Source organism: Singulisphaera chitinilytica (genome assembly GCF_049331405.1).
In the GTDB taxonomy this organism is placed as follows: Bacteria; Planctomycetota; Planctomycetia; order Isosphaerales; family Isosphaeraceae; genus PoT.
On record NZ_CP186274.1, the window covers coordinates 7,993,717 to 8,916,462 of the forward strand.

The following is a 922,746-nucleotide window of genomic DNA, read 5'->3' on the forward strand; positions in this document are numbered from 1 at the left end:
GTTCATCTTCAAGGGGAACGACGTCGTCCTGCCGGCCGGAATCACCACCGCGACCGTGACGGGAACCTTCTTCGACGGCACGACTACGTTCAGCACCTCGCAGAAGGTCTTCAACAGGGATTACTCGTACTACTCGCCGAGCGAAGTCTCGTCGGCCCTGGCGCGGCAAGCGAACTATCCGTACAAGATGGCGACGCCGCTCGAGGTCGTCGCCGCCAAGGTGCGGGCGACGGGCGACACCATCGTCTACTCGAACCCCAGTGCCAACCAGGGGACGGCGGCCGCCAATGCTTCGAGCGGCATCGCCGCTGCGTCCTCCACACTCGGCACCGGACCGGTCGTCTCGATCAAGCGTCGCCAACCTGTCATCTCTGGCAAGATTGGCCAGTCCAAGCTCTCCGCCAGGATGCAGGCGAGCATCAACAACTACGCCAATGACTCCGCAAGCACCTCGTCATCCACCTCGATGAGTTCCTCCTGAACAAGGATGAGCGAGCGAGAACCCGGAATCGGCTGACGAACCATCCTCTTCCCCGCTACAATAGAATGGCGGGGAAGAGGATTTTTCTTGTCGCAGGAAGACGAAAGGCATCCGCGTGAGCTCGGTCTTGACGATCAACGAACGGATCGCGATCCCGCTCGCTGAGGTCCAGTGGGACGTCAGCCGATCGGGAGGGCCGGGTGGGCAGAACGTCAACAAGGTGAACTCGAAGGTTCAACTGCGCTGGAACCCGGCGACCAACACCAGCCTGCCCCCCGCGGTGCGAGCTCGGCTGATGAATCTGGTCGCCAACCGCCTGACGCGCGAGGGAGATATCCTCATCACCTCGCAGTTGACCCGGGACCAGCCTCGCAACGTCGCAGACTGCCTCGCCAAGCTCCGCGCCCTGATCCTTTCCGTCGCCGAGCCGCCCACGCCTCGGAGGCCGAGCCGACCTACCTATTCCTCGCAACTTCGCAGGCTCGAGTCGAAGGCCAAGCGATCGGCCTCGAAGCGGTCGCGTCGCGGCCCCGAGAGCGATTAACTCCCCAGCAACCCCGAGACTGTCCGGAGCCAACAGGATGGCCGACTACTCCCCCTACCAGCAAAAAATCATCAAGCGTTACTATCGAAACTATGACGCGATCCAGGGACAACGACTCGCGGAGTTGACGACCGAGCTGTACCTCGCCGAGACCGATAAGAAGCGCGATCGGCTCTGGAAGCAGGTGGGCGACTCCCTCACCAAGCTCGAGTTCCCCGCCAGCCGGATCGAACACCTGCTCCAGAAACGCGACCCCTCCCTCCTCCCCGGGATCCTCAAGGAACTCGAAGGGAGTGCTTGACGAGGCCCCCTGCCCGGTGTTGATTGGATAGCGAAATCGCCGAGCCGATGGACGCCATCGCTCGGCGCTCCTGATCCCAAAAAGCTCGCCCAGGTCTCGATGGATGCCCCCCCGCCGGCAACCTCGACCCAATCCTCCTGATTTCGACGCCCGGCTGTCGCCCGCAAGAATCTCAAAAGTCCGAGATCAAGTTGCCTGCAAAGCCCCAACTGCATCGTAATATTAAGGCAGTCGATCGTTGCAAATTCGATATCCATGAGCAAACGACCGACGAATTCCTCCGTCCGCTAGCCGCGACGACTCGCGAACTCGACAACGCCCTGCGATGATTCGACTTCGATCAATGTCGACATCCTCATCCCTCGACGTCCGAGGGCAGCTGGACCGATAGCCCTGGCAGCAGTGAATGCATGGTTGCATTAATCTGCTTCCAGCCCTGGTTTCGTTACCGATACCTCGGGGTAATGACGTCTCGGCAGTGCTGAAAACAAAAGCAGAGTTGGGAGTTGAAATAGACTCTTCGGAGTCTCGGGGTTGCGACAAGAACTCATGCAGGAACACGTTTTTCAAGGTTTGGCGCGTGTTGACGTGGAATCGAACGTTTTGTAAATTTTCGACAAATCGATACCCGTCCAATGCATGAATTCTTAGACATTCGATTCGACTTCACGCCGAGTTCGTCCTAGGCCGGGGCGGACCACATCGACCTCAAGTGATTGCCAACCTAGCTCTACACCGAAATGAGGGTGCGTACGATGTCCTTAGCTCAGCGAGTCCGAGACTACCGCTACTCCAAGGGTTGGGGGCCGGACGAGTTGGCGAGCCGGGCCGCGATCTCGCGGACCGCACTCTATCAGATCGAGAGCGGCAAGACGGAACTGCCCAGGGCGGGGACGCTGCGTAGGATTGCACTGGCGCTGGATGTTTCGATGGAGACGTTGCTCGGCCATGGCGACGGGAGCTTGCCCGTCGACGGCACGGCCGCCAATGCTGGCCGGAAATCGAAGACCAACGGTGAGTGGCTCCCCTCGGAAGGGGGCCCCCTGGCTATACCCGTCGCCGCTCGCACCTCGTCCGCGACGATCGAGTCGATCGAAGGGGCCCGGTTCGCCGTCGAAGCCCCGACCTTGAACACGATGTCCGCCGACGGACTCGTGCCGCAACGTGAGCGCGATCTCGCGTGGAAGCTCCACGAACTTCTCGCGTCCCCACTGGGAGAAGGGGTGGCCAGGATCATCGAAGAGACGTATCGGCTCCTCCCTCAAGCTCGGCGCCTGAGCTAAATTCGTCCCATTCAGGGCACCCTCGAAAAAAGCGGCTAGAATTACTCAAGGTTTGCCGGAGGGTGGCCGAGACCTCGGCCCACCGGTTCGCCAACGCTTGAGCCAGCACCCACGAGGCCCTGAGATGAACCGGCACTTGACGTACCGCAGGGGAGTTTGCATCGCCCTATTCGGCCTGCTCGCTTGGACTTCTTCCCAGGCAGAAGCGGGTGGCCTCTTTCGGCGTCGCTCACGCACGCCGGTCCCGACCACGCGCGTGCAGCCGACGTCGGCGGCTCCTCTGGGCACGTTCACGCCCACGCCCTACATGACCGTCCGCGGGAATTTCCCCACAGGTGGCGGCTACTCGCCCAACGATTCGTTCGGCGATACGTCGATGGATCTGTATGGTCCTCTCTCGGCCCTCCGCTCGACCTCGGCGCCAGTCACGACCTACTCGCGAGGTTACGACGGTCGACTCACCGCGTCTGAAGGCACGTCCTTCTCCACGCCCAACCTGCCCGAGAATAGCCCGGTCGTCTACCCGACTCAGGGAAGTTACTATTATGGGTTCAGGCAGGCCACTCCCCCCCCCGGGTGGCCCAAGGCGATCAACTGGATCGATCAAGACTGATCCTCTCCACCCCACCGAATTCAGACCTTTTCGACCGGTCTAAGGTCTTGCCGGCTCACGTACATTCGTCCTCGAAGGCTCAGCGATCGGACGAACCGAGCCGCTGACGGAGGATTACGTATTTGTCTCGAAGGTCGCCTCCACCCAACTCCGGGTGGAGGATCGATGTTGCATCGATCAGCTTTCGGGCCTCCTGCTCCTTTCCCCAACGATAGTAGGCCAACGCCAGTCCATAGCGGGCCTCGAACCAGCGCAAGGATCCCACCTTCGCCTGGCGGGCCCGTAGGCGTTGCACATCGACGGCAAGGTTGTAGGCGTTCAGCCGGGCGTAGGTGTCGGCGAGGTCTCGCAGGAGCCAATCGTCGAGGCCTTGCGGCATCGTCCCCCAATTGAGGAGCGAACTCCTGGCGCGGCCGTCGTCGCCGATCATGGACAGGGCTCTGGTCTCGCGAATCTTGGCCTCGGCCCGCTCGATATCCGTAAGCTCTGCGGCGTTCTCCAGTACCGGCGAAAGCAGTATTCGCAGGATAAGCCCCACGCGACGAAGTCGCAGGTCGTTCGGCTCGCCCGAGGCCACGAAATCGATCAGGCGAGCCGTCGCAAGCAAGTCGGACGGCTTCGAACGTGTTGTCTCAGCTTTCGCCTCGAACTCCGCCTCGAGGAAGTGGTTCTGCTGGACCACGACGACGATGTGAAGCCGCCTCGCCTGTTCGCGTTGCTCGGCCCTTCCGGCGACACGCAGGACCCCTTCGCATAGGGTACGGGCCTCGTCCGGATGACCGGCGATCGGGGTGACTTCGAGACGAGCCAGGGCGAGGTCCACCGAGGCGCGTTCGCCAGCGTCACGGCACTCGTTGAGCGTCGCGGCGAGGAATGCCCTGCCCTCGCCATACCTCGCGATGATCGCCGCCCGATCCTGATTCAGACGCTGGAGATCGACGTCCTCTTGATTGAGCTCGGCGACCTGAATTCGTGCTTCGAGCCAGTGCGGATCGCTGCGAGTGATGGCCATCCAGAGCTTGCGAGCGGCATCGCGGTCGGCATTGGCCAACTGGAACTTGGCCAGCAGCCAACGCGCCTCATTCGCGGACGGATCCGAACCGAACTCCTTGATCTGATATTCGAGGGACTGAACATATTTCGCGGCCGTCATACCCTGTTGCTTTGTCGCGAGGGCACGTCCGCAAGCCAGTGACCTCAAGAGGCCGGCCTTGGGCCGAGACGCCCCGGCGAGCGGGTCTTCGACGACGCGAGCCAGGAGTGCCTCGGCCTTCACAAACTCCCCCGCCTGGAAGAGATAGGCACCGGCCCGGAGCCGCAGTTCGCTCGCTTCTCGCATCGAGTTGGCGGCCTGGAGCCGATCGGCGGCTTCCGACTCGAGGTTTCCGGCCCGCTTCAGGTTTCCAAGCAAGGCTGCTCCATCCGCGAGCATCGTCAATGCGTCGGCCCCCTGGTTCGAAGCGGGCCGCTCGATCTGCCTGCTCATGAGCATGAGGACCCGCTTAGCCTCAGGATCGGTCGACTGGCGCAACGGCTTGTAGCGTTCGAAAATCTCCCGCTCGATCTGCTCCCGATCGGCCGGCACGGTCACCGACTCACGCTTGGCGAGGAGGATACGGATCATGCTCAAGGCCTTCTCGGCCGGCTCGAGCGACGATTTTTCAACCAGGGCCTGTGCATGGGCGAAGCGTCTACTGTCGATCGCGGCCGTGACCCTGGCGTTGAGAATCTCCGCGGCGGGAGGCGGAGATGGAGCCTTTTCCGCGGCGACGAATGCCAGATCGGCTTCCTTGTCTTCGCCGCGACGCGCCAGAAGTGTGGCCTTGAGGAGCAAGGCGAACCCATTGAGTTCGGCGTCGGCCATGGGGCGGCCGAGCACATCGATAGCCTCGCGCTCCTGAACCCTTCGTGCGTCGGAGTTAATCGCCTCGAACTCCGATCGATCCGCGAGGCACTGGGCCAGGCGGAAGCGGCTGTTCTGCGTGAAGATGTTGTCCTGGCTGCCGGATTCCTTGACCAGGTTTCGAAACCGTTCCAAAGCGGCGTCGAGGTTTTCGATCGCATGGTCCCGGGCGGCATTGTCCCAGGCCTGGACCGAGAAATGCTCGGCCCACGCATGCCCCCTGGCCCAGATGTAGAGCGCGATCTGGAAACGGACCTCGCGTGCCTTCGTGCTGTCCGGATGTTTGGAGTCGAAGGCTTCGAGGACCTTGATGGCCTCGGTCCAGCGATCGCGTCGGACCTGGCCATTGGCGGCGGATTGGGCGGCCCTGTCCAGGGCGGTTGCAAGCTCGATCGTCGCCTGGGCCCGGCTATCCACGGGCATGTCGCGTTCTTCCAGGCGGGACCGAAGCAAGGAGAGATGATTTTCGACGTCCTGATTCGCCTGGGCATTCGCGAGCAGTGGCAGCAGTAAGCAGCTTCCCAACGCGAGCCCTGCCGCGAGCTTGGATCGTCTCATCATCTCTCCTCAAAGACGGGGACGGACTTCCTTCAACTTCGGGGAACGACCACCCCGAACGATCGGGCAGGCTATAAAGCGGCCAACCCTGATTCGAGTCATTAGAGAGAAGATCGGCCCTTTTTGCGCAAGAGACCAGCGATCGCGTCACGATACAGGGGTTCGGTGTCGCTCCGTGAGAAGGCCACGCTCGGCTCGTACCCCCCCTCGGCGAACGATCGCTGGAGCGGCAGATACCAGGGGCCACCGTCGCCATAGGCGGCCGTCGCCAGCATGGAGCCCGGCTTGATCTTCTGGGCCTCGAGTTGATACTCGATGAAGGTCTCGGCTGGGAGATGGAGGACCGAGACATCCCCCAGATCGAGCCTTGTGAGCAGGATCGGACGTTTCGAGGCCGCTCGGATCAGCCAGCCGCATGTCATGGCACTGCGATTCCGCTCCACGGTCGTCCGCTTCGGATCTGCGGCGATGGCCTTGAGCTGATCGAGATCCAGCCCTTCGCGAGGTTCGAGTGTGAGCGGCGCCGTGAACCAGTCGATCGATTCGAGCCGGGTCTCGTGGGGTCGAGCCGCCTCGTCGGCGGCGGCCATCGCCGCTCGGACGCGCTCGGCGAGGATCGCGCGGTTCGCGTGGTTCCCGTCGTTGTACTTGCCGGGGGTGATGTTTCCCGAGGATCCGGTGAAGTAAAGGTGCAGGGTTTCCGGTTCCTCGGCATCCCTCTTGTTTCGGGCGAGTCCGACGAAGTCGCTGGTGACCCGGCCGTCACCGTAGTAGCTCATCGGGTGGGTGGCATAGTAATAGAGTCGGGCCAGGACCTTATCACCCTTGCAGAACCCGATCGACTTCAGCATGGGGTCGATCGTCCCAATGGGTTCGGCCCTGACCTTGGGGTCTGTGGTGCTGCTATAACGAACGTAGAGACTCTTGCCATCGGGGCCGATGATCCGACGATTGGAGGCCACTTCCTTGACCTCGGCCTCCCCCGACCGGCAATGCGTGATCGGCTGGGCCTGGGGCAACGACTCGCGCAAAGCCACGGCAGAGCGCTTGATCAGGTCATCGACGAACCTTTCATCGTAGAGCAAGGTCGGGTTCTCCGACTTGCTGAGGAGGGCGTTGCCGTCGCGATCGATGAAAGGCGCGTTGTGCTGGTGGACGCAGTGCAAGGCCACGCGATCGGGCGTCGTGTGGGCCGCCTCGGCGAGCGCCTCGGTCCAGAGCCGATGCGACTCATTCATGACCCCCGTCCAGTCGAGGGTGGCGAGGACGATCGGCAGGCCCGCCCCCTGGAGGACGATCCCCCGCAGAGAGAGCGGGTCGTCGACCCCTACCACGGGTTTGATCCAGCCGCCGCAGAGCGGGTGGTTCATTGGCGGGGTCGCGTCGACCGAGAATCGTGCCAGGTGGAAGCCGAGCATCGCGAGCACTCCGAGGGACGGTCGTTGTCGAGGCGTGTCTTTCACAAGATCCATGCAGGCCGCGGCATCTAGGGAACGATCCGAGGACCGCTGGAAGGCGAGTTCCGAACTCGGTGGCGTGGACTTTGCACACTCGAGGATTCTCGCAGGGAAAACCCGCCATGGATCAGACGCTCTGGTCTGATGACGGTCTCTTGGACTCTATCGAACAGGCCGGGTCCATGATACTGTCGAACCGAGTCGGGATGCCGCAACCTTTTGTACGGGAAGATCATGCCGGCCGATTCACCCCCCGCGTCCGTCACCTGGCGTGACGTCTCGAAACGCTATCCCGACGGGCATCATGCGCTCGAAGGGGTCAGCCTGGAAGTTGGCGGCGGTGAGTGCCTCGCCATCCTCGGTTCCAGCGGCTCGGGGAAGACCACGCTCCTCAAGATGGTTAATCGGCTGATCGAGCCGAGCACCGGCACAGTCCTCGTTCGAGGAACTCCGACCTCGGACTGGGATCCGATCACCTTGCGGAGGTCGATCGGCTACGTGATCCAGGAGGTCGGGCTTCTCCCCCACCTTGATATTGCGTCGAATGTGGCCCTGACGCTCCGCATCCATGGCAAATCTCGCAAGGAAAGCGAGCCGAAGGTCCGCACGGGGCTCCAGATGGTTGGCCTCGACCCGGATCGGTTCGGATCACTTCGTCCGCACCAGCTCAGCGGTGGCCAACGACAACGCGTCGGAGTCGCCCGGGCCCTGGCGACCGACCCCGACCTCATCCTGATGGACGAGCCCTTCGGGGCGCTTGACCCGATCACGAGGCGTGAAATCCAGGACGAGTTTGTCGCCCTGAGGCGCCGCCTCAATAAGACGGTCATCATCGTGACCCACGACATTCGCGAAGCATGTCGGATCGCCGACAGGCTTGCGCTCGTGGATCGAGGCCGACTGGTGCAGCAAGGATCGGCGGCGGAACTGATCCACGAACCTCGAAATGAATTCGTGAAATCCTTTTTTCAAGAAGCCGGGGCGGTTGCCGCGGCGGACCCGGAAGGATCGTGATGGGCGGAATGCTCGACCTGTTCCGCAAGGAATACTGGCAACTGGCACTCGCCACCGCGGCACATCTCGACCTCGTGTTCGAGGCCCTGGCGTTCGCGGTCCTGATCGGGGTCCCCTGCGGAATCCTGGCAGCCCGATCGAAATCAGCCGAGCGGATCGTCCTCGGAGTGGCCAATATCCTGCAGACGGTACCAAGCCTGGCCCTGCTCGGATTCTTGCTCATCGCATTCCACGGGCAGATCGGCAAGCCCCCGGCTCGGACGGCCCTTGTCATTTACGCCCTTCTGCCGATTATCAAGAACACGATCCTCGGCCTCAGGAGTATCCCCGCGGGCATCGCCGAGGCTTCCGTTGGACTGGGTATGACCTGGTGGCAGCGCCTCACGATCGTCGAACTGCCGCTCGCCATCCCAATCGTGCTCGGCGGCATCAGGGTCGCCAGTGTTGCGTCGGTCGGAATGGCGACGATCGCCGCGGCCATCGGGGCCAAGGGCCTGGGAACGTATATCTTTCGGGGTGTCTCGCTCTCCGACACTCGGCTGATCTTGCTTGGCTCGATCCCGGCGGCCCTGCTGGCACTCATCTGCGACGCCGCGCTAGGCGAGGTCGAGTCGGCTCTCGACCCGACGCGCGAACGATCGTCGAGGGTCCGCAAGATCATCGCGTCAGCTGTCGTTGCATTTCTGTTGGCCACAGCAGGCTGGGGATTCTTCAATGACCTCCCGGGCCGGAATCAGTCCTCGACGATCGTGATCGGCTCGAAGGATGGCAGCGAGATGATCACCCTCGGCCACATGCTGGGGGACCTGATCGAGGCGGAGACCACATTGAAGGTTGATCGTCGCTTCAACCTCGGCGGGACGCTCGTCTGCTTCAACGCCCTGAAGAAGGGGGGGCTCGACGCCTACGTCGAATACACGGGCACCGCCCTGACGACGATCCTCAAGGAACCGCCCAGGAATGATCCCAATGCCGTGCTGCAAATCGTCCGCGAGACTTTGAAAAAGCGAGAAGACATCGATTGCCTCGCCCCTTTCGGGTTCGAGAACACCTTCGCCCTCATCATGCGACGCGAGCAGGCTGAAAGGCTCGGGATTCGGTCGATCTCCGACCTCAAGAACCATGTTGGCGAAATCCGCCCGGGATTCGGTCCCGAGTTCATGAACCGCGAGGATGGGTATCCTGGCCTCACGAAGGCTTATGGGCTCGAGTTCGTGGTTTCGCCGAGGGAAATGGATCGGAATCTGCTCTATCAGGCGGTGGCGAAAGGCTCGCTCGACCTGGCGGCGGGCGACTCGACGGACGGGCGGATCGCGTCGCTCGAACTCGTCGTCCTGACCGACGATCGCCACTACTTCCCCCCCTACCAGGCCGTGCCGCTCGTGCGGGCAGAGGTACTGGAACGTCATCCGGGGTTGAGAAAAGTTCTAGAAGTACTGGGAGGAAAGATCAACGCCGACACGATGCGTCGGCTGAATCGGGAGGTGGATGAGAAGCACCGAGACCCGGCAGAGGTCGCCCGAGAATTCCTGAAAACTCTCGGGCTGCCTCGAACCGGGTCTCGAAAGGGCTCGTAAGCTCATCAAGCGATTTCGGAAGCTGGTTCCAGTTCCTTCTTGCTCGCGCCGATCTCCTCTTCCTTGAAGAAGAGGGCGAAGGCCGCCATGCAAATCAGGGTTAGGATGAAGGGGCCCATCCAGTTGCCCGTCCAGTTCTCGACGGACTTACCGTTGACCACCGTCGTGTTGTAGGCGCGGACCCAGCCGGTCAGGGCACTGCCGAGGACCGTACCGAGGCCATAGACCACGAAGATCAAGAGGTTCTGGGCCGTCGCCTTGATGTCGCTGCTCGCGGCTCGGTCAACGTACATCTGGGCGACCACGAAGAAGAAGCCAAAGGCGAAGCCGTGGAGCCCGATCGTCGAGATCATGAGCCACTGGGGCTTGCCATAAGCCGAGAGTCCGAAACGGAGCGCCCAGGCCCCTGCCCCCAGGAGCATCGTCTTCTTCACGCCGATCTTCGCCACCGAGAGGGGGACCAGGCCGATGACGACCGCCTCGGCGAACTGGCCGAGCGTCATGAACGCGCCGGTGTCGGTCGGGCGTACTCCGATCGACTCGAGGAAGTAGTTCTCGCAAGCGAAGTAGAAGGCGAGCATGATCCCGATCAGGCCCGTGATGACCACGAGGACCGCGAAGGATCGGTGCTTCATCAACTCGAGGCTTTCGAGTACGGCCGACTTCTTGTCGATCGGATCGGTTTCCTTGGCCGGGCTGGGCGGAGTGTGCGGCAGCGTCAGGCAGTAGATTCCATAGATCAACGAAACCACGCCTGGGATTCGCAAGCAGTCGCGGAAGCCGGGCTCACTGATCCAGGAGATCGCGAACAGCGGTTTGAGATGCGGCACCACGCTCGACTGCCAGGCGGCCAGGAACGAAGCGAAGGCCTTATCCTGATGGAAAAGACCGAAGAAGTCTTTATAAAAGCCAAGATTGTTGTAATCGATATAGAACGGGAACGAGAGACCGGCAGCGATCCAGCCGACCGTTCCCCAAAGCCGGATCGACGGGAACGTGTTCTGATTACCCTCGCCAAGGCTCCGGAACGTGATCGAGTTCGATAGCCCCATCGTCGGCATGTAGAGGCTGCAGTAAAGCAGCAGCAAGACGAAGATCGGGACGAACGACGTGGCGTAAGCCGTCGCGATCAAAAGCAACCCGCCGATGAAATGCGACATCGCCATCACCTTCTCGGTGGCGAAGTAGCGGTCCGCCAACTGGCCGATGATGAACGGGCCCAGGATCGACCCGAAGCCGTAGACGGTGAAGATCCAGCCGATGGACTGAACGCTGAGATTCAGGTCGTTCGGTCCCAGGCGCTGGGCGAGCATCGGGAGCCAGATGCCCCAAACGTAGTACTGGAAGAACATCATCAGGCAGAGACGGAACCTCAGACCAAAGCTCATCGTGATGGCTCCCGAACGGAGAAGGACCAGGCGGGGAGGGTAGTCAAGACCCTCTCGGGTTGAAGATAGAGAATGTACCCAGCGACAATCGGCCTTGCCAACGTCCTGCCCGCCATTCGGACAGAAAAGGCGCGGTGGGAGCGCACTCGCGCGGCAGCGTTGCCTGGCATGTCATCAGATCGCCAGTTTCCGGCTGGGATTCATGCTCAATCGATCGGGAGCCAGTCGAGCAACTGGTCAACCACTCGGCGGCAGGTATGCTCGCGTGCCCACTCGTAACGGGCCGAGGCGAGGCCGTCGTCCGACCCTGTCGCGACGATGGCGCGGACACTTTCAATGAAGGCCTCGTGATCGGAGGCGACGCGGAAAAGGTCTTCGTAGAGCCGACATTCGGGCACTGTGGTAGAGACGATGGGCCGCCCGGTGACCATGTAATCCATGATCTTCGTGGGGCAGCAGGCGACGTTGAAGGGGTGATCCGGCAGATACGGAATCAAACAGACATCAAAGCAACGGTTATAATCGTTGATCGATGCTTGCGGTCGCCAGCCCAGGGCGTGGACGTTGGAGAGCTCGACGCAACGACGAAAATTCTCGGCCCCGGGTGCGTTCTCGGAAGGTTCGCGCCCGATCAGAACGACGGAGGCCTCGGGCATGGCGCCGGCGAGGCGATGGATCAGGTCGTAATCGAGCCGGTCTTCCAAGCTCCCGATATATCCGAGGATCGGCCGCGGCAGGTGCGCGATGTCCTCGGGTAAGGCCGCTGGCCGGTCGTAGGCACGATCGCCGAGCGAGGCGGACCGAGCCCCATGCGGCAGATGCTTGATCCGGTCGGACGCCTCGGGGACGGCGGAACGCAGCTCGTCGGCACGCGAGCGGGCCACGCAGACGGTCAGGTCGGACTCGCGGACCATCTGCCGCTCGGCTTCGCGGACCCTGTCGGCCTGTCCCGGCCAGTACAGTGTGTAATCGTCGACGTTGTAATAGATATGATAATCTGGCCGGACCATGTCCCGGAGCGGCCGATAGAACGGGTAGGTCATCACCAGGGCGAGTTGGCTCTTCCGCCCCATCCGTCGATGCCAGCGCTGGATCGAGGAGGCGATCGGCCTCATGCCGATCTGCGGGAAGCTCTTCATCCATCCGCTGGGCAGGACGAGTTCATGTCGCCAGTGCGACTCGCCGAGTTGCTTGGGTGAGCGTCGCCAGTTCCAGGGGCGTAGGCCGGCGTTCCAGGCGTTGCGATAGTCCTGGCAGTGCAGGAGTAGCGTCGCGACGTCCTCGCGATCGACCTCTCGAAACAGGTGCTCGGTGGTGAACCAGTTGGCGTCGGCGACGGCCAGGCTCAGGCGAGGGGTGCGCGGAGGGTCGGTGGGGGTTCGTGTCAACGGTGCGATCGCCATCGTGGCTCTTCCCTGGTGAGGCGTGCATCGGAGATCCATCATCCGACGTGGGCCTGAATCCGTCCCTAGTCCGAACGACCCTTGCAGAAGAGGCGGGTCGGTCGTCGCGAGGCGAGCTTAGGGCACCCCGCGACGACTTGTCAACCTGGAGAATTCGTTGTGGTTTTCGCGAACGGCTCCGAACTCAGGGGACGATCGTCGCGAAGGTGGTTAGTTTGGCGGGAGGTTCATCCTTGAGGTCGGTCCCGATCTCGAAAACGGCATTGAACGGACCGGACTGCGCGGGGGCCTTGAAGACGATCTCCATTCGATGCAGGGCCAGTGAATCCTGAGTCGCTGGGTCGGGGGTCGCCGAGAGTCCGTCCTTGCTCGCCTTGGTCGAGGTCACCTTGAACGGCTGCTTCGAGTTCGAGAGGATAAGCACCTGCTTCTTGACCACCTCGCCGGGTTTGAGCCGTCCTAGGACCATGATCGACGGCGACACGACGACAGCCGATTGGATATTGGCCGTGACCGAGATCGGGAACTTGGGATTCGCCGGGTCGTTGGTGTAGAGGGTCAGTTCGTCCTTGAAGTAACCGTTAGGGGCATTCGGCTTCAGGTTCGCGGTCAGCGTGTAACGGACCTGCCCATCGGCCGAACGGCTGGTTTCCTGCGCCTTGGCGGTGACGAAATTGCTTCCGAATTGGAGCTTTTCGATGCCCCAGTTAGGGACGCTCCCCGTATAACCGAGGTTGAGCGTCACCACGGGATCGCTCGTGCGCTGAACGGTGCCGAAGTCGATGAGTCCGGGGTTGAGGGTGATCTCCCCGCGGATGTAGCAGACAACGTTGAGGTCGACCTCGGTGTAGGTTGGGCGATCGATCACCAGGGTGAGCCCGGATCGCTTCTCGCCGAGGAACTTGGTCGTATCGATCACGGCTTCGACGGTGGTCTGCGTGCCGGGGGGGATCTGCTTCGCCCCGACGCGGACTTCCGTGCAGCCGCACTTGGTCTTCCAGTTGACGATGTGGATTTCCTGGTCGGAGTGGTTGGCCACCTTGAAGGAGTGGCGAATCTTCGACCCTCGGGCGACGGTTCCGAAGTTAAACGAACGCTCCTGGAAGACCGAATCCACCCAACTCTCGGCCGCGCCGGCGGTGGTCGCCAGACAGGCCCAGATCGCCAGAATGACGGGAATGCGACGCATGGGTCAAATCCCTTCGTAAGGCACTGACTCAGGGCGACGTTGGGCGTCGTACCTCTCGCGAGCCATTCCTTGAGATCCGTGGCGTCCGCCGTGTGCCGAGTTCGCGAGTTCAGGTCCGCGATTCGTCGGCGTCCTCTCTACTCCTACGAAAGATACCATATCGACGTGTCAAGGAGAGGCTCGATTTGGGCCACGTTTCGGGAAACCGAGCCCTAAGGCGTTGGGGTAGATAAGGCTGTCAAGATCCTGGTTCCCCCTTGTCCTCTATGCTAGGATAGGATTGACCTCCGAGCGACAAACGTCCGTGAGTCGTGTTTTCCCCTTCCGGACTTGTCTCGTCCGATCACATTCGACCGAGTCGCAGCACTGAGTGTTCCTCCTTGCGCAACTCCCCTATACATACTGGACGTAATTCTAGGTAGGTTCGTATTTAACGCGGAACCTCTCCCATGCTCAAACCGGCCGTTCAGGTCCACAACATTAACGGGCTTATGGTCGCGGAATTCTGGGACTGCTACCGACTCGATCCGACCCCGGTCCAGGATCTTCGCAGACTGTACGAGGCCCACATCAACGTCGCGGGGAATAAGGTCGACCTGGTGATCGACCTCCTCGGCATCGGCTTCGCGGGCTCCGCGGCGCTCGGCAATTTCGTGGCCTTGCATCGATTGGCCCGTCAGCGAGGCGGCCACCTCATCTTCTGCAACGTCGACCCGACCGTCCAGGAAGTTTTCCGGGTCAGCAAGCTCGAGTCGCTCTTTGCCTTCGTCCCCGACCGGGAGGCCGGGCTCGCTCTGGTCGAACGAGGTCTCGGCCCTGCCCCGGCCGATCCCGCGGCCCCGATCGCCCCGATCTCCGCACCCGTCAAGAAAAATACGGGCGGAGGAGGCTTGCTTCGCTCCAGTCGACGGAGGAAGCTCTCTTAACGTCTCGAGAGCCAAGTGCCAGCGAGGGTTGCCGCCGAATCCTGCTAGACGGTGGCCCACGATTCCACGGAGCGCAGTTTCATGTCCGCCACATCTCGGATCGACGTCCAAGTTCACGACGGCGTGAGCGTCGTCCGTTTCAACGAACGCCAGCTCTTCGACGAACGGACTGTTCGAGACGTCGCGGACCAGATCGCGGCGGTGATCCCCAGCGACGGAACTCCGATCAAACTCGTGCTCGACTTCTCCGACGTCACGCTCATATCCAGCTCACTCCTGAGCAAGCTCATCCTGTTCCAGCGCAGAGTGGACACCTCGGGCGGCAAGCTGCGGCTTTGCGAGCTCTCACCGATCCTCCAGCAGGTGTTCCGCACCTCGAACCTCGACCGACTCTTCGGGATTGATCGCGACGTGCGAGCTTCCCTCGCCGCGTTCTGATTCAAATATATCGTTCACAACTGAGGCGCGGGGCTCAGACGCGAGCCTCGCGCCAGCCGCCCTGGAAGAATCGCCCGGCGACGAGCAGTGCTCGGACGCTCAGGTCCGCGAACATGGCGAGCCAAGCCCCATAAAGCCCCAGGCCCATCCCTCCCAGTTCCGAGGGTCTGGTCAGATAGTAGGTGAGCGGTATCCGTACGCCAAGATAGCCGAGCATCACGAAAAACCAGGGCCAACGGGTATCACCCGCCCCTCTCAGGGCGGCCGGTAACACGTTAATGGTGGCCAGAGCCGGCATGGCGAAGGCGATGACTCGCAGGACGGGAACCCCGAGACTCGTCACGTCCGGTTGCCTTCCGCCGGTGAAGAGCCAGAACATCCCGCCCGCCTGAGTGTAGATCACGACCCCGAGTAAGCTCAGGACGGCCATACCGAGCGCCCACGACATTCGAGCAGCCCTGGCCGCGAGGTCCGGCCGCCCTGCGCCGAGATACTGACCCGTCAGCGTGCTCGCCGGGACCGAGAACGCCGCGATCGTGAGGAACGAGAGCGACTCGCACCGAATGGCAACCCCGTGCGCCGCCGTGGCCGTCGGGCCAAGCTTGTTGATCAGACTCAGGAACCAGAGCTGGCTCGAGATATTCGTGAGGCTCTCCCCCGCCGCGGGGAGGCTAATCCGGAGGATCCGGCGAATCTCCGGCCAAGCCGGACGCAACTGCTGAAGGCTCAAATGAAGACCCGAGCGCCCTCGGATCAGGATCAGCAGGATCACCAGACCCCCGATGCCTTCACCGATGGCCGTACCGAGCGCCACGCCTGAAAGCCCCAGCGAGGGCAAAGGACCAAATCCTCGTACGAACGACCAGCTCAATGCCACGTTGATCGCGTTGACCAGGATCATGACCCACATGCCCGTGCGAGTATCGCCCGCACCTCGCAGGCAGGCGACTCCAACGGCCGTGCAGGCCAGCATCGGGGTCGCCGCCAGCACGATCCGCAAGAAATTGGCCGCCTCGCGAGCTGCCGTCCCTTGCAAGTTGAGCAGGGTCACGACATTCGAGGCCGAGATCCAGCCGACGACGAAGGTGATCGTCCCGAGGATCAGGCCCATCATCACCGCCTGTTGACAGATCCGCGAAGCTGCCTCGGGTTCCTTCTTCCCGATCATCCGAGCCACGATGGCCGTCGCCCCGACGGAGACGATCGTCATGATGTTGCTGAGGAACCAGAGCAAATACGTCGAGACCGTGACCGCGGCGAGGTGATCCTGCGTCAGGTAACGACCGGTCAGGAGGGTGTCGGAGAGACCGACGAGGTAATGCAGGGCCTGCTCGACGAGCACGGGATATGCGAGGAATCCGACACGCCGAGCGATCGCGAGAGTCGAGACTTCCAGCCCGCCGAGATTCTCAACCTCGACTGAATCCGTTCCTTGTAACACGCGCCTCGTCTCCCCTCGCACTTCGTCCCGATTCCTCAAGGCCAGGTCACGAGTTATGATAGCGGCTCGGACAAATTCGCCTCACCCGGAGTTCGCCCGTGGCTGCTCGGATCCTCGACGGTAAAGCGCTCGCCCAGAAAGTTCGCACTCAGATCAAGGCCGAAGTCGCCAAGCTCCGGGCGGAAGCCCAGATCGTCCCCGGCCTCGCCGTGGTGCTGGTCGGGGACGATCCGGCAAGCCAGGTGTATGTCCGCAATAAGGAGAATGCCTGCAAAGTGGCCGGGATGAACGGCACCCTGCACCGGTTGCCCGCCGACGTGAGCCAGGCCAAGCTCCTCGACACCATTGACAGGCTCAACGCCGACCCCACCGTGCATGGCATCCTCGTGCAACTCCCGCTGCCGCGACAGATCGACGAGCGCGTGGTGCTCGAGCGTGTCGACCCCCGCAAGGATGTCGACGGATTCCACCCCGAGAACGTGGGCCTCCTGACGATCGGCTCGCCTCGATTTGTCCCCTGCACCCCGCTCGGAATCGGCGAACTCCTGGTCGAGGCCGGGATCGAGACCAAGGGCGCGAATGCGGTCGTGCTCGGGCGATCGAATATCGTCGGCAAGCCGATGGCCCTGCTCCTGGTCCGCAAAGGCAAAGGCGGGGACGCCACCGTCACTATCTGCCACACGGGCACCCGCGACACGGCCTCGATCGCCCGGCAGGCCGACATTCTGATCGCCGCGGTGGGTCGGCCCGAGCAGGTTCAGGCCGACTGGGTGAAGCCCGGCGCGGTGGTCATCGACGTGGGGATCCACAAGCGCGAGGATGGCTCACTCTGCGGTGACGTGCATTATCCGACCGTTTCGCAGGTTGCGTCAGCGATCACGCCAGTGCCGGGCGGCGTCGGGCCGATGACGGTCGCCATGCTCCTCAAAAATACCCTGCTCGCCGCCGAGTTGACCCGCCCCAAATCCGACTGATTGAATATGCAACCCGCCGGCCCCGATGCTTACCATGCTCGGGGCCATTTCATCCCTATATCAGCATTCTTCACACGCCAACTACGACCGACTCTGGAGTCCTGCCGATGATTCGACTGGGGATCTGCAACGAGCTTTTCGAGGGCTGGGACTTCCCCGAGGTCTGCCGGATCGTCAAGGAACTCGGATACGACGGCCTCGAGATTGCCCCGTTCACGATCGCGCCTCGGATCACGGACGTCTCGGCGGCCAGGCGTCGCGAGATCAGGTCGATTGTCGAGGACGCGGGCCTCGAGACGATCGGGCTTCACTGGCTCCTGGCAAGGACGGAGGGGTTCTATCTCACCTCACCCGATCGATCGGTGCGGCAGAAGACGGGGGAATACCTCGTCGAACTCGCCGAGGCCACGCGTGACATGGGGGGAGGCGTGATGGTGTTCGGCTCCCCCAAGCAGCGCGACCTGCTACCGGGAGTCGATTATGTTAAGGCCTTCGCCTATTCGCTCGAGGTCTTCTCGGAGATCATGCCAAGGATCGGGGCGACGGGGGTGGACTTCTGCCTCGAGCCGCTGGCCCCGAATGACACGAACTTCCTCAATACCTGCGCCCAGGCCGAGGAACTCATCAGGCAGGTCGGCCACCCGAGCTTCAAACTGCACATGGACGTGAAGGCCCAGTGCGGCGAGACCGACGGCACGGTGCCCGAGCTGATCCATCGCTACGCCAAGGACGCCGGCCACTTCCACGCCCAGGACGTGAACCTGCAAGGTCCCGGTATGGGAGACATCGATTTTGAGCCCATTTTGAAGGCGCTCGTCGAATCCGGCTACGACCGCTGGGTTTCCGTCGAGGTCTTCGACTACTCCCCGGGCGCGGAGCCGACCGCCCGTCTCAGCCTGGCCTGCCTCAAGGAGAATCTTGAGAAGGCCTATCGCGCGAAGGGCCCAGTCAAGTGAGTTCGGGGTCGATCGATTCGACCTTCACTGTGACCGTCTTCGAGTGCCTCGAGTCGGATGGTGGAGGGGCGGCCGGATCCAGCAAGGGTCGTCCGTCCTTCATCTCAGGCTGGATCGGCTTGAGCATCGGGAGCGGGCCCGCCACGAAGCCGGGGCCGACCCTCCGGTATGGTACCCTCGAGAACGAAGGGGCGGTAATCCCGGTCGTACGAGCCCCGACGTCGACGCTCGCACCATTCGGGATGAAGTCGGCTCCGTCCGTGGGAGGCGCCTCGATTTCCGAGCTCGAAACTTCTTCTTCAGAAGATGCGGGCTCCTGAGTCTCCGAATTCTCGGCTTCGGCGAGACTAGCTCCGGCGACAACGAGGTCGGTCGCGAGGGCCTGCAAGGGGTCGACTTCCGCATACGTTTCCTGATCCGAGGTGTCCATCAGGGTCATGCGGATCGGGTTCGTCGCGCCCGCGTCGATTCCCTGCGATTCGTTGACGGAGAAGACGATTTCCAACTTCTCAAGCTGCGGCTCGTCGGGCTTCGTGGGCTCGGGTTCTGAAGCCGGCTCGGGCTCACGCGGTTCCTCGTAGAACTCCTGGACCCGCTGGATGTGCGGACGTTCTGTGTCGAGGGCTTCGATCGACCCGAAGATCGGGGCGTTCGGCATGTCTTCCTCGAACGGGATGTCGCGGACCATCGCGCGGACGGGGGCACTCTTGAGCCGGAGCCGACGCCTAGAGGCCGCGGTTGCAATCTCGGGGCCGATAGTGTCGCGGACGAATTCGTGGTGGCTCGCCCATTCCTCATCGCTCAGGGCCTCAAATTGCACCACGAGCGAGAGAAGTTGCGTGAGGGCGTGCTCTCCCGAGGAAAGGGTCGAGGCCTGGCTCGGCAGGTTGGCCCAGGGTGCCAGGGCGATCCCCCCGCGCAAGAGGCGGGCATGCTCCTGGCATTCCATCAAGGGTGTAAAGTCGACATCGCCGACATGCCCTAGGGCGAGGATCTGGTCGAGGACCGTGAGGGCCCGACGGCGGATTTCCTCGCGGGCAACCTGGCGAGACTTGGCCTCCTGAACCTCATCCAGGAACGCAGCCAGTTCATGAAGATTCTCGGCATTGAGCGAAAGCGACGGCTGCGGACCCGCGAGCCGCTTCGCCTTCTCGCGCAATGAGGCGAGTAGTCGGCGGCACGCGGACATCTCGTCGAGGGTCGTGGTCTGGACCGGGCAGCCGGAACGCAAATCCATGACGGCAACGGGGCCGGAGTGATTGCCAAGCTGCTTGATTTGCTCGGCCAGCCCGACGACCTCGTGGGCCAACTCGGTGACGAGGATGGAGCTCTTCGCTCCGGGCACTGGCCGGCTCGTCTGCGTGGTCTGATGGATTAGCTCGCAGGCGACCCCCCAATCCCCCTTGCGGCGGAGCAACCTCGCCAATTCATTCCGGCCGCGGACTGTCTCGGGATGCTGCTCGCCGAAGACTTCGAGCCGGATGGCGTGGGCCTGCCTAAGGTTGGCCTCGGCCTCGTCGTATCGACCCTTGTGGGCGAGGAGCCCGGCCAGGCAGCCAAGGCTCGTGGCGAAGTCGGGATGATGTTCGCCGATCGTCGCCCGGCGGATCTCCAAGGCCTCGCGGAAGAGTTGCTCGGCGCCGTCGGGGTCGCCGACGAGGAACCTCAGCTCGGCCCGCATGCTCAGGCCTAGGGCGAAATCCGGATGCCTCCGCCCGACGGCCCGCTCGAGGACCCCGAGGAGTTGGACGACCTTGATCTCGGACTCGGCGTACTGACGCTGCGAGTAGAGGAAGTCAGCTTCGTCATGGAGCCTGCCGATAACGTCTTCGAGCGCGTTACCCGGGACGGCCCGCTCGATGGGGCCTCGACCGCTAGCCGCACCAGCTTCGAATTGGCCGGGGCGGGCGGTATTCTGGAATACCTGCCCAGCGGGCCTCGTTCCGGCGTTGGGGCGGCCTTGTTCGCGCGAGCCCATGATCCCTCGCGACCTCAGGAGAACATCTCGTCAATTCAACGCAGCTCGAAGGCGTACGGCCCTCAACGCATGCTTCCGTAGTCTGGCGGCGGCAAAGTCACCGTCCTCGTCAGTTATTATCGTATCGCCTAAGACCCCCGCCGCGATGCCTCTCCGGAAAATCGAAGCGATTCCGATCAAAATCGGGGTCGTATGAGTCTTGAGGGCCACAGCCCGATTCACCCGGCATGCGGTTCTCATACGGCGGGCGTCTCACGCCTGGCAACGTCCGCCAGGCCACGCTACGATGCGCTTTTCTGTCAAAGAGAGTTAAGGAAATTGGCCCCCATGCTCAGCCCGGCGGAACGCAGCCTCGACGTAGCCGAGATCGAGCGGGCCGTCCATAACGCCGAGCCCTCCGTCCGCTTCGTTTCCCCCAGCCGCATGCGCCGCGTCATCAAGCGAGACCGGCGGCTGGGCGGCTACGGGTTCCATCTCCCTCATCGCCATGTCTACACAGTCTTCGCGTCGACCGACAACGGCGCCGCGGCCCTGGAACAGGCCGAGATCGCTTACGATCGAACCGACCCCGATCCGCTGATCCTCCTGCCCCGCCCCGACCCTCGCGACTTCGCCGACTTCACCCCCGGGACCTTGCTGCGAGACCTCTGGCGACTCGTCTTCCACGCCAAGATCCACGCCGTTCTCGAAGGTCGAGCCCTCCGAGGACATTTCTCGTACGCCGAGATCCAGGCTCGGGTCGACCGCATCGGCCGCGACGAGTTCGAGGAAATACGAGGTGTCCTGAGGACCGAAGGGATCCTGCTCCCTCCCGAAGACGACCTCACAACCTTCGTCGAGTTCGCGGCGTATTACCTCGAACTCCGACGTTTCAGCCCTCAACTCCTGACCCATACGTTCCCAGGGCTCGACGAATTCGAGCGTGGCGACATCGAGGCGCTCCTCGCCGGCGACATCGACGACAAGACGCTCTTTGAGAGCTGTCGCCCCGAGGGAGCCTGGCTCCCCGACACGATACTTGCAGAGGGGATCCCGAGCGTCGTGATTCGGTATCGGACCGTCGCCGAATCGGCCGAGCTCGAAATCCCGGAGACCAGGCAGGCCAGGCTCTCCATACGCAAGTCGACGACGGCGGCCAATCGCGGTAACGACGTCCGTGCAGCGATCCTCAAGACCAGCGCGGCGAGGCAGGCCCAGCCAAGGTTCAAGCCCTCATTCGACCAGGGGGCGAAAAAAGACCTCGAGCGCCTTGTCCATCGGATCCAGGAAACCGGGCTTTTCGAGGCGAACGAGGCCGACGAGTGGCTCAAAGGCCTGCTGCCGCTCCTTGAACGGGCGTCTCGAGGCTTCTGGACGGCCGAGGCCCGCCTGCTCTACGACTTGCAAAAGGTCTGCCTCGATTACGAGCGGCCGGCCTTCAGGATGGACTTCTGGGGCTGGGTCAACAATTTCGGCAAGACGCCGATTCGACGCGATCAGCCGCTCCTCGGCGCGGTCATGGCGGAGAACCATCTCCGACGCGCCGCACACCGACTCGCATCGGTCCACGTCGGGGTCGAGGATCGAGCCAGGCTCGGGCATCTGCTCCACGACGCGCTCGACCAGGCCGACGAACTCCTGCGGAGACGGCTGCGAAAGCCGATCGAGACGACGATCGAGGAACAGGGCTTTCGCCCGTGCAACCTGCCTGAGCGGGTAGCTTTCAAGAAGCTCGTGGATGAGCTGCTCGACAAGATCTCGAGCCGGGGCCATCTCTCGATCGGCGAACTCCGAGACGCGTGCTCGCGGAGCAACCTCAAGCTCCCCGACATCAAGAGCTTCGGCGATGCGATCCGCAGGGATCGACTCCTCCAGGCCGACCGAGCCCTGGCGCGGGAACTTGATGGGATCTACCGCCGAGGTGAGATTTATCTCAGGTGGCTCCATCGCCTGAGTGCAATGGCATTCGCCACGTCATTCGGGCGGTTCCTGACCCTCTATGTGGCGATCCCTTATGGCGGGGCCTTCGTCGCGCTCGAGGGGTTGCAGCACCTCATCGAGCCGGTCGTCCATCACCTCTGGGATAAATCAATCCACCTCCATATCCAGAACCCGGTTTCGCTCGTCTCGCTGGGGACGATCGCGCTCGGTGTGGTGAATTTCCTCAGCTTTCGGTCGAGGTTCCTGGTGACCGTGGCCTCGCTGGCCCGACTCATTCGCAAATCGGTCGGGCAGGTCGTGACGTTGGTGTTCCGCTTACCCTTGATACGGCTCCTGATCGAAGGGCGAGTCACGCTTTACGCCTGGAATTACGTGATCAAGCCGATACTGGTGCTCCTGCCGATCGCCACGGTAGTCCATCTGCTGGGGGTCGACGACCGGTTGACGGTGGTCTCGGGTGGGCTGGCGTTCCTTGCGATCAACCTGCTGATCAACTCGAAGTCCGGTAGGCACCTCGAAGAGTTCCTGACCGATGAGGTCGCCCGCGGCTGGCGATACACGATCCGGGACCTGATTCCCGGGCTCTTCCGCCTCGTCATGGCCTCGTTTGATCGCGTTCTCGAGACGGTCGACCGCCTTCTCTACGCCGTCGATGAATGGCTCCGGTTTCGCGCGGGCCAATCGAAGGTTTCACTGGTCGCCAAGGTCGTGCTCAGCTCGATCTGGTTCGTCGTTGCGTACCTCATCCGAATTTATGTGAATCTGCTGATCGAGCCTCAAATCAACCCGATCAAGCACTTCCCCGTGGTGACGGTGTCCCACAAGGTCATCCTTCCGTTCTCCCTCAAATTGGCTTATATCATAGCGACCCCACTCTCTCCGTTCCTCGGGTTGGTGGCGGCCAATTTCATCGCCGGGATCACGGTCCTGCTCTTCCCCGGCGTTTTCGGGTTCCTAGTCTGGGAATTCAAGGAGAACTGGCGGCTGTACGAGGCCAATCGCAGCACAAATCTCGCGAAAGTGATCGTGGGACATCACGGCGAGACGATGGCCCGGCTCCTTCGTCCCGGATTCCACTCGGGGACCATTCCCAAACTGTTCTCCAAGCTCCGCAAATCCGAGCGTCGCGGACCGTCGAAAGTCCAGGAGGAACGCGCGATCACCCTCGGCGAGCGTCTACACCACGTCGAGGTCGAACTCCATCGGTTCCTGACCCGAGACTTCATCGCCCTCGTCAATGAGAGTCGGACGCTGAAGCCGCTCGAGATGACGATCGGCTCGATCAGGATCGCCACAAATCGCATCAAGGTCTCCCTCCACATCGACGACGAGCCGGAAGAGCTCACCATCATGTTCGAGGAGCGATTCGGCCACCTGATCGCGGGGGTTGTCGACCCGGGTTGGATCGCCGAGATCACCGACGCCGAGCGCCGAGCATTGATCACGGCCGTCGTCGGGCTCTACAAGATGGCGGGAGTCGAGTTGGTCCGGCAACCGGCCCGGCTGGGCGAGGATAATCCCAGCCATCGGGATTCGGACGTGGAGTTGCATCCCATCAAGGACGTCGCGATTTCCTGGAAGCGATGGGTCGACGCCTGGGAACGCGACCAGGAGGGTGAAGGTCACCCACCTCGCTTCGTGGTCGGCATCCCTTTCCTGCCAGCCCCGGTCCCTCCCAAAGGACGAGGGAAGAACCGTCGCACCTCTCGCCGATGAGCCTGTCTTCCCGAATTGGGAATCACCCCGCCCTCCCCTGCGCCCCAAGCGGCCGCGGATTGGATTTCCTTGAGTTGAATTTTTGCTTAAGATGAGAGTTCCTACCGCGGGAACCGAACCGGCTAAAACGGTAAGAGGTTTCGAACAGCATGAAACGCGCAGTCCTCCCTCCTCGCTTGCGCTGGTGCCTGTCTGGTCTACTCGGCGGCATCCAGTTCTTCACGCTCGCAACGGGCGTCGTCAAGGCTGAGTCGAACCCGACCGCCGCGACCATCGACTTCGGCAAGCAGATCCGCCCTATCCTCTCCAACGCCTGCTTCCAATGCCACGGGCCGGATGCGAACGAACGTCAGGCGGAGCTTCGGCTCGACCTTCGCGATGGTGCGATCAACCCCTCCGAATCCGGCAAGCCCGCGATCGTCCCCGGAAAGCCCGATGAGAGCCCCCTCCTCAAGCGGATTCACGCCAAAAATAAAAACCTCCTGATGCCTCCGGCCGAGAGCAACAAGTCTCTCACCGAGGAGCAGAAGGGGCTGCTCAAGGCCTGGATCGAACAAGGGGCCAAATACGAAACACACTGGTCGTTCACACCGCCGACCCGTCCCAGCACGCCGAAGTCTGCCGAAAAGGGCTGGGTCCGCAACACGATCGACCGCTTCATCCTGGCGAAGCTCGACAGTGAGGGGTTGAAGCCCGCACCCGAGGCCGACCGCACGACTCTGATCCGACGCCTCTCGCTCGACCTCACCGGCCTGCCGCCTACGCCCGCTGAGGTCGACGCCTTCGTCGCCGACCCCCGCTCGGACGCCTACGACCGGCTCGTCGATCGCATGCTCAACAAGCCGCAATACGGCGAGCGCCTGGCCGTCGACTGGCTCGATGCCGCCCGCTACGCCGACACCCACGGGTATCACATCGACAGCGGCCGCGACATGACCCGCTGGCGGGACTGGGTGATCGAGTCGTTCAACCGTAATCGCCCCTTCGACCAGTTCAGCGTCGAGCAGTTGGCGGGCGACCTATTGCCCAACGCCACGATGGACCAGCGGATCGCCAGCGGATTCAACCGCAATCACATGATCAACTTCGAGGGGGGTGCCATCCCCGAGGAGTATCAGACGGCCTACGTCATCGATCGCGTGAACACGACGGGGACCGTCTGGCTCGGGCTGACGATCGGTTGTGCCCAGTGCCACGACCACAAGTTCGACCCGATCTCGCAGAAGGAATATTATCAATTCTACGCCTTCTTCAATAATATCCAGGAGAATGGCCTCGACGGGGCCAAGGGGAACGCCGAGCCCCAGATGCCCTCTCCGACGATCGCGCAGCAGGAAGAGATCGCCCGCCTGGATCGCTCGATCGCCGACACCAAAGCCCAAATCGAGGGCCACCTGCCCACGGCCGACACATCCCAGGTCGCCTGGGAGAAGACGGCGGCCGAATCCCAGGCAAACGCCTGGCAAGTCTTCGACCCCGCCGAACTGCGTTCGACGGGCGGCTCCAAACTCGTCAAGCAGGCAGACGGCTCGATCCTGGCGGAGGGCGAGAACCCGACGAGCGACGTCTATACGATCGTCATGAAAGGTGACCTGGCAGGTATCACTGCCGTACGGCTCGAGACGCTCCCCGACGATAGGTTCAACGGCAAGGGGCCAGGCCGCTCGGTCAACGGTAACATCGTGCTGACCGAGTTCCGGGCCGACACCTCGTCCGCTCGCAAGTTCAAGGGCGTCACCGCCGACCACAGCCAGGCCGACTTCCCCGTCGCCCTGGCGATCGACGGCCAGCCCACGACCGGCTGGGCCTTGCTCCCCGAGGTCGGCAAGCCCCACGCGGCCGTCTTCGAATTCGATAAGCCGTTGACCGCGAGCGATGGCCAGCAGTTGACGATCCACATCGAATTCCAGTCGCCGTTCGGTCAGCACCAACTCGGTCGGTTCCGGCTCGCCACGACTCGTTCGGCCAAGCCGACCGGCACCGAGTCGCTCCCTGCCCCGATCGTCGCCATACTGGGCACGCCGAACGACAAGCGAACCCCCGCCCAGCTCGCCGAGATCCGCACCTACTTCCGCTTCAACGTCTCGCCAGAGACGAAGCCCCAGCGTGACAAGCTGGCGAACCTCCAGAAGTTCCGGAGCGACGTGGACAAGTCGATCCCGACGACGATGGTCATGAGCGAGATGGCCAAGCCTCGCGATACTTTCATGCTCATTCGAGGAGCTTACGACAAGCATGGCGAGAAGGTCACGCCCGCGGTGCCTGCAAGCTTGCCCGCGCTGGGAGCGGGCGTCCCCGCCAATCGCCTGGGCCTGGCCCGCTGGATCGTGGATCCGTCGAATCCCCTGCCGGCCCGCGTGACGATCAACCGCTACTGGCAGATGATCTTCGGCACGGGTCTCGTCAAGACCTCCGAGGACTTCGGCTCGCAAGGTGAGTTGCCCAGCCACCCCGAGTTGCTCGACTGGTTGGCCCTCGAGTTCCAGGACGGCTGGAACGTCCGCGAGATGATCCGGATGATGGTGACCTCAGCCACGTATCGGCAGTCGTCGGTCGTCACGCCGGAGTCGCTGGCCAAGGACCCCGAGAATCGGCTCCTCTCCAGAGGACCTAGGCTCCGGCTCCAGGCCGAGTTCATCCGCGACCTCGCCCTCTCGGCGAGCGGCCTGCTCGACCCACGGATCGGTGGCATGAGCGTCTCGCCCTACCAGCCTCCGGGCCTCTGGGAAGAGCTCTCATTCCGCATGGATAACAAGAACTGGACGGCGCAGTCATACGAGCAGAGCCACGGGCGCGACCTCTATCGTCGCACCATGTATACGTTCTGGAAGCGGACCTCGCCTCCTCCGACGCTCGCAACGTTCGACGCCCCCGATCGCGAGACCTGCACCGTGCGACGGGCGCGGACCAACACGCCGCTGCAGGCCCTCGTCCTCCTGAACGACCCGACCTACGTCGAGGCCGCGCGGAAGCTGGCCGAGCGGATGATGGTCGAGGGGGGCAAGTCGCCCGAGGAGCGGATCAACCTGGCGTATCGGCTTGCCCTTTCTCGGGCCCCTCGCGCCGAGGAGGTCGAAGTTCTCAAGACGCTCTTCGAGGCCCAGGCCGGCGTCTACCGCAAGGATAACGCCGCCGCAGTGAAACTCCTGACCGTCGGCGAATCCGGGCGCAACGCGGCCCTGGCCACCGACGAGCTCGCCGCCTGGACGATGGTTGCCGCGGCGATCCTGAACCTCGACGAGACCGTCACGAAGGGCTAATGAGATGGACCAGTACACCGAGCACGAACGCCTCCTGACGCGGCGACACTTCTTCGGCCGCACCGCAACCGGCATCGGCACGGCCGCCCTGGCTTCGCTCCTGAACCCGAAGCTGATGGCCTCGCCCACGCACTTCGCACCCAAGGCGAAGCACGTGATCTACCTGTTCATGTCGGGCGGGCCATCGCACATCGACCTGTTCGACCACAAGCCGAAGCTCCAGAACCACCACGGCGAGGAGTTGCCCGGCTCCGTGCGGATGGGTCAGCGCATCACGGGGATGACCTCGGGTCAGAAGTCGTTCCCCTGCGTCGCCCCGATGTTCAAGTTCGCCCAGCACGGCCAGAGCGGCACCTGGATGAGCGAACTCCTGCCGCACACGGCCACAATCGCCGACGATATCGCCGTGGTGAAATCTCTCAATACCGAGGCGATCAACCACGACCCGGCGATCACGTTTATCCAGACTGGCAGCCAGCAGCCGGGCCGTCCCAGCCTGGGCGCCTGGTTGAGCTACGGCCTCGGCAGCGAGAACGACAACCTGCCGGCGTTCATCGTTCTCATCTCCCAGGGCAGCGGGAACAAGACGGACCAGCCGATTTTCTCGCGACTCTGGGGGAGCGGCTTCCTGCCGTCGAAGCATCAGGGGGTCCGCTTCCGCTCGGGCGACGATCCGGTGCTCTACCTCTCGAATCCGCCGGGCATCGACGCCGAGACCCGGCGCCGGATGCTCGATGGCGTCGGCCGGCTCAACCAGATGGCGTCGAACTCGTTCGGCGACCCGGAGATCAACACCCGGATCGCCCAGTATGAGATGGCGTATCGGATGCAGACCTCCGTCCCGGAACTCACCGACCTCACGAACGAGTCACCGGCCACACTCAAGAGCTATGGGATCGACGAGAAGGGGGAAGACGGTGGCTTCGCCCGAAACTGCCTCCTCGCCCGGAGGATGGTCGAGCGTGGCGTGCGCTTCGTCCAGCTCATGCACCGCGGCTGGGACCAGCACGGGAATCTGCCGATGCAGATTCGCGGCCAGTGCAAGGACGTGGACCAGCCGGCCGCCGCGCTCGTCAAGGACCTCAAGGCCCGAGGGCTGCTCGACGAGACGCTGGTCGTCTGGGGCGGCGAGTTCGGCCGCACGGTCTACAGCCAGGGGTCATTGACGAAGGACAACTACGGCCGAGATCACCACGGCCGTTGCTTCACGATGTGGATGGCAGGCGGCGGGATCAAGCCGGGTATCACCCACGGCGAGACCGACGACTTCTGCTACAACATCGTCAAGGACCCCGTCCATATCCACGACCACAACGCCACGATCCTGCACTGCCTGGGCATCGACCACACGAAGCTCACGTTCCGCTTCCAGGGACGCGACTTCCGCCTGACCGACGTCGAGGGCAACGTGGTGAAGGAACTCCTGGCCTGAGACCAGGCGAGGAGTTCCTCGGCGAAAGGCATTGCTCAGGGGTTGAGCCAGCGCACGAACCAATCGAGCGTCTCCTTCCGCTGCTCGTCGGTCACGGCATGGCCAACTCCCTTGGCGACGTCGATCTTGAGACGGTCCGAGACCCCCGCCTTCTTGTACGCCTCCTCGGCGGCCGCAAATGCTCGCTCGGCACCGCCGAGTGGGCAGTTAGGGTCGAGCTCGCCGTTGAGGATCAGCAGCGGCCTATCGGCGAAGAGTCGGAGCATGTTCGGGCAGTCGAACTGGCCGAGCATGCCCGGGATCACCTTGTTCCAGAGTGCCCGGCAGACCTTGGCATTCACCTCCGGCTCGCCGAGGTCCTTCGCGGCCGCCTGATGGGCCCCGGCGATCGTCCGGGCTCGCCCTTGCCACTGGCCATTCTCCAGGCTCCACTGAAAGCTCTGCACCGCGATCGCGGGCACGGCCACGGCGACCCGCTCATCAACCGAGGCGGCGAGCCAGGTCTGGATCCCGCCCATGCTGATGCCGAACATGCCGATTTTCTTGGAGTCGACGTCGCCCCGCGACTCGAGGTAGTCGACCGTGCGCCAGAGATCCCAGCAGGTGTCGTAGTAGAAGGGATGCTCCTGGGCCTCCCCCGAGCCCGCCCGCCAGGCCTTTGTGATCGCGGCCACGTAGGCGTCGGCCCCCTTGGCTCTGTTCACTCTTGCGCCGTGATACCTCGCGTCGATCGCGACGCCGATGATCCCGCGGCTTGCCAGGTCCGTCAGCCAGCCCTGGAGGCTCTCCTTGTTCCCGCCCGTTCCATGGAGCACGATGACCGCGGGGTGCTTAACCTTCTGGTCCTCGGGCCGGATCAGGAGGACCGGGACGCGTTCGAACTTTCCGTTCGCCTTCTCCTCGGAAGCGAAGTCGAGCTTTTCGAGCACGAGGCCCCCCTTGAGGGGCTCGGTCTCGGCGACGTTGATGTCCAGCGGCACCTTCGGCCGATCGAGCATCGTCGTGAAGGCCTTGCGCACCTCGGACGGAGACTGGACGCCCAGAGCGGTCTCGGGGGGAGCGACCTGCAGCAGGATCACGAAGGCCAGATATTGAGAGAACACCATATGGAGATTTCCCCGTTTTTGTAAGTTCGATGGCGGCTCGTAATGATGGAATAAGGCATTGAGCACTCGCGACGAAACTCATCAAGGCAAGGTCAACACTTCGAGCCGCGACGGGTGGGCGGGCGACACATACACTCTCTGGGTCGCCTTCTGGAAGTCGGACTCCTTGGCCGAGTAGATATCCACGAACTTTTGTGGGTTGCGATCGACAAGCGGGAACCAACTGCTCTGGACCTGCACCATGATCCTGTGACCAGCCCGGAAGCAGTGGTAGATGTCCGGGAGCTTGAAACTCAGAGCCGTGGGCTCGCCGGGGACGAACGGCTCCGGCTTTTCGAAGCTCTTGCGAAATTTGCCACGGAAGACATCACCTCGGACGAGTTGTTGGAAGCCCCCCATCTTGATCCCGGCCGGGTTCGGATCCAGGTCGGGGAAGTCGTCCGGGTAGACGTCGACAAGCTTCACGACCCAGTCGGAATCGGTCCCGCTCGTGGAGACGTCGATGTTGGCCTGGATCGGGCCGGCGAGCGTCACGTCAGTTTCAAGCGGTTCGGTGACGAAGGTGATGACGTCGGGACGTCTCGAGGCGAACCGCTGGTCGGCCACCATGTATTCGCGCTTCATGTCGATGGCGATCTCGCCAAGGAACGGAACAGGCTTGGCGGGATCGCTGACATACTCCTCGAACTCGGCCTGCTGCGGAGTCGACTGGGCGGGCGGGGGCTCGAAGCCAAGTCGACCCTTGGGTTGGAGGTAGAGCGACGTCGGCTTGGCGATCTTCGGTGGCCAGGCATCCCATTTTCGCCACTCGTTCTTGCCGGTCATGAAGACCCAGGCCTCGGGCGAATCGGGTCCCCCCTTCCCTTTCAGGTTCCGCTCGAAGAAGGGCAGTTCGATCTCCTGCTGGTAGAAGGTCGAGGTCCTCGAGTTGAAGCGGACATGACCCAGACCCTCGCCAGGGTCGCGCGACCAGCCGCCGTGAAACCAGGGGCCCATCACCAGGCTGTTTCGCGTGGTGGGGCTCGCCTTCTCGATCGAGCGATAGGCCTCGAGGGCGCCGAAGAGGTTCTCGGCATCGAACCAGCCGCCGACCGTCATCACGGCCGGTCGGACATTTTTGAGGTGTGGGCGGAGATTGCGTGACTTCCAGAAGTCATCATACGTCCCGTGCTTCATGATCTCCTTCCAGAAGTCGACCTCCCCCTTGAAGTAGACGGCGTCGGCATTCGCGAGAGGCCCCAGCTTTAGGAAGAACTGATAGCCATCGGGCGTGCCGTGATCGAAGGGATGGTCGAACTTCTTGGTCGGACCGGGTCGAGGCCTCCCGAAACGGGCCATGAAGTTGAAGGCGTGGGGCAGGAAGAAGGCGCCGTTGTGATGCCAGTCGTCGCCGATAAACCAATCCGTGACAGGGGCTTGCGGCGAGGCCGCTTTGAGCATGGGGTGGGCGTCGACGAGGGCACAGGCCGTGTAGAATCCAGGGTAAGAAATCCCCCACATTCCCACTCGGTTATTGTGGTTCTCGACGTGCTTGAGGAGCCAGTCGATCGTGTCATGAGCGTCGGTGCTCTCGTCGATCTGATCGGGCTTGCCGTGCTCGGCGAGGATCGGCCGCATGTCGACGAACTGCCCCTCGGACATCCAGCGTCCGCGGACATCCTGGTAGGCGAAGATGTACCCTTCCCTGGCGAACCCTTCCCAGGGGCCGAGGTCCCTCGGGTACTTGTCGACCCCGTATGGCTGCACGCTGTAAGGGGTCCGCGTCAGGAGGATCGGGTAGCTCTTGGACTGATCCTTCGGCGCGTAGACGGCCGTGAATAGCTTCGTTCCATCCCGCATCGGGATCTGGAACTCGTACTTCGTGTAGTGAGCCTTGACGTACTCGACCCCCTGAGCTCGCAGCTCGGACGTCCCGGCCAGGGCCAGGCAGAGGATCGCCAGGGTCGTCCGCCACTGAAATCGACCACGCATCGGCATTCGGTCACCTCGAGCGAAGTGGGTCGAGCCGGGATCGTTTCTCCGCGAGAGTCCTCGTTTCGATAGGTACCCCCTCGATCCCGGAAGTCGCCCGATCATAGCGGATCCGAGTTGCCCGCGAAGCCATCGGCCTCCAAACTTTCCGATTGGAAAGGCTCGAGCGTTGCGAGCCGACCAGGCCAGCCTTTATCGTGGGCTGATCCTGGACGAAGTACCGACTCCAGGCCTTCTCGAAGCCTCGATGAGCCTCGATGATGGATCCCGCTTTGAACGACCTGCTCGCCGACTTCCCCATGATCGTCACCGTGCCCGTACAGTGGGGGGACCAGGATGCGTTCGGACATGTGAACAACACGGTCTATCTGCGCTGGTTCGAGTCGGGGCGGGTCGACTACTTCGAGAGGATCGGGCTCTCGGAATCCATGCGGCGCATGCGGGTCGGCCCGATCCTCGCGTCGATCACCTGCCACTACCGCAAGCAGGTCAATTTCCCGGACCAGATCCGGATCGGGACCCGCGTCCACAAGATCGGGCGCTCGAGCATGGTGCTCGACCACCGGATCGTCTCGGAGTCGAGTCGGGCGGTCGTCGCCGAGGGCGTCTCGACCGTCGTCGTGTTCGACTACGCGAAGAATCAGTCCGTCCCCGTCCCCGATGATATCCGCCAGGCCATCAGTCAGCTCGAAGGGAAGGAATTCTAGGTGTCCCCGTTGAGATTTCGCCGCCCACGTTCTTCTCGAGTTCGAGGCTTAAAGAGCTGTTTTCAAAGGCTCTCAACGAAATTCGAGATCCTTGGGACATCGACTGCTTGACTTTCGATCCCGTCCGAGTAATATGTTCTTCACGCCAAGCAAATCACTCAGCCGGAGTGGCGGAATTGGCAGACGCGCTAGCTTGAGGGGCTAGTGACCTAACCATGGTCGTGCAGGTTCAAGTCCTGTCTCCGGCATCTGAAAGGCCCGTGTCGCAAGACACGGGCCTTTCGCATTGATGAGCTCAGCTCCAGGTTCCCCCCAGCACGCCGATCAACATTCGCCGCGTCGCATGAATATTATTTGAATCCGTGCTATGACCTGCCGAGAGACCAGCACGATCATCGCGACGGACGCGCGGAACCTGGCCAGAGATTTAGCATTGCCCGAGAAAGCCCCCTGGCCCACAATCGGGGCCTCAAGACGACGGCCGGCAATACGGATGCCGCCCGAATGCTTCGATGAGACGCGCAGCCTTGGATCGACCTGGGGACCTCGATGATTTCGACGGACGTGGCAATCATTGGTGGTGGCATCGTTGGCCTCGCAACCGCCTACCAACTCACTCGGGCCTACCCGAATCTTCGCGTGGTCGTGCTCGAGAAAGAGTCCGATCTGGCTCATCATCAAACCGGCCACAACTCCGGCGTCCTGCATTCCGGCATCTACTACAAGCCCGGGTCCTTGAAGGCGATCAACTGCCGCGAAGGCAAGCGGCTCATGGAGGAGTTCTGCGCCGCCGAGGGGATCGCATACGAGATCTGCGGCAAGGTCATCGTCGCTCTCAATGACGCCGACTTGCCCGCCCTGGAACGGATCTACGAGCGTGGCAAGGCGAATGGCGTCGTCTGCGAGGTCATCACGCCCGAGGTCCTCAAGGAGCTCGAACCGCATTCGGCCGGGATCAAGGCAATCCACGTGCCCGAGGCGGGCATCGTCAACTACAAGCAAGTCTGTGAGCGGATGGCCGAGCGAGTTCGCGAACGTGAAGGCCAGGTGCTCACCTCGGCGCCGGTCACGAAGATCGAGCGGAGCCCCGACCGGGTCGTCTTGACGACGGGCGCCGGCCAGGTCGAGGCCAAGCAGATCGTGAACTGCGCGGGCCTGCACTGCGACCGCGTCACGGAGCTTGGAGGGCAGAAGCCCGACGCCAAGATTATCCCCTTCCGCGGCGAGTACTACGAGCTCAAGTCCGAGGCCACGCACCTCTGCAAGAACCTCATCTACCCGGTACCCGACCCGAGCTTCCCGTTCCTGGGCGTCCACTTCACGCGGATGGTTAAGGGGGGCGTGGAATGCGGCCCCAACGCGGTGCTGGCCTTCGCCCGCGAGGGGTATCTCAAGACCGACTTCAGCTTCAGTGACATGGCCGAGACGCTCGCGTATCCTGGTTTCCGCAAGCTCGCCGCCAAGCACTGGAAGACCGGTCTCGGCGAGATGTGGCGGTCGGTCAGCAAGACTGCGTTCGTCAGGGCGCTTCAACGCCTCGTGCCCGAGATCAAGGCGGAGCACCTGGAGGCGGTCCCCGCGGGGATCCGCGCTCAAGCTGTGCTCCCCGACGGCTCGATGGTGGACGACTTCCTGATCCAGGAGGCCGACCGGGTCGTGAATGTGAACAACGCCCCGTCGCCGGCCGCCACGGCATCCCTCAACATCGGCAAGACGATCGTCGAACGGCTGGCCCCGCGGCTCGCTTGATCGACCGGATCGAGCCTACGGAGTCCAAGGCGATGAACCGTCGCAGCTTCCTCTCCGCCTCGGCAGCCGGCGCGGCCCTGGCCCCCGCCGCCGTCGCCCAGGCTCGTGCCGAGAGAGGCCTCAAGGTCCTCATCCCGCCGACGAGCCCCGAGGAGCTCACCGACCTCCAGTCGGCCACTCCCGGGATTGAACTCGTCGTCTGCCGGGGCGAGCAGGAGGCCATCGACCATGCCCCGACGGCGCATGCCAGCTACGGCTTCATCACCAGGGACATCATCCGGGCCTCGAAGACGCTGCGATGGGTCCAGCAGCCGAGTGCCGGGGTCGAACATCTCATCGAGATCCGCGAACTCGTCGAGAGCGACATCGTCCTGACGAACATGCAGCGCGTCTATGCGCCACAGATCGCCGACCAGGCGATGTCCTATCTCCTCGCCTTCACCCGCGACCTCCGGCATTTCGCCGGTGATCAGGAGAAGAAGCATTGGGGAGCGAAACGCCCTGGGTTCGTCCTGGACGAACTGGACGGGAAGACGCTGCTCGTCATCGGCCTGGGAGGCATCGGATCCGAGATCGCCCGCCGGGCTTTTGGCTTCGGGATGCGCGTAGTCGCCACGGATCCCAAAGTCCAGGAGCGACCTCTCTTCGTCGAGAGCCTGCATCGCCCCGACAGATTCCACGAACTCCTGTCCAAGGCTGACGTCGTCGCGAGTGCGGCCCCCCTCACCAGGCAGACGACCGGGATGATCGGCGCGAAGGAGTTCGGCCTAATGAAGCCGGGCGTCATCCTGATCAATGTCTCCCGCGGTCGCATTGTCGACACTGATGCGTTGGTCGCGGCCCTCGACAGCGGGCGAGTCTCAGCCGCCGGGCTCGACGTCACGGCTCCCGAGCCTTTACCCGACGGGCATCCCCTCTGGTCTCGGAACGTCATCATCACGCCTCACACCGCCGGACAGTCGCCCGGGGGCGACAGGCGTCGGCACGCCATCTTCCGCGAGAACCTCCGACGCTTCGCCGCCTGCGAGATGCTCCTGAACATCGTCGACAAGGTCGCCGGCTACTGATCGAGTTGGGGTCCGGTCCCGACTTAGCGCGATAGGACTCTGAAAGTCAGCAGTCCTAGGCCTCGTGAAATCATAAGGCTATCTCACAAGCAGGGCCGTCGACACCGAAACGACGGTCCCGAGGATGAGAGCGGGGAACAATCGCCGGATGATCTCCAACGGGGAGACTCCGGCGAGTCCCGCACCGCAAACAACGACGGCGGAGACCGGCGACATGGTACGTCCGCACGCGGCTGCGAGGCAGGACAGCACTCCCGCGGTCGTCTGAAATCCGGGCCCGTCGCCAAGCGGGACGAGGCAGACCTGGGCAAAGGCCAGCACAGGTCCGGAGCCAGAGCCGGAGAGTGCCGCCAGGCCCCACGGGAACCCGAGCGAGAGGGCCGCCAGTCCGACGCGAGAACCGCCAACCTGATGTAAGAGGGCATCTCCCAGTCCCGAAGCGGCAATGCCTGCGCCGAAACACTGAGCGGCAATGGTCAAGGAGATGACGTTGGCGTAAGCCGTTCCCATCCCATCGAACAGGCTCCGAGTCAACCGCGGCAGTCCTCGCCAGCCAATCAGCCCGGCGACGAGAACCCCGATCAGCATCGCACGTACCACGGGCAAGGCTCCCGCCAAGGGACGCCATGCTTCGGCCTCGGGCACTCGCAAGAGCCAGGCAAGCGGCCTCCAACCCATGTGAGCAAGCAGCAATAATGCGACCGGAACCAGCGGCACGATGGCCTTGAGCACGTCGGGACCGCGCGAGTCTTCCTCACCGGTTACGCCAGCTACCATGACATCCTGTCCCGTTCGGGGCTCGTCACGTCTCCCGGCACGATTCCAAAAAGCGAACACGAAAGCCGCGACCAGCATCCCCAGCAGGCTCGAAGGAATAACGATCCGACTGAGGCTGGCCGCTTTCAATCCGGTGACTCCGGCAAGGGCCTGGACGTCCTGACAACCCGGATTGAGCAAGTCGCCTCCGAACGAGGCACCCAGCACCAACGCCGCCCCGCCAACCTCCCGGCTCGAGCCCAGGGCTACGACGATCGGAATCAGGATCGGCCCCAGCATCGCCGCCGTGCTGGACTGGCTCGGCACGGCCAGATTGACGAGGTAGGCAGCTCCGATCCCGCCGGACAGGACGGCCCAGCGTGCGCGTCGCAGCGGCACCATCAAAAGTTGGACCAGTTCTCGATCGCAACCTGTCGCTTTCAATACGGCGGCGAACCCCATCGAGGCGCAGATCGGGGCGACCATCGGCGAGACCATCGCCTGCGTGAACTTGTCGGTGAACGCGAGCGGATTCCCGTTCAGCGACGCGAGGATCAGGCCCGCCCCGAGGAGAACCAGTCGGACATCAACCCGCTTCACCATCAGGACGATCGACGCGATGATGACGACGATTGCGACAGCTATCATGCGTTCACATTCCCAATCGGCGTCATCGTGCTCTCGTCATGCTCATGACGACAGGGAAAGCCGACGAAACGAAACGCACTGGCGGGTCTGCATCCGCCAGTGCGTCAATCCTGTCATTCCCCGGCCAAGCAAGGCGCCACGATGGTTCACTCGGTGCCCGTCGACGCGGGGGTCCGCGAGTGGTGATTCGCCGTGGTCCATTCGAAAGCGTTTCTCAGCAATTTCTGGAAGTCGGGAGACGCGAAATCGCCGGGGTGGCCGAGCGAGGTGTAGAAGACCCGATTGCCAGAGGGCGGGGCATTGGTCCAGGCGATGGGCTCCTCGGGATGGTCGGGTATCGCCCCGATGAGGAGCGGCTTGGCGGTCGCCACCAGGGGGTTGACCTTGTAGAGAGTGCCGTGTCCCTCGAGCTTGCCCGCGTCGACCCCTTCCAGGATAGGGTGCTCCGCGCCATCCTTCGCGACGGTCACTTTCACGTTAGACCCCTCGTCGTGGTGCCCCCGATAGTTGCCGCCGAGGACCTCGGCGTCGAAACCATCCCAGGAGGAATGCCCCTCCGGGACCGGCTCATTGGCACGAGGCGAGAAGGCGTGGCTGGCCGTTCGGATGCCCACGATCCCCTTGCCCGAGGCGACGAACCGCTTGAGGGCCTCGACCTGCTCGGTCGGCAAGACCCGGCGACGTACGCTGATGAGAGCGGTGTCGGCCTTCTCCAGGAGGTTGATCGACGGCAGGCTATTGCGGTCGCGGTCGCTCGCGAGGATGTAATCGAGATAGTAATCCTTGATGAGTTGGGCCGAGGCGAAGACGGGGACCGTCTCGTCGGTCTTGTACTCATCCTCCGCCACGACCAGCGCGGCCCGAGGCCTGGGATCCGCCTTGAATCGAAACGGATGCCCCCCCAGGATCTGGTCGGATGTAATCGTGGGGCAGACGAACTTCTCGATATGTTCAATGATCAAGTCGGTTCCGGCGTAGTGGCTCACGAAGGGGGCTCGGGCCGGGTTGTACATCGTGTCGGTCATGTCGCGCATAAGGACGACGTTCTTGCCATTCTTCGCCAATTGCCGCAGGCCGAATGGACGTCCAAGAATACACATATTCGTATGGACACCAAGGAGGATGACGTTGCGGATGCCCCGGACTTCGAGCACACTCCAGATCTCGTCCCCCTTGTCGCTGATATAGTCGGCGTCGCCGATCGTCAGCATGTTGGTCTCGGACTTCCAGGGGGACTTGGGGTTCCTCCCCATCGCCGAGAGTTGCTCGGCCCACTGCTGATGCTCTTGCGTGTCGTCATCCTCGCCGCCGTCGCTCTGGTCGATCGGGTAGGTCCCCTTCTCTTCCGACGGAATCTTGTAGCACCACTTGCCGATGTCGGCCGGCAGGTTGGACGACTTGGGGGTCTCGATGGCCCGCTTGCGTCCTGGATGATTCTTGTAATTGTCCATGCAGTCGCTCGGGGCATGAATGATGAGGGCCCCTTGCTTCCGTGCGGTCTTCAACACTCGCTCAATCGTGGGGGCCATCTCCTTGACCCGAAGGACGGCGTTGAGGCAGTGGTGCAGGTCCCAGACGTCGCAGACGATGATGGCGGTCTCGTTCGGCTTCCAGGACTCAGATTTCTCGACCACGCGATACTGGTTCGCATCGGCCTGGAGAGGCTGTCGCGAGCGAAGGCGGACCTCGAACGGCCTGTCGGCATCCTCAGCATGAGCATCCGGCGCAAGAAATCCCGAGCTCATCCAGGCGAGCAAGAGGGCGAACCAGCGAAGACGTCGGAGTCGGGGTCGAGCTGATGTCGAGCGGGAAAGCATCGGATACTCCTTGTCGATTTCGTCGCGTCGTTCGGCCTTCGTCCCTTGGCTGGCAGGGGATGGCGGACACTTCGAAAGAGAGCCGAAGAGGCCGGGCGCGCCCTTCGGACACCCGGCCTCCTCTGATCGTCAACGATTCGAATCGGGGTCAACGTCATTTCATGTTGATCGTCACGCCCGGCCAATCGTCGGTGCGGAAGGGGGTGAGGGGTAATCCTTCCTTGCTGAGGACGTTGCAGACGGGGTTGTCGGCCCAGGCGTACCGGACGGCGGTCGGCTCGGAAACGCTGTCCGCCCAGACCTCGACCTTGTCGTTACCCACGAACTTGGCCTTGGCCCAGACGAACTTCTTGTCAACCCCCGCCACGGCGAATCCGTTCAACTCAGAGACGTCAATGGTCCTGAGCCCGGAACCGACGTGGTCGAAGGTGAGGACGATCTTGTTGCCCTGCTTTTCGAAGGACTTGTACGTCGGGCTCTGGTGGGCCACGCGAATGCCGTAGTCCTTGGCGAGGGCCCACCGAGCCAGCCGCATTGCCACGCGCTGCTTGTTACGCGGGTGAATGTCATTGGCCTCGCCGAGGTCGATGATCACGGCCTCCCCGGTGTTCGGGAGCTTGGACATGGTCATCGTTTGGGCTTCTCGTAACTCGGCCCATGCACTGTCGCTGGGGGTCGGCTTCTCCGCCATGAAGTCGGCGAGCTGGACCCAATAGAACGGGAAGTCGCCGATACCCCACTCTTCACGCCAGAGCTTGATCATGAAAGGAAAGAGGTCGCGGTACTGGTAGCCTCGGCTTGCGTTCGACTCGCCTTGATACCAGATCGCGCCCTTGATGCCATAGCCGATGGTGGGCCTGAGCACGCCATTGTAGATATTGCCCGGGCGATGGTTCCCGTGCATTTCGGCCTCGGGGTCATGGGGCGCCGGAGAAGGCTTCTTACCTTCGGCCTTGGCCTTTTCCGCCTCGGCCTTCCACTCGGCGAGGGCCTTCTGGTAGGCGGCCTTGGCCTCCGGCAGTTTCTTCTCGCGCAGCTCCCAGTGGGCGAGCAATTCCTTGAAACGGCCGTCGGCGGTCAGCTTCTCGCGATTGATCCAGGCCTCGCAGGCCGAGCCGCCCCAGGCGTCATTGATCAAGCCGACGGGCACCCTGAGGGTTTCGTGCAACTGACGTCCGAAGAAGAAGCCCACGGCCGAGAAGTTGCCCACGGTCTCGGGTGTGCAAGCCTTCCACGCCCCCTCGAAGTTCTCCTTCGGCTCCTGGGTCCCGACCTGAGGGACCGAGATGAGCCGGATCTTCGGGTACTTGGCCGCCATGATCTCGAGCTCACCGTCGTTCGCCGCGAGCACCGGCCACTGCATGTTCGACTGGCCGGAGCAGACCCAGACCTCTCCGACCAGGACATCACTGAATGTGATGGTGTTTTCACCCTTGATCGTCAGGGTGAAGGGGCCGCCCGCCTTGAGGGGATCGAGCGTCACGGCCCACTTGCCCTTGTCGTCGGCCTTCGACGACTTGGCCTGACCCTCGATCGTGACCGTCACTTCCTCGCCCGGCTTCGCCCATCCCCAGACCTTGTCGTTCTGGCCCCGCTGGAGGACCATGTGCTCGGTGAAGATGTTCGGGAGCTTCACCTCGGCACTCGCCGGCTGGACGACCCCCGCGCCCAGCACAAGTAGTCCTCCTGCCAATCGGAACAGCCCCCGCGCGAAAACAGATTTCATCAGATCTGACCCCTCTGGACCTATAGCTTGCATGGCCTCGCCACAATCGCCGTCAGTGTAGCCGAGCGGTAGGGCCGATTCCACAACCCTGATCGAGGCCCCGGCCACGAAATTCCTGGGGAGATTTCGAGACGAAACTCATCCACATCTCGATCTTGCGCGGGTGTCTCAGCCCCGCGATTTCGCCAGCCATCGCGTCGCATTGGCGATGATCTCGAGCGGGAGTTCCTGGCGATAGACCGGGTATGTCTCATGCCCCGGGCGGAAGTAGAAGACCCTCCCCTTCCCCAGGTTCCAGACCATGCCGCTGCGGAACCATTCTCCAGGCTCCCAACGCTCTTCGAAGACCACTTCATCGGGCTCGGGGACGTGGAACGGCTCGTCATACATCTCGGTTTGAGGTATCTCGAATCGCGCGGGGATTCCCGCGGCAATCGGATGAGTCGGCTTCAGGACGCGCACCGCACTCGGCTTCCCATCCGCCCGATAGGCCGGGAAGCAGCAAAGAGGCAGATAGACCCTGGCCTTCGTCTTTCCGCCGGGGAATTTCCTAAGACGGAGGCTCGGCGTGAGGGCTGCATCGGCCTTCGGGACTGTGTAGCGCTTCGGGGGCGGCACTTCCTCAATCTCGGCCTGCTCGTCGCCCGATCGACTCAAGATCGCGGCGACATCCATGCGGGTTCGTTCATACATAGCTTCGACGAAAGGTGTCGACCAGTGCGCGGAATGGAGCGCGATCAGCGAGAGGATCCCCGCCTTGATCCGCCCGACGATCTTCTGACCGACCTGGGGGCTGATTTCCGCCTGGCGGACGTGGCCCCACCAGATCAGAACGTCGCAGGCGTCGAGGTTCCCGTCGCCAATGCCTTGTTCCGGATCGTCAAGGCAGACGGAATTCACGCTGATTCCGGGCCGTGCCCGAAGGTGGTCTGCGATGGCGTTGCCCAGGAAATTCTCGTAGGCCTGCTTCTGCGCAGGCTGACGTTCGTCCCAGACGACCACGCGAATCGGGTTCTCCTGCTCGGCGGCTTTCGCCTGCCGGCTCAGGGAGCCGGCGAAGGTCGCCGTGGCGGCGGCTCCTAGGAATTCGCGTCGATTTTTCGGTCCGGTCATTTCAGGGTCATCTCCCTGGGATTGAGACATCGAGGCCCCGGATACGTCATGGCCAAGTGCCGCATGAAGTGATCGGCGGATCGTCCTGAGCAAAAATCGGTCGGGGCCGATGATTCTGCTTCCGAAGGATCGTATCACAGGTAAACTGCTCATACCGCCCCTTCATGAAACGAGCTCGGTCGACTCCTCGAGGCCCACACTATCGGTGTCTCGTGGCTGGGAGAAGTGCGATGAATCTCGTCCGCCTCTTGATCGACGCAACGCGTGCGCGCCCCGACCATTCGGCCCTCGAGTTTGAGGGGACGGTCTTCAACCATGCCGAACTGGACGTGCTCACGAACCGTTGTGCCAACTTGCTGGCGAGCCTCGGCGTTAGTCGCGGCGATGTGATCGCCCTCTACCTGGAGAGTTGCCCTGAACTGGTCGTCGCATACCTCGGGGCACTCAAGGCCGGGGTCGTGCCGAACGTCGTCAACGCCTCACTCAAGCCCGAGGAAGTGCGACTCGTCGTCGCCGATTCCAGGGCGAAGATACTCATCACTGACGAGACGCGCTGGGAGTCGCTTAAGCCCCTGGCAGAGGCCCTCGGGACGGAGGAGACGCTCATCGCCGGGACGGACTTCCCTGCGAGTGGACTCCGCAGCTTCAATCGGGCTTACGAGTCGGCTGGCGCGCAGTTCGAGGCCGTAGAGACCGCGCCCGAAGAGCTGGCGAGCCTGCTCTACACCTCGGGGACGACCGGCTCTCCCAAGGGAGTGATGCTCACCCACCGCAATATCCTGGACAACGCCGTCCAGTTCTCCTCGGTTCATTACAACTCCGACGATCGCCTGCTCATCGCGGCACCTCTCTTCCACTGCTGGGGGCTCATCAACGGAATCCTCGGTGCGATGGCCGCGAAGGCCACCGCGATCATCATCCGCCGCTATCGGACCGAGGCCCTCCTCGACCTCATCGACGAGTCCCACCCGACCGTCCTGATGGCGGTGCCGACGATGATTAATTACATGGCCAAATCTCCGAGCATCGGACAGCGGAACCTCGCCAGCCTTCGAACCGTCCTCTGCGCCGCGGCCCCGATGCCGCTCGAGTTGATCGAGGTGCTCCGTCGTGACTGGAAGGTCGGCTATGCCGAGTCTTACGGTCTGACGGAAACGAGCCCCGTCATAACCACGACGCCTTGCTCGCAGCTGAAGCCGGGCTCTTGCGGGCGGGCGATGGGAGATACGGTGCTGAAGATCTCGACTCCCGATGGCGTGGACGTCGAGCCCGGGGGCGTGGGCGAACTCTGGGCTCGCGGGACCGCGATTTCTGCAGGGTACTTCCAGCGTCCCGAGGCGACGTCCAGCGTCTTCACCCCGGATGGCTGGTTCAAGACGGGGGATATCGTCCGCATCGACGATGAAGGATATGTCTTCATCGTCGACCGAGCGAAGGACATGATCAACGTCGGCGGGGAGAAGGTCTACCCGCGCGACGTCGAGGAGGTCTTGCACCGGCATCCGAGCGTGGCCGATGCCGTGGTCGTGGGGGTTCCCGACCCGGATCGGGGCGAGGTCGTCAAGGCGTTCGTCGTCCTGAAATCGGGCTCGTCGTGGACCTGCACCGAGGTCGTGGAATATCTCCAGCCCCTCGTCGCTTCGTTCAAGCTACCACGAGCCGTCGAGTTCCTCGAGAGCATCCCTCGCAGTCCTTCGGGGAAGGCGCTGCGAAGGTTGCTCCGCTGAGTTTGATCGTCAGGCGAGCATAAGGTCGAGCCGGGTCACCGACGCCGGCTCGAGGATAATCCGCACCTCGCCGCCTTTGATCGATGCCTCGCCACGATGCGGGGTCACATTGGAGGGGTTATCGAAGGTGTTGTGTGCATTCAGGGTCTTGTGAGAAAGCACCGTTGCCGAGACCTCAGAGGCATTTCCTCCGTGCAGCTTCAAAGCAATTTCGGCGGGCTCGTCGACGTGCGAGTGGACCAGGGTCACGGTCGCCTTTTTACCAGTGACCGAGGCCGATCCCGCGACGCGGAAGATTTTCTGGCCCATCCCTCCTGCGTGGAACTCTACCGCGGACGACTGGACGTCGAGCCGAACGGCCTTGGCTCCGTGGTGGGGCCGATACATCTCGAAGACGTGGAAGCTGGGCGTTGCCACGAACTTCTCGCCGTCGGCGAGGAAGAGTGTGTGGAGGTTGTTGACCAACTGGGCCACGTTGGCCATGTCCACCTTCTCCGCGTGACGATTGAAGGTATCGAGCGTCAGCGCGGCGACGAGGGCATCGCGCAGGCAGCCCATCTGCTCGAAGAGATGGCGCTTGTTGATCTCGGTGCCTTCGGGATGCCAGGCGCCCCATTCGTCGATGACCAGCTTGACTTGATGGTTCTTGTCGTGTTCGCCCATCAACTTCCAGTTGTCCTGGATCAGCGTCTCCATGCGGTTGGCCTTGTGGAGCATCTCATACCACTGGTCATGCGTAAATTTCAGCGCATGTCCGGTCGTGCCGCAATAGTAGTGCAAGGCCCAGCCGTGGAGCGGGGCGCGGGCGTAGTCGGCCCACTTCTTGAAGAACCGTCTTGTCCAGTCCAGGTCGGGGCCGTTGGGACCGGCGGCGATGAGGTAGAGCGGGACGCCAAACTCGGGGAGCCACTCCGTGTACTTCCGATACTCGACGCAGTAATCTTCGGGGGTGAATTTGCCACCACATCCCCAACTTTCGTTACCGACGCCCCAGTAGCGGATCCCGAGCGGCGCGTTGTCGCCGTTGGCTGCGCGCTCATCGGCCAGGGTGGTGCGGCCGGCCGGGGCATTGCAATACTCCATCCACTGTTGAAACTCTTCCGCCGAGCCGGTGCCGACGTTGGCGGCGAAGTAAGGCTCGACGTCGCAGAGTCGGCAGAATCGCATGAACTCGTGCGTGCCGAACTGGTTCGACTCGGTCTCCTCGCGCCAGCGGCCGAACCGGCGAGGTCGCTTGTCGCGAGGTCCGATGCCGTCGCGCCAGTGGTACTTGTCCGCGAAGCATCCGCCGGGCCATCGGACAACGACCTTGCCAAGACGCTTGACGTGATCGATGACGTCTTTGCGAATACCATCGACGTTCGGGATCTTGGAGTCGGGCCCAACCCAGATTCCATCGTAGATGACTCCGCCGATGTGCTCGGCGAAATGGCCGTAGAGAGCCGGCTTGATGGTGCCGATCGGCTCGTCGAGCAGGAGGTCGAGCCCGACCTTCGCCTCGGCCGCGGAGGCCGTAGGATAGATGACCGGGTCGATGGCGGCGACGGCCGCCCCCACCGAGGCGGCCTGCACCAGACGCTTCACGAATTGCCGACGATCGAGCTCATCCAGGGACATCGCGCGCACCCTCGCCAGGCTTGGGAATTGGGCTCGCCCCATCGCAGACCCGCGAGGGGGGCTGGGCGCGCAAGATAGCCCGTTCAAAGATGCTCCGCAACTCGGCACCACTCCGCTCAGGGGGGTTTCGACCAGCCTGGGTTGATTCGCTACAATACCTTGGTTGGTCGGACTGGCGATGATTGTTTTCGAGGAAGTTATGGCCAAGGATCTGAAAGCCTCCTACGAAGAGTTGATTCGGCGTTCGCGAGAGGCCAGCCTGCTCGCCTCCTGTGCCTCCTTGCTCGGCTGGGACGAGCAGACGTATATGCCGAAGGGGGGTTCGGAGCACCGCGGCAATCAGATGGCGTTGCTGGCCGGGCTGCACCACGAGAAGCTGACGGATCCGAAAATCGGGGAACTCATTGCCGAACTTCGCGAATCGTCGCTGGTCGAGGATCACGAAGCCCCCGCCGCCGTGAACATCCGCGAGATCGGTCGAATGTACCGACGCGCCACGCAACTCCCGCGCGAACTGGTCGAGGAGATGGCTCGAACGACATCGGTCGCCCAGTCGGAGTGGGTCGCGGCCAGGAGCAAGTCGAGTTTCGCCCAATTCCAGCCATGGCTGGAGAAGATCGTCGACCTCAAGAGGCGCGAGGCCGCGTGCGTCGGCTTCACGGACTCGGCCTACGACGCCCTACTTGACGAGTACGAGCCGGGGGCAAAGTCCAGCGAGTTGGCGGTCCTCTTCGAATCCTTGCGGCAAGAGCTCGTCCCGCTTGTCGCCGCGATCGCCGCGTCGACGCAGCGACCCGACATGTCGATCTTGAATCGACCCTATCCCGTCGACCGTCAGCAGGTCTTCGGCGAGGCCGTTGCGGGCGTACTCGGCTTCGATTTCCACCGCGGCCGGCTCGACGTCGCGGCGCACCCGTTCTGCAGCGGTATCGGGCCCGGAGATTGCCGGATCACGACCCGGTTCAACCCCAACAACCTCTCCGAGGCCCTCTTCGGCATCATGCACGAGGTCGGCCACGGCCTCTACGACCAAGGGCTCCTGCCCGAACATCACGGGACACCCATGGGCGAGGCCATCTCGCTCGGCGTGCATGAATCGCAGTCGAGGCTCTGGGAGAATGCCGTGGGCCGCAGCCCGGCCTTCTGGCGGCACTTCTACCCCATCGCGAAACAGGTCTTCCACGACGCGCTCCATGAGACCTCACCCGAGGCCTTCCTCTTCGCCGTGAATCAGGTCGAGGCGTCGCTAATCCGGGTCCAGGCGGACGAGGTGACGTACAACCTCCACATCCTCATCCGGTTCGAGCTCGAGCAGGCTCTCATCTCGGGTGATCTGGCCGTCGCCGATGTCCCGGGAGCCTGGAACGACAAGTATCGACAATATTTGGGAGTACGGCCTGACAACGATGCCGAAGGATGCCTCCAGGACATCCATTGGAGCGCGGGCCTCTTCGGCTACTTCCCGACTTATAGCCTGGGCAATGTCTTCGCCGCTCAGCTCTTTGATAAGGCCAACTCCGACCTCGGCGATCAGACGAAGGCGTTCGAGCGAGGCGAGTTTCATCTCTTGCTGGAGTGGCTCCGCCAGAACGTGCACCAGCACGGGCAGCGATACACCTCATCGCAGCTCATCAAGAAGGTGACCGGCTCGGAGATCGACCATCGCCCCCTGATCCGCTCGCTGAAGGAAAAATACGGGCCCCTCTATCACCTTTGATTCCGCGGAGCGAACACAAGGGTCGTCGCGAGAGACTGATCTCGGGCACTCGCGACGACGCCATGGTCTTGGATATGTTAAAAGCCAGACCCATCGGAGCAGCACTCATCTGGACGAAGGTTCGGGCTCCAGGAACATTGAAACGGCCTGCTCTCGACGATGCATGAACGTGAGAACGCTTTCTTTGATGAACGACCTCACCGAAATCCTGCGTGAGCTCTTCTATAATGGAACGCTGATCGTTCCCATCGATCACGTCGGCGGACTATCCACCGCTGGCGCCGAGGAGTTCCTGGCGGAGGCATTCGCCGAGCATAGCCTGAACGTCGCCGGCCCGCCCATTGCCTTCGAGCCCAGGGTCGCGATGGAGGCTAGCCGACTGTTCATGCAGGCTGCCATCGCGCTGGTCGATCATTCGGAAACGCCCGAAGTGCTAAGCAGCCGGCTCAGGATGTCGCGGGTTCCTCATACGGCCGCAGACCACCTGTCGGCAGACATCGTCTTCCGCTACCTCCCGCATCTCCTCCGGCGAGCCCGAGCGAGCCGGCCCGATGATCCGCTTGTCGTTATGCTCACGCAGGTTCTGAGACAATGGCCCCTTTCGGGAGTGCTCGCCGACATCGACGAAGCCCCGAGCACAAAGCCCGAATTCTCGGATCACCATGGATTGCTCATGATTTATTCCGAGCGATGGATACTCCGCCAGGACGAGGCCTGGAAGGGTGGAGGGGCGACCGGCGAATATATCGAGTGGGCACTCGAAGACGTGAAGCGAGCGGTTTCTACCGGAAGAAACTAAGGAGCGAGTCCGTTGCCTGAGCCGGTCATCGAAAAGTTACACCAGGAAGTCGTTGATGTCTTGAAGCAGCGTTTCATCGGCCGCGATGAGGTCGTGGACCTGATCGTGCTAGCGGCGGTCGCCGGGGAACACCTCTTCCTCCACGGCCCGCCCGGTACGGCGAAGTCGGCGATCATCCGGCTCTTCGCCGGCGCGGTGCATGGCCATTACTTTGAATATTTGCTGACGCGTTTCTCCGAGCCCAACGAAATCTTCGGCCCGATCGACCTCGTCAAGCTGCGTGAGGGGACCGTCGCCACCGTCACGACGGGGATGCTTCCCGAGGCCGAATTCGTCTTCCTCGACGAGCTCTTCAATGCTAACAGCGCCATCTTGAATAATCTCCTCTCCGTGCTCAACGAACGGGTCTATCGCCGGGGTGCCGAGCGTCATTCGCTCCCCCTGCTCTCCCTGTTCGCGGCATCGAACCACGTCCCCGAGGACGACACCCTCCGCGCCCTCTTCGACCGCTTCCTGCTTCGCTGCCACGTCGGTCAGGTCCCGAGAGACGCCATGCCGCGCCTACTCGTGGCCGGCTGGGAGCTCGAGACGGCCAAACCGCCGCAGACGACGGTCTCGGCGGCCGACCTCCGAGGGCTCTCCCAACTCGTCCAGAAGGTTGAACTTACGGATATCCTGACGCCTTATTCGGACCTGATCTTCAAGGTCCGCGACCTCGGCGTCGCTCTCTCCGACCGACGTTCGGTGAAAATCCTGAAGCTCGTGGCCGCCTCGGCCGTGCTATGCGGCCGGAGCGTCGCGGCGGTCTCAGACTTCTGGGTCCTCCGCTACGTCTGGGACCGCGAGGAGCAGATTGGGCCGCTGGGATCGCTGGTCTCCGGGGTCGTCGACTCGGCGAGTTCGGATCTGCCCAGGCACCCCATGTCGAGCAAGACACGCGGGCTCTCGGCCGAGGAGATCGCCAAGGAGTTGGATGCGATCGAGGCGGAGACGAGGAAAGGCGAACTCCGACTCGCCAGCGTCGCCCGGATGCGTGAGCGGCTTGGCGAGCTCTCCGATCACGCGGGATGGATTTCCGATGAGTCGATCCGTCGCCACCTGACCGATCGCGTGGCTCAATTGTTTCGAAGGATCGGTTGAACCATGCCGAGTCCGCTCGATGATGTCTCTTGCGCCTGCTTGCCCTCGAAGGATCTCGTGGCGATGGCCGACCTGCGTCATCTGTCCGGCATCCTCGTCGCCCAGATCGGCGACCTTGCCTGGGTTCGGTGGAACCCGAAGGAGCATCCCGTCCTGAACCGGGTGTTACCGATCTCGGGGGTCGAGCTATTTATCCAACGAGGGGGACAATGGTATCGCCCCGGGCATCGCGTCCCGGCCTTCGACGTCTCGATCGATCCATCGGCCGAGCAACGACCACTGGCGAGTGTGCTCTTCCCCGCACCGATCACCGGAAGCCCCCCGCCCGGAAGACTCCCTTCGCCCGCGCCGCTCTCACTCGTGGCCGACGACGAGATGAAGACGACCACGGCGATCGTCTGCGATATCGAGACTCTCTCAGGCTGGGCCGAGAGCGTGTTTTCTCATCGGATCGAGAACCTGGTCGGGGCTCGATGTAGCCAACGGGTGATCGTCCGCGGGGCCGAACTTCCTGCCATCGAGGAGGCTCTGAGATTCTGGGGCAATCGCGTCCTGGTCCCGCTCGGTTGGTCCGTTGAACCAGACCTGACCGAGTTGGTGCTCTGTCATGCGTTGAATCTCGCCCTCGGTGAGATTGCGATCTTCCAGGACGAGGGCATAGAGATCGTCCCGGGTTCGGCCTTTCGTAACCTGAGCCGAGCGAGCATCAGGCTCGCGCTTCGCGAGTCGTCGCCATGATCCAGGTCCAGCGATATCTCGCGATCCCCGACGAATACGCCCGCTGGCTCGGAGGGTTGCGCTGGAGCGACAACCTCGAGGCGGTCGAATATCGCGCCCAAGGACGAGAGGTCGGCTGCACCTTCGCCATGAGTGAGGAGATCGGCCTGCTCCTCGAAGGGTTTCGCACGCGCGAGGAGCTCATCCCATTCAGTTATGTCCTGCACTTCCTGCATGAGCTCGGTCTGGGGATAAGGTATTCGTACACGACTCAGATCGTTCAATCCACAAGCCTGAGTGGCGAGTTCCACTCCCTCGGACGCCCCTTGCGAAATGCGGGGGCCTTGCTCGCCTTCCTGACCCGGGACCTGGAGCGATCGAACGACCCGCCTGCTTCGAAACTGCTCTTCGAAGAGTTGAAGCGAAGGCGTCGGAGTGCCTTCGACGCCGATCGCCAGGGGGACGAAGCCGAGCGGGGCGAGATCGCCTCGCTGGAGCCGCAAGCCTTCGAGAAATTCCTCACGGACGCCCTGAGGGGCATGCCCCGCGACCAACTCGTCCACTGGCTGAAACACGGCTGCGACTTGCGCGAGGACCTGCCGGCCGACCTCGTCCCGAAGCTGCCCCGCTCGATCCACGAGGCCTTCGACTACGCCGCCGGCCAACCTCGCCTCGCTTCGGCGCTAGCCCTCGTTTCCGCGATCGAGGGCATGCTCACCCTACCCCCGAGGGACCGGCAGTCCACGATTGTCCCCACGGGAGGATATTCGGATCTGTCCACCCGTGGCTTGCCCGAGCAGATCGTCCCATCACAACTCGTCCTCGACTCCGACGAGTTCGTCCGACGCTTCTCGCAGAATGAGCTCCTCTATTTCCAGCGCGAGACGCCGCAGTCCCCCTTCAATCTCGAGTTGATCCTCCTTTTGGATCAGGGCGTCCGGACCTGGGGAGAGGTCCGCCCGATCCTCGTCGCGTCGCTGATGGCCCTCGCTCGCCGGGCGGAACGCGCCGGGTTCTCCGTTCGGATTGCGACAACTGGCGAGCCTCTGCCCGCATGGGATCCACTCCAACTCGATGCCGAATCGCTGGGGAGGAAGCTCGGCGCGAGCGACCTGACCTTGAGCCCAGCATCCGCACTCAGGACGCTGCTGGATTCGCTCGGCGAACGCCAATACGACGTCGTGCTGCTGACTCATCCCCGGAGCCTCGAGAGCCAAGACGTGCTCGCTTCTGCCTGGGTCGAAGGCAAGACGACCCGGCTCTTCGCCGCGACGGCGGACGATGACGGACGCCTGGTCCTCAGCGACCTCCGACACGGGGTCGCGATCCCTCGGAGCCAGTCAAGGGTCTCGCCGCCGAAGCTCGAAGCCCCCGCCGCTGATCCTCCGCAGCCGCAGTCGGGTTTCCCCGAACCTCCGGCGCGTTGGAAGGGGGCCGTGGAGTTCCCCGACTTCCCCTTTTTCTTCCAACCTTGTTTCGACAAGGTGGAGGATCACCTCTTCGACCTGGACGTGTCCGGGGATCGGCTCATGATCGCGACGGCCAGTGGGCTGATCGCGAGCTGGAGTTGCGTCGGAGAGACTGCAACCGCCGAGGCTCTACCTCGCGCCATCGTGGGTGATCGCCCTCTGGCCTCGATCTGCAGGGTGCTCGGCGTCATCGGCGGCTTCGTGCTCGCAGGCCGCCAGGGCTCGGTGTCGGTCCTGGTCCACTACGACTTCCGGTCCCGGATGTGCAAGATCCATAACCTGGGCTCGATTGACGTCGAGACGGCGGAATATTCGTACATTAATGAACTTCATTGTGCGATCGTGCGGACCGGCTCCGAAGGGGTCGTGGCCATCGACCTGGCCGCCAAAGCCTTGCGTAGCACGACATCCCCGGTTCAACCTCCGACGCATAACTCCACGCGAGCCACTCAGGCCTGGAACCTGGCCATCGCTCGCCTCCAGCTCGACCAGTACAACGCCAAGCGGTCGAGCGCCGGAGTCGGCGATATCGGCTCAAAAGAGTCCGATTCGGATTTCACCCTGGAGCTCGACTCATCCACGGGCTCGATCCTGCTGGGAGGTTCAAGTGGCATCACCAGGAGCCACGTGCCAAAAGCTGAAGGCCGGCCCATCCTGATCGGAGCTTCGGTCATCGCCAGGAAGGCTTCTGGCGGGGTCTACGGAGCCATTTTAGGGACCTCTCATCGGAGGATCCTCGTGCTCTTCTCCATGCGATCTCGCAACCCGCTGGCCACGATCAACGTCGAGCGAAACTGCGAGGGTTTCGCCTTGCGACGGAACGCGCGCCGGGTCGGCCTCAGGGTGGGGAAGAATCGCGTCGAGGTCTATAACACCTGGTCCCGGAATTCGACCTTCCTCAAAACCGAGGGCTCCCCGAATCCGTCGGACCTGACCCTCAACCTGGGATCGAAGTTCCTCGCGATCCGGCGCAAGAACGAGGCTCGTTTGTTGCACTGGGATGACGGTATCCTCGGAGTCGAGGTCATACAGCCAAACCATAGCATTTTCGAGTTGAGGAGTTACTCGGGACCTCCTATCTACGCCAAGTTGGGATCGCGGAATGACGGCCTGCGTTACGACGAGGCCCGGTTCCAACGTGGGGCGACGATCGCCACGATGACGGCGCTCGTCGACGCCTTCGACCACATTTATCTGTTCGATTCCCAGTCGAGATTCCTCTGCGTGTTTCTGCTGGTCGACTCCCATGTCGCCGCCTGGATGAGCAACGGAACTAGGCTCGGTCCTTCGCAAGTCCTCGGGGGGGTCGCGACACCCGATGCTGCCGAACGCATCGGCAAGGTCCTGCTCCAGGCCTCTCCCAAAGAGCCGAAGGGGGTCCGATGAAGACGGAATTCCGACTTCGCCGCAGGCCGGAGAGCTCGGCAACGGACGCGCTCTTCCTCCCGGGATGGACCGTGAAGGCGATGCTCGAGCTTTGCGCCTCGCTGGGCCTCGATCCGGAAGGGCACGTGTTCGCGACGAGCGAAGGGTTCCTCCTCAACAGGGCACCCGGCAAAGGTGTGTCGATCCCCAACGCGATCCGACTCCTGTTACTCGCCCAGAATCTCTTCATCCCCAGCGATGCCGACCTGATCCCGAGCCTTCTCGCCGACGAGGCCCAAGGCCTGGCCCGCGACAGGGGTTATATCTTCCTCCCCTGGTCGCGCGTCGTCACCTTCGACCCGCATGCTCCATTGCCGCTGGGCTCGTTGATCCATGTCCAGACCGTGAAGCGTGGCGAATGGAAGCCATTCCCCGCCCCCACGCGACACTTCGACCGAATCGTCGAGATCGATATCCAGATCCCGCTCGAGCCCGTCCCGGGCATCACCGAGGAACTCTCCGACGATCAAACCGAGGCCGCGGACCAGCCGGGCATGGGAAAGCCTCAGGCTCCCTTGCGGGGGGCGGCTTCCTTCGGGATTGGTCGGGCTTTGATGTGGCTGGGGAACAAGCTGAACGCCAAGGGGCTCGCCGAGAAAGGAGCTCGCCTGGCAAACTCGGGCATGGAAGCCAGTCGGGAAATTAACCAGGCGGTCCTGGGCAAGCAATCCGCGGCGCTTCGAGACCTCCTCCGCGAATTCCGTGAGGGCAACAGGGAAAACGCCCTGAGGCATGCCATCCGCCTGGGTGGTTCCAGCAGCCCGCGTGGTGGATCAAGAAGTGATGGGACACGGCTCCCGGAGAGAAACCTGGCCTACACTCTCGCCTCGATCCTGGGCCCAGGCTCCCGAGGTGGCGGTTCGATCTACTGGCAGAGCGAAGACCAGATCCTGGCCGAACTTCGGCGCGAGTATCAGAAGGCCGCCGCCGAGGCGACCGCCGCGGGGGACTTTCGCCGTGCGGCGTACATCCAGGGAGCCCTGCTGGGCGACTATCGCGCCGCCGCCGTCGCGCTCACGCTCGGAGGCCTTCATCGCGATGCCGCCGCAGTCCTGCTCCAACGGCTCAACGACCATAGAGGAGCCGCCAAGGCTTTCGAATCGGCCGGCGACCTGGAACGAGCCGTGGCCTTGTATCGCAAGGCCGGGGAACACGAGTCGGCCGGCGACTTGCTCCGACGCCTGGGTGACGAACAAGGTGCCAGAGACGAATACCGGATCGCCGCCGAACATTTGGTGAGGAAATCGCAGGATTACCTCGGCGCCGGCAAGCTGATGCAGGGGAAAGGCTTCGACGCGAAGGCGGCACTCGAGTATTACGCGACCGGTTGGAGCCAACGTCCCGCCGGCAATGCCGTTGCCTGCGCCCAGGCGACGATCCTCCTCCAACTCGACGAGGGAGCGACCGCACTGCCGAGGAACCTACTCGACGAGGTGGACCTCCATCTCGAACCGGCCGGGCAGATCCAGCAGGCCGAGTCCTATTACACCTTCCTCCGCAAGCTCGCGGACCGATCGGAGCTATCTGCGGCCCGCGCGGATTTGAACGACCGCGCCTTGATCGGCCTCGCGAAGAAGCTTCGTCAGGAACTCGAACCTGGTCGATCCGGCCAATCGGCCGTCTCGACGCTCTTCGCCACGTCCTCAGCCTGGTCGGCTCCTCTACTGGTGGACGCCAATTATGCGGCGAAGAGCGCCCAGGATCGGCCGATACCATTGCAGCCGAAGCGAGGCGAGGAGGGGCGTACGTTCATCCATGACGGGAGTGTCACTGCGGTCGCCTCATCGTGGGATACCGACGAAGTCTTCATAGGCTTCGACGACGGCTTCATCTACGGCTTCCGCCCCTCCGACTCTCGCCTGATACGGGTGTCCGGCGCGGGATCCACGGTCCGCGGGATCGTGGCCACGAGCGATGGCGAGGTCGTCGTCACCCTCGGTTCCCCTCAAGGCGACATCGGTCTCCTCCACACTCACGCGAGGCAGGCGGACGGCAGCTACAAACCCGGCTTCAGCATGACGGTCGCCGACGTTTCGAACGCCTGGCTCACGTCCGTACTCCAGCGCGATGCCTTGGCGATCTTCGGCCTCTGGAACGGCACCGCCTTACAGATCCACGAGATGGGTTCGCTCAATTCCCTGGAGATCCAGAATCTACCTCACACGGAAGACTCGCCGGTGGCCGTGATCCTGCTCGAAACCGAGGAGCCCGGGCGATATTGCTCGGTCTTCTATCACAACGGCCGCGAGTGGGTCTTGCAGAGAGAAGGGCCGAAACCGGAGATAACCGGCCTGGCCTGGCGCCCTTCGAATGCATCGATCGGTAGTCTTGACCGCGTCTCCATTTCTCACTTGAGAAGCAGTTCCGACTCACTCGAGTTCGCCGGGCTCGGCCCCCACGGCGCGATCCATTGGGCGAGCTTCCAGGTCGAGCCCGAGCGGCTCGAGCTTCTCGCGTTCAACTCGACCGACGCCCGGATGATGTACAAGGCGGTGACACTCGCACGCCCTGGTCTCGTCGCGGGCATCGACGATTCGTCTCTGACCTGGCTCCGATGTGGTGCTAACGAGTTCACCCGCTCGAGCGTCCGCCCATTCGACCTCTCCACGGCGATTGCCTGCATATCGAGTCGAGGAACCAGCGAGGTGCTTGTCATTAGCCGAGAAGGTTGGCTGGCCCGATTCCCCTTCCCGGTCCACGAATCCCGATCGTGATCGAACCGATCAAAACGTCACGGCCAACGTATACCTTTGTGGATCATTTTTGCCAATCGTTTCAGGACGATTTACGCTTCAAAAGCGAACGTATTCACCTCGCTTCTCACATCCCTGACGTCAAGATACCCCCAGACCCCGCCTTACCCTAAAGCCTATCCTGATCATGAGTTAGCAATCGGTCGAGCACGAGATCCGATGGCCAAAGAAAAAACAGGATGCGGCCTGTCGGCAGTTGCTCACGAATTGCGATTGCTAGATGGATGTCCGAGCTGTTGATGAGGTATGAATTCTGCCGGGACCGGCGGGATCACCCTGAGAATTCGATCCTCTCGTTTTCTTGCGAAGATCGTCACGCAACTGTGTTTCGCTCGAAATGACCCGTTCCCAATAAGACATATTCAGTTTAATCCACACGGTTTCACCCAGGCGCGTTCCGGCGTTGGTTGGCGTAAGCAACGATTGATGGCCAACTTCGAAGGCTTGCCTGCTTGCTGGATGCCTCGGTTCGGATTTGGCCCATGATCCTTCGAGCCGAGTTGGACCAACCATCGACCTCGACGTCATGAGCGGACTCCCGCTTGCTTCGCACAACAACCGGGAGTTGCCAAGGTCGCTCGACGCGGAAACCCTCACGCTCCTGGGGCAGTCGATCACCTGGAAGGGGTCTCGGAATTGGCAACTTCAACGTGGAACAAGGCCCGACAATTCGAGCCCAAGACGAACGAACAAGCATCGCCGGGTCAACTCGCCAGCATGAGCGCCTCGATCCTCCTCATTGATGACGACCTGGAACTCGGTGATCTGATGCAGGAGTTCTTCGAGCAACGAGGGCTCCAGCTCGAGTGCGTCCGCGACTCGCGCCGAGGGCTGGCCAGGGCACTCAATGGCGATCATGACCTGCTGCTCGTCGACGTGATGTTGCCCGGCCTCGACGGTTTCGAGGTCCTTCGGCAAATCCGTCGCCGGAGCGCGATACCCGTCATCATGCTCACCGCGAGGAATTCGCAGGTCGACCGCGTCCTCGGCCTCGACGCAGGCGCCGACGACTACCTACCCAAGCCGTTCGCCCCCGAGGAACTCCTCGCCCGCATTCGCGCCGTGCTGAGGCGCGTGGCGACGTCCAAAGCGACTCCTGCCGAGGCCCTCGAGGTCAACCTCGTCAAGCTCGTCCCGGGCACGCGCGAGGTCTGGAGCGACGGGACGCAGGTGGCCGTCACCTCGACCGAGTTCGAGATCCTCGAGTTGCTCGTCCGATCGGCCGGTCGCATCGTCAGCCGGAACGAACTGACGGCCGTCCTCTATCAGCGGGCCGCGACCCCCTTCGACCGTTCGCTCGACGTGCATATCAGCCACCTGCGCAAGAAGCTCGGGGAACAGGGAAGCCTGATCCGCACCGTTCGGGGTATCGGCTATCTCTTCTGCGCCGAGTCCGCCGACGGTTCGCCGTCATGAAATCGCTCTTCGCCAAGATCCTTCTCTGGTTCCTGGGGACGCTCGTGGTCTGCCTCGTCGCTTTCGTGGCGACGTCGCTATCCCTCTCGGTCAACTCGCCAGGCCCGCCCGACCTGATCGCCCACACGATCACGATGCAGGTCGACCAGGCTCGTGAGGCCTATGAGACGGGGGGGCGCGAGCGGCTCGCGTACTACCTGAAACGACTCGGACGCCACTTCCCCGCCAATCATTACCTCGTCGATCAGAAGGGGCGTGACCTCTCCGATGGGACCGACCGCTCGGCGCTCATGGCGAGCGCCGCGATGGTCCACTCTCCCGGCTCGAGACGTCGATGGCCGCCGCATAAGCCGACGTTCACGGGCAGCCCGATCTTCAGGACACTCGGGCTCATGCCCCGCCGAGCGCCGCCGACTCTCTACGGCGAGTCGGCCGACGGGCGTTATCGACTCATCGCGGTCGTGAAGCCCAGGCCGGATCCCTGGGGATTTCTCCCCTATTACCTGTGGATTTTGGTCCTCATGGCGCTCCTGAGCTACACCCTGGCCGTCCACCTGGCCTCGCCCCTTCGCAGCTTGCGCGAGACGGTCGAGCGCTTCGGTAAAGGAGACCTCTCGGCCCGATCGAACTCGAAGCGGCAGGACGAAATTGGTGCCCTGGCTCGCGACTTCGATCACATGGCCGAGCGGATCGAGACCCTCCTGAACGCGGAGCGGAGACTACTCCAGGACGTCTCGCACGAGTTGCGTTCGCCGCTGGCCCGCCTCGGATTCGCGGTAGAGTTGGCAAGAACCAGCCAGGACCGCGAGGCCTCGCTCGCCCGCATCGAGAAGGACATTCAGCGCCTTGCCGTGCTTGTGGACGAGTTGCTCTACCTCACCCGAGCAGAGGGGGATCCCTCCTCATGCAAGCGAGAGATGATCGACGTACGCGCGATCGTCGCCGCGATCGTCGAAGACTGCTCGCTCGAGGCGGAGCCTCGAGACTGCCATATCATCTTCCGCGCCAAGCGTCCGACTTCTCTCATCGCAGACGAAGAGCTGCTCCACCGCGCCGTCGAGAACGTGGTGCGAAATGCCATACGACACGCCCCCGAAGGAACGAAGATCGAGGTCGATCTGGAAGCCGACGACGCCTCGGCCTGGATCACCGTCCGCGACTACGGTCCCGGGGTCCCCTCCGAGGCTCTCGAGGCGATCTTCTATCCGTTTTTCCGCGTCGACAGCCACCGCGATCGTGCCAGTGGAGGCGCGGGCCTGGGCCTCTCGATCGCCCAGCGAGCAGTCGAACTCCACTCGGGTCATCTCTGGGCCCAGAACGCCGATCCCGGGCTCAAGGTGACGATCGACCTGCCACTAACAACCGAGGCCGCTGGCGTGACGGGCTGAGCGGCTAGAGCCCAGCCCTGTCAGTTGAGGCGTAGTAGGCGAGCCCACATCCATTCGTTAGACTTGAGCCTTCATGTGTCGCCCAATATGGAGACCAGGTCCATGCGACTCGCCCTCGCGCTCAGCCTCATCTTCGCCACGCCCTGCTTCGGCTGGAACTACACGGGCCACAAGGTGATCGCCTCGATTGCATATCGGCAGCTCGACGCGCAGACAAGGCAGAAGATCGCCGACCTCCTCAAGAAGCACCCGGCCTATGCCGAGCTCTGGGCGGCACATCAAGGGGATGGGGCCGACGCCAACCTGAACCTGTTCTGGGACGCCTCGGTGTTTCCGGACGACGCCAACCGTGGCCCCTTCGAGCAGTTCGGCAGGCCTCGGGCTCACTACGTCAACTACCGGATCCTGGCCGACAAGGCGAACGCGGTCGAGCCCCCCTTGCAAGGCGAGAACATCCTCAACTCGTACGTTGCCCACGTCCGGCTGGCCTCGAAGCTGATGACTCCCGATGAGGATAAAGCCCTCCACGTCTCCTGGATCATCCACCAGGCGGGCGACATCCACCAGCCGCTCCATGCCGTCGCCCGATTCTCGAAGCCTCTGCCCAACGGCGACCGCGGCGGCAATGACGTGACGTTCCCCAATCCTCGTGGTATGCGCACGAACCTCCACGCCTACTGGGATGACCTACTGGGCCGCGTCGACGATCCCGTGGCCGTCGAAGAGCTCACGGACGGGATCATCGCCGAGTATCCGACCGCGGGTTTCGCCAAGGAATTATCCCAGAAGAATATCAAGAACTGGGCCGAAGAGAGCGTTTCGCTCTCCCTGTCGACCGTCTATCGCAACTTGGATCCTGCCCTCAAGAGCTTCGCCGACCTCCCCGTCGGTTATGACGCGGACGCCACCCGGCTAGCCCGGAAGCGCGTGGCGCTCGCCGGTTATCGGCTCGGCCAGGAACTCAAGGCGATCTTCGGGCCGACCGAATGATCGGCACATCCTCAGTTACCTTAAGTCAAAGTAAAATGATCTGATCCTGCGAGCACCCATCCGATGCGAGACTTGCCGCTTTTCTCCAACCTTGGGGATGACGAGGTCGATGATCTGCCGGCTCAGGCGGCGAGGCTGGCACCCAGGCTTCGGGCCCTCAGTGATGAGGGAATCTACTTCGGCACCTCCTCCTGGAAGTACGAAGGCTGGCTGGGCAGCGTCTACTCGCCGAACCGTTACGAGACACGCGGGAAGTTCTCGAAGAAGAAGTTCGACACCGAATGCCTGGAAGAATATGCCCAGGTCTTCCCGGCCGTCTGCGGTGACTTCGCCTTCTACCAGTTCCCCAGCGCAGAGCTCTGGAAGCAGCTGTTCTCGGACACTCCCGATTCCTTCCTCTTCGCCTTCAAGGTGCCGGAAGACATCACCGTCGCCAGATGGCCCGGCCACGCCCGCTACGGCACGAAGGCCGGCACCGAGAACCCTCACTTCCTCAACGCGGCGATCCTCAAGAAGCTCTTCCTCCAGCCGCTCAAGCCCTATACCAAGAGGATCGCCTCGCTGATCCTCGAGTTCGGCACGTTCGCCAAGTCGACCTTCCCGACCCCCGATCACTTCCTCGACCGGCTCGACGATTTCCTGGCCGACCTCCCCGGCGGCTTCCGTTTCAGCATCGAGATCAGGAACCCCGAATACCTCGGGGCCAATTACTTCACGTTGCTATCAAGTCACAATGTGGCGCATGTTTTCAACGCCTGGACGAGGATGCCGGAGCTTGAGAAGCAGGTCGGGATGACCGGCGTCGTCACGGCCGACCACCTCATCGCACGAGCCCTCTTGAGCAAGGGGCGATTGTATGAAGATGCGGTCAAGCGATTCGAGCCGTATCAGGCGCTCAAGGAACCGAACCGGCCGGCCCGCGACGCCCTCTGCTCCATCGCCAACCTGGCACGCCAGCGCAAGAAACCGGCTTTCCTTTTCATCAACAACCGCCTGGAAGGCCATGCCCCCTCGACGATCGAAGGGACCATCGACCTGCTCTCGGGCGAACCGCTTTGATCCGCGAAATGCAAAGGGCCCGGGTATTCACCCGGGCCCTTTGCCCATCACTCATGGCTCGTCTTGTCCTCAAGGCTTCTTTGGCGGCTGAATCTTGAGGTCGCCAAGGTCTTTTGCCTCCCCGGCGACGACGATCAGATCCTTGAACAACTCGCCAAACGCCTCGAACCCGGAACGGCTATTGGCACTGTAGCGAAGTCCGGGCACGAGGCCTTCTACCTTGAAACGGCCGTCGTCACCGGCCCGGATGCCCGAGTTCCAGTCGCTCCAGGGCAGGATGTCGTCGGTTTCGACATGCTTGTTGATCGACCCGCCGGGGCTCCCTATGAACATCCCCTTGCGCGGGTTCCCTTCGTCATCCACGATCCGACCGGCCACGCTCCCCCAGGGCTCAAGCTTGATCCGGACCGGGCTCTTCTCCTTCCCACCGAGCACGACCGAACCGATGAGCTTTCGCCCTTCATGCATGACCTATGGTGGACCCCGAAAACTGGACCATCTGTTAAGCTACTCAGACGGGTCTGAGGAGGAGGACGGATGGCGAGGAAGCGGCAAGTCCACACGGCGGCGTTCAAGGCTCAAGTCGCCCTGGCGGCCCTCAAGGGAGACCGCACGATCAACGAGTTGGCCGGCCACTATGGCGTCCATCCCACATCGATCCATGGCTGGAAGAAGCAGCTCATCAGCAGTGCCGAGGAGGTCTTCGGGAGTCCGGCCAAGGCGGCCTCGGCTGACGCCGAGGCACGCCAGGCCGAACTCTTCGAACAGATCGGGCGCCTCAAGATGGAACTCGAGTGGCTGAAAAAAAAAGTCGCCCCATTCAGTTGAGGACCGAAGGCCCTTGATCGAGCCGGATCATCCCCGGTTGAGCGTGCGCCGCCAGTGCGAGTTGCTGGGGCTGAGCCGATCGAGCCTCTACTACCGACCTGCGGGTGAGTCGCCCGAGGACCTGCGCCTGATGCGGTTGATCGACGAGCAATATACGGCATGCCCGTTCTACGGCAGCCGCAAGATGACCGCCTGGCTGGAACAACGAGGTGAGGAGGTCAATCGGAAGCGAGTACAGCGCCTGATGCGGAAGATGGGCCTGGAAGCGATCTATGCCAAGCCCAGGCTGAGTCAGGCCGGGAGAGGCCATAAGATCTACCCTTATCTCTTGCGAGGTGTCAAAGCCCGGCGAGCGGACCACGTGTGGAGCACGGACATCACTTATGTGCCGATGAGTGGAGGGTTCATGTACCTGGCGGCGGTGATCGACTGGTACAGCCGGTACGTGATCGGCTGGCGGCTGTCGAACACGCTGGACGGCTCCTTCTGCCTGGAGATGTTGGAAGATGCCTTGAGGTCGGGGAAGCCCGAGGTGTTCAACACGGACCAAGGGGTCCAGTTCACGGCCGAGGCGTTCACCGGGAGGCTTGAGGCGGCCGGGATAGCCGTGAGCATGGATGGACGCGGCAGGGCATTGGATAACGTGTTCGTCGAACGGCTCTGGAGGACCGTGAAATACGAAGATATTTACATCCAAGGCTACGAGACGGTGCCGGAGCTGCAGCGAGGGTTGAGGCGATACTTCGGCTTCTATAACGAGGATCGGCTCCACGAATCCCTGGGGTACCGGACTCCAGGGACGGTCTACCGAGCGGACAGAGCCACGACGGCCTGATTGGACAGTAGCGAAGGATCGCCGTTTTTTGGTCTAGACAATGGGGTCCACCTCAACCCCACGCGTCTCCGTTTCGTAGGATCGAGGGCGCGGATCTCAAAATGAGCTGACGCCTGCGGGATGGGAGCGGTTCCGAACCCTTCGCTCATCCCCTTGACTCTCGTCTCACCGACGGGTTCACCATCAGGCCCGAAGACCTCGATTTCGAGGGCCAGTCCCGGATCCGGCTGGAAGTCGCGAGTGATCTCTTTAACCCCAGGAGCGAGGTCAATCTCGGCGATCACCGCGTGTCCGCGAGCCGAGGTCGTGTGGGGAACCGTCTTGAACATCTCATACTTCGGGTCATAACCCTTGATACCCTCGTAGCCCACGGCCGGCAGAAACGCGTTGTTCTCGTCCCGGACGGCGATGAGTCCACGCCCAGGCAAGGCGATCAGCTCATATCGGCCGTGAGGATCGAAGCTAGCGGACTGCTCGTAGCCCAGCGCAAATCCTGGATATGCAGAGAGGTGCGGATTGTCCGAGAAGGCGAAGTAACTCACCATCCCCACCGCCGGCCCGCCCGTCACCTTATTCGTGACCTTGCCCCGCACGACGATGCCCTTCTTCAGCTTCGGATCGAAGACGACGGGTTCGAAGATCTTCGAGTTGGCCCCGACCCGGAGCGTCGACCTGGTGTACGGCCTCCCCTTCTTGGGGTGGAGGAAGATCCGATACGCCTCGGCCCTTGGTAAGCCGTCGAGTCTGTAGTGGCCGTTCGCATCGGTCGTCGACTCGACCCCTCGTGCGGGGATCAAGCTGGAACTATCGAAGACGGCCGCCTTGACCTCGATCCCCTCGATCGGCTCGCCCGAATCCTGATCTCGGATCGTTCCCTCGACGCGTCGGCTCGCCTGGAGAGCGAGCTGGAACTTCGGCGAATGCACAATATCGGGAGTTGGCTTGATCATGGCGCGATCGACTAGGCGGATCTCCGGTTCCTCCCGGCTCATGGCATGGACCAGAGTCGTCGTGACATTCGGACCTACGACCATGAGGTTGGCGATCCGCTCGCTCCCGACGCCTCCCAGGCGAAAGCGACCATCCTGCCTGGTGACCGCCTTGATGTCGTAAAGTTTTGAAAGATCGAGATGGTTCAAGGCCTGCCAGAGATTCCCTTCAGCCCCATTCCGAGCCCGGGCGATCCATTCGGCCAGACGCCCCGTCTCGGCGAAACCCAGGGCCGAGAGCTTCACCTCGGCCCCCTCCACGGGACGCCCCTCGAGGTCGACGATCCTCCCCTCGATCGACGGCCCTTCCGGAACAAGCTTCAGCGTAACCTCAGCCGGCGGAGTATCGCGGAGAACTCCCTCGGCCCAGCCGATGCCGAATCCCGTCTTGTACCCGATGAGCCAGGGATACTTCGCCCCGTAACCCTCGACCCTCAATTGTGGCCTGGGCATGCGAATGATGAATCGGCCATCGGCCCCGCTCGTCGACTCTGACGAGGCGCCTTCGCCCAGCAGGTAGGCTCCTCGCAATGAGGCCCCCGCCACCGGTTGACCCTCCGGCGAAACGACGATGCCGCGGACCTCGATGGTCTCCGCAGGCTTCTCGGGCTCCGTCGCTTCCTTGACCTGAACCTGCTTCGGTTCGACTTCCGCCGCGGCGATTTCATCGCCCTGACGCCCGCCAGCCGTGGCGATCGCACCGACCGCCGCACAGGCGAGGAGGACGAGCGTTGCCGTCGCACCCCATTGGACCTTGCTCATGATCATCCCCCTCAAAATGGTGTGAGCCAGGATCGTGGCACCGCTCGAGGCCGCTCCGCCCTGCACCGCCGAGATCGTCGCCCGCATCAGGGCCGCGGAGACGACGTCTCGGGCCATCGCCGCCGAGGCATCGAGAGGCATCGTGATCGCAGCCACGCCCAAGGCCGTGACGCCCCGGCGCGTGAGTCGACCCTTCAACTGCTCCCTGGCCCGGGAGAGACGAGTGCGGAGCTTCGGCACTGTCCAACCCAGTTGCTCCGCCGCCTGCTCGTAGGTCAGCCCTTCGAGGCCGCAGAGCACGACCGGGAGCCGATGACTTTCGGGCAGACGGCCGATCTCCTCGTGCAGGATCGGTTGCCAGTCGTGGTCGGCCTCGAGAACGGGCCGAGACGCGCCGGGGGAATCCTGGGCCTTGGCCTCGGACTCTTTCCTACGCCTTCTCGCCGCGCGGATGCTGGACTCGACGCAGGTCCGATGTGCGACGCGATGCAACCAGCCGGCGAGGCTCGAACCGGCCCGGATCGAACTCGCCTTCCTGGCAAGCACGAGGAAGGTGGCCTGGAAGGCGTCCTCGGCGTCGTGCTCGTTCCTGAGCATCGCCCGGCACGTGGCCAGGACCATCGGACCGTGCCGTCCCATGAGGGCCTCGAAGGCGATTTCATCCTTCGTCGCGGAGAAGCGAGCCAGGAGTGCCTCGTCCTCCATCCCAGCGACCGACCCTGCCCCGAGGATGTATCGGAGTTGCCGGAGTGTCGTCCCCATCACCACGCTCGCCATCCCAGTGCCCTCCCCCGGACGACTTTCGTCCCGTTCGTTACCTATGAGGGGGGATCGATCACGACCATCTCAACATTTTCTTGGAATTGCAGTCCAAGTACACGGGACATCTCCATTCAAAGTAGCGCTCATACCCACGTTGCTCAGTCCCTCTCGCCACCAGGTTCTCTGCCGCAGCGTCTCCGAATTCGCCGTGACCTGTGTGCAAGCTTGTGATCCTTATTAAGCCAGATCGTCTCCCTCGAGCGGTAGCCTTATTTGAACAACGACTCTGAAAAGGCGCCGCCGAACCGGCGTTCCCGATGAGGCTGCGCGTCCTGAAGCGAATAATCAGATCGCGTTAAAATCGAGAAACTGTAGCGACACTGGAATTGGAAGCCTCATTCCATACTCTGAGAGTGTCCCAAATTCTTAGATGTTCTTGGTTTGCAGTCTCAATGCTGCCCTGCGCTTCCCTTACATCACGCTTGAGCCTCACCCTTACAAGCCCATTGAAAATTCCCGAATCAAACACACCATGGCGAACGCCCGTACATTTTCAATAATTGTCTTTTTTTAACATAAATTGTCCACAAGAATCTAATAAACTGCACCTCGTCTCCATCCAAGCCTGTCACGGAATCCAATTGTAGAATGCTGTCGTGTCGAATTTCGTCACGAATTGATCGCGGCGAGTAGATTCCTCCACTTCTCCCCCTGCGACGTTTGCTCGAGAGAGATTTGATATTCTTTCGCAGAATATCTTGGAATTCCGGGCGAAAGTCTGTATAGAATCGGACTCGCCAAATGAAACGCATTCTCGCGCAACTGAGTCGCCTCGTCATGGATGCCACCTCTCCCAAATCCAGGCGATCGTCTCACCAGACATGATTTTTCTATCACAACAGAGATTGTCATCGTCTTTGTGAACAAGGAGCGTACGGGACGGTCGGGAAGCCGGGGCCTTTTCGTCACGCGTGCCCTGCGGGTACGCGGCAAGTGCCCTGATCTCGATTGAATCACGCTGTTCCCCCCCCGAGCGGTCTCATTCCATCGAGGACCGTCTCGAGTTCGGGTGATGCTGCGCCACGTAAGGCTGGCGCGACATCACCCCTGACCGCAGGTCCTCCGTATCGGAAGGTCGTCATCCTCCATCCGGCCCGATCGGGCCACGAGGCCGACCGATGCGGCAAGGTCGTTCTATGCACCTACATTTTCATTCTCCCGGTACGTCATCGTGCAGCCGGCTCACGGCATCATGTCGTGTAGCGTTTCGTGCATTGGCATCCTCATTTTTCGATCCGTCCGTCAACATGGAGCAGTCGATGCGAAATCGTTCGTCGCGGGGTTTCACGCTGATTGAGCTTCTCGTCGTCATCGCGATCATCGCCGTGCTGATCGCCCTCTTACTTCCCGCCGTGCAAGCGGCTCGCGAGGCGGCGAGGCGTGCCCAGTGCACCAACAACCTGAAGCAGATCGGCATCGCCCTGCACAATTACCATGACCAGAACGGCTCTTTCCCGCTCGGCGGCGTGAATCTCGGCAAGTCGTCCGCCGGCTGGAACGGCACTTCGAACTCGCTCTCCTGGCGAGCCTTGATCCTGCCCCAGCTCGAGCAGAACAACATCTACAACGCCCTCAACCTGAGCGTCACCCTGAGCTCGAACGCGGTGAACAGCTCGGCGGGATACACCGTCTGGATGACGGTCTCGAACGTCTGGCTCTGCCCGTCGGACGGAACGAACGACAACGGCCAGCGTCCCAGCCTCAGTAGCGACCCCAACAACGGCAATGGCCCGATCAACAGCCCGCCAACTAACCCGGTCACCGGCCAGCCTGCCACCACCTGCCCCGTCTCGAACTACGCGGGGAGCTTCGGCGACAACCAGGCCATCGGCGGACTCTCCAGCGGCGGCACCAACCCCTGGGAAACCCAGGCCTGCGGTTCCCCCGCCGCGGGACAGCCGCGAATCGGCTGGTCCGGCTTCTGGGGAACCACGTACAACTGCGACCTCAGCGCGGACACCGGCGGCTCGCTCCGCGGCTTCTTCGACTATCGGACGGGTCAGGTAGTCAACATGGCCGGCGTCACGGATGGCACGAGCAACTCCATCCTCGTGGGCGAGATGATCCCGCAGCAGGCGGCCGACAGCAACCTCTATTGCCTCAACGGTGGTACGGCCGGGACGACCCTGCCCATCAACTTCACGACGAACGGGATCCCGAACCAGTACCCCGGATGCAACTCGCAGGACTGGGGCTCGGTCGTCTGGCCCTGCCGGTTCAGCTACGCGACCAAGGGCTTCAAGAGTTTCCACCCCGGCGGAGCCACTTTCCTCTTCGCCGACGGCTCGGTCCACTTCCTCAAGTCGAGCATCAACCGGTTCATCTACGCGGGGCTCGGCAGCCGAAACGGCGGCGAGGTCATCAGCTCCGACGCGTATTGATCCATTGTTCTTGCACCAAGGTCCCAGGATGCACGAGGCCGGGCGTTCTCCCAGCCCGGCCTCGTGCGGCGAAACTTTCGACATTCGAGTGAGGTCGCTGTCTCCTGCCATCGAAGGGATACAGGACCACGACTCATGCAAAGCCCCTTGAAGAGGATCGACAGCCGGCCTTCCCTCGAAATAGCCGGTCCCAAACTATTGAGTCACAGGCAGACGGAGATGACGGCGACCATGCGGAAGTTCGTTCGTATTTCAACAACGGCGATCGCAACCATCCTCACCCTGACCGGCTCGATCGCCCTCACGGGCTGCGGATCCGATGATGGCATCGGCAAGCGATTTCCCGTTTCGGGCACGGTCAAATATAAGGGCCAGCCGCTCAAGACGGGATCGATCAATTTCATCCCGGATGATCCACAGACGGCTCGACCCGCGTCGGGCACGCTCGACGACGAGGGCAACTACTCGCTGACAACCCAGAATCCCGGCGACGGGGCCATGGGGGGCAGCTACAAAGTCTCTGTGACCGCTTATGAGATGGACAAGACCAAAACCGCCTCGCCCCCTCGCGGCGGGAGCGCCGACCAGGTGGTCGTGGCCAAGGCCCGCGGCAAGAGCCTGATCCCCATCAAGTACTCGGGCACCCAAACCTCGAACCTTTCGGCCACCGTCTCCCCGCAAAAGACGAGCTTCGACTTCGAGCTCACCGACTGACCCTCGACTCGCTCTTGTATGCGTGTCGATTCAAGGGGACGCCCGCGCTGGCGTCCCCTTTCGCGTTGAGGGGGTCGACTACGGCTGTTTGAGCTTGGCGAGGAGGATGCCGCATCCCTCAACGGATGATGGTTTCGTCACGAAGTCATGGGTCCCGCGGAGTCGCTCGTGGAGCAATGCGAGTGTCCCGGGTCGGATGTTGTCGTGATATTCGATGGCAATGCGGTCGCATCGTCGAAGCGTTTCCGGATCGACGCTCTCGAACGCATCCTTCTCCGAACCTTCGATGTCCACCTTGAGAAGGTTGATGCGATCCGCCTTCGCCAGATCGAAGAGCCCCGCCAGCGGGACGATGGGCACGGACAGGCCACCCGGATCATCCACGCCGTCCGAGCTCAGGGTATGATCGAGCGAGCGGTCGCCGACCGAAGTCATCTGTCCCTGCCCGAAGTCCTTGCCGAGCGCGACCTGGCTCGGCATGACGCGATCGGGCCCGACCCCGGCAGCTCGGAGGTTGGACTCAAAATACACGTAATTCTCGGCGAATGGTTCCAACGAGATGATCCGGGCTTTGGAGCACTGTCGTGAAAGCCAGATCGAGAAGACGCCGACGTTCGCTCCCGCATCCACAATCACATCGCCATCCTTCGGCCAATAAAATCCATCCTTCGTATAAGGTTGTTCAAGCCAGAGTTCGACGATGATCTCGACCAGCCCGCGTCGACGTGGCGGATGAGAGATGCGCGTGCCATCCCACAGGATGGCGACATCGATGGGGGGTCCTCCCCTGATCGTCTGTATCAAGCGCCAACCGTTTCGAAACGTTGCAAGTAGGCGGGAATACAGCAACATAGACTGTGGCGTCATGAATTCTCCCACCGAGGACATACGGGTCGACGCGTGCCGGCGACATCGTCAGGCGGAACCATCCACGCATATGCGGTACCACTCCGGCATTTCAACACATGACTGCAATCACAAAACCAGGCCCGTGACTAATCGCCCGAAAGTCTCCAAGACGACTCTGAGCAGTTCGATTGAGACTCAACGTTGTGTGACTTCAAGCCTCGCGAATCAGGGGAAGGCTCGAATCTAGGACCGCGGATCTTGTGACTTATCACGAATCATTGTGGTAAGAAGGATCCTGTATCAAGGTCGACGATTCAGATTCGCCTCGTCTGTTACAAAAGTCTTCGGATGTCTAACGTAAAGGGATTGAAAATCCGAACATCCTAGTCCCGTCTCGTGTCGGATGGATCGAGCTTGAGCCTGCATTCAGAACGTATCCGCCTTGGCTTCGAGTCAACACTTCGCAGCGATGACTTTGACGACCAATCGCTTAACGGAAAGGCTCCGCATGATCGAGGGCGATCCGTTTCTACGCGACACGTTCCCCCGCGCATCGGCCTATCATCCGGACTGGATCATCTCGGCCGTCAGCGGCGCCGCGAATCCGTTATGGCTGACAGAGTGGCTTTGCGAGGAACTCGACCTGAAACCTGGCATGCGGGTTCTTGACCTCGGCTGCGGCCGGGCGATGTCATCCGTCTTCCTGAATCGCGAGTTTGGCGTCCAGGTCTGGGCAACCGACCTATGGTTCGACGCCTCGTAGAACCTTCAAAGTATGGTGGACCCCGAAAACTGGACCATCTGTTAAGCTACTCAGACGGGTCTGAGGAGGAGGACGGATGGCGAGGAAGCGGCAAGTCCACACGGCGGCGTTCAAGGCTCAAGTCGCCCTGGCGGCCCTCAAGGGAGACCGCACGATCAACGAGTTGGCCGGCCACTATGGCGTCCATCCCACATCGATCCATGGCTGGAAGAAGCAGCTCATCAGCAGTGCCGAGGAGGTCTTCGGGAGTCCGGCCAAGGCGGCCTCGGCTGACGCCGAGGCACGCCAGGCCGAACTCTTCGAACAGATCGGGCGCCTCAAGATGGAACTCGAGTGGCTGAAAAAAAAAGTCGCCCCATTCAGTTGAGGACCGAAGGCCCTTGATCGAGCCGGATCATCCCCGGTTGAGCGTGCGCCGCCAGTGCGAGTTGCTGGGGCTGAGCCGATCGAGCCTCTACTACCGACCTGCGGGTGAGTCGCCCGAGGACCTGCGCCTGATGCGGTTGATCGACGAGCAATATACGGCATGCCCGTTCTACGGCAGCCGCAAGATGACCGCCTGGCTGGAACAACGAGGTGAGGAGGTCAATCGGAAGCGAGTACAGCGCCTGATGCGGAAGATGGGCCTGGAAGCGATCTATGCCAAGCCCAGGCTGAGTCAGGCCGGGAGAGGCCATAAGATCTACCCTTATCTCTTGCGAGGTGTCAAAGCCCGGCGAGCGGACCACGTGTGGAGCACGGACATCACTTATGTGCCGATGAGTGGAGGGTTCATGTACCTGGCGGCGGTGATCGACTGGTACAGCCGGTACGTGATCGGCTGGCGGCTGTCGAACACGCTGGACGGCTCCTTCTGCCTGGAGATGTTGGAAGATGCCTTGAGGTCGGGGAAGCCCGAGGTGTTCAACACGGACCAAGGGGTCCAGTTCACGGCCGAGGCGTTCACCGGGAGGCTTGAGGCGGCCGGGATAGCCGTGAGCATGGATGGACGCGGCAGGGCATTGGATAACGTGTTCGTCGAACGGCTCTGGAGGACCGTGAAATACGAAGATATTTACATCCAAGGCTACGAGACGGTGCCGGAGCTGCAGCGAGGGTTGAGGCGATACTTCGGCTTCTATAACGAGGATCGGCTCCACGAATCCCTGGGGTACCGGACTCCAGGGACGGTCTACCGAGCGGACAGAGCCACGACGGCCTGATTGGACAGTAGCGAAGGATCGCCGTTTTTTGGTCTAGACAATGGGGTCCACCTCAAAGGATCCGAGATGCGGGAGTCGATGACGGGGTCTTCCCCATCCACGCCGACGCGAGATCCTTACCTTTCGCGGCGGAATTCTTCGACGCGATCGTCTCGATCGACTCGTTCTTCTATTACGGAACGGACGATCTTTATCTCAACTACGTCGCCCGCTACCTGAAACCGGGTGGCCTCCTGGCCATAGCCGGGGCCGGTCTCGTGCGTGAATTCGAGGGCGAGATCCCGCCGCACCTCCAAGGATGGTGGACGTCAGACCTCTGTTGTCTCCACTCGGCCGAATGGTGGAAGCAGCACTGGAACCGAACCGGCCTCGTCAATATCGAACTCGCCGATGCTCTACCCGACGGTTGGAAGTACTGGGCCGATTGGATCAGAGCGATCGCGCCGGAAAACTCGCAGGAGATTCGGGCACTCGACTCTGATGCAGGTTCTAATCTCGGTTACCTGAGAGCCATCGCTCGCTTACGCCCAAACGTACAGTTGACCGATCCGATCGTGTCCGTCACCACGAGATACGCTAAGTCGCCCTTACTCCGGTCGCCATACTCAGACAGGGCTCACGGGTGACTCGATCAACGCGACATTTTTCACATTTTATTTTTAAAAATTAATAATCCGACAAGTCAGAAGGGTTCATCCAGGGCGATCCTCGAACGGACTTTTGACATCAAACCTGTATCACGACATCGCGATCTGGATTTCCCTCGTCGAACTGGAATCGATATTTCTGGGCGTGAGGACCTGAGCGGAACACCAGTTGCGACTGAAATCGACAACCCATCGCCATCGACCTGAAGCCCGGGAGTTCAACCTTGCGATTTCTACTCGGTTTCATCCTGCTGGTATTTCTTGCCTCGATCGGGATTTTCGCGGTCCAGAACACGCAGACGATCACGGTCAAGTTCCTGAATTGGGGCCTCACGGCGCCCGTCGCACTATTCGCGATCGGGGTCTACTTCCTGGGTATGGTTAGTGGCTGGAATGTCATCGCCTTCGTGCGAGGCTCCATAAGCAGGGTGCGATCGCACTCGACCCAGAACTGATTCGGCCATATCGGTGTTGCTCGGTAAAGCCAGTAAATCCCGCGGTCTCGAGTCGATTATTCGATACGAGCCTTGCGGGATTTTGTGCGTCTACCCGCCCAGTTCCGAGAAGCAAGTGTCACAAAAAGAGGAAACCACAACGACATTGTTTGCTCTGCCCCCAAAAGGATTACGGGAGATCGATATGAACCCCGAAGGTTGAGGGCCGGTGGAAGTGGCAGCAATCCTGACAACTCGAGGATGAGGTGTTACCGAATGTGGATCATCGCACCTCCGCAGCACTCTTCCTCGAATCGGCCAATCCTAGGGCGCGAGGAAGGGACGAACACGATTCGCGAGGAGCTTGTACCCCTCGGCCGAGAAGTGAAGCCTGTCCTTAACAAATAGCTCGGGACGACCATGCCCCTCCGCGTCGAGGCTGATATCCGAAGCATCCACGAATCCGACTCGGGGCATCTCGAGGGCCATGTGACGAACGAGACGGTTCAGTTCTCGATTCTTGTCCCCTTCTCCCCAACGGGCCGGTGCGGGGCTCAACGCGATGAAGAGGATCTCCGTCTCGGGCAAGCGTTGATGGACGACCCGAACGAAGTTCGCGAAGTCGCGGGCAACCGCCCGAGGCGACCGCCCGTTGTGGATGTCGTTGCTGCCAGCCCTCAGGAAAATTTGCTTCGGCCGGTGTGGGAAGATAAGACGATCGGCGAAATGGGTTGAATCCAGGAGTTCGGTCCCGCCGAAGCCCCGGTTGATAGCTTTGTGGTTCGGGAAGTCGGCAGCCAACGTCTTCCAGAGGCGAATCGTCGAGGATCCGATGAATAGCGCCCCACCCTTGGGAGGCGGGTTTTTGCGGTCGGCGGCCTCCATGGCGGCGACCTCCTTCTCCCACTGCCCATAATTCCTCGAGGCGGCGTACCAACTTCCCTGGGAAAACCGACCCAGCCAATACCCTCCGATCATGCTCCCGAGCAAAGCGAGTCCGATAAACGCACTTCTAACGGACTTCCTCATGCTTAGGAACCCTCGACATCGGCTCTCGCTTCGCGACGTTGAACGGACAACCATCGGCGTCGACGTGTCATCGTCCCCGATGAACGCTTGCGGATCAACCCGCGTGACGCAATGCACGACCAGGCCGAGCCCCTGTGTGTCGGCCCTGCTCGATGACGATCCGTCCATTCACGATGAGGAAATTCACACCTTCGCTATATTGGAAGGGTTTCTCATAGGTGGAACGGTCGATGATCGTCTCCGGGTCGAAAACGACGAGGTCGGCGAATTGCCCGGCCCTGATGAGCCCCCTGTCAAAGATGCCAAGCTTGGCCGCATTCAGCGACGTCATCTTGCGGACCGCGTCCTCGAGCCTGAGATGACCCCTCTCGCGAACATAGACGCCGAGGACTCGAGGGAATGTACCGAAGCTCCTGGGATGAGGATATCCTCGCCGCAACGGACCTTCCACGGCGAAGGACGAGCCATCGGACCCGACCGAGCACCAGGGCTGGGTGAGGGCGAGGTTCATATCCTTTTCGGTATGGTGCTCGTAGATCGTGGGCACCGAGCCATCCTGCTCGATTAGCATTTCAATCAAGAGGTCGAGAGGATCGGGTGCGGGAGATCGGCCCTGAGCCTTCGACTTCAGGACCAGATCCATCGTGATGCCATCATACTTGCTTCCTCCGTTGACGAGCATCCTACGCCAGTCGCCGCCGAGGGCGGTGTAGTGGTTGTACCATCCGGGGATCCCGTCGCGGATGTCCTTCTTGAGCCTGTCGCGTAGCTCAGGGTCACGTAATCGTTCGAGCATGCGTTCCTTCCCACCCTCGTGAGCCCAGGGGGGGATGATGCTCGCCAGGTTGTTATTGCCGCGAGTGTACGGATAAACGTTGGCCTGGACGTTGACGCCCCGTCTGCGGGCGGCCTCGATGATTTGAACGACCTGGTCCATGCGTCCCCAGTACTTCTGGTCGGCGATCTTGAGGTGGATCACGTCCACGGGGATGCCCGCGCCTTCGCCGATGGCGATAGCCTCCGCCACCGCTTCGAACACTCCCGTCCCCTCGTTCCTGATGTGCGAGGAGAAGATCCCGTGGTGCTTCGCCACAACCTTGCAGAGGGCCACGATGTCGGCCGTCGTGGCGAGCGAGCCGGGAGGCATAGCAAGTTGGCTCGAGAGTCCGTAAGCACCATCGTTCATGGCCTCATCGACCAACGACTTCATGACCTCGATCTGGTCGGCGTTGGGACGATCGAAGGTGTCTCCCATCGCCCCCTGCCAGACGGTATCCAGGCCGACGTACGACGCCACGTTGACCGCCGTTCCCGCCTGTTCCAGGGTCTCGAAGTACCCCTTCAAGGAAGTCCATTGCCGTTCCTTACCGCCGATGGTGACCTTGCGCGGCGTCTTCGAAGGGGCGACCGAACCTCCCTCGCCGATTACCTCCGTACTCACCCCCTGCCGTACCTTGCTCTGAGCATCGCCATCCTCGAGTAAGAGCAAGTCAGAGTGTGAATGCATGTCGATGAAGCCGGGGGCGACGACCTTGCCCCCGGCTTCAATCATCTGCCTGGCCACTCCGGGCAAGGAGCGACCGACGGCCTCGATCCGATCTCCCCGAATCGCCACATCCCCCAAAAACCCCGGATTTCCGCTCCCATCGACGACCATTCCATTTCGAATGAGGAGGTCGTACTGGGGCTCGACCGATCTAGCGGGCATTGCCACGAGCGACAAGGTGCAGGCCAGGACAATTCCCAGTACATACTGCAGGGCAGGTCGTGGCATTCCAGTCACCTTCGCGGATGGAGGTTGATGTGAACGCCTCTCTCGGCTTCCAAGGAGCGGTTCTCGCGGCAAGTCTATCGTCAGAAGAGGGCGTCACGGCGAAGAATCTACCAGACGCGAACGCTGAAGCCACCGACTTTCGTCGGGCGTGCCAGATGCATTTGAAGCCGACTCTCCATGCGCTCGAGGCAGCCGGCCTGGTCGAGCTTTGGACGCTCGCCAGGGAGCTGACCTGGACCCTGAGGCCGACCACGGCGGAGGCCCTCGGGGTCGAGGTGCCCGAGGTCGGCGATCAGGAAGATCCCCGGTGGGTGGCCTCGGGCCTGGTTCCCCGGATCTCTCGCACGCTCCGGCAGCGGGGGCATCATGTGCTGAAGCACCCGGAGATGATCCTCGCCAAGCCCGAGGTCCTCATCGAACCGAAGACCGAGGATCCGCTCCTGCTCTTCGGCCGGACCATCGCCATCGACCCCCGCATGCGGCGTAGGGGCGATCGGCTCCTCAACCAGAACCCCCAGAAGGCGAAGCCCAGGCGGAGGAAGCCGGCGTCCGGGAACTCTCGGAACTGCCGCACGTCTCGGGTGCCGAGGCGGAGGATGGTTGCATGTTGAGAAACGGCTCGGCTCCTGACGATGCCAAACGTCAGGGTCGCCATTGACGCGCGGATCGCTTTCGCGCGGGGCCCGGCCCAGCACGAGCGGCGGTTGGACCGGGGATCGATCCCCGCGATCGGGTTTGAGTACATCTCGGACGCCCCAACCACTCGCAAACGCTGCTGACTTGATGATGACCTCGAGGTTATCGACAAAGTCTCGACCTCGTGTGCCGATCCTTCTCACACCAACTCTTCCTCATGCCTCCAAACCTATCGTTCCCCAATTCCAAAATCGCTTGGCCCGAGACGCCGTGTCCTGGTCGGGTGGACATGGCGAATGCGATGATGTCCAAGAGGCCGGTCCCGACGGTGATGCCTGACGCCTGGCAACAGGCGCTCTCCCGCTTTGAATCAGGCCATGGAATCTCAACATCGCTCAGGGGCTTGAATGCAGAGAATCACGTCCAGTACGGGCATCGTCAATACCTCGGATAGCATGTCCATGATTGCCAAGGACGGACCTGGCCACGGGCCATCGAACTTCTGGTCTGTGCCCGAGGAGGATTTATTCACTCAACTTCGATCATCGCCCCAAGGTGTGTCGGCCGAGGAGGCAAGTCGAATATTCGAGGACGACCCCACTCGCCTGGTCAGGTCCGGGCGTTCGACGCAGGCTCTCTCGCTCCTCGGGACCCAATTCAAGAGCTCGATTATCCTCATACTCCTCGCCGCCGCGGCCCTCTCCCTCTTCCTGGGAGAGGTGACCGACGCCTGCGTCATCCTCGCCATCGTTCTGGCCAGCGGGCTGCTCGGATTCTGGCAGGAGTGGGGCGCGGCCGACTCCCTCAGGAAACTGCTCGCTATCGTTCAAACCAGGGCGAGTGTCCTCCGCGATGGGAATACGGTGGATGTTCCGCTCGATCATGTGGTCTCGGGAGACGTCGCACTCCTCCGGGCCGGCGACATCGTCCCCGGCGACGGCCGTATCCTCGACGGGAAAGGCCTGTTCGTCGCCGAGGCGACCCTGACCGGCGAGACGTTCCCCGTGGAGAAAACTGCCGGGGCGGTGCCGACGGACACTCCGCTCGGAAAGCGGACCAATTGCCTCCATCTGGGCACCAATGTCGTCAGCGGCACGGCAAGACTCCTGATCGTCCATACGGGCGCGGATACCGAGTTCGGCAGGATCTCCGGATCGCTCCGGCTCCGCCCGCCGGAGACCGGTTTCGAGCGCGGCATCCGCCACTTCGGGTACCTTCTGCTCGAGGTGACGCTGCTACTCGTGTTGGTGATCTTCGCCATCAACGTCGCGCTAAACAGGCCCGTGCTCGAGTCGTTCCTCTTCTCCGTGGCGATCGCTGTCGGGCTGACGCCGCAATTGCTCCCGGCAATCATCAGCGTCAACCTGGCTCACGGGGCGCGGCGCATGGCCGGGGAGAAGGTCATCGTCCGCAGGCTTGCGTCCATCGAAAATCTCGGCGGCATGAATGTGCTCTGCTCTGATAAGACCGGCACGCTGACCGAGGGCAAGGTGCGACTGCACGCAGCCGTCGATGCCCAGGGCAATCCGAGCCAGAGGGTCGGCCTCTACGCCTATCTCAACGCCTCCTTGCAGGCGGGATACACCAACCCCATCGACGCGGCGATCGCCGCAGGGAACTGCCCGGATGCGGCCGGCTATAGCAAACTCGACGAGGAGCCCTATGATTTCGTCCGCAAGCGACTCAGCGTCCTGGTCGCCGGCGATGGACGTAACATCCTCGTGACCAAGGGCGCGCTGACGAGCGTGCTGGAGGTCTGCACGCTCGCCGAGACCGGGCCGGGCGAGACGGAGGATCTGAACGTGATCCGACCGTCGATCGAGCGCCTCTTCGCCGAGTTCAGCGGCAAGGGTTTGCGCACGCTGGGCGTCGCCTACCGGGACATGGGCACCGAGACCGGAATTCACAGGGGGGACGAGGCGAGGATGACCTTCCTGGGCCTCCTGATCCTCGAAGACCCGCTCCGGGCCGGGATCGTGGGGACGCTCGACCGGCTCCTCGGCCTCGGGATTGTCACCAAGCTGGTGACCGGAGACAACCGGCTGGTCGCGGCCCATGTCGCCGGCCAGGCCGGGCTGCCCGTCGCGCGCGTGCTCACCGGGGAGGACCTGGGTCGGATGAGCGACGACGCCTTGCTCCGGAGCGTCGGCGAGGTCGCGGTCTTCGCCGAGATCGAGCCGAACCAGAAGGAGCGGCTCATCCTCGCCCTGAAGAAGGCCGGCCACATCGTGGGCTACATGGGGGATGGGATCAATGACGCCTCGGCGCTCCACGCCGCCGATGTCGGCATCTCCGTCGCCGATGCGGTGGATGTGGCCAAGGAAGCGGCCGATTTCGTCCTGCTGGAGAAGGACCTGGGCGTCCTGGAACGCGGCGTACGGGAGGGACGCGCCACCTTCGCCAATACGATGAAATATGTCTTCATGGCGACCAGCGCCAACTTCGGCAACATGTTCAGCATGGCCGGCGCGTCGCTATTCCTGGCCTTCCTGCCTCTACTGCCCAAGCAGATCCTCCTGATGAACCTGCTGACCGACCTGCCGGAGATGACGATCGCCACCGATCGGGTCGACCCCGAGATGATCGAACGGCCCCGACGTTGGGACATCGGCTTCATCCGCCGATTCATGATCATCTTCGGGATCATCAGCTCGGCGTTCGATGCCCTGACATTCGCGGTACTCATGCTGGTCCTTCGTGCCGAGGAAGCGGAGTTCCGCACGGGATGGTTCGTCGAGTCGGTCGTCTCGTCATCGCTGATCGTGCTCGTGGTGAGGACCCGCAGGACGTTCTACCGGAGCCGACCGTGCCGGACCCTGCTCGTCGCCACCCTGGCAGTGGTCGGCCTCACGCTCCTCCTCCCCTACTCGCCGTTAGCCAGGCTCCTAGGCTTCGTGCCGCTGCCCGGCGTCTTCCTCGCGGCATTGTTCCCGATCGTCGTGCTGTATGTCGTGGCCGCGGAGATCGCGAAATCGCTCTTCTATCGCGGGGAGGAGCGGCGGAGAGTTGCGGATCACGCGCCGAGCTCGGCCGGTCCGATCGAGGTATCCGGCTGATATGGAGGGGCCTCAAGGGTGGCGAAGGAGGGGCCGCCCGGTGAGACTGTGGATAGCGGGAATGGCGATGGAAGTTGCCCAGGATCGAATATTTTGCGGCTAGGAGGCAGAAGATGTTGATTCGGGAACTCAGCCGGGACGAGTGCCTTGATGTGCTGTCTCGGACGAGGATGGCGAGACTGGCCTGCGTCCGGGATGGCCAGCCATACATCGTCCCGGTGCACCTGGCCTATGACTCGGGAATGCCTGACTTCGCGTCGCTCTATGGGGTCACGACATTAGGAACGAAAGTCGAGTGGATGCGGGCCAACCCCCGGGTCTGCGTCGAGATGGACGAGATCACGGAGTTCGACGAATGGGTGAGCGTCGTCGCGCTTGGACGATATGAGGAATTGGAAGACCAATCTCGGGGTGAGGAGAGCCTGCAACAGGTTCTGCGCCGCCCGATGGTGTCAGGCTCCGAGCGCATTATTCCAGATTCGCAGGGCAGGTCGAGGCTCAAGGCGTACGAGATCCTCCAGGGCAATGCGACACCGATGTGGTGGGAGCCGGCCTCGTCGGCCTGGGCCTCGCGATCGGAGCACAAGAGCGGAGACTCTTACGTGCCTCTGTACTATCGAGTCTGTGTCGAGCAGATTTCGGGCCGTCGTGCGAGCTCCGGGGAGCGTGGCGTCGACGAGTTCTGTCCGAAAGATGTGGATGGCGGTTCAAGGTAGGCAACATGACCGTGGAGCGTTGTTAGCCACCGATCGGCTGGACACATACTCCACGGCGGCCCCGAGAAACACTGAGGGAATTCAGGGAGCCCGGGGGGAAGTGCGAGGACCGTCGTTCGCCTCTAGGGTTCAACTTTCGAAACGAACCGGCCATTGCCTGTTGCTACAGGCAATGGCCGGATTCAATTGCAGTAGATAGAGGATGAAGGATTAAACCTTCGACCTCATACTACTCTATCAATCAATAGATTTGATTATTTGTGGTGAGGTCCTTTGGGATGATTCCCGGTTACCACGGACGCATGGCTGGCGCGGGCCAGGTTTGTGGTAAACCGAAACTGCCCGCGAGCAGTCCATGATGCGAAAGCAGGCCTGTGATTGACCCGCTGGAACAATCCAGATGAGTTGACAGGGCTGGACGGGCTGGTCGGGGTCGAGAAGAGCGGTCGGCCACCTTTAGGGATGACCGGGACGTGGATTCCGCTGTATACGCCCCCGACCGGCAGTCCGCCGATCCCACCATTGGCCGGACTGGCCGTGCCAACGAGGGTCTGGGGCGCGAAGACCTTGTCATGGTACGCGTCCAGCTCGGCCACGAAATCGCTACCGTTGCGGCTGTTGCCGGAGGAGAATGACCCGTAGAAGACGCCGTCGAGATGGTTCTGAGCGCGGTCCTGGACCGACGAGTTGCCGTTGCTCGAATCCCGGATGGTGAAGAGGTAGAACCCGCCGCGGAGCGCCCTCCCGCCATTGATGGTCACGGCAACGTCGTAGGCGAACGGGATCGTCGGATCAGGAGTTGCGGTGACGTTGGTCACCTTGTAGTTGCCAGGGAAGGTCTTGTTGGCATGCACCTTCGTCAGGAGATAGTTGGACGAGTCCAGCATCGTGTTGAGCCAAACCCCGGACGGGGCGCTCCCGTCGGGGTTGACTGGGTCCTTGATGATGTAATCCACCTGGCCATTGAGGTGGTTGAAGAACATGCCGTCAATCACCGGCCCGACGGTGTCGATGAGCAGGTCGGGAACGATCACCTTCGGGGCGGTTGACGTGGTTTCGCCGAACTGGTCGATGGCCGTCGCGGTGATAGCGAAGTGGCCGTCTGCCAGGGCGATCTGGGACTTGATGTCCCAGGAGCCGTCGCCACCGGCGTGGGCCTGCCCGATCTGCACGAGCGGACCACCGGGCAGGAGTCTTGCGTCGAGGGTGACGGTGGAGAACGGCTCGGACTTACCGAAGAACTCCGGCTGATTGACGTTGGTGACGTTGACGGCGCCCGTCGCGAGGCCGCTCACGGTCAGGGGATTGATCGTGCCGGTGAGGACGATGGGACGGTCGGCGACCGTGGCCGTGTTGGTGATGGTGAGTCGTTTCCCGTCGTCATCCTCCACGAAGACCTGGATGGTGTAGGTCCCATTGCCCCCGTTGACGCCCGCGTCGGCGTAGGTGTGCGATCCACTGACGGTGAAGACCGGAGTGCCCTGCGATACCGTCAAGGTGCCGGCCGTCAACGGCGTGCCATCACCCCAGTCGATCATGGCCTTGAAGTCGGCGATCGTGCCGAGCGGATTGGCGTCCGTGAACGTGCCGACCGCACCCACGAAGACAGGTGGTGTGAAGACCGGGATCGGGAAGATGGCGGCCTCGGCGGTGAAGACCGGCGGCTGGGTCGGTGTCGCCTTGAGATCGGCATCGGCGATGAAGGCCGTGCCGCTGAAGACGGTGTTCGAGCCCCCGTCATCGGCAACCGTCACCGTGTAGGCGTACGTGCCGGCCTCGGCATAGGTGTGCGCCGCGTTGACCGAGAAGATCACCCCGTCGGGCGCGCCCATGGCGACGAGGTCGGCGGCGGGCAAAGTCTGAGGGGCCGAGCCGTCACCCCAGTTGATCACGACCGAGCCGGGCGAAGTCGTGAAATCAGCGACGGTCGCTCCCTGATTGGCATCGATGAAGGTGCCGAGCAGGACGCTACCGGTCGAGTTCCCCTCGATCCCATTGATGCTGGTGCCGTTGGAACTCGTGAGCTTGGCGTCGAGCACGGTGACCCCACCACCGATCGGGCTGGTCAGGGTCGTCGTCGCACCGCCGAGAGTCGTGATGACGACGCTGAGTCTGTCGGGCACGCCCGTGGGCGTCTCCTCTGCGTAGGTGTGGGTTCCCAGGACCTGGAAGATCGGCTGGCCATTTGCCGTATCGACCCCGATCTGTTGGATCGGGAGCAGGCCCCCCGGAGCGACCGGAGTACCATCGCCCCAGCCATTCACGGCCAGCTCGGCCTTGACGTCAGCGACCGTGGCCAGCGTGTTCGGGTCTTCGAAGGTCGCCAGCGCGAAGGTGCCGGTGGGTTGTCCTTCGATCGTCTTGAAGCTGAGGGTGCTCCCGGTCACCGGCAGGTCAGTGATGGCCGCCGTCCCGGTCACCAGAACAGTCTCGCCACCGTCGTCGTGCACCGAGATCTTGGTCGCGTAGTTACCTGGTTTGGCGTAGGAGTGGCCACCCTCGATCTCGAACGCGCCGGGGCCCGTCTGGACAACGATGCCGGTGGTAAGCGGCGACCCGTCGCCCCAGTCGATCGTGGTCAAGAAGTCGCCATCGGGATCGGGGGCGCTCAAATTCGCATCGGTGAACCTTCCGACGACCGTGGCGGCGGGCAACGCGACGCCCGTATTAGCCACGAGGGCCACGGGCACACCCGCGGTGAGATCCGCGTCGGCGGTGACGATCGAGAAGAGCTTCGAATCAAACTGGCCGTTTGAGGTATCCGTGACGGTGATCGTCCCCGCGTAGAATCCTTCTTCCACATAAGTGTGGGCCTTCGGGGGGATCGTCCCCGGCGCGGTGACGTTGAAAATGGTATCGGGAGAGCCATCACCCCAGTTGACGTCGACGGTCCACGGGCCGCCGTCCGGATCGGCGAACGAGCCCAGGTTGAAGGTCTTGGATGCACCCTCCACCACCGCCTGGGCGCCTGGGGGAGTCAACAGCGGCGCGGCATCGGGTGTGAAGTTCGCGATGACCGTCGGCCCGCCGCCTCCGAACTCGTTGACGTGCCAGAAGGTATTGTTCGACGGGTCGACGTTCATGCCGCTGAAGTCGCCGATTCGGCTGGTAATGGGGGCAGAGCCAGTACCCGCACTGACGAGGACCGGGGCTTGCATCGTCCCCGCCGGGTCGGTCGGCTGGCGGACCGTAACGAACGTCGATATGAAGCCGCCAGTCGCGGGAGTAATCGCGCCCCCGATCGTGTCGGATTCCATGAAGCCGAAGCCGATTTGGCCCTGGGAATTGATGTCGATGGCGGGTTCGAAAGCGTAGGTATTGGCGCCGAAGGCCACGTGGCCGACGTTATCAACGCCCCCGACCTTCTGAAAGGTGGGCGTGCCGCTGCTCACGTCGATCGCATACCACTGGGCGGCGAGCTCGCCCGTGAAGAAGAGGCTGAAGACGGCACCAGAGCCGGTGCCCCCTGAGGTGGACCCCATTGTCTAGACCAAAAAACGGCGATCCTTCGCTACTGTCCAATCAGGCCGTCGTGGCTCTGTCCGCTCGGTAGACCGTCCCTGGAGTCCGGTACCCCAGGGATTCGTGGAGCCGATCCTCGTTATAGAAGCCGAAGTATCGCCTCAACCCTCGCTGCAGCTCCGGCACCGTCTCGTAGCCTTGGATGTAAATATCTTCGTATTTCACGGTCCTCCAGAGCCGTTCGACGAACACGTTATCCAATGCCCTGCCGCGTCCATCCATGCTCACGGCTATCCCGGCCGCCTCAAGCCTCCCGGTGAACGCCTCGGCCGTGAACTGGACCCCTTGGTCCGTGTTGAACACCTCGGGCTTCCCCGACCTCAAGGCATCTTCCAACATCTCCAGGCAGAAGGAGCCGTCCAGCGTGTTCGACAGCCGCCAGCCGATCACGTACCGGCTGTACCAGTCGATCACCGCCGCCAGGTACATGAACCCTCCACTCATCGGCACATAAGTGATGTCCGTGCTCCACACGTGGTCCGCTCGCCGGGCTTTGACACCTCGCAAGAGATAAGGGTAGATCTTATGGCCTCTCCCGGCCTGACTCAGCCTGGGCTTGGCATAGATCGCTTCCAGGCCCATCTTCCGCATCAGGCGCTGTACTCGCTTCCGATTGACCTCCTCACCTCGTTGTTCCAGCCAGGCGGTCATCTTGCGGCTGCCGTAGAACGGGCATGCCGTATATTGCTCGTCGATCAACCGCATCAGGCGCAGGTCCTCGGGCGACTCACCCGCAGGTCGGTAGTAGAGGCTCGATCGGCTCAGCCCCAGCAACTCGCACTGGCGGCGCACGCTCAACCGGGGATGATCCGGCTCGATCAAGGGCCTTCGGTCCTCAACTGAATGGGGCGACTTTTTTTTTCAGCCACTCGAGTTCCATCTTGAGGCGCCCGATCTGTTCGAAGAGTTCGGCCTGGCGTGCCTCGGCGTCAGCCGAGGCCGCCTTGGCCGGACTCCCGAAGACCTCCTCGGCACTGCTGATGAGCTGCTTCTTCCAGCCATGGATCGATGTGGGATGGACGCCATAGTGGCCGGCCAACTCGTTGATCGTGCGGTCTCCCTTGAGGGCCGCCAGGGCGACTTGAGCCTTGAACGCCGCCGTGTGGACTTGCCGCTTCCTCGCCATCCGTCCTCCTCCTCAGACCCGTCTGAGTAGCTTAACAGATGGTCCAGTTTTCGGGGTCCACCATACCCGGTCACCCCGCCGTTGATCCCCGAGAGACTCGAATAGCCGCCGGGAGTAGCCACCGTGACCGAGGTGATCTTCCCGGTCCCGTCGACCGTCTGCACCTTCAACTGGGCCTTCGTCGTGAATGTGCCGCCGTTCACCGTCAGGATATCTCCGACGGTGTAGCCCGTGCCGCCGAGGGGATTGCCGTTCTTGTCGTTGGGCTGGGCCGACGCGAGGGAGGAAGGCTGGCCGGACGCGATCGCCACCGTATGTGCCGCGACGATGGTGTTGTTCCATTCCCCGGCTTTCAGGATCCGACTGCCGGGATCGAACGCGCCTCCACCGCCGGGGTTCTCGGCGAAGTCGCCGCTGTCGTCGTCGCCGTCGATGGCCGCGGTGTTGTCCGGATTGAGAGGGTTCGCAATGCTGCCGGAGCTGATGAAGCTGTTCGCCCCAAGGGCGAGCGATGTGGTGGTATACGTGGGGGCCGACGAGAGTACGCCGCCCATCTTGACCACATCGAGGTTTGTGCCGTTATCAGGGTTGTGGATGAGCCACATCGGATCGCCGGCCACCGAATCGTGCATGGTGGTGGGACGATAATTCTGGGCACCGCCGGGGACGTCATTGCGGAAGACGTTCTGCCCAGCACCGGAAAGGACGAGCGGATTGCCCGCAGCCAGGTCGCTCGCTGAGACGGAGACGACCTGTGTGCCGGTCGGCCCGTTGCCGAACATGTTGAACGTCTCCACGAAGGCATCCGCGTTGTAGCCTGGGTTCCCGGGGTAGTCGCTCCAGGACTGCTTGGAGGCGCCCCCCGAGCCCTCTGTAGTGGTGATTTGGTAAAACCGCCAGTCCCCCGTGTTCGTAACCGGGTCATACTTCGTCAAGGTCGTCGGGTTACTCGTCGTCGAGACGGCGAAGACGTACTGGCTCTGATTGTTCGTCAGGTCGGCGTCGAGGTCGCCGAGGATGAACCGGCCAGTCCCTCCCATCAAGTCATCGAACACCATGGTGACGTCGGCGATGCGTTGAGACGTCGGGGTGATCTGAGTCAGTCCACCATCCCCCGCCCCGGTGCCGAAGAAGAACTGGCCGGCGCTCTTGGCCGCCACCTGCGTCCCTGGAGCCTTGTTGAAAATGGTGAACGTCGTGTTGTTGGACTCAATATAACTGCTCGGGCCGGCCGCCCCAGTAACGTCGGGCGGTCCTCCGCCGCCATTCCCGACATAGCCCAGGCCGTTGCCGTTGAGAATGGAGACGGCCAGCAGTTCGCGTCTTTCCAGGTGTTCCAGGCCGCGGACGACGTCGCGCCCGGCTGGTCGCGATGGACCCATGCTTTTCAGTCGATGATCTCTGCGAGACCGCTGTAGTTGCGAGGGCGAGGGGAAGAGCATCGCTCTGATCTCCGAGAGTTCCGATCGATGTCATCGATCGAATTCATTAGATGAGGTGCGAACGAAGGTGGCCTCGGATTTGGGGAGGAAGGATGCGCGCAAGGGCACACAGCCCGCGACGAGCGCGAACGCCAAGCCACTAACGGATTAACGAATGGAATTCACGCCTGAAAGCCAAGTGAACGTGCGACTCACGATTGAAACGCGTGGTGGTGTTGATCCGTGGAGCTTTCGGCCGCTCCAATGTCGACACTCAGCGTTCTATTGTCGTCCATCCCGGTCGTAGGGGGGGGAAGTCACGACCAAGTGGATCCTGAGGTGCATCTGCTGAAAGCCACTCTGCAAGTTCCCGCAGTCTTTGTGTGGAACTTTCATGCGCATTTATTGTGCAACACAATCGCACTGTGTCAAACGAATTTAACTAAATGATGTATTTTGAGGACAAAATAAGATGGTGAATCGGTGGGTGTTTTTCTAATAAGTTCGTTTATCGATGCGCATCCTTGCCCGACTTGTCATCCCAAGGTATCCCGCTTCCGGACCCATTGGAGAAATTAACCTTGATGTAGATGTATTGAGCTGACCCGTCCACGTGAAACTTGAAGGTTCCCCCCCCGTTGAAGCGGGTCGGGCGTCTGTCCTCTGTCCTCCGTCGCCAGGAGCTTGCCGTCTCGATCCACAGAAGTGACAGTTATCGTCACACCCTTGAGAACCTAAGTACTCACGTTCTTCGCCCTCCCCTTAACCTCCACATAACGCCCAGTCTGGTCCGGAGCAGCGACGCTGTCCGTCAGGACGAGCTTGCTGGCTGCGGCCTTTCTCGTCGGGAGACCTGACCTTTTGGGTGTGCCGACGAGGTCTCACCTCGCCAGCCATCCAGCCGAGCTTAGTTTCGATGATCGCCAAACTCTCCCCGGGTATGCTTGCAGCGAGGATTGCTTGGTTGATCTACTCACGCACCTTGAATCCGTCATGCTTGGCGGCAGCCATGACCTCGCGATAGAGCATCTCGGCCCTCGAGCGGCCGCTCGTTCATAAAAAACATTTACGTATCAGGATTCATAAATCAAAAAAAGCCATTCAATCTAGATTCCGAGGCGGCCTTGAAGGAGGCGAATTTTGCATCGGAGTAACCAGGGAACGCACCTGTGAAATCGGTGTTCAAGACCCGGCCTCGAAAGAGGGCGAATTCAGATCCCCGACCTACGCAGCCTCGGAGAGACAACTCAAATGGGATCGCGCAAACATATCAATAGAATTTACACCCAATCAGACGATCGCTCACCCGGCAACTCAATGCGGTCAATCTACCGGGCCGCCGATTTATCAAAGGCTCGGCAGCTTGTCGGCCGTGCCTCGCAGGTCATGCAAGGCCTCGTCAATGTAGCCGCCCGTCGTCAGCCCGACGGTCGAGTGCCAGAAGAACTTCTTGGCAGTGATGATCGGCAAACCCGCTGCGTTCAGGCGGGTGGCCATTTACTTCCGCGACGCGTGGAAGTCAAACACCCTCCCACGCTAATCCCGATAGGGGATGCCTGCCGTCTTCAGGTCGCGCCTCAGCTCCTTGGCGATGTCTCAAGGGATCGTGAACAGGGGCGATGACGCCTCGACGACCCAGGCAGCCAGCTCCGGGCAGAAGTCCGACCGCAACGCGTCTCGCTTGCCCTTGCACCGCTCCCCAGTGAGGAACACCCGCGGGTGCGGCCCGTCGAGCATCATATCCCCCGCCATCAGGGCCTTGATCTCGATCTTGCGGAACCCGGTGTTAAAGGCCCTCTTGTAGATGAGCACCCGCTCACGCCCTAGGCACTCCAGCTTGGCGACGACCTTGGGGCGGAGGCTCCACCCTGGATCCTCCGCTGCTCGCTTTACCGCATCAAACTCGAGTCCTTGAGGAACCGCGGCCTCGCGACCTCGAGGAGCCTGGCGAGGTCGTCGAGCGTGAGCACGCCACGCTTGAGCACCGCATGCCCCTCGGGCTTGGTCGACCTGAATAGAAGGTTGGACTCGAGCTTGCCTTTGCGCAAGAGATAGTTCGCGAATCTCATGATTGCCTGGCGATAGGTCATCCTGGTGCGCAGCGAGGCGGGCTGTCCGTCCGGCTTGGTCAGGCACGATAGGAAACTATCGAGTGTGCTCGTAAGGAGCATAACCAGGGTCTCGAGCCCTCACTCCCGGGTGACGATGCCCAAGAGCCGCTCCGTGTCCTGACCGTGCCGCCCCCCCCCCTTCCCCTCAGCGCCATGTCCGCGAGATAGTCGGAGGTCAGTTCCTCGATGGGCAGCTTGCGCCCCTCGGTGAAGTCGTCGGTGAGGCCGCTCTTGGCGTGCTCAGCCTTGCACACAAGATCGCGAAACTGGACAGGGGGGCCTGCTTGTCAGTCGACAGGGCGACCCGCTTGAGCACCCCGTCTTTGCCCCGATACTGGCCGAACCACTTTCGGGATGTCCTGGTCTGGCCGTTCTTCCGCCGGAATGACGACTTGAAGACACCCCCCTCTCATGCGCCGATGCATACACACGGGCATTCAAATGAGGGCATACACGGTCAACATCAGTCAGTCCAATGTGAGAGCAGGCAATGAAAAACCCTCGCACCGACGCAGAGTCTGCGTCCGTCGAGGGCTTCGTAAACCTTTAATCTGAGCTACTTTGCGTCGAAAAGTGAATTTCAGAAATACTGACTATCATCAGTACCGAAGGTGGGACTTGAACCCACACGGGTGTTACCCCACCGGATTTTGAGTCCGGCGCGTCTGCCATTCCGCCACTTCGGCATACCTTCATCGATAGAAAGAGCGAGGGTGCGGATTGAAGGGAAGTTGACCACCCAGAGGTGATACGACCCGTCCGCTGAGTTGGACCATCTTCCATTCCGAAGGTCCGGTCGTCAAGTCGAGGCCGACGTCGACGTCTCACTTTCCGTTCAAGTTGTCGTGGAATGGACAAAGGCTCAGAGGACTACCTTCAATCCTCAATGCCATCGTCGATGGAGATGACACGGGATTGCGAAGGAAGTTCACCGGATTATCGCAAAGACTCGTTAACCAAAGTGACTCCGAGTGGAAGACATGGTGTCTGTTGGCGGCCAATCGGAGGGACTGCAATTCTCCCCGCTGTCTTGCCTGGATGATGCTCAACTTTTACTTTAGACGTTTTGTCTTTAGGAAGTTCGGTCCACGGATTGGCATCTCGGGGGCAAACAGAATGCGGCGAATTGTCTCGGTCGGTTACGCGGCGATGGTGGGCATGAGCCTTCTCGCCCCTGCCCCTGCGAGAGCAGATGACGATAACGCCAAGCTCGCCGATTATTTCGGATTCCTCCCACTCGAGGTCTATAAGCTCGACCAGCGGATCTCCAACCTGCTCGTGAAGGACCTCGATGGCGATAGGATCGACGACATCATCGTCGTCAATAACGGGCGCTCTCGGCTCGACCTACTCCTGAGCGGGAAGAAGCCTGGCGACGCCGTCGAAGCCCCTGCCCCTTCGCAGGAAACCAACCAGATCCCGGGCGATCGCCGGATGCGCCTGGTGAACGTCCCCGTCAATAAAGAGGTTGTGAGCCTCCAAATCGGCGACTTCAACGGCGATCACAAGCCCGACCTAGCCTTCTACGGGACACCGGATGAGCTCGTAATCCTCTTCAATGAAGGCTCGGGCCGGTTCGGCAATGCCAAGCGGGTTAACGTGGGCGAGGCCATCGAGAATCCGAGCTCGCTCACCGTCGGCGACCTCAACCGCGACGGCCGCGACGACCTGGCCCTGCTCGCTTCGAATGAGCTCACCATCATCCTTCAAGGAGAAGGCGGGAAACTCGGCGAACCCGAGCACTTGCCCCATACCGCAGGAAATCCTCGGATCCTCAAGGCGGTCGACCTCGACGGCGATGGTGGCGATGACCTCGTCATCCTCGACGGTGGACAGGACGACCCGCTCAGGATTCGGTTCTCGGCCGCTGGCAAAGTCCTTGGCCCCGAACAGAGCTTCTCCGTCGAATCCCCTAAAGCCATCGCCTTCGCCCAGATCGACGGCAAGCCGGGCAACGAGGTCCTGACGATCGAGTCCCAGTCGGGACGTGCCAGGGTGTTGACCCTGGACGAGAGCGAGCATGATGACCAGGGGAAACGCGGCCGACTGATCTTCTACCCATTCCCCCCGGGTAGCGAACGAGGTCGGACCCTGGCCCTCGGCGACCTCGACGGCGACAAGAAAACTGACGTCGTCGTCACCGACCCGGCTCACGCCCAGTTCCTCGTTTACAAGCAGGCGGAGCGTCTCGGCCTCGGAGCCAGCCAGAGTTTCCCGGGGCTGGTCGGCGGTCGAACCGTGCGGCTCGCGGACCTGGATGGCGACGGCAAGGCCGAGGTGATCGTGCTCTCAGAGCAGGAAAAGCAGATCGGCCGCAGCGTCTATGCCGATGGCCGGCTGAGCTTCCCGACGCCCTTGCCGATCAGCGGGGAACCCGTCGCCATGGATGTCGGCGACCTCGACGGAGACAAGCAGCCCGAGATCCTCTACGTCACCCGAAGCAAGACGAACAACACCGACGGCTTCGCTCTCCGAGGCCTCAAGCGCGACAAGTCCGGGGCCTTCCTTCCGTTCCGCTGGGGTCAGCAGGATGAGGTCGCCTTGAAGGGGATCTCGAGCGTCCCCCCTGCCATACAGATCCTTGACGTGAACCGCGACAGCCAAGCCGATGTGCTCATCTTCAATGCCTTCGAAACGCCGCAGCTTTTGCTCGGCCGGCCTGGCGAACCTCCCGCTCCTTCTGGCGGGAGCCTGGGACCGCTCGCGGGAGTGACCCCCGCGGGGCTGACGCTCGCCGACCTCAACGGGCCAGCTTTGCTCGTGGCCCAGAACTCCTTCGCCAGGAACATCCTGCTCGACAAGGAAGGCCGATGGGAGGTCAAAGATCAGTACAACGCAGGACGCGCCACCGCAAGCGTCCTCGGTGCGGCGGCCCTCGACACGGACGGCGACGGCAAGAAGGAGATCGCCCTGCTCGATAAAGTCTCCAAGTCCCTCCTCTTCCTCGATCTGAAGGAGGGCGTATATCGTCCGGGCGGGAGTCTCACCGTCGGGCCGATCGACTTCCAGGGGATGCACGTGGCCGACCTCGACGGTGACGGCCGCGAGGATTTGCTCCTGGCGGGAACCGACCGCTTCGGCGTCGTGCTCACTGGCCGGACCGGCCAGCGGTTGAAGCCGATCGCGAGCTACGAGTCGAATCGATCGGACGCCAGGCTCAGTGACCTCATGGCCGGGGACCTGAACAACGACGGAAAGATCGACATCGCCATCACCGACACCGCCGAGCATTTCGTCGAGATCGTCACCGCCACGTCGGCGACGACGCTCGAGCGATCCCTCGCATTCAAGGTCTTCGAACGGAAGTCCTTCCGCGAAGGTCGGGACATGATCGAGCCTCGAGACCTCGGCATCGGTGACGTCGACGGCGACCAACTCGCCGACCTCGTCCTCATCGTCCATGACCGGATCCTCGTCTACCGACAGGATGCCGGGAAGGACGAGAAGGGCAAGAAGTGATCCGGGGAATGACCTTCCCCATTTGATCAAAGCACGAAGGCCGCGTCACCCCAACGACGCGGCCTTCTTCATTTCCTAGGCTTCGTGGAACGCGATGCATCACTCGACGACGAGGTCGATGGCGGCGAAGTGCTCGTGGTCGCTCTGGGTCTGGCTCGTCTCGAGACGGATCAGGTAGATGCCCGGGGTGGCAATCTTCGTCTTCAGTCTCTGACCGGCCTTGCTCCCCGGCTTGAAGTCCATGTCGAACGCCGATTCGAGCTCCACATCGCCACTGAGGTCGGGCAGGTCCTTCTGTCCCAACTTCTCCTGCTTGGCGATGAAGAAGTGGACGACCACGTTTTCCAGCGTCTTGTGCGGATAGATGTTAGTCAGCATCCATTGAATGTTGATCGTCTCGTTGGCTCGTGCCTTGATTACGGGCCTTGGGTTCTTGCCGTGTGCCGGCGGGGTTTGATCCATGTAGGCCGTCTTCTGATCCCGAGGCGTCTTCACCTCGAGGTTGATCTTGGCATGCTCGGCGCGAGCGGCCGAACAGGTGATGTACGCGATCAGGATGATCGATGGAATGAACCTCATCGGGATGACCTCTCTTTTCAGGGGAAGCGGCGGACTCAGCTTCAATGGGGTGGGTTACAGGTTTGGTTGCAAGGCTCGATGGTAGGCAACTTTCGCCAACCCAAACGGCAAGTACAACCCTGCATGTCAGGAGTTCGGAATCGACGTCGCGGTCCTCGGAGTGTGCTAGGTTTCGACCGGGAATCGTTCCCAACGCCGGTCGGGATGCGCCCGCGGATTCGGGGCATCTCTCCCTCTCTCTTTTCGTGAGGGCCTTCGCGTGACGCGCTCATTCAGCCGCAAGGGACGTCTTTTCACCTTCTCTTTGTTGCTCGGGGCGGCCCAACTCGGGAGCACGCCGACCGCCCAGGCCGGCCATCATGACGCCGAGCCGTCGTACCAGTCGGTCGTTCCCACCCAGAGGCGTTTCGCATATCGGCCCGCATTCAATGGCGCGGGTTCCAAGTCGTTCTACCTGAACGGCTACGCGGGAGCGAGCTACCCGTCGGCACTTCGTCCCGAGACCGTTGCCCCCGCGAGTGAGCAGACGAACTACGTCCGTCCCAATCGGTCGTTCTTCGGCTGGTTCCGAGGATCTCGATAACGCGGAGCCTTGGCCGCGGATTCGAAAAAAACGATGGCCTCTTGGACGTTTACTTTGGTACAGGACTACAATTCGCACGGCGGTAAGCGATGCTCGTGAGTCGAGCCGGGGGATCGAAGGTTCGTTCGTCCCGCCGGCCGCCTCCGAGCCATCGAAAGGACAGTCGTTGCGATGAGTGCGGGCATGATTCGAGTCGGGATCATCGGTGCCGGTCAGATCGCTCGAGCCCGGCACCTCCCGCGCTTCATGAGCCTGCCGGGGGTGAAGGTCGTCGCCGTTTGCAACCAGCATCGCGAGTCCTCGGCAAGGGTGGCGCGGGAATTCAATATCCCGAAGGTCCACGGCACCTGGGAAAACCTCATCGAAGATGAATCCATCGATGCGGTGGTGATCGCCGCCTGGCCCTATCTCCACTGCCCCGTGACGCTCGCCGCGCTCGACGCAGGTAAGCACGTCCTGACGCAAGCACGCATGGCGATGAACGCCCGCGAGGCCCAGCGGATGTTCGACCATGCAAAGGAGTTCCCCAACCTCACGACGATGGTCGTGCCGAGCCCCTTCGGCCTCACCGGGGATGCGTTCATCCAGTCCCTCATCCGGTCCGATTACCTCGGGAATCTCAGGGAGATCCACGTCGATGGTTTCTCCAACGACCTCGCCGACTCCTCTGTCCCCCTCGGTTGGCGGCAGATGACGAAGTATTCCGGCTTCAACATGCTGACGCTCGGAATTCTGTACGAAACGGCGCTTCGCTGGGTCTCTCCCGTCAATCGCGTGATGGCTTATGCGTCGAAGGCGATCCCGAAGCGCATCGATCCCGAGTCGGGTGCCCTGGCGAAGGTCGGGACCCCTGACAGCGTCCAGGTGTTGACGACCCAGGAGGACGGCTCTTGCGGAGTCTATCGTCTGAGCGGGGTCCTCTGGCATCGCACGGGCATGTCCATAACACTCCATGGCAGCGAAGGGGCGATCCGCTACGACCTCACCCGCGATGAAATCTTCGGCGCCAGGGCAAGCGAAGCTTCCCTCGCACTCCTGGAGATCCCGCGAGATCTCCGCGGCGGCTGGCAGGTCGAAGAGGACTTCATCGCCGCCATCCGAGGCGAGCGCGAAGTCACCCGGACCGACTTCGCCACCGGCGTAAAATATATGCAATTCACCGAGGCCGTCGCCCGTTCTTCCCGCCACCAGCAACCCGTCACCCTTCCCCTTCGAGAGTTCTCCAACCCCAGCCTCTGATCCCTTCCCTTCGCCATTCCCAGTCTTCTCGGTCCTTTCAAATCAAAGGCATTGCAATGGGCCTACCCCTTGACGTACTTGTCGCATCAGTTGTACTATTCATCTAGAACAACAGCACAGGGATCATTATGTTCGAGCTCGACCCGAAGGATCCGACGCCGCTTTACGCTCAACTCGAGCGTGCGATCCGAGTCGCGATCGCAACGGGACGGCTGAAGGGCTGGGATAAGTTGCCGACGGTACGTCAACTCGCGGTCGACCTGCGTATCAACGCGAATACGGTAGCCAAGGTGTATGGCGAACTGGAACGTGCCGGCGTGGTGGAGACTCGTCGAGGAGTCGGCACCTTCGTGCGAGAGGTCGCGACCCGTCAGGAGCCGGATCCCGATCGCGAGCGCAGGCTCGCCGATCTGGCGGACAAATTCGTGATGGAGACGGCCACGTTGGGCGTCTCGCTCGACCAAGCGATTGCTTACTTGCAGGCTCGTCAGGAACAAGGGGGCTCTTCCGATGGCTAACCTCGCGCGTGCAACGGGTGGCAAGGTGGGGCAGACCACCTTGGAGCCGCCCCATGTCAACATCATCTCCTTATTCTTTGCCACCACGGGTATCGCCCTGGGACTGGCCGAGACGATCTATTACGAGTCGCCCTGGGGCATAATCGTCGGGACGATCGTCGGGCTCATTGCCGCGTTCTCGCCGAAGGTGGCCAAGCAATGGGAAAGGGCCGTAATCCTTCGGTTAGGGCGTTATGCCGGGATGAAAGGCCCTGGCCTCTTCTGGGTCATCCCGGGAATTGACCAGGTCTCGTCCTGGATCGATCAGCGCACGATCACGACCAGCTTCGCCGCCGAGGAGACCCTGACCTCCGACACCGTGCCGGTGAACGTCGACGCCGTCCTTTTCTGGATGGTCTACGATCCCGAGAAGGCCGCCCTCGAGGTCCAGGACTATCGCCTCGCCGTGAGCTGGGCCGCGCAGACGGCGCTCCGCGACATCATCGGCCGCACGCCCCTCACGGTCCTGCTCCGCGGCCGCGAGCAGATCGAGGCCGAACTACAGAAGCTGATCGACGAACGCTCGACTCCCTGGGGCGTGACCGTCCAGTCGGTCGAGATGCGCGACGTCGTCATCCCAGAGTCGCTCCAGGACGCCATGTCGCGCGAGGCCCAGGCCGCGCGAGAGAAGGAGGCCCGGATCATCCTGGGCCAGGCCGAGGTCGAGATCGCCCACCTCTTCGCCAAGGCGGCCGAGTCGTACGAGCACAACCCAACGGCCATGCACCTCCGTGCAATGAACATCCTTTACGAGGGATTGAAGGAGAAAGGTGCCTTGATGTTGGTCCCGAGCACGGCCGTCGAGTCAATGGGCCTGGGGGGCATGCTCGGCACGGCGGCCCTCCGACAGCAGGTCCTCAGCCAGTCGGACAACGCGAACGGCTCAGTCGTCTGAACAAGCTTGCCCAGGAAATGCGAAACGGTCGGCCGGGCCTCAATCCTGTGGGGCCCGGCCGACCGCGTTGACTTAGGGATGAGCGGGTGTTCCTCGGATCGACCCGGGATCACTTCTTGAGGTTGATGACCACCTTGAGCTTGCTCGAGGACTGGCTCGAGGTCGTCGTCAGGTGGGGCGTAGAGATCTGGGTGGCCGAAGACGCCGGGGTGATGGTCGGCTGCGAGGACAGAAGGCTCGCCGCGACATCCGCGATGGTCTTCGAGGAAGTCTGGATCTTCGAGAGCAGACCACTGATGACCGACCCGCCCTTGGTCGAAGTCGTCTTGTCGCTGGCCGTCGAGATCTCGCCGCTGTCGGCCGTCGTGCTCGGCGTGATGACCGTGATCGTCGGCTGTGTCGACTTCGCGGCCGTGGTTTTGGAGCTGGCGGAGCTGGTTGCCGTCGTGGTATTCGAGTTATTGACCTTGCTGGTCATCGCTTTGATGAGCACATCCGGAGGCTTGGGCGTAGAGACCGAGACGGTGGCCGTGACCGGCGTGGCCGCCGCAGTCACTTCGGTCGATTGGGCGACTAGCTTGGTGGGGCCGCCGGCGGGCGTCACAACATTGGCCGCGGTGACGGCAGGGACCGGGTCGGCGACGGTATCCGTGCTGTTATCGGTCTGGGAGTTGATCGTGGCCAGCGACTCGACCGAGAAGGCAGTGGCTGTAGCGTCGTTGGTCGCGTCGGCCGCCGCGTGGGTCGTGTCGAACTGGATCGGGTTGCCGCTGACGCTCGAGCTGTCGGCGTAATCCACCCGCACGTTGGCGAAGGAGTCGGTTGACTGACCGGAGCCGCCATTCAGCGAGGGCAGTCCGCTGTTCCGTTCCCCCCAACCCTCCTGGACGAACATCCATTGAGTCGGCTCGGAGGTGCCGTCCGCCCAGATCTTGCCGTAGAGTGTGCCGTTGTACTGCATCAACTGGAACCAGTACCACTGCCCCACGGTCCAGTTGAAGCTGTACGAGTTGCCCCAGGCGACTTGGTCGTCCAGAAACTGGACCGTGTTCGGGCCGTGGAAGAGGAGGTTGTAACCGAGACCGTTCACGTCCGTAGACAAACCAACGCCGGCGCGGGCGGGGTCGGCCGAGTTGGCCGGCCAGCTATCCACGCGAACCTGGGCCGTGATGATCAGGTTCTGCGAGGAGGTCGGGACGGACAAGACGGCCTTCGTGGGGTCGGCCGTCGAGACGGCGGTCTGGGAGAGGACCCCTCCCGACTGTGTCCAGGCACCGGAGAGCAAAGTCCAGTTCGGATTGACCGTGCTGCCGCTGAAGCTCGCGGTCGCGACCGGCGTCGGCAGGTCGGAACCGTAGGGATTCGAGGCCGGCGGGTTGGGGTCGGTCACGACCGTATCGGTCTGGGTGCCGGTCCCGGTCGAGTCGGTGGTCTGCGAGGAGTCGGTCGTCGTGGAGTCGGAACCCGTCGGGCCGCCGGCGAGGACGACCGTCGTCGGGCCGGTCGGATCGACGGGGGTCGGGTTCGTCACAGGCGTGTCGACCGTCTGGGCCGGCGGATTCGAGCTTCCGGTCGTGCCCGAGGTCGGATTCGTCGGGACGCCGGTGTCGACCGGGGTGGTCGTGGGGTTGCTCGTGTCGACCGGGGTGGTCGTCGGATCGCCGGTGCCGACGGTGGTTCCCGGGTCGGTGGTCGTCCCGAGGCTCGAGGCGTCGACGCGGACGTTAGTGAAGGAGTCGGTCGACATGCCCGAGCCGCCGTTCAGCGAAGGCAGCCCACCGGTGCGGTCATTCCAGCCTTCCTGGATGTACATCCACTGGGTCGGCTCGGCGGTTCCATCCTGCCAGACCTTGGCGTAGATGGTGCCCTCGTATTGCATCATCTGGAACCAGTACCACTGCCCCACGGTCCAGTTGAACGTATACGAGTTGCCCCAGGCGACCTGGTCGTCGAGGAAGGCGACCGTGTTCGGCCCGTGAAAGAGGAGGTTATAGCCGTAGCCGGTGTTCGGATCAGTCTGAAGCCCCACGCCTGCGCGGGCGGGGTCGGCCGAGTTGGCCGGCCAACTATCCACGCGGACCCTGGCCGTGACCATGAGGTTGTCAGTGGCGTTCGGGACGCTCAGCAGGGCCTTCGTCGGGTCGGCGGTGGTCGTCGCCGTCTGGGAGAGGATCCCATTCGCCGTCGTCCACGATCCCGACATGAAACTGTAGTTCGGGGTCGTATTGGCCGAATTCGCGGTGAAGTTGTAGTTCGCCAGGGCCTGCTTGACCGCGGTGCTCTGGGTGGTCGCGTCGACCACCGCGCTATAAGGGAGGGCCGAGGTGCTGTTGGCCCCCTGCACCCGGTAGTAATAGGTCGTCCCGGACGAGAGGCCAACATCCGTCAGGCTGATCGCCGCGACGGCCCCCTGCGGCGGCGCCGTGGCCGTCGTGACCTGCGTCCAGTTCGTCCCGTCGGTGCTCCGCTCGACGTTGTAGTAAGTCGCCCCGAGAATCGGGGTCCATGAGAGCGTGACCTGGCCCGGCCCCTGGGGCGTCGCGGCGAGGTCGGTCGGCGACGTCGGGGCCGAAAAGGGAGGGGTCATCGCCAGTGACAGGGCCGTGGCGAGGTGGTCGTTGATCCGGTACCAGCCGATGTGCAAACCGAGGTCATCCTCGGTGAAGACGTCGAGCATCCCGTCATTCGGGTTCCGGTTCACGGCCACCGAAGCCTGGTTGTCGTACCAGCTATTGGTGTAGTTGAGGGCCGCGCCCGGCTTGGTGAGGCCGATGAGCAGGCCTTCATCCGTATATTGATAAAGGAAGGCGGACACGCCTCCGCCAAGGATGACCCCGCCGCCGCCCGGGATCACGTCGATGCCGGTGCAGTCCTCGGGGAGGATCACCGACCATAGCATGTTCCCGTTCGCGTCGTAACGGGCCAGGGTCGAGCCGCCCATCCAGAACGAGGAGGCGGTCTCGGGCGATTGACTGCTCCATCCGATCACGTAAATCGAGCCGTCATCGGCCTTCTGCACCGTCTGCGGCAGGAAGCCTCGAGTCGTGTCCTTGCTGATGACCTGCCTCGCGTCGGCCCAGCTATAGGTGGGGTTGCCGTTAGCGTCGAGCGGGCCGACGGGGATCTCCCAGACGGTTCGTGTCGAGTTGTCGGCGTACCAGATGTTCCCCTGGCCATCGACGTTCATGCCGAGGGTGCTGTATGTCCCGGCGCTGGAGGTCGACCAGTTGATCTCGGACGTCTTGGGGACGCCCGTGCCATCCGCGTCGCTCCAGGTCCACTGCTGCTGGGGCAGGTTCCGGATGCTGGCGTCGGGCGCCGGGTCGCGGCCGCCGACGATCGAGGCGAGGTGGAACGCGTCGCCGTCGATCCGATAGATCTCAACTCCGTCGCCCGTGGGCATGAAGTAGAAGTCGTGCCCGCCGAAGCTCAGGACGCGGGGCACGCCGTGCGGATTCGACGAGTAGAGAGTGCCGCTCGGGGCAGTGTTCCCTTCATACGACCACGTGCCCGAATTCGGGTCGTTCAACTCGTAATGATGGAATGTCATCGAGTAGAACTGGTCCGGATTGTCCTGGCCGTAATTGCCGAGCGACACGAACTCGTTGCTGAACTGCCGCCAGAGGACGGTACCGTCGGGGGCAAACCTCGCCATCTCCGCGCCACCGACCGGATGATTCTGAATCGTGACGATGTTGCCTTGCGAGTCGACGGCGGCTCCCTGAAGGTCAAAGAAGTGCGAAGGGTCCGAGTCGCCCGGCTGTGCCGGCTGGCCCAGGGTCTGAACGAGCTTGGTGTTGATCCCGTTGAGTGAGTAGATCTGGACCTGCCCCGCGGTCGAGTTCGCCAGGTAGAGGTTACCGTTCGGGCCGAAGGCGATCGAGGCAATGTCACCGATGCCCTTCATCGAGTCGCCGAGCGGAGTTCCGTTCGTGCTGAAGACGCTCAAGGTGCCATGGTCGTGGGCGATCCACAGGTTGCCCTTGGAGTCAATGCCCATCGCCTGCGGGAACGAGACCGAGAACTGACCGATCAACTCGCCGGTCGTCTTGTTGTACTGAAGGACCCTGTTGCCTGCCGCGTCCGCCACGTAAAGCGTGTTGCCCGAGACGGCGAGCGACTGGAGAGGAGCCTTGTAGATCGATGCGTCGGCCGTCGAGGCGTTCGCGGGGGTCAGTCCATCGGTCGTGGCGTAGACCTGGATGTGGCCATCGATCGCGTTGGCACCCGTGAACGGAGCGGCCGAGCCGTCGGAAATATTGAACCGCCAGATCTGCTGCTGCCCGCCCCAGGCACCTACTGAGAAATACATATACGTGTCGTCGAGAGTTATCCGGTAGGGAGCTCCGTTCGGAGTTCCATTGCGGATGGCGTAGTTCGCGTCATAGATCGAGTTGCCGGCCGCGTCCCACTTCTTGAAGTCGGCACCGGGCTCATCCCAGCCGTTCGCGGTGTAGATGCCCCCCGAGGAGTCGACGGCGACCGACTCGAGGTAGCTCGGCATGTGGCTGGCGAAGCTGGGGTCGCTCACGCTCTGGCCAATTGCACCAACGTTCTCATATGTGTTTCGATTGAGGGCGATCTCAACCTTGTAGTTGCCGGGGGCCACCGCGACGCCTGAGTCATCCTTGCCGTCCCACATCACGCTGTGGGCCCCGGAGGAGAGGGGCGACATGCTGAGGATAGTGCGGACGAGCTGTCCTTGGTCGTTGAATATCCCGACCGTGGTCGTGGCCTGATCCGCCAAGGTGAAGTTGATGATGCCGGTGTTCGAGTTGAGCGAGGCGAAGTCGCCAGTGGCGGCGGAGGCCGTCGAGGAGAGCGTGCTCGCGACCGAAGCGACCGGGCCGGCGGCGAGTGCCGAGGCGTTGGTTATCGCTGTGGTCAAGGAGTCAGTCACCGCTTTCGGGCCAACAACATCAGAGGAGGTATCACCACCAGCAACTGACATGTTGGTGACGGTCGGCGCCACCACGACGGTGCTGAGGACCAGTCGCGGCTCGACAACGTCTAGCGAAGGCACAAGACGACAGATCCGTCTCGAAGTCGTTCGTACTTTGCGAATGGATGTCGATAACACGATTGCGGTCCCTGATGAAAAACCCGAGTTCGTCGGCTGCGACGGCAACCCACCTCCGACGTGGATCTAAGGAACCCTAGGCCACTTTTTTCGGTTGACATCTCGGTTCGGGAAAAAACCGAACGTGATGACTTTAGGCAACTTTCGACCTAGAAAACGGCATTAAAATAGTCGACTCATCTCCCCTAAATAACCACATCCAATGAGTCGCAAACGCCGATGCCATGCACTCTCAAGACCCACCGATCAAACGAAACTTCATATTTACAGACAATCAATTTGCAAATCCGAATAACCCCGCGTCCCCCGCTCCGACGACCCCGGGAGGAGGCGTGGTCCGATATTGCAGAAAATCTGAAACTTACCGCCTCAAATCGAAAAAGTTGACCTATAATCGATTAGAGGTTGGACAAGAGGCACCCCGAAGGCGGCGCCACATCCCTCAAGCCCGGCGAGCCTTCGTCTCCGCCCCTTGCGGCTCACGGACCAAGGGCTTCCACCTCAGGTTTCGAACCCCGCGATAGCGAATAACCCCATAACGCTCATGCAAAATCTTCGACGAGATCTCGACCACCTCACCTCAAGGGAGCGGCGAGGCGCGCCGCGGTATCCGGCCGTGGATAACACGGCGGAGCTGGGGTGGTATTCGAACGGAGAACTGTGCACGACCGCTGCCCAACTCATGGATGTCAGTCAGAGTGGGCTCCTGGTTCTCGCTGATGATGCTCCCCAGGGTGACAATTCGGTCCTTGTGAGGCTCCTCCAACCCGTCAGCTCCGTCTGGGTTGAAGCCCAACTCATCGAGGCCGTCCGCACCCGCTTCGGTCCCTTTCAGGTTCGCCTGACGTTCGTTGACACCCCGGCCACCGGATTTCTCGAAATCGCGCTCAGCCGCGACAGCGAAGATTGCTGATACCCCTCCGTACGGGGATTTCACAGAGGTCCGTCTGGGCCTTGATTCCGTCAGATCGGCTTATCCTGGGGACAAGCCATCGTGGGTCATTGCGCCGGGCATTATAGCCCGGCCATGCCCGCCCAGCGGCGTTAGTACGCGCATCGATATCTCATATCCTCGAGATTGTTGCGCATTGCTAACAAGATCCGCACGACACGACATACTGAAGAACGTACGCCCTTCCCTGGGCGTTCGATTCGTCGTCGAGATCGATGTTGGATGAGTTCGTATTGCTGGGACGGGGGCATCAGCTGGATGGAATTGGATCGAGATAGGGGAGGAGGTCGCGACTTATGAAACCGGAACCGAGCTTGTCCCCGGGAAGTATCCGTCGCGCCATTATGATGCAAGGATCTGAAAATATCGCGGTGAGGGTACGCGATCGATGAGTCAAAATGCAGTCGGGAGATTCTTCCGTCTAATGGGATGAATGGGGACGGAAGAAGTAAGTGAGCGTAAGATTGTCAATGAGTTCAAAGACGTGCTGAGTGGGATCAGGATTCTTTCTGGTAGCCGAGCCCCTTGAGGACTTCGAGGACTTCGCTCCAGGTGGGGAACATTCGACCGCTTGCTTGCTTATAGGCCTGGATGGCCTGCATGAATTCCATTTCAGCGGGGCTGTATTCGCGATCGCAGGTGGCGGGGTCGACGAGGTGGCGTCGATTGCTGGTCTTGCGCGCCTTGGAAGCCCGAGCCGCGCGATCCTTGGTCTTTCGATCGGTGAGGTCCAGGACATCGGTCAGGGGCATGTCCTCTACCACCGGCACGGAATCCGGGGACAGTTCCACCTTATTCCTCCTTCATGGGGGTTACCCGAATCATCGCTTCATCGTGATGTTCGGAAATCTCGGAAGTCAAGTTGTCGCGATCGACTTCTAATTCTCTAAGTCTAAATGCGGCCAGCAAATGCACGCGGCGGCCGATGCCCTTGTCGCATGGGGTCATTAGAATACGATAGTTTACCATCCCTTACTAACGCAAGAAGAAAATCCGCGTGTCCTGGAGAATCACCACTGTTCCGATAGCTCGTTTTTCCACCATTTTCGACACAACTTGCTCGATTTTTGGTGTAGAATTATTGTGAGGATGATCTGATTTTTCCTGATTTGGCGTTTCTAATTATAATTACGCCGAAATGTCCATTCAGTGGTGTGGGAGCGGCACTTCAAGCCCTCACCGGGCCAGGGCTGTCGACGTTCAGGGCCCATTGATGGCCGGATTTGGAATGGCGTTCCATTCGCCCTAAGGTCCGTCGGCCTGCGACCTCGATCGCGTCCGCCGTCGACCGTCGCCACCTTGTCGGATCGCCGTAGATCGAAGGAACAACAATGAGCGACGATAGCTCCCGCCCCAAATTCATGTCCAACCGTGACAAGACCGTCCGCCTCGACTCCGTCGCCACCGCGACCGAAGTGGCCGATCCGACCACCAAGGTGGGTCTGCTCGATCTCTTCCGAGCCTGGCTCCGACGGTCACCCGAAGACCGACGAGTCATGCCCCGGCATCCAACGTATGAGATGCAGATCTGGATTGGGTGGTGCCGGGATGAGCAGAGCTTCTTCGCAAGCCTCGCCCGCCTGGTCAACGTCAGCCGGGGAGGGGCGCTCGTCAACGTCCCGGACGCCCCCGTGCTCGGGAAGATGGCCTGGGTCTGCCTCGGCGAACCCGAGCCCAAGGACTGCATCGAGGCCAACATCCTCGAAGTCCGATCGGTTCGGCCGGGAGAGTTCATGGTAAGGCTCGAGTTCCTCGAGCCGTGTCCCCATGAGTTCTTCGAGGCGGCCGTCTGTATGCTCCCTCCGAAGACTTCCAAGGCCGACTCTCGGGCTCATCAACACGAAACCGAATCCTGAAACTGTGGTCGAGGTCATGGCCTCAACCTTTTTGCTACCTGTTTCCCATTCAAGACTCGCACCAGCCAGGGCGAGTTTGACGGATCGTTGGTCGGGTTGTGCCGATTCCATGCACGAATCCCGTTCCATGAGTTCGACGAGGTTGTCCTCCGCCTCAACCGGCTTGACCAGAAGAACCCTCGCAGTTGCCACTCCGCTAATCCTGGGTGACTTGAGCACGATCCACCTGCGCGGAGCCAGCGTACACGGCAAGGCTCGTAGAACCTGAAATCGGTCCATCCATCGTCGTCCGAACGGACGATTCGCGGGTCTCAACTCAGTCGAAGAAGAGACTGCGGATTGCCCCTCGGCGCGAAGGATCGAGCCATGTCGTATGCGAAGAAGCTTCTCTGTCTTACGATCCCCTGGATCATGGTCTCACCCGCGTCGCGGCAGGCCTACGCGTCACCTGGCAATAATCAACCAATTCAGGCGACGAATGCCAGCTCTTCCCTCGAAGCCATGGCGTCCCTCGACGAAATACTGGAGCGAAGGCCGCGAGATTCGCAGTCTCGGATCCGTCGAGGCAATCTCCATCTCCGGCTGAATCACCCCGACCAAGCGCTCGCCGACTTTGACACGGCGCTCCGCCAGGCCCCATGGTCACCGAGCCTTTTCGTTGACCGCGGAATCGCCCGTGTGATGCTGGGTCAGTACGAGAAGGCGCAGGATGACTTCCAGCGAGCACTGAGACTTCTATCCCTCCCGCTCAATCGGAACGCTGCATGTGCCGCGTCGGCCCATTGCGGGCTCGGCCAGGTGATGCATCGAATTGGCCAGGACGAAGACGCGTTCAAGGAATATAACCAGGCGATCAAGCTTAATCCCCAGGATCCGTCCGGCCACTTCGGGCGAGCCGAGGTCTTCACGACGCTCGGCCAGCTCGACCAAGCCCTCGTCGACTACTCCGCAGCAATCCGCATCGCCCCGAACTTATCGCGTGCCTATTCGCTCCGAGGCGACGTCCTGAGCCAGCTCGGTCGCGACGACGAAGCCCTTGTCGACTTCAACGCGGCGCTCCACCTCGATCCCGATGATGAGCGAGCCCACAGCCTGCGCGGCTCGCTCCTGGCGAAGCGCGGAGACAATATCCACGCGCTCGGGGATTTCGACGCGGTCATCCGGCTCGACCCGATGCGTGCCGCCGCGTTCAAGGATCGCGGCGGGATTCTCGTCAGGCTCGGCAAGTACCGGGAGGCGATCAAGGATCTCGACGAGGCCATTCGCCTCGATCCTGGCCGGGCCACGGCCTACCTGAACCGCGGAGCCGCATTCAACTCGCTCGGCCAGTACGAACGCGCCCTCCAGGATTTCGAGGAGGCCGTGAAGCTCGCCCCTCGCCACCCCGGCGGGTACACCAACGCCGGACTGGCCCTATTCATGATCGGGAAGTACGAACGCTCGCTCGCGAATATGAGCGAGGCCATCCGGCTCGATCCCAAGAACGTCCTCGTCATCATGAATCGAGCCGGCGTTTACGCCCGCCTCGGCCTGAACGATCGCGCGGCCGAGGACTATGACACGGCGATCCGCCTCGATCCTCAGGCTGCCCTCGCTCACGTGGGCCTCGGGAAGATCCACGTTGCACAGGGTCATCACGATCAGGCCATCCAGCACTACGACATGGCCTTACGCATCAATCCCAAGGATACCTCAGCCTACTTCGAGCGGGGCAACCTCAAGCGAGCGCGAGGAGATAACGCGGGTGCGGTCGATGACTATTCGAAGGCCCTCGAGTTGAACCCGCGACACGAAGAAGCCTACGTCAATCGAGGCTGGTCACGGCTTGCCGCCGACTTGCCGGGCGCGGAGATCGACGCACGAAATTATCTCGTGCTCCGAAAAGGGCCAGACCCATCGATCGCCTACATGTCAATGCTTGGGGCTCTCGCTGCTCGCAAGGAAGGTCGCGAGTCCGATGCGATCGCGTTTCTTGATGAAGGCTTAAAGAGCGTGGATCAGTACGACTGGCCGACTCCCTTACTGCGCTATCTTCGCCGAGATTCCACCTCGCAGATTCTCTTCGACTCGGCGTATGATCTCCCCAAGAAGACGGAAGCCCGCACCTTCTTCGCCCTCGACCGCCTTGTAGCCGGCGACGCCTCGACAGCCATCGCCAACCTTCGGTGGGTCCGCGATCAGCGAAATTCCCGATCCGCGACAACGGACCTGGCCCGTTACGTCCTCGATCGCATCGACGGCAGCCAGGCGGAACTCGCCAGACCCTGATTTTCGATCTTTTGACAAGTGCCCATAGCGAGTCGACAGGTCTGAGTAGTCTGGCAAGGTACGATCCTCACGACCCGAGTTGAGCCGATCCCGATGAAGTACAAGGCCCTTGCTACAGACTACGATGGAACCCTGGCCGAAAGAGGAGCCGTTTCAGAGGCCACGCTATCGGCACTTAGTCTCTTCCAGAAATCGGGCCGTAAACTCATCCTCATCACTGGTCGAGAACTGGATGAACTCCTGAAGGTTTTCCCTTCGATCGCCATTTTCGATCTGGTCGTCGCAGAGAATGGTGCCCTGCTCTACGATCCCAGGACTAAAGACATTCAACTCCTCGGAGAAGCCCCTCCCCAAGTCTTGCTCGATCGACTCAGAGCCGCCGGGGTCCAGTCGCTTTCGCCGGGCCGTGTCATCGTAGCGACCTGGCGCCCATACGATTCAGTGGTGGCTCAGATCATCGCAGACCTTGGCCTCGACCTCTGCGTGATTTTGAATAAGCGAGCTGTGATGATCCTGCCGCATGGTATCAATAAGGCCAGCGGGTTGAATGCAGGTTTGGTTCGTTTGGAACTCAAGGCCGGAGAAGTCGCTGGCATCGGCGATGCCGAGAATGATCTCGATTTTCTCCAAGTTTGCGGCTACTCCGCCGCTGTGGCGAATGCCCTGCCCCCGGTCAAAGAACAATGCGATGTAGTGATGTTGCACAATCATGGTACCGGAGTTGAAGAATTGATCCAAAAGCTCCTGTCACATGACGCTTGAACTGTAAGATTCTCGGTTGATTTGAGATCCCGAGCAAAACACGTAAAAGCTCACTAATATATCCGGCAGGTTATCAATCCACGCTTAACACGGCCATGACCCGCTCCCCGTGGATTGGTCCATGTGGTATGAGAGTCATTCTCGCCCCGAGCCGCTCCCCGAACTTGGACCGGCTAAATGCGAGTCTTTCGGTCGGACGAGGCCCTCTGCTTCCCGGCCGGGGATGACGCGAACTCCTTGGGGGCCAGGTAGCCCAAGGCGCTGTGCGGGCGATGCTCATTGTACTCGACCCGCCATGATTCTAGCTTCTCCCGCGCGTCCTCCAGGCTAAGAAAGTAGCTCTGGTTGAGGCACTCATCCCGTACCCTGCCGTTGAACGACTCGATGAAGCCGTTGTCGATGGGCTTGCCCGGGCGGCTGAAATCCAGCGTCACCCCGTTGAGGTGAGCCCACAGGTCGAGCATCCGCCCGGTGAACTCCGGGCCGTTGTCTACCCTCAGCTCCCGCGGTGCGCCGCGGCCGAGGGCGACCTCGGCCAGGACTTCGGCGACCTGTCCCGAGGTGAACCGGATACCTACGCGGATCGCCAGGCTCTCGCGGGTGAATAGATCGATCAAGGTCAGGACGCGGAGCTTGCGCCCGTCTGCGAGTGCATCGCTCATGAAGTCCATCGCCCAGGCCTGGTCGGCGGCCTCGACACAGGGGCGGTCGTCGCGATGGCGAGAGCTCACCCGCCTCCGGGGATTCTTCCGCCGCAAGGTCAGTCGCTCCAAGCTATAGAGGCGATAGACTCGTTTCAGGTTGATCGCCCAGCCTTCGCGGCGGAGCAGGACATGGAGCCGGCGGTAGCCGTATCGGACCCGACTGGTCGCCAACTCGCGGAGCCGCATGCGAAGCGGCTCCTGCGATTCGCGCCGGGGGCGGTAGTGGTGGGTCGACCGCGCGAATCCGGTCGCCTCGCAGGCCCGCCGCACGCCGACGCCGTAGCGGACCGTCAGGTCCGCTACGATCGCCCGGCGCTGCGGCGGGGTCAGGCCTTTTTTGCCAGGACGTCCTGGAGCATCTTCTTGTCGAGGCTGAGGTCGGCGACCAGTTGCTTGAGCTTCTGGTTCTCCTCCTCGAGCTGGCGTAGCCGCCGGACCTCGGGAGTGCCCAACTCGCCGTACTTGGCCTTCCAGCGGAAGAAGGTCGCCTGGCTGATGCCGAGCTTGCGACAGGTCTCGTCGACGCCCAGGCCGGCCTCGGCCTGCTTCAGGGCGAAGACGATCTGCTCGGTCGTGAACTTCGATTTCTTCATCTCTCAAGGCTCCCTTTGATAAGAGCCTCATCGTATACGAAGTCTCACATGCGATGGTCCAGTTTTCGGGGAGCAGGTCACCAAGCCACAGACCAGCAATACACTTGCATCAATACATACAAGATGGCTTCGAAACAAAAAAAGCCGCCCCGGGTCACCTTTGGGGTGACCGGGGCGGCTTGTGGGATTCCGGCGATGACCGACTTTCGCGCCAAGGGCACTATCATGGGCCTGACGGGCTTAACGGCCGTGTTCGGGATGGGAACGGGTGGGACCCCGTCAGTATGGTCGCCGGAAATTCGTCCGCCGGGCGTTGAGGCCCGGCGGACGCGACTTCGGTGGATCGGGTCACGCGTCGAATGGACCGCGGCTGGCGGGCACACCCGAGGACCTCGACGACGGCGGATCCCGTGGGATCGGATCGTCACATGGCCCGGGTGATGTGTGAACCACACCTCGGATCTCATCCTTCGCCGCGGCATGTTACCATGCCGGGGGAGGCGGACGGATCGGGGTGGTCAAGCGGTCGGCTGTTAGGACCGGTCGGCTGCGGCGATCGCTCGCCGTGCACTCCCGGCCTATCGACCTGGTCGTCTTCCAGGAGCCTTCGCACTTTCGTGCCGGAAACCTCGTCTTGGAGGGGGCTTCGCGCTTAGATGCCTTCAGCGCTTATCCGGTCCCGACCTGGCTACCCGGCGATGCCCCGAGCGGGACAGCCGGCACACCAGAGGTCGGTCCTCCCCAATCCTCTCGTACTAGGGGAGACGCTCCGCAAGTTTCCTACGCCCACGGCAGATAGGGACCGACCTGTCTCACGACGGTCTGAACCCAGCTCGCGTACCGCTTTCATTGGCGAACAGCCAAACCCTTGGGACCTTCTCCAGCCCCAGGATGCGATGAGCCGACATCGAGGTGCCAAACCTCCCCGCCGCTAGGGACGCTCGGGGGAGATCAGCCTGTTATCCCCGGAGTACCTTTTATCTGTTGAGCGACGGCCTTTCCATCCAGCACCGCCGGATCACTAACGCCGACTTTCGTCCCTGCTCGACTGATGGGTCTCGCAGTCAGGCACCCTTCTACGTTTGCGCTCGCGTTGCCCGATTGCCGACCGGGCCGAGGGTACCATTGCACTCCTCCGTTACTCTTTGGGAGGAGACCGCCCCAGTCAAACTGCCCGATGAGCATGGTCCCGGCCCGGGCTACGGACCGGTGAGGATCAGGGTCATTTCAGGGTGGTATTTCACCGATGGCTCACCGACGGCTGGCGCCGCCGTGTCGCAGCCTCCCACCTATGCTACACAGAAAGGACACTGACCCAATGCCAACCTGCAGTAAAGGTTCACGGGGTCTTTCCGTCTGACCGCGGGTACGTGGCATCTTCACCACGGCTACAGTTTCACCGGGTCCCTCGTGGAGACAGTGCTCCAGTCGTTACGCCATTCATGCAGGTCGGAACTTACCCGACAAGGAACTTCGCTACCTTAGGACCGTCATAGTTACGGCCGCCGTTTATCGGGGCTTCGGTCGGCAGCTTCGCTCGCGCTGACCGCCTTCCTCAACCTACCGACACCGAGCAGGCGTCAGACTCTATACGTCCTCTTGCGAGTTGGCAGAGTCCTGTGTTTTTGATAAACAGTCGCTAGAGCCGATTCTCTGCGGCTCACCTTGCGGTGAGCACCCCTTATACCGAAGGTACGGGGTCATTTTGCCGAGTTCCTTCACGAGGGTTCTCCCGAACGCCTTCGGATGCTCGCCTAGCACACCTGTGTCGGATTGCGGTACGGGCCGGCCGTGTCGTCCCCGCGGGGCTTTTCGCGGCCGGGATATCAACAGGCTTCCAGATCGAATGCTGTCGGCCTTGCGGCACGGGGGTATCTAGCGCCCCGACCTGTCTCGTCCCGGCGTCCTCCGCGGCTCAACCTTCACGGCGGGTGGCGGAATATTAACCGCCTGTCCATCGGCTACGCCCTTGGGCCTCGCCTTAGGTCCCGACTGACCCTGGGCGGATTGACCTTCCCCAGGAAACCTTGTGCTTTCGGCGGATGGGCTTCCCACCCATCTTATCGTTACTCGTTCCGGCATTCGCACTTGCCCGCGCTCCACCGGTCGTTTCCATCCGGCTTCGCGGCGGCGGGCAACGCTCTCCTACCATCGTTTCCGATCCGCGACTGCGGCGCGACGCTTAGTCCCCGTCATTTTCGGCGCGGGATGGCTCGACCGGTAAGCTGTTACGCACTTTTGAAATGGTGGCTGCTTCTAAGCCAACATCCCGGCTGTCACCGCGATCCCACTTCCTTTGCCACTGAGCGTCGACTTGGGGGCCTTGGTCGGCGGTCTGGGTTGTTTCCCTCTCGAACGTGAAGCTTATCCCCCACGTTCTGACTCCCGGGGTCCGCCCTGCGGTATTCGGAGTTGGGTTTCGGCGGGTAGGCGGGAAGCCCCCCGACCGAATTCCGTCGCTCTACCCCCGCAGGGTATGTCCCGAGGCTGGCCCTAAAGCCATTTCGGAGAGAACGAGCTATCTCCAGGTTTGATAAGACTTTGACTCCTCCCCACGGGTCCTCCCCCAGTTTTTCAACACTGGTGGGTTCGGTCCTCCACGGCCGGTTAGGGCCGCTTCAACCTGCCCATGGGTAGTTCACCTGGTTTCGCGTCTACTGCACTCGACTATGGCGCCCGATGAAGACTCGCTTTCGCTGCGGCTCCTCCCCTGAAGGGATTAACCTGGGGCCGAATACAGTAACTCGCCGGATCATTATGCAAAAGGCACGCGGTCAGGCTGGCCTAAGCCAATGCCCTCCCACCGCTCGTAGGCACGGGGTTTCAGGTTCAGTCTCCTCCCCTCATCGGGGTTCTTCCCACCGTTCGGTCGCCCTACTGGGTTCGCTATCGGTCGTCATCGAGTGCTTAGCCTTGCGGGATGGTCCCCGCCGATTCAGGCCGGGTTTCACGTGCCCGACCCTACTCGGGTACCGGATAGGGGAACTCGCATCGTCGCCTACGGGACTCTCACCCGCTACGGTGTCCAGTTCCAAGGAACTTCGGCTGACGCTCATTCATCCCACGACTCCGGCCCCACGACCCCGGGTGGTGTCCCACCCGGTTTAGGCTGGTCCCCGTTCGCTCGCCGCTACTGAGGGAGTCTCGGTTGATTTCCTTTCCTCCGGGTACTGAGATGTTTCAGTTCCCCGGGTATTCTCGGGCATTCCGGGATCGACGCTCGTTCGGCAGCTCCCCGGACATTTCGCAGCCTTCCACGCCCGAATCTCTGATGACGCCTAGGCATCCCCCCCGTGCCCTTAGGAGCTTGACCACGCCGATCCGGCCGCCGCACGGGTGCGACAGTCGATCCGGCATGGGTCACGTTCCCGCTTGGTGAGTCGGCGTCTCGCGACGCGGCTTCACCACCGTGTAACGATACTTGCGGGCCCTGTCCGCCTCTCGGCGTCTCAGGCCCGCGATCCGTAAGGGTTCCACTGTTGTGGAGATACTTGGTATGCCACTACCATTGCTACGGTATTCTTGCGTGACCAAATCACCGAATTGTCAAGGAGCGATCGGCGCCCGGCAACCCGGGGCCTACCTGGCCGCTGGCCAGGGGCGAAGCTGTCGGATGACAGCACCGCCCCACACCCAGCGGAGCATCAAACATCGAGATAGAGTAGAGGTGGGATGATCGCTCATCCCACCGTCACCCCATCAGATTTTCATCTGAGACAGTCGATCGGTCGTGGTGTCTTCGTTATCGGACCCGCGTGGGAAGCCGGCGTCAAGCGTCGAGAACTAGGGACGGTGCCGATGCGGCCTTTCCGACCGGACGACGCGAGAGAGCTCGCACCGCTTTGGCCCGGTCTCGGGCCGAGATTTTCCAAGGAAATCCTTAGAAAGGAGGTGATCCAACCGCAGGTTCCCCTACGGTTACCTTGTTACGACTTAGTCCCCATCACGGGTTTCATCTTCGGCGCTCGCCTTGCGGCTCCGGCGACTTCGGATGCCCCCCGCTTTGGTGGCTTGACGGGCGGTGTGTACAAGGCTCAGGAACACATTCACCGCGGCATGCTGATCCGCGATTACTAGCGATTCCAGCTTCATGCGGGCGGGTTGCAGCCCGCAATCCGAACTGAGGGGCGGTTTTTGCGATTAGCTTGTCCTTGCGAACTTGCGACGCTCTGTCCGCCCCATTGTAGTACGTGTGCAGCCCCAAGCATAAGGGCCATGAGGACTTGACGTCATCCCCGCCTTCCTCCGGCTTAACGCCGGCGGTCTGTCTAGAGTTCCCGCCATGACGCGCTGGCAACTAGACACAGGGGTTTCGCTCGTTAGGGGACTTAACCCAACACCTCACGGCACGAGCTGACGACAGCCATGCAGCACCTGTGCACGTTGTACCTTGCGGCCTTACCGGCGTTTCCGCCGGCTAATCCGTGCATGTCAAGCCTGGGATAAGGTTTTGCGCGTAGCCTCGAATTAAGCCACATACTCCACCGCTTGTGTGAGCCCCCGTCAATTCCTTTGAGTTTCAGCCTTGCGACCATACTCCCCAGGCGGGGCACTTCACGGTTTCCCTACGGCAGGGAGCCCATCGGCGAGCCCCCTACCCAGTGCCCATCGTTTACGGCCAGGACTACCGGGGTATCTAATCCCGTTCGCTCCCCTGGCTTTCGCGTCTCAGCGTCAGTAAACGTCCAGGACCTCGCTTTCGCCACGGGCGTTCCTTCCGATCTCAACGCATTTCACCGCTCCACCGGAAGTTCCAGGTCCCCCTACGTTCCTCCAGAAGAGTCGTATCCGCGCCCGTTCCACGGTTGAGCCGTGGGATTTCAGCGACGGACGTGCCCTCCCGCCTACACGCGCTTTAAGCCCAGTGATTCCGAATAACGTTCGCACGGTTCGTCTTACCGCGGCTGCTGGCACGAACTTAGCCCGTGCTTCCTCCAGGGTTCAGTCAACCTCGCGGCTTCTTCCCCCTCGACAGGAGTTTACAACCCGAAGGCCTTCGTCCTCCACGCGGCGTCGCTCGGTCAGGCTTGCGCCCATTGCCGAAGATTCTCGACTGCAGCCTCCCGTAGGAGTCTGGGCAGTGTCTCAGTCCCAGTGTGCCGGGCCACGCTCGCACGCCCGGTAGGCATCGCAGGCTTGGTGGGCCGTTACCCCGCCAACTACCTAATACCACGACGGCCCGTCCCGGAACGCCGGGGCTTTGGCGAGGCCTCGATGCCGAGTCCTCGCGTCGCTGGGGATTACCCGCAGTTTCCCGCGGCTATACCCATTTCCGGGGTTGGTTACCGTCGCCTTACTCACCCTTGCGCCACTGGCCTTGCGGCCCGTACGACTTGCATGCCTAATCCACGCCGCCAACGTTCATTCTGAGCCAGGATCAAACCCTTCAAAATTGGTCCGATTCACCATCCGAAGATGGCGTCTCGATCCTCTCCCTTCGGGTCGAGGAAATAACTGACTGGTCGCAGACGATCCTCATTGGGATTTGCATCCCGGAATCGTATGCCGGTTGGTGCTGCCGTCCCTGCCGTACTCCTCCCCAACCGGGAGGGGACGACCCCGACGGCTTCACGCCGGCTTCCCTCGAGGGTCCACAACGATCCACCACGATCGACCGAATTGTCAAAGAGTGCCCCGACGATGTCAGCGGCCGGAGCGACCTGCCTCTTGGGGCGAGTCATTCCGGCCGAACACCAACGCAGGGATACGCGACCCACAGTTCAGTATCGGTTGTCCGTTACCGTCCTGTCGGCCGGTCGTCGTCACCCGTGTTGTCACAGGCGACAGGGGTAATAGTATCGGGAATTCGCCGCGGATCAAGACCCTACCGAAAATTTCGTAGAGAATTTGCGGATCATCGACGAGTTCCCCCCTGCCCTGCTTCTAGAATGCTTTTCAGTAGCTGATTCCCTCGGCTTGTACCCATTGAATCTCTTCTGTCTTCTCTCAGTGAGTGGGGTCTGATTAGTTAGCTCTCCCCAGAGCTTTACGCCCTAGAGTTTAGTCGATGGAGTTCGTGATCACAGTTGGGCAGGAGTTCAGAAGATTGACTGCGTGCGTTGCGAAGACAGTTTTCATCTTCGAAATCAACGATCGACTGCATGAATGAACATCATGACGAGTCGAGCCTGGTTTCGATCCATTCTGGCGTGGGATGGAGCATTGCCAGTCATCGCGGCCATCACACCGATCTTCCTGCCTCAACTCTTACCTAGCCGAGACCTTGCCGAATTCATCGCGGTGTTCGGCGTCCCAATGCTGACCGCGCTGATCCGGGCTCACCATGGCCGGCGGCAACTTGAGAACATTTCTGGAGAGACCGGCCTGGGTCGTCAGTTTCTCTTTGGAATGGCGATCCTGACCCTTCTGCCATTCGAGGGCCTGATTGCAGTCCTTCACTTCGATTTGAAGATGCCTTCGAGCGCGTGGCTCGTCGCCGCCGGCCTCTACCTTTCGTATCTCGCACTTATTGCTCTAGCCACGCGGCCTCGCTCGAGCCAACCCCTCGAACTCAGTCCAGGCGTTGATTTCAATGACGATCTTTGACAGCCTCACATCCAGACTCACACACGATAACTAAAATTCAAACATAATATTATATTTAATATTTTATTGTTTTCATCCACCCTCGATAACTCGTTTGGCTTCCCGTGATTCTTTTGCAGCTCGTAGAAATCAAGCCTTCATTCTGATGCGAAAAGAGTGGCCTTCGCAGAATTAATTGCGTGCAATATTAATTCTATGAACTTTCAAAATTCTAACACATAATACAAAACAGAATGTTTATAGAATCTCGACTGGGCATCACACCATCCAATTTAACCAAGAAATCCCGCCGAAATGCACTTCCCTTGTGTTGGCTCCATGCGAGGATAAGAGCCGTATGACCGGCAGGATCGGCAGGATCGGCTGCGACACGAATTCGTAGACGAGTTTGGTCAAGGTAGAAAATGGAGGGATCTCACGTGCAAGGACGAAAACTCAAGGTTTTGGGTCTGGTCGCAATCCTTTGGGCTGTCCCATGGTGCGTCGGTCATGGACAGGACGCGAAGAAGGCGACGATCACCGCCTTCCCCGACTCGCCTGAGGGGGCGGTTAAGAACTTCATGATCGCCATGGCGACGGGGAATGAGCGAGAGTTGCAGGCACTCACGCTGCCTTTGCCTGAGGGGGATTTCGCCTGGCTCCTGAAGGGTGAACGCCTCCCTGCTGACAAGGTGGCGGAATTCCGCAAGGCGGTCGCCGAGGAGATGCCGTTCCGAATCGCGAAGCCGGGAGAGATGTTCCCGCTGAGCAAAGGTCGTGTCATCGAGATCAAGCCTGCCGAGTTCAGCCCCGACCGATCGGTCGTCGTCCACGAAGGCGCCCCCATTCCGACACGTGTCCGTAAGATTGAGGGGCGATGGAAGGTCGACGCCGCTCCAATGGTGGCGGGTCGCAAGGCGGCCTTCGCGGCGCGTCAAAGAGCCGAGGAGGCAGCGGCCAAGGCAAAAGCCAGCCCGAAAGTAAAGCCTTGAAGAGATGAGGGGGAAATCGAAAGGATGGGGAAAGAGAAAGACCGATTGCCGGACGGGCCAAATGGCTCCGAACGGCAATCGGTCATTGATTTCTGAGGGGGCTCGAACTCAACGGAAGAAGGCCGCCGCTTCGTTGTAGTAGGCGAGGTCAAGGGTCTTCGTCGCGGCAACGCCCGAGGCCAGCGAGGTCTCGATGATCTTGGTGCCGGAGAGGGCGACCATCGTGCCGAACCGCTTCTGGATCACCAGGTCGCCAGCGGCGAGGCCGAGGCGCGTGGCGAGGACGCGGTCGTAAGCGCTGGGAGGTCCGCCGCGCTGGATGTGACCCAGGACGACGCAGCGGGTCTCGTAACCGGTGGCCTTCTCGATCTGCTCCGCGACGACATTACCTACGCCACCGAGGCGGACGTGGCCGAAGGCGTCCACGTCGGCTTCAAGCGTGACCATGCCCTTGTCGGGGAATTTCGCCCCTTCGGAGACGACCACGATCGCGTAGTTCTTGCCCGATTCGCGACGGCGCTTGAGCACGTCGATGACGTGCGGCATGTCGATTGGGACTTCGGGGACGAGGACGTAGTCGGCCGCGACGGCGATGCCCGAGAAGCAGGCGATCCAGCCGGCATGCCGGCCCATCGTCTCGACCACCATAATGCGACGATGGCTCTCGGTCGTGGTGCGAAGCCGGTCGACGGCCTCGGTCACGATATTGATGGCCGTGTCGAAGCCGAAAGTGAAGTCGGTGACCATAAGATCATTGTCGATGGTCTTGGGGACGCCGACCATCGGCATGCCGAACTCTTTATGGAGGCGATGGGCCACGCCGAGGGTGTCGTCGCCACCGATGGCCACCAGGGCGTCGAGTCCGAGTGCCTTGAAGTTGGCCTGGACCGCCGGCAGGTCGCGTTCGGGATTCTTGAAGGGGTTGGTTCGGGAGGATCCAAGAATCGTCCCCCCCTTGGCAATGATCCCATCGGTTTCGTTGATTTCGAGCGGGCGACTGATGTTCTGGACCAGGCCACGCCATCCCTCGAGGATGCCGACGCAGCTCCCACCTTCATTCGAGACTCGCTGAGCCACGGCGCGGATGACCGCGTTCAGGCCGGGGCAGTCGCCGCCCCCCGTCAACAAACCCACTTTCATGAAAGGTTCCTACCTCGGTCGAGCCTTCGGGCGTCGAAAATGGGCGAGATCCCGTCCGTTTTCGTCCGCTCCGAGCAATATCGTCACGTAAAGGGACGCTGGAGCGAAGTTACCACATTGGATCGACGACGCACCAGGGGAGTCCTCCCCTCGCTAACTTGGGAGATCTCCTCATCGGAGACAATCGGGAGACGCAAAAACGGGATCGGCCCCCCAATATCAAGGTCGCCGATCCCTATAGAGCAACCGATCTTGATGGGATCGTGCTCTTACTTCGCGTTCGCCGCGGTCTTGGCCGGCATCAGCACGCGTTCAACCCAGGTGGTGTCGACGCGTCCCTCGATGAAGTCGCGGTTGCGGAAGATCCGCCGGTGGAGCGGGATCGTGGTGTGGATCCCCTCGATCACCAACTCGTCGAGAGCTCGCCTCATCGTGCCCATCGCCTCGTCACGGGTTGCGGCATGGACGATGAGCTTGCCGACGAGCGAGTCGTAGTTCGGCGGGACCGAGTAGCCGACCTCGGCGTGGGAATCCCAGCGAACGCCGGGTCCGCCCGGGATCCTCATCGCCGTAATCTTTCCGGCGGAGGGCCGGAAGTCGTGGTCGGGATCCTCGGAGTTGATCCGGCACTCGAAGGAATGCCCCCGTGTCTTGATCTCGTTCTGGGTGAACGGCAAGGGTTCGCCCGCCGCCACGCGGATCTGTTGCTTGACGAGGTCGATGCCGGTGACCATCTCGGTGACCGGGTGCTCGACCTGGATGCGAGCGTTGACCTCGATGAAGTAGAAGTTGTTCTCGGAGTCGACGAGGAACTCGCAGGTCCCCGCGTTGACGTAGCCGGCCGCCTTCGCAAGCCGCACGGCCGCGTCGCCAAGTTGCTCGCGGACCTTCAGCGGAAGAGTCGGGGCCGGAGCCTCTTCGACGAGCTTCTGATGGCGGCGCTGGAGCGAGCAGTCGCGATCCCAGAGGTGGACGACGTTGCCGTGTGAGTCGGCCAAAATCTGGACTTCGACGTGTCGAGGCCGGTCGATGAATTTCTCAAGGTAGACGCTCGAGTTCTTGAACGCGGCGTCAGCCTCGTTGCGGGCGGACTGGAGAGAAGCGAGGAGGGAGCCTTCCTCCCGGCAGACACGCATGCCCTTGCCGCCGCCACCGGCCGCGGCCTTGATCAGGACGGGGTAGCCGATACGTCGAGCCAGGACGAGCGCGTCCTCATCGCTCACGACAGGGCCGTCGGATCCGGGGACGCACTGCACCTTGGCGGCGGCGGCGACCGCCTTGGCCTCGGTCTTGAGTCCCATCCGGCGGATGGCCTCGTGCGGCGGTCCGATGAACTCGAAGCTGCAACTCCGGCAGATCTCGGCGAAGCTCGGGTTTTCGCTGAGGAAGCCATAGCCGGGGTGGATCGCCTGGACGTCGGCGACCTCGGCGGCGGCGATGATGCGGGGGATGTTGAGGTAGCTATCCACACTCGGGGCTTTGCCGATGCAGATGGCTCGATCGGCAAACTTGAGGTAGGGAGCGTTGCGGTCTGCTTGCGAATAGACGGCGACGACCTCGACCCCTAGCTCCTTGCAGGCACGAATGACCCGAAGCGCGATCTCGCCGCGGTTCGCCACCAGGATACGCTGAAACATCGAGGACCTCGGAGCATGCGGATGGCGGATTCAAAGGGCCCCTCGGGCCGCGGCAATCATGGCGCCGCCCGGTCCCCTTCCGCGGGATCCCTGGAGATTCGGGACGCATCCCCTACGGCTTGCCGCGAACGTGACCGGGAGTCTTAGAGCTACGACGGTCTCGGCAGGGCGAAGGCGTCCCGGGCATTCTCAGGACGGGTTGACTCGGAACATCGGCTGGCCGTATTCGACGGACTGCCCGTTCTTGACGAGCACTTCGGTGATTGTGCCCGTGACGCCGGCCGGGATGTCGGTGAAGACCTTCATGGCCTCGATAATGCAGACCGTCGTGTCGGGACGAATCGCCGACCCGACCGAGACGAACGCCGGGGCGTCGGGAGAGCTGGAGGCGTAATACGTCCCGACCATCGGGCTCTCGATGACGATGTCCTTGCTCGGAGCCGCCGCGGCGGGAGCGGCTTCGGTACGAGCCGGGCCGGCGGCGGGCGCAGCGACCGGAGGCGCGGCGTAGACGGGGGTGGGCGCTGCCACGGTATAACCGGAGATAGCAGCTTCCGAACCCTGGCGACGCAGGCGGATCTTGGTCGGGCCTTCGATCAGGTCTATCGCCGTCAGGTCGTACCGCTTCATCAGGCGGACCAGGTGGCGGATGCTCTGGACATCGAGAGGGGTGTTTGTGGGTTCCGTCGGCTTCTCTTCCGGCATTCTGACGCTCCGCGCGGCTGACTGTCGTATTTTCAATCACGCGACTCGAACCGAGTCGAGTGATTTGGGGACGTGGCTCAGAACCTCGCAGCCATGGGGGGTTACCAAGACGTCGTCTTCGATCCGGATGCCACCCCACCCTGGCAAATAAATGCCGGGCTCGACGGTGACCACCATGCCGGGTTGGAGGGTGACGTTGGATTCCTTGCGGAGGCGAGGGGCTTCATGAATCTCAAGGCCCAGACCGTGACCCAGGCCGTGATCAAAAAAACGGCCGAAACCGGCCTCCTCGATAACGGAGCGGGCTTCGGCGTCGATATCTCCGGCCGGGACACCGGGGCGGATGGCGGCAATGGCCCGCTCTTGCGCCTCGAGGACCGTCCGATAGACTTTCTCAAACTTGGGTGTGACCTTACCGGTGACCAACACCCTCGTCAAGTCACTTTTGTAAGGGTTACCAGTCGCCCCCCAGTCTACCAGGACGAAGTCCGCCTGGTCGATCCGGATCGAGTCGGTGGGCCGAGCATGCGGCAAGGCTGCACGTGCGCCGACGGCAATAATCGGGGGGAAGCTCGCCGCGCTTGCACCGCAATGTCTCAGATAACCTTCGAGGGCGTCTGCCGTCCCCTTTTCCGTGTCCTGACCGCGAAGTCCTGAGCGGAGCATCCCGAACGCACGCTCCGCGAAGAGGATCGCCTCCTTGATGGCGTTGATCTCCTCGCGATCCTTGATCGCCCGGGAGGACTCCACCTTGCCCGAGAGCGGCACGAGATCGACGGTCTTGAGCCTCGACTTCAATTCCTCGAAATCGGCGACATTCATCACACTCGCTTCGATGCCGAGACTCCGAACGCCAAGCTGTCCTGCCACCTCGACGATGGCATCCACCATGAGTTGGGAAACGGTCCGGATATGGACCTCGAGCCCCGGGCATTCTTCCTCGAGTTGGATGCGATATCGCCCATCGGACAGGAAGATCGCCCGGTCGCGCGTTATCAGGAGGGTCGAGTCCTCGCCCGTGAATCCAGTCAGGTAGCGTACGTTGGGGACTGAGCTGATGAGCATGGCGTCGACTCGATCGCCTTTCAGCGACTTGATCACGGTTTCCCGGCGCTTCGTGATGCGGTCCATCGGTCGAGTCATCCACCTGAAGAACGTGCGGGAGTCGAAGGGGTTAGCTACCAGGGCGAGCTAATTCCGACAAATGCGGGAGTACGCCTCGGGTTGTACCCAGACCCTGGCTGATGCTCCAGGCGCGTGGCACAATCGGCGCGTCTTGGCCGGGATCGACCCGGCCGGTTCGTTTCCTTGAGCCAAACTGAGGATGACCGATGGGTACCCTGAAATCGACAGGCCTCTTGCTCCTCGCCCTCGCGGCGGGTGCCTTTGCGGCGGAGTCGGACTTCACGCTGATCTTCGATGGCACGAGTGGCAAGGGTTGGATCACGAACAAGGATTCGAAGCCACTCTCCAAGGCGAACGTCCAGGCGGATGGGCTCAACCCGCATAAGTCGGGGGGCTACATCGTCGCTCACGAACGTCCCCACGGCGACTTCGTGTTCGACTTCGACTACAAGCTCACCAAGGGCTGCAACTCCGGAGTCTTCATTCGCGTGGGCGAACTCAAGGAGCCCGTCATGACGGGCCTCGAAATCGCGATCGACGATACCACGGGGACCGGCCTGCATGACTCCGGGGCCTTCTACGACCTCGTTTCCCCGAAGGTCAATGCACAGAAGCCGGCCGGCGAGTGGAACCACATGACTATCACCGCCAAGGGTCCCAAGATTGAAGTCGTCCTGAATGGCGAGGCGGTCTCCAAGATCGACCTCTCCGAGTGGACGGAGCCCGGGAAGCGTCCCGATGGTTCCAAGCACAAGTTCGCCAAGGTCACGGTCAAGGACTTCGCCCGTCCTGGCTACCTGGGCTTCCAGGACCACGGCTCCGACTGCTGGTACAAGAACGTGAAGATCAAGGATCTCGACTGAGCCACGACCCTGAAAGCGAAAGCGGCCGCGAGCTGATCAGCCCGCGGTCGCTCGATTTATTGAGAGCGGCAAAGTCTCAATTACCAATCGCCGCCACCGCCGCCGCTGTCACCACCTCCCCAGTCGCCGCCGCCACCTCCGCCCCAATCACCACCTCCGCCACCTCCGCTGTCGCCCCAGTCGCCCGAGACGCCACCGCCGCCAGACCAGTCACTGGCACCGGAGTCACCCGAATAGCCTTGTCCGGCGTCTCCATAGGTGGAGGAGTTGTCGGTATATCCTCCGTGGTGACGGCCGGAGAACTGGTCGTAGAGCCAGTTGCCAGCGATAGCACCGCCGATGCCGCCGAACATGCTCGACAGGAAACCACCGCCGCCACCGCCAGCGCCGCCGTATCCAGGAGCACCATAACCGGGGCCGCCCATCCGGCCGGGTCCGGCGTAGCCATGACCGCCGCCGAACGCGCTGCCGATGAGGCGGAGGATGAACAGGATCGCGATGATCCCCAGGCCAATCCCGAGGAGTGACCCCAGTCCGAACGACTGCTGGCCGCCACCTGGCCTGTTCACCGGGGCTCGGCGAGCATTGTTGGGGGCGTTCTGCAGGAGCAAGCCGCCATTGGCAGCCTGGGCCCCGGTGACTTCACGCTCGAGCTCGGCCACGCCCTGCTTGAGGCCGGCGCTATAGTCGCCTTTCTTGAACTCATTGAGGAAGGCGGTTCGGATGGGCGCCAACCTGGAGTCGGGCAAGGCTCGGCGGTAACCACGCGCGGCCCGAACCTCGATCTTGTGTTCTTTCTTCGCGATCAGGATGAAGACACCACTTGCGCGATCCCTCTCGGCGTGCCGGACCGTGACCTCATCGATCGGTGCACCTTCGAGCGAGGTGATCGTCTCGATCGTGGTCGGTAGCTTGGTTCGGCTCTCGACTCGATCCAGGATGTCCTGTGCCTGTCGGACGGTTTCCGGGTCGAAGAGGCCCGCCTCGTCTCGGATCGACGAGGCCTGCGCCGTGCCGACCCAAGCGGCGAGTGCCAGTGGCAGGGCAAGGAACCATCTCGTTTTCAACATGGCGTCGGTAACCTCGATTTCGACGAAAGCGTCTATCGTTTCCAGGACGACGGTCTCAAAGGGAGTCGTCGAAGGCTGGAGGGGCTTTACGTCAATTCTCAGTGTATTCGAGCGTAGACCCGAAATATAGTGACGGCAGCACACAGGATGCCGTAAGTGGCGAAAATGCAAGGACGATCAGGACTCGGAGACGTCGCGGAACCGGGTGATTGCGACGACCTCGTCCAACCGCACGAGTACCTTGGCGCGATTCCGTCGGACGCCGAATCGGACCGAGTCGTGGATGTAGACCTCACGCGTCGCGGTGCTGTCGCGGAAGTCGTGGAGGTCGGCATCCTTGATCTCGATGTAGACCTCGTCCGCCCTTTCGAGCTTGCCAAGGCAGACATAGGTGGAGCGAAGATCCACCACGACGACCTGGCCGACCAGTTCTTCCAGCAATCTCGAGGCAAAGGTCCGTTCCATATTCCGAGGGTCTCTGGAGTGGCGGCCAATGCTTTGTACGAAGGGACGTCGCAACTCGGTTCGGTTCGACTTGACGAATTTTAGGGGTCGGGCTACCGTCCCGCCACCATGTCACCCAAAAACTCCCTTCTCGCCACCGGCCTGACCGCGCTGGGTTTGCTCGGGACCGCGCGCTACAGCGACGCTGACCCGCCCAAGTCTCAGCCGGGCTCGGCTACGCCCGTCGCACCGGCTGCCCCGTCGCAAGCGGTGCTCCTATTAACCGACGGTGGAGTGAAGCAAGGCCTGGTCTCCGTCGACCCGGCCGGCTATATCCTCCACGTGAGGGGGAGTAAGCTCCCCTATGCTAAGAACAAAGTCGTGGGCATGTTCCGCTCGATCGACGAGGCCTACGAGTTTCGACGCTCGCAGCTCCCCGAGCGCGACCCCGACGAGAACATGAAGCTGGCTCGATGGTGTCTCACCACCGGGCTCCAGGACAAGGCCAAGGAACAGCTCGATGCTGTCCTCGCGCTGAGCCCGACTAATGTCGAAGCCAAGAACATGCTCGACAAGATCAACGACCTCGAGTCTCGCAGGGCTGTCAAGGACACGGAAGTGGTCCAGGCGAGCGTCGAGATGGTTGATAGTCGGATGGATCCCCTGGAGCGTCGAAGGCTCGATCAGGCTTCGCGCGAGATGGGAGTCTCGGGGCTCCTCCAAATCGAGGGCATTTCGAAGGCTGCGACCGTCCGTCGCGTCGAGGAATTCCGACGCAACGTCCACGGGGTCCTCCAGACCCGTTGCGCCCGCTGTCACAACGAGAAATACGATGGGGAATTCCGCCTCGTCTTGATCAAGACCAGGGGCGACGCGACCACGGACGCGATCCGGCACAATCTCGACGCGGCCCTCAGGCTCGTGGACTGGGAGAACCCGACCAAGAGCGAGTTGCTCTCAAGCACGCTCCGGCCCCACGGCCTGGGTTCCAGCAAGCGTCCGATCTTCAGCGGTTCCAACGATCGGTCGTATCAGATCCTGGCGCAGTGGATCAACAATCTCCACGCATCCCAGCGCAAGTCGGAGTCGATGGCGAAGCCCCAGCCGTTCCTCACCGTGGAACCCGACCAGGGTGACGGCGAACGCTTCGCCTCGCGTCGGAAAGACGGCATGCAATTGCCGCTGACGCCGACCCCGACGACCAGTTCCCGACCGCAACCGCCTGAGGTCTTCCACGAGCCGACCCCCATGGCTCCGGGACAGATGCTGCCGGGTAGCGGATCCTCGATGCAGCCGTATGCTCCCGAGGGAACCGAATTCCCTGTGTCCTACCTCCAGGGAGGCCCGGCGCCGAAGGTCGCCAGGACCCCGGAAGAACTCGAAGCCGAGCAGATGCGCAAGTTGCTAGCCGCCCCGGGCGCGCAACCACCTCCGGAGGGTGCAGCCACCGCTGCTGTGCCTCAGAAGCCCGGGAATCCGGCTCAGGCCAAGGCGAAGAAGCCGGCGAACCCGGTGAAACTCGATCCGGCCTTGCTCCAAAAAGCACTAATGAACCGAAATCAGTAGAGGCCCGAGTGAGCCAAACTCGGCGATCGGACTTACCGGAGCTCCCGCCGTCGCCTCAGCGATACGGCGGGAGTTCGCCCTTTGAGCCTCTCCCCTGTCCGATTCATTAGGCCGTTTAGATGACCAGAGAGGGTGGTCGCAAGAAATCCCAGAAAATCCGGCACTACGGTTCATATAACGCTTTTAGCTCAAGGGCAGCCGCCGTGTAAGGCCTCGACCGATCAGTGCGACCCTCATTTTGGTCGAGACGGTAGGCTTGGGATCGACTCGACCTAGCAACCCCTACCCTTGATTCCGCCTATCCCTCTCGTCAACTAGACGAACCCGATTCGTGGACTCCTGCCGTGACCGCCCGTTTCCTCCGGCGGCTCCTGACGGCAAATGTCATCGCGATCGTCATCAGTTCCTGCGTTCTCATTGCCTTCGCCAATCGCCCTGCCCCGAAGACGAGCGGCATTCAGGATTCCAACCTCTCGAGGCCGATCCTCGATCATTCGCATGAGATTGTCGGCGCCATGCCAAGATGAAACTCGTCAGATCGCAGGATGCGTGAGACCACGACGCAATCCTTAACGAAGTCGCGGCCGATCGTAAGCACTGGCATCGACGGGCGGAGTTGTCGTAAACTCGGTGGGGAAACTTCCGTCAGCGTAGTCGGTTGCACGATGACGCTGGCCGATCCTCGGGAAAACGACCGCGATGACGGCCGAAACGAAACCGGAACCGAATCACGTTCGCCAATTCCGCTCAGAGCGCCTCCTCGCCACCCTCGCCTCCTTCTCGCGGGTCGTGATCGTATCCCACGTCAACCCGGACCCCGACGCACTCGCCAGCATGCTCGGGCTCCAGGCCATGATCGAGCAGATGCAGCCGGGGAAGCCGGTCGTCCTCACCTTCGACGGCATGATCGCCCGCGCCGAAAACCGCGCGATGGTCGAACTACTGTCGATCCCTATCGTCGCCGTGAACGAGGTCCCGATCGACCCGACGACCGCCGTCATTATGGTCGACTCACAACCCTACACGGGCCGGCGAGCGAGCGAAGACGCGATGCCCCAGGTGGTCATCGACCATCACGAGACTGGCGGCGTTCTGACCGGGGTCCTCTTTCGCGACCTCCGGCCGCACGTCGGTGCCACCAGCACGATGGTCACGGGCTACCTGCTCGAGCAGAACATCGGCGTCACCCCTCGGGTTGCGACCGCCCTGCTTTACGGGATCGAGTCGGAGACCGAGGGATATCCGCGCGAGTCCAGCTCTCTCGACGATGGGGCGCTCGTCTGGCTCTTCCCCCGGGCGGACAAGGACCTCCTCGCCCAGATCCGAAATCCCAAGCTGCCTCAGAGCCATTTCGCGACATTTCAGCATGCTCTCGCCAATGCATTTATTTATCGCGATGTGGTCGTGAGCTGGTGCGGTGAGGTCACCCAACCCGACATCATCGCCGAGCTCGCGGATTTCTTCGTCCGATTCGATCAGGTGAACTGGTCGGTCACGATTGGCCGTTTCGAGAACCTGCTGAAGCTCTCATTGCGGGTCAGCCTTCTCGGAGGGCATTCGGGCGAGGTCCTGCGCGAGGTCATCGAGGGCTTGGGCAATGCCGGCGGCCACGACAAGCGGGCAGGCGGTGCCATCGTCCTCCACGACACGAGCCCCGAAGCCATAGACGGCCTCCTCACTACGATTCGCCACCGCCTCCTCCTTCGCCTGGGCATCGACGAGCATCAAGGGCGTCGTCTCCTCGAAGCCAGCCCCGTCATCCCCGCCCCCTGAGCCCTCCCGTCATCGCGCCGAACCCTTTAAAACAGCCTTCCGAAAGCTCAAGCCAATCGGCACCTGGCTGATTTCTGCCGACTCACGTATGCATTTTCTCCACGTCCATCGTGATGAATTCGAGAAGTTTCGAGGCCATTGTGAACATATGGAGTATAGACCATAAATAAACGGTAAACAGCTTGACGCAGGTATTCGCACTTGAATATGCTTTTCGCTCCGTGGAGTCCCTTGCTGATTGATTGATCCCTTAATTCGTGCAGAGGTTGAGTTTCAAATGCGAACGGAACGACGTCGTGCGTTCACTTTGATCGAGCTGCTGGTCGTCATCGCCATCATCGCGGTGCTGATCGCGCTGCTGCTCCCCGCCGTGCAGTCGGCCCGCGAGGCGGCCCGCCGGATTCAGTGCACGAACAACCTGAAGCAGTTCGGGTTGGCGATGATGAACTATGAGAGCGCCAACAACGCGTTCCCTCCCACTACCATCCTGGTCCCCCCCTACGCCAGCAAGAAGTGGCGGTTCGAATCGTCCTGGAGCGTCCCGGCTCGCGTCGCGCCGTTCATGGAGCTCGGGCCGATGTACAACTCGATCAATTTCACGGAGACGTACAGCGACCCCGGCAACACCACGGTGTCGTATACCCCGGTGAAGTTCCTCCTCTGCCCGAGTGACCCCGGCCCCTCGAACGACAACCCCTCTCTCGGCAACACGCCCTACGCCACGTCGAGCTACGGCGTCGTCGTCGGCGTTTGGTATGTCTGGTCGATCAACGGCTCGGCCGTCGGCCCCCGCAACGCCTCGGCGTTCGGCCCGAACATCTCCCGGACCATCTCCATGGTGACGGACGGCCTCAGTAACACGGCCTTCGCTTCCGAAGGTTACATCGGCCACACCCAGGCCCGAGACTGCACCAGCAACGGGACCTATCCCACGGATGCCACCACCGGCACCTGGAGCCCGACGAACTACCCGACCGCGGCCAACTCGCTCGCCGCCCTGAACTCCGTGATCCAGGCCTGCTCGGGTTCGAGCAAATTCGGCAAGCCCTACGGCCACACTCGCTGGGCCAACGGCGGCGTCTACTACTCGGGCGTCACATTCTCCCTGCCGCCGAACCCCAAGATCAACGTCAACGGCGTCAAGGGCCCCATCGACTGGGTAAGCTGGGACGAGAATAACGGCGGCCCGACTTTCGCCTCTCTGTCGGTCAGCACCTACCACCCCGGTGGCGGTAACGTCTTGTTTGGCGACGGCAGCGTGAAGTTCGTGAAGGACTCCACCAGCGTCTCGACCTTCCAGGCCCTCGGCACCATCGCCGGCGGCGAAGTCATCAGCGCCGATAGTTTCTAAGCTTGGGTCGACGTTATCTCCGAACCGAAACACGACCGCCCGCGTACGACCTCAATCGTCGACGCGGGCGGTCGCTTTCGTTCCAGCGAATACCGATCCATTGGCGTATCAAGCACGTACAGTAAGGTGCCTCGACCAGTTCATGAAGTGCGTCACCTCGCGAGGGCTGTCCCACTGCGGTTCGTTCGATCTTGCTGCATTTCGGACATAGGGAGTAGATTAGTGACAGGTGGAGGAGCGCGGTGTGCGGCCTTCGTTGACCCGTCCGTTTCAGCTCGAGAGCGGGGGTAGGATTCGCGATGACGGTTTCCCCCTCGACTCCTTCGCTCGAGATCTATCTCCTTGGTCTCGTAGAATTTGAGGATGTTCAGCTTCTCCAGCGCCGGCTCGTCTACGAGCATGGCGAGCGCGGGGGAGCGTCGGTCATCCTTTGCGAACATCCCCCCACAATCAGCGTGGGACGCTCCGGCAGCCGGGCCCACATCGCCCTGGATGATGAGGAGCTTCGATCCCTCGAAATCGGAGTCCACTGGGTCAATCGAGGCGGCGGATGCGTCCTTCACCTGCCGGGCCAATTATCCGCTTATGTCGTCTTGAATCTCGATATGCTAGGCCAGGACGTCAAACGATACATCGATGGCTTAAATAACGCCATTATCGGCGTCCTCAACGAATTCGAGCTTCGCGGAGAAACGAAGCCGGACCACCCGGGCGTTTTCCTCGGCAATTCCAGGATCGCCTCGGTGGGGATCGCCGTGAGTCGTTGGGTCGCCTATCACGGGTTCACGCTCAACGTCGGGGCGTTCCTCGGGCCGTTCGACTTGATCGATGAGCCGGGATTCGGCCCTCATTCGCTCCGCCAGACCTCGATGGAATCGCGTCGGCAACGCCCAGCGCCGATGGCCAAGGTGCGGGAGTCGCTGATTCGCCATCTCGAGCTGTCATTCGGCCTCGAGCGACACCACATCTATTCGCATCACCCCTTGATCCGCCGGAAGGTTCGATCGCATGTCTACGCTCAAAGCACCGGCTGATCGTTCGGCCCTGCCGGCCCTGACCGTCCTGGGAGCAGACCCCGGCGTCGCCGAGCCGCCCAAGCGTCGGCTCCCCGAATGGCTGAAGCGGCCGATCCCCAGCTCTGGCGGCACGTACTTCACCAAGAACCTGATCGGCGAGCTTGGCCTCGAGACGATTTGCGAGAGCGGCCGTTGTCCGAACCGCTCGGAGTGCTGGACCCGCCGCACGGCCACGTTCATGGTCCTGGGCGAGGTTTGCACGCGGCCTTGCGGCTTCTGCGCCGTGAAGCGAGGCCATCCCGAGGCGGTCGCCGAGGACGAACCGGAGCGTCTGGCCGAAGCCTGCGCTCGGCTCGGGCTCAAGCACGTCGTCATCACCTCCGTGACCCGCGACGACCTCATTGACGGCGGTGCCGACCACTTCCGTCGCTGCATCCTGGCAGTTCGTGAACGGACGGGGGCGACCATCGAGGTCCTCACCCCCGACTTCGACGGCCGCCTCGAGTCGATCGACGTTGTCCTCTCGGCCGAGCCCGAGGTCTTCAACCACAACCTCGAGACCGTCGCCCGGCTCCAGCAATACGTTCGCCGCAAGAGCCAGTACGCGGTCAGCATGGCCGTACTCCAGCATGCCAAGCGCTCGAATCCTCGCGTGCGAACCAAGAGCGGCCTGATGCTGGGACTGGGCGAGACGACCGAGGAAATCCTCGAAACCCTGGCGGATCTGCGGGCGGTCGGCTGCGACTTCCTGACATTGGGGCAATACCTCCAGCCCTCGCCGAAGCATCTTGCCGTGGTGCGATATCTGCTGCCCGAGGAGTTCGACGAACTCGGCCGTCTGGCCAGGACGATGGGCTTCCTCGAGGTCGCCAGCGGGCCGTTCGTGCGTTCGAGTTACCACGCCGACGATATGGCGAAGACCGAACTGCCGAGTTAAGCTTCCGGATCGGGCCGCGAGAAGATCCACTGCGTCGTGCGCCTCGCGGCTACGAACTTTCAGGAAGCGGCCTCGTCGCCATGTCGACACCCTCTCTGCGGTCGATCCTCATCGGGGAATTCTTCGGCACTTTCCTGCTCCTCGTTATCGGGAACGGCGTGGTCGCGTCGGTCAACCTGCTGAACAAGCAGGCGGACTGGATCGTGATCACGACGGCCTGGGGCCTGGCGGTCGCCCTCGCCGTCTTCGTCAGCGCCCGCCTCAGCGGCGGCCACCTGAACCCCGCGGTGACGCTCGCCATGGCCACTCGGGGCGAAATCGGATGGTCGGCCGTTCTCCCTTACTGGTTCGCCCAACTGGCGGGAGCCTTCTGTGGCGCGGTCGTGATCTATGCCGACTACAGCTCGGCCTTCGCTGCCTTCGAGCAGGCCAATCACATCGTGCGAGGGACCCTCGTCGATGGCAAACTCGCCGGGCCTGCAGATGGCGGGGCCGGAATCTTCGCGACCTATCCCAAGTATGACAATCTGATGGGGAACCTCTTCAGCGAGTTCCTCGGGACGGCGCTCCTCCTCTTCGGCGTCCGGGCGGTCACCGACAAGCACAACGCGGCACCTCGAATGAACCTCGAGCCGGTACTCATCGGGGTGGTCGTCTGGGCGATCGGGCTCTCGATCGGAGGGCTGACGGGATATGCCATCAACCCCGCGCGTGACCTCGGTCCTCGGCTCGCCTCATGCGTTTTGGGTTGGGGAACCGCGGTCTTCCGATCCCATGACTATTACTTCTGGGTCCCACTCGTCGCGCCGATGATCGGCGGCATTTTCGGGATCCACGTCTACGACCTGGCCATCCACCGTCAGCTGCCGCCGGCCGAAGAGCCTTCGCAGGCCTGAACCGCAACCGTCGACCACTCCCCTTGCGGGCTGGAATTGGCTATCCTGGAATGCTGGGGATCTTCCGGGGCGGCATCCCGACGAGCCATACCTGTCACGTGTCGTCCCGGTATCTTGCCGATCAGGCTCCGAGATCGAACCCGAAGGCCTCGGGGGATGTCGATAGTCCTTGATTTGTACGTCACCCCCAAACTTTTTCTTCGTGCCGCTCAGTTGCATTTGATCGAAGGAAGCCGGTAATGCCAGAGACCCTTTTCGAGAAGGTTTGGAAACGGCACCAGGTAGCGACAACCGAGGAAGCGACCCTGCTTTACATCGACCGACACCTCGTGCACGAGGTGACGAGTCCGCAGGCCTTCGAAGGGCTCCGGCTTACCGGGCGGAAAGTGCGACGACCCGAGCTAACCTTCGCGACGCTCGACCACAACGTCCCGACTGATAACCAGTACGACATCAAGGAGCCGATGTCGCGACGACAGGTCGAGGCGATGCGGAAGAACTGCGCCGAGTTCGGCGTCACCCTCTATGACATCGGCAGCGGCCGACAGGGCATCGTCCACGTCATCGGCCCCGAGCTCGGCATCACCCTGCCCGGCACGACGATGGTCTGCGGCGATAGTCACACCAGCACTCACGGGGCCTTTGGTGCCCTGGCCTTCGGGATCGGCACGAGCGAGGTCGAGCACGTCCTGGCCACGCAGACGCTTTGGCAGGGCCGCCGTCCCAAGTCGCTGGGAATCGAAGTCGTCGGCAAGCTCGCCCCAGGCCTCGAGCCCAAGGACATCGTCCTGGCGGTGATCCGGGCAATCGGCACCGGCGGCGGAACCGGTCACGTCATCGAGTTCTACGGCCCCTCAATCACGGCCCTCTCGATGGAAGGCCGGATGACCATCTGCAACATGTCGATCGAAGCCGGCGCCCGCGCGGGCATGATCGGACCCGACGACACCACGATCGAATACATCACCCGGGGCAATCGCCCGTTCGCTCCGAAGGGTGCTGACCTCGACGCGGCGATCTCCGACTGGAAGACGCTCAAGACGGAAGACCCATCCGCCTTCGACCGCCATATCGTCATCGACGCCTCCGAGCTCGTGCCGCAGGTCACCTGGGGGACGAACCCGGCCATGACAATCGACGTGACCGGCCGGATCCCCGACCCCGACCACGTCCCGTTCTCCAGCCGCGACGACGCCAAGCGTGCCCTCGAATACATGGGGCTGATCCCCAACACGCCGGTCTCCGACATCGCCGTCGACGTCGTCTTCATCGGCTCTTGCACGAACGGACGGATCGAAGACCTCCGCTCTGCCGCGAAGGTGTTCCAGGGCCGCCGCGTCGCCGAGGGGGTCCGTGCCCTGGTCGTCCCCGGCTCCGAGCAGGTCCGGCACCAGGCCGAGGCCGAAGGGCTCGACCGCATCTTCAGCGAGGCCGGCGCCGAGTGGCGACAGGCCGGCTGCAGCATGTGCCTGGCGATGAACCCGGACAAACTCACTCCCGGCCAGCGCTCCGCCAGCACGAGCAACCGGAATTTCGAGGGACGCCAGGGCCCCGGTGGTCGCACCCACCTCGTCAGCCCGGCCATGGCCGCCGCGGCCGCCGTTACCGGGCACTTCACCGATGTCCGCAAGCTCCTCAGCGGCGCCGGGACGAATTGATCCTCCGGCCGATCGGCCGCCCTCGATCAACCATCGCACATACCAACAGAAGACAGTCCGCACGCTCTTGAGGTCTTGTTTCATGGAGCCTTTCGTCAGCTATAAGGGTCGCATCGCCCTGCTCGACTGGAGCGACGTCAACACCGACCTGATCATCCCCGCGCGCTACCTCAAGCGGATCGAGCGCACGGGCTATGGCCCCCTCCTCTTCGCCGACAAGCGTTATGTGACAGGCCAGGCCCCCCCCGTCGACGATCCTGAGGCCCCCGCCGCGCCGAACCCCGAGTTCCCGCTCAACGACCCGTCGAACAAGGACGCTACGATCCTCGTCGTCGGCCGCAACTTTGGCTGCGGATCGAGCCGAGAGCACGCCGTCTGGGCCGTCGCCCAGGCCGGCTATCGCGCGGTCATCGCCCCGGGTAAGGGCGAGGGGTTCGCCGACATCTTCGAAGGCAACTCCCTCAACAACGGCCTGCTCCCCATCGAACTGAACGACGCCGACTGGGAGAAGATCGCCGAAGCCGCACGTGCCCAGGACGGCGCTGAGGTCACGATCGACCTTCGCAATCTCTCCGTGATTCTGCACCCGGCCAATGGAGCCGAGTCGCGGTTCACGTTCGACATCCCCGAGTCGGACCGCGAGCGCCTCTTGAAGGGCCTCGACGCCATCGCCGAGACCCTCCTCAACGAAGAGGCCATCAGCGATCACGAACGCAAGGCGCCAGCCTGGTTGACGCCGCAGCCCGCCTGACACGGAGTTGGAGGTTGATCCGGTTTCCGGGTTGAAAGCCGATGGGTGGCCAGGGGAGATCCAGCAAAGGAGTCTCCCCTAGCCACCCGTTTTTGCTTTCGAAACCCATCGACTCACGAGCGTCACGTCAAATCAGCGGCTTCTCCGGATGTTCGGGGTGCCCGACCGGCACCGTGGCAAGGATATGCCGGGCCGCGCTCAGTGCTTCGCTCGCGGATTGCTTGGTCGAGGGCTCTGTGCCGACGGCGACGTTCCAGTGTCGCTTCAGGTCATTCAGCACGGCCAACGTCGACTCTTGCAGGAGCCCCTTGCGGATCGCGAGGTCGAAGAGGGCATGGGGCCGGTTCGTGTGCGGGATGATCCGCTTCATCAAGAGGGCCTGGCCGAGCCGGGCCTCGATGGCCCGCCAGGCCTCGATCACGCTCAGGTCATAATGCTCGTGCTGGAAAAGTTCGCGAGCCTGGGTGAGCGACTCCTGCTCCTTGTCCGCCAATGCTTCGATCTTGGCTCGGCGGTCATGCTCGCCCAGCCGTCGGCGAAGCCTCCATGCTACGAACTGCGAGAGGATGAACCAGCCGCCCCCGACCCCGATGGCGACCACAGGCGCCGCCCAGGCAAGATGGGAGTAGCGGAGCTGCGCAGCCAGCAGGCTCGCGACGTAGAGCCCGCCGAAGATCGGCACAATCATCACCGCCAGGGCATAGGTCGAGTTACCGATGCGTTCGAGCCGGGAATGGGCTCGCTCCGTCGTCATGGACATGGCGTAGCAATAGACGCACAGGCTCAGCAATCCCGCGATCAAGAAGTAGGCGTGGAAAATCTTGAGGTCGTAGCCCAGGTACGGGAAGCCTCGGTCGTCGAACCGGTCGAGGAACGGGTGGAGCGCGAACAGAGTTCCCAGGAGTGCCATCGCAAAGCTGATCTTCATCTTCGCGAACTCGGTCATCGTTGCCTTCCTGTCCCGTGGTGGGACCCTCGCACGAAGCATGTCAGGCTCGCCGTGGGCCGACATGTTCCCTGATCATTCGTCGCGAGTTCCGAAATCTTGGGAAGGCACCGAGACCGCAGTTGGGCCACGTTGCTTTTTTGCACGCCTTCGAAACGCGAAGAAGGTCGCCATGTGAGCCACACGGCGACCTCCACGAGTGTCAGACCAAGCTACCCGGCCAGGATTCGAACCTGGAAAAACAGGACCAAAACCTGTTGTGATACCGTTTCACCACCGGGTAAGCAGTACGAGCCCTATTCTAACGAACGCCCCTGAGAACGCAAACCCTCTCCCACGAACGAAATCGTGCCCTGCGTGTTCTGCACTTTATACGCGAGATGCTCGAGTTGGACGCTCAGGTCGACCCCCACAACGCTCACGGTCGGCGGCACGTTCACCGGGATCGGGGCGAAGTTGAGAATCCCCGAGATCCCGCACGAGACCATGTGATCGGCCACACGCTGGGCCACGTCCGCGGGTACGCAGAGCACCGCCAGGCTCACGTTCCTCGACGCCACGGCCTGCGAGAGGGCTTCAATGGGCTCGACAACGAGGCCGTCGTGCGTCCTGCCCACCTTCTGTGGATCGTTGTCGAAGAGCGCAACGATGTGAAAGCCCCGGCTGCGGAACCCCCGATAACGCAGCAGGGCTCGACCAAGGTTCCCCAACCCGACAAGGGCCAATGGCCAGTCGTGATCGATCCCGAGAATCCTACGAAGGGCCGAGCTGAGTTCCTCGATCCGGTAGCCGATCCCGGCATGGCCAAACTGACCGAAGAAAGCGAGGTCCTTGCGCACCTGGGCATTGTTGATAGCCAGCGCGGCACCGAGCTGACTGCTCGAGATCGTCGTAAGACCCTGGCGTTGGAAGGTTTCGAGCTGTCTCAAATAGAGACTCACCCGCCCCACCACGGCCTTGGGGGCCAGCTTGTCGCCAGCCGGCTCGCGTCGCGGCTCCCTCACGAGGTTCGCGGCTCCGGGGAAGGTTTTTGGGCAAAAATCATGCCATCGTTTGTGTATTCGACTGTACGGAGAACCCTCGTTTGGGTCAAGGTCACTCGCCCTTCCTCCATGCAGGTGTAAATATGCCCTGGATTCGGATATCAGCTCCAATCAGGCTCGTGGTGTGGCGTTCGAGCCTGCGGGTCTGGGACATCAAGGCGTGACCGGCCCCCGACGCCGGCGTGAACGCGGGAGCCCCCCCCTCGACGATCGGCGCGATGTAGATGTCGACCGCGTCGACCTCGTTCCGATCGAGGAACGCACCCAGCACGCGACCTCCACCCTCGATCATCACGTTCGTCATCCTCCGTCTCCCGAGCTCATCCAGAAGCTCCTCGACGGGCACCGAGCCGTTCCCGGCAAACGCCAGGATTTCGCAACCGAGGTCGGCCAGGATCCGCTTTCGTTCCTCGGGGGCTCGTTCGGTGACAGCGACGATGACCTGGATCTCACTTGCGGTTCGAGCGAGTTGGCTGTCGGGAGAAAGTCGAGCCTCGGAGTCGAGGATTACACGCGTGGCGACTCGCGGACCCTGCGGCCTCGCTGTAAGTCGGGGATCATCGGCGATCGCCGTGCCGATCCCGACGACGATCGCATCCATCCGACCTCGAAGCTCGTGGACCATGGACCTCGAACGTGCGTTGGAGATCCAGCGGCTGTCGCCCGAGGCTGTCGCAGTCTTGCCGTCAAGTGTCATCGCCCACTTCGCGGTAATGTAAGGCCGGCCGGTCGAGAGGAGCTTCAGATAAGGGGCATTCAGGCGTTGAGCCGCCTCGGACTCGAGCCCGACCTCAACCTCGATGCCGGACTCCCGAAGCCGCGAGAGCCCTCCTCCTGCGACCTTCGGGAACGGGTCCCGCATCGCGACCACGACCCGCGTGATTCCCGACGCGATGACGGCGTCCGCGCAAGGGGGCGTCTTGCCGGTGTGGCAGCAAGGTTCCAGTGTGACGTAGAGCGTGGCGCCTCGGGCCTGGCCCCCTGCCCTCCGCAGGGCCTCGACCTCGGCGTGCGGGCCGCCGAAGCGGCCGTGATAGCCGGCGGAGATGAGTTGGCCGTCGCGCGTCACCACGGCTCCGACCATGGGATTGGGCTCGACGTATCCTCGCCCAAATTCCGCCTCGGCCAGGGCACGACGCATCCAGATGAGATCTTCGCCCGACACGCCCGGTCTTCCCTCTCGAATCTCATCCACGATCAGAAACTCGGGGCGGAGGGTTTAGGGAGAGGCGTCGCCTTCTTGGCTGTGGCCTTCTTCGTCTTCTCAGCGGCCCCGTCGTTCGTCGCCTGGCTCGGCGGCGGCATCTCCCCTTCGCCGTAGATCAGCCGATAGAGGACCGTGAGCCGCCGCGTCGCCTCGTTGGGCGTGAAGTGATCGAACGAGTCGCGGAACCAAGTCGGGAGCACGGCTTCGAAGGCCACGAGCCTCGACGATTCGACCCGCTTGGGCGGCTCGACGAGGAAGTGGTAATTCTCGGCCATGAAGCGGAGTTGGTTGGGTAGGAACCGTGTATTCTCGATCTTCTTTCCGTTCGCCTGCTTCTTGGCGGCGGCAGCCTTGGCCTCGTCCTCGACACGACCGATGAGCGCCGTGAACTGAGGCTCGGCCTTCATCTTCTTGAGGGCCTCCGCGATCTGGGCGTCACTCAAGGGGGTGATCGGTCGATTCCTCTTGGGCCGGACCATCTCGCGGATACGCTGATCGCGGTCGGCCGGCTCCATACGTTCCAGTTCCTTGCGTTCTTCCGCGCTGAGGACCATCCAGGCCTGCAACCGATTGGCCAGGGTAATGGGCGATGGACCCACGATCTGGAACGGGCTGTGGGCTTCGTCCCCGCCCGTCTTCGCCTTGTTCGAGGCGCGGACCTTTACGACGGCCGTCATCCTCTGGTTAAGCGGAGCCGACTCGATCTGCTTGCGCTGATCCTCTGGGAGCGAGGCGAGCCAGAGGTGGTAACGGCGCAAGATTGCCTGATAGTTTGCCCGGTTCAAGGCCGGCAACGCACCGAGTTCCTTGTCGAGCGACCGAATCGCCTCGCGTTCGGAGGACGGAAGCCGGTCGAAGTCCTGAAGTTTCTTGGAGAGGTGTTCGCGATGCTCTCGAGGGATCGCGCGGAGCCTCGACCAATTCTCTTCCTCGTCGGACCTCGCCGTCTGGCACACGGTGAGCCCAATCAGGAGGGCGAACGCAGGGAGTCGGAGACCGACGGGCATCGGATTCCTCGGCCGGGTGAGTGCTCGTGGGTCTAATCGCGGTCGGCGTTGAATTCCTGGGAGCTTTCCAGTTCCTGGAGGAACTGGAAAGACCCGGCGTCGCGATACTCATCCAGGTATTCGGCGATCGAAAGGTCGCGAGCCAACCGAGCCGTGGGGTTGGGCAAGACCCACTGCATGATCGCATAGCCGCCGCCCAGCGCGACCATCGAGGCCACCATCCAGAGCGCGGCGACCACGGTCCGACGGCCCGCGTGCATCAGGGCCGACTCGAACTTATTGCCCTTGAGGTCGAGTTGCTCGACCTCATGCAAGGTCCTCGCGGTGAAGTCCTCGGAGGCTTTCGGACGCTCGAGGAGTTCGAGCATTTCCCAGGTCTTCTCGAGGACCTCGACCTCGCGGCGGGCGGTCGGGCTCTTCGTCAGCTTGGTCGAGATCGCTCGCGACTCGGCCTCATTCAGTTCGCCGTCGAGGTAAGCAACGAGGTTGGCTCGTTCGGCGGGAGTGAGTCGTTGCTGTTCGGGACCTACCGACATGGCGAAGGATTTCTCCTGATGCCTCGACGGCGCGGGAGACGGACGATGCCCTCAATCCATCCGACACAAGGAATCAACCCCGGGCATCGTCCCAGGTCTCGCCAACGAGTCGATCAGCGAGGGCCGGGGGTCGCGCTCGGCATCGAGGGCATGCCGGCCGAGCGGCCCGATCGCGTCACAGGCAGGTTGCGATTGGGGCCATAACCCGGACGGGTCGTAGCATAGTAACGATCCGTGCGCGAGTAGTACATATTCACCTTTCCCCGAAGCCCACGGGCGGTCGTGGTGTTGCTGGGGTAGAGGTGGGGGGCCGCCCCGCGTTCCTTTCCCTTACGGCTCGAATAGGGCCGGAGGGGGTCGTAGTCTTCCTCACCGAGGGCGGGGAGCGGGTCGTAAAGGCCGGGACGATCGGCACCTGTCGCGGGGACTCGTGCCGCCGTGGCCGCGTTGATCGTGTCGAGCGGGGTCGACTGGGCGGCAACGGCTGCCTGGTGAGGCAGGTAATAGCCGTAGTAAAGTGAGAAGGGGTCCACACCACCCGTCTGCCCGAACGCCGGAGCGGCAGGGCTGATCAGGAACGATCCCAACACGATCCCGAACGCGACGATAGTCAGGCGCATGTCTGTGACCCTCCCTAGACTTGCCTCTCGCGAGATCCACCGAGTGTTAGAATATACAAGAGTTCGGGTCCATGACAAGCACCTCCTCAGGCCTGTTGATGCCCTAACAACAATGGTGCACGACTTTTGGGCAAAAACGTTAGAATTGAAATCGGGTCTTTTTGAAAGCTGCGATTTCGCTCAACCCGGCGCCCGGCCAAGGATTCTCCCCCAATTCGGAAGGTAGAACGTCGTGATTCCGCTATCCTTTGCCACCCCCACGCTTCTCCCCTCCATCATCCTCCTGGGAGCCTTGATCACCGCCGGCATCGTCTCCTATCGACTCTGGGCCGAGATGACGGAGGATCTCGAACCCGCGAGCCAGTCGGAGATCCTCGAGGAACTGGAACAGGCGTACGCCGACGGGGAAATCGACGAGACCGAATTCCTGCGTGTCCGCAAACTCCTGGGGTTCCGGCAAGGCCTGATGAACCGCGAACTGTCCGAGGAAGACATCAGTGGCCTTATCAAGAAGAACGAGCCGAACCAATCCGAGGCCTGAAGACAACCGCCGACGAGGCTCAAAAGCAGAGCCCTGCAAAACGACGAGACCGCCGGCCTGGCTCATCGAGCTCGACCGGCGGTCACGCGATTTCGGCGTTGAGCGAAACGGGCCACTCAGAAGGTGCGATTCTTCCGGTCTGCCCCACGCAACGGATTAATGCCGAGGGTCGACTCCCGAATGAAGTTGACAAACTCGAGCACCTCCGGGATGGCACTGAAATCGGCCTCGATCCGCTCGAGTGCCGAACTCTTGGTCCGACCTTCCTTGTAAAAGATCCGGAACGACTCGCGGAGGGCGGCGATCGTTTCCTGGGAGAAGCCGGCGCGTCGCAACCCGATGATGTTCAAGCTCGTGACGCTATTGTAGCCCTGGTGCAGCACGAAGGGGGGGATGTCCTTCGTGGAGGAGCCGAGCCCACCCACCATCGCCAGGCGGCCGACCCGCACACGCTGCTGGATCGCAGAGTGGCCGGAGAGGATGCAGTTGTCGTGCAGCGTGACGTGACCGGCGACCAGCGCACCATTGATGAGGGTGCAACCGTCTCCGACGCAGGCATCGTGTCCGACGTGGGACCCGATCATGAACATGTTGTTGTTGCCGATCCGGGTCTCTCCACCGCCCTGCAAGGTCCCGCGATGGACCGTGACGTGCTCGCGGAAGACGTTGCTATCGCCAATCCGCAAGAACGTGGTCTCCCCGCGATACCCTCGGTGTTGGGGGCTCTTGCCCAGCACGGCGCCGTGACCGACGAAATTGTCATGTCCCATGCAGAGGGGGCCGGTGAGGCAGGCGTGGGATTCGACCACGCAGCCCGGTCCGAGCCGGACGGCCCCTTCCAGGATGGCATAAGGACCAATCTGAACGTCGGGAGCAATCTCGGCCTCGGGATCGACGACGGCCGTTGGGTGCACTAGATCCGACATGGTCAATGGCATCACCCAGCTCCTCCTGATCCGGCGATTTCGAAGAGGACTTCCTGTCCCTTCGCCAACGGAATCGGAATCAAATGCCCTGGCTCTTGAGAAGAAACGATGATCTCGTCCGCGACTCGCTCGGCCAACGAAATCGTTAGTCTCCCCGAAGTTTGGTCAATTTCACGATCACCTGCTACGCAGCCCCTGGTTCTGCGTCAGGAGATGGGGACGACCTTGCCCGTTTTCACGCTCTCGACCTCCGCCTGGCAGATCAGCAATGCCTGCCGAGCCAGGTCCCCCGAGAGCTCCGGCGCGGGGGTGTTCGTCGCCACCGCCTCGACGGCGGTCGCAATCTCCTGGGTGAAGGCATCGACCGGATCGCCTGAGCCAAGCTGGGGCCGCTCAACGGTCCCGTCCGGTAGGATCACCGAGAGCGGAGTCGCCAGGTGGTCCGTCCCGCCGAGGTTCGCGTACTCGAAGACGATCGTCGCCTTATCGAGATAGAGCTCGAATGCGTGGGCGAACGGGCGTCCCGCCTGCGTGATCGCCCCGGAGACCGACGAGACCGCGAGGTTCGGCGTGTCGTAGAGATACTGCGTCGACAAGTAGACGACGGCTTCACCGTCGACCACGCCCCGCGAATGCACGGCCTGTGGCACCCCGCAGACGAGGCCGACGTAATGCGTGTCGTGGATGTGGAGGTCGATCGCGGGCCCGCCGCTCCGATCCGCACTCGCGATCCCCGACGACCAATCGGGCTTAGAGATGACCCGGGTGAGGTGCGCCGCACGAAGGGTTCCGTAACGCCCCGAGCGGACCGCCTCCGCGGCATACGCGAACTCGGGGAAGAACGGCAGGACGTGGGCGACCATCAGCAGCTTGCCGCTCGCCCTGGCCGCGGCCACCATCGCGTCGGCGTCGGCGGCCGTCAGCGCGATCGGCTTCTCGACGAGGACGTGCTTGCCGGCTTCCAGCGCCTTGATGGCGAGCTTGGCGTGCTCGTCGTTCGGAACGCAGATATCGACGAGGTCGACGGCCGGATCGGCCAGGAGCTGCGCGACGTCGGTATATCGGGCGTGGGACGTGAGGTCCATCTGAGTGCCGCGAGGACCGAAATTGCCCTGGATACTGGTCCAGTCACCAGCGAGCTTGCGCTCGTCCCGGCTGCAAAGGGCCACGACCTTCCCGCCCGTCAGCTTGCGCGCGGCGAGATAGTGGATCATGCCCATGAAGCCAATACCGACGATCCCGATGCCGACCATAACTAAACCCTTTATCCTCAGGCGTTTAAGCCACAAGAACGTGCTTGAGAGGTAGATTCAACGAGAGATTTGAACGGGATTTCAACGCCCATCACGCCCAGGATCCCGGGCAGAAACCAGCGTACAACGACCCTGCTTACCTGCGTCCTCGTGAGCGCGACGGGGATTCTGCCGTGAAAGGCAAAGTCGGGCAAGGTCAGACTGCTTGTTCACAAGGGTTTGGCGTTCCAACCATCGGAGGTGGCCACTCCGCTTCGCGGGTTCAAACTCGACGCAGGTTGACGTCAAGGCGGGTCGTTGTACGAGGCTGAATCTGCCGACATCGAGGCGGGGGATGAGAGGCTGAAAACCTGTTCTGCTAAGAGTATAGCCCATCCAGAAGTCCGCGAAAGGACCTGGCCAATCATCGACCGACTTCCTTCGCCGATCACCCCGTATGATGAGAGCAGAAACTGGGAATCGCGTTCCAAGAATCGACAACAAGCAAATTCTCAATTTTATGTTAAAATTCATAATTATTAAATATCATTACATTTATATTTTTTTATCGCCTATGATTTTTTGGAATCGTAGACCCCCCAGATACTGAGTTTTGTGACACGTTAACAATCACTCTCTCTTGTCAGGTTGATACTCTTTTCCTACGGTTAATCCGGGATATGCGCCGTCGAGCCAGCTCATCTTGGGAGCCAGACAGGGAGGTTTTCGCATGTATTCGCCCTCGAATCGACCTCGCCTCTCGAGACGGATCTTGAAGTGGACGTTGATTGTACTACCTACCGCCTTCGTCGTCCTCTATCTCGCCATCTCGATCGTGACCGCGGACATATTGACGAGGCCAAATAATCGACCGGCGAACCTCAGCCCCCTCGCCGTGAGCACCGATGCAACTGCCTGGTCCGTTCGCACGTCCGACGGGCTCATGCTGAGGGGTTGGTACCTGCCGACCGCCGAGAAGCGACAGCTCATCGCTCTGGTGCATGGAATGGGGGATTCCTGGCCGCAGATGGCGGCCCTCGGCGGCGATCTCCACTTCCTCGGCTACGATGTCCTCCTGTTCGACCTGAGAGGCCACGGGCAAAGCGATCCATCTCGACTCTACATGGGCCGACGCGAGAGGGTGGACATCCGCGCCGTGCTCGCCTGGGCGGCGGGGGCGGGCTTCACGCATGACCGCATCGGCTGGGTTGGGTATTCCATGGGTGCGTCGACCCTCTTGATGGAGGCCGCCCAGAACCCGAAAATCCAGGTCGCCGTCCTCGACAGCCCCTATGGCAGCCTACCCGAACTTTTCGAAACGCAACTGCCGAAACACAGCCACCTGCCGGGTTGGTTCAATCCCGGGATCCTTGCCGCGGCCCGCTACGCCTACGGGGTCCGGACCGATGATCTGATCCCGATCAAGTCGGCCAAGAGCTGGGGACAGAGACCCCTGCTCCTGATCCACGGGGAGGCGGACTCGGTCGTCCCCGTCAGCCAGGCCCGGAGGATCGCACAGGTCGTCGGGACTACCTGCCAGACCGTGACCCTGCCCGGTGTCGAGCACGTCCAGGCTTATAACAACGACCCGGCGCGATACATCGCCGCGGTCGATCAGTTCTTTGCCAAGAACCTGCAGCCGTAAAGTCCATGGCTCATCAACCAAAATCCCAGGCTCGAACCCGCATCCAGGCCTTCGAAACGAAAACAACCGGCCCGAGGCCTTGGCCTCGACCGGTTGCAATCTTCTTGATTTGTCAGGACCGGCCCTCAGGCTCGATGCCTCAAGCGATCGAGTGGGCGGGCGAGACGGCGACCTCCTGAGACGTCGCCGTCAGATGCGGACGCAATCTGGCGAGTCGATCAGGGACCGAGGCCGCCATGGGTCCGGAACGGGGTCATATGAGACGGCTGGTCGAGGAACCAGAACCGCTCCCATTCGTCGCCGATCATTCGGAGGTTTTCCGAGTCGACGAGCAGCTCTTCGGCACGTCGTGGTTTGTAGGCCGCGTAGTGCGGCAGAGGGATAGGCGCACAGCCTTCGCTCCAGACCACGAGGGCCGCGACCACGAGCGTCATGGCCGCCAAAGGTCTTCGCATTTGGGGGATCCTCCCGCCTTTGGTACCGCTCGGAGCAGTTCCGACGCGCGTTCCTTCGCGCGTGCCGGACCCGGTGGATGCCTTCCTGACCGGGCCTCTCCCGTACCGAGCCTGACTCCATTCACGCCGATCGGACCTGTCGTCGAGTTGCCCCCGCGCTTCCTCGACGGTGCGAACGTCGCGAAAGTGGCGGGATCAATCCGAAATATCGGCACCGGCAGGGGATTCAACCCGAGCCTCGATAACCTCATTCACAGGTCCGTTGACTTCTTCATCGGCATCTGAATCGTCTTCCAATAGGGGAAGATTTTCCGGATTCATGTTTCGGACCAATTCTTCCATCTCTTTCCCTGGTTTGAACGTCACCACGTTCTTGGAGGGGACGAAGACTTTATCCCCCGTCCTCGGGTTCCTCGCCTTACGAGGCGCCCGACGCTTGACCTCGAAGACGCCGAAATTACGCAGCTCGATACGACCCTCGTTGACCAATGTATGGATGATTGCGTCCAGAGTCCGCTGAACAATGTCCTTGGTCTTGAGTTGAGTCAGACCGATATCCTCGGAGATCTTCTTGACAATTTCTTTCTTGGTCACGATGTCAATCTCCATCCAGGGGCCGGACCGGTCCGCGCTTCGGTCGGCTCAACGGTATTGGTGGCTTAGACTAATGTCAAGTCAAAATCATCGGGACCGAGTCCTTACGGACTCCGATCGAAGGACAATCCAGCCGCAAGCCGAGCCAGCAATCCGTGTCGGAAAACGCGGACGCATCAGCCCCATGTACGTAGGAATTCAGTCCCCCCTCGAAGGAAATCGACCATCTCTAGCAGCTTGATCGAGATGCGCATGTAACGGGGAGTAGTTCCAGTCGAATTCGAGTTCGGTTGTAATACGTCTCAGGTCGCTTAGAAACCGCTCGGAAAGCTCCGGCGCCTTATACTCATAGGCCGGGTCACAAAAATAGACGCGGCATCCAAGTGGCCTGGCCTGCCGGGCCGTGCAATGGCCGCGGTGATCCTGCCAGGGGCAGGTGGCACCCTGGTCGAGGGGCCGCACGGGAGGCGGAGCGTCCTCGATCAGGAGCGTAGCCTCGACCTCGGACATGAAGAGGGTGTGATCGTACTCGACGAATCGGCAGCAACGGCCGCTCAGCTTGCAGACGGGGGCGAGCCGGGCTATCTCGGCATCAACCTCGGCATAGAGAGCCTGGAGCGAATTCCTGAGTCGGTCCATCGTGGCGTCATTGTTCGCCAAGGTCTCGGTCATGATTCGAGCCTGGCGGCCGCCGCCTGGATTTCTTCGAGGCTGAACCAGCGGCCGCTCCCCCTACCGGAGCCCGGGCAAATGGAGACAATGTGGTCCCACGACTCCTTGGTCTCGATGTTCTCGGACCAGAAAGGCCAAGTCTGGCACTGGACCGGACGAGCCGGGTAGACCGTGCAACCGACTCCCTTCTCCCAGAAGATGCAGTCGCCTCCTGGCTTTTCTATCAGGCTGTAGCTGTCGCCGACCTGACGCACGAACTGCATCGCAAACTGCTCGAGGGTCTCTCCGCGGAACTCGGCGAGGCGGGCCATCTCCTCGGCGTCGACCCAGACGTAACCGGGGGCGCCCGTGCAGCAGGCCCCGCACTTCGTGCATCCGAAGGTCAGGCCCTCGTGATACCAGGGGGTTTCCAGCTCCTCTGAACTCATTGCGGAATCCATGACGTGAATGGTGGGTATCCCTTCGTTGCACACACTACCGTATCAAGATAATACGGCGCCCACAATCCCTAGGCCAACACAAGTTGCTTGTGAGTTAGGACTTGCGAGGCGACGCCGTGTAGGACGACTGGTAAGGCTTCGGTAGACCAGCACATCCAGGCGAGCCAGGGGCGTTCACACATGGATTCAGATTCTCTCGATGAACAGCGATCGTGATGATTCGTGATCCGGCCGTCGCCAATGGGTTGCTTGTGGGACTGGGGCGTCGAAAGATGAAAGAAGCGCCAGACGGATCTTGCTAGTTAGAGGAGGCGAAAACCATGACGGCTCCGGTAGAACGGGTCTGCCTGACTCATCTCCAGATTCCGCTCAAGGAACCTTTTCGAATCTCCGGGACGGAGGTTGGGCTCAAAGACGCGATCTTGCTCGTGGTCGAGACACGTGACGCGATCGGCCTGGGCGAATGCTCGCCGGGGCCCGCCAGCGGATGCGAATCGCTCGACGGTTGCTGGATCGAACTGACGGAGCGGATCGCGCCCAGTTTATTGGGTCGTACGTTCAACTCGGTCGACGACATCGCCACGCTCGCAGCGACCTGGTCCGGAGGCCGTTGCGCCAGGGCCGGGGCGGAGACCGCTTGCTGGGACCTGCTCGGCCAGGCACGTCACGCCACGATCGCCGAACTGCTCGGCGCCTCGAGTGAACAGCTCGAGCGGAGTATCGAGTCCGGGCTCTCCCTCGGGCTCTATCCAACAGTCGTCGAGCTGTTGAAGACGATTGAGACGCATCTTGCGGAAGGATACCGCCGGGTCAAGATCGAGATAGAGCCGGGTCGCGACGTCGAGCTCGTTCGCGCCGTCCGTCAGCACTTCGGCGATATCCCGTTAATGGTCGAGGCCTCAGGGGCCTACACGAACAGGGACCTGGATATTTTCAGGGAGCTCGACGACCTCGACCTCCTGATGTTCGAACAGCCGATGGCCGCCGACGACATCGACGGGCTCGTGCAACTCCAGAGGGCCGTCGCAACTCCCGTCTGCCTTGACGAGACTGCGAATAGCGTCGAACGCGCTACCGAGGCCATCGGTCGGGGGGCCTGCAAGGTCGTGAGCCTCAAGTTGCAGTACCTGGGAGGGTTCGGGCCTGCAGTCGCCCTGCACGACCACTGTTACAAGCACGGCGTCTCCTGCTGGGTCGGCACCATTCCCGAGCTCGGCGTGGGAAGGGCCCAGGGGCTTCACCTCGCGACGCTCGGCAACTGCCGCTACCCGACGGATATCGAGCCTAGTCCGCGCTGGTTCGTCGACGACTACGTCGTCCCACTGATCGAGCATTCGGCGCCCGGGATGCTGAGCGTCCCAACTCGGCCGGGGCTCGGATTCCAGGTCGATCGCACCAAGGTCCGGCGCTATCAGGTCAGGTATCAGGAAGTCGGGACCGGTTCCTAGGCCTATCTTTTCAAGGGCGGGAACCCGACGCCTGTCGGGCCTCCCGCTCGATTTACGATGGCTCGGTGCGTCGATCCTGATACCTTTCACGCACGAGACGGACCTCAATGATCCGACTTCCACAAGCCATCGTCGCCGTGATGTCCTGCACGATGGCCTCCGGCGTCGCTGGAGGGGTGGTTGGTGCGACGGTGGGGCGGCTCGCCCCCTCCTTCGTCGGCTGGCTCCATTCGCCGACGATGGGCAATGGCCCGTTGAACTTCGACCCGACCGAATTCGGCCTCGGTCTCGGCGTCGTCTCGGGGCTCTTCATGGGGGCCGCGACGGGAGTCTTCCTTGTCGTGGTCCTCACGCTCCGCGACGCCTGGCTTGCTCGCGTTGGCGTTTATCCTTTCCATAAGGAGTCGACGCACGACGACGTCTGATCGCGAGACCTGGCGAGATATGGATCGCCGGGAGCCCTCAACCGCCGATCGAGTGCATCAGCCGTTCCGGCTTGATGAATCGAGACGTGTTGATTTCGTGCCCTTCCCATTTGCTCGACACGCTCTCCCTCAGAGCGGTCGTGAGCATGGAGTCCGATGCCCCTCCTCGGAGCAGAGTCCGAAGATCCGTCTCCTCGAGCGCGAAGAGGCAATTTCTGAGCTTGCCATCGGCGGTCAGTCGGATCCGATTGCAGCTCATGCAGAAGGGACGGCTCACCGAGGCGATGACCCCCACCCTGCCCTTGCCGTCGACGTAGTCGTAGTCGGCAGCCGGTGCGCGAGGATCCTGGTCGGGAGTTGGTCGGAGCGAGGCGACATCGCGTTCGAGCCGCTCGAGGATCTCGCTGGCGAGCAGGACCTTGTCCCGTTCCCAGCTCGCAACCACGTCGAGCGGCATGTATTCGATGAAGCGAAGTTCGAGCCCGTGCTCCCGGGCGAACCGGGCGAGGGGCACGATCTCGTCCTCGGTCGTCCCCTTGATGGCGATCGCGTTGACCTTAACCGGGTCGAACCCCGCCTCCTTGGCGGCGATGATACCTTCGATGACTGACTCCAGGCCGGGCCGTCGGGTAAGTTCGAGGAACTTCTCGGGGCTGAGAGTATCGAGGCTGACGTTGATCCTGCGCAGGCCCGCGTCCCAGAGCGACCTGGCCATCGGCGCCAGCAAGATCCCGTTCGTCGTCAGGCCGATATCCTTGATCCCGGGGATGCCGGCGATCCGCCCGATGAGATCGGGAAGGTTGCGACGAACCAGAGGCTCTCCACCCGTGAGGCGGATCTTGTCGATCCCCAGCACCGCGGCAACGCGTACGATGCGCTCGATCTCGTCAAAGCTCAGGAGATCCTGTCTCGGCAGGAACTGGGCCGACTCGGGCATGCAGTAGACGCACCGGATGTTGCAACGGTCGGTGACGCTGATCCGAAGGTTGCTATGCACGCGACCGAAGCTGTCGACCAGCGGTCCCAGGCTTGGAGGCGAACAGGTCGTGACGTTGTCGAGCACGTGCAGCCGGTCCATGTCGTCATTATTCCTGAAGAGCCGAGACGAATACCGACGCAGGCGGACAACCGTCTCTGATTTCCGGCTCTGTGTGACATGCGAATTCAGTTCGAGACGGTTTCTTCAGGGCGTATACGCCTCACGAGGGTTTCGGTTCGAGTCCGGGGTGGACCCATTCTTCGGTCCCATCCGCCCAGACTTCCTTCTTCCAGATCGGGACGACCTCTTTGAGGGTGTCGATCAGCCATCGGCAGGACTCGAACGCCTGATTGCGATGAGGGCAACTGACCGCGATCACGACGCTGAGTTCGCCCAGTTCCAAATCTCCTAGGCGATGGACCAGGGCAACCTCAATGATCGGCCATCGCTTGCGGGCCTCGGCCTCAAGGTCCTCCATCGACTTCCGGGCCATCTCGACGTAGGCCTCGTAGCGCAGCGCCTGCGTCCGACGCTCACCGGTCATCTCCCGGACCGTGCCGAGGAAGGTACAGACGGCTCCCGCGGCGTGGGATCGGACCCGCTCGGTCAGGGCCGCGTGATCGATGGCTTGCTCGGTGATCTCGATCATCCCGGACGAATCTCTCAGCAAGGTGGACGGGACAGAATCTTATCCGCCGCTCACGGGCGGGATCGCGGCGATCTCGGCACGCTCGTCAAGTGGTTGGTCGTCGGTCGCATAACGAGCGTCGACGGCCATCATCATATTCGGGACGAGACCGGCGAGCGCGGGGTAGTCGGCCGCAAGGCTCGATCGCAAATCAGCGATCGTGGCCCCTTCCTGGAGCTCGACCCGGATCTCATCACGACCTGCCAGTTGCTTGGCCAGGGCAAAGAGCTTGACGTTCACGACCAAGGCCGGATCCCTCTCGAAACCGATGAGCCATGAGATTGAGGACGCTTCGACCTTCCTACCCGGGCCCACGCGAGGATGAGGTTCCCGTCCTCGCCAGAGCACCTCGGAGTTCCGCCTGCGCGGTTTGATAGCTGGGGTTCAACCGAAGGCTGGACCGGAAACTCTGGGCCGCCTCGTCGAAACGCCCCTGCTTCTTCAGGACCAGGCCCATGACGAAATGGGCCTTCCAGTATTTGGGATCCGCGCTCAAGACCTGGGCGAGATCGCGAGACGCCTCGGACAGACGACCCTGCTCCTCGAGGGTGGCCCCCCTATTGTAGCGTGCGTCAAGGCACTTGGGATTAAGCCGCAAGGCCTCGTCGAAGTGAGGTATGGCCTCGTCGAGCTTCCGGCTTTGCATGCAGAGCAGTCCCAAATTATTCTGAGCCATCCAACAGTCCGGGTTTTTCGCCAGCGTATCCGCCCAGAGCGTCCACTTATTCGCAAATGCCGTTTCTCGCGAGATGGTCAGGATCGCCAGGATGAAGAGGACGCACGCCTGTGCCCATCGGGCCGTCTTGTTGCCGCGAGGCATCATTCGACTGAAGAACCAATCCACACCGACCGCAAGCGGGACGAGCACGCCGAGGCTCGCCAGATACTGAAAGTGGTCCGCCACGAACGAGTAGAGCATCGGGAAGACGTTGAAAAAGCCGAGGGCCGGAAACAGCGTGCCCACGAAGAACAGGAAAGTCACGAGCGGACCGCGTCCCCACGTCTTTCGCCACGACCAGAGAATCGCCGGGATCACAAGCACTCCAAGCACCGGGAGATACTGACGCCAATCGCCCGCCTCGATTCGCCAACGCGGATAGATGAACATCAAGTTCACCGGCGCGATCAGCTTCCCTGCATAGAACCAGAGGGCTCGACCGGCGATGATCGCTCGCTCGGCGAAACAGAAATCCCAATCGGGCCCGAGTGCCCCGACATGATATTTCTCCAGCCAAGAGGTCCTCGAACTCGCGAGGACCCCGACGACGAAATACGGCAAGAGGGCCAGGATGTCGCGCCTCGACACCGTCCCACGCTTCCACCAGGCAATAAGCAAAATCGTCGCCGGCAGCGAGCAGGTCACGGTCTTGCTACCGAGAGCCAGCACAAAGGCCGCGGAAGAAACGACATACCAGAGCCACGATGCCGTCGTTTTCGACTCGACCGGCTCAACCTCTCGCCGTGCGTCCGGGGCCGAAAACCTCCAGTATGCGGACAGCGATATGAGATAGAAGAACGTCGAAAGTACATTCTTGCGTTCGGTGATCCAGGCGACCGATTCGACGTGAACGGGATGGAGCGCGAAGAGGGCCGCGGCGAACCAGGCACCGGGCAGTTTCAATGTCTTGAGGCAACGCCAGACCAGCATGGCATTCGCGGCATGCAGCAGGACGTTGACCCAGTGAAAGCCCGCTAACGAGAGTCCCCAGGCCTGTTTCTCGAGCCAGAAGCTGCTGAACACGACCGGATAGTACTGGGGAGACGAACGTGACTGGAGCCAGATTCGCCCAAGCCCGGCGAGGTCGTTCAGGTTCGCGTTATCCAGGAGATAGCTGTCATCGTCCCAGATCGAGCCGCTCCAGGTCGCTGGCAGATAGGCGAATACGGCCAGCGCAAATAATCCCGATCCTCGCGCCAGCCACTTCATCGCCATGGACCGCCCTCAGAGTCGACCGAGACAAATAATCCGTTTATCACCTGATGTTTAAATACGACCAACGACTTCGACCAACTCACCTGGCCTCGACCCACCGCTCGTAGTCGTCGGGGGTATCGAGGTCGTCGAGGACTCCCGGCCGGTCGAACTCCACCTCGGTCACCCGTTCGGCCTGGAGGGCGATCAAGGAGTTGATCCCGGCCCCTTCCGGCAACTTTTGAACGCCAAGGGCCAGTGCCCACGGCATGACGATTGGATGGCCTCGGCGCCCCTGGAAGGTCGGGATGAGGATCGAGTCGGGCCTCTCGCTGGCTCTTTCGATCAGGCCGGCTACGACCGAAGCCTCGATCCCCAGACTGTCGCCTGGGATGAGCAGGATCGACGCGGGACTCGAGCCATTAAGAAGGTGCTCTAGTGCCCGCTCGAAGGAGCCTCGCATATCCGCGGGTCGTTCAGACGGTACGAGCACGAGGGCACCGGACGCCTCGGCCTCGTTGGCGAGGATCGACGCACCGGGGGCATCAATGGGCGGGACGACGACGATGACCTGCCGGATCCCGCCGGCGATCAACGTGGAAACCACGCGACTGATGACAGTCTGGCCGTCGATCGGGAGGATGAGCTTGGGTCTCCCCATCCGCTCACTTCGCCCTGCGGCGGGTACGATCGCAATAATCATGCAGGAGAAGCTTCCGAGGCGGGGATGAGGGAATCGGATGTTCGCCCGGCCAGGCGGGGTAGAGCGCCTTTGAGCCCGAGATTACGCCGGGCGATCAATTCGGCCACGATGCTGACCGCGATCTCGGTGACCGACTGTGAGCCGATGTCGACACCGACCGGTGCCGCGACCCTCGAGAGGGCCTCCTCGGAGATCCCCGACTGCCGCAAGCTGTCGAAGATGAGCCGAATCTTGCGGCGACTCCCAATCATGCCGACGTACGAGGCGACAGACTCGGCCAGATGGAAGAGGGCTTCCTCGTCATGGCCGTGTCCCCTCGTTACGATCAGGGCGAAGGTCTGAGGTGTGACGTCCAGAGTCGGGAGCAGTTCGCCCAGGGGCCCGACCAGCATTCGCTGGACGTTGGGGAAACGCTCCGCATTCACATACTGCTGCCGGTCGTCGACGACCCAGACGTCGAAATCCGCCTGAGTTGCAAGGGCCGCCACGGCCTGCCCGACATGCCCCCCGCCGATAATCATCAGGCGGATTCGCGGGAGCGTCGGCAGGTACGCGATACCGCCACGAACTCCCGGCTTGGGTCGATCGTTCAAAGGCTCGGGCCGTTCCTTGATCGACTCCGCCATCAGGGTTGAGGGCCATGTAGCGACCATCATCCCATCGTGATCGAAAAGGAACCGACTTCCCACTTTGATGCCGGCTCGATCCGGATCGACGACCACGCCTTCGGTCAGACCGAGGCCGGTTTCCAGCAATTCCAGGCGACTCCGGAGATAACCCAGCGGCTCATCGCCTCGGATCGCCTCGACGGTGATGACCATCTTCCCGCCGCAGATGAGCCCATCGGCCCAGGCGTAGTCGTGGTCGAGGACGAACGACTGGACGTCGGTCCCCGCTTGACCGATCCGTCGGATGGCCTTCTGCTTGACCTCGGCCTCGACGCAACCTCCCCCGAGGGTGCCTAATTGCCCCCCCTCCGGGTCGACCACCATGATGGCGCCGGCCTTCTGGGGCGTGGACCCGCGGGTCTCGACAACCTGACAGACAATCTGTTCTCGACCTCGTTCGAGAGCGTCGATCAGACTGCGCTGAAGATCCCGCATCAGCACACCATACCCGGTTCAAGGCCAAGCTGTTCGTACCACGGGCGTGACAGAACAAGGCTAAAGGGTCATCGCATTTTCGGCAATGGATGACTCACGGATCCTAGGGTCGTCGAGGCGAGAATCAAGCAGAGTCGTTCGCCTCCTCGACTCAATCGACTCAACTCCTAGCACACATCGCCTACGAGCGTCGTCGCGGACAAGTTCTCGACGTCCAGCTTCTCGGTCGGGTCGTGAGAGACGGGCGGGCCGGGAAAACGCGACCGCTCCAGGCCGAACCAGACGGTCACGAGCGCGGCGAGCGTCCCGCCGACCACCCAGGCCGAGCGTTGATTCGGCGGGTGCATCCCGATGACGATGAGCAACAAGCAGCCGAGCACGCTGAGGATCGCGAGCGGTCGATACCAGCGGCCGAGGTCCCAGGGCCCCATCCGGGTCCATCCCCGGCCGTACGACCAGGCCCCGAGCGCCGTGGGCAGTACGTACGAGATATAGAGGAAGATCGTACAGACGGCGGTCATCGTCGCATAGAAGCGGGTCCAGAGCGTGAATAACCACGAGCAACCCGCCAGCGCCCAGATGGCGTTGGCCGGGGTCAAGTTGCGGGGGTTGATGCGTCGCAGCCAGTTCGAGAAGGGCAACCCGCCATCCCTCGCGAAGGCAAAAATCATACGCGATGCCGACGTGACTGCCCCGAGCCCGCAGCCGTACATGGCCAGTGCGATTCCCAATGCCATCGCCGCAACCATTCCCGGCGGTAGGACGAGCCGCAAGGCCCAGGGGAAGGCGTGCTCGCCTCGAGGGGCCAATGCGGCGAGGTCGGGGACCGCGAGAATGACGGCGACCAACATGATCCAACCGGCGAGCCCGGCCACGGCCACCGATCGGAAAATCCCGAGCGGCACGGCTCTCGCCGCCCCGACCGTCTCCTCGGCGGCGTGGGCCGAGGCATCGAAGCCGGTGAGCGTGTAGGCCGGGAGCAACAGCCCGAGGGCAAACAGCCGGGCAAGTTCGCCCGTCCCCGGCCAGACGTCACCGCCGGCCTTACCACTGAAATTCGAGAAGGTGATGAGCCTCGAGAAATCGAGGTTTGGCGCGTACGCGAACATCGCCAGCGTCAAGAGAGCGCTAACCACGAGGATCAGATAACCACTCAGATCCGTGAGACGAGCCGTCAGTCGGATCCCGCGAGAGTTCAAGAGGGCCTGGGAGCCTGTGATCAAGGCTATGGCCAAGGCCTGGCCCAACGGAGCGGTGCCCCAGCCAAGAAATGCAGGCGGCGGATCTTCCGGCAGCATGGCCCCGATCGAGCCGAGCACGAATTGCCAGAGCCCCACGTTCACGGCGGCGACCACCGTGACCAGTCCCGCGAGATTGAGCCAGGCCGTCGCCCAACCCCAGCCTCGACCGCCTAGGATCGACGCCCAATGATAAAGCCCGCCCGCGGTGGGGAAGGCGGACGCAACCTGGGCCATCGTCGCCGCGACCGCCAGGGCGAAGAGGCTGACGAGCGGCCATCCCAGGCCGATCGCGGCGCCTCCAACCCCACAGAAGCCTAGGTGAAAGGAAGTCACCCCACCAGCCAGGATGCAGATGATCGAGAATGACAAGGCGAAGTTCGAGAATCCTCCGAGCTGCCGGTTCAACTCCTGGGAATATCCCAGGGCCCGGAGGAGTCGTTCATCGTCGGCTTCGTTCCTTGCGGTTTGCGGAGAGGATTGAGGGGCGGCACCGTCATCGTGCGTCATCGCGCCGGGGTTCCTTGATCGTCGAGGTGGTTTGTTGAGGCGGGTTCGGGGAGTTGCTCCTTGATCTCGACTCCGCTCAGGCCAAGCCGAATCATCTGGAGGGCCAAGCGCAGGACACGCCCGGCGGCATCGCGTGGGGAGGTGCCTCGAGCATGGATGTTCGAGATCAGGTTGCGGTTGGCGTCAGTATGACCCGGTCGCGGCTTGTAGGCGAGATAAGCCGAAAGGCTTTCGGCCGTGGCGAGTCCAGGGCGCTCGCCAACGAGAAGGATGACGACGGTCGGATCGAGCAGTCGACCGATATCGTTGAGCACGCCGACCCGGCAGTTGCGAATGAAAAAGGGACGGCCCAGGCTGAGGCCATGATACTGGGCCTCCTCGACGAGCATCGGCAGGAGCGCCGGCACCTGCGCGACGACGGCCGTTGCCGAGAGCCCGTCGCCGATCACAATCTGAAGGTCGGCCCCTTTCGGGCAGCCTTCAAACAACTTGACGTCTTCCTCATCGAGTTGGCGCCCGAGGTCCGGCCTCAGGAGGAACTCGGATTTGCTTCGGGCGCGAGTCCTGACCTCGAAGAGATCCCAACGCGAGAGGAACTCGGCGCCCAGGTCGCGTTCGAGATCAATGTCAGCGTGGACGGCATCGACGGCCGCGGCGTAATCCTCTCGCAGGCCGAGTTGGGTCTCGGTTCGATAGGACGTGCCAATCCGGCCGGCGAGGACGCGGGCGGGTGTCAGGGCTCGAACCTTCGCGACAAGCCGGGCGATCTCTTCCGACGTGGGCTCGGACCGCGGGGGGGATGGATCGCTAGGGTTCATGCCACCGCCTCAAGCAACGGCGTCAGGCCCGAGATCATCTTTCGTTCCGCAGGGGTTTCGCCCGACCTGAGCCTTCCGTTGCGGAAAATCCCGCGAGACTCGAGCCATTGGGCGAACTCGGGCGCAGGATTCAGGTTCAGGAGTTTACGAACTCCGGCGATGTCGTGATAGCTCACCGACTGATGGTTGAGCATCACGTCCCCCGAGCACGGCACCCCGATGACGTAGTTGCAACCCGCCGCGGCAAGGAGGATCAACAGGTTGTCGGCGGAATTCTGGTCGGCCGCGGCGTGGTTCGTATAGCAGACGTCGCAGCCCATGGGCAAGCCGAGCAGCTTGCCCATGAAGTGATCCTCGAGCCCCGCCCGCGTGATCTGCCGCTCGTCCGCGAGATACTCGGGCCCGATGAACCCCACGACGCTATTGATGAGGAACGGATCGAACGCGCGGGCCACGCCGTAAGCACGCGCCTCCAGAGTCAATTGATCAACGCCGTGATGGGCACCCGCCGAGAGGGCACTCCCCTGCCCCGTCTCGAAATACATGGCCTGCGTCCCCGCCCAGGCGACGTCGCGATTCCGATGATGCTCTCGGACGCGTTCCAGCCCCTCGCGGAGTAAATTCAGGCTCACGCCGAAGCTTTCATTTCCTGCCTGCGTTCCCGACACCGACTGGAAGAGCAAGTCGACCGGAGCCCCTCGATCCATCGCCTCGAGCTGCGTGCTGATATGAGCCAGACAGCAGGCTTGTGTCGGTATTTCATAGGTCGAGATGAGCTGATCGAGGGCTCGCAGGAGGCCGACCGTGGCATCGACCGACTCGGAGACCGGGTTGACCCCGATCATGGCATCGCCGCATCCGAGGAGCAGGCCGTCGAGCGCGGAGAGCAGGACACCGCCGATGTCGTCGCGCGGGTGGTTCGGCTGGACGCGCACACCGAGCACTCCCGGCATTCCCATCGTGTTCCGACACCGCGTGATGATCCGAAAGCGGCTGGCCGAGAGGACGAGATCCTTGTTGCTCATCAGTTTCGCGACGGCCGCGGCGATCTCGGGCGTCACGGCCCAGTGCAGCGTGGCGAGGTCGTCTTCCACGCTGTCGTCGAGCAGGAGTTCGCGGAATTCTCCCACGGTCAGACTCGAGACTGCCGAGAAAGCCCGGCGATCCTGTCCGTCGAGGATGAGTCGGCTCACGTCGTCGTGATCCGGGTCGACGAGCGGATTGGCGATGATCTCGGCGAGTGAGAGGTCGGCGAGGACTCGCTTGGCCGCCACGCGCTCGCTCTCACTCCGAGCGGCGATCTCGGCGAGTTGGTCCCCCGACTTCTCCTCGTTCGCCTTGGCGAAGACCTCTCGCAAGTCGGCAAACGAGAAACTCTCGTGACGAACCGTGGTCGATAGCTTCAACGCGCATCCTCCGGCAGGGTCGTTCCCCTCGTTATCATGCTCGACTTCGAGCAGGGACGCCATGAGAAAATCGAGCCAATGGGTTTCGCGGCTCTTCGAAGGCTGGTCGAAGCTCGTTGGCTATTATGATCCGATGGCAACTCCTGAGGTACGGTCGAACCAGACGGCTTGGCGAAGGTCGAGTCTCAGGAGCAAGCTCTCTCCGACACGATTTCGAGCATGGGCCGGCAATCGCACACTCAGCGAATGGGGACCGCATTTGACCTCACCGAGCGTTTCATGTCCGAGCCGATCCAGCCTCCGCAACTCAACATTCAACTTCGGCGACGCTTCGGGGGTTGTCTCATCTTCTTGTATCTCCGCAAGAGACAGGGCTTCGGCTCGAATCCCAAGCTCAACCGATTGCACAACGGCTTCGTCCTTTGAAGGAGTTGGGCATGCTCCTCGAGGTACGTCCCAGGCGATTGCAGGATCAACACCAAGCAACTTGATCCGCAACCCCTTTGGGTTGAGCGTGGCGTCACAAGGGAGCAGATTCATCGGAGGCTGGCCGACGAACGTAGCGACGAACCGACTCGCGGGGTGGTCGTAGACCTCGAGGGGGCTGCCAAGTTGGACGATGCGGCCCCCGTCAATTACGGCAATGCGATCGCCGAGCGACATGGCCTCCGCCTGGTCGTGCGTCACGAGGACCGTTGTGATCTCGAGGCGTCGATGCAACTCGGCAAGCTCGGCTCGCAACGAGACCCGCAATGGTGCGTCCAGACTGGAAAACGGCTCGTCGAGGAGAATTACGCGAGTCTTGCGGGCGATCGCCCTTCCCAGTGCGACCCGTTGACGCTGCCCTCCCGACAGGGAACGCGGCATGCGCCTAAGGACTTCGGAAAGGCCCAGGCGATCGGCCACCGAGGCAACCGCAACGCGGGTTTCATCCTTCGGGGTTGACCGGGCTCGCAGGCCGAAGGCGAGGTTGTCGAACACGTTCAGGTGGGGATATAGCGCAGGGGTCTGGAAGACCATCGCCACGTCGCGGTCGCGAGGCGTCCGTCGATCCACCCGCTCGCCGCCGATCCAGATCTCTCCCGAGCTCGGCGACTCCAGGCCCGCGATCGATCTCAGGAGCGTACTCTTCCCCGAGCCCGACGGGCCGACCGCCACGAAGAACTCGCCATCCTGGATATCAAGGTCGATCCCTTCGAGGGCCTTCACGCCATTGGGATAGATCTTCGAGACACCTCGCAACGAGATACTGGCCAAGGTTGCCTCACCTTCACCTAAGGCAGTTCGACCGAAATTCCAAAATCCGCAGACGAATTCACCTGTCTAACACCGATAAATCTTCACATTTGTTGTTGACTCAACTTAAACAACGCAGAATGATGGAGCAAACGCGTTGGAGCGACACGGTCTGAATCAGAATTCTAATCGAAACCGCACTCCTCATCGATCAGTACCGAACGGATCGATTCCAAACGACACAGGCTCGCCAAGGATTGTTGCCCCGTAGAAAGCCATAGTGTTAAACTTTCTGCAAAGGCTCGGGCACCCTCTGGGCTCGACGCGGGAAGACTTCGAGGATAGCAGGAGTTGATCCGATGTTCGCACTCCCCGATTCGTCCCAGGCTCGAAATGGAATGACCCGTCGAGAGGCCCTCCGCCTCGCGTCCTTCGCTTCTCTGGGAGCAAGTCTGAGCGGTCTCGGACGCCCTTCCTCAAAGGCGAGCACCATCAGCCCCGACATTTCTTGCATCGTGATCTGGCTCCAGGGCGGGATGAGTCACATCGATAGCTTCGACCCCAAGCCTGAGGCCCCGAGCGAATTCCGCGGCGAGTTCAAGGCGATCGATACGAATGTCCCGGGGATTCGGATCAGTGAAGCCCTGCCGAAGCTCGCACGACTTCAGGACAAGTACACGATCGTCCGATCGCTCGATCCTCGGAACGGTACGCACGGAGTGGCCGATGCGTACATGCTTTCGGGGCGGATGTTTCGCCCCTCGGAACCCTTGCCGTCCTTTGGTTCCGTCGTCTCGAAGCTCAAAGGGGGTCGCAGCGGGATGCCGCCCTATGTCCAGTTTGGAGAGGCTCTCGACCATAGCTTCGGCGCAGGACTCGCCGGCGGCCTCGGCCGCGAGCACGACCCCATCGTTCTGAATGGCCACGGAGCCGAATCCCGACGATGCCCGGCGCTCGGAGATTCGACCCAGCTTCGTCGCGTCATCGAGACTCATCGCGAAGACCCTCAGCTTCGCGAGGGTTACGGACGAAACGGCCTGGGTGAACGCTGCCTCCTCGCCCGCCGGCTGATCGAGTCGGGCGTCCGGTTCGTCACCGTGACCGACAGCGGTTGGGATACCCACTCGAACCAGTTCGTCTCGCTTCGCCATCGGTTGTTGCCCCGGCTCGACTCGGCCCTCTCCACTCTCCTGCAAGACTTGACGGATCGTGGGTTGTTGGAGACCACGTTGGTCCTGACACTCAGCGACTTCGGCCGATCGCCTCGCATCAACGACACAGCCGGACGCGACCACTGGGCGCACGCCGGTTCGGCCCTGATCGCGGGCGGAGGTCTCGTCGGGGGTGAGGTTTGGGGCGAAACCGACGCCAAGGGAGAGGCCCCGTTCGACTCGCCATGTTATCCCGAAGATCTCGCCACCACCTTGTACCATCGTCTGAGGATTGACCCCGTCCTGGCCAGCACCACCCCAGTCGAACCTTTCGCTACGAATCAAGATCATGGACGCGTGATTGGATCATGGATCTGACGCAACGGTCGTCCTGGGTTGCACTCCCGACGCGACGTGAGGCGACCCATAAGCTCAAGACGCATTGAATTTCGAATCGGATCTACAGAATGCCGTCGTTTTCGATTCCTTTCTCGGCCACAGCGTCGTAGGATGAAAATCAAAAGTATGGCGTCTTGCCGGCCCGCTGGACCTCATTCTCAGGGACTCTCTCCCGCCTGAGAACAGCTCACGCCTTTCGTGACGAGTTCGTGGACGCAAGCCGACCACCCTCCGCCGTCGGGGAGTGATTGATACATGGCATATTCCTCGTGGAAACGGGCGCTTTCGATCGCCGTCGCCGGATGGCTGATCTCGCCCATCACTCAGGCCGCGGAGCCTGCCAAGGAAACGGCGGCGAGCCCAGCACCGGCCACGCCTGAGAAACCGGCCCCTCCCGAAACGTTCGACGCCGAGAAGCGCGAACACTGGGCCTATCAGATCCCCAAGCGGCCCGAGCTGCCGTCGATTAAAGAGGAAGGTTGGGTCAAGAACCCTATCGATCGCTTCATACTCGCCGGGCTCGAGGAGATGGACTACCCTCACTCGGCCGAGGCCGATAAGGCGGCATTGATCCGTCGCGTGACGTATGACCTCACGGGGCTCCCTCCGACGCCGAAGGAAGTCGAAGCCTTCCAGGCCGACACGCGAGGAGATGCCTACGAACGTCTCGTCGATCGCCTGCTCGATAGCCCCCATTACGGCGAGCGCTGGGCGCAGCACTGGCTCGACCTCGCCCACTTCGCCGAGACGAATGGGTTCGAGCTCGACGCAGAACGCCCCGACGCCTGGCGATATCGCGACTGGGTGGTCAATGCCCTCAACGCCGACATGCCTTACGACCAGTTCGTGAACCTGCAACTCGCCGGCGACGAATTCGCTCCGGGGGATGTCAATGCCCTGATCGCCACCGGATTCGGCCGCTGCGGTCCCCGAGAGATCGTTGGGGGCAACATCGACCCCGTGGTCAAGCGTCAATCCGAACTCACGGAGATCACCGGCACGGTCGGATCCGTCTTCCTCGGTCTGACGATCGCCTGCGCCCGCTGCCACGACCACAAGTTCGACGCCCTACCCACGACCGACTATTACCGGCTTCAGTCGTTCTTCGCCGGCGCCAAGATGGTCGAGAAGCCTATCGCGACCGACGCCGAAAAGGCTTCTTACGACGCGGCAGTGAAGGCCATCGCCGAGAAGACAGGCCCACTCAAGCAGAAGATGGCCGAACTCGAGGCCCCCTACCGCGCCGCCCTACTAGCCAGGAAGAAGAGCATGCTCACCGACAACGAGCGTGCGATCCTGGCGATCCCCGAGAAAGAGCGAACACCGGTCCAGCAACGGCTGGCGGAAGGGATCAACACCACGCTCAACGTGACCTGGGAAGAAGTCGTCGCGGCCGTCGCCAAGAATCCCGCTGACGAGGTCCGACGCGAAAAGCTCAAGCTCGAGATCTACGCGTTCGAGGTCAAGCTCCCCCGTCCCCCCGCCCAGGCCATGGCGCTAGTCGATGACGGTAAGGAAGCCCCCGAGACACACGTCGCCAAGCGTGGCGATCCCAAGGCCCACGGGCCGATGGTGATCCCCCGTCCCCCGGGCGTCGTCCTCGCGTCGCTGCCGAGCGAGGCCTTCTCTGAAGCCTCGGTGAAGCCGACCGACTCGACCACAGGGCGCCGGCAGGCCCTCGCCAGTTGGCTCACACGTCCCGACAATCCCTTGACCTCTCGCGTGATGGTCAATCGGCTCTGGCAGCACCACTTCGGCCGAGGCATCGTCGCGACGCCGAACGACTTTGGCGTGCGAGGCGAGGCTCCGACGCATCCCGAGTTGCTCGACTGGCTCGCCACCGAGCTCATTGGCCAGGGTTGGAAGCTCAAGCCGATCCACCGGCTCATGGTGACCTCGGCGACTTATCGCCAGACGAGTGCCCAGCCGGCCAACAAGGGCGAGGCGAAGCAGGCCACCGACGACCCGGAAAACACGACCCTCTGGCGGATGAATCGCCGACGCCTCGACGCCGAGAGCCTCCGCGATGCCATGCTCGTCGCCTCCGGCGAGCTCAACCCGAAGATGGGAGGGCCCAGCGTCCTCGCACCTCTCGAGAAGGAAGTCGAGGACCTGATCTTCACCGAGGCCGAGGTCGTCGACCTCTGGCCGGTCACGCCCGACCCTTCGGAGCACGTGCGTCGCTCACTCTACCTCTTCCGCAAGCGTAACGTCCGATACCCGCTCTTCGACGCCTTCGACGCCCCTGATACGCAAACAGCCTGTGCCGAACGCGGGGTCAGCACGCACGCCTTGCAGGCCCTCGTGCTGATGAATAGCGATTACTCCGTCGCCCGGGCTCGAGCTCTCTCGAGCCGGATCTTCCGAGAGGAACCGGGGAACCGTGAGGCTCGAATCCGACATGCCTATCGGATCGTGCTGGCCCGCGATCCCAAGCCCAAAGAGCTTGAGCAGGCTTCGGCGTTTCTCGATGGGCAGACGCAACGGTTGCTCGCCCAGTCTAAGGGGGGACAGGTCTCGGAAAAGGCAGGCTTCGATCCCGAGGCCTTCAAGGCAGCCTCCGAGGCGGCCTGGGTCGACTTCTCGCTGGCCATGCTCAACCGCAATGAGTTCGTCTACGTCCCTTGAGAGACGCGGACAATCGAAGTCGAACATAGGCTCATGCTCAGGTCTGGATTCGCGTCAAAGGTCGTGAACCAAGGCTCTTCGGATCTCACGAACATGCGACATAAACGCTGCCCGGGTCCCCAAGGTTACTCGCCGTTGAGCCGTCGAGACTTCCTGAGTACGGCCGGCAACGGGTTCGGGATGCTCGGGCTCTCGTATCTGCTGCAAAACCAGGCGATGGCCTCAGTCTCCTCGAATCCGCTCGCGGCCAAGGTGGGGCACTTCCCGGCCAAGGCGAAGCGCTGCATCTTCCTGTTCATGACCGGCGGCCCGAGCCACATGGACATCTTCGATCCCAAGCCTGCGCTGAACAAGCTGGACGGCCAGCGGCTCCCGCCGAGCTTCGGGAAGGTCCATAGCGAGTTCCTCGAGGATGACCCCCTCTGCCTCGGCTCGCATCGCAAATTCGGAAAGTATGGCGAGTCCGGCATGGACATGTCGGACCTCGTGCCGCACATGCACAAGCACGCCGACGACATCGCCCTGATCCGCTCCTGCGTGGCCGACAGCGTCGTTCACGCGCCGGCGATGTATCAGATGAACACGGGGCGCATCTTCATGGGCTATCCGAGCCTGGGAAGCTGGGCCACCTATGGGCTCGGCTCCGAGAGCGAGGAACTGCCCTCCTTCGTCGTGATGACCCAGCCCGAGGGCACGCCCGAGGGGGGCGCCCCGTGCTGGGGAGCAGGCCTGCTCCCCGCACAGTACCAGGGGACCCTCTTCCGTAGCGGCCCGGCGCCGATCGTCAACCTGAAACCCCCCGCCGAATTCTCCTCGGCCCAGCAGCGGGCGACGCTCGACCTCCTCGGCGAGATGAATGCCGAGGGGACCGATCCTTCCGACACCGAACTCTCAGCTCGCATCGCCAGCTACGAGCTCGCCTTCCGAATGCAGAGTGCGGCCCCCGAGGCGGTCGACCTCAGCCGTGAGACGGCCGAGACCAAGACCCTCTACGGCCTCGATAACCCGAGGACGGCCGAGTTTGGCACACGCTGCCTGCTCGCCCGTAGGCTCGTGGAGCGGGGCGTCCGCTTCGTCCAGCTCTACTCGGGTGGCGGCCCCGTCGCGATGCAGTGGGACGCCCACGACGACATCAATGCCAACCACGAGAAGATGTGCGGGCTGACAGACCAACCGGTCTCGGCGCTCCTCACCGACCTTAAGCGTCGCGGATTACTGGAAGACACTCTCGTCATCTGGGGTGCCGAGTTCGGCCGCACTCCCGTCTGCCAGAAGGGCGGGCGAGGCCGCGACCACAACGCAACCGGCTTCACGATGTGGATGGCAGGCGGCGGCGTCAAAGGGGGGTCAATCGTCGGCGCGACCGACGAGATCGGCCTCAACGCGATCGAGGAAAGGGCCCACGTCAACGACATCCACGCCACGATCCTGCACCTGATGGGGCTCGATCACAAGAAGCTGACCGTGCTCCACAACGGCCGCGACGAACGCCTTACCGACGTGGGGGGGCGCGTGCTCAAGAAGGTCCTCGCTTGAGGACCTGGCCGGATTCTGCCATCAGAGCACGAGACGAACGCGACGGCCCGGGATTTCACTCCTGGGCCGTTTCGATTTCATGACGATTTCAGGTCATTCGTGAGCGTTGGACAACGTCGTCAAATGTTCGGGCGATTCTCGCGAGCATGATATTCGCTCAGGTATCCAAACTCGAGATTTCAACCTGACCAGGTTAGATCGCGTACCTCGGGCACCCTGATTCCCAGAAAACGGAAGATCGCTGCAAACTCTAACCATCCACTCCGTTTCACGGATTCAGGATTCGAAATGAAAAAGGGGCGAGTGGCCGCAAATGGGCCCCTCGCCCCTGAGGCTTAGATCCAGAGGATCAATAGCCCTGGCCCGAGGGCAGGACCTGAGCCGAAGGAGCAACGGTCTCGCAGACCGGGGCAGCGTAAACCGGGGCCGCACAAACAACGGCCTGCTTCTTGTGGCAGCCGAGCTTGAACTTCGGCATCTTGAAGCCACCGAAGCCGCACTTCTTCGGGGCGGGGGCGCAGGCCACGGGGGCGGGGGCGCAAACCGGGGCCGGGGCGGGGACGTAGCAAGGGGCCGGGGCGGCAACCACGCAGGCGGGGGCCGGGGCGGCGCACTTCTTCTTGTGGCAGGCGCTCGCGTCGCTGCTCAGGACCAGGGAGCCGATGACGCCGGTGAGGGCAAGAATCGTCAGTTGCCGTCGCATTCAGGTGTCTCCAAAATTATAAGTGGACGAGGCGGGAATCACACTTTGCGGGAGTTTTCGCGTTGGTGGGTTTGAGCAAATTGGATACCCGCCCGAAACGTAGGGTAAAGAGTCGAGCATCTCATAGCAACCCGTTTTTGAGGCTAGGGAAAATAAATAGAGTGTAAGGTGTGGACTGTTAGGGATTTGCCGATTATTCAGTCTTTCGGAACCTACGAATTCCTTCGAAATTCTCCTAGAGATCGCGATGCACTCCGACCCCGATTTACAAGACGTCGGACAACTTGAACATTTGACGGGCCGAAACTGGTGGCTGGCCTGCGCATTCCTCTTCGCTGTCCTGGTGGCCATGTTCGTCCCCCTCGCCGGGGACCTCGGCCTGACCTGGGACGAGCCGGCCTATCGCTACAGCCAGGTCAAGTCGGCGCAATGGTGGGAGCGACTGTCTCGCGTCCGGTCGTGGGAGGATTTACAACCCCTCGTCGACTCCAATTCACTGCTCTTCTACTGGCAGTATGGCCGGCACGGGATCAACTTCCATCCGCCGCTTGCAGGCCAGTTGAACCTGGCGACTCACGCCCTATTCGGCCACTGGATGAAGGACATCCCCTCGCGGCGAATGGCCTCGATCCTCGAGTTCGCCCTCACGCTCGCGATCGGCTTCGGGTTCCTCTCCAGGCGATATAGCCCCTGGGTCGGCGGCGTGGCCGCGGGGTCGCTCCTGCTCATGCCCAGGGTCTTCGGCGAAGCCTTGCTGGCCGAGACCGACACGCCGGGGCTCCTGCTCTGGGTCGCCACGACGATCGCCTTCTGGAAGGGCCTCCAGGAGCCCAACGCGAGACGCTGGCGTGTGCTGGTCGGAATCCTCCTGGGCCTGGCCTTCCTCGAGAAGATGGCGGCCGTGACCGTGATCCTGCCCCTGATGGCATGGCTCGTCCTCGGTCGCCTGCCCGCGACCATCCTGAAGAAGGCTGGGCGAGTCGATTGGGCCGACGGAATCCTCACCTCCACGGCGATGCTCGTACCGCTAGCCCTGACGTTCCGCGAGATGATGCGACTGAAGCTCCAACTTCCCGCGCCGAAGCAGACCGACCTCTCCGTTGTCCACCCCCAGACAATCCTCCCTGGGCTCATCCTGGCCGTCCCTTTGCTGGTCTGGGTGCTCCGTCGAGGATTGGCGAAGATCTTCCGCTCAAGCCCTCTCTGGGGAGCCGAACGCCCTGCCCTGGAAACGTGGACGGCGATCCTGGCCTTCGCCCCAGTGGTCTCGTGGCTCGGAAACCCGGCCTGGTGGCGTGAGACCCTACCAAGATTAACACATTATTACATGCTCAACACCGATAGAAAAGGATCCCTTCCGGACATCCAGATCATGTATGCGGGGAAGATCTACCTCTTCAGCCTCCCCTGGCACAATGCGTGGGTCTTGCTGACGGTGACGGTCCCCGTCGGCATCCTCGTCGCGAGCTTCGTGGGGATGATTTTCTCCCTCGTGAAGCTCCGCCGGGATCATCTCCCGCTCTACTTCCTGATCCATTTCCTCACGCTGCCGGTCCTCCGGATGCTGCCGACTCCCGCACACGACGGCGTGCGCCTGCTCTTGCCGACCTGCTTCTTCCTCGCGGCCTTTGCCGGATGGGGAGTCGCATGGGTCGGTCGCGGGATCGACGAGTTGAACCCGATGCGACCTCGCCTGTGGCGTCTGGTGCTGACGATACTGGTCCTGGGATCGGCCGGCTGGCAATTAGTCCGCGTCCATCCGTACGAACTCTCGTACTACAACGAGGCCATAGGTGGCGCAAGGAAAGCCTGGCAGGCGGGCTTCGAGCTCTCGTACTGGTATGACGCCATCAACCCGAGCCTCATCGCCGACATCAACAAGAAACTCCCGCAGAATGCGGCGGTCGAGCTCTACAACGAGAACGACCGGACCCCGACGTTCCTTGAGCTACAAGCCCTGGGTGAGCTCCGCAGCGACATCGTCCTGGGCTCTCCGGATCCGAATGCCCTCCCCTACCTCTGTCTCCTGACGCACGACTCCAAGGCCTGGAGCCTCCTCAGGCTCGCCTTCGCCCTTAAGCCCTGGTATGCGAGCGAGCCGCGACAACTCGATGGGGCCCGCGTGGCGTCGATCCTCGATCCCGTCGGCGTCTCCCGCGCCATGGCCCTCTGGATGCTCCTGGACTCGCGAGAGCAGGAGCGACAGCCTCGCGTCGAAGTCCCCGCCGCGGTGAGCGAGTACGCCCCCTGGCTGGCTCGCTTTTGGGGTCAAGGGTTGGAACGGCTCGCGACGAAGCGTCCTAACGACTCGATCTTCGCCTGGGCGCAAAACGACCCCTCCGGCCTGCGAAAAGCGGCCGAGTCCATCGCCCAAAGTCATGGCAAGGACGAGGGTCAGGACGCACAGCGGCTCCTGGCCATGCTCCAGCGCTTCGACAATCCCAGGGAGCCCGGCGGCAAATTCAGCGAGCGGCTCCTCTCAGCCCGCCCTCAAGCGATCGTCGAGGCCGTGGACATGCTGATCCAGCATCCCAACGAATTGCGGACCGTCCTAATGAATCAGGCCTACACGGACACCGCGACGATAGGAGGCTACATCGATCGCGACCTGAAGACCACGTCCACGGGATCGAAGTAAACTGGCGTTAGGCTCGAAGCTCCCTCGTCATGAGGCGAGGGAGCTCGAGTCGGCGAATTCCTCAACCGGGGTCGAGCTGTCTACGCCCTTGGACGGAATCACCGTGGTCTTGGCGACGACGATGGCGAGCACCAAGCCCAGAAATGCAATCACCGAGCCTTCCCAGAACGGGGCCGAGGGCCCGTATTGAGCGAGCAATTCATTGGCCACGATGTAGTTGATCATCCTCGCCAGGGTCTGGGCCATCGAGAGCACGCCGAAGACCGCGCCTTGCTCGCTCGCCGGAGTGAGACGCGAAAGGAGCCCGGAGACGGTCGGGCTGGCGAGCCCTTGTCCGATCCCAACGATCATCGTGGCGAGCAGCAGCGTCGTAACGTTAAAAGACAGGGCCAGGGCGCCGAGACCGACAGTCAGCGTGGCCACGCCGATCACAATCAGGCGAGGCTCCCCGTACTTCGGCACGAGGCGTCGGATCATTCCTCCCTGAATGATCGCGCTCACGAGCCCGAGGAAGGCGAAGCCGAAGGCCGCCTTCTGCGGTCCCCAGTTCAGGCGATTGCTGAGGAAAAGGCTGTACGTCCCTTCGAGCGCGGCAAAGCCTAGGACGACGAGTGCCCCGAGAACAACCAGCCGGCCCAAGGACGGCAGAGAAACCGTGTCGATCAGGCCCCGCCAGCTCGCCACCCGAGCTCGTTCGACAGGCTCGGCCCCGCGTACCAGGGACTCGGGCAGGCGGAAATAGACGAGGATCCAGGCGATCGTCGAGAAGACCGCGGCGACCAGGAACGGCACCTTGAGCCGCCACGCCGGGTCGATCGGGAGCTCAACCAGCAACCCGCCGAGGAATGGCCCGAGCACGAACCCGAGGCCAAACGCCATGCCGATCAGCCCCATCCCCTTGGAGCGGTTCTCCTTGGTCGTGACGTCCGCCACATACGCCTGGGCGACCAGGATATTGCCCCCCGAGAATCCGTCAAGCATTCGCCCCAGCAGCATCACGGTGAAGTTCGACGAGAGTGCGAGGATCACGAACGACAGGGCCGTCCCCGCCTGGCTCACGATCAGGAGCGGCCTGCGTCCGTAGCGATCACTGAGTCGACCGAGGATCGGCCCGGCGATGAGCTGACACATCGGGTAAGCCGCGAACAGGAGACCGATCTGGCCTCCAGAGAGCCCGTACTGCTTGGCGAACGGTGCCAGCAGGGGCATCACGATGCTGAACCCGAGCAGGTCCACGAGCACGATCAGCATGATGACGACGAGCGGCGACATCAAAATCCCTCCTTCGTCGAGTCGGAGGGATGGACGACCCCTGCGAGACTTTCGACAACGCGTGATTGACCGGCGCGAGCCCTGACCTCGAGCAAGATCCGTCCCTGTGCCGCCACGGTCGCATACTCCGCGACGGACGCGGCAATGTTGAATGCCAGGGCGACCGCCGACCCGAACAGGAACCAGCTCGATTCCCAGACGCGAGGACCCGAGGCCCAGACGATCCCCGCGACTCCCGCCATGAGGATCATGCCTCCAGCCGCGAATGGAAAGGCTTTCTTTTTATTTTTGCTTGTCTGTTCATTGATCCATTCCGGCAGGTCGTGGAGCCTGGCGAGCATCCCGGCCCTGCGGCCGGACGTCAGGAGGTAGGCGTAAGCTGTCGAGTGAACGGCGCAAGTAGTCATCGTCATCAGGAGGGCAATCGGGACCTGGGCCCCGGTCCGGACCGTGCCGGGGCCTGGAATGTCGCTCGTGGCCAGGAGCTCGAGGACGAAACTCGCGAGCAAGAGCGAACCATTCACCACGGCGAGTATCAGGAAGGAACGGAGCATCGCAGGGCTCGGTGGGATCGCACGGCGGGTCTCGTCGCTCGAGGCTCGAAGCCTCTAGCGTACGCGAACGCGGCGGGTCTTGGCAACGTAACGCCCCTCCGCGCCCCGAACCGGATCGTGTTAGAATCGCGCCTTCCAACATTCCTCAGCCAAGAACCTCGGACGACGCGGGAGACCGGCCTTGAACGACGCCTGGATTGCCGACCGGATGCGGAACATCGAAGCCTCGGGGATCCGCAAGGCGTTCGATATGTCGAAGTCGATGAAAGACCCGATCAACCTCTCGATCGGCCTCCCCGACTTCGACGTCGCCGACCCCGTCAAGGCTGTCGCCATCGACGCGATCCAGCGAGGGAGGAATGCCTATACGGTGACGCAAGGGATCCCCGAACTCCGAGGCAAGATCCAGGCGGCCGTCGACGAGCAGTTGCACCACTCCGATCGTCAGGTCCTGATCACGTCAGGAACCTCGGGAGGCCTGCTGCTGGCCCTCTGTTGCGCGGTGAACCCCGGGGACGAAGTCATCATCTTCGACCCCTACTTCGTGATGTACGGCAACCTCGTGGCCCTCGCCGGGGGGACGCCCGTCTTCGTCGACACCTACCCCGACTTCCGAATCGACCCCGCCCGCGTTGCCGCCGCGATCACGCCGAGGACGAAGTGCATCCTCGTCAATTCGCCGGCAAACCCGACGGGCGTGGTCGCCTCCGAGGAGGAGATGAAGGCCCTCGCCTTGCTCTGCCGCGAGAAGGGGGTTCTGCTCATCAGCGACGAGGTCTATCGCTCGTTCTGCTACGACGGCCCGTTTGCCACGCCGGCCTCGTGGAATGAGGATGTGCTCGTCGTCGACGGCTTCAGCAAGGCCTACGGAATGACCGGCTGGCGGCTTGGCTTCGCCCACGGCCCGAGCCGCTTGATCCAGGAGATGGCCAAGCTTCAACAGTTCAGCTTCGTTTGCGCCCCCAGCCACGTGCAGTATGCGGGCGTGGTCGCCCTCGATCAGGACCTGACGGCCCAGATCGACAACTACCGCCACAAGCGAGATACCGTCGTCGAGGCCCTCAGCGGCTTCTATGAACTCGCCACGCCCGCCGGGGCGTTTTACGCCTTTCCCCTCGCACCCTGGGGAACCGCGACTGAATTCGTCGCCGAGGCCATCCGTCGCAACCTCCTCATCATTCCCGGCAACGTTTTTAGCAAGCGAGACACCCACTTCCGCATCTCGTACGCGGCCGATGATCGCACGCTCAGGCGAGGGCTCGACGTCCTCCGTGAATTGGCTCACTCTCCCGTCGAGACTGCGAGCAAGTAAAACGAAACGGCCTGGCCTTCGGAAGAGATTCCGAAGGCCAGGCCGTTAACTTGCATGAGATGCGATCTCGACGAGGAAGCTCAGGCGCTTTCCTTCTTACGCTCGGCGGCCGACTTCGCAGGAGCGATCGGCACGGGAGCCGATTCGAAGAGCTTCTTCTCCTTGCGGACGATCTCAGGGGTCACGACGAATCGGCCCTTCTCCTTCGCCGAGCGGTCGGGCAGTTCGTACATGATGTCGAGCATGATCTCCTCGACGATCGAGCGGAGGCCGCGGGCGCCGGTGTCCTTCTCCTTGGCGAGCTTCGCGATCTCGACCAGAGAGTCGGGCGTGAACTCGAGGTCGGCCCCCTCCATCTCGAAGAGGCGGCGATACTGCTTGACGAGGGCGTTGCGCGGCTCTGTCATGATCTGGACGAGCGCATCGACGTCGAGCGGCATCAAGGGGCAGACGACCGGGAGACGGCCAACGAATTCGGGGATCATGCCGTATTCGAGGACGTCATCGGAGGTCACGCGATCGAGCAAGGCGCCAAGCTCGCCATCGTGCTCGGTGTCGGACTGACTGCCGAATCCGATCGTCTTGCGGCCGACCCGGCGGGCGATGAGATTATCGAGGCCGACGAACGTGCCACCGCAGATAAACAGGATGTTCGTCGTGTCCATCTGGATGTATTGCTGCTCGGGGTGCTTGCGACCGCCCTGCGGGGGGACGTTCGCCACTGTCCCTTCGAGCATCTTCAGCAGGGCCTGCTGCACGCCTTCGCCCGACACGTCACGAGTGATCGAGACGTTGTGATTGGTCTTACCAATCTTGTCGATTTCGTCGATGTAGATGATACCGCGCTGGGCGCTTTCGAGGTCGAAGTCGGCCGCGTGCAGCAACTTCAGCAGGATGTTCTCGACGTCCTCGCCGACGTATCCCGCCTCGGTCAACGTCGTCGCGTCGCCGATGGCGAACGGGACGTTGAGGATCCGGGCGAGGGTCCGGGCCAGCAGTGTCTTGCCGCAGCCGGTCGGCCCGATCAGCAGGATGTTCGACTTGTCGAGCTCGACCTGGCTATCGGAGTCTTCCCCGTGGACCAACCGCTTGTAGTGGTTGTGGACCGCGACGGAGAGCACCTTCTTGGCTCGATCCTGGTCGATGACGTAGGCGTCGAGTTGTTCCTTGATCTCCCGCGGCGTGGGGATGTCGGTGAACAGAGTCTTGGGGACCCCGCGACGGCGACGCTCCTGATCGAGGATCGACTGGCAAAGCTCGATGCATTCGCCGCAGATATAAACATCGCCCGGGCCCTCGACGAGCGGCCCGACGTCACGGTAGCTCTTGCGGCAGAACGAGCAATACGCGTTCTTCTTGCTCCCCCCGGTCGTCCCCGTAGGAGCACTGCCGCCGCCTCGCTTTCCCCCCCCACCCGAGGAGCCACCGCCCGAGATGTCCTTACCCGATGGCATGCATTGTCCTTTCGTCTCTCAGGGCAGAGAGAGCCTCACCCGCGCAAATGGCGGCCGGGCCGTTAAGGTCGTCATTCCTATCGATAGCGGTGGAGCGGCCGGAATAGGTCCGGCGAAGACGGTGACTGGGGAATAGGCCACCACCAGAAGCTTCGACCTGGGGAAGTCCCCCAACGAAATCAATGCCTCGATGATTCCGATACACCGCCCAGAAAAGCTCGAAGGGCATCCTGCAACGTCCGCCAACTGACTCATTCTAAAATACGATTCCGTCCCGAGCAAGGCCGCGAATGGAATCTCGATTCCGCTGCGCACGGATAGGTGCGGATTGGTGACCCTGCGCGATCAGACTATGAATTCGGACAGGCTCGGAGCAAAGCTTCCCAATTCTTTGCGATCCAGACTCTGAGTTTCCTCCCAGCCGAGCCCAGGGGATACTCCACCAGTTCCTCGGGTCGGACCCAGCGAGCATCCATGAGCTTCGGCCCCGGTTTCAGCGATTCCGAAAGCCCTCGAGCTGAATACGCGTCGAGCTGGACCTTATGTTTGGTTACGCCGTAACTCAGGGACTGGACCTTGGTCCCAACGGTAACCTTGGCGCCCGTGAGGATCTCAACCCCACGAGCCAGATTGACTTCCGATTCGAGGATGCGGCCGCCAGGGTCGGCGCCCGAGATGTGGATCGTAGGGAATTCCCAGAAGTTGGCCCAAAGGCCTCCCGGTTGGCGCTGGACGATGAGGATCTTCTCGTCCCGCACCACAATGGCGGATTCTTCGAGCACGGCGAGGGGAGCGGCCTTCGGCGGCATGACGGGGAGTCGATCCTGGATCCCTTGCGCACGGGCCATGCACTCGGTCGAGACCGGGCAGACCAAGCACATTGGATTTCTCGGCGTGCAAACCAGGGCCCCGAGTTCCATGAATGCCTGATTGAAAGTCCCGGCTCCGGATGCAGGAACGAGGCGCTCGGCAGCTCGCCAGAGACGGACCTGCGAACGCGTGGTCTTCAAATCTTCCGACCAGGCAAGCCATCGCGAGAGCACGCGTTGAGTATTCGCCTCGACGATCGGAGCGGGCTTGTCGAACGCGAACGAGAGGATCGCCCCGGCAATGTATCGGCCCACGCCCGGCAAGGCGCGAACCGCCTCGGGATCGTCCGGGAATCGTCCCTCGTGGAGGTCGATCACCGCGCGAGCCGCACCCTGGAGTTGTCGCGCCCGGCGGTAGTAGCCGAGCCCTTCCCAGGCTTTCAGGACGTCCGCTTCATCGGCGGTCGCCAGCGACTCGATCGTGGGAAAGCGAGCGAGGAACCGCTCGAAGAAGGGGACGACGGCGGTCACCGTCGTCTGGACCAGCATCATCTCTGAAACGAGCACGCGATAGGGATCGCGGGTCTCCCGCCAGGGGAGTTTTCGGTGGGCCGACACGTACCAGTCGACGAGCTTTTTCTGGATCCGCTCGATCCAGGCCGGATCGAGATCAGGCCCATCGGCCGCGTCCGGCTGAATCGGCAGGGACTGGGTTTGGTCGCTCGCTTTTTTCCGTCCCACCGGCTCTGTTACTCAAGGTCTGGGAGGTATCCGCTGATTCCAGCCGCAAACGACGAGGGGATTCGCTATCGTCGAGGATCGCGACACGACCCTCGGCGTGACGAACGCCCCTCCGCACCCTCGCCTCATTGTAACGAGGCGAGGGCGATATCGAAAAAATCGGCCTCGATCAAGCCGCTCGTTCGTTTCCGACGGCAGCAGCCTTGATGAACCGCGCGATGGAGCCGACGACGTGGGCCTGGGCGGCCTCGGTCAGTTCGGGATACATCGGCAAGGCGAGCGTTTCGAGCGCGGCGGCCTCAGCGAGCGGGAAGTCGCCAGCCTTGTGGCCGAGCGAGCCGAAGCAGACCTGCAGGTGCAGCGGGATCGGGTAGTAGATCTCGGTCCCGATGTGCTTCGAGGCGAGATCGGCCCGCAGGGCGTCGCGATGCTGGGCGTCGACCCGGATCACGAACTGGTTGAAGACGTGATAGTGGTCCGCCTGCTCGGTCGGCAGGACGACCTTGTCGGCGATCCCTTCGGCGAAGAAGAGGTTCTTGTAGCGTTCGGCGACCAGTCGACGGGCCTCGGTCCAGGCGTCGAGGTGGCGGAGCTTCACGCGGAGCACCGCGGCCTGGATGGCGTCGAGCCGCGAGTTGAAGCCGACCTCGTGGTGGTGATACTTCGGCTCCATGCCGTGGACGCGAAGCCGGGCGACTCGCTTGGCGAGTTCGACATCGTTGGTCGTCACCATGCCGGCGTCGCCGAAACCGCCGAGGTTCTTCGACGGATAGAAGCTGAACGCGGCCGCGTGCCCCAGCGTCCCCGCACTACGGCCGTGGTACTTGGCACCGATCGCCTGGGCGGCGTCTTCGAGGACAAACAGACCGTGGCGCTCGGCGATGGCGTTGATCGCCGTCATGTCCGCCGTCTGGCCGTAGAGGTGGACCGGGATGATGACCTTGGTCCGCGGGGTGATCGCCGCCTCGATCTTCGCGGGGTCGATGTTGTACGAACCCGGGATGATGTCCACGAAGACTGGCTTGGCCCCGGTCCGCCAGATGGCGCCCGCTGTAGCGAAGAAGGAGTATGGCGAGGTAATGACCTCGTCGCCGGGTCCGACTTCGAGGGCGAGCAGCGGCAGAAGGAGTGCGTCCGATCCCGAGGCGCAACCGATCCCGTGTTCCGCCCCGCTGTAGGCAGCCACTTCCGCCTCGAGGCCGGAGACCTCGGGGCCGAGGATGAAGTATTGGCTCTCGACCACGCTGCGAAGGGCCGCATCGATCTCGTCGCGGATCGACTCGTATTGTGCCTTCAGGTCGAGTGCGGGGACACGTTGGGATTCGATCGAGAGGCTCATTGGGCCGTCACTCCTTTGAATGCCCGGACTCGCCGGTGCTGGTCTCCATCCTTGGAGAGAATCGGACGTCGCACGCTAGTCCTTCGGTCGATTTGTGTCAAGTCGGGGTATGTTGCGGACTATTGGGAGTCGTGACCTTGATCCATCGGCGCGTAAACCCTGGCAGCGTCTGAGGATGAGCCAAAATTTGAGTCCCACTCGCCATATTCGAGCTGCCGAATTCTCTCGGAGACGAGCGCATCGAGCAGCGAATGGGGCCCGAGTGGCGCCCCGAGAAGGAAGTTGGCCTGGGGATGACGACGACCCAGGTCGTCCCGAGCCGCCGTCAGATCTCGCAAAAGATGAACACCGGCCGAGAGGAAATAGGGAACCATCAAGACGCGATTCGCGCCTTGATGCACGCAGCGATCCCCCCCCTGCTCGATCGTCGGCTCCGCGAGTTCGAGAAAGCTCGGCTCGACGATCGAATACCCCGCCTGACCCCTCAACCGCGCCACGAGTTCATGCAGATCGTCGTTCGCGGGTTGATGCCGGCTGCCGTGTGCGATCAACAGGACGGCCGTGGAGTTTACGGAGTTTGTCATTGCCGGGGTCTTGCCTCGGGTCGAATGCCAGGTTGTGACGTGCCTCGCCGGAGTCCAAGGATAACCTTCAAGGCTCGTCCCAGCCAAGTCGACCCGAGCCCTCGCCCAGAAAACACTCACCGAATCACTTCGAGCTGTTGGCGCGACGAAGGTGGCGATCGGCGATGTCGAGGAAGACGACCCAATCCTCGCGGAACATCGAATGCTTGCCAGGCCGGATGTGATAGCCGAGTGTCCCGTCGAGAAGTTGCCCGACCGGAGGCATCGTGTCGGATTCGAGCCCGCCGCCGCCGAGGAGTCGATAGACGGGATCGGCCGCCTTAAGCACTTCGAACTGACCCTTGGGGTTGGCCCACCAGTCCTCGACCGCGTTGGTGAAGAAGACAGGCCTCGGAGCCACCAGGGCCACGAGGCAATGCTGGTCGAACGGCAGGTACTCGGGCTTGCCGCTGAACTGCTTGAAATGGGCGTCGAACCAGTGAGGGAAGTGCTTGTTGATATCCTTGACCGACTCGCCGACCTTACCCCGGCTCGGCGCCGTGCCCCCGCATCCTGCCTGATGCGGTAAAGCCAGGGCGATGCGATCGTCGTACGCCGCCGCGACCAGCGCCGCCTTCCCCAGCCTTGAGTGGCCGACCACCGCGATCCGCTCGCGATCCACGCTCGAGTCGGTCACCAGATAATCGACGGCCCGCTGAAGTCCCCAGGCCCAGGCTCGCACGACGCCCCAGCTATCGTCGTCCGCCTTCGTCGTGGCTCCCGAGGGTCGGTAATGCGGAAACACCCCATCCTCGAACCCGGGATGGTCGGGAGCGACGTCGCCCGCATAGAACGTGGCAAGCCCATATCCGCGGGCAATGATCTGGTCGAACGGCCAGACATCGCCGTGGGCGCCTCGATCCGCCTCGCGGGCCTTGCCGTCCTTGGGAGAGGGAACCCAGGCCGTCGGTAGCGGTATGCCCGGATCCTTGAGCGTCGAATGGTTCCCGAGGGTATTCAGTCCAAGGAAAATGGGCACCGGCCCTTCCTTATTCGGCACCATGAGAAGCAAGTGGATCTTGGGTGCGTCGGGAGGGCCGAAGGTGATCGAGATCTCTTTCTGTGTGGCGGTCCCGCCCATGGCCTTGGGGTTGGTCCGTTCCACCACGGCCTTGATGGACGGAGGGGCCTCCGGCGCCTGACCGTACATGTAATGCGAGAACAACACCCGCAACTCAGGCCGTCGCTTCTGAAACCACTCCTCCCTGGACTTCACCCGAGTGCCATCGAGCATGACCAAGGGGTCGGGCAGCTCCGGACGCGAAGGTAGTTGCGACATCTCGGGAAACTCCTCCGCCGATAATGCGGGAGCCATCCCAATCGTCAACAACCCAAAGATTCCGCATCGAAGCAGACGGAGCGAAAGAGACTGCAACATTGGACCACCTGCAAACGCGAGCGAGGCTCGTTACAAGGTCGTACCCATCAACTGGCCATGCTACACGTCGCCAGACTCGCTTGCAGTCCCTTGACGCTCTGTTTTCTTCGAGGCCTCAATATCGAGGCGTAATCTTGGCGTAGACCAAACGTGCCGCCCGATTTACGCCAAGCCTCTTCCAAGACTCGAGCGGTGATTCAAACCTCACCGCACGAGTTGGCCGGGAGTGACTTGTCCATTCCCCTTACCGTCAAGAGACCGCAAACCAGGATCAGTACGTCATTTGGCCTGGCGTTCATTCTTGAGTCGCATGAGCTCTTGATTCATCTCCTTCAACTGCCGCTCCATAACATTTACCAAGGTTTCAATACGTTGGAATTGAGGATTGCTCGGTTCGGGAATTGAGGTAGAGGAATCAGGTGGTGTTTGAACTACGGCATCGGGGGCTTTGGGGCTCTGTTCCTTCCTCTGCTCGATCCGGTCGATCCCTGGACATTGGGTTCCCATAGGATGAGACTTCACCAACCCCGTTTGGTGAGCTTGAACGTGGCGAAGATTCTTCAGAAACTTAGCCAACTTCTCATGGGTCTTGGCTGTGTGACGAATGATCAGACTGGTACTTAAGAAGAATGGTGTGATGGAGCCTTGCCGATCGGTTTGGGCCTGGGATGGTGATGTTTGACCCGAAATCGGATCGACATAGACCCAGGTGTCAGGCTCGATCGTTGAGGTGATTATTTCGACCAAAGGATCGAAGTTTACCCGTCTTCTTGTTCCGACGGCATCGCGAGCATCAGCCAAGACTCCAAGAAGGTCCCCCACGTAATAGGGCTTCGCAAAGGTGCTCTCTTCATCGGGTTTACTAACCACGATGACTCCATCCGCCTCAACCTTGAAATCAAGGTTGAGTGGTTGGAGCAAGAGTTTCAATGCAACTCCTATTTTCGCATCCGTGACAGCGAAGCTCACCTCGGTCAACTTGTTGATATCCAAATTTTTTATTGATTTAATATCAATGGTGACATTAAGATCGTTCGCTTTGGCTAGCTGCGAGAGTATTTCCTCGAGAGGCCTCTTAACGAAGTTGACACTAATTGTTTTATTTAATTTCGTCTCAACCTGGCTCTCAGCCCTTTGACGGTACTCGTCCACCAGTGATTGCCTGTCCTCCGCTTTAGCGGTGGGGGGATCTTGCCAGGCCTGGGAACCATCCCCTCCCTGCACCGCAACACTTCCTGCGAAGGCTCCGACCGTCATCACGACGGCCACGGCGAATTTGAGCTTGTTCAGCATCATGGTGAAGAGGACTCGTTCCGTAAGAGAACTGACTGAGGCCGAGACGATCCCGGCCGACACTCCGTGTTTCAAGGCGGTTCGGATTGCGGCCTCGACGGTGAGTAAAGACAACTTGCGGGGCAAGGCGGCTGTCGCTTCCTGGTCCTTCAATAAGGCGGCGACGACAGCGACAGAGAGGGTGAACCCTTTGCGGATCAAACGCTCTCGCAGAAGGCCCCGGGCACGGGCGAGCCGACTGCGCACGGTACCCACCGGCCATCGCAATTGAGCGGCGGTCTGGTCGTGCGTCAGGCCTTCCAGGTAGAAGAGGACGATCGGGGCCCGGAAATGATCCGGGAGGCGAGCCAGTTCGGATTGAACGATCGAGGGGAGTTCGAGGAGATCGGCGTCGCGGGCCTTCGCGGCGAGATCGACCACGACTCCCGGGCGTTCGCGCTCCCGCTGTTGTTGGCCCTTGGCTCTCGCTCGATGTGCGACCTTCGACGACACCGCATAGAGCCAGGGCCCGAGCGTGTCAACAAGGCGGATGGAGCGGGCCTTCCGCACGAGGACGAGGAAGCTTGCCTGGAATGCATCCTCGACGCTGGCCTCGTCGCGGAGAAGGCTGCGGCAGACGCGGAGCACCATCGGACCGTGCCGCGCGACGATGACTTCGAAGGCGATCTCATCGCCTCGGACCGCGAATCGCTCGAGGAGTTCGCGGTCCGAGACTCCGGAGACGCTGCCCGCGTCAAAAGCCCGACGAATCTGCGGCAGGATTGCGTTTCTGTGCCCCTTCGACATCCCAGCCGCTCCCTTCCTGGTGGCCATCCTTTCCCAAGTAATGCACCAAGTCGGGCCTCCAATCCCGATTTTTTCGAGATTTTCGCAGGTTCGCGACCGCCGGGTCATGGCGGGGCGAATCCCATCCTTGGGATCAACATACCTCGGGAGCCGAGCCGGCGCTTCTCACGGCTTACGAGGCCGGTACATGACGACGTTATGCGTCGAGCCGCCGATCGCCACGACGTCCGGCAAGCCATCACCGTCGACGTCGCCGCCGCGGAGGTCCTGAGCTGCGATCGCGGAATCGATGACGCTGCGGGTCCAGGTCTTGCCGTTGAAGTCGTATGCGATGACGCTCGTCCCCGGGCCTCGATATCCGGCGAAGACTTCGTCGTCTCCATCGCCATCGACGTCCGCCACCCACAAGGCATGGCCTTCCTTGATGGTCCTGTCGAGGATCGTACGCTCGGCGAAGGGGCCCTCGGTCTCGTGTCCCGCCTTCGCCGCCTCAACGCTCATCGAGACAGATACGTCCTGCCCGTGCCAGGGATCGATCGTTGCGAGGAAGGTCCGACCATCATTGAGTCGACCGAGGTGGATCTCGCTCGAACCTCGCTTGGGAGCCTCTCCAGGGGCGCCCGTGATCAAATTCCTCGACGTGAACCCTTGCGTATTACGCTGAAATCGGCCAACCCCGAGATTGTCGGCCGTCAGGATGATGGATCCGCCTGGTCCCTTGCGGACCTCAATCGCGTGAAGCACGGGACGCTCGCCGATGGGATGCAAGGTCCAATGCCCGGCTTTCGGATCCGACCCCGTGTTGAAATAGACGAGATGAGCTTGGTCCTGCTGAAACAGGGGCGGCAAGGACTTCGGCCCGAAGATTGGCGCGACGACGAGGTCGGGGCGGCCGTCGCCGTCGACGTCCCCCCAGCGCAGACGATGGATGCTCTCGAGATTCGTGATCGGGGTGACTTTCCACGTATCCCCATCCGTTTGAGTTGCCAGGGCGAGCTTGCCGAGCTTGGGTTGGTTCATCTCGAATTCGTAGGCAATGGCAATCTCGGCCTTGCCGTCGGCGTCGAGGTCGGCGGTCGCACTGCTAATGATCCGAGGCGTTTCCTTGGGGGTGCTGACGATCCGCTTCGTCCACGAAGGGTTCTCGTACCAGGCACAGGTCCCGCCCCCGAGGCCGACGATGTCGAGACGACCGTCGCCGTTCACGTCGGCCACTTCGACCTGATAGCCGCCTGGCAGGTTCGAGTCGATGACCACTCGCTCGAAATCGGGCAAAGCCTTGTGGTCGGCGGCGATCGCTTGCGGAGTCGCCATCGCCAGCAAGCCGAGTCCAAGAACCAGCGCCGAAGCTCGAGTCAGTCGGGCACAACCCAGTCCCAAGACAACGTGAATTCTCATACGTCGATCCCTGGTGATGATTCCCTGGAGAGATAAGGGCGTCGACCCGGCCGAAGTTTCACACGCCCCAGCCGGAAGGAGGGCCTGCGGTGTCTTCGGGCTTCACTCGGTACTGCGAAATGTCGATGTCGTTATGGATCTCAGACTCGGCCGACTTGAGCCTGTTCTCGAGCATCGTCACACGTTGTTCGAGGATTGCGATGCGAGCCTCGGCCTCGTCGGCGCGTTTTGGGCGAGGGACTTCGGGATAGCCGAGTTGCCTCTGGAGGGCCGAAAACAGGTAGAGCGGGTCGCGACCCCGATTGGCTCGGGCAATCTTCCCTTCCTTCTCGCCGAAGAGGATGGGGAACTTCGGCACGAAATCGGGCATACGGCGTCTCTGCTCGGTGACGTAATAGACCGAACGGACAAAGATCAGGTCGGCAAAGTCGACGTCGCCGAGTCGCGCCCGCAGCAGGAGGATGTAGTCGTGCCAATCCTCGCTATAGATTGGGTCCAGCGCCATCGCTCCCAGGCCCCTGCCGTAGCCGAGACGGTTCCTCGATAGGGCTTCGAACTGGAAAACGAACAAGCCGGCTAGCGAGGGGTTCTCCGATTTGAACTTGGCCTCGCGTTGGAGGATCAGGAGCGCCTGATCCATCGGGAAACGGCTGAGGTCCGCCTCCGCCTGCTCGACGACATGGGTCTGGAAGGCCGTGAAGTAGTGATTGATCCGCTCCATGGCCGGAGCGAGAAGCCCCGTCGTCTTCATCTCCGTGCAGAGGAAAGAGACGGCGAGAGGAAGCCTCGTGGTTGAGAGGAGCTCCTCGCCGATCCGCGCGAGCACGTCTTGCGAGGGCATCCCGTCGAGGACGCGTTCGCGGAAGGTGCTGAAGAAGTAGGCCTGCTCGATGTACTCCTCGCGTTCGAGCATGGGCATGGACGAGGAACTCCTGGTTGCGGACCCGGGTCGACCTCGGACGACGAGCAAATAAGCCTGGGAATGAGGTCGATCACGTTCGCAAGAAGAGGGTTGAGCGATATTAACAGTCACGCATGCTGAAGAAGGCCGGGGTTGCCCGATAGAGAGGGTCGGCTATGATGCGAACGTCATTTGCCGGGCCTTCCCCGGCGATCCACGCAAGCGGCAAAGTCCACTTCGCTTTCTCGGGGGTTGAGGAATTGCGAAAGAACTTCTTGGCCGTCCTGCTCTTCAGTTATGGCTTGTTCGTCGCCTATCTCACCCTGATCTTCCATACTACCCAACGGCTCTCGCTCGACAACCGGTTCAACCTCGTCGCCTTCCGGACGGTCAACCTGTTCCTCCACAAGGGAGGAACCGAGATGCTGATCAATGTGGTGGGCAATCTGGCCGTCTTCATCCCGGTCGGCTTCCTGATACCGCTGATCCGTAGGAATCGCACGGGTCCATGGTTCGTTGTCGGCCTGAGCGCCGCACTGAGCCTTCTGATCGAGATACTCCAATTCTGCACCGGCTATCGAGTCGCGGACATCGACGACGTGCTCCTTAACACCGTGAGCGGTGCCCTGGGCTACGCCCTCTTCCGCGCGGTGTACTGGATCATGCTACGGTCGGGCATGGCCACCGATCCCTGATGATGATCACCAGCCTCGCGCCGCGGCCGGGACATGGGCGAGGTCGGGCACGACCCAATCGGCTTCAGTCAGCTTGTCGGGCGGGAACGAGGTCGTGACGGCGAGGCACTTCATCCCGGCTGCCTTCGCCGCCTGGACGCCTGCGACGGCATCTTCAATCACGAGGCAGGCGGCGGGCTCGAGTCCCAGCCGTCGGCTCGCTTCCAGGAAGATGTCGGGATTCGGCTTCTTGCGGGCGACCTCGCTGCCGTTCACGACCACGTCGAACGTCGACGGCGGGATCCCGATCTCGTTGAGATTTCCCTCAACCTTGATCGCGTCTGCGCTCGAGGCGACGGCGAGTTTGAAGCCATGGTCGCGGCAGTCGGCCACGAACTCGCGGACGCCGGGCAGCGGATGCAACCGCCCCTTGATCAGGCCGAGGTAGATCTCATAAGTCCGCGCCTTGTCTCGCACAGGGTCGAGCGGGATGCCACGCGCCTCGGCCGGCCCGCCGATGAATCGATCCTCGCCCATGCCGATAAATGGCCGGAATTCGTCGTGCTCGACCTTGTAGCCCTTCTCGGCGAACATCTGCATGGCGGCCTGGGCGATCAGGGGTTCGGACATGACCAGCACCCCGTCCATGTCGAAGATGATCCCGCGAAGCATGCCGGAGCCGGTCATCGCATCAGCCGAGAGGGACAAGGTCCCCTCCTTGCAAGGGTGTTATGCTTGAGTGAGAAGATCCGATTGTCGAGATCATCATCGAGCGACGCATTGACTGATGCGTTGCAGATCTGCCTCTTCGTTCCCCGGGCCTGCGATCAGGTCCATCAATCAGCCTGCGAGTTCGGGCGTCGGAAGCAATGGATAAAGCCTGAGCAGTTCTTCGAGCGTTAAGTGCGGCTTGGGGACAAAGTGGCGTGCGGCAAGTCTCGCCGAGCTGAGGATACATTCCTTCTCGAAGAGGTAGTAGCGGTTGTACTGGGCGATAAGGAAGTTCGTCCGCTCGAGGTTGAGCTTCTCGACCGCCCCGCCCCAGCGCCGATTGAACCGCTCGACGCTGGCGATCAGGTCGCGCGCGACGGTCATCTGCCGTCTGCGATAGCTCGAACGCGAGGCCCACACGGGCGGCTCTGCCGTGCTGAGTGCCCAGAGTGGCTCGATCGTGTCAGTAAAGACCCCGCGCCAGGCGTCGGGGCCGTCGGAGACCGAGGCCCACTGGCGAAGCCGCATCCGGACCATGTCCAGCATCGAGTCGCGCTGGCGTCGGCAGTGCTCATGGATCCTGGCGAGGGTCTGCTCGAGTTCCTGGCCTCGCCTCGCGAACGCGGGGACGTCGAACAGGCCCAGGACCTGTTGCATCTCCGATTCCGCCCCGAGGGGGGTCGAGTTCGCGTCTTCGTCGGCTTCCATGTCACGCCCTCCGATGATCTCTCAGCGTTCGGGCGGCTCGGGTAGCGTGACGAGCGAGTTGAGGCTCCGTCGATAGTGCCAGAGCTGTCGGGCCACGCCCAGCCGCTTGGTGCGCTCGGTCCAGGCGTCGGCGACGGTCTTGAGGGCCGCCTCGGGGTCCTCACCCCTGAGAACAGCCGCGCGTGCTTTCGCGATCTCCGAGAGATAACCGCTGGCCTCTGGGATGCGCAGTCCCGCGATCACCTTCAAAGCGAGCAAGGTGCGGCTCACGGCATCGGCCCACTGCTTGGAATCGACCCCAGACGCGACAGTGGCCCCGGGCACCCCCTGCCCGATCAGGGTCGAGCGAACCGGTAGCATCGGAAAGTTGCGGTCCGCCCTCACCAGGTTGGCGGTGTCGGGGTTGATGAGATAGGCCGCGAAGTCGAGGGCCGCGTCCTTGGTCTTCGGATTCGCCGACGCCGGAATGCCCACCAGCCAGCCTCCGCCGAACGGGAGCCAACTCGGCCGGTTGGGGCTCGAAGGGGTCTCCCAGACCTTGCGGGCCGGGTCGTAAACTCGGTCCGAGCCGGGCAGCGGCGCGATCATCAAGCCCTTGTGATCGCCCCAATGGGTTGCTGCCTCGGCGCGGTCGATCAGCATCGCCGTCTTGCCCTGGGCGAACGCTTTCCGGGCTGCCTCAGAGTCGAACTTGGCAATATCCAGGGGCCCGAAGTCTTTGAAACCAGCCCAGCTTCGGAGAGCTTCAACGAACGGAGGCGAATCGACTCGAGGCTTCATCGAGTCGGAATCGAAGAGGAACGAATACTGGTCGCGGTGCTGTCCCAGGCTCGCCGCGCGGGCGAGGTAGACCGCATCGGCCACACCTTCGGGGTCGGCTCCGAGGGCCAGCGTCAGGCCATGATCGGCCGAGCCGTCGCCGTTCCAGTCTCGACCCTGAAAGAACTTGGCGAGGGCGTCGAACTCGGTCCAGGTCTGAGGTACCTGGAGCTTGACCTTGGCCTCGGCCGCCGCCTTGCGATTCTCTTCACGCTCGAACGCGGTGCGATCACAAACCAGGACCAGCGCCGAAGCCCCGAGGGGCAAGGCCATGCGGTCGGTGCCGTAGCGGCTGACCTGATCGCGGTATGCCGTGACGACATCGGCGAACTGCAGCGGATCGGGCTGAGCCGATTGACTCTTCGCCGCATCCTCGTCCTTGTCGGACGCGTTGGCGTCCTCGTCGGACTGCAGGGTGGGACGAACAAGCGACTCAGGGATGGCGGCCAGGGCCTTGGCGTCGACCAGGTCACCCAGGCGATCGGCGGGGAAGATGAGGACGTCCACGCCGCTGATCGACTTCGGATCGACCGCATTGGGCTGGACGCGAATCTCACCCCCACGCGTCGCCGCCCATTCCCCGCGCTGGGATGAGACGACCGAGAGGATCGCCGGGTCGCCGACGGTCGCCGCGACGATCGTGACGCCGGGGAACGTGGAGGTCGTCTTTTCCGCCTTCTCCGTCCCCGAGTCGCAACCGATCACACCGATCAAACCGACTGCCGGAAGCCATCTCCGCCAGCCATCCCGAAACCTAGACATCACCGCATCCCCATGGCCTGAATTCCCACTCCACATCAGCGACGGAGCGGCGACCGATTCATGTTACGACATGGCCGAGTCGGCGGTCAATTTACGCCTGAGGCGCGGCCGTTAAACCTCGGAGTCGCATTTCGTTTTATCTTCACGAGACGCATGTCTATCAGGACGCGACGACTCCAACGGCTGACTGACTTGCAATAATTCAGGGTCCAGAAACGGCCATGGGCCGGGCCTCAGATGGCTGAGGCCCGGCCCATGGTCGGGAAGGAACGTGGTTGGAGGAAGTCGACCGGCTCAATGGTCGATGCCGAGTCGATACCGCAACTCCTCGAACTGGTCGCGATAGACGTCGTCCGTGGAGTGGAGATGTTCGGCTTCCGACAGGAACTTGAGGCTGTCATCCCGCTTCAAGCCGTGGTCGAGCAGTATGGCCTCGAACGGCTCGAGGTCATTGGCGTAGACGAACAAGAGCTTGTGCTCGTCGAACTGGACTTCCATGGGCCCATTGGGATTCAGGGCGGCCAGTCCGGTGCAACCGTCATTGAGGAGCAACTGTTCGTAGTCGTACAGCGTGCTCTTCAGGATCACGGTGTCGATGTGCTCACGATAGAGGTCGGCGTGATTTCCCGGCTCGCTCTCGTGGCTCGACTCCATGACGACGTCGACTTCTTCCCCGAGCGGATCGAGGAGGTCCATGAGGACGTCGAACAGTCGTTCGGAGGAGACGGACGCGGCGAGGACGGGCATCTTGTTGCCCGTCTCCGGGTCGCAGTAAACGTCACGTCGATATCCTTCGCGAGGCACCACCTCCAGGCCGAAGGACGGGCGAACCGCGTCCGTCAGCGAGAAGTTACCGTAGCGGCCGATCCGGAGGTGTGCGTCGAGTTGATCTTGGCTCAGGTCGTCAAAGCTAGTACGCGGCATACGGCTCGTGTTGGTGCGCAACACCCGCTCGAGGAAGCGCTGAATGAAACTCATAGAAAAGGGTCCCCTCCTACCGCGACGAACACTTTGGGAATGTTTCGTAGAGAGTCCTCGGTCACTGCGTCGAGCGTCTTCGAGCCATTGAAAGGCCCGAACCCAGCCATCCCAGACGTCCGCTCGACACCGCGCCCAAGGTAGTCGAAATCCACCCCGGGGACGGTCGCCTTTCCGTTGGCACCGCTTCAATGCCGTTCTTCTATATATACCACGTCCTGCGTCGAAAACCTGCCCGCGATGAAAAACAAAGTGAAGGGGACCCAAGGAGCAAGCCGAAGCGAGCACGAAGCACGATCAATCCATTGACGTTGAACGGTTCATCCATTCTCAAGAAGCGTTGGGATAGCGTAAGGCAAATCGAGTGCCACGCTCCCATACGCCCTGAACTCGCCGCTCGTTCGGTCATACCCGCCACAAACTTGAGTCGTTTTCGGATTTTCACCGACGTCCAAAGAACAGTTCGCCGAGCGAATGCGTTTCCCCATTTTTTTGTAAACTTTAGAAGAAATCGGAACAAGAGTTCTCCGGCCCCGTCATTCCTGCATGATCCGAGAAATCAACACGGATACCTCGATTCCCATTTCAACCACTTCAAGGTCACCGGCTAACGTTTTGGAGACATATGGCTGAAATCGCAACAGTACCGATCGCTTGAATGAGCAAAACAGTATAGAACCAAAACAATGGGAGGAGTGGCGAGTCCGGGAAAAATACGCATTCTGCACAATTTAATCCGAATCACCGAAGTTGAACCGAAGTGTCCCGCTCGACCTTAGCCGCCGTCCGTCTGGGCTGTTATACTGAAGCCGCTCTCGATCGACGGGAAGGTTGAATGACTGGCGTCTGGTGTTAGTGAGGGTCTTAGGACATGGCGATTGATCGGGTGGAAAGCTACCTCGAGACCCATCGCGGAGACTTTGAGGAACAGCTCAAAGCGTTGCTGCGAATTCCCAGCGTGAGTGCCCAGCCCGATCACAACGCCGATACCCGACGCGCGGCGGAGTTCGTCCGCGACGACCTCATCAAGATGGGTGTGAAGACGGAGCTGATCGAGACCTTGGGGCATCCCCTCGTCTATGGGGAACACCTGAAGGCTCCCGGCAAGCCGACCCTCCTCATCTATGGGCATTACGACGTCCAACCACCCGAACCCCTCGAACCCTGGAACTCGCCCCCCTTCGAGCCCACCGTCCGCGACGGCAACCTATACGCGCGAGGCGCCACCGACGACAAGGGCCAGATGTTTACTCACCTGAAGGCCGTCGAGGCCTGGCTCAAGACGACCGGCGACCTTCCCCTCAACGTGAAGATCCTGATCGAGGGGGAAGAGGAAGTCGGCGGCGCGAGTTTGGAGAAGTACGTCGCCGAGAATCGGGAACGGCTCGCCTGCGACTTCGCTGTCATCTCCGACTCGAGCCAGTTCGCCCCCGGGATGCCGGCGATCACCTACGGCTTGAAAGGGCTGGCCTACTTCGAGATCCTCGTCCAGGGCGCCAAGAACGACCTCCACTCCGGCGGCTTCGGCGGCGGGGTCGCGAACCCTTGCAATGCCCTGGCGGCGATCCTGGCCAGCCTGAAGGGCGAGGACGGCAAGATCCGCCTCCCCGGCTTCTATGACCCGGTCCTCCCCCTGGAAGAATGGGAGCGGGCCGAGTTCGCCAAGCTCCCATTCTCGGAGGAAGAATTGCGGGCCGACCTGGCCGTCCCCTCGCTCGAAGGCGAGGCCGGCTACACCACCCTGGAACGGCTCTGGGCCCGCCCGACCTGCGACGTGAATGGTATCTTCGGCGGGTATCAAGGCCCGGGGCCGAAGACGGTGCTCCCCTGCAAGGCAGGCGCGAAGTTCAGTTTCCGGCTCGTGCCGAACCAGGATCCGGAGACCGTCGCCGAGCAACTCAGGGAGCACGTCAAGACGGTCTGCCCTCCGGGCGTGACCTACGAGATCATCGTGCATCACGGAGCCCCGGCGGTTCTTGTTGTCGTCGACAGCCCCGGCGTCCGGGCCGCGGCGAGGGCGATCAAGTCGGGCTTCGGTTCGGAGCCCGTCTTCATGCGTTCCGGGGGCTCGATTCCGGTCGTTGGCCTGCTCAAGGATCACCTCGGGGTCGACACGCTCCTGCTCGGCTGGGGACAGAACGACGACAATCTGCATGGCCCCAATGAGAAATTCTCGCTGGCAGACTTCCACCTCGGCATCAAGACCAGCGCTCACCTCCTCGCAGAGCTCGCGGCCGAGGCGAAGGCTTGAACTTCAACCAGCGTCGGAGCGCACCGAACCCTCGACCGAAACGAGTCATCTTCCGTCTGACAATTCCCGAAGAGAGTCGCTCCTGACGAGGGTCGCCGAGAGGTCGAGGGCCGGTCTGGCACCCTGACCGGCCTTTCGCGACCGATTCGGGCGAGGTATGTTGGCCCCGGCCTGATTGTTGGGGGTCAACGAGTTCGAGCGTTTCGTTCGCCCTCTACCGCAGGCGATCACCTGCCGATTTGCACTCAACGACAGCCACGAATACTTCCCGATCAAAGGTCGATCGATGCTTGATTCGAAATACGTCCTGGCCAACGTCGAGGCCGTCAAAGAGAACTGCCGGAATCGCAACGTCCCGGCGGAGATCCTCGAAGAGGTCGACCACTTCGTGCGGCTCGAGGGGGAGCGGAAGACGCTCCAGCAGGACGTTGAGGTGGTCCGCCGCAAGCAGAATGAAGTGGCCCAGGCCACCGGCAAGGAAAAGGACCCCGCTCGACGCAATGAGCTCATCGCCGAAGGCAAGAAGCTCAGGTCGGAAGTTGTCGACAGCGAGGAGCGTCTGAAGGTCCTTGAGTCCGAAGCTCGATACCGGCTTGGACGCATCCCGAACCTGACCCATCCCGATGCACCGATCGGCCTGACCGAGGATGAGAGCAAGGAGCTGCGCAAGGTCGGGACGCCCCGCACCTTCGGCTTCCCCGCCAAGGATCACGTCGAGCTTGGCAAAGCTCTCGATCTCATCGACTTCGAGAGCGGAGCCAAGGTCTCGGGGCACGGCTTCTACTTCCTCAAGAACGACGCCGTCCTGCTCGAACTGGCACTTCAACAGTTCACGATCCGAAAACTGGTGCAAGCGGGATTCACCCCCATCACCACGCCGGACCTCGCCCGTAATAGTATCCTGGAGGGGATCGGATTCACGCCTCGGGGCGTCGAGACCCAGATCTACTCGGTGGAGAACTCGGACCTGAGCCTCATCGGCACGGCCGAGATCACCCTGGGAGGTATGCACGCAGACGAGATCCTGGATGAGTCGGACCTGCCCATGAAGTACGTCGGGCTCTCGCACTGCTTCCGCACCGAGGCGGGCGCGGCGGGCCGGGCGAGCAAGGGCTTGTACAGGGTCCACCAGTTCACCAAGGTCGAGATGTTCGCTTACTCGACTCCCGAAACGTCGGGCGAGATGCATGCCCAGATCCTCGCGATCGAGGAGGACATCTTTACGAGCCTGGGGATCCCGTATCGGGTCCTCGACATCTGCTCGGGCGACCTCGGCGGGCCTGCCTATCGCAAGTTCGACATCGAGGCCTGGATGCCGGGACGCGGCGAGGGGGGCGAGTACGGCGAAGTGACGAGCACGTCGGACTGCACCGACTACCAGTCTCGCCGACTCAACATCCGCTACCGGCCGACCGGGCAGAAGGGCACGAGGTTCGTCCACACGCTCAACGGGACGGCCGTGGCCCTGAGCCGGGCCTTGATCGTGGTCATCGAGAATTATCAGCGAGCCGACGGCAGGATCGACGTGCCCGAGGTGCTTCGTCCCTATCTCGGTAAAGACATCATCGGCTGAGTCCTTCAAGTCTCGTCCGTTTGCTGGCCGTCGGCGTCAAGGTGTCGACGGCTCTCTTTCTAGAATTGCCCCACACAAGGTGCTTGGGCCTTCGTAGCCACCCCCAGGTGGATTGTGGAACGTATCCCCCGACGTTCGGAAAGGGTGCCGAATGCGAAACCCGCTGCTGGTGCCCGACCTGCGTGAGTTGATCCAGGCAGGCGAGACCGAGGCCCTCCAGGATTTCTTCGGCGACCTCCACCCCGCGCACGTCGCCGAGGTGATCGAGGATCTCGAACCTTCCGAGGGGGACACCATCCTCGGACTGCTCCCCCCGCGCAGCCGCGCGGAGGTGATGAGCTACCTCGACTCCGAGCGGCAGGTCCGCTCGGTCGAGGCCATGTCGCCCGACCAGGCGGCCACATTGCTCCACCTGATGTCGCACGACGAGCGTGCCGACCTCGTCAATCGTCTCGACGACGAGCGCGTCGACCGCATCCTCCCCTTCCTCGCCCAGGCCGAGCGGGACGACATCAGGCGCCTCTCGAGCTACGAACCCGGCACCGCGGGCGCGGTGATGACGACCGACTACGTCACACTGCCCCCTCACCTGAGCGTCCGCGAGGCCCTCGAGCGACTCCGCCACGAGGCCCCGGATCGCGAGACGATCTATTACAGCTACGTCGTCGACTCGCGCCGCAAGCTCATCGGTTTCGTGTCGCTCAAGCGGCTGATCCTCTCCCGGCCCACGTCGCGGATCGAGGAGATCATGCAGCGCGACGTCATCTTCGCCAGGGTCGATGAGGATCAGGAAGCCGTCGCGCGCCAGATCGCCAAGTACGACCTCATCGCGATCCCCGTCGTCGATTCGTCCGATATGCTCCTGGGTATCATCACCCACGACGACGCGCTCGACATCCTCAGGCGTGAGCAGACGGAAGACATGCTGGCGTTCGGCGGCGTTTCTCGCGACGCCGAGGCCGACGAGGAATCGTACTGGCAGGGCCGAATCATCGAGGCCGTCCGACGACGAATCGGCTGGCTCCTTATGCTCTTCATCGCCGGGACGATCACGAGGTTCGTCGTCCACTCTTTCAACTGGGTGGACGACCGCTTTCCCGAGCTCGAGTTCGGCACATATATCCCGCTCCTGATCGGCACGGGCGGCAACGCGGGAAGCCAGACGGTTGGAACCATCATCCGGGGACTGGCCCTGGGTGATATTCGGCAACAGGATATCGTCCGAGTCGTCGGCAAAGAGGTTTTGACGGGAACTCTGCTCGGCATCCTGCTCGGTGCGCTCGGTTTTGGTTTCACGTGGATCTTGCTGGGCGAATCTCCGACATTTGGCGCGGTCATCGCCCTGGCGATCCTGGGCATCTGCGTCTGGGCCAATGGCGTCGGCGCACTCGTCCCGTTGCTCGCCCGTCGGTTCAACATCGACCCCGCGCTCGTCTCGGCCCCGCTCATCAGCACGCTCGTCGACGCCACGGGTTTGCTCATCTTCTACACGATCGCCATCGTCCTCCTGATCCGCCTTGCATAAACATATTTTAAAATCATCTCACAACGGGTCAACCCCATGCTCTCGTACGCCCTGACGTTGATGCTGTGCGCCCAGGCGCCGCCAGATTCATCCCAGGCCTTCGGGCCTAGGATTGATCTCGGCGAGGCGATCCTGTTCTTCCCGAAAGACTATCGGCTTGAGGATGGCCGGATCGACCTGGCCATGCATCTCCACGGGGCCGAGACGACGGTGCAATCGGCCATGACCCGTTGCGGGTGGCGCGGGGCCCTGCTCGTCTTCAATCGCCCCGGACTCTCGGCGGTTTATACACGTCCCTTTTCGGACCCGACGCTCTTCCCGCGGCTGTTGGTGAAGGTCGAGGCGGCAGCTAAGGCTGAGAAGCACCATGCGGATCCGAAGATCGGCCGGGTGATCGTGAGTTCATTCAGCGCGGGCTTCGGCGGTGTCCGTGAGATGCTCAAATCGCCGGATATCTACAACCGAATTGATGGGCTCGTCCTGGCTGATTCGCTCTATTGCGGCTACGAAGGCCCTCCTGCGAATCACAAGCTCGAAGACTTCAAGATGGCCGACTTCCGCCGCTTTGCACGAGATGCGGCGGCAGGGAAGAAGATCCTAGTCGTCAGCCATTCCTCTCAGATCCCGGACGGCTATGGAAGCACGACCGAGACGGCCGAGGACCTGATCGCCCACGTCGGCGGGCAACCCGAGGTCGTCAACGAGGATCGGGGCGACGGGTGGAAGCAAGCTCGCCGGTTCGCCCGAGGGCGCTTCCTCGTCCTGGGATTCGAGGGGAAGGAAGGTCCGGACCATCTCCGCCACCTACGTCGACTCGGCGAGATCTGGCAGGCCATGCCGGAACTCGCGCAACCTACGCGTTGAAAGGCGCGGATTCCATCGGTCAAGAGTTGGAATAGATGCGGCCCGATCGGGTCGTCCGCGTCCACTTCGGTCGCTTGCGAAACCAGACGAGATCGACGGAGTGGGCATAGTAGGTCAGGCCGAGCATCCGGAAGACCACCATCGCCTCGTACAGGATCAGGACCCAGAAGCCCCAGAGGCCGACGGCGGCGATCTTCAAGGAAGGAATTCCGAAGAGCACCGTCCATAGCGCCACCGCAGCGAAGACCACGGAAAGGCCCGCGACGACGGCCGGCTGGACATAGTCCCAACCGATGCGACCGATCGCCGAGAAGACCGTAATGGGATTGGCGGCGAGCAGGTTGTCGTGGAGGAGCGACGCGGCGAGGGCCATCTGCGCATAGCCCGCCCCGAGGATTGCCAACTCGGCGAAGACGATCCGATCGAACCAGTCGATCTTGCCGCAGTAGATCCAGTAAGCCACGATCGGGAATCCGCCGATGGCGATCCCGACGATGCCCGCCCAGATCCAGCGTCCTAGCCCTTCCGAGATTGTATCTGGGTGCCATTCGGGCCAGCGTGGCTGATCCTTCTCTCCCAGGGCGCTCGAGACGAGCATCTGCCCCAGAATGAGCAGGCAATAGCCGAAGGTCATCGCGAAGCTGAGCATCAAGGGGAGGAAGATTGGTAGGGCCAGCAGCCCCAGGGCCCAGTTCGCTCGCCGGAAGGGATCGACGATGGCGATCCAGTCGAAGACCGGCAGGCTGAGGAAGAGCAGGAATGGGGGCATGAAGACGAGGAGTGCCACGCCCGGGCCGTCGCAGATGGGATAGAGCAAGCATTGCCAGAGTGTCGGTCGACGCGTCAGCCGCTTGCGTCGCCCCGCCATCTCCATGGCCGCTTCGTCGATCTCGGCCACCGTTCTGATTACGCGAGCGCCGGGGTTATACCACGACTTCGACATCTCAAACGCCCCACCTCGGCCGATCTCGGAACCAACCCAGCTTCCGTGCATGACAGTGGTAAAAGAGCCCCAAGATCCGGAGCACCACCATCATCGCATACAAGCCCAGAGCCCAAAATAACCAATAGGCGAAGGCCGAGAGTAGCGGTTCCTGGACCCAGAAGACCCATTTCCAGACGAGCGTCATCAATCCGACGAACGCCATCGCGCATGCCGCCGGTCGAAGGCAGTTCCAACCGACGCATCGAATGGCCCGGAGCACGGTCACCGGATTGGCTCCGAGCGGATCTTCATGCAAGATCGACGCCAAGAGCGCGAACTGACCGTAGACGACGCCGAACGCCGCAAGCTCGATCAGGATCGACGCATCGATCAGATCGATGTCACCGCAGTAGAGCCAGTAGGCCGTCGCCGGGAGCGCGGCCATGAATCCGCCAGCGATGAGGGCGATCCCCCAGCGACCGAGGCCACGGAACATCTCCGTGAATTCCCACTCGGGCCACCGCGGATGGTATGTCTCGCCGATCGCGCTGGAGACGAGGAACCGGCCCATGAGGAGGAGGACGAAGCTCGCCACGGGCATGAACAAGAGGGTCGCGGGCATCAGAACCAGCAACGCGCGCAGGAGCATCCGCAAGTCGTTGAGAGGGACGTTAGCGAGGCTGAGGAAGGGCAGGCTCGTGAGCCAGAGGAGTGGAGGGGCGAAGATCAGGAGGGAGATCCCGGTCGCTCCCCAAAGGGGATAGAGGAGGCTCGTCCGCAGGCGTTGCTCCGGACGATCGGGAGCCGGGAGGAATCCATCCCAGTTCTCGGTGGGTCGTTGTTCTTGACGTCGACGTTTCTTCGGCGTCTTGTTCGGTCGAGGTGAGGACGTTGGGAGTCGATCCGCCTCGATCGGCTCGCTGGATGGCGGCGATCGTCGAGGTTCTTGCAAGGCCGTCGGGACACGCAGCAGTTCACCGCAAGAAGGGCAACGACCGACGCGGCCGGGGGTGGCCCCGGCCGCTTTCAATCGTCGCCCACACTGGCAGACCAGGATGGGTGCTTCGTCCACGACGTGACGTCACTTCGCTGCGAGGGTTTCCGCGTTGGCGATGGTCGCCGCCGGGGCGCGGAGGGTCTTCAGGAAGGCCACGATGGCGTCACGATCTTGCGGCGGCATCTCCTTGAAGCGGGCGACGATGTCTACCGCCTCGCCACCGTGCTGCTCGATGGCCTGCTCCAGCGTATCGGCGCGGCCGTCGTGGAGGTAAGGGCCCGAGTCGGCCACGCCCCAGAGGGGAGCGGTCCGCCACTCGGCCGGCGTGGGCTGCTCATTCTCCGTGAACTTGTCGTTGCGGATGGTCGGCTGCGGGATGATCGAGCCATAGTAGCCGGTGCTCGACTCGAGCTCGATGCCCATGTCGTGCAGGAGCATGTCCGAGTAGATGTCGGCGATCGGTCCCAGCGTCTGGGTGTGGCAGTCGGCACAGCCGATCTTTTCGAAGAGCTCGGTCCCTCGAGCAACGTGCTTGGCCTTGATCGGTTCCTGCGGGATCACCTGAGTCGGAGCCGGCAGGGCACGGATGAAGTCGCCCATGATTGAGCACTGCTCGTCGGTGAGGTCAGTCCCTTCCGCTTGATAGCTGGGCTTGCCGAGGGGCGTCGCCTGGGGACGGCCGGGATTGGAGAGGCCGATCTCGTTGGCACAGGCAGCCTTCACGAAGTCGTTCAGGCTGGCGAATTCGAGCTTCCAGCCGAAGCGGCCTACGCGTCCGTCCGACAGCCGAGCGATGCGGCCGCGGACCTTCGAGTCGCGGGCACCGTTGAGGCCGACGAGGCGAGCCGGGGTCGAGTGTTCCCGCTGATGCGAGAGTAGCGTATCGTCGGAAACCGCGTCGATCAGGCCGTCGCCGAAGAGAGCCGGCGTGTTGCGCTGGGTGACGACGACATCGGCCGGGCGAGAACGCGACTTGTCGACGAGCTCGCTGAGCGGAATCGACGGGGTCCTCGGCAGGCCGGAATGGACGAGATTCAGGGTCTCTTGCAATTCGGGCTTCACGGCCTTCGCGTGGATGACACCCGAGGGAGGGACGTTGCGAGCCGGCTTGCCGACGAGGCCATAGACCATCACGTTCTTGGAGACCGGTCCGCCGCCGCCCGAACCGCCCTGATTGTGGCACTCGACGCACGACTTGGCGTTGAAGACAGGGCCAAGGCCGTCCCCCTTCGTGAGCGGATCGTTCGGCGTCCACTCATGATTGAAAAGATCCTGGCCGGCCGCGACCACCTCGGGGCTGACGATCTTTGCGCCGGGTCGTCCGATGCGCTCGATGACCTTCCAGGCCGGAGCGGCAGCGAGCACGAGCACGATGATGTGAGCAGGGCGCAGGGACATATTCGGTCTCCGTCTCCGAAGCCTATCTCGATCGACGTGTTGTCTTGTATTCGGAATTGAGAGGGGAAAGCGGCGCTACGACCGGGTCGTAGCGCGTGATCGATGCCGTTCAGGCCAAGCTCGAAATCGAAGTGGGCGCGAATCAGCTTGCTGAGGACGAGTCAGCCGCGTCCTTCTTCTTCGAGGCGTCGCCCGTCATTTCTTCGAGGACCGCACGCACTTCCTTGGCCTGGCGCGGATCCAGCGGATGCGACTTCAAAAGGTGCAGGACGAGCAGGCCGGGTTCACCCTGGTAGAGCTTGTCGACCAGGTTCGAGACCCGCTTCTGCCGGACCTCTTGCGTCGAGATCACCGGCTTGTACACGAAGGCCAGTTCGCTGCGATCGCTGGTGACCACACCCTTGGTCTCGAGGCGATCGAGCAAGGTTGCCACAGTGGCATAAGACCACTGTCGGCCGGCTTCGCGGAGCGTATCGAGGACCTCACGAACCGTGGCCTGGCCCCGGTCCCAGAGGACTTTGAGGACATCGAGTTCCGAATCGGGGATTGAAAGAGGGCGCTTGGCCATCGTCGGTCTTCTCTGCAACGAAATCGAACGGAACGAACTCGCCCCGTCCTCACGTCCCGTCGGAACGCCGCGAGACCGGGGCCGGGGACTACTCTCTCCCCGACACTCAACCATCCTAAGACAAGTGTCTAATGAGGTCAAGGGCTCGACTCGGACGGACGTAGGAATTTTCCGGTAGGCGTTCCGTAACTGACGAAAGGGACGGATTTTCCGATTCCCTCGCAGAAAGTTGAATCGAAACAGAGCCGGCGCGCCTCTATCTTTGGAGAGGCTCGATTTTCGAGATGTGTTACGAGCGTTGAAAAAACCATCGAAATCGCCGGTTCGGCGGATTTCCCGAAACGGGAGACTTGAATGTGAGATGAGAGGGATATCCTCCGAAGGAGATCATAGATAATTTGGATACATAACGAGTCGAATCGACTTGGCCGATTCCGGCCAACACTCGTCGAAGTAGTCTGGGTCGCGGAGACCGACGATGGATCGAGGGCAGCCCCCTCGTGGGTTGCTGTGCCCGGAGTGTGGCACAGGTCTGGAGCCGATCGGCGAGGGTACGCGCAATGAGCATCGTCTCCTCTGCCGGCACTGCGGCGTCACGTTTCGAGCCAGGCGTCGAAACGACGGCGAAGAGCTGACGGGCCTCCACCCCACCACCGGGGCCTCTGCCGGGCCCTTCTCGCTGTTCTGGAGGCGACACGCCCTTTCGCTGCTCGAGGCCAACTACCGCTTCGGCGTCGTAGTCGCCTCGTCGACGCTCCTCCTATTCGGCGGATTCGTCCCGATTGTTCGGGGCTGGCTCAAAGACGAGATCAACGACTGGAGTGACGTCCTCTCCGCCCTCGGGGGCGTCTACGTCATCACCGAGACCAAGGACCCAGACGCCGACCTCGGACCCGTGCTCGCCCGCTCGGATGCACCCCTGATTTTCACCACGGTCGACGAGGTGGCCCGCAAGCTGGGCGTCAAGTCGCCCGGACAGGTTCGCCTGACATACCTGCCCTGCTGCGGTGTCGTCGCCTGGGGCAACTCGCAGGCCCTCATCCTCGGATTGCCCCTCTTGCGCGTCTTGAACCTTGGCGAGTTGCGCGCAATCCTCGCCCACGAGCTGGCGCACCTGGCTCGCGGCGATGCGACGAAAGCCGCCCATCTCGCCCGGTTCGTCGAAGGGCTTCGACGCGCCCTGGACCATGCGGATGGACGCGAGCATGGGCCGCTCGGCTCTCTGGCACGCTTCACGTTTCGCTGGTCGGCGCGACTCATCGGTCCGATCGCCCGCGGGCAGGAGACTCGTGCCGACCGCTCGGCCGCGACGATCGCCGGCGGGTCCGCGGCGGCCTCGGCTCTTGTAAAGGTCGCGCTCGTGCAACCGCTCTTCCGCGAGGTACTCGAGCACTACGATCCCGAAGATCCCGAGGTCCCCAACCTCTACGCCTTCTTCAGGGCCTTCTGGTATCGGCTCCCCGCCGAGGTCCATAGCGCGATGCGGATCCAGGTCCTCACGAGCGAGGAAGGGGCCAACGACCCCGCCCATCCCCCCCTGCCCGACCGGATCACGATCCTCCAGTCCTACCCAGATCCCCCCCAGGGTCACAGCGACAACGCCCCGGCCACCTCATTTCTGGGCGATCTCGAGTCGCTGGAGCAGATGCTGCACAACCGACTCTTCGGGCTCCCGGCGATCGAGCCGAGCGTCTTCCACCGGGCGCGGGTGTAGCCTGGCTTGCCTTCTCCTAGAATGGAATGGAACGCCCGCCACAGTGCGACGTGGTTGAGGCGGGTCGGAATATTGAGGAGAACAGCCATGGCCGAACGTCCCAAAGCAACGGTCCCCCTGGTTGATGAGGCAACTGCCACCGGCAAGGTTGCCGCCGTTTTCGCTGACATCAAGAAGACCAAGGGCATCGACTTCGTCCCCAATATCTGGCGCACCCTGGCCACGAACGCCGATCACCTCGAGCTCGTCTGGACGAGGCTCAAGGCCATCATGCATCCCGAGGCTGAGGGCAAATCGAGCCATCTCGACCCGTTGACGCGTGAGATCATCGCCCTCGCCGTCTCGGCGACGAACGGCTGCGCCTACTGCGTCAACTCGCACACGGCGGCCGTCCGGAAGCTCGGGTTGAGCGTGGAGGCCCTGGGAGAGGTCATGGCCGTCGTCGGTCTCTTCAACACGACGAACGCCCTCGCGGACGGCTATCAAATCGAGCCCGATATCTTTCCGCCGCAGGAATGAACGAGCGGTTCTGGCGTGAGTGGCAGGGAGTTTGAGGAGGGAAAATCTGGTTGTCATCCGGCATTTGATGACAACCAGATATTAGCAACTCAGTGGATTTCAAGTGTGGATCGTCACGGACGCGCGACCTTCAAGTGCTGATCGAAGAAGGCGAAGGTCTCATCCATGGTCTTCTTGAGTTCGGCCCCCTTCCAGCCGTGTCCCGAGTCGACCAGCAGAACGGCACGGGAGGGAACTCCCGTCGTCGTGAGTTTCTCCGAGAGCTTGGTCGCTTGCGTCACGGGCACGACCGCGTCCTTCGTCCCGTGGAACGTGAGGATCGGCGCATCATCCTTGGTGACGAACGTGAGGGGAGAGGCCTTGGCCGCGAGGTCGGGCTTGTCTGAGGGCTTGCCGCCGAGAAAGTCGCGGACGAGCGGTTGGGATTCACCCGGGATGTCGGACGCCGCGAGGTCGGTCGGTCCGAAGTAATTCACCACGGCCTGGATCTTGGTGATCGGATCCGAGGCGGCGGCATCCCCTTCGAGTCCGTCCTGGGGACCGGTCACTCCCAACATCAAGGCGAGGTGCCCGCCGGCCGAGAAGCCCACAGCCCCGACATGCTCGGGGTCGATTTTGTACTCGCTCGCGTGGCTCTTGACCCATCGCACGGCCGCTTTCACGTCGTGGACCTGGGCGGGAAATGGCTCTTGCGGGCAGAAGCGATACTGGGGGGAGATGGCGACATACCCTCGACTCGCGAATTCGGTGAGCATGCCCCGCATATGATCCTTCTTACCCGTCCGCCAGGCCCCGCCGTGGATCACGAGGACGGCCGGATACGGCCCCTTGCCGTCGCTCGGCCAGGCGATGTCGAGTTTAAGTTCGGAGGCTCCTGGCTTCGAATAGACGACATCGTAATCGGCGGAGACGCGGGGGAGATCGTCGCCGCGGAGGGTCAGGCTGAAGGTGCCCGAGGCCAACACGAGTGCAGCGATGCCTAGAGAGCGTGGGGTCTTCATCGAGGGACGTCTCCTCTTCCATCAAGGTGCCGAATCAAGGTGCGGGCGGATCATCCTGCCGCCGGGAGTGTCTAGATCGTAACGGCTTACGACGCTAAGTGAACGGCAGGAACGCCGTTTTGGCTCGGATTGAAAAAGATCTCCGGATTTCTGAAGCAAATTGAAAAGACAACCGGATTTTTGCGTCCGGTCGTATCGATTCTGCAGGCTGGCGAAGGAGGAGAGGGACTAAGCCGTGAGGATGGTTGTGCCGATTGGTCGGTCGATCTCAGAACCAGAGAGCCTTATCGACGATGTTGATCAACGCGTCCCCTCGGACGAACCGTCGGACATTCTCAGTGAGAGTCTCGAGGTGCCGAGCCGCAATAATCGGCGAATAGCCCGCCGTGTGCGGCGTGAGGATCACCTGGGGGAGGTCCCAGAGGGCATGATCGGCGGGCAACGGCTCGACCTCGAAAACGTCGAGCGCGGCCCCGGCGAGATGCCTCGACTTCAAGGCCGTCACGAGGTCATCGAGCACCACAATGGCACCGCGCCCGATGTTGATGAGGTAACTGCCCGTCTTCATCTGTGAAATTGTCGTGGCGTTGAAGAGACCCTCGGTTTCCGGCGTATGCGGCGCCGCGATCACGAGGAAGTCGCTCCAGGCCAGGAGTTCGTGGAGTTCGTCGGGGCCGACGATCGACTTCACGCCTTCCGTGACCGCCTTCTCATTTGCGTAGCGATCCATAGCTCGGATTGTCATGCCGAAGGCCGACGCCCGTCGCGCGATCTCGGCACCGATTCCACCGAAGCCGACGATCCCGAGCTTCGCATGCGGCAGGTAGATCGTCGCCCGGTCCATGTCGTTGACGGTTCCCGGGCCCGAAGCAAAGCTCACCCTCGCCGCCTCGCCACCGACGGGCTCGTAGCGACGCTCGGCCTGGCGGCGAACATAGGTGTGGAGGTTCCGCGCGAAGCAGAGGATGTAGCCCATCACCTGATCGGCGATGACGTCGCCGAAGAGGCCTCGCGTGTTGGTCAACTGAGCGGGGTGCGTTACGAGATCGGGAAAGATGTAATGCTCGAGGCTCGCGGTGAAAGCCTGGATCCAACGGAGCCGACCCGCCTTCGATAAAAGCTCCGGGGTGATCTTTCCCAGGAAGGCATCGGCGTCACCGATCTCGGCGAGAGCCTGCGCCGGGTCGCTGGCGTTGATCCACTCGGCGGACGGTGCTTCCTGGCGAAGGGCCTCAAGCCGTTCGGCCTCGACGGCGGGATGGATCACGAACTTCATGGGAGACCTCAGAGCGCAAGATCAGTATCTAGGGCTGGATCGACAGGTTTCCGTCAGGCGATCGGCCACACGGGCCGCACCGTCGGCCGGGAATGGCGGAGGGCCGGGCTTCAGCTCAAAGGCTTTGGAGAGCAATGGCTCTAACTTCAACTCGGCGAAGGCCCGCGTGCTTGCCGGGAGCCCGCCGCCCCAGGCTCGCAGTGCCCGGTCCAGTGCCCGATGCTCGGCGAATCCGGTTCGGGGCGGGTAGATCATGGGCACGCCCGCGACCATGGCTTCGCAAACCGTCCCATACCCGGCCTTAGCAACCATGGCATCTACCGACGCCGCAAGGTCCGCGCCGGTCCATGCTGTCGGCGACGCGACGTGGAAGTTGTCCATCGCAACCTCCGAGGGGGCGTGGAAACCCACGAAGTGGATCCCCTTCTTGCCCAGTTTCTCGAGCCGTTCCCAGCCCAGGTTGGCCTGGCCGTAGCGGCCGACGTAGAAGTAAGCGAGGCGTTCCGCCTTGGTGAGCCCCAGTTCCCTGCGAAGCTCCTCCGAGCGGTTGCGACCCGGGGTCACCACCATCCCCACCTCGGTCGACGGGGCGATGTCGGCGAGACGCAATGCCGGCTCGCAGCGGAAGAGGGCCGTCGCCTGGCGATAGGCCGCACGCAGTTCGGACACGAACTCGAGAGCCTCGCCGCCAATCTTCTGCGCGTGCGGGGCGTAAATATCGGCCCAGGTGAAATTGGCCAGGAGGAACCCCGGGATCCCGGCTCGACGAGCGGCCACTAGAGGCAATGGAGGAGCGTCGCAGAGGACGGCAGCGGTCCCATCCAATCGAAGCCTGTCGACCTCGGCATCGATCTTCTTCAAGGCCTCGGAGTGGACCTGGGCCGCGAGACGGAGCGTCCCGGCTCCGTCGGTGGCCGCGCTGTCGCCAGGCGGGTTTAAGGCTCCGACGTCGGAGATATGGGGTTCCAATTTGGCCGGTCGGCGGAGCCGTTCCTGCCAGTGGTCGAAGAGGTCGGGATTGCTGCGTACCGTTACCGGCACGTCAAGCGGCATCCGGTTGATCACGGCCACCGAGCGATTCAGGTGACCAAACCCGTGGCTCGTAACGTAAACCACGAGGCCCCCGCAACGTCCCATCCCAAACCTCATTTGCAAATTCAAAAGTTGCTCGACGCGTCGATGAGCGAGTCGGTCGCATGACGAAGATCGCCAACGGCGATCCCGATGCAGGCACCATCGGATTAAAGCACAGCAGGTGAAACGCGGATCGGGATGGTTGCGAGGCCTTCCAGAACCTTCCTTGTTTCGCTATCCCCTCAAGATTCGCTCTCAACCCAACCGGAATAACCTCGCCAATAAGGACCGGCAACTGGGGCCGGTGAAGATAACTGAGTTCGCCCCCTTCAACAAGACTCTGGCCAAACCTCGTCGAGCCTCACCAGCAGACATTCTCGACAGGCACTGCTAAGGCTTTGGACTGGATTTTTTTTGGGATCTGGCGCTTATGACGCTGCCGAAACGGCTGGGCTCGAACCTCGAATATCGCGGCGGCTTCGATAGCCATTGGCCCTCGACGCACCTCGATCGAGGAAATTCCCCAAATCGCGATTTAAAGGCGTGACTCCCCGAAGTCTCAGGGTTCACACGATCATGGCACAAGCGGGTGAGCCCAGGATGGTCGCTGAATTCGAATCGGCGGCAGAGCGCGCGGACGATCTGACCCGCCAAGACACCAAGGCAGGTCGCAAGATCCCGTTCGGATTCCTGGGCATGCTCGCCCTGATTGTCGCGGGCGAATTGCTGGTGGGCTCTCACCGGATGGAGTTCTCCGATCCGGTGAGCTGGAACTGGAGGCTCAGCGCTGAGGATGCCGTCGAGCGCGCTCCGGAGGCCTCGATCCTTTGCGTCGGCGATAGCCTGGTCAAGCACTCGGTGATTCCGAGCATCCTCGAGGATCGCACGGGGCTCAAGACCTATAACCTCGGCCTGGCGCGCGGTCCCGCCCCGGCGACGTACTTCATGCTGAAGCGGGCACTCGATGCAGGTGCCAGGCCGAAGGCCGTGGTCATCGAATACAAGCCCGGCGTGCTCGTGGGGAGCCCGAGGTACAACCTGCGGTACTGGCAGGAAATCCTCACCTTGCAAGAGTGCCTTGAGCTCACGAAGGTCGATGGGGGCGGCTCGCTATTTACCGAGATCGCGATAGGCCGACTCCTGCCCTCTTACCGATCACGCCACGAAATTCGCGGGGCGTTACACGCTGCGTTTCGGGGTGAGGCTAACCCGCTCCGACTCATCAATCAGTTTTGCTTGCGCAACTGGAGGTTGCATCAGGGGGCGAACGTCGCCGCTCGCAACCCGGCGTTCAATGGGACGGTCGGACCCGAGCAGCAGAAGACGCTGCTCTGGCACCTCTCGTACTGTCACCGGACGAACCGGGCGTATATCGGCAAGCTCCTCAACCTCACGGCCAGGCGAGGCATCCCCACCTACTGGCTGCTACCACCCCTCTCTCCCGACCTCCAGGGAAAGCGCGAGGCCTCGAAGGCCGAGGAAGGCTACCTCAAGCTCGTCCGGTCCTTCCAGGAGCGCTACCCGCACTTGAAGGTCGTCGACTCGCGGCATGCCGGTTACGGCCATGAGGTCTTCGTCGACGCGACGCACCTCGACGGCCAGGGGGCGACGACGCTCTCGGAGGATCTCGGGACCTATCTCGCCCAGGACCTCAAAGCCAAAAGCTCAGAAGGCTCGCGCTGGGCGAGCCTCCCGAGCTATCGCAAGATCTCGCCGAGTCGGCCGCTCGAGGATGTCGATCAGTCGCAGGAGATCGTGAGGGCCCAACTGGCCGAGGACACGCGCCGGCGTTGATCATCTCGAAGCGGCAGGTCGACGCGTCGACGGTCAAGCCTGGGCCGTCGACTGGGGTCGGTTCGTCCAGAGGATCCCGCCGAGGGTCAAGGCTCCACCGACCGCCAGGGCCGGGGTCATCGCTTCGCCGAACAGCCAGATACCCCAGAGGACGGTCAGGATCGGCGACGCGTTGTTGACGGTTGCGACCTGGCTAGCGTCGAGGCGTCGCAGCGCGACGTTCTGGAAGGTGAGTCCGACCACCGAGACGGCGACCGTGAGATAAGCAAGGCCTCGCCAGGCGGCCGGGGAGACCTCAAGGAGCGGCGGCCAGGTCGGCAGGCTCGCCAGCGCAATCGGGACGTCGAGGAGGCTGCCCAGCAAGAACGTGCCGGCGAGCGCCGGGATGGCCCCATGGCGGGCGATAAGGGGCTTGTTGAAGGTCAGGTAGGCACCCCACGAGGAAACGGCCCCGACGAGGTAGAGGTCACCCCAGAGGGTGTCGCGGCTGGTTGCGCCGCTGATGAAGAGGTTCTCGAGGCCGATCACTAGGACGCCCGAGACGCTGATAATGATGCCTGCCAGGCGATTCGCGATGAAGCGTTCCTGACCGAGCATGGCCGTCAGGAAGGTGACAAACAAAGGGCACGACGCATATATCAGGGCGACGTGCGACGTCGGCGCGAGCCTCGCGCCGCTCAGCAAAAAGAATTGGTTGATGGGAACACAGAAGACCGAGGCCAATGCCAGTTGCCGAAAGTCGCTGCGGACCATGCGGGACAGTGCCCCGCTCCGCCAGACGATCGGGAGGAGACAGAGTGCGGCACCACCGAACCTCGCCAAGGGGAGCAAACCAAGGGGTAATTCTCGAACAGCGAATTTTGCCGCGGGCGCCGTGCCCGAGCCGATCAACACCATCAGGGCCAGAGAAACATAGGCACCGACGTTCGTCGTCCGCGCCACATCTTGTTCCTCCGAAATCACCGCCGCCATGACCGTCAACCGCCTTTTGAAAGAGAGAGGTGCCCGGCCGCGAACACTCGTCGCGCGGGCACCGTCAACCATCATCATCGTAGAGTCTTCGGCAAGCAGAAAGTTCGCATTTGTGTTCTCAGGCTCTCCCCTTGCACCGGGTCGACACGACGACTCCAATGGTCAGCTTGGGTCGCCAGGAAGCGACCCCACGTCCGAGGGGGAGCAGAGCATGGGTTTCGTCGAGAGTTTCGGCCGTTCCATGATCGAGGCTTTCCTGGAAGAGAACGAGTTGCAATTCCTCCGCGACCGGGACGGCGACTTCGTGGTCGAGTTCGGCTACGACGAGGAAATCTCGGGTCATCCGCGGTTCCTGCTCGCCGCCTCGGGAGACGACGACGAGCAGTACTGCCTGCGGGGCGAGTCAATGAGGCGCGTCCCTCGGATCGACTGGGACCGGGTGCTCCACCTCTGCAACGAGTGGAACAGCCTCTACAAAATGCCCAAGGTTTACCTCGAGATCGACGACCCCAACACTTCGACGTCCGGGCGTGTCGTCTGCGAACAGTGGCTCAACCTCGAGTCCGGCGTCCATCAGGAATTCGTCAACGAAGTCACAAAGACGTTCTTCTCCGCCTGCTTCGGCTTCTGGCGCTGGCTCGAGCGTCAGGACGCGATGCACGCCCTCGGAGACCCCGACGGATCTCCCTCGCCCGACCGCCCCTCTGATTAATTGGCTTGCTGAGTCCCACGGCTTGGGCCGTCGTCAACGAGCCTTTGTCTTGCGTCAGGATAGAGACAAGCTAGTTCGATCCTTGGTCGGCGTCGACCAACATGTCTCAGTCGGGCCTCGGGTTTGATCCTGGCAAAACTTCGATAGCGGGGTGGAGTCGGGGTGGGAGAGATTCCTTCTCGCTGCATCACGAGGGCGAGACTCACCAATCGTATCACTATCACCAACGTGCCGAACGCGAATTTCCACTCGTTCGACAAACTAATATACAACTGATTCTTAAATTTTCGACTTATCATGCATGTAGGAGTTACGCAGTAGTGGCCTTGCGTCCATGGAGGGTCGGGCGGCCTCGGCTGGTATGATGGGATTTATGAAAAACGATGTTAAATGTCAGGATACGAACTACATCGACTTCCTCATCGCCAGCCCCAAGTCCTTCGCCTGCACGGAGGCCGCCAAGGTGCAACCCGAGTCGCAGGACGCCCCCGCACACGATGCCTTCACCCGGCTCCTCCGCCGCCTCGAGCCCGATCCCGAGACCTTGTGGGCCGAGGCTCGCCCCCTGGTCTCCCTCAAGGGAGGCCTCCTCGTCCTCGACGATTCCACCCTCGATAAGCCCTACGCCCATAAGATCGACCTGGTCAGCCGACACTGGTCCGGGAAGCACCACGCCGTCGTCCGCGGCATCAACCTCACCACCCTGCTGTGGACCGACGGCGACCGCCATATCCCCTGCGACTACCGGATTTACGACCACGAGCACGACGGGCTGACCAAGAACGACCATTTCCGCAACATGCTCCGGGCGGCTAAGTCGCGGGGTCTCGCCCCCGACTGTGTCGCCTTCGACGGCTGGTACAGTGCCCTGGAGAATCTGAAGCTGATCCGCGGCTTGAACTGGCATTGGCTGACGCGGCTGAAGATCAATCGCCGGGTTAACCTCAACCGGCAGGGCAACAAGGCCGTCGGCGAGACGGCGATCGAGGCCGCCGGCACGATCGTCCATCTGGAAGGTTACGGCCTGATTCGTGTCTTCAGGATCGTCTCCCGAGACGGAGACACTGAGCACTGGGCGACCGACGACCTGGCGATGGACGAGCTGACGCGGTTGGTGCTGGCCGAGCGGACGTGGGCGATTGAGAACTATCACCGGGGCCTGAAGCAGTGCTGCGGGGTCGAGCGATGCCAGGCCCGGGTAGGTCGGGCGCAGCGCAACCACATCGGGATGGCGATCCGGGCCTTCCTGCGGCTGGAGCGTCATTTCTATGCCACCGGGGTGAGTTGGTACGAGGCCAAGGCACAAATCATCCGGGGAGCCGTCAGGGCTTATATCGCTCAACCCTTGTACAAACTTCCATGACCGCGTAACTCCTAGCATGAAGATAACGAGAGCGGCCCGCCATTCCGTTTTGGGGAAGGTGGGCCGTGCTCGTCATTAAGCGTTTTGCAAGGTCTTCGGAGCAAGCCCGAATCGATCAACTCCCGGACAGCCCCTGCCCCGGTGTCCAGGGGCCGCGGGCCATGGTCGGCCAGTTGTCGCCGCGACGATCATGGGCCTTCTGCCAGGCACGCTCGCGCTCGAGGCGGGTCTGCTCGTAGAGGTCGAGGTAGAGTTGCTCGTCATGCTCGGTGAAAACCTGGCCGCGGCGCGACATCACGATCCTGGCGGTCGCGAACATCTGCTCGAGCGGGAACCCTGGGGCCACCTTGCCGTAAAGAACCGCCGTGAACGACGGCACATGCTTGGGCAGCAACGGCCCGGCCGGCAGCACGTTGCACATGACCCCGATCGCCGTGCCGGTGTTGAGCATGCTGCCCAGGCCCGTGCGGGTATGGTCGCCGATGAAGCAACCCACCTTGGCCTGCCCCGTGGCGACCGGGTCGCCACGTAACGGTACGTGGACCTCGCCGTAGTCGTTACGCAGGTCGCTGTTGGACGTGATCGCGCCCAGGTTCACCCACTCGCCGACGTACGCGTGGCCGAGGAAGCCTTCATGGTATTTGTTGGAGTACCCATGAACGATCGCCGCCTCGACCTCGCCGCCGATCCGGCAGTTCTGGCCGATCGTCACCCCGCCTCGAATGTTGGCCCGAAAGAGCTGGGTGTCTCGACCAATGTAGCTCGGGCCTTCGATCCGGGTGAAGGGCTGGACGACGGCGCCCGCGGATACGGTGATCGGCCCGTTCGTCGTGTCGAAGACGGTGTAGGGATCGATCCGAGCGGACTCATGGATGAAGAGGCGACGCACCGGGCCGACGAGGGCTGTCGAGGCGAGATGCCGGTTGCTCAGCCCCACACGCCCGTCGGACTCGAAGTCACGGACGAGGTGGTCGGAATTGCGGGCGACGAGATCCCAGGGGCGTCTGATCCACTCGCCACCGAGTTCGATCGTCTCTAGCTTCGACGCCTGTTGCTCGAACCAGGCCGAGGCGGTGCTGGCGTCGACGCCGACTGAGGCCTCGGGCCCGACGAAGGCGCAGACGGGTTCCCCGTCGCAGAGTCCGACCCAGGGGGCCGACTCGCTCGGCGGCGTGAAATCCGCGGGAGGGACCCAACGACCATTGACCATGAGGACCGGCCCGCGTGCGAGCCAGTCTTGGTCGTTGACGGCGGTGTGGGGGTCACGCGAGTGCTGGACGGCGGCGAGGTGTGCACGGACGATGGCGCCTCGCCGATTCGGCCCAGGTCCAACTCCGAACGCTCGCGCAATTTTGTGACCCAGGCTGCTCGACCCGAGGAGCAGGTCGTAAACAGGCCGCGTGAGGGTTAACGGTTCGAGTCCGACGACCGCGCTGTCTTCCACCAGGCAGAGTCGCATTCCCCCTCCGTTCTCGACTGATGTGGTCTCCAGCATGCGAGGCGCGTCGGATCCGAGCCATCCACGGGCGTCGTCATCAGATAGGATCGCACGATCCGAGATTCGCCGGGTCATCCTACCGGAGAACCCGCATAATCCGCCAGATCGGATGTGGAAATGTGCCTATCGGACGACATTGTGCGAAACCAATGACCAATCAAATTTAGACATGCGCGAAGGAAACCGACGATCATTCCTTCTCCGGCAAGGTCAGGAACCGGAGTTCATCGGTCGCGACGTCGAGGATCGCCATCGTCCTGACCTTGGTCCGGTGCAAAGCCCCGGGATTGATCAGGCGGGTGTTGCCCTCCCTCTCGTCGGAGGGGGCATGGGTATGTCCCGTCAGCAGGTAGTCGGGGTGCTTGGCCAAGAGGCGTCGGATCTCCTTCATGGAGTCGCCGTGCGTTACGGCGATCCGCTTCCCCGCCAACTCGACTTCCCCGCCCCACTCGAGGCAGGTCGCATCGATGACCTGCATCGCCTTGCGCAAGCCCTTAACGTCGAAATCGTTGTTGCCGAACACGAAGTAGGCCGGAGCGCCGATGCATTCGTAAACGACGTCGGGCTCGGTCAGGTCGCCGCAATGGATCAGTACCTCCGCCCCTTCGCTCAGGAGCAAGGCCACTGCCCTGCTCGTCCGGCCGACTTTGTCGTGTGTATCCGAGAGAATCCCGATGCGCATGTGTCGTGATAGTCCCTTCGACGCGCGTTCATCCAAAGTCGTCTGACATCCCTACCAGCAAAAGCGGTGCGATCGGCATCAACTCGTTCGAATTCGCACTGGCCGAGCCGTTGGGGAGGCGTTAGATTACATGGTGGAGAACTCGAGCTACCATCCTTGGCTCCCGGCTGGGGCAAGTCACAATGGAAGGTACTTGGAAGGCTCCGCGTCCATCCCAGTTGGCTGGACGCGCGGTCGGCCATGAGCTACGCCGATCGCGGGAAGGGAGGTCGTCGCGGTCCCGGAAAGCGGATCGTCGCTCCCCGTCCCAGGATTTTCCCGCGTCGCGCGGGGAGGTGTTGAATGTCGGTCCTGATCCGTAGCAAGCGTCCTCTCTCTTCGGAAATCCCCGCAACCCTTCCTTCGATCGCCGACCCGTTCCATCCGACGATCGAGACGGAAGCCCCCGAACAAGCTCGGGTTGCTCGCGAAGCCCCCGAAACTCGCGTTCGACGCTCGTCGGCCGAGGCCCCTGATGCTGGTATTGGTCGTGCTTCGATGGGGCACGAATTCACGCATGGTCGAAGCCAGAGCTGAGCGGCCGGGCCAGGATTCAAATCTTGGACACCGGAGGCCCCACCGCCCCGTTCTACCGGCCCTATGCTTCGTCTCAATGCTAGACTGAGCCCATAAGTTGGCCGGAGTCCAACCGCTCGCCAATAACCCCGTCTACCTCGAATCGGCCTTTGCCAACTCGAGGTGGACGGGGTTGTCATTTGTGGAACTCATCGCTGCCTTGGTCGCCAGCCTTCACATCTTACACGGGTCCGACGACTGGGACGAATGCCGGTAGCAAGTGGGCATAGACCCACACGATCCCCCCGACGAGTAAGGCGAGCACAATGCTGTGGACGAACACAGCGCGGAGCAGGTCGCCTTCGCGGCCCCCCTCTCCTGTCGCCACCGCGGCGACCACGATGGACTGGGCATCGATCATCTTGCCCATGACACCCCCGGTCGTATTCGCCGAGGCCATGAGGATGGGGTTCAGCCCGAGCTTTCGGGCCGTGATTTTCTGGAGATTGCCAAAGAGCACGTTGCTCGAGGTGTCCGAGCCCGTGAGCGCGACACCGAGCCAGCCGAGGAGCGTGCCGAAAATCGGGTACAACACCGGACCCGTCCTCGTGAACGCGAGTCCCAGGACTGCGTCCATCCCCGAATACTTCGTCACAAACCCCAGCGCCAGCATACAAAGAATCGCCGCGATCGCCGGAATCATGCGGTAGACCCCCTTCACGAAGGTCCAGACGAGCACTTTGGGCGAGACGCCGAGCAAAAGTCCGCTCAACACCGCCGCCAAAAAGACGGCCGTCCCCGTGGAGGAAACCGGAACGAGGTTGACCGTCGCCTTCTCCAGATCCTTGGGCTCGGGAGTCTCATGCCCGGTGACAGCGAAACCCTTGGCGACCTTCTCATGGAGCCAGGGAACCTGCGGCTTCCATGAAGTGTGGACGTCGAGCCAATCCTTCACCGCCGGCGTCCCGAGTGGCTTGATGGCCGGGATTCCCCAGACCAGGACCGTGAGCGACAGGAGCGCGAACGGCATCCAGGCTCGAGCCACGCGCCCGACAGTGAGTTCGAGTTCGTCGACTCTAGGCGCCGAGTTGGATTCTTCCCCATTCGGGGCCTCATGATCGAAACGCCAGAGGTCCTTCGGCTGCCAGAGACGGAGCAGGATCACCCCCGCAATGAGACTCCCCACCGCGGAGACGAGGTCCACGAGTTCGAAGCCGACGAAGTTCGACCATAGGAACTGGATCGTGGCGAACGTCCCGCCGACCACAGCTAGGGCAGGCCAGACCGCGAACGTCTGTCGCCAACCAGTCATGGTACGAACCAGCCAGAATGGGATCAGGAAGGACAGTATGGGCAAAATTCTTCCCGACATTGCGCTGAGAGCTTCGACATCGAGTTCCGTCACCCTGCTCAGAGTCAGGATCGGGGTTCCGATTGCCCCCCAGGCCACCGGCGCCGTATTGGCGATCAGGCAAAGTAATGCCGCCTGGAATGGCTGGAATCCGAGTCCAACAAGGAAGGCCGCTGAGATCGCCACGGGAGCACCGAAACCGGCCGCTCCCTCGACGAACGCCCCGAACGAAAAGGCAACGAGCACCGCCTGAAGCCGGCGGTCACTCGACAACCGTGCGATCGAGGCCTTCATCACGTCGAACTGCCCTGTGGCCACCGCGATGTCATAGAGGAAGACGGCGGCGACTATCAGCCAGACGATCCGGAAGAGCGCAAAGACCACGCCGACCCCGGCGCTCGCGACAATCATCGAGACCGGCATGCGAAAGGCCCAGGCGGCCACGGTACTGGCGGTCAAAAGGCCAAACAAAGCCGCCTGCCAGGCCCCTACCTTGCCCGAGGCTAGCAAACCCAGTAGCAGGAGAACCGGCAACGACGCCAACGCCGTCGACGCGGGCCAGTAACCGATCGGGTCGTAGATCTGCGTCCACACCGTGATATATCCTCTAATTCATAGCAATGAGAGCCAGGTCTTCGAATGAAGCCCCAGGGGGGGAGGAATCTGTCACGTCGACCTTACGTGATCAGTAATCAAATCGGTAGTCCTTCGAGAACCGGTTCTTTGGGTCGAAAGAGTGGCTCTGGAAAGCAGAAACGGCCCAGGTGTTGCGGGTAGTTTTTTCCAGAGGGTTCTTGATACGCCTTCAGCCGCGGACGATGGTCGGGAGTGTCAACTCCATGTCCAGCGCCTCCTCACGACGGTTCGAATTGGTGGGAGGCCGACCGATTGGTCGCGAATCGAGGCATCGACTTAAAAGCGACGCCCCAAAATCCCACTAATCTCACGCCGCTGGGCCGCGGCCGGAGGGCGTCTCACGTCAGAGAACCCTTGACCGAAGTGACTTTGGGAGTTACTCTTGGTAAGCGTCCGGGGTACCCCCCCGGTCCGCGGATGACAAGGCAAGGAGCGGACGGGTGCACATCGAGATCACGACCCGCCATGGCAGCTTGGGTGCAAACCATCAGGCTTACCTCCACGACAAAGCCGAGAAGTTGCTGAAATACTTCGGCCGGCTGATGTCTATTGAAGTGGAGGTCGAACACCTGAAGCTTGCCTGGCATGTGGAGATCCTTGTTTCGGCCGAACACAAACACGATTTCGTCGCCCGCGAAGAGGGTCCGACTCCCGAAGCGGCGATGGACGCATGTGTTCATAAGGTTGAACAGCAACTTCGTCGCTACAAAGAGAAGGTTCAGAATCACAAAGGGGACGTGACCCTCGGCAAGGCGTCCTCGCAAGTCTCCGAGATGTCCGAACCCTCCGAGCCGGCCTAATCCGCTCGTGAAGGTTTGATTTCGACCTTAGTATTTCCGCCACGAAGAAGAGGATCAGGGGCGTCGAGACGATCGGGGCGAGTCGATTTAAGCCGGACCTGTCAAACCCCGGGCTGATGTTGGTTCGCCCTGAGTCGTTCCCGGGCGGTGCTGCTCGAGTCTGCCGACGCGTCGATGGAGGGCTGGATGAAGCTTTCGGATTTCGTGGTGAATGAGGCGATCCTCGTCGATCTTCAGGCGACCGGTAAGGAAGACGCGATCCGAGAGATCGTGCAAAGCCTCGTTCGTTCCGGTCGGCTGGCGGAAAGCGACCTTGAGAGCGTGGCGCGTGCGATCCTCGGGCGCGAGGAACTCGGTTCCACGGGCATCGGTCAGGGCGTTGCCGTCCCCCATACCCGGCACCCGACCGTCAACCGCTTGATCGGGACTGTCGCCCTGTCTCGCCGAGGGGTGGATTTCGCCGCCCTTGACGGAGAACCGGTCGATATCCTCTTCCTGCTGATCTCCCCTCCGAATCAGCCGGGCGACCACCTTCGGGCCCTGGAGAACATCTCCCGGCATCTGAAGGACGAACGGTTCGTGAATTTCCTGCGACAGGCTAAGACGCGCGAGAGCGTCATCGAGTTGCTCGAAGAAGCCGACCAGGGCGCCCATTGATAGGACCGTCCTGATCGTTGTTCACCCGTAGGTCAACAGGGAGTGACAGGCGTTGGATTGCGGCGAGGCTTCCCACCTCTTCCCCTTCCCGATCGCTCGTGTCTGACCCGCAGACCCGAGGTGAAGCTAGGATTGCCACCGTTTCCCCCATGTCGTCATGGGGGAAGGATGGAAACTAACGAAACAACTGGCCCAAGACCGTCGGTCCACTGGGAAGGAACCCCGGATCTCTGTGCCATGGCCGACCGAGCCGCCGATGAGCCAAGATTCGCCCGTCGCCCGCCGCCAAGTCGAGATTACGAATAGCCTCGGCTTGCATATGAGGCCGGCCGACAAGTTCGTGAAGCTGGCTCTCCAGTATCAGTCGGAAATCCGCGTTTATCTTGAAGGGTCCGAATACAACGGCAAGAGCATCCTGGACCTGACCTCCCTCGCCGCCGAATGTGGTACTCGCCTCGATATCGAGGCGAGGGGACCCGACGCGGAAAACGCCATCGAAGCCCTGGCCGGCCTCGTGCACGCTCAGTTCTACGAGAACGACGAGGGTGATGGGGAGTCGCCCCCATGAAGGCTCGGGAACCGCGGACTCCGAAATCCCGTGGCGGACGTGGTCCGTCCGGGCAACGCCAGAGCCCTCGGCCCGATGCGTCGGTTCGCCGTAAAGACGACTGGGAGTCGGGCACTCCTCCCCCTCCCACTTCCCCCGCCAAGACGATGCAGACACTTCGCGGGATCGCCGTCAGTCCTGGAGTCGCGATAGGTCCGCCGCTGGTCCTGGACCCGCGCGGTCAGCGAATGCCTTCCCGCACCATCGACGCTGAGTCCGTCAGTGCGGAACTCGAGCGTCTCGACCAGGGGTTAGAATCCGCCCGTCGCGAGGTTGAACAGGCCGAGGCCGAAGCCCGCGACCGGATCGGTGCCCAGTACGCCGACATCCTCTCGGCCCACGCCCGGATGATCTCCGACCTCACCTTGCGCCGTGACGCGAGGTTGCTCGTCGAACGCGATCGAGTCGCCGCCGAGCACGCCATCAGCGAGGTTCTCGACGTCCACGCCGCCCGGTTGGAACGGCTCACGGACTCGCATCTGGCCGCGAGAGCCGCCGACGTCCGAGACATCCAGCGCAGGATCATCGGGAAGCTCTCGGGTTTGGCAGACGCGAGTCCGCTCGACGTCGTTAGCTCCCCGACCGCTATCTTCGCGCACGATCTTTCCCCGAGCGAGACGGCCGCACTCAATCCGCAATTCGTGCTCGGCTTCGCGACCGAGGCGGGCGGCCGCGCGAGTCATACGGCGATCGTTGCCGCGGCCCTCGAGATTCCGGCTGTCGTCGGCCTCGGTCGGTTCCTCGACCAGGTGCGCGAGAGCCGGATGGTGATCATCGACGGCGACGAGGGTCTCGTCGTCCTCGACCCGGATCCGCCGACGCAAGAACGTTACCGCAAGGCCGCGGCCGAACGCCTCGCCCGGTTCGAGGGGCTCGTCGGGCTCGCCAAGCTCCCCGCCGAAACCCTCGACGGTGAGCAACTCGGGCTCTGGGGGAACATCGAATTCCCGGTCGAAGGCCCGGCCTGCCTCGAGCGCGGCGCGGTCGGCGTCGGGCTTTATCGCACCGAGTTCCTCTACCTCAACGGGAGCCGACCCCCGACCGAGGAGGAGCAGTACGAAGCCTATTCGGCCGTCGTGCGCTCGCTCGAAGGGCGGCCCGTCACGATCCGGACCCTGGACCTGGGCGCGGACAAGCTGACCTCTTACCAGACGGTCGGTTACTCGGAGTTCAACCCGGCCCTGGGTCTGAGGAGCCTGCGGCTCTCCTTGCGTGAGCCGGAACTCTTCCGGATTCAGCTCCGTGCCATCCTTCGCGCCTCGGCACTTGGGGATGTCCGGGTCATGTTCCCCCTCGTCACGACGCTAACCGAATTCCGTCGAGCGAGGGCGATCCTTAATGAGGTCGCCAAGGAGCTGACTGCAGAGGGGATCCCGATCGGCAAGAATCTGCCCGTCGGCGTCATGGTCGAGGTCCCTGCCGCAGCCATCCTGGCCGACCAACTGGCAAAGGAGGTGGATTTTTTCTCGATTGGAACCAACGATCTCATCCAATACACGCTAGCCGTCGACCGCACCAATGAAGCCGTGGCAGACCTCTATAGCGCCGCCGATCCCGGTGTGCTACGCTTGATCGCCATGGTCGTGGACGCGGCCAAGCCGCGTAATCTCGACGTCTGCGTTTGCGGGACGATGGGGGGCGACCCTCTTTACGCAATGCTCTTGCTCGGCCTGGGGGTACGCCAACTGAGCATGCCTCCGCACCAACTTCCGGAGATCAAGCGCGTGATTCGCGGGATCCGAGCGTGCGAGGCCCGCGAGATCGCCGCCCAAGCACTCCAGCTGGAGACGTCGGAGGCCGTCATCGAGCTCCTTCAAAAGGCCCTGCAAACCGCCTTGCCCGATACACCAACCATCGGCACCCCCGGCCCCATTGAGACCGGGGCGGATCGTCGATGACTCAGGAATCCGATTTTGCCCGAGACTCATCGGTCTGACTTCTCACTTCCGACCCTTCGACCGTCCAGCCACGCCTCCTTTCCGGGGCCGGTGGAAGCCGAGCCGCTCGTGGACACTTCCAGCCTATGGGCTGGCACCGTGCTGATGGCCGGTCCCCGAGTGGTCGGCATTGCGTCCGATCGAAGCGAGGAAGCCCCGTCGGCCGATAGGCGAAGGCCTCGGCTCGTGGCCGTGGCACTCGAAAGTTGACCGCCGCAACAAACCAGGAACCTCTTACCTCTCCGTTCTTTCGCGCGAGCCTGTCGAGTCAGACTTCCCAGGAATGAGTGCGATCGGCGGAAGCAGCGGGCCCTCACACGGGCCCGGACCCGCAGCAATGATGATGGCGACCAAGTTGCGACTCCGCTTTGCCAAGCGTGGCGATCTTAGACTGATCAGTCACCACGACCTGATGCGCTGCCTCGAGCGGATGCTGCGCCGCGCCTCGATCCCGATGGCGACGAGCCAGGGGTTCAATCCTCGACCGAAGGTCGTCTTCACCCTGGCGCTCGCGCTCGGGATCGAAGGCCGACAGGAAGTGGTCGAATTGGAACTGGCCGAGCCATTGGATCCGCAGGACGTGTTCCAGCGGCTGACCTCCGTGGCGCCCCCCGGCTTCGAGTGGCTCTCCGTCGAAGGAGTCCCGCCAGGTCGTGCGGCCCAACCGCTGATGGTTGCCTACGAATTCGACGTCCCCGAAGTCTCGCGTGATGCCGCTCGCGCCCGCTTGGCCGAGTTCCTGGCCGCATCGGAATGGCCATACACCCGACAACGTCCGGATCGCACAGTCGCGATCGATCTCCGCCCGTTCGTCCTCGACGCCGAACTCGAACCGTCCGGTGTCCTTCGGTTTCGGATGAAGATTTCTCCCAGTGGGTCCGCTCGTCCCGAGGAAGTCATCGATGCCCTCGACCTGCGTGACGCCCTGGGCCAAGGGTCGGTTCTGGTTCGCACCGAGGTGGAACTGGTCCCTTGACTAAGGTGGGTTCCCCGCTTCGGGGATTCGGTGGTGCGTGTGACGTCCCTCGATTTGTCGACGAATTCACGCTAACGAACCGGCCGCTCGACCGCGGAACCCCTTACTCGACCCATGCCAACCGTGATCGTGTCAGAAAGATGACCGCATGAAGAAAGAAATGCTGATCAACGTGCTCCAGCCCGAGGAGTGCCGAATCGCCATCGTCGAAGATGGCATCCTCGAGGAGCTGTATGTCGAGCGCACCAGCCACGAGAGTTATACCGGCAATATCTATAAAGGCAAAATCGTCAACCTCGAACCGGCGATCCAGGCCGCGTTCGTCGACTTCTCGGTGGGCCGCAACGGCTTCCTCCACGTCTCGGACGTGGAGCCCCAATATTATCAACGCCACCTCACCGAAGAGGCCGAGCCCACGCCTCGTGAGCCGCGCGGCAAGGATCGCGAAGATCGCCGCCGCTCCCGCTCCGACGAACCCGACCTCCCCACGCAATCCCCTCGTTCCGAGGAACGCGGACGCGAAAGAGACCGCGATCGCGACAGGGACCGTGACCGCGATCGGGAACGCCCCGACCTCTCCGAGCGAGGCCGCCGCGACCGCTCCGAGTTCCGCAGCTTCGGCGAAGGTCTGGACGACGATTGGCTGACCCCGCCCCCGCCGCGGGAGCCGGCCCACGCTCCGCCCACGCCGCGACCCGAGCCCGTTCGCGAAGAACCCCGTAGCACCCGCGAGCCCGTCCGCGACGAACCTCGCGCCCCTCGCGAGGTTGATAGTCGCTCGTTCGACTTCGACGAGCCCCCGGCGCCCCGGACCAGCAGCCGTGAGCCCCGCTCCGGAGTCGCCGACGAGCCCCGGAGCCGCTATAGCCGTCCGCCCGAGCCGTTCGACCCCGACCTGCCCCCCAGCCGGACTCAGCGCACTCGATCCGCCGCCCCTCGCACCCCCGAGCCCGATGTCGAAGACCTCGGCCGCTCGCGAATCAGCGAGCCGCTCGCTCCCGAAGCTCCAGCCCCCGAGGCCAAGGAGCCGCGCGAGCCGAAGCGTTCCCGGAGCCGAGGCCGCGGGCGTTCGGCCCCGATGGAGCCGATCGAGTCGCTGCTTGAGCCCCCCACCGAGGCCAAGCCCTCCGTCTCGGAGGAAGGCCCCGACCCGCTGCTCGAGGATATCTCCGAGGCCCCGCCGCGTCGTCGAGGCGGCCGCGCCGCGATCCGCTCCCGGGGCGGCGACCGTGAGCCGTTGATGGAGCGCCCCCGCGAAATCACGCCCGAGCGCCCTCGCGAATCGACCCCCGAGCGCACCAGGGAACTCGCCGCCGAGCGGCCCCGCGAAGTCCCGACCGAACGCGTCCGCGAGGTACTCCCCGAACGCACTCGGGATTTCCCCTCCGAGCGACCTAAGCCGCCCGTCGCCGACAAGACCCCGGACATTGAGCCGGAACGCTACCGCGCGACCGAGCCCGAGCGGGTCCGCGAACGCGAGCGTCCCCGCGAAGTGGAGCGGAGCCGAGGGGCGGAAACCGAGCCCTACCGCGAGCGCTCGAAGCCTCACGACCGTGCCGGCGAGCCCGGGTATGTCCCCCGCAGGGAACGGACTCGCCCCGCCGATTCCGGCTTCGGTGCCGATATTCCGCCTGCGGATTCGGCCTTTGACTGGGCAGACCTCGTCTCGGAGCCCGAAGCCGACGAGGCCGAGGGTGATCTCGAATCGTCGGATTCCTCGTCCAGCAAGCTCGAAGGGCCTCGTCGTCGCCGTCGTCGTCGCGGACGCCGCCGGGAGCGTGATCGCCCCGAGAGCGGCTCGTCCGCGTCGATCGACGAGGAGTCGATTGAGATCGATGAGGATGTCGAGGAGCTCGACGCCCGGATCGAACGCGAGGTCCCCAAGCGTGGCGCCCCGAGGCGCGTCGCTCCCGTGGAGGTCGACGAGTTCGACTTCGGCGATGAGTCCGTGCTCGACCACCACGACATCGAGCATGATGAGGATCACGACGAGGACTCGGACGACTTCCACGATCGTGGCGAGACCGTCGCGGTCGAGGAAGAGATCGACCCCGAGCTCGAGGAAGAAATCCGCCGGGAGATCGCCGAGATCGCCGAGCTCGAGCGTGAGATGGGCCTCCGCGGCCCCGTCGAGGCTCGCCCCCGTCGCGGGGGTGAACCCGAGGCCGGTCGCACCGGCGGCCGGTTCACGCGTGGTCGCGGCACGGCCAAGCCCCCGATTCAGGAGGTCTTCCGCCGCGGCGACGAGGTCCTCGTCCAGGTGATCAAGGAGAGCATCGGCACCAAGGGTCCGACCCTCTCCACCTACATCAGCATCCCCGGCCGTTACCTCGTGCTGATGCCCGGCCTGAACCGCGTCGGCGTCTCGCGGAAGATCGCCGATGAATCCCAGCGCCGCAAGTTGCGCGAGATCATGAACGAGCTGAACCCGCCCAAGGGGCTCGGCTTCATCGTCCGCACCGCCGGCCTCGAGCGCAGCAAGCGCGAGCTGGCCCGCGACCTCGCCTACCTGCTCCGCCTCTGGAAGGTGATCCTGCGCCGGATCAAGAAGGCCCGCACGCCGGCCCCGATCTATCAAGAATCGGACATGATCACCCGAACGATTCGGGATATCTTCACGTCCGAGATCGATACGATCTGGATCGACGAGCCGTCGGCCTTCGAGCGTGCCCAGGAGTTCCTCAGGGTCGTCATGCCGCGGTTCGTCAACCGGCTCAAGCTGTACGACGAGAAGGTGCCGCTCTTCCACAAGTACGGCATCGAGGACGAGATCGCCAAGATCCAGCGTCGGCACGTCCCGCTGCCGGAAGGCGGCTCGATCGTCATCGACCAGACCGAGGCCCTCGTCGCCATCGACGTCAACTCCGGCAACTTCCGGGTCGAGAACGACGCCGAGCGCACGGCTTACGAGATGAACCTCCGCGCGGCCAAGGAGATCGCCAGGCAGCTCCGCCTCCGCGACCTCGGCGGCGTGATCGTGAACGACTTCATCGACATGCGGGACGAGCGGCACCGACGAGGTGTCGAGCGGGCCTTGCGTGACGCGATCAAGCGGGATCGGGCCCGCACCAAGGTCCTCCGGATGAGCGCCTTCGGCCTCATCGAGATGACCCGGCAGCGGATCCGGCCAAGCCTGAAGCGTTCGGTCTACGAGGATTGCCCGAACTGCGCGGGTGCCGGCGTCGTCAAGACCGTCGAGAGCATGTCGATCGACGTCATGCGGCTCCTGGCACTGGCCTCGCACCGCGAGGACATCCGTAGAATCAACATCGCGGTCGGTGCTCCCGTCGCGACGTATCTGAATAACCGCAAGCGTCGCGAGATCGCCAGGATCGAGCTCGAGGCCAACATGACCATCCACATCCGTTCGGAGGATGGCGTCTCGGCCGAGCACCTGCAGATCGACTGCTTCGACGGTAACAACGGCGAGATCCGCATCTTGCCGCAGCCGACGACCAACAACCGCCGCGGTCATTGACTTTAGCGGTTAACCATCGCAAACCGTAAAGCAGGACGGGCATCCTCACCACCTCGTGAGGATGCCCGTTTTCGTTTCGAGAGGACGGCACCGTCCTCCTGAACGGCCAACACATTCAATATCTTGCAAATTTAACTGCGATCACTCGGCCTTGTTCGCCGGCTCGACTTCCTTGAGCAGGCTGTTCACGGCCTTCTCGAGCGCCTCGTCCCGGATCTCCTTGAAGCGGATGATCCCCTTCTGGTCGAGCACGAAGATCGTGGGATAGTGGTTGATGTTCAGGGTGTTGATGATCTTCCCCTGGGCACCGTTCCACCAGTGCGTCCACGGCATCTTCTCTTCCTTGAGGAAGTCCTTGAGCGTATCGAGTTCCTCGTCGGCGCTGATGCTAATGAGGGCGAACGGCTTGTCTTTGAGCCGCTCGACCATCTCGCGCTCGTGCGGGATCATGGCACGGCAGGGGCCACACCAGGTCGCCCACATGTCGAGAACCACGACCTTGCCGCGGAGGTCGCTGAGCTTGACCTCACGCCCTTCCAGGTCGCGGCTGATCAGCTCCGGAGCGGGTTGGCCGATGGAAAGGTCGGGCAGCAGGTCGGGGAATTGGTCATGGGCCTGCCTCTTGAGCCGGTCGAGCTCGGCGCTGCCCTGATCGGCCATGGCTAGCATGCGTTCGATCGCCGCCTTGCCGAGCTGGGCCTCCATCGCCTTCTGCATCGCCTCGTTGTCTTTGAGGTTCTTGGCGATGGAGAGGTCGACCTCGGCCCGACGCATCAGCATCCGTAGCCCGTGGGCACGCGTCTCGCGGTCGTCGTTGCGCTCGATGACACCATAGACGAGGGCATCGGATTGATCGTTACGGAAGTAGACCAAGTCCGAGATGACTCGCTTGATCTTAGGATCACGCTCATACTTGGTGCGGAGCCATTCCACGACCCTCACCTGCAACTCGGGCGAGACCATGCTGCCGTGGGCCGCTTGCTCGAGCGCGTCAAACGCCGAGGGATCCTCGGTGTTCTTCTCGGCGAACTCGAGGAACCGGGGTGCGAAGACGGCCATCGGCGTGTCTTCGAATCGGACGCCGGAACCCTTGCCGGTTGCCTTGGCGACCTCGGCCGCCTTGCGACGTTCGTCGCGGAAGTCGGCCTGGGCTTTCTCGTAATCGGCCTTGAGTGCCTTGAAGCCCGCCGACCCTTCGGCCGGCTTGTCAGCCGGTTCGTCCGCATTGGCCAAAAGCGGCATCGCCGCGAGAATTGTAAACAGGAAGCTGCGCATCTCGATCGTACTCCCTCGAAAAAAAGACGCCGGGCGCGGTCGCATCGACCCTTCGCCCGGCGTTAGTTGGCATCTGTTGATCAATACTGGTCGGAACTCAGGACCTCGCCACCGTTTCGTGTCAGCAATTTCTGGTAGATGCCGATCTTGGCGCCCGGCGTGACAGTCAGGCCGGTGCTGTTCCCGTTGTCGGTGGTCCCAAGTGGCAAGCCATTCATCTGAGGAGCCTGGATTGTCCAGGAATCGATAGAATCCTTGAGGAAGTGGACCGAACCGTCGCAGAAGGCCGCATTCACGCCACCAGGGTGGAAGCTGTTCGCATTCGTCGGTGCCCAGGTATAGAGAGCGGAGCTGCCCGGATCGTTCGTCGGGTCGGAGTACCTCCGAGCCCAGTTAGGCGGGAAACGTCCTTCGAGAAACGTGTCGAGTTGGCCGACGCTCCAGATGTGGATGACGTTCTGCGTGTTCTGGCTGTAGATACCGTGTCCGTTCTCAAGATACATCGCCGTGTTGCTCGTACCGTCAGTGATCGATGCGATGGTCACATTGCCGCCGGGGATGATCGTCCCCTGGGCGTACGACGTCATTTGCGGATCCAGGGCCCGGAACGGCCCATTGAAGCAGCCGACCACGGGGACGAACGCAGACCAGGGACCGATATTTCCCGAGTAATGCGTGTGGAACTCGCGGAAGGGGGGCGGACCGAAGGTGATGTTATTCGCCTGGTTGGCCGAGGGATCGCTCGGGCAAAAGAGCGTGGTAAGTCCGGCGCCGGGCACGGTCCAGTTGCTGGGATCGTAGTAAGCGTTGGCAAAGTTCGCCGTGTTGTAAACCGGCGTCTGTTCCATGTAGGGACAGATTCGCACAAACGACGTGAAACCAATATTGCATCCGTTGACGAGCATCGCAGGAGGAAGGCAGGCGTTGGCCGACTCGTAAGCGACGGAGGCCAATGCGATCTGCTTCAAGTTATTCGTGCACTGGGCCCGGCGAGCGGCCTCTCTCGCGGCCTGGACGGCGGGGAGGAGCAATGCGATCAGGACGGCGATGATCGCGATGACCACCAAGAGTTCGATCAGCGTAAAGCCTCGGCGTCGAGGATTGACCGCCAATGCGTGGGACATCTGCAGGCTCCTAAGATCAAGAAATGAAAAAAATTGAGGCGAGAGGCCGATTCATGACGTCGAGTTGACGCAGGCCCTGTGGAGAGTCCGGCTGGTCGGTTCAGCGGGATCGCGAGGACCGGGATCGGCCCGAGACCTCGGATTTCTGGGGGACTTTACTGTCGGGGGTGAACTTCTTGAGTGCAGCCTCGGGGATGTCGATCGACCCCGCGCCACGGACTGGCCCGTCGCTGTCTCCGCAACCGATCATCAGGACTGCCGAAAGGATCACGGCCGAACGAATCAGGGCAGTGGCGAATGATTTGGAGGCGTTCATGAGGCTGATCTGATCCTTGATGGCTGGCCGAGAGAGGAAGGCCGATTAGTTGGAAGGTGTCTGGGTGCGCCGAGGGGCTTTGCCGAGATCGATCAGGTCGTTCATCGTGGAGAACAAGGCCCGGATGGAAACGGCACACTCGGGATGAGAGATGGCGTAGGCTTCGATATCGACGGATTCGCCCGACTGAAGCCGGCGTGTGATGTCCTCGGTCAAATCAGCGAGTTTCGGGTTCGGGTCGGGCGCGTCATTGTTGAAATCACCGACTTGTCTCACGAATCGGCCTCCAGGTGGCCTCGCATATGAATGAGTGCGCGGAGCAAACGTGCTTTGACGGCTCCTTCCGTGATCCCGAGGGCCTCGGCGATCTCCGCGGCTGAGAGTTGTTCCAGGTAGCGCATCACGAGGACCTCGCGATCGCGGGGCGATAAGGCAGCCAGGGCGGCCATGACCTGCTCTCGACGCTCCTGGCGCGAGAGTCGGTTGCTCGGGCTGGTATCCGCCGACGCGAGCCGACGGACCAATTCATTGGCCGACGCGTCCGGAAGTTCCAGGACGCGGTCTTCCCGATTGATGCTCCGTCGCTGCGAGACGATGTGCCGCCGGTGTGTGTCGATAACGCGTTCGCCGGCGAGTTGTCGCAGCCACCCGAAGAACGGGATCGGGCGATCCTCGAAGTATTCGTCCATGCGACGGGCCGCGTCGGCAAGGGTCTCCTGGACGACGTCGGAGGGGTCGATCCGTGAGGTTAGCCGTCGATCGAGTCGGGACGCCACCATCCGTCTCAAGTTCTCGCGATACCGCTCCAGCAACTCGTGCCGGGCCGTCGCGATCCCCTGGTCGGCCTGGTTCAACAACTCTTCGAGGCCTCTCGTGGACTCGGTCATCGGTGAACACTCCCTCCTAAGGAATGACCCCGCAAGTCGTGAAGAAACGATACGAAAAAAATTCAGATTGTCGTAAGTTGAGATCTTGCCTGAAGATCGATGGGAAGACGTGGGCGGGGATAAACTTCGACGTGATGGGGAGTTGGCGAATCAGTCCGAGAACAACGCAGCGTTTGTGGTCGCGGCTTATTGCGAGAATTCCCGGCGGTTCGGCGAGACTTCTCAACGTTCCGCGATGCCTCGCGGAGGATGCGAGTCGCTCCCCTTGGCTTTCGACTGATCCAGTTGGAGATCGCTCATGCGCTTGGCCGTGATTACCGTCTCGGGATGCTTCGATCCCAAGATCCGAACCTGGGCTTCGAGACAGGGCTTGAGCACGTCCTCCGCCTCGGCGAATCGCCCCTGAGCCCGCAGCAGGTTCCCAAGGCCGCTTCGAAGGTACAGAGTGCCCGGATGCTCGTCGCCCAGGGTGGCGCGACGGGACTCGATGCTTTCGCGTACGAGCGGCTCCGCCTCGGCGTATCGCCCGAGGGCGATCAGCACATGACCGAGGTTGTACATAGCCGTCGCGGTATCCGGGTGGCGTCGACCTCGGACCTCCTGGTTGAGCCGCGCACACTCGCGGAAGATCCGCTCGGCCTCCTCGTGCTTCTTCTGCTTGTTGAGGGTTGCGCCAAGGTTGTTCATTGTCGAGAGCGTCGAGGGATGTTTGGGACCCTTGGTGACCCGCTCCTCGTCGAGCATCTTGCGGTAGAGCGACTCCGCATCCTCCGTCTTCCCCTCACGCAGGTAGACGTCACCGAGGTTGAAGAGTGCCGAGAAGATGATGTCTTGATCGGGATGCGTGGCCCGTCGTGCGTCCGCGAGATAGCTGAGGTAGAGCGACTCGGCCTCGGCCAGCCGCCCCTTGGTGCGATGGACGCTCGCGAGGTATTCGGCGGATCGGAGCGTGATCGGATCCGTGAGGCCCAGGCGATCGCGGGCTTTCTCCAAGATCTTCACCAGCAGCGGTTCGGCCTCGTCGTCGCGTCCCAGGTGGGACAAAATATGGCCGAGTTCCGAACGAGCCTCCAGGAGCCCCGGAGACGTTGCGCCGGGGAGTTGCTCGAACCTGGCGCCGGCCGCCCGGAAATGGCTCTCGCTCTTGGTGAACTCGCCGAGGCCGTGGTAGATCCGCCCGATCGCCAGTCTGATCGTCGCCTCGATCTCCGGCTGACTGGCGAACGAAGTTCCCACCCCCTGCGAGGCCCGATCGAGCACTTCCAGGAGCGTCACATGACGCTCGACTGGGCTGTTCGACGGCTCGGCCTGGATCAAGAGCCCTTCGATCAAGAATCGATTGATGGCATCGGCCTTGGCGGCCTGGCGACGGGCGTCGGCCTCAGCGACCTGGAGGAGCCGCTTCTGGTGCACGGCCTCGCGCCAGCTCCAGGTGATGCCGGCAAACCCGACCACGATGGCCGCGGCCAATCCGGCGGCCAGCCCCGCCTGCATCGGCTTGCGACGAGACCACCTCCAGGCTCGCACCAGCGGTCCCACGGGCCTTGCGGAGATGGGTCGACCGTCGAGGAAACGCTCCAAGTCATCCGCGAGGTGCCGGGCCGTCTCATATCGGTTCAACGGGTCCTTGGCCATCGCCTTCGACAGGATCGTGGCCAGGTCGACGGGGACGGCCGGATTGATCCGACGGATGGGCGTCGGCTCTTCCTCGCTGATGCAGCGGAGGATGTCCTGGCGGTCCTCGCCGACGACGGCCGGGCGAAGCGTGAGGAGTTCGTAGAGCGTCGCCCCGAGCGAGTACAGGTCCGTACGACGATCGACGAGGGCTCGCTTGCCTCGCGCCTGCTCGGGGCTCATGTAACGCAAGGTTCCGGGCATATCCCCGGTCTGCGTGACGCCCGCGTCCCCCTGGACGTCCGCCATGCCGAAGTCGGCGACCCAGAGCTCGCCCCGAGGATCGAGCAGTAGGTTGGCCGGCTTGATATCCCGATGCACGATCCCTTGCTCATGGGCGTAAGCCAGGGCATCCGCCGCCTGCATCCCCAGGCGGGCCACCGTCCGGAAGTAGGCGCGGCCCCGGATGGAGCTCCCCTGCCCCGTGGCTTCGTGAAAATCCGTTCCCGAGTTGAAGACACCGGAGGTTCGGCCGCTGGACGAGTCCCCTCGCGGGGGTGCGAATCGGCCCGAGAGTAAACCAAGGGCCAGCGTCGACAGGCCGTTCTCATCCCCCTGATCCGTGGGACGTGCGCCACCTGCATCGACGAGCCCGCGCAGTTCGCGGATCAAGTCGGCGAGGCTTCCCCCTTCGATGAATTGCATCGAATAGTAAGGGACACGATCCACGATCCCCACGTCGTGTACGGGCACAATCCTCGGGTGCTGGAGCCACCCCGCCACCTGCGCCTCGAGCTCGAACCGCTTCAAGGCTCTGGGATCGAGGGCCGCGACCGCAGGCAGGACCTTGAGGGCGACGAATCGCTTGAGGGCGACCTGCTCCGCCTCATAGACGATCCCCATGCCGCCTCGGCCGACCTCACGTACGATCCGGAATCCCCCGAAGACGCGAGGTTCGTCGTCATCGACCTCACCGGCTCCTTCATCCTTCGCGGCTTCTTCGATCCGACCAAGCTCGGCAAGATCGAGCATCGCGGGCATCAATTCTCGGAGTGCTTCGGCGCACTCGGGATGTTCCCTAGCGATCGTGTCGAAGTCGAGCCCCTCGCCAGCGAGGATGCGGGCGCTGAATTCCTCGACTAAGTCGAGCAAGGCGGGGTCGAGCGAGTCCGAGCTCGAAGCCCACTCGCTCCGGCCAGCGTCGGCCGAGCGAGACGTTGTGCGATCAGCCTTGGGAGATTCGTCTGGCTGTGTCATCACATAAACAGACCGTGAGGTGTGCGAGACTCGTTGTAACCAGGACTCTCACTTCCATTACGATGCCCAACTCGCGATCGAAGCGAAAAACAATTCTTCTCATTTATTCGGGAGGACGTCAAGAGAATCAAAACCTTGTCGACCGAAAAGATCGGAAAACCGATCATTCCATCTGACTCTTAGGTAGCTCACAACGCTTAGGCCTTTATTGACCATTATTCATAGATAATCGCCACAAAAATGACCAAACGCGTTGCTATAACAACGATGATTTAAAATGGATGCTTTTGGAACTTCATCCAGCCCCTGCCCGACCACCATCACTCGCCCGAACGGCAACAGCCAATCGATGGCGTGTTCAGTAGAGATGTCAGTTCGATGCTCGACATCTCGCCCAATCGAGGTCGAGTGCTGGATCAATCTTGCCAGGTGAGGGTATCGTGGCGAGCAAGTACGAATTCGCGGGAAATGCGCGACATCTCTCTGAAGGTTGGACTTCCCTAAAGCGAGCCGAGGGGGTATTGTTGTACCCTTTCCGTGTCGTCCTCCCGCGAGCAAGGCTGGGTCGTCCACCCAGCGAGGAACGACCACGGTCGTAAGAGCGGCCTCGGGCCTAATCCTGAGCCTTGCCCGGGGTTTTGAGGAGTTTGACGGAATGTACGCGATCTTTGAGGACGGCAGCCATCAGTTCCGTGTTTCCGAGGGAGACCGCATCGTCGTCGATCGGCGCCAGGGTGATCCCGGTACGGAAGTTGTCTTTTCCAAGGTGTTGCTAATCTCTGGCAACGACGGTGCGACCATCGGTGAGCCGGTCCTCGAAGGGGCCAAGGTCGTCGCCAAGATCGTCCAGCAGTTCCGCGACAAGAAGATCATCATTCAGAAGTTCCGCCGCCGCAAGAACATGCGGCGACGTAAGGGCCATCGCCAGCCCTACACCGCCATCCAGATCACCCAGGTCGTCGCGCCTGTCTGATCCTGGTTTGTTTCGCCCCGCCAAATTAAGTTCGCAAATTGAAACCGTTCCCTCTCGGTGAATTCTCCGAGATTGGAACGGTTTTTTCTTATCCCCTCCCCGTCGACACCTCCAACGACGCAATTTTGCAAGTCTTCGCGAACTTCCAAAGCTTCCACTCATTTTTGATACTCTGTTGACTGCACAGGGGTGTATGATGTACAGAATGGCCATGGATACTCTTGGCCACTTTGAACGTCCTATCCAGGTGATGATCATCGAGCCGAATCGAGTCCTCCTACGATCCCGCTCGGGGCGATTTACCCGGTTGAAAGGTTTCTGGAATATCTGAACGTGAATGCTTAATTCCCGTTTCTCGGTTGTATTCGATACACCCCTCACCGACGGCGCCAGAAGCTTGAATCTCGGACTTCTCAGGGCCACATGGCCATGAATAATGGGTTAGATTGCCCTTTGGCAACATCAACGAGGCCTGATCGCGCTAGCCCACGTCGAGTCCCACGCGACTCCCGAGTCTTCAACGACCCAGCGTAGGATGCGCGGCAAATGACTCCCACTTGAGCGAGCGACCTCGGAATGAACCGATTCTGCCCTCGATGATCTCGAGTCTGGGAATTTGCTCACGAAGACTCGATGAAGACGCCGAAACACAGCACTACTCGACAAATTTACAGCGGCAGGATAACGGGAGACCGTCCATGGCGACAGTTGACGAACGGGCGACGGCGAGTGTTGGGACATCGCGTGGAACGCAGCAGAGCCGTCAGGGAATGACCGTCCCGCGAGTGTTCAGCACCGAAGGTGTCAGCCCGTTCGACCAGGTTGAATGGGAGTTGCGGACCGCCGCCATCAAGGACGAGCGTGGACGCGTCATCTTCGAGCAGACCAACTGCGAGATCCCGAAGGCGTGGAGCCAACTGGCGACCAACGTCGTCGTCAGCAAGTACTTCTACGGCGAGGTCAACACCCCCGAGCGCGAGTCGAGCGTCCGCCACCTCGTCGACCGCGTCACCAGGACGCTGGCCGACTGGGGCCGCGAGGACGGGTACTTCGCCACCGCCGAGGACTCCGAGCGCTTCTACGACGAGCTGACCTCCCTCTGCGTGAACCAGTACGGCTCGTTCAACTCCCCCGTCTGGTTCAACGTCGGCCTCTACCATCGCTATGGCATCGCCGGCCCGGCCAACAACTGGCGCTGGGACGAAGAGACCCGCAACGTCATCCCGGCCGAGAGTGCCTACCAGTACCCGCAAGGGTCGGCCTGCTTCATCCAGAGCGTCGCCGACGACATGCAGGACATCATGAAGCTGGCCTACTCCGAGGCCATGCTCTTCAAGTTCGGCAGCGGCACCGGCACCGACCTCTCGACCCTCCGCTCGAGCCGCGAGAAGCTCAGCGGCGGCGGCAAGCCCTCGGGCCCGGTCAGCTTCATGCGGGTCTATGACTCGATCGCCAGCGTGGTCAAGTCGGGCGGCAAGACCCGACGTGCGGCCAAGATGCAGACCCTCAAGGTCTGGCACCCCGACATCGTCGAGTTCATCGAGTGCAAGATCAAGGAAGAGAAGAAGGCCCAGACCCTGATCTCCTCCGGCTACGAGGCGAACTTCAACGGCGAGGCCTATAGCTCGGTCATGTTCCAGAATGCGAACCTCTCGGTTCGCGCCAGCGACGCCTTCCTCCGCGCCGTGGAGAACGACGGCGACTGGACCACCCGCGCCGTGACCACCGGCCGGCCGATGGAGACCCTCTCGGCCCGCAAGGTCATGGACACGATCGCCGAGGGCACCTGGCTCTGCGGCGACCCGGGCATGCAGTACGAGGACACGATCCAGCGCTGGCACACCTGCCCCAACACCGCGCCGATCAACTCGAGCAACCCCTGCAGTGAGTACATGTTCATCGACGACAGCGCCTGCAACCTGGCGTCGATCAACCTGATGAAGTTCCGACGCGAGGACGGCAGCTTCGACGCCGTCCGCTTCCGCGCCGCCTGCCGGATCTTCATCACCGCCCAGGAGATCCTCGTCGACCACGGCAGCTATCCCACCGAGCGGATCGCGGCGAACAGCCACAAGTTCCGCCCGCTGGGCCTTGGTTATGCCAACCTCGGCAGCCTGATCATGGCCTCGGGCTACCCGTACGACTCCAACGAGGGCCGCGCCCTCGCCGGGGCGATCACATCGATCATGCACGGCCAGGCGTATCTGACCAGCGCCGAGCACGCCGGACACCTGGCCCCGTTCGACGGCTTCGCCCTCAACCGCGAGCCGATGCTCCGGGTCATGGAGATGCACCGCGACGCGGTCGAGTCGATCGACCCCAGCGTCGCCCCCGACCTGCTCGCCGAAGCCCGCAACGTCTGGGACGAGTGCGTCGAGATGGGCACCAAGCACGGCTACCGCAATAGCCAGGTGACGGTGCTCGCCCCGACCGGCACGATCGCCTTCATGATGGACTGCGACACCACCGGCATCGAGCCGGACATCGCCCTCGTGAAGTACAAGACCCTCGCCGGCGGCGGCATGCTCAAGATCGTCAACCGCACGGTACCGATGTCGCTACGGAAGCTCGGCTACGATGAGCCGGTCATCCGCGGCATCCTCGACTACATCGACGCCAACGACACGATCGAAGGGGCTCCTGGCCTGGCCGATAAGGACCTGCCGGTCTTCGACTGTGCCTTCGCCCCGCCGCAAGGGGGACGGAGCATCCACTTCCGCGGCCACCTGCGAATGATGTCGGCCGTGCAGCCGTTCCTTTCGGGAGCCATCTCGAAGACCTGCAACGTGCCCAACGACGCGACCGTCGCTGACATCCGCGAGGCCTACCTCGAAGGCTGGAAGCTCGGCCTGAAGGCCCTCGCCATTTACCGCGATGGCTCCAAGGGGAGCCAGCCGGTCAACACCAAGTCGGAGGGCGAGACCGCCAAGGCTGTCGCCGCGGCCGCTCCTGTGCCCGTCGCGGCTCCGGTGGTCGCGGCTCCGGCCCCTGCCCCGGCCCCCGTCGTCGCGGCCCCGGTCGCCCAGAAGCCGAAGCGTGAGCGCCTGCCGCACACCCGCCGCAGCATGACGCACAAGTTCAGCATCCAGGGCCACGAAGGGTACGTGACCGTCGGCTTCTACCTCGACGGTCGCCCCGGCGAGGTCTTTATCACAATGGCCAAGGAAGGGTCGACGATCGGCGGTCTGATGGACGTTCTCGGCACCTCCATCTCGATCGGCCTGCAGTACGGCGTGCCGATCGACGTCTACGTCAACAAGTTCGCCCACAGCCGCTTCGAGCCGGCCGGGTTCACCCAGAACCCGGACATCCCGATCGCCAAGAGCGTGGCCGACTACATCTTCCGCTGGCTCGGCATGGAGTTCATCCCCGGCTACCGCGAGGCCAACGCCCCGCAGCGGCTCGAAGAGGATCATCCCGAGCCCAAGGCGGCCGCCCCGGTCGTCAAGGTGAACGGCCACCGTACCGCGACCATCGCCGACCTCGAGCACGTCGAGGCCGAACGAGAAGTCCAGCCGGTCAGCTCGGCCCCAATCCAGATCGGGACATCGGTTCTCGAAGAGGGCCCCGAGGCTCGGGAACGGCAGTTCGCCCACTTCCAGAGCGACGCCCCAGCCTGCGACAACTGCGGAGCCCTGACGGTCCGCTGCGGCACCTGCTACCGCTGCTTCAACTGCGGCAACAGCATGGGCTGCTCCTGATCGGAATTGATCCCACCGCAGTCGTCAGTCGTCAGTCGTCAGTCTGATTCCATGAAGAAGGCCCGCGGCAACTGCCGCGGGCCTTCTTCGTTGACTCGGCTTTGATCAGATCAGCGAGCAGGACTCAGGTGGCCGACTTCGCTCAGGCCTTGGGAGCCTGCCGGGCGATGTTGACCCAGGTGTGGACGTGCGGCGAACCGTGGAAGTACCAGGCGAAGGCCGGGCCTTCGAGCTTCCAGATGTCCCAGACCTGGTCGTTGCCAATGTCACCTTCCTTGAAGTAGGTCAGGCGCAGCTTGTCGACGCCCCCTGCCTCGCGGAGACACTCCTGGACCTCCTCGACGTCGAATGCTCGGAACGGCATGGTCAGGTCCTTGAGTAGCTTCTGGACCATCTGCTTCTGCTGGCCGTCCAGTTCGGAGACGGAAAGGCCGACCGTGCCAAGGTCGTCGCCCCGGAGCTTGATCGCGCGGGGATCGTCGTCGGCTCCGTCACTGATGAGGGCCTTGGCTTTCTGCTTGTCGTCCAGGGTGCCGAAGATCTTGTTGGCCTGCTGCCCCTGGTACCACCAGACGTTATTCGTGTGCTTGGGATCTTCGTTGAAGTGGCCGTCAGCGGCATGGCCGTAGAAGATCGGCCCGCCAAACGCCGCGCCATCGACGCTATTGCCGTCGGCTCGCAGGGTGTCGTGGCGGCCGGTCAGGACCCACTCGAACGGCTTGTCGGTGCCCGGCTCGCCGAAGACGGCGACGTGGTAGCTCTCGAAGCCGCCGTAGTCGTCGTCCATCTGCTTATTGAATCGCTCGTAACCTTCTTCGCTGCAAAGGTTCTTGAAGATCTCTGTGCAGAGGGCCTGCTGCTCGGTGGTCATGTCGCTGATCGTCGGCTTCACAATCGCCCAGTTGTTCTGGACCTTGGAGCGGAGCGGGTGGTCGAACGGGAAGCAGATCTGCTTCCGCTGCTCGTCCTTCAGCGACTTGAAGAACCGGCCCACGGCGGTCTCGGCCGGGGAGGTGGGAGACGGGCCGGCGGGGGTGGCGCTCGCGGCCAAGGCCGTTCTCGAACCGATCAGAGGGACCGATGTCGCCAGGGCGGCGGTGCCCAACGCTTTGACGAAGTCTCGACGTGAAAGGGCCGAGTCGCACTCGCGATCCGAGAACGGACGCTGTTCTGCCATGGATCTGTCTCCTCTGGGCTGGGGACCAGGAAGCCGCGAAAAGCAGGCCCACGGTCTCCGACCAATGTGGGAACCGTCCAGTCAACCTATGACGCCCCACATTTCGAGTCAATGAGTTCACGACCCGTTTCTCGATCGGATGCCGGTCGGCCCGACAGAGCCAACTGATTTAGGCGATCCGCGCATGAAGACGCCCACTCCAGAGATCTAACCTACCGCGCCCTATGGCCATGCCTTCTGGACCGGATTCCGCAGGCGGATTATCCTGGCCATCTCCTGTAAGGGTCCTAATAACGAACGAATCGATTCCCGGACGAGGCCCACATGCCGACGTACCCGCTCACCGACCTCGCGCGCGATCTCTGGGTTGAGAATTTCTCCCTGAGCGCGGCCGACCTGAACCTCGCCACGCCCCACTCCTGGTCGGTCACTAAGAAGACTTTGAGAGGCGGACGCCGCGAGGGGGTCGATCTCGTCCAGGTAGATACGGGCACTTTCTCGTTCTCGGTGCTCCCGACTCGCGGCATGGGGATTTGGAAGGGGAACTATCAGGGGAATCGCGTCGGCTGGATATCGCCCGTGAAGGACGGCCCGATCAACCCGGCCTTCGTCAACCTCATGAATTGGGGTGGCCTCGGCTGGCTGGAAGGCTTCGACGAGTTGCTCGTCCGCTGCGGGCTCGAGAACAACGGGGCCCCCTACAGCGACAAATCGGTGAACCCCGATGGGACCGAGCGCCACACGCTTTATGGTCTCCACGGCAAGATCGCCAACATCCCCGCCTCGCTGGTGACGTTGCACGTCAGCGACAAGGCCCCATACGAGATCACGCTCGAAGGTCACGTCGACGAGGCGAAGATCTTCGGCCCGCAACTGCGCATGACCACGAAGATCACCACAGTCCCCGGCTCGAACAAGCTGACGGTCGTCGACGTGTTCACTAATATGAAGGATGTGCCCTGCGACATGCAGGTGCTCTACCATTGGAACTTCGGCCCGCCTCAGCTCGAAGAAGGCTCCCGGCTCGTCGCCCCGATCAAGACCCTCGTGCCGAGGGATCCGCGGGCGCAGGAAGGACTCGGGCATTTCGACGTCTACGGCGCCCCCGAGCCCGGTTTCGCCGAGCAGGCCTACTTCATGGAGATGCAGGCGAAGGAGGACGGTAAGACCCTCGCCATGCTCCGGAATCGTGCCGGCGATAAGGCCGTCGCACTCCGTTTCAACCGCTCGCAACTCCCCTGCTTCACCCTCTGGAAGTGCACCTCGGGGCACAACGAGGGTTATGTCACGGGCCTGGAGCCGGCGACCAACTTCCCAAATCCAAAGCCGTTCGAGAAGGAGCGGAATCGCGTGGTGACCCTACCGCCGGGCGGCAGCCACACGACCGAGACGACCCTGGAAATCCTCAATACGACCGAGGCGGTCTCCGAGGTCGAGGCGGAAATCCAGGCCCTGGCGAAGCTCGGCTCTCCAACGATCCACCGCAACCCGGTCGAGCCCTTCACGCGAGAGGGTTAAGAGCTTCGCTCATTCCTTCATGCCTCGCGTCCCGTTACGCGAGGCATGAAGGAGATGCCCAGCAATCATGCCTGCGAGACCGGCCCCGCCGGGTAGTAGGTACCGAAGTACCAGACCTGCCCTTCCGGATCCTTGACCCCGAATTCGCGCGATCCATAGTCCGTATCGCGGAGACCGATGAGAATCTCGGCCCCCGCGTCTCGGACCATTTCGTAATACGAATCTATGTTGTGAATGTAAATATAAAGAGTCTGCGTCACACCTCCGGTCTCGGACGGGGACTTGAGACCGATCTCGCCGGGCTTCGAGGATCCGAGCATGATCACGCCAGCACCGAACTTGAGCTGTGCGTGGGCGATCGTCCCAACCGGACCGGGGACCACGAACTGCTTTTCGAATCCGAAGACACTGACCAGCCAATCGATGATGGCGGGGGCATCCTTGTAGCAGATCGCGGGGAAGATGTTGGGGCGTCCGTCGAACGTCGGGGATGACATGACGTCTCCGTTCTTCAGAGAAACTCCCTGGAAATCTCGACACGAGACGCATCATAGGGAGTTCACTCGAACGGCTCTTGGACGATTTTTACCCGACTCGAGATCCGCGTCAGGAGCCGTCATTGCCCCCGCCGTCCGGGAGCATCCGCCCGAGATACTCGGTGGGAGTACATCCGGTGAAGCCGCGGAAATCTCGGATCAGGTGGGCCTGGTCGTAATAGCCGCTCCTCAGCGCGACGTCGACCCAGCGGATCTGCGCGTTCGCTTCGAGCAGATTCAGCGCCTTGCGAAAGCGGAGGATTCGCGCCAGGGTCTTGGGAGGCACGCCAACATGATCACGAAACTGGGCGATCAAATATTTGGGACTGCATCCGATTTCGGAGGAAAGGCCTCCGATACCGACCTGCCCGCCGCTCGCCTCGAGTTGGTTCCAGGCCCAGACGACTCCTTCGGCCGGAGGGTTCGCTGCAAGGATTCGCCCCGAGATATAGGACTCGAGAATCGAGAACCTTCGGGGCCAGTCTCTCGCTTCGCACAACCTCTCGACGAGCAGGCCCGCCCCTTCCCCAAGCACGTCGCCATCATCCACGACGAGGTTCGTCAGGGAACCCATCGGGACGCCGAAGAAAAGGCATGCACCAATCGGCGTGAAATCAACCTGGATGCAACGCGTCGACCCCGGTGACTCGACCAGGGCGTACGACTCATGCAGACCCGCGACGAACGAGCCAAGTGCCCTGGGAGATGCCTCCAACTCATTGGGATCGAGCAGATGGAACGGTCGCCCGAGGTTGACGATCCAGGCGACGCTACTTGAAGGGATCTCGCGGCGACGCACGACCCGCTTCGCGTCCTCTCTCCACCCCTGGTAGCCCCCGACGATATAGGGTCGAAGATGCGAGGAAGGGTCCTGGAAAACGGCCTCCCAGGAATGATCGGCTGATTCGTGGCGGACCACTCGCCGAGGGGGCGGCTCCGCGTCTCGAGGTCTTGAAGAGGTCGAAGCCCTGCTCATCGGTCGCATCCTGCGAGGTTTCGATGGGTGAATCCATCCGACCCGGTTCAAGAGGGAAGGTTCAAGGAATCTAATAGCTTTCATTGGCGATGGGTTGGTCGTCAGGAACCGTATTTTCCGGGAGGGAGTTGCTCAATCCAGGTGTCAATCGTCAGGCGTTGGTCCTCGTGGAAAAGCGATCCGGCAGGTAGCCTTGCCTCAATTGCGATATGGTAGCGGCTTTCATCTCGTTCCAAGAACCTCATGGTCAGTTCGTCTACATCTCCATGTTCCCCGATGTAGACCGAGAAGTATGGGTCTCCCGACTCTTCATCGAACGGTTCCTTCAGGTAGATCTTTTGACCGACCAGATCGGGTAGGCTCGGGAGCGGGATCGGGTCCCCTTCGGCATAGAACCTGACACCGTTATCACACCAGAAGTCCTCCAGGGAAAACGTGTTGATCCCTTCGGTACAGATATTGAACTCCCAACCAGGCTTACCCTGCCTATCGTCGGTGATGTACCGAAACGTCGTAGAATGGACCTTGAAAACATGGGAGCCTATGGAGAGAGTGTTCTTGACCATCCCGCAATCCTCTTGGCAGGCAAGAAGTTATGACTTCGCCGCGATGTTCGAGCCGCGGAGCAATCGCAAAGCATTCACCGTGACGAGCAGGCTCGTCCCCAGGTCGGCGGCGATGGCCAGGCCGAGGTTTGCATAACCCAGGGCCGCGAGGACGAGCACGAGCCCCTTGGTGCCGAGCGCAAGCGCGATGTTCTGCCGGATCCGCGCGAGGGTCATGCGACTATGCCGAACCAGCCAGGGGAGCGCCGCGAGGTTGTCGGCCATCAGCACGACGTCTGCCGTCTCCAATGCGGCTCCGCTCGAAATCCCGCCGAGGGCCACGCTGACCCGAGCGGAGGCGAGTGCGGGGGCATCGTTCACGCCGTCGCCGATCATCCCCGTCGGCCCATGCCGGCCCTCGATCTCGCGGATCGCCGTGACCTTGTCTGCCGGGAGGAGTTCGGCTCGATGCTCCTTGATGCCGAGTTGCCGGGCCATCGCGGCGGCCGTGATGGCGTTGTCGCCGGTCAACATCACGGTATCGATGCCGAGTTGGTTGAGTTCGGCCACGACTCCTGCAGCTTCGGGACGCGCCTGGTCGGCGAGCCGGATCCAGCCCAGCGGGCCGGTCTCGGTGCTGAGTGCCACCGACGTGCCGGCGTTCGATTCGGCGTGGCCGAGCCTGGCGTGGAACTCGGGGCGGCAGAGGCCGGCCTCCTCGATGTAGCGATGGCTGCCGATGTGATACTCGACGGCATCGACGCGACCCGAGGCACCGAGGCCAGGACGGGCGAGGTAATCGTCGGCCACCGGGACGGTGAGCAATCGCTCCCGCGCATGGCGAGCGATCGCGCGACCAAGCACATGGCCACCCCGATCTCCCAACGCCGCGGCGATCCGCAGCAGGTCATCGTCAGGGTGGACACCAGTGGCCACCACCTCGACAACGGCGGGCTCGCCTCGCGTGAGTGTGCCCGTTTTATCGAACGCCAGGGCTCGCAGGCGGCCGAATTCCTCCAGGTACGCCCCCCCCTTGATGAGGATGCCGTTCCTCGCCGCGGCGGCCAGACCGCTGACCACGGCAACTGGGGTGGAGATCACCAGAGCACAAGGGCAGGCGATGACGAGGATGACCAATCCTTTGGAAAACCATCGAGACCAGACGGCCGCGTCGGGATGAGCCCCCAACGCCAGGAGGAGCAGGGGCGGGACGAGCATAATCGCGAGGGCCGCGATCATGGCGGCGGGCGTGTAATAGGAGGCAAAGTGGCCGATGCGACGCTCGACGGGTGCGCGAGAGGTTTGAGCCTCGCGGACCTGGTGAATAATCCGAGAGATCAGTGCATCGCCCACCGGACCAGAGGCCTCGACGGTCAGTGATCCCTCGCCATTGACCGACCCGGCGAAGACGGTGTCATCCACCTCGCGGAGGATCGGCACCGATTCTCCCGTGATCGCCCGCTGGTCGACGCTCGACCGCCCCTCGATCACGCGACCATCGGCGGGGATGCGTTCCCCGGCTCGGATGTGAATGTGATCCCCGGTCGCGATCTGCGAAGCGGGCAATACCCGGATCGTCCCGTCGGGCCCGATGACCTCGGCGGTTTCCGGCGCAACCAACAGCAGCTTACGAACCGCTCGCTTGGCACGTTCCAGGCTCCAGGCCTCGAGGAGTTCCGAGAGCCCGAAGAGGAAAGCGACCGTGGCGGCTTCGTCCCATTCTCTCAGAGCCAAGGCGCCGACGATGGCCGCCGTCATGAGCACATGGATATCGAGTCGGAGCCGCAGCAGGCTCCGAAAGGCCTTGAAAACCAACTCGGCCCCGCCGATCAGGATTGCACCCAGGTAGGCGACCCGCTCGATGCCCCCGGGCAAGCCGAGCAACCAGGCGATCCAGCCGAAAACCACGAAGAGGCCCGAGACTCCGGTCGCCAGCCAGCGTCGGTTCCGTTCCCACCAGGGGGGCGGGACCTCGGCGTCATTGACGAGGCTCGACTTCATGCCGGCCTTCGTCAGCACGTGTTCGACGATGCCCTCGGGGCGGACGTTGTTGGATTCGTAGTCGACCGTCATCGTCCCGAGCGTGAGGTCGAACTGGAGTCGGGAGATCCCCGGGAAATGCTCGAGGGCCGTCTGGAGCTCCCCCATCTCGACGGGGCAGTCCAGACCCTGAACCTTGAGCGTACAACGGGCTCGGCTCATCTCCGCTTATCCTCAGAGCCCGGCGAGTCGCCTGAAGGCGTGCCTGCGAATCATGGGCGGAATCTCGCGAGGAAGCACGGCCGATCGCGACGTCGCGGGAATTGTTTCCGGTCGAAAACATTTGGAATCGATCGAGCCGGCAACCTTGCGCGACTCGAAGGGACGACGAACCGGGTCATGGACCATGATCCCGGGCCCGGCCCATCAGATGATGCCATCTGGCGCGATTATAAGTGCTGGGGCCATATCGGGAAACGCGAGAACGTCGTTTTGGACAACTTGCGTCAACTCTCGACGGCCTGATACATTAAGGATCATGGATGCTTCTCAATCGCGTGACGAGTCCCGCATGCAAATCACCTATTTGATCCGTTACGGTACGATGGCCAGGGTCGGCCAGTTCGTCTCGACCGACGCCGAGCTGAAGCGAGGAGAGACGGTGGTGATCCGCTCGCATCGGGGCACGGAACTCGGAGAAGTCCTGATCCCCGTCGCAACCCCCTCCGAAACAGAGGGCTACGCGGGCGCGGTGATCCTGCGCGTGGCCGATCAAAATGACCTGGCCCGAGCCCGCGAAGTCGAGGCCGAGCGGGGCGAACGCCTGACGCTCTGCCAGGAAGTCTTTGATGAGGGCGTCTGGCCGATCGCCCTGATCGATGTCGAACCCCTCCTGGATGACCGCCGGACGGTCCTCCACTACCTCGGCCCGCACCGGCTCGATACGGTCGGGATCCTCGCCGCCTTCCGCAGCAAGTACGACCTCGACATCATGCTCGAGCCGGTCGGCAAGGATGTGCAGGAGGCCGAGGTCGAGCACGAGGACGCTTCCGACGGCGGTTGCGGGAGTTGCGGCTCGGATGGCGGCTGCGGCTCGGGTTCTTGCGGATCCGTTGGCGAGGGAGGTTCGAGCCACGGAGGCTGTTCGTCCTGCGGGGTGAAAGGGCTCCTCAAGAAGCGACGAGCCCCGGTCACCCATTGACCCGCAGGAAGCTCAAGGCTTGCTGGGGTCGACGAACAGGAGTCGGCCGTAGTCCTCATAGAGGTGGAAGCTGAGCTTCTTGAGCGGGGCCGAGCTCATCAGGACAGGGTCCGTCCCCTCGGGGCCGTAGTCGTAGCGGCAGAGGGCGAAGTCCCAGGCGTCCCCCACCTTCGGCTTGCCACCGCTTGGGGTGAAGATCGACCAGGGCATGCGGCCCTCGACGGTCCAGCTCCTGTCCTTATCCCCGGGCTTGTCGACGGTCCCTTCGGCCACCGCAACGGCCTCGAACCCCAACGGCGGAAGGGCGGCGATGGTCGCGACGTCGAATCCGCGTTTCGGGAAGGGGTATTCGAGTATCACGGACTTCGGGTTCACCTGGAACTCGTAGTAGGCCGGCTTCTCTTTGCTCGGCTTGAAGAAGAGCTCGAAGACGTCGCCGTTCCAGAGGTAGTCATTCCGCTTGGTGCCGAACGACTTCAACTCGGCGTCGGGCATGGTGGCGGCGAAGTAGAACGCCTCGTCGTCCCAGGCGAGCCAGGCTTTCATGCCCGATTTCGGGTCGACGCCCGCCCAGTACGAGGGGAAGCGGTCGATGAGTTCGGCCTGCTTCCAGGCGTCGTCGTCGAGCTTGCCGTCGAGCTTGGGAGCCTTGGTCACCTTCCTGCAGGTCGCCTCGTGCGTGGCGAGAGGCTTTTTCGCCTCGCCATCGGAGGTGGCGGAACCCTTGGCTCCCTGCCCGAAGGCCGACACGCCCGGCATCGCCAGGCAGAGCGCGAGCAGGGGGAACATCCACGAAGACTGTCGCCGTCGCAAGGCCATGTGCCGAGGCCCTCTCGAAGTGGTGATGTGGTCGAATCCCGGCTGAGGACAGGATAGTCGAAGTGGGCGCGAGTGAGCAGTAGGTAGTCCGGATTGACCAATCCGGCCAAGTCGACCAGAATCCGGCCTCGCCCGCTCCCTGCCGGGAGCCTCGTACCGATTCTCAATCGCGCCCGACAGGGTCGGGAAGGAGCCGGCAAGGATGGCCGAGCGTCGACTCATCTGGGGACTCATGCTCGTGGCCGTCCTCGTCCGGGCCTCGGCCATCCTGGTCCTGCAGAGCCACCACATCCCCCGCAGCACTTACGAGCATGGCGAGATCGCCGCCAACATCCTGGCCGGGCGTGGATTCTCTGTACGCTTCCTGGGTGCCGACGGGCCAACCTCACAGCAAGCCCCCATCTACCCCTACCTGCTGGCCGCGGCCTACCAGGTGGGTGGCGCCGAGACCCCGCAATCGCTCCTGATCCTCGAACTCGGCCAGGCCCTCCTCGGCGGGGCACTCGTCTACAGTTCGATTTGTCTCGCCCGGACGATCGCGCCTGGCCGGATCTGGGTCGTCGCGTTGGTCGGATTGATCACCGCTCTCCACCCGACCCTCGTGTATGCAGCAACACATGTTCAAGTCGCATTACTGGCGGCGACGCTGGTGACGGCCTCGCTCGCCCTGGCCTTTCGAGCCGCTCGAACGGGACGTGATTGGGATGCCGTGGCTTGTGGATCAGGCCTCGCTTTGCTCGCGCTGACCGACCCGATCCTGGGCCTCGTCACACCCGGAGTCGCCTGGGTGATTGCGTCGGACAGAGGATTGCGGGGTGCGCGACGACCCGTGGCGATTCTCATCGCGACGATGGTGATCGGGGTAACACCCTGGATCGTCCGGAACGCCATCGTTCACAAAGAATTCGTGCTGGTGAAGAGCACGTTTGGCTATGCCTTCTGGCAGGGGAATTGTGCCCTGAGCGAGGGGACCGACAAGGTCGTACGCCCCTCGGTCGAGCGGGTCTTGCAACAATCGAAGGGTGGCTTGCAGGGGATCAACGAATCGTTGTGGAAGGCGCGACACGAGGCGGGCTATCTCGACGACATCGCCCTGACCCAAGCTGACTATCGCCAATTTGCGAAGGTGAGCGAGCCGGAGAGGTCGCGGATCCTCTTCCGCCGTGCGGTCGCGGATATCAAGCACGACCCCGCGCGGTTTGTGAGCCTGACCCTTCGTCGGCTCCGCTACTTCGTCTTCTTCGACGAGACGAACCCCAAGACCCGGAGCCTGATCTATCGGACCGGGCATCTCGGGCTGACGATCCTCGCGGCTTGCGGGATCCTGCTCATGACCCCGGAAATGCGACGGCGATCGGGGCCGACGGTCCTCACCGTCGTCCTGATCGCCGCATTCCACAGCCTCACGATCGTCTCGGCCCGGTTCCACGTCCCCATCGAGCCGATTCTGGCGGTCTGGGCCGGGGTCGGCTTCGGGTCGAGGCGATTAACCCCGGCTGCCTGCGACGTCGTAGGCGTCCGCGTCTTCAAGCTCAGACTTCGCGAAGTCGCTCACGTCCATCATTGAGTGCGGACGGCTCTCGCCGAAGGTGGTCTTCGCAAGCTTGTACGCCGAACGGACGCTGTAGACTGATAAGGCTGTCGCCGCGAACCACATGAGGCCGATAGCCTCCGAATCCCGGATAATCCCGCCCTGCGCGACCAGCCAGGTGGAGCCAAACGCGACGGCCGGCACCCCCACGCCGATTGCGGTGCTCACCTGCGCCGCGGACGTCCGCGGATCCTTGTCCTCGGGGAGGCGACGCCCCATCTCGAGGGCCATCATGCGTTCCCGATGCTTGAGCTCGCGCGAGTATTTGAAGTACCTGAAGGCCAGGGCCGTCGGCACGATGACGATCGGGACAAAGACAGCGGCGATGGGAATGATCAGCGGATCAACGGCCATGAAAACGCTCCTCACAAGCTCTCGACCCGGGCCTGGAATCACTCGGGAAGAAGGGCCGCCCCGACGGGCTCGCGACTCTCAAACTCGGGGGATTTCCGGTCAGTTCCTGGTTTCTTGACGTGTTCGCGACAAAGTCAGTGTTAGAGTAAGCCCATCCCAAACCCGAAATGCTGATGCCAGCGCAATCGTCAGTGGCCTCACGGAGCCGAATGATGGGACGCGACCATATCCTCGCGATCGACCAGGGGACGACGAGCACTCGAGCCGTGGTCTATGATCGGCAGCTCCGGCCATTGGGGCAAGGCCAGGCGGAGGTTCCGCCCACGTATCCCCGATCGGGCTGGGTCGAGCATGACCCCTCGGCCATCGTCTCCTCGGTCGGTCCTCAGGTCCATGCTGCCCTCTCGGAATCGGGGATCGGCATCGACCGGATCGCGGCCATTGGACTGACAAATCAACGTGAAACCACCGTGATCTGGGATCGCAAGACCGGCCAGGCGATCGGCCCTGCCCTGGTCTGGCAAGACCGCAGGACCGCCGACTTCTGCGATGCCCATCGCGACCGCCGCGACTGGCTCGCCGAGCGGACGGGCCTGATCCTCGACCCCTACTTCTCCGCCACCAAGATCGCCTGGCTGCTCGAGCACATCCCCGACGCCCGTCGCCGAGCCGAGGCGGGCGAACTGGCGGCGGGAACCATCGACAGCTTCTTGATCTGGCACCTCACCGGCGGCCAGCGTTTCGTCACCGACGTCACCAATGCGTCGCGCACCTTGCTGATGGACCTCCGGACGTTGACGTGGGCCGATGACCTTTGTGATTTCTTCGGTGTCCCTCCCCAAATATTGCCGAAAATCCTGCCGAGCTCCGGAGAATTCGGACAAACTCGGGGATTTGACCCCATCCCCGATGGAATCCCCATCATGGGGGTCGCCGGAGACCAGCAGGCGTCCCTGGTGGGCCAGGGCTGCCTCGAACCCGGCCAGGCCAAATGCACGTATGGGACCGGAGCCTTCCTCCTCGCCCACACCGGCTCGAACGTCGTCCCTTCGACGCGAGGGCTCGTCACGACCCTGGCCGCGACCCTCGGCGATGGCCCGCCCCAGTATGCCCTCGAAGGCAGCGTCTTCGTCGCGGGCGCGGCGGTCCAGTGGTTCCGCGACGGCCTCAAGGCCGTCGGTGCGGCTCCCGAGATCGACCGGCTCTATCATGACGGCGACCCCGACTCGGGCGTCCTCTTCGTCCCGGCCCTGACCGGGCTTGGAGCGCCCCACTGGGATCCGGACGCACGTGGCACGATCTTCGGACTCTCGCGAGCCACGACGGTCGCCGACCTGGCTCGCGCCACGCTCGAAGGGGTCGCGTTCCAAGTGGCCGACCTCATCGACGCCCTGAACGCCGACCTGCCGAATCCCCTGTCCGATCTTCGGGTCGACGGTGGCATGGCTCGCTCGGATCCGTTCCTCCAGTTCCAGGCCGACCTGCTTGGCCTCTCCCTGCGTCGGAGCCCTCAGCCCGAGTCGACCGCACTGGGTGCGGCCTTCCTTGCCGGCCTTGGAGCGGGCCTCTGGTCGGTGGCCGACGCCGGCAAGCTCTTACTTGCTGGAGCCCAGACTTTCACCCCCCGGCGCGACTTGTCATGGCGGGAGACGACGCATCAGCGTTGGCAAAATGCCATTGAAACGGTGAAACGGCATTACGGGCGTTAAAGGGTTCTTACGGAGACACTGCGAAGTCCTTCGCAGCGTCTCCAGGCTTCCAGATACGTAAACGATTATGTTTACGTCCCGGAAATTCGATTTCGGCGAAGGCGTCCTTGAGCCTCACTCAAGGACGCTCCCATGGAACCGTATAGGGTGTGCTTGGAGCCTGGAAATCGGTGGAAAGACTCAGCTCGCGCCACTTTCGGTCCGACCCAATTCGCGCTTGATCGCTCTTTTCCGCCGCCTGGACTGCATCGCTTCCGAGCAGGAGCCTGAGCGGCGGTTCGGCGAGATCAGCGATCTGTAAGATCACGGAAGCGGCCCTGGCTGGATTGCCCGCCTGGGTGCCGTGGAGCGACCGAACGTGATCGGCCAGCACCCCGACGGTTGACGCATACTCGGGCCGGCTCGGCCGGATCGTCGACGAGGCCACGAAGTCGGTCCGGAAAGCACCCGGTTCGACGATCGTCACCTTGATCCCCAGCGGCCCCACCTCTTTCGCGAGCACTTCCGAAAAGCCTTCGACACCCCACTTGGCGGCGGCGTAAGCCCCTCGCCCGGGAGGGCCGATGCGCCCGCCGATGGACGAGAGCTGGATGATATGTCCGCTCCCCTGCTCTCGCATCAGCGGGACCGCGGCCTTGGTGAGGTGGATCACGCCGAACAGGTTCGTATCAATCTGAGCCCGGAATTCCTCCAGGCCCGTGTCCTCGATCGAACTGATATCCCCAAATCCCGCGTTGTTCACCAGGACATCGAGCCGCCCAAAGCTCTCGCGGGCGATCTCGATGGACCTAGTCGCGGCCTCGAAATCCGTCACGTCGAGAGCGACGAGACGGACCTGATCGCCGTATCTTTCAGCGAGGTCTTCAAGCTGCGACGGCGTGCGAGCTGTCGCGACGAGACGATGCCCCTGGGCGAGGATGGCCTCGGCAAGCGAGCGCCCCAGACCTCGTGAACAGCCCGTCACCAACCAGACCTTCGACATCGATCCCTCCTCAGCTACTAACCAATTGGTCAATCGAATTGGCCACTTGGTTAGTAGTTTAGCGCCGACCGGCCCTTGGTCAAGCTGCCAAATAGGCGCGGATCCGGAGGAGAATGACGATAGGTCGCACGGCATTCAGCCGGTTGACGCCCTGCCCGAGTGGCCATTACGTTAATGGCGATAAATCCTAGATTCGCCAATGGAACCATCCATGCCCGACGAGGCTCCTCGCGTCCGCGACCCAGAATCGACCCGAGCCGCGATCATCGACGCGGCCGAGCGTCTGTTCGCCGAGAAGGGTTTTGCCGCGACCTCGACCCGCGAGATCTCATCCGGCTCGGGCGTCTCGCACGCGCTCATCCACCATCACTTCGGCACCAAAGAGAATCTTTATGCCGAAGTGAAGCGGCGACTCTTCGAAGACTATTCGCGACGGGCTCCGATCGCTTCCGGCTCCGCCAATCGTCCGCTCAGCGTCAAAGCCGAGATGAAGCGGCTGATGACCTATTTGCTCGAGAACGACCTCCTCTTTCGCCTCTCCGCCTGGATGCGGCTCGAAGGCGATTCCTACCGAACACCCGGTCAACCCAATATCCTCGAAGGCCTCGAAGGCCGGATCGCGGCCTCGCAACGTCTCGGCCGGATCCGCACCGACCTGGATGCCGGGGCGCTCAGCGTGATGGTCTTCGGCCTCATTTACTTCTGGGTCGAGAATCGATCGACCCTGTCGAAACGCTTCGCCCATCCCCTCGACGACAACGCTTACGTCCGCCAGGCCATTGCCTTCGCCGAACAGGCCCTCGCTCCCAACGACGGCAAAACGCCCCGAACTCGTCGCACTCGACCTATCAAGGAAACGCCCGAGCAAGCGTAGTGACGAGGATGTCATCGCCCGAGGCCACGCCATGCGAAGCGCCGCTAAAAATCTAGCACCCGGCCATTGACGCCCTGGCCCAACCTGCTAACATTTTAGCATAGTGCTAGAAATCCAGCATCGCGAGACCGGGCGAGATGATGGGCCGAATCTTCAGCCCGGGCGAAATCAAGGAGAACCGAAACCGATGGCCAAGCCTGCACACGACCCGCTCAGTCGTCGCGAGCGGCAGATCATGGACGTCGTCTATCAGCGCGGCCGTGCCACGGCGGCGGAGGTCCTGGAATCGCTGGCCGACCCGCCGAGTTATTCAGCGATACGTGCCCTGCTCCGCGTTCTCGAGGTGAAGGGGCATTTGAAGCATGAGCAGGACGGCCCACGCTATGTCTTTTTGCCGACCGTGCCTCGCGACAAGGCTCGAAAATCGGCACTCAGACAACTCGTCCAGACGTTCTTCGAAGGCTCGACTGCCCAGGCTGTCGCCGCCCTGCTGGACGCCCCGGATGCGAAGCTCTCCGATGAAGACCTGGATCGACTCTCTCGCCTGATCGCACAAGCGCGTAAGGAGGAACCCTGAACATGACATCTTTCATGCCTTCCATCTCGCTCGATGCCGCTCCTGATTCGATGACATACTTTGTTTTCACAGTGCTCCTTCGGGCGACGATCCTCCTCGGCCTCGCGTGGGCTGTCTGCTCCATCCTGCGACGCCAATCGGCATCGCTGCGGCACCTCATCTGGCTCTCGTCGCTCACCGCCGTTTTGATCCTCCCCGTCCTCATGGGCTTGCTTCCGACCTTGCGGCTTCCCATCCTGCCGAGTCGCTACGCGAGCCAGGCTGCACCCGTTTCGCTCGATCGCACCGAGATCCCCGAGCCGAAACCGTCCCCGGTTGAGCCACCTCACGTTTCGCCTGCCTTCGCGACTCCGGTCGCTCATGAATTGGTTCGAGCTGAAACAAACGGACTGACATCAAGTCCGATACTTTCCCCCGTACCCGCCGCAAATGCTGTTGAGATAAAGACTTATTTTATAACTAAATGCATATTTTTATTACAAATTGGGTGGGCCGGAGGAGCTCTTATCGTCCTGATGCCCATGCTGACCGCGCAGGTGAGACTACGACGCGTTCTGATTCGTTCGCAGCCTCTCAATGACGCGAAATGGACGGGGCTCATCGAGCAGCTTGGCTCATGGCTGAGACTCTCGCGACGCGTCTCACTGCTCTGCGGAGGCCCCACGACCTCGCCGATGACCTGGGGCGTCTTGCGTCCCAAGGTGCTCATCCCATCGGCCGCCGAGGAGTGGTCCCAGGAGCGGCTTAAGGTCGTACTCCTGCATGAGCTGGCCCACGTCAAGCGCTGGGACTGCCTCGCTCAGATGTTCGCTCGGGTCGTTTGTGCCGTGTACTGGTTCCATCCACTGGTGTGGGTCGCCTCGAACCGGCTCAGGGTCGAACGCGAGAAGGCCTGCGACGACCTCGTCTTGCTCTCGGGCTCGAGTGCGGCCGATTACGCCGAGCATTTGCTTGAAGTGGCGAGGAGCTTGAGGTCGGCACCGAGGCTCGCCGCTGTTGCCGTTCCAATGGCCAGAGCCTCGCAAATCGAAGGGCGACTCCTCGCGATCCTCGACCGCAGGCGACGAAGGCACGGCCTCGGGCGACTCGGTGCGTTCGGGTTGCTGGCGACAGTCGGGCTCCTCCTGCTCTCGATCTCGACGACGAGGCTTGCGGCTCGGATCGTCAACGAGGCCGGGGACGACGCGAAGCGCGAGGCGACGCAGGCCTCGTCCGAGGCCAAATCAACCAGGATGACGGTCTCGGGGCGCGTGGTGGATGAGTCGGATAAGCCCGTGGCTGGGACAAAGGTGCTCATCCTCGGCCGCCGCAAACTCGCGGCGCTCAACGCAAGGTCCGAAAATCAGTACGAAGTCATGGGTCGTACCGAGACTGATGCCAACGGCAATTACCGCGTCGAGGTCCGCCGATCCTCCTCAGTCACGCACTACGAAATCATGGCGCTGGCCTCGGCTCCTGGGCATGGATTGGGTTTCATCGAATTGAACCGCGACGCCCCAACACCCTCGGCCAATGTCAAGCTCAAGCCCGAACAAGTCGTCGAAGGGCGACTCGTCGATCTCGAAGGTGCTCCTGCATCGGACACGGCCATTCGCGTCTCCGCCATCGGCCTTGAAAATAAGCAGACGGAGCAAATTATAGGGATCAACTTCTGGAGAAATGTACCGAAAGACGTCAATGGCATCTGGCCGGAGCCGCTCAGAACCAACGGCGATGGTCGCTTCCGGATCCATGGCATAGCTCGACGTGCCCATGTCTCGCTCGAGGTAGACAGCCCAAGATACGCCCGCCAGTACCCCAATTTTCAGATGAGTCCGACAACCGGGTCGAAGCCCATCACGTTGTCTTTGCAACCGGCGATGACGGTCTCGGGGAGGGTGACCCACACCGATACCGGGACGCCCATGGAAAACGCGATCGTGGAAGTCGAAGCCGGGAATGATCGCTTCAGTTCCGGCAGGATCCTGGTCCGCACCGATGCAGAAGGTCGCTATACCGCGAACTCTGCACCAGGCAAGTTTTCCAGCGTCACGGTCTATCCGCCCATCGGCACCCCTTATCTCATCTTCGAACGCAACTTCGAAGACGACGGCGACGCGATGAAGCGGATCGTCGACATGAAGGTGCCTCGGGGCGTACTCATCACCGGTCGGATCACGTCGAGTGGCAACAATCGCTCCCTATCCGGGTCGAGCCTTTACTACATGAATGGCGAGGGCAACGTCATCTATGGCGAGGGCACGATCCCAAACTATTCCTCTGCAGTCCTGAGCGACTCCGAGGGCCGCTACGCGATCGCGGTCAAGCCGGGTAAGGGGTACCTCGTCTGCTACGGGCCGACAGCCGACTTCGTCCATGAGATCCGGGGCGACCGGGATCTCGACTACGGAAAGCCGGGCGGCCAAAGAAATTATGCACACGCCTTCAAACACTATGACGTGAAAGCGGGCCAACATCCTCTCCAGATGGACATCGCCTACAAGCCGGGAGTCACCGTGACCGGCACCGTAGTAGGCCCCAATGGCGAGACCGTCGAGTCGGCGGAGATCATCACGACACTCTCCATCTCTCCGTTTCACACGAACTGGCGTGGCGACTTCACTCTCCCCGTTCGCGAGGGCCGGTTCGAGTTGCATGGCGTGCCGCCGGACAGGGCCGTGAAATGCTCGTTCCTGGATGCGAAGAATGGATGGGGGACCACGATCGAGGTCACAGGGGCGATGGCCGCGAAGGGGCCGCTCAACGTGAGGCTCGAGCCCTGCGGCACGGCGACAGTTCGCGTGGTGAATCCCGAAGGAAAACCCGTGGAACGTAGTGCGGTCACGCTGACCATCGTGGCTACGCCGGGGCCAGGGGAAGAAATCGGGGATACAAAGCTATCCGAAGCCGAGAAGGGCCAGCTCTCGGCCGACGAGGAGATCTACGCCAACGTCGACCGCCTGCACTACTGGCAGCCCGACCTCAGCAATGCCGAAGGGCGCGTGACCATGCCGTTCCTGATCCCCGGGGCCACGTATCGGATCTACGAATATGAGAAGGTTCGCGGCGAGGACATGTACCGCTGGAGGGATTTCTCGCTCAAGGCAGGTCAGACCATCGACCTGGGCGACGTCAAGGTCAAGGGTTCGGGCGGCTGATCTGCATCACTTCGCAATCATGTCATCAAGAAACTGGGATCCTGGCGAATTCACATCGTCACAAGCTGAGATGAATTCATGAACTTTCAATATATTAATCGTCCCTGGGAGCCTTTCGAGCCAAAGGGGTCCGACCCCTGGGATCTCCGCAAGGTGGCCCACCTCCATCGTCGCGCCGGCTTCGGCGCGACCTGGGGTGAGATCCAGCGGGACCTGAAGGCAGGACCGGCCGCGAGTGTCGACCGGCTCCTATCTCCGCCCGCCGCGTCGGCCGACGAAGAGCAGGTCGTTGAGAGCCTCAGACAAGGGGCCGTGGAGTCGTCGAACCTGCGACGGCTCAAGGCCCACTGGCTGTATCGCATGCGGTTCGGAGGCGACCCGCTGCGAGAGAAGCTCACGCTCTTCTGGCATGGCCACTTCGCGACGAGCATCACCAAAGTCGCGAGCGTCACGGCGATGTCTCGCCAGATCGAGACGCTTCGAGAGCACGCATTGGGCGATTATTCGAAAGTGCTCGCGGCGATCACCTCCGATACGGCAATGCTCTCGTGGCTCGATGGCGGGACCAGCAGCAAGGAACGACCCAACGAGAACTTCGCCCGGGAGTTCCTGGAGCTCTTCACGCTCGGGACCGGCCATTACTCGGAGTCGGATGTTCGAGAATCGGCCCGAGCCTTCACCGGATGGGTCAGCGGCCCCAGTCGGCGGACACCTAACGACGCGAATCCCGAATTCCTCTTCGATCCCGCCCACCACGACGACGGCCAGAAGACGTTCTTGTCGCACTCTGGCCAATGGAATGCCGACGACATTATACGTTTGACTCTGGAGAGTCCCGAAGCGGCCGACTTCCTTGCGCGGAAGCTCTATCGATTCTTCGTCGATGAGTCCAAAGTTCCGAGTCGGGAGCTGATCGAACCACTCGCCCTGGAGTTGCGGAACCACGATTATTCGATTCGCCAGGTCGTCGGAATCATCCTCCGCTCGCGTCATTTCTATTCGCAGGAGGTCTATCGACGCCGGGTGAAGTCTCCCGTCGAGTTGATCGTCGGACTGACTCGGATGCTGGAAGTCCCTCGCCATGCGTTGAGCCTCCTTACGCTCGCCAATGCCTGCGATCGGCAGGGTCAGAGCCTCTACGGACCGCCGAGCGTCGGCGGCTGGGAAGGCGGGACCTCCTGGATCAACAGTGCCCTGCTGCTGGAACGACTCAACTGGTCCAACGACCTGATCTGGGGCCATCCCGACTCCAACATCGCGGCGTACGACCCGATCGCATGGTCGCAAGGCCACGGGATCGCACCCGAGAAGATCGCCGAGTCGTTGATCGACGTCCTGCTGGACGACGGGCTTCGCCCCGAGGCGAAAGCCATTGTCCTCGACGCCGCCCGTGAGGGGCGAGTGGACGACCTGCGTAAAGCCCTCCAGCGCCTGCTCCACTGCCCGGAATTCCAGTTGGCCTGATAATCCCACATCAGAGGAAATCGACCATGTCGACGACCCGTCGCGAACTGCTTCGACTCGGCCTGGGCGGCTCGACCCTCCTGGCCTGCGGGACGACCGTCCCGACCTTCCTCGCTCAGTCGGCCAATGCCCTTTCCGCCCTGCCCGATCGTAAAGTCGATGGCCGCATCCTCGTCGTCGTCCAACTCGACGGCGGGAATGACGGCCTCAATACCGTCGTCCCGCATCTGGACGATGCCTACAATCGAAACCGTCCCACGCTGAAACTCAATGGAACTCAGCTCAAGCGCATCGACGACCGAGTGGGATTGCATCCAGCCCTCGACGACTTCGCAAGGCTGTCGGAGAAGGGTCGGCTGGCCATCGTCCAGTCGGTGGGCTATCCGAACCCCAACCGATCGCATTCCGAGTCGATGGCCATCTGGAACACGGCGCAGCTTGACCCGGGGCTCCAGACGCCCGGATGGCTCTCCAGGGCCGTCGAGTCGAGCAAGCCAATCCAGGCCAGGAGCGACGCTCCCGCTCTGCAGGTCGGTGACGAAGCCCTTTCGCAAGCATTGCGTGGTTCAAGCCAGCCCATCCCCTGCCTAGCACGGCCCGAGCAATTCCAAAGGCGTCTTGGTCCGCTCGATCATTCGACAGGGCGACAGCAACGCGATGCCCTGGATCACGTTGTCCAGGGCTCAGAGATGAGCGATAACCCTCTGCTCCAGTTCGTAGCCCGCAGCACGATCCTTAGCTATGTGAGCAGCGCCCGGTTGGAAGAGGTTCTCCACAACGAATCAGGGGCAACGGGGTATCCATCCAATTATGAACTGGCTCGCAGGCTGAAGCTGATCGCCCAGCTCATTCGGGCCGAGGTGTCAACGCCCATCTACTACGTCCAGACGGGGAGTTTCGATACCCACGCCAACCAGTTGGACACTCACGCTGCTTTACTCAGGCAACTCGGACGATCGCTCGGAGCCTTCCTGGCCGACCTCGAACGCAACGGTCTGGCCGATCGCGTGGCCGTGCTGGTCTTCTCCGAATTCGGCCGACGACTGCATGAGAACGCGAGCGAGGGGACCGACCACGGCACGGCCGCCCCGGTCTTCCTCCTGGGTCATCCGGTCAGTGGGGGCTTACATGGTCCCTATCCGGACCTGGATCACCTCGAAGACGGCGATCCCAAACACGCGATCGACTTCCGCCGCGTCTATGCGTCAGTCCTGGAACATTGGCTCAAGATATCGGCGAATCCGATCCTGGGCGGTTCATTCGAGACTCTGCCACTCTTCAAGTCTTAGGCTCGTCGCAAGCGAACGCGCTTTGATTCGGCAAACCGGATGGCGTTAATGTCATCGAGCGTGCGTCGTACTGATGGCTCCTGCAAAAGACGCCGATTCCTCGTGCGTGCTGGTACTCGTCGGGACGACACGGATGACCACCGACTTGGACGCGGGCGTGCGGCTGCCGTCGGCGAAGTCATCGATCGGGACGAGGACGTTCGCCTCGGGGAAATAGGTCGCGGCGCATCGGCGAGGGATCTGGTACGAGATGACGATGAATCGCGTGGCGACCCGACGCTCGCCGCGGAATTCGCCGATGAGGTCGACGACCTGCCGATCCACCAGGCCGAGTTCAGCCACGTCATTCGGGTTCATGAAGACGATCCGGCGCTCCTGATAGACGCCTCGATAGCGGTCGTCGAGCCCGTAAATTGTCGTGTTGTACTGATCATGACTGCGGATGGTCATCATCATGATCTGACCAGGCTTCATCTCGATCTTCGGCATCGGGACCGGATTGAACCGAGCCTTGCCGGTCGCGGTGACGAACTTCAGATTCGCCGCGTTGTTCGGCAGGATGAAGCCTCCGGGTTGCCGGACTCGAGTGTTGAAGTCCTCGAAGCCCGGGATCACCCTGGCGATCCGGTCGCGGATGCGATCGTAGTCGGAGATCATTGCGTCCCAATCGACCGCGGGATCCGGTCCCAGTGTGGCCTTGGCCAGGCGGCCGATGATGGCCGGCTCGCTCAGAAGCGACTTCGAGGCCGGGCTGAGTGCCCCTCGCGAGGCATGGACGACGCTCATCGAGTCCTCGACGGTGACGAACTGCTCGCCGGCGTCCTGGGTGTCGAGTTCGGTCCGACCGAGGCAAGGCAAGATCAGGGCCTGCTTGCCCGTGACAAGATGGGCCCGGTTCAACTTCGTCGAGACGTGGGCGGTCAGGCGGCAGCGGCGGAGAGCCTCGGCGGTGTACGCGGTGTCGGGGGTCGCCGAGTGGAAGTTGCCCCCCATGGCGAGAAAGACGTGGGCTTCGCCATTGTGCATCGCCTTGATCGCGGCGACCACGTCATGCCCATGCTCGCGAGGAGGCTCGAACCCGAACTCGGCGCCGAGACTGTCGAGGAAGGCGTCGGAGGGCTTCTCGTAGATCCCCATTGTCCGGTCGCCCTGGACATTACTATGCCCGCGCACAGGGCAAGCCCCTGCGCCTGGCTTGCCGAGGTTGCCTCGGAGCAGCAGCAGGTTGACCACTTCCTGGATGTTGCCGACCGCGTTCTTGTGCTGTGTTAGCCCCATCGCCCAGCAGACGATGACCCGCTCGGCCTTGATGTAGACCTGGGCGGCTCGATGGATCTGTTCCCGGTCGATGCCGCTTTGCTCGAGGATTTCGTCCCAGGAAACCAGATCGATCGCCGCAATGAACTCGTCGAATCCCGAGGTATGCCGGGCGATGAAGTCATGGTCGAGGACCTGGCCGGGGCGCCTCCGCTCTTCCTCGAGGACCTCCTTCATGATCCCCTTGAGGAGCGCGACGTCGCCGTTGATCCGGACCTGCAAGAACTGCTCGGCGATGGGCGTGCCGCCGGTGAGGAGGTCGCGGACGTCCTGCGGATGGGAGAATCGCTCCAGGGCTTTCTCATGCAGCGGGTTGATGCTGATGATGTGGCAGCCGCGCCTGGAGGCGGCCTCGAGGGCCGAGAGCATCCGCGGGTGGTTCGTGCCGGGGTTCTGGCCGATCACGAATATGGCGTCGGCGAGGTCGAAGTCGTGCAGCGAGACGGTCCCCTTGCCGACACCGAGGGATTGCCCGAGGCCGACGCCACTCGACTCGTGGCACATATTCGAGCAGTCGGGCAGGTTGTTCGTACCAAACTTGCGGACGAACAGTTGGTAGAGGAAGGCCGCCTCATTACTCGTCCGCCCCGAGGTGTAAAAGATCGCCTCGTCGGGAGACGAGAGCCCGCGAAGCTCCTGCGCGATGATCGCAAACGCCGCGTCCCAGCTGATCGGCTCGTAATGCGAGGCCCCCTCGCGCAGCCACATCGGGTTGGTGAGTCGCCCTTGAGATTCGAGCCAGTAGTCCGACTGCTCATAGAGTTGGGCGACCGACCACTTGCGGAAGAACTCGGGCGTGACGCGCCGGGTCGTCGCCTCGGCCGCGATCGCTTTTGCCCCGTTCTCACAGAACTCGCCCGGAGAGCGATGAGAGACGTCGGGCTCTGGCCAGGCACAGCCAGGGCAGTCGAATCCCTTGGCCTGGTTGATCTTGAGGAGTGTTGAGGCCCCTCGCAGGATGCCCGTCTCGTGATAGACATGCTTGAGCGTGCTGATGATGGCGCCGAATCCGGCCGCGGGATGGTGGTACGGGCGGACGTCCACGACGGCCTTCTCAACCGTTGACTCGTGTGCCACGCCTCTGGTCGGCTGGTTCTCGCTGGTCGCCGTTGGAACCGAGGTTTCCAAGCTCTGATCCGCCATCGGTTCGCTCTCCTCGCAATCCACGACGGCCCGCGTCCAAAGACTCGGACTCGCTCGAATTCAGTTTCAGGCCTTCACGAACTCGGAGGGAATTCGACTCGCACGAGGAATCCATCGGACAACCACCTGAGCTCACCTTAACGCCCGCAAGGCCATGGGTGAGGTGGCATTGTCAGTCCATCCGACAGCCGTCAGTCATGAACGGCCGCAAACGCTTCGCCACACCTCGATCACTTCCGGTTCGACGAGTGCCCCTGCGGCCCCCTGTCTCGCCGCAGAGTAAGACCTCGCTCGTGACCAGACCCGGCAAAACGTGAACGGAAACAAACCAATTTATTGTTGGGCCGGGCCATGACGGATGCAAGATCGACTAATCAATTCAGACTGAATTTCTGCCCTGAGTTGAGACTTCCTCCCAAATGAGACGTCGAGGCGGGCCTGCTTCCCAAAGCAAGGCTCAACAACTACACTGGCGCAAAAGCGGCGTGTTGCGGCGATGATGCGCCGGGGATCACGAGACTTCGCAGGGTCGACCATGGCGACGGCAGAGGAACAGCGGGCGGTCGTTCTTCGAGGGGACGATAATGTGGCGGTGGCCGCCCGCCCCATCCCCAAAGGGTTTCTCCTGACATTCGGCGGCGGACAGGCCGTCGAAGTCCGGGAGCCGATCGCACTCGGGCACAAGGTCTCTCTCGCGGCGATCGAGCCCGGCGCTCCGGTGCGCAAATACGGCCAGATCATCGGCTTCGCCTCGCGAGAGATCCCGCCTGGCACCTGGGTCCACGAGCACAACGTCAAGGCGGACCTCTTCGACCGCGACTACGCCTACGCGACGGAGACCTGGAAGAATCCTCCGGCGATCGTCCCCAGAACTTTCCAGGGCTACCTCCGCCCGGATGGTCGCGTGGGGACCCGCAACTACGTCGCCGTGATCAGCACAGTGAACTGCTCCGCGAGCACGTCGAAATATATCTCCGACCGCTTCCGCGATAACGCGTGGCGCAAGGATTACCCCAACGTCGATGGCGTCTTCGCGATCACGCACAAAGGCGGATGCGCGATGCCGTTCAACGGCGTCGATCATACGACCCTCGAACGGGTCCTCGCAGGCTTCGCGAATCATCCGAATGTGGCGGCGTACGTGATCGTCGGCCTCGGTTGCGAGGTCAGCTTCGCCCAGCACCTCGTCGAGAGCCAGGACCTCGTCCTGCTCGGAGGGGCCAAGACCAACGGCAAGAAGGCGGATCAGATCCGCCCTCGCGTCCTGAACATCCAGGAGCAAGGCGGGATCGCCAAGACAGTCGAGGCGGCGGTGGCAGCGGTCCACCAACTCTTGCCCGAGGCCAATAGCTGGACCAGGTCCGAGCAGCCGGCCTCCAAGATCCACCTCTCGATGGAGTGCGGCGGTTCCGACGGGAACTCGGGGATCACCGCGAACCCCGCCCTCGGCGTGGCGGCCGACCTGCTCGTCGCTCAGGGGGGGACGGCCGTGCTAGGCGAGACGACCGAGATCTACGGCGCGGAACACCTCCTCACCCGCCGGGCCGTGAGCCAGGCCGTCGGCGAGAAACTCGTCGACCGCATCAAGTGGTGGGAGAATTACGCCAAGTTCTTCGGCGCCGAGATCAACAATAACCCATCGCCGGGGAACAAGAAGGGCGGCCTGACGACCATCTATGAGAAGTCGCTCGGTGCCCTGGCCAAGGCGGGGACTAGCCCGCTCGTGGATGTCGTCGGCTACGCCGAGCGCGTCGACACCCCCGGGCTCGTCTTCATGGACACTCCCGGCTACGACCCGCCCTGCACCACCGGCCTGATCGCGGGCGGGAGCAACGTCCTGGTCTTCACCACCGGGAGGGGCAGCGTGCTAGGCCTGAAGCCGACGCCTTGCATCAAGGTCTCGACCAACACGCCAATGTACGATCGCATGATCGACGACATGGACATGAACGCCGGGACCGTGCTCGAGGGCGAGTCGGTCGAGAGCGCCGGGCAGCGGATGTTCGACCTGATCCTCGACGTCGCGAGCGGTCAGCAGACCAAGAGTGAACAACAGGGCGTCGGTGAAGAGGAGTTCGCCCCTTGGCAAATCGGGCCGATTCTCTGAGAAAGAGAGACCCGCGGGTCTACCTCGCGATTATCGCCCTGGTGATCCTGCAGAGTGTGTGGTTGGTCTGGTTCCTGGCCGAGCCCCTCCCGAGCGTCCCCGCGAGCATGGGGGGCGGCAAGGTTCAGCGCTGGATGTTCCTGGCCAGGGCCTTGCCCGAAATCATCCCGGACGTGCGGTTCTCGCAGTCGTACCTCGGCATGGCGCTCGATGAGCTCCGACACGTCGAGTATTTGCCACAGCGCGTCCCGATCCTCCTCGCCGCGACGCTAATCGCGGGCGCGGCGATATCGCTGGGCCAGTCTTTGCTGAGATTGCTGCGACTACGTTCGGTCCTGACCAGGGCCGAACGACTGGCCGTCTCGTATGGCCTCGGCTGCACGGGCCTCGGAATCCTCATGCTGTTCGTAGGCAGGCTCGGACTCCTTTCCCCCTGGCTCATGCGTTCGGGCCTCGGGGCGTTGATGCTCATCGAGTTGGGTTTGAAGGCTCGAGATTGGCGGAGTTCAAAGGGAGTCGCCAACCCACATGATCCGAAACCGAATGCCACGCCCCTGAGCCTCGTCATCAGCCGTGTCGTGAGCTTTGCCGTGGTGGCCGGTCCCTTCGTGATCCTGATGCTGCTCGGCGCGATGCTGCCGACGATCGACTTCGACGCGATCGAGTATCACGTGCAGGGGCCGAAGGAATATTTCCAGGCCGGGCGCATCTCTTTCTTGCCACATAATGTTTACACGAGCATGCCTTTCAGCGTGGAGATGCTCCACCTACTCGGCATGGAGGTGCTCAACGACTGGTGGTGGGGGGCGCTCGTCGGCCAGGTCATGATCGCGCTTTATGCGCCCGCGGCTGCCGCGATGGTCGCCATCGTCGCTGCGCGGTGGGGCTCGCCGCGAGCAGCCTGGATCGCGGCCATTGTGTACCTGAGCACTCCCTGGATTTATCGGCTTGGCGTCTTGCCTTACGTCGAAGGGCCTCTTTGTTATTACCACGCGGCCCTGATCTGGGCGGCGTCGCGAGCCTGGGGATTTGCCGAGCCTAGGTTGAGGGATCGTGCCTGGGTCGTCGTAGGCCTCTTCGCGGGAGGGGCCATGGCGTGCAAGTATCCTGCACTGGTCTCGGCGGTCGTCCCGTTCTGGCTCGTCGCCCTGGCGGCTTCGATCAAGGTTCGATCGCCGAGGGTCGTCCTCGCGTTCATCCTCGGCTGGGGAGTCGTCATGGCTCCCTGGCTCGTCAAGAACGTGATCGACACGGGGAATCCCGTCTATCCGCTGGGTTACAGGGTCTTCGGCGGTTCGCACTGGAGCCCGGAACTCGACGCCAAGTGGTCCAAGGCCCACGGCCCAAGGGCGATTTTGCTGACGGCCCTCGGTTCTTCGCTCGTCGACGTCGCCGGACGATCCGACTGGCAGTCGCCCCTTTATCTTGCGCTGGCCCCGCTGGCGTTCCTGAGGACAGGGACGCGACGCGAATCGTTGCTGCTCTGGGGATTCGTCCTGTATTTATTCGCGACGTGGTGGTTGCTGACCCATCGCCTCGACCGGTTCTGGCTTCCGTTGCTCCCGCCACTCGCGATGCTGGCCGGCTTCGGGGCGGATTGGGTAAGGAGCCGGGTCTGGACGACTTGCCTCGGGTTCATCATGGGGCTGGCGATCATCTCGAACCTCGCCTACTCCTCGACGGCCCTCGTAGGACTCAACGAGTGGACGGGGGATCTCGTCCATCTCAGAACCGACATCCCACGTCGACTCAACCCACCACTCGCCCGCCTGGGAGAGAGCCTCCCGCCGAATTCCAAGGTCCTGCTCGTCGGCCAGGCGGCGGTGTTCCACCTCGATCGTCCCATCGTGTTCAACACGGTGTTCAATGAGGAGACGATCGAGACCCTGACCCGCGACAAGTCCCCGGGCGAGGTCCGGAAAGCGCTGACTGAGCGGGGCATCACGCACGTTTACATCGACTGGTTCGAGGTCAACCGGTATCGTTCCCCGGAGAACTACGGCTTCACCGACTATGTCACGCCGCAGTTGTTCGCGAAGTTCGTGGCGGACGGGATCCTCGAACCGCTCGAGCCGCTCGGCTCGAAGCAGGACCTTTACAAAGTCCGCTGATCGAGACGCGGAATCGCCCGGGACCTGGAGGAATCTCAAGCATGGACGCACTGACGATCGTTACGGGTGGCGCGGGCTTCATCGGGAGCCATTTGGTCGAACAGCTGATCACGCTCGGCCGTCGGGTCCGCGTCGTCGAGCGTCCCGGGGCCGACACGTCCCACCTACCCGCGTCGGTCGAGGTCTTCTCGGCCGACATCCGCGATCGCGCGGCGGTCAAGTCGGCAATGCAAGGAGGACAGTGGGTCTTCCACCTGGCGGCGAACCCGAATCTCTGGGTGCGCGACCGGGCCGACTTCGGCGCCGTCAATCATGTCGGCACGATCAACGTACTCGACGAGGCTCTCGCGGCCGGGGCCGAACGCGTGCTCCACACGAGCACGGAAAGCATCCTGACCTGCGCGAGGAAGTCGGGGCCGATCGCCGAGGATGTCGAGGTCACGCTCGACGACGCCGTCGGTCCTTATTGCCGCTCCAAGCTGCTCGCCGAGCGTGAGGCGATGGATCGGGCTCGTGCTGGCAAACCCATCGTGATCGCCAACCCGACCATGCCTGTCGGCCCCGGCGACCGCGGGCTCTCGCCCCCTTCCCGCCTGATCCGCGACTTCTGCCTCGGCAAACTCCCCGCTCTGATGGACTGTACGCTCAACCTGATCGACGTGCGCGACGTCGCCGAAGGGCTCCTGCGGACGATGGAGCGAGGCGTCCCCGGTCGACGCTATTTGCTCGGAGGCGAGAACCTGACCCTGGTCGAACTGCTCGGGAGCCTCTCGCAAGCCACGGGCGTCCCCGTCCCGAAGTGGCGCGTCCCCTACCCTGTCGGGCTCCTCGTCGCTTACATCAGCGAATTCCTATCCGATCATGTCACGGGCACGCCCCCCAAGGCCACAATGACGGGGGTCCGGCTCACTCGACGGACCATGCACTTCGACGCATCTCGGAGCCTCGAGGCCCTCGGACTGGTGCCTCGCCCCGTCCGCGTCTCACTCGAAGACGCCGTGGACTGGCTGCGTCAATCCGGGCAGATCCCGCCAGCCTCTCGATTGTTGCTCGAAGGGTCCAGGCAACGTTTGGCGTCTTGAACCGGTTCGAAATGGCCGGGGTTGGCCATCCCGCTATGACCAAGACAGCCCGAACTCGCGAGCGAGAGTTTGTTGTGAAATGCTGGGAAGGCCGGGATCGTCGCGTCGATACCCTATATTCACAGCTCAGGGCGATCTTGCTTTCCACAGCCATTTCGTTCTAGATTCCCTGGCGGTTTTGTCCTTATAATGAGTGGCGCGGAAGGCTCGCTACCGGGCGACAATAATCCTTGTGTCGTCAATGATTTCGGTGCAGGACTCGACCATGCCCGCACGCCTGGTGGCACTCGAAGAGGGGGCGGATATACCACTCAACCAGACCATGGTCGTGGTGGGTCGTCATCCTCAATGCGACGCTCGACTCGAGTCCCTCCGCGTCTCGCGTCACCATTGCTGCATGACCCAGGACAAGGGCGAAGTCGTCGTCCGCGACCTGGGCAGCACGAATGGGATCCGGATCAACGGGCAGCGAGTAGAGTCGGGGCGTCTTCGCCCCGGCGACGAATTGGCCATTGCCCACATCCGATATCGCTTCGAGAGCGGGCAATCCCACGAAGTGACCCTGATCGACGACAACACCGAGGATCGGAGTTCCGACGCGAAGTCGTCAAGTCAGCTCATCGGGGCGAATCTCATAAACGGGGACTTCTCGATCTCCGGATCGGCCTCCTCGGATGGTGAGAACCCCCTTGCGGCAGCCGTCCGCGAGATGTTACCCGCAGGCGTGGCCAGCAAGTGCCGGATCAAGGTGATCGTTCAACTGCCCGAAGAGGAAGATGAGTCGGAGAAACTCGACGCATGTCGCCCCAATTCATCCCCCTGAGTGCGGGCCCTTTCCCGGCGATCTCGCTGCAACGCCCCGTGCTGCTCATCGGCCGGCATCCCGAGTGCGACGTCCGGCTCGACCTTTCGAAGATCTCCCGACGCCACTGCTGCATCGCGCTCGCGTATGATCGGATCCTGATCCGAGACCTGGGCAGCCGCAACGGAGTCCGCGTCAACGGCCGCCCCGTGGACGAGGCCCTCCTGAATCACGGCGACGAGGTCGCCATCGGGCCACTTATCTATCGCCTGGAAAACCTCCCGGTCGCCGCGCTCGCCCCGAGCCCCTCTCGCCCACCGCTTCCGCCTCTCCCCAGCTCGGCCAACGGCAGTCCGTCGGAGAGCGACGAGGACTTGATCCCGCTCGACTGAGCGACGAAACGTCTTGGCTCAGGTCATCACGCCTTCCGATTCCTCATGAGTCGATTCCGCGAGGATCGGCCTCGGCTTTGCATTATTTTTCAAATTCAGAGCAAGCCTAACTCAGATCACTCCTTACGTATGAGAGCGAGAATGCCGCGAGGGGAAATTTGTTGCGTCAGCGAGACCTGGCGGTGTGCGAGTATCCTCGCGAATAGTCAGTTTGGAAACGTGCTATTTTCCCTGGAACACCGTAGGTACCCAGATACGAACGTTCTATAATCAAAAAGAGTACGGGGCGGCTCTCGGATCGAATTCACGAGATTGCAACGAGGAGAATCCGTTTCGGATTCTCCCAATAAGAGGAGGTCGTCGATGCCACGAGGTTATCGCTTTGCTCTCGGGGTCGCGTTCGCACTCGCGATCCCCGCGTCGGAAGTCCAGGCTCAGTATTACCCGGGCTATGGCGGCTATGGCTGGGGTGGTTGGGGAGGTGGCGGCGGTGCCACGGTGCAGGGGGATATCGCGCGCGGGCTTGGTTTCTACAACATCGGCGCGGGCGAATACAACCTCAAGACGGCCGAGGCGGATTCGATCAACGTCGACACAGTCACCCGCTGGAACCAGTACCTCTGGCTCTCGCAGCAAGAGGCCAATCGCCGCGAATACCTCCGCATGGCGCAGCGGCAGAAGATGAACCAGGCGGCCACCGATAGCATCTATCGTCGCCTGCGTGACAATCCCACCCCGAGCGACGTCCATAACGGCGACGCCCTCAACGTCGTCCTCGACCAGCTCACCGACCCCCGGATCCACTCCTCCGCCCTTCGGACCGCGAACGACGCTGTCTCAAGCGACATCATCGACGACATCCCGTTCGAGAACGGTAGCGAGGCCGTCGCCCTCAGCCTGAACGAGCTGACCGGCAAGACCGCCTGGCCGAACGCCCTCCAGACCGATCAGTACGCCCAGGACCGCGATGACTGGGCGAAGGCGCTCGAGCAGGCCCTGGCCGAGAATGATCGCGACGAGCGGATCTCGGGCAAGACCCTCAGCACGATCCGCGGCATCGCCACCCGGATCAAGAACAAGCTCGAGTCGAACCTCCCCGAGGATCCGACCGATCGCGGCGAAGCCCGCAACTACGTCAAGACGATGCTCGGACTCTCGCGGATGCTCGGCAATCCCCGCGTCGACAAGGCCCTCGCGGCCCTCGAGCATCACCCCAAGACGACCCTCGGCGGCCTGCTCGGCTTCATGCAGACCTATAACCTCCGATTCGGACCCGCCAAGACCCCCGAACAGCGCGGGATCTACGACGACCTCTTCGGCAAGCTGACTGCCCAGCGGGATCGCGTCCTCAAGGAAACCGGCATCGATGACGCCGGTGCCCCGGTCAAGGCGAGCGGCCATCCGACCGACTTCTTCCAGGGTATGAAGACCGAGCACCTGGAAGACAAGACCCCCGCGAACAACTGAGATTCTTACATTTCCGGTCGCAGGTCGACCGGGGTCTGGATGAATGACAAGGACCTCTCGCCCCCGAGCCGAAAAGCCGGGAGGCGAGAGGTCCTTTTGCTTGGGTCTCCCCAATGCTCGCCCGGAGGTCATCAGCCCTGAACTTCGCGTGAGGCGATACGAACTCCGCCGCTCGCCCGGCGCATCTGCCAAAGCCCTACGACGCCATCGGCACCGCCTGAGATCAACCAATCGCCATCGGGAGAGTAGGACAGGGCCCAGACCCATCCATCGCTCGAATGCAGCCGCTTGAGCATCGTCCCTGTCGCGACATCCCAGATTCGGAAGTTATTGGACGCCCCCGCCGTGGTCAGCGTCGTCCCTTCCGATGCGAAATCCAACTTCTTGACTCCTCGGTCCTCGACACGGATCGTCTTCTGGAGATCCCCCGTCGAGAGATCCCAGAGCTTGACCTCGTCCTCGAGGCATGTCGCCGTCGCGAGCAAAGCGCCATCGGGCGAGACCGCCAGGGCGTCGATCGGAGTGGAATGAACTTGCCAGACCCCGCGAGTCGTGCCCGCTTCGACGTCGCAGACGCGGACGCTTCCGTCCCCCCTCCCGACGATGAGAGTCTTCCCGTCGGGCGCATACGTCATCGACACAAGCCTGGTATCAAGCGACGACGATCCGGGGACGCTATTCTCGTCGGCGAGCACTCTTCGAGGCCTCTGCGTATTGAGGTCCCAGAGTGTGATGTCCCCTTCCGAATCCCCAGTCGCCAGGGAATCGCCGCGAGGGTCGAACGCGAGGTGGCGAACGAGGCGCGGCGATTCGAGCGAGTAGAGGAGCGACCCCGAAGCCGGGTCATACAGGTTCACGTCGTGGTTCGTGTGTGTCGTGGCGAGTAGCCTTCCGTCCGGGGAGAAAGCCAGGTTCCGCGTCGAGATCTCCTGGGGGACGATCCGAACGCGTCCCGAGAAGACGTCCCAGAGCTTGAGCGAGCCGTCGCTGCCGGCGATCGCCACGGTCCGCCCATCCGCCGAGAAGGATGTCCCGAGGATGAGCCCGTCGCAAGCTTTGATCGACCGATCGGCGTCGAGCCTGGTCGACTCCGACTCGAGCTTATCCCGTTTTGTCTGGACCCCGGAGATCGCCGCGGCCAGCATGAGCAGGCAGGCAAAGACGCCCGGCGTGATCACCCCAACCTGGATGAACCTGGCGGCTTGCCTCGGCCGGCCGGGCTCGATTTCCGGCTCGAACTCTTCCGCGGACCCCATCGCCTGCCGCCACATGATTGAAGCTCCTGGAATCGGTCCTGCGTCGCAAACCGATCTGGTAGGGACTCTCCGCGCGGACGAAGTCCCAGCTTGTGGAGCGAGCACAACACCTCGCTCACAGCCATATCGCAGTCACGACCCGCATCCTCACTTACATTCGTGAGGGACGAGACTTTATTCAATCGAATCGCTAATGTCGACACGCTTCGTCGCGGCAACGATACCGTGACTTCTTAACACAACAAATGTGTCAATCCAAGACAGTTTTAATCCCGACTCCACACGCTTCGGGCTTGACATGCCGAGCCCGCGAAGCAACTGCACACCACATCCGATCTCATCAAGTGATCTTTTCTGGATTTCAGTTCGTGGATCCCCAATCACCTGGGGTCGCCTGTGGCACCGACGAAAAAAGGGCGGCCCCTGAGTCATAGGTGGCCGCCCTCGTGGTTTTCTTGCTCGGTCAGGGCAGATTTCGACGGATTGCGCTGAAGCCAGACTGATCGACCTGAACTTACTTCGCGGACTCAAGATCCTTGCCGACAAGCTCAGGCAAGTATTTCACGGGAAGGGTGCCGTGCGAGAGGACCGCCTCGTGATATCGTCCAAGGTGGAACTTGTCGCCCAGCTGGCGCTGGATCTTCTGGCGTAGGCGATAGAATGCCGTGCGACCGACGAAGTAGGTCGAGAGCTGGGCGGACGATTGCTTGGCGCGAATGATCTTGCCCACCGCCTCGCCTTCGGTCTGGAAGGCCCGGCCAGCGAGCAGCTCCATCGCCTCCTTGTCGGTCATGGTGCCGGCGTGCATCTCGTGGTCGAGGATCGCGTTGACGACAGCCCGCAGATAGAACTTCAACTGCTGGAGGCGAAGCCCCAGGTCCCCTTCCCCGAAGCCCTGGTCGATCATCATCTGTTCGGTGTAGACCGCCCATCCCTCGGCGAACGTCCCCGAGGAGAGGATCTTGCGGATCAAGGAAGGGTTTCGATTGCTGTACTCGAGTTGGACGTAGTGCCCCGGGTAGGCCTCGTGGATGGTGAGAATCTTCAGCATCGCGTGATTATATTCTTGCAACATGCTCATGACCCGGGCGGGCGACCAGTCCGAAGGCGGCGGGCTGATCGCGTACTCGCTGGAGCCCCTCTGGTCCAGAGGAGGGGCCGGGTTGAGGTAAGCGACCGAGTTGCCTCGCATGAACTCGGGCATCTCGATCACGCGGCACTGGTCGGGCTCTGGCAGGTGCAGGATCTCATTCTTGGTGATGAAACCCTTGATAGAATCGACGGTGGCCCTCGCGTCGTTGACGAGCGAGTCGGGCGTGCCGTGATTCTGGGCCACATGGTCGAGGATCTTCTTCACCAGGAGGCGACGCCCATCGGCGTCATCGGGCGGGATGACCTGGCCGGGGAACGTGGTGCCCCAGAGCTGACGGGCGATGACCGCCATCTCGCGCTCGACGCGATCGGCCTCGCGGAGCGCCTCGTCCAGGACCTCGTCCGCAGCCAAGCCGGCGTCGAGTTCCAGGGCCAGCTTCTTGGCGAACTTCTCCTTGCCGATCCGCCACGAATCCCCCGACTTCGGCAGCACGTCTTCCTTGAGGAACTTGAGGAAGTCGGTGAGGGCCTCGGAGACGGCGTTCGCCTTCGCGGCGAGCTCACCCTTGCCTTTGGGCTCGCCTGATAATGTATAGATTTCTTCCTTATAGAAATGGATACCCCCTTCGGTCTGACGCACCGCGGTTTCCGTCTTCACTTTCGCGGGGTCGTGGATCGTCGCCTTCGCGATCTTGAGGATCGCGGGGATCTTCTCCATGCGAGCCAGGGCATTCTTGAGGTTGTTAGCCTTGGGCAGCGTCGACTGCGTGAAGAGCAAATAGACGCTCTCGGTGGCGTACTCGCCGTAAACGCGAGGGTCATCCTCGAAGGGCTTGAAGTTCTCGGCCTGCCAGATCGAGCGGCTCAGGTGATGCTTGAAGATTTCGTAATCGATCTGTGCATTCCGAGAGAGTGATTTGTGTTCGACCTGGCGGGTGAGGTCCTCCAGGACCTGGCGGTCGCGGTCGACCCGCTTCTTCCTGCCCTCCTCGGAGACGTCGTCGAGCTGGTCGTCGAACCGATGGTCGCCGAGCCTGGTCGCGGAGAGCGGCTCGTCGCGGAACATCAGGTCGAGGTACGACCGGAAGAACGTCGCGAGCTTCTCGTCTTCCTGCCGAGCGGCCTCTGCCGCGAAGGAATTTGAGGCCGAGACCGACAATAAAAGCCCTAAGAAACCGAGGAAGACGAAGACGCGCATGCGAGGCATTCCCGGGGGTCATCGAAGCCAACCCTGCCACAACCGCGAGGGTTTCGTGGACTGGATTCTAGCCGACCCCGGCGGATGAAACCAAGGCTTCGATGAAAGCATGGCTCGACCTGGATCTTTTGTTGTGGGCTCAAAAGGCTCGCCGAGCCCGTTCCGGCGAGCGAGACGTAGGGACGGGGGCGGGGATGTCGTTACGTTGACATCGACCTCGGCGGACGCCTATAATCCGGACTCGGCCAAAAATCGAGGCGAATGTACGCGCTGTCGATCGGTGGGTGCTCGGCCGAGCCCCGAGCGACGGGTGGTTGACACTTAGAAGTGGCAGGAGCGGAACGAATGGCCGTTCGAGTTGGGATCAATGGGTTTGGACGCATCGGTCGTCTGGTCTTCCGCGCCTTGGCGGAGCGACCCCAGGACTTCGAAGTCGTCGCGATCAACGACCTCTCCGATGCCAAACACCTCTCCTACCTCTTGAAGTACGACAGCGTTCACGGCCAGTTCGCCGGGACCGTCGAAGCGGGCGAGAAGTCGCTCATCGTCAACGGCAAAGAGATCAAGATCGTCCAGGAGAAGGATCCGGCGAACCTCCCGTGGAAGGACCTGAAGGTTCAGGTCGCCCTCGAGTCGACCGGCTTCTTCACCAACAAGGCCAGCCTCCAGAAGCACATCGACGCCGGCGCCGAGCGCGTGATCCTCAGCGCCCCGCCGAAGGACAAGCTCGACGCCACGATCGTCCTCGGCGTCAACGATGACCTGCTCAAGCCCGAGCACCGCATCCTCTCCAACGCCTCGTGCACGACCAACTGCCTGGCCCCGATGGCCAAGGTCCTCAACGATTCGTTCGGGATCGAAAAGGGCCTGATGACCACCTGCCACGCTTACACCAACGACCAGCGTGTGGCGGATCAGATCCACTCCGACCCGTATCGTGCCCGCGCCGCCGCCATCAACATCATCCCGTCCACGACGGGTGCGGCGAAGGCCGTTGGCGAGGTCATCCCCGAGCTCAACGGCAAGCTCACCGGCTACGCCCTCCGCGTCCCGGTGCCCGATGGATCGATCACCGACCTCACTTCGCTGCTGAAGCGATCGGTGACGAAGGAAGAGATCAACGCCGCAATGAAGGCCGCCGCTGACGGCCCGATGAAGGGCATCCTCCAATACACGACCGAGCCGCTCGTTTCGAGCGACATCATCGGCAACCCGCACTCCAGCATATTTATGGCCGACTGGACGAGCGTCATCGACGGGAACCTCGTCAAGACGATCGCCTGGTACGACAACGAGTGGGGCTACTCGAACCGCACCGTCGAGTTGATCGCCAAGGTCGCCAAGTTGGGCTGATCCTGCTGACTCCAAGGCTTCTGACCGATGCCCAACATCCCGACACGTGTCCGGGTGTTGGGCATCCGGCGTAAGACTTCCTCCAATCGAGGGTCATCCCGTTGCCGAAGCAGACGATTCGCGACCTGGACTTGAGCGGCAAGCGAGTGCTCGTCCGGGTCGACTTCAACGTGCCGCAGACGAAGGACGGGGCGGTTTCCGATGATCGACGGATCCGTGCCGCCTTGCCGACCCTGAACTTCGCGCTGGAGAAGGGTGCGAGCCTCGTGCTCGTCAGCCACCTCGGCCGCCCGACGGGTAATCCCGAGGAAGACGCCCCCTTCAAGCTCGACCGAGTCGCCGCCCGCCTCCAGGAGCTGATCGGCCGCCCGGTCAAGAAGGTCAACGACACCGTTGGCCCCGAAGCCCAGGCCGCGGCCGCAGCCCTCAAGCCGGGCGACATCCTGGTCGTTGAGAACGTTCGCTTCAACAAGGGCGAGAAGAAGGGCGACCCCGCGTTCGCCAAGCAACTCGCCGGCCTGGCCGATGCTTACGTCAACGACGCCTTCGGCACCTGCCACCGCGACGAAGCCTCGATGGTCGCCGTCCCCGAGGCCTTTCCGGCCGAGAACCGCGCGATCGGCTTCCTCGTCGAGAAGGAACTTCAGATCCTCGACACCCTGTTGGGCAAACCCAAGCCCCCGATGGTCGCCGTCATGGGCGGGGCCAAGGTGTCTGACAAGATCCTCGTCATCGAGAACCTGCTGAAGCGGGTCGACAAGCTCCTCATCGGCGGGGCGATGACGTACACGTTCCTCAAGGCCCAGGGGCACTCGATCGGTAAGAGCCGATCGGAGGCCGACAAGCTGGACGAGGCCAACAAGCTACTGGAACTCGCCGGCTCGAAGCTCGTCCTGCCGGTCGACCACCTGATGGCGACCTCGCTTGACGTGGGTGCCGAGACGAAGGTCGTTGAGGGTTCAGACCTGCCCGACGGCTGGCTCGGCCTCGACATCGGACCCAAGACGGCCGCGGCCTACGGCGAGATCATCAAGAACGCCGGCACCGTCGTCTGGAACGGCCCGATGGGCAAGTTCGAGGACGAGCCCTACCGCAACGGTACCCTCAAGGTGGCCGAGGCGATGGCGAGTTCCCCGGCCGTCACGGTCGTCGGCGGCGGTGAGACTGCCGAGGCGGTCGAGACATTCGGATTCGCCGACAAGGTCTCGCACGTTTCGACGGGGGGAGGGGCCTTCCTCGAGTGCCTCGAAGGAAAATCCTTCAACTCTTTGAAGGTCATTCCCGATCGATAACGAATAGGGCGTCCTCATCCCTTTGGGGACGCCCTCCTTTTCTGGGCTCTTGCCCGTCCCTTGCGGAAAGCAGACAGAGTGATGGCGGATCAGCGACTGTCACCGGCCGCTCGCTCGGCTCGGCTCGACGCCTGGAATTCGACTGCGCGGCCGGTCATAACGCCGTCGCTCCTGAGTTGCGACTTCTCCCGCGTGAAGGACGAGCTCGAAGCGCTCAAGCAGGCTGGAACGACCGCGGTCCATCTCGACGTGATGGACGGCCACTTCGTGCCCAACCTGACGTTCGGTGCGCCCGTGATTTCGCACTGGCGCCCGCACACCGATTTCCTCTTCGACACCCACTTGATGATGTCGGATCCGGGGCGATACCTCGACGACTTCATCAAGGCGGGCTGCGACGTCATCATCTTCCACATCGAGGTGGTGCCGGAGCCGACCCCCCTGCTCCGTCGGATCAGGGATGCCGGTTGCCAGGCCTCGCTTGCCTTGAATCCCCCCACGCCCCTGTCCTCGATCGAACCCTTCCTCGATGAGGTTGACGCGATCCTGGTCATGAGCGTCATGCCTGGTTTCGGCGGCCAGAAGTTTGAGCCCGAAGTCCTGAGCAAGGTTCGCGCCCTCCGAGCGGCGCGACCCGACTTGCACATCTCGATCGATGGCGGTATCAACCCGACGACGGCTGGAGCCGCGGTCGAGGCCGGCGTGAACCAACTGGTCGCCGGCTCGGCGGTGTTTCGCAGTGATGGCAACTACGCGGCGGCCCTGGCCGAGTTGGCCCAGGGGGCGCGCCGCGGGAGCGTGTGAGGTGGTGCCCTGGTCCTCGTGGCCTCGTCACCGTCCCTAGAATGACCCAGGTCGTTTTGATTCGGCCCGGCGCAACGGTTTATGACGAACAAAACCGCGTCCAGGGGGTCCTCGACATCCCGCTCAGCGAACGGGGGCGATCCGAAGTCGCTCAGCTCGCCGAGCGGCTCGCCGAGGCTACTCTGGGCGTCGAATTGGCCGCCCTCTACTGCGGGCCCGGCGAAAGTGTGATCCGTACCGCCGAGGCCGTCGGTAAGGCCCTGGGGCTCAGGCCCAAGCGCATCGACGACCTCCGCAACCTCGACCAGGGGCTCTGGCAAGGGCTCCAGCTCGATGAAATTAAACGCCGCAACCTCAAGGTCTTCCGGCAATGGCTCGACGACCCGGTTACGGTCTGCCCTCCTCAAGGTGAGACGATCGAGAACGCCCTGGAACGGATCAAGCAGGCACTCCGCCCGCTCGTGAAGCGCCACCAGGACGAAGCCATCGGACTCGTTGTCGGAGAGCCCCTCGCCCAGTTGATCGCCTGCTACCTCCGTCGCGACCCCCGAGTCCAGCTCGACGACCGAGTCCCGACCGGCGGATTCGAGCGGATCGAAATTACCCCCGAAGTCGGCCGCAACGGTCATTGAAGAGGCGAGTTTCGTCGGTTTGATGTCCGGTATCGGGTAGGACGAAAGTTCGTCGGTGTGACGTATTCAGGCGACCCGCCCTCCGGACGTGCGATCGATCTCAGATCGCCCCGGTGGCCTCGCCCCAGGAGCGCGGATTATGGCCTTGAGACAGGGAGGAGCATCGAACGCATGGCATGGACACTTCGAGCCCAAGCGGGTCCCCGAAGGCGTCTGGATGCGTTGCGATGGCTGCCAGGCGACCCTCTTCCGCAAGCAGGTCGAGCAGAACCTGAACGTCTGCCCCGAGTGCAACCACCACTTCTCCGTCTCGGCCGCGGATCGGATTGCGCAACTCCTGGACGCCGATACCTTTGAGGAATGGTTCGCCGACCTCCGCCCCGGCGATCCGCTCGAGTTCAACGACCGCCGCCCCTACCCCGAGCGCGTTCGCGCCGAGCAGGAGCGGACCGGCCTGAACGAGGCCGCCATCGTCGGCCAGGGATTCATCAAGGGTATCCGCACCGTCTTCGCCCTGACCGACAGCGGGTTCATCATGGGAAGCATGGGTTCGGTCGTGGGCGAGAAGCTCACCCGGGCCATTGAAGAAGCGACGAAGCAGAAGCTCCCACTCGTGATCGTCTCGGGCTCGGGCGGCGGGGCTCGCATGCACGAGGGGATCTTCTCCCTCATGCAGATGGCCAAGGTTTCGGCCGCCCTGGCTCGCCACAACTCCGCTGGCGGGCTCTACATCAGCGTGCTGACTCACCCAACCATGGGGGGCGTCGCCGCAAGCTTCGCCTCGCTGGGCGATATTATCCTGGCGGAGCCCAAGGCCCTGATCGGTTTCGCCGGGCCCAAAGTCATCGCCCAGACGGTCCGCGTTCAGCTCCCGACCGGATTCCAGACCAGCGAGTTCCTGCTCGAGCACGGCTTCATCGACCGCATCGTGCATCGCCGCGACCTGCGGAGCATGCTCGCTCAGCTCATCGACTATACGACCCCTTGAGTTCAGGCCTGGCTCGGAGGGTCGTCGGACATCGACTCCCCTCCGAGCAGTCCTTTCGCTCCGTCAGCTTCAGCTCGCCGACTTACCGCGACCATCCTGGCCCAGCAACTTCAGTAAGAGGTTGTCGTGGGGATAGGCGTGGCCGAGGTACTGGCGAAATCCCTCCGCCTGTTTCACGCCGATCTCGGCCCCTCGGTGGGCTCCCCACTTCGCCTGGCTGTCGAGATACTCGTCGATCCCGTGCTGCCGCAGGAGCCAGTTGCGCTGGCTGACATGGCAGGCGAGCATCTCCCGCTTCGTCTCGAAGACGGCCGTGACGTCAACATAAAAATCGACGGGCAAAGGCTTTCCGTCCCGGTCCGAGCCCTCGATTGCGTCGACGTAGTAGAGGTGCGGGATCTTGCTCAGAGCCTGGGCCGGTTCCCATTGGCGGGTGAGGAAGTTGGGTATTGGCGCGATAAAACAGGCGTCGCGAACGAGTAGGTTGGTCATCTCGTGGTCGCAGAGATAATCCACCGGTGGGGCCGTCAGGACGATGTCCGGGCGCGTCCTGCGGAGGAACTCGGTGATTTTGCGCCGGGATTCATCATCGTTGAAGATGGCGAGGTCGCGGAATTCGAGGCAGACGTAATCTGCCCCGATCAGGTCGGCGGCAGCCTTGGCCTCTCCCCTGCGGATCGTGGCAATCTCCTCGGGGCCATGCTCGACGCTGCCGCAGTCGCCCGGCGTCATGGTCGCCAGAGTGACGTGGCAACCTTTCTCCTTCAGCAAGGCGAGAGTCCCAGCGCATTGGAACTCGATGTCATCGGGATGGGCGTGCAAGGCGAGAACGCGAATCGACTCGGTCATTTGGAACTCCGAAAGTACGCCCGGGACTTCCCCGTCGGCTCTAACAAGTCAACAGTTGCAACGTCGGGCCGCCAAGGGAAAAATGAGCCTGGAGCCTCAAATCCTGGATAAATGCGAACCTCGGAAATCGACCTGGCGATTTTTCGAGAAAATGTTCTCGCGTGCGCTAGACGACTCGTGTACATTAGCACCCAAAGGGTCAGTTAGTGTTCGTCCGTATGTAGGATGAGCTTGCAACCCTTCGCTTCCTCCGACACCCGGAGCCACCTATGGCCGATCTCGAAACGCTGACGTCTCGCCAGCGCGAGATTTACGACTTCATCCGCAGCAAGATCCAGGGGCGTGGTTACGGGCCGACTGTCCGCGAGATCGGCATTCAGTTCGAGATCAAGAGCCCCAATGGCGTCATGTGCCACCTCAAGGCGCTGCAGAAGAAGGGCCTGATTCACCGCGAGCCCAACATGTCCCGCGCGATCCAGTTGCTCGACGAATCGAGCAGCGCCCGCCCCGCGGGCCTGAAGTTGCTCGGCCGGATCGCCGCCGGGAGCCCGATCGAGGCTATCGAGAGCGACGAAGAACTCGCCTTCAGCGAGTGGGAAGATACCGACGACAAGTTCGCCCTCCGCGTCACCGGCACCTCGATGATCGAGGAACATATCGCCGATGGCGACTATGTCGTGATCAAGCGGCAGAGCCAGGCCCACGACGGCCAGATCGTCGCCGTCCGCGATGAAGAGGGCGAAGCCACCCTCAAGCGGATCTTCAAGGAGCGGAACCGCGTCCGCCTCGAACCGGCCAACAAGACGATGAAGCCGATCTACCGCGATCGGGTCGATATCCTTGGTGTCCTCGTCGGTGTCGTTCGCAAGTATTGATCCTCCGATCAACGTCCCCTTGCAGGACGTTGATCGCCTCGAATCAAGATCAACGAAGACGGGACGCGCGCTCCGCGGCCATTCATCGGCCCGGTTCCTCCGCTCGAACCCGTCTTCGAAGGTTCGTGCCCTGCCTCGGGGATTGAAACGGGACCACGTCCCGAGCGACTTCTCGGCGAACTACCCTTCTGAACCCAGCCCCTGCTGCGATAGAATCACCTCGGGCACCCGAGATGGCTGAGTTGGGCCCTGTTGCGTTCACCAGATTCCTCGGGCGGGTCACACTCAATTCGCGCATCGAGACTACGAAGAAGGATAGGACCGCACGATGGCAACGGATTCCTCGGCCCCCGCCGATTTGGTGCGGTTGTACACCGATGGAGCATGCAGCGGGAACCCGGGACCCGGCGGCTGGGCGTACATCCTAAATCATCCCGCGAGCGGCCAGACCCGCGACGCGTCGGGTGCCGAGCCCGCAACCACCAACAACCGCATGGAGCTGACCGGCGCCATCGAGGGGCTCGCATCGCTCAAGCGTCCTTGCAAGGTGGAGTTGATCACCGACAGCCAGTACGTGGCCAAGGGGATCGTGGAATGGATGCCCAAGTGGAAGGCCCAGGGTTGGCAGCGCAAGGAGAACGGCCGCTTCAAGCCGGTGATGAACGTCGACCTCTGGCAGAGGCTTGACGAACTCCTCGCCCAGCACAAGGTGAAGGTCTCTCACGTCCTGGGGCACAATGGGCATCCCGAGAACGAGGCCTGCGACCGCATGGCCGTCGCCGCTTACAAAGCCCTCGTCGCCGACCGCCGATGATGGATTGAGTCCTGTCAGAGTGAAGTCTGCACGAGATCAAATCAACAAGGGTTGTGGATGAAGACACCGTCTCATCCACAACCCTTGCTATTTATCCTCGTGCGGCGAGGTTCAGCCGAACACCTTGGAGACGGCTTCTCGGGCACGCAGCATCAGCGGGCTATCCTCCGTCTTGGCGCCGGGCAGGTTGAACATCATGGCGGCGGCGAGGGGCCGACGCCACTTGGGATCGCTCGCCAGGACGCATTCCTCCCAGGCGGCGGCCCCATACTTGTAGTCGTGGCTGTCGCGGCCCTTGTGGAAGATCATCCGACGCGCCGCGGCGAATAGCAATTCGTCGGAGCCGCCGTCTTCGAGATAACCCACGACCTTGGAGGCGGCCTGGCCTCGATCCTCGCTGATCGCCTCGAAGATCTCGCCGACAGCCTCGTCCTTGCCAGCCGAAGTGGGCTTGGTCGCGGCCAACGCGTCGATCTTCGGCCCCTCGCCCGGCCGGATGCGGCCGCGGAAGAGAGGCTGCCAGGCAACGCCTTGCAGCAGGGCGAGCCTTCGTGTCGTGTCGTCGCCGCTCGCACCGTAGATGAAGTGGAGCGCGTTGGCGGAGGTGACGGCGTGGATCGCGAGGATGCCGGGGCTGCGCATCAGGATCTCGTTGGCGGAGAGCATGACGGCGTCCCAGATCGAGTCGGCGGCCACGCCCCTGTTCAGGATCTTGACGGCTTCCTCCGCGGCGGCTTCTGGAGTGGCCTCACGGAGCGTTTCCAGGAGGGCCTGAGTCGCGGCCGGGTCGGTCTTGGCGACCTGCCAGTCATCCCGGATTTTCTTGGCATTCTCGACGTTTGCCTCGTATGGTCCGACCACCACGGGACGTGAATCGCCGTGCAGATCCAACTGCCCGAGCGAGAGCGAGCGCAGGACGGGCTCGGCATGCTGCCAGCCGATCGCCTGGAGCGTCCGCCAGCTCTGCGCGGTGAAGATCGCCTTGTGGCCAATGTTTCTCTGGTCGCGGACCCCCATCCGCCAGAGCGGCTCCATCGTCTCGGCCGCTCCCGAGATCCGGCAGAGCGACGCGATCGCCACGTCGGCCGCCTCGGCATCCCAGGCCTCCATTGCCCGGAGGAACTCCGCACGAGCCTTCGAGGGTTCGGGGAGCTTCGACTCGTTGACCTTGGCGAGCGTCCAGTCCCCCTCGCGTTCATCCTGGAGTTGCGAGTTCTTGAAGGTGTCGAGCGCCCAGAGGAGCGGCAGCAGGCGTTCGGTGACGGCCGAGGTCTGCGCCAGAAGGTGGGCGGAATTCATCACCATGACCGCGTGGAACTTGAAGCCGACCGGATGCGGCCGGATGTTCCGGATCCCCGCCAGGAAGAGGCCGGCGAGGAGGTCGCGGTAGGAGAGGCCATTCTTGAGGTGGGTGATGGCAACCTCGAGAGCCTGCTCGCGAGGGGTCTCCTCGATCCAGCGCACCACCGGCTCGATCTCGGGTCGGAATCGCACGGCATCGGGCCCGACTCTAAGATCCGCCGCCTTCGCAGGGGTGATGGCCGCCAGGTTCGACCAACTCCCAAGACCCGCACCGAGTCCCAGGGCCGAGGCTGACTGCAAGAAGCGCCTTCGTCGCAGGTTCCCGTCCATCGCCGGCTCCTTCAACGGTTCGGAATGCCTCGCAGGCGGCCTCGGAGCGTCATTTGGAGACGCTCGGAGAGAGATTGGAGGTCGCCCCCCTGCCCATTAGAATGCGTCGGCGCGGCGAGGAACATCCCCAACCGAGGAAGAGCCGCCCAAGGCGGCCTTCGAGATCACTTCTTCTTGCTCTTCTCGCGTTCGGCCGCCTCGGCCAGGATGGCCTCGGGATTCTCCTCGAAGAGGTCGCGACAGCCCGAGCAGCAGACGTAATACGTCTTGCCCTTGTAAGTGACGGGCATCGAGCCTCGTCCTTCGGTGACGATGCAGATGGGTGCGGAGTCGCCGGTCGCAAAGGCGACTCCCTCGCGCGTATAGCCGACCTCGCCGAGTTGGAAGTACGCATCACCACCAGGATCTCGGGCCTCGAGCTTGAGCAGGAGCCGGGTCTCGTGCAGCGGCGTCAACGTAATCCGGCTCAACCCTTCCTTGGCGCCTTCGGCCGCCAGGATGAGGGCCTTCTTCCCGTTCTCCTCGCCGGAGAAGGTGCGTTTCTCGCCGTCGGCGAGGGTGGCCTCGAGGATAAAGCCATGAGACTTCGTCCCCGGTCGCAGGGTCGCCGAGCGAAGGTATTTGCCCTTGTCGATCGAGAGCTCAAGCGAGGCCGAGTCCTGCGAGAGCTTCCACGCCCAGTTCGCCGACTCCCGCCAGGAGCCACGTGACCTGCCCCGTTCGGGCTGGCCGGTGCCTCGCCAACTTCCGACCAGTCCCCCATAAGGCTTGAGGGCCGCCTGGGCCTCGAGGCGTTTCTCGCTCGGGGCGTCGGCGGCTCGAAGGGTCGGTTGCGGATAATAGAGGGCAAGGACGCTGAGGAAGACTTTCGATGCGTGTCGCATGGGGTTCATTCGCTTCAGTTGGAGCGAGTCCCCTCGACGACGGCCGCTTCGCGAGGAGTGGCTCAGGTCTGTTGCAGTTGATTGATCTTATTGTAGAGCGTCTTGAGGCTGATTCCCAGTTCCTTGGAGGCGGCCGGCTTGTTGCCGTTGTGCCGCTCGAGGATGACCTGGATGTACTTCATTTCCACGTCGCGGAGGGTCGGAGTTCCCTCCGGGATCTGGAAATGAGGCCCGGCCATGGCGCTTGAGGCGGCCGCCGGCGTGGTCGAGCTCGAGCGCCGGACGGGAACCTGGGTCGGCAGGTGCTCCGGCCGGATCGGGCCGCCGCCGGAGAGGATCGTCGCACGCTCGATGGCGTTGGCGAGCTCCCGGATGTTGCCCGGCCAGTCGTGCGACGTCAGCATCTCGATCGCTTCGGGCGTCAGGGCCGTGTCGAGCGAGCCGCGTCGGGAGCTATACCGGGTCAACATATGACGGGCCAAAGCCGGGATGTCTCCCTTGCGCTCGCGGAGCGGAGGGAGCTGGATTTCAAACGTGTTCATGCGGAAGAAGAGGTCTTCGCGGAACTGGTCCGCCTCGATCATCTCCCGCAGATCGCGGTTCGTAGCGCAGAGGACGCGGACGTCGACGCGGAACGGGTCGTTCTCGCCGACGCGCCGGATCTCGCCCGACTCGAGGAAGCGGAGGAGCTTGACCTGGACGCTCTTGTCCAGCTCGCCGACCTCGTCGAGGAAGAGCGTGCCGCCGTTTGCGACCTCAAAGAGCCCCTTGCGGTGGGTGTCGGCCCCGGTGAACGCCCCCTTGCGGTGGCCGAAGAGCTCGCTCTCCACGAGGTTTTCGGGCAGGGCGCCGCAATTGACGGGGATGAACGCGTGGCCGGCCCGACGGCTCTTGTCGTGCAGGTTCCTCGCGATCAGTTCCTTGCCGGTGCCGGTCTCGCCGAGGATCATCACGCTGGCATCCGTCGGCGCGATCATGTCGATGAGGCGGCGGACCGACTGCATGGCGGGGGTGTCGCCGATGAGGGTGGGCGTCCCCTCGGCCGACTTGAGCCGGGTCTCGAGCGCGGCCGCCTTGTTCGTCAGGTCGCGGCGTTCGGAGATGCGGTTGAGGATCACTTCGAGCTCGGCCCATTTGCAGGGCTTGGTGAGGTAGTCGAACGCGCCGAGCCGGAGAGCCTGCACCGCGGTATCGACCGTGGCGTGCCCGGTCAGGATGATGACCTGGGTCTCGGGATTGAGCTGGCGGATCTTGCCGAGGACCTCGATGCCGGTCATGCCCGGCATCCGCATATCAAGGAGAGCCGCGTCGTAGGAGCCTTTCTCGAGGGCGCGGAGGGCCGATGCGCCGTCGGGGCAGACGGTGACTTCGTGGCCGAGCCTCGGCAGCTCCATCTGCATCAGGTCACGCAGGTGGGCCTCGTCATCGGCGAAAAGGATGCGAAGTCCTCCTTGATTGGTCTTCTCCATGAGACTGGTCTCCTCCGTGAGACTCGACCGATTGGGGGGACGCTATTCCCCTGAATCGACTTGAATCGAATGCGATCAGGCGGCCCGGTGCCCCTTCGACGTCGCCGAGGAATCGCCCGCCGAATCGTCGGCAGGTCGGATCGGCAGCCGGACGACGAAGGTCGCACCTTCCCCCTCGCCTCGGCTCGTCGCGGCGATCTCACCATGATGCTGGCTTATAATTCGATGCGTGATCGAAAGGCCGAGGCCCGTGCCCTTGCCGACCTTCCGCTTCGTGAAGAACGGCTCGAAGATGTTCTCGAGGACCTCGGGGGCCATGCCGCAGCCGTCATCCTCGAAGCTCATCTCGGCCATCCCCTCGGCGTGCCTCAGGTCGATCTTGAGGACCCCTTCGGGCTCCATCGAATCGAGCGCGTTGACGACGAGGTTCAGGACCACCTGCTTGATTTCCTGGCCATCGACGTGGGCCATGACGGCCTCGCGGGGCTGGAAGACGATCTGCTTGCCCCGGTATTTGCCCATATGTCGGATCATCTCGACGACCCCCTGGATCAGGCCCGCCAGGTCGGTCCGCTCTCGTTGGATTTCAGCACATCGAGAGAAGTCGAGGAGTTTTTCCGTGATGCTTTTGCAGCGGAAGGCCTCCTCCTGGATCATCCGCAGGTAGTTGCGGACGATCTTGGCGTCGCTGTGCTCATTGATGTTGAGCATCGGCGACAGTCGGTTCTCGAGGGCTTCGGAGCAAAAGGCAATCGAGGCCAGGGGATTGTTGATCTCGTGGGCCACGCCCGCGGCGAGGAACCCGACCCCCGCCAGTCGCTCGGAACGGACGAGTTGTCGGCTCCGCTCATGAACCTGACGCTCGAGGTCGGCATACGTGACACTGAGCCTGGCCGTCATGTCGTTAAAGGCCTCGGCCAGCCCTTGCATCTCGTCGCCCGTCTTGAGGTCGATTTTGTAGTCGAAGCCGCCCCTCGCGACGCGACGGACTCCTCGCTGCAAAAGTCGGACCGGATATAAGACCCAGCGATGGAATAGCGCCGTGAGGCCGCCTAGCATGAGCACGACCATCAGGGTTGACGACCATACGATGATCCGGCTCGTCTGATATTGCCCCTTCGAAGACAGCAGGACGCTGTAGAAGTCCTGATGCAGCTTGTCGGGGAGCTCCATGACCCTCTGGTTCAGCCGATCGATCCGCTGTGCCAGTACCGACTTCTCGGCGGTCGCCTCAAGAGCCGGCTGAGCCTCGGGATGCCTCTTCAAATAGGTAGAAGTCCCGGGGAGTTGCGGGAAGACTTTTCGGTCGGGGTGCAGCTCGGACAGGATCGTGGTCAGGTCACTGTCGATCTGAAAGGCGAGCTTGAGCTCGTCCCGGCCATCGTCCGCACGGTTCCCCCGCGTGGTGTTGGCCTTGAGCTCCGCGTGATAGGCCATCAAGGCCTGCTGGGCCTGGTGGACCTTGCGCTCCAACTCCTGCCGTTCCTCGGGAGTGTTGATCGTGCCCGCGTTCTCAAGCCGCAGTACAACCAGGAGCAAATCTTTCGAGGCCCCGAGCTCGTGCAACTGATCAACGAGCTTGAGGTTGCTGGTGTGAAACGCATGGAGCCCGAAGATGGATCCACCCATGAGGGTGAGCATCATCCCGACAACCAAGGTTAAGCCAGCAATGAGTTTAACGCGAATAGGCCACTGGGGCATTGCGACGACCTCCTTGTCGCGCGACGGGTGCAATCCCAGTCGGAATCGACGAGACGGCGGACTATACCAAACTCGACACCATACTCAAAGACGCATCGCGGAGCTTTTCCTCAAGTCCGCCGGCGTTCTGGTCGAACGGCCTTCGCCTTTCGTTCGATGGTGCTCGTTTCCCCCCGGGTTACCATACGCATCGAGACGACCGATTGTTTGCGAGGAAGGCTCGGGCGTCCTGAAATCAACGAAGCCTGGGGAATGTCCCGTAGGCCATCGCCAGAACAAGTGCCAATCCAAGCACCACTCCAACTGCCACGCGGAGTCGGAGGACCCCGACCTGGAACCGTCGGACCTGCTCGGGTCGGCTCTCCAGGGTCTCGATGAAGGCGATGCGTCTGGCGATGCTCCCATGCCGCCAGGAACGAGCCCTGGGATCGATCCCATTGAGCGACGCAACGTTCGCGAGGGCGTTGGCGAAGATGCGGATCCCGACCGGGCACGGGTTCACCGCCAGGGTTCCCCCCTCCGCGCGACGGTCGACGTCGGCATGCGGCGGGCAGCTCTCGGCGAAGCAGGACACGGCGCGGCAGCCGAAGACATCGGCCTGCCTTTCGAATCGCCGCGAGATGTGGCCGAACACGACGAGCGCATATATCCCGATCGCGGAGAAGGCAACGACGGTCTCGATCGCCGTCGCGGCGATCGGGCTGTCTCGACCCACGAGCGAGCCCGAGAGCGCGGTGAGTGCCCACTCGACTCGGGTATCGAACATTGCCAGGACACCCAGGCTCCCCACGATGAAGACGCCGAAGAAAACGAGATGGCGATGGGCGATATGTCCCAGTTCGTGTCCGAAGACCGCGGCGACCTCATGCTCGTTGAGATACTCGAGCAGAGCGTCGCTCAGGAGGACGTAGCGAAACCAGGGTAACGAGCCAGTCACGCACGCGTTCACGACCCCGTTGCCCGTGTCCCAGACGAGGATGTCCGAGTAGCGGAAGCCGACCCGACGCGCCTGCTGCTCGAGCCTGGATCGCAAAGGTCCGGCCTCCAGGGGACGTGTCGGCCAGGCGATCCGGAGGAAGAGCGGCGAGATGGCCAGCAGCGTCAAGCCCATCACGAGCACTTCGACGGGCTGAGCCCAGGCACTCGCGCTCCAATCGGGCCATTGCCGGCTGATCAGGTCGGGTCCCACCGAGTAGACGAACAACGCGGGAAGCGCCAGCCCCAGCGTGTAACGGGTTCGCAGGATCAGGTGCCGAAGCCACCCGACCGCCGGTAGCGGCGAGGTCGACCGGAGTGCGATTTCGGCGGGGAAAGTCCCGAACCAGATCGCGACCTGGATCAGGATATAGGGTAGGAGAATCAGGCCGTCTTTCAGGAATGCGATCGAGGGAAGTCCGAGCCCATTGCGGATGGTACTCGCCCAGCCGACCCAGTGAATGATCCAGGCATAAACGAGCAGGCCGGTGAGTTCGAAGAGTCGCAGACCCAGGGCGTAACGCTTCCGCAAGGCCGAGCCCGCATACCCTTTCCGCGCCACGGCGAAAGCCACCAGGCGGCCGAACGCGACCGCGAGGAGGGCGACGACCAAGATCCCCGTCCCGGCCTCGGTGAATCGATCGGCTACCTTGAAATCGGCGGGAATCGGCTTCTGGACGAGGTCATCGAGCCCGAAGGCCACGAAGAGTGCCATGAGCAGCGAAAGCGGCATACAACGTGGTCCGTCGAAGGATGCTGACCGAAGTAAGGATGCGCAGATCCGAACACCAGCCCGCGAGGCTCACGCCTTACGAGTTCGTGTGCCTGGATGATGCCCAAGGATAGCGAAGTTGATGAACGAGGCGTAGTCCGGCGACAAGGCCTGGGGTGGATTCGACCGAGCCGGCGTTCAATTCATCGCCGCGCCGATGACCACGATCTGGACCTGGAGCGTGGCGGGCTCGGACGATCCCTTGACGGCGAGGTTGATCGGGACGACCGCGGCCCAGGTGTTCTTGGCCTCGTCGCGGACGACGCTCGGCTCGGTCTTCGACGCCGACTCGGGGGCGTTGAGCAGCATCAGGACGGCAGGATGGCTGCTGCCCGCCGACTCGGAGCTTTCTGCGTGGAGTTTCTTCTGAGCGGGGGCATCGAGGGCCTTGTCCTTGGAAGCCGGGAGGAGGAGCACGTAGTCGCGATAGGTGCTCACACCCAGGTGGTCGCCGTTGACGGGCTGCAGGCCGTAACGGAGCGTATACACCCCTTCGGCGATGGATTGATCGCGATAGTCACGCCCCTCGGCCGAGAACCGCAAGGCCCCCACAAGCTCCCCTTCCTGAAGGATCGGGAACTGGATCGCCCCCTTGGATCCAGCGGGCTTGGCCGACGCGGGGACAGCCTTGCGGATCCAGATGTCGGCGTAAGGACGCCCCTGGTCGTCCACCACCCGATAGCCCTGAGCGTTGAGAGTCCCCTTGATGGCATCGGCGAGCGCGGCGGGGGGAGCCTCCTTTAACACCTCTACCTTGAACGATTCCTGGCCGAAGGCGGAGGTCGTCGTCAGCAGGGCGGCCAGCACGATCCAACGGTTCGAATGCATGCGACTCTGGATCCTTGGATGAGGATGATGTACTGACGAGATTGATTCGCAATAGCCGAGTGGCGGCAGGGTTGCGGAAGTTCGATCGGGCCGGAACGCGATAAGCCATCAGGCAGGCGGGAATGGGTCGAGGTATCGAAGTCCTCGACCCACTCGAGATCGTATGGTCGAGTTCGAGCGTCAGAGAGAGAACCGGCCCACGAAGCTGCTGCGACAGTTGGGATCGTCCCAGGTCGACTCGAGGCCTTCACCCTTGAACTGGTGACCGAGCGTGTAGGCGGGGACGGCCTTCACACCCTTCGAAAGGGGCTGGTATGCCACGACCTCGTTGCCACAGAAGTGGTCGCCGTCGTCGAGCGGTCGGGTGATGATCTGAGCCAGACCCGCGGCCCAGAACGAAGCCCGGGGCGACGTCGGCATCCCGTGCGACTGATGCGAGGCCTGGTCCCCTTCGGAATGGGCCTCAACCTTGAGCTTGATGGGAGCCCGGCGGACATCCACGATGTTCGCGAGCCGGAGGCCGCCAAGTTCTTTGGCCAGGGAGATCAAGGCTTCGCGTTGCCCCTGATTCGCCCTTGAGTCGACGATGAGGATCGCGCGAGCCGCTTCCGGCTTGTCCTCAGAGAAGGTCGTGGTCCCCTGGACGGCCGCCGCGACGCTCAGGCCGCTGAGGTCGACCCCTTGATAGTCGCCCTTGGACACCTTCCAGGCCATCACGGCCTGCTTGCCATAGATGAAGATCTCGGCGTTGGAGAAGCAAGGCCCGGTGAAGACGTCTGCGGTCCTGGCCTCGACGTAGTCCCCCTGGATCCCACCCGCGTGGGCGAACGTCCCCATCGCCAGGATCAAGGCGCCGCAGAGAACACTCAATCGCTTGTTCATGGAATTCGACTCCCTGAATGAATGGGTGGCCTGCGAACGGAACTCGAACCTTCCTCCATCGCAACCAAAAATTATGATAGGCCGCCGGAGCGGAAGTCAAGGCTCGGAGGGAGTCTCGGGCGGGAGTGCACCGCTCCGGCTCACCTGGATTTCGATGCGCCGTTTGGAGTTGAGGCTGCCGTCACCGACGTCCGTTCCCATCGCGTCGGACGCGGCCACGCCGGCGACATCGATCCGAGAGGTCGCGATATGCCCTTCGCTGGCGATCAGTTCGCGGACCTTGCTGGCGCGATCGAGGCTCAGATGCTCGGCCTTGGGAGCATCGCCTTCATAGCTCGTCCTGGTCACCAGCGAGTCCTCGGTGTGGCCCGTGACCAGGATCCGAAGCTCGGCGGCATCGGGATCATCGAAGACCTTCGAGAATGAGGCGAGCAGATCGCGTGCCTTCGCCTTGGGCTTGTCCGTGCCGGGCTGGAAGAGGAGTTCCGTGGGGATGGTCACGATCGACGACTTCGGGTCGAACTCGCAGCCCGGATTCTCCTTGGCGAAGTTTTCGAAGCGAGTCCGGAATTGGGCCGAGATGGGTCGGGTCGCGCCCCGAACCTGATTCTTGAGCCGCTCGACTCCGCGGGCCAGTTGCTCGCGGTCTTCCTGATAGGCGTGGACACTCGCCAGGAGCTTCTGAATCTCCTGCTCCTGATTCCGAAGTCGGAACGCATCATCGTCCGACCGCTCAGCGAGCTCTTCATACTGGCTCTTGAGGCTTGTCACCGAATTCTTGAGGCGCGCATTGTCCGCCTGGAGCGTCCGGCTCAACCTCCGGCTCTCGTCCAGTTTCGAACGCGGCACGACGGCACAGCCGGCGAACACCAAGACGCAGGCCAAGCCGAGGTGGGTCGCGGCTAACGACCGAAACGGTTTGACCATCCGTTCCGACTCCTTTCGGCACGATAGGTCGAGCTGAGGCTGGGGATCATGATCCCCTCGGGCATGATACGTTCGCGAGGTGTTGTGTCGAGGCGAGGTGGAGCGAAGATACCAGGATTTGTCCTCATCCCGATAGAAGAGGAAAGAAGTATTGCCCGGGCCGTCGCAACGGACGTCCCGGGCAACGTCGAAGCTCAACCGAAGAGCATGCCGGACAGGCTCTTGACAATACCCGAGGCAGGCGAGCCGCTCTGGTATTCGTAGAGATTGCGGACCAGATCGATGGAGACGAAGGCCGCGAACATCATGAGGACGGTCGCCACGGAAAGCAGGCCGATCCAGAGACCGCCCCACTCGGCCGACGCCCCAGCGGCGGCGAGGGCCGGCGAGGCAGCGGCGGCGCGACCGACCGTCGAGGGCGTCTCGCTCTCGACGTCCCAGGCGCTGGCCATCTCGCTGGAGGTGGCGGCGGCGAAGCCGTCGTCGTCGTCCTCCTCGTCTTCGTCCTCTTCGAGGATCGCCGGGCCGAGCGCCGTAGCGGCGTTCTGGTCGACGTCCTCTTCATCGATGGCGAAGACTTCCGAGCCGGTGTCGGCCTCTTCGAGCTCGAAGTCGCTGGCGGCTTCAAGCTGCATGGTCTTGTCGTCCGAGGAGTCGCCATCGGAAGAGAGGGCGTCGACCTCGAAGTCGGTGTCGTCGAAGATGTCCTTCTCGGCCTTGCGGGTCGAGGGGGTGGGCGTCTCCGACAGCTTGGGGTTCGGCTTGGCCTTGGGGACCGGGGCGACGGCCTTGATGTCGTCGCCGCTGAGCGGGGCCAGCTCGATCGAGCTCGCACCCGCACCCAAGCCGAGGCCGGAGGCCATCTGGAGGTTGATGCCCGAGTCGCTCGGGCGGGACAGGTTGATGCCCGAGAAGCCGGGGTCGGCGGCGGTCACGTCCGAGTCGCCGGGCTTGGCGAGCGGGGTCGACTCGAACTCGTCGCTCCCCTCCTCGATTGCGTTCAGCTCGAAATCGCTGCCCGAATCCGGCTGAAGGGCATCGATCACGCTCGAAGGGGTCAACTCGAAGTCGCTGTCCTCCTCGTCGTGGGCCGCCTTGATCTCGGCCGAGGAGCCGATCACGGGGGACTGACGGACGTTGGTGTCGGCCGGGGTCAGCAACGCGTGGTGATCCGACGTGTCATCGGCGACCAGCGTCACATCCGAGTCGCTCGGCGCCTTATAGTCGCCGGGGGTCGCCAGGCGGACATCGGAATCGCTCGGCCGGGAACCGCGGGGATTCTCGGGGACGAGGCGGACGTCCGAGTCGCTCGGCAGTTTGCCGGAGGTCGACATGCCGATGATGACCGAGCTCGAGTTGGTCATCGGGTTCGGGGGCAAAGAGAGGTCGTCGAGCAGGATGTCATGCTCGGAGCTCCCCTCCGGATTCGCGACTTCCATCGTCGGGGCGCCGAGGTCGGGCTCGGCCACCCCCATCTGGAACTCGGACAATTCGGGGTCCGCCGCGTCGCCGCTGGCGACCGGCATGTCCAGGTCCGACAGTCGGAGCTCGGCATCGCTGCCGAGCCCGCGGCGACGGGCCAGTTCATCGACGTCGCCGACGCGGAAACGCCACGATCCACCATCCAAAAACGCGCGAACCTCTCGCTGTTGGGCCTTAGCCTTCAGCTCGTCGGGACTCATTCCCAGGACGCGTGCGGCTTCCTCAAGAGTATAGAATTGAGCCATGGACGTGCTCCTCACAGTCGGGAGACGACCCTCACGGATCGTTTCATCTAGGTTGGCGCGTTCGAGATTCGATGAAGGCCGGGTTAACTCCGCGTCACGGGCGAGGACGACCGCATCGTCCGCTCCCCCGAGACTCAACGATTGGGATGGCTCGCCGACTTCACCATGGACTCGACCGCGGCAACCTCGGGTTCTTGGTTGTTAAACTGGGAAAGTTTCATGTCCCATTGATACTGTCGGGCGCCGATGAGTTTGACGGTGCGGTCGCCTTGCATCGGATCGACCCGATAGACGGAGAAGGCCTTAGTCTTCGTGTCGATCAGGTAGAGCAACTGCGACGGCCCACCTCCTGCGGCGGAAACGATGGCCAGGGTATTGGAAGACTCGCCGACAGGAGTCGGGATCGGTCGAGACCGGTCACCAGCTTGCCCGCGGGTCAGATCAGCTTGAGCACGCGCCACCGGTCCCCGAACCGCGCCGAAGACACCCATCAGGGCCAGGCCCAGGAGCAATCCAGGCAAACCGTAACGCACCGAACCGTACAAACCTTGCGAGTGCATACCTTCACTCCTCCTTGAAAACCGAGGCGATCACGTCTTCCCCGTCCTCTGAGGAGACGACTGCATCTAGGCCGACAGCCCCTGCCCGTCGTCAGACAGGCCCCAGGGAACGCAATCTCGCGAGGCTACCAAACGCCTCTAGTTTACCACACCGACGAACCGAGTTGGTGCAATAAAACTCAAGTCGAGCAGAGGGCCGACATCGATGTCGTTCATGAGAAAGGAAATGCGAAGGGGACTCCTGAATTTTATCGAGACCCGACCTTCGTGCAAGGGCAGTGCCGAGCCCCTCCGAACCCTTCAACCCGCAAAGTTTGGAACTCGTTCGATCGCTGACGCCATTCGTAACGTATTCGTGGAAGCGGCATCGCCGTTGATGATCACGGTTACTTTGACGCAAACGACTTCCAGCCGGCATCGAAATTGGGGCGTTCGAAGGAAAAATTGGGGCGTTCGAAGGAAATTGGAGTGGAAATTGTGAGGGCTGCGAGTGATCGGTCACGCCGGAAATTGTTTGACTTTGCTTGAAACTTTCCCCACAGTTCGAGTAGTGTCTTCGATTGTGGCATTGGAACACTGCCAGAGTTCCTACCTCCACATTCCTACCTTCCTTCGAGTGGGTCGCTTTACCATCGCCTCGAAGGGATACGACCTGCCCGCCGTCGATGTTGATGTCCGAATCAGGAGCGCCCGATGAACGCTCGACGAACCTCGGTGTGTCGGCTTCTGAGCCTCTTGGCTTTGATGGCTCCGGTCATCCAGGCCGCGAAGGCTGAAGAGCCCGCCTCGAAGATCGGCAACCCGGTCTCGGTCACGATCGAGCCGCAGAAGCCGACGATTCAGGGGAAGCGTGCCACCCGCCAGCTCATCGCCTCCTCACGCGAGGCCAACGGCACCGAACGCGACCTGACTCGCGACCTGGAATGGGTCAGCCTGAACCCCGAGATCGCCACCGTCACCCCCAAGGGACGCGTCGTCCCCAAGGCCAACGGCGTCGCGACGATCGTCGCCAGGGGTGGTAGCGTCGAGGCCCAGACGACCGTCGTCGTCGAGAAGATGGAGTTCCCCGCTCCGGTGAGCTTCCGCCGCGACGTGATCCCCGCCTTCAGCCAGGCCAATTGCAACATGGGGGCCTGCCACGGCACCCCGACCGGCAAGGGCGGCCTGAAGCTGAGCCTTCGCGGTTACCTGCCCGACCAGGACTTCGTGACCCTGACCCGCGAGGCCAGCGGACGCCGAATCTCCGGTCTCGATGCCGCGAGCAGCCTGATCCTCCGCAAGCCGCTGGGCGAACTGCCCCACGAGGGCGGTCTCCGGCTCGCTCGCAACACGAAGACCTACGAATACATCCACGACTGGATTAAGGAAGGTGCCCACGACGATCCGAACGCCACCGCGGCGGTGAAGCTCGAGATCGCCCCGGGCGCCCGGGTCCTGCACGCCCCGGCGAAATCGCAGCAGGTCGTTGTGCTCGTCCACATGGCGGACGGCACCGTCCGCGACGTCACCCCCATCTGCTACTACAACTCCTCGAACCCCGAGATCGCCGACGTCGACGCCGACGGTCACGTCGTCTTCAAGACCCGGGGCGAGGTCGCCGTCATCGCCCACTATCTCGACCTGGTCGCCAACGTCCGCCTGACACACCTGGTGGAAGTCCCCGGGTTCAAGCCCGTCGACGTGCCCCAGGACAGCGTGATCGACCAGGCCGTCTTCGCGAAGCTGAACCGGATGCGGATCAGCCCCTCCGAGCTCTGCACCGACTCCGAGTTCATCCGCCGGGCCACGCTCGACACGATCGGCGTCCTGCCGAAGCCGGAGGAAGTCCAAGCCTTCCTGAACGATCCGTCGCCGGATCGCCGGTCCAGGCTGATCGACCGGCTCCTCGCCCGCCCCGAGTTCTATGACTTCTGGACCCTCAAATTCGCCGACATCCTCCGCTCGAACGGCCGCCTGATCCAGGCCAAGGGGACATACGTCTTCAATCGCTGGATTAAGGCCCAGCTCGAGCGCGACACGCCGATGGATCAGTTCGTCCGAGAACTTCTGACCTCGGCCGGTTCGGCATACAAGAACCCGCCCGCTAACTACTACCGAATCAGCCGAGACCCCGAGAACTCGGTCGAGACGACCGCCCAACTCTTCCTCGGCGTCCGGATTCAGTGTGCCAAGTGCCATAACCACCCGTTCGAGCGTTGGACCCAGGACGACTATTACGGCTTCGCCGCGTTCTTCTCCCGGGTCCGGCAGAAGAAGGGTTCGCTGCCGAACGACGAGGTCATCTTCACGGCCGGCGACGGCGACGTCCGCCAGCCGAGGACGGGCCAGGTCATGAAGCCGAAGGCCCTGGGCGGTCCGGTCCTCGAAGATCCGAAGGTCCCCGACCGTCGCGTCCTGCTCGCGGCCTGGTTGACCAGCCCCGAGAACCCCTTCTTCGCCAAGAGTCTCGTCAACCGGATCTGGTATCACATGGTCGGCCGAGGCATCGTCGAGCCCGTTGACGACTTCCGCGACTCGAACCCGGCCTCGAACGACGAGTTGATCGACGGCCTGACGGCCTCGTTCGTGAAGAGCGGCTTCAACCTCAAGGGCCTGATCCGCACGATCCTGACGAGCCGCACCTATCAGCTCAGCGCGAAGTCGAACGAGCTCAATAACGACGACACGCTCTACTTCTCGCATGCCATCACCAAGCTTCTCCCGGCCGAGGTGCTCCTCGACGCCATCTCGAGCGTGACGGCGACGACGACCCCGTTCGACAACCTGCCCAAGGGCTTCCGCGCCACTCAGATCCCCGACGGCAAGATGGAGAACCCGTTCCTCAAGACCTTCGGCCGCCCCGCCCGCGAGCTGGCCTGCGAGTGCGAGCGTGAGAGCGACTCGAACCTCTCCCAGGCCTTGCAGCTCATCGGCGGTGCGACGGTCAACGGCAAGCTCCGCGACGACGCCGGGCGCATGGCCCAACTCGCCAAGAGCAACTTGCCCCCCGAGGCCATCGCCAAGGAGCTCTACATCGTCGCCCTCGCCCGCGAGCCGAACGCGACGGAGACCGCGGCCGCGGTCAAGCACCTCTCGGCGGCGAAGGACCGGCGTCAGGCGGTCGAGGACCTGGGTTGGGTGCTGATCAACTCCAAGGAATTCCTCTTCCGCCATTGATGTCTGGCGGGTTCAAAATCGACTCCCAATCGACGGCCGAGGGGCTACGTTCCCTCGGCCGTTTTTCGTCGCATGGACATGGTTGTAAGAGTGCCCGATGCCGATTCGGCCATTGTTGCGGGCGAATCGTAAGACATCGGCATGAAGGCCACTCTGGCATTGCCTTTTTTCCTGGATTGGCCAAGAATGCCGCCGCCTCGAGGACAGGGATGTGAGGCACCGTGGCCCATGATGGGCCGGGTTCGTTGGATGGCAAGGAGGCGAATACCGATGGCACGCTGGTTTGTCGACCGTTTGCCCCAACAAGGGATCCCATCGGTCAGCCTTCGGCGGCTCTTGCCCGAGGCGAAGTTCCTGGGCTGCCAGGACTGGGAAGTCTCGGGCTGCACGGCGGATAGCCGTCGTCTCGACCCGGGCCAGGTCTTCGTCGCCGTCCGAGGCTCGGAACGCGACGGACACGAGTTCGTCACGCAGGCCCTCGAACGCGGCGCGGCCGGCGTTGTGGTCGAGCGTCCTTGCCCCGAGGCGGGACGGCTCCAGGTCATCGTCCCCGACTCGCGTGAGGCCCTCGCCCGCCTCTGCCACGCGCTGGCCGGCGACCCCTCCGACCAGCTCCTGACGGTCGGCGTCACGGGAACCTGGGGACGGACGGTGACGAGCCTCTTCCTCCGGGCCATCTTCGAGGCGACCGGCGTCCGCTTCGGTCTCGTCGGCTCACTGGGCTGGTCCGACGGCGTGTCCACCCGCTCGGTGAGCAGCACCTTCCCCGGCGCCGAGTCCCTAGCCACGATGCTGTCGGACATGGTCGAGCACGGCTGCCGCGGCGGCGTCGTCGAGGTCCCCCCCGAGGCTCTCCGTGATCGTCATGTCGAGGGGATCCGATTCGACGTGGCCCTCGCCACCGACTCGGGCTCCGTCGGCGGCCTCGACTCCGAGATCATCCGGATGCGCCGCCAGTCGAAGGCGCGCCTCTTCCGCAAGGTCGTGCCGGGAGGCATCTCGATCGTCAGCGCCGACGACCCCTTGATCGAGCCCCTGGGTGCGGTCAACCTCGACACCCGACGCATCTCGTTCGGGCTCGAGCGCGATGCCGACGTCACCGCCGAGATCGAGCGACTCGACACCACAGGCGTGCGATTCCTGCTCCGCGGGTTCGACCGTGAGGCTTCCATCCACCTCAGGCTACCCGGGAAAACGTACGTCTCGCAGGCCCTCGCCGCGGCGGCCGTCGCCTGGTCGCAAGGGGTCAACGTCGACGCCGTGGTCGCAGGACTCGAGTCGGTCTCCGGCATCCCGGGACGCCTCGAGAGCCTGATCGAAGGGCAGGATTTCTCGGTCTGGATCGACCAGGCGAGGACCGGCACCGACCTCCAGCAGGCGCTCGAAGCCGTTCGGAGGCTGGGGACCGGGCAGGTTCACTGCATCCTCGGGGCCGAGGGGCTCCGCGACCGCTCCGAGCGATTGGCCCTCGCCTACGCCGCCGAACACGGTGCCGACCGGGTCATCCTCACCGACGACAACCCGAGGACGGAAGACCCGAACCAGATCCTCGACGACCTGCTCGCCGGCTTCCGCCGACCTGGCCGCGTCCGGGTCGAGTCGAACCGTCAGTTCGCCATCGAGAGCACCCTCGCCAGCACGAGCCCCGGCGATGTCGTCCTCATCGCCGGCAAGGGGGCCAGGACCTATCAGATCCTCGCCGATCACGTGATCCAGTTCGACGACAAGCAGATTGCCTCGAACTGGCTCCGCAACGATCGTCTCCGCTTCCGACGCACGTCGGCTTGATCCGCCCGCGAGTCGTTGGATCGAAGCCGCCTGTCACGAACACATCGAAGGAGAGGCCCGAGTCTTATGAAGACTCGGGCCTCTCCTTTTATGCTTCAAGCCTTGGTCATTGGATCGCGAGGGATTGATCAATCGAGCCAACAATCCCAGTCTCGACGAAGGCCCTGTCAGATACCCATCGCTTGGAAGGCGATTCGTGGCCGTCTCAGTTGTCCGGAAGCGAGATATCCTGACCCGGGATCAAATTATCGTTGGGGCTGTCCAGAATATCGCGGTTCAGCTCGAAGATCTCATTCGCACGACGGGCCGTCCCAAGTTTCTCTCGAGCAATCTTACGTAGGCTATCGCCTCTCCGAATCCGGTAACGACGGTAGTTGCCGCGTTCGGGTTCCTCGCCCTCGTAGTCGTCGCTCGGCGGTGTGTAGGTGTTTGAGCGACGGCGAGAGTCGCCGTCCATGTCGGGAAGGGCCAATTCGACCTCGGGTGCATTCTTCAAGGTGCGCCCTTTCGGGCTCGAGCCCACATTCTGGGCCGAGGTCTTCCGGACGGCCGAAGGGGGATCGATCGCCTCGGTCCGCTTGGCCGATTGCGGCGGGAGGATCAGGTGCTTGTCCAGTTCTTCGGGGGGCGGCACGATGATCGTCATCCCGACGGCGAGGTCTTCGGGCGCCGCGACAAGCTTCTGATTGGCCTTCCAGAGTGCCTTGTAATAGCGGCCCGACCTGTAATATTCACGCGAGATCGTCCAGAAGTTCTCGCCGCTCCTGACGACGTGCTCCTCGGGCTGGATCCGATCGGGATCGGCTGGGGGCGTCGAGACGGGGATCGCGTCGAGGATGGGCGTCGTCGACGAGGTCGACTCCATCTCGGGCTCGGAAGAGACGATGGTTTCGCCAGAAAACGGCCTCTGTCCGGCGTTCGGGATCGGCACGAGATCGCTCGGCATCCCGGCGGCAGGTGCCTCCGTCGGAGCGGGTGCTTCCGTCCCGGAAGCGACCGGCGGCTGATCCAGATTCGGGATATCGTTGACCTTGCCGTCCTGCTGATGACCAGCATTGGAGAGCATCTCGGCCCCGGCGGCTCCTGCACCAGCCGCGATCCCGGCCGCGGGCAGTGCCAAGGCTCCGGCCCCAACGGCAGGCGCAGCGGGGAGTGGCTCCGCGGCGCCGGTCAGCCCGCTCGAACCCGGCATGGGCACGGTCTCGGGCATGTTCGCAGGAGGCAAGTTCCCTTCGGCCGGATGAGCCCCAGGTATAAGGCCGTTCGGAGCCGTCCCTGGAGCGGGCGCAGCCGCAGGCTCGAGCCCCGGAGCGACTGAAGGCGTTGCAGGCGATTGAGTCGCCTCGGAGGCAGGTGCGGTAGTAACAGCCGCAGGAGCCTCGGGCGCCACGGCCGGTGCGGGTGCCGCCTCAGCCGGACCCGGCAAGGGCATTGGCGAGTTGGCAACATTCGATCCCGCTCCCGCCTGCGCGGGCGTCACCGGCGGCTCCGTAGCGGGAGCGCCAGCCGAAGGCAAAGCGGCCGACGGCTCGACCGCGGGGGGCGTTTGACCCGCACCCGTGACCTCCAACGCACCGGCTCCCGCCGCGGCTGCAGGAGCGACCGCACCCGCGGCCCCTTCAGCCGGAGGGGCCGGATCCTTCGAAGGAGTTTCGATGGGAGTGCCCGGCGTACTTGCTGCGAGATGCGGGTCGACCGGAGGAGAAGCTGGAGCCTCGGCCGCGACGGGCGTCCCCTTGGCCGCAGGATCGGGCGGCGGAATCGGTAGAGCGGCGTGGTTAGCGTCCAGACTTTCTTTGGGGGTCGCATCGGACGAGGACGGCGTAGCGGTCCCCGCATGGGCCGTCACCATCGGATCGGTCGGCTTGGCTGTCTCGGCCGGCGGTACGGGCGATTGAGGCTCCTCATTCGAGGCCAGCTTGACATGACTTTCGTCGTGGCTAGCTGTAGGCAATTGCAGCGGATCCTCCTCCGACTCGGGCTTGGAAGCCACTTCAGGAGCGGGAGTCGGAGCAGCCGCCTGGGCCGGTTCCGCAGTTGGCGTTGGGGCGGCGGTCGTCTGGCTCGTTGCGGGCGGCGGTGAGGTACCGGGTTTTTCTTCGTTCGTGGGCTTATTCGGCTTCTTAGCGTCGTTGCTGACGGACTTGATCTGATTGGTCGGTGGGGTCTTCGTCCCCTTCTTGAAGATCAGAACTCCCATCAGGATGCCGAACGAGATCACGACCGCCAGGCCGAACCGCGTCTCCCTCTTCAACTTCACGACGGCGCCAGGGTTCAGTTGAGCTAAGGGGATGCGAAAGCGCTTGCGAGGAGCCCGGGCAAGGTCGGGGTTGTGCTCGTGCTCGTGACCATCTTCTTGCTCGGGTTCGTATCCGAGTTGATGCGAGGTCTCGATGACCACGGATCCTTCATGGACCAGGGGTTCGTCGTCGCCGTGATGTGGGTGTTGGATCGCGCTCATGGGTCCGTAGTCCACTTCGCTCGGGATTTCGACTCCGGCGGGCCAGTCTGGGTCGGGCATCGTTCGGCAACCCTCAATTTCGCGCTTCGCGCCCTGGGGTTCTCGGCCACTTCTTCCGCCGTGGCGGTCACGGGCTTCCGGGTCAGGACGTTCAGTCGGTCGTCATCGCGAAACGCGACCTTGACCCTCCGGTCTTCGAGCGAATGGAAGCTGATGATCGCGGCCCGCCCCCCGGGTTTCAGCCAATCGGGGATGCTGGCCAGGGTCTCATCCAGGTGGTCGAGTTCCTCATTGACCTTGATCCGAAGGGCCTGGAAGACTCGAGTCGCCGGGTCGATCGGCCCCCACTTCCCGGGGATGCTGCGCCTGACGAGTTCGGCGAGCCTCCCCGTCGTGGTGATCGGCTCGAGCTTGCGAGCCTCGACGATCCTGCGTGCCACTCGCCGGCTGTGACGTTCTTCGCCGTATTGGTAGAAGATGTCGGCGAGGTCTTCCTCGCGGAGTCGGTTGACGAGGTCGGCGGCGGTGTCTCCCCGGGTCGTGTCGAACCGCATGTCGAGCGGCCCATCGTTCCCGAAACTGAACCCGCGGTGCCGCCAGTGAAGCTGATCCGAAGAGAGGCCGAGGTCGAGCAAAATCGCATCGACGGATTCGAGGCCCAGCCGTTCCAAGACTTCCCCGGCGTCGCTATAGGGGGAATGCACGAGCGTGACGGGCAACTCTTGCGTCACGCCCTCGGCCAGGGCGAGCATCTCTGGGTCGCGATCAAATCCGATGACCTTGCCGCTCGTCCCGACTCGCTCCGCCAGGGCCTTCGTGTGCCCCCCTGCTCCGGCCGTCCCGTCGACGATGACGCTCCCCTCGCGAGGTGCCAGCCAAGTGAGCACCTCCTCCAGGAGAACGGAGCGGTGAACAGGAGCTGGCATACTGGATTCGATGGACACGGCCGGTTCTTCGAGGTGTTGGGCTCATCGCCAAGGGCCGGGACGACGCGAAATGCGCCGTGAATCTACCGGAGTCGGCTATCCTGTCAACCCCGCCTGAGCCTGGGCGACGGGACCGATTGGGGGAATCCGACCGGTCGACACGTAGGCGAGCCGGAGACGGAATCCCCATCCATCGTGAATCATCGGCATCGGGGAAGCATTCGCTTCAACCCAAAAACGAGGCGGGACTGCCTCGCAACTCATCGAAGCGAGGCAAGGCCCCGATCGTCGCGTGCCGCGTGGAGGATGCCGGCACGCGATTGAGCCGCTGACTACTCTGATCGATACGCTCATCCGTAGAGCTGATTCGCCCGACCGTAGGTGATCTTCGGGGCCTTGATGCGCCCGCCCGAGATCTTCTCACCGATCGGGTCGACGTAGACTCGTCCGGGCTTGCGGGAATTCTCAGGGTTCGTGTCCATGACGTGGATGTTGAAGATAAAAGCCGTTTCGCTTTGGGCGGTGAACCAGTGGACGTTGTCTCTGTGATCAGAAATCGTTGAATATTCGCCAGGCCGGAAAGTGCGATCTATGCTTGGCTGGATGATGTAGTGGTCGTCATTGTCCTCGATGCGGTCGTAGTTGCGTCCCCGCAGGTTGCCGCTGAGCACGAGAAAGCCGGTCGCCATGTTGTCATGCCCGTGCGGAATCACCGATCGACCCCGCGACATGGCGAAGATCTGACGTCCGAAGACGAGTTCGGTGGGAAGCCCCGAAACGTTCTTGAAGTCGACGGGCAGGCTACGCGCGCCCTTGGCCGGGAAGTTGACCCCGGCGGCGATGCGATCGAAGTCGAGGGTCCGCAAGAGCGCGGGCAGGTCGACACGCGAGTACAACTCCTCGAGCGACTTCTGGAATTCGAGATCCTTGACCTTGTGATCGTGGACGTCTCGGGAGATCGATTCGAGCTCCTTGAACCAGGCGTCGACGATCGGGCGGGTGTCGGCGCCGAAGAGTCGGTGTGCCGCCAGCCCTTCGATGAGGGCCAGGGCCGTGAGGGACCGCAACGCGTCGCGCGTGAACTCTCGCCGGGTTTCGATGGGCATCGGGATACTCCGGGCTCGTAAGTCGCGATTCTTGATGGGGACGACCTCTGTCGTCGAGCATAGTCCCGGCCGGTCGACGCCGCCAGTCAGGGCCTCGAGTCCACCCCGAAATGACCAGGGCACACGCACCGATTAAAACGGTGAAATCAGTGCGCAAAAATTTATGGCTCCCTCGTCTTCGTCAGGTTTTCCGCGGCCCATCAAAACTTTGTTGCGATCTTGACTTCCCGTTGTGTTCAACGTGAATTCAACCTACCATACGATAGGAAAGATATGTCAGCAGGGCTCACACTGGAAACGTCTCGGGGGACCCCGGCGGTGATTGGCACGACCCTCAACCATCGTTTTTCCCTGGAGAAGGAATTGGGCCGAGGGGGGATGGGTGCCGTCTTCCGTGCGACGGATCAGGTCCTTCAGCGCGCGGTCGCCATCAAGGTCCTCAAGGACGGCGGTACGCCAGAACTCGCCAAGCAGATCCGCCTTGAAGCCCAGATCCTCGCCCGCCTGCTGCATGACAACGTCGTCCGACTCTATGACTTCGGCGAGTACGACGGCACCTCCTTCCTCGTGATGGAAGAGGTCGTCGGGACGAGCTACCTGAAGCGCTGGCGCGAGGTGAGCCTGATCGAGCGGCTCAAGATCATCGCCCAGGTCGCCGAGGCGCTCGACTACGCCCATCATCAAGGTGTCATCCACCGCGACGTCAAGCCCGGCAATGTCCTGCTGACCACGGCCAACCAGGCCAAGCTCTCGGACTTCGGACTCTCGACCACGGAAGAATTCGTGGATGACACGAAGACGATCCGGGGCACGCCTCATTATATGAGCCCCGAGCAGGCGCAAGGGAAACGTCTCGGGCACCTCACGGATATCTATTCGCTGGGCATCATGCTCTACGAGAGCGCATCGGGGAGCGTCCCATTCTCCGGCAACTCCATGGCGGTGATCTCCCAGCACGTCAGCGCCCAGCCCGATCCGCCCCGGTCCAGGAACCGAGAGATCTCCGAGAGCCTCCAGGGGCTCATCCTGCAGATGATCTCCAAGGATCCCAAGAATCGACCGACCTCGGGCAAGGCCGTCGCCGACGCGATTCGGGAGGAGATCCGCCGCGAGCTCAACGAGTCGCAGGGGTTCCAGTTGAATCCCTCGGCCCAGTCCAACGGCTCGGCCCTCGCGCCGACGCAGCAGATCACGGCCTCGAGCGTCCCGAAGGTCAGCCCTTCGCCGGTGGCCGCGACGGTCGCGATCCCCGACTCGGTCCCGGCCATCTCGTCGAAGGCGCTCACCGACGTGGCCCTCGCCAAGCAGATGCTGGCGAGCGTCCAGTCCGACCCGGTCATCCTCGGCCCCGAAGAGCGATTCCTCTGCGGCCACTACCTGGCGTACTTGCTCGGTGGCTCCCGTCGCCTGGGGATCCTCCTCCGACGCCCGCTCGACCCGAAGAACGCCGATCGCGCCCGGCTCGTGCTAGCCATGGCCTACGTCATGGCCAATGACGGCTCCGAGGAGTCGATCGCCCACGCGGCCCGACTCCTGGAAGCTCGCATTGATGTTCGACCTTCGATGAGTCCGGTCGTCGTCGCCAAGTATCTCGCCTTCCGGGATACGGCCGCCAAGCGCAAGAAGCTGAGGCAGTACCGGAATCAGGTCCTTGAGCTGACGTCGTATGCCCAGAAGAACATGATCGACGCCAAGGGTATGCTCAACCCGGGCCTGATCCCCGCGAATTACGACGACCTCCGCAAGCTGGCTCCCGAAAGGACCGAGGTCGACGATCAGCTCGTCGCCCGCTGGAACCGCGTGGCCGAGGTTTGGCGCCAGGATCCCAAGTTCCGCAACGCCGTCCTCATCTACGCGACGCGCAACGCGGCACGCGACCCGGCGAGCTTCGAGATCTGGCCCGAGGTCGTCTATCCGCTCATCGAGCGGGCGCGTTGGCAGCGACGGCTTCGCACCACGACCGAGGCCGTCTGGGACAACGTCTGCGAGCGGATCCTCCACGTCCCCGACGCCGGGGTCCGCATGGATCGGGCCATCCGCGCGGCGGTGCCGTCGCAGGTCGTGCAGGAGATCGACCTGTCGCTCAACGCCTTCTTCGACGAGCCCCTCATCGACGATGAGCTGGGGAACGACTCGAAGAGCACTTCCGCCGAGCACGTCTCCATCCGGCTCACCCAGGGCGAGGAGACGCTTCGCGAGCTGACCAGCGACATCGATGGGGGGAACAAGGACCTGGTCTTCCTCACCTCCCCCGACCCGCTCCGGTTCATGCTCGGCGACCTCCGCGAGCTCTGGCAGGAGGCCGTCGTCTCCCTGCGTTCACCGGGCTCCAAGGTCGGGCACCGGCTCGTCTCGGTCGGGCCCTATCGCCTGGCGGTGATCCCCTCGATCCGAGGCCGTTCGGCAGGCCAGATCGCGATCCAGGGCATGGCCAACAAGCAGATCGAGATGCTCACCCCCTCGATCCGCTTCGGCGGCTCCCCCAACAAGCCGATCGTGGCGGTCTGGGTGTACGAGGATCACAGCCTCGCGATCGCCTACCTCGACTTCAAGGGGGTCGAGAACTATATCCTCTGGGATTCGGCGACGAATCTTCAGTCCAACTTCTCCGACCCCGCTGCCTTGAACCACGCCCTCTTCAACATCGGGCTCGAGGCCCCTGATCAGCTCGACCGGGCCCTCTCGAAGCGGTTCCGACCACGGAACCCGGTCTGACCTGTTGCGGTCTGACTCGGCCCGACTGGGGCGATGCCTGCCTCACAGGATGAGCATTGCATCGCCGTAGCTATAGAACCGGTACCGCTGGCGAACGGCCTCGGCATAGGCCTCCCTGATGAGGTCGACGCCGCCGAGCGCGCTCACCAGCACGAGAAGACTACTCCTCGGTAAGTGGAAATTGGTGAGCAGGATATTCATGCCCTGGAAGCGATGGCCGGGGCGTAAATAGAGGCGAGTCTCTCCGGCGAACGGCTTTAGCGTTCCCGAGGCGGCCGCCGTCTCCAGGGTCCGAGCCGAGGTCGTCCCGACCGCGACGATGCGGCCTCCGGCGTCACGCCTCGCCTTGATGGTCTCGACGGCCTCCGGTGTTAGCTCGGCCCATTCGGCATGAAGGACGTGGTCCTCGATCTGGTCGACCTCGATCGGACGGAAGGTCCCGATGCCGACGTGGAGGGTTGTGTCCACCAGGGCGATATCTCGCGCCTTGAGCCCCTCGAAAACGGCCTGGGTGAAGTGGAGCCCGGCCGTCGGAGCCGCCACCGCGCCCGGGACAGCCGCGTATAGCGTCTGATACCGGACACGATCCCCCGGCTCTTCCTTCCCTTTGCGGATGTAAGGCGGGAGCGGGACCTGACCGTGCAGCTCTAAGAGCGACGTGGCCGATTCTCCCGACTCGGGACGGACCTTCCAGCGCCCCTCGGTCCCCTTCGACTCGAGGATGAGGCGAAGCCCCTGCCCGACGATGACGGTTTCGCCTTCGATCGGGCGTCCCCGGGTCGTCGCCAGGATTTCCCAGGCTCCGTCCTCTAATACACGGAGAAAGAGCCCTTCCCACTTCCCGCCGGTCGACTCGCGATGCCCAATGATCCGCGCGGGGACCACCTGGGTGTTGTTCCTCACGAGGACGTCACCCGGGTTGAGCAGTTCGGGGAGGTCGCGGAAGGTCCGATGCTCCCAGGTCCCTTCCTGGCGCCGGATCACCATCAAGCGGGCCCGGTCGCGAGGCTCGGCCGGATGCTGTGCGATCAGCTCATCCGGCAGCACGAAATCAAACGCCGAGGTCTGCAATCCACTTCCTCCGAACCGGCTCTCGCGGCGACAATGTCTGGCATATGACTTCCGTCGGCCCGACGGTCGTGAATGACGCGTTCAGGAAGGTTCCGACGCAATTCGATCCTCACCGATTGTAACCTCATCGTGCAACCTCTCGAGCAACGACTCGCCAGGACGTCCCAACTACCCTGGCCCGACGCCCCCATCCCGATCTCGCTGGTGATCACCGACCTCGACGTGGGAGGAGCAGAGCGCGTCCTGACGACGATCGCCCTGAGGCTCGACCGCCGAAGATGGAACCCCTCGGTGATCGCGCTGGCGGGCGAGGGAAAACTCGCGGAGCCGCTTCGCGAGGCGGAGATCGACACCGAATGCCTGGATGTGAATCCGCGGAGGCCGATCCGCGCGATCATGAAGCTCGCCGCAGCACTCAGGCGGCGAAAGCCGTGGCTCATCCAGTCCTTCATGTTCCACGCCAACGTGGCCTCCCGCCTCGCCGCACTCGGTGCCGGGCGTCCGGGCGTCGTTGGAGGACTCCGTGTCGCCGAGCGGGAGAAATCCTGGCACCTCACCCTCGATAGCCTGACGATGCCACTCTCACGCGGCTCGGTCTGCGTCTCCGAAGGCGTGATGCGGTTCAGCCGCGACATCGGGCGTATCGACCCTGGCCGACTCGCCGTCGTCCCCAATGGCATCGATCCGAGGCCTTACGACTCGGCTCAGCCCGTCCCTCGCGCCGACCTGGGCATCTTGGAAGGCGGGCAACTCGCCCTCTATGTGGGAAGGCTCGAAGCGCAAAAGGCTCCCGACATCTTGCTCGACGCGGCCGAGATGGTCGCCCAGGCTTTGCCAGACTGGCACCTCGCAATCGTCGGCGATGGTCCTGAGAGGGCCTCGCTCCAGGAGCGGACCCAGTCGAGCCCCTTGCTCTCGGGCCGGGTCCATTGGCTCGGACGTCGCGAGGATGTGCCCTCCTTGCTCAAGACGGCGGATGTCCTCGTCCTCCCGTCCCTCTGGGAAGGGATGCCCAATGTGGTCCTCGAGGCCATGGCCGCGAGTCGAGCCGTCGTGGCGACCGCCGTGGAAGGGAGCGAGGATCTGGTCGTGCCTGGCAAGACCGGATGGCTCGTGCCGACACGCTCCGCCAGGGATCTGGCCGGAGCCCTTCTCGAAGCGGCAAGGAACCCCGAGCAAACCATGCGATTGGGCGAATCCGGTCGAAGTCGGGTCGAGGCCCATTTCACGATCGAGGGGATGGTCGAGGCCTACGAATCGCTCTGGGCGAGGGTACTCGGTCGAGAGTTCGAGCCGAATCGTCTCAATTCGCATCGCTAAGTACGGATCGCACTCAAGATTCTGCTAAATCGGGAAAACCGGGACGGTCGTAGCAGACGGAGAGGCTTGGGCGGAAAAAGCTCGACCTTGATGACTTATGGGTGGTGATGAGCCAAGTGAGTTCGACCGAATGATTTAGACAGCCCTGGACGCTCACCACCCTCGCATTCCCCAAAACGACTGACTCGGTTAGACTCCGGCAAGTCCAACACCGAGGATACTCGAATGGGGTTGATCCATCTCGAATCCAGATAGTGTCTTAGGGCCATGAGTAGCTTGCATGGCCGGTCAAGGATGATCGGCTGATCTCCGGGAAGGATCCCTCGTTTCATGCGCCAAGGCCGGCCACTACGCCAGCTCATGGGGTTGTGCATGCTCTTCCTGGCGTTCGTGCCAGGTTGTGCAAGCATGCGTCGCAATGCCGCGACCGCCGACCTCAGACCGAACGCCGAAGGATATGCGTACACTTCGGATGGCTGGCGACTTGGCATGCGGCAGATCCGGCCAGCCGTCCCCGACCCGAACAAGCTTCCGGTGGTCCTCTGCCACGGACTGGGTCTGAACGCGACCTTCTGGACGATCACCGACAACCACCTGCCCGAGCAGCTCGCGGCCCAGGGATATGAAGTCTTCCTCGTCGATCTCAGAGGCTCGGGCGAGAGCTCGCGTGCGGGCCGGATTGGTCGGATCAACTCGAAGATCCGCCAGACCTTCCTCCGGGAGTGGGGCGAAGCGAGCTGGAATTGCGACGAGATGGCCTTCCTGGACATCCCCGCCGTCCTCAACTACGTCCAGGCGGCAACGGGACAGTCGAAGGTCAACTGGATCGGCCACAGCCTCGGCGGCATGATCGTCTTCCCCTTCCTGGAGCTGAGTCCGGAACGGGATCGGATCGCCAACTTCGTGGGCATGGGTAGCACGATCACCCTGGCCGAGGCCCCTCAGCGCGACATGCTCCGGGCCAATCGTGGCCTTCGAGTCCTGGCCGCCTTCGTCAGCACAGGTCGGATTTCACGCCCGCTCATGTTCGCGAGGTTCCCCGGGCTCGACCGCATCGACCAGTTCTATTACACCTCCGAGAACGTCGACAAGCGGACCATCCAGCGCTTCTACGGCTATACCATCGAAGACACCGGCCGCTCGGCCCTGAAGCAGTTGGACCCCTACCTCGAGTTCGGCCACTTCCTCTCGGCCGACCGATCCAAGGACTACGCCGCCCTCCTGAATACGGTCTCCACCCCCACCCTGATGGTGGCCGGGGAGTCGGACTGCATGTCCGACCTCCCCTCGACAGAGTTGACGCTGGCGGCGATCGGCTCGGCCGACAAGAGCCTCCAGCGCTACGGCAAACGCGACGGTTACGTGGCCGACTACGGGCACTGCGACCTCGTCTGGAGCCGTTACGCCCCGAAAGAAATCTTCCCCAACGTCATCGACTGGCTGAATCAGAGGCAACCGGCCTCGGCGAGCCATCAGGCTGGCGTCGCAGAGGCCTCACCCACTCCTCAGTTTGCAACCAGCCCTATGCCAAGTCCTCAGATTGAGTTGAAGACGATCCCTCGCCCTGCAGCAGCGCCTTGAAGCAGATCTGAGACCATGTTTCGAAGTCGCCCAGGTTTGCCTCGATCTCCGACAGCGGGATGAATCCCGCCTCGGCAAGCCCTTCCTCGCGTGAGCTAACTCGCGGCTCCTCCAGCGAATACAGGTGAACGACCCCCATATGGACCTGGCCGACGGGGGTCGAGTCATCGTTGATCAGCCCGACGATCCGAATCGACCCATCGCTTTCAACGGCCACCTCTTCATCGATCTCGCGTCGCAAAGCCATCTCGTAGGCGTCGAGCGTGGCCCTGCCGTCGGCGTCTTCTTCGGCGACGTGGCCGCCGACGCCGAACGACCGCTTGCGATGGAGACGGGCCTCGCCCTGCGACTTGCCTCGAGTGTAGCAGAAGACCGAGTCCCCCGAGCGGAAGATGACGTAGGGGATGATCTGCTTCAGGGTCGGGTCTTCCTCGACCTCGGATCGCGGCTTGAAATCGGCAAACTCGGGAACGAGCAGCGTCTGCATGTAACGCTGGGCGTCGTCCGAGAACCCCTGGAACCGGCCGAGTCGATCGAGCTCCGCCGCCGGCACCACCAACACTCGCTCGGAATTTCGGTCGCTCACGTGTCGCCCTCGAGTACGAAGAGGAGACGCGCCGCTCGAGGTTCCCTTGTCCTGGTCGAATTGCTGCGGCGACCCCATGATGCCGGTCGAGCGATGCAACCTCGGCGTCCGCGCTCCGGACTCTTTCATTGTGCGGGCGCTTCGAGGGCCCGCCAACCCGGCTTGCGGATCTCACTCTTACGGTCCTGACGCCTGGCCCGGTTCCACGATCACTCCCACCGCCCAACGAATTGAACCAGGGCATCGGGAACGTCGAAGACCCGTCTCCCGCGAATGGCGTTCGTCGCCTCCTTGCAAGGAACTCGTGACGAGATAGCTGGCCGAGTCTGCGACGACGTACTTGATTCGAGACGCAGCCTACGCCATCATCGGACGCGACGTTAAGGAAGGCTCGGTGCTCGCGGATGCGTTCAACTGCGCAATCGAGGCTTCGGGTCAGGTTTCCGCTCTCTCCCGACTCCGAGCCTGCCGAAGTCGACGCTTCGATCCGAAGCGGTTGGCCCAATCCGGCTTCTCTGGGCTGGAATCCACGCCGATCCGGAACGCGACGCCCCGTCCTCGAGGACTCGCGTCCTTCCCAACGGCCCTTCCCATACCCCCGCGTCTTCGTTCACCCCCCCCTACCCGAAGGAACTACTGATCATGGGACGACGGACAAATCGTCGCGAATTCCTCGCCACGACGACGGCGGGAGGCCTCGGTCTCTGGGTGGCCGGTGGCCATATGCCGTCGCTGGCGGATTCGCCGAACGAGAAGCTGAACATCGCGATCGTCGGTGTAGGCGGCAAGGGTCGCGACCACGTCGAAGACCCCGAGGTCATGCTCGAGAACGTCGTCGCCCTCTGCGACATCGACGACAACTACCTCGCCGGCGCCTCGAAGACGCATCCAAAGGCGAAAACATACAATGATTTTCGCGTGATGCTCGAGAAGGAAAAGGGGATCGACGCGGTCATCTGCTGCACCCCCGATCACACCCACGCCGTCATCACGGCGGCGGCGCTTCGGCTGGGCAAGCATGTTTATACGCAGAAGCCCTTGACCCATTCCGTCTACGAGGCTCATGTCCTCTCAGAGCTCGCCGCCAAGAATCCCAAGCTCGCCACCCAGATGGGCAACCAGGGGCATTCCAACGAGGGGGCTCGCCAGGTCGTTGAGATGATTCGCGCGGGCGTGATCGGCAAGGTCCGCGAGGTCCACGCCTGGACCGATCGCCCCATCTGGCCGCAAGGCCTGGATCGGCCCAAGGACAACCCCGACGTCCCCAAGAACATCCACTGGGACCTCTGGCTCGGGCCGGCACCCCAGCGTGCCTACAACCCCGCCTATCACCCCTTCTCCTGGCGCGGCTGGTGGGACTTCGGCACCGGCGCTCTGGGAGACATGGCCTGCCACGTCGCCGACACCGCCTTCTGGGCCCTCGACCTTCGCGACCCGATCAGCATCGACGCCAAGTCGGAAGGGGCCAAGCCCGAGAGTGCCCCCAAGTGGAGCATCGTGACCTACGAGTTCCCCGCCCGCGGCGAGATGCCCCCGGTCAAGTTCACCTGGTACGACGGCGGCAAGAAACCCCCGATCGAGTTGCTGGACGGGCTCTCACTCTCCAAGGAAGCGAAGTCCAAGGGCAAGACCCAGGTCGACTTCGAGTCCAACGGCTCCCTTCTCGTCGGTGAGAAGGGGACGATCTATCTCGACGACCCCTACGGGTCGAAGTTCAAGCTCCTCCCCGAGAAGGACTTCGAAGGCGTCTCGCCCCCTGCCCCGAGCCTCAAGCGATCCCCGGGCCACATGAAGGACTGGATCGTCGCGGCGAAACACGGCACGCAGGCCTGCTCGAACTTCGACTACGCCTCGGCCCTGACCGGCATGGTCCTGCTGGGCAACCTGGCCATCCGAGCCGGCAAGAAGCTGGACTGGGACGGAGCCAACATGAAGGCCACGAACTGCCCCGAGGTCGATGAGTTCATCCGGCCCGACTATCGCAAGGGTTGGGAACTCTAAGCCGCCACCGATCGACATCCCCACAGCCCGCTCAATCCCATCGGTTTGAGCGGGCTTATTTATTTGATCAACGAACATATCATAAAGTTCAACGTTCATGTCTATTTGAGTATCCGCCAGACTGTTAACCTAAGTCAGAAACGCAGGCTCTTCTTGCGACCAGGAAGTCGGTATTTGTAAGCTAGCTCCGACAACATGCTGGACGCGAAAAAATTGAAGTCGGCCCGATCGAGTTGAGCGACACTCAATGCGATCGATCCCTCTTGTCAGAAATCCGTTTCCATGTTTTTAATCAATCTGCGCAATTTTTGAGGGCGAGGAAACCTGGATCAGTTCCAGGGGTGCGTCCCCACCAATGTTTGATTTACGAACTCCAGTCGGCCGAATACATTGTCGAACGCGTTGGATCTCAAGAATCCTCGGCTCAGGACGAGCCAAATGGGGATGAGCCAGAGGGATCGAGAGGATTTCTGACGTGCCTGGCTCTCAAGAGAGTTACGACCGAGTTGCTCCATCGACGGCAGAGCCTCGCGGATCGATCTGGCGCAGGGATCCGATCGTTCGCGAAGCCGCGTCCGGCCGAGACGCCTCGATCGACGCGCTCCGCGTCCTGGGCATGCTCCTCGTGGTCCTGGCCCACGCCGCCCTGGCGTATGTCGAGATTCGCATCCCCCGCCTGCTCTGGGCCGTCCGTGATCCGTCTTGTTCGTTCACCTTCGACGCGATCTTCTGGGCGAGCGTCGGCGTCGCGATGCCGATTTTCTTCGCCCTCGGGGGCCTCGGCGCCGCCCAGATCTTCGACCGACGCGGGCCGAGGGGATATGCGGAGGACCGGGTAAGGCGCATCCTCGCCCCGTTTCTCGGTGCTGTCGTCGGGGTCTTGCCCATCACGCTGGCTGTCTGGGCGACCGGCTGGCTCACGATGAACTGGTGTACCTGGCGCCAACTCCTCCGACTCCAGTTCCTCCACGAAGTGATCCGCGACCAGTGGCATGGCCCGGCCCATCTCTGGTTCTTGCAGTATCTCCTCCTGATGCTCGCCGTGTATGGAGTCGTGAGGACGAGGGTGGAGCGTCGACATCCGTCCGCCTCCGACCCGTTTACGTCGCGAGCGAATTCCTGGCCCCTCTCGCCCTGGGCTCCGTTCCTGGCGGCTATCCCAACGGTGGCCATCATGGCGATCGGCCATGCCCGTCCAAATATTCAGGTCGATGCCGTTTGTGATCTGCGAAACTCGTTCCTCCCCGACGCCTTCCGCTGGCTGCATCATGCCTGGTTCTTCTGGGTCGGGACCATGATCGCCCGATGCCGTTCTGGTTGGAACCGAATCGGAACGTGGTGGCCGCTTTACCTTGCCGGCGCCGGCCTTGCCCTGGCTTGCCGACTCAGCCTCCTCAAACACGACCTCGTGTTCACAACGACGAGATGGTCCCTGCTCTGGCTGGCGGCGTCCGGGGCATGTTTCGGATGGTTTTCCTTCTTCGGGCTGTGGGGCCTGGCACGAAGGTTTCTGAAACAGAGCTCACCAGTCCTTCGTCAACTCGCAAACGCATCCTATTGGACCTACCTTACCCATTTTCCTTGGGTAGGACTGGCTCAGATCGCTTTACGCAGTTTCGCGTGGAGTGCGGGGGTCAAATTCGCCGCAGTGTCCTTCATCGGGCTCGGCATGAGCGCGGCCACTTATACGGTCTTCGTGCATAACCGACGACTCGGCAGATGGCTCGAAGGTGGGACTGCTACGCGGGTTGCTTCGGCTGACTTAAAGGATTCGGAGCGAGCGTTGGCTTGTCCCGAGGAGCAGGTCGGTTTACGATAACTCGTGCCGACCGCGCGGCCGCGAGGGTCCGCGGCCCTTGTTCCACGGGACTCGATGCCATGCGTAGGAATTCCTATCCACGCTCGTTCATGGCCACGCTTGGCGTGGCCACCATCATCCTTTTTGGGATCGGCGACCGGGCCCAACTCGGTTCCCGAGGCTACGCCGCCGAGGCCAAGCCCGCGAAGAAGGATAGCAACCCCCGGACCCGACCCGCCGAGGTGACTAGCACCCCGACCGTCACGCCGAGCGAGGCGAAGCCGGGAGAGACCGTCACCTACCAGGTCAAGTTCAAACTTGAGCCGGGTTGGCACATCTACAAGTTTGGCAAGAAGCCCTTCGGCGATGGCGCGAGCCCCCGCAACACGACGTTCGACTTCTTCGATACCGCCGGCCTCAAGCTCTCGGGCGAGTGGAAGTCGGAGAAGGCTCCGATCGCCAAGCGTGAACCCCTCTTCGATAACGCCTTGATCGAGTTCTTTGAGGACGAGGCAACCTGGTCGATCAAGCTCCAGATCCCCGAAGGGACCGAGCCCGGCAAGAAGAGCCTGCGATGCCAGGCCGGCTACCAGATCTGCAACGCCAACAGTTGCAAGCAGCCCGGCCAGTGGACCCTTCCCGCCGTCGAGTTAACCGTCCTTCCCGCCGACGACAAGTCGTCCGCCGCGCCTGCCGCTGCTCCGGCGGCGCCGGTTGCTTTGAACGAAGGCCCTTCCACGGGCGACGCCCCGAAGCCCGAACCCAAGCCCGAGGAAGCGAAGGACAAGCCGGCACCGCCAGCCGAGACCCCGGCCGCTCCCGTCGTGGCCGAGAATCCGGCGGCCCCCGCTCCGTCCCCTGCCCCGTCCGAAAAGCCCGCGGCCCAGGCCTCGGAAGCGACCACCGCGAAGGCCGAGATGCCGGCCACTCTCCCCACGACGCCTCCCGCCGCTCCGGCCGAAGTCGCCAAGACGGAGGCCCCAACTCCGGCCGAACCCGCGAAGAGCGTCGCGAAGGTCGAGGAGCCCATGCAGCCGACCCCGGCTCCAGTTCCGGCTGCAACGACGGCCACCGTCGAGCCTCCTTCAACGCCAACGGCTCCCAAGGCGGAGGAGCCCAAGCTCGCCGTCGCCGAGACCACGACCACGTCTAAGTCCTCCTCCGAGGACGCCTCTTCCAGCGTGGCCAGTTCGGCCGGACCCACGGCAACTGCGGAAAAGGCCAAGAAGTCAGCCCCTATTACCGAGGTGGCTCGCGAGGCCGAAAAAGGCCTGATCCCGTTCCTGTTGATGTCGGCGGGCGGCGGGCTGCTCGCCCTGGTGATGCCGTGCGTCTGGCCGATGATTCCCATCACGGTCAACTTCTTCGTGAAGCAGGGGCATAAGAACAAGGGCAAGACGACCGGCCTTGCCGTCGCCTATTGCCTCGCGATCATCGGGATTTTCACCTCGGTGGGCGTCCTCGTCTCCTTCTTCTTCTCCGCGACCGCCCTCCAGAACCTCGCGAACAATCCCTGGCTGAACGTCGGGGTCGCTGCCCTGTTCCTGGCCTTCGGCCTGAGCTTGCTGGGTCTCTTTGAGGTCCGCCTGCCCAATTTCCTCCTCAATGCCTCGGCTCAAGGCGAGAGCCGCGGCGGCCTGGTAGGCGTGATGTTCATGGCGACGACCCTGACCATCACGTCGTTCACCTGCACCTTCCCCGTCGTCGGCGGCCTGATCGTCATGGCGGCGGGTGGTCAGTTCTTCTATCCGATCATCGGCCTGGCGACCTTCTCGCTGGTCCTGGCGCTCCCGTTCTTCCTGCTCGCCCTGGCCCCGGGCCTGCTGTCCAAGATGCCCAAGAGCGGCGACTGGATGAACACGGTGAAGGTCGTGGGCGGCCTGATCGAAATCGGCGCGGCCCTGAAGTTCGTCAACACGGCCGAGCTCGGCTTCGGGACCGTCCCCGAAGACGCCTGGTTCGATGCCTCGGTGGTGCTGTCCGCCTGGGTCGGCCTCTCGCTCGTTTGCGGCCTTTACCTGCTGGGCGTCTTCCGCACCGACCACGATCATGACGAAGTCAAAGTCGGGCCCGGTCGCCTGGTTATCGGCTCGCTGTTCCTGGCCCTGACACTCTTCCTGGCGCCCGCTCTCTTCGGACGGCCCCCCAAGAGCCCGCTCTGGGACCTACTGGTCGGGATCCTCCCGGCCGACGTGGGCGACCTCGAGGCCGCCCCTCCCGCGGTCGCCACCACGGGATCTGACTCCGAAGGAGGCGAGGCGAAGGCCAAGTCCAGCGACCCTGACACCGCCGAACGCGAGCAGAGGTCGGTTCATGGCGTGGCCTGGGGCATGAGCCTCGACGCGGCGAAGGAAAAGGCCAAGTCGGCGGGCAAGCCGGTCCTGATCGACTTCACAGGCGTCAACTGCGTGAATTGCCGCAAGATGGAGCAGACCGTCCTGCCCCGACCCGAGGTCGTCAAGCTTCTCTCGCAGTTCGTGACCGTCCAGCTTTACACCGATATCGTCCCCATTAATTCGATCAAGGTGGAAGACCGGGCGGAACTGGCCGAGCGCAATCAGAACCGCTTGCTCGATCTGGCCAATGAAACGACCAACCCGTTCTACGTGGTATTGGATGCCGAGGGCAAGGTCCTCGCATCGAAGGGGGGATATGTCTTCCCGGATCGTTTCGTGAAGTTCCTCGAAGACGCGCTGACCAAGTATGCCTCGGCGAAGCCCGAGGAAAACGGGGCGGTCGCCCAGGCCCCGATTCACAGGGACTGAACGACATCCGCTAACGACAAAAGGGCACGAGTTCGGCCGAACTCGTGCCCTTTTGCATTTCCATCGAGATGGCTATCTCACACCTTTCCCAGGCGTCGACGATTCGCAAGAACCAGTTCCGGGTCGTTCACGGGGTTTAAGGGGGCATTGCCACTCAGGACCCCGAGCACGTCCTCGACGACTCCCGTCGCCATGTTGCGAAGGCCCTCATCAGTCTGAGCCGCGCTGTGGGGCGTGAGCATGACGTCGGGCCGGCCGATGAGCGGATGACCGGGCGGGGGCGGTTCGACCTCGAAGACGTCGCCGCCATAGCCCCAGAGCCGCTTCTCGTCCAGGGCCTTCGCGACCTGGGCCTCGACGACGACGGGGCCTCGGCATGCGTTGATGAGAATCGCGTCGGGACGCATCAGAGCCAGCGAGTCGGCGTTGATCATGGCGCGGGTCGACGTGTCGAGCGGGACGTGCAAGGTGACGTACTCGCAGTTGCGCAAGACTTCCTCGAAGCTTGCCCGGACCGCGCCAGCCTTGGCTTCGATATCTTGGGGGGCGGCGATGATGTCGTGGTAGAGCACCTTCATGCCGAAGGCGGTCTTGGCGACCTCGCCGACGCGCCGCCCGATCCGGCCGAAGCCCACGATCCCGAGGGTTCGACCCTGGATATCCCGGCCCATCATCCGGGTCCGTGCGTGGTAGTCCCCCGCGGCGAGGGCCGACATCATCTGCGGGAAGTGCTTGGAGAGGCCGATCATCATCGCGAAGACGTGCTCGACCACGCTCTGCGTATTGGCCCCCGGCGTGTAGACGACCTGGATCCCGCGTTCGGTCGCCGCCTCGATGTCGATCTGGTCATAGCCGACGCCATGACGTCCCACGACCTTGAGTTGATCTCCCCGGTCGAGGAGCGCCGCATCAACGATCCCGCCCGTCCTTATGATGAGCCCGTCGACGCCGACGATCTCGCGCTGGAGGGTCTGGGGATCGGTGCCCGACGCCATCCTCAGCTCGGCCGACTCGCGGAGAATCCGCATCCCCGATTCGTGCATCTTGGTCAATGAGAGAACGACGGGACGCTGAGCCATTGCGTTCGCTAAGCCTCGTTAAGGATGGGGTGCGACTGGCGGGGCAAGCTAGGTGCCTTTTGTGGAAAGACACACTCGTTGCCCTTCGATATGGAACCAGGCTACCACAACCCGACGCGGGCGCGATAGCATGGCCCATGCCGCGTGGGCGCCGATGGGTGAACACTTCGCTCGAGTCGTCGCATCGACTCGCGGGACAAACTGCATCCGGCACCAACCCTTTCGACGAGACATGGGGTCTACGCAGGTCCGCCTTCCTTCATGAGAAAGTCTTTGTCTCCCGGATCTATTGATTTCATCCCATGAAGACGATAAAGACTTTCGATGAGAGATTTCGCGAGCCTGGTTCGTGGTGGATCGCCCTGGGATTCGTCGTGCTGTTGGGAATAGTGCTGAGGATCGCGATCGTCTCCGGGGATATCGGCAAACTGGAGGATCCGGACAACTACCTCAAACTCGCCCGCTCGCTCTTCGACGGTCGGGGATTCTCGCTGAAGGGGCGACCCACGGCCTATCGGCCTCCCCTCTACCCCATCGTGCTGGCCCCCCTGGTCGGCGGCCTCGGCACACATTTGCCCCTCGGAATCGCGACGCTCCACGTCCTGATCGGCGGGGCCACCATCGTCGCCACCGGCTGGACCGGGAGGCGTTGGAGGATGTCCCATCACGCGTCACTCGCCGCGGCGTTCGTGGTCGCGGCAGACCCCGTGCTCGTCTCCCAGGCGCGGATGGTCATGACCGAGACCTTCGCCGCGTTCCTGGTCGTCGCCACCCTGCTGGTGAGCACGTTGCCCGGCCTACGCGGAGCGATGTTCGGCGGGATGGGATTCGGGTTGGCCAGTCTCTGCCGTCCGAGCCTCCTGCCCGCGGCGTTCCTCGCAGCGTTTGCCTCGGTAATGCTAGGGCCCGGTTCTCGAAGGACCCGCCTTGGCCGAGGAGCAATCCTGGCCGTCGTCACGCTGGCCACGCTCTCCCCCTGGGCCTGGCGGAACGCCCGAATTTTCGGGGAACCGGTCTGGACGACAACCCACGGCGGCTACACCCTGGCACTGGCCAATAATCCCGTCTATTACGATGACGTGCTCAACGGGCCACCGGGCACGGTCTGGTCGGGGCCAAATCAGCGGGATTGGTTCGTGAAGACGAATCAATTCGTTGCGGGGCTCGGCGAGATTGAGGCCGACCGCCGACTGCGAGGCGCCGCCCTGGCGATGATCAAGGACCGGCCGGTTGATTTCTGCCGGGCATCCATGTCCAGGTTGAGCCGATTCTGGGCGATTGCACCTGCGGGGGCCGTTTATTCCTCGAAATTGAGGTGGATCACCACGCTCTGGACCTTGCCGCTCTGGATTTTCCTGATCCGGGGGACGTTACGCAAGGAATCATGGTCATGGCCGCAAATCATGGCCGCGATTTTCATTCTGACACTTACGGGCGTGCATCTCTTTTATTGGACCGATCTGCGGATGCGTGCGCCGATCGTGCCCGCGATTGCCCTCGTCGCGGCCCTCGGATTGCCTCAAAATAGGAAAGCATCGAGCGATAAGTTGGGGTGAAAACCCATGGTCATTCATCATGGAAAAAAAATTCAAATTCCTCGCGGATTCTAGCTGTTCAAATCAGGGAGAAACGTTAGGCTAATGACAGCCGCTCTCGGCGGGTTCCTTTTAGTTAGCCGTTTCCAGTGCTAGCCTCGCCAGAACGCTCAATTCGCAGAGGTATGACAGTGGCCAAGAAGCTCTATGTCGGCAATCTGACCTACGACACCACCGAAGACAACTTGGTGGAACTGTTCAGCGAGTATGGCGAGGTTTTGTCTGCCCAGATCATCATCGACCGCGACACCAACCGCTCGAAGGGCTTTGGTTTCGTTGAGATGGCTGACGGCGCTGACGAAGCGGCCAACGCCCTGAACGGCCAGGATTTCCGCGGTCGTAACCTGACCGTGAACGAAGCCCGTCCTCGTGAGGATCGTGGCGGCGGCGGCGGTGGCGGTCGTGGTGGTTACGGCGGCGGCGGCGGCGGCGGCCGTGGTGGTTACGGCGGCGGCGGCGGTGGCCGTGGTGGTTACGGCGGCGGCGGTGGTGGCGGCTACGGCGGTGGCGGTGGCGGCTACGGTGGCGGCGGCGGCGGTCGCGGCGGCCGTTATTGATCCAAAAGTCGGTAGCACTGGCCCGACACGTTTACGGGTCTGACCACGCTGCCGACTTGCGTGCTCGCTCCTCTGCAGTTCTCGGCGACCTGCTCTCGACAAATCAGCGCATCACATTCGGTGATCGGGCCGACCAATTTGGGTCGGCCTTTCGTCGTTTTTACGATTTCCTTTCTCCGCGATCTTATCAGTCTTCACCATTCGCTTGATCCTCATCCAACTTTTTCCAATCCTTGAATCACGTTGACTTGTCGAATTCTGTATATTCGTAAAATCAGGCTCTTTTGAAGGATTTTCTGGCCCCGAAGAAACTCCGTTATCGCATGGAGGTGCAGGCTGTCGTCAATCCACCCAGGACGTTGGAGGACGACCGAAATCAGGCGAGTTCGTGCGGGAATCGACATTGGTATTTTCGAGATGTGGCTAGCACTCAAATACGCTCAATCCTGAATACTTGACTCGATTTCCCGGCCGGGAGGATCTCGCCGGGACTACTCCCAGTTTGCCGACCGCGGACGAGGGATCGCGGGCTGACCGCCGATGCCACGAGGATTCGAGGCAGTCAACGCTCGCGGGATCTGCAGCGCTCCCCCCAGGATGGTAAAGGACTTTCATCATGCCACGGTTCCGAGAATGGCTGGGACGAACGCCTCTCACCGATCCCAAGTCGCTGGTGAGTTCCCTTGCCTTCCACGGCGTCCTCATCTTCGCGATCTCCCTGGCCGCGTTCAGCGTCTCTGCGCCCAGCACGGATACGAGGTCCGGGAGCGTCCGAGGCGAGCTTGATCCCGTCGACAATCGCGAGGCCACGGAGGCGGGGGGCAGCCCCGGCGAGATCGGCGGCCAGGGGACTCTCGAGGTCGTCCCCTCGGCCAACGGCACCGAATCGCCAGGCCTCGCACGCGACCCGGCGGCGGATGCCCTGATCTCGGAGATCATCCCGAATCCGAGCCTGCCCGACCCGGCTCCGAGGGCGCTGCCCGGGCCCCAGACGTCGGGGATCGGCGTCCTCCCAGGCCCTTCGGCCGGGGGTGGCGGGGGTTCCGGGACCGGTTCCGGTGGTGGCGTCGGTCGCGGCGTCGGCCCCGGGACCGAGTTCTTCGGCGCCAAGGAAAACGCCGTCTCGTTTGCCTACGTCATTGATTGTTCGGGGAGTATGGCGACGCGGAATGCCTTGAATGTTGCCAAACGCGAGTTGCTCGCCAGCCTGGGCCATCTCCCCCCCTCGGCCCATTTCGCCGTGGTCTTCTACAACCTTAAGGCCACGATGCTGTCCGACCCGAACGGAAATCAAGGCTTGATGACCGCGAGCCCCGGGAACAAGTCGCGGGTCAAGGTCCAGCTCGACACGATCCTACCTGATGGCGGGACCGATCATATGCTGGCGCTTCGAGCGGCCCTGGCGCTTCGTCCGGAGGTGATCTTCTTCCTGACCGACGCAGACCTGATGACGAACACCGATGCCTCGGAGATCCTGTCCGAGGCGGGGAAGACGCGCATCCAGGCGATCGAGTTCGGGCGAGGTGCCGACCTCGGCGGCTCCGGCCCGCTCCGACGGCTGGCGAACTCGACGGGCGGATCCTATCGCTACCTCGACGTCACCAAGTTCCCGAAGCCCTGATTCGGATTGACCTCTCCGCCAATCTCTCCTACCATCCCGCCGCAAGCGGCACGCTCTCCGTTCTTCGATGCGCCCTTTGGGTCCCCGCGGTCGACCCAGGGATCGGCGCACCTAGGGTAACGGCGACGCATCGTGCCGCGTGGACCGATCGGCCAGGGAACGGCCAGTCCACCTCGAGACGCGTCGTTCGCCAGCGGCCACCCATCCCGGCCAGGTCGGGATCGGCGTGCCCAGGTGGACGCCCCTTGATTCGTTGTTCATTCCCCGGCTCCGGGAGGGGAACCATGCGTACGGCGATCATTGTCACAACGCTCAGCATCGCGGCGATCGCCGCCTGGATCACGATCGAGACCCGGCGCAACCGGCTAGTCTGGGACCACTTCGACGTGGTCAAGCCCGGTGTCCTCTACCGCAGCGGACAGCTCAACGGCGACCAGCTCAAGGACGCCATCAGCCAATACAAGATCCGCACGGTCGTGAACTTCCAGTACCCGGGCGACGGGGTCAACGCCGAACGCGAGATCACGCAGAAGCTCGGCATCGGGTTCGTGAACCTGCCCATGCCCGGCGACGGATTCGGCCGTGAACATCAATTTCGAGAAGTCCTCAAAGCATGTGATGATCCTGCACGCAGGCCGGTGCTGATCCACTGCGCCCGCGGGACCTGCCGGACCGGTGCGGCCGTCGCCCTCTACCGATTCGAACGCGACGGCTGGACCATCCAGGACGTGGCCGCCGAGATGAGGCGACAGACTTATCGCGAGGGCTGGCTGCCGGGATACATCTACGGAATGGTCCGCAACCACCCCAACCAGGCGATCTACGACCAGGCCGTGGTCCTGGACCAGCAACAGCAGCAACGCACCCAGGAAAGGGCGAAGGAGACCACCAATGTCCGCTGATGACGACCAGGACGTGACGTCGAATTCGCCCGCGACCGTCGAGATGCCCAAGAAGCCGAGTCGCCAGGCCCTGGCCTATGCCTGGGTGGCCTTCCTGACCCTCGCCGCCGGATTCGTCTTGATCGGCGGCGGCAACCTTGACCTCGGCCCGGTCGAGTCCAAGATCGGGCTCGCCTCGGCGAGTGCGTTCGGCCCGATGGGTCAGCTCTACGGCGGATGGGAGCCGAGCCTCTGGCCCGGAACCGTGGGGCCGAGCCACGTCTGGGGTCAGGGAGAAGACTCCGAATTCCCCACTCCCGCGTCGGTGCGTTGGCCGGCCGCCATCGCCGGGATCCTGACCGGCCTGGTCCTCTTCCTTCGCTTCACGAGCCTCTTCGGCATCCGAAGCGCGATCATCGTCTCGCTCTGCTGGTTCGGTAGCGTCGCCCTGATCGACCGATCGGCGGGCGGCATCCTGAACCTGGTCGCCGGCCTCGGGGTCATCGCCGCCCTGGATCGTCTCCTGGCTCGCGGCTCCGACTGGCTCTCGGGCATCTGGGCGAGTCTGGCATTCCTGGCAGGTGGGTGGCCGCCTCTGGCGTTGATCGCTCTCACGATGGTCGTCATCGGCCGTCGCGAGTCGAAGCTCGGAGTCGGCCTGCTGCTGCCTCCGCTGGTCACGATCGTGGCCTGGTCGGCGTGGGCACTCTCCGTCATGCCGGCGGAGGCCTGGGCCGCGGCGCTGACACTCCCGTTCACGCAGACATCTGCCTGGTTCCTCGCCCTCGAGGTCGTGGCCTTGAGCCTGCCCTGGGGGCCGATCGCCCTGATTGGCCTCAGCCGATCCGTCCGCGATGGTTGGAATCCGCCCGAGCGACGTTACGTCCTGGGCTGGCTGCAAGTCGCCGGCGCCGGCCTGATCGTCGGGACGTTCATCCCGGGGTTGTCCTCCGCAGCAATGATCCCAATCCTCGCGGGCCTTGCCGTCGCCGCGGCCGCTTGCCTCGATCGACTCTGGACCCTCAACGTGTCGACGGCCGCCCGCCGGGGTTTCCTGGCGATCGCCGTAGGACTGGCCGCGATCTGGATCGTGGTCGCCGCGATTGGGGGCATCGGCCTGGCGAGTGCGGCTCCTTACTATCGATATGTGGCGATGGTCCTGCTCGTCCTGGCGTTCTCGATGGGCGCCATCGCGGCGATGGGCGTAGCGACGGGGGACATCCGCCGCGGGATGCTCACGCTGCTCCTGCTGGCGATCAGCCTCAAGCTCGGGCACTGGGGCTACTACGTCCCCGAGTGGAACTACCGGCGGAGCCAGGGCCCTTGGGGACGAGCCATCGGTCAGTGGGTCCCACCCCGGTGGCCCATCTATACGACTCACACGTGGCCGTTCGACCTTGCGTTCTCGACGGGCCGACAGGTCCGACAGCTCGCCGCCCCGAAGCTCATTGCGTACCAACCGGGCACTCAACCGAAGTTCATCCTACTGCTCGAGGCGGAATTCGAGCACTGGCCCGAAGATGCGACGCCCATTCTCAAGGTCTCGAGCTTCCAGGATGAGCATGGTCAGGTTCGCGTCCTGGCTCGTACCCAGGGAGAGTTTTCGTGGAGGCTGGCTCGTCAGACCCGCGAAGAATGAGCTGATCCAGGCCTGACCGACGAAGTTCGTGAGACGAAAACGCCACTCTTCGCATCGATTCTCAGTCGTTGCGACGGAGTGGCGTTCTTGTGCGCAAGCGTCTTGATAAATCTCGCTTTGCGATTCCGAAGTTTGAAGGTATGGTGAGAAATAGAACATCTACTGAAATTTCAACGCTATTCGGTACAAAAAACGCAGAATGAGTCACCGCCGTCCATCACGACCGTACGCTACAATGACATTGAGAACTGAAGGCGATTGAAATGAGGTCATTCGCGTTTGAGGATGTGGACGAGCCATCCGAAGCGCCTTGATCGCTCGGTAGGGGTTGAACAGGCTCCATCGGGAAGAACGCGTCACGACTGGTGAGCCTGCGTAGAGGGGTGCAACAGCGATGCTAGGAAAGCTTAAAGAGCTACTCGGATCCAAGAGCCAACCCAATCCGCAGGTCCCTCCGAAAGCTCCAACCACAACCGCAGCCGTTCCGGCTCCTAAGGCGGCCACCAAGCCTCGACGCTCTCGCGTCAACATTCAGCGCCGATTCAACCTGCTCTCGATGACCTCCCAGGGGAGTATGTCGCGCGTCCATCGCGCCATCGACACATCGAACGGCAGGACCGTCTGCCTGAAAATCCAGATCCCCGACAAGAATAGCGCCGCGGCGGCCCGAGCGGCCTACGAAAATCGCCCCTCCGAGGGTGAGATGGCGATGAAGCTCGTGCACCCGAACATCGTCCGCACTTATGAGTACGGCGACTCGACGCGAGGTGAGCACTTCATCGTCATGGAGTTCATCGACGGGGTCAGCCTCCAATTCGTCCGGGAGACGCGCTCGGCGAACCTGGCCGAGAAGCTCGAACTGCTCGCCCAGGCGGCCGAGGGTTTGGCCATGGTCCATGCCCAGGGGCTCATCCACCGCGATATCAACCCCAGGAACTTCCTGGTGGACAACAATCGCATCGTCAAGCTGATCGACTTCGGACTGACGGTCCCCAACACGCCGGTCTTCCGCCGCCCCGGCAACCGCACGGGTACCATTCAGTACATGGCGCCCGAGTTGATCCGACGCGAGGCGACCGACGAGAAGCTCGACATCTTCTCCTTCGGCGCGATGGCCTTCGAGTTCTTCACGGACCGACTGCCCTACGACTCGTCGAACAACAACTCGCTAGCCATGATGCTCCAGCGCATCAACTCCGAGCCGCTCGACCCGGCCAAGGCCAACCCCGAGTTGCCCACCGAACTCACAGACCTCATCCGCAAGATGATCGCCAAGCGCCCGGCTGATCGCTGGAAGTCGATGGCGAACGTCGCGGATATCCTGCGGCAGATTCCGGTCGAAGCTCGGGCCTGAGCCCCTGCGCCAGACTTGCCCCCAGGGAAAGACGGTCAGGTCAGATGACTGGCCCGGCCTTTAGGGGCAACATCAATTGCTGGCGCTTACGCCCGTCGGGTTGCTCGGATCACGCGGGGATGGTTGGCGTGGTCTCGAATCGTTGGGGCCAGCTCGAAAGCCGGATGCGACGAGATCAGGTCGCGGACCGGCTTTTCCTGATCCGAGCCAATCTCGAGGATCAGGTGTCCGCCCGGCTTGAGGAGCGTGACCGCCCCGGCGACCAGGGGTTCGACGACACGCAGGCCGTCGTCACCGCCGTCGAGGGCCATATGCGGCTCATAGAGCCTTACTCCCGGCTCGAGCGTCGGGATCGTCGTGCTGGGGATGTAAGGCGGATTCGAGAGGATCACGTCGAAGGGACCGTCGTCAGCCACAGGCTCGAACAGGTTACCCTGGCGGAACACGATCCGATCCGAGAGCCCATGCTTCTTGGCATTACCCTCGGCGATGGCCAGTGCTTCGGGGCTGAGGTCTACTGCGATGAATCGGGCCGATTTTTGATGCAGGGTGCAGGCGAGAGCCAGGCAACCTGAGCCGGTCCCGATATCGACGGCGCGGGGTGATTCGAGATTCTTCGTCATGGCGAGGAACTCGACGACCACGAACTCCGAGTCGGGCCGAGGTATCAGGACGGCCGGCGAGACCTTCAGCATCAAGGAGTAAAACTCCTTGCGCCCTACGAGATAAGCAACGGGAGTGCCTTCGGCCCGTCGGCGTACCAGGTCGCGGAACGTGGCTCGGGGAGTCGCCCCGACCTCGTCCTCATAGTGGGTGTAGAGCTGGACGCGTTCCCAGGAGAGCACGTCGGCGAGCAGGACCTCGGCGTCGAGCCTGGGGCTCTCGGAACCACGTCGCTTGAGATAGTCGGCGGTCCAGGTGAGGAGCCGCCCGACGGTCCAGCGATCGGGATCGTCCTGAGGGCTTCCTACCCCTGCTGCCGCTGGCGTCGTCCCGTTCACGGATTGGGACGCATGAAGGGAGTCGGCGTCTTTTGGCATCGTAGGTCACACCTCGCCGAGTTGCTCGCGGCGGTCGTGGTCGATCAAGGCGGTAGTCAGCGGGGAAAGATCCCCGAGTATCACGCGGTCGAGGTTGTAGAGGGTCAGGCCGATGCGGTGGTCCGTCACCCTGTTTTGCGGGAAGTTATAGGTCCTGATGCGCTGGGATCGGTCTCCCGAGCCGATCAGGGTCCGGCGAGCCTCCGCGCGTTCCGAGCGGGCTTTCTCCTCGACCTGGTCGAAGAGGCGGCTCCGAAGGATTCGCATGGCCTTCGCTTTGTTCTTGTGCTGGCTCCGCTCGTCCCGGCAGTTGACCACGATGCCCGACGGCAGGTGTGTTATCCGGACCCCGCTCTCCGTCTTGTTCTGGTGCTGGCCGCCCGGGCCGCCGGCACGCATCACGTCGATCTGGAGATCCTCGTTGCGAATGATGATATCGACTTCCTCGGGTTCCGGCAAAACGGCGACCGTGGCGGCCGAAGTATGGATCCGGCCCTGCGTCTCCGTGACCGGCACGCGCTGGACGCGATGCCCGCCGCTCTCGAACTGGAGATGGCGGAAGGCCCCCTCGCCATTGATCCCGAAGGAGGCCTCGCGGAAGCCCCCGAGCTCGGTCGGGACCATCTCGAGCGCCTCGAACTTCCAGCCCATCTGGTCGGAGAAGCGTTGATACATCTCGAAGAGGTCGCGGGCGAAGAGCGCAGCTTCGTCGCCGCCGGTGCCGGCGCGGATCTCGATGATCAGGCCGGCGCGGTCGTTCCCGGCCTTCTGGTCGTAGAGGAGGTCCCGGAGGGTCTCGCCGATTTCGGTCTGACGGATCCGCAGGGCTTCGAGCTCGGCCTCGGCATAAGTCCTCATTTCGAAGTCGGTTTCAGCCTCGCAGAGGGCCTCCGCCTCGCCGATCTGTTGTCCGAGTTCGAGATAGCGGCCATAAGGGATCGCGAGCTTGGCCAGGCTGCTCCGCTCCTTGGCCAGCGCGGTCAGGCGGGAGACGTCCGTGACCACGTCGGGATCCAGGAGGGCCTGCTCGAGTTCGCAGAATCGTTGGTAATCGGTCTGAAGCTTCTCAAACACGACGGACCCGCTCCGACTGCCAACGAGGTGATTCGAGAATCGGCCGGTCTGGGCTTGATCGCTCCAAGCGGGACGTCGTCAATCCCTTGACGCCCCGAGGAGACAGTAGACGCATTCTGAAAAGACCAACGGCCCGTCGGGCTGCATCCGGGGGATGCCGCCTGGCGGGCCGTCAAGCTTGCTGCGATGGAGACTAGGCCTTGGCGGGTTCGGCCGGCTTCTTGGCCTTGCCGTAAGTCCCCTGGAACTTCTTGTTGAACTTATCGACGCGGCCGGCGGCATCGACGAACTTCACCGAGCCGGTGTAGTACGGGTGACAGGCCGAGCAAACTTCGACCGCGATCTTCGGCTTCGTGCTACGCGTCTTGAACGTGTTGCCGCAGCCGCAGGTCACTTCACACTCTTGGTATTTGGGGTGAATGCCGTCTTTCATTGTCGCAACCCAGTCCGTTTCTGGCCGTCCGCGCTGGCGGTGGGCCACTGCCATGGTCTCTCGGCCGGGAGACGACCCAGCCTGATTCCATGATGATACCAAAGAGATCGAACTTCGGCGAGAAGGAGGCTTCTTTTTCCTGCGCCTGTCCTCAGTTGGACGCCGGCGGCTTCTCGCCGATCCCGTCGGGAACCGGCTTTCCCTCCAGCAGAGCCTCGACTGCCTTCTCCACGTCCCCGTACGTGAACTGATGCTTCGGGTCGTCGAGCGTGAATCGCAGGACTTCCTTCCCCGAGGGGTCGTAGATGAATACGGCGGGGATGGCGTTGATGTTCAATTTTTCATTGCCGACGCCGGCTTCCTCGTCGAGCAGGTAGTTCGTGATGGTCGCGTTCTTCTCGTGCAGGAACTTCTTCGCGTCGCTGACCTGCTTCTCTTCAGACGGGTCGTCGAACGAGAGTGAGGCGACCTTCAGCCCCTTGGCCTTGTACTTCTTGTCGAGCTCGAGGAGGTGGGGGAAGTTCTCCTTGCAAGGGAGGCACCACGAGGCCCAGACGTCGACGATGGTGTACTTGCTCGACCTGTTCTGGCCCATCTTCTCCCGGAAGACCTCGAACTTGACCGGCTCGAGGGTTACGGCCCCTTCCTTCTCCTTGGCGGCGGCAACGGCCTTCGGCACGCCGAGGGCCCCGGCCAATGCCGTGAAGGCCAGCGCGGTGGCCAGGAGTGCGTAGCGGGTCTTCTTGCTCTGCAACGTCATCGGTGACTGCCTCCCCTTCCGATCCGAGTGAGGGACTCGACCTGCCGATCATCCACGAGTGCAGGCATCATGGCGCCATCGCCTTTCCGAATCTCGGAGCAAAGTCGACGAGGGACGACATTGGACGCCTGGGCGTTTATGCAAGAACGCCGCCGACGGGATGGGTCGGCGGCGTTCCAGATGTCACGATGGTCTGCGACGAGCCAGGCTCGTACAAACGCCTGCGATTACTTCTTGTACTGGATGCCGCAGCCCTTGGCGCGGGTCTCTTCGATCTCGACGCTCTCACCCTTGAGGATGGCATCCACGGCGGAAGCCAGGTACTTCTTGGTGACCTTCGCCTCCTCCCCGTTGTCGTCGAAGGCGCCGGTGTAGCGGATGACGCGGTTCTTGTCGAGGACGAAGAACTGCGGGGTCACGACCGCGCCGAAGTCCTTGCCGATTTTGCCGGTGTCGTCATAGCCATAGGCGAAGTTGTAACCCTTCTCCTTGACCCGGTCCTTGATGGCGGGGAGGCGGTCGTCGTCGCGGTCGTTGACGCAGACGGCCACGACCTTGACGTTCTTGCCCTTGTAGTCGTTGGCGAACTCGATGACGCGATCTTCGTAGGCGGTGACGGCGGGGCAGTGGTTGGCGAGGAAGACGACGACGACCACGTCTTCCTTGATGTCGGAGAGGCTGAGGCTCGTGTCCTTGCTGCCATCAACGGCGGGGATGCCGGAGAAGGCGGGGGCCTTTTCGCCAACGCTGATGGCCTTGTTGAACTTGCCGGCAAAGACGGGGCTAGCGACCAGGGCCAGGCCAGCCAGGCTGAGGAACAGCTTGCGCATCGGTGCATCTCCTCAAATCTTAGAGAGTATTAGACGAAGCCTTACAAAGCTTCGTTGGGCGCCGACTCAGTTTCGCGAGAGGCTCCGGACCATCCCTTCCGGATGCTTGACTGCACGAGGGGACCGAACCACTAGACCTCGAAGGAACCCAGGTTTCCCACGGTAAATAGCGTCGAAACGGAAGAACCCGCCCTCAATTTCGGTGCGAGTCCCCATTTCGCTCACGATTATAGATCCGGGCATTTCGGAGTCAACGACCTGGAAAGGTGCCTCGGCGCGGCCTCAGGTGCGTTTCGCGGCCCAGAGGACCGAGTTCGCGACCACCTGGCGCAGGGCCGGGTGGAAGAGCACGGGGAAGGCATCGTGGCCGGGTCGGAGGTACACGACTCGCCCCTTGCCGATCGTCCAGGTCAGGCCGCTCCGCATCGTCTCCCCATGATCCCAGGAGGAGAGCAGCACGACCGTCTCCGGGTTGGGGACCGAGAACGGCTCTGTGAACATATCCGTCTTGGGGATCGTGAACGGGGCGACGCCGCGCGCGATCGGATGATCGGGGGCACGCACTTGAATATGTTCAGGTTCGCCGTCTTCTCGCCAGCCGCCAGGCTCGCAGGCAGTCCCCATCAGGGCGCGGAAAGGCTTGCTGGCGCACGAGGCGTGGAGGGCCAGGAAGCCGAGCTTGCCCGACTTGACCCGCTCGACGACCGCGTCGACCCGATCGGCCGGGACGTCGTCGTGTCGGAGCCGGCCCCACCAGATGAGCACATCGGTCGCATCAAGGTCGCCGTCGCTCAAGCCTGCCTCGGAATCGCCGAGGCGCGACCGGGACACGTTCAGCTCATTCTTACGGCCGAGGTATTCGGCGATCGCTCCGTCGATGTCGCTCGGGTAGACCGCCTTGCGGGCGCTCCCCTCGCACCAGACACGAACTCGGACAGGGCGATCCGTCGCTGCGACTGTTTCCGAGACGTGCAGAGCTCCTAGGGCCGCCGCGCCAGTAACTGTGGCACGACGGAGGAACGTTCGTCGATCGAGACGCGTCTCGCGAACTTTCACTCGGCACATCCTCTTAATGGAATATCGTGGACGACCAGCGGGGTGGAGCTTTACGTTCGGGGCTAGCAGGCAGGCTCGATCCTTCGGGCGATCGAGAAGCGGGATATTCGCAGTGGAATGAATGTTAACCCGTCCGACTCAAGGTCGCAAGAGTCCCTGATCACGGAATTTAGGTGAGAATGCGACCGACGCGGCGGTTACTCGTCCGTGCAGAAGGATGCGACTTCGAGGGGTCAAGCTGGGAAATCTGTACTATCGGAGGCGGAACGCCATCGGCATGATCTCCGCGAGCGTAAAGGTCCCGACCCGATCGACGACGATGGGAGTTTCCGGCCTGGCGAACTCGGCTAGGACCTGGCGACAGGCGCCGCAAGGCATCAGGTGAGACGGCTCCGAGTCGGCGGGCGCATCGACGCATGACACCGCCACTGCCTCGATCTCGACGGCACCCGCCAGGATCGCGGCGAACGTGGCCGTGCGCTCGGCGCAGACCGTCAGGCCATACGAGGCATTCTCGATGTTGGCCCCGGAGAAGATCTGGCCCTTGGCCCAGATCGCCGCGCCGACGTGGAAGTTCGAGTACGGACAGTAGGCTAGCCGGCTCGCCTCCCTGGCTGCTTCGAGGAGCGCATCGAGCGGCGGCGTAAATGCGTGGGCGTCGACCATCGGGCATTTCCTCCTCGACGCTTGCGCGTCCGACGATGGCTCCTACTTCCCGGACAAAAAAAGACGCCCTCCGGACTTCTCTTTCGGAAGCCGGAGGGCGTCTTCAGCAACTTGCTTGCAGAATCGTCACTGGCCGTGCGGCCGGACGTCCTGGATGTCGTCCTCGGGCGAGTGCTCGACGAAGTGCCAGGCGACTTCGGCGGCGACGACCTGGAGGAACCGGTTCTTGAACGAACCTCGGCTCCAGCCCTGCCCTTCCTGCACCGGCCCTCGGATGGGGAAGGTGCTGTCGACGTAGTTATCGTAGATGCTGTGGGCCTCGCGAGGCTGATCCGTCATCGGCTTGTCTTTGCTGTTGAGCGGATGTTTCATCTCGAAGGCCTGGATGTGCGTCCGGCCCGTGCCTTCGAGCAAGCCAGGGCTCGAGTTGCTCGCGACCTGGAAGGCCTCGACCTCGAGGAAGATGACGATGTCCGCCTCGAAGGCCCGACCCGCTTCGGCCGGATCCGTCCAGTTCGGATGCCCCTCAACCCAGGTCGAGACCTTGTCGAGTTCGACGATGTCGATCTTCTTCTGGTGCTTGCGGAGGTAGAGACAGAATTCGCGAGTCAGATCGCGATCGAGCGACTGGAAATCGCCTTGCGTGCCGGCGACGGCATGCGTGAGGACGACCACTCTCTTGTTCTTCAGCGAGGGTCCCGGGGCCGGGACCGTGGGTTCGAACGGCTGGAGGAAGTAGAGTACTGTTCGTGGATCACAGCCCGTCAGGCCCATCAGCCCTACGGCTGCGGCGATCACGAGCGAAGCTGCGGCGCGGCGCGTCCTTGCGTGCGGCCGAGGGGTCCTCATAACGCCCTCCCAAATAACAGGCGAACCGTCCAGAAAAACAAGCTCAGGGCCACGATGATCACTGCCAGGCCGACCATCGGTTGTTCCAATGTCCGGAAACCGATCGGCCGTCCCATAATCGCGCCGGCCACGAGCCACGGAATCAAAACAACACATGTCGGTGCCAGCAGACTTCCGGCCGGATTGGCCCCCCAGGAGCGGTCGAGTCGGCCTCGCACGAACCATGCGAACGAGGTCGTCATGCCGCAGGTGGGGCACGGGTGGCCGGTCAAGAACGCGAAGGCACAGGGGGCCAGTCCGAGCTGAGTGTGCGTCCCGAACCCCCTTGGGTCGGGCTTCAGCCACCTGGCGATACCGAGCACCGTCGCGAGTCCCAGGGCCGTGACGAGCAGCGCAGAACGAGTCGCCTGTCCGAACCGAGAACGCATCGGGAGTTGAACGATCATGGACGTGCCGTTCGGTCGAGAAGACGTGATCCGAAGCACTGCACGAGACTGCAAGCCTAGGCTGCCGGATAGGTCGCCACACCATAATCCGCCGACAAAATCCTGGCAAGGCCAACCGTGGCGAACTTCTCACGCTTGAAAAAAGGGCAAATCTCGCTTTCAAGCCGCGTCCATTGTCAAAGTTTCTTAACCCATTCCTCGGCCTCGAGGGATGCTTGCTGCATCCGCGTCTCGACCTCGAGTCGGCAGGCCTCGATCGTGTCGCGATCGGCGTCGGGAGGGACGTGGACCGCATCGGGGACGACGCAGGCCGCCGCGCGGAAGGGCTTCGGCACGGCGAAGCGGTCCCAGCTATTCGCCCGCCAGGGATCGCTGAAGGCCATGCCCGCACCGACGATCGGCAGACCGGTCCGGCTCGCGAGGTACGCCAATCCCTGATGCACGTGTCGCCTCGGCCCCTTGGGGCCGTCGGGGGTCACGCAGGGGTTGCCGCCATCGAGGCGAAGGGTCATCTCGCGCAAGGCGCGGGCACCGCCACGAGTGGTCGAGCCACGGACGACGCCGAAGCCTAGCCTTCGGACGACCTGCGTGATGAGCTCGCCATCGCGGTGGTCGCTGATGAGGATGTGCATCTGCGGCCACGCCCAGTAATAGGCGGGGAAGAGCATCACCTCATGAAAGAAGGCATAGATGTAGCGATGACCCAGGCGACGCGCGACCTCGGGATTGAGCGTCGGGTTCGCATAGCGAAAGTGAAACCGGCTCGTCCCCACGAGCCTGCGGACCATCCACGCCCCCGTGATCCCGACGGTCTTGACCAAAAGCGGATGCTGGATCTTCATCGGCCCTCCCCTGGCCTACCGCCGGACGCAGCTCTATGCGTACGGCGTCCCTCGCTCCGGGCTCGATCCCCGAAGCTTGAAGCCTCGTATCTCACCAAGGCCACTCGATCAGTCCTTGACCTCACGCGAACGGTTTCGAGGTGCGCGCACGGGCGACAACTTAGTCGGAAAGCCGAAAACGGGATAGGCCGATTGGGAGGAGGCCAGGGCTATTGACGGATTCATTGTGGGGAGGTTAGAGAAGCGTCTTCGGCTTAGAACGACCCCTTTCGAGATCCTTGGCATGGACGCACCCTCAAATCTCGGCTTGCTCCATTTCCTCGATGAGGTCCTCGACCCTCGCAGTCGACACGGCCGCCAGCATCCCCTATCGGCCGTCCTCGCCTTGGCCTGCTGCGCCATCATGTGTGGCTCCCGCAGTTATGCCGCCATCGGCCAATGGGCCCACGACCAGGACATCGCGTTCATGCATCGCCTCGGATTCACTAGGCGTCCTCCCAAGTCCGGCGGCATTCGCAAGGTCCTCATGGCCCTCTCGCCGGCCGCACTGGAGGCGGCCTTGACCCGCTGGGCCGAGGCCCTGCTCGGCCAAATCCCCGCGGAGGACGAAGGCCTCCTTGCCCCCTTCGCCCTGGACGGTAAGTCGGTTCGCGGCAGCTTCGATGGCCTGAACAAAGCCGTTCATCTGCTCTCGCTGGTCGCCCACCGATCCGGGCTGACCGTGGCCCAGGCCAAGGTGCCCGACGGCGCCAAGGACAAGACGAATGAACATAAGGCCGCCCTCCAGCTCCTCTCGGGGTTGGTCCTCGAGGGCCGTCTCATCACCGGCGATGCCATCTTCTGTCAACGCGACCTGAGCCGTCAGATCGTCGACAGCGGCGGCCATTACCTCTGGGTGGTCAAGGACAATCAGCCCGCACTCCTGGCCGACATCCGAGCGGCCTTCGCCCCGGGAGCCGTAGAGGCTCTTTCCCCCCCGGCAGCGGCGCCTCTGGCTTGAGGCCATCGACACAGCGACCACCTTGGAGAAAGGACATGGCCGCACCGAGCGTCGCACGTCGACGGCCACGACGGCCCTGAACGGCTATCTGGACTGGCCCGGAGTGGGCCAGGTCGGCCGAATCGACTCGGTCGTGCTGCGCGACGGCAAGCGCACCACGGAGACCCGCCACTTCATCACCAGCGTGCCGCGTTCGATGGCCGGTGCCGAGGAACTCCTGCGCTGGTCGCGCGGCCATTGGACCATCGAGAACCGCTCGCACCATGTGCGAGACGTGAGCCTGGGAGAAGATGCCAGCCGGATTCGCAAAGGCTTCGGCCCCGAGGTCTTTGCGGCGTTACGGAACCTGGCCCTCGGCTTGATACGATCGACGGGGAGCACCAACATCGCCGGGGCGATGCGAAGGAATGCCAGCCGCATCAGCGATCTCTTCGCCACGCTGGGCATCTTCTAACTGTGATTAGCCGTGGGAGGAGGCCACCGTTACGCCGAGTCTGGCGACTTCAATGAGGCTGTTCTGCGGCTGCCTCGACTTTCAACTCCTCGGTGTCGATCTCGCATTTGCGCAAGAATTCGTGCAGATGCTCGTGGTCGTGTTCGCGCCCGAGGAGTTCCCTTAGGGCCTTCAGGCCTCGGTTGACCGGCTGATCGAGGCCTCGCGAGGGATGCGTGGAGACGGGGACCGGTACCTTCCGAGCTCGACGAGCCCCGAAGACCGCCAGGATATGCCGCACCGCACGATAGGCGAACCAGTAGCCGACCACGTTCGGCCCTGGCAAAGGAGCCAGCAGGACGGTGATGGGCGTGACCAGGGCGTTTAGGCTGAACCAGATCCAGTGCCGTCGTTCGCGCTGCGAAAGGTACTGGAGCCAGATCTCCTGCACATGCTCCTTCGAGAGCTTGGGGGCGTGATGGATCTTCACGTTCTGGGCATGGCGGAGCCGCAGGAGCAGGCCTTCGTCGGCGAACGTCGCTCGCTGGAGCCACTCCCAGACGGCTTTCACGCGCCCCTTGGCCCCGTCATGATTCTCGGACCAGGAGGCCCGCATCTCGTTGGCTTTCTTTTCGAACCACCCGCGCACGCCCGTGTGCTCCACTTTGGGCGTATCCATCTCGAGCGCGGGTGCCGAATAGAAGATGTTTCGGCCATCGTTGGTATGAATTAAGTAGATTTTCATCTCAACGCGGTCGTCACCGGCCTCTTACGAGTGAACGCCGTTCTTCGACGGCTGACAATACTTCAATCTTACGCTAAATCTGTCCTCGGTGTTCAAAGGCTCTTCGGCCAATAGACCAAGTGCATCTAGTGCGCCATAACTACGAAGGATTCGCTCCGCCACGGTTGCCACTGTTTCCCATTTGTGCGTGGGTACCGGAAAACTTCGGGAACCGCACTCGCAACCTAACCCATTGCTAAATAAGGGATTAATGTTGAAGTTCCACGCAAAATGAGGCCCTAAGTGCAGACTTTATCAGTGATTCAACGGGCTCAGCCCGGACGGCACTAGGCTGGCTCATCCCTTATGGTAAACTTTACGGTTTGATGAAGATCCGCGATTGCCGGGAGCGATTCGAACTTCGATGCGCGGGTCTCGACTTATCGATGATAGGTTTCTGCAATGTCCCGACACGTAACGGAATCGCCTGATTTCACGAGGAACGGAATCGGTTCCCAGCTGACGACCATGCCCCGGCTAGCACTCGACGAGCCGATGACCTCCCTGATCCAGGCGTCACTTGTACGCGCCCTCGACCGGATGAGGACCTCCGATCCGGCCGTGCGACAAGGGGACATGGAGGGCATGCATAAGATGCGTGCCACCACTCGTAGGCTCCGGAGTGAACTCCGGTTCTACGAGGAGTACGTCGACCCCGAGTGGGCGTTCGAGCTCGAGGAGGACCTCAAATGGCTCGCGTCCAAGCTCGGGTTGGTCCGTCAGTTCGACGTCCTACGCGACAGGTTCCGCGCCTCGGCCGGATCGCTGGAGTCGTCGATCGGGCCTATTTTCCAGACGCTCGGGGAACGTCGGGCCCGCGCCGCCCTCGAATTGCAGTGCGTCATCGACGGCATCCGTTACGAGGACCTCTGGCATCGTCTCCAGACGATGATCGAACACCCGACGTATGAGGACTCTGCTCTGGCGCCTTGCCGCGAAATCATCCCCGATCTCGTCGCCGATGCGTGGAAGAAACTCAAAAAGAAGGCACGAAAACTGAAGGACTCGAGCGAAGACGAAGACTTCCACGACGTCCGGAAACGGGCGAAGCGGGCTCGTTACGCGGCGGAAGCCGTCGCGAAAGCCCTGCCCTCCGCGCGGAAGAGAGACGCTCTCAGGTTCGCTGTGGCCGCCACCCACATCCAGGACATCCTCGGCGAGCATCAGGACGCCGCCGACGCCATCCACTTCATCCAGGACGTGGCGTCGGAGTTTCCCGACGATGGTGCTTTTAACCTCGCCGCGGGGAGGATGATCGAGCGAGAAACCTATGTCCTAGACACGAGCCGGGACAAGTTCTTCGAAGCCTGGAAGCCATTCGATCACCGCAAGAATCGCCGCTGGTTCCACTCCTGATAGAATGAGCCCACCTCGAGGCGACTCGAAGCCGAGTCGCCTCGCACTTGACCCACCCCAACGATCCGGAGACCCTCCCCTTGCAATGGCAGGACATGACCTGGGCGGCGCTCGCCGCACTCCCTCCTGACACTCCCATCGTGATCCCGATCGCCGCCGTGGAGCAGCACGGCCGGCACCTGCCCGTCTTCACCGATAGCATGCTTCTCGGCGAGGTCGTACGACGAGCCTCGGGAGCGCTGGGAGACAAGGTCGTCTGGACCCCCCTACTCTGGCTCGGCAACTCGCACCACCACATCGATTTCCCGGGCACGCTCTCGGCCTCCGCGCGCACGTACCTCGACGTCCTCGGAGACCTGATTGAAAATGTGATCACGCACGGGTTCCGTCGCATCGTGCTCCTCAACGGGCACGGCGGAAACATCGTGCCGTCACAGCAGGCCACCTTCGAAGTCCGCCAACGGCACCGCGATCGCGACGATTTGTTGCTCCTCGCGACGACATACTGGACCCTCGGCGCCTCGCCTCCCGAGGCCGATGCCTCGATCGTGCAGACGAAGATGGATCACGCGTGCGAGTGGGAAACGTCGATGATCCTGCGCCTGGCTCCCCACCTCGTCGGGGATATCTCCACCCTGGAGCCGGTCTCCTCGACAGGACGATTCGAGCCGGCGAACCGCGCCTGGATCACGCGCGAGCGGAGCACCGAAGGCTACCTGGGCGACCCGCGCCAGGCCACGAAGGAGAAAGGCGAAACGCTCTTCCAACTCTTTTCCGCCGACGTCGTCGCCTTGCTCGAACGAGTCGCGGACTGGGATGGGACTACCTGGGGTCCTTGATCCCCATACTTCCGAGAATGTCGCTCCCTCGCTAAAATATCGACAGGCCATGGGTCGCTGATCGATGCGACCCATGGTCCGTACTCGCATTCCGCAGCGGTCGGCCGCGCCACAGTCAATGCATCGGCAGTTACGCGCGGTTGCCCATCACGCCAAGGTTGTTGAAGATCCCGTCGGCGTTGACCAGGCCGTTGATGACCACGAAGGCCTTGCCCATCGTGGTCACGCGGCCTCGCCCGGCACCCGTCGGCCGATAGTGGATGTCGAGCGTGCCCGACCCGCCCCCGAGCGTACCGGCCGAGGTATAGAGGCCGCCGCTCGTCGGATCGACGGTCCAGGTGAAATGCGTGGGGAGCTTGCCGGGGGTCGTCGGGGCCGGCGCGGAGAGGTCGAGGATGAGATTGCTGCCCGTCGTCGACGTATTCCTCGGAATCAGGGCGGCAACCCCCGAGATCGGCTCGCTCGGGTCGGTGTAGGTGAAGAAACGAAGCTGCATGTCGATGTTGAGCGACTGATTCGATGAGCCGGAGGTCGTCACGTACCCCTGCATCACCTGATCGGTATAGCGGCCAGGCCCCGTGGTGTAGGTTCCAGAGAGTTTCGCGGTGTAGCGCTGGCGTAGGAGCTCGCGTGCTGTCGGCTGCGGAGTCGCCGATGAATCGGCCGCTGCGGCGGTCTCGCTCGGGTTCGTGGTTCCGGCGCGGGTGAGGATCGCCTGCACCGCGGGTGCGCCGCTGACGAGGCTCTCCTGACGAGCCATGTAGATCGGCGCGACCGAGAGCAATTCGCGCGACTCGAGCCGCTCGAGCAGCATGCTACGAGGACGCCGTTTCGCCTGTCGCGTTCGGTTCAGGAAAAACATCGCGGAAATCTCCCCTACTCCTCGCGAAGCGAAAAGCTGACGCACCGTGATTGCCGCACGTCCGGTCAAGCACGCAGCCTGTTTGCCCTTCGATGCGTCCGGACTCGTCAAGGCAGGACGCGAACGCCTACAGCCGTGTTCAGGTCGAGCATGGCACGGCGATGCCGCACGAGGGCGTCTCGGAAAACCTTGACGATGTCGTTGTACGCCCGCTGGGCCTCGAAGTAGTCGATGATATTGGTCTCGCCGCCGAGCCAACGCTCGTAGGCCGTGTCGCGAACCTTGCGCGAAGCGGGCAGGACTTCGCGTTCGAGTTCCAGGACTCGGGTCCGACTCACCTGGAACTCTCGCACGGCCTCGTCGACGTCGTAACCGACCTGGTTCTCGAGATTCGCCAACTCCACCTGCGTCTGGGTCAGGTTGAACTTCGACCTCGCGATGTTGCCCTGGTTCCGGTTGTAGATCGGGAGGGCGACCGTGGCACCGATCGCATACGAGTAGGCGCTCTTCAGGCCGAGCGGCGCGTTGTTCTGCATCGTATACGGTTGCAGGAGCAAATAAACATCCGAGTATCGATTCGCATGGGCGAGCTTGACGTCTGCCTGGGCGCGATGGAGACCTAGGCGGAAGGCGATGAGGTCGGGGCGACTGTTCATCGCCATGTCCATCAAGGCATGCTCATCGACGGGCAAAGGCCGGACGTCCCGGAGGGTCGATCGCAGCTTGATGGCGTCCGCCTCCTCACGCTTCAAGTTCAAGAGGAGTCCCAACGTCCTCTTGGACTTCTGCAAAACCTGCAACGCATCGTGGATCTGGAGCTGGCCTTGCTCCAACTGGGCGCGGGTGACGAGGAGGTCAGCCGGCTTGATCTGCTCCTTCTCGAGGAGCTTGAGATTGACCTGGAGGATCTTCTCGAGGCCGACCACGTACGCCTTGCTATACTCGAGGGCCGAGGACGCGGCCGAGACATCGACATAAGCCGTGTACAGGTTATCTATCTGAAGACGTACCGAGTCCTGGAACTGGGCCTCGGTGACTTTCTTGGCGGCCTCGGCCACGTGTGTCCTGGCCTTGCGCTTGCGCCAAACGTCGATGGGGAGAGTGACGTTGACGTCGTACTGCGTCTGTCCGCCCGGTCGATTATTCGAATAGTGGCCGTAAGGCACGAGCTGGCTGTCGGCGTAGAAGATCGGGTTGGCCCGAAGGCTCGCGGTCAGGACGTCGGCCTCCGCCATTGGGATTTCGAATTTGAGGGCGGTCAGGCTGAGGTTCTGGTCGAGCAGCCTCCCGATCGCCGCTTCCAGGGTGAGGCCATCGGCAGGCCCGGGATCCTCGGGCTTGGTCGGTTCCTCGAGTTGCCCATAGCTCGGGATGTCGGCCGGTGGAAGCACCTGCGGCTTGAATCGTACTGTCGGCTGCTTGAGGTTGACCGTCGGGGCGCTGAGCTGGTCGAGTGGGACGCGCGTGACCGAGGGACCCGGTCGGCCGCCGAAGAGGCTGTCCTGCGTCATCACGGGCGCGACGTCGAAGCCCGAAGTGCCAGATGCCCCGACGGCAGGGCCCAGGCTGCCTCGACTATCGGGAGCCCCCGGCGGTTCCTCGACATCGACCTGGGGGCCCTGGGCCCGGGCGCTCGTGGAGAACGCTAGCAACAAGCCGAATGCCAGCAGGCGTACGACAGGATTGTGACCCGCGAGGGTTCGACGCATACCAGACGACCTCCTGTCGTCGGATTACCACGGCGGGAGCATTGGCCTGCCTCGCTCGGCGCAGGACCGCATGCTCGATCCGGCTCCCTCCATGGAGGGTTTATCGGACGGGGTGGGTAGGCCCTTGATCGCCTTACGGCCTCAACGAGGCCACCTTCCTGGCTTCCTCGCAATAATCAAGAGATCCAAACCCACCCCCACAACCGGCATGATCGCGCCCACCGGAATCGATCACCTCGGCCTGAGCCGTCGCGGGGCCTTCTCGCCGGAGGCCGGCTTGTTCTCCCGAGGGTTCGGGAGCAGTCGGCTCGACTTCTCCGCCTTGCCTCGCTTGGGAGTCGACGTCGATTTCTTGGTCGATCGCGGGTCTGGGAAAAGCATCGGGACCACGTCGTCGAGGGTGTCGATCGTGCGGAAGGTCATGTCGGCCTTGACCTCGGGCGGCAGTTCGACGAGATCCTTCTCGTTGTGCCGAGGGATCAGGACTGATTCGATCCCCGCACGCCTCGCGGCGAGGATCTTCTCGCGGACGCCCCCGACCGGGAGGACGCGACCGGTCAGGGTCACTTCCCCGGTCATGGCGAGATTCTGGTGCACCGCCTTGTTGCGGACCAGACTTATGAGCGCCGCCGCGATCGCGACTCCCGCCGAAGGGCCGTCTTTCGGGACCGCGCCCGCCGGGACATGGATATGCACGTCGGTCTTGGTGAACCAGGACGGCTCAATCTCCAGGGGCTTGGCGTGGCTTCGCAGGTAGCTGAGGGCCGCCTGCGCACTCTCGCGCATCGACTCGCCGAGCAGGCCGGTGAGGGTCAGGGCCCCCTTGCCCGGCATGGCCGTCGCCTCGATAAAGAGGATCTCGCCTCCGGTCGGAGTCCAGGCCAGGCCGGTCGCGACTCCAGGCGTGCCGGTGCGGTCGGCGACCTCGCGGAAGAAGCGAGGCGGGCCGAGAAGAGTCGCCACCTGATCGGGGAGGATCGACGTCGCCTTGCGCTGACCTTCGGCGTGCTTCCTCGCGACCTTGCGGCAGATCGAGGCCACCTCACGCTCGAGGTTGCGGAGGCCAGCTTCTCTCGTGTAGTCGGCGATCACCTTGCGCACGGAATCATCCGTGAAGGTGACGTCCTTGGCGGTGAGGCCGTGGGCCTCGAGTTGCTTGGGGATGATGTAGCGCTGGGCGATCAGGGTCTTCTCTTCCTCGCTGTATCCCGGGAGTTGGAGGACTTCCATCCGGTCCAGCAGAGGGGCGGGGATCGTCTCGAGCATGTTCGCCGTCGCGATGAACATCACCTTGGACAGGTCGAAATCGACGTCGAGGTAATGGTCGCGGAAGTCGGAGTTCTGCTCGGGGTCGAGGACCTCAAGGAGCGCGGCCGAGGGATCGCCCCGGAAGTCGGCCCCGAGCTTGTCGACCTCGTCGAGCATGAAGACGGGGTTGTTCGTCCCCCCCTTCCGAATCCCCTGGATGATCCGCCCGGGCATGGCCGCGACGTAGGTCCGACGGTGCCCGCGAATCTCGGCCTCGTCATGCACACCACCCAGGCTGATGCGCACGAATTCGCGGCCGAGGGCCTTGGCGATGCTCTTGCCCAGCGACGTCTTCCCCGTGCCGGGAGGGCCGGCGAAGCAGAGGATCGGGCCTTTCATGTCCTTCTTGAGCTTGCGGACGGCCAGATACTCGAGGATCCGTTCCTTGATCTTCTCGAGGTCGTAGTGGTCGGCGTCGAGAATCTTCTTGGCGCGACGGAGGTCGAGGCGATCGCGGCTGGAGTTCGCCCAGGGGAGCATGGCGAGCCAGTCGAGGTACGTCCGGACGATCGAGTATTCGGCCGAGCTCGGGTGCATGCCGGCGAGGCGTTCGATCTCGCGTTCGGCCTCTTTCAGGACTTCCTCGGGCGGGTTGGAATCCTTGAGCCGCTTCCAGAGCTCGTCGATCTCCGAGTTCTCTCCCTCCCCCTCGCCAAGTTCTTCCTGGATCGCCTTGATCTGCTGGCGGAGGAAGTGATCGCGCTGGGCCTTGGTGATCTCGGAGCCGACCTGCTCCTGGATCTTGCTCGAGAGTTCGAGGACCGCGAGTTGCCGCGTGAGGAACTGGCCCAACTTCTCGAGCCTTGTCCGCACGTTGATCTCGGCGAGGAGCCGCTGCTTCTCCTCGATGGAGAACGGCAAGCTCGAGCCGAGGAGGTCGGCGAGACGCCCCGGTTCCCGCGTGTTCATCGCGGCAACCTGCAACTCCTCGGGGACTTGCTGGCTCTGCTCAACCATGCGCTGGAAGAGGCGGTTGACGTGATGGACCAGGGCATCGAGCTCGACCCCTTCCTCCACGACGTCGTCGCAAACCTCGATCTTGCCAATGAGATACGGCTCGGTGCGGGTCACCTCGACGAGCTTTGCGCGGAAGAGCCCCTGGCAGACGATCCGGGTCGAGCCGTCTGGGAACTTGAGCATCTTGAGGACGGTCCCGACGCAGATGGTCGGATACAGTTCGTCCATGCCCGGTTCCTCGGCGTCGGGATGCCGCTGGGTTACCAGGCCGATCATCTTGTCGGAGACGAGCACCTCGTCGATGAGCCTGATGCCGCTCGAGCGGTTCACGACCAGCGGGACGACCGTCTGGGGAAACACGACGTCGGAGCGGAGTGGGAGCAGCGGCAAACGATCGGGCGCGGTCGTACCAGCCTCACTACGCTCGGCAAGCACCAGCACTCGCCCCGAAGCCGCCGCGTCCTCGGCCACCGACTCGGGATCCAGTACTGGCGCAGGCGACGAGGAACTTTCCGGCCGAGCGGCTCGTCTAGTTTTCTTCTTGGCACTCATAGATATTTGCGTGTCCGAAATGTCTCGGCAGGAACCCCAGGCGCGTCCCGCTTCTGTGCGCGAGCATCAAATCAATTGTTTCCCACGCCGGGTCGGAAGGAAAGGTACTAGCTGCGACTCCGGGGCGTTTAACTTAAAACCCCTGATATCAACTTCTTATGGCTACTCGGATTGTGGGTAGCGAGATCTTGAATCGTCGGTGAAATCGGATGACTGGAACTTGCCCAGATTTCCTCAACGTTTCCACCAGTCGGCATCATCTTCCTGAGAGTAGTAGCGGCTCGACTGCGTGATCGACTGCAAGATCTGGTAGTTGACGAATCCGAAGTAGAGGAACCAGATCCCCATGAAGGTTTCTTGAAACCTGAAGAAGATCACCGCCAGGATGCCCGCCGTCAGAAGCGATACCACATGCGCCCAACGCGTACCTTTTCGGCGATCGACCAGATTGAGGAGCACCTCAGTGATCCGCCCGCCGTCCAGCGGCCAGATCGGCAGCAGGTTGAGTAGGCCCCACATGAGATTAATCTGGATCATTGTCAGGTACGTGAGCTTCGTAAGTTGCGGGAGTTCCCCAAACGCCACGCTGAAAATTCGATTCTGTTCCAGACCCAGGACCATCCTCACCAAGTTGACGTCGTCAATGAAGCTTATTCCCAATAAGACTCTCGCCAACAGGAACATCGCCGCGAGCAGGAGAAACCCTGCGCCTGGCCCCATGAACAGGACGGCGAGACGCTCTTTAGGCGATTGCCGCTCGATCTCGCACTGACAGTAGCCACCCATACCATAGAGCACGATTTCGTGGGCGCGGAAGCCGAAGAACGTCGCCATCAAGCCATGCCCGAACTCGTGCACGAGAATCGAGACGAAAGCGCACCCGATGAAGAGACAGATCAGCCTGAGGTCAGAGTTCCCACTCGCGAGGATCGCCATGACGAGCCAGAAGAGCGGGTGGACTCGCACGGGTATGTTGAAGAGTCGGAAACGCAGATCGTAAGGAGTCGGCTCAGCCGCACCCAGCATGAGACACCTCAGGGGAAATAAGTTCGATCGTCTCGTCCAGAGTAGACCCTGCAACACTCGAGAAACAAGGGCTTCGGGAAAAAGCTCTTCCGTCGAGGTGTATGGGCCATCAATTGCAAGCCGGCTGCGCCGCGTGTTAACGTTCCATGGGCAATTTCGTTCTGCGTGCGACCTCCTTGGGCGAATGGGTTAGGGACGATGGCGGATTGGTCTGACCATTTCGATCGCGACGGATATGCGGTCGTCCCCGACGTGCTCGATGACGACGCGATCGAACACCTCGGAATGTCCCTGGAACGCCTGGAGGCGAGCGACACCTCGCTCGAACGCGAAGGTCGCGTCTACGCCGCACGGAATTTGCTACAACTCATCCCCGATTTGTCGACCCTCGCGGCGACCGAACCGCTGATCGGCCTGGCGCGTCGCATCCTGGGCGACCGGGCCTTCGTCGTGCGTGCCTTGCTCTTCGACAAGACACCAGAAGCCAACTGGCTCGTGCCCTGGCATCAAGACCTCACGATCGCCGTGAAGACGAAAGTCGCCGAGGCCGAGGGCTACGGGCCCTGGACCCGCAAGGGGGGCATCCCGCACGTCCAACCGCCGGTCGAGGTCCTCGAGCGCATGGTGACGCTACGGGTCCACCTCGACGCGGCCGGCTCCGACAACGGCCCACTCCGCGTCGTCCCGGGGTCTCATGCGAGCGGGCGTTTGAACGCGGAAGCGACACGCGAGTGGATCGATCGAGTCGGGCCGAGGGAATGCTGCGTCGAGCGGGGTTCCGTCGTGGTGATGAGGCCGATGATCTTGCACGCCTCGTCGCCGGCGAAAGCCCCGGACAGGCGCCGGGTCGTCCACATAGAGTATGCGGCGGATGCACTGCCTCGTGGGGTTGAATGGTTCGAAGCGGAGAACTGAGGACGAGATGAAGTTCACGAAGATGCACGGGCTCGGCAACGACTATGTGTACGTCAACACGTTCGAGCAGGCCGAGCCCGCTGACCCCGTCAAGTTGGCCATCGTCGTCAGCGATCGCCACTTCGGCATCGGTTCGGACGGCCTGATCCTGATCGGCCCCTCGCAGAATGCCGACGCCCGGATGCGGATGTTCAACGCCGACGGCTCCGAGTCGGAGATGTGCGGCAACGGCGTGCGCTGCGTCGCCAAGTACATCCACGACCACGGCATCGCGACCAAGGATCGCGTGACGGTCGAGACGGGCCGCGGCGTGCTTTCGCTCGACCTCCAGGTCGAGGGCGGCAAGGCGAAGCGAGTCCGGGTCGACATGGGCCCGCCGATCCTCAACAGCTCCGAGATCCCCACGACGCTGCCGGGCGATCCCCCCGTGAACGCCCCCGTCGTCATCGATGGTCAGACATATGCGGTGACTGCGGTCTCCATGGGTAATCCGCACGCCATCATCTATGTGGCCGACGTCGCGTCGTTCCCCGTCGAGGCCCTCGGGCCGGTCTTCGAAAACCACCCCGCCTTTCCCCGACGGGTTAACGTCCACTTTGTCGAGGTGATCGGGACGGGCGAGGTCAAGATGCGGACCTGGGAACGCGGCTCGGGGATCACCCTCGCCTGCGGGACCGGGGCCTGCTCCGTCTGCGTGGCGGGGGTCCTGACCGGGAGGACGGGGCCGAAGATCCTCGCGCATCTCCCGGGCGGAGACCTGGAACTCGAGTGGGTCGGCCCGGATCAGCCGGTCTTCATGACGGGGCCCGCCACGGAAGTGTACTCGGGCGAGTGGGACGTTTGATGAGGCTGGGAGCCCTGGAGGCGAGACGTTTGCAGGGAAACGGCTCGGCCTGCGGTTTCCGAAGATCTCTCGAGGTGCCGTCCTGATGCGTCTGATCAGCTACAACATCCACAAGGGGATCGGCGGTCGGGATCGACGCTATTCCCTGGAGAGGATCTTGCACGTTATCCGGGAACAGGAGGCCGACTTCGTCTGCCTCCAGGAAGTCGACACAAACGTCAAGCGATCCCTGCACCACGACCAGCCCGAACGCTTCTGCGAGGCCCTCGGCTCCGTGGCGAAGTGCTACCAGTTGAACGTCCACCTGGGCGACGGCGGCTACGGCAACCTCGTCCTCTCACGCTGGCCGTTCCGCGAGACGCTCCAGATCTCGCTGCGCAAGGGGAGGCGCAAACCCCGAGGAGCCGTCCTGGCCGTCGTCGAGACGCCCGAAGGCCCCTTCCGACTCGTCAACTGGCACCTCGGGCTCGCGGAGCGCGAACGCCACTGGCAGGTCCGGCAATTCCTCGAGCACGCCGACTTCCTGGAACGCCAGTCCCTGCCCGCGCTGATCGTGGGGGATTTCAACGACTGGCGCAATACCCTCGCCCACGGCCCGTTCGCCAAGCATGGCTTCAAGCAGGTGACGATTCCCCACGAGCGCTTTCGCTCGTTCCCAGCTTACTTCCCCGTGATCTCGCTCGATAAGGCTTTCTCGTGCGAGGGGATCGAGATCAAGCGTGCCCAGATCGTCCATACAAAGCTGGCGAAGGTCGCGTCGGACCACCTGCCGCTCGTCGTCGACTTTCATCTGACGGCCACCAACTCGCCTGTTCCCGAAAATTGAAGGGAACCACCGATCTCATCCCAAACTGACATGAAGATAAAATGAAACGAACCCGGAAGACCTTGGTCTCCCGGGCTCGTGTGGCTGGATGCCTCGGGCCGCGGCGGCCGTTATAAGTGAAAGTCGCAAGGGGATTTATTGCGAGCGGCGATCCCTCGTGCCCGCTCCCGTTGCACCGTCCTCCACCCAGGTGTTGTTATCGGCAAAACGGCGACGAGGGTTCAGCGGGTTTGCCTTGACTTCCGCAATTCTTCGATCGCGGACGACGAACCGGGCGGGCCCCATCTTGTGGGAAAAGTCCCCTCACGCTATCAATTCAAAATCCACAAATTCTTTCATTCAAACGTCTGGCCTCGGAAATCGTCACTTCAGCCTTCCCTTGCATAAGAATTCGTAATTCGCGTCTGGATTCGTACATTCTTAGGAGTTACGCAGTAGTGGCCTTGCGTCCATGGAGGGTCGGGCGGCCTCGGCTGGTATGATGGGATTTATGAAAAACGATGTTAAATGTCAGGATACGAACTACATCGACTTCCTCATCGCCAGCCCCAAGTCCTTCGCCTGCACGGAGGCCGCCAAGGTGCAACCCGAGTCGCAGGACGCCCCCGCACACGATGCCTTCACCCGGCTCCTCCGCCGCCTCGAGCCCGATCCCGAGACCTTGTGGGCCGAGGCTCGCCCCCTGGTCTCCCTCAAGGGAGGCCTCCTCGTCCTCGACGATTCCACCCTCGATAAGCCCTACGCCCATAAGATCGACCTGGTCAGCCGACACTGGTCCGGGAAGCACCACGCCGTCGTCCGCGGCATCAACCTCACCACCCTGCTGTGGACCGACGGCGACCGCCATATCCCCTGCGACTACCGGATTTACGACCACGAGCACGACGGGCTGACCAAGAACGACCATTTCCGCAACATGCTCCGGGCGGCTAAGTCGCGGGGTCTCGCCCCCGACTGTGTCGCCTTCGACGGCTGGTACAGTGCCCTGGAGAATCTGAAGCTGATCCGCGGCTTGAACTGGCATTGGCTGACGCGGCTGAAGATCAATCGCCGGGTTAACCTCAACCGGCAGGGCAACAAGGCCGTCGGCGAGACGGCGATCGAGGCCGCCGGCACGATCGTCCATCTGGAAGGTTACGGCCTGATTCGTGTCTTCAGGATCGTCTCCCGAGACGGAGACACTGAGCACTGGGCGACCGACGACCTGGCGATGGACGAGCTGACGCGGTTGGTGCTGGCCGAGCGGACGTGGGCGATTGAGAACTATCACCGGGGCCTGAAGCAGTGCTGCGGGGTCGAGCGATGCCAGGCCCGGGTAGGTCGGGCGCAGCGCAACCACATCGGGATGGCGATCCGGGCCTTCCTGCGGCTGGAGCGTCATTTCTATGCCACCGGGGTGAGTTGGTACGAGGCCAAGGCACAAATCATCCGGGGAGCCGTCAGGGCTTATATCGCTCAACCCTTGTACAAACTTCCATGACCGCGTAACTCCTAATTCTATCAAATCCCCGTGGGTCGTTCGGCCCATCTCCTTGTCAGCTTTGACTATGAGGAGGAAGGAAAGGAATTCGAAAGATCCGAAGAAATTGGCCGAATCGGCCCTCGAGTCGGTTTGCGTTGTTGACGCCATTTCGGTTGCACGTTAACTTAGAGCTCACCTATCAAAGCACGAGGTCGGCGCGTCTGCTCACCTCGAATTCCCCAATGCATTTGGCCAATCACGGCCCCGAGGATGGAGATGCCTCAGTCCCGCGCACGCTTCATTGGTAGCCGAGAACTTCATCGCGACTTGCCCAAGGTTCTGGATTCACTCGAAGACCCCAATGCCCGATATGTGCTGACGATCCATAGCAAGCCCAAGGCCGTCATCATCGGAGCCGAGGCGTTCCTCAAGCTCCTCCGCGGCCACTCCCCCGAAGATCGCTTGCTCGCGCTCCAACTCGGAGCGTTGGTCCAGGGTCTCGAATCCTCGAATTCTTCGGAAGACTTGACGGATACGCCGGAGCGTCAGGAAGCGCTCATTGGCGTCTAATCCTCATTGCGAACCCATCTCATTTCACGGCGACTCTGATCGGTAAGTGCGGGCTCGGAAAGGCAGGGCCAATCGCGGCCCCTCTCCACCTTACCGGCCAAATCAACGGCCTTCACACGGGACCGCCCCCGAGGTTCACAACCTCAGGGGGCCGGTCCTTTCGTATTTTGCGAGGCAGAGCTCGACTCCCCCGCGCGATCCCACCGGCTCGACTTGCCTACGGGCCTAGATCGGATATGAACTGACAGCCGGACGCCGATAAATACTCGAGGCACGCTTTCGACGGAGATCCCCCTCTGCGGAGGCGGGCGTCTCTGGTATCATGATGATGTTCGTTAGTTCAGAGCCTTGGCCTCGCGAAGGTCCAGGCCTGAGCGAGTCCCTGCTGAGGTGAATGATGTCGAGCCGCCCGTTCGTCCACTTGCACTGCCATAGCCACTACAGCTTGCTGGACGGGGCGAGCAAGATCCCCCTGTTGGTCAAGCGGGCCTCCTCGCTGGGAATGCCCGCGCTCGCGATCACGGACCACGGTAACTTGTATGGGGCCGTCGAGTTCCTCCGCGAGGCCAAGGCGGCGAACATCAAGCCGATCGTCGGGCTCGAGGCCTACGTCGCCCCTCGGCACCGGACCGAGCGCTCCATGGGGGGCGGCTCGGGGAAGGAGTACGCCTTCCACCTCACGCTGCTCGCTCGGAACGGCGAAGGGGTGCGTAATCTGATGCGGCTCTCGTCGGCCTCGTTCCTCGAGGGTTTCTATTACAAGCCTCGTATCGACAAGGAAATCCTCGAGCGGCACTCCGAAGGCCTGATCTGCCTCTCGGGTTGTGCCTCGTCCGAGTTCTCCGACCACATCCTGCACGGCAAGATGGCCGATGCCGAGAAGCTCTGCGCCTGGTATCAGAAGCTCTTCGGCGAGGAGAACTTCTACGTCGAGATCCAGGACAATGGCATCCAGATCCAGCACGACTGTGCCGCGGGGGCGATCGACATCGCCAAGAAGATGGGCCTGCCGCTCGTGGCCACGAGCGATGCCCACTACCTGACGCAGGACGACGCCCAGGCTCACGACATCTTGCTCTGCATCAACACGGGCAAGACGGTCGACGACCCGAACCGGATGAAGTTCGAGAACAACCAATTCCACGTCCGCTCGCCGGAGGAGATGTACGCGGCGATGCCCGGGCACGAGGAGGCCCTCGCCACCTCGTTGCGGATCGCGGATCTCGTCGAGGAGAACTACAAGAGCCTCAATCTCGGCAAGCGGCAGTTCCCGTCATTCCAGCCGCCGGGCCAGAAGACTCCCGAGGAATACCTCCAGGAGCTCTGCGCCCAGGGGATGCGAGATCGTTTCGGCGAGAATCCGCCCCAGGCCGCCGTGGATCGCCTCGAGCATGAGCTCGGCATCATCAACCGGATGGGCTTCGCCTCCTATTTCCTCATCGTCTGGGACTTCGTCCGCTTCGCGCGTGAGGCGGGCATCCCGAACTCGGCGAGAGGATCGGCGTGCGGCGCCCTCGTGAGCTACCTCCTGTACCTGAGCCACGTCGACCCGCTCCATTACGACCTGCTGTTCGAACGATTCCTCGACCCCAACCGCTCGGAAGCCCCCGATATCGACATCGACCTCTGCAAGGAGCGTCGTTACGAGGTCATCGAGTACGTCCGGCAGAAGTACGGAGAGGCCAACGTCGCCCAGATCGGCACGTTCGGCACGATGGCCGCCAAGGCCGCGCTCAAGGACGTCGGTCGCGCCCTCAACATCCCGCTTTCGCGGGTCGACCAGGTTACGAAGCTGATCCCCACCCGGCTCAATATCACTCTCGAAGAAGCTCTGAAGGAAGAGCCGGCCCTCGCCAGGATGGCCAGCGAAGACCCCGAGATCGGCAAGCTCCTCGAGTACGCCCAACGCCTCGAGGGGACGGCCCGCAACGTCGGCACCCACGCGGCCGGCGTCGTGATCGCCGACCGGCCCCTCTGCGACCTCGTCCCGCTCCAACGGCTCCCGAACAAGGACAAAGAGAAGGAAGTCGTCAGCACCCAGTGGGAAATGGGTGACGTCGAGAAGGCCGGCCTCCTCAAGATGGACTTCCTCGGGCTCCGTAACCTCACGAGCCTGGCCTCCGCGACCAAGCTCGTCGAGCAGAAGAACGGCGAGCCGTTCGACCTGCTCGGGCTCCCGCTCGACGACGAGGCCACGTACAAGCTCCTCCAGCGCGGCGACGCGAAAGGCGTGTTCCAGCTCGACGGTGCGGGTATCCGCGACCTCCTCGTGAAGATGAAGCCCGACCGCTTCGCCGACCTCATCGCCATCTTGGCCCTCTATCGCCCGGGCCCGCTCAACGGCGGTATGGTCGACGAGTATGTCGATGTGAAGCACGGTCGCAAGCAGCCGTCGTATCCGCATCCGGTCATGAAAGAAGTCCTGGAAGAGACCTACGGGGTCATGGTCTACCAGGAACAGGTCATGCGGATCTTGAACCGGCTGGGCGGCATCGAGCTCTCCCAGGCGTACGCGTGCATCAAGGCGATCTCCAAGAAGAAGATGGAGACAATCGCCCAGGGGCGCAAGCAATTCATCGAAGGGGCGATCGAACGCGGGCTCGAGAAGGACAGGGCCGAGAAAATCTTCGACCTGATCGAGTTCTTCGGCGGCTACGGCTTCAACAAGTCGCACACGACCGCCTACGCCCTCGTCGCCTTCCAGACCGCTTATCTGAAAGCCCACTATCCGACCGAGTTCATGGCGGCCTTGCTCTCGTCGGAAATGGACGGAGCCGAGCGCGAGAAGTATTTCGTCGACCATATCGACGACTGTCGCAAGATGGGCGTCGAGGTGATCGCGCCGAACATCAATGAAGGGGAATCCAGCTTCAAGGTCGCCGCCGAGGGGAAGATCCACTTCGGCCTGGGAGCTATCAAAGGGGTCGGCACCAAGGCCCTCGAGGCCATCATCGCCGCCAGAGTCAAGGACGGCCCTTACTCGGGTCTCGACGACCTGTTCGAACGCGTGCCGCTCCAGGTCGTGAGCCAATCCTGCGTTGAGGCCCTCATCAAGGCCGGGGCCTTCGACCCGCTCGGCGGCCGCCGAAGCCAGTGGCTGGCCGTCCTGCCCAGGGCCGCCCAGGCCGGGCAGTCGGTCCAGGAGGATCGCAAGCGAGGCCAGCGCAGCCTCTTCGACTCCTTCGGGGAGGCCCCGAGCAACGGCAATGGGTCCAGCAAAGCCACGGCAACCCTCAGCTTGCCGGACATCCCTGAACTCCCCGACGTCGAGCGGCTCGCCGAGGAGAAGAAGGTCCTCGGATTCTATATGTCGAGCCACCCGCTGACGAGGCAGGCGGGGCTCTTGCAGGCGTTGGCCACGCACAGGATCGCCGACCTCGGGTCGGTGCCCGAGAAGGGCGAGGTGATCCTGGGGGGAATGATCTCGTCGGTCCAGGTCAAGAACGTTCAGAAGAGCCGTTCGGGCCTGACCCGCATGGCGAAGCTGACCTTCGAAGACCTCACCGGCTCCGTCCCCGCGATGCTCTGGCCGGAGGAGTTCGCCAGGCTCGAGGAATTCGTCAAGAACGATCAGATCAGCTTCGTGAAGGGGACGCTCGATCGTCGCCGCGACCCGGCCGAGTTGATCATCAACAAGATCATCCCGCTCTCGCGAGGGCCGGCGGAACTCTCCAAGGGGGTCGTCATCACCCTACGCAAGGGGGTGACGCAGGAGGAGCAGATCCAGCGACTGCTTCGTCAATGCCGGATTCGCCCCGGGAATCTCGACGTTTATCTCGAGGTCCTCGGAATCGAGGGCTTCCGACGTGCCATCTACAAGGCGGGCTCGGCCCTGAAAATCCGCTACGACGAACGGCTCATCCCCGACCTGGAAGCCGCCGTCGACTCGGGAAACGTCCGGCTCCTCGGCCAGCGCGGGGCCACGGCACGGGTCGAGACGGCGGCTCCCGCCTCGGTCGGATATCGCTCGGGTTCCGAGCCCGAGAGCGAACTCCTCGAAGGCCCCTCCGACGATTGATCCGCGGCTGAGCCACCTCACACGCCGGTAAATCCAAGGGATTGGCAAGGGCAAATGGCCTTGCCAATCCCTCTTGGCATTTCCGGATCGTCCCGCTCAACTCCCCTGCCCTGCGCCGATTGACGGGATTCGTTCGGCCGCGTTACGATGATCGCCGTCGTGCCGCCCGTTGAGATCCCAACACTCCTTCATTTCACAAATTCTTCATAATGAGCGAAGCCGACCGGCCCACTGCTCCCGAAGCCAAGGCTCTCGCTGTTTCAAACTCGAGCACGGGCATCCTCTCCGACCCTCGATTCTGGGCGTTTGCATTGCCCCTCTTCATAATCGTGGCCCTGGCGTTCTTGCCAATCCTGGGGAACGGCTTCGTCTACTTCGACGACGACGAGAACTTCCTGGGGAACCGGAACTTTCGGGGCCTGGGTTTCTCGCAGCTCGGCTGGGCTTGGACGACGTTGCTGCTCGGCGTCTATCAGCCGCTCGCCTGGATCCTCCTCGAAGTGCAGTACGTCCTCTTCGGGCTGAATCCGTGGGGATACCACCTCGCGAGCCTTCTGCTCCACGCGCTCAATAGCGTCGTCGCGCTAGCGCTCACGTATTCGATCCTGCGCCGGTCGGCTCCCGAACTCGTCGAGCGCTATCCGCGGAGGGCGTACGGCTGTTCGGCACTGGCGATCCTGCTCTACGCGATCCATCCGCTCCGGGTCGAGGTCGTCGCCTGGGCTTCGTGCCAGCCTTACCTGCCGTGCGTCCTCTTCTATATGCTTTCCATCCTAGCCTATTTGCAGGCGGCGGATTTGGATGGTTCTAAAGCTCGAAGCTGGCAGTACGTCTCATGGGCGATGTTCCTGTGCGCCCTGCTCTCGAAGGCCGTCGCCGTGAGCCTGCCGGTTGTCCTGATGGCGCTCGACTTCTTCCCGCTGCGACGCTTCGAGGACAGGTCGCGGATCGCGGGCGTCTTGAGGGAGAAGGCGTTCTACCTCGCGGCCTCGGCCGCGTTCGTCCTGATCGCCGTGGTGGGGAAGCAGTCGAACGAGTCGCTCCGCACGATCGACGACTCAGGCCTCTGGGCGAGGCTGGCGCAGTCGGGCTACGGGTTCTGGTTCTACTTATTGAAGTCGGTGGCTCCGGTCAATCTCGTCGCGTATTACCCCCTGCCGAAACGAGCCGAATTCTGGGGTCCGACGTATCTAGTCGCGGTCGGGGCTTCCGTCGGGCTATTCCTCGTGATCGTGCGACACTGGAAGGCCCATCCCGGCTTGTTGACGACGGGGTTGGCCTACCTGGCGAGCCTTGCTCCGAATCTCGGGTTCGTCACGATCGGCAATCAGCTCGTGGCCGACCGCTATTGTTATTTGCCCGCATTGGCTTTGGCGGTCGGCTTGGCATTCTTGCTACTGCGGTGGACGACCGCTCCAAACCTGAAGGGTCGACCCTGGGTCGAGGTCGTTCCGGGCTTGCTATTCTCGATGGCCTTGCTTCCGCTGACCTGGCAACAATGCCGGTCCTGGAAGACGACTGAGGCTCTCTGGGTGCGCGTCCTCGAGAATGGCGATCGTCAGCATCCCACGCCGTACTTCAACCTTGGGGCCGACCAGGCCAGACGCAAGCGCTATGACCAGGCGATGGCGAACTACCGAGAGGCCCTGGAGCTCGACCCCAACTCGCCCGACGCCAACAATCTCTTGGGGGCGGCGCTCGACGCCCTCGGCAAACCCGACGAGGCTTTTGCCTACTATCGGAAGGCCGTCAAACTCGAGCCGATCTACCCCGATGCTCGCAACAACTTGGGGTCAGCCCTGGCTCGAGAGGGCAACCTCCGCGAGGCCGTCGCGCAGTTTTCCGAGGCCGTGAGACAACGCCCCGAGTTCCCACTCGCCCAGAAGAACCTGGGCCTCGCGCTCTCGCGGCTCGGGCGCCTCCGCGAAGCATCCACGGCGCTTACGAAGGCCACTCGTCTCGCGCCCGAGGACCCCGAGCTCTGGCAATTGCTGGCCGTGTCCCAGGCGAAGCTCGGACGGCTCGACGACGCCATCGAGGCGTTTTCGAAAGCCCTTGCCCTCCGCCCCGACTCGGGAGGCCTCGAGCGCGACATCGGGCTCGCCCTCGAGCAGAAGGAGCGACTGGACGAGGCGATCTCCCACTACGCGGCGGCCGTGCGCCACGAGCCGAGCCTCGTCGACAACCGGATTTTGCTGGGTTCCGCGCTAGCTCGCCGTGGTCGACTGGACGACGCCAGGCTTCAGTTTCAGGAGGGTTTGAAGCTGGAGCCGGAGAATCCCGAGCTTCGCCGATCGCTGGATGGCCTTGGAAGTCTGCCGAAACCTTGACGTGCTGGGTTTTGCATATTTTTGATAGATCCGACCGCAGCGAGAAACCATCAAGAACACTTGACCTTGTTGCCTTTAATGGATGGTCACTTTACGATGGTAGTCCGATTGAGGGCTACACTGTCCGTTGATCTCCCGAGACCGCCTCAAAACGCCCATAATGAAACACCCATGTTGAGAAAAGGAGTCGAATTCAAAATCGGTGATTGAGTGAATCCAGGCGTTACTCCCATCTGAGATTCTCATTGACGCCCAATCAAAACCACAAAATATTTGCCGCAACCCTTGAAATACTAGAATTTTACATCAAAACTCAAACCCATCGAACGTCAGGAACAGCTCGACAGTGAAGATCGCTATCATCCAATCTTCACAGATTATTAATTATGAGTCTTGATGCAAGTCCTCTATCATTCCTGACGTGCGAGGGACAACAGACCTACAGCTACAGGGTCATATAGCCCTGCCCCCCTCGCATTGAGGACGCCCCGCGATTGGCTTGGGCCCACGCTCCAGCCATCCCCCCCTCGCTCAGGCTTTCTCACCTTCGGAATGGATCGTCGTGCGCGGTATTGCATTCGAAAGGGAGGCGTTGCGGTATATCAAATGAAACATTGATTACAAAGCAATTTTTATCAATATTTCATTTGTTTTCCCCACCGCACCCCATAGAATGCTATCATGCTGGCGGGCGATCCCGGGCCACGATGATGTAGCCCGACTGCTCGTACTCACTCCTACCCGCATGGTTCGACGCGTCGCTCGAGCCGCGTGAGTCCCAGCTCCCGAGGTGAGTTAGAGATCGAAGCCGTCTGCAAGCGGTCGAGCGGTCAACGAGGCCGCGGATCGCCCAACAGAGAGTCGAAAGCGAGAGAGGTACCTTGAAGCGTTCACGTTCGAGTCTCCTGAACAGCGTCGCACCCGGGCTCCTCAGCGCGATCAGCGCCGGGATCGTTTTCCTCTCTGGTTGCGGCGAATCCACGGTCGAGATGAAAGTCGAAGGGGATCCGGTCCCCGCGAAAGGCAAGGTCCTGCTCCCCGGCGGCAAGCCCCTCTCCGGCGCCACCGTCGTGCTTGTCCCGATGAAGGATTTTGGCCTGCCCGCCCGCGGCACCACGGGCGAGGATGGGTCGTTCGTACTGACCTCCAAGAGCGAGGGCGACGGCGCCGTCCCCGGCGACTATCGCATCCGGATCGAGCCCCCGCCCCTCCACAAGGGCGGCAAGAGCCTCAAATTCCCCTATCCTTCCGGGTATGCGAGCGAGGAAAGCTCCGGCCTGACAGCAACCGTCAAGCCGGGTGGGAATGAAGTCATCACGGTCCAGTTGCAGTCCACCATCGCTCGCGCGAGCCGTGGCCGCGAACGCAATTGATAGAAACACGCGTTGATGTCCGAAAATTTCCCGTCGGCCCGAAGGCCACCGGGATCGAACTTCGTTTTCCTTAATGCACAGAGTTGCTTGAAAGGGTTTCGTATGAAGGTTTCGTCGTATCGGGCTCGTGCCCGGTTCTCCGGTTTCACGCTGATCGAACTGTTGGTGGTGATCGCGATCATCGCCGTCCTGATTGCCCTTCTGCTGCCCGCCGTCCAGGCTGCCCGCGAGGCCGCCCGCCGCTCGCAGTGCGTCAACAACCTGAAGCAGATCGGGTTGGCCTTGCACAATTACGAGAGCACCAACGGCAGCTTCCCCCCCGGTGGTGAGTCGACCAACTACAACAACGGACAACCTCTCGCCGCCGGCACAGGTCCGTCGACCCAGTTTGTTGACGGCGACTTCAGCACGCTGGCCCGCCTGCTCGCCTTCCTCGAAGGTGGAGCCCAGTTCAACGCCATGAATTTCTCGTACGGCTACTGGGACGCCTCGGGCGGCAACTACACCGGTGCCTCCTCGGTCATCCGCGTCTTCCTCTGCCCCTCGTCGTCCCGCGTCAACACCGACCGCGATGCGGTCGACTCGACCGACGCCGTCTCGGTCGCCCAGGGCAAGGGTTATGGCTACGGTGATTACGGTCCGACCGTCTACACCGATATCAATCCCACCGGCGTTGCGTCGGGTTCTGGGGCGACCCCCTACCGCTTCAAGGGATCGCGGGCCGACGGCCTCCTCAAGCTGAACCAGACCCGCATCAGCGAGTGCACGGACGGCACGAGTAACACGATCGCCATCGGTGAAGACGCCGGCCGCGACGAGCGGTTCCTGAGCCCCTACACCGAAATCTCCGCCGGTGGCGACCTCCGCGGTAACGGTCCCTGGTCGCAGGCTGCCTACCGCCGTTACTGGCGCTGGGCCGAGCCCGATGCCGGCTTCGGCGTCTCGGGTGCCCCCAACAACAAGTACCGCCCGATGTACGAGACCGGCAGCTACCCGAGCACGGGTGTCACTGCCGGTAACAACGCCGGTGCCAACGACGAGCTCTTCTCGTTCCACCCGGGTGGCGTGAACTGCGTCTTCGGCGACGGTAGCGTCCGCTTCATCAAGGACAGCATCAACGTCGTCACCCTCCGCTCGCTCGTCACCCTCAAGGGCGGCGAAGTGGTCTCCTCCGACTCCTACTAAGAGTCTGACGGCGGTCGATACGAGACCCCTCTCTCCCAGGCGGCCCGAGACAAATTGTCTCGGGCCGCTTTCGTTGTTTCTAGGCTCTCCCTCACTTCTTAAACAGGGGTCTTAACACCTTAAGGCCTGTAGCCAATCCCGGAAGAGTTTGAAATTCGAGGATCGAAGCTCGAGAAATTCTGCTGAAGAAGGCAGGATCTGACGCTAAACTCAATGTCGATACTCTGGAATGTTCGCGAAGTGTGCTCGCACCTGCAACGATCGAACTGGAATTGCCTCTTTCAGACTTCTCATAGAAACGACCTTCTGATCAGAGCAACCATCCGAAATTCGAATGCTCTTGGCTCCTGAGCCTGTGAGAAGCCTCCTCCAGTGAGAGCCGCCGATTCACCTAACCGTCTGGATTAACTCGTCTTACTTTCAAGTCCGTCAAGTAAGAGACCGGGGGAAATCACTGATGGCGGGAACACGATCGCTGGCCGCCTGCGGCCTCCTCAACATCTTGCTGCTCGTCCATCCGGGCGGCGAGGCCACGGCCGGATCCGGGGTCGGCGAAAAGCGCTGGACTCAGGAGCAGACCAGCCACTGGTCATTCCTTCCCCCAAAACATCCCGCAGTACCGGCGGTCAAGACGACCGATTGGGTCCGCAATCCGATCGACGCCTTCATCCTGAAAGAGATCGAGGCGAACGAACTCGAACCGTCCTCTCAGACGGATCGAGCCACACTCATCAGGCGCCTGACGTTCGACCTCACCGGTCTCCCTCCCACCCCCGCGGAAGTTGACGCCTTCGTCGGCGATCAATCCCTCGACGCTTATGAGAAGGTCGTTGACAGATTGCTGGCTTCGCCGATGTATGGCGAGCGTACATCCCGGTTCTGGCTGGACCTCGCCCGCTTCGCCGAGAGCGACGGGTTCAAGAGCGACGTCACCAGGCCGAATGCCTGGCGTTACCGCGACTGGGTCGTCCAGGCCTTCAACGACGACATGCCTTACGACCGCTTCGTCCGGCTCCAACTCGCCGGGGACGAGGTCGAGCCGGGACGCAACGACGCCTTCATCGCGACCGGGTTTAACCGGAACTGGCCGTACGAAGACAACAACAACATCCCCGGCCTGAACCGCCAGTTGATGCTCGACGACATGACCGACACCACGGCGTCGGTCTTCCTCGGCCTGACGGTAGCCTGTGCGCGCTGTCACGACCACAAGTATGACCCGATCAGCCAGGTCGACTATTACCGGTTCCAGGCCCTCTTCGCCGCGAGTGCCGCCAAGGACGACTACCCGCTCCTGAACGCCGTCGAGCAGTCGATGCAGGCGGTGATCGAGGCCGAGCATGAGGCCCGGGTCGACGTCGTCAGGCGCGAGCGTGACCAGCTCGAACGCCCATACGTTCGGAACCTCCTCGCCTCCAAGCTCAAGGATCTACCCCGCGACGTCCAGGCCGCCTACCAGACCGATCCCCAGGCCAGGACCGCACTCCAGGAAGACCTCCTCCGGCGCTATGCCAAGGAGATGAAGGTCGCACCGGAGGCCATCGAGAAGTCCATGAAGCCGGACATCCGCCGGACCTGGGTCCAGGCCGGCGACAAGATGGCCAGGCTCGCCAAGGCGGCTCCCGCCTCGCCCAATCGCGCCAGCGGCATGACCGACACCGGCCCTCTGGCCCCGCCCGTACGTCTCCTCCAGAAGGGGAACTTCGCCAGCCCTGGAGACGTCGTCGACCCCGGCTTCCTCTCGGTCTTCGGCTCCTCCTCGCCGGAACGCCAGGCCCACCAGGCCGCACCGACGGCAGGGCGTAGGAAAGCCCTCGCCGATTGGCTCACCGACCCGAACCACCCGCTAACGGCCCGGGTGATGGTGAATCGCCTCTGGCAGCAGCACTTCGGCCGGGGGATCGTCGCAACCCCGAGCGACTTCGGCACCCAGGGGGTCGAGCCGACCCACCCCGAGTTGCTCGACTGGCTCGCCAGCGAGTTCGTCGCCAAGGGCTGGAGCATGAAGGCCATGCACCGGCTGATGGTGACCAGCGCAACCTATCGCCAGTCGAGCGTCCCAGCAAGCAAGACGGTGGAGGGGGATCCGGATAACGAGCTCTTCAGCCGGATGCCGCGGCGTCGGTTGGAAGGCGAGGCCGTCCGCGACGCCCTGCTGGCCGTCTCGGGCCAGCTCGAGTCGAAGCTCGGCGGCGAGAGCGTCTTCCCCGACCTCCCGCCCGGCGTCGAGACCCGCGGCGGCTGGAAGCGATCGGCCACGTCCGCGGAGCGCAACCGACGGAGCGTCTACGTCTTCGTCAGGCGCAACCTGAAGTATCCGCTCTTCGACGTCTTCGACGCCCCCGACACCAACGTGACCTGCCCCGAGCGTAACATCTCCGTGAACGCGCCCCAGGCGCTCATGCTGCTCAACTCAGAGATGGTCCTCGACCACGCGCGACACCTCGCCGGCCGGCTCCTGAAGGAATCGTCCGATCCGAGCGACCCCACCACGCTGGTGAAGAACGCCTATCGCCTGGCCTACGGCCGCACGCCCGACGAACTCGAGTTGCAGCGCGGGCTCGCCTTCCTGGAAGAAGAACCGGGACTGACCAGCGGCGGGAATGATGGGTCCCGCAAGGTCACCTTGCCCTCGACGATGCCGGACGGCTACGACCAGGCCCAGGGGGCGGCGCTGGTGGATTACTGCCACGTCCTCCTGAACCTCAACGAATTCGTGTTCGTGGATTGAAGCCACCCGGTCAGGCACTGGGCCGTTCGGAACCACGCAGGATTAGGGGAGTACGACTCGATGAACCCCAGGCATGTCGAATGGGTGACCTCGCGTCGCGAGTTCCTGGCGAGGGCGGGCCTCGGTTTCGGCGGACTCGCGCTGGCCTCACTCCTGGATCAGGACGGATTGAGCCCCAAGGCCTACGCCGAGGGGCCGGCCATCGACCCATTGAGCCCGCTCTTGGCCAGGGCACCCCACTTCCCGGCCCGGGTGAAGAGCTGCATCTTCCTATTCATGGAAGGCGGCCCCAGCCACATCGACCTGTTCGACCCCAAGCCGGAGCTGACCAAGCACCACGGCCAGCCCCTGCCCCCGAGCTTCGGCAAGGTGTTCACGCCGATGGGAGTGGGGGGCAACACCCTGCTGGCGAGCCGTCGCAAATTCGCCCGGCATGGCGAGAGCGGGATATGGGTCTCCGACTGGTATCCCAACGTCGCCAAGGTCGTCGACGAGATCGCCCTCGTGCGTTCGTGCTGGGCGGACGGCGTCAACCACGTCGGCAGCGTCTGCCAGATGAACACGGGGAGCATCCTCGCGGGGCGCCCGAGCCTCGGCTCGTGGGTCAGCTATGGCCTGGGCACCGAGAACCAGGATCTGCCCGCTTTCGTCATCATGAGCGACGCGGCCGAACCAATCGGCGGGCCCAAGAACTGGGGCAACGCCTGGCTCCCCGCGACCTTCCAGGGTACCCCGTTCCGCAAGGATGGGGCCCCGATCCTCTACCTCAGCCCGCCGGGCTCGGTCACGGATCGCCAGCAGCGTGCGAAACTCGACCTCCTGACCAGCCTCGACCGGCATCACGCCGAACCGAGGTCCGACGATAGTCGGCTTTCAGCCCGAGTCGCCGCTTATGAGCTCGCGTACCGGATGCAATCGCACGCCCCCGAGGCCGTCGACCTCGACGTCGAAACGAGCGAGACGAAGTCGCTCTACGGCATGGACGACGACCGTTGTCGCGAATTCGGGGCGATGTGCCTGAGGGCGCGACGTCTCGTCGAGCGCGGGGTCCGCTTCGTGCAACTCTATTGCGGCTCGGGGAGCCAGTGGGACGCCCACCGCGACCTCGAAGGCAACCACACCAAGCTCTGCGCCCGGAGCGACAAGCCCGTGGCGGGCCTGATCATGGACCTCAAGCGTCGAGGCCTGCTCGACGACACGCTCGTGATCTGGGGCGGGGAATTCGGCAGGACGCCGATGAGCGAGAAGTCCGATGGACGCGACCACAACCCGTATGGCTTCAGCATGTTCTTCGCGGGCGGCGGGGTCAAGAAAGGCGTGACGGTCGGGACCACCGACGAGTTCGGCCTCAAGGCCATCGAGAATCGCGTGCATGTTCACGACCTACATGCCACGATTCTGCACCTGCTCGGCCTCGATCACCTCAAGCTCACGTTCTTGCGGGACGGCCGGGACGAACGGCTCACCGTCAACGGCGGCCGCGTCATCAAGGAGATCCTCGCCTGATCCGGATTCGGCTCGACTCACGACCGCAGGAGAGAGTCCGAGCGCATCGCGTCACACGTCCTTATGATTCGATGCGCTCAACCGTTGCAAAATGCCGAGGCGGCCTGCAGGCATTGGGCCCGCAGCGAGCCGACCCGCGGCTTTCGCACGCGACTCGCGTGATGCATGAGTCCTGCCGTCCTTGGATCGATCCTCGCCCGATCTGAGATCAGCATCTCCTAGGCAAGGGTCGTGGGCTTCGTATCAACGACGGAGCGTGGCATTGCCCTTCCGCTGTTCGCCGCGAGCGAGGCTCGAGGGCGAGTTAATGAAGCACGTCAGGGTCGAAGGGGTGCTCGGCCCCTTGGGATTGGCCAGGCGCAGCCCGCGCTTGACGGTCCTCGTCGCCTGGCCGGGCTCTCGGATCGTAATCGAGAAGGCGCACTCGCGGTCGGCGCTGTTGGTGCGCACGTCGGCGAGCTTGATCAGCTTTTCACCCTTGGACGTGACGCGATCGACGACCGGGGTGAAGCGGCAACCGGCATGGGCCGGCTTGACCTCGATTTCGGCACCGCTCGACGTCAGGCCGGCGATCCGAAGGTCGAGTCGGACTTCCTGAGGCGCGGGGTTGTCCGCGGCCCGGGTGCGGCCCGGGAGAATGCTGAACGCGACGGTGCAAGCGACGAGAGCAGAAGCGGCCATCCATGACCTGCCTTGCATCGGTTCCCCTCCAAAATGTGAGGCCCTTCCTGAACCGGTGCTTTTGCTTAGGTGCTTGGGCGAGGGGGAAGTTACTTGGTGAGGCCGATCCTCGCAAGGTCAGAAATGGGCCGCTCGGGCAGAACGGCTCAAGTTCCGGTTCAGATCGTCCGACCGCCGTCGGCCACCAGGATTTGCCCCGTCATGAGCGAGGTCTCGCAGGCCAGGAAGATCGTCACCGCGGCGATGTCGTCGGCGGTCGCCGGCCGCTTCAAGGGTGTCAGCTTCATCGCCTCGTCGATCATGTCTTGGTGGTTGGCCAGCCAGCGGGTCTGGACCGGCCCAGGAGCCACGGCATTCACCCTGACCTCCGGGGCGAAAGCCTTGGCCAGGCTCTTCGTGAGGGTGATGACCGCCCCCTTGCTCGCCGCGTAGGGGATCGAGCTCCCAGTCCCGCCGACTCCCGCCGTCGAGGCGATGTTGACGATGTTCCCCTTCCGCGCCTTGAGATGGGGCATCGCCGCTCGGCAGGCGAAGAAGGCTCCCTTGATGTTCACGTTGAGGATGTCGTCCCAGACCTCCTCGGTCACGGCCTCGAGGTCGTGGTGCGGGATGAAGTGGGTCGTGGCCGCGTTGTTGACCAGGACGTCGAGCCCGCCAAATTCCCGCACCGAACGCTCGACCATGTCGCGGACGGCGGAGTCGTTGCCGACGCTCGCCGCGCAGAGGAGGACCTCGCCGCCGCGCTCGCGGACGCCATCGGCGGTCTCCTCCGCCTCGGCCTTCGACTTCGTGTAGTTGACCGTGACCGCGAAACCCAGTTCCGCGAATCGCCAGGCGACTGATCGCCCGATCCCGGTCGCCGACCCTGTGACCAACGCCGCGCGTTCACGAGCCATGTTCAGCCATCCTTCACTTGGATCGGGCGAGAGGACTATTCTGGGGAACTGCCACACCGGCCGCCGGGCGGACGAGTTCCGCCTCGTCGGCCCGCGAGCTCGCCATGGCCACGCCTTTGACCATCTCCGAGACCGACGGCCCCATCCACTCGAGGAGCAACGTCTGCGGCAGAACCCCCAGCCCCACGGTGAGGACCACCAACGGGATCGAGATGCCCCACTCTCGGACCGTGAGATCGGGCAGCCCTTGATGATGTTCCTCGCGCCCGAGGAAGACACGCTGGAGTGTCCAGAGCAGATACCCCGCCGTGAGGATCACCGCGGCCGCCGCGCAGATGGCGAGGAACGGACTGTAGTTGAACGACGAGAGCACTACGAAGACTTCGGCGATGAAGCCACAGAGGCCGGGCAGTCCCATCGAGCCGAAGAAGATCAGGAACGAGACCGCACCGTAACCCGGCATCGAGTTGAGAAGGCCGCCGAGCCGGTTGAGGTCGCGGGTATGGGCGCGGTCGTAGATGACACCGACGAGGAAGAACATGCCCGTGGACGTGATCCCGTGGGCGATCATCATGAACATCGCACCGTTCACGCCATAGGCGTAGTACCGAGGGTCGCCCGCCAGGTTCATGGCCGAGAGGCCGAGCGTGACGTAGCCCATGTGGCTCACGGAGCTGTAGGCGACCAGCTTCTTGAAGTCGGTCTGAGCCATCGCCACGAGGGCGCCGTAGAGGATGCTGAAGACGCCGAGGGCCGCGACCGGGAACGACAGGCTCAGGGCTCCCAGCGGGGCGAGCGGCCAGGCCAGGCGGATCAGCCCGTAGCCGCCGATCTTCAGGAGCACGCCGGCCAAAATCATGCTGATCGGCGTGGGGGCCTGCACGTGGGCATCGGGCAGCCAGGTATGGAACGGGAAGCTCGGCAGCTTGACCGCGAAGCCGATGAAGAAGAGCCCGAAGATCCAGGCCTGGATGTTCGCGCCGTAGTAACCGGTCTCGGTCACGGCACGCGTCAATGCCACGATATCGAAGGTGTGGGCCCGGAAGGTCACGGCATTCATCGCCGCGGCCCCCTGTCCCGCCAGGACCGGCTCACCCGGCCAGAAGTAGAGGATCAGGATCGCGACGAGGATGAAGACCGAACCGAAGAGGGTGTAGAGCAGGAACTTGATGGCCGCATACTCGCGCCGCTCGCCCCCCCACACGCCGATGAGGAAATACATCGGCATGAGCATAACTTCAAAGAAGACATAGAAGAGGAAGAGGTCGAGCGAGAGGAAGACCCCCATCATACTCGCCAGGAGGAGCAGGAAGAGGGAGAAGTAACCCTTGACCTGTTTCTCGATGCCCCACGACGCCAGGCAGGCGAGGATGCTCACCAGTCCCGTCAGGATGATGAGGCTCAGGCTGATGCCGTCCACGCCCAGGTAATACTGGATCTGGAAATACGGGATCCAGGGGCGCCTGACGACGAGGTCGTGGAGCGCCGACGCCCCCTCGTCCGTCACGTCGTAAACGTTCGCCTGCGTCCCTACCTTCAGCTGATTGACCTCGGCTCGCTCTCCGAGCGGGGCCGAGGCGTGCGTCGTCGGATTCCTGTAAGCCGCGAAGGCGATCAGGGTGAGCAGGAACGTAGCCGCCGTGGCCGCGAGTGAGACCCACTTGATGGCCGACTCGAGCCGCTTCGGGATCAGCAAAACGAGGAGTGCGCCGACGAGCGGCAGGGTCCAGAGGAGGGTCAGGAGGAAGTCGTCACGCATCGATTTGCCGCCACTCCGAGAGAGACCATGCCCTGAACGCGTTCCGGATCAACGGCTCACCCAGGCGAAGACGCCCGCGAAGAGGCCGACGAGCGCGACCGCGAGGAACATCAGGTAATTGCGCAAGCGACCCGTCTGGAGCCCACGACCGAGGTCACCGAGGGCGTAAGTGCCCCGCGCGATCTGATTGACCAGATAATCCACCGCCAGCTTATCGAAGACCCCTTCCAGGCGACTCAGGAAGACCGTCACCGATGCGGTCGCATTCACAAAGCCATCGATGAGACGCCCGTCGAGCCCGCTGGCCACCCTGGCGAAAGCCAGGGTGGGTCTGACGAAAAGCACGTGATATGTCTCGTCGAAATACCACTTATGAAGCAGGAATCGATAGAGCCAGGGGAGTTTGTTCGCCGCGGTGGACGCGGCGAATCGGCGTTTCGGCAGGTAACGGAGCTGCGGGCCGTAGTACATCAGGCCCAGTCCGATCCCCGCCGTTGCGATCAGGAGCGACGCGCCGACCGCCAGCAAATGCGCCTGGTGGGCCGACTCCACCTCGACGAGCCGGACCATGGGCTCGCCAAATTCGAGCATCCGTTCCAGCAAGGGCTTGGACGCCTCGATGCCCGGGATCGGCAGGAGCGTGACCGGCCAGCCGATGACGACGGACGGGATCGCCAGCAGGATCAGCGGCCAGGCCATGATCCTCGGACTCTCGTGTGCGTGTTCGTAGGCGTCGGGGAGTCCATGTTGATCAATCCCCTCGCCAACCTGCCCGCCCCGATAGGTCCCCTCGAAGACGAGGAACCACATGCGGAACATATAAAAGGCCGTGAGGGCTGAACCCACCACGGGAAGGATCAGGAGGAGTGCATGCTTCGGATTCAAGCCGACAAAGTAAATCGACGAGGCGAGGATGGCATCCTTCGAATAAAACCCGCTGAACAAAGGTACTCCCGAAATCGCCAATGTCCCCACTAGCATGGTCCACGCCGTGACCGGCAACTTCTTCCGGAGTCCCCCGAGCCGGGGCATCTCGTACGTGTGGACCGCATGATACACGCTGCCCGCGCCGAGGAAGAGCAAGGCCTTGAAGAAGGCGTGCGTGATCAGGTGGAAGAGCCCCGCCGCCCAGCCTCCCACGCCGAGCCCGAGCATCATGAAGCCGAGTTGGCTCACGGTGGAGTAGGCGAGCACCTTCTTGTAGTCGGTCTGTACCGTGGCGATCGTCGCGGCGATGAACAGAGTGATCCCGCCCGTGTAGGCGATATAGAGCAGGACATCGGGTGTGAAGATCGGGAAGAACCTCCCGACCAGATAGACCCCGGCCGCCACCATCGTCGCCGCGTGGATCAGGGCAGAGACAGGCGTGGGCCCGGCCATCGCGTCGGGAAGCCAGACGTGGAGCGGGAACTGGGCGCTCTTGCCGACGCAGCCGGCGAAGATCCCGAGTCCCGCGAGCGTGAGCGCCCAGAAGGGGATCTGCCGAGCCTTTCCACTCACCGGGTCGCTCAGGGCCATGCCGGCGTCATCCCGAAGATGAACGGTTCGCTTCCCCGAGTCGGATACGTTGAGATTGAGCTGGCCCTCCGGATTGCGAATCGTCCGGTTGATCTCGGCCATGTCGAACGTGCCGAGGCTCGTCCAGAGCAAACCCAGGCCCACGAGCATGCCAACGTCGCCGATCCGATTGACGATGAACGCCTTATTGGCGGCCTCGGCACTCTTCTTTTCCTGGTAATGGAAGCCGATCAGGAAGTAGGAGCAGACCCCGACCAACTCCCAGAAGACGAAGACCATGAAGACATTCGCCGAGGCGACGAGGCCGAGCATCGAGAAGCAGAAGAGCGATAGGAACATGAAGAACCGAGGATACCCCGGATCGTGGTGCATGTACCCTATCGAATAAATATGAATTAAGGTCGCGATGAACGTGACCATGAGGAACATGATCGCGGCGAGGTTGTCGATATGGACCGCCAGGGGAATGACCAGCCCTGGCGAGGCAGACTGACCTTCCCTGGGGATGATCCCCTGCCCCAGCACGATCCAGTCGAGCGACGCCTTCCAGGCAAGCGGGTGATGAACTGCCGCTTTCTCGCCCGTGGATGCAGACTTGTCATCGCGGATTATGTGTGCATGCGAAGCCAACACTCCCTCGGCCTCGACGAAGAAGTAATCGACGAAGCCGATGGTGCTGAGGAGGAGCGAAAATCCGATTGCCGCCGTGGCGATCCAGGCACCAGCTCGGCCAAGCCGGCGCGTCGCGAGGAGTTGTACGACGAACGCGGCCAGCGGAATCAAGATGGCTGCCACGTAGAGCCTACTCTGCCAGCTCATTGCGTTCCTCGGATCCTCAGCCAGGTGTGCTCTACGGGGACTCTCACAGGCAAGACTTTGGAATATGGCACAGGCATCCCCCCGTTGCAAGCCACTCGATCTCTACCGAGCGGGTGCAAGAGGTTGGAAACCCGATGCGAGGCCTCAGCTCAACGAATGCTGAGGCCCTCGCTCGGCTCAAATTCCAAGGTTCCGGCAGGTCAGTAAGAGGGGAGGCTCGGGTCGACGTCCTTGATCCAGGCGAGGATCCCGCCGGTCAGGTTCTTGAGCCTGGAGAAGCCGGACTCCTGAAGGAGGGCGATCGCCTTGGCGCTGCGGGCCCCGCTCTTGCAATGAACGACCATCGAGACGTTGGGGTCGAGTTCGCCCAGCCTCGAAGGGAGTTCGGGCAAGGGGATGACCTTCGTCCCCTGGATCCGGCAGATGGCGATCTCTTCAGGGTTCCGCACGTCCAGGATGAACGGAGCCTGCCCCTTGTCGATGAGGGCCTTCAGCTCCAGCGGGCTGATCGTGTCGGGCTCCTGGGCGTTCGAGGCGTGTGAGTCCTTGCCCGGGACGCCGCAGAATTGCTCGTAGTCGATGAGCCCCGTGATCGTCGGGTTCGGGCCGCAGAGGGGGCACTTCGGATTGCGTCGCACGCTGAGTTCGCGGAACGACATGTCGAGGGCATCGTAGAGCAGCAAGCGGCCCGCCAGAGAGCGACCGGTACCGAGGAGGAGTTTCACCGTCTCGGTCGCCTGCACGACGCCGATGAGGCCAGGGAGGATTCCGAGGACGCCCCCCTCGGCACAGCTCGGCACGAGGTCGGGGGGCGGCGGGACCGGGTAGAGGCAGCGGTAGCAAGGACCGTGCGGCGGGAAGAAGACCGAGGCCTGCCCGTCGAACCGGAAGATCGAGCCGTAGACGTTGGGCTTGCCGAGGAGGACGCAGGCGTCGTTGACGAGATACCGTGTCGGGAAGTTATCGGTGCCGTCGACGATCACATCATAGTCGGCGAAGATATCGAGGGCATTACTACTGTCGAGGGGCTGCTCATGCCGGATGATTTTGACTTCCGGGTTGATCGCCTGGAGCTTCTCCTGGGCACTCGTGACCTTGGGACGACCCACATCGTTCGTGAAGTGGATGATCTGGCGCTGGAGGTTTGAGACGTCCACCACGTCGAAGTCGACGAGCCCGATCGTGCCGACGCCCGCCGCGGTGAGGTACAGCGAGAGAGGCGCCCCGAGGCCTCCGGTGCCGACACAGAGGACCTTCGACGCCTTGAGGCGCCGCTGCCCTTCCATCGCGACCTCCGGCATGATCAGGTGCCGGGCGTAGCGCTGGATCTCGGAGGGGGAGAGCGTCGAGGAGTCGACGCGAGAGCCGAGCAAGTCGAACGGAGGTGTGCTCATCGGTGTTGCGTATCCAGGTTCGGCGATCGACGCGACGTTGGCGGGCGGATCAAGGAGCTTTCGCGGCGAGGGACGACCCATCCCGTCGCGGCGAATTCGCCTCAATTGAGTTATACGGCTCGGGAGAAGACCGGGCGAGCCTGAGGGCCTTGGCTGCGGGCACTCGAAAGAAAGCGAAAGGCAGGTCCCGACCCCTCGGCTCCTGACGGAAACCTCGGTAGGCCAAGCCTGCCTCGGAACTTGCCCTGAGCTCGCTCCTGGCGGACGGCTCAGCTCGTCGCCGGCCGATAGCGGCCGATGAGCAGGCTAGCGTTGTGGCCGCCGAAGCCGAAGCTGTTCGACATCACGTAGTCGACGCGAGTCTCGCGAGCGACGTTCGGGATGTAGTCGAGATCGCACCCCTCGTCCGGATTCTCGAGGTTGATCGTCGGCGGGAGGACGTTGTGGTTGATCGCCATCGCCGAGGCGATCAATTCGACGCCGCCCGAGGCCCCCAGAAGGTGGCCGAGCTCGCTCTTCGTGCTGGAGACGAGCAGTTTCTCGACGTGCGAGCCAAAGACGGTCTTCATCGCCCGCGTCTCGGCGAGGTCGCCGAGCCCGGTGCTGGTACCGTGGGCGTTGATGTAGCCGACGACGCTCGGGTCGAGCTCCGCGTCTTCGAGGCAGAGTTGCATCGCACGGGCCGCACCTCGACCTTGTTCGTCGGGGGCGGTAATGTGCGATCCGTCTGCCGACATCCCGTAGCCAAGCATCTCGGCGTAGATGCGGGCACCTCGGGCCAGAGCGACTTCTTCAGCCTCGAGGATCAGGATCCCCGCCCCTTCCGAGAGGACGAAGCCATCTCGGTCGCGGTCGAAGGGCCGGCTGGCGCGGGTGGGGTTGTCATTCCGGGTCGACAGAGCCCGCATGGACGCGAACCCTCCCAAACCCATGTGGGTGATCGCCGCCTCGCTGCCTCCGGTGATCATCACATCCGAGTGGCCGAACTGGATGCTCTTGAAGGCGTCGCCGATGGCGTTCGCAGCCGACGCGCAGGCCGTGGCAATCGCGCTGTTGGGGCCGCGAAGCCCCCAGCGGATCGACACCTGGCCGCTTGCCGCGTTGACCATGAGCTTGGGGATCGTGAAGGGGCTGATCCGCGACGGACCTTTGTGGATCATCGTCGCGTGCTGGGTTTCGAACTCGTTCAGCCCCCCGATTCCCGACCCGATGATCACGCCGCAGGAATGCGGGGCATATTTGCCGAAATCGATGCCCGAGTCTTCAACCGCGGAGATGCTCGCCGCCATCGCAAACTGAGCGAATCGATCAAGGTGCCGCGCTTCCTTGGCGCCGAAACGAGCGACGGGGTCCCAGTCGCGGACCTGGCCGCCGAAATGGACCTTGAAGTCGGTCGTATCGAAGAGGGTCAACGGCCCAACGCCGCTCCGGCCCTCGCAGAGCGAAGACCAGAACGCGTCCAGCGAGTCGCCCAGCGCCGTGACCACCCCCATGCCGGTGATAACGACTCGGCGTGGCGTTCTCATGTTACTTGCTGTGTTCCTCGATATACTGGATCGCCTGGCCGACGGTCTGGATCTTCTCGGCTTCCTCGTCGGGGATCGTGATGTCGAACTCTTCCTCGAATTCCATCACGAGTTCGACGGTGTCGAGCGAGTCGGCGCCCAGATCGTTTACGAACGAGGTTTCGCGGGTCACCTGATCCTTGGCCACACCCATCTGCTCGCTGACGATTTCAATCACGCGTTCTTCCACGGACACGGGCGAACCTCCCAATCTTTCTTATCTCGTTGCGGTGAAAGCCGGCCCGTTTCCCACCGCTCGCATGTCGGTTCGGGCATCGGCGCCGGGGATGAATCGTTCGGCGAGGGGGCGAGTGAACTCCGTCCGAATCGATCGGGAGCGATCTCACTCCCGGATTCTCAAGGCGTACCCCACAACTATCGGTCAAACTGCCTCGGGTCATCCAATCCAGGATGGAGAGGCTACGCAAGGCGTCTCAGGCTATCAACAACCTGCCCCGTTGTCCACGGAGAGATCGCTGGACATTTCTCCGGTCGACTCCATTATCCCAGTTGATGCCCTTTGCCCGGGACGCGGGTTGCTTCCAAGTTGATCGTCTTCCAGAGCTTGCGAATCTCAGGCCGTCATCCCGCCGTCAACCGCGATGACCTGGCCTGTCAGATAGCTGGCACCCGGGCCCGCGAGATAGCAGACGAGGTCGGCGATGTCCTCGGGGTTGCCGAGCCGGCGGACCGGGACGCGTTCCTTGACCTCATTCTTGATCTTCTCGGGGAGGACGTCCGTCATGTCGGTCGTGATGAAACCGGGTGCCACGGCATTGACCGTGATATTGCGAGACGCGAGTTCGCGGGCGATGGTCCGGGTGAAACCGATGACCCCCGCCTTGCTCGCGGAGTAATTCGCTTGCCCCGGGTTCCCGACCAGGCCCGAGACGCTGCTGATGTTGATGATCCGGCCGTAACGACCTCGCATCATAATGGCGCCAACGGCCTTTGAGAAGAGAAACGTCCCCTTCAGGTTAGTGTCGATGACCTCCTGCCAGGCGTCGTCTTCCATGCGGAGCATGAGGCCGTCGCGCGTGACGCCGGCATTATTCACGAGGACATGAATCTTGGGGTATTTCGCTTCGATTTCCTCGACGACGCGGGCGACATCCTTGGGGTCGCCCACGTTCGCGGCGAACCCTTCGGCGGTCCCGCCCGCTTCGCGGATGGCCTGCAACGTCCCTTCAAGCCCCTCGACGGTACGAGCGATGCCGGCCACGGTCGCGCCGCAGGCCGCCAAGCGCACGGCGATGGCTCGGCCGATCCCTCGGGACGCCCCGGTCACCAAGGCGACTTGACCGTTGAGATCGACCCGACATCCCTGGACCGCTTCGCCACTGGCCATATTGGAAACTTCCTGCTGCGGGTTGGATTCGCCCCAATCCTCGCCGGGATGGGAGGTTTGGGACTGGTTATAATCGGGGTTGACTCGACCGTTCAACCCCAATTCGCCTCTCGGTTTGAAAGCCGTCTTGTTGGCAAGAGCCCATCAGATGTAGGACATCGAACGACCTCGACGGCCCGCCTCAACGCGCCGGGACGCTCGTGCAGGGGACCTTGCGGTCGATCCGCTTGAGCAGGCCGGTCAGGACGCGGCCGGGGCCGATCTCATAAAAAGTATCGAAACCGTCGGCCATCATCCGACGCATCGAATCATCCCAGCGCACTTCTCCCACGACCTGGGCGACGAGCGTCGTTCGGATGTCATCGGGATCGGGGTGCGGGGTGGAGTCGACATTCGAGTAGACCGGGACCCGCGTTGTCGCCAGCGGGGCCGAGGCCAGGACCTCGGCGAGTTGGTCGTCGGCCGGCTTCATCAAGGGAGAGTGGAAGGCCCCAGCGACCTTGAGCGGGATCACGCGGCCGGCACCCAACTCCGTCGCGATCGCCTCGACCTGAGCCAGGGCCGAGGTCTCGCCGGAAACGACGATGTTGCCCGGGCCGAGCAGGTTAGCCTTCCAGAGCCTCCCGTGCGGGGCGACCTTGGCGCAGAGCTCGTCGATCTTCGCTTCCTCGAGGCCGATGACGCTGATCATGCCGCTCGGCGTGGCGAGGGCCGCGGACTGCATCACCTCGCCGCGACGGCGGACGATTTTGAGGCCCGTCTCGAAGTCGAGGGCACCGGCGAAGACGAGGGCCGTGTACTCGCCCAGGCTCAAACCAGCGGCGCCTTCGCAGGACTCGACGATTGCCGGCTCGGTCGCCTTGAGGGACTCGAGCGCCGCCAGGCTCGCCACGAAGATGGCTGGCTGGCTGACGTCGGTGGCCTCAAGGGCCTCGGCCGGGCCTTCGAAGCAGACTTTCCGTAGGTCGAAGCCGAGGACCTCATTGGCGCGGTCGAAGAGGGCTCGTGCGGCGGGGAGTTCCGCGTCGAGCTCTCGCCCCATGCCTACGACTTGGGCCCCCTGGCCCGGGAACAGGAATGCGACCTTCGGCATCGGGTGTCGACCTCGTCATGTCTGACGCAAAGGGGCAGGGATATTGGAAACGGACCTCGAGTCGGGCGTCGGGGAACGGTATGAGAGCCGAGGCCCGTCTCGTTCGTCCCGGAATCGTGATGAGGTGCTCGTACGTGGATTGACGAATGCAACCGAGGGATTACTCGGCGACCCCGTGCTTCGCCGCCAACTGCTCGACGATCAGGGCGTTGACCTTGTCCTCGGCCATCGTCGCCGCGACGCGCACCGCGTTCTTGATCGCCCGCTCAGTCGAGGAGCCGTGGCAGATGATGCAGGCGCCTCGAATGCCGAGCAACGGCCCGCCGCCGAACTCCTCGTACTCGAACTGGGTCTTGAGCGCCTTCAACGACCCGCCGATGACCTTGCCGACTTCCGGGGGCAGCGTGGGGAGGAGTTTGCCGAACTCCTGCTTGAGCGCGGAGAAGAGGAACTCGACCGCCCCTTCCCCGGCCTTCAGCAGGACGTTACCCACGAACCCCTCGCAGACGACGACGCGGGCGTTCCCGGTATAGATGTCGCGCCCCTCGACGTTGCCGACGAATCGATCGGCGAGTGGGCTGTCCTGATAGAGGGCTCGCGTGGCCTTGGTGAGGTCGGTCCCCTTGTCGTCCTCGGACCCGACGTTCAGGAGGCCGATCTTGGGTTCCTTGACTCCGAGGATCGCCTCGGCGTAGATCGAACCCATCACGCCATACTGATACAGGTCCTCGGCCTTGGGGCTCATGTTGGCGCCGACGTCGATGATGACGATGGGCCCCTGGTGCGAGGGGAAGATCGCGGCGATGCCGGGGCGCCTGACGCCCGGCAGGAACATCTTGGCGTTGAAGAGCGCCGAGGCGACCATAGCCCCGGTGTTCCCCGCCGAGACGACCGCCTTGACGTCACCCGCCGCCATCAAGCCCCAGCACTTCGAGATCGAGTTGTCTCGCTTCTTGCGCAGGGCCTCGACGGGCTTCTCGTCCATACCGACGACCTGGCTGGCGTGGACAATCGGGAGCCGGTCGCGAGGCGCATTCGGGGCCTTGGCGAGCTCGGCCTCGATTTGTTCCTGATCGCCGACGAGGACGACCGTCAGGTCCGGGTGTTCGGAGACGACCTCGACGGCGCCGGTAACGATTGGGCCGGGGGCGAAGTCACCCCCCATCGCGTCCAAGGCAATCCGCATGCAGCAATCTCCGGTGCGAAATGCAAACTCGAGGGAGACAGAGACGACAAAGGGATGCGGACATCCGGGGCCCCTGCCCCGACTCCCACATCCCGAGACACATGTTGACCCAGGCGGCATTTCCAGCGAGGGGCGACCACATTGGACGTGATCGGCCCCAGGTTTCACCTCGGGCCCCCCGCAAACCTCCCGGATCGCCCTGAATTCGAGCCGGTCCAACAACGTACACAGGGTATGCGCGAGGTATCCTAGAGGATTCGCGCAAAACCTGTCAAGCGCTCAATGGATCGCCCTATTCCCACGTATCATGAGGTTTGCGGCCTCCCTGTCAACGGTCTTCACCCCTCCAATCGGTCGCGAAATGCTCAATCCTCGATAGGACGGCGGATGCCCTCCGACCCTGGCGGCGTTCTCAATACTCCCTGGATGGTTGGAGTAGGGTGTTGGCGCGTGGACCTCATGCCCTTTAGGATCCAGGTATCAAGGGGAGGGTGATGACGGGGGCTGTTCCGGGTCATCGCTCTCGAAGTCACGGGCGGACCAATCGCCCCCGACCCTTCTGCTTCCACGTCCGAGGGATCTGTTCCCGATCTTGCCGACGCCCTTCGGACTCTCGCGAAAGGATCTCCTTCGTGCGAATCAAACCAAAAACCGGGCACCTCTCCCGGTCCTGCTGGGGCGCGATGGCCCTGGCCATCGGCCTCTCGACGGGGTGGGGCCATGCCCAAGAAGCCCCGCCGACCGCCGGCTCAGCCCCCGCATCCGCGCCCTCAAAGCCATTGGCCCGCTGCATCCCCAAGGACGGGCTCGCTATCTACGTCGAGTATGCCGGCACCGATGCCTTCGACGACGCATGGCGCAAGACCGCCATGTACCGGATGCTGAATGAGACCCCCCTTGGCTCGATGCTCGACGACGTCGCGACCCAGCTTGCCAACGGGTTCGCCAAACGCCTGGATCGCAAGGTGACGGGGGCAGAACTCCTCACGCTCTTCAAGCACGTCTTCCACAATGGATTCGTCGCAGGGATCTCGGGCGTCGAACCGAGCACAACGACACGACCACCGGACTCCTTGTTCATCATCGCCATCAAAGGCGCATCCCGGAAGGATATCCGACCCCTGTCGAGCCGCTTCCTTGTGGCCATCAACGGTAAGGGCAAGGCGGAGTTGTCCAAGCGCCCGGAGGGCCGCACGGTCGTCCTGATGACGAGGCCAACATCAAAGGATGCCAAGGTCTCAAATGACAAGTGGGCCTGGTGGGCCGATCAGGACGACATCGTCATCGCCATGGACGGGGAACGAAGTCTCGAGGGTGCTACCAAGGTCCTCGATGGCAAGATTCCGAATGCCGTCGACCATCCTACGCGAGTCGAGTTGTTCAAGGCTGAGAATGGATTCCAGCCGGTCTCGATCGGCTTCTTGAGTTTTCAGAACTGGCCCAGCTTTCCGCCCGGCAGCCCGGGGCGGACTTTCGCGGACAGCACCAAGATCAAAGGGGTCGATCGTCTCGACTATCGCTGGGGCTTCTCGGGCGATGCCCTGATGAGCATCACCCGCCTGAAGGCCCCCAAACCTCGGCAAGGGTTGCTCGCCCTCTTCGACCAGCCGACATTCGCAACGAACTCGCTTCCTCCTCTCCCCGAGGGAGTCGAGTCCTTCGGCGTTCTCTCGATGAACCTCGGCAAAGCGTTTGACCTGGTCCGGGGGCTCAGTCCCCAGGTGACCCAGGCCATCGACCGCATGCAGGACGCACTCAAGTCGAAGGCCAAGCTCCAGCTCCGCAAGGACCTTTTGGCCTACCTCGGCCCCAAGTTCGCTTTCTACACCCAGCCCGCCTCCGCGTCGGCCTCGAGCAAGACTGCGACCGAGAAGGCTGCCACCGAGAAGAGCGCTCCCGCGATTAACCCGATGGCCCTCCTCGTGGGGACGCGACAAATCCCGCGAGTCGCCTTCGTGAGCGAGGTCTCCAACGCGGAAGCCTTCGGTCGATCGCTCGACACGTTGATGGTCTACGTGAACCAGCAACTCCGGGCCGCCACGACCCCGCCCGCGGAGCCCGAGGCCGATACGCCCGGAGGAGGGCCTGGAGGTCGCAACAACAGCAACGACCGTCGCAAGCGCGAGACGACCAAGGTCGCCGAGTTCAAGCTCCTGCCCGGCCTCGAGAGGTCGTACATGCTGAACGTCCCGCCGACCGTCGCACCCATGCCGGCCGGGGTTCGGCCGACCATCCGGCTCAGTTCCAAGGAGGGAGTCAAGCCGGGGGTGGTCTCCGTCGCAATCGCCCCCGATGTCGCTCGGCAGGCGCTTGAGGTCAAGAAGGGCGAAGGCTGGGCTCCGCCTCCCGAGGTTGCGACGGCCTTCGAGCAATTGCCCTCGTCCTTGATCTATCTGAGCGTCAATGATACTCGCGAGAACACGTCCGAGTTGCTCTCGACCTTGCCCGGCAAGCTGCAGTCTTCGATCAATGCCGCGATCGCCCAGGTGAAGGCCCGCGCTGCTGCTACCGCGGGAGCTACGAGTGGTGGTGCTCCGACGAACAAACCCCCCGCCGGTGGCCCCGGGGCGCCACCTCCTGGGGCCATGATTCCCGGCCCGAATGGGGCGGGGATTGCGCGTCCTCCCGTCGGCTTCGCACCCGGCCAGCGTCAAGGTAGCGAGCCCGGTGCCCAAGGTCAGCCCGGCGGCGGCAATGCCAAGCCCGGTGAAGAGAAGGATAAGGCCAACGAGCTTGAGTTCATCGAGATCCAGGTCGAGGCGGAGAAGATGCCCGCCGCCGATTCCTTGAAGGAATTCCTCTTTCCTGAGACCTTCGCCGTGTCCTCGGGAGATCAGGGCATCGAATTCATCAGTCGCTCCCCATTCCCCAACCTCTCCTGGCTCCAGCTCTGGATGAGCGCAGCCAACTCGGCTCCCCTACTTCAGCAATTCGCGCCAGGCGGCCAGCCGAACGCGGCGGGCCTGCAGCCCGGATTCCCGGGCGCAGCCGTGGGTGCCCCTGCCGGCCCGAACTCGAACCCGAATTCTCAGCAGGGCGGCGGCCCTCAGCGACGTGGGTCCGGCCGCCGAGAGGATTGAACGACTCGCCCCGTCCCATCGGGGCGACTTGATACTTAGCGATGATGGGCCGACAGGAAGCTCGGCCCCCGACCGGATCGAGGATGTCCTCTATCCCAGGGCCAACGACGTGCGATCAAATCTACTCCTCCGATTCGGGAGCTGCCCCCTCGGCGCGAAACCTCGCCCGAGTTTGCGGGTCCCGAATCGCGAGGTAGCGGGTCCGGTCGCGCCGCGCACGAGGCTCGGTCGGGATGCTAAGCAGCTCAGGATGAGAGTTCTCCCTTCCGTCGATTCCTGCAAGTGATTGGAGGCCATGTGATGGAATTCGTCCATGAAGTAACGGCCTACCTCGAGAACAAGCCCGGCCGCCTGGCCAAGATCTGTTCAGCCCTGGCACATGAGAAGATCGAGATTCGTGCCCTCACCGTGATGGATGCGAGCGACCGCAGCGTCTTGCGTTTCGTGACCGACGACCTCGAGCCCACGAAGAAGGTGTTGAACGCACTGGGGACCGAATTCACGCACGCCGACGTGATCGCCGTGCACATGGAGAACAAGGCAGGTGCCCTGGCGCGTGTCCTCGAGCGACTGGCCGAGGAACATATCAACATCGAGTACGCGTACGCCTCGAGCGCCGGGGCCCCCGGCAAGAGCCTGGGGATCTTCCACACGTCGAACCCGAAACGCGCTCTCCAGGTCTTGAGCGAGTCGTCGGTCAATGGCGTGGACCGCAGCACGGGGCGTCGTCCGCTCCATAGCCGCTGAGGATAGGCCGCGACCTTCCGCGGACGTTCCATTTTCTCGATACCGAACCGAAGAATTCGACCGAGGCTCGTGATCAACTTCACGAGCCTCGGTCGATCTTTTCGTGCAGGCCGAGTCATCATGACCCATCGGCGGGCCCTTGCCTGATTGACAGGGGTCGACCCTCGGGCTTAGCCTTGTGTTAGGGATCGAACTACCCTCCATCGGAGAGATCGCGGGCGTGTCCAAAAAGAAAAAAGTCCGCGTTGCCTTCAAGAAGAACCGGCAGAAACGGACGCGTGCCAATGACCTGACGCGGTCGTATGGCCAGGAGGGTACGAGCCCCGCTGAAGCCGCCTCGGGCGAACGGGTGCGAGCCAAGGGGGAGCTTTCGAGGCATCGCACGATCGTCACCGATGTCGGCGACGCTGGCGACTCGGGGGGTTCCGGCAAGGACGAGTCGGATCCGGCCGCCATGCGGTCGGTCGACTTCGCCACCTGCGTCTCCGGGCGAGTCATCCGGGTCCACGGCCTCCTGTCGATCGTCGAGGATGAAGAGGGCCGGGCACATTCCTGCCACGTCCGTCGGCTCCTGAAAACCCTGGCCATCGACGGACGCAATGTCGTGGCGGTCGGCGACCGCGTCTGGTTCCGCCCCGGGGGGAGTTCGGGGGACGAGGGCCTCATCGAGAAGGTCGAGGCCAGGCACGGCACGATCACGCGCGGCTACCGTCGGCGCGAGCACATCATCGCCGCGAACGTCGACCAGGTCCTCATCGTGTCCGCGTTCGAGCAACCCGGGCTCAAGCTCCCGCTGATCGATCGCTACCTCATCTCGGCCGAGATGGGGGGCGTGCGGCCGGTTATCGTCCTGAACAAGGCGGACCTCGTGGACGTCGCCTTGTATCAATGGATCATCGGCCTTTATACGCAGCTCGGATATGAAACCGTGGTGACGTCAAGCGCCAACGGCCACGGGATTGAGCGGCTCAGGGAGATCGTCGCGAGGGGGATCACCGCGTTCTCGGGCCAGAGCGGCGTCGGCAAGAGTTCGCTCCTCAACGCGATACAACCCGGACTGAATCTGCGGATCCGGGAGGTCTCCGACTGGACGGCGAAGGGGAAGCACACGACGACCACGGCGGAACTCATCCGGCTCGAATCCGGCGGGCACGTCGTCGACACGCCGGGGCTCCGCCAGTTCGAGTTATGGGGGGTCGACCCGGCGACGCTCGAAGGGCACTTCGTCGAGTTCCGCGCGTTCATCCCCTTATGTAAATTCCCCGATTGTTCTCACACGCATGAATCCGAGTGTGCCGTCAAGGATGCCGTCTACTGGGGGCGGATCCATGCCGGTCGCTACGAGAGCTACTTGAAGCTCTTCGAGAAGGAGCCGTTCGACACCGATTGATCCTCGGCTCGAACTCACTCAGAGATCCCGCCCGAAGCCCCGATCAGCCTTCGACCCTGAGAAGGCCCTGAACGACCATGCGCAGATATCCCAGAGAACTCGCGAGCCAGTCGAGGTCTCGATCCTCCCAGGGGGTCTTCTCGACCTTCTCGGGCCTCGTGAGCGATCCCTCGACGTAACGGCTCTCGCAGGTCATGGCGATCCGCACGATCGATGCCAGTTCGGCGGGTGTCAGGTCGGGGAAGTAACCGAGCCAGTTGCGGTCGTAGATCGGCAGGTCGTACGTCCTGGGGTGAAGCTCGATCGAGAGGTTGAGGTCGGGGTTCGCGTGAATCAAGGGGGCCAGCACGTCCGGCAAGGGGACGATGCCGGAGCCCACGGGGCGGGCCTGCCAGCAGAGGCCGCGAGGCGTGAAGGCGAGCACGGCATCCTTGACGTGCGTACTTATGACCCACTTCGCGAGTCGTTCGGCGGCCGCAACCGGCTCGTCGAATCGCATGAGCACATTCGCCGTGTCGAACGTCACTCCGACGACTTCGGGCCCGAGATGTTCGAGGAAGGTCATCAACTCGACCACGGTGAGGTCGGCGTGCGTCTCGATCGCGAGCTTGATGCCGAGGGCCTCCAGTCGAGGCTTGAGCAGCTCCAGGACCGCGAGGGTTGCCTGTCGCTGCGTTGCCCAGTCGATGTCGTTTCGGAACCGGTCGTGCCGATCGCCGACGAACGCTCTCGCATGTGAGCAACCGAGCGCCGCTACGGCTTCGAGGCTCTGACCGATATGGACGATGAGCTCGGAGATCGAGACCTCGCGGCCTCCGAGCCGAGAATGGCGGGCCGGGTTGGGCGAAGGGATCCCGACCTCGAGGTACAGGCCTCGCCCATCGGCCTCTTGGCGGAAGCCTGCGAGCTTTCCATGGTCGTGCCCTGCGTCGATCGACTCAGCCGTGAGGAATTGCACGCCGTCGAAACCATGGCCTGCGGCGAATTTCAGCGTCTCCTTGGCAGTGAGGCCCCGGTGGGCGATCGTTTCATGGTCGAAGCCAACGCGAACCGGCATCGTGGGACGCTCCTCGATACGGGGGAGACAAGCTATCCAAACTTCGCATTCGCGTTGTTCGGCCGCAAGGCCCCTCCCCTAGCAGAAGTCGTTTCAGAAAGCCCTGATAAGAGGTTTTCATGGAGAAGAATATCGCAACTGCAAGTGAGCCATCGGCTCTCGACAGGGGGAGGATTTGGCCGAAGAGTCCACGTTTTTCGATCTCGGCAATTCTCTCGAAAATACACCTGCGAGAGGGTTGACGGAACCGGCTCTACAACGTATTTTGGCGACCGTCCTGAGGGCATGACACGCTTCGCCGCCTGAACGTCATGCTCCTGATTTTCTGAAGTTGATGGATGCTCATCATTCTCTCGCCTTCAACCACGCCCCTCACTGATCTCGGCGTGGACTTGACCGATAAAAAATAGGTTCGATTCCTGGTGGCAGGATGCCTTCGCTGGGTTCGTTCCTTGCGTTGGGGGATGGAAATCGGCTTCGAGCCGGCCTTCCGCCCTCAAAAGAGTGGCCACACGGCCCGTGCTTGTCTTAGCAGGATGCTGATTCGGCACGGGCCGCGGTTGGCCGTTTCTTCTCGCCCACATTCAATCACATCATATTTCCAACAAATCCCGCGACGTTCGCAGAATTCGATCGCGAACGGGTTGCGACCTCGTCGTAAACCGTTCTTCGAAAATGAGACAATCGCGACGGGCGTACGCATAAAAAATCGAGAGATATACGCAAATGCATATCTCTCGACTCGAATATTAGCGCGAGGATGATCCGTCGAGCGATCAGGGGACCGGCGAGTCGCGGTAGGGCTCTTCGGCCTGGTCGCGGAGCATCTCCGAGTCGGGGATCGCGTCGCGCGAGAAGTAGGGGTTGGACTCGGGCGAACTCGGCGGGTCGATCGGGATCGCGGCGGGCGGGAGAGTGCCCAGACGCACGCCGATCCGATCCAGCAAGGCCCTCGAGAGCGGCTCGTCGCCGAACCATCCGATCCTGACGCTCACTCGCGACAGAGTCTGGATCGGGTGGACCATGACGCTCACCCTGCGAGCGTCGGCGGTGGTCCCATTGAAGATAATCGTGCCCGCATCGGTCGTCTGCCGGACCGAGTTGAATCGCAGGTCTTCCATCGCCCCGGTGACCGACGCCAGTAAGGCCGTCGGTGCGCAGTTGAACTCTTGCGTCGCCCGGCCCGCGGAGTAGGAGAAGCCCGAACTGGTCGCCATCGCCCCGGCCATCGGAGCGACCGATCGGCATCCCGCAAGCGTCAATCCAGCCAGCCCCACGGCCGTAAATGCGGTCCTTCGCATCGCACTCCTCGAATCCAAAGGAGCCCCGTCACAAGTCCATGCTGCGCGGCGGCAACCTATCCCTTACCTCGGGAAGCGTCAAGATCGAAGTCTCAGTCGCCACGGCGAAGCCTCGGGACGTCACGCCGGCCTTTGATCCAGACCGGCACCAGGCACGCCGGAGCGCTCAGGCCGTGGCTTCCGCTTCGGGGACGTTCGCGTCTTCGAGCTTCCTCCCCCAGATGGCAAACATGGCCGCTCCGAGGACCAGAGACGCGAGCCCATAGACGAGGACGCGCGGTTCCGAGGTGGCGAGGATGTACAGCCATCCCGCGAGAGAGATCAGGGCGGGGAGAGGATACAGCCACATGCGGAAGGGCATGCGTCCGTCGTATTCAGGCCGAGTCCGCAGGTAGAAGACGGCCGCGATCTGGGCCACGAACTGCACGGGAATTCGCGAGACTAGCAGTGCGCTGATCACGGTGACGAGGTCGAAGAGGCACGCGATCGTCGCGATTCCTCCCACCAGTAGCAACGAGCGATGAGGAAATCCCCCCGTGGGATGCGTGGCCGCGAGGCCCCGGAAGAAGTGGCCCGCCTTTGCCGCGGCGTAAGGGACCCGGCTGTACCCCAGAAGCGCCGCGAAGGCCGACGCGGACGCCGTCCAGATGATCATGAACGTGACCACGCTCGCCCCGCGATATCCGTAGACCTTCTGCATGACGTCGGTCGCGATGTGCTTCGACCCGATCACCTCATCCCACGGAACGACCCCGAGTATGCTGATATTCATAAACAAGTAGATCAATGCGACCATGACCACAGAGATCAGGATCGCCCTGGGGAGGGTCCTGGGCGCGTCCGCGACCTCATCGCCCATGTAGCAAATCTGGTAATAACCCAGGTAGTCGTACATCGCGATCGTCAGGGCCGCTCCCAGGCCCAGGGCGAATCGTCGATCGACGTGGAACGCATTGGCCGGGAAGGCGAAGGCCTGGCTCGGTTCGAAGGCGTAGAGGGCGGAGCCGATCACCCAGGCGACCGTCAGGAGCATCCCGCCCCAGAGCACGACCACGAGCCGCCCCGCCGCTTCGATGCGACGATAGGCCATCCCCGTGATGAAGAGCATCGCCAGAATGGCCAAAATCTGCTCATACTTGACTTCCCAGATCCATGAATTTTTCGCGCCAAGGTTGAACGCGTAGCTCCAGGCCGTCTCCCCGAGTCGGGGCGCGAGGAACTCGGCATACTTCGCGAGCCCTATAGCCCCCGTGGCGACCTCGAGAGGTGCGCTGCAGAGGAACTGCCAGACGAAGAGGAACCGGAGCAAGCGGCCGAGCGGGCTACGCCCGAAGAGGGCGTCGAAGAAGTGGTACGTCCCTCCCGAACCCGGGAAGAGCGCGGCCAGCTCGCTCCAAACCAAACCATCCGATAAGGCGACAATCGCACCCAAAATCCACCCGATCATGGCCTGAGGGCCGCCCATCGTGTTCAAAAGATCGGGAATGGTGATGAATGGGCCGATCCCCACCATCATGGCCATGTTGAGACTCACGGCCTGCAGAAGCGAAAGGCGAGCTCGAAGCATCAGCGACGAATTCCTGCGAGAATTGATGCGGGCGGTCGACTCCCCTGGCGATGGGCATTTTACCGCATGAGATCGCAGACCGCCCGGAAATCATCGCTGAATCCGACGATGGTGAACCCCCATAGCTCTTTTGCACAAAAGATTGCACACACCATTGATCCGGCAAATTTTCCGACTTTTTCGTGGCAAGGTGCGGTTGAAAATTTCGATAGCCTGAACTATACCCACGGCGGTCGATGTCCGACGCTCCCTCCTGTCGGCATCGACTCCGGTTCGGTCACGCTGAGGCCTGGCGGAAATTCGCACGCGGAACTCCCGCGTGCTGGGCAACGCCTCGCCTCGTTCTCGGATAAGTCGCGGAAAAAAAGGGATCACTAGCGGCCGGCGTCGCGAGGGTCCTCCTGCGCCCGTCACTTCTCGTCGTGCATCTCGCGGTGCAAGGGCAGACCCCTCACGACCACGCCTTTCGATCGAATGGCCTCGAAGTCGTTGCGGACCAGGGTGACCATTCGCCCTCCCGGCGCCCGGGCCCAACGCCTCAAGGTATCAATACACCCTTCGGCCTTAAGAATTCTTAAGTCAACATACTCGACCTTTAGTCGATGAGGATCGTGCATGCCGCGAAATGCGGCGCCCCAGGGATCGGGAAGGATCACATGACGCAATCAGTCGAAGCCGTGCGGCGGGGTCGAGACTCCTCGACCGACGCCGGAGAATTGCGGGTCGCGCTCATCAGCACGCCCCGCTCGGGGAACACCTGGTTCCGCCACCTGGTCGCGACGTCGCTCGAACTCGAGCAGATGCCGATCTATAATCCGCTCGAGGCAGATTGGGCAAATCTCCCGGGACGTTGCATCTTGATGACGCACTGGCACCGGACCGAGCCCTTCCTCTCCCTGCTCCACGAGCGGGACTTTCACGTCCTGACGCTGGTGCGTCACCCGCTTGACGTCCTCATCTCCATCCTGCACTTCACCGTCCACAACCCCGAGACCGGGCGCTGGGTCAACGGCGACGGCGGGGACGAGCTCAGCATCGTCGGCAAGTCGCCGTTGAGCCAGGAATTCCTCGAGTACGCCATGAGCCCCAGGGCCATGACCTTGCTCTCGATCAGCTCGGAGTGGGCGCAAGAGCCGGGCTCCCGGTTGATCCGCTATGAGGACCTCGTCGCCGACCCTCGAAAGGTCCTGCTGGACGTCTCCTATTGCGACGCCTCGCAACGGACGCCCTCGATCGTCGAGGCCATCGCGAAGAACACGCTCGAGAACCTCCGGGCGAGGGAAGGTCTCCACCACTGGCGAGGACGCCCGGGACATTGGCGGCAGTTCCTCCCGAAAGACCTCGCCCTGAAAATCGCCGACTTCCACGCGGAGACCTTCACCGCCTTCGGCTATACGTGCGACCCGGATGCGACGCTCACGAGAGAGCAGGCTCAGGCCAACTGGAACGAAAGCCTCTGCGTCCCGAAGTTGGAAGCGTAACCTAATCGTCAGACATTCCCCCCTAAGCTTTGCCTTACTGCAATATCCCCCAAGCAGTTCGCACCTGGGAATTCTATGTAAAATCGAGTTAACGCTCCCACTTACTGCGGCCATGTTTGAGCTCTTCACCGCCTAGTTTCCTAAAAGCGTACCAATTCTGAGTACGTTAGGACTCGAGGCGTTGGAGCTTTTTTGTGCGCAGGCGAATCGCATCCCTGATTTGCAATTCACGGCGGCCAGGCCGTTCGCCCTGGCCGAGCGACTTGCTTTTGGATGTCGATCTGCCCAATCAATTTGCTCGAATTTGCAAATGTTTCATTGACACACCTTGCCGACAAGTGATTCGCCCGGCAAGGTTGCCTGGGCACAACGGCACCGAGGTTCCCCGAAGCGAATGCCATTCCCGCGTCGATGGCGGGTCTCTCGGCGCACGTTCGCGGGAATCGAACGATGCCGCTCCGAATCATGAGGTCTCGCATCGCCGGGCTTTGATGTCGCGATGGCCTGGCATCAAGCCTGGCGCGCATTCGCAGCGATTTCGACGGCTTTGTTGCGATCGCCTTTCGAGCGACTCCACGGCCTTCGCTCGGGGGCATCTTCCGGTGACGGAAGGGGTGATACCCCGATTTGCGAGCCTGTGGGCTTCCTCGAGACACGGCATACGACCCGACGTCATGGGCTGTAGTTCCTGCCGTTAACGCGGCAAACCATGCCGATCTGAGTTCCTGTATCCAGAAGGCAAAATCATCCTTCGCGGACTTAAGTATCAAATTCTGTTTCAGCAAATGCAGCATCATTGAAAGCATGTGTTTGCCACAGAGCTACCTTCGCGTTGGACAACCTAGGCGAAGCTGTCATTAAAAAGTGTTAATTCGGGATTATGCTGGCCTACCTCGCCTTGTGTTTCTTCCGAAGCTGAGGAATCCTGAAAGTTCTCGAGTATGAAAATCTTAGGAATAATCTCGGCCAAGTCCCAGATTGACCTCGGAGTGTTTCAGATAGCAAGCCTGGCAGGTCATCGCGAAGCGACAATGCCAGGAATCAGAGGATTTCGAGTACGAGGTTCGGCCGAGACGCCGGAATTAGAGTCGACCGGATGTGATGAATTACGTTGGTAACGTCGTCCGGAGCGGAAGCGATAGCGTAGTCCAGGCTCGAGTGCCCTCGAAAAGGGCCAGATGGCCTCTGACTACGTCCTGTAACTCCCCCCGAGACGAATTCTCGCGACTTGACGAGTTGGCTCGCCCGTCGTCGATCGACTCGATTGTGCGGCGGGCCACTGGAGTCTTTTCGATGGCCTCGATCGTTCGCGACCCCCGCAGGGGAACCTGGTCAGTTCAGTGGAACAATGGGGACCGTTGGGTCCGTCGGGTCATCGTCCGGCGCCAGGCTGGATGGAAGCGTGGCGACCCGATGCCCGACCAGCCCCCTGAAGCCGTGACCGAGGCCCTCGAGACCTGCAAGGTGCGAGAGCACGAAGCGAAGCTCGGCAAGGAAATCGCCTCCAAGCACACGATCGTCGAACTGCTCGACCAGATCCCGATCGCGGTCAACGTGGGCGACACGGCCGAACTGGCCCAGAAGCTCGAGAAGTCCTTCGCCCCCTTCCGCTCGTACTGCCTCCGCAACGGCATCGAGCGGCTCGACCAGATCTCGCTACGTGACTGGTCGAACTGGGTGGAAGAGGGGAAGCTCGCCGCCACCGCGGATGTCGACCCGGCCAACACGGAAGCCATCATCGACATCTCCGAGGCCTCGCCTCCCGAGGCCGTCGCGACGATCGGAGAGATCGAGGAACCGGCAGCGATCCTCGACGAGGAAATGTCCGAGCCGAGTCCTCGCAGGGCCTCGGCTGTCCATGGCGATGAATGGAGCCACAGGGCGGCCCCCAACAGTCACCATCACGAGATCAACTTCGCCATCGAGAGCCTGGAGACGAAGTCGCCCGCCGCATACTGAGCGTGCGAGTCGGGCCAAAGCGATCGAGCCCGTACGCGACGCTCATGGCGTGCGTATGGGCTCGCGTCGTTTATATCCAAGCCTCGAGTCGGGCGACCATGCGATTTCTCAAGACGCCAATACAAACGGGGAAGATCGTCTCCGATCCTCCCCGGCGTAAGCAAACGTTCTGTAGGTCGTCTCGGCGTAAGTCGCACGAGGCTGTCGTGTATGACCGCGACTCAGAAGTGCGTCATCACGAGCGAGGCGTTCTGGCCCCCGAAGCCAAAGCTGTTGGAGATGGCGGTGCGTAGGGGCAACTCGCGTGCGGTGTTGGGCACGTAGTCGAGGTCGCAGGCCGGGTCGGGCGTTGCCTGATTGATGGTCGGCGGGATCACGCCGCGTTGCAGCGACATCGCGGTGGCCGCGGCCTCGAGGGCTCCCGAGGCCCCGATGAGGTGCCCCACCATCGACTTCTGCGAGCTCATCGGGATCGAGGCGGCTCGGTGGCCGAAGACGCGCTTGACGGCTACGGTCTCCATGAGGTCGTTGAGTCGCGTGCTCGTGCCGTGGGCATTGATGTAGTCGATGTCGCCCGGGGCAACCTTGGCCTCGCGGAGGGCCGACTGCATCGAGATCGCGGCCCCCTTCCCTTCGGGTTCGGGACGGGTGATCCCGTAAGCGTCGAAGGACGAGCCGTAGCCGGTGATCTCGGCGTAGATGGTCGCCTTGCGTCGCTTCGCCCGTCGCAGGCTCTCGAGGACCAGGACGGCTGCCCCTTCGCCCAGGACGAAGCCATCGCGTTCGCCGTCGAAGGGGCGAGAGACCTCGGAGGGCGTGCGGACGGACGCGCTCACCGTCTTCATCGCGTTGTAGGCGACGAGAAGCTGCGGGTCGAGACGGCTGTCGCAACCGCCAGCGAGCATCACGTCGGAGTCGCCTCGCGAGATCAGGCGGAAGGCCTCCCCAATCGCCTGGGTGCCGGCCGCACAAGCGGTGACGATCGTGTTGTTCGGCCCCATCGCGTGCTGGAGGATCGAGATGTGCGCCGCGGCCATATTGGGAAGGTGCTGCAAGAGCCAGAGCGGGAAGATCGACTCAGCCCTGGCCATCGTGAACTCGCCCATGTCGAACGTGCCGTCGGGCTGCATCCCGCGCGACATCGGCCCGACGAGTTCCTTGACGTCCATGGGGGTGATCCCCGTCCCCATGCAGACGCCGTAGCGTGCCGGGTCGAGGCGCGAGGTGTCCAGGTTCGCATCCTGGACGGCGAGCGCAGCGGCCCCGACGGCGAAGCCGACGGCCCGGCTCATAATCTTGGCGCTCTTCTTATTGTCACCAAGGAAGGGCGTCACATCGAAGTTCTTCACCTCGCCCGCGATCTTGATCGGCAGGCCTGACGTGTCGAAGCTTTCAATGAAGCTCACACCGGAACGCCCTTCGACGATGGCTTCGCCGAACGACTCACGCCCGATCCCGTTGGGCGAGACGACTCCGATGCCGGTGACCACAACGCGCTGCATGACTTCCCCCACCCTCAAATTTGGCCAAGTCGTTGGTGTCGTGGGCCAAGCGCTGTTGCCTCGTGCGCGAAAATCGTGTCCCTTCCCCGCGCAAACCGAACTTCCTGTCCGGGAATCTCTTCCAAAGGGACGGGCCCGGTCCGGCACACCAAGCATCAACTTGTGTAAGCAAATTGATGTGGTTGCCTCTCGCGGAACCTCCTCACCAATGAATCGGCTGCGGAGCTACTTCTCCGAAGTTGGACCGATCCGAATTTGCACAGCTTTATTGTTCCGCTATCGTCAACTTTTGCCAGGCCACCACATCTTACCACCGAACCGAGCTTCTAGCAAAAATTTTGGCGAGATAGGAAGGATTGGCGTCCTGGGCAGAAGTAAATGATCGTCCGAGTAGGCGGTTACGGCAAGGAATTCCGACTGAGGCTCGTCCTGAGGTGAGCATGGCGGTCCTTCCCTCCGAGCCCCGACGACGACTAAAATGTGGCGAGTTTGATAATGAGCCTATTGGGCTCGATCTTGATGCGAGACTGGGAGATTTGGCGCGATGTCTCTGACACTGGCCGAGCGGGTGAATGCGATTGCACCGTCAGCAACCTTGGCGATGGCCGACGCGGCGAAGCGTCTCAAAGCCGAGGGCAAGGCCGTGCTCGACTTCGCGCTGGGTGAACCCGACTTCGATACCCCCAAGAACATCCAGGAAGCCGCCTTCGAGGCCATCCGGACCGGGAAGACGCACTACACGCCCCCTGCTGGTATCATCGAACTCCGCAAGGCCCTGGCGCAGCACTACACCGAGAAGGTCGGGCTGCCCACCAAGGACATGCAGGTGGTGATCTCGAACGGGGCCAAGCACTCGATCCACAACGCGCTCATGGCCATCTGCGGTCCCGGCGACGAGGTGATCATCCCCGCCCCGTATTGGGTGAGCTATGCCGACCTCGTCAAACTGACGGGTGCCACTCCGATCGTGATCACTACGACCGAAGAAAGCGGCTTCAAGCTCACTGCCGACCAATTCCACCAGGCCGTCACGCCCCGCACGAAGGTCCTGATGCTCAACAGCCCGTCGAACCCGACCGGCGTCGTGTATGCCAGGAGCGAGCTCGAGTTGCTGGCCGAAGCGGTGCTGAAGTACCCGGGCATCGGCGTGCTCTCCGACGAGATCTACGAGCAGTTGACCTATGACGGCGCCGAGCCCACCTGCTTCGGCACACTCAGGCCCGAGCTCGCCGATCGCACCATCACGATCTCCGGCGTGAGCAAGTCTTACGCGATGACCGGCTGGCGCATTGGCTGGTCGATCGCCCCGCTGGCGGTCGCGAAGTTCATGACCGACGTGCAGAGCCAGGAGACCAGCAACCCCTGCTCCATCAGCCAGTGGGCCGCGCTCGAGGCCATCACCGGGCCGCAGGAGTCGGTGGTGGAGATGAAGGAGCAATTCGCAAAGCGCCGGTCGTACGTCCTGCAACGGATCGAACAATTGCCCGGCGTCACATGCATTTCTCCGGGGGGAGCCTTCTACGCTTTCATGAACATCTCGTCCCACTTCGGCCGTACTTTAGGTGGGAAGCTCATCACGGATTCGACGAGCTTCTGCCTCACCGCTCTGTCCGAGGCGCACGTTGCGTTGGTGATGGGGTCGGCGTTCGGCGCCGAGGGATACGCAAGGCTCTCCTTCGCGACCGATCTGAAGACGTTGGAGAAAGGCTTCCACGCCCTTGAGAATTTTGTCAAGGGTTGAGGCCCCCGGGCGGTCGATAGTTAGGAAACGAGGATGTCCCGGATTGGCGAGACCGAGCTTGTCGGAATCCCGCGATTGGATTAAGTTCCGGTCTCCCATCGCAATTCCGCTCCTCTGACCTGCAACGACCGCCCACTCTCGACTTCGCGCCGGCCGACTAATCGACCGGGGAGAATAGGTTCTATGAGGTCAGCAAGGCTAGGCTCGTACTTGATCCTCGCGGTAGTCGCGGCTTCAGGCTGTCGTACGGCCGGGGTCGATACCTATACGCGGCGCGATCCTGTGCAGCCGCCGCCGGCGGCTCTCGACGTGGCGAAGTTCGTCGAGGATAACAATCGTAATGCCTCTCGGATCGAGAGCCTCAAGGCAACATCTCTCTCGCTCAATGTGACCGCCGGTCCCAAGAAGTCGACGCATGGCGTCGATGGTCGCCTCGCACTGGAGCGGCCGAGGAACTTCAAGCTCGAAGTTTCCTCGGCCCGTGGCCAGGAGGCGGAGATCGGGTCGAACGAGGAGAAGTTCTGGCTCTGGACTCGTTCGGAAAAGCAGTCGTATTACTGCAACTATGATGCGGCCGGAAATACGCCGCTATCGGCGACGCTCCAGCCCGACTGGATCATCGAGGCACTCGGCCTGCGAGTGATCCCCCCTCAAGAGGCTGAACACCTCACGCTCACTCGCGGCGAGGATCCGGGAACCCTCGTCTTGACCCACAAGCCGTTGAAGAACGGCACCGAGGTCGTGATCCGTAAGACGATCCTCCTCGAGTCGACCCATCAGGTCCTAGAGCACCGGCTCTACTCGCAGCGGAAAGAGCTCCTGGCCAGGGCGAAGATCGAGCGTTATCAGAATGTCGCTGTCCCGTCGGAGAATGGCGAGGAGCCGGAGACGGTCCTCCTGCCCGAGAGAATCAAAATTGAGTGGATTCGCGAGCAGATGGCGATGGATGTGAAGATTCCCGGTTCCTCCGTGCAGGTGAATCCGACATTTAACGATTCCGTCAGGGCAGAGCTCTTCGCCGAGGCTCCTCGTAAGGGCGTGAAACGCGTCAATCTCGCCGGTAACATGCCGACCAACAACGGGAGTGAAGGCGTCACGACAATCCGCGAGTCACTCCCTCCGCCGAGCCGCCGTATCGAACTCGGCTCGCCCGAGTCTGACGTGACGCAGGATCGTAGCTCTCGGCGCAATGACCTCGACCCCGATGCTATCACGGCGTCGCTCCCCTCGACCAGGGCCAGTGATCTTGTTGGCGCAGCGGTCCCGCAGGCTCCAGAGATCAAGTATGCGGAACCGGCCCGGGCCTCAAGCTTCGCCGACATGGCGGCGCCTTATATTGAGCAATAATCGAGGTAGAGCGTAGCCCACCAAATAGCCAAACAAAAAACGACGAGGCCCTCGATCATCGCGATGATCGAGGGCCTCGTCGTTTCGTCCCTTGGTTGTTCAGCTCGCTCGCTGTTCTGCCGCGCGACGAAGTCGTTTTCGGGCGTTGGCCAGGATGGGTCCGACCGAATTCTCGGGGATCCCAAGCTGCTTCCCGATCTGGCGATAGTTGAGATATTTCAAGTGATAGAGGCGGACGACCTGGGCCTCGCGTTCCGGGAGATTCTCGAGCATCCGCTCGACTTCCTCCGCCGAGGCGATCGCCTCCGCCTCGCCGGAGAGGTCATCCTCGGCGACGCTAGCGCGATGGGCCTGCAAGTGGCCCAGTTCGGCCTCGCGATGCCTCTTGATGACTTCTTTGACGCAAATGCGCCTGGCGACGACGGTGAGGTAGGTTGGGAGCGAACTCTCCCCCTTGAACCGGCGCAGCACGCCATAGTCCTCGTCGACGATCCCCAGGAAAATCTCCGCGGCGATGTCTTCGATATCGGGCGAAGAGAGGACGATGCTCCTAGCATGGGACACGTGATGAATCACGTGATAAATCAATCCCATGTAGCGATCGACGAAATCATTCCAGGCGCCGGGTTCCTTCCGCAGGCAGCGGTCAATCAACTGGCGGTCGATCTCACGCAAAGGCACGGACGAGCCTCCCCAGCAGCGAGAGGACACGCGTCGCGTCACTCAAGAGAGCCGATCTCTCAGGCGCAGCAACCCGTTCTAGATATTCTAACATACGACATCCGAGCGGCAAGCGACAGACGTCATATTGAACCACGCATGCGTGACGCAGCGTCTTTCTTATTACGACAATTCCGGTTCCGGCGTGACCCGAATACGGTTAGAATCCTCCAATAAAGCCGGACCGCCCTGATGCAGATGCCACTCCCCTTCCCACGATTTCCGCTCATCTCGAGGCTCGGGGATTTCGGTAGCGGGGGATTGATGTTTCCTGGAGACCCTGCCTTGGACCTTCCGAAAGGCTCCCCGAAAATCCTGATCGCCGACGACAACCTCCAGAACGTCGAGCTGCTCGAGGCGTATCTAAGCGACGTCGACTGCGAATTGCGCACGGCCTTCGACGGCGAGGAGACACTCAAGGTCGTCGAGGAGTTCGCCCCCGACCTTTTGCTGCTCGATGTGATGATGCCTCGCCTTTCGGGGTTTGAAGTCTGCCGCAAACTCCGTTCCAATCCGACGACCAAGGATCTCCTGATCCTGATGATCACCGCGCTGAACGAGGCCGCCGACTTCGAACGCGGCGTCCAGGCGGGGACCGATGACTTTCTGACGAAGCCGGTCAATAAAGTCGAGCTGCTTTGCCGGATCCGAAGTTTGCTCCGGGTTCGCCATTTGAAGAATCAGCTCGATCGGACCCTGGCCTATCTCGCCGAATTCGAGGCAGAGAGTCGTGCGCCCGAAATGGGCAAGTAAATCGACGGAGCCGGCACTCATTCTCGGACCGGCATCTTCGCCACCTCGATCTTTGAACCAAGGTTTCAGGGGCGAAATCCGCCGTCGCGTCGAGGGTGACCTCGGCATCCTCAACTTTCTCGGTCATGAATCGATGAGGCCCTGCCATGGAAGGGATCGCCTTCCGCAGCAGGGTCTCTGGTCGTTGTATCGCCCCAAGGATCTCCCTCTCATGGCCGCTTTGCCTCGCGTCGTCATCAAGCCAAGACGTGCCCGACCGTTCTTCGCGCGTCACCCCTGGGTCTTCGTCACCTCGATCGGCCGCGTCGACGGCGAGCCCGAGGCTGGTGGCGAGGTCGAGGTCGTCAGCCACGAGGGGCAGTTCATCGGCCGGGGGATTTACAATCCCAAGAGCGCGATCCGCGTCAGGCTCTATCGCTGGGATGGTGGCGAGCTCGACGACGCCTGCTGGACCTCCCTCGTCGCCTCCGCCGTTCGGCTCAGACATGACGTGCTTGGCATGGGCAACGAGGGCACGGCCTACCGTCTCATCGCGAGCGAGGCCGACGGCCTCTCGGGTTTGACGGTCGATCGCTATGATCGCTGGCTCGTGGCCCAGTTCACGAGCCTGGCCCTCTTCCAGCGCCGGGAGGCCCTGGTCGCAGAGCTTGCAAAGATCCCGGGGTTGGAGGGGATCCTGTTCCGGCCCGAGCGCGTCACGGCCGAGCAGGAGGGGATCCCGCCGCAAGGTGACGTCCTCTGGGGAACAGCCCCCGCTAAGCCCGTCGAGATCGTCGAGAACGGCCTCACCTACTGGGTCGACCTCATGGGGGGCCAGAAGACGGGGTTCTACCTCGATCAGCGAGACAACCGTCGAGCCGTCGCCTCCTACTGCAAGGGTAAGACGGTCCTCGACCTCTGCTGCTACACCGGCGGCTTCAGTTTGAACGCTCTCAAGCACGGAGGTGCCGCCTCCACGCTCGGCATCGACACGTCGTCGACGGCCGTCGAGGTGGCTCGACACCACGCGGCGATCAACGAGTTGTCCGGGGCAACCTTCGAGACGGGCGAATTCTTCCCCAAGCTCGAGGCACTCCGCAGCGAGGGGCGACGCTTCGGCGTCGTGATCTGCGACCCGCCCAAATTCGCCAGGAACCCGAAGGGCGTCGAGGATGCCCTCAAGGGCTATCTGAGGCTTAACCGCGCGGCCCTCGACGTGCTGGAGCCGGACGGGATCCTCGTGACCTGCTCGTGCTCGGGACTGGTCGATCGCGCCCTGTTCGCGGACATCATCGGCCAGGTCGCCGAGCAGTCGGGCCGGCCGATCCAGATCCTCGAGCAGCGTGGTCAGGCCCCGGACCATCCGATCCTCGCGTCCTGCCTCGAAACAGAATATCTGAAATGCTTCATCTGCCGGGTCATTTGATATCCCGGTTCGCCTCCTTGAAATCCCGCAGCCATGGTCCCGGCACTCGCTGGCTCGACGAGTGTCGGGGTCGATGCGCCTCCCTAACAACGAAGATCATTCCGCCTCATTTTGCCTGCTCGGAATTACCCCGAGCTCGGGTTGCCTGAAATCGAGAGATCGGCTATCACCGATCGGCCTGCTTCAAAGAAAAGGCCCCGAGATCGCGATGCAAGGAGGCATTGCACCCATGTCAGCGCGCCGCGAAATCCTGGCATTTGCCGCGACGCTGGCGGTCGTGGTCTCCTTCCTCTTCGCCGAGTCACTCCTCTTCGGCAAGGTCCTCAGCCCGGCCGACGTGCTCCGAGCCTCCGCCAGCTTTCGCCAGCATCCGGGCGAGGTCTATGAGCCGGCCAATCGGCTCCTGATGGACCCTGTCCTGCAATTCCAGCCCTGGCTCGAATTCAGCCGTGCGATGATCCGGAATGGCCACCTCCCCCTCTGGAACGAGTGGAGCGGCTGCGGGGCCCCGCACCTCGCCAACGGCCAGAGTGCAATCTTCGACCCGTTCCAGGTGATCGCCTACGTCGGCCGCTTACCCGACGCCTACGCCTGGATGGCAGCCGCCCGACTCTGGACGGCCGGGCTCGGCATGTTCCTCCTGGCGCGAGCCTGGGGCCTCGGCGCCTGGGGACGCTGGTTCGTCGGCCTGGCCTTCCCGCTTTGCGGCTTCCTGATCGTCTGGCTGCTCTTCCCCGTCACGAACGTGGCGATCTGGATGCCCTGGCTATTGCTCGCGACTGATCGCGCCTTGGATCGCCCCGCTTGGCGATCGCTCGGGACTCTGGCGATCGCAACGGGCCTCGTCCTGCTCGGCGGGCACGTCCAGACGAGTGCTCACGTCCTGTTGGCAACAGGTTTTTATACGGTCTGGCGATGGTGGTCGAAGTCCTCCCTTTCGATCGACTGGCGTAAGGTTGCTTTCTGGGGCGCAGGGATCTCGCTCGGGATCGTCATCGCGGCCATCGAGATCATCCCGCTCGGCTTCTACCTCGCCAAGAGCCCGGTCTGGGAGGATCGCGTGAAGGAACGCCGCTCCCCCTGGAAGCTGAGCAAACCGCATATTCTCGACGCCGCATGCACCGCCCTGCCCTACATCTTCGGTAGCCAGCGCCAAGGCCATCCTCACCTGGGCAAGGCTTTCGGCGTCTACAACCTCAACGAGTCGGCGGGTGGATTCGCGGGCCTCGCCTCCTTGCTCTGGCTCGCTCCCCTGGGATGGGCGGCACGTCGCCAGGCGAGTAGGGTCTGGTTCCTCGCGGGGCTCGGCATCGTCGGGGCATTGGGAGCCTTCGCACTGCCCCCGGTCGATAACCTGCTTCGGGCGTTGCCTGTCTTGAACGTGACCGACAACCGCCGCCTCTCGCTCTGGGTAGCCTTCGCGCTGGTCATGCTCGCGGGGATTGGCCTGGATCACCTGGAGAAGTTGCGCGCCTACTGCCCGAAGAGTTGGCTCTGGATTGCCGGCTCACTGCTCCTTTTACTCGGTGCCATCGGCGTGGGAAGGCTCGAGCCCCGATTGCGTCATCGAGCCGAGGCCCACTACCAACTGGCCGCCAAGGCTACGCCAGGAGCCGACGTCGAGGAGTATCGCCGCAGGGCCGATCATCAGGTCGACCTCACGATGAGCTTCTACCCGAGATACCTTGGACTGGCAGCAGGGCACCTCCTGATCCTCGCTGTACTCGCCGGATTCTGGCGCCGAGGCCGATTGCCGGCAGGCGCCGTCCAGGCCGCCCTCTTCTCCCTGACGATGGTCGACCTCCTGGGATTCGGGTACGGCCTCAATCCGGCGATCGCCCGATCGGAGGATCGGATTACCGGCCCCGTCGTCGATTTCCTGCGCAAGAACGTCCCTGCCTCCTCGCGTGTCCTCGGCGTGGGCGAAGAACTCCCGCCGAATTGCCTGATGCGATACGGCCTGCACGAAGTCCGCAACTACGACTCGGTCGAACTCACGCGAAACCTCGACTGGTTCTCATCCTTATATGAGGGGAAAGAGATCCGGCGAGACAGTCGCCGCGCGATCAGCTGGGAGAGTGCCCTGCGAGCCCAGGATGCGCTCCGCGAGGCAAGCATCGGTGCGATCGTCGGCGTCAGTCGGCCCCCGCCTTCCCCTCTCTGGGAGGCCCACCAGATCGGCGCCGTGTGGGTCGTGCTCTGCAAGGGAGCCCCCTGGGCGGATCACGACGGCCCTGGAAATCTCTCCGAGATAAGACGTGTTGGAAATAAAATTACACTCGATTTCAAATTCAATACGTCTCAAAATATCATCGTGCGAGAAATGTTTGACCCGTCGTGGCGGGCTAGCCTCGACGATGAGCCCTGGGAAGTCCGTCCTTACCGCGGGACGTTCCTCGGGGCCAACGTGCCCAAAGGGTCGCATCGACTCGAGTTACGCTACGCGCCCGGGGAGATCCCCTACGCGCTCGCGGCCTCGATTTTCGGCCTGACTCTCTCGCTTTTCGCCTTGACTGCCCCGCGCCCGTTCCGATCTACTCGAATTATCGTCAGAGGGCTTGGACGGACCCAAGCCACCGAGTTAAAATCGGTCCTGTCATCTTCATCGGCCTAACCATTGAGGGATAAGACGCTGATGGTCCACTTCACGTGTGATCTCTGCGGCAAGGACCTGACCGCATGCGGAGACTCCCGCTACGTGGTCAAAATCGAGGCTTTCCCAGGCTTCGACCCCAACGAGATCACAGAGGACGACCTGGACGAAGACCCCATGGAAGCGGTCTCGCAGCTCCTACAGCGCGACGAAAACCTCGGCACCGAGGAAGCCTCCGCGCCCCTGCGTAAGGGCTTCCGATTCGACCTCTGCCCCGCTTGCCACGCGAAGTTCCTCAAGGACCCGCTGGGCAAGGAATTCTTGCGCTCGTTCGACTTCAGCAAGAATTGAGCAGCATCTTCGAGCGCGGCCGGTGAATTGCACTCGGCCGCAGTTCGAGGCTCGGTCCCACATATGATCAAAGATCATGGGCCGTGACGAGACGGCGGGCGGCTCACCTTCCCCCTTCCTCTCTCTTCCCGAGAGCAAGGCGAGCCACTCATGCCTGGATCGAGATGGACTGATGGCGGCGAAGGCCGCCTTGCCGCGATCAGCGCGTGGCCAGGACGACCACGTTGGTGATCACCGAGAGGGCGAGGATCGCCGCCAGGGCGACGATGACGCTCTGCTTGCCGTTCACATAGCCGGCGACTTCGATGAGTTGGGCTTCGCTGATCCCGCGCGAGGTGTCCTCGACATCCCCCTCGGCCAGTGTGGCGAGGTCGTCGGGCTTCTGTCCTGCGATCATCGGGCTCTCGCCCTGCAGCAAGCACTTGAGGTCGAGGATCAGGTCGTCGGGGTTGCGATAGCGGTTCTCGCGGTTCTTGGCCATCATCGTCTCGACGACGACCCCGAGCCCGCTGGAGAGCTTCGTATTCAGGTGGTCGGGGGGCACGAACGGCGTGTTCTTGTCGACGTGCTTGCGCATGACTTCCTGCGCCGTCTCGCCGCCGTACGGGACCTGGCCGGTGACCATGTGGTAGAGGGTCGCCCCCAGACTGTAGATGTCGGCCCGGATATCGACGTCAACCTGGCCGCGGACCTGCTCGGGGCTGATATAGTAGGGAGTCCCGATCGCCATTCCTGCCTCGGACATCGCCCACTTCTCGTCGGCCGTGAGCCGCGCCAGGCCGAGGTCGGCGAGTTTGACATTGCCATCCTTGGTCAGGATGACGTTCTCGGGCTTGATGTCGCGATGGATGAGCCCGCGTTGATGGGCGTGGGCGAGGGCTTCGGCCACGGCCATCACGATCCGGATCGCCATCTTCTCTTCGAAGACCTCGTTCTTGTCGAGGACGTCCTTAATCGTCCCCCCCTCGACATACTCCATGACGAAGTAATGGAGGCCGTTGACGTCGCCCGCGTCGATAGCGTTCACGACGTTGTTGTGCGAGAGCTTGGCGGCGATCTTGGCCTCGCGGTCGAACCGCTTGATGAACTCCTTGTTCTGGGCGAGGGCATCGAGGAGGATCTTGACGGCAACGATGCGATCGACACTTGTCTGGCGCGCCTTGTAGACGACGCCCATCGATCCCTTGCCGAGCTTCTCGATAACCTGATAGCCCGGGATCTCGACCCGGCGATTCGCCTCGCCCGCCTCTTTGAGCAGGCGCATGGACTGGCTCTTGGTCAGGACCCTGGCCTCGACCATGATCTCGAGCAAGCCCTTGCTCTCGTCCTTTGACGCGAGCTTGGCCTTGTGCGCCTTGCAGGCATCGATTTCGGCGGCTGTCGCGAGTCCCCGACGCAGGATCGATTTTTCGAGGTTGAACTCGTTCAGACTCGAGAGCCCTTTCGAATCCTTCGCGGGGGGATTACTTTCGGTCGTCGTGGCCATGTGGCCGGCTCCCTAGGTACCGCGCAACGCGGAATGAATCGATCGCCTCGAAACAGATTAGTGATGGTGCGAACGGGTGCGACAGGCGACCGGAAAGATAGGATGCCCGGGGTGCCGCATATGAGGACTTAGAAGTCAATTATGTGAGTAGTACCCGGCTTGTCAACGCATTTCTCCGCCAAACACCGAAGTGCATCCCAGGACTCGCGACACGTTTACGACAATCACTCCTACGCGGGCCGGCGTGGGCTCGTGACGCTTGTGTATCGGGCTTGCGGCGGTTAGAGTAAATGTTGCGAGATAGCGGCGTGCCGGCCCCTTCGGGGCGACCGATTCGCCGCCCAATTTAGACGTCGGATTCAGGTGGTGGAGGCGGCTTTGTTCAAGATCGGCGTGATTGCGGGAGATGGCGTGGGGCCGGAAGTCGTGCGAGAGGCACTCTCCGTGCTCGAGGTTGCGGCTCGTCCCGAAGGGTTCAAGTACGAGACCATCCCCTTCGACATCGGCGGCGAGCGATACCTCAAGACGGGCGACATCCTCCCGGACCAGACGGTCGCCGATCTGAAGAAGTGCGACGCCATCCTGCTCGGGGCCGTGGGACATCCCGGGGTCGCGCCCGGGGTCCTGGAGAAGGGCATCCTCCTCCGCCTCCGCTTCGAGTTCCACCAATACGTCAACCTCCGTCCCGTCAGGCTCTACCCGGGGGTCGAGACCCCGATCAAGGGCAAAGGGCCGGACGAGATCGACATGGTCGTCGTCCGCGAGAACAACGAAGACTTGTATGTTGGGGCGGGCGGTTTCACCCGCAAGGGGACGCCCGAGGAAGTCGCGATCCAGACCTCGATCAACACGCGAGCCGGCGTCGAGCGTTGCCTACGGTTCGCGTTCGACCTGGCCCGCACACGCGGGGCCAAGCGTCCCTTCCCGGGCCTGAACGCCGAGGAACGGGCCAAGGGGCTGACCGGTCAGGTCACGATGGTCGCCAAGACGAACGTCCTGACCTTCGCCCATGACCTCTGGATGCGGGCCTTCACGGAAGTTTCTCGTGACTATCCGGAAATCAAGAGCGATTATCAGCATGTGGACGCATGTTGCATGCGGATGGTCGTGAGCCCGGAACGGTTCGACGTGATCGCCACCACCAATATGTTCGGCGACATCATCACCGACCTGGGCGCCGTGCTGCAGGGCGGCATGGGCCTGGCATCCTCGGGGAACCTGAACCCGTTGAAATCGGCCCCGAGCATGTTCGAGCCGGTCCACGGATCCGCCCCCGACATCGCCGGCAAGGGGATCGCCAACCCCGTCGCCGCGATCTTGTCGGTCGCGATGCTCCTGGATCACCTCGAGGCGACCTCGGTCGCCGAACGCATACGTCGAGCGACGGCCCGAGTCCTCGCGGCCGGCACCCCGAAAACCCCGGACTTAGGAGGAAGAGCGACCACGGCCGACGTCGGCCTTGCCGTCCGAGAAGCCCTCGAATAGGCGACGGCTCAAGGGTGGCACTGGCCGGAGGAATCGCTCGATCGCTCGAGTTGATCAGCCCCGTTGCTTTTGTTGCTGCCCTTGTTCGACCGCCTGCTTCGGAGGAGAGACCCGCCAATGAGTCTCGGCGCCAACCACGCCCTCGACGCCAGCGTCCTCGTCCTCAACAAGTTCTACATGGCCGTGCATGTCATCTCGGTCCGTAGGGCTTTCTGTCTGCTCTTCAAAGACCTGGCCGAAGTCATCACCCTGGACGATGGCCGGTATCTTTCCTACGACTTCCAGAGTTGGCGCGAGGTCTCCGAGGCCCGCGCCACCTTCAAGGAACCTGACGACGAGTTCATCCGCACCGTCCACTTCGAAATCCAGGTGCCTCGCGTCATCCGACTCCTCACCTATGACCGGCAGCCCCGGCAGAAGGTAAAGTTCAACCGCCGCAACATCTTCGCCCGCGACGGCAATCGCTGCCAGTATTGCGGCAAACGGTTCGCCACGAACGAGCTGAGTCTCGACCACGTCCTCCCCCGGAGCCGCGGCGGCCTGGCCAACTGGGAGAATATCGTCTGCGCCTGCCTTCGCTGTAACGTTCGTAAAGGTGGGCGAACGCCCTGGGAGGCCGGCATGCGGCTCATCAAGGAGCCGGTCCAGCCGAAGACCAGCCCTGCTCTCAGCCTCAAGCTGTCGCATCGCAAGTACCAGAGCTGGAAGTCGTTCCTGGATAACGCGTACTGGTCGGTCGAACTCCGCTAGCCGTTGCGACCAGGCTTGCGGCATCTCACAGGTTTGAGGATAAACCGCCCAAGAATTGTTGAGAGAGTGGATGGCTTCGAACAGCCACTTGGGATATCCTCACATGATGGCCCAGGTATCACGTCGATAATCAATGTTACAGTTGTCTGAGGGAAGATCCATGCGCCGGACTCTAGGACGAAGTCGTTTGAGAGCGGGGTTTACCCTTATCGAGCTCTTGGTGGTCATCGCGATTATCGGCGTGCTGGTCGCTTTGATCATGCCTGCGGTCCAGCAGGCCCGCGAGGCGGCGAACCGCACGAAATGCCAAAATAATATGAAGCAGTTGGGCCTCGCTGCGCAGGAGTACCACGACTCCTTCAACACGTTCCCGTCGGGATGGTTCTGCTGCCCACCTTATGGCACCACCGACCCCAACACCGGGAATCCGTTCCCGATGGACAAGATTGACGTGAGCTACTGGAGTGGCCTTCCCATGCTCCTGTTGAAGCTCGAGCAGGTGAACCTCTACAACGAGATCAATTTCGCTCTGGCGGTCACGGCCCTCGACAACACGACCTCGGTCCGTCGTACCGTCGATGGCTTCGTCTGCCCGTCGAACCGACGTGCGGCGACGGTCACTGCGAATACGAACACCAACACCACCGGCACGTTGAAGTGGGGTCCGATGGACTACCGCGGCAACATGGCGGCTGGCTTTATCATGGACAACACGGTGACCCCGCCCGTCCCGACAGCCAACCCTCCCTTGATGATCCTCGACAATGGCCTGACCTATCAGAACTCGCAGGTTAGCATGGCCGACATCACCGATGGGACTACCTCGACGGTTCTTTTCGGCGAGACCCTGACCGGAACCTGGCCAGATGCCACCAGTTGCTGCGTGCAGACTAACGTTAACCGCACCGTCAACAAACCAATTCAGGTGCCCAACGCTAATGGGACCGGCACGCAGAACGCTTACACCTACTGGATGAGCAAACACCCAGGCATGGTCAACTTTGCTCGTTGCGACGGTAGCGTCCAGACGGTGACGAACCAGATCAATAAGGTGGTGCTCATCAAGATGATGACCCGAAATGGCGGCGAGACCATCTCGAGCGAAGAGATGAAGTGAGACTCAGCAGGCCAGGTCGTCACTCGGCCATATCCTTCTAAACCCCGGGACGCCGATCGGATCAAACCGGTCGGCGTTCTTTGTTTCTAGGGTCGATCAGATAGCACTCAATCAGCCAAGGCCAAAAACGAAACCCCAGTCATCGAGACTGGGGTTAAATCGTCGAATGGCATAGGTTTGCGGCGACCGAAGGGTCGCGGTGACTTACTTGCTGGCGGGAGTGCAGGATTCGCCTTCGAGGGCCGTCTTCTTTTCGGTGATGACGGGGCACTTCGGGGCTTCTTCGGCGTTCAGGCTGGTGAATTCTTTCCAGTCATCCGGCACGTTGTCCTCGTGGAAGATCGCTTCGACGGGGCACTCTGGCACGCACGCCTCGCAGTCGATGCATTCTTCGGGGTGGATGTATAACATCTGCGCCCCTTCGTAGAAACAATCGACCGGACACACGACGACGCAGTCGGTGTACTTGCAGTCGAAGCAGGGCTCGGCGACGACGTGAGCCATTCGAGGACTCCTTATGGAATTCGGTTGAGCCCCGAGGAAGCGAGCCCCATTTCCATGCGCGAACTCGCTCCCGGGGGACGTCCAGACTCGCCCATCTTACGAATTCTCGGCAAGATGGGTCAAGGGGGGCTGAAGGGCCCCACTACCGACCAAACCTTGTTCAGGATTTAGCTTTCCGCTTTGCACTCTTGATATAGATCGGCTTGAGGGGCACGTTTTGGTGAATCGACTGATTCCCTGTCTGGACCTTGGCGATCGCGTCGACGGTTTCCATGCCCGAGACGACCTTGCCGAAGACGGCATAGCCGCCGCCGTAGGTGTCAAGGTCGGGGTTGTTATTGTGATTGATGAAGAACTGCGACGTCGCCGAATCGGGATTATTCGTCCGGGCCATGGCGATCGTGCCGCGGTTGTTGCTCAAGCCGTTGCCCGATTCGTTCTTGATCGGGGGCTTGGTAGGCTTCTCTTCGAGTTTGTCTGTCATGCCACCCCCCTGGATCATGAACCCGGGGATCACGCGGTGGAAGACCGTGTTGTCGTAGAATCCGGAGTCGACATACTTCAGGAAGTTCTCGACGGTGATCGGAGCCCGGGCTTTATCGAGTTCGATGGTGATGGGGCCCTTCGTCGTGTCCAGCACGACCTGGGGATTTTCGTCATCGGCGGCCGTCGCGGTCGCGTTGAAAGCGGCGAGCGTGCCGAGTCCCAGAATGGTCGCCAGGCTGAAGATCGCAAGGCGCACTCGTCGTCCCTGTCGCATGGATAATCTCCTCGAGAGTCCGAACATGATCCGGCCGTCTGGGACGGACCGGAGCGGCCGCCTGGCCGCGTCGGCACCGACTTTAGCACAGAGAATCGTGGGTTTGGTAGACGGACGCCCCTCAGTGCCGGAACCGGAACTCAGCCGATCGTGGGCAGGGTTGGGGTCGCAACCTGGTCTGTGGAGGGAACCTCGGGTTCCTCGACCTTGAGCGGCCACCACTCCAGTCGCACGTCTCCTCGACTGACCACGACGAACGGGCACGGAGGATGCTCGGTCCAGGTGCCGCTGTTGATGTACTGGACCCCGTCAACTTGCGATACGAGCGGTAAGTGGGTGTGCCCACAGGTGACGTGCCGGTAACCACGCGATCGGGCGAAGTCGGTGGCCCGACGCTCGATGAGCTGGCTGTTGCGCTGCCAGCGCTTGGAGATCCGGCGGATCCAGCGCGAGGCGCGGTGGGGCATCCACTTCTGGATATAGTAGAAGATCCCGCAGGCGATGTCCGTCAGCCAGCGATAGTGCGTGATGAAGGTGTCGAACTGGTCCCCATGGAGGATCAGGAGATCCACGTTGGGGTCGTGGTAGACGTACTCATCGAGGATTTCGACGCCGACGATGTGGCTGACGATGTCGGCCGGCCCGTCGTGGTTGCCGCGGACCCAGACGAGCTTGAAGTCGTCGCGGTCCGAGTTGCGCCTGATGATCTTGAGGCAGGCGAAATGCCGCTTCGTGAGCCGCTTGAAATTCAGGTCGTCGAAGATGTCGCCGTTGATCACGAGTTGGCGCGTGCGATAGACGGCCCACTCCAGGAACTCTTCCAGGAGCTTCGCCTGGCAGACGTCGCTGCCGAGATGCAGGTCGCTGATGACGATGCAGTCGTATTCGGGTTCCGGATTGAACGGCGGGATGGTGGCGATTTCGGTCATGGGGGCAGTCCCTGCGTCTCGAAGACGAGGTCGTTCTCGGAACCAATCGAAGGTAGGGAATTCTACCACCCGGCATAGTAAGCCATACCTGGATAATCACGAACAAATCCGAGGTTCGCGAGCCAAGGGGCGGCGGGGCTGGCGAGCGTGGCGGCCGAGTTGTATGTCTCGACCTTCAACACGCGACGAGCCGGCCCTGCCAACGATGGTAGCAAGGCTAAGGCACGGATCAACTCCTCTTCTGATGCTGACCCAAGGCCCGTCAAACGCTTGCCAAAGGCCTCGATGATCAATATGGGGCGTCCCGAGAATATGACGAGAAAGTTCGATGAAGATCTCGGCAATCGTGCCGTCCCGCCCTCGAGCAATTCGATGTCGAGGACCGCTCCCGCCCCATAGAGATTCGCCGGATCCAGCGTCGAGACGAGCCACATCGGAGCATCCGACGACTGATTGGCAGCGAACCGCGCGAGTTCGTCGGCGGCCTCGGGAGTCGCGTACTGGATGCCGGAAAGCCCCTCGACGAAATAACCGCGCCGAAGCTCTCCGCGGAGTTCGGCCCGATCGAGCTTCGGGGCCAGTTCTCGCCAAGGGGGCGCCCAGGGATCGAGGCTCGTGGTCTCTCGCGTCAGGACGCCGTAACGCTCCAGCAGGACAGCCGCCCAGCTCAGGAGCGAGGCCTCCTCATCCCCCCCCGAGGTCGAACCGAGCGACGACCATCGCCCCTCGGCCACCTGCGAGCTGGGACGCCTCGGCATCGAACGTCGGAGCCTCGTCGACGAACCGGAGCCGGGCGAGTTCGCGCGAGCCAGGGCCTCGCCCATCGCGTTGCCGCCGGGACGGAGTGGATCGAAGCGGTCGTTCGTGACATGGCCTTCGCGCACGAGCCTGGCGAGGGCATTCCGCACCTGGCTCGGCTCGAGTGCCAGGGATCGGGCCAGTTCGAGGACGAATGTCGCCCCTCGCTCTCGGAGATGCCCCAGGACTCGTTGATCCACCTCGCCGAGCGACGATCCCTCGGAAGTCACCGGCCAGGCCCCGGCGAACTCACGCAGGACGAACGCGACACGAGGCGACGAGCCCTTGCCGTCGTCGCTCGCACGCCAGATCCAGCCCTCGCCGGAGAGGGTCTCGTCGAGCCAGTTGGGGCGGTAGTCGAGAATCCGCCGGGGTAGGATCTCGGTCTCCCAGAGGTCGGCCGGGGCGGCGAATCCCTGGAGTTGCTCGAGGACGAGCCCGACGCTCGAATTCCCCTCCCACCTCGTGCTCGGGTGGACGTGTTGCCGATGGGCGACGAAATCCGCGAAGATCTCGGGCGTGACCGCCACGCTCTCGCGACGTCGGATCGCGATCGAGAGACGGCGGACTTCGTCCAGGTTGCGCTGATCGGCCCAACGCTCGGCGCCGGAATCCGAAGTCGGATCGAGTCGGACCAGGCGGCCCGCCTCTTCCCAGCTTTCGAGCAACTCGGCCGCTCGCACTTTCTTGATCGGATACCGTGCCGCGAGGTCATCGAGCCCGATCAAGGCGTGGGTCTCGAGGAATCGCAGGATGATCTGTTCGAGTGATGGGGCGTCGGGCTTTTTCCTGACGAAGGCGTCGCGATACAGGTCGGCCTCCTCGGCGCCGATCCATCGGGTCGGCTCCGCGGTCCCCGGGAGTTCGATCGCGACTGCCCTGCCCTGCCCTTCGAGTTCGTTGAGGAACCCGAGCATCGGACCCGCGAGTTCGCTCGGCGTGAGGTCCCCCAGCCGTCGAAGCATCTCGGCCATCTCCTCGACGGTCCTCGGCGGCTTGCCGGATCCGCGAAGTCGGTTCTCGACGCGGGCGATGGCGTCGGGGTCGAGCCAGAGCGACCGGGTATTCTCCTCGAGCAAGGGGGAGAGGAGAGCGTCGTCGATCGCGCCGGCGACCGGACGACGATCGGTCCGCTTCGGCTCATCCCACTGGTAGATATATTCCTGCGTGAATCGGAAGACGAGGTCGGAGACGAAGGGCGAGGCAATCTCGCTCCGCCTCGCGACGACGCGGATCTCGCCGCCCGACACGTGATCGAGGAAGATCTTGAACCTGCCGATGTCGAGGTCGTCATCGAGGCATTCGCGATAAGTCTCGACGACGATGGGGAAGTCAGGGAACTTGCGGACGACCTGGAGCAGGTCCTTGGCGCGGAGCCGCTGGAGCCAGAGGGGCGTGCGCTTCGTCGGGTCGGGGCGAGGCATGAGCAAGGCTCGGCCCGCGTTCTGGCGGAATCGCAGGCCGAAGAGGGCGCTCTCCCCGAGTTCCTCTCGGATCAACTCTTCCCCGAGGGCCGATGTCAACCCTTGAAACAAGTCGAGTGGTGGTTCATCCATCTTGGGGAACCGTATCAGCACCCCTTCATCACCGTGGAGGCAGGAAACGGCGATCCCGAACCGCTGGCGGACCCTCGCCTGGAAGACGAGCTTTAGAGCATGGTGCAGCTTGCCGCCGAATGGGGTGAGCACGGCGATGCCGAGCTCACCGGCCGGGTCGCGAAAGGTCTCGATCACGACCGTGTGGTCGTCGGGTACGGCGCCCGCGATCCGGACCTGGCGTGCGACATGGTCCCGCAGCGATGCGGCAGCGGAAGGCTCGAGCTTGCACTCTTCCTGGAGCCAAGGAACGAGCGATGAATCGTCGAGTCGACTCGAGATCTCCCGGCAGAGCGTCCCGACAGCCTCGCCGAGTTCGGGCGAGCGGGGAGCGTCCTCGCCGCGCCAGAAGGGCATCATGGCCGACTGCCCCTGGGCACTCGCGACGACGACGCGTTGCGGTTCGATGGCCTCGATGCGCCAGGTCGCCGTTCCGAGCACGAAGGTCTCGCCGACTCTGCGCTCGAAGACGAATTCCTCGTCGAGCTCCCCGAGTCGGGGCCCTTCGGCACCGAGATAGACGGGGAACTGTCCGGTGTCGGGTATCGTCCCGCCGCCCGTGATGGCGAGTCGGGCGGTGCCCGGCAGGGGCAGGAGCCGGTGATGGACGCGATCCCAGCTGACTCGAGCGCGGAGGTCGCGAAAGGGCTCGGTCGGGAACCGGCCGGAGACCATTTTGAGGACGCTTTCGAAGGCGTCGGCGGTCAGGTTGCGATACGGATAGGCCTGGCGGACGAGGTCGAACAGGTTGCGGGCTTCCCAGGCGTCGACCGCCACGCAGGCGACGACCTGCTGGGCCAGGACGTCGAGACAGCCCGAAGGGACGCGGAGGGTCTCAACCTCGCCGTGCACCATCGCCCTCGCCAGTGCGGCCGACTCGACGAGATCGCTCGAGGTCTTGGCGATCAAGCGGCCCTTGCTGACCCGGCCGACGAGGTGGCCGGCTCGTCCCACGCGCTGAAGGCCGCGCGAGACATTGCCGGGCGACTCGACCTGGCAGACGAGGTCGACGGCCCCCATGTCGATCCCGAGCTCAAGCGAGGCGGTCGCGACGACCGCCTTGAGCTCGCCCTGCTTGAGGGCCTCCTCAGTCCCCCGCCGCTCCTCGAGGTTCAAGGAGCCGTGGTGTGAGCGGGCGAACGCTTCTGGGGCAATCCCCTCTTCCTCCGAGCTTTCATTGAGCCTGGAGGTGAGCCGCTCGACGACGCGTCGGTTGTTCGCGAAGACGATCGTCGATTGGTGTTCGCGGATCAGTCCCAGCACCCGTTGCTCGATGGCCGGCCAGGTCGTCCCCGCCGCCATCGGCCGGGATGACTCGAAGGGGACCAGCACCTCGAGGTCCAGCACCTTGCGCTGGCCAGTATCGACGATCGTCACCGGCCTCGGCTTGAAGCGGGTCGCCCGGCCCGGAGTGGCTTCCGACGAGAAGCCCCCGAGGTAGCGAGCGACCTCCTCGAGCGGGCGTTGGGTGGCCGAGAGGCCGATGCGGACGAAGCCCTGCGAGCTGATCGCCTGGAGCCGCTCGAGCAGGAGCGCGAGGAAGACGCCCCGCTTGTTCGAGCAGACGGCGTGGATCTCGTCGAGGATCAGGTGCGAGATACTGCGTAAGGTCTCTCGTGCCCGACTCGTGAGCATGAGATGCAACGATTCAGGCGTCGTGATGAGGATGTCGGGCGGTTGGCTGACGAGTTTCCGACGTTCGGCGGTCGGCGTGTCCCCGCTCCGGATCCCGATGGTGAGTTCGGGCAGCGGAAACCCCATTGACTCGGCCGTCTTCAGGATGCCGTCGAGCGGTACTTGCAGGTTGCGATAGACATCCTGGTTCAGCGCCTTGAGCGGCGAGATGTAGAGAATGCGACTCCCCTTGGCGATCCGAGGATGGCGCCAGAGGTGGTCGAGCGCGGCCAGAAAGGCCGCGAGGGTCTTGCCCGAGCCGGTTGGGGCAAAGATGAGGGTATTCTGGCCCGAAGCGATCGCCGGCCAACCCTCGCGTTGCGGTGGGGTCTCCTCACCGAACGTCTCCCGGAACCAGTTGGCCACGGGCGGCAGCATGCCGTCCAATCCGTCAGGTGCCGACATCGGTTAAGACGAGTCCTCGAGGTGGCTCTCGGCGAATGCTCACCTCAATCTTGGCCGATGACGTCCCCTCCGACAAGCACAAACTAAACAGATGTACCCAGGCTTGTAAAAAGTACCAATCAGTTCTCGATACCTTCGGCGTCGACGAGGGCCCGATCGATCAAACCCCTCAGGATCTGGGCGACGCTTTCCTGGCGACGCTTCGAGAGCTCGACCAGGGCTTTCGCACGATTCGCCGGGAGAAGTAGGCCGATTTCCACCACCTCGCCGGGAGAGAAGATGCCGGATTTCGTCGCACTCACGCTCTGAAATGGCGCCATGGGAAGGGATCTCGCTTCGAGAATTGCGGAGCTAGAAAGGCTCTTCAGGTGTGCGAACCCTTACTTGGGCAAATCTCGGACCAATTCCTTCACCGTGAGACCAAGTTAAGCCCGGACCGGCAAATCAGCGGATCAGAGAGATGGCGATGACGGCGATGATGCCAACGACGACAGCAATCGCGATGAAATGGATGAGCCACTTCGAGTCTTCCTCGACGCGGGGACGCTCTGGCAGTGGAGTGATGATTGACGATGATTGTTTCCGCTCACCGGGAAGCATGACGAGTGCCCGAATCGGGGGGGCGGGAGCTCGATGCATCGGAGCGGCGGACGGCTCGGGGGTGCCGAGGTCGCGAAGCGAGAATCCCCGACTCCCTTTCTCTTCATCGCCGAGGACGCGAAGATCGTCGTCGATCAACTCGGGCGGTGGAAGATGGAATGCTCGCGCCGACTCGGCCTCATTCCCGAGGATCGCACGGACCTTCTCGGGGTCGACCCATCTGGCGAGGTCCGACCGCAGTTCAAGGCAGTTCTGATAGCGGTCGTCCGGAGTCTTCGCCATGAGCTTGCGCACGATGGCGGCGAACGCGGCGGGCACGCCCTTCACGACGCGCTCGAGCGGCTCCGGATCCTCCATCCGTTGCTTGAAGATCTTGTTGACGACGTCGCCGCCGTCGAACGGAGGCCGACCGGCGAGCGTGAAATAGAGCGTGCAACCGACGCTGTAGAGGTCGCTACGTCGATCCGCCTGCGCGGCATTGCCAAGCTGCTCGGGGCTGGCGTAATCGAGGGTCCCGACCACGACGTTCGGCCGGGTAAGCGGACTTTCCTCCTCGACCGAGCGGGCGAGGCCAAGGTCGAGGATCTTCGCGTCGCCGTCGGGCGTGATCATGATGTTCGACGGCTTGATGTCGCGGTGGATCAAACCGGCGACGTGTGCAGCCTCGAGGCCATCGAGGACCTTCAGGAAAAGCCTCGCGGTGTCCGGAACCCGCAGAGGACCGCCATTTGCCCCTTTGACCATGTCGTAGAGGCTCTCGCCGGGGATGTACTCCATGACCATGAAGTAGACATCCCTTTCGTTCCCGACGTCGAGGGTCCTGGCGAGATTGGGGTGAATCGCCCTGCGTGATAGATCCATCTCGCGACGGAAGCGAAGCAAGGCCTGCTTTTCCTCGGCGGCCCGCCTCGGGGGCAGGACCTTGATGGCCACGCGTTGGCCGTCGACCTCATGTTGGGCGAGGAAGACCTTACCCATACCCCCTGCGCCCAACGGCCGGAGGATGCGGTAACCTCCCAGGAAAAACCCGCGCGTCGCGCCAGCGAGGACCTTACGCGCCTGATACGAGGTGAGCGTCCCCTTCTGGATCAGGGCGCGTGCAAGCCGCTTGGCCCCGTCCGGAGTGGAGGGGACGATGTCCAGGTCCGCGACGGCCTGGTCCAGGGCCTCGGGCGGGATGAGTCCGCTCCTGGCGACGTTCTCCAGGAAGTCCTCAAGGGCTGGCATGACCTTGCCCCCTGGACCCGGCGCGAATCCGACGTGCGGTCATGGGTCGAGACCAATCTCCCTCGGTATGAGACCGAAACGAGGAGCCCGGCGACTCGAGTGTGTGGGCAATACCCACACTCTGATGCCATGGTGACGCCAACACTCGTCCCGACCCGGGACATGTCGACGAACGCGACAGGAGCGGAGGCGTCGGATCACAAGCTACCGGAGCGATCGAGATGGCGTTTACTTCGAAACCGCACCGTCGCCGAGCACGTGGATGACCAGGCTCGTGATGTTGTCCTTGGAGTCGTTGGCGAGTGCCTGATCGACCAGCACCCGCGCCGCACGTTGGGGGTCGTCGCAGGTTTCCAGCACGCGAGTCAGTTCGGCGTCGCTGACGACCCCGGTCAGTCCATCGCTCGCCAGCAGGAACCGATCCCCGGGCTGGGCTTCGAGGACGCGCACGTCTTCGGGGCCGCTCCTGGCATCCTTGCTGCCGAGGTAAAGGTACAGGACATTCTTGAACTTATGATGGGGGATTTCTTCTTTGCTGATCGTGCCTGCCTCACCCAGGGCATCGGCCAGGGAATGATCCTTGGTCATCTGCTCGAGGACGCCGGCGCGGAGGCGATAGGCCCTCGAGTCGCCGATCCCGGCGACGAAGACCCGGTTGTTCCGGAAGAGCGCGAGCACCACGGTGGTGCCCATATTAGAGAATTCGGCAACGGCCCCCGAACAGCCTAGGATTTCTTGATTGGCTTCGGCGACGGATTCCCGGATCACCCCCTGGATGGCCCGAGGATCGAGGTCGGTCGGCCGCATCCGACGGGCGAGGGCTTTGGGAATCAGCTCGACGGCCATCTTGCTCGCCTGCTCGCCGGCCTGCTGCCCCCCCATGCCGTCGGCGACGATGAAGACCACATCCGAGGTGTCGAACGAGGACGCGCCGATGTCTCCGCTGCGATGAGAGGAGGAGGGCATGTCGAACCGGACCGAGTTTCGCCCGGGCACATAGAAGTTGTCTTCGTTCTGCTCGCGGTAATGTCCGGTCTCGGAGATCACTCCGGCGCGGAGTTTGAGGGCCCCGGAGACGAGGGTGAGCGACGACGGGGTCGAGAATTCCGCCGTGGCGACCGTATCGTCATGGGCATGCCGCGACGCATCTGCGCCCAGGAATCTGTGAAGTTGGTTCATCAACCGGGATAACCAGCTCACCTCGACCGCCTTCTCTAGCCGTGACCTTGTGACGGAGTCTGGTAAATGGCCCGTTGAGCCACGCCGCGAGTCAGGTCCGAGCGTGGATCGGACTCGCCCAACGCATGAGGTCGTCGATCCCGACGGAGCGATAAGTCATGAAGATCTCGCCCGCCTCGAACCCGGCCGTCAGGCCATGGTAGCGGTTCATCGTCTCGACCGCGCCGAAGATCCCCGACTTGGCCGGCGGAAACTGGGTCGCGTAGGCCCGCACCGCTTCGAGCTTGATCGCGAGCGTGCTGCTGATGTCGGCGACGATGTAACCCGAGGCTTCCGGCAGGTCCAGCCCATGCAGGGCGATCGGAAAGCTCAACTGGTTCGAGATGGTGTGGACAGGCAGGCCGTCGAAATGCTCATCCCACTTCGTAAGCCGGCTGTAGAAGACGGCCGCATCCGTGATGAGCATCGCCTGGTAGTGGTCGGGCGAGGCGAGGACGGTCTTGCCCCCGAACCCGAGGACGACCTTGGGCCGATGCTTTCGGAATAACTTGGCCAGGGCCACCCTGGCCTCGAAGCAGTCGAAGAGCCGACGGTTGGGAAGGTTCAGGTTGATCCGAACGTCGATCCCGAGGATTTCCGCGGCCCTGGTCGCTTCGGCGAGGCGGACGTCGGGACCGGGCGAGAGCGGAGTCGGCTCGCCATCGGTGAGATCGACGATCCCGACCCGATACCCCTTGTGGGCGAGCCTCGCCAGGGTACCGCCGCACGCGATCTCCACATCGTCGGGATGGGCACCGACCGCGATCAAGTCCAGCTCGACGTCGCTGGCCTCTAGCATACGTAACCTTCCCTCGCGGCCCGAGTTCCAGGGGCAATGCCCCAACATGCCCTAAGTATAGCCACACCAAGCGAACTCTCCCAGCCGAAGGTGGGAAAACGCCCGGAAATTGGTGTGGCGAAAACTCCGGTTTGATCTCTGACGGCGACCTCAGTCGTTTGCCTCGAGCGTCTTCGTCACCGCGAGCAGGAAGGTCGGGTTGATCGCCTCGAAGCGGACGCGATCCATCTGCTCGATCCCTCGGGCGATCGAGATGTTCCAGACCCGGACCTCGCCGGCGAGCCGTTTCAGAGTCTCGTGGGCGGTCGCGAGGCCGTCGATGGTCGCCACGTTGACGACGAGTCGCCCACCAGCGGCGAGCTTCGAGTAGGCTGCGTTCAGGACCAGGACCACCTGTCGCCCCGTCCCCCCGACGAAGATCGCATCCGGCTCGGGGAGGTTGGCGAGAATCTCGGGGGCCCTGCCGCTGACCGGCTTGACGTTCGGAACGCCGAAGCTCTCGGCATTCGCCTGGATCAGGGCGACATCCCCCGCCTCGGGCTCGATGGCAAAAACCTGCCCATGCTGGGCAAGCTGCGCGGCCTCGATCGCGACCGAGCCTGAACCGGCTCCGATGTCCCACACGACACTGGTAGGCCGCACGTCGAGTTGCGCGAGGGCGATCGCCCGGACTTCCGACTGGGTAATCAGCCCTCGCTTGGGCAGCGACTGGGCGAAGGCGTCGTCATGATTGCCGAAGAGACGATAGTTGGCGACCCGACTAGCCCGATCGGGTCGGTTCGGCTTGCGAATGAGGATCAGGACGTTGAGGGGGTCGAAATCGAGCGTGGTCAGGTCCGACAACTCGGCCTGGGTCACGCGCTCGTCTGGAGAGCCGAGATTCTCGCAGACATACGCGCGGAAGTAATCGATGCCCCGATCCAGCAGGGCCTGGGCGATCTTCTGAGGCGGATGCTCGTCGCTCGAGAAGAGCCCGACCTTCTCAGCCGTGCGAATCCGGTCGATGATGGCCTCGATAGGCCGGCCGGCTGCGCTCGTCAGGTAGGCGTCTTCCCAGCTCTCCTTCACCCGGGCGAAGGCGAGTTGCATGCTGCTGACGTGCGGGATGACCTCGAACTGGTCCTTACCCAGGCGATCGCAGAGGTAGCGGGCCACCCCGTAGAAGAGGGGGTCTCCGCTGCTGACGAGGACCGGCTTGCTGACGCTAAGGGCTTCGCGAACCTGCCGGAGCGCGGCGGGCATCTCGGGATCGAGCGCCACCTTCTTGCCCGAGACCTCGTCGAGCAAGCGCAGGGTCGCCGGGGCTCCCAGGATCAGGTCGGCCTCGGAGACGATCCTGCGCGCGGCCTCCGTCATGCCGGCCAGGCCATCGTCGCCAATACCCACAATCACCAGCTTCGATCTCGATTCAGACAAGGTGCACGTCCCCAGGAGCCGCATTCCAACCGCCCGGCGAGGAGAACCCTCGCGACCGGCACGACGCTTCGCATTGTAATCGGCGGATGCTCTCTCAGGTAGGCTTTGCCTCGGCAACTGACGGCGCAATCCTTCCTTCAAGAACTCGATGGTCATGCCGGCAAGCTCGACCACTATTGGCTTCAGGTGCTCGAGAGGAACCAATCGCCGACGGCCTCGGCCAGATCTTCCGCATGCGTATAGTGCGGTTGGTGGCCGACCCCTTCCAGTATCTTCGCCCGGGCGTTCGACAATCCCGCGCGGAGCTCTTCGAAATGAGAGCCGGTGACGATGTTATCCTCGGTCCCCTGGATCAGGAGGATCTTGGCCCGGATCGCCGACAGGATTGGGCGTAGGTCAAGCCCCGCGATAAGGTCGAGCCGGTGGGCCATCGAGGCAATCGGCGTCAGGCCGTTCTCCTCGATGTACAACGGCCATCGGTCGGCAATTTCGCCCGGGAACTGGTCCCGGTTCTTGAACCGGAGGACGGGACGTCTCAACGGGAGTCGCGACGCGGTGCCGGGGATCCTCCTCCCCACGCCCAGCGCCAGACGCTCGACCCTCGAGAACCGCCGATGGGCAAAGCCCCCCTGGATCGCCGCCTTCGGAAACCGCTCGGGTTCGCGGTGGAGTGCACTCAGCGTCACCGTCGAGCCGAACGAGAGCCCGAAGAGATTGGCCTGCCTCAGCCCGAGGTGGTCGAGCAAGACCGCAAGATCGGCAACGAGATCGTCGTGGCGGATCGCGCGGAGGTTTGCACCGTCGTCGGGATGTTCGCCCGGATAATCGTAGACGATGGTCTGGAACCGCGAGGAGAGGCGGTTGAGGGTTAGTGCGTATCCGCGATAAGTCGAAGCGATGCCTGGGACGAGCACGATCGCAGGCCCCTCACCCAGCACCCGATAGCGCATCCGATAGCGAGGCCCGTCGAAAATCCCATGCACTGCATTGCGATCGAAGGCCTCGACCTCGGCCCGGAAATCCGCCGGGGTTGCAGGCATAGCCTCGTCTCTCGGCAACGACGCGATCGACGGCTCATCCGACATCAGTTTGCTTGTCCGCCTGGAGGTTCGAACCCGATTCAGCGGGGGCGAGGAACGCCACGCTGGCGAAGCTCACGCAGCAGGTGCGTTCGTCGTCGAGGGCCTGATCATATCGGAGGAGTCGGCCGGACGCGGGTCCCATGGCATGGAGCATGGTGTAAGTCGCGGCGAGACCGCAGACTCTCAGCCGGTTGTTGATCCGGGCGGCCGTCCCGAACCAGCCGGAAGGGTCGCGAGCCGTGGCCCGATCCAGCATCGTCGCATCGAACTGGCGGACTTCCTCGAGTTGATCCGGCCCGACCATGCCGATGTCGCCGAATTGGGACCCCACATGGCAGAGGTCGATTCCACCGATGTAGGCGACCTTCTTCTCACAGGCGGACTCCGCCGCACGCAACGCGTCGACGAATCGCCGGACGTCGGGCGACTCGATCGGATCCTTCCTCGCTTCCATCAGGTCGTGGAACGAACCGACGAGGATCGGGACGATTGAGAACTCGCGTAGGCCACTCAGGAGGTACTGGAGGAAGACCACCTGGAACTCGATCGAATGCTCGGTGCGATGACTCAACTCGTCATCGAGGAGTTCGCTGCCGGCGAGCGCCGCGAGTTGATCGACGTAGGAGCGCTCGGTGCGGACGAGGCCCAGCGGTGTTTCGAAGTCCTTGGTCGTCAGTGCGAAGCGGTTCCGGCAATATTGATGCGCCACGCCCAGGATCACGAAGACCTCGGCGTCGGAATGCTCGATGAGTTCCTTGTACGACCAGGTGTAGGTGGTCCCGCCCCGGAAGAAGTCGATGTGCGGGCTAAGGATCCCGCGAAGGCGGTTCGAGGCTAGCTTCGAACCGGAAATGGGCCACCCGGCGCCTTGGGTGTGGGAAAAGAACTGGCAGAGTTGTGACCGAAGCGCTCGCTCGGTCGAAGCATACGATCGACCCGCGAATGCGGCCGGCCTCACCCGTTCCCGTCGGTAGGTGTCCTGAAATTCCTCGAACGTCGGCCCATCCAGGACCATGACGCGGTCGAGGTGGAGCACGAAGAGTTCGAGTTCCGAGAGGGAGATCCACTCGCCCGACTCGCGGAACAGCCGGGCCTGGATCTCGACAAGAGTCGTCCGGCCATCGAACTGGCTGACGACCCGCTGATAGCCCTCGATGGGTATCAGGATGGGTTGAGGGATAACTCTGTGCGGATCCTCGAGAGCCACGAACAGACGTCCGTCATGCTCGAACCGCTTCGCCGACAACGGGCGAAGCTTCGGCCGGTCGAGAGACGCCATGACGCGTTCCTTGACGCCAACGATCGAAGCCAAGATCGTCCACACTCACCCCACGTCGGTGTAGATGAGCGTTGATAAGATATTGTCGATCACGAGCGTCGGGGCGTCAAGCCGAGCGACGAGTCCCGCGCGGGGGCATCCCAATTAAGGGGAGCGGCCAGGCGGGCGGGGCGATCTCGCGGATGGTCGGTTGCATAACTAGGTTCTCCTGAGTTGGCTGAGGAAACCCGTGCAGACCTCGTGACGCAGAAGGGCGAATACATGGGACAGAGGTTTGCAATCCTCGTTCCAATTCGTTCGCTTCCGCATGGATTCCGAGGGCTCCGGGGCATCCCGGCCCCATCGAACTCTTTGAAGGCTTACACGTTCTAGCTAAGGAGGCCGGGGGATTCGTCCGCGTGGGAAAAGTTTACGGCCTCTCTCGATTCGCGTCCTACGTCTTTAAGTGGGGCCGATCCCTTGTAGATTCTGCCCACTTTGTTGGCGTTCCTTGCACGGATTATCAGATTCCAACCAGACACCGGACACGCCAGGACCCTTCGCAGTTCGAGGCCGAGCACTGCTATGGTAGCGGTTGGGGAAAATTGTTAGGTTGCTCGCGCGCCCTGGGGAGACCTCTGACGAAGGATTCGTGGACGCGCAGTCCCCCTGCGTGAAGCCAGTGCGAGGAGATTGAGCCATGCGAAGGAACGTTTGGATCCGCCACCCGATGTCGATCATGGCGGTTTTGACTTTGGCGACGATGGTCCAGGCCCAGGAGTCCAAGCCCGAAGCGAAGACTCCGGCGGCCCCGGCAGCCCCTGCTCCGATCGACCCGCAAGGTAAGAGGATGGAGCAGTTGCTCAATAGCTGGGCCCAGCAGAGCACCCGGCTGAAGACCCTGGACGTCCGGATCAAGGAAACCGTCAAGATGTCGGAGGCCTGGGGTGGCGAGGAACGGTACGAAGGCCGTGCCCTCTTCAAGGCTCCGAACCTGGCATGGATCAACTTCGAGCAGGTCCCGACGGACGAGAAGCAAGGCAAGAAGCCGATCCCCCACGAGCGGATCATTTGCACGGGTAAAGAAGTCTGGCATTACCTCTGCAAGACCCAGCAGATCCACATTTATCCGCTGGCCAAGCAGCAGCGGGATCGGGCCCTCCAGGAAGGCCCCCTGCCCTTCCTCTTCAACTTCCGCGCGGAGGAGGCCAAGGTCCGCTACCGAATGGCCCTGCTCAACGAGGACAAGGACTCCTACATCATCTCCGTCTTCCCGAACGAGGACATCGACAAGGAGAGCTTCAGCAAGGCCTTCATCCGCCTCGACCGTAAGTACCTCCTGCCGACCCAGGTCGTCCTCTATCCGGCCGACGAGAAGTCGGGCCTCAAGAGCTTCGTCCTGACCGACATCAAGCCGAACAACAAGGTCATGGACGACAACTTCCGCGGCGAGAAGCTCGGCAAACCCTGGACGATTCACATCAACGACGAGAACTCGAACCCCGTCCCCGGGAACGGGCCGCAGAACTCCCGACGCAGCCCGCAACAGCGCCAGCCGGTCGTGGGCAAGGGCGCTTCGCCCGCCCGGACTCGCTGAGTTTCCGCACTGTCGGTTACACGTTTGATCGTTGCGCCCAGGTTGTGCTCAACCTGGGCGTTTCATTTTTCCTGGCGGCGATTTTCGATTCCGCGACGACTTTCGGGAATCACCACGCGGCGAGCGGCCCGATTCCGTACGTTAGGATGAACCTCGACCGTCCCCGTCGGATCGTCGAGGGTGGTCGACGACAAACGCGATCGAACTTGGCCCTGGCCTCGAAGGTCTTGAGGCGACGAACGCTCGGGACGGAGTGTGGTCCCCCGGCCTCTCGGCGTGGGGGGATGTTTGACGGGTATTTTCTCCACCTTTATAATCGGCTGTAAGGACGGGTGATCCCTAACAAGGGTCGTCTTCCTGTTGCCCTCTGCACCGCGATCGCGGGGTGGCGCTTCAAGGCGGTTCGCCCCCGTGCTTGCATCCCCCTGCCGCGGGCCTCTGGCTCTCGTCGTGGGCGGACGAAGCTTCGGCTGGCTCATCGGAGGGAGTCTGACATCAATGATCTGCCCGCGGTACTCTCGCGTCGCCACTCTCTCTCGCCTTCTCCTCGCGTTCGCGATGGCCACTCTGCTATTCCAAGGCCCGCCGATCGCTCGAGCCCAGGACCCGGCGAAAATAGCCGACTCCAATCCCGGACAGTTCTTTACGATTACCGAACCGATCACCGGTGAGACGCTTGAGCAAATCAAGGCATCTACCCGGCATCTGCTCAATCAGAATTCGGGGGCCGCGCCCGGCAAGAGCCCGATCCTGGTCTTCGAGTTCCGGGCCGGGGACACGCAACCTGGCGCGAGCACGTTCGGAAACTCGTACGACCTCGCCTGGTTCATCATGAAGAGCCTGGGCGGCGCCAAATTGACGGTGGCCTACGTCCCCGAGCCGATTTCCGGATACGCGACCCTGGCGGCCCTCGCCTGCGACGAGATCGTGATGGGCCCCAAGGGATCGCTCGGCCCGATCTCTCCCGAGAACGAGAACAGGGCCCGCGACATCCGCGAGAACATCCGCAATCTCGCCATCAGCAAGCAACGCGAGCCCGACCTCCTGCTCGGCATGCTCGACCGAGAGGCAGATCTACGCAAGGTCACCACCGACGACAAGCAGGTCCATTATCTGCTCGCCGAGAGCCTGCCCGAGTTCCAGAAGTCGCACAGCATCATCCAGGACCAGCCCGCCTGGGAGGGGGGGCAGCGTGGCGTGATGACGGCCGACCGTGCTCGTGAGGAAGGTTTCTCCAAGCTCACGGCCGACAGCAGAGCCGAGATCGCCAGCACCTACAAACTCGCCGGCCGCTCGATGGCCGACAACCCAACGCTCGGCCAGGAGCTTCGGCCGGTCTGGGTCCAGATCAAGGGGCCCTTGGACACGGTCAAGCGTTCTTACCTCACGCGCAGGATCGAACAGGCCCGGCAGGAGAAGGTCAACCTGATCTTCTTCCAGATCGACAGCCAGGGGGGTGACATCGCCGCCGACGCGATCGCCGAGACGATCGCCAATATCAAAGACATGAAGACGGTTGCATTCATCGACGACAGGGCGATCGGCATGGCGTCGCTCGTCGCGCTCGCCTGCAACGACATCGTCTTCCGCAAAGGGGGCGAGTGTGGCGACCTGCGTCAATTCGTCACCGGGCGCAACGGCCAGGTTGTGGATCTCGGCGAGGCGAGGTCCAAGGCCCTGGTGGAACGGGCCGAGAATATTGCCGAACGCAAAGGGCACTCGATCGCCGTCGCCAGAGCCATGGTCGACCCCGAGGCGGTCGTCTTCCAGGCTACGGACAGCAAGACCGGAAACGTCGCATTCGTCCTCAAGACCCAACTCGAGGCCGAGCCCGGCCGTTACGTCAACCCCGTGCAGAAGAAGAGCCCGGGGGAGGTACTGACCCTCAAGGCCGACAACGATGAAGGCGTCTACGGCCTCGGCCAGATCGTCAATGACACCGAGGAATTCAAGGGGCTCTACGGACTCCGAGGCAAGGCCGTCCGGATCGACGGGCCCACGTGGGTCGACGCGCTGGTCACGATCCTGACCGACCCCTTCGTGAGCTGGATCCTGCTATTCGTCGGCCTCTTCATGCTCGTCGTCGAGTTGAAACTGCCGGGGATCGGGCTGCCGGGGATCACCTCGGCCCTCGCATTCCTGCTGTTCTTCTGGAGTCACTACCTCAGCGGCACGGCGGATCAGCTCGAGATTATCCTCTTCCTCGTCGGGATGATCTGCATGGCCCTAGAGTTGTTCGTCTTCCCGGGCTTCGGCGTCTTCGGGATGAGCGGGATCCTCCTGATCCTGACCAGCATCGTCATGGCGAGCCACACGTTTGTCTGGCCGACGCAGGAGTACGAGTATCGCGAGTTGGGATACACCCTCCTCCAGCTCACATTCGCCATGGTCGCCGTGAGCGCCGGAGCAGTCGTCCTCGCGCGTTACTTCCCCTCGATGCCCCTCTTCAACCGGCTCGTCCTCAAGCCCGAGCCCTGGACGGGCGCGGGGGAGGACGACCCCACGGTCAAGTCGTCGCTCGAAGGATATGACACCTTCGCCTACCTGATCGGCGAGACCGGCCGAACTACGAGCGTACTCCGCCCCTCAGGCAAGGCGCGTTTCGGCGACGCCCTCATCGACGTCACGGCCGACGGCTTCTTCATCGAGCCGGACAGCCTGGTCGAAGTCGTCGACGTCCAGGGTTCGCGCGTGATCGTCAAGCGCCTCGGCGCATGAAAGCGACTTCAGTCGGACTCCATCGAAGGTAACCGACTCCCTCGAGACTCCTGGAGTGAGGGCCGACTCGGCCCGTCGCCCTCTAGATGATTGCCTAGGGGAGCCGGTCTGCCTTAGACTGAATATCAGTGAGCAACGAGGCGTCGCGGGGGGACGTCGAGCAAACGCTTGGTTTCAGCCTTTATGCCTGCGCCGGCGAAAGTTAGGGAGCCATGAGCACGTTGGCCTGGCCGCTCCTGTTGTTGGCGTTCGGCTACCTCCTGCTCATCGCCGAGGTCTTCATCCCCTCCGGCGGGACGATCGGGGTGCTCGCCGTCTGCTGCCTGGGGCTCAGCCTCTGGCAAGCGTTCCAGCAGTCGACCAGCCTGGGGATCAAGTTCCTGCTGGCCGACTGCGTGCTCATGCCCGTGGCGCTCGGCGCGGCGATCTACTTCTGGCCACGCACCCCATTCGCGAAGCTCGTCACGCTCCGCCCCCCCTCGCCGGACGAGATCGAGCACTCGCATTCGCCCCAGCGGATCGACCACCTCGTGGGTCAGAGCGGCCGGTCGTTGACCCCGCTGCGGCCTTCGGGGCTCGTCAACTTCGACGGTCGCCGCCTCGACGGACTCGCGGAGGAGGGGCTGATCCCCGCCGGGGCACTGATCAAGGCGGTGAGAGTCCGCGGCGGGCAACTCGTCGTGCGGTTGCAGCCGGATTCGACTTTAGATGAACTCGTGAACGATTCTTAAACACTGATTGAATATCGTTAAGACGCCGAGCGACGGCGAGTGCCTACCAACCGACCCGCGTCGATCGAAGACGAGCCGGCTCGTAACGCATCTCGGCCCAGGCAAGACGCGTCGCCCCTTGACGGCCCACGGCCGACCATCCCGAGAGGACGCTGCATGTTTGGCTACTTGTTTGCGCAAGGGAATCCGCCGACGACCCCCTGGTCGACCTACGTGGTTCTCGGGATCATCGCCATCGCCATGTTCGCGCTGGTGGCGTGCATCTTCTTCGCCAAGTATTTCAACCTCTGGATCCAGGCGAAGATGACCGGCGCGAATGTCGGCATCTTCGAGCTCGTAGGTATGTCGTTCCGCAAGGTTAACCCCAACATCATCGTCCGCTCGAAGATCATGGCCTACCAGGCGGGTCTTGCCGAGAAGGACGGTGTCACGACCCAGACGCTCGAGGCCCACTACCTCGCCGGAGGGAACGTCCCGAACGTGGTCCGGGCCCTGATCGCAGCCAACCGCGCCGATATCCCGTTGTCCTACAAGCGGGCCGCAGCCATCGACCTGGCCGGTCGTAACGTGCTCGAGGCCGTTCAGACGAGCGTGAATCCGAAGGTCATCCCCTGCCCCGACCCCTCACAAGGACGGCAGACGATCGACGGCGTGGCCAAGAATGGGATTCAGCTCAAGGTCAAAGCCAAGGTCACCGTCCGGACCAACATCGACCGCCTCGTCGGTGGCGCCACGGACGAGACGATCATCGCCCGCGTCGGTGAGGGTATCGTCAACGCTATCGGCTCCGCCGATACGCATAATCAGGTGCTCGAAAAGCCCGACTCGATCTCCAAGCGCGTGCTCGAGAAAGGCCTGGACGCCGGGACGGCCTACGAAATCCTCTCGATCGACATCGCCGACATCGATGTGGGCGACAACATCGGCGCGAACCTCCAGGCCCTCCAGGCCGAGGCGGATACGCGAGTCGCCCGGGCCAAGGCCGAGGAGCGTCGCGCCTTCGCCGTGGCATCGGAGCAGGAAATGATCGCGGAAGTTCAATCCAACCGAGCCAAGGTCGTGCTGGCAGAGTCGGAAGTCCCCCTTGCCATTGCCGAGGCTTTCCGCAAGGGGAACCTAGGCGTGACCGATTACTATCAGCTCCGCAACATCCAGGCGGATACCGAAATGAGGTCGGCCATCAGTACCTCGGGCAACTCCAGACGAGAGAACGTCAACAGCTGAGATCCTGGGTGCATTTGCCTCGGGCCCCTCGCATCTGTCACCGCGAGGGGCCGTTGGAGTCGCCGTCAACGGCGAGGAGGTCGGCATGAGATTCGACAATATCCTGCAAATCATCGTGCCTCTCACATTCCTGGCAATCTGGGCACTCACGTCGCTCTTCAATCGCGATGCTCAGCCACTCCCGCCCCGGACAAACAACCGGAAGCCTCCCCTCGGTCCGCCAGGGATGAGGCCTCCCGCGAATCGGCCCCCGGAACGCCGCCCCGAGTTGTCCTCGCGCGAACCGGCCGCGCGCTGGCAACCGGCATCGACCCAGACCAGGCAGACGCCCAAGCGGCCTGGTAGCAGCTCCGACGCCGACATCGTGATCCTGGAGACCGACTCGCACCGACCCTTGTCATCCCCGCCCAGGCCGGGCCCGGGGATGATCCCGCGAAGGGGATCACGCTCGCGGAGCACCCCCACCGCGCCGACGCCTCCCAAATCCGAGCCGGCAACGCCCCGATCGCTCTCCGCTTCGATGTCGCATGAGTCCTCACCACTCGGCCTGACTGCCAGCGACATGCTGCCACTCGGGCGGATCAAGTCGACGCTCGGAGTTCCCGAGGAGCACGAGATCACCAAAGTCTCGAGGCCCTCATCGCAGCAATCCCCGCAGACGACATCGCTCGTCTTCACCATCGGTTCGGAGCCACTATCCCTCGCCAAGATCCGCGAAGCGATCGTCATCAACGAACTGCTCGCCCCGCCGGTTGCACTCCGGAGACGCGAGACGCGAACGCGGCAGTTTTGATGGCACTCGCGTGTCCTTGACCTACGACCGGGCGGCGCTTCTCTCGAAGTTACCCGCCCGGCCTCGCGCAAAGGTCGTTGAAGCGGTTTCGCAACATTTCATATCTTTTCAGTTCGACCAAACCTACCGATACAGCACTGGCAGTTGAGCCATCTCTACCCGAGAAGTCCTCCACGGGTCGAAGAAGCCCAAACCGATTCGCAAGCATCACCCTCGCAGTCCTCAATACCGGACCAATCGACGATGATGGCAGGACCGGAAGTCGCCGCGCTCGACGTCGTTTGGAATCGGCTTTTTGGCTGGACGCTCCGAGGATCTCGGGTCGATGGAGACTGCGAGGCCTCGCCAGGTCTCGCACTCCCTCGCGAAAGAACATCCTGATTCTTTAACTTTGGCTTGCGATGGTTTCCTGTGGCATCTCCATGGATGGAGAGCGTCGCAGTCGCCGACGCCGCATGGCGACTCCTCCTCTCACTTCGACTCTGAATATGGAGAGCCTCGATGAGTCTACGCGACTCCGCGCCCGCCCAGCCTCTCACGCGGTTGGTCTTCGGCCTCGGAATCTGGCTCCTCTCGAGTTGGCCCGCCGCAGCCAATGAGGCGGTCGGGATCACCTGGCGAACCGACCTGGGGCAGGCCCAGCAAGAGGCCGTGACGAAGGACAGGCCGCTCTGGATCCAGCTCACCGGCTCCTGGTGCTCGTACTGTCACCTCATGGAGCGCGAGACCTTCGTCCATGACCAGGTCGTCACTCACTCGCGAGACTCGTTCGTCCCGGTCAAACTCCAGGCCGATCAGCACGAGTACCTGACCTCGCGCCTGGGGATCACGAGCCTTCCGGCCTCGATCATCGTCTCACCTACCGGCACGATTCTCTCCTCGCACCAGGGGTTCCTGAACTCGCAGGAATTCGTCGGTTTCCAGGAGCGGGCGCTCGCCCAGTACCCGCCGCATGTCCCGCAGAGTAAGCCCGTCGTCGCTAATGACCCCGAGCCGGAATCGGCCCCAGAAGTCGCGGTGACGCGGGGGGCAGCCGAGGTCGGGCTCTCAGGCTTCTGCCCCGTGAGCCTCGTCCGCGGCCAGACGCTCGTGCTGGGCGACGACGCGTTGACCCTCGAGCACGGCGGACGAAGCTATCGGTTCGCCGACGACGTGAGGCGTGCCGAGTTCCTCCGCCGGCCCGAGCGTTACGCCCCGGTGAATGCCGGCCAGTGCCCGGTGAGCCAGGTCGATGAGGGAGAGTTGAAGGCGGGCGACCCGAGGTTCGGGATCCTTTTCGGCGGTCATCTCTACCTCTGCGCCGACGACGAGCATCGTACTCAGTTCCTCAGAGCCCCTCGCCGCTACGCACGGGTCAACCTCGCCGAGAAGGACTTCTGCCCGCATTGCTGGGGCCCGGGGATCCTCCAGAATCCTACCGGGATCTGGCTGACTAATCTCGGCTCTCGGAAGGTTAGGCCGGGATCACCGACCTCCGAGGTGGCCGACTCCACGGCCGCCACCAACAGCCTGGTCCGCTAACGATCGTCAAACGCCTCCCCGACTTCCCATTTTCCAGACATAAACGGACGCCGCGGTACCACCCGACATGGGATGGGACCGCGGCGTCCGTTGTTTCTCAGGCCGGGTCTTCGCCTCGAAATCAGTGGCGAGGGACGAAGCCGGAGCACCCCAGGAAAGTCGCCGAAAAGAAGGATCTTGATTCCGTCACCGATCGAACGGTCGCGTCCTATCCTTCCTATAACTCGAATCTTGGCTAAGTGTTCGAACCGGAGGGCCGGCGCGTTCTGGATGGCACACATCGAGGCCACTGGAAGTCATCGACGTCACAGGGACGTCTTTTCGTGAGAGTGCATTCAGGTCGTGAATCCTTGATGAGAAAGGCGATGTCGCCCGTTCTCCCGGTCGACTCTCGGTCGCGACACAAATTTTCTTGAAGTCTCGACGATGAATCTCTATTGTGATGGGAAGCCGGATGCGCTGCGAAAACGGCAAAGGATTGCGAGCTCCCTGAGGTTGGAACCAAGGCCGTCGGCCTCTCTCCCTCTTCGAATTTGCACTCCCAAGCTTATTAACAGCCCGTTGGCTGATCGATTTGGCGTCCTTCGAAGGAATGTCCCGATCCTTCTCCGCGCCTCGGATCGTATCACCTCGATGATGCGAGCCGGCGTGAGAGTCGAGGGGAGATCCTTCGAGTGTGAGCGCCGTGGTCTCGAATGCGACTTGATTTAACAACGCCGGACACGCTTGGCCGGGCCTGAGACCGGGACGGTCTCGACCTCGGGAATTCCCAACGTGTTTCGGCTCGGTGCCACGAGCCCAAGGAGAAGAGCCCGATGACCGTGCGCTGGAAACCCCTGCTAATCCTCTCGGGTTTGTTCCTCGTTATCGCCGTGTTAGGCGTAATCGCGATGGTCTACGCGCTGGTGCCGAGAGGATCGGGCGACATCCTGCCGCTGGCCCGAGCCGACCGCGCCGCCAAGCAGTACGACAAGGCCTTGATCCACTATCAGCGGGCCCTCCAGAAGGATGGGCGTAACCCCGCGATCCACGAAGAGATGGCCAGCATGTTCGGCGAGTGGGCCGCCCAGTCCACCGGCGACACGCAGGTCAAGCTGCAAAACAACGAGCTGGACTCGCTGCGGCTGGCCGCCGAGTACGGCAAGAACCTCAAGGAGCCTCGCAAGAAGCTCTTGGCCGAGTGCATGCGACGCGACCTGAGCAGCAGGAGCGTCCTTTGGGCCCAGAAGGTCCTCGAGCTCGAGCCTCGGAATAGCGACGCCCATTACGTGCTCGCCTCGGAAGGGCTGGAGTCGACCTCGCCCCGAATTCCCGAGATCAAGCAGCACATCACCGCACTCGAGGCGGAAAAGGCCTCTCCCATCCGACTCGCCTGGGTCAAGGCCCGGTTTGCCCAGGAGTCGAAGGATGAGGCGGCGATGAAGAAGATCCTCGCCGACACGCGTAGCACGACGCTGGAAGCCAAGGCCGACCCCGTCGATCAGATGGCCTTGCTCCGGTTGCGTGCCCTCGACATCCGCTCCACCACGGATCCGGACGAGTTGAGCAATCGCGTCGCCGCCCTCCAGAAGGACCTGAACACGCTCCTGGCTGGCCCCGCCCCGGCGCCTTCCCGAATCACCCGCCTCAGCCTGATGCTCGAAGGGATCCAGAAGTCCCTCCTCGTGCTCGCCTCGAACTCCGACGCCCAGACGAAGCCGGCGATCACCAAGCTCGTGGACGGCATCGAGAGCGACGTCGAGAATCTCTTCAAGAAGGCCCTCGAAGGGTCGAAACAGTCCGACCTCCAGATTTACCTCTCGTACGCCGACCATCTTCGCTTCCGCCAGAAGCGTGAGGAGTGCCTCAAGCTGGTGAAGGAAGCCCTCGCCACGCCGCTCGCAGCGCGTCCGACCATGGTCGAACTCGTCATGCAGTTGCGCGCCGTCGCGGTCGAAGCGGCCCTGAGCCAGGTCGACGCCCCCGATCGCCTCGAACAGTCCGAGCCCCACATCAAGGAGCTTATCGGCTGCTCCCTGAATCGCTTCCAGGGATTGGGACACCTGTTCCAGGGCGCCATCGAGTTGGAGCAGTCGGGCGTTGCCGGCCCCGGTACCCAGGGGGGCAAGCTCGGTGAGGTGGCCAAGTCCAAGGATACGAACACCGCCGCGCAGCAGAAACTGCGAGTGAGCGCCCTGAATCACTTGAAGATCGCGGCGACCCTGCTTCCGGACGTCGCCGAGGCCCAGGCCCGCTACGGCGTCGCCCTCGTCCTGTCTCAGGAGCAGGCCCTCGGCCGCCAGTACCTCCAGAACGCCCGACGGCTCCAGAACCTCGACCCGCAATATCAGGTGTGGGCCGCATGGTCGATGGTCCAGGCGGGCTATCCCGAAGAGGCTGAACCGATCGTCGCCCAGTTGCTCGACCAGATCGCCCAGGGCAAGCAGTCGCGCGACCTCGAGGCGACGCTGCACCTCCTCAACGGTGAGATCTTCCAGGCTCGCCGAGGCGTCGACGACCTGCGTAAGGCCCTCGCCGAGTACGAGAAGTCGACGAAGGCCGGTTCGAGCCCCATCCCGGCCGTGCAGTTGCGACTCGCTCAGATCGAGGTACAGCTCGGCCGTCACGACGCCGCCTTGAAGCGGATCGCGGCCCTCCGCAAGGTGAACCTCGGCGGTCCTGCCGCCGAACACCTGGCCGTGCTCACTCTGAAAGACCAGGATAAGCTGGAGGAAGCTCGCAAGGTCCTCGACGACGCCCGCAAGCGATTCCCGGATAGCGACGAGCTCGCCGGCCTCGATGCCGCGATGCTGCTCCAAGCCAAGGGCCCCGAAGCGGCCGACAAGGTCCTGACCGACTTCCTCGCCCTGTATCCCGACAACATCGGCGTCGTGTTGATGCGGGCCCAGATCCTGGCCGACAACCTGAAGAAGCCCGCGGAAGCCCGCAAGCTGCTCGTGAGCGTCGCGGACCGCTCCGACAACTCGGCCCCCTTCGTGCAGCTCGCCCTGCTCGACCTCAAGCTTCAGGACTTCGCGGCCGTCACCGCCACGATCAGCAAGATCCGCGCCCGCTGGAAGGAAGCCGCCGTCGCCGACCTGCTCGAGGCCCAGATGGCCCTCGACCAGAACAACGCCACCACGGCGAGGCTCCACTTCGACGAGGCCCTCAAGAAAGATCCGGGCAATAAGCTGGTGCAATTCTGGAAGGCCCAACTCGACAGCCGAAACGGTGCCACCAAGGACGCCGCAGACTCGTTCGAGGCGATCGCCAAAGCCAAGTCGACCAAGCAGATCAACCCGGGCCTGACCCTGATGGCCGCGGCCGAGTCGGCCCTCGCCGGGATCGCCCTCGAGAGCGGCGATATCGACGGTGCCATTCAACGCCTCGAAGACATCCGGAAGAAGGCGAACCCCGACACCCAGAACGGCGGCCTGAGCCGCGCGGACCGTTGGCAGCTCGCGAGCGCCTACGCGGCGAAGGGGCAACTGGCCCAGGCGAAGAAGGAGATCGCCACGCTCTTGAACGAGCCTGGGGTGAGCGCCGACGAACGCGTTCGAGCGGCGAACTTCTACCGAATCCACGGCGAGAACGATGCGGCCATCACGCTCCTGAGAGAGGTCCTCAAGACGAACCCGGGCCACCCGTCCGCGGTGGTGACGCAGGCTTACATCCTCAGCAGCGGCCGGGACAAGAGGAACGACGAGGCTGCCGGACTGCTCCGGACGGCGATCAACGTCCACAAGGAGAATCCGCCCGCGGTCTTCTTCCTGATGCTGGCCGCCATCAAGGCCCAGTCCACCACCGAGAAGGATGGGGCCATTAATGCCATGACGGTCTTGGAAGAAGGGTTGAAGGCCCAGCCCGAGTCGCGAGAACTGGTCCAGGCCAAGTATCGCGTCCTGGCGATGGTCCAGGGTGAGAAGAAAGAAGCTGTGGCATTCGTCGAGTCCAAGGCCAAGACCCCTGAACTCCGCCGCCTGCTCATCGAGGTCTACCGGGATCAGAAGGATTATACCGCTGCCGAGCGCAGCCTCCGCGAGTTGCTCAAGGAGTCGCCGAAAGACTCGCAGGTCGCTGCAAACCTCGTCCGGATCGTCGCGATCCAGTCGATCGATGCCGCCGACCGCGACCGTCGCGATGAGGAGAAGAAGTACAGGGATAGGGCATTCGGCCTGATCCGCGACTTCCGCCAGCAGTTCCCGAATGACCTGGCGTTCCTCCAGACGGAATGCGACCTGGCAGCCCGCCACGGGGAGCTCGCCCGTGCCCTGGAGATCACCCAGGAGATGGATAAGATCTCCAAGGCCTCTCCGGTGGGGCCCCTGACTCGAGGCCGGATCTTCTCGGCTCAAGGCCGCCTGCGTGAAGCCGCCACGGCCTATCAGGAGGCCCTCCAGCGCGATCCTCGCCTGCTGGATGTCCGCATGGCCCTCGGCCAGGTCAGCTTGAAGCTCGACGAGACGGAAGAGGCCCTGAATCAGGCCAAGACGGTCCTCGACCTCGACCACGACCGTCCCGACGCCATCTTGCTCGCAGCTCAGGCCCTCGCGGCAAAGAAGGGACCGAAGGCCCAGGAGGCCGCCAACCGCGCCAAGGCCGTCGAACTCCTGACCACGGCCATCGCGAGGAATCCGAAGTTCTCCGACGCGTATCAGCTCAAGGCCGAGATCCAGTTCAAATCCGGAGATCGTGATCGCGGCCTGGCGACCCTCCGCGAATGCCACCGAGCCCTCCCCGAGGACGCGGCGGGCATCGCCCAGCTCATCCAGCATCTCTGCGAGCAGGGTCCCAAGGGCCAGGGTGCAAACCCGACCAACGTCGTCGAGGCCAAGACCGTGGCCGATAACGCCGGCAACGGCGACAAGCGAGGCAACCTGATGCTCGCCATCGCCGTCGGTTACCATAAGGCCGGCGAACTCAGCATGGCACTGCCTTGGGCCCAGAAGGCCGCCACGAAGCTCGATACGCCGCTGGTCCACCTGAATTACGGAGACCTGCTGCTCTCGATCGCCGAGGCGACCGAAGACTCCTCGAAGGCGAAGGACTACTTCAATCAGGCCATCGAGCAGTATGACAACGTCCTCCGGGTCCAGGCCAACTCGGTCGAGGCCATCAACAACAAGGCGTGGATCCTCCACACCCATCTGAGCAACTCTCGCGATGCCCTGGAACTGACTCAGGCCCTGCTCAAGCGAGTCGACCCGGCCACGTTGCCCGGCGAGTTCTACGACACGATGGGCTCGATCCAGGAAGCGATGGGCAAGACCCAGGAGGCCGAAGACTCGTACCGGAAGGGCCTGAACAAGTCGATCAACCACCCGGTGCTCAACTTCCACATGGGCAGGCTCATCTCCAAGGACCGTCGGCGTGAAAGCAATGCCAGCGGTTACCTGGAGAAGGCCTTCGCCGGCCGCGATCGTCTCAGCCCTGAGATGATTAAGGACCTCAACGACCTCGCCAAGAAGTTGCACATGAACGCGAACTGAGTCGAAGCCAGGGGCGGCGTCCTATGCCCGCGGGCAACCGATGGGCATGGGGTTCCGCGAGCCCGTCTCGCTCGTTTCGATCCGATGACGTCGACCAACGGTGAAGGGTCACATGTTCCCGGCCTCGCGTCGGCGAGCGGTGACCCTCGCTCGCTTTCTCCCCCTTCCGCGAAATCCCCCTCCCAATCCGTCGCTCTTTTCCATAGGGTTGCATGATCGAAGGGTTTGACCCTCTCGGTTGGCGAACGGCCTGAGCCAACCGATCCGGCGCACAAGAATCGGAGACTTTCGCCTTGGCTAACACGCGTGTGGAAAAGGATTCGATGGGGGAACTCGAGGTCCCGGCCGAGGCCTATTACGGGGCCCAGACCGAGCGGGCCAGGCGCAACTTCCAGATCAGCTCCCTCCGCGTGCCCCGCTCATGGATCCGATCGCTCGGCCTGATCAAGAAGGCCGCGGCCCAGGTGAACATGGACCTCGGCTTGATGCCCGCCGCCCTCGGCGAGCAGATCGCGAGCGCAGCGCAGACCGTCATCGACGGCCAGCACGACGACCAGTTCATCGTCGATGTCTTCCAGACCGGCAGCGGCACGTCGACCAATATGAACACGAACGAGGTGATCGCCGGGATCGCCAATGAGGTCTACAACAGCGGTGTACGCGGGGGGCGATCGCCCGTCCATCCTAACGACGCCGTGAACATGGGGCAGTCATCCAACGACGTCATCCCCACCTCGATCCACCTCGCCGCGCTCGAAGGGATCCAGAAGAAGCTGATCCCCGCCCTGAAGTCACTCCAGACCGCCCTCGAGGCCAAGGCGAAGGCCTTCGACCCGATCATCAAGATCGGCCGGACGCACCTGCAAGACGCCGTGCCGATCCGCCTCGGCCAGGAGTTCTCGGGCTACGCCTCGCAGGTCGAGCACGGGATCAAGCGCCTGACCGGTTGCTCCGACTCCCTCGGCGAGCTGCCCATCGGCGGCACGGCCGTCGGGACGGGGATCAACACCCACACCGAATTCCCCCAGCGCATGGCCGCGGCCTTGAGCCAGGCAACCGGCCTCACGCTCCGACCCGCCCTCAATAGCTTCGAGGCTCTCGCCAACCGCGATGCCGCCGTCGAGGCCTCGGGCTCGCTCAAGACCGTGGCGATCAGCCTCTCGAACATCGCCAACAACATCCGCTGGCTGGCCTCTGGCCCTCGTTGCGGGATCGGTGAGATCCGCATCCCGGAATTGCAGCCGGGAAGCTCGATCATGCCGGGCAAGGTGAACCCGGTCATCCCCGAGGCCGTGATGATGGTGGCCGCCCAGGTCGTGGGCAACGACGCCACGATCGCCTGGGCGAACGCGCTCGGCTCGAACTTCGACCTCAACGTGATGATGCCCGTCCTGGGCTTCAACCTGCTCCAGTCGATCGACCTCCTCGTGAACGCGGCCGAGCATCTGGCCGAGAAATGCGTCGACGCCCAGAACTACCTGGCTAATCTGACCGTCGACGGGGCCGTAGGGATCGAGGCCAACGAGGAGCGATGCAAGGCCTTGATCGAGAAGAGCCTCGCCATGTGCACGTCGCTCGCCCCGCGGATCGGCTACGACAACGCGTCGGCGATCGCCAAGAAGGCGTTCCACGAGAACCTCAACGTCCGCGAGGTGGCCCTCTCGCTCGTCGGCAAGATCCCCGAGGACATCGAGGCGGAGCTCGGCAAGCCGGCCTCGGCGGAAGCCCTCAAGAAGAAGGGGGCCTACCCGACGGCCGAGGAGATCGAGACACTCCTCGATCCCCAGGGGCAGACCGTGAGAGGCAGCGGCGTCGGCGGTGCCGGATGAGACTGCGACTGAGGCCACGGTACTATCCCTCGCCCCGGCCCATCCGAGCGGGGCTCGTTCGTCCCATCGTTTGACCTGTGAGGCAAGGCCATGAGCGAGAATCCGACGCAGGTGACGCGAACCGACGACGAACAGGAACCGAACGCTGCCCCCACGATCGTCGTGATCAAATCGAACGGGCGTAGCCTCTCGTCGATGCTCCTCCCGCCGGCCGTGATCATGATCCTCGCGCTGGCGATCCTGTCGTACCAGAAGCAGACTCCGATCCGCTCGCTATCGACCGTCCCGACGGCCGCCCCCAACCCCAGGCCGTCGCCGAAGATCGACGATCAGGCGAAGCCCGCCGAAGCCCCGGCCATCGTCGCCCGACTCGAGTCGAGGGCAGTCCACGTCCCGCCCCCCGCACTTCCTGAAGGCCTGGCGCCCGTCCCCACATCGTTGAACAGCTCTGATACCGATCCGGCGTCCGGCCGGGGTGAAACGAGATCGGAGCCGACGAGGCCTCGCGAGGTGGATCCGCTGTTGGCGAGGAGGCTCGCGATGCGAACACCGCTCCCTGGCGAGGATCCTCCGTCCGACGAATCAGCTCCATCGCCCGAGGGGACGAAGCCCGAAGAGGTTCCGTTGCCCGAACTCGACCCCCTGCCCCTCGTCCCGCCGGACGACACCAAGCCCGCGGGGGTTCTTCCGCAAGAGTCCCCAGCGCCCGATCCGGCACCAGCTCCCAGTCCAGCGCCAGTCCCCAAGCCGGCCCCGGCCCCGAAAGCTGAACCGGCCCAGCCCAAGGTCACGAAGGAGCAGGTCGAGGCCGACATCAAGCGTGAGGCTGCCAAGAAGGAGCAGGAGCTTCGCGAGATGGAGAAGATCAAGCCACCTCGCCGGATCGACCAGATCGAGGAGTCGAGGAGAGAGGCCCAGCAGAAACGGGCGCCTTTCCACGCCGATCTCCGGAAGCTCATCAAGCTCTCGGGCAAGGCGGCAGGACCTCAGATCGAGGCTCTTTGCGACCAGTACGGACGCTCGTCGCCGCAGGAGATCCGCGATGCCGTCACCAAGACGCTCAAGCGGACCCACGGCGGCCTCAGTCGGCAGGCCCGCGTGGAGATGATGCGGAGGCTGGGACTCCCCGAGCCGAATATCCTCGAGTACTTCGCCAACGACGTTTACACCACCATGAATACGCCGTCGGGGCCGAAGGATCCGGACGAGGTCTGGGTCTACGCCGCCCGACTCCTCCTGGCCTATCCCGTGAACACGCCCCGGAAGGCAACCGCGAAGGGGAGCAGCGGCGCCTCCGCTTCAAATCCGCCCCAAAGGGCCGCGGCGCCCACTGGTTCGCAGGCGAGAGGGCGAGCAAAATAGTGAAATGGGGTCGCAGGTCCGACCTCAGTTCACGCTCCGTGATTCGAGAGGTTCGGCCATGCGCATGTCTTCGTCGTCCCCCCTCCTGGCCGCGCTCGCGGTCATGTCGATCCTCTGTCCGGCCAGGGCCGACCTCGAGGCCGACCCCAAGGCCGGGGCCAGGCTCCTTGCGGAAGGGGACAAGCTCGCCGACCAGGGGGACCCGAATGAGGCGGTCGCCCGCTACAAGAAGGCTTTCGAGCAGCTCCTCCCCGGGATGCGCAAGATCCCGTTCAAGCATGAGGTCAAGCGAGACGTCACGGCCCGCGAGGATATGGGCGCGATGCTCAAGAAGGAACTCGACGCCGAGATCACGCCTGCCGAGTTCCGCGCCAACGAGCTTGGCATGAAGGCCCTGGGGCTGCTCCCCTACGATTTCAACTTGAAGGAGACCATGATCAAGGTCTACTCCGAGGAGATCGCCGCCTTCTACGACACCAAGACGAAGACGATGCACCTCATCAAGGAGCCCGAGGAGAAGGTCAAGAAGGCCCCGACATTCCTCGAAAAGCTGATGGGCAAGACCGGCGGCTTCGACAAGGATGAGAACAAGACGGTCATCGCCCACGAGCTGACCCACGCCCTGGCCGACCAGAACTTCGACCTCGACGCGATGCAGGAGGCGGTCAAGCAAGACGACGACCGCGACCTCGCGCTCTCCTCGCTGATCGAGGGGGAGGCGACCTTGACGATGATCGGCGCCTCGATGGAGGACTGGACCGGCTCGGTGATCCGCGACGTCCCCGCGTCACGACTCGACAAGGTCTTCAGCCTCATGATCCCGTTCATGCCCCTCGCAGGCGGGTCCAGCCTGCGAGAGGCGCCTGTGATCCTCTCCGAATCGATGATCTTCCCCTACCTTCGCGGGCTCGTCTTCTGCGCCAGGCTGACGAACGACGGCGGCTGGGCCGCGATCAACGACGCCTACAAGAATCCTCCTCTCTCCACCGAGCAGATCATCCACCCCGAGAAGTACCGGGCCAAGCCCGACGTCCCGATGGACGTGGACCTCGGCAAGATCGAGATCGGCGACGGCTGGGCCGAGGTCGGCCGCAACGTCGTGGGCGAGATGCAGCTCGGCGTCATGCTCCGCCGACACGGGGGCAAGGCCGCGGTCACCGGCTGGGATGGCGACCGCTTCGCCGTCTTCGAGGCCCCCGGCCAGCGCCTCGGGCTCGTCTGGCTGACCACCTGGGATTCCGAGTCCGACGCCGAGAAGTTCGCCAAGCATTACGGCGACTACCAGGCCTCGAAGGCGGATGCCAAGGCCCCGGCCGCCGAACCCGCCAAGAATCAAGATCAACCGAAACTCCAGGGCAAGTCCTTCTCGATCCGACGCCGAGGCCAGGACGTGGCCATCGTGGAAGGCTTCTCCCCCGAGCAGACCGAGATGCTCCTGGAGTTGAGCCTCCGGGCCAGGAAGACCGAGAAGGTCAACACCCCCACGCCGAAGCCGGAGCCCGTGAAGGCTTCGTGATCGGCGGAGGAAGTCGGTTGGGGGTCGTGAAGGTGTCCCCGATCGTTGGCGACCGGTGCGGGCGGATGGAGGAATCGTCCGCCCTTGCACTGGCCGCCAGCATCGGATACCCAATGGATTCAAACCGGGGCGAGAGCCCCGTCAATGTCGCCTGCGTTCGATCCTTCAGGAAAGACTCTCATGTCGATGCATGATCTGATCCGTCAGCTCCGGGAACCCAGCAAGACCAAGATCGTACTGCTCGTCGCCGATGGTCTGGGTGGACTCCCGATCGAACCGGGTGGGAAGACCGAGCTTGAGACCGCCAAGACGCCGAACCTGGATGCCCTCGTCAACGAAGGGACCGTCGGCCTCAGCACGCCCGTCGCACCCGGCATCACCCCCGGCTCCGGGCCGGGGCACCTCGGACTGTTCGGATATGATCCCCTCCAGCACGACATCGGCCGCGGCGTCCTCGAGGCGCTCGGCATCGGGGTCGAGGTCGGCCCGAAGGACGTGGCGATCCGCGGCAACTTCTGCACGATCGACGCCGAAGGGCGCGTCACCGACCGTCGCGCGGGCCGCATCCCGACCGAGGTCTGCGAGAAGCTCGTCGCCAAGCTCAAGGCGGGCGTGAAGATCGACGGGGTCGAGACCCTGGTCGAGCCCGTCCGCGAGTATCGGCTCGTCGTCCGCTTCCGCGGAGAAGGGCTCGGCGACAACGTCTGCGACACCGACCCGCTCACGACCGGCCTCCACACCATCGAGCCCAAGGCTGGCGACCCCGGCTCGGAGAAGACGGCCAAGATCGCGACCGAGTTCCTCCGCCAGGCGAAGGAGATCCTCAAGGACGAGAGCCCGGCCAACTTCCTGATGCTCCGCGGCTTCGCGAACTTCCCCAAGATCTCCACGATGGAAGACGTCTACGGGATCAAGCCGGTCGCCATCGCCGTCTATCCGATGTACCGGGGCCTGGCGCGTCTCGTGGGGATGACCGTGGTCGAGCCGGGCAAGACCTTCGCCGACCAGGTTGAAGTGGCTCGCGAGAACTGGGACAAGTTCGACTTCTTCTTCCTCCACTACAAGTACACCGACAGCACGGGCGAGGACGGCGACTTCGCCAGGAAGGTCTCCGTCATTGAAGCACTCGACGCCGAGATCCCCAAGCTCCGCGCCCTCAACCCCGACGTCCTGATCGTGACGGGCGACCACTCGACCCCGAGCCGGATGAAGTCGCACAGCTTCCACCCGGTCCCGACCCTCCTCTGGGCCCCGGCCACGGTCCGCCCCGATTTCGTGACGACCTTCGGTGAGCGTCCGGCGCTCCAGGGGGGCCTCGGCCAGTTCCTGGCGAAGGACATCATGCCCCTCGCACTCGCCCACGCCGGCCGGCTCCAGAAGTTCGGCGCCTGAGCCTCTGAATCGTCACTCAACCAAGGCGGCGGTGTTGGTGGCCCGAGGCCATCAGCACCGCCGCTTCGAGTTTCACCCCTGGTCCTGGTTCATCGGGCTGGCCCTTTTCACCGCACTGGAACTCGCACCATGATCCCAGCACTCATCGCCACGATGCTGATTGTCGCGGCACCTGCGGTCGAGGTCTCGGCCACCGTCGAGAACCTCCCGATCGAGATCGAGGCCTGGAAGAAGCTCCCCCAGGTCAAGCTGACGGTCGACGAGCGTGGCAAGTCGGCGACTTACACGGGTATCCCGCTCGCACACTTCCTCAAGGCCCAGTTGCCGGGCAAGGCCGGGATGGCCGAATTGCGTGGCCTTTCCGACGCCGTGCTCGTCGTCGGGGCGAGTGATGGCTATCAGGCGGTCTTTTCGGCCGCCGAGGTCGCCATGGACCCGAAGGGAGAGCGATATCTCTTCGCCCTGGAACAGGACGGTAAGCCACTTGACGAAAAACAGGGGCCGGCTCGCCTCGTCGTCTCGAGCGATCCCCAGCACGTACGCTGGGTCCGGATGATCAACTCCGTCCAGTTGATCCGCCTGAAGACGCGCAAGATGCAGTCATGATGGTTATTCGTCAAACTGGACGCATCAAGGAATAGCTGTTGGATCCGGCGTCGAGGTGGGCGAACCCACGGTCGCCAGTTGCTTCCAGATCGTCGGGTTGACGCTCGACGCATAGAACTTGACGCTCCCGTCGAAGAGCAGCACGTTGACGCCGCCTAGGTGGCCACTCGACGCCCCCATGAAGGCAGACGCCCCGTCTTGTGAAATGCAGGAGGGGCGAGCATTCGGCGTCAGGGCGTGGTTGTAGAGCGTGGAAACCCAGTCGGCATGGAACCAGCTCGATCCAGCGTTCCCTTGCCAGGCTGATGCCGGAGAGTCGGGGCATCCCTCGGGTCCGACCGTCCCCGGAACGAGCGCGTAGTTCTCGAGCCGAGCCTGGGGCTGGTTCGTGCCGACGAGGCGCTCGGAGAACGCGGCCGTGAAGGCCATGCCGTCGGCCTCCTCGATCTGGGCGAGCTTGAGCGTTTTCCCGCGAGCAAAGCCGCCGTCGGTCCCGGTCGGGGTCGAGCCGGTGCTCGCCCGGTAGTTGATCGGGGCCTTGAACCAGCCGGCCAGGGCGTTGGTGTCGCTCGGGCAGGCGAAGCCTCGCGTGAACTTCTCCACGACGGCAATGCGTTGCCCCTTCGTGGGGGAACCCTTGGCCTTGGACTCGAACGCCTGCGTGAGGTCCGGCATCGCGAGGGTCTCGAGGAGTTCTTTGAGCGGGCTGCTCGCCTCTCCTCCGGATTTTTGCGGATCCGGGACACCTGGGAGGCCCGACTGCTCCTGGTCGTAGAGCCAGAGTGCCGCCCCGATGTTCATCAGATTCTGCTGGCACGACAGCCGGCGCGCGGACTCGCGCCGACGCGGCAGCTGCATCATGATGAACAGGAGGAACATGCCGAGGATCAACACAACGACGACGGCCTCCATCGCGGAGAACCCTCGGCTCGCCTGATACCGAGCTCGCACGTCATGGCTCCACAGGTCGCGAAGGGACAAACTCAGGACGCTCGGACATTCCGGGGTCGCCGTTCGACGACCCGAGACACCTTATCATCGATCTCGAAGCGCACCGCGTCCATGCTCAATCCTGGAATCGGCGCAGGGAGTCGTCGGATTGGTATGAGGGCGAGTATGAGGCGGGTCAGAGGGCGGGCGTGTCGCTGCGAGTGCTCGGGGCGTCTCCAAGTCCCGCGACGCGGGTCGGGGAGGTCGCCGTGCTGAACCAGCTAGCTTCGGATCGGCCCAGGTAGTCGGCAGGCCCAGATTCGGAAGCCTCGGTGACACGCCTGGCGGGTTGGCCCCGAAGGAGGAGATAACCCGCCAGCGTCACGACCACCACCGCCCGATAGGAAAGGATCAACTCGGAAGCCGAGCCGGTAATATGCGTGATTCGAAGGAGTTCGACCACGAAAAACCGGGGGATCATGACCATGACGAGCATGGAGAAGATGTAGAGGGTGTCCTTGCGATATCCCTGCTCATAGAGCCAGAGGAGCTGCGGCACCAGCATGACGAGAAGGACCATGTCATACCCGTGCGCCTGGACGCAGAGCAGCGACCCGAGCGCGGCGTAGGCGATCCAGAGGGCCGGGGTGAACTCGCGACTGCTCGAGTGGAACGATCGGATCCAGCCAAGGATCCCCCAGACCATCAGCCCGGCCACCATCGTCACGGGACGGAGGTTGTAATTCGCACCGGTCAGGGCGTAAACCACCCGATTCCAACTGACGATCTGGTCATTGTTGACCTGGTTATAGCCGATCTCGAGGTGGGATTGTCCCAGGAACCGGACGTAGTCGAGGAGCGTGAGCGGGTTGTGCGTCGTCAGCAGGCAGCCGAGGACATTTAACGCGACGATCATCAGAACCAGGTCGCGGAAATGCCGCCAGCCGTACATGACGACCACGATCGCCAGGAAGGGGAGCGCGAGGTGCGGTTTGATGGCGGCGACGCTCCAGGCGAGGATCCCCAGCCAGTATCGGCCATGCTCAAACGCCCAGCGACCCAGGCATACTCCCGCGGCGATCAGCAGGGCCGTCTGTCCTAACCCGATTGCACCGAAGCAGAGCGGGTTGAGCAGCAGCACGCCGAGTATCGCCAGGGCCACCTTCGTATGGTCGCCCGCCGGACGTTGGAACGTCCAGGCGAGGGTGCTGCTGGCTGCCGCGCACAGGGTCAAGAACCCGATCCAGACCCAGCTCGCGACCGACCAGGGCAGGAGTGCGAACGGCGCGAACACGAGGAACGACTCGGGGGGGTAGAAGAACCCGGCCGCATCGGTCGTGTCGAAGACCATCCCGGCGTGGTAGGGGTTCCGCCCCTCAAGGGCAGTCCGAGTCCCCTGGTACATCACCAGGAAGTCTTTGGCGTGCCCAGGGTCGGTTCGACGCGACGCAAGGAGTCCGCCTTCGATCAGGAGTATCCCGGCCAGGACCGGCAATATGATCTTGCGCATGGGGACAATTCGAGGCTTGAAAGGCAGGACTCAGTCCAAACGGAGTCGAACGCCGTTTCAGGGAGCCAAACCAGTCCTAGATTTGGCACGATGACATCTTATCGGTGAGGACGAATCCGTGAGGTGGAGTGGAGCCCATACACGCCCCGGAACGCACGAACGATTTCTCCCTGCTCCCGCCCCGCCACTTTCATGACATTTCGCCGATGACACCGTCATGGTTGATCCGGTGAAGGCGGATGGCGTCCAGGGAAGTCTAGCTCATCTGTGAAAAAAGCCAGACGTCTAAATAGATAGTCTGGATCGAGTCGATCTAACGCAAGACGGAACCATTCATCTGCCAGGAAGACCTCGACAAATAGAGTCGAACCGACGTTCAAACGTTTCTCAAAAACAACTGGCTTCCTCGCCGGACACGCTTTTCAAACCTAGCCTACACAAACCATGCCATCCTTCCCATTGTAAACCCTTCGCGGTCTCGATTGCGACAAAGGGCAATTTAGGAAATTTACCATAAAACTACCGCCAGGAAACGAGGCTTCTTTTGACGAAATCGTCGCCAAAAAAAGACTCGAACCTAGCTCGTTTCTTTAAAAATGAGACATTCACATTTGAATGAGCACGACCGAGATAAGCCTACTCAAATTATCGTCAATACACGCCGTTGAGCATCATGGATGTCAAAGGCTTGCGACCTGGATTAGACCTTTCTCGGCTTTCCCGAGGATCGTACAGTCGACAGGAATAAGCCTACGGCCGTAGGCTGAAGCATCCGAGCTCGAGAACCTTCAGACTCGACGACTTGACCAAGCCTGCGCGGAGCGAGCGGTCTGGAGCCTCTCAGCTCGATGGCGACGTAGACGAACGCGACACCCAGGGGACTTGAATCGTCTCTGTAACGTCATCACAACTCGAGCTCGTCAGGCGGCCCATTCACACCAGCCTGACATGCGAGGAGGTGTTCGAGCGGATTCGGATCCCAATTCGACAAATCGCCGAGCGAACGATCCCTTGCGTGAAAATGTGCAAGGGATGCACACAGGAAGAATGGTAGAAGATGTGGGCAAGGATTAGGGATTTGAGCCCATCGGCGAGGTGGTAATACCGGCCATCGACTCAGTGAACGGTGGAGAGCCCTGCACGGGCGAGGCGTCGGCTCCATCGGGCCGAGAGCTTGAGGCTGGGCGGGCGGGGGCCGGGGGCGAGAGGCTCGAAGGTCGAGGAGGTCGCGTCGGGCTCGTACTCGTTCTCGACCCAGCTGCGAAACCGCTGGGGGTTGTGGTTGAGGCTCTTCTCGATCAGCCAGCGCTCATACTCGATGAACGGGGCGTGGAGGAGCGCGGTCCCGCCAAGGGGGACGTGGCCATAGTAGAGCGAGAATGCCCCCGCGGCCTGCTTGGGGGCCTGTGCCGCCTGGGAGAGGAGATAGAGCCCGCTCGCGAGGCCCGTCCGGTCCGATCCCGATTTGCAATGGATCAGGAGAGGGTACCGGCACCGCGAGAAGAGGTCGAGCAGTGTCAGGAGTTCCCGACGGCTCGGACGCCTCGTCGCGCTCATCGGGAAGTCGTAGAAATCGACCTTCCGATCGTGGACGACGCGGACCTCGTTGGCGTAGAAGGAGTCGGAGGGGGAACCGCCCCTGAGGTTGAGGATCGAGGCGAGCCGATGCTCGTCGACCAAGGCGTCGAGGTTCGCGTTCGGCTGGGCCGAGCGATAGACCCTGCCACTCGCGACGACCCCGAAGTTCCCCCAGAAGAGCGGGTTGCGGAACGTCGTCGTCGCGCCAACTCCGAGGATCGCCAGGGTCGCGAGGATGATGATCCGTCGGCGCCGCCGACGCAGGGTTTTTTCGTCTCGCTGGTCCAAGACGCCGAAATCCTTTCGCGTGAACCTCATTTCCGCACTCGCCTCTCCGAAGCGAAGTTGCTGGTAATCTAGCCAACAACGCGTTTGGGTCAACATCACTTGCGACCCGTCGAGGCCGCCAGGGCGACCGGCATCGCAAATCAGCCCCCTCGCGGCCAGTACATGATGACGAGGACGCCAATCAGGGCGATGAGCCCGCCTATGATGTCGGGGCGGTCGGGTACGGCCCCCTCGACCTTCCATCCCCAGAGGATCGAGAGCACGATGAAGATCCCGCCATACGCCGCATAGACCCGGCCAAACGGCGCCGGCTGCAGCGTCGGGATCACGGCATAGGCGAAGAGGATGATCGCCCCGAGCACCGCCAGCCAGGCACTTCTACGCTCGCGAAGCCAGAGCCAGATCAGGTATCCGCCGCCGATCTCGCAGAGTCCGGCGAGCACGAAGAAGAAGAGCGACCTGGCAATTATCATCGACGACTCGATCCTCATGAGGTTCCTCCGAGCGACCGCGTGGACACTCTCCGTCCTCCCGCCGCCTACGGGGCCAACGGTCTCGCGACATGTCGGTCCTTGTCCACCGTCTCGGCAGGGGAGATACTACCTTCGATTCGAGGAGGAATCGGTCGGGATCCGCATCAAGGGAGTGATTCCAAATGAGTTTCCGAGCCATCCTAAGCCCGGTCTTCGTCGTCGAATGGGTGGTCAACGCCCGCAAGTGGCACGGATACGCGGCCCGATTCGCCTTCGGCCTGTCGCTCCTGGCCGCGATCTCATTCGCGGCCTGGATGATCGGCAACATCGGCTCGAAGGGCGATATGCTGTCGGTCCAAAACCTCGCGGCCTTCGGGGAGTTCATCTTCAACGTCATGGGGACGGTCCAGATCCTGATGGTCCTGCTCGCCGCCCCCGCGGCCACGGCTGGGGCCATCTGCCAGGACCGGGCGCGTGGTGCCCTGCTCCACATGATGGTCACCGACCTGAGCGTCGCGGAGATCGTCGTCGGCAAGCTCGCCGCTCGACTGGTCCCGGTCCTCTGCCTCGTCCTCTGCTCGTTCCCGGTGTTGGCGTTGAGCTCATTGCTAGGTGGCATCGACCCGAGGGCGATCGTCCTCTTGCTGACGATCTCGCTGGCCCTGGCCGTCCTCGGCTGCTCCCTGGCGCTGACGCTTTCGCTCTGGATGAAGAACTCTTACGAGGTGATGGTCGGAGTCATCGGCTTCTGGACACTCGGCCTGCTCGCGGCCCCGACCTGGTACCTCCTCGCCACCCCGCTCAAGCTCGGTGCGACCCCCACCGCCTTGCTCGCTGCGAATCCCTTCTACCTGATGCACGAGATCTACAGCCAAGCTCGTTACCCCGTCATCATGCACGTGATTGCGTTCGTGGTGGGCTCGCTTATCATTTCGGGGATCCTTGTCTTTCTTGCGACACGTTCCTTCCGGGCTGCCGTCGAGCAGGATGGTAAGACGCGTAACAAGGACGGCATGCTCCGACGCCTCCGACGAGCCGCATTGAGGTGGACCCCATTGTCTAGACCAAAAAACGGCGATCCTTCGCTACTGTCCAATCAGGCCGTCGTGGCTCTGTCCGCTCGGTAGACCGTCCCTGGAGTCCGGTACCCCAGGGATTCGTGGAGCCGATCCTCGTTATAGAAGCCGAAGTATCGCCTCAACCCTCGCTGCAGCTCCGGCACCGTCTCGTAGCCTTGGATGTAAATATCTTCGTATTTCACGGTCCTCCAGAGCCGTTCGACGAACACGTTATCCAATGCCCTGCCGCGTCCATCCATGCTCACGGCTATCCCGGCCGCCTCAAGCCTCCCGGTGAACGCCTCGGCCGTGAACTGGACCCCTTGGTCCGTGTTGAACACCTCGGGCTTCCCCGACCTCAAGGCATCTTCCAACATCTCCAGGCAGAAGGAGCCGTCCAGCGTGTTCGACAGCCGCCAGCCGATCACGTACCGGCTGTACCAGTCGATCACCGCCGCCAGGTACATGAACCCTCCACTCATCGGCACATAAGTGATGTCCGTGCTCCACACGTGGTCCGCTCGCCGGGCTTTGACACCTCGCAAGAGATAAGGGTAGATCTTATGGCCTCTCCCGGCCTGACTCAGCCTGGGCTTGGCATAGATCGCTTCCAGGCCCATCTTCCGCATCAGGCGCTGTACTCGCTTCCGATTGACCTCCTCACCTCGTTGTTCCAGCCAGGCGGTCATCTTGCGGCTGCCGTAGAACGGGCATGCCGTATATTGCTCGTCGATCAACCGCATCAGGCGCAGGTCCTCGGGCGACTCACCCGCAGGTCGGTAGTAGAGGCTCGATCGGCTCAGCCCCAGCAACTCGCACTGGCGGCGCACGCTCAACCGGGGATGATCCGGCTCGATCAAGGGCCTTCGGTCCTCAACTGAATGGGGCGACTTTTTTCAGCCACTCGAGTTCCATCTTGAGGCGCCCGATCTGTTCGAAGAGTTCGGCCTGGCGTGCCTCGGCGTCAGCCGAGGCCGCCTTGGCCGGACTCCCGAAGACCTCCTCGGCACTGCTGATGAGCTGCTTCTTCCAGCCATGGATCGATGTGGGATGGACGCCATAGTGGCCGGCCAACTCGTTGATCGTGCGGTCTCCCTTGAGGGCCGCCAGGGCGACTTGAGCCTTGAACGCCGCCGTGTGGACTTGCCGCTTCCTCGCCATCCGTCCTCCTCCTCAGACCCGTCTGAGTAGCTTAACAGATGGTCCAGTTTTCGGGGTCCACCATACATGGTGGCGCGGGCCGGACCTCGATGAGAGCCCCGTGCTCTGGCGTGAGTGCCATCGGAGCCGGCCATCGCGTTTGGCTCAGGTGAGCGGGTCCATATTCGCGATCCTGGCGACGACCGCAATGGCGATCTCGATCGTCGCGCTCTGGCACGCGGGCGTCACGCGAGGCCCCGGGCTCACCATCCCGGAATTGACCGTCCTGAACGCGTTGATCGTCACACTGGGCTTCCTCCTCGTGGCGGTCGGCTCCCCGACGGCTCTCGCCGAGGAACGCGTGCGAGGGAGCCTGGACATCCTCCTCTCGACCCCGCTCTCCACCCGGTCGATCCTCCTCGGCAAGTGGCGAGGAGCCTACCGGATCGTGCCCTGGCTGACGGTCTTTCCCATGGCCTCGGCGATCGCGATGGTCTGCCTGACGCCGACGTCGAGCCAGCCAGCGAAGCCCCTCCCCGCGGGCATGATGGCCGTCGGCGACGACCTCATGCTGGTCGACCGAGGGCTCTACCTGCTCGTGGCTTTGAGCCAGACGCTTTCCATGGGCGCGGTCATCACGAGCCTGGGCCTGGCCCTGGCGACGTGGACATCCAGGGTGGGGCGCGCGATCGCGGCGAACGTCGCGATCTACCTGGTGTTCGCCGTGCTCTGGCCTCTCGGCATGGCCATACTGGCCGAGACACTCGATCTACCTTCGGTGCTGGGGCTGGATGTGGAGTACGAAGTCCTGTTCGCCGGTGGCACGAGTCCCTTCGTCGATGCCCTCGGTCGGGACATCTCCCTGCTGGCCGATTTGACGCAAATCAATCGAGGGTTCCTTTTGGAACTCGAAATGGCCTGGAGCTTGATTTTCCTGGTCGTTGCGTACTTGCTCTTCGAGTTCAGCGTACGGACGTTCGATCGCCGCCTGGGACGCATCCCCGACCGCGGGGCCGGGCGTCGCTCGCCGGCTCGTTTGCCGAAGTTGGCGAGGCCAACCCTCGTCGCCGAACCCGCGGCTCAGGCATCCAGGTAATCCTCGCGTTCGAGGCCCTCGATGTATTGAAGGGCTTGCTCGAGCGTGCCGACTCGCGCCCCCGGCACGCGGCCCGAGTCGTCGAGGCTCCTCAGGAGCTTGAGGTCGTCGAAATACTCCGAGGACTCCACGGCCCTCCTCACGCGCGGGCTCAACGGCCGTTCGCGACGCTCGAGCAGGTCCATGTGATGTTCGATCAGCCAGAGCGTCCGATCGGTGACGGCCCCCCGGAGCGACTCGACGGCGGCGGCGACGTGGTCCTGCGAGTCAATGGCCTTGCCGACGTCGTGCAGCAAGGCGGCCAGGAGAAACTCTTCGTCATAGGGACGAGCCTCCAGGGCCAATTCGAAGACCTGGAGGCTGTGGAAGAGGGCGTCCCCCTCGGGGTGGAACCGAGGGTTCTGCTTGACGTTCTCGAGCGGTTCGAGCCGCAGCTTGTAGATCGCGAACCGATCGATGTGGTCGGCCATCACCTCGATCGAGGGCTCGTCCTCGCCGTCGCAATCGACGTCCTGATCCTCGTCGTCATCGACGTCGGCTTCGAGGCCGGCGCGTTCTTTGGCGAGCGCCAACACCTGCTCGCGGACTTCCGAGTCGGAGGGCAAATCCCCAGGCCGGACCTTGTGACCCAGGACGGCCGCCGCCTTGCGCTTCGCGGTGTAATACGTACTTTCGCTGGCATCCCGCAACGTCTGCGGATCGTCCCCCTCCTGCGGGCCGATCACGTCATAGAGTCGTCGCGCGGCTTCCCGGGCGATCTGGAGACGATGACGGGGGGTACTCCGATTGGCCTGAGCTCGCTTCTTGAACCGATCGTACATGACAATCTCCAAGCCTTTCGGGAGTGGCTCTTGGCTTGAAACGTTCCGCCTCAAGCCCATCGCGCCTCGACTTCCATCGTACACCGAAACCGGATCTCTCAGCCTCTCGGGGCGAACTTCAACCCTTGCAAATCGCGTCGGTCATCACGAGCGTGGCCCCGTGCCCGACCAGATCCGTGAGCAACGCCGGTTCCTGGTCGAGATGGATCGGCCAGACGGCGTCGACGACCAAGGCCAGACGACAGCCTCGACTCAGCAGGCCTTCGACGCACGCCCTGACGCAATAGTCGGTCGCGACGCCGTAGACGACGAAGGTCGGGGCATTCGCGCCGTAGGTCTCGACCACTCGATCCGCATCGACGCGGCTGAAGACGTCGAACTCCCGCTTCTCGAGCGTGAGATGCGGCGGGATCCGGCCTTCGAATGCCGTCTCGGGGGTGAGAACCACGCTTTCGGCCCAGGCCGTTTGCGCGATTCGGCCTTGACCGGGGCTGTCGACCATGCAATGCGGCGGGAACTGATCCAGCTCGGAATCTTCGAGATTATGAGAGCAGGCCGTCGCAACGACCGGGATGGCTCGGCTCCTGGCGAACTCTGTGAGCCGGGCGAGATTTCCGAGGATCCCCGACGAGCCTTCGATGTAGAGGCTGCCCGACGGTTCGAGAAAATCGCGCTGGGTGTCGACGTCGACGAAGACGAAAGGGCTGGAAAGCATGGTGATGAACCCGGTTGTTGGAATTAGTCGGGCCGCAGTCGTGACGGCTCAGCCTCGTTTGCGACAGACGAAGACCTGGGCTACGTCCACTTCGCTCGGAGGGCCGAACACGACCTTCGTATCGAACCCGGCCCCTTCGAGGATCTGCGGCAGGTCGAGCCCGAACTCGGTGAAGACAGGATAACCGACGTCGCCCCCGGGATGGTGGATCAGCGGCAATTCGTGGGCGATGGAGCCGTCGCTCGTCATCGACGCCCGTGCAAAGGTCGAAGCAACGGTCGGCAGCCAGGGAATCGTGAAGATGTGTAGCCCTCTCGGAACCAGGACCCTCCGAATTTCGGCGAGGGCAACGCCCAGATCGGGGATGTGCTCGAGGGTCTCGGAGGTAAGCACAAGCTCGAACGATTCGTCCGGGTACGTCAGCCCCATCAGGCTCTCGCAGCGTACGCCGTCGACGATTGTCCCGGTTTCGACAGAAGGCATGAACTCTGAATAGGATAGGTTCGGCAACTCCGAGAGTCGGTCATGGAGCCCACCGATTCCATTGATTTCAGCGACTCGCATCCGCCTTACCGAAGGCAATCCGACCCAATCGGCGATCGACTTCACCCTCCCGTCATTCAACTCATCCAGCAAGACGCTGGCGATTCGTCGAGCCCGCAGGTTCGAGCCACAACGGCTACAGAAGTCCGTCTCCTTGTGGGCGAAGGCCGCCGCGAGTCGTTCGTCCAGGCCCCATATCTCCTGCAAACGGGAGGGGATGACCTCGCGTCGATGAAGGAAGAGCGCCTTCCTGCCGCAGACGGAGCAGCGTCCTATGCTACCGGCTGCAACGGCCGAGGAGACCATGCGGAAAAATCGAGCCAAGCGATGACCGGCGTTCCAGGCGGGAAGGATCAGGCGTTTGATCACGCCAAAGGACGAACTCATGGGCACTAACTTTTCCTTCAAGCACCGACGCCCCTTCGGGCTGCCTTGACCCTATTTCTGGCCTCGGCTACGATGGCTATCACGACGCCAGAGCGTGAAAAATACCCAAAGAGCTGTCCTCAGAACAACCTAGGACGTCGTCGATGGCTTACAGCACGGTGATTGCCCGGCACAAGACACAGGAAGTGGGTCTGGGTGAGCGCGTCGTCGGAGGCGACAACCCGATCTGGGTCCAGTCGATGACGACGACGAATACCTTCGACGCCGAGGCCACGGTCGAGCAGATCAAACGCCTGGAAGAGGCGGGCTGTGAGATCGTCCGCGTCACCGTCCCCAAGAAGGAAGACGTTGAAGCCTGCCGCTTCATCCGCTCCAAGATCAACATCCCGCTCGTCGCCGACATCCATTATGACTACCGGATGGCCCTGGCCTGCCTCGACGCCAAGACCGACGATGGCAAGCCCGCCGTCAACAAGATCCGCATCAACCCCGGTAATCTCGGCGGCCAGGAGCGATTCAAGGAAGTGATCCGTAAAGCCCGGGACAAGGGCATCCCGATGCGAATCGGGGTCAATTCGGGGAGCCTCGAGAAGGATCTGATCGAGAAGTACGGCTTCCCCTGCCCCGAGGCCATGGTCGAGAGCGCCCTCCGCGCCATCGAGACCTGCGAGAGCCTCGACTACCGCCAGATCATCGTCTCTCTCAAGGCGAGCCACGTCCCGACGGCCGTCGAGACGTACGCCCTCTATGCCTCGAAGTGCCACTACCCCACCCACGTCGGTGTCACCGAGGCGGGCTCCAAGGAATACGGCACGCTCAAGAGCGCCGCGGGCATCGGCGCGATCGTGCTGAAAGGCATCGGCGACACGATTCGCGTCTCGCTGCTCGGTGATCCCGTCCCCGAAATCGCCGCCGGCTTCGACATTCTCCGAGCCTGCGACCGTCGCGTCACTCGGCCCGAGGTCGTCGCCTGCCCGACCTGCGGCCGGCTCGACATCGACCTCGAGCGGATTGTCGCCGAGGTCGAGGCGAAGATGGCACACCTCAAGAATCCGCTCAGGATCAGCATCCTTGGATGCCTGGTCAACGGCTTCGGCGAGGCCAAGGAAGCCGACATTGGCATCGCGGCCGGGGCCGGCAAGGGTGTGATCTTCAAGCGAGGCGTCCCTATCCGCCACGTCAAGGAAGCGGACATGGTGCAGGCGCTGCTCGAGGAAGTCGAGCGGTTCGAAGAGGATACACCCGCCCTGAAGTCGCACCAGGAAAAGGAAAAGAAGAAGAACGCGCTGCCCGTCCTTAATTGAACGGTGCAGGATCGAAAGGAGTCGACTGCGTGCCTTTGTTCAAACGGCGCAATGACCTGGCCATCCGCCTGCTGGCGGTCTGGATCATCGTCCAGGGCGTGGCCTCGCTGGGTGTCCCTCTCATCGGGTTTCTACAACCCATAGCAGGGCTCATCGGCATCGCCGTGGGTGTCATCCTGCTCCTGGATCGCTGAGCCTCGCTCTCGACTCGCTGAGCATCCATCAAGAAACAAGCACGCCGAGGCGACAACCAATGTCGTCGCCTCGGCGTCTTTCATTGAGCGTTGCTTGTTAGCATAGGGCTTCGCTCAGATCCGAAGCCCGACTGACAAATACTTCGTCTCGAGGTAAGCGTCGAGGCCCTCGACTCCCATCTCGCGTCCCATGCCCGACTCCTTCATGCCGCCAAACGGGCACTGGGGAGTTGCGGGTACGGGATCGTTGATGCCGATGATCCCGGCTTCGAGGCCCTCTGCCATCCTGGTGGCGACCGTCAGGTCATTGGTGAAGACATAGGCGGCGAGGCCGTAGGGCGTGTTGTTCGCGGCCGCGAGGACATCTTCGAGCTTCGAGAAGTCGAGGATCGGCATGACGGGGGCGAACGGCTCCTCGGTCATGAGCTTCATGGCGCCGTCGACCTCGCGGATCACGGTCGGCTCGAACCAGTAACCCTTGTCGAAGGCCCCTGGCCGTCCTCCGCCCGTCAGGATCTTGGCCCCCTTCGATTTGGCGTCGGCCACCAGGGCGGCTGTCTTCTCGAGGGCTCGGGCCTCGAACATGGGTCCGACCTGGACCCCTTCCTGGAGCCCGTTCCCCTGCACGAGCTTCTTGGTCAGTTCCACGGCCGCCTCGGTGAAGTGCTTCGAGAGGGTCTCGTGGACGTAGAACCGGGACGGGGCGATGCAGACCTGGCCATTGTTGCGGAACTTACCAATGACCGCGGCCTGGGCGACCTGGGCGACGTCGGCATCCGGGAAGACGATCAGCGGCGCATGGCCGCCGAGTTCGAGGCTCAGGCGCTTGACCTGCTCCGCCGAACGTCTGATGAGTTCCTTGCCGACCGCCGTCGAGCCGGTGAAGCTGATCTTCCGGACATTCGGGTTGGCGAAGAAAGCGTCGGCGACCGGGAGGGGGTCGCCTATCACGAGGTTCGCCACGCCCTCGGGCAGCCCCGCTTCGGCCAGGCACTCGAACATCTGGATCAAGGTCAGCGGCGTCTGGTCGGCCGGTCGGCTCACGACCGTGCAGCCGACGGCCAGCGCCGGTGCGATCTTGCGACTTGGCAATGCGGCCGGGAAGTTCCAGGGGGTGATGGTGCCAACGACACCCACCGGGTGCTTGATCGCGTAGTGACGCTTGGAGGCGTTCGACTGCGGGATGATGCGCCCGTAGGCACGCTTGCCCTCTTCGGCGAACCATTCGAAGGTGTCGGCGGCGTGCAGGACCTCGGCCTTGGCCTCGAGTAGGGGCTTCCCCTGCTCCTGGGTGAGGGTGCGGGCGATGCTATCTGCCCGCTCGCGCATCAGGTCGGCGGTCTTCTTGAGAATCTTGGCCCGTTCGTAGGCTGTGGCGGACTTCCACTGGGGGAAAGCACGGGTGGCCGCCTCGATGGCTCGGTCGGCCTCAGGCCTTCCACCGTACGCGACCTCGGCGATCACCGACTCGTCGGCCGGGTTGATGACCGCAAGTGTCCGCCCGCCGTCCGCACCGATCCACTTGCCGTCAATGAACATGTGCGTCCGATACTTCGTGGCCATAGTCATGTGTTCTTCGCCCTTCCCGTCGTTGGCCGTGAGACCCGAACTGCCCGGCCCTTGAGACGAGTGACCGAGGCGTTCCCGCGTGATAATTGGCCTCGAGCATGAGGCCTTACCATAACGGTACACCCGATCCCCTTGCAACCGGCGGCATCGGTCGTCATCCTAGGGCACACCCTCAAGGTAAGCCCTAATCGTCAAGGTCGACTAGAAACGCATTTAAGTTCCCCAAACCACCGTATCTCGATCCGGGATGGACGAATTTCGTCGTTCGGGGCACAATCCGCTCAAGCGTTGGAATTGGCGGCACCGATACGACTTTTGCGTAGCTACCGTTGAGTGTCATGGTGTCGTATGGACGCGACCTCGAATTGCCCTCGTGGCAGTCTGGGTGAGTAATGAGACTATCTCCCATGAATGCAGCAATCTCTCGGCGATGCGGCCGGCTTACGTTGTCGCTTACCATGTTGTGCTCCCTGGCCCTGTTCGCCGATTCGACGGTGCAGGCTAGTCCGATCCGCACTCGAGCTAATATCAGCGCTCAGTCGTCGGTCGTCGGATTACCCGGTTTGAGGGCGTGGGTCAACTTCTTGAACGCGGGCCAGCAACTCTGGTCTGAAGTCAAGAGCCCCCCCGTGACTCTGGCGGTGCGAAAGATCATGGCCCAGGCCCTGAGCCAGGCGAACGCGGCCTCAAGCCCCTGGGTGCAGTACCTCACCTGGCGACGCGATCTGAACCCCACGAGGTTCGACTTCTATCACCCGTTCCTGGGGCCGCAGATCGAAAACCTGCCGCCGCCTAACCCGCAGCCGCAAACGATCGATCCCCCCCCGCCCACGGTCGTCCCGCCCCCCCCCGGACCGACCGTGCCCGAACCGAGCTCCTGGATGCTCTCTCTCGGCGTCTTGGCCTCCGGCGTCTACTGGCGCAGGCGGGCCGTGAAGAAGGCCTGACCTCCTTCGATTGGGCGACACGGCGCGAAACAATCAAGGGACGTGGATCCGCGAAAGCGATCCACGCCCCTTTTCGCGTTGAACTCGTGAACAAGACAGACGCAAGCGAGTTCGACTCACGATCTCGATCTGGATCAGAAGGGCCCGCTGCAACCCTCGTCCTGATGCGAGCGTGCGCTTTCTGGTAAAATCAAGCGACACCGAACGTATCCGGAATCGACGGTGTCCAAAAGTCGAGCGAAATGACTGGGCCCGGTTCTCCAGGGCAAGGGTTTGACGATGAGCGACGCGAAGAACTTCTACATCACCACGGCGATCGACTATCCCAACAGCCGCCCCCACATCGGCACCGCGTTCGAGAAGATCGGGGCCGACGTCCAGGCACGCTTTCGCCGCATGGAAGGTTCCCGCGTCCACTTCCTGATGGGCAACGACGAGAACACCATCAAGGTCTCCCAACGCGCCGAAGCCCTGGGCATGGAGCCGAAGCCCTACGTCGACGACATGGCTCGCCAGTTTCGCGAGGTCTGGGCCGCACTCGAGATCTCGAACGACGACTTCATCCAGACGAGCGAAGAACGCCACTTCATCGGCTGTCAGAAGTTCATCTCGAAGGTCAACGAGGCGGGCGACATCTACAAGAAATCGTACACCGGCCTCTACTGCAACGGCTGCGAAGCCTTCAAGACGGAGAAGGAGATCGTCGACGGTCGTTGCCCGAACCACCCGAATGCCCCTTTACGCGAAGTCGAGGAGGAAAATTACTTCTTCCGACTCTCCGCGTTCCGTGAGCGACTCCTTGCGCACTATCAGGCGAATCCTGACTTCATCCAGCCCGAGAGCCGTCGGAACGAGATCGTGAACCTCGTCGAAGGCGGCCTCCAGGATATCTCAATCAGCCGGAAGGGGTTCACCTGGGGGATCCCCGTCCCATTCGATCCTGACCAGACCATCTACGTCTGGTTCGATGCACTACTCAACTACATCACCGCCATCGGTTACGGGACGGACGAGGCACGCTTCGAATCGATCTGGCCGGCGGATGTCCACGTGATTGGGAAGGACATCACGCGGTTCCATTGCGCACTCTGGCCGGCCATGCTGATGTCGGCCAGCCTCCCCCTGCCCAAGCAAGTCTTCGGGCATGGATTCGTCTACAACAAGGAAGGCGGCAAGGTCAGCAAGTCGTCTGGCACCGCCATCGATCCGGCCGAGTACGTCAAGCTCCACGGAGCCGAGGCCTTCCGCTATTACTTCATGAAGGAGTGCCCCTTCGGCGGGGATGGCAGCTTCAGCGAGGAGCGATTCATCGAGGTCTATAACTCCGACCTGGCCAACAACCTCGGAAACCTCTATAGCCGCACACTGTCGATGTGCGTCAAGTATTTCGACGGTCAGCTCGAAGGCTCAGCCTCGGTCGACAAGACCGCCTGGCTAGCCGGACTCGACCTGGCAGGCTTGATTGAAGACCTCCGAAACAAGGTCGGAACCTTCGAATACAACCTCGCACTACAGAGGATCTGGCAGGAGGTTCTGGGCGCGGCGAATCGTTATATCGATGCCACTGCACCATTCAAGCTCGCCAAGACTGATCTCGACGCCTGCAAGAACGTGCTTATCAACCTAGCAGAAGCGGTGCGAGTCAGTGCAATATTAACGAAACCATTCCTACCATCTACCGCAGAGACCTTCTATCGGGCCTTCAATTTCGAAGAATCTCAGGGCTGGGAGAGCGTTAGCTATGCAGACGCTGCTCAACCAATTAGCCTCGAGCTCAAAGTGACTGCCCCCCTAGAGTCGGGTAAGCCACGACCGCTTTTCCCCAAGATTGAAGCCTAACGCGACTACTTCATACTTGCGATTCGACGCGGCCCTCCGTTCATCAGACGGGAGGGCCGCTTTCGTTTCGAAAGGCCGGAATGTCCATTGGCACAGCAGTTGCTTTCAAAGCTAACCGCTTTTCCTAAGAACGGACCTCATCCAACTTCTCGGTCTGTTGCATTCATCATCCTTGGGAGGGGTAACTGCGATGAACCGACTCTCTGAAGTTGCCGTGACCTTGGCTCCCGAACTCTTCGAGCGACTGCGAGCCGAAGCGGATTTGCTCGGCGTCTCCCTGGAATGGCTCGTTGCCTCGCTCGTCGTCGATACGATCGAAGAACCGACCAAGCTTCGCGTCGGCGCTTGAACCTGGATACCTTCCCTCCCGATCCCATCGTCATCATGATTCGGGAGTGCTGAGCCGGCTCAGGGCCAGGGCTGCACAAAGGCTAGCGCTGCTCATGGTGACCAGCAAGACGATGACGACCCCCGATAAATGACTCTCCACCCCGGTGTGCAAGAGGCCCCAGATCATCACGGTCAGGGGAGTCGTACCCGGCGGTGTGATAAGATTGGTAGCGGGCAGCTCTCCTAGCGCCAGGACAAATGCCACCCACCACGATGCGACCACCGATCGCCTGGTAAGCGGGAGAGCGACCCGTCGCACGATTCCCCAGGGTCGCAACCCATCCACCTCCGCCACCTCAAGATACTCCTGCGGCAAGGCCCTGAGATCGGGCCAGATCACCAGGTATGCGAACGGAAACGTTCGCAAGACCGCCGCAAGCACGATCATACCCTGCGAGTCGTAAAGCGTCGGGAAATCCCGATAGGCGAGCACGAGCGCCATGCCGGCCACGGGCCCCGGCGAAGCCAACGCCAGCGCCACGGCGATCGCCCCCAAAATGCGCCAAGCCCTCGAATGGATGCAGTTCCAGGCTAGCCCCCAGCCGAGGATCGTCGCGAAGGTCGCGCCTACTCCCGACCACAACACACTCGTCGCAAGCGGCCCTTCCATGAATTCGCGGCCTCGTTCGAGCCAGCGCGAGAATCCTCGGCTCGCCGGATCATCCGGAGGCAAGTACGTTTGGCTATCGGCTAGCCCGGCAACCTCGGCGAGTGCGGTTTTCAGGGTTCCGGTCAGTCCGTCGAGCGACCAGGTTGGCAAGCGACCCAGGGCGGCACTCCCTCCGACTCGCCCCGCGCGCCAGATGAGCGTCGCCAAGGGGAGGGCAACCAGGCTCACAATGATGAGCGACGCCAGGACACCGACGGGGATCCGCCAACCGCCGAGGTTCCAGACCCTGGCCCGACGCGCGACCGAGGTAAACCTGCGAGAATCGCCGCCGAACAGCGATGAACTCCCGAGGACGATCGCCAGTCCAAGCAAGGCGAGCGGCGGGAGCGTCACCGCCGCGGCCGCGCAGGGGCCGCGGCCGAGTTGGTATTGGAGGTAGGCTTCTTCGGCATAAGTGCGGACCTGGAGCAGGTCGGTGACGGTCATGTCGCCTGCCGTGAGCACGGCGACGGCGAGCGTCGCTGCCGCGATCCCTCCCAGGCTGCGACGGAGCGTCACCCGGAAGAAAACCTGCCAGGCGGAAAGGTCGAGCAAGGCGCTTTCCTCGACCTCACGCTCGACGCCTAGCGAACCGATCCCCGCAAGGAGCATCACCCAGGGGATCGCCGCGAGGGCGTGGACGATCGCGGCCCCGTGGAGCCCGACCAGGATCGGCGAGGCCCCTCCGATGGCCTGCATCCGTCCTGCGTTCCCGAATGCCCCGAGCCAGGCCGACGCATGCAAAGGCATCGGCATGAACGCCGAGATCGCCATGAGCCAGACCAACGCACGGCGACCCCAGGCATCCGTCCGGAACAGCACGAGACCCAGGCAAACGCCGATCGGGACGGCGATGGACTCTGTCAGCAGCACCAGCTCGAGCGAAGTCGCCGCCAGCACGAGCGGCCGCGGCACGCTGTCGTCGGTTGGGCGAATGAGCACCGAGACATCCGGCGGAGGTGCGTCCGACTCCCTCGACGCGTTGAGGACGGTCGCCGCCGCCGGCCAGAAGACGACCACGACGAGCGACAGAGCGACCAGGATGCCGATGCCGCGCGTCTTCATGTCTCACTCGTGGTCTGTCTAGAAGGGGCTCGAGCTCGATCAACTGACACGCGAGCGACCAATCAATTTATGATCTAATCAAATCCCGTATTCTGGCATACCTGCAATCCAAGAGAGAAAGCACTTAATCTCGCAACCCGGCGTTGCGCATCAGGCCCGCCGTGGACTCGTACGCTTCGCGGACCCATTCCTCGATCCGATCGGGCTCGGGCGAATATTCCAGCTCGATCGACATCGCCACATCGTCGAGTGCGAGTCCCTTGATCTTTCGCAGATAGGGGGCGAAGTCGACGACCCCCTTGCCGGGCGGCAGGTCACCGTGGGTTCTGCCATCGCAGTCGGAAATGTGGATATGGGCGATCCGGCCTCGCAAATCGTCCAGCAACGATGCGGGCTGATTCGCGAGGACGAGGTGGGAGATGTCGAGGTTGGACTTCACGCTCGGGTTGTCCACGTCTCGCAGGAACCTGGACATACTCTCGACCGTGTTCAGCAATGACTGGTGGAAGGGCTCGAGTTCGAGCGCGATCTCCAGGCCGAGTTCGGCCGCGTACTCGCCGAGCCTCGCGACGTTCTCGACGCCAGTACGCCACTGCTCGGCGGGCGGAATCACCTCGCGCTGCCAGATGTATTCGCCCAGGACGAGCAAGACATTGCGGGCCTGGAACGAGTAGGCGAGGTCGAGGTACGCCTTCACGCGGTCGACGTGGAATCGCTGGACGCTCGGGTTGAAGTCAACCAGGCCGATGGCCACGCAGGCAACGCTGATGATGGGCAGGCCCACTCGCTCGCACTCGGTCTCAATCCGCCGGCGCTCCCTGACGTCGATGTCGAGGGGATCGGCGAAGATGTCGATCGAGTCGAAGCCGATCTCCTTGGTCCTCTGAATGCCGTACGCCGTATCCCGGCCGGTCTGGGCCCACGCGGAGTTGATCAAACCGAGCTTCATGGATGAGATCCGGCGGCCAGGGAGAACGACTCTTGATTGGCGATGATTTCAGGCGTTGAACTCGACGACGCGATGCTCGCGGGCGCCGTCGAGGACGGCCTCGCACAGGGCGATCGTCCTGAGGTTATCGCGCCCCGAGATATCCGGCTCCGTCCCGGCCTCGAGGGAGCGGAGCAGCCCAGCCATCGTACCGGCGAATGCGTCGGGGAACCAGGCTTCGAGCCATCGCGGGCGGTGCCACTGCCCCCGATCGGCGATGGTCGAGTAGTCCAAGGTACTCGGCGTCCGGGCCGGCCAGCCCGGCCATCCGATGGTGCCGAGCGCGATGCCCGTCGTCCCCTCGAATCGCCAGCGGATGCCGATATCGGAGGCCGCCCCTTCCCTCGCAGGGCCGTTCCAGACGTCGTCCCAGCAACTTGCCCGGGCGTCATTGGCGTACTCGAGGATCACGAGGTTGATCCCGTCGGCGTGGGAGAACTTCGTCCTGGGATCGGGCCGAGTGCTGGCGAGGACTCGCTGAGGGTCGCCGAGCCAGTACCGGAACGTGTCGAGGTGGTGGATGCTCATGATGAACGTCGAGAGCGACCGCCCATCCTTCGCCCAGTCCATCCAGTGCGGGATTGCACGCATCTCGATCGTCGCCAGGACGGGCTCGCCGAGGACGCCCCGATCAATCAGCGACTTGAGGGCCCGCACCGACTGGTCGTACCGCATGTTCTGGTTGACCTGCAGGGCCACTCCAGCACCCTCGCAAAGCTCGACAAGTTCCGTCGCCTCGGCCAGGGTCATGGCGAGCGGCTTCTGGGCCAGGATCCCGCGGACGCGCCCGGGATGCTCCAGGATCTCGCGGATCAACGCCGGCTGGGAGTGGGGAGGGACGGCCAGGTCGATGACCTCGACCTCGGGATCATCGAGCAGGGATGCGAGCGAGTCGTGGACCTTGGGAATGCCTCGCAGAGCGGCGACTTCCTCGGCGGTTGCGCGGGTCCTCGAAGTGATCCCGACGACCCGGAACCCGGCCTGGGCGTAGGCGACGAGGTGACAGTCTCGGACGATGAATCCGGCCCCGACGACCCCGATCCCGACATCACGCCTCTTGGGTAGCTCGGGCAGATAGCTCAGATTATGGTCCGAGGGTTCGGCACCGAGCATCACGTTCAGCCTTCCACGCGGTCAAACGAGGTGACCTCAGACGCGAGTCCTATCGTAATCGGTGGCCGTTGAGTGTCCAGGCTCCATCCAGGGGTGGAACCAGGCGTCGAACTCGGCGTTGACCGCGCCCCGGGCCACGACGCGAGCACAACGAGCCGTCGCCAGCATCGGCGCGAGTATGGCCATTCCTCGAACCGACCAGCGCCACGACGCGAGCCAGACTTCCGGAACAAAGGCGGCGAAGCCGGCCATCAGCGTCAATCCCAGCAGGATGACGTGGGGCTCGCACGATTTGTACGCGGGCCAGGTGAGCATGCCCCGGCCACGTCGCGGCCAGGACGGGGCCGGCGCGGGCTTCCCGCCGCTACCACCGTCGATCCGGTAAATCGTCTCCTCGCGCTTGAGCCGCTGGAAGAAAGCCTTGTAGCGGCAATCGTTGGCGAGGGCGAGGATCGACCAGCCCAGGGCCATCGAGCCGCCGGCGATCGCCCAGGCGGGGTCGCCGGTTCTCGCGGCCATGCCGTATCCGAGGACGAAGCCAACCACGAGGTTCCAGGTGTGGTGCATCAGATAGTCGAAGAAGACGCCGTCGAGGCTCGCCGTCTTCCACCACCGCGCGACCTGGCCATCGACGTGGTCGAGCCAGTACCAGACGTGCAGCAGGACCGCCCCCGCGATGAAACCCGCTCGAGTACCGCTCCCGATCGCCGCGGCACCGATGAACTCAGCACCGAGCGCCAGCAGCGTCACTTGATGGGCTGAGAGTCGCAGGCGGACGGCCAACCATGTCCCATAAACCGCCATCGGCCGAGAGACGCGGCGGGCGAGCCAGTTGCCGATCTCCCGATGCCTCTGCTTGTGGACCGTCCGCCTCAGTTCTTCCAGGGTCGGCGATCGCGTCATCGTCGGAGCCCTCCCGAACGTGCAGCAAGCGTGGGCGTCCTCAATTCGTAGATCGCGTAACGACGCAAGACGCCGTCCGCATCCTTTAAATCACGGCGATAGACCGGCTCGTGAGTCTCCAGCCAGTCGGCCATGATTCGTCCGAGGGTCGGGTCGAACTCAACCGCCGTCTCGGGGACGGGCGGGCAGAGCAAGAGATGCGTGAAGCCCTCTCCGGCAAGCGTCTCCGCAACCTCCCGAGCCGTTTCCTGGTTTCTTCCGAGGCTCGTGCGACGCCGATGGGCGAGTTCCATCGCATAAGGTCGAGGCAGATAGAACCCACGATGATCCTGGCCTATCAGCCGGGCGTCGGCCGGGAGATGCGAATCGATCCAGTTGCCGACGGGATACGTCGGCTCACGTTGGCTGAGGTAATCCGAAGCGGTCTCTCGACCCATGATGACCGGGAGCCCGTGACGGACCCGAGCCAATGCCAGCGAGGTCTCGAACCCGAGGCTCAACATCAAGACGGCGACCATCGCCAATGAGGGCAACGAGCGACGCCGCCACCAGACGTCGACGAGCCAGGCCACGCCCACCGCCATCGGGCCGAGCGAGACGAGGACAAATCGCATGCTCTGTCGCTGAGTCGTGCAAAGCAGCATGTAGGCCAAGCCGACGGCCGTCAGGCCGAGGAGGCGGCGAGGGGCTCTCTCCAGCAGCAACGCGGGCAGGAAAAGCAGGAAGATCGGCCCGAACTGATGCGAGAAGCTGTCGAAGCGATCCGGTTCGAGGGTCATCCGGCTGAGGACGGTGAGGATATTCCAGGGGGTGACCGGCATAGCTCGCCGGGAAACGTCGAGGACCTCGTCAAGTCCTGCACCGCCGAATACCTGGCGGAAGTAGGGAAAGACCGGGTTCCCCGTCGCCAGATAGGCCCTCAAGTACCAGGGGCCCCCCACCACCACGGCCGCAGCCACGAAGACCGAGAAATCCCACACCGACAACTTGATCGGGCGAGTGCCTTGCACGGCCTGGGCGAGAAACGCCAGCGAAAGAACCCCGGCGAGGACCAGTGCCGGGTACTTCACCCCCAGGGCCATTCCCAGGCACCCCCCCGCCAGTAGCGACGACACCCAGGAGGGCCGATCGCAGTTTCGAAGCCAGGCCACTAACGCCGAACTTCCGAACGCGGCGAGGGCTACGTCGTTCAAGGGAGCCGTCATGCCGTTCGATATCGCCGGGACGAGCAGGACGAATACGCCGGCCCACCAGGCTCGAACTCCCAAACTCGTCCTCGCAAGTGCGGTTACATTCGCGGCGAAGACGAGGCCGAGCACCCACTGGATCAGGCGGCAGGCGACCGGGCCTCGGAACATGAGGCCGACCGCATAGAGAAGCTCCGTCACAAGCGGATAGACGGTCTCGTGCAGGTCGGGATCGAAGAAGACCCGGCCTTCCCAGAGCATCACCTTGGGGACTTGCAGGTGATAGCAGAGGGCGTCGCCATCCGTCACCGGAGCCAGCGAAGTTAGTAGGGTGCCGATGAAGGTCAGAAGAAAGAGCCCGAGGAGAGCACGGTCGAGGAGGTCGAGCCTGGTCTCAGCGTTTCGCTCTCGACTCAAGCCTGAGAGTCGGAGTCGCGCGATCGCCGGGATTCCCAGCACGGCACCGAAACTGAGAACCGCTAGCACACCGCCTCGGCCAAGCTGGTGACATTCCCCCAGGGCGAGGACGGCGAGGGCCAAGCTCCCCAGGCCAACAGAGGTCGCGAGACCGGCTGCATCGATCAAGGCTTCGGGCACTGCGCGGAAACGCTCGAGGATCCAGAGGCCGAATCCCAGGGACCAGGCCGTCAGCACGAGCATAAACGCGAGATCAAGCATCCGTGCCTCGTCGAAAGTTCCACCGGATCACGTGACGGGTCTTGCCGATCTCCGGCGCGCGAGCCAGCCTCCCATCCCTCCCCAGTCGTTCCGCGAGCCCCAGACCCAGAGCGTCGGCAATCCCCAGGAGGCCAGGATCGAGCACCGAATCGCAAGTTCCGCCCAGCGATTCATGCCGCCCAGGGGGAGGTGCGCCGTGATGAGCGTTGCCGAGAGAAACCAGACCAATGTCGTGCCCAGGTGGCCTAGATGTCGCAACCAGGTTCGATAGCCGAGATGGGGCACGATCGCCGCGGCACTCGTGAAGAGCGCCACCGCTGCGTAACCGATCGACATCCCCCACGCCACGCCGACGATCCCGGCTCGATCGGCCCCGAGAGTGGCCGCGGCGGCGATCACGGCGAGCCCGGCGAGTGTGGCCAGGCCCAGTCGATAGGGCCGCTCGATGGTGATCAGCATCTGACGAGCAGGCCAGGCCAGGCCGAGCAGGACCACGCCAGGGAGTAATGGGCGAAGGGCGGGCAGGCCCTCCGCGTAGCGAGGAATGAGCGTGCCGAGGAACGTCGGGCCCACGACGTAGGCAATCGCGCTGCCGGCCGCTAGGATCGGGGCCTGGACCTCGGTGGCTCGCATCGCCTGGCGGGCGACCTCGGCGATGTCGGATGTCCGACCCAGGGTCGTCTGGAAGGCCGTGTACATGACGAGCACGATGCGTCCCGCCAGGTCGAGGCTCCAACTCGTGCCCATGATCGCGATGGTGTACAGGCCCAACGCCGTCTCACCATCAGGAATTCGCCAGAGGATGATGGTCCGATCGAAGGTCAGCACCGCACCGAAGAGCGAGGTATTGAGGAGGATCGGCAGGCCCACCTTCATCAGCCGGACCGTCGTGGGGGTGTGCCACTCCCAGCGGAACCGTAAGGGATGGCGGAGGTGCAGATAGGCGATCTTGACCAGCAGGATGAGTCCGACGGCCCCCAGCAGGCCCCAGAATCCGGCGAGCCAGAGCCCCAGAGAGACGAGCACGATCGAGACCGACGACTCGAGAATATCGAGCTTGGTCGTGAGGACGAACTCGCGATGGGCTCTAAGGACGGCGATTAGGAAGCTTTCATACCGCTTGATGAGTGTCAGGCCGGCGATGATGACAAGGCCCCACGTCCATTCGGCCTCGCGAGGGTTGCCCGCCAGGAGCGGACGACGCAGCCAGGCCCAGACGCATAAGGCCAGAGCATAGGCCAGACACGTAATCGTATTCGTCGTGTAAGCGATATTGCCGAGACGATCCGCCTCGTCCTCGCGTCCGGCGGCTCGTAGAATCGGGATCTCCTGCACCGCGCCGAGGCTCACTCCGAGGCTCGAGCGGTTCGTGTTGTCGAGGTAGAGCCGCAGATCCCCGTAAATCCCGAGCCTGGCGGCGTCGAGGCCCCAGTGGAGAGCGAGCGAGGTGAAGGTGCCGATCGCGCGCTCGAGTTGCCCGCCGATCGTGACGATGAGGCTGTCGCGGACGGTCTTCTGACCCTCCGCGCTGGCCCCCTCCGTCTTGCCCCGGGCCTGAGGCGGGCGGGTCAACGTCGCCACAACTCGGCCACGCAGAATTGCGAATGCTCGGAATCGACCAGGCCGGGGATCGGACCGACCTCGGCGAGGTGAATCCCGCGCTCGCGGTACCAGGCCGCGGTGTCGTAGCCGTAACGATTGTAGCTGAGGTCCGTATCTTCATTATGGGCGGCGAAGCGCCTGGAGACCCGGAGGACCTCATTGCGGATCCGCTCGGCGACTTCGGGCGGGTTGTGGAGAATCACCGCCGAGGTGAGGACGAGGTCGAACGCCCCGTCCTCGAACGGCAGGGCCGCGCCGGAGGACTGGATGAGCGTGATATCCTTCAAACCTTGGAGGTAGCCGCCGGCCTGGTTCAACTGCGACGGGCTGAAGTCGACCCCCGCGAGTGGGACGTCGGCCAGTCGGGAACGCAGGGCGCGGAGCTGTTTGCCGTAGCCGCAGCCGATCTCAAGGATCGACGTCGGGCGATACGAGGCGATCCGATCGGCGAGCCAATCCGAGCGCCGGGTCCGTTCGGCCTGGCCTTCCTGCTCGCGAAAGTAGTCATCTCCGCCCCGGAGTGTCCAATACTCCCGGGGGTCGGCGTAGACTAAGCGGCGCTTCCAGTCGGGCCAGGGTCCCAGTGAGCGTCGGAGCGCCTTGTGCAAGGCATAACGCGTGCCGCGGTCGCGCCAGGCGTTCCAGGCACGGATCGGAAGGACCGAAGTGGGATGAGCTTCCACGGCGAGGCTCCGCTGGGCGCACTTCCCTGTTGCGTGTGGGCATCACGCTCGATAGGGGAAGACAAAAACTCGACGACGAACAGGGCTTCGCGAGCGGCGGGAGTGTACGGGCCCCGGCCGGAACGGTCAAGGCGGGCTGACGCCCCGTCATTGGGCGCAGCCATGCCGGGTCAGCATGGCCACGGCCGATGACAAAATGCGACTAGGCAGGCGAGGTTCTCGATTATACTTATCATGGGTGACCATGACGGCCTCGCGGTGCGGTGTCCCGAAGGGATGGGTCTGATAAATATAATAGGGAGAGTTTCTATGGGGGTGAGCTTCGGAAGATCGAGAGTCGCCGACCTGAACTTCCAGGTCTTCGCAAGGGCCATTCACCCCGACTGGTTCGCCATGCGGGCCCATCGCCGGTTCACGCAGGATGCCTGGGAGGCGGACGTCCGCATCATCGAAGGGGGCCATGCCATCACCTTCCGGTTCGGCGAGGTCCGCCTGACCGAGGTCCTCGCCGGACCCGAGACCCTCCTGCCCGAGCCCGGCCTGCTCTTCCACTCGTCCGTCCGCCACGAGCGCTCGACCATGCTCGAGCCGCAAGGGGGCGTCTCGTATCAGGCCTGTTTCGAGGTCGAGCGCGTCGATCCCGAAGTCTTCTCGCATCTCTGCGAAGAAGTCACGCTCGACGCCTCGCGTGGTGGCCTCTTCCACCGCTTCTCCCCATTAAGCCGGCTCTCCCCCGCGCCGATCAGTCACATCCTCGTGGAGTCCCGCATGAGCCGTCTGAGCGTCCAGACCTTCCACACCTTCCCCGAAGAACATGCGATCGTGCGGACTCAATCGCTTTTCGAGCCGAAGGGCGTCCTGCATCCACATTCGTGATCGCCCATAGCTTTGCGTTGACCGCAAATTCAAGGGAACTGAGCGTCGTCCTTCGACTCGCCCGAGAGATCCCGGAACGGGATCAGGTCGAGGAAGAGCCAGCAGCCGGCCGAGGTCAGGCAACCGACCAGGACGAGAAATCGGAATGCTGCCCGGCTTCCCCAAGGTCCTTGCGCCGCCTCGTAGATGAAACCGCCGAGCGTCGTCGAGAGCGAGGCGGCGAGGTTCTCGAGGGCCATGAGCGTGGCGAAGAGAGTCCCAGCGAGGGCTCCCGGGCAGGCCCTCGCCGCCAGGTCGAGTTGGATCAGGGTGGCTGTCATGTAGGTGAAGCCCGTCGCGATGGTGACGAGCACGAGGGAGTGTTCGTCCTCGACCAGGAGATATCCCAGGGTGCTGACCATTCCCAGGACAATCGAGAGACGGGCGAGCGTCGCCATCGGAATGCGTCGGCAGTACGTCCCATAGAGCACGCAGGCGACGATGGATGAGAGCGAGGCTGTCGTGATCGTCAGGCCAAAGACCTGCTCGGAGAATTGCAGCCCACGCGTCAGGTGGATGTGCAGCACCGCGTTCGAGAACGGGTTGAAATTCCAGAGGAAGAGGAAGCCTCCCACGGCAAGCATCGTCGGGGATTGGAGTGCATGAACGACCCTCCGCGAGGCCTGCATCAGCCCGGAACTCGTCACGATGCGACGGGGTTCATGCGCCGAGGTGATGATCATCAGAAGCGAGACACAACTCACCGCGGAGCATCCCAGGATCGCCCAGCACTGACGCTGCCCTTCGCTCAAAGCCCCCCCGACGACGCCGACCACGAGGCCTGAGGCATAGAGACATCCCCACTGGATGGCCTGGAGCCTCCCGGTGAACCGCAACGGCTGACCCAACTCGATCATGAGTGCGTCGGTGGCGACATCGGCACAGGCAACCGCCGCAGACGCGATCGCGAGCCAGGCGATCAGCCAGGGTTGCAGGGTCACCCGAGATGATGCAAGGGTGGCGGCGAGGAAGCTGAGGGTGGAGAGGATGCCGGCTCCCAGGAGGTAGCTCCGTCGGCGTGACCCGGCGATCGGCACGAAGTCGGTGAGGAGCCCGAAGACGGGCTTGAGGATCCAGGGGAGGGCGACGACTCCAGCCACGGCGGCGACGCTCGCGACCCCATTGCTCCAGGAGAGCAGGAGGGAGCGAACGGGTTGGGCACTCAGCCCTTCGCTTGGCTCGCAGATCCCCTGGCAAAAGGCGAGGGAGCCGAAGAGGAGGCCGAGCCTCATCAGATCCCGGCGGTTGGGCGTCAACTCCAGCGACGACGACGATTCGCCAGGATGAATGCTCATCCCGCTTGGCCCGATCCGGGAGTCGCCGCCGGAGACAACGCCATCAAGATGCCTCTTGGGTCACTTCAGCGGCAGGAGCCAGATGTTGCGGTACTGGACGGGATTGCCGTGGTCCTGGAGCATGATCGGGCCGGGCTTGCTGGGGTCACCACCCATGCCGGCGACGGTGTTATCCAGTTCGATCTTGACGTTCTCGTGGATCGGCTTGCCGTTCTGAATGACGCTAATCATCGCCGGCTGGGTCTTGACGCCGTTCTTGAAGACGGGGGCGCGGAAGTCGATGTCATAGCTCTGCCATACGGTCGGCCCTTTGCAGGCATTCACCTTCGGCGCCGCGACCTTGTAGATCCCGCCGCAGTCGTTGTCCTGGCTCACGAGCCCGTAACTATCCAGGATCTGGACTTCATATCGCCCCTGGAGATAGATCCCGCTATTGCCCCGTGCCTGGCCGGTCTCCTTGGGCATGTAGGGGGTTCGGAACTCGACGTGAAGCTTGAAATGGCCGTCGAATTCCTTCTTCGACTTGATGCTCCCCCCCTGCACCTGCATCGCCTTGCCGGCGACGAGTTGCCAGGTGGGGACGCCGTTGCCCGCCTGCTTCACCCAGGAGTCGAGGTTGGTGCCATCGAAGAGGACCAGAGCACCCGGCGGAGGCGGAACGGCCGCGACATCCTTCCAGTCTTCCGGCTTCGCCTTCTTCACCTCGCTGACATCGCCGTAAGGCGTCTGCGCCACGGCCGAAGCGACGGCGACGAGGGTGAGACAAGCGGCTTTCAGCGACAAGGGCAGCGACAACCTCATCAGTTACGACCCCCAATTGGGCGAATCTTATGGGTAATGGGGTGATTCAGGTGTGAATCGTCGCACAATCCTCTATACTCACAATTTGGTCGTCAACCCTTCACGGTCTGGTGTCTGGAATTTCGAGATGCGAGTCCGGCGAGGCGAGCGGAGACCTTGAGGCGAGGTCGTGCCGGGTTCCGCTCGTCGCAACGTTCCGCGCGGTTGCGCCACGAGGATGAACGTGTTGGCCCGATTCACCGCGACTCGGGTGCTCTCGACGCTTTGGACACGCCGATAGTTACGGGCATGAACAAAGTCGTGGTCATCCGTGTTGTGGCTCTTCGCACAAGATCGTAATCTCTCGTCCGACCCCGCCTTCGGGCCCAGGATCACGACTATCCGATTGTTCAGATCCGGCCCCGAAACTGCGGCTGGGCGACGGGAACTGGTCAGACCTCGCGAGGGAGATTCGTGAAGACTTCGGAAAAAAAGCCACGGCCCCGTCAGTGACCCTAAGATGAACGGGGGCCAAGCCCCCGTGGTGCCATGGGTGCGTCGTAAAGACGCCAGAAAAGGGGCCTCGGCTGGATTTCCTTTTGCGAGGTTTCGTACCGTCGTTAGAGTTCGTTGCGTCCCGACGAGAAGGGGGATCGCTGCGTTGGGTTGATCACCCCGTGATCCGAAGGAGCCTTGAGCCGATGCCCCAAATATCCCGCCTCGACCGTGTCCGAGGATGCCTCCTCGGGTTGGCCGTTGGAGATGCCCTCGGCGCCCCTCTGGAGGGGCTGAGTGCGCAGCAGATCCGGGCCCACTACGGAGCGGTGGTCGACTTCGTTGACGGCGCGAAAGCCTGGAAGAAGAAGCCGTATCGCTGGCGGAGACCCGGCCTGTACTCGGACGACACGCAGCAGGCCCTCGCCCTCTCCGACGTGCTGCTCGAATGCGGCGGCATCGATCCGGATCGGCTCGCCGACGTGTACCTCCGCCTGGCGACCCCGAAGGGTTCCTACATCGGAGCCCACCGTGGCGTCGGTCGGAGCTTCCGGCAGGTCCTGAACGCCCTCGAGCGGGGCGTCTCTCCCCGGGAGACGGGCCAGGAATCGGCCGGAATCGGCGCCGCGATGAGGATCGCCCCGGTCGCCCTGTACTTCGACAGGGACGACACCGAGGCCATGTTCGGCGCCGCGATGGCGGCCAGCCTCATGACCCACCGGGACATCCGCAGCCTCGCCGGCGCGATGGCCGTGACGCACGCGGTCCGCCGCCTGCTCGACGGCGAGCCCCGTGATCCGAGCCTGCTCTTTCGGGTCGCCGCCGACGTCGCCAAGGACGAGGCGAAGATCGTCAATCGCTACGGCGACGTGGTCTCCTCGGCCCGGCTCTACAGCAAGAGCCTGTCGAACGCCCTCGCCCATACCGAGAAGCTGCTCGAGGTCCCTCGCGAGCGTGCCCTCGCCGGCCTGGTGGAAGAGGCAAACTCCCACGGTGCCGAGCCGCCCTGCAAGCGAGCGACGATGGGCTTCCCCCCCGCCGCGATCCCGACCTGCCTCTATCTCCTGGTGACGACCGACAGCTTCGAAGAAGCGATGATCGACGTCATCAACCTCGGCGGCGACGCGGATTCGACCGGCGCGATCCTCGGCGCCATGCTCGGTGCCCATTATGGGGTCGACTCGATCCCTTCGCGTTGGCGATCGAAGCTCGAGAACCTCGATGGCATCGACGTCCGGGCCCAGGCCCTGGCCCAGAGGTCGACCGACGATTTCGAGATCCCCGACCTGGTCGAGGGCGAAAAAGCCCTGAGCGCCGATGAGGGAACCTACCGAGAGAAGCTCCAGTCGTCGCTGCAAAATGGTGGAGACCTCGGGCTGAATCGCCGACTCTGAGAGTAGTGAATCAACTTCGCCTGGCACGCTCGGCCGATGTGATGCTTCCTGAAGGGGAGGCATCATCTCGGCCGAGTGTCATTTTAGACCCGGGATCGGGGCTTCTCAGACCAGGCCCGACCCCGGGAAGTTGCCACAAATCCTCTAGCAACCGACTTCCACCCTCGCGATCCCCTCGTGGGATCGATCACTCTTCCCCGCTCCCATATCATGGGGTAAGCTTACACGGATACACAAACCGTGCGACTCCTGCCCTGGCGGAAGGCGAAGGGTATCGAGGGTGGACGATCAGGGGAGACGGCGGAGCGATGGGCCGGATCATCCGCGACCGGATCAAGCGTCAGCTCGATGAAGCCGAAGGCTACTTGATGCTCAATCTCCCGCAACGCGCGCTGGAGATCCTCGAGCGGCGAGCCGATTGGCCGACCATGCAATTCGAGGCCAGCTTCCTCATGGGGGAAGCCCTCAGGTCGCTCGACCGGTATCGAGAAGCCTTGAAACCCCTCGAGGTCGCGGCGGCGCTCCGCCCCGGCGACATCAGCGTGGCCATCGCCCTGGGCTGGTGCTACAAGCGAACCCATCGGTTGGCCCAGGCGATCGACGCCCTCGAGCGCGCCGGCCGGGTGCACTCGGATGAGCCGCTCCTGCACTACAACCTGGCCTGCTATTGGAGTCTCGCCGGCAACACGCCGAAGGCGCTCGACGAGCTAAGCGTGGCGCTCGACCTCGACCCCAACCTTCGGACCCTGATCCCCGATGAGTCGGACTTCGATCGGCTCCGAGGTAATCCCGATTTCGAGCGTCTCACGCTCGGCTCGACCCCTCACGCCTGATCCCACCCATCAGTTAAGAGCAGGGATGGACGCCTAGCGCTTGGCCCTGGAATCCTTCGCGGCGGCCGTGGCCGGCGCCGCCTCGGGTTGGGGCGTGAACGACTTCCCGAGCATCTCTGCCCAGACCTCGCGTTGGGGCTCGGAGAGGATCGCCAGGACTTGCCCCCAGTAGGCCTTCGTGTCTATGGGGATGCTCGTGTTTGCACGCCGCTTCGCCTGCCAGTCCTGGACGACGAGCTTGAGCGCCTCGCGCTGCTCGGTCGTCAGGCCGAGGGTCTCGACGACGATAGGACGGCTGTAGATCGACGACGGACCCTCCCACTGCAGGTCGATCTGGACGAGCCGCTCGATCTGCTTCTCATTGAGGTGGGTCTTGAGCCATTGCTGCTGCTCGAGGTCGATCGCCTTTCGCGCCTCGAGGACGGCGGCGTCGGTCCTGCCGGCGAGGCTCCTCACCTTGCGATGCAGGCGTTCGCAAAGTTGATTGCACTCTTGCGCCAGCTCGGGGGTAAGACCCAACTCGGCCCGGACGTCGGCCCGGGTCAGCAGGAGGATGGGGGCGGTTCGGTGCCCGAGGTGACTGTTGGGGAGGACCGGGACCTGGCCTCGAGAGGTGTTCGCGAGCCCGGCAAGCAGGACGAACGTGATCCCCAGGAAGAGTTTTCCATCACGAGCAGGCATGTTACGACCCCTCCTTGGATCGATGAGACGCAGGCTATCGCGTGGGCGTTTATACTAGAACCCGAAAAAGCGAGGAAGGCCAAGCTACCGGTCGAAACCGGCGCCTGGCCCCTTCATAGCCTCACCAATTTTCAAAATTCGCGACCGTCGAAGCCTTAGGACGTGCCCGAGGTCTTGCGGGTCTTCGCGGCCGCCTTCTTCTTGGAAGTTGAGGAGCTGGCGGTCGATTCGGAGGACTTGCCGGTCGCCTTGGTGGTCGACTTCGTGTCGGCGTCCTTGGCGTCGGGACGCGGTCCACGACCGCCAGGGCCGCCGCCGGGACGAAGCTTCTCAAGGTCGAAGGGCTCGCCGAGCATCTTGTTGAAGGCGAGCTTCTGCTTCTTGGTCAGGACCTTGGAAACGGCCGCGATGGTCTGGTCCTGGAGCTTCTCCCCTTCGCTCCGCATCTTCTCGAACTGGGCCTTGGCCTCGGGGGAATCCCGATCGAAACCGCCGGGACCACGACCGCGACCGCCACCATTCTGCCCGTCCTGATTCTTGGGCTGGGCGGCCGGGGTGGGTGCGGGGGCATCTTCGTCGTCGACGACGGCCGGCTTCGTCTTGGCCTTGGCGTCGGCGGCGTTGTCGTCATTTTTGGCCTGAGGGCCGCGGCCGCGACCGCCGCGGTTGCCACCATTCCCGCCGCCGCCGGGGCCACCAGCATTCGGGCCGCCGTCCTCACCACGATTGCCGCCACGCCCGCGATTGCCGAAGGCGTTACGCATCAGTTCACGGCGGGCGTTCCCCGCATCCTGGAGGATCGCCTGAATCTGCTCGCTCTGCTCTTCGCTCATGTTGAGCTTCTCGGCGATCTCGGGCCGAGCCACCGCGAGCGGGCCTTGCTGCTGGAGGCTAATCTGGTTGACCCGAACCTTCTGTTTCTGGTTCAGGACCTTGCCGATCGCCGCCTCGTGGTCCTCGTTCAAGGCTCGCATGGCTTCCATATTCGCCTGGAACGCTTCGCGATCAAATTGAGGACCGTTCTGTCCCCCCTGGTCGACCCCTCCCTGCCCCCGATTGCCCCGCTGCTGATTCTTGGGGAAAATCTCTTCGCGACGGCGATTGACCGTCTCGTTGATCGTGGTCAACTTCTTCTTCTGGTCGGTGGTGAGTTTAATCTCTTCCTGCACCGCTTCATTGTTCACCAACGCGGTCGTACTTCCGCCGAAGCCACCGAAGCCGCCGAAACCACCAAAACCCCCGAATCCTCCAGGCCCACCAGGACCTCCGAATCCGCCGCGGCCACCGCGGCCACCGCGCCCGCCTCCTCCCTGGTCACCGCCCGGGTCTTGCGCTTGACTTTCGGAATAAGATGCCAGTGCAAGGACGAGGAGACACATACTCAGCAGGAGTGCGGGAATTCGGGCCATCTTCAACCTCCTGGTGCTTGCGCCTGGCGGCCTCGCTCAGTGCGCAGGGGCTATGAGAATCGATGGAGAGTCTCCACCTCAAAATAGGTAAGCGACAACTTCCTCGGATCGTCCCAACATTCTTGGGGCGATCCGAGGAAGATGTGATGAAGGAATTCATTGATATGCCAGTTCCGGATTCGCATTGAGGGCAACCTCGAGCGAATCTTCGGGATCGAATTCTGACGTATAACGGCTCGGGTCAGCCCGGCTGCTGACGCAGCCAGATGACGAGCGCGGCCATCGTCCCAAGGGTCGTCAGGCGGACGATTGACTTGTAGACGAAGTAGCGACTCGCGATGGTCCGGGCCCTGAGTTCAGGCTCCGGCTCCTCCTCGACGCCCGCCAGCGAACGCCGCTCGAGCGAACGCAGGGCATTCATGCAGACTGAGTGGACCAGCCAGAGGAAGATGAATCCCACCCCCTGCTCTGCCCAGGCTCGCCAGGGGATCGGAGGCAAGGTCGGCGCCCATTTCGAGGGCGTCGTCAGGGGTCGATCCGACTCATAGACCAGGATGTGTGCAGGCTTGGCCGCCCGATCCGTGCCGTCCGAGACTCTCAGCATGACGCCGACGGCCTCGGGGGTTCCCTTCCGAGGCGTCCCGTGCAACAGGCCGCTCTCCGAGTCGAATTCGAGCCCCTCGGGCAATTTGCCGTCCAGCGACCACCGCAGAGGCCCCTGCCCGCCGACCGCGGCGAGCGCCACGTTGTATGGACGCCCGGCGATCGCCTCGGGGAGGGTCTCCGGCGTCGCGATGGCGAGGGGGACGCTCTCCGACTTGCCGGACTTGGTGTCGGAAGCTGGGAGATCGATGGCCTTGGGTAGTAAGGCCATGATCACCATCGTCAGGAGCAGGATGAACAGGAGGGCCCCGGTCAGCTTCGTGACCACGACGGCGACGAACGAATCCTCGCCCGAGCCGCCGAATTCATGGGCCGAGTGCCCGTTGCGCCGCGATCGTCGCATGCGTCAATCTCCCGTTCAGGCAGCCCGGATCGAGTCGTTACCTTGCCCCGCAGCCCGCTCATCGAACATCTTCTTGACGATGTTGCGATAGAGGGCGTTGCCCTGCTCCATGCTGACGTTGAGCAGGTCGAGCGCGTCCTTGAGGCTGTTGAGCGTCCGGGCGAGTTGTTCTTGCGTCGTCCGGCTCGACCGTTCGTAGGCGCTCGTCCAGGAGCTCGAGAGCGACTCGATCGCCATGCAGGTCCGGTTGATCCCCTGCTTGATCTCGTCGAAATGCTCGGCAGGCACGGCCTGATTCGCGAGGTTCGACTCGATCCGGACGAGGGCGCTCGAGCCCCGATGGATGGACTCGGTCGCCATGCCGAGGGATTCGAGGTCGCCGCCGATGGCCGCGATCGCCTCGGCCCCGCGCTGGAAGGCCGCCATCGACATCGGAAGGCGGTCCACCGACTTCGAGAACTGCTCGATCGGACCGACGAGGGCCTCGGTCCAGCGCGACGTCTGGGACTCGAAGGCCTTCGCCGCCGGTTCTATCAGGGCGGCGAGCTCCACGCGGAGCTTTTCCAACTGGGTCGCGATCGCCGTGGCGAGCCCCGCCCCGGTCGAATCATCCCGGCCGAATTTGGGCAGCACCTGCTCGACGACCCAGCGATCGATCCTCGCCAGCAAGTCTTCCGAGCGTCGGTACACGAGGGTCTGCACCAGCATCAGGGCCGCGCTCAGGAAGAGGGCGAGCAAGGTGCTGTCGAAGGCAACCTGAAGTGCCGAGGTCACGCTCGTCAGGTTGTTCATGAAACCGTCGAGGTCCTTCACCATCGGTAGGACCTTGCTGATGTTCATGAGGGCCTTGGAGATACCCTCGACCGTCCCGATGAAGCCGATCACCGGCAGGAGGTAGAGGATATACCGCGTGAGCGTGAACCGGCCCGCGGCGTGCTCCTGGTCGAGGGCGGAGCCTTCCCGGTTCAGCTCCATGAGCTGGGCCACGGAGGGGGATCGGGCCTCCTCGACGTATCCGGAGAGTTGCCGGATCCGGCCGGGTAGGAGCCGGCGATCGTCGGTCTCAGCCTTGGCCGGTGCCGCCGCAAGATTGCCTGCGGTATTCTTCTTCGCCGCGAGGCCTTTCAGGAGTGCGGGTGCCTCTTCGAAGGCACTCTCGTTCTTCCAGAGCCAGGAGAGCTCCCTGGCCAGGGTGAGCACGGCCCAGAAGTAGATGCCCGTCCCGACGTATTGCTCCCAACCTCGCTCAAACATGAGCGTCGGATTGAAGACCATCAGGGCGATCGGGAATGCCAGCGCCAGGCCCAGCATCGCAAGAGTGCCAGGGTAGGCCAGCCGAGAGGTGCGGTGAGCTCCGCTCGCCATGCAAGTGCCCCTTCCTTTGGGCCCGTCGAATTCGTTCTGCTGGCGAAAGCCCGCCCCCTCCGGGCGCGGAGAGGGCGTGCCACGACAACCGGTACAATCCCGATAATCGGGAAATTGTCCAGAGGACTTGAGGATTGATGGCGGAAAGTGTGAGAAGTATGAGTCAGGCAGGCTGATCTTCCGACGACTTCACGTCCGACCGGAAACGGAAGTTGCAATAAGGCGCCCCTTCCATCAGCGTCTGTGTGCGAGTCAGTTCGATCTCGGGATTGAAACCCTCGACCAGGGAGAAATCGCGCTGGCAGGAGAGGCTCGAGCCGAGGTCGGCCAGGCCAAGCGAGCGGTACATCTCGGCGTAGCGACACCGGGTGACGTTGAACGAGAGGGTCTCGGGCGACTGCTCGAGCAGGTCGATCTCGAGCGCCCCGCCCTCGCTCCACTTATTGAGGCTGCCCGCGAAAGCCTCGAGTGAGTCCTCCCCCAATCGGATCGCCATATCCGCCCCGCTCTGCCTCGCGAGATCCTCGATCACCGACCTCACCAGTGCGAGAGTACGCTCCTGCCCGAACTCCTCGGAGAAGGCCCGCACGAGAGGCCCGACGATCCGCGCCTCGATCTCGCGTTGCTGCAAGAGGGTCAAGAGGGGTCGTTCGGTCGCCATTGGGGTTGTTCTCGTCGACTTTAGGCTGCGTCGATCGGGTCTGAGCTGATGAAGGGAGTCGTCACCCCCTTCGCTCTTTGATTCTGCAATTCTACATGGGGTGACCGTCGACGAGGAGGCCCCGCTCGGGTGATTCGCCCTCAGTGGCTCATGGATCGGAGCCGATCGAGCAGCGTCGGCAGGTCCACCGGCTTGGTCACGAACTCCACGGCCCCTGCTTCGCGAGCCTTCATCTCAGTCTGCTCCGAGGCGTCGGCGGTGATCGCCAGGACCGGGAGGTCGGCGGTCCTCGGGTCGGAACGGAGGCGATGGATCAATTCCACGCCGTCCATGACCGGCATCATCAAGTCGGTGACGACTAGTTGTGGTTGAAAATCATAGACGCAGTCGAGCGCCTCCTGGCCGTCGTTCGCTTCGCGTACGTCGAAGCCATTCAGGCGTAGGAGCCTTCCGAAAGCATATCTCAAGAAGGGGGCATCCTCGACGAGGAGCACCCGCAAATTATCAGGAATCCCCTCCCACATCGGCTTATCCCTTTCCAAGGAGCTGACTCTATTATGCGGCGAAACTTATCGGCCACACTTGTGGAATTCCGAAATCTTTCATGTTCGACTGATTCAACTGGCGAGATGAACCCAACAAGAAACTGTCGAGCAAATAGCGGACCAAATTGCTATTGCATCGCAAATCGTACGATTGCTAGAGCATGCTCGCTCGCCGAATCGGCAGATCTGAAGCGACCGTCAGGGTCGACACTTTCACTGGACCGATCCCGAATTTGGCGCCTGTCCCAATCCTCCCGGAGCCCGTACGATCTCATGGACATCCCTTGGGCGAATGGCCGCCCAGACTGCACCGCTCGGGAGTGACCTCGGAATGACTGGGGATCGGCCTGACAGGATCTCGAGAATCCTACATTCGAGCACGATGCTCATCCGTTGCTGTGCCTGGCTCGGGCTGATCGGGGCGACCGGGTTGTTGGTCCGCGGCGAGGCTCGCCGGGCCGAACCTCCGAAGGGGGTCCAGGTCCAGCGCGACCTCGTCTATCGGGTCGTCCAGGGCAAACGTCTTCGCCTCGACCTCTACTCTCCGGAGGGGACTGCCCCGTCCCGGGGTTGGCCGTTGATCGTGGCGATCCACGGCGGTGGCTGGCGAGGCGGCAGTAAGGTCGACCTGGAAGGGATGTCCAGCCGGTTCGCCCAGAGCGGCTTCGTCGTCGCGTCCGTCGACTACCGACTCTCGCGCCCTTCCTATTCGAGCTGGCCCGACAATCTCGATGACGTCCGTGAGTCCGTACGTTGGCTCAGGCGTCATGCAGGCGAGTACAAAATCGACCCCGGGCGAGTCGTGGCCTTCGGATCCTCGGCCGGCGGACACCTGGCGCTCCACCTGGGGACGAACTCCGAAACAGGCCAGGCGAACCGAACCGGCTCCCTCGAAGATTCGAGCGAGGTCCAAGCGGTGGTCGACCTCTACGGCCCTGCCGACCTCGAGCTGCTCTACCGACACAGCCCCCTCGGCTCGATCCCCGTCGTCATGCTGATGGGCAACCCCCCAAAAACGCAGGCGGAAACCAGGCGCTACGAAGACGCCTCACCCATCAGTCACGTCACGAGTCGATCGGCCCCGACGCTCCTGATCCACGGCCGAAGAGATTTCCTCGTCCCGCTGGAGCAGTCGGAGACACTCGCCCACAAGTTCAGCTCAAACGGCGTGGCACATCGTTTGCTCGTGATAGACAGTGCACGACATGGTTTTCATCTGAACCTCACGCACCGCGACCTCTTTCCCGAGGTTGTGAGCTTTTTGCACAACGTTCTGTCGCCACCACGCACTATTAAGGACCTGGCGGCCTCGACGCATTAACGCCTGCGGCGAACGTGGTTCGGTCCATCGCATCGGAAATCGATCCAACTCGTGGCCAGCAATTTGGTTGAACACCGTATTGCATTTCCGGGCCCGACTTGAAACGATATCCTTAATCCTATCTGAAAGTCGCCCGTGGACCTGGGCCGGAGGCTCGCCACGGGAGTCTGCCTGGCTTGAAAATGGGAGGCGATCTCGTGGCATCCGGTTCCCAATCGGGCGGGATGGCGTCCCTGTACGCTGAGTCGTACGATACGACTCAGAATGGCGACGCAACTCAGTTTGATCGCGTCGCGCACACGGCCGACGACCGCCCCAACACGGACACACTCCCGGCGCTGGCCGACCCCACGGCCGATCACGCCGACGAGGAACTCGCACGTCGACGGGAAGACATCGAGGAGAAGCACCGCAGGATCTGCGGCTTCCTCGACACCACGGGCAATGACGCGATCGTCCTCGGCCGGGCCGACTCGATCGCTTGGTTCACCTCGGGCGGCGACCTGGGGCAGGACCTCGGTTTCGAGCTCGGGTCGATCCTGCTCTATGTCAACCGCGGCAGCCGCGCGGTCATCACGGATAACGTCCAGAGCGCCCGCGTCTTCGAGGAAGAGCTCGCCGGGCTGGGCTTCCAGCTCAAGGAACGCCCCTGGTTCGACGACCCCGACCGAATCATCGCCGAGTTGAGCCACAACAAGCGAGTCGTGACCGACCTGGCGGGGGGAGCCTCGCCCTGGCCCAAGGCTGGCGACATGCTCAAAGCCCTTCGCCTTCCCCTGACCAGGCTGGAACGGCAGCGATATCGGGAGCTCGGTCGGACCCTGGCCCTCGCGGTCGAGGCGACCTGCCGCAACTTCCACCAGGGGGAGAAGGAAGCGGACCTGGCAGGGCACCTCGCACATCGCTTGCTTCGCGAAGGGGTCGTGCCCGTCGACCTGCGGGTCGCCTGCGACGACCGCCTGGCACGTTACCGCCAGCCGACCTTCAAGGCCGCGGCCATCGAACGACAGGTGACGATCACCGCCACGGGTCGACGCCATGGCCTCTGCGCCTCGCTCTCCAGGACGGTATCGTTCGGGCCTGCCGATGAGGAGCTGAAGAAGTGCCACGGCCTCGCGGCCATGGTGGATGCGACCTGCATCTACTTCTCCAGGCCCCAGGAGACCGTTTCAGAGGTGATCCGCAAGGCGCGCCGGATCTACGAGAAGTTCGATCGGCCTCACGAATGGACGCTCGACTACCTCGGTTTCCTGACCGGCTACGCCCCCCGAGAGGCCCTGCTGCTGCCCGATAGCTCACTGGCCTTGAATCACGGGACCCCGCTCTGCTGGAGCCCGAGCGTCGGTGCCGCGCGGTCGTGCGACACGGTCGTGGTCGACTCGCGAGGTTACGAGAATGTCACGGCGGCCCAGCAATGGCCGCAGATCGACGTCGCGGTGAAAGGATTCGTCATCCCGCGCCCGGGTATCCTGGAACGCTGAAGTCTGAAGCCGACTCCGCCCCCATCAACTGAAACGCAAACGATTTCCAAGCTCGAATCTCTCGCGAAACCGCCCGATCCCTCCGGGCAGAATGAGTTGCGCGCCGAGTTCCGAACTTTCCTGGGCGAAAGTGCGAACTACAATAGGATCGAGGGGCCCTGCCCTTTGAGAAAGGATCATCTCCCCTATGCGCACCTCCTGGAAGTTGGGACAGTTCGCGGGTATTGACTGTTACGTGCACCCGACGCTGTTCCTGGTCCTCGCTTATGTTCTCGCGTTTAATGGCGGCATCCTGAGCATGGCGCTCGTCGGTGCCGCCTTCGGTTGCGTGCTCCTCCACGAGCTCGGCCACTCGTTGATGGCGAGGCGTTTCGGGATCGAGACGGAGGACATCACGCTCTATCCAATCGGCGGCATCGCCCGACTTCGTCGGTTGCCGAAAGCTCCCGGCGTGGAACTGGCCATCGCGGTGGCTGGGCCGGCCGTGAACGTGGCGATCGCCGTCGTCCTGGGCCTGTTCCTCTTCGCGACGCCGCTCCTCGACGGCTCGGAATTGCTGCGAGTCTTCGCGCTCAACCTGATGGTGGTGAACGGCTTGCTCGCCGCCTTCAACATGATTCCTGCGTTCCCGATGGACGGCGGCCGCGTGTTGCGTGCGGTCCTGAGCGGCTGGTTCGGCCGGCAACGGGCGACCTCCATCGCAGCGAATCTCGGCCGGCTCCTGGCGGTTCTGTATGGAACCTACAACCTCGTCCTCTTCCTGACGGGCTCCAGCGACAGCAGCTTGATGCAAATCCTCCTCGCGACGTTCATCTACTTCGCGGCGGGGAATGAGCTGCGCAGCGTCGAGGCCGAGGAGCGAGGCGGTCGCGGGCAAGGAGGCGGTGGCGAGTTGAACACCCCTCCGGGTTTCCGCTGGGTCAGCCGAGGCAATGGCCTCTGGCAACTTGCCCCAATCATCGTCGAGTCGGGGCCGGGACGTCGTCCCTCGTCGCCATGGCGCTAATACCGATCGTGGAGTTGGGGGTCTCTGAGGCCTACCAACTCCTTGTACAACGTTTCGGGATTCTCGACCTCCCTCCTCTCGACGCGATCGAGAATGAGGATTGGGGTCGAGATTTCCTTTTGAGTCACTTCCAGGCAATCCCGGCCGAGGAACTCGCCGAGGTCGGGCTCTGCTGGGATGAAGGTGCCGACGCTCCGGAACGCTGAGAGCCGATGCTCACTGGGTCGCGGGCAGTTCCTTGAGCTTGAGGTTCCGCCACTCAAATTGCCCGTTCTCCCCCTGGAGGCCAAGGAATCCATCCTTGAGCGTGATGGCTTCCGTCACGGTGATGAGTTTCCCATTCAGCACCACCTCGGCCCGCTTGCCGACAACCTTCAGGACAATTGTCTGCCACTCTCCGACGCCCTTCATCGAGCCTTTCAGCACGTCGGCCTTGCGGTCGAAAGTCGGTGGCGGTGTTCCGTGGCCGAGGATCATGAGGTTGTTGTCGCCGTCCGCGACTTGAAGCTGATAGCCGCGAGCCGGCCAGAAGGTATCCTGCGTCCCGCTTTCCTGGCTCGCACGGAAGAAGATCCCGCTGTCGGAACCCTTCTGAATGGCGCGATATTCCGCCTCGAATTCGAAATCGGCGTAGGGCTTGCCCCATCGTAGCCAGCCGACGCCGCCGTCGCCGAAGATGGCGCCGTCGCGCACCGAGAAGCGGTCGGTATGCTCGGCCGACCAGCCGTTCAGGGTCTTTCCATCGAAGAGACTCGTGAACATGGCGTCCCTGCCCACATCCGCTCCCATGATGATGAGAGCTGCGACGGCAGCGAGTCCCCCGATCCGACGTGTCATCGATCGATCCTCTCAGCATTTGGTCGAGCGGCAGAGATCTTGATCTGAGGCGTGAGGTTGTCCGGGGGCGAGGTCCGGCACATAGAGCTTAGCGATCATCCTTGCGCCCCGCCACCGCCTTTTTCCGGGGATGTCGGCGCGCACGAAGGATGTCGGTCAGGACGAGGCGGGGCGAGTTGAAAACGCGATCATCCCTGGCCGTTATTCGGCCCGGATTGGAGCTGCGAGGCGAGATACTGGACGAGGTTCCCGTGCTCCTGCGCGATCTTGGCGAGCTTGCCCGGCTGGCCGGCCCGCTGGCAGAGCGCGGCGAGCCCCGGGCAGATGAGCGCCGATTCGGGCAGGTCGGCGAGGTAGGTCGAGGCGACCTCGATGGCCTCATCCAGTCGATTCATTCGGGCGAGCAATCCTACGAGGACCTGGGCCGGGAGGATGGAATCACGATCCTCCTGATCGGGCGGAGCGAGCTTGGAACGGAAGTGGGCGACTCCCTGCTCGACCTCCTGCCCCAGGAGGCAGCGCAGGTAGACGCCGTGATCCTCGTACGTGTCCTCGAACGGCGGCTCCCCTTCGTACTTGAACCGCTCGGAGAGCTGGCGGCCGTAGTCGGTCAGTTCGAGGGCCAGAGCGATCGTACTCAGATCCGTCAGCAAGGGGGATACTCGGACGGTCGCGGCCAGGTGTGAGACGTCAATGTGGTAAGCGTCTTCCTGGAAGAGCCAATCCCTCCCACGGATGAGCTCGGCGATCGGGACGGCGTGGGCAGACAGCGGCTGACCTCGCTGGGCAATCTCCGCCCGAAGGTTCGAGACGAGGTGCGTGTGCAGTTGCCGCACCAGGCGATCGGCGCAGGCGGTCCTGACGGCCTCGTCCTGCGGCAAGTGTTCGAATGCGGTGATCGCCGAGCAGGTGCCGTAGTGCTCGAGGATCAGCTCGAACCCCTTGCGCGGGTTCGCCCCCTGGTTGAAGGCGACTTCGACGAGGCCGTTGAGCCGCTCGTCCCCCTCTTCGGCCACATAGGCGTCGATGGCCTTGGCGATGAGTTCCGGCTCGCCGATGGCGCGAAGGTAAGGCCAGGCTCCGGCGATGTCGCCATCGGCGAGGAGCCGACCGCCCACCGTCCGGATCGCGTCGACGTACTTCTCCTCGTACTTCGACCGCAGCGGCTCCGCGACGTCGTTGAGCGGCCCTGCATGGAGCAAGGGTAGCCCAAGCTCGTGCCTGGCCCTGAGCAGCAGGGCGTCGAGCAGGGCACGCGCGTCCCCCCGCTCCGTGAGGAGCGTGATCAACTGGTTGAGCGCGAACGCGGCCCCCTCCTTGCGCATCGCCTGGTCGAGAGCGAGAAACGACTCGGCGTCCTTGGTGGTCTCGGCTGGGGCGTCGAGCATCTCTCGAACTCCTGAGCGGGGGGGTCGGCGGTGGGGCGAGGGTCGGGGCGACTCCGAGAGGCTCTCGCGTACGACCCGGGTCTCGGACGGCTTACTGGGCGTCCGCCTTGTCGGGGTCGAGGGCCGTCGCGGGTGCCCCCGGGGGGTCGGCGTCCACCTTGGCACCCTCGGACTTCTTCCAGGTGGTCCAGCACCGAGTATTGTAACAATCCACGATCACGTCGCGAGCCTCGTCGATCGAATCCGTGACGACCAGGAGGTTCAAATCCTCGGGGGAGATCACCTTCTCCTCGAGGAGCGTCTCCTTGATCCAGCCCAGCAGGCCTCCCCAGTATTTCGAGCCATAGAGCACGATCGGGAAGCGGTTGATCTTGCCGGTCTGGACCAGAGTCAGGGCTTCAAACAACTCATCCAGCGTACCGAACCCGCCCGGAAAGATCACGAAGCCGTTCGCATATTTCACGAACATCGTCTTCCGCACGAAGAAGTAGCGGAAGTTGATCGAGAGGTCGGCGTATGGGTTCGGAGCCTGCTCGAACGGGAGCTCGATGTTCAGCCCGATCGAGAGCCCTCCGGCCTCGCGTGCCCCGAGATTCGCGGCCTCCATCAAGCCGGGGCCGCCCCCCGTGATCACCGCGAAGCCCGCCTGGGCGAGTTTGCCGCCCAATTCACGGGCTTCCGCATAATACGGATGATCGGGCTTTATCCGCGCCGAGCCGAACACGGCGACCCCCGCGCCCACTTCCGCCAGGGCATTGATCCCGTGGACGAACTCCCCCTGGATGCGGAGGATTCGCCAGGCTTCAGTGTGGGTGAACGCCCCGAGCTCAGTATCCCTGGATTGTGGGAGGACCGGGAGTGGGCGATTCAGCAGCTCTTCATCTTCGGTCCGCCGATTCGGCAGTCGCGATCGCGACATCTTCGCGGCGAACGTGTTTCGACGCGGGGCGTCATTTCCCCCGTTGGGAATCCCCTTGTCGGAGGGCAGACGGCCCCCATCCTCATCAAATCGATCCATCGTTTTTCCTGATGTCTTGTGCCCAGCCAGGGGCCCGTCGAGTCGAAATGCCCCCGGCGCAATGGTCGGGCTATCAGCCTGTTAGATTCCGGATGACTCGCAGGCGTCGAGGGTTCGTCGGACCCGAAGGCAGAAGCGAATGGCGGGTCCGACGCAGGCTCCAGAAAATCGTACTCGACGTCATCCATTACTACGTACACTATTCATTGTACGCCCAGTGGTTGTCAGGGCTACCCGCACTCTGATACGAAGGAGTGGGTCATTTGTTCCCCGCCGCCCCGCGTCGGCTGTCGCGTCATGGCCGCCGCCCTGGGTTTGAACCGGCCGAGTTTTTCGAGATCGAATCCCTCATGCCAAGCGTCCCGCCCCCAGCCTTGCCCGAATCCCTGCGAGAGTCGATCTTCCTCAAGGCATGCCGGGGCGAACCGACCCCCGTCACGCCCGTTTGGCTCATGAGGCAGGCAGGGCGGTACATGTCCGAATACCGCGACCTCCGCAGCAAGGTCTCATTCCTGCAACTTTGCAAGGACCCGGCTCTGGCCACGGAGGTCACGGTCCACGCCGCCGAGAAACTCGGCGTCGACGCGGCGATCCTCTTCGCCGACATCCTGCTCATCCTCGAGCCGATGGGGCTGCACCTCGAGTTTTCGAAGGGGGAAGGCCCCGTCATCCACAACCCCGTGCGTGAGACCAGCGACGTCGATCGCATCCAGCGGTTCGACGCGATGGATCCGCTCGACTACGTGGCGAAGGCCGTGAGCAGCATACGCGCGGCGCTTCGCCCCGACACCCCGCTGATCGGCTTCGCGGGTGCCCCATTCACGCTCGCCTGCTACGCGATCGAGGGGAGCGGATCGCGGCACTACGAGAAGGCCAAGTCGTTCATGTATCGGGATCCGGGGGCCTGGAACGCCCTGATGGAGAAGCTCGTCGACGGGACGGCCGTTTACCTGAATGCTCAGGCCGACGCGGGCGCCCAGGCGCTCCAGCTCTTCGATAGCTGGGTCGGCAACCTGAGCCCTCACGACTATAGCCGGTTCGTTCAGCCCCACATGCGGCGGCTCATCGGAAAGCTCGCACCGGGCGTCCCCGTCATCCACTTCGGCACCGACACCGGCTCACTCCTCGAACTCCAGAGCGACGCCGGCGGCGACGTCATCGGCCTCGACTGGCGGGTCGAGCTCAATGCGGCCCGCGAGCGGCTGGGTCCCTCCGTGGCGGTGCAGGGGAACCTCGACCCCATCGTCCTCTTCGCCCCCCTGCCCGAGATCGAGCAGCAGACGAAGCGGATCCTCGACCAGGCCGCGGGCCGACCGGGGCACATCTTCAACCTCGGGCACGGGATCCTGCCGAACACCCCCGTCGACCACGTGATTGCCCTGGTTGACATGGTCCACTCCTACAAGCCGTCGGATTCCGCCGGAGTCTGAGGCGCTCTCGCCGAGAATTCGGTCCTGGAGCAGGTCGGGACGAAGACCTGTCGGAGACTCGCGACCAACTCCGCCTCACTCTCGAGGCGGAGCCAGCGCGACACCCTTCCCCGATTCCTCGATAAGAATGCGATCGCCTGTCGAGCGAACGGAGCAAGGTGGGGCTGCGCCAACCGCATCCCCCACTCGCGATACTCCTGGAGCGCGAACAGGCACATGATCCAGGCGGCGTCCGACCGATAGACCCCTCCCTCGTCGCTGACGACGACCAGTTCGTCCACAGGCTCCTGCCGCGGTAGCTGCGGGAAGAGCCTGCCCGCCCACTCCGAACCCGCGGGGACAAAGACGAGTTCCAGGTAGGCCGGCTGCCGACTCAGCCAGTTCCTGGCCCAAGTGCAGAGGCCGCATTCCGAGTCGTAAAGGATGAAGAGTCGACGCATCGCAAGCTCTCCTCGTCACATCTCGGGCAGGGTCGGTATTTTCAACTTCACAGCCCCTCAAACTCCGAAGTCACGCGCCGGCCCGATGAATTGCTGAGGGACGACGGGCGGCTTCGAATTTCGCAGGAGGGCCCGTCGCCGCATTTTCGTGAAGATATAGAGATTCACGAAATGCATGAGGCCGAGGACGAGCAACACGATTCCGATCTTCGTGCTGAGGACCTCGATCGCGCCCGGCAGGTCGACAGGCTTCTCGCCGTACCTGAGCGCCAGGGTGACGTATCCGAGGTTGATCAGATAGAAACCCACGACCAGGAGCTGATTGACCGAATCGGCCAGGCGCTCGTTCTCCAGGAACGAGTCGATCAGGAAGACCCGGCCATTCGTCGACAGGACTTTCGCTACCCAGACGGTGAGGGTGATGCTGATCACGAGATAGGCGACGTAAGAACCAACGATAAACATGGTCCACCCCTCTTCCTCTTTGAGTCGAATCCCTTGGCATAATGGGAGGATCGTGAGATCCCGCCAGCCCGCATCCGCCACCGACTCCACTAACCGTGCAGCCTCGCGAGCCTTAACCGACGCCTTGGAAAAATCGGGGATGGTCGCGAGATGGATCGGCCGCCGACTCACCAGGTATATTGGTCCTCAGTGGCCGACCCTCTCCCTGGCGAGACCCTGCCCCGATGTGGCCGAACGCGGATGAGACGCTCACGCTCCTGAAACACGTCGAGTCGGAGGGGGCCCCCGCGGCGGAACGTCTCTGGGAACGGCATCGGGAGCCCTTGCGTCGGCTCATCGGCGCACGCCTCGACCCGATGCTGGCCCGCCGGCTCGACGCCAGTGACGTGGTGCAGGAGGTCTTGCTCAAGGCCAACCTACGACTCTCGGACTACCTCCGAAAGCCGGCCATGCCCTTCCAACTCTGGCTGCGTCAGATCGCTCACGACCACGTCATCGATGAGCACCGCCGACATCGCGTGGCGGCCCGGCGCAGCCTCGATCGCGAGCGGTCGCTCACGCTCGCCGCCTATGCCGATCGCTCCTCAATCGAGTTGGCCGCGCAACTGCACGACCCCAACCTGACCCCGGCCGCGACGGCTCTTCGCCACGAACTCGAGCGTCGCTTTCACGACGCCCTCGAACAGCTCGACGAGCCCGATCGCGAGGTCCTGCTCATGCGTCACTTCGAGCAAATCCCCAACGGCGAAGTCGCCCGGCTCCTGGGATTGAGCGAGGCCGCGGCGGGCATGCGGCACCTCCGAGCCCTGCGAAAGCTCCGTCAAATCCTGGGCGAGAACGCCTCCGGAGTCCTCAGGCCATGACCGTCCCCGAAGGATGGGAAGGCGTTGAGGAGCCATCGGCCGAGGACCTCAGGCTCTCGCAGATCCTCCAGGACCTCACGACCCGGCTCCACGCCGGCGAGGCCCCCGACCTCGATACGATCGTCGCACGATACCCCGACCTCGGCGACGAGATCCGCGACCTCTGGGCCGCCACGCTCATCGCCGAGGAAGTGGCCCGCCCCTGGCAGACGGAGATGAGTCGCGAGTTGAGCAGGCCCGAGGATCCCGCGTCCAGGCTCGAGAACCCTCCGGAATTCCAGGGCCAGATCTTCGGCGACCACGTACTGATCGATGAGTTGGGTCGTGGCGGCATGGGGATCGTCTACCGGGCTCGGCACTCGGAAAATGGCCGAGTCGTGGCCCTGAAGCGCCTGCTCCGCGGCGAATTCTCTTCCCCCAAAGACATCGCCCGCTTCCGAGCCGAGGCCGACGCAGCGGCGAGGCTGGTCCACCCCCACATCGTCCCCCTGCACTACCAGGGGGAGCATGAAGGACTGCCCTACTTCGTAATGTCCTACGTCGAGGGCACGACCCTCGCCAAACGCCTGGCGGAAGGACCGACGAGCCCGACCGAGGCCGCCCGTCTCCTCTTGCAGGTCTGCGGGGCGATCGAGCACGCCCACGGCCAGGGGGTCATGCACAGAGACCTCAAACCCTCGAACATCCTGATCGACCGCCAGGGACAGCCCTACGTCTCGGACTTCGGCCTGGCCAAGGTCTCCAACAACCACGCCAGCCTCACCGAGAGCGGCGCGATCGTGGGGACGCCGAGCTACCTCTCCCCCGAGCAGGCTACCGTAGGCCGAGGAAACGTCGGGCCGGCGAGCGACGTCTACAGCCTCGGTGCCATCCTCTATCAAATGCTCACGGGCCGACCCCCGTTCCTCGCCGCGACCCCATTCGACACGATCCTGCTCGTGCTGGAGCAGGATCCGGTCCCTCCTCGCCTGCTCAATCCCAAGGTCCCGCTCGACCTGGAGATGATCGCGCTCCGTTGTCTCCAGAAGTCCCCCGAGCTTCGCTACGAGTCGGCCGAGGCACTCAAGGCCGACCTCGAAGCTTTCCTCTCAGGCGAGCGCGTCTCGGCCCGGTCGGCGAGCCTCCGAGCCATCGCGTCGAGGCTCCTGAGCGAGACGCATCATGCGCCTGTACTCGAGAACTGGGGCTTGCTCTGGATCTGCCACAGCGTCGCCTTGCTCGTCTTCTTCGGCGTTACGAACTCATTATCCTTTCGGGGCATCACGTCGCGCTGGCCCTATGTGCTGATCTTCACGGTGGGCCTGGGTGCCTGGGCGGCGACCTTCTGGGCGATGCGTCGGCGGCTCGGCCCAATCACGTTCGTCGAGCGTCAGCTTGCCCACGTCTGGGGAGCCGGGGTCGTCGGAATCAACTTGATCTTCCTCGTCGAGTGGCTGCTGGGACTGCCGGTCCTGACACTCTCGCCGATGGTCGCCGTCTGCAACGGCATGCTCTTCATGATCAAGGGGGGCATACTGTCGGGAGCCTATTACGCCCAGGCCCTCGTCACGTTCCTCGCCGTCTTCCCGATGGCCCTCTACCCGCGATTCGCCCCCATCATCTTCGGCGTCGTGGGGGCGTTCTGCTTCCTGAGCACGGGCATCAAGTACCACCTGCGCCACATCAGGGCCCGGCGACTCCTCGAGCGAGCAAGCCCGGAGGCCTGACTCGCCCGGAGAATTCCGCCGGCTTTTCAGTGAGCGTCGGCAGGCTTCGATGGTGCGGCTGGGTTTTCCTGACGCTTCGCCGCGTTCCAGGGTTCGGCCGGGTCCAGCACCACCTGATCTCCGGCCGAGAGGCCCTTCGTCACCTCGACGATCTGGTCAACTCTCGATCCGACCGTAACCTCCCGGAACTCGATGGCCCCATCCTGCCGTTTGACGGCAACCTGCTGCTTACCATCGTCAGCCAGGATGGCCGTGGCGGGCACAGTCAGCGCCTGATCGAGTTGCTTGATGAGGATCTCGACTTCCGCCGTCATCTCCGGCATCAACTTCACCGCGGGCTTGTCGATGTCGATCAGGGCAAGATAATGCCTCGCCGCGCCGGGGAGTGCATTCGCGGAGAGTTTGATGGGACGCACCGAGACGGTAGCCACCGTTCCCGCGAAGAATTGCCCGGGATACGCATCGACCGCGAATCGTGCCTTCTGCCCCTTGCCGACCTGGAGGAAGACCGACTCGGGAAGGGCGACCTGGATCTGCAAGGCATCGCGCTCGTCGTAAATGTGAAAGAGCGGCTGATTCTCGGCGACCAAGCCATGCCCGCCGGCCGCCGACTCCGCTGGCGGTTCGAAACCTGCCTCGTAGTACACAATTCCGTCGCGATAAGCCTGGACTTTGCAGAGTTCGACCTGCTTTTGCAGGTCTTTACTCCTGGATTCTTCCTGTTCTTGCTCGAGCTGACACATCAATTCCTTGGACCGATGCCTCTCCACCTCTGCCTGACGCGACTTGCGATTCTGTTCCCGATCGAACTTTTCGAGGACGGTCTGTTTCGTCTTCGCGAGGTCGATCGCAAGGCCTTGCGACTGGACCGTCCCTTGAAGGTCCTCGACGCGTTCATCGATATTCAATGCCGTGAAAAAATCGACGGGAGTGAGCCAGCGGTCCCCTTTTGCAACCAAATCCTGGATCCGCTTCTGAGTCCTCTTGCTCCTCGCGAGCCGCTCCTCGGCTCTCTTCTTCCCGGCCTGGGCGACAAGTAGCTCGCCCTGATTCTTGGTGACCTCCTGGGGATAGATACCCTCCTCATACTCCTTCACGGCGATCTCCGCGATCTCTCGCTCCAGCTTGGCATTCAGGTAGGCCATCTTGGCTCTTTCCGAGGCCATTACAGATGCAAACACCTTTTCCTTGAGGTCATGGCTGGAGAACTCGATGACCACGTCGCCCTTCTTGACTCGTGTGCCTTCAGGAACTGACGAAAGCACTTGCATCGCGCCGAGCCGATTCCGGAAGACCTCAATCGATCCGGGCTCGATGGAGCCTCGTTCGACGACTGTAACCTTCAACGGTCCAGGCTTCAGGGTCATGGTGGGGCGTTCGGCTTTATCCTTGAGGAGTAACCGCGTCTCACCTCCTGCACCATCGTCGGCCCGGGTCTCATGGAACGCCATCAGGCACGTTATTCCCAACGCAGTCGCCCCACTGGCGATCGCAATCGCCGCGAGCTTGCTCAAGCGATGTCGCATCATGGATCGGAGAGCTCCACAAAGTGAGTCGAGGCATCGGGCGATGGTCTTGATTTCGGAGCGATCGAGTATAGCAATCTTTCAACGCAAAAAATCCAGGAGCATAAGAAATGCTCCTGGATCGCAGGAAATTATGCGGATCATGCATCGGCCACTCGGTTTGCCTTACTCAGGCCGGCTCACTTCTCTGAAACGCACTCTTGCCACAATGGGCTTGATGCCCGAACGCTTCCGGGAATCTGCAATCTGATCTTTATGCCGAACCTGATGATGCCATTCGTCAACGCCTGCGGGCCGGCCTCCTCGGTTTGCCGAGCCTTTCCTTGCGTTCGGCCTCGCTGAGCAACTCCAGCGGCGTGACGATGACCTCCTCGCCGCTGGAGATCCCCTTCCTCACCTCGACGACTTCGCCATTCGTGGCGCCGAGGGTCACCTCGCGCCACTCGATGTCTCCCCCCGACTTTTTGATCGCGATTTGATCCTTGTTGTCGAGGTGCAACACGGCCGAGACGGGAACTGCGAGCGTCCTGTCGATCTCCTTGATGATGATCTCCACCCCCGCCGTCATCCCCGGCCGAAGCGCCGTCTCGACTTTATCGAGGTCGATCATCGTCGTGTAAAACTTGATCGGCCCAGGCGGACGATTCATCGCATCCTTGATCGGGCGAGGCGCAATCGAGGCGACCGTCCCGGAGAATCGCTGCCCCGGGAAGGCATCCACGGTGATCAGGACCTTCTGCCCCTTGGCGACCTGATCCACGATCGCTTCCCGGACCGTGGCGTTCACGCGCATCGGTTCCTGATCATTGAATACCCGGAACATCGGCTGGTTCGGTTGAACGCTGATAATCGAGCCATCCTCCACGGCTTCGTCTGGGTCGAAGCCGTAGTCGTAAACGAGGATCCCATCGATATCCGTCTTGACGTGGCAAGCCTCTACTCCTCGGTAGAGTTTCTGCAACGGCTCCTGCGCGGATTCATAATCTCGCACTCTCTCATGTTCTATCTTTTGCTTTATTTGAAACTGCATTTCCAGGGCTTTCAGGCGGCTACTCTTCTCAAAATCAAGAAAGATCTGATGAGCCAACCTTGCCTCTGCGATGGCAAGATCCGCCCGCTTGATCGCGAGTTTCTCACGTTGGATACGGTCCACGATGTCAAGCTCGGCGTTGATGGCAGCTACATCCATCGCACGGTCATTGTTTGCCTGGAGGCCTTGAACTCGCCCTTGGATCTTTTGAATCCGGGTCAGCGAATATTCATGTTCTTCCTTTTCCGACTCAGCGAGTTTGATGGCGTTGAGAGACTTGGCCTCAGCCTTGGGAAGGTTCACATTCTTGTCTTCCTCATACTCGCCCTTCGCCAATTCGGCTTGGAGTTCGGCTTCTTCGAAGGCGAGTTTCGCTGCTGATACGGGTTTACGAAGCGACTCGACCCTACTCAAGTAGGGTTCAGGATCGAGTTCCAAAACGACCTGCCCTGCGGTCACTCTCTTCCCGTAGGGCAAGGCCGACACAACCCTGGACGCAATGGTGGGATTCTTTACCGTGAGCGACCTGGACGCCTCGAGATTACCACGCTCAACCGCGGACACTTTGAGTGGACCAGGCTTGATGGTCGTCGATTGGAGTTCAGCTAGCGGCTTGGGCGCATCTCCTGGCTGACTGCTCCCTTTGTCTTCGCCAAAGGCGACCTGCTTGTGGGCGAGGATTGTCGCTCCGGTTGCGCTCGCTCCGACGACAAGGAGTAGCGTCGCGAGTTTGGACCAACGCATGAGCATCATGGATCGATAAACTCCCTGGGCCAAGGTCGTCGCGGCGCCCTGACCGATTGATTTCGAGGTGAGGGCCTGGTCGACGAGTCGGCGCGTGGATTCGAGCAAGGCGTGGGGAATCGCCTGAGCCATCGACGCCGGAGCGATCAAGCCGGCATCCGGGCGATAGCCGCGTTTGAGGAGTTGCTTCCGGAGCGAATCCTTGCCCCGTGAGATCCGGCTCTTCACCGTCCCGACCGGCCAGCCGAGGTGTCGGGCTGCCTGCTCATGCGTGCGGCCCTCAAGATCACAGAGCACGATCGGGGCCCGGAGCCGCTCGGGGAGTCGGGCGAGTTCCTCCTGCAGGATGCCCTCGAAGTCGTCCGCTGATTCGAGAACGTGAGCCTCTAACCGAGTCGCCGCCCGGCGTTCGAGTCGCCCCCGACGTGCGGCATTGGCCCTCGCGCAGAGTGCCGTCCGATAGGCAACCTGATGCAGCCAGGGGCCGAGGGAATCCTTGACGCAGAGCGATCGTGCCTTCCTGAGCAGGATCAGGAAGGTCGCCTGGAAGACATCCTGAATGTCGTGCTCGTTGCGGAGGATCCCTCGGCAAATGCGCACAACCATCGGCCCATGCCGCTCCAGCAAGACCGTGAAGGCTAGCTCCGCATGTTCCCCCTGCCGCAACGCAAACCATTCCAGCAGTTGGCCATCAGTCCAGCCTCCGAGTGCCCCTTCGTTGAAGAGGAGTTCCAGCCGTGGGAGTAACCTCCCCCTCTTGCCGAGCGTCGCCATGTGAGCACTCCACCGCCCTGCTCGTTGCTGCAATGTAGGTAATGTGACGACGAAGGCCCTTGGTTCCCGGGGCGTAGAGAAAATCGCGATTCGCGACATGGATCGATCCAGGCTTGGCGTCGCAGGAAACTTGGCGCGTCTACCCCCGACAAGAAATGATGGGCGAGATATCATGATCTGCGCAGTATCGGCCTGCACTTCGTGGCGTGCAAGGATCGCGTCGAGCCGTGACTTCGATCCCGAGTAGATAGAGGAGGGAATGTACGAAACCAGGAGTTTGATGTGGGCAGAAATGAACGAAGCCCGCCGCTTCCGGAGAAGCGGCGGGCTTGGGTTGATCCGATCGCTGCGCGGCTCGAAAGCCCGCTCAGAACTCCCGGCTCAGACCGCGAGTTCGTCGAGGAAGTCGTAGCGTGAGAAGAAATTCTTGGGGTCGTCCTTCTCGAGCTTGGGGATCGGGAGGGCCCGCGCGGTGATCAGGTAGCGACCGTACTCGCTCTTGCTGTTACGAGGGGTCTTCCCGCAGTGGCGCTCGTCGTATTCCTTCTCGATCTCGAAGTACGAACATTGAACCCACTCGCGGAGGCACCCGATCGAGGGGATCCACCAGTTCGAGGCGCTACGGGCGTAGTCCTCGTTGTAGTAGAACTCGCCGTACGACTTCTCGGACCGGACCACTTCCCCTTCGACAAGGATCTGGCCGCCGACCTTCATCACCTGCCGCAGGCGAGCCAGGGCCAGGAGGGGATCCTTGATGTGATAGAAGACGCCCATGTAGAGGACGACGTCGAAGTCGTTCTTGCCGAGCGTGTGAACATCGTAGACCGAGACGTTCGTCTTGTACTGGGCCTTCGAGTTGAAGATCGAGTGGGCCAGGCGATAGTTGGAGACATCGCCGTCGCGCTGGGAGATGAGGTCGGTCGAGTAGATCTCTCTCGCCCCGCGCTTCTCGGCCTCGTACGACCAGAGGCCGTCCCAGCAACCGATGTCGAGGACGGACTTGTTCGTGAAGTCGACATCCTTGAAGGCGTGGTACTGGTGGCTCACCTGGGCATCAACCGGCCCTGGTGTGGCCTGGCCGCCGCCGAAGTCGATCGTGTGGAACCACTCGCGCGTCTTGGCCTGCTCGATGAGCGACTGGCGCGTGAGATGCTCTTCCAGCATGTGCGCGGGCCAGGCGCCTTCGAAGACGGGCCAGGGGGTGGCATCGGCACTATCGGATTCGTCGTGGATCTGCAGATGCTCGTGCGGGACGGAGGTGGAAGCGGGGACGGGGTCGCTCGCTCGCCTCGAAAACCGTTTCAGAAGGCTCATCCTTGACTCCTTGAACGTGAGCAAAGCACTCCGAGAGCCTCGGCTCAACCGACAGCGCACCCAAAGCCGCGGAACAGTACGCGAAGCCCCGGAATCCGTCAACATTTCTTTACCGAGACTTGACATTCACGTTCGCACGGCCTGGTATCAAAGTCGGCCGACGCCTGTACCCGTCATCACTCGGTCTTTCTTGTTGCCACAATTGGAGCACCCGGGCGTATTCCGAGCCGCATGGAGAGTCTTCTATATGAGCCCGACTCGGCCCGACGAAGCATCGTGTCACGTTGAACCTGGAGTGCCTCCTTCGAGGTCACTGGTCTCGAACCGTCCCGACATAAGCGAGGCCAAATCGACCTCTCCTTGCCCACACCAACTAGGCATAACCAACCAAATAACAATAATGAATGAATACATTTATTTTAATCATGAAATTGTGCACCTCAATCTCCTAACAATACGACATGGTGCCACTCCAATCAAAAAAAGCTCCAAAAACGATCTCACATCCAAACATAAATAAAAACATTCATTATTTTATCAAATATTTTCTTCAAATAACCAATCTCTATCAGATTATTTTATTCTTTAAGTTGCAGGTCTCGCCATGCCCGAATCGCGGCCGCGTCGATCGCGCCGTCTCGCTTCATTTGAGCCGTCAACTCGGCTCGTTGCTCGTCGTTGGCCAGACTCAAAATCTGGTGAACCCGTAGGGGGGCCCTGCCCTCCACTCGCCCTGCGTCGACGATCTCCGCCAGGTAGAGGCTCCGATCGCCGGTATCGAGTTGCGTCTCGACCCGGCATTCGAGCCAGGCGGGGACGCCCTCCAGGATCGGGCAACGGTTGGCCGTCATCCGATAGGGCACGTCTTCGAGCTTGTCGACGTCGCGCCCCGATTGAATCCCGAACCGCCAGGCCCACTCGACCTGATCCTCGCCTAACAAGTGAAGACCGAAGACCCGACTCTCTTCGATCAAGGCCCATGTGTGGTGGTGTTTCGCAACACCGACGATCACCCTGGGGAGTTCGGCGGGGAGCGACGCCTGGCAGACGAACGTGGCAACCATACCTCCCCGCCGCGAGGCTCCCTCGGCGGTGATGACCCACAACTCGCGATCGAGCTCGCGGAAGACTTGAGATGCGACGGACGAAGACATGAAACGTTCTCCACACCGATTGATGATACGAGAATACAAAAACGCGTCGAACTCACCCCACAAAGCCGACGCACTCTCCCTGCACGACTCAGGCGTCAAAACCCCTTCGAATCCAAGGTATGCTTGAAATCCCCCGGCTTGCGCCCTGCACAGGGCCCCGCGATTGATACTTGACCTTATCAGTCATGACGCTGGGTCAGAACTCGTTCGGATTCTGCCGAAAATGCCGCGATTGGCTAGCTTGTGGATCCTTCCGGCCGATGCTATCCTCAGTTCCCCATCTATCCTCGGGTTCACCAACCCAAGTGCGCATCGGGTCCTTCCCCGCTGATAGTCCCGGACCAGGCTGAGGCTCTAAATTCGATGGCAAGAATCTGCCTGATCAATCCGAAGTTCCCGACCTCCTTCTGGGGGCTCAACCATGGGCTGCCGCTCCTGGGCAAGAAGGCGAACATGCCCGTGCTGGCCCTGCCGGTCCTGGCCGGGCTGACGCCCGCCGAGCATGAAGTCGTGCTCATCGACGAAAACGTGCAGGACATCGACTTCGAGGCGCTCCGCTCCTTCGATATCGTGGGCCTGACCGGGATGACGGTCCAGCGCGACCGGATGCGAGACATCCTACTCGAGCTCCAGGCCCGCGACATCTTCGTGGTGATCGGAGGCCCCTGGATCACCGTCGCCGAGAACTGGTATGACGGCCTGGTCGACGTCATCTTCATCGGGGAGGCCGAGGAGACCTGGCCCAAGTTTCTCGAGGACTGGAAGAAGGGGGAGTGGCAGTACCGATACGAGCAGTCCGAGAAGTCGGACATGACCAAGATCCCCCTACCCCGCTACGACCTCGTCCCCTTCCGCGAATACGCGATGGGATGCATCCAGACCTCGCGCGGGTGCCCCTTCCAGTGCGAGTTCTGCGACATCATCGTGATCTTCGGCCGACGGCCTCGACTCAAAACGCCGGACCAGGTCATCGCCGAGATCGAAGCCCAGCACAAGCTCGGGGCTCACGTTATCTTCCTGGTCGACGACAACTTCATCGGCAACAAGAAGGCGGCCAAGGTCCTCCTCCGCGAAATCGTGGCCTGGCAGCATGCCCACGGGTATCCCATCGCCTTCTTCACCGAGGCCTCGCTCGACCTCGCCGAGGACGCTGAGTTGATGCAACTCATGGCCGACGCCGGGATGGTCGCCGTCTTCATCGGGATCGAGAGCCCGGATGAGGAAGCCCTGCGCGAGACCAAGAAATTCCAGAACGTCCGCGGCAGTCTGGTCGAGCGCGTTCATAGGGTCCAGGAGTTCGGACTCGAGGTCTACGCCGGGATGATCGTCGGCTTCGACCAGGACGACGAGACGATTTTCGATCGCCAGTTCGAGTTCCTCACCCGCACCCGGATCATCGGCGCGATGGCGGGGATGCTTTCCGCCATCCCCAAGACCCCGCTCTATGAACGGCTCGAGGCCGAGGGTCGGCTCGACAATGCCGCGGCCGACGACCCGAATATCGCCACCAACATCATCCCCCTCAACATGAGCCGGGAGGCGATGCGCGACGGCTGGCTCGACCTTATGGACCGTCTCTACGACGCCGAGAACTACTTCGAGCGCTTCGACGAGCTCTTCATCAAAGGGAGGCTCGCCCTCGGGTCGGCGAAGATGGAGTGGCTGAGAAAGAACCGGCCGATCCTCTATCTCAAGAACCAGTTCCTCACGATCGCCGCCGGCCTCTACATGCTCGCCCGCGTCTGGACCGACCCTCGCACGAAGCCCTACCGCAACGTTTACGCGAAGTATCTTCGCAAGCTCGTCGCCTCCCGGCGCCCGCCGCGTTACCTCTTCCAGTTCGCCTGGAAGTGCATCCTCCACACCCACTTCGCCACCATGACCCGCAAGATGGTCCGCGGCGAATCTCGCCTCGTGAACACCTGAGAGGGTCGGCGGCTCACAATCTTCGTTGAAGTTGCAAACGCGGGCGTCCGGCCCACAACCGGACGCCCGCGTTGATTCACTGACGGATTAGCGCGTGGCGAGCCACTTCCCCTAAATGATCCCGGCGAGCGGACCTCCCGCGACCCCGAGCGAATCGACGCGTCGTTCGACCTCTGGGTCGTCGATCAGCGGGGGCGCGTGCTGCGGCTTGATGCGGGCGTCGATCACGAGCGGACCTCGACAGCCCCAGTGCTTGTGCTCGACGAAGGCGTCGATACCGTCGATGTCGTGGGCGGGGTTAGATCGGGTGAATGTTACCCAGAGGAAGTTGCCCACGGACCTCGCCGCGAATTCGCTGTCGTCGACGATGACGATGAGCGGGAAGTCACGGATTGGATTCGAGGATCCCACCTCAAGGCAGAACTTCGGCACCACCTCGGCACCCCTGTCATAGCGCGGCCCCTTCACGGCGAGGATGCCAGGGAGCACAACTCGAGGCTCCGAGAAACCGCCGGGCAAATTCAAGTCCGCGGGAAACGAAGTCGGCAATTCCCTGCGTTTCGGACCCGCGGCTGCCATCACGACCTTCGACCCGGCGTTGAAGCCATGGCCTGAGTAGTCGAGCGTGTCCATGGTGGTCCTGGTCTGGAAGTGCAAGTCGTGCGACCAGTCAACTCGCTCGAGGACGTGGCGCAAGAAAGCAGGGATGTCGTGTATGTCGAGATCCGGGTTGTCCTCCCCCGCCACGATGAGGAGGTATTTCGCCAGCGACATCTGCCCCTGACCGAGGATCGCGTTAGCGCTGGTGAGAATCTCCTGCGGGCGACGTACCTCGGCGTAGGGAACGTAACGCTCGCTCGCAATCGCGAGTAGCAACGGATGGACCCCCGCCGCATCGACCGCGTGGACGGCCTTCACCCCGGGCAGGACCGTGGGGATGATCGGGCCAGTAAGTTCGTGAATCAGCTCGCCGAACGAGGTGTCCTCCTGGGGAGGTCGACCGACCGAGGTGAATGGCCAGATGGCGTCTTCCCGGTGATAGACCCGATCGACGCGGAGAACCGGGAAGTCGTGGGTGAGACTGTAGTAGCCGAGGTGGTCGCCGAAAGGCCCCTCCGGTTTTCGAACGTTCGGGTCGATCGTCCCCGCGATCACGAAATCGGCCTCGGCGGGCATTGGAAGCAGCCCATCTGGCGAGACCATCCGGACGCGACGGCCGCCGAGTGCCCCCGCAAAGCTGAGTTCGGGAAGCCCTTCGGGCAACGGCATCACGGCGGCGACGGTCATCGCGGGCGGGCCACCGACGAAGATACTGACTCGAAGAGGCTCGCCCCGGCGAATCGCAGCCGCGTGGTGGACGCCGATGCCTCGGTGGATCTGGTAATGGATCCCGACCTCGCGATTCGGTTCGTAGGCGTTCCCCGAGAGTTGCACCCGATACATGCCCAGGTTCGACTTCGCCAGGCCCGGCCTATCCGGATCCTCGGAGTACACCTGCGGCAAGGTGATGAAGGCACCGCCGTCGTCGGGCCAGGATTTGAGTTGGGGAAGCCGATCGACCTGCGTCGTGCGAGCCAGGATCGGTCCACTCTTCACGGTCTTCGGCAAGAGGTTGAGGGCCGAGAAAGGAACCCCGCGATAGCGCCAAGGGTTCTTCAACGCGGCCGGGGGGCGGACCTTCAACTCGACCAGCCGACGGACAGGATCCAAAGTGTCGCGGAAGATGAAGTGGGTCCGCTCCATGGTCCCGAAGAGGTTCCCGAGCATCGGGAACGAGGTCCCCTTGACCCGCTTGAAGAAGAGGGCCGGCCCCCCTGCCTCGAAGACCCGGCGCTGGATCGCGGCGACCTCGAGGTTCGGGTCGACTTCCTGCTCGATGTCGATCAGCTTCCCATTCTTGCGGAGGTCCTTGACGCATTCGGCCAACGATCGGTAGCCCATGGTCGGAGTCGGTATCCCCTGGGAATTCTCGGTCACTCGAACCGAGGATGGAACTTCGTCGGTCGCTTCCAGACTAGGAAGTCGAGCGGTCGTCGCCAAGTCGAGGTCGCTGGTTCCCGCCGCCTCGGCGTAGGCGAGTGGACAACCCACCCCCTCCCGCGTGTACAATCGGGCCTGGAAATCATCCTGATCCTGTGCCGGACCAACGGCGGATCTCGGTGTCCAGGCCCCGAGGTCGTCTCGACTTGAGATGAGTCCTCGCGGCTCGAGAGTGTCTCCAGGACGCCTTCGAACAGCGACACCGCCACCTACCCGGCCAGAGAGCGTAGACGGTTGAAGGGATCGAGCATGCCCACGGAGATGGTGTCGCCGGAGAGCACCCAGGAGCGGGGACTCGTCGACAAGTCCTCGACTCGCGTCCGGTCGATGTTCGCGTCGATCGCCGGCAAGTACGACTTCCTGAACCATCTCTTGAGCCTGAACATCGACAAAGCCTGGCGAAGGTTCACGACGAAGATGGTCCCGCCGACGCCCGGCATCCCCGTGCTCGACTGCTGCACGGGGACCGCCGACTTGGCCCTCGCCTACCACAAGGCGGGGCGCGGCCAGAGCCCGATCGTCGGCTCCGACTTCTGCTACGAGATGCTCGAGATCGGTAATCAGAAGGTCCGCAAGGCGGGGGCGGATAGTCGCATCGCCCTCATCGAGGGGGACACCCAGCGCCTCCCCTTGCCCAGCGATACCTTCGGCGTGGTGACGGTCGCATTCGGCCTCCGCAACGTGAGCGACACGATCCGGGGCGTCGACGAGATGATCCGGGTCGCCCGGCCCGGCGGGAAGGTGGCGATCCTCGAGTTCTCGAAGCCGAGGGGTGCGTTCCTCGGCCGGCTCTACCTCACCTTCTTCCGACACATCCTGCCCAAGGTCGGCCAGACGATCTCTCCGAACAACTACTCGGCGTACTCCTACCTGCCGGCAAGCGTGCTCCAGTTCCCCGATGGCCAGGCGATGCTCGACCTCCTGGGAGGCCGGGGCCTCGTCGACGTGAAGGAATACCCGCTCACGTTCGGGATCGCCACCTTGTACGTAGGGGTCAAGCCTGAGACGGCGACGAGTTGAGGCGTCGGACCTCGCGGCGCACTCCAGCTCCGAAAATGGATGACTCGCTTGACGGCGGCCGTTTCGTACTTCGTTTCCCGTGAAACATTCCCGGACGTGAGCCCCCTCGAGATCCTGTTGACGTACAAGTGGGCTGGGGCCATAGTCTTGCCCGCGGTGCCCGATTTGCACCATCCGGCGAGAACGCACGCGAAAACGCGTTGTTTCACGGTGGTTCGGACCTGCGACCATCCCGGCAACGCCAATCCCCAGTACAACACGCCGAGGGCTGGAGAGATGCTTCCCCCGCCCCTCTCACCCTCGATAGGAGTAACTTGAGGTCATGGCAGAGGCTCCCACACCGAGGCTCGTATTGGTCACCGGGGCTTCCGCCGGGATCGGTGCCGCCGTGGCTCGCGAACTAGCCCGCCAGGGTTTCGACCTGGCCCTGACGGCTCGACGCGCCGATCGCCTCTCGAAACTCGCCGACGAGATCCGCGATGACGTGAGCCAGCGGAACGGACGCGTTCCAAAGGTCGACAACTTCACCGCCGACCTCGACGACCCGAAGACGCCGGAGACGCTCATCGCCGACGTCGTCGGCCGTTGTGGACGACTCGACGTCCTCGTCAACAACGCGGGCTTCGGGCTCCCTGCCCTCTTCTCCGAGTCCGACCCGGCCGAGATCCGTCGTCAACTCGAGGTCAACTTCGTCGCCCCACTGATGCTCGCCCGATTCGCGATGCCCCACCTGCTCTCGAGCAAGGGGATGATCATCAACGTCGGCTCCTCGATCACCAGCGTCCCCAATTCAGCATTAGGGGCCTACGGCGCGACGAAGGCTGGGTTGGCTTACTGGAACGACGCGATCCGACGCGAACTCAAACATCGTGGAGTGCGCGTCTGCCTTGTCGAGCCGGGGCCCGTTAAGACGGAGTTCTTCAGCGCCCTCGAGAAGCTCGCGCCGCCTGGCCATGCGTACAATCCGATGCTCGACGCCCCTGCCCCGTGGATGTCGGCGAAGGTTGATGACGTCGCACGGCGGATCGTGCGTCTGATCGACAGACCGAAACGACGTTTGTCAGTGCTCAAACGAGTGGTCTGGCCGTTCCGGATGATCGGCGGCCTGTTTCAGATTTGCCCTCCCCTGGGAGACCTGGCGCTCTCGACGATGGCGCAGCACTTCGATCGCAAGGGGGACCTTTCGCGAGTGAAACGGAGCCAAGGCGATGCTCGGCCGACTGAATGACCTGCTGGGGATGATCAAGTTCAGCCATACTCTCTTCGCCCTCCCCTTCGCCTTGCTGGGAGCGGCGCTGGCGGCGCATCGCCCGGATGGCTGGCATAGTCGGCTCCAGGATTGGGCAGGGATCATCCTCTGCATGGCGACGGCCCGCTCGGCCGCGATGGCCTTCAACCGACTTGCCGATCGGTTCATCGACGCGAGGAACCCGAGGACCGCGATGCGGCACCTCCCGAGTGGTCAGCTCTCCGTCATCTCGGTGGTCGTCTTCACGGTGGTGACGTCGCTCGGCTTCATCGCCGCGACTCTGCTTTTCCTCCCGAACCGCTGGCCTCTCATCCTCTCGGTCCCGGTGTTGCTCTGGCTGCTCGGTTATTCGTATGCCAAGCGGTTCACGAGCCTGGCCCACTTCTGGCTCGGTGCCGCGTTGATGCTCGCGCCGATCGCCGCCTGGATCGCCCTCCGAGGCGACCTGCAGTGGCCCCCAGTCCTGCTCGGCCTCGCTGTTCTTTTCTGGGTTTCCGGCTTCGATATCATCTATGCCTGCCAGGACGCCGACTTCGACCGACAGTCTGGCCTTCACAGCATCCCGGCCCGGATCGGGATCCGTAACGCCCTGCGCCTGGCCGCGGCCTGCCACGCGATCATGGTCGGGACCCTGATCGCGCTAGGTTTTGCTTATCCGATGGGGATCGTCTACTTCGTCGGGGTCGGGGTCGTCTTCGCCCTGCTCCTCTATGAGCACGCCATCGTCCGACCCGATGACCTGAGCCGGGTGAACGTCGCCTTCTTCCAGGTGAATATCGCGATCAGCATGGGCCTGCTTGCCGTCGGCGTCGCGGATTTGCTAACTCGCTAAAGCCCTGGATGCTCGACGACCTGGCAAGGGCATCGATCATGACACGGGCTTCGGGCTACAACGTGCCCTGATTGAGAGACGGCGACAATGGCTCAACTCCGTCCCGATCATGCCGAGCGGATGCGACGAGCCCGACTCGGCCTCGATGGCCTCTCCGTCGGCGATGCCTTCGGTAGTCGCTTCTTCAACGCCCCTGACTCGTCGAGGTCCGTCCCCGCCTCCCCCTGGGCTTACTCCGACGACACCGAGATGGCCATGGCCGTCGTCTCGAACCTGGATCGATTCGGATGCATCGAGCCCGACACACTCGCCCTCGACTTCGCCCGCCGTTATCGAGCCGACCCCTATCGAGGCTATGGCCTGACGGTTCGTCGCGTCCTGGACGACATTGCGGAAGGGATCCCCTGGAGCCAGGCCGCGCGCCTCGTCTATAGCGGGCTCGGCTCGATGGGAAACGGCGGGGCGATGCGAGTCGCTCCCATCGGCGCCTACTTTTTCGACGACGATTGCGCGATGGTCGAGGAGGCTCGGAAATCGGCCATGACGACGCACGCCCATGCCGAAGGCCAGGCCGGGGCGATTGCAGTTTCGGTCGCCTCCGCTTGGGCTTGTCGGAATGCGGGCCGCCAGCGATCGGGGAAAGCGATGCTGGAATTCGCCGCGGAGCATACGCCTGCTGGTGTGACGAGGGATGGAATCGAACACGCCATCGAACTCGACTTCGGCCTGACCATCGAGGCCTCGGTGGAAGTACTGGGGAATGGCAGCAAGATCACCGCACCGGATACGGTGCCCTTCGCTCTCTGGTGTGCCGCGCGGCACATCGACGATTTCGCCGAGGCGCTGTGGTCCGCGACCCTGGCTGAAGGCGACAACGACACGAATGGCGCGATCATCGGGGGCATCGTCGCGCTGGCCAACGGCCCGAACTCGATCCCGGGCGACTGGCTCGAGGCAAGAGAAGCTCTGCCCTCGTAAGACCAGGGCCGTCGCGATCGAATCGCGACGGCCCTCGGCGAGTCTCGGTTCGATGTCGATCGGCTCGACTCAGGCTCCGGGACGAGTCTGGTACTCCTTGAGATATCGATCATAATCCGGGTCTCTCGGCCTCTCTCCTTCCAGGCCGAAGGGGTATGCGGGCATGCCCTTCCAAGGCATAGGCTCGATCGAGTCGCTTGTCGCAGTGAAAGGATCGGCGTCCTTGCAATAGCCGAACGATCGCAGCACGTAGCTGCGGGTCCAGCCTTCGGGCAGATCGGGCAGCACTTTCGCGTCGAACTCGAGGCGAATCTCGTCGCCGGGCCCGACGATGCAGAACTGGTCGTCGTCCGCGTTGAGCAAGCGGACGACGTCGCCATATCGCGTGAGGCTCCCCGCCATCCGAGCGAGCGGGGCCGGGTCGATGTGGTCATAGTCGTACAGCAACGGGAGGCGTCCATCCGGCGAGGCTTCGCGCGTGTAGCCCCGATCGCCGAGGACTGCCCGGCTCGCCATCAACGATGAGACACGGATCGAAGCCTCTTTTTCTCGCAAGGCGACGAAGGCCTGATCCCAGTAGCACTCCATGTTCGTGCGGAGCCGAAGGACGCACTTCCCTCCCGTCAGCTTCCCCGTCAGGTCGAGCGTCGTCATCCTCGGCAAACCGGCCGGATAACCGGCGTGGGGCTCGATGAGTTCCCAGGTCCCGTCGTCGCGACGACGCTCGATCGAAGGCGGGGTCAGCGTGACGCCCGCCGTGGCGGCGGCGTAGTTCGTCTGCGAGTAGGGGTACTCCACCCAGCCCGCGAGGCAGAGGACGAGCGGAGCCTTGGGGTCGAATCGACTGAGTCGGTCGCTGAAGTCGAGGATAATCCCATGGTCCTCGGCGTATCCAATCCAGCGATTCCTGCGTTTGAAGGTGTCGACCGTGCGACGATCCCAAGCCTTGAGGGTCTCGGTCATATCGCGGCCTTCGAGGTCCGTCGCCTTCTCGGGCTCGATGTTCTGACGCCAGGCGATCAGCTCGCCGGTGGGCCGAGGTCCTTCGGGCGCGAATCGCTCGTCGGGGGTCGACTTGATCCCGGGGGGGTTGTCGACCACGTCGAGGACGAGTTTGTCGATGTACGCGACCTCATCCATCGGCTCGGTGATCGAGAGTCGGAAAGTCCCCTGCTCCGCCTTCAGTTGATCGGCCGCGATCGCCACCGACTCGTCGCGATCCGGCTGTCCATACAAGCCCGGGGCGACGAGATAGCCGAGGCCCCCGCCTCCAAGGAAGTCACCCAAGCAGACGAATCTCTCTCCGTTCCACGTGAAAAGTACGGGGCAGCTCCCCGTCTTGCGATTGTGCTCGGCGAGGGTCAGCCGCTTGTCGCCGACGATGTTGAGCTCGGATTGCATTGTGCCGTCGGGCCAACGGAGCCGGAGCAGCGCGGCCTCCTGCACCTTACCCAGCCCGAGCACGATCGGCTGGATCGACTGGGCCAGGCCCGCCTCGAGGGTCGTGTTGGAGAACGGGACGTGGAGCCCCTGCCCCTCCAGGGTGAGTCGCGTGCCGATGCCGTGGGAGTTCGTCCGCATCTGCTCGGGCCTGATCTTCCATCGCCCCGAAAGATCGATCGAGAGCCAGTGATTCCCGTTCCCGAGGTTCCGCGAAATCCTCGGCACTTCGCCTCCCGAGACGAGCAGGAGATCCGGGAGGGGGTCGCCGATGAGATCGCCCAGTGAGAATCCGACGAGCGGCGACTTCATTGCCGGATCGGGCCCGAGGGCCAGGGCGCTCGACTCGAGCCGCTTCCCGTCGTTGTGGGCCCAGGCCGGAGCGAAATCGTCCTTGCCGCGGGTGATGCCGACCAGATCAGGCCAGGTGTCGAGGTCGAGGTCCGTGGTCATGGCGACCGTCCAGGCGGTCGCGTTCGTCGGCCAGGACTCTCCGAAGATCGGGCGATTCTCGCTCGACCGGTCGAATTTATTCCGCCAGAGGACAACCCGTTCTTTCGCCGAGGTCGCGGCGAGGTCGGGGAGGCCATCTTTATCGAGATCAGTGACGAGCAGTCCCGAGACCGGTTCTTTCAATTCGAGGCCGGCGATCTCGGCGGTGTGGAATCGTCCGAGCCGATCGTTGAGCACCGCCTGGGCCGGCAACCCATCGGCGGTAAGGACGAGGTCTAGATCGCGGTCGTCGTCGATGTCGAGCACGGCGACGGCGGTGTGGAGGTTGGCTCCGCCCGTCAATGCCTCGGCATCCGGCCAGGGGGTGAAGGCGATCGACAGGCCGGCGGTGACCTTCAAATCCTCGCTCGCTGTGGCCAGGGGTGCCCAATTATCGGCGGGGCGGTCGGCCATCGGGGCGGGCTTGCCGTCGTTCCGGTAGGCTCGATTGGCGAGGCCCGTGACGGGCTTCTCGCCGAAGGCCTGATCCGCCAGCTCGGCTGTGGTGTAGTTCACGACGTAGAGGTCGAGGTCGCCGTCCTGATCCAGGTCCACCCAGCGGGCGGTGAGGCTGAGCCCGGAGACGTCGAGGCCTGATGTCCTGGTGATGTCCTCAAAAGCCTTGCCCGCGTTGCGGAGAAGACGACTGCTCGTGGCCCCGGTCACGAAGAGATCGATGCGACGATCGGCGTCGAAGTCCCCGGCGGCCACGCCGAGGCTCGCGCGGTCCTCCGGAAGGGCATACGCCTGGCTCGCGTCCTCGAATTTTCCGTCCCCCTTATTGAGGAGGAGTGCGTCGCGAATCCCCTTGGGCCCGACGACCGCGGCGGTGAGGTAGAGGTCGTAGCGACCATCGCCGTCGGCGTCGAAGCTCGCAACCGCGGCTCCGAAGCGCGATCGGACGCGACCGATCAGGGCGTTCGGTCCCTGGAAGTCGGCGTCGTTGACCCAGCGATGACCTTCCGGCAAAGCCACATCGAGGGCCTTCGGGACCTCGAATCGCGGCGCCGGCCCCGACTCGGGTTTGACGCTGGTGAGCTCGACCGGGTTGATGATCGTGGCATATCGCCCCATCTCGCCGTACGTGTTCTTGGCGAGTTCGCCTGTGCCCACGACGGTCTGCTCGGGGTTGAGGACCTTCCAGGACTTGAGGAGTTCCCCTTGCTTCGCGCGGTCGCCCGACCACCCATAGGCGGCTTGCAGCTTGTAGAGAGTCGTCACGAGGTAAGGATTGCGCTCGAGGGCCTTGGAATAGATCTCCACGAGTTGCTTCGCCTGCTTCGGCCCCGCGGGACGATCCGGGTTCTCGGGATCGACGAGCGTGCTGCCGACCTTGAAGAGGGCGTGGGGATCGTTCGGGTCGCGCTCGGCGACGAATTTGTAGTCCGCGTGGGCCTCGGCGATCTTGCCGGAGTCTTCGAGGATGATCGCGCGGGAGTAGTGCGCGTGGAGGTTTTCGGGTTCGCGTTCGAGCACCTCATCGAGCAGGTGGAGGGCCTCGTCGTGGCTCGACCGACCGGAGCTCGGACCTCCCCTCCCCTGCTTCGCCGACTCGTTCTGGTTTCCGGTCTTGTTCAGGAGGCCGATAGCCAGGTTAATCGTCCCGGGGATCCAGTCGGGCGCACGCTTGTTGACCTCGCGAAAGGCCTCGATCGCCTTGTCATATTCGTAACGCTCCATGTGGCCCAGGCCCTTGAGATGGGCGTTGACCACCGCCGTCATCTCCGGAGGGGGGATCTCGTTGCGCCTCGGCGCGGCCTCGGCCGTCGGCGTCACCTGGATCTTCCCTTCGGCCTGGGCCTTCGGTGCCTTCTCCGGCTCGGCGGGGGGTTCACCCTGGCATCCCAGGATCATCATCACGACGGCCAAAATGAACCACGCCACGGCGCGGCATGGAATCCGCATGATGGCTCTCCGATGCTGAATCATTGGATATGAGAATAATAGACCCGCCGTGAGTCCCCGTTGGAGAGGGATGCCGGCGGTTCCATGATAGCGAAACCGATCGCCTCACGCTCGGGTTGCGAAGGGCCGGAGCGTGACGAATCGGGGCGACTCAACTCTCTTTCGAAGGAGGCTTGAGACCTCCCTTGAAGGCGTCGAGGGAGTAGGCCGAGGTCCGCAGGTGGTTCAGCATGTGGTGGCCTGAACGTCGCTCCCGCTCGGCCCTGAGCGCCGCGATGTCGATGGGTGCGACGACGATCTTCTCCCCTGGGCCGGGGTCGGCCTGGGCGAGGATTCTTCCGTCGAAGTCGACGACCATACTGCCGCCCGGCCAAGAGAATGGCGGGTAATGTGAAGCGCTTGCACCTTGATTCGCAGCGACGACGTAGCCGAGATTCTCGATCGCGCGGACTCGATTGAAGAGGGTCCACCAATCCATGGGAGGGGTCGCGCCCCAGGGGTCCATGTAGGCGGAGACGCGGATCAGGACCTCTGCCCCGCCGAGGGCCAGCGCCCGGATCGCCTCGGGGAAGAGCCAGTCATAGCAGATGGCGACGCCGAGGTTTCCGATCTCCGTCTCGACGACCGGGAACATCGGCTCGTCGTACCCGGGCAGGTCGTGGGGGCTGGCGTGGACCTCCCAGGGCAACCAGGGATTCACCTTGCGATAGCGGCTCAGGATCCCATCGGGTCCGATCAGACACGTCGTGTTGAAGACGACCCCGGGCCACTTTCGATCGACCTCGAGGAACGTGCCGGTCTGGATCCAGACGCCCCGCTCCTTCGCCTTCGCCACGTAACGGTCGGTGTGCTCGTTGGGGATCTCGACGGCCAGCCGATCGCTGAGTTCCTCGACCGTCTCATAGATCGGCGCCGAGTGCGCGAACTCGGGGAAGACGAGCAGCTTCACGTCGAAAAATGGGCCGTATCCCACCACGGCGCGGTCGACCATCCCGAGGAGGGTGCGGACGCGTTCGGGGATCTCGCTTCGATCCCGAGGGCAGGGAAGATCGGTCTGACAGGCGGCGGCGTAGTAACGCAACGATGAGGCCGGCAGCGGACCCTCTCCTTTCGGATGGGCTGGACGCCGCCGGAATCGGGACCTCGATTATTGCCCCGCTCGGTCGACGGGGGTCGCGGCGTCCAGAAAGGCTGCCAGTGTGGCGTCGGGCTTCCGATCGGTCAAGCGGAGGAAGACGTCGGAGGCCTTTTCCGTCCGGCCCGAGAGATACCACTGGGCCCCGAGCACGAGCCAGCCGTCACGGTCCTGGGGCTCGGCCTGGAGGTGGCTCTCGAGCTTCGCGACCTGCCTGGCGAAGTCGCCCGGTTCCGCGTAGAGGGACTGGATGTCGAAGGGCTTGGTGAGCCAGCCCGGTTCAGCCGTCTGGGCCTCCCGGAGGTGATTCGCCGCCTCATGATACTGCCCTCGCACGAGGGCGATCTGAGCGAGTCTGGCCCGGGGTATCGCCGAGTGGGGGTCGGTGCGTGCGGCCTGTTCGTAGCGTTCCTCGGCCTTCCGATAATTCCCGGCGCGGAACAATCGGTCGCCGAAGGTCACATACTGCTTCGCACGCGCTTCGTCCCCCGCCTTCTTCTGTTGGACGGCAGGTTGCGGATTGGGGGCCGCGGCCGGGCGAGGAACGGCGGGGAGCGGACCTGCCAGCCCGTAGCCATTCCAGGCGGGTGAGAAACCCGGAGCCGGAGCGGGTCCAGGATATGGAGCCGGTGGCCCGAACATCGAGTTGGGGGCGTTGAAGGCGACGGGTACACCGCCGGCCCCGACTGTGCTGTAGAAAGGTAGCGGGTACATCGCCCAACCGGGACTGACGGCAAAGGGAATGAAAGGCCCCCTGCCCACGGGTCCACCGCTACTACCCCCATGCCCCTGGTGACCGCCGTGGTGGTGCGATCCACCCGCCAACACGGGAACAAGAAGGCAAACGCCTATCGGAGCCATCAGTCTGGATTTCCATGACATGGATGGTCTCCCTCCTCTCCTTGGCGACCTTTGACACTCCCCTACTTAATGATTATCGCGATCCACCCTCAGAAAAGGCAACCGACGGTCTCGAAGTCGTCCGGCTGCGTTGTCGAGCTTTTAGCGATTCTTGGTAACCCGACGACGCTGTGGAGGATTGACCAGGATCTGGAGCCGACTCAGATCCGACCCGACGTCGAGCCTGGAACGCCCAGGGTGGAAGCTGGAGTCCAGCGCGAGATCCCCCGGGGCGACGTTCGTCGCGTGGATCCGGTTGTAGAGGCGCGTGCTGAAGTTGGTGGTCGTCCCGTTCCTCGTCGCGCCGGTGACCGAGTGCATGTGGGTCGCACCCCAGAGGTCGACCCACTGGCTCTGGACATCCGCAAAGCGGTTCGTGGCGAGGGCCACTCCCGATCGATTCGCGAAGACGAAGACATCGAAGGCGTCATTCGTGGACTGCCAGAAAAGAAGACCCTTATCGAGCGAGTCGTGTTCCACGTGAAGCAAAACGGCTTCCCTGGCGCCCTTCTCGAATCCCGACTCGAAGGCACAATTCCGCGACTGCAACAGGATGGGCCGGTTCGGGCCCGGATCTTCTCCGGGCCAGGGGGCGAGGGATACAAAGTTTCGCTCCCCGACGACGGTGCAATGGTCGAGCAGCACATTGACGTCGAATCGGTCGCGGGCCACCCTGCTCGCCCGCAACCGCAACGCATTCGATCCGGCGGCAATCGCACAGTTGGTCAGCGCCAGGGTACTCCGTCCGACGTCGGCGGTGAGCGCATCGCCCCCCGTGATCAGGAGCGTGTCCACGAGTCGACAGAAGTGTCGGTCGGGATTCGTCTCGAAGGGGCTCAGTTGTGAGTCCAGTGGGCGGGTGCTCGTCGCGAGGTATGAGATCAGGTTCCCGCCGTTGGTATCCGCCTCGCCAGGTGCGACGAGCCAGCAGCGGTTCAGGACAATGTGCCCGTTCTCGACTCGCACCAGGGCTTTCAACTCCCCCGAGCCATCGCGTGTAAGCCTGACGTCGCTCAGGACGAGGTCGGCGTCCCGGACCTGGATGAGCGCGTCTCCAGAAGCGCCGCTGCTCGCCGTCCAGGCGAGGGGTGCCCCCCCCCGCGCCGGCGGGTGCTCCGGCAAGACCTCGAGGGAGATCCCCCTGGGCATCTCGATCGGGGAACATTCGCGTTGGCCGATGCCGCGGACACGGACCCTCACGCGTTGATCGCCGGCCTTCACCTCATCCTTGAGAAAGCGACCGAGGTCGCCCTGCCAGCGTGAATCCGAGAGGTCGAAGAAGACCTCGCGAATCGGGCTCGCCTGTCGCTTCGGGTTGGCGGCCGGAGCCGGGGAAGGCTTCGGTGTCGGTATCGGGGCCGTGGCCGTCGTCGAGGTGGTTTGACGGCCTTGCGAGAGCACCGGGAACCCGAGTCGCTTCGCCTGGGCGTCGGGCGATTCATCGCGGACGACAGGAGCCCGGGTTGCCTGGACGGTTCGAGGGGTCGCCTGAGGCAGGATCACCGGAGGCTGGGCGAGGTTCGGGACCTGGGGCGGGGTGAAGGCCCCGAGCGTCTTCTCGTTCAGGAAGTGGGTCGGAGAGGCCACGCGAGCCAACGTCGGCCGGAAGTCCCGAGCGACCGACTCGAAGTCTTCGGGAGTGAGTCGTTCGGGGATCGTGGTGATCGCCCACGCCGAAGCGACTTCCTGGCTCTGAGGATCCGAGCCGCTCCAGGAGTTGCGGACGGCCGCGAGGTTTGCGAGCTTCGTGGCCCTCGATTCGGAGACCATCCACTCACGCCATCCGAAGTAGCGGTTGTGATCCCCCTGCCAGTTGAGGAACTCGCCGGCTCCACCACCGCCGGAAGGAACCACGACCAGGCTTGTCGTGCCGGGACCATCGATCCTCGCGAAGGCAGAGGCGAACGCCTGAACGATCGGGGCCCTACGCTTGCCCCCGCTCGAAGGCACGTCGGAGAAGTCGAAGATCGCCCCCCTGCCCGCCAGGATGCTGCGGACCACGGAGAGCTTGCGGTCGGTGTTCGGCTCGGCCCCCTTGCAGGTGACGAGAGGTTCCCGCATCCCGAGGAGCAACGACCGATTCACGACGACCTCGGAGCTCCCGCCTCCCAACTCGAGCACCGTGAAAGGGCCTCCACGAACGAGGGTCGTCTCGATACGGATTCGACTCGGCCTGAGCGCCTCGAGGGTGCGGACCAACGCGAACGGCTGATTGCGAGCGTTGAGCACCGTGACGGTGCAGTTCCGCAACGTGAGCGATCCCCCCTTGCTCTGGAAAAGCACCGACTGTCCCTGGCTCAACCGTTTGAGGTCGACGAGCAGATCCAGGCCATCCAGGATCAGGCTCTTCCCCTCGAGGTTGAAGACGGCGGGCTGCTCCCGACCCGTGGGCTTCTGCGGCGGCTCGATGCTGATGAGGGGACGAAATCCGGGTCGGGCGCGGATCAGGCGAAACTCACCCAGCATGCGGATGTCATGCTCGAAGAACGGCCCGTTGTCGGCGACCTCGATCGTGCCGGCGGCGACCTCCAGACCCTGCCGTAGCGAGGAATACTGGGTGGGATCCCTGGGATCGACGACGCGCCGAATCGTGACGAGCGGCCCTGGGACCGAGTCCGGGATCGCCGCCTCGGCCCAGGCGGGGATGTACTTCCCATCCCCTTCCCCTCCGAAGCTCAAATCCGCAGGCACGTTGCCAACTGTGTCAGGGGGCTCTTCCCATTTCGACGGCGGAGCCGACTTCTTCGTGGCGATCGACTTGATCGCGGCGTCCGGCTGATTTAGCGAGGGGCTCGCCGCGGCCGTCGAGGCGACGACTTGAGGCGTGACCTTCGGGTTTGCCCTGGGCTTCGGGGCGGGCGTTTCCTCGGCTGTCGGAGAGACGGGTTCGGTCTCGGTCTCGACAACTTCGGGCACCTCCCCCACCTCACTCGTCGTCGCCTTGATGAGTTGATGGACGCCGATGACGAGGCAGATGATCCCGAGGCCCACGAGCGACCACTTCGTGATCCACTGTCGCGAACCGTCGTCGTATTTGCGGGACCCCGCCGCGACGGCGGCCGCATACTGCTCGTCCACCTCGTCCTCGTCGATCAGCGAAGTGATCGACGGCTTTGGGTGAGCGGTCACCGTCTCGCCTCGCCTGGGCCGGCTGGAGACCGAGAGAGCCCGGTTCGACGAAGGATCGACGCTTATGTCGTCGTCGAGCGCGGCCAGCTCGGCCAGCGAGACTTCGGCGACGGGCGACGGCTTCTCCTTGGACACCAGCCCGGAGAGCGGGGCCAGCTCCGTGAGGTTCAGGAGCGGGAGACCATCGTTATCCGGAGTCATCCCCGGCTCATCATCCACGAGGGCGAAGAGCCCCCCATTCGGGTCCGGGTCCACGGACTCGACCACGGCCGCATCGTCCCCTTCGATGAGAGCGAAGATGGGGGCCTCGGCGGTGCTACCAATGCGCTCGGTCGTCGGCACCGTCGTGAGTGCCTGGATGAGCGATGGGTAGTCCTTGAACCGCTGGTCCGCCTTCTTCGCCATCATCCGCTTCACGAGCGCGGCCAGTTCGGCGGGGACGTTGGGGCGGACGTCACGGACGTCGGGCGGCGGCGAGAGGCAGTGGCGGCTCAGCTTGTCGGCGACGTCCCCGCCCGGGAATGGAGGCTTGCCTGTGAGCAGGAAGTACAGGGTGCAACCGAGCGAATACATGTCGCTCTTTTCATTGGTCGCACGGCTGTCCCTCGCCTGCTCGGGCGACATGAAGTCGACGGTTCCGACGGTCGTCCCCTCTCGGGTCACTCGCTCGTCATCCTCGTCGGCCTGGAGCGCCAGTCCCAGGTCGATGATCTTGACGTTCCCTTCGGGGGTAACCAGCAGGTTTGCGGGCTTGATGTCCCGATGGATGAGGCCCCGGGTACTCGCGAAGTGGAGCCCCTCGGCCACCTTCGTGATGATGGCGACGGCCTCGGGGATCTGCAGCGGGCCTCGGCTCTTGACGCGGTCGTGGAGGTCGCCCCCCTCGACGTATTCGAGGACGAGGTAGTGGCGGCCGTTGTCCACGCCCCGGTCGTAGATCGAGACGATATTCGGATGCTGCAGTGCCTCGGCGCTCTTCGCCTCGCGGTTGAACCGCTGGAGCAGCGACGAGCTCTTGGCGAGGCTCCTCGGCAGGACCTTGAGGGCGACTTCGTGACCGCTCTCGTCGTGGACGGCCTTGAACACGGAGCTCATGCCGCCCGAGCCGAGCGAATGCAGGAGCCGATAGCTGCCGATCCTCGGCTCGGGATTGCCGACGATGATCGAGTCAGGCTCGCTCATTGAATGCCTCGGTCCTCACCCGCGAAAGCCCCGGCCGAAATTTGAATGCCCCAGACACCCTCGCCAGGCTTGCACGACGCAAGGGATGCGGCCCGGTTCAAGAATCGAGGAAATCCAAGGCAAGAGGTGACACCCTGAACATTCTATACGGAGCCGCGACCACTGACGACCCCCGCCCTGCCCTAATGGATCAAGACTCGACGACGGCGCCCTTCCGTCGACACAACAGAGGAGTCGCCATCGAATTCCCGGGAAGGAACTCGGACGGTTCGTCGCTCAACGAGGTTGACAGTGTGCCTCCATCCTGAGCAGAATTGGTGCGTCGCCTCAAAACGCGCCCGTAGCTCAGGTGGATAGAGCGGCGGTTTCCTAAACCGCAGGCCGCAGGTTCGAATCCTGCCGGGCGCATCGTAGCTCGATTCTCGACGCAACGACGCAAAGCCAACTCCAACGCGCCCGTAGCTCAGTCGGATAGAGCAACGGTTTTCTAAACCGTCGGTCGCAGGTTCGAATCCTGCCGGGCGTACTCCCGACCTGACCCAGGCGGTTTCGACCTCCACACCACCAGGACGAAAGTGGCCGCACGACCGAGTGACCTTGCCTTGCTCACGCGAGCCTGACACCGTCCCAGCCCGTGATCGCTCGAGTGGCCTGCCTCTTGCATAAGAAGTCGTGTCGGGTATACCCTTGACACCGTTTTCAATCTAAGGTTTGATGACGTCATGCGGTGCCCCCTGTCGTCACTCGTGATTCGCTGCGTTCCACGTGAAACCCCCGCGACACGAGCCGGCTCCCCTTCGAGGTGGACCTGAACATGGACCTCCCCGAGCGTGGAGTAACCACGAGGTCCGGTGAGAACCTCACCGACCTTGAAACCAGCTGGACGACGATTCGAAACGCGCACTGCCCCGGTCCGGTCGGCCAGGCGGCGATGGGCGAATTGATCAGCCGTTACCACGACGCGGTCGAGCGATACCTGCGCCTCAAGCTCCGCGATCGCAACCTCGCCGATGAGGTCTTCCAGGAGTTCTGGACGAAACTCCTGACGCACAAACTCGCTGGCGCGGACAACAACAAGGGGCGGTTCCGCGACTACCTGCGGACCGTTCTCCACCGCCTCATCATCGACCACTTCCGGACGAGGAAGCTCCAGCCGCTCCCGCCCGGCGACCTGCTCGACCCGGCCAGCCCCGACGCCGACTATGATCGCGTCTGGCGTGAGGCCGTCATCAAGCGCGTCTGGTCGCGACTCGACACCTACGAGATCAACACGCCCAAGAATCGCTACGCGAGCGTCCTGCACCTCCGCGTCGGCAATCCCAAGGCTTCGATCGACGAACTGGCCCAGCAACTGAGCCAGCAGAACGCTACGTCGATCAGCCCCGAGGCCTTTCGCAAGACCCTCCAACGGGCCAGGGCCAAGTTCCTCGAACTGCTCATCGTTGAGCTTCGAGAGACGATCCATCCCGCCTCTCCCGAGGACATCGAGGCCGAAATCTTCGACCTCGGTCTCGGCAACCTCTATCGGCGCTATTCCTCGGACAACGACGGCTGAGGCCGTCGAAGGTCTGGCCAGGAATAACTCACTACGCCGACGTTAGCCTACGCAGAACACCCAAATTGAATGGGTGTGAACTTGGGAAATTTCCACAACCTCTTGACCACCTAACCCTGCCGGTTAGAGTTGTAGGGAGGATGTGAGAACGGCCATTGGATGGAAACACCCCAAGTTGGTCATTTTTGAGCGAGTCCGCTCGAGAATGACCCCCCCAAGCCAAGCCTGCTTGGCCTGAGAGGAGCGGCGATGCTTGTTCTCTCCCGTAAGAAGAACGAAAGCATCATTATCAACGACAACATCACGGTGACCATCATCGAGATCCGGGGCGATAAGGTTCGCCTGGGGATCGAGGCGCCGAAGGATGTCACGGTTCATCGTCGCGAGGTCTACGAGGCGATCCAGAACCAGTCGAGGACCCGGGATCACGACACCAGGCCGATATCCCAGGATCCGAGCTAACCAGTTTTTTCTCCCGAGCCTTCCGTCGGTCCCCACCTCACTCCGCCCTTCCCGGCTTTTGAATGACGGGCTACGCCGACGTACCCAGGCCTTAACGATCCAACAGCACGATGCCTCGGTCGAGGGTCCGTAGATCGCTCGATTCAACGAGACTTCACGCCCTTGAGGACCTTCACGAACTCGCGCATCCAGGGTCCATTATCCGGCCAACCTCGGACCGTGACGATGACCCCGTCGACGACCACCTCGCGATCGACGAAGTTCACGCCCGCCGACGTGAGGTCGATCTCGAGGTCGGGATAGGCCGTCATCGTCTTGTTCTTGCCTGCGCCTGCGGCCAGGAGGAGCAATGGACCATGACAGGTCGCGCCGATCGGCTTGTTGGCCTCGAGGAAGTGCCGGACGATCGCGATCACCTTGGGTTGCTTGCGGAGGTACTCGGGGGCACGACCGCCGGGAAGGACGAGCGCGTCGTACTGCGACGGGTCGACATCATCGATCGCGACGTCGACCTGCACGCGATAGCCGAGTTTCTCGGTGTACGTGTCGAATCCTGGCTCGAAGTCATGGATGACCGACTGGATCGGACGCTTCTGGGGCGCGGCCACGTCGACCTTCCAGCCTTCCTCTTCTAGGCGGTACTTCGGGTAGTAGATCTCCTGCGCCTCGCCCGCGTCGCCCGTCAGCAGCAAGATCTTGAGCATGGCCCCACCTACCCTTCACACCTCGTCAGGATTCATCCCTTCAGCCGCCAATACCCTAGCGAGTCGAATCCGCCGTCGCAACTGAACGCTTCGATTAGGCCTGAAACGGTGTTGCATCGCTCTCAGGATCGAGGGACTCATCCTTGAGTAACCGGTGGATGATCTGTCTCCATGTTCCATCGTTGTGCTTCCGCACTGAGGGACTTCAACGACCGGGTTCAGACTCTGAAATGCTCCTCCGACATCTGTTTGAGAATAATCCTGAGTATGAACGAAGTTCTCGGACTGGCCCCTTGACCAGGCCCGAGCTACTCGTTAAATTAACTCTCGTCCGAGTGACACCGGCCCTGTCGTCTAGCCTGGTCTAGGACACATGCCTTTCACGCATGCAACACGGGTTCGAATCCCGTCAGGGTCACTTTGATGGCGTGAGCAAGAGCTCACGCCATTTTTTTTGCGCGCTGGCCACCAAAGCCACCGCATCCTGTAGCGCAAGGCCTTCCTTGGCCACGCGATCTGCGATCCCTATCTCATCCCGAAGCCGCAGGCTCTCTCAGACCGAGGCAACACCCGCCGCGTATTCTGGATCGATCGACTCCTCATCCGAAGTCTTCTCAGGCGGATCGAATCGATCCAGCAAGACCGCAACCAGGATGTCGCTGGTGACGTTGGTCATGGCCCGGCAGCGCGAGAGTAGCCAGTCGACCGTCATCAGGATCGGGACGATCTCCGTGGGCAGCCCGACCGTCGCCAGTACGAGGGCCAGCGAGATCAGACCGGCGTCGGGAATGCCCCCGATGCCGATGCCCGCCAGCAGACAGCAGAACGCCGTGAGGAATTGCTGCCCCAACGTGAGCTTGATCCCGTACGCCTGGGCGACGGCGAGCACGGCCATCGCCTCATACAACAAGATCCCGTCGTTGTTGAGGTTCGTCCCGACGCACGCGGCCAGCCTCGCCGAGCGGTCGGAAACCTTCATGCGCTCCAGGCAACGAAGCGTGACCGGCAACGACGCCAGGCTACTGCTCGCCCCCATGGCGTAGACCACAGCATCCTTCGCCCCCGCCCAGAAGCGTTTCAGCGGGTAGCGAGCCACGAGGATCAGCCATCCCTGGTAGACGAGGAACACCTGAAGTCCGAGGCCGAAGACCGTCACAAGCACGTAGGGGGCCAATCCTCGGATCGGTCCGAAGCCCTCGTGGCCGATCGTCTTGGCAACCACCCCGAAGACTGCCAGGGGCACGAACTTGATCACGCCCGAAAGCAGCAGGCCGAAAGTTCGGTAGAGCGTCGCGATCCCGTCCTCGATGGCTCGAAATGCGGAATCACCCCTCGCCAGTTGCTCGTTCTTCACGAGCCGAAGCGCGATCCCGATCATCACGGCCAGAACGACAATGGAGATGATCGTGTTGTCGAGGAACGGCTTCACGACGCCCGTCGGGATGGAGTCGGTCAGGGCTTTCGAGAAGTCGATTGACCTGGCGGCGGCGAGTCCGGCCGATGCCGACGTCCTCGCGTCCGACTTCGCAGGCGTGCTCAGGTAATGCCCGGGCTGGAGGACGTTCGAGAGCAAGAGTCCGAGCACAATCGCGAGCACCGCGTTGGTCATGGCGATGCCCACCATGATCAGCCCGCCGCGGAGCTTAACGTGAGTATGCAGGAAACCGTCGAGCACGGCGAGGAACAGTAGCGGTCCCGCCAGCCCCTTGATGAGGTCGATCAGGAGCTTGCCGAGGTCGCCCAGGGGCGTGGCTCGCTCGCCCAGGAACATGCCAATGACGGCGCCGAGCACCATCGCCAGGAGGATCCTGGCCACGAACGGGAACCCTCTACGCCGTGACCCCGGTGTCGTCTCCTCGAAACCCGATGCCTCCTGGTCTGGTGTCGAGTTCATGTTTCCGGGGTCGCTCCCAGAGTCTTGAGGTGCAGATCCACGCAACCGGCGAGCCGGGAGACGTTGTAGCCGCCTTCGAGGAGGCTCACGATCCGGCCCTGGGCATGGGTCTCGGCGATTTCGACGACGAGCTGCGTCATCGGGTCGAAATCCTCGGTCTCGAGGCCCAGGCTGCCGACGGGGTCCTCGGCGTGGGCATCGAACCCTGCGCTGATGAGAACCAGTTCCGGGCGGATGTGATCGGCGAACGCCTCGAGACCCGCCCGGTAGGCGGCGAGATACTCCTTGCGTGAGACCCCGAACCGGATTGGCAGGTTCTTGGTGAATCCCAGGCCGGCGCCGGTGCCGGTTTCGTTCTTGGATCCCGAGCCCGGGTAGAACGGCGAGCGATGGATCGAGAAGAAGGCCACACGAGGATCCGCGTAGAAGATCTCCTGGGTACCGTTGCCGTGGTGGACGTCGAAGTCGACGATCAGGATCCGATTCACGTCGAACTTCGCGACGGCATGCGCCGCGGCCACCGCCACGTTGTCGTAGAAGCAGAACCCCATCGGCTCGGCTGGGCGGGCGTGATGACCGGGTGGGCGAATTGCGCAGAAGGCCCGATGCCCCTCATGGATCAGGACCTCAGAGACGGCCTCTGCGGCGGCACCCGCGGCGAGGTGGGCCGCCAGATTCGACTTCGGGCAGACCCAGGTATCTTCCTCGATCAGGCCGCCGCCTTTGGCCGTGTAGAGCGCCAGTCGATCGACGTACGCCGCGTCATGGACCCGGAGTAGTTCCTCGCGCTTGGCCTCGCGGACCAGGCCGGGGTTGCAGGCCTTACGAACGCCCGAACGGTCGAGTTGACGCAGGATCGCCTGGAGCCGCTCCGGACGCTCCGGATGAGGGGGAGGGGGGACATGCTCGAGCATCCGCTCGTCGGTGTATAGGCTCAGCATCCTCGACATCCCTTGCGTCTCGAGCGTCTCACTTCGCGTCATGTTTTTGGCGACTGAACCCTTGAGACTAAGTGGGGCCGGCGCACTCGTCAATCGACTGCCCGTTCCACGTGAAACCGCGTGGGATGGGGAAGTGAGCACGTCGGGGATGAGATCGGGATCGGGTTTGGTTTAGAATCGGCGCATGGAATCCAAGAAGTGGTCGAATCGCCGCGAACTCATCGCCTTGTTGGCCTGCGTCCTCGTCGGCGCCGTCATCCGACTCTGGATGTTCGGCTCGCTCGGGCTGACGCACTTCGACGAGGGGATCTACGCGTTCTCAGGTGCCTGGTCGGTCACGAGCGGTTCGGTCGCCGGCATCGACCCGATGGTGATTCCGTACGCTCCCGCGGGCTTCCCGATCCTGGTCGGCCTCAATTATCTCGTGCTGGGGGCAGGGGACGGGGCGGCGATCCTGGCTTCGACCTTCGCGGGGATCGCCACGATCCCGCTGGTCTTCTGGCTGGCGAGACGGACATTCGTGTCGGGAGCCGGGATCTCGGCTGCCGTCCTCGCAACACTCTCGATGGCTCACATTGCTTTCTCGCGCAAAGCACTCACGGATGCGCCGTTCCTCTTCGTGTGGACGCTGAGTTTGACCCTCGGCGGAAGGTTCCTCGAGTCGCCGAGGTTGGGCCGCGCCCTGGTGTTCGGGATCGCGGTCGGGGTCGCGCAAAACTTCAAGTATAACGGTTGGCTGACGGGGATCATCATCATCCTGGCTGCGGCCATCGGCCCGGTCGTCGACTCGGAGAGTCGGACTCGAACCCACCTTCTCCGGACGTTTGGATTCGGGCTGTTAGCCGCCTTGCTGGCGTTCCTGATCTATGCCCCCTGGTACGACTTCGTCGAGCGACATGGCGGCTACTCCGACCTCGTGCGGCACCATCGCAGCTACCTTTCGCCGCCGTCTGCCTGGTTCTCGAATTGGCAGCAGCAGCTCAAGCAAGCGACGGCACTCTCGGGGGGCAAAGTCTGGTGTGCAGCTGCCTGGAGTCTGGCCTGGCTCTCGGCGATGTGGGCGGGATTCGCCGGCGCACCTAACAGGAAAGGGACTCGTAGTCTGCGAATCTGGTTGGCGGGAGTTCTGGTCGGTGGAGCAGTCGTCTTTGCCGGGATCGGCTCCGCCTCGTGGTGGCTCGGGTGGGTCATGCTCCCGCGACTTTTGCAGAGATCGCCCGCGACTCGGGTCATCGCCGCATGGTGGCTTCTGCTCTCGATCATGACCCCGTTCTATCACCCATACGCCCGGCTCTGGCTGCCGTTGGAGGCCTGCGGCTGGCTCATCACCGCGGCCTCGATTCGAGAATTCCTCGCGTTACTCGGATCGGGCGATGAGGCCGAAGCGGACGAGATCTTGAATGCCCGACCGATCAGGTGGATACCGGTAGGTGTCTCGACCGTCTTCGTGATCGCGGTGTTTATCCTTCAGCCGATGGGTAAGCCCTTTTCGCTCAGTCGAATGTTCCAGGGGACGAGTTCGATCCGAGATGGGGTCGCGAAATTGGCGACGACTCAGGTGCCGGGTTTGTCGCAAGGGGACGAGATCCTGGTCCTGGGTCGCAGGCCGATCAGTTTCTACCTGGCGATCCAGGGTCGATTTCCCTTTCGACTGGTGGCGGGCCTGGATACGCTCCTTGCATCAGGACCGAGGCCGAGGTGGGCTCTCATCGACTCGGTCCAGGTGACCCAGGACGCTGGGCCTCGTGCGCTCCCTTCTCTTTTCGAACGCACCTCGATTCGTCAACGTGTCTGGGCCGAGTCACTCGATCCGGTCACTCTGCTCGACGTCCGCAGCTCCGCGGCCGAGGGTCGCAATCTCGACGAAATGGCGGAAGGCTGGCTAATTCGGATCGAGGGAGAGGCGAAGACACCCTAAAGAAAGAACCGAGGGCGGCTCGACTGCCCAAGGTCATCTCTATCGTAGACAAGGCACAGGCATCCGATGGCAATCGAACCCCCCGTCTCCCTCTGGCCGGACCCCGATCATCTCGGCACCGTCACCGACCTGTATCAGCTCACGATGATCGCCGGCTACCTCGCCGCGGGGAAAGACGGGCAGTTGGCCACGTTCGAGCTCTTCGTCCGCAAGCTACCGGAGAACCGGGCGTACCTCGTCTTCGCCGGCCTGGAGCAGGCCATCGCCGACGTCCTCCGGCTCACGTTCTCCGGCGAGCAAATCGACGACTTGAGGAAATGGCCCGTCTTCGCGAGGCAGCGCCCGCGCTTCTTCGACATGCTCGCCTCGCTCCGATTTGAAGGGGATATCTGGGCGGTCCCCGAAGGGACCGTCGTCTTTGCCGGGGAACCCCTCCTTCGCGTGGTGGCGCCGCTGCCTCAGGCCCAGTGGCTTGAGACCCTCCTCCTTGCCTCGCTTGGCTATCCGATGCTCGTGGCGACCAAAGCCTCTCGCGTCGTGGAGGCGGCCGCGGGACGCGACGTCTACGACTTCGGGGCGAGGCGAGGGCAGGGGCCTCACACCGGCTTCCTGGCGGCTCGGGCCGCGTACCTCGCGGGGTGCGCCGGGACAAGCCACGTGGAGGCGGCGAGGCGCCTCGACATCCCCTGCGTGGGGACCATGGCCCACTCGTGGGTCCAGTCGTTCGCGAGCGAGGCCGAGGCCTTCCATACGTTCGCCAGGATCTTCCCGGACTTCTCCACGCTGCTGGTGGATACGTACAACACCGATCACGGCGTCCGCACGGCGGCCCGCATTGAGCCGCCGGTCCAGGCGGTGCGCATCGATAGCGGCGACCTCCTCGAGGACTCCCTGAACGCCAGGCGCATCCTCGACGAGATGGGTAGGACGGGCGTGAAGATCCTGGGCAGCGGCGACCTCGACGAGAACGCCATCGCTCGGCTCGTGGCAGGGAATGCACCGTACGACGCGTTCGGCGTCGGGACGCAGCTCATCACAAGCCGGGACGCGCCGGCTCTCTCGCTCGTGTATAAGCTCGTGGAACTCGATGGCGTCGGCAAGTACAAGCTCAGCGCGAGCAAGAAGACATACCCGATGGCCAAGCAGGTTCATCGCTATCGGGGAAACGACGGCCTCTTCTCTCACGACCTCGTCACCCTGGCCGATGAGACCTGCGGCGGCGAGCCGCTCATGAAGTGTGTCGTCGAGCAAGGCAAGCTCGTCGAACCCTATCCGTCGCTCTCGAGAATTCGCGAGCGTTGCCGAGAACAGGTCGACTCGTTGCCGTCCGACCTGCGAGGACTGGAGCCGCAAGGCAAGTACCGGCTCGAGTACAGCGACGAGCTCGAAGCCGAGGCAATCCGCCATGGAGTTCGACACGCTTAGACTTGAGGCATTCTCCACATTCTCACGCATCGAGTTGGGCCCTCGATCGTATCACCCCGGGATCATTTTTTCGTTCGCTCTAACTGGTTTGCCCCGACTGCGTACCTACCTTCCTCGCCCCAAACTCTCAGGGATGCGCCCCTCGTGAGCTAAACTTTCGACGCGGAATTGGTCGAGTAAAGAACCCGCCTCGCTCGCTAATCCGAGTGGCTTGGCGAGACCGAAACCCAAAGGGAAGGGTAGGGGAGGGATCCCTCGGGATTCCGCCCTGGTCGCGTTGCTCCGTTTGGCCGCACAGGAGGTGCGCGAACGTGGCCAGAATCATCAGCGTGGCAAACCAGAAGGGGGGCGTCGGCAAGACGACCTCCGCGATCAACCTGTCCGCGGCACTGGCCAAGGCGGGGCGATCGGCGCTCGTGATCGACGTCGATCCTCAGTGCAACGCCACGAGCGGCCTCGGGGTCGAGCCGGCCGATCGCCACCCCCTGCTCGCGGGCAAGCCTCTGGTGGAGTCCGTCGTCGAGACCTCGACGTCCAAGCTATTCGTCCTCCCAGGATCGCAGAGCCTGGCCGACGCCGACGCCCTCTCCGCCTCCAACCGGCAGAGGGCCTCGACCCTCCGTCAGCAGCTCAACGGCGAGCTCGGCGAATACGACTACATCTTCCTGGATTGCCCCCCGTCGCTCGGCCAGCTCACCCGAGCGGCATTGGGTGCGTCGGGGGAGATCTTCATCCCGATTCAATGCGAATACTTCGCCATGGAAGGGCTCTCTCAGATCATCGAGCTGGCCCGTCAGACCAAGGCGAAGGAGAACCATCGGCTCGAGATCGGCGGCATCATGCTCACCATGTATGACCCCGCACTCGACCTGGCGAACGAGGTGGTCGACGAGGTGAGGGGCTATTTCGAGGACACCGTCTTCGAGACCTTGATTCCACGGGACGTCCACATCAGTGAGGCGCCAAGCCACGGCGTCAGCGTGCTCGACTATACGCCGAGGGCCAGGGGAGCCTGGGCCTACGCGGAACTTGCCATGGAGGTCATCGATCGTGAATAAGCGACGTCTGGGGCGTGGTCTCGAATCATTGCTCGGCAGGGAAGATGGCGGGATGGAGCCGGGGAACGTCGATCCGACCGACCTCTCCTATATCGCTGTCGACCAGATCGACCCCAATCCGTTCCAGCCCCGTCGGACCTTCGACCCGACCGAGATCGCCGCGCTCGCGGATTCGCTCCGCCAACACGGGATGCTCCAGCCGATCCTGGTCCGCCAGGTCGACGATCGCTACCAGCTCATCGCGGGCGAGCGTCGTCTCCGGGCGAGCATCGAGGCCCGCCTCCACGAGATCCCCGCCCGGATCATGGAGCTGAATGACCAGCGAGTCAGCGAGCTCGCCATGGTCGAGAACCTCCAGCGCGAGGATCTCAACGCCCTGGAAAAGGCGGCCGCCTTCCGCGACTACCTGTCCAACTACGGCGGTACCCAGGAAGAGCTGGCAGGTCGGCTCGGCCTCGACCGCTCCACGATCTCCAACCTGATCCGCCTCCTCGATCTGCCGGAAGAGGTCCAGGACGCCGTCCGCAGCAAGCAGATCACCCAGGGCCACGCCCGCGCCCTGCTCGGCCTGCCCGATGCCGAACAGCAGCTCGCCGCCTGCAAGCGCGTCATCGCCGAGAGCCTCTCGGTCCGACAGACCGAGGCCCTCGTCGCCACAGGCGAGCCGACCGTCGCTCGCACGCGGATCCGCAAGGACGCCGCCGACCCCGGCTCGCTCCCCTCGCAGGGGAAGGCCCCCCACTTCGTCGAGGTCGAGCAGCACCTCTACCAGCGCTTCGGAACCCCGGTCCTCATCCGGGTCCGCAGCAAGGAACGCGGCCAGATCGTGATCGACTTCAACTCCCAGGAAGAGTTCGATCGCGTGACGGGCCTCATCCGAGGCTGAGCCGCGGCTCTACTCGAAGTCACAGACCATGCAGGGCAGAGGGGCTTGGCCTTCCACCGAAGGCCAAGCCCCTCTGCTTTTTGCATTTTCAGGTGGATGTCGAACGTATCCTTTCCCCAAGCTCATCCCTTCGTGAAGCCGACGTCATGGAACAGCACCTCCAGGAACTCAATCCCAGACCATTCAAAGACTTCAGGTTCAGGTGATCATCTGTTTCAGGTCGATAGAGGGCTTCCCATTTCCAGGGTGGGGTAGGGGATTCGAGAACCGATGTTTCCACGCCACGAAGGTCGCCTCCGTGTTTAAGAATTCGAGCCCGGCCCCGAATACACGGGATTTTAAGGCTCTCTTCCACAAACTTTACGAACCTCGACAGATGGCACCTCGATTGCTCCGGGATGAACCGCCCTCACGAACCTCGCCAGTTGCCCGAACTCTGTACTTAGACTCTTAAGTTGGACGACGCGATGACCTCCACGGGAGAGTCTAATTAATGGACTCCTTGACGCTCGAACGCACTCCGGCGCAGGAGCTGCGAGATTCCCTCTTTCAGGTCGTCACCGATCCCAGTCAATCTGACTCGTTGCACAAACTCCTGGGAGCCTTCTGTCACCAGAGCCGAAATGTCCTGAACTCGATGAAGATGAGCTTTTACCTGGCCAAGCGCGACCACCACGATCCGACGACGGATTTCTGGTGCGACCTCGAGCCCGGTTATCGAATCATTGAACTCTACTTCGACCGCCTGCAGGCGATCTGCCGCCCGGTTTCGCTGCTGCCCCTAAACGTCTCGCTCGAGATGCTGATCGACGAGCGGCGTCAGGATTGGGTCAAGGTGATGGAGCAGAATCGCCGGGCCTTGCGATTCATCGAGCCCGCCGAAGCGACGAAGGGGCATTATGACCCGAATCGGCTGCGGGACGGGCTCGACGCCTTCATCCAGTGGCGTGCCATGAGCGGCCCGCCCGACACCGAAGCAACGCTCGCCTGGGCGTGCGTCGACGGACGATTTGTCATGGAGTGGATCGAGGAAGGAGGTGCCGAAATCGACTCTTCCGCATCCGACGATGGACCTGCCACTCTTTCGCTTCCCTATCTCGCTCGAGTGATTTCAGCCCACGGAGGGACTCTTGATCTCGACTTCTCCCAGGGTCTACACCTACGAATCCAATGGCCAGCGGCTCCCTCAACTCGACGATGAGACCAAGATGACTCTAACCCTGGCCCCGTCGTTCGCCGCGCAGTCGCGGACTCAGCAGCCTTACGTCCTCATCGTTGACGACCACATCTCCAGCCTGAAGCGGATGTCTCAGATCATCGAGAGGGCAGGGCACGCCTGCGAGACCGCGGAGTCGGCCAGTCAGGCCGTGGCCATCTGCGACCGCCGCCGGCCGCAGGTCGTCGTCACCGACCTCGCCATGCCCAACCTCGACGGCTGCGGACTCGCCTCATGGCTGGGTGCCCGTTACCCCTCGATCCCGCTGCTCCTGATGACCGGACAGATGCTCGACGCCCGCGAGCTCGTCGACCTCCGGCGTCGTTTCACCGCCGTTTTCCCCAAGCCCGTCGACGTCGACTGGTTCCTCGAGTGCCTGGACCGCCTCATGCCGGCTCACGGTTTTTCGAGCCGACCTTGACCTTTCGACCGGTATAACTTTAGGATGCGTTCCGTCAGACCCATTCGGGGCGTAGCGCAGCCTGGTTAGCGCGCCTGCCTTGGGAGCAGGAGGTCACCAGTTCGAATCTGGTCGCCCCGATTCTGTAGCAAACGCATCCACCTTTCGTTCGCTCTCGCCGCTATTCACCCTCGATGCAGTTTCCCCGATCGAGGATCCTCGCTGGGATCCGGTTGGTTTCACGTGAAACCGCCGAAACGCGTGGCACGTCGAGCATTGCGTTCATATTCGCTACGTGAACATGCTCGTGGAATATGGTGTCGATTGAGGCCGGTTTCGAAAGATCAAAGGCGTCGCTCCGGGCCGTGAAATCGACCCGAGGCGACGCCTTTCTTCGTGCCTGGCGTCCGATTCAGTCAGTTTCAGTGACCGAGCCTCGCCTTGAGTTCGTCGAGGATCTCGGCGGTCCAGCTGGAACCGATGCGGTCGCAGCCGAGTTCGGCGACGGCGATCATCGAGTCGAGGTCCCGAATTCCGCCCGCGGCCTTCAGCTTCACGTGGTCAGGGGAGGCCTTGCGCATGAGGATCAGGTCCGAGTTCGTGGACCCTCCGGTGCCGTAGCCGGTGGAGGTCTTCACGTAGTCGGCGTTCACCTCGCCGCAGATCTCACAGAGCTTGATCTTCTGGGAGTCGTTGAGGTAGCAGTTCTCGAAGATCACCTTCACGATCGCGCCCCCATCGTGGGCGACCTTGGTGACCTCGGCGATGTCGTCGCGGACGAGGTCCCACTCGCCGGCGATCGCGTGGCCGATGTTGATGACCATGTCGAGCTCGGTCGCCCCGTCGGCCATCGCGTGTCGCGACTCGAAGACCTTGACCGCCGTGGCATGCCCGCCGTGGGGGAAGCCGATCGTCGTCCCCACTTCGACGTCTGTGCCTCGCAGGATCTCGCTCGCGAGCTTCACGGCGAAGGGCTTGATGCAGACGCTCGCCACCTGGTAACGCGCTGCGAGGCGGCAGCCCTCGGCGAGTTCCTCGGGCGTGAGGATCGGGCTCAGGAGCGAGTGATCGATCCGCTTGGCAATCGACTCGTAGGTTAGCGACATCAGGAGGGAACTCCGGAGAGGAGAGTCGACGGGTCTGGAACTCGCCGAGGTCCGCATCCGGAACGCGTTCCGGGGAACCTGAAAGCGACGGCCTCAGCGCACCGGGTAGAGCGAACGACGCGATTCCAATGCCGATTTCGGCGGGGGGTTCGGCCGCTTCGACGTGAGGTTCGGTCGGAACATCATGAGCACGACGAGGGGGAGGTAAAGCAGGACCAGCGTCCCCCCTTCTTCCAGATACCAGAACTGGCTCGCGACCAGGAGCGCCGCGCTCAGGGCGATCAGCTCGCCGAGGTTCTTCTGGGCCGGCCAGAGCGTGGTGACGAGCACGAGCGCCAGATACAGGATGAGAACCGGAAGGCGATAAGTCCCCTCGATCCCCGACCAAAAACTGCCCGAAGGAGGGGGTTCGACGCCCGGGAAGATCCCGACCTCGGCCAGGCTACGGGCCCCGAGCGCCCTGGCCCATTCCGAGAGTCCTGGCACCTTCGCGCCGATGAGCCCGCAGATCGCCACGGCACCGAGCCCGATGAGCAAGAACCGCCATGCCCCTCGGCCTCGATAGAACCCGGCCCAGGGCGCGACGAGCCCGAGGCAGGCGGGCATCCATCCCGCGGCGAGGCCGATCAGGACGCCGCTGAGGCTCGGGCGCATGTAGCAGACGAGTGCCCAGACGATGAGCGCAGCGGGGATCACCTGACCGCTATCGACGAGCGCAATCCTGGTGTAGGGGGATATGAGATAACACGTGGCCGCCGCGAGCCCGGCTATAGGCCTCTCGAAATGTCGCCAGCCAACGATGATCAGGCCAATGGCGAGCGCCAGGTGCGCGAGGCTTGCAAGGACGCGCGAGACGATGACCTGCGGCCGTTCTCTCCTCAACGAGCTAGGGAGGATCAGGCTCCGCTTGAGGACGTCGTCGAGTTGCTCGACAGCGTCGATCGACTTCGGGGTGGGGGAGGTATTCACACGCCCCCCGGGATCCGCCGGGTTCCGCTTCGCGCCGTCGTCGACGGGGAGGCTCACGGTCTCGGCGACGAGGAGCCCGAGCACGCCGATGGAGAGGCAGGCGAGTCCCGCCGCATTCAGGTTCGGCTCGAGCAAGGGTCGACGTGTCAGGCCGAGGTCGAGGAGGCAGCGGACGAGCCAGAAGGCCGATCCGAAGAAGAGCCAGACGAAGGCGATCCAGGGTTGATTCGCGCCGTTGCCGACGAGGATCATCATCCCCGGTGAAAGGGCGAAGAGGAGCAGCAGGTCGAGGTTGCGCACGCTCCAGACGCGGCTGAACTTGAAGAAGAGCGTCAGGCAGCCGGTCAGCGACAAGAATAGCCAGACTTCAGGACCGATCCCCAGGTCCTGTACCAACGAACCGCTCACGGTGTCCTCTCTCTGCGGTGGAATGCGTCGATGAGAGATTCGCGGAGGGGGCGACTCGAAACGAGTCGCCCCGCATGGCTCAATCGGAGAGAATCTTAAATGTCCTGCGTGAAGGCCGCAAGACACCACGCTCGCCGAGTCGACCGGTCCGCGGTCAGTCCGACTCGAAGGGGACGGCCTCGCCCGAGAGCTGGCTCAGGGCGTTCATGGCAGCCCTCTGCTCGGCGTCCTTCTTGTTCCGGCCCCAGGCGGGGGCGTAGCGAAGCGTCCCGATCTGGGCCGAGATCTTGAAGCACTTGGAGTGATCGGGGCCTTTTTCGTCCAGCAGGTGATAGGTCGGGGTCTCCCCGAACTGACGCTGGGCGACCTGCTGGAGGTTGCTCTTGTAGTTGATCCCACCCTGGCCGCCGACGGTGGCGTCGATCTCGGCCTCGATGTGGCGGAGGATGAAGCTCTGGGCCGCGGCCATACCGCCGTCGAGATAGATCGCGCCGATCAGACTTTCGAAGACATCGGCGAGCGCCGACGACGGCGTCTCTTCCTGACCGCCCATGCCTTTACCCAGAACCAGGAACTCGTCGAGCCCCAGCCGTTGAGAAATCTTGGCACAGGTCCTGCGAGAGACCACGACGGACTTGATTCGCGTCAGGTCCCCTTCGAGGTACTCGGGGAACTTGCGGAAGAGGAGTTCGCAGACGATGGCGCCGAGGATAGCGTCGCCGAGGAATTCGAGTCGCTCGTTGGAGACGAGCCGGTGATTCGCGCCCGAGGCGTGGGTGAGTGCTTCACGCAAATACGTGGCGTCGCGGAAGCGGTACTTGAGCACCTCCTGGCAATGCTCGAGTTGTGTCGCTTCGTCGCGTGGGTTCGGATCGGGCATGTTCGCACCAACATGGCGCCCAAGGAGTTGCGTGGCCATGTGTTAGGCTAACCCTGTACGCCCGGTCTGTCAACCTGGCCCAACGGCGCGACGGGCACGAATCGTGCACGGAAGGGGAGCGGCCGCCACCGGAGCCTTTGACCCTTCCTGCCGGCAGGCGTTATGATGGCCGGTCGTCGAGGCATACACCCGCAGACATTGGCCCAAGCCCTCGCCCCTTCGACGGGCAGGGTCCGGAGGATCGGCCGCCGTGGTTCCCGCGAAAGACTTCAAGCGTCGGATGGTCGTCGAGATTGACGGCGCCCCCCACATGATCGAGCACATCCAGGTCCAGTCCCCCTCCGCGCGGGGTGCGGCCACGCTCTACAAAATCAAGGCCCGCAACCTCAAGACGAAGAACCGGGTCGAGAAGAGCTATCGCGGCACCGACACCCTCCCCGAGTCGAGCTTCGAACGCAGGCCGATCCAGTTCCTCTACCGGGACGCCGACGGCTGCCACTTCATGGACTCGGCCGACTACAACCAGTTCTCGATGACCATTGATGATCTGAAGGACCAGATCCCGTTCATGTCCGAGAACATGGAAGGGGTCGAGGCCATGGTCGTTGACGACGAAGTGATCGGGATCGAGTTGCCGGATACGGTGGACCTCGCCATCCTCGAGACCACGCCGGGCGTCCGCGGCAACTCGGCGACCGGCCGAACCAAGCCGGCCAAGTTGGCGACCGGCCACACGGTGCAGGTCCCAGAGCACCTCGACGAAGGCGTCACCGTCCGGGTCGACACCCGAACGGGGGAGTACCTCGGTCGCGCCAACTGAGCCGGATCGGATCGCTGAGGGCTCGGGCCTGGAGGCTCATGGCTCCCAGTGCCCCTTGTACCAAAACGGCTCCCCCGTCTCCCAAGGCCGGTACGTGTTGCAGAACTCGATCCGCTCGGCGATGCTCGGGTGGGTCGAGCGCCAGAGCATGAAGAAGAGGCCGGGGCGGGGGTTGCTCAGATTCTCGCGCTGGAGGGTGGCGAAAGCCTGGGCGGCCGATCGGTTCGCCCGGGTGATTTCGAGGGCGAAGCGGTCGGCCTCGTGTTCCTGGTTCCGGCTATACGCGTTGGCGACCGGGACCAGCACCAGGCTCGAGGCGTGCATCAGTAGCAGGATCAAAGGGATCGCCGCCGCGTCGGAGAGGCGTTCGAAGCCGAACCACCGCAAGTTGCGGGCGATCAGCCAGCGCCCGGCCCGATCCACCCAGAAAAGGCCCGCCAGGGTCATGAACGACGAGAGCAGGATGGATCGGGGGATGTGCCCCAGTACGTAATGCCCCATCTCGTGCCCCATCACCGCCAGGACTTCTCGGTCGTTCAACTTGGCGATGAGAGTGTCCCAGAGCACGATCCTGCGCGTGCCGAAGACGCCCGTCACGTAGGCGTTCATCGCCTTCGTGTCACGGCTCTTGTCCACCTCGAAGATCTCACTCCCGCCGATCCCCGCCTTGTCGGCAAGCGACACGATCTTCGCCTCGAGCCCTTTGTCCTTCATCGGGCCGAATTCATTGAAAAGCGGGTCGACCCAGACCGGCTTGACCATGACGACGACGAAAATGAACGGGATCGTCAATAAGGTCGTGACGAGCCACCAGTTTCGCGGACGCCGCGCGATCAGCAAGAGCGGGATCCAGGTGAAGAAGAATGCGGTCAGGGCATCGACCATGAGCATCTTCCCGGCATCGCCGATCCAACGCGCGAATGACTGGTTCGAAAGCCCATACTCATGCTGCCGCACGAACCCTCGGTAGTAGTCGAGCGGCAGGTCGATCAGGAAGACGAGCCCCAGATACGCGACGATGTAGATCCCGACCGACAGGAACCAGAAGACCCGCGTCGGTTCTGGGATCCCTTTGGACTTGGTCCTCTTGTCCCCGACATCCGGCGCGTCGATGGCCCCATCCGAGAGTGCGAGGGGGCGGACCTCGCCCTTGCCACGACGGGGCAGCAGGGCCATTCGCCTGGCAAATCCCTGGATTCTGGCCGAGATCCCCGACCATAGGATGATCGCGGGGACGAGGAACGCCCAAATCTGGCCGACTCCCCAGAGCCAGTTCCCCGTCCGGTAATAGCGCATGGCCGTGGGAGTCGGGACGGGCACTGCGACGTGCTGCCGCTCGTCGACCTCGGCCTCATCCTTCGTAACGGGGACGGGAGCCGAGGCTGGCTCGGCCCCTCTCGACTCCGCCGATGAACCGAACGCCAGGGCGCCGAGGAAGACGATGAGGCGAATCCAGGGCATCGGTCATTCTCGAAGGTGCAAGTTGTCGGCTCGTCGAGGGCGCAAGGGAATCACTTCGGTTCGCGATCAGACGATGCGATGCGTCGGCCCATCGCTCGGGACGGGCCCCGGCGGAGCCGCGATGTCCGGATCGTCGAAGAGCTTCGACTGCGTCAGAAGTGCAAGTAACCCCAGAGCCATCGCGATGGCGACGATCCACCCGGAGAGCGCGACGTACCAGGTCTTGTGGTACTTGGCGACGAGTTCTTCGGCCCCCTTGGAGTCGGTCGCCTTGAGGACCTCGCTCAGTCGGGCGACCTCGCTCTCCTTCTTTTCCAGGTCGACGGAGAGCTCGGCGATCCTGGTCGGGAGGTCGGCCGAGTCTTTCTTGATCCGTCGGTATTCCTCCGTGTCTTTCTTCGAAGCCTCGAGCTCCTTCTTCATCTTTGCGTTGTCGGACAGGAGCGAAAGGGTCTTGTCGGACATGGCCTCGTTGGCGGTCCGCCAACGGTCGACCTCGAGTTGAGAGGTGTCGCGCTCTCGCTTCATCTGGTCGTAGGCGGCGATGAGCCTCTGGGAACTAGTCCCTTGCTTGTCGTCGAGCAGGGTCTTGAATGCGAGGGACTGACCGGCGTTCGAATCGTAGCTCTGCTGTTCGAGGTGCTTGAGGGTCTCGGTCTGCTGCTGGATCTGGTTGTGGAGCGTGTAGAGCCAGAGCATCCCGAAGACAAGCGCCATGCCGACGACGGCCCCGCCTAGGCTGAAGAGGGCGGCGGACTGGCCTCGCAGGTTGGCGGACGAATGCATCGAAGACGAGGGGCGAGTGAGCATGGCGATAAGCTCGGCCTCCAGGCGAGGGGAGAGGCCTCCGCCTCCTTCGGGGTTGGGGATATTCTCGAGGTCGTTCGCGAACCGGGCGAGGGCGATCCGATCTCGGCGATCGGCGATGAAGAAGTAGCCGCCGACCTGCGCGAGGTCGCCGTCACGCCACTGGAAGAATCCACGCGTCTGGCGGATCGGGTCCACGACATACGCCACCTGGAGCGACTGGGCGAAGAAGTTCCGGTGGATGAACAGGTCATGGCCCGAGAGGAAGATCCCGAAGTCGGGGTGGGTGTGGTACCAGCCGACGATGTCGAGGTCGGGATGGAGCCGGTCTCGCTCCCGCGTGATCTCTTCCCAGGAGTCGTGCGTGTAGGTGAAGCTCGCCTGCGTGTTCTCGTAATGCTTCGCCTCGAGCGACTTGGTCACGAGGACGAAGGGCAAGCCGGTCTGCTCGTCGATGCACTCCTTGCCGAGCAGGATCCCCCCGAGCTCCACCGACGTATCGCGCAGGGCGTGACGCTCGATCGCGTCGGCCGTCGCCCGCTCGAGATAGATCGGCAGGTCGATCGGATGCGGGACCTCGTACGCGACGCAGGCCCAACGCAGGTCGCGATCGGGTCGGACGCGACGCTCGGGCTCGCGATACTGGACGGTGTCGAAGACGATCTCGTCGTGACTCAAGTCCGCGCCCCTCGTGGCGTGGGAAGGGTGGGATCAGACCCGGGGTGCGCTCCTATCTTGGAGGCGTGACGACCCCGCGTCAACTCAGTCCAGATTCCAGCCGTCCTCCAGGCCAGGGCGATCCGCCGCCAGCCGGAAGAAGCCCGAACTCTCGGCCCCGTCGATCCGCAAGACGTCGAACGGCGGGATCCCGATCGCGCCCAGCGTGCGGTCGAGCAGGGGGGAGTCCTCTTCAATCGAGGAGATCAACTCGGGCCTGCCTGGTGAGGAGCAGTGGGGGCAGATCGCCTCCGACTCCGCCACCTTGGTCCTGGGCCGGAAGACTTCCTGCCTCCAGTCGCAACGCGGGCACTCGATGACCGTCACGAGGTCTCGGTCGAGGGTCAGGCTCAAGGGTCCCTCGACGGTCTCCCGCGCCAGTTCGAAGAGCCGACCCACCTTGTCGTCTCGACCGATGGGGAGGTCGACCGGCTCGGGGTAGTGCTCATGGCTGAGGCAGTCTTCGCGGAAAGGGAGCTTGGTCGAGTAGAACTGGTTCGTCACCCCATTGAAGACGAGGGCCGTCCCCGCGGCAACCGGCAAGCCGTGGATCAATTTCAGGGCTTCCTGAACCTCGAGCGCGCCCATCATCGAGGCGATGGTCGGGGCGGTCGGGACCTTCCCTTCGAGGATCTGCTCCCGACGCAGCAGTGGGCAGCTATAACGCAGGTTCAGGAGCTGGTAATCCCGAGTCGTCATCGCGCACTCGTAGCAGGCCGAGTCGGGCGGGACGAAGACCTTGACCACCCCCTGGATTTCCTGGATCCCGGAGTCGACCCAGGGGGTCCCGGCCTTCCAGCACTGGCGGTTGACCCAGAGCCGGGCCTCGCGGTTGTCGAGGCAGCCGATTACGACATCGACCTCGGCGAAGAGCCCGAGACCGATGTCGGTCATGATGTCCCCTCGCATGGGTATGAGACGGACGTCGGGGTTGATCTCCCCGGCGCGTCTCGCCGCGACGTGCGCCTTGCTCTGCCCCCCGTCCTCGGTGCGGAAGAGTACCGAGCGTGAGAGGTTGGACGATTCGATCTCGTCGAGGTCGATCACGTAGACCGTCCCCACGCCCAGGAGCGCCAGGTTCTTCAGGACCTCGTTCCCAAGTGCCCCCGCGCCGACCACCAGCACGCGAGCCGCCGCCAACCGTTCTTGTCGCCACCAGGGGATGAGGCGGAGCCGGCTGTATCGGTCCTCGTCGTCGATGTAGAGCGTATCGGGCGATAGCGCCCCATCGGCCGGGTCGGCCGTGGCGTCGGACGATTCGTCGTCGAGGAACGTCAGTTGGGGATCATCCATCGGGTGACTCGACGATGTGGGTGGCGGGCGGCGAGGAAGACGTGACCTCGCTCGACCCGCGTTGCGATTTCTCAAGATTGGAGCCGACGACGATTCGCGATGATCGACGCCGGCGACAGGCCCTCGACGATCTCTGCCTCAATCGATGAAGAGGATCTCGTCGGCCGCTTCCGTCGGATGGGGTCGCGAATGGACTTCCACCTCCTCTTCGAAGATGACGAGCCCTTCGGCCTCCTCGACGATCGGCGTGGCGATTTCCTCGGACTGAGGGGCCGAACCGGGCGTGATTGCGTTGAGGTCGTTCGCGAACTTCCGCACGAAGTCGGCGTATTTCCCGGCCTTGAAACCGGGGGACACCTTCTTCGGGGGCGGGGGGACGGAATTGGCGGAAGGGATCGGGGCCGCCGGGGGCGTGGCGGTCGGATCCGACTCCATACGTCCGAGCGCGACTCGGATGTCGCGCAACGGCCGGGTGTCGAGCGGGAAGATGAATGTCGTCTGGTTCGCGACCCAGAGGGCAGCCTCGCGGTTATACGGGCTGCGGATATCGTAATTGTGGAACCGCGCCATGTCCCAGAGCATGACGCAGAGTTCGTCCAGGTTCAGGCTGGGGACCCAGTGCGTACCGTACCCTCCCAGGCAGACCATCCCAATTTCGGAGATGTTGGGATGATAAATTGGAGTGAGCCAGCGCAATTCGGGCATGGTCCTCGGGTACGACGCCCCGAGCTTGATCTCGACCTCATGTCGGTCGCGGATCGTGACCTTGCCCCGCTCCCTTGCGAGGCTCTTGCCATGGAACTCGATGATGTAATTCTGCTCGGGCTTGCCCGACGCCCGGAACCGCAGGACCGAGCTCTCCAACTGGAGTCGCTCCATGGCGGCCAGGTCGTTCCGGAGGCGTCGGATTCGAGGCGACTCGTGCATGATCGGCGCGACTCCCGGCGTCGATAGTCCTCAAGGGACGCAGACCTCGAAATCGACGCCGGCCTCAAGGCCGACCGGCGACGACCTCGGGGTAGACAATCAGGTGATCACCGTTTTGAACGCCCGCCTCGACCAAGGTCGTACTCTCGATGAGTCGTCGCCCGCCCTCTTTATGGTCGAGCGAATAACTCATCGGCTGCCCGTCGGGGCTGGTCGTCGGCAAGTTCATCTTGGTGATGATGTTGGGGAGTATTCGGCTGACCGGCACGCTGAATGCGATAACGGCCTTGACCGACTTCGCCCCCGTCTGATCCAGGAACGTGACCTGAATTCCGCTCGGATCGGCATTTCCGCCATATGACATAGTCAGGATACCTCCTCAGCATCCCATTCGTTGCCTGCGCGGCAATATTGGGCGGACCCGATGAGAATTCCTTAAGGATCCCGGCGATTGGATTCGCACTAGCATAACGCGTCGAGTCGGGCCCGCAAACGTCCGTGCCCGAGATTCAAATCGCCGAGGCGGTATCCGCGCCGACCTCTCCGGTCCGACCCGCCCGTCAGGCGTCCACGCAGTGCTTCCCCTTGCAGCCGTAGATCGAGCACGCCCCCACGAACTCCCAGCAATCCCGGTGATGGGGAGTCCTGCAGCTCACGCACAGGACCTCGGGCGCCGCGATCGTTTCCCCGCAAACCTTGCAGATCGGGAGCCCCGCGTCGGTTGCGTCGGCCGGGCCCACCTCCACGATCGACACCCCCTGCGAGAGTCGCGCGGAGACCCCGACCTGGAGTCCATCGAGAATCACGAGCGCCTCGCGCACCATCGCGGCCAGGGCGTCGACCGATTGCCCAAGATTTCGATCGACCTGGACGAGCAACCGCTCGGGATTGATCGAGATGAGAATCCCCCCCGGCGGGCCGAGACGTTGGAGGTTGTCGATGGCCCAGCGCACGGTCGGGGAGAGGAATTCGTTCGCCATCTCCGTGTCGTTGGCTTGGACGACGTAACCCCGGTCGAACTCGGGATTGCCGACCCGGACGAGTCTCGTCCCCTTGGGGGCCTGCGCCGGGGCTGGTCGGGCGATTGGGGCGAGTTCCAGTCGGAAGGGGAGGCCGCGCGGGAACCTGGCGACGACCCGGGTCCTCGGGTTGTTCACCTGCCCGGCGATCGTCGGCGCCAGGCCGACCCGGACCGCGGAGCCGTTGTACGAGAAGCTCACGGTGGGGGGTTCCGCCAGCCCCCGGCTCTCGTACTTCCCCCGATAGCGCGTGGCCAGGTGGCGATAGGCCTTGTAGCGCTTGCCCGTCAGGAAGGAACTGGCGGTCGCCGCCATCCGGACGATCATGTACAGCGTCAGTATGATGACGACCAGGACGGTTAGCTGGACGATGGGACCCATCCTATCCTCGGGTCGAGCCGGACCTGCGAGGCAAGCCGGCGAGGTGCGAATCCTCGCCCGCACATCCTCTCATCCCATCAGATCGTTTTCCCCGCGATGAAGCAACGGGTCCGTGCGAACTCGGACTCCGCGGCCAACTCAACTCGCGAGGAGATTATCGGTTCGCCTGGCGCCATGGCTATGCCGGGGAGGGGAGGCGCGGGTACCATCGTTTGTTGTCACGAGAATCTGCGAGGGGTCGAGGGCGAGGAGTCAACGTGGGCAGCGAGCGAGCAGACCGGTCGACCTCGGCCATCCGAGGCCGCCTCTTCGTGTTCTCGGCGGCGATCTTCTGGAGTTTCGGCGGGCTCTTCGCGAAATCTCTGGCACTCGACCCGCTGACGATCGCCTTCTATCGGAGCTTCTTCGCGGGACTCGTCCTGATCCCGCTCGTCCCTCGGGCTCGCAGGGTGATCCGCCCCGCCATGATCCCGCTGGCCATCAACTTCGGGGTGATGACCGGACTCTACCTCGGCTCGATGAAGACGACGACCGCGGCCAACGCGATCTTCCTGCAATGCACGTCGACGGTCTGGACGATCCCGCTCAGCCTGATGTTCCTCCGCGACCGCCCGGACCGGCGCTCGCTCGCCGGCATCGGCCTCGCCGCGATCGGGATCATCGCCATCCTGCTCTACGGATACGACGGGCGGCCGAACGAAGGGCAGGGGATCGCGCTCGGCCTGGCGAGTGGGGTCGGCTATGCCATCGTGACGATCGGCCTGCGCGGTTGCCGCGACCTGGACCCGATCTGGCTCAGCTCGGTGAACAACCTCGGCGGCTCACTCGCCCTCGGCGCCTGGATCCTGGCGACCCGAGGCGCGATCGTCGTCCCTTCGACGCCACACCTGCTGCTCCTCGCCGCCTTCGGGACGATCCAGATGGCGATCCCCTACGCCCTCTTCGCCCGAGGCCTGCGCGAGATCGACGCGCCCGAGGCCAGCCTGATTGGCCTGACCGAACCCGTGCTCAATCCGATCTGGGTCCAGCTCTTCGTAGGGGAGTCGCCAGCCCCGGCCACGATGGTCGGCGGGGCATTCTTGCTCGCTGGAGTCGCCGCGCGATATCTGCCCTGGGAGGGCAAGGCCGCATCACTTCCGGCCAAGGCAGAGACCGTCGAAGACGCGATCTAGATCAAGCGGCCGAGAACCATGCAAACCGTTCAAATCAACAATCAAGCAGGCCATCGCCTCGAAATCTAATCGCCTGCTCATATTTACAGGCCGCCGCCGATCAGCTCTCGGATCGTCGGCAGGTATTTCTCAGGCGACGCGGTGTTGACCAGCACGACGCGGTCGCCCTCCTTGATCTGGCCGAGGTCGGCGAGGGCCGGCAGCGCGGCGAGGGTCGCGGCGCCTTCGGGGGACCAGGCGAAGCGGCGATCGTCCCACTCCCGGCGGATCGTCTCGCGGATCTGCGACTCTTCGACCGCCAGGGCGGTCCCGCCCGTCTCGCGGATGATCTTCAAGACGTTCACATGTCCAACATTACGCGCGACGTTGAGGCCGGTCGCGATCGTCGAGCCCGGGGGCAGGGGGGTGATGTCCGCGGCCCCCGATTCGATGGCCCGGACGATGGGCGTGCTCGCGCGGCTCTGGACGCAGATCATGCGGGGCCTGCGCGAATCAACCAACCCCAGGGCCTGGAGTTCGTCGAACGCCTTGGCCATGCCGACGACCCCGGTCCCGCCCCCCGTCGGGTAGACGATCACGTCCGGGAGTTCCCAACGGCGATCGGTCAGTCGGTCGCCGGCCGGTTCGGCCATCTCCAGGCCGAGGGTCTTCTTGCCTTCGGTCCGCCAGCCGGGCTCCTGGAAGGTGGCGACGCTGAAGTATCCCTGAGAGACCCAGTGCTCGACGACGCGCAGGGCGCAATCGACGATCGTGCCCGCGACGAGCTCGAGATGGAGGCGGGTCGGGTTGAGCTGGGCCAGGGCCGCGACGTTCCCGATCACGGGGAAGTCCGTATCGGGCGACATCACCACGGCGGCCTCGAGCCCCGCCGCCAGGGCATAACGTGCCAACGAATCGCCCGCATTCCCCTGGGTCGGCACCGCAAGTTTCTGCAGGCCCAGCGCCTTCGCCATCGAGACGGTCAATGCCATCCCGCGATCCTTGAAGGAGAGCGTCGGGTTGCCGCCGAACCCGGGATGGTGCTTGCCCTCATCCTTCACCTCGAGCCGGCACTTGAGCTTGTCGGCGAGGGGATGGGAGTAAGCCAGAGAAGGGGTGTGCCCTTCGCCCAGGTCCACGACGAACGACCGATCCGCGGGATCCTCGACATTCAATGGGAGCAAGGCGCCGAACCGCCAGAGGCTCTTTCGCGACGGATCCCACCCCGCCTCAATCCCGACCTCGGATTTGATCCGGGGGATATCCAGGACGACCTGCACCGGCCTGCCGTCATGATCGCAAAGGTTCATGGCGCGATCGCGCGGATACCAGACGCCGCAGGCCGAGCATTCGAGATGGGAAACGAATCGCATCATGAGTCGGCACGGGCTCCATTACGCAGGGCGAGGACATCGGCTCTCCAGATGATCGACGAGATCTGGATCTCGGTTTCGCCGATTCCCGACCGAACGAGGACCCATTCCCGCCGCGTGCATCACCTCCTGTATGATCCGGAAAGATGACGACGCCCTCGACACTCGAAACCCCGGGAGATTCACTTTTCGATCTCAGAGAAATCCCGCGCAAGCACGGTCGGAGGCAATCTGGATTCGGAACCAATTTACGAAGCCCAAATACCTGTACGTCTATCGACCCAACAGTGAATCCGGAAATAATCTCGACTGCCCTCGAATAAAATCTGGATGGCCGACGTCTCGAAGTCATAACCTCTGCGTAGAAGTCTTCGCTCAAGCAGATAGTTCGCTCCCTTCCCTTCTCGGAAGTTATTGCCCTACAACTCGTTTTCGGTTCGGTCGGTCGAGGCCCTACGGGATCGCGTGTTCCCCCCCGGCGACTGGCTTGGACGTCACCCTCTGAAGAGGATGAGGCTTCGAATGCGATCGGTTCTTCGATTCCTGAGCATCTCTGCTACCGTGGCTGGCGGCGTTCTCGCCATCTCGAGCACCTCCTCGGCCGCGGATCCGGCCTCCAAGAAACCGGCCAAGTCGGCGTCTAAGGCCACCAGTGTCTCGAAGGAGGAAGGGACCGCCGTCAACTTGCTCGACGCCGTCAACCAGGGCCTCGTGTCGGTCGATGCCGAAGGTAGTGGCGACGGCCGCATGACCGTCTCCGTCACCAACAAGACCAAGCGTCAGCTCCGCGTCGTCCTGCCCCCGGGCCTCATCGCCAGCGGTGCCACCGGCCAGTTCGGCGGCGGCGGCATGGGCGGCATGGGTGGTGGCATGGGCGGCGGCATGGGCGGCATGGGCGGTGGTATGGGCGGCGGCGGCATGGGCGGCATGGGCGGTGGTATGGGCGGCGGCGGCATGGGCGGCATGGGCGGCGGCATGGGTGGCGGCGGCGGTGGCGGCGGTGGTGGCACCATGCCGGCCCAGATGGGCATGATGATGCTCGGCCGCCTCATCATGAACCTCGTCGGCGACCGCGATAGCTGGGATCAGGCCTCGCTCATGTCCAGTATGGGCGGTATGGGCGGCGGCATGGGCGGCATGGGCGGCGGCATGGGTGGTGGCATGGGCGGCATGGGCGGCGGCATGGGTGGTGGCGGCATGGGCGGTGGTTTCCGCTCGGTGCCCACCACCGGCTCGCTCTACGCCTCGCTCAAGCCGAACCAGACCCGGAGCCTCCCGACCCCCCTCGTGAGCCTCTCGAACCCCAATCCCGAGTCCCCGGTCGCCATGCCTGAGAAGGGCGAGAAGCTGACCCTGGGCGACATCGGCCAGCTCACCAATGATGCCAAGACCCAGGCCGCGCTCAAGCGTCTGGCCGAGGACAAGGCCCCGGGCACCATCGCTCAGCTCGTCATGTGGCGGGTCGGCTCCGGTCTCGACTGGGCCGCCATCGAAGAGTTGTCCAAGAATTTTGCGAACGCCCAGGAACTGGCCCTGGCCCGCAACTTCGTGGACCAGTTGGACAACCTCCCCAAGGGTGAGTCCGCCTCGTTGCTCTACGACATCCGCACCTCCGACTCGGCCCTCGAGCCGCTGGTCGCCAGGCTGAAGGAATCCCTCTCCGGCCAGGTCGTCCTCGGCCTGCCGCTGAAGTCCGAAGTTCCCGACGCCCCCGAAGCCCCGGCGGTCGCATGCCGCGTGACCTTCTCGGGCACCGTCGAGAAGCCCGAGGCCCTCGTCCAGGTCGCGACCACGAACGCCGCGGTCACGTCGTGGATGCCTGCCGGGAAGTTCACCCTGCCGGTGGCCCTCGAGAAGGGTGACGTCAAGCAGGGCGAATTCACAGACGCCCTCGCCGAGGGGATCCTCGGCCGCCTGGTCCGCGCCCAGGTCGGCAAGGGCCCGAAGGTCAAGGGCAAGGACACGTACAAGGTGAAGATCGAGAACTCCTCCCCGCTCATCCTCAATGGCGTCGCCGTCCTCGGCAGCGGCTCCAAGAGCGGCGAAGTCCCCAAGGTCCTCTCCGGCATCAGCGTCTCGCCCGGCAAGAGCATGGTCGTCCCGGCCACCTCGCAGATGGTCGAGGAGCTCGGCCTGAAGAAGGGTGTCCGCGTGATCGCCGCCGACCTCAGCGGCCTTTGAAATTCGCTGAGTCGATAAGCTGACGACAACCACCGAGACGGCCCCGTGCGACGCGTTAGCACGGGGCCGTCTCGCATTTCGAATGGTGGGTCAAATGGCGTCGGGATCAATCTGTCGGAGGGCCTCGAAGACCCCGATCGCCACGGCATTCGAGAGGTTCAGGCTCCGGGCCTCAGCCCCGATCGGGATCCGCACGAGCCGGTCGGGCCGGGCATCTCGCCAGCTCGAGGGCAATCCCCGACTCTCGGCGCCGAAGACGAGGGCCTCGCCCTGTCGGTACTCGACCTTCGTATAAGATTGCGTCGCCTTGGTGCTGAAAGACCAGAGCCTGTCTCGTCCCAGGGCCGCGACGACCTCGTCGAGGTCGTCGACGATCCGGAGGCTGAGGTGCTCCCAGTAGTCGAGCCCCGCGCGTTTGCGGTGGCGGTCGTCAAGGTGGAAGCCGAGCGGGCGGACGAGCCAAAGCATGGCTCCAACCGCGACGCAGGTCCGGCCGATGTTGCCCACGTTGGCGGCGATCTCGGGCTGGGCCAGGACGACGTGGAGCTTGAAGCGGTCGAGGTCTTCGACGGGATGATCGGAAGGCATGGTCGCAGCCCAATTTTCGTTCAAAGGTTCGAGTTCGTCGGGACGTGCTTTGTGTGCGAATTTTGAACGCATGGATGGAAGCCGACGCTTCCCATGGCACGAAAGCGGAAGAGAGCGTAATATTTAACAGTTGGAACCCGCCAGGGACCGCGCCGGGCTCGCGAGAGCCGCCGGTTCCCTATCGCACAGGATGGCGTGCCCCGATCTCCTCGACGGAGAATCCCCATGCATTTATCCCGCCCCGGTCTCAAGATAAGAAGACTCGGACTGCTCGGAATCGGAATGGGCCTGGCCTCGCTCGCTTCGACGGCGAACGCAGCGGAACAGGCTCCGATCCCGGCGGCCGCGATCGAATTCTTCGAGGGCAAGGTCCGCCCGGTCCTGGTCGACTCGTGCATCAAGTGCCACGGTCCCGACAAGCAGTCCTCGGGGCTGCGGGTCGATTCGCGCGAAGCCCTGCTGGAAGGGGGAGAAAACGGCCCCTCCATCGTCCCGGGCGATCCGGACAAGAGCCTGCTCATCCAGGCCATGCGGTTCACGCACGAAGACTTCCGCATGCCCCCCAAGGCGAAGCTCCCCGACCCCGTCGTCGACGGAGTGGCCGAATGGGTCCGTCAAGGAGCCCCCTGGCCGCAGGGGAAGGTCCTCGCCCCTGCCGCTCGCGATCGAGTCGCCGAGACCCACTGGGCCTTCCGCCCGCTCGCCGAGGTGACGCCGCCGAAGGTCGCCGATCCCGCCGGCTGGGGCAAGACCCCCGTCGACGCCTTCGTCCTCGCCAAGCTGAACGAGAAAGGGATGAGCCCCTCGGCACCCGCCGACAAGCGGACCCTGATCCGGCGCGCGACGTTCGACCTCACGGGCTTGCCGCCGACCGCCGCGGAAATCGCCGCGTTCGAGGCCGACCACTCCCCCGACGCCTTCTCGAGGGTCGTGGACCGGCTCCTGGCCTCCCCTCGATACGGCGAGCGCTGGGGACGGCACTGGCTGGACGTCGCCCGCTATGCCGACACGAAGGGCTACGTCTTCACCGAGGATCGCCGCTACCCATTCGCCTATACCTATCGCGACTACGTCGTCCGGGCGTTCAACAACGACCTTCCCTATAACCAGTTCATCGTCGAGCAGATCGCCGCCGATCGGCTGCCTCCTAGCGAGGACAATCGGGCCCAGGCGGCCCTCGGGTTCCTGACCGTCGGCAGGCGCTTCCTCAACGATCAGAACGACATCATCGACGACCGGATCGACGTCGTGACCCGCGGCCTGCTCGGTCTGACGGTCGCCTGCGCCCGGTGCCACGACCACAAGTATGACCCGATCCCCACGGACGATTACTACTCGCTCCACGGGATCTTCGCCTCGTCGTTCGAGCCCGGCGAGCTCCCCGTCCTCAAGGGGGGCACGAACGAAGACGCCCAGCTCGACTACGAGAAGAAGTCGGCCACGTTGAACGGTGAATACCAGGCCCTCGTCGCCGGCCAGCTCGGCGCGATCCAGGCCGACCTCCACGCTCGCGTCGGGGCCTACCTGAAGTTCGCGAACGAGATGGAGTTCAAGGCCGACAACCCCAAGCTCCGCGATCGGAACCTGCCGACGGGCGGGCTCCCCCGAGGCCGATTGCGGCTCCAGCTCGAAGCCTGGAAGAACTTCCTCGCCAAGCCCGAGTCGAAGAATGATCCGGTCTTCGCCCCGCTCGTCGCACTGCTCGCGATCCCAGACGCGGAACTCGCCGCCAAGGGCCCCGAGATCCTCAGTGGGCTCGCCGCCTCGAAGGTTGCCGTCAACCCGCTGGTCGCGAAGCTCGTCACCGAGCCGAAGCTCGCCAATCGCGGAGATCTGGTCGCTCGCTATGCGGACCTGCTGGCCCAGACCGAGCAGCGCTGGAGCGAGCGGATCAAGGCGGGGAACGCCCAATCGCTGGCCGAGCCCGAGTGGGAAGGCATCCGGCTTGCCCTCTACGCCCCGACCGGGCCCCTCAAGCTCAAGGACGGGATTTTCCCTCCCACGCTGGGCGAGTTCGCCGAGAACAAGATCCGCTTCCTCACCCCCGAAGACCGGGCCAAGTTCGCGGCCCTGAAGAATCGAGATTCCCAACTCCAGGCGACGAATCCCGGGGCACCCGCGCGGGCGATGGTGATGAATGACGCGCCCCAGCCCGTGAATCCGCACGTCTTCGTCCGAGGCAACCCCGGTCGCCCCGGCAAGGAAGTGCCTCGTCAGTTCCTCAAGGTGCTCTCCCCCCCGGATCGCAAGCCATTCCAGAACGGCAGCGGCAGGCTCGACCTGGCAAAGTCGATCGCCGACCCCAAGAATCCGCTCACCGTCCGCGTGATCGTGAACCGGATCTGGCTGCAGCACTTCGGCGTCGGCCTCGTCTCGACACCCAGCGACTTCGGCGTCCGCAGCGACCCGCCTTCGCATCCGGAACTGCTCGACTACCTGAGCCAGGGGTTCCTCAAAGAAAACTGGTCGATCAAGTCGGTCCACCGCGCGATCATGCTCTCGAGCACGTATCAGCAAGGGAGCGACAACAACCTCGCGTACCTCGAACGCGACCCCGAGGACCGGCTGCTCTGGAAGTTCCCGAAGCGGCGGCTCGACTTCGAGTCGATGCGCGACGCCTTCCTCGCCGTCTCCGGTCAGCTCGACCCGACGATCGGGGGCCGCTCCGTCATGATCGGCGAGGCGCCTTATCCGCCCCGACGGACCATCTACGGCTTCATCGACCGCCAGAACCTGGACGGCGTCTACCGCACGTTCGACTTCGCCAGCCCCGACGCCACGAGCGCCCGCCGGTTCGTGACGACCGTGCCCCAGCAGGCCCTCTTCCTGATGAACAGCCCGTTCGTCGTGGAGCAGGCGAGAGCCCTGACGGCGAGCGTCGCCTCGACCACGGGGGATGAGAAGCGGATCAAGGCCCTCTATCGCCGCATCTTCGGTCGCGAGGCCGAAGCCTCGGAGATCAAGGTGGGCATCCAGTTCCTCAACTACCAGAGCCAGAAGCATTCGACGCCCGTGGCGACCTGGCAGTTCGGCTTCGGCAGCTTCGACGAGTCGACGAGGCAGGTCGCGAAGTTCGAGCACTTCGCCCACTGGACCGGGACCGCCTGGCAGGCCGGGCCGGTGCTGCCCGACCCGACCCGGAATTTCCTCAACCTGAACGCCGGCGGCGGTCACGTCGGCTCCGACGGCAACCACGCGGCGATCCGCCGCTGGGTCGCGCCTCGCGACGCTCAGATCCAGGTCGACGCCACCCTCCAGCACGACAGCCCCAACGGCGACGGTGTTCGAGGCCGCGTGGTCGCCTCGCGTGCGGGCGAGCTCGGGAGCTGGGTCGCCCACAACGCCAAGGTCAACACGCGCATCGACGCCTACGACGTGAAGAAGGGCGAGACCATCGACTTCGTGGTCGACTGCCGGGCCACCGACGCCTTCGACTCTTTCGTCTGGTCCCCCGTGATCCGCGAGATCCAGCCGACCCGGGCCGAATGGACCGCGACCTCAGGATTCCAGGGACCGCCGCCTCAGGCACTCTCCCCCTGGGATGAGTACGTCCAGGTCCTGCTGCTGACGAACGAATTCATGTTCGTCGACTGATGTTGGAACGATCGGGCGGGGGCGTCGATGACGTCCTCGCCGCGGTTCAAAGGTGAAGTCGTCCCGATCAAAGCAAAACGGCCGGCTGTCGCACAACGCGACAGCCGGCCGTTCTTTTGATTCATCCATTCCCGCGAATGCTCAGCTCTTGATGATGTCCCGGACGGTGCCACCGGCCGGGATCATCGGCAAGACGTGCTCCTGGTAGGGGACCAGGATGTCGAGCACGTAAGGGCCGGGGTAGGCGATCATTTCTTTGAGGGCGTCGATCACCTCAGACTTCTTGCGGACCTGCCTGGCGGCAATCCCGAAGCCCTTGGCGACAGTCACGAAGTCGGGGTAGGTGACCTCGGGAAGATCCCCTTCGCCCTGGCCGACGGCCTCGGGGTGGTCAATCGGGCCGAGGTACGTGTGGGCCCGGTTGCCGGCGTGGAAGCGGTCTTCCCACTGGACGACCATGCCGAGGTGCTGGTTGTTCAGCACGATCATCTTGACCGGCAGATTCTCGCAATGGAGCGTCGCCAGCTCCTGGATATTCATCACGAAGGAGCCGTCGCCGTCGATGTCGACGACCAGGGCGTCGGGCCTGGCGGCCTGGGCACCCATCGCGGCCGGGAGGCCGAAGCCCATCGAGCCGAGCCCGCCCGAGGTGATCCAGGTCCTCGGATGGACGAACTTCGTCCACTGGGCGGCCCACATCTGATGCTGACCCACCCCCGTCGACATGATGAACTCGCCCTTGGCGATGTTCGAGAGCTGGTCGATGACGTACTGCGGCATGATCGCGTCGTCACGCTGGTCGTATGTCATGGGGTCGGCGGCGCGCCAGGCATCGAGTTGCTGATGCCACTCGCGCCACTCGCCCTTCTGCATCTGCGGGTTGATCGCCTGCAGGAAGCTCTTCACGTCCGAGTTGACCGGGATGAAGGCCTTCTTGTTCTTGTTGATCTCCGAGGCGTCGATGTCGACGTGGACGATCTTGCCGTGCTTGGCAAACTCGCTGAGCTTGCCCGTCACGCGGTCGTCGAAGCGGACACCCAGGGCGAGCAGCAGGTCGGCGTCATTGATGGCCTCGTTCGCATACACGGTCCCGTGCATGCCGAGCATGTCCAGCGAGAGGTAATGCTCGCTGGGGATCGAGCCGAGCCCCTGAAGGGTCATGGCGACGGGGATGCCGGCCTTCGTCGCGAACTCGCGGAGCTCCTCGGCGGCATTCGACGCGATCACGCCGCCACCGCAGTAAATGATCGGCTTGCGGCTGGACTTGATGGCCGCCAGCACCGCCTGGATCTTCTCGGCCGAGGGGGCCGCGGGCAGGTGGTAGCCGGGCAGGTCCATCGCGACGTCGTAGTCGGGGTTCTGGACGATCGTGTTCTGGATATCCTTGGGCACGTCGATCAGGACCGGGCCGGGGCGGCCGGTCGACGCGATGTGGAAGGCTTCCTTGACGATCCGGGCGATGTCCTTGGCGTTCTGGACGAGGTAGTGGTGCTTGGTGATCGCCCGGCAGACCTCGACCATCGGCGTTTCCTGGAACGCGTCGGTGCCGATGACGTGGGTGGGGACCTGGCCCGTGATCGCGACCAGCGGCAGCGAGTCGAGCTTGGCGTCGGCCAGGCCGGTCACGAGGTTCAAGGCACCAGGGCCGGAGGTGGCCATGACGACGCCGGGCTTGCCCGTCACGCGAGCGTACCCTTCGGCGGCGAACACACCCCCTTGCTCGTGGCGGGGGAGGATCGTCCGGATCCGGTCGCGTTGGTGGGTCAGCGCCTGGTGCATCGGCATGCTCGCCCCGCCCGGGTAGGCGAAGATGACTTCGACCCCGTGCCGGACCAGGGATTCGACCAGAATGTCGGCTCCGGTCAACGGTTTGCGGTAAGTCTCAGTCTGGCGGTCGTCGATGGTGGCCACGTCAAGCCTCTTTCCGAACCCTTCGGTCCTGCAATTCCACGGGGAGTCAATGTAGACTGAATTCTAAAACATCGACCGCCCCGAAAACAACCCAGCCCAAGCCATACCGCCGCACCTCGCGGCGGTATGGCCCTGAGACACGCCCCACCTCGTAGGAGTTCGCTCTTGGCGACTCTCAGGACAGCCCTGGTCACCGGCGCATCCGCCGGCATCGGCCGCGAAATCGTCCGCCAACTCGTCCAGGATCGCGGGATGACGGTCCTCGCCACGGCGAGGCGCCTCGACCGGCTCGAGGACCTGGCGGCCGATTTGCCGCCCGGGAAGGTCATCCCTTGCGCCGGGGATCTCGCCGACCCTGGGTTTCGCGAGCAACTCTGGAGCCGGGCCGAGGGCCTCGAAGGGGGCCTCGACCTGCTCGTGAACAACGCCGGCTTCGGCGAGTACCACGACTTCGCCGAGCAGGACATCGAGACGATCCGCGACATCTTCGAGATTAACGTCATGGCCCTGATGGACCTGACGCAACGGGCCATCCGTCACATGCGGCCGAGGGGATCGGGCCAGATCCTCCAGATCTCCTCGAACCTCGGATTCGTCGGCCTGCCCTACTCATCGGCCTACGTCGCGACCAAGCACGCCGTGAACGGCCTCGTGAAGAGCCTCCGATACGAGCTTCAAGGCACGGGAGTTCGCATCTGGGCCGCCTGTCCCGGCAGGACGGTGAGCGAATTCTCCCGCGTCGCGATGGGCGACGGGGGAGTGAAGGGTCCGCTCCCCTCCGGCGCTCGGACAGACAGGGTCGCCCGCGCCATCGTCCGCGGGATCGACGGCCGCAAGACATTCCTGCTGACGAACTTTCTCGCCTGGGCTCCCGTGGCGTTCGCGAAGATCCTGCCCGGGCCGTTCGACCTCATCATGACCCGCTGGGCACCGAAGCACTTCCGGGCTGAGATCGATCGCGCCCGCTTCGGCGGTTGACGTCTCGACGGCTCGGCGTCAACCCATCGGTTCCTTGAGCGAGCGGACGAAGTGATTCCCCTTGCCCCTGGCCTTGAGATCGAGGGCATGGGCCTCGGCATCGGCCTTGTTGGCATACCCGAAGGTGGCAACAGTGCGGCCGCCGATGTCGCAGACGGCCCAGACGACCCGCATGCGGGCGTTGACCTCCGGCTTCGGGCGACGTTCCGACGGTTCCGACCTCGGCTTCCGCTCCGAGGGCGTGTTGATGCCGAGGGCCTCGACCGCTTCGGCCTCCGCGCGCAGGTCGCGGCGATTCAGGGTTCGTCGTGCCATGATTGGTTCTGACCCGGATCGAGTTGGATCGAAGGGAGGCGAGATGATCCCGCGACGAGCTCCACTCGTCGCGACTCTCCCTTCTCCTGGACAATGATACGCAAAGGATCGACCTGAGATCGCGCCCGACCGAAAGTTCTGAGGATTTCGGCCCGCGGATCGTTGCGGTCGGTCAACAGAGTAGGGGGCTGTCTACCGCCCCCGGACGCCGGAAGAGCGTGGCCGTCTCGACCGGCTGGAATCCGACGGATTGATAAAGCGCCAGAGCCGGGGCATTCGTCGAGTTGGTCTGCAGTGAGACGACGGAGAGCATCTCGGAGCGGGCGTGGCGAAGGATCTCGACCATGAGGTGCCGTCCATATCCCTTGCGTCGCACCGACGTGCCGACTTCCATCGCGACCAGGCCGATCCCGGCCCGGCCATCGCGACGGCCGAACCAGCTCATATCCCAGGTCGTGGCTCTTGCCAGCTCGCGCTCGTCCGCCTTGGCGACGAGCCGATACTGGGTCGGCCGGAAGTCACCGATCCAGAGCGACTGCCACCAGTTCTCGGGGAGGATGTCCTCGACGATGTCGACCCGCGCCTGACGCTTGATAAGTGGCGACCGGGGGTCGCGGACCTCGGGACTCGACAGGTCGGCCTCGAGCAGGACCGTCGAGCTGACCGGCTCATATCCAGCACGCTGGACGGCCTTCAGGAAACCGAGGTGGCTCGAGAGGATCCCCGCCCATTCGCTGCCTCCGTAGAGGCCCCAGTAGAATGGGTTCAAGGGATACTGGCCGCCCGCGTAGAGGACCTTGGCCCCGCGCTCGCGCAGGTATGTCTCGGCGGCGACCATCAATCCATCGGCGACCTCGGGGTCGTCATTTCCCGGCTCGACCACGAGCATCCCGATCGTCCCGAGGTCGTAGTTGAGCTGATAGACGGCACCGACCGGGTCGTCGGGGCCGAACCCCGCGTGGGCGAACCCGACGACCTTGCCTTCTCGCTCGGCGACGATGAGGCCCTCGGACTCGAAGGTCGGCTTGGAGACGACCTGGGCATCGAATTCGTGTCCGTTGATCGGACGAGCGAGCGCAGAATCGGGGAGGCCTCGATTCCAGAGGTCGGCCAGCGCGGGCGAATCAGGATTTCGATACGCGCGAAAATGCGTCACGGATGGATCGTCGCGATTGCGGAGAAGAGGAAGGGCCGTCGACCTCGGTTCACGCGAGGCCGATACGCCCACTCCAGTAACGGGGGATTTCGCCGCTCAGCCGACCGACACGAGCACGTCTTCGCCTTCGACTTTCACCTCGAAGACCGGTTGTTTCAACTTGGCACCGAGGGGCGACCTGCCGGTGCAGACGTCGAACTGCCAACCGTGCCAGGGACAGGTGACGAGGGTACCATGCAATGGCCCGTCCGCAAGCGGTCCCCCCTGATGAGGACAGAGTCCGTCGATCGCAGAGATCTTGCCATCGACGTTGAAGAGGGCGTAGATCCGTCCGTCGTGCTCGACCTCCAGCGAAGACCCGGGGGGGAGTTGGCTCAATGTCGCCACCTTGACGAATTCGGGCATTCGACCGACTCCTGGCTGCCGAGTTGAGTGCAGAACGCGTTCATCGCGTCCGTCGCTGCGCCTTCGTCGGCACTACACTTCACATGATCGATCTTAACACAGTACACCGGCCTGGAAAAGCAGGACCGGCGAGCCCGTGTCGTCGCAACCGAACTGGCCCGAGCGGCCCGGAACTTTCCCTCGCCGGTTACAATAGCGAAGGCCGGGCTCGGTCCCCGGCGGACGAGGCGAGCCGTCTCGGAATGACACTGGCGGTTCCCATCAGCTCCCTGACAGGACCTTCGAAGATGCTCGACGCCCTGGTGATCTCCCCCCATCCCGACGATGCCGAACTCGGAGTCGGAGGGACGATCGTCCGACTCCAGGCCCAGGGATGGAAAGTCGGGATCCTCGACCTCACGAGCGGCGAGCCCACCCCCCTCGGCTCGCTCGAAACTCGGGCGAGGGAGACCGCCGCGGCCAACGCCGCGCTCGGAAACCCCTGGCGGCGGAACCTCGGGCTCCCGAATCGGAGCCTGGAGCCAACCCTGGAACATCGCCGGGCGCTGGCCGCCGTCTTCCGCGAGATGCGTCCTCGAATCCTCTTCGCCCCCTACTGGGAAGACGCTCACCCCGACCACCTGGCGGCGACCCAACTCGTCGAGAACGCGAGATTCTGGAGCAAGCTCTCGAAATCCGACATCCCCGGTACGCCGTTCCACCCGTCCCGGATCTTCTATTACTTCAGCGTCCACTTGCGGATCGTCGAGCGCCCTAGCTTCCTGATGGATATCTCCGACCAGCTCGAGGCCAAGATTGCGGCGATGCGAGCCTATCGGTCACAGCTCGTCGACAACCAGCCGGCGGGAGGGCCGGGGGTCATCGACTCCGTCTGCGACCGCACCCGCTTCTGGGGGCACACCGTCGGCGTCCGACATGCCGAGCCCTTCGCCAGCCGGGAGCCGATGGGCCTCTCGAGCCTCGATCACGTCCTGCTCTGACGCGACCTCGATAGCTCAGGAGCCGAGCACGCGGACACGGCGTCCGTCGACCCTCAGGCGGCCCTCCGCGTAGAGCCTGATGGCCTCGGGCACCGCCTGGCACTCGGCCTGGAAGACCCTCGTCGCGACCGAATCCGCAGTGTCGTCGTCGAGCACGGGGACCGTCTTCTGCAGGATGATCGGCCCGGTGTCGTAGGTGTCATCCGCGAAGTGGACCGTGCAGCCCGTTACCTTGACTCCGGTGTCGACCACGGCTTGATGCACAGCCTCGCCGTGGAATCCTCTGCCGCAGAAGGCCGGGATCAAGGACGGATGGACGTTGATGACCTTGCCTTGATAGTCGGGGGGGATCTGGAGCAGGGATAGGAAGCCCCCGAGGATCACTAAGTCGGCCTTGTTCTGTCGGATCGGGTTGAAGACGGAGTTGCTGAACGCCTCCGGCGTCTTCGATGTGCTCCGGGATGCTAGCGCGAGCGGGATCCTCGCCGCCTCCGCCTTCGGGATCGCACCGATCTTCGGCCGGCTCGCCACGACCTGGACGATCGAGGCGTGGAGCTTCCCGGCCTTGATCAGGTCGATGAGGTTCTGGAGCGTCGTCCCTCCACCCGAGACGCAGACCGCCAGGCGGATGGGCGGGTCGTTGATCGGCGGGACTCTCGGCGAATCGGCCATGGGCGATGGAACCTTCAAGCCTGTGACGGAAGCGTGGCGATCGGACTCGGTCCCGAAATTATGGGCCGTCGCGGTCGGAATTCAAACGGAATCGAAACGAGGCTAAGACTCACATCACCGCTTGCTTGTAGAATGAGCCCGTTAACGATTTGGTTGTAGTTCGGCGGAATCGCTCCTGCTAGACTCATCGTTGAAGACTGATTCGACTCGCCCCTTGCAGGAGACGACGATGAGCGACGGCGGAACGTCTGTTGGTTCGAGCGTTGTTGCGGTCTATCCCGATCACGCCTCGGCCGAGCGGGCCGTGCGGCAACTGCACGAGGGGGGCTTCGCCATGAGCGACCTCTCGATCGTCGGGCGCGACTTCCAGGTGAGCGAGGAGCCGGTCGGCTTCGTCACGACCGGCGACTTCGCCTCGGCGGGCGCGGGCACCGGGGCGTGGGTGGGCGGCCTCTTCGGCCTGCTCGTCGGTGCCGCCTTCCTGATCCTTCCCGGCCTCGGGCCTGTCATCGTCGCAGGGCCGCTCTCGGCGGCCTTGCTCGGTGGCGTGGAAGGGGCGATCGCCGGCGCTGCCCTCGGCGCCCTCGGCGGGGCCCTGGTCGGCTGGGGTGTCCCGAAGGATCAGGCCCTCAAGTTCGAGACCCAGGTGAAGGCCGGCAAATTCCTCGTGCTGGCGCGAGGAGACAGCCAGCATATCGAGAAGGCCAAGGCCATCCTCGGGACCGGTGCCCCCGAGGAACTCGAGGTCTATTCTCACGCTGCGGTCTGAAACTCGCCGCTCGGACATTCGATCCCATCGATGAAGCAGACACAGAAGAAGCCCCGCCGTCACTCATTCGCGACGGCGGGGCTTCTCGTTTCCAGCGAATCCGATCGCGTTATCGGAGCGGGTTGAGCACGAGGCCGCTCAGGAGCTTGGGATAGAAGTAGGTGCTCTTGGGGGGCATCTTCTCGAGGTTCGAGGCGATGTCCTCGACATGCTCCATGCCGGCGGGGGGCACGAGGCAGGCGAGGTCGCAGCCCTTGGCGGCGACGTCGGTGAGGACCTCGTCGATCAGGTGGACGTAACGGCACGAGGCCTGGCCGACCGAGCCGAGCAGGTGCTTGAGGGTCAGCTCGTGGAGGATGCTCACGCCGAGCGACCGCCAGTCGGGGCTATGGTCGGGCGTCAGCTTGTCCATCGTGGCGTCGGAGCGGAGTCGGGCGATGATCCAGGTGTTGTCGGCGACGGTGCCGAAGCCGAGGACGTCCTGGGCGCCGCCGGTCGCGATCTCTTCCCAGGCGGCACGGCAACCCGCGTCGCCTTCGCCGACCACCTTGACCTCGAACTCGGGGGCGAGCCGCTCGATCAGGGTCTCGGAGGTCAGGCCGGGGAGGCCGGAGACGAGCCGGTGGGTCGGGAGGATCAGCAGGCCGGGGTCGCTCATCCCGACGAGCATCATCATGCAGAAGTTGGCGGGATCTTCGGGGCCATTGATCTCGCCCGAGGCCGTGAGGTCATCGCGGAACTTGACGCCGGTCTCGTAGCGGTGGTGGCCGTCGGCGATGAAGATCGGCTTCGAGGCCATGAGCCCCTGGACGAGCGTGTGCGTCTGCTGGTCGAGGATCGGCCAGAGGCGATTCGTCACGCCGAGGTGGTCGGTCGCCTCGAGCGGGGTCCGATCCTTGAGGCCCGCCTCGACGGCGTTGAGCACCTCATTCGTGGCGTCGGGGTAAAGTCCGAAGATCGGGCTCAGGTTGTACTTCGTGGCGTTGAAGAGGGCGAGGCGGTCGGCTTTCGGCCCGGACAGGGTCTGCTCGTGCGGGTAGATCTTCCCCTGGCCGAACGACTCGAGGCGGACCCGAGCGATGAACCCCTTGCGGGTATGGACCTGCCCCTCGACCTCGTACGTCTGGTGGTAGAGGTACAGGGCCGGGTGGTCATCGGGCCGCAGGGTCCCTTCGCGGGTCCACTCCTTCAGGAAGCGGGCGGCGCGGGTGTAGCGGTTCTGCTCGGGAGAATCCGCCGGCTCTTCCTTGTTCAATTCCAGCCGGATGACGTTGTAGGGGCTGGCGGCATAGAGCTTGTCTTGGAGCGTCGCGTCGATCACGTCGTAAGGCGGGGCCACGACGTCCGACAAATCGCCGACTTTGGTGACGTCATACCGGACGCCTCGGAACGGTCGAATCTCGGGCATTGTTGTGTCGATCCTTCCGGCGCCCGTCGGGAACTCTGAAACGCCGGAATGTAGAGGATGAAGAGGTCTGACGAACTACCAAGATAACTGACAGCCATTGGGTTGTGGACCCGCCCCACCCAACGCTCGGGGCGATGAGAGGCAAGTCACGCCGGGTCGACCGACCTGACGGCCGCGACGAACTCGCGGATCCTGGCCTGATCCTTGATGGCGGGAGAACTTTCGACGCCGCTGGCGACGTCGACCATCCACGGCCGGACGAAACCGACGCGCTCGGCAACGTTCTCGGGCTTCAGCCCGCCAGCGAGGATCAGGTGGGTATGGCGAGGAAGGAGCGAGAGGAGGTAGTCGGGGATCGAATGTCCCGTCCCCCCCTGGAGGTCCTGCACGTGCGCATCCACCAGGACGAACTCGGGGGCGCACCCAAGTTCCTCGCAGCGTGCGAGATACGTCTTCATCGCCTCGATCGCGGCGACATCCCCCAGGCGGAATGCCCTGATGACCCGGAGGTGCTTGAGCGCCAGGAGGTCTTCGGGGGGCTCGTTGCCGTGGAGTTGCACGATCGGGAGGGACAGGACGGCCGCCATCTCGGCGACGTCATCCGGTGTCCGATCGACGAAGAGTCCGACGGGCTGGACCGTGCTGGGGACGTGCGAAAGCAAAGTCGCCGCGAGGGAACGATTAATTCCCCGCGGCGATTTCGGATGGAAGTTGAGGCCGATCCAGTCGACGCCCGACTCGACGCACGCGATGACATCTTCGGGTCGAGTCAGGCCGCAGACCTTGATGCGAACGGGGCGTCCGGACACGCGATCAGGAAACTCCCAGCTTCTCGAGCGAAGCCTTGAACTTCGACTCGGTATTCACGCCGACCAGGCGATCGACTTCCTTGCCGCCCTGGAAGATCAGGACGGTGGGGATCGCCGAGATCCGCAGACCACCGGGGGTCTCCTGGTTCTCGTCGGTGTTGAGCTTGCCGATCTTCACCTTGCCCTGGAGTTCACCCGCCAGCTTCTCGATGGTGGGAGCGAGCATACGGCAGGGGCCGCACCAGGGGGCCCAGAAGTCGACCAACACGGGGACAGAAGAATCCAGGACTTCCGACTTCCAATTCGCGTCGGTGAATTCCACTACGCTCCCGGCCATGGCAGATGCCTCATCTATCTGAATCTGGAGGAGATTCGCGAGAATCGTGATCAGCGTCAACGGACCAACGAACGGCCCAGGCGCATGTCGATTGGCATTATAAATGGGCTTCCCGCCGAGTCAACCACGTCGGAACCGCCCCAGGGGCTCCCGCCGTGGCAGCTTGAAGAGGTGGGGAAGGGTGAGGCGGCTTTGACGACGTGCCCATCCGGCTCAACTCAATCCAGCTCAGCGCTTCACCCGCTTGGTGTTCGGCATATCCTCTTCGGCGAGATAGAGGATCCGCCCGCAGGTCCTGCAGAAGCTGAGCGTCTTGGCGTTGATCAGGTCGTTCATCATCTGCGGCGTCACGGACACGAAGCACCCGGAGCAGGCGCCATTCTCGAGGAAGGCCATCGCGTCGGCTCCGTGCTGCTTCACCGTCCGGCGATAGCGCTCGCGTTCGTCCTCGGGGATAATCGACTCCGCGCCGATGATGGCCGACTCGATCTCGACGAGCTGGGCCTTCTGCGAGTCGGCCTGAGAGTCGATGAGCGTCTTGAGGGCGGTCACTTCCTCGGCGAACTTCTTGAAGTCGGCCTCCTCGGCGACGAGGGCGGCGACTTGCTCGTCGATCTTCATCATGTCGCCCAGGATCTCGCCCTCGATCTTCTCGATGGCGTTCTTGTCGTTGGCGATCTGGTTCTGGATGGCCTTGTATTCCTCGTTCTTCTTGACCTGGTTCAGCTTGACCTGCAGGTCATCGATCTTCGCCTGATGCGACTGGAGCGTGTGCTCGCGCTTCTTGAGCTGGACCTTGGAGTCCTGCAGGGCCTTGCGCGAACCCTCGAGCGTGGCCTGGCGGTTGGCCAGGGCGCCTTGACGTGCGGCCAGCGTCTTCGGGGCCGAGGTCAGGCGATCACGCAGGGCTTTCGCACGCTGGTGAAGCTGGTGCAGGTCTCGGAGATTCTCGGCGGTCGCGGTCATCGTTGATGTCTCTCCCGTGGGACGCGATGGGGCGATCGTCCAGTACCTCGATGTCCGGGCGGCCGGCTCTCAACGTCCGGGTTCCCGGTCTTCAACGTCTTTGAAAACTTCGATGACAGGCGTCTTGCAGGCCCGGGGCACGCGTGACAACCGAGTTCGCCTCGGTGCGGCGGGCTCGGTCCGATGGGCAGGAGACTACGGCGCCGATGGGGCTTCCGCGACACTCGCCCGTTCGAACTCGCGGCCCTGCAAGCTCCTAATCACACAGACTCCGCGTCGAGAACCCGCCGCAGGACAATCTCGCGGCCCCATCACGGAGGCTTTACGCGACGGCCGCGGCGTAACCAGATTGGCTCCGAGGAGTGCGTACGAGGGGAACCTCACTTCTCGACCATTCTAGTTCAGTTTTCGCGTGGAGGACAGTCACTTCGCGATCCCTCCCCCTCCTGTTGCGTCGCCTCGGCAGTTCCTCGGCCCGGGTGTCTAACCTCGAGCCCGGCGGGCCTGGAACACGCGTCGTCCTGGAGGAGTCGCACGTCGGAGCAGGGGGGATTCCGGCCTACCAACAAAAAAACCGCCGGTCGCCAGGAGGCGACCGACGGTTTGAAGTTCGAGATCAACCGGTACTCTCGAGGAAGCCCTCGAGTTGCCGGCTCCGCACGGGATGTTGAAGCTTCCGGACGGCCTTGGCTTCGATCTGGCGGACGCGTTCGCGGGTGACCTTGAAGATCCGGCCGACCTCTTCGAGGGTATACGTGTAGCCATCACCCAGGCCGTAGCGGAGCTTGATGATCTCCCGTTCGCGATACGTCAGGGTCTTGAGGACCTGGTCGATCTTCTCCTTGAGCATCTCCTGGGTGGCGGCGTTGATCGGGCTCTCCGCGGCCTCATCCTCGATGAAGTCGCCGAAGTAGCTGTCTTCGCTCTCGCCGACCGGGCGGTCGAGGGAGATCGGGTGACGCGAGATCTTCATCACGCGTCGGGTCTCCTCGATGGAGATATTCGCGGCCTTCGCCGTCTCCTCGATGGTCGGCTCGCGGCCCTTCTCCTGGAGAAGTTTCTTCGAGACGTTCCGGAGCTTGGACATCGTCTCGATCATGTGCACCGGGATGCGGATCGTGCGGGCCTGGTCGGCGATGGCCCGGGTGATCGCCTGGCGGATCCACCAGGTGGCATAGGTGCTGAACTTGTAGCCGCGACGATACTCGTACTTGTCGACCGCCCGCATCAGGCCGGTGTTCCCCTCCTGGATCAGGTCCAGGAACGAGAGGCCGCGGTTGCGGTACTTCTTGGCGATCGAGACCACGAGTCGGAGATTACCGCCGGAGAGTTCGCGTTTGGCCTGCTCGTACTCGCGGAACCTCGAGTTCATCGACTCGACGCGGCGGGCGAGACTCTGCGGAGTCTCGAGCGTGATCCGCATCAGGTCCTTGAGCTCTTTCTGCAGGTTCGAGCGGTCTTCCTTGCCGCCGCGGCCTTCGCGGTGGTCGGTGAGCTGCGACATCAGCTCGTTCATCCGAGCCGAGACCTGCTCGAGCCGCTTCATGAGCGGCTGGACCTTCTGGGTCCGGATCGAGAGTTCCTCGACGAGGTTGACCGCCTTGCATCGCCGGTTCTTGAGGTCGAACATCAGGCGGCGACGGATCGGCCTATCACGCTCGCGGACATACGACCGGAAGTCCCGGTTGTTGCAGTCCATGAGGTGGGCGAGGGTGACGAGGTTGTGCGGCATCCGACCGAGGATCTGGTCCTTCTCGAGGTTCTCGGTGACCGAGACCTTGACGGTGCGGTCGAAGGGGAGGTCGCCTTCGTTCACCTTCTTGAGGACGTCGACCACGAGGGCCAGGGCGAAGTGGCACTCGAGGACCTTGCGGCGGAACCGCTTGCGGGTGACCTCGATCTTCTTCGCCAGGTTGATTTCCTGGTCGCGGGTCAGCAGCGGGATCTCGCCCATCTGCGTCAGGTACATGCGGACCGGGTCGTCAATCCGTCGGGAGATCTCGTCGAGGTCTTCGGGCGTCAGTTCGCCGTCATCGTCCTCGGCGTCGGGCTCATCGGCCATCTCATCGGGTTCATCGTCGAGGTCGCCGGAGGCGAGAAGCCGAGACTCCGCTTCATCCTCGTTAATCAACTCGATGCCCATCTCGTCGAGCGATTCGAGCAGGCCGCTGATCTTTTCAGGGCTACTGGCCTCGTCCGGCAAGTAGTCGTTCACCTGATCAAAGGTCAGAAATCCTCGGCGCTTGCCCAAGTCGAGGAGCGTCTTGAGGCCCTCGTCCAGCTTTTCCATCCAAAACCTCCCCTAACGACGGAACGACGGGTCAGGACGCGTGTTTCGTCTTATTGCCCGGCCGCTGAGTCAAGAGTCGTAGATATTCAGATCGCAAGGATCGATATTCTTCCGGATTCATAGCTTCATCTGTCTCATCCAATGCTCCCTTCAGGTCGCGCAGGCGGCCTTCCCATTCTCGCTCCGCCATCCGGGACAAGATCCCGGCGAGGCGAGCCTCCCAAGGCGCCGGCCCGGCACCTTTGGAGAGGGGGGCGGGCTCGATCGGCAAGAGCAGACCGGCCGCGAGGGCCCGCAATGCGGGGTCGTCGAGTCGTGATGTCACGTGCTCGAACGTGGGGGGGAGCCCCTCGGCATGCAGGTCGTAGCAGGCCTGGAGGATCGCACGCAACGGCGCGTCGCGGATCGCGGCTACCGGGACCCGAGTACTCAATCGGACGACCGCGGCCGGCTGGTTCAAGACGATCTCGACCAATTCACAGTCGGACACGTCAAGATCTGCCAGTCGTATCGGTGGCGTAGACTCTGCGGCCTGCTCCGAGGCCGGCTGCGACTCGGCCGAGGCCGTCGCAATCCGTTCGGCCGATTTAAGTCCGGGACGGCGCTGAAGTTGCTTGTATCGCTTCTGGAGAGTGTCGAGCGGCACGCGGAGTCGTTGCGAGAGCGTGTCGAGCGCCCTGGCGATCTTGACGTCGAGCCCGATCCGGCTCCCGGTCCGCACCTGCCCCAGGATGGTCAGCACCCACTCCGAGGCCCGCCTCGAATCCTCGAGAGAGTTCAGGTCGAATCGGGTCGCCGCACGCTCGATGGCGTAAGTCAGCGGATCGACGGCTCGATCGACCATGCCTCGGAACGCGTCGGCCCCTTCCTTCAGCAGGAAGTCGCAGGGGTCGAGGCCGGAGGGCAGGGTGAGAACTCGAACGTCCACTTCATGTCCCAGGAAGAACTCGAGCGAGCGATCCGCGGCCGACTGCCCCGCCTCGTCCCCGTCGAAGACCAGGACGACGCGATCGGCCAACTGCCGGAGCGACATCACGTGGTCGTCGCCGAGCGCCGTGCCGAGCGTCCCGACCACGTTCTTGAGGCCGACCTGATGGGCGGCGATGACGTCGGTATAGCCTTCGACCACCGCGACCCAGCCCGCCTCGCGGGCCGCGGCCTTGGCGAGGTCGGCGGCGAAGAGCAATTTGCGCTTCTGAAAGAGCACCGTCTCGGCGGTGTTGAGGTACTTGGCCGCCCGTTTGCCCTGGGCGGCCAGGGCCTTCTCGGTGGAGGGCAGGATCCGGCCGCCGAACCCGAGCGTCCGACCTCGCGAGTCGCGGATCGGGAAGATCAGGCGGCCTCGGAACCGTTCGTGGCTCGAGCCCGGCACCTCTTTGGAGACGACGACCAGGCCGGCCCGCTCCAGCAATTCAGCGCCAAACCCCTCGCGGCGGGCCCGACTACTCAACCAATCTCGAGATTCTGATGCATACCCCAACCGAAAGCGTTCTATGCTCTCCTGTGTAAGTCCACGTTCGGCCACATAAGCCCTGGCCTCGGAGCTCTTCCCCAGGGCCTCGGCGAAGACCCGTTCTGCCCAGCTATTGACCGCCACCAGATCCGATTTCGAGGGACCGCGCGAACCCGCCCCGCCGTCCGACTCCTCGAGCGTCACTCCCGCCCGATCGGCCAACATGCGCAGGGCCTCCGGGAAGTCCACCCGTTCGTATTCCTTTACGAAGTCGAAAATGTCGCCCCCGGCGCCGCAACTCCAGCACTTATAAGACTGGCGATCCGGGTTGAGTTCGAGAGAAGGGTTGTGGTCGTCGTGAAACACGCACAACGCCTTGAACTTGGAACCGGCACGAATAACAGGCAGGTTGTAACTAGTAACCAGATCAACGATGCCGATCGCTTGCTTGATAGCGGCGAGAGTCGATTCGGAATGTCGGGGCACCGGGGGCTCCTGAACAAAGGTGTCTCAGGCCCAGGTCCATGGTGACAACAGCCACCGGAAAGTGGACAACTCGTCCGCATCCGAGCAACCGGCCACCTGTGCCCTTTTCACGTCGGCTTCGGAAGAATTATAACCCGAATCTGAAAAACGGTCAAGTTTTTCGGGCCGTTGTACGACACCCTTCGACTTTTTGTAAACCATCATGATTTTAGCAGTTAGAACGGCAACTCTCGGCCCAATGCCCCCCCGAGCTCCCCTGCAGAACCCTTCGCATTGATTAATGCTTGACAACCCCAGGCCGCTTGTTCCTGCCATTTTGTGGTCGTTCTTCTTACCTAAACCCTCATAAACGATCGAGGGAGAGTGTCTCACCTGTCCCCAATACCAAGTGTCCAAGTCAAGCCTCTTCAAGAGGATTTTTCGTTTTTTGAAGACGGCGGTTGCGTGCTCGCAAACCTTCATCCCGGCGTGCGATGGTATATCGGAACCAGAGAGCATGCTATCCGAGAGAATTCGGGGCGGGGCAGTCGCTAACGAAGGAGGGCCTGCCGGTCGGGCAGGCCCTCCTTATAGAGATCATAGCTTGTGGAACGGCCCGCCGCTGAGAAAGCGTCGAAGGCTGGGGATCAGGGCTTGCCCGGCTGGGGCATCCCGAGGATGACGGGGCCGCTCTGGCCGTCCGGCGTCTGGATCACGAGCGGGAGCCCCTGGCCGGGGTCGAGGGCCGAGACGGCCGCGTCGTATTGGGCTTTGGTCCGAACGGGGGTCCGCCCGACGGCCGCGACCCGCATGCCCGGCTTGAGGCCGGCCCTGGAGGCGGGGCTACCCACCACGACCTGGTCGATCTCGAGCCCGCCGGCACCGTCGGGGCCTTCGCCCTTCGCGAGTTCGCGGAGCCGGAACCCGAGGGAGGCGAGCACCGGGGCGGTCGGCAGCTCGGCGATGGTCACATCCACCGTCTTGAGCTTCCCTTCCCGAAGGTAGGCGAGCTGGGTCCTGGATCCTACGGCGAGTCCGGCGGTCCGATTGCGGAGGGTGGTCGGGTCGGCGACATCACTGTCGGCGATCTTCACGATGACGTCGCCCGGCTTGAGGCCGGCTTCGGACGCAGGGCTTCCCCCCTTCACGTCCAGGACGAGGGCACCCTTGGTGTCGGAAAGACCGAGGTTCTTGGCCGCGGCCTCGGAGACCGGCTCAATCGCGACGCCGAGATAGCCTCGGACGACTCGCCCGTTCTTGATGATGTCGTCGACGATCGCCTTGGCCATGGAGGAGGGGATGGCCAGGCCGATCCCTTCGTTCCCCATGTTCTGGTTCGAACTATAGATCGCCGTGTTGATGCCGATGACGGTGCCGCGGAGGTCGATCAGCGGACCGCCCGAGTTGCCGGGGTTGATCGCGGCGTCGGTCTGGATGAAAGACTCGTATTCATTGATGCGGAGGTCGTTGCGCTGGGTCGCCGAGACGATGCCGGCCGTGACGGTGTGGTCGAGGGCGAAGGGGCTGCCGATCGCCAGGACCCAGTCGCCGATGTCGAGCTTGTCGGAGTCGCCCCACTTGGCGGCGACGGGCGCGGTGCCGTTGATCTGGAGGACGGCGAGGTCGGTCTTGGGGTCGGTCCCGACGACCCTGGCGGGGAGCTTGGTCCCCTGGCTTAAGCGCACCTCGATCTCGTCGGCATCCTTGATGACGTGGTTATTCGTCACGACGAAGCCCTTGTCGCGGTCGATGATGACCCCCGACCCGAGGTTGCGCCCTTCGATCCCTTCGCCGGCGTTGGCGCGAGGCCGGCCGGGGGCGTTCTGGAGCTGCCGGGTCTCGACGCGGACGACGGCCGGGGCGACGGCTGCCGTCGCCATCCTGAAGAGGGCGGAGGCTCGGTCGACGACGCCGGCCTTATCGAGCTTGCCGAGGGCCTCGGATGCGGCCCGGGAACGCCCAGCCTCCCAGGCGTAGCCGGCCTGGTCGGCGACGTAGGGAATCCCGTACACGAAAGCGGCGAGTATGCTGAGGACAAGAAGGATGAGCAGGAATCCCCTACGGACGGGGGGCGTCGTCGGGCGAGGAGGGGGTTCATCGAGGCCGAAGTCTTGCGGATCGAACGAAGCCATCGCCGGCGGACTCCTGCGATCTTGGAGGCACGTCTGGGCTGGATTGCCCGAATTCTTGGGGCGACTCATTCTGGACCACTTACCCCTCGAAATCAAGTCGAGGCAGTGGGATACAACACGCGACGGGCCTCTTATTTCCGACTCGCAACGGCGATCGGTGTACCTTCCCCGACACCGCCCTGTCGGGTACGCTCAAGGGGACGGATCCGACACTCAACCTCCGACGACCGAAGGTAGTTCAATCGCGTATGTGCGGGATCGCCGGTTTCGTGAACCGCAGCGGCGAGGAGGCCGATCTCGCCACCCTCGAGCGGATGACGGCAACGCTCTCACACCGAGGGCCCGACGGCGACGGCTTCTTCCGGGAAGGCGCCGCGGGGCTCGGGCATCGCCGCCTCTCGATCATCGACATCGCCGGCGGCGGCCAGCCGATGTCGAACGAGACGGGGACCATCTGGGTCACCTTCAACGGCGAGATCTACAACGACCCCGAGCTGCGTGCCCAGCTCGAAGCCCGCGGCCACACCTTCAAGACCCGCTCCGACACCGAGTGCCTGGTCCACCTCTACGAGGACCACGGCCCCGAGTTCGTGAAGCACCTCAACGGGATGTTCGCGCTCGCCATCTGGGACATCCCTCGTCGGCGGCTCGTCCTGGCTCGTGACCGGATGGGGCAGAAGCCTCTCCTCTATGCCGAGACCCCACGCGGCGGGATCGTCTTCGGCTCCGAGGCCAAGGCGCTCCTCGAGCATCCCGACGTTTCCCGGGAGCTCGACCTCGACGGCCTCGCACGCTACCTCTTCTATGAATACATCCCCGCGCCTTATTCCATATGGAAGGGGGTCCGCAAGCTCCCTCAGGCGCACGTCCTCGTCTGGGAAGAGGGCAAGTCCACGATCTCGCGCTACTGGCAGGCCCCTCGGGTCGCGACCGACGCCCCGACCTTCGCGGAGGCAGCCAAGCAGTTCTGGGCCGACTTCCGCGCCTCGGTCGCTCGGCATCGACGCTCCGACGTCCCCGTGGGAGTTTTCCTCTCGGGGGGCCTCGACTCGTCGAGCGTCGTGACGGCCCTGGCCGAGTTGGAGCCGGCCGCCGGGATCCACACCTTCTCCATCGGCTTCGAGGATCCGAGCTTCGACGAGAGCGCCCACTCGCGGAGCGTCGCGCAGTTCCTCGGCACCGATCATCACGAGCGCCGCTTCTCCGTCGAGGCCGTCTATGAGCTCTTGCCCGAGGTCGCGGCCTGGCTCGACGAACCCTTCGGGGACGCCTCACTCCTTCCGACCCACCTGCTGAGCCGGTTCGCCCGGGATGAGGTCAAGGTCGTGCTAGGAGGTGACGGGGCCGACGAGTTGCTCGCGGGCTATCCCACCTTCAAGGCCGAGGGCGCCGCGGGGCTCTTCCGCCGACTGCCTGGGCCCGCGAAGGCCCTCGCCGGGGCCGCGGTGGGGCGACTCCCCGTCAATCACGGCAATTTCAGCTTCGACTTCCAGCTCAAGCAGTTCCTCCGAGGCGCGGACGAACCGCTGCCTCTGGCGCATCAGCGCTGGCTCGGCTCGTACACGGGGCGAGAGATCGGCCGCATCCTCGTGGCGACGGACACGGTCGAGGTGGAGGCCGAGCACCTGGCTCGCGCAAGGGCCTTCCTCACCGAGCCCGACCCGATGTCCAGATCACTGGCGATGTATCAGGATACGTACCTGCCCGAGGACATCCTGAGCAAGGTGGATCGTGCGAGCATGGCCTGCGGGCTCGAGGTGCGTGCGCCGTTTCTCGACGCGACCCTGGTGGACTCTATTCAGTCCATGCCGATTGGATTTAAATATGGGCGAGGCCAGACCAAGCGGCTGTTGAAGCGGGCGGCCACAGGACGCGTGCCGGCCGCCATCCTCGCCCGCCGCAAGAAGGGATTCGGGATCCCGGTCGCCCGCTGGCTCCGAGGGCCCTTAGCCCCGCTACTGGACTCTCTCCTGGCACGAGAACGGCTCGAACGGCAAGGTCTCTTCCGGCCCGATGAAGTGTCTCGACGGGTCCTCGAACATCAGCAAGGGGTTCGCGACCATCGGAAACCGCTCTGGACCCTCCTGATGTTCCAGCTCTGGTACGACCGCTGGATCGGCCTAGGATGAGCCGAGCCTGAGGATGCATTCCGACTCACGACGAACACGTCAGATTATTCCTCCAGCCCGAAGGCGAGGGGCCAGCCTATCGCTCGGATCGTCGTCGACCGAACTCGAGGCCGCCTTGTTCACGACAACCGTCGTCAAAGACCCGTCCCGGAACCGACCCTGATGCGAATCCTCGTCGTTTCCGACATCCACGCGAATTGGTCCGCCCTGTCGGCCATCGATGAGCCGCACGACATCTGCCTCTGCCTCGGGGATCTGGTCGACTACGGCCCCGACCCCGCTGAGTGCGTGCGCTGGGCCATGAACCACGCGCACTACTCGATCCGAGGCAACCACGACCATGGCGTCGCGCAAGGGATCGCTGTGAGCGGCGACCTCGGCTATCGCTATCTCACCCGCGTCTCACGCCCCTTGATGTGGGATGCGCTCGACTCGGAGGAGCGTCGCTACCTGCTCCAGATGCCGCTCACCCAGCGGATCACCGTCGATGGGCTCCGCATCTTCATGGTGCATGCCACGCCTCGCGACCCGCTCGACGAATATCTGCGGAAGGACCCCGTCACCTGGGCCAAGCGGGTCCATAACATCGAGGCCGACATCGTCTGCGTGGGGCATTCCCACATGCAGTTCAACCTCGCGGTGGACGGGATGGTGATCCTGAATCCGGGGAGCGTCGGCCAGCCCCGCGACGGCGACCCTCGCGCGGCCTACGCCGTGATCGACGACAACAAGATCGAGCTGAAGCGAGTCCCGTATCCGGTCGAGCAGACGATCGCCCGCGTCGAGGCCTCGCCGCTGCCCGATCGGGCCAAGCAGATGATCCGCCACAGCCTCCGTTCGGGCCGACTGCCCGAGGCGCCTGCCATCATCGAGGATGTCGAATGAGCCGCCAGGAACGGGTGAGCCCGATCTACTTCGCCCTCTTCGCGTCGCTCTACGCCCTGCAAGGGGTGGTCGTCGCCTATTTCTTCAATTTCAACCAGCTCTACATGATCGCGGCGGGGGTGACCGAGGAGCATGCCGCCGGGATCCAGAGCCTGGCCCTGATCCCGTTCATCCTCAAATTCCTGGGCGGCCCCCTCTCGGACCGGGTCAACTTCTTCGGCTTCGGACACCGCAAGCCTTACATCATTCTCGGACTTCTCGTCGAATCCCTCGGGCTGGTCGGCCTGGCTCAACTGGACCCGTCGCGGTCGTCGACGTCCTTCACGATCGTGGCGATCCTCACGGTCACGGGATTGGCGCTCTATGACACGTGCTGCGACGGGATGGTGATCGACATCACGCCCCCTACGGATCGCTCGCGGGTTCAAGGGATGCTCGTCGCTGCCAGGGCGATCGCGGCCATGGTCTGTTCACTCGCCTTCGGCTACTGGCTCGACATCAAGGGCATCCCGACGGTTCGCTACCATCAGGTGCTATGGGCCTGTGCGGCACTCGGCCTGATCCCACTTGCCTTGGCCGTCCGTTGCCAGGAGCCTAGTCGAGCGTCCGATGCCGAGAGATTCCAGTGGGCGGCCCTCAAGGTCCTCATCCTGCCGAGATCTCTGGTCCTGCTGGCTTTCGGCGGCCTCTACTCGGTCGTCGGGTACGGGGTCGAGATCAACTTGAGCCCGTACTACCAGTCACTGCATTTCAACAAGAGCGAGATCGGCCGCCTCTCTTCGATGCGTTATGTCGGGCGAGCGGTCGGGGCGGCGTTGCTGACCCTGGCGTCCCGCCGGTTCGGTCGCGGCCTCATCCTGGCCTTCGGCATCGTCTCACTCGCGGCGACCACGGCGGGGCAGGCCTACGTGGGCGGGTTCGCCTCGGCGACGGTCCAGGGATTCGGCTTCGGCCTGGCTAACGGCTGGGATGACGCCATCTTCTTCGTCCTGGCCATGGAAGCGTCGGATCCTCGCATGGCCGCGTCGACTTATGCCCTCTTCATGGCCGTCTCGAATGTCAGCGTGGCGGGTGGGTATCTCTTCTCCCTGATGAAGTCCGCATTCGGCGGCCGCTATGGCTCGGCTTTCCTCGTCGCGGCGGGATTGACCCTGGTCAGCCTCGCCTTGATCCCTCCGCTCAAGCGAAGTCCGTCCAAGACGGCGGAACCCGACGATGGTGTTACCATTGCCTAACTACCTCGTGATTGCCGGGCTCGCCTTGCTGTCGCTCGGCCTGATCTACGCCGCATTGCCCTGGATTATCCTGGGTGTCTTTCGATGTCTGCTCTGGCCTCGCTACTCGTTCGTGGTCGAGGGGCAGGAGAACCTCCCTAAGACCGGGCCCGCCGTCCTGGCCATCAATCATGTGACCTGGATCGACGGCTTCGTCATGGCCGCGAACCTCCCGAGGCGCGCACGGGCACTCGTCAACGCAAGCTATATTGGCCTCCCCGTGATCCGTCATCTGGCCTCGCGAGTGGGCCTGATCCCGGTCCCCTTCTCGAAGCCGAGTGCGCTCAGGACTTCGATCAAGGCGACTCGGGATGCCCTCGAGCGAGGCGAGGTCGTCGCGCTCTTCCCCGAGGCTCAACTCACCCGGAATGGCCTCCTCGGCCCCTTCTATCGGGGCATCGAGGTGATCATCGACGGCAAGGAGCAGATCCCGGTGGTCCCGGTCTATCTGGACAACCTCTGGGGAAGCGTCTTCAGTTACTCGGGCGGGCGATTCTTCCGCAAGTGGCCGAAAGGCTGGCGGCGGACCGTCGTCGTCGTGTACGGGAGGCCCGTCAAACCGCCGATCACGATTTTCGCGCTTCGCCAGGCTGTCCTGGAAGCCGGGGTGCGGGCCTTCGAACTTCGCCGAGGCCAGGTGGGCCCACTGGAAACCCTCGACCCGAGCAAACCAAGGTTCGAGCATCCCGTATTGGGGCTGCTCACCTCGGCCGCCTCGGATTATCACGCGGCTGATGTGAACCAGGTTGGATACAAGGAGGGGACCGTCGGCCATCCCGTGCCGGGCGTCGCGCTCAAGGTCGAGGACGATGCGGGGAATGACCTCGGGCCGAACGAAACCGGCCGCGTCATTGCGCTCGTCGCCGGCAAGGGAAAGTGGGTCGACACCGGCGTTCGCGGGAGCCTGGATCGCGACGGATTCCTGCGGATCGAGGCGCAAGTCGAAGGCACCGGTTCGACTCTATCAACCGTACCGGCATCGAACTGATCGTGTTCTCGAGCGGAACGCGGGCTCGTCGGAGAATCGCGGGGCTCAGCCGATCCTCGTCGCGGTGACGGCGGGGACGACGGGTACGGGAGGCGTCGGCGCGGGGCGGGAGACTTCCTCGGGCTCGACGCTGGGCTTGGCGTCGAGGAGTCGTCGCATCGCCACTTCATATCCGACAATGCGAATATTTTCGAGGATCCGCACGGCCCGGGAGCAGCCGATCCCGCGGGCGAGTTCGAGGACCTCGCGTTCCTCGGTCGATAGGGGGTCGGTCGAACGAGCGGGGTCGTGCTCGAGGGTATCGTCGGCGAGATAATCGAGGGAAACCCCGACGGCCCGAGCGAGACGGAACGCATTTTCGAGCCCGGGGCGCGACTTACCCGCGAGGATCCGAGAGATTTCGGAGTCGCTGACCTTGGATATCTTCGCCAGCTTCTGGCCATTCAAGCCCCGGCGGAGCATCTGGGCCATGAGCTTCCTTTGGAGGGGAGAGGCCTTTTCGGCGTCCATCTGAAAGTCCTCGGCGAAGCGGCAAAAGGAGGGATAATTTCCTAATCCCACGCTCTCGGGTATAGCATACTCCCGGGACCCGACAACCGCCCATCCTAAACTTGCAAGATTATCCTCGTATCATCAGCGTTGCTCACTTGGATGATAATCATACCATCCAATGAGACCAATGCATGCGCGTAGAGGAACGGGCGGAGAAGGAGGCGCGGGCGGTCCTGGCTATCTAAAACGGCGGGAGAGCGGGACAGTCGACGGCGGGCAGGGCCGCCGTCGCGCCGATCACGAGGCGCGACGGACGACGTACTGGGTCAAGGTTTTGAGGACGGTCTTGGCGGGAGATTCCGGCAGGTCATCGAGCCGAGAGCAGGCTTGGGCGGCGAAGTAGCGGGCCCGATCCCAGGAGTATTCCAGGGCGTCGGAGCCGTCGAGGTAGGAGCGGAGGAGGCTACGGTCGGGCTCGGGTTCGGCGAGCATCTGGCGAATCTTGTCGGCCGCCGAGGGCTCGACCGTGTTGAGCAGGCGGATCAGCGGGAGCGTGAGCTTCTGCTTCTCGAGGTCGGTGCCGAGGCTCTTGCCGGTCGTGCGCTCCTCGCCCCAGAGGTCGAGCACGTCGTCGGCGATCTGGAAGGCGATGCCGAGGTCCCGGCCATACTCTTCCATGTCGTCGACCCGGCTCTGCGAGGCGCCCGCATAGTGGGCACCGAGGCGGCAGGAGACGGCGGTCAGCTCGGCGGTCTTGCCCCGGACGATGGAGTAGTAAGTATCCTCGTCGAGGACGAGGTTCCCACGGTTGTGGATCTGCTGCATCTCCCCTTCGCAGACGAGGTTGGTCGCATGCCCGATCCAGCGGCAGGCGAGGGTCGTCTCGAGGGAGGCGGCGAGGTGGAAGGCGTGGGTGAAGAGGTAGTCGCCCAGCAGGACGGCCGTCTCGTTGCCCCACTCGGCGTTGACGGTCGCCGCGTGGCGCCTGATCATCGCCTCGTCGAGGATGTCGTCGTGCACAAGTGTCGCCGTGTGGATCATCTCGACGACGGCGGCGAGCACGGGGTGGGCCGGCTGTACCGAACCGCAGGCCTGGGCCGTGAGCAGGACGAGGGCCGGGCGGATGCGCTTGCCCTGGAAGTCCGAGCAGTGGTCGACGAGCTGCTGCACGAACGGATAATGGCTGCCCAGCTCCTCGGCGAAGATCCGTTCGGACTCGGCCAGTTCGGCGGCGATGGGCGCATAGATAGCCGCGAGTTTGCGGCTCGTTTCCTCAGCCTTCAAGAGAGATCGCGAGGACATCCCACCACTCCCGAGTAGCTCGTCGACCCTTCACCGAGCACCGCAGGCCGAACTTCGGCGGAGCGAATTCGATCGACCCAAGGTGTCGCGAGGCGTCTCCAAGAATCCGGTCATCAAAAATCTCGGCGCGAGTCCTTCGAGGAGGTCAATCCGGCCCCCGCCGGTAGTGACCACTGCGCCCGCCCGTCTTTTCCTCAAGCTGAATCTGGGTGATCGCCATGCTTCGATCGACCGACTTGCACATGTCGTAGATCGTGAGGGCGGCGACGCTGACCGCGGTCAGCGCCTCCATCTCGACCCCGGTCCTGGCCGTGACACGCGCCAGGGCTTCGATCCGGATCGAGGCGTCATCCGCAAACTGGAAGGAGACTTCCACGCCGTCCAGCCCGATCGGGTGGCAGAGGGGGATGAGATCCCCCGTCCGCTTCGCCCCCATGATCCCCGCCAGGCGGGCGACCTCGAGGACGTCCCCTTTCGCCAGGCGACGATCTCGAATCAAGGCCAGGGTGGCGGGTTCCATCAAGACGACGGCGCTGGCCTTTGCAGTCCGAAGGGTGACGTCCTTGGAGGATACGTCAACCATCCGGCTCGCGCCTTCGCTGTCGAAATGGGTCAGCTCCGCCATCCGACCGTCCTTGTTTCAATTTCTTCTGAACGTATTCTACAGAGCGTCGCCATGTTTGCTAGGGGGATGCACGCGTTTCCGAAAGAGAGGGGGAATCTGCCGACGATCTCGGCGATCCTCCGAAATCCCAGAGCCCCGAGAGCCAGACCCCCTGTCGGCTCCGCAGCAGGATCGGTTTCCCCGCCTCGAGCCGCTTCTTGAGTGCCGGCTTCCAGTACGCCGTCCGCCTCGAGACGACGACCCACCTGGCTTTCAGGGCCTTGTCCTCATCCCCGAGCACCAGGCCGTCGCGGGCCATGAGCCGGGTGGTCGAGGCCATCCCCTGGGTGGGGTAGAGGGTCGGTGCCAGGGCGGCGGTATCGCCGGGTCTGGCTTCCTTCGCGAGTCGGTCGAGCAATGTCGAATCGACGGCGTCGTTCCAGTACGTCAGTTCGAGTCCGAGGCGCTCGGCGCCGGGCAGACCGCCGACGAGCAGGTTGTAGTAGCTCAGGCCGAACGGGTGCGTCGACACCAGGCCGAATCCCTGGGCCACCAGGAATATCGACAGGAGCCCTCTCCGAACTCGATGAGGACCCGCCCACTCCCATCCCTTCGAGAAACCGAGGCCGATCACGACGGCCCAGAGCGGGAAGACGACCAGGAAGAGCCTCTCGCCGTCATAAACCGGGATCCGGGTGCTGAAGAGAATCAGGAAGAAGAGGATCGCCCCCCAGAGCAACCACGAGAACCGGTCGCGACGCCCTGCGAAAACCCCGATCCCCCCGAGCAGGTGCAGACCGACCGGCACCGTCACCAGGAAGTAGAACCAGGGGTAGTGCCAGGGTACGTCCCTGTCCGCGAACACCTGGCCGAAGTAGAGCACCTGGATCGACGTCCGCTCGACCCCGGTCCCAGCGTAGGCGCGAAGCCGCTCCAAAGAGTGGTGCCAGAGCCAGGGCCAGCCCAGCAGATACACGCCGAACCCGCCGACTCCCCAGGCAACCCACCCCAACAGTACCTTGCCTGACCTGTTTCGAGCCGTCAGCACCCACCAGAGAAACAGGATGGGGGCCAGGAACCAGGCGTGAATCTTCGTGAGCAGGGCCAATCCCCACGCCAGCCCCGCGAGGAACATGAAAAGCCAGTTGCGGGATTGCCGGAGGGCGAACTCCGTCGTCAGAAGGCCCAGGATCCAGAAGAGGCAGAGGAAGGTGTCGAGCGCCCCGAGATGGGCATGCGCGAAGAGTCTGGGCATGGCCAGCATCGCGAACCCGGACCCGGAAGCCGCCGCGCGGCCGTAGTGCGACCCAGCCGTCCAGACGATCAGCCCCACCAGCAAAGCGAAGCAGACCGCCGGGGCGACTCGCGCGGCATGGATGTAAAGCCGTAAGGGGTCGGGGCCCCCCATGAGGAACATCTCGATCGGCTCGCCCAGAGTCGAGGCTATGCCGAGCAGCCAGCGCCCGAGCGGCGGATGCTCGGCGTTGTCGCGGAAGACCATGTCGACGACCTCGGGCCGGAAGAATCCCGAACCTCGGGCGAAGAGGGTGGCGATGTACGTCCGCCCCGGCCGCACGTCGAGCGGTTCGTCGACCGTGATCCCGATCCCGCCGATCGTCCCGACCGTCGCCAGGAGGGCGAGGAGGGTCCAGGCGAGGGTCAACTTCCCCAGGGACCAGAAGGGCTTCTTCGCTGCGAGAGGTCGTTCAGTCATGGGGGCGGGTTTCTTGAGAACCTTCGCGGTCTTGGCGTTGTCTGGTTCGATGAGGCCGGCCAGCATCCGGGAGGATTATGAGCGATCCCGGCTTCCCGGGCGAGGGGCCGGTTCCGAGGAGGACGGGAGTCGTCGGGATGGAGGCGGGCGACGAATGCGTATCCGGGAGGCGGGAAAAGGGAACGAGCCCGAGGTTCGCCCCGGCGTTGGCCAGGGAGTACCTCGGGCTCGTCACTGGAGAGGCCCTTTTGTGAAGGGGAGATGCTCTCCGCTTCGGATCAGGGCTCGTCGGCCTTCTTCTGGGAGATGAGACGGCGGACTCGCTCGGCGAGCAGAGCGCCGTCGAACGGCTTCTTGAACGCGTCGTTGAAGCCGATGGCATACAGCTCTTCGTTCGGTTCGTCGCTGGTCAGGGCGACGAGGATCGTCGAGATGTGATCCTGGCTCTTTCGAAGGTTCTGGGCGATCTGGCCGGCCTCGATGCGGCCGACGGCCAGGTCGATCACGATGCAGTCCGGGTGGAAGCTTTCCGCCCGAATGCCCGCTTCGAAGCCCGACGCGGCGGTCTCGATGCGGAAATCGTCGCCCTCGCGGAGTTGGTCGCGGAGGCTGGACAGCAGGGGAGCGTCGGCGCCCACTACCAGGATTTTATGGTAAACCTCCGCTTCGAGATCACCCAAGGGCATGTTGTGCTCCTTGAGGAACCGAAGCAGATGCTCGCGAGGGATACGACGATCCTGCGAACCCGGAATGCGATATCCACGCAAGCGGCCCGAATCGAACCACTTGGAAACGGTACGAGGCGCGACTTTGCAAATCTTCGCGACCTGACCGGTTGTAAACACCTTCTTCATGTCGAGGACTCCACTCGCCCTGATTTGGTGCGAGACCTCGGAGGTTTCCTCACCCCTCCGGAATGACCCATGTCGGCGCGGTGACAGTCCCGGCTCATCGAGCCACGTCCGTCGTTTCGAGTGACGGTCGCGGCCGAGTAGAGACGGCAATCATGGAAGACGCTCCGACCCCGCTCCCAACCCTCGCCGTTCTCGCTCGCTTCGGGCCTCGACAAGACGTTGTCATCTCGGAGAGAACCCTTCCGTGAGCGAGGGGGAAACGCCTCGGCGATACGCGTCCCCCCGTCGAGAGTCGAGCACTCCTCGCCCATTGGCGAGGAGTTGTTCGGTCTAGGGCCACCAAGAGGTCAATCTCTGGCCTCCGTGCCGTAGCGGACCTGACCGTCAAGACTATTTTTCGAGCGGCGCGGCGTGCGACTTTAGAATGGACCAGGACTAGCTCGAACAAACGAGCGAATACTGGCAGGGATAGGAGCTGGGGCGGGATTCCGAATCGGAGGAAATGCGCAAGACAGGGTCGACTTTGCAGGCTAAAAAGGCATGAAGCCCCCCTCTTTGCTTCGAGGAGGGCCCCATGGATCACCGCGGAGAAATTCCTCAGTCGCCGGAGAAGAGGCGACGGAAGAACCCCTTCTTCTTGGAGTTGAGGCTCGCCTTCTTGACTTCCTCGTCCTTCTTGGACGGATCCTTCCCAAAGATCGCGATCTGGTCATACAGCTCGGTGGGGACGGGCACGGCGTCCACGACGAGCGGACCCGAGAGGTTCCGCTGCTTGTTCGCCCCCTGGAGCAGGCTCACGACGTCGGGATACTTGGCCCCGAGATTCGCCACGCGACGGATGGCGTCGGCCACCTCGAGCGTGGAGAGGGTCTTCTCGTCCTCGCCATGCGCGGCCGAGACGATCTTGCTGATGAACAACTGCTCGTCGCCGTCCGAGGCGTTCAGCATGAGCGGACCGTTCGACAGGACGATCGGGGTGAGCAGTTTCTGGTCGCGACCGAAGATCACGATCTCGCTCCGCTTCGTCCGGGCGAGGTGGATCATGGGCGGACCTTCGCAATCGATCACATACAGGGAGAACGGGTCGACCGCGGCGTTGCGGGGTCGACGGTAGGCACTCGAGAGCGCGACGGCCATCGACTCGCTCGCCTCCTCGGGATCGGGCTGCACGTCGATCACCCGCAGACGGCCGAGGAACGGGCTGTTCTCGTCGAGAGTTCGGAGCGCATCGAAGGCCCCGTAGCGAACCTCGACGTCGGCGACGTCCATGAGCTTGACGAGTTTCGACTGTGCGCGAGTCTGGTCGCTCGACGCGTTCGCGGCACAGGCGGCCAGGGCGGCGAGGGCGTGGGCCCGGAGCTTCGGCTCCTTGATGACGACGTCGCCGAGGATCTCGGCGCCGGAATCATCCTTGAGATAGGCGAGGGACTCGGCCGCGAGGAACCGGACCTGAGAGTTGTCGCTCTTCAATCCTTCCTTCAGCGTGTCCGCGGCCGTCGGCCCGAGGGCCTCGAGCTTCAAGGCGGCGATCCCCGCCTTCGTCGGATCCATGAGTTCCTTGCCCCATTGCTCCATCCTCGTCTGACGGAGGGCGGGGAGGTCGACGAGGGGCAGGACTTTCACGACCCGGAAGTAGCGATAGTAGTTGTGGTGATAGACCTTCGGGACCTTCAGCTCGAGGTATGTGTCCTTCTTGGCCGTGGCCACGCCCTTGAGCTGGACCCCTTCGTGGAGGGGGAACCGCTGATTCAGCATCGCCTCGATGAGGGCCGACGTGCGGAAGCTGCGCCGGCTATCCTTGAGGACGAGATTGAACGGGGTCGCCTTCTTGACCTTGCCGCCCCCGAGGACTCGGCCGAGCTTGGGATCCGTCGGCTTGGCCTCGCTGCCGACCATCACCGGCCCCTGGGCGGTCGCCTGCTCGGGACCTTCCTTGGGGGTGCCCCCCAGGACGAGCGTCTCGCGCAAGCGGCACGAGATCAGGCTGCCGCCGGCCAGGCTCTTCGTCGCGCAGCCGGGCGGGACTTCCAGTTCCACGTCGAGCCGGTCCGTCTGGTCGACCCCGACCGGCACCTTCAGCTTCACGATCACCATCGAGAAATGGGGGTCGGCCAGGATCTGGTTCGGATCCTCGACGCCGGCCTTCCTCATATCCTCGATGAGGTGCTCTCGGTACCACGAATTCGGAGAATCGGCGCCGGTATTGTCGAGCCCGGCAACCAGGCCCACCCCTTCGAGCTTCTGCTCGGAAGGCATCGGAATGTAGGCGACATCGCCGATCGATTCCTCCGCCTTAGGAGGAGGACCCTCGATCCGCTTCTTCTTGGGGGCTGCGCCAGCCAATATCAACGCGGCGATGACCCATAGGGCCGCCGGGAACCAGCCGCGCTTCGCGTCTGTCCGCCTCATCGACCTGCCTCCTTGCACACCGCATAGGGGAGAACCCCCGTTCACAGCCCGAGAATCAGCCGTGATCTTGAAAAATGTCTCCGCGCGACCACAATCCTTGTGGATCGAACGGCGGTCGGACTCTATGGGGTTTCCAAAAAATGGTCAAGTCGAGATCGAGGGGAAGAACTTGAGGTTTTCTTAGGACCGGACCTGAGCAATCCTTTGAGCAGACGTGTGTCCGCGAACATCAAATGTATCAAATTTTTATGCAACCATCCCGGCGCGAGCGGCGGCGAGGTTGACATTTTTTTCGCCGGGGCCGGTTCGCAACAAACAATCTCTTAACAATGAGTTGCGCATCATCCTCGTCCGGTTTCGGCCCCCAAGGAGCGGAATTCCGCGAGGTCGGACTGAACGTTCCGGCCATTTCAACGTACTATGCATTAGAACCGACTTGTGACTCGTGTTGGATCGGGTCGGCGGAAGTCGGGGCCCTCTGAGTCAGAAAATGACTGCGGATTTGCAGAAAATGAACCAGCACGACCCAGCCGCCTTCGCCGCGGAAGTTCGTGACCTTGCCTCCCGAGCCCACCGCGAGTTGACCAGCCACGACGCCTCACCCACGGAACTCCGCCTCCTCTCCCGGCGCATCTCGCGCATCAGAGATGAGATGGACTTCATGATCTCGGACGAACTCTCCGAGTGGTTGGATAATCTCGGCGATCGGGTTGAATCGCGAGAGGCGGGCAAGATGAACTACGCCCCCAAGCATCGCGCCGTGCGTCGGACGCCGGCCCGCTCCTGACGCGACGAGAGCGTCAGGGCACCCGACATAATCTGACTTGAAGCGAATGGTATTGGACTTGGCTCCGTCAGACCAAACCGTCATGACCGCCACCCGCGCCAGGAGCGAGTGACGGAGAACCTTCGTTCCCTACCCGTAACGACCCACCCCTCGACCTGAAGTCGCCTCTTTGAATCCGGAGCAGAAGTGGAAGACCAGCCGGCGCAAGCCAGAGCTGGTCTCCATGGGGTCGTTTAAACACCGACCGGGCTCGCGGTCTTCTCGACGCATCGAGCTCCTAGCTCAATCTCACTCGAAAAGCATCGCCGCTTCGACGGTCCGGATGTCGTGGCCGTCGCAGACTGCCAGGTTCATCGGGCCACGCATGTTGGCGGCGGCAAACTTCCCTTCCTTGGTGAGGCAGAAGAACGAGACGCCGAAGTTCGGCTTCCCCTTGTCGTCGCGGAAGCGGGGGTCGCGCGTGGTCGTCTCATGGATCCGCTTCAGCACTTCGACGAGAGCATCCTTCGGGGCCATCCCGCGCCTCAGGTACTCGACGACGAGGAACGACGAGCAGTTCAGCAGGTTCACCTCGCCCAGGCCGACCGAGCCGCACGAGCCGATCGTGTTATCGAGGTACAACCCCGCGCCAAGGATCGGCGAGTCGCCGACGCGCCCCGGCACCTTGTAGCCGACGCCCGAGGTGGAGGTCACGCAGCCGAGATCGCCGTGACTATCCAGCACGGAACAGTGGATCGTGCCGTGGACATAGGTCTTGGTCATCGTCTGGATGTGAGGCTCGAGGCTGGCGAGCTCCGTCGGGATCCGGGAATCGCCGCGGAGCCGGCTTTCCTTCCAGTGCATCCAGGCCTTGCGCGAGTCCTCGGTCAGGAGATTGACCTCGGGAAAGCCGTGGTCCTTCGCGAACTTGAGCGCGTTCTCGCCGACGATCAGGACGTGCTTGGTGCGCTGCATCACGACGCGGGCGACCGCGGCCGGGTGCATGATGTTGCGCAAGGCGGCGACGGCACCGCCTCCGTGGGTCGGTCCGTGCATCACGGCGGCGTCGAGCTCGACGACCCCGTCTTCATTGGGGGTCCCGCCGTAGCCGACGGTGTGCTCGTTGGGATCCGCCTCGAGATAGGCGACCCCTTCGATCGCGGCGTCGAGCGGGTCGGCTCCTGCCTTGACCTTTTCCATCGCGATCTCGACGACCTTCTCGTTCCCGCTGGAGATGACCACGGGCTTGCGCGATCCGAGGGGCTTCGGGGGCAGGGCCCCCATGGCCAGGGTCGCGACGCTCGCTGCGCCGGCCGACATGAACGTGCGACGGTTGAGGCTCGGTTTCATCGGTCGCCATCCTGATCTAGAGCGTTGGAAATGGACCCATTGCCACACGTGCGGCTGAGAGTCTAATAAGACGGCCCCGCCGTCGGTATCGACGACGGGGCCCGGATTGATCCGTGGGCGAGAAGGCGACGCAAGCTTAGCAATGGCTTCCGACGACATCGATGTCCGATTCATGCGCACACGAGCAGTCAACTTCACCGCGAAAGCAGGCAGAAACCCTGGAGGGAGCAGGCCTGCTTGACGACGACCGCGGCTCGCCAAAAAATCTCATATCTTAGAACATACATAAAAATTTAATATAAATTGATTCACTTTAATTCAATTTGATTCTTTCACAAGTCATTTTCATAAGTTTGAACATGGTCGTTTTTGATTCTTCCCTATTGAAAATGGAAATCGGCCGCGTCGCAAACGCGATCACAGCGTTGGCACCGTCGTAAGCCACGAGGATGGGCCTGGCGAGATTGCTCGAATTGAAGGAAAGGAAGGAAAGACGACCCACCAGCCGGGGGGGGAATCCGCCAAGGTGGGAAGGCCAGGCGTCAGGAGGTCGGCAGGAGAGGCAGGTCGGCTCGATTACGAGTGGGCGGCGTGATGGGCGCGGAAGGCGGGGGGGATCTCCCCCATGACTTCCTTGAGGCGTCGGAGGATCCGGGACTTCGACTGCCTCACGGCGGCCGGAGAGACGCCCAGGTCCATGGCGATGTCGGCGGGGGCGTGCCCCTCGACGGCGGCACGCCAGAAGGCCTGCCAGCTCCGCTCCTCGAACTCGCCGCGGACCATCTCGAGGGCTCGTCGCAGGATCCCCGCGACTTCCAGGTCCGATGCGTCGTCGCCGTCACCCAGGCCGGGATCCGGGACTTCGAGAAACATCCGATAGGAATCGGCCCCGCCCGTCGCCGGGCTGGAACCCTGGCCGAGCCGGCGGTAGGTGTCGAGCAGCTTGTTGCGGGTGATCCCCCTCAACCAGCCCCGGAACGTATCACCGGAGCGTTCGTAGCGGAATGTCCGCATCCCGAGGGCGACGGCCTGGAAGACTTCCTGGACGATATCCTCGGCATCTTCGCCGCGGACCCCCCAGCGATGGCACCAATGGTGGACGAGTGGCGTGTAAAGATAGAGCAGCCTGGTCCACGCCTCCTCACGGTGGGCCCGAATCCCTTCCATGAGGGTCAGCGATGTGGCGTCGGCCGGCTTGGGCCTCAAGCTCGCGGCGAATCTTGGCTGATGCACGGCGCTTTCACTCCCTAGTCTGCGTCGACGGTAAGAGTGTTTGGAAGCCGATTTGTCATCAATCGAAGTATACAACGGGATGCGAGCCCACGATAGAGGCAGGAGTCGTCGCCGGTGTCTTTCTCGTGAATTTTCATGTCGGTCTCATCGAAGGATTTCGTGAGATGAACATGCAATCGCCAGGTTAATCCGCCGATATCCGCCCGCGGCCGCGATTTGGGTAAAATGCGTCGACCCAGGGGCGTACCCGCACCCCGTCAGGCTCACGAGGCATAACTCGTCGAGGACCTAGCACCAACTCAGGTTAAAACTCGGCTATCCGACCAGAATCGTGAAACGCAAACGGACAAAAACCAACCGAATCCGCGTTCCGAAAGGATATGCTCGCTGGGAGAGAGGAAGAGCCCGGCGAGCGGTGTCACACGTCTCCGATGTTTCTTGCAGCGGGCGACGAATGCGACCTACAATTCACCACAATGCTCGCAGCCACGTCAATTAAAAACTTCGCAATCATGGCCCCCGCTGTCAAATCGCTCCGGAGCGAGGTGATCGACCGTGTATCGCGACAGATGTCCGACTGACCGAGAGTTGGTCGAGTTCAATCTTGGCGATCTCGTCGAGGACGTACTGGTCGAGGTGGCGAATCACCTCGAGGTATGCCCTCGGTGCGAGGCCAGGGCCCAGCGTCTCGACGGCGAGACCGACGAGATCCTCGTGGCCTTGCGCCGATCCGCCTCGGGTTCCCCGACCGCATCCGGCTGGGGTCATGCCGGCTCCTCAACGAAATATACCTCCGACATCGCCTCGAAATTAGTGAACGCCTTAGGACATAGGAGGGAGGGAGGGAAGAAGCCCCGGGAAAGGCGTCCTTCCACGGCCCACAAACCGACGAAGTCCAAGGCAAATCCCGAAGGCGGCAATCCTTTCGGGTTCGGCGAGATGAGCGTCGAAGGATATGAAATCCTCGAGTCGCTCGGGGAAGGGGGGATGGGCCTCGTCTACAAGGCCCGCCAGATCGCCCTGAACCGACTGGTGGCCCTGAAGGTGGTCCGAGGAGACCCCGACAAGCTCGCCTCGCGCTTCCAGATCGAGGCCGAGGCCGTCGCGCAGCTCCAGCATCCGAACATCGTCCAGATCTACGACGTGGGCTGGCGAGAGGGGCGTCCTTATCTCGGGCTCGAGTTCATCGACGGCGGTTCGCTGGAGGCCAGGCTCGGCGGCAAGCCCCAGCCGGCCCGCGAGGCCGCCGAGATGGTGCAGACCCTGGCCTCGGCGATGGATTATGCCCACACGCGAGGGATCATCCATCGCGACCTGAAGCCCTCGAACATCCTGCTGACGCGCCTGGGCGTCCCCAAGATCACCGACTTCGGCGTCGCCAAACGTGTCGAGCTGAACGACCACCAGACTCGCGACGGCGACCTCGTCGGCACCCCGAGCTACATGGCCCCCGAGCAGGCCAGCGGCTATGGCGAACTGGCCGGGCCCCCGACCGATGTCTACAGCCTGGGCGTGATCCTCTATGAGATGCTCACCGGGCGCCCGCCGCACTACGCCCCCACGGCGATGGAGACCCTCATCCTCGTCAGCATCCAGGAGCCGGTCCCCCCGAGGCGGCTCCAGCCGAGGATCCCGGTCGACCTCGAGCGGATCACCTTGAAATGCCTGGAGAAGGAGCCGGCCAAACGCTACCCGACCGCGCTGGCCCTCTCCGAGGACCTCGGCCGCTACCTGCGCGGAGAGCCGATCCTCGCCCGCCAGATCCCCTGGACCGAGCGGGTCTGGCGATGGTCGCGGAGGCGACCGGCCCTGGCGTCGTTGCTCGGCGTGGCCCTGCTCTCGCTCATCGCCGGCTCCATCGCGGCGGTGCAGTACAACGCGATGCTGCACCAGTTCAATGACAACCTGCACGAGGTGAATTCCGACCTCCAGGCGACCCTGCTCCTCGCCCAGCAGAACGAGCGCAGCGCCGAGCGGGCGAAGAGCGAGGCCCTCGCCAACGCCAACGCCGAGGCCGTGCAGCGGCGCCAGGCCGAGCAGTCGCTCTATTTCAGCCACATCGCCCTCGCCGAGAGCGAGTGGAGGAACAACAACGTCGCCGGGGCCGAGGTCCTGCTGGAGAAATGCCTCCCCGCCTCCGGGCGGACCGACCTCCGCGGCTGGGAGTGGTACTACCTCCGCAAGCTATCTCACGCCGACCTCCTCACCCTCAAAGGCTGCCGGGACTGGGTCCACTGCGTCGCCTATAGCGCCGACGGCGAGCGCATCGTCGCCGGGTCGGGGATCCCGTATCACCTCCCCGGCACCGACCCATTCCGGACCCCCGGCGACCTCCTGGTCTGGGAGGCGGCGACCGGCAAGCTGATGGGGCCGCTTGACGGTCACAAGGGGGCGATCTGGAGCGTCGCCTACAGCCCCGATAACCGCTGGATCGCCTCGGCATGCGCCGATGGTGAAGTGATCGTCTGGGACGCGCGGACCTTCAAGGCGGTCCATCGGCTTGAAGGGATCCCCATCGAGGCCATCTCAGTGACCTTCTCGCCCGACAGCAAGACGGTCGCCGTCCTGAACAGCAAGACGTTACGCCTCTGGAAATTCCGGACGTCGCAGCCCCCGTCCGAGACCGACGCCTTTCATGGTGCGTGCTCCGTGACCTACCGGCCCGACGGTTCGAGCCTGGCGGTCGGCGATGGAGGGTCGACCGTCAGCCTCCTCGATCCCGTGACCTGTTCCGTCCTTCGGGTCTTCCGGGGAGAGCAAGGGACCATCCGCTCGCTCGCGTTCAGTACCGATGGCCACTCACTCTGCGCGGCGAATGAGTCGGGATCCGTCACGATCTGGGATGTGAACACCGGCCAGCTTCGGCGCGAGATCCGAGGGCATGTCGGTGAGACGACCTCCGTCGCCTACAGCCCCAAGGGAGACAAGATCGCGACGTCGTCCGCCGATCAGACGGTCAGGATCTGGGACGTGAAGAAATCCTCAGAACTGATCACGTTCCGCGGCCACACCTTCGGCGTGCGGAGCGTCGCCTTCCATCCCGACGGCACGCGCCTGGCATCCGGCAGCCAAGATCGGACGGTCAAGGTCTGGGACACGCGGCGCGATCCCCGCGAGCTCAGCTTCCGCAACGAGGGGGACACCGGCGGCGAATGGGCAGGCGACGTCACTTTCACCCCCGACGGCGAACGCCTCCTGGCCGTGCGCCACGACCACGGCTCCATCCAGACCTGGGACTCCACTTCCGGCAAGCTGCTCAGCCAGCACGACATCAAGATCAACAACGTCTATCGAAGCCCTCGGAAGGATACGGCTTTCGGCGATAAAGCCAGGATCCTCGCCGGTCCGTCCCAGGTCGACGACCGCTGGGTCACGATCTGGGACACGGCCACCGCCCGCGAGCTCTTGACCTTCCGCGAGCACACCGCAACCCTCTCGGCCGTCGCGATCCGCCCCGACGGCCAGGTCATCGCCTCGGCCAGCCGAGGACCCGACGAGAAACCGGCAAGGGGCGAGGTCCTGCTCTGGAACGCCAAGACGGGCAAGCGGCTCCTCACCCTGATCCCGGAAGGGGCCTCATCCGTCGCCCGACTCGCCTTCAGCGCCGATGGGTCGAAGCTCGCGACGGCCGGGGAGGACAAGCACGTCAAGGTCTGGGATCCGGACTCAGGGCAACTCCTGCTGGACCTGAAGGGGCAAGAGGGCCTGATCACCGACGTCGCGTTCAGTCCCGACGGCACCCGCCTCGCGGCCGTGGGTCGAGACGAGCCGACCATCCGCGTCTGGGAACTGACCCAAGGGCGCGAGATCCTCACGCTCCAGGGGCACAAGCATGCGATCACGAACGTCATCTTCAGCCCCGACGGCCAGCGGCTCGTCTCGACCGGGTACGAAGGGGTCGTCAAGCTCTGGGATGCGACCTCGGGGCAGGGGGTCATGGCCCTCCGCGGCTTCGCCCCCCAGCGGCCGGGCGATTACCAGTTCAATGCCGAGGTCTCCTTCAGCGCCGATGGCTCCCGGATTGCGTCCAATAGCTGGGAAGGCACCCTGAACATCTGGGATGCGGGCAAGTTCTCCTCGCAGTGATACCGCGAGGCGACGCATTACCTTCGGCCCAACTCGCTTTGGATCTCACCCCGTTCGACCCAGCATGCCCAGGCCCGATCTCTCGGCAGGCCTCCCATATCCCGCTCCCCCACGCGTCGACCTAAGCTTCCGGGTTTCGTTGCGTCCCACCCATTCGAGAGAAATTCCCCCTATGAGCATGAGCCAAATCAGGGCCTTATCGTGCGCCCGCCGGGCGACTCTCTGTCTCTTCGCCCTCGGCATCACGACCTCGCTCCCCGCGGCCGAGATACCCCGCGGCTATGTCTGCCAGCGCGCGAGCCAACCGATCGTCATCGATGGCAAGCTCGACGACGCCTCGTGGGCCGACGCAGCCTGGACCGAGGAATTCGTCGATATCGAAGGGGACAAGAAGCCTCTCCCCCGCTTCAGGACGCGGGCCAAGATGCTCTGGGACGACCAGTATTTCTACTTCGCCGCGCAACTGGACGAGCCCCACGTCTGGGGCACGCTCAAGGAGCATGACGCCGTCATCTTCCAGGACAACGACTTCGAGATCTTCATCGATCCCGACGGAGACAACCAGGATTACGGCGAGCTCGAGATCAACGCCCTCAATACCGAGTGGGACCTCCGGCTCGTCAAGGCGTATCGCGACGGCGGGCCCGCCGAGAACCAGTACGAGCTCCCCGGCCTGAAGACGGCCGTCCACGTCGACGGCACCCTGAACGACCCGAGCGACACGGATAAGGGCTGGTCCGTCGAATTCGCCATCCCCTGGGCCGCGCTCAAGTCGATCGCCCACCGCGAATGCCCCCCGACCGACGGGGATCAGTGGCGGGTCAACTTCTCCAGGGTCGAGTGGCTGACGCAGATCCTCGACGGCAAGTACGTCAAGGTGCCCAAGCGTCCCGAGGACAACTGGGTCTGGAGCCCGCAAGGCTTCATCGACATGCACCGGCCCGAGCACTGGGGCTTCGTCCAGTTCACCACGCGTCCCCCGGGCGAGGTGGCATTCAAGCCCGACACCTCGCTCCCGATCCGTCAGCGTCTCATGGCGGTCTACCACGCCCAGCGGGCCCACAAGAACGCCCATAAGACCTGGGCCGAGACCCTCGACCAGCTCGGCATCAGCGAGCCCGTCGATGCCAAGACCTCGCCGGTAAAGATCCAGCTCACGCCCGAGGGCTTCCTCGCCGTGATCGAAACACCGAAGGAGCAGGGGAAGGTCACGAAGTGGAGCATCCGCCAGGACTCCCGGCTCTGGGCCGAGTGATCCCTGCCGGCATCCTACCCTCGATGAATCAATCGCGGGCCGTGGCACTCCGCCAGGCCCGCGCTGCTTTCCGAACCCACTTTCAGACCGATCTCACATGATATTTTCTCATTTCCACATTTTCATTTGTTAAATTATTTGGTCGAATCGGATGCATGCCGGCGACCGTGATTGCCTCGTCGTCCCCGAGGGTTCTCCCGACAGGTGCTGGAAGTCGGGCGAGGTATGGACGTATCATCCAGCCCGAGAAACAACCGGAAAGGGGGCGGCTTTGCGACAACGCGAGTTGGGACGAACGGGGATCCGGGTCTCGTCGATCGGCCTCGGATGCTGGGGGATGTCGGGCTCGTACGGCCCGGCCGACGAGTCGGAGTCGATCGCCACGCTGCACAGGGCCCTCGACCTGGGCATCAACTTCATCGACACGGCCGACTCCTACGGCGAGGACGGGCACAATGAGTCGCTCGTCGGCGGGGCGATCGCGAGCCGTCGCGGCGAGTTCGTCCTCGCCACCAAGACGGGCTGGGTGAAGCGGCCAGACCCCGACGGTAACCCGGTCATCGGCGTCGACGGCAGCCCCAAGCGGATCGTCTCGGCCTGCGACGCGAGCCTCGCCCGACTCAAGACCGACGTCATCGACCTCTACTATCTGCACAGGATCGACCCCGACGTCCCCGTCGAGGACTCGATCGGGGCCATGTCCGAGCTTGTCAAGGCGGGCAAGATCCGGTTCCTGGGCCTCTCCGAGGTCGCGGAGTCGACGCTCCGACGCGCCCACGCCGTGCATCCGATCACGGCCCTGCAGTCGGAATTCTCCCTCTGGACCCGCGAGCCCGAGGCCGCGGTCCTGCCGGCCTGCCGCGAGTTGCGGATCAGCTTCGTGCCGTTCAGCCCCCTCGGCCGAGGCTTCTTCACCGGCGCGGTGAAGGGGCGAGAGGTCATCGCCTCGGGGGACTGGCGCGAGGGCAACCCGCGATTCTCCGACGAGAACCTCGCGAAGAACCTCGCCCTCCTGGAACCGCTCGAGGCCATCGCGAAGGCGCACGGGAAGACTCTGGCGCAGGTCGCACTCGCCTGGGTGCTCTCGCGGGGCGAGGACGTCATCCCGATCCCAGGCATGAAGCGTCGCGGCCACCTCGAGGAGAACGTCGGCGCCGTCGACATCGTGCTGACCCCCGCCGAACTCGCGAAGATCGACGCGGCCTTCAGCCCCGGGGCCGCGGCGGGAGACCGGTACACCCCCGAGGTCGCGAAGTGGGCCGGGCGATAATCATCGACTCTAGATCATGGATCTGAGGGTCACTTCGGCTTCGAGGAGGTCGGCTTCATGATGGCGATCTCCTCGAGCGTCGTCGCGCAGAGTATGTCATCGAAATAGATGGTGTCGACCGATTTGCGATGGGGGTCGCGATGAATCCCCGGCTGAGAGAAGTACTCGGTCTGCGGCCCCTTCGTCTGGACCTTCTTGTCCAGCACGACCTCCCCATCCCACCAGAGCTTGGCGTTCCCCCTGGTCGGATCTTCCGACCAGTGGATGTGCATACCCAGTTGATGCCATTCGCCGACCTTGAAATCCGCCTCCCAGTGAACTCCCTTCCGCCCCAGGTTCCCCGTCCCGTACTTGATGAGCGTGCCCGAGCCGTCGGGCTTGGGCTCGACCCACCAGGTCATCACGTTGTTCCAGCCCGGGGGAGGGCTCCCTTCCCAGTAGAAGAAGTTGTCGCGATCCTTGGGCGCCTCTTTCATGCAGAGATAAAACGAGACAAACGTATCATCCCCCTCCTTGACCCTGACCTTCGGCCCATTCGCTTGCACGCGCAGTTGCCTCTTGTTGAAGACGTTATCCTCATGGATCGAGAACCGCCCCGAGTACTTTCCCGAGTGGACGACCTCGGTATCAACCTCGATATGCCCCGGCTTGACCTTCCGGCTGATCCCACTGAACTGGCTGAAGTCGCCCGTTTCGAAATCCCCCTTGAAGAGGATCTCCGCCATCGCCGGGCTGAGTGAGCACAGGGCTCCCGAGACCAGCACCACTCCCAACAGATTGATTCGCCGCATTCCCGGGGTCATAACCAAGGGCCCTCGCGAAGTCGCATCAAGGAATCAACTCACGCAAACTTCCTGGTCAATCCGGTAGTGCGAAGACCACGAAGGCATCGCCCGCCTTCGTCCTCAGCTTCCCGGCCCCGCCCGCGGCGATCACGACATATTGACGCCCATTCACCTGATAGGTGGAAGGCGTCGCATAGCCTCCCGCGGGCAGAGGCGCCTCCCAGATCAATCGTCCCGTCGCCTTATCGAAGGCGTGGAGCCTCTCGTCCTTGGTCCCTGCGATGAAGACGAGGCCCCCGGCCGTCACGATCGATCCGCCGAAGGTCTCCGTCCCCGTCCTGGGAATACCGCGGGCGGTCAACTCGGGATGCTCGCCGAGCGGCACCTGCCAGGCGAACTCCCCCGTGCTGAGGTTGATCGCCGTGAGCAATCCCCAGGGCGGCTTGATCGCGGGATACCCTTCCTGATCCAGGAATTGGACATAGCCCTTGTGCTTGTACGGCCCGAAACTGGGCTTCTCCCCGGTCTCGGACTCGGCGAGCGTGATGATGTTCGGCACGTTGTTCGAGTTGACGTAGAGCAGGCCGGAGGTCGGGTCGAAGGAGGCTCCCGACCAGTTGGCCCCGCCGTGAAATCCGGGGATGACCACCGTCCCCTGGAGGCTCGGCGGGTTGTAGGCCGGCCCGCTCCGAACCTTCTCCAGCCGCTCCAGCACGTACGAGTGATTGGCGGGGGCAATGTCCGTCGCGTTGGCGGCGTCAAACGACTGCGCCGCGATGGGCGGCGGCTTGACGGGCACGGGTTGCGTCTTCGCCGCCCGCTCTCCTGGAACGTCGGAGCCGGGCACGGGCTGATCCTTGATCTCGAAGAGGGGCATCCCCGTCGTTCGATCAAACACGAAGACATAGCCTGTCTTCGTCACCTGGGCCACGGCATCGACTTTCTTCCCGCCGCGCTCGACGCTGACGAGATTCGGATACACCGGCAGGTCGTGGTCCCAGAGGTCGTGGCGAAGCGTCTGGTAATGCCAGACCCGCTTCCCCGTCCTGGCGTCGAGGGCGATCGTGCAGTTCCCGAACAAATTATCGCCGAGCCGATCCCCGCCATAGAAGTCGAACGCCGCGGACCCGAGTCCCGCGAAGACGAGCCCCCGCTCCGCATCAACCGTCAATCCGCCCCAGGCGTTGGCGCCGCCGCGGTCCTTCCACGACTCCCCCTCCCACGTCTGATGACCGAATTCGCCCGGTTGGGGGACGGTGTGGAACCGCCAGAGTTGCTCACCGCTGCGGACGTCGAACGCTCGGATATCCCCCGGCGCCGAGTTGCCCGGCCCCTCATCGCACGAGACGCCGACGATGATCGTGTCCTTCCAGATCGCCACCGCGGAGGTCGGCCCGTACGAGAGGCGTGCGACCTTCGGGTCGAGTTCTTTGCGGAGGTGTCGGACGCCCCCCTCGCCGAACTTCGGGTCGAGCTTCCCCGTCCTGGCGTCGAGCGAGAACAGACGGCCGTCCGAGATCCCGTGGATGATCCGCCGCTCTCCATCGGGTTTCCCGTCAGACCAGTACGCACAGCCTCGATTCACGCCCCCCGACGCCGGCGTATGCTCGTATCGATGAGCCTTCAACGGATCAAACTGCCAGAGTTCCTTCCCCGTCCTGGCGTCAAGGGCCACGAGCCTAAGATAGGCCGTCGTGACATACATCACGCCCGCCACGACGATCGGCGTGCATTCGATCGTCTTCCCCTTACCCCCGACCAGTTCCCCCGTGTGATACGTCCAGACCGGCTTGAGCCGTGCGACGTTCTCGCGATTGATCTGATCGAGCGGCGAGTACCGCATGCACCCCGGATCATTCCCCACGCCCGGCCAGTCCGCGGACTTCGGCGATTGCGCGTCAGCCTGTGCTGCGAATACGGCCAGGCAACAAAATGTCACGACAACGTGGCGCATCGTATTTCCCAGCATATGTCTGAATGGGATCAAACGCCGAATGACGTCAGGCTGGTCGCCGTCCGACGGTCCCAGGAGTGATATCCAACGTCGCAGAGTCGCCCCGTCCATCGCCGGATTGAAGGCGACACCAGGCGAGGGCGGAGCAGGTGAGGCCCGCATTTCGCCCGGGTTTGGCTCCGGCAAGACGCGACAGAGACGACTCTATCAGAGCGGTCGCCAGGAAGCACGCATGAGAATCGTACAGATCGAAGCCTGGAATTTGTCGCGATACGGTGTTGGGTGCGGAGGGGTGGCCGACCGGGCACGGCTAATCACAGTTAGAAGATGCCCAGCGTGGCGAAGAGATCGCTGATGCGGCTGGCATTCCTTCGCATCGCCCCGGCGATGTTGGTGCTCCCCGTCGATCGTATCAAGCCGAGGGCCAGGTTCCGTAACGCCGCAAAGACCTCGGGGCCGAAGCCTTTGCGAATCCGGCTGGCATCTTCTCCCAGGCTCACGTCTCGCACATGGTGCGAGCGGTTCTCGATGGTCCAATGGCCGCGCGACCAGCGCAGGAGTTCCTCGGCACCGGCCATCGAACGCGGCACGCTGGTGATGAAGTGGCGGGTCTCCGTGGTGCGCTTGCCGTCGCGCAGCACGACCGAGTCGATTCGGCCGACCTGGCCCACTCCGGGCCAGTCCAGATAGCCGTTCAGGGCCGTCGTGGCCGTCGACGTGCGACGCTCGGTGCGGCCATGTCCTTTCTCCAAGGTGGTCGCTGTGTCGATGGCCTCAAGCCAGAGCGCCGCTGCCGGGGGGGAAAGAGCCTCTACGGCTCCCGGGGCGAAGGCCGCTCGGATGTCGGCCGGGAGTGCGGGCTGATTGTCCTTGACCACCCAGAGGTAATGGCCGCCGCTGTCGACGATCTGACGGCTCAGGTCGCGTTGACAGAAGATGGCATCGCCGGTGATGAGACGGCCCTCGAGGACCAACCCCGAGAGGAGCTGGAGGGCGGCCTTATGCTCATTCGTCTTGTCCTTGGCGCCGTCGGGCACCTTGGCCTGGGCCACGGTCAGCCCGGATCGGTGGGCGACCAGCGAGAGCAGATGAACGGCTTTGTTCAGGCCATCGAAGCTGCCGCGAACCGACTTACCGTCCAGGGCGAAGGGGGCAAGGAGGCCTTCGTCCTCCGCGGGGATTTGGCCGAGCAGGGCCTCGGCCCAGCGGGTCAAGGCCGCCTCCAGTGCGGCCGGCGAGAGGGCCATGAGGACCTTGCGAATGCCGCCGGACTTGGGAGGACGCCTAGTGAATCCGAGGCGATGCATGAACGCGATGTCCTGGTCGTGGGCCCATTGGCCGATGGCGGCATAACTGCGGGAGCCACACATGATGGCGCAGCAGGCCAAGGCGAGGCCGGCCGATAGGGGATGCTGGCGGCCGTGTCGACTGCGAGGGTCGAGGACCTCATCGAGGAAATGGAGCAAGCCGAGATTTGAGGGTGCGTCCATGCCAAGGATCTCGAAAGGGGTCGTTCTAAGCCGAAGACGCTTCTCTAACCTCCCCACAATGAATCCGTCAATAGCCCTGGCCGACCGGGCGACTTGAGTCGTCAAGCGATCTCAGTTTTAATACGTGCCAAAGCTGTTGGGATCATGCCATCCGTCAGCCTGATTCGTCCCAGGCTGGTGATGTAATCGTGGTCAAGAATCGGACATGAGTGAAAGTCTTCAGTCCGTCACTGCCTTGTTGATGATCGTCGGCATGTTTGCGAGCGTTTTCGTCTTCTCCAGCGACCGGCCCAGTTGGGGCGCCATTGCGGGGTGCGTCGCGCTGGTGATCGGGAGCTTCGGGTTGCTCCTCTGGTCGATCCTGCGTCGCGACAAAGCGCCGGATTATCTCAGAAAGCTCCCGGGACGGCCCTTCGAGCGCGACGGGCTATGCTTCACGAACTACGCCGGCCCGTCGAATGGGCGTTGCTATCTCGATGTGTACTTCCAGAGTCGATACGACCAACCCAGCAAGGCGATGATCTCGCTCCAGCCATCCAAGGGCTTCTTCCTCAATCGAGGAGACTTGTCGAGCATGACCGTGCAGGTCGAATGCCCGGCGGCGGGCTTCGGAGTCACCAGGATCCCCTGGCCAGTCGGGAAGAAGTTCCAGGGCAAGAAGCAAGCCCTCGACGTCGGTGCAGACGTCTTCTACCCCGAGGGCCGCGGGACGATGGTCCGCTATCGCGGAGGCCTCCACGTGGGACGTGCCGGCTTCGACACCTGGAAAGTGATTCAGACTGTCGCCGGAGCCCTGGGCGGGATGATCGTTTATAGCAAGCCCGCCCGCATCAAGCTGCGTCTCCCCTGCGACGTCGAAGAGTCCGTCGGCGACGATCTCCCGATCTCCACCGTCATCATCTGGAAGCAAGGCGATGCACCGGGAGACCTCTCGTCCCTCCTGAGAATGGCGAAGCCTCTGTCGTCAAGAACTTAACGGCCCGCCGCGTTGCTCGCGACCGAATGCCATAGTTTCACGCTCATGCCAACGGCAGATCGACGACCTCCCCGAGCCGGCCGAGCGATACGCGGCGCCTAGGACTTCCAGGGCCTTCGCCGCTTGCAAGGGCGGGGACTCACCATCGCCGCCAACTTCGACGACGTCCACGAATAGTCCGATGTCGTCATTCCGCTTGGCCGGAGATACAAAAGAATATATATACTTTTATATTTAAAAATAAGTTATTATTCGCAAATTATTTTTTATATTGTCTCGAGAATTGAAGTATGGATTTCGGTAAAACTTCAGTCAACTTTATGATAACTTTATATATTATCAGAATCACTTCTGTTGAAGAAACGAATTTTTAGCACACGTTCTTTATATTGATCCAGACAACCCCATTCAATTCGACTGGCATCACCGAAAATATTCTTCATATCGCGTCAATCCTCTCAAAGTTACTCCCTGGAGCCTTTTCGAGACTCGCCAACCAATCGTTTGTCGCTCCACCGGCACATTCGAAGCCACTCACTCATCTCTGGCGTAGGTCATGACGATCAAAAAAGCTGACCGTCACGGATTTTTGGGGATGGGTGGCGGCATGCTGACGTGAGCTGAAAAAGCGGCCATGATCCACGGTACTCGGAAGGAGGTGGATCATGGCCGACGGGACCGTGGCGCGGTCCTCGCGAGCGCACCGTACCATCTGCTTGCCCATCTCGGAAGGGGCCTACTCCCGGGCCGTCGCCGACCCGGCCGCGTTCCGCGGGCTCCTCGACGATCGCTTTCGCATGAACCCCGATCTCTTCCCCCGGGGCTTCGCCCGAGGCTATGCGTTGAAGGACAGGCGGATCTCGACCAAGCAAGGGACGCCGATCCGGCGCATCCTCCTGCGCGACGGCGTCGCCTACAGCGTCCGGCCCTCATTCCTCATGCCCTACATGGCCGGCCGCGTCGACGTAGTCCAGGGCCCTCTGTTCCTCCGCAAGTTCGGCGTCCCCTGCTGGGCACTGGCCCGCGTCTTCGGTCGAGACCCGATGTGCTGGCATCGCCTCGAGTGCTCCCCGGGCCGCTCGAGCCTCGCGGGGACGACCGCGCGCCGGGTCGCGATCCCGGGGCACCTCCTGGCCGACGAGCACCACCAGACCATCGACGGCCTGAAGGTCTACATCGCCACCACCGTCGCCGCGGGCTGTGTCCTGGGCGCCGAGCCCGCGGCGTCGGCCGGCGCCGCCGAGTTGACGACCGCCTACGGCGCCTTCAAGGACGAGGCACTCGACGTCGATCCGGGATATGCCCCGAGGACGGTCAGCGTCGACGGCTGGGCCGCGACGCATCAGGCGTGGCTGGCCCTGTTCCCGATGGCCGTGCTGCTCCGCTGCTTCCTGCACGGCTGGCTGGGCATCCGCAGCCGCGGCAAGCTCAGCGAGTCGTTCCGCGAGTTGTCGACGCGGGTCTGGGAATCGTACCGGGCCCCGTCCCGCGGGGGCTTCGCGCAGCGGCTGCGGCGGCTCCGCGAGTGGTCCGGGCGGCGCGGGATGTCGGCGCGGCTGCTCGAGCGTGTCGAGGCGATGTGCGGCCGCTCGCGGGAATATGCCGTGGCGTACTCGCATCCCGGCGGCCACCGGACGAGCAACATGCTGGACCGGCTGATGCGCGGGATGAACCGCTACTTCGACCGCGGCCGGCACCTGCACGGCTCGGCCGCGGCCTGCCGGCTCCACTGCCGGGCCTGGGCTTTGCTGGCGAACTACGCCCCCTGGCACCCCGCGGTGGCGCGAGCCAACGAGGGATGGCGTTGCCCCGCCGAGCGGCTCAACCGCCATCGCTACCACGACGACTGGCTGCAGAACCTGCTCGTCTCCGCCTCCCTCGGAGGCTACCACTCATCCAGCCCCCAAAATTCGTGACGGTCAGCAAAAAAGAGTCTTGAGGAACTCGCACGCAAGCTATTGGCCTCATCGGCCGGGTGAAGATGCGAGGGTTCTGCCGACTTGATGCTGTTTCGACTCACGCTGAAGCTGGATATTGCGGCCGTTCGGGAAATTGTGGGCTCGGACGCAGCCAGGGTCGACGTGCCCCTTAGGGCCGGAGATCTCGGGCAGAGAATCGCCGGGGAGATGACAGATGAGCTGGATCGCTGCTGGGGTCGCCTTGGCCGTTGTCTGCAGCCTCGCCTACAGGAAGACTCGCAGGCCGCGTAGGAAGGTGGGGCGGATGCTCGCGTTCGTCGCCTTATTGCGTGAGCCAATGGCGCTCGATCCTGCCGTCCTGGCCAGGGTTGCAGGCAAGTTATGGGATGCGGATCTCGGGGATGGCAGTTCGGAAGGCGTCGATGGTTTCGTCGTCTGCAACGAAGCCGTGAACATGATCAAGCACGAGAGCCGCTTTTTCATGATCAACAACTTCGCGATCCCCTACGTGCCCGACGTCGAGGCAAGCGCGGAAGGCATCAAGGACATGCGAATCAAGTTCCTCTTCCTCGAACACCGAGCCTGGTTTTCCTGCGACGCCCTTGGCGTTGACGCCGAGACGTCGGAGGACGAATTGCTCGACCTTTGCCAGCGACTGGGGAAGCTCTTCGCGGAATTCCTGGACGAGAACTGCCTGCTGATTTACCTGCCGGATATCAACCACTGCTATCCCATTAACAAGGATACGATCCAGGCCTTGTGCTCCGATAACCCCATGAGTGCCTTGCGCCAGACGATGACGGAGCCCATCATCGCCGTCCACGGCGACGATAAGTTGATGGTCCAAGCGGTGGAAAATGCTCGTCGCAACTGGCCGCAGTTCGTCGCGGCCTTCGAAGCCAACGCCGGCGCGAATTTCTCCATCAAGTCGCCCATCACATATCGGGACAACACCGAGTACATCTGGATCGCCGTGACCGCCATCGAAGGCGAACGCATCTACGGGACCCTCGCCAACGAACCTGGCAACCTTGGCTCGTTGAGAATCGGCTCGAACGTGGTCGTCCCTGTCGAGGATCTCAACGATTGGTGTTACCTCAACTCCCGAGGTGAGTTCACGGGCGGCTTCACCCTCAACGCCGTAGCCAACGCGGCCCAGCGCAAAGGGAAAAGGCGGGCATCGTAATCCTCTAGATATCGACACCGCCCGACGATACGCGGCGAGGCACCACATCTGCTGCCTCGCCGCGGCCAATATCTCTCGCCCCACTCTCCATTTCCCTTGCAGGATTCAGCAATCCACTCTGCGAGCGTCTGGCTCGATCCCCTTCCACGCCTGGATTCGCCGAACCAATTACAACGTGACATGCGAACCCGAGCGCGATCCAGTAATGATCGGTTTGCTTGAAGGTTCGGGGAGGGCGTTGCATGCCGGTCGGTAGGAACGCAGATCAAGCGTTCGTTTTGGTAGGAATGGGCGATGAGGGACTCGAACCCCCGACATCCTGCGTGTAAAGCGACCCGAAACGACGCCAGTAATAGTTGCAAACTCCTTGGCCGCAACATCCTACATCGCCTGAACTCATTTGCAAACCCTCTACTACCGGCGCGCTATTTCCTGCAGGATTGCAGTATTCCGCCGAGGGCAATCCGGTAGTGATCCGGTAGTCCGATCTGGGGATGCCGAGACCGCCAGCCGACGCTTTTGCTCGGGCGGCGTATGGAACCCCCTGATCCTTCGAGACGTCAAAGCGAAGATGACAGGCGCCGAGCCGAATAGGCTGATGACGGTCGATGTTCCTTGGGTCATGATGGCCATGGTTCGAATTCGGATCGCGGCCGATGTCGGGAGGTGTCGGGCTATGGAACGCATCCCATCCGAGAAGCCGAGGGCGAGGATACGAACTCAGTTCACCATCGCCAGGCTCAGTGTCGCGACGCTCGCCGTTGGCCTGGTGTTCGGGACCGGACTGCCGTGGCAGATCACGGCCTCGATCTCGACCGGGTTACTCGTCGTGCTCTTCGTCTCCGGACTTTCCCCATGGGACAAAGTCTCGATCCTCTTCACCGCCTGCCTCTTCGGATGCTGGTTGATGCCACCTATCACCACAAATTGCGGACGCGGCCGAGCGTCATTAGGTCCGGCGACCTCGCCGCCAGCGACCTCTACCCCCACGCCGAGTCCATCGGCTCGATGAATACTGCTGGCCCTGGAATCTGGTGATGGCCCGTATGCAGGATGCTTGATCGTATCCTCCAGCTCGACCCTCACGAGAGTCGGTAGCCCAGTCCCTTGCAACGCCTGCACTCATAATCGAACTGGCCTGGCTCGCACGAGGGGCATGGCCTCCAACGCTCGGGATCTGGGATGCTCAGGAACTCGCCGAGCCGCTCGACGAACCGGCCCCGGATGCCGGGCTCGGCCATGAACTCGCGGTGCAGCTCGCGGAGGTCCTCGAGTCGGGGCTCGGCCTTCTGGTAGGCGACGACGTCGCGGGCGAGCACCTCCCGGTTCCGCTCTCCCAGGCCCGACCAGATCGGCATGGCCCTGGCCTCGGCCTCCACCTTCTCACGCCAGGCGGCCCGCGAGAGCTTCTGCTCGACCGCGTGGACCGTGATGCGTCCCTGGCGGATCTCCTCGCGGTCCTCCTCGCTGGCATGCCTGGCGACACGCCGCACCTTCTCGACCTCGCGGGCCGAGGTGCCCAGCACCTTCGCGGTTCGTTCGGACGAGCGGTTCCGCTTCGCCCGAGGCTGCCCCGGCTCCAGCTTGGCCCGGGTGCCGCCCATCTTGCTCCGCTCGTCGTGCCGCTCGATGTACCTCAGCAGCTCGGCGTCGGTGAGGTTGCGGCGGACCCTCTGGTTGTCGACCGCCCAGCGTCGTGCGGCCGCCTCGTCCGGGAACTCGATCCGGCAGACGAGGACGTCGACCCCCGCCGCCTTGGCCGCCGCCAGGCGGGTATGGCCGTCGATCACGACGTTGCCCCATGCCGTGATGGGATGGGATGCCTGGAAGCCGACCCGCTTCATGGACTCGGTGATGAGGCCGAGGACCCGAGGCCCGATGGGGTACAGGCCGGCGAAGGGCTCGCGGACCTCCAGCGAGTCGGGGCTCACGGCCTCTTTCGTGAACCGGCTCCACCAGTCGCCGGGCTCGAGTGTGGGGACGGAGGTGCCTTCGCCCCGGGCGTGCGTGGACATCGGCATGCGGACTCTCCTGCCGTGCGGGTTGGCGAGATCGGGTTGCGGTGGGGATGCCCCTGGAAATCCAAGAGCGCCGATCGGCGCTCTTGGGTCTGGAAGCTGATTCAGCTCGCGAGCTTCATCGCTCGGGTGCAGGCTTCGTGAAACCGTGCTTCTCTGCCGCTTCGACCAAGGATTGGTCAATCAGGTCCGTGACCTTGAGGCGGCGGAACTTAGCGAACTCCAGAACCCAGGCATGCCAATCGAGTGACCCCCGGATCGCGAAACCGGCGGAACCGGATTCGGGTTTGTCGGCTTTCTTCCGGGCCATCTTCCGTACTCGCTCGATTGTAGCAGCCATACCGTCCCTTTGCCTGCCTGCGGATTGTAGCAAACGGATATCGCAAACCATAGAAGAATACGCCAGGGCAAGCCTAATAGCAACACATTGCTAGCAAAAATGTAGCGATTTGTATTTTTGAGAAACAGAGTATTGACGATTTGCTAGCAAACTGTATTATGTAGCCATCGAAACGAGGCATCTGGAAACACGAAGGGCCAGGAGCGTGGTTCAGACGCTCCTGGCCCAGACGAAAGCCCCAAACGATCAAGAAAGGAACCTTCAATGACGATCATGACCCGCACTCGCCCGGTGGTCAAGCCGACCCGCGTTGCCCCTCGCCGCGAAGCTGCCTTCGGCGAGGGCCTTGAGGATCAGCCGGGCCTCTCCTGCCCGATCGACCAACGCCCGCTGCCGACCATCCAGGGCGTCGGGCTGACCGGCGAGGAGTCGAGGCGGGTGAACGGTGCCAGGAACCGGGCGTTCGCCGAATACGCCAGGTCCTGCCCCGAGGCCACGCTGCCCGAGTGCGACGTGGTTGCCCGCAAGGCCGCCCACGACGAGTTAAGAAGGCTCCTGAAGGAGCGTCCCGCCGCCCCGGCCCTGGCTCCTGTCGTCGAGGTCGAGCCCGAGGTTGCGGTCGAGCCTGTTCCGGTCGTCTCCCCTCGACACACTTCGATCCCTATTCCGAAGTTCGCACGCCGCCCCAACCACGATCGTGGCGATGAACTCTGGTGGAGCCAGGTCCGCGACGCCGAGGACCGTGGCATCACCCTCGACGGCGGGGACGACCTCGAGGACGCGATGACGATGTCGGAATGGCTCGAGTCCGCCGCCCCCTGCAACCTCGGCGACTTCGAACACGCCCAGAGCCAGTACCTCAGCCACGTCGAGGCCTGACACTTCCCCGAGGGCGGGCCACCCGGCCCGCCCTCCCGTCACGATCCAGGCCCGCAGCCTCGGGCCACGCCCATCGTCCGCACACAGCTCAGGATCGCACTCATACACCAGGAGTCTCCCCATGCAACGCATCTCCCGCCGCGAAGCTCTCCGATCCATCGGCTCGACCGTCGCCGTAGTCTCGACCCCGCCCGGCATGGACCTGGCCCTCGGGTGCCGCGATGCCGAGGCCGAGGCATTCACGCTGGCCCGCCGCTACCAGGATGCGGAGCGTGCCCGCAAGCGTCACTTCCAGTCATGGAAGGTGGAGGGGCCTCGGCTGGTGGAAGCCTGGGAGGCGGCGGACGCCGAGGGCAGGGACGAGGAGGCGGAGGCGATCGACTCGAAGATACGGGCGGCCGAGTCATGGGGCGATGAGCTGACCGATCGGCTGACCGAGGCCACGGTCGAGATGGCGATGTGCATCCTGCGTGCGAACCGGAGGATCGGCGATGGCGAGGGCCTCGAGGACCTGTGGGACCTGGCCCCGTTCGAGCCGTGCGGCCTGCTCCTGGGCACGACGATGTACGTCGTGCTGGCCCAGGACGAGGGCGAGCCCCTCGACCGCGTGAGCAACCTCAGGCTGATCCATTTCGACATTGCGAGCACGCCCACGGTCGAGGGCCCATCGACGAGGAAGCGGGCGAGCCAGCGGGCAAGGCAACAGGTCTCTGCCTGATCGTTCGATACGCCTACACTGAGTGTTCCGTTCCAAGAGCGCCGATCGGCGCTCTTGGATTCGATGCGATTGATCATTTGGTCTTTAGGACATGCCGGATCACGAGGTCGGTCTGGCCCGTCTCGCCTTCGGCATAGGCTTCCGATCTCGGATCTTCGATCAAGCCCAAGACCTTGTACCTACCTATCGGCACGGGGCCGATGCGGAACGACCCGTCTGGTTGGGTGTGAGTGATCCTGGCCGGTCTTGGCTGCTCACTAAGCCGGCCAGCGGCATTCAGGGGCTCCAGCCAACCGACGGCGGAATTCGCGGATGGTTTCCCGTCGGGCCCGATCACCCTGCCGGAAATGTAACCTCCGGCAGGTGCCGTGATGTTGAGTTCCACGGGGTTCTCGCGGTTCGCCCTTGCCGAGACCCAGGACATGGCTTGGTCGTTCGACTCGGCTATGACTTTCCACTCGCCGGGCGAGAGATTAGCGACGCGGAATCGGCCCTCGCCATCGGTGGAGATATTTGATCGAAAGTCATTCGTGGGCCTCGACTCCATCCGCACCCACGCGTCGGCCAAGGGACGCCCGGCGTCGTCCCGCACGGTCCCCATGATCGTGCAACCGAGACGCAGCGTGAAATCCACATCGGATCGCGGCTGCTCGTTGCGATTGAAGTGGTATTCAGCCTTTTCGTATCGGGGGTGGGTGGCGAGTAAGTGCATTATGAGGCGACCATCTTGGGCCAACGGGGGGATGCCGCGGAAGGCGAACCGGCCCTCATCGTCCGAGCGGACCTTCAGGCTAATTGCATTACCCTCCGAAGGCCCCCCATCCGTCGAGCCGTAGCGGACGATCGCCGTCCTCGCGATCCAGAGGTCGAGCTCGACGCCAGCGATGGGCTTATCCGCCGCGTCGACGACCCTCCCCATGCAGGGTTTTTGTTTTGAAAGTTTGTAAGTGTATCGATCTTCCGCGTGAACCTCGTCCGTGAGGAAGATGGCCTCGGTGAGACCGTAGCCTTTCGCTTCGAAGAAGATCTTCGCGAATGGAGTACGCGACCTCTTGAAGTGGAGAGTGAATTGGCCCGCCTGGTCGCTGCGGGCGATCGCCCCCCAGGTCGAAACTACAGCCTCGGGGATCGGCTTCCCTCTGTCGTCCAGGACTCGGCCCCGAAGCGTCTTCGTCGCCTCTGCCTGCCGAGAGAGGTCATCTCGCATCTCGACTCGATGGAGGTCATCCTGGCGGCCGATGTGGTCATGCGATGCTCGGCAGATCAGATTCCTCGTGTCGGCTGGCTTGCCGGTCAACTCCCTGGCCAACACATCCATCCGACTGACGAAAGATGGCTCGGATACGCGACGGACCAAGTATTCCCAATGTTCCGTACGTTGCAGGACGCGTGGCCGGAAGAAAGACGTGATCTGATCGACGAGTTCCGGCGTCGGCTCATCGCGACCGATCTTCCTGATGAGCGCTTCGATATCGTCGCGGGAAGGGCCAGTCAGTTCGCCCGGGAGATCTTCAACGTCCTCCTCCTGGGCCTTGGCTTCGTCGACGCGAACATCTCGTGGTGCCACGGCGGCGATTTCCCGGATCGGGCTAGCCTTCGGCGGGCCTCCCAGTACCCAGGTCATCCCGACCGCGAGCGTCGTGGCCACGGCAATGAATGAAACCGCGACGATTTTGAGCTTGCTGACCGCTATCGCGCGAATGATCCTCTCGGCCACCGCTTCCAGGGTCGCTCTTCTGTTGAATGGCCGGGCGATCAAGGATGTAGACTCTGCCAGGGCTGCGGGCACGGCGATCGGCGATCCGAAGCTCAGGCTCGATGTCAGGCCTCCACGACTCCATTGAGCTCGAAGCCTATCACGACCGCGAGACAGGCGACTCTTGATCGTGCCGACGGGGCATCCCAGGCGACGTGCAGCCTCGTCGCACGAGAGGCCCTCGAGCTCACACAAGACGATCGGGTCTCGATACCGCTCGGGCAGGCGGGCAACGATTTCGTGGACGGCATCGATGATCTCATCGCGGCCTTCCGATATCGAAGGCCTCGCGGCGGCCCCTTCGCGCTTCTTTCGGCGGGCCGCCGCCGCATGGATATCGCGTGCGGCCCGCAGGCACACACCGTGGAGGTAGCTCGCCACGGACTCTCGATTGCGGATCGCCCCGGCCTTTCGAGCCAGCACCAAGAACGTGGCCTGGAATGCATCGTCCGCGTCATTGGGATCGGCCAGCACACCACGGCAAACTCGCAGGACCATCGGCCCATGGCGTTTCACGAGTAGTGCGAAGGCGAGTTCGGCGGCCTCGTCGCGTTGGCCCAGGAAACGGTCCAAGAGCCGGCCATCCGAGAGATTGGAGGCGGATCCGTCCTCGAAAATCGTGCGGATATCCGCCAAGATCGATGAGCTTGAAGGGTTCATTCAGCCGGGCTCCTATGGACGGTAATGTCCAGAGTAGCCGTACAGGGGCCGCGATTCGTTCCAACTTTCTGGAGATTTCTGCCTGTCTTATCCAGTTCGGTTGCCAATTGGCTTGATTGTCCAGACGAGCGGCCAGACATGAGAGTCATGGGCTCGCGGCGTCTCGTCTCGACTGAAGACTCCCCAAATGCATCCCCGGTTCGTCGATGTCAGGTGCCTCGCATCAGGTTAGAGAATTGGTTCAACTCAGGACCGCCGATCAGCGTTCCTGATTTGACGATGAAGGCGATGCCGCAGTCTGTAACGTCGGAAACCATCCCTCGCCCGGGTAATAAGCCGACAGAAGTCCCGCCCGAGCGCCGAAACCTCTCAAGAGGGCAATGCCACTCGGGAGGGACCATGCTCAAGAATATCATCCTGGAACGCCCGCTGGCCGTCTTCGACCTCGAGACCACCGGGACCGACACGAAGCTCGACCGCATCATCGAGATCAGCGTCCTGAAGCTCCTGCCCGGCGGCGGCTCCGACCACAGGACCAGGCGGGTGAACCCGGGCGTCCCCATCCCGCCAGAGTCCACCGCCGTCCACGGCATCTCCGACGACGACGTGGCCGACTCCCCAACCTTCCGGGCCATCGCCCCGGGCCTGACCAAGTTCCTCGACGGCTGCGACCTCTGCGGGTTCAACATCCTCAAGTACGACCTCCGACTGCTCGCCGCCGAGTACAACCGGGCCCAGCTCGATTTCCCCGTCGCGGGCCGGAAGGTCATCGACGCCTGCCACATCTTCCACCAGAACGAGCGTCGCGACCTGACGGCCGCCTACAAGTTCTATTGCGGCCTGGACCACGAGGGGGCCCACGGTGCCGAGGCGGACGTGCTGGCGACCCTGGCCATCCTCGACGCCCAGGTCGCCAGGTACGAGGACCTGCCGAGGTCGGTGCAGGGCCTGCACGACTACTGCTCGGACCCGAAGGCGTTGGACCTGAGCGGGATGTTCGGGCGTTGCGACGAGGGGACGATCGTCTTCATCAAGGGCAAATACAAGGGCCGGTCGCTCGACGACATCGCCAGGACCAAGCCGGACTACTTGGAGTGGATGCTCCGGGACGACTACTTCGACGACACGAAGGCCCTCGCCTCGGAGGCCCTACGCCGGGCCGGCTGAGTCGGTCGCGTGCGGAAGGTCGACGACGCCTCCCGAGGATTGGGGACACCGCATGGAAGCCGATGGGACGAAGGGCGAGAAGGCGGGCCGATGCCGCCTCACGCTCACGATTAACGGGGCTGACTACGCCGTGCGGCCCATCGCCTCGGAGATGGACGACGTCAGCCGTGCCTTCCGCCTTAGCCACGACGGCGACACCTACGACGTGGCCCAGACCATCCACGGGCCGACGTGCGATTGTCCCGATTTCATCTTCCGGCGTGAGTGGTTGGACCCGCGAGGCTGCCTGCACATCAGGGCGATGAAGGCGGTGGGGATGCTGTAGGGTACGAGGTCGCCAGGCATGAACCGGAATCTAAGAGCGCCGATCGGCGCTCTTAGATTTTTCGCGATGGAGGCTCGAATGCGAAGCGGTTCAGTCAAGCCCAGGCGGATTCGCCGGTCTCGGCTTGCCGATCCGGTTGAGGGCCTGCCGGGCCTTCTCACGAAGGCCGGCGTTCTTCGGTAATCGGTCCGGCCTAATATCCCGCCATCGCCGACGACAATTCGGTGTTCTGCAGGAAGGCATGGGAAGCGGCGTGCCCGCCATCTCGGGTACGCACATGCCGATCAGCTTGTTTCACCCGGCCGCCAGGTCGACGGGTGATGGTAGTGATCACGGGGTAGGAGGATCGGGCATCCCTGAACCAGGCCCAAGGTCTTTAAGCCATTGCTTAATCGCCTTGGTGCTTTGCCCGTCGACCGTCTCGTAATCGGAATCAAGGGCGATTGCAGAGAAATAGAAGAACCCTTGCATCGAGCAATCAGGAACGGTGTTGTGACCCGCCCATGATGCCCACGTCAATCCTGCGTTGATCGTTGCATCAAACGTTATGTTGGTGTGCGCGCTATCGTCCTGGGCCCGCAGGGCGACATGGGCGAGATCGCCACCCCAGAAAATATAATTGACGGTGCCGCTGGCTTCGATATTGTCGCCGACTTTCCATCCATTCTGATTGATCACCGGACTGGAGATCTCCATCGTATAGTCGGCTCTGGCGGTGCCTGTAAGCCATAGACAGAATCCGAGCGCGAAGCTTGATGAAAGCCTTTTGTGCCGCCGCATGCCGCAAATCTCCTCGTAGAAAATCAGAAATGCTCACTCTAGAACCACGGAGTTCGGTCAGCGGCCCTGCCGCTGACGAGTGGAGGACAATGACACGAGGCACTGTCCCTTCACATTGCGTGAATGTGATTCGAACGAATGTTCCCGTCAGAAATCCCCGGTGACGGCTTCATTGCCGTTCCGGGTGCCGATCGCCCGCCAGATACTCGCCGTGATACCGTCCGAGATCCGGCTGACATGGCCGTCGGCGAAGAGGGCGTTGACGCCGCCGGAATGGAAGCTCCCGACGGAGAAAGGGCTGATCTGGTAAACGCTGCTAGTGCTGCATCCGTAGTTGTTAATGCTTCCCGCGTGATTATAGAGCGTCTTGGCAAACGTCCCATGCAGCCAATCGTCCCCCCTGGGGAATGGCTGTGGTTCGAGCATCCGAGTATTGAGGCCCCGGCAGCGACTCAGAAATCGCTCGTATTCCTCGGCATTCGTGACCTTGTCGCGGATCTCGTAGATCGCCTGTCGCGGATCACCCTTCGACCGATACAAAGATGGCCGCAGGAACCACTCGGACATGGCGACGGTCCGGCTCAAACCGTCGGTGATGTCCTGCGGGCGGACCGGGGTGCTCTCCGAATGCGAGATCACGCCGTTATTGCACACGTGCCACGGATCTTTGTCGCAATAACCGACGCCCTGGTTGCCGGGATAGTTGGTGCTGGCGGGATGTTTCGGCGACGGCGCATCCGACGGGCAGAGGAACACCGAGAGCGATGTCCTGCCGGCCGTGAAGTTCGGGGACGACTTGAGGTCCGAGGACGATGCGAATTCTCTTTGGAGGAAATCCTGAGAATCTACCGAGAAATTGATCGCGTCATATAGGGACTTCTGCTCGAGGTACGGCAGGATCGCCACGTGGGCGGAAAACCCGTGATTGTGATTCCCCGGCGGCAGCGTCCCGAAGCTTGAGGCATACCCGTGCAACGCCAATCCTAGTTGCTTGAGGTTGTTCTCGCATTGGATCCGCCGGGCCGACTCTCGCACCGCCTGGACGGCGGGCAGCAATAGCGCGATCAAAAGGCCGATGATGGCGATCGTGACTAACACCTCGATAAGCGTCAGGCCACGGCGATTTGTCATGCTACGAGATCGACGAGAGCCACGCGTCCGAAGAATCCGGCAACGCTGGAAATCGGTACCATTAACTTCCATGTATGACGAGTTAATTACTATCAATGTATTGCTCATTTCGAGAAAGGTTCTTGATAGTACTTGAGCGATGAAATCGGGACGGCCGTTTAAAATAACGAGATTGAGCGAGGACACAACCCAAGAACTAGGATATTCGTTGAAACTTAATATTCCGGCCTGGTGTTGCCCCGAAAACCTAGGAAAAGCACGCAATCCACATGAGATTGCATCTGATATGTCCCCATCAAGTGCCAAGTGTATTCGAGACGCCTGATTCCTGGGTTCCTGGTTCAGCTCGACTCGGAACAGTGACTCAGGAGGGCAGCCGAAGACTGAGTATCCTTCCAAAGGATGCCGTGCTTTTGAAAATTAGGGGCTTTCCGAGCCGCTTCGATCGAGGCGGCTCTCGTCGCTCTCTGTTCTGTCACAACAACCTAGGGAAGTGACAAGATACGCCATCCAGGGAAACTGTCCCGGTGGCCCGCTTGAGTGCGAAGATGGGCCGCGTAGAGGGGCCTCGCCGTCCGTACGAGGAAGAGATCGTGCCGAGCTGGGGCGAGCCGGGATGCCGGACGTTCCACGTCCACCATGGCCGGGGCGATTCCGCCGTGTTCATCCTATACGAGGTATGTGCCGCCACGCGGCCCTGGATGCCCACTTCGGCACCCCACACTTCAAGGTGATCGGCGAGGTGCTGGCCGATCACCTTGGTGAAGGTGTGGCCTATCTCGAGTCCGGTAGTGGCGGTGACGCCCGAGCGGACGGAAATCTCCAATAGGGTTTGGCGTGCCGACAAAAGATCGCCACGCACCTTCGCTCGCTCGATCTCGGATCGGATGCGTGACCCAAGAGCGCCGATCGGCGCTCTTGGGATATCTCATAGGCTGCGCGGTAATTCCGAATATCAAAAGCGCTTGCAGAATATGAAATTCTGAAATTGGTTATGGCATTGAATTTCGATGGCTGGTTATACTGTGATTACGTACACGCAACCGGGGCCTTTGCACTGATGGCGGCGAGGGGTTTACATGGCTGCGACCACGGCTGGGAGACGCAGGCCGGCCATCGAGAGTCGGATCCAACTCCGGTCGGAAGATGTCTTCCGCGAATGGTTGTTCGGTTTCGCCAGGTTCCGGCGGTCGACGGTGACGGCCATCGTGCATGAGGCGGTCGTCGCGTTGGCGAAGGCCGAGGGATACGGGCCAGAGGCTCCCCGCCGTTGACGGGCCCACACATCGCATTCGTTCGGGAGGTTATCGGATGTCGGGAACAGCGGTAGTACCTCAGCCACTCTCGATGGTCATCAACGGCGAGAGGCTGTACCGGGGCATTACGCATTGCACGAGATGCAATCAGCCTCACGAGGTCTTCGCCTGGGATGAGCCGCAATCGCCGGTGCTGCAGGACGTCAGCCGGCGGCCGGGCCGCCGCACGTCGGATCGTTGCTCCTGGTGCATCGTCAACGACCTCGTCTCGCAAGTCCCCTGCATGGAAGTCCCGATCCTGAGCGATCGCGACATCGTGCTTGCCGAGCGTGAGACGTTCCTCAGCAGGAAATCGTCGATCGGCAACATGATGGCCGAGGCCCTCGCCAAGCTGGCCAAGTCCCTCGGGCCGGATGATCGACTGTTCGACCTGGGCAGGCTCCGCGTCAGCCGGAATGTCCATCGCATCGGCGTCGGTGCCGAGGCGGTGCGAGAGCTGGTGTTCCGCCACGCACGCGGGGACTTCGGCGAGGAGGGCATGTTCGACCGGATCGAGGTCGACGCGGAGAGCGAGTACTACCCGATGGCGAGGAGTCGCGGAGTCGCCAACCGCGTGGCGATCGCCCGCAAGGATGGCCTCGTCGCGTCGCGGTACCGGGCCGAGTCTCCGCTGGCCAAGAGGGGCGAGCAGGTCCAGGTCGTCACCGCACCCGGCAGGCCGACCTGGACGTTCGTGGGCGCGATCCCGGCGGACCTGCCCAAGGCGATCTGACCGGGCGAAGGGAGTAGTCAGCGATGGAAGCGAAACCGAGCCGATTCGAGGCGGACGCCGCACGCCGCCAGCAGTCCCTGTCGATGGTGCACGCGATCCTCGCCAACCCCTCCAACGCGGCGGAGATCATCAACCCTCCGCCGCCGGCTCCTCCGCCCCCGCCGCCGGGCCCGAGCGACGCGGAACGCCGATGGGCGATGTTCATGTCCCGGCAGCTCGGCCCCGATCCGTGTAGGGGCGAGCGGCTCCGGTCGACGCTGGAGCATTTCAGGTCGGAGGGCGTCAACATCGGGCCAGACTCGATGTGGGGCCATCTGCTCAAGGGCTAATGCTCATGGACTTCGACTTCTACCATCTTTCCGAACAGCAACGACGACGTGCCGACTGGCGTCCCGGCGAGCCCCTCGACTTCGGCAGATACGGCGTCTGGCACATGCCTCGCGTCGAGGTGGTGACGGGCACGCTGGTCAGCCATGCCGGTTCCTTCTGCCATCCCGAGTACCTCATCAACGGGCATCCCGCCCCGGCGTACTCCGACCTTGTCGAAGCGATGGTCGAGGGCTGCGACTCGTTCAAGGCCGGCATGGCCGTCGTCCATTTCGTCCTCGGCCACAACTACGACCTCGACGCGGACGAGTTCGCGAGCCTCGTCATCCACGGCATCGCCAGCATGCCCCGGGCGGGGCGGGCGGCGACGCTGGCACGCATGCCCGAGGTCGCCTACTCCGGGCCGGTGAACGCCGCCGCCAGGCTCATCAAGTCCTACCCCCGATTCAACCCGGAGGGCACTGGGGTGCTCATCCACAACTGATCGAGATGTTGCCCGTTTCAAGACGGAGAGGCTTCAGCATGGGACAGACCGCAACGCGACTGACGGACGCCGAGATCCTCGGCCTGGTGGAGCAGAACGATCGCCGCCTCGCGATGGGCGGCAAGCGGGTCGCCGGGGTCCACAGCAAGCGACGCCGCTCGGCTTCCATCTTCGGCGAGGAGCACGGAGTCTCCGGGAAGAAGATCGAGCGGACGCGATACGTCGTGGACTACGCGACCGAGGAGACCAAGCGGGGCGTCCGCTCCGGTGCCCTGACGATCTACAGGGCGATGGTCCTGACCGAGGTGGAACGCACTCGCCCTGCGGCCGCCAGCACCTCGCCAGTCGGGGCACTGCAACCCGCCGGCACGACCGGCGACTCGGCCGGGGCACGTTCGCCCCTGCATTCGCAGGCCATTGCGGCGATGGCCGCCGCCGTCCCGGTCATCCGTCCCGCATCTCGGCCCTTCCGGCTCGACGAGCTGCCCGAGGAGGCCAAGGCCGAACTGAACAAGATGCTCGGCCCGATGAAGCAGATCCGGCCCGACGCCGAGGAGATGACCCGGGCCAAGCGTCGCATCGAGGCAAGCCTCAGGCCGATGTGCCTGGCCGACGCCGTGGCACCGGCCGGGGCCTCGCCCGCCGCACCGAAGGCCGCTCCGCAAGCCGATCGCGTCGTCCTCTTCGAGGGCACTGGCAACGACGGCGAGCGTTGCCGCCTCGTGCTGGAACGCATCCCCGATCCGAATGCGTGAACGCGGCCCACCTCCCTCGGACCCGGAATCCAAGAGCGCCGATCGGCGCTCTTACCCTACGCACTGGATGAATCATGACGACCGAAGCCCTGGAAGCGAATCCCGAAATCGCAGCCGAGCAAGCGAGCCATACCCCTGAACGTGCCCCGCTCACGGAGGAGGCCAGGCGTTTGCCCACGTGGCAACCGGGCATCCCGATGAAGCTCTGCGACGGATCGGTCTGGCACTTCCCCAAGCCCCGGATGAGGTTCCCGCTCGGCGTCGACTCCGAGGGTAGGTTCAGCCTGACCGCAAGGGGGGCGGTGGTCCGCCTCGGGCCGACGATCGACGATGCCATCGACGCCGCCCTCGAGGCCGAGAACGACCGGGAGTCGCTCGAGGCCGCCGCGACGATGGCGGTGCTCTGCCTGCTCGCCTCGTACCACGTCGAGGACGACGAGCTCGAGCGGCTGTTCTGGTACGAGCCGGACGACCAGGCCAACCTCGACATCTGGCTCAACATCCTCGCCTTCGCCGGGGGCTATCAGAGGGACGAGGAGGGCCAACCCGTCCCAAAAGGCGGACCTACAGCCGCTGGCTCCGAATGAGCCTCATGGCCAACGGCCTGGACCCCGACGCGATGACGGTGGAGGACGCGAACGAGGCGGCGGAATTCCTCGTCTACGCGGGCCGGACGATACATCCGTCGAAGTGGGTCGACTTCATGATCTGGGAAGCGGAAGAGGCGAAGCTGGAAAGCATTAGCTTTTAGGTGAGGGCAGGACATGGATAGCGAGCTGACGATCCACCTCAATCTGGACCGCCGGAAGTTCGATCAGAACTCCCAGCAGGCCCACGGTGCCGAGCGGAAGCGGATCGCCGACCTGATCTCGTCGACCGAGCTGGCCGAGCGGGTCAAATCCGCCCTCATCGAGCGTGAGAACCAGCGGCGAGTGCAGGCCGGAGTTGCGGCGGCCGAGGCCGAGAGGGGGATCAGGTCCAAGGCCCTCAACTACGCCCAGATCGTCGAGGCCGCCAAGTCCAAGCTGATCGAGGAGCAGAACGCCCGCCGCGTCGCCGCCATGACGCAGGCGATGATGACCGAGGATCAACGCGTCGCCAGGAGCCTGAACGAGCGGCAGGTCGTCGAGGCGGCGAAGTCCAAGATCGTCCTCCAGGAGAACCAGCGACGAATCGAGGCGGCGACGCGTGCCATGCAGTCCGAGGAGGACCGCATCGGCCGAGTCCTCACGGATACGCAGGTCGCCGAGCGGGCCAAGGCCGCCCTCGTCGAGAGATCGAACCGGCAGAGGGTCGACGCCGCCACCCGGGCCGGGATGAGCGAGGAGCAACTCCTGGCAAAGGTCCTGACCAAGGAGGAGGCGATCCTGGCCGCACGGAACAATCTGATCCAGAAGGCGAATCAGAAGCGGGTCGACGCGGAGACGAAGGCCCTCGAAGGGTCTCAGGCCGGGTGGAGGTCCCTGGGGGACACCGTCAGCAACTTCGGGCAGTCGCTCGCCGGCCTGGCCGCCGGGGTGGCGACCCTCGGCAGCCTGGCCAACGCGGCCAAGGAGGTCTCGGGGGCCATCGAGCAGGCGGTCAAGCACGCCGAGGCCCAGGTCGACCAGCTCGCCAGGACGAAGGACATGGTCAGGGAGCTCGCGTTGATCCGCGGCGCGGCGGAAGGCCCGTCGGATGCCGAGGTGTCGAAGTTCATGGCCGTCCGCACCGCCTCGGGCCTGAGCGACCAGGACGCCAAGGACGTCACCCTCGAGTTCGAGGGGGCGGCGGCGGCGACCAAGGGCATCAACATATCCGACCGGGAGTATGAACGCTTCAAGCCGATGATCGCGCGGTACGCCGCTGCGGCGGGCGGCGGCCCGGGTGCGGCAGGGACCTACGGCAAGCTGTCGGGCATCCTCGCGGGCGTCGGCAAATACAACAAGGCCGAGGACCTGCTGGCCCAGACCACGCAGTTCAACCGCATCCTCTCGGCCGGCGTCGGCGAGAACCCCGTCCTCGTGCAGCAGGCGGCCCAGGTCGCCGGCGGCTTCATCGCCGAGAACGGCAAGGGCATCGTCAAGGATCCGAACGAGCTGGCGGCGATCACGGCGACGGCGAGCCGCATCTCGCCGACACGCTCGGCCGAGGTGCTCAAGTCGACGACCCGCGTCCTGCGTGGCTTCTCCGAGAAATGGGGCCCCATGTTGAAGGAGGCCGGGATCGACGAGCACGACACGTGGACCCAATCGGCCGGCAAGCTGTTCGGCAAGATGGAGCAGGCCGAGGCCGGCGGCCGCACGGTGGATACCTGGCTCTCGGAGCAGGGGGTCGACGCCCACGGTGCCGAGGGCCTCATGAGCATGTACCGTTACCGGGGCATGATGGGCAAGCTCATGCAGGACGAGTCGACGCCGATGACCGGCACGGAGGCCATCTCCCAGCTCGACCGGAAGTACGCGACGGACGTGTCGCTCCGCACGAAGGTCCAGCAGGCCAAGCTGGACGAGGCGAAGATCCGGTCTGCCATGCCCCTTCAGTATGACAAGGAGCTCGATCTCCAGGCCCAGACGCGGCTCCAGAAGCGAGGCGAGGGCGAGGACGCTCCGGGTGCTGCGGCCGGAGACTGGTGGACCGGGACCCTGGCGACCGGCGGCGGCCTGTTCCTCCCGAGCGGCGTCAGTTCCGCCCAGCAGGGCCGACGCATCCGGATCGAGCAGGAGAAGCGTGCCATCCTCCAGGAGAAGGGCATGAGCCTGCCCGGCCGCCCCGAGGACACGTCGCTCCTGGGCGGGTATGGCATGGGCTATCTGAGCTGGATCAACAGCGGCAACGCGACCGCCGACTACTCGGCGGCGGGTGCCGAGATGGAGTTGAGAGACAGGACCGGCACCCCCAGACGGCCCAACGCCCCCGCCACGCAGCCTGCCGGTGGGGAGAGAATGCGGCGGGCCAGGTGGTCGACGAGCTACGCCGGGTCCGCGAGGCGATCGAGAAGGGGAATCAGGACCGGGTCAAGCAGCAACAGAAGACGGTGCCCGTCCAGGCCAGGCCGGCGGTCATGAATCGTTAACGCACCCCAGCAATCCGGGAGCAGCTTTCGAAATCCGTATATCGGACGGCGCGATAGAGAGTATCGAACATTGCGATAATATCTCATGTCTCACTGAAATCGGCTTTTACCATGTGGCTAAGTTTGGATTGCATCGGCACCCTGGCTGGGCATCAAATGGACCAAGAGCGCCGATCGGCGCTCTTGCATTGGGAATGTCCGGTGCGTGACCGTTCCACACGGGGAGGTGCCGATGATCGATTTCAAAGAGGAGCAGATGCTCACGGTTGCCGAGGCCGCCGAATGGCTGGCCTCGAGGAACATGAAGATCGGGACCGGGGCCATACGGAGCTGGATCACGAATGGCAACCAGGGGGTGAAGCTGGAGGCCATCAAGCTCGGCGGGGTCGTCTTCACCTCCGTCGAGTCGATCGAGCGGTTCGTGCGTCGGCTCAACGGCGAGGACCCGAAGGTGGTCACGACGAGGAGGAGGGAGAGGGAGAAGAAGGAGGCGTACGAGAAGGCACGCAGGATGTTCGGGGCCTGATCCACGCGGAACTCGGAGTGAGACCGATGATTATCCGCAAAGATGAATGGCCGAACATCGCGACATTATCCGCCGCCAGCGGGATCAAGAGGTCGGAGATCTCGACGCTCATCAAGGCGTTCGGCATCGCCGTCCGCTCCGCGGGCAATCACGTCCTGGTGCCGCCGAGCTCGCTGCCGGCCCTCGTGAGTGTCATGCGGATGTACCCCGGCTGCGACCCCGAATTCGGGATCGCGGATTACCGGCACGGCCGCCCGGCCGGGCCTTCCAGGGTGCCCGAGATGGAACCCAAAACCGAGCCTGGATCGGTGGAGGATGGACTCGCCGGGCTGAATCTCGACGTGTGCCCCACCATCAACATGCTCGCCGAGGCCTCGGGCATCAAGCGATGGAAGGTCTCCACGCTCATCGAGGAGCATGGGATAGCGACCAGGAAGTCGGGCAATCATGTCATCGTCCTCCCCGAGGGGCTAGCGAGGCTGATCGCGATCATCGGACGATTCCCCGGCTGCAAGCCGGACTTCCTCCGATCGCTCGGGGTCGATGCGAGCCCGCCGCTTCAAGGTGGGCCGGGATTGCCGGAAACCCGGGATGAGCCCGTATCCAGGGCACAGCCGGAAGCCGTGGTGGTCTTCCGGGTCGGCAAGAACGGAAAGCTCCGCCGGGCGGATAAGGAGAAGGGGATGAACTGCGGCGCTCTGCCTGCACGGGCGAGGCCCGACGAAGGTTTGCCATGAGCGACGGATCGAACGGGCGCGGCAGGGATTGGCATGCCGAGGGTGACGAATGACACGCGGTGAAAGTGTACAGACTGCACACCCAAAAAAGAGGCGAGGAGGACACGAATGGTGCCCCGAAAGGGGGCGGGCCCCGGCCTCGCTGAGATTGAACAAAGCGTTTGGATTTTCAAGCTGAAACAAAGAGCTTAACCCGCGATCCGTTCATCACTTGGATCGACCCCACTGGCCCGGAGAGTTCGGATGCACGTCATGGCGGCGAAGGTCGAGCCTGCGGTGAGCGTCGAGGCCTTGCTCGACGTGCTGGCCAATTTGCCAGTGACCTGCCCTAGGACGACTCTGGCGGGCTGCCTGCCGCTCTCCTGGGATGCCCTGGATGACCTCCTCGCCGGTGCCGAGGCCGAGGGCCTGATCGACGTCTGGGACGAAGCTCCTGGCCAGCTGGCGATCGTGCTGACGCCCCTCGCGGCCGAGCGGCTCGGCGTCGAGATCGTCGAGGCGGAGGACGGGGAGCGGTGGCTGCCGATCGGGGCACCGCCCCCGCCTCGGTTGAAGGTGTGGCCGGGCCGCGAGATCTCCGAGACCGGCATGCAGGACGACCCCGAACTGCCGTCGTTCTTCGAGACGGAGGCGGACCCCGAAGCGCACGAGCCGTATCTCGAACTCATCGCCTACGAGTCGGCCGAGCGGATCGCCTCGGAGCTTGAGCCGCCGAAGCCGGAGCCAGCATACGGCGGTCCCTGGCGATACTTCGACTCCAGCCTCGGCTCTGTCCCGTGGCCTCGCATCATCCTCGGGCTGGCGATGCAGTGGCCCGTTGTTCGGGCCGAGGGCGAGCCGTGCCCGTGCTGCCGGGGCCGCAAGCTCGAGCTCGTGGCGTTCTGCCTCGTGTGCGAGAGATCCGGCGTCGACCGGTTCTTGCCCAAGGTCCTGGCGAACCAGCTGCCGAAGTCGATGGCGAGCGAGGCGACGAAGGAGGTCGAGGGGCGTATCCCCGTGGCCTGCAAGGACGACCCCGGATACGTCGAGCGTGACGGGATGAAGGTGCCCGAGAGGTTCGCCAGGATGATGAAGGGATGATCGATGAAGTCGACCCGACTGCGAAAGCCGGATGCCTTACTCGACCGGGACGTCGCGATGCTCTGCGACCAGCTACGCGGCGTCCGGTCGAGCGACATCGCACGGAAGTTCGGCATCAGCAAGCAGCTCGTCTGCCGCCGGCTCAAGAGGATGCCCTCGGGAGTCAGGGCCTACGCCCGCAGGCGGATGGCTCACTGGACGATCAACGATATCTTCGTGGGCATGCATGCCGACGACCGCAAGGCGATCCGGCGGATCATGAAGGCCGCCGAGAAGGCACCCGTCCCGGGCGACGGCGAGGAGGCCCGATGATCCGCGATATCGGCGACCTCGTCATCCTGGCGGTCACGCCGGCCCTGGCCTTGGCGTACGCCGCCTGGGTGCCCCTGCGGCGACGCCGGCTGCGATCGCTCCTCGGGGACCTCGGGTCCGCCCTCGACGCCGAGGCGAGGGCCCTGGGCCTGCGTGATGCACCTCGGGTCATCGAGGCCGCCGCATACCTCCGCTCGGCGAGTGATCGCTCGGGGGACGTGGGTTTGACGCTGGTGGGTTGCAGCATGGCTGAGGTCCTCGGGAGGAAGGCCAGGCACCTGGCCAACGGGCAGGCCGAGGACCTGGCCATGCGGTACACGAATCGTGCCGCCGAGGTGCTCCTCGACTATGCGTTGTTCGACACGCTGCGAGGGCTAGCCTTCGTGCTCATGGCGAGGACGCTGCCCGGCCCGGTGAAGGCGGAACTGCGACGCATCGCGGTCGATGGTCTGGCCCGGTTCCGATGGCCGAGCGGCGAGGGATCGATCTGGGTTCAGATGGAGGAGGGGTCAGCGTTGAGGGACAACCAGAGAAGGGCATTGGTGCAGCGGCTCGACCGCTGGATCGGTGAGCATCGGGACCGGATCGACAGGCATGTCGTCGAGGATGACGGCGAGGTCATGACGCTCAAGGTAGTCCAGGAGGCCGAGCGGTTCGATCCGGACCTAAACCTGGCTGCGGCGACGCTCGATCTCGAGGTCGCACACTCGGTCGAGTTCAGCGGCGTCATGCTCGATGTCGTGGTCGTCGTGCCGGGTGCCGGCGTCGAGGCCACATCGGAGGTCTGACCGTGGACGCCTCGACCAGGCTGCGAGTCGTGTTCTACCGGGAGTCGGGCCGGTGGCTGGCACACTGCCTCGAGACCGACCTCATCGGCGACGGCCCGACGAGGGACGATGCCCTCGGGCAACTGCGTCTGGCCACGCAGGTCCATTGTGCAGCCTTATTATTGGCCAGCATCAAGCCCGGCATTCTTTTCCCTACGTTGCTTCATAATTCTAGGCAGATCCATGATTGATACTACTTTGAGAATCTCGCGTTCACCTTCGATTTCAGTAATCAGATGCTTGTCGTTATCATGAAGCACCGAATATGTGCGTTTGTAAATTGTATTTCTCACACACCATCCGAAACTTGTAAGCTTGTAAGTCAGGGAACCTGACGAAAGTTCATCTACAAACTTGCCATGAATCATTTCCTCGGTAAGTATGATCGGTGACGACTGGATAAGGCCGAGGTCAAGCAGGCGACTCATCGTTTGATACGAAATATTGGATTTGCTTTCTAGAAGTTGCTCCTTCGACAGTCGAAACGGACCCTTAGCGGCAGACATCTCGTAGAGCATCGAAAGCGTCTTATCGTCCAGCCGGCTCATGACTGACTCGACCGACAGCGATCTGCTCTGTTCAATCGAGTGCATCGCATTTCTTAATGCTTCAGAAACCGAAGCTTTTGCCTCGTCGACCTTGTTGTCGGGGTCGTAGGAATTGACTCGGATATTGACCACATCGAAGGGCAATTCTTCATCGTCTGACCGGAAGAGTACAACCTCTTCTGGGAGGCGAACGGCCTGGGCAACTCCGACCTCGTACATGACGTTGCCGTTTCGCACCACGTAGGAGTTCTTGCCGCCGGTGTCCAGGCTTCCCATTGCGGATATGTCGGCAAAGATGAGCCTGTGCGAGCTGATCGACTTCGTGATGTCGGTCAGGATAGAGTCATTGACCTTACCCTTGTCCACTCTGTATGGCTCGAGGCCTATCTCGCGGATGGCGGGCTCGATCACGTGTTTCCACCTGGCGTCAAATCTAGGATGGAAGCACATCGCCACGAAGACCTTGTCTTCACGAGGGAACGGGGGAAACAGGTTGAAGAGATGGGCCGGGTACATGGGAAGACTCGTGAGACCTCTGGTTTCGGTTGATTGGAAGCTATTCGCCAAGCCACTGGAGATATTTGAGGCCAAGAGCGCCGAACGGCGCTCTTGGTTTTAGACCAACCTACTCCGAGGTTGTCATGCCGAGCTCATCGCACCTGCAACCATACAGGGCGGCGAGGCGGCCATCGGGAAGGGTGCAGAAACTGGCGAACCCGGAGAACCCTTCGTTCTCGTCTCGCCCGGGAAGGCTACCTATGTCGAAGAAAGCCGGCCAAGATTTCGGGCTATCGTTCAAGTGCTGGGAAGCCGGCGATTCGACGATAGTACCGTCGGTAAGGACGACGGGTCTTAACGGTCTACGTCTACGGTAGGGAACGGCCACGATTGCTCGTCCACCTGAAACCAATTCGAGCATCGATCGATCTCCTCGCGTGAATGCCTCTCAGACGTGGTTGAGAACCGCCGAGCGAGCGTTACGGTTACTCGGCGGGTTTCGCATTTCGAGAGGCTCTCACGGGGCTCGCACCAGCCTTCACGGCGGCTGCCTCGGGCATCATCGCGTCGAGGATATCGCGGACGGTATCTGCCGTCTTGGCGGCCTTGGCCGTCAGTTCGAGTGCCTGATCAACGATCCTCTCGAGGAGCTCGGGCAGTTTGGTGAAAGCCTTGAGTTTCATCTCTCGCGAGCATGAAGACCAAGGTGTCTCCTCTACGGCAAGTAGCTTCCTCGCGTCCGTGTTCGAGTTCGGATCGATATCGCGGACTGTTTGCTCTGTGACGTAGATGCGGTACTTGCCACCGATGCGGCCATAGTCGAGGTATGAGCGGCGGTAGATGTTCCATGCGTCCGGATCATCCTCGTCTTCGGACGATTCGCCCGAGGCGAGTTGAATCGACTCAATCCAATTGGTGCTCGCGGTGATGCCGAGGCTCAACTCTTCTCCGAGGAATCTCTCGACGAGGGCGACCACCCTGTTGGCCTCCTCCGTGGCCTCGTTCAACTGAGGTGTGACGGCACGGAGCTTCGCCAACTTCGCTCGAAGTTCACTGGTCATCGGATTGTTCTCCAGGACCGACAGGTCCGATTGTTCGCGACCCCGACGGGGGCCGACTTCCGCAAGGTAAGGATGCTCGGTCCTACCGAATCACATCACTTACCCATCCACATGTTACACCGATGGCACTGAGAGTCAAGGAATGAACGGACAACTCCTCCGCCAGTCGACTTATCCCTCAGAAGCACGTCTTTCCATGAACATCGCAAATATCATAGCCGTTTGACAGGTCGCGGTAGACGCCGGGCAGGGGGAGGGTCGCGGCACTCCTGAGCACGAAACGCCCATGTCGGGCGTTAACCTCCCGCTTGAGCTTGGCCAGGGCCTCGGCCCTGGTATCGTGCGGGATGAACAGGCCGAGCTGGCTCGAGGCCCTCGGGACCAGTCCCTCGGCGATGAGGTGCATCCGGTTGGCCGTCCCCCGGGGGAGCCAGGCCTGTCGTAGGCAGGGCCGGAGCGTATCGAGCAGGATGTCGAACCGGTCGGTCGGGGCCTCGAGCGTGGCATGCCCCTCGCCGGCCTGGCCGTCGCGGTAGCCCACCCAGACCGAGACCCGGCCGGTGCAGACCTCGTAATACTCGAGTCCCTCGACCAGCCGCTCGATGTTCCGCACGAGCCAGGCATAGATCACCATGAGGAGCGACGACTCGCCGCATGAGTCTGAACGCCCCATCGGTTCCATACCTATGAAGCTGGAACCTCACTCGGTGCGATGGGGAATAACCTGGCAAACACCCGATCATCTTCCGCGACCGAAGGGTCCACGACCATTTCGGCGACATGGCCCCCTCGCCTATGCCCAAAGGTGACGTGTTCCAGGCGTAGATAGCAATCTTTGTAGTCGGCCCCAATGTCTATGAGCCAATTCCCAATCCGCAACATGGTAGAGTGGTCGGAATCGGGGAAAGCGACGAGCACGTAGGCGAACAGGAAGTACCGGAACCTCGCCAGGACGGCCGCCTATGGTGGACCCCGAAAACTGGACCATCTGTTAAGCTACTCAGACGGGTCTGAGGAGGAGGACGGATGGCGAGGAAGCGGCAAGTCCACACGGCGGCGTTCAAGGCTCAAGTCGCCCTGGCGGCCCTCAAGGGAGACCGCACGATCAACGAGTTGGCCGGCCACTATGGCGTCCATCCCACATCGATCCATGGCTGGAAGAAGCAGCTCATCAGCAGTGCCGAGGAGGTCTTCGGGAGTCCGGCCAAGGCGGCCTCGGCTGACGCCGAGGCACGCCAGGCCGAACTCTTCTGAACAGATCGGGCGCCTCAAGATGGAACTCGAGTGGCTTAAAAAAGTCGCCCCATTCAGTTGAGGACCGAAGGCCCTTGATCGAGCCGGATCATCCCCGGTTGAGCGTGCGCCGCCAGTGCGAGTTGCTGGGGCTGAGCCGATCGAGCCTCTACTACCGACCTGCGGGTGAGTCGCCCGAGGACCTGCGCCTGATGCGGTTGATCGACGAGCAATATACGGCATGCCCGTTCTACGGCAGCCGCAAGATGACCGCCTGGCTGGAACAACGAGGTGAGGAGGTCAATCGGAAGCGAGTACAGCGCCTGATGCGGAAGATGGGCCTGGAAGCGATCTATGCCAAGCCCAGGCTGAGTCAGGCCGGGAGAGGCCATAAGATCTACCCTTATCTCTTGCGAGGTGTCAAAGCCCGGCGAGCGGACCACGTGTGGAGCACGGACATCACTTATGTGCCGATGAGTGGAGGGTTCATGTACCTGGCGGCGGTGATCGACTGGTACAGCCGGTACGTGATCGGCTGGCGGCTGTCGAACACGCTGGACGGCTCCTTCTGCCTGGAGATGTTGGAAGATGCCTTGAGGTCGGGGAAGCCCGAGGTGTTCAACACGGACCAAGGGGTCCAGTTCACGGCCGAGGCGTTCACCGGGAGGCTTGAGGCGGCCGGGATAGCCGTGAGCATGGATGGACGCGGCAGGGCATTGGATAACGTGTTCGTCGAACGGCTCTGGAGGACCGTGAAATACGAAGATATTTACATCCAAGGCTACGAGACGGTGCCGGAGCTGCAGCGAGGGTTGAGGCGATACTTCGGCTTCTATAACGAGGATCGGCTCCACGAATCCCTGGGGTACCGGACTCCAGGGACGGTCTACCGAGCGGACAGAGCCACGACGGCCTGATTGGACAGTAGCGAAGGATCGCCGTTTTTTGGTCTAGACAATGGGGTCCACCTCAGCCTGAGGGTGGCCGTGTTCGTTCAACCAGTCTCTCAAGGGGCCGATCGCCGCACGGTCATCCTGAGCGGCCATAAGCAAAGCGCGCAGTTCCGGAGGGATGGGTTCATTTGGCGTGAAACAAGATCCATCCCCACCATCATCATGCCGGAAACTGCTCCACGAACGATTGCCTCCTGTAACTCCCGGCCGGTCGCTTTCTACGCGGATCCCATCCACTTCGTGCATGACCGAGGCGAAGCCTGAGAGATGGAAGTCGGGGCCTCGTGAATTTGGATCCCATCCGGAATGCAACGCAGACCGGATGATCCCCTCGATGTGGCGGGGCGCGATGGATGATACCCCGAGGGGAAGAAAGATTTCTTCGGCGCGTTCCTCTGCGAGGAGACGGGGACTTCCACCGACGAGCGAGAAGACCACGATGCGCAGTATTGAACTCTGAGTGACTGCATCGTTCGTCCATTCGATGCGCCATCTCAGGTGGTGGTTGCCCACTACTATCGGTCGTGTCCGTCTTCTTTTTATCGCGCGAGCCACGACTTTCCCTTCCGTTGCCACATTGACCCGCCTTGGTAGCGACCCTGACAAGTCGTGACAAAAACAATCCTACAGCCCGATGTTCGGTCGCTCAACTTGGAGCTCGTGCGTGGCGGATGGGCCTGGTGGTATGACGCATACGCGAAGTTCGACGGCGAACTCAAACGACTCGAGGACGAGGCCAGGGCCGCCAGGAGAGGGCTCTGGGCGGACAAGGCTCCGACGCCGCCCTGGGACTGGCGGAAGGGCGGGGCGGCCGTCCAGGCGGCCGGGTTCATCGGCAACAGCAGGAGCCGCCTCTATCACGCCGCCAACTGCAACGCGGCGGCGAAGATGACGGCGAGTCATCGCGTGGCGCTCAAGAGGGACGCCGAGGCCGAGCAGGCGGGATACCGCAAGGCGAAGGATTGCCACTAAGCCGAGTCCCCCAAAGGGTCCGCCTAGGGCAAGAGCGCCGATCGGCGCTCTTGGGTTCCCAGGGTCTTGGCTCAACCATCCTTGAAGTGCTTCAGGATGACCCGCCCCGCCAGCTCGACCACCTTCTCGGCGATGTCATCGTCCAGTTCGTAGAACGGGCGGTCCTTGCTGACGTGCTTCGCCTTCTCGAGGTCGGTGGTGTTCTGATCGGCCTTCGAGAGCGGGACGCCGCTCGCCGCCTTCGCGGGCGGCTGGCCCGTGCCGTACCGCATCTCGATGGAATTGGCAGAGATGATCGGCCGGCCCCTCAGCGATTCCTGGCTCAGGAGCTGCCCGGTACGCACCAGCGGGGCATGGGGATCGACCTTGTAGCGTCTGGCCTTGTACGCGGCATAGGCGGGGGAGTTCGCCTTCAGGGCGGTGCCGTCGGCCTGCTGCTTGCGGTCCAGGGTGCGATCGGCGATCTCGGTCACCACAAGGTCGACGATGTCCCTGGCGAGGGACTGGTTCTCGCCGGGCATCGTGAACGAGACGCTATCCACGAGGGCCTTGATCTTCGCCTCGATCTCGTCGATGTTCGATGAGCCCGACATCCCACCGCCTCCGCTCGCGAGGCCTGGCCTTCGCCACGTCGGCGAGTCGGTAGCTTCGCTCATACCATCATACGGTGGACGTCGGATTTCGGCCCGAGGAATCAGGCCGCGATCGGCCTGGCCGAGGCCGCCAGCCCGGCCGGCCCCGCTCGGGGCGTCAGGCTGGTATGATAATCGCAATCGTCCCGACGAGTGCCGTGTCAACTCGATGCCCTCTTGGCAAAGGAGTGGCGATTGGACCACGACGAGCGATACGAGACCGTCATGGGTAGCGACGTCGCCCGCGACGGCATGTACCTGGAGCTGTGGGATCGAAAGCCGCCGGGGAAATTGGCTCTCTGGGCGTTCTACTCGGATGCCGATGGCTCGTTCGAGTTCGAGCGTTACTTGGATGACGTCCCGCCCGAGGTCGAGGAGTGGTTCCACCGGGAGGCGAGGCGGCGATTGCCGCCGATGCCGGATGCCTGATCTCGCGGAGAGTACCGTATTCCGATCAGCAGAAGAGGATCGTCATATCGACGTGAGCAAGACCGCCAATCGACGCTCTTGCTCTGGTGGTCGAGCCTGGCCCAGGACCGACACGCTGAAACGACGGTTAGAGTGCACTAAGGCGTCGGGTTCCCGCACCGAAACCGACCACATCGCCACGCGGAAACCTCGTCGCCCGAAGCGGTCGCCTGCCTCTGTGCGAAGGTCGAACTGGGGTTTTGTCGCCCCGAGAAAAGGCATCTCGACGCGACATATCCTCGGGCAAACCTCTTTTTGCGGTACCTATAAAAAGGGCCCTGGCTGCCGAATGACCTCGCTGGTTAGCTCGCTGGCGATTGCTCTACCCGGAAAGCCTTCATAGTATCTGAGCGTCACTCCCTCGAGGACGAAGCCTATGAATGGTCAGGATGTGTCGAAACACAGAGGATGGAAATCAATGCGTCTGGATCAGAACCCCAGGCTCGTCGTGCGACCTATGACATTCTGGATCGCTGCCCTGCTGTTCTCGTCTGGCCTCTCCAACTTGTCGAGGGCTGACGGCCTCGTATTTCGGTTGCCGACGGATGGCACGGAGGTAGTGTTCCGAGAGGAAATTGAGTTCCAAGTGAAGTCGCAACTACTTGAGGATGGGCGACCGTCAACCAAGGTCGATCTTCCGGAGCAGAAAGGTAAGCAAGCGGGGCTGATCACCATCGGCAGCGTCGGGCGGGCATCACGGGCCGGGCAGGAATGTCGCTGGATTGAACTACGGCGGGCCACGGGGACGGGGAGCGGCCCGGAGCATGTGCTCAAGATGCTGATCCCCGAGGCTTACCTTAAGCAAGGGGAGGACCCGCTGGCTCATGCCATACTCACCTTCTTCAACCCGAAGCCGATCGATGTCGCGAATGGTTTGAAGGAAGAGGGCTTCGATCGTATCCAGTATGAGATCGACAGGTTCCGGCCCGTATTCCCCGAAACACTCCGCGAGATGCGTGAGCTGCCCAAGCGATCGGTAAAGACGGCCGTCGCGACATACGAAGAATGTCGGGTCTTGGCCGGGAAGACTCGATTCGATCGACCGCTCCTCGGCAAGGGCCGATGGACCAATGAGAGCGATTGGGAAATCACCCTGAATCCGGCCGCCCCTTTTGGCGTCGTGCAGATCCTTTGCAGTTCGGAAACCGATGAAATCGGACCCGAGGTTACGAATCACATTCGCGCACGATCAAGTCTGATCTTGGACAGGATTGGGACAGGAGCGAGGAGTATGCTTCCTGCTTCGGGAGGCGATAAAAGGGTGCCGGCAGAAAAGGCAGGATCAACGCCTCGAACTGCGACAGAGCCTCGTTGAGAAGAATCGCGGTAGTTTCGTGCCGAGCCTGGTCCGAGTTTCAAAAGCCCTCGGACGCGGGAAAAATACGCGTGGATGACGAGTTAGTTGATCCAGGTGGCAAAGCGTCACATGACGCTTTGCCACGACGCTTCGGAGACGTGGCTATCGTAATCGAGCGTTGCCTTCTCCTCGCTCCATGTCGTCACCACAATCGCGTGATGACAGATGTAACCCATTGTTAAAACCTCTGATCGTGTACCTGCTTTACTCTTGAGGGGAAAGCCGAGGCTTATCGCCGAGGCGAGGGCCTCCACTCGCTCGCCAGACCATCGACGTGGCCGAAGACGACGTTCCGGGCCTCACACCCCGTCGATCGCTCCTAACGCATTCCAGGGCCATCGGCCGACGCGGGAGAGACGATCTGGTGGAAGAGGGAAGGCCCGAAGAGGGCCAAGCCACCCATCCCGGGAGCAAAGCCGAGTGTAGGGTGTATGGCAGTGCAGGGCTTCCAGTAAACGGCTCTCATGAGAGCAATTGAAATTAGGTTTATGTGAATGCCTGCACTGCCCTGCACTCAAACTCCAATGTCTTGCCCTGCAAAAGGATTGTGTCGAATTTCAGGCTACACCGCGTCTCGCTGCCCCTACACTTGTTCCTCATCCCGTTCGGCCCAATTCTTCGTGGTTCGTTGCGTGAACCGTCGCTAGACCAATCCCAAACCATTTCTGCCCTCTGTTGCTCCTCTTCTGCACGTATTTCTTCTCCAATTCTTCCTTGAAATCATTCGTATCCATTGGCTTATTGACTGGCGGCTTGGCTACTTTGCACCACGACACGTAAGCGTCGTGTAGTGGCTTGGCCATCGAGGTGTACTCGGGACCTACCTGGCCTCTCTCCGCGACGAAACGTTCGAGGTGGTCGGCCTTCGCTTTGTAATCCTGGGTGCTGAGATCCACGCTGGCCGGTGCCTTGGCTTGGGGCGACCACTCAAGGCATGACCGGACTAGCAAAGCTAGGATGCCCTCGGCCTCCTCGCGGAAGAGGCGATTCGTCAGACCATACTCCCTCTCGAATTGGAGTTCGGCCTTCGGGCCATCCGTGAAGTTGCATAGATCGAGGAATTTGGCTTTGAGCTCGAACCGCTCGATTCGCCTCCAGATCGCGTCGTCATTGCCGCTGACGTCGGGCAAGTGGTTCGTGACGAGGAAAACGGTGAACGTCCTCCGGAACGTGCCCCATTTTTCGTACATGTCCCTCCCTTTGACGAAGTCATTCCCCGTCAGGCTCTTCATTAGGCTCTCGGCGAAACGCTTGCCCTTGTCCGTTTCATTGGCGATGACGAGTCGCCGTCCCTTGAGATCGGCAATGTTCGCCGGGTGATCCGGGTTGTTCCTTGACAACAGCAAGTTATGATCGGCCTGGCAGGCATAGGGCCCGAGCAATTTGAGCATCAGGTCAGCGATGACGTTCTTGCCGTTCCTCCCGTCCCCATCGAGGACATAGAGCTTTTGCTCAACGGGGTCGCCGGTGAGAGCATGGCCAAGCACCCGGTTGAGGTAGTCGATGGCCTCGCGGTCCCCGAGGAATATCTCCTCCTCGAACTTGTCGAAGCGAGGGCACTTGGCGTCAGGGTTGTACCTGACCGGGGCTTGCATGGTAAGCAGGTCCTCGGGCCGGTGCGGTCGTAGTTCTCCGGTCCTCAGGTCAACCGTGCCATTGAGGCAGTTCAGCAGCCAGTCGTCGGCGTCGAACTCGTGCGTCTGCACCTCGATCTCATCTTCGAGCCTGGCCTGCGTGACCATCGCCTTGAGCGAATTGGTTGCGAGCGAACGCATTGCCCAATCGACCGTCCTCTTCGTCATGGAGTCGTCTTCGTCGATCGATTGGTGAAGCCATGCCTTGATCGTTTTCTTGGCCAAGGCCTCGATTGCCACAGGCCCCTCCACCCACACCCCTCGCTTGGCATTGTAGCTATGCCACGTACTTCGGGTTCTGTCATAGCGGATGATGTCGCCATAGTCCCTGACGAGCCGCTCGGCATTGCCTGCGTCGGTGAAATTTATTTCATTCAGTGCTTGCGCTTCGGTATTTGTGAAAGATGACCGTTGCTTTCTCATCGATCCCAATCTAGAATCACTCATGTCTGGTGCGATCTCCTCGTGAGCCTCCGAGCCGCCCGCCGCTGACCACGGCGGGCGGTTCCGTTTTGATCATCAGTCGACGCGATCACTTCTGTCTGATTCATGGCAACACATAGCCGCGAGTGCGGCAGCTGTCGCAGCCCTGGCCGTTGCAGAGGTGGCATAGGAGCCAGCTGTGCGGTTGCCCGATGAGCAGGAAGCTCATCAAGCGGAATTGGAACCAACCCTGCGTGACGCCGGTTTTCCTGGCGTCGGTGAGGCCGAGGTGTTTGATCGTGGCGAGGTGCTTCTCGGCCTTGCGGAAGGCCAGTGCGTCGCGGTCGAGGATCTCGCGGCAGCGGGCGGAGAGCTTCCTGCGGACGGGGATCGACTCGAGGAACTTCTCCTCCTCGGAGGGCTCGGCATCCCCCTCGACGACGATGACGGGGGGATGGACCCTCGCTTGGACCTCCGTGCCAAAGCTCCGCAAGGGAGGCTCAGGTGCATCGCCTGGCTGATCCGGGTCGTCGTCCCAGCCCGGCCCGAGTTCCTCGCCCTCGAAGCCGGTCGCTGCACTCTGTGGCGTTCGCTCGGCCTCCGTCCTCGAGTAATCCGGCTCGGGAGTCGATGACGAGACCTCGACTTCGGGCGGTGGGGCAGGTCGGCCGATCTTCGCCGTATTCTGGACGTAGGTCGAGCCATTGCGGCTGACCGTCCGGGGGCCATCCATCTTGCGGATTTCGCAAGATGACTCCAGGTCGCGGCGTACGGTCGAGACCGTCGAGCGGTCGACTCCGCACCGGCGGGCGATCTCGTTGTCGCTCCACTCGACCCATTCGTCGTCTCGCAGGAGAGTCTCGATCGCCCGGCGTTTGTCCCGGTTCGTCCGCCTCAATCCGTGCGACGAATTGGCACCGCACGAGAACAGGACCGCGTCCCTCCGGCTCCCCTCGTGGACGTGGCAGGTGATCGCCTTCGCCCCGGCCCTGCGTGCGGCCTCGGTGCGGTAGAAGCCATCCGCAAGCCAGTAATCCTCGCCGTCCTGGAATACGACGACGGGCGGCAGCTCGATGCCGTCCATGATCGCGTTGGCATATCCCTCCAGGACGTCCTCGTCCAGGCCGCCCACGCGTTGCTGGGTGCCGCCGTCGGTGCGGATTCGCTCGAGCTCCAGGTCGATGAGCTTCGCTCGGCCTAGCGAGGTCGCTCTCGGGATCGCTAGCGTCATCTGGTGGTTCCTCGCGGATGCCCGCTTTCCAAGAGCGCCGATCGGCGCTCTTGGAATTGGAGTCTGTAACCTGGGTACGGATCTTCCACGCAGGGCATGGCCGTCATGCCCGATGGGGCGTCGGCTCGGGGCATGGCTAGACGCTCACGCCCATCGCATCGAGCTCTCGATCGGCGACGGCGAGGGCCTTGAGCCGCTGACTCGTGGATCGCCCTTGCTGTGCCTGTGCTCCGGGTGACTTGGCCCTAGTCCTGGCGGCCGTCAGTTCCTCGAAGAACCTTTGCAGGGCCTCGCGAGATGACCATCGGCTGCCGCCGATTTGGATGGTCTCGAGGACCACGCCGCGACAACCGGACGTGGACCATCTGTAAATCGTCGACACGTTCACCCTCCGGCCCGCCTGGCGGCGTGGGAGGGTGTCCGCGATCTGAGCCATCGTAAGGAGATGTCGATCATATTACCTGTGGATCTCAAAGATGTTCGAGCTTGGTCATCTTCAGGTCTTCCAGGTGCCTAATCAACGCCGTGAGAGCCGCCCTGTTGTATCCTGGATGAGGGCGATCTACTGTTCGGGCTTGCGCTGCGCAAATGTTTACTTTGCCCTATCTGGAATGTACCCAAAGACAGCGGGGCCTGTCATCCGACTATTCGCGATTTCTCGCAGAAATTCCGGCTCGTCTCATTTCGGCATCGCGAATCCCAGGTCGTCCGGGGGCGCGTCCGCGGGCTCATCCCAGACGCTCGATGGCGGCGGCCGCCTTGGCGGCGTCGGCCTCGGCGTAGAGTAGGGTGACGCTGTGCGAGCTGTGCCCCAGGATGGCCCGGGCCACCTCCAGGCCGAATTCGCGGCGGATCGCGGTGGCCGCGTTGTGCCTCAACCTGTTCGGGCCCCAGGTCGGGACCTTGGCCTTGTTGCATGCCCGGTGGATCGCCGAGCAGTATGCGACCCTGGTGTAGTGGTCGCCGAGCTTCCTCGCCTTGCCCGGCGTGCTGCGATCCCGCTGGGATAGCTGGACCGGCGTCTTGCGGTTCGCCCTGGCCTCGGCGAGCCGCTCGCCCTCGGCATCCCTCGTGCTGAAGAGGTACGCAGTCAGATCGGCCTTCAGCCAGGGGCGTAGGATCGCCTGGCCCCGAGGCCCGATCATGATGACTCTGGACCGGTCGTGATGCTCGGTCTTGTGCTCGCGAGGGGTATAACTCCAGACCCTGCCGCCCGTCTCCAGGTCGCACGATCTCATCAGGACGACCTCGCCGGGCCGCATGCCGGTCAGCCGTTGCAACTCGATCATGGCCCAGATTTGCCGGCTCACGTAGGGCCGGACGGCGTCCACGAACGCATCGGGGACCGGCTTGACCGGCTCGCTCTCTCGGGCCTCCGATCGCCCCTTGCGGAGCCCCGAGACCGCCTTGAGGGCGTGGTGCAGGCTGGGGGGCACGAGCTCGTTCTCGACCGCCCACTTGAAGCACCTGACGACGTGGCCGGTCCTGCGGTTGACCTCGGACCTGCACAAGCCCTGGTCGATGAACGCCTGGCGGACGGCCTTGAGGGCGGTCGGCCCGAACTCGCGGGCCTGGCTGTGGCCGTACAGCCGACGGAGCACCTTGAAGGACAGCCGGAGCAATCCGGGCTCCGACGTCGGCCTGCCGTTCTTCACGTAGTAGGCATCGGCGTGCCGGAGGTAGGCGACGATCAGCTCGGCCACCGCCAGATCGTCCGTCGTCGGGAGCCGCCGCCCGTTGGAGAGCCACTCGGCGATCAGGCGATCGTACTCGGCCCGGCTCTCGGGGGAGCCATACCTGCCGAGGTAATGGTCCTTGCCGCTCAGCGTGACCACGGCCTGATTCGTTGGTTTGTGGAGGCGATACGACGGGGTGCGTGCGGACATGGGGCGGCCCTCCTTTCCGGTAGACTACCGGATTCCAGGAGTCGTTCGGGCCGCACCATCCGACCGGGATGGGTACGCAAGTGAAGCGTTCGGCAGGACTTACACCAATGGGCGATGAGGGACTCGAACCCCCGACATCCTGCGTGTAAAGCAGGCGCTCTACCAACTGAGCTAATCGCCCGATTTGAGAGATAGGTCGCGAAAAAGTTATTCTACGAACGTGAAGGCTCGGGTTGAAGACGGTTGTCTCCGAATTCGAGACACAATGGCGGGATCGATCACAATTTCGGCGATCGATCCCGCGCAGGAAGGCTTCAACTCACCGAACATCCAGGAGGATATCGCCAGTGCCGGTGTTGCCGGCGGCGTCGTTGGCACGGATGACCAGGACGTGGGTGCCGGGCTTCAGGTCGGGGAGGCTCAGGGTGATGGTTTCCTCGTTCGAATCGTAGAGGCCGTCGTCGGGGAAGATCGGGGTCCATTCGCCGCCGTCGAGGGCGTAGGCGGACTTGGTGATCCGGGTGGCGTTGTCGCGGAGGGTCACGACGGCGCCTCGGGACTTGGACTCGATCGCAACGGCCGGGGCCAGGTGGTCGACGAGGAAGGGCTCGCTGGTGCGCTCGCGGGTCAGGGCGTCATCGGCGTTGTTCGACGGGCGGTCGCTGGCCGTGAGCCGGTAGCGGTAGAGACCGTCGGGGACCGAGGTCGTATCCCACTCGTAGTTGGAGCCGGTGTGGTGCTCGTCGCCCAGGCGGATCCAGTCGGGCCAGCCGTCCTTGCGAATGTGCAAGGCGTACTCGAGTTCGTCGCCGTTCGGGTCGGACACGTCCCAGCGCAAGGTAAGCTTGGTCTGGCGGGTCGTGCCGTCCAGGATGCTGACGTCGGGGACGTCGACCTTGGAGACCTCGGGGGGGAGGTTCACCGTCTGGTAGCGAATGACCACCGAGCGAACTTCGGGCGTCACGGCCTGGTTCTTGGTGGAGAGGGTCAGGCGGTACTGGGCGAAGCGACCGGGAGGGACGTTCGCCTTGGACGTGGTGGGCGTGGTCTGCTCGGGCGACCAGGCGGACCACGTGGCGTCGGGCTCGCCGACGTTGCCGGAGCGGACCTGGACCGCGACGGTCGTGGCCTCGGGCTGGTCGGATCGCCAGGAGAGGGCCCCGAAGCGGCTGATCAGCTTCGTGTCGAGGACCTCGGAGACGAGCGTACCGGTCGGGACGTAGCCCGACTCGAGGCGAGCCACCGCGCCCGGGTCTCCGGTGCCGATGAGAAGGTTCCCCTTCGGATCGGTGAGGAGTGCCAGGATCTGGCCGTGGTCGAGGCGGGCAATCGGCGCCGACTCGTGGCCCTGGTCGCGCACCTCGAAAAGCTGACCATCGGGGCCGGTGCCGACCAGGAGTCGGCCTTCCTGCCAGGCGAGGGCATAGATCAGGACGCGGGCGCGGAAAACCTCGCGAGGGACGCCATCGTTGCTAATACGGTAGACCGCATTGTCGCCGGGCGAAGGGGGCTTGGGAGAGGCGGAACCGCCACCGCTCGAACTTGGGGACGAGACGGGAGGGCGAGGGGGCGGGGTGGGCGACGGGGGCTTGGGAGGCTCGGGCGCGTCCGCCGAGGCAACCGTCGCGCCGGATGGGGGTGTCGTGGAGCTCGTCGTGGCTCCTCCGCCGCCGGAGAAGAGGCCGGGGCCGCGTCCGGGCGATCCGCCGCCGCCTCCGCCCGACTCGGCGGCCGTACCGGCGTAAAGCGTGCCGTCGGGGGCGAAGAGGAGCGTACGCACCTCATTCTGCGGGGCGTCGTAGACAACCGAGGCCTTGCCGTCGGGCGAGACCCGATAGATCAGGCCTTCGCCGTCGCTTCCGGCGTAGACGGAGCCGTCGGAACCCACGGCCACGCTCAGGAGGTGGGAGTGGGGGCTGTCGTAGAGCAGGGTGCGATTCCCATCGGCCGCGACTTTCCAGAGCTGGCCGGTGGGGCCGGTGACGGCGTAGAGGTTCCCCTTAGCGTCGGTGGCGAGGTCCCAGATGTACTTGACCGAGGGGTCGAGGGCGGGCGTCGGCTTGGGGTTCTTGGGGTCGGTCAGGTCGACGATGAGGCCGGTCGGACCGGTGCCGGCGAGGACGCGGTTCTCGGGAAGGACGGCCAGGGAGAGGACCTGGGTGTCATCCGCGTCGTAGGCGACGGTCCACTCGGCGCCGTCCTTCGACTCGCGGCGGAAGACCTTGCCGGCGTCGCCGGTCGCGGCGTAGACCGTGCCATCGGCCGTGCTGGCGAGGTCCCAGACGCGGCTGGCGTCGAGCTTGCCCACGGGGGAGAGGGACTGGCCGAGCCGGATCCGCCCATTGTCGGAGACGACGACGCGCTCGCGATGCCCCTTGTTGAAGGCGGCGGCCGTCTCCTGACGCCAGGCGTCGAGCTTGGCGAACGCCCATTGCGCCGGGATGAACCCGGAGGCGACCGCCCCGGCGATGAGGGCTGCTCGGAATGGGGACCGTCCGCTCCGCGGATCGAATCTCATTAGGTTCCCTTTATAACAAGGCTCTGGCGGCGATGACGTGGGCCGGCCGAAGATACGACCCGCCTACGAAAACGAACGGGACCCGGCTCGATAGCGCGGATCGCCGTTCGCTCGCTGGACCCATCGAATTGCCATGACGGACTTCGCCGAATCCGCGCCGGGGTTCAACGCAGGGAGAGGCCTGTGTCCTTCACCACGGTGAATCGGAGCGACTGCGAACCCTCGATAACGTAAGGGGTGTCGGCGGTCGCGATCAAGTCGGCCCTGACGGCCGGGTCCTGACTCTGCCGGCTCGTCGCGAGGATCGCCCGGGCACTCCCCGGCAAATTGGGAAGAGACTGCCCCTGAACGGCGAGTCCACGCTCGGGCAGGGCGACGTGCAAATAGAGCGACGTACGGTTCGGCTCGACCTGGAACTGGAGTGACTTGAGGATGCCGTCGAGGTCGCGAGGCTCCATCAGCGTGGGCTCGTTCCGAAGGCGGCGACGGAGGCTGTTGCCCATGTCGCAGATGTTGACCTCGTGCGTCCCCTCGTCGAAGTCCTCGGGGAGCTTGAGCGAGAGGTCGACCGTCTGGCGATCCCCCTTGAACGGCTTGATAACCGCCTTGGCCTTGAGCGTCTGGCCGGGCTCGACCCGGTCGCTGAGGAGCCGCACCGACTCGATCGCGGCGACCGAGCGACCCGCGGAGATCTCAAGGTCGCAGTCGATCGACTCGATCCTGACAGGGGCCATCGGGTTGCGGACGAGGATGCTGACGATCGACGCGACCGGGCTGAAGAGGGCCGCGGCCCCCATCGGGCCGGTGTACCTCGGGCCGCTCAGGGTATCCTGCAGCTCGATGGGGTTGTGCCCCTTGATCTTGACCGTCGACTTGATTCGGGCGGTCAGTTCGTCGGGGAGGTTCCCCTCGGTGTCGATGGCGTTCGTCAGGACCGACATCACGAGGCTCGGCAGCAAGTTAGGCTCGCGGACGATCTTGACGCGGTAGGTCTGCGGCTCGGAGTAGTGGCCCGTCTTGACCCTGACCACCAGTGGCATCATGTCGGGGGTGGATCCGAGTCGCCCGGCGACCCCCGTGCTGACGTCGGTATCCACGACGCCCACGACCTTGAGCGGCGAGCCCATCTTCATGCTCACGCTGGCCCGAGGATAGACGGTGTGGATGTAGCCGGTCATCATCGGGAATTCGCAGGCGCCGAGGCTGAACATCGGGTGGCCGAAGCCGTAGACCCGGTTCCCCTCGACGTGGGTAACGGTGCCGATGCCCGAGAGGTCGAAGTCGCCGGTCACCATCGCGATGCTCAGGGGCGAGCCGGGGACGAGGGGCTTCTCGCCCTCCTCGCGGATCACGCGCTCGGGAGCGCCGCCGCCGGCCATCGGCGCGAGGCCGAGGGGGCGGAACCGATCGCTCAGGACGGCCAGGGCACGCGGGCTGAACCCGGAAGCCGCGAGGGGCGTCGCGATGGGCTTCATGCCGGCGAGTCCTCCGCCGGAGACGGCGGTCGGCATGCCGGCGTCGGTCGAGTCATTGATCAGGCCGTCGATCTCGAGGGGGATCGAGGCGCCGGTCGAGGCGTGGACCTCGCCGTCCTTCGCCTCGGCGGCGATCCGCCGGTCGTTCGACCGGACGTATTGAACCATCTGGGAGAAGGGGGTCACACCCGCGATGGGATCCTTGGCGAACTCCCAGGCGAAGGCCACGGCTCCCATCAGCTTGCCGTCGATGTAGATGGGGCTGCCGCTCATCCCCTGGATGATCCCGGCATGCTCGAGGTTGCATCCGGTGAGGCGGCAGAGGACCATGTCGCGCCCGGGGCTGACGTCGCGCATCACGCCGAGGACCTCGGCACCAAACTCCTCGAGCTTGGTCCCGACCATCACGGTCTGACCCTTCCCCTTCATCCCGGGGCGGATATCTTTAACATCCCAGTAGAGCTTCGGATCGGGCTCGGAGCCTTGTGACGTCCGGGGCGACGTTGCAGACAGGATCAGCGCAATTCCGAGGAGCCCGATCTTCCACCGCGGTAGGATCTTGGATCGCATCGAGCAGATCTCCCAAGGACGGGGCAGGGCTTTCGTGCGGGCGATCCAGGCCTGGAAATCACAGAGGAGAGATGTGAACTGCGGAAAGAATGGCGGTCGCCGCTCGCGAAACCCCGGAGCATGCCTGCGGTGTTCAAGGCTCGAACGTCTCGGGAGTTCCGGAGCTCCTCGTGCATTCCTCGACGCGAAAGGCGATCTCATCCTGGATCATCGTGTTCAATAGTAGCTCGCGCTTAACATCGAGTCAACCAATAGTTCACGCCCTCTTCATCCATCTTCCCTGCGTTCGCTCACCTCGCGAAGCGCCAATCTCCCCGAAGGTAGAGCGTCCTTTGGGGGCGGGTTGTCACTCCGTCGTCTCGCCATCTGGCCTGGTATTTTCGTTACGTCCCTGCTGGGCCTTGGTTCGGAGTCTCACCTGCTCGCGATAGATTTCCGCACGCTCCTTGATGAGCGAACGCAAGTGACGGCGAGCGTAACGCCTCGTGGCGATCCAGTCGAACATCGCCAGCAGGAGGAGGGTGAAGACCAGGACGAAGATCCCGAGCCAGATCTGGATGAACAGGCGATTCGTCCGCCCGTTCACCAACGGCTCGAGGCGTGAGCCGTAGGAGATCCCGGCGGAGAGGAGTAGTAGGATGAACGCCACGAAGCCCCGGCGCCGATCCTGGCGCGTGAAGTGATTGGCGTCCTCCTCCGACAGGTTCGATGCATCCCGGTTCGCGTGCTCGTGGCCGAGCCAGAGGACCAGCAGGATCGCGACCGCGGCGACGGCGATCGACAGGAGTACCCCGGCGGATGCCGCATCATGTCCACCCAGCATGGCGCACTCCGCGTCAGGAGGTCGTTCTCGGCGGGCTCGCGCCCAGGCGTCGAAGGTGATTGGTCAAATCAATAGAGGTCCGCATTCGTGAGCAGGTGCTCGATATGGTCGCCCCTGCGGGCGATCTCGAGGAGGGCCGAGCGGATGTCGGCCGAGCAGACGTGTTCCCTGGCGAAGGTCCGGGTCATGACGAACATCGGCTGGTCGTGCACGCTCCGGATCGAGAGGCTCCCGTATGTGAGCTTGTCGTTCATGCGGAGGGCGAACTCGAAGTACTTCGGGTCCGCCGGGCCGCAGATCGAGAACACGGAGAGGTGCCGGCCTCCATCTTCACCGCAGGAGACCTCGATGTACACTTCCTGGAGCCGGTCGTTCGGGAGCGGGAAGAGGATCCGGTAGTTGTCGCGGCCTCCCTGGATGAAGCAGTCGAGCCCCTCGACGCTCTCGCGCACGAGGCTCTCCGTCTCGCGGAGGTTCAGGAGAGCGGTCGAGATCGACTCGGACAGGTGATCGGCCGACTCGGGTCGGTCCTCGGGACGCTTGGCCAGGCAGCGCTGGAGGATCGCGGCGACGTCGTCCGGGACGTCGGGGGAGATGTCGCGGACGTCCGGCACAGGCTCCGTGCGATGCAGTTGGATCAGGTGCCCGATCTGGTCGGAGACGTACGGGAGCCGGCCCGTCAGCAGGTAGTAATACATCACGCCGACGGCGTAGATGTCGGAGCGGTGGCTCGCCGGGACGCCGAGGAACAGTTCGGGGGCCATGAACGTGGGGGTACCCGCGACCGGCACGCCGGCGACCTCGAGTTCCCGGAAGCTGCGGACGAGGCCGAAGTCGGCGAGTTTCGCGTGCCCGGTCGGGGTCAGGAGCACGTTCGAAGGCTTGACGTCGCGGTGGACCATCCCCGAACAATGGGCGGCGCCGAGGGCCTGGACGACCTGGCGGACCAGGGTCGAGGCCCGGACCGGCTCGAACGGCCCTTCGCGTATCAAAGACTCGCTCAGGCTGACGCCCCCGGCGATATACTCCATCTCGATGAAGTGGTAGCCGCGATCGCTCCCGAGGTTGTGGACCATCACCACGTGGGGATGGAGCAGCGTGGCGACCGCGCGGGCCTCGGCCCAGAAGCGGTCGCGGAGGAGCGGTTGCTTGGCCACCAGCCCCGGGCTGATCACCTTGATCGCACAGGGGCGGGCGAGTTCCAGGTGCTCGGCGCGGTAGACCCGTCCCATCGAGCCCTGTCCCAGCACCGCCTCCAGGCGATATTGCCCGAGTTGGCGATCGATCAGGTCGTCGATCTCGGGGAAGCCCGAGTCGGGCTCACCCCTGGGCTCGAGGCCCTCGCTCGAATCGAGGTTCAAATCCTCGGGGCGATAGGCCACCGTCTCGCCGAGGTAATCGTCGAACTTCACGGAGATCGGCAGCGTGGGCTCGCCCCTGCGCCCCGAGGTTTTCGGGAAGCTGGCGTCAGGGCCATTCCCAGCAATCGGCTCCTGATCGTGAGGACTTCGCCCCATGCCGGTCATCGTCAATCCCACGGGACAATCGCCTTCCGAAATCTGATATGCCACGTCTCTAATCTTCGGACCTTGCACAAGAGATCTTTTTCAAGAGTGTTAGGCTGTTTCTGAATAAGTCAAGCCGGCCAGGCCAGGCGCCGGCCGCCCTGGCATTCGCCGGTTTGCGAGGAACTTGCGAACGCGCAGTAGCGAGGTCGGGAATTGAAAGGATTCAATACCCCGACGAGCCTTCAAGCCAAACAGGAGTCGATGGTTCCCAAGATATGCGGGCTTCGAGACTTCCTCGCCATCTCTCGCAGACACCGTGCCAGTTCGCGTTGGGCCAAGGTCCATCCGTGGGCACCGGTGTGGCGACACCTTGAAGGTAGCAAATTCTCTCCCACGATGGCAGCCCACCCGGAGCCGCCAAGCATGGTTGCATCAAAATTGCCATACGCGACGCGAAAACGAATGAATTGGGCCTAGATGTGACGTCGCAAGGGACTGCTAGTGTTGAGATCGGAAACGGGGGGCGAGGGGGGACATCGAGGCAGCAAAAAGAACGTCGGCCCGACCCCGCCAGTGAGTGCGGGGTCGGGCCGAACGATTGGGCCGATTGAACTGGACGACGGGAGCGAGGTCGCTCAGACGTTGTAGGAGGTCGAGGAGGTCGTGCCGCCCCGGCCGGTCCAGTTGGTGTGGAAGTACTGGCCGCGGGGCTTGTCGGTGCGCTCGTAGGTGTGAGCCCCGAAGAAGTCTCGCTGGGCCTGGAGCAGGTTGGCCGGCAGGCGATCGCTGCGGTAGCCGTCGAAGTAGGCGAGGGCCGACGACATCGCGGGGATGGGGACGCCGTTGGTCACCGCGGCCGCACAGACCCGACGCCAGCCTTCCTGGGCGCGAAGTAGTTCGCCGGTGAAATAGGGGTCGAGGACGAGGTTCGTCAGCTTGGGGTTCTTGTCGAAGGCTTCCTTGATCTTGCCGAGGAAGGCGCTCCGGATGATGCAGCCGCCGCGCCACATGAGGGCGACGCCGCCGTTGTTGATCTCCCAGCCGGCTTCCTTGCCCATCGCGTTCATGAGGGCGTAGCCCTGGGCGTAGGAGATGACCTTGCTGGCGTAGAGGGCCATCTCGATGTCATCGATGAGGGTCTTGGGGTCCCCCTCATACTTCGTCTTGGGGCCCGAGAGGACCTTGGCGGCCTCGACGCGCTCGTCCTTTTGCGACGAGAGGCAGCGGGCGAAGACGGCCTCGCCGATCAGGGTCAGCGGGGTGCCGGTATCGAGGGCCGAGACGACCGTCCACTTGCCCGTCCCCTTCTGGCCGGCGGCGTCGAGGATCAGGTCGACCATCGGCGTGCCGCTGTCGGGGTCGTTGTAGGCGAGGATGTCGCGGGTGATCTCGACGAGGTAGCTGTCGAGGACGCCCTTGTTCCAGCGGGCGAAGACGTCGTGCATCTCGGCCGGCTTGAGGCCGAGCAGCGTCTTCATGAGGTCGTACGCCTCACAGATGAGCTGCATGTCGCCGTATTCGATGCCGTTGTGCACCATCTTGACGAAGTGGCCGGCCCCTTCGGGACCCACCCAGTCGCAGCAAGGGGTGCCATCGTCGACCTTGGCGGCGATCGCCTGGAAGATCGGCTTGACCGAGGGCCAGGCCTCGGGATCGCCGCCGGGCATGATCGACGGGCCCTTCAGGGCGCCTTCTTCGCCGCCGGAGACGCCGGTGCCGACGAAGAGGATCCCCTTGGCCTTGAGATCCTTGGCCCGGCGGGTCGTGTCGGGGAAGTGGGTGTTGCCGCCGTCGATGAGGATGTCGCCCGGCTCGAGGAACGGGAGCAGTTCTTCGATGACCGCGTCCACGGCCGAGCCGGCCTTGACCATGATCATGATCTTGCGGGGCCGCTTGAGCGACGCGACGAGGTCCTGGACCGTGTGGGCGCCGACGAGCTTCTTGCCCTTGCCGCGGCCGTTCACGAACTCGTCGACCTTGGAGGTCGTCCGGTTGTAGACGGCCACGGTGCTGCCGTGGCTCTCCATGTTGAGGACCAGGTTCTCTCCCATCACGGCGAGGCCGATCAGGCCAATGTCGGCGGTAGGTGTGGTCATTGCGGGTGCTCGAGCTATCCTCGGTTCAAGGTAAGATCAGGACAAAGCGATTTGCCGGGCGGAGTCGATGGGCTCGGCGCGACCGGCCCTCTCCTCCTTTTGGATCCGGATGGAGGGTCCGACCGTCGCCACGACCTCGCGCAAAGTATGCGGCCGGAGGTCAAGTCTCAGGCGTTCGCGTGCCTCTGGGCTCAATCTCGCTCGGGCGGGGCCGACGAGCCTAAGATTGTGGCCAGGAATCAAGCGGTTTTCCAGGGGGGTTTCCGGGGCAGGAGCTTCTCGAACTCGGCGATCCGCTCGCTCATGTACGAACCTGCATAGGTCCCTTGGAAGAATCGCGGCAGCGCCTCCTCGTAGAAACGTCGCCAGGACTCGTCCTCGAAGCCCGGGTCGATCGGGTAGAAGAGGGCGTCGTTGGCCTCGGCCGCCTTGAGGTCGCCGAGGGCGTCGCCCACCATCAGGACCCTGTCCTTCTCGTAACGCCCTCCCGCGGCGTGGGCGAGGTGCTCCTTCTTGCTCCCGAGTTCCTGCCCGGCGATCAGGCCGACGTATTGCTTGAGGTCATGCTCTTCCCATTCCCGGTTCAGGGCCTCGGTGGGGGTGGCGGAGACGACCATCACATCGGCCTTGCCTTGCAGGGCCCCGAACGATTCACGGACATAGGGGAAGGGGGGTACGTCGCGGACGATCTCGCCGACCGAGCGGTTGACGGCCTCGCTCCACTCGAGGGCCTGGATCAGGTCGGGTTCGTTGGTCGCCGCGATCTCCTGCTTGAGCGCGGGGTTGGCCAGCTTCGTCTCGCGGTCGATCCAGCTGCGGAGCCCGGTCAGCTTCGGGAGTTCGAATCCGCGGCGGGCGACCTCCGGCCGTTCCGCGAGCATGTCGAGCGTCATCGTGAGGCCCGGGAACCGGTTGATCCCACGCCAGTACGAGTAGAGGTTGATGAACTCGGCCACTTCGCGGACGTACTTCGAGATGGCAGCGAGGTCATAAACCTTGACGATATTGGGGATGAAGCATTCCTTGTGCTTCACCTCCATCGAGTCGAAGACGCAGCCGTCGCTGTCGACACCGACGAAGAAGTCCTGAGACTTCGGGAACCCTGCCAGGACCTGCGTTGCGGCCGTCGCCGTCATGCTCGAAATCCCTCGGCCGGCGGCGGATCGACGCCCCGGACTCGTGGCCAGAGCCCGGGAACCTCGGCAGGCTTCGGCCTGCCGGATACGAAGGGTTCCGGGCTTCCTCGACGCCTTAGCTTATCGGACGCCCGACGGGTAATAGTAATAGACGGGAGCCTGCGGGGCGTAGCCGCCCTGGACCTGCGGGGCGTAGTAGTACGGCTGGCCACCCGCCTGCGGGTAGTAGTAGTACGACTGGGCCGGGGGTGCGTACTGGCGAGGGGCGGTCACCGTGTTCGGGTAGTAGTACGTCTGCGGCGCCGTCGCTCGAGGCCGGCGTGTGCTGCCCGGGCCTCGGTACTGGTAGAAGAGGCTCCCCTGGTTGTTGGGGAAGTCCTCATAGCTGTTCGGGACGTAGGACCGGGATCGGGCCTGGGCCCGGGCGTCTCGGGTCGAGAGGTCGCAGAGGATCAGGCCCGCAACGAGGGCCCCGAAAACCATCATGCGTCGGGTCGTGGCCATGGGAATGACCTTTCTTGCTCTGGCAACTGGGGGAAATAGGGGCGTGCCACTCGGTGCCGCCTTCGATCCATCTTATCAGGTCGGCCCGGTCAAAAGCAGTTGTCGAAAGTCGAAGGGTCGCGATCCGAGAGATTGCCGGGTCTCACCGATCCGTCCCGCGTTGTTGACCCGAGACAACCCCGGGCTCGCTCGTGGATAGGAATTTGAGGTTCGGGTTGCGCTGTGGTATCGTCGAAGCCTCGAAACCGGGAAACAATGTCTCGGGTATTCCGCCAAGACGTCAATTCCTGCTCGCGACGCAACCCCCAGGTGGACTTTCATGGCGACGTCCGACAAACCCAGATCGCCAGAGAGTAATTCAGCCGACCTCCTCGCCGTCATCCGCGCCTCGGGGGTCCTGACCGACCGCCAGTTCGAAGATGTGAAGTCCAAGGTCCTGAGCGGCAAGTATCCGATCGGCTCGCAAGAGCTGGCCGAGCGTCTCGTCCGCGAGAAAGTCCTGACCGAGTACCAGACCAAGCGATTCCTGAACAACAAGTCGCACGGGATGGTCGTCGGACGGTACGCGATCCTCGATCGGATCGGCTCGGGCTCCATGGGCCGCGTCTACAAGGCGCAGCACCTGATGATGGATCGCGTGGTGGCCTTGAAGATCATCGCCCCCGAGATCGCCAACAACGACCGCGTCGTGGCTCGGTTCCACCGCGAGATGAAGCTCGTCGGCCGGCTCGATCACCCGAACGTCGTCCGCGCGTTCGACGCCGACCAGATGAACAAGGTCTTGTATATCGTGATGGAGTTCGTCTCGGGCCTGAGCCTGAGCCAGCGCTACCGTCAAGGGCTGATCCCCCCGCAGGACATGGTGAATTACGCCGCGCAGGCCGCCCTGGGCCTGAGCCACGCGCACTCGCAGGGGATCGTCCATCGCGACATCAAGCCCTCCAACCTGCTCCTGACCGAGGACCACAAGCTCAAGGTCCTCGACCTGGGCCTTGGCGTCCTGATGGAGGCCGACGAGCAATCCTCCTTCGCGACGGCCGACGGCGTGGCGGTCGGGACGATCGACTACATGTCCCCCGAGCAGGCCTGCGGGCGCGACGTCGACGGTCGGAGCGACCTCTTCAGCCTCGGCTGCTCGATGTACCACATGATGAGCGGGCGGCTCCCGTTCCCCGGGGACAGCCCCGTCGAGCGACTGGGCAAGCGCATCAGCGGGCGACCCGAGCCTTTGAGCGACGTCATGCCGGGGGTCCCGGCCGCGCTCTGCCAGGTGATGGACAGGCTGCTCGCCACGAAGCCGGCCGATCGCTTCCAGTCGGCCGAGGAAGCCGCCGACGCCCTCCAGGCCCTGCTGAAACCGAAGTCCAAGCGAACCGCGGCCCCGGCCCCCGAGAAGGCCGAGCCGGAGAGTCCCTCGACCCCTCCGCCGCCCCCGCCCAAGCCGGTGGTCATCACCAAGCGGCCCGAATACCCCGGCTGGTTCCGGCCGATCGCGGACCTCGCCGAGCGGAAGCCCAGGACCGCCCTCCTCGCCACCCTCGGCGCCCTCTCGCTCGCCTTCGGCAGTGGTTTGGGTCTGGGTTATCTGCTCCTCCGCTGAACCCGACCGGGATCAGGCGAGCCGCAAGATCTCGTCACCTAATGCGGGAGGCTCCGAGCCGAGAACCTCGACCAGGGCCTGGAGTAGCGCATCGTTCTCGTGCGGCAGTCGGACCGCGATCCGCAGATGCCCCTGCGTGGCGACGAGCTGGTTGTGCCCCGTAAGCAGGGCCCCCACCTCGAGGCCGCGGAAGTCGGAGCATTCCCGGACCAGGAACCCGCGACGTGCCAGGGCCTCGTGGACCTGAATCGAGGTCCAGGTCGTCTCCGTCAGGCTCACGAGGAGGTAGTTCGGGAGCGGCTGGGGGTGTTCACCCGCCTCGCGACGATCGGGCCAGGCGGGGCGGAGGCCGGGGATCTCCCAGAGCCTGGCCAGCATCCGGGCCGATTCGGTCGCGATCAAGTCGGCGGTCCGGGCGAGGTAGTCCGTCTCGTCGAGCGCAGCGAGCGCGGCGGCCTCGGCCTGGGGCGTGATCGTCCACGGATCCTGATACTGGCTGAGACGCACGATCATATCAGGAGATGCGATGGCGTAGCCGACCCTGAGCCCCGGGATCGCGAAGGACTTCGTCAGCGAGCGGACCACCAGCAGGTTCTCGCGCTCGGGCACCGCGCCGATCAGCGAGCGCGAGGCGTCATCGGCGAAGAACGGCAGGAAGGCCTCGTCCACGACCGTGAGCATCCCGAGGGAGCCGTCGACGTGGGCGATCAGGCGTTCCCGCTCCCAAAGCTGGCCCGTGGGGTTGTTGGGATGACCGGCCCAGAAGATCCCGGCGGCGGGGTCGGGGAAGACCTCCTGCTGCCAGGCCAGGACATGTTCACCCCACGATTCCAGCTTCAGCTCATTGAGGTGCGAGGCTCGCCGATATTCGCCATAGGTCGGCTCGACCAGGTGGGCGATCGGCATGCCCGGGTCCCCGCGCTGGTAGGCGTGGAGCGCCAGGACCTCGCGCAGGGATTGCGAGATCAGGCTCAGCGCTTCGGTGGCTCCCGCCGTGACGATGACGCGATCGAGCGAGACGCCGTGGTACTCGGCGAGACGTTCCGCCAGGCGAGGCGAACCGGGCTCGGGATAGGCGGTGACGCGATCGAAGGCCGAGCGGGCGGCTTCGAGCACCGAAGGGGGCGGGCCGAGCGGATTGAGGCTCGCCGAGAAGTCGAGCAGGGGCAGGTCCCCCAGCCCGTACTGCCGTCGGACACTCGCCGGGTTGCCTCCGTGGGGAATGGGTCTCATCGCTCGAGGCAGTCTTTCCTGGGTAATGGGCAGCGAGCGTCCACTTGACTCGATTCGAGGCCGGGGGAGGGCATTCACTTCAAAGCCCCAGCGTATCCGCCACCATGAGATTGGCGAGATTCTACCTTCGGTTCAGGCCCGATCGCTACGGGCGACCACGTACGACGCCTCAGTCTTCGAAGTTGAAGATATCGTTGATCGAGGGTGCTTTGGAGGTCTGGGCCGCCAGGTTTTCCGGGATCTCGCCCTTCAACCAAGCCCGGATTGAATTGGGAAAGAGCAATGCGATCTCGTCGAACACTCGCGGTCGTTTCTGTCCTGGTTCGGCGATCCTGCCATCGTCGCGCGGGCCGAAAAAGTTGGTGGCTCATGCCGGGTAACTGGTGGGGCCTATCGTAGTGACGCGGGGTATGGTTGAAATGGAGGGGACTCTTACCTCGGCCGCGCGGAGGTTGCCATGGATTTCCCCATCCTCGACCTGATGGATGACGAGGCCAGCTATGCCGAGCTCCTCGCCTGGCTCCACCCAGCGGGCCTCGCATGCCCGCGATGCGGGGACGGCGACGACCTCCACGTCCACAGGCGCCATCGCGCACCGATCCTCGACTACCGCTGCGGCCGCTGCAGGAGGGTCTTCAACGCCTTCACCGGCACCGCGCTCCACGGCAACCGCCGCCGGGCCGCCGAGCTGCTCCTGATCGTCCGCGGCATCGCCCAGGGCACGCCTACTGCCAGGCTGGCACGCGAGCTGGACTGCGATCGCTCCCAGCTGCTCGAGCTCAGGCACCGCCTCCAGGGCGCCGCCCACTCGGGGCGGCACCGGGATCCCCTGGAAGACTCCGAGCTCGAGGCCGACGAGATGTACCAGAACGCGGGGGAAAAAAGGGCGACCGCACCGCGACCCCGATGACCCGCCGCGGCGTCGCGGCAACAAGCGGCCGGGGCACGGGAGCTGGGACACGGACCGGCTGCCGATCTGCGGGGTGGTGGGGCGCCGAAGCGGTGAGATCCGCCTGACGGTGGCCCGGCATTCCGACGGGGAGACCTTGCGCGCGTGGCGTTGCGTGCGAGCTGGCCGATGACGCGATTCTACACGGACGAGTGGAAGGGCTACGATCGTCTGCCGGAGATGGGCCGCTCCCGCTCGTCGGTCTGCCACGGCCGCGGGGAGTGGGCGCGCGACGACGACGGTGACGGGGTGCGCGAGGTGCACTGCAACACGCTGGAGGGGAACTGGACGGGGCTGAGGAACTTCCTGCGGCCGTTCCGCGGGGTCAACAAGGAGTATCTTCGACAGTACGTGGCGATCTACCAGTGGAGTTACAACATCAAGCGGGTGTCCGGGGAGTTCATCCGGGCTCTACTCGGTGTTAAGGGCTCCACCAGTTAAACGACATGAGCCAAGTTGGTCAGTACGAACCATCCCGACTCGATGATTCGCTCGTCACGTTTATCGGTCAGCTTGAGGTGTGCCCTGACGTGCCAGCGAGTGCTGATAACTCCCGCCCGAGGTTTGTCCGCCGGCGCTTTCAGCTGAATCTCGTCCAACTTGATCTCGAGCGGTGAGCTGGGCGAGGAGATGGGGAAGCAGGACGTGAGGAAGGCCGGGAGGTCGTCAAGGAACCTCTGGAATAGCTCGAGCTGTGCCTCGGGGACAATCCTGTATCGCAGGATGACTGGCAATTCTTCATTGATACGTTCGTCCGATAACATATCAAATTTGACACGCGAGTTGCCCAGCTCGGCCAGGAGCTTCCATTGAAGGGCCGTGTGTCGAAACGCGTCGAGGACGCAGATGGGCTCAAACCTCGGCCTGGAGATGCGCACCTCGACATCGGCCGGCTGATCCTCGTCCACCGGATGATACCGATCGTTCCCATAGCGATCCGCGATCAGTGACCGGACTTTCTCGTAGTCTTGCGTATCGCCCTGTGAGTGTATCTGTATGCAGAGTTGGCCCACGACGAGTTTCTCCCGATGTGAAACCGTGGCATCCAGGTCTCCAAACTCGCCCTCGATCCCCCCAGCCTGCAGACTCGAATTCCGGTCGGCTTGAGGAGACATGGCCCGGAACGCCAAACAGAACGACTCCCGGCTTCCCGGTTGATTGGCGGCGATGCGAGGCTCAGTGAGGATGCGCCGCGGAGGTCTGGGACGACTTCGCGGACCTGGCAGAATCCTTCGAAGTGTAGATGTCTCGCAGGGCTCCCTCCAGGTTCGGGAAGCGGTACTGGTAGCCGAGCGACTCGGCCTTCGTCGGCAAGACGCGTTGGCCCTTGGTGACGACGTTCGCCACGTCCCCCAGGACGGCCCGGAGCAGGATATCGGGCGGGCCGAAAGGAAGGAACACGCGCCAGGGGGCGTAGGGTTTCCAGAGGACCTTCGAGAGCGTTCTGGCGAAGTCGGCGTTCCGCACGGGCTCGGGCGAGGTGCCGTTGAGCGGGCCTTTGGCCTCGGGGTTGTCGAGGGCCAGGAGGAAGAGGCCGACGATGTCGTCAATGTGGATCCAGCTCATCCACTGCTGTCCGCTGCCCGGCTTGAAGAGCGAGTCCCCGCCGCCGATCGGCACGCCAGGACCCAGGCGGAACAGTGGCGTCATCGCGGCGAGGGCACCTTCGTTGCGGGCGAGCACGATGCCGATGCGGACGCGGGCGACGCGAGTCCCCTGATTCTCGGCCGGTCGCGTGGCCTCTTCCCACTCGCGGCAAATCACGGACATGAAGTCGGCGCCCGAGGGGCTCTCCTCGGTGAGGACCTCGTCGCCATGCGGCCCATAGTACCCGACGGCCGAGGCCTGCGCCAGGATCCGAGGGGGCTTCCTCGCCCGGGTGATGGCGGAGACGACGTGGTTCGTGCCGTAGACGCGGCTGTCGCGGATCTTGCGCTTCACCTCCGCGTTCCAGCGATTGGCGAAGACGTTGTGGCCGACGAGGTTGACGACCGCGTCGCAGCCGTCGACGCTTGCCTGCCAGTCGCCGACGACGCCGGGATCTCCGGGGACGAACTGGAACCTACGCATGGCGGGGTCGCGACGCACGGCGTCGGCCCGGCGCGTGAGGATGATCACCTCATCGCCCCGCTCGACCAGCCGGTTTCCCAGGTGACGGCCGATGAGCCCCGTACCGCCCGTCATGAACACACGCATCGTCCCACCCCCTGGTCTGCGGGCGCGGCCACTGTCGCCGAAGCCGAGCAGACTCGACATCTTGCAGGCCCTCGGGAACCGGCGTCAAGCCGCCCGGGAGCGAAATCATCACGGAACCTGGCGTCGTGGTTTCTCCTGAAATCAACCGAGGGAACGCCGGCGGGCACACGCCCACGTGAGGTCTCCTGCGCCTCCCACGCCAACCCTAAGCGAGCCGCTTGCAGTCGACGGAAATCGAGAAGCCGCTGTCACTAAGCCGCATGAAATGTGCAGAAAGCGTGTAGACAAATTGCGGTTATGAAGCTCGATAATCCGTTGGCCTGGCGGTTCGAGCGTGGTATTGTCTTTGAGTGCTCCTCGTGACGAGGGGGTCGTGAACGAGGAGCGAATTCCTCGAGGCGGCACGACGGGTCGGGCCAAAATTCCGCCTCGCCAACCGGGAGTCCTGGCAACCGATGAACCCCAGTGTTCGCAAGTTGTTCGATCTTCATCGACTCAATGCCTACAAGCGTCCCGCCCCGCTGATCCTGGTCAACGGCCTGGCCGAGCAGTCGGAAAGTTGGTTCGCCAATCGAACCTCCTGGTCGCGGCACTTCGATGTCAAGGTCCCCGAACTCCTCGTCTACGACGGGGACTCGCTGCATAAGCACATCGACCAAGGGGGCGAGGTCACGGTCGACTACCTGGCCGAGCGCCTGGCGCGTTATCTCGACGAATACGTCCAGCGCCCGCCCTACAACCTCGTCGCCTCGAGCCTCGGCGGGCAGGTCATCCTGACCTACGCCGCCAAGTTCCCCCAGAACGTCTCGAGGATGGCCGTCCTCTGCCCCTCGGGCTTCTACGGGGATGAAAACCTCCCGATGATGGAGGGGGTCAGGCGGAGCCAGTACGACACCCTGGTGAAGTCGGTCTTCCACCGCTCGCATTTCGCCAGCGATGAGCTCGTCGCGGTCATCGAGCGGAAGTTCCAGGACCGGAAGTGGAAGAAGGGGGTCTTGCGGACCCTCCGCGGCACCGTGGGCCACTCGGTCGCCCCGCTCCTGCCGCAGATCTCGCAGCCGACCTTGCTCATCTGGGGCGCCAATGACCACGTCATCTCCGACGTGCACGGCTCCGTCCGGGCGGGCAACACGATGCAGAAGGTGCGGCAGGTCGTGATCCCGAAGTGCGGCCATGCCCCGCAGATCGAGAAGTCACGACTCGTCAATCAGCTTGTGCTCCGCTTCATGCGAGACAAACTCAAGGCCGTGCCGCCGACGCTCGACCCCGCGCGTTTCCTTCAGGAGCAGGATCGCAAGGTCCGCCCCCGTTTCACGCCGACGGGCCGTTGATCGTGAAGAAATCGGCCTGAGCTCCGAAAGAGAAGTAGGGCAGCCCCTGGACCGCCGAGGCCCGATTTGAGAGCCTCGACAGCCCGAGGTCTGCCCTGCGTCGTTTCGGGGCGAGACTCCCGTCGATTTCGATCACCGGCCAGCATCCATCACGCCGAGCCGCCCCTGTCCCTCTCCTGCGACGAGCACCGATGAAAGATTTCTTCCTGTTCCTGGGCAAGTTCTTCAAACACGGCACCGCCATCGCCAGCCTCGCGCCGAGCAGCCCCTGGCTCTCCGAGACGACCGTCCGGAACATCCCCTGGGACAAGGCCCGCGTCCTGGTCGAGCTCGGGGCGGGCACCGGGCCGATCACCAAGGTCCTCGCGGCGAAGGCCCACCCCGACTGCAAGGTGATCGTCCTCGAACGCGACCCGGACTTCGCCCGGCTCCTCCGCGAGCGCTTCGCCGACAAGCCCAACTTCGACGTGATCGAGGGGGACGTCCGCGACCTCGAGCAGATCCTCAAGGATCGCGGGATCAGCCAGGTCGACTACGTCGTCTCCGGGCTCCCGGTCCCGTCCTTCCCCAAGGACCTCCAGCGCGACCTCTTCCGCAACGTCAAGAAGATCCTCGCCCCGGGCGGCACCTACAACCAGATCACCGAGATGCCCTGGGTCTACCTGCGGTTCTATCGCAAGGTCTTCGACGACGTCCAGTTCGTCTTCGAGCCGCGCAACATCCCGCCGGCGGGCGCGTACTTCTGCCGGGGCGTGAAGGACGTCGGCTGATATGAACTGGCTCTCCCCCATCCAGGCCATCGCGGGCACGGCGCCCGTCCGTTCGATCGTGAACCGAGGGTTCGTGAGCTCGGGACGCAGGCGCGTGGCCGAGCTCGAACGGACCGACCCCGTGGCCGCCCAGGAGCGCGAGCTGAAGACGCTCGTGCGCAAGGCCGCGAATACACGGTTCGGCCGCGACCACGGCTTCGCCAGCATCCAAACGGTCGCCGACTTCCAGAAGGCCGTGCCCCTGCGCACGTATGAAGACCTCTGGAAATCTTATCTCCAGGATCAGTACCCGGTCTTCGACAACCTGACCTGGCCGGGCCGGATTCCGTACCTCGCGCTCACGAGCGGGACGACCCAGGGGGCGACGAAGTACATCCCGATCACGCGGGAGATGCTCGCCTCGAACCAGAAGGGGGCGAGGACGATGGTGGCCTATCACCTGGCCACGCACGAATCCTCGCAGCTCTTCAAGGGGCGGATCTTCTTCCTCGGCGGCTCGAGCGACCTGGAACGCCCGGCCCCCGGCGTCTTCCAGGGAGACCTGAGCGGGGTCGTCGCCAAGGAGTTCAACGAGATCCTCCGCCCGTACACGTTCCCGCCCCTCTCGCTCGCCCTCGAGTCGAACTGGGACCGCAAGCTCTCGATGCTGGCCGAGCAGAGCCTCCGCGAGCGGATCACCCTCGTCGGGGGCGTGCCAAGCTGGCTGCTCGTCCTCTTCGAACGATTGCTCGAGCTCTCCGGCAAGTCGACGATCGCCGAGGTCTGGCCGCACCTCGAGCTCGTGGTCCATGGCGGGGTCAAGTTCGACCCGTACCGACGCGCCTTCGAGGACGTGCTCGGCAGCAAGTCGATCCGGCTCCAGGAGACGTACCCGTGCTCGGAAGGCTTCATCGCCTTCGGCGACCCGGCGACGGGACACCTGCGCCTGGTCTACGACCACGGCCTCTTCTACGAGTTCGTGCCCATCGATGAGCTCGACTCGCCGAATCCGACCCGGCACTGGCTCGGCAACGTGCAGGCCGGTGTCAACTACGCGATCGTGGTATCGACCTGTGCCGGGATGTGGAGCCACATCATCGGTGACACGGTCCGGTTCGAGTCGTTGAACCCGCCGCTGCTCACCTTCACTGGCCGCACCAAGTACACCCTCTCCGCCTTCGGCGAGCACCTCATCAACGAGGAGATCGAAGGGGCGGTCGCGACGGCCTCGGCCGAGACGGGGGCCTCGGTCCGCGAGTGGCACGTCGGCCCGGTCTTCCAGGGGGCGCTCGGGTATCACCAGTACGTCGTCGAGTTCCTCAAGGCTCCCGACGACCTGGAGGCTTTCCGCAAAGCCCTCGACGCCGACCTCTCCAGGCGTAACGCCGACTACCTCGCGCATCGCGCCGAGGGCGTGGGCCTGCCGCTGCCCGGCATGATCGTCGCCCGCCCCGGCGGCTTCGACGCCTGGATGCGTTCGCGAGGCAAGATCGGCGGGCAGAACAAGGTCCCCCGCATGGACAACGCGGGGACGCTCACGGACAACCTCGCCTCATTCCTGCGGGCAGGTTCGCAGATCGAGACCGAGCTTCCGGCGGGGACCGTCTGAGGCGACTTTACCCCATCCAACGCCGAAGGGCAGGCCAGGGCCTGCCCTCGATTGGCTGCGCGTTGTGTCGCGAGGGCACGTCCAGGCTTCAACTCTCGCGTTCAGTGCCCTCCGTCGGCTCAGGCGGCCTTCTTCTCGCCGATGAGCTGAGCGATCTGGTCGACCGAGTCGAGATGCTCGACGCCGGCCTCGTGCGCCTCGATGGTGACGCCGAAGTGGTCTTCCAGGAAGGAGACCAGCTTGAGAGTGCTGATCGAGTCGAGGATGCCGCCGGTGATCAGCGGGGTGTCGCCGGTCAGGGCTTCGGCATCTTCGCCGGGGAGGAACTCGTTGAGGATGTAGTCGCGCACGGTGGTCTGGACGTCGTTCATGTCGACCTCTGGGGAAGAGCGAAGAGGATCAAGATCAGGCACACTCCGCGCCGAATCCCGCGGCGAGGAGCGCTTCAAAACGTGGGTCGGCCTCGATCACGGGGAGTTCCCCGTAACGGACGGGCAGGGGATTCTCGAAAGCCTCGTGGATGACCCGGCCCTCCATCGTCTCCGGGATCTTCAGCCCGAGCATGGCGAGCACGGTCGGGGCGATGTCGTGGAGATTGGCGTGGAGGTGCTCGCCGTGCTTCACGTCCGGGGCGTCGATGGCGATCACGCCGTCCATCCAGTGAGTGCCCGGCAGGTTCGGGTCGTGGCGGGTCAGCTCATTGCGGAGCGTCACCCCCCATTTGGCCTGGGCCTGGTATCCGTCGGCCGAGAGTGCGAGGACGTCGGGAAGCCCCTCCCTCGCCGGGTCGAGGTCGTACTGCTCTCCGAGGTCGAAGGCATCGCGGAAGAGCAGGTCGCCCGTCTTGGGGTCGCGGGCCTCGAGGCAGATCTCGATGACCTCGCGGCGGACCCTTTCCGCCACGGCGCCGCTGCCGGTCAGAGCCGGATTGAGGAAGATGCAGCCGCTGAGCTGCCCGAAGGGGGCGAAGGCCAGGGTCTTCTTCCAGTCGCAACCGACCTGTCCTTCCATCGAGCGCGGGAGCCGGCGACCCGGGCCGCCGGGGGCGGTGCGGGTCATCCAACGATGGAGCCGGTCGCCGAGGCGCTGGGCCCTGTAGCGGAAGCGGGTGCCGTACATCAGGCCGCGTTGCAGGCCCGTCTGGCGCAACAGGCCGTTCACGTTGACGAGGGCCTTACAGGGGCCGAAGCCGTGGTCGGAGACGGCAACGATCGCCGCGTCGTGCCTCGAGGCCAGCTCCAGGAGCCGCCCGACGCTCTCATCGAGCACCCGCATGCACGACTCGACCTCTTCGTTCCAGCCGGGCACCCGGACTCCGGTCTCATCGACGTCGAGGTAGGGCCAGAGGCGATGCTGGAGGCTGTCGAGGTTGTGGAAGTGGACCATCAGGGCCGACCAGTCGCAGCGGGCGTCGGCACGCTCGGCGGCCTCGGCCTGGGCGCGGAAGACGGCCCGGTTGCGGGCGGCCCGGACGCGGAGGTCGTCGAGGGTCTTGGGTCGACCCTTCCACACGATCTTATGCGTATAATCGGGAACGTTGGCGAAGATCTCCTCGCCGAACTCGGGGCACTGGGCGAACGCCCAGTCGAGCCCGGGGGCGTCGGAGCCGGCCACGACCAGGCCCCGGACCATCGGCGGGGGATAGGTCATCGGCAGGTTCAGGCTCACGACGTCGTGGCCGTCTGCGCTGAGGATCTGCCAGAGCGTCGGCACGCGGACCCGTCCCGCGTGGTTCGACCGCAGGCTGCGATCGGCCGAATCCACGTAGTAGAATTCGTGGATCCCATGAACCGGGGGGGTACACCCGGTGAGGAACGAGGTCCAGGCGACGGGCGTCACCATCGGCTCGGATGAGCGGAGCGTCCCATACGCCGAGCGCTTCCAGAGGGAAGCGAGGTTCGGGAGAAGACCCCGCTCGAACCAGGGGCGGAAGACGGACATCGTCCCGCCATCAAGGCCGAGGAATAAGACCCGAGACGCTGATGACGGCATGGGACGGTCGCCTCGTGCTCCCGGAATCCTCCCAACCCCCACTCCATCGGGGGCCGCCAGTCTTACGGAAAAGTCGATACGATCAGTTCCACGAGCACTGGACTCCAGGTCGGCCGCAAGCTACTTCGTTCCCCCGTTTGGGTCAATCCCGAGTTTTTCTTCAAGCGGCCCCGTAAAGTCTCCCGATCAGAGAAGAGGTTCCGACTCACGGTTGGGTCGGCGCCGCGTCCTTTTTGCCAATCGCAGACGGGATCGCGGACAACTCGCTAGTCACCAGTTCCCGAGAGGGTGTTGGCTGATGACCGCAAGGATGCCAATGGCGCGTGCCCGGCTCTTGGGCGTGCTCCTGCTCACCCTCGTTCCAGCCCTCCACGGTTGCAGCGGGTTGAATGCGCACCGCGCCAATAAGATTCCGCAGTACGGGGTGATCGATCCGAACCAGCCGCGCGAGCTCCAGATGGTCTCGCTGCCGCCGTACGTGATCGAGCCCCCCGACGAGCTCGAGGTCTCGGTCAAGCCGCAGGTGCCGGACCTCTCGCTCACCACGCTGGCCGTCCAGACGGACGGCACGATCGACTTCGGCTTCGGGGGCGACGTCTACGTCGCCGGCCTCACGCTCGAGCAGGCCGAGCGGAAGATCGCCGACCACCTCACGAGATTGCCCGGCTCCCGGAAGCCGAAGCAGCCCTATGAGGTCTCCGTCAGGCTCATCAACGGGAGCGCGAGCAAGTTTTACTACGTGCTCGGCACCGTGACGACCCAGGGCAAGTTCCCCATCACGGGGAACGAACGGGTGCTCGACGCAATCCTTGCGGCAGGTCTCAGGACGAACAGCCTACCCGACAAGGCCTATCTCGTCCGCCCCCACCCGGCGGGCGGGCCCGACACGGTTCTCAAGATCGACTGGTTCGGGATCAAGGATCGGGGTGACAGCCTGACCAACTACCAGGTCTTCCCCGGCGACCGCATCGTGGTCCCCGGCGGCAAGCCGCCTGGCCTGTTGAGCACGCTGCTCGGCGGAGGCTGAGCCGCCCACGAGGCGAAGACGAACTTGATACCAAACGGAACCGCCCGGGGCTCAAACCTCGGGCGGTTTCGCGCTGGTGATTCGTCCGAGCCGCGACCTGGATCTCGACCGCTCATGCGAACATGCGGGCGATGAGGTAGGCCGCGGCCGCGGCGATCCCGCCGATGAGCGTGGTTTGCAGGGCGCTCCGCAGCGGTCGGGTCCCCGTGAACTGCCCCTTGACGTAGCCGAAGATCGAGAGGGCGAAGAGGGTCACGACCACGGAACCCAACTGTGCCGACCGCGAGTCGGATGAGAGGATGTAGGGGGCAAGCGGGATCAGGCCTCCCGCGATGTACGCCCCGGCGATGGTCGCCGCACTCGTCAACGCCCGACGCGGATCCGGCTCCTCCAGCCCCAGCTCGAATCGCATCATGAATTCGACCCAGGCCTTTGGATTGGCGCGAAAGGCCCGGGTGATCGGGGCGATCTCCTCAGCCGAGAGCCCGTAGGCCTTGAACAACTCGGTGACCTCGGCAACTTCGACCTCGGGCACCGTCTCGATCTCTCGCCACTCGCGCCGTTCCTCGGCAACGTAGTGTTCGGCGTCGCTCCTCGCGGCGAGGTAGCCCCCCAGGCCCATGGCGATCGAGCCGGCTGCGACCTCGGCGAGCCCAGCGGTGACGATGATCCAGGTCTCGTGGATCGTCCCGGAGAGTCCCGCCGCCAGGGCGAAGGGGACTGTCAGGCCGTCCGACATCCCGATCACGATGTCGCGGACGAACTCGCTGGCGGTGAAATGACGCTCGACGTGCTCGACCTGAGGCATGCGAAGTGGAACTCCCGACGCGCCGATCACCACCATTCGCCGCAGGCGCGTCGGGCGTCGCGTTCGAACCAGTTGTCCAGGTAATAGTCGCCGCCGCGCCACCAGGCTACGACGCTCGCCATCAGATAGACGGGGATGAACATCGGGCCCCAGAGCTCGACCTGGCGGACGTGGGCCTGCTCATGATCCCTGCATGAATCGAGGCAATGGCAGTCTCGGCCTATGATCACATGACCGAGCGTCATGGCCGCGAAGCCGAACCGGACTGCGAAGCGCCTGGAGAACCCGCCGTAGAACTCGAGCGCCCCCTGCCTGCGCTGGACGCTCCCCCCCGTGGCGAGCGTGAGGGCCCCCGCCGCGAGGCCGACGCAGGTGGTCGGGAACGCCCAGGTGTAGACGATCGCCCGATAGACCAGGCTCCTCGACCCCAACGCCGACGCTCCTCTCGACCCAACCGCCTATCCTCATGACGTCGGAGGCACACGAATCACGGACAGGACCTTCGGCTCGGGGGCCGTCTGTCTCGCCCCCGTTTGTGGACGGAAATCCGACCATCCGAGGGGCCCACTCATCTTGGGTGGGGGCCGCTCCAAAGTCAATGCCCGCACCATCGCCCGAGGCTGTGCGGGTTTACGGGGCGGGGGACAGTGATTAGATTGCACGGATGCCCGCGAGCGTATCCCCCCTGAACCGCATTGCAAGGAGGCGAGAGCGATGGATTTTGCCCTCAGTCCGGAACAGCAGGCCTGGCACGACAACGCCGTCGCGTACGCCCGCGAGAACCTCATCGACGACATCCTCGAGCGCGACGAGCGCCGGGAGTTCTGGCGAGAGGGCTGGAAGCGTTGCGCCGAGTTCGGGATCCAGGGGCTGCCGGTCCCGACCGAGTACGGCGGCAAGGGGCTCGGACTCCCCGAGACGATCGCCGCGATGGAAGGGCTCGGCTACGGCTGCCCCGACAACGGCCTGATCTTCGCCATCAACGCCTCGACCTGGACGAACACGATCCCGATCCTCCGCTACGGGACTGACGCCCAGAAGAAGAAATACCTCCCCTTGCTCTGCGACGGCACGCTCGTCGGGGCCAATGGCGCCAGCGAGGTCGAGGCCGGCTCCGACATCTTCAGCATGCAGACCCGGGCCACCAAGACGTCCGACGGCTGGATCCTCGACGGGCGGAAGACCTGGGTGACGAGCGGACCCGTCGCCGACCTCTTCGTCTGCTACGCCACGACCGACCCCGCCAAGGGGGTCCTCGGCATCAGCGCGTTCATCGTCCCCAAAGATACCCCCGGCTTCCGCGTGGTCCGCGAGATCCGCAAGCTCGGCGTCCGCACCGTGCCGATGGGCGAACTCGCCTTCGAGAATTGCACGCTGCCTCCGGAGAGCCTGCTCGGCCGCGAAGGGCGGGGGGCCGAGGTCTTCAACTGCTCGATGGAGTGGGAACGCGGGGCCATCCTCGCGAGCGCCCTCGGGACGATGAAGCGACAGCTCGAGCGCTGCATCAAGCATGCGAAGGGGCGCAAGCAGTTCGGCAAATCGATCGGTAAGTTCCAGTCGGTCGCCAACAAGATCGTCGACATGAAGCTCCGGCTCGAGACCTGCCGACCGCTCGTCTACAAGATCGGCTGGCTCAAGGCCCAGGGGCGCGACGCGACCCTCGACGCGGCGATCGCCAAGCTGCACGTCTCCGAATGCTTCGTGAAGAACAGCCTCGATGCCGTCCAGCTCTTCGGGGCCGCCGGGTTCGTCGCCGAGAACGGCATCGAGCGAGACCTGCGCGACAGCATCGGCAGCACGATCTACTCGGGGACGAATGAGATCCAGCGAAACATCATCGCGCAACATTTGATCCGGTAGTCGTTCGGTTGCGAAGACTTCCGTCCAGGGATCCCGGTTCGTCCCACTGGAAAAGCGATGACCTGTCGGGTATGACGTTACCAGTTTCTCGCCCACCCCAACTGCTCAAGTAGGCCGCGTCATCATCGCTTCCAGGGAGAATGCGCGTATGAATCCGAATCGTCTCTTCGTGGCGAGTTGTATCTCGCTGATCGCGTCGGCCTTCTCGTTCGTGATCCGGCAGGACGTGCTGCCGGCCTGGGGCACCACCTTCGGTCTCAACGCGGGGCAGCTCGGCTTCATCGCGGGCCTGGCCTTCTGGGGGATGGCGAGCTCCATGGCGGTCGGCTCCTTCGTGGTCGACTTCCTCGGCATGAAGAAGATGCTCGGTCTGGCCTTCCTCTGCCACCTGGTCGGGACCTTGCTCACGATCACCTGCCCGTTCATCGCCACAGGGGAATCGGCATACCGCCTCCTCTGCTTTGCGACCTTCCTGGTCGGCAGCGGCAACGGCCTCGTCGAGATCGGGATCAACCCGCTCGCCGCGACCCTGTATCCGACAGAGAAGACCCACAAGCTGAACGTGCTGCATGCCTGGTGGCCGGGCGGCCTCTTCCTTGGCGGCCTGATCTCGATCTTGATCACGAAAGGGCTGGGCCTGGATGCTGTAGGCGCCGACATCAAGAAAGAAGCCATCATGTTCGGATGGCAGGTGAAGGTTGGCCTGATCTTCATCCCCACGCTGATCTATGGCGTGCTGTTCATGATCCAGAAGTTCCCGGTCACCGAGCGCGTCGCCTCGGGCGTCTCGAGCGGCGAGATGCTGGGCCAGGTTGCCCGGCCGATGTTCCTGCTCTGGGCCTTCTGCATGCTGCTGACAGCCTCGACCGAGCTCGCCCCGCAAGGCATGCAGAGCCTCGTGCTCGAGAAGACGGCCGGGATCAACGGCACGTACGTCCTGATGGGCACCAGCGCCATCATGTTCGTCCTGCGTCACTTCGCCGGCCCGATCGCCCACCGGCTCTCGCCGGTCGGGATGCTCACCGGCTCGTCGATCCTCTCGGCGATCGGCCTCTATGCGTTGAGCTTCGCCTATGACACGCCGACGGTCATCGTCGCCGCCACGATCTTCGGCCTCGGCATCGTCTACTTCTGGCCGACCATGCTGGGCGTCACGGCTGAGCGTTTCCCGCGAGGTGGTGCGTTCCTCCTCGGCCTGATGGGCTGCATCGGTAACCTCGCCATCGGTTTCGTCTCGCCCGAGATGGGGAAGATCAACGACAAGATCACCTATGAGGCCCTGCCGGCAAACCTTCGAAGTGCCGTCGTGGCCACCGCTGCAGCCGAGCCCGGAAAGGCCGAGGGAGCCGCGAAGGTCGAGGGAGAGAAGGTCGCGGCGTTCGTCATCGACGCCGAGAAGGTCAAGGCGCTGCCCGAAGCCGACAGGGCCATCGTCCTGAAGGCGCAGAGCGAAGGGGCCAAGTGGTCCTTCCGCTACGTCTCGGCCTTGCCCGTCATCCTCGTGTTCATCTTCGGCGCCATCGCTCTGAGCGATAAGGCTCGAGGCGGCTATAAGCCCGAGGTACTCAAGGGGAGTGAGTTCGCGCCCGCCGAGCTCGCGTCCGACTTCTAAGTCGCGAGCCGCAGTGAGAATACCCCTCGAGCCCGTTCTCGGCCGAGGGGTCTGGGACCATCCACGAACCGCGTGGTCAGGCTCGTTCCTGGCCACGCGGTTTCGATGTCGACTAGGCTCGCCCTCTCCACGCCGGTTACACTTCTCTGGCGACGTTCGCTCGCTCGCGAGGGTCGCCCAACACCGAATCCACCGATACTGCCCCGGCGCAGCACTCCGTAATCGAGACGCTTGTGGATACCGCCGAAGGTGCGTTGAGCAAAAGCCCCGAGAATCACGACACCCCCGCCGTCACCGCGGAATCCGCCACGGCGACGCCTCCATTGGTTCGCAAGCCCTGGCAGACGAGCATCGCGCCGACGTTCATCAGCCTCTTCCTCTGGATGGTCTATTTCGACCAGCTCGGACGCAGGGCGCTCCCGCTCGGCGGCCTGATCTGGTGCGTCATCGGGGCGGCCGCGGGGGGACTCCTCTGCTACCTCCTGCTTTATTACGGCCCGGCCATGTGGGGCCAGCGCACGGGGTTCGCGACGGAGGTGCTCGGGACCGACACGTTCGGCGAGCGCGGGGCTCCGTGGTTCACGCACCTGCTGGTCGGGATCGTCCAGGTCGTCTGGATGGCGGTCTCTGCCCACTATGCCACGAGCTGGTCGCTCCAGGGGCTCGTCTCGATCGGGCTCCTGCCGGCTCACGCGTTGCAACCGGTCGTCCTCGACTCGATGAAGCTCCCCAGCATCCTGTTCCTGATCACGTCGCTGACGTGGCTGTACGCCGCCGCGCTCGTGGGGAGATACTTGCTCCGGGTCATCCTCGCGTTGATGAACGTCTACCCGGTCTTCCCCGCGCTCTCCTTGGGCCTGGCGACGCTGGTGACGCTCAAGGGGGCGATGGGGACTCCGATCGGCGAGGGGATCCAGCCGGTCCTCGCCCCGCTCAACCCGCAAGGGCGACTCGAGGCGTTCACGCTCGTCATCCAGTGGATCTTCGGCTTTTTCGCCTGCTCCGCCACGGCGGCGGCCGACTGGGGAGCCACCAGCCGGAGCCCCAAGGATGTGCGGATCGGCGGCCTGGTCGGGGTCTTCATGGCCTCATGGATCGTCGCCACGCTCGGCCTGCTCGTGACCTCGGGCGGCGCCGCCAGGGCCGGCGGGGTCTTGCCCCAGGGAGTCGGCGGCCAGCCCTCGATCGAGGCGACCTTCCAGAATGCGTTGCTCCTCGGCGGCTTCCCCCCCTGGCTGGCGGGGGCGGTCTTCCTCCTCTTCGGGCTCTCCGCACTGGCGCCGGCCTGCTATGGGGCGTTCATACTCGGCTCCCGGTTCAACGCCGTCTGGCCGAGCTGGCCGCGACTCCGCTTCATCCTGCTGGCGACGCCCGTCGCATGGCTGATCTCCATCACGCGGTTCCCCACGAGACTTGAAGAGATCTTCACCGTTATGGGTGCACTCTTCGGGCCGATGCTCGGTGTGCTGGCGGCCGGATACCTCCGCTCTCGAGGGGTCTGGCCGGGGGCCAGGCGAGGCGTGAACCCCGCCGGGGTCCTGGCGTGGGCCCTGGGGCTGTTCGTCGGGCTCGTCCCGCTCGTCGGCAAGGCGCTCGACAACGCCAGCCTGGCGAAGATCCAGCCGGCCGCGGTCCTGGGCTTCGTGGTGGCTTACGCCTTCTACTACATCCTGGCTACCTTCGGGCTGGAAGCCCCGCCGGCCGAGGTGAAAGTGGAGACGACGATTCCAGCGGCAAAGGACGCGGTCGTGGCGACGACGCCCGACGAGCAAGCCGATTGAGCGGGCCGGTGTCGATGACGCCCGGCCGCTGAATGGACTCTGAAGCGAAGGATCTCATGTCCGAGCGCATTGCCACCGAGCGTCCTTCCTACCTCCCGCGAATGTTCTCCGCGCTCGACAATCCGTCGTATCGCCGGTTCTACATCGGGCAGGGGATCAGCCTGGTCGGCGCCTGGATCCAGGCCGCCGCGGTCAGCTGGATCGTCTTCCAGGACACGAACTCCGAGCTCTGGCTTGGTATCGTGGCGGCGGCGAGCGTCCTCCCCGGCCTCCTCGTGGGGGTCTTCTCGGGCGCCCTGGCCGACCGCGTCGTGCCGAGGAACATGATCCTGCTGATGGAAATTGCCCAGATGATCCTGGCGTTCACCCTGGCGGGGCTCATCGGCTCCGGGGTCGCCGATGTCCGCCTCCTGACGCTGATCCTGGCCCTGACCCGCGTCTGCGTCGCGTTCGAGATGCCGAGTCGTCAGGTCTTCATGTATCAACTCGTGGGCCGCGAGGAGCTGACCAACGCCATCGCGTTGAATTCCGGGCTCTTCAATGCCTCGCGCGTCATCGGACCGGCCCTGGCGGGCATCTTGTTGGCCCGGTTCGACGAGACGGTATGTTTTTTCCTCAACGGCCTCAGCTACGTGGCCGCCATCATGGCCGTGTTGTCGATACCGAGACGCGTGGTCGTCGAGGCGCCGGCGCCCAGGACCGAGCACCGAGGAGTTCTGGGAGGCTTCTCATACGCCTGGCAGGATCGTCGCGTCGGCATCCTGTTCCTGGCCATGACGCTGTTCGGGATCATCGGGATGGGCTACGACGCGATGATCCCGGCCTTTGCGAAGCGGGTCGTCCACACCGACGTCGGCGGTTACGGCGTCTTGCTCTCCAGCAGCGGCGTGGGGGCGACTCTGGGCGCCTTCGCCGTGGCCTGGCTCGGCGGGTTCCGCCGCAAGGAAAAGCTCCTGGTCGGCGGCCTCCTCCTCTTTGCAGGATCGCTCGCCGCGGCGGCGGCCCTGCCGACGCTCGCGCCGATGAGTTGGCCTCGCGGAGCTCGAGTCGGCCTGGCGTCGATCTGCCTGTTTGGCATCGGCTTCGGGGCGGTCGTCTTCTACTCGGCCATGCAGATGCTCATCCAGGTCTCCGTGCCAGACCACCTGAGAGGCCGAGTCATGGGGATCTGGATGATCGCCTTCTCGGGTTCCGTCCCCCTCGGCTCGCTCTGGACGGGGAAGCTCGCGTCAAGCTGGGGCCTGCCCTCGACCATCGGGCTCTCGGCCGTGCTCTGCGTATTCATGGCGGTCGGCCTCGCCGCCTGGGATCACCGCACGAGACACGCGCATCCTTAGCGGCGAACCGTGACCGTCCCTCCGGATGACGAGGACCCTCAATTAACGGGTCAGGCTCGTAATCATGGAAATGTAGGGGAGGAAGACGGCGAGGATGATGAACAAGACGGCCCCGCCCATCACGACCATCAAGATCGGCTGGACGAGCTGACCCATGTTCTTCACCATGTAGGTGACTTGCTCCTCATAGTCCTCAGCCAGTTTCTCCAGCGACTCGGGGATCTTGCCCGTGTCCTCCCCCGAACCCACGATCGCGATGACGTCCGGGTAGAAGCAGTTGGCTCGCGACAGGGCCGTGCTGAGGTCGCCGCCGTCCATCACCGACTTCTTCGCCTTCTTCATGGCGCTTCGGAACGGGTCGAGCCGCATCACATCGGCCGTGAGGTCGAGCGAAGTCCCGATGTCGACACCGGCCGCCAGGAGTGCGGACAACGTCTGTGCGAAGCGAGTCGTGTCGATCTTTCGAAGCAAAGCTCCGAGGACCGGGACGTACAGGGCCATCTTGTCGAGGAGCTTCTTCCCGGCCGGAGAGCCATAGACTCTCAGCCCGACGAAGGGGATCGCGACCATGATTGCGGGAACGACGATCCACCCGGCCTTGGCCATGAAGTCGCTGAAGCCCATAAGGATTCGGCTGGGCAAGGGCAGGCTCGTCTTCGGGGCCATCTCCCTGAGCATCTGGGCGAACATCGGCAGGATCCAGATCGTCATCAGGGCGACGACCCCCGAGGCGACCAGTAGGACCGCGATCGGATAGATCATTGCCGAGCGTGCCTGGCGGATCAGCTTCTGGCGTCCCTCGTAGTGCTGCCCCATCCGCCGGAGGGTCTCGGGCACGCCGCCGCGGGTCTCGGCGACGCGGATCATGCTCAGGAAGAGCGAGTCGAACGCGCCCGGCTCCTTCGCGACGACGTCGGCCAGGGTATCCCCCTTGCGGATGCCGAGGGTCATCCGGCCGATCACGGGGCCGAGCGCCGTGCCGTTGAATTGCTTCTCGAGCCCTTGCAGGGCCTTGATGATGTCCACGCCCGCGCTGAGGTAGGCCGCGAACTGCCTGCAGAACTGCGAGAGCAGCCCCGAGCTGACCTGCCCGAAGACGATCCGCTCCCACCAGCTCGGCCCGGCGTCCGGCTTGATCCGCTCCGTAACCATGTCGTCGAGGGATCGCCCCTTGGTGGACTTCGAGGCCTTGAGGCCCGAGCGTTCGGGATCCTTGGGCGGATGGGGGCTCGGTCGCCAAGTCGAGGCCTGGTCGCCGACGCCATACTCGTCGGCATCGGCGGGCCTGGGGGCCTTAGGCCTCCGGGGCGGACGGGGGTCTTCGGGGTCTCGGCTCATCGCATCCTACTCCCCGGCCCGGCGCATTGCCCCGGCCGCAACATGATGGCGTTTCTGCGTTTCGAAGATCTGAACTCCTTCCATTATCCGTGCCGACAAAGGGCTTTGCAATCGGGCGAAATCCGCCTTCGAGGTTCCGGACGTCGGGACGATCCGGGGACGTCGGATCCGGCAGCCGGCCCATCCCCATGCTTGCCGCGGGTCGAGAGATGTCGTATGAACGACGGTCCGAACGCAAGGGCCGCGCGACGGCCAGGGGAGATCGGGCGATCTTGAGGGGAGACGGATGTCGCAAATCGAAGTGGAAAACCTGGCCGGGGCCGACGAGCCGGAGAGCCGACCGGGGGGGATCCCCCTCTACATCTGGGTGATCGGGGCGGTGATCCTCGCCATCCCCGTCGGGTCTTACTTTGGTGATTCGATCGCCCGCATCGACATCCTGCCCAAACTGATCATCAGGGCCCTCAACGCCCTGGCCGCGCCGCTCGTGGTGCTCGCGATCCTGAGTGCGGTGGTCTCCAACGACATCCGGGGCCGACAGGGCTTCTTGATGATGGTCTACTACCTCATCAACACCCTCGTCGCGATGGGGTTCGGCCTCCTGCTCTCGAACCTCATCGCTCCCGGTCAGGGCGCTCAGCTCGTAGACCTGGCCAACCCTCCCACGCCCCCGCCCAAGAAAGAGGTGGTGGACCTCCTGATCGAGCTGGTCCCCAAGAGCGTCGGCGAGGCCTTCGCGACGAACAACCTGGCCCAGCTCGTCCTGCTCACGCTCGCCCTCTCGATCGGCCTCGTGAAGATCCGCAACGAGCAGCAGGCCCGGGGCGAAACGACATACAAGGGGGTCGTCGACCTCCTGAACCTCGGCTTCGAGTTGCTCATGCGGGTGCTGCTCTGGGTCGTGGCCCTCGTGCCGTTCGCGGTCTTCGGCGTGGTGGCGTCGAGCGTCGGGCAGAAGGAAGGGATCCAGGTCTTCAAGTCGCTCATCTGGCTGATCGTCGTCGTGCTAGGAGGGCTGACGTGCCAGGTCACATGGTATCTCGTGGTGATGGCCGTCTTCGGGGGGATGTCGCCGCTCCGGTTCCTGCGCGGGGCCTCCAACGTGATGGCCAGCACGTTCAGCACGGCGAGCACCGCCGCGACGATGCCCATCACGCTCAACGCCCTCACCAATAAACTCGGGGTCTCGAGGGAGTCGAGCCAGCTCGCCGCTTGCGTCGGCACGAACTTCAATAACGACGGCACCGCGCTCTATCAGGCCACCGCCGTCCTGTTCATGGCCCAGGCGCTCGGGTTCAACCTCTCGACGATCGACCAGCTCATCATCGTCGTGACCACCCTCGTCGCCAGCGTCGGAGCGGGGGGGATACCGTCGGGCAGCTTCGTGACGCTCCCCTTGATCTTCGCGGCCGTCGGCCTGCCGGCCGACAAGATCCCGGTCCTGCTCACGATCGACTGGTTCCTCGACCGCTGCCGGACGACCTCGAACGTGCTCGGCGACATGACCGTCGCCGTGCTTCTCGACCGCACGGCGACGTCGAAGCCCGTCCCCAAGGCGGAGAGCCTCGAGACGTTCGCATAAGGCGAGGCTCAGGCCTCGACGACGACCGGGATCCTGCCTTCGACGGCCTCGCTCTCGCCGAACCCGTGGTTCACGAGGTTCTCGAGGATCGACCCGTAAAGCTCGAAGGCCGGGGGAGGCTGGAATTCGGGGGCGAACCAGTTGACCTGCCGGAGGTGGTCGAGGTGCGACACCGGCAGGTTCGTCCCGAAGGCGAGCGCCGAGTCGACCGCGACGAGTCCGTCGTTGGGGCCTTCGAGCTCATAGAGGGCGTCGTGGATCCGCCGGAGGGGCCAGCAGACGTCTTCCGAGTTCGGCGCCCCCGCGACGCTGAAGCAGGGGAGGTCTCTCGGGGCCGGTGCGTGGCGGTGGAAGGCCCGCGCGGCCCTGCGGGTGACGTCGACGAACCCGCGGTGATCCACGCCCAGCGACGTCAACTGGCGGTAGATCCGGCCGAACCGGATCTTGGCGAAGTCGGCGATCGCCGAGCCGAGGTGGGGCGTGCCGATCGTCGTGATGCTCAAGACATGCTTGCGCCAGGAGCTGTCGGTCAGCAACCAGCGGGCATCGAGCCCTCCGGAACTGTGGCCGATGATGTGCACCGGCTCGTCGCCGAAGGCGGACTCGATCGATTCCGCCAGGCTCCTGGCCCGGAAATCCATCCCGGCAATGGGGGGCACCTTCGTGACGAGCACCCGATTTCCCGCCGCGGCGAGGAACTCGGGGATCTCACGGAAGTAGGTCGTCAGCCTCACCGGCCCGAAGCCGATCTGCTTGAAGCCGAAGAGCCCGTGTGCCAGGACTACCGGAGCCTTCAACAAGGGGGACATTGGGGAGCCGATCGTAAGGTGCCTCCCGAGCTTCCGGCGCGGGCCGACGCCTTGGACAAGGGTTTCATCACCGTCCTTAGTGCTTCCGACTTAAGAGAATTATAGCGAATGGCCGCCCCCTATGACGATAAAGCGGGCTCCTACCCGCGATTCCTCGCCGGCTCCAACGACCCAACCGCGCCAGGCGTTAAAATGCGTCGATAGAGGGCGAGATAGCGGTCGATCACGACCGGCAACGCGAACTCGCGCTCGATGAGCCCTCGGGCCGACTCCCCGAGCTGTCGCTTCAAATCCGGCTGGGTCAGGACCTCGATCAGGGTCCGAGCCCAGCCTTCCGGATCGTTCGACGGAACGAGCCTGCCGACGCCATTTTCGAGCAGGTCGGAGTTTCCGCCGATGTCGGTCGCGACGCAGGGCAAGCCGGTCGCCATGGCCTCGAGCAACGAATTACTCATGCCCTCCGCGACACTCGGCAGAACGAAGACATCGGCCGCACGCAGGATCTCGGCCGGGTTCGCGACGGCTCCGGTGAACTGCACCCGATCCTCGATCTTCAGGGCTTTCGCCCGCTCGGCGAGCCGGTGACGTTCGGGCCCATGCCCGACGAGGATCAGGTTCGCCCCCGTGGCATGGCTGACCCTGGGCCAGGCGTCGAGCAGCAGGTCGAGATTCTTCTGCGGGTGGAGTCGGCCGGTGAAGACGACCCGGGGACGGGGCAGCAAGTCGCCGTCATACTGGCTCGGGCCCGGACGATACAACTCCGCGTCGACGCCGCTGGCGAGGAGCGTCATCTTGTCCGCCGGAACGCCGAGGGCCCTCCACTGATCCTGGATGTCGGCGGAGATCGCCACGAAGGCGGAGTTGCGGAGGATCAACCGGCGGAGGATCGCCGAGCCCCGGGTCCGGAGCAGTTCGTCGGCCTCGCCGTAGTATCCCGAGCTGGCCGGCTGGACGAGGGTCGGGGCCCCCCGGAGGAAAGGCCTGGCCAGGCCCGTCGCGACGGCCTCCCAGAGCCCTTGATGGGTGTGGACGATGTCATACTGCGGTCGAAGTCGGATCAAGGACCGCACCACGCCCGAGACGAACGTCGGCGCGAAGAGCGGTCCACGTTTCGACGACTTCACCCAGCGATGGACCTGGATCCCCTGGACCACCTCATCGCGTGGAAGTCCATCGACCGCATGGGTGACGACGTGGACGGTGTGTCCTCGACGGCAGAGCTCGACTCCTTGTGCCAGGGCCTGGCGTTCCGCGCCGCTCTCGAGCGGGTGGAAGTAGCTGACCACGTAGCAAACGCGAACCGGGGTGGATTCCGCCATGTTGGGCCGCGTAGCCTGAGAAAGGTGTTGGACGGAAGACATGATCACGACTCGCCATTGAGCCGATCTGGCTCGAGGCGTCATCGCCGTCGGGCCAAAAAGAAAACCCGGGCCCCCCGAACGGGAGGCTCCGGGCTTCATCATATCATCAAACCGGGCGATCAGCGCTTGATGGTCAAGGTCGGGATATCCCGGCCCTGGTCATCGACGATCGAGCCGTTGCTGATCGTCAATTCGCTGACGGCATAGACGCGGCCGCTGGGCATCGTGACCTTGACGGTCCAGTCGCCGTCGGGGAGACGCACGGCGTACTGCCCGAGGTTATTGGTCGTGACGACGCGGTCGGAGAAGGCCCGGGCGCGGTTCGAGATGATCACGCGAACCCCTTCCTCGGCCTCATTCGAGTCGCTGTCGACGACGACCCCTTCGAGCATGCTCTGGCTGGTCCGGCCAATCTGCGAGTAGATCGGGCGGCTCACCACCCGACGGGTGTCGCGGGGCATCCGATAGACCTGCTCCTTGGGTGCCTCCTTGGGATCGGCGGGCACGTCAGCCGGGCCGAGCGGCGGCGGGATGTTGAGCCCACCGTCGTTCGCCTTGCCCGGGGCCGGGGCGGGCGCCGCGGGAGTGGCGCCACCAGCATTAGCAGGCTTGGCCGTGCTCTTCTCTTCGGGTTCGAGTTCATCCTTGCCGCCACCGACCGGAGCCGACGGGAACGGCACCGATCCAACCTCGTCCTGCCGGGGATCAGCCTTTCGCTTGGAAGGAGCCGCCGGAGGCGTGGTGTCTTCCAGCGGGGGTTCGTTCGCCGAAGGGGTGCTCTCGACGGTCGGGGCAGGGGCCTTCGCCCGGGCGGGAGCGGCCGCCCTGGGGCGAACGGTGGTCACCGGCGCGTCGACGGTGGCGACGTCGGTCATCGTGCCGCAGTCGGCCGAGGTCGTCGCCCTCGCCACGGTGGCGACGGGGAAGTCATAGATGGTCGGATAGACGCTCGTCGTGGGCACATAGGTGGTCGGCACGTACGTCGTCGGCACGACATACGACGAGGGGACGTAGTAGCTGGCCGAGGTGGCGACGTAGGTCCGTCGACCGAACAGGCGGTTGAGCAAGCCTGGGCGACGCGCGTAGTAGCCGGTCGTGTAGAGCGGCGAGACATACGAGGTCGGCGTGAGCGAGTAGCTGGGCAGGTCGTAAGCCGTGGTGTATGCCGTCGGCAAGAGGTACGACGTCTCAGCGTAGGTCGTGGGGGTGTAATAAGCGGCCGTCGGATAGACGTACCTCGTCGGCACGACCGCCGCAGACTCCACCACATACGAAGTCGGGACGTACGAGGTCGAGACGTAGGACGTGGGGACGTACGACGTCTCCACATACGACGTCGGGACGACGTACGACGTGGGGACCCCGAGCACAGTCTCGGAGTAGACCGCCCCCGACCGCCCCCAGTTCGCGTAAACGTGCGTCCCTGAAGGGAGGAAGCCCAAGCAAAGTGCAGAGACCAATCCGGCTCGGATCCATGGCGACTTCATGAGAGTAGCTCCTGGCTGGTACCAAGAAGGCGGACTTCCTTGCCTTCAGCATCCGAACTTGAGAAAAAGAATCCAAACAATCCTAGAATAGCAGCGCCTGACCGCGAAACCAATAATTTGCGTGGATTCGGAAGATTTGGGAAGATCGTGAAGGACCAACTTGCGGTCGCAAAAGACGTTGCGGCCTGAGCGAGAGAGATGACGAGAATGAGCCAGACGCGCGACGCCTCGGAAGTGCTGAACCGCGACTTCCTCGAGACGAGATGCCGGATCCTCGACATAGCCGCCGCCCTCGACCGCCACGACAGGGCCACGAATCGCCCCGGCGAAGCCCCTGACCGTCGCCTGGCCCAGGTGCGCCAGGCCCTAGAGGCCCTCCTCGAACCCGGCCCCGGCCGCGCCGAGACCATCCAACGAATCTTCTCCCTCGACTACGATTCCGACTGGCGAGGAAGATTCGAACTCCCGGCCGATAAAGCACACTCCAAGTAGGGTTGTAGTGATTTTGTCGGTTATGCAATTACGACAATCTATGCCGTCTTCCGTCGGCAACTACACGGGTCCGATTATCACATTCGCAACCTCAAGACCCGGTGGAAGTTAAGGAGCCGCATCGCGGCTCCTCTCCCACGATTGCGAGACAATCGCTCATCGAATTGCAGCACAATTGTCGCGAAATTCGTGCCAGCCAGGCTCACATACGGCCTCTTCTTGAAACGATCCGACGCCCCTGGAACCCAAGGCAACCCACGTCGGCACCTGCAAACGGAGCGAGAACGTGAAGAAGCTGTCCGAGACCGAGGATTCTCCTGATTCGGACCGACTTCTCAAACGACGCCGGGTGGGATGACCTCTGCGCCAAACTCGCGAAGCCCCATGAAGATGGGTTCAAGTCCATCTCGCCTGCATCCACGCCCCTGCGTACGCAGGACTGACGATCGAACAGCCCCTGAAGCTGACCGTTGGGGATGAGAATTGCACCTTCGCGTTCATCGCCGATCAGGCGACGTACAGCGACGCCAAACGCCCGATCTTCGTCGTAGACCTTGATGTTGAGCCGGGGCAAAGCTTCCGCGTCATCACGCGCGAGCTGTGGGGCATCGAGAACAACCTCTCCAACGCGAACATGGACTACGACGACTACGCCGAGGCTGTCGAAGAGGACGGAGTCTTCCGAGGTTTTCCGCAGGACTGAGGTGATAAGAATCGGCCATCCGTGTGGACCTCGTTCCGGGACGGATGGTTTCCGGCCGCGGCTTGTTGCAGTATCTTAGGAGATGGGAGTACCTCGCCGGACTTCCTCGAATTCCGGCGACGATACCCGACCATCAATCGCCGGGCCGGAATCCACCCACAAGGCACTCCGCCGACCTGGGGCTAAGGAGGCAGACGACGTGTTCTACATCGACCCCCACATCCACATGGTCTCGCGAACGACCGACGACTATAAGCGGATGGCGCTGGCGGGTTGCAGGATGATCAGCGAGCCGGCGTTCTGGGCCGGGTTCGATCGGTCGGGGGTGGAGGGGTTTCGGGACTACTTCCGACAGCTCACCGGGTTCGAGCGAAGCCGGGCCAAGCTGTATGGGATCGAGCACCTCTGCTGGCTCTGCATCAACGCCAAAGAGGCGGAGAACGTCTCGCTCGCGCGTGAGGTCATCGCGATGATCCCCGAGTTCCTCGACGACCCGAGCGTCCTCGGCATCGGCGAGATCGGGCTCAACAAGAACACGCGGAACGAGGCGACGGTCTTCCTCGAGCACCTCGACCTGGCCGCGAAGACTAACGAGATGATCTTGGTGCATACCCCGCACCTGGCCGACAAGTACCAGGGGACCCGGATGATCCTGGACATGCTCCGGGACGACTCCAGGATCGTGCCCGAGCGCGTCTGCATCGACCACGTCGAGGAGCACACGATCCGGCTCGCCCTCGACGCGGGGCACTGGGTCGGGATGACGCTCTATCCCATCTCCAAATGCACGCCCGCCCGCGCGGCCGACATGATCGAGACGTTCGGCACCGAGCGGATCATGGTGAACTCGGCCGGCGACTGGGGCCACAGCGATCCGCTCGCCGTCCCCGAGCTCATCTTCGAGCTCAAGACCCGGGGCCACGACGAGGCCCTGATCCGGAAGGTCGTCTACGAGAATCCGCTGACCTTCTTCTCGCAGTGCGCACGGTTCCAGCATTCGCTCGGAGCCGGGGTGCTCACCGAGGCCTGACCCTCAAATCAAGGTCCGATCGGCGAGGAGGTCATCTACCTCGCCGATCGGTCGAAAGCGTCAGCCGAGCGGTTCGAGCCGACCAGGTTCCCGCAGGCTGATGGGCTGCCCCACCTGCCTGAGCGGGACCTTGCGATTCTTGCCCTTGGCCTCCGGCAGTTCGGGCTCCGGTTGGGGTTGATAAGCGCCCGGAGGAGGGACGGACGGTGCGCTCGGGCCGTTCGGGTTCGAGTCGCAACCGAACGAGCCGGTCGCTACCCCCACGAGTGCAGTAAGAATCAGCCTACGATCCATAAGGTCCCCTTGCTGACTGTCGGATCGACGGTCTCTAAAAGGCGTCGGCCGAGATCACCTCGGACGTGTCCCTGGTCCCGAGTGCGCGGTAGGTCGCCAGGTCGATCGACTCCTTGAGGAACCTCACGGAGCCGTCGCCGAACAGGAACTGCGCCCCGCCGGGATGCTGGCTTCTGAACCCCCACTGGCCGTAATCCTTGTACTTCGGGCTATCCACCCAGGCCCGGTGGTCGTACGTGTCGGGCCAGTGGGTCTCGGGCGGTAGGGGATTGATCCCCCCGTCGGGATAGTCGCCGATCATCAAATTGGCGTTGATCCTTGGCACCTCGTATGCGAACCCTTGCGGCCTGGTCGTGGCGGCGGCGAGGGACGAGATGTTGTAGGCGAAGACGCTCCAGTTGTTGCAGAACCAGTCCGGGTCGTTGCGGAACCGAGACGACTCACCGGCGAAGATGGTCGAGCTCAGGCCGTCGCTGAACGCCGAGGAACCATAGGCCGTGTACGTGTCGAAGGCACCATTGCCGAGGTCCTGGTTCCAGCACTCCGGGCCTGCGTAGTAGGCGATGGTGTTCCAGGTCCCGCCGGAAGGGAAGTAGGAGGTCTGAGAGTAGGCGATCGGGCCGGGGCCGAGCTTCGAAGTTCGAAGCTCGTCGCTGGGGCAGATGTAATTGGAGATGGTGGAACCGAGTGCCGTGCTATTGCACGCGCCGGCGTTCACACCGGCGACGAATATCCCATCGGCCCGGAGATTGAAATTGATCGCGTTGTAGACGTTCGCCTGTTCCATGTAACCGAGGATCAGGGCGAGCATCGTGAAATCCCGGGGCGAGCCGGTGCCGGAGTGGACGATCACCCCGCCGCAGTTGGTCGCACCGTCCGCCGCGCTGTACATGATCGCGCCCGAGGGGAAGGAGCCCTGGGCACTTTCATAGTTGGCGATCGCGAGCCCCATCTGCTTGAGGTTGTTCTGGCACTGGGAGCGTCGCGCCGCCTCGCGTGCGGCCTGCACGGCCGGAAGCAGGAGGCCGACCAGCACGCCGATGATCGCGATGACGACCAGTAATTCGATGAGCGTGAATCCGCGGCGTGGTTGTGTCATGAGGCTTCACCGGGGAGCCTGCGATGCGCACGCGGCCGAACGATCCGCGCGGGCTCGAATAAGCATGACACCCCGAACGCGTGGATGCAAGCGACAATCGCGTGACACTATAAGGACCAATCGGATTCAAGAAGCATCAAGCGATTATCAAAGAGGTGACGGGCGATCTCAGGTGGAATAGAGCCAACGCCCCAACCTGTACGCGGGGAACCAGAGGACGGCAACCGCCAGGGCATGGGCCGGCCCCCTCACGGCCGCGACGACGCCCACATTGAGCCAGACGAGCGACAGCACGCCCGTCTTCACCGCGCGTTGCAAGGTCCCGGGCACCGGGTTGCGTAGCGCCCGGAGGTCGGCCCGATTCACGATCGCCGCGACCAAGAGCAGGACAACAAGCCCGACGATCAGCGAGGTGACCTGACTTGCGCCCGCCAATGACTTCGCCCAGAACGAAGCCCCGATCAGCCCCAGGAAAGCGAGGTCCTGGAGCACGACCCCGGCGACCACACCGCGGGTCTGTCCGCTCTCGGTCTCGGATCGGCTGATCCAGGTCACGCCGACAATGAACAGGGCGAGCGAGCCCGCCACGAGCCAGCCGGCGGGACCGCCGAGGTTCTCGGCCTGGCTCATTCCCAGGAGCAGGTTGAGGCCCCGGCAGGCCCCCATTACTTCGGGGCCGAGCACGGTCCGCTTCGCGCCGGCGTCGTAGGCGAAAACGCAAGCGGCCAGGGCAATCGCAACCAGGAAGCTCATCAGTGAGCCGCTCATGGCAGCGAGGATCGGCCCCAGCAGGAGGAGACCGGCGCCCAGGCTGGTGGCGAATCGGCGCGAGATCCGGCCCGAGGGCAGGGGGCGTTGGGGACGCTCGCGGAGGTCGATCTCGTAGTCGAAGACATCGTTCAGTGCGATCCCAGCGGCATAGATCGACATCGAGGCCAGCACCAGCGGCAGCCAGCGCCCGGGGTGCTCGAGCGTCCCCATCGCCAGCAGCCATCCCGCGAGGCTATCGGCGGCCGCCGTGAAGACGTTGGGGAGCCGGACGAGCTGAAAATAGGGCTTGAGCCTGACCGCTAACGTGTTGGATCGATCCATCACCACAACGACTTTCGAGGAGACGCGGAGGGCCCACCACGGAATCGGAACGTTCCGGCGAGGATGTCGGGCGTTGACACCCCTCATCATAACTCAAATTTCCGGGCCGATCCGACATTTCGCCGACGCTCCCGGAGCGAACCCGAACCTACGCCCTCGGGTCGGTATCCATGCGACCGATCTTGGCCGACGGTTCGACCAACGTTCGCCGGGTGGAGCGTGCGCCTGCCCTGGCGGGACATTCGGCGGAACCTCGGGAGGGAGGATCGTTCGAGCGTCCTGGAGATTTCCAACCTCTCCACCGGGTATTGCCCCGAACCGGATTCGTGGGATGCCGTCGCGAGGGTCCTCGACGCGCTAGGAATCTCCCACCCCGGCCGATTCACCTCAGAAATTCAACTTCGCAAGTGTGAGCATTGTTCGGAGAGGAACGTCGTGAAAGACGGGAGCCTCGTCTGCCAGGTCTGCGGCCACAACCTGCCCATGTCCTGAAATTTCGCCAAAGGCCCGAGTTGGGATTGAACCAGGATGAGCGAGAGCCCGTTCCGGGAGACGATCGCCGAGGTCAGGGAGACGTTGCTCGGTGTAGCAGCGGAGGTCGACACCTGGTTCGACAGGCCCGAGGAAGTCCGATGCTATCGTCGACGGCGCGGAGGATGGACCATCGATGAAGTGCTCGAGCATATCACCCTCACGAATCAGTACCTCTTGCTCGTGATCCGGAAATCGACCAGCAAGGCGATCAGGAGGGCCGGACGGGGCGCCTCGATACGTGCCGGGGAGAGCAACCTGCGACTCCTCGACCCGATCGCTCGTTCTCCTGGCATAGACCCGAGCACATGGAGCCCTCGAACGCGAAGAGACAGCCACCCCAAACGAACTGATCTACGATTTCACAATAATATTTTCAATACTCTAAGGTTCCAATTCGTTGACTTAATTGCAGCTCTCGGCGGGAAATAGAAAAGGGGGAGCCGGTCTTCAACGACCGGCTCCCCCTAAGCTTGAACTGCATTCATTTGCCGCGAGGGAGTCACTCAGTACGCGTCGGCGCTGATGACTTCGCCACCCGAGCGGGTGGAAAGGGCCTGGAAGACGCCGATCTTGGTTCCGGGGGCGATGCTCCAGATCTGGTTCGTGCCGTCGACGGAGGTCACGCCGTCGGGGATCTGGTCGCCGTAGGAGGTCGTGTTGCCCTGGCCGAAGCCCCACGAGTCGATCGAGTTCTTGATGAACCGGACCGAGCCGTCGCAGAAGGCGAAGTTGACGCCGCCCGGGTGGAGGCTCGTGGCGCACTCGGGGTAATAGTAGAGGGCCTTGGTCGGGTCGGTGCTGACCCTTAGGCCTGTGATGCTCGAGGTGCCGACGTTCGGGGGATAGAAGGTCGTGAGCAGGGTGTCGAAGTAGAGGCCGGTCTGCCACGAGGTGTCGGAGTTGTAGTACTTGGGGGAGAACTTGGCGAACAGACCGTGCGACTTCTCACCGTAGAGGAACGTGTTGCTGGTGCCGTCGGTGATCTTGCTGATCGAGACGGTGCCGTCGTGCGTGATCACGCCGCTCTGGCCCTGCTGGCTGGCGATCGGCTTGCCGACATAGTAGTTCGAAGAGAAAGTCCCCTGGTTGCCGCCATAGGACGTGAAGTACTGGAGGTAGATGTTCGTCGAGGGAACCACGTCGAACTGGAACGAGGCATTCGGCGTGGTGGAGCTGATGTACTGCGGGTCGGTGTTCGTGTCGCTGGGGCAGATCAGCATCGACAGCTTGATGCCGGCGACCGTGTAGTTGTCGACGTTGGCGTAGGTCAGGCTGAAATTGACGCAGTTATACAGGGCCGACTGCTCGGAGAATGGCAGGATGCGGACGAAGCTGCTGAAGTTGTTGCGGTAGTACGGCTTCGCGGCCGAGCCCTTGACCGGGTCGTTCACCGAGTACGACGCGGCGGGGAAGCAGGTGTGAGTCGATTCATAGTTACTTGCGGCTAAGGCGAGCTGCTTCAGGTTGTTGACGCACTGCATCCTGCGGGCGGCTTCGCGAGCCGACTGGACGGCGGGCAGCAATAAAGCGATCAGGACGGCGATGATGGCGATGACGACCAGGAGTTCAATCAGCGTGAACCCGGCGCGACGACGAGAACCGACGGAAGTCCGGAGCATGAGGCTCTCTCCTAGGGGATCACTCTATCAACAAATTTACGAGATTGATCCGATCACACGACGGTGCGCGTGACGGCACGACGTTCAAGCTGATGCGGGACCCCTGGGGTGGGTGCCGATGACACGGTCCCGAGACGCCCATTATATGGGGTTCGCAGAAGCAGGCGCTTGAAGATCGTGTGAAATTCAGATCATGATTTCTTGCGTGATGGATCCTTGGGAGAGAATCTCGGACCCGCTCGCGCGTCGGAAAGCACAACAATCATAGATCACCGCATTCAAGAATCCGCGCGGAAAATCGAGGAAAATGTGTCCCGAATCGAAAAACGCCTGCAAGAAGACCCTCGCGTTCATTCCTACGCGAGCGGGCAACCCGATTCTCAAGGTGGATATGTTCTCTATTGGATGCAACGCTCTCAGCGTGGGGTCGACAATGCGGCCCTGAACTGGGCGATCGAGCTCGGAAACGAACTTAAACAACCCGTCCTGACGGTTTTCGGGCTCACCGCCGACTATCCGGGGGCACAACGCCGGCATTATCGATTCCTGATCGAAGGACTTGTGGATGCCCGCAAGGACCTCGCCTCGCGAGGCGTCCCGCTCGTCGTGAGGATGGGGACTCCCGACGACGTCGTGTTGGAATTAATCAACGAATCTCGTCCTTCAGTCGTGTTCACGGACGAGAATCCTGTTCGAATCGGTCAGCACTGGCGTTCGCGACTCGCCGGAGAATTGACAGTTCCCTTCTACTCCATCGATGCCGACGTCGTCGTCCCGACCTCGCTCTTCCCCAAGGAGGAGTACGCGGCGAGGACCCTGAGGCCGAAAATCCACAAAGTCTTGAGTGCATACTTGAGGCCGATTGACAATCCCAGGGCCCGGAATCGATGGGAGGCGGGGGATGCGCCGAAAGGGGAAGATATCGAAGTTGAAGTTCTGCTCAAAAAATTACGCGTCGGCGGAGCTTCCGACGTCCAGGGCTATCGGGGAGGCTCGGAGGAGGCGAAGGAGCGGCTCGCTCGATTCGTTAAGGAACGCCTGCCGGAATATGCATGGAAGCGGAACGAGCCGACGCCCTACTGCACGAGCGAACTCTCGGCGCATCTCCACTTCGGCCACATCAATCCCATCACCATCGCTCTGGCGGTTCAGGGGAGCGCCGCCCCGAGCGAGTGCATCGACGGCTATCTCGAGGAGTTGATCGTGAGGCGGGAGCTGGCGATCAACTTCGTCGCAAGGAACCCCGACTATGACAGCCTCCAAGGTTGCCCCGAGTGGGCCTTGAAGACCCTCACCAAGCATGCCGGCGACCCCCGGCCTTTTACTTATACCTTCAAACAACTGGATCAAGGCAAGACGCACGACCCGCTCTGGAACGCCTCCCAGAAGGAGATGGTCCTCACGGGGAGGATGCACAACTACCTGAGGATGTACTGGGCGAAGAAGATCCTCGAGTGGAGCCCCGACGCCGAGACGGCCTTCAAGGTCGCCGTCGAACTCAACGACACTTACGAGATGGACGGGCGCGACCCCAACGGCTATGCCGGGATCGCCTGGGCGATCGGCGGCAAGCACGATCGCCCCTGGCCCGAGCGGCCCATCTTCGGCACCGTCCGGTTCATGAGCTACGAGAGCACGCGGAAGAAATTCGACTCCGAGGCCTACATCGCCCGCGTCCGCGGCCTGGAGCAGGGAGAGCAAGCCGAGGACTGATGGGCCTCGAGCTTCACGGGCGTCAGGGCAGTGTGGAGTAGATCACGATGTTCGTGGCGATCTTCTCGGCGCTCTCGGGCGTGTAACCCTTGCAGTCGAGGACCTGATGCCGCTCGAGGGCACAGCCGATGTCGAGCTTCGAGTAGATGACGGCCCAGTGGCCGTCGATCTTGACCCCTTCGAGTTGAGGGTAGTCCAGGCCGCCGCCTGCCGACTTCGAATAATGAGACTTCGATAGGTCGTAGCCGCCGATCTTCTCGGAGTAGATCTCGTCGTCGCGGGGGATCGGGACGAGCGGATGCTTGGGCAGCATCTCGGCGACGAAGCGGCGGAAGGCCGCGTCGAAGGCCGGGCTGCCGCAGGCGGCGTCGGCGAAGAGCGTGCCCCCGCCTGGTTCGAGGTGATGCCGGAGCCATTCGCGCTCGGATTCACCAATCGAGAAGTTGGCCCGGCCGTGGATATAGACGAGGGGATAGAGGACGAGGTTGGGGTCGCCGAGCGGCAGTTCCTTGTGATTGATCACCACGTCGAGCCCAAGTCGATTTTTGAGGCTGTTCGTCAGGTTGGGGACGGCCAGGGGGGCGATGTTCCAGTCGGGGGCATACTTCAACTTGGCGATGTGCAGGGCGCCTCGCTTGGGGGCGTCGGCCTTGAAATCCTTCACCTCGCGGACGATCAGCTTGTCGGCCGGGCGCTCTCGGCCCGTGGCGTAATCCACGACGTTCTGCCCCAGCTTGAGGGCGAAGCTGATGTGCGGGTTGGAGTCGCGAGGGACGCTCTCCGCCTGGTTCCAGAAGCAGGAGAGGTCGCCGGGAGAATAGACGACCACGGTGCGGCAGCCGTGCTCGATCCCCCAGAGCGGGTGGACGTCCGGGGAGAGTTGGTGCTTCGCGTTCCAGACGGCGTGCTCGGGGGGGAGCGGGTGGAGCCGATACTCGGGCTCGGGGAAGAGCGACTCCATCAACGCCTTGAAACCGCGGTCAAACTCGGCCCTGCCGCAGCAGGCCTCGGCGAAGATGAACCCGCCTTGCTCGACGAAGTCGCGCAGATTCTTCGCCCCCTCCGGCGAGAAATCGGGGTTCTGGTGGCCGTTGAAGTAGGCGATGGGAGCCTGCAACATATCCTCGACGCTGGCGGTGTTCGGATCGACCACCTGCCAGGTGAGGAGGGTGTTCCAGTCGCGCGAGACCTCCGAGACGAGGTTGCGAATGTCGTCGACGTCGTTGTTCCAGTCGCCCCTGGGATTGTGCCTGAGCTTGTTGACCAGGACGGGGGATCGCCCCTTCGCCAGGAAGAGGACGGCGAAGCTCGTCGCCACGACCGGCTTGATCTCGGCGTTGACCCCTTGCCAGGTCCCCCTGATCGGGTTCTGGTCACGCACGAGCCTCTCAGCCCCCTCGCGATACCAGTCGTGGTTGCCGAAGTACCGCTGGCCGGTGAGTCGCCCCGCGCGTTCCATACCATAGAGGTAGTAGAAGCGCCAGAAGGGGCCGTTGCCGAAATTCTGCGAGACGCTGAAGTGCGTCGCGAGCCAGTCGAGTCCGGCTTGGAGCTTCGTGTTGGTCCCCCCAAGCCCGCAGTTCTCGATCTGGTCGCCGACGATCCGCTCCTTCCCCTGGAACCTCTTCAGGCCGGTGATGATCAGGCTCGAGACGCCGGCGCAGGTCATGCTGCCCGAGGCGGGGGTTTGCGGCTCGGGCGTGTAGGCCCAGCTGCCGTCGTGGCGCTGGGTCTTCTCCCAGTGGCGGCGGGCGAGCGCCCAGACCTCGGCCGAGACCGGGATCCCGGCCTCGCTCGCGGCGTTCAGGCCGAGGAGGGCATATTGGGTGTTGGAGTTATCTCCGAACATGCTCTTGTTCGGGGAGTACGTCCAGGTACCGGGCCAGAGGACCTTCTCGCCGGGACGGATCTGCGCCCTTGTGAGCCACTCCACGTTGGCGGCGATCTTGAGCTGATCGCGCCGGGGCTCGGCCGCGGCGAAGACCATCGTCTGGAGCGAGACCGAGTACGTGCTGCCGAGCTCATCCGGCCCGAAGTTCCGCAGGTAGTTCAAGGCCCGGGAGACCGCCGGAGAGTTCAACGGCTCGCCCGCCGTGATCAGGGCGAGGGAGACCAGGCTCGTCGTGCCGGTCCGGGCATCGCCGTCGGCATCCTTCCAGGATCCATCGTCCTTCTGCTCCTGCTTGAGGAAGCGTACCCCCTCCGCGATCGCCCGCTCGACCTCCTTAGCAGTGACCGCAGCGTCGGCCGGACGCATCGAGGCCAGGGCCAGGCTCAAGACGATCCCGACGACAACGATCCGCCGCGAGGCCTGACGTTTCATGAGAGATTCCAGCCTCCGAAACTCGTTGGCCGACGGGAATCGAGTGAGGAACGCCGAGGCATCCACGAAGTGCGAGCCGTAGAGCCGAGGCATCGGCCCATGCCTCGTCCTGTAGGGGAAGACCCGGTTCGTCAGGGCAGGGTGGAGTAGATCACGATGTTGGTCGCGATTTCCTCGGCACTCTTATACGTATACCCTTTGCAGTCGAGTCCCTGGTGCCGCTCGAGTGCGCAGCCCAGGTCGTATTTCGAATAGATGACGGCCCAGTGGCCGTCGATCTTGACCCCTTCGAGTTGAGGGAAGTCCCGGCCGCCGCCGGCCGCCTTCGTGTACTGCGCCTTGGACAGGTCGTAGCCGATGGCCTTGCTGTACAACTCGTCGTCGTGGGGGATCGGGACGAGCGGATGCTTGGGCAGCATCTCGGCGACGAAGCGGCGGAAGGCCGCGTCGAAGGCCGGGCTGCCGCAGGCGGCGTCGGCGAAGAGCGTGCCCCCGCCGGGCTCGAGGTGCTGACGGAGCCAATCCCGGTCCTCGGGGCCGAGCTGGAAGTTGGCCCGGCCGTGGATGTAGAGGAGCGGGTAGTGGACCAGATTCGGGTCGCGAGGCGCGAGTTCCTTGTGGTTGATGACCACATCGAGGCCCAGCCGTTCCCGGAGGTTCGTCGTCAGGTTGGGGATGGCCAGGGGGGCGACGTTCCAGTCCCCCGCGTGTCGGAGCTTGGCGATGTGGAGCGCGCCTCGCTTGGGCGAGTCCATCTTGAAGTCCTTGACCTCGCGGACGGTGAGCTTATCGGCCGGCAGCTCGCGACCCGTGGCGTAGTCGACGACGTTCTGTCCGACGCGTAGGGCCTTGATGACCGCCGGGTTCGCCGGGTGGTTCTCGGCCTGGTTCCAGAAGCAGGAGAGGTCGCCGGGCGAATAGATCACCACCGTCCGGCAGCCGTGCTCGATCCCCCAGAGCGGGTGGACGTCCGGGGAGAGCGGGTGCTTGGAGCGCCAGACGGCGTGCTCCTCGGGGAGGGGGTGCAACTCGTACTCCTTCTCCGAGAAGACTTCCTTCATCAGGTCGCGGAATCCCGAGTCGAACTCGGCCTTGCCGCAGCAGGCCTCGGCGAAGATGAACCCGCCTTGCTCGACGTAATCGCGCAGGTTCTTCTTGCCCTCCTCGGTGAATACAGGGGACTCGTGCCCGCTGAAGTAGACGATGGGGGCCTGGAGCATGTCCTCGACGCTGGCGGTGTTCGGGTCGACAACCTGCCAGGTCATCAGGGTCTTCCAGTCCTTCGAAACCACGTTGACGAGGTTCCGGATGTCGTCGACGTCGAGGTTCCAATCGCCACGAGGCCCATGGCGGAGCTTGTTGACCAGCACGGGGGATCGCCCCTTCGCCAGGAAGAGGAGGGCAAAGCTCGTGGCGATGAGCGGGTCGGCCTCGTAGTTGGCGCCTTGCCAGCAGCCGCGGACAGGGATCTGGTCGTGGACGAGCTTCTCGGCCCCTTCGCGATACCAGTCGTGCTCGCCGAAGAAGCGCTGGCCGGTCAGGCGGCCCGCCCGCTCCATGCCATAAAGGTAGTAGTACCGCCAAAGCTGGTTGTGGCCGATGTTCTCGCCCACGCGGAAATGGGTCGCCATCCAGTCGATCCCGCGCTGGAGGTTCACGTTGATCCCCCCCTTGCCGCAATCCTGGATGGTGTCGCCGACGAGGACCTCTTGCCCCTGGAATCGCTTCAGGCCCGTGATGACCAGGCTCGAGATCCCGGCACAGGTCATGCTGCTTGAGACGGGAGATCTGTTCTCGGGGGTGTAGGCCCAGCCCCCGTCATTCTTCTGGCAGTCCTCCCAGTAACGACGCGCGAGGGTCCAGACCTCCGGGCGGACGGGGATGCCAACCTCGCTCGCCGCGTGCAGGCCGAGCAGGGCATATTGGGTGTTCGAGTTATCGCCGTGCTGCCCTTTCACGGCGCTGTAGGTCCAGGAGCCGGGCCAGAGCACCCGGTCGCCGGGCCGGATCTGCGCATTGGAGAGCCACTCCACGTTGGCGGCCAGCTTGAGCCGATCTCGCTCCGGTTGGGCCGCCGCGAAGACCATGGTCTGGAGTGAGATGGAGTATGTGCTCTTGAGCTCGTCGGGCCCGAAGTTGCGGAGATAGTCCAGGGCGTGCGTGATCGCCGGAGAATCGACCGGCTCGCCCGCCGTCAGCAGGGCCAGGACGATGAGGCTCGTCGTCCCGGTCCTGGCATCACCGTCGACGTCGACCCAGGAACCGTCGTTGCGCTGCTCTTGCTTGAGGAAACGGGTCCCTTCGCTGATGGCCCTCTCGACCTCCTTGGCCGTGACGGCAGCCTGCGAGCGTCTGGGGCAGGGGATGAGGACGGCCAGGACCAGCAGGGCAAAGGCGAGCGTACGCCTCACGGGAAATGACATCGAAATGGTTCTCCACGACGAAGGCGACGCCAGACGACTGTCCGAATGCTCCAATCATACGATGCCGCGCGTCTCGGTCGCGGAGCAAGCCCGAAAAAAAGAAGCGGCCGGGGGCTCGGCCCCGGCCGCTCATCGAATCGGCCACGTCGGTGGCGACGCCTCCCTGGGCGTCTCAATCGCTTCTCACAACCTCTGTCTTGGCTTAGCCTATCGTCGCCAACGTCGCACAAGGGGACGCGAACCACGAAGCCATGCAGCCGGTTCGGGCCGAATCAACGACCCAGGCGGCACATCTTGACATCTGAGTACGTTTGCCAGATCGAAGGATCAGCGGATCGGTAGCGGCCTGGCGTACTCCTGGAGCACCACGTTGCGAGCCGAGGGGGTCCGCTCCATGACCTCGGCCACGGAATAGCGCGTGGCGTCGCGGCGGGGACCTTCCTTCTTATCCATGCTGAACACGTAGCGTCCGTCGCCCGAGAAGGCCGGCCACGAGGAGAGGCATGACTCGGAGACAACCCGGCTTTCCTCGGCGTGGATCGTCGGGTGCCCCTGGGTGCCTTCGAAGCGGATGGGGGCGAGCCTCATCTGGTAGTTGGCGCCCCGGCCGGGCTGGTGGATGTAAGCCACCATCGGCGTGCCGTCGGGGGCCGCGGCGATGGTCGGCATGCGAACCTCGCTGGTGTTGCCGTGGCCAGGCTCGTCGCTCGAAGGCATGAGGAGCCTGCCGGCCTCGACGATCTCGGTGGCCTGCGGATTCAGCTTGAGCCACCAGAGTTGGGCCCTCTGATAGACGCGACGGCCGATCGTCGGCTTCGGATCCAGATACGCCAACGAGACGATCAAATACCCCTTAAACTTCGGGTCGGCCGGCCAGACCGGGTCGCTGAGGAACGGATCACCCTCGCCCGGGCGTTCGGCCTTCCACTTCAGGGCCTTCGGCTGCTTGAAGGCTTCATTGCCCGTCTTGCGCGAAGCCCCCTGTTTATCGGGGAACTGGAATTTGTAGAGATGTCCATCCCCGGCGGTGAAGATGATGCGTCCCGGGGAGTTGGGGAAGAAGCAAGGGCGGCTCGTCGGCACGACGTCGAGCTCGTAACGATCCAGTTCCTCCCCGGTCGGGAAGGAGAATCGCGAGAGGCCATAGCCCTGCGCCTCCTTCTCGAGGTCGTTCGTGTTCCAGCGTGCGACCATCAGTTGCGTGCCAAGGTCATCCTGCCAGGGGGAGCACGCGGCGCAGTCGACGACCTCGCCCCCCTTGAATTTCACGTTCACGAATTGACCGGTCTCGACATCGAGGAATCTCGGCGTCTTCTCGACGTTGGAGAAGTGGTAGCCGCTCACCGACGAGAACCGAGAGCCGCTCAGGATCCGGAATTGAGTGGCCTTCGGTGCGCTCCTGCCCAGGCTCACGGCGCTGATCGTCGACGCGATGGCAAGGAGCGCGATTCCACGGAAAAGACCATGCAGCGGGAAGCTCATCCTTCGACTCCTCGGCGGCCCTGCGTCTCACGGCCCGGCCTGGACTGGCCGGCGTTCGCCTCGGGCTGCCAACGTTCCAATGTCAGTTGGGAATTCTCAACGAATTTCTTAGGACTTGTAGGCGGAGAGTTATGAGGATGGGTTACATGAACAGGTCACTTAATGAAGAAATCCTGTTTTCAGGGCAGGAGACTTCGAGCACGGTGCCCGAGGTCGGGGTCCTGCGGATTTAGGGTCTCGGCCACGCTTTCACGCGGCGAGTGCAGGGGGTAGGTGGGCGAAGGCTTTCAATCCTTACTCGCCCGATCTCACCAACCCGGGGCGTTCCCAGGCTGATGCTCACAGAGCCGCCGGAATACTAGGCAAATAAAAGACCAGAGCCAAGATTCGAAATCGATTTCACGATATATGACATTCGTAAAACAGCGAATTATTCCCCACGTTGGCCTTGCTATAACCTCCGAATTCATCAACGTTTAGGTAGACTCCAATGATGCCCGTGAAGAGATTGTGAAAAAAGTCACGAACGATCGAAAGTGGTCGCGGGGTCGTCTCATCGGCTGTGCGGCAACGCTGATCTCCTGGGCAGGATTGCCCGGTGCGCGGGAGATTCGGGGAGGCACGGATTGCAGGTTTTGAGTCCTGGGTTGAGATGGCCCGGTCGCTTGAATCGCACGGTTGCGGCGGTCTACAATGAATCGGTTCTTACTCGCGTCGGGGGCCCTGAGGGTGGAGACGGCCACCGGTCGGCGCTGCTCTCGTCTCTACCCCCGAGCGGGGCGACGTCCTTCGTACGGCGTCGCGGATCGCACAAATAGGGTCGAGACTACGCATGTCAACAGCCGGCGACCGCATCACGGTGCTCCTGGACGAGTTTCGCCACTCACGCGACGTGATGGTCACCGAACTCAATAAAGTCGTGATCGGGCAGCGCGAGGTGGTCGAGCAGATCCTCGCGGCCATCTTCACCCGCGGCCACGTCCTCCTCGTCGGCGTCCCCGGCCTGGCGAAGACGCTCATGGTGAGCTCCATCGCCAAGATCCTCGACGTCGGTTTCAAGCGCATCCAGTTCACCCCCGACCTGATGCCCTCCGACATCACCGGCACGAACGTGCTGGAGGAGCCGGAGGCCGGCCGCAGGGCCTTCCGGTTCGTCGCGGGCCCGATCTTCTCGAACATCGTGCTGGCCGACGAAATCAACCGGACGCCCCCCAAGACGCAGGCGGCGTTGCTGCAGGCCATGCAAGAGCGCGAGGTGACGGTCGGGCAGGAGACGCTGCACCTGCCCGATCCCTTCTTCGTCATCGCGACTCAGAACCCGATCGAGCAGGAAGGGACCTATCCCCTCCCCGAAGCCCAGCTCGACCGCTTCATGTTTGATATCCGGGTCGGCTACCCGACGCTCGACGAGGAGAAGAAGATCCTCTCGGCGACGACCAAGGGGGAGACCGTCGAGCTGAAGAAGGTCCTCTCCGGCAAGGCGATCGTGAACCTGCAGAAGCTCGTGACCTCTGTGCCCGTCTCCGAGTACACCGTGGACTACGTCACGAGGCTGGTCCGGGCCACGCGACCTTCCGACGAGAAGTCGCCCAAGTTCATCAAGGAGTTGATCGACTTCGGGGCGGGGCCTCGCGCGGGGCAGAACCTGATCCTGGGGGGGAAGGCGATGGCCGCGATGGACGGCCGGTTCAGCGTCTCGCTCGACGATATCCGTAAGGTTGCCATCCCCGTCCTCCGTCACCGCATCAGCCCGAACTTCCAGGCCCAGGCCGAAGGACAGACGACCGAGAGCTTGATCCGCCGGCTCATCGCCGAGATCAAGGAGCCCGACGTCCCCAAGTACGACCGCAAGGCCGCGAGTGCGGGCCCCGGGCCGGCACCAAACGCCTGATCGCGGGAGGATCGACCGAAACCCCTCTCCTGGAGCGTTGGCCATCGGCCAGCCCATTCGGGCGGGATCGAGCTGAACCCTACGGTATCGACCTGCGAATAGACTTGAGAGAGGTTCCACGTTGTCGAGCACAGCCGAGAAGTATCTGAAGCCCGAGGTGATCCGCCAGGTGGCTCGGCTCGACCTGCGGGCCAAGTTCATCGTCGAGGGGTTCATCTCGGGCCTCCACGCGAGCCCCTTCCACGGCTTCTCCGTCGAGTTTTCCGAGCATCGGAAGTATTCGACGGGGGACAACATCAACGACATCGACTGGAACGTCTACGCCAAGACCGACCGCTTCTATATCAAGAAGTTCCAGGCCGAGACGAACCTCACGGGTTACCTCGTGATGGACCTGTCAGGGTCGATGGGCTACACCTATCGCCAGGAGTTGACGAAGTTCGAGTACGGCATCAGTCTTGCTGCCGCTCTCGGTTACCTGATGATCCATCAGCAAGATCCGGTGGGGTTGATCGCGTTCGACAATAAGATCACGCAGAGCCTGCCGCCGAAGAGCAAGCGATCGCAGCTCGGGAATATCCTGTCGCTGCTCGCCAAGCTGAGGCCGTCGGGCGAGACCGAGATCGGCAAGAGCCTGAATCAGGTCGCCAGCATGCTCCGCCACCGAAGCCTGGTGATGATCTTCAGCGACCTGCTCGGCGACCCGGAACCCATCTTCAAGGCGTTGCACCGGCTGCGATTCGCGGGACACGACGTGATCCTCTTCCACATCCTCGACGAGGCCGAGGCCCTCTTCCCCTTCGAGGGGATGCTCGAGCTCGAGGACAACGAGACGCAAGAGACCATGCTGGTGGACGCCGAGGGGATCAAGGCCGACTACCTCGACGAGGTCGCCGCCTTCCAGGCCTCGTACCGCAAGGAATGTCTGAGCACCCGGATCGACTACACGGCGCTCCACACGGGCATGCCATTCGATAAAGCGTTGATGAGCTATCTCATGAGCCGGCAATCGCGGGGCTGAGCCCGCCATGTCTCTTGCCGGCGTCGGAAGGTCCTTTCTCCCAGGTCAGGGCGGAGCGACATGGACATTTCCTTGATTCATGCGGGTCTGGCGGGAGGGGTGGCGCTCGCCTCGCTCCCGGTCATCCTGCATTTGTTCATGAAGCAGAAGCCCAAGCACGTGGTCTTCCCCGCGCTCAGGCTGATCCGCGAGCGGCAGAAGCGCTCTCGCAAGAAACTCCGGGTCAAGAACTGGCTGCTCCTCATCGCGAGGATGCTCCTCGTCGCCCTGATGGCGCTGGCGCTGGCGAGGCCCAGGCTCTACTCGCAGACGTCGCTCGGCGATCAGAACGTGCCGATGGCCGCGGCCTTCGTCTTCGATACCAGCCTCTCGATGGGCTACCAGGAGAAGGACAAGACCCGGCTCCAGGAAGCCAAGGAGCGAGCGGCCGAGATCATCAAGAAGATGACGGATGACAGCCAGGTCTTCATCATCGACTCGGCCGACGCCCGGGTGCCCGAGAGCCTCTCGCCCGCGGGAGCGGGGAGCCTCATCAAGGGGCTCGAGATCCACCCGTCGCACAGGCCGCTGAACGCCGCACTCGGGCAGGCCTACACGGCGCTCGCCGGCAGCGACAGGGCCCGACGCGAGGCCTACGTCCTCACCGACCTCGCAAGGTCGGCCTGGGACCTCGATCGTAAGGTCGAAGGGCTCGACAAGGTCAAGAAGAACCCGGCCGGCCAGGCCCAGGCGAAAGGCAAGGCGACCAGGGCCGAGGTCAATGACTCTCCCATCAACACGTACGTGCTCAACCTCTCGCCCAAGGAGGTGCACAACGTGACGATCGCCGAGGCCTCGCCCGTCTCCGGCATCTCGACCCAGGGCGAGTCGCTCCAGATCAAGGCCAAGATCCGATCCAAGGGGGCCCCGACGACCAGCCGCGTCGATTTCGTCCTCGACGGCATCTCCCGGGGCCAGAAGCAGGTCACGGTGCCCGCCAACGGCGAGGAAGAGGTCATCTTCACGACCCCCAAGCTCCCGGCGGGCACGGGCCAGGACGTTGGGGCGGGGGCCGTGCACCAGGGGACCATCAAGCTCAACGGGGCTCCAGACCCCCTCGAGTTCGACGACAAGCGATTCTTCACGTTCCGGGTTCAGCCCCAGCTCAAGGTCCTCGTCGTCTCCGATCTGGAGGTCGACGGCGCCTTCATCTCGGACGCCATCGACCCCTCGGCTCTCCCTCCGAACGTGCCGAGGACCTGCAAGGTCGAGATGATGACGACCTCCAAGTTCTCGGACCTCGGTCGCGAATCGATCCGCGATTATGCCTGCATCTTCCTGAACAACGTGAAGGAGCTGGGCGCGTCGGACTGGGGCAAGCTCAGCGTGTTCGTGCACGAGTCGGGGGGCGGGCTGGTGATCGGCCTGGGGAATCTCTCGTCCCCCGCGAGCTATAACAGCAGCATCGCCGCGAACCTCATCCCCGCCACGCTCAAGGAGGCTAAGGAGGCGAAGGCGGACCTGACCTTCGGGAAAGTCACCGACCTCACGCATCCGCTCTTCCAGCGTTACTCGCGCGTGCTCGACGCCCAGCTCGCCCACGTGCCGATCTACAAGTACTGGACGGTGGACGTGCCGAAGGAAGGGTCCCGGACCCTGCTCGCCTACTCCGATGGAGCCCCCGCGCTCCTGGAACGGTCGTTCCGGTCGGCGAAGACGGGGCGCGTTCTGCTCTGGACCACGCCCCTCGCGCGACGGTCCGACATCTCCTCGCCCGCGGCCTGGAACGAGTTCCCGCTGCCGCAGGGGGATTCCATCTCCTTCTACATCCTGATGAATCAGGCCGTGCCCTACCTGGCGGGGACGACCGACGACCGCCTGAATTTCGAGGCGGGCGTCGACGACGCGGTCTTGCCCATCGACCCGACGCGACGGCTCAAGAACTATCTCGTCCAGAGCGCGGACGGCAAGACCACCGAGAAACTGAGCCCTTCGTCAACGACCGACTCCCTGATCGTCGTCGCCCCCCAGTCGATCGGGCACTGGACGGTGACCTCCAGCTCCGAGGACGGCGACAAGGTCAAGCTCGGGTTCAGCGTCAATGCCTCGCTCTTGGAGTCGGAATACGTGCCCCTTGAGGCGGCGGACCTCGACGTCCTCTTCGGCAAGGACGGTTACAAGCTTGCGAACGATGCCGAGACCCTCAAGGGGGTCGTCGAGAGCGTACGTGTCGGCCGAGAGATCTTCCCCCTGCTGATGTTCTTGATCCTGATCCTGGTGACGCTCGAGAACCTGCTGGCGAACCGCTTCTATCGCGAGAATACGGCGAATCAAGCGGTGCAGCCCGTGCGGGCGGCGGCCTGATCGCCCCGGCCGGTCGAGTGTGGTTGACGGTTGAACCTAGGTCGGTGCAGTCTCCTGGCCTGAATCTTCCCGGAAGGTCGTCGCGATGCACGTGAGTCTCAGCCCGATCGGCCCCTGGCCAGTCGTCGTGATCGTCGCGGTGCTCGTGACGGTCCTGACGATCTGGGCCTACCAACAACGCCTGAGGGGGACCTCGGGGCGCTGGCGATGGTTCGCACTCGGATTGCGGCTGGCGGCGGTCCTGCTCTGCGTACTGGCCGCGCTCAGGCCCTCGATCGTGATGCAGGCGAAGAAGAAGCAGCCGACCTCGGTCATTTTCCTCCTCGACGACTCGGGCTCCATGAAGCTCAGGGACGAGGCCGGGGGCAAGAGCCGCTGGGATAATGCCCGGGAGACCTGGAACCACGGCCGGTCGGTCGCACAGGGCCTGGGCCCGAATATCGAGGTGAAGTCGTACAGCTTCTCCAAGATCATCAAGGAGCGGACGCCCGAAGACGAGAGCGAACCCGTCGGTCAGTCCACTGCGATCGGGGCGGCCTTGCAGGAGGCCGTCAAGCGTCAGGCGGGCATGGGCGTGGCCATGGTCGTCCTCCTGTCCGACGGCTCGAACAACGAGGGGCTCAGCCCGACCGTCGAGGCCAGGCGGCTCGGCGGGCAGCAGATCAAGGTGGCCACGGTCGGCTTCGGCTCGCCCAACGCGGGCCCCGCCTCGCGCGACATCTCGATCCGAGACCTCGTCGCCGGGCCCACGGTGTTCGTCAAGAACCAGCTCCAGGTCAAGGGATCGCTCGTCGTCCGCGGGTTCCCGAACCAGTCGATCGAAGTCGAGATGTACGCCGACGACCAGAAGGTCGCAACCACGACGCTCAAGGCCCCGGAAGGTACGGAGGTCGTGCCTATCACCGGGCTCAAGTACATCCCGGCCACCCCCGGCGAGAAGAAGATCACCCTCAAGGTAAAACCCCGGGATGGCGAGTTGATCCAGGGCAATAACGAGGTGGGCACGTTCATCAGCGTCCTCTCCGGCGGCCTCAACGTCCTGTTCGTGCAGGGGCCGAACGCGGGCTGGGAGCACAAGTATTTCATGCGTGCGGTCAAGGCCTCTCCCGACATCCAGGGGGATTCGGTGATCCTCCGCGCCCCTTCATCCGAGAGCAACACGAACCTCAGCGACGCCGACTTCGCCTCGAACAAATACAACGTCTACGTGCTGAGCGACCTGCCGGCCAAATTCCTGACCCAGACGCAGCAACAACTGCTGTCGCGTGCGGTCGAGAAGGGGGCGGGCCTGATCATGCTGGGCGGGCGATCCAGCTTCGGCCCCGGCGGCTGGGCCGACACGAGCCTCGCGTCGGTCCTGCCCGTCTCGATCCACCCCGGCGACGGCCAGACCGACCCCGAAGGCGGTGTGAAATTCGTGCCCAACCTGAACGGGCCGGCGAACTTCCTCTTCCAGGTCGGGGCCGACCGGGCGGAGACGGTCAAGATCTGGCAGTCGCTGCCGCCACTCTCCGGCACGAACCAGTTCGGATCGCCGAAGCTCGGTGCCTTCGTCCTGGCGCAATCGCCGGGCAGGCCGGGCGAGCCGCTCATGATCGGCAACGACATCGGCAAGGGGCGGAGCCTGGCCTTCGGCGGCGAAACCTGGGTCTGGTCGCGTTCGTCCGAGATGGGGCTCAAGGCCCACCGAAAATTCTGGCGACAGATCATCTTCTGGCTCGCCCACAAGGAGGACCAGGGGGACAACAGGATCAACGTCGCGCTCGACAAGCGTCGGCTCGCGGTCGGCGAGAAGCTCGATCTCAAGATCACGGCCCGCGACGCCAAGGGCGCCCCGCTCGATAACGTCGAGATCAAGACGAGGATCACGCGAGAAGGCAGCAACTCCGCCCCCGAGCCCGTCCCCATCTTCAACGAAGGGGACGACTGGCGCGGGAATTACCTCGCGCTCGGGCAGCCGGGCGAGTTCAAGGTGACCGTGACCGCCACCCGGAATAACCAGGAGATCGGCCAGGACACCGCGAGGTTCCTCGTCTACCAGGACGACCGCGAGATGGAGAACCCCGCGGCCGACCTGGCCCTGCTGCGAGACATCGCCACCACCACCGGCGGGCAGTTCCTCGCCCCCGAGAAGCTCGACGACTACCTCAAGTCGCTCAGCGGCAAGATCTATTCCGAGTACGTCTCGCAGACCGAGCACAAGATCTGGGACAACTGGCCGTTCTTCCTGATCTTCACGGCGCTCCTGACCCTCGAGTGGTTCCTCCGCAAGCGCCACGGCTGGGTCTGATCGCGGCGATCGCGGAAGGCCCCCGGAAGTCTCGCCCGTCTCAGGCTCACATCAAAGTGTGTTCTCGCGTCCGATTCGCACGGCCGGCACGCGGCAACCCGACATACTCTCATTCACTCATCAATTCGCGTGTCGAGCATGAATTCGCTGCACGATGATTGCACCTATGGGCATCATGCAGATGATGACGCGAGAGTGCCCTGATTTCCTCGACCTCGCGGGATTTTCCGGGGAGAAATCTTTCACGATTCCCACATTCTTGGAATGATGGGCGATAATCGTGCAATCCTCCCCGATGTCTTTATCGAAGGGCTCGTCCGCTCGCGGACGAGACGAGGCTATCATGGACACACAGAATTCCGGTCTCGCCGGAGAACCGTTGCCGAATACCCCCACCGCGGCCCCGCTCGCGTATCGGGCGAAGCTCAAGCCCTCGGCGGGCCTCTTCGTCGGCGCCTTGCTGGCCGCGATCCTGAGCGCCCTGGCCTGCTGGGGGGCGGGGGAGAAGGGTCTCCTGAAGGTCAAGCCCGCCGAGCGTACCGTGCCGATGATGAGCGGCTCCGTCACCGGGGCGACCGCCGAAACGCGCAACGCCGCCAAGCACCAGGAAGCCGCCCTCACGTACGGGATCCTCGGCGCACTGACGACGGCGACGATCGGTCTCGTGGTCGGCCGCCTCTTCGGCGGCCGCTCGGCGATCCTCAGCCTCCTCGGCGGCCTGGTGGTAGGCGGTGTCCTCGGCGGGGGAGCGGCGGCGATCCTGGCGCCCGTGATCCTCAACTATCAGGATCTGACCGGCTCCATGGAACTCTTCTTGCCCCTCTTCGTCCACGGCGGCATCTTCGGGGCGATCGGCGCGGCGGTAGGTCTCGTCGCCAGCTTCGGGACCAAGGACCGGCGCCAGATCCTGGCCTCCGTACTGGGCGGGGCCCTCGGGGCCATCGCCGGCGGCGTGGTCTACGACATCATCGGCGCCATCGCCTTCCCGATGGACGAGACCGCCCAGCCGATCTCCGCGACCACCATCACGCGACTGCTGGCCTTCACCCTGACGTCGATCGGCGCCGCGGTCGGAACGGTCCTTTCATTCCCGAAGGCTCCGAAAACGACCCCGACCGTCATCGTGGCCGAGGCCTGAGCCGCCCGGACGCCTCGAACCCGGGGAGTCGACGGACGGTCGGCTCCCCCTCGCGGATCCGATAGGCGGCATCGGCCTCGCAGCCCCGGAAGTGCTCGACATCACCCGACGGCCAGGCCACCTCGACGTCGTCGATCACCGCGGTCTCTCCCAATCCGAAATGCAGCCGACCCTCCGAGGCCGACTGGTAACTCCCGCCCCCGACCCGCCAGGCCGAGATCCGGCGTTCCCCCGCCTTGACCGTCACGCGAGCCCCGACGGCGTCGCGATTCGATCGGGTCCCCTCCAGCGCGATCGTCAGGAAGTGGCCGCCTCGCGTGCGATTCGAGGCCAGCAGCGTGGGCGATTCCTGTGGCACGATCACCACATCGACGTCGCCGTCATTGTCGAGGTCGCCAGTCGCCAGGCCTCTCCCGACGACGGGCTGATTCCAGGGAGGTCCGGCCTGCACCGAGACGTCGCGAAGGCGTCCGTTGCGATCGCCGATCAGGAGTTGCGAAGGCATGGCATAGGGGAATCGCGAGGGGTCCTCGTTGACGTGTCCGTTCGCCGTGGCCAGATCGAGAGACCCATCGTTGTTCACGTCCACGAATGCCGCGCCGAAGCCCAGGAGAAACCGACTCGGGGCCTGGAGCCCGAACGCCGAGGTCTCGTCGGCGAAGTCGCCTCCGCCGAGGTTGCGGAAGAGGGTCATCGACTCGCCGAAGAAGTTGGTGACGGCGAGGTCGATCTTGCCGTCGCCGTCCACGTCCCCGCACGCCACGCCCATCCCCGCACGGTAGACTCCGTCGGCACCGCAGGCGAGACCGGCCGAGGCCCCCACCTCCTCGAACTTCATCCCACCGCGATTGACATAGAAACGGTTCGCGGTCTGGTCGTTGGCCACGAAAAGGTCGACGAGGCCGTCATTCGTGAGATCTACTGCGACGACCCCGAGGCCGCGGCCATCGGTGTCCACGATCCCGGAACCCTCCGTGACGTCGACGAACCGGCCGGCGTCGTTGCGAAAGACGTGCTCGGGCATGGCGGGGAACTGGAGCGGGAGGCAGGAGACCACAGACCCCGTTGCCCCCTGGGATCGGCAAATGAGCGGATTTTGCGCGTCCCATGCGAGGTAGTGGCAGACATATAGGTCGAGGTCGCCGTCGTTGTCGAGATCCGCGAAGGCCGCCGACGTCGGCCAGTCGCGATCTCCTGCGAGGCCCGCCTCCGTCGTGGCATCCTCGAACGTTCCGTCCCCCCGATTCCGGTACAGGGCATAGGAACGCCAACGCGTCACGAAGAGGTCGGGATCGCCGTCGTTGTCGAAGTCGCCGACCGCCACGCCGTGGCCGTAGCCCCCGGGCATGCGGTCGAGATGGGCCTGCGCGGTGGCGTCGAGGAAGGTCCCATCCCCTCGGTTGCGAAAAAGCCTGTCCGCCACCGGGGCATCCCGCGAGGGGGGAAACGTCCCCCCCTGGACGAGATAGACGTCGACGAATCCGTCGCCGTCGTAGTCGAGGAGTCCCACGCCGCCCCCCATCGTCTCGGGCAACTGGCGCTCCGGACTCTTACCGGTCCGGTAGACGAACGAGAGTCCCGACCCATCGGCCCCATTCACAAATTTCGGCATATCTTCCGCATCCGACCGAGCCAACCTCGGGCTGGCCGCTACCTGGAACTCGCTCTTCAATGCGGCGAACTCCGCGTCGGCCGCGAAGGATTCGTTCGCATGAGTGGCGAGTCGCTCCAGGGCCAGGCGAGGCTCCGAGCTATCCGGGCTCTGCCCTTGCGCGAGGGTCCACCAGCCGCGAGCCTCGAAGTCCCGCCCGAGGCGTTCGGCGTTCTTCGCGAGTTGCTCGGCAGGGACCTCGGCAAGGGTCTTCGGCAGGTTGATGAGGAGCCAGCGGTACTTCTCCCGATCCTGCTCGATCGCGATCTTCCGTTCCCTCAGTTCCTTGTCGCGGCCCGATTCGCCGGACTCGCGGGCCATGACATGGAGCCGATCCAGGGCGGCGACGTCGTCGGGGCGGAGCCTGAGTTGCTCCTCCAGGGCACGACGCTCGCCCACGGCGTCATTGCGCCGACGCGCATTCCAGGCTCGAAGTGCGAGGATTTCCCTCGGTTCCAGGTCCTTCGCGGCCAGCGGAACCAGGGCCTTCGCGGCCTCGTCGGGGCGGTCGGCGTCGAGTGCCCAGCGGAGCAGGAGCCGTGCGACGACCGGGTCGCCGGGCGCGGCCTTGCGACAGGCATCGAGCCATCGCTTCGCCTCGTCGAACCGCCCGTAACGCGTCGCCAGGGAAGCCCGCACGAGCCAGACGCGGTCGTCTTTCCGGGCGGCCTTCGCCGCTGCGTCGAGGATCGGCTTCATCTCGTCCTCGGCGACGACCACGCGGTCGAGGCGCCAGTGCTCGCGGAGGATCGCGACCCGGTCCATCCCTTGCGACCCATCCCAGGCCGAGACGAGCAGGCGACGGACCTCGTCGAGCCGCCCCTCCCAGACGAGGACCTCGCTCAACAGCCATTGCGCCGAGGCACGCGAACCGGAGGCATCGGCCCTGACCGTCCGCAGGAGTTGCTCCGCCTCCTTGAGTCGGCCGAGCCCGTGGATCAAGATCCTCGCACGCGAGAGTGCGGCCTTGGGCCCCGTCGTCGACGATATCGGGATCGAGGCCCAATGCGCGACGGCCGCCTCGGGGCGATTCAACCGCTCCTCGCAGGCCCCCAGCAAATACGCGACCTCAACGTCCCTCGGCCAGGCCTTCGCGACGCGTCCGAGCCGCTCGAGGGCCTCGGCATAGCGACGCTGCCGGAAGTCGGCCTTGCCCTGTGTAAAGTCGACCTGGATACCCCGCCGGCGGATCACGACGCCCGCGACGATCCCGACCGTCGCGAGCAGGACGATGGCGAGGAGGGAGACGCGCAACTGGGTCGATCGAGGCATCGTGGCATCCGGCCTTGCTGGGGCGGGCAGGGGATCAGCCCCCCTGGCCATCCGCCCCCCGGCCACGCGAGGTCGAGTCCTTCGCGGTCGTCGAGGCCGAGGCCGTCGCGGGGGCTTTCTCCGCGATCTGTCGGGTCAGGCTGAAGATCGCGCCTTGCGACTTCGTGTCGAGCGGGTCGCGGGCGATCGCATTTTTATACCAGGCGAGCGCCTCGTACAACCGACCGGCCTCCGCACAGGCCGCGCCGATCTGCGAGGGCAGTTTCAGGTCGAGCCGCCCCTCATTCGTCGAGGCCCGCGTGATCAGGGGGGTCAAGGCGTCGTGCTTCTTGGCCTGGTCGAGATACCGGGCCCCCTTCGGCTCCTCCCCCTGAAGCTTGTACGCCGTCGCCAGGGCGAAGAGGGCTGGCCGGTCCAGCGGGTCGAAATCGACAGCCGTCTTCAGGTAATGGATGGCCCCCCTGGCATCGCCCCGAGCCAGCGCGAGCTGACCCCGGAGCCTCGCGAGCCCCGGCTCGTCGCCGACCCCGTCGGCGAGCAAGGCCTCGGCGCGGGCGTGGTCGCCGTCGTCGAAGGCCCAGAGGATCCTTCGGATCTTGGCCTGGACGTCGGTGTCGGGCAGCGGGGCGATGGCCTTCGCCGCCTCGCTCATCCGACCGAGCTGGCGAAGCCCATCGGCCAGGGCCAGGCGCGAGTCTCTATCGTCGGGGTCGTTGGCGATGAAGCGCTCGAGGGCCTCGCAGTCCCGCGTCGGGTTCCAGACGATGTTGCGGGTCTGGCTCCAGTGCAGGAGCTGGTCGTACGGGAGCGAGCCGACCTCCGAGAGGACGTGGACGTGAGCATCGACTTCCTTCTGGCGATGCTGGATATTGTAGATATAAACGAGTTCGCGTCGGGCCTCGACGGCCTTCGGCTCGATCCGGATCGCGGCGAGGAACTGGGCCTCGGCGAGCCGGGCCTTCCCTTGCTTCAGCTCGACCTGCCCGGTGAGCGTGCGGGCGATCGCGGCGAGGGGGTCGCGGTCGGGGATCCCCCTCAGCTCGGCGAGGGCCTTCTCCGGCTGATCGCGTGCGATCGCGATCTGCGCGAGCGCCATGTGCTCCATGGACTTTTGGGGCCGCATCGCGGCGAGCCTGGCCAGGCCCGCCTCGGCATCGTCGAGCCGCCCGGCCTTGAAGTCGGCCTGGGCCTTCACGAGCAGGGCCGTTTCGTCCGGCGCGGGCCTGTACATCGCGAAGAGCCCCGCCGCTCCCAGGAGCGAGAGGCCGACGAGCCCGGCACGCATCAACCTCAGCGATTGCCCGCGCGCGGAAATGTCCGCCGCCCCTGGCGGACGGACATCCTCCGCGAGCCCGGCGTCCGCTTGCGGATCACTTGCCCTTCGCATTCGTCTTCCCCGAGACCGCCGGGGGCAGCTTCACGCCCTTGCTATTCTTCTTCATGTTTTCGATCATCTGCTTCTTCATATCTTCGAACGGCGTCATGTCCGTCGGCTTCATCTCCGTCGTGCCTTCGGAACTCCCCCCGCAGGCGCTCAGCGCCGTGGTGAGGATGGCGCCAAAGAGCACGTAAACCAGGCGTCGCATCGGTTGGAATCTCCCTCGATTAGAAGTCGGTCGCCGTGGGACGAGAGAGGACCCCGCCATCGTCGGACGGGGTCGCTCGGGCAGACTCCCCCGGCAGGGCAGGCCGCCGCTTGGGCATCGTCGGGGCGGGAGCCCGTCCTGCCTCCCATCAAGATCGACCGAAGGAATTAGAAGGCGTCGCTGCTGACGATTTCGCCGCCATTTCGGCTCCCGATCGCCCACCAGGCCTGGAGGTTGACCGAGTCCTTGACGAATTTGACCGAGCCGTCGGCGAAACCGATGTTCACGCCGCCGGGGTGGTTGCTGCTGGGGGGCATGGCGTCGGGGAAGGCGCCATAGCCGCCGGTGTTGCCGTCGGTCGTCGAGTGGCAGCCGGTCGAGTTCGGGGTCATGTAGTGGTTATAAGAATCCCACATCAGGCACGAACCCGGGTTGCCCCCGATCCAGATGTTGCCGTTGGGAGGCACCAGGGTGCCGAAGCCTGGGGTCGAGCCGGGCAGGGCCTTGCACGCGTTGACGAGGGCCAACGCCGACGCGCCTCCGGCCGGGCCCTGGTCCTGAGGCGCCGCGAGGCCCGTCGGGAACAGGTAGGTCGACCTCCGCTTCGTGGTGGCGATCGTGACCTTGTCGGCGCCGAGGCCGGAGCCGATCAACGACTCGCTGAACATGGCCGTGTTCGACGTCCCATCGATGACCGATGCGATTCCGAAAGTACCGCAATTCCCGTTGGTATAGACGCCGTTGAGGCCGAGGTTGTCCTGCATCAGCGGGACGAAGATGCCGCTCCAGGCCATGAACGGGGACGGGCCGCCGACGTTGGCCATGTAGCTCTTGCGGGTGCCCGGGCCCATCGCGGGGTTGGTGATGTTCTCGGAGGGGCAGAGCACCACCGAGATTTGCGTCCGCAAGACCGTCGTGTTGGCCGGGTCATTCCCCGCGCCCTGGAATCCCGTCGCCCAAGTCCAGTTCAGTGAGTTGTAGAGGGGCTGCTGTTCGAGCTGGGCCAGCAGCGACGCCGTCCAGTCGAGCGGCCAGGGATCGAAGTAGGGCGTGCCCCACACGTACGGGTTCGCGCCGTTCTGCACCAGCGGCGGGAACGCGTTCTGCTGCGAGTGATAGTTGTGGATGGCCAGTCCCAGTTGCTTCAGGTTGTTGACGCACTGGGCCCGCCTGGCCGCTTCTCGCGCCGCCTGCACCGCCGGCAGGAGCAACGCGATCAAGACGGCGATGATCGCTATGACGACGAGCAACTCAATTAGGGTAAATCCCCTACGTTTGGGCATGACACAGCCTCCGGATGATGCCACCGTACACGACCGATCAAAGCTATTGATGGGGAAGTCTATGATTTAGAGTGCCGCGCGATGCCCAGGATGACAATAAGAAAATGGTCGCCAAACAATATTTTTTATCTACTAACGTTGTTATACAATGAATCATTTCGTAGTACGTATTTCTTACTCCATGCAGTGCAATGGAGTAACACAATTTCCACACAATCGCGACACTGCACCCAATCAATCGAGGATGACCGCGAGTTACCGCGCCAGACGAAGACGAACAAACCCTAAAAAAACAGTACTACATCTCTCGTTATTAGATTTCTGAATCTTGCGCCTGAAAACATGAGGTCCAGGGACAACCGTGAGAGGAAGAGGATTGCGGGCAGGAAGGGTTCAATCCTTCGGCGGGCGGAGGGAGTAGAGCGAGCCGATGAGCCATAGCCCCAGGGCGAGGAGCGTCACCGAGTGGCCTAGACGCCAGCCCGGGGCTTCGTATTGCAGGTTGATGACATGCGAACCCGATTTGTCAATCGGGATGACGCGCTGGGCGTGATTACCCCGGAGGATGTCCGCCGGCCGGTCATCCACGCGGGCCGTCCATCCGGGCATCCAGGTATCGGCGATCACAAGGAGCCCGGGCGCCTGTGTCTCCACGCGGATCTCGAGGTCGTCCGGAGACTTCTCGACGAAGCGAGCCGGCGTGAACGGCTGCCGAGGCCCGCGGCCGTCGAGCGGGTCGGCGGTCATCATCACGGCCTGGCGGGGGTCGGTGAACCGGCCTTGCGACAGGGCAACGCCGGCTCCCTCGCGGATCACTTCGGCACGAGGGACGACGTAGGCACGAGGCATCGCCGAGGGGTTGCGGTGGATGGCGTAGGTCGAACCGTTCCAGATCCCTCTCGATATCAAGGGCCAGGCCGGGTCGAGCTCGACGTGGTCGGAGACGAGGAATGCCACGCAGAGCCGGTCGAGCACGGCCTGGCGGACGTGCCGGAAGAACTCGGCCGTGGCCGCGCTCATCGGCTCCCGAGGGTCCGGAGGGGGTAAGACGTACAGTAACGCATAGAGGCTCTCGTAAAGATCCGCGGCGTGCTGGATCTGGAATGAATCATTGATGTTGATCTTTTCGAAACCATGGGCGACGGCCCGGAGGTCCGAGTACATCGTATCTCTGGCCCGGATCCGGAAGGGTCCGTCCAGCCCGCGGGAGGCCTCGGCGAGATTCGTGCTGACCGGGTCATCCCCCATGAATGTGGCGGCGGGAGTCACCCTCGCCATCGCATTCGCGTGGATCGTCAGCTCGACGAGCGCGAGGCCGACGAGGGACGCGACCGCCATCCGACGACGACTTTCGATCTTGAGCCCCATGGCGACGATCGTCAGCGTCCCGCCAAGCGAGAGCCAGAAGGCCCCGCTCCTCAGTACCTGGATCGCGGCGAAGGGCATGATGTCGAGGTCGAGCATCGAGTGATGGACCCGCACAGGCTTCGCGGCGGGGTCATACGGAGCGTTGGACCGCCAGACCGCGCGGACGGCATGATCCGACGCGGCGAAGAATGTCATGAGGACGAGCCCCGCGACCAGCCAGATCGCGATCTTCCGCCCTCGCGCGAAGAGGAGCAGCCAGACGCCTCGCTCCCCCATGCGTCGCATCAAGGCATCGACACCCAGCCCCGCCAAAACTGCCCCGCCCAGGCTCGCCAGGAAGAGGGAACGCGAGGGGACCCGGAACCGGTTCATCCCCGGCACCAGCTCGTAGAGGATCGCGAAGAGGCCGAAGTATTTCCCGGCGGCGAAGAGGGTCGTCCCCCCCACGAGCAGGAGCCAGCCTCGAACCAGGCGCCGGTTCGGATGAACGGCCACGGCGACAACGGCGAGGGTCAGCGGGACGAGCCCGATCGAAAAGAGCGACTCCCAGAGGTTGTCGTGCCCGAAGTAGTTGGCCGCGTTCCCCAGCGCTCCCGGCCCGAGCAACTGGAAGAGGTTCAGCGGGTGGAGCTGGTAATGGTTGAGCCGCCCCAGGCCGATGCGGCTGCCGCGGAGCGTCCAGCGCTGGGCGAGGATGTCGGGCACGAGCTCGATCGCCACGAGCCCGACCATGAGGCTCAGCATGACGACCCAGGTCGTCCCGATCCGGATCGCTCCGGCCGGCTGCTTCGCCCGGAAGGCGGCGACGACATCCGCCAGACCCCAGACGCCCAGCACGAAGACGAGGTAATACCACTCCTGGGGATGCCCGGCCAGGAAGCAGAGGGCGAGGATCAGCGGGAGCGTCCAGAGCCAGGCTCGATGCCCCGAACGGCCTCGCGCAAAGGCGAGGAACGCCCACGGATACCAGCAGACCGCCCAGATATGCGGATAGTGCCCCTCGAAGGTATGCGCCAGCACGTAGGGCGAGGCGGCGAAGCATCCCGCGGCCATCGTCGACGCCAGGACTCCCGCTCCAAACGACCGCACGAGGAGATAGGTCCCCAGGCCCGCCCAGAGCAGGTGGGCGACGGTGAGCCATCCCAGCGAGGCCGGTGAGCGTGCCCAGATCGCGACCCAGAACGGCGGGTAGAAGAGGCCCGCCTGGGGATTGCCGATGAGGGGACGCCCGGCGAATCCGGACGAATCCCAGTGCGGTAGCCGCCCCAGGCGATTCACCTGGTCGGAGATCCGGATGTAATGCGGCAGGAAGAGGAAGATCAGATCGTTGCCCGGCGGCCTGACGTCGCGCGAGGCGTAGTCGATGCTGGACCGCTCGCCGTCGGCGAGCAGCCAGCGCGGATGGGCGACCAACGGCGAGAAGCAACCGAGCAAGAGCGCGAACAGGGTCGGGACAACGACCAGGAGTCCACGCGCGCGTCGCATTAGTTGCGAGAACTCCACTCGCCCCGGCTCGCCCTCAGCGCCTCGCCGACGCTCGAACGGGCGCCGTGGGGCGTCCTACCGGCCTTCGAGGCTCGAATGCCGTCGATGATCGAGAAGTAGCGGTCGATGTGGGCGGATTCGGACCAGACCCCCGCGCGTTGTGCGAAGCCGCGGTCGGCCAGTTCTTCGCGGAGGTCCTCGTCGTGGACGATCCGCCGGAGAGCGACGAGCATCTCGGCGTCGGTCGAGTACCCGAGCCCGCCGCCGCTCATCACGCCGGTCTCCTCAAGGGCCCCGCCGCCGGTGTCGACGACCACGGGGGTCCGCACCGCAAAGGCCTCGAGCACGACGTAGCCGAAGGTCTCGGGGAACAGCGACGGCACGACCACGGCCTTCGCCCCGTGGAAGAGCCGAGCAAGCCCCTCGCCGCCGAGCAAGCCCTCGAACTTGACGTTGGGGAGCCCCTCGGCCAGTTGACGAAGCTCGGCCTCGTACGGGCCGGTGCCTGCGATCCGGAGGTCGACCTCGGGGAGATAGCGCATCATCGGGATCAGGCGCTGGAATCCCTTCATACGGACGAGCCGACCGGCGGCCGCGAGATAGGGCCGGGCCGTCGCCTCGACGTCCTCATCCTCGATCCCCGCCGACCAGTCGTCGGGCAAGAAGTAAGGGAGATGGAGCAGGGGGGCCTCGATGCCCCGCGTGCGGTGTTCCTCCAGCGTGTGCTGGCTGGGGAAGATCAGGGCATCGAGTTGGCTCAGGCCTCGCTCGATGGCCCCGGTATGTCGCCAGACCTGCGGGGGACGCTTGCCCGCCACGCTGCAGCGCAGGCATTCGGGACCGTCGCAGGCCTTCTTCCCGTACTTCCAGAGAAGGTGCATCGGGCAGATGAGCCAGTGCTCATGCGCCGTCATGATTCGGGTGGCATTCTTGCCGAATTCCAGGACCGACGGACCTCCGACGAGCGAGATGTTGTGGAAGTGAACGACGTCGGTGTCCACCGCGTCGAGTTGCTCTCGCAAGGCGGCCGCCTTGAAGACCGGCTTGCCCGTGATCTGAGTCGCCAGCGGCGATAGGATTCCCACCCCGCTCTCGAGTTTATGAATATGCAGCCCGGGGGGAGGCGTATAAGGCCGGAGCGGATGGTTGCCACGGACGGCGTTGAAGGCATCGGCGCAGTGGAAGACATGGACTTCATGGCCACGCCGGCAGAGGGCGCGTGAGAGGCGATCCACGTAGGCGGCGTCTCCCCCGAAGCTGTGAGCGCCGAAGAAGGTGGTGACCATGCAGAATTTCAACAGAAACCTCCCTGTCTCGAATCGCCGCGGCCCGAATGTTCTTTCCGAGCCAACGACCCAACGCCCATGTCCCGGTCATCCCTAACCAGGGACTCGCGCGTCACCGATGTATCCTCCATCGGCAAATCCCGCCTCACCCGTTCAATTCCTGCAACCCGCAAATCCAATTCGGCTTTCACCTCAATGAGCATTCGCGACGCAGGCGACAACCGGCTCCGTCGCCGGCTTCTTCCGCCTCGATCGGATCGCCTGGAGGTCCTCCCAGCGGAGCCCCCCCATGAGGATCAGCGACCCGACGTACGTGGCCCCGCCCCCGGCCACCGCCAGAAGGACGTGCCACTGAACCAGATACAGGCAAACCGGGACCATCACGATCGACGACGCCAGAGGCAAGCCGATGTGATGATGCCAGGCCGGCTGGCGCCCTGCGCGAGCCAAGAGAGAGTACCCGGCGATCGCCAGGGACAAACCGATGATCAGGATCCCGATCGAGGCCCCCGGCAACCCATAGGCCGATCGCAGCAGCGCCACCAACGGCCCAGCCACCACCGCACCCGCGAGGAGCAGGCGGACCCCGACACCTTCGAGGTTCACGGCGATTAGGGTGCTCTGATAGAGGAAGGCCAGCGTCAGCAGCGGGGCTCGCCAGATCCCAAGCGCGAAGATCAGCCCCGACCCCTGATACTCATTCGAGAGCAGGAGCCGGATGATCGGCTCGGCCAGGACCGACCCGCCCACGGCGATCGGGATCAGGCCGAGCATGACGACACGGACCATCGTGTCGAGCGTCTCACGCCCCGCCTTCGCCGTCTGACGCCACGACCGGGCCAGGGTGGGGAAGGCTACCTGCTGGAAGATGAATCCGAAGGTTGAGATCGCCGTGATCATTCGGTGTGGCGCACCATAGCGGCCCACATCGGCCCACTGGCTCATCAGGCAAACCACGACGAGGTCGGCCGAACCCAGGATCGTCTGGGCGATCTGGATCAGGCAGACCGATCGGCCTCGCCTCGCGAAGACGCGGAGGAACCTGATCCCGAAGACCGGGCGCGGGATGCCGTACTGCCTCGAATACGTGATCCAGACCAGCGTGATGCCGCAGAGCTCCCCCGCGGCCAGCCAGGCCGGGACCTGCACGATCCGGCTCGCATCCGTGACGCAGTACCAGACCCCGCAGGCATAGACGAGGGTCCGTATGCAGAGCGAGACGGCGACCAGGCCCATCCGCTCCGTCCCCCGGAAGACGAAGTCGAGCCCGAACGCCGTCGTCAGCAAAAGGAGCCCATAGAGGATCAGGATCGCGCGATCGGCGGCCGTGGAGAGGGTCAAAGCCCCCATCGTCACCAACCCGACGAACAGGGCCAGGGAGAGCGTCCCCTTGATCGCCAGCACATGATTCACCAACGGGCGAATCAGGCGAGGGTGCCTGGCCAGCTCACGCGAGATGATGACCTCGAAGGCATCCCTCACGAGCAGCACGAGCCAGAAGACGATATTGAAGGCGAACTCGATCCGCCCATATCCCGAAAGCCCCAGACGCCTGGCCAGCGAGAGCGTCACGCCCACGGAGGTCGCGCGGCAGACGATCTCGGCGAGGCTGAGGAAGGCGAAATTCGAGGCGATGCGCCTGGGGACCGGATCCTTGCGCACGACGGGGGAGGGGCGGACCGATTTCGGGCGCTGGCGAGTGAGGCTCGGAGAAGGTGGCGTGGTGATGGCCATGCGTGGTCGCACTTCCCTGTGAATCAAGCGGTGTACATCCACTCCGCCCGATTTGACCACCCTCTTCTCGCGGATTCGCGGCTCGACATTCCTATGTCTCGAGCTCACAAACCAGGCGAGGCATGACTCCGTCAGCGAGGGTGCTTAGTTCAATCCTGGCCAGCGAGGTCGCCGGGGGGGATGCGATCGGAGAGCCATCCTGGCGTCCCAGGCTAGGCCTCGGACGTGAGAGCTTGGCGCGACCGCATCCTAGGGACCATACCCCGCACTGTCAATCCGAAGTTGCATCGGCAACCTCAGTCCCCGCCCTTGAACCCGGGCACCCGAATCCTCTATTTTGCCTCCTTGATGCGATACGTGATCCGGACGTTCACTCGCAGCTCTTGCTCGCCCGCCGCCACCGGGGCAGCAGGCGCCGCCATCATTCGCATTTCCCCGCCGAAGAAGCGTGGAGGCTGAGGGCCGCTCTCGCCGTCGACCTCGATCTTCAAGGGGCTCCCCAGGACGACCCCCGCCTCGCCCGCCACCTGTTCCGCTTTGCGCTTGGCATCGGCGACGGCCTCCTTGCGGGCCGAGTCGAGCAGCTTCTCCGGGTTGTCGACCCGGAAGCTGATGCCATAGAGCTGATTAGCCCCCGACCGGATCAGCATGTCGAGCAACGACCCCAGCTTGTCGACCTTCCTCGCCGTGATCGTGACGGTGTTGCTGACCCGGTACCCGATCAGCCGAGGGATGAACTCCTCCCCCTCACGCTGACCCGCGACGCGACCCGAGGGCTGCGAGTAGCGAGGGTTGACCTGGATCTGCGTCGTCTGAATGTCCTTGGCCGCAATCCCTTGTTCCTTGAGCCGATCCATGACCTTGGCCATGAGGGTCGAGTTGTCGGCGAGGGCCTTCTCGGCCGTCGTGCCGTCGACGATCACCCCGGCCGAGACCTCGGCGACATCCGGGACGGCGAAAATCTTGCCGGTCCCGCTGACCGAGATGGACGGAAGCTCATGGACGTGAGCCTCATCCTCCGCCCTCGCCAGGACCGTGCATCCGAGCACCGACCCGAGCACCACCAAGCGAATCCATCGTCCCGGCATGAGTTCTCTCCTTCGAAGTGTCGTCTGGGGGAGTGGCGAACCGCCGACAATCCGTTCAACTCGCGCTCGCGGCCTGGCGGAGTCGTCGCACCCGGTCGAGCGCGACGGCCGCGATGATGATCGCGCCGATGATGATGTCCTGGCTCTCGTTGGGCAAACCCGCGTGGACGCACCCGTTATTGAGCACGGACATGATCAGGCACCCGATCAAGGTCCCGAGCACCGTCCCTTCGCCGCCGCTGAGGCTCCCGCCGCCGATGACCACCGCGGCGATCACCTTGAGCTCGAGCCCGTCGGCCGTCGTGGGGTCGCCGGTTCCCACCAGATAGAGGAACTGCATCGCCCCCGCGAGCCCGACCGCCAGACCGGCCAGCGTATAAACGATCAGCTTGATCCCCGATACGTTGATGCCGCAGAGCCTCGCGGTGGGCTCGCTCGAACCGACCGCATAGATATAACGGCCGATGAGCCCATATCTGAGGACCAGAGCCAAAATGACGCTCAGGATCAGGAGCAGCCAGACGCCGGGAGCCACGAGCAGCCAGCTCGGCTCCGGCTCCGTCGCGAGGATCCGCTCGAACCACCAGGGCTTCGAGTCCGCCGGGATATAGATGGACGTGCTCGACGCCAGCCACTTGGCGAGCCCTCGATAAATCTTGAGGCTCCCCAGCGTGATGATGAACGGGACCACGCCCAGTCGCGTGATGAACGCCCCGTTCGCGAACCCGCAGAGCCCGCCGACCAGGATCCCTCCTATTAATGCGACGGCCAGGTTCGTCTTGAGGTCGAAGAGGTGGATCGAGCCTGACCGGAACGGATTCGGGAGGTCGATCGACGTCCCCCGCACCATCAGGGCGACGACCACCGTCACAAGCGCGACGACGGAGCCCACCGAGAGGTCGATCCCCCCGGCGATCATGATGATCGTCATGCCCAGGGCCGCGATGCCGACGATGACCGTCTGGACCCCGATCATCCTCCAGTTATAGACGGTGAGGAACGTGCCGGAATCTCGCGTGAGGAACGCGAACAGGAACGTAATCAAGACGAGCCCGAGGAACGGCCCCAGGGCCGTCAGGATCCATCCCAGCGTCCCCTTGATCGCCGAGCGCCCCGCGGCGGACCCGCTCGCCCCTTGAATCCCATCGCTCACGATGCGCTCCCCCGGAAAAACGCGGCGCGGTCCGTGTTCTCACCCGATCCGGCAGCCTGGCGATTACATCTCTAGAGTAAGATCCGCCACATTTCGAGCGTAAGCCAACCCTATCCGCTCGTGGCAACTTCCATCACCGTATGCTCGGTCCACTCCCCGACGGGCTTGCATTCGCGGAGTCTCCCGCGACTCATCACGGCGATCCGGTCGCAGATCCCGAAAAGCTCGGGAAGATACGAACTGACGATCAGCACGGCCTTCCCCTCGGCGGCCAGCTCCCCGATCAGTTGATAGATCTCCGCCTTCGAACCGATATCGATGCCCCGCGTCGGCTCATCGAGCAGGAAGACGTCCGCCTGCTGATGTAAGAGCCTGGCGATGGCGACCTTCTGCTGATTCCCGCCCGAAAGCTCCCCGACCGCCTGCCCCGGCCCCTGACATTTCACCCGCAGGCGAGCGACCCAACGCTCCACATCTTTGCGCCGACTCCTCAGGTTCAGGATCCCCAGGGACGCATGGCGTTTGAGCGCGGAGTACGTCAGGTTATCCTCGATGGAGCGTCGCAAGGCGAGCCCCTCGCTCTTGCGATCTTCGCTGAGGAACCCCAGCCCCTGATGAATCCGGCGCTTCGGCGTCGCCCGCCGCTCGACCTCTCCCTTGATCCGGATCTCGCCCCGCCTCACCGGATCGAGAGCGAAGATCCGCCGCAGCATCTCCGTGCGCCCCGCTCCGATGAGCCCGGATATGCCGAGGATCTCACCTTTATGGAGGGTCAGCGAGGATCCCGGCCGACCGTCCGCCAGGATCTCACTCAACTCAAGGACGGGCCCGCTACGCTCGTGCGGGATCTTGGGGAAGAGTTCGGTCAAATCACGCCCGACCATCTCGGCGATGATCTTCGAAAGCGGCGTCCCCTGGATCGGACCCGACGAGACGAGGCGGCCGTCGCGGAGCACCGAATAGGTCCGGGCCACCTGCCGGACTTCCTCAAGGAAGTGGCTGATGTACACGACCGCCAAACCACTCGCCCGCAACTTCTCGATCACGACGAAGAGCCGCTTGGCGTCCTGCTCGGTGAGCGAGCTCGTCGGTTCGTCGAACACGATGACCCGCGCATCAGCCACGAGGGCCCGTGCCACCTCGACGAGTTGTTGGGCCCCGACGCTGAGCTCCGAGACAAGGGCGTTCGGCTTGATATCCGGGTGGTCGAGCAGTTGCAGAGCCTGGGTGACGAGCCGTCGATGCTCCCCTCGGCGCACGACGCCCGCCGAGGATCGCTCCTGCCCGAGCATGATGTTGGCCTCGACCGTGAGGTGCGGGGCGAGCGCCAACTCCTGGTAAATCATCGCGACTCCCCTTTGGCGGGCGTCGCGCGGACCTTTGGGAGCGTAAGTGCTCCCGCCCAGGACCATTGAACCGCTATCCGGCTGATAGGCTCCGCTGAGGATCTTCATCAGCGTGCTCTTGCCCGCGCCGTTCTCGCCGATCAGGGCGTGGACTTCTCCCGGCGCGAGCGAGAGCGAGACGTCGGTCAGGGCCTTGCTGGCACCGAAGGCCTTCGACACCGACTGCATCTCGAGCAGCGGGCCGCTCACGGCTTGGAGGCCAGCATCCCGGCCCCCTCGAGCGCACGCAGCATCCCCAGTGTGCTGGATTCATTCGGGCAGAAGATCCCGTCGACCTGGCCTCGGAACCGGGTGACGAGGCTCTGCGCCTTCTGCTGGGCCGAGTCCGAGGTGGCGCCAGCATATTCCGTATCCGAGAGATACGTGATCTTGGGGAACTCCGCCTTCATCGTGTCCGTGAATCCCTTCTCGCGCTGCTCCGTGCTCTCGGATCCGACGGCATAGCGAAGGAGGATGATCTTGCCCTCGCCCTTGAGGATCTCGCCCAGACGTTTCGCGGCGAGAACTCCGCCGTGATAGTTGTCGGTCGCGACATAGCTGGCGATCTTCGAGGTCTCGATCCCCGAGTCGATGACCACGACCGCGATCCCCTTGGCCACGGCCTGCTCGACCGGACCGACGAGCGCCTTGGAGTCGAGCGGGGCGAGGACGATGCCGTCGACCCCCGTCGCGATGGCGTTCTGCACCAGCTCAATCTGCTGGAGCCGGTCATCTTCCTTCTGCGGCCCTTGCCAAACGACCTCGACATTGCCCAGGTCGCTCGCAGCCTTGAGGGCTCCCGCGTGGATGGTCTTCCAGAACTCGTGGGTCGTTCCCTTGGGGATGACGATCACGCGCCACTTCTTCGTCTTCGTGCCGGAGAGATTCCCTTCCGTCCGATTGTCGGCCTTCGGAGGGTTGATGAGGGGCTCGATCTCGGGCGACGTGAGGTTCTCGGGCGTGACGAGCGTCTCGCCGGTCGAGACCTTCGCGGCGACCTCCTTCTTCTCGAGGTAAGCCACGAGGTTCTTCACCGAGGTCTCGCCCATGCGCATCGGGTTCTGGACGACGACCCCCTGGAGTCGCCTTTGTCGCATCGCATGAACGAGAGGCTCGCTCGCGTCGAACCCGACGAGCTGGACCTTCTTGCTCCCGGACGCACTCGGGGCCGAGCCCGGCTTGCCGCCGCCGTCCCCGGCGTCGCCGCAGCCCTGGGAAAACACCAATAGGAGACCGAGGATCCCGCACCCGGTGCATCGGGAGATCATGAAGTCACTCCGACAGATCGCAATTTGGAAGATGGAGTGGGTTCATCCTAAGGGTGCTGCGCAACCACCGTCAAGGAGCCAGACTACCCGCCAGGCCCCCGATTTCCGCGGCGAGCTCGTAGCCTCTTCCTACTAACACGATCGTAGCGCACGCGGACATCCGGCAATGGTTCCGACCCGCTGCCAAACCGAAGGAATTCGTCAACCTCTCAACCGTGGCGATCCAGCTCGCTCCATCGGTGTAAAGCAAGCCCATCGCATGCGAACCTATTATTCAGATCTCATGATGGAACATTTTAGCAAGACATTGAATCAGGAACTCACTACAACTTCTAGCACTCATGCACCCAGCAGGATCTCAGCCAATTCGTCAAATCAGGGGATTTTCAAGAGGGAGTCTCAATCCTCCCACAGTGTATTCGAAGGAGAAAGTATCCTCCGCCTATGTAATAAGAGAAGCACGACCTCGATCCCTCCATCTTGTATGACAGAGGGCATCGAAGCCGTGCTCTATAACATCATCGACTCAACCTGTCGCCGACTCAGCTTACTTGCTGCCGGTCTGTCGGACCTGTGTCGAGAGGTGGTAATGGAGGCCCTCGATCTCGAATTCGAGGTCACCGAGGATCGCGATGAAACCGGACTCGGGGCGATCGACCTCGGCAACACCCTTGGTGTCGCTCAGGCTGATCGGCGTCGGATTCCACTTCGCCTGGCGGAAATCACGCGTGTCCGACTTCGCCACCCACAGCTTGGCCGAGAGGGCAGGGGGGTTGGACTCGATCGCGAGCTTGAGTTTGCTCCCTTCATCGGAGTGCTGCCACTTCATGTCAGGAAGGTTGCGGTTGTTGACGGCGTGACGGAGCAGCGCCCCAACTCCACTCAAGGCGTAGTCGCGGTTCTGGTCGAGCCCGTGCCCGGCGTTCGGCAAATAGACCACCGACTTCGGCCCTTCCAATTCATCCCAATAGATGTTGAGGGCGTCCACGGTCCAGTACGGGTCATTCGTGCCGTTAATGAGCAACTTGGGGAGCTTCAGCTTGCTCTTGTAATTGTAGGGGTCGACCATCTTCCAGAGGCGATCGCCTTCGGGCTTGTCGAAGATGTCGCTCAGTCCTCGCTTGGTGTAATCGTCGATCTCCTCGCTCGGCTTGCCCCAGACTTCGAGGTAATGCTTGCGCTGGGCAGGGAAGTTGAGAGTGTCGATGACCATCGGGGCGATGGCGATGACGCGGGGATCGTGCGCCCCGGTCAGCCAGGTGGTCCAGCCTCGCTTCGAGGCCCCCGTCACCACGAATCGCGACGGGACGGGCTTGCCTTTCTCCTTCGTCCAGGCCTGCAGAGCATCCATGGCCTTCACCGCACTCTTGACCATGGGGAAGAGGAGGGGCCAGCTCGCATCCTTCGTCTCCAGATAACGGACGAAGGTCTCGGCGATCAAGGCGTCCTCAACCTTGTCCCCTAAGAGAGGTTGATTGGGGACCTGCGGCAGGACGGCGACCCTCGCTCCCGTCGCGCGAGCCAGCGTAAAGCCGAGGACATCATCCTTCGGGTCGCGCTGCGCGAATGGCTTGCTGTTGTAGCTGCCGCCCACTATGAAGAGGAGCATGACGTCGGGGTATTTCACGTCTGCCGTCTCATAGACGCGCACACCGTGCTCCCAACGGATGCCGTGCCAGGTCTGGGACACGAGGGGCAGGGAGACGACCGTCCCGAGCTCGGTCTTCTGAACCCCGTCCTCTTTCCAGGCGAACGTGGGATCTTCACGTCGCAAATAGTCTTCGATCTGGCTCCCAACACTCATGCGACCATTCGCGAGCGCCAAGCAGGCCAACACGGCGAAGACCCAACGTCGACGATTCATGCGCAAAGCTCCTGTGACTCATCGAGGGGACAACCCGTGGACCTTCATCGATCCGACCGGGATAAGCCCCGAAGGCAGCTTCATCGATACATCCCGACCCAGGCTGATTCCAGGCACCGTTGCCCGGCCCTCGGAGAATGCAAGCACGGAAGACCAAACTCCCCCCGGACAAGCGATACCCGCCCATGAGAGATTTCGGCAACTCCGACACGCTTTCGTCCCACTCGAGAGGCTGCCGATCATACACGAGCCGGAACGCGGAACCATGAGTGCATCGTGACTGTCCCGAGTGGCTTCGACGAAGGCCTCCTCTCATAACCCATGACGGGTGGCTCACCCCAGGCGGGGCAGGGGAGGGGCTCCTACCGGCAAACGAGCGTTTTCATGCCGGAAGGATGGGGCAGGGGAGGACCTGAACCAGGAGGGGGGCGCGGGTCTCTTAATAGATTCCGAGTAAAATCCCCGGTAGGTTATTGACCCCGGACGGTTTCCCGATACTATTACCCCTGTCGCCTGTGACAACACGGGTGACGACGACCGGCCGACAGGACGGTAACGGACAACCGATACTGAACTGTGGGTCGCGTATCCCTGCGTTGGTGTTCGGCCGGAATGACTCGCCCCAAGAGGCAAGTCGCTCCGGCCGCTGACATCGTCGGGGGCTCTCTTTGACAATTCGGTCGATCGTGGTGGATCGTTGTGGACCCTCGAGGGAAGCCGGCGTGAAGCTGTCGGGGTCGTCCCCTCCCGGTTGGGGAGGAAGACGGCAGGGACGGCAGCACCAACCGGCATACGATTCCGGGATGCAAATCCCAATGAGGATCGTCTGCGACCAGTCAGTTATTTCCTCGACCCGAAGGGAGAGGATCGAGACGCCATCTTCGGATGGTGAATCGGACCAATTTTGAAGGGTTTGATCCTGGCTCAGAATGAACGTTGGCGGCGTGGATTAGGCATGCAAGTCGTACGGGCCGCAAGGCCAGTGGCGCAAGGGTGAGTAAGGCGACGGTAACCAACCCCGGAAATGGGTATAGCCGCGGGAAACTGCGGGTAATCCCCAGCGACGCGAGGACTCGGCATCGAGGCCTCGCCAAAGCCCCGGCGTTCCGGGACGGGCCGTCGTGGTATTAGGTAGTTGGCGGGGTAACGGCCCACCAAGCCTGCGATGCCTACCGGGCGTGCGAGCGTGGCCCGGCACACTGGGACTGAGACACTGCCCAGACTCCTACGGGAGGCTGCAGTCGAGAATCTTCGGCAATGGGCGCAAGCCTGACCGAGCGACGCCGCGTGGAGGACGAAGGCCTTCGGGTTGTAAACTCCTGTCGAGGGGGAAGAAGCCGCGAGGTTGACTGAACCCTGGAGGAAGCACGGGCTAAGTTCGTGCCAGCAGCCGCGGTAAGACGAACCGTGCGAACGTTATTCGGAATCACTGGGCTTAAAGCGCGTGTAGGCGGGAGGGCACGTCCGTCGCTGAAATCCCACGGCTCAACCGTGGAACGGGCGCGGATACGACTCTTCTGGAGGAACGTAGGGGGACCTGGAACTTCCGGTGGAGCGGTGAAATGCGTTGAGATCGGAAGGAACGCCCGTGGCGAAAGCGAGGTCCTGGACGTTTACTGACGCTGAGACGCGAAAGCCAGGGGAGCGAACGGGATTAGATACCCCGGTAGTCCTGGCCGTAAACGATGGGCACTGGGTAGGGGGCTCGCCGATGGGCTCCCTGCCGTAGGGAAACCGTGAAGTGCCCCGCCTGGGGAGTATGGTCGCAAGGCTGAAACTCAAAGGAATTGACGGGGGCTCACACAAGCGGTGGAGTATGTGGCTTAATTCGAGGCTACGCGCAAAACCTTATCCCAGGCTTGACATGCACGGATTAGCCGGCGGAAACGCCGGTAAGGCCGCAAGGTACAACGTGCACAGGTGCTGCATGGCTGTCGTCAGCTCGTGCCGTGAGGTGTTGGGTTAAGTCCCCTAACGAGCGAAACCCCTGTGTCTAGTTGCCAGCGCGTCATGGCGGGAACTCTAGACAGACCGCCGGCGTTAAGCCGGAGGAAGGCGGGGATGACGTCAAGTCCTCATGGCCCTTATGCTTGGGGCTGCACACGTACTACAATGGGGCGGACAGAGCGTCGCAAGTTCGCAAGGACAAGCTAATCGCAAAAACCGCCCCTCAGTTCGGATTGCGGGCTGCAACCCGCCCGCATGAAGCTGGAATCGCTAGTAATCGCGGATCAGCATGCCGCGGTGAATGTGTTCCTGAGCCTTGTACACACCGCCCGTCAAGCCACCAAAGCGGGGGGCATCCGAAGTCGCCGGAGCCGCAAGGCAGGCGCCGAAGATGAAACCCGTGATGGGGACTAAGTCGTAACAAGGTAACCGTAGGGGAACCTGCGGTTGGATCACCTCCTTTCTAAGGATTTCCTTGGAAAATCTCGGCCCGAGACCGGGCCAAAGCGGTGCGAGCTCTCTCGCGTCGTCCGGTCGGAAAGGCCGCATCGGCACCGTCCCTAGTTCTCGACGCTTGACGCCGGCTTCCCACGCGGGTCCGATAACGAAGACACCACGACCGATCGACTGTCTCAGATGAAAATCTGATGGGGTGACGGTGGGATGAGCGATCATCCCACCTCTACTCTATCTCGATGTTTGATGCTCCGCTGGGTGTGGGGCGGTGCTGTCATCCGACAGCTTCGCCCCCTGGCCAGCGGCCAGGTAGGCCCCGGGTTGCCGGGCGCCGATCGCTCCTTGACAATTCGGTGATTTGGTCACGCAAGAATACCGTAGCAATGGTAGTGGCATACCAAGTATCTCCACAACAGTGGAACCCTTACGGATCGCGGGCCTGAGACGCCGAGAGGCGGACAGGGCCCGCAAGTATCGTTACACGGTGGTGAAGCCGCGTCGCGAGACGCCGACTCACCAAGCGGGAACGTGACCCATGCCGGATCGACTGTCGCACCCGTGCGGCGGCCGGATCGGCGTGGTCAAGCTCCTAAGGGCACGGGGGGGATGCCTAGGCGTCATCAGAGATTCGGGCGTGGAAGGCTGCGAAATGTCCGGGGGAGCTGCCGAACGAGCGTCGATCCCGGAATGCCCGAGAATACCCGGGGAACTGAAACATCTCAGTACCCGGAGGAAAGGAAATCAACCGAGACTCCCTCAGTAGCGGCGAGCGAACGGGGACCAGCCTAAACCGGGTGGGACACCACCCGGGGTCGTGGGGCCGGAGTCGTGGGATGAATGAGCGTCAGCCGAAGTTCCTTGGAACTGGACACCGTAGCGGGTGAGAGTCCCGTAGGCGACGATGCGAGTTCCCCTATCCGGTACCCGAGTAGGGTCGGGCACGTGAAACCCGGCCTGAATCGGCGGGGACCATCCCGCAAGGCTAAGCACTCGATGACGACCGATAGCGAACCCAGTAGGGCGACCGAACGGTGGGAAGAACCCCGATGAGGGGAGGAGACTGAACCTGAAACCCCGTGCCTACGAGCGGTGGGAGGGCATTGGCTTAGGCCAGCCTGACCGCGTGCCTTTTGCATAATGATCCGGCGAGTTACTGTATTCGGCCCCAGGTTAATCCCTTCAGGGGAGGAGCCGCAGCGAAAGCGAGTCTTCATCGGGCGCCATAGTCGAGTGCAGTAGACGCGAAACCAGGTGAACTACCCATGGGCAGGTTGAAGCGGCCCTAACCGGCCGTGGAGGACCGAACCCACCAGTGTTGAAAAACTGGGGGAGGACCCGTGGGGAGGAGTCAAAGTCTTATCAAACCTGGAGATAGCTCGTTCTCTCCGAAATGGCTTTAGGGCCAGCCTCGGGACATACCCTGCGGGGGTAGAGCGACGGAATTCGGTCGGGGGGCTTCCCGCCTACCCGCCGAAACCCAACTCCGAATACCGCAGGGCGGACCCCGGGAGTCAGAACGTGGGGGATAAGCTTCACGTTCGAGAGGGAAACAACCCAGACCGCCGACCAAGGCCCCCAAGTCGACGCTCAGTGGCAAAGGAAGTGGGATCGCGGTGACAGCCGGGATGTTGGCTTAGAAGCAGCCACCATTTCAAAAGTGCGTAACAGCTTACCGGTCGAGCCATCCCGCGCCGAAAATGACGGGGACTAAGCGTCGCGCCGCAGTCGCGGATCGGAAACGATGGTAGGAGAGCGTTGCCCGCCGCCGCGAAGCCGGATGGAAACGACCGGTGGAGCGCGGGCAAGTGCGAATGCCGGAACGAGTAACGATAAGATGGGTGGGAAGCCCATCCGCCGAAAGCACAAGGTTTCCTGGGGAAGGTCAATCCGCCCAGGGTCAGTCGGGACCTAAGGCGAGGCCCAAGGGCGTAGCCGATGGACAGGCGGTTAATATTCCGCCACCCGTCATGAAGGTTGAGCCGCGGAGGACGCCGGGACGAGGAGAGTCGGGGCGCTAGATACCCCCGTGCCGCAAGGCCGACAGCATTCGATCTGGAAGCTCTTTGAATTCCCGGCCACGAAAAGCCCCGCGGGGACGACATGACCGGCCCGTACCGCAATCCGACACAGGTGTGCTAGGCGAGCATCCGAAGGCGTTCGGGAGAACCCTCGTGAAGGAACTCGGCAAAATGACCCCGTACCTTCGGTATAAGGGGTGCTCACCGCAAGGTGAGCCGCAGAGAATCGGCTCTAGCGACTGTTTATCAAAAACACAGGACTCTGCCAACTCGCAAGAGGACGTATAGAGTCTGACGCCTGCTCGGTGTCGGTAGGTTGAGGAAGGCGGTCAGCGAGAGCGAAGCTGCCGACCGAAGCCCCGATAAACGGCGGCCGTAACTATGACGGTCCTAAGGTAGCGAAGTTCCTTGTCGGGTAAGTTCCGACCTGCATGAATGGCGTAACGACTGGAGCACTGTCTCCACGAGGGACCCGGTGAAACTGTAGCCGTGGTGAAGATGCCACGTACCCGCGGTCAGACGGAAAGACCCCGTGAACCTTTACTGCAGGTTGGCATTGGGTCAGTGTCCTTTCTGTGTAGCATAGGTGGGAGGCTGCGACACGGCGGCGCCAGCCGTCGGTGAGCCATCGGTGAAATACCACCCTGAAATGACCCTGATCCTCACCGGTCCGTAGCCCGGGCCGGGACCATGCTCATCGGGCAGTTTGACTGGGGCGGTCTCCTCCCAAAGAGTAACGGAGGAGTGCAATGGTACCCTCGGCCCGGTCGGCAATCGGGCAACGCGAGCGCAAACGTAGAAGGGTGCCTGACTGCGAGACCCATCAGTCGAGCAGGGACGAAAGTCGGCGTTAGTGATCCGGCGGTGCTGGATGGAAAGGCCGTCGCTCAACAGATAAAAGGTACTCCGGGGATAACAGGCTGATCTCCCCCGAGCGTCCCTAGCGGCGGGGAGGTTTGGCACCTCGATGTCGGCTCATCGCATCCTGGGGCTGGAGAAGGTCCCAAGGGTTTGGCTGTTCGCCAATGAAAGCGGTACGCGAGCTGGGTTCAGACCGTCGTGAGACAGGTCGGTCCCTATCTGCCGTGGGCGTAGGAAACTTGCGGAGCGTCTCCCCTAGTACGAGAGGATTGGGGAGGACCGACCTCTGGTGTGCCGGCTGTCCCGCTCGGGGCATCGCCGGGTAGCCAGGTCGGGACCGGATAAGCGCTGAAGGCATCTAAGCGCGAAGCCCCCTCCAAGACGAGGTTTCCGGCACGAAAGTGCGAAGGCTCCTGGAAGACGACCAGGTCGATAGGCCGGGAGTGCACGGCGAGCGATCGCCGCAGCCGACCGGTCCTAACAGCCAACCGCTTGACCACCCCGATCCGTCCGCCTCCCCCGGCTTCGCATGAAGCCGATGGCGAAGGATGAGATCCGAGGTGTGGTTCACATATCACCCGGACCATGTGACGATCCGATCCCACGGGATCTGCTGTCGTCGAGGTCCTCGGGTGTGCCTGCCAGCCGCGGTCCATTCGACGCGTGACCCGATCCACCGAAGTCGCGTCCGCCGGGCCTCAACGCACGGCGGACGAATTTCCGGCGACCATACTGACGGGGTCCCACCCGTTCCCATCCCGAACACGGCCGTTAAGCCCGTCAGGCCCATGATAGTGCCCTTAGCGCGAAAGTCGGTCATCGCCGGAATCCCACAAGCCGCCCCGGTCACCCCAAAGGTGACCCGGGGCGGCTTTTTTTATTGTCTAGATTTCTCATTTTCGCGACTCGCACATATCTCAATTTCTCATTCCTATCACCGCTTTTATCCTGTCGGTACAAATCTTCGCCGCTTGAACGAGTTGGTTTGGCAGGGATACTTAAAGCCTCGCCGGAATGGATGGGTACGCTTTTTCCCAGGCCCAAGTCCACCAAGTTTAGTCATGACGCAATTATTTGCGTACTACGGTTATGCGAAAGCGTTTGCATCTTCGACGAACCTGGACTAAGAAAAGGATGGGTTCTTGCCAACCAGCCGATTTTCGGCGAAGTTGAGACCCATCGAACCGCTGAGTGGAACGGGCAGGGGACTCATCCCAAGATGAATGCTGAATCGAAGCTGCGTTGGGGTATCCTTGGTTGTGCGCGGATCACTCGTCGCGGGCTGATCCCCGGGATCCGGGCCTCGCACCGCGGTACGCTCCACGCCCTCGCCAGTCGTAACGCCGACACGGTGGCGGCCTGGACCAAGGAATTCGGGGTCGAAAAGGGCTACTCCAACTACGATGAGGTGCTCTCGGATCCCGCCGTCGACGCGGTGTACATCCCGCTCCCCAACGAACTTCATCGCGAGTGGGTCTTCAAGGCGGCCGACGCCGGCAAGCACATCCTCTGCGAGAAGCCCCTGGCCTTGAATGCTGCCGAGGCCCAGCAGATGGTGGATCATTGCAAGGCCAAGGGTGTCGTGCTGATGGAGGCGTTCATGTGGCGCCACCAGGTCCGCACGACCTCGCTCCGCCGCCTCGTCGCGGACGGGGCCATCGGCGAACTCCAGGTGATCCGCTCGACCTTCTGCTTCACGATGGAAGGGGACGACTGGCGGCTCGATCCCAAGCGAGGCGGCGGCGCCCTCTGGGACGTCGGCTGCTATGGGCTGAGCACCGCGCGTCTCTTCGCGGGCTGCGAGCCGACGACCTGCCATGCTGTCGCCCGTTTCGGGCCTACCGGGGTCGACATGTCGCTCTCAGCCGTGCTCAAGTTCCCGAACGGCGTGCTCGCCGAGTTCGATTGCAGCTTCGAGCAGCGACTCCTGCATCGCTATTCGCTGATTGGCACCAAGGGGACGATCGCGGTCCCGGACGCCTACCTCCCCCCGGCTCGTCCCATGGCCTATCTGCGGGCCAAGGACGCCGTCCGCGACCTCATCTTCGACGGCCATAACCAGTACGCGAAGATGGTCGACGCCTTCGCCCAAGCGGTCGACAATAAGGCCCTCCCCGTGCCCGCCGAGGACGGCCTGGCCCAGATGAAGGTGCTCGACGCCATCATCGCCTCCGCCCGCTCCTCCTGAACCCCGAGGGTCGAGTTCCAACCCGATCAATGCGAAGGGCCGAGTCCAAAAGACTCGGCCCTTTTCGTTTGATCCTGGACCTGGAAGAACTCAGCCATCAGCACCACCAACGAAAAGGTCGAGACCGTCAGCGGAACATTCCGCGGGCGGTCTCGACCTTCAATCAGCCAGGCAGGGAGGTCTTGAAGAGCTCCTTAACGGACCTCTCGCCACGCTCCGAGATGGGAAGTCCTGGCTGACCCCTCATTAAGGTCTCACGAGGACCTTACTGATTGGTCCGGGGCTGCGTGTTCTGGACGGGGGGAGCGTTCTTGAGGTCTGGGACCGGGGCGACCTGCTCGGGCTGGGCGCCGGTCTTCAGCAAGTTCTTGGCTGAGTTGGCCGGCTCGGGGACCTGGAGCAGCTTGATCTGGCTGGTCAGGATGCGCTGGGCCGTTTGGGCCTCCTGCGGGGAGATCTGGCCGTCGTTGTTGGCGTCCAGGGCCTTGAAGACGACGTGGGCCGGCACGGTGATGGCCTTGTCATACTCGGCCTGGCTCAACTGGCCGTTGTGGTCGGCGTCGGCGGTGTCGAAGACCGTCTGGGCGATTGCGCGGACGGCTCCGACGGCCGCGGCATTAACCTCGGTGGGGTTGAGCTGGCCGTCGCGGTTGGTGTCGGCCGAGGCGTAGAGGCTCTGCACGGCGGAGTTCACGATCTGCCGGAGCTCGGAGCTCTGGACCTGCCCGTCGCCGTTGCTATCGACCACGGCGAGGAAGCCCTGGGCCACATTCGGGTTCGGGGTGCTTTCGCCCGTGGGGCTCGGCTGCTTCACCCGATCCATGATGGACTTGAGGATCGGACGCTGGGCGAGGAACGCGTCCTGGGCCTGGCGGAACTCCTCCTTCGAGAGCGTTCCGTCGCCGTTGGCATCGGCGCGGAAGAAGAAGCCGCCCACTACGAGATTCCCGGCGTCGACGGCCTCGCGCTGCGAGATCTGTCCATCGTTGTTTTCATCTGCAACCTTGAAGAGCATCTTGCCGGAGTCCTGCAGGTCCTGCAGGTTGTCGATAGGGCCGGGGACGTCATTCGCCCCCTGATCGGCGGCTTGGGCCGAGAAGGTGCAGAATCCGAGGCTGAGGGCACCAACACCGAGCAACGCGAGTCGTTTGCGCATGGATGTCTTCTCCGTAATGGCTGTCAACATATATGGCAGCCTCCGACGATCCGTCCACGCTTCCGAGCCTGTTTCGGAACGCGTCGTTCGTCAAAGTCGTCGATGAGAGTCTTAGCAAGGGAAGTGCCAAGGGCCGACTTCTCCCGGAACAAACCACTTCCGGAAGCGAGCCCGGGTTCGCAAGTCCCCCTCTTTAACCCAGCCTCACACCAGACACGGAAAATCGACGGAGAGAGCTCATCCGCAAGGCTGTATTCAGGCACTTCAATGCCCAAATCGAGACCCGAGACCTGCAGCTTGAGCGATTGATTCTTTCATGGACACGTCGTTGGTTCCGATCCATGTCTAGAGACGAGAATCGTTCTGCATGAAGCGAGGCATTGACATGCTTCGACGATTCAATCACGTGGGAAGCCTGGTGAGAGGTGATCAGGGAGGATAGGAAGGTCTGCGAGAGAGATCGGATGAGGCAAAGCGGAAGGGAGGCTTGAGCTGAACCGAAAAGGACGGGATGAAAGCGAGCCAAGAAGAATCAACAAGAATTCAACATCGTCATATTCAAAAATCGCTGATCAAATCCAAGCAAACCCAAGGCTCAAGAAATATTTACACACGTCACGACATTTCAGCGAGGAAGGACGTAAGGGGGAGATCGACAGAGATCCTCGCGACGACGTCGAATTTCAGCGGAACATCTGGCCGCGGCCGACGGCCTCGAAGGCGTCGCGAATGTGCTCGATGGTCGGGGACTGACGCCCCTCGGGCCAGACGATCGCGACGACGTCGAACCGGCAGCGCTGCTCGAGGAGGTCATGTTCCTTGAGGAATCGGAGGGCGGCGAGGGTCAATCGGCGCTGTTTCTCGGGAGTGACGGCCTCGGCGGGGTTCCCCTGGCGACGCGCCTTCACCTCCACGAAGACGAGCGTATTGCCGTCCCGGGCGATGAGGTCGACCTCTCCATGGGGCGTGAGATAACCGCGGACCAGGATGCGGAGCCCCTGGCGACGGAGGTAGCGAGCGGCTTCCCGCTCGCCCTCCCGCCCGAGTATCCGGCTCAGCATGGCCCGCAGCATGTTCCTCATCGCGAAGACTACCTAACTCCCTGCGAGGATCAGGGAATCCCGAGGCTTCGCTCGATGTCGCGTCCCTCGTTGCTGAGGGCACCCGGGAGCCTCGAGGCCTTGAAGAAGCCCTTCGCCGGTTTCGACTCCACGGCACCGGCCTTGCTCTCGCGATCGTCGTCCTCGTAAGGAGTGGCCGGGGACGACGAACGGACCTCATTATTCAGCAGGTCGCATCCAGTGAAGACGATGCCGGCCAATAAGAGTACCGCGGCCAGCCCGAGAATTCGTCGTGTCATCATGACATCACCTTGAACGGACCCCTCGGTCCGGGTCGAGACTGTGTCGACAAGGTAGCGTGCAGGCGAGCGCCTTCGCGAGGTGAAGTGCGGGATATTGCCAGAATCCCGCCGGGTCGTCTAGGCCACTTCGACCGCCTCGGGGCTCGAGGGCCGACTGCGCCAGCCCAGGACCAGGATCGTGGTCCCGACGAACGGGAGCAGGCCTACGAGCACGAACAACGGCGCGAAGCTGCCGGTGACATCCTTGACTCGCCCGACATACGGCAGGATCCCCGCCGCGAACAGGTTCCCGAGCCCTCCCAGGATGCCGACGACCAACCCCGTGTGCTTCGGGGCCACCTCCTGCGTGAAGGTGAAGTAGTTCGCCATGTAGGCCGCGGTCCCGAGCGCCATCAGGGCGAGCAGGATCATCGCGACGAGGTCATTGCGAATGGCCCCGACGAGGGCCCCGCCGCCGATGAGGATCGTGCACGACGCCATCACGAGCATGCGGGACCTCGAGGCGGGGACGCCTCGCGACGCCACGTAACGCGAGCAGGCTCCGCCGCCCAGGTTGCCGATGTCGGCCGCGATGAACGGCACCGCGCTCAGGAGGCCGCTCGCCAGATACTTGGCGTCCCCCTTCAAGGTCGGGACCATCTGCTGGAACTTCGCCATCAAGGCCACGAGCGACGTGAGTTCGCGGTCATCCAGCAGGTACGAGGGGAGCCAGTTCGCGAGAAAATGCCAGCAGACGTTGATACAAATGGAGACGGCGACCATGATCCAGAAATTGCGCTGGCGGACGACCTCGCCGAGGCTCAGGGCCCAGTCGGCCCCCTTCAACGACTGCGAAGGGAGCAGGAGCGCGATGAGGAGCAGGCCGATCATCAGCGTGGCCACGCTCCACCAGAGCGCGGGGAGCCCGTAGCGGATTGCCGAGAGCGCGATCATGACTGACAACGCGGCGACACCGCCGAAGGCCGAGCGGGCGAGGCCCGAGAGCCTCGGCTTGCCCAGGCCGAACTCGTCGTCGATCGCGAGCCTTGGCGAGGCCCTGCCCGCAAGAAGCGACTGGCGCTCGCCCCCCAGGATGAAGAGCCAGACTCCCACCCAGACGAAGCCGAGCGTGCCGACGCAGACGAAGGCCGCGCGCCAGCCGAATTGCGCCGTGAGTAGGGTGACGATCACCGGGGTCAGGACCGCCCCGACCGCCGCCCCCGAGTTGAAGATGCCATTTCCGAGGCTCCGATCCGACGGCGGCAGGATCAAGGCCGTCGTCCTCAAGGCGCAGGGCCAGTTGAATGACTCGCCGACTCCCAGCAAGGCGCGGAAGATCATGAGGCCGGCGAGGCTCGGGGCGAAGGCCGAGGCGATGCCGGCGAGCGACCACCAGGTGACCGCCAAGGCATAGGCGGTCCGCACATTCACCCGGTCGACGATGTAGCCGGCCGGGACCTGGAAGAGGGCGTAGGTCAGGGCGAACGACGCGAGCACCCAGCCGTAGCCCTCGTTGAGGAGGTGGAACTCCGCCTTCACTTTCACGCCGACCAGGGCCATCGCCTGGCGATCCATATAGTTGAGCACGGTCGAGGCGAACATCAGCCAGCAGATGCCCCAGGCCCAGCCCGGTGTCCGCCCCGTCGCGAGAGTTTTGCCTGCGTTCGCTTCGATGGATGCCAAACGAATTCCTCCCATTCGCGGATGACGATACGAGCGTCGGATCGAGCCCGCGCCGGCCTCAAGCCTGCCAGAACGCTCGGGGCGTCGCAATGAGATAATCGGTCGCCGTACGGTCCCTATCGCGCGCCCTGGCCATCGGATAGCATGGGAAAGATGTAGGGATGGGTCGAATCGTGGCCCCAGTCCCTCGGGCATCGAGCCCTGGGCCGAGGCAAACTTGGAGGTCGACTCATCATGACGGACACGAACGCGCCGGCCGGGCGACGCCGCAGGAGGCTCAAGATCGCGGGGCTCGTCTTTGTCGTCGGACTCGTCGCGATCGCGGCCGCCATCCCCTGGCTCCTGGGAACTCCCCCCGTCCGCCGCTGGCTCATCGTGAGGGCGAACCGGGTGCTCGCGCCGGGGGAGATCCAGTTCCGTAGCATCCGCTTCTCCTGGTTCGGGCCGACGCGGCTCGCCGGCTTCCAGATTCGCAACGACCGCAAGGTGCCTGTCGTCGCGTGCAGCACGGCGACCTGGGATCGCAACCTCTGGCAGATCCTCTTCGACCGCCCGAGGTACGGGACGCTCCACCTCGACCATCCCGACCTCCGCGTCGAACGCAGGCTCAACGGCGACGTCGACCTCTACGAGGCCATCAAGCCCATCCTGAGCAAGAACCCCAAGGTCGACCTCCACGTCCGCGTGATCGACGGCAAACTCCGGTTCCAGGACGACTCGCAGGCCACGCCGGTCGTGGCGGAACGCGTGAATCTCAAGCTCGACATCCCCTCAGCCCCCAACCCGCTCTCCTGGGACCTCCAGCTCAAGAACGCCGGGAATCCCAGGGCGGCGAAGCTCGACCTCAAGGGACGCTACGAGCGATGGAAGGTCGAGTCGGATGGGTCGTCGCTCCTGGCGATCGACGCCAGGGGAGACGCGTGGACCTGGACTTATGGGACGCCCGAACTCGCCTTCTCGGGGATCTTCGGCGGCGAGCTCGCCGTCAGGAGTGAGCTGGGCCGATGGCAACTCGACGGCAAGCTCGGCATGGATGCGGTCGAGGCCTCGGGCTCGATGCTGGCCGGCGACCGCCCTCGGTTCGGCACCATCGCGGCCGAATTGCACGCGAAGGAGACGTCGCAAGGGTGGGACATCGGGCAGTTCGACGTCCGTTCTCCGATCGTGCAGGTCCGGGCGAAGTCGGCCCCCTCGGTGGGCTCGCAGCTCGAAGGAAGCATCGACCTCGCCGCGCTCCTCCGCGAACTGCCGCATCGGCTCCACGTCCGCGAAGGGGTCGTGCTCGACAAGGGGAACGCGACGTTCTCGGCCAGCTCGAAGGCCGAACGGGGCGTGCAGGCCTGGGACATCGAAGCCAGGATCTCCGACCTCGAGGCTCGCGACCACGACCGGGCCCTGACGCTCAAGGAGCCGGCGACCGTCTCGGCACGCCTCAGGCCGACCGGGACGAGTTGGGGCCTCGACCGCCTGGCCGCACGCACGAAGTCGCTCGACATCCAGGGGACGGGGGATCTCGAAAATGGAATTGAGCTCTCGGGGAACATCGACATCCAGGCGTTCCTCGGCGAGTTCCGCGAGATCCTCGCCATCAACTCCCCGGGGCTCAGCGGCAAAGGTTCCTTCCAGGGCAAGTACAGACGCGACGGCAAGGGCTACCAGGCGACCCTCGACGCGAAGCTCCAGCAGCTCGGGCTGGGGAGCGAGGCGAACGGGTTCCACCGCGAGGCGGCCCAGGTCCAGGTGGCTATCCAGGGACTTTCCGGATCGTTGGGGTTTCCCGAGTCCTGGTCGAGCCTCCAGTTGGGGCTGGCCAGCGGCGACATCACCGGCAATTGCGTGGTCGAGAGCCGCGACGGCAAGCGCGAGATCAACGGCTCGGCCCGTTTTCCCCTCGCCACGAACCGGCAAGGCGACGCGAAGCTCGACGCCCACTGGGATAGCCAGGGCCTCGCCATAGAGCAGGTCGACATCGGGCTCACCCCGTCTGGCCCCGACGCGGCCGACGCGCCGCCCCGCCTGACGGCCCGAGGCCAGCTCGATTTGACGAAGGGGGAACTGACACTGTTTCCCGCCGACGACGTGAAGGGCCCCCGGGCTATCGCACTCGGAGAGGATGGGCTTCGCGTGACGGGCCTCGGCGGAGAGGGCTCCCCTCGCGGCACCTTGACGCTGGTCGGCGACGTCGCCTCGGTCGTCCGGTCACTGGCGGATCCTAACGACTCGCCGCTGGCCGGCTTGTCGGGCGAATGGTCGGCCCAGGTCTCGCTCGAGACGGAGGCGAAAGCGTCGAGGCTCGCGGCCCGCGTGGATGTGCTCAACCTCGGGCGTCGGGTCGAGGGGGAGGTGCAGCGCACCGTCGAGGGGCCGATCCGGCTCGCGCTGAACGCCGACTACGCCCACGCCTCGGATCAGCTCGAGATCCCCGAGCTTTCTCTCGCCAGCACGTACGGCTCGGTCCAGGGCTCGGGAAAGATCCTCGAGCTGGGCGGCGAACAAAAGGTCGACCTCCGCGGCTCCTTGCTACCTAACTGGGAGAAGCTCACCGAGCTGGCCTCGCAGCGTATCGAGCCGGGTGCGAAGGCCACGGGCAAGGCGAGCCCCTGGTCGTTGCAGGGCTCGTTTCAGGACGCCCGGGGCGAGGATCCCTTCCGCACGATCGCCGCGAAGGTCGGAGTCAGCATCGAGGAACTGGACATCTACGGGCTCCACACCGGCCCGACCGAGCTGGCCCTCGAGGCCGCCGGGGGCAAGCTGAAGGTTGCGCCGATCGACACGAGCCTGAACGGGGGCCGCGTGCATCTCGAGCCGGGGATCCTGATCGATCCCAATGACGGCGTCGTCCTGCGTCTCGGCGACAACTCGAGCATCGAGGACGCCGAGATCAATGAGGAGGTCTCGCGACGGTTCCTATCTTATGTCGCCCCGATCCTCGACCGCGCAACTCGAGCGAAGGGCAGCGTCTCGGTGGACGTGAAGGATGCGTACCTACCCCTCGATCCGAGGGCCAAGCGGGCGACCTCCGTCGACGGGGCGGTGGTCTTCCAGGACGTCGAGTTCACCCCGGGCCCGTTCGTCGACACCCTGTTCGACATCGTCGGCCGCGAGGAGCGCCCGACGATCAAGCTGAACGACCCGGTCTCACTCACGATCGCCGACCACCGCGTCTACCAGCAAGGGCTGGCCTTCCCTCTGGGCAAGCTGACCGAGGTCCGTCTCGAAGGCTGGGTCGACTTCGATCGCAACATCGAGATGAAGGCGAGCGTCCCACTCACCACCGCGATGGTGGGCAACCGCCCCTTGCTCGGCAACATCGTCGGAGGCACGCGCATTCAGGTCCCGATCCGAGGCACCCTCAGCAAGCCGGTCGTCGACCGCGACGCCATGAACTTCGCCCTCAAGGACCTGGGCAAGACCCTCCTCGAACGCTCCGCCGTGCAGGGGGCCGCCGCGATCCTCGAACGCCTCACCAAGGGCCGCGACCCCAACGCCCCGCCGCCGCTGACACCGCAAGAACGCAAGGCCCAGCGTCAGGAACGCCGGGAAGAGCGGAAGAAGGCCCGCCAGCGGCCGTGATTCGCGGGCGAGTTCTTTGATTCGCTTCTACCTGGCTGTTTGTCCGATTCCAGGCTTCGTTCTGTACAGAACAAATCCGGCGCAACCTCCGCAATATGCCGCCAGAAGTGCAAAGTAATATTGCCCGATGCGATGAAATGCATCAGCATTTGAACTGAGGGACACCTTGCCAATCTTGAGCACGCCGTCCTGCACCACATAACCAAGCCGAAGCTGCCTCAAGATCAGCCCCAAGGTAATCCTGAGAGGCACATTTTCGACGTCAATTCTCACGGGCGACCACATCTTCATTCCTAACTCGCTCATGGCAACTTCGTCGACGTATATCGGAATTCCGTTATCCTTTTCACCTGCGGTAACTGTCCTGATGTATTTAAGCACGTCTTCAAGAGCCGTGTCGGTAGGAAATGGCATTGGGACTGGCTGATCTAACTCGGCCTGTATATGCCGATTAAGCTGATCGATTTGGCCATCTGCAGTGTAGGATGATGCGCCCGACTTAGAGTCTGCAGATCGATGAAGCCAGACATCCAAATGGTCGAGGGCGATCGAAGTGACTACTTCAGGCCGATCCGCTCTTTCTCCTAACCATGACTCCCAGGTAAGTGCCATCGAGCCCCACCCGAACAGGGTGAAGCCGAGCCAGAATGCCCGGCGTGCTTCCGTCCGGTAGATCACGGCGAGGATCGCGTAACCCAGGATCGCCAGGGTCATCAGGAGCACGATGGCCGAGGTGATCTCGGAGGGAAATCTCAAGGAAGCGAGGACAAGTCCCATCCCGAGGGGCAATCCCATCATTCCCGCAACCGAGATCCGCAAGTGTGCCATCACTTTTCCCCTTCCTCTATGTGGCCCTGGAATCAAACTTAGACGGAGGACCCGGGGATAGGGTTCCGGGAACCTTCCTTGACGGCTCGTCGGGAGATTGAACCACGAAACTGCGGCGAGGAGACGACATGCTTTCCTTCGTCATCCCGGCCTACAACGAGGAGAAGCTACTCGGCCGCACGCTGGCCAGTTTGATCGTCGCGGCCAGGGCATCGGGGGAGCCGTTCGAGGTCGTGGTCGCGGACGATGCATCGACGGACGGCACGGCCGCCATCGCGAACGAGAACGGCGCCCGCGTCGTGGCGGTCCAACATCGCCAGATCGCCGCGACGAGGAACGCGGGGGCCAGGGAAGCCATCGGCGATATGCTGATCTTCGTCGATGCCGATACGATTGTCGACGAGAGGGTGATCCGCTCGGCGGTCGGGGCTATGAAAGGCGGTGCCGCGGGCGGGGGGTGCGGGTTCCGCTTCGACGGTCGTTTGCCGCTCTATGGTCGGATCCTGGAGGCGATCACAGTCCCCGCCTATCGGGCCCTGGGGCTCGCGAGCGGTTGCTTCCTGTTCTGCACCCGCGAGGCTTTTCAGGGGGTCGGCGGCTTCAATGAAGGGCTGTTCGGGGCGGAGGAGGCCGCGATGAGTCGGGCCCTCCGCAAGCAGGGGCGATTCGTCATCCTTAGGGAGAACGTGACGACCTCGGGTCGCAAGCTGAGGGCCTATTCGGCGCGGGAGGTCCTGGGCTTGCTGGCGCAACTGGCCCTTTCCCGGACGCGATCCGTCCGGCGGAGGGAGGGGTTGGACATCTGGTACGGGCCTCGCCGAGATGACCCGGGCTCCGCGCAATGATGTCGCTCGCATCGAGCCTCCAACTTCGCAGCCCTTGCGAATCCGACATTCCTGCCGATCCGCCTCGCCTGTTATGATCCAGCGCGGACGACCTTGGGAACCGCGCGCGTTCTCGACGCCCGAACACGCTTCAACGCCGAAGCCTCCCACGCCCAGGCCGCCTCGTGGCCGGCTCGACTGGCCCACTTCGATTCGACAGGAACAGGCATGTACGCAAGGACTCGCTGGCGCCTCTCGGGAATGATGGCGCTGCTGTACGCCGTGCAGGGGGCCTTCTGGCCGATCCTCGCGGTGCACTTGCACGAGTTGGGGATCGATGGTCGGCAACGAGGCAGGATCTTCGCAACGCTCGCCATCGGGTCGTTCCTCATGCCGCTCGGCGCGGGGCAGCTCGTCGACCGCCTGATGGCGACGCAGAACTTCCTCGCGATCGTGTACGCCCTGGGTACGACGATCCTCGTCGCGCTCGCCTGCGGGGTGACGAGCCGGCCGGAGGCGATCTTCGGCTGGTTCCTCGCGTATTGGCTCATCACCGCGCCGGCGACGGGGCTCGCGACCTCGCTGGCACTCCGGAACCTACGGCACGCTCGCGAGGAATTCGGGGCGGTCCGGCTCTGGGGGACGATCGGCTGGATGGCGATCGGATGGGCCGTCACCGCGGCCATGCTCATGACGGGCTCCGCGCATTCGGGGCAGGGGACTTACGTCGCCTTCTGGATCGCGTCCGCGCTCTCGCTTGTCATGTCGCTCTACTGCCTGACGCTGCCGAACACGCCTCCGCTCGCCGCGACGGACCCGGCCGGGAACGGGCTCCGCGAGGCATTAGCCCTGGTCCGCCAGCGCGAGGTGGCGGTGCTGCTCGCGACGGCCCTCGGGGTCGGGCTCACGACGCCGTTCGTCTATCAGGTGCTGCCGACCTTCCTCGTCCATCGCGGACTGCCCCGAGGCTGGGTCACGACGGTCATGACCCTCGGACAAGTCCCCGAGGTCGCAGCCCTGGCCATCCTGCCCGGCCTCTTCCATCGGCTGAGGACAAAGTGGACCCTGGCGCTCGGGATCCTCGCCTATGCCCTCCGATACGGGAGCCTCGCGATCGACCCGCCGCTCTGGCTCGCGATCGCGGGGATCCCGCTGCATGGCATCGGGATCGCCTGCTTCACGGTCGGGGCCCAGGTCTTCATCGATAGCAGGGCACCGTCGCATCGGAGGGCCGGGGCGCAGGCCCTGTTGCTCGTCCTCACGGCGGGGATCGGGCCGCTGCTGGGGAGCCTCATCGCCGGGGAGTCGGCTTTGTATTTCGGGAGCGGGCATGCGCTCGTCTTCGTGGTGCCCTGCGTCCTGAACGTCCTGATGCTCGCCGCCTTCGTCCTGGCGTTCCGCCCGGGGTTGAACCCTGGAAATTCCCACGCGACCGAAGCGGTGACGGGCGAGCCACAACGCGAACCCCTGACGGTCTCGGGATCGACCGGGGGTTGATCGCCGGATCATGAGTCCATGGAAAAGCCCCGCGTCGTCGGCCATCGAGGGCCGGACGAGCGGGGCAGGGGTGTTGGCCACAAAGTCTGGAGGTTCGTCCTCTCGAAAAGGAGATCAGGCGTCCTCGGCCGATCGCTCCTTGGAGGGCGGGCGCTGGACCTTCTTGGCTCGAGGCTTGCGCTTCGCCGGCTCCTTGGCCTTGATGGGAGGGGGCGGGGGGGCCGTCAGCGTCTCATCCAGGAGGTCGGCAGAGTGTTCCAACTGGCCGAGCAGGAGGCTGAGGAAATGCAGACGCGTCCCCTGGGTCTCGAGGAACTCATTGAAGAGGAAGCCGCTCTCCATGAATTCATCCCCCTGGCTGAGGATGTCCTCGGCAAGCTCATCGACCAAACCATCTCGACCGCGCTGGAGGACCTCGATTGCCGCCCGATATTTGTTAAACAACGCGTCAGCCATGAGAACCCTCGCCTCCCTCATTATTTGACACGGCCTGAATGCGACATTCAGCGGATTAGGGGACGTCCATGTTCCCAATGGTAATAAAGTAAGCCTTCGAGCCTTCCACTTACTGAACAAACGACAACTCTCGCCCTGAACATAACCGAATCGGGGCCGGGTTGGTAGACCTCAGCCATGAGCCGGGGGACGCCCCCAGTGGAGGCGTAGCCAGGTCGCGAGTCTCGCTTCGAGCCAGCGCCGGTCACCCTCCCAGCTCGACCGGCTGAAGTATCCGAGGTGTCCGCCCGCAGGGATCAGCTCCAGAGTCACATTCGGCGGAAATTCAGCCCTGTGAAAGACTTCTACGGGAATGAACGGGTCGTCGGCCGCATGCACGACCAGTCCGGGCACCCGGATCCGCGACAGGTAACGCACCGAACTCGACTGCTCGTAGTAGTCCAAAGCGCCCTGGAAACCATTACGGGGCGCGGTGTACGTATCGTCGAATTCGTAAAGCGAACGAACCTGGGTAAGATCCAGTGACCCGAGCTCCGGGAACCTCTTGTGCAATCGGCGGACCTCGGCGCGGAGCAACTTCACAAAATTTCGGTCGTAGATTCGATTTCCAGGTTGCTGGAGGTGCCGGCAACATTCGGCCAGGTCGATCGGCGGGTTTGCGGCCACCACGCAATCGACGTTCGGCAGCTCATCCGGCGTCGTCTCCCCCGCCAGCTTGAGCACCAGGTTCGCCCCGAGTGAGAAGCCGACGAGCCCGATGGGCGAGGTCGGCTCACGTCCCGCCATCCACTCGACAACCCGTCGGAGCTCCGTGGTTCGGCCTCCGTGGTAGAACCCCCTCGCCAGGCCGAAACCCTGTCCCGCCCCGCGCAGGTTCATGCGAACGACCCTGACACCGTTCTCGACCAGCCTCGCGGCCGTCCTGACGACGTAAGGTGAACGGGCACAACCGGCAAGACCGTGGACGAGCACCGCCGAAGGATTGCCCGAGGTCCACCCCTCGGGGATCGACTCCAGCACACAGACGCTCTCATCGTCACCGATCGGTACGCGATGAGACGTCGAGACGAGATGCGAGCGTCGACCCGGCAGGTAGCGCGAGACGATTGTCTGGGCATTCCCACCACGAATCCATGGATGGGGTTCGAAGCGAGGAACGCCGCCGGCGATGTCGAAGGTGCTGTTCGCGGTCGTCATGGGGGACTCACGCCCTGAACCCGGGCAGCAATCGAACGCCTTGCCCGAGGACAACCACATTCTAGGAGGCCGGAACCCTGGTGGCTAGGAATAGCCAGGAGCCAGGTATCTTCGAAGTAAAGATAGGCGAAGGTACGTGGTGGGGCAATCCTGGTCATCTGACAACTGGCCGAGCGGGATTTCGGCTCAGATGATCCAGTCCTGGGGGGTAGTACGGCCGGCGAGGTGGGCGATGGAGGTCTGCTCGAGGACGGCCTTCTCGGCGGCCCTGACCATTTCCCAGACGGAGGCGAGTGCGCGTGCGGCCGGCTCGACGGTCTCCCTGGGTGGCTCGCCGGGGCCGTCGATGGCGGCGAGGACCTCCCGCAGCGAGATCTCCTCGGCACTCCGGGCGAGCCGGTATCCGCCGGCCGCGCCCCGGGTGCTGAAGACGAGCCCCGCCCCCTTGAGCTGGATCAGGATCTGGACGAGGTAGCGCTCTGGGATCGTGTGGGACTCGGCGATCTGCCGGACCCGGAGCGGGGGATCGTCGGGTTGGCGCTGGGCCAGGGCGATCACGGCCAGACACGCATACTCGGCCTTCGCGGAGATCTTCATTCCGGTCGATCCCTGGGGCCGGGTCTCGCGTCCCTTCCTTCTCGATCGGGCCCCGATGATGCGGCCTCGAAGCGCTGAAACGAAGGGACTGATGCGAGGCGGCGAGTCGGTAGAGGCCGAAGCCCTCGATCAATTCATGCAGGTGAAGAGGTGGCTCTCGTGCCAGGGGGCCTGGACGCAGGCCTGGGCCCGCTCGTAGGCCAGCCGATAGACCTCCTGCATCCAGCCCGTCATCGCGAACTGCCCCTGCATCGGGACGGGGCAGGCCATGAAGCCCTGGGCCGAGATCGCCTGAGGCGCCGGACGAGTGACCGTGCTGAGTTCACCTTCACCGAAGATTCGAGAGACGGGCATGACCAGGACTCCGACTGGGAGCGGGATAACAGCCGCTCAGTGACTACTCAATAAATATTATCGGCTTACTGACGTTTGGCAAATCCAATTTCCGATTTCTCCGCCGATTGCTCACCTCATCTCGACACAACCTGTTTTAAGTCAAAGAGATACAATTCAGAAAATTTTCTCGACAATTCGAGTCAAGATAGTAATCATTAGGCTCCTCAGAACCCCTCGTACCCATCCTCCGTGCGAGAATGGCAGGGGACGAGGATCCCAAGGCGGTGGCATGAAGCCGGGTGTTTTGAGGGATTCTTCGGGGGCCTGAGATGAGCCGGGGTCGAACCGCTCGATTGGGTCCGACGATCGGACATGTTCATCGCCGAAGTGTTCGGAAGCGAGCGAGTCGAGGGAGGACGGGGTTATCTCAAAAAATCCAAGAGCTTTGAACCGTTCGGATTCGACACGTCGTACAAAGTTTGTCGGATGGGGATGAGGCCGGCGAGACCTTCCCGACATCCGATGAAGCGAATTTGCGTCAGGTTGCGTGGCTCGACCGCCGGCGGAACGGGCGGGTCACACGAAGGAGGGCTCCGATGAGTCTTCAACTCGGTGGGATGCGTCGGGCGGCGGCGGTGGGCGTCCTGGTGATGGCGGCCTCGTTCCTTCCCGGCTCGGTGGCGATGGCTCGCGGCCACGGTGGATACCACGGCGGATATCACTCTCACCACGGCTACGGCGGAGGCTATCGACACGGCGGATGGGGATACGGCCGGGGCTACAATTGGGGCTGGAACGGCGGCTATCGCTACCCGCAATATCGAGGCTGGGGCTGGAACCGATACGCCCCTCAGCGCCACGTCAACCCGTACTACTGGAACCGCTTCAACTACAACCGGGGCTATTACGCGCCGTTCTATTGAACTGAGCCGCGATACCTGGCTTAGAGGACGTTCCGCACCTCGTCCGCGAAAGATGTCGAGGCGTGAGGATTTGATCTCATCAGCCCGCGTTTTTCGCGGACGCATCGGCTCACAGCGATCGGCAAACCCCATAAAAGACGTGTCCCGGTCCCGCTCCTTCGCAGGAGCGGGTACCGGGTGTTTGCGGTGCGGGTCGGGCACCGGTGGGGATGATGATATGCTAGTGAGGGGTGATGCAGTCCAAGTGGAGCCGGCGAGAATATTGCGTGAAGTCCGTCAGGCTACGGCGAAACAGAATCGATTGCGGACTTCGTTGGCTTTAGAGGCAGCGTCGGTCGCATGTCCAAGTTCGTCCAACAGCCTGTGGATGACCATGCGAAGGCCGTCGGCCTCGGCGATCGTCAGGCTCGAGTCGGCCAGGCGAGTCATCATGTCACTCAGATTTTCAAGTTTTGAACTTCGGTCTTCGATGGTTCCCATTTTGGGCACTCCGCATAGCTCAGGACACTCCTGGCGTGGGACGTTTCTCCTCGTTTGAGACTCGTAACGAACACGCCACAACCCAGAAGCAAAAGACTGGCCAAAGGTTCGCACCGGGCCGAAAATGCCCGTCCTCGGCCCCAGATCACTTCGCTCAACTCTCGTCCGACCATCCTCTTAGCGACATCCGATAAAAAGACTCAAGGCTTTGGCGGGCCGACCGGGGGTCGGCCTTCGCCCCGGGGATGTCGCTGAAGATTCATGCACCCTCGCCTCGCACTCGGGCGACGTCGAATCCTCGTCGCGGCTCTCCTCGCATCAGTCTCTCATATCTTCCGCACAAGGACGGCAACGCGGATCGACGCACGCGCCGACGTGCGACCCATGACCCGTCGGGCCGGGCACAATGATCGCACTCGGGGCAGGTCATCCGCCATTCGAAGCGGGTCCCGTCCCGACCAAGAGTTGTTCAACATTCAATGGCCTGGCGGCCTCATCGCCAGATGTGTTGCGGAACGACCGGCAAGGCCCGAGACTGTTGGCCTTGAGGTGGTTCGAGTCCGGAGAGTCCGAACGACCCGGCCTCGCGCCGGGGAACCAGCCGATTCGATCCGATGGGGAGCACCTCTCGGCGAATCGTCGCTCGACCCGCCGTGCTCTCGATCATTATGCAGGGGGAGGCAAGCCCCCCCCTCTCGGATCGCGCCGATTTCCCACACGGCCCAGGAGTCACAACCCATGTCGCTACGGACGGCACTCGGATCGATCTCGGTCGCCTGCCTCCTGGGAGCCCTCGGCTCCGACCTCCCGGCCATCGGGGCCGACCAGCCGACGACGCGACGGGCCGACCCTTTTCCGCTGGACCTGGCGTTCACCCGCAGGGACTTCCCCTTCTACGAGAAGGCCGAGGTCAGCCCCGACGGCTCCCACGTCGCCTACTCGGTCGTTACGCCGATGAAGCGGCGGGAGGACGTCTGGACGCTCGCCTCGGGGCTCCCCGCCGTCTATCAGGGGGGCCGGATCCACATCGTCGAGGTCGCCACGCAGAAGGTCCTCCCCGTGGGAGCCGACCTTGCGACGAGCTTCGCCCCCGCCTGGTCGCCCGATGGCTCGAAGTTGGCCTACTACTCGGACGAAGAGGGAGCCCTCCGCGCCTGGGTCTTCGACGCGAAGAAGGGCACCTCGACGACCGCGGCCGACCTGCGGGTCAAGTTCCACTACCACCTGACCACGGTCATGCCCCCGACCTGGAGCCCCGACGGCCGCAAGCTCCTCGTCCCCTCCCTCCCGGCGGCCGAGGTCGGTCTCGACCCCAGGCCCAATGGCGGCGACATCGCGACCGGACCGGGCGGGACTCGGCCGAGCATCCTCGTCCTGGCGTCTGGAGACGAGCCGGCCCCTCCCGCGAAGGAGCATCCCAGGTCCTACAGCATTTACGACTCGCTCGTGGATCTGACGGAGATCGACCTCGCCGCGAAACGTTTGCGCGTCCTGCTCCCGGCGAAGCCCCCGGAGTGGAAAGGGACGGGCCCTGCGTTCGCTAGATATTCTCCTTCCGGCCGCTTCCTCGCGTACGTCTCCGGCATGAGGACACGTCCTACCGAGGGGAATCCCGCCCGGGACGTCCTCGACGTCGGCGTCGTCAGGGTTGGCGAGACCCGCCCCCTGCACGTCGAGGAAATCTCCGAGGTCTACCTCGGTCGGGAGAGCCACTTCGGCGACTACCTCGGCCGGGCCGGCGTGATCCTAGCCTGGCATCCCACCGACGACACCCTGCTGTTCCTCGACGACAAACGGCTCAGGATGCTCGACCTCGCGAAGGGCACCGAGCCGAGAGCCGTCACGCTGGCCGCCGAATCGGGACAGCTCAACGGCGACTGCCTCGCCTTCGTTCCCGGTCGGCGCGAGGTCCTCGTCGGCCTGATCTCCGATGGAAGTCGGCCCGAGGCCTTGGCCCTCATCCCGCTCGATGGCGAGCCCCCCCGAACCTACCCCCTCCTCGAGGGTTCCCACCCCGGCCAGGTCGTTCGCCGCGACGGTGCCTCGCTCTGGCAGCCGGTCGCCGGCTCGGCGACGTTCCTCGTCAGGGACGAGAGGGGAGGAAGAACCCTGGCCCGCCGCCTTGTTCTCGAGACAGGAGCGTGGACGAGCCTTCCAATCGCCTCGGAGACCGTCGAGGTCCAGGGGATGCCGCATAATGGTTCGTTCCTGGTCGGTTTGGTCCAGGGCATGACCCGGCCGCCGGACCTCCACCGCTTCGGCGTCGACTTCTCGGATCAAGGTCGTCTCACCACGATCGAGCCGCGACTCGAAGGGCGAGATATCGGAACGGCCGAGTCGTTCGAGACCGTGGTCCCGCTCCACGATGGCCGGCTCAAGCCTGTTCGGACGGCCGTGCTGCTCCCTCCGGGAGCCAAACGCGGCGAAAGGCTGCCGGCCATCGTCGAGGTCTACGGCGGCGACGATCGGTCTCTCTCGATGCGACACTTCGGAGGCGGCGAGGTGGGCGAAATGCCCGCGCCGATCTTCACGAGCCGAGGTTACGCGGTCCTCCAGGTCGACGCCCCGATCGGGCCCCCTGGAGTGCCTGGTCGACCGCTCGACGAGCTGCGCGACGTCGTCTTGCCCCAGGTCTATCGGGCCGCGGAATTGGGATATGTCGACATCGATCGAGTGTCCCTGGCCGGGCAATCGTACGGCGGGTATTGCACGGCCGGACTGGTCTCGACGACGAACCTCTTCCGCGCGGCGGTCGCCGTCGATGGTTCCTATGACCTCGGCAGCAAGTATGGATTCCTGCGGCCAGGCGAGCCGAACGGCGACGCGGAATGGTTGGAGCGGGGGCAAGGGCGCATGGGCAAACCACTCTGGGGCGACGCGCATCGCTACATCGACAACTCCCCTTACTACCGGGCCGACCGCATCCGGACGCCCCTCCTCCTCATCCACGGCCGGGAGGACCGCGCCTGCCCGGCCGGGCAGGCCGAGATGATGTTCGTGGCGTTGAGGCGCCTCGGCCGGACCGCCCAGCTCGCCATTTACGAAGGAGAAGGCCATGTCGTCTCGCGCTGGGAGACGTCGCACGCGGTCGACGCCGCCGACCGCACGCTGAGCTTCCTGCGACGCCACCTGGAGCCGAAGCCGAAGGACGACTGATCTTCGGCCTCGAGGTTCAGGGAGCCTGCGGTGGCTGGGCCTGGACGTGCGCCTCGAGCCAGCGGGCGATGACGGGGTAGCTCGTCGCCTTCGAGTTCAGGCCGACGAGGGCGTCGTCGTGGCCGGCGTCGACGGGGAGCCCTTGCGCCCTGCCGAAGATGTACAGCGTCTTGTCGGTCGAGCCGACGTGATCGAAGAGGAATTTCTGCACGCGAGGGGGCGCGAAATTATCGCGCTGGCCGCAACTGATGAAGATGGGGACCTTCACGTTGCCGATCGCCTGGGCGTAGTTGAACTGCCCCTTGGCATCCAGGAGCACGCCTTTGTTGGATAGCAGCATGTACTGCTGCATCAGGCCGATCGCCGGGATGTCGGTCGCCCAGCCGGAGAGGGCCTCGTACACCTTGGGGCTGACGTTCTGCTCGTTGAAGAAGAGGTTGTAGACGCTCGTCCGCGTCTGCGAGACGATCTGTTCGCCGGTCAGCTCTCCGGCGAGTTGCCTGCTGCGGGTCTGGAGCATCTCGGTGAGGAACTGCCGGGCGACCTGGCCCTCGGGCATGGTGACCTGGCTCCCGACCGTCACGAGGCAGCCGATCCCCGGGTTCTCGTAGCGGGCGAGGCAGGCGAGCGCCACGATCCCCCCCATCGAGTGCCCGACCCACGCCACGGCCGGAGCCCCCGTGCGACGGCGGACCATCTGCACGAGCGCGGGCACGTCCATGGCGATGTGGTGATCCATGTTCCAGTTGGCATACTTGGGGTCGACCGACGCATAACTCGCCGTGCCGAGCTTCCCTTGGGACATCCTCCGCAAGGCCCCGCCGATGAGGACCTCGGGCGCGTCCTCGAGCCGCCAGACCCACTTCTGGCTCATGCCGCTACCGCGCAGGTCGACGGCCCAGACGTCGTACCCCAGCCCCGCGAGGTACTGCGCGAACCCGCACGAGGGATCCAGATCCCAGAACTGGGCGTTGTACGTCAGCCCGTGGCAGAGGATCACCGGCATTGCGCCGGCTTTCGGCTGTCCCACCGGCCTGAAATGCTGCGCGACGAGGTTCCAGCCGTCCCTCGTCTTCGTCACCACCGGCTCGCCGCCCGCAATCCTGTTCTCCGTCGCGGCCCTCCTGGGATCGACCGCTGCTCCTCGGGGATTGCCCGGCTGCGGACCCGAATTCCGAGGCACGATCGCCTGCCGGATCCCATTCCGCGTCGCCCGGTCGAGCAGCTTGCCCAGGTCATCACCCTTTACCTGCGTTGACGCCGCCAACAACCCGAGCGCAGCCACCATGGCGAGGATGTGTCTCGACATCGCTAACCCTCCTTGGACGTGTATCGGGGGGCCGAGCCCTCTCATCTCGGGGCCCGGTGGGAGACTACACGACTCCTTTGTGCAGTTTCGTACCAGATTCTCGTGATTTCCCCCAGGCGGGATTATCGCTACGGCCCGGTGCGCAAATCCGGTCGCACCGCGCTGCTCCCCATCGGTCGGATCGAGACCAAACCGCCTCATCAAAAAAATGCGAGGGAACCTAGTGTACGTAAGTCTTCTGACTGCTAGACTGTTTTCGAGTATGCCGACATCGACAAAGCTCGCCGAAGTGATGGCCCCGCGAGTTCAGGCAATGCGGGGCGCCGGGGAACCGCAATGCTCGCCAAGCTCTCGTCGTATACGCTGATGGGGATCGATGCGGTGCCCGTCGAGGTGGAGGTCGACGTCTCCCACGCCTCGATGCCCAAGACGGTGCTCGTCGGGCTCGCCGAGGCGGCCGTCCGCGAGAGCACGCATCGAGTCGAGCGGGCCCTGGTCAACTCGGGGTATCAACGCCCCGTCGATCGCGTGGTCATCAACCTGGCTCCCGCCGATCTCAAGAAGGACGCCGGGGGCTTCGACCTGCCTATCGCGCTGGGATTGCTCAACGCCAGCGGGCAGGTCTCGTTCGATCGGCCTGGCCAGTTCTCGGTGGTCGGGGAACTCGCCCTGACCGGCGAGACGCGGCCCATCAAGGGGGTGCTCGCGATGGCGCTGACCGCCGCGAGCGAAGGGCGAGACGGCCTGCTCGTCCCCGAGGCCAACGCCGCCGAGGCCGCCGTCGTCGAGGGGATCGCCGTGTATCCCATCGGGAGCCTCGCCCAGGCCGTCGGGTTCCTCACCGGACAGATCGACATAGACCCCAGCGCCATCGACCTCGGCGACGTCTTCCGCAAGCTCTCGCACACCGAGGAGGACTTCGTCGACGTCAAGGGGCAGGAGTACGCCAAGCGAGCCCTCGTCATCGCCGCGGCCGGTTCACATAACGTCCTGATGATAGGCCCGCCTGGGACGGGAAAGACCCTCCTCGCCAAGCGCCTCGGCACGATCATGCCCGTGCTGACGCCTTCGGAGAGCCTCGAGACGACCCGCATTTATAGCGCGATGGGACTGCTCCGGCCGGGCGAGCCCCTCATGGCCGTCCGCCCGTTTCGGTCGCCCCACCACTCGGTCAGCGACGCGGGGCTTGTCGGCGGCGGCTCGGTCCCCCAGCCTGGCGAGATCAGCCTCGCACATAAAGGTGTTTTATTTTTAGACGAATTACCCGAATTCAATCGTAAAACCCTTGAAGTGTTGCGCCAGCCGCTCGAGGAGGGCCTCGTCACGATCAGCCGGGCCCTCCGCAGCACGACGTTCCCGGCCGACTTCGTCCTCGTCGCCGCGATGAACCCATGCCCTTGCGGATACAGAGGCGACCCGCGACGCTCCTGCTCCTGCACCCCGCCGCAGGTCGAGAGGTATCTCAGCAAGATCTCCGGCCCGCTGCTCGACCGCATCGACCTCCATGTCGAGGTGCCCGCCGTCCCCTTCACGCAGCTCGCCGAGGCCCCGCCGGGGCCGACCTCCGCGCAGTTCCTCGACCAGGTGCTCAAGGCCCGCGGTCGACAGACCGAGCGCTTCGGCCCTAAGGGGCCCGCCGTCAACGGCCGGATGAACCCCCGGCAGGTCCGCAAGTATTGCCACCTCCGCCCCGAGGCCCAGAGCCTCCTGAAAGGGGCCATGGAAGAACTCGGCCTCTCGGCCAGGGCCCATGACAAGGTCCTCCGCGTCGCCAGGACCATGGCCGACCTCGACGACAGCGACGCCATCCTCCCCCAGCACATCGCCGAGGCCGTCGGCTACCGTTCCCTCGACCGCTCGGTCTGGGCCTGAAACTCGAAGAAACGACCTCAACGACCCAGATCCGGGATGGTCATCAGGCCCTCTTCGAGGAGGCCGACGTCGCGGGTCCGGCGCTGGCGCCAGAGCTCGGCGGTGAAGGCGCAGATGACGGCGTCGAGCTGGTGCTCGGAGGCCTTCGGGTGGTTCAGGCCGGGGACGAGAGGCTTGAGGGCTCGGTGGATCTTGCGGCGGCCGGCGGGGGTCTTCTTGCCTTGCCAGGGGAGGCCCAGGAGGCGGAGGGTCGCGAAGGGGTAGACCTCCAACGGCTCGTGGCCGATCGCGCGGAGGGCCTGGGCGATGGTGGCACCTCGACGCGCGAGGACCTTGATGAGGGCCGTCGCCAGCGTGGGGACGCCCATGCGGCCGAGTTCGCGTTCGAGCTGGCGGCTCCTCGTTCCGGGGTCGACGCGGCATCGGCAGTCGTCGTCGAGGCAGCAGCGACCGAGGGGGCGGGTCAGAGGGGCATTCACGGCGACGGTCCCCCAGCGCCCGGCCAGCCTCGCGAGCTCGAGGATCTCCTCGTCAGTCCCGGCCTTCGTCAGCAATTCCAGGCGCCCCGCACGCAACACGGCCACGCCCGTCTCGCGATGAGGAACGCCCGCGAGATCGATCCCGACGCAGATTCCCGGGGCCCTCGGCCTTCGCCTTGCTGCCACGTCCCGCCTCCCCGCCCGATCCTCCCTGCACGGTTGTACTAGATAGCAGATGAACGAGGGAGTGTCCATCGATCCCGGAAAGCCGGGCGAGGACGAGGCGGTTCAGGGGGTCGGGAAGAAGATCTCGGTCATGTCCTCGGTCGGGTCGTCGGACGGGGGCTCGAGGGTGGGCAGGTCCTCGACCGCCGTGGAGAGGAGGCCTCGGCCGATATAGCTCCGAAGGTCGTCGAGGGCGACGAGGGCCGACTGATAGCGCTCCTCGGGGCGACGGGCCATGAGCCGGCCGAGGATGATCGCGAGGGGCCGGGGGATGTCCGGCGCGACGACGTTGAGCGAAGGAGGGTCGTGCTGCGTGACCCGGACGAGCAGGGCGGTGGCGCTCCGCTCTTCGAACGGGAGCCGGCCGCTGAAGAGGTGGAAGAAGCTGGCGCCGAGGGAGTACAGGTCCGAGCGGTCGTCGGCGTCCTCGGCCATCGCCTGCTCGGGCGAGATGTACTGCGGCGTCCCCATGATCGTGCCCTGGAGGGTCACGCTCGGGTCGATCTCGGTCGACTGCTTCAACAGGCCGAAGTCGCTGATCTTCACGTCGAGGTCGGCGGTCAGCAGCAGGTTGTGCGGCTTGAGATCGCGATGCACGACCGAATGCTGGTGGGCATAGTGCAAGCCCTGGAGGCACTGGAGCAGCCAGCGCGTGCCGAGCGGGACGCTCGGCGGCCCCTGGCGGCGGATCCACGAGGCGAGATCCCCATTCGGCAGATATTCCATCGCCAGCCAGCGCAGGACGCTGCCGTTGGCCGCCGATGATGTGCCCGAGGCGAAGACCGGCACGATATTCGGCGACTGGAACGAGCCGAGGACCAGCCCTTCTCGCGCAAATCGGGCCTCGAGGGCCTTCGGGCCGGCCGAGTCGAAGGAGACGACTTTCACTGCGGCCTTGCGCTTGAGACTCTCCTGCGTGGCGAGGTAAACCTCGCTCATGCCGCCGGTGGCGAGCTTGCGCTCGAGCAGGAAGTCCCCCAGCCTCATCCCCTCTTTCACGACCCAGGGGGAGCCGGCGGAGAAGGGGCCTCGCGAGCCTCCACGGATCATCCCGGGGCTCTCCGAGGCCGCCGAGCGGGCGCCGAGGATGTCCCCTTCGGCCAGGTGCTTGAAGGCAAGGCTCAGGCGATCTCGCAGGCTCCGGGCGAGTTCATCGCCGCCGCGGCCGCGATCGGAGGGGGAGACCCGCAGGATGTCCACGAACCGCGAGGCCTCCCCGTCGGGATCAGAGCCAGGGACTACGGGGCTGTAAGTCCCGAGCTGCAGGTCGAGGACATTGCACTCGTCGGTGGCGAGCGCCGTGGTGATTGCGGCGAGGATCCCGGTGCGGTCGAACCCGACGACGCAGACCTCGTATGACGATACGTCGATGGGTCTCACGTCCACGTCGACGGGGCGATCCTCGTCCAACTGCGCGAGGAGTCGCAGGTGCCGGCCGATCTCCTCCGGGGCGTGACGCTCGAGATAGGCCCGAGGCATCCGGCGCAGGTGGGCCTCGACGAGCGACGAGGGCACCCCGTCGGCGTGCTTGACTACGGATTCGGCGAGATCGGGCATACCGATCATCCTCCGCGTCGGATCGGAACAGAGATCGGGCGTCAGCGAATGAATCAATGACGGGCGGGCCGCGTTCGGCATGACTCGTTCGCGGCGACGGCGGCCAGGGAGAGGCCTGGCGCGGGGCCAAGGGGATATCGCACCGCGCGAGCTCGACATCCATGCTATGTCGGAATCGAGGCGGCGGTCAACCCGCCCACTCGACTGGAGCGGGGGCCGAACCACCGCCGTTCACTCCCCCCTAGCGGACCGCGACCGGACGTCTCGGCGCGATCAGGAAGAAGAGGACGATTCCCAGGATCGGCAGCACCGACCCGACCAGGCAGACCCCCGGCCAGCCGCCGACGCTCCAGGCATACGCCCCCGCGAACGAGCCGACCGCACCGCCGACGAAGTAGGTGACCATATAAACGGTGTTGAGACGGCTCCTGGCCTCGGGGCGGATCGCGTAGATCCGCGACTGGTTCGAGATGTGGCAGGCCTGCGCGCCGAGGTCGAGCAAGATGACCCCGACGACCATCCCGGCGAGCGTCAGGCCGAACGCGTAGAAGCAGAGGTACGAGAGGAGGATGCAGAGGAACCCGAGCCCGATCGTCGTCGTCGGCGTCCCCTTGTCGCCGAGCCGTCCCACCACCGGGGCCACGAGCGCACCGACGACCCCCACGAGCCCGAAGAGGCCGATGGCCCGGCTCGAGTAACCCCAGGGGGGGCCGGAGAGGTAGAACGTCAGCGTGGTCCAGAAGGCGCTGAAGGCCGCGAAGCTCAGCGCCCCGAAGGTGCACGACTGTCGCAGGATCGACTCGGAGCGGAGGAGGTCCACCAGCGACCGGAGCAGGGCCCCGTAGGTGAGCCCCGTCGGCTCGGGGACCGACCTCGGCAAGAGCACCCGCAAGGTGATCGCGAGCACGACCATCTGACCGGCGGCGATCCAGTACATCGCCCGCCAGCCGAGGGTGTCTCCGACGTAGCCGCTGACCGTCCTGGCGCAGAGGATCCCGATGAGCAGGCCGCTCATCACGAAGCCGACGACCCGGCCGCGCTCGGCGGGAGGGGCGAGCGTCGCGGCGAACGGGATGAGGAGCTGCGGCGCGATCGTCGTGATCCCGACCGCCAGGTTGGCCAGGACCAGCCAGGTGAAGTTCGGCGAGAGGGCCACCGCGACCAGGGCGACGGTCACGGCCCCGAGCATCGTCAGGATCTGCGACCGCCGTTCGCGCAAATCCCCGAGCGGGACGAAGAGCAGGAGCCCCGCGGCATAGCCCACCTGCGAGGCCATGCTGATGAGCCCCATCCGGCGGTCGGGGACGTCGAATTCGCGTCCCATCGCGGCGAGGAGCGGCTGCGCGTAGTAATTATTGGCGACGGCGAGGCCGCATCCCGCGGCCATGGCCCAGAGCGTGGGTCGGGGTATCATGAGGCTCGATGCATCCCTGGTGTTGCTGCGAAAGGCCCCGGCTCAGCGCGGGGCCTTCGGGTCGAGGCGGGAGAGCGGGCGCACGGCCCCCAACTCGTCGAGTTGGAGCCCCGTCTGCTCCTCGACCCAGTTCCTGATCTCGGCGACACTCCCCTCGTCGGGGGAGGCGGGGACTCGCCAACGCCTGGCGAACCCTTCCTTCGTGCCCGTCGCCACACTCTTGCCGTCCGGGGCGAAGGCCACGCAGAGCACCGCGTCGGTGTGCCGGAGCGGGGGGCCGAGCTGCCGGCCCGACTCCGGGTCCCAGAACCTCGCGGTGCCGTCGTGGCTGGCGGTGAGCAGCATCGAGCCGTCGGGGCTGAACGCCAGGCCGACGACCTCCCCCGCGCTCCCTCGGATGTCCTGCGAGAGCTTGCCCGTCGCGGCGTCCCAGATGCGCACGGAGCCGTCCTGGCAGCCTGTCGCCATCCTCTTCCCCGGGGCGTCGTAGGCCACGGCCGTCACGGGATAGCCGTGCCGCAAGGGGGTCTCGAGGCCGATCTCGTGGTCGCCGATCGGATCCCAGATCCTGGCGTTCAGGTCGCGATTGGCCAGGAGCAGGGCCTTGCCGTCCCTGGTGAAGGCCGCCTGCTGGATCGGGAGGTCGAGCGAGCGCAGGACCGGCTTCGGGTCGCGCAGGGTTTCGGCGTTCCAGAGCAGGGCGGTCTTCGGCTTCGCCTCCCAGGTCAGGAGCCACTTGCCGTCGGGGCTGTAGACGGCCCCCAGGACGGGGGATGGCAGCTCCTCGGAGACTCGCTGACGCTCGCGGGCCTGGGCGTCCCAGACCTCGACCCGGCCCCGGACCCGCCCCTCGTCCCCCGACCACCGGGCGAGGGCCAGGCTCCGGCGATCGGCGGCGAGCGAGGCCCCCTCCGTCATGTCGACCACGTCGTACGTCCTGCGGCCGTCGGAGCTCTTGACGGTCCCGTCGGGCTCGAGCCGGGAGCTGTGCATCAAGGGGCCTTGCTCGCGCCCGGTATCCACGTTCCACCAGCGGGCGCCGTCCGCGCCGCAGGCGAGGAGGCTCGAGCCGTCGCCGCCGAAGAAGACGCTGTGGATGGGGCTGTTCATCGCGAGGGGGGCCCCGATCGACTGGGGCGTGGGGATGTCCCAGATCTCGATCGAGCCGTCATCCAGGCCGACCGCCAGCCCTTTGCCGTCGGGCAGGAACGCCAGGGCGGTCGCGGCGCTCGCGAACTTGAAGGTCGGTCCGACCTGCCCGAGCTGGGCGGCGTCCCAGAGCCGGACGACGCCCCAGGCCGTCCCCGTGGCGAAGATCCGGCCGTCGGGCGACGTCGCCAGGCTCATGATGCTCGTGCCCTGAGGCGTCAGGTCGGCGACCCTCCCCTTGCCCGGGGACCAGACGTGGAGCTTGCCGTCGCGGGTCCCCGTCACGATCCGCTCCCCGTCGGCGCAGAAGGCGAGGGCCGAGACCGGCGCATTGTGCACGAGCGGGGCACCGATGGCCTTGCCGGTGTCGAGGTCCCAGAGCACCGCCCGCCCGTCGCGACCTCCCGTCACCAGCTTACGCCCATCAGGGCTGAGGGAGAGCGTGTAGAAGCCGACCACGTCGCTGTGCGCGAGCGGCTGTCCCATGAGCTGACGGGTGTTGAAGTCCCAGACCCTCGCGATGCCGTCGTCGCAGCAGGTCACGAGCCTCTTGCCGTCGGGCGTGAACGCCATGCCCCAGATCACATGGCCGGGGGGGTGGAGGAACGGCTTGCCGACGGGCAGCCGCCCGGTGACGTCCCAGGAGGTGACACGCCCTTCCTCGTCGGCCGTGACGAAGATCCGGCTGATCCTCGGCGGGAAGGCCACGCGCTCGATCCAGCGGCTCGTTCCGAAGTCGGGGGGGATCATCGGCGTCCCTGTCCCGCTCGCGGAGGCGACGTCCCAGGTCCGGATCCCGTTCCCCTTCCCGACGGAGACCAGGGTCTTGCCGTCGGGGCTGATGGCCAGGTCCAGGATCGGGATGCCGTGGCGGACGCGGGACCTGGCCCGGCCGAGCTGGGAACGCCACTCGGCCAGGTTCACCCGGATCGCGCGGTCGAGGCTCTTCGTGTCGGCCTCGGTCGCGAGCGCCAGGCTGCGGACGAGCCAGAGGAGGCCGTGCCCGACCTCCCCCTGGTCGCAGAGGGTGAGCCCCTGGTTCAGGGCCAGCTCAGCCTGCTCCTCGACGGCCTTCCGGCGCGCCTGCTGGGCCATCTGCCTGGCCTTCGCCTCCGACTCGGCCTTGCCCTCGGCCCGCTGCCATTGCCAGAGGACCAGCACGAAGGCCAGGACGCTCACGATCAGGACCGCGGCCGAGAGTGCGGCCACGGCGGGGCGGCGTCGCGTCCACTTCCAGCTCATCTCGAGGGGTCCGACCGGGCGGGCGAGGATCGGCAGGCCCCCTTGGTACCGCTCGAGGTCCTCGGCCAGCAGGAGGGCGCTACCGTAGCGTCTCCTCGGGTCCTTGTTCAAGCATTTCAGGCAGATCGTCTCGAGGTCGCGGGGGACGGCCGGCTGCAACCTCCGCGGTGGCATCGGCTCCCGGCTCCTGACCTGCTCCAGGAGGTCGAGCAGCGAGGCCGACTGGAAGGGGGGCCTGCCGGTCAGCGTCGTGTAGAGGATCGCACCGAGCGCGTAGACGTCGGCCGCGGGACCGGCCTGCTCCCCGCGGCCGTCGGCCTGCTCGGGGGCCATGTATTCGGGCGTGCCCACGAGCAGGCCGTTGAGCGTCTTGAGGTCGGTCCCCGTGAGCTGCTTGGCCACGCCGAAGTCGCAGAGCTTGAGCCGGCCGTCGGCCGTGATCAGCACGTTGGAGGGCTTCAGGTCGCGATGGACGATCCCCTGGCCGTGCGCGTGGTGGACGGCCCTGGCCAGGGTCGAGACGGCGTGGGCCGACTTCGCGGCCGTCCAGGGGCGGTCGGCGAGCTGCTGGCTCAGGCTCCCGCCGTCCACGAATTCGAGGGTGAAGTAGGGGACCGGGGGGCTCAGCTCCGACGCCCGCCATTCGCCGATGTCGAAAATCTGGATAATATTGGGATGCTGGAGGCGGGCGACCGACTCCGCCTCGGCCCGGAACCGCGACCGGTACTCGTCGCGGGCGAACTCGCCGCTGAGGAGCATCTTGAGCGCGACGACCCGCTGGAGCTGCGCGTGCCAGGCCTTGAAGACGATCCCCATGCCCCCGCGACCGAGCTCCGCGAGGATCTCGTAATCGCCGACCTGCGACGGTGCGACCAGGGTCGCGGCCTGCGAAGGCCCCCCCTCGACCGCGACCCCCGAGAGTGTCCGCAGCGAGAGCACGACCGGGTCCGGGGCGCGGTCGAGCGCCTCGAGGACGGCCTCGCAGCCCGGGCAGCCCTCGACGTGCTCGGCGATCCGCTCCAGCGAATCCTCGGGCAGGACGCCGAGGTTGAATGCGGCCAGGTCGTCCTGGGAAGGGCAGTCCGGTCCTGGCATGGTCTCGCGTCCTCCGGGATATTGCGACCGCCATCGCCTTCGTATGATTAATGCGCGTCTCGTGAAACGACTTTCGGAGCACGAGACGCCGACGCCTTCGACGCCCCGCCCCGAGGAGCCTTGCATGGGGGAGTCCCGCCCCGAAGTCCGCCAGACCTCGCTCACGCTGCTGGAGCGGGTCCGCGCCAACGAGGCCGACGCCTGGACGCGCCTGATCGACCTCTACACCCCCATGCTACGATACTGGTGCGCGCGGGCGGGGCTCCAGTCCTCCGACGCCGACGACGTGATCCAGGAGGTCTGCCGCTCGGCGATGGCCGGCCTCCCCGACTTCCAGCGCGATCGGCCGGGCGACACCTTCCGCGGCTGGCTCCGGGTCATCACCCGCAACGCCCTCGCCCTCCACTTCCGCCGCAAGGGGCGGCACCCGAGCGCCCCGGGGGGCACCGAGGCCTTCCTCCGCCTCGAGGAACTCGCCGACCCCCGCCCCGACCTCCCCGACGAGGACTCGCAGGCCCAGATCCAGGGGCTCTACCGACGCGCCCTGGAGCTCGTCCGCGGCGAGTTCGAGGACCGCACCTGGCAGATGTTCTGGCTCACCGTCGTCGAGGACAAGGTCCCCAACGACGTCGCCGCCCAGTTCGGCGTCTCGGCCGTCGCCGTCCGCAAGGCCAAGTCGCGCGTCCTGCTCAGGCTCCGCCAGGAAGTCGGCGACCTCATCGCCTGAGCCTCGAGTCCCGCGGACGGATCCGCCGCCAGGTTTCTCGCGACGGGGCGGACAGGCGGGGTGCGACGCCCTCATCGCGCACAAGGACGCAATCACGAATCCCCACGTCTCGACCTTCTTGAACGACGCCACCCATCGACCCCGGCTCTCCTGCAGTCGTCCAGATGCCATTTCATGCCGAACATCCATCCAGAGGGGCGAGGGTTCCTGGCAAGGATTCCGATCAACGAACGAGATGCTGTCACGCCTAGCGCATTCACCGTGAATGGAGTGTGATGCGTCAGACGTACGCGAGAGGACCTGGGCCAGGTCCTCTCTCCAATACCTCCCGAACTCCACTCGCGTGCCGGTGCAATAGTGAAGTGTGTTTGTCGGCAGACGGCCCATGGAATTGTCTAGAGCCAGGAGTCACTCGCGACCGCGGTGACGACCCACCCGGGAATGAGATCTCGGATCTCCTCTGATCGGTTCGACCCCCGACTGGCGTCCCCCTCCGCCGAACGGGAAGTCCTTCCGCCGTATCCCGCGAAAAGCGTCGAGGACGCCCACGGCCGCGCCACGCCCGCGGCCCGGAGTCGAGGACTTTCGAACCCGCAGAGACACCCATCCTCGAGCCTTGCGTAAGCACTTCGACCCGCGAGGTCTTCGCGAAATGGCTCCGGCATGCGCACCGATAACCAGATACGATGTTGTGAACAATAAAAATCATGAAGATTCGGTTGATGTCCGGAACGAAGTCGATGGCGACGACGCTACCTTCCGAGAGCCGGGCCCGGAGCCATGAAGCGGGACGATGTTTCCAGGTTTCTTTGTCATCAGCGCAAGTAATTGCGTAGGGATCCGGCCGCATTCAGGCGTCCGAGAGCAATCCCCCGCGCCGGTCCTCTTTCCTCGTTCATTTCAAGGAGCCTTCCCAATGAAACGCCGCGGTTTCACGCTGATTGAACTGCTGGTCGTCATCGCCATCATCGCGGTCCTGATCGCGCTCCTCCTGCCGGCCGTCCAGGCCGCGCGCGAGGCCGCTCGCCGGGCCCAGTGCACCAACAACCTCAAGCAACTCGGACTCGCCTCGCACAATTACATCTCGGTGAACGACGTCTTCCCCGCGCAGTGCATGCCGGACGGCGTCGACGGGCTCGACAACTGGGGATTTAGCTGGTACTCGGCCCTGCTGCCGCAGCTCGAGCAGCAGCCCATCTTCAACTCAATCAACTACAGCGTCTCCCCCTGGAACGGCGCCAACAGCACGGCCTACAACACCCAGCTCGGCCTCTGGGTCTGCCCGTCCGAGAGCCAGACCCAGCGCCTCACGTCGATGTACATCGCCAACTACGTGGGCAACTACGGCGGCCCCGCGGTCATCCAGCCGTACTCGGGCCTCATCATCCCGACGGTTGACCTGGAGGTCACGTACCTGACCAGGCTCAGCCCTGTGCGGCTGGCCTCGATCACCGACGGGACCTCGAACACCGCGATGTTCAGCGAGCGTCTACTCGGCCTGCCGCTGGGCACGACCGTCGGCCCCGGCGGCAACAATGCCAAGCGGGCGATCTTCACCGGGACGGTCTCCATCACCCCGGCCGCCTCGACCGTCAACGGCGCCGCACAGGCCCTGTCGTTCGTGAACGGCTGCAAGTCGATCACGGCGACCTCGTACGATCCGAACGCCCAGACGATCGGCGAGTACTCGTTCGTCGGCTACCCGCTCCACCTCGGCCTGACGAGCTACAACCACGTCGTGGGGCCGAACACGCCGTCGTGCGAGAACCCGGGCGAGGCCTCGTGGATCACCATCCCGCCGTTCAGCGCCTCGTCGGCGACGAGCAACCACTCCGGCGGCGTGAACGTCGGCATGAGCGACGGCTCGGTCCGATTCATCAAGGACTCGGTGAACCTCCAGGCATGGTGGGCCCTCGGCTCCCGCGCCAATGGCGAGGTCATCAGCTCCGACGCCTTCTGATCCTGTGTAATAGGCGTCGATTCGGCGCATGAACCCACGCCATCCGGGGGCGATCCCTTCCCGATTCGGGCGGATCGCCCCTCACCTCATGTCGACGCAATGCAATAAGGGCGTGTGCCTCCGCTTATTGCACTCGATGTGCGGCGACAACCGGTACAACAACCGTTCGGCCCCATTCGATAGCAAAGGGAAGCCATATCCATGAGTCGTTTGAACCGCTGGATGGGCCTCGGAATCCTGGCGACCGCGATCAGCGGCTGCTCGGGCGGCGGCGTGGAGGAGGGGATGCCTTCGACTCCGAAGCTCATGCAGCCGCCGACCGACATGACGGCGAAGATGCTCGAGCATTCCAAGCAGAAGCCCCAGAAGGCCCGCGCGGGCCTCGTGCCGCCCCCGCTCGGTCCCACGCGAGGGCGACGTTGAGGCCTTCGCCCCGGCTCAGTCCTTGCTGAGCTTCTTGCGCGAGGGGGGGACGATGCCCATCTGCTGCATGAGCATCTGCAGATCCTCCCACGCGTCCTTCTTCGCGGCCGGGTTGCGGAGCAGGTAGGCCGGGTGGTAGGTGACGACGGTGAGGATCCCCCGGTAGCGGTGCCACTTGCCCCGGAGCCGGCCCATCGAGAGGGCGGTCTCAAGGAGCGTCTGCGCGGCGATGCGGCCGAGCAGGCAGAGGAACTCGGGCCGGATGATGTCGATCTGCTTCTCCAGATAAGGGAGGCAGTTGGCGATCTCCCTCGGCTCGGGGTCCCTGTTCTCGGGCGGGCGAGACTTGAGGATGTTGGCGATGTAGACGTCGGCCCGGTCGAGCCCCATCCCCTTGGTGATCATATCCGTCAGTAGCTGCCCCGCGCGGCCGATGAACGGCAGGCCCTGGCGGTCCTCGTCGGCGCCGGGGGCCTCGCCGATGAACATGAGCCGGGCGGTCGGCGACCCCGAGCCGAAGACCGTCTGCGTCCTCGACGCCGCCAGGTGCGGGCAGCGCTGGCAGGTCGAGACCTCGGCCGCGAGCGTCGCCAGCAAGGCCGGCCGCTCGGCCGCGGGGGTCTCGGGCGAGGTGGGCTCGACGATGCCGAAGAGCGACGAGGTCGAGCTGGCCGCCGCGGGGCGCTTCGCCGGAGCCGGCGGAGGGGCCTGGGGTCGCGCCGGGGGCGTCGCCGGAGGCGTCGGCATCGTGATCGTCGGCGCGGCGACCGGCGTCGGCGTGGGGGCCGGCGTCGGCGTGGGGGCCGGGACCGGAGCCCTCGCCGGGACCGGAGCCTGGATCGACGCACGGACCGGGGTGACGGCCTCGGCGAGGGGCCGAGGCGGGGCCTCGCCCGGCAAGGGGACCGCGATGCGATCCACCCCGGCGAGGTTCAGCGACTGGAGCCGTTGCCGCATCGAGCGGACAAGGCGGCCGAATTCCTCCGCGGCCGGGTCGCCGCTCATGAGGACCTCCCCGAGAGCGCCGGCTCGGGCTCGGCCACATGCTGGTCATCCTGCCGGGCTGCGCCGGTGATGAGGCGGGCGCCTCGGTCGTAGGTCAGGTAGAGCCAGGCCCACTCGAAGAGGACGACGAACCGGTTGCGGAACCCGATCAGGAAGAAAAGGTGGATGAAGAGCCAGGCCAGCCAGGCGAGGAGCCCCGAGAGCTTCACCTTGCCGAGGTCGGCCACGGCCGCCGCGCGACCGATCGTCGCCAGCGAGCCCTTGTCCCAGTAGCGGAACGGCAGATACGCCTGCCCCTTGAGGGCCCTCCGCAGGTTCCTGGCCGCGTGCTTCCCCTGCTGCATCGCGGCCGGGGCGACGCCCGGCACGGGCTTGCCGTCCTGCTCGATCGCCGCGAGGTCGCCGACGATGAAGACGTCGTCGCGCCCGGGGATCGTCAGGTCGGGGTTCACCTTCACTCGGCCGGCCCGGTCGAGAGGCACGTTCAGGGTCTGAGCCAGCGGCGACGCCGAGACACCCGCCGCCCAGAGGACCGTCTTGGCTTCGATCCGATGGTCCCCGACCGTCACGCCGTCGGCGTCGATGCATGAGACCATCTGGCTCGTCCTGGCGTCGACCCCGAGCTTCTCGAGCTGGACCTTCGCCTTCTCCGAGAGGCTCTCGACATACGTCGGCAGGATCCTCGCCGAGCCCTCCAGCAGGATCACGTGGGCCTGCGTGGGGTCGATGTGGTAGAAGTCGCGGGCCAAGGCGTGGCGGGCGATCTCGGAGACGGCCCCGGCCAGTTCGACCCCGGTCGGCCCGCCGCCGACGATGACGAAGTTCAGCCAGGCTCGGCGCTTGGCCTCGTCGGGCTCGCGCTCGGCGACCTCGAAGGCGGAGAGGACCCGTCGCCTGATCTCGAGGGCATCCGTGATGCTCTTGAGCCCCGGGGCGAACGGGGCCCATTCATCGTGGCCGAAATACGAGTGGGTGGCGCCCGTCGCGATGAAGAGGTAGTCGAACGGCACCGACCCGTCGGCGAGGACGACCGTCTTCGACTCGAGGTCGATCGACTTCGCCTCGGCCAGCATCACCTCGACATTCTTCTGCCCGCGCAGGATCCGGCGGATCGGCGTGGCGATGTCGCTCGGGTTCAGGCCGGCCGTCGCCACCTGATAGAGCAGGGGCTGGAAAAGGTGATGATTCTGGCGGTCGATGATGGTCAGCCTGACGGGAGCGTTACGAAGCTCCTGCGCCAGGGTCAGGCCGCCGAAACCACCGCCGAGGATCACGACTCGAGGCCATTGATCGTTCATGCTCGCCACATCCGGGGGAAAACTCCGGGCGCAGGATGGCCAGGGAGTGGGGGATCACTCTCGTAATCGAGAGCCGCCTCGTCTCGACCGCCGCCGCCTCGGATCCCGGTCGGGACCTGGCCGGACTTACGGCTGGTTGACCTTGCGGGCGGGCTCGCGCTCAGGCTGGAACTCGGTCCGGAGCCAGCGCTGCCAGGCCGGGATGTCGTATCCGAAATCCTGGCCAGTGAGCTTGACGAGAGCACCAAGGACCTCGACATTCTGATACGAGTACGACATGATCCGAGGGATCGGCCCCCTCGAACCCAGGAGCCCGCCCCCCATCGCGAGCGAAGGGGCGGCGTTGACCCAGGGGACCTGCGTGGCCCCGTAGGCCACCACGCCCGGCCCGACGACCGGCGGGGTCAGGATGCCCAGCGAGCTCCCGTTGGTATAGATCGGCGCGCCGTAGGGGATTCCTGGATTCACGGAGCCGAAACCGGGGCCCGAACCGCCGCCACCGCCCGAGTTATCCATGACCATCCGATACTCGGTCGTGATCAGGGCCGGGACGAGATGTGGGACAGTCTTCACCGCGTCGAGGTTCGAAAGGGTCCAGGCCGCGCGGTTGACGACCTCGGGGTTGCTCGACCCCAGGGCCCTGATCAGCATCGGGATGACGTTGTTCTCGCTCCTGCGTTCCAGCTCCGAGAGCGTGACGTGCCTGACGTCGGACTCGGCCTCCCCGAGGATCCGGTGGACGAGCGCCGCGGCGGCCTCGGGGCCGGGGATCACGCCCAAAACGTGGGAGAGCAAGGTCCGGAGTTGCGTCGAGTCCTCGCCGAGCACCTTGACCAGCGGCTTGACCGCGATCGGCTCGCGGATCTCCATGAGCTGCTGCTCGGCCTCTCGGGCGCGGTCGGATGCCCCGCCGACGATCGCCTGGCGGAGGAGTCGGATCCGGCGGACCCAAGACGCCTGCTCGGCGCTGGTGGCGACCTGAGTCTCGCGGTTCTCGCGTTCCTCGGGGGTCACCCACTTCCCTTTGTACTTCACGAGCCCCTGTGCCTGGAGGACGTCATCACCCGTGAGCCAGCGGTCGCCCGACTGGACGTGTCCGAGCTTCTGGTGGGCCTGGCCGTGGTTCGGGTCTTTCTTGAGCGCGTTCTCGAAGTGGAGCGTCGCCAGGTCGGCCAGCTTGTGCTCCTCGCACCAGGCGCCGAGTTCGTACTGGGCGTCGGCCGAGTCCTCGACCTTCTTGCGTTTGGCGACGTAGTCGTCCAGGGGGCTCGGCTCGCGCACGACGTTGACGATCTGCTTCTTCTGGAAGCTGAGAGGGACCTTCCCGTTCTCGGTGATGACCGAGACGCGGTCGGGATGGGCCGCATCCGACAGGACCTTGCCCTTGATCTGCCCGCCGCCCCTGATGGAGATCTGGTCCCCGGAGGCGTCGACCGTCGCCGACAGCAGGAGGCCCGAGGCGACCCCCCACTTCAGAAGCGTCTTCAAGCCAAGATCGACCCTGAGCAAGCCGGTCATGCGCCCGACCTCCAGTCCAGCTCGTTGAGAGCGGTGACACCTAGCCGCGGAACCTGGCATCAACCTTATTTTACAAGGACGAGCAACGCGTCGACAGGCCCCGTAGGCCCTTCGCCTCATTTGTTAAACTAGCGAGCCCATACCCGTTGAGTCAGGAGAGCCACGATGAGTCAAGCGGTGCAAGAACACCGGTCGCAATCGCCACAGGCCTTAAAAATTGCCGTGATGACGATCTCGGACACGCGTACGGTCGAAACGGACACCTCGGGGGCCCTGATCGTCTCGCTATCTCAAGAGGCGGGGCACGAGGTCGTCGAGCGAGCGATCGTCCCCGACGAGCCCGATCGCATGCGGCCGTTCCTGCTCGACTTCGAGGCCAGGCCCGAGGTCGACGCCATCCTGCTCACCGGCGGCACCGGCATCAGTGCGCGCGACCAGACCTTCGAGACGGTCTCCGCGCTCCTCACCAAGCCGCTCCCCGGCTACGGCGAGCTCTTCCGCATGCTCAGCTACGCCGAGATCGGCCCCGCCTGCATGCTGAGTCGGGCCGTCGGGGGCCTGATGAACCGGACCGTCCTGCTGGTGATGCCCGGGTCGCGAGCCGCCGTCGAGTTGGCGATGACGAAGATTATCCTGCCAGAGTTGCCGCACCTCGTCCGCGAGGCCCGCAGGCATTGATCCCCGGGGCGGACGGCAAAAAAAACGGACCGGAACGGTAGCTCTCCCTAACCGCCCGGCCCGCGGAACAGGCTGCCTGTTAAACAGGAGCAAGTCCACCCGGCATTGCCATATCTCGTGCCGAACGCTCTGAATTCCTTCGCGGAGCCATTTTCCAGGGGTTTGGACTCAATTCACTCATGAGCCAGCCCCGACGACCCGCTCGAAAATCGAGCATTCATGCCGAAGCTACGTGCAAACGGTTCCATCTGATCATCAGGGTTTGCGGCGTTCCTGGCTCCAGGAATAGAGGGCGATCGCGGTGGCCGTGGCGGCGTTGAGGGACTCGGTCCCGATCTGGATCGGGATCCGACGTCGTTCCCCTTCGCGAAAGCGGGCGGGCAGGCCGGGGCCCTCGACGCCGGGGAGCAGGCCGAAGGTCTCGGGGAAGGGAGCCTCGCCGAGTTCGGGGCCTTCCATCGAGAGCGCGACGAGGGGAATCCGGCTCGTCGTCAGGTCCTGGATCGACGGACCCGTCAGCAGCGGGATCTGGAAGAGGGCTGGGCCGGCGGCGCGGGCGCTCTTGGGGTGGAACGGGTGGGCCGCCTCGCGGAGCAGGACGGCTCGCGTGGCCCCGAAGGCCGCCGCCGACCGCAAGACCGCCCCGACGTTCTCCGGGTCCTGGAAGGGGACGAAGAGCGTGCAGCCGGCCGGCCAGGGGAGGTCGTCCGACCACTCGGGCATCTCCGGGAGCTTCACGAGGAGCAGGGGGGTGTGCGTCCCCGCCATATCCAGCTCGCGGAAGAGGGGGTCGGCGAACCGGATCCAGGGGAGGTCCTGGCGAGGGGGCGGATTCCCCTTCGAGTCGGTGAGCCAACCCTCGGCCGAGCCGGGGGATTTCTCCAGGACCTCGGCGATCGGCCGGGCCCCGGCGATCAACGCCTGCCCGTTCTTGCGGATCCCGCGCCCGCCGAGGAGGTCCTTGCACAGCTTGAACGTCGGGTTCGAGGCGCTGGCGACCTCCCGGATCGTGCCGGTGTAGGCGGGGATCGGCACCCCGGAGGCGTCGTACATGGTCTTCTGGCCTTCCAAACGCTCGTAGATCACGAGCCTGCGGTCGTGCGTGGTCCCGGGGATCTTGTAGGCGTGGTCGGCCTCGAGCTTGAAGGTCTCGGCCTGGTCGCGTGCGGCCTCCTTGATCTCGAGGTCGCAGTCGGGCCCCTTCATGAAGAGCATCCGCCCGCCGGGCCTGATGCAGTTCACGACGCGATCGAGGGTCTCGGGGATCGTCGCGACGGCCCGGGTGATGACCCCCGCGGCCGCGCGATGGACCTTGGGGCCGATCTTGCCGGCGTAGACCTCGACCCCGTCCAGGCCCAGGCGTCGGCAGGCCTCGGAGAGGAACTCCGCGCGGGCGCCTCGGGGCTCGGCCAGGATCATCTCCACGTCGGGGCGTGCGATCTTGAGCGGGATCCCGGGCAGGCCGGGGCCCGAGCCCATGTCGATCAAGGGGGAGGGGAGCTCGGTGAACCTGAGGACGAGCAGGCTGTCGACATAGTGCTTCAGCACCATGTTCTCGAAGTTGTGGATCCGCGTGAGGTTCAGCTCGGCATTCGCGGCGCGGAGGAGTCGGTGGTATTCCCAGAGCTTGTCATACTGCCCCGGCTCGAGGCGAATCCCGCAGTCCTCGATCATGGCACGGAGGAGGTCTCGGCCCGGCTTCATTTGCGAGTCTTTCGATGCGTTGTGAGGGCCAGTCGATGAAAACACCGCCCCGTCCGCGCGCGGTGCTGATTCCGCTCGCGAACGGGACGTCTGATGAGGCCGGTGGGTCCTGGCCCCTCCGGCGATCGTTGTCGTCGGAGGGCCGCCTCAGCTACTCGCGCTGCGATAGGATCGGAGGGCGTAGTAGAAGAACCGCCGACTCAACCAGAATACCACGACCGTGGCGACCACCGTGAAGAGGATCATCCCCGGATCCAGGACCCGCACGAGGGCGTTCGAGGGGACGTTGGCGACCAGCAGGATCGGCAGGATGAACGTGAAGAAGAACCCGATGGGCTCGGCCCAGGTCCCCGCGAAGATCTCCTTCGGGTAGCGGGCGAGGCTGGCGAAGAGCCACCACATCTCCATCAGGGTCTGGTTCCGCACCATCCAGACGGAGAGGGCGGTGAGCATGAGCATGAAGCAGTACGCGATCAGGACGCCGCAGAAGAACGTCACGAGGAAGGCGAGGACCCGGACGAGGTCGAACTGCCAGTTCATCTGGAAGAGCGAGATCCCCATCACGGCCATGCCCATGAGGACGTTGGGCGCGGTGCCCCAGTCGATCTTGCGGCAGGTGATCAGGAACTGCTCGTCGATCGGCCGGAGCAGGAGGAAGTCGAGGTCCCCCGTCCTGACGAGCTCGGCGAAGTCGTTGCAGTTCTCGAGGAAGAAGGTCTCGATGATCCCGTTGAGCGCGAAGAAGCAGCCGACGAAGAAGAGGTACTGCTCCTCCGGCCAGCCCGCGACCATCTTGGTCCGGGCGAAGACGGTCCTGTAGAAAGCGAGCAAGATCCCGAGCCAGATGACCTCGACCGAGACCTTGACCAGGAAGTTGCCGCGGAAGGCCAGCTCGCGACTGATCGTGTAGCGAGCGAGGTCCCCCATGAGACGCGTGTATCTACCGATGGCCCCGATCACGTCGATCAACCCCCGTAAGCGCTGTAACGTCGGAGCCCGTAACGGTAGAGCCCGCGAGCCAGGAGCATGAAAACGAGGGCCCAGGCGGCCTCGGCCAGCAAGTTATACACCAGGGCCATCCCCTTGACCTTGCCGAGGAAGACGACCGCCGGGAAATAGGCCATGTACTGGAATGGCAGGGCCTTCAACAGGCCCGCCCAGGGCTGCGGTAGCAGGTCGAGCGGGAACATGTGCCCGGAGATGAAGAAGTTCAAGGTCATGACGATATAGAGCAGCGACGTGACCTCGAGGAACCAGAACCCGACCATCCCCACCGCCGCCTCGAAGAAGAACCCGACGAGGAAGCTGAGCACCAGCGAGAGCAGGAACGCCGCCATCGTCGTCGCGTCGGGCAAGCCGTCGAAGTAGTTGCGGCAGACGAAGAAGAGCAGGGCGTACGGGAAGGCCGACGTGATGATATACGCCACCTTGTGGGCGATCCGGTACGAGAGCAGGTACCCGATCATGTCGAGCGGCTGCACGAGGTAGCGCTTCAAGGTCCCCTCGCGGATGTCCTTGGCGATGCCGCCCGCAAGGCCCGGCATGCTCGAGAACATACGGCTGATGTTGGTCATCAGCAAGTAAGCGATCATCTCGCGGTAGTTGAACCCGGCGAGATCCTTCTGCCCCGACCCCTCGTAGATGGCCCGCCACAGCAGGATCGTGGTAACCATCGGCAGGAATCGGAGGAACGTGATCAGCAGGAAATCGCTCCGATAGGCCATGCGCTCGACGAGCGAGGCCCGGACGATCTTCGAGTATTTGCGGATCGTCCCCGCGAACCCTTTGGACGCGCGGGGCGGGCTCCACTCGGGTGAGTTCGACGCCGCGAGCGCGGGCGTGGTCGTCTCGAGGGTTTCAGGCAGCGTCATGGTTCTTTCGCCCCTCCTCGAAGACCCGGGCGATGACCTGCTCGAGCGGCGGGTCGGTCACGCTGACGTCGGCGACCGCGTGGCGGTCGAGGATCGCCCCCAGGGCTTCCGCCACGCGAGAGCGGTCGACCTTGAGGTCGGCCGAGGTCCCTTCCTTGCGGACGACCTCGCCGAAGCGCTCCAGGTCCTCGGGGATGACGCCGTCCTCGAACTCGAGGCGGATCAGCTTGGAACGTCCGAACCGCTCGGAGAGCCGGGAGAGCGGGCCGTCGTAGACGAGCGTGCCGTGCGTGATGACGAGCACCCTGGAGCAGAGGGCCTCGACGTCGCGCATGTAGTGGCTGGTCAGGAGCATGGTCACGCCGCGCTGGGCGTGATAGTCGCGGAGGCACTTCTGGATCGCCACCTGCGCCACGACGTCGAGCCCGATGGTCGGCTCGTCGAGGAGCAGGAGCTTTGGCTGATGCAGGAGCGCGGCGATCAGCTCCATCTTCATGCGTTCGCCCAGCGAGAGCTCGCGGACGGCCTGGCGGGTGAGCTTCGTCACGCCGAGCAGCTCGGTCAGCTCGTCGAGGTTCTTCTTGAACTCGGCGGCGGGGAGCGAATAGATCTCGCGGTGGAGCTGGAAGCTGTCGGCGGCGGGGAGATCCCACCAGAGCTGATTCTTCTGCCCCATCACGAGGGCGAACTGGCGGCGAAACGCGTCATGCCGTTCCCAGGGGGTATATCCCAGGACGCTCGCCGTCCCGCTCGTCGGGTTGATGAGCCCCGAGAGCATCTTCAGGGTCGTCGTCTTCCCCGCGCCGTTGGGCCCGAGGAAGGCGACCATCTCGCCGGGCTCGATGGAGAAGCTGACATTCTCGACCGCCTTGACTTCTTTGTACTCGCGGTGATAGAGGCCTCGAAAGGCACCTAGAAGGCCTTCCTTCTTCTGGAAGACGCGGTAGGTCTTGGTCAGGCCTATCGCCTCAATCATGGGCATAGGTATCGCTCACACGAACACAAAGGAGAAATCCGAGACTCCCCATTGTAGGAGGAGAGCCTCGGAAGCAAAGGGCGCCTGGATTTCCTGCCTTCGAGAATCAGACGCGGCCGTTCCGCCGCCGCGCCCATCGCAGGCCGGCGGCCGACGCCACGATGCCGAAGAAGGCGAGCGTGCTCGGTTCGGGCACTTGCTGCGGGCTGCCCAGGGTCGGGATCAAATCCTTGGGCGTGAGCAGGAAGGCATGACGATTCCCGTTCTCGTCGATCGCCGTCCCCACGATCTGGCCGACGTCGTTGATCCCGGCGGCCCCGGTGAGGGTCAGGCCCGTCTGCGACGAGATCACCGAGTTCAGGTCGAGCATCGTCCCGTTCTCGTAGAGGAAGGCATGCTGGACGCCCGGCTGACCCGTCTGCGAGTTGCCGACGATCGCCCCGGAGGCGTTGATGGCCGTCGCCGAGCTGCTCGTGCCGCCGAGCGTTCCGAGGTCCTGCATCGCGCCGTTGCGGTAGACGAAGGCGTGGAAGGCGTTGTTGGCCAGGACCGACGCCTGCCCGACCACGTCGCCCGCGTCGTTGATGCCGAGCGCCTTGCTGTACATCCCGCCGAGCGTGCCGAGGTCCTTGAACGTCCCGTTCGTCTGGACGTAGGCGTGCCCGAGGCCGAAGTCGTATCCCTGCGTGTTCATCATGCCGGCGACCTGGCCCGAGTTGTTGATCGCCGTGGCCGTCGTGCCGATGCTCCCCGGGGGCTGGATCGTCTGGACCTGGCCGCCGCTCATCGAGAAGGCCTGCGACTGGCCGACGGGGGAGATCCCAGCGTCGAGATTCCCGACGACCTGCCCGGCGTTATTGATCGCCTGCGCGTTGCCGACCTGCGGGTTCGAGGTCTCGAACCGGGTGATGTTGCCGTTGTCGGCGACGAACCCGTGGTTCCCCGAGGCCGAGGTCTCGGTGCCGACGACCTGCCCGCTGTCGTTGATCCCCTTGGCGCTGCCGGAGAGGTCGCCGATCGTGCTGAGCTGGCCGTTGCTGTAGAGGAAGGGGCGGGAGCTGAAGCCGCCATCCGCCGTGTTGGCGGTCGCGCCGACGACCTGGCCGCTGTTATTGATCCCGGTGGCCCAGCTCTCGTTGTCGCCCGAGGCCGTGCCGAGGTCGCTGACGTAGTAGAGGGGGCCCGCGTTGGCCAGGGCCGGGGTGAACCCGAGGAGCACGATCGCGGCGAGGTGTCGAGACGCGAGAACGAACCGTGGGCGTCGTACGGCCATGTGAGCTACCCTCCCTGGAGCGGCTGCGAGTGTCAGGGGGCGATCCCGGCCCCCTGGAGAGCTGGGCGCATCATGGGCTATTCTCCGCCGATCGTCAAGGTCGTTGGCCTAATAAAAAAGCAACACTTGCTGCGAGATTCGTCGCCCGAACCCGCTGGCCCGGCTTGACCTGAGGACGCCCGAAGGTACCATGACCCGCGCCCGTGCCGGACCCCCGCGCCGGCCCGGGCCTATTGAGGATCTCCGCTCGAATGCTTGAGGGAGTGGCAGGCGATGGAACACGCCCCATCCCGGCCCCGGCAAGAGCCGTCGGCCGCGGTCGACCCGGCCGTCGAGGCCCGTACGCGGAAGAAAGCCCGGGCCTTCCCGGCGGGCTTCCTGGGGATGCTCGCGCTCGTCCTCCTGGTCGAGTCCGGCATCTCGCGCCATGGCCTCGACATCTCCCGCCCCGAGGCCTGGGAGTGGTGGCTGAGCGGCAAGGCCGCGCGCAAGCAGGTGGTCGGCCGGCCGATCCTCTGCTTCGGCTCGAGCATGGTGAAGCAGGCGGTGATCCCCCGCATCATCGGCCAGAAGCTCGGTTGCCCCGTCTACAACCTCTCCCTCTGCGCGGGGCCTGCACCTTCCAGCTACCACCTCCTGCGGCGGGCGCTCGACTCCGGCAGCCAACCCCGGGCGATCCTCGTCGAGTTCCACCCGGCGGGCCTGACGGATCCGCCCTCGCTCTACGTCGATTACTGGCCCCACCTGCTCGAATTCCGAGAGCTGGCCGACCTCGCGCTGACGGCCAAGGATCCCGGCTTCTTCGCGACCGCCGCCGTCGCGAGGCTCCTCCCCTCGTTCCGCGACCGCAAGCCGATCCGCACGAACCTCGCCGCGGCCTTCCGGGGCGAGAGCGAGTCGAACCGACGCTACAACGCCCCGATGCGCCGGAACATCCTCGCCAACCGCGGGGCGAAGGTCATCCCGCGGAACCCCGAGTACCGCGGAGAGATCGCCGAGCACCTCAGCCGCACGCTCCTCAGCGACACCTGGGATTGCAACCCGGTGAACGTCGCCTACGTCGAGCGGTTCCTCTCCCTGGCCCAGGCCCACGACATCCCCGTCTTCTGGCTCATGCCCCCGTTCATCCCCGCCCTCCAGGCCGGTCGCGAGGCGAAGGGGCTCGACGCCCGCTACCGCGAGTTCGCCCGCCACCTCCAGGCTCGATACCCGAACCTGACGGTCCTCGACGGCCTCAAATCGAACTATGTCGATCCCGCCTTCAACGACGGCATGCACTTCAACGCCCAGGGTGCCTACGCCTTCAGCCACGATCTGGCCGACGCCCTCGGCGCCCGCCTCGGCTCCCCTTCGGATGGCCGCTGGGTCGCGATGCCCGACTATCGCGAGCACAACCCCGAGGTTCAGATTGAAGACTTCGCCCGCTCTGTCGCCGTCACAAACGATGCCGACAGCCGCCGCCGCTGAGCCGCCCAGTGCCACCGACCTCAATCGAACCCGCCGATAAAGAAGTCTCCCGGGCCCTCAATCCTTGCGGTCGCGATGCCGGGCGTGGCAGGCGGTGCAGCTCTTGCCCACGGCGTCGAAGGCCCGATCCACATTCTCTTTGACCGCGGGGGAGGGGCTCGCGGCGAAGGCTCGCAGCGACGCCTCGAGATCCTTCGCCAGCCTCGCCGACGTCTCGGAGCGAGCCATCAACTCGGGCGAGTCCGCGCAGGCCACCGCGCCCCTCGCCACTTCCTGGAAGGACTCGGCCAGTTGCAGGGCCTCATGAGGAGGATCGAGGTCGTGCTGCTTGGCGTTCGGTTTGTATCCCGCCTCGCGGATCGCTTTCAACGAATCCCAGCGGCCGTCGATGGACACCATCAACTCGACCAGGGCCGGGGGCTGGCAACGCTCCGGGAACTCGTGGACGAGCCGTTCCAGTTCCTTCGGCGTGGGGACGGCAAAGTTCGCCACCGTCGCATAGAGCCCCGCATAGTCGGGCGAGGCTCCCGCACGCTTGAGCCAGGAGGTCGCCTCGGCCTTGCTCCAGCCCTCGGTCGACATCCCGCAAAGGGCGACGGCGGTCGGGCCGCGATGCTTGCCGTGATGGCAGTGAATGAAGATCGGCCCCGGCAATGTCTCGAAGGCCTTGATGATCCGCAGGCCTTGCTCGCGAGGGATGCCGTCATATCCGACCGGTAGGTGGACGTATCTTAGCCCCTGCTTGCGAGCCGCCTCGACGTCCGGCATCGAGCCGTCGACGCTGATGACCGTGCGGATCCCCATGGCCCGTAAGGCCGAGAATCCCGCGTCCCCGCGAGGCTCCCCGCCGCTGAAGAGTGTCGGCCCGACCTGATACAGGTTCTCGATCGCGGATGCCTCGATCCGCCTCGGCAGGGGCCTCGATGGCTCGCCCTGGCCATTCGCCCCCGACGATAAGATGAAGCCCCCGAACATGATTATCGCGAGGACGAACGCCCGAACCACCCGACGCCCCTGGATACGCATGGATTCGCCCCGCACTGCTATTTCGACGTCTCCGAACGGAATCGGAGCCCGATACTGCAACGATAGTCCGGGACCGAATCGCGCTCCAGTCGTGACAGGACGGGAGCCCCGAAAAAGAATCCCAAAAAAAACCTTCGGCCGTTTGTCCGGTCGATCCCGGGTTCCTGATAACCCTGTCGAGAGGACGTGAAACGGCCTCATAACGAGACACGAACGACACGGGAAACGGGACACACGACAATGAAAACGGTCATGGTGAAGCTGGCGGTTGCGGGCCTGGCGGCGTTGACGATGACCTCCGCGGCGAAGGCGGACCCGGGTTACGGCGGCCAGACGCCGAACACGCAGTCTTGGGGCTACCCGCAGTGCCAGCCGCAGACGCCCCCGTACAACCCCGGCACCTGCAACACGAATCCGAACCCGTATCCGTACCCCGCCCCGCTGCCGACGTCGTGCCCGACCTACCCGACGCCCCCCTGGAACGGCGGGAACTGCACCCCGAACATCCCCCCGATCTGGGGCCAGAACGGTGGTTGCACCCCCAGGCCGACCGGAGGTTGCTACCCCCCTCCCAGCGGCGGTTGCTACCCGACCCCGAACAACGGCCCGGTCTGCAATCAGCCCAATACGTACCCCGGCCCGAGCGGCGGCTACCCCTCGCAGAATAACGGCCCGGTCTGGGGCCAGACGGGCGGCTACGGCGGCAACAACAACGGCCCGGTCTGGGGTCAGAACGGCAATAGTGGCTACGGTGGCAGCAACAACGGCCCGGTCTGGGGACGCCCCGGCAGCGGCCGGCCCAACACAGGCAACTACCCGACGACGACCACCAACTACCCCTCGCACAACACCGGCCCGGTTTGGGGCCACAACAATAGCACCGGCGGCGGCTACGGTGGCAGCAACACCAACAACGGCAGCAACTGGGGCGGTTACGGTGGCAAGCCCTCCAGCAACGGCGGCAACAGCAACTGGGGCGGCTACGGCGGGAACGGCTCGAGCTTCCGGGTTCAGCAGGCCTCGCACCGCGGCACCCACCGATGATCGGGGCCACTGACCTCGACCACGAACTCTTGAAACCACCGCGAGGGCCGTGAAGGGCAAAAACGCCCTTCACGGCCCTCGCTCATTTTTTCCCCGCCTCAACGAGTTGAGCGAGTCATACCAGGCGGAACCGATCCCCGTCGATCACGATCCGACGACGCCCCTTGAACTGGTCGTAGACCCGCCCCATCTCCTCGATGTCATCGAACCAGCCGACGACATACGCGGCCCCGAAGCTCTCGCCCGCCTTGATCGCCTTGCCGTGCAACTCCTCGATGAAGCAGACATACCCGCGCTGATGACACCAGGCCTCGCTGACCATCGCCGGGTCGAGCGTCATCCCCGCCAGCCACGGCCCCGGCTTCCCGTCGACCTTCACCTGATAGGCTCGGATCATCCGGGTCGGCACATGCCCTTGACGTCTCCGATACAGATAGCGCTCGTCGGGGGCGAAGTCCCCAACGAACGCGGACGAAGGGATCGTCCGATCGAGATAGCTCAGGTACACCTGCGCAAACTCTTCTCCGCCCTTGTGCTTGATATGCCCTGGCATGTCGATCCGATAGAAGATGTTCTCGACGTCGTTGACGCTCACGATCGCCTCGCTGCTCAGGACGTAGCGCACGCCTGGCCGGAAGACAAGCGTCTGTTCCCAGGTCGAGCCGGCCTTGAGGCCAGGCGCGGCCAGGGTGTAGCGGAACCGGAGTTTGATCGCGACGAAATCCTTGCCCTGGATCACCTCCGCGGGAAGCTCCTTCGCCTGGGTGCAGATCTGCGGGCCCTCGACATAATGCTTGGGCAAGTTCCCGTGGTACTTCGCCTCGCGCGAATAATCGTCGTCGGCCCAGCCGGGGGCGAGCAGGAAGTCCATGATGTGCAACCCGAACCCGAGGTCGCGGGCGTTCGTCTTGCGATCGAGCAGGCTCCCCGCCGCGACCCCGCTGACGTAACCCTTCGTCTTCACGACGGCCTCGAGGGCGTCGGTCTCGATCCGGATTTCTGATTCCGACCGATGGACCCGGATTTCGGCAGCAAGGCTCGAAGTGGCGATCGCCAGCGAGACGCATGCGAGGCATATCCCGGTGCGCATGGGGGCTCCTTGTCGCGAACTGAGGGGCGAGGTCCGGCGAGGGCACTGCGACACTAACTCAGGAGAGCTGCTCTCGCCAGGCGGCGGAGAGCAGGGGGCAGGCCGCGAGCGCCTGGGCCTCCTCGGCATGCTGGCGGCGGGCGTACATGATCTCGGTGGCGTGCAGGACGGTCCATTCGGGATGAGGCCGATCGAGGAGCTGGACTTCGAGCCCCGCCTCGATCTCGGCCTCCTCGAGCACGCGCAAATACCAACCGCTGCGGCCGGTCTTGATGACCCGGGCCGGCAGGTCCTTGACCTGCCAGCGCCTGGCGAGCTTCCAGCAAGGCTGCCTCGGCTGCGAGACCTGGAACCTCGCCGCGCCGATGGCGTAGGTATCCCCGATGCAGACGTCGGCCTCCCAGAGCCCGACGACCGACAGATTCTCGCCGAAGGCCCCGCAGTCCATCTCGGGCCGCTCGAGCTCGGCCCGCCAGCTCGGGTAATGGTCGGCCGAGTAGGCGAGCACGGCCTTGTCGACCCCGCCGTGGTTGACGAGGTCGGCCTGGCCATCACCGACGACATTGGTCCGCCCGACCCAGACGGCCCCGGCGATGGGCTCCTTGTAGAAGCCGCTGGTCCAGGGCCGGGTCCAGGAGTCGTCGGACCCCTCGACCCCGTGATCTCGCGGCAATCCCACCTGGATGGAGATCAACCGAGCTTCTGCGACCTCGGCCATCGTGGACCCTCGCCGGCTCCCCAGGATCGAAGGGGCTCGATTCGAGCCCCACTCACGTCAGAACGAGTTGACGATCTTCGCCCCGTCGGCCGACATCTGCGTGGCCATCGTGTAGGCGTGATAATGATGTGCCATCTTGATCACATAAAGCAGGACAGTCCCCGGGTTCTGCCGCTTCTTGAGGAGTCGCCAGATCCGCTTGCGATACTCCTTGCGGAGCGAGGCCTCGGGGATCGACTGCATCATCCTGATGAAGAGGCCGACGGCCTGGAGGAGCCAGAGGGATTCCCAGCTGGCCTGCTGCACCCGATGCCGCCGCCAGTACTTCGCCCGGCCCTTGCCGATCTCGATCCCCTGGTCGATGTAGAGCGCCTCCATCCGCTGGAAGAAGGCCTCGGGCTCGTAGAGGTCGCGCAGGACCTTGAGGTAGCCTTCGCGCAACTCGTCCCGGCCGATCTTGAGCGGGATGACGTTGGTGCCGTACTCGGGCTCGTCGGAGGGGTCGAGCCGCCCCTCGGCCGCAAGGCGGTCGTGCAGCGGGGTCTTGGGGATCGCGTGGAGCATCCCCATCATGGTGAGGGCGATCCGGGCGTCCTTGATGAACGTGCGCTGGGCGTCGAAGATCGTGGAGTCGTCGTTGTCGAACCCCATGATCATCCCGCACCAGACCTCGATCCCGGCGTTCTGGATCCGGTGGACCTTTTCCAGCAAGGTGCCGCCCGCGCGGACGTTCTGGAACTTCTTCGTCTCGCGGAGCGACTCTTCCTTGGGGCTCTCGATGCCGATGAAGACCGCCAGAATATTGGCGTCGATCATGATCTCCATCAGCTCGGGGTCGTCGGCGAGGTCGATCGAGGCCTCGGTGAAGAACGAGAAGTAGTACCCGTTCTTCACCTGCCAGGCGACGACGTCGCGCAAGACTTCCTTGATCGCTTTCTTGTTGCCGATGAGGTTGTCATCGACGATGAAAACGATCTTCATATTCTGGGCGCGGAGCGCCTCGAGCTCGGCGATGATCTGCGGGCTCGTCTTGATCCGGGGCTTCCGGCCGAACGTCACGATGATGTCGCAGAACTCGCACTGGAAGGGGCAGCCACGCGAGAACTGGAGGCTCCCGAAGGCATAATGCCGCGTCTTGAGCAGGTCGAACCGAGGGGTCGGCACCTTGGCCATGTCCGACTTCTCGAGCTGCTCGTAGCGGATCTGGTGCAGCCCCTGCCTCCACTCCTCGAGGAATCGGGGCCAGGTCTCCTCGGCCTCGCCGACGAAGATGACGTCGGCCAGGTCGCCGAAGTATTCCTCGGAGACGGTGATCCAGGGGCCGCCGACCACGACGAAGATCCCCCGGCGCTTCAGCTCGGTGAGGATCTCCTTCATCCGGAAGCGCTGGACGCTCATCCCGGTGAGGCCGACGATATCCGCCTTCTCGAGGCGCTCGTAGTTGATCGCCTCGACGTTCTCGTCCATGAGCGTGACGGTGTGCTCGGCCGGCGTCAGCGCCGCGAGGAGCGGAAGGCAGGCGACCGGCAGGTTCGCCCGCTTGCCCATGAAGGGGAGGGCGTGCTCCATGCCCCAGTACGAGACCTCGAACCGGGGGTTGATGAACACGATGTCCGCCATGTACGAACCGCTCCTTTTTCTACTCGATAGACGCCAAGGGGAACGGCGGCCGCTGCTCCGACCGAACGCTGAATCTTAACCGATGATATAAGCTGTCGATACGTTCCGGCGAGAATCGCCGAGGTTCCTCGCCATCCGCCGATCACTCGCAACACACTGCATCATCTGCAAAAGGATTGCGGACCGGACACATTATGATGATCCTACCCGACATCAACGGTCCTTCCAGACCGGCCGACGCTTCTGGAGGAACGCCGCGATCCCTTCCTGCGCGTCCGGGTGCAACGCATTCTCGGTCATGACCTCGACGGCCTGCGCGTAGGCCTCGGGCTCATCGACCCCCTTGAGGTCGTAGTAAGCCCGCTTGCCGAGGGCGATCGCCGAGGGGCTCATCCCCTTGATGACGGTCGTATATTCCCGGATCGCCTCGTCGAGCTCCATCGGCGGGACGACGAGGTTCACCAGCCCGAGTTCCCTGGCCCGCTCGGCCGTGATCGGGGTCCCGGTGAAGAGCATCTCGAGAGCCGCCTTATCCGGCACCGCGCGGACGAGGGGGACCATCGGCGTCGTGCAGAAGAGGCCGATCTTCACGCCGGGGGTGGCGAAGGTCGCCTCGCTGGAGGCGACCGCCATGTCGCAGGCGGCGACGAGCTGGCAGCCGGCCGCCGTCGCGACCCCCTGGACCCTCGCGATCACCGGCTGCGGGAGCCGCCGAAGGCCGAGCATCACCTCCGAGCAGGCCGCGAAGATGTCGCGATACTCGGCCTCGTCCCGCCCCGTCATCTCGCTGAGGTCATGCCCTGAGCAGAAGACGGACCCTTTGGCCCCGATCACCACGACCCTGGCCGACGCGTTGGCGGCGACCGTGTCGATCGCCCTCTTCAGTTCCGCGATCAGGCCCCTCGAAAGGGCATTGCGCCGCTCGGGGCGGTTGAGCGTGAAAGTGACGACCCCGTCCCTGTTGTCGATCTCCAGATTGGGGGGACCGATCCTCGTCGAGGTCGTCATCGCTCAGCTTCCTCCCCTTGGCGTGGCCTCATCAACGCGTGAGGGCCTTGTAACGGATCCGATGCGGCTGGTCCGCGTCGATCCCGAGCCGTTCCTTGCGCTGGGCTTCGTAAGTCTGGTAGTTGCCCTCGCACCAGACGACCTTGCTATCCCCTTCGAAGGCGAGGATATGCGTCGCGATCCGGTCGAGGAACCAGCGATCGTGGCTGATCACCACCGCGCACCCGCCGAAGTCGAGCAGGGCCTCCTCGAGCGCCCGGAGCATGTCCACGTCGAGGTCGTTCGTCGGTTCGTCGAGCAGCAGGAGGTTCCCGCCGCTCTTGAGCAGCTTGGCCAGGTGGACCCGGTTCCGCTCCCCGCCGGAGAGGTTCGAGACCTTCTTCTCCTGGTCGGGCCCCTTGAAGTTGAACTGGGCGACGTACGCCCTCGAGGGCACCTTCCGCTTGCCGAGCACGACGTTGTCGAGCCCGCCGCTGATCTCCTGGAAGATGGTGTTCTCGGGGTTCAGCGTGTCGCGGTTCTGATCCACATAGGAGTAGACCACGGTGTCTCCGACGCGGAGCGCCCCGCCGTCCGGCTGCTCCTGCCCGACGATCATGCGGAAGAGCGTCGTCTTGCCGGCGCCGTTGGGCCCGATGATCCCGACGATCCCGCCCGGCGGTAGTCTGAACGTCATGTCCTCGACGAGCAGGCGTTCGCCGAAGGCCTTCTTGACGTGATCGGCCTCGACCACGAGGTCGCCGAGGTGCGGGCCGGGCGGGATCTGGAGGACCACCGCCTCGTCGCGCTTCTCCGACTCCTGCTGGGCTAGCTGCTCGTACCGCTGGAGCCGCGCGCGGTTCTTGGCGACCCGGGCCCTGGGGGCCATGCGGACCCACTCGAGCTCCTTGGCCAGCGTCTTGCGGCGGGCGCTCTCCGACTTCTCCTCGCGGGCGAGCCGCTCCTGCTTCTGTTCGAGCCAGGAGGAGTAGTTCCCCTCCCAGGGGATCCCCTGGCCGCGATCCAGCTCGAGGATCCAGCCGGCGACGTTGTCGAGGAAGTAGCGGTCGTGGGTGATCGCCACGACGGTCCCCGGATAATCCTGCAAGTGCCGCTCGAGCCAGGCGACGCTCTCGGCGTCGAGGTGGTTCGTGGGCTCGTCGAGCAGGAGGATGTCGGGCCGTTGCAGCAGGACCTTGCAGAGGGCCACGCGCCTGCGTTCGCCGCCGGAGAGAGTGCTGACGTCGGCCTCGCCCGGCGGCAGGCGCATGGCGTCCATGGCGATCTCGATCCGGCGGTCGAGGTCCCAGCCCTCCGCCGCCTCGATGGCGTCCTGGACCTTGCCTTGCTCCTCGAGCAGCTTGTCCATCTCGTCGGCGTCGATCGGCTCGCCGAGCTTGGCGTTGATGGCGTCGAAGCGGTTGAGCAGGGTCCGGAGCGGCAGCACGGCCTGCTCGACGTTCCCGCGAACATCAAGGCTGGGGTCGAGGGTCGGCTCCTGGGGCACATACCCGATCGTGGTGCCCGGCGCCGGGGCCGCTGTGCCGAGGAAATCCTTATCGACTCCGGCCATGATGCGGAGCAGGGTGCTCTTACCCGAGCCGTTCCCGCCGAGGACGCCGATCTTGGCCCCGGGGTAGAACGAGAGCCAGATGCCCTTGAGGACGTCCTTCTTGGCGTAGGCCTTGGAGAGGTTCTCAATCCTGAAGATATATTGCGGAGGCATTGCGAAGCGGGCCCCGGAACCTCACGACATCCCGCCAGCCCACATGACCGACAGGTTTTTCGGAGTCAGTGACTCAATCTCGACTTGCGTCATCAACAAGTAGACCCGAACGGCTTTCCCGAGGAAAGTCCGAATCCGGGTCGATAGCCCCTTGATTTCACCCCCCACCCCCCATTTCCGGCCGATCCCGCCCCCTCCAACCGCCCCGACCCTCCGCCTCGGCCACTTCGATCCGAAATCCATCCCCAAACCGGACATCGACCACCTTGCGAACCCGAATCGGGTTTGCTAACATCATTCCTCTACGGCGGCGTAGCTCAGTCGGTTAGAGCAGCGGAATCATAATCCGCGTGTCGGGGGTTCGAGTCCCTCCGCCGCTATTCGCGACTCCTCGCGACCATTCACGTCACAGCCCGTCAAACCCCGACTCCCAAGGGGTTTACGGCAAGCGTCATCTCGTGGGTTAGTGACACAAACTGCACCTCCTTCATGCAATGCGTCACATCCCTGCCCAATGCTTGGGGCAACATTGGGGTAAGAGAAGTCGCGCGCGCGACCACACGGAGATAGGTTATCTTTCCTAAATATCCTCAAAAGGGCAGGCCCCAAATTCTAGGCCTACTGACCAGCTAATTTCTTACGGTTGTCTCGGCAAACCCACTCGAGCAACTGTGAGGAATTATACCGTTTAGCAAGCTCAGATTGCGAATCGGTTAGTTGCGTAAATAACGCCATTTGGTCGTTTAGGGCCACCTGCTCACGCAGTATCGCAGTTGTACTGCCCGGGCGTTTAATGCAGGCTCTCGAACGTTAAATCGCCTTGCTGAAGCGAGGTTGCTCCTTCCGCCGTCAGGCCCTAAAAGCCCTCCAATGTATTTTGGAGGACATGCATGACATACTCATCCGTCGACTCAAAATCACGGTGCGACGACTTTGAACGTGGCGACATTGGCTCCATTACGTTTCAATGGATGAGCTCACCACTTTCCACCAACTGGAGGCTTTAGATGCGGAATTGGTCGGCAGGGATTTTCGCCTTGGTGCTGGCGTGCGGATGTGGCGGCAAAGACGAACCCATCGCAAAGTATGACGGATTGAAAGACAACACATCGAGCAGCCTTGAATTAACACCGATCCAAAAGCGAGATAGTTCCGGGGTCAGCATCGAACTGAAAGTCAATTTTCTAGGAAAAGGAAAGCATCCAAAGATTTGGAATACCTCTTTAATGATCCATGGCGAGAGGCCGCCAGAGACTCCATCTTTGCTCGGCCCCGAACCCGAGCTCAAAATCTTCATCGGAGACTCTTATCTTGAAAAAACAAAGAAAAGTACAAATTTTGAATTCAAACGCCAGAACGTTTCTGAAATGGCTTTTTTTGACATGCATCTTGATGGGATTGGCGGCTTGGTTGAATTTATCGATGGAGATGGCCGCTACGAACTAAACGGAAAGCCTTATACCATCAGCAGAGAGGATCGGGAGAAAATCAAGGAGAGGATCATCGCTTTGCGTGAAATCACGAATCAAGGGAAGTGAATCTTCTCAAGGCCATTACGAGCATTTGCCTGAAATTCCTCGGACTTCAATTCGATGGAATTGCATCAAGATTGGCGGAAGTGTGATTCGAGGCTCTGAGAGATGAATTACACCGCCCTTCAGCATCGATGGTGTATTAAGAATTTCTCGACTACGCAGGTCGATCCAGCATGGACTGCCATTACCCGGAGTTTTCTCCAAGAGCATCGTCCTTCCTTTCTCATCCCTAAGACAGCTCGCGGTTGCCTGCAATTACACAAAGTACACCTTAGTACGACCGCCAACGTCGCTTCTTGACGGTGAGAAGGGGTACGCTCCAGCGAACGCCGTCGCCGGTTAATTCGGCGACAAGCGTCTTCTCCGCTTCCCTGGGGTGAACCATTGCCTTGGCCAGGGCGGTGACCACTTCGACGCCAATCGCGCAGAGGCTCTGAAGAGCGGCGTTGCTCACTGCATTCTCTGAGCCTTCGAGGACGAGAAGGAACGAAGTGATCGCGGGGACGCGCTGGAGATGGTGCCGGAGGGCCTCGGCGGCGTGCTGGCAGAGAGTGGTATCCGTGCTCTCCATAGAACACCGAGATTGTCGCCCCGGGCAAGTTGGATATATCTGAGGACGTCCGCCTTCACTTCCGGAGCCGACCGGCATGTGCGCTTGCGGACGAGCTCGTGTTGACAGGTTGGGGCGTATTGGCGAAATTGCGCGAAACTGCCGATAAATATGGGCAAAAGAATAATGTGGGATGGTTTCCGGGACGATGGAGTCGGTGGCGTCCCGCGTCACGACCGGACTCCCCCGGGGAGTACCGCTCGTTGGAATCCCAGGTAAAATTAAAGCGATGAAAGAAATTCGACGAGAATCCGGGCGCGGCCGCCTGCCGATGGGATTATTGGGGATGTTGGCGCTCGTCGTGACGACCGAGACCTTCATCATCCACAGGGGTACGGGACTCGGCGCGGCGCAGGCCTGGATGTGGAATTCCTGCGGCCGTGCGGCCAGCCGTTCGTCGAAGGATTGCCAGGTCGTCTGCCTCGGTGATAGCCAGGTCAAGCATGGCCTGATGACGAACGTCCTCGAGGACCGGCTGCATCTCCGGACCATGAATCTGGCGTTCAGCGGATGCCAGGCCCCCGCCAGCTACTTTCAGTTGGAACGGATCCTCAAGGCAAAGGCGAAGCCGACCGCCGTCGTCGTCGACTTCTATCCCGTGCTCCTGGGACACGGCCTCGAGGAGAATACCTATCGCTGGGCCGAACTCCTGTCGGTGCCCGAAGCCTTCGACCTCGCCAGGACGGCCCAGGATTCCTCGTTCTTCGCGTGGGTCATGACGGGTCGACTGCTGCCTTCCGTGCGATTCCGGCTGGACATGCGTGAGATCATCACCTCCCGCCTGCGAGGCGAGCAGGCCCCGCCGACGGATCGGGTCCACGTGTTCCGCAGGAACACCGCGAAGAATCGAGGGACTCTCGTCTTCGAGAAGAATCCGACCCCCTGGATGACGAACGACATTCCCGGATGGCTGAAGAGCGCGTTCCTGCCCGATCGGGTCGGGAATGCGTGCAATATGAGGTATGTCGACCGATTCCTGAAACTCGCGTGCGAGCACAAGATCCCGGTGTTCTGGGTCGTCCCTCCCGACCATCCCAAGTTCGAGGCGAGCAAGGACGAGGCCGGGATCAATGATCGTTACACACACCTACTGAATCGGGCGGTCGCGAAATTCCCGAACGTCGTGATCCTGGACGCTCGACATTCGGCCTATCCTTCCGGCGTCTTCTTCGATCAGTCGCACCTCGACCGCGACGGGGCGGCGACCTTGACGGCGCAGGTGGCGAATGTCATTCGTGGCCATCTCGCCGGCAACTTGCCCTCGCGTTTCGTCAATCTCCCGGCCTATCAGCCCGAAGATCCAAAAGTCCCCGTCGAAGATACATTGCAGACGTTCATGGTCCTGGGTGACGCGGCCAATCGGATCAAGAGGTAAGCCTTCGCGAGTCAGGTCCAAGAAGCGGGAGAGGGAGTGGAGAGTAGACCCAACGGCCTCGGCCGATAGGACGGCTTCGAGCCGATCGGCTCGAGGTTCTTCACCTCTCTGAAATGGCTTGAACGCTCGTCATCGTCCGGGGAAATCGTCTGACCGATCGACGGGGAGTCCGTGTGGGACAACCCGATCGTCAAGGCAATCGGCTTTTCCACCGTGTGGTACATGGTGACCATTTAAGGTACTGGCATCGCCTACACGTTCCTGGCGAGTTGCGACGCGAAGGCTTTCAATGCCGGAAAATCGAGCCTCGTCGACGCCACATCCTTCAGCATGGTCACGGCCGCACCCATCGGCGATGGGAATATCTTCCCAAATCGAGCATCGCCAGGATCCGCGTCCTCAACGAGGTCCTGACGAATCTCTTCTACACCGCGTCCTTCCTCTCCATCTTCGCGGGGATGATTCGCGAGAGCAGCCTCAGGGCCGCCGATCCGGATCGCAAGGAATGAGGCCCTGTGGCAGTGTACACTCGCCCGGTGGCAGACCCGGCGCGTGCAATGTCTTCCTTTCTATTTTTCGCCCAGGATGCGGCCGTCCCTCACGAACTTGTGACAGTCGATGCAGTTGATCGTGAGCCGGACGTAAGCCAACGTGGCGGCATTCAGATCCTTGTCGCGCCCTGCGGCAGCGAGCTGGCCGCTGATGGTCGAGAATTCACTCGCATATTTGATGTACGTCACATTCGGCGAAACCTTCCAAAGGGTATCCTGGCCGATTTGTTTCAGGAGTGCTGCACTGGCATCGATCTGAGCGAAATCCTCGACGGCGAGGGCCTTGACCAGATCCTGCGTCGTCTTGAGCTTCCTGGCCATAGCCTTGCTCAGCACCTCTTTTTCGTGCTTGATCTCGGCGGATGCCTGCGGGGTTGTCTGGCTCCGGAGTATCCCGGTCGTCGAGACGGCGGCCATCGCGACCAAGGAGCCCAGCACGAAGACCGAACGTTTGGTTGTCAGAACACTCATCGAGAAATCCTCCTCCGAGCTGATGCGAGATGATTCGTGCCGGGCGAGCCGAACGAAAAAGGCTCCTGTCGAACGTGGAAACGTTCGGCAAGAGCCACCTTGGCGTCGGGCAATCGCCGTTCATGAGCGATGCATTAACGTACTCTAAGGCCGCACCGAAAAAGGTCAAGCGAATTGCCTCCTCCGGCCCATCTTTGTCCGGCCGGCGCAAGGTATGTTCGGCATTCATGCCCGACGCCAACTCGCCGATCTGTGGCCGCCGATAGCCCGAGCCTTATTCTCCGTGGTGGAATCTCGTGCGGGGCGAGTCACGCGGGGCGATCGCTGATTATCGTTTATCGCGCGGAGAGGACTCTTATTCTCGCCGCAAACATCAGACTCTATCAATCCAACTGTTGTGACATGCTCCCCGCCATGGCATAATCGCCCCTGGCGGGGAAGCGGGATCAACGAAGGTCGATCGACCTCGGACTCAAGATCGCGCCCGGTGCGGGGCGAACCCTGCGAGCCTCAATTCGAGGTGTGAGATGGCGTACAACTCGCTCTATGCCCTCCTCATGCGAATGTCTCAGCTCAGGCAGGGCCCTGCCGCCAGGGCGATGGGGAGGGTCGTCCACCCGGAGGTCGGGGTGAAGGACGGCTGCGGATCCTGCCCCCATTGCCATGCGTTTATCTCCATTTCCTTCGGCGCGCCGGGGGCGACGGCTCCTTGCCCTCGATGCGGCGAGGCGATCGCCTCACTCGAACCTCTCGGGCCTCGCTGAGCCGCAACCCAGGAGCCGGCCCCGCGTTTGCAGCCGATCGACGTGCGGAGTCATCGGCGTTCGCCCACGAACCGAACTCAAGCACGGCCCCTGTCGGAGTCCTTCGCGTCACGTGACCGTGATATTGATCCGCCGTGGTCGCGGGGCCATGATGAGTTCGGGGACGACCTCGGAGAGATCGCGTCGGCCGATCCGGACTTTCGGCTCCCTTCCATTGCTGCTTTCAACCTCTCGGTCGTTTCCAGCCGTGCCCCTGAGCCATAGGCATGGCTCTCGCCGATACGATCGCGTCGCCGAGGCACACGACAGGCCGCCCGAGGCGGGCGAGTCGCATCGGTTCGGAGATCGAAGCATGCCGGACGCTCCCGACGAGGGCAGAGGGACGAGCAAGATCTGGTTCGTCGTCGCGATCGTTGCGATCGCCGCGTTCGGGGTGCGCGTATATCAGGTGCAGTCGCAGAAGGACGATGAAGACGCCTCCCCCTGGAGAAACAAGACGCCGATCGACGTCGTCATCTCCCAGATCGAGCATGGCGACGACGACGCGAGGGCGTACGCGTTCAGCGACCTGATCCGCAATGTGACCGAGCCGTCCGAGTTCGACGCGATCTTCCCCCACCTCATTCAGGGGCTGAGGGATCCGTCGGACGACGTCCGGATCGCGGCGGCGTCGGTCGTGGGAAACCTCGTCTCCCGGTTCGCCAGGAAGCCGGCGGCGGGGTGGGGAGAGGAGGCGTCGGACTCGACCCTCTGCGTCAGCGCGTTGGACTCCCTCACGGCCATGCTCGACGCCCTGCCGTCGACCGAGCGAGCCACCGTGTTGAGGTCCATCGGCAACGTGGCCGCAGTCGGCAGGCCCGACATCCCGCCGGCCCAACTGATCGCCTGCCTGGACGACGAACTCGAGAACGTCCGGGTCGAGGCGGTGAAGGCCTTGCTCTGGTATCGCAAGGGGCCCGAGGCGGTCGTCCCCGTGGCCCTCAGGCGGCTCCCCGGCGAGGGGCAGCAGGCCCGCAAGGCCTACTCGGACGTCTTCTGGTTCACCCGGCTCGAGCCTTCGGCCCTGCCGGCCCTGGTCGACGGATTGAGGAGCGAGAACACGGAGGTCTGCCTCGTCTCCACCGTGGGGATCAACCACATGGGCCGCGAGGCCAGGCCCGCCTTGCCGGACATCCTCGCACTGATCCGCAGGGAGTTGGAAGCCCCCCACCACTTCGACCAGTCCAGGGGCTCCGATATCCTGGGCATGGCCTCGGGGGCGATCGGGGAGTTGACGAGCGACGACGATCACCCTCCCGACGCGGTCGACCTCCTCTGCAAGGTCCTCGAGAGCGCCGACGAGGCGGAGACGAACCCCGGCCCCGACCGCCCCGAATTGCCGGGCCGCTCCACGAGGGCCCTCAAAATGTTCCTGGAGACGAGGCGTGCGGAAGCCGTCTGGTCCCTGGGGATCATCGGCCGGACGTCCTTGCCCGCCGTGCCGCGGCTCGTCTCCTTGTTCGAGTCGACCCCGGAGCACTCCGCGCACTTGCGGGTTCTCCTCGCCGAAGCCCTCGCCGCGATCTGCCGGGGGACGCCCGAAGAGGGTCGCGTCCTCGACATCCTCGCGAAGGCCTGGAAGACCGCGCCCCAGAAACAGATGATCGTTCTCGCCAGGGCACTCCGCACCCTCAGCCCGAAGGCGGACCAGGTCGTCCCGGGACTCAAGGACATGCCCCCGGACGAAGAAGGCTCGGAAATCCGACGCGTCCGCTATCCCCGAGATCGCTCGGGCTACCCCGTCCGCGAGTGATCCGCCCCGCGATGGAACCCCTCCCGAACACGACGAATCCCATCGCGAGCCGGCGAGGCCCGGCCACACCTCGCATCGCCTCAAAGGCTTGGCACATCTATTGCACCAGGTGGCGGTCCGCTCACCTCCCCCGATTCGCTTCATAACATTCAATCAACTTGAGACGTGGCCTGCCGGGGGATTTCGGCCCTCCGAGGGTCGGCTCGCACGATTTCGGGACGCGACGATGCACATGAAATGCGGGCATTTTCTGTCTTACATTCGCCTACTTCTCTGCGCGGTCGCCGCGTCGGGCTCGGCCGCCGGCGAAGCCCGAGGGGCCGACGGCGAGGTCTCCGAGACGCTCAGGCGCGAGGGGATCCACTGGCCCGGCGAAGGGGGCAAGCAGATCGAGGTGTCGATCGGCATCTACGTCGTCGACTTCGCCCGGATCAACCTCCGGGAGGAGTCGTTCGACATGGCCGGATACCTGGACACCCGTTGGGTCGACCCGACGATTGCCCTGAAGGGGGACGAGCGCAAGGGGAGGCTCAGGCGGTTCCGCCCCGGGCAGATCTGGTCGCCGGCCCTCGAGTTCGTCAACGCCATCGAGCAGGCCAACGCCAAGCGCGAGGGGGATCTCTACGTCACCGACGACGGGCTCGTCACCCAACGCGTGCGATTCAGCCATAATTTCCAGTCGCCGTTGCGGCTCCAGCGGTTCCCGTTCGACTCCCAGGTCCTGACGATCCACGTCGCCCCCTTCGACCCATTCGCCAGGGACCTGAAGCTGGTCGTCGACACGAAACGTGTCGGCAAGTTGAACGATGCCTCGGTGACGGACTGGGACATCCTCGAGGTGAACGCCAGCGCCAGGCCCGATGGCGACGATTCGCCCGGCGAGCGGTACGACTTCCGGGTCGTGGTGAGGCGTCGCTACACGTTCTATTTCTGGCGGGTCCTGCTGCCGATGACGCTCCTCGTCGTCGCCTCGTGGGCGGTCTTCTGGTTCGACGTGACGAACCTCCAGCCGCAGATTTCCACCTCGCTCGCCATCCTGCTCTCGCTGGTGACATTCACGTATGCGATCGACTTCTCGCTGCCCAAGGTGGCTTACCTGACGTTCATCGACCGCTACACGCTGACCGCCTTCTCGTTCGTCCTCTCGTCGATCTTCACCGTGTCGACGATGCACGTCGTCCTGAGGCGCAAGGGGGTCGAGGCCGCCACCCTGATCCAGAGCACGGTGCGCCCCATCTTCCCGCTGGCGTTCGTCGTCGCCGTGTCGATGGTCGCGATCCTCTCCTTCCGCTGAGTCCTCTCAACGCCCGGCCCCCAAGGAGCCCCTGCCGAGTCTTTCTGTTTCGGTGTCGACGAATGGATTCACAAAGTCGGCCACAAGAGGTTGTGCAACCGTTAATCCTGACTTAACCTGTCAGGCACGTCTTCCGGATTCATATCCAGGCGACCCTGCACGCGTCCGATGGCCGGGCCGAGAGGCTGAGGCCGAGGGCGTGGCCATATTCGAGGGTCGCCACACATCTCGGGCGTCACCTTCGATGAAACGTTCGATCCCCAACCATGCAGGGCTCGCCGGCCTGACGGCCCTGGCCATGATCCTTGCCCAGGCACTGGACTCGCGAGGCGCGAAGGCCCAGGCCGAACCCACGCCGGCCGGCTATCGGGCGGCGGTCTTGAAGTCGAGGGGAGACGCCGCGCGGGGCAAGGCCCTCCTGGACAACGTGGAGCGGACGAAGTGCCTCTCCTGCCACGCCGTCGGCGGGCGAGGCGCGACCCTCGGCCCCGACCTCACGGGGCTCGGGGGAGGCCGGGCGACCCTGGCCGAGATCCTCGACGCGATCCTCGAGCCGTCGGCCAAGATCCACCCCGACTACGCCTCGACGACCGTCGCGCTCAAGTCGGGCCGCGTGCTCGACGGGATCCTCCGACCGGTCAACGAGGCAGAGGTCGAGGTCGTCACGTCCGCGAATGAGGCGTTCAAGGTGGCACGCACCGAGATCGAGGAACAGGCGCCGAGCCGCATCTCCCTGATGCCGAAGGGGCTCGAGCAGGGGCTGTCGGCGGGGGAGATGGCGGACCTCCTCTCGCACCTTTCGACCCTCGAGCCCCCGAACCCGCTGGGGCAGGGGGAGGCGATCAACGCCCGCGACATTCCCAGGGCCGTCGAGCCGATCAAGCTCGTGCCCATCCTCGAGCCAGGCCGGGCCTTCAATCATCCGGTCTGGTTCGGTGCCTTGCCCGGCCACACCGGCGAGAACCTCGTCATCGAGATGCAGGCGGCGCGGGTCTGGCGGATGGAGGCGAACGGGCATGACCGATCGCTGTATGTCGACGTCCTGAAAGAGACGATCTCCGGCGAGCTCACGGGGCTCACGAGCCTGGCGTTCCACCCGGATTTCGCCCGCAACCGGCGATACTTCCTCAAAATGCACGTGCCGGTGGAGCCTGGACGGCTCGCGGTCCAGGTCGTCGAGCGCAAGGCGACACCCGATGGCCTGGCCGATTCGGGCGAGCCCTCGAAGCTCATCATCAAGATCCCCGTCTTCACCGAGGTCCACAACGGCGGACATCTCGCCTTCGGCAACGATGGATATCTCTATGTCGGCATGGGTGACACCGGCCCCCAGACCGACCCACGCGGTCACGGGCAGGACCTCACCACGCTCCTGGGCAAGATCAGCCGGATCGACGTCGACCACGCCGAGGGGGATCGGGCCTACGCGATCCCGAAGGATAACCCTTTCCGCGAGACGGCCGGGGCCAGGCCCGAGATCTGGGCCCTCGGCTTCCGCGAGCCCTGGCGGTTCAGCTTCGACCCGCCGACCGGGGACCTCTGGGTCGGCGACGTCGGCCAGGGGCTTTATGAGGAAGTGACGATCGTCAGGTCGGGCGAGAACCACGGCTGGAACGTGATCGAAGGGTTCCGCTCCTTCTCCGACCGCTATCGCCAGCCCGACGCCCGGTACGTGCTGCCCATCTTCGCCTATCACCACCGCGTCGGGGTCTCGATCACGGCGGGGTTCGTCTACCACGGCAAGAAGAACCCGTCGCTGGTGGGCAAGTACATCTGCGGCGACTTCGAGATGCGCAAGATCTGGGCGATCGAGCAGCGCGACCGCAAGCTGACCTCGATCATGGAGATCGGCCGGGCCCCGGACCGGATCGTCTCCATCGGCCTCGACTCCGAGGGGGAGATCTACCTCGTCGGATGGGACCGGGGCAACATCTTCAGGATCGACGCCGGCGAGGCCGACCTCACCGCCGCCGTCCCCCCGCGCGAGGTCGTGCCGACCGCCCGCACGCAGGCCTCGAGCTGGAAGTCGACCGAGGCCCGCCCATCATCCGACGAATGGACGCGCCCCGATTTCGACGACAAGGGGTGGCGAGAATCGCAGGGTGGCTTCGGCACGCGAGGCACCCCCGGCTCGACCGTGCGGACCGAGTGGCGATCGCCTGACATCTGGCTGAGGCGCGAGGTCACGCTCGCCGAAGGGGATCCGGGTTCGCTCTCCCTCGCGGTGCATCACGACGAGGATACCGAGATCTACCTCAACGGCATCCTCGCGGCGAGGCTCCCCGGGTTCGTCTCCGACTATGAAGAGATCCCAATCTCTCCGGAGGCCCTCGCAGGGATGAAGCCGGGCAGGAACCTGATCGCCGTGCATTGCCACCAGAATGGCGGTGGCCAGTACATCGACGTCGGCCTCGTCCAGCAGCCGTCGAGGAAGCGTCCAACTCCGCCCCGGCGTTGAACCCGAGAACGCCCGACCGCCGTCATCGAGGATTCAAGGCCGCCGGGCGAGTTGGTCGAGCCGCTCGGCCTGGGCGAGTTCCGAGGCCTTGCGATCCTCGGTGTATTTCAGGCTGGCCTGGTATTCCGCCCGGCCTTCCTCGAGCAGGCCCGAGAAGGCCCCGACGATCTGGTTCTTCTCGACTCGGGTCAGTTCGCGGGGAGGCCAGAGATCCCGGAAAAAACCATCCAGGGGTACTGGCAGGACCTGCATCCAGGTGGTCAAGACCTTGCCCTCGCCGTTGAAGAGCTTGAAGAAGAAGACATTTTCGATAGCGGCGACGACGACCAGATTCTTGCCCTTCCTGGGTAGATCACGCATGTCCCTGGCCTCGGCCAGGATCATGACGTCATATTTTGAAACCTCTGCCTCCGAGATGGCGGGGACCGCCGCCAGTCGCTTCCTCGCGAAATCAATCTGAGCCTCCATCCCGCGGGCATAGGCCCGTGCGCGTTCGGCGTAGAAGGCCTGATTTCCGGACTCCTCGCGCCGCCAGGTCTTGTGACGGATCGAATAGGACGCCGTCAGGAGCGAGATCAGCAACGTGACCAGGAGGAATTCGCGGAGTCGAAGCCGGGGCAATCGCATCGTCGAGGTCCCACCGAGGCCATGGTGATCGGGTCGTGGGCGCGGGGAATCCTACCATCCTACAACCGTAAGAATCGATCTGCAAGCCGGGCGGAGGCCCTCCCGCATCCGAGGATGCTGAATTGAACAGGCTTGCGACGGCCTCGCCCCCGAAATCGCCCGCCGTATTGACCCGAGGTGTGGGAGCCGGGAGAATCTCGGCTTCAATCGCCAGAGCCTGACGCCAGGGGATCTCGCCCGACGCGAGCGGGTCGGGGGATGCCCGGGCGTCGACACCTTTTGGATCGGTCCCGGGTTACACACATGAAATTATTCGCATTGGTCGCACTGATCCTCGGGAGTTGCGCCCTGGGCGTGGCCGGGGAGACGAAGTCGGCGCCGCTGCCCCGGAGCAAGCCGGAGGCCCAGGGGGTCTCGTCGTCGGGCGTCCTCGCGTTCGTCGAGGAGGCCAACAAGAAGATCGACGCCATGCACGGCTTCGTGCTCGTGCGGCACGGCAAGGTCGTGGCCGAGGGGTGGTGGCCCCCCTTCGACGCCCAATCCCCCCACTCGCTCTTCTCACTCAGCAAAAGCTTCACCTCCACGGCCGTCGGCTTGGCGGTGGAAGAGGGCAAGCTGAGCGTGGATGATGAGGTGTTGAAGTTCTTCCCCGAGGACGCCCCCGCAGAGCCGAGCAAGAACCTCAAGTCGATGCGGGTCAGCGACCTCCTGCGGATGTCGACCGGGCACCAGACCGAGCCCGAGCGCAAGGAAGACAAGGTCTGGGTCAAGGAGTTCCTGGCCCATCCCGTGCCGCACAAGCCGGGCACGCACTTCCTCTACAACACGTCGGCCACTTACATGCTCTCGGCCATCGTGCAGAAGGCCACCGGCTCGACCGTGCTCGACTACCTCCGCCCCCGCCTCTTCGAGCCGCTCGGCATCGAGAACCCCCAGTGGCCGACGAGCCCGCAAGGGGTCACGCTCGGCGGCTATGGCCTGAGCGTGACGACCGAGGACATCGCCAAATTCGGCCAGCTCTACCTCCGCAAGGGGGACTGGAACGGCAAGCAGCTCGTCCCGGCCGCCTGGGTCGAGAAGGCCACCGCCCGCCAGACTTCGAACGGCAGCAACCCCGAGAGCGACTGGGATCAAGGTTATGGCTACCAGTTCTGGCGATCTCGCCACGGCGCCTATCGCGGCGACGGGGCCTTCGGCCAGTACTGCGTCGTCCTCCCCGAGCAGGACGCCGTCCTCGCGATCACCAGCGGCGTGAAGGACATGCAGGCCGTCCTCAACGTCGTCTGGGACAAGCTCCTGCCGGCCCTGAAATCGGAATCCCTCGCGCCCGACGACGAGGGGGCGAAGAAGCTCGAGCAGGCGCTCGCGAATCTCACCATCCCCCCCCAGGAGGGGAACGGCTCCCCAGGCGCGGCGGCCTCGGCCTTCGGCAAGACGTTCGTCTTCCCCAAGAATGAGCACAAGCTCGAGTCGGCAAAGCTCGAGGCCGATGGCCAGGGCAAGAACGTGACGATCGTCGCGAAGTATGCGACCGGAGAGACCCGGATCCCTTGCGGTCAGGGTGTCTGGAAGAAGGATCGCTCGGCCGTCGCCTCCATGCCCGAGCAGCCGATCGCCGCGAGCGGGGCCTGGACGGGCGACGACACGTACACGGCGAACCTCTGCCTGACCGAGACCCCGTTCCGCTTCGCCCTCAAGCTGAAGTTCGAGGGGGACAAGCTCCACTTCGAGATCGAGCCCCACGTCGGCTTCGGCAAGGGCGGGGCGACGAAGCTCGTCGGACAGGCCGAGTGAGCTCGTCCTCGACGCCAATCGCAACGAAGAACGAAGGCCCCGGCCGATCCCAGGGATCGGCCGGGGCCTTCGCATTTCGCTGGTGTGTCGAACCGGACCGTCAGGTGACGTTCCCCGCATGACCGACCTGGATCGTGCCGTCGGTCTTGAAGGTGACCTCGTAGATCGGCAAGTTCTTGGCGAGGTAGACGAGCGACGCCCCGCGGTGGAGGTCGGCGAGCGACTCGGCCTCCTGGATCAGCTGCGCGCGAAGCTCGGGCTTGAACTCGGGGACCACGTCCGTCTGGAGCAGCAGCATGTCGATGATCAGCGAGCGCAGGTACTTGCTCGCCTGGGGGTGATAGATGAACATCTGCATGTCGAAATACGACGGCGAGATCAGCGGGATCGGGGTGAAGGGGAAGAGCTCACCCTCGACCCGGGTGATGAGCACCGCACGCTCGTCGTGGGAGCCGTGGAGCGCCTCGTACTCGGCGCGGAAGGCCCCCTCCCAGCGTGCCTGGTAGAAGGAGCGCAGGAAGTCGACGACCAGCCCCTGGCGGACCCGATATTGCTCGCTGTTCTGGTGCATGAGCCGGATGTGGCCGCAGCCGATCGCGGCGGGGTTGCAGAGGTGTTCAACCACCGCCTCGCGATAGGAGGCCGGCGGACGCCTGACGAACTGCCGCAGCTCGTCCGGGCCCGAGCAGAACTTCTCGAGGGCGACCCCCAGCCGCGGATCCTCCTTCATCGACACCGCCGCGGCGGTCAGGGCGGTCGCGTCGGTGTGCATGTAGAAGCTGCCGAAGGAGTCGATCCGCCGCTTGAGCAGGGTCGAGATCTGCTCATGGGTCAGCGGCTTGCCGATCACCTTCTCGATCGCCGCGAGCAGGAGGATGAAGAGGCCCGCGTCGCCGCCGGGGGTCCCGACCACGCCGCGGTCGTCGCGCCCGTCGATGCAGGACATCGGGGCGTGCATGACCAGCGCGGCGAGCTTGAGCCAGCGCACGCTCGCGGGGTCGCCGACGTGATCCCGGACCTGGTCGATCGTCAGGCCCGATTCCTTCGACTCGGGCACGATCGGGGCCTCGATCTCGCGGAGTTCGTCGCAGCGGTCGAGGATCGACGGATCCTGGATCGTGCTGAAGCCGAGGCTCAGCCACTGGCCCATCCCGCCCGCGAGGGCCGCGACGTACTTCATCCCGCCCTGCTCAAGCTGACGCGCAACCTCCGAGGCACGCTCGCCGAGCCTAGAGACGAGGATCACCGGCGCATTCGGGCCGAGCCGCTTGGGGAGCGTATGGACCTCCTCGCGGGGGATCCAGTCCACGCCCGGGATGTAGCCGAACGGGCCGATCAACTCCTGCGGCTCGCGGATGTCGATCAGGCGGACGATCGATCCCTGACCCGCCGCGAACTCGGCCGGGATCAGCGGGGTCCCCTTTTCCGAACGATACAGGCGAGACCGCCAGTTCGCGAGCCAGCCTTCCGAGAGGGTCGGCCCCGTCACCCCGCCCCCTGCCGGGCCCGTCCCCGTCTGCTGTTGGTCCATGGCCTTCAGCCACTCCCCTCATATAGCCTCGTGGGCGGTCCGCCGTCGCAGCCTCGGGTCGTCGGCACGACCCGGGCTCAGTCCCTCGGCGGCATTCGCCCCGTCCAGTTTCGAACCGAAGTCGGTTCCCGACGCACGATCCCCGGCGCGAGGGCCGGTCGACTTCATTGTCGGGAGCGAGCATTAAGAAAACGTAAAAGGGGACACGCTCCCGACTTTCCGAATCGTACACGAACCCGACGGAGGCTCCAACAACCTGTGGCCTCGAAAGGACATGGAGAGAGATTCGGCCTGGGCCAATCTTCGGGCGTCTCGAGAAGATCAACTCGCCCGGACGACGCAGGTTGATGTTCATCGGTGATGCACACTCGACAGAGAATCCGTCGAGGCCGAGGCTTGCGACTCAATCCGACTTCTTCCGCCCTCGCTTGGGAGCCGCGGGGGGAGGGGCCAGCTCGACGTCGTCGCGGACCCCGAGGTACGACGGGAACCGTGGCACGCCGGCGTCGGAAAGCTCCTGGTATCGGAACGAGATGAGGGCGCCGATGGCCGGGGGGCTCTCGCGCTCGGCGTCGGAGAACCCGGTGCCGACCGAGAACCTCGTGCCGTTCGCCATCTCGACGAGCAGGGCGCCGAGCCGCCCCTTGTGCCGACCCGCCCCCTTGACGTGCTCGATCACGCGGGCCTCGGCGTCGAGGAAGCTCTTGATCTTGAGCAGGGTCATCGACCGCCCGACCTCATACTTCGAGCCCGGCTGGCGGAGCATCAGGCCCTCGCCCCCGAGCGCCTCGACGCGGGCGAGCTCCTCGCGGAGATGGGCGAGGTCGACGCACTTCGCCTGCTCGTGCGCCCTGAGATAGGGAGGGCTCCGGCGATGGACGTGCTCGAGGAGGTACGCATGGCGATCCTCGAACGGGGCGTCCATCGCGGGGGCGTCGAAGGCGACGTAGGTCACTTCTTTCCAGTGGTCGCTCCTGTCCTGGCGACGCACGATGCCGACGGTGCGCTGGAAGGCCTTGCGGGCGATCCAGAGCTCGCCGTCCAGGGGCGTCTCGGGCAGGCCGGCGAGGAACCAGTCGGGGGCGTGGAACGTGTTCCCGAGCCGGGAGATCAGGGCCTTGCCGTCCCAGAAGGCGCGGACGCCGTCGAGCTTCTCGCTGATCCACCAGCCGGCGAGGTCGGTCTCATTGTCCCAGCGCTCGGCCAGCAGGATCGGCGGCCCGACTTTGGCCTCGACGGCCTCCTCCGAGCCTTCGGGCTTTGCGCTGATCTCCGAGCCGACGCGGGCCTGCTCGGCCGCGTCGCCCCGGAGCTTCTTGAGGTGCTTGCACGTCCGTCGCTCTATCGCGATGGACTGGTTCCGCCAGGCCGGGCAGGTACACGAGTAGACCCCGCCGACGTTCCTGAGGATGTACGGCTTCGCCCCCGATCCCTTCATCTCGACGAACGCACCATCGTCCAGGTCGGCCATCGCGTGTCCCTCCTGAGCCCGGCGGATTGCGGAGAGGTCCCGTCCCGATTCGATGGACAGAGTACCAGTATCCCCGGATCGTTGCCAGGAGAGTTCGAGAGGCCTCCGAGCCTCAGCTCAAAGCCTCGTGGAGGTCGTTCCTGAGGTCTTCGAGGTCCTCGATCCCGACGCTGAGCCGCACGAGGCCATCGTCGACCCCTCGGGCCGCCCGGATCTCGGCGGGGATGCTGGCGTGGGTCATCGTGGCCGGGTGGCCGATCAGGGACTCGACCCCGCCCAGGCTCTCGGCCAGGCTGAAAAGCTTCGTCCGCTTCAGGAGGTTGAGCGCGGCCTCGGAGCCCCCCTTGAGGCGGATGCTCATCATCCCGCCGAAGTCGCTCATCTGCCGCTTCGCCACCTCGTGGTTGGGGTGGTCGCGGAGCCCCGGGTAGAAGACCTTCTCGACCTTCGGGTGGGCGGCGAGCCACGAGGCCAACTCCCTCGCGTTCGAGCAATGCCGCTCCATCCGGACGGCCAGGGTCTTGATCCCTCGCAGGACGAGCCAGGAGTCGAACGGGCCGGGGACGCCCCCCGCGGCGTTCTGGTAGAAGGCGATCGGCTCAAGGATCGACTTCGGCCCGATCACCGCCCCGCCGACCACGTCGGAGTGCCCGCCGAGATACTTGGTCGTGCTGTGGACGACGAGGTCGGCCCCGAGCGCGATCGGCTTCTGGAGGTAGGGGGAGGCGAACGTGTTGTCGACCGCGAGCAGGGCCCCATGCTTGTGCGAGAGCTCGGCGATCGCGGCGATGTCGAGGATCTGCAGGAGCGGGTTCGTTGGCGTCTCGATCCAGACGAGCTTCGTCTTCGGCGTCAGGAGCGAGGCGAAGCCGGCGGTGCTGATGTCCTCGGTGTAGCGCGGGACGAGCCCCCAGGGCTTGAAGACGCGCTCGAGGAGGCGGAAGGTGCCGCCGTAGAGGTCGGCCGCGGCCACGACCTCGTCCCCCGGCCGGAGCGTCGAGAGCACGGCGGTCGTCGCCGCCAGGCCCGAGGCGAACGCCAGGCCCCGCTCGCCCCCTTCGAGGGCCGCCAGGCAGGTCTCGAGCGCGGCGCGGGTCGGGTTGCCGCTCCTGGAGTACTCGAACCCCTTGTGCTGGCCGGGGGCGGCCTGGGTGTAGGTCGAGGTCGCGTAGATCGGCACCACGGTCGCGCCCGTGGCCGGGTCGGCGTCCTGGCCGGCGTGGATGGAGAGGGTCGAGAAGCCGTGCTCGGGACGATCGTCAGCCATTGGGGGATCCGTGCCTTGCGGAGTTCGTTCGAGTCAGTCGGGCCCGGGACTCAGCCGGACCGCTTCCGGTTCCAGTAATAGATCAGGTCGATCCGCGTGATGATATCGACGACCTCGTCGCCCGAGATGGCCAGCACCCCCGAGTTCCCGGAGAGCATCAGGCGATAGGCCTCGTCGAGGTGCACGGTCACGTCGAGCTGCGGGAGCGGCTTGGCCATGACGTCGGCCACGCGGACGGTCGCCGGATCCACGTCGTCGTGCAGGAGCCGGGCCAGGGTCACTTCCTGGATGCTGCCCACCGAGTGGCCGTCGCGGAGGACCGGGAGCTGCGAGATCCCCCGCGTCTGCATCAGCTCGACCGCCTCGGCCGCCGAGGCATCGGGTCCGACCGTCACCAGGGTCCTCGGGCCTCGCGACCGCAGAAGGTCCCCGACCGTCTTGGACGGCGGGACGGCGTGGAGCAGGTTGTTCTCGTGGAGCCAGGCGTCGTCGTAGAACTTGCTCAGGTAGTTGCGCCCCGTGTCGGGGCAGAGGGCGACGACCACATCGTCGGCCGTCAGTCGCTGGGCATAACGCAAAGCCGCGGCGACCGCCGTGCCGGACGAACCGCCGACGAGGAGCCCCTCGCGACGGGCCAACGCCCTCGCGGCGTGGAAGCTCTCGGCGTCCCCGACGCGGATCCACTCGTCGACCATCTGCCCGTTCAGGGTCTTGGGGACGAAGTCCTCGCCGATCCCCTCGACCTTCCAGGGCCTCGGGGCATCGCCCGAGAGGACGGAGCCCTCCGGGTCGGCGCCGATGACGCGGACCTCTGGGTTCCGCTCCTTGAGGTAGCGGCCGACCCCCGAGATCGTCCCGCCGGTGCCGACCCCCGCGACGAAGGCCGTGATCTTCCCCTCGGTCTGCTCCCAGATCTCGGGGCCGGTCGAGCGGTAATGGACCTCGGGATTGGCGAGGTTGGCGAACTGGTTCGGCCGCCAGGCGCCGGGGATCTCGCGGGCGAGCCGGTCGGCCACGCCGTTGTAGCTCTCGGGAGAGTCGGGGGGCACCGACGTCGGCGTGATGACGATCTCGGCGCCGTAAGCTTTCAGCAGCCGGATCTTCTCGCCGCTCATCTTGTCGGGCATCACGAAGATGCAGCGATACCCTTTCACGGCCGCCGCCAGGGCCAGGCCTACACCCGTGTTGCCCGCGGTGGCCTCGATGATGGTCCCGCCCGGCTGGAGCCAGCCCCGGGCCTCGGCCTCGTCGACCATCGCGACGCCCACGCGGTCCTTGATGCTGCCGCCGGGGTTGGCCGACTCGAGCTTGACCAGGACCTTCGCCCGGACCCCCTCGGTCACCTTGTTGAGCTGGATCAGGGGGGTCTGGCCGATCGCCGCCAGGACGTTGGGGGCCAGCGGCGCGGGGCGTCTCCCGCCCTCGACGAGCCTCGTATTGTTTTCGCCCATCCGTGCCTCCCGGCTCGACGATCCGCTCGAGCCAATCCCAAGGGCCGGCTTCGGGACGCGAGAGCCACCTCGCATAAGGGGGTTCCCCGAGCAGGGGCCGTTGCTTGCGAGTATGGTTTTCCGGTCGACTAAGTCAAGACAAACCCGAATGCGCGGGCCTGTCGCGGGTCAGGCGCTCTGGGCCGACCGCAGGGACGTCAGGCCGTTCGTCAGGGAGGTCAGGTGGACATCACCCGGGGTCGATGCCTGATAAGGCTTGCGCGGGGAGTGGGGCGTCGCCGTACCGCCGGCGTCGAGGAACTCGGCATGGCTCCGCAGCCAGCGGAGGACCGTGCGCGCCTCGAGGCCCGTCAGGCGAAGCTCGCCGGCGGGGGCTGGGGAAGTGGCCTCGCCCTGCTTGAAGCCGAGTCGGAGGTGTAGCCCCTCGGAATCCGTCTCCACGATCGCGTAGGTCAGGGTGTCGGGGTTGATCAGGACGTCACCCGCGGACAGAAATCGGCTCATAATCCACTTCCTGTTACTCGATTCGTGAGGAGTTCTGCCAACCTCCAGGTGCGCTCCAGATCATGGCGATGTCGGAGTCAGGCGAAGGACGACCGCTCAACAGTCGATCGAGCGCGGCTTCCATCCAGTCGGCAAAAGATGAAGGTTCTTACGAGATGTCGTAGAGACGACCCCCGCACGCGACAATTTCGCGACGCCCGGGGTCGGAGGGGAGGAAGTGCGATCGACCGTCAACAGCCAGCCGACCGGAGAGTGGCTACCATGGGTTGCCCCCTTTTGCGTGCCTGGTCTCCGGTCGCGATACCGGACAGGGAAGTATGGGGACCAGGACAATAGGTGTCCGAAGAAATGAGGCGCCAGGAGCCCACCATTGGCCGCTCCCTGGCCGCTCAAACCCCTCGCTGGCGCCCCATTTCATGTCCGCCTTCGAGAACCTGAATCTCCCTCGCACACCGCCAAGTATTCGCCCCGGACTGCATTTGGTCAAGGCTTAACTTCGTATCTCGATCAATTTTGTCGAGAATAGTCTTAACCCATTCGCTTTCTGAGGATCGTTACGGCCATCGAGGAGGTTTGCGATTCGTTCGAACGAAGAAATCCCGATGCCCCGACGTTGCGTGTCGGGGCATCGGGATCGTCCATGGGGATGCGTGCGAGGGTTTAAGCTTAGCTGTGGGCACCGACGCCGAGGAGGTCGGCGCCGAGGGCGGTCTCGCCGTGCTGGCTGAGGTCGAGGCCGATCGCTTCCTGCTCCTCGTCGACGCGGAGCGGGATGATCAGGTCGGTGATCTTGTAGAGGATCAAGGAGCCGATGAACGAGAAGGCGGCGACGATCACCAGGGCGATCAGGTGGTTGATGAAGGTCTTGGTGTTGCCCGAGGTCAGGCCCAGGTCCTTGGCGAAGATGCCGGTGGCGACCATGCCCACCATGCCGCCGACGCCGTGGCAGGGGAAGACGTCGAGGGTGTCGTCGAGGGTCGACTTGGTGCGGAGGTGCACAGCGAGGTTGCTGATCACGCTGGCGGCCAGGCCGATCGCGATGCTCTCCTGCACGGTCACGAAGCCCGAGGCGGGGGTGATGGCCACCAGGCCGACCACCGCGCCGATGCAGGCGCCGAGGGCCGAGGGCTTGTTGCCCCGCATCCAGTCGAAGAAGATCCAGCCGAGCATGGCCGAGGCCGAGGCCGTGTTCGTCGTGGCGAAGGCCATGGCCGCGGTGCCGTTGGCGGCGAGGGCCGAGCCCGCGTTGAAGCCGAACCAGCCGAACCAGAGCATGCCCGTGCCGAGCAGCACGAACGGGATGTTGGCCGGGACGTGCGACTCCTTGTTCAGGTGGCTCTTACGACGGCCGAGGACCATCGCACCCGCGAGGGCCGCGAAGCCCGCCGACATGTGCACCACCGTGCCGCCGGCGAAGTCCTTCACGCCCATCTTGTTCAGGAAGCCATCCGGGTGCCACGTCCAGTGGGCGAGCGGGCAATAGATGAGCAGGCTGAAGAGGACCATGAACAGCAAGTACGACGAGAACCGCACGCGCTCGGCGAACGAGCCGGTGATGAGGGCCGGCGTGATGATCGCGAACTTGAGCTGGAACATCGCGAAGACCATCAGCGGGATCGTCGCCGAGATCTTGGGATGGGTCAGCTCGCCCACGTTCTGGAACATCAGGAACGTCCTGGGATCGCCCAGGTAGCCCCCGAAGCTGTCGCCGAAGGCGAGGCTGAAGCCGACCACAACCCACACGATGCTGATCACGCCCAGGGCGATCACGCTCTGGAGCATCGTCGAGACGACGTTCTTGAAGCCGACCATGCCGCCGTAGAAGAACGACAGCCCCGGCGTCATCAGCAGCACGAGGGCCGCGGCCGTCAGCATCCACGCCACGTCCCCGCTGTTAATCGGGTCGCCCGTGGGCACCACCGCCTTGGGGAACTTGAAGAAGGCCGCCACCGCGACGATGACGAGCAAGATGAAGGGGATAGGGGTTGCACGCTTCATGGGCGTCCTCGCTGGACTCGATTCGTTTCTTCGGAACGACGAAAAACCGCGGGTCCCCCCGATCGGTCGGGCTCTTCAGCGAGCCGCGCCAGAAGACCGATCCTCCACCCGAGGAAAGCGCAAATCCTCTCTGGCAGGATGGTTTGGCAGACGATTGGGCGGGGGGCCTCGACGACGAGACCCCTCCCTTGCAGTCTGCATGCCATGCCTGCTTTTAGAGCGACCCCTGCACAGAAAACACCACTCATTCCGCCATTTCGGAGGGTTCTCTTCTCCAAAATCCCCGGATTGCCTCACATAGACTGCCAGCAAACTCATCAGCCAAGCATCAATCTTGGGCATTACGACTCTAAGTCATGATTCTTCGATGGCATCGTTGCGACGGGTTGATGGACCTGCCTCGGTCCTCAGCACCCGCAGATCCGGCCCGGGGATGGGCATAGGCGGCGAGAGAGAGGGAAGAGGCGCAGATCTCGCGTTCGAGGTCTCGAGACGGGTTCGGGCGGGCGGGGGGGAGGTAGGAGGGCCCCGGGACTTGAGGCCCTCGATCCATTTCCGGCAGGCTCAGACGTTCGAGTTCGACCGCCGCTGGCGGATCTCGCGCAAGTTGCGGGCGATGTCGACGAGCAGGCGCATGAAGGCCACCGTGAGCAGGATGCCGAGGAAGCTCGGGATCAAGCTCAGGACCGCGACGACCGGCACGATCAGGACGAAGCCGGCGTTCTGGATCGGGGCCCGATGGAAGGCGATGTAGGTGAGCCCGAGCGTTGCGACCACGACCAGACCGAAGACGATCAGGCTAAACCAGAGCCAGACGTTCGCGTAGGTGTCGATGAAGCTGTAATACCAGGGCTCCCCGGCTTTGCCTTGAGCGGCCACCAGCCTGGTGTTGAAGGGCGCCGAGTTCGACGGGTCGAAGCCCAGGTCCAGGGTCTCGGGCATCCGCAAGTGCTGCGAACAGTGGGGGCAGGACGCTATCAGACCGGAGAGCTCCGCGCTCAGTGCGATCCCGCCCTGGCAGTTCGGGCAGAAGGCCAGGCCCCCGCGACGCGTGGCCTTCATCGGCTCGTCGGGGCCGTCGACGTCGGCGTCCCCCATCGGCGACGCGAAGATCGGCGGCTTGTCCCGATTCGGCGAGAATGGAGAATCGCGATCGATCGGCGGCATCTCAGAGTCTCCCCATTGAATCCCGTTGAGACGACCGAAGCGGCGTGAGTCGAAAAACCGGCGGGGGAATTTTCGCTGACAGCGATTCGGCCTCCTCCCTAAAATATTGGCGGAGACTTTCGATCCCTGCCCGCTTTTCGACGGCCGACGCCCATTACCACTGTGAAGCAGAGCGCGGGACTGGCCTTAACTCGCGGACCATTTTCAGAGAGCATTGGCCGGTCGGCCCCGCAGCCCGGCCGACGAGATCGAGCCGCGATGACCACGGATCCTCATGGTAGACCTCGACGACCTGTTCGCCCGCCTGGGCCGCTCGGCCTTCCGGAGCAAGTTCCGCCTTGGGCGAATCGAGCGTGATTATCTCGACCGCAAAGGCATGGAGACGGTCCTGCAACATGGCGAGGATTTCATCGAGCGGCGACTGGCCCCGGCCTTCCCCGAGAACGACGGGAAGCAGACGCCGATGCGGAATCACCCCGTCTTCATCGCCCAGCATGCCGCCGCCACCTGCTGCCGAGGCTGCCTCGAGAAATGGCACGGGATCGCCCGCGGCCAGGAACTCTCGCCCGAGGCGAAGCGGCACATCCTCGAGGTCATCGAGCGCTGGCTCGTGCTCCAACACTCCGCGTGAGCCCATGAATCCGATCCCGACCACGAATCGACCCCGGCACCACCTCCCCTCCGGTGGGCTCACTCTCGCGCTCCTCCTCGCCGCGATGCTCGCGGGCCGGCCGGCGCGGGCGTTCGAGGATGACATCGACGACATCGACGAGCCGCCGCCCCGCAAGGCGCCGGTGAAGATGTCGGACGACAAGTATTTCGACCGGCTCGTCTTCGGCGTCGACCAGGACACGAACAAGTTCCGCAACCAGCTCAAGGATGCGTTCGACCGCCGGCTCGAGATCGTGGGCAGGACCTGCAAGCTCACCAGGGAGCAGCGGAGCAAGCTCTACCTCGCCGGCCAGGGGGATATCAAGCGGCTTGTCGATCGGGTCGAGGCCAAGCGGGCCCGCTTCCTCGAGGTGAAGGGCAACCCCGTCGAGCTGAACAAGTTCATCCGAGAGCTCGCCACGATCCGGACCGCCATCAGGGCTGATGGATTCAGCGATAACTTGATCTTCATCAAAACCCTGAAATCAACCCTCGCGCCCGAACAATTGATCGCATACGAGAAGGCCGAGCGCGAGGATTGGCTCGACCGGCACCACCAGTCCATCACCCTGATCCTGAACGCCGAGAGCCGGCGCCTCAAGCTCGACCCGCAGCAGAAGCAGAAATTCGCAGAGCTGCTCGAAGAAGGAATCCGTCCCATCAAGCCGGTCGGGACGTGGGAGCCCTCGGTTGAGCTGCACATCATGTACTCGCTCGCCCAGCTCCCCGAGGACCAGCTCCGGACCATCTTCAGCGAGGACCAGTGGGGCTCCTATTCCCGCCGGATGGAATCATTCCGAAGCCGCTACCAGAGCCAGGCCAAGAACCAGACGCCGACCCTGAAACCGGGCCCTCGAGAGATCAACGGCCGATAATCAATCGCGGCGGATCGATCGAAGGCTTCAGCGCCGGGGCGGGGCGGTCGGCACGGATTGGACCTCGCGCAGGAGGTTCTCGTAGGCGAAGCCGAGGTGCTCGCCCATCACGGCGCGGGCACGGGCCGCATCACCGGAGACGAGGGCGGAATAGACCTCGGCATGCATGGCGTCGGTGGTCTGCCTCCGCTCGCGCGACCAGGGGATCTGAGCCAGGTGCGGCCGGAGCAGGCCCAGCAGATCCTTGAGGAAGGCGAGTAGGACCGAGTTGCCCCCGAGCCTGGCGATCTCGGCGTGGAACCGGATGTCGGCCTCGACATAGTCGTTGCGCAGCTCGGTCTCCGGGATCCGGGCCATCGCCTCGAGCGCCTCGCGGACCGGCAGCAGCTCCTCCAGCACCCGACGCTCCGCCGCGCGGCCGACCAGTTCGATCTCCACGACCCGGCGGGCGTCGAGCAGGTGGAAGAGGTTGTGCTCCGTCGTCGCCACGACGGGCTCGGGCCTTGGGGCCGTCGGCTCGTCCATCGGCGTATACGACAGTGACTGGATATAGGCCCCCGAGCGTGGCAAGATACGGACAAGCCCAAGGGTCTGGGCCTGGAGCAAGGCATCGCGCACCGTCGTCGGCTTGACGTCGAGCATCGTCGCCAGCAGGCGGATGTTCGGCAGCTGGTCGCCGACCTTGAGCCCCTTCTCGTGAATCAGGGCCATGAGGCGGCGGACCAGGCCATCGTCCTGGCCTCGCTGCGTCACGATCACATGGTCGGGCTTATCGCGACCCACTTGACACCCCCTTTCCGTCCCTTGACAATCATAATAATCACTGATAATCAGACTGTCGAGCGGACTCGGGTCGGGTGCCGCGACGGGATCCATCGCGAGGCGATCGGGCCAGGGTTGCCGGCCCGGTGTCGTGGGTTGTCGTCCAGGACGGCGGGAGGACGGATTGAAAACGGCCGCGGTCAGGAGGCTTCGCGAGACCTTGAAGGCGGATCGCCCCGCGCTCGGGCTCTGGGTGACGCTGGAGTCGCCCAGCATCACCGAGATGGCGGCGGCGCTCGGGCTCGACTGGGTCGTCGTCGACGCCGAGCACGGGCACCTCGACTGGAAGGAGATCGTCGAGCACATCCGCGCGGCCGTCCGCAGCGAGACGGTGGTCCTCGTCCGCCTGGCCGAGCGCAACGCCGGGCTGATCAAGCGGGCCCTGGACATCGGCGCCGACGGCGTCGTGATCCCCTGGGTCGAGTCGGCCGAGCAACTGATCGAGGCCCAGCGCTTCTCCAGGTATCCCCCCGAAGGCCTGCGCGGTATCGGGGCCGAGCGGGCCACCGGCTGGGGCCAGTGCTTCGAGGAGCACGCCCGCGAGGCCAATGACCACGTCCTGGTCGTCCCGATCATCGAGACCGCTCGCACGTTCGAGCAGGTCCCGGCGATGAGCCGCGTCGACGGCTCCGAGATCTTCTTCTTCGGCCCGGCCGACTACTCGGCCACGGCCGGTTTTCGCGGGCAGTGGGAAGGCCCCGGCGTGGCCGACCAGATCCAAGCCATGAAGGATGTCCTCCGGGGCGCCGGCAAGTCCTGCGGGATCGTCGCCACCAGCGAGGAGGACATCACCCGCCGCGTCTCCCAGGGGTTCCGGATGATCTGCCTGGGCCTCGACGCCGGCCTCTTGCTCCGCTCGGTGCGCTCGGCGCTCCGCGTCCTCCAACGAGACATCCAGATGACGACCGATTTCGTGCCGAAGCCCAACCCGACCCCGCCGAAAGCCCCGCTCGATCGCCCCCCCGAGTCGATGCGCCCGGATCGCCCCGAGGTCATGAACCCCGTCGGCCAGGGCAAGATCTTCGAGATCGAGCCGGGCGTCGTGCTCGAGTGCCAGGTCGGGACTCACAACGAGGCCCGGGGCCTCACCACGGGAATCGTCACCTTCGAGCCCGGCGCGACCCTGAGCCTGCACACGCACGCCTTCAGCGAGTCGATCACGCTGCTCGAAGGCAAGGGGGCCGTCGAGGTCGAGGGGCGCCTCTACGAGTTGGAGCCGCTCGACAACGTCGTCGTCCCCAAAGAAATCGCCCACCTCGTGCGGAACTCCGACCCCGACAAGCCGGCCGTCTTCCACGTCGCGCTCGCCTCGTCGTCACCGGCCCGGACGATCCTCGACAACGTCTATACCCCCGAACCGCAGCCGGCCGACTCCCAGGGGAAAGCCGGGGCCGAGCGGGTCAATCGCCACGCGACGGCGCCCCGGTTCGCGGCGGGCCCGAACACGGAATTCATCGACTTCTTCAACAAGGACCTCGTCCCCGGCATCGAGATGAGCGGCGGCTACGGCCTCTTCCAGCCCGGCGGACGCCTCCCGGCGCACGTCCACGACTTCGACGAGTCCATCACCATCGTCGAGGGCCTCGCCACCTGCATCGTGGAGGGGCGGCTCTACCCGATGTCGGATTGCTCCACCGCGCTCCAGCCGAGGGGCAGGGTCCACTACTTCATCAACAAGTCCGACGGCCCGATGGCGATGATCTGGGTCTACGCCGGGCCGGTGCCTGAGCGGATCGTCGTCGACGAGCGGAACGCCACGGCCGAGGGTTCCCCCTGGGCCTGACCTCATCTGACCCGAACTGACGAAGGAGCCTCAACCCATGAGTCGCCGGCTGGAGGGACAGACCGCCTGGGTCAGCGGCGGTGCGTCGGGCATCGGCGCGGCCACCGCCAGGCTCTTCGCCAGGGAAGGGGCCCGCGTCGGCCTCGTCGACGTCAACGCCCCGATCGGCCGCACCGTCGAGGCCACGATCCGGGAGCACGGCGGCGAGGCCCTCTTCATCGAGTGCGACATGGCCGACGAGCAGCAGGTCCGCGCCAGCGTCGACCGCACGGCCGAGACCTTCGGCGGCCTCCAGATCGTGGTCAACTGCGTCGGCATCGTCCACGTCAAGCGGCTCCACGAGTACTCGCAGGAGGACTGGGACCGGCTCATGGCGGTGAACGTCCGGAGCGTCTTCTTCTCGGTCAAGCACGCCCTGCCGCACCTCCGCAAGAACGAGCGGAGCTACGTCGTGAACCTCGGCTCCATCAGCAGCTTCGTCGGCCAGTCCGGGACCCCGGCCTACACCGCCTCGAAGGCCGCCGTGAACCTGCTGAGCCAGTCGATCGCCCTCGACTACGCCGAGTACGGCATCCGGTCCAACTGCGTCTGCCCGGGGATCACCGACACCCCCTTGCTGAGGCACCACCTGAACGCCTCGGGCGACGCCAGGGGGGCCCTGGCCAACCGCCTGAGTCGCGTCCCGCTGGGGCGTGCCCTGACGCCCAACGACGTGGCACGCTCGATCCTCTACTTCTCCTGCGAGGACTCGGCCGGGATCACGGGGACGTCGCTCGTCGTCGACGGTGGCTACCTCGCGGCGGCCGAATGGAACACGCCCGAGGTCACCCTGCCGGACGACATGTCATGACACGCCGACTCGCCTGCGCCGACTTCACCTTCCCGCTCCTAACACATGAACAATCGTTACGCCTGATCGCGATGCTCGGGTTCCAGGGGGTCGACATCGGCCTCTTCGAGGGGCGATCCCACCTCTGGCCCTCGCGCGAGTTCAAGGACGTGGCGACCTCCGCCGCCGCGTTGAAGAAGGCGGTGGGGGACCTCGGCATGAAGGTCGCCGACGTCTTCCTCCAGACCGACGCCGACTTCCGCCCGTACGCCATCAACCAGCCCGACGGCGCACGTCGGCAGAAGGCCCGCGACTGGTTCCTGAGGACGCTCGAATACGCGTCGGCATGTTCCTGCGAGCATGTGACGATCCTCCCCGGCGTCCTCTTCGAGGACGAGCCGGCCGAGGCCTCGCTCGGCCGCGCCCACGAGGAACTCGCCTGGCGCGTCGCCGAGGCGAAACGCGCGGGCCTGATCCTGGGGACCGAGTGCCACGTCGGCTCGCTCGCCCCCGACCCCGAGTCGGCCTCCGCCCTGATTGCGAGCGTCCCCGGCCTGACCCTGACCCTCGACTACACCCACTTCACCCGCGCCGGGCTGCCGGATAGCGAGATCGAGCACCTCCTGCCGCTCGCCTCGCACATCCACATCCGAGGCGCCCGCACCGGCCGCCTCCAGACGCCGTTCAAGGACAACGCGATCGACTACGCCCGCGTCGTCAAGGGCCTGGACGAGGCCGGTTACAAGGGCTGGCTCGGGATCGAATACGTCTGGATCGACTGGGAGCACTGCAACGAGTGCGACAACGTCTCGGAGACGATCCTCTTCCGAGACTTCGTGGCCTCGCTGCCGACCTGACCACCGAAACTCGACGCATCGACGCACGAAACAATCACCCCATTTTGAAGGATGACGCCATGGGAACGCGACGGATCTGGACCACGCTCGGGGGCCTTTCTGCCTGGGGCGTCCTCGCCCTCTTCGGCCCGCCAGCCATCGGCGCCGAGACGCCCTCCGCCGAGGCCAACCGGGTCATCGAGCTCTACTTCAACGGCCAGAAGGCGTACGCCGACCCGTTCAACGGGCTCGACGTCGACGTCACCTTCACCACGCCGAGCAAGAAGACGCACCGCGTCCCGGCCTTCTGGGCCGGCGGCTCGATCTGGAAGGTGCGCTACTCCTCGCCCGAGGTCGGCACGCACACCTTCGAGACCGCCAGCACCGACGACGGCGACCCGGGCCTACACCGCCAGAAGGGCAAGGTCGAGGTCCGTCCCTACACGGGCACGAACCCGCTGATCATGCACGGGCCCCTCAAGGTCGCCGACGACCACCGGCACCTCGCGTATCAGGACGGCACCCCCTTCTTCTGGCTCGGCGATACCTGGTGGATGGGCCTCTGCGAGCGGCTCAAGTTCCCCGACGAGTTCGGCATGCTCGCCGCCGACCGCGTCAAGAAGGGGTTCAACGTCGTCCAGATCGTCGCGGGGCTCTATCCCGACATGCCCGCCTTCGACCCTCGCGGGAAGAATGAGGCCGGCTACCCCTGGGAGCCCGAGTACACCCGCATCCGCCCCGAGTATTTCGACAAGGCCGACGAGCGCCTGAGCTACCTCGTCGACCAGGGGATCGTCCCCTGCATCGTCATGGCCTGGGGCTACCACCAGCCGTTCCTCGGCACCGAGAAGATGAAGAAGCACGTCCGATATGTGATGGCGCGTTATGGTGCCCTCCCGGTCGTCTGGTGCATGGCCGGCGAGGTGAACCTGCCGTACTACCTCGAAAAAGGCTTCCCCCTCGGCGGCGAGAAGCAGAACGAGGCCTGGAAGGGGATCATCCAGTATGGCAAGACCCTGAACGGGCTCGACCGCCTCATCACCGTCCACCCCACAGGACTCGAGCCCCTCAGCGGCCGGCTCCTCTATCGCGAGCAGGATCTCATCGACTTCGACATGCTCCAGACCGGCCACGGCTTCCAGGAAGTCCTGACCCCGACGATCAAGGCCCTGCGAGCCTCCCGCGCCGCGAAGCCGGCGATGCCCGTCCTCAATAGCGAGGTCTGCTACGAGAACCTCCTCGGCAAGATCCCGGCCGAGATCCCCCGGCTCATGTTCTGGACCAACATGCTCGAAGGCGCGGCCGGCCACACGTATGGCGCCAACGGCATCTGGCAGCTCAACCGCCGCGACCAGGAGTACGGCAAGTCCCCCCACGGCGGCAACTACGGCACGATGCCCTGGGACGAGTCGATGAATCTGCCCGGCTCCAAGCAACTCGGCCTTGGCAAGGCACTCCTCACATCGCTCCCCTGGACGAAGTTCGAGCCGCATCCCGAGTGGGCGGCCTGGGCCAAGGACAAGGACGGGGCCTCGACCTGGGGCGACTGGATCTGGTATCCCGAGGGGAACCCCGCGCAGCATGCCCCCGAGGAGTCTCGCTTCTTCCGCAAGAGCTTCGACATCCCCGCCGGCGGCGTGCTCCGGGCCCGGCTCAAGGCCACGGCCGACGACCAGCTCTCCGTCTACCTCAACGGCGAACTGCTCGGCACGGCGGCGGGCTGGAACAAGGGACGCGAGTTCCTCGCCCTCGAAGGCATGCTGAAGCCCGGCAAGAACGTGATCGCCGTCCGCGCCGATAACGGCGTGGGAGGCCCCAAGAACGCCAACCCGGCCGGCCTCTCGTGCCGCCTCGACTACGAGCTCGAGGACGGCAAGAAGGCCGCCGTCTCCACGGATAGCGCCTGGCTCAGCACCCAGCGCGAGCAGCCCGACTGGACGACCCTCGACTACAACGACTCGGCCTGGAAGCCCGCCACGGTCGTCGCCAAGTTCGGCGAAGGCCCCTGGGGGAGCAAAATCGGCTCGGAGGACGCCTACTTCGTCCCGTACTCGGCCGGCACGGATGACGTCCGAGTCATCTACGTCCCGGCTCCCCGGCCCATCACGCTCGAGAAGCTAGGAGCCAAGGCCGGCTTCAACGCCTCGTACTTCAACCCTGTCACGGGGAAGACTGTCGACGGCGGCAAGCTTGAGTCCGACGGCGACGGCAAGGTCAACGTCGCCTCGCCCCGAGGCTGGCGAGAGGACTGGGTCCTGATCCTCAAGCCCGCCAGGTGAGCTTGAGGCTCGCCCGCAATCCCGACGGAGAACACGAGAGCCCGGGGCCGCGAACGCATCGCGGCCCCGGGCTCCGTTTCATCTCGAGCCGACTCGCAACGACCGGCCGGTTCAGCTCGGCTCAGCGGAGCGCGACGATCTGCTGGAGCGAGTGGAACGCCGCCTGCACGTCGCGGGGATCGCCCATGCTCTGCATCCGATGCCGGGCGACGTCGAGCCTGGCTCGATCGACCCGGCCGAGCGATCGCAGCAATTCCTCATAACCCAACTGCAAGGCGTAACTCGTGTGGATGCTCGCGGCCTCCATCGCGTCGATGGCCTCCAACCGGAACCGGCGGTGGAATTCGATCTCGAGGTGATACAGGCGGTCCAGCTCGGACATGTTACAACTCTCCACTTCCATGGCGGCGGATGCCCAGGAGGTTCGGGACGTTTGCCGAGAGAAGAGTAACGCAAAAGCAGGACCGGGTGTGTTGATCTTTCGCGACCACCGGGGGCTTTCGACCGCACCTCCGCTACAGGCCGACTCCTCGCCGCAAACCGACCTCTCCCCGCAGCAACGGCCCCATCCCCAAAGGCCGCAATATCCCGACGAAAAGGCCCGCTATGCCCTCGTATCCGGCATCCGTTGAGATGCGGATAACCTCCTCGAAGTCCGTTGCATTCGCAGCAATCGAGAGGGCATCGCGAGAAGCCTCAGGGTCCTGGGTGACGCCCGGCTCTGTATCAGCGAGGGCCTCCTGACCTCGCACCGTCGGGATGTCGCCGCCCCGAAGGAGCTTCATCGAATCAAAAAGGGCCTGCGCGACGTGCTGTCGCGCAGGCCTTTGCTCTTTGAACCTGACTCGGTCGATCGACGGGGAGGGTCGAGGCGACTCCTCCTTCGGTAGCGATCCTGCCGAGGTCAGACGCGACGAGGCGATCAGATGGCCTCGCTGCATCCATGGGCAGGGCGATTACTTCACGCGCACCAGCTTCATGATGCGACCGGAGACGTTCCAGTCCTGGACGTAGAGGTTGCCGTCCTTGTCCCAGGCCGAGCCGTGCGTGCCGCTGAAGATGCCCTCGATCCACTGGTCCTGCGGGACGTTGAAGTTGCCCCCCTTGGCCGGGTCGGCGTTGTAGCCGAGGACCGCGGCGATCACGTTCTTCTTGTCGAGGATCACGAGCCGGCCGTGCAGGTCGGGCACCGAGACGAAATCCCCCTGCACGATCGCCGAGGTCGGCATCCCGAGGCCGGTGACGACCTCCTCGATGAACTCGCCGTCGAGGGTGTAGTGGACGAGCCGGCCCTTGGGCTCGTGGTTGCGGTCGCAGATCAGGAGCCGGGGCGGGCTGTACCGCGTGTCGAGCGTCATGCCGTGCGCGGTGTTGAATTCCTTGAGCCCGTTCCCCTTGGTGCCGAAATGCTTGAGGTACTTGCCCGTCTTGTCGAACTTGAAGATGTGATTACTTGCGTAGCCGTCCGACAGGAAGATGTCGCCGTTCGGCGCGACGGTGATCGCCGTGGGGTTGAACTGCTTGAGCTTGAGGCCCGACTCCTCGGGGAAGGGGAGCTTCAGGACGATCTCGCCGGTCTCGGCGTTGAACTTGATCCCCTCGGCGTTGTTATTGCGGGCGCCGTAGATGTACTCCTTCCCGTCCTCGGCGTTGATCTTGAGGTCGTGGATGTCGGAGTACTTGTCGCCGAGGAACTTGCGGAGGACCTTGCCCTCGGGGGTGAAGACGAAGACGCCGGCGTGGGCGCTCGTGTAGATGTTGCCGGCCTTGTCGACGACGACGCCGCCGTGGGTCGGGCCGATGACGGACTTGCCGTCTTCGCCGAGGCCCCAGCCCGGCACCGTGTCGAACGTCAGGATGCCGTCCCCCATCCGCACCGGCTGCGGCTTGTCGGACGCGAAGAGCGGCAGCGCCACTCCCAGGACGAGGGCGAAGGCGGCGGAGATCGAGCGGTTCATCACGAACGGAACTCCCAAGGTTGAGTTGTCGTCATTGCCGAGGCGGCAAGTCTCCCCGGATCGGCCGGTTGGTCGTCTGGATCGAGATCCCCGAACCGACTGGGCGTCGGCCGTGACCAGGGGCGTCGCACACCGAGAGACTACCAGTCCCGACCCCCGAGAAAAAGTTGACTCCGCCCCTCCGGGCCATTTGCGTGCCCGGGGCTCCGCCACGTGACTGTGCGCATCGGCCGCCCCGCGACCTCGCCCCCCTCCGCGATTCTCATCTAGCATGATCTCTTGATTTCAATAATCATCAGGGCTCGATTATCCTTCCGACTTAGGCCAGGCCGAGCCATCGAATCAGCGAGGGACCGTCGCCATGAAGGGATCCTGCTTCGTCTACTTCCGGTCCGCGTCGACCGACCTCGACGCCGCGTCCCGCGCCCTCACCGGCTACGGCCTGACCGTGAAGCGAGAGGGCGACGAACTGGTCGTCGGCCGACCCGAGAGCCCCGAGTTCCGCGTCAAGCGGGTCGTCGGCGAGGACGTGCAGGCCAAGGCCGCCGAGATCGGCGAGGGGACCGAGTACGAGGCCGAGATGCGCGCCTGCGACGCCCGCTTCGAGATCGGCTTCGACGACCTGGACGAGACCCTCGACGAGATCAACACCCTCATGGAAGTGCAGGGGGCACTCCAGGATGCCTCCGACGGCTACCTCTTCCTCCCCTGGAACGGCAACCTGACCGAGCCCTGGCGGGACTGACCTAACTCAGAGGCGACACCTCGACAGCTCTCACATTCGCCAGGCCCTGGACAAATGCCGATTGGACTGGTTCATCAAGGAAAATCAATTCTCGAACGGATTTGCCTGGTTACCAAAAGCCGATATGGTCATAGTAAGAAAAGTACGTCAATGCCGACGTCATCGGCCTGATCATGCCGGCCAAGGTGGCCGAGGGAGATTCCGATGGAGAAGCCGTCCTACGAAAAAGGCGTGCGCCACGCCAGATACCTCATGACGACCGAGCCCATCCGGTTCGACTACTGGCTCGACCGGACCAGGCGAGGTCGTCGCAAGCTCCTGACCATGCTCCTCCGACCCCGCAAGCGCAAGTTCCTCGCGGGCCTCGAAGACGGGCTCATGCAGTACCAGAAACGCCGCGACGCCCAGCGCACCGCAACGTCCATCGCCGCCGAGGTTTGAATCCATCCAGGGTCGAGATGCCCCTCCCTCTCCCGCGTCTCACCCCTCCTTCCGACAGGTCCCTCGCGTCCGCGACGGAGCGGCTTCGTTCCGTTCCAATCCCATCGCCTGTTCCGATCGCCCAAAATCCGTGTACGTGCTAAGATGGGGTCCGCCGTATAGCAGTGAACGAATCTCCAGATTCGTCGTCGAGGGATTCCGCACGCCAGCCGGGACGTTCCGGCCTGGCGGGATGACTCCAGGGCGACATGCATGGGGAAGGGGCCGGGATCACGGAGCGATCCCGACGGCGACGGTATGATCCAAGATGATCCAGGTCTGGTACGCGAATCACATCGAGCGACTCGCAGGGCGGCTGATCGAGAACCTCGCGGCGGACGATGATCCCCGGGCGCGACTCTTCGCCATGCCCCCGATCGTCGTCCCCGATGCGTCCATCGAGGCCTACCTCCGGTTCCAGGTCGCGCGCGAGGCGGGGATCGCCTCGGGGCTCGTCTTCCGCCCGATCGAGACGCTCCTCGAGACGCTCCTGCCGCGGGGCTATCCACCGACCCGGCTCCTCGACCGCGACCAACTCCGCGCCTTCTTCCTCGACGTCCTCGATGAGGATTCGCCCGCCTCGAGCCTCCCCGAGCCGGTGCAACGCTACCTCGACGCCGCCGAGGAGAACGTCGACGCCCGCAACCTCCGCCGGTTCCAGCTCGCCACGCGCCTGGCCCAGCTCGCCCGGCAGTACGGCGACCTCCGCCCCGAGGTCCTTCGCGCCTGGTCCGAACCGACGACCCCGAATTCCGAGGTCGAGGTCGTGGTCGCCCCCGAGACCGAGACCGAGGCCGAACCGGCTCGCGAGGACGACGTCTGGCAGCGGGCCCTCTGGGCTCGCCTGGTCCGTCCCGATGGCCCGATCGACCTCCCCTGGACCCGCAACGAGGCGCGCTGGGTCCTGCCGTATGAGCTCTACGCGATCCTCGGGGCCGAGGCACCCGCCTCGATCCCGTCGGAACTGCACGTCTTCGGGTTCGCCTACCCCTGGCCGGGGATGAAGGAACTCCTGCAGGCCCTGAGCCCCTCGGCGACGATCCACGTCTACGCCTTGACACCGTCCGCCCCGTTCCTGCGCGACCTCGAGCTAACCCGGGCCGGGGGGAAGGCCGCCAAAAAGAAGGGGGATCGCAACGCCCAGGACCTCTGGGGCCGCGAGCTGGTCCACGAGCAGGATCCGGGGGTCCCGCAGATCGTCCGCCAGTGGGGCAAGCCGGGGCGAGATTTCTTCGCGCTCCTGAACCAGGTCGACGTCGCCAACTTCCGCCCCGGCCTGGCCCTGGCGACGAAGACGACGGTGCTCTCCCGGATCCAGAACGAGATCCTCACGCAGCAGGTCCCGGCCGACAAGCCGGCGAACCCCGACGACTCGCTCTTGATCCTCGCCTGCCCGGGGATCCGGCGCGAGCTCGAGATCATCGCCAACGAGATCTGGCGGCTCATCGGCGAGGACGACAGGCGCGGGATCGCCCCAACCGAGCGGCTCAAGTTCCGCGACATGGCGGTGGCCTTCGCCGACACGAGGAACGAGTCGGTCTACCAGGCCCACCTCCGCGCGGCGTTCGAGGAGATGCACAGCATCCCCTACGCGATGACCGAGCTGCCCCTCTCCGGAGAGTGCCGGATCGTCGAGGCCCTGCAATCGCTCCTGGCCCTGCCGTTCGGCACCTTCACGCGCCCGGAGATGCTCAAGATCCTGACCCATCCCGCGCTCCAGGCCCGCTTCCCCGAGGCCGACACCACCCGCTGGGCCGACTGGTGCGAGGCCCTGGCGATCGTCCACGGCGGCGACGAATCGGACCACGCCGACACCTACATCGACCGCGACCTCTTCCACTGGGAGCAGGGGCTGAAACGCCTCGTCCTGGGTGCCTTCATGTCGGGGCCGAGGGGCTCCGAGACCGAGGTCTTCACCCTGGGCACCTCCGAATACGTCCCCCACGACGAGCCGACCGAGGCCCTGGCTGACTCGGCTCGACTGCTCGCGCTCGTGCGTTCCCTGATCGCCGACGCCCGCTTCCTCCGCGAGGCGAGGCTCTCTTACGCCGACTGGGCGACCGCGCTGAGCCGGATGGCCGCGACCTACTTCGCCGCCGACTCAACGGCCGAGCAAAGGGCCTTCTCCCTCTGCCTGGGGGAGATTCACGCCCTGAGGAAGTTCGACGTCCCAGGCCGGCTCGTCCCCTATCGGTTCGTGTATGAGACCCTCCGCGAGTCGATCGGGGAGCTGAAAGGCTCGCGGGGGCAGTATCTGGCCGAGGGGGTGGTCGTCTCTTCGCTCGCCGCGCTCCGGGGGCTGCCGTTCCGGGTCCTGTTCATCTGCGGGATGGGGGAAGGGCTGTTCCCGACCTCGGAGGGGCCCGACCCGCTCGACGTCAGCAGCGGCCAGCCGCTCGGGGCCGTCAGCCCTCGGGAGCGCGACAAGTTCCTCTTCCTCGAGGCGATCTCCTCGACCAGGGATCGGCTCTACCTCACGTACGTCTCGCGCGACTCGCAGACGGGGGAACCGCTGGAGCCCTCGCCCGTGATCCACGAATTGCTCGGCCACCTGGACCGAGGGCGTTCCAGCGAACCCGCCCGGGTCTGGATCAAGGGACACCCGCTCCGCCGCTACGCCGAGGAATACTTCTCGGGGGGCCGGCCCAAGCCGACGTTCCTCAACGTGGCGAGGTCCGCGCGGAACGAGGCCAGGGCGAGGCAGCTCCGCGACGCCTATTTGCAGTTCGTCGGCAAGGATCCGAGGCTCCCCGTCGAGGCGCTCCGGCACCTCGACCCGAGGCTCGTCCACTGGCTGGGCCTCTGCCCGCTGGAGTCGGCCTCGGGGCGCACGGGCCTGCCCGACAAGATCTCGCTCTCGCTCCGCGAGATCCGCCGGTTCCTCGAATGCCCCCTCCAGGGGTGGGCGAGGCTGATGCTCAGGCTCCGCGAGGACGACCGGGAGGACCTGACCGCGAAGGAGGATGAGCACTTCTCCACGCAGACGTTCGCCGAGACCGGGCTCCTGCGGGACGTCTTCTTCGACCTCCTCAACCACCGGCTCGACCGGGTCGACCTGAAGGCGATCCTCAAGGCGTATGAGCCGAGGGCCGAGGCCCTCTTGCGCCAGGGGCAGACGCCCGTCGGGATCTTCCGCGAGGTCGAGCAGCGTCGGCACCTCGCCTGCCTGATGGAATGGCAGCGGTCGGCCCTGAACCGGGGGCTGGCCGAGCGGCTCCCGTTCGAGATCTACCGCTTCGGCCGCGCGGGGGAGCACGAGCAGGTCTCCCGGCTCGAGCGCCCGATCATCCTCAACGTCCCCGTGCGGCGAGATCAGGGGAAGGGGGAGGAGGCGACCGTCCGCGTCGAGCTGCACGGCAGCACCGAGATGGTCTCGCGACGCTGGCCCGGCTCGTTGACCCTCCTGACGCGCGACAACGTCGCCGAGCGCGACTTCCTCGGCGGGTTCCTGGACGCGGTCGTGTTGAGCCTCCTGCCCGATCGCGGGCGTCCGACCGAGCACCACGCCCACGTCATCCCGACGCCCGACCTCGGCAACCCCGCGGCGACCCAGCGCACGTTCCGCCCGATCGACGAGGCCAAGGCCCGCGGGTTCCTCTCCGACGTCGTCGCCGACCTCATCGGCGGTACGCACGCGTACTTGCTCCCGGTCGAGGCCGTCTTCGCCGCCCTGAGCGACAAGGCGATCCCGGTTGCCGCGAGCGTCGAGCAGATGAAGGAGGACGACCGCGCCCCTTGCCGGAGCCGATACGGCCCCGTCCCCAACTTCGCCATGTACGAGCCACCCCCCGAGGATGAGGCCGCTCGGCTGATCGAGCGGCGCTTCGGACTCTTCCGGGACAGCGGGGGGCTCGACAAATGACCCGGTCACGCCACTCCAAGCCCGAGATCCTCGCCCAGATCCGCCGCGACCTGCCCGTCGTGATCGAGGCCTCCGCCGGGACGGGCAAGACGTACACGATCGAACATCTCGTCATCGAATTACTCCTCGAAGAGAAGGTGGGGATCAACGAGATCCTCGTCCTGACCTTCACCGAGCGCGCGGCGACCGAGCTCCGCCAGCGGATCCGGCGCAAGATCTCGCAGATCCTGGCGAAATCGCGCGAGGACTCGGATCCCGAGCCGCTCCCCCTCTTCGACGGCGACGCCTGGGAGATCGACCTGGAGCGGCGGGCCGTGCTGGAGCGGGCCCTCTACGGGTTCGACGGCGCCTCGATCGGCACGATCCACGGCTTCTTCGGCAGCATGCTCGTCGAGCACGCCTTCGAAGACGGCCGACTCTTTGAGGAAACCCTCGAGGATGGCCAGGGCCTCTTCGGCAAGGCCTTCCTGGATGCCTTGCGGAGGCAGCTCGCGAAGAAGTCGGAGACCTCGTCACAGTTGCTCGAGATCTGGCTTGAGGAATACTCGGGGCCCGAATCCCTGGCCGAGCTGCTCTACAAGTGCCACGCGTCGAGGCGGCATATCCTGCCGCCCTTCTCGCTGGAGAAGCTCCAGACCGAGGTAGACGTCAACGCCCTCTTCACCCTCAACATCCTCGACGAGATCGAGCCGTTCGCGGCGGCGCTCAAGGCGGCCAAGGTCCACCACAGCACGATCAAGTCGATCCGCGAGCGGCTCCTGCCGGCACTCGCGAGGGGGATTGCAAGGCGGGGGCGGACGATGGGCGCGGTGCTCGAGCCGGCCGCGTACGAGGCGATCCGCAAGATCAGCCTGACGCTGATCGAGAAGGGGGTGCCGATCGGCCCCCCCGGATCGCTCGGCGACTCGCTCTGCCGGCTGAATGCGGTGCTCGTCCCGTTCAAGGCGGCGATGGTCCAGAGCTGCCTGCCGTTCGTCCGCATTTTGCTGGGCCGGCAGAAGCGGATCCTGGGGGTCTACGAGTTCGACGACATCCTCCAGGCGGTCGTGCGGACGATCGAGGGGCCTCGGAGCGAGGAGGTGGTGAGGTCGCTCCGCAAGCGGTTCAAGTTCGCATTGCTCGACGAGTTCCAGGATACCGACGAGCTGCAATGGGCCTTCTTCCGCCGCGTCTTCGTCGAGAGCGAGGGCAAGAATCCGGTCTACCTCATCGGCGACCCCAAGCAGGCGATCTACGGCTTCCGCGGCGCCGACATCGACACATATATCGACGCCGTCGACGAAATCAAGAGATTGGGGAGCGATCCCGTCCACCTTGCGGAGAACTTCCGCTCGGCCCCCGCGTTGATCGACGCTTATAACCTGATCCTCGACCAGAAGTCGCCGACCCCCTTCTTCGACGGCCGGATCCGCTACGACACGCCGGTCGGCAGCGCGCTCAAGATGGAGATCGAGGAGGAAGACGGATCGACGTATGCACCGATCCACCTCCTCGAGATCGAGCCGAAGGGGGAGAAGCTCGGCCTGCCCGAGTTGCGCCGGGGGCTCGCGAGGAAGATCGCCCGCGAGGCCCGGGACCTGCTCTCGCCCGAGCGGGGGCTGCTGATCACCGGCAAGGACGGGAAGGCTCACCAGGTCGGCGCGGGGGATATCTACGTCCTCGCCAGCACCAACCAGGACGGCCTGCGCGTCGCCCGGGCCCTGCGCGAGGCGGGGGTGCCGTTCGCCTTCTACAAGCAGGAGGGGCTCTTCCAGTCCCCCGAGGCCCTGGCCGTCCGCGACCTCCTCGCCGCCATCGCCGAGCCGGGGGATCACTCGCGCCGGGGGCGGGCCTGGATCAGCCCCTTCTTCGACGTCCCATTGCAGAACCTGCCCGAATGCCTCGACCTGCCCGAGTCGCACCCGCTCGTCGCCAGGCTGATCTCGTGGAAGGAGCTGGCGGAGGCGAAGCGGTTCGAGCGCCTCTTCTCGAGGATCCTCGACGAGAGCGGCCTGATCCGACGACTCCTCTTCCTCCGCGACGAGGAACGCTCGCTGACGAACTTCCTGCACCTCTTCGAGATCCTGCTCGAGGACGCGAGGAGCACCGGCTGCGGCCTGCTTGATTTGCTCGGCACGCTGCACTCGTACATCGTCGGCACCCGCATGCCCCCCGGCGAGGACGGCAACGTCCAGCGCCTGGAGAGCGACCGCGACGCCGTGCAGATCATGAGCATCCACAAGAGCAAGGGGCTCGAGGCGGCCGTCGTCTTCCTCTACGGCGGGCTCACCGCGAACAAGTCCGACGGCATGCACGAGTTCCACGACCGCGGCGGCCGGTTCCTCTACGTCGGCGACGACGCCCAGGCCAAGACCCTGGCCCAGGCCGAGCGCGACCAGGAGTTGCAGCGGCTCTACTACGTCGCCCTCACCCGGGCCAAGGCCCGGCTCTATCTCCCGTTCATCCCGCAGGCCTTCTGGGGCCAGAGCTGGCTCGGCGGCTACAAGCGGGTGAACGACCGGCTCGCTTCGATCGCCGCGGGGCACGACTCGTCCGTCGACCCAAGCCTCTTCCGCCGCCTGACCTTCCGCGACGAGCCGATCCCCCGGGTCCGGGGTGCCCACGACGAGACCGACCGCGACCCGCTCGCCTGGCATCCCCCCGTCGACCTGCTCAAGGATCGCAGCGACTGGGGCAAATATCAGCAGCTCAAGGCGAGGCACGCCGGCTACACGATCGGCTCGTATTCCCAGATGAAGACATCCTGGGAGACGGAAGCCGAGCCGATCGCCGACGACGGCCGTCACGTCGAGCCCGACTTCGGCGCGGCCGAGGCCATCGACGGCGAGGAGGCCGAGGGGGAACTCCCCGGCGGCACGACCTCAGGCACTTTCCTCCACGAGATCCTCGAGATGGTCCCGCTCGAGACGCTCGCGATGGCGAGGTATCCCGAGGCCTGGGGGGCGATCCCGGAAGTCTCCGCCGTCATCGACGAGGCCCTGGTCCGCAACGTCATCGACCCGAAGTTCCGCCGCTCGGCCGAGGTCATCGCCTACCACGCCCTCGCGGCCGACGTCGACCTCGGCGACGGCCGCTGCATCCCGGGCCTGGGGCGATGCCCGCGGGTCCTGCGCGAGATGGAGTTCCTCTTCCCGTACCCGGAGGAGTCGCACCCGTCGCTGGCCGAGTCGAGGCCGGGCAAGCTCGTGATCGAGCGCGGGTTCATCAAGGGGTTCGTCGATCTGGTGGTCGAGCACGAGGGACTCGTCTACTTCGCCGACTGGAAAAGTGATATCCTGCCGGCGTACGACGCGGCGAGGGTCTCGGCCCACGTACGCTCCCATTACGAGCTCCAGGCCCGGCTCTACTCCCTCTCGCTCGTCAAGGCGCTCGGGATCCACGCCGAGGCCGATTATGAGGCCAGGTTCGGCGGCCTCATCTACATCTTCCTGCGGGGCTTCCGCCCCGGGGCCCCGGCGGGCAACGGCCTCTACTCCGACCGCCCCAGTTGGTCCGAGATCCTGCGCTACGAGCGGGAGCTCAAGCGGTTCGGCAAACCCAATCCCGAGTGATGACGTATGAGCGTCTGGAACGACCTCTCGCCGCTGGGCGTCGCTCGCGCGTCCCTCGCCCGCGGCCACTCGCAGGGCGATCCCGACGCGGAGCTCCTCCGCTGGCTGGCCCCGGTCCGCGAGCGGGTGCGGACCCTCTACAACCTCGACGACGAGATCCCGTTCCTCGCCTGGGAGCTCGCCCGCTGGCAGGCCGGCCTGAACCTCGAAGACCGCCGGGCCCTCGTCATGCTCGTCCTCTCGGCGCTCGTCCACATGAGGCAGGGGAGCACGCGCCTGCCCCTCGTCGGCGAGGCGGGCCGCAAGGTCCGCCTCGAGATGGCCACGCAGCTCCTGGGCGAAACCGAAGCTGACCATGCCGACGATGGAGAAGGCATCGCCGGGCGGCTCGTCGAGTCGGCCGAGGCGATCCTCGAGAGCGGCCGGGCCGACGTGATCGTGGGGGGGGTCGGCGAGTACAAGCCGCTCCTCGTGGACGGTCCGTACTTATATCTCCAGAAGATGCGATACCTGGAAGACTCGTTCGTCGCCGCCTTCGGCCAGAGGCTCGACGAATCGACCGCGATGGTCGAGGATGAGGAGGCCCTGGCGAGGGCCGTCGCCGATGTCTTCGAGCATCCGGCCGAGCGCAACGGGTTCGCGGTGGTGCTCTCGGTCGACCAGTTGATCGCGGTCAAGACGGCGGCGAGGTATCCGGTCGCGGTGATCTCGGGCGGGCCGGGGACGGGGAAGACGACCATCGTCGTCTCGATCCTGCGGGCGCTCCGGCGGCTCGGCGTATTACCCGAGGAGATCGCCCTGGCCGCGCCCACGGGCAAGGCGGCGAACCGCCTCGGCCAGGCGATCCGATCCGGTCTCGAGGGGATCCCGGAACCCTCGAAGTTCGACCGCGAGTTGCTCGACATCCCCGAACCAAGGACCCTCCACCGGCTCCTCGGCTACTCGGCGAGGACCGGGCGGTTCCAGCACCACGAGAACCACCGGCTCTCGGAGCGCGTGGTCGTGGTCGACGAGAGCTCGATGATCGACCTCTCCTTGATGGAACGCCTCGTGCGCTCGACCCGCGACGACGGCCGGTTCCTCCTGCTCGGCGACGCCAGGCAGCTCCCCTCGGTCGAGGCCGGGGCGGTCCTCCGCGACCTGCTCGGCGACTCCGACGACGGCGCCAACTCCCCCCTCGGCGCCAGGGGCGTGCGCCTGACCAAGAGCCACCGGATGCGAGCCGAGGACGAGGACGGCCGCAACGTGCTGACCGTCGCCCAGACGTTCGACCGGGGCGAGGCCGCGCCGCTCGGCTCAAGTCGCGAAACCGATGCGACGATCATCAGTCATGCGACCGTCGCCGCTATCCGGTTCCGCGGGGTCGAGGCGATCGAGATCCCGGCGGGATCGACGGTCCTCGACGAGTTCCTGGATCGCTGGCATCGCGATGTGGTCCAGGCTCTCGACGGTTTCAAAGGCCTGGCTGAGCACGAGTACAGCATCGACGTGGGGGAGTTGTCGGCCGGCGATGAGGAGAAGATCCGCCGATTGCACGAGCACTTCGAGCGGGCCAGGATCCTCTGCCTGACGCGAGTCTTGCCCACGGGGGCCGACCGGCTCAACGCCCTCTTACACGCCAAGACCCTGGCCAGCCAGGGGCGTCCCCTCGAGGCCGACTTCGTCGCGGGCGAGCCCGTCATGATGCTTGTCAACGACTACCATCGACGCATCTTCAACGGCGATCAAGGTCTGATCGTGAACATGAGCGAACGTTCCCCCGCGCGTCCGATGGCGGTCTTCCCCAGGCCCGACGGCCTCGGCATCTTCCATCTCGACACGCTCCGCCCCGTCCTCAGCCACGCCTACGCCATGACCGTGCACAAGTCGCAGGGGTCCGAGTTCGACAAGGTCGCCCTGGTCCTCCCGGAACGCGACCTCCCGATCAACACGCGAGAGGTCCTTTACACCGCCTTGACCCGTAGTAAGGGCTCGGTCGTCATCCTCGGCGACAACGCCGTGCTGAACCAGGGGGTCTCCAAGTCGATCCGGCGCGACTCGGGGATCGCCGAGAAACTCGCGGCCAGGCGCCCCGGCAACTCCGCCTGACCGTCACAATCGAGCCCCAGACACCCGAAAGGGTACATCCGTCAACTTGACGCCCGTCCAGAGGGCTCGCAGAATCGAGCAGAAGACCGGGCCCGGATCGGCAAGGACGATCGATCACTCAGGCGACTCAGACGATTGGAGCGGCACAAGACGTGTTCAAATTCATCCATTGTGCCGACATCCACCTGGATAGCCCGCTGAAGGGGCTCGACCGCTACGAGGGGGCGCCGGTGGCGGAGATCCGCCGCTCGACCCGCGATGCGCTCGCGAACCTCGTGGACCTGGCGACGGAGGAAAAAGTCTCGTTCCTGGCGATCGCCGGCGACCTCTACGACGGCGACTGGCACGACCACGGTACGGGGCTCTACTTCAACCAGCAGATGGCCAGGCTCCGCGACGAGGGGATCGACGTCTTCATGATCCGCGGCAACCACGACGCCGCGAGCCAGATCAGCCGGCACCTCAAGATGCCGGACAACGTCAAGATGCTGGCGACCGACAAGCCCGAAACGATCCTCGACGACAAACGAGGGGTCGCCATCCACGGCCAGGGCTTCGCCTCCAGGGCCGAGGTCCGCAACCTGGCCGAGACCTACCCAAACGCCCAGCCGGGGTTCTTCAACCTCGGGCTCCTGCACACCTGCGCCACCGGCCGCGAGGGGCATGAGACCTACGCCCCTTGCACGATCGACGACATGGTCCGCCGGGGCTACCAGTACTGGGCCCTCGGCCACATCCACAAGCGCGAGGTGCTGCACAGCGACCCGCCCATCATGTTCTCGGGCAACATCCAGGGCCGTCACGCCCGCGAGCTCGGCTCGAAAGGATGCACGCTCGTGACGGTCGAGGGGGGCCGGGCTTCGAAGTGGGAGCATCGCCCGCTCGACGTCCTCCGCTGGGAGATGGCGAAGGTCGACGCCGACGGGGCCCGCGACCTCGACGACATCGTCCAGCGCGTCTCGAACCGGCTCGCCGCGCTCCGCGACGAGGCCGAGGACCGCGTCCTGGCCGTCCGCGTCGAGATCAGCGGTTCCTGCCCCGCCCACCAGGAGATCGCCGGCGAGCAGGGCCGCATCGAGGCCGAGATCCGCGACCGCGCCCGCGACATCGGGGGCGGCTCGATCTGGATCGAGAAGCTCAAACTGCGGACGACCCGCCCGGTGCGCTTCGACATGGGGGACGGCCCGATCGGCGTGCTCCTCCAGCTCATCGAGGAGCTGAAGTCGGACGACGACCGCCTCCGCAGCATGGCCACGAATGAACTGGCCGACCTCAGGCGCAAGCTGCCGGACGAACTGAGGCGGGGCGACGAGCCGCTCGACCTCGACTCTCCCGCGGCACTCCGCGACGCGCTCGACCACGTCGAGCCGATGATCATTCGCGGGCTCCTGAATTCCTGACGGCCCCAAACCGCGCAAGGTCCTTTTCCGTTGAAGATCCTCAAACTCGACCTCCGCGCCTTCGGCCCGTTCCGGGATGTAGTCCTCGACCTCGCCGAGGGGCAGGAGGGGCTGCACATCGTCTTCGGGCCCAATGAGGCCGGTAAGAGCTCGTCGCTGCGTGCCCTCCGGCAGATGCTCTACGGCATCCCTGTGAGGTCGAACGACCACTTCCTCGTCGGCGACTATGCCAGCATGCGCGTCGGCGGGACTCTGCGGAACCCGAACGGCCTGGAGCTCTCGTTCCTCAGGCGCAAGGGGAACCGGGATCTCCTCCGCACGCCCGACGACTCGAAGTCGATCGACGACGCCTCGCTCGAGAACTTCCTCGGCGGCGTGGATCAAGGCCGGTTCGAGAGCCTCTTCAGCCTCAACCATGATGAGCTCGTCGCGGGGGGCAGGGCGGTCTCGAGCGGCGGCGGCCTCGTGGGCCAGCTCCTCTTCGGCGGCGGCTCCGACCTCGTGCGCCTGAGCAAGCTCCGCAAGTCGCTCGAGGAGCAGCACGCCGAGTTGTTCAACGCCCGCGCGACCGCCAAGAATCCCGCCTTGAACAAGGCCCTGCGCGACTTATCCGAGGAGCGCAAGGCGATCGAGCAGGCCTCGATCCGCAGCGATGTCTGGCACGAGAAACGGCTCGAGCGCGAGAAGGCCCTGACCGACCGCGACCAGATCGCCGCCGACCTGGACGAGCTGAGGCGCAAGAAGTCGAAGCACGAGCGGATCGCCCAGGTCCTCGCCGACGTGGGGCGTCGCGGAGAGCTGGCGACGAGCCTCGCGACCCTCAGCGACGCCCCCAGGCTCCGCGAAGGGTTCGCAGAGGAGCGCCGCAAGGTCGAGGACGAACTCCGCACGGCCGAGCGTTCCAAAACCGCCATCCACGAGGAACTCGCCGAGATCGCCAGGGACCTGCAAGAGCTTTCGCTCCCCGGCCCGATCCTGGCCGAGGCCACCCTCATCGAAGGCCTGCAAAGGCGGCTCGGTGCGCACGTTAAGGAAGAAGTCGAGATCGCCCGGCTCCGGATCGAGCGGAGCACGCTGGAGGCGACCGCGAAGACCACCCTGCGCGACCTCGGCCGGAGCGAGGGGATCGGCGAGGTCGAGCGTCTCCGCCTCACGATCCCCCAGCGTCAGGAACTCCGCGAGCTGGCGAATGAGTCGCGTGCTTTGGTCGAGGCCTGCGACCGCTCCGCGAAGGAGATCAACCGCCTCGCGACCCGGCAGGCGAAGGTCGCCGCGAGCCTTGATGCCCTGGAAGCCCCGGCCGACGTCGAGGCCCTGAACCTGGCCGTCAAGTCGGCGAGACGCGACGGCGGGCTCGACGCCAGGCTCGCCGAGGCGAAGGCCGAGCAGGCCCGACGCAAACGCGCGGGGGACCTCGCCTGGAAGCGGCTCCAGCCGAAGCCCGGATCCCGCGAAAAGGCCCTCGAAGAGGCCATACCCTCCGAGGCCACCATCCTCGCCTCGCAGAAGGCCATCGAGGAGGCGGCGAGGGCCGTCGACGACCTCAGGCGGCGGATCGAGGAATCCGAGGCGGCACTGGCCGAGATCGACCGCAAGCTCGAACGGCTGGAGCTCGAGCGCGAGTTGCCCACCGAGGCCGACCTCGAGGCCGCCCGCGCCCGACGCGACCTGGACTGGCGGCGGATCCGGAGCCGCTGGCTCGGCGAGGGGTTCGACCTCGAGCGGGAGAAGGACCTGGACCTCGCCGCGCGGTTCGAGGACGGCCTCACCGAGGTCGACCGCACCTCCGACCGCCTCCGCCGCGAGGCCGACCGCGTCGCCGAGAAGGCAGGACTGACCGCCGACCGCCGGATTGCCGGCCCGAAGCTCGAAGCCCTCCGCAACGACCTGGCCGCGGCAGAGGCCCGCTCTGAGCTCGAGGCCAAGCGATGGCAGGCCCTCTGGGAACCCCTGGAGCTGGAGGCCGCCACCCCCCGCGAGATGCTCTCCTGGCGGCTCGAGCATGCCAAGTTTGCCGAGGCCGTCGAAGCCTCACGCGAGGCCGACGCCCGCCTCGACGACCTCGCCGCGAAGGTGGACTCGATCCGCTCCGGGCTTTCCGCCTTGCTCGACGAACCGGGAGCCAAGTCGGAGACACTCGACGCCCTCATCGCCCGCGCCGAGTTGGCCGTCGAGCGCTCGAAGGCCCTGGCCATCAAGCGAGAGAAGCTCCAGGGGGAGCGGGACGAGGCCGAGGAACACATCGCGGAGGCCCGCACGCAGGACGGCGAGGCCCGCCGTCGTCTCGACGCCTGGCGCGTCTCCTGGGCGCGGGCCGTCTCCGCGCTGGGGATGGCCGAGGATGCGGGGACCGACGCCGTCGGGGCCGTGCTCGACCACATGACAAGCCTCTTCGACGGGCTCGATAAGGCCGCCTCCCATCAGCGACGGATCGAGGCGTTCGAGGCCGACGCGAAGCAGCTCGAGCAGGACGTCCGCGACCTGCTGCCCCGGATCGACCCCGAGCTGGCGGACCTCGGCTGGATCCCGGCCGTCGAGCGGCTCAAGGAGCGGCTCGACGAGGCCCGGCAGTCGCAGGCGCGTCGGGAGGACCTGGAGAAACGCCGGGAGCGTCGAAAGGCGGAGGCGAAGAAGGCGGAAGCCTCGGCAAAGGAGGCGGCGGATCGCCTGGACTCGCTCGCCCGCGAGGCGGGGTGCGAGGACCTCGCCGAACTTCCCGAGGCCGAGCAACGCTCGCAGCTCCGCCAGGCCGCCGAGGAGGAACACAAGGCGATCGAGTCGCGCATCCGCAAGGCCGCGGCGGGGGCCTCGATCGACGAGTTCATCGCCGAGGCCCAGGCGGCCGACCCCGACGCGCTCGACGCCGGACTCGCCCGCTTCGAAACCGAGATCCGGCTCAAGATCGAGGAGCTGGAGAAGGCCAACCACAGACTCGGCGGCATCAAGGCCGAGCTCGACGCGATGGAGGAGACCTCACGCGACGCCCGCGCCCACGAGGCGGCCAATCGTGCTCAAGGCCTCCTCGCCTTCATCGAGTCCAAGTCCGGCGAGTACGCCCGGCTCCGGCTCGCGTCGGCCGTGCTCCGCGAGGCGATCGAGCGCTATCGCGAGAAGAACCAAGGGCCGATCCTGCGGCGAGCGGGTGATTACTTCGTCGACCTCACGCTCGGCTCTTTCTCGGGCCTGCGGACGATCCTCAACGAGAAGGATGAGCCCTTGCTCGTCGGCCAGCGCCCCGACGGCTCCACCCTCGGGGTCGAGGGGATGAGCGAGGGGACCTGCGACCAACTCTACCTCGCGCTCAAGCTCGCGAGCCTCGAGCACCACCTCGACCACAACCCGCCCATGCCCTTCGTCGCCGACGACATCCTCGTCAACTTCGACGACGGCCGATCCCTCGCCGCCTTGCGGGTCATGGCGAAGCTCTCGCAGCGGACGCAGGTCCTCTTCTTCACGCATCACCGGCACCTGATCGACCTCGCGACCTCCAAGCTTCCCGCGAACGTCGTCTACGTCCACGAGCTGCGGGGGCAGGGGGCCCCGGCCTGAAATGCTCCTTCGGAACCCTCGCGTCATTCCGGCTCGACCGGCCGCGAGATGTGCATACCGACGAGCCTGGCGATCAGGATCGTCGCGTAGAACTGACCGACGATGGACTCGACGTAGCACATCGTCTTCGCCCAGGCCCCGACCGGGATCAGGTCGGCATATCCAAGGGTCGTCAGCGATGCGAAGCTGAGGTACATGAGCTCGGCGAAGTCGCGGCGGACCGTGAGCCTGGCGAACGACTGGCCCCCGTCCGGAGATTGCGCCCGGAACGAGTCGGGGAGCAGGGTCCCGGCGATGGCGAACGCGAAGACGAAGGCCACGCCGATCAGAAGGTAGCCGCAGACCGCCGCCTTGAGGGTCTCGATCGTCACCCGCCTGTTGGCGATGACCGACGAAAGGATCTTCGCCTGAGCATACAAGAGCGACGAAAGCGCCAACGCATGATGGAATAGCAGGAGCCTGTCGCTCGATTGCCAATACGCGCAGCAATGCACGGCGATGGCCACGGTCGTGAGCCCAATGCCGAAATAAAGCGAGCGCCTGCCCGGGTTCGCGGCGTGCAGGCCGGCCAGCATAATCGTGAAGACCACGGCGTCCAGCGGGCTGAACATCCTCAGGCGATCGGTCGCCATCCCCGGCGAGACGACGACCAGGATCAGGAGCGCCAGGAGCAGGAATCCGTAGCGTCCCTTGAAAGCCCGACGCAAGATCGGCGCCTCATCCGAACTCCTCCACTCGATCGTCGTCAAGGCTCGTCCCTCTGGGCAGGCCGGCCCCTCCGTCCCCGACGAGGCCGCCGGGCGTCCGCCCCCGCGAGAATTCGTCGGCGGAGTGTATCAGATTCGACGGCCGGAGCTATCCGAGCCCGACCCGGGCGTCCGGGTAGGCTGGGGAACGCGATCCCGGAAGGCCCATACCCCGAAAAGCGGGCCGGGGCGGCCGGGGTTCACCCTCGCGAAAAGCCCCATGTCCTCGTTATACTAAGGTTTAACCTGCCTGAAGTTTGTGAGACATTCGAGAACGTAGCTCCACGGGGCACCACCGGGACAACCTTCCTCTTGTCGATGGCGGACGCCAGGTGATGAATATTTCGCCCGCTCACTCCTCGCGATGCGCCCGCCTCGGGCGCCCGGTCGTCATCGTGCTGGCGCTCGCCGCTATGCTGGGAGGCACGCCCGTCGGCGGGGCCGAGCCAGAGCCGGCCAAGAAGCCGCACGTCATCGACTTCAACCGAGAGATCCGGCCGATCCTCTCGAACGCCTGCTTCTTCTGCCACGGGCCCGACGCCAACAAGCGCAAGGGGGCCAGCAAGCCCTTCCGGCTCGACACCGAGGAAGGGCTCTTCGCCGACCTGGGAGGCTATGCCTCGGTCGTGAAGGGGAACCCGGATGAAAGCGAGCTGATCGCCCGCGTCACGAGCGAGGAGAAGGGGGAGGTCATGCCCCCGGCCGAGACCGGCAAGAAGCTCAGCCCCAAAGAAATCGAGCTGCTCAAGGAATGGGTCCGGCAAGGGGCCCCTTATGCCAAGCACTGGTCGTACGTCAAGCCGGCCCGCGCCCCGCTCCCGGAGAACGCGAAGAAAGACTGGGCGAGGAACGAGGTCGACCGCTTCATCCTCGACCGGCTCGAGCGAGAGAAGCTGGAGCCGTCCCCCGAGGCCGACCGCGCCACCTTGATCCGCCGCCTCTCGCTCGACCTCACCGGCCTGCCTCCGAAGCTCGAGGAGGTCGACGCCTTCCTCCGCGACTCCAGCCCCGACGCCTATGAGAAGGTCGTCAACCGCCTGCTCGACTCCCCCGCCTACGGCGAGCACTGGGCCCGGATGTGGCTCGACCTCGCCCGCTACGCCGACTCGGCCGGCTACGCCGACGACCCCCCGCGCACCATCTGGGCCTATCGCGACTACGTGATCCGCTCCCTGAACCAGAACAAGCCCTTCGACGCGTTCACGGTCGAGCAGATCGCCGGCGACCTCCTGCCGAACCCGACGCAGGACCAGATCATCGCCACCGCCTTCCACCGCAACACGCTCACGAACAACGAAGGCGGCACCAACGACGAGGAGTTCCGCAACGTCGCCGTCGTCGACCGGGTCAACACCACGATGTCGGTCTGGATGGGCACGACCATGGCCTGCGCCCAGTGCCACGATCACAAATATGACCCGCTGACCCAGGCCGAATACTTCAAGCTCTTCGCCTTCTTCAACAACAGCGAGGACGCCGACCGCGGCGATGAGAGCCCCCTCCTGACCCTCTTCACCGACGAGCAGCTCCGGCAGCGCGACTCCCTCTCCAAGGAGATCGCCGCCCTCGAGGCCGACCTCAAGACCTCGACGCCCTCTCGCGTCGCCGGCCAGAAGGCCTGGGAAGAGGGGTTCGCCCGGGGGCTCGACTGGAACGTCCTCAAGCCCTCGCAGGTCGCCTCCAAATCCGGCTCGAAGCTGAAGACGCTCGACGACGGCTCCGTCCTCGTCGCGACCGGCTCCAAGACGGACGTCACCACGACCGAGCAGACCCTCGCCGCCGGCAAGCTGACGGCCCTCCGGCTGGAGGCCCTCGCGGACGACTCGCTGCCCGGCAAGGGACCCGGGTTCGGCGGGGGGAACTTCGTCGTGTCGAAGGTCACCGCAACGATCAAGCCGCCGGGTAGCAAGTCGCCGACAGGGCGCTTCGTCCGGGTTGAACTGCCGGGCAAGGAGCAGTATCTCTCGCTCGCCGAGGTCCAGGTCTTCAAGGGCACAGAGAACCTGGCGCTGAAGGGTGAGGCCCGCCAGATCAACGTCTCGTATGCGGGCGTGGCCTCGCGGGCGATCGACGGGAATACCGACGGCGAATACTTCGGGGCCAATTCGACGACCCATACGGAAGCCTCGGAAAACCCCTGGTGGGAGGTCGACCTCAAGGGCTCGCAGCCGATCGAGCGGATCGCCGTCTGGAACCGGACCGACGGAGGCGCCGGCGGTCGGCTCCGCAACTTCCGCGTCTCGATCCTCGACGAGAACCGCAACGCCGTCTGGAGCGGAGTCGTCGCCGAGCCTCCCAGCCCCAGCGCGAGCCTCACGCCCGACCGCAGCCTGGTCATCAGGTTCTCGACGGCCCTGGCGGATTACTCGCAAGGGGGCTTCGAGGCCTCCAGCGTGATCGACAACAAGGACCCAGGCAACAAGGGCTGGGCCGTCGCCGGGCAGCTCGGCCAGCCGCACGCGTTGACGCTATTGACGGCCTCGCCGGTCGAGGTCGAAGAGGGCTCGACCCTCTCCGTCGCCATCGAGCAGGGCTCGAAGTTCGAGAACCACACGCTGGGCCGGTTCCGGCTCTCGACCACCGGCGATGCCCGCGTGCCCGAATATGCCGGCGTCCCCGGCGAGCTGCTCGCCCTATTGAAGATCCCGGCCGACGCCCGCAGCGAAGCCCAACGAAATCAGATCGCTGCCTATTACCTCCTCGCCGTCTCTCCGGAACTGAAGTCACAGCGCGAGCGGCTCGCCGTCGCCAGCAAGCAACTCGCCGAGATGAAGCCGGCGACCAGCGTCCCCATCGTGAAAGAGTTGACCTCGTCGGCCCGGCGCGTGACGAAGATCCAGCTCCGGGGCAACTTCCTCGACCAGGGGGACGAGGTCACCGCGGGAACCCCGGCGACCTTCCCGGGCCTGCCCCAGGGGGCAGCGGCCGACCGGCTCGCCCTCGCCCGCTGGCTCGTCTCCGAGGAGAACCCGCTCACGGCCAGGGTCATCGCCAACCGCTACTGGGAGTCGATCTTCGGCAACGGGCTCGTGCCGACCTCCGAGGAGTTCGGCTCGCAAGGGGAACTGCCCACGCACCCCGAACTGCTCGACTGGCTGGCGACGGAACTCGTTCGCGAGCACTGGGACCTGAAGGCGTTCCTGAAGCTGCTGGTGACCTCGGCCACCTATCGCCAGAGCTCGAAGGCCACGTCCGAGCGGCTCAAGCGCGACCCGGATAATACCCTGCTGGCCCGAGGCCCCCGGATCCGGCTCTCGGCCGAGATGATCCGGGACCAGGCCCTCGCCATCGCCGGGCTTTTGAGCCCCAAGGCGTTCGGCCCGCCGGTCAAGCCGCCGCAGCCGTCGACGGGGCTCGCCGCCGCGTTCGGCTCGGGGATCGACTGGCAGACGAGCACCGGGGAAGATCGCTTCCGCCGGGGGCTCTACACGACCTGGCGGCGATCGAACCCATACCCGTCGATGACCACATTCGACGCGCCCAACCGCGAGGTCTGCACGGTCAAACGCTCGCGGACGAACACGCCGCTCCAGGCCCTCGTCACGCTGAATGACCCGGTCTACGTCGAGGCGGCGCAGGCCCTCGCGCGGCGGATGTTCAAGGATGCCTCGACCACCGCCGATCGAGCCAAACTCGGCTTCAAACTCTGCCTGGCCCGCGACCCGAGCGACGCGGAACTCGACCGCCTGGTCAAGCTCTACGAGACCGCGAACCAGGCCCTGGCCGAGGATGCTACCAAGGCCAATGAGCTGGCGACGAACCCGATCGGCCCCGTCCCCGCGGGGGCGAGTGCGGCCGGACTGGGGGCCTGGACGGTCGTCTGCAACGTGCTCCTGAACCTCGACGAGACCCTGATGAAACCGTGAGCGGAACGTTCGGCCCTCGGGCGACGTAAGAAAGGTGCCGGGAAAAGCATCGGATCAAGGGTAGAGCGATATATCCCGGCGGTCACGCTTGGCTTAAGATCGGGCCCGGGCGTCCACAGCCCGGACGGTTGGGGGGAAGGCAGACGATGGATCCTCAATACGAAAAGCTCCGACACCTGACTCGCCGCCATTTCTTCCGCGAGAGCCAGGTGGGCCTGGGCGCGATCGCCCTGTCGTCGCTGCTCTCCAAGGACGCGCCTGCGGACGCGGCGGCGAGCACCCCGATCGGCCAGGTCGTCAACCCGCTCGCGGTGAAGGCCCCGCATTTCGCCCCCAAGGCGAAGCGGGTGATCTACCTCCACCTGACCGGATCGCCGCCACACCTCGACCTGTTCGACTACAAGCCGGAGCTGGTCAAGCGGAACGGGCAGGATTGCCCCGATGCCTTCCTCAAGGGGAAGCGGTTCGCGTTCACGTCGGGCGTCCCCAAGCTCCTCGGCACCCCGCGCAAGTTCGCGAGGTACGGGCAAGAGGGGCTCTGGATGTCGGACGCGCTCCCGCACCTCCAGACGGTCGCGGATGAGCTCTGCGTGATCCGGTCGATGAACACCGACCAGTTCAACCACGCCCCGGCCGAGCTGATGCTCTACACCGGCTCCCCCCGATCGGGCCGGCCGGCGATGGGGGCCTGGGTGACGTACGGGCTCGGGACGGAGAATGAGAACCTCCCCGGCTACGTCGTCCTGATATCGAGCGGGGTCCAGCCCAACGGCGGCAAGAACTCATTCGGCAGCGGCTTCCTGCCGTCGGTCTTCCAGGGGGTCCAGTGCCGCTCGAAGGGGGATCCGGTCCTCTACGCGTCCGACCCCGCCGGGATGAATCGGTCGCTCCGACGCGCGAGCCTCGACGCCCTCAAGGACCTGAACGAGATGCAGTCGCGCGACCTCGGGCACCCCGAGACGGCGACCCGGATCGCGCAGTATGAGCTGGCATTCCGGATGCAGACGTCGGTCCCCGAGGTCATGGACATCAACCGGGAGCCGAAGCACATCCTCGAAGACTACGGCGCCCAGCCGGGGGCCTCGAGCTTCGCCAACAACTGCCTGCTCGCCAGGCGCCTGGTGGAGCAGGGGGTCCGGTTCGTCCAGCTCTTCGACTGGGGCTGGGACTTCCACGGCACCGGGCCCGGCGAGGGGCTCACCGACGGCCTCACGAACAAGTGCGCGACGATGGATCGCCCGGTGGCGGCCCTGATCCGCGACCTGAAGTCTCGAGGGCTCCTGGACGAGACCCTGATCGTCTGGGGGGGCGAGTTCGGCAGGACCCCCTTCCGCGAGGGGAGGACGGCCGCCAGCCAGGTGCTCGGCCGAGACCACTTCCCCGACTGCTTCACGATGATGCTCGCCGGCGGCGGGATCAAGCCCGGATATGTGCATGGCGAATCCGACGAGCTCGGCTTCAGCGTGGCGAGGGACAAGGTCCACGTGCACGACCTCCAGGCCACCATCCTGCACATGCTCGGGCTCGACCACGAGCGGCTCACGTACCGGTTCCAGGGGCGGGACTTCCGCCTGACCGACGTCCACGGCAAGCTCGTGAAGGAGCTGCTCGCCTGACCCGCGCCGGCTGAAATAAGTCATCCCCCCAATCTGTCAGTGCTCGTTGGCTCGACGCGGTAGGAATCGCGACGAAGTCGATTTTCCATCCACCTTGAACCCCTTGGAGCGTTCAACGTGCCCGGCCTCCTTCCCAAGCATCGATACTCGTCGCTCGTCCGCGGCTTCCTGCTGGCGGCCGTGGTCGCGGCCCCGGCGCTCGCCGTCGCCGCCGAAGACACGCGCTGGTTCAGCCAGAAGCCCGAGGTGGCCGACTCCTCCGACTCAGGCAAGCCCCTCCCCGCCGGCGTCCCCAACCCCGCGCTCGAGCCCCTCAAGCAAGGCCCCGCGCCGCAGTGGATCTGGGGCAAGGACATCAGCCGCCGCTACTTCCTCCGCACGAACTTCGACGGCGGCACGAAGTCGGCCGCGATCCGCGCGGCGGCCGACGACAAATTCACCATCTTCCTGAACGGCCGCCGGGTCGCCAGCGGCACCGCCTGGAACACCCCGGTCGACGTCGACATCACGCGCGAGGTCCGCAACGGCAAGAATGAGCTGATCGTCGAGGTCGAGAACATGGCCGGCTCGCCGGCCGGCCTCGCCCTCAAGCTCGCCCTCACCGGCGCCGACGGCAAGACCCGCTACGTCGTCTCCGACGACTCGTGGCGCGCGGCCGAGGCCCGACGTTCGCGAGACTGGGCGGCCGTCCAGACCTTCGGCGCGATGGGCGTCGCCCCCTGGAACGACGTCTTCGCCCAGCCGATCCAGCCGCCCAAGACGGCGCAGAACATCTTCCAGGTCCTCCCCGGCTACAAGGTCGAGCTGCTCTACACGGTGCCCCGAGAGACCCTCGGCTCGTGGGTCTCGATCACGTTCGACGACAAGGGGCGGCTCATCGCCAGCGACCAGGAGACGAAGGGCCTCTGCCGGATCACCCTGCCGCCCGTCGGCAGCGACCAGGAGACCAAGGTCGAGCACCTGAAGCTCGACATCACCTCGGCCCAGGGGATGCTCTACGCCTTCGGCAGCCTCTACCTCTCGGTCAACGGCGGCCCCGGCAGCGGCGTCTATCGCGCCCGCGACACGGACGGCGACGATCAGTACGACAAGGTCGAGAAGCTGGCGTCGATCCCCGGCGGCGGCGAGCACGGCCCCCACGCCCTGCGCCTGACGCCGGACGGCAAGTCGATCCTGATCGTCTGCGGCAACCACACGCTGCCCCCCGAGCACATCAGCTCGAGCCTGATCCCGACCAACTGGGGCGAGGACATGATCCTCCCCCGCCAGTGGGACGCCAACGGCCACGCGGTCGGCATCATGGCCCCCGGCGGCTACGTCGCCAAGTTCGACCCGGAAGGGAAGAACTGGGAGATGGTCAGCATCGGCTACCGCAACTCCTATGACATGGACCACAACGCCGACGGCGAGCTGTTCGTCTACGACTCCGACATGGAGTGGGACTTCGGCATGCCCTGGTACCGCCCGACCCGCGTCAACCACGCGACGAGCGGCAGCGAGTTCGGCTGGCGGAGCGGCACGGGCGTCTGGCCGGCGTACAACGTCGACAGCCTCCCCCCCGTCACCGACATCGGCCCGGGCTCGCCGGTCGGCGTGACCTTCGGCTACGGCGCGAAGTTCCCGGCCAAGTACCAGAAGGCCCTGCTGATGTGCGACTGGACCTTCGGCACGATGTACGCCATCCACCTCGAGCCCGAAGGCTCCAGCTACAAGGCCGTCAAGGAAGAGTTCCTCTCCAGGACGCCCTTGCCCCTGACCGACGTCGCCGTCGGCCCCGACGGTGCCCTCTACTTCTCGGTCGGCGGCCGAGGCACGCAGTCCGAGCTCTACCGGGTCACCTACACCGGCGACGAGTCGACCAAGCCGGTCGACGCCCGCGACCCCAGGGGCGCCGAGCTCCGCGACCTCCGCCACAAGATCGAGGTCTATCACCGCCGCGCCGAGGACCAGGCGAAGGCCGTCGCGTTCGCCCTGCCGTACCTCAAGCACGAGGACCGCTTCATCCGTTATGCCGCCAGGATCGCCCTGGAGCAGCAGGAGCCGAAGTACTGGCAGGACCAGGTCCTCGCCCAGAAGGATCCGGAAGCCCTGATCCTCGGCGCCGTCGCCGTCGCCCGCCAGGGGGACAAGTCGCTCCAGCCGAAGGTCCTCGAGGCCCTCGACCGGATCAACTTCGAAGGGCTCGACGAGTCCAGGCAGCTCGACCTCCTGCGGGCCTGGGACCTGACCTTCATCCGCATGGGTGAGCCCGACGCGGCCACCGCCGCCAGGCTCTCGAAGAAGCTCGACCCGTTCTTCCCCTCGAAGCTCGAGAAGGTGAACCGGGAGCTGGTCAACCTGCTCGTCTACCTGAAGTCGCCGACCGTCCTCGCCAAGACGATCGCCCTGATGGAGAAGCCGAGCGAGGCGACCTCGGTCGAGGTCTCCGACCTCATCGCCCGCAACGAGAACTACGGCGAGCCGATCGCCAAGATGATCGCGAATCGCCCCGACGCCCAGAAGATGCACTACGCCCTGGCCCTCCGCAACGTGAAGGAAGGCTGGACGGTCGCCGAGCGCAAGTTCTACTTCAACTGGCTCAAGGAAGCCCACAAGTGGAGCGGCGGCGCGAGCTACCACGGGTTCGTCAATAACATCGACAAGGAGGCCTTCGAGAATGCCTCCGAGGCCGAGCGGCTCGTGATCGAGTCCTCCGGCGCCCGCAGCCCGTATCGGGCCAAGGACCTGCCCAAGCCGGCCGGCCCCGGCAAGGACTGGACCCTCGACGAGCTGGTCGCCCTGACCAAGGACCCGCTCCACGGCCGCAACTTCGCCAACGGCCAGCGCACCTTCGCGGCGGCCCGCTGCGTGGTCTGCCACCGCTTCGGCGGCGACGGCGGCGCCACCGGCCCCGACCTCACCCAGGCCGCCGGCCGCTTCGGCTTCAAGGACCTGAGCGAGGCCATCATCGACCCGAGCAAGGTCGTCTCCGACCAGTACCGGGCCACCGCCATCGCCACCACGAGCGGCCAGGTCCACACCGGCCGGATCGTCGGCGAGAACAAGGACTCGATCACGATCCTCGTCGACCCCGAGGACTCGACCAAGATCGTCGTCATCCCCCGCGGCGAGATCGACGAGATGACCCCCTCCAAGGTCTCCCTCATGCCGGAGAAGCTGCTCAACAACCTGAACAAGGACGAGGTCCTCGACCTCCTCTCCTACGTCCTCTCGCGCGGCAACGCCAAGGACCCGATGTTCCAGAAGAAGTGAGCCCGGCTCACGTCTTCAACGGTTGATTCCGAGAGGCCCCGGGGCACACGCCCCGGGGCCTCTTTTTATTTTCAGACTCCCATATCCGAACCTGATTCATCGAGCCGGGATTCACGCTGTCGCCGCCAAGACCGCCGGGTTACGATGGGGCCCCGTCGCGGCCGACAACGTCGAAACCTTGGGCCCATCCGTCATGGCGACCAGGCTTGCCCCCGGCACCTTCTTCGGGCAGACGCAGAGCAAGATCCAGGTCGCCGGCCTGACGTTCGACGAGTCCGTCTACGCGGCCGGTCACGACCTCTACCTCCCGCCCCACGCCCACGAGGATGCCTTCCTCCACCTCATGGTCGAGGGGATTTGCGAGGAGTCCTACGGGCGGGTCAAGAAGGTCCGGGAGGCGGCGAGCCTCGGCTTCCACCCGGAGGGGGAGCCGCACTCGAACCGCTGGCACGAATCGGGCGGGCGGGTCTTCCACATCGATATCTCGAAGGCCCGCGCCGACATGATCCGCGAGCACGCCCCCTCACTCGACCGCCCGGCCGAGCTGATGACTGGCGTCGCCCCCTGGCTGGCCCGGCGGCTCTATCGCGAGTATCGCCGGCCCGATGGGGCCTCACCGCTGGCGCTCGAAGGGCTCGCCCTCGAAGTCCTGGCGGAGACCTCGCGAGGCCCCGCGATCCCCCACGACCTCACTCCCCCGCGCTGGCTCGTCCGGGTCCGCGACCTTTTGCACGACCGCTTCGCCGACGACGTCTCGTTCGACGAGATCGCGGCCGAAGTCGGTGTCCACCCCGTCCATCTCGCCCGCTCGTTCCGCCGCCACCACGGCTGCACGCCGGGCGAGTATCTCCGCAAGCTCCGGGTCGAGCATGCCTGCCGGACGCTCGCGACGACCGGCACCCCCCTGATCGAGGTCGCGCTGGCCTCGGGCTTCTCCGACCAGAGCCACTTCACGCGGACCTTCCGCATGCAGATGGGGATGACCCCCGGCGAGTTCCGGCGGATCTTCCGCGGGCGTTAACTGCGTGACACGCGAAGTTCATCCCGAGCAAGATCGGCGACCCCCACCGACCTTAAACTGATCGGCCGAGTGGATCTGGTCCACCGGGCCCTTGCGCACTCCTGGACGACCCGACGAAGGGATACCCTCGCCATGAACGTTCGACTCCGAGCGACCTTGCTCGCCCTGGCTTTCCTCACGATGCCCGCGACTTCCTGGGCCGATCCTCCCTCGTCCGCGATCGAGGAGGCGGGCCCGAAGGTCGACGCCTACATCAACGCCCAGATGAAGCGGCACCGGATCCCGGGGCTCTCGCTGGCGGTCGTCAAGGACGGCAAGATCATCAAGGCCGCGGGCTACGGCCTGGCGAACGTGGAGACGAACACGCCCGCGACCCCCGAGACCCGCTACAAGATCGCCTCGGTCAGCAAGCCGATCGTCGCGACGGCGGTCATGATCCTGGTGCAGGAGGGCAAGCTTGGGCTCGAAGACAAGGCGAGTCGATACCTTGAGGATACCCCCGAGGCCTGGAAGGACATTACCGTCCGCCAGCTCATGAACCACACCTCGGGCCTGGTGGAGGATCCCCCCGGCTTCGAGCCGTTCAGGATCAAGCCCGACGCCGAGGTCATCCGCTCGCTCTATTCCAAGCCGCTCCTCTTCAAGCCGGGTGCGGGGTTCAGCTACTCCAACGCCGCCTACTTCGCGCTCGGCGAGATCATCCGGAAGGCGAGCGGGACCCCCTGGGATGAGCTCCTCCAGGCCCGCGTCTTCGGCCCGACGGGCATGTCGTCGACTCGCACGACGACCACGACGGAGATCGTGCCTCAGCGAGCCCGTGGCTATTCGCTCAAGGAATGGCGGCTCATCAACGCCGAGGACTGGGTCGCAGTGCGCCCCAGCGGGGCCTTCCTCTCGACGGCCGTCGACCTGGCGAAGTGGGACCTGGCCCTCGACGCGGCCGAGATCCTCCCGAAATCGAGTCTTGAACAGATGTGGGCTCCGACCAAGCTCTCCGACGGCAAGGTCGTCCCCTATGGCCTCGGCTGGACCGCGGCCCACTGGCAGGGACACCGTCAGATCAGCCATAACGGCCACCTGCCGGGCTTCCTCACCCAGTTCCAGCGGTTCCCCGACGACCGCTTGACCGTCGCCCTCCTGGTGAACACCGAGAAGGCCGACACGAACAAGCTCGCCCTGAACGTGGCCGGCCTCTATGTCCCCGAGCTGACGCCGCCGCCCCTGAATCCGATCGCCGACACCGAGCCCGAGGTCACCGCGAAGGTCAAGTCCTTCATCGACGGCTGGGTCGCCGGCAAGCTGGATCTGAACCTCTTCACCGAGCCCCTCCGCAAGCGAGTCGCCGAGTCTCCCCCCTCGAATGAGCTAGGCTGGCCGGGGACGATCGAGTCGATCGCCCTGGTCGAGCGTCGCGCCCACGACGGCGGCCGCGAGTATCGCTATCGGGTCAACTATCGCGACTACAGCCTGATCCTCGTCTGCAACCTCGACGGCGAGGACCGGATCACCGGGTTCGGGACCCAGCTCGATTAGCGCGTGCCCGACCACTCGCTTTTGCGTGGCCTTTGTATGGAACAACCGCGGACGCGCTACAGCCGGAGGCCACGCATTATCCTCGCCCCAGGCTCATCATCCGGGTAGCCGCGATTGGAACAATCGGGGTCGCGCAGCGACAAGAGGCCAACCGCAAACTTGCCAGGCCGAGCCCATAGGCCTATTCGATTTTGCGGGCGTTCAATGATGGCCAAGGCCCATTCCCCCGGCCAATTCTGGGTTGCGTGGGCCTTGGATCGACAAGGCAAACGGGGAACGGCCTCTGATTTCGTCAGAGGCAAATTGCATCCAGCCTCTTGTCGCTGCGCGACCCCGATTGTTCCAATCGCGGCTACCCGGAAAAAAGAGTCGAGGCGCATGGAAAAGCCGCGGCTCCGAGCGGGACTGAGGGATTCCCAGGGGCTGGAGCCGCGGCCTCGGACTCATCAACCCATCAATCCGCCTTGTGCAGCAGGCCCGCGCCGGCGACCTTGGTCTGGCTGGTCGCCTCGTCGACGTTGACGGGGCCGCCGTCGGTCAGGATCGAGAGGTCGCCGACGATGACCTTCTCGGAGCCGTCGAAGGGGACCCACTGCTCCTCCTTCGGCGATTCCTTGGAGGACGGGACGCGTCGGTTGGTGACCTCGACCGACTCGCCGTTGCTCACGCCGATCTGGATCTCGGTCAGCCTGGCCTTGCCCCCCTCGTACTGCCAGCAATAGACCTCGTCGCCGATGTAGGCGAGGGCCCCCTGCGGGATCGCACGGACCTCGGGACGCTCGATGATCACCTTGCCATAAGCATACATGCCGGGGAGGATCTGCGCGTCGGTATTGGGCAGGTCGATCTCGACCCGCAGGGTGCGGCTCTTGGTGTTGAGCGCCCAGGCCGTGCGGGTGACCTTGCCGTCGATCAGCTTGTCGCGGAAGGCCTTGACCATGACGGTCGCCCTGGTGCCGACCTTGACGTAGTTGGCGTCCTGCTCGGGGACGTCGACGAAGACGCGGACCACGTCCGTGCGGGCGATCACGTAGATCGGCGCGGCCTTGGCCGCCGAGATGTCGGGGGCCTGGCGGTCGGCCGAGGGGTCGCCCGAAGCGGGGAGGACGAAGTCCCCCGTGTTGGCGTTACGGGCGACGATGATTCCGTCATAGGGGGCGGTCAGAGTCAAGTAACCGACCCAGGCCTCGAGCCGCTTGGCCTCGCTCTCGGCGAACGTCAGGCTCGCGCGGGCGACGGTGACGTCGGCGTTGGCCTCGGCGAGGTCGGCCTCCCTCGCGAGCAGTTCCGCCTTCGTGGCGAGGACCTTCGAGCCCTGCGCCTCGTACATGGCCTTGTACGACTCGAGCTGCCTGGTCGACTCCCCGAGCACCTGGGGGTCGATGACGCCCCCTTCCTTCTCGCGGGTGAGCCGCTTGACCTCGGAGTCCCAGCGCGCGACGTCGGCCTTGTACTTGTCCAGGGTCGAGACCGCCTCGGAGACCCTCGCGTTCGCCGCCTTGACCTCGGCCGAGGCGACGTCCACCTTCTTCAGCCTGAGGTCGATCCGGGCCTTCGCCACCAGGACGTCGGCCTTCTTCGACTCGAAGTCCTGCCGCATCTCGGGGACGAAGAGGGTGGCGAGCACCTCCCCCTTCTTGACCTTGTCGCCGATGTCGACGATCCACTTCTCGATGTACGCCGTGACCTTGGGATAGATCGGCGTCTGCTCATACGCCTCGACGAAGCTCGGCTGCCCGACCACGCGGGTGATCTTCCTCACGGCCGGCGCGACGACGCTGACCGTGGGGGGCGTGGCGACGCTCTTCGTCTCCACCGGGGCCTTCTTCCCGCCGCAACCGGCCGCCGCGAGCCCCGCCAGGGCGCCGAGGATGAGTCGGCGGCTGCCGGCGGAACGGATCCGCATAAGAGGCATCAAGGCGCGACGCATCATCGTTCGTCTCCGGACAAAGGGGGTAGTTGCAGGGGAGGGATCGGCCCGGACGGCTTCTCGGGGGAATCTGGGTGCGGAGGTGTCGGCGCAGGCCGAGGCGTCGGCGCGGAGCTCGGGATCGCGGAACCTCCGGCCGGGACCGAGAGCGGGTCGATCTCGCCGCCGAGCACGGCCAGGCCGTGCTCCGAGGTCCCGCCGTGCTCGCGGTCGGCGAAGACCAGCGGGTCGTAGTGGCGGCTCTCCGGGTCGTCGGGGTAGATCGACGGCGAGCCGGGGGTCCGCTTGCCGATCACCAGGGCGAACAGGGCGGGGAGGACGAGCAGGGTCGCCACGGTCGACATCAAGAGCCCGCCGATCACCGCTCGGCCGAGCGGGGCCTGCATCTGGCTCCCGCGCTCGAGGGCCAGGGCCATCGGCACCATGCCGATCGTCATGGCGCACGCCGTCATCAGGATCGGCCGGAGCCGGTCGCTGGCCCCCTCGGTCGCGGCCTGGACCGACGGCGAGCCCTTCTTCCAGTGCTCGACCATGAAGGTCACGAGCATGACCGAGTTCGACACCGAGACGCCCAAACACATGATCGAGCCCATGAACGACTCGATGTTGAGCGTCGTGTTCGTCACGAAGAGCATCGTCGCGATCCCGGCGAGCACCCCCGGCACCGCGCCGATCGAGATGAGCGCCGTGCTCGGCGACTGGAAGTAGGCCGTCAGCAACACGAAGATCACGAAGACGGCCACGCCCAGGCCGATCCCGAGCGACTTGAACATCTCCAGCATCGGCGGGAGCTGCCCCATCGGGATCACGCGGACGCCTCGGGGGGGCTCGCCCGCCGCGTCGATCGCCTTGGCGACCTGGTTCGACGCCCGGCCCATGTCCGTCCCCTCGACGTTCGCGGTCAGGGTCAAATATCGCTGGGACATCGAACGGTCGATCTCGCCGGGCTCGACCCCTTGCTTGACCGTCGCCACGTCGCGGACCATCAGGTTGACGAGCGGGTTCACGTTGTCGATGGGGAGCGTCTCGATCTCGGCCGCCGAGTTGAGCCGGCCGGGCGGGACGAGGACCTCGACGAGGTAGTCGAACCCGGTCCTGGCGTCGACCCAGTAATTCACGGAAGTGAACCGGGTCGAGGAGGTCCCCATGACCAGGACCTTGCCCACGTCCTCGACCTTCACGCCGCTGAGCCCGGCCTTCTCGCGGTCGATCTCGACGTCGACGGTCGGGTAGTCGAGCGTCTGCTCGAACTGGATGTCACGCAAGGTCGGGATCTTCTTCATCTCGTGGGCGATCTTCGTCGCGTGCTGCCGGACCATCTTGAGGTCGGTGCCGACGACCTGCACGGCGATCGGCGTCATCGAGCCGAAGCTCATGACCTCCGTCACGATGTCGCCCGGCTCGAACCCGAAGGTGGACGTCTTCGCCTGCCGCAGGGCGTCGGTCTGCGAGAGCCCGCCCTTCTCGAGCCGCTTCGCCAGCCAGGGGATCACGCGCTCGGGGAGGACCTTGCGGAGCCGCTCGCGGAATTCGTTGAGCTTGATCCCGCTCTCCTCCTTGAGTGCGATCCGCAACTGGCCGTCGTCTGGGCCTCGCATGAACAGCAGCATGTTGTTGATGCCGAAGTTCGGCGCGACCTGGCCGACGTAGCCCATCGAGATCTCGATGTTCTCCGGCTTCGCCTCGCGCTCGATCTCCTCCAGGCACTTCACCGCCATCTCGCGGGTCAGTTCGAAGTTCGAGCCGGCCGGGGGCCTGAACCGGAGCACGAACTCGCCCGAGTCCACCTGCGGGAAGAGTTCCGTCCCCACCTGCATGCCAAGCAGCCAGAGCACCAGCACACAGGCCGTGAGGTAGCCGGGGATCACCAGCCATCGCAGCCGCACCGACGCCCCGACGAACTTGCCGTAGACCTTCAGCAGCTTGGCGAAAAGGCCCTTCGATTCGTCATGATCCCCCATGTGCTTGAGGAGGCTCACGCACATGATCGGCACGAACGTGCTGGAGAGCACGTAGGACGAGATCATCGCGAAGCCGACTGCCAGCGTCAGGGGCATGAATAGAGACCGCAAGGGGTCGCCCATGATGAACGCCGGTATGAACACGGACAGGATACAGAGCAACGCCAAGAGCCGAGGCACGGCCGTGATCAGGTTCCCGTGCAAGACGGCCGTCGCGACGTTGTGCGTCGACCGCATCTGGGCGTGGACGTTCTCGACCTCGACCGTCGCCTCGTCGACGAGGATGCCGATCGCCAGCGCGAGCCCGCCCAGCGACATGATGTTGATCGTGTTCCCGGTCAGCCACAGCCCGACCATCGACCCGAGCAGGGCGAGGGGGATGTTCGAGACGACCACGATCACGCTCCGCAGGTCGCGGAGGAAGAGCATGATCATGAGCCCCGTGAGCGTCGCGCCGATGAGCCCCTCGCTGGCGACGCTCTTGACCGCCTGGACGACGGTGGGGGACTCGTCGAACTCGAAGCTGACGGTCACGTCCTTGGGCACGACGTCCCGGAACAGCTTCATCGACTTGCGGATGTCGGCGACGACCGTCAGGGCCGAGGCCGTGTCCTTCTTGATGATCGGCAGGTACACCGACTTCTTGCCGTTGACCAGGGCATAGCCGTACGTGATGTCGGTGTCGTCCTGGAAGTTCGCCACGTCGCGGAGGTAGACGTTCTTCTCGAGCCTGAGCGGGATCTTCCCGAGGTCCTGGATGTTCAGGACCGTCGAGTTATTGGAGACCAGCGGCATCGTGTCCTTGACGTACACGTTCCCCTCGGGGATGACCGTGTTCCCCTGCGCCAGGGCCTGCACCACGTCCTGCGGGGTCAGGTTGTAGTCCCGCAGCTTGTGGGGGTCGACCCGCACGAGGATCGACCTCATGTTCGGGCCGAACGGGGAGATCGCGACGGTCCCCGGGACGTACTTCTGCACGAGCGGCCGGATGATGTTCTGCGCCAGGTCCCCCATCAGGCCGAGCGAGGTCGTCTTGCTCTCGAGCACGAGGTAGCCGACCGGGACGCTGCCGGCGTCCATGCGCATGATCATCGGCGGCAGGGTGCCCTTGGGCATCCACGACATGGCCCGGTCCGACATGGCGACCACCTGCGCCATCGCCTGCCCCATGTCCGTGCCGGGATAGAATGACAACTCGCAGAGCGCGACCTGCTGGATGTTGCGGGTGTCGATGTCCTGGATGCCGTCGACGTACTGGAAGTACAGCTCGAGCTGGTTGACGATGAACCCCTCCATCTGGGAGGGGCTCATTCCCACATAATCGAGGTAAACATAGATTTTCGGCGTGTTCAGCGACGGGAAGATGTCCACGCGCATCCGGTTCAGCGCGAGGACGCCGCTGCTGATGAGGGCCACGACCAGCATGATCGTCGTGACGGGGCGGCGCATGGCGAAGACGATCGGATTCATTCATTCACTCCGGGTCGATTCGTGGCGGGCCCCTCATCGGGCGACGATCTTCGGGCAACGGCATCACCCCAAGCCCCCCACGTCGTCGCGAGCACGAGGGCGACGACCCGAGGGCCCTCGCGAGGCATCGTCGCGAGACGTGCTCCTATGTTTACCACTCGAGGATCGCGATCGCAAGCAACCCGGGGATCTCGCCTCACTCGGCGGGTCGACGGCTCTCGACAAGGCGGGCGGTCGAGGGGGGTCGGTCGTCCTCCGGCCGAGACGTTCGAATCCAGGGTTGGCGCCCGTCGCGAAGGCAGACAGGCACATCCCCTCGGGCCTCAAAGGTCCCCCAGAAGATCGCTCCATTCTGAGTGCGTCATGCGTGCTTGTCAAATGCGGCGGGTGCCGGGTTCCGGGCGTATCTCGAGGCGCACGGCGAGCCGGCCCCTTCGGCGCAATCGGCCCTTCCCGAAACATCGAAGCCCGCCACGCCCGGCCTACTCCCAGATGCGTGGTGTATATATTGAAGGTGAACCGACGGCGTCCGACGAAGGGGCTCGCGACCGTGGGCCCATCTCGGCTCGATCCGATCCCGCGGAGTGGAGGGAGTCTGCCATGGTTGCGACGGCGAAGGGCCTCGAACGCTCGGCCCTGAAGGCGCTTGCGCTGGCTTTGGGGATCTGGGGAACCTCGGGCTCGACCGCCTCGGCGACCCACCCTGGGGGCCACGACGGCATCGGCCTCTGGGGCGACTACGGCTACGGCCCGCACCTCGGCGAGACCTGCGGCATCGCCTACGGCAAGCCCTTCTACGGCGGCTACGGGATGGCCTACGGCTATCCCAAGCACCGCCCGAGCCCCGGCTGCGGCGTCCCCACCTACGGCTCTTATGGCCAGGGTTGCGGGCCGTCGCCGACGGCGGAAGGCTTCGCCGCCCCCCATTACGGCAGCTTCGGCAACTACACGGGCGCCCCGCCCGCGCCCGTGCTGACGAGCCTGGTCGCGGCCGAGGCCGAGTCGAAGTCGCTCCAGAACAGCACGCCCCCGAGGGAGATCCCCCTCATCGAGCGTGAGCTTCCCCCGAGGCTCCCCATGCCGACTCCCGACGATCCGGAGATCCCCAGGGCTCGACCCCTCCCCGAGCCCGACGGCCTCGACCGCAGCCGCCCCTCCGACACGGTGCAGCGCGGCAAGTGGAAGGCCGCGGGCGGGACTCAGCGCGTGGCAGGGGGTGGGCCTTCGCCGACGGGCGGCAGGTAAGCGGGACGCTCGGTGTTCACGGGCAGGATCTCTCCGGGCGGTTTCACGACCGCGATCTGCCGGGCCGGGTAGCCGAGTGCGTGATAGAGCGCGAACTGGGCCCGGTTGTACTCGGCGACGGTCGCGAAGTACTCGTCGAAGGCGATCTTCAGCTCCCGGAGCGAGAAGACCGTTTCCTGTGGGCGGTTGACCAGCACGAGCACGTCCCCCCAGCGGGTCGTCTCATGCAGTCCTTCATAGCTGCCGTCGAAGGCGACCATCGCCGATCGCAGGGCCTTCTCGGCCTGACCGACGCGGGTCGCCGCCGACTCGGATCGGGCATGGGCCTCGGTGACCTCGGCCGCGACCTTGTCCTGTTCGCGGAAAAGCTCGACGACGGCGTCGGATTGCTCGCCGCGCTGCTTCTTCACGCGAGCCACGTTGCCGATGCCGAAGGCGTCGAGCTGCCAGAGGAGCTGGAAGCTCGAGTCGAACCGGCCCGACCACTGGTTGAGGCTGCTGTTCGGCCCGATGCCGAAGACACCCGCCTGGATGTTCATGCCCCCCGAGCTCTGGAACCCGTTGAGCGCGACGACCGGCAGGACCGGGCGCATCTTCTCGCGGCGGACCCTGGCCTCGGCCGCGTCGACCTTCGCCCGATTGGAGGCGAGCTCGGGGCGCGTCAGCACGGCGACCCGCATCAGGTCGTCGAGGGTCTGCGAGGGGTCGATCAGCGTCAGTTGCATGTGGTCGTGCTCCTGGGGCACGACCACGGTCCGGGGGTCGAGCCGGAGGATCTGCGTCAGGTCGGCGCTGTGGACCCGCCAATCCTCGCGGGCCGAGTTCGCCATCTGCTCGATGTCCGCCACCATGTTGCGGGCGCGGTCGATCTCGACCCTGGGGACGAGGTCCTTGCTCAGGCGGGCGATCCGATCCACGAGGTCGTGCCCCCGCTTCACGGCGTAGAGCGTCCCCGCGTACTTCCCGCGCGACTCGTGGACCCGGAAGTAGGCGTCGGCCGTCATCTGGAGCGAGTCGTTCTTCGCGGCCTGGACGTCGAACTGGCGTGAGCGGAGCTCCTGCCTCGCGGCCAGCGGCTCGAAGATCGCATCCGTCAAATTGACGTACTGCGAGAGCGATCCGCCCGCGTAGAAGTAGTTTACGCTCGGCGAGGTGAGGATACCCTTGTTGAAGTCGGGGCCGCCGCCGTCGTGCCTGATGTAGTCGGCCGCGAAGTTGAGGGTCGGGACCCAGAGCAGCTTCGCCCGCGTGAGCTTGGCCTCGGCGATCCAGACGCTCGCCTGCGCCGAGGCCACGATCAGGGGGCGGGCATCGGAGAGCCGCAGGGCCGTCGCGAGGTTGATGGGGAAGCCGAGGTCGGTCGGCTCCAGCGGCCCCGCCTTCAGGTTCGCGATCCGGAGTTCCGCCGCCTTGATCAGTTCGTTGGGATCCCTCGATGTCGAGACCTTCGTCGAAGCGGTCGAGGCCCCATCCTGCTTGACCTGGATGGCCTTCGGCTTCGCCTGGGCCTTCGCCACGGCCGGCTTGACCGAGGCGGGCCCGGCAACCCTGGCGGTCGTCGCCTTGCCTTGCGAGGCCTGGCGGATCGGCGGCGCGGAGGCGCTGGGCCGCGCCGCGGGCGCGATCGCGGGTCGCGACGGCTCCGCGGCCGGGGATGGAGCGATCCCCGCGAGCAGAGGCGCCGCGACGAGGATGAGTGCCCTGGAGAACCGTCCCATCTCCCCCCCTCTTGGTCACGCAACTGGCCGGCCCGCCCGGAGAGGCCTACGCCGACATCCGGGCCCGGCGATCCGGATCCATCCGGGATCCGGCGGCCATCGGAGCGATCCGAATGTTGTGGTTGATGCGACCCGGCCCGGCTCGCGGAGGCCTCACTCCCTGGAGGTAAGGCTCCCGAGGTCGGGTCGGATCCCGATGGTCACGGTCAGCGGGTCGCCGGCGGCGGGCCTTCGCCCACGGGCGGCAGGTAGCTCGGGCGTTCGGTGTTCACCGGCTCGATCGGCCCCGGCGGATTGGCACAGGCGAGTTCCCTGGCCGGATAGCCGAGCGCGTGGAAGAGCTGGAACTGGGCCAGGTTGTACTCGGCCACCGTGGTGAAGTACTCGTCGAGGGCGATCTTCATCAACTGGAGGGCGAAGACCACCTCCTGCGGCCGGTTCACCAGCACGAGCACGTCGCCCCAGCGGGTCGTCTGGGCGAGCCCTTCGTAGTTCCCATTGAAGGAGATCATCGACGACTTGAGGGCCCGCTCGGCCTGGCCGACCCGCGAGGCGGCCGACTGGAGCCTCGCCTGGGCCCGGGTCACCTCGGCCGCGACGCGGTCCTGGACCTTGAACAGCTCGACGATGGCCTTCGACTGCTCCCCGCGCTGCTCCTTGACCCGGGCCATGTTGCCGATGCCGAAGGCCTCGAGCTGCCAGAGCGGCTGATAGCTGAGGTCGACGCGGCCGGTCCACTGGTTCAGGCTGCTGTTGGGACCGATGCCGAAGATCCCCGCCTGCAGCTCTTCATTGGGAGTCTGGAACCCGTTGATGAGGATGCTCGGCAGCAAGGGCCGGTTCTTCTCGCGGCGGATCCGGGCCACGGTCGCCTGCACGAGCGCCTGGTTCGAGGCCAGCTCGGGCCGGTTCGTCAGGCCGATCGGGATCAGGTCGTCGAGCGTCCGGTTCGGGTCGAAGAGTGTGATCTGCAGGTGGTCGTGCTCGAGCGGGACGATCACCGCGCGGGGGTCGAGCCGGAGCACCTGCGTCAGGTTCGCGCTCTGGACCCGCCACTCCTCGCGGGACGACGTCGCCTGCTGCTCCAGCTCGGCGACCATGTTCCGCGCCCGGTCGATCTCGATCCGGGGGACGAGGTCCTTGCTCAGTCGCGTGATCCGGTCGACGAGGTCGTGCCCCCGCTTCACCGCGTAGAGCGAGCCGGTGTACATGCCTCGATACTGGTGGACCTTGAAGTAGGCGTCGGCCGTCATCATGAGGGCGTCGTTCTTCGCCGTCTGGATGTCGGCCTGCCTCGACTTCAGGACCTGCCTGGCGGCCAGCGGCTCGAAGATCACGTCGGTCAGCGCGACGTTCTGCCACATGCCCGCACCGGCATAGAAGAAGTTCACGCTCGGTGCGGTGAGGATGCCCTTGTTGAAGTCGGGGCCGCCGCCGTCGTGCCGGATGTAGTCGGCGCCGATGTTGAGGCGGGGGATCCAGAGGACCTTCGCCCGGGTGAGCTGGGCCTCGGCCACCCAGGTGCTCGCCATCGCCCCTGCGACGATCAGGGGGCGGGCGTCCGAGAGCCGCAAGGCCGTCGCGAGGTTGATCGGGAAACTCATGTCCCCGGGCTCGAGCGGCCCCGGCTGCAGCCCCGCGATCTCCTTCTCCGCCGTCTTCTCCAGCCGGTTCGCGGCGGTCATGCCCTTCGGCAGTAGGGGGGCCGCCGTCGGGTCGCTGCCATTGGCGGCGAGGCGCCGGGGAGCGGGGGCCGGCTGCGGCCGAGCACTCGCAGGCCGCGAGGTTGACGATGGCGGCGATTGTGCGGGGCAGGAGGGGGATTCGACCCAGCAAAGCAGCGTCGCCGCCGCCAGGATCTTGGCGCGGGTCCGTCGTTCCATCCTTGCCCTCCCTGGCAAGACCCAATACGACCAACTTGACGACGGGTCGTCCTGACCCGGTCGTTCCGATCTCGAGGATTTATCGGCAGGTCGCGACGGACGGGATGAGGCGGGACGGGCCTTCTGGACGAACCGGATGCTGATGCGTCATACGTTTAGATTTCGCGGCATTCGCAGAATTTTCGGAGTCTTCACACCAACCCGCGAAATCGCCCCAATCGGCCAACTCGAAAGGCGTCCGGCGCCCCCCCCAATCTGAGCGGGTCGCCGGACGCATTGCGGTGGCTCAGGGCTGCTTCGCCGCGGCGGCGTCGAGGATCTCGAAGGCCCGCCAGACGCGCGTGGGGTGGTCGGTCTGGATCACGTCGATGCCCCACTCGATCGCCTTGAGGTAGTCGGCGACGTTCTCGTGCAGGCCGAGGGCGTCGGAGAAGACCCGGATGCCGTGGGCATGGCAGCGGTCGATGACCTCCTTCGAGAGGATCCCCCAGGAGGCGTCGACGGCGTAGGGCTTCAGCTTCGCGGCCAGCTCGTCGATCTGTTTCGGATCCTTGAGCGGCGGCATCAGGCGGATCTTGGGGTTGATCGCCTTGAGCTTCGCGAGGTAGTCGGGGTGCTGGTAGACGACCGACTCATCGGCGATCCCGTATTCCTCGATCTTCGCCGCGAGGGCCTCGGGGGTGATCTCCTTGGCGTCGAGGTAGACGTGGGCATGCCCCTTGAGGGCCTTGAGCCCGGCGTCGAACGTGGGGACCGGCTCGGTTGCGAAGAGCTGGCCGTACCAGGCGCCGGCCTCGAGCTTGGCGATGGCGTCGGCGGTCTGATTTTTGATGGGGCCTTCGCCGTTCGTCGTCCGGCCGAGGTTGCCGTCGTGGAGCAGGAAGAAGCGGCCGTCCTTGGTCGTGCGGATGTCGACCTCGACGTAGTCGGCGCCGAGGGCCTTGGCCCGCTCGATGGCCGGCATCGTGTTCTCGGGGGCGTACCACGAGGCCCCACGGTGGAAGGCGACCTGCGAGGCCTTGCGGACCTTGCGATCGACGATCGAACGCCAGAGGACGTCCTGCGGAAGGTCCGTCTGGATCCAGTCGGCCCCCGCCTTGATCGCGCGGCTCCAGACCTCGGGCTTGTCCCAGTCATTGCCGAGCACCTTGGCTTCGACCCGGACCCCCTTGGCATGGAACTGGCGGCAGACCTCCTCGGTCAGTTCGTTCGCGTCGACCTCGACGGCCGCCGGCTTGACCTTCGCGAGGAAAGCCTCGACGCCGTCGGCGGGGTGCCACTTCGCCAGGGTCGCCACGCGCCCCTGGGACAGGTCTCGGACCTTCGCGATCAGGTCCGCGGGGCCGAAGACCACGACCTGCGCCTGCATGCCGGCCTTGAGGATCTCGTCGACGATCTCGCCGGGCTCGCCCGACTTGATGTCGAGGCAGAGGTTGATGCGATCCTTGGCCAGGCCCAGGGCCTCGGCCAGGGTCGGCAGGCGGGTGGTGGCGAAGCGTCTGGCGAAGGAGCTGCCCGCGTCGAGATTGCGGAGGGTCTCGGCATCGGTGCCCTCGACGGTCCCTTTGCCATCGGTCTTGCCGTCGAGTTTAGAGTCGTGGGCCAGGAAGTGGACCCCGTCCTTGCTCCGCCTGACGTCGACCTCGACCCACTCCAGGCCGTCGGCGATCGCCAGCTCGATCGCCGGGGCCGTGTTCTCGGGGGCCTGGCGAGCGAGGCCTCGATGGGCCATGACCTGCACGGGCCTCGGGGGCTTGACCGGCTCGAAGAAGGTGAACCCCGGCCTGAACCCGTCCTCGCCCCGGGCGAGGCCCGCGCCGACGCCCGGCCCGACCATAAGCACTCCCGCAAAACACGCGACCAGGTGTGCTCGCAACGGATGTCGATCCATGAATCTCTCGCCGATCCCGAAAGGTGCCAGGCCTCGCCGATCTCGGGGAGGCCGAATCTCAACGACCCGGGCGGTCTCGTCGCTCGGCCGCGACTCGAGTATCGCCGAAACGAGGGGCCCGGATCCATGCAGGGGGGAGGCGCCATCATGGCATGATCGCCCCGGATCGAGTATGAGATTTGTTTGAAGTTTTCGAGTGGAGGCGGCGGAAGGCCCTGGATGGTTCGGAGCGACGACGATGACGCAAGGGAACGAAGGGCGGAAGTGGCGGCGACGCGAGGTACTCAAGACGGCCGTCGGCACCGGCGCCGTGGCGGGCCTCGGGCTCGAGGCTCGGGCCGCGGCGGCGGCGGGCGAGGTCGGGAAGGGGAGCCTGGTCCGGCTCGAGAATGAGAAGCCAGGCACCACCGACTGGCAACTGACGTACACGAGGGTCGACGCCGGCGGCTACCGCTGCCCCTGGGTCGAGGGCTACGTCACGCGGCAGAGCCTGAAGGCCGGCGAGACCCTCGAGGTCTGCGTCAGCACCAACCCGGCCGCCGCGTTCAGCCTCGAAATCTACCGGATGGGCTACTACGGCGGCACCGGCGGCCGGCTCGTCGGCAAATACGGCCCCTTCGAGGGCAAGATCCAGCCCGACCCGCCGGTCGGCGACGAGCGGATCCGCGAGTGCACCTGGACTCCCAGCCTCTCCCTCCCGATCCCGGCCGACTGGCCGAGCGGCGTCTACCTCGGCAAGCTCATCGCCCCCGACAACCGCTGCGAGAGCTACGTCGTCTTCGTCGTACGCGACGAGCGCAAGTGCGGGCTCCTCTTCCAGGTCTCGGATAATACCTGGAACGCCTACAACCGCTGGCCCGACAACTACTCGCTCTACGTCAACGGCAGGACCGACGGCCGCTCCTTGATGCCGGGCGTGAAGGCGAGCTTCGACCGCCCTTACGGCAAATATGTGCAAATCTATGACAACCCGCTGTCCCAGGGGTCGGGCGAGTTCCTGCTCTGGGAGTTCCCCTTCTACTACTGGCTCGAGCAGCACGGGTACGACGTCTCGTACATCGCCAACGTCGACACGCACAAGAATCCGCAGGAACTCCTGCGAGCCAGGGGGTTCCTCTCGGTCGGCCACGACGAATACTGGTCGCTCGAGATGTTCGAGAACGTCAAGAAGGCGATCGCCGAGGGGGTCAACGTCGCGTTCCTCTCGGGGAACACCTGCTGCTTCGTCGCCCCGATGACGGCGAATTCCGCGGGCCGGCCCGCGCGGAGCATCACCCGCGCCGGTCGCTACGGGGGCGTCATGGAGGTGGAGAAGCCGTACATGGGCCCGTTCCCGGTCGACGGCCCGAACGAGGCGACCCTCATCGGCGCCAGGACGATCAGCCCGTTCAACGGCTCGGGGGACTGGATCGTGACCAAGCCGGACCACTGGCTCTTCGCCGGGACCGGCATGAAGGCGGGGGACAAGATCCCCGGGCTCGTCGGCTGGGAGTTCCACGGCGACCCCGCGCCGATCCCCGGGCTGGAGGTCGTCGCCAAGGGGCCGACCAAGAACACCGGCGGGGTCGCCGCCGAGTTCACCGCGACGATCTACCCCGGCCCCAAGGGGAACCTCGTCTTCAACGCCTCGACCATCTTCTGGGCCCAGGGGCTCTCATCCCCCCCCGGCCACATGCCCCCGTATTCTCACTACGGACGCCCCCACGGCCCCGACCCCCGCGTCCAGAAGATCACCAGCAACCTGCTCGAGAAGTTCCTCGCCTGATCGGGCCGACGCCCGGGCCTGAGCACCCTCCGGCCCGGGTCCGCCCCGCCGAAATCTCGAAAAATCCCCGCCTCGATCCAAAGAATCGCGCCCCCGGCGCGAACACACGTTCGCGGCGCCTGGGTCATGCCGAGGTCCCCTCGCGCCCCGTCCCGACAGTCCAAGATCCCGAATCCAGAAATCTCGATCGCCGACGCTTGACGCCTTCTACGGATTGTAGTAGCCTCCTGTGGTCGCCTACTACAAAACGTAGTTAAGGCAACCGGAACGCGGAGTGTTGGGAGTGAACAAGGAGATCCGAGCCGACCTCAGCACGGCCGAGCGGGAGGTGCTCAAAGCCCTCTGGGAGCTGGGCACGGGGACCGTCCGGCAGGTGAACACCCTGCTGAATGGCTGGGGGAAGCGCTGGGCCTACACGACGGTCCTGACGCTGCTCTCACGCCTGCAAACCAAGGGTTACGTCGACAGCGACTCGACGGGCGTGGCCCACGTCTTCAAGCCGACGATGAGCCGGGACGAGATGCTCGAGCGGCGGCTGAAGGACACGGCCGACGAGCTCTGCAACGGCAGCGCGGCCCCCTTGATCCTCGCCCTGGTGAACGGGAACCGCTTCACGGCCGAGGAGATCGCGCGGTTCCGCAGGCTCCTCGACGAGGCGGGGGGGGGCCAAGGCCCCCCCAGGTCCTGAGGGCCGCATGCCGTCGGTCGAGCGTTGAACACATCTGACCCGTGATACGTTTCTGAGTCACAGGCAACGGGGAGGCTACGATGCTCTGGTGGTTCGCGGAGACGACGCTCATCGCGGGGATCCTCGCCCTCGTGGCGATGCTGGTCCCCCGGCTCGGTCGGCTCGGACCCGCTGCAAGGCACATGCTCTGGCTCCTGGTGATCGTCAAGCTGATGACCCCGCCCTTGATCCAGGCCTCCTGGCCCTTCGGCTCCTGGCGAGGCCTCGCGGGCGATGATGGGGCAGTGGTCGTCGCGATCGATCCGGTCGCCGAGGCCCGGCCCGAGGTCAAGGTCGAGGCCCAGGTCGTCGCCAATGTCGAAGCCGTGGTGCCGGTCGAGCCCTCCGAGGGGTTCGATATCGCCGAAGACGCCGAGGTCGCGGCGACGACGCAGGTCGCCTCAGAGGTCGAGTTGGTCGCCAGGCCGGTCGCGACGCCCCCGGCCTGGGCCGCGTTGAGCCGGGAGGAGGCCCTGCTCGGGCTCTGGATCCTCGGCTCGACGACATGGGGCCTGGTCCAGGCGGTCCGGATCCTGCGGTTCCGCCGCCGGCTCCGCTGGGTGAAGCCCGCGCCCGAATGGCTGAGGGAGGAGGCCGAGGCCATCGGCTCCGACTTCGGGGTCCGCGTCCCCGAGATGGTCGTGGTGCCGAACCTGGACGTGCCCTCGCTCTGGTGCCTGGGCCGGCCCAAGCTGATGCTGCCGCAGCGGCTCGTGGCGACGGAGGGGATCGAACGCTGGCGCGGAATCCTCGCGCATGAACTGGCCCACCTCCGCCGCGGCGATCACTGGATCGCCCGCCTGGAGCTGCTGGCCGGCCTGATCTGGTGGTGGAACCCCCTCTTCTGGTTCGCCAGGCACCGGCTCGACAACGAGGCCGAGCTGGCCTGCGACGCCTGGGTCGTCGCGATGCTGCCGGAAGACCGCTTCCGCTACGCCGAAACACTTCTTGAGGTGTGTGCCTCCTTATCAAATCGGACGCCGGCGCCCTTGCCCACGTTGGGCATCGGCGGGGCGGGCCGCCTCTTCGAGCGGAGACTGTCCATGATCCTTCACGACAAGGTCCCCTGCCGCCTCTCCCTCTCGTCGGTCCTCGGGGTCGGCATCCTCGGCCTCTTCGCCGCCCCGACCTGGGTCGCGGCCGATCCCCCCGAGCCGGTCGAGGTCAAGGTGGAGGCCAAGGTCGAGGCGAAGTCCGCGGAGGAGGTCAAGGTCGAGGCGAAGGACGCCAAGGACGCCAAGTCCGAGGCCGTCGAGGAGGTCGAGGTCGTCGTGATCGACGGCAACGATGACGGCGACGACGAGCCAAAGGCCCGCGTGACCCGCAAGCCGAAGATCGCCAAGGACGCGAAGGGCGGCAAGGATGGCAAGGCCCGGATCGGCGTCGACGTCGACCTCTCCGGCCTCGACGAGTTGCTCGGCCCCAACTCCGAGTTCTCCAAGGGCCTCGAGAAGATGTTGGGCGAGATCGAGAAGCAGTTCGGCCCCAACTCCGAGTTCGAGAAGAGCGTCAAGGAGATGGGCGAGAAGCTGGGCGCGGAGATGAAGGAGAAGTTCGGCCCCGGCTCCGACTTCGAGAAGCAGGTCCGCGAGAAGCTCGGCCCCGGCTCCGACTTCGAGAAGCAGCTCAAGGGCCAGCTCGGCGATCAGTTCGAGTTCCGTTTCAACATCCACAAGCACAGCGACAAGTCCCCCGACGGCAACCTCGACGCCAAGCGTCGCGAGGAGGCCCGCATCCTCCGCGACAAGGCCCGCGCCCTGGCCGACAAGTCCCGCGCCGAGGCCGACGAGTTCCGCAAGCTCCAGAACGAGAAGATGAAGGCCCTGCAGAACGAGCTCAAGAAGCAGAAAGCCGAGGCCGAGGCCAAGCTCAAGGAAGCCAAGAGCCAGGCCCTATTGGCCCAGGACAAGGAGGCCAAGGCCAAGCTCGAGAAGGAGAAGTCCGAGAAGCTCAAGGCCGAGAAGGAGAAGGCCAAGGTTGTGAAGGACAAGAAGGCCAAGGATAACACCAAGGCCAAGGGCAAGAAGGACGCCCGCATCAAGTCCCTCGAGAGCAAACTCAACGACCTCCTCAAGGAGCTGAAAGAGCTCCAGGACGAGGACGACGACAACACCGAGGCCGAGGCACCGGAATCGGTCTGAGCCATCGGCCCGATCCCGCATCCTGACTCAAGCTCAAAGGCGAGGTGCATCCCCAACGCGGGATGCACCTCGCCTTTGTTGATATCGATGCCATTATCCCTACAACATTCCTAAGGCATAGCAACATGAACTTACGAAACGTCAATCGCTCCTCATCCGCCGGTTTCAGCTCTTCGAGTCGCTTCTGATCAAGAAGTACGAGACTTCATGACTTTCAGGGAGGCGCGGATCGTCGCCGCTCCCATCAAGAGCCTGCGGAGCGGCTCCGCATGGGTCGAGGTCCATTTTGAGCGGGGTATCCACAAATGATCCGCCTTGGTGCCTAGCGGAACTTCATTTGGGTATCGAGAAACGACTTGGGTTATCGCCGTGGCGGCAGGCTCCACAAGCGGATCTTCCCGTCCGCGCTTCCCGTGGCCAGCAGATCCTCGACGGGGGAGAAGGCCACGCACTGGAATCCCTGCTTTTGACGCGGAAGCTCGGCGATGATGCTTCTCGTGGACAAATCCCAGAGGAGGACGTTCCCGAAAAAATCTCCGGAAGCCACGACCTTCCCGTCGCGACTGATCGCAACGCAGAGGACGGGGGCGCGATGGCCGGTAAACGTCCTGATCTCTCGGCCGCTCGCCACGTCCCAGACCTTGACGGTGCGGTCGGAACTGGCGGAGGCCAGGGTCTTGCCGTCGGGGGAAAAGGCGATCGCGATGACACCACCCGTGTGCCCGAAGAGGCTGGCCCGTCCTTTCCGCGCCGCGGTGTCCCAGAGCCGAATCGCGGCATCGTCCGGCGACGCGATGACCTCGCCACCGGGCGACCAGGCCACCGTCGTGACGACGTCGGCCTGCCGCCAGAGATCCACACCTTTGCGAAAGTCCCCCTGGCCCTCGGCGACGTCCCAACTGGTCACGTAGCCGTACTCGCCCTGGTTGCTGCCCCCCGCGACCAGGGTCTTGCCGTCGGGCGAATACACGACGCCCCAACCATATGCCGTGGCATAGCACGACCATTCCGGCGCTTTCCGGGTGGGATAGAGGTACTCGGTGCGTCCATCGCCGGAGGCCGCGTCCCAGGTCACGACCCCGACCAACGCGTCATTCGTGGCCACCCTCGAACCGTCGGGAGAGAATGCGACGACCCCCATCGACGACTGGAGTTCGGACAAGACGAGCCTCTGTCTCTCCTTCGTCACGTCCCAGAGCCTGACCGTGGAATCGCCGCCCCGCGAGGCCAAGGTCTTGCCGTCGGGGGAGAACGCGATCGACCACACGTAGCTCGTGTGCCCATACAAAGCCGCACGTTGCGGCGTGGGGTTCGAGCCGCAGCCGCCCGCCCAGCAGAGCCCCATCACCAGCGGCATCCAGACAAGCGGGCACGCCAAAGCTTTGTCCATTCAGATATCCTGAAGACGGCATCATTCCGGGAAGATCTCGCCAAACCGAGACGTGTATCACTGATATTATTCGCCGAATCCCTTGCAAACAAGACCATGGATCGGACTTATGTATCGAGGCCGTGGACGCCGACGGAACGCCTCGACCCTTGAACCCCGGACTGTTAAACTGTCGAATCGCAACGGATGGAGCCCGAACGTCGGGTGAATGGCGCAAGCCGCCTGCTTACTCCCAAGTCGAATCGATTCACATCATCGAGACACACCGACTCATGGAAGTGACACGGACGCAACGTTCCTGGGCCTGGCCGATCGCCTGGACCGTCGTATATGCCCTGAACCTGATCGTCCCGTATGATATCGGGGTTGCGGCGATGGAGTTGAAGGATACGCAGAGTATCTTGGCGTGCACCGTATTCCTCTGGATATTGGGCATCGCGGCCTGCGTCGGTTACCCGCCGCTGGGGCGTAGGCTTGTCAGGGGAGGCCTGATCGTCGCCATCACGCAATTCGTACCGATCCTCCAGATAATGGCCGGGGCGTTCGCCGACCTGCTCGTCAAGCCACAAAATTTACCATATTCAGAATTTTTCATAACTATCGCCATGGGCGGGTCCCTCATGTTGATCTCATTGGTGCCCGAGTTCTTCTGCACATCGATTTGGAGGTGGATCGTCTTATTTACAAACCTGACCCCCCAACCAAAGCACAAATCACAACGCGACGAAGAGATCTGGTCAATGGAATAGCCGCGGTTGCGACGGGCCCATGCAAGGCGAGGACTTCGCAAGAGACCGGAAATCGAGCATCGTCATGACCTGAATAGCAGCGGAGGCGTCGCATCATGGAAGGATCTCGGAGGGAATTCCCCTGGGGCTGGGCGGTCGCCTGGACGCCGGTGTTTGCGGCGAACCTGATCGTCCCGTATCGCTTCGCGACGATCATCTGGGAAAAGGCGGAACTGCCGGGGATGTACGCCGGGATCGCGACTTTCTGGATACTGGGGCTCGCGACCTGCGTCGTACGGCCGTGGCTGGCGAAGCGGTTGATCATGGGAGGGATCATCGTCGCCGTCTTGCAATCCTTCCCTTTCCTGCACTTTATCGCGGGATTCGTCGCCCTTTGGTTCGCCAAGGCCGTTGCTCCAATGGGCCCGATAATCTTCGGATTCGTCGGGGTGATCCTCGCGGGATGTTTGTTGCTGTCCATCGCGTTTGCCCTGGGGATGACCATCGACTACGGCGATTCAAAGGTCGAGGCGACGGAGGAAAAGCCGAAGCCGGCGGATTGGCCCCTGGCCGACTAGGCTCGGGCTGGGGAAGGCCGGGCGATTGCGTGGAGATTTCCAATTGTTCGCCCGGCAACAGATTCGAATCCGTCGATTTTTGGTCCGGTAGGGCTTGACCGCCGCGGAATCGGGTAAGTTGTTGATACCGGGGCGTCCTCCGTCGGCCGTATTGGTCGTGTGTCCGAAGCTGGTTGGCAGGAATGCGGTTGCGAGGGTCGCAATGAGCACCGTGATCGCGCCCAGGCCGATCCTGAAGTGGGCGGGGGGCAAGCAGGGACTCGCCAAGCAACTGGTGGGGCTCTTCCCCGATGGTTTTCGAACGTACTACGAGCCCTTCTTCGGCGGCGGGAGCGTGCTGTTCACGCTCAGGCCGGGCAGGGCGGTCGTCGGCGACCTCAACCACTGGCTGCTCGACACTTATCGCGCCGTGCGCGACGACCCCGCGGGCGTCGCCCGGCAGCTCGACGGCATGGCCAACACCAAGGCCGAGTATGAGCGGATCCGGGCCATCGCCCCGGAGGGCCGCGGCCTCGTCGAACGCGCCGCGCAGTTCATCTACCTGAACAAGACCTGCTTCCGCGGCCTCTTCCGGGTCAACAAGAAGGGGCGGTTCAACGTCCCCTACGGCGCCTACGACCGTCGTTACTACGACCCGGCCAACCTCGAGGCCGTCGCCGGATGCCTCCAGGGGGTCGAGATCCGCGCGACGGATTTCGAGTCCTGCCTGGCCGACGTCCAGGCCGACGACTTCGTCTACCTCGACCCGCCCTACTTCAAGCAGGGGGGGTACTCCGACTTCGACCGCTACACCCCCGGCAAGTTCCGCGAGCCCGACCACGCCCGCCTCGCCGCGCTCTGCCGCAAGCTCGACGCGAGCGGGGTCCGCTGGGCCCTGAGCAACAGCGACACCCCCCACGTCCGCGAGCTCTTCGATGGCTTCCGGCTCACCACCCTCACAAACCGTCGCGACATCAACCTCGACGCCCGCTCCAGGACGATCTCCGAGCTCCTCATCACCAACTACGCCTGACCCCTCCGACTTCGATACGAGTGGAACCGAACCCCCGGAAAGGCATCACCACTTGTTCGAGCGTTAGGGATCGGCTAAAAAAGAGGGTGAGTCGCGAGACGCTGGGCGGCGAAATCCCTCCTAATCCTTTCGTCGGGCCCGGCTCGCGACACCGCTTGCCCAAGAGCCGCCGCCGCCCCGGCCTCGCCAGAACCCGGCGAGCCGTGACGCAACCCGATGCGGTCCCGCCGGTTGCACTCCCTGGACCGGACTCCGTCGTCCCGTAACTTTGGGAATCCTCGCCTCGAGCCCGGGTGATCGCTTGATGCTGACCAGGCCCGCCCCAACGCGAATCGTGCCTATGCCCTCGCCCTCCTTCCGGATGGTCGCCTGCGTCCTCGCGCTCGTCGCGACCGCGGGGCTCGCCCCCGCGAAGGCCGAAGAGTCCTCGGGCGAGGAGATTTACCGCAAGCGTTGCCTCAACTGCCACGGGGCCAACGGCGAGGGGTCGGACGAGTACCCGAGGGCCCTCCTCGGCGACCGCTCGGTGGCCCAGCTCTCGGGCCTGATCGCCAAGACCATGCCCGAGGACGACCCGGGCACCTGCGTCGGGCCCGAGGCGGACAAGGTCGCGGCCTACATCTTCGACGCGTTCTACTCCCAGGCCGCCCAGGCCAGGAGCCAGAACGTCCGGGTCGAGCTCTCCAGGCTCACGGTCCGGCAATACCGCAACGCCGTCGCCGACCTCGTCGGAACCTTCCGCGCGCCCGGCTCCTGGGACGACAAGCGCGGACTCCGGGGGCAGTACTTCAAGTCGAGGCGGTTCCGCGACGGCGAGCGCGTCATCGACCGGGTCGATCCCACCGTCCACTTCGATTTCGGCCTCGTCGGGCCCGACCCCGCGAAGTTCGAGCCGGATCAGTTCTCGATCCGCTGGGAAGGCTCCGTCCTCGCCCCCGAGACCGGGGAGTACGAGTTCATCGTCCGCGCCGACCACGCCGCCAGGCTCTGGGTCAACGACGTCCGCAAGCCGCTCGTGGACGCCACGGTGAGGTCCGGGGACGACACCGAGTACAAGGCCTCGATCACGCTCCTCGGCGGCCGGGCCTATCCGATCAAGCTCGAGTTCTCCAAGGCCAAGCAGGGGGTGGACGACTCCAAGGAGAAGAAGAATTTCCCGCCGGTCAAGGCGTCCGTCTCCCTCGAGTGGAAGCTGCCCCACCGGCCGGTCGAGATCATCCCCGAGCGGAACCTGAGCCCCGCCAAGGGCTCCGAGACGTTCGTCGTCGAGACCGCCTTCCCCCCGGACGACCGCAGCGTCGGCTACGAGCGAGGGACGACGATCTCGAAGGCCTGGGACCTCGCCACGACCGACGCCGCCATCGAGGCCGCCGCCTACATCTCGGCCAGGCTGCCCGAGCTCGCCGGGGCTCGCGAGGACTCGAAGGATCGAGCCGAGAAGCTCCGGGACTTTTGCAATCGATTCGCCGAGCGGGCCTTCCGCCGCCCGCTGACCCCCGAGCTGAAGCAGGCCTTCGTCGACCGCCAGTTCGAGGCCAGCAAGGACCTCGACCTCGCCTTCAAGCGGTCCATCCTGCTCGTCCTCAAGTCCCCGAGGTTCCTCTATCGCGAGCCCGGCACCGGCGGCGACGACTACGACGTGGCCTCGCGGATCTCATTCGGCCTCTGGGATTCCCTCCCGGATAAGCCCCTGCTCGAGGCAGCGGCAGCGGGAAAACTGAAGACTCGCGAGGAGGTCGTCGCCCAGGCCGAGCGGATGCTCCCCGACCTCCGGAGCCGATCCAAGGTCCGCGACTTCTTCCTCCAGTGGCTCCGGGTCGAGCAGGTCCCCGACCTCGCCAAGGATGCCGCGCTCTACGCCGGGTTCGACGCGACGATCGCCTCGGACCTGAGGACGTCGCTCGACCTCTTCCTCGACGACGTCGTCTGGGGCGACGAGTCCGACTTCCGCAGGCTCCTCCTCGCCGACGCGACGTACCTCAACGGTCGGCTCGCCAAGTTTTACGGCGCCGAGCTCCCCCAGGATGCCCCATTCCAGAAAGTCGGCCTGAATCCGAAGGAACGGGCGGGACTTTTGACGCATCCTTATCTCATGGCCAACTTCGCGTACACAGCGACGAGCTCACCGATCCACCGGGGGGTCTTCCTCTCCCGGAGCGTGCTCGGCCGCGTGCTAAGGCCGCCGCCCGAGGCCGTCGCCCCGCTCGCCCCCGACCTGCACAAGGACCTGACGACCCGCGAGCGCGTGGCGCTGCAGACGAGCCCGGCCGCCTGCAAGACCTGCCACAACATGATCAACCCGCTCGGGTTCGGGCTGGAGCAGTTCGACGCCGTCGGCCGATATCGGACCGAGGAGAAGGGGAAGCCGATCGACGCGACCGGGACGCTCGAGACCCGCTCCGGCGAGTCCTTGCCTTACTCCGGGGCCCGCGAACTCGCCAACCTGCTGGCCGAGAGCGAGGAGACGCACTCGGCATTCGTCCAGCAGCTCTTCCACCACATGATCAAGCAGCCGATCCGGGCCTACGGGATCCAGGAGTCGCTGAAGCTGCGTCGCGGGTTCGCCGAGAACAAGTTCAGCATCCGCAAGCTGCTCGTGGCGATCGTCGCCGATTCGGCCATCCGCCCGGCGCCGCCGGTGGCCTCGGCCCCGAACCCGGGCAACGGCTCGTCATCATCCGGCGCCGTCAAAGCGTCGCTCCGGTAGCAAGACCGGTATCATCCTGATAAGAGTGATTCTGATCGATCATAGGCATTTGTTATCTCCTCGGAGGACGGACGTGGCCAACGCTCAAAGTCGACGTGAGTTCATCCGCGACCTCGGAATCGGCGCGGCGGCCTTGCCGTTCCTCCTGAACCTCCCCAGCCTCGGCTTCGCCAATCAGGCGGCCCGCAAGCAGCGTCTGGTCATCCTCTTCAGCCCCAACGGCGTCGTCCCCAAGACGTTCTGGCCGGACCAGGAGGGGGAGTCGTTCACGCTCAAGGAGAGCCTGAAGCCGCTCGAGCCCTTCCGCGACCGCTCCTTGATCTTGCACGGCGTCTGCGACAAGGTCCGCGGCGACGGCGACAACCACATGCGTGGCATGGGCTGCCTCCTCACCGGCATCGAGCTCTACCCGGGCAACATCCAGGGGGGTTCCGACACTCCCGCCGGCTGGGCCAAGGGGGTCTCGATCGACCAGGAGATCAAGAATTTCCTCCAGGCCGACGCCGCGACCCGCACACGCTTCGGCTCGCTCGAGTTCGGCGTGATGGTCCCCGAGCGGGCCGACACCTGGACCCGGATGGTCTACGCCGGGGCCAACAAGCCGCTGCCGCCGATCGACGACCCCTACCGGATGTTCGCCAAGCTCTATGGCCGGGCCAAGGATCAGGAGAGCCTGAAGAGCATCATGGATGACCTCCAGGACGACCTCCGCAAGGTCGGCTCGGTCGTCTCGGCCGAGGACCGCCAGCTCCTCGACGAGCACGCCACGTTCGTCCGCGAGATGGAGCAGGAGCTTAAAGCCGGGAGCCGGCAGGACGTCGGCCACGCCGTCCCCGACCTCGAGCCGGGGCTCAAGCAGGATAACGACAACATCCCCAAGATCAGCAAGACCCAGATCGACCTGATGGTGAACAGCTTCGTGGGGGATTTCGCCCGCGTCGCCACCTTGCAGTACACCAACTCGGTCGGGGGCGCCCGCCACCGCTGGATCGGGGTCGACGAGGGGCACCACGAGCTCTCGCACAACCCGGACAGCGACGAGAAGTCTCAAGAGAAGCTGACGAAGATCAACGCCTGGTATTGCGAGCAGGTCGCCTACCTCGCGAAGCGGCTGGCCGAGACCCCCGAGCCGGGCGGGCAGGGGAGCCTGCTCGACAACACCCTGATCGTCTGGACGAACGAGCTGGGCAAGGGCAACTCGCACACACTCGACGACATCCCGTTCGTCCTCGTCGGCAACGGCCTCGGGTTCAAGATGGGCCGATCCCTGAAGTACCCGAAGCTGCCGCATAACCGACTCTTGATGGCCTTCGCCCACGGCATGGGCCACCGGATCGAGCGGTTCGGCAACCCCAACTTCTGCGGCGAAGGGGTGCTGCCGAACCTCACCTGAGCCGGCCGATCTCGCGGGACTCGTGCGTCCCCCGACGGGCCGAGGAGACCCAGGCTCAGACGAGCTGGATGTCCTCGGTCGCCAGGATCTGCTCCGCCTCGCTGTCGAGCCTGGCGAGGGCCTCGGGCGCCCCCTGCACGGCGTCGCTGAGGACCTCGGAGGCCTTGGCGGCGAGCAGGTTCGTGAGCTTCACCTCGAAGGTCTCGGGCAGCGTCGACGACTCATCCCCCGGCGGCAGCCCGTGCACCTGCACATATGGCTGCTGCCCTGTCCCGAGCGCGATGGCGATCCGCATCAGCCGCTCGACCCGCCGATAATCGTGCACTTTGAGCGCCTCGCCCCCGCCCAGGATGCCGCAGGCCGCCTTCTGGAGGCTCCGCAAGAAGGACCTGGCGCAGGTATCCGCGATCGCCGGCTCGACTGACGCAGTGTACATCGTACCTCCGGGAGTTCGTCCATCGAATTCGCGGGCGGACCCTCGGCGTCGCTTCGCCTCCATCGACGATGCTGCCGACCGTCATCGTCCACCCTCCTCGTCAAGTATACGACGCATCCGGGCCGATCCCGTGCGTCTTCAACGGTTTTAACGCACGGGGGAACGGGAGACGAGCAGCTTCCAGGAATAGAGATGATTGACTTCGTGACACCACATCGTCACGTACATGTGATGGGTGAGCTCGGGTTTCGCGTCCACCAAAAGCCAGACGACTCGCGGGGCGCGGGGCCTCCGGCGAGTCGTCATCCGCGAGGCCGGGATACTCGGGGCCGGGTCCGATTTACTTGGGATCGAGGAAGAGCCAGAGCTGGCTGAGGAGCCACTTGTCCCCTTGCTTGGTCCGGAGCTGGACGAATGGGAGTTCGGGCTCGCCGGAGATCACCCGGAATCGGCCGTTCACGACGATCAAGTCGGGGCGGATCTGGCGGACGAACTCGACCGTGTTCTTGGGGTCGATCTGCCTGTCGGTCTTGAAGCACTCGGCGTAGAACGTCTCGACCTCGGCCCGGCCTTGCTTCAGGTCCTCCCGATAGACGCCGTCGCGGTGGCTCACCAGGCGGATCGTGCCGTCGGCGGTATACGTCTCGGCGAGGGCCGCGGCGTTCCTGGCGTTGAAGAGGTCCGCGCCCGCTTTCAGGAACGACTCGGCGATGGTCTCGGCCTCCGACTTGGCGGGGGCCTCGCTCCGTGCGTAGGCCTTGCCCGTGCCCGAGGATTGCAGGGCCACGGTCGCGCCCGTGGCGAGGATGCCGGCCGCGAGTGCCCCGACGCCCAGCTTGAAGATTCGGTCCAGGATCATGGTGCGTATCGCCCCTTTCGTCAGTGTGGCGACCGCCGGGACCACCCCGGCGGCCGTGAGATTCCCGCAAACGCCCCCCAACGCCAGCCGGACCGTGGCCACGGCCAGGCTCGGAGGGATCGGCTCGTTCGCCCGATGCGACCCGCCTCGATCCGGCGCAACAGCCTCGATCGCCCCGGCCAGGCCGAGGTGGTCGAGCCGGCCGCGGAGTTTGTCGCGACCCCGGGAGAGCCGGCTCCGCACGGTGCCCACCGGCCAGCCGAGCTGCGAGGCCGCCTCGTCGTGCGTCAGGCCCTGCAAGTAGCAGAGGACGATGGGAGATCGGAAGCGCTCGGGCAGGCGCTCGACCTCCGCATGGAGGAGCCGGTCGAGGTCGTCGACCTCGGCGGGAGCCATGACATTCACGGCCCGGCTCGCCGCCTTCTGCTCGTGCCGGGCGCGTCGGGCCCGGTCCGAGGCCGATCGCGTGGCGACCCGGTAGGCGACGCCGTGGAGCCAGGGCCCGATCGAGTCCCTGACCCAGAGCGACCCGGCCCGCTTCGCGAGGACGAGGAAGGTCGCCTGGAAGGCGTCCTCGGCGTCGTTCGCGTCGCGGAGGAGGCCCCGGCAGACGCGCAGGACCATCGGGCCGTGCCGATCCATGAGCGAGGCGAACGCCATGTCGCCCCCTTCGTCGCGTTCGCGCACGAAGCGTTCCAGCAACTGGCCGTCCGACAGGCTCCCGCTCCGCCCCCTGGCCATCAGGTTGCGGAGATCGCCCGAGCCCCCCGCCGCTCGCATCCCGGGCATGGATGTTGCCCCCCTCGCCTCGACCCCGTCTTTCTTCCAGTAATGCCACGAGGCCGCCCCGCCAATCCACCCTCCCTCGGGATTTTTCTCGCGCGGGCCCGAAGGTTAACACACCAGCGTGACAGGCCGGAGGTTGCGGATTGCCGAAGGGGGGAAGTCGGGCGGTCCGGACGGGCGAGGGGCGAAGGGCGAGGGGGTGACGCCCTTCGCGTCAGGCCATGACCGCAAAGTCTTTGAGCGGCCGAAGATCCTAGATCTTGTCGACGAGGTTGGCGATCACCGCGGTCAGCTCGGCGAATTCGACGGGCTTGGCGAGGTGGATCTGATAGCCGGAAAGCAGGACCTTGCGACGATCCTCGGGGCGCGCATAGGCGGTCAGGGCGACGGCCGGGCAGCGCGGGCGGCCGAGGCTCGATTCGAGATTCCGGAGCTGCTTGATGAACTCGTAGCCATCGAGGCCGGGCATGCCGATGTCGCTCACGATGACGTCGAACTTGGCCCCCTGGAAGCGGGCCAGTCCCTCCTCGCCCGAGCCCGCCGTGACGACCTCGGCGCCGCATTCTTCCAGGACGCGCGACATCATCTCCCTGGCGTCGGTCTCGTCGTCGACGATCAGGATCTTGACGCCGTTCAGGTCGATCTGGTCGTCCTCGATCGGCGACATCTCGCGGGTCGGGTGGACTCCCGTCCTGCGTCCTTCGTTCGCGACGGCCCGCACGGGGAGCGAGACGACGAACGTGGAGCCTTGCCCATCCCCCTCGCTCCTGACGAAGATCGTCCCGCCGTGGAGCTCGACGAGGTGGCGGACGATCGAGAGCCCGAGCCCGAGCCCGCCGTGCTTCCGATTCGTGGCGGCGTCCTGCTGGCGGAAGCGGTCGAAGACGTGGGGGATGAACTTCGGGTCGATCCCCTGGCCGGTGTCAGAGACGCTGACCTCGACGTGCGAGTCGATCCGCTCGATCAGGACCTGGATCTTACCCCCCCTTGGCGTGAACTTGACCGCGTTCGAGAGCAGGTTCCAGAAGACCTGCTGGAGCCGGGTCGGATCCCCCGAGATGTGGACCCGGTGCAAGGTGTCCAGGAGCCGCTCGATCCGGACCCCCTTGGCCTGCGCGGCCGGGGCGACCGTCTCCAGGGCGGCGGAGACCGTCGAGGTGAGGTCCACCTGCTGCATGTCCAGGCGCAGCTTGCCCGAGGTGATCCGGCTGGCGTCGAGGAGGTCCTCGATCATTGTCGCCTGGATCCGGGCGTTGCGCTCGATGACCTCGCCGGCCTCGCGGATGTCCTCGGTGTCGTGGGCCCGGCGGAGGATCTGGCTCCAGCCGATGATGGCGTTGAGCGGGGTGCGCAGCTCGTGCGAGAGCGTGGCGACGAACTCGTCCTTCATCCGCCCGAGCCGCTCGGCCTCGCTCCTGGCGGCGCGCTCGCTGGCGAGCATCTCCTCCTTCTCGACATCCCCCCGACGCAGGACCCGGTTCTGCTTCACGAGGTCGGCCGCGCGTCCGAGCATGGCCTCGGCGAGGTCGCGCCTCAGGTCGTTGGCCGCGGCGATCTCCGAGGCGGTCCAGGGCTGGCTCTTGCCCCTCACCACCTGCTTCCAGAGCGCGAACGAGCCCCGGGGGCTGAGCCGGACGGCCCCGTCGCCTTTCTCCACGGTCTTGGAGGGGTCGCCCGCCCAGTCGACCTCGCGGACCTGCTCGGGGCGGAACCACATGACCCAGTCCCGCATCCGCTTCCGCATCGAGATCGCGAGCAGGCCGGCGGCGACCGCCCCGATCGAAGGCAGGCCGAGAGCGGAGCCGAGGGAGTCTGTGTGGAAGACCTCGGTCACCTCGCGAGCCTCGAGGAGCTCGCAGATCTGGAGGATCTCCTCGACGGCCGGGGTCAGGCCGATCCGGGTCACCTCGTTGTCGTGGATCACCGCCGCGCCGCTGGCCTCGAGGAGGTCGAGGATGGTCGGCTCGACGTCGATGAGGGCGATCCCGACCTGCTCCATCCTCCAGAGCCGATCGGCGATCTCGAGCCGGACCGAATTCATGCGGTGGCCGTACTTCGCCCGCTCCTGCTCCTCGCGCGAGACGAGCTGCATCGACATCACCTGGCCGAGCAGCTCGCAGGCGGTGCGGATGTCGTAGGGGACGTACTTCGGTGAGTAGTGGTGGCAGGCCACGAGCCCCCAGAGTCGGTTATCCTTCAACAAGGAGATCGACATGGAGGCCCCGACGCCCATGTTGCGCAGGTATTCGAGGTGGATCGGCGAGACGCTGCGCAGGACCGACTGGCTGAGGTCGAGGGGGGCGGGGGACTCGGGCCCCGACGGCGGGAGGATCGGCACGGGGGCGTAGTCGCGGTCGGCGATGAACCGGAGCCAGTTCTGGACGTAGAGGTCGCGGGCCTGCTTGGGGATGTCCGAGGCCGGGTAGTGGAGGCCGAAGAAGGGCTCGAGGTCGTCCCGCTTCGACTCGGCGATGACGATCCCGTTCCAGTCGTCGTCGAACCGATAGACCATCACGCGGTCGAACCCGGCGATCTCCCTCACCCTGTGGGCGCAGATGTCGTACATCTCGCCTAGGTCCGACGCCTTGCGGAGCCTGGTGACGGCCCCCTGCGTGAGCCGATAGAGGTCGGCGACCGAGGCCCCGCCGGCGCTCCGCATCGGCTCGAACTCGAGGATCGTCCGCCCGCCCGCGCGATGGACGATGGCGTCGTAGCCGGCGGGGCCCCCCTTGGGCCTGACCGTGTAGAGGTACTTGGGCGAGGCGTCGTCCTTGAGCCGATTGATGCCGTCGGCGACCCTGCTGTAATCGACCTCGTCGAAGAGCGTGGCGAGGGGGAGCCCGATGGCGTCGAGCGGGGCCACCCCGAAGAAATCGGCCAGGTTCTCGGACGCGTGGGAGATGACCCCATCCTCGGCCCCGATGGCGATCAGGGCCCCGTGCGGCTGCACCGCCCCCGGGATGCGGATCGGTTCGTCCTCGCAGTTATTCAGGGTGATTTCCGACATTCCGAGAATCCGATTGAGATGGTGACGACCTTCTCCGCCGACGCCCCCGGGCGACTTCCGCTCCGACGCCGACCACGGCATGAATACGAATCCAGCAGGCCCGATCCCGTCGATATCTCCTCCGCCCGAGGCACGTCAAGTCGACATGCGATCGCGGGCGGATTCGAGTTTTCCATCCATTTGGGCCATCGAGAGTCTCGACGACGATCGCGGCGGCCTGAGTCTCATGGCTGACTGAAAGCGGTTCCGACCTCGGTCAGAGGATCGGGCGGGGAATCCGTCGCGACCTCGCGCGACGTTCTTGGCCCGGCCGAAGCCGCGTCCATCCTCCGATTCGCGGGCTTCGGACAAGGGATTCCCGATCGGCGTGAATTCCGATTCCCGACCCGGCCGGCACCACCGAGCTCAAGCCTGGAAATCTGTAGGAACATTCACATACATCTTGCGTGCCGCGTCCTCGAAATCCGGCGCGACCCGACCCCTCTACGGTAAAGCCTGCTCTGATGAGAAGGAAGAGCGATGAACCGCCGAAGTGACCCCGTGTTGATTGATCGAGTCGCACAGGTTCGATTTCGGGATCCGTTCAAGAGGGTAGGGAACGTTTGAGCTCCTCCCCGACAAGGCAGGAGACCCGTCGCAAACCCAGGCCGTTTTTCCCGTGTTTGGGTGGCCCTGGTTGGGACAACCAGGGTCGCGAAGCGACACGAGGTTTTTCGTCGAGAACGCTCGGAACCGGGTAATGGTCTACCGCCGGCGGATGACTCCCCCGGGTCCATTGCAGAAGCCGCCTCGACTTCCGGGGATCGGGAGCCGGGTGACCGGAAACGGCCGGGCCTATTGCGGTCGACCTCTCGTCGCTGCGCGACCCTGGTTGTCCCGACCAGGGCCGCCCAAAGACGGAGAAATCAATGGCAGCTCGTTTTTGCGTCCAGAAGGGACGGGGAACCTGTTCCCTCGCTCGAAGGGGATTGTGAGAGTCTTCTCGTCGCAGCGAGACTCGATCACATTAATCGAGTGATAGCCTTCGACTCTGAAACACACGATCTTAAATAGAAGCATGCCACTTGAGATCGTCTTCAAAATCAAGGCCAAACTCGAACCAACGGCGATCAGGCGGGGTCGTGCTTCTCGACGGTGGCGATGATGGCCCGGGCGGCTTCGAGGTCGCCGGGCTCGTCGAAGTAGGCGGCAATCTGGAGGTGGCCTTCGTCGCTGAAGATCAGGACGTGGAGGGATTCGACGGGGCCGTCGCCGATCTCGTCGAGGAGGCGATAGCTGTAGCGGGTGATCCCGTCGCGATCGGTCCAGGACTCGTCGTGGCGGTCCGGGGAGGCTTCCTGCTTCAACGCGGCGAGGCGGGCCTCGCGGGTCTGGCCGAGGTCGTTGCCCCAGGCGGAGAGCCAGAAGGTCAGGCCGGGGCGCCAGAGGACGAGCTCATCCTCCTCGACCCGACGCGCGAAGGGCTCGGGCAGCTCGATCGACCAGCGCCGGGTGATCTGGCTGCGGCCCTCGACGAGCGGATAATCGGGCGGCGGCCATCGGTGCTCCGACATGATGTGACCGACCTGTGATCGGCCTCCCCTCGGGCAGCGTTGGGCGGTGATCCAGAAATGGAATGGATGCGCCCTGGTGCCAACAAAAACAGCCAACGACTCGCGTTGGCTGTCTTCTTTATCGTAACGGAGAGGGGGGGATTCGAACCCCCGAGACCCCTTGCGGAGCCTAACGGTTTAGCAAACCGTCGCTTTCGACCACTCAGCCACCTCTCCTACCGCAGTCAAAGGGGAGAAATTCGCGACTTCGAAATCGCGTCATCCCCGAGACTTCCGAAAAGTAACAAACCGGGGGCGGGGCAGTCAACTCTAGATTCGAGACTTGGCCGGGTCATGGGCCGAGGTCGGCTGGCCGGGCCGATTGACCGGGCTCCCGGGCGGGGTGCGCGGGGGGTGCGCCGACGGGGATTGGATTGCGGAATGTCACGGCATGGCGGTAGCTTATCAGGGTTCGTCGGCGAAGAATGGGGACGGGCCCAGGATGGTCGAGGGGCGAACCCTGATGGGGGTGAAGACATGTCCGCCGGTGATCCGCCGCGGGACGGTGACAGCGAGATCCCGACCTTCCTGGCCCGGATCCAGGCGGGGGACGAGTCTGCGGCCAGGGAACTGCTCACGCGGTACGAGGCGGAAGTGCGCCTCGTGGTGCGCCGGCAGTTGCCCAGGCTGCTGAGATCGCGGTTCGACTCGCTCGATTTCCTGCAGAGCGTCTGGGGCAGCTTCTTCCGCCGTGTGCGCACGGGGCCCGCCGAATTCGAAGATTCGCGGCACCTTGTCGCGTTCCTGGCCCGGGCTGCGAAGAATAAGGTGATCGACGAATACCGACGAGCCGCGAGTCGGAAACAGGATATGCATCGCGAAGAGCCCCTCTGGGTCGACGGGGGCCGCCCCAAGGACCTTCCCGCCGACACCGACACCCCCAGCGAACTCGCCCAGGCCCGCGAGGTCTTCGGCAGGCTCCGGGACCTCGTGCCCGAGGGGCGTCGGACCATCATCGAGTTGAAGGCCGAGGGGCTCTCCAGCAAGGATATCGGCGAACGGCTCGGGATCAGCGAGCGGACGGTCCAGCGTGTCCTCGAAGACCTGCGCAAACGCGCGGAGACGGAGTTGGAGAGCTAAGGGATGAGCGTCTCCACCTCGGGTCGGACCTGGGATGACGCCTCGTCACCCGCCGCCATCCAGCTCGTTCGCCGGTTCGAGGTGGCCTGGCGTGACGCGGAAGGGGGCGGCACGGGCAGGCACCCCACGCCCGATGACTTCCTCAGCGGCTCCTCGATCGAGAGCCCGGGCGCCCGCCTCGCGCTGCTCCGGGCCGACCTCGCCCTGCGCCGAGAGGCCGGCGAGGCGGTCGACGCCTCCTGGTATCGCGAGCACTACCCCGACCTCGAGAGCGAGAGCCTCGTCGCGCTCATCTACGAGGAGTTCTGCCTCCGCGAGGAGGACGGGGAGGAGCCCGACCCGGCCGACTACTTCGCGCGCTACCCCGACGTGGCCTCGCAGCTCCGCCGCGTCCTCGACATCCACGGGCTCGTCGGCACCGGCCAGACGACGATCTCGCACGCCGTCGCGACGCCCCAGATCCCGTTCCCGGAGGCCGGGCAGACGATCGCGGGTTTCCACCTCGTCGAGGAGCTCGGCCGGGGGGCCTTCGCCCGGGTCTTCCGCGCCGAGGAACGCCAGCTCGCCGACCGGCCGGTCGCGCTCAAGGTCGCGCGCAACGGGTCGAGGGAGCCGCAGACCCTCGCCAGGCTCCAGCACACGCACATCGTGCCGGTCCACTCGACCCGAACCGACCCGGCGACGGGCCTGCACCTGCTCTGCATGCCCTACTTCGGCCGGGTCACGCTCGCCCAGATCCTGGCCGACCCCAAGGTGCAGGTCGCCCGCCACGGCGCGGACCTCGTCGATGCGCTCGACCGCCTCGAGCCGGCCGAGAGCCCCGAGATCGCCCACGGAGCCGGCCGCGCGGCGCTCGCCTGGCGGACGTATGCCCAGGCGATCGCCTGGTGGGGAGCCCGGATGGCCGAGGCCCTCGACCACGCCCATGAGCGCGGGGTCCTGCACCGCGACATCAAGCCCTCGAACGTGCTGGTCACGGGCGACGGGATGCCGATGCTCCTCGACTTCAACCTCGCCAAGGAGTCGCTGATCGACGAGGCCGAGCGGGGCTCCGACACGCTCGGCGGCACGCTCGACTACATGGCCCCCGAGCACCTCGAGGCCCTCGCCGACGGGCTCTCGGATCGGGTCGACGCCAGGTCCGACGTCTACGGGCTCGGGGTCGTCCTGTACGAGGCGCTGATGGGGGAGCGCCCCTTCACGACCCCGAGAGGAGCGAGGTCGGCGGCCGAGCTACTCCTGAAGGCGGCCGACGAGCGTCGGGTCGAGGCCCCCTGGCTCCGCGAGTCGCACCCCGAGGTCCCCGTGCCGCTGGAGGCGGTCGTCCGCCGCTGCCTCGCCCCGGATCCGAAGGATCGCTTCGCCTCCGCGGCGCAGCTCGCGCACGACCTCCAGGCCGTCGCCGACGACCGCCCCCTGAGGTCCACCAAGGAACCGCTCACCAGCAGGGCCGTCCGCTGGGCCAGGCGCAACAGGCGCTCGCTGGCGATGGCCCTCCCGGTCGTCCTGGCCGTCCTCATCGCGGCGACGGTGACCTATCGGGACTACGAGTCTCGGCTCTCGGAGTACGAGGGCGCGGACAAGATCATCAGCGTCGCGGAGGCGAATTACCGCGACGGCAAATTCGAAGACGCCCTGAGCGGATTCGACGCCGCTTCGAAGATCACCACCAAGTCCTCCCTGCGGGATCTCCACCGCAAGGCCCGAGAGGGTTGGCGTAAGGCCAACGAGGTGAAGATGGCGCGCGACGCCGCCATCGCATTCTTCAAGGAGGCGGACCCGCTCCGTTATCGCCTGAGCGGCCTCGTGGGGGACCCGGCCGCCGCCTTCGCCGACGTCAAGAAGCTGATGGGCCGCTTCTACATCCTCCAGAACGAGAACTGGACCAAACTCCCCGAGGTCGCCACGCTGCTGAGCGAGGAGCAGCGGCTGCGGCTCGTCAAGGAGGCGAACGAGTTGCTGTTCCTCTGGGCGGTCGCCCGGGGGAACGCGGGCGACAAGACGCACGTCGAGGACGCCCTCGCCGTCTGCAGGAAGGCCCTCGACTTCGCGGAGTACAAGGGCTCCTGGCAGGCCCTCGCCAACCTGCTCCTCAAATCCCTCGGCCGCGAGTCCGAGGCCGCCCTGGTCGTCCTGGATCCGGAACAGGAGCAGAAGGAGAAGAAGAAGGGCGAGGGGTCGGAGGATCGGGCGCTGGCGGAGGACGAGGCGGAGGCGAGGAGGACGAAGAAGGATCAGGAATGGGCCCTCGCCTGCTTCATGTGGGGCTACCTCAAGCAATACGAGCGCAGGTCGGACCAGGCCCTCTACTGGTTCCGGCGCTCGGTCCTGGTCGAGCCGCACGACTACTGGCATCAGTTCTACCTCGGCTACGCGGCCCACACGGCTCAGCTCCATGACGAGGCGCGGACGCACTACGAGGCGGCCGTGGCGCTCGACAACCCGTCCCCCTGGATCCACTTCAACCTCGGGCTCCTCCACCGCGACCAGCGGAACTGGACGTCGGCGATCGCCGAGCTGGACATCGCCATCAAGGGGTTCAAGGGCAAGCCGGAGGAGCGCCGGGCCAAGTTCGCCCGCGGGTTCGTCCGGCAGTTCATGGGGAATTACCAGGGCGCCCGCGAGGACTATAACGAGGTCATCGCCGACTCCAGCTCGCCCGACGCCAGCCTCGCCCGCCTCAATCTGGCCCAGATCGACGCCGACTCGGGGCAGATCGGCACGGCGATGCGAGAATACACGTCGCTGCTCGAGGACAACCCGGCGGATACCCAGGCGAGGCAGGGGCGGGCCTTGCTCCAGATGCGGCAAGGGCAGGCCGAGGCCGCCGAGGCCGACCTCGACGAGCTCCTGCTGCAGACGACCGGCCGCGAGGACTCGTTCCGGGCGCAGGCCCTCGCCAGCCGGGCGATGGTCCGGCTGGTCCTGGGCAAGCCGGCCGAGGCCGAGGCCGACGCATTGGCCGCCCTGCGGATCGAGCCGATCCCCAGCCACGAACGGCTCTGGACCCGCACCCTCTTCGCCCTGGGGAAGGTCCGCGAGCTCCGGATCGACCGCCCCGAGGACATCGAGAACCTGCCGATCCGGGGCAAGGGGCTCCGCAGCGGGATGCGAGCGGCCGTCGAGCTGCTCGGGCCCGACGCGAACGGCACGGGGGCCGCCGCGCTCAGGGCCCTCCAGAACCGTGCGATCCTCCTCGCCGCGTTGGGAGACCCCGGGGCCGTCCGCGAGGCCAATCGCGCCGTGGCCCTCAGCCCGCTCTCGGCGCAGACCCACCTCGTCCGAGCGCGGGTCAGGCGCTACCGGGGGGAGATCCAGGAGGCCCTGGCCGACACCCACGCGGGGCTCGAGATCCAGCCGGATAGCGCCAAGCTCTGGGAACTGAAGGGGAGCCTCAACCTCACGGCGGGCAACCCGCGCCAGGCCCTCGCCGACCTGAATCGGGCCCTGATGCTCGGCGGCGGCGAGTTCGTCAGACCCTCGCGGGCAAAGGCCCTGATGGCGCTCGGCGACCCGGCCGGGGCCGTCCGCGACTGGAGCCTCGTCCTCTCGCGAGACCCCGAGAACCCCGTCGCCTTCCTCGGCCGATCCCGGGCCAACTTCGCCCTGAACCGCTGGAACCAGGGGTTCGCCGACCTCGAGCAGGCCGCCGTCTGGGCGGGGGATCGCCCCGAGATCGTCGTGCAGGTCGCCCTCGAATCGCTCCGCTACCTGCCGCTCCACCCCGAGCAAGGGGAACGGGTCAAGGCCCTCGGGCGCAGGGCCTTCCGCGCGATCCTGACCTCATTCACGCCGCGATCGGCCTGAGCCGGGCACGCGCCACGGAGCGGTCGACGTGGATCCTCGGAGGTTCGAAGCCCGGGCTCAGGCGTCGGAGCTGGGACGCCTCGGCCGGGGCCGGAGGGCCGCGAGGCGGAGGCGGGGCCGCTTGTAGGTCTTGAACTGGAAGGCGGCGACGAGGTCGGGGAGGACGAGGCCCACGCCGAAGGTCACGGCCCAGGTCATCCCCGAGAGCGCCGAGAATCTGGGCGACTTGCGGCCCTGGACCTCGGCGCCGAGTGACGGAGCGAGCGATCCTGCATCGAGGCCCGCCCCGTCGGGGCCGCCGTCCGCCAGGGTCGTGCCGTCGAGTCCCCCCGGATGCGCGAGCCCCCGGTTCAGGGGCATCCCCGCGACGAGCGCGGTGGCCAGGAGCGGGAATCCGCCGGGACCTCGGACCGCGACGACCTGGGCCTCGGCCTGCCCCTCGGCCCCTTGCGGAACGCCGATCAACGGGGGGGCCACCGCGAGGTCATCGACGACGGGGATCGGGTCTTCCAGGGCGACCTCGCCGTTCGCGGCCTCGTGCGGGTCGACCGGCGGGACCGGGTCGGTGCCCGAGGCCAGGACGCCCCCGAGCGGGGCGGTCGAACGCGTGGGCAAGGGTCCGTTGGCGACCGGCACCAGGGTCGGCGAGGGGGAGCCCGCCACGCTCAGCGACGGGATCGGCAGGACGATCGAGACGAGCCCGGCCGACGACGAGTTCGAGTCCGGCGAGTCGGCCTGCGAGGGCGTCGGCGAGGGCGTGATCGCGGTCGGGGGCGCCGAGCCCGAGCCGCCGCCGGGCTGAGACGAGAGGGTCGGGGTCCGCACCACCGTGTAGTCGTAGATCGTCTGGCTCGAGCCGTTGTCCGTGCCCGTGCCCGACGTCGGCGTCTCGGACGAGGCTGAGGCCGAGGGGCTCTGCACGATCCGAATCACATAAGGCGATCCGTTCGAGGAGCCCGAGTTCGAGCCCAGCGGCGTCGCCCCGTTGCTCGACGGCAGCGAGACCTTGAGGTACAGGGCCGTCGGCATGGCGCCGCCGGAGGCGAAGTTCCAGATGTACGCCCTGGGTCCGAGCGTCGAGCCCTGGACCGCCTGGTCGGCGGGGTAGAGCCGGCCCGTCTGGTCGTAGAGGTCCATCGACTCGGGCAGGGTGGTGCTCCCGTCCTCGGGGGCGAGGCCGATCTCGAGGTGGCGAGTGCCGGGGTCGAGGTGGATCTCGTACGAGTTGGAGAGGTCGCCGTCGTCGAAGGCGTCGTGGATCCTCATGCTCGCCACGTCGGGCAAGGGGATCGCGATGGCGGTGTCGGAGGGCCACTCCAGGCGGAACGTCCAGGCGTTCCCCGCGGCGACGAGCCGGCTCACGACCGGCTGCGGCCCGAAGACCGGCGTCGCGGGCGTCGCGCCGGTCGTGCCCGACGCCACGAGGCCGCCGAACAACGACGAGGCAGTCGTCCCCGAGAGCCCGGCCTGGCTGGCGTTGAAGGCGAGCGCCGAGATCAGGCCCGAGTTCGGATTCGGGACCGACTCGGCGCCGATGGCGTCGGCCCCCAGATTGACGCCGAAGACCTCCGCGACGGGGGGCAAAGGCCCCGAGTCGACGATCGGGCTGCTCTCCGCGACGGTCGCGGCCGGGACCGGCAAACTCGCGAGGGGGGCCATACCGCCCGAATTGCCCAGCAATTGCTCCCGCCTCGCCTCGATGGCGTCGTTCCAGGCCGGGTCGAGGGGGATGATCCGGGGCCGGACCTCCACGTGCGGCGGGAGCCAGAAACCCTGGATCGGGGCCGTCGGCGAGGCGGCGTCGGCGTTCCCGAAGGGGTTGGACCGATTCGGGGAGGGGGGCGTGGACGCGATCGGCAAGGGGCGAGGCGCGACCTCGAGCATGTCCTCTCGCGAGGACGCCGTGGCGGTGAGGAGCCAGCGAGGTTCGAGGGCCTCGATCCGGTATTGCTTGCGCGGCCGAGAACGCGGAGTCCGAACGCCCTGCCTATTCCGGAGAGCGGACCACACACGTTGAGGCCACGAGGTCAGTCCTTCGATCGCGTCGAGCATCCGTGGCACCGGGTGACGATCTGGCGTCTGCGATCATCGCATGAGCGAGGCGTCGGCGGATCCCGGGGCATCGCCCACGAAGGTCCGAGACACCACGCCCTCGTAATCTAACGGAAATTGACGCCAGTCGACGACAAAAAATCTTTGGCGCCCGACACATCGCATCCACCGGACGGCCAAAGTTCAAATGGAATCACCTGTTACGCCGAAGGGCGGGCCCGGGGCAGACTGTCGCGACGGGGAGCCGAAGGCCGACTGAGCGAGCGGATCGCTCATTTTCTTGCGGACAGACACCCCTCGCGGATCGGGAAGCCTTCCGAATTTCGAGGGTCTCGCGCACGTCCCTTTTCCAAGCGATCCCCGGCGGGTCGTCACTTCTCGGGGGTCGGCTCGTACGTTCGAGATCGGCGGGGCGGGACGGAATCCTGCCCGGCTCTCTAAGGCTGATGCGATTGGAACGTTGAGGAGTTGTTGGGGCGGACGCATCGGGGCATGCCCCCCGGTCGCCGCATGCCGGCGGGCGAGGCCCCCGGGAATTCCATTGACGCCGGGGATCACACCTCCCTCTAGTAGCATCTAAATGCAAAGGGAGTCGTGCGGGCCCCTCTTCGCGTTCGTCCAACCCTCCAGACGATTCGAGTCGAGTCGGAGATCGTAGCGATGATATTTCGAAGCGGCCGAAGCCTTAATAGGCGTAGCATATTCCTGGCGGGGCTGTTCACGGTCATGGCCTGGTCGGTCCAGGGCCGGGGGGCCGACCCCGCCCCGGTGCTGAATCCGGCGCGTGACGCGGTGGCCCATGCCACGCCCGTCCTGCCGGCCGAGGTCGTCGCCGCCCTGCAAGAGCAACGCTTCCCCGACGCCGAGGCGAAGCTCGCCAAGCTCGCCGAGGAATCGAAGTCGCCCGACGACGCCTCGTACTTCGCGCTCGTCAAGGGGATCGCCCAGAGGCTCGAGCGCAAGGGGGACGCCGCCAGGGAGACCCTGACCGCCGCCCTCAAGGCCAGGCCCAAGGGGATCTGGGCGGGCAAGCTCCGGTTCGAACTCGCGACGGTCGAGCTGGCCGCGGGGCACTTCGCCCCGGCCGAGGAGCTCGCCCGCGTCGAGGCCGAGGCCCTGCTGGCCGGCGATCGCAAGGACCGGCTCGCCGAGGTCTATCACGCCTTCGCCCGCAAGCTCATCAAGCCCGACGACCCGATCACCCCGGCCGACCCGCAGGGGGCCTACGACCTCCTGACCCTCGGCCGTTCCCTGGCGAAGGGAGAGGCACTCCGCGCCAGGATGCTGCTCGCGATGGGCAAGGCGAGCCAGGCCGCCCAGAACCATCCCCGCGCCGTGCAGGATTATCAGTCGTACATCAAGGAATATCCCAAAGGCGAGGACCGCGCGGCCGCCCGCTATCATCTGGGCGAGGCCCAGTTGAACATGGGGCAGCCGCTCGAGGCGCGCACCACCTGGAGCGACCTCGCCCGGGAGCTCGGGGCCCCGAAACGGACCCGGACCGCGGCCGAGGACGAGTACCGGGCCAGGGCCCTCCGCTCGATCGCCGCGACCTACGGGATCCCGGCCCCGCCCGACGACACGAGCCTCTCGCTCGGCACGGCGACGCTCAGGCGATTCATCGAGGCCTATCCCGCCAACGCCCAGGCGGTCCGCTCCAGCTATGAGATCGGCGCCTCGCTCATCGCCAGGGCCAAGAGCCAGGAGGCCCTCGAGGCCTTCAAGTCGTTCCTCAAGGAGGAAGGCTTCCGGCTCGAGACCGAGGAGGCCCGGCGCGACTTCTCGCAGCTCTCCATGACCGCGACCTATCAGATCGCGCAGATCCTCCAGGGGCAGCAGGTCTTCGACGAGGCCATCGCCGCGTGGAAGGGGTATCTCGCGAAGTTCCCCAACGGCCCGCAGTCGGCCGACGCCCAGCGCTCGATCCTCGACACGCAACTGCTCATCGCCGCCGACCACGTCTCCCACAAGCGGTTCGCCGAGGCCCGCTCGGCCTACCAGGCCTTCGTGGCGCAGAACCCGCTCGACGGCCGCGTGCCTCTGGTCCTCCACCAGGTCGGCGAAAGCTACGTGACTGAGAAGGAGCCGGAGAAGGCCATCGCCGCCTGGGAGCCCTTGCTCAGCAAGTTCCCCGTGAGCGAGCCCGCCGCCCACGCCCAGTTCCAGATCGCCGTGATCGAGGAGGAAGTGAAGGGGGATCCCGGCGCGGCGATCGAGAGGCTCAGGAAGATCGGCGTCGAGCCCTGGCACTCGCTGGCCGCGCAGCGGATCGCCGTGATGGAGTCGAAGACACTGACCGTCGTCACGACCCGGACGTTCCGCTCGGGGGAGAAGGCGAAGCTAAAGATCACGTCGAGGAACCTCGAGAAGCTGACGTTCACCGCCTACAAGCTCGACCCCGAGGCCTACTTCCGCAAGAAACACGTCCTCGACGGGGTCGAGTCGCTCGACATCTCGCTCGTCCAGCCCGACGCCGAGTGGACGACCGCCGTCCCCGGCTACGCCAAGTACAAGCCGATCGAGAAGGAGTATGACCTCGAGTCGCTCAAGGTCCCGGGCGTCTACGTCGTGAAGGTCACGGACGAGAAGACCTTGCAGGCGACGACCCTGGTGCTCGGCTCCGACCTCGACGCGATCGTCAAGGCCTCGCGAGAGCAGGTCCTCGTCTTCGCCCAGGACATGAAGACGGGCAAGGGGCGGGCGAATGCTCGCGTACTCATCTGCGAAGGCGACAAGGTGATCCTCGAGTCCAAGACGGGCGAGGACGGCGTCCTGCTCAAGCCCTGGGACAAGCCCCGCGAGGGGAGCAGCCAGCTCCGCTACCTCGTGCTCGACGGCGGCGACGTCGCCGGCTCTGGCCTGGGCGTCCCCGACAAGGTGGCGCAGGGGCTCACGGCCCGCGCTTATATCTACACCGATCGCCCGGCCTATCGCCCCGGCCAGGAGGTCGCCCTGCGGGGCGTCGTCCGCGAGGTGGCCGACGGCCAGTACGCGAACCCGGCAGGGGCCGCCTACCGGCTCGAGGTCTCGGACAGCAAGGGGCGGCAGATCGTCTCCAGGCCGGTGACGCTCTCGGCCTTCGGCACCTTCCACGAGACGCTCCCGCTCGACTCGGGGGCCCCCGTCGGCACGTATCAGGTCCGCGTCTATCAGCCGGGCAAGAGCACGTTCGCGGGGAACTTCGAGGTCCGCTCCTATCAGCTCGAGTCGATCGACCTCGCCTTCGACCTGAAGCGCACGGTCTTCTTCCGGGGCGAGACGATCAGGGCCGAGATCGTCGCGAAGTACCAGTATGGGGCGCCCGTCGCGAACCGGCCGATCAACGTGACCTTGCCCGACGGCCGCGTCGAGCAGGCGGCCACGAACGCCGAGGGGAAATACGCGGTCGAGTTCTCGACCGAGGGGTTCTCCGAGGAGCAGTCGCTCCAGATCGTCGCCCAGCTCCCTCAGGACAACGTCGCCGCGGTGGCGAGGGTCACCCTGGCGGTCCGGGCCTTCTCGATCGACCTCGACACGAACCGGAGCGTCTACCTCGACGGCGAGGGGTTCTCGCTCAAGGCGTCGACCTCGACCGCCCAGGGGGATCCGTCGGGCGAGGCCCTGACCGTCTCGGTCCTCAAGCAGGTCTCGCAGGCCGGCCGGGTGACCGAGCGTGAGGTCCTCCGCAAGGAGCTCAAAACCGACGCCAAGACGGGCAAGGGCTCGCTCGACCTCAAGGTCGAGGACGAGCAGGGGGGGAGCTATATCCTGCGGGCCTCGGGGACCGACCGCTTCGGCAACCCCGTCATCGCCGAGCGCCCGCTGGTGATCTCGGGGACGAAGGACGAGACCCGCCTGCGGATCTTCGCCGAACGCCAGGCTTACAAGGTCGGCGAGGAGGCGAGCGTCAACCTGCATAGCCGAGGGAAGGCCGGCCCGGCGCTCGTCACCTGGGAGGCGGACAGCATCATCCGCTACCGGATCGTGACGCTCGAGGAGGGGAATAATTCCCTGGCCTGGGCCGTGGAAGGGGCCCAGTTCCCCAACTTCACGCTCAACGCCGCGAGGATGACCGGGACCCGGTTCGACCACGCCCAGCTCGATATCCGGGTCGAGCGCGAGCTGAAGGTCACCGTCACCCCGACCAAGGGGACCGTCAAGCCTGGCGAGGAGGTCGAGGTCGAAGTCACGACCGTGGACCAGCTCGGCAAGCCCGTCTCGGCGGAGATCGCCCTGGCGCTGGTGGACCGCTCGCTCCTGCGGCTCTACGGCGACCGGCTCCCGGCGATCGGCAGCTTCTTCTACGACCAGACCCGCACCGGGGCCTTCGCCACCGAGTCGACCAACACGTTCCACTATGTACCGACGACGACAAAGGTCGCCGAGGCCGTGGTCGAGGAGGCCGAGCAGGCCAGGGCCCTCGCCGCCAACGCCGAGAGCCGGCTGCCGGCCCTGGCCGAGCTTCAAGGCCAGGTGGCCCTGAACGCCCCGGCACCCGTGCCGGCACCCGCCACGGCCGCGGGCGCCCCCGGCATGGCCGGAATGGGCGGGATGGGAGACATGCAAGGCAAGATGGGCGAGATGAAGCGATCGGGCGGCCGTCAGGCGATGTTCGACACCAAGTCGAAGGACGCCGCAAAGCCGGGCCGCGACCGAGGCGTCAAGGAAGAGGATGCCATCCACAACTTCCAGGACGTCGATGCGTCGTCCATCATGGATCCAGAACTGGTGGCGAATGGCATCACACATCCGGCGGACTTCCGGAAGCGGACTCTCGAGCGCCAATCGAGATCGCAGCCCCGCCAGCGTTTCGTCGAGACGGCCTACTGGAACCCGTCGATCGTGACCGACAAGGAGGGCAAGGCGAAGATCACCTTCCCCGCCCCCGCCTCGCTCTCCCGCTTCCAGTTCAACGCGAGGGGAGCCTCGGGGGCCGACACCCTCGTGGGCCAGTCGACGGCCGAGCTCGTCGTCCGCAAGGACTTCTTCGTCGACCTCAAGGCCCCCGCCTCCCTGACGCAGGGGGACAAGCCCCGGTTCGTCGCCCAGCTCCACCACACGGGGCTCGTCGGCAAGGTGACGCTCAAGCTCGTCGCCTACTCGGGTGAGAAGGAGACGGTGTATCCCAAGGAGGTCGAGGTCAAGGCCGACGGCGTCGACGAGGTCTTCTTCGACGCGTTCGAGGTCCCCGAGGCCGAGAACGTCCGACTGACCCTGACCGCCGAGTCGGGCGAGTCGAAGGATGAGCTGGTCGCCGAGGTGCCGATCCGCCCCTGGGGCGTGCAGGCGATGGCCTCGGCCTCGGGAGCGTCGAGTGACGACGCGACCGTGATGGTCGGCCTCCCCGCCGGCCGGAGTTACGAGAGCCCCGAGATGCTCATCGTGCTCTCGCCGACGCTCAAGCGGATGCTGATCGAGCTGGCCCTCGGTCAGGAGTTCTTCCCGCTCAACGCCAGGGTCAACACCTGCATCTTCCCCCCGCCGCCGTCGACGACGGTGGACCGGGCCTCCGACCTCCTCGCGGCCACGCAGGCCCTCCGCTACCTCAAGGCCGCCGGGAGTGCCGAGCCCTCCGAGGCCCATCGGCTCACGTCGAAGATCCAGGGGCTCGTGGCCGAGCTGACCTCGATCCAGAACGACGACGGCGGCTGGTCGTGGGTCATCGGCCGGAAGGCGATCGGCTCCCAGAGCGCGACGCCGAGCGACCGGATCACCTCGGCCCACGTCGTCTGGGCCCTCGCCGCGGCCGAGCACGGCGGCCTGCTGGCCGACGTCAACGCCCTCGAGCGGGCCGGCGCCTACCTCGGAGGCGAGTTCGCCAAGCTCGGCGGCAACGACCACGACACCCGCGCGGTCCTGCTGCACGCCCTGAGCACCCGCCGCCACGCGACCTTCGAGCAGGCGAACAGCCTGAACCGGGTCCGCCAGAACCTGTCCGACTCGGCCCTGGCGTACCTGACCTTGAGCCTGCTGAACCTCGACCGGGCGACCCTCGCCCATGAGGTCGCCGACCTCCTCATCGGCCGGGCCAAGACCGAGCAGGTCGGGCAGGGGACCCCGGCCCGGATCTACTGGGAAGGCCGGAGCCCCATCCCGTTCTCGCGTGGTGCCGTCGAGGCCACGGCGATGGCGACCCTCGCCGTCTCCAGGGCCCGCCCCGAGGCGCCCATCCTGCCGCGAGCGGTCGACTGGCTGCTCGCCCACCGCAGCGGCATCGGCTGGGCACCCCACAAGGCGAAGGGGGCCGCGCTCGCCGCGTTGACGACCTTCTACGGCAAGGCGCAGCGGGCCGAGGATCGCTACACGCTCGTCGTGACGGTCAATGACACGAAGGTCGCCGAGCTCGACGTCGCCAAGGCGAAGGAGGGGCAGGCGATCCTGGTCCCGCACAAGGCCCTCAAGGCGGGCGACAAGAACAAGGTCCGATTCGACATCGAGGGCCGGGGCAACTTCGGCTACGCGGTGACGCTCTCGGGCTTCACCCGCGACTTCGGACCCGACCAGGAGCCGGCCAACCGCTCGGCCCTGATCAGCCGCCGGGCCTACTTCCCGGCCGAACCGATCCTCGACGGCAAGGTCCTGCCGACCGGGTTCGGCGTGGCGGTGAACGCCCAGGGGTTCGAGAACAAGGCGACGCAGGTCGCGCTCGGCGGCAAGGCCCGGATCCAGATCGACGCCTATCGCAACATCCCGTCGGGCCAGCCCGCCTGGGAGCGCGACTCGCTCGTGATCGAGGAGCACCTGCCGGCCGGGACGACCCTCATCGAAGGCTCGGTCATCTCCTCGGCCGACTCCTACTCGCTCGAGGACGGCGTCCTCAGCTTCTACTTCTCGCCCGAGCAGTGGCCGGGGACGATCAGTTACAACGTCTACGGCTACCTGCCCGGCCAGTACCGGGCGCTCCCGCCGTCGATTCGGAGCGTCTATGAGCCGGGCCGAAGCCACCTCGGCCAGGAAGGGGGCCTCAAGGTCCTCTCGCCGGGCGAGGAGAACACGGACCCGTACAAAGCGACCCCCGACGAGCTCTATGCCAGGGGCAAGGCCCACTTCGACGCCGGCCGCTTCGCCGAGGCCTCGGCCTCGCTGACCCCGCTCTTCGGCGGGTACACGCTCCGCGACGACATCATCCAGGACGCCGCCAGGATGCTCCTGATGATCAACATCAAGCAGTATGACGCCCGCCAGGTGGTCCAGTACTTCGAGGTCGTCAAGGAGAAGGCCCCCGAGCTCGTCGTCTCGTTCGACGACCTCCGCGTGGTCGGCAAGGCCTACCGCGACATCGGCGAGCACGAGCGGGCCGCGCTCGTCTGGCGAGGCATCGTCGAGGCCAGCTACCTCGAGGACGCCCGGGTCGGCGAGACCCTCCGCCAGCGCGGGAAGACCCTGGAGGCGATCGCCTACCTGATCGGGATCTGGCGCGAGTACCCGAGCACCGCCTCGATCGAGGCCGACTTCTTCGGGCTCTCGCAGGTCCTCGGCCAGCGGGCGGCCGTCGCCACGACCGACCCGGCCACCCGCCAGGAGCTGGCGGCCGCCGGTGTGACCCGGTCGGAGCTGCTCGCCCAGGCGATCATGCTCGTGCAGTCGTTCATCGCCAGGAACCCGACCGGGCCGATCGCCGACGAGGCGAGCCTGGCCCTCGTCGGCTCGTTCCTGGAGCTGGAGGACTTCGAGTCGGTGGTCAAGCTCTCGGCACGCTACGCCAAGCTCTACCCCAAGAGCACCTTCTTCGACAGCTTCCAGTACAGCGAGGCCCTCGGGCAGTTCCACCTCGGCCAGTACGACCGCGCGGTGGAGCTGGCGGAGGCGATCGACAAGGCGACGTACAAGGATGAGAACGGAGTCGACCAGCCGAGCCCCAACAAGTGGCAGGCCCTCTACATCCTCGGCCAGATCTTCGACGCCAGGCGACGGCCGGGGCAGGCGCTCGGCTACTACGAGAAGGTGGCCGACCGCTTCACCGACGCCGCCGGGGCGATCCGCTTCTACACCCGCAAGGATCTGAAGCTCCCGGAAGTCACCGTCGTCAGGCCCGAGTCCAAGCCGGCCGTCGCCACCGGCGAGAAGGCTGAAAAGGTGGGGGGCCTCAGGGCCATCGACCCCAAGGATCCCAAGGAGCGCCCGACCGCCGGGGTCTCGCTCAGCTACCGCAACGTCGCCGAGGCCGACGTGAAGGTCTACCCGGTCGACCTCATGCGGCTCTATCTCACCCAGCGCACCCTCGACCGGATCGCCGGGATCGACCTCGCCGGCATCACCCCCTTGCTCGAGAAGAAGATCACGCTGGGCAAGGGGGAAGACTACGAGGACAAGCTCAAGTCCATCGACCTCCCGCTGGAGAAGGAAGGGGCCTACCTCGTCATGATCCGTGGCGACGACCTGTACGCCTCGGGGATCGTGCTCTCCTCGCCGCTCGAGCTCGAGGTGATGGAAGAGGCCGAGGCCGGCCGCGTCCGCGTCACCGTCCGGGATGCCAGGACCAAGGACCCGATGCCCAAGGTGCAGGTCAAGGTGATCGGCACGGATAACCCGGGCTTCCTCTCGGGGCAGACCGACCTCCGGGGCGTCTACGTGGCCGAGGGGGTGCAGGGCGAGGTCACGGCCGTCGCCCGCAAGAACACCGCTCAGTACGCCTTCTACCGGGGCAAGACCCGCGTCGGCGCCGTCCCCCTCCCCGAGGCCCCGGCCCCCGGCGGCCCCGGCGGCGCGGCACCCAACGCCGCGCCCAATCAATCGCTCGAGCTGGATCAGAACGTGAAGATCCAGAACTCCACGAACCAGTTGCGGCAGATCGAGCGACTCCAGAACCGCTACAATCAGGGCGGCCAGGGAGGCGCGGCGGCCAAGGGCTTCCGTTGATCCGGACCCCGGTTCGCCCGCGAACGCGAACTCGAATGACGAAGGCCCCGGCGATCACCGATCGCCGGGGCCTTTTCGCTTTCCCGGGTCGATTACGCCCGTCGAAGCCGTCCCCCTTGTGACGCCGCGGCGACGCGTTAGGATAGCCGTCGCAACGCGACCCACGACTCATCAGGGAGAACCTCCATGATCCGGACCTTAATGATGGGCATGATCCTCGGCACCGCCGCCGTCAACGCCTTCGCGGCCGACGCCCCGAAGCCCCAGCGCGTCTTCGAGCTGCGCACCTACACCACCAACGAGGGCAAGCTCGAAGACTTGCACAAGCGTTTCCGCGAGCACACGAATAAGCTCTTCGTGAAGCACGGCATGGAGCTCGTCGGCTACTGGACCCCCCAGGACGAGAAGGACGGCAAGAAGGACAAGCTCGTCTACATCCTCGCCTACCCGAGCCGGGAGGCGGCCGCCGCCTCCTGGAAGGCCTTCGGTTCCGACCCGGAATGGCAGAAGGTCCGCGAGGAGAGCCACAAGAACGGCGTCATCGTCAAGCACGTCGACTCGGTCTTCCTCGACCCGACCGACTACAGCCCCATCAAGTAGGCGCAACGACGAGAGGCGCGGGCGGTCGTTGCGGAACGACCCCGCGCCTCGTCCGGTTCGAGGACAAATCGGCTCTCAGTTGTGACGACCCACGGTGTCGTCGATGACGACCTGGAGGCTCTCTCCGAGGCCGATGGAGCGGATCCCCTCGACGTCTTCCCGACAGGAGAAGAGGGCTTCGACCACCTTGGCGTCCCACTGGATCCCGGCCCCCTCGCGAAGGATCGCGTCGATCTCCTGGGGCGACTTGCGGTCGCGGTAGGGCCTGGTGCTCGTCAGGGCGTCGAACGTGTCGGCCACGGCCAGGATCCGGGCCTCGAGCGGGATATCCTCCCCTCGGAGCCCGAACGGGTAACCGCCGCCGTCGTACCGCTCGTGGTGGTGCTGGACCCCCGGCAGCAGGTGCCGGAGCTTGTTCAGGTCCCTGAGGATGTTGACGCCGATCTCGACGTGCGACTGGACGACGCGGTACTCCTCCTTCGTGAGGGACCCCGCCTTCTTGAGCAGGCCGTCGTCGATGCCGATCTTGCCGATGTCGTGCAGCAGGCCCATCAGGTAGAGGTCGTTCTGCTGCTTGGGGGGCATCCCCATCGCGCAGGCGAGCCGCACGGCGATCCGGGCGACCCGCTCCGAGTGCCCGGATGTGTAACGGTCCTTGGCGTCGATCGCGGCCGTCAGGGCCCGGATCACGCCGAAGAGCAGGTCCTTGAGGTCGCCGTAGAGCCGGGCGTTGTCGTGCTGGGTCGCGAGGAGCGACGCCACCGGCTCGAGCAGCTCGATCTCGACGTGGCTGAAGCACCGGTTGTCCATCGGGTTGAGGGCGACGAACCACCCCTGGACCCCAAGGCCGGAGACCTCGACCCCCGCGATCCGACGCACCGGCTCCCCCTTGGGTCGGTCGTTCACGATCCGGATCGAGCCCTGCTGCGAGCTGAGCTCGGAGACGATCGCCCGATAGTCGGCCGACCGGAACCCCGCGATCCCGCCGCCGACGATCACCCGCTCCCGGCCCGACTCCGGCACCCACGCGACCGCCTCGACCTTCATGGCCGACTGGAGCGCGAAGGCCGCGAGATTCTGGAACCGCTCGGGAGGATCGGAAATTTTAAGCCGACGGATGAGCCGTGTGACCAGTTGCAGTTCGCCGCCTGGGGACGACAGCGTGACCCTCGGCAGGCCCGTCGCCGAGCCGCCGGATTCCACCACGAGCCGCGCCGCCACCTCGCGTCCCCAGGCCATCAGGGCGGGGACGGGGCAGAAAGGGCCCCAGCCGGGGGTCGCCCCCGACGACTCGATGGAGCGGAACCCGAGGAGGTAGAGGCAGTCCCCCTCGTTCTTCACGGGGACGTTCAGGACGAGCCAGACGTGCTGCAAATCCTGGGGAGGATGCCAGATCGCGACGCGCTCGGGGCTCGCCTTCAGCTTCGTCAGCGCCGTGACGAGCTCGGAATCGAGGCGGGGCAGCCGGACCGATTCCGGCCCCACGCAGGCCGACCACTTGCCCAACGAAGGATCGACGAGGCCGACGGGAGCGGCAAACTCCCGGGCGAGGCGCTCTGCCAAGTTAATCGGAGCACGGGCCGGGAGCGATTCTTCCTTGCACGCGTTCTTGACTCCCAGCAGTGGGGACCGCCAGCTTATCATCCGGTCATCCGTCGGGTGGTCGTAACGATATCCATCCGCCAAGTGGCCTCAATAGGCGTACTATACCGAAAAACCCCCGGAAACACGTCGTCAATCCATAAAGCAGCCGGGTTTTCCCCTTTTTCCCGGGTCTTTGTTGCGAAAACAGGACACAAAATCCTGGTCTTCGCGCAATATTAAAACATTAAGCGTCGGGAGTTCGCCGACATTGCCCGGGTTTTCCCCACGAGAATCTGGCGACCTTCGGCTAAAGAGGGCATCAAAGGGGCGTGAATTTAAGGCGAACTACGGCATCGAGCCGACCGTCGGATTTCATCACATCTCGAACCGTTGCAACGAGATTTGACATCTTAAGGATTTGGGAAGTCTCGAATCAGGCCTTGCGCTCCAGGAGAAGGCTCAGGGGCATCTCCAGGCCGTGGGCTTCGAGCAATCCCGGGTCGCCGAGGATGGTGCGGGTAGGTCCGCCGGCCACGACCCGGCCTTCGTCGAGGATCAGGGTGCGGTCGCAGAGCTCCAGGACCATCTCCAGGTCGTGGGTGGCGATGAGCTTGGTCGAGGGCAGGCTCCGGAGCAGGGCGATGAACCGGCGACGGCCGCGGGGGTCGAGGTTGGCCGTCGGCTCGTCCAGCACGAGCACCGAGGGATTGCAGGCGAGGATCCCGGCGAGGCAGACGCGCTTGCGCTCGCCGAAGCTCAGGTGATGCGGGGCGCGGTCGGCGGCGTCCTGGAGATCGACGCGGGCGAGGCATTCCAGGGCGAGCCGTCGGGCCTCGTCGCGAGGCATCCCCAGGTTCAACGGGCCGAAGGCCACGTCCTCGATCACAGAGGTGCTGAAAAGCTGGTCGTCGGGATCCTGGAAGAGGAGGCCGACGCGGCGGCGGACCTCGGGGGCGTTCTTCGCGTTGACCTCGAGCCCGTCGATCCAGACGGCGGACGCGTCGTTGCGGTGGACCGACTTATGTCCGTCGCCGCCGTGGACGTGGAGCCCTTGCGAGCGCCCCTTGCCCGGCAGGAGGCCGTTGAGGTGGAGCAGGAACGTGCTCTTGCCCGCGCCGTTGGGTCCGACGAGGGCGACGGTCTCGCCCGCCTGGATCGCGAGGTCGACCCCTCGCAGGGCCTGCCGGCCGTCGGGATACCGGTAGCCGAGCTCGCGGACGAGGACGGCGGGGGGAGTCTTGTCGGGATCTGCGGGCGTTGTGCTGTGATTGACTGGAGGTTCCACGAATCTCACCGAGGAGGGCCGTTCGGACCGTCGAGCGTTCGAATCGTACCATCCCAGCCGCGCGAGAGCATCGCCGCGTGGACCCGCTCGCCCCGCTCGAACGAGCGGAGGAAGAGGATCCCGATCAGGCCGGTGAGCAAGCCCCAGTCGAGGCGGCCGGAGCGGCGGAAGGTCCGTGCACGACGCGCGGTGACCATCCGGTCGAGCTCCTGGGTCAGCACGTGCAGGTAGCGGTACATGAACTGGAGCGTCGCCACGAGCACGACCGGCATGCCCAGCCCGCGCAGGGCGAGCAGGAGGTGGCGGAAGGGGGTGACGTTGACGAGGGTCAGGGTCGCGAGGAAAGCCAGGCTGTTCTTCACCAGGATCGTCAGGGCGACGGCCGGCATCCCCAGCTCGGCCCGCTTCGGGTGCGACCTCGCCACGACCAGGCCGAGGAAGCCGATCAGCAGGAAGAAGCCGAACCAGCGCCGGAGGAGCATCGCCGGGGGGACGGTCGAGAGCCCCACGACGAACGCGAGGACCAGGCCCTCGGCCGCGAGCCATTCCCAGCGCCCGATCGGCGTGGCGACGACGGCCACGACGTACGAGATCGTCGCCACGAGCTTGGCCCGTGCATCGAGCCGATGGAGCGGGCCGTCCCCCTCGCTATACCGCTCGAGGAAGTCAAACCGCATCCGGCGCGATCCCGTTCGGCTTCCGCTTGGCGTTCGGGGAGAAGACCCTGGCAAGCCCGAGCCCGACCGTGAAGACGACGAGCGTCCCCACGAACCCCGCAAGTGCGGTGGCGAGCTTGACGTGCCCGTGGTCGAGGAGCTTGGCGACCTGATAGTCGGGGATCGGCACGGGCAGGATCGCCGGCGCCTCCCCCTTGAGGAAGCCCATCTTCTCGCCGACGAACTCGAGGCCGTCGGGATGCTCGGAGGCGAACGGGGCGAGGAAGACGCCGATGGCCACGGCGATCGCCAGGCCCGCGAGCATCACCTGGCCCCACCCTCGGAGCCGGCCCCCGCTCGTCGGCTCTTCCTCCTCGTCGGCCTCGTACACGAGGTCGGGCCGGGTCAGCAGGATGAACCGGAGCACCAGCCCCGTGATGAGGGCCTCGCCCAGCCCGATCCCCGCGTGGACGAGGGCCATCCAGGTCAGGATCCGGATGAACTCGGCGAAGCCGATCGAGAAGGCCAGTTCGAGGGCGAAGGCCCCCGAGGCCAGCAGCACCGAGAACCAGGCGGCGACCATCGCGCCGATCAGGACCCCGGCTCGGCCGCGAATCGCCCGACGGATCGGGGCGTAGATCGCATAGCCGCCGACGGCCCCGATCAGCCCCATGTTGACGAAGTTGGCCCCGAGCGCGGTCAGGCCGCCGTCGCCGAAGAGGAGGCACTGCACGATCAACACGGCGGCGATCACCACGGCCCCGGCCCAGGGGCCGAGCATCACCGCGGAGAGGACCCCGCCCAGCAGGTGCCCGGAGATGGGCAGGGGGCCGACCGGGAAGTTGACCATCTGGGCCGCGAAGACGAAGGCGGACATCGTCCCCATCAGCACGGTCGTCCGCTCGCCGAGCTTCGCCTCGAGCGACTTCAGGCCCCACCAGAGTCCGCAACCCCCGAGCACACCCGTGGCCGCGGCGACCGCGGGAGTGAGCACGGCGTCAGGTACGTGCATGGGCGAAAACCCCAAGGAGTTACGCTTCGATCGACCCCAACATTCCCGACTCCACCGCGGCCTTATCGTACCCCGAGTGTGCTGACTCGTCAAAAACTTCATACGCCAAACGGCGCGGCGAAAAGCCGGGCGAAATCAGTTCGCCCCGGGCGTGCGGAAGCCGGCCGGGACGATGCCGCGGATCGCGTCGAAGATCCGGTCCTCGACGCCGGGCTTGAGCCGGGTCGGGCGGCCGTAATAGACCATCGCGCCGCCCCCCTCGTAGCCGCCTTCCTTGAGGATCCGCTCGGAGGGGATGTAGCAGGGGAGGTCGTTCGCGTAGCCGACGACCCACTGTCGGCTCGGGTCGAGTTCCTTCCGCATCCTGAGCGAGTAATCCACCACGACCTCGCCCGCAAGGAAGACCATGACGAGGTCGTCGCCGAACGCCCACGACTGGATCACGTAGTCGAGCTCGGCCTGGAGCGGCTCGCCCCGGTCGAGGCGTTCCAGGTTGAGCTTCGCGTTGTAGCCGGGAGGCCCTCCCTTGGCGACCAGGTCTTCGAGCTCCTTGCGGGTCGGCAAGGTGTCGAAGGGCAGGGGGACGCGGGCGACTTTCCCCTTCGGCGCCGAATTCAAGGGGGTGAACGTCCCCTTCAGCAGGCGATCGACCTCGGTCGCGATCGAGCAGCCATGCCGGCGGGCGACCTCCTGGCCGGGGCGGTTCATCGGGTTCGAGTCGGCCCCGCAGCCGATGGCCACCATCGCGACGGCCCCGGGGTGGTTGGCCTCGATCGCCTCCTGGGCCTCGCCGGCCCAGTCGCCGGCGACGAGGTTCTCCTTGGGGTCGAGGGTCGTGCAGTGGCAGGCGTAACCGACGACGATCGCGCGGATCTTGCCCTCGGCGTCGACCGCACGCAGCATGGGCAGGCCATGATCGACGGGGCCTCCGGGGGTCCGGCGGTTCCTGGCGAAGTCGACCTCGCCTTTCGCCCAGCCGAGCGTCCCCGGCCGGCGGTCGGCGAGGGCGTCGAGGCAGACGCGCTCGAGCTTGTCGACGAGCGAGTTCGTGTAGGCCTCGATCCGCCCCATCTGATCGGGGGGGATCGGCTTGCCGAAGATGTTGGGGGTGATCCCCTTGAGGCAGGGGGCCGTGTGCGTGTGCGAGGCCCCGATCGCCAGTTGCTCGCGCTTCAGGCCCACCTTCTTATTGAGCCTGGCGGCAATTTCCTCGGTGATCGCGTCGGGGATGCCCAGGTTGTCGATCGTGACGAGGACCGAGGCCCCCGCATCCGGGCCGATCGCCAGGGCCTTGGCCCAGATCCGCTGCTGGACCCCCTTCGACTCCGCCTCTCGGACGAGGAATCCGTTGAGCCGGATCGGGCCGTCGGGGGTGACGTCGACCCTCGCGACGCCGATCGGCAGGGGATCCGCGATCGCCCCTCGGGCCATCACGACAAGGGCGAACGACACCCAGCAGAGACGCGAAAACCTGTTCATCATTGCGATCTCATTGCCAACCGGATTCGACGGCCCGCGGAGGGCCCGGGATTACCGCAGAAACGCTGTTATCGTCGAACGGCGGCGCCATTGCCATTGCCCAGCCGGCAACGCACTTCCGATTCGAGGTTTGCGTTGCTCCCCGGGGCGCCCGGACGTCGAGAGGCTTGCACATCTCGTCGCATGTCGAAAATATTGCCAGGCCACGGCCACGAATCCGCCGCGGAGCCGGTGACCGCAAATCATCCCTCGGCGTCGAGTTGCGGCGAGCCAGACTCCGGCACCGCGACCGGCGGGCGGTGATTTGGCCGAAGGTTCTTCGAGTCACCATGCAAATCACCTGTTCGGGCGAATCTCCAAACAATATGATCGGATCGGAATCATCTATAAGGCAGGAAGCCGATTTGTGTGAACAATCTATAAATATCGACTCTCGAGTTTCTTAGCGGGAAAGGAAGATCGATGACGATCGGCGCGAGCGACTGGACGGGGCAGTCCTTATCGGGCGGCAGGTATCGGATTAACGCGAAGCTCGGCGAGGGGGGCATGGGGACCGTCTACCGGGCGACGGACCGGAACATCGAAGCCGAGGTGGTCATCAAGGCCCCCCTCCGCTCGATGCTGGCGGACCCCGAGTTCGCCCGCCGGTTCAAGGATGAGATCCGCTCGCTCGTCCGCTTGTCCCACCCGCATATCGTCAAGCTCTCGGACGTCGGCGACTGGGACGGCCTCCCCTTCGCGGTGATGCAGTACCTGCCGGGCGGGAGCCTCGAGGACCGCAAGCCCGCCGGACCCGACGGGACGTTCGGAGCCCACGACCCCCGCGAGGTCGGCAGATGGCTCGGCAAGGTGGCCGAGGCGCTCGACTATGTCCACTCGCAAGGCTACGTCCATCGCGACGTGAAGCCGGGCAACATCCTCTTCGACGGCCAGGGGCACCCGTTCCTCGGCGACTTCGGCGTGGTGAAGGTCCTCACCTCCGACGCCGGCTCGAAGCCCTCGAAGACGATGACCGGCGCGGGGATGGTGGTGGGAACCGCCGAGTACATGGCCCCCGAGCTCATCATGGGGGAGCCGTTCGACGGCAAGGTCGATCAGTACGCCCTCGCCGTCACGGTCTTCGAGATCCTCAGCGGCCGACGCCCGTTCGAGGACGCCGCGACGACCAAGGTCCTTGTGCTCCAGACGACGAAGAACCCGCCCAGGCTCGACGAACTGCGTGGCTGGCTCCCGGCCTCGGTCTCCGACGCCGTCTTGAAGGGGCTCGCCAAGGAGCCGGGCGAACGCTACGCGACCTGCCTCGCGTTCGCGAATGCCGTCACCGAGGCCATCGCCGGGGCCTTCGAGGGGCAGCCCGAGCGCGTCCGGTTCCTCTGCGGGAGCTGCTCGCGAGTCCTGTCCCTGCCTCCGGCCTCGCACGAGAAGATGGTGCAGACGGGCAAGAGCGTCCCTTGCCCCGGCTGCCAGACCCCCTTCCAGATCCCCCGCGGCGGCGAAGCCACAACCGCCGGCGGCGTCACCCGTCGCGAGGGCACGCTCGTCGAGATCAGCCTGGCCGAGCCGGATGAGAGCCCCCGTCGCGGCACGATGATCGAGCCGGCCGCGGGCTTTCCGCTCGCCCAGGTCCCCCCGATCCCCGGCTCGCCGACCTTAATCGAGCAGCCCGGCCTGAAGCGTCCCGCCGCGACGTTGGTGGAGCAGCCGGGGCTCAGGCGGGCGCCGGCGACGATGATCGAGCAGCCCGGCCTGCGGTCGGGCCTCCCAGGCATGCCGGCGATCGACACGGCTCCCCGCGAGTCGGCCCCGGCCCCGAAGCCGGCCCCGGGACCGCCCATCCCCCTAATCGCGGCGGGAGCGGGGGAGTCGCCGTCCTCGCCGCCGTCCTGCTGTTCACCGTCGGCCCGTTGGCGAGCAAGACGCCCGCGCCGGCCGTCGCCCAGGCCCCGGCCGCCCTGGTGAGCGAGACGCCCCGCAAGTCGGTCGCCTCGAAGCCGGCCCCGAAGCCCGACGCCGAGGAATCCGAGGAGACGGCCGAGGCGGCCCTCGTCGCCACGACCGCGAGCCCTGAGAACCTGGCCGATAAGCCCGTCGCCGACCTCCTCACCCCGAAGCCGGGCGCCCCCGGCCAGGGGAACCCCGGGATGCTCAACGCCTCCAGGGTGCCGACGATAGTCGACCTCCGGCGCGAGTTCCAGCAGCCGCCCCAGGGGATGCCACAGCCTCCGGCAAATCTCCAACCCCCGGCGTCGGTCGCGCCAGCCCAGCCGGATGCGGTGGAGACACCCGCGGTCGCCGCGATCGACCTGAACAAACTCCGGCCGGTCAAGGACCTGGTCAAGCTCGAGGACATCCTCAATAGCCCGAAAAGCTACGTCAATCAGCTCCTGGTCTTGAAGCGCGTCTACTGCGTCGCGGATCTGATCTTCCACCGCCCCGACGGACGCTTGATCCTTCCGATCGTCGAGAGCGACCTGGACCTCGATTTCGCGAGTGCCCGCCCCTCGATCCGTACGCGCCGGGGGAAGGCCTATCAGGTCGAGATCGACCCCAAGCTCGCCGAGCGGTTCTTGCGGAAGAACACCATCCGGGAGAGCTACGACGAGCCGAACCTGGAGCGGAGCTGGGGCGATAACGTCGGGATCTTCACCGTGGCGGTCGTCCCCCGCGAGGGCTCGACGAACTCGGCGAACAAGGAATATGCCTGCACGGTCGTCAAGACCGAGTTCCTGATCAAGATCGGCCCCGAGCTCGTCTCCATCAACAAGAACAACCGCCAGCGCAGGGTGGTCTACCGCACCCTGACGATGACCGGCGATAGCGAGACCCCCGGCATCGGCAAGGCCGAGGACTGGGCGCAGATGGATCGCATCTTCCACATCGCCAAGCAGTTCAAGTCGCTCATGGAGAACCAGGCCCGCCAGATCAGCGACGCCAAGTGGAGCCAGTTCGACAACCTCCTCAACAACATGATCAGCAAGACCGTCGACGAGGTGGAACGCAACAACCGGATCCCCACGCCGAAGGCCAGCCGGATCGAGACTTATCCCGGGATGCTCCCCCGGCGATATCCCTGAGCCGGGCATCCACGCGAAGGCCGGTCGCAACCATCCATCACCAGGTCACTCCGAAGGGGCTCCGGATCATGCGCACGCGACTGAAAACGGCCGCCGGCCTCGCCTTACTGCTGCTCCTGGCGGCGAGGCCCGGCCACGCCCAGTATGGCTTCTTCGGCGGGGGCTACGGGGCGTCTACGGTGCAGGGGGACATCCTCCGGGGCGAGGGGGCCTTCCTGAACGGTGCGGGTAATTTCCTGTACAAGGAGGCCGTCGCCAACTCGATCAACGTCGACACGTCCATCAGGCTCAACGAGTACATCTGGAACGTCGTCAAGTTCGAGAACCGCGAGAACGCCAAGCATCGGGCGGCGATGATCGCGAAGCATAATGAGAACTATGACATGATCCTGAAGCGGATCCGTGAGAACCCGGACAACCGCGACCTCGAGACCGGCGACGCCCTCAACGACGTGATGACCCAGCTCCTCGACCCGGGGATCTCCCCATCGTCGTTCCGGGGCTCCCCGGTGAACCTCCCCGGCGAGACGATCCGGGGCATCCCCTTCTTCTACGCGGCCGAGGACGCGACCTTCTCCATGCGCCGGCTCGCCGCCAAGAACCACTGGCCGGTCGGCCTCCGGGGCGAGCGCTTCGCCCGCTACCGCCGCGACTACGAGCGGGCCTTCGACGACGCGCTCGACCAGCAGCACGACGGCAAGCTCTCCCGCGAGGCCATCCTCAGGGTCGAGAAGAGCCTCGCCGACCTCAACACCGAGCTGCCCCGCGTCATCACCCCCAGCAAGGACAAGGTCTACATCGAGGCGCGCGACTTCCTCTCTCGCCTCGACAAATCGAAGGAGCTGCTCAAGCGGCAGAAGGTCGAGGAGATGCTCGGCGAGATCGACCGCTATTCGGGCACCTCCGTGCACGACCTCGTCACCTTCATGCAGAAGTACAGCCTCCGCTTCGGCGTCCCCGACCTCGGCGTCGAGCGTGAGCAGTATCCCAAGCTCTACGAGGCCATGAAGCTCCAACTCGACATGGTCAGGGTCCAGGAGCCCGGCGGCGGCGGTCTGAAGTAAGCCCGCCGGCCGCCAGACTCGGAGACACGGGGTTCATCGTCGGACTTCTTGAGGCTCGATCCTTCATGGCTCGTTATGCGGTTGCCGCCGTCATCCTGCTCGCCTACATCGGCGGCTCGACGTTGATCGTCAAGAGCGCCGGCCGTTCCTACCGCGAGAACCTCGAAGCCTCGCGCCAGGCGGCCCTAACCAGGAAGCCCGAGGCCGTCGCCAAGGAGGCCGAGGCCACCAGGGCCCAGGCCACCGAACCGGCCGATCCCCCGGCGAAGGCCGTCGCGGTCGCAACTCCGACCCCCGCTCCCGACGCCGCCACCAGGCCGGAGCCGACCCCGAGTCCGACGCCGAAGCCCGCTCCCGTCGTCGCCGCGAAGGGGGCGGAGCCGGAGAAGCCGGGTGCGAAGCCCGAGCCCCCCGACCCGGCCCTCGCCTGGGCCGACGGCCTCGACCTCGCCAAGATCAGCGAGTCCGACGAGACCCGGCTCGGCCGCGAGCTGCATCGGATGATCCTCTCGTACAACAAGCGTGACGACTCGGGGCACTGGGATCAGCGCATCGACCGCGTCGCCCGGCCGATCCTCGAGACCCGGACGCGCAAGGGGATCGAGTACACCTTCACGATCCTCGACTCCGAGGCCGTCAACGCCTTCTCGACCCCCGGCGGCTTCGTCTACCTCTCGCGGGGCCTCTTCAACCTCATCGGCGAGGACGAGGACTACGCGCTCGAGTTCGTCATCGGCCACGAGGTCGCTCACGTCGACCTGAAGCACGCGATCGCCTGCGTGGCGGCGGCGAACGCCGAGGAGAAGAAGCACGGGATGGGGACGCTGCCGCAGTTCTACCTGCTCATCGCCTTCGGCTACCCCGACAAGCAGGTCTACGAGGCCGACGCCTGGGCCTTCAGGCGCATGACCCGGGAGCTCGACCGCAGCCGGCACGACACCCTCGCCTTCCTCCGAAAGTTCGAGAACTACGCCGCGCTCAACAAGTTCAAGTCGGGGCGTCAGCTCCCCCCGCAGCCGTCGACGCCCGAGCCTGGTGCCGTCGAGGCCCCGCCATCGTTCCTCGAGAATCACTACCGCGCCGAGACGGCCGCCTGGAAGCGGCTCAATGAGCTGAAGTCGCAGGGGACGAACGCCGGCTCGGGCCTGCTGCAAGAAACGCCGAAGTCCCCAGCAGCCCGATGAGCATCGAAGCCAGGGCCATCGCATCGGCCCCCGCCCCCATCCGCTCCGACTTCGCCGGGAAATAAGGCTCGGCGAGGTCGGCCCCATCGGCCGCGGCCCCGGGCGTCTCTCGACCGCCCGACTCCAGCAGAAGCACCCCCTCGAAGGCCCACCGCGAGGGCAAGGCCCCCGCGACGGCCTGGGCCCATCCTCCCATCTGCGGCAGCCTCCAGGCCTGCCCGCCGAACAGCAAGAGCGCCGCCAGGACCGGGGGTAAGATGAGCCAGGCGAACGCAGAGCCCCTGGGCATCGCCGCCAGGGCAAGTAGCCCGGTGCCGAGCCCGACCCCTCCCGCCAGCCAGAGCAGGGCGTGCATCAAGGGCAGGTTCCCCTTGAGCGCCAGGCCCATCCAGACGAGCACGAGCGCCACCAGGGTCTGCGCCGTCACGAGCCCGACCACGATCAGCAGGCGAGGTAAGAGCACCGCCGACGGGGCCGACAGCTCGATCCCGCCGAAGATCGCGGCCGTCAGCCCGAACCAGACCGAGCCGATCGCCAGACCGAAGAGGGCCGCCGGGATCGACATCCCCCCTTGCGCCGCGACGACGAGCAGGATTCCCAGCACCGGGGCCTGGGCGGCCAGCAGCGAGAGGCGCATGGCCTGCGACGCCATCAACCCGCCCGAAGTTGCGGGAGCGACCGAAGCCGGTGCCGTGGCCGTCGCGATCGGGGCCGGAGCAGGGGCAGGGGCAGGGGCCGGTGTGGTGGGCGGCACATACGGCGGCGGGATCTTCGCCTCGACGCGGGTCGCCGCGACCGGGGCAGTGGCAGGAGCCTGCGATCCGCCGTCGACGATCGTGACGACGTAGCTCCCCAGGCTGATCCGGTCGCCCGCGCGGATCTGGGTCGGCCGCTCGATCCGGGCGCCGTTGACGAACGTGCCGTTCGCCGAGTTCAGGTCCTCGATCCAGAGGGCCCCCTGGCTCCTCGAGATCCGGGCATGCCGGGTCGAGACCATCGGCATGTCGAACGTCCGGTCGCACTCCGCACCCCGGCCGATCGTGATCGGGGCATCCTGCACGACGAGCCTCGTCCCCGACGAAGGGGGCGCGACGGAAGGCGTCGTGATCGTCGGCGCGACCGCGGCCGGTGCCGGGCCCGACATCAGGTCGAGGGCGCCCGGAGGCCAGGGCAGGGGGATGGTCTGGCCGAGGGTGATCGAATCCCCGCGGCGGATCGGCATGCGCGAGCCGGGGACGAGCCGGCTGCCGTTGACGTAAGTGCCGTTCGTCGAGCGGAGGTCTTCGAGATACGCCCCGGTCTCGTCGATCGTGAGGCGGCAATGCCGGCCCGAGACGGTCTCGAGCCTGACGACGTGATCGCAATCCGAGGCCCCGCCGATGACCCACGACCGATTCATCACGAGACATCCTCAAAGGGGATGGGGCATACAAATCATGAGGCCAGCATCTTAACACGTCGGCCCGGGACCGGCCAGGCAAGGCAGCCTGGCCGGTCCCGGGCCTTCGAAGGTCGGGACGTTCGTGGCCTTTCAGACCAATCCGGGTTCGCGGCTCAGTTCGAGCCCTCGTCGTCCTTGGTGCTCTTCTTGAGGGCGGTCGCGTTCGGGTCGGGGACGTGCTTGGTGGGCATCGGGGCGTGGATCCGCTCGCGCCACTCGACCAGCTTGCCGTGCAGCTCGCTGACGCGCTCGGGCGAGGCCTTCGCGAGGTCGTTCTTCTCGCCCGGATCGTTTTTCAGGTTGTACAGCTCGATCTTGCCCGTCTCGAAGAACTCGATCAGCTTCCAGTCGCCGGCGCGGATGGCCCCGGCGGGGGTCGTCCGCCAGCTCCCGGCGCCCGCGCCGAGGTAGCCGGGGAAGTGCCAGTAGAGGGCCTCACGATCGAGCCTGGTCTTCTCCCCCTTCAGCAGGCCGAGGTAGCTGACGCCGTCGAGCGGGTAGCCTTCGGGGGCCTTGGCCCCGGCGAGTTCCAGGAGGGTCGGGTAGAGGTCGACGCTATTGATCGGCTCGCCCTGGGTCTGCCCCTCGGTGATCTTGCCCGGCCATCGGAAGACGTAGGGGACGTGGATACCCCCTTCGTAGAGCATCCCCTTGCCGCCGCGGAGCGGGGCGTTGTCGGTGATGTCGTTCCCCTTCTTGATCCCCTCGCGGATGTACCCGCCGACGCCGCCGTTGTCGCTGGCGAAGACGACGAGGGTGTTCTCCGAGAGCTTGAGGTCGTCGAGGGTCTTCACGATCCGGCCGACGCTCTCGTCGACACTCGCGATCATCGCCGCGTAGGTGGGGTCATGATGCCCCCCCTGGGCCGCCTTCTTCTTGAAGTGCTCGATCAGCTCCGGCTTCGCCTGGTGGGGCGCATGCACGCCGAAGTGCGTCAGGTAGAGGAAGAAAGGACCTTCCTTGTGACGGCCGATGAAGTCGACGGCGCGGTCGGTCAGGAAGTCGGCCAGATACGTACCCTTGGGGTAATCGACCTTCGGCAGGGTGTCGAATTCGAAGTGCTTGCCCGCCGAGACGATCGCCTCGTCGAACCCGCGCTGGGAGGGGTGGAACTTGCCTTGCTGGCCGAGGTGCCACTTGCCGAACATCCCGGTCGAGTACCCGGCCGCCTTGAGGCTCTGGGCGAGCGTGATCTTCTCGAGCGGCAGGTTCTGCACGTTGTCGACCGGCTTCAACGGGCGGGTCCGCCAGGCGAACCGCTCGATCGAGCCGACCGTGTAGATCCCCGTCCTCGGCCCGTACTGCCCGCTCATCAGCGCCGCGCGGGTCGGCTGGCAGTTGGGACCGCACGTGTACGCATTCGTGAACCGGACCCCTTGAGCGGCGAGCCGGTCGATATTTGGCGTCTCGTAATATTTGCTCCCGTTGCAGGCGACGTCGGTGAACCCGAGGTCGTCCGCCAGGATGTAGACGACGTTCGGCCTCGAGGGCTTCTCCCCTTCGGCCGCCCCGCTCGCCCCGCAGGTCGCCAGCCACGCCAGGGCCCCCAGCGCGACCCGCCATGCGGCGGGCCGGCGAAGGCGTCGGGCGAGGTTATCTGCATTCGAAAGGTGCATGGATAAAACTCGCTGGAATCTTTGATTGAAGGAGGGGATCTTGGCTCAAGGCCTCAGCGGTTCCGGGCTGCGGCCCTGGTCCCGCCGACGCCCCAGAGCGGCTTGGCGAGCTCTTGATTCCAGGCCTTCCAGGTCCGGCGCAGCTCCTCGACCTTGTCAGGCTGGCTCGAGGCCAGGTCGTTGGCCTCGCCGATGTCCTCGGCCAGGTTGTAGAGCCGCTCCTCGGTGACCTTCATCTGCTGGGGGCGGGAGACGGTGCCGGCCTCGTCCACGGCCTTGTCGTAGCTGACGAGCTTCCAGGCTCCGCGGCGGATCGCATGCTGCTCGCCCAGGCGCCAGAAGAGGGACTCGTGCGGCTGCCCTTTGTCCTTGCCGGTGAGGAAGGGGAGGAGGTTCACGCCGTCGAGCTTCCAGTCGCCTTTCGCCTCGACCCCGACCGCCGCGAGCGCCGTGGGGAGGACGTCGAGCTGGATGACGGGCTTGTCATAGGTCGTGCCGGCGGCCAGATCCTTGTTCCCCTTCCACTGCACGACGAACGGGACGTGGATGCCCCCTTCGAGGGTCGTGCGCTTCGAGCCCCGCAGCGGGGTGTTCTTCGAGGCGTTGATGGTCGTGCCCAGCAGGGTCGGCCCGCCGTTGTCGCTGAAGAAGAAGATCAGGGTGTTCTCCTCCTGCTTCGCGGCGCGGAGGGACTCGAGCACCTTGCCGATCGACTCGTCCATCGCCACGAGCATCGCCGCATACTTCCGGCGCTCGGGATCCTGGATCGAGGCAAACCTGGCGAGCCGCTCGTCGGTGGCGTCCATCGGCGTATGCACGGCGTTGAACGCGAGGTAGAGGAAGAACGGATCCGCCTTGTGCTTCTCGACGAACGCGACGGCCTCGCGCCCGAAGGCGTCGGTCAGGTACTCCTTCTCCTCCACGACCTCCGTGCCGCGATAGATCGGGGCCCCCTTGCCCGGCACATACGTGTGCGCCCCGCCGAGGAACCCGAAGTACTCGTCGAAGCCCCGTTTCTGGGGATGGAACTGCGGGGCCGCCCCGAGGTGCCACTTGCCGACGAGGCCGGTCGTGTACCCCGCGTCCTTGAACCGATTGGCGATCGTCGTCTCGGTCGTGGGCAACCCGATCGGCGCCCCGTTGTCGGCCTCGCCCGGGTTGAACTCATGCCCGAAACGCTGCTGGTATCGACCCGTCAGCAGGCCCGCTCGCGTCGGGCTGCAATAAGGCCCCGAGACGTAGCCGTTGGTGCAGCGGACGCCCCCCTTCGCCAGGGAGTCGATGTTCGGCGTCGGGATATCCTTCACCCCCTGGAACCCGACGTCGGCGAACCCCATGTCGTCCGCCACGATGACCAGGACATTCGGCTTCCCCGCCGCCTCGGCCGCGGAGGCCCCGCAGAGCCCGACCAACCCGCCGAAGAACCACATGCCGAACCACCGAACCGATCGCGAAAATCGCATGCGCACCCTCATTCTCTATTCGACGCCAGGCAGCCGACGCCAATCGCCATTCGAAATGCCTATCTCGTCAATCAACATACTCAAGCTATCCCGCGGAGTCCAGACTCGGCGGGGATCCTCGCGAACGTCGGACCGGGGGTTAAACCAGCCTCGAGCCCTTTGGGTTCGATTTTCTCGGTAACTTCATCTCAAGGATCCCGCGGCCATCGGCCTGCATCGCCGTGTGGTCAGCCTGGGCCAAAGAGAGACACCCGATGAATGACGATAGCTCAACGCGTTGCGCCCAACCTCGCCGGCCTGCCCGACCACGCAGCAGGCTGCAACTTGACGCGCAGAATCGTCGGCCCTTACAGTGAGATGAAGACTGTCGGCGACCTGCCCCACCTTGATCACCGCGATCCCCATGCAGGTCGCTCGATACATGATGGTTCCCGGCCGGGCAACCCCCTGAAGGGCGAGGCCGGACCTCCCCGCCTCCTGGTCGTAGGGTCAACGCATGACGGGACGTTCGCTCGATGCCTCGGCAGCCGAGCGGCCGACCCACCCGGGCATCGCCGCTCGCGACATTCCGGACGACGGCGCGGTCGTCCTCCGAGAATCCCTCCCCCGAGAGTCATGCTGATGAAATCAACAGTCGCAAGGATCGTCGGGCGTGCCATGGCCGGGATCTGGGTCGCGATCCTGGCGTTTCACTCGGACCTCGCGATCGCGCAAGACGAGTTCGAACAGCCCCCGATCAACTACAGCGCCTCGACGCCGGATAACCGCGTCTCCCGATTGCAGGCCGCGATCGACCGCGAGGGCGTCGGCCTTCGATACGACGCGAAGTTCGGCTACCTCCCGGATCTGCTCAAGCGGCTGGAGATCCCCGTCGAGTCGCAGATGCTCGTCTTCTCCAAGACGAGTTTGCAGCGGGAGCGCATCGCCCCTCGGACGCCGCGTGCCCTCTACTTCAACGACGACGTGTATGTCGGCTACTGCCACAACGGCAAGGTCCTCGAGATCTCGGCGGCCGACCCGCAACTCGGCGCGGTCTTCTACTCACTCGAGCAGGATCGCGACGAGGCCCCCGCGCTCACGCGAGAGACCCAATCCTGCCTGCAATGCCACGTGAAATCGCAGACCGACGGCGTCCCCGGCCACATCGTCCGCTCGCTCTTCGTGGACTCCGGCGGCCAGCCGATCCTGTCGGAAGGGAGCCATTCCGTCGACGACACGACCCCCATCGAGAACCGCTGGGGAGGCTGGTACGTCACGGGCACGCACGGCCAGCAGGCTCACATGGGCAACCTGATCATCCCCGACCGCGACGCCGCCAAGCCCTGGAGCAACGACGACGGCCGCAACGTCACCGACCTCGGCCGCCGCATCCGGCCCGGCAACTACCCGACGCCGCACAGCGACATCGTCGCCCTCCTGGTCTTCGAGCATCAGACGCACATCCAGAACCTGATGACCAAGGCCTCCTACGCGACCCGCCAGGCCCTCCACTACGAGGCCGAGTTCAACAAGGCCCTCGGCGAGCCCGCCACCAATCAACTGGAAAGCACATCCCGCCGCATCGAGGGCGCCGGCGAGAAACTCCTCCGAGGCCTCCTCCTCGTCGAGGAAGCCCCCATCCAGACCCCGATCGCCGGCACCTCCGGCTTCGCCGAATCCTTCCCTCGCCGCGGCCCCCGCGACACCCGCGGCCGTTCCCTCCGCGACCTCGACCTCAAGTCCCGCCTCTTCCTACACCCCTGCAGCTACCAGATCTATTCCTCCCAGTTCGACGCCCTCCCTCCCCGGATGAAGCAATACATCTCCAGGCGTCTGCACCTCATCCTCGACGGCCAGGGCGGCAAGCCTTACGAATCCCTCACCCCCGACGACCGAAAGGCCATCTCCGAGATCCTCGCCGAGACCAAGCCGGACCTCTGGAATCTCGAGTCGAAGTAACCTCGCATCGGCTCGCAATCATACCTCCGCAGTCGACTCGTCGCATTGGCTTGAGAGTCGTCCCTCAAAGCGATGCACGCCCCCTCTCGAGCCAGGCGACGAGGGCTGCGACGGCATCAGCGAACTCGGCATCCCTGGGCAACGATGGGCGATTATCGTACACCGCACGCAGTTGCCTTTGGGTCTCGACCGGCAGCGAGTCGAGCACCTCGTCCGCGGATTCCGGCGTCAGAGCGTGGACCACCTGTTCCCAGAGTGCGGCCGGGCAGTAGATTCCGCGATGATAGAGACCATTCGCATGGCAAATGCTCTCGGCAGGAGTCCGCTTCGGTATCGCCATGTGCTCTTCCTTGATTGAAATCTTAAGTGCTTTTATGAATCCGGGTAGCCATAGTTAGTACAACCGGGGTCGCGAAGCGACAAGAGGCCCATTGCAAAAAGCACGGCCGAGCCCAGGGGCCCTCTGCGTGCTCCCCGACCACTCCAAGATCCTCCGCCGTCCCTGGATGGAGCCGCCCGCAGGCCGGCCCCGATGCCGCATCCAGAGTCCCGCTCGTCACAGCGACTCCGTTACAGATTCCACAAGGACCTCGGCACTTCATTACACCAATGATAACTGCGAGGAACCCTGAAATCTGGCATCACAATCCTGGTAGCCACCAAACGTGGTCGAGGGGTAAACCGTACCTTGTGTTCAGCAAATATACCTCGGAAGCCAGGCAACCCGAGGTCACCACAAACGTGCATATTGCCGCGATCATGTAGGGTGGCCAGCGACGCGTTTCCATACCCCGGAGAACCAGTCCGACGCTCGCGGCGGCCGCCAAAGGGGCGACGCCATTGATGAGCACGGAAAAAGGGTCGCTAAGGACGTTTGCACACCAGAGCCCGCGGGGCGGTGAGTAGGTCCAGCGAGCCACTTCACACGTCTGAGCGGCAACAAACCCAGCAAATGTGAATATGAAGGCCGCGAGTTGACGGTACACAGAAGGAGTTCTACTGCGAATCTCCATCATTTTTCATCCAAATGGTATGGTGGACCCCGAAAACTGGACCATCTGTTAAGCTACTCAGACGGGTCTGAGGAGGAGGACGGATGGCGAGGAAGCGGCAAGTCCACACGGCGGCGTTCAAGGCTCAAGTCGCCCTGGCGGCCCTCAAGGGAGACCGCACGATCAACGAGTTGGCCGGCCACTATGGCGTCCATCCCACATCGATCCATGGCTGGAAGAAGCAGCTCATCAGCAGTGCCGAGGAGGTCTTCGGGAGTCCGGCCAAGGCGGCCTCGGCTGACGCCGAGGCACGCCAGGCCGAACTCTTCGAACAGATCGGGCGCCTCAAGATGGAACTCGAGTGGCTGAAAAAAAAAGTCGCCCCATTCAGTTGAGGACCGAAGGCCCTTGATCGAGCCGGATCATCCCCGGTTGAGCGTGCGCCGCCAGTGCGAGTTGCTGGGGCTGAGCCGATCGAGCCTCTACTACCGACCTGCGGGTGAGTCGCCCGAGGACCTGCGCCTGATGCGGTTGATCGACGAGCAATATACGGCATGCCCGTTCTACGGCAGCCGCAAGATGACCGCCTGGCTGGAACAACGAGGTGAGGAGGTCAATCGGAAGCGAGTACAGCGCCTGATGCGGAAGATGGGCCTGGAAGCGATCTATGCCAAGCCCAGGCTGAGTCAGGCCGGGAGAGGCCATAAGATCTACCCTTATCTCTTGCGAGGTGTCAAAGCCCGGCGAGCGGACCACGTGTGGAGCACGGACATCACTTATGTGCCGATGAGTGGAGGGTTCATGTACCTGGCGGCGGTGATCGACTGGTACAGCCGGTACGTGATCGGCTGGCGGCTGTCGAACACGCTGGACGGCTCCTTCTGCCTGGAGATGTTGGAAGATGCCTTGAGGTCGGGGAAGCCCGAGGTGTTCAACACGGACCAAGGGGTCCAGTTCACGGCCGAGGCGTTCACCGGGAGGCTTGAGGCGGCCGGGATAGCCGTGAGCATGGATGGACGCGGCAGGGCATTGGATAACGTGTTCGTCGAACGGCTCTGGAGGACCGTGAAATACGAAGATATTTACATCCAAGGCTACGAGACGGTGCCGGAGCTGCAGCGAGGGTTGAGGCGATACTTCGGCTTCTATAACGAGGATCGGCTCCACGAATCCCTGGGGTACCGGACTCCAGGGACGGTCTACCGAGCGGACAGAGCCACGACGGCCTGATTGGACAGTAGCGAAGGATCGCCGTTTTTTGGTCTAGACAATGGGGTCCACCTCAGGGATACGCCATTCGCTCGATCACAATCGTCGTATCTTTCGACTCGTCGACGTCTCACGGCAGGTCTGAGCCCAGACTTTGAAGAATTGGTACTTCGAGATGAGGTAGGATGATTCTGCCTCGCAAACCTAGTACAAACGTAACACTATTTCGTGACTCGAGGCGACTGCCCTTTATTCCTGCTTCCCGTGAAGGCAGTCCTGCAAGACCACAGGGCATAAGATGACGCCCCTGGATCATCGCGAGGCCAGGGCCCTTGCGTCAGGTGAAAAACAGATGAGACGAATGGCCAAAGATCTCAGTCGAATGACTCAAGCCACCGACTTCAACCCGACGCTTGCGGGGTCCCATCTCGCGGTTTGAATTTTTTCGGGAACTTCCTCCGACCGCCCGCGTCTATAGTAGTCGCACCGACATATCACGACGCCCATCGCAAGAACGAACGCGAGCGACCGACGACGGCTCAGTGCGTTGCGCCCGACCCTCGACGCAATTTGTGCAGGGTGGGGTACACCCCAAGGCATCGTCGACGCGATCACGCGCCTTGAAGAGGCCTGGAAACATCGCCGTGGCCCTCGAAGGTGGTCCAATGCACATGTCCTCGCGGCCAGGAACCGAGATCCGTAAGGCGTCGAAGGGCTGGCTTGGAGATGGCGGTCGGCGATTCGAGTGGGAGACTGCACGAACATGAAATCGGACCCTCGGCGCACCTTATGGTTTACCGACCTTTTGGCGAGCGCCTTCGCAGTCGCCTTCTTATCCTTCTTGCTGATCCAGGCGATCCAAAAAGCCAGGGAAGCCGGTCGCAGGACGCAATGCATGAACAACATGCAATTTATCGGCCGGGGGCTGATGGGTTTCTCTAACTCCCAGAGCAGGTTTCCCAACGCCGCCACCATTTATGATGACCCGGCAATCCATCGGGGCGATCCCCGACACTCCAGCATCTATCAGATCCTCACCGAACCCCCAGGTGCCCGGGGCGACTCGTCCGCCCTGTTGAGGAGTTGGGTCGTCGACATCATCCCTTACCTGGAGACTTCCGAACTCTACAACTGCTGGAACGAGCAGGAGAACTACCTGGCCGACAACTCATCGCAATCTTTTCCGAGTAACGCCGAGTATTCCAGGATGTCGTTCGGATTCTTCCGATGCCCGAACGATGAGACCGCCGTGGATGGGAAGGGGAACCTGAGCTACGCCGTCAACGGCGGCTTCACGCGATGGCCAGCCGTCCCGATCTCCTGGACGGGGAGCCCCGACGAAGGCCGATCCTTCAACGGCCAGCCCCTGCGCTGGTTGGGCGAGGGTGGTGATTGGACGAAAGATCAAGCGATCGGCAAGAAGCTCGGCGTGATGTTCCTCGGAACCCACACCGGCGACCAACCTTGGGATATCAAGACCACGCCCGCCGACATCAGCGACGGAGCCTCCCACACGTTGCTTCTCGGAGAGAACACGCACGTCGGCTACTCGGACGGCACGAGCCCTTACGCCGGCATGCGTGAGACAAACTGGGCCTGCCCTCTGCCCAACTTCGCGGTGTTCCTCGGCTCCGACGACGTCTGCCAGTCCAATGGATCGCCCGTCGATTGCCTCGGCGGCCAACTCGCGCCGACGCCCGACGGCAAGGACGGACCCGGCTGGGCGAAGTCCAGCGCCGTCGGGACCTTCGAGAACATCGGCTTCGGCCGGTCGCTAAATCTCGAAGGCTCGTTCCCCTTCGTCAGCAGCGGGCACCCCGACGGGAGCAACTTCGTCTTCTGCGATGGCTCCGTCAAATACATCAAGGACACGATCGACGGTCGCGTCTATTCGAGGCTCATCACCCCCGCGGGCGGGTCGCTCCCCGCGACGCTGAGGCAGTCGTATGGAGGCGGCCGGGACGAGGAGTGACACTTATTGGAGTACGTCGTCTCAGGCCAAGCCTCCGCACGATAACGCCTGATTCAAATCCTCAAATCCTATCGCGATTTATTTCGAGAAGGTGGCATATTAAGATGAATTCCGATCCCAGGCTTCGCATGGACATTCGCGAATTACTGGTCGTCATCGGCATCATCGCCCTTTTTATCATCCAAGTCGTCCCGGCGATCAGAGAGACTCGGGTGGGCGGTTGGCGTGCCAACTGCCAGAATAACATGCGCCAGATCGCCCTCGGGATTCTGGCTTTCGAGAATTCCGAGGGATCTTATCCGAACGCGGGGACGTACCTCGATGACCCGGCGGTCCATCAGGGGGATCCCAGGAAGTCCAGCATCTTTCAGGTCGTCTCCGACCCGCACGGCGCAGGCGGAAACCCCAGAACTCACCTACATAGCTGGGTGGTCGATATCCTCCCCTATATCGACAACCAGGAACTCTACAACGCCTGGAACTTCCGGGTGGATTACCTCGACGCGACACAGTCGCCGGACTTGCCAAGCAACAGCATGATCGCATCGACCGTGATTGGCATCCTCCGTTGCCCGCAAGACCCGACCGCCGTGATTGGAAAGGGGAACCTCAGCTATGTCGCGAACGGCGGCTTCGCCCGATGGCCCGCCATGCCATTCTCGTGGACCGGCAGCGACGTCGACGGCGCCCCCGCCACCGGGCCGATCCTGCATTGGACACCCCCAGGCGCCGATTGGAAGGAATCCCAGGCGGTCGGGCATAAGCTCGGAGTGATGTTCCTCGGCACCCACACCGGCGACCAGCCCTGGGACATCAAGACCACGCCGAAGGACCTCACCGACGGAGCCTCCACGACCCTTCTCGTCGGCGAGAACACCCTGGCCGGCTTCTCCGATGGGACAAGCCCTTACTCGGCGAAACGCGAGACCAACTGGGCGAGCCCTCTGCCGAATTTCGCGATGTTCCTCGGCTCCGACAACATCTGCCAGTCGGGAGCCCTCGTCAACGCCTGCCTCGACGGCCAGCTAGCGCCGACACCCGAAGGGAAGGACGGACCCGGCTGGGCCAAGTCGAACCTGGACGGCACGTTCGAGAACATCGGCTTCGGCAGCACGTTGAGCCTCGAAGGTTCATTCCCCTTCATCGCCGGCCCGCACCCTCGCGGCAGCAACTTCCTCTTCTGCGATGGCTCGGTTCGATACATCGCCAACACGATCGACGGCTCGGTCTACTCCAGGATCCTCACACCGGCCGGCGAAACGCTGCCCGGCGAGATGCGACAGGCCCCGCTCGCGAACGGGGCTGACGAACTGCAATGACGCAGGGAAGCCCTGGCGTAACCGATCCGAGGCAAGAAACTTCGGCCCAGATCTCATCATTAACGTTGATCTATAATCATCAACCTTAAATCGAAAAAAGGCTAGATTTCATGAATAATAACTCACGCGGCTCGCTGAAATTTCTCGACATGGTCGCCGCCGTCGGCATCTGCATGTGCCTGGCCTTGATCGTAATCTCATCCTCAAAAAACAATCGTCCGTACACACGTCGATTCACATGTCAGAATAATCTCCTACAGATCGGGCGAGGGCTACTGGCCTTCTCCAACGCCAGGAACACCTTCCCCAATGCCGGGACGTTCCTGGACGATCCCAAGGTCCACCGAGGCGATCCCCGCAAGTCCTCCATCCTCCCGGCCATCCACGATCCGAGGGCCGACGGCGGCAATTCCAAGGCGCTCCTGAGAAGTTGGGTCGTCGACATCCTCCCTTACATCGACGCCCAAGAGCTTTACGACGGCTGGAACTTCCAGCGCGACTACCTCGACACGACCACGTCGCCCACCACGGCGAGCAATTTCCAGCTCGCCTCGACGATGTTCGGGATCCTCCGCTGCCCGGAGGACGCGACCGCCGCCACCGGGCAGGGGAATCTCAGCTATGCCGTCAACGGCGGCTTCATGCGATGGCCGGCCGTCCCGATCTCCTGGAACGGCAGTCCCCAGGACGGGGCTTCCAACAGCGGCCCTCCGCTGCAATGGGCACCGGCCGGCGCGGATTGGCGCGAGACCCAGGCGATCGGCAAGAAGCTCGGAGTCATGTTCCTCGGCACCCACACGGGCGATCAGCCCTGGGATATCAGGACCACGCCGAAGGACATCAGCGACGGGGCCTCGCACACGATCCTCGCGGGCGAAAACGCACTCGTCGGCTACTCGCCGAAGGGTAGCCCTTTCTCGGGCAAGCGGGAGACGAACTGGGCGTGCCCGCTGCCGAACTTCGTCATGTTCATCGGCTCCGATGACATCTGCCGGTCCGAGAACTCCGCCATCGGTTGCCTCGCCGGGCAACTCGCGACGACCCCCAGAGGGATCGACGGCCGCGGTTGGCGGAAATCGAACCTCGTCGGTACGCATCAGAACATCAACTTCGGTCGTAAGATGACCGTCGAGGGCTCATTCCCCTTCGCGAACAGTCACCACCCCGACGGAAGCCGCTTCGTCTTTTGCGACGGGTCCGTCCGGTTCCTGTCCGACCCCATCGACGGCACCGTCTATTCCAAGCTCCTCACGCCCGCGGGGGAATCGCTGCCCGAGGCGATCCGGCAACTCAAGCTGGGCGGCAAGTTGCCTTGAGGGCAGGGAGGTCCTCGCAGGCCGATTGCAGGTCACAAGGAACGAATTGATATCAAATGATTAATTTATACTAAATTATTAACACTTAAATTTAACAGGATTTGAAGTCATGGATAACGACCGGCGCAACTGGCTGAAACTCCTCGATGTGGTCGCTGTCGCCGGCATCATCCTGGGCCTGGCCTTCCTCGCCATATCATCCGTCAAGCGAGGTTCGCGTTTCTCTCAAAGGTTGCAATGCCAGAACAACATGAGACAGGTCGGCCTCGGCCTCATGGGATTCTCCAACGCCAGGAACGCCTATCCCAACGCCGGGACGTTCCTGGACGATCCTGTGACCCACAAGGGCGATCCCGCGAAATCCAGCATTTACCCCTTCGTCGCCGACCCGCGAGGGGCGGGCGGGGACACCACGGCACTCCTGAAGAACTGGGTCGTCGACATCCTTCCCTACATCGACGAGCAGGAGATGTACAACGCCTGGAACTTCGAGCTCGACTACTTCAATGCCTCCTCGTCGTCGGCCTTGCTGAGCAACTCTCAGCTCACCACCACCTCGATCGGTATCCTCCGCTGTGTGGAAGACGAGACCGCCGTGAACGGGCAGGGGAACCTCAGCTATGCCGTCAACGGGGGCTTCGTGCGCTGGCCCGCCGCGTCCTTCTCGTGGAGAGGCAGTCGACTGGACGGAGCCTCCACCAGCGGCCCCCCCTTGCAATGGGCGACCACCGGCGCGGATTGGAGGGAATACCAGTCGGTCGGCCAGAAGCTCGGGGTGATGTTCCTCGGCACCCACACCGGCGACCAGCCCTGGGATATCAAGACCAGGCCCGCCGACATCACCGACGGGGCCGCGCAGACGCTGCTCGTGGGCGAGAACACCCTGGTCGGCTACTCGCCCGGCGACACCCCTTACACAAAGAAGCGCGAGACCAACTGGGCCTGCCCCTTGCCCAGCTTCGTGATGTTCCTCGGCTCCGATAACATCTGCCAATCCGAGAATTCGACCACCGATTGCCTCGCGGGACAACTCAGGCGGGGAGCCTCGGGCGCCGACGGCCTCGGTTGGCTGAAATCGAACTTCGCAGGCACCTTCGAAAACCTCGGATTCGGTCGGGAGTTGGCGGCCGAGGGCTCACATCCGTACGTCAACAGTCACCACCCCGACGGGAGCAACTTCTTCTTTTGCGACGGGGCCGTCCGATTCGTCCCCGATTCCATCGACGGAATCGTCTACTCCAAGCTCCTCACCCCCGCAGGGGAAGCTCTAGCCGAGGGGATCCGGCAAACTCCTCTCATGGACCTGCATGACCACCTGCCATGACGACGGGGCCTGTCTCACCGCGACAGGCCATACCGCCAGAGGCCCGGGGATGATTCCTCATTCACAATATCATTTTCCATGTATTATAAATCACATCAGCGAGGATCAGGCTTATGGATGACGACCGACGCAATCGGCCAACCCTTCGCGATGTGGTCGTAGCCTTTGTCGTCCTCATGGGCCTGGCCTTCCTCTTTTTCCCGACGGTTCAGACCATCCATGAGCTCCGCCCGATAGGGCAATGCCAGAACAACATGCGGCAGATCGGCCTCGGGCTCATGGGATCCGCCAACTCCAATGGAGGCGTATCCCAACGCCGGGATCTTCCTCGACGATCCGGAATTGCATAAGGGTGGTCGAGTATCTTCCCATTCGTCTCCGAACCGCGAGGGTCCGGCGGAAACCCCAAGCTCCTGCTGAGGAGTTTGGGCGAAATCGAACCTCATCGACACGTACGAGAACATCGGCTTCGGCCGCACGCTCACCGTCGAGGGCTCATTCCCCTTCTCCACTAGCCGTCACCGCGGAGGGAGCAACTTGGTCTTCCGCGACGGCTCGGTCCGATAGGTCAAGCACACAATCGACGGCTAGGTCTATTCCAGGCTCCTCACCCCGGCGGGCGGGGCGCTGCCCGAGGCGATCCGGCTGTCGCGATGAGGATACTCCGAAGGGGACTTGCGGCCCGAGGACGAATGACCCCTCGACGCGTCCGTGAATTGCCGTTATGAACGATGAGTCATTCGGTTCATCCGATCAGATCCCGAGGCTCACGCCCTCGAGGGGGGACGATTCCATGAATCCCGACCAACGCTACAAGCTGAAGCCCCGGGATGTGATCGTGGCTGTGGCCGTCTGCGCGGTCGTCATCTTCCTGCTCCTCCCCGCCTTGACCGGTCGCCGCGGCGATGACCGGAGGCTTCAGTGCCAGAACAACATGCGACAGCTCGCCCTCGGGCTGCTGGGGTTCTCCAACGCCAAGAGGGCGTTCCCGAACGCCGGGACCATCCTCGACGACCCGGCGTTCCACCAGGGGGATCCCCGGCGATCCAACATCTATCAGATGTTCACCGACCCGCAGAGCGCCGGTCACGACTCGAAAATCCTGCTGAGAAGCTGGACCGTCGACATCCTGCCTTACATCGATAACCAGGAGCTCTACAACGCCTGGAACCTCGAGGCCGACTACCTCTCCCCCGCGAAGTCGACGTTCGGCCCCAGCAACATGCTGATCGCGAAGACGACGATCGGGATCCTCCGATGCCCCGCGGATCCGACGGTCGCAGTAGGGGAGGGGAACCAGAGTTACGTCGTCAACGGCGGCTTCGTGCGCTGGCCGGCGATCCCCGTCTCCTGGAGCGGGCACCAGCGCGACGGCCTGTCGAGCAACGGCCAGACCCTGAAATGGACCCAGACGGCGGCCGACTGGAAGGAAGTCCAGGCCGTCGGGCAGAAACTCGGCGTGATGTTCCTGGGCACGCAGACGGGGGACCAGCCCTGGGACATCAAGTCGACCCCGAGTTCCGTGTCGGACGGGGCCTCCAGCACGCTGCTCCTGGGCGAGAACACGCTCGTCGGCTACTCCTCGGGCGACAGCCCTTATTCCGGGCGGAGGCCCTCGAACTGGGCCTGCCCCTTGCCGAATTTCACGATGTTCATCGGCTCGGACAATATCTGCCAGTCCAAGTTCGCCGTCGTCGACTGCCTCGCGGGCCAACTCACCCCGCAGTCCGGCGGCGCCGACGGCCCCGGCTGGGCCAACTCCAACGTCATCGGCACGTTCGAGAACATCGGCTACGGACGCTCGCTCACCGTCGAAGGCTCATTCCCGTTCGTCAACAGCGGCCACGCCGACGGCAACAACTTCGTCTTCTGCGACGGCGCCGTCCGCTTCGTCAAAACCACCATCGACGGCACCGTCTACTCGAAGCTCATCACCCCCGCCGGCGGCAAGCTCCCGGCCAACATCAAGCAGGGGCCCAGCCCGTCGTCTATCCCCGACGCGGAGTGAGGGCTTGAACGCCGGATCAGTGAGTGCCTCTCTCGGAGAACCGCCTTGCAGGGGTGCAGACCGAAATGCCAATCACAAGGATGAACTATCGGCATCTCGAACCCGACATACAGGCAGGACGCCACATGAAGATCATCTTCCGGGCGAAGGCTTACGTGATCGAAGCCGAGTCCTATCGCCGGGTCTCCGCACCTCGGAGTCTGCGAACCTGGGGCTGCGAAGACAATCCCCTCGAGTATTACCTGGACAGCGAGATCGCCGACAAGGGGATCGTGGGCGGCTTCTTCCGCGCGGAGGTCTCCTGGTTCGGGAAGGCGCGGATCCTCGTGGAATACTGGTCGCCGGGTCAACCGGATGAGGCGACCCTCGAGGCACTCAGGAAAGACACGGCCGGTCAACTGAGCGACGGGGCAGGCGAGAACGGATTCGATTTCGTCGCCAGGGGCAGGGCGATGCTCCTGATGCCCGACCTCGACGGCTCGCCCTTGAGTGTCGAGGTGGTCGACGACGGCAAAGTGATCCCGCCCGCGTCCCGGATCGCCATGTCGGCTCGCGATGGCGATTTGACGACCTTGCGCAAAGCGCTTGCCCTCGGGACCGAGGACATCGATGCTCAACTGATGGGTTGCTCCGGTCTGTGTTTGGCGGTCCGTTCCGGCCACGTCGAAGCGGCGCTCTTGCTCATCGAACACGGCGCCAATGTCCACAGCCTGGATTTCATGGGAAATTCACTCCTGCTTGGTTGCGCCGCGTCGAGATCCCTCAACGACGAGGACAGCGCCCGACTCACCAGGGCTCTCCTGTCCAAGGGTGCTGACCCGAGTTATGTGGGAGATGCGGACTGCACCGCGATGGAGCTCGCCGAGAATCGCGACAAGCACCTGATGATGGAAGTCCTTCGGGCATTCACCTGAGCGCAACTTTCCCGCTCCTGGCCGTTCAAAACATAGCCTGCCATGAGTCCGACCGCCGACGATGCGCGGGAGCCCTCGACGCCTGCCGTCGAGGGCTCCCGATGCGCACTCGAGTTGATGACGCTGACAAAGAACGCTGCCATCGATACTTGAGATCGCCCCCTCCGAAACTCAATTGCTCACGCTTTCTAAATTCCATACGTCATGAAAATCGCGAGACATCTCCTAAGCTTTTCGGCTCGTTAATCAATTCTACTTCCCGATTCGCTATTGAGTGGATGGAAGATTTCGAATGTGCGGGATCCGCGTCGATTTGCGGGTCCCGCGAAGGTTCTCGCGTTTGAGGAATGATTCAGACATGTTCGGACGACGACGTCGCGGTTTTACCCTGATTGAGCTCCTGGTTGTGATCGCGATCATCGCGGTCTTGATCGCCCTGCTGCTGCCGGCCGTGCAGGCGGCGCGCGAGGCGGCGAGGCGGATCCAGTGCGTCAATAACATGAAGCAACTGGGCCTGGCGATGGCGAACTATCATGACGTCGCCAACAACTTCCCGCCGGGAAGGGTCTGGAAGCCGAGCCCGACCCAGGCGTTCCCCACAATCCTGGCGGGCGTGCAGAACACCCCCTGGTTCGTGCTGATGCTCCCGCAATTCGAGCAGCAGCCGCTCTATAACTCGTTCAACTTCGCACTCGGCTCGGAGGGTCCGAACTCCCCGCTGCCGCTGGGCTACTACGCCAACTCGACGGTCACCGGGGTCAAGGTCAGCGTCTTCCAGTGCCCGAGCGACACCGACAACAAGTTCCAGATCCCGACCTCGTACGTCGGCGGCGCGCTCAGCAACGTGATCATGACCAAGGGGAACTACGCCGTCAGTTGGGGCAACACCAACTGGGGCCAGGGGCAGACGTCCTCCTCGGTCATCTCCGCCCCTTATCTCCAGTCGGCCTTCGGGCACAAGGGGAACATCAACATGGCCTCCGTGACCGATGGGACGAGCAACACGGTCTTCATGGCCGAAGTGCTCCAGGGGGCCATCAACGACATCCGCGGCACGATGTGGTCGAGCATCGGCGGCGGCAGCTCGTTCATGACCCGGTTCACGCCCAACGGCACGAACGACTACCTCGGGATCAACAACGGCTTCGACCAGCTCTCGCAGTCGATCTTCTGCACCAACGACCCCGTCCACCAGCTCCCCTGCGCCGCGACCACGGCCAACGGCAACAACACCGCCTTCTCCGGCGCCCGCAGCCGCCACGCGGGCGGCATCAACGTCCTCTGCGGCGACGGCTCCGTCCACTTCGTCAAGAACTCGGTCTCCGCCCAGGTCTGGGTCGGGATGAACTCCATCTCCGGCGGCGAAGTCCTCAGCGCCGATTCTTACTGATCGGTCGCATGCCTACGACTTGAATGACACATCCGAACCCCGGCTATCTCCAGGTAGCCGGGGTTTCGTCATTATGCGGAATCGGCATCGGGCTCAGAGCTGGGAGATGCCTCCATCGACGACGAGCTCGACGCCGACGATGTACCGGGATTCGTCGCTCGCCAGGAATAGCGCCGCGTCAGCGATCTCCTCCGCCGTCCCGAGGCGGCCGACGGGCACCAGCGTCGCGAACTGGGCCTTCCTCTCGCGAACCTCGTCCGGCGTGCCGCCGAACTTGTCCTGGATCGGCGTGTCGATCGCGCCGGGGCTCACCGCGTTGACGCGGATCTTGCGGCCCAGGAGCTCGCGCGACCAGGAGCGTGCCAGTGACCGCACCGCCGCCTTGGACGCGGCCAGCACCGAGAGCCCGGGGAATCCCACCTGATTGATGAAGGACGTGTTGAGGATGACCGAGCCCCCCTCGTGGAGGATCGGCGAGACCGCCTTCATCGAGAAGAAGACCCCCTTGACGTTCGTGTCCATCATCTCGCCGTAGAGTTCCTCGTCGGTCTCCAGGAGCGGCGAGGCGTGGGCGACTCCGGCGTTGGCAAAGAAGATGTCGAGCCCGCCGAACGCCTCGCCGACATGCGCGGCAGCCGCGTTCATATCCGCGATCGATCGTGCGTCGGCGGCGATGACCAGGGCCTCGTCCCCGAGTTCCTTCTTCACCGCTTCGAGGCGTGCCTTATCGCGCCCGGTGACCCCGACTCGTGCGCCCTCCTGGGCGAATCGCCTCGCCGTCACCAGGCCGATCCCGCTCGTGCCGCCGGTGATCAGGGCCGTCTTACCTGCCAGTCTCATGATGGGGTCCTCCGTTGAGAAAAGATTTCGAGCGATCAGTCCGTCATCGAGCCAAGGGCGCCGTCCCTTGTCGGCTCCGCGATACGTAGTTGCGAAGACGTTCGTGGTGCTCCGCCACCATGCCCGCCAGGCGGTCGTTCACCGCGGCGAGGATGTGCGGCGGGGCCTCCTCGGGCGTGCCCGAATTGAACGGCGGGGCCGGCGCGTATTCCGCGGTGAGCTGGACCCTCTGCGCCACATCCTCGCCGCAGATTTCGGCGATCAGGATCAGGGCGAAATCGGCCCCCGCCGTGATCCCGCCTCCGGTGATCACGTTGCCGTCACGCACGACCCGGCCGGCATCGGGGATCGCCCCGAATTCGGCCAGGATGTGACGGCAAGACCAGTGGCAGGCGGCGCGGCGTCCCGTCAGCAGGCCCGCGGCACCGAGGATCAGCGACCCGGTGCAGACGGAGGTCAAGTACCTCGCCGACCCCGCGAGGCGTCGTATCGACGACATGAAGCCATCATCCTCGATCGCCCCGATGACCCCGACGCCGCCGGGGATGCAAATCACGTCGCAGCGCTCGACCGCGTCCAGGTCGGCCAGGTTGCTGAACGTCAGGCCGTGGACATCGATCGGCTTCCCCCCCCTTGAAGCCACGATCAACTGGAGATCGGGGGCGAGGGAGAAGAACTCGTGAGGTGCGGTGAAGTCCATGAGCTCCACCCCCTCGAACAGCGGGATCAGGATGCTGGTCATCGTTAGATTTCCTTCGCCGTGTCGGATTGAAAACAGGGCGATCGCTCACCCTTCGTAGCCAACATCCCAGATGATCCTCATGGCGTAAATGACACTTTTCCCTCATTTCAGGACACACGATTCTCGACCGAGACTCGTACTGCCAACATGGCGGAAAATTCGGGTTTCCCTTAGATTGAGACAATCAGGCTGAGCAAGGGCCGTGAAGAGGAACTCCGATGCCACCATCTCGTACCAGTCGAAAGAAGGGTTCACCCCGTGGGGCGAAAAGCGAGGAAATGCACGTCGGCAAGGCCACACGCGACGTCGCGTTCCTGGTCTTCCCCGGCTTCCAGATTCAGGACCTGAGCGGGCCCCTGGCGGCCTTCGAGGTGGCGGGCGGGGTCGCGGGGGACGAGCCCTACCGGCATCACGTCGTCTCGCGTGACGGAGGGTCCATCGTCAGCTCATGCGGGCTGGAGGTCTCGACCCGACCGATCCAGCCGGGCACCTATGACACGCTCGTGGTGGTGGGCGGGGCGGACTTGACCGGCCCCTCCGAGTTGAATGCCATGCTGTATCGGACCGTCCGCGAGGGCGTCGATGGGGTCCGGCGTGTGGCGAGCGTCTGCACCGGTGCCTTCATCCTGGCCGGCGCGGGTTTGCTTGAAGGTCGCCATGCCACGACGCATTGGCGGTATGCGGCCTTGCTCCAGCGTCAATTCCCATCCGTCAAGGTCGACGGCGATCGCATCTTCACCAGGGACGGCGACGTCTGGACCTCGGCCGGGATCACCGCGGGCATCGACCTGGCCCTGGCGATGATCGAAGAAGACCTCGGGACCGAGGTCTCACGTTCCACGGCGCAGATCCTCGTGGTCTATCACCGACGGCCCGGCGGCCAGTCGCAGTTCTCGGCCATGCTCGACATGGAGCCCGAGTCGGACCGCATCCGGGATGTCCTGACCTATATCCGAGAACACCTGACCGAGTCGCTCTCGATCGAGGACCTGGCGGAGGTCGCTCGCCTGAGCTCCCGCCAGTTCGGGCGGGTTTTCCTGGCCCAGACCGGGGAGACCCCGGCCAAGGCGGTGGAACGCCTCCGGGCGGAGGCGGCCCGCCCGAGGGTGGAGCGGGGGGCCGAGCCGATCGAGGCCATCGCCCGCGATGTCGGCTTCGCCGATCCGGAGCGCATGCGGCGAGCCTTCCTGCGGGTCTTCGGCCACCCGCCGCAGAGCATCCGCCGAATGTCCATCGGCGAATCAGGTCGGCTTCAATAAGGGCGGGTGCGGCGGAGGCCCTCTCGATGGGACGACGGAGGGCGCTCCGCGCATGCACATGAAGACATAGACCGAAAGGCTCAGCTCGTCTTCGGGGCCTGGAGCCAGGCCGCAATCTTCTTGAAGGCGGCGGCGCCGTTGAAGGTGTGGCCGGCGTCGAAGAAGGCGTGGTCGATGTGGTCCTCGGCGCCAGCGGCTTTGTAGATCCGCTCGGCGTCGCGAAGGGCGGCCTCGACGCCATGCTTGGGGAAGATCCGATCCTCCGTGCCGGCCTCGCAGAAGAGGTAACGGGGGGCGATCAGGCCCGCGACGTCGGCGGCCTCGAACCAGCGGAGGATGCCGGGGACGTAGTTATCCATGCAGTGGCCGATGCTGAAGATCGAGTCCTTGAACGTGCAGAACGAGCCGGAGAGCATCGCGACCTTCACCCGCTCGTCGAGAGCGGCGGTGTAAAACGTGACGGTGCCGCCGCCCGAGATCCCCATCATGCCGAAGCGCTTGGGGTCGACCTCGGGGAGGGTCTCGAGGAGGTCAAGGGCCCGGATCGCGTCCCAGGTCCGCCAGCCGGCCATGGTCTCGCCCAGGAGCAATGCCGCGCCCGCGGCGGGCTGGCAACTGCTGGCGCCGGCGCCCTTGGCCCGGGCGCCGGCGTCGCGGCGATGGCCGAAGCCGATGGGCTCGATCGCGAGCGTCACGTAGCCGTTCTGAACGCACTGGATGGCGAAGTCGTGCTGATAGCCGTCGAGGTGGTCGCGCTCCTTGCCGTCCTCCTCGATGCCGACGATGTCGTCGACGCCCCGGCCGTGGCCCGGCACGCAGAGGATCGCAGGGGCGGGGCCTTTGAGTCCCTCGGGGATGAGGACATAGGCGTAGGCGGTCATCCCCGGCCGGGTCGCGAACGTGACCGATCGGCGCGTGTAGCCGGGCTTCTTCACGATCGGGCCGAACTTCGGCTCGAGCGCGACCTTCTCGGCGGGGAACTCCCCGATCAGCTCGGCGAGCTTGGCCCTCGCGCCTTTCTTCCACTCGGCGAGCTGCTCCGGCGTCTCCGCCCGGAGCGCGAGCTTGGGCGTGGACTCGCGATAGCGCGAGAGGGAGTAGCCCAGGGAGTCGAGCCCTTCGGAGGGCGTGACGGGTCCGGTCATCGCGAACGTTCCTCGGGAGGCGGGTCCAGCGGGGCGGTCGGGTCGATCCGGCTCGAACCGATCCGGGGGTCACATTAACGCCTGAGCAACCGGCGGACAAGCGGCTGCAGGCTTGCCCAGCCTTCCTCGGCCTCGACGGCGGTGTGGGATTCGCAGGCTTTGCCTTGCGGAAAAGGCCACTTTCTGGGACAAACCCGGCCTTGCGGAGACACCTCGCGCGGCGGAGCCGCGGGCGAGGCGACGGAGGCCGGGCCACGGAGGGACACGCGCGATGCGCCGGATGATCGAGTTGGATGCGATCCGAGGGATCGCATCGGTGGCCATCTTGATGTTCCACCTCCGCTTCATGCGGAAGTATCCCACCCTGGGGACGGCCGTCGACCTCTTCTTCGTCCTCTCGGGCTACCTCATCACGTCGATCCTGCTGAAGGGGGATCGCTCGTTCGCCGAGCTGAAGACGTTCTACGCCCGCCGCGCCTTCCGGATCTGGCCGATCTATTACCTCACCCTGGTCATCTTCCTCGGGGTGAATTACCTCTTCTCGCGCGGGATGCCGAGCGAGGGCTGGTATCTCTACGCCGCCTACCTGCAATTCATCCCCGACTACTGGGGAGGGGCCTCGCCGGGGTTCAGCCGGCTCTGGGACCACACCTGGACGCTCGCCATCGAGGAGCAGTTCTACATCGTCTGGCCCTTGCTCGTCTGCCTGATCGGTCGCAAGGGGGTGCTTCGCATCGCGATCCCCTTGTTCCTGATGTCGGTCTGCCTGAGGCTCTCGGGCATGCCGAGGAACCTGCTCCTCGCCAGGACCGACGGCCTCGTCCTCGGCGGCTTCCTCGCGGCCTTGCTCTCCGACGCCGCCTGGTTCGAGCGGAACCGCAAGACGTTGAAGTGGACCTTCGCCAGCGTCGGGTTGACGATCGCGCTGACGCCGACCGTCGTGCAGGCGATCTTCGGCGAGGTCCAGGTCACCAGGGCGCTCAACGCCGTCTGGCCGAGCCTCGAGTGGCTCACGACGTATTTCGCGCTGACGATCGCCAAGATGTCGATGATTTACTTCTGCGTCGTCGGCTTCATCATCACCTCGGCGGGGCAGCCGTATTTGAAGCCGTTGCGGTCGAAGGTGCTGGCCTATATCGGGCAGATCAGCTACGGGCTCTATCTCTATCACCCATTCCTGTTCGTGCTGACGATCAAACTGCGCGAGGTGATCGGGATCCGGGGCTCGTCGCTCTACGACGTCTTCCGCGTCGCCTGCTGCTTCGGCCTCGCCGCCTTCTCCTGGCGATACGTCGAGCGCCCGCTCCTCACCCTGCGGGACAAGCTCACCGAGAGCTCGGTTCTGACGAGCGAGCCGCTCCTCAAAGGCCCCCATGCGGAATTGACGCGAGAGGCTTCGACGCAATCGGCCGGGGGTCAGTGAGTCGGCATCATCGGTATCGGGTGACCCGTGTCATGATCCAAAGACAGGAGAATTTCGATGCAACGTGCCATCGTGTTACTGCTGCCTCTGGCCTTCGCCCCAAGCTATGCCGAGGCCGCCCCCCGCGTAAACCCTCGGCGCCGACTCGGAAGCACCGATTGATTCCCTCGTCCGATGAGGTCGCGATCAGGCTCGAGCGAGATCTGGCGAAGATGCAATCCGACTTCTAATATGCTCTGGGTAGCCCCGATTGTGACAATCGGGGTCGCGAAGCGACAAGAGGCTGATCGCAATCCGCCTCGGCCGACAGGCAATCACCTGCATTCCGGTCCCTCGCGATCGACACGAAGGTTCCCCATCCTATGGCCCGAGGGAATGCTCCATTCCGAACGCTCACATAGACGACCTCTTGTCGCTTTGCGACTCAGGTCGCGTCAACATAGTTCACCCACAAACCTGATGAATTGGTCGATATTTTGGCTAGACTGCTAGCGCATCGGGGCTCTGCGAACGGGCCGGAGAGATGGGGAAGGGCCTCTGGTGATGGCCGAGGCGACCTGCGGTTGGCCTCTCGTCGCTGCGCGACCCCGATTGTCCCAATCGTGGCTACCCTATAGAGGGGGCGAACCGATGTTTGTGGATGGGCTCTCGCCTTGACCGAACCCTCGAAGGTCGATGCCGGCCTCCGATCATTCTACCGAATACGGCTCACCAGAACTTCCAGTCCCCGGTGACGATGACGTAGATCCCCAGCGCCAGGTTGGCGACGACGTGGCTCACCAGGCAGGCCGAGAGGCTCTTGGACCACCAGAGGAGCCAGGCCCAGGCGAGGCCGGTCAACAGGGCGGGGAGCCATTCCGGGTGCGCCGAGGCGAAGCAGGCCGAGGTGATCGCCGCGGCAAGGGGCGTGACCTGACCGATCGGCACCTTGACGAAGTCGGAGTCGATCAGCCAGCGCATCAGGAACGAGCGCCAGAAGAGTTCTTCGATGACGGGAACCAGCACGACCAGGCCGATCATCCGAACGGTGATGAAGGCCGCGCGCGAGGGGGGCGTGAGGATCTTGAGGTCATACGCCGTCCGCTTGCCGAGGAAGGGGAGGTCCGGGTAGAGGCCGTCGATGCCGACCCAGACGGCGGTGATCGCCAGGCCGAGTAACGCGGCGACGCCCAGCTTCGCAACCCCCGGCAAGGGGAGGAAGTCGCGCCAGGTGGATCGGCAGTACCAGGCGAGTCCGGCGACGATGGCGACCTTGGCCGCGTAGACCCAGGGATACCAGGCGATCCTCGAAGGGCCGCCGTCGGAGGGGAGGTAGCCCTCGAGCGCAGTGAGGCCCATGAAGCCGAGCATGGGGATGAGGTAGGGGACGATCTGCCGTTCGCTCGAGTCGGTATCAGCCATGATGATGTCTCGGTTCCAGGATCGCGAGTAGGCGAGGGTCGTCGAGCCTCGGGACGATCAGGTCGGCGAGGCCAAGGCCATCGGCCGGGCTGTGGTCGTGGGGGACGCCCACGCAGAATGTGCCCGCCCCCTTGGCGGCCGTCACCCCCGCGGCGCTGTCCTCCAGGGTCAGCACCTGGCCCGCCTCGAACCCGAGCCGCTCGACGGCCCGCAGGTAGATCTCGGGGTCGGGCTTGCCCAGCGTCACGTCCTCGGCGGTGAGGACGAAATCGAAGTGGTCGAAGAACCCGTGACGCTTCAGCAGCATCTCGGCATACGAGAGACGCGACGACGTCGCCACGCCTCGGGGCAGGTTCCAGGCCTCGAGCTTCGCCAGCAGGGCGATGAGCCCGGGGGTCGGGTGGACGGCCGCGTCCATCTCGGCGTAGAAGCGGGTGCGGGCCTCGAGCATGAGTTCCTCGACCGGCTCGTCGAGCCCGGCGAGCCGCTTGAAGTCGGGCCCGCTCTCGGCGGCCCGGCGGCCGATCATCGCGCGGCCGATCTCGGTGGTGTACGCCTTGCCCCTCGCCTCGAGCATCTCCACGAGGACGCGGTGGAAGAGGGCCTCGGTGTCGAACATCAGGCCGTCGAGGTCGAAGACGACGCCCCGGATCATGATCGGCACCGAACTTTACTTGAGTCATTCACCGACGAATTCATCATTTCATCCTTCGAGGATCAAGCGGCCCCGTGCCCGCCGGAAGCCCGACGCCCGCGGACGCTCTCGGGGAAAAGCTTCTCTTGCTCCAGGTTCCCGTTCGCGTCGAGGGGCAGGGGAGTGAAGTCGGTCTCGAAGCGGAGGTTCGGGTTGGCCTCGACCTCGGCCGCGAGCGGCGGGGTGACGTACAGTTGGACGAGTTCCAACGTGTTCGGGATCAGGACCATCCTCGCCTGGGAACGTTCGATGCGCCAGCATGTGTCGAGGGACGCGGCGAGGACCTCGGCGTCGTCCTCGAGAGAGATCGGCACGCGGGCCCGGGTCAGGAAGTTGCTCGTCAGGCTGTTGACCCGCATCGGGGTCGGGTCGAGTTGCTCGACGAGCCTCCGGGTCGTCAGGTCGGCGAGGCCGACCCCGAGGCCGTTGCCGCGGGTCTCGACCGAGAGATCCAGGACGGCCAGGCGCGTCACCACTGGGCGAGGGAGATCCGGCATCGTCTCCACGCGCTGGCGGCCGATCACGTTGGGGTCGAGCCCCGTCCCGCTGTAGTTCTTGCCGAGTTCGCCGACGACCAGGACGTCGATCTGGTCGAAGGGAAGCCGCGCCATCAGGGTGCGGGCCTCGTCGAGCAGAAGAGGCTCGACGTCGAGGAGTTCCTCGGGCTCGACGGCGACGATCCTGGCCGTCTTCTCCTCGGCGTTCTCGAGGATCGCGATGCCGAGGGCTACGGGGGTCCGTTCCAGGAGGAAGGCCCCGACCTCGGGGAGCATCCGCTTCAGGCCGGGCAGGCCGAGCTTGTGGACGTGGAAGGCCCCTTGCTGCTTGCCCAGGCCGATCGTCAGCATCTTCAGCAGGCCGCTCTCATACCGCCCCGTGAAGGACGTGTGCGGCTTGATCCGGTTCAGGAGGACGATGCCGTCGGCCCCGAACGCGTTCTCGTCGAAGTGGATGGGGAGGCCGAAGCCGTCGGTGCCGAGGACGACGGTGGCCATCTCGCTCTTGATCGGGCAGCCCATCGCGGCCTCGGTCACGCCGAACTCGGCGAGCAACGCGCGCTGTCCTTCGGACGTGCCGCCGCCGTGGCTCCCCATCGCCGCGACGATGAAGGGGGCAAAGCCGAGCCCCTTGAGGGCGTCGACCGCGGCCAGGGCGATCCGGTCGATCCCGGCGATGCCCCGGCTCCCGACCGTCAGGGCGACGGTGCCCCCGGGGGGGATCCTGCCGGCGATCCGGCTCCTCGCGATCGCCTCCCCGACGGCCCTGGGGACGTCCTCGACCTCGGGGTGGCGGCCGACCTGTCGTACGCGAGCGATCGGTGGGAATCTCATGGGAAAGAGCCCGCCGTGGGGGAGCCTCCTCGATGGGTGCGTGCCTCGCGATCTCAATCCGTCGGGCTTATCTGGGACGGGAGTCGGCCTGGATTCTAGTCGAAACCATGCGCAAGCCAAAGCCCTTCGCGAGTGCGAAGGGCTTTCGCGAGTCGTCGCCGACTCGATTTCAATCGTGAAGACCGGGGCGTGTCGCTCAGGCGACGACGGCGCGGTTCTTGCGAATCCGACGCACGAGGGCGGCGGCGCCCAGCATGCCGGTCCAGGCCAGGACCGTCGTCGGCTCCGGCACGGGGATCGGGTCGATCTTGCCGGGGGTCGTGGTGTAGGTCGTGGTCAAGGCCGAGCCCGGATCGATCGGGGCCGAGCCGAGGATCGCCACGTTGCCGGTCGTGAACGGCTGCTTCGACAGCACGACGAAGGTGGCGCTGGTGGCGCCGGCCTTCAGCGAGGAGACGGCCGAGGCCGGGTCGAAGTAGGTCGTCAGCAGCGAGCCGTTGGTGGCGTTCGGCGACCAGTAGACGTTGGTCGGCTTGAGGATGCCCTGGCCGTTGGCGCCCGAGGGGGCACCGATGCCGCCGATCCCATTGTCGGAGATGGCATAGACGTAGTTCGTCGAGCCCGAGCCCGTCAGGTCGGTGCCGATCGGGGTCGAGTTGAACGGCGTCGCGGTGGCGCGGAGGTCGACCGGGCCGGCGCTCGCGGTGGTGTCATTGAGCTTGTACTGGAAGGCATAGGCGTACAGCCCGGCCTCCGAGCCGACGCCCTGGAACACCTGCGAGGTCACGAGGCCCGACGTGCCGCTCGAACCCGCGTAGGTGAACGCGGACGTGATCGCCGGGGCGTTGTCGATCGCCTTGAAGTCATTGTTGAACTGAGACGCCGACAGGTCGGCGATGCTCAGCGACTGGATCGTGTCGGCGCGGACGAACGAAGTGGCCAGGCCCAGGGTCAGACCGGCCGCGATGGCGAGAGGGCGAATAAGCTTGTTCATTCTGAGCGATCTTCCAGGGTTGATCCGTTTGGGTTCGACGAGCGAACCCATCTCGTGCGAGTCTTTCCATAACTCGCCAACCGGAGTGATCTCCGGGCCGGTCCTGCGTGGCCGCTGCCGCGCCACGACCGGGACGCGCTGGCCGGTCTTCGCCACAGTGCGACGACCAGCCCTGGTATCAGCCTGTCTCCCTAGGGGCCTGAATCGCGGGCCTCGCCCTCCTCGCCGGGGTCGGCTGCCTTGAGAGCAACCGGCCCGGGCTCGTCGGCGAGCCCCAAGAATTCAGTCGCGCTGGCGGACGCGTAGGGAATTCGGCTCGAATTGTCAGGACCTCGGAGCGAGCGTATTACTCCCTCACGAGGCGGCGGTGAGGGTAGCAGTACCGTTTGTAACGGTCAACCCGTCTTTGAGGCCCGACACCAATCGGCTCGAGAGGATTTTCCACGAGGGCCAGGCCCGCTTTCCGCTTTCGCAACTCCCGACAGACCATGGCCTTATGACACTCATCCCGGCCCCATCAATTCCCTTCGATCGGACTCGGGACCGCCGGGTTCACTCGCTGATCCCTTTAAACTTTGTTAAGTCGAGATCGGCGCGGGTCCGGCGACGGCCGTCATCGCAATTTGGGCAGGATCCCGGCCAGGGGTCGGCTCAGGATCGCGGCTCGTACGAGTCGGGGCTCGGCGAATCGATCGGCAGGATCGCCGAGCGTTCGGCCCCGGGGGCCTCGGGGCGAGGCGGGAGCAGCAATGCGCTGTCGGTGAGAGAGGAGGGGGGGAGCTTGGGGGCCTCGGCCACGACGGGCTTCGGCTCCGAGGCGACCGGAGGCGTTGCCGAAGCGGAGGGACCGGAAGCCGCGGGGGCGGGGGACGATGCCGGAGTCGTCGCCTTGGATTCGCGGGCGTCCTGGAGCGAGGCCGGCGGGGGCAGGTCGTCGACCACGAGGACCGGCGGACCGACCGGCAGGCCGGCCCGGCGCCTCCCCTGGTAATAGCGGTAGAGGAGCCACGAGGCGAGCGCGACCGCCACGATCACCATGAACCAGTGCTTCAACTGGTCGAAGCTCGTCTGGATCTGGTGCGCGAAGACGTAGCCGAGCCCGAACATCAGCAAGGTGCTGAGCGAGGCCGCGAAGGCGTCCGTCAGGAAGAGGCGCAAGGGGGGCAATTTGAGGATCCCGGCCGTGAGATACGCGGCCGTGCGGAATCCGACCGCGAATCGGCCCAGGATCAGGATCTTGAAGCCGTGCCGGTGGAAGTACCCCTTGATCTGCGCCTCGCGCTCCCTCGTCAGGAACTTGCGGGTGAGCGGGAAGCTGAGCACGCGCTCGCCGTAGAAGTACCCGAGGAAGTAGACGATGAAGTCCCCCAGGAGCACGCCCGCGAAGCACGAGCTGAGCGCGATCGGCCACGACATCTTGTCGTTCCGCGAGAGGACGGCCGCCAGGATGATCGGCGCCTCCTCCGGCACGGGGAGGCCGAGCCCACCGAGCATGAGCACCAGCGCGATGCCGAGATATCCGAGTTTTCCGACAAGTGCTTCCGCCAACCTCGGTTCCCCGCCGCGCCCCCTCGCGAGATCCTCCCTAACTTCGAGCATAGGTATCATAACGACCGCCAACCGTCGAGGGACACACCTCTCGCGCATCATTTCTTCATCGCGAACACCCGGGCCGGGGGCCTGGGGCCGGGGCGCGGACCACTCTTCGTTATCCGCAGAGTCGGCCTTGACCGGACTGACGAGGACGGTTAAATTCCGCGCATAATCCCAGGAAGGGTAGAGCCGCAACTCACGCTGGCCGAGGCGCCGGGTCCACGATCCGCGAATCCTCACAGGCAGGCTGAGGCGATCGATCGACTCGCGACGGTTCTCGTCGCGAGCCGGCTTCTCAAGGAGGAGAAGACTTCATGCCGTCCCAAGACCGCCGGGCTGCCGCCCGCCGACGCGCCTGGGGGCGCGGTCCTCATATTCTGCGATTCGATTCCCTCGAACATCGGCAGTTGCTCGCCGCCTCGGCGTTGCCCGACCTGCTGGGCAACACCTTCGCCGTGGGCTCCCCGAGTGCCTCCTGGGGCGATTCGATCCAGGTGAGCGGCACGGTCCAGAACCAGGGACAGGCCTCCGCGGACCAGTCGTTCCAGGTCTCGATCGTCGCCTCGACCTCGCCGATCATCGGGCCGGGCGCCGTGACGCTGGGCCAGGTCACGATCCCCGCCGGCCTCGCGCCCGGTCAGTCCGCCCCCTACAGCGGCACGTTCGAGCTGCCGGCCACGCCGCTCGCCAAGTTCAACGGGGGGCCGATCTACATCGCCGCCTGGACCGACCCGAACTCGTCGATCAAGGAGTCGAACAAGGCGAACAACTTCGCCGTCGGCAACGGCTACGACGAGGTCCAGCTCAACATCGTCACCCACCAGCCGTCGGACCTGATCGGCACGTCGCTGGGCGTGACCGACCCGTCGCTGACCTGGGGCAAGACGGTGACCGTCTCGGGGCAGGTGCAGAACAATGCCGCCGGCGACGCCCCGCCGACCCGCGCGGCGATCGTCCTGACCCCCGCGGGCACCAACCCGGGGACCAACGCCGACGTCACCGTCGGGTTCCTCGACATCCCGGCCATCCCCGCCTGGCAGACCGTCAACGTCGTCCAGACGTTCAAGCTGCCGGACGTCATCCCCAACCCGCTGGCCGGGCAGACCTCGTTCACGCTCTCGATGATCCAGGACACGGATTACGTCATCAACCCGATGTATCCGCACGCCCCGACGCAGGGGCTGGGCAAGGATCAGGTCGCCGTCACGATCAACCCCGACCCGAACTCGACCGTCGTCGCGCCGCCGCAGGCCGACCTCGCCGCCGGGACCCTCACCGCGCCCACCTCCGCCTTGCCCTGGGGGCAGGACTTCCAGGTCTCCGGTTCGGTGCAGAACATCGGCACCGGGGCCGCCGGCAAGTTCCAGGTGAGCTTCGTCCTCACCGGGACCAACAGCATCATCGGGCCGTCGATCTACCTCGGCGGGACCACGATCGACGGCCTCGCCTCGGGCGCGACCCAGGACATCACCCAGACCCTGCACCTGCCCGGTCGGCTGCCCAACGGGGTCAACCTCATCGGCAACAGCGCGGCCAGGATCGCGATGATCGTCGACTCGCTCGATCAGATCAACGAGCCGATCAAGACGAACAACGTCTCCAACTCGAACCCGATCACCCTCCGCCTGCTCGGGGCCGACGGCACCACCACCGTGCCGACCTATCCCCCGTCGTCGGGCGGCATGACCGTCGGGACGGCCAAACCGGCCAGCTCCACGACGACCACAACCACGACCACGACCACGGCCGCTGCGTCGACCCAGAACCTGACCAAGGCCCAGCAGCACAAGTTGGCGGTCCAGTCCCAGCTCGCCGCCGCCAGGGCCGCGCGCAACGACGCCCTCGAGGGCGTCAGGCACCAGCGCAGGACCCAGCGGAAGGTCTACCCCAAGGTCACCAACGAGTCGCTCGGCCACAAGATCGAGCATCAGCTCAAGGTCTTCCCCGACAAGGTCAGCAGCTTCTTCAACAACCTATTCCACTAAGACTGAAAGAGGGTCGTCGACCCGACGAACGCCAGGTGTCGGTAACGCGAGTACCCTCGGCTCGCGTTACCGAACCGAAATGAACCGAACCGAACGCTCGCGACTCCCCCCAGTCTCTCACCCCCGGGAACGGACACCCGGATCACCCGACAACCCTGCACCCAGGCATCACACCAGACACCCAGGCTTGCACCCATGATCCCACCCAAATTCCACCGCAAATCCTGCCTAATTTCTCTCAATCCAGCTGCAAATCAAGTTAGGTGCAACCTGCACGACCCGGGGAAATAGTGTCAATTTGCCCAGTTTGCGCGTGTCTTGAGAGAAACTTGAGACAAAATCCAAATTAACTGGGCGATTTATTGAAGACCGGCAATTTCCCCGCTATGCTTCCATAGATCAGCCTGGTCCACTCCAACAGGTTGAGCCGGACCGCCTCGGTGGATGACGAACGTCAGCCCGCCTAGCTTGCCTCTGAGGAGCATCCCGCGATGTCCAGCGACCGGCTAAATGCCCCTTCTTTTCACGCGACGAACACCGGTGGCATGGGCTCGCTGGTTGAGGCCAGGTTCATACCGCAGCGGTATGAGCCGAATTATGCGTATCCCCTCCTGGCCATGCTCCACGCCCGCGGCGGCGACGAGTCGCAGATGGTGCGCTCGATGCCCGCGCTGAGCTGGCGCAACTACGTCGGATTAAGCTTGAGAGGCCCCGAAGTCGCCACCAAACGCGGGCGACCCGAGGGCTTCGGCTGGGGTTCCGCGTTCGCCCGACCCGATCGACGCACCCCGGAACCGGGCCCGACCCTCTCGGAAGGGGAGATCGTCAGGCGGCGGCTCATGGAAGGCTGCCCCGACCCGATCGACACCCTGGAAGACAACATCTTCTCGGCGATCCGCCAGACCCGACGCGCCCTGCACGTCCACTCCGAGCGGATCTTCCTGGTCGGCTGCGGCGAGGGGGCGGCCGTCGCCTATCGCCTCGGCCTGAGCTATCCCGAGCGGTTCGCCGGGGTCGTCGCCATCAACGGCTGGCTCCCGGGCGGGTTCCGCCCCCTGGCCAGGCTCAAGGCCTGCCGAGACCTCCGGATCCTGGTCGTCCACGGCGAGTGGAACGCCCGGGTCCCCGTCGCCTCGGCACGCCGGGACGTCAGCGTCCTCCGCGCCGGCGGCCTCAACGTCGCCTTCCAGTCCTACCCGTGTGCCCACCGCCTCACCTCGCCGATGCTCTCCGACGTCGACACCTGGCTCATCAATCACTGCACCTCGCAGATCTGACCAGGCCCCGAAGGTCGGAAGCCGTCGCGGCCCCTCGATACCAAGAACCACCCAGGCCTCGCTCGGAACCCCGAGCGAGGCTTTTTGCGTTGGTGAATCATCATCGCGTTTCCCCTACACCCAATCACGCAATCACGTCGACCCCGAGCCCATATCTTGTGAGCGAATCGGGCTTTCACCCCATCTCGGGAAGAAAATGGGCCGAATTCACGGATCTTTCCTCATGACCTCATGGTTGGGGCGTTGTATCTCGGGTTGAATGGGACATATTCGCCGGATGACGACGCTTTTGAGAGAAGGACGGGACGCGAAGGGCGGGCTCGGTCATTTGGCCGAGGCCTGGCATCGCGGCTCGAGAGTTGAATATGGTGGAGAGGCGCGTCGTCTCCGGTGCCGGGTGGAGACGCCTCGAAACAGGTACAGCTCTTCCTCCATCAAGGTCATGGACGCCAGCGATGGAGACCCGAGGGCTCAGAGAGGACCGGGATGGACGGGACGTTTGCCTGTCCGGATTGCGGGAACGAGGTCGAGGTCGGGGGACTCTCGCCCGGGCGCCAGACGCGCTGCGAGTGGTGCGAGGCCCTGATCGAGGTGCCTTTCATCCCGAGATCGCCGCTCGCCCTGCGAAAGCCGGGTGGGAAGAAGGCCGCGAAGCTCCGGCGCCACCTGACCTGGGCCGGGATCGGGGCCGTCGGTGCGCTCGTCCTGATCGCGGCGACGGCGAAGTACGTCGACCGCCGGACCTGCCGCCAGCATGAGGAGGCCGCCGCGGCCCACTCGGCCGCGGCCATCGACCTGGAGAAGCAGGGGCAGCTCGACCAGGCCCTCGCCGAGCTGGACGAGGCCCTGGCGATGCTCAGGGGCCTCGGCTCCCGCTATCGCGATCGCCTGGAGACCCTCCAGCGCGACCGCGACCAGCTCTCGCGCCGGGCGGCCGAGATCCAGCTCGCGGCGGTCGTCTCGCTCCCCCCCGATCAGGCGCTCCTGTCGCTCGAAACCTTGCGCCTGCGAGTGCGCAAGGAGTCCGCGCTGGCCGACCTCGTGGAGGCGATCGACGGCGAGTTCGAACGCACTCACCGACGCAGCGCCGAGGCCGAGCTGGCCGCCGCCAGACGCTCGCAAAGTTCGGGCGCGGGCAGGGCCGCGCTCGACCATTGCGACAAGGTCGCGAAGAGTCTCGAGCCGCTGACCGACGTCAAGACGCGGCGGGCGCTCCACGCCGAGGCCGAGGAGATCGCCCGCGCGATCATCGCGGCGCAGGGACTCGTCGTCGAACCGACCCGGGGGGAGTTCAGCTTCGGCTCCGGGCGCGAGTACGACGCCCTATTTTCGCACCTCTTCGAGGACGAGCTGGGGCGTCGCGACTACCTGATCCGGAGGCCGGCGTCGGAGTGGAACGGGCTCTGGGACTCGCACGCCCCCTACCGGCTCAAGGTCGAAGTGCAGGAGCGGCTCGACGGCAACTACCTCGACTCCGAGAACCGGCTCACCGGCATCGAGGCCCGGCTCTTCCTCACCAGGGGGAGAGAGGCGATCTGGCGAGGCGGCCCGGCGATCGGCCGCAGCCCGTCGCCGATCCCGGGGCTCGCCGCCTACCAGGCCAGCCAGATCGCCGTCGGCAAGCGTCGGCCCGAGGCCGAGCGGCTCCTCTACGACCACGCGCGGGCGATGTTCGCCGAGAAGTTCACCATCGCCGTGCGAGGCATCCCCGCCTGCTCGAAGGCCTCGCCGAGCTTGACCTCTTCGCGTTAGCTCAACGCCCGCCCCTCGCGGAGATCTTCAACCCGGCCTTCGCGAAGCCGGGCGCTGGGATCGGAGCCGCTTCACCCTCCACGACCTTGTAGGCGGTGTCGGCGGCGAGGTCGCGATGGGTGTCGACCTTACCCGAAGGCCACCGCACTTCCAGATCCACCACGCGATCCGCCTCGCCAAGTCCGAAGTGGATCCGGGGGTCGCGGGACGACTGGAAGCTGCCGCCCCCCGTGCGCTGGGCGACCTGGCGACGGCCGCCGCTGTTGACGGTGACGCGGGCCCCGACGGCGTCGCGGTTCGACCCCTTGCCTTCGAGCTTGAGGGTGAGGAAGTGCCCCCCCTTCGTCGCGTTGTGGAAGTAGGTCATCGCCGACTTCTGCGGCAGGAGGAGCAGGTCCATCCGGCCGTCGTTGTCGAGGTCACCGGCGGCCATCCCTCGTCCGACCTGCGGGACGCTCCACGCGGGCCCGGCGGTGGCGCTCACATCCTTGAGCTTGCCGTCCTCGCCGCCGACGAGCAGCAGGGTCGGCATCTCATAGGGGAACTTGGGGCGGTCGTCGTTGACGTGGCCGTCGGCCTGGGCGAGGTCGAGCCGGCCGTCGTTGTTGGCGTCGAAGAGGGAGATGCCGAAGCCGAGCAGGAACCGGCTCGGGGCGGCGAGGCCGAAGGCGGCCGACTCGTCGCCGAAGAGGCCGCCGCCGAGGTTGCGGAAGAAGGTGGTCGACTCGCCGTAGAAGTTGGTGACGACGAGGTCGGGGAGGCCGTCGCCGTCGAGGTCGCCGCAGCCGGTCCCCATCCCCGCCTGGAATGCACCGTCGGCGTTGCAGGCGACGCCGTTGGAGAAGCCCAGCTCCTCGAACTTCATCCCGCCGAGGTTGTGCCAGAGGTAGTTCGCGGTGGTGTCGTTGGCGACGAAGAGGTCGACCTTGCCGTCGTCGTCGACGTCGGCCGCCACCACGCCGAGGCCTCGGCCATCCGTATCGACGATCCCGGCCTCGGCCGTCACGTCCACGAACTTGCCGCCGTCGTTGCGGAACAGATGGTCGGGCAGGGCGGGGAACGGCCTGGGCATGCAGTAGCCGTATTTGCGGTCAGGGTCGACCCGTTCGGCAATCGGGGTGGAGCCGTCGCGCTCGCAGAGCGCGGGGTGCTCGGCGTCCCAGACGAGGTAGTGGCAGACGTAGAGGTCGAGGTCGCCGTCGTTGTCGAGGTCGGCGAAGGCCGCGGAGGTCGGCCAGTCGCGGTCGCCGCCGAGGGCCGACTTCTCGGTCACGTCCTCGAAGGTCCCGTCACCCTTGTTGCGATAGAGGGCGTACTTGCGCCAGCGGGTGACGAAGAGGTCGGGGTGGCCGTCGTTGTCGAAGTCACCGACCGTCACGCCGTGCGAGAAGTCGGTGGAGGTCTCCGGGAACCCCGCGCGGGTCGTGGCGTCCTCGAAGGTGCCGTCCCCCTTGTTGCGGAAGAGGCGGTCGGCCTGATGGGGCGTCGAGGCGGACGGGGGGAACGTGCCCCCCTGGACCGCATAGACGTCGAGCCAGCCGTCGCCGTCGTAGTCGAGCAGGCCCACGCCCCCGGCCGTCGTCTCGGGCATCTGGCAGATGGGGGAGCGGCCGTTGTCGAAGACGAATTCGAGCCCCGCCGCCCTGGAATCGTCGCGGAACTCGGGGGCGTAGGAGGGTCGAACGTCCTTCGCCTCGCCCGGCTTGCTCGCGAGGGCGGTCGGCCCGGCGAGGTCGCCGAGGTATTCAGCGACTGAGCCTTTCTGGTTCAGGACGAGGAAGCCCGGCTCGGGCTGTCCGCGAAGCTGTTCGATCGCCTCGGCAACCTTGGGATTCTCCGGCTCGAGCCGGGCGGCGACGAGCCACCAGCCCCTGGACTCGAACCGACGCCCGAGGGTCCCGGCGAGCTCCGCGAGTTCCACCAGCCTGTCCTTAGGGACGGCGTCGACGAGGAGCCGGCGGTAGCGGTCCTTCGCCTCGTCGAGCACGGCCTTGCGCTTGCGGAGCGAGGCGGCTCGTTCGAGGTCCCCGGCCTGCGAGGCGATCACCGCGAGCCGCTCGAAGGCCCGGGTCTGGCCCGGTTCCTTGGCGACGAGCTCCTCGAGGGCCTTCTGCTCGTCCTGCGTCCGCCCCCGGGTCGAGGCGAGCCAGGCTTTCAGCTCGAGCAGCTCGGGCTCCGAGAGGGCGTCGATGGGGAGGTGATTCAGTGTGGCGAGGACGTCCTCGGCGTGATTCATCGCCCTGCCGAGGAAGAGCCGGGCACGCCAGACGGCCGTGTCCTCGGGACGTTTCTTCAGGCAGTCGTCGAGCCATTTCTTCGCCTGGTCGAACCGGGCGGACTGGATGGCGAGGCCCGCCTGGGCGAGCCAGACGCGGTCGTCGTCGGGCGCGAGGCCGGCCGCGCGAGTCACGGCGGCGTCGACCTCGTCGAGCTGGACGGTGGCGTCGTCGATCTGCCAGAGGTCGCGGAGGTCTTCGGCCGGCTGCCTCGCCTCGTCCCACCCCTGGAGAATGAGCCGCCTCATCCACTCCCGGCGCGACTCCCAGAAGTAGAGCTGGCTGAGGGTCTGGCGGATCTCGACGCGGTTGGGGCTCGGCTTCTCGAGGGCCTTCTCGAGGATCGCCTCGGCGTCGGCGAAGCGGCCGAGGTCGCCGACGAGGGTCCTGGCCATCGCGAGGGCGGCGCGTGGGGCCCTCGACGACTTGGACGGGATCAGGGACCAGGCCGCGATGGCGGCCTCATAGTTCCCGGCGGCGTGTTCGGAGGTGCCGAGCAGGTCGGCGACGTCCGCGTTCTGTGAGCGGAAGGAGGGGGGGAGGGTGAGCAACCACTCGCGGGTCCGGTCGAATTTCCCGAGCGAGGCATCTCGCCAGGCTTCGGCCAGCCTCGCATCGAAGCGCCGAGCCTCGTAGACCTGATAGGCACCCCAGGCGAGGCCGGCCAGCACCACGACGAGGGAGAGGCCGACCACCATGCGACGCATCGTTGCTCACCTCAGAGATCTGCATTCACCGACGTCGGCGGCCAGTCCTTAACCGATGGCTTCCCTTACTTCTTCTTCTTCGTCTTGCCGAAGCTCGGGGGCGGCGGCATCTTGGCGGCGGCTTCCTTGGCGGCGTCGGGCGAGGTATCTGACGAGTTCACGTTGCCTTCGGAACCGCAACCCATAACGGCCAGGAGGAACGCGGCGAGGGTCGACAGGCTGATCACGCGGAATCGACGGTGCATCAAAATCTCCTCGAATTTCGCCCCTCTCCATCGGGAAGGGACGACGATCTTGCGGTCTGGGAAGAGGACGGGCTTTCCGCCCGGCCTGAGGCAAAACAGAAGCGGGAGGAGCGGGCCGAGCCCGCCCCTCCCGCCATCATCTGAATCCGAAATCAGAAGGCGTCGGAGCTGACGATTTCGCCCAGGGCTCGTGAGCCGACGGCCCACCAGATCTGGTTGTTGATCGAGTCCTTCACGAACTTGACCGAACCGTCGGCCATGCCCATGTTCACGCCGCCCGAGTGATTGCTCGAGGCGGTGATGGCCGTCGTGACGCCGCCCGGATCTTCGCCCGAGCCGGGGGTGCAGGAAAGACCATTCGGGGTGTTGACGTGGCTGTAGGTGTTGAAGCGGAGGGTGCCGGCGTGGCTGCCCGCCCAGCACGCACCGTTCCAGTAATTCGTCCCGACGGCGACCGAGGAGCCGGGGACCGAGCGGCAGGCCTGATAGAACTGCTGGGCCTGGGCGGCCCCGCCGGTGTCGGCGGTGATGTTCACCACGGCGGAGAAGATCACCCGCTTGGCGAAGGCGCTACCGGGCATGATCACGCCGGCGGAGGGCGTCTGGATGCCGATCAGCTTCTCGCTGAAGAGGGCGGTGTTCGACGTGCCGTCGACGATGCCCTGCGTGCCGAAGCTGCCGATGTTACCATTGGCGTAGCACTGGCAGCTCGTGGTCGTGGTGCCGATCATCGGGACGATCGTGCCGGACCAGGCCTGGATCGAGGCGGGGCCGCCGATGTTGGCCGCGTAGCTCATGTACGAGGGGACGCCGGGCCAGGGGCCGTTGCTCTGGCTCTCGGACGGGCACAGGTAGCCCGCGATCTTCGAGTAGACCATCGTCGTGTTGGGCGCCTCGTTGGCACCGAACGAGAAGTTGGCCGCGTTGAAGAGCGCAGTCTGCTCCATGTTCCCCAGGATGGCGACGCCCCAGCCGAGCGGCCACGGGCCGATGGGGTTCGAGACGTTCGGGCCGGCGCTGCCGGTCGTGTTCCAGTTGCCCATGACGGGGGGGAACGAGCCCTGCTGCGAGAGGTAGTTGTGGACGGCCAGGCCCATCTGCTTCAGGTTGTTCGTGCACTGGGCGCGGCGGGCGGCCTCGCGGGCGGCCTGCACGGCGGGGAGCAAGAGGGCGATCAGGACCGCGATGATGGCGATCACGACGAGCAATTCGATGAGGGTGAAACCTCGACGACGGGACGAAGGCATGGGGATGCGTCTCCTCTGGGAATAAGAATGAATCGACGTTCTCCGACTGCGGCGATGACGGAACCGCACGCCGGGACTTTCGGGGGAAGTCCGGTTGACGACCCAGCCCATGACAAAACAGGGAGATGGTCGATCCATCACCCGGCCGTTCATGAGCGGGAACTTAATTCGCGTTTAGATCTTGAGAAGAGTCGATCCTGAAGACTATATATAAAATACACACACTTCTCAAGGGGTCAGTTCTGAAAATCGACGTTCTTAGGATCTAAGATTAAATCATTAAGCGTGAGTGCATGAATCGGTTTGTGACACTTCTCGCTCGATACGAGGGTACTTCGGCGTATAGTTGAGAGGGTCCAACCGCCGCAAGCCGTCGTCAACCGACCGGGACGGATGAGTTAAATCATGAGTATTCCATCCCTCATCGTTGGCACATCCAATGGCCCGATCTCTCGGGGAAACCTGAGGCAACAGGTCACGTCCAGGATTCTCGCCGCCGTCTTCCAGGGCAGCTTCGAATCCGGGCAGCGACTCGTCGTCCAGCGGCTCTCCGAGCTGTACGAGGTGAGCCCGACACCGGTGCGAGAGGCCCTCGTGGAGCTCGCCGCGCTCGGGATCGTGGAGCTCCTGCCGAACCGAGGGGCGGTGGTCCTCCCTTTCGGGCCCCAGCAGGTCCGGGAGATCAGCCAGATCCGCCGCGTCCTCGAGGCGGAGGGGACCCGGTGCGCCTGTGGGCGCATCCCGGACGCCGACCTCCAGATCCTCGAGGCCGAGTTCAAGCAACTCGGAGCCAGGCCCGCCGACGAGCAACGCGATCACGACGCACGCAACTGTGACAACAAGCTTCACGGCCTCATCTCGATCTCCTGCGGCAGTGCCCGGCTCACCGCGGAGATCGATCGTTATCTGACCCTGTTCAGGACGCTACGCGACGTCTCGCACCTGCGTGACGCCGCCACCAATTACTCGCGATCGGATGACGTCTGGGAGCATCTCGACGTCGTCGTCAAGTTGCGGGAACTCGACGCCGACGGGGCCGCCCGCGCGATGGATCATCACATCCGATCGGCGTCGCTGACCCTCGAGGAAGTCCTCTTCACCACCCAGGACAATGGCCCTCTCAAAGAAGGCGTCATCCTGCGGGGTGTCGGTCCCTCGCCGGGGTCGAAAGTCGTTGATTCGTGAGTTTTCGGTGTCGATATTCATGCCATGCACATGGTGCGCCCGCAAGACCTTAGTGGCTCTTGATTCCACAATTGGCTCCGATCCCGCGGCCCAGACCTCCGAACATACGAACACATGCTAATATTTCGGAGATCATGTCGATCGGGATTGGAACCATCGAAAAACCCGGGTTTTTCGGGGCAAGACCGCCATGAAGCCCCGCGTCGGACTCGCCGAGAGGGGGGTACGAGCCGGCGGTCCGCTCGCCAGGAACCCGGGAAGAAATCCGCAAGCCGGTCGCCCCTCGCGTTGCCGCGAGGCAACGCGATTCCCCCTCGGCCTGCCGATTGCGCCGCGATTTCCGGGCGATCCCGGCACCTTCAAGTCACCGAGTGGTCTGACCACATCTCGATATCGTCAGATTCTTAAAGCTTTCGGACTACACCCGTAGACAGTGCGACCAACCCCTCTCACAAAGGGCCGCAACTACCGCAAGGCCCACGGCTTCATCCCCCAGGTCGAGCCGGCCTGCAATCACCTCACACATCGATGTCCGGCATCCACCGATCTGAGGCTTCGCCAAATGCGGGTTGATAGGTCGATCCCTGCGTGACCTTTCCGCCCGATGAGGTGGATTAGCGGTCGGCCGGATCCGGGGATATCGCCGGTGGAAGTCGGGGTGGACGCCCTCGACGACATCTCCCATGATGGCCGCCTCTCGGACGTGCCCTCAGATGTCCACCTCGGCCCATCGACTTCGCATCGGAAGACGCGGCGACCCCGGCCAATCGACCCGGATGCGGACCCTTCCACAGATTTTCCCATAGGACCTGTCCGAACGGTCGCGGCTCGTTCGTTGTACTCACGCTCGGCGGGGGAAAGGCCCCCGCCAACGCCTGCGAAGATCGGAGACCCGTCCATGGCCAAGTTCCTGCTGTTCGTCCGCCACTCCACCGAGCCGACTTCCCAGCCTTCGCCCGAGGAGATGCAGGCCCTCGGCGCGGCCTGGTACGCGTGGATGAACAAGTTCAACGCGGCGATCCTCCCCGGCGGCGACGGCCTGAAGCCGGAGGGGAAGGTGATCCGGGATGGGATCGTCTCGGACGGCCCTTACGTCGAGGCCAAGGAGTTCATCGCGAGCTTCACGATCATCCAGGCCGACGACATCGAAGGGGCCCTGGCCATCGCCCGCGAGTGCCCGGGCAACCCCCTGATCGAGATCCGCGAAATGGCCGGCTACGCGTGAGCGAGCCGCGCGACCTCGTCGAACACTTCTTCCGCCACGAGTTCGGCCGGATCAGCGCCCTGCTGACCCGGTCGCTCGGCGTGCGCCGGCTCGCCCTCGTCGAGGACGTCGTCCAGGCTGCGCTCTTGCAGGCCCTGGAGACCTGGTCGCGTCGCGGCGTCCCCGAGGACCCGGCCGGCTGGCTCTATCGCACGGCCCGCAACCTCGCGATCGACGCCCTCAGGCGCGAGCGGACGCACGCCCAGGCCCTCCCGCGCCTGGCGGAAGGCGTCGCGCCGGAGACGTTGCCGATCGAGGCCCACTTCGCCGACGAGATCGGCGACGAATCCTTGCGGCTCCTCTTCGTCTGCTGCCACGAGGCCGTGCCGGCCGAGTCGCGCGTGGCCCTGGCCCTCCGGACGCTCTGCGGGTTCAGCACGGCGGAGACCGCCAGGGCGTTGCTCACGACCGATGCCAACGTGCAGAAGCGGGTCGAGCGTGCGCGAGACCGCCTGAGGGAGCTCGACGTAGAGTTCGAGACGCCCGCCCCGGCCCAGCTCTCCGCCAGGCTCGACGCCGTCCTCGCGGTCGTCTACCTCCTCTTCAGCCAGGGTTGCCACGCGACGCACGGCGACGTCCCGATCCGCCGCGACCTCTGCGACGAGGCCAGGCGGCTCGCGAAGATGCTCGCCGCCCACCCGGTCGGCGACGTCCCCGCGGTCCACGCCTTGCTCGCCCTGATGTGCTTCCACGGCGCCCGCTTCGACGCCCGAGTCGACCTCGACGGCGCCATCGTCCTCCTCGAAGAGCAGGACCGCTCCACATGGAACTGGCCCGACGTCCGCGAGGGGATGGAGTGGCTCGCCAGGTCGGCCGACGGCGATCACCTCACGCGCTACCACATCGAGGCGGGCATCGCCTGGGAACATTGCCGGGCCCCGACCTTCGCCGAAACCGACTGGCGACGCATCGCCGAGCAATATGAAACGCTCGACCGCATTGCCCCGTCGCCGATTCACGCCCTGAACCGCGCGGTGGCCGAGGCCTTCCTCCAAGGCCCGAGGGCCGGCCTCGACCGCCTGGCCGAGGTCCCGCCTCGCGACGTGCCCGCCCGCTACCCCGGCTGGCACGCCGTCATCGGCGAGCTGCATTTCCGGCTCGGCGAGCACGAGGCCGCCCGCATGGCCTGGCTCGAGGCCCTGCGCTGGACGACTTCGCGCACCGACCAGGATCTGCTGCAAAGTCGCATCGACGACTGCCGGCCAAAAGGCGACGCGCCACGCTTCGCCTGATAACTGATTGATGTAACGATTGTTCTCATAGGGAGGAGCGAATCCATGCCCCAGGAATATATCGAGATCCGTGGCGCCCGAGAGAACAACCTCAAAAACGTCTCGCTCCGCATCCCCAAGCGCAAAATCACGATCTTCACGGGGGTCTCGGGCTCGGGGAAGTCGTCGATCGTCTTCGACACCATCGCCAACGAGGCCCAGCGGCTCCTGAACGAGAACTTCAGCCTCTTCGTCCGCAACTTCCTGCCGCGCTATCCGCAGCCCGAGGCCGACGCGATCGAGAACCTGAGCATGGCCATCGTCGTCGACCAGAAGCGGCTCGGCGGCGGCTCGCACTCGACGGTGGGGACGGTCACGGATATCTATAGCATCTTGCGCAGGCTCTACTGGCGGATCGGCCAGCCCTTCGCCGGCCCGGTCAACGTCTTCAGCTTCAACGACCCGCAGGGGATGTGCCCCAACTGCAACGGCCTCGGCCGCAAGCTCGACGTGGATCTCAACAAGTTCCTGGACAAGTCCAAATCCGTCAATGAGGGGGGGATCATCTATCCCGAGTATGCCGTCGACTCCTGGGGCTGGCACCTCCTCATCGATTCCGGCCTGTTCGACGCGGACAAGAAGCTCTCCAAGTACACGCAGAAGGAGCTCGATCAACTCCTCTACTGCGAGCCGATGAAGGTCAAGACGAAGGTCGGCAGCAAGGAGATCAACCTGACCTTCCAGGGGATCATCAACAAATTCGAGTCCAAGTACATCAAACGCGACGTCAAGACGATGTCGGAGCGGACCCAGAACTCCGTCGCCCCGTACCTGACGATGGGCCCTTGCTCGGACTGCAAGGGGGCCCGGCTCAGCCGGGCGGTCCTGGATTGCAAGATCAACGGCCTCAACATCGCCGAACTAGCCAACATGGAGATCACGGCCTTGATCGCCTTCCTGAAGGCCATCGAGGATCCCATCGCCGGCCCGATCGTCAACACGCTGGTGGAACGCCTGCAACACCTCGAGGACATCGGCCTCGAGTACCTCAACCTGAACCGCGAGACCGACACCCTCTCCGGCGGCGAGTCCCAGCGCATCAAGATCGTCAAGCACCTCAGCAGCAGCCTGATGGACGTGCTCTACGTCTTCGACGAGCCGAGCGTCGGCATGCACCCGCGCGACGTCCACCGGATGAACGAGCTCTTGCAGAAGCTCCGCGACAAGGGGAACACGGTGATCGTCGTCGAGCACGACCCCGACGTCATCAAGGTGGCCGACCACGTCGTCGACGTCGGCCCGAAGGCGGGGCGGAACGGGGGCGAAGTCGTCTTCCAGGGGTCTTATGACGAGTTGCTCGGTGCCGATACGTTGACGGGTCGGCACATGAAGCAAAGCATCGCGCTCAAGCCCGAGTTCCGCAAGCCGAAGGGGAAGCTCTCGGTCAAGAATGCGACTGTGAACAACCTCAAGGATGTCAGCGTCGACATCCCGACCGGCGTCCTGACCGTCGTGACGGGGGTGGCCGGGTCGGGCAAGAGCTCGCTCATCAACCAGGCCTTCTTGCAGCAGAACCCCGACGCCATCGTCATCGACCAGTCGGCCGTGGGGGTCTCGAGCCGGTCGAACCCGGCGACGTACACGGGGATCCTCGACGACGTGCGCAAGGCCTTCGCGACGGCGAACAAGGTCAACGCCTCCCTCTTCAGCTTCAACTCGAAGGGGGCCTGCGAGACCTGCCAGGGGCTCGGGGTGATCTACACCGACCTCGCCTTCCTGAGCGAGATCAAGACCCCCTGCGAAGTCTGCGGTGGCAAGCGGTTCAAGGACGAGGTGCTCGCCTACAAGCTCGACGGCAAGTCCATCAGCGACGTCCTCGCGATGAACGTCCAGCAAGCCCTCGAGTTCTTCAAGCTCAAGGAGGTCGTCCGCAAGCTCAAGGCGATGAGCGACGTCGGGCTCGACTACCTTAGCCTCGGCCAACCCCTCAGCACCCTCTCCGGCGGCGAGTGCCAGCGCATCAAGCTCGCGACCGAACTGCACAAGAAGGGGAGCGTCTACGTCATGGACGAGCCCACCACCGGCCTCCATATGTCGGACATCGGCCACCTGCTCGGGGTCATGAACCGGCTCGTCGACGCGGGCAACTCGGTCGTCGTCATCGAGCACAACCTCCACGTCATCAAGAACGCCGACTGGATCATCGACGTCGGCCCCGAGGGGGGGAGCAAGGGGGGCACCATCATGTTCGAGGGGACCCCGAAGGACCTGTTGAAGGCCAAGAAGTCGCTCACAAGTCCGTACCTAAGGGATTGAGACGGGCGAACCTGGGGGGCCGGGGCCATCCCGACCCCCGGGCTTGCGGACCTCCCCGAGCCGTCAGAAACGGGAGCTGGGCAAGGCAGGGGGGATCGCCGCTACTTGCGATCGGCCAAAGAGTTTGCTACGCTCGAGGAGGTTGTGGGATCCTCATCCGTTGGAGGCAGGCGGCGTCGCCGCGACGACGCACCAGGGGGGGATCTCGGGGGCGACCGCGAGCCGGTTGACCTTGACGTTCCAGTAAGGGATAAGCCTGCCATGATCGATCCCCGCGTGGCCAGCGGGCTGCGGGACATTCCCCCTTCGGTGATGATCCCGCGCGAGCGCATGCTCGCCATCTTCCGCAAGACGTTCGGCTCCTTCGGTTATGTGCCGATCGAGACCCCGCATATCGAGCGTATGGAAGTCCTCACCGGCAAGGGTGCGGGCTCCGACGAGGTCTTGCGACAGATCTTCGACGTCACCAACAAGGGGGGGACCCCCGGCGAACTTGCGCTGCGGTTTGACCTCACGGTCCCGCTCGCCCGGTTCGTCGCCAAGCACGTCAACGAGCTGGGCACCCCCTTCAAGCGCTACGCCATCGGCAGCGTCTTCCGGGGCGAACGGCCGGCGAAGGGGCGGTTCCGCGAGTTCGTCCAGTGCGACTTCGACACGGTCGGGACCGAGAGCCCCCTGGCCGACGCCGAGACCGCCCAGGTCATCCACGACGCCCTCTCCGCCGCGGGCATCCCCGCGTTCACGATCACGCTCAACAATCGCAAGATCCTGGATGCGTTGCTCGACAGCCTCGGCCTTTCTGACCGCACCAGCGCCGTGCTCCGGTCGCTCGACAAGCTCGCCAAGATCGGCCGCGAGAAGGTCATCGACGAGTTGCAGCAAGGGGAGGCCGCCACGGCCGACGCCCCCGAGCGCGGGGCGAGGCTGACGCAGGAGCAGGCCGAGAAGGTGCTCGCCTTCGTCGAGGCCGGGCGCGGCAAGGCCGAGGTCCTGGATCATGCCGAGTCGATCCTCGGGACCCACCCCAAGGCCGTCGAGGGGATCGCGAACCTCCGGCAGATCTTCGAGCTGCTCGCCGCGTCGGGCACCTCGCTGGACCGGCTGGCCATCGACCTCGGCCTGGCCCGGGGGCTCGACTACTACACGGGGGTCGTCTTCGAGACGACCGTCGACGGCTGGGAGAAGTTCGGCAGCATCGCCTCGGGGGGCCGCTACGACAACCTCGCGAGCCTCTTCACCGAGCGCAGGCTGCCGGGCGTGGGGGCCTCGATCGGGCTCGACCGGCTCCTCGCTTTGCTGGAAGAGGCGAAGTGGCTCAAGGGGACGTCGACGACGGCCCCCGTGCTCGTCGCGAACTTCCCGGGGGTCGACCCGACCGTGCCGGTGAACCTGGCCGGGCGGCTCCGTGTCGCAGGGATCGGGGCCGAGGTCTTCCCCGAGCCGCTCCAGATCGGCAAGCAGATGGGCTACGGCTCGAACCGGGGGCACAAGTTTGCGGTGATCGTCGGCCCCGACGAGCGGGCGAGCGAGGTGTTCAACCTCCGCGACCTCGCCACCCGCCAGGAACGAAAAGGCATCCCGCTCAGCAACCTGGAGACCACGGTGCGCGAAGCACTCAGCGCGATCGAAGGGGCGGGTGCATGAACGCCGCCTCGACGACCGAACCCAACGCCATCGCCGAGAGCCCGGTCGACACCGTCCGCGGCACGCGCGACTGGCTCCCGGGCGACTACGCCCGACTCGCCCAGCTCGAGGCCCTGCTGCTCGACCGCTTCGCCAGGGCCGGCTATCAACAGATCCGCACGCCGGTGCTCGAGTTCACCGAGCTGCACGAGCGCAAGAGCGGCGCGGGCATCGTCTCCAAGCTCTTCGAGCTCTCCGGCTCGGGGCAAGGGGGTGTCTGCCTCCGCCCCGAACTGACCGCCGGCATCGTCCGGGCCTACACGGCTTCGGCCGAGACCCCGGAACTCCCCTGGCGCGTCAGCCACGCCGGGCCCGTCTTCCGCTACGAGACCCCGCGCCCGGACCGCTATCGCGAGTTCCAGCAGGTCGGCGTCGAGCGGCTGGGCGACTCGGGCCCACTCGCCGACGGCGAGGTCATCTGGCTGGCCGACTGGGCCCTGTCCGAAGCCGGTATTAAAGGCGCGACCATCCGGATCGGCCATGTCGGCCTGATCCTCGAGATGCTCGAACGCTCTGGCCTGCCGGCCCCCCTGGCATCGGCCCTGATCGAGCGGCTCAGCGAGGCCGCCGCCGAAGGGCGAGACACCCGCGCGATCGAGTCGGGCCTCGAGCAGCTCTCCGGCTGGCTCCAGGCCTCCGAGACCGGGGACCTGGAAATCCCCCAATCCGTCGACCGGGCCGACGACGCCGGGATCGATAGGCTCTTCCGCACGCTCGTGCCGGTGGTGACGGGCCGACGTTCGGGGCACGAGGTCGTCCGCAGGCTCCGCCGCAAGTGGGACCTCGGCCACGGGCTGGTCGACGCCCTCGAACGGGTCCGGACCCGCGTCCACAACCTCGCCGACCTCAAGGGCAAGCCCCCCGAGATCCTCGGCAAGCTGCACGCCGAGTACGGCGAGAGCGCCCCCGACTCGGTGGCCGCGCTCGACGACCTCGTCAAGTCGCTGCAAGCCTACGGCGTCCCGCTCGACCGCGTGGAGCTGGACCTGGGCTTCGGCCGGGGGATCGGGTTCTACTCGCGGATGGTCTTCGAGCTGATCGTGCCGACACCGCAAGGCCCGATGGAAGTCTGCGGCGGAGGGCGATACGACGGCCTCGCCCGCGTCCTCGGCAGCGATCGGGACGACCGGGGCGTCGGCTTCGCCTTCGGCATGGAGCGGCTCTGGCAGGTGCTCCAGTCGAAGCAGGTGGCCGGCCAGGCGCAGGAGCCCGACGGGTTCCTCCTCGCCTCCGCAAGCCCCGCGGCGATCCCGCACGCGACCCGACTTGCGACGTACCTGAGGAATCACGGTGCCCGAGTCATCGTCGAGGCCGGCCTGGATGGAGCCAGGGCCGAGGCCCGCGCGAACTCCCTGAGAATCAACCGGCTCGTCGTCGTCAGCGAGTCCGCCGACGACGAGATGGGCTCGCTCGTCCTTCATGATCTGGCGCGACGTTCCCAGAACAAGACCGTCGCCTATGGACTCCGGGAGCTCATCCGCGAGGAAGCCGAGGCACGCCGATGAGCAGCACCAGCACGACCAAGATCGACCCGATCCGCCTGGCCGTCCCCTCCAAGGGGCACCTGTACGAGGGGATCGTCGAGATCCTCAAGACGGCCGGCTACAAGGTCCGACGCGCCAGCGATCGCCAATACGAGGCGATCATCTCGGGCCATCCCCGGTTCCACGTCGTCTTCATGCGGCCGACGGACATCGTGACGCAGGTCGAGGAAGGGCGCTGCCACCTCGGCGTGACGGGCATGGATCTGTACGCCGAGCGGGCCCACGAGGCCGAGAGCTCGGTGGTGGTGACCCCCGACCTCGGCTACGGCGGCTGCCGGCTCGTGGTGGCGGTCCCCGAGAGCTGGATCGACGTCAACCACGTCATCGACCTCGTCGACCTGACGGCCGAGTTCAAGGCCGCGGGCAAGACCTTCCGGGTCTCGACCAAGTACCCGGCCCTCACGCGCACGTATTTCCGCAAGTGGGGCATCTATTACTATCAGTTGATCGACTCCGACGGGGCGCTCGAGCTGCACCCGAGCCTCGGGATCGCCGACGTCATCGTCGACCTCACGAGTTCGGGCACGACCCTGAAGGACAACCGCCTCCGCGAGATCGAGGCGGGCACGGTCCTCGACTCCGCCTCCTGCCTGATCGGCCACGCCCCGAGCCTCGCGGCTTTGGCCGAAGAAGGGGTGACGGGGCCTTTGGCGCTCCTCCTCGATGCGATGGACGGCGTCCGGGCCTCCGAGGGCTGGCTCCACCTCGAAGTCGTCGGCAACCCCGCCGCCCCCGGCGACGGCACCGCCGCGGCCGTCGCGGCCTACTTGCGTGATCAAGGTGCCCAGCACATCGCCCGCGGCGACGTCTGGGACGCCCAGGACGCCCCCGGCTGGCGTGTCACCGCCCTCGTCGCCGCCAAGAAGCTGACGGCCTGCCAGCGTCATCTTTTCACCCTCGGCGCCAGCCGGATCGTCGGCCTCCCCACCCGCTTCGTCTTCGGCCGCGACAGCCACTCCACCTTCGACACCCTCCGCGCCCAGCTCAAGGTCTGAGCCGCCGGTTGGAGCTGTGTTCGTAAATATCAAGGGGAGGGCCGACACACGGTGTCGGCCCTCCCTTTTGCTTTTCCATGCCGATCTATGGCGATCGGAAACCCAATCGGCCTTCCCCCAACCTCGGCCGATTCATGATATTTATGGGTGGCCCGGATTGGCACAACCTTGGTTGCGAAGCGACACGAGGTTTTCCGCCCGATCGCTCGGCCGAAACGCGAGGCCTTCTGCGGTTTTCCCGGCCATCTCCAAGGGCCCGGGAACGACGAGAGCCCGTCCAAACAGCCTGATCGAGGCAATGGATTGGGTGGCCGCGATTGGAACAATCGGGGTCGCGAAGCGACAAGAGGCACGACGCAATCCGCCTCGGCCGATTCGCGGAGGCCTGAATTCCTATCCCTAGCGACATACCGAGCCCGCTATGCGGAGAGACACAGTTTGTCTCATCCCCAGGGCTGCGCAGCAGCCGAAAGACTGCCGGCAGACCCACGATCGCCCGTCTCGCCCGGCCGAATCAATCGCAGATGGTCCCTGGTGTCGGCCGGGCCTTTTTGCATTCGGCCTCTCGTCGCTGCGCGACCCCGATTGTCCCAATCGCGGCCACCCTTGAACATGGAGTTACCTTGCCATATGAGCGGTTGACGCCTCTTCTCGTCCGGGGCAAATCGCGGGCGAACTCCCGTCGCGGCGTGACCCCGTATATGCCAGTTAAGGAGCATCCTGAAAGGACAAAAAAGGCCGAACGAACCGTGGGTGACATGCCCTGGCGTTATGATGGCGGCTGTCCCATCAGGTGCCAGCATTATCGCGAGATGCGAGACATGCCCGTGTCCCATCAGCGCCAGGACCCTGGCGACGGAGCCTCTCTCATCATAATAACGCCGATGGGTCGAGGCTCCGAGCCTTCATCAGATCGACCCAGCCAAGGTGATTGAGATGGGAGCGGGTGACATGCCCAAGTACTCGCGGATTTCGAGATCGATTCCATGGCTGGTGGCGACCCTGGCGTTGCTGGCCGTCGGCGCCGGGCCTGACTCGATCGTCGCGGATTTTGATAAGGCCGTGGCCCGATTGAAGAATCGTGGCTCGAGCATCGCCGGGACCGCCAAGCCGCCGAGGATCGGCCTGGAGGAATTCCCCCTCGAAAAAAGATCAGTCCATGCTTGACACGGCCCATGGCGAGAGCGTTTAATCGTGATCGTTGAGACTGAATCTCAGTCTCGACAAAATCTCAGGCATCAATGCGGCTGGTCCCCCCATTGATGCAGATGAGGCATTCCCCGGGACCGTTCCATGGCGCCGTCAGCGAGTCTATTGGCGATCGAATCGGCCGGAGGGGCCGGGCGTGGACACGGCGAAGGCGCCGGGAGACGCTCGAGGCCTCGACGGGTCCGGGGTGGGAGGCTTTTCCACCCTCGATCGTTGGCCACCACGGCCAGGGCGCACATCTCAACGCGATGAAATGAGCAGCGTTTCGATCGGCATGACGCCCGATCTGAGACGCCGTCGCATTAACTCCTGTTCGCTGCCATCCCCGGGAAGCGTCCGAAGCGGGGCGTGTTGGCTCGACAGCGAGTGGGGCGTGCATCGCCGACGTGGTCGGCCCGATAGGCAAACATCCTCGACCGCCGTGCCGGTCACCTCTACCACCCCGCCTGGCGTTATCAATCGAACCGAGGTCTTGTACCGATGTCCACTCGCAGAAGTCGCGGCTTCACCCTGATCGAACTCCTGGTGGTGATCGCCATCATCGCCGTCCTGATCTCGCTGCTGCTCCCGGCCGTCCAGGCCGCCCGCGAGGCCGCCCGACGCGCCCAGTGCACGAACAACATGAAGCAGCTCGGAGTGGCCCTGCACAATTACGAGAGCTCCAGCGGCATCTTCCCCGCCGCCTGGCACGGCAGCATCGGCCACGTCTACGGCAACTTCACGGGCTTCGCCTCGATCCTGCCGCAGCTTGAGCAGAACAACATCTTCAACGCCTTCAACTTCAACGCCTCGGTGAACGCGGGCCCCCCCAATGGCACGTACTACGGCTGGTCGCTCGCGGCGCAGTCGACCGCCCACGCGACGCTGATCAGCACCTTCCTCTGCCCGTCGAACCGGGCGCAGGGGCAGTTCGGCATGACCAGCTCGGGCTGGACGATCAACACGGCGGCCGTCACCGACTACATCTTCAACGGCGGCGCCGACAACTTCGTCTCGACGCCGTTCCTGAACTCGGGCAGCCGCGGCTTCGCGGGCATCGACAACTTCGTCCGGCTCGCCGAGGTGACCGACGGCCTCTCGCAGACCTTCGCGATGGGCGAGGGGATCGGCGGCAACGACGGCAACCCGTTCATCGCCGTGGGCTTCGGCGCCAACCGCGTCTGCACCCGCCGCGACCAGTACGCCGACGCGAAGAACTATGACAACTTCGCCTTCATGGCCTACGGCCGCCGACGCAACTGGAACACCGACTACATCGTCGGCGGGATCATCGGCAAGACGACCGACCGCCTCGGGAACTTCTACAAGCTGAACGACTGCGGCTACGCCTCGTCGACCGACTACTTCTCCGGCCCGGCCACCGCGGACAACGGCCAGACCCTGCCGAACTTCCGCGGCCGTCACCCCGGCGGCGTGAACTTCCTCTTCGGCGACGGCTCCGTCCGGTTCATCAAGAACTCGATCAACCCGCAGGCCTACATGGCCCTGTCGACGATCGCCGGCGGCGAAGTCACCTCGTCCGACCAGTATTGATCCCAGGACTCTTTGATACAATCGCGCTCGCCGGGGCCGAGAAGCCGGCGGGCGTTCGCCCTGTTCATGACGAGGTCCGTTCCGATGAAGAAGCCGATGATCCGACGACTCGCCGTCGTGGCCCTCTCCGCGTTGCCCTGGGCGTCGGGATGCGGCGGGGGCAACGCCGAGGAGAACCTCTCGGTCAAGGGGGACGCCGACCCCGCCAAGCTCCAGAAGGCGCAGGCCGAGGCCGACGCCGCCGCCGCGAAGGCGAAGGCCGCGGAGGCCGCCAAGACCCGGGGCAAGATCAACGTCGAGCAATAAATGATCGAGGCCGACTCGATCCGATCGACAAACGAGGCGATCGCATGAAACGAATCTCGAGGCCCGCGTTCCTGCTCGCGGCGTCCCTCATCGGCTCCATCGGTTGCACCGAGGAGCCGAGCCCCCTCTCCCCCATCGCCGACCTGCATCCCGAGAGGACGGCGGTCGCCAACAGGGAGATGGCGGAGGTGGCGCGCAA

The 922,746-nt window shown here is 64.0% G+C and carries 689 protein-coding genes, 10 tRNA genes, 6 rRNA genes and 5 pseudogenes (2 of these 710 cut by a window edge); 343 read left to right on the forward strand and 367 right to left on the reverse strand.

All coding sequences use genetic code 11. The annotated features are described in order from the left end of the window. From ACOYYX_RS31215 to ACOYYX_RS31235, 5 genes are all read left to right on the forward strand, one after another. Positions 1-481, forward strand: the end of a protein-coding gene (locus ACOYYX_RS31215; RefSeq protein ID WP_422926581.1) for a hypothetical protein. The gene continues 1,079 nt to the left of window position 1, outside the view; only the last 481 of its 1,560 coding nucleotides appear in the window; its start codon lies off the left edge, out of view; its stop codon occupies positions 479-481. A 115-nt stretch (positions 482-596) separates the two neighbouring features. Continuing rightward, positions 597-1,025 (forward strand): alternative ribosome rescue aminoacyl-tRNA hydrolase ArfB, encoded by a 429-nt coding sequence (gene arfB / locus ACOYYX_RS31220; RefSeq protein WP_422926582.1) that lies wholly within the window; start codon positions 597-599, stop codon positions 1,023-1,025. A 37-nt stretch (positions 1,026-1,062) separates the two neighbouring features. Further along, positions 1,063-1,326: a hypothetical protein gene (locus tag ACOYYX_RS31225; protein WP_422926583.1), complete on the forward strand. Its 264-nt coding sequence runs from the start codon at positions 1,063-1,065 to the stop codon at positions 1,324-1,326. A 755-nt stretch (positions 1,327-2,081) separates the two neighbouring features. Beyond that, positions 2,082-2,609: a helix-turn-helix domain-containing protein gene (locus tag ACOYYX_RS31230; RefSeq protein ID WP_422926584.1), complete on the forward strand. Its 528-nt coding sequence runs from the start codon at positions 2,082-2,084 to the stop codon at positions 2,607-2,609. 124 nt (positions 2,610-2,733) lie between these two features. Then, the gene (locus ACOYYX_RS31235; RefSeq protein ID WP_422926585.1) at positions 2,734-3,222 is read left to right on the forward strand and encodes a hypothetical protein; all 489 of its coding nucleotides are present in this window, start codon (positions 2,734-2,736) and stop codon (positions 3,220-3,222) included. 79 nt (positions 3,223-3,301) lie between these two features. Here the strand turns inward: ACOYYX_RS31235 and ACOYYX_RS31240 are convergent, their stop codons facing one another. Together ACOYYX_RS31240 and ACOYYX_RS31245 are read right to left on the reverse strand one after the other, a co-directional pair. Next, entirely contained in the window at positions 3,302-5,683 is a 2,382-nt protein-coding gene (locus ACOYYX_RS31240) for a hypothetical protein (RefSeq protein ID WP_422926586.1), read from the reverse strand. 101 nt (positions 5,684-5,784) lie between these two features. After that, a complete protein-coding gene (locus tag ACOYYX_RS31245; RefSeq protein WP_422926587.1) occupies positions 5,785-7,101 on the reverse strand; it encodes a hypothetical protein in 1,317 nt (438 codons plus the stop codon). Between the two features lie 273 nt (positions 7,102-7,374). Between ACOYYX_RS31245 and ACOYYX_RS31250 the strand changes: the two genes are divergently transcribed. Further along, positions 7,375-8,154, forward strand: a complete 780-nt coding sequence (locus tag ACOYYX_RS31250; RefSeq protein ID WP_422926588.1) for an ATP-binding cassette domain-containing protein — start codon at positions 7,375-7,377, stop codon at positions 8,152-8,154. Further along, the gene (locus ACOYYX_RS31255; RefSeq protein WP_422926589.1) at positions 8,154-9,731 is read left to right on the forward strand and encodes an ABC transporter permease/substrate-binding protein; all 1,578 of its coding nucleotides are present in this window, start codon (positions 8,154-8,156) and stop codon (positions 9,729-9,731) included. The genes ACOYYX_RS31250 and ACOYYX_RS31255 overlap by 1 nt, the downstream gene beginning before the upstream one ends. Before the next feature lie 5 nt (positions 9,732-9,736). On the opposite strand, the gene ACOYYX_RS31260 is transcribed toward ACOYYX_RS31255, so the two are convergent. The 3 genes from ACOYYX_RS31260 to ACOYYX_RS31270 all read right to left on the reverse strand — a co-directional run bounded on the left by ACOYYX_RS31260 (position 9,737) and on the right by ACOYYX_RS31270 (position 13,711). Further along, complete coding sequence (locus tag ACOYYX_RS31260) at positions 9,737-11,119, reverse strand: MFS transporter (protein ID WP_422926590.1); 1,383 nt, start codon at positions 11,117-11,119, stop codon at positions 9,737-9,739. Between the two features lie 206 nt (positions 11,120-11,325). Next, positions 11,326-12,522 (reverse strand): glycosyltransferase, encoded by a 1,197-nt coding sequence (locus tag ACOYYX_RS31265; protein WP_422926591.1) that lies wholly within the window; start codon positions 12,520-12,522, stop codon positions 11,326-11,328. Between the two features lie 184 nt (positions 12,523-12,706). Continuing rightward, positions 12,707-13,711 (reverse strand): DUF1573 domain-containing protein, encoded by a 1,005-nt coding sequence (locus tag ACOYYX_RS31270; RefSeq protein ID WP_422926592.1) that lies wholly within the window; start codon positions 13,709-13,711, stop codon positions 12,707-12,709. Positions 13,712-14,160: 449 nt separating this feature from the next. On the opposite strand from ACOYYX_RS31270, the gene ACOYYX_RS31275 reads away from it, so the two are divergent. Then, positions 14,161-14,637 carry an STAS domain-containing protein gene (locus ACOYYX_RS31275; RefSeq protein ID WP_422926593.1) on the forward strand — a complete coding sequence of 159 codons (477 nt, stop codon included), beginning with the start codon at positions 14,161-14,163 and terminating at the stop codon, positions 14,635-14,637. 81 nt (positions 14,638-14,718) lie between these two features. After that, positions 14,719-15,075: an STAS domain-containing protein gene (locus ACOYYX_RS31280; RefSeq protein WP_422926594.1), complete on the forward strand. Its 357-nt coding sequence runs from the start codon at positions 14,719-14,721 to the stop codon at positions 15,073-15,075. 34 nt (positions 15,076-15,109) lie between these two features. On the opposite strand, the gene ACOYYX_RS31285 is transcribed toward ACOYYX_RS31280, so the two are convergent. Then, positions 15,110-16,516: an MATE family efflux transporter gene (locus ACOYYX_RS31285; RefSeq protein WP_422926595.1), complete on the reverse strand. Its 1,407-nt coding sequence runs from the start codon at positions 16,514-16,516 to the stop codon at positions 15,110-15,112. Between the two features lie 98 nt (positions 16,517-16,614). Between ACOYYX_RS31285 and folD the strand changes: the two genes are divergently transcribed. Together folD and ACOYYX_RS31295 are read left to right on the forward strand one after the other, a co-directional pair. Next, on the forward strand, positions 16,615-17,490 hold the full coding sequence (folD, locus tag ACOYYX_RS31290) for a bifunctional methylenetetrahydrofolate dehydrogenase/methenyltetrahydrofolate cyclohydrolase FolD (RefSeq protein ID WP_422926596.1): 876 nt from the start codon (positions 16,615-16,617) through the stop codon (positions 17,488-17,490). A gap of 107 nt (positions 17,491-17,597) precedes the next feature. Next, positions 17,598-18,446: a sugar phosphate isomerase/epimerase family protein gene (locus ACOYYX_RS31295; protein ID WP_422926597.1), complete on the forward strand. Its 849-nt coding sequence runs from the start codon at positions 17,598-17,600 to the stop codon at positions 18,444-18,446. Here ACOYYX_RS31295 and ACOYYX_RS31300 read toward each other — a convergent pair. Further along, the gene (locus ACOYYX_RS31300; RefSeq protein ID WP_422926598.1) at positions 18,439-20,424 is read right to left on the reverse strand and encodes a tetratricopeptide repeat protein; all 1,986 of its coding nucleotides are present in this window, start codon (positions 20,422-20,424) and stop codon (positions 18,439-18,441) included. The two genes, ACOYYX_RS31295 and ACOYYX_RS31300, sit on opposite strands and share 8 nt — an antisense overlap. 327 nt (positions 20,425-20,751) lie before the next feature. Here ACOYYX_RS31300 and ACOYYX_RS31305 point away from each other — a divergent pair, with 327 nt between their 5' ends. The 3 genes from ACOYYX_RS31305 to ACOYYX_RS31315 all read left to right on the forward strand — a co-directional run bounded on the left by ACOYYX_RS31305 (position 20,752) and on the right by ACOYYX_RS31315 (position 28,752). Then, entirely contained in the window at positions 20,752-24,060 is a 3,309-nt protein-coding gene (locus ACOYYX_RS31305; RefSeq protein ID WP_422926599.1) for a hypothetical protein, read from the forward strand. Between the two features lie 149 nt (positions 24,061-24,209). After that, positions 24,210-27,320, forward strand: a complete 3,111-nt coding sequence (locus tag ACOYYX_RS31310) for a PSD1 and planctomycete cytochrome C domain-containing protein (protein ID WP_422926600.1) — start codon at positions 24,210-24,212, stop codon at positions 27,318-27,320. A gap of 4 nt (positions 27,321-27,324) precedes the next feature. Next, positions 27,325-28,752, forward strand: a complete 1,428-nt coding sequence (locus ACOYYX_RS31315) for a DUF1501 domain-containing protein (protein ID WP_422926601.1) — start codon at positions 27,325-27,327, stop codon at positions 28,750-28,752. 35 nt (positions 28,753-28,787) lie between these two features. Here ACOYYX_RS31315 and ACOYYX_RS31320 read toward each other — a convergent pair whose 3' ends face one another. Beyond that, positions 28,788-29,858, reverse strand: coding sequence for an alpha/beta fold hydrolase (locus tag ACOYYX_RS31320; RefSeq protein WP_422926602.1), 1,071 nt, complete (start codon positions 29,856-29,858; stop codon positions 28,788-28,790). Between the two features lie 81 nt (positions 29,859-29,939). Further along, entirely contained in the window at positions 29,940-31,835 is a 1,896-nt protein-coding gene (locus tag ACOYYX_RS31325; protein ID WP_422926603.1) for a CocE/NonD family hydrolase, read from the reverse strand. A gap of 251 nt (positions 31,836-32,086) precedes the next feature. On the opposite strand from ACOYYX_RS31325, the gene ACOYYX_RS31330 reads away from it, so the two are divergent. The 4 genes from ACOYYX_RS31330 (at position 32,087) to ACOYYX_RS31345 (ending at position 35,352) form a co-directional block, all read left to right on the forward strand. After that, positions 32,087-32,536, forward strand: coding sequence for an acyl-CoA thioesterase (locus tag ACOYYX_RS31330; protein WP_422926604.1), 450 nt, complete (start codon positions 32,087-32,089; stop codon positions 32,534-32,536). A 161-nt stretch (positions 32,537-32,697) separates the two neighbouring features. Then, positions 32,698-32,784: transfer RNA gene (locus ACOYYX_RS31335), tRNA-Leu, on the forward strand. Between the two features lie 301 nt (positions 32,785-33,085). Beyond that, positions 33,086-34,285: an L-2-hydroxyglutarate oxidase gene (lhgO, locus tag ACOYYX_RS31340; RefSeq protein ID WP_422926605.1), complete on the forward strand. Its 1,200-nt coding sequence runs from the start codon at positions 33,086-33,088 to the stop codon at positions 34,283-34,285. A gap of 32 nt (positions 34,286-34,317) precedes the next feature. Beyond that, positions 34,318-35,352 (forward strand): D-2-hydroxyacid dehydrogenase, encoded by a 1,035-nt coding sequence (locus tag ACOYYX_RS31345; RefSeq protein ID WP_422926606.1) that lies wholly within the window; start codon positions 34,318-34,320, stop codon positions 35,350-35,352. Positions 35,353-35,430: 78 nt separating this feature from the next. On the opposite strand, the gene dcuC is transcribed toward ACOYYX_RS31345, so the two are convergent. The 4 genes from dcuC to ACOYYX_RS31365 form a co-directional block, all read right to left on the reverse strand. After that, positions 35,431-36,756 (reverse strand): C4-dicarboxylate transporter DcuC, encoded by a 1,326-nt coding sequence (gene dcuC / locus ACOYYX_RS31350; RefSeq protein WP_422926607.1) that lies wholly within the window; start codon positions 36,754-36,756, stop codon positions 35,431-35,433. A 146-nt stretch (positions 36,757-36,902) separates the two neighbouring features. Next, positions 36,903-38,573: a ThuA domain-containing protein gene (locus ACOYYX_RS31355; protein WP_422926608.1), complete on the reverse strand. Its 1,671-nt coding sequence runs from the start codon at positions 38,571-38,573 to the stop codon at positions 36,903-36,905. A gap of 154 nt (positions 38,574-38,727) precedes the next feature. Further along, positions 38,728-40,299 (reverse strand): sialate O-acetylesterase, encoded by a 1,572-nt coding sequence (locus tag ACOYYX_RS31360; protein ID WP_422926609.1) that lies wholly within the window; start codon positions 40,297-40,299, stop codon positions 38,728-38,730. A gap of 168 nt (positions 40,300-40,467) precedes the next feature. Further along, on the reverse strand, positions 40,468-41,412 hold the full coding sequence (locus ACOYYX_RS31365) for a ThuA domain-containing protein (protein WP_422926610.1): 945 nt from the start codon (positions 41,410-41,412) through the stop codon (positions 40,468-40,470). Positions 41,413-41,642: 230 nt separating this feature from the next. On the opposite strand from ACOYYX_RS31365, the gene ACOYYX_RS31370 reads away from it, so the two are divergent. After that, positions 41,643-43,139, forward strand: coding sequence for a class I adenylate-forming enzyme family protein (locus tag ACOYYX_RS31370; protein WP_422926611.1), 1,497 nt, complete (start codon positions 41,643-41,645; stop codon positions 43,137-43,139). Between the two features lie 9 nt (positions 43,140-43,148). On the opposite strand, the gene ACOYYX_RS31375 is transcribed toward ACOYYX_RS31370, so the two are convergent. After that, positions 43,149-44,756: an alpha-N-arabinofuranosidase gene (locus tag ACOYYX_RS31375; protein WP_422926612.1), complete on the reverse strand. Its 1,608-nt coding sequence runs from the start codon at positions 44,754-44,756 to the stop codon at positions 43,149-43,151. Between the two features lie 199 nt (positions 44,757-44,955). Here ACOYYX_RS31375 and ACOYYX_RS31380 point away from each other — a divergent pair, with 199 nt between their 5' ends. From ACOYYX_RS31380 to ACOYYX_RS31425, 10 genes are all read left to right on the forward strand, one after another. Continuing rightward, complete coding sequence (locus ACOYYX_RS31380; RefSeq protein WP_422926613.1) at positions 44,956-46,473, forward strand: carboxypeptidase M32; 1,518 nt, start codon at positions 44,956-44,958, stop codon at positions 46,471-46,473. A 169-nt stretch (positions 46,474-46,642) separates the two neighbouring features. Continuing rightward, entirely contained in the window at positions 46,643-47,272 is a 630-nt protein-coding gene (locus ACOYYX_RS31385; RefSeq protein ID WP_422926614.1) for a hypothetical protein, read from the forward strand. 12 nt (positions 47,273-47,284) lie between these two features. After that, entirely contained in the window at positions 47,285-48,412 is a 1,128-nt protein-coding gene (locus ACOYYX_RS31390) for an AAA family ATPase (protein WP_422926615.1), read from the forward strand. Between the two features lie 3 nt (positions 48,413-48,415). Further along, the gene (locus tag ACOYYX_RS31395; protein ID WP_422926616.1) at positions 48,416-49,150 is read left to right on the forward strand and encodes a hypothetical protein; all 735 of its coding nucleotides are present in this window, start codon (positions 48,416-48,418) and stop codon (positions 49,148-49,150) included. Next, positions 49,147-51,984: a hypothetical protein gene (locus ACOYYX_RS31400; protein WP_422926617.1), complete on the forward strand. Its 2,838-nt coding sequence runs from the start codon at positions 49,147-49,149 to the stop codon at positions 51,982-51,984. Before ACOYYX_RS31395 ends, ACOYYX_RS31400 begins: the two co-directional genes overlap by 4 nt. Further along, a complete protein-coding gene (locus tag ACOYYX_RS31405) occupies positions 51,981-54,737 on the forward strand; it encodes a hypothetical protein (RefSeq protein WP_422926618.1) in 2,757 nt (918 codons plus the stop codon). The genes ACOYYX_RS31400 and ACOYYX_RS31405 overlap by 4 nt, the downstream gene beginning before the upstream one ends. Positions 54,738-55,412: 675 nt before the next feature. Further along, positions 55,413-56,192 carry a response regulator transcription factor gene (locus ACOYYX_RS31410; RefSeq protein WP_422926619.1) on the forward strand — a complete coding sequence of 260 codons (780 nt, stop codon included), beginning with the start codon at positions 55,413-55,415 and terminating at the stop codon, positions 56,190-56,192. Continuing rightward, positions 56,189-57,580, forward strand: coding sequence for a sensor histidine kinase (locus tag ACOYYX_RS31415; protein ID WP_422926620.1), 1,392 nt, complete (start codon positions 56,189-56,191; stop codon positions 57,578-57,580). Before ACOYYX_RS31410 ends, ACOYYX_RS31415 begins: the two co-directional genes overlap by 4 nt. A gap of 102 nt (positions 57,581-57,682) precedes the next feature. After that, a complete protein-coding gene (locus ACOYYX_RS31420) occupies positions 57,683-58,570 on the forward strand; it encodes a S1/P1 nuclease (RefSeq protein ID WP_422926621.1) in 888 nt (295 codons plus the stop codon). Positions 58,571-58,633: 63 nt separating this feature from the next. Beyond that, positions 58,634-59,629, forward strand: a complete 996-nt coding sequence (locus ACOYYX_RS31425; protein WP_422926622.1) for a DUF72 domain-containing protein — start codon at positions 58,634-58,636, stop codon at positions 59,627-59,629. A 69-nt stretch (positions 59,630-59,698) separates the two neighbouring features. On the opposite strand, the gene ACOYYX_RS31430 is transcribed toward ACOYYX_RS31425, so the two are convergent. Further along, positions 59,699-60,097, reverse strand: coding sequence for a hypothetical protein (locus ACOYYX_RS31430; protein ID WP_422926623.1), 399 nt, complete (start codon positions 60,095-60,097; stop codon positions 59,699-59,701). 69 nt (positions 60,098-60,166) lie between these two features. Here ACOYYX_RS31430 and ACOYYX_RS31435 point away from each other — a divergent pair. Continuing rightward, positions 60,167-61,292 (forward strand): IS3 family transposase gene (locus ACOYYX_RS31435; protein WP_422923185.1). Its coding sequence is split into 2 segments (ribosomal slippage): positions 60,167-60,450 and positions 60,449-61,292, totalling 1,128 coding nucleotides; the frame shifts between segments, so codons are not numbered across the junction. Here ACOYYX_RS31435 and ACOYYX_RS31440 read toward each other — a convergent pair. Then, positions 61,262-63,820 carry a sigma-70 family RNA polymerase sigma factor gene (locus ACOYYX_RS31440; RefSeq protein WP_422926624.1) on the reverse strand — a complete coding sequence of 853 codons (2,559 nt, stop codon included), beginning with the start codon at positions 63,818-63,820 and terminating at the stop codon, positions 61,262-61,264. The two genes, ACOYYX_RS31435 and ACOYYX_RS31440, sit on opposite strands and share 31 nt — an antisense overlap. 1,304 nt (positions 63,821-65,124) lie before the next feature. Between ACOYYX_RS31440 and ACOYYX_RS31445 the strand changes: the two genes are divergently transcribed. Next, a complete protein-coding gene (locus ACOYYX_RS31445; protein ID WP_422926625.1) occupies positions 65,125-66,246 on the forward strand; it encodes a DUF1559 domain-containing protein in 1,122 nt (373 codons plus the stop codon). Between the two features lie 231 nt (positions 66,247-66,477). Next, positions 66,478-66,960 carry a hypothetical protein gene (locus ACOYYX_RS31450; protein WP_422926626.1) on the forward strand — a complete coding sequence of 161 codons (483 nt, stop codon included), beginning with the start codon at positions 66,478-66,480 and terminating at the stop codon, positions 66,958-66,960. 78 nt (positions 66,961-67,038) lie between these two features. Here the strand turns inward: ACOYYX_RS31450 and ACOYYX_RS31455 are convergent, their stop codons facing one another. Next, the gene (locus ACOYYX_RS31455) at positions 67,039-67,839 is read right to left on the reverse strand and encodes an FkbM family methyltransferase (RefSeq protein ID WP_422926627.1); all 801 of its coding nucleotides are present in this window, start codon (positions 67,837-67,839) and stop codon (positions 67,039-67,041) included. A 478-nt stretch (positions 67,840-68,317) separates the two neighbouring features. Here ACOYYX_RS31455 and ACOYYX_RS31460 point away from each other — a divergent pair, with 478 nt between their 5' ends. The 4 genes from ACOYYX_RS31460 to ACOYYX_RS31475 all read left to right on the forward strand — a co-directional run bounded on the left by ACOYYX_RS31460 (position 68,318) and on the right by ACOYYX_RS31475 (position 70,876). Further along, positions 68,318-68,572 (forward strand): SAM-dependent methyltransferase, encoded by a 255-nt coding sequence (locus ACOYYX_RS31460; protein WP_422926628.1) that lies wholly within the window; start codon positions 68,318-68,320, stop codon positions 68,570-68,572. A gap of 76 nt (positions 68,573-68,648) precedes the next feature. After that, positions 68,649-69,774 (forward strand): IS3 family transposase gene (locus ACOYYX_RS31465; protein WP_422923185.1). Its coding sequence is split into 2 segments (ribosomal slippage): positions 68,649-68,932 and positions 68,931-69,774, totalling 1,128 coding nucleotides; the frame shifts between segments, so codons are not numbered across the junction. A 95-nt stretch (positions 69,775-69,869) separates the two neighbouring features. Further along, positions 69,870-70,400: a class I SAM-dependent methyltransferase gene (locus ACOYYX_RS31470; protein WP_422931688.1), complete on the forward strand. Its 531-nt coding sequence runs from the start codon at positions 69,870-69,872 to the stop codon at positions 70,398-70,400. A 245-nt stretch (positions 70,401-70,645) separates the two neighbouring features. Further along, a complete protein-coding gene (locus ACOYYX_RS31475; protein ID WP_422926629.1) occupies positions 70,646-70,876 on the forward strand; it encodes a LapA family protein in 231 nt (76 codons plus the stop codon). A gap of 303 nt (positions 70,877-71,179) precedes the next feature. On the opposite strand, the gene ACOYYX_RS31480 is transcribed toward ACOYYX_RS31475, so the two are convergent. Together ACOYYX_RS31480 and ACOYYX_RS31485 are read right to left on the reverse strand one after the other, a co-directional pair. Continuing rightward, on the reverse strand, positions 71,180-71,833 hold the full coding sequence (locus tag ACOYYX_RS31480; protein ID WP_422926630.1) for a GDSL-type esterase/lipase family protein: 654 nt from the start codon (positions 71,831-71,833) through the stop codon (positions 71,180-71,182). Positions 71,834-71,978: 145 nt separating this feature from the next. Then, on the reverse strand, positions 71,979-73,658 hold the full coding sequence (locus ACOYYX_RS31485; protein ID WP_422926631.1) for an N-acyl-D-amino-acid deacylase family protein: 1,680 nt from the start codon (positions 73,656-73,658) through the stop codon (positions 71,979-71,981). A gap of 155 nt (positions 73,659-73,813) precedes the next feature. On the opposite strand from ACOYYX_RS31485, the gene ACOYYX_RS31490 reads away from it, so the two are divergent. The 3 genes from ACOYYX_RS31490 (at position 73,814) to ACOYYX_RS31500 (ending at position 78,066) form a co-directional block, all read left to right on the forward strand. Beyond that, a complete protein-coding gene (locus ACOYYX_RS31490; RefSeq protein ID WP_422926632.1) occupies positions 73,814-74,269 on the forward strand; it encodes a hypothetical protein in 456 nt (151 codons plus the stop codon). 486 nt (positions 74,270-74,755) lie between these two features. Further along, positions 74,756-77,350 (forward strand): magnesium-translocating P-type ATPase, encoded by a 2,595-nt coding sequence (gene mgtA, locus ACOYYX_RS31495; protein ID WP_422926633.1) that lies wholly within the window; start codon positions 74,756-74,758, stop codon positions 77,348-77,350. Positions 77,351-77,463: 113 nt separating this feature from the next. Continuing rightward, positions 77,464-78,066, forward strand: coding sequence for a pyridoxamine 5'-phosphate oxidase family protein (locus ACOYYX_RS31500; protein ID WP_422926634.1), 603 nt, complete (start codon positions 77,464-77,466; stop codon positions 78,064-78,066). Between the two features lie 254 nt (positions 78,067-78,320). On the opposite strand, the gene ACOYYX_RS31505 is transcribed toward ACOYYX_RS31500, so the two are convergent. The 6 genes from ACOYYX_RS31505 to ACOYYX_RS31530 form a co-directional block, all read right to left on the reverse strand. Further along, positions 78,321-81,548, reverse strand: coding sequence for a PKD domain-containing protein (locus ACOYYX_RS31505; RefSeq protein ID WP_422926635.1), 3,228 nt, complete (start codon positions 81,546-81,548; stop codon positions 78,321-78,323). Positions 81,549-81,588: 40 nt separating this feature from the next. Beyond that, a protein-coding gene (locus tag ACOYYX_RS31510) for an IS3 family transposase (protein ID WP_422923185.1) occupies positions 81,589-82,714 on the reverse strand; the annotation gives its coding sequence in 2 pieces (ribosomal slippage) (positions 81,589-82,432 and positions 82,431-82,714; 1,128 coding nt in all). Positions 82,715-85,482: 2,768 nt separating this feature from the next. Then, the gene (locus tag ACOYYX_RS31515) at positions 85,483-85,632 is read right to left on the reverse strand and encodes a hypothetical protein (RefSeq protein ID WP_422926636.1); all 150 of its coding nucleotides are present in this window, start codon (positions 85,630-85,632) and stop codon (positions 85,483-85,485) included. Between the two features lie 99 nt (positions 85,633-85,731). Continuing rightward, positions 85,732-85,947 carry a hypothetical protein gene (locus tag ACOYYX_RS31520; RefSeq protein WP_422926637.1) on the reverse strand — a complete coding sequence of 72 codons (216 nt, stop codon included), beginning with the start codon at positions 85,945-85,947 and terminating at the stop codon, positions 85,732-85,734. A gap of 77 nt (positions 85,948-86,024) precedes the next feature. After that, positions 86,025-86,306: a hypothetical protein gene (locus ACOYYX_RS31525; RefSeq protein WP_422926638.1), complete on the reverse strand. Its 282-nt coding sequence runs from the start codon at positions 86,304-86,306 to the stop codon at positions 86,025-86,027. Between the two features lie 543 nt (positions 86,307-86,849). Beyond that, positions 86,850-86,932, reverse strand: a tRNA-Leu gene (locus ACOYYX_RS31530). 430 nt (positions 86,933-87,362) lie between these two features. Between ACOYYX_RS31530 and ACOYYX_RS31535 the strand changes: the two genes are divergently transcribed. Next, the gene (locus ACOYYX_RS31535) at positions 87,363-89,705 is read left to right on the forward strand and encodes an FG-GAP repeat domain-containing protein (protein WP_422926639.1); all 2,343 of its coding nucleotides are present in this window, start codon (positions 87,363-87,365) and stop codon (positions 89,703-89,705) included. Positions 89,706-89,804: 99 nt separating this feature from the next. On the opposite strand, the gene ACOYYX_RS31540 is transcribed toward ACOYYX_RS31535, so the two are convergent. Continuing rightward, positions 89,805-90,284, reverse strand: coding sequence for a hypothetical protein (locus ACOYYX_RS31540; protein ID WP_422926640.1), 480 nt, complete (start codon positions 90,282-90,284; stop codon positions 89,805-89,807). A 259-nt stretch (positions 90,285-90,543) separates the two neighbouring features. Here ACOYYX_RS31540 and ACOYYX_RS31545 point away from each other — a divergent pair, with 259 nt between their 5' ends. From ACOYYX_RS31545 to ACOYYX_RS31560, 4 genes are all read left to right on the forward strand, one after another. After that, positions 90,544-90,867: a hypothetical protein gene (locus ACOYYX_RS31545; RefSeq protein WP_422926641.1), complete on the forward strand. Its 324-nt coding sequence runs from the start codon at positions 90,544-90,546 to the stop codon at positions 90,865-90,867. Between the two features lie 183 nt (positions 90,868-91,050). Further along, positions 91,051-92,106 (forward strand): Gfo/Idh/MocA family protein, encoded by a 1,056-nt coding sequence (locus tag ACOYYX_RS31550; RefSeq protein WP_422926642.1) that lies wholly within the window; start codon positions 91,051-91,053, stop codon positions 92,104-92,106. 128 nt (positions 92,107-92,234) lie between these two features. Then, entirely contained in the window at positions 92,235-92,624 is a 390-nt protein-coding gene (locus tag ACOYYX_RS31555) for a GntR family transcriptional regulator (protein WP_422926643.1), read from the forward strand. Beyond that, a complete protein-coding gene (locus ACOYYX_RS31560; RefSeq protein WP_422926644.1) occupies positions 92,617-93,558 on the forward strand; it encodes a slipin family protein in 942 nt (313 codons plus the stop codon). The genes ACOYYX_RS31555 and ACOYYX_RS31560 overlap by 8 nt, the downstream gene beginning before the upstream one ends. Before the next feature lie 109 nt (positions 93,559-93,667). Here ACOYYX_RS31560 and ACOYYX_RS31565 read toward each other — a convergent pair whose 3' ends face one another. Together ACOYYX_RS31565 and ACOYYX_RS31570 are read right to left on the reverse strand one after the other, a co-directional pair. Beyond that, positions 93,668-98,446 (reverse strand): FlgD immunoglobulin-like domain containing protein, encoded by a 4,779-nt coding sequence (locus ACOYYX_RS31565; RefSeq protein ID WP_422926645.1) that lies wholly within the window; start codon positions 98,444-98,446, stop codon positions 93,668-93,670. 1,641 nt (positions 98,447-100,087) lie between these two features. Further along, the gene (locus ACOYYX_RS31570; RefSeq protein WP_422926646.1) at positions 100,088-100,381 is read right to left on the reverse strand and encodes a hypothetical protein; all 294 of its coding nucleotides are present in this window, start codon (positions 100,379-100,381) and stop codon (positions 100,088-100,090) included. A gap of 540 nt (positions 100,382-100,921) precedes the next feature. Here ACOYYX_RS31570 and ACOYYX_RS31575 point away from each other — a divergent pair. The 4 genes and pseudogenes from ACOYYX_RS31575 (at position 100,922) to ACOYYX_RS31590 (ending at position 104,476) form a co-directional block, all read left to right on the forward strand. After that, positions 100,922-101,446, forward strand: a complete 525-nt coding sequence (locus ACOYYX_RS31575) for a PilZ domain-containing protein (protein WP_422926647.1) — start codon at positions 100,922-100,924, stop codon at positions 101,444-101,446. Between the two features lie 501 nt (positions 101,447-101,947). Further along, positions 101,948-102,025 (forward strand): annotated as a pseudogene (locus ACOYYX_RS31580) (hypothetical protein); the annotation flags it as partial. A gap of 102 nt (positions 102,026-102,127) precedes the next feature. Continuing rightward, positions 102,128-103,714: a tetratricopeptide repeat protein gene (locus tag ACOYYX_RS31585; RefSeq protein WP_422931689.1), complete on the forward strand. Its 1,587-nt coding sequence runs from the start codon at positions 102,128-102,130 to the stop codon at positions 103,712-103,714. 93 nt (positions 103,715-103,807) lie between these two features. After that, entirely contained in the window at positions 103,808-104,476 is a 669-nt protein-coding gene (locus ACOYYX_RS31590) for an HAD family hydrolase (protein WP_422926648.1), read from the forward strand. Between the two features lie 173 nt (positions 104,477-104,649). Here ACOYYX_RS31590 and ACOYYX_RS31595 read toward each other — a convergent pair. From ACOYYX_RS31595 to ACOYYX_RS31610, 4 genes are all read right to left on the reverse strand, one after another. After that, positions 104,650-105,773 (reverse strand): IS3 family transposase gene (locus tag ACOYYX_RS31595; RefSeq protein WP_422926649.1). Its coding sequence is split into 2 segments (ribosomal slippage): positions 104,650-105,518 and positions 105,518-105,773, totalling 1,125 coding nucleotides; the frame shifts between segments, so codons are not numbered across the junction. A gap of 187 nt (positions 105,774-105,960) precedes the next feature. Then, positions 105,961-106,069: ribosomal RNA gene (gene rrf / locus ACOYYX_RS31600) — 5S ribosomal RNA — on the reverse strand. Between the two features lie 218 nt (positions 106,070-106,287). Continuing rightward, positions 106,288-109,086: ribosomal RNA gene (locus tag ACOYYX_RS31605) — 23S ribosomal RNA — on the reverse strand. A gap of 571 nt (positions 109,087-109,657) precedes the next feature. Further along, a 16S ribosomal RNA gene (locus tag ACOYYX_RS31610) occupies positions 109,658-111,166 on the reverse strand. A gap of 712 nt (positions 111,167-111,878) precedes the next feature. Between ACOYYX_RS31610 and ACOYYX_RS31615 the strand changes: the two genes are divergently transcribed. Together ACOYYX_RS31615 and ACOYYX_RS31620 are read left to right on the forward strand one after the other, a co-directional pair. After that, on the forward strand, positions 111,879-112,319 hold the full coding sequence (locus ACOYYX_RS31615) for a hypothetical protein (protein WP_422926650.1): 441 nt from the start codon (positions 111,879-111,881) through the stop codon (positions 112,317-112,319). Between the two features lie 419 nt (positions 112,320-112,738). After that, positions 112,739-113,290, forward strand: a complete 552-nt coding sequence (locus tag ACOYYX_RS31620) for a hypothetical protein (protein WP_422926651.1) — start codon at positions 112,739-112,741, stop codon at positions 113,288-113,290. A 108-nt stretch (positions 113,291-113,398) separates the two neighbouring features. Here ACOYYX_RS31620 and ACOYYX_RS31625 read toward each other — a convergent pair whose 3' ends face one another. The 4 genes from ACOYYX_RS31625 to ACOYYX_RS31640 all read right to left on the reverse strand — a co-directional run bounded on the left by ACOYYX_RS31625 (position 113,399) and on the right by ACOYYX_RS31640 (position 117,903). Beyond that, entirely contained in the window at positions 113,399-114,430 is a 1,032-nt protein-coding gene (locus ACOYYX_RS31625) for a 6-phosphofructokinase (RefSeq protein ID WP_422926652.1), read from the reverse strand. 269 nt (positions 114,431-114,699) lie between these two features. Further along, positions 114,700-116,067 carry an acetyl-CoA carboxylase biotin carboxylase subunit gene (gene accC / locus ACOYYX_RS31630; protein WP_422926653.1) on the reverse strand — a complete coding sequence of 456 codons (1,368 nt, stop codon included), beginning with the start codon at positions 116,065-116,067 and terminating at the stop codon, positions 114,700-114,702. Between the two features lie 189 nt (positions 116,068-116,256). Next, positions 116,257-116,772, reverse strand: coding sequence for an acetyl-CoA carboxylase biotin carboxyl carrier protein (accB, locus tag ACOYYX_RS31635; protein WP_422926654.1), 516 nt, complete (start codon positions 116,770-116,772; stop codon positions 116,257-116,259). A gap of 36 nt (positions 116,773-116,808) precedes the next feature. Beyond that, positions 116,809-117,903 carry a M24 family metallopeptidase gene (locus ACOYYX_RS31640; RefSeq protein ID WP_422926655.1) on the reverse strand — a complete coding sequence of 365 codons (1,095 nt, stop codon included), beginning with the start codon at positions 117,901-117,903 and terminating at the stop codon, positions 116,809-116,811. Between the two features lie 200 nt (positions 117,904-118,103). On the opposite strand from ACOYYX_RS31640, the gene ACOYYX_RS31645 reads away from it, so the two are divergent. Continuing rightward, positions 118,104-118,760, forward strand: a complete 657-nt coding sequence (locus ACOYYX_RS31645) for a 3-keto-disaccharide hydrolase (protein WP_422926656.1) — start codon at positions 118,104-118,106, stop codon at positions 118,758-118,760. Positions 118,761-118,840: 80 nt separating this feature from the next. On the opposite strand, the gene ACOYYX_RS31650 is transcribed toward ACOYYX_RS31645, so the two are convergent. Together ACOYYX_RS31650 and ACOYYX_RS31655 are read right to left on the reverse strand one after the other, a co-directional pair. Beyond that, on the reverse strand, positions 118,841-119,830 hold the full coding sequence (locus tag ACOYYX_RS31650; RefSeq protein WP_422926657.1) for a TPM domain-containing protein: 990 nt from the start codon (positions 119,828-119,830) through the stop codon (positions 118,841-118,843). Between the two features lie 177 nt (positions 119,831-120,007). Next, positions 120,008-120,295, reverse strand: a complete 288-nt coding sequence (locus tag ACOYYX_RS31655) for a hypothetical protein (protein WP_422926658.1) — start codon at positions 120,293-120,295, stop codon at positions 120,008-120,010. Between the two features lie 108 nt (positions 120,296-120,403). Here ACOYYX_RS31655 and ACOYYX_RS31660 point away from each other — a divergent pair, with 108 nt between their 5' ends. The 8 genes from ACOYYX_RS31660 (at position 120,404) to leuD (ending at position 130,222) form a co-directional block, all read left to right on the forward strand. Next, positions 120,404-121,840: a hypothetical protein gene (locus ACOYYX_RS31660; protein WP_422926659.1), complete on the forward strand. Its 1,437-nt coding sequence runs from the start codon at positions 120,404-120,406 to the stop codon at positions 121,838-121,840. A gap of 699 nt (positions 121,841-122,539) precedes the next feature. After that, positions 122,540-123,613, forward strand: coding sequence for a DHH family phosphoesterase (locus tag ACOYYX_RS31665; RefSeq protein ID WP_422926660.1), 1,074 nt, complete (start codon positions 122,540-122,542; stop codon positions 123,611-123,613). A gap of 277 nt (positions 123,614-123,890) precedes the next feature. Next, complete coding sequence (locus tag ACOYYX_RS31670) at positions 123,891-124,964, forward strand: DUF1559 domain-containing protein (protein ID WP_422926661.1); 1,074 nt, start codon at positions 123,891-123,893, stop codon at positions 124,962-124,964. A gap of 299 nt (positions 124,965-125,263) precedes the next feature. Then, positions 125,264-125,998, forward strand: a complete 735-nt coding sequence (gene lipB / locus ACOYYX_RS31675) for a lipoyl(octanoyl) transferase LipB (RefSeq protein WP_422926662.1) — start codon at positions 125,264-125,266, stop codon at positions 125,996-125,998. Beyond that, the gene (gene lipA / locus ACOYYX_RS31680) at positions 125,973-126,917 is read left to right on the forward strand and encodes a lipoyl synthase (RefSeq protein WP_422926663.1); all 945 of its coding nucleotides are present in this window, start codon (positions 125,973-125,975) and stop codon (positions 126,915-126,917) included. The genes lipB and lipA overlap by 26 nt, the downstream gene beginning before the upstream one ends. An 80-nt stretch (positions 126,918-126,997) precedes the next feature. Beyond that, a complete protein-coding gene (locus ACOYYX_RS31685) occupies positions 126,998-127,813 on the forward strand; it encodes an MIP/aquaporin family protein (protein ID WP_422926664.1) in 816 nt (271 codons plus the stop codon). Between the two features lie 239 nt (positions 127,814-128,052). Next, the gene (gene leuC, locus ACOYYX_RS31690) at positions 128,053-129,471 is read left to right on the forward strand and encodes a 3-isopropylmalate dehydratase large subunit (protein WP_422926665.1); all 1,419 of its coding nucleotides are present in this window, start codon (positions 128,053-128,055) and stop codon (positions 129,469-129,471) included. Between the two features lie 82 nt (positions 129,472-129,553). After that, a complete protein-coding gene (leuD, locus tag ACOYYX_RS31695) occupies positions 129,554-130,222 on the forward strand; it encodes a 3-isopropylmalate dehydratase small subunit (RefSeq protein WP_422926666.1) in 669 nt (222 codons plus the stop codon). A 127-nt stretch (positions 130,223-130,349) separates the two neighbouring features. Here the strand turns inward: leuD and ACOYYX_RS31700 are convergent, their stop codons facing one another. The 7 genes from ACOYYX_RS31700 to ACOYYX_RS31730 form a co-directional block, all read right to left on the reverse strand. Beyond that, a complete protein-coding gene (locus ACOYYX_RS31700) occupies positions 130,350-131,168 on the reverse strand; it encodes a hypothetical protein (RefSeq protein ID WP_422926667.1) in 819 nt (272 codons plus the stop codon). Between the two features lie 212 nt (positions 131,169-131,380). Continuing rightward, positions 131,381-131,451: transfer RNA gene (locus tag ACOYYX_RS31705), tRNA-Gln, on the reverse strand. 13 nt (positions 131,452-131,464) lie between these two features. Continuing rightward, positions 131,465-132,172 (reverse strand): redox-sensing transcriptional repressor Rex, encoded by a 708-nt coding sequence (locus ACOYYX_RS31710; RefSeq protein WP_422926668.1) that lies wholly within the window; start codon positions 132,170-132,172, stop codon positions 131,465-131,467. A gap of 91 nt (positions 132,173-132,263) precedes the next feature. Next, complete coding sequence (gene ribD / locus ACOYYX_RS31715) at positions 132,264-133,376, reverse strand: bifunctional diaminohydroxyphosphoribosylaminopyrimidine deaminase/5-amino-6-(5-phosphoribosylamino)uracil reductase RibD (RefSeq protein WP_422926669.1); 1,113 nt, start codon at positions 133,374-133,376, stop codon at positions 132,264-132,266. 32 nt (positions 133,377-133,408) lie between these two features. Then, positions 133,409-134,425: a DUF3106 domain-containing protein gene (locus ACOYYX_RS31720; protein WP_422926670.1), complete on the reverse strand. Its 1,017-nt coding sequence runs from the start codon at positions 134,423-134,425 to the stop codon at positions 133,409-133,411. A gap of 32 nt (positions 134,426-134,457) precedes the next feature. Beyond that, positions 134,458-134,961 (reverse strand): hypothetical protein, encoded by a 504-nt coding sequence (locus ACOYYX_RS31725; RefSeq protein ID WP_422926671.1) that lies wholly within the window; start codon positions 134,959-134,961, stop codon positions 134,458-134,460. A 113-nt stretch (positions 134,962-135,074) separates the two neighbouring features. Further along, positions 135,075-135,581: a hypothetical protein gene (locus tag ACOYYX_RS31730; protein WP_422926672.1), complete on the reverse strand. Its 507-nt coding sequence runs from the start codon at positions 135,579-135,581 to the stop codon at positions 135,075-135,077. A 232-nt stretch (positions 135,582-135,813) separates the two neighbouring features. On the opposite strand from ACOYYX_RS31730, the gene ACOYYX_RS31735 reads away from it, so the two are divergent. Continuing rightward, on the forward strand, positions 135,814-136,122 hold the full coding sequence (locus tag ACOYYX_RS31735) for a hypothetical protein (protein WP_422926673.1): 309 nt from the start codon (positions 135,814-135,816) through the stop codon (positions 136,120-136,122). A 116-nt stretch (positions 136,123-136,238) separates the two neighbouring features. Here the strand turns inward: ACOYYX_RS31735 and lpxA are convergent, their stop codons facing one another. After that, entirely contained in the window at positions 136,239-137,060 is an 822-nt protein-coding gene (gene lpxA, locus ACOYYX_RS31740) for an acyl-ACP--UDP-N-acetylglucosamine O-acyltransferase (RefSeq protein ID WP_422926674.1), read from the reverse strand. A 194-nt stretch (positions 137,061-137,254) separates the two neighbouring features. Next, the gene (locus ACOYYX_RS31745; protein ID WP_422926675.1) at positions 137,255-138,301 is read right to left on the reverse strand and encodes a Gfo/Idh/MocA family protein; all 1,047 of its coding nucleotides are present in this window, start codon (positions 138,299-138,301) and stop codon (positions 137,255-137,257) included. A gap of 709 nt (positions 138,302-139,010) precedes the next feature. Here ACOYYX_RS31745 and ACOYYX_RS31750 point away from each other — a divergent pair. Beyond that, complete coding sequence (locus tag ACOYYX_RS31750) at positions 139,011-139,925, forward strand: alpha/beta hydrolase (RefSeq protein ID WP_422926676.1); 915 nt, start codon at positions 139,011-139,013, stop codon at positions 139,923-139,925. A 218-nt stretch (positions 139,926-140,143) separates the two neighbouring features. Here ACOYYX_RS31750 and ACOYYX_RS31755 read toward each other — a convergent pair whose 3' ends face one another. The 4 genes from ACOYYX_RS31755 to ACOYYX_RS31770 all read right to left on the reverse strand — a co-directional run bounded on the left by ACOYYX_RS31755 (position 140,144) and on the right by ACOYYX_RS31770 (position 142,074). After that, entirely contained in the window at positions 140,144-140,380 is a 237-nt protein-coding gene (locus tag ACOYYX_RS31755; protein WP_422926677.1) for a hypothetical protein, read from the reverse strand. 195 nt (positions 140,381-140,575) lie between these two features. Then, positions 140,576-140,974 carry an HU family DNA-binding protein gene (locus tag ACOYYX_RS31760; RefSeq protein ID WP_422926678.1) on the reverse strand — a complete coding sequence of 133 codons (399 nt, stop codon included), beginning with the start codon at positions 140,972-140,974 and terminating at the stop codon, positions 140,576-140,578. Between the two features lie 198 nt (positions 140,975-141,172). Then, positions 141,173-141,646, reverse strand: coding sequence for a hypothetical protein (locus ACOYYX_RS31765; RefSeq protein WP_422926679.1), 474 nt, complete (start codon positions 141,644-141,646; stop codon positions 141,173-141,175). Beyond that, the gene (locus ACOYYX_RS31770; RefSeq protein ID WP_422926680.1) at positions 141,643-142,074 is read right to left on the reverse strand and encodes a YkgJ family cysteine cluster protein; all 432 of its coding nucleotides are present in this window, start codon (positions 142,072-142,074) and stop codon (positions 141,643-141,645) included. The genes ACOYYX_RS31765 and ACOYYX_RS31770 overlap by 4 nt, the downstream gene beginning before the upstream one ends. Before the next feature lie 332 nt (positions 142,075-142,406). Here ACOYYX_RS31770 and menC point away from each other — a divergent pair, with 332 nt between their 5' ends. Both menC and ACOYYX_RS31780 read left to right on the forward strand, forming a co-directional pair. After that, positions 142,407-143,534, forward strand: a complete 1,128-nt coding sequence (menC, locus tag ACOYYX_RS31775) for an o-succinylbenzoate synthase (protein ID WP_422926681.1) — start codon at positions 142,407-142,409, stop codon at positions 143,532-143,534. 107 nt (positions 143,535-143,641) lie between these two features. Then, positions 143,642-143,959: a hypothetical protein gene (locus tag ACOYYX_RS31780; RefSeq protein WP_422926682.1), complete on the forward strand. Its 318-nt coding sequence runs from the start codon at positions 143,642-143,644 to the stop codon at positions 143,957-143,959. 37 nt (positions 143,960-143,996) lie between these two features. Here ACOYYX_RS31780 and moaA read toward each other — a convergent pair whose 3' ends face one another. The 10 genes from moaA to ACOYYX_RS31830 form a co-directional block, all read right to left on the reverse strand. Further along, complete coding sequence (gene moaA, locus ACOYYX_RS31785) at positions 143,997-145,037, reverse strand: GTP 3',8-cyclase MoaA (protein WP_422926683.1); 1,041 nt, start codon at positions 145,035-145,037, stop codon at positions 143,997-143,999. A 121-nt stretch (positions 145,038-145,158) separates the two neighbouring features. After that, a complete protein-coding gene (locus ACOYYX_RS31790; RefSeq protein ID WP_422926684.1) occupies positions 145,159-145,587 on the reverse strand; it encodes a molybdenum cofactor biosynthesis protein MoaE in 429 nt (142 codons plus the stop codon). Between the two features lie 39 nt (positions 145,588-145,626). Then, positions 145,627-145,866: a MoaD/ThiS family protein gene (locus ACOYYX_RS31795; protein WP_422931690.1), complete on the reverse strand. Its 240-nt coding sequence runs from the start codon at positions 145,864-145,866 to the stop codon at positions 145,627-145,629. 61 nt (positions 145,867-145,927) lie between these two features. Continuing rightward, entirely contained in the window at positions 145,928-147,559 is a 1,632-nt protein-coding gene (locus ACOYYX_RS31800; protein ID WP_422926685.1) for a tetratricopeptide repeat protein, read from the reverse strand. A gap of 79 nt (positions 147,560-147,638) precedes the next feature. Next, positions 147,639-148,199, reverse strand: coding sequence for a nucleotidyltransferase family protein (locus ACOYYX_RS31805; RefSeq protein WP_422926686.1), 561 nt, complete (start codon positions 148,197-148,199; stop codon positions 147,639-147,641). Between the two features lie 38 nt (positions 148,200-148,237). Next, entirely contained in the window at positions 148,238-149,344 is a 1,107-nt protein-coding gene (locus ACOYYX_RS31810) for an XdhC family protein (protein ID WP_422926687.1), read from the reverse strand. Positions 149,345-149,511: 167 nt separating this feature from the next. Beyond that, entirely contained in the window at positions 149,512-151,092 is a 1,581-nt protein-coding gene (locus ACOYYX_RS31815) for an amino acid permease (RefSeq protein ID WP_422926688.1), read from the reverse strand. Then, positions 151,089-151,910 carry an ethanolamine ammonia-lyase subunit EutC gene (gene eutC / locus ACOYYX_RS31820; RefSeq protein WP_422926689.1) on the reverse strand — a complete coding sequence of 274 codons (822 nt, stop codon included), beginning with the start codon at positions 151,908-151,910 and terminating at the stop codon, positions 151,089-151,091. The genes ACOYYX_RS31815 and eutC overlap by 4 nt, the downstream gene beginning before the upstream one ends. Further along, entirely contained in the window at positions 151,907-153,316 is a 1,410-nt protein-coding gene (gene eutB / locus ACOYYX_RS31825) for an ethanolamine ammonia-lyase subunit EutB (protein ID WP_422926690.1), read from the reverse strand. The genes eutC and eutB overlap by 4 nt, the downstream gene beginning before the upstream one ends. Before the next feature lie 123 nt (positions 153,317-153,439). Continuing rightward, the gene (locus ACOYYX_RS31830; RefSeq protein WP_422931691.1) at positions 153,440-154,525 is read right to left on the reverse strand and encodes an ABC transporter ATP-binding protein; all 1,086 of its coding nucleotides are present in this window, start codon (positions 154,523-154,525) and stop codon (positions 153,440-153,442) included. Between the two features lie 386 nt (positions 154,526-154,911). Between ACOYYX_RS31830 and ACOYYX_RS31835 the strand changes: the two genes are divergently transcribed. The 3 genes from ACOYYX_RS31835 to ACOYYX_RS31845 all read left to right on the forward strand — a co-directional run bounded on the left by ACOYYX_RS31835 (position 154,912) and on the right by ACOYYX_RS31845 (position 160,266). Then, positions 154,912-156,081 (forward strand): DUF1501 domain-containing protein, encoded by a 1,170-nt coding sequence (locus tag ACOYYX_RS31835; RefSeq protein WP_422926691.1) that lies wholly within the window; start codon positions 154,912-154,914, stop codon positions 156,079-156,081. Between the two features lie 276 nt (positions 156,082-156,357). Then, on the forward strand, positions 156,358-158,730 hold the full coding sequence (locus ACOYYX_RS31840; RefSeq protein ID WP_422926692.1) for a DUF1549 and DUF1553 domain-containing protein: 2,373 nt from the start codon (positions 156,358-156,360) through the stop codon (positions 158,728-158,730). Between the two features lie 93 nt (positions 158,731-158,823). Beyond that, positions 158,824-160,266, forward strand: a complete 1,443-nt coding sequence (locus tag ACOYYX_RS31845) for a DUF1501 domain-containing protein (RefSeq protein WP_422926693.1) — start codon at positions 158,824-158,826, stop codon at positions 160,264-160,266. Positions 160,267-160,615: 349 nt separating this feature from the next. Here ACOYYX_RS31845 and ACOYYX_RS31850 read toward each other — a convergent pair whose 3' ends face one another. Then, entirely contained in the window at positions 160,616-160,969 is a 354-nt protein-coding gene (locus ACOYYX_RS31850; protein ID WP_422926694.1) for a hypothetical protein, read from the reverse strand. A 292-nt stretch (positions 160,970-161,261) separates the two neighbouring features. Here ACOYYX_RS31850 and ACOYYX_RS31855 point away from each other — a divergent pair, with 292 nt between their 5' ends. Further along, complete coding sequence (locus ACOYYX_RS31855; RefSeq protein WP_422926695.1) at positions 161,262-163,607, forward strand: glycosyltransferase family 39 protein; 2,346 nt, start codon at positions 161,262-161,264, stop codon at positions 163,605-163,607. Positions 163,608-163,634: 27 nt separating this feature from the next. Here ACOYYX_RS31855 and ACOYYX_RS31860 read toward each other — a convergent pair whose 3' ends face one another. Both ACOYYX_RS31860 and ACOYYX_RS31865 read right to left on the reverse strand, forming a co-directional pair. Then, positions 163,635-164,879 (reverse strand): MFS transporter, encoded by a 1,245-nt coding sequence (locus ACOYYX_RS31860; protein WP_422926696.1) that lies wholly within the window; start codon positions 164,877-164,879, stop codon positions 163,635-163,637. Beyond that, complete coding sequence (locus ACOYYX_RS31865; RefSeq protein WP_422926697.1) at positions 164,879-165,433, reverse strand: hypothetical protein; 555 nt, start codon at positions 165,431-165,433, stop codon at positions 164,879-164,881. The genes ACOYYX_RS31860 and ACOYYX_RS31865 overlap by 1 nt, the downstream gene beginning before the upstream one ends. 181 nt (positions 165,434-165,614) lie before the next feature. Between ACOYYX_RS31865 and ACOYYX_RS31870 the strand changes: the two genes are divergently transcribed. After that, positions 165,615-166,745 carry a pyridoxal phosphate-dependent aminotransferase gene (locus ACOYYX_RS31870; RefSeq protein ID WP_422926698.1) on the forward strand — a complete coding sequence of 377 codons (1,131 nt, stop codon included), beginning with the start codon at positions 165,615-165,617 and terminating at the stop codon, positions 166,743-166,745. Between the two features lie 80 nt (positions 166,746-166,825). On the opposite strand, the gene clpX is transcribed toward ACOYYX_RS31870, so the two are convergent. The 8 genes from clpX to ACOYYX_RS31910 all read right to left on the reverse strand — a co-directional run bounded on the left by clpX (position 166,826) and on the right by ACOYYX_RS31910 (position 177,485). Further along, a complete protein-coding gene (clpX, locus tag ACOYYX_RS31875; RefSeq protein ID WP_422926699.1) occupies positions 166,826-168,199 on the reverse strand; it encodes an ATP-dependent Clp protease ATP-binding subunit ClpX in 1,374 nt (457 codons plus the stop codon). Between the two features lie 350 nt (positions 168,200-168,549). After that, the gene (gene mutY, locus ACOYYX_RS31880) at positions 168,550-169,749 is read right to left on the reverse strand and encodes an A/G-specific adenine glycosylase (RefSeq protein ID WP_422926700.1); all 1,200 of its coding nucleotides are present in this window, start codon (positions 169,747-169,749) and stop codon (positions 168,550-168,552) included. A 169-nt stretch (positions 169,750-169,918) separates the two neighbouring features. Next, complete coding sequence (locus ACOYYX_RS31885) at positions 169,919-171,088, reverse strand: DegT/DnrJ/EryC1/StrS family aminotransferase (protein ID WP_422926701.1); 1,170 nt, start codon at positions 171,086-171,088, stop codon at positions 169,919-169,921. 119 nt (positions 171,089-171,207) lie between these two features. Further along, a complete protein-coding gene (locus tag ACOYYX_RS31890) occupies positions 171,208-171,672 on the reverse strand; it encodes a sirohydrochlorin chelatase (RefSeq protein WP_422926702.1) in 465 nt (154 codons plus the stop codon). Positions 171,673-171,796: 124 nt separating this feature from the next. Further along, entirely contained in the window at positions 171,797-172,990 is a 1,194-nt protein-coding gene (locus ACOYYX_RS31895; RefSeq protein ID WP_422926703.1) for an acetylxylan esterase, read from the reverse strand. A gap of 378 nt (positions 172,991-173,368) precedes the next feature. Next, positions 173,369-175,168 (reverse strand): RNA polymerase sigma factor, encoded by a 1,800-nt coding sequence (locus ACOYYX_RS31900; protein ID WP_422926704.1) that lies wholly within the window; start codon positions 175,166-175,168, stop codon positions 173,369-173,371. Between the two features lie 165 nt (positions 175,169-175,333). After that, positions 175,334-176,482: an FG-GAP repeat domain-containing protein gene (locus tag ACOYYX_RS31905; protein WP_422926705.1), complete on the reverse strand. Its 1,149-nt coding sequence runs from the start codon at positions 176,480-176,482 to the stop codon at positions 175,334-175,336. A gap of 142 nt (positions 176,483-176,624) precedes the next feature. Further along, a complete protein-coding gene (locus tag ACOYYX_RS31910) occupies positions 176,625-177,485 on the reverse strand; it encodes a hypothetical protein (RefSeq protein WP_422926706.1) in 861 nt (286 codons plus the stop codon). A gap of 161 nt (positions 177,486-177,646) precedes the next feature. Between ACOYYX_RS31910 and ACOYYX_RS31915 the strand changes: the two genes are divergently transcribed. Further along, entirely contained in the window at positions 177,647-178,162 is a 516-nt protein-coding gene (locus ACOYYX_RS31915) for a VanZ family protein (protein WP_422926707.1), read from the forward strand. Between the two features lie 6 nt (positions 178,163-178,168). On the opposite strand, the gene ACOYYX_RS31920 is transcribed toward ACOYYX_RS31915, so the two are convergent. The 4 genes from ACOYYX_RS31920 to ACOYYX_RS31935 form a co-directional block, all read right to left on the reverse strand. Then, complete coding sequence (locus ACOYYX_RS31920; RefSeq protein ID WP_422926708.1) at positions 178,169-178,849, reverse strand: HAD family hydrolase; 681 nt, start codon at positions 178,847-178,849, stop codon at positions 178,169-178,171. A 132-nt stretch (positions 178,850-178,981) separates the two neighbouring features. Next, positions 178,982-179,560: a hypothetical protein gene (locus ACOYYX_RS31925; RefSeq protein WP_422926709.1), complete on the reverse strand. Its 579-nt coding sequence runs from the start codon at positions 179,558-179,560 to the stop codon at positions 178,982-178,984. Between the two features lie 21 nt (positions 179,561-179,581). Then, positions 179,582-181,141, reverse strand: coding sequence for an extracellular solute-binding protein (locus tag ACOYYX_RS31930; protein WP_422926710.1), 1,560 nt, complete (start codon positions 181,139-181,141; stop codon positions 179,582-179,584). Between the two features lie 294 nt (positions 181,142-181,435). After that, positions 181,436-182,119, reverse strand: coding sequence for a hypothetical protein (locus ACOYYX_RS31935; RefSeq protein ID WP_422926711.1), 684 nt, complete (start codon positions 182,117-182,119; stop codon positions 181,436-181,438). An 871-nt stretch (positions 182,120-182,990) separates the two neighbouring features. On the opposite strand from ACOYYX_RS31935, the gene ACOYYX_RS31940 reads away from it, so the two are divergent. The 4 genes from ACOYYX_RS31940 (at position 182,991) to ACOYYX_RS31955 (ending at position 188,332) form a co-directional block, all read left to right on the forward strand. Beyond that, entirely contained in the window at positions 182,991-184,370 is a 1,380-nt protein-coding gene (locus ACOYYX_RS31940) for a dipeptidase (RefSeq protein ID WP_422926712.1), read from the forward strand. Between the two features lie 286 nt (positions 184,371-184,656). Then, on the forward strand, positions 184,657-185,943 hold the full coding sequence (serS, locus tag ACOYYX_RS31945; protein ID WP_422926713.1) for a serine--tRNA ligase: 1,287 nt from the start codon (positions 184,657-184,659) through the stop codon (positions 185,941-185,943). 151 nt (positions 185,944-186,094) lie between these two features. Beyond that, a complete protein-coding gene (gene mgtE, locus ACOYYX_RS31950) occupies positions 186,095-187,468 on the forward strand; it encodes a magnesium transporter (RefSeq protein ID WP_422926714.1) in 1,374 nt (457 codons plus the stop codon). A gap of 36 nt (positions 187,469-187,504) precedes the next feature. Then, a complete protein-coding gene (locus tag ACOYYX_RS31955; RefSeq protein WP_422926715.1) occupies positions 187,505-188,332 on the forward strand; it encodes a hypothetical protein in 828 nt (275 codons plus the stop codon). A gap of 19 nt (positions 188,333-188,351) precedes the next feature. On the opposite strand, the gene ACOYYX_RS31960 is transcribed toward ACOYYX_RS31955, so the two are convergent. The 4 genes from ACOYYX_RS31960 to ACOYYX_RS31975 form a co-directional block, all read right to left on the reverse strand. Continuing rightward, the gene (locus ACOYYX_RS31960) at positions 188,352-189,275 is read right to left on the reverse strand and encodes a hypothetical protein (RefSeq protein WP_422926716.1); all 924 of its coding nucleotides are present in this window, start codon (positions 189,273-189,275) and stop codon (positions 188,352-188,354) included. A 1-nt stretch (position 189,276) separates the two neighbouring features. Continuing rightward, the gene (locus ACOYYX_RS31965) at positions 189,277-190,329 is read right to left on the reverse strand and encodes a hypothetical protein (protein WP_422926717.1); all 1,053 of its coding nucleotides are present in this window, start codon (positions 190,327-190,329) and stop codon (positions 189,277-189,279) included. Positions 190,330-190,338: 9 nt separating this feature from the next. Further along, positions 190,339-191,652, reverse strand: a complete 1,314-nt coding sequence (locus ACOYYX_RS31970) for a di-heme oxidoredictase family protein (protein ID WP_422926718.1) — start codon at positions 191,650-191,652, stop codon at positions 190,339-190,341. A gap of 142 nt (positions 191,653-191,794) precedes the next feature. Further along, complete coding sequence (locus ACOYYX_RS31975; RefSeq protein WP_422926719.1) at positions 191,795-192,220, reverse strand: BlaI/MecI/CopY family transcriptional regulator; 426 nt, start codon at positions 192,218-192,220, stop codon at positions 191,795-191,797. Positions 192,221-192,698: 478 nt separating this feature from the next. Between ACOYYX_RS31975 and ACOYYX_RS31980 the strand changes: the two genes are divergently transcribed. Next, positions 192,699-193,934 carry a M48 family metallopeptidase gene (locus ACOYYX_RS31980; RefSeq protein ID WP_422926720.1) on the forward strand — a complete coding sequence of 412 codons (1,236 nt, stop codon included), beginning with the start codon at positions 192,699-192,701 and terminating at the stop codon, positions 193,932-193,934. An 87-nt stretch (positions 193,935-194,021) separates the two neighbouring features. Then, the gene (locus ACOYYX_RS31985) at positions 194,022-194,453 is read left to right on the forward strand and encodes a carboxymuconolactone decarboxylase family protein (RefSeq protein WP_422926721.1); all 432 of its coding nucleotides are present in this window, start codon (positions 194,022-194,024) and stop codon (positions 194,451-194,453) included. Positions 194,454-194,566: 113 nt separating this feature from the next. Here ACOYYX_RS31985 and ACOYYX_RS31990 read toward each other — a convergent pair whose 3' ends face one another. The 3 genes from ACOYYX_RS31990 to ACOYYX_RS32000 form a co-directional block, all read right to left on the reverse strand. After that, positions 194,567-195,454, reverse strand: a complete 888-nt coding sequence (locus ACOYYX_RS31990) for an alpha/beta hydrolase fold domain-containing protein (RefSeq protein WP_422926722.1) — start codon at positions 195,452-195,454, stop codon at positions 194,567-194,569. A 268-nt stretch (positions 195,455-195,722) separates the two neighbouring features. Beyond that, entirely contained in the window at positions 195,723-196,730 is a 1,008-nt protein-coding gene (locus ACOYYX_RS31995) for a D-2-hydroxyacid dehydrogenase (protein WP_422926723.1), read from the reverse strand. Positions 196,731-196,751: 21 nt separating this feature from the next. Continuing rightward, positions 196,752-197,867, reverse strand: coding sequence for a hypothetical protein (locus ACOYYX_RS32000; protein WP_422926724.1), 1,116 nt, complete (start codon positions 197,865-197,867; stop codon positions 196,752-196,754). A gap of 537 nt (positions 197,868-198,404) precedes the next feature. Here ACOYYX_RS32000 and ACOYYX_RS32005 point away from each other — a divergent pair. Beyond that, positions 198,405-199,598 (forward strand): hypothetical protein, encoded by a 1,194-nt coding sequence (locus ACOYYX_RS32005; RefSeq protein ID WP_422926725.1) that lies wholly within the window; start codon positions 198,405-198,407, stop codon positions 199,596-199,598. A gap of 33 nt (positions 199,599-199,631) precedes the next feature. Here the strand turns inward: ACOYYX_RS32005 and ACOYYX_RS32010 are convergent, their stop codons facing one another. Beyond that, the gene (locus tag ACOYYX_RS32010; RefSeq protein ID WP_422926726.1) at positions 199,632-200,540 is read right to left on the reverse strand and encodes a DMT family transporter; all 909 of its coding nucleotides are present in this window, start codon (positions 200,538-200,540) and stop codon (positions 199,632-199,634) included. Positions 200,541-200,781: 241 nt separating this feature from the next. On the opposite strand from ACOYYX_RS32010, the gene ACOYYX_RS32015 reads away from it, so the two are divergent. Beyond that, on the forward strand, positions 200,782-201,282 hold the full coding sequence (locus ACOYYX_RS32015) for a YbjN domain-containing protein (protein ID WP_422926727.1): 501 nt from the start codon (positions 200,782-200,784) through the stop codon (positions 201,280-201,282). A gap of 334 nt (positions 201,283-201,616) precedes the next feature. Next, positions 201,617-202,645 carry an IS701 family transposase gene (locus ACOYYX_RS32020; protein ID WP_422926728.1) on the forward strand — a complete coding sequence of 343 codons (1,029 nt, stop codon included), beginning with the start codon at positions 201,617-201,619 and terminating at the stop codon, positions 202,643-202,645. A gap of 115 nt (positions 202,646-202,760) precedes the next feature. Here the strand turns inward: ACOYYX_RS32020 and ACOYYX_RS32025 are convergent, their stop codons facing one another. The 3 genes from ACOYYX_RS32025 to ACOYYX_RS32035 all read right to left on the reverse strand — a co-directional run bounded on the left by ACOYYX_RS32025 (position 202,761) and on the right by ACOYYX_RS32035 (position 207,325). Continuing rightward, positions 202,761-204,104 (reverse strand): putative sugar nucleotidyl transferase, encoded by a 1,344-nt coding sequence (locus tag ACOYYX_RS32025; protein ID WP_422926729.1) that lies wholly within the window; start codon positions 204,102-204,104, stop codon positions 202,761-202,763. A gap of 229 nt (positions 204,105-204,333) precedes the next feature. Next, a complete protein-coding gene (locus ACOYYX_RS32030) occupies positions 204,334-204,825 on the reverse strand; it encodes a YfcE family phosphodiesterase (protein WP_422926730.1) in 492 nt (163 codons plus the stop codon). Between the two features lie 796 nt (positions 204,826-205,621). Further along, positions 205,622-207,325 carry an L-lactate permease gene (locus tag ACOYYX_RS32035; protein WP_422926731.1) on the reverse strand — a complete coding sequence of 568 codons (1,704 nt, stop codon included), beginning with the start codon at positions 207,323-207,325 and terminating at the stop codon, positions 205,622-205,624. A gap of 482 nt (positions 207,326-207,807) precedes the next feature. Here ACOYYX_RS32035 and hpf point away from each other — a divergent pair, with 482 nt between their 5' ends. The 7 genes and pseudogenes from hpf (at position 207,808) to ACOYYX_RS32070 (ending at position 215,822) form a co-directional block, all read left to right on the forward strand. Further along, positions 207,808-208,167 (forward strand): ribosome hibernation-promoting factor, HPF/YfiA family, encoded by a 360-nt coding sequence (gene hpf / locus ACOYYX_RS32040; protein ID WP_422926732.1) that lies wholly within the window; start codon positions 207,808-207,810, stop codon positions 208,165-208,167. A 186-nt stretch (positions 208,168-208,353) separates the two neighbouring features. Continuing rightward, the gene (locus ACOYYX_RS32045; protein WP_422926733.1) at positions 208,354-208,824 is read left to right on the forward strand and encodes a PTS sugar transporter subunit IIA; all 471 of its coding nucleotides are present in this window, start codon (positions 208,354-208,356) and stop codon (positions 208,822-208,824) included. Positions 208,825-209,080: 256 nt separating this feature from the next. Beyond that, positions 209,081-209,392 (forward strand): HPr family phosphocarrier protein, encoded by a 312-nt coding sequence (locus tag ACOYYX_RS32050; RefSeq protein ID WP_422926734.1) that lies wholly within the window; start codon positions 209,081-209,083, stop codon positions 209,390-209,392. Then, positions 209,389-211,329, forward strand: a complete 1,941-nt coding sequence (gene ptsP / locus ACOYYX_RS32055; protein WP_422926735.1) for a phosphoenolpyruvate--protein phosphotransferase — start codon at positions 209,389-209,391, stop codon at positions 211,327-211,329. The genes ACOYYX_RS32050 and ptsP overlap by 4 nt, the downstream gene beginning before the upstream one ends. Before the next feature lie 376 nt (positions 211,330-211,705). Further along, complete coding sequence (locus tag ACOYYX_RS32060; protein WP_422926736.1) at positions 211,706-212,344, forward strand: TIGR03936 family radical SAM-associated protein; 639 nt, start codon at positions 211,706-211,708, stop codon at positions 212,342-212,344. Between the two features lie 148 nt (positions 212,345-212,492). Then, a pseudogene (locus ACOYYX_RS32065) lies at positions 212,493-212,730 on the forward strand (ribonuclease E); the annotation flags it as partial. 1,478 nt (positions 212,731-214,208) lie between these two features. Next, entirely contained in the window at positions 214,209-215,822 is a 1,614-nt protein-coding gene (locus ACOYYX_RS32070; protein ID WP_422931692.1) for an Rne/Rng family ribonuclease, read from the forward strand. 141 nt (positions 215,823-215,963) lie between these two features. Here ACOYYX_RS32070 and ACOYYX_RS32075 read toward each other — a convergent pair whose 3' ends face one another. From ACOYYX_RS32075 to ACOYYX_RS32095, 5 genes are all read right to left on the reverse strand, one after another. Continuing rightward, positions 215,964-217,097: a TlpA family protein disulfide reductase gene (locus ACOYYX_RS32075; RefSeq protein ID WP_422926737.1), complete on the reverse strand. Its 1,134-nt coding sequence runs from the start codon at positions 217,095-217,097 to the stop codon at positions 215,964-215,966. A gap of 80 nt (positions 217,098-217,177) precedes the next feature. Then, a complete protein-coding gene (locus ACOYYX_RS32080; protein ID WP_422926738.1) occupies positions 217,178-218,221 on the reverse strand; it encodes a DUF1559 domain-containing protein in 1,044 nt (347 codons plus the stop codon). A gap of 100 nt (positions 218,222-218,321) precedes the next feature. After that, positions 218,322-218,537, reverse strand: a complete 216-nt coding sequence (locus ACOYYX_RS32085) for a hypothetical protein (RefSeq protein WP_422926739.1) — start codon at positions 218,535-218,537, stop codon at positions 218,322-218,324. A 272-nt stretch (positions 218,538-218,809) separates the two neighbouring features. Then, positions 218,810-219,424 (reverse strand): sigma-70 family RNA polymerase sigma factor, encoded by a 615-nt coding sequence (locus tag ACOYYX_RS32090; RefSeq protein WP_422926740.1) that lies wholly within the window; start codon positions 219,422-219,424, stop codon positions 218,810-218,812. Between the two features lie 222 nt (positions 219,425-219,646). Then, a complete protein-coding gene (locus ACOYYX_RS32095) occupies positions 219,647-222,295 on the reverse strand; it encodes a tetratricopeptide repeat protein (RefSeq protein ID WP_422926741.1) in 2,649 nt (882 codons plus the stop codon). Positions 222,296-222,950: 655 nt separating this feature from the next. On the opposite strand from ACOYYX_RS32095, the gene rplU reads away from it, so the two are divergent. Together rplU and ACOYYX_RS32105 are read left to right on the forward strand one after the other, a co-directional pair. Beyond that, positions 222,951-223,268, forward strand: a complete 318-nt coding sequence (gene rplU / locus ACOYYX_RS32100; RefSeq protein WP_422926742.1) for a 50S ribosomal protein L21 — start codon at positions 222,951-222,953, stop codon at positions 223,266-223,268. A gap of 698 nt (positions 223,269-223,966) precedes the next feature. After that, positions 223,967-226,969, forward strand: a complete 3,003-nt coding sequence (locus ACOYYX_RS32105) for a vitamin B12-dependent ribonucleotide reductase (RefSeq protein ID WP_422926743.1) — start codon at positions 223,967-223,969, stop codon at positions 226,967-226,969. A 142-nt stretch (positions 226,970-227,111) separates the two neighbouring features. On the opposite strand, the gene ACOYYX_RS32110 is transcribed toward ACOYYX_RS32105, so the two are convergent. Next, positions 227,112-228,146 carry a DUF3500 domain-containing protein gene (locus ACOYYX_RS32110; protein ID WP_422926744.1) on the reverse strand — a complete coding sequence of 345 codons (1,035 nt, stop codon included), beginning with the start codon at positions 228,144-228,146 and terminating at the stop codon, positions 227,112-227,114. 324 nt (positions 228,147-228,470) lie between these two features. Between ACOYYX_RS32110 and ACOYYX_RS32115 the strand changes: the two genes are divergently transcribed. After that, the gene (locus tag ACOYYX_RS32115) at positions 228,471-229,664 is read left to right on the forward strand and encodes an aldose 1-epimerase family protein (RefSeq protein WP_422926745.1); all 1,194 of its coding nucleotides are present in this window, start codon (positions 228,471-228,473) and stop codon (positions 229,662-229,664) included. Between the two features lie 65 nt (positions 229,665-229,729). Here ACOYYX_RS32115 and ACOYYX_RS32120 read toward each other — a convergent pair whose 3' ends face one another. The 4 genes from ACOYYX_RS32120 to ACOYYX_RS32135 form a co-directional block, all read right to left on the reverse strand. Continuing rightward, entirely contained in the window at positions 229,730-230,161 is a 432-nt protein-coding gene (locus ACOYYX_RS32120) for a VOC family protein (RefSeq protein ID WP_422926746.1), read from the reverse strand. 109 nt (positions 230,162-230,270) lie between these two features. Further along, on the reverse strand, positions 230,271-231,176 hold the full coding sequence (locus ACOYYX_RS32125) for a helix-turn-helix domain-containing protein (RefSeq protein WP_422926747.1): 906 nt from the start codon (positions 231,174-231,176) through the stop codon (positions 230,271-230,273). Positions 231,177-231,277: 101 nt separating this feature from the next. Further along, the gene (locus ACOYYX_RS32130) at positions 231,278-231,742 is read right to left on the reverse strand and encodes a hypothetical protein (protein WP_422926748.1); all 465 of its coding nucleotides are present in this window, start codon (positions 231,740-231,742) and stop codon (positions 231,278-231,280) included. 27 nt (positions 231,743-231,769) lie between these two features. Continuing rightward, the gene (locus ACOYYX_RS32135; RefSeq protein WP_422926749.1) at positions 231,770-233,923 is read right to left on the reverse strand and encodes a heavy metal translocating P-type ATPase; all 2,154 of its coding nucleotides are present in this window, start codon (positions 233,921-233,923) and stop codon (positions 231,770-231,772) included. 349 nt (positions 233,924-234,272) lie between these two features. Here ACOYYX_RS32135 and ACOYYX_RS32140 point away from each other — a divergent pair, with 349 nt between their 5' ends. After that, on the forward strand, positions 234,273-234,902 hold the full coding sequence (locus ACOYYX_RS32140; protein WP_422926750.1) for a PSP1 C-terminal domain-containing protein: 630 nt from the start codon (positions 234,273-234,275) through the stop codon (positions 234,900-234,902). Positions 234,903-234,914: 12 nt separating this feature from the next. On the opposite strand, the gene ACOYYX_RS32145 is transcribed toward ACOYYX_RS32140, so the two are convergent. Beyond that, the gene (locus tag ACOYYX_RS32145; RefSeq protein WP_422926751.1) at positions 234,915-235,721 is read right to left on the reverse strand and encodes a carbohydrate-binding family 9-like protein; all 807 of its coding nucleotides are present in this window, start codon (positions 235,719-235,721) and stop codon (positions 234,915-234,917) included. A gap of 202 nt (positions 235,722-235,923) precedes the next feature. On the opposite strand from ACOYYX_RS32145, the gene ACOYYX_RS32150 reads away from it, so the two are divergent. Continuing rightward, positions 235,924-237,288: a hypothetical protein gene (locus ACOYYX_RS32150; RefSeq protein ID WP_422926752.1), complete on the forward strand. Its 1,365-nt coding sequence runs from the start codon at positions 235,924-235,926 to the stop codon at positions 237,286-237,288. Here the strand turns inward: ACOYYX_RS32150 and ACOYYX_RS32155 are convergent. Further along, the gene (locus ACOYYX_RS32155; RefSeq protein ID WP_422926753.1) at positions 237,208-237,666 is read right to left on the reverse strand and encodes a hypothetical protein; all 459 of its coding nucleotides are present in this window, start codon (positions 237,664-237,666) and stop codon (positions 237,208-237,210) included. The two genes, ACOYYX_RS32150 and ACOYYX_RS32155, sit on opposite strands and share 81 nt — an antisense overlap. Before the next feature lie 212 nt (positions 237,667-237,878). On the opposite strand from ACOYYX_RS32155, the gene glpK reads away from it, so the two are divergent. After that, positions 237,879-239,375, forward strand: coding sequence for a glycerol kinase GlpK (gene glpK, locus ACOYYX_RS32160; RefSeq protein WP_422926754.1), 1,497 nt, complete (start codon positions 237,879-237,881; stop codon positions 239,373-239,375). 118 nt (positions 239,376-239,493) lie between these two features. On the opposite strand, the gene ACOYYX_RS32165 is transcribed toward glpK, so the two are convergent. Further along, positions 239,494-240,357, reverse strand: coding sequence for an oxidoreductase (locus ACOYYX_RS32165; protein WP_422931693.1), 864 nt, complete (start codon positions 240,355-240,357; stop codon positions 239,494-239,496). Between the two features lie 211 nt (positions 240,358-240,568). On the opposite strand from ACOYYX_RS32165, the gene ACOYYX_RS32170 reads away from it, so the two are divergent. The 5 genes from ACOYYX_RS32170 (at position 240,569) to ACOYYX_RS32190 (ending at position 247,698) form a co-directional block, all read left to right on the forward strand. After that, positions 240,569-241,231, forward strand: coding sequence for a TetR/AcrR family transcriptional regulator (locus tag ACOYYX_RS32170; protein ID WP_422926755.1), 663 nt, complete (start codon positions 240,569-240,571; stop codon positions 241,229-241,231). A gap of 187 nt (positions 241,232-241,418) precedes the next feature. Further along, a complete protein-coding gene (locus tag ACOYYX_RS32175; protein WP_422926756.1) occupies positions 241,419-241,808 on the forward strand; it encodes a BlaI/MecI/CopY family transcriptional regulator in 390 nt (129 codons plus the stop codon). Positions 241,809-241,858: 50 nt separating this feature from the next. Further along, positions 241,859-244,945, forward strand: a complete 3,087-nt coding sequence (locus ACOYYX_RS32180) for a M56 family metallopeptidase (protein ID WP_422931694.1) — start codon at positions 241,859-241,861, stop codon at positions 244,943-244,945. A gap of 78 nt (positions 244,946-245,023) precedes the next feature. Continuing rightward, entirely contained in the window at positions 245,024-246,409 is a 1,386-nt protein-coding gene (locus ACOYYX_RS32185) for a DUF1800 domain-containing protein (protein WP_422926757.1), read from the forward strand. Positions 246,410-246,435: 26 nt separating this feature from the next. Continuing rightward, positions 246,436-247,698, forward strand: a complete 1,263-nt coding sequence (locus tag ACOYYX_RS32190) for a DUF1501 domain-containing protein (RefSeq protein ID WP_422926758.1) — start codon at positions 246,436-246,438, stop codon at positions 247,696-247,698. Positions 247,699-247,749: 51 nt separating this feature from the next. Here ACOYYX_RS32190 and ACOYYX_RS32195 read toward each other — a convergent pair whose 3' ends face one another. Then, on the reverse strand, positions 247,750-250,158 hold the full coding sequence (locus ACOYYX_RS32195) for an FdhF/YdeP family oxidoreductase (RefSeq protein ID WP_422926759.1): 2,409 nt from the start codon (positions 250,156-250,158) through the stop codon (positions 247,750-247,752). Positions 250,159-250,693: 535 nt separating this feature from the next. Between ACOYYX_RS32195 and ACOYYX_RS32200 the strand changes: the two genes are divergently transcribed. From ACOYYX_RS32200 to ACOYYX_RS32225, 6 genes are all read left to right on the forward strand, one after another. Next, positions 250,694-252,265 carry a UxaA family hydrolase gene (locus tag ACOYYX_RS32200; protein ID WP_422926760.1) on the forward strand — a complete coding sequence of 524 codons (1,572 nt, stop codon included), beginning with the start codon at positions 250,694-250,696 and terminating at the stop codon, positions 252,263-252,265. Further along, the gene (locus tag ACOYYX_RS32205) at positions 252,241-254,376 is read left to right on the forward strand and encodes an ArnT family glycosyltransferase (RefSeq protein ID WP_422926761.1); all 2,136 of its coding nucleotides are present in this window, start codon (positions 252,241-252,243) and stop codon (positions 254,374-254,376) included. Before ACOYYX_RS32200 ends, ACOYYX_RS32205 begins: the two co-directional genes overlap by 25 nt. A gap of 41 nt (positions 254,377-254,417) precedes the next feature. Beyond that, entirely contained in the window at positions 254,418-255,458 is a 1,041-nt protein-coding gene (locus ACOYYX_RS32210) for an NAD-dependent epimerase/dehydratase family protein (RefSeq protein ID WP_422926762.1), read from the forward strand. Between the two features lie 265 nt (positions 255,459-255,723). Further along, entirely contained in the window at positions 255,724-256,281 is a 558-nt protein-coding gene (locus ACOYYX_RS32215; protein WP_422926763.1) for an FHA domain-containing protein, read from the forward strand. Then, positions 256,257-256,652 (forward strand): FHA domain-containing protein, encoded by a 396-nt coding sequence (locus ACOYYX_RS32220; protein ID WP_422926764.1) that lies wholly within the window; start codon positions 256,257-256,259, stop codon positions 256,650-256,652. The genes ACOYYX_RS32215 and ACOYYX_RS32220 overlap by 25 nt, the downstream gene beginning before the upstream one ends. Before the next feature lie 363 nt (positions 256,653-257,015). Next, on the forward strand, positions 257,016-258,119 hold the full coding sequence (locus ACOYYX_RS32225; protein WP_422926765.1) for a hypothetical protein: 1,104 nt from the start codon (positions 257,016-257,018) through the stop codon (positions 258,117-258,119). A 131-nt stretch (positions 258,120-258,250) separates the two neighbouring features. Here the strand turns inward: ACOYYX_RS32225 and ACOYYX_RS32230 are convergent, their stop codons facing one another. Together ACOYYX_RS32230 and ACOYYX_RS32235 are read right to left on the reverse strand one after the other, a co-directional pair. Next, entirely contained in the window at positions 258,251-259,390 is a 1,140-nt protein-coding gene (locus tag ACOYYX_RS32230) for a WD40 repeat domain-containing protein (protein ID WP_422926766.1), read from the reverse strand. Positions 259,391-259,889: 499 nt separating this feature from the next. After that, complete coding sequence (locus ACOYYX_RS32235; RefSeq protein ID WP_422926767.1) at positions 259,890-261,665, reverse strand: DUF885 domain-containing protein; 1,776 nt, start codon at positions 261,663-261,665, stop codon at positions 259,890-259,892. Positions 261,666-262,010: 345 nt separating this feature from the next. Here ACOYYX_RS32235 and gap point away from each other — a divergent pair, with 345 nt between their 5' ends. The 5 genes from gap (at position 262,011) to accD (ending at position 266,734) form a co-directional block, all read left to right on the forward strand. Continuing rightward, complete coding sequence (gap, locus tag ACOYYX_RS32240; protein WP_422926768.1) at positions 262,011-263,018, forward strand: type I glyceraldehyde-3-phosphate dehydrogenase; 1,008 nt, start codon at positions 262,011-262,013, stop codon at positions 263,016-263,018. Positions 263,019-263,119: 101 nt separating this feature from the next. Continuing rightward, positions 263,120-264,310, forward strand: coding sequence for a phosphoglycerate kinase (locus ACOYYX_RS32245; RefSeq protein WP_422926769.1), 1,191 nt, complete (start codon positions 263,120-263,122; stop codon positions 264,308-264,310). An 81-nt stretch (positions 264,311-264,391) separates the two neighbouring features. Then, a complete protein-coding gene (gene rpe, locus ACOYYX_RS32250; RefSeq protein ID WP_422926770.1) occupies positions 264,392-265,114 on the forward strand; it encodes a ribulose-phosphate 3-epimerase in 723 nt (240 codons plus the stop codon). Positions 265,115-265,155: 41 nt separating this feature from the next. Next, the gene (locus ACOYYX_RS32255; RefSeq protein ID WP_422926771.1) at positions 265,156-265,746 is read left to right on the forward strand and encodes a histidine phosphatase family protein; all 591 of its coding nucleotides are present in this window, start codon (positions 265,156-265,158) and stop codon (positions 265,744-265,746) included. 139 nt (positions 265,747-265,885) lie between these two features. Next, positions 265,886-266,734 carry an acetyl-CoA carboxylase, carboxyltransferase subunit beta gene (accD, locus tag ACOYYX_RS32260; protein ID WP_422926772.1) on the forward strand — a complete coding sequence of 283 codons (849 nt, stop codon included), beginning with the start codon at positions 265,886-265,888 and terminating at the stop codon, positions 266,732-266,734. A 69-nt stretch (positions 266,735-266,803) separates the two neighbouring features. Here accD and ACOYYX_RS32265 read toward each other — a convergent pair whose 3' ends face one another. Beyond that, entirely contained in the window at positions 266,804-267,583 is a 780-nt protein-coding gene (locus ACOYYX_RS32265) for a PIG-L deacetylase family protein (protein ID WP_422926773.1), read from the reverse strand. A 269-nt stretch (positions 267,584-267,852) separates the two neighbouring features. Here ACOYYX_RS32265 and lexA point away from each other — a divergent pair, with 269 nt between their 5' ends. Continuing rightward, positions 267,853-268,458, forward strand: coding sequence for a transcriptional repressor LexA (gene lexA / locus ACOYYX_RS32270; protein ID WP_422926774.1), 606 nt, complete (start codon positions 267,853-267,855; stop codon positions 268,456-268,458). A 328-nt stretch (positions 268,459-268,786) separates the two neighbouring features. Next, positions 268,787-269,272, forward strand: a complete 486-nt coding sequence (rnhA, locus tag ACOYYX_RS32275; protein ID WP_422926775.1) for a ribonuclease HI — start codon at positions 268,787-268,789, stop codon at positions 269,270-269,272. Between the two features lie 111 nt (positions 269,273-269,383). Here rnhA and ACOYYX_RS32280 read toward each other — a convergent pair whose 3' ends face one another. The 10 genes from ACOYYX_RS32280 to ACOYYX_RS32325 form a co-directional block, all read right to left on the reverse strand. Further along, complete coding sequence (locus ACOYYX_RS32280) at positions 269,384-270,904, reverse strand: hypothetical protein (RefSeq protein ID WP_422926776.1); 1,521 nt, start codon at positions 270,902-270,904, stop codon at positions 269,384-269,386. A 164-nt stretch (positions 270,905-271,068) separates the two neighbouring features. Beyond that, a complete protein-coding gene (locus tag ACOYYX_RS32285) occupies positions 271,069-271,788 on the reverse strand; it encodes a hypothetical protein (protein ID WP_422926777.1) in 720 nt (239 codons plus the stop codon). Positions 271,789-271,850: 62 nt separating this feature from the next. Next, positions 271,851-273,257, reverse strand: a complete 1,407-nt coding sequence (locus ACOYYX_RS32290; protein WP_422926778.1) for a sigma-54-dependent transcriptional regulator — start codon at positions 273,255-273,257, stop codon at positions 271,851-271,853. 75 nt (positions 273,258-273,332) lie between these two features. Next, complete coding sequence (locus ACOYYX_RS32295) at positions 273,333-274,886, reverse strand: ATP-binding protein (RefSeq protein WP_422926779.1); 1,554 nt, start codon at positions 274,884-274,886, stop codon at positions 273,333-273,335. Positions 274,887-275,193: 307 nt separating this feature from the next. Continuing rightward, entirely contained in the window at positions 275,194-276,666 is a 1,473-nt protein-coding gene (locus ACOYYX_RS32300; protein WP_422926780.1) for a M48 family metallopeptidase, read from the reverse strand. 177 nt (positions 276,667-276,843) lie between these two features. Beyond that, a complete protein-coding gene (locus ACOYYX_RS32305; RefSeq protein ID WP_422926781.1) occupies positions 276,844-277,533 on the reverse strand; it encodes a hypothetical protein in 690 nt (229 codons plus the stop codon). A gap of 180 nt (positions 277,534-277,713) precedes the next feature. Further along, on the reverse strand, positions 277,714-278,415 hold the full coding sequence (locus ACOYYX_RS32310; protein ID WP_422926782.1) for a DUF1326 domain-containing protein: 702 nt from the start codon (positions 278,413-278,415) through the stop codon (positions 277,714-277,716). 96 nt (positions 278,416-278,511) lie between these two features. After that, positions 278,512-279,342, reverse strand: coding sequence for an OmpA family protein (locus tag ACOYYX_RS32315; RefSeq protein WP_422926783.1), 831 nt, complete (start codon positions 279,340-279,342; stop codon positions 278,512-278,514). 194 nt (positions 279,343-279,536) lie between these two features. Continuing rightward, positions 279,537-281,069, reverse strand: a complete 1,533-nt coding sequence (locus tag ACOYYX_RS32320; protein ID WP_422926784.1) for a helix-turn-helix domain-containing protein — start codon at positions 281,067-281,069, stop codon at positions 279,537-279,539. A 134-nt stretch (positions 281,070-281,203) separates the two neighbouring features. Beyond that, on the reverse strand, positions 281,204-281,629 hold the full coding sequence (locus ACOYYX_RS32325) for a hypothetical protein (RefSeq protein WP_422926785.1): 426 nt from the start codon (positions 281,627-281,629) through the stop codon (positions 281,204-281,206). Positions 281,630-282,322: 693 nt separating this feature from the next. Here ACOYYX_RS32325 and ACOYYX_RS32330 point away from each other — a divergent pair. Further along, positions 282,323-284,785 carry a DUF1549 domain-containing protein gene (locus tag ACOYYX_RS32330; protein WP_422926786.1) on the forward strand — a complete coding sequence of 821 codons (2,463 nt, stop codon included), beginning with the start codon at positions 282,323-282,325 and terminating at the stop codon, positions 284,783-284,785. 270 nt (positions 284,786-285,055) lie between these two features. Beyond that, the gene (locus tag ACOYYX_RS32335) at positions 285,056-286,573 is read left to right on the forward strand and encodes a Mur ligase family protein (RefSeq protein WP_422926787.1); all 1,518 of its coding nucleotides are present in this window, start codon (positions 285,056-285,058) and stop codon (positions 286,571-286,573) included. A gap of 205 nt (positions 286,574-286,778) precedes the next feature. On the opposite strand, the gene ACOYYX_RS32340 is transcribed toward ACOYYX_RS32335, so the two are convergent. The 3 genes from ACOYYX_RS32340 to ACOYYX_RS32350 all read right to left on the reverse strand — a co-directional run bounded on the left by ACOYYX_RS32340 (position 286,779) and on the right by ACOYYX_RS32350 (position 291,066). Then, entirely contained in the window at positions 286,779-289,034 is a 2,256-nt protein-coding gene (locus ACOYYX_RS32340; RefSeq protein WP_422926788.1) for a LysM peptidoglycan-binding domain-containing protein, read from the reverse strand. Then, on the reverse strand, positions 289,031-289,960 hold the full coding sequence (rsmH, locus tag ACOYYX_RS32345) for a 16S rRNA (cytosine(1402)-N(4))-methyltransferase RsmH (protein WP_422926789.1): 930 nt from the start codon (positions 289,958-289,960) through the stop codon (positions 289,031-289,033). Before rsmH ends, ACOYYX_RS32340 begins: the two co-directional genes overlap by 4 nt. Positions 289,961-290,310: 350 nt before the next feature. Further along, a complete protein-coding gene (locus tag ACOYYX_RS32350; protein ID WP_422926790.1) occupies positions 290,311-291,066 on the reverse strand; it encodes a hypothetical protein in 756 nt (251 codons plus the stop codon). Between the two features lie 318 nt (positions 291,067-291,384). On the opposite strand from ACOYYX_RS32350, the gene ACOYYX_RS32355 reads away from it, so the two are divergent. Beyond that, positions 291,385-293,781 carry a serine/threonine-protein kinase gene (locus ACOYYX_RS32355; protein WP_422926791.1) on the forward strand — a complete coding sequence of 799 codons (2,397 nt, stop codon included), beginning with the start codon at positions 291,385-291,387 and terminating at the stop codon, positions 293,779-293,781. Between the two features lie 42 nt (positions 293,782-293,823). Here ACOYYX_RS32355 and queA read toward each other — a convergent pair whose 3' ends face one another. Then, positions 293,824-294,852, reverse strand: coding sequence for a tRNA preQ1(34) S-adenosylmethionine ribosyltransferase-isomerase QueA (gene queA / locus ACOYYX_RS32360; protein WP_422926792.1), 1,029 nt, complete (start codon positions 294,850-294,852; stop codon positions 293,824-293,826). Between the two features lie 129 nt (positions 294,853-294,981). Here queA and ACOYYX_RS32365 point away from each other — a divergent pair, with 129 nt between their 5' ends. Then, on the forward strand, positions 294,982-296,172 hold the full coding sequence (locus ACOYYX_RS32365) for a glycosyltransferase (protein ID WP_422926793.1): 1,191 nt from the start codon (positions 294,982-294,984) through the stop codon (positions 296,170-296,172). Positions 296,173-296,502: 330 nt separating this feature from the next. Further along, a complete protein-coding gene (locus tag ACOYYX_RS32370) occupies positions 296,503-297,753 on the forward strand; it encodes an alpha/beta fold hydrolase (RefSeq protein WP_422926794.1) in 1,251 nt (416 codons plus the stop codon). On the opposite strand, the gene ACOYYX_RS32375 is transcribed toward ACOYYX_RS32370, so the two are convergent. Further along, positions 297,695-298,339 carry a phosphoesterase gene (locus tag ACOYYX_RS32375; RefSeq protein ID WP_422926795.1) on the reverse strand — a complete coding sequence of 215 codons (645 nt, stop codon included), beginning with the start codon at positions 298,337-298,339 and terminating at the stop codon, positions 297,695-297,697. The genes ACOYYX_RS32370 and ACOYYX_RS32375 overlap by 59 nt on opposite strands. Before the next feature lie 642 nt (positions 298,340-298,981). Between ACOYYX_RS32375 and ACOYYX_RS32380 the strand changes: the two genes are divergently transcribed. From ACOYYX_RS32380 to ACOYYX_RS32390, 3 genes are all read left to right on the forward strand, one after another. Continuing rightward, complete coding sequence (locus ACOYYX_RS32380; protein WP_422926796.1) at positions 298,982-300,340, forward strand: Gfo/Idh/MocA family oxidoreductase; 1,359 nt, start codon at positions 298,982-298,984, stop codon at positions 300,338-300,340. A 475-nt stretch (positions 300,341-300,815) separates the two neighbouring features. Further along, positions 300,816-302,159: an acyltransferase family protein gene (locus tag ACOYYX_RS32385; protein WP_422926797.1), complete on the forward strand. Its 1,344-nt coding sequence runs from the start codon at positions 300,816-300,818 to the stop codon at positions 302,157-302,159. A 59-nt stretch (positions 302,160-302,218) separates the two neighbouring features. Then, positions 302,219-304,903 (forward strand): thioredoxin family protein, encoded by a 2,685-nt coding sequence (locus ACOYYX_RS32390; protein ID WP_422926798.1) that lies wholly within the window; start codon positions 302,219-302,221, stop codon positions 304,901-304,903. Positions 304,904-304,980: 77 nt separating this feature from the next. Here the strand turns inward: ACOYYX_RS32390 and ACOYYX_RS32395 are convergent, their stop codons facing one another. After that, positions 304,981-305,931: a hydroxyacid dehydrogenase gene (locus tag ACOYYX_RS32395; RefSeq protein WP_422926799.1), complete on the reverse strand. Its 951-nt coding sequence runs from the start codon at positions 305,929-305,931 to the stop codon at positions 304,981-304,983. A 353-nt stretch (positions 305,932-306,284) separates the two neighbouring features. Here ACOYYX_RS32395 and ACOYYX_RS32400 point away from each other — a divergent pair, with 353 nt between their 5' ends. The 6 genes from ACOYYX_RS32400 to ACOYYX_RS32425 all read left to right on the forward strand — a co-directional run bounded on the left by ACOYYX_RS32400 (position 306,285) and on the right by ACOYYX_RS32425 (position 313,629). Then, positions 306,285-307,538 (forward strand): dolichyl-phosphate-mannose-protein mannosyltransferase, encoded by a 1,254-nt coding sequence (locus ACOYYX_RS32400; protein ID WP_422926800.1) that lies wholly within the window; start codon positions 306,285-306,287, stop codon positions 307,536-307,538. 170 nt (positions 307,539-307,708) lie between these two features. Beyond that, on the forward strand, positions 307,709-308,134 hold the full coding sequence (locus tag ACOYYX_RS32405) for an RNA recognition motif domain-containing protein (protein ID WP_422926801.1): 426 nt from the start codon (positions 307,709-307,711) through the stop codon (positions 308,132-308,134). A gap of 616 nt (positions 308,135-308,750) precedes the next feature. After that, positions 308,751-309,755, forward strand: a complete 1,005-nt coding sequence (locus ACOYYX_RS32410; RefSeq protein WP_422926802.1) for a vWA domain-containing protein — start codon at positions 308,751-308,753, stop codon at positions 309,753-309,755. Between the two features lie 284 nt (positions 309,756-310,039). Continuing rightward, positions 310,040-310,657 carry a fused DSP-PTPase phosphatase/NAD kinase-like protein gene (locus ACOYYX_RS32415; RefSeq protein WP_422926803.1) on the forward strand — a complete coding sequence of 206 codons (618 nt, stop codon included), beginning with the start codon at positions 310,040-310,042 and terminating at the stop codon, positions 310,655-310,657. Continuing rightward, positions 310,647-312,275 carry a hypothetical protein gene (locus ACOYYX_RS32420; RefSeq protein WP_422926804.1) on the forward strand — a complete coding sequence of 543 codons (1,629 nt, stop codon included), beginning with the start codon at positions 310,647-310,649 and terminating at the stop codon, positions 312,273-312,275. Before ACOYYX_RS32415 ends, ACOYYX_RS32420 begins: the two co-directional genes overlap by 11 nt. A 574-nt stretch (positions 312,276-312,849) precedes the next feature. After that, on the forward strand, positions 312,850-313,629 hold the full coding sequence (locus ACOYYX_RS32425) for a serine/threonine protein kinase (protein ID WP_422926805.1): 780 nt from the start codon (positions 312,850-312,852) through the stop codon (positions 313,627-313,629). Between the two features lie 86 nt (positions 313,630-313,715). On the opposite strand, the gene prmC is transcribed toward ACOYYX_RS32425, so the two are convergent. The 10 genes from prmC to ACOYYX_RS32475 form a co-directional block, all read right to left on the reverse strand. Continuing rightward, on the reverse strand, positions 313,716-314,669 hold the full coding sequence (gene prmC, locus ACOYYX_RS32430; protein ID WP_422926806.1) for a peptide chain release factor N(5)-glutamine methyltransferase: 954 nt from the start codon (positions 314,667-314,669) through the stop codon (positions 313,716-313,718). 6 nt (positions 314,670-314,675) lie between these two features. Then, complete coding sequence (prfA, locus tag ACOYYX_RS32435) at positions 314,676-315,743, reverse strand: peptide chain release factor 1 (protein WP_422926807.1); 1,068 nt, start codon at positions 315,741-315,743, stop codon at positions 314,676-314,678. Between the two features lie 193 nt (positions 315,744-315,936). After that, the gene (rpmE, locus tag ACOYYX_RS32440) at positions 315,937-316,176 is read right to left on the reverse strand and encodes a 50S ribosomal protein L31 (protein WP_422926808.1); all 240 of its coding nucleotides are present in this window, start codon (positions 316,174-316,176) and stop codon (positions 315,937-315,939) included. A gap of 151 nt (positions 316,177-316,327) precedes the next feature. Then, positions 316,328-316,936, reverse strand: coding sequence for a TlpA family protein disulfide reductase (locus tag ACOYYX_RS32445; protein ID WP_422926809.1), 609 nt, complete (start codon positions 316,934-316,936; stop codon positions 316,328-316,330). A gap of 227 nt (positions 316,937-317,163) precedes the next feature. Further along, entirely contained in the window at positions 317,164-317,766 is a 603-nt protein-coding gene (locus ACOYYX_RS32450) for a thioredoxin family protein (protein ID WP_422926810.1), read from the reverse strand. 282 nt (positions 317,767-318,048) lie between these two features. Then, the gene (locus ACOYYX_RS32455; RefSeq protein ID WP_422926811.1) at positions 318,049-318,822 is read right to left on the reverse strand and encodes a ThuA domain-containing protein; all 774 of its coding nucleotides are present in this window, start codon (positions 318,820-318,822) and stop codon (positions 318,049-318,051) included. 252 nt (positions 318,823-319,074) lie between these two features. After that, a complete protein-coding gene (locus tag ACOYYX_RS32460; protein ID WP_422926812.1) occupies positions 319,075-319,488 on the reverse strand; it encodes a cytidine deaminase in 414 nt (137 codons plus the stop codon). Between the two features lie 126 nt (positions 319,489-319,614). Continuing rightward, positions 319,615-320,337 (reverse strand): hypothetical protein, encoded by a 723-nt coding sequence (locus ACOYYX_RS32465; RefSeq protein ID WP_422926813.1) that lies wholly within the window; start codon positions 320,335-320,337, stop codon positions 319,615-319,617. Next, positions 320,334-320,783 carry a DUF2752 domain-containing protein gene (locus ACOYYX_RS32470; RefSeq protein ID WP_422926814.1) on the reverse strand — a complete coding sequence of 150 codons (450 nt, stop codon included), beginning with the start codon at positions 320,781-320,783 and terminating at the stop codon, positions 320,334-320,336. The genes ACOYYX_RS32465 and ACOYYX_RS32470 overlap by 4 nt, the downstream gene beginning before the upstream one ends. Before the next feature lie 176 nt (positions 320,784-320,959). Continuing rightward, positions 320,960-321,625 (reverse strand): lysophospholipid acyltransferase family protein, encoded by a 666-nt coding sequence (locus tag ACOYYX_RS32475; RefSeq protein WP_422926815.1) that lies wholly within the window; start codon positions 321,623-321,625, stop codon positions 320,960-320,962. 283 nt (positions 321,626-321,908) lie between these two features. Here ACOYYX_RS32475 and ACOYYX_RS32480 point away from each other — a divergent pair, with 283 nt between their 5' ends. Together ACOYYX_RS32480 and ACOYYX_RS32485 are read left to right on the forward strand one after the other, a co-directional pair. Then, a complete protein-coding gene (locus ACOYYX_RS32480; RefSeq protein ID WP_422926816.1) occupies positions 321,909-322,625 on the forward strand; it encodes an ISAs1 family transposase in 717 nt (238 codons plus the stop codon). 22 nt (positions 322,626-322,647) lie between these two features. Further along, positions 322,648-323,079 (forward strand): ISAs1 family transposase, encoded by a 432-nt coding sequence (locus tag ACOYYX_RS32485; RefSeq protein ID WP_422922865.1) that lies wholly within the window; start codon positions 322,648-322,650, stop codon positions 323,077-323,079. A gap of 49 nt (positions 323,080-323,128) precedes the next feature. On the opposite strand, the gene ACOYYX_RS32490 is transcribed toward ACOYYX_RS32485, so the two are convergent. Then, positions 323,129-323,803 (reverse strand): hypothetical protein, encoded by a 675-nt coding sequence (locus ACOYYX_RS32490; RefSeq protein WP_422926817.1) that lies wholly within the window; start codon positions 323,801-323,803, stop codon positions 323,129-323,131. A gap of 615 nt (positions 323,804-324,418) precedes the next feature. On the opposite strand from ACOYYX_RS32490, the gene ACOYYX_RS32495 reads away from it, so the two are divergent. Both ACOYYX_RS32495 and ACOYYX_RS32500 read left to right on the forward strand, forming a co-directional pair. After that, on the forward strand, positions 324,419-325,198 hold the full coding sequence (locus ACOYYX_RS32495; protein ID WP_422931695.1) for a CHAD domain-containing protein: 780 nt from the start codon (positions 324,419-324,421) through the stop codon (positions 325,196-325,198). A gap of 47 nt (positions 325,199-325,245) precedes the next feature. Continuing rightward, positions 325,246-326,037 (forward strand): creatininase family protein, encoded by a 792-nt coding sequence (locus ACOYYX_RS32500; protein ID WP_422926818.1) that lies wholly within the window; start codon positions 325,246-325,248, stop codon positions 326,035-326,037. 130 nt (positions 326,038-326,167) lie between these two features. Here the strand turns inward: ACOYYX_RS32500 and ACOYYX_RS32505 are convergent, their stop codons facing one another. The 4 genes from ACOYYX_RS32505 to ACOYYX_RS32520 form a co-directional block, all read right to left on the reverse strand. Beyond that, entirely contained in the window at positions 326,168-326,899 is a 732-nt protein-coding gene (locus ACOYYX_RS32505; RefSeq protein WP_422926819.1) for a hypothetical protein, read from the reverse strand. 107 nt (positions 326,900-327,006) lie between these two features. After that, entirely contained in the window at positions 327,007-328,608 is a 1,602-nt protein-coding gene (locus tag ACOYYX_RS32510) for a TolC family protein (protein WP_422926820.1), read from the reverse strand. Positions 328,609-328,839: 231 nt separating this feature from the next. Further along, entirely contained in the window at positions 328,840-331,425 is a 2,586-nt protein-coding gene (lon, locus tag ACOYYX_RS32515; protein ID WP_422926821.1) for an endopeptidase La, read from the reverse strand. Positions 331,426-331,659: 234 nt separating this feature from the next. Beyond that, positions 331,660-332,451, reverse strand: coding sequence for a site-2 protease family protein (locus ACOYYX_RS32520; RefSeq protein WP_422926822.1), 792 nt, complete (start codon positions 332,449-332,451; stop codon positions 331,660-331,662). A gap of 198 nt (positions 332,452-332,649) precedes the next feature. Here ACOYYX_RS32520 and ACOYYX_RS32525 point away from each other — a divergent pair, with 198 nt between their 5' ends. The 11 genes from ACOYYX_RS32525 (at position 332,650) to ACOYYX_RS32575 (ending at position 350,211) form a co-directional block, all read left to right on the forward strand. Then, complete coding sequence (locus ACOYYX_RS32525) at positions 332,650-333,366, forward strand: phytanoyl-CoA dioxygenase family protein (RefSeq protein ID WP_422926823.1); 717 nt, start codon at positions 332,650-332,652, stop codon at positions 333,364-333,366. A 7-nt stretch (positions 333,367-333,373) separates the two neighbouring features. Then, on the forward strand, positions 333,374-334,210 hold the full coding sequence (gene dapF, locus ACOYYX_RS32530; protein ID WP_422926824.1) for a diaminopimelate epimerase: 837 nt from the start codon (positions 333,374-333,376) through the stop codon (positions 334,208-334,210). An 85-nt stretch (positions 334,211-334,295) separates the two neighbouring features. Continuing rightward, entirely contained in the window at positions 334,296-335,036 is a 741-nt protein-coding gene (locus tag ACOYYX_RS32535; RefSeq protein WP_422926825.1) for an endonuclease/exonuclease/phosphatase family protein, read from the forward strand. 451 nt (positions 335,037-335,487) lie between these two features. Continuing rightward, the gene (locus tag ACOYYX_RS32540; RefSeq protein ID WP_422926728.1) at positions 335,488-336,516 is read left to right on the forward strand and encodes an IS701 family transposase; all 1,029 of its coding nucleotides are present in this window, start codon (positions 335,488-335,490) and stop codon (positions 336,514-336,516) included. 258 nt (positions 336,517-336,774) lie between these two features. Continuing rightward, positions 336,775-337,068 carry a type II toxin-antitoxin system Phd/YefM family antitoxin gene (locus ACOYYX_RS32545; protein WP_422926826.1) on the forward strand — a complete coding sequence of 98 codons (294 nt, stop codon included), beginning with the start codon at positions 336,775-336,777 and terminating at the stop codon, positions 337,066-337,068. Between the two features lie 397 nt (positions 337,069-337,465). Further along, entirely contained in the window at positions 337,466-341,086 is a 3,621-nt protein-coding gene (gene dnaE / locus ACOYYX_RS32550; protein ID WP_422926827.1) for a DNA polymerase III subunit alpha, read from the forward strand. 209 nt (positions 341,087-341,295) lie between these two features. Next, a complete protein-coding gene (locus ACOYYX_RS32555) occupies positions 341,296-343,416 on the forward strand; it encodes a tetratricopeptide repeat protein (protein WP_422926828.1) in 2,121 nt (706 codons plus the stop codon). Positions 343,417-344,297: 881 nt separating this feature from the next. Continuing rightward, positions 344,298-344,789 carry a carboxypeptidase-like regulatory domain-containing protein gene (locus ACOYYX_RS32560; protein ID WP_422926829.1) on the forward strand — a complete coding sequence of 164 codons (492 nt, stop codon included), beginning with the start codon at positions 344,298-344,300 and terminating at the stop codon, positions 344,787-344,789. Positions 344,790-344,891: 102 nt separating this feature from the next. After that, positions 344,892-345,974, forward strand: coding sequence for a DUF1559 domain-containing protein (locus ACOYYX_RS32565; protein ID WP_422926830.1), 1,083 nt, complete (start codon positions 344,892-344,894; stop codon positions 345,972-345,974). A 457-nt stretch (positions 345,975-346,431) separates the two neighbouring features. Next, complete coding sequence (locus ACOYYX_RS32570; protein ID WP_422926831.1) at positions 346,432-348,705, forward strand: DUF1549 and DUF1553 domain-containing protein; 2,274 nt, start codon at positions 346,432-346,434, stop codon at positions 348,703-348,705. Between the two features lie 60 nt (positions 348,706-348,765). Then, on the forward strand, positions 348,766-350,211 hold the full coding sequence (locus ACOYYX_RS32575) for a DUF1501 domain-containing protein (RefSeq protein ID WP_422926832.1): 1,446 nt from the start codon (positions 348,766-348,768) through the stop codon (positions 350,209-350,211). A gap of 243 nt (positions 350,212-350,454) precedes the next feature. On the opposite strand, the gene ACOYYX_RS32580 is transcribed toward ACOYYX_RS32575, so the two are convergent. The 10 genes from ACOYYX_RS32580 to plsX all read right to left on the reverse strand — a co-directional run bounded on the left by ACOYYX_RS32580 (position 350,455) and on the right by plsX (position 362,470). Next, on the reverse strand, positions 350,455-350,892 hold the full coding sequence (locus ACOYYX_RS32580) for a hypothetical protein (protein WP_422926833.1): 438 nt from the start codon (positions 350,890-350,892) through the stop codon (positions 350,455-350,457). A gap of 158 nt (positions 350,893-351,050) precedes the next feature. Beyond that, positions 351,051-351,788: an SDR family NAD(P)-dependent oxidoreductase gene (locus ACOYYX_RS32585; protein WP_422926834.1), complete on the reverse strand. Its 738-nt coding sequence runs from the start codon at positions 351,786-351,788 to the stop codon at positions 351,051-351,053. A 13-nt stretch (positions 351,789-351,801) separates the two neighbouring features. Then, positions 351,802-353,547, reverse strand: a complete 1,746-nt coding sequence (locus tag ACOYYX_RS32590; RefSeq protein WP_422926835.1) for a complex I subunit 4 family protein — start codon at positions 353,545-353,547, stop codon at positions 351,802-351,804. Positions 353,548-353,595: 48 nt separating this feature from the next. Then, the gene (gene nuoL, locus ACOYYX_RS32595; protein WP_422926836.1) at positions 353,596-355,884 is read right to left on the reverse strand and encodes an NADH-quinone oxidoreductase subunit L; all 2,289 of its coding nucleotides are present in this window, start codon (positions 355,882-355,884) and stop codon (positions 353,596-353,598) included. A gap of 200 nt (positions 355,885-356,084) precedes the next feature. Next, a complete protein-coding gene (gene moeB, locus ACOYYX_RS32600; RefSeq protein ID WP_422926837.1) occupies positions 356,085-357,278 on the reverse strand; it encodes a molybdopterin-synthase adenylyltransferase MoeB in 1,194 nt (397 codons plus the stop codon). A gap of 269 nt (positions 357,279-357,547) precedes the next feature. Further along, positions 357,548-358,804, reverse strand: a complete 1,257-nt coding sequence (fabF, locus tag ACOYYX_RS32605; RefSeq protein WP_422926838.1) for a beta-ketoacyl-ACP synthase II — start codon at positions 358,802-358,804, stop codon at positions 357,548-357,550. Between the two features lies 1 nt (position 358,805). Further along, entirely contained in the window at positions 358,806-358,997 is a 192-nt protein-coding gene (locus tag ACOYYX_RS32610; RefSeq protein WP_422931696.1) for an acyl carrier protein, read from the reverse strand. Positions 358,998-359,417: 420 nt separating this feature from the next. Further along, positions 359,418-360,191 (reverse strand): 3-oxoacyl-[acyl-carrier-protein] reductase, encoded by a 774-nt coding sequence (gene fabG / locus ACOYYX_RS32615; RefSeq protein WP_422926839.1) that lies wholly within the window; start codon positions 360,189-360,191, stop codon positions 359,418-359,420. 181 nt (positions 360,192-360,372) lie between these two features. Next, positions 360,373-361,284, reverse strand: coding sequence for an ACP S-malonyltransferase (gene fabD, locus ACOYYX_RS32620; protein ID WP_422926840.1), 912 nt, complete (start codon positions 361,282-361,284; stop codon positions 360,373-360,375). Between the two features lie 160 nt (positions 361,285-361,444). After that, the gene (gene plsX / locus ACOYYX_RS32625) at positions 361,445-362,470 is read right to left on the reverse strand and encodes a phosphate acyltransferase PlsX (RefSeq protein ID WP_422926841.1); all 1,026 of its coding nucleotides are present in this window, start codon (positions 362,468-362,470) and stop codon (positions 361,445-361,447) included. A 632-nt stretch (positions 362,471-363,102) separates the two neighbouring features. On the opposite strand from plsX, the gene ACOYYX_RS32630 reads away from it, so the two are divergent. From ACOYYX_RS32630 to rsgA, 3 genes are all read left to right on the forward strand, one after another. Beyond that, on the forward strand, positions 363,103-365,550 hold the full coding sequence (locus ACOYYX_RS32630) for a hypothetical protein (RefSeq protein ID WP_422926842.1): 2,448 nt from the start codon (positions 363,103-363,105) through the stop codon (positions 365,548-365,550). A gap of 300 nt (positions 365,551-365,850) precedes the next feature. Further along, a complete protein-coding gene (locus ACOYYX_RS32635) occupies positions 365,851-366,297 on the forward strand; it encodes an ACT domain-containing protein (RefSeq protein ID WP_422926843.1) in 447 nt (148 codons plus the stop codon). A gap of 220 nt (positions 366,298-366,517) precedes the next feature. Continuing rightward, a complete protein-coding gene (gene rsgA, locus ACOYYX_RS32640) occupies positions 366,518-367,687 on the forward strand; it encodes a ribosome small subunit-dependent GTPase A (RefSeq protein ID WP_422926844.1) in 1,170 nt (389 codons plus the stop codon). Between the two features lie 43 nt (positions 367,688-367,730). Here the strand turns inward: rsgA and ACOYYX_RS32645 are convergent, their stop codons facing one another. The 3 genes from ACOYYX_RS32645 to ACOYYX_RS32655 form a co-directional block, all read right to left on the reverse strand. After that, positions 367,731-368,744 carry a sugar phosphate isomerase/epimerase family protein gene (locus tag ACOYYX_RS32645; RefSeq protein ID WP_422926845.1) on the reverse strand — a complete coding sequence of 338 codons (1,014 nt, stop codon included), beginning with the start codon at positions 368,742-368,744 and terminating at the stop codon, positions 367,731-367,733. 776 nt (positions 368,745-369,520) lie between these two features. Continuing rightward, entirely contained in the window at positions 369,521-370,045 is a 525-nt protein-coding gene (locus ACOYYX_RS32650) for a DUF3568 family protein (protein WP_422926846.1), read from the reverse strand. Positions 370,046-370,211: 166 nt separating this feature from the next. Beyond that, a complete protein-coding gene (locus ACOYYX_RS32655; protein ID WP_422926847.1) occupies positions 370,212-371,612 on the reverse strand; it encodes an APC family permease in 1,401 nt (466 codons plus the stop codon). A gap of 656 nt (positions 371,613-372,268) precedes the next feature. Between ACOYYX_RS32655 and ACOYYX_RS32660 the strand changes: the two genes are divergently transcribed. Together ACOYYX_RS32660 and ACOYYX_RS32665 are read left to right on the forward strand one after the other, a co-directional pair. Continuing rightward, the gene (locus tag ACOYYX_RS32660) at positions 372,269-373,093 is read left to right on the forward strand and encodes a sulfotransferase domain-containing protein (protein WP_422926848.1); all 825 of its coding nucleotides are present in this window, start codon (positions 372,269-372,271) and stop codon (positions 373,091-373,093) included. A 1,293-nt stretch (positions 373,094-374,386) separates the two neighbouring features. Then, the gene (locus ACOYYX_RS32665) at positions 374,387-375,052 is read left to right on the forward strand and encodes a hypothetical protein (protein ID WP_422926849.1); all 666 of its coding nucleotides are present in this window, start codon (positions 374,387-374,389) and stop codon (positions 375,050-375,052) included. Positions 375,053-375,273: 221 nt separating this feature from the next. Here the strand turns inward: ACOYYX_RS32665 and ACOYYX_RS32670 are convergent, their stop codons facing one another. After that, positions 375,274-376,554 (reverse strand): beta-ketoacyl-[acyl-carrier-protein] synthase family protein, encoded by a 1,281-nt coding sequence (locus tag ACOYYX_RS32670; RefSeq protein WP_422926850.1) that lies wholly within the window; start codon positions 376,552-376,554, stop codon positions 375,274-375,276. Positions 376,555-377,098: 544 nt separating this feature from the next. Here ACOYYX_RS32670 and ACOYYX_RS32675 point away from each other — a divergent pair. Then, positions 377,099-378,295 carry a pyridoxal phosphate-dependent aminotransferase gene (locus tag ACOYYX_RS32675; protein ID WP_422926851.1) on the forward strand — a complete coding sequence of 399 codons (1,197 nt, stop codon included), beginning with the start codon at positions 377,099-377,101 and terminating at the stop codon, positions 378,293-378,295. Between the two features lie 183 nt (positions 378,296-378,478). Beyond that, positions 378,479-379,642 carry a hypothetical protein gene (locus ACOYYX_RS32680; protein WP_422926852.1) on the forward strand — a complete coding sequence of 388 codons (1,164 nt, stop codon included), beginning with the start codon at positions 378,479-378,481 and terminating at the stop codon, positions 379,640-379,642. 99 nt (positions 379,643-379,741) lie between these two features. Here ACOYYX_RS32680 and ACOYYX_RS32685 read toward each other — a convergent pair whose 3' ends face one another. Beyond that, positions 379,742-380,323, reverse strand: coding sequence for an RNA polymerase sigma factor (locus tag ACOYYX_RS32685; RefSeq protein ID WP_422926853.1), 582 nt, complete (start codon positions 380,321-380,323; stop codon positions 379,742-379,744). A 324-nt stretch (positions 380,324-380,647) separates the two neighbouring features. Here ACOYYX_RS32685 and ACOYYX_RS32690 point away from each other — a divergent pair, with 324 nt between their 5' ends. The 4 genes from ACOYYX_RS32690 to ACOYYX_RS32705 all read left to right on the forward strand — a co-directional run bounded on the left by ACOYYX_RS32690 (position 380,648) and on the right by ACOYYX_RS32705 (position 385,464). Further along, positions 380,648-381,115 carry a response regulator gene (locus ACOYYX_RS32690; RefSeq protein ID WP_422926854.1) on the forward strand — a complete coding sequence of 156 codons (468 nt, stop codon included), beginning with the start codon at positions 380,648-380,650 and terminating at the stop codon, positions 381,113-381,115. 211 nt (positions 381,116-381,326) lie between these two features. Next, complete coding sequence (locus tag ACOYYX_RS32695; protein WP_422926855.1) at positions 381,327-382,520, forward strand: class I SAM-dependent rRNA methyltransferase; 1,194 nt, start codon at positions 381,327-381,329, stop codon at positions 382,518-382,520. Between the two features lie 229 nt (positions 382,521-382,749). After that, a complete protein-coding gene (locus ACOYYX_RS32700; protein WP_422926856.1) occupies positions 382,750-385,134 on the forward strand; it encodes a hypothetical protein in 2,385 nt (794 codons plus the stop codon). Positions 385,135-385,155: 21 nt separating this feature from the next. Beyond that, positions 385,156-385,464 (forward strand): hypothetical protein, encoded by a 309-nt coding sequence (locus tag ACOYYX_RS32705; RefSeq protein ID WP_422926857.1) that lies wholly within the window; start codon positions 385,156-385,158, stop codon positions 385,462-385,464. 199 nt (positions 385,465-385,663) lie between these two features. Here ACOYYX_RS32705 and ACOYYX_RS32710 read toward each other — a convergent pair whose 3' ends face one another. Further along, on the reverse strand, positions 385,664-386,950 hold the full coding sequence (locus tag ACOYYX_RS32710; protein WP_422926858.1) for a serine/threonine protein kinase: 1,287 nt from the start codon (positions 386,948-386,950) through the stop codon (positions 385,664-385,666). Positions 386,951-387,313: 363 nt separating this feature from the next. On the opposite strand from ACOYYX_RS32710, the gene ACOYYX_RS32715 reads away from it, so the two are divergent. The 3 genes from ACOYYX_RS32715 to ACOYYX_RS32725 all read left to right on the forward strand — a co-directional run bounded on the left by ACOYYX_RS32715 (position 387,314) and on the right by ACOYYX_RS32725 (position 390,302). After that, on the forward strand, positions 387,314-388,435 hold the full coding sequence (locus tag ACOYYX_RS32715) for a 3-isopropylmalate dehydrogenase (RefSeq protein ID WP_422926859.1): 1,122 nt from the start codon (positions 387,314-387,316) through the stop codon (positions 388,433-388,435). Between the two features lie 117 nt (positions 388,436-388,552). Next, on the forward strand, positions 388,553-389,185 hold the full coding sequence (locus ACOYYX_RS32720) for an HNH endonuclease (protein ID WP_422926860.1): 633 nt from the start codon (positions 388,553-388,555) through the stop codon (positions 389,183-389,185). Positions 389,186-389,405: 220 nt separating this feature from the next. Continuing rightward, positions 389,406-390,302, forward strand: coding sequence for a DUF1559 domain-containing protein (locus tag ACOYYX_RS32725; protein ID WP_422926861.1), 897 nt, complete (start codon positions 389,406-389,408; stop codon positions 390,300-390,302). A 204-nt stretch (positions 390,303-390,506) separates the two neighbouring features. Here ACOYYX_RS32725 and ACOYYX_RS32730 read toward each other — a convergent pair whose 3' ends face one another. From ACOYYX_RS32730 to amrB, 11 genes are all read right to left on the reverse strand, one after another. Next, positions 390,507-390,806, reverse strand: a complete 300-nt coding sequence (locus tag ACOYYX_RS32730; RefSeq protein WP_422926862.1) for a 4Fe-4S binding protein — start codon at positions 390,804-390,806, stop codon at positions 390,507-390,509. A gap of 160 nt (positions 390,807-390,966) precedes the next feature. Further along, positions 390,967-391,566, reverse strand: a complete 600-nt coding sequence (locus tag ACOYYX_RS32735) for a peptidylprolyl isomerase (RefSeq protein WP_422926863.1) — start codon at positions 391,564-391,566, stop codon at positions 390,967-390,969. A 140-nt stretch (positions 391,567-391,706) separates the two neighbouring features. Continuing rightward, on the reverse strand, positions 391,707-392,495 hold the full coding sequence (locus tag ACOYYX_RS32740) for a UDP-2,3-diacylglucosamine diphosphatase (protein WP_422926864.1): 789 nt from the start codon (positions 392,493-392,495) through the stop codon (positions 391,707-391,709). A 62-nt stretch (positions 392,496-392,557) separates the two neighbouring features. Next, positions 392,558-396,940 carry a DEAD/DEAH box helicase gene (locus tag ACOYYX_RS32745; protein ID WP_422926865.1) on the reverse strand — a complete coding sequence of 1,461 codons (4,383 nt, stop codon included), beginning with the start codon at positions 396,938-396,940 and terminating at the stop codon, positions 392,558-392,560. Between the two features lie 146 nt (positions 396,941-397,086). Next, complete coding sequence (locus ACOYYX_RS32750; protein WP_422926866.1) at positions 397,087-397,287, reverse strand: hypothetical protein; 201 nt, start codon at positions 397,285-397,287, stop codon at positions 397,087-397,089. Positions 397,288-397,411: 124 nt separating this feature from the next. Then, positions 397,412-398,794, reverse strand: a complete 1,383-nt coding sequence (locus ACOYYX_RS32755; protein WP_422926867.1) for a serine/threonine-protein kinase — start codon at positions 398,792-398,794, stop codon at positions 397,412-397,414. A 228-nt stretch (positions 398,795-399,022) separates the two neighbouring features. Further along, on the reverse strand, positions 399,023-399,973 hold the full coding sequence (locus tag ACOYYX_RS32760; protein WP_422926868.1) for a PP2C family protein-serine/threonine phosphatase: 951 nt from the start codon (positions 399,971-399,973) through the stop codon (positions 399,023-399,025). Between the two features lie 91 nt (positions 399,974-400,064). Next, positions 400,065-400,811, reverse strand: a complete 747-nt coding sequence (locus ACOYYX_RS32765; protein ID WP_422926869.1) for a PIG-L family deacetylase — start codon at positions 400,809-400,811, stop codon at positions 400,065-400,067. 150 nt (positions 400,812-400,961) lie between these two features. Then, positions 400,962-402,227 carry a precorrin-6y C5,15-methyltransferase (decarboxylating) subunit CbiE gene (cbiE, locus tag ACOYYX_RS32770; RefSeq protein WP_422926870.1) on the reverse strand — a complete coding sequence of 422 codons (1,266 nt, stop codon included), beginning with the start codon at positions 402,225-402,227 and terminating at the stop codon, positions 400,962-400,964. A 182-nt stretch (positions 402,228-402,409) separates the two neighbouring features. After that, positions 402,410-403,267 carry an alpha/beta fold hydrolase gene (locus ACOYYX_RS32775; RefSeq protein WP_422926871.1) on the reverse strand — a complete coding sequence of 286 codons (858 nt, stop codon included), beginning with the start codon at positions 403,265-403,267 and terminating at the stop codon, positions 402,410-402,412. Positions 403,268-403,301: 34 nt separating this feature from the next. Then, a complete protein-coding gene (gene amrB / locus ACOYYX_RS32780; RefSeq protein WP_422926872.1) occupies positions 403,302-404,588 on the reverse strand; it encodes an AmmeMemoRadiSam system protein B in 1,287 nt (428 codons plus the stop codon). Positions 404,589-405,267: 679 nt separating this feature from the next. Here amrB and ACOYYX_RS32785 point away from each other — a divergent pair. The 12 genes from ACOYYX_RS32785 to ACOYYX_RS32840 all read left to right on the forward strand — a co-directional run bounded on the left by ACOYYX_RS32785 (position 405,268) and on the right by ACOYYX_RS32840 (position 425,324). Then, complete coding sequence (locus ACOYYX_RS32785) at positions 405,268-406,164, forward strand: outer membrane lipoprotein-sorting protein (RefSeq protein ID WP_422926873.1); 897 nt, start codon at positions 405,268-405,270, stop codon at positions 406,162-406,164. Between the two features lie 498 nt (positions 406,165-406,662). Further along, entirely contained in the window at positions 406,663-408,882 is a 2,220-nt protein-coding gene (locus tag ACOYYX_RS32790) for an NfeD family protein (RefSeq protein WP_422926874.1), read from the forward strand. Between the two features lie 212 nt (positions 408,883-409,094). After that, entirely contained in the window at positions 409,095-409,613 is a 519-nt protein-coding gene (locus ACOYYX_RS32795; RefSeq protein WP_422926875.1) for an NfeD family protein, read from the forward strand. Between the two features lie 156 nt (positions 409,614-409,769). Next, positions 409,770-410,837, forward strand: a complete 1,068-nt coding sequence (gene floA / locus ACOYYX_RS32800; protein ID WP_422926876.1) for a flotillin-like protein FloA — start codon at positions 409,770-409,772, stop codon at positions 410,835-410,837. Between the two features lie 85 nt (positions 410,838-410,922). Then, entirely contained in the window at positions 410,923-411,630 is a 708-nt protein-coding gene (locus ACOYYX_RS32805; RefSeq protein WP_422926877.1) for a hypothetical protein, read from the forward strand. A gap of 501 nt (positions 411,631-412,131) precedes the next feature. Beyond that, positions 412,132-413,151 (forward strand): thioredoxin family protein, encoded by a 1,020-nt coding sequence (locus ACOYYX_RS32810; protein ID WP_422926878.1) that lies wholly within the window; start codon positions 412,132-412,134, stop codon positions 413,149-413,151. Between the two features lie 815 nt (positions 413,152-413,966). Beyond that, positions 413,967-418,619 carry a tetratricopeptide repeat protein gene (locus ACOYYX_RS32815; RefSeq protein WP_422926879.1) on the forward strand — a complete coding sequence of 1,551 codons (4,653 nt, stop codon included), beginning with the start codon at positions 413,967-413,969 and terminating at the stop codon, positions 418,617-418,619. A gap of 323 nt (positions 418,620-418,942) precedes the next feature. Then, positions 418,943-420,448 carry a class II fumarate hydratase gene (locus ACOYYX_RS32820; RefSeq protein WP_422931697.1) on the forward strand — a complete coding sequence of 502 codons (1,506 nt, stop codon included), beginning with the start codon at positions 418,943-418,945 and terminating at the stop codon, positions 420,446-420,448. Between the two features lie 90 nt (positions 420,449-420,538). Then, complete coding sequence (locus ACOYYX_RS32825) at positions 420,539-421,810, forward strand: hypothetical protein (protein ID WP_422926880.1); 1,272 nt, start codon at positions 420,539-420,541, stop codon at positions 421,808-421,810. Positions 421,811-421,874: 64 nt separating this feature from the next. Then, entirely contained in the window at positions 421,875-423,326 is a 1,452-nt protein-coding gene (locus tag ACOYYX_RS32830) for a hypothetical protein (RefSeq protein WP_422926881.1), read from the forward strand. 180 nt (positions 423,327-423,506) lie between these two features. After that, a complete protein-coding gene (locus tag ACOYYX_RS32835) occupies positions 423,507-424,718 on the forward strand; it encodes a 2,3-bisphosphoglycerate-independent phosphoglycerate mutase (protein ID WP_422926882.1) in 1,212 nt (403 codons plus the stop codon). A 129-nt stretch (positions 424,719-424,847) separates the two neighbouring features. After that, complete coding sequence (locus ACOYYX_RS32840) at positions 424,848-425,324, forward strand: molybdopterin-dependent oxidoreductase (RefSeq protein ID WP_422926883.1); 477 nt, start codon at positions 424,848-424,850, stop codon at positions 425,322-425,324. Between the two features lie 24 nt (positions 425,325-425,348). Here the strand turns inward: ACOYYX_RS32840 and ACOYYX_RS32845 are convergent, their stop codons facing one another. From ACOYYX_RS32845 to ACOYYX_RS32860, 4 genes are all read right to left on the reverse strand, one after another. Further along, positions 425,349-426,275 (reverse strand): DUF1559 domain-containing protein, encoded by a 927-nt coding sequence (locus ACOYYX_RS32845; protein WP_422926884.1) that lies wholly within the window; start codon positions 426,273-426,275, stop codon positions 425,349-425,351. A 175-nt stretch (positions 426,276-426,450) separates the two neighbouring features. Continuing rightward, positions 426,451-427,764: a glycosyltransferase family 87 protein gene (locus ACOYYX_RS32850; RefSeq protein WP_422926885.1), complete on the reverse strand. Its 1,314-nt coding sequence runs from the start codon at positions 427,762-427,764 to the stop codon at positions 426,451-426,453. A gap of 1,116 nt (positions 427,765-428,880) precedes the next feature. Beyond that, positions 428,881-429,630, reverse strand: a complete 750-nt coding sequence (locus ACOYYX_RS32855; RefSeq protein WP_422926886.1) for a tyrosine-protein phosphatase — start codon at positions 429,628-429,630, stop codon at positions 428,881-428,883. 140 nt (positions 429,631-429,770) lie between these two features. Then, positions 429,771-430,103: a YnfA family protein gene (locus ACOYYX_RS32860; RefSeq protein ID WP_422926887.1), complete on the reverse strand. Its 333-nt coding sequence runs from the start codon at positions 430,101-430,103 to the stop codon at positions 429,771-429,773. A gap of 182 nt (positions 430,104-430,285) precedes the next feature. On the opposite strand from ACOYYX_RS32860, the gene ACOYYX_RS32865 reads away from it, so the two are divergent. Continuing rightward, positions 430,286-431,230 carry a hypothetical protein gene (locus tag ACOYYX_RS32865; RefSeq protein WP_422926888.1) on the forward strand — a complete coding sequence of 315 codons (945 nt, stop codon included), beginning with the start codon at positions 430,286-430,288 and terminating at the stop codon, positions 431,228-431,230. On the opposite strand, the gene ACOYYX_RS32870 is transcribed toward ACOYYX_RS32865, so the two are convergent. Further along, positions 431,200-432,322, reverse strand: a protein-coding gene (locus tag ACOYYX_RS32870) for an IS3 family transposase (RefSeq protein WP_422926310.1) whose coding sequence is annotated in 2 segments (ribosomal slippage) — positions 431,200-432,043 and positions 432,042-432,322 — 1,125 coding nt in all. Because the reading frame shifts where the segments join, the coding sequence is not laid out codon by codon here. The two genes, ACOYYX_RS32865 and ACOYYX_RS32870, sit on opposite strands and share 31 nt — an antisense overlap. Before the next feature lie 187 nt (positions 432,323-432,509). Here ACOYYX_RS32870 and ACOYYX_RS32875 point away from each other — a divergent pair. Beyond that, positions 432,510-433,397, forward strand: coding sequence for an ABC transporter permease subunit (locus tag ACOYYX_RS32875; protein ID WP_422926889.1), 888 nt, complete (start codon positions 432,510-432,512; stop codon positions 433,395-433,397). Here the strand turns inward: ACOYYX_RS32875 and ACOYYX_RS32880 are convergent. The 3 genes from ACOYYX_RS32880 to ACOYYX_RS32890 all read right to left on the reverse strand — a co-directional run bounded on the left by ACOYYX_RS32880 (position 433,382) and on the right by ACOYYX_RS32890 (position 435,416). Further along, positions 433,382-434,218: an HD domain-containing protein gene (locus ACOYYX_RS32880; protein ID WP_422926890.1), complete on the reverse strand. Its 837-nt coding sequence runs from the start codon at positions 434,216-434,218 to the stop codon at positions 433,382-433,384. The two genes, ACOYYX_RS32875 and ACOYYX_RS32880, sit on opposite strands and share 16 nt — an antisense overlap. Before the next feature lie 118 nt (positions 434,219-434,336). Next, positions 434,337-434,933: a cysteine hydrolase family protein gene (locus tag ACOYYX_RS32885; protein ID WP_422926891.1), complete on the reverse strand. Its 597-nt coding sequence runs from the start codon at positions 434,931-434,933 to the stop codon at positions 434,337-434,339. Positions 434,934-434,981: 48 nt separating this feature from the next. Continuing rightward, positions 434,982-435,416, reverse strand: a complete 435-nt coding sequence (locus ACOYYX_RS32890) for a methyltransferase domain-containing protein (RefSeq protein WP_422926892.1) — start codon at positions 435,414-435,416, stop codon at positions 434,982-434,984. A gap of 590 nt (positions 435,417-436,006) precedes the next feature. Between ACOYYX_RS32890 and ispG the strand changes: the two genes are divergently transcribed. Both ispG and ACOYYX_RS32900 read left to right on the forward strand, forming a co-directional pair. Next, positions 436,007-437,167, forward strand: coding sequence for a flavodoxin-dependent (E)-4-hydroxy-3-methylbut-2-enyl-diphosphate synthase (gene ispG / locus ACOYYX_RS32895; RefSeq protein ID WP_422926893.1), 1,161 nt, complete (start codon positions 436,007-436,009; stop codon positions 437,165-437,167). Positions 437,168-437,196: 29 nt separating this feature from the next. Then, positions 437,197-437,361: a hypothetical protein gene (locus ACOYYX_RS32900; protein ID WP_422926894.1), complete on the forward strand. Its 165-nt coding sequence runs from the start codon at positions 437,197-437,199 to the stop codon at positions 437,359-437,361. Between the two features lie 114 nt (positions 437,362-437,475). On the opposite strand, the gene ACOYYX_RS32905 is transcribed toward ACOYYX_RS32900, so the two are convergent. After that, positions 437,476-438,930 (reverse strand): NAD-dependent succinate-semialdehyde dehydrogenase, encoded by a 1,455-nt coding sequence (locus ACOYYX_RS32905; protein WP_422926895.1) that lies wholly within the window; start codon positions 438,928-438,930, stop codon positions 437,476-437,478. Positions 438,931-439,388: 458 nt separating this feature from the next. Here ACOYYX_RS32905 and ACOYYX_RS32910 point away from each other — a divergent pair, with 458 nt between their 5' ends. From ACOYYX_RS32910 to ACOYYX_RS32920, 3 genes are all read left to right on the forward strand, one after another. Continuing rightward, positions 439,389-439,877 carry a PEP-CTERM sorting domain-containing protein gene (locus ACOYYX_RS32910; protein WP_422926896.1) on the forward strand — a complete coding sequence of 163 codons (489 nt, stop codon included), beginning with the start codon at positions 439,389-439,391 and terminating at the stop codon, positions 439,875-439,877. Between the two features lie 279 nt (positions 439,878-440,156). Continuing rightward, the gene (gene metG, locus ACOYYX_RS32915) at positions 440,157-441,716 is read left to right on the forward strand and encodes a methionine--tRNA ligase (RefSeq protein ID WP_422926897.1); all 1,560 of its coding nucleotides are present in this window, start codon (positions 440,157-440,159) and stop codon (positions 441,714-441,716) included. A gap of 190 nt (positions 441,717-441,906) precedes the next feature. Then, positions 441,907-442,065, forward strand: coding sequence for a hypothetical protein (locus tag ACOYYX_RS32920; protein ID WP_422926898.1), 159 nt, complete (start codon positions 441,907-441,909; stop codon positions 442,063-442,065). Positions 442,066-442,098: 33 nt separating this feature from the next. Here ACOYYX_RS32920 and ACOYYX_RS32925 read toward each other — a convergent pair whose 3' ends face one another. From ACOYYX_RS32925 to ACOYYX_RS32955, 7 genes are all read right to left on the reverse strand, one after another. Then, a complete protein-coding gene (locus ACOYYX_RS32925; RefSeq protein WP_422926899.1) occupies positions 442,099-443,820 on the reverse strand; it encodes an ABC transporter permease in 1,722 nt (573 codons plus the stop codon). Positions 443,821-443,944: 124 nt separating this feature from the next. After that, positions 443,945-444,769, reverse strand: coding sequence for a sugar phosphate isomerase/epimerase family protein (locus tag ACOYYX_RS32930; RefSeq protein WP_422926900.1), 825 nt, complete (start codon positions 444,767-444,769; stop codon positions 443,945-443,947). Between the two features lie 48 nt (positions 444,770-444,817). Next, complete coding sequence (locus ACOYYX_RS32935; protein WP_422926901.1) at positions 444,818-445,921, reverse strand: Gfo/Idh/MocA family protein; 1,104 nt, start codon at positions 445,919-445,921, stop codon at positions 444,818-444,820. 36 nt (positions 445,922-445,957) lie between these two features. Next, positions 445,958-446,824: a phosphatidylglycerophosphate synthase gene (locus ACOYYX_RS32940; RefSeq protein ID WP_422926902.1), complete on the reverse strand. Its 867-nt coding sequence runs from the start codon at positions 446,822-446,824 to the stop codon at positions 445,958-445,960. Further along, positions 446,821-448,689, reverse strand: coding sequence for an ArnT family glycosyltransferase (locus ACOYYX_RS32945; RefSeq protein WP_422926903.1), 1,869 nt, complete (start codon positions 448,687-448,689; stop codon positions 446,821-446,823). The genes ACOYYX_RS32940 and ACOYYX_RS32945 overlap by 4 nt, the downstream gene beginning before the upstream one ends. A gap of 27 nt (positions 448,690-448,716) precedes the next feature. Continuing rightward, positions 448,717-450,261 carry a lipopolysaccharide biosynthesis protein gene (locus ACOYYX_RS32950; RefSeq protein WP_422926904.1) on the reverse strand — a complete coding sequence of 515 codons (1,545 nt, stop codon included), beginning with the start codon at positions 450,259-450,261 and terminating at the stop codon, positions 448,717-448,719. After that, the gene (locus ACOYYX_RS32955; RefSeq protein ID WP_422926905.1) at positions 450,258-450,974 is read right to left on the reverse strand and encodes a class I SAM-dependent methyltransferase; all 717 of its coding nucleotides are present in this window, start codon (positions 450,972-450,974) and stop codon (positions 450,258-450,260) included. Before ACOYYX_RS32955 ends, ACOYYX_RS32950 begins: the two co-directional genes overlap by 4 nt. A gap of 309 nt (positions 450,975-451,283) precedes the next feature. Here ACOYYX_RS32955 and ACOYYX_RS32960 point away from each other — a divergent pair, with 309 nt between their 5' ends. Beyond that, positions 451,284-451,850 (forward strand): DUF2617 family protein, encoded by a 567-nt coding sequence (locus tag ACOYYX_RS32960; RefSeq protein ID WP_422926906.1) that lies wholly within the window; start codon positions 451,284-451,286, stop codon positions 451,848-451,850. A gap of 29 nt (positions 451,851-451,879) precedes the next feature. Here ACOYYX_RS32960 and ACOYYX_RS32965 read toward each other — a convergent pair whose 3' ends face one another. Together ACOYYX_RS32965 and ACOYYX_RS32970 are read right to left on the reverse strand one after the other, a co-directional pair. After that, the gene (locus tag ACOYYX_RS32965) at positions 451,880-453,184 is read right to left on the reverse strand and encodes an MFS transporter (protein WP_422926907.1); all 1,305 of its coding nucleotides are present in this window, start codon (positions 453,182-453,184) and stop codon (positions 451,880-451,882) included. A gap of 60 nt (positions 453,185-453,244) precedes the next feature. Then, the gene (locus ACOYYX_RS32970) at positions 453,245-453,967 is read right to left on the reverse strand and encodes a 3-keto-disaccharide hydrolase (protein WP_422926908.1); all 723 of its coding nucleotides are present in this window, start codon (positions 453,965-453,967) and stop codon (positions 453,245-453,247) included. Between the two features lie 698 nt (positions 453,968-454,665). On the opposite strand from ACOYYX_RS32970, the gene ACOYYX_RS32975 reads away from it, so the two are divergent. Both ACOYYX_RS32975 and ACOYYX_RS32980 read left to right on the forward strand, forming a co-directional pair. After that, the gene (locus ACOYYX_RS32975; RefSeq protein WP_422926909.1) at positions 454,666-455,853 is read left to right on the forward strand and encodes an ADP-ribosylglycohydrolase family protein; all 1,188 of its coding nucleotides are present in this window, start codon (positions 454,666-454,668) and stop codon (positions 455,851-455,853) included. Between the two features lie 308 nt (positions 455,854-456,161). After that, positions 456,162-456,686, forward strand: coding sequence for a TPR end-of-group domain-containing protein (locus ACOYYX_RS32980; RefSeq protein ID WP_422926910.1), 525 nt, complete (start codon positions 456,162-456,164; stop codon positions 456,684-456,686). 33 nt (positions 456,687-456,719) lie between these two features. Here the strand turns inward: ACOYYX_RS32980 and ACOYYX_RS32985 are convergent, their stop codons facing one another. The 6 genes from ACOYYX_RS32985 to ACOYYX_RS33010 all read right to left on the reverse strand — a co-directional run bounded on the left by ACOYYX_RS32985 (position 456,720) and on the right by ACOYYX_RS33010 (position 462,275). Then, on the reverse strand, positions 456,720-457,367 hold the full coding sequence (locus ACOYYX_RS32985; RefSeq protein WP_422926911.1) for a hypothetical protein: 648 nt from the start codon (positions 457,365-457,367) through the stop codon (positions 456,720-456,722). A gap of 155 nt (positions 457,368-457,522) precedes the next feature. After that, complete coding sequence (locus tag ACOYYX_RS32990) at positions 457,523-458,551, reverse strand: hypothetical protein (RefSeq protein ID WP_422926912.1); 1,029 nt, start codon at positions 458,549-458,551, stop codon at positions 457,523-457,525. A 466-nt stretch (positions 458,552-459,017) separates the two neighbouring features. Further along, entirely contained in the window at positions 459,018-459,782 is a 765-nt protein-coding gene (locus ACOYYX_RS32995; RefSeq protein ID WP_422926913.1) for a putative Ig domain-containing protein, read from the reverse strand. Positions 459,783-459,797: 15 nt separating this feature from the next. After that, the gene (locus ACOYYX_RS33000) at positions 459,798-461,147 is read right to left on the reverse strand and encodes a MotA/TolQ/ExbB proton channel family protein (protein WP_422926914.1); all 1,350 of its coding nucleotides are present in this window, start codon (positions 461,145-461,147) and stop codon (positions 459,798-459,800) included. A gap of 163 nt (positions 461,148-461,310) precedes the next feature. Then, positions 461,311-461,808, reverse strand: coding sequence for an L-2-amino-thiazoline-4-carboxylic acid hydrolase (locus ACOYYX_RS33005; protein ID WP_422926915.1), 498 nt, complete (start codon positions 461,806-461,808; stop codon positions 461,311-461,313). A 140-nt stretch (positions 461,809-461,948) separates the two neighbouring features. Continuing rightward, the gene (locus ACOYYX_RS33010) at positions 461,949-462,275 is read right to left on the reverse strand and encodes a response regulator (protein ID WP_422926916.1); all 327 of its coding nucleotides are present in this window, start codon (positions 462,273-462,275) and stop codon (positions 461,949-461,951) included. A 460-nt stretch (positions 462,276-462,735) separates the two neighbouring features. Here ACOYYX_RS33010 and ACOYYX_RS33015 point away from each other — a divergent pair, with 460 nt between their 5' ends. The 3 genes from ACOYYX_RS33015 to ACOYYX_RS33025 all read left to right on the forward strand — a co-directional run bounded on the left by ACOYYX_RS33015 (position 462,736) and on the right by ACOYYX_RS33025 (position 466,161). Next, on the forward strand, positions 462,736-463,674 hold the full coding sequence (locus tag ACOYYX_RS33015; RefSeq protein WP_422926917.1) for an alpha/beta hydrolase fold domain-containing protein: 939 nt from the start codon (positions 462,736-462,738) through the stop codon (positions 463,672-463,674). 197 nt (positions 463,675-463,871) lie between these two features. Next, positions 463,872-465,155: a M24 family metallopeptidase gene (locus tag ACOYYX_RS33020; protein ID WP_422926918.1), complete on the forward strand. Its 1,284-nt coding sequence runs from the start codon at positions 463,872-463,874 to the stop codon at positions 465,153-465,155. A 187-nt stretch (positions 465,156-465,342) separates the two neighbouring features. After that, the gene (locus ACOYYX_RS33025) at positions 465,343-466,161 is read left to right on the forward strand and encodes a site-2 protease family protein (protein WP_422926919.1); all 819 of its coding nucleotides are present in this window, start codon (positions 465,343-465,345) and stop codon (positions 466,159-466,161) included. A gap of 216 nt (positions 466,162-466,377) precedes the next feature. On the opposite strand, the gene ACOYYX_RS33030 is transcribed toward ACOYYX_RS33025, so the two are convergent. From ACOYYX_RS33030 to ACOYYX_RS33040, 3 genes are all read right to left on the reverse strand, one after another. After that, positions 466,378-466,998, reverse strand: a complete 621-nt coding sequence (locus tag ACOYYX_RS33030) for a 3-keto-disaccharide hydrolase (RefSeq protein ID WP_422926920.1) — start codon at positions 466,996-466,998, stop codon at positions 466,378-466,380. Between the two features lie 188 nt (positions 466,999-467,186). Then, positions 467,187-468,386 (reverse strand): hypothetical protein, encoded by a 1,200-nt coding sequence (locus tag ACOYYX_RS33035; RefSeq protein ID WP_422926921.1) that lies wholly within the window; start codon positions 468,384-468,386, stop codon positions 467,187-467,189. A 91-nt stretch (positions 468,387-468,477) separates the two neighbouring features. Next, positions 468,478-469,305, reverse strand: a complete 828-nt coding sequence (locus tag ACOYYX_RS33040; RefSeq protein ID WP_422931698.1) for a TIGR00730 family Rossman fold protein — start codon at positions 469,303-469,305, stop codon at positions 468,478-468,480. A 449-nt stretch (positions 469,306-469,754) separates the two neighbouring features. Here ACOYYX_RS33040 and hemE point away from each other — a divergent pair, with 449 nt between their 5' ends. Further along, positions 469,755-470,834: a uroporphyrinogen decarboxylase gene (gene hemE / locus ACOYYX_RS33045; protein WP_422926922.1), complete on the forward strand. Its 1,080-nt coding sequence runs from the start codon at positions 469,755-469,757 to the stop codon at positions 470,832-470,834. Here hemE and ACOYYX_RS33050 read toward each other — a convergent pair. Further along, a complete protein-coding gene (locus ACOYYX_RS33050; protein WP_422926923.1) occupies positions 470,804-471,274 on the reverse strand; it encodes a thiol-disulfide oxidoreductase DCC family protein in 471 nt (156 codons plus the stop codon). The genes hemE and ACOYYX_RS33050 overlap by 31 nt on opposite strands. A gap of 57 nt (positions 471,275-471,331) precedes the next feature. Continuing rightward, positions 471,332-471,739 (reverse strand): hypothetical protein, encoded by a 408-nt coding sequence (locus ACOYYX_RS33055; RefSeq protein ID WP_422926924.1) that lies wholly within the window; start codon positions 471,737-471,739, stop codon positions 471,332-471,334. A gap of 224 nt (positions 471,740-471,963) precedes the next feature. Between ACOYYX_RS33055 and ACOYYX_RS33060 the strand changes: the two genes are divergently transcribed. Both ACOYYX_RS33060 and ACOYYX_RS33065 read left to right on the forward strand, forming a co-directional pair. Then, positions 471,964-472,602, forward strand: coding sequence for a sigma-70 family RNA polymerase sigma factor (locus tag ACOYYX_RS33060; protein WP_422926925.1), 639 nt, complete (start codon positions 471,964-471,966; stop codon positions 472,600-472,602). Continuing rightward, on the forward strand, positions 472,599-474,308 hold the full coding sequence (locus tag ACOYYX_RS33065) for a serine/threonine-protein kinase (protein ID WP_422926926.1): 1,710 nt from the start codon (positions 472,599-472,601) through the stop codon (positions 474,306-474,308). The genes ACOYYX_RS33060 and ACOYYX_RS33065 overlap by 4 nt, the downstream gene beginning before the upstream one ends. A gap of 26 nt (positions 474,309-474,334) precedes the next feature. Here the strand turns inward: ACOYYX_RS33065 and ACOYYX_RS33070 are convergent, their stop codons facing one another. The 5 genes and pseudogenes from ACOYYX_RS33070 to ACOYYX_RS33090 all read right to left on the reverse strand — a co-directional run bounded on the left by ACOYYX_RS33070 (position 474,335) and on the right by ACOYYX_RS33090 (position 480,850). Further along, complete coding sequence (locus ACOYYX_RS33070; protein WP_422926927.1) at positions 474,335-475,453, reverse strand: efflux RND transporter periplasmic adaptor subunit; 1,119 nt, start codon at positions 475,451-475,453, stop codon at positions 474,335-474,337. A gap of 661 nt (positions 475,454-476,114) precedes the next feature. Then, a complete protein-coding gene (locus ACOYYX_RS33075) occupies positions 476,115-477,836 on the reverse strand; it encodes an efflux RND transporter periplasmic adaptor subunit (RefSeq protein ID WP_422931699.1) in 1,722 nt (573 codons plus the stop codon). Positions 477,837-477,848: 12 nt separating this feature from the next. Further along, positions 477,849-478,556: pseudogene (locus ACOYYX_RS33080) on the reverse strand (RNA polymerase sigma factor); the annotation flags it as partial. A gap of 207 nt (positions 478,557-478,763) precedes the next feature. Next, on the reverse strand, positions 478,764-479,696 hold the full coding sequence (locus ACOYYX_RS33085; protein ID WP_422926928.1) for a class I SAM-dependent methyltransferase: 933 nt from the start codon (positions 479,694-479,696) through the stop codon (positions 478,764-478,766). Between the two features lie 578 nt (positions 479,697-480,274). Continuing rightward, the gene (locus ACOYYX_RS33090; protein WP_422926929.1) at positions 480,275-480,850 is read right to left on the reverse strand and encodes a flavin reductase family protein; all 576 of its coding nucleotides are present in this window, start codon (positions 480,848-480,850) and stop codon (positions 480,275-480,277) included. A 363-nt stretch (positions 480,851-481,213) separates the two neighbouring features. Here ACOYYX_RS33090 and ACOYYX_RS33095 point away from each other — a divergent pair, with 363 nt between their 5' ends. After that, positions 481,214-482,776: a B12-binding domain-containing radical SAM protein gene (locus ACOYYX_RS33095; protein ID WP_422926930.1), complete on the forward strand. Its 1,563-nt coding sequence runs from the start codon at positions 481,214-481,216 to the stop codon at positions 482,774-482,776. Positions 482,777-482,887: 111 nt separating this feature from the next. On the opposite strand, the gene ACOYYX_RS33100 is transcribed toward ACOYYX_RS33095, so the two are convergent. Continuing rightward, a complete protein-coding gene (locus ACOYYX_RS33100) occupies positions 482,888-484,717 on the reverse strand; it encodes a UbiD family decarboxylase (protein WP_422926931.1) in 1,830 nt (609 codons plus the stop codon). A gap of 348 nt (positions 484,718-485,065) precedes the next feature. Here ACOYYX_RS33100 and ubiE point away from each other — a divergent pair, with 348 nt between their 5' ends. The 4 genes from ubiE (at position 485,066) to ACOYYX_RS33120 (ending at position 488,895) form a co-directional block, all read left to right on the forward strand. Further along, positions 485,066-485,836, forward strand: coding sequence for a bifunctional demethylmenaquinone methyltransferase/2-methoxy-6-polyprenyl-1,4-benzoquinol methylase UbiE (ubiE, locus tag ACOYYX_RS33105; protein ID WP_422926932.1), 771 nt, complete (start codon positions 485,066-485,068; stop codon positions 485,834-485,836). A gap of 322 nt (positions 485,837-486,158) precedes the next feature. Then, on the forward strand, positions 486,159-487,064 hold the full coding sequence (locus ACOYYX_RS33110; RefSeq protein ID WP_422926933.1) for an SDR family NAD(P)-dependent oxidoreductase: 906 nt from the start codon (positions 486,159-486,161) through the stop codon (positions 487,062-487,064). Then, the gene (locus ACOYYX_RS33115; RefSeq protein WP_422926934.1) at positions 487,045-487,917 is read left to right on the forward strand and encodes a UbiA-like polyprenyltransferase; all 873 of its coding nucleotides are present in this window, start codon (positions 487,045-487,047) and stop codon (positions 487,915-487,917) included. The genes ACOYYX_RS33110 and ACOYYX_RS33115 overlap by 20 nt, the downstream gene beginning before the upstream one ends. A gap of 87 nt (positions 487,918-488,004) precedes the next feature. Further along, positions 488,005-488,895: an ADP-ribosylglycohydrolase family protein gene (locus ACOYYX_RS33120; protein WP_422926935.1), complete on the forward strand. Its 891-nt coding sequence runs from the start codon at positions 488,005-488,007 to the stop codon at positions 488,893-488,895. Between the two features lie 69 nt (positions 488,896-488,964). On the opposite strand, the gene ACOYYX_RS33125 is transcribed toward ACOYYX_RS33120, so the two are convergent. The 4 genes from ACOYYX_RS33125 to ACOYYX_RS33140 all read right to left on the reverse strand — a co-directional run bounded on the left by ACOYYX_RS33125 (position 488,965) and on the right by ACOYYX_RS33140 (position 499,078). Then, a complete protein-coding gene (locus ACOYYX_RS33125; RefSeq protein WP_422926936.1) occupies positions 488,965-492,732 on the reverse strand; it encodes an FG-GAP-like repeat-containing protein in 3,768 nt (1,255 codons plus the stop codon). Between the two features lie 151 nt (positions 492,733-492,883). Continuing rightward, positions 492,884-493,813, reverse strand: coding sequence for a nitrilase-related carbon-nitrogen hydrolase (locus tag ACOYYX_RS33130; RefSeq protein ID WP_422926937.1), 930 nt, complete (start codon positions 493,811-493,813; stop codon positions 492,884-492,886). 66 nt (positions 493,814-493,879) lie between these two features. Next, positions 493,880-494,581: a tetratricopeptide repeat protein gene (locus ACOYYX_RS33135; protein ID WP_422926938.1), complete on the reverse strand. Its 702-nt coding sequence runs from the start codon at positions 494,579-494,581 to the stop codon at positions 493,880-493,882. A 288-nt stretch (positions 494,582-494,869) separates the two neighbouring features. Beyond that, positions 494,870-499,078: a protein kinase domain-containing protein gene (locus tag ACOYYX_RS33140; RefSeq protein ID WP_422926939.1), complete on the reverse strand. Its 4,209-nt coding sequence runs from the start codon at positions 499,076-499,078 to the stop codon at positions 494,870-494,872. Positions 499,079-499,412: 334 nt separating this feature from the next. Here ACOYYX_RS33140 and ACOYYX_RS33145 point away from each other — a divergent pair. The 4 genes from ACOYYX_RS33145 (at position 499,413) to csrA (ending at position 501,095) form a co-directional block, all read left to right on the forward strand. Continuing rightward, a tRNA-Arg gene (locus tag ACOYYX_RS33145) sits at positions 499,413-499,486 on the forward strand. Between the two features lie 44 nt (positions 499,487-499,530). Continuing rightward, positions 499,531-499,604 (forward strand) — tRNA-Arg (locus ACOYYX_RS33150). A 288-nt stretch (positions 499,605-499,892) separates the two neighbouring features. Then, complete coding sequence (locus tag ACOYYX_RS33155) at positions 499,893-500,633, forward strand: RNA polymerase sigma factor (RefSeq protein WP_422926940.1); 741 nt, start codon at positions 499,893-499,895, stop codon at positions 500,631-500,633. A gap of 249 nt (positions 500,634-500,882) precedes the next feature. Further along, positions 500,883-501,095, forward strand: coding sequence for a carbon storage regulator CsrA (gene csrA, locus ACOYYX_RS33160; RefSeq protein WP_422926941.1), 213 nt, complete (start codon positions 500,883-500,885; stop codon positions 501,093-501,095). A gap of 143 nt (positions 501,096-501,238) precedes the next feature. On the opposite strand, the gene ACOYYX_RS33165 is transcribed toward csrA, so the two are convergent. Continuing rightward, complete coding sequence (locus ACOYYX_RS33165) at positions 501,239-501,799, reverse strand: DJ-1/PfpI family protein (RefSeq protein ID WP_422926942.1); 561 nt, start codon at positions 501,797-501,799, stop codon at positions 501,239-501,241. Positions 501,800-502,142: 343 nt separating this feature from the next. Here ACOYYX_RS33165 and ACOYYX_RS33170 point away from each other — a divergent pair. Next, positions 502,143-502,217 (forward strand) — tRNA-Glu (locus ACOYYX_RS33170). A 135-nt stretch (positions 502,218-502,352) separates the two neighbouring features. Here ACOYYX_RS33170 and ACOYYX_RS33175 read toward each other — a convergent pair. Both ACOYYX_RS33175 and ACOYYX_RS33180 read right to left on the reverse strand, forming a co-directional pair. Then, a complete protein-coding gene (locus ACOYYX_RS33175) occupies positions 502,353-503,615 on the reverse strand; it encodes a dicarboxylate/amino acid:cation symporter (protein WP_422926943.1) in 1,263 nt (420 codons plus the stop codon). A 74-nt stretch (positions 503,616-503,689) separates the two neighbouring features. Continuing rightward, on the reverse strand, positions 503,690-504,634 hold the full coding sequence (locus ACOYYX_RS33180) for a histone deacetylase (RefSeq protein WP_422926944.1): 945 nt from the start codon (positions 504,632-504,634) through the stop codon (positions 503,690-503,692). 184 nt (positions 504,635-504,818) lie between these two features. Between ACOYYX_RS33180 and ACOYYX_RS33185 the strand changes: the two genes are divergently transcribed. The 7 genes from ACOYYX_RS33185 (at position 504,819) to ACOYYX_RS33215 (ending at position 511,678) form a co-directional block, all read left to right on the forward strand. Further along, positions 504,819-506,552, forward strand: a complete 1,734-nt coding sequence (locus tag ACOYYX_RS33185) for an ArnT family glycosyltransferase (RefSeq protein ID WP_422926945.1) — start codon at positions 504,819-504,821, stop codon at positions 506,550-506,552. Between the two features lie 66 nt (positions 506,553-506,618). Further along, positions 506,619-507,977 (forward strand): nicotinate phosphoribosyltransferase, encoded by a 1,359-nt coding sequence (locus ACOYYX_RS33190; RefSeq protein WP_422926946.1) that lies wholly within the window; start codon positions 506,619-506,621, stop codon positions 507,975-507,977. A 311-nt stretch (positions 507,978-508,288) separates the two neighbouring features. After that, positions 508,289-509,035, forward strand: a complete 747-nt coding sequence (locus tag ACOYYX_RS33195; protein ID WP_422926947.1) for a ParA family protein — start codon at positions 508,289-508,291, stop codon at positions 509,033-509,035. Beyond that, positions 509,028-509,921: a ParB/RepB/Spo0J family partition protein gene (locus ACOYYX_RS33200; RefSeq protein WP_422926948.1), complete on the forward strand. Its 894-nt coding sequence runs from the start codon at positions 509,028-509,030 to the stop codon at positions 509,919-509,921. Before ACOYYX_RS33195 ends, ACOYYX_RS33200 begins: the two co-directional genes overlap by 8 nt. A 493-nt stretch (positions 509,922-510,414) precedes the next feature. Then, positions 510,415-511,122, forward strand: coding sequence for a hypothetical protein (locus tag ACOYYX_RS33205; RefSeq protein WP_422926949.1), 708 nt, complete (start codon positions 510,415-510,417; stop codon positions 511,120-511,122). 7 nt (positions 511,123-511,129) lie between these two features. Then, positions 511,130-511,558, forward strand: a complete 429-nt coding sequence (locus ACOYYX_RS33210; RefSeq protein WP_422926950.1) for a response regulator — start codon at positions 511,130-511,132, stop codon at positions 511,556-511,558. Positions 511,559-511,603: 45 nt separating this feature from the next. Then, positions 511,604-511,678: transfer RNA gene (locus ACOYYX_RS33215), tRNA-Pro, on the forward strand. Between the two features lie 281 nt (positions 511,679-511,959). On the opposite strand, the gene deoC is transcribed toward ACOYYX_RS33215, so the two are convergent. From deoC to rnc, 3 genes are all read right to left on the reverse strand, one after another. Then, positions 511,960-512,643 carry a deoxyribose-phosphate aldolase gene (gene deoC, locus ACOYYX_RS33220; RefSeq protein WP_422926951.1) on the reverse strand — a complete coding sequence of 228 codons (684 nt, stop codon included), beginning with the start codon at positions 512,641-512,643 and terminating at the stop codon, positions 511,960-511,962. A gap of 93 nt (positions 512,644-512,736) precedes the next feature. Beyond that, complete coding sequence (locus ACOYYX_RS33225; protein WP_422926952.1) at positions 512,737-514,020, reverse strand: hypothetical protein; 1,284 nt, start codon at positions 514,018-514,020, stop codon at positions 512,737-512,739. A gap of 154 nt (positions 514,021-514,174) precedes the next feature. Beyond that, entirely contained in the window at positions 514,175-514,939 is a 765-nt protein-coding gene (rnc, locus tag ACOYYX_RS33230) for a ribonuclease III (protein ID WP_422926953.1), read from the reverse strand. Positions 514,940-515,150: 211 nt separating this feature from the next. On the opposite strand from rnc, the gene ACOYYX_RS33235 reads away from it, so the two are divergent. Continuing rightward, a complete protein-coding gene (locus ACOYYX_RS33235; protein WP_422926954.1) occupies positions 515,151-515,720 on the forward strand; it encodes an elongation factor P in 570 nt (189 codons plus the stop codon). 36 nt (positions 515,721-515,756) lie between these two features. Here ACOYYX_RS33235 and ACOYYX_RS33240 read toward each other — a convergent pair whose 3' ends face one another. The 6 genes from ACOYYX_RS33240 to ACOYYX_RS33265 form a co-directional block, all read right to left on the reverse strand. Beyond that, positions 515,757-517,181: a M48 family metallopeptidase gene (locus ACOYYX_RS33240; protein WP_422926955.1), complete on the reverse strand. Its 1,425-nt coding sequence runs from the start codon at positions 517,179-517,181 to the stop codon at positions 515,757-515,759. Between the two features lie 66 nt (positions 517,182-517,247). Beyond that, positions 517,248-518,666: a Mov34/MPN/PAD-1 family protein gene (locus ACOYYX_RS33245; protein ID WP_422926956.1), complete on the reverse strand. Its 1,419-nt coding sequence runs from the start codon at positions 518,664-518,666 to the stop codon at positions 517,248-517,250. Between the two features lie 84 nt (positions 518,667-518,750). Further along, a complete protein-coding gene (locus ACOYYX_RS33250; protein WP_422926957.1) occupies positions 518,751-519,998 on the reverse strand; it encodes a HesA/MoeB/ThiF family protein in 1,248 nt (415 codons plus the stop codon). 138 nt (positions 519,999-520,136) lie between these two features. After that, the gene (locus tag ACOYYX_RS33255) at positions 520,137-520,925 is read right to left on the reverse strand and encodes a ubiquitin-conjugating enzyme E2 (protein ID WP_422926958.1); all 789 of its coding nucleotides are present in this window, start codon (positions 520,923-520,925) and stop codon (positions 520,137-520,139) included. Between the two features lie 64 nt (positions 520,926-520,989). Next, positions 520,990-521,289: an EsaB/YukD family protein gene (locus ACOYYX_RS33260; RefSeq protein ID WP_422926959.1), complete on the reverse strand. Its 300-nt coding sequence runs from the start codon at positions 521,287-521,289 to the stop codon at positions 520,990-520,992. Between the two features lie 196 nt (positions 521,290-521,485). Then, positions 521,486-522,325, reverse strand: a complete 840-nt coding sequence (locus ACOYYX_RS33265) for a hypothetical protein (RefSeq protein ID WP_422926960.1) — start codon at positions 522,323-522,325, stop codon at positions 521,486-521,488. A gap of 257 nt (positions 522,326-522,582) precedes the next feature. Between ACOYYX_RS33265 and ACOYYX_RS33270 the strand changes: the two genes are divergently transcribed. Continuing rightward, the gene (locus tag ACOYYX_RS33270; RefSeq protein ID WP_422926961.1) at positions 522,583-523,497 is read left to right on the forward strand and encodes a DMT family transporter; all 915 of its coding nucleotides are present in this window, start codon (positions 522,583-522,585) and stop codon (positions 523,495-523,497) included. Between the two features lie 83 nt (positions 523,498-523,580). Here ACOYYX_RS33270 and ACOYYX_RS33275 read toward each other — a convergent pair whose 3' ends face one another. Further along, entirely contained in the window at positions 523,581-524,852 is a 1,272-nt protein-coding gene (locus tag ACOYYX_RS33275) for a threonine synthase (protein WP_422926962.1), read from the reverse strand. Positions 524,853-525,371: 519 nt separating this feature from the next. On the opposite strand from ACOYYX_RS33275, the gene ACOYYX_RS33280 reads away from it, so the two are divergent. Then, on the forward strand, positions 525,372-527,030 hold the full coding sequence (locus ACOYYX_RS33280; RefSeq protein WP_422926963.1) for a hypothetical protein: 1,659 nt from the start codon (positions 525,372-525,374) through the stop codon (positions 527,028-527,030). Positions 527,031-527,120: 90 nt separating this feature from the next. Here ACOYYX_RS33280 and ACOYYX_RS33285 read toward each other — a convergent pair whose 3' ends face one another. After that, positions 527,121-527,618, reverse strand: coding sequence for a tRNA (cytidine(34)-2'-O)-methyltransferase (locus tag ACOYYX_RS33285; RefSeq protein WP_422926964.1), 498 nt, complete (start codon positions 527,616-527,618; stop codon positions 527,121-527,123). A gap of 282 nt (positions 527,619-527,900) precedes the next feature. On the opposite strand from ACOYYX_RS33285, the gene ACOYYX_RS33290 reads away from it, so the two are divergent. After that, positions 527,901-531,212 carry a PSD1 and planctomycete cytochrome C domain-containing protein gene (locus ACOYYX_RS33290; RefSeq protein WP_422926965.1) on the forward strand — a complete coding sequence of 1,104 codons (3,312 nt, stop codon included), beginning with the start codon at positions 527,901-527,903 and terminating at the stop codon, positions 531,210-531,212. A 141-nt stretch (positions 531,213-531,353) separates the two neighbouring features. Here ACOYYX_RS33290 and ilvB read toward each other — a convergent pair whose 3' ends face one another. Next, positions 531,354-533,123: a biosynthetic-type acetolactate synthase large subunit gene (ilvB, locus tag ACOYYX_RS33295; RefSeq protein WP_422926966.1), complete on the reverse strand. Its 1,770-nt coding sequence runs from the start codon at positions 533,121-533,123 to the stop codon at positions 531,354-531,356. A gap of 165 nt (positions 533,124-533,288) precedes the next feature. Here ilvB and ACOYYX_RS33300 point away from each other — a divergent pair, with 165 nt between their 5' ends. Next, on the forward strand, positions 533,289-534,101 hold the full coding sequence (locus tag ACOYYX_RS33300) for an SDR family NAD(P)-dependent oxidoreductase (protein WP_422926967.1): 813 nt from the start codon (positions 533,289-533,291) through the stop codon (positions 534,099-534,101). 18 nt (positions 534,102-534,119) lie between these two features. Here ACOYYX_RS33300 and ACOYYX_RS33305 read toward each other — a convergent pair whose 3' ends face one another. The 3 genes from ACOYYX_RS33305 to ACOYYX_RS33315 form a co-directional block, all read right to left on the reverse strand. Next, complete coding sequence (locus tag ACOYYX_RS33305) at positions 534,120-534,416, reverse strand: hypothetical protein (protein WP_422926968.1); 297 nt, start codon at positions 534,414-534,416, stop codon at positions 534,120-534,122. A 172-nt stretch (positions 534,417-534,588) separates the two neighbouring features. Then, positions 534,589-535,572 (reverse strand): GNAT family N-acetyltransferase, encoded by a 984-nt coding sequence (locus tag ACOYYX_RS33310; RefSeq protein ID WP_422926969.1) that lies wholly within the window; start codon positions 535,570-535,572, stop codon positions 534,589-534,591. A 96-nt stretch (positions 535,573-535,668) separates the two neighbouring features. Then, the gene (locus tag ACOYYX_RS33315; protein ID WP_422926970.1) at positions 535,669-535,977 is read right to left on the reverse strand and encodes a Rieske (2Fe-2S) protein; all 309 of its coding nucleotides are present in this window, start codon (positions 535,975-535,977) and stop codon (positions 535,669-535,671) included. Positions 535,978-536,264: 287 nt separating this feature from the next. Between ACOYYX_RS33315 and bshB1 the strand changes: the two genes are divergently transcribed. Continuing rightward, entirely contained in the window at positions 536,265-536,957 is a 693-nt protein-coding gene (bshB1, locus tag ACOYYX_RS33320) for a bacillithiol biosynthesis deacetylase BshB1 (RefSeq protein WP_422931700.1), read from the forward strand. Between the two features lie 15 nt (positions 536,958-536,972). Here the strand turns inward: bshB1 and purN are convergent, their stop codons facing one another. Next, positions 536,973-537,629, reverse strand: coding sequence for a phosphoribosylglycinamide formyltransferase (purN, locus tag ACOYYX_RS33325; RefSeq protein WP_422926971.1), 657 nt, complete (start codon positions 537,627-537,629; stop codon positions 536,973-536,975). Positions 537,630-537,858: 229 nt separating this feature from the next. Here purN and ACOYYX_RS33330 point away from each other — a divergent pair, with 229 nt between their 5' ends. Then, positions 537,859-538,398 carry a general stress protein gene (locus ACOYYX_RS33330; RefSeq protein ID WP_422926972.1) on the forward strand — a complete coding sequence of 180 codons (540 nt, stop codon included), beginning with the start codon at positions 537,859-537,861 and terminating at the stop codon, positions 538,396-538,398. A 109-nt stretch (positions 538,399-538,507) separates the two neighbouring features. On the opposite strand, the gene ACOYYX_RS33335 is transcribed toward ACOYYX_RS33330, so the two are convergent. The 7 genes from ACOYYX_RS33335 to ACOYYX_RS33365 all read right to left on the reverse strand — a co-directional run bounded on the left by ACOYYX_RS33335 (position 538,508) and on the right by ACOYYX_RS33365 (position 548,258). Beyond that, positions 538,508-539,806 carry a DUF1015 domain-containing protein gene (locus ACOYYX_RS33335; protein WP_422926973.1) on the reverse strand — a complete coding sequence of 433 codons (1,299 nt, stop codon included), beginning with the start codon at positions 539,804-539,806 and terminating at the stop codon, positions 538,508-538,510. A 146-nt stretch (positions 539,807-539,952) separates the two neighbouring features. Further along, positions 539,953-540,615: a phosphoribosylanthranilate isomerase gene (locus tag ACOYYX_RS33340; RefSeq protein WP_422926974.1), complete on the reverse strand. Its 663-nt coding sequence runs from the start codon at positions 540,613-540,615 to the stop codon at positions 539,953-539,955. A gap of 4 nt (positions 540,616-540,619) precedes the next feature. Then, entirely contained in the window at positions 540,620-540,952 is a 333-nt protein-coding gene (gene trxA / locus ACOYYX_RS33345; protein WP_422926975.1) for a thioredoxin, read from the reverse strand. 228 nt (positions 540,953-541,180) lie between these two features. Next, positions 541,181-541,918 (reverse strand): zinc ribbon domain-containing protein, encoded by a 738-nt coding sequence (locus ACOYYX_RS33350; protein WP_422926976.1) that lies wholly within the window; start codon positions 541,916-541,918, stop codon positions 541,181-541,183. Positions 541,919-542,534: 616 nt separating this feature from the next. Beyond that, a complete protein-coding gene (rpoD, locus tag ACOYYX_RS33355) occupies positions 542,535-544,208 on the reverse strand; it encodes an RNA polymerase sigma factor RpoD (RefSeq protein WP_422926977.1) in 1,674 nt (557 codons plus the stop codon). A 31-nt stretch (positions 544,209-544,239) separates the two neighbouring features. After that, on the reverse strand, positions 544,240-546,147 hold the full coding sequence (gene dnaG / locus ACOYYX_RS33360) for a DNA primase (RefSeq protein WP_422926978.1): 1,908 nt from the start codon (positions 546,145-546,147) through the stop codon (positions 544,240-544,242). A 626-nt stretch (positions 546,148-546,773) separates the two neighbouring features. Further along, positions 546,774-548,258 (reverse strand): trypsin-like peptidase domain-containing protein, encoded by a 1,485-nt coding sequence (locus ACOYYX_RS33365; RefSeq protein WP_422926979.1) that lies wholly within the window; start codon positions 548,256-548,258, stop codon positions 546,774-546,776. Between the two features lie 269 nt (positions 548,259-548,527). On the opposite strand from ACOYYX_RS33365, the gene asnB reads away from it, so the two are divergent. The 4 genes from asnB (at position 548,528) to ACOYYX_RS33385 (ending at position 553,534) form a co-directional block, all read left to right on the forward strand. Continuing rightward, entirely contained in the window at positions 548,528-550,387 is a 1,860-nt protein-coding gene (asnB, locus tag ACOYYX_RS33370; RefSeq protein WP_422926980.1) for an asparagine synthase (glutamine-hydrolyzing), read from the forward strand. 162 nt (positions 550,388-550,549) lie between these two features. Beyond that, on the forward strand, positions 550,550-551,272 hold the full coding sequence (locus tag ACOYYX_RS33375) for a metallophosphoesterase family protein (protein ID WP_422926981.1): 723 nt from the start codon (positions 550,550-550,552) through the stop codon (positions 551,270-551,272). Then, positions 551,269-552,507: an MFS transporter gene (locus tag ACOYYX_RS33380; RefSeq protein WP_422926982.1), complete on the forward strand. Its 1,239-nt coding sequence runs from the start codon at positions 551,269-551,271 to the stop codon at positions 552,505-552,507. Before ACOYYX_RS33375 ends, ACOYYX_RS33380 begins: the two co-directional genes overlap by 4 nt. Beyond that, entirely contained in the window at positions 552,488-553,534 is a 1,047-nt protein-coding gene (locus ACOYYX_RS33385) for a 1-acyl-sn-glycerol-3-phosphate acyltransferase (RefSeq protein ID WP_422926983.1), read from the forward strand. Before ACOYYX_RS33380 ends, ACOYYX_RS33385 begins: the two co-directional genes overlap by 20 nt. A gap of 45 nt (positions 553,535-553,579) precedes the next feature. On the opposite strand, the gene ACOYYX_RS33390 is transcribed toward ACOYYX_RS33385, so the two are convergent. The 6 genes from ACOYYX_RS33390 to ACOYYX_RS33415 all read right to left on the reverse strand — a co-directional run bounded on the left by ACOYYX_RS33390 (position 553,580) and on the right by ACOYYX_RS33415 (position 560,909). Continuing rightward, complete coding sequence (locus tag ACOYYX_RS33390; protein WP_422926984.1) at positions 553,580-554,044, reverse strand: helix-turn-helix domain-containing protein; 465 nt, start codon at positions 554,042-554,044, stop codon at positions 553,580-553,582. Positions 554,045-554,323: 279 nt separating this feature from the next. After that, positions 554,324-555,328 (reverse strand): polyprenyl synthetase family protein, encoded by a 1,005-nt coding sequence (locus tag ACOYYX_RS33395; RefSeq protein WP_422926985.1) that lies wholly within the window; start codon positions 555,326-555,328, stop codon positions 554,324-554,326. A gap of 145 nt (positions 555,329-555,473) precedes the next feature. Continuing rightward, entirely contained in the window at positions 555,474-555,953 is a 480-nt protein-coding gene (moaC, locus tag ACOYYX_RS33400) for a cyclic pyranopterin monophosphate synthase MoaC (RefSeq protein WP_422926986.1), read from the reverse strand. 58 nt (positions 555,954-556,011) lie between these two features. Further along, positions 556,012-557,646, reverse strand: a complete 1,635-nt coding sequence (locus ACOYYX_RS33405) for an ArnT family glycosyltransferase (RefSeq protein WP_422926987.1) — start codon at positions 557,644-557,646, stop codon at positions 556,012-556,014. 278 nt (positions 557,647-557,924) lie between these two features. Further along, positions 557,925-558,500, reverse strand: coding sequence for a helix-turn-helix domain-containing protein (locus ACOYYX_RS33410; protein ID WP_422926988.1), 576 nt, complete (start codon positions 558,498-558,500; stop codon positions 557,925-557,927). A 597-nt stretch (positions 558,501-559,097) separates the two neighbouring features. Next, the gene (locus ACOYYX_RS33415; protein WP_422926989.1) at positions 559,098-560,909 is read right to left on the reverse strand and encodes a flagellar basal body P-ring protein FlgI; all 1,812 of its coding nucleotides are present in this window, start codon (positions 560,907-560,909) and stop codon (positions 559,098-559,100) included. Positions 560,910-561,420: 511 nt separating this feature from the next. Here ACOYYX_RS33415 and ACOYYX_RS33420 point away from each other — a divergent pair. Then, positions 561,421-561,696, forward strand: coding sequence for a hypothetical protein (locus tag ACOYYX_RS33420; protein ID WP_422926990.1), 276 nt, complete (start codon positions 561,421-561,423; stop codon positions 561,694-561,696). A gap of 288 nt (positions 561,697-561,984) precedes the next feature. On the opposite strand, the gene ACOYYX_RS33425 is transcribed toward ACOYYX_RS33420, so the two are convergent. Then, on the reverse strand, positions 561,985-563,025 hold the full coding sequence (locus tag ACOYYX_RS33425) for a N(4)-(beta-N-acetylglucosaminyl)-L-asparaginase (protein WP_422926991.1): 1,041 nt from the start codon (positions 563,023-563,025) through the stop codon (positions 561,985-561,987). 576 nt (positions 563,026-563,601) lie between these two features. Further along, positions 563,602-564,258 carry an RNA polymerase sigma factor gene (locus tag ACOYYX_RS33430; protein WP_422926992.1) on the reverse strand — a complete coding sequence of 219 codons (657 nt, stop codon included), beginning with the start codon at positions 564,256-564,258 and terminating at the stop codon, positions 563,602-563,604. A 939-nt stretch (positions 564,259-565,197) separates the two neighbouring features. Between ACOYYX_RS33430 and ACOYYX_RS33435 the strand changes: the two genes are divergently transcribed. The 3 genes from ACOYYX_RS33435 to ACOYYX_RS33445 all read left to right on the forward strand — a co-directional run bounded on the left by ACOYYX_RS33435 (position 565,198) and on the right by ACOYYX_RS33445 (position 570,869). Beyond that, the gene (locus ACOYYX_RS33435) at positions 565,198-568,344 is read left to right on the forward strand and encodes a WD40 repeat domain-containing serine/threonine-protein kinase (protein ID WP_422926993.1); all 3,147 of its coding nucleotides are present in this window, start codon (positions 565,198-565,200) and stop codon (positions 568,342-568,344) included. Between the two features lie 172 nt (positions 568,345-568,516). Continuing rightward, positions 568,517-569,599 carry a carbohydrate-binding family 9-like protein gene (locus ACOYYX_RS33440; RefSeq protein ID WP_422926994.1) on the forward strand — a complete coding sequence of 361 codons (1,083 nt, stop codon included), beginning with the start codon at positions 568,517-568,519 and terminating at the stop codon, positions 569,597-569,599. Positions 569,600-569,870: 271 nt separating this feature from the next. Next, entirely contained in the window at positions 569,871-570,869 is a 999-nt protein-coding gene (locus ACOYYX_RS33445; protein ID WP_422926995.1) for an aldo/keto reductase, read from the forward strand. 29 nt (positions 570,870-570,898) lie between these two features. On the opposite strand, the gene ACOYYX_RS33450 is transcribed toward ACOYYX_RS33445, so the two are convergent. The 3 genes from ACOYYX_RS33450 to ACOYYX_RS33460 all read right to left on the reverse strand — a co-directional run bounded on the left by ACOYYX_RS33450 (position 570,899) and on the right by ACOYYX_RS33460 (position 575,098). Next, positions 570,899-571,660 carry a heparin lyase I family protein gene (locus ACOYYX_RS33450; RefSeq protein ID WP_422926996.1) on the reverse strand — a complete coding sequence of 254 codons (762 nt, stop codon included), beginning with the start codon at positions 571,658-571,660 and terminating at the stop codon, positions 570,899-570,901. Positions 571,661-571,727: 67 nt separating this feature from the next. After that, entirely contained in the window at positions 571,728-573,497 is a 1,770-nt protein-coding gene (locus tag ACOYYX_RS33455; RefSeq protein WP_422926997.1) for a pyrroloquinoline quinone-dependent dehydrogenase, read from the reverse strand. Positions 573,498-573,928: 431 nt separating this feature from the next. Next, the gene (locus tag ACOYYX_RS33460; protein ID WP_422926998.1) at positions 573,929-575,098 is read right to left on the reverse strand and encodes an ISAs1 family transposase; all 1,170 of its coding nucleotides are present in this window, start codon (positions 575,096-575,098) and stop codon (positions 573,929-573,931) included. A 253-nt stretch (positions 575,099-575,351) separates the two neighbouring features. Here ACOYYX_RS33460 and ACOYYX_RS33465 point away from each other — a divergent pair, with 253 nt between their 5' ends. The 3 genes from ACOYYX_RS33465 to ACOYYX_RS33475 all read left to right on the forward strand — a co-directional run bounded on the left by ACOYYX_RS33465 (position 575,352) and on the right by ACOYYX_RS33475 (position 579,179). Further along, positions 575,352-576,074, forward strand: coding sequence for a hypothetical protein (locus tag ACOYYX_RS33465; RefSeq protein ID WP_422926999.1), 723 nt, complete (start codon positions 575,352-575,354; stop codon positions 576,072-576,074). Positions 576,075-576,739: 665 nt separating this feature from the next. Further along, entirely contained in the window at positions 576,740-577,990 is a 1,251-nt protein-coding gene (locus ACOYYX_RS33470; protein ID WP_422927000.1) for a hypothetical protein, read from the forward strand. Between the two features lie 217 nt (positions 577,991-578,207). Next, a complete protein-coding gene (locus ACOYYX_RS33475; RefSeq protein ID WP_422927001.1) occupies positions 578,208-579,179 on the forward strand; it encodes a DUF2314 domain-containing protein in 972 nt (323 codons plus the stop codon). 720 nt (positions 579,180-579,899) lie between these two features. On the opposite strand, the gene ACOYYX_RS33480 is transcribed toward ACOYYX_RS33475, so the two are convergent. The 3 genes from ACOYYX_RS33480 to ACOYYX_RS33490 all read right to left on the reverse strand — a co-directional run bounded on the left by ACOYYX_RS33480 (position 579,900) and on the right by ACOYYX_RS33490 (position 581,507). Then, entirely contained in the window at positions 579,900-580,061 is a 162-nt protein-coding gene (locus ACOYYX_RS33480; protein WP_422927002.1) for a hypothetical protein, read from the reverse strand. 200 nt (positions 580,062-580,261) lie between these two features. After that, positions 580,262-581,200, reverse strand: coding sequence for a hypothetical protein (locus ACOYYX_RS33485; RefSeq protein WP_422927003.1), 939 nt, complete (start codon positions 581,198-581,200; stop codon positions 580,262-580,264). 115 nt (positions 581,201-581,315) lie between these two features. Then, positions 581,316-581,507 carry a hypothetical protein gene (locus ACOYYX_RS33490; RefSeq protein WP_422927004.1) on the reverse strand — a complete coding sequence of 64 codons (192 nt, stop codon included), beginning with the start codon at positions 581,505-581,507 and terminating at the stop codon, positions 581,316-581,318. Between the two features lie 294 nt (positions 581,508-581,801). Here ACOYYX_RS33490 and ACOYYX_RS33495 point away from each other — a divergent pair, with 294 nt between their 5' ends. Together ACOYYX_RS33495 and ACOYYX_RS33500 are read left to right on the forward strand one after the other, a co-directional pair. After that, positions 581,802-582,416, forward strand: a complete 615-nt coding sequence (locus tag ACOYYX_RS33495) for a hypothetical protein (protein WP_422927005.1) — start codon at positions 581,802-581,804, stop codon at positions 582,414-582,416. A 121-nt stretch (positions 582,417-582,537) separates the two neighbouring features. Beyond that, positions 582,538-583,134: a hypothetical protein gene (locus ACOYYX_RS33500; RefSeq protein ID WP_422927006.1), complete on the forward strand. Its 597-nt coding sequence runs from the start codon at positions 582,538-582,540 to the stop codon at positions 583,132-583,134. 73 nt (positions 583,135-583,207) lie between these two features. Here ACOYYX_RS33500 and ACOYYX_RS33505 read toward each other — a convergent pair whose 3' ends face one another. Continuing rightward, positions 583,208-585,463 carry a sigma-70 family RNA polymerase sigma factor gene (locus ACOYYX_RS33505; RefSeq protein WP_422927007.1) on the reverse strand — a complete coding sequence of 752 codons (2,256 nt, stop codon included), beginning with the start codon at positions 585,461-585,463 and terminating at the stop codon, positions 583,208-583,210. Between the two features lie 486 nt (positions 585,464-585,949). Between ACOYYX_RS33505 and ACOYYX_RS33510 the strand changes: the two genes are divergently transcribed. Then, on the forward strand, positions 585,950-586,717 hold the full coding sequence (locus tag ACOYYX_RS33510; RefSeq protein ID WP_422927008.1) for an exonuclease domain-containing protein: 768 nt from the start codon (positions 585,950-585,952) through the stop codon (positions 586,715-586,717). Between the two features lie 52 nt (positions 586,718-586,769). Continuing rightward, positions 586,770-587,042, forward strand: coding sequence for a hypothetical protein (locus tag ACOYYX_RS33515; protein WP_422927009.1), 273 nt, complete (start codon positions 586,770-586,772; stop codon positions 587,040-587,042). A 330-nt stretch (positions 587,043-587,372) separates the two neighbouring features. Here ACOYYX_RS33515 and ACOYYX_RS33520 read toward each other — a convergent pair whose 3' ends face one another. Both ACOYYX_RS33520 and ACOYYX_RS33525 read right to left on the reverse strand, forming a co-directional pair. Further along, the gene (locus ACOYYX_RS33520; protein ID WP_422927010.1) at positions 587,373-587,822 is read right to left on the reverse strand and encodes a hypothetical protein; all 450 of its coding nucleotides are present in this window, start codon (positions 587,820-587,822) and stop codon (positions 587,373-587,375) included. Positions 587,823-587,969: 147 nt separating this feature from the next. Beyond that, the gene (locus tag ACOYYX_RS33525; RefSeq protein ID WP_422927011.1) at positions 587,970-588,953 is read right to left on the reverse strand and encodes a DUF1559 domain-containing protein; all 984 of its coding nucleotides are present in this window, start codon (positions 588,951-588,953) and stop codon (positions 587,970-587,972) included. A gap of 1,079 nt (positions 588,954-590,032) precedes the next feature. On the opposite strand from ACOYYX_RS33525, the gene ACOYYX_RS33530 reads away from it, so the two are divergent. The 13 genes from ACOYYX_RS33530 to ACOYYX_RS33590 all read left to right on the forward strand — a co-directional run bounded on the left by ACOYYX_RS33530 (position 590,033) and on the right by ACOYYX_RS33590 (position 599,045). Next, positions 590,033-590,227 (forward strand): hypothetical protein, encoded by a 195-nt coding sequence (locus tag ACOYYX_RS33530; RefSeq protein WP_422927012.1) that lies wholly within the window; start codon positions 590,033-590,035, stop codon positions 590,225-590,227. Positions 590,228-590,264: 37 nt separating this feature from the next. Beyond that, the gene (locus ACOYYX_RS33535; protein ID WP_422927013.1) at positions 590,265-590,981 is read left to right on the forward strand and encodes a hypothetical protein; all 717 of its coding nucleotides are present in this window, start codon (positions 590,265-590,267) and stop codon (positions 590,979-590,981) included. 23 nt (positions 590,982-591,004) lie between these two features. Beyond that, entirely contained in the window at positions 591,005-591,310 is a 306-nt protein-coding gene (locus ACOYYX_RS33540; protein WP_422927014.1) for a hypothetical protein, read from the forward strand. A gap of 5 nt (positions 591,311-591,315) precedes the next feature. Further along, the gene (locus ACOYYX_RS33545) at positions 591,316-591,792 is read left to right on the forward strand and encodes a hypothetical protein (protein WP_422927015.1); all 477 of its coding nucleotides are present in this window, start codon (positions 591,316-591,318) and stop codon (positions 591,790-591,792) included. Between the two features lie 38 nt (positions 591,793-591,830). Continuing rightward, a complete protein-coding gene (locus ACOYYX_RS33550) occupies positions 591,831-592,547 on the forward strand; it encodes a hypothetical protein (protein WP_422927016.1) in 717 nt (238 codons plus the stop codon). Between the two features lie 74 nt (positions 592,548-592,621). Next, positions 592,622-593,134, forward strand: a complete 513-nt coding sequence (locus ACOYYX_RS33555) for a hypothetical protein (protein WP_422927017.1) — start codon at positions 592,622-592,624, stop codon at positions 593,132-593,134. A gap of 5 nt (positions 593,135-593,139) precedes the next feature. After that, positions 593,140-593,298, forward strand: a complete 159-nt coding sequence (locus tag ACOYYX_RS33560) for a hypothetical protein (RefSeq protein ID WP_422927018.1) — start codon at positions 593,140-593,142, stop codon at positions 593,296-593,298. Positions 593,299-593,311: 13 nt separating this feature from the next. After that, positions 593,312-595,594: a hypothetical protein gene (locus ACOYYX_RS33565; protein WP_422927019.1), complete on the forward strand. Its 2,283-nt coding sequence runs from the start codon at positions 593,312-593,314 to the stop codon at positions 595,592-595,594. A 240-nt stretch (positions 595,595-595,834) separates the two neighbouring features. Further along, a complete protein-coding gene (locus tag ACOYYX_RS33570) occupies positions 595,835-596,128 on the forward strand; it encodes a DUF1580 domain-containing protein (RefSeq protein WP_422927020.1) in 294 nt (97 codons plus the stop codon). 26 nt (positions 596,129-596,154) lie between these two features. Next, the gene (locus tag ACOYYX_RS33575; RefSeq protein WP_422927021.1) at positions 596,155-596,865 is read left to right on the forward strand and encodes a hypothetical protein; all 711 of its coding nucleotides are present in this window, start codon (positions 596,155-596,157) and stop codon (positions 596,863-596,865) included. A gap of 243 nt (positions 596,866-597,108) precedes the next feature. Continuing rightward, positions 597,109-597,945, forward strand: a complete 837-nt coding sequence (locus tag ACOYYX_RS33580; protein WP_422927022.1) for a hypothetical protein — start codon at positions 597,109-597,111, stop codon at positions 597,943-597,945. A gap of 3 nt (positions 597,946-597,948) precedes the next feature. Further along, positions 597,949-598,257, forward strand: coding sequence for a hypothetical protein (locus ACOYYX_RS33585; RefSeq protein ID WP_422927023.1), 309 nt, complete (start codon positions 597,949-597,951; stop codon positions 598,255-598,257). Then, the gene (locus ACOYYX_RS33590) at positions 598,254-599,045 is read left to right on the forward strand and encodes a hypothetical protein (protein WP_422927024.1); all 792 of its coding nucleotides are present in this window, start codon (positions 598,254-598,256) and stop codon (positions 599,043-599,045) included. The genes ACOYYX_RS33585 and ACOYYX_RS33590 overlap by 4 nt, the downstream gene beginning before the upstream one ends. A gap of 158 nt (positions 599,046-599,203) precedes the next feature. Here ACOYYX_RS33590 and ACOYYX_RS33595 read toward each other — a convergent pair whose 3' ends face one another. The 3 genes from ACOYYX_RS33595 to ACOYYX_RS33605 all read right to left on the reverse strand — a co-directional run bounded on the left by ACOYYX_RS33595 (position 599,204) and on the right by ACOYYX_RS33605 (position 601,864). Next, positions 599,204-600,148 (reverse strand): hypothetical protein, encoded by a 945-nt coding sequence (locus ACOYYX_RS33595; protein ID WP_422927025.1) that lies wholly within the window; start codon positions 600,146-600,148, stop codon positions 599,204-599,206. Between the two features lie 467 nt (positions 600,149-600,615). Next, positions 600,616-601,107, reverse strand: a complete 492-nt coding sequence (locus ACOYYX_RS33600; protein ID WP_422927026.1) for a hypothetical protein — start codon at positions 601,105-601,107, stop codon at positions 600,616-600,618. Positions 601,108-601,369: 262 nt separating this feature from the next. Further along, positions 601,370-601,864: a hypothetical protein gene (locus ACOYYX_RS33605; protein WP_422927027.1), complete on the reverse strand. Its 495-nt coding sequence runs from the start codon at positions 601,862-601,864 to the stop codon at positions 601,370-601,372. A 353-nt stretch (positions 601,865-602,217) separates the two neighbouring features. Between ACOYYX_RS33605 and ACOYYX_RS33610 the strand changes: the two are divergent. Together ACOYYX_RS33610 and ACOYYX_RS33615 are read left to right on the forward strand one after the other, a co-directional pair. After that, positions 602,218-603,341, forward strand: a pseudogene (locus ACOYYX_RS33610) (IS3 family transposase). 696 nt (positions 603,342-604,037) lie between these two features. Then, on the forward strand, positions 604,038-604,349 hold the full coding sequence (locus ACOYYX_RS33615) for a thermonuclease family protein (RefSeq protein ID WP_422927028.1): 312 nt from the start codon (positions 604,038-604,040) through the stop codon (positions 604,347-604,349). Between the two features lie 71 nt (positions 604,350-604,420). Here the strand turns inward: ACOYYX_RS33615 and ACOYYX_RS33620 are convergent, their stop codons facing one another. Beyond that, entirely contained in the window at positions 604,421-604,942 is a 522-nt protein-coding gene (locus tag ACOYYX_RS33620; protein WP_422927029.1) for a hypothetical protein, read from the reverse strand. A 234-nt stretch (positions 604,943-605,176) separates the two neighbouring features. Between ACOYYX_RS33620 and ACOYYX_RS33625 the strand changes: the two genes are divergently transcribed. Then, complete coding sequence (locus ACOYYX_RS33625; RefSeq protein WP_422927030.1) at positions 605,177-605,410, forward strand: hypothetical protein; 234 nt, start codon at positions 605,177-605,179, stop codon at positions 605,408-605,410. Between the two features lie 457 nt (positions 605,411-605,867). Then, a complete protein-coding gene (locus ACOYYX_RS33630) occupies positions 605,868-606,764 on the forward strand; it encodes a hypothetical protein (protein WP_422927031.1) in 897 nt (298 codons plus the stop codon). Positions 606,765-607,402: 638 nt separating this feature from the next. On the opposite strand, the gene ACOYYX_RS33635 is transcribed toward ACOYYX_RS33630, so the two are convergent. The 12 genes from ACOYYX_RS33635 to ACOYYX_RS33690 all read right to left on the reverse strand — a co-directional run bounded on the left by ACOYYX_RS33635 (position 607,403) and on the right by ACOYYX_RS33690 (position 622,610). After that, complete coding sequence (locus ACOYYX_RS33635) at positions 607,403-608,863, reverse strand: DNA primase family protein (RefSeq protein WP_422927032.1); 1,461 nt, start codon at positions 608,861-608,863, stop codon at positions 607,403-607,405. A gap of 124 nt (positions 608,864-608,987) precedes the next feature. Next, the gene (locus ACOYYX_RS33640) at positions 608,988-610,094 is read right to left on the reverse strand and encodes a ParB N-terminal domain-containing protein (protein ID WP_422927033.1); all 1,107 of its coding nucleotides are present in this window, start codon (positions 610,092-610,094) and stop codon (positions 608,988-608,990) included. Between the two features lie 136 nt (positions 610,095-610,230). Further along, a complete protein-coding gene (locus ACOYYX_RS33645) occupies positions 610,231-610,476 on the reverse strand; it encodes a DUF1580 domain-containing protein (RefSeq protein ID WP_422927034.1) in 246 nt (81 codons plus the stop codon). 346 nt (positions 610,477-610,822) lie between these two features. After that, positions 610,823-611,980 (reverse strand): tyrosine-type recombinase/integrase, encoded by a 1,158-nt coding sequence (locus ACOYYX_RS33650; RefSeq protein WP_422927035.1) that lies wholly within the window; start codon positions 611,978-611,980, stop codon positions 610,823-610,825. 108 nt (positions 611,981-612,088) lie between these two features. After that, positions 612,089-612,161, reverse strand: a tRNA-Val gene (locus ACOYYX_RS33655). Between the two features lie 138 nt (positions 612,162-612,299). Then, a complete protein-coding gene (locus tag ACOYYX_RS33660; RefSeq protein ID WP_422927036.1) occupies positions 612,300-614,498 on the reverse strand; it encodes a hypothetical protein in 2,199 nt (732 codons plus the stop codon). 164 nt (positions 614,499-614,662) lie between these two features. Further along, positions 614,663-616,543: a SpoIVB peptidase S55 domain-containing protein gene (locus tag ACOYYX_RS33665; protein WP_422927037.1), complete on the reverse strand. Its 1,881-nt coding sequence runs from the start codon at positions 616,541-616,543 to the stop codon at positions 614,663-614,665. A 346-nt stretch (positions 616,544-616,889) separates the two neighbouring features. Continuing rightward, positions 616,890-617,366 carry a hypothetical protein gene (locus tag ACOYYX_RS33670; RefSeq protein WP_422927038.1) on the reverse strand — a complete coding sequence of 159 codons (477 nt, stop codon included), beginning with the start codon at positions 617,364-617,366 and terminating at the stop codon, positions 616,890-616,892. A gap of 68 nt (positions 617,367-617,434) precedes the next feature. After that, the gene (locus ACOYYX_RS33675) at positions 617,435-618,883 is read right to left on the reverse strand and encodes a serine/threonine protein kinase (protein WP_422927039.1); all 1,449 of its coding nucleotides are present in this window, start codon (positions 618,881-618,883) and stop codon (positions 617,435-617,437) included. 626 nt (positions 618,884-619,509) lie between these two features. Beyond that, positions 619,510-620,970 carry a decarboxylating NADP(+)-dependent phosphogluconate dehydrogenase gene (gene gnd / locus ACOYYX_RS33680; protein WP_422927040.1) on the reverse strand — a complete coding sequence of 487 codons (1,461 nt, stop codon included), beginning with the start codon at positions 620,968-620,970 and terminating at the stop codon, positions 619,510-619,512. Between the two features lie 239 nt (positions 620,971-621,209). Beyond that, positions 621,210-622,106 (reverse strand): HAD family hydrolase, encoded by an 897-nt coding sequence (locus tag ACOYYX_RS33685; RefSeq protein WP_422927041.1) that lies wholly within the window; start codon positions 622,104-622,106, stop codon positions 621,210-621,212. A 120-nt stretch (positions 622,107-622,226) separates the two neighbouring features. Further along, entirely contained in the window at positions 622,227-622,610 is a 384-nt protein-coding gene (locus tag ACOYYX_RS33690) for a hypothetical protein (RefSeq protein WP_422927042.1), read from the reverse strand. A 319-nt stretch (positions 622,611-622,929) separates the two neighbouring features. On the opposite strand from ACOYYX_RS33690, the gene ACOYYX_RS33695 reads away from it, so the two are divergent. Then, on the forward strand, positions 622,930-624,210 hold the full coding sequence (locus tag ACOYYX_RS33695; RefSeq protein ID WP_422927043.1) for a serine/threonine-protein kinase: 1,281 nt from the start codon (positions 622,930-622,932) through the stop codon (positions 624,208-624,210). A 12-nt stretch (positions 624,211-624,222) separates the two neighbouring features. Here the strand turns inward: ACOYYX_RS33695 and ACOYYX_RS33700 are convergent, their stop codons facing one another. Both ACOYYX_RS33700 and ACOYYX_RS33705 read right to left on the reverse strand, forming a co-directional pair. Continuing rightward, the gene (locus ACOYYX_RS33700; RefSeq protein ID WP_422927044.1) at positions 624,223-625,443 is read right to left on the reverse strand and encodes a pyridoxal phosphate-dependent aminotransferase; all 1,221 of its coding nucleotides are present in this window, start codon (positions 625,441-625,443) and stop codon (positions 624,223-624,225) included. A 169-nt stretch (positions 625,444-625,612) separates the two neighbouring features. Beyond that, positions 625,613-625,744, reverse strand: a complete 132-nt coding sequence (locus ACOYYX_RS33705; protein ID WP_422927045.1) for a hypothetical protein — start codon at positions 625,742-625,744, stop codon at positions 625,613-625,615. 156 nt (positions 625,745-625,900) lie between these two features. On the opposite strand from ACOYYX_RS33705, the gene ACOYYX_RS33710 reads away from it, so the two are divergent. Both ACOYYX_RS33710 and ACOYYX_RS33715 read left to right on the forward strand, forming a co-directional pair. Next, positions 625,901-626,353 carry a transposase gene (locus tag ACOYYX_RS33710; protein ID WP_422927046.1) on the forward strand — a complete coding sequence of 151 codons (453 nt, stop codon included), beginning with the start codon at positions 625,901-625,903 and terminating at the stop codon, positions 626,351-626,353. Positions 626,354-626,521: 168 nt separating this feature from the next. Further along, entirely contained in the window at positions 626,522-626,833 is a 312-nt protein-coding gene (locus ACOYYX_RS33715) for a transposase (protein WP_422927047.1), read from the forward strand. Here the strand turns inward: ACOYYX_RS33715 and ACOYYX_RS33720 are convergent. Together ACOYYX_RS33720 and ACOYYX_RS33725 are read right to left on the reverse strand one after the other, a co-directional pair. After that, positions 626,830-627,522: a hypothetical protein gene (locus ACOYYX_RS33720; RefSeq protein WP_422927048.1), complete on the reverse strand. Its 693-nt coding sequence runs from the start codon at positions 627,520-627,522 to the stop codon at positions 626,830-626,832. The genes ACOYYX_RS33715 and ACOYYX_RS33720 overlap by 4 nt on opposite strands. A 46-nt stretch (positions 627,523-627,568) precedes the next feature. Then, positions 627,569-628,588, reverse strand: a complete 1,020-nt coding sequence (locus ACOYYX_RS33725) for a TIGR01777 family oxidoreductase (RefSeq protein ID WP_422927049.1) — start codon at positions 628,586-628,588, stop codon at positions 627,569-627,571. Between the two features lie 455 nt (positions 628,589-629,043). On the opposite strand from ACOYYX_RS33725, the gene ACOYYX_RS33730 reads away from it, so the two are divergent. From ACOYYX_RS33730 to ACOYYX_RS33740, 3 genes are all read left to right on the forward strand, one after another. Next, entirely contained in the window at positions 629,044-629,919 is an 876-nt protein-coding gene (locus tag ACOYYX_RS33730) for an alpha/beta fold hydrolase (protein ID WP_422927050.1), read from the forward strand. Between the two features lie 191 nt (positions 629,920-630,110). Next, positions 630,111-630,689: an ornithine lipid N-methyltransferase gene (gene olsG, locus ACOYYX_RS33735; RefSeq protein WP_422927051.1), complete on the forward strand. Its 579-nt coding sequence runs from the start codon at positions 630,111-630,113 to the stop codon at positions 630,687-630,689. A gap of 1 nt (position 630,690) precedes the next feature. After that, on the forward strand, positions 630,691-632,277 hold the full coding sequence (locus tag ACOYYX_RS33740; RefSeq protein WP_422927052.1) for a GH3 family domain-containing protein: 1,587 nt from the start codon (positions 630,691-630,693) through the stop codon (positions 632,275-632,277). Between the two features lie 119 nt (positions 632,278-632,396). Here ACOYYX_RS33740 and ACOYYX_RS33745 read toward each other — a convergent pair whose 3' ends face one another. Together ACOYYX_RS33745 and ACOYYX_RS33750 are read right to left on the reverse strand one after the other, a co-directional pair. Further along, a complete protein-coding gene (locus tag ACOYYX_RS33745) occupies positions 632,397-632,648 on the reverse strand; it encodes an acyl carrier protein (RefSeq protein WP_422927053.1) in 252 nt (83 codons plus the stop codon). Between the two features lie 34 nt (positions 632,649-632,682). Beyond that, entirely contained in the window at positions 632,683-634,269 is a 1,587-nt protein-coding gene (locus ACOYYX_RS33750; RefSeq protein WP_422927054.1) for an alkaline phosphatase family protein, read from the reverse strand. A 316-nt stretch (positions 634,270-634,585) separates the two neighbouring features. On the opposite strand from ACOYYX_RS33750, the gene ACOYYX_RS33755 reads away from it, so the two are divergent. Continuing rightward, on the forward strand, positions 634,586-635,296 hold the full coding sequence (locus ACOYYX_RS33755) for a polysaccharide biosynthesis/export family protein (RefSeq protein WP_422927055.1): 711 nt from the start codon (positions 634,586-634,588) through the stop codon (positions 635,294-635,296). Between the two features lie 112 nt (positions 635,297-635,408). On the opposite strand, the gene ACOYYX_RS33760 is transcribed toward ACOYYX_RS33755, so the two are convergent. Both ACOYYX_RS33760 and ACOYYX_RS33765 read right to left on the reverse strand, forming a co-directional pair. Then, a complete protein-coding gene (locus tag ACOYYX_RS33760) occupies positions 635,409-636,104 on the reverse strand; it encodes a VIT1/CCC1 transporter family protein (protein ID WP_422927056.1) in 696 nt (231 codons plus the stop codon). 26 nt (positions 636,105-636,130) lie between these two features. Continuing rightward, positions 636,131-636,535: a hypothetical protein gene (locus ACOYYX_RS33765; protein ID WP_422927057.1), complete on the reverse strand. Its 405-nt coding sequence runs from the start codon at positions 636,533-636,535 to the stop codon at positions 636,131-636,133. Between the two features lie 283 nt (positions 636,536-636,818). Here ACOYYX_RS33765 and ACOYYX_RS33770 point away from each other — a divergent pair, with 283 nt between their 5' ends. The 4 genes from ACOYYX_RS33770 (at position 636,819) to ACOYYX_RS33785 (ending at position 642,694) form a co-directional block, all read left to right on the forward strand. After that, positions 636,819-637,964: an acyl-CoA dehydrogenase family protein gene (locus ACOYYX_RS33770; RefSeq protein WP_422927058.1), complete on the forward strand. Its 1,146-nt coding sequence runs from the start codon at positions 636,819-636,821 to the stop codon at positions 637,962-637,964. A 148-nt stretch (positions 637,965-638,112) separates the two neighbouring features. Beyond that, entirely contained in the window at positions 638,113-639,576 is a 1,464-nt protein-coding gene (locus ACOYYX_RS33775; protein ID WP_422927059.1) for an MFS transporter, read from the forward strand. Positions 639,577-639,809: 233 nt separating this feature from the next. Then, a complete protein-coding gene (locus ACOYYX_RS33780; protein ID WP_422927060.1) occupies positions 639,810-641,357 on the forward strand; it encodes a purine-cytosine permease-like transporter in 1,548 nt (515 codons plus the stop codon). Positions 641,358-641,413: 56 nt separating this feature from the next. After that, entirely contained in the window at positions 641,414-642,694 is a 1,281-nt protein-coding gene (locus ACOYYX_RS33785) for an MFS transporter (RefSeq protein WP_422927061.1), read from the forward strand. Positions 642,695-642,736: 42 nt separating this feature from the next. Here ACOYYX_RS33785 and ACOYYX_RS33790 read toward each other — a convergent pair whose 3' ends face one another. Continuing rightward, positions 642,737-644,032 carry a type II secretion system F family protein gene (locus ACOYYX_RS33790; protein WP_422927062.1) on the reverse strand — a complete coding sequence of 432 codons (1,296 nt, stop codon included), beginning with the start codon at positions 644,030-644,032 and terminating at the stop codon, positions 642,737-642,739. A 286-nt stretch (positions 644,033-644,318) separates the two neighbouring features. Between ACOYYX_RS33790 and ACOYYX_RS33795 the strand changes: the two genes are divergently transcribed. Then, positions 644,319-645,614, forward strand: a complete 1,296-nt coding sequence (locus ACOYYX_RS33795) for a dicarboxylate/amino acid:cation symporter (RefSeq protein WP_422927063.1) — start codon at positions 644,319-644,321, stop codon at positions 645,612-645,614. 8 nt (positions 645,615-645,622) lie between these two features. Here ACOYYX_RS33795 and ACOYYX_RS33800 read toward each other — a convergent pair whose 3' ends face one another. The 3 genes from ACOYYX_RS33800 to ACOYYX_RS33810 form a co-directional block, all read right to left on the reverse strand. Beyond that, positions 645,623-646,423 (reverse strand): esterase/lipase family protein, encoded by an 801-nt coding sequence (locus ACOYYX_RS33800; protein ID WP_422927064.1) that lies wholly within the window; start codon positions 646,421-646,423, stop codon positions 645,623-645,625. Between the two features lie 140 nt (positions 646,424-646,563). Further along, positions 646,564-647,784 (reverse strand): glycosyltransferase family 4 protein, encoded by a 1,221-nt coding sequence (locus tag ACOYYX_RS33805; RefSeq protein ID WP_422927065.1) that lies wholly within the window; start codon positions 647,782-647,784, stop codon positions 646,564-646,566. Positions 647,785-647,903: 119 nt separating this feature from the next. Further along, positions 647,904-649,271, reverse strand: coding sequence for a carboxypeptidase regulatory-like domain-containing protein (locus ACOYYX_RS33810; RefSeq protein ID WP_422927066.1), 1,368 nt, complete (start codon positions 649,269-649,271; stop codon positions 647,904-647,906). 207 nt (positions 649,272-649,478) lie between these two features. Between ACOYYX_RS33810 and ACOYYX_RS33815 the strand changes: the two genes are divergently transcribed. The 3 genes and pseudogenes from ACOYYX_RS33815 (at position 649,479) to ACOYYX_RS33825 (ending at position 651,496) form a co-directional block, all read left to right on the forward strand. After that, positions 649,479-649,763 carry a hypothetical protein gene (locus ACOYYX_RS33815; protein ID WP_422927067.1) on the forward strand — a complete coding sequence of 95 codons (285 nt, stop codon included), beginning with the start codon at positions 649,479-649,481 and terminating at the stop codon, positions 649,761-649,763. A 320-nt stretch (positions 649,764-650,083) separates the two neighbouring features. Continuing rightward, positions 650,084-650,466 (forward strand): annotated as a pseudogene (locus ACOYYX_RS33820) (DUF6924 domain-containing protein). A gap of 199 nt (positions 650,467-650,665) precedes the next feature. Continuing rightward, positions 650,666-651,496: a TatD family hydrolase gene (locus tag ACOYYX_RS33825; RefSeq protein ID WP_422927068.1), complete on the forward strand. Its 831-nt coding sequence runs from the start codon at positions 650,666-650,668 to the stop codon at positions 651,494-651,496. A 60-nt stretch (positions 651,497-651,556) separates the two neighbouring features. Here the strand turns inward: ACOYYX_RS33825 and ACOYYX_RS33830 are convergent, their stop codons facing one another. The 3 genes from ACOYYX_RS33830 to ACOYYX_RS33840 all read right to left on the reverse strand — a co-directional run bounded on the left by ACOYYX_RS33830 (position 651,557) and on the right by ACOYYX_RS33840 (position 653,981). Continuing rightward, complete coding sequence (locus ACOYYX_RS33830; RefSeq protein ID WP_422927069.1) at positions 651,557-651,790, reverse strand: hypothetical protein; 234 nt, start codon at positions 651,788-651,790, stop codon at positions 651,557-651,559. Positions 651,791-651,824: 34 nt separating this feature from the next. Further along, positions 651,825-652,889, reverse strand: a complete 1,065-nt coding sequence (locus tag ACOYYX_RS33835) for a DUF1559 domain-containing protein (protein ID WP_422927070.1) — start codon at positions 652,887-652,889, stop codon at positions 651,825-651,827. Between the two features lie 168 nt (positions 652,890-653,057). Then, positions 653,058-653,981, reverse strand: coding sequence for a UbiA family prenyltransferase (locus ACOYYX_RS33840; RefSeq protein ID WP_422927071.1), 924 nt, complete (start codon positions 653,979-653,981; stop codon positions 653,058-653,060). Between the two features lie 528 nt (positions 653,982-654,509). Here ACOYYX_RS33840 and ACOYYX_RS33845 point away from each other — a divergent pair. Further along, the gene (locus tag ACOYYX_RS33845) at positions 654,510-654,944 is read left to right on the forward strand and encodes a hypothetical protein (protein WP_422927072.1); all 435 of its coding nucleotides are present in this window, start codon (positions 654,510-654,512) and stop codon (positions 654,942-654,944) included. A 74-nt stretch (positions 654,945-655,018) separates the two neighbouring features. On the opposite strand, the gene ACOYYX_RS33850 is transcribed toward ACOYYX_RS33845, so the two are convergent. After that, a complete protein-coding gene (locus tag ACOYYX_RS33850) occupies positions 655,019-656,134 on the reverse strand; it encodes a DUF1559 domain-containing protein (protein ID WP_422927073.1) in 1,116 nt (371 codons plus the stop codon). 405 nt (positions 656,135-656,539) lie between these two features. On the opposite strand from ACOYYX_RS33850, the gene ACOYYX_RS33855 reads away from it, so the two are divergent. Continuing rightward, entirely contained in the window at positions 656,540-657,847 is a 1,308-nt protein-coding gene (locus tag ACOYYX_RS33855; protein ID WP_422927074.1) for a deoxyribodipyrimidine photo-lyase, read from the forward strand. A 22-nt stretch (positions 657,848-657,869) separates the two neighbouring features. Here the strand turns inward: ACOYYX_RS33855 and ACOYYX_RS33860 are convergent, their stop codons facing one another. The 3 genes from ACOYYX_RS33860 to ACOYYX_RS33870 all read right to left on the reverse strand — a co-directional run bounded on the left by ACOYYX_RS33860 (position 657,870) and on the right by ACOYYX_RS33870 (position 664,075). Then, positions 657,870-660,263 (reverse strand): DUF4159 domain-containing protein, encoded by a 2,394-nt coding sequence (locus ACOYYX_RS33860; RefSeq protein WP_422927075.1) that lies wholly within the window; start codon positions 660,261-660,263, stop codon positions 657,870-657,872. Between the two features lie 38 nt (positions 660,264-660,301). Further along, positions 660,302-662,593: a DUF4159 domain-containing protein gene (locus ACOYYX_RS33865; protein ID WP_422927076.1), complete on the reverse strand. Its 2,292-nt coding sequence runs from the start codon at positions 662,591-662,593 to the stop codon at positions 660,302-660,304. A 327-nt stretch (positions 662,594-662,920) separates the two neighbouring features. Continuing rightward, positions 662,921-664,075 carry a hypothetical protein gene (locus ACOYYX_RS33870; protein WP_422927077.1) on the reverse strand — a complete coding sequence of 385 codons (1,155 nt, stop codon included), beginning with the start codon at positions 664,073-664,075 and terminating at the stop codon, positions 662,921-662,923. 895 nt (positions 664,076-664,970) lie between these two features. Between ACOYYX_RS33870 and ACOYYX_RS33875 the strand changes: the two genes are divergently transcribed. From ACOYYX_RS33875 to ACOYYX_RS33895, 5 genes are all read left to right on the forward strand, one after another. Then, on the forward strand, positions 664,971-665,966 hold the full coding sequence (locus ACOYYX_RS33875; protein WP_422931701.1) for an AAA family ATPase: 996 nt from the start codon (positions 664,971-664,973) through the stop codon (positions 665,964-665,966). A 121-nt stretch (positions 665,967-666,087) separates the two neighbouring features. Then, positions 666,088-666,987: a DUF58 domain-containing protein gene (locus ACOYYX_RS33880; RefSeq protein WP_422927078.1), complete on the forward strand. Its 900-nt coding sequence runs from the start codon at positions 666,088-666,090 to the stop codon at positions 666,985-666,987. A gap of 60 nt (positions 666,988-667,047) precedes the next feature. Then, the gene (locus ACOYYX_RS33885; protein ID WP_422927079.1) at positions 667,048-669,330 is read left to right on the forward strand and encodes a BatA domain-containing protein; all 2,283 of its coding nucleotides are present in this window, start codon (positions 667,048-667,050) and stop codon (positions 669,328-669,330) included. Between the two features lie 85 nt (positions 669,331-669,415). Next, the gene (locus ACOYYX_RS33890; protein WP_422927080.1) at positions 669,416-671,620 is read left to right on the forward strand and encodes a glutamine amidotransferase; all 2,205 of its coding nucleotides are present in this window, start codon (positions 669,416-669,418) and stop codon (positions 671,618-671,620) included. Positions 671,621-671,963: 343 nt separating this feature from the next. Then, positions 671,964-672,758, forward strand: a complete 795-nt coding sequence (locus ACOYYX_RS33895; RefSeq protein ID WP_422927081.1) for a hypothetical protein — start codon at positions 671,964-671,966, stop codon at positions 672,756-672,758. On the opposite strand, the gene ACOYYX_RS33900 is transcribed toward ACOYYX_RS33895, so the two are convergent. The 12 genes from ACOYYX_RS33900 to ACOYYX_RS33955 all read right to left on the reverse strand — a co-directional run bounded on the left by ACOYYX_RS33900 (position 672,739) and on the right by ACOYYX_RS33955 (position 691,181). Next, a complete protein-coding gene (locus ACOYYX_RS33900) occupies positions 672,739-675,681 on the reverse strand; it encodes an FG-GAP-like repeat-containing protein (protein WP_422927082.1) in 2,943 nt (980 codons plus the stop codon). The two genes, ACOYYX_RS33895 and ACOYYX_RS33900, sit on opposite strands and share 20 nt — an antisense overlap. A 34-nt stretch (positions 675,682-675,715) precedes the next feature. Further along, positions 675,716-676,966, reverse strand: coding sequence for a tetratricopeptide repeat protein (locus ACOYYX_RS33905; protein WP_422927083.1), 1,251 nt, complete (start codon positions 676,964-676,966; stop codon positions 675,716-675,718). Positions 676,967-677,051: 85 nt separating this feature from the next. Further along, the gene (locus ACOYYX_RS33910) at positions 677,052-677,267 is read right to left on the reverse strand and encodes a hypothetical protein (RefSeq protein ID WP_422927084.1); all 216 of its coding nucleotides are present in this window, start codon (positions 677,265-677,267) and stop codon (positions 677,052-677,054) included. Between the two features lie 167 nt (positions 677,268-677,434). After that, positions 677,435-678,550 (reverse strand): DUF1559 domain-containing protein, encoded by a 1,116-nt coding sequence (locus tag ACOYYX_RS33915; RefSeq protein ID WP_422927085.1) that lies wholly within the window; start codon positions 678,548-678,550, stop codon positions 677,435-677,437. A gap of 393 nt (positions 678,551-678,943) precedes the next feature. Further along, complete coding sequence (locus ACOYYX_RS33920) at positions 678,944-681,403, reverse strand: hypothetical protein (protein ID WP_422927086.1); 2,460 nt, start codon at positions 681,401-681,403, stop codon at positions 678,944-678,946. Next, positions 681,403-682,701, reverse strand: coding sequence for a glycosyltransferase family 4 protein (locus ACOYYX_RS33925; RefSeq protein WP_422927087.1), 1,299 nt, complete (start codon positions 682,699-682,701; stop codon positions 681,403-681,405). Before ACOYYX_RS33925 ends, ACOYYX_RS33920 begins: the two co-directional genes overlap by 1 nt. Positions 682,702-682,881: 180 nt before the next feature. Beyond that, positions 682,882-684,423, reverse strand: coding sequence for an oligosaccharide flippase family protein (locus ACOYYX_RS33930; protein ID WP_422927088.1), 1,542 nt, complete (start codon positions 684,421-684,423; stop codon positions 682,882-682,884). Between the two features lie 332 nt (positions 684,424-684,755). Beyond that, on the reverse strand, positions 684,756-685,511 hold the full coding sequence (locus ACOYYX_RS33935) for an SIMPL domain-containing protein (protein WP_422927089.1): 756 nt from the start codon (positions 685,509-685,511) through the stop codon (positions 684,756-684,758). Between the two features lie 55 nt (positions 685,512-685,566). Next, positions 685,567-686,664: an ABC transporter permease gene (locus tag ACOYYX_RS33940; protein ID WP_422927090.1), complete on the reverse strand. Its 1,098-nt coding sequence runs from the start codon at positions 686,662-686,664 to the stop codon at positions 685,567-685,569. Between the two features lie 110 nt (positions 686,665-686,774). After that, positions 686,775-688,259: a sugar ABC transporter ATP-binding protein gene (locus tag ACOYYX_RS33945; protein ID WP_422927091.1), complete on the reverse strand. Its 1,485-nt coding sequence runs from the start codon at positions 688,257-688,259 to the stop codon at positions 686,775-686,777. Continuing rightward, positions 688,256-689,317, reverse strand: coding sequence for a substrate-binding domain-containing protein (locus tag ACOYYX_RS33950; protein WP_422927092.1), 1,062 nt, complete (start codon positions 689,315-689,317; stop codon positions 688,256-688,258). The genes ACOYYX_RS33945 and ACOYYX_RS33950 overlap by 4 nt, the downstream gene beginning before the upstream one ends. A gap of 547 nt (positions 689,318-689,864) precedes the next feature. After that, positions 689,865-691,181, reverse strand: a complete 1,317-nt coding sequence (locus ACOYYX_RS33955; RefSeq protein ID WP_422927093.1) for a PhoPQ-activated pathogenicity-related family protein — start codon at positions 691,179-691,181, stop codon at positions 689,865-689,867. Between the two features lie 901 nt (positions 691,182-692,082). Here ACOYYX_RS33955 and ACOYYX_RS33960 point away from each other — a divergent pair. The 4 genes from ACOYYX_RS33960 to ACOYYX_RS33975 all read left to right on the forward strand — a co-directional run bounded on the left by ACOYYX_RS33960 (position 692,083) and on the right by ACOYYX_RS33975 (position 698,651). After that, positions 692,083-693,591, forward strand: a 16S ribosomal RNA gene (locus ACOYYX_RS33960). 572 nt (positions 693,592-694,163) lie between these two features. Next, positions 694,164-696,963 (forward strand): 23S ribosomal RNA (locus tag ACOYYX_RS33965). A gap of 219 nt (positions 696,964-697,182) precedes the next feature. Further along, positions 697,183-697,291 (forward strand): 5S ribosomal RNA (gene rrf / locus ACOYYX_RS33970). A 391-nt stretch (positions 697,292-697,682) separates the two neighbouring features. Further along, the gene (locus ACOYYX_RS33975) at positions 697,683-698,651 is read left to right on the forward strand and encodes a Gfo/Idh/MocA family protein (protein ID WP_422927094.1); all 969 of its coding nucleotides are present in this window, start codon (positions 697,683-697,685) and stop codon (positions 698,649-698,651) included. 265 nt (positions 698,652-698,916) lie between these two features. On the opposite strand, the gene ACOYYX_RS33980 is transcribed toward ACOYYX_RS33975, so the two are convergent. The 4 genes from ACOYYX_RS33980 to ACOYYX_RS33995 form a co-directional block, all read right to left on the reverse strand. Beyond that, entirely contained in the window at positions 698,917-699,807 is an 891-nt protein-coding gene (locus tag ACOYYX_RS33980; RefSeq protein WP_422927095.1) for an EF-hand domain-containing protein, read from the reverse strand. 683 nt (positions 699,808-700,490) lie between these two features. Then, a complete protein-coding gene (locus ACOYYX_RS33985) occupies positions 700,491-700,880 on the reverse strand; it encodes a YraN family protein (RefSeq protein WP_422931702.1) in 390 nt (129 codons plus the stop codon). 38 nt (positions 700,881-700,918) lie between these two features. Next, positions 700,919-701,170, reverse strand: coding sequence for a hypothetical protein (locus ACOYYX_RS33990; RefSeq protein WP_422927096.1), 252 nt, complete (start codon positions 701,168-701,170; stop codon positions 700,919-700,921). Between the two features lie 117 nt (positions 701,171-701,287). Further along, positions 701,288-702,832 carry an MFS transporter gene (locus tag ACOYYX_RS33995; RefSeq protein WP_422927097.1) on the reverse strand — a complete coding sequence of 515 codons (1,545 nt, stop codon included), beginning with the start codon at positions 702,830-702,832 and terminating at the stop codon, positions 701,288-701,290. Between the two features lie 234 nt (positions 702,833-703,066). Here ACOYYX_RS33995 and ACOYYX_RS34000 point away from each other — a divergent pair, with 234 nt between their 5' ends. After that, positions 703,067-706,405 carry a hypothetical protein gene (locus ACOYYX_RS34000; protein WP_422927098.1) on the forward strand — a complete coding sequence of 1,113 codons (3,339 nt, stop codon included), beginning with the start codon at positions 703,067-703,069 and terminating at the stop codon, positions 706,403-706,405. Positions 706,406-706,432: 27 nt separating this feature from the next. Here the strand turns inward: ACOYYX_RS34000 and ACOYYX_RS34005 are convergent, their stop codons facing one another. Beyond that, positions 706,433-707,233 (reverse strand): hypothetical protein, encoded by an 801-nt coding sequence (locus tag ACOYYX_RS34005; protein WP_422927099.1) that lies wholly within the window; start codon positions 707,231-707,233, stop codon positions 706,433-706,435. A gap of 128 nt (positions 707,234-707,361) precedes the next feature. On the opposite strand from ACOYYX_RS34005, the gene ACOYYX_RS34010 reads away from it, so the two are divergent. Both ACOYYX_RS34010 and ACOYYX_RS34015 read left to right on the forward strand, forming a co-directional pair. Next, complete coding sequence (locus ACOYYX_RS34010; protein WP_422927100.1) at positions 707,362-708,078, forward strand: glycosyltransferase; 717 nt, start codon at positions 707,362-707,364, stop codon at positions 708,076-708,078. Between the two features lie 207 nt (positions 708,079-708,285). Next, complete coding sequence (locus ACOYYX_RS34015) at positions 708,286-709,554, forward strand: MFS transporter (RefSeq protein WP_422927101.1); 1,269 nt, start codon at positions 708,286-708,288, stop codon at positions 709,552-709,554. Positions 709,555-709,668: 114 nt separating this feature from the next. Here ACOYYX_RS34015 and ACOYYX_RS34020 read toward each other — a convergent pair whose 3' ends face one another. From ACOYYX_RS34020 to ACOYYX_RS34035, 4 genes are all read right to left on the reverse strand, one after another. Then, positions 709,669-710,010 carry a hypothetical protein gene (locus ACOYYX_RS34020; RefSeq protein WP_422927102.1) on the reverse strand — a complete coding sequence of 114 codons (342 nt, stop codon included), beginning with the start codon at positions 710,008-710,010 and terminating at the stop codon, positions 709,669-709,671. A 171-nt stretch (positions 710,011-710,181) separates the two neighbouring features. Next, entirely contained in the window at positions 710,182-711,207 is a 1,026-nt protein-coding gene (locus ACOYYX_RS34025; protein ID WP_422927103.1) for a YheT family hydrolase, read from the reverse strand. A 186-nt stretch (positions 711,208-711,393) separates the two neighbouring features. After that, a complete protein-coding gene (locus tag ACOYYX_RS34030) occupies positions 711,394-711,804 on the reverse strand; it encodes an RrF2 family transcriptional regulator (protein ID WP_422927104.1) in 411 nt (136 codons plus the stop codon). 129 nt (positions 711,805-711,933) lie between these two features. After that, positions 711,934-712,158, reverse strand: coding sequence for a hypothetical protein (locus ACOYYX_RS34035; protein ID WP_422927105.1), 225 nt, complete (start codon positions 712,156-712,158; stop codon positions 711,934-711,936). Between the two features lie 578 nt (positions 712,159-712,736). Here ACOYYX_RS34035 and ACOYYX_RS34040 point away from each other — a divergent pair. Then, entirely contained in the window at positions 712,737-713,063 is a 327-nt protein-coding gene (locus ACOYYX_RS34040) for a hypothetical protein (protein WP_422927106.1), read from the forward strand. 276 nt (positions 713,064-713,339) lie between these two features. On the opposite strand, the gene ACOYYX_RS34045 is transcribed toward ACOYYX_RS34040, so the two are convergent. After that, a complete protein-coding gene (locus ACOYYX_RS34045; protein WP_422927107.1) occupies positions 713,340-713,543 on the reverse strand; it encodes a hypothetical protein in 204 nt (67 codons plus the stop codon). Positions 713,544-714,281: 738 nt separating this feature from the next. On the opposite strand from ACOYYX_RS34045, the gene ACOYYX_RS34050 reads away from it, so the two are divergent. Next, positions 714,282-716,699 (forward strand): S9 family peptidase, encoded by a 2,418-nt coding sequence (locus tag ACOYYX_RS34050; protein ID WP_422927108.1) that lies wholly within the window; start codon positions 714,282-714,284, stop codon positions 716,697-716,699. A gap of 16 nt (positions 716,700-716,715) precedes the next feature. Here ACOYYX_RS34050 and ACOYYX_RS34055 read toward each other — a convergent pair whose 3' ends face one another. Beyond that, positions 716,716-718,008, reverse strand: coding sequence for an alpha/beta hydrolase (locus ACOYYX_RS34055; protein WP_422927109.1), 1,293 nt, complete (start codon positions 718,006-718,008; stop codon positions 716,716-716,718). A gap of 336 nt (positions 718,009-718,344) precedes the next feature. Here ACOYYX_RS34055 and ACOYYX_RS34060 point away from each other — a divergent pair, with 336 nt between their 5' ends. Beyond that, on the forward strand, positions 718,345-719,880 hold the full coding sequence (locus ACOYYX_RS34060; protein ID WP_422927110.1) for a YifB family Mg chelatase-like AAA ATPase: 1,536 nt from the start codon (positions 718,345-718,347) through the stop codon (positions 719,878-719,880). A gap of 17 nt (positions 719,881-719,897) precedes the next feature. Here ACOYYX_RS34060 and ACOYYX_RS34065 read toward each other — a convergent pair whose 3' ends face one another. The 4 genes from ACOYYX_RS34065 to ACOYYX_RS34080 form a co-directional block, all read right to left on the reverse strand. After that, positions 719,898-720,545 carry a DUF429 domain-containing protein gene (locus ACOYYX_RS34065; protein ID WP_422927111.1) on the reverse strand — a complete coding sequence of 216 codons (648 nt, stop codon included), beginning with the start codon at positions 720,543-720,545 and terminating at the stop codon, positions 719,898-719,900. A gap of 102 nt (positions 720,546-720,647) precedes the next feature. Beyond that, a complete protein-coding gene (locus tag ACOYYX_RS34070) occupies positions 720,648-722,141 on the reverse strand; it encodes a protein kinase domain-containing protein (protein ID WP_422927112.1) in 1,494 nt (497 codons plus the stop codon). A gap of 241 nt (positions 722,142-722,382) precedes the next feature. Next, entirely contained in the window at positions 722,383-723,555 is a 1,173-nt protein-coding gene (locus ACOYYX_RS34075; protein WP_422927113.1) for an MFS transporter, read from the reverse strand. A gap of 42 nt (positions 723,556-723,597) precedes the next feature. After that, entirely contained in the window at positions 723,598-727,041 is a 3,444-nt protein-coding gene (locus ACOYYX_RS34080) for a WD40 repeat domain-containing serine/threonine protein kinase (RefSeq protein WP_422927114.1), read from the reverse strand. A gap of 124 nt (positions 727,042-727,165) precedes the next feature. Here ACOYYX_RS34080 and ACOYYX_RS34085 point away from each other — a divergent pair, with 124 nt between their 5' ends. The 3 genes from ACOYYX_RS34085 to ACOYYX_RS34095 all read left to right on the forward strand — a co-directional run bounded on the left by ACOYYX_RS34085 (position 727,166) and on the right by ACOYYX_RS34095 (position 730,151). Next, positions 727,166-727,768, forward strand: coding sequence for an RNA polymerase sigma factor (locus ACOYYX_RS34085; protein WP_422927115.1), 603 nt, complete (start codon positions 727,166-727,168; stop codon positions 727,766-727,768). A gap of 916 nt (positions 727,769-728,684) precedes the next feature. Beyond that, positions 728,685-729,728: a DUF1559 domain-containing protein gene (locus ACOYYX_RS34090; protein ID WP_422927116.1), complete on the forward strand. Its 1,044-nt coding sequence runs from the start codon at positions 728,685-728,687 to the stop codon at positions 729,726-729,728. Positions 729,729-729,929: 201 nt separating this feature from the next. Beyond that, the gene (locus ACOYYX_RS34095; protein WP_422927117.1) at positions 729,930-730,151 is read left to right on the forward strand and encodes a hypothetical protein; all 222 of its coding nucleotides are present in this window, start codon (positions 729,930-729,932) and stop codon (positions 730,149-730,151) included. Between the two features lie 15 nt (positions 730,152-730,166). On the opposite strand, the gene ACOYYX_RS34100 is transcribed toward ACOYYX_RS34095, so the two are convergent. The 3 genes from ACOYYX_RS34100 to ACOYYX_RS34110 form a co-directional block, all read right to left on the reverse strand. Further along, the gene (locus ACOYYX_RS34100) at positions 730,167-731,156 is read right to left on the reverse strand and encodes a uracil-DNA glycosylase (RefSeq protein ID WP_422927118.1); all 990 of its coding nucleotides are present in this window, start codon (positions 731,154-731,156) and stop codon (positions 730,167-730,169) included. Continuing rightward, complete coding sequence (locus ACOYYX_RS34105) at positions 731,153-732,454, reverse strand: NAD(P)/FAD-dependent oxidoreductase (protein ID WP_422927119.1); 1,302 nt, start codon at positions 732,452-732,454, stop codon at positions 731,153-731,155. Before ACOYYX_RS34105 ends, ACOYYX_RS34100 begins: the two co-directional genes overlap by 4 nt. Before the next feature lie 126 nt (positions 732,455-732,580). Next, positions 732,581-733,972: a HEAT repeat domain-containing protein gene (locus ACOYYX_RS34110; protein WP_422927120.1), complete on the reverse strand. Its 1,392-nt coding sequence runs from the start codon at positions 733,970-733,972 to the stop codon at positions 732,581-732,583. Between the two features lie 165 nt (positions 733,973-734,137). On the opposite strand from ACOYYX_RS34110, the gene ACOYYX_RS34115 reads away from it, so the two are divergent. Beyond that, positions 734,138-734,650 carry a MogA/MoaB family molybdenum cofactor biosynthesis protein gene (locus tag ACOYYX_RS34115; RefSeq protein WP_422927121.1) on the forward strand — a complete coding sequence of 171 codons (513 nt, stop codon included), beginning with the start codon at positions 734,138-734,140 and terminating at the stop codon, positions 734,648-734,650. Between the two features lie 255 nt (positions 734,651-734,905). Here the strand turns inward: ACOYYX_RS34115 and rsmG are convergent, their stop codons facing one another. From rsmG to ACOYYX_RS34140, 5 genes are all read right to left on the reverse strand, one after another. Next, entirely contained in the window at positions 734,906-736,354 is a 1,449-nt protein-coding gene (gene rsmG, locus ACOYYX_RS34120) for a 16S rRNA (guanine(527)-N(7))-methyltransferase RsmG (RefSeq protein WP_422927122.1), read from the reverse strand. A 147-nt stretch (positions 736,355-736,501) separates the two neighbouring features. After that, entirely contained in the window at positions 736,502-737,314 is an 813-nt protein-coding gene (locus ACOYYX_RS34125; protein ID WP_422927123.1) for an ABC transporter permease, read from the reverse strand. A 5-nt stretch (positions 737,315-737,319) separates the two neighbouring features. Beyond that, entirely contained in the window at positions 737,320-738,225 is a 906-nt protein-coding gene (locus ACOYYX_RS34130) for an ABC transporter permease (RefSeq protein WP_422927124.1), read from the reverse strand. Further along, a complete protein-coding gene (locus ACOYYX_RS34135; RefSeq protein WP_422927125.1) occupies positions 738,212-739,207 on the reverse strand; it encodes an ABC transporter ATP-binding protein in 996 nt (331 codons plus the stop codon). The genes ACOYYX_RS34130 and ACOYYX_RS34135 overlap by 14 nt, the downstream gene beginning before the upstream one ends. Before the next feature lie 100 nt (positions 739,208-739,307). Beyond that, positions 739,308-740,474 carry a DUF3466 family protein gene (locus ACOYYX_RS34140; protein WP_422927126.1) on the reverse strand — a complete coding sequence of 389 codons (1,167 nt, stop codon included), beginning with the start codon at positions 740,472-740,474 and terminating at the stop codon, positions 739,308-739,310. 273 nt (positions 740,475-740,747) lie between these two features. On the opposite strand from ACOYYX_RS34140, the gene ACOYYX_RS34145 reads away from it, so the two are divergent. Continuing rightward, positions 740,748-741,941, forward strand: coding sequence for a hypothetical protein (locus ACOYYX_RS34145; RefSeq protein ID WP_422927127.1), 1,194 nt, complete (start codon positions 740,748-740,750; stop codon positions 741,939-741,941). A gap of 57 nt (positions 741,942-741,998) precedes the next feature. On the opposite strand, the gene ACOYYX_RS34150 is transcribed toward ACOYYX_RS34145, so the two are convergent. Next, positions 741,999-742,967 carry a hypothetical protein gene (locus tag ACOYYX_RS34150; RefSeq protein ID WP_422927128.1) on the reverse strand — a complete coding sequence of 323 codons (969 nt, stop codon included), beginning with the start codon at positions 742,965-742,967 and terminating at the stop codon, positions 741,999-742,001. A gap of 240 nt (positions 742,968-743,207) precedes the next feature. Between ACOYYX_RS34150 and ACOYYX_RS34155 the strand changes: the two genes are divergently transcribed. After that, positions 743,208-744,011 (forward strand): hypothetical protein, encoded by an 804-nt coding sequence (locus ACOYYX_RS34155; protein ID WP_422927129.1) that lies wholly within the window; start codon positions 743,208-743,210, stop codon positions 744,009-744,011. A gap of 115 nt (positions 744,012-744,126) precedes the next feature. On the opposite strand, the gene ACOYYX_RS34160 is transcribed toward ACOYYX_RS34155, so the two are convergent. The 5 genes from ACOYYX_RS34160 to ettA form a co-directional block, all read right to left on the reverse strand. Next, a complete protein-coding gene (locus ACOYYX_RS34160) occupies positions 744,127-745,101 on the reverse strand; it encodes a hypothetical protein (RefSeq protein WP_422927130.1) in 975 nt (324 codons plus the stop codon). Positions 745,102-745,159: 58 nt separating this feature from the next. Further along, positions 745,160-745,819, reverse strand: a complete 660-nt coding sequence (locus ACOYYX_RS34165) for an MOSC domain-containing protein (RefSeq protein WP_422927131.1) — start codon at positions 745,817-745,819, stop codon at positions 745,160-745,162. Positions 745,820-745,876: 57 nt separating this feature from the next. Beyond that, on the reverse strand, positions 745,877-747,439 hold the full coding sequence (locus tag ACOYYX_RS34170) for a B12-binding domain-containing radical SAM protein (RefSeq protein WP_422927132.1): 1,563 nt from the start codon (positions 747,437-747,439) through the stop codon (positions 745,877-745,879). A gap of 213 nt (positions 747,440-747,652) precedes the next feature. Continuing rightward, entirely contained in the window at positions 747,653-748,447 is a 795-nt protein-coding gene (locus tag ACOYYX_RS34175) for an enoyl-CoA hydratase (protein WP_422927133.1), read from the reverse strand. A gap of 31 nt (positions 748,448-748,478) precedes the next feature. Beyond that, entirely contained in the window at positions 748,479-750,152 is a 1,674-nt protein-coding gene (gene ettA, locus ACOYYX_RS34180) for an energy-dependent translational throttle protein EttA (RefSeq protein WP_422927134.1), read from the reverse strand. A gap of 306 nt (positions 750,153-750,458) precedes the next feature. Here ettA and ACOYYX_RS34185 point away from each other — a divergent pair. After that, positions 750,459-750,532, forward strand: a tRNA-Met gene (locus ACOYYX_RS34185). 627 nt (positions 750,533-751,159) lie between these two features. Next, positions 751,160-751,690 (forward strand): hypothetical protein, encoded by a 531-nt coding sequence (locus ACOYYX_RS34190; protein ID WP_422927135.1) that lies wholly within the window; start codon positions 751,160-751,162, stop codon positions 751,688-751,690. Between the two features lie 268 nt (positions 751,691-751,958). On the opposite strand, the gene ACOYYX_RS34195 is transcribed toward ACOYYX_RS34190, so the two are convergent. Beyond that, positions 751,959-752,258, reverse strand: a complete 300-nt coding sequence (locus ACOYYX_RS34195; protein ID WP_422927136.1) for a hypothetical protein — start codon at positions 752,256-752,258, stop codon at positions 751,959-751,961. Positions 752,259-752,583: 325 nt separating this feature from the next. On the opposite strand from ACOYYX_RS34195, the gene ACOYYX_RS34200 reads away from it, so the two are divergent. Together ACOYYX_RS34200 and ACOYYX_RS34205 are read left to right on the forward strand one after the other, a co-directional pair. Continuing rightward, positions 752,584-753,672, forward strand: a complete 1,089-nt coding sequence (locus tag ACOYYX_RS34200) for a hypothetical protein (protein ID WP_422927137.1) — start codon at positions 752,584-752,586, stop codon at positions 753,670-753,672. A 269-nt stretch (positions 753,673-753,941) separates the two neighbouring features. After that, on the forward strand, positions 753,942-754,181 hold the full coding sequence (locus ACOYYX_RS34205) for a hypothetical protein (protein ID WP_422927138.1): 240 nt from the start codon (positions 753,942-753,944) through the stop codon (positions 754,179-754,181). 60 nt (positions 754,182-754,241) lie between these two features. On the opposite strand, the gene ACOYYX_RS34210 is transcribed toward ACOYYX_RS34205, so the two are convergent. After that, positions 754,242-754,694 (reverse strand): hypothetical protein, encoded by a 453-nt coding sequence (locus ACOYYX_RS34210; protein ID WP_422927139.1) that lies wholly within the window; start codon positions 754,692-754,694, stop codon positions 754,242-754,244. Positions 754,695-755,810: 1,116 nt separating this feature from the next. Between ACOYYX_RS34210 and ACOYYX_RS34215 the strand changes: the two genes are divergently transcribed. The 3 genes from ACOYYX_RS34215 to ACOYYX_RS34225 all read left to right on the forward strand — a co-directional run bounded on the left by ACOYYX_RS34215 (position 755,811) and on the right by ACOYYX_RS34225 (position 761,002). After that, on the forward strand, positions 755,811-757,250 hold the full coding sequence (locus ACOYYX_RS34215; protein WP_422927140.1) for a hypothetical protein: 1,440 nt from the start codon (positions 755,811-755,813) through the stop codon (positions 757,248-757,250). Positions 757,251-757,476: 226 nt separating this feature from the next. After that, a complete protein-coding gene (locus tag ACOYYX_RS34220) occupies positions 757,477-758,544 on the forward strand; it encodes a hypothetical protein (protein ID WP_422927141.1) in 1,068 nt (355 codons plus the stop codon). Positions 758,545-758,788: 244 nt separating this feature from the next. Continuing rightward, on the forward strand, positions 758,789-761,002 hold the full coding sequence (locus ACOYYX_RS34225; protein WP_422927142.1) for a PQQ-dependent sugar dehydrogenase: 2,214 nt from the start codon (positions 758,789-758,791) through the stop codon (positions 761,000-761,002). A gap of 33 nt (positions 761,003-761,035) precedes the next feature. On the opposite strand, the gene ACOYYX_RS34230 is transcribed toward ACOYYX_RS34225, so the two are convergent. Further along, positions 761,036-761,629 (reverse strand): hypothetical protein, encoded by a 594-nt coding sequence (locus tag ACOYYX_RS34230; RefSeq protein ID WP_422927143.1) that lies wholly within the window; start codon positions 761,627-761,629, stop codon positions 761,036-761,038. A 303-nt stretch (positions 761,630-761,932) separates the two neighbouring features. Between ACOYYX_RS34230 and ACOYYX_RS34235 the strand changes: the two genes are divergently transcribed. Beyond that, positions 761,933-763,423 (forward strand): serine hydrolase domain-containing protein, encoded by a 1,491-nt coding sequence (locus tag ACOYYX_RS34235; RefSeq protein WP_422927144.1) that lies wholly within the window; start codon positions 761,933-761,935, stop codon positions 763,421-763,423. A 100-nt stretch (positions 763,424-763,523) separates the two neighbouring features. On the opposite strand, the gene ACOYYX_RS34240 is transcribed toward ACOYYX_RS34235, so the two are convergent. The 7 genes from ACOYYX_RS34240 to ACOYYX_RS34270 all read right to left on the reverse strand — a co-directional run bounded on the left by ACOYYX_RS34240 (position 763,524) and on the right by ACOYYX_RS34270 (position 772,812). Further along, a complete protein-coding gene (locus ACOYYX_RS34240) occupies positions 763,524-764,954 on the reverse strand; it encodes a rhodanese-like domain-containing protein (RefSeq protein ID WP_422927145.1) in 1,431 nt (476 codons plus the stop codon). 403 nt (positions 764,955-765,357) lie between these two features. Next, positions 765,358-766,425 (reverse strand): DNA ligase, encoded by a 1,068-nt coding sequence (locus ACOYYX_RS34245; RefSeq protein WP_422927146.1) that lies wholly within the window; start codon positions 766,423-766,425, stop codon positions 765,358-765,360. A 112-nt stretch (positions 766,426-766,537) separates the two neighbouring features. After that, positions 766,538-767,692: a cystathionine gamma-synthase gene (locus tag ACOYYX_RS34250; protein ID WP_422927147.1), complete on the reverse strand. Its 1,155-nt coding sequence runs from the start codon at positions 767,690-767,692 to the stop codon at positions 766,538-766,540. Between the two features lie 50 nt (positions 767,693-767,742). Continuing rightward, on the reverse strand, positions 767,743-769,143 hold the full coding sequence (locus ACOYYX_RS34255; RefSeq protein WP_422927148.1) for a cystathionine beta-synthase: 1,401 nt from the start codon (positions 769,141-769,143) through the stop codon (positions 767,743-767,745). Positions 769,144-769,311: 168 nt separating this feature from the next. Next, positions 769,312-769,647, reverse strand: a complete 336-nt coding sequence (locus ACOYYX_RS34260; RefSeq protein ID WP_422927149.1) for a hypothetical protein — start codon at positions 769,645-769,647, stop codon at positions 769,312-769,314. A gap of 666 nt (positions 769,648-770,313) precedes the next feature. Beyond that, positions 770,314-771,645 (reverse strand): ammonium transporter, encoded by a 1,332-nt coding sequence (locus ACOYYX_RS34265; RefSeq protein ID WP_422927150.1) that lies wholly within the window; start codon positions 771,643-771,645, stop codon positions 770,314-770,316. A gap of 564 nt (positions 771,646-772,209) precedes the next feature. After that, entirely contained in the window at positions 772,210-772,812 is a 603-nt protein-coding gene (locus ACOYYX_RS34270; RefSeq protein ID WP_422927151.1) for a hypothetical protein, read from the reverse strand. Between the two features lie 274 nt (positions 772,813-773,086). On the opposite strand from ACOYYX_RS34270, the gene ACOYYX_RS34275 reads away from it, so the two are divergent. Continuing rightward, positions 773,087-773,443: a DUF4186 domain-containing protein gene (locus ACOYYX_RS34275; protein ID WP_422927152.1), complete on the forward strand. Its 357-nt coding sequence runs from the start codon at positions 773,087-773,089 to the stop codon at positions 773,441-773,443. Between the two features lie 4 nt (positions 773,444-773,447). After that, a complete protein-coding gene (locus tag ACOYYX_RS34280) occupies positions 773,448-774,338 on the forward strand; it encodes a hypothetical protein (protein ID WP_422927153.1) in 891 nt (296 codons plus the stop codon). A gap of 27 nt (positions 774,339-774,365) precedes the next feature. On the opposite strand, the gene ACOYYX_RS34285 is transcribed toward ACOYYX_RS34280, so the two are convergent. Beyond that, positions 774,366-775,121 (reverse strand): FadR/GntR family transcriptional regulator, encoded by a 756-nt coding sequence (locus tag ACOYYX_RS34285; protein ID WP_422927154.1) that lies wholly within the window; start codon positions 775,119-775,121, stop codon positions 774,366-774,368. A gap of 163 nt (positions 775,122-775,284) precedes the next feature. Here ACOYYX_RS34285 and ACOYYX_RS34290 point away from each other — a divergent pair, with 163 nt between their 5' ends. Genes ACOYYX_RS34290 through ACOYYX_RS34305 form a run of 4 tightly spaced genes read left to right on the forward strand, consistent with a single transcriptional unit; the run spans position 775,285 to position 780,887 of the window. Further along, on the forward strand, positions 775,285-776,943 hold the full coding sequence (locus ACOYYX_RS34290) for an aldolase/citrate lyase family protein (RefSeq protein ID WP_422927155.1): 1,659 nt from the start codon (positions 775,285-775,287) through the stop codon (positions 776,941-776,943). Positions 776,944-776,980: 37 nt separating this feature from the next. Then, positions 776,981-777,793: an SDR family NAD(P)-dependent oxidoreductase gene (locus ACOYYX_RS34295; protein WP_422927156.1), complete on the forward strand. Its 813-nt coding sequence runs from the start codon at positions 776,981-776,983 to the stop codon at positions 777,791-777,793. Continuing rightward, positions 777,790-778,629, forward strand: coding sequence for a sugar phosphate isomerase/epimerase family protein (locus tag ACOYYX_RS34300; protein ID WP_422927157.1), 840 nt, complete (start codon positions 777,790-777,792; stop codon positions 778,627-778,629). The genes ACOYYX_RS34295 and ACOYYX_RS34300 overlap by 4 nt, the downstream gene beginning before the upstream one ends. 59 nt (positions 778,630-778,688) lie before the next feature. Continuing rightward, the gene (locus tag ACOYYX_RS34305) at positions 778,689-780,887 is read left to right on the forward strand and encodes a DUF4038 domain-containing protein (protein ID WP_422927158.1); all 2,199 of its coding nucleotides are present in this window, start codon (positions 778,689-778,691) and stop codon (positions 780,885-780,887) included. A gap of 121 nt (positions 780,888-781,008) precedes the next feature. Here the strand turns inward: ACOYYX_RS34305 and ACOYYX_RS34310 are convergent, their stop codons facing one another. Both ACOYYX_RS34310 and ACOYYX_RS34315 read right to left on the reverse strand, forming a co-directional pair. After that, entirely contained in the window at positions 781,009-781,269 is a 261-nt protein-coding gene (locus ACOYYX_RS34310; RefSeq protein WP_422927159.1) for a hypothetical protein, read from the reverse strand. A gap of 574 nt (positions 781,270-781,843) precedes the next feature. After that, positions 781,844-782,845, reverse strand: coding sequence for a 6-bladed beta-propeller (locus ACOYYX_RS34315; protein ID WP_422927160.1), 1,002 nt, complete (start codon positions 782,843-782,845; stop codon positions 781,844-781,846). 361 nt (positions 782,846-783,206) lie between these two features. Here ACOYYX_RS34315 and ACOYYX_RS34320 point away from each other — a divergent pair, with 361 nt between their 5' ends. From ACOYYX_RS34320 to ACOYYX_RS34350, 7 genes are all read left to right on the forward strand, one after another. Further along, a complete protein-coding gene (locus tag ACOYYX_RS34320; RefSeq protein WP_422927161.1) occupies positions 783,207-783,590 on the forward strand; it encodes a hypothetical protein in 384 nt (127 codons plus the stop codon). A gap of 204 nt (positions 783,591-783,794) precedes the next feature. Continuing rightward, on the forward strand, positions 783,795-784,031 hold the full coding sequence (locus ACOYYX_RS34325) for a hypothetical protein (protein WP_422927162.1): 237 nt from the start codon (positions 783,795-783,797) through the stop codon (positions 784,029-784,031). A 307-nt stretch (positions 784,032-784,338) separates the two neighbouring features. After that, positions 784,339-787,932 carry an exodeoxyribonuclease V subunit gamma gene (locus tag ACOYYX_RS34330; RefSeq protein ID WP_422927163.1) on the forward strand — a complete coding sequence of 1,198 codons (3,594 nt, stop codon included), beginning with the start codon at positions 784,339-784,341 and terminating at the stop codon, positions 787,930-787,932. After that, complete coding sequence (locus ACOYYX_RS34335) at positions 787,929-791,483, forward strand: UvrD-helicase domain-containing protein (protein WP_422927164.1); 3,555 nt, start codon at positions 787,929-787,931, stop codon at positions 791,481-791,483. Before ACOYYX_RS34330 ends, ACOYYX_RS34335 begins: the two co-directional genes overlap by 4 nt. Before the next feature lie 6 nt (positions 791,484-791,489). Continuing rightward, the gene (gene recD / locus ACOYYX_RS34340; RefSeq protein WP_422927165.1) at positions 791,490-793,571 is read left to right on the forward strand and encodes an exodeoxyribonuclease V subunit alpha; all 2,082 of its coding nucleotides are present in this window, start codon (positions 791,490-791,492) and stop codon (positions 793,569-793,571) included. A gap of 152 nt (positions 793,572-793,723) precedes the next feature. Continuing rightward, positions 793,724-794,971: a metallophosphoesterase family protein gene (locus ACOYYX_RS34345; protein ID WP_422927166.1), complete on the forward strand. Its 1,248-nt coding sequence runs from the start codon at positions 793,724-793,726 to the stop codon at positions 794,969-794,971. A 30-nt stretch (positions 794,972-795,001) separates the two neighbouring features. Then, positions 795,002-798,520: an AAA family ATPase gene (locus ACOYYX_RS34350; protein WP_422927167.1), complete on the forward strand. Its 3,519-nt coding sequence runs from the start codon at positions 795,002-795,004 to the stop codon at positions 798,518-798,520. A gap of 23 nt (positions 798,521-798,543) precedes the next feature. On the opposite strand, the gene ACOYYX_RS34355 is transcribed toward ACOYYX_RS34350, so the two are convergent. Beyond that, the gene (locus ACOYYX_RS34355) at positions 798,544-799,227 is read right to left on the reverse strand and encodes an ion channel (protein WP_422927168.1); all 684 of its coding nucleotides are present in this window, start codon (positions 799,225-799,227) and stop codon (positions 798,544-798,546) included. 374 nt (positions 799,228-799,601) lie between these two features. On the opposite strand from ACOYYX_RS34355, the gene ACOYYX_RS34360 reads away from it, so the two are divergent. The 5 genes from ACOYYX_RS34360 (at position 799,602) to ACOYYX_RS34380 (ending at position 810,554) form a co-directional block, all read left to right on the forward strand. Then, complete coding sequence (locus ACOYYX_RS34360; protein WP_422927169.1) at positions 799,602-803,132, forward strand: DUF1553 domain-containing protein; 3,531 nt, start codon at positions 799,602-799,604, stop codon at positions 803,130-803,132. 146 nt (positions 803,133-803,278) lie between these two features. After that, a complete protein-coding gene (locus ACOYYX_RS34365; RefSeq protein ID WP_422927170.1) occupies positions 803,279-804,748 on the forward strand; it encodes a DUF1501 domain-containing protein in 1,470 nt (489 codons plus the stop codon). 117 nt (positions 804,749-804,865) lie between these two features. Beyond that, the gene (locus ACOYYX_RS34370; protein ID WP_422927171.1) at positions 804,866-808,000 is read left to right on the forward strand and encodes a c-type cytochrome; all 3,135 of its coding nucleotides are present in this window, start codon (positions 804,866-804,868) and stop codon (positions 807,998-808,000) included. A gap of 193 nt (positions 808,001-808,193) precedes the next feature. Further along, positions 808,194-809,021 (forward strand): helix-turn-helix domain-containing protein, encoded by an 828-nt coding sequence (locus ACOYYX_RS34375; protein ID WP_422927172.1) that lies wholly within the window; start codon positions 808,194-808,196, stop codon positions 809,019-809,021. 132 nt (positions 809,022-809,153) lie between these two features. Then, the gene (locus tag ACOYYX_RS34380) at positions 809,154-810,554 is read left to right on the forward strand and encodes a serine hydrolase domain-containing protein (protein WP_422927173.1); all 1,401 of its coding nucleotides are present in this window, start codon (positions 809,154-809,156) and stop codon (positions 810,552-810,554) included. A gap of 454 nt (positions 810,555-811,008) precedes the next feature. Here ACOYYX_RS34380 and ACOYYX_RS34385 read toward each other — a convergent pair whose 3' ends face one another. Together ACOYYX_RS34385 and ACOYYX_RS34390 are read right to left on the reverse strand one after the other, a co-directional pair. Next, on the reverse strand, positions 811,009-812,487 hold the full coding sequence (locus tag ACOYYX_RS34385; protein WP_422927174.1) for an efflux RND transporter periplasmic adaptor subunit: 1,479 nt from the start codon (positions 812,485-812,487) through the stop codon (positions 811,009-811,011). Further along, entirely contained in the window at positions 812,484-815,915 is a 3,432-nt protein-coding gene (locus ACOYYX_RS34390) for an efflux RND transporter permease subunit (RefSeq protein WP_422927175.1), read from the reverse strand. Before ACOYYX_RS34390 ends, ACOYYX_RS34385 begins: the two co-directional genes overlap by 4 nt. Before the next feature lie 600 nt (positions 815,916-816,515). On the opposite strand from ACOYYX_RS34390, the gene ACOYYX_RS34395 reads away from it, so the two are divergent. Then, on the forward strand, positions 816,516-817,160 hold the full coding sequence (locus tag ACOYYX_RS34395) for a hypothetical protein (protein WP_422927176.1): 645 nt from the start codon (positions 816,516-816,518) through the stop codon (positions 817,158-817,160). On the opposite strand, the gene ACOYYX_RS34400 is transcribed toward ACOYYX_RS34395, so the two are convergent. From ACOYYX_RS34400 to ACOYYX_RS34410, 3 genes are all read right to left on the reverse strand, one after another. Continuing rightward, a complete protein-coding gene (locus ACOYYX_RS34400; protein ID WP_422927177.1) occupies positions 817,115-818,878 on the reverse strand; it encodes a TolC family protein in 1,764 nt (587 codons plus the stop codon). The two genes, ACOYYX_RS34395 and ACOYYX_RS34400, sit on opposite strands and share 46 nt — an antisense overlap. A gap of 206 nt (positions 818,879-819,084) precedes the next feature. Continuing rightward, a complete protein-coding gene (locus tag ACOYYX_RS34405; RefSeq protein ID WP_422927178.1) occupies positions 819,085-820,761 on the reverse strand; it encodes a hypothetical protein in 1,677 nt (558 codons plus the stop codon). Positions 820,762-821,047: 286 nt separating this feature from the next. Further along, a complete protein-coding gene (locus ACOYYX_RS34410) occupies positions 821,048-822,652 on the reverse strand; it encodes a glycerophosphodiester phosphodiesterase family protein (RefSeq protein ID WP_422927179.1) in 1,605 nt (534 codons plus the stop codon). 238 nt (positions 822,653-822,890) lie between these two features. Here ACOYYX_RS34410 and ACOYYX_RS34415 point away from each other — a divergent pair, with 238 nt between their 5' ends. From ACOYYX_RS34415 to ACOYYX_RS34425, 3 genes are all read left to right on the forward strand, one after another. After that, entirely contained in the window at positions 822,891-824,417 is a 1,527-nt protein-coding gene (locus ACOYYX_RS34415) for a N,N-dimethylformamidase beta subunit family domain-containing protein (RefSeq protein ID WP_422927180.1), read from the forward strand. 283 nt (positions 824,418-824,700) lie between these two features. Then, entirely contained in the window at positions 824,701-825,105 is a 405-nt protein-coding gene (locus tag ACOYYX_RS34420) for a BlaI/MecI/CopY family transcriptional regulator (RefSeq protein ID WP_422927181.1), read from the forward strand. A gap of 80 nt (positions 825,106-825,185) precedes the next feature. Beyond that, the gene (locus ACOYYX_RS34425; RefSeq protein WP_422927182.1) at positions 825,186-827,285 is read left to right on the forward strand and encodes a M56 family metallopeptidase; all 2,100 of its coding nucleotides are present in this window, start codon (positions 825,186-825,188) and stop codon (positions 827,283-827,285) included. A gap of 361 nt (positions 827,286-827,646) precedes the next feature. Here ACOYYX_RS34425 and ACOYYX_RS34430 read toward each other — a convergent pair whose 3' ends face one another. Next, positions 827,647-828,675, reverse strand: coding sequence for a WD40 repeat domain-containing protein (locus tag ACOYYX_RS34430; protein ID WP_422927183.1), 1,029 nt, complete (start codon positions 828,673-828,675; stop codon positions 827,647-827,649). Positions 828,676-828,947: 272 nt separating this feature from the next. On the opposite strand from ACOYYX_RS34430, the gene ACOYYX_RS34435 reads away from it, so the two are divergent. The 5 genes from ACOYYX_RS34435 (at position 828,948) to ACOYYX_RS34455 (ending at position 835,093) form a co-directional block, all read left to right on the forward strand. Continuing rightward, complete coding sequence (locus tag ACOYYX_RS34435) at positions 828,948-829,424, forward strand: hypothetical protein (RefSeq protein WP_422927184.1); 477 nt, start codon at positions 828,948-828,950, stop codon at positions 829,422-829,424. A 95-nt stretch (positions 829,425-829,519) separates the two neighbouring features. Continuing rightward, the gene (locus ACOYYX_RS34440) at positions 829,520-829,981 is read left to right on the forward strand and encodes a hypothetical protein (RefSeq protein ID WP_422927185.1); all 462 of its coding nucleotides are present in this window, start codon (positions 829,520-829,522) and stop codon (positions 829,979-829,981) included. A 202-nt stretch (positions 829,982-830,183) separates the two neighbouring features. Next, positions 830,184-830,993, forward strand: a complete 810-nt coding sequence (locus ACOYYX_RS34445; RefSeq protein ID WP_422927186.1) for a DNA adenine methylase — start codon at positions 830,184-830,186, stop codon at positions 830,991-830,993. A gap of 340 nt (positions 830,994-831,333) precedes the next feature. After that, positions 831,334-833,700, forward strand: coding sequence for a DUF1592 domain-containing protein (locus ACOYYX_RS34450; RefSeq protein WP_422927187.1), 2,367 nt, complete (start codon positions 831,334-831,336; stop codon positions 833,698-833,700). A gap of 73 nt (positions 833,701-833,773) precedes the next feature. Then, positions 833,774-835,093: a DUF1552 domain-containing protein gene (locus tag ACOYYX_RS34455; protein WP_422927188.1), complete on the forward strand. Its 1,320-nt coding sequence runs from the start codon at positions 833,774-833,776 to the stop codon at positions 835,091-835,093. A gap of 55 nt (positions 835,094-835,148) precedes the next feature. On the opposite strand, the gene ACOYYX_RS34460 is transcribed toward ACOYYX_RS34455, so the two are convergent. The 5 genes from ACOYYX_RS34460 to ACOYYX_RS34480 form a co-directional block, all read right to left on the reverse strand. Continuing rightward, positions 835,149-835,529 (reverse strand): hypothetical protein, encoded by a 381-nt coding sequence (locus ACOYYX_RS34460; RefSeq protein WP_422927189.1) that lies wholly within the window; start codon positions 835,527-835,529, stop codon positions 835,149-835,151. A gap of 340 nt (positions 835,530-835,869) precedes the next feature. Then, a complete protein-coding gene (locus tag ACOYYX_RS34465; RefSeq protein WP_422927190.1) occupies positions 835,870-837,177 on the reverse strand; it encodes an RNA polymerase sigma factor in 1,308 nt (435 codons plus the stop codon). A gap of 250 nt (positions 837,178-837,427) precedes the next feature. Further along, positions 837,428-840,181, reverse strand: a complete 2,754-nt coding sequence (locus ACOYYX_RS34470; protein WP_422927191.1) for an ATP-binding protein — start codon at positions 840,179-840,181, stop codon at positions 837,428-837,430. 1,109 nt (positions 840,182-841,290) lie between these two features. Next, on the reverse strand, positions 841,291-841,734 hold the full coding sequence (locus ACOYYX_RS34475) for a hypothetical protein (RefSeq protein ID WP_422927192.1): 444 nt from the start codon (positions 841,732-841,734) through the stop codon (positions 841,291-841,293). 127 nt (positions 841,735-841,861) lie between these two features. Continuing rightward, positions 841,862-841,950, reverse strand: a tRNA-Ser gene (locus ACOYYX_RS34480). A gap of 300 nt (positions 841,951-842,250) precedes the next feature. Here ACOYYX_RS34480 and ACOYYX_RS34485 point away from each other — a divergent pair. Continuing rightward, the gene (locus tag ACOYYX_RS34485) at positions 842,251-842,853 is read left to right on the forward strand and encodes an RNA polymerase sigma factor (RefSeq protein ID WP_422927193.1); all 603 of its coding nucleotides are present in this window, start codon (positions 842,251-842,253) and stop codon (positions 842,851-842,853) included. A 3-nt stretch (positions 842,854-842,856) separates the two neighbouring features. Beyond that, positions 842,857-846,660, forward strand: a complete 3,804-nt coding sequence (locus tag ACOYYX_RS34490; RefSeq protein ID WP_422927194.1) for a protein kinase domain-containing protein — start codon at positions 842,857-842,859, stop codon at positions 846,658-846,660. Between the two features lie 57 nt (positions 846,661-846,717). On the opposite strand, the gene ACOYYX_RS34495 is transcribed toward ACOYYX_RS34490, so the two are convergent. Further along, entirely contained in the window at positions 846,718-848,544 is a 1,827-nt protein-coding gene (locus ACOYYX_RS34495) for a hypothetical protein (protein WP_422927195.1), read from the reverse strand. An 828-nt stretch (positions 848,545-849,372) separates the two neighbouring features. Between ACOYYX_RS34495 and ACOYYX_RS34500 the strand changes: the two genes are divergently transcribed. After that, positions 849,373-857,550 carry an MG2 domain-containing protein gene (locus tag ACOYYX_RS34500; protein WP_422927196.1) on the forward strand — a complete coding sequence of 2,726 codons (8,178 nt, stop codon included), beginning with the start codon at positions 849,373-849,375 and terminating at the stop codon, positions 857,548-857,550. A gap of 186 nt (positions 857,551-857,736) precedes the next feature. Then, positions 857,737-858,150, forward strand: coding sequence for an NIPSNAP family protein (locus ACOYYX_RS34505; RefSeq protein WP_422927197.1), 414 nt, complete (start codon positions 857,737-857,739; stop codon positions 858,148-858,150). A gap of 75 nt (positions 858,151-858,225) precedes the next feature. Here ACOYYX_RS34505 and ACOYYX_RS34510 read toward each other — a convergent pair whose 3' ends face one another. The 5 genes from ACOYYX_RS34510 to ACOYYX_RS34530 form a co-directional block, all read right to left on the reverse strand. Next, positions 858,226-859,794, reverse strand: coding sequence for an HD-GYP domain-containing protein (locus ACOYYX_RS34510; protein WP_422927198.1), 1,569 nt, complete (start codon positions 859,792-859,794; stop codon positions 858,226-858,228). A 373-nt stretch (positions 859,795-860,167) separates the two neighbouring features. Continuing rightward, positions 860,168-861,019 carry an energy-coupling factor ABC transporter ATP-binding protein gene (locus tag ACOYYX_RS34515; RefSeq protein ID WP_422927199.1) on the reverse strand — a complete coding sequence of 284 codons (852 nt, stop codon included), beginning with the start codon at positions 861,017-861,019 and terminating at the stop codon, positions 860,168-860,170. A gap of 5 nt (positions 861,020-861,024) precedes the next feature. Beyond that, positions 861,025-861,696, reverse strand: a complete 672-nt coding sequence (locus ACOYYX_RS34520; protein WP_422927200.1) for an energy-coupling factor transporter transmembrane component T family protein — start codon at positions 861,694-861,696, stop codon at positions 861,025-861,027. After that, positions 861,686-862,687 (reverse strand): energy-coupling factor ABC transporter permease, encoded by a 1,002-nt coding sequence (locus ACOYYX_RS34525; protein ID WP_422927201.1) that lies wholly within the window; start codon positions 862,685-862,687, stop codon positions 861,686-861,688. The genes ACOYYX_RS34520 and ACOYYX_RS34525 overlap by 11 nt, the downstream gene beginning before the upstream one ends. A gap of 135 nt (positions 862,688-862,822) precedes the next feature. Beyond that, entirely contained in the window at positions 862,823-864,169 is a 1,347-nt protein-coding gene (locus ACOYYX_RS34530) for a neutral/alkaline non-lysosomal ceramidase N-terminal domain-containing protein (protein ID WP_422927202.1), read from the reverse strand. Between the two features lie 459 nt (positions 864,170-864,628). On the opposite strand from ACOYYX_RS34530, the gene ACOYYX_RS34535 reads away from it, so the two are divergent. From ACOYYX_RS34535 to ACOYYX_RS34550, 4 genes are all read left to right on the forward strand, one after another. Beyond that, positions 864,629-866,125 carry a serine/threonine protein kinase gene (locus ACOYYX_RS34535; RefSeq protein ID WP_422927203.1) on the forward strand — a complete coding sequence of 499 codons (1,497 nt, stop codon included), beginning with the start codon at positions 864,629-864,631 and terminating at the stop codon, positions 866,123-866,125. Further along, positions 866,071-867,240, forward strand: a complete 1,170-nt coding sequence (locus ACOYYX_RS34540) for a hypothetical protein (RefSeq protein WP_422927204.1) — start codon at positions 866,071-866,073, stop codon at positions 867,238-867,240. Before ACOYYX_RS34535 ends, ACOYYX_RS34540 begins: the two co-directional genes overlap by 55 nt. A gap of 68 nt (positions 867,241-867,308) precedes the next feature. Next, positions 867,309-868,304 carry a hypothetical protein gene (locus tag ACOYYX_RS34545; protein WP_422927205.1) on the forward strand — a complete coding sequence of 332 codons (996 nt, stop codon included), beginning with the start codon at positions 867,309-867,311 and terminating at the stop codon, positions 868,302-868,304. A gap of 65 nt (positions 868,305-868,369) precedes the next feature. Next, positions 868,370-869,488, forward strand: a complete 1,119-nt coding sequence (locus ACOYYX_RS34550; RefSeq protein ID WP_422927206.1) for a M48 family metalloprotease — start codon at positions 868,370-868,372, stop codon at positions 869,486-869,488. On the opposite strand, the gene ACOYYX_RS34555 is transcribed toward ACOYYX_RS34550, so the two are convergent. From ACOYYX_RS34555 to ACOYYX_RS34565, 3 genes are all read right to left on the reverse strand, one after another. Further along, positions 869,409-870,887 (reverse strand): FHA domain-containing protein, encoded by a 1,479-nt coding sequence (locus tag ACOYYX_RS34555; RefSeq protein ID WP_422927207.1) that lies wholly within the window; start codon positions 870,885-870,887, stop codon positions 869,409-869,411. The two genes, ACOYYX_RS34550 and ACOYYX_RS34555, sit on opposite strands and share 80 nt — an antisense overlap. Positions 870,888-871,042: 155 nt before the next feature. Beyond that, a complete protein-coding gene (locus ACOYYX_RS34560; RefSeq protein ID WP_422927208.1) occupies positions 871,043-872,545 on the reverse strand; it encodes a sulfatase in 1,503 nt (500 codons plus the stop codon). Between the two features lie 53 nt (positions 872,546-872,598). Beyond that, entirely contained in the window at positions 872,599-874,008 is a 1,410-nt protein-coding gene (locus ACOYYX_RS34565; protein ID WP_422927209.1) for a sulfatase, read from the reverse strand. A 621-nt stretch (positions 874,009-874,629) separates the two neighbouring features. Here ACOYYX_RS34565 and ACOYYX_RS34570 point away from each other — a divergent pair. After that, a complete protein-coding gene (locus tag ACOYYX_RS34570; protein ID WP_422927210.1) occupies positions 874,630-875,946 on the forward strand; it encodes a hypothetical protein in 1,317 nt (438 codons plus the stop codon). Between the two features lie 64 nt (positions 875,947-876,010). On the opposite strand, the gene ACOYYX_RS34575 is transcribed toward ACOYYX_RS34570, so the two are convergent. Continuing rightward, positions 876,011-876,286: a hypothetical protein gene (locus ACOYYX_RS34575; RefSeq protein WP_422927211.1), complete on the reverse strand. Its 276-nt coding sequence runs from the start codon at positions 876,284-876,286 to the stop codon at positions 876,011-876,013. Positions 876,287-877,042: 756 nt separating this feature from the next. Here ACOYYX_RS34575 and ACOYYX_RS34580 point away from each other — a divergent pair. The 5 genes from ACOYYX_RS34580 (at position 877,043) to ACOYYX_RS34600 (ending at position 884,078) form a co-directional block, all read left to right on the forward strand. After that, a protein-coding gene (locus tag ACOYYX_RS34580; RefSeq protein WP_422923185.1) for an IS3 family transposase occupies positions 877,043-878,168 on the forward strand; the annotation gives its coding sequence in 2 pieces (ribosomal slippage) (positions 877,043-877,326 and positions 877,325-878,168; 1,128 coding nt in all). Between the two features lie 874 nt (positions 878,169-879,042). After that, a complete protein-coding gene (locus ACOYYX_RS34585; protein WP_422927212.1) occupies positions 879,043-880,119 on the forward strand; it encodes a DUF1559 domain-containing protein in 1,077 nt (358 codons plus the stop codon). A gap of 104 nt (positions 880,120-880,223) precedes the next feature. After that, positions 880,224-881,438, forward strand: coding sequence for a DUF1559 domain-containing protein (locus ACOYYX_RS34590; protein ID WP_422927213.1), 1,215 nt, complete (start codon positions 880,224-880,226; stop codon positions 881,436-881,438). 110 nt (positions 881,439-881,548) lie between these two features. After that, on the forward strand, positions 881,549-882,754 hold the full coding sequence (locus ACOYYX_RS34595; RefSeq protein ID WP_422927214.1) for a DUF1559 domain-containing protein: 1,206 nt from the start codon (positions 881,549-881,551) through the stop codon (positions 882,752-882,754). Positions 882,755-882,863: 109 nt separating this feature from the next. Continuing rightward, on the forward strand, positions 882,864-884,078 hold the full coding sequence (locus tag ACOYYX_RS34600; protein ID WP_422927215.1) for a DUF1559 domain-containing protein: 1,215 nt from the start codon (positions 882,864-882,866) through the stop codon (positions 884,076-884,078). Positions 884,079-884,173: 95 nt separating this feature from the next. Here the strand turns inward: ACOYYX_RS34600 and ACOYYX_RS34605 are convergent, their stop codons facing one another. Continuing rightward, complete coding sequence (locus tag ACOYYX_RS34605) at positions 884,174-884,563, reverse strand: hypothetical protein (protein WP_422927216.1); 390 nt, start codon at positions 884,561-884,563, stop codon at positions 884,174-884,176. Here ACOYYX_RS34605 and ACOYYX_RS34610 point away from each other — a divergent pair. The 4 genes from ACOYYX_RS34610 to ACOYYX_RS34625 all read left to right on the forward strand — a co-directional run bounded on the left by ACOYYX_RS34610 (position 884,541) and on the right by ACOYYX_RS34625 (position 888,390). Further along, positions 884,541-884,645 (forward strand): H-X9-DG-CTERM domain-containing protein, encoded by a 105-nt coding sequence (locus ACOYYX_RS34610; RefSeq protein ID WP_422931703.1) that lies wholly within the window; start codon positions 884,541-884,543, stop codon positions 884,643-884,645. The genes ACOYYX_RS34605 and ACOYYX_RS34610 overlap by 23 nt on opposite strands. Before the next feature lie 226 nt (positions 884,646-884,871). Next, entirely contained in the window at positions 884,872-886,086 is a 1,215-nt protein-coding gene (locus ACOYYX_RS34615) for a DUF1559 domain-containing protein (protein WP_422927217.1), read from the forward strand. A 125-nt stretch (positions 886,087-886,211) separates the two neighbouring features. After that, entirely contained in the window at positions 886,212-887,000 is a 789-nt protein-coding gene (locus ACOYYX_RS34620) for an ankyrin repeat domain-containing protein (protein ID WP_422927218.1), read from the forward strand. Positions 887,001-887,358: 358 nt separating this feature from the next. Then, a complete protein-coding gene (locus ACOYYX_RS34625) occupies positions 887,359-888,390 on the forward strand; it encodes a DUF1559 domain-containing protein (RefSeq protein WP_422927219.1) in 1,032 nt (343 codons plus the stop codon). 93 nt (positions 888,391-888,483) lie between these two features. On the opposite strand, the gene ACOYYX_RS34630 is transcribed toward ACOYYX_RS34625, so the two are convergent. Next, on the reverse strand, positions 888,484-889,230 hold the full coding sequence (locus ACOYYX_RS34630; RefSeq protein WP_422927220.1) for a glucose 1-dehydrogenase: 747 nt from the start codon (positions 889,228-889,230) through the stop codon (positions 888,484-888,486). Positions 889,231-889,273: 43 nt separating this feature from the next. Further along, complete coding sequence (locus ACOYYX_RS34635; RefSeq protein ID WP_422927221.1) at positions 889,274-889,972, reverse strand: DJ-1/PfpI family protein; 699 nt, start codon at positions 889,970-889,972, stop codon at positions 889,274-889,276. A 278-nt stretch (positions 889,973-890,250) separates the two neighbouring features. Between ACOYYX_RS34635 and ACOYYX_RS34640 the strand changes: the two genes are divergently transcribed. After that, on the forward strand, positions 890,251-891,231 hold the full coding sequence (locus ACOYYX_RS34640) for a GlxA family transcriptional regulator (protein WP_422927222.1): 981 nt from the start codon (positions 890,251-890,253) through the stop codon (positions 891,229-891,231). An 80-nt stretch (positions 891,232-891,311) separates the two neighbouring features. Here ACOYYX_RS34640 and ACOYYX_RS34645 read toward each other — a convergent pair whose 3' ends face one another. After that, the gene (locus ACOYYX_RS34645) at positions 891,312-892,376 is read right to left on the reverse strand and encodes an alpha/beta hydrolase family protein (protein ID WP_422927223.1); all 1,065 of its coding nucleotides are present in this window, start codon (positions 892,374-892,376) and stop codon (positions 891,312-891,314) included. 271 nt (positions 892,377-892,647) lie between these two features. On the opposite strand from ACOYYX_RS34645, the gene ACOYYX_RS34650 reads away from it, so the two are divergent. Further along, on the forward strand, positions 892,648-893,799 hold the full coding sequence (locus ACOYYX_RS34650; RefSeq protein WP_422927224.1) for an acyltransferase family protein: 1,152 nt from the start codon (positions 892,648-892,650) through the stop codon (positions 893,797-893,799). A 708-nt stretch (positions 893,800-894,507) separates the two neighbouring features. On the opposite strand, the gene ACOYYX_RS34655 is transcribed toward ACOYYX_RS34650, so the two are convergent. From ACOYYX_RS34655 to ACOYYX_RS34675, 5 genes are all read right to left on the reverse strand, one after another. Further along, positions 894,508-895,200: a CAAX prenyl protease-related protein gene (locus ACOYYX_RS34655; RefSeq protein WP_422927225.1), complete on the reverse strand. Its 693-nt coding sequence runs from the start codon at positions 895,198-895,200 to the stop codon at positions 894,508-894,510. Then, entirely contained in the window at positions 895,193-895,855 is a 663-nt protein-coding gene (locus ACOYYX_RS34660) for an HAD family hydrolase (RefSeq protein WP_422927226.1), read from the reverse strand. Before ACOYYX_RS34660 ends, ACOYYX_RS34655 begins: the two co-directional genes overlap by 8 nt. A gap of 62 nt (positions 895,856-895,917) precedes the next feature. Further along, positions 895,918-897,225: a hypothetical protein gene (locus ACOYYX_RS34665; protein WP_422927227.1), complete on the reverse strand. Its 1,308-nt coding sequence runs from the start codon at positions 897,223-897,225 to the stop codon at positions 895,918-895,920. A 196-nt stretch (positions 897,226-897,421) separates the two neighbouring features. Then, complete coding sequence (locus tag ACOYYX_RS34670; protein WP_422927228.1) at positions 897,422-898,219, reverse strand: hypothetical protein; 798 nt, start codon at positions 898,217-898,219, stop codon at positions 897,422-897,424. Between the two features lie 651 nt (positions 898,220-898,870). Further along, complete coding sequence (locus ACOYYX_RS34675; RefSeq protein WP_422927229.1) at positions 898,871-899,767, reverse strand: DedA family protein; 897 nt, start codon at positions 899,765-899,767, stop codon at positions 898,871-898,873. Positions 899,768-900,126: 359 nt separating this feature from the next. Between ACOYYX_RS34675 and ACOYYX_RS34680 the strand changes: the two genes are divergently transcribed. The 3 genes from ACOYYX_RS34680 (at position 900,127) to ACOYYX_RS34690 (ending at position 904,826) form a co-directional block, all read left to right on the forward strand. Next, entirely contained in the window at positions 900,127-901,797 is a 1,671-nt protein-coding gene (locus ACOYYX_RS34680; protein WP_422927230.1) for a CARDB domain-containing protein, read from the forward strand. A gap of 491 nt (positions 901,798-902,288) precedes the next feature. Beyond that, the gene (locus ACOYYX_RS34685) at positions 902,289-903,074 is read left to right on the forward strand and encodes an alpha/beta hydrolase (RefSeq protein ID WP_422927231.1); all 786 of its coding nucleotides are present in this window, start codon (positions 902,289-902,291) and stop codon (positions 903,072-903,074) included. A 486-nt stretch (positions 903,075-903,560) separates the two neighbouring features. Further along, complete coding sequence (locus tag ACOYYX_RS34690; protein ID WP_422927232.1) at positions 903,561-904,826, forward strand: hypothetical protein; 1,266 nt, start codon at positions 903,561-903,563, stop codon at positions 904,824-904,826. A 1-nt stretch (position 904,827) separates the two neighbouring features. Here ACOYYX_RS34690 and ACOYYX_RS34695 read toward each other — a convergent pair whose 3' ends face one another. The 3 genes from ACOYYX_RS34695 to ACOYYX_RS34705 all read right to left on the reverse strand — a co-directional run bounded on the left by ACOYYX_RS34695 (position 904,828) and on the right by ACOYYX_RS34705 (position 909,301). Beyond that, positions 904,828-907,809, reverse strand: coding sequence for an FG-GAP-like repeat-containing protein (locus ACOYYX_RS34695; RefSeq protein ID WP_422927233.1), 2,982 nt, complete (start codon positions 907,807-907,809; stop codon positions 904,828-904,830). A gap of 65 nt (positions 907,810-907,874) precedes the next feature. Further along, entirely contained in the window at positions 907,875-908,054 is a 180-nt protein-coding gene (locus ACOYYX_RS34700) for a hypothetical protein (RefSeq protein WP_422927234.1), read from the reverse strand. A 152-nt stretch (positions 908,055-908,206) separates the two neighbouring features. Then, entirely contained in the window at positions 908,207-909,301 is a 1,095-nt protein-coding gene (locus tag ACOYYX_RS34705) for a DUF1559 domain-containing protein (protein ID WP_422927235.1), read from the reverse strand. A 405-nt stretch (positions 909,302-909,706) separates the two neighbouring features. Here ACOYYX_RS34705 and ACOYYX_RS34710 point away from each other — a divergent pair, with 405 nt between their 5' ends. From ACOYYX_RS34710 to ACOYYX_RS34760, 11 genes are all read left to right on the forward strand, one after another. Then, positions 909,707-910,486 (forward strand): GntR family transcriptional regulator, encoded by a 780-nt coding sequence (locus ACOYYX_RS34710; RefSeq protein WP_422927236.1) that lies wholly within the window; start codon positions 909,707-909,709, stop codon positions 910,484-910,486. 898 nt (positions 910,487-911,384) lie between these two features. After that, a complete protein-coding gene (locus ACOYYX_RS34715; protein ID WP_422927237.1) occupies positions 911,385-911,711 on the forward strand; it encodes a YciI family protein in 327 nt (108 codons plus the stop codon). Beyond that, positions 911,708-912,982, forward strand: coding sequence for an RNA polymerase sigma factor (locus ACOYYX_RS34720; protein WP_422927238.1), 1,275 nt, complete (start codon positions 911,708-911,710; stop codon positions 912,980-912,982). Before ACOYYX_RS34715 ends, ACOYYX_RS34720 begins: the two co-directional genes overlap by 4 nt. A 45-nt stretch (positions 912,983-913,027) precedes the next feature. After that, positions 913,028-915,277, forward strand: a complete 2,250-nt coding sequence (locus ACOYYX_RS34725; protein WP_422927239.1) for an ATP-binding cassette domain-containing protein — start codon at positions 913,028-913,030, stop codon at positions 915,275-915,277. Positions 915,278-915,538: 261 nt separating this feature from the next. Further along, complete coding sequence (hisS, locus tag ACOYYX_RS34730) at positions 915,539-916,921, forward strand: histidine--tRNA ligase (RefSeq protein ID WP_422927240.1); 1,383 nt, start codon at positions 915,539-915,541, stop codon at positions 916,919-916,921. Continuing rightward, entirely contained in the window at positions 916,918-918,465 is a 1,548-nt protein-coding gene (locus ACOYYX_RS34735) for a histidine--tRNA ligase (RefSeq protein WP_422927241.1), read from the forward strand. The genes hisS and ACOYYX_RS34735 overlap by 4 nt, the downstream gene beginning before the upstream one ends. After that, on the forward strand, positions 918,462-919,499 hold the full coding sequence (hisG, locus tag ACOYYX_RS34740) for an ATP phosphoribosyltransferase (RefSeq protein ID WP_422927242.1): 1,038 nt from the start codon (positions 918,462-918,464) through the stop codon (positions 919,497-919,499). The genes ACOYYX_RS34735 and hisG overlap by 4 nt, the downstream gene beginning before the upstream one ends. A 951-nt stretch (positions 919,500-920,450) precedes the next feature. Continuing rightward, on the forward strand, positions 920,451-920,666 hold the full coding sequence (locus ACOYYX_RS34745) for a hypothetical protein (RefSeq protein WP_422927243.1): 216 nt from the start codon (positions 920,451-920,453) through the stop codon (positions 920,664-920,666). Positions 920,667-921,188: 522 nt separating this feature from the next. Next, positions 921,189-922,241 (forward strand): DUF1559 domain-containing protein, encoded by a 1,053-nt coding sequence (locus ACOYYX_RS34750; protein ID WP_422927244.1) that lies wholly within the window; start codon positions 921,189-921,191, stop codon positions 922,239-922,241. Between the two features lie 84 nt (positions 922,242-922,325). Beyond that, positions 922,326-922,547 carry a hypothetical protein gene (locus ACOYYX_RS34755; RefSeq protein ID WP_422927245.1) on the forward strand — a complete coding sequence of 74 codons (222 nt, stop codon included), beginning with the start codon at positions 922,326-922,328 and terminating at the stop codon, positions 922,545-922,547. 44 nt (positions 922,548-922,591) lie between these two features. Then, positions 922,592-922,746: the 5' portion of a hypothetical protein gene (locus ACOYYX_RS34760; RefSeq protein WP_422927246.1), read on the forward strand. The gene runs 148 nt beyond the window's last position; only the first 155 of its 303 coding nucleotides appear in the window; its start codon is at positions 922,592-922,594; its stop codon lies beyond the right edge, outside the window.

Coding starts and splice junctions, on each gene's coding strand:
- ACOYYX_RS32710 (WP_422926858.1), bottom strand. CDS start 386,950: ATGGCCACGACGACCGAAAGTAATCCCCCCGCGAAGGATTCGAAAGGG.
- ACOYYX_RS33555 (WP_422927017.1), top strand. CDS start 592,622: ATGACGACCGAAGCCCTGGAAGCGAATCCCGAAATCGCAGCCGAGCAA.
- ACOYYX_RS31860 (WP_422926696.1), bottom strand. CDS start 164,879: ATGTCGCCGCTCGTCGTCATCATGCTGATCGTGCTCGTGGACCTGCTC.
- rpe (WP_422926770.1), top strand. CDS start 264,392: ATGGCGGATCAGCGACTGTCACCGGCCGCTCGCTCGGCTCGGCTCGAC.
- ACOYYX_RS33715 (WP_422927047.1), top strand. CDS start 626,522: ATGACGCGATTCTACACGGACGAGTGGAAGGGCTACGATCGTCTGCCG.
- ACOYYX_RS34395 (WP_422927176.1), top strand. CDS start 816,516: ATGGTTGCGACGGCGAAGGGCCTCGAACGCTCGGCCCTGAAGGCGCTT.
- ACOYYX_RS34045 (WP_422927107.1), bottom strand. CDS start 713,543: ATGGGAACCATCGAAGACCGAAGTTCAAAACTTGAAAATCTGAGTGAC.
- ACOYYX_RS33260 (WP_422926959.1), bottom strand. CDS start 521,289: ATGTCATATGGCGGAAATGCCGATCCGAGCGGAATTCAGGTCACGTTC.
- ACOYYX_RS31345 (WP_422926606.1), top strand. CDS start 34,318: ATGAACCGTCGCAGCTTCCTCTCCGCCTCGGCAGCCGGCGCGGCCCTG.
- ACOYYX_RS31850 (WP_422926694.1), bottom strand. CDS start 160,969: ATGCGACGGCAACTGACGATTCTTGCCCTCACCGGCGTCATCGGCTCC.
- menC (WP_422926681.1), top strand. CDS start 142,407: ATGACGGCTCCGGTAGAACGGGTCTGCCTGACTCATCTCCAGATTCCG.
- gnd (WP_422927040.1), bottom strand. CDS start 620,970: ATGACCACACCTACCGCCGACATTGGCCTGATCGGCCTCGCCGTGATG.
- ACOYYX_RS33190 (WP_422926946.1), top strand. CDS start 506,619: ATGGCAATCGAACCCCCCGTCTCCCTCTGGCCGGACCCCGATCATCTC.
- ACOYYX_RS34310 (WP_422927159.1), bottom strand. CDS start 781,269: ATGTCCGAGCTGGACCGCCTGTATCACCTCGAGATCGAATTCCACCGC.
- ACOYYX_RS32185 (WP_422926757.1), top strand. CDS start 245,024: ATGAACTTTCAATATATTAATCGTCCCTGGGAGCCTTTCGAGCCAAAG.
- ACOYYX_RS33560 (WP_422927018.1), top strand. CDS start 593,140: ATGGCCAACGGCCTGGACCCCGACGCGATGACGGTGGAGGACGCGAAC.
- ACOYYX_RS33650 (WP_422927035.1), bottom strand. CDS start 611,980: ATGTCCGCACGCACCCCGTCGTATCGCCTCCACAAACCAACGAATCAG.
- ACOYYX_RS33275 (WP_422926962.1), bottom strand. CDS start 524,852: ATGATGCGATTCGTTTCCCATCTCGAATGCTCGGCCTGCGGCGTCTGG.
- ACOYYX_RS34210 (WP_422927139.1), bottom strand. CDS start 754,694: ATGAGTGTTCTGACAACCAAACGTTCGGTCTTCGTGCTGGGCTCCTTG.
- ACOYYX_RS32890 (WP_422926892.1), bottom strand. CDS start 435,416: ATGCCTTCTGTCGAAACCGGGACAATCGTCGACGGCGTACGCTGCGAG.
- ACOYYX_RS34300 (WP_422927157.1), top strand. CDS start 777,790: ATGACACGCCGACTCGCCTGCGCCGACTTCACCTTCCCGCTCCTAACA.
- ACOYYX_RS33435 (WP_422926993.1), top strand. CDS start 565,198: ATGAGCGTCGAAGGATATGAAATCCTCGAGTCGCTCGGGGAAGGGGGG.
- ACOYYX_RS34155 (WP_422927129.1), top strand. CDS start 743,208: ATGAAAACGGTCATGGTGAAGCTGGCGGTTGCGGGCCTGGCGGCGTTG.
- ACOYYX_RS32930 (WP_422926900.1), bottom strand. CDS start 444,769: ATGAAGCTCGGTTTGATCAACTCCGCGTGGGCCCAGACCGGCCGGGAT.
- ACOYYX_RS31360 (WP_422926609.1), bottom strand. CDS start 40,299: ATGAAATCTGTTTTCGCGCGGGGGCTGTTCCGATTGGCAGGAGGACTA.
- ACOYYX_RS33575 (WP_422927021.1), top strand. CDS start 596,155: ATGATTATCCGCAAAGATGAATGGCCGAACATCGCGACATTATCCGCC.
- ACOYYX_RS34450 (WP_422927187.1), top strand. CDS start 831,334: ATGCCCTCGCCCTCCTTCCGGATGGTCGCCTGCGTCCTCGCGCTCGTC.
- ACOYYX_RS33140 (WP_422926939.1), bottom strand. CDS start 499,078: ATGAGCGAGCCTGACTCGATCATCGTCGGCAATCCCGAGCCGAGGATC.
- ACOYYX_RS32680 (WP_422926852.1), top strand. CDS start 378,479: ATGAGGTCAGCAAGGCTAGGCTCGTACTTGATCCTCGCGGTAGTCGCG.
- ACOYYX_RS32300 (WP_422926780.1), bottom strand. CDS start 276,666: ATGCCGCTTTCGCTGCTCATGGCACTCTTCGTGGCCTTCGGGCTCGAT.
- ACOYYX_RS32665 (WP_422926849.1), top strand. CDS start 374,387: ATGGCCTCGATCGTTCGCGACCCCCGCAGGGGAACCTGGTCAGTTCAG.
- trxA (WP_422926975.1), bottom strand. CDS start 540,952: ATGGCCGGGAGCGTAGTGGAATTCACCGACGCGAATTGGAAGTCGGAA.
- ACOYYX_RS34620 (WP_422927218.1), top strand. CDS start 886,212: ATGAAGATCATCTTCCGGGCGAAGGCTTACGTGATCGAAGCCGAGTCC.
- ACOYYX_RS32310 (WP_422926782.1), bottom strand. CDS start 278,415: ATGAACAAGCGATTGAGTGTTCTCTGCGGCGCCTTGATCCTGGCGATG.
- ACOYYX_RS31480 (WP_422926630.1), bottom strand. CDS start 71,833: ATGATCGGAGGGTATTGGCTGGGTCGGTTTTCCCAGGGAAGTTGGTAC.
- ACOYYX_RS33375 (WP_422926981.1), top strand. CDS start 550,550: ATGCGAATCCTCGTCGTTTCCGACATCCACGCGAATTGGTCCGCCCTG.
- ACOYYX_RS34365 (WP_422927170.1), top strand. CDS start 803,279: ATGGATCCTCAATACGAAAAGCTCCGACACCTGACTCGCCGCCATTTC.
- ACOYYX_RS33055 (WP_422926924.1), bottom strand. CDS start 471,739: ATGTTTATCGTTGGTTCTTACGTCGCCTATCTCGTGATCAGCATCACC.
- ACOYYX_RS34750 (WP_422927244.1), top strand. CDS start 921,189: ATGTCCACTCGCAGAAGTCGCGGCTTCACCCTGATCGAACTCCTGGTG.
- dapF (WP_422926824.1), top strand. CDS start 333,374: ATGAAGTTCACGAAGATGCACGGGCTCGGCAACGACTATGTGTACGTC.
- deoC (WP_422926951.1), bottom strand. CDS start 512,643: ATGTCGCTAACCTACGAGTCGATTGCCAAGCGGATCGATCACTCGCTC.
- ACOYYX_RS31400 (WP_422926617.1), top strand. CDS start 49,147: ATGATCCAGGTCCAGCGATATCTCGCGATCCCCGACGAATACGCCCGC.
- ACOYYX_RS33900 (WP_422927082.1), bottom strand. CDS start 675,681: ATGCCTCGATCGACCCAGTTGCGCGTCTCCCTCCTCGCCATCGTCCTG.
- ACOYYX_RS34695 (WP_422927233.1), bottom strand. CDS start 907,809: ATGCGTCGCATGGTGGTCGGCCTCTCCCTCGTCGTGGTGCTGGCCGGC.
- ACOYYX_RS33950 (WP_422927092.1), bottom strand. CDS start 689,317: ATGATCTCCCGATGCACCGGGTGCGGGATCCTCGGTCTCCTATTGGTG.
- ACOYYX_RS34530 (WP_422927202.1), bottom strand. CDS start 864,169: ATGATGAACAGGTTTTCGCGTCTCTGCTGGGTGTCGTTCGCCCTTGTC.
- ACOYYX_RS34250 (WP_422927147.1), bottom strand. CDS start 767,692: ATGGCTGACGATCGTCCCGAGCACGGCTTCTCGACCCTCTCCATCCAC.
- ACOYYX_RS31300 (WP_422926598.1), bottom strand. CDS start 20,424: ATGGGCTCGCGCGAACAAGGCCGCCCCAACGCCGGAACGAGGCCCGCT.
- ACOYYX_RS33315 (WP_422926970.1), bottom strand. CDS start 535,977: ATGCCCGAATTCGTCAAGGTGGCGACATTGAGCCAACTCCCCCCCGGG.
- ACOYYX_RS31720 (WP_422926670.1), bottom strand. CDS start 134,425: ATGCCCGTCGGTCTCCGACTCCCTGCGTTCGCCCTCCTGATTGGGCTC.
- ACOYYX_RS33030 (WP_422926920.1), bottom strand. CDS start 466,998: ATGACACGTCGGATCGGGGGACTCGCTGCCGTCGCAGCTCTCATCATC.
- ACOYYX_RS31240 (WP_422926586.1), bottom strand. CDS start 5,683: ATGAGACGATCCAAGCTCGCGGCAGGGCTCGCGTTGGGAAGCTGCTTA.
- ACOYYX_RS32975 (WP_422926909.1), top strand. CDS start 454,666: ATGCCCCAAATATCCCGCCTCGACCGTGTCCGAGGATGCCTCCTCGGG.
- ACOYYX_RS32480 (WP_422926816.1), top strand. CDS start 321,909: ATGGACGCACCCTCAAATCTCGGCTTGCTCCATTTCCTCGATGAGGTC.
- ACOYYX_RS31250 (WP_422926588.1), top strand. CDS start 7,375: ATGCCGGCCGATTCACCCCCCGCGTCCGTCACCTGGCGTGACGTCTCG.
- plsX (WP_422926841.1), bottom strand. CDS start 362,470: ATGCGGATTGCCTTGGACGCGATGGGGGGTGACTTCGCCCCCGGCCCA.
- ACOYYX_RS32280 (WP_422926776.1), bottom strand. CDS start 270,904: ATGGACGGGAACCTGCGACGAAGGCGCTTCTTGCAGTCAGCCTCGGCC.
- ACOYYX_RS31655 (WP_422926658.1), bottom strand. CDS start 120,295: ATGGAACGGACCTTTGCCTCGAGATTGCTGGAAGAACTGGTCGGCCAG.
- accB (WP_422926654.1), bottom strand. CDS start 116,772: ATGCCGGAAGAGAAGCCGACGGAACCCACAAACACCCCTCTCGATGTC.
- ACOYYX_RS31645 (WP_422926656.1), top strand. CDS start 118,104: ATGGGTACCCTGAAATCGACAGGCCTCTTGCTCCTCGCCCTCGCGGCG.
- ACOYYX_RS33255 (WP_422926958.1), bottom strand. CDS start 520,925: ATGCACGAGTCGCCTCGAATCCGACGCCTCCGGAACGACCTGGCCGCC.
- ACOYYX_RS33700 (WP_422927044.1), bottom strand. CDS start 625,443: ATGAGACCCATTCCCCACGGAGGCAACCCGGCGAGTGTCCGACGGCAG.
- ACOYYX_RS34275 (WP_422927152.1), top strand. CDS start 773,087: ATGGTAGACCTCGACGACCTGTTCGCCCGCCTGGGCCGCTCGGCCTTC.
- ACOYYX_RS32945 (WP_422926903.1), bottom strand. CDS start 448,689: ATGCTTGATCTCGCGTTTATGCTCGTGCTGACGGCCTGGTCCCTGGGA.
- ACOYYX_RS32340 (WP_422926788.1), bottom strand. CDS start 289,034: ATGAGCGCGATCCAACACCCACATCACGGCGACGACGAACCCCTGGTC.
- ACOYYX_RS33535 (WP_422927013.1), top strand. CDS start 590,265: ATGTCGGGAACAGCGGTAGTACCTCAGCCACTCTCGATGGTCATCAAC.
- ACOYYX_RS31730 (WP_422926672.1), bottom strand. CDS start 135,581: ATGCGCCTGACTATCGTCGCGTTCGGGATCGTGTTGGGATCGTTCCTG.
- ACOYYX_RS33280 (WP_422926963.1), top strand. CDS start 525,372: ATGCGATCGGTTCTTCGATTCCTGAGCATCTCTGCTACCGTGGCTGGC.
- ACOYYX_RS32920 (WP_422926898.1), top strand. CDS start 441,907: ATGAACCGACTCTCTGAAGTTGCCGTGACCTTGGCTCCCGAACTCTTC.
- ACOYYX_RS32390 (WP_422926798.1), top strand. CDS start 302,219: ATGCGTAGGAATTCCTATCCACGCTCGTTCATGGCCACGCTTGGCGTG.
- ACOYYX_RS34305 (WP_422927158.1), top strand. CDS start 778,689: ATGGGAACGCGACGGATCTGGACCACGCTCGGGGGCCTTTCTGCCTGG.
- ACOYYX_RS31525 (WP_422926638.1), bottom strand. CDS start 86,306: ATGCTCCTTACGAGCACACTCGATAGTTTCCTATCGTGCCTGACCAAG.
- rpmE (WP_422926808.1), bottom strand. CDS start 316,176: ATGAAAGACGGCATTCACCCCAAATACCAAGAGTGTGAAGTGACCTGC.
- ACOYYX_RS32825 (WP_422926880.1), top strand. CDS start 420,539: ATGAGCGAGAATCCGACGCAGGTGACGCGAACCGACGACGAACAGGAA.
- ACOYYX_RS33590 (WP_422927024.1), top strand. CDS start 598,254: ATGATCCGCGATATCGGCGACCTCGTCATCCTGGCGGTCACGCCGGCC.
- metG (WP_422926897.1), top strand. CDS start 440,157: ATGAGCGACGCGAAGAACTTCTACATCACCACGGCGATCGACTATCCC.
- rnhA (WP_422926775.1), top strand. CDS start 268,787: ATGGCAACGGATTCCTCGGCCCCCGCCGATTTGGTGCGGTTGTACACC.
- ACOYYX_RS33350 (WP_422926976.1), bottom strand. CDS start 541,918: ATGACCGCGACCGCCGAGAATCTCCGAGACCTGCACCAGCTTCACCAG.
- ACOYYX_RS34630 (WP_422927220.1), bottom strand. CDS start 889,230: ATGAGACTGGCAGGTAAGACGGCCCTGATCACCGGCGGCACGAGCGGG.
- ACOYYX_RS33930 (WP_422927088.1), bottom strand. CDS start 684,423: ATGGCCATCACCACGCCACCTTCTCCGAGCCTCACTCGCCAGCGCCCG.
- ACOYYX_RS32030 (WP_422926730.1), bottom strand. CDS start 204,825: ATGCGCATCGGGATTCTCTCGGATACACACGACAAAGTCGGCCGGACG.
- ACOYYX_RS34095 (WP_422927117.1), top strand. CDS start 729,930: ATGAGTCGTTTGAACCGCTGGATGGGCCTCGGAATCCTGGCGACCGCG.
- ACOYYX_RS32410 (WP_422926802.1), top strand. CDS start 308,751: ATGCCACGGTTCCGAGAATGGCTGGGACGAACGCCTCTCACCGATCCC.
- fabF (WP_422926838.1), bottom strand. CDS start 358,804: ATGAGAACGCCACGCCGAGTCGTTATCACCGGCATGGGGGTGGTCACG.
- ACOYYX_RS31790 (WP_422926684.1), bottom strand. CDS start 145,587: ATGATCGAGATCACCGAGCAAGCCATCGATCACGCGGCCCTGACCGAG.
- ACOYYX_RS33265 (WP_422926960.1), bottom strand. CDS start 522,325: ATGGGTCCCATCGTCCAGCTAACCGTCCTGGTCGTCATCATACTGACG.
- ettA (WP_422927134.1), bottom strand. CDS start 750,152: ATGCCTCCGCAATATATCTTCAGGATTGAGAACCTCTCCAAGGCCTAC.
- ACOYYX_RS32705 (WP_422926857.1), top strand. CDS start 385,156: ATGGTCCACTTCACGTGTGATCTCTGCGGCAAGGACCTGACCGCATGC.
- ACOYYX_RS32490 (WP_422926817.1), bottom strand. CDS start 323,803: ATGAAAATCTACTTAATTCATACCAACGATGGCCGAAACATCTTCTAT.
- ACOYYX_RS34415 (WP_422927180.1), top strand. CDS start 822,891: ATGACGCAAGGGAACGAAGGGCGGAAGTGGCGGCGACGCGAGGTACTC.
- ACOYYX_RS32220 (WP_422926764.1), top strand. CDS start 256,257: ATGTCGCCCCAATTCATCCCCCTGAGTGCGGGCCCTTTCCCGGCGATC.
- ACOYYX_RS32200 (WP_422926760.1), top strand. CDS start 250,694: ATGGCGACGGCAGAGGAACAGCGGGCGGTCGTTCTTCGAGGGGACGAT.
- ACOYYX_RS32425 (WP_422926805.1), top strand. CDS start 312,850: ATGTCGCGCGTCCATCGCGCCATCGACACATCGAACGGCAGGACCGTC.
- ACOYYX_RS31485 (WP_422926631.1), bottom strand. CDS start 73,658: ATGCCACGACCTGCCCTGCAGTATGTACTGGGAATTGTCCTGGCCTGC.
- ACOYYX_RS32905 (WP_422926895.1), bottom strand. CDS start 438,930: ATGACTATGGCCACGAAGTATCGGACGCACATGTTCATTGACGGCAAG.
- ACOYYX_RS32315 (WP_422926783.1), bottom strand. CDS start 279,342: ATGGTCAAACCGTTTCGGTCGTTAGCCGCGACCCACCTCGGCTTGGCC.
- serS (WP_422926713.1), top strand. CDS start 184,657: ATGCTTGATTCGAAATACGTCCTGGCCAACGTCGAGGCCGTCAAAGAG.
- ACOYYX_RS32610 (WP_422931696.1), bottom strand. CDS start 358,997: ATGGGTGTGGCCAAGGATCAGGTGACCCGCGAAACCTCGTTCGTAAAC.
- ACOYYX_RS32735 (WP_422926863.1), bottom strand. CDS start 391,566: ATGCGACAGGGACGACGAGTGCGCCTTGCGATCTTCAGCCTGGCGACC.
- ACOYYX_RS33035 (WP_422926921.1), bottom strand. CDS start 468,386: ATGCTCGACGCCCCAGCCGAGACCACCAAGGACGCCGAGTCGTTTCTC.
- ACOYYX_RS33675 (WP_422927039.1), bottom strand. CDS start 618,883: ATGGGGCGAAGTCCTCACGATCAGGAGCCGATTGCTGGGAATGGCCCT.
- ACOYYX_RS31425 (WP_422926622.1), top strand. CDS start 58,634: ATGCGAGACTTGCCGCTTTTCTCCAACCTTGGGGATGACGAGGTCGAT.
- ACOYYX_RS33425 (WP_422926991.1), bottom strand. CDS start 563,025: ATGAAACCGAGCCTCAACCGTCGCACGTTCATGTCGGCCGGCGCAGCG.
- ACOYYX_RS31310 (WP_422926600.1), top strand. CDS start 24,210: ATGAAACGCGCAGTCCTCCCTCCTCGCTTGCGCTGGTGCCTGTCTGGT.
- ispG (WP_422926893.1), top strand. CDS start 436,007: ATGGCTTACAGCACGGTGATTGCCCGGCACAAGACACAGGAAGTGGGT.
- ACOYYX_RS34690 (WP_422927232.1), top strand. CDS start 903,561: ATGGACGGGACGTTTGCCTGTCCGGATTGCGGGAACGAGGTCGAGGTC.
- ACOYYX_RS32170 (WP_422926755.1), top strand. CDS start 240,569: ATGCCCGACGAGGCTCCTCGCGTCCGCGACCCAGAATCGACCCGAGCC.
- ACOYYX_RS32590 (WP_422926835.1), bottom strand. CDS start 353,547: ATGCGTGACGACTTCCTCCTGACCCTCCTCTGGACCCTGCCGCTCGTC.
- ACOYYX_RS33460 (WP_422926998.1), bottom strand. CDS start 575,098: ATGGACGCACCCTCAAATCTCGGCTTGCTCCATTTCCTCGATGAGGTC.
- rsmG (WP_422927122.1), bottom strand. CDS start 736,354: ATGAAGCCGGGCCGAGACCTCCTCCGTGCCATGATCGAGGACTGCGGG.
- ACOYYX_RS31975 (WP_422926719.1), bottom strand. CDS start 192,220: ATGGCCAAGCGCCCTCTTTCAATCCCCGATTCGGAACTCGATGTCCTC.
- ACOYYX_RS34545 (WP_422927205.1), top strand. CDS start 867,309: ATGCGCACGCGACTGAAAACGGCCGCCGGCCTCGCCTTACTGCTGCTC.
- ACOYYX_RS31430 (WP_422926623.1), bottom strand. CDS start 60,097: ATGCATGAAGGGCGAAAGCTCATCGGTTCGGTCGTGCTCGGTGGGAAG.
- ACOYYX_RS33855 (WP_422927074.1), top strand. CDS start 656,540: ATGCAACGCTCTCAGCGTGGGGTCGACAATGCGGCCCTGAACTGGGCG.
- ACOYYX_RS32015 (WP_422926727.1), top strand. CDS start 200,782: ATGGGTTTCGTCGAGAGTTTCGGCCGTTCCATGATCGAGGCTTTCCTG.
- ACOYYX_RS34255 (WP_422927148.1), bottom strand. CDS start 769,143: ATGGGCGAAAACAATACGAGGCTCGTCGAGGGCGGGAGACGCCCCGCG.
- ACOYYX_RS31995 (WP_422926723.1), bottom strand. CDS start 196,730: ATGAAGTTCGTGATCCATCCCGCCGTCGAGGCCGAACGGCTTGAGGCC.
- ACOYYX_RS33165 (WP_422926942.1), bottom strand. CDS start 501,799: ATGCTCAAGATCTTGCTGCTGACGGGCGACGCGGGCGAGGCGCAGGAG.
- ACOYYX_RS32465 (WP_422926813.1), bottom strand. CDS start 320,337: ATGAGGACCCCTCGGCCGCACGCAAGGACGCGCCGCGCCGCAGCTTCG.
- ACOYYX_RS31985 (WP_422926721.1), top strand. CDS start 194,022: ATGGCCGAACGTCCCAAAGCAACGGTCCCCCTGGTTGATGAGGCAACT.
- ACOYYX_RS33450 (WP_422926996.1), bottom strand. CDS start 571,660: ATGCGGCGAATCAATCTGTTGGGAGTGGTGCTGGTCTCGGGAGCCCTG.
- ACOYYX_RS31900 (WP_422926704.1), bottom strand. CDS start 175,168: ATGTCGAAGGGGCACAGAAACGCAATCCTGCCGCAGATTCGTCGGGCT.
- ACOYYX_RS33185 (WP_422926945.1), top strand. CDS start 504,819: ATGGAATCCAAGAAGTGGTCGAATCGCCGCGAACTCATCGCCTTGTTG.
- ACOYYX_RS33935 (WP_422927089.1), bottom strand. CDS start 685,511: ATGCCGGGACGATGGATTCGCTTGGTGGTGCTCGGGTCGGTGCTCGGA.
- ACOYYX_RS32120 (WP_422926746.1), bottom strand. CDS start 230,161: ATGTCATCCCCGACGTTCGACGGACGCCCCAACATCTTCCCCGCGATC.
- ACOYYX_RS31590 (WP_422926648.1), top strand. CDS start 103,808: ATGAAGTACAAGGCCCTTGCTACAGACTACGATGGAACCCTGGCCGAA.
- ACOYYX_RS33910 (WP_422927084.1), bottom strand. CDS start 677,267: ATGCGACGCCTGGTTTACGTGCTCTTTGGCGCCATCCTCACCACGGCG.
- ACOYYX_RS31445 (WP_422926625.1), top strand. CDS start 65,125: ATGCGAAATCGTTCGTCGCGGGGTTTCACGCTGATTGAGCTTCTCGTC.
- ACOYYX_RS32285 (WP_422926777.1), bottom strand. CDS start 271,788: ATGCGACACGCATCGAAAGTCTTCCTCAGCGTCCTTGCCCTCTATTAT.
- ACOYYX_RS33630 (WP_422927031.1), top strand. CDS start 605,868: ATGCGTCTGGATCAGAACCCCAGGCTCGTCGTGCGACCTATGACATTC.
- ACOYYX_RS33920 (WP_422927086.1), bottom strand. CDS start 681,403: ATGCGACGCGCGCGTGGACTCCTGGTCGTTGTCCCGACCCTGTTCGCG.
- ACOYYX_RS34060 (WP_422927110.1), top strand. CDS start 718,345: ATGCTCGCCAAGCTCTCGTCGTATACGCTGATGGGGATCGATGCGGTG.
- ACOYYX_RS33570 (WP_422927020.1), top strand. CDS start 595,835: ATGATCGATTTCAAAGAGGAGCAGATGCTCACGGTTGCCGAGGCCGCC.
- ACOYYX_RS33095 (WP_422926930.1), top strand. CDS start 481,214: ATGGCAAGAATCTGCCTGATCAATCCGAAGTTCCCGACCTCCTTCTGG.
- ACOYYX_RS34325 (WP_422927162.1), top strand. CDS start 783,795: ATGGAGAAGCCGTCCTACGAAAAAGGCGTGCGCCACGCCAGATACCTC.
- rsmH (WP_422926789.1), bottom strand. CDS start 289,960: ATGCCAGCTCCTGTTCACCGCTCCGTTCTCCTGGAGGAGGTGCTCACT.
- ACOYYX_RS33025 (WP_422926919.1), top strand. CDS start 465,343: ATGCGCACCTCCTGGAAGTTGGGACAGTTCGCGGGTATTGACTGTTAC.
- ACOYYX_RS34005 (WP_422927099.1), bottom strand. CDS start 707,233: ATGGCACACTTGCGGATCTCGGTTGCGGGAATGATGGGATTGCCCCTC.
- ACOYYX_RS31640 (WP_422926655.1), bottom strand. CDS start 117,903: ATGGACCGCATCACGAAGCGCCGGGAAACCGTGATCAAGTCGCTGAAA.
- ACOYYX_RS33470 (WP_422927000.1), top strand. CDS start 576,740: ATGGCCGACGGGACCGTGGCGCGGTCCTCGCGAGCGCACCGTACCATC.
- ACOYYX_RS34495 (WP_422927195.1), bottom strand. CDS start 848,544: ATGCTCGAGGTCGCGCCTCGCCCCTTGCCGATCGCGTCCACGCCCCCC.
- ACOYYX_RS34130 (WP_422927124.1), bottom strand. CDS start 738,225: ATGACGCTGCCTGAAACCCTCGAGACGACCACGCCCGCGCTCGCGGCG.
- ACOYYX_RS31275 (WP_422926593.1), top strand. CDS start 14,161: ATGCTCAAACCGGCCGTTCAGGTCCACAACATTAACGGGCTTATGGTC.
- ACOYYX_RS34115 (WP_422927121.1), top strand. CDS start 734,138: ATGAGTCAAGCGGTGCAAGAACACCGGTCGCAATCGCCACAGGCCTTA.
- ACOYYX_RS33840 (WP_422927071.1), bottom strand. CDS start 653,981: ATGGATCGATCCAACACGTTAGCGGTCAGGCTCAAGCCCTATTTTCAG.
- ACOYYX_RS33125 (WP_422926936.1), bottom strand. CDS start 492,732: ATGCGGATTCCATGCCGCGCCGTGGCGTGGTTCATTTTGGCCGTCGTG.
- ACOYYX_RS31245 (WP_422926587.1), bottom strand. CDS start 7,101: ATGCTCGGCTTCCACCTGGCACGATTCTCGGTCGACGCGACCCCGCCA.
- ACOYYX_RS32765 (WP_422926869.1), bottom strand. CDS start 400,811: ATGCTAGAGGCCAGCGACGTCGAGCTGGACTTGATCGCGGTCGGTGCC.
- ACOYYX_RS32460 (WP_422926812.1), bottom strand. CDS start 319,488: ATGGTCGACGCCCACGCATTTACGCCGCCGCTCGATGCGCTCCTCGAA.
- ACOYYX_RS34225 (WP_422927142.1), top strand. CDS start 758,789: ATGAAACGTTCGATCCCCAACCATGCAGGGCTCGCCGGCCTGACGGCC.
- ACOYYX_RS34030 (WP_422927104.1), bottom strand. CDS start 711,804: ATGAAGATCTCCGCGAAGGCCGAGTATGCGTGTCTGGCCGTGATCGCC.
- ACOYYX_RS32860 (WP_422926887.1), bottom strand. CDS start 430,103: ATGATAATTGCCAGGTCGCTCTTCTTCTTCGTGCTCGCCGGACTCTGC.
- ACOYYX_RS33810 (WP_422927066.1), bottom strand. CDS start 649,271: ATGAAGTCGCCATGGATCCGAGCCGGATTGGTCTCTGCACTTTGCTTG.
- ACOYYX_RS33860 (WP_422927075.1), bottom strand. CDS start 660,263: ATGCCTCGGCTCTACGGCTCGCACTTCGTGGATGCCTCGGCGTTCCTC.
- ACOYYX_RS34335 (WP_422927164.1), top strand. CDS start 787,929: ATGACCCGGTCACGCCACTCCAAGCCCGAGATCCTCGCCCAGATCCGC.
- fabD (WP_422926840.1), bottom strand. CDS start 361,284: ATGCCGAAGGTCGCATTCCTGTTCCCGGGCCAGGGGGCCCAAGTCGTA.
- ACOYYX_RS33790 (WP_422927062.1), bottom strand. CDS start 644,032: ATGAGCCGAGACCCCGAAGACCCCCGTCCGCCCCGGAGGCCTAAGGCC.
- ACOYYX_RS34475 (WP_422927192.1), bottom strand. CDS start 841,734: ATGTCGGAGCACCGATGGCCGCCGCCCGATTATCCGCTCGTCGAGGGC.
- ACOYYX_RS34425 (WP_422927182.1), top strand. CDS start 825,186: ATGCTCTGGTGGTTCGCGGAGACGACGCTCATCGCGGGGATCCTCGCC.
- ACOYYX_RS31280 (WP_422926594.1), top strand. CDS start 14,719: ATGTCCGCCACATCTCGGATCGACGTCCAAGTTCACGACGGCGTGAGC.
- ACOYYX_RS34070 (WP_422927112.1), bottom strand. CDS start 722,141: ATGCCCGATCTCGCCGAATCCGTAGTCAAGCACGCCGACGGGGTGCCC.
- ACOYYX_RS34280 (WP_422927153.1), top strand. CDS start 773,448: ATGAATCCGATCCCGACCACGAATCGACCCCGGCACCACCTCCCCTCC.
- ACOYYX_RS32540 (WP_422926728.1), top strand. CDS start 335,488: ATGGAGGGTCGGGCGGCCTCGGCTGGTATGATGGGATTTATGAAAAAC.
- lipB (WP_422926662.1), top strand. CDS start 125,264: ATGACGGTTTCCCCCTCGACTCCTTCGCTCGAGATCTATCTCCTTGGT.
- ACOYYX_RS31750 (WP_422926676.1), top strand. CDS start 139,011: ATGTATTCGCCCTCGAATCGACCTCGCCTCTCGAGACGGATCTTGAAG.
- ACOYYX_RS32935 (WP_422926901.1), bottom strand. CDS start 445,921: ATGCTCGGTGCCGAACCCTCGGACCATAATCTGAGCTATCTGCCCGAG.
- ACOYYX_RS34035 (WP_422927105.1), bottom strand. CDS start 712,158: ATGCCCGTCTCTCGAATCTTCGGTGAAGGTGAACTCAGCACGGTCACT.
- ACOYYX_RS34660 (WP_422927226.1), bottom strand. CDS start 895,855: ATGATCCGGGGCGTCGTCTTCGACCTCGACGGCCTGATGTTCGACACC.
- accD (WP_422926772.1), top strand. CDS start 265,886: ATGGCCTTGAGACAGGGAGGAGCATCGAACGCATGGCATGGACACTTC.
- ACOYYX_RS32445 (WP_422926809.1), bottom strand. CDS start 316,936: ATGACGTTGCAGAGCAAGAAGACCCGCTACGCACTCCTGGCCACCGCG.
- ACOYYX_RS31895 (WP_422926703.1), bottom strand. CDS start 172,990: ATGTCGCAACTACCTTCGCGTCCGGAGCTGCCCGACCCCTTGGTCATG.
- ACOYYX_RS32420 (WP_422926804.1), top strand. CDS start 310,647: ATGTCCGCTGATGACGACCAGGACGTGACGTCGAATTCGCCCGCGACC.
- ACOYYX_RS31405 (WP_422926618.1), top strand. CDS start 51,981: ATGAAGACGGAATTCCGACTTCGCCGCAGGCCGGAGAGCTCGGCAACG.
- ACOYYX_RS34745 (WP_422927243.1), top strand. CDS start 920,451: ATGCCCAAGTACTCGCGGATTTCGAGATCGATTCCATGGCTGGTGGCG.
- ACOYYX_RS33390 (WP_422926984.1), bottom strand. CDS start 554,044: ATGGACGCCGAAAAGGCCTCTCCCCTCCAAAGGAAGCTCATGGCCCAG.
- ACOYYX_RS32555 (WP_422926828.1), top strand. CDS start 341,296: ATGAGCGAAGCCGACCGGCCCACTGCTCCCGAAGCCAAGGCTCTCGCT.
- ACOYYX_RS34585 (WP_422927212.1), top strand. CDS start 879,043: ATGAACAACATGCAATTTATCGGCCGGGGGCTGATGGGTTTCTCTAAC.
- ACOYYX_RS32925 (WP_422926899.1), bottom strand. CDS start 443,820: ATGAAGACGCGCGGCATCGGCATCCTGGTCGCTCTGTCGCTCGTCGTG.
- ACOYYX_RS33405 (WP_422926987.1), bottom strand. CDS start 557,646: ATGACTGAACGACCTCTCGCAGCGAAGAAGCCCTTCTGGTCCCTGGGG.
- ACOYYX_RS34025 (WP_422927103.1), bottom strand. CDS start 711,207: ATGACGACCGCGAACAGCACCTTCGACATCGCCGGCGGCGTTCCTCGC.
- ACOYYX_RS31970 (WP_422926718.1), bottom strand. CDS start 191,652: ATGTCCCTGCGCCCTGCTCACATCATCGTGCTCGTGCTCGCTGCCGCT.
- ACOYYX_RS34000 (WP_422927098.1), top strand. CDS start 703,067: ATGACGGACACGAACGCGCCGGCCGGGCGACGCCGCAGGAGGCTCAAG.
- ACOYYX_RS33830 (WP_422927069.1), bottom strand. CDS start 651,790: ATGGATCGTAGGCTGATTCTTACTGCACTCGTGGGGGTAGCGACCGGC.
- ACOYYX_RS31925 (WP_422926709.1), bottom strand. CDS start 179,560: ATGGAAGCCGACGAAGACGCGAACTCGACCCCCCTCGGGGCGGAATCG.
- ACOYYX_RS32335 (WP_422926787.1), top strand. CDS start 285,056: ATGGCACGCTGGTTTGTCGACCGTTTGCCCCAACAAGGGATCCCATCG.
- ACOYYX_RS33525 (WP_422927011.1), bottom strand. CDS start 588,953: ATGACAAATCGCCGTGGCCTGACGCTTATCGAGGTGTTAGTCACGATC.
- lpxA (WP_422926674.1), bottom strand. CDS start 137,060: ATGCCATTGACCATGTCGGATCTAGTGCACCCAACGGCCGTCGTCGAT.
- ACOYYX_RS34165 (WP_422927131.1), bottom strand. CDS start 745,819: ATGGCCGAGGTCGCAGAAGCTCGGTTGATCTCCATCCAGGTGGGATTG.
- ACOYYX_RS33060 (WP_422926925.1), top strand. CDS start 471,964: ATGTGGCCGAACGCGGATGAGACGCTCACGCTCCTGAAACACGTCGAG.
- gap (WP_422926768.1), top strand. CDS start 262,011: ATGGCCGTTCGAGTTGGGATCAATGGGTTTGGACGCATCGGTCGTCTG.
- lhgO (WP_422926605.1), top strand. CDS start 33,086: ATGATTTCGACGGACGTGGCAATCATTGGTGGTGGCATCGTTGGCCTC.
- ACOYYX_RS32645 (WP_422926845.1), bottom strand. CDS start 368,744: ATGCCGGTTCGCGTTGGCTTCGACCATGAAACGATCGCCCACCGGGGC.
- ACOYYX_RS31535 (WP_422926639.1), top strand. CDS start 87,363: ATGCGGCGAATTGTCTCGGTCGGTTACGCGGCGATGGTGGGCATGAGC.
- ACOYYX_RS34460 (WP_422927189.1), bottom strand. CDS start 835,529: ATGTACACTGCGTCAGTCGAGCCGGCGATCGCGGATACCTGCGCCAGG.
- ACOYYX_RS33050 (WP_422926923.1), bottom strand. CDS start 471,274: ATGCGTCGACTCTTCATCCTTTACGACTCGGAATGCGGCCTCTGCACT.
- ACOYYX_RS34150 (WP_422927128.1), bottom strand. CDS start 742,967: ATGCGTATCCAGGGGCGTCGGGTGGTTCGGGCGTTCGTCCTCGCGATA.
- rnc (WP_422926953.1), bottom strand. CDS start 514,939: ATGGCCACGCAACTCCTTGGGCGCCATGTTGGTGCGAACATGCCCGAT.
- ACOYYX_RS33905 (WP_422927083.1), bottom strand. CDS start 676,966: ATGCGTGCCGGGCTCGTCGGCCTCTCGCTCCTGGGAGCGGCGGGGCTC.
- ACOYYX_RS33815 (WP_422927067.1), top strand. CDS start 649,479: ATGAGCCAGACGCGCGACGCCTCGGAAGTGCTGAACCGCGACTTCCTC.
- ACOYYX_RS33385 (WP_422926983.1), top strand. CDS start 552,488: ATGGTGTTACCATTGCCTAACTACCTCGTGATTGCCGGGCTCGCCTTG.
- ACOYYX_RS34140 (WP_422927126.1), bottom strand. CDS start 740,474: ATGGCCGTACGACGCCCACGGTTCGTTCTCGCGTCTCGACACCTCGCC.
- ACOYYX_RS34135 (WP_422927125.1), bottom strand. CDS start 739,207: ATGCCCATGATTGAGGCGATAGGCCTGACCAAGACCTACCGCGTCTTC.
- ACOYYX_RS31980 (WP_422926720.1), top strand. CDS start 192,699: ATGGATCGAGGGCAGCCCCCTCGTGGGTTGCTGTGCCCGGAGTGTGGC.
- ACOYYX_RS34715 (WP_422927237.1), top strand. CDS start 911,385: ATGGCCAAGTTCCTGCTGTTCGTCCGCCACTCCACCGAGCCGACTTCC.
- ACOYYX_RS32495 (WP_422931695.1), top strand. CDS start 324,419: ATGGAGGGCATGCATAAGATGCGTGCCACCACTCGTAGGCTCCGGAGT.
- ACOYYX_RS33545 (WP_422927015.1), top strand. CDS start 591,316: ATGGACTTCGACTTCTACCATCTTTCCGAACAGCAACGACGACGTGCC.
- moeB (WP_422926837.1), bottom strand. CDS start 357,278: ATGAGCACACCTCCGTTCGACTTGCTCGGCTCTCGCGTCGACTCCTCG.
- ACOYYX_RS33620 (WP_422927029.1), bottom strand. CDS start 604,942: ATGTCGGGCTCATCGAACATCGACGAGATCGAGGCGAAGATCAAGGCC.
- ACOYYX_RS32085 (WP_422926739.1), bottom strand. CDS start 218,537: ATGAACGCCTCCAAATCATTCGCCACTGCCCTGATTCGTTCGGCCGTG.
- ACOYYX_RS31665 (WP_422926660.1), top strand. CDS start 122,540: ATGACGGCCGAAACGAAACCGGAACCGAATCACGTTCGCCAATTCCGC.
- ACOYYX_RS34195 (WP_422927136.1), bottom strand. CDS start 752,258: ATGGAGAGCACGGATACCACTCTCTGCCAGCACGCCGCCGAGGCCCTC.
- ACOYYX_RS33085 (WP_422926928.1), bottom strand. CDS start 479,696: ATGAGCCTTCTGAAACGGTTTTCGAGGCGAGCGAGCGACCCCGTCCCC.
- ACOYYX_RS31255 (WP_422926589.1), top strand. CDS start 8,154: ATGGGCGGAATGCTCGACCTGTTCCGCAAGGAATACTGGCAACTGGCA.
- ACOYYX_RS32745 (WP_422926865.1), bottom strand. CDS start 396,940: ATGCTGCCGCCCGTGGCCAACTGGTTCCGGGAGACGTTCGGTGAGGAG.
- ACOYYX_RS33380 (WP_422926982.1), top strand. CDS start 551,269: ATGAGCCGCCAGGAACGGGTGAGCCCGATCTACTTCGCCCTCTTCGCG.
- ACOYYX_RS32165 (WP_422931693.1), bottom strand. CDS start 240,357: ATGTCGAAGGTCTGGTTGGTGACGGGCTGTTCACGAGGTCTGGGGCGC.
- ACOYYX_RS31235 (WP_422926585.1), top strand. CDS start 2,734: ATGAACCGGCACTTGACGTACCGCAGGGGAGTTTGCATCGCCCTATTC.
- ACOYYX_RS31515 (WP_422926636.1), bottom strand. CDS start 85,632: ATGGCCACCCGCCTGAACGCAGCGGGTTTGCCGATCATCACTGCCAAG.
- ACOYYX_RS32520 (WP_422926822.1), bottom strand. CDS start 332,451: ATGCTGGGTGCGGCTGAGCCGACTCCTTACGATCTGCGTTTCCGACTC.
- ACOYYX_RS34550 (WP_422927206.1), top strand. CDS start 868,370: ATGGCTCGTTATGCGGTTGCCGCCGTCATCCTGCTCGCCTACATCGGC.
- ACOYYX_RS31365 (WP_422926610.1), bottom strand. CDS start 41,412: ATGACCGGACCGAAAAATCGACGCGAATTCCTAGGAGCCGCCGCCACG.
- ACOYYX_RS34525 (WP_422927201.1), bottom strand. CDS start 862,687: ATGCACGTACCTGACGCCGTGCTCACTCCCGCGGTCGCCGCGGCCACG.
- ACOYYX_RS32730 (WP_422926862.1), bottom strand. CDS start 390,806: ATGGCTCACGTCGTCGCCGAGCCCTGCTTCGACTGCAAGTACACCGAC.
- ACOYYX_RS31225 (WP_422926583.1), top strand. CDS start 1,063: ATGGCCGACTACTCCCCCTACCAGCAAAAAATCATCAAGCGTTACTAT.
- ACOYYX_RS31380 (WP_422926613.1), top strand. CDS start 44,956: ATGGCCAAGGATCTGAAAGCCTCCTACGAAGAGTTGATTCGGCGTTCG.
- ACOYYX_RS34440 (WP_422927185.1), top strand. CDS start 829,520: ATGGAAGGATCTCGGAGGGAATTCCCCTGGGGCTGGGCGGTCGCCTGG.
- ACOYYX_RS31315 (WP_422926601.1), top strand. CDS start 27,325: ATGGACCAGTACACCGAGCACGAACGCCTCCTGACGCGGCGACACTTC.
- ACOYYX_RS34265 (WP_422927150.1), bottom strand. CDS start 771,645: ATGAAGCGTGCAACCCCTATCCCCTTCATCTTGCTCGTCATCGTCGCG.
- ACOYYX_RS33750 (WP_422927054.1), bottom strand. CDS start 634,269: ATGCCGTCATCAGCGTCTCGGGTCTTATTCCTCGGCCTTGATGGCGGG.
- ACOYYX_RS32060 (WP_422926736.1), top strand. CDS start 211,706: ATGATGATGGCGACCAAGTTGCGACTCCGCTTTGCCAAGCGTGGCGAT.
- hisG (WP_422927242.1), top strand. CDS start 918,462: ATGAGCAGCACCAGCACGACCAAGATCGACCCGATCCGCCTGGCCGTC.
- ACOYYX_RS33365 (WP_422926979.1), bottom strand. CDS start 548,258: ATGGCTTCGTTCGATCCGCAAGACTTCGGCCTCGATGAACCCCCTCCT.
- ACOYYX_RS31670 (WP_422926661.1), top strand. CDS start 123,891: ATGCGAACGGAACGACGTCGTGCGTTCACTTTGATCGAGCTGCTGGTC.
- ACOYYX_RS34725 (WP_422927239.1), top strand. CDS start 913,028: ATGCCCCAGGAATATATCGAGATCCGTGGCGCCCGAGAGAACAACCTC.
- ACOYYX_RS34755 (WP_422927245.1), top strand. CDS start 922,326: ATGAAGAAGCCGATGATCCGACGACTCGCCGTCGTGGCCCTCTCCGCG.
- ACOYYX_RS31440 (WP_422926624.1), bottom strand. CDS start 63,820: ATGGCGAGCGTGGTGATGGGGACGACACTCCGGCAACTCCGATACATC.
- ACOYYX_RS33420 (WP_422926990.1), top strand. CDS start 561,421: ATGAACCAGCACGACCCAGCCGCCTTCGCCGCGGAAGTTCGTGACCTT.
- ACOYYX_RS31625 (WP_422926652.1), bottom strand. CDS start 114,430: ATGAAAGTGGGTTTGTTGACGGGGGGCGGCGACTGCCCCGGCCTGAAC.
- ACOYYX_RS33070 (WP_422926927.1), bottom strand. CDS start 475,453: ATGGCCTACCTGAATGCCAAGCTGGAGCGAGAGATCGCGGAGATCGCC.
- ACOYYX_RS32635 (WP_422926843.1), top strand. CDS start 365,851: ATGGAATTCGTCCATGAAGTAACGGCCTACCTCGAGAACAAGCCCGGC.
- ACOYYX_RS31935 (WP_422926711.1), bottom strand. CDS start 182,119: ATGAGTTTCATTCAGCGCTTCCTCGAGCGGGTGTTGCGCACCAACACG.
- ACOYYX_RS34490 (WP_422927194.1), top strand. CDS start 842,857: ATGAGCGTCTCCACCTCGGGTCGGACCTGGGATGACGCCTCGTCACCC.
- ACOYYX_RS33795 (WP_422927063.1), top strand. CDS start 644,319: ATGTCGCAAATCGAAGTGGAAAACCTGGCCGGGGCCGACGAGCCGGAG.
- fabG (WP_422926839.1), bottom strand. CDS start 360,191: ATGGCCAGTGGCGAAGCGGTCCAGGGATGTCGGGTCGATCTCAACGGT.
- hemE (WP_422926922.1), top strand. CDS start 469,755: ATGCCAAGCGTCCCGCCCCCAGCCTTGCCCGAATCCCTGCGAGAGTCG.
- ACOYYX_RS32740 (WP_422926864.1), bottom strand. CDS start 392,495: ATGACCGAAATCGCCACCATCCCGCCGTTCAATCCGGAACCCGAATAC.
- ACOYYX_RS32095 (WP_422926741.1), bottom strand. CDS start 222,295: ATGACACAGCCAGACGAATCTCCCAAGGCTGATCGCACAACGTCTCGC.
- ACOYYX_RS32470 (WP_422926814.1), bottom strand. CDS start 320,783: ATGATCGTTCAACTCCCGATGCGTTCTCGGTTCGGACAGGCGACTCGT.
- ACOYYX_RS32130 (WP_422926748.1), bottom strand. CDS start 231,742: ATGGTCAAGAACACTCTCTCCATAGGCTCCCATGTTTTCAAGGTCCAT.
- ACOYYX_RS34640 (WP_422927222.1), top strand. CDS start 890,251: ATGCACGTCGGCAAGGCCACACGCGACGTCGCGTTCCTGGTCTTCCCC.
- ACOYYX_RS32025 (WP_422926729.1), bottom strand. CDS start 204,104: ATGCGACTCTGCCTGGTGGAAGACAGCGCGGTCGTCGGACTCGAACCG.
- dcuC (WP_422926607.1), bottom strand. CDS start 36,756: ATGATAGCTGTCGCAATCGTCGTCATCATCGCGTCGATCGTCCTGATG.
- ACOYYX_RS32005 (WP_422926725.1), top strand. CDS start 198,405: ATGGTCGCTGAATTCGAATCGGCGGCAGAGCGCGCGGACGATCTGACC.
- ACOYYX_RS31375 (WP_422926612.1), bottom strand. CDS start 44,756: ATGTCCCTGGATGAGCTCGATCGTCGGCAATTCGTGAAGCGTCTGGTG.
- ACOYYX_RS32400 (WP_422926800.1), top strand. CDS start 306,285: ATGAAGACGATAAAGACTTTCGATGAGAGATTTCGCGAGCCTGGTTCG.
- ACOYYX_RS31725 (WP_422926671.1), bottom strand. CDS start 134,961: ATGTCGGTAGGTCCCGAACAGCAACGACTCACTCCCGCCGAACGAGCC.
- ACOYYX_RS32995 (WP_422926913.1), bottom strand. CDS start 459,782: ATGCGACGATCGCGGCGCAACGGGCACTCGGCCCATGAATTCGGCGGC.
- ACOYYX_RS32475 (WP_422926815.1), bottom strand. CDS start 321,625: ATGAAGATCCAGCATCCGCTTTTGGTCAAGACCGTCGGGATCACGGGG.
- ACOYYX_RS32695 (WP_422926855.1), top strand. CDS start 381,327: ATGGCCGCTTTGCCTCGCGTCGTCATCAAGCCAAGACGTGCCCGACCG.
- ACOYYX_RS33635 (WP_422927032.1), bottom strand. CDS start 608,863: ATGAGAAAGCAACGGTCATCTTTCACAAATACCGAAGCGCAAGCACTG.
- ACOYYX_RS34040 (WP_422927106.1), top strand. CDS start 712,737: ATGAGTCTTCAACTCGGTGGGATGCGTCGGGCGGCGGCGGTGGGCGTC.
- ACOYYX_RS34390 (WP_422927175.1), bottom strand. CDS start 815,915: ATGAATCCGATCGTCTTCGCCATGCGCCGCCCCGTCACGACGATCATG.
- ACOYYX_RS33870 (WP_422927077.1), bottom strand. CDS start 664,075: ATGAGCTTCCCGCTGCATGGTCTTTTCCGTGGAATCGCGCTCCTTGCC.
- ACOYYX_RS33895 (WP_422927081.1), top strand. CDS start 671,964: ATGGACACACAGAATTCCGGTCTCGCCGGAGAACCGTTGCCGAATACC.
- ACOYYX_RS33605 (WP_422927027.1), bottom strand. CDS start 601,864: ATGGGGCGTTCAGACTCATGCGGCGAGTCGTCGCTCCTCATGGTGATC.
- ACOYYX_RS33875 (WP_422931701.1), top strand. CDS start 664,971: ATGGTCACCGAACTCAATAAAGTCGTGATCGGGCAGCGCGAGGTGGTC.
- ACOYYX_RS33500 (WP_422927006.1), top strand. CDS start 582,538: ATGCAACGCATCTCCCGCCGCGAAGCTCTCCGATCCATCGGCTCGACC.
- ACOYYX_RS34175 (WP_422927133.1), bottom strand. CDS start 748,447: ATGACGACCTCGACGAGGATCGGTCCCCCCAATCTGGAGATCGACAAC.
- ACOYYX_RS32075 (WP_422926737.1), bottom strand. CDS start 217,097: ATGCGCAGCTTCCTGTTTACAATTCTCGCGGCGATGCCGCTTTTGGCC.
- ACOYYX_RS31930 (WP_422926710.1), bottom strand. CDS start 181,141: ATGTCTAGGTTTCGGGATGGCTGGCGGAGATGGCTTCCGGCAGTCGGT.
- ACOYYX_RS32565 (WP_422926830.1), top strand. CDS start 344,892: ATGAAGGTTTCGTCGTATCGGGCTCGTGCCCGGTTCTCCGGTTTCACG.
- ACOYYX_RS32255 (WP_422926771.1), top strand. CDS start 265,156: ATGACCCAGGTCGTTTTGATTCGGCCCGGCGCAACGGTTTATGACGAA.
- ACOYYX_RS34010 (WP_422927100.1), top strand. CDS start 707,362: ATGCTTTCCTTCGTCATCCCGGCCTACAACGAGGAGAAGCTACTCGGC.
- ACOYYX_RS31500 (WP_422926634.1), top strand. CDS start 77,464: ATGTTGATTCGGGAACTCAGCCGGGACGAGTGCCTTGATGTGCTGTCT.
- ACOYYX_RS33495 (WP_422927005.1), top strand. CDS start 581,802: ATGACGATCATGACCCGCACTCGCCCGGTGGTCAAGCCGACCCGCGTT.
- ACOYYX_RS33885 (WP_422927079.1), top strand. CDS start 667,048: ATGGACATTTCCTTGATTCATGCGGGTCTGGCGGGAGGGGTGGCGCTC.
- ACOYYX_RS31815 (WP_422926688.1), bottom strand. CDS start 151,092: ATGACGCACGATGACGGTGCCGCCCCTCAATCCTCTCCGCAAACCGCA.
- purN (WP_422926971.1), bottom strand. CDS start 537,629: ATGGCCGATTCGCCGAGAGTCCCGCCGATCAACGACCCGCCCATCCGC.
- ACOYYX_RS32885 (WP_422926891.1), bottom strand. CDS start 434,933: ATGCTTTCCAGCCCTTTCGTCTTCGTCGACGTCGACACCCAGCGCGAT.
- ACOYYX_RS33490 (WP_422927004.1), bottom strand. CDS start 581,507: ATGGCCCGGAAGAAAGCCGACAAACCCGAATCCGGTTCCGCCGGTTTC.
- ACOYYX_RS33120 (WP_422926935.1), top strand. CDS start 488,005: ATGGCTCAACTCCGTCCCGATCATGCCGAGCGGATGCGACGAGCCCGA.
- mgtA (WP_422926633.1), top strand. CDS start 74,756: ATGATTGCCAAGGACGGACCTGGCCACGGGCCATCGAACTTCTGGTCT.
- ACOYYX_RS34375 (WP_422927172.1), top strand. CDS start 808,194: ATGGCGACCAGGCTTGCCCCCGGCACCTTCTTCGGGCAGACGCAGAGC.
- ACOYYX_RS33005 (WP_422926915.1), bottom strand. CDS start 461,808: ATGGCGACCGAACGACCCCTCTTGACCCTCTTGCAGCAACGCGAGATC.
- ACOYYX_RS34330 (WP_422927163.1), top strand. CDS start 784,339: ATGATCCAGGTCTGGTACGCGAATCACATCGAGCGACTCGCAGGGCGG.
- ACOYYX_RS33415 (WP_422926989.1), bottom strand. CDS start 560,909: ATGAGGCGGACAGACGCGAAGCGCGGCTGGTTCCCGGCGGCCCTATGG.
- ACOYYX_RS32880 (WP_422926890.1), bottom strand. CDS start 434,218: ATGTACGATCGGTTCAAGAAGCGAGCTCAGGCCAATCGGAGTACCCCC.
- ACOYYX_RS32755 (WP_422926867.1), bottom strand. CDS start 398,794: ATGCCAGCCCTTGAGGACTTCCTGGAGAACGTCGCCAGGAGCGGACTC.
- rpoD (WP_422926977.1), bottom strand. CDS start 544,208: ATGGAAAAGCTGGACGAGGGCCTCAAGACGCTCCTCGACTTGGGCAAG.
- ACOYYX_RS34055 (WP_422927109.1), bottom strand. CDS start 718,008: ATGTCGAGACACATCCTCGCCATGGTGGCTGCGCTCGGGTTGTTGGCG.
- ACOYYX_RS32580 (WP_422926833.1), bottom strand. CDS start 350,892: ATGGCCGCTTCTGCTCTCGTCGCTTGCACCGTCGCGTTCAGCATTCTC.
- ACOYYX_RS31370 (WP_422926611.1), top strand. CDS start 41,643: ATGAATCTCGTCCGCCTCTTGATCGACGCAACGCGTGCGCGCCCCGAC.
- ACOYYX_RS33530 (WP_422927012.1), top strand. CDS start 590,033: ATGGCTGCGACCACGGCTGGGAGACGCAGGCCGGCCATCGAGAGTCGG.
- ACOYYX_RS33110 (WP_422926933.1), top strand. CDS start 486,159: ATGGCAGAGGCTCCCACACCGAGGCTCGTATTGGTCACCGGGGCTTCC.
- ACOYYX_RS34565 (WP_422927209.1), bottom strand. CDS start 874,008: ATGCGATTTTCGCGATCGGTTCGGTGGTTCGGCATGTGGTTCTTCGGC.
- ACOYYX_RS33770 (WP_422927058.1), top strand. CDS start 636,819: ATGGATTTTGCCCTCAGTCCGGAACAGCAGGCCTGGCACGACAACGCC.
- ACOYYX_RS34665 (WP_422927227.1), bottom strand. CDS start 897,225: ATGAGATTCCCACCGATCGCTCGCGTACGACAGGTCGGCCGCCACCCC.
- ACOYYX_RS31865 (WP_422926697.1), bottom strand. CDS start 165,433: ATGCTCCGTTCCTTCCTGATACTCGCCGTGGTGAATGGTTCGCTCTTG.
- ACOYYX_RS32830 (WP_422926881.1), top strand. CDS start 421,875: ATGTCTTCGTCGTCCCCCCTCCTGGCCGCGCTCGCGGTCATGTCGATC.
- ACOYYX_RS33845 (WP_422927072.1), top strand. CDS start 654,510: ATGAGCGAGAGCCCGTTCCGGGAGACGATCGCCGAGGTCAGGGAGACG.
- ACOYYX_RS32050 (WP_422926734.1), top strand. CDS start 209,081: ATGAGCCAAGATTCGCCCGTCGCCCGCCGCCAAGTCGAGATTACGAAT.
- ACOYYX_RS31395 (WP_422926616.1), top strand. CDS start 48,416: ATGCCGAGTCCGCTCGATGATGTCTCTTGCGCCTGCTTGCCCTCGAAG.
- ACOYYX_RS31810 (WP_422926687.1), bottom strand. CDS start 149,344: ATGCGGGATCTTCAGCGCAGTCTGATCGACGCTCTCGAACGAGGTCGA.
- ACOYYX_RS33180 (WP_422926944.1), bottom strand. CDS start 504,634: ATGCTGAGCCTATACACCGACGAGCGGATGCTCGAGCATGTCCCCCCT.
- ACOYYX_RS34100 (WP_422927118.1), bottom strand. CDS start 731,156: ATGAGCGGCGACCCGGCCGCGGAGGAATTCGGCCGCCTTGTCCGCTCG.
- ACOYYX_RS34635 (WP_422927221.1), bottom strand. CDS start 889,972: ATGACCAGCATCCTGATCCCGCTGTTCGAGGGGGTGGAGCTCATGGAC.
- ACOYYX_RS33660 (WP_422927036.1), bottom strand. CDS start 614,498: ATGAGATTCGATCCGCGGAGCGGACGGTCCCCATTCCGAGCAGCCCTC.
- leuD (WP_422926666.1), top strand. CDS start 129,554: ATGGAGCCTTTCGTCAGCTATAAGGGTCGCATCGCCCTGCTCGACTGG.
- ACOYYX_RS33725 (WP_422927049.1), bottom strand. CDS start 628,588: ATGCGTGTGTTCATGACGGGCGGTACGGGGCTCATCGGCCGTCACCTG.
- ptsP (WP_422926735.1), top strand. CDS start 209,389: ATGAAGGCTCGGGAACCGCGGACTCCGAAATCCCGTGGCGGACGTGGT.
- ACOYYX_RS32940 (WP_422926902.1), bottom strand. CDS start 446,824: ATGACGCGATCGCCGACCCTGGAAGAACTGAGGCGGACGGTCCACAAG.
- ACOYYX_RS34735 (WP_422927241.1), top strand. CDS start 916,918: ATGAACGCCGCCTCGACGACCGAACCCAACGCCATCGCCGAGAGCCCG.
- ACOYYX_RS32325 (WP_422926785.1), bottom strand. CDS start 281,629: ATGCACTCGCAAGGTTTGTACGGTTCGGTGCGTTACGGTTTGCCTGGA.
- ACOYYX_RS33990 (WP_422927096.1), bottom strand. CDS start 701,170: ATGATGACACGACGAATTCTCGGGCTGGCCGCGGTACTCTTATTGGCC.
- ACOYYX_RS33695 (WP_422927043.1), top strand. CDS start 622,930: ATGGCGACGTCCGACAAACCCAGATCGCCAGAGAGTAATTCAGCCGAC.
- ACOYYX_RS32090 (WP_422926740.1), bottom strand. CDS start 219,424: ATGACCGAGTCCACGAGAGGCCTCGAAGAGTTGTTGAACCAGGCCGAC.
- ACOYYX_RS31265 (WP_422926591.1), bottom strand. CDS start 12,522: ATGGCGATCGCACCGTTGACACGAACCCCCACCGACCCTCCGCGCACC.
- ACOYYX_RS32660 (WP_422926848.1), top strand. CDS start 372,269: ATGACGCAATCAGTCGAAGCCGTGCGGCGGGGTCGAGACTCCTCGACC.
- ACOYYX_RS33980 (WP_422927095.1), bottom strand. CDS start 699,807: ATGCGCAAACGACTCGCGTTGCTCGGTGTTGGTGCCCTCAGCCTCGGA.
- ACOYYX_RS33100 (WP_422926931.1), bottom strand. CDS start 484,717: ATGGGCTACCGATCGTTGGCCGAATGCGTCAAGGACCTCCGCAAGAAT.
- ACOYYX_RS34670 (WP_422927228.1), bottom strand. CDS start 898,219: ATGAACAAGCTTATTCGCCCTCTCGCCATCGCGGCCGGTCTGACCCTG.
- ACOYYX_RS31230 (WP_422926584.1), top strand. CDS start 2,082: ATGTCCTTAGCTCAGCGAGTCCGAGACTACCGCTACTCCAAGGGTTGG.
- ACOYYX_RS32840 (WP_422926883.1), top strand. CDS start 424,848: ATGATCCCAGCACTCATCGCCACGATGCTGATTGTCGCGGCACCTGCG.
- ACOYYX_RS34570 (WP_422927210.1), top strand. CDS start 874,630: ATGAAATCAACAGTCGCAAGGATCGTCGGGCGTGCCATGGCCGGGATC.
- ACOYYX_RS32080 (WP_422926738.1), bottom strand. CDS start 218,221: ATGTCCCACGCATTGGCGGTCAATCCTCGACGCCGAGGCTTTACGCTG.
- ACOYYX_RS33685 (WP_422927041.1), bottom strand. CDS start 622,106: ATGACGGCGACGGCCGCAACGCAGGTCCTGGCAGGGTTCCCGAAGTCT.
- ACOYYX_RS32195 (WP_422926759.1), bottom strand. CDS start 250,158: ATGGCGGATCAGAGCTTGGAAACCTCGGTTCCAACGGCGACCAGCGAG.
- ACOYYX_RS34470 (WP_422927191.1), bottom strand. CDS start 840,181: ATGTCGGAAATCACCCTGAATAACTGCGAGGACGAACCGATCCGCATC.
- ACOYYX_RS32750 (WP_422926866.1), bottom strand. CDS start 397,287: ATGGCGCCATTTCAGAGCGTGAGTGCGACGAAATCCGGCATCTTCTCT.
- ACOYYX_RS34320 (WP_422927161.1), top strand. CDS start 783,207: ATGAAGGGATCCTGCTTCGTCTACTTCCGGTCCGCGTCGACCGACCTC.
- ACOYYX_RS34485 (WP_422927193.1), top strand. CDS start 842,251: ATGTCCGCCGGTGATCCGCCGCGGGACGGTGACAGCGAGATCCCGACC.
- csrA (WP_422926941.1), top strand. CDS start 500,883: ATGCTTGTTCTCTCCCGTAAGAAGAACGAAAGCATCATTATCAACGAC.
- ACOYYX_RS31320 (WP_422926602.1), bottom strand. CDS start 29,858: ATGGTGTTCTCTCAATATCTGGCCTTCGTGATCCTGCTGCAGGTCGCT.
- ACOYYX_RS34020 (WP_422927102.1), bottom strand. CDS start 710,010: ATGGCTGACGCGTTGTTTAACAAATATCGGGCGGCAATCGAGGTCCTC.
- ACOYYX_RS32450 (WP_422926810.1), bottom strand. CDS start 317,766: ATGCGCAAGCTGTTCCTCAGCCTGGCTGGCCTGGCCCTGGTCGCTAGC.
- ACOYYX_RS32805 (WP_422926877.1), top strand. CDS start 410,923: ATGAGATTCGACAATATCCTGCAAATCATCGTGCCTCTCACATTCCTG.
- ACOYYX_RS34270 (WP_422927151.1), bottom strand. CDS start 772,812: ATGCCGCCGATCGATCGCGATTCTCCATTCTCGCCGAATCGGGACAAG.
- ACOYYX_RS32720 (WP_422926860.1), top strand. CDS start 388,553: ATGAGTCTCGGCGCCAACCACGCCCTCGACGCCAGCGTCCTCGTCCTC.
- ACOYYX_RS33465 (WP_422926999.1), top strand. CDS start 575,352: ATGTTTGCGAGCGTTTTCGTCTTCTCCAGCGACCGGCCCAGTTGGGGC.
- ACOYYX_RS31585 (WP_422931689.1), top strand. CDS start 102,128: ATGCTGGGTCAGTACGAGAAGGCGCAGGATGACTTCCAGCGAGCACTG.
- ACOYYX_RS33520 (WP_422927010.1), bottom strand. CDS start 587,822: ATGCGGCGGCACAAAAGGCTTTCATCAAGCTTCGCGCTCGGATTCTGT.
- ACOYYX_RS33475 (WP_422927001.1), top strand. CDS start 578,208: ATGAGCTGGATCGCTGCTGGGGTCGCCTTGGCCGTTGTCTGCAGCCTC.
- ACOYYX_RS31885 (WP_422926701.1), bottom strand. CDS start 171,088: ATGAGCCTCTCGATCGAATCCCAACGTGTCCCCGCACTCGACCTGAAG.
- ACOYYX_RS32795 (WP_422926875.1), top strand. CDS start 409,095: ATGAGCACGTTGGCCTGGCCGCTCCTGTTGTTGGCGTTCGGCTACCTC.
- ACOYYX_RS33065 (WP_422926926.1), top strand. CDS start 472,599: ATGACCGTCCCCGAAGGATGGGAAGGCGTTGAGGAGCCATCGGCCGAG.
- ACOYYX_RS32320 (WP_422926784.1), bottom strand. CDS start 281,069: ATGGCTCAATTCTATACTCTTGAGGAAGCCGCACGCGTCCTGGGAATG.
- ACOYYX_RS34295 (WP_422927156.1), top strand. CDS start 776,981: ATGAGTCGCCGGCTGGAGGGACAGACCGCCTGGGTCAGCGGCGGTGCG.
- mgtE (WP_422926714.1), top strand. CDS start 186,095: ATGCGAAACCCGCTGCTGGTGCCCGACCTGCGTGAGTTGATCCAGGCA.
- ACOYYX_RS31990 (WP_422926722.1), bottom strand. CDS start 195,454: ATGAAGACCCCACGCTCTCTAGGCATCGCTGCACTCGTGTTGGCCTCG.
- ACOYYX_RS32525 (WP_422926823.1), top strand. CDS start 332,650: ATGGCGGATTGGTCTGACCATTTCGATCGCGACGGATATGCGGTCGTC.
- ACOYYX_RS33550 (WP_422927016.1), top strand. CDS start 591,831: ATGGGACAGACCGCAACGCGACTGACGGACGCCGAGATCCTCGGCCTG.
- ACOYYX_RS31325 (WP_422926603.1), bottom strand. CDS start 31,835: ATGCCGATGCGTGGTCGATTTCAGTGGCGGACGACCCTGGCGATCCTC.
- ACOYYX_RS31270 (WP_422926592.1), bottom strand. CDS start 13,711: ATGCGTCGCATTCCCGTCATTCTGGCGATCTGGGCCTGTCTGGCGACC.
- ACOYYX_RS34385 (WP_422927174.1), bottom strand. CDS start 812,487: ATGATGCGTCGCGCCTTGATGCCTCTTATGCGGATCCGTTCCGCCGGC.
- ACOYYX_RS33285 (WP_422926964.1), bottom strand. CDS start 527,618: ATGCCTTCCGATCATCCCGTCGAAGACCTCGACCGCTTCAAGCTCCAC.
- ACOYYX_RS32650 (WP_422926846.1), bottom strand. CDS start 370,045: ATGCGAAGGACCGCATTTACGGCCGTGGGGCTGGCTGGATTGACGCTT.
- ACOYYX_RS32305 (WP_422926781.1), bottom strand. CDS start 277,533: ATGCATTCGAACCGTTGGATCGTGCTGGCCGCCCTGCTGACGACGACC.
- ACOYYX_RS31910 (WP_422926706.1), bottom strand. CDS start 177,485: ATGCCCATGCTCGAACGCGAGGAGTACATCGAGCAGGCCTACTTCTTC.
- ACOYYX_RS34190 (WP_422927135.1), top strand. CDS start 751,160: ATGCGGAATTGGTCGGCAGGGATTTTCGCCTTGGTGCTGGCGTGCGGA.
- ACOYYX_RS32370 (WP_422926794.1), top strand. CDS start 296,503: ATGCGCCAAGGCCGGCCACTACGCCAGCTCATGGGGTTGTGCATGCTC.
- ACOYYX_RS32820 (WP_422931697.1), top strand. CDS start 418,943: ATGGGGGAACTCGAGGTCCCGGCCGAGGCCTATTACGGGGCCCAGACC.
- ACOYYX_RS32760 (WP_422926868.1), bottom strand. CDS start 399,973: ATGAACCAACTTCACAGATTCCTGGGCGCAGATGCGTCGCGGCATGCC.
- ACOYYX_RS32875 (WP_422926889.1), top strand. CDS start 432,510: ATGGCGATCTCGATCGTCGCGCTCTGGCACGCGGGCGTCACGCGAGGC.
- ACOYYX_RS34595 (WP_422927214.1), top strand. CDS start 881,549: ATGAATAATAACTCACGCGGCTCGCTGAAATTTCTCGACATGGTCGCC.
- leuC (WP_422926665.1), top strand. CDS start 128,053: ATGCCAGAGACCCTTTTCGAGAAGGTTTGGAAACGGCACCAGGTAGCG.
- ACOYYX_RS34600 (WP_422927215.1), top strand. CDS start 882,864: ATGGATAACGACCGGCGCAACTGGCTGAAACTCCTCGATGTGGTCGCT.
- ACOYYX_RS31415 (WP_422926620.1), top strand. CDS start 56,189: ATGAAATCGCTCTTCGCCAAGATCCTTCTCTGGTTCCTGGGGACGCTC.
- ACOYYX_RS32585 (WP_422926834.1), bottom strand. CDS start 351,788: ATGGCTCGTGAACGCGCGGCGTTGGTCACAGGGTCGGCGACCGGGATC.
- ubiE (WP_422926932.1), top strand. CDS start 485,066: ATGCCCACGGAGATGGTGTCGCCGGAGAGCACCCAGGAGCGGGGACTC.
- ACOYYX_RS34145 (WP_422927127.1), top strand. CDS start 740,748: ATGGAACACGCCCCATCCCGGCCCCGGCAAGAGCCGTCGGCCGCGGTC.
- ACOYYX_RS32545 (WP_422926826.1), top strand. CDS start 336,775: ATGCCTCAGTCCCGCGCACGCTTCATTGGTAGCCGAGAACTTCATCGC.
- ACOYYX_RS34555 (WP_422927207.1), bottom strand. CDS start 870,887: ATGAATCGGTCGTGGGTCATCGGCGGGGCCTCGGATTGCGATCACGTC.
- glpK (WP_422926754.1), top strand. CDS start 237,879: ATGGGACGCGACCATATCCTCGCGATCGACCAGGGGACGACGAGCACT.
- ACOYYX_RS33115 (WP_422926934.1), top strand. CDS start 487,045: ATGCTCGGCCGACTGAATGACCTGCTGGGGATGATCAAGTTCAGCCAT.
- ACOYYX_RS31295 (WP_422926597.1), top strand. CDS start 17,598: ATGATTCGACTGGGGATCTGCAACGAGCTTTTCGAGGGCTGGGACTTC.
- ACOYYX_RS33040 (WP_422931698.1), bottom strand. CDS start 469,305: ATGTCGCGATCGCGACTGCCGAATCGGCGGACCGAAGATGAAGAGCTG.
- ACOYYX_RS33455 (WP_422926997.1), bottom strand. CDS start 573,497: ATGCGGTACTCGCCGCTCGATCAGATCAATCGCGAGAACGTCGCACGG.
- ACOYYX_RS32155 (WP_422926753.1), bottom strand. CDS start 237,666: ATGGCCGTTGATCCGCTGATCATTCCCATCGCCGCTGTCTTTGTCCCG.
- ACOYYX_RS31770 (WP_422926680.1), bottom strand. CDS start 142,074: ATGAGTTCAGAGGAGCTGGAAACCCCCTGGTATCACGAGGGCCTGACC.
- ACOYYX_RS34220 (WP_422927141.1), top strand. CDS start 757,477: ATGCACATGAAATGCGGGCATTTTCTGTCTTACATTCGCCTACTTCTC.
- ACOYYX_RS34445 (WP_422927186.1), top strand. CDS start 830,184: ATGAGCACCGTGATCGCGCCCAGGCCGATCCTGAAGTGGGCGGGGGGC.
- ACOYYX_RS31305 (WP_422926599.1), top strand. CDS start 20,752: ATGCTCAGCCCGGCGGAACGCAGCCTCGACGTAGCCGAGATCGAGCGG.
- ACOYYX_RS34215 (WP_422927140.1), top strand. CDS start 755,811: ATGCCGGACGCTCCCGACGAGGGCAGAGGGACGAGCAAGATCTGGTTC.
- ACOYYX_RS32510 (WP_422926820.1), bottom strand. CDS start 328,608: ATGCGTCGAACCCTCGCGGGTCACAATCCTGTCGTACGCCTGCTGGCA.
- ACOYYX_RS31260 (WP_422926590.1), bottom strand. CDS start 11,119: ATGAGCTTTGGTCTGAGGTTCCGTCTCTGCCTGATGATGTTCTTCCAG.
- ACOYYX_RS31685 (WP_422926664.1), top strand. CDS start 126,998: ATGTCGACACCCTCTCTGCGGTCGATCCTCATCGGGGAATTCTTCGGC.
- ACOYYX_RS34500 (WP_422927196.1), top strand. CDS start 849,373: ATGATATTTCGAAGCGGCCGAAGCCTTAATAGGCGTAGCATATTCCTG.
- ACOYYX_RS31915 (WP_422926707.1), top strand. CDS start 177,647: ATGCGAACGTCATTTGCCGGGCCTTCCCCGGCGATCCACGCAAGCGGC.
- ACOYYX_RS32380 (WP_422926796.1), top strand. CDS start 298,982: ATGGGACGACGGACAAATCGTCGCGAATTCCTCGCCACGACGACGGCG.
- ACOYYX_RS32865 (WP_422926888.1), top strand. CDS start 430,286: ATGAGTTTCCGAGCCATCCTAAGCCCGGTCTTCGTCGTCGAATGGGTG.
- ACOYYX_RS32985 (WP_422926911.1), bottom strand. CDS start 457,367: ATGCCTGCTCGTGATGGAAAACTCTTCCTGGGGATCACGTTCGTCCTG.
- ACOYYX_RS34230 (WP_422927143.1), bottom strand. CDS start 761,629: ATGCGATTGCCCCGGCTTCGACTCCGCGAATTCCTCCTGGTCACGTTG.
- ACOYYX_RS34380 (WP_422927173.1), top strand. CDS start 809,154: ATGAACGTTCGACTCCGAGCGACCTTGCTCGCCCTGGCTTTCCTCACG.
- ACOYYX_RS32210 (WP_422926762.1), top strand. CDS start 254,418: ATGGACGCACTGACGATCGTTACGGGTGGCGCGGGCTTCATCGGGAGC.
- ACOYYX_RS32105 (WP_422926743.1), top strand. CDS start 223,967: ATGGCGACAGTTGACGAACGGGCGACGGCGAGTGTTGGGACATCGCGT.
- ACOYYX_RS32295 (WP_422926779.1), bottom strand. CDS start 274,886: ATGGGTGGATCCATCTTCGGGCTCCATGCGTTTCACACCAGCAACCTC.
- ACOYYX_RS33690 (WP_422927042.1), bottom strand. CDS start 622,610: ATGGCCACGACCCGACGCATGATGGTTTTCGGGGCCCTCGTTGCGGGC.
- lipA (WP_422926663.1), top strand. CDS start 125,973: ATGTCTACGCTCAAAGCACCGGCTGATCGTTCGGCCCTGCCGGCCCTG.
- ACOYYX_RS32225 (WP_422926765.1), top strand. CDS start 257,016: ATGCCACGAGGTTATCGCTTTGCTCTCGGGGTCGCGTTCGCACTCGCG.
- ACOYYX_RS33975 (WP_422927094.1), top strand. CDS start 697,683: ATGAATGCTGAATCGAAGCTGCGTTGGGGTATCCTTGGTTGTGCGCGG.
- ACOYYX_RS33665 (WP_422927037.1), bottom strand. CDS start 616,543: ATGCGATCCAAGATCCTACCGCGGTGGAAGATCGGGCTCCTCGGAATT.
- ACOYYX_RS34315 (WP_422927160.1), bottom strand. CDS start 782,845: ATGAACCGCTCGATCTCCGCCGCCTTCGCCCTCGTCCTGGGAGTGGCG.
- ACOYYX_RS32505 (WP_422926819.1), bottom strand. CDS start 326,899: ATGTTTTTCCTGAACCGAACGCGACAGGCGAAACGGCGTCCTCGTAGC.
- ACOYYX_RS33440 (WP_422926994.1), top strand. CDS start 568,517: ATGAGCATGAGCCAAATCAGGGCCTTATCGTGCGCCCGCCGGGCGACT.
- ACOYYX_RS31800 (WP_422926685.1), bottom strand. CDS start 147,559: ATGGCGATGAAGTGGCTGGCGCGAGGATCGGGATTATTTGCGCTGGCC.
- ACOYYX_RS33585 (WP_422927023.1), top strand. CDS start 597,949: ATGAAGTCGACCCGACTGCGAAAGCCGGATGCCTTACTCGACCGGGAC.
- ACOYYX_RS32415 (WP_422926803.1), top strand. CDS start 310,040: ATGCGTACGGCGATCATTGTCACAACGCTCAGCATCGCGGCGATCGCC.
- ACOYYX_RS33510 (WP_422927008.1), top strand. CDS start 585,950: ATGCTCAAGAATATCATCCTGGAACGCCCGCTGGCCGTCTTCGACCTC.
- ACOYYX_RS32135 (WP_422926749.1), bottom strand. CDS start 233,923: ATGAGCCGAGCCCGTTGTACGCTCAAGGTTCAGGGTCTGGACTGCCCC.
- ACOYYX_RS31780 (WP_422926682.1), top strand. CDS start 143,642: ATGATCCGACTTCCACAAGCCATCGTCGCCGTGATGTCCTGCACGATG.
- ACOYYX_RS34200 (WP_422927137.1), top strand. CDS start 752,584: ATGTTGGCGCTCGTCGTGACGACCGAGACCTTCATCATCCACAGGGGT.
- ACOYYX_RS34700 (WP_422927234.1), bottom strand. CDS start 908,054: ATGCACCGTCGATTCCGCGTGATCAGCCTGTCGACCCTCGCCGCGTTC.
- ACOYYX_RS32965 (WP_422926907.1), bottom strand. CDS start 453,184: ATGAGCATTCATCCTGGCGAATCGTCGTCGTCGCTGGAGTTGACGCCC.
- ACOYYX_RS33915 (WP_422927085.1), bottom strand. CDS start 678,550: ATGCCCAAACGTAGGGGATTTACCCTAATTGAGTTGCTCGTCGTCATA.
- ACOYYX_RS34085 (WP_422927115.1), top strand. CDS start 727,166: ATGGGGGAGTCCCGCCCCGAAGTCCGCCAGACCTCGCTCACGCTGCTG.
- ACOYYX_RS33205 (WP_422926949.1), top strand. CDS start 510,415: ATGGACTCCTTGACGCTCGAACGCACTCCGGCGCAGGAGCTGCGAGAT.
- ACOYYX_RS34245 (WP_422927146.1), bottom strand. CDS start 766,425: ATGGCCGACCTGGACGATGGTGCGTTCGTCGAGATGAAGGGATCGGGG.
- ACOYYX_RS32235 (WP_422926767.1), bottom strand. CDS start 261,665: ATGCGCGTCTTCGTCTTCCTCGGTTTCTTAGGGCTTTTATTGTCGGTC.
- ACOYYX_RS31755 (WP_422926677.1), bottom strand. CDS start 140,380: ATGCGAAGACCTTTGGCGGCCATGACGCTCGTGGTCGCGGCCCTCGTG.
- ACOYYX_RS31960 (WP_422926716.1), bottom strand. CDS start 189,275: ATGTCGAAGTCGTGGTATAACCCCGGCGCTCGCGTAATCAGAACGGTG.
- ACOYYX_RS31955 (WP_422926715.1), top strand. CDS start 187,505: ATGCTCTCGTACGCCCTGACGTTGATGCTGTGCGCCCAGGCGCCGCCA.
- ACOYYX_RS32290 (WP_422926778.1), bottom strand. CDS start 273,257: ATGGAGAAGACCAATCAAGGAGGACTTCGCATCCTTTTCGCCGATGAC.
- ACOYYX_RS34535 (WP_422927203.1), top strand. CDS start 864,629: ATGACGATCGGCGCGAGCGACTGGACGGGGCAGTCCTTATCGGGCGGC.
- ACOYYX_RS33785 (WP_422927061.1), top strand. CDS start 641,414: ATGTCCGAGCGCATTGCCACCGAGCGTCCTTCCTACCTCCCGCGAATG.
- ACOYYX_RS34160 (WP_422927130.1), bottom strand. CDS start 745,101: ATGCGCACCGGGATATGCCTCGCATGCGTCTCGCTGGCGATCGCCACT.
- ACOYYX_RS34590 (WP_422927213.1), top strand. CDS start 880,224: ATGAATTCCGATCCCAGGCTTCGCATGGACATTCGCGAATTACTGGTC.
- ACOYYX_RS32190 (WP_422926758.1), top strand. CDS start 246,436: ATGTCGACGACCCGTCGCGAACTGCTTCGACTCGGCCTGGGCGGCTCG.
- ACOYYX_RS34110 (WP_422927120.1), bottom strand. CDS start 733,972: ATGACCGGCTTGCTCAGGGTCGATCTTGGCTTGAAGACGCTTCTGAAG.
- ACOYYX_RS32815 (WP_422926879.1), top strand. CDS start 413,967: ATGACCGTGCGCTGGAAACCCCTGCTAATCCTCTCGGGTTTGTTCCTC.
- ACOYYX_RS34625 (WP_422927219.1), top strand. CDS start 887,359: ATGTTCGGACGACGACGTCGCGGTTTTACCCTGATTGAGCTCCTGGTT.
- ACOYYX_RS33000 (WP_422926914.1), bottom strand. CDS start 461,147: ATGGCGAGCGGAGCTCACCGCACCTCTCGGCTGGCCTACCCTGGCACT.
- ACOYYX_RS32150 (WP_422926752.1), top strand. CDS start 235,924: ATGGCCGAGCGTCGACTCATCTGGGGACTCATGCTCGTGGCCGTCCTC.
- ACOYYX_RS31540 (WP_422926640.1), bottom strand. CDS start 90,284: ATGAGGTTCATTCCATCGATCATCCTGATCGCGTACATCACCTGTTCG.
- ACOYYX_RS32810 (WP_422926878.1), top strand. CDS start 412,132: ATGAGTCTACGCGACTCCGCGCCCGCCCAGCCTCTCACGCGGTTGGTC.
- ACOYYX_RS32535 (WP_422926825.1), top strand. CDS start 334,296: ATGCGTCTGATCAGCTACAACATCCACAAGGGGATCGGCGGTCGGGAT.
- ACOYYX_RS33760 (WP_422927056.1), bottom strand. CDS start 636,104: ATGCCTCAGGTCGAGCACGTCGAGCGTCATTTCACCGCCAGCGAGTTC.
- recD (WP_422927165.1), top strand. CDS start 791,490: ATGAGCGTCTGGAACGACCTCTCGCCGCTGGGCGTCGCTCGCGCGTCC.
- ACOYYX_RS32835 (WP_422926882.1), top strand. CDS start 423,507: ATGTCGATGCATGATCTGATCCGTCAGCTCCGGGAACCCAGCAAGACC.
- ACOYYX_RS31420 (WP_422926621.1), top strand. CDS start 57,683: ATGCGACTCGCCCTCGCGCTCAGCCTCATCTTCGCCACGCCCTGCTTC.
- ACOYYX_RS34090 (WP_422927116.1), top strand. CDS start 728,685: ATGAAACGCCGCGGTTTCACGCTGATTGAACTGCTGGTCGTCATCGCC.
- ACOYYX_RS32215 (WP_422926763.1), top strand. CDS start 255,724: ATGCCCGCACGCCTGGTGGCACTCGAAGAGGGGGCGGATATACCACTC.
- ACOYYX_RS32675 (WP_422926851.1), top strand. CDS start 377,099: ATGTCTCTGACACTGGCCGAGCGGGTGAATGCGATTGCACCGTCAGCA.
- ACOYYX_RS33800 (WP_422927064.1), bottom strand. CDS start 646,423: ATGTCCCCCTTGTTGAAGGCTCCGGTAGTCCTGGCACACGGGCTCTTC.
- hisS (WP_422927240.1), top strand. CDS start 915,539: ATGATCGATCCCCGCGTGGCCAGCGGGCTGCGGGACATTCCCCCTTCG.
- ACOYYX_RS34360 (WP_422927169.1), top strand. CDS start 799,602: ATGAATATTTCGCCCGCTCACTCCTCGCGATGCGCCCGCCTCGGGCGC.
- ACOYYX_RS33710 (WP_422927046.1), top strand. CDS start 625,901: ATGGATTTCCCCATCCTCGACCTGATGGATGACGAGGCCAGCTATGCC.
- ACOYYX_RS34510 (WP_422927198.1), bottom strand. CDS start 859,794: ATGATAAGCTGGCGGTCCCCACTGCTGGGAGTCAAGAACGCGTGCAAG.
- ACOYYX_RS33565 (WP_422927019.1), top strand. CDS start 593,312: ATGGATAGCGAGCTGACGATCCACCTCAATCTGGACCGCCGGAAGTTC.
- clpX (WP_422926699.1), bottom strand. CDS start 168,199: ATGCCATCGGGTAAGGACATCTCGGGCGGTGGCTCCTCGGGTGGGGGG.
- ACOYYX_RS32960 (WP_422926906.1), top strand. CDS start 451,284: ATGGGGGTGAGCTTCGGAAGATCGAGAGTCGCCGACCTGAACTTCCAG.
- ACOYYX_RS34240 (WP_422927145.1), bottom strand. CDS start 764,954: ATGGACCAACAGCAGACGGGGACGGGCCCGGCAGGGGGCGGGGTGACG.
- ACOYYX_RS34430 (WP_422927183.1), bottom strand. CDS start 828,675: ATGGACAAAGCTTTGGCGTGCCCGCTTGTCTGGATGCCGCTGGTGATG.
- bshB1 (WP_422931700.1), top strand. CDS start 536,265: ATGCTCGACGCCCTGGTGATCTCCCCCCATCCCGACGATGCCGAACTC.
- ACOYYX_RS33580 (WP_422927022.1), top strand. CDS start 597,109: ATGCACGTCATGGCGGCGAAGGTCGAGCCTGCGGTGAGCGTCGAGGCC.
- ACOYYX_RS34575 (WP_422927211.1), bottom strand. CDS start 876,286: ATGGCGATACCGAAGCGGACTCCTGCCGAGAGCATTTGCCATGCGAAT.
- ACOYYX_RS34505 (WP_422927197.1), top strand. CDS start 857,737: ATGATCCGGACCTTAATGATGGGCATGATCCTCGGCACCGCCGCCGTC.
- ACOYYX_RS32700 (WP_422926856.1), top strand. CDS start 382,750: ATGTCAGCGCGCCGCGAAATCCTGGCATTTGCCGCGACGCTGGCGGTC.
- ACOYYX_RS32000 (WP_422926724.1), bottom strand. CDS start 197,867: ATGGGACGTTGCGGGGGCCTCGTGGTTTACGTTACGAGCCACGGGTTT.
- ACOYYX_RS31840 (WP_422926692.1), top strand. CDS start 156,358: ATGGCATATTCCTCGTGGAAACGGGCGCTTTCGATCGCCGTCGCCGGA.
- ACOYYX_RS33640 (WP_422927033.1), bottom strand. CDS start 610,094: ATGACGCTAGCGATCCCGAGAGCGACCTCGCTAGGCCGAGCGAAGCTC.
- ACOYYX_RS31575 (WP_422926647.1), top strand. CDS start 100,922: ATGAGCGACGATAGCTCCCGCCCCAAATTCATGTCCAACCGTGACAAG.
- nuoL (WP_422926836.1), bottom strand. CDS start 355,884: ATGAGCTGGCAGAGTAGGCTCTACGTGGCAGCCATCTTGATTCCGCTG.
- ACOYYX_RS34685 (WP_422927231.1), top strand. CDS start 902,289: ATGTCCAGCGACCGGCTAAATGCCCCTTCTTTTCACGCGACGAACACC.
- ACOYYX_RS33670 (WP_422927038.1), bottom strand. CDS start 617,366: ATGCTGGGTGGACATGATGCGGCATCCGCCGGGGTACTCCTGTCGATC.
- ACOYYX_RS34435 (WP_422927184.1), top strand. CDS start 828,948: ATGGAAGTGACACGGACGCAACGTTCCTGGGCCTGGCCGATCGCCTGG.
- ACOYYX_RS34650 (WP_422927224.1), top strand. CDS start 892,648: ATGCGCCGGATGATCGAGTTGGATGCGATCCGAGGGATCGCATCGGTG.
- ACOYYX_RS31890 (WP_422926702.1), bottom strand. CDS start 171,672: ATGACAAACTCCGTAAACTCCACGGCCGTCCTGTTGATCGCACACGGC.
- ACOYYX_RS33155 (WP_422926940.1), top strand. CDS start 499,893: ATGGACCTCCCCGAGCGTGGAGTAACCACGAGGTCCGGTGAGAACCTC.
- ACOYYX_RS32180 (WP_422931694.1), top strand. CDS start 241,859: ATGACATACTTTGTTTTCACAGTGCTCCTTCGGGCGACGATCCTCCTC.
- ACOYYX_RS32020 (WP_422926728.1), top strand. CDS start 201,617: ATGGAGGGTCGGGCGGCCTCGGCTGGTATGATGGGATTTATGAAAAAC.
- eutC (WP_422926689.1), bottom strand. CDS start 151,910: ATGAACCCTAGCGATCCATCCCCCCCGCGGTCCGAGCCCACGTCGGAA.
- ACOYYX_RS31940 (WP_422926712.1), top strand. CDS start 182,991: ATGGCGATTGATCGGGTGGAAAGCTACCTCGAGACCCATCGCGGAGAC.
- floA (WP_422926876.1), top strand. CDS start 409,770: ATGTTTGGCTACTTGTTTGCGCAAGGGAATCCGCCGACGACCCCCTGG.
- ACOYYX_RS34645 (WP_422927223.1), bottom strand. CDS start 892,376: ATGACCGGACCCGTCACGCCCTCCGAAGGGCTCGACTCCCTGGGCTAC.
- ACOYYX_RS34105 (WP_422927119.1), bottom strand. CDS start 732,454: ATGAACGATCAATGGCCTCGAGTCGTGATCCTCGGCGGTGGTTTCGGC.
- ACOYYX_RS32230 (WP_422926766.1), bottom strand. CDS start 259,390: ATGTGGCGGCAGGCGATGGGGTCCGCGGAAGAGTTCGAGCCGGAAATC.
- ACOYYX_RS34705 (WP_422927235.1), bottom strand. CDS start 909,301: ATGCCTTCGTCCCGTCGTCGAGGTTTCACCCTCATCGAATTGCTCGTC.
- ACOYYX_RS33595 (WP_422927025.1), bottom strand. CDS start 600,148: ATGTACCCGGCCCATCTCTTCAACCTGTTTCCCCCGTTCCCTCGTGAA.
- ACOYYX_RS33240 (WP_422926955.1), bottom strand. CDS start 517,181: ATGCCCTGGATTCGCCTCATCGTCTTCCTCGGCGCCCTGGCGTTCGGT.
- ACOYYX_RS32670 (WP_422926850.1), bottom strand. CDS start 376,554: ATGCAGCGCGTTGTGGTCACCGGCATCGGAGTCGTCTCGCCCAACGGG.
- ACOYYX_RS32395 (WP_422926799.1), bottom strand. CDS start 305,931: ATGCGGATTCTCCGCGAGTCGGCCGAGCTGAGGATGGCGTCGGGCACC.
- ACOYYX_RS33330 (WP_422926972.1), top strand. CDS start 537,859: ATGAGCGACGGCGGAACGTCTGTTGGTTCGAGCGTTGTTGCGGTCTAT.
- ACOYYX_RS33755 (WP_422927055.1), top strand. CDS start 634,586: ATGGCGCGTGCCCGGCTCTTGGGCGTGCTCCTGCTCACCCTCGTTCCA.
- ACOYYX_RS31745 (WP_422926675.1), bottom strand. CDS start 138,301: ATGGTCGGCATCGGGATCGTCGGTATTGGCTTCATGGGCATGATCCAC.
- ACOYYX_RS33485 (WP_422927003.1), bottom strand. CDS start 581,200: ATGCCGATGTCCACGCACGCCCGGGGCGAAGGCACCTCCGTCCCCACA.
- ACOYYX_RS32145 (WP_422926751.1), bottom strand. CDS start 235,721: ATGGCCTTGCGACGGCGACAGTCTTCGTGGATGTTCCCCCTGCTCGCG.
- ACOYYX_RS31505 (WP_422926635.1), bottom strand. CDS start 81,548: ATGGGGTCCACCTCAGGGGGCACCGGCTCTGGTGCCGTCTTCAGCCTC.
- ACOYYX_RS33335 (WP_422926973.1), bottom strand. CDS start 539,806: ATGCCCGAGATTCGACCGTTCCGAGGCGTCCGGTATGACGTCACCAAA.
- ACOYYX_RS33015 (WP_422926917.1), top strand. CDS start 462,736: ATGCTCATCCGTTGCTGTGCCTGGCTCGGGCTGATCGGGGCGACCGGG.
- ACOYYX_RS34520 (WP_422927200.1), bottom strand. CDS start 861,696: ATGCGGTTTGACTTCCTCGAGCGGTATAGCGAGGGGGACGGCCCGCTC.
- ACOYYX_RS33955 (WP_422927093.1), bottom strand. CDS start 691,181: ATGAATCGTCGACGTTGGGTCTTCGCCGTGTTGGCCTGCTTGGCGCTC.
- ACOYYX_RS33540 (WP_422927014.1), top strand. CDS start 591,005: ATGGAAGCGAAACCGAGCCGATTCGAGGCGGACGCCGCACGCCGCCAG.
- ACOYYX_RS32775 (WP_422926871.1), bottom strand. CDS start 403,267: ATGCCTGCAACCCCGGCGGATTTCCGGGCCGAGGTCGAGGCCTTCGAT.
- ACOYYX_RS31550 (WP_422926642.1), top strand. CDS start 91,051: ATGATTCGAGTCGGGATCATCGGTGCCGGTCAGATCGCTCGAGCCCGG.
- ACOYYX_RS31845 (WP_422926693.1), top strand. CDS start 158,824: ATGCGACATAAACGCTGCCCGGGTCCCCAAGGTTACTCGCCGTTGAGC.
- ACOYYX_RS32110 (WP_422926744.1), bottom strand. CDS start 228,146: ATGGCAGAACAGCGTCCGTTCTCGGATCGCGAGTGCGACTCGGCCCTT.
- ACOYYX_RS31450 (WP_422926626.1), top strand. CDS start 66,478: ATGCGGAAGTTCGTTCGTATTTCAACAACGGCGATCGCAACCATCCTC.
- ACOYYX_RS33890 (WP_422927080.1), top strand. CDS start 669,416: ATGCACGTGAGTCTCAGCCCGATCGGCCCCTGGCCAGTCGTCGTGATC.
- ACOYYX_RS32115 (WP_422926745.1), top strand. CDS start 228,471: ATGCCGACGTACCCGCTCACCGACCTCGCGCGCGATCTCTGGGTTGAG.
- prmC (WP_422926806.1), bottom strand. CDS start 314,669: ATGCCAAAAGACGCCGACTCCCTTCATGCGTCCCAATCCGTGAACGGG.
- ACOYYX_RS32980 (WP_422926910.1), top strand. CDS start 456,162: ATGGGCCGGATCATCCGCGACCGGATCAAGCGTCAGCTCGATGAAGCC.
- ACOYYX_RS33305 (WP_422926968.1), bottom strand. CDS start 534,416: ATGGCACGACGAACCCTGAATCGCCGCGACCTGCGCGCGGAGGCCGAA.
- ACOYYX_RS34405 (WP_422927178.1), bottom strand. CDS start 820,761: ATGGAACGACGGACCCGCGCCAAGATCCTGGCGGCGGCGACGCTGCTT.
- ACOYYX_RS33740 (WP_422927052.1), top strand. CDS start 630,691: ATGAACTGGCTCTCCCCCATCCAGGCCATCGCGGGCACGGCGCCCGTC.
- ACOYYX_RS34050 (WP_422927108.1), top strand. CDS start 714,282: ATGTCGCTACGGACGGCACTCGGATCGATCTCGGTCGCCTGCCTCCTG.
- ACOYYX_RS32790 (WP_422926874.1), top strand. CDS start 406,663: ATGATCTGCCCGCGGTACTCTCGCGTCGCCACTCTCTCTCGCCTTCTC.
- ACOYYX_RS33985 (WP_422931702.1), bottom strand. CDS start 700,880: ATGCTGCGGGCCATGCTGAGCCGGATACTCGGGCGGGAGGGCGAGCGG.
- ACOYYX_RS33730 (WP_422927050.1), top strand. CDS start 629,044: ATGAACCCCAGTGTTCGCAAGTTGTTCGATCTTCATCGACTCAATGCC.
- ACOYYX_RS31490 (WP_422926632.1), top strand. CDS start 73,814: ATGCATTTGAAGCCGACTCTCCATGCGCTCGAGGCAGCCGGCCTGGTC.
- ACOYYX_RS34680 (WP_422927230.1), top strand. CDS start 900,127: ATGCCGTCCCAAGACCGCCGGGCTGCCGCCCGCCGACGCGCCTGGGGG.
- ACOYYX_RS31700 (WP_422926667.1), bottom strand. CDS start 131,168: ATGACCGAGTTCGCGAAGATGAAGATCAGCTTTGCGATGGCACTCCTG.
- amrB (WP_422926872.1), bottom strand. CDS start 404,588: ATGGCGTCTCTCGACCGGCCGAAGCTTCGCCCGTTGTCGGCGAAGCGG.
- ACOYYX_RS32045 (WP_422926733.1), top strand. CDS start 208,354: ATGAAGCTTTCGGATTTCGTGGTGAATGAGGCGATCCTCGTCGATCTT.
- ACOYYX_RS34170 (WP_422927132.1), bottom strand. CDS start 747,439: ATGGCGGACATCGTGTTCATCAACCCCCGGTTCGAGGTCTCGTACTGG.
- ACOYYX_RS34710 (WP_422927236.1), top strand. CDS start 909,707: ATGAGTATTCCATCCCTCATCGTTGGCACATCCAATGGCCCGATCTCT.
- ACOYYX_RS33395 (WP_422926985.1), bottom strand. CDS start 555,328: ATGTCCTCGCGATCTCTCTTGAAGGCTGAGGAAACGAGCCGCAAACTC.
- moaC (WP_422926986.1), bottom strand. CDS start 555,953: ATGGCGGAGCTGACCCATTTCGACAGCGAAGGCGCGAGCCGGATGGTT.
- ACOYYX_RS33775 (WP_422927059.1), top strand. CDS start 638,113: ATGAATCCGAATCGTCTCTTCGTGGCGAGTTGTATCTCGCTGATCGCG.
- ACOYYX_RS32655 (WP_422926847.1), bottom strand. CDS start 371,612: ATGCTTCGAGCTCGCCTTTCGCTTCTGCAGGCCGTGAGTCTCAACATG.
- lexA (WP_422926774.1), top strand. CDS start 267,853: ATGGCCGATCTCGAAACGCTGACGTCTCGCCAGCGCGAGATTTACGAC.
- ACOYYX_RS31615 (WP_422926650.1), top strand. CDS start 111,879: ATGAACATCATGACGAGTCGAGCCTGGTTTCGATCCATTCTGGCGTGG.
- ACOYYX_RS34410 (WP_422927179.1), bottom strand. CDS start 822,652: ATGGATCGACATCCGTTGCGAGCACACCTGGTCGCGTGTTTTGCGGGA.
- ACOYYX_RS32140 (WP_422926750.1), top strand. CDS start 234,273: ATGCAAATCACCTATTTGATCCGTTACGGTACGATGGCCAGGGTCGGC.
- ACOYYX_RS33290 (WP_422926965.1), top strand. CDS start 527,901: ATGGGCCTGGCCTCGCTCGCTTCGACGGCGAACGCAGCGGAACAGGCT.
- ACOYYX_RS31765 (WP_422926679.1), bottom strand. CDS start 141,646: ATGACCGAGACCTTGGCGAACAATGACGCCACGATGGACCGACTCAGG.
- ACOYYX_RS32350 (WP_422926790.1), bottom strand. CDS start 291,066: ATGCCCATCGAAACCCGGCGAGAGTTCACGCGCGACGCGTTGCGGTCC.
- accC (WP_422926653.1), bottom strand. CDS start 116,067: ATGTTTCAGCGTATCCTGGTGGCGAACCGCGGCGAGATCGCGCTTCGG.
- ACOYYX_RS34235 (WP_422927144.1), top strand. CDS start 761,933: ATGAAATTATTCGCATTGGTCGCACTGATCCTCGGGAGTTGCGCCCTG.
- ACOYYX_RS32570 (WP_422926831.1), top strand. CDS start 346,432: ATGGCGGGAACACGATCGCTGGCCGCCTGCGGCCTCCTCAACATCTTG.
- lon (WP_422926821.1), bottom strand. CDS start 331,425: ATGAGTGCCAAGAAGAAAACTAGACGAGCCGCTCGGCCGGAAAGTTCC.
- ACOYYX_RS33515 (WP_422927009.1), top strand. CDS start 586,770: ATGGAAGCCGATGGGACGAAGGGCGAGAAGGCGGGCCGATGCCGCCTC.
- ACOYYX_RS33135 (WP_422926938.1), bottom strand. CDS start 494,581: ATGTACCCGCTACCTTTCTACAGCACAGTCGGGGCCGGCGGTGTACCC.
- ACOYYX_RS31355 (WP_422926608.1), bottom strand. CDS start 38,573: ATGCTTTCCCGCTCGACATCAGCTCGACCCCGACTCCGACGTCTTCGC.
- ACOYYX_RS33850 (WP_422927073.1), bottom strand. CDS start 656,134: ATGCTCCGGACTTCCGTCGGTTCTCGTCGTCGCGCCGGGTTCACGCTG.
- ACOYYX_RS32785 (WP_422926873.1), top strand. CDS start 405,268: ATGCGAAGGAACGTTTGGATCCGCCACCCGATGTCGATCATGGCGGTT.
- ACOYYX_RS34615 (WP_422927217.1), top strand. CDS start 884,872: ATGAATCCCGACCAACGCTACAAGCTGAAGCCCCGGGATGTGATCGTG.
- ACOYYX_RS32125 (WP_422926747.1), bottom strand. CDS start 231,176: ATGAGCAGGGCTTCGACCTCTTCAAGACCTCGAGACGCGGAGCCGCCC.
- ACOYYX_RS34560 (WP_422927208.1), bottom strand. CDS start 872,545: ATGCACCTTTCGAATGCAGATAACCTCGCCCGACGCCTTCGCCGGCCC.
- ACOYYX_RS33410 (WP_422926988.1), bottom strand. CDS start 558,500: ATGAAGAAGGTGTTTACAACCGGTCAGGTCGCGAAGATTTGCAAAGTC.
- ACOYYX_RS33835 (WP_422927070.1), bottom strand. CDS start 652,889: ATGACACAACCACGCCGCGGATTCACGCTCATCGAATTACTGGTCGTC.
- ACOYYX_RS32175 (WP_422926756.1), top strand. CDS start 241,419: ATGGCCAAGCCTGCACACGACCCGCTCAGTCGTCGCGAGCGGCAGATC.
- ACOYYX_RS33745 (WP_422927053.1), bottom strand. CDS start 632,648: ATGAACGACGTCCAGACCACCGTGCGCGACTACATCCTCAACGAGTTC.
- ACOYYX_RS34655 (WP_422927225.1), bottom strand. CDS start 895,200: ATGGCTGATACCGACTCGAGCGAACGGCAGATCGTCCCCTACCTCATC.
- ACOYYX_RS31835 (WP_422926691.1), top strand. CDS start 154,912: ATGTTCGCACTCCCCGATTCGTCCCAGGCTCGAAATGGAATGACCCGT.
- ACOYYX_RS31805 (WP_422926686.1), bottom strand. CDS start 148,199: ATGGGGAGACCCAAGCTCATCCTCCCGATCGACGGCCAGACTGTCATC.
- olsG (WP_422927051.1), top strand. CDS start 630,111: ATGAAAGATTTCTTCCTGTTCCTGGGCAAGTTCTTCAAACACGGCACC.
- ACOYYX_RS34465 (WP_422927190.1), bottom strand. CDS start 837,177: ATGCCCGGGATGCGAGCGGCGGGGGGCTCGGGCGATCTCCGCAACCTG.
- ACOYYX_RS34260 (WP_422927149.1), bottom strand. CDS start 769,647: ATGAGCCGATTTCTGTCCGCGGGTGACGTCCTGATCAACCCCGACACC.
- dnaE (WP_422926827.1), top strand. CDS start 337,466: ATGTCGAGCCGCCCGTTCGTCCACTTGCACTGCCATAGCCACTACAGC.
- ACOYYX_RS32265 (WP_422926773.1), bottom strand. CDS start 267,583: ATGACCGAGTCGATTCGCGTTCTCGCCTTGCACGCCCATCCCGATGAC.
- ACOYYX_RS32910 (WP_422926896.1), top strand. CDS start 439,389: ATGTTGTGCTCCCTGGCCCTGTTCGCCGATTCGACGGTGCAGGCTAGT.
- ACOYYX_RS32330 (WP_422926786.1), top strand. CDS start 282,323: ATGAACGCTCGACGAACCTCGGTGTGTCGGCTTCTGAGCCTCTTGGCT.
- ACOYYX_RS34400 (WP_422927177.1), bottom strand. CDS start 818,878: ATGGGACGGTTCTCCAGGGCACTCATCCTCGTCGCGGCGCCTCTGCTC.
- ACOYYX_RS33865 (WP_422927076.1), bottom strand. CDS start 662,593: ATGTCATTTCCCGTGAGGCGTACGCTCGCCTTTGCCCTGCTGGTCCTG.
- moaA (WP_422926683.1), bottom strand. CDS start 145,037: ATGGACCGGCTGCACGTGCTCGACAACGTCACGACCTGTTCGCCTCCA.
- ACOYYX_RS33250 (WP_422926957.1), bottom strand. CDS start 519,998: ATGGATGATCCCCAACTGACGTTCCTCGACGACGAATCGTCCGACGCC.
- ACOYYX_RS31460 (WP_422926628.1), top strand. CDS start 68,318: ATGATCGAGGGCGATCCGTTTCTACGCGACACGTTCCCCCGCGCATCG.
- ACOYYX_RS33805 (WP_422927065.1), bottom strand. CDS start 647,784: ATGTCTTCCGTCCAACACCTTTCTCAGGCTACGCGGCCCAACATGGCG.
- ACOYYX_RS31560 (WP_422926644.1), top strand. CDS start 92,617: ATGGCTAACCTCGCGCGTGCAACGGGTGGCAAGGTGGGGCAGACCACC.
- ACOYYX_RS31905 (WP_422926705.1), bottom strand. CDS start 176,482: ATGGCGACTCCGCAAGCGATCGCCGCCGACCACAAGGCTTTGCCCGAT.
- rplU (WP_422926742.1), top strand. CDS start 222,951: ATGTACGCGATCTTTGAGGACGGCAGCCATCAGTTCCGTGTTTCCGAG.
- ACOYYX_RS33210 (WP_422926950.1), top strand. CDS start 511,130: ATGACTCTAACCCTGGCCCCGTCGTTCGCCGCGCAGTCGCGGACTCAG.
- ACOYYX_RS31650 (WP_422926657.1), bottom strand. CDS start 119,830: ATGTTGAAAACGAGATGGTTCCTTGCCCTGCCACTGGCACTCGCCGCT.
- ACOYYX_RS31555 (WP_422926643.1), top strand. CDS start 92,235: ATGTTCGAGCTCGACCCGAAGGATCCGACGCCGCTTTACGCTCAACTC.
- ACOYYX_RS32850 (WP_422926885.1), bottom strand. CDS start 427,764: ATGCGCAAGATCATATTGCCGGTCCTGGCCGGGATACTCCTGATCGAA.
- ACOYYX_RS31660 (WP_422926659.1), top strand. CDS start 120,404: ATGTCACCCAAAAACTCCCTTCTCGCCACCGGCCTGACCGCGCTGGGT.
- ACOYYX_RS31330 (WP_422926604.1), top strand. CDS start 32,087: ATGATGGATCCCGCTTTGAACGACCTGCTCGCCGACTTCCCCATGATC.
- ACOYYX_RS33090 (WP_422926929.1), bottom strand. CDS start 480,850: ATGTCTTCGTCCGTCGCATCTCAAGTCTTCCGCGAGCTCGATCGCGAG.
- ACOYYX_RS34080 (WP_422927114.1), bottom strand. CDS start 727,041: ATGCCAGGACCGGACTGCCCTTCCCAGGACGACCTGGCCGCATTCAAC.
- ACOYYX_RS34015 (WP_422927101.1), top strand. CDS start 708,286: ATGTACGCAAGGACTCGCTGGCGCCTCTCGGGAATGATGGCGCTGCTG.
- ACOYYX_RS34075 (WP_422927113.1), bottom strand. CDS start 723,555: ATGATACCCCGACCCACGCTCTGGGCCATGGCCGCGGGATGCGGCCTC.
- ACOYYX_RS32575 (WP_422926832.1), top strand. CDS start 348,766: ATGAACCCCAGGCATGTCGAATGGGTGACCTCGCGTCGCGAGTTCCTG.